The following is an 894,531-nucleotide window of genomic DNA, read 5'->3' as shown; positions in this document are numbered from 1 at the left end:
TTCTCGTGCCGCACCGTGGTCTACGATCGGATTGGGGTAGGTCTTGCCGAGCACGATGCCTTTGTCCTTCAGCACGGCAGCGGGAGCCTCCCATGGCCGATGAATATAGCGGTCGGGCAATGCAGAGATTTCCGGGACGTGCTGACGAACGTAGTCGCCGTGAGGGTCGAACTTTTCGCCCTGCAGCACCGGGTTGAAGATGCGAAAATAGGGCGCCGCATCAGCTCCGGATCCGGCCACCCACTGCCAGCTGGCCGGATTGTTTGCGGCGTCCGCGTCGACCAGAGTGTCCCAAAACCACTTTTCGCCGTGGCGCCAGTCGATCATGAGGTCCTTAATGAGGAAGGACGCCACGATCATGCGCACGCGGTTGTGCATCCAGCCCGTTCGCCACAATTCGCGCATCCCGGCATCCACGATTGGATACCCTGTCAGGCCGCGCTGCCATGTCCGAAGCGCCCGCATGTCGTCCCGCCACGACATTGCGTCAAACTCCGGCCGGAAGTTGCGCCCTGAAAGATCGGGATTATGAAACAGCAGATGATATGAAAATTCCCGCCAGCCGATCTCCGCACGAAACTTCGAAGTTCCCGAGCTTTTCGATCTGCGCAACGCGGCGAATATCTGGAATGGCGTGATCTCGCCGAAGGTCAGATGCGGGGAAAGTCGCGATGTTGACGGCTGGCCAGGATAGTCACGTTGGCGTTCATAATTGGCCAGGTCGTGCTCAATGAATTGACCAAGCCTGGCCTGAGCGCCTTTTTCGCCTGGTGTCCAAGTCTCGCGCAAGCCATACGCCCAGTCGGGTTTGCTAGGCAGCAAGTCAAGCTCGTCCAGGCGCAAGCCGCCAAGCTCACCCCTCCAACCATCAATCTGTCCCGGGGTATCGATCGGATCGCGAACATCGACCTTGTACGCCATCGCCTTCCAAAATGGCGTATAGACTTTGTAGAAGCCGCCGGAGCCAGTCTTGAGGAGCGAAGGTTCATGCAGGAGCGCGCCATCGAAGCTGAGTGCCGTGAGCCCCTTTTCGCGCAGGGCGGCTTTCAGCCTGGCATCGACCCCCGCCTCCGAGGGGTCGTAACGCCTGTTCCAGAACACGCAATTCGCGCCGCTGGCGTCGATCGCCTTGGCGACGGCGTCTTCGGTGCGTCCCTGTGCCAGAAATAGATTCGCTCCAGCCTTGCGAAGCAGATCGCCAAGGGCCGCGAGCGAGTGATGGAGCCACCAGCGGCTGGCCGCTCCCATGGCCCTTAGACCTTTGGTTGTCTCGTCCAGGATATAGAGCGCTACGACGGGAGCGCCGCGCTCAGCTGCCGCCGCGAGCGCGGCGTTGTCACCCATGCGCAGGTCGCGCCGGAACAGCACAATGGTGGGAGCTTGGGCTTGTCGGCTCATTCCGTCTCGCAGATCATTTTGCCGGGGTCCAGCGCACGTTCTTGCAAATCAAGCCTGCGCCTATGCAGCCCCTCGTGGTGAGCCCCCCCTTCCTCACCGTCAACATCATTGAATAGGTACGGTTTCGCTTGGGGTCGTAAGCCTTTCCGGCCAGCGTGCCTTGTGACGCCGGTCTTAGCGTCATGATCAGCTTGTCGCCCGCCTGTTCACCCTTGCTGGTGTCGCCGACCCACAGATTGGTCGCGCACAATTGCTGTCCACAAGGCGCGATTGAGACCTTGGCGTTGCCGTCGTCTCGCATCCATATGCCGCGGCTGTCCGAGAATGCGTCGGCTTGTGCCGCCGACCCGAGAAACACGGCACAAAGGAATGCGATTGTCCCTTGCATCGTCCCAATCTCCACTAACTGGCTAGATCTGTTGATTCTACGCTGCTCCGGGACGTTTGGATCACCGGTCCCGATTGGCGGCGCCAGGGACCAAGGACCGCCGGGGTTCATTTCCCGCAAAGGTGGAAACTTCACCGGGTCAGCGCCGAGAGATTAGCGGCAATCTGACATTGCGAACTGACATTTCGCTTGTGGCCCGACAGCCGTCGGTTAGCCAAGCGCCCCATGAACGCGGGTAGAGATTAGCTTCGCCACGGGCCTAAATGGTGACGTGGCCAGCAACCGGGTTTGCATTTTCTTCTGCCGGGATGTGAGTGCTTCCGATGAGGCCCACCGCGCCGCCGCGCATCACTCAGCATAGTTCTTCGCTGGTCTTCAATGATCCTCCCGAAACTGATCGTCATGATCCATGTCAATGAGCGGGTGGAATACAGTTCAGCCTTCGGCTCTATCCGGCCTTAGAAGGAAACGTACGGGTGAGGTAGTGTTGGATTGTGTCGACGAGGCGGTCCGAATCGGCGCCCCAGATCAGGTGGTCATCGCCCGGGAGCTCGATCAGCGTGGCGCCAACAATGCGCTCGGACAGGTAAAGTGCTTCTTCGACCTTGACCCATCGATCGCCTTTCCTGTGGAGTATGAGAGTGGGCACATGAATCGCGTGGAGGATACTACGGACATCGACTTCGGCGCCCCAGCGCCATAGTGCGATCGCGTCGGAGGGAGACGCCGAATTCCTCAGATAGGCTGCAAACCATTGTTGCTCGTGCGTATCGTTCGCCAAGCTCGGCGCCCCTCTTCCCAAATCCCAAGGCTCTCCCCACTTGCGTTCGATTTCGGCCAGTTCTTCTTCCATGTCCTCTCTAGTCTTTGCCCAAGGATAGTCCGGTGACCAAAGTCCTTGAGCATAAGCACCGTGAAGAATGAGTGCCTCGGTTCGTTCGGGATAGGTCGCCGCAAAGAGCATGCATAGGACGCCCCCTTCGGAACTGCCGAATAAGACTGTCCGTCGCGATCCGATTGCATCGAGTACCGCCCGCAAATCGTCCGCCCGCTCCTGCATCGTTGGAAAGCCCACGTTGCGATCGGAAAGCCCAGTGCCTCGCTTGTCGATGCGGACCAGCCGGCAAAATGACCCAAGCCGCCGCAGCACATGCGTAAGCCGAGGAGATTCCCAGGCATAGTCGAGGTTGGAAACCCAGCCCTGTACGTAGACGAGGTCGAACGGCCCCCCGCCGGTTACCTGATAGGCAACGCTGACCCCGCCCGACTTTACATAGTGTGTTTCTGGGCGCAGCGAGGCTGGCACCGGGTTATCGACTGGATTTCCCTCATAACTTAAGCACGGTGTTAGGCTCGGTTTGGACGGTACGAAACGGCTAGCACGGAGCCTGTCGTTCAGCTCACGCGTCTCCTTCTCCGGTTCCACCTGGAGGTGCTTGCGAAGGACCTCGCGGCATTGGGCATACTGCCTCAGTGCCATGTTCAGTCGGCCTTGGCGGGCGTAGATTTGCATGAGGCCTCGGTGGATGTCTTCCCTAAGAGGATCAGACCCGATCAAGCGCCTCGCTGCCTGGACATATGCGGCCAGATTGTTCTCGACCGAATAGCGATGGAGAAGTTTTTCCAGAACGCCGATCCAAATCGTCCTCAATCTCTCACGTTCCACCCTGAGCCAGTCGTTGAACGGTTCTTCCTTCAGGGCGAAGCCATCGAGCAAGTCACCGCGATAGACAACGACGGCTTGCTCAAGCTGCTCGAGGGCTATACCTGACGCTAGGCGCTCGAACCGTGCCACATCGATCTCAAGATCGTCGAGCTTGAGGGTGACATTGTCGCCGTGTGCCAAAAGGCGTCGGCCGTCGACCGATGGCAACGCCTTCCTGATCGCCGACAGAGCCTGTCTAAGGTTCATCCGCGCCTGCGGCTCCCCGGTATCGCCCCATAGAAGCGCGGCGAGTTTCTCGCGCGAATGGGACTGTCCAGGATTGAGTGCGAGATAAGTCACCAAACCACGCGCTTTGCGGCTCAGCGCTGCATTGGCAAGCTCGCCTCCAGCAAGAGTGAAGCCGCCGAATAACAGAAGTTGTGTTTGCGCCACCGTTCGCAAGCCATGTTGGACACTCGATTGTTCCCCGGACCTGGTGCGACTTCAACTGCAATCTGGCTGGACAGACGCTTTTCACGAACCAATCACAGTTCTTCGTACGCATCCCTCACGGCCATAGGAGAGGCTCTCAAATCAACACTTCGCAAGGGAAACGCTATGCTTGGCCCCAGCCTTTCCGATTGGCCCATTCGATCCAGGAGATCGTCAACGGTAGAACAGCCCCCCGGCGACATTCGGTTATCCCGTTATGACCTTGCACTGGCATCCTACCTGGAACAACAAGAAGCCCATCGCGCAGCGATCATGGCATCTCGACAACATGCGCAGATACGTCTGGGCACTCTGGCGCTCCTGCGTCTATCGAGGGTCGGCCGCTTCTTGAAACGGACAGCCCCGCCGCGATAAGACCTGTTGCGCTTCATCCGTGACAAAGCAGACAGTCTGCGTGCGGCCCCATTTCGGTCATTCACTACAAGGGAGTTCCTGGCGACCTGCGGCTAAATCGGCGATATCTCGAAGCCTGTAATTAGTCGCGTTCATCGTCCTTAGGTTCGCCAGACCATACGAGAGAATACGAAGGAAATGGGCTGGCGAACCACCCGCTAACGTATTGATTTCCGGTGGAAAGCGACGACCCTCCGGGCCCACTAACTTATTACAAATCAGTGGCTTACGCTTAATTCTTCGATCTTGAATAGAGTGTTGTCGCGTAAATCTCTGCCTTTGGGGTGAAATGATCGACCTCCCAGGCTTCATTGTTGCCGAGATCCTCGGCGCCCTTGTCGCCTTGTTCCTTGCGGGCAGGTTGTTGGCCGGGCCGAAGCCCGTCACTTCCGCTGCAAAACAGTTCCTCGTCCCAAATCGGCATGGACCTGGATTTCCATCGCAGGATCTGGAATCGTCTCAGCGATTTGGATGAGCTCGCCCACCATGGCGTGATTGCCGGCTACACCGCAAGACTGACCCGTGCAGTCTCGCGCAGATGCTCGAGGAAGGCCCGCACGGCCGGGTTGGTTCGCCTGCTCGACGGCCACAGCGCGGTGATGTTGTCGCGCTCAACGGCAAAGTCGCCGAGTACTAAGGCCAGTTCACCCCGCGCGACGTAAGGGGCGGCGACGAAAGTTGCGCTGATGCCGATACCGCCGCCGGCGACCAGGGTTGCCATCACCGCTTCGCTGGCGTCGACGATGATCCTTGACGTTGGCACAATCTCAATTTCGCGCTCGCCAATCCGAAAGGGCCAGCGGAAGGCTTGGCCGCTGCTCTGATACCTCAGATTGACCGTGTCGTGTGCTGCCAATTCGTCCGGATGCGTAGGCGTGCCCCGCGCCGCCAGATAGGCAGGCGCGGCGTACGCGCAAAGCCGCAACGGGGAAAGCCGGCGGGACAACAAACGAGAGTCCGCGAGTTCTCCGATGCGAACCGCGATATCAATGCCCTGTTCGACGATGTCGACCAGCCGGTCGTCAATTCGAAGGTCGATGCTCACCTTTGGGTGAAGCTTGCGGAAGGCGGGCAAGGCGGGCGCGACCAGATGGAGCCCGATCGGCAGCGACACTGCAATCCGCAAGGTGCCGGTCGGCTCAGCGCGAACGGCTTTGGCGACCTGTTCGATCTCCTCCGCGTCACGCAACAGCCTTACAGCCCGCTCATGCAGCTCCCGGCCCTCGGGCGTCAGCGTGAGGGACCGGGTAGTCCGGCTAAACAAGGAAACGCCCAGTTGCTGTTCGAGGCGCTGGACACTCTTGCTGACAGCGGACGGGGAAATTCCAAGCGAGCGGGCAGCCGCCGTGAAGCTCCCTAACGATCCGGCCCGGGCGAAAGCAATCAAACCCGTCAGCCGATCCAGTGCGACTTGTTCCTTCATGGAACAATTAAATCAAATCGGGCGGCAATTATCAACTTGGAGTCGAGCCTCTATGTCCACCTCCTGTGAATGCACTCGGTGGAGAGTTCCCATGACCAAAATAATGAAAGCGGTTCGCCTGCACGCGTTCGGTGGCCCTGAACAACTGATCTACGAGGATGCTCCAAAACCGGTGCTCAAATCCGGAGAGGTGCTCGTCCGCGTTCATGCCGTCGGCCTCAACCCGCCCGACTGGTACCTGCGCGAGGGCTATAAGATGCTCCCGGCTGAATGGCAGCCCAAAGTTTCGTTCCCGATCGTGCCCGGCACCGATGTCTCAGGTGTCGTCGACGCGGTCGCCGACGACGTGCAGGGCTTCGCGGCCGGCGACGAAGTCTATGCGATGGTGCGCTTCCCCGCCGGGCTGGCTGGTAAGAGCAGCGCCTATGCGGAATACGTCGCAGTGCCGGCGACGGAACTTGCTCTGAAACCCTCCGGCATCGACCATGTTCACGCGGCGGGCGCGCCGATGTCGGTGCTCACCGCATGGCAGTTTCTGATCGACCTCGGGCACAACGAGCCCAATCCCCTCCAGCCGCACCAGCACGAGCCGGTCCCGCTCGCGGGAAAGACGGTGCTGGTCAACGGCGCGGCAGGCGGAGTCGGCCATCTTGTGGTGCAGCTAGCGAAATGGCGCGAAGCGCGAGTGATTGCTGTGGCGTCGGGGAGCCACGAGACGTTCCTCCGCGACCTCGGCGCCGATGATTTCATCGACTATGGGAAGGTCAAGCCCGAGGAAGTGGTGGGCGACGTGGACCTCGTCGTCGATGCGGTCGGCGGCCCAGCGACGACCCGCTTCCTGCCAACGCTGAAACGGGGCGGCGCTCTTTACCCCATCTTCCCGCTTGGCTTCGACGGCAGCGACGAAGCCAAGCGGCGAGGCGTCACCGTCTCGACGACTCAGGTCCGTTCGAACGGCGCGCAGCTTGCAGAGATTGTGCCGCTTCTGGACAGCGGCCTGATCCGCGTTGGAGTCGACAGCATCTTCACCCTGGCCGAGGCCCGCAAGGCCCACGAGCGCGCTGCTGCCGGTCATATTCGCGGCAAGATCGTCCTGACGGTGGCACGCGGTCAACTGGCGTGAGCGCCTCGCCGAAATTCTCTCACGGCACCATGGCATGGTTCGAAATGGTCGGCACATTGATGTGCGCCGACACAGCTCGAGCAGACCTCGCGCCCGACCTGAATTGGTCGCTCGTGGAGCGCTATGTCGACGGCGCGACACTGCCGGACGGGCGTATTCAAGGCATTCGTTTTGACATTGTGAACGGGGTGCCAGCGTTCCAAATAGGCGTTGACAAGGACGAGCGGGGCGACGTGACGATCGAGGTATGCTCCGCTACGGCCCGCGAGCTGAACCTGCTTTACGCCGCCGATCCGGCGTATGAAGCTTTTCGCGACCGGGCTATACGCCAGGGCCGGCTCCGGGTCGATGGAGATCTTGGTGCGATGGCCCATTGGCTCGCTGCACTCCACGGCCCAATCGTTGACCACACAAGCTGAGTTACGTTGGCTACAAGATCGAATCGACGCGCCAGCAGTCTAAGCTGGGCGAATTGGGTCGGTTGCTGTTTTTCCTGCCTCGGAGACATTGCGCATCGAAGTTACGCCGCTAACTGCTGGAGTTCATGGCCCGTTTGGATACCCACAAATCGCCTGGAAACCCCGTCGATGGCTTTGCGGCTCGACGGGTATTATCTGCCCTACGCATCGGCCTCAGCGCAGGCTGGCACACAAGCTGCGGGCGGACGAGCGGGAAACCCGGGCTGAAGGCGGTGCCGACTGTCCTGCCGCGCTCAAGCATTCTAGGGATTTGATTGAGGGTTGCGAGTGCGCTGACGCCGAAGCCTATGTCCGCGAGACACTTTGCAGGTTGTGACGCTCTGCCGGCGCCGATTGCAGGATGACCGTCTCTGGAACCTGATTGCAACGTAGCTCTGAGACCTGCGGCCACCACAGATGCTGGTCTGGGCCGGACAAGGATATGCCGAGGGCAGATGCCTGCGGAAGTGCGGCCAACGACAAGAAGCCCGGCTTCTCAACAGTAAGCGAGAGGTCCCTTGCGCCCTGCCGGGCCGGCCGCCCGTTGAACCATCTACAGCCTGGAGGATGCGACCGCATGCATGACCTCGTTTCGCGCCCTGGAATACAGCGCATGGACCACCGTCGCCGATGGCCTTCGCCCGCTGGACACGCTGGTGTTCACGGCCGGCATTGGCGAAAACGCGCCGTTGGTCCGGGAAAGGATCGGCGCCGCCGCGGCCTGGCTTGGAGTCGGCCTCGACGAGAAGCGAAATCGAAGAGGCGCGGAAGTTGTCAGCAATCCCAATTCCAGCGTCGATGTCCTGGTCATTCCAGCGGATGAAGAACGTGCTGTCGCGGCGGAGATGTCGATCTTGCGATCTCTGTGGAATCAGGATGGACCAGGCCTCTAACCGGCTGCGCGCGCCCCTAGTTCCCGCCGAACCAGGACGAGCGTCGCATCGTCGGGGTCAGTCGTGACCGTGAAACCCATGTCGCGCTCGACCTCTATCGCGGCACGGTTTTCACGGCTCTCGATCGACTCGATCGCTTCGAGGCCAAGTTTTTCGGCATATTTCGAGATATGGGCGAGCAGGTTCCAGCCAACGCCCAGATGCTTGCGATCCGCGCGAATGCAGATCGCGACCTCGCCGGTTCGGTCGGCGCGATCGCTTGCCAATGTAGCAACGGCGATCAACATCCCGTCGGTCGAGAACGCCACGAAATTATGGATGTGGGCATCGTCTGAACGCGTCATCGCCGCCAGCCGTTCATGCGAAACTTCCTTCACGGCGCCGAGAAAGCGGAAACGCAGGTCTTCCGGGGTGACATGCGTGAAGAACTCGGCCAGCGTCGGCTCGTCCTCAGGGCGGGCGCGACGCACTTCGAAGCGAAATCCGGTGTGGGTGGTAAGTGTATCGTTCATGACAATAGGGTCCCTGATCTGAGGCTGACGTTACGCTGTCTGCTTGGGAGGGCTCATTCGCCCATGGTCTGCAACACGTCCTGCTTGAGGATTTCGACGCTGCGCAGGTTGAGCAGGCGGATCACGCCCTTGTCCTTCAGCCGGGTGAAAACCCGCGACACGGTCTCAATGGTGAGGCCGAGATAGTCGCCGATGTCCGTGCGCGACATCGGAAGCTCCACCTGCCGCAGACCGCCTTGGCGCTCCACCATGTCGACCAGGAAGGCGGCCACGCGTTCGATGGCGTTCTGGCGACCCAGGACGAGGAGGTGTTCCTGGGCTCTGGTCAACCCCTTGAGCGCCAAGGGCAGCAACTGATGCGACATGTCCGCCCCAGCATTGAGGCGGAAAACGCGAACACCGGTGGCATTGATCGCTTCGGCGAAGAAGTGGTGCGTCGCGCCGGCTTCGAAGCCGAATGTCTCTCCAGCAAGATGGAAGGCGCTGATCTGCCGGCGTCCGTCAGCGAGCAGGCGGTAGATGCGCACGGCGCCGAATTCGACTTGATAGAAGGCACCAGCCTTCTCGCCCTGGGCATAGATTTCTGAACCGGCTGGAAAGAAGCTGATCGGCTGGACCGGCCCGGAACCGAGTGTCGCTGGCAGAGCCGGCTGAGCAAGATGCGACGACAATGAAATCCTGGAGGAGGTATAGGCTTGCATGGCTGTCTTCCCGGTTGATCCGTGGCACAGCAATCGCGCAAATCGACGGGCGCCGAAATTCGGTTATGTCCCTACGGGAAACTACCTAGGCCAGGCCCGGGCGGCAGGCGGAGACGTTGATAATGGCGGGTGCATGCCTCGAACGTGCGCCGCAAGTCATTTCGGCGATCTACCGTGCCTGGGTCTAATGCTGCAGCGTCGCGATGTAACCCGCCAGGTTGTGGATGCGTTCGGTGGTCACCACCTCGCCGCCGTTAGGGCCGTAGGTTTTGGCATCGTCTTCAAGGAATACCCGACCCCAGACAGGCATCTCGCGTTTGCCATGGCTTGATACGGCATAGCGACCGTCAATTGTTGCAAAGACCCTGGAATAGGGAAACGTCCCACCATTCCGTTGGGAAAGATGCGTCAGGTCGGCCGGTCGCTTGACCAGCAGGTTGCGCAAGGGACCGTCACCCTTGCCGTCGATACCGTGACAAACGGCGCAGGAGTTCAGATATTCTGCCTGGCCGTAACTCATCTCCTGCGACCTGGACGCTTCGCAGGCCAGGGTCGCCAAGGCTGCTGCGATCAGAAATCTCATGTGCGCATCCGCCGATTGATCGGCTGAGCCTACCGCGTAAATCCGCAGACATGTTGATCCGGATCAACTGGGCGTCCGCGTGGTCTTGATTCAGCGCAATGAGCGCGGCGAACGGTCTGGCTATCGTCGTCACGGAATTTGGCCAAGAACAGGAGCAACTGCCATGGCTTTCAAGACGATCCTTTCGGTTACGGGCCCGCATATGAGCGACGACGATCTCAAACTCGCTGCCGACCTTTGCGACGAAATTGGTGCCCATCTTGCCGTTCTTGCTGTTGCCATCGCCGCGCCGCCGCCGGTCGGAGAGTATGCGGCAATCGTTTCGGAAGACTGGCTGAAGGAGCGGCAGGTCGACGAGACGCTCCTGAAGAAGCGAGTGACTGCCGTGTCGGCCTTTCTCGCCGGCAGGGCGCTTTCGGCCGATGTCTCCAGCGAATATCCGGAGGTTGGCGGGGCTGACGAAAGAATCGGTCGTCGTGCACGCTACGCCGACATTACGGTGATCGGGCCGGAGTTGCTCGCTGGCGAGACGTTGAAAGGCAAGGTGATCGAGGGCGCCTTATTTTCGTCCGGGAAGCCGCTGCTGATCGTTCCCTCGGGGAGTCGCGCGACACTGAAGCCGAAACGGGTGCTGGTCGCGTGGGACGCCCGCCTGGAGGCATCGCGCGCCGTCCGTGAATCACTCGAAATGTTGATCGGCGCCGACCAGGTGCGCCTGGTCATGGTCGATCCGGTTGAGGACGAATACCACCATGGTCAGGAACCCGGTGCCGATGCCGCCGCCTATCTCGCGCGACACAGCGTGAAGGTTATGATCGACCGGCTGCCGAGTTCAAACCATTCCATCGCCGACGTTCTTCGCCAGCACGCGATCGATATCGCAGCCGACCTGATGGTGATGGGCGCCTATGGCCATTCGCGATTGCGCGAGCGCATCTTCGGTGGCGTGACCAGGTCGATGCTTGAGGAGCAGTCGCTGCCGATCCTGATGGCGCGATGAAGTCTGACCGAGGCGTCGCGGCTGCATTCTTGGATCGTTTGCTGGCAATGAACCGCCTCGGCTTTCTTCTTACTCGCATCAGGACCAGGCGAGTGCAGGATCGCGGCAAGGGATTGATCCGACCCAGAGCAGTTCCTTCTCATTGGCGCCCCTCGTCGAGCGTGTCGATCGGGACGGCACAAAGGGACCCCGCATCCATTTGACCGTTTTGCCAGGCATCGGACTTCAGTCGCGTCGCTCCACCAGGCCATCGTCGACAAGGGTGTCGGACGGGTGGACGACGACGCTCGCGCCGGGTTTCAGACCCGTCAGCACTTCCGCAGTATCGTCATTCATATGCCCGATTCCAATTTCGGTTTGTTTTGCGCGGCCGCCATCGGCTACGAAGACGTTCCACCGATCGCCGTTCCTGAACAGCGCCCCGATCGGCACCTGGATGCATCGGACGCACTCCCAGACGGTCATTTCGACGAAGACCCGATAGCCGTGGCCGAGCCGGACATCCGTATCTTCCAGATCCAGAACGACGGTAACCCTCTGCTCCTCGATCCCGAGCGCGGAAACCTTGGTGAATGCGGCCGGATCGACGCGTCTCACTCTCGCATGCAAAGCATGATCCCCGCCCCAGTCACTGATCTCAGCCTTTGTCCCAGGGGCGATGCGCACCGCGTCAGTCGACAGCAGGTCGACAGCGATCTCCAGATCGTGGACGTTGCCGATTTCGGCGATCTTGGCGCCGGCCGTCACGGCTTGTTCGCTCCTCGCCATGACGGAGAGAACGTTTCCGTCGATGGGAGCCAGAAGATTGACGCAGCAGCTTTCACCGGTCGGGTCCGCCGGATCAGGCTGCAACAGGCGGGCCTCGGCGTTCGCAAGTTCCGCATTTCTGAGTCCTATGACCGCTTTCGCCGCGTCGACAGCGGCTTTTTGCAGGTCGACTTCGTTGGTGAGCCTCTGCAAGGCGCTCTCCGAGACAAAACCGGACCCGAACAATTTGATTGTCCGAGCCAATTCGTCCTCCGCCAGCTTCAATGCCGATTGCGCACGCTGCAAGTCGATCTCGGCAACACCGACACCAGCGCGCGCCGCGTCTCGGCTGGCAAGCAGTTCGGCTTCCGCGCGCCGGTCGATCAGTGGCGGGTCGAGCGGATGGATGGCGGCAACAACGGTATTGTTCGCTCTCACCAAGTCGCCTTCGTTCACCACCGTGCGCGTCAGATGACCGGCAATCGGCGCCGATACCGTGTAGACGTCGCGCACGCGCGTCATACCTTCCTCACGGACCGTGACTCGCATAGGCGCTGCGGTCACCTCGGCCAAATCCACCAACGCCGGCCGCGTGCGCAAAGCCCAGCCAAAGCCGGCGACGACCGCAACGGCAAGGAGCGCAAGCCCGACGCGTTTGACCCAGGTCGACTTCATTGGACTAATCCCTTGTCTTGAGGACACGCACGAGATCAAGGCTGTCGATACGACGCCGAACGATCAGTGCCGAAAGCGTGGCCACGGCGAGTACGACCAGGCTGGCAAGCGCGAAGGTGGACCGGTTCACCACGAACGGAATGCGGAAGAGGTCGCTCTCGAAACCCCTGACGACCGACCACGAGAAGAGATAGCCGAGGATCCAGCCAAGCGGTTGCGCCAAAGCGACGATGCTGGCCAGTTCGATGAGCAGGACACTCGACACTTCACTCCTGGTGAAGCCGAGCACGCGCAAGCCGGCGAGTTCGCGGGCGCGCTCGGAAAGCTGGATACGGGCGGAGTTGTAGACGACGCCGAAGGCAATGATGACGGCAAGTGCCGTGTAGACGCTGGTCATGATCGTGATGTTCTCTCCGATTGTCTCGCGGAAGCGCTGGCGCGATATGCCCTGCAGTGCGATTGAAGCGATAACGGGCGTCTGCTTGATGGCTGTGTAGAGGTCACCGAGGCGCGCCGAATCGATCGCTACCCTGACCCCGGAAATGCGGGGTCCGCCGCCGACCAGCCCGTCGAGCGCCTCGGCGCGCATGTAGACGGCGAGCCCGACATAGCTCTGGACGATGCTGGTCACGGGAACGCGGACCACTTGATGCGCCTTTTCGAGCAGTTCGACCTCGGCCAGATCACCGATACGCAGGTGGAGCAGCGAGGCGACCCTTTCGGACAGCATGAGGCCGGCCGGCGGCGGGTCGATTGGATCGAGATTGAGATCGAGAACCCGCGCGAGGTCCGCCTGTCGGGGAACACTCGAGATCACCAGCCGGCGCTCACGATAGCCATGGTGCAGGATCACAGCCGTTGCCCGGAACGGCTCCGCGCGCAGCACGCCCGGCATGGCTGCGACAGACTGCAGGGCGCGCGGCGGTTGCTCGACACCGAACGACAAGGTCGCATCCTGTCGCTCGGCACGGAAGAAAACCGTGTCGACCATGAACGCTATGGAATCGAAGGAGAATAGCGCCGTGACCAGGAGAGCGACGGCGAGCGAGGTCCCCAATGTCGTCAGCAACGAGCGCACCGGCCAGCGCACCAGATGCCTGAACGCCATGATGGTCAATTGCGAGAAAGCCGACAGGAGATTTCCGTCGCTCGTGAGGAAAGCCCGGTATCGGGCCGGGGCGGGCGGTTGCATGGCGACCGCCGGCGGAAGCGTCACGACGCTCCAGATCGCCCGCGCCGCGCCCAACAGCGCTGCCAGTGCGCTTGTGGCGGCGGCGATGGCATAGAGATCGAGGCTTTGCTGGAAGATGAGGAAAGGAAAGGAGAAGAACCGGGCATAGAGCCTGGTGAGGCCGTGGCCAAGCCAGTTGCCGGCACCGGCGCCGATGGCGATGCCGATCAACGCGATCACCAGCGTCAGCTTGGCATAATGCCAGCCGATTGCCCCCGATCCGTAGCCAACGGCCTTCATCAGCCCGATCTGTTCGCGCTCGAGCACGATCAACCGCGACAGGATCATGTTGACCAGGAAGGCCGACACAAACAGGAACACCGGTGGAATGACGGTGGCCATGGCGCGAAGCTGGATCAGCTCATTGTCGAGGAAGGCGTGGGATATCTGGTCGGCGCGCCCGTGCGCACCGGTTCCACCGAACGGCTTCAGGATACGGTCGACCGCGTCCTCGATCGCCTGGACGTCGGCACTGCGCTGGGCGCGTATGGCAACATCGTTGAATGCGCCATCCATGTCGAAGATGCCGGCAAGCACGGCTCGCGGCATGAAGAAGACGCCGAAGCGCCGCGGGTCCGGCACCATGTCGCCAGGGCCGAGCGCGTAGATGTATTCGGGCGTGAGTACGATGCCGGTGACGGTGAGCGTCCGCTTTCGGCCGTTCAGAATGGCGTCGAACGTGCTGCCGGGTGCCATGCGATGTGCGGTGGCGAACCGTTCAGTGACCGCTACCTCGCCGGGGCGTCCGGGTTCAGGCAGCCGGCCGATGCGTAGGTAAAGTCTGTTGGCAGCGGGCACACCGCGGTCGGGGATCGAGACGGCGATTGCGGTTGCCGGTTCGGCCATGCCAGGCATATCCAGCAAAACCGGCTTGACGATGCGCAGTTCGAGGCCGCTGACCCCCGCGATCGATGCCATGCGTTCGCGAAGGTGAAGCGGCGCGCGCGTCAGCCCCGAGAAGACGGTGGCAAACCGGTAGCGGTCATAGAATGCGGTGCGGGTTTGCTCCAGCGAGCGATAGCCTCCGACTGCGATGACGATCGTTGCAACGCCGCAGGCCATGACGAGCGCGATGGCGAGGACCTGCGCCCACATCCGCAGGATATCGCGCAGAAGCTTGCGATCGAGGACCGGCACGGCACTACCAGCTTACTTCGGCGGGCCGTGCCCGCTGGTCGTTGACCGCGGCATCGGCAATGCGACCGTCCTTGAAAGTGAAGACGCGGTGCGCGATCTGCCGGATGCCGGCATTGTGCGTGATGATCGCCATGGTCGTCTTCATCTCCTCATTGATCCGCGACAGCGCTTCGAGGACCAGAATGCCTGTCTTCGAATCAAGGGCGCCGGTCGGCTCGTCGCACAGCATGACTTCCGGGCGTTTGGCGATCGCACGGGCAATCGCCACCCTTTGCTGCTCGCCGCCGGATAGTTGGGCGGGGAAATGCGCCATGCGATCCCTGAGGCCGACCATCTCCAGCGCCTCATCGGGCTTCATTGGATTGGACGAGATCTCGGTGACCAGTGCGACGTTCTCCCAGGCGGTGAGGCTCGGGATCAAATTGTAGAACTGGAACACAAAGCCGACATGGTCACGCCGGAAGCGGGTGAACTGCCTCTCGGAGAACGCGGTCAGATCCTGGCCGCGAAAGCGGACCTCACCTGCGGTCGCGCGGTCAAGCCCGCCCATGATGTTGAGCAGTGTCGACTTGCCACTGCCTGATGGTCCAAGCAGGACCGCGATCTCTCCCTCATAGAGATCGAGATCGACACCGCGCAGGGCGAACACCTCGACCTCGCCTGAGCGGTAGACCTTGGTCACCCCATGGGCAGAAAAAATCGGAGACTGCATGCTTCCCGGGCCTTGTGTGTCCCGCCGACAGTCGCGGCATTTGCGACTGGAAACCTTGATGCTCGTCAAACCTGCCGACGGGCCTGCCGGATGGAGAACAGAATTTGGAGCAGCTCAAGCAGGCCGGGAGCTTGGTCGTCTGCGGGAGGAGGTCTGCGCTTCAGCGCGCCGCCGCGGTCGACGCCAGCTCCACGCCGTGCGCACGATGTCGTCCATGCTCCACGGGTTCCCAACCGAGCACTTTGCGAACGCCGCTGCGTAGTTCACGGCCGTGCCTTGTTTGATAGGATATTTTTCCTATATGCGGGTCACCCATGTCCTCCCCTGACATGGGGAAGCGATGGGTTATCCTCCCTGATCCGTCGCGATGCTGAGCCCGCTGCCACCTCCCTCCGGCAGCGGGCTTCCTTTTGTCGATGCATCTGATTGAGTGCGGTGGGACTCGACGGCGAGGCCATCCATGCAGTGCATGAAATTGCTGATTACGGATTCCCCTGGCGCGGACGCAATCTTGTAGGTCCGCATTTCGGAGTTTGAATCTGGGCGTGCAAAATGCACCTCATAGACCCCGGCAATCACTGCCCTGATGAAAGCCGCGGCGACAAGAGGGTCTTGTGTCGTCGCCATGACGGTACCGTCGTCATAGTTTTCGTAGTCCAAATGGCCGAGCGAATTGAATGTGCGCGAGCTGAACGCAGCGTCTGAAATCCGCACTATTTGATATGTGCCTGATGGGGTGAGGTCGGCCGCGCCCATCAGAAAGCCGGCCAGAACCGTTCCGTCGAATTTGTTGTAACCGGCAATCGTTATGAACTTGACGGCTTCCCGCGATGGCGGGTTGCTGACGTCTAGGACGATCTCGCATACCCGTGCTTCTTCGCTCTCGTCGGCCCAATTGCTGTATGCCACCCGCGTCGGAAAGATCGTCGAGCCGGCGCCCTGGCTAGCGCCGAGCAGAGTTAAGGCGGTCAAAAGGCGAAGTGCGACGAACATGCGTTCAATTTCTCCGCGCTATCCGGCTCAGCCGGCGCCGCGATCAGGACGCAATGGAGGCTATCTGGACATCATTCCAGGACCGAAGCCCGAGCGCCCCATGCCCATGCCCATCATCGGCAGGACGATATCGTCGGCGGCCCGCCTCTGCTCATCGCTCAGCTTTGCGTATAGTTTCTCGACTGCCGCCCTCACGGCCTTCACCTGTTCCAGACGCGCTTCGAGATGGCTCTGTTGGTAAGCCAGTCGCTCGGGCAGGGGTTTCTTCACGAACTCGCCGTCCTGGAATTCCTTGAGCATGTCCTGCATCAACGCGTTGTGAGACTCGGCCGTGCTGCGGATGACACCGGCAAGTTCATCCCAGGACGGCATCTGCTCCTCGGTGATCTTCAGTTCAGTCTTGAGGAAGGCGAGGCGTCCATCGACTCGATCGAGCATCTGGTCTGAATCATAGCCACCCATGGGGCCGCCCATGCCCCATTGACCCATCATCATCCGGCCCAAGCCCCAGCGAGGCCACCAACCGGAATCGTTCTCGTCAGCCCCGGCCACAACAGGCATCGCGACAAGGCTCAGCATCAGGCCGGCGACGACACTACTGCGCAAATTGGACATCGGTCGTCTCCTTCACAGCGGATTCGAAGTGTCAAAGAAATCACACGGCGGCGCTGAAGGCCTTGACCTGCATCAATGGGTGCCGTCGATACGGCCATAGCTGTAGTGTGGATTGCTCGGGAGAGCTTTAGTAAGAGAGTGGCTTGAAGCTACGGAAGTCCCGCGCCATCTGAAGCACGCCTTTATGCGACAGACGCATCGGCTGAATTAGACGCGGGCAATTTGGCTGTGATATGTGGGTGCACGGACGAACAGGGAAGCCGCTGCGGCTGCTTATGTGATGAGTGGATAAGCGGATCGCCCGCCTGAATATCGAGCATTTTCGCCAGCGCTTGGCAGAGGAGCAAGATCAACTCAAGCGGAAGGCGTTGCTTGATCTGCTGGAAAAAGAAGAAGAAAACCTCCGAAAGGCCGAGGAGGCCGACAAGGGAACAAACGGGCACAGCAACAAATAGAAAAACGCGGCAATGCCGCTAGACATCTGTCTTGTCAGGTTTCCATGTTCTCCAATGGGTAGGTGAGATGTCCAGCCGTTCCTTCGTGGCCGACTTGGTCCAGCCTGCCAGTATTCGCCTGCAGGGAAAAACGAGGGCGTGAACGCTGTCCCCGTCCATGACGGCCAATTCCAAATCCCGATCAAAAGGGGCGGTCGATATTGGTTGCCACATGGATTCATTCTTGGAAGGAACGGCCAAAGCGTCCTTGACGCAGGTCAAATCCAAAGACCAGGCATCTTGCCTGCCGGCCACGTGAATGCCTTCCAAACGGCGATCACTAGTCGAGTTTCCGGTAGTTGGGCTGCCACGTTCCGCCAGGTCTGCCATTTAATCATCTCGCTGCTATGCAGGTCCGGCACGTTCGATCGTGTCTCCCCTGCTTTGGGGGGTGAGACGCGCGGGAGAGCTCTCGGTGGCGAAGCTGACTTCACCAAGATCGAAACGACGATCTGCCTCTGATGACATCAATGGCGCAATGTCTGACATTGCGAAATTCGGTTTGATCCTTACGGGGTTTCACCTAGCCAGCCGCAGCGGACCTGCGTTGGCGTAAATGGCTTTGAGCGGCCCGCACTTGGGTGTAGAATGTCGTTGTCCTGGCAATTGAGGAACGTCATGGACCGCTTTATTGCGCGTGCCAACATCGCCCACTTTCAGGATCTGCTCGCGCGCGAGACGGACCCCGAACAAAGGCGTGTCATCGAAGGTTTGCTGGCGTTGGAGCAGAAGAAGCTTGAGATAGCCGAAAGTCAGGCTCGCGATCACTCCCGCGTGCCCGGCAAACTAGGAAGCGTGGTCAAGCCCTCGCGTTGATATAGCGAGGCGATGCGGCGGTAAGTCGAAATGGCTGCGCTATCCCGACTGGGGTAACCACCTAAATGCAACTTGGGATATCGCATTTAGTGAAGGTCTCAGCGCGCCGGACTGACGCGCTGAGACGGACAACGTTCAGCACGCAGGTTATGCAGCCTTGACCGTAATCTTCTTCTCGGCCTTCTGGGCTTCGGCTGTCTTGGGCAGCTTCACCGTCAGTACGCCCTTGGTGAAGCTTGCATCGATCTTGTCGGCGTCGACGCCTTCAGGCACTTGGAAGGAACGCTGGAAGGAGCCGTAGCGGCGCTCGGACAGATAGTAGTCCTTGTCCTTCTCTTCCTTTTCTTCCTTCTTCTCGCCCTTGATCGTCAGCGTGTGGTTGGAGAGTTTGATCTCGACATTCTTCTCGTCGATGCCGGGCAGTTCGGCCGTGATCTCATACTCCTTGTCCTTTTCGACGAGGTCCATCGCCGGCGCCACTGGCCAGTCCGCGCTACGCAGCGATGGCAGTTCACGACCGAAAAGGGAGCGGGTCGAGGGCAGCCGGAAATCGAAAGCGTGGAAGTCGTCGAACAGTCGGTCGATTTCGCGGCGCAGGCTTTCGAACGGTGCCGTCCAGTTGTCGGACCGGGGCAGGGGCAGTGCTCTTCTCTGTCTTGACGGGGAGTTTGGTGGCAGCTTCAGCCATGGTTCTTCTCCTTTGGTGAGTTGATCGGCAGGTATCGCCGCCTCCACTCTTCCACCTTTAGGTCTCCCATGAGGCGCTAGAGCTGGAGGTCAACGAACCCGCTCGCCGGGTGTCGTCGCCGAACTGGTCCATTGCTGCGCGAACCCGCGGTCTTGCCGCGATTTATCGCGCCCGCGTCACCAAGTCCGGCTCAGCCTGACGAGGACTGCATCAAAGCCGCTGCACAAGAGAGGCTCATTGATTGGGATCAATGGAGAGAGAAAAAACCGTGCGCCGGAGCTCGAATTTAGAGGCGCGACGACCAAAAGATCCCGAGGCGATTTGAAACCGCCCTCGGCACCGCGCGGCAGCCCGATGATCAAAGGTGCTGGCGCTCAAGTTCGGCGCAGGAGTAGCCGAGTGCGGACAGTCCATCTGCAAGATGGTCCGCGAGCAATGGCGTCCCACAGAGATAGTCGGCTACATGCGCATTATGAGCGTGGACTGCCTGCTGGCGAACACTTCGCCATTCATCGGCCGAATGGTCGTCGCGGCCCAGCCACATCAGGGCGACCAGGTCGATCTGTGCGTCGAACGAAAGCTCGGAAATCAGCGACTGCAGTTCTTCAAGAACCGGGTCGTCGGCATGATCCTCCAGGATCGCTGCGGACCGGTCGTCGGAAGGATTGGAGGCAGGGTTGGGTTCGGTGACCGGATCCTTGGCGTCGAATTCGCGCGCCTTCATGATGATGAAGCATACGGTTTCGAGGGGAACTTCGAGTTCTGTTTCACCATTGCCAACTCTCTTCACGGCTCTTTTCATCATGCCGGTTCCTTCAGTTGCTGTTCACTTTCGCGTCCTCGCACGACGCGTTTGCCGAGCATCGGACCACGTGTCTCGGTGACGACCGTGCAGCGCCCTTCCGGCTGGCCTTCGGCCTGGAAATAGATCACGACCCAGTCGCGCGTCTTCGCCAGTTCGTGCGCCAGCTTGGTGTTCGAGAAGAACGCGGTGAAATGCCAGTTGTCATGGCGCGCATGCAGCACCGGCAACCAGGCCTCGCCTTTCGGGTTGAAGCGTTTCGGTGCAATCTTGCGAAGCGCGCCAGCCGCTGCCTTTTCGCGATACATGTGATCGACTTCGAGCAGCATCGACACTGGCGGCAGGGGGTGGGACTGATAGGCCCTTGTTGTGCGAACCCTTCCCAGCCGCTCCGCGAGGGCTGCCGCCAGCATCTCCTTGCGCCTGTGACCGATACCCTTGATATGAAGTGCGTCGCTATGAAGCGCGTTCTCCAGGTCTTCGAGGGTCTCGAGCTGACCGTCCTCGGCGAGGCGGTGCGCGTATCGTGGTCCGATTCCGGGGATTGAGCGAAACAGCGCCTCCGGCTCCATCTCGCCGCGCAGCCGCTCCAGTTGGGACCAGCGCCCGGTCGCAACGATCTCGGAAATCGCCCCGGCCAGGCCTGTTCCGATTGCCGGGAGGGCGACGAGGCCATCGCGTCCCTCCCTTGTCAGGATTTCGCTGACGGGCCGTTCCAGCCTCGACACAACATCTGCCGCCCTCCTGCAGGCCCGTGCGCGGAAACCGTCAGCGCCCTGGCTATCGAGGAGATCGGCAAAATCCCGGAACTTGCCTGCAACCCCGATGTTTTCGGCGATTGGTGTGGTCGCCATCGTCGTCATTGGCTCTATGTCCGGGTTTGGCGTCACGATCTGCAGCGGCTCCGGCATGACTTTCCTCGGCGCAGGAGTTCAAGAGTGTCGATTTGGCCCTCCTATGCCATTCGACGCCTCGTATCCTTGACCCGCATCAATCCATCGGACTTCGAAGCCGGATAGAAGAAACACATGGTTCTTCGCGCTCGAAGGTTCGGAGCAACTCGGCGCGGCAACGGTGAGTTCGGTTCGTGCGACGAGAATGAGTGAGAGTGAGGGGAACCATTCGATGGAACCGCCGGACGCATCGGCCACCACACGCCGCCAACCCTACGACTTTCTCAGAAGCTTGGGCCCAGGCCTGATCACGGGCGCGGCTGATGATGATCCAAGCGGTATCGCCACCTATAGTCAGGTGGGCGCGCAATTCGGCTACTCGCTCGCATGGACCATGCTCTTCAGCTATCCGCTGATGGCTGTAACTCAAGGGATCAGTGCCGGGATCGGCGCGGTAACCGGCCAAGGTATCGCGCGCAATCTGCGTCGGCACTACTCTCCCTGGCTGCTGCGTTTCGCCGTCCTTCTGCTGCTTGTCGCCAACGTTATCAACATTGGCGCCGACCTCGGCGCGATGGGAGCGGCGCTTGAATTGATCATAGGTGGCCCGCAGTATTTGTATGCGGTGTTGTTCGCGCTGGCGTGCATCTTCCTAGAAGTCTTCGTGAGCTACCGACGCTACGTCACGGTGCTTAAATGGCTGACCCTGTCCTTGCTTGCCTATGTCGCGGTGGTGCTGTCGGTTCACGTGCCGTGGGGCACGGCGCTCTATGGCACGCTGGTTCCGCAGATCGCCTTCGACGGCGATCACGCCATGGCGCTGGTTGCCGTTCTTGGCACGACAATCAGTCCTTACCTCTTCTTTTGGCAAGCCGGGGAGGAGGTCGAGGAGCAGCACCGGCAACATCGTCAACGACTGGGCGCCAACTCTCACGCTGCCGGGCCGGAGCTGTCGCGCATCCGGGGCGACACACTTTTCGGAATGGGCTTCTCCAACCTGGTGGCCATTGTCATCATTATAGCCACGGCGGCAACGCTCCATGCCAACGGGATGACGCAGATCCAAACCTCATCGCAGGCGGCCGAAGCGCTCAGGCCCATCGCCGGGGAGTTTGCCTTTGCCGTTTTCGCCATTGGCATCATCGGAACGGGCATGCTTGCCATCCCCGTGCTTGCCGGCTCCGCCGCCTATGCCGTTGCCGAGATGTTTCGTTGGCCCGAAGGCCTCGATCGACGCCCGCAAGATGCCAAGGCCTTCTACGGCACGATTGCGGTCGCAACGCTGGGTGGAGTGTCCCTGACTTTTGTCGGCATGGACCCCATAAGGGCACTTTACTGGAGCGCTGTCGTTAATGGGGTTCTGGCCGCGCCACTGATGGCAATCATGATGATGATTGCCACGAACCCCCGGATCATGGGTCACCTTACATTGCCGCGCTGGATGGTCTTCGGCGGAGCGCTCGCCACGGCGGTCATGGCCCTGGCCTCAATCGGCTTCTTCGTGCTGTGACAATTGCCGCTGAAGGCAAGGTAAAGGCCGAAATCACCAAGGTGCGTCTTGAGGACATCAATACGATCTTCGCGAGCCTCAAGGCCGGCAAGCGCGAGGGACAGATGATGCTTGATCTTTCTGAGCCCGTTCGCAAGCCGGTGGCTGAATGCAAAGCCGTTCCCGCTTGATGAAAGCTGGCTGCGCGCAGCGACGCCTCCAACCGATGGCACCGTCGCAGACAGCAGGGCGAGCGAAAGTCGGCGACTGTTGAGCCAGATCAATGCGTCGCTCTGTCGAGGATGCTGTGTTTTGGGTGGGGGTGCAAAGCCCCCATACAAAAGGAGACGGATCATGACGGATTTAACATTGCGTCAGAACATTCTCGATGAGTTGGAGTTCGAGCCGAGTATCGACGCCGCCCACATTGGCGTCGCCGTGGAAGAGGGCATCGTCACCCTCACCGGACATGTTTCTTCCTACTGGGAAAAGACCACCGCCGAAAATGTGGTCAAGCGAGTCAAGGGCGTGAAGGGTATCGCCGAGGAAATCGAAGTCCGGCTGATTGGACAGAAGGGGACTGCGGACGACGAGATCGCCAGGCGTGCGGTCGATGCGGTCACCTGGAATGTGTCCATCCCGAGGGACAAGGTGCAGGTCAAGGTCCAGGACGGCTGGATCACGCTGACCGGGAAAGTTGAATGGCAATACCAGAAGAACGCGGCGGCCGAGGCTGTGCGCGGGCTGGCCGGTGTCGTTGGCGTGGCCAATCAGATCGAAATCACCCCACGTGCCTCGGTACCCGACGTCAAGAAGCGCATCGAGGATGCGCTGAAACGTGATGCGGAAGTCGAAGCCCAGGCGATCCGCGTCAATGTGCGGGATGGCAGGGTGACGCTTGAAGGCAAGGTCAAGGCCTGGTCCGAGCGCCAGGCAGCGGAACGTGCCGCCTGGTCGACGCCGGGCGTCCGGATGGTGGAAGACCGGATTGCGATTGTCTGATGGTTCGACATGGTCGGCGCGGCGGCTCAAGCGGCCGCCGGGTCGATAGTCCGAGGCACGCGCCACCGCGAAGTGCATCTGGCGGTGAAGACTGCGGCCAATGATGGCGAGGCAACGCCTTCGATCTATGTCAAAGGAGAAACAACATGATTATGACCACTGGCACGCTGGTCGCGGTAACCGACGGCGAGAAGTTGCGCCTGTTTCGCAACAAGGGCCACGAACCCCAGATCGATCTGGTTGAGTTGGGCGAGCCGACGCTTCAAGCGGCCAACACCGGCTCGGGCGGTCGCCACCGCAGTTCCACCGCCAATCCCGACGACTCTCGTCTGCGGGAAGATGATTTTGCCGCTGCCGTGGCCGAGTATCTCAATCGCGAGGCGCTCGCGGGAGCGTTCGAGCATGTGGTGGTGGTTGCCGATCCGCGCACGCTCGGCGAACTGCGCAAGCACGTCGAGCCTTCGCTGAAAGCGAAACTGGCGGGTGAACTCGGCAAGGATCTCGTGAAGCACTCAGTCGAAGCCATCGAAAATACGTTGGCGGCGGCTTGAGCAATCCGCACAGCCAGGCTGCTACCGACGACCGCCACGGGTGGTATGGATGCCTCGCGCTGCCTAAGATTGGTTGGGAAGGGCACTGCCGGCGGCGGCCGAGATTGTCGCCAGTGGTGCTAGCGCGAAATCTTCAGTCAAGAGCGCCGCGGTAGCGCCGGAGCCCCGATGGCCAACAGCTCCTGCGCTAAAGGAGAGAGAAGTCCGACCCGAAGAAGACGAGAAACTGTCCAGTGATCAAGGGAATTCGCAGTACAGGACCATCGTCGCTGGAAGTTGCTACGCTTCGGCGTCAGTTCGACATAAGCCGATTGAGCCAAACCTCATCCAACAGCGAACGGGTAACTCCGCCAAACACCCATTCCCTTAGTCGGCTATGCCCGTAGGCGCCCGACACGACTAGGTCTGCTTTGACGGAAGCCAAGAAGTCTATGAGTCGATTTCCTTCCTCTTCCGACTTTAGAATTTCGGTTCGCGCTTTTATGCCGTGCCCAGCGAGGAAGCTGGAGACGTCCTTGATGCCGTCTCCAATCCAATCATCCGGATTGGTATCAACCGCCACCACAGTGACTTCATTGGCTATGGCCATCAGTGGCACCGCATCCGCCACGGCGCGCCTTGCTTCGCGCGTGTCCTTCCAGGCGACGACAACCTGGCCAAGTGGCAAGCTCGCCGCGCCACGGGCGGCGACCAGCACAGGTCTACCGGGCGCGCAGCACCAAACTGCCCGGATCAGCCATCCGGTAGCCGTCACCCGTAGATGCGCCCAAGGAGGCGCCAGTGACCACAAGGTCGGCAAGAAGAGAGGCTCTGACGAGGACGTGATCTGGGTTCTCGACCGTTTCACGCCATTCCGCCTTGACCGTTCCGACGACGAGCTCGTCGAACTTGGAGTGCCGATCATTCAGCCTTTGCCGGATTTCGTTCCTCGACTGCTCCCAAATCTCTGCGGCAATCGCTGCGCCCTCGGGCGCCATCGTCACCGGCATTGGAGCGTCGGCGGCGCAGAAGCCAATCAGCTTTGCATCGAAACGTTCGGCAAGTTCGATGCCGATCCGCGTCAGCGGTTCGACTGAGCCATCAATGCCAAGGTTCAAGAGAATGGATTTATAGCTCATCGGGCGCTTCCGGTTCGAGAGTTTCGGTGCACCGAAGCTAGTTTTGCAGGAACGTTCTCACCTTGATGTCGATCAAAATGTAGCGGCTCAGGGGATGCGGGATTCGAAATGGACCACTTCGCCGTCCACAACGAAGGCGCCATTTCCGATGTGATGGATCGTCTTCGGTTTCGGTTGAACCGGGTCGATCCAGGCTTTCAGGACCTCGAGGACAAACAGGTTATATCTGTTCACCAGGCGTGTATCGACGACCCGGCATTCGAGATTGGCGAAGCATTCGGCGATCAGGGGAGCCGAAACGCGCTCGGCGGGAAGCGGCGTCAGCCAGGCTGTCGCGAACTTGTCAATCTCGCGTCCGGAGCAGTTTCCAACCTTGACGACTTTTTCTGCGAGGCCAATGGCAGGGATGGCGATCACGCATTCCTTGGTTTGACGCAAGGCGAAGAAGGAGAAGTCATCGCTCGATACGACGCAGGCCATGGTCGGCGGCGCGATCCTCGTCATCATGTGCCAGGACATGGTCATGACGTTCGCGCGGCCCTGTTTTGACCTGGTTGTCAGGAGGACAACGGGACCAGGCTCGATCAGCCGATAGACTTCGGCAAGCGGCAGTTCCTTCATCGCGTCCTCGTTTCTGCCTTTTACAAGGCAATTGTTCCGGCGATGTCGTGACAGGCAATGCCCTTTGTCGCCTTGATCAATGTCAAAGGCGGGAAGCGGGGGCGAGAAGGGGAATCCAGGAGGTCGACGCAGGTTTGCGCCTAGCGGGCGATTGATCGGGATCAATGCATGCCGGAATCGACCTTGCGATGTTCGATTAGAGCCACACGAGGATCAGTTCATGTCCGCTGGAGGCATTCTCTTTTGGGGCATCCTGCTTTGCCTCGTTTGGATCGCCGGGGTCGGCATCTACTTCGAAATGGCGTCTTCCAAGAGACGCAAGCTCGGTGCGGTGAGTCATGGCTTTGGCCGCCGCTCAAGGCCGCGCCATCCAAAGATGAGACAGTGAATGCCGAGATCGAGGAGGCCATCATGATTTGGAATGCGGAAGAATTCTGCGCGCCGGAATTGTCCCTGTCTGTCAAGGCAGGGCAGAAGCTGTTGGAGGCGACCACCGCGCTGCAGATGCATTCCATCAAAGCGTCGTTCCGCTGCCAGATTGAAGCTGCGTCCTTTCTTCGCCGGCGATTTTGGGACGATCTGAAGCTGATGGAAACGCTGAGGGATAGCGATGAATTCGCCGATAGCTTCGACGTGTTCGCCAATTTTTGGCAGAATGCCGCATCCGACTATCTGAAGGAGGTGGGCGAGTTCGCGTGCATCGGCGCCAAGCTCGCGATGGAGACGGCCGGACAAGTCCGTAAAGAGGCGGATACGGCGATCGACGACATGGCAGCGGCAACCCTGACGCCCTGAAGTGTTGCAATCAAACAAGAAGGCGAAATCGATAGCTGGACGAACTGAGGTTCCGATCAGTCGTCTGCGTATCGTGGAGGAAGCGCTCATTGGCGTTTGAGCCAAGTCAAGGCGCTGCATATCTTGATGCTGTATGCGACGACTATGAAACGCAAAACGCTGTTGAAGATTTTCATCGTTGCGCCCATGCTCGCGGGCACGCCGGCAGCTTGGGCAAACGACAATCTCCAGGTTTCCCATGGCCGGAGGATAGTGGAAGCGAACTGCGCACGGTGCCATGCAGTCGGTCGGACTGGCGTTAGCTCACATCCGGACGCACCGCCTTTTCGCATGCTGCATCTGCGCTACCCGATCGAAGACTTGGAGGAGGCGCTGGCGGAGGGGATCTCGACTGGTCACCCGGACATGCCGGAGTTTGTCGCCGATCCCCAGCAGATCGGGGCGATCGTCGCCTACATCCGGACGCTTGACCGTTGATTTGGCTGCCGCGTTCGACTGAAATCCGAAAACCAGTCCTGGCAATCCGAGGGGCTTGTTCTCGAGGATTCCTCAGAATGTATGCGCAACGTCGTGATCGTCAAAGGGATAGAAGTGGGCCGCCTTCAACGTCAACGGGACGTCATGGCCCTCGATGAGCACCTTGACCCATTGGTCCCCGAAATCGTCTTGCCAGGAGTCGGTAACGCGACATCTTGCGGCGAGGTCCATGCCAATCTCTATCTTTTCGGTTCTCTTTGCCATCCTGAACTCCTGTCGTACCAGCGCGATCTGCCAATCGCGATCTGCCCTTTCAGCGTCTTTCGCGCGGACCATATCAACATGGTCAATCTATTTAGCCGGGCCGCCGCGGACTGGCATTGATGCGCATCAATTGCAGATCTGGCGGCGTTGATCGTGATCAATGACGTTCGGGCGCTCGGCTGATCTTTTGTCGCGCATCGGGAGACCACTATGCGCACCAACGAAACACCGCATTACGATGCCAGCGTGAACACCACGGGTTGCTGCCCCAAATTCAACCCGGGCGGCTGGGACGATCAGGAGTTGCACTTCAAAGACAAGCCGTTCGTGAGGGCGACAACCCATAGCGTCCTGCATGTTCCAGTGAACATGGGCAGCGTCTTTGCCCGTGTCAGCGAGCATATCGACGGCGCCGGCGCTTCTGCCGAAGGTCAATACATTGTCCTAAGCCGCGATCTCTCGCCGTGGACGAGCGAGCATCTTTTCTCGGTTTCGAAAGCCGTGCCCGAGGAGGAAATGACCAGGCTGACAGGCGACTTCGTCACCAAATTGTTCGAGGGGGCGTTCGAGCAGGTAAGGGGCTGGCACGAGGAAATGCTTGAACTCGCGCGCCAACGCAACCCCAAGGCCAGCGACGTGTATTTCTTCTACACGACCTGCCCGAAATGCGCCGCGGCGTACGGCAAGAACTACGTTGTCGGAGTAGCCAAGATTTCCTGAGCCCGGCGAGGCTAGGGCTCGAACCAGGTGCCCTGACGCCGCTTGACGATCTCCGCCGCGTCCTCGAGCCGGCCGATCGCCGAGGGATTGCCCGTCGCCTGGACGAACTCGATTGCCGCACCGATCTTGGGTCCCATCGAGCCGGCGGGGAAATCCTTTCCCGAAAGTTCAGTTGCTCCGACATTGCGCAGTGCGCGGGCATCCGGCGTGCCGTAGCCCACATAGACCGCATCGACATCCGTGAGCATCAGCAGCATATCGGCCTTCAACTGGCGCGCCAGCAGCGAGCTGGCCAGGTCCTTGTCGATGACGGCTTCGACGCCGACCATAGCGCCATCGTCGCGCGCGACAACGGGCACGCCGCCGCCGCCCGTGCAGACGACGATGACGCCATGGTCGACGAGGAAGGAGATGACGGATGCCTCCAAAATCTCGATCGGGCGGGGCGAGGGCACGACCCGGCGCCATTTATCGCCATCGGGCGCTATGCACCAGCCGCGCTCTGCTGCGAGCTGCCGCGCTGTCGCTTCGTCATAGACCGGGCCGATCGGCTTTGTCGGACTGGAAAATGCAGGGTCGTACGGGTCGACTTTCACCTGTGTCAGCAGTGTAGCGTAAAGTCTGTGAGAGGCGAGGTTGGCGAGCTCCTGTTCGATCATGTAGCCGATCATGCCGGCGCTCTCCGCGCCGAGAACATCGAGCGGGAACGCGCCGCCAGGCGAGGCCGCCGACTGGAGCGCAAGCAGGCCGACCTGCGGACCGTTGCCATGCGTGATCACGAGCGAATGGCCCTCGTCAATCAGTGCGGCCAGGGCGGAGGCGGCACGCTTCACGTTCTTGCGCTGATTTTCGGCGGTCATCGGTTCGCCGCGCCGCAACAGCGCGTTCCCGCCGAGCGCTGCAACGATCAGCATCTCAGTTGCCGATCGTGGCGACGAGCAACGCCTTGATCGTGTGCATGCGGTTCTCCGCCTGGTCGAAGACGATCGAGGCGCCGGACTCGAACACCTCGTCGGTCACCTCCATGCAGTCGATGCCGAATTCGCGCGCGATATAGGCGCCGACTTCGGTCTCGGTGTCGTGGAATGCCGGCAGGCAATGCATGAATTTCACATGCGGATTGCCGCTGGCCGCCATCATTTCCTTCGTCACCCGGTAGGGCGTCAGAAGACGGATGCGCTCCGGCCAGCCGGACTTGTCCTCGCCCATCGACATCCAGACGTCGGTGTAGATGAAGTCGGCATCCTGGACGCAGCCCTTCATGTCTTCATCGAGCCGGAAGCGGCCCCCGCTGCGCTCGGCGAGTTCCTTAACATGGTCACGGAATTCCTGGTCGGGCCAGAGCTCCTTCGGCGAGGCGATGCGCATATCGATGCCGACCTTGGCGGCTCCCAATGCCAGCGAAAGGGCGACATTGTCGCGTCCCTCGCCGACGAAAGCGACGGTCATGTCCGACAGATGCTTGTGCGTGAACTCGCGCATCGTCATGAAATCGGCGAGGATTTGCGTCGGGTGCGCTTCGTCGGTCAGGCCGTTGTAGACGGGCACGCCGGCGTGCGCCGCCAGCATTTCGGCCTGGTGCTGGGCAAAGCCGCGATACTCGATGGCGTCATACATCCGCCCGAGCACGCGGGCGGTGTCCTTCATGGATTCCTTGTGCCCGATATGGCTACCGGACGGACCGAAATAGGTGACGTGGGCACCCTGATCATAGGCCGCCACCTCGAAGCCGGTTCGTGTGCGCGTCGAGTCTTTTTCGAAGATGAGGGCGATGTTCTTGCGAACCAGGCGCGGTATCTCATGCCCAGCCTGCTTGGCGGCCTTCAGATCGGCGGCCAACTTCAGAAGGAAGCGGATTTCTTCGGCTGAAAGGTCATCCAGTGAAAGCACCGAGCGGCCATGCAGGTTGATCGACATTGGATATCCTTTCAGATCGGGTCGCGTGCAATGGGGCAGGTCATGCAATGACCGCCGCCGCGGCCGCGGCTGAGTTCGGCACCCTCGACGGTGATCACCTCGATACCCGCGCGCCGCAGAAGCGTGTTGGTGTAGACATTGCGGTCGTAGCCGATGACGACGCCCGGCTCGACAGCGACGACGTTGTTGCCGTCGTCCCACTGCTCGCGCTCGGCCTCGTAGCGGTCGCCGCCGGTGGCGATGATGCGCAGCGATTTCAGGCCGAGCGCTTCCGCCACAACCTTTGTGAAGGGGGCGTTCTCTTCCCTGACCTCGACCGCCGCATCGCCGTCTCCGGGCCGGATCGAGAAGGTGCGCAGCCTGTCGACCACGGGCGGATACATGGTGGCAAGGTCCCGGTCGCAGAAGGTGAATACGGTGTCGAGATGCATGAAGGAGCGGTCGCGCGGCATCAGCGCCGCGATGACATGCGTGGCTTCGCCGGCTGCGAACAGACTGCGGGCCAGATCACCGACCGCCTGCGGGGTGGTGCGCTCTCCCATCCCGACGAGAACGACGCCCCCGCCGACGGGCATGACGTCGCCGCCTTCCAGGCTGATACCTGTTCCTGCCTGGGGCGATACGAACGGAATGCCGCCGTCCCGGAAATGCGGGTGGAAGCGGTAGACCGCCTCGACATTGGCCGCTTCCGGTCGCCTGGCAGGCCAGTACATGGCATTCACGGAGACAGAGCGGTAGATCCAGCAGGAGCTGTCGCGGGTGAAGAGCTGGTTGGGCAATGGCGGCAGGACGAAGTCCTGAGGCGCCAGCGTTCTTCCAGTCAAACCCTTGGGCTCGAACGGCAGCTCGGCGCGAGCGATGCCGCCTATCAGACAGGTTGCCAGCAGGCCGGCCGACATCTCGTCCAGCCAGCCCCGCATCTCGTCGACCATGTCGAGGCCGACCACGCCGGCATGCACCCGGCGATCGAGAAGCCAGTCGCGGGCCTTGCCGATGCCCATCGTCTCGGCGAGGAGTTCGCCGAACGAATGCACCGCCACGCCGCGCTCACGCAAGGCATCGACGAAGACGTCATGCTCCTGGCGCGCCCGCTTCACCCACAGCACGTCGTCGAACAGCAGCGACTTGCAGTTGTCCGGCGTCAGCCTGCGCAGGCTGAGATCCGGCCTGTGGACCATCACCTCGCGCAGGCGACCGACTTCCGAATGAACCCCCAGATTTGCCATGGGACGGCTCTCAAAGCGCGCTGACGGCGCCGGTCCACATCTCGTAGACGGCAAGGATTGCGACAGCGACGAGCGCGACTGCGATGACGGCCTCCACCGGGTGGAAGGCACGCTGATTGGCCTCGCGACGGGCCCAGACGTAGAAGATGATGCCCGGCGCATAGAGGATGGCGCACATGAACAGATACGCCGGTCCCGCGGCATAGACGAGCCACAGGCCGTAGATCGTGGCCAGAATGCCGGCAACGAGCGGTCCCGTTCGGCTTTCGCCGCTTTGATAGCTTTCCCCAGTCAATGCCAACTTGGCGGCAAAGGCGCCCGAGAAGATGTAGGGGACGAGAATTGCCGCCGAGGCGATGTAGAAAAGCGCCTGGTAGGTGCTCTGGGCAAAGAGTGTGATCACCAGGAAGGCCTGGACAAGCAGGTTGGTGATCAGCAGGGAGGTCGAGGGAACGCCCCGTTCGCTCTCATGGCCGAAGAATTTCGGCATTGTACCGTCCTTGCCGGCGACATGCGGAATCTCGGCGGCAAGCAGGGTCCAGCTCAGGAACGCGCCGACGACCGAGACGACCAGCGCAAGATTGATGAGCACGGCGCCCCAGGGCCCGACAACCGCTTCCAGCACGCCCGCCATCGAAGGGTTCTTCAGGGCGGCCAACTCGGGTTGGCTGAGGATGCCGAGCGAAAGCAGCGATACCAGCGCATAAAGCGCGAGACACGTGAAGAAGCCGAGCACCGTCGCAGTCGCGATGTCCTTGCGGCGCTCTGCGCGTGCTGAGAACACGCTGGCGCCCTCGATGCCGATGAAGACCCACAGCGTCACCAGCATCGTGCTCTTCACCTGAGCGGCGATCGTACCCAGAGAGGCGTTGCCGAGCCCTGTGAAGTCGAGCGACCAGACATTGAGCTTGAAGGCTACCGCGACGACGCCGACAAAGAGGACGACAGGAGCAATCTTGGCGATGGTCACGACAGTGTTGACGATCGCAGCCTGGCGAATGCCTGCAAGAACGAGGAAATGAATGATCCACAAAAGGATCGATGCGCCGAGCACCGCCTGCCAGGTATTCCCGTCACCGAAGGCGGGGAAGAAATAGGACAGCGCGCTGAAGACGATTACCGCGTAGGACACATTGCCGACCCATGCGCTGATCCAATAGCCCCAGGCGCTGTTGAAGCCGATGAAGGGGCCGAAGCCGGCTTTGGCATAGGCGTATGGGCCGGCATCGAGTTCGGGCCGACGCACCGCCAGCGACTGGTAGACGAATACCAGCGCGAGCATGCCGGCGGCCGTGACGGTCCAGCCGATCAGGATAGCAAGCGGGCCAGCGCCGGCCGCCATATTCTGGGGCAGGCTGAACACACCCGAGCCTACCATCGAGCCGATGACGAGCGCGGTTAGCGATCCCAGTCGCAGCTTGGTCGTGGCCGGACTGGCAGATTCTTCCCGCATAGGGATATCGAGGTCTGTTGTGGCCATGAGGCCCTCCCACCTTTGGAATGATAGGAGCAGTTCAACAGGAATGGTGCCTGGCAGCCTTGACGCCGGTCAAATCTGGATTGGCGCCGGAGCCGACCGCAAATCGCGCCCCCTAGAGGAACCGCATGGTGCAATAGCCCGCAGTCGCAGCGGTCAAGGTCATGCCGGCCAGCGGTAGCCAGAATTTCACCGGCCCTGCGGACATCGCCAGGCACAGGCGTCCAATGGCGTTCGCCATCAGCGCCGTCAGCACGGCTTGCCCGATGGTTTCGATGGAAATCGAGTGCTTGGCCAGCCGCAAGGCGCTGAGCACCGAGGCATCGACATCAAATGCACCCGCGATCGCGGAACTCGCCAGCAGGCCCTGTTCCTTGAATTGGAGTGCCAACGCGGCGCTCGCTGTCGAGGCGAATGCGAACAGGAGTGCAAAGATCAGCAACGGCATCAGTTCGAATGGATTGCGCGTCGCGCCAGGGCTTTCCGGCCTTTGCCCGGGGATTGCCAATGCGATTGTTCCGCAGACGCCGAATGTCAGCGCCGCGGCGAGCGCGGGTAAGGCGATGAACGCGGTCACGCCCGGGGCCAGTATCAGAACCACGAGGCAGACACGCAGGATCGAGACCATCGCGGCCAGCGAGGCCGCGCCTGACAGGGACAAGGAATTGTTCGACGCGCTGGCAGTACGAGCCAGTGACAAGGTGACGGCAGTTGATGACACGACTGCACCGGCAAGCGCGCTCACAATCAAACCGCGGGCGTTTCCGAGGACACGTACGGCGACGTAACCAGCGAACGAAATTGAGGCCATCAGCACCGTCAGGAGCCAGATCTCCCGCGGGTTGAAGCCTTCCCATGGGTCAAACGTGCGGTTCGGCAGCAGGGGCAGGATTATGGCGGTCATCACCGCCAGGACCAATGCCGAGCGAAGCTCGATCCAGGTCAGGCGTTTCAAAAGCCCATGCAGGATTTCGCGGCTGGCGAGTAACGTCGCCAGCGCCGTGCCGCCCGCGGCGGCCACGCGAAAATCGCCGGCCACGCAGAGCGCGCCAAGGGCAAACACAGCCAGGCCCGCGATAACGGTCGTGACACTGAAATCCTCATCGTGCGCGGCTTCGCGTGCCTTGTACCAAGCGAAGATCCCGGCGAAGGCGAGGAAGCCGGCGATCAAGACGGAAATCGCATTGAGCGCTTCGGCCAACGCCGCGATAATGCCGCCGAGAAGTCCCGCAATGCCGAATGTCCGAATACCCGCCGTGCGGCTATGAGCCGGCGCGTCGCGCTCCTGCCAGCCGCGCTCCAGGCCGACGAGCAACCCGATCGCCAAAGCGACGCCAAGTTGGACTATGAGAGAGTCCATGGTGGGCATGCCCTTGGCCGGATTGCGGATGCATCCAGCCGGTGTCGACCAGCAGTCATACAGCCTGCTTTCCGCCATGCGCGCCGCGCCAAGTCAAGCCTCCATCGCCTCACGGCCCGAGACTTCCACGATGAATATCCTGAAGAACACATGCGGGAGATGTTCGGCGACCGAGGACGTAGCCGGCTTGAGCGCGCCAGGCTCCCACCAGTCGGTGTGCCTGCTCAGCAATGACCATGCGTGATCCAGTTGCACCTTGTGGCCGATCCGGTCCGGAAGTTCCTCATACCTGCCATTGACGATGACGCTCTTCCAACCTCGGGCAGCGCCATGTTCGTCGACCTGCACGGACACGAGCGGATTGGCGCGCATCCAGTCGATCTTCTTGCCCGGCATGGAAAAGGCATAGAGGTGGTTGTCGGCATGGGCGTAGTAGAAGGGCACGATATAGGGTTGCCCGTCCTTCGCGCAGGCAAGGCGGCCGACGCGATTGGCCGTCAGCATTTTCGTGCATTCCAGAGTCGAAAGCGTGCGGATCTGCATCGGTATAACTCCTAAGTGCCGGCTTTGTGCCGCGATTTGCCCGCGGCGTTTGCGCCGGAGTGTCTTCTTTCGGCAATATGGCGCCGATCCTCGCGCGCCATAGCCATCATCTCGAGGACCTCGCTGTCGGAGAGCTGCGGAAAGCTGCCATAATAATAGCCGAGCGCGCGAAATCGGGCAGGCTGAATGAGACAGATCGTCAAATCTGCTTCCTGCGCCAGCTCTTCCACGGTCTCCGGCGGCGCGACAGGAAGTGCGACGACGATCTGTCGCGGCGACCGTCGCTTCAACGCCCGGATGACCACTTTCATCGTCGTTCCGGTCGCCGCTCCGTCGTCAACGACAATCGCGGTTTTGCCGGCCACCGACTGGGGCAGCTCTTTTCCGCGAAATATTTCCCGACGCCGCTCCAACTCCGGCCGTTCCTGCGCGATCAAAACACGTAATGCGCTGTCGCCGAGAGCGTAGGCCTCCACGATCTCACGGTTAAGAACGACGTCCGGCGGATCTCCGTCCACGATGGCGGCCACCGCCAGTTCCGGATTGCCAGGTGCTCCGACTTTTCGAACGATCATCAGATCCAGCGGTGCCTTCAAGACCTTGGCAATCTCGGCGGCGACCGGAACGCCACCGCGTGGCAAGGCCAGCACGATCGGATTCCTCAGCTGAAGCGCCTCCAAAGAGGCTCCGAGCTTCTGTCCAGCGTCCTGCCGATCGCGAAACATCGCTCATCCCTCCGGCCAGAGTTGGCGCAGCGACTTCTTCATCGAGTTTCGGACCTGGACGATTTCGCCATGCGAAATGTGACGGTCGAGAAGTCGGAACACCGCACCAATAGCCTTGTCGACGTCGATCTCCGGCTCGTAGCCAAAGCTGTCGCGAACGCAAATGACGAAGTCGCGCTTCTTGCGTTCCCACGCCGGTTCGGCCGGGTTCCACCCTTCGAAATAGATGCCTCTGATCAACGTCGGCAACTGGGCGGACAGATCGGCCATTTCTTCAGGCGAGAGCCAGTCGCGCAAGGTGTGCAGGACGGCCTTCAACAGCCGGAACGCGCTTTGTTCGTTCCAGTCCAGATCCTTGGCGAGCTCGTTTACCCATTGCTGGGCCTGCTCGGCGGCATGTGTGATTGAAGCGTGCGAAACAGAATGTGTCATGGCTGCGATCCTTGAACGTGGTTCCTTCTCCTCCATTGGAGCTTCGCGCATTGCGCTGGACCAAAGTTCGACGTCGTCGATTTCAGCCGCCCGACGTTGCCGTCAGCAGCGGAACGATCCGGTCGCTTTTGGCGACCGAGGGCCGTCCTGCCGAGCCGTAGGGAATGCCGAGCGCGTCCCATGTCTCGACCAGCGCGTCCTGCAGTCCAGCGATCAGCGCATCCGAATGGAACGGCGTCGGCGTGATGCGCAGCCGCTCGGTGCCGCGCGGCACGGTCGGGTAGTTGATCGGCTGGATGTAGATGCCGTGCACGCCGAGCAGGCGGTCGCTGGCCATTTTGCAAAGCTCGGGATCGCCGACCAGAACCGGCACGATATGGGTTGGCGAGTCCATCACCGGCAGGCCGGCGGCGGCAAGCACCTGCTTGGTCCGGGATGCCTGCTGCTGCTGGGCATCGCGCTCGGCCTGCGAGCGCTTGAGATGCCGGATCGAGGTGGTGGTGGCCGCGGCGATCGCCGGCGGCAGCGCCGTGGTGAAGATGAAGCCGGGCGCATAGGAGCGCACCGCGTCGATCACCGCGCTGGTGCCGGTGATATAGCCGCCCAGCGTGCCGAAAGCCTTGGCCAAGGTGCCCTGGATGATGTCGATGCGGTCGGCCAGGCCCTCGCGCTCGGTGATGCCGCCGCCGCGCGGTCCGTACATGCCGACAGCATGGACCTCGTCGATATAGGTCATGGCGTTGTAGCGCTCGGCGAGCTCGACGATCTCCCGGATCGGCGCGATGTCGCCGTCCATCGAATAGACGCTTTCAAAGACGATCAGCTTGGCGCGTTCGCGCCCCGCCGCCTGCAGCAGGCTTTCCAGATGCGCGACGTCATTGTGGCGGAAGATCTTCTTCTCGGCGCCCGAGCGGCGCACGCCTTCGATCATCGAGGCGTGGTTCAGCTCGTCCGAGATGATCAGGCAATTGGGCAACAGCCGCGCGATCGTCGAGATCGAAGCTTCGTTGGAGACGAAGCCGGAGGTGAAGACCAGAGCCGCGTCCTTGCCGTGCAGGTCGGCAAGCTCATGCTCGAGCTCGACCAGCGGGTTGGAGGTGCCGGAAATGTTGCGGGTGCCGCCGGCGCCGGAGCCCATCTTGCCCGCCGCGTTCTGGAACGCGGCGATGACGTCCGCGTGCTGGCCCATGCCGAGATAGTCGTTGGAGCACCAGACGGTGATTTCCTCGGCGCGGCCGTTGGAGCGCCAGATGGCGCGCGGAAACTTGCCCGCGATACGCTCGAGGTCGGCGAAGACACGATAGCGACGCTCGGCGTGGAGCTGGTCGATCGCATCTTCGAAGAACCGCTGATAGTTCATGATGAACTCCTGTTCGGGATGCCTTGGCCGGCGGCGGCAGGCCTTATCCTCAGGGTCACCATACTTGGTTTGCGAGCCTTGACTTTGAGCCACATCAATTCGCAACTCCAACTCGATTAAAGCGATAGAGCGGAAGTCATCGAGTGTTTGCTGGGTCTTGAAAGGCGTCCCTCTCCACAATCCACCCGCCCGCCCAAACGGAGACGCAGGCTGACTTTCCTGGCAGGGCCTCGTCCGCGTTGGTCTGGTCGGGGCGGACTTTTATGCTCCATCTAAAATTCGGCTAAAGGTAGCCGGCTTGGTCCGAAATCACTTGCAAAACTGATTCAAATCAAAGCGCGCGGCGGCGTCTCGATTCACGATGATCGGATGTGGAATCCAATAGCAAGCGCCCCGTTTGGCCGAAGCCTCGAACTAGCCGTTCTAGACGAGGATGGCCTGCACGCGCTTGTTTTTCCTTGCGAAAAGGGCCGAGAAGGATGGGTGGATGTCGCTAAGCGCGTTCGTGTCGACATCAGGCCGACCCACTGGCGAGACTGGAATCCAAAAGAGCGGCGTGCGAGCTTGCTGCGAGACCTGTCCTGACGGTTGCCTCAAAGCGTAGCGGTGTCAGGAATCAAATATCGCCTTAGGACGTGTCGATAATTTATCGCGCTAATTTTTGGGATTGCGGCTTGATTGTATAGTTCCATTCACCGTGGAATTCGTTGCGAATGATGTTCAAGCTGGCCATGTCCTCGTCGGAGACTTTGATCCCGGCGGGATAGCGGTTTTCATCAAGTTCGCAACGAACGGTCAGTCCCGCCGTCGAGGTTGTGGCGCCGATGAGTTCGACGATGGTGCGATAATCGGTGAGCGGTCGTCCACGCCAGTTTCTCGAGATGAACGAGAAGAGGCGGTGTTCGATCTTGTTCCATTTGCTGGTGCCGGGCGGGAGATGGAGGACAGCGATGGTCAACCCCAACTCGTCGGCCAGCTTTTGGAGTTCGACTTTCCACAGGCGCACGCGCGAACCGTTGCTTCCGCCGCCGTCGGCGGTGATCGTCAAGGTATGAGCGTGCGCGTAGCGATCACGCCCCATGCTGATCCACCAGGAGCGTATGGCGTTGACGGCGAAGGCAGCGGTATCGTGGTCGATCCCGACGCTGACCCACCCTTTGTCATCGGCGATATCATAAATACCGTAGGGCGCGGCACGACCGAGCTTCGGGTCGACGAAATCATGGACGCGGACCGGCTCTGGTGCTCCGGCCGGTCGGTATTCACGTCCGCCATTCTTGAAGTCGCCGACGAGTTCTTTCTTCTTCGTATCGACGGAGATCGCAGGTTGACCGGCCGTAATGGCGTCCTTGACCGTCCTGGCGATGTGCTGGAACTGTGCGTCGCGATCGACGTGGCTCGATCCCTCCAGCGTCTTTCGATTGCCCTGAAGAGAATACCCAAGCGTTTTCAACAGAGTACCGACGACGTCATGACCGACACGATGGCCCATGGCGCAAAGCGCCGCCGCCAAGTTCCGCAAGCTTTTCGATGTCCACTTCAAGGGTGACATCGGATCGCCACGCGTGGCGGGGTCGACAAGCCTTTCCAGGTCGCTGAGAAGTGTCGGATCCGTCTGCGTCAAAGGTTTGCGTCCGGCACCCTTGCGCCGGATGCCGCCAAGAGCTGAATCCGGCGCCGCGCCGCGCAGTTCCCGCAATCCATATCCGATGGTGCTACGCGCGATCCCCGTTGCCGCGGACACCGCCGCGATCCCGCCCCAGCCCGCGGTGAGCGCTTCCGCCGCCGCAAAGCGGCGACGACCACGCTCGTCCAGCACGGGGCTAACCGCATCATAGCGGAGCTTTATAGCGGCGACATCGATCACCGCCCATGTCTACAAAGCAACGCAGGATTTCGGAATCCCCCAAAACGAGCTTTATCGATTCAGCAATTTATCGACGTGTCCTTAGTGTCTGGGTTCGGCGATCAACGCCATGCGCACCAAGTGTGAGAGACTGCCCGCACCCATCTTGCTCATGACATTGGCACGATGGATTTCAACCGTGCGCGGGCTGATCCCGAGATCGTAGGCAATCGTCTTGTTCGGCAGACCGGAGACGAGCCCGTCGAGCACCTGGCGCTCACGTTCCGAAAGAGTGGCAAGATTCTTCCGGATCTCAGTTGATTGCGGGTGTGCCGCGATGGGATGGCTGCGGTGGTTCAGGGCCGAACGCAGCGAATCGATGAGAATCTGGTCGTCGAACGGCTTTTCGATGAAGTCGGCGGCGCCTTCCTTCATCGCCTGGACGGCAAGCGCGACATCGGCGTGCCCCGTCATCACAATCACCGGCACGCTCAACCCGCGGGATTTCAGTTGCCGCAGGAACTCGATGCCATCGATACCGGGCATGCGCACATCGGTGACAATGCAGCCCTCGACTTCCTTCGGTTCTGTCGCCAAAAACGCGGTCGCCGACTCATAGAGGCGCACGGCAAAGTCGGCCGTCGCGAGAAGAAAGCCTAACGATTTGCGGACATCGACATCATCGTCGACCACATGCACGACATCACTGGCCACTATCGACCTCTTCCTTTTCTACTGCGCGCAGAGTGAAGCGGAAGGCGGTTCCGCCACCAGGCATCGACTCAGCCCAGATATGACCGCCGTGCGACTCGACGATAGTGCGACAAATAGACAGTCCGACGCCCATCCCCTGCTTCTTCGTGGTGACGAAGGGCTGGAAGAGTTGGGCCGAAACCTCCGGCGCCAATCCCGGCCCGGTATCGATCACACCAACCTCTGCCATCCCGTCATGCCGGGCCCTGGTAGTGACACGCAGCTCGCGGCGCGCCGCGCCCTGCATGGCCTCGACGGCGTTCCTCATAAGGTTCAGCAACACCTGCTCAATCTGAATTCGATCGGTCAGGACGAGTTCGGCCGCCGGGTCGAGATCGTAGGTGACACGCACATCTGCCTCCCTCGCACCGACCAGAGCGAGGGATGAGGCGTCCTCGATAAGGGCTGGCAGGCGTTCGACCTGGCGCTCGCTTTCTCCTCTGGCAACGAAGTCCCTGAGACGACGAATGACGTCGCCGGCGCGCAAGGCCTGCTCTGCTGCTTTTTCGACAGCCTCTCGCAACATGGTCGCGTTCTCGTCGTTGCTTTTCTCAAGCAGGCGGCGACTGCCTTTGAGGTAATTGGTGATGGCTGTCAGCGGCTGGTTGATCTCATGCGCCAATGTCGAGGCCATTTCCCCCAGCGCGGTGAACCTTGCCATGTGGAGCAGCTCCTGCTGCTGTTCCTGCATCCTCGCTTCCGTTCTATGGCGCTCGGTCAGGTCGCGACAGAAGCCCGTGAAGAAACGGCCCGTTCCCGGATGCATTTCGCCCACGGCTAGTTCCATTGGAAAGGTCGAGCCGTCCTTGCGCATCCCAGTCACAGTGCGTCCAAGTCCTATGATGCGGCGTTCGCCGGTGGAGAGGTATCTGTGCAGATAGCCGTCGTGCTCCTCCCGATAGGGGGCGGGCATCAGCAAACTGACATTTCGACCGATGACTTCGCTGGATTTGTAGCCGAACAGCGTTTCGGCAGCCGTGCTGAAGGACTGCATCAGCCCCTGTTCGTCGATTACGACCATGGCATCGGGCACGGTCGCCAGGATCGAACGCAGGTGATCCTCACGCAGCTGCAGCGGCGGCGTTAGCGAAGGACAGCTCGCTGACGTCCGTGCCTTGAACGAATATCGCCGTGATCCGGCCGTCCTTTGCTCTAATGGGCTGATAGACGAAGTCGAGGATGCGTTCTTCCGCAACGCCCGTTTCGACGTTGCGATAGACGACCTTGACGCTTCGGCCCACATAGGGTTCGCCGGTCTCGTAGACGCGATCCAGCAATTCGAAGAAACCTTGGCCCTCGAGATCGGGAAAGGCTTCGCGCATCGATCTGCCAATGACTTTTCGCTGGCCAACCATTCGCTTGTAGGCGGCATTCGCCAGCTCGAATACGTGCCCGGGCTCTCTGAGCAACGTCATGAAACCTGGTGCCTGCTCGAACATCGATGCAAGCAAATCATGTTCCGGCAAATCGTCACCTCGCGGCAAGCCGCTTGGCGGGGCGGCCGCTTCGGCGATGATTTCCGCGGAAGCTGGGTTCTTCTGGGTCACATTCATTCTGCATCAGGAGGAACACTGACGATCGCTGGTTTAGCATCCATGCAGGCATTCGCAAACATGGAGCTGCCGGAGTTTGATTAGCGTCAAGGTCATGCACCTCGCGGAATGGCACTCATCAACCAATCATCATCTCCTGAAGGTGCCGCATGTCCTACAAAACGATTGTCGTCAACTTGGCCGTCGATGCCGATCCCGCGCCAATCGTTAAGCTTGCGGGAGAATTGGCGCACCGCTTCGATGCTCACCTCGTCGGCTTCGCTGCCGCGGACGTTCCGCCTTTGGTAACCACGGGTGAAGGCCTAGTCTACGAAGGCGAGGTCATGCAGGTCAAACGGCAGGAGATCGAGAAGCGCCTTGCCGAACTGCGCGACATTTTCGAAAGCCGCGTCCCGCACTCCATCAGCAGCGAATGGAAACAATATATTTGCGGTCCGACTCGCGCTCTCGGGCTGGTAGCCCGTTCAGCTGACCTGATCGTGACAGCCGATGGCGGCGAGGATGTCTTCCGCGCCCTCGATATAGGAAGCCTAGTGCTCGGGGCCGGTCGCCCCGTGCTGGTCGCGGCTGGCTATGCCGAACACCTGATAGGGAAAACCGTACTGGTCGCTTGGAAGGACAGCCGGGAGGCACGAAGAGCCTTGTCCGATGCCTTGCCGCTCCTCGCCAAGGCTGAAGAAGTTGTCGTCGCCACAATGGAAGCCGCCTCGGAAACGGATGTTCGAGACAGCCTCGCCGACGTCGCGCTGTTTCTGGAACAGCATGGCATCTTGGCGCGGACCGAAGTGATCGCCGGTGCCGCGGATGGCGAGGGGCTCATTGCGTTTGCTCGCTCGGTGGGCGCCGACCTGATCGTTTGCGGGGCCTACGGCCACAGCCGGCTCAGGGAATGGGCCTTTGGCGGCATCACACGCTCTCTGATTGGCGAGAGCGGCATCAGCCGCCTGTTTTCGAATTGACTGCACGACCATGGTGACAACAACGGCAGATAGCCCGGATCGGCTGGACGGCGGTCCAGGTGAGGAGCGACCGATCAGCCGCTTTTCCGGCCATGTCGAGGCTGCATACTGGTCGCTCGCCACCGATGAGCTTGTGGGCCGGCTGGAAACCTCAACTTCCGGCTTGTTAAGCGTTGATGCTGCTATCCGGCTGGCCAAATTCGGTCGCAATGCACTGGCGCCTCGGGCCGGCGGATCGGCGCTAAGCGTATTCGCGCGGCAGTTTCGCAGCCCGTTGGTCCTGATCCTGGTCTTTGCCGCCGCCGTTTCGGCGTTCGTGGGGGAGGGGCATGAAGCTGCAATCATCGGCGTGATTGTGCTTGCCAGCTGCGCCCTCAGCTTCACTCAGGAATATGGGGCGTCTCGAGCGATGGAGGTGCTGCAGCAGCGCATCTCCCGCAAGTCGACCGTGCTGCGGGACAGCTTCGAACGCACCGTCGATGTCGAGGAGATCGTTCCCGGCGACGTTGTCTGCCTGTCGGCTGGCAATCTCATCCCTGTCGACGGCGTCATCCTGGAGTCGCGGGATTTCAACGTCAGCGAATCCGTTCTGACCGGCGAAACTTTTCCCGTCGTGAAGTCCACCGGCCGCTCCGCGCCCGAAGCCGGCATCGCGCAACGGACCAATGCCGTATTCACCGGCACCTCGGTTCGCAGCGGAACGGCAAAGGTGCTGGCAGTCGCCACGGGGGCGCGCACCGAATTCGCATCGATCGCCGAAGCATTGGAGCGACGGATACCTGAGACCGAATTTGCCCGCGGCATCAGGATGTTCGGATATCTGATGACCGAGATCATGCTTGTGATCGTCATCCTGGTGTTCTTTGCCAATGTGATGCTCAACCGGCCCTTCGTCGAATCCCTGTTGTTTTCACTGGCGCTGGCGGTTGGTCTGACGCCCGAACTGCTTCCGGCGATCATCAGCGTGACCTTGGCCCGGGGCGCCCGGACGATGGCCGCCGGCGGTGTCATCGTGCGACGTCTCGAGGCGATCGAGAATCTCGGCAGCATGGACCTGCTGTGCACCGACAAGACCGGGACGCTGACCGAGGGCGTCATTCACCTCGATGGATCGTTCGACGTGGAGGGCAATGCGTCGACCGACGTCCTGCTTTTCGCCCGGCTCAACGCTACTTTGCAGACGGGCCTGAAGAATCCTCTTGACGAGGCGATTGCGGGCGCACCGCATGGACAGGAGGATTTGTCCGGCTTCACCAAGATCGATGAGATCCCCTACGATTTTGTGCGCAAGCGCCTGTCGGTCGCCGTGCAGGACAGCAAGCGCGAACAGATACTTATCACCAAGGGAGCCGTACAGAACGTCCTCGATGCTTGCGGCTTCGTGCAAGGTTCGCATGGCTTGACGCCCCTGGGCGCGACGGAACGCAAGGCGATCGACGAACGATTCAGACGCTGGAGCGCGCAAGGCTATCGGGTTCTCGGCTTGGCGACCCGGCGATTTCAGAGCAAGGCGGGCGTCAGCCGTGACGACGAGACTGAAATGGCGTTCGCGGGGTTCCTGCTGTTTCTCGATCCGGCAAAGCAGGGGGTGCGGGAGACATTGTCGGCGCTTGCCGACCGAGGCATCGGCGTGAAGGTCATTTCCGGCGACAACCGCTATGTCGCGGCGCATCTGGCCGAGGCCGTGGGCCTGCGGGCCGACAGGATCATGACCGGCGAGGATCTATCGAAGCTGACGAAGAACGGGCTTCTGGCCGGAGTCCGCAATACCGATCTTTTCGTCGAGATCGACCCGAACCAGAAAGAGCGCATTGTCGAGGCATTGCGCCGGAGCGGCCATGTGGTCGGCTATCTGGGCGATGGCATAAACGACGCGCCAGCGCTTCATGAGGCAGACATCGGCATTTCAGTCGATACGGCTGTCGATGTGGCTCGCGAAGCCGCGGACATCATCCTGCTCAAGCGCGACCTGAGCGTGTTGGTGAGGGGCGTCGACGATGGCCGCAAGACCTTCGCCAACACGATGAAGTACATCTCCATCACGACCAGCGCCAATTTCGGCAATATGATCAGCATGGCCGCCGCCTCGCTTTACCTGCCGTTTCTGCCGCTGCTGGCCAAGCAGATCCTGCTGAACAATTTCCTCTCCGACATACCGGCCCTCGCGATTGCGGGTGACAATGTCGATGTTGATCAGGTGCGCCGTCCGCGTCACTGGGATATTCATTTCGTGAGACGTTTCATGGTGAGTTTCGGACTGGTGAGCTCGCTCTTCGACTTTGCAACCTTCGCGTTCCTGCTTCTGGCCGTTCATGCCACGGCAGCTACATTCCAGACCGCGTGGTTCGTGGAATCCGTGCTCACCGAGCTCGCTATCGTGCTCGTCGTGCGGACCCGCAGGAGACTCTGGCGCAGCCGTCCGAGCCTGTTGCTTGCTGGCCTGGCCGTCGGCGTCGGTGTTGTCGCCATCGCCATTCCTTTCGCCCCGTTCGCCGGCTGGTTCGGGTTCGTGCCTCTGGCAACACCGGTACTGGCAGGGCTGCTCGCGATCACAGCGCTCTACGTGCTCGTATCCGAGCTTACAAAGAGCTGGCTTTTCGACCACGGCAGCCGAACAAAGCCCAGCCGAAAAACCGCGGCGTCAAATCCGCACCGGGCCGCGCCAATCCGCATCCCGGGCTGAGCCGAAGGATGCGGTTCGATGTGGACGGCCCGATGTCCTGAAGTGCGACGTCAACCGACGACGGCGGCCTTGGCGACGTTCACGCCGAGGTCGTAGACCAGCTGCCCACCATAATAGGCTGTTACCGTGACCAGGGCGGCGCCCGCGATTTCAATGGCGGGTATGGCCGGCCCCAGCGTTTTGAGTTCGCGATTGCGCACCCATAGCGCGAGGCGGAACAGACCCCAGCCCAGAAAGCCGAAGGCGCTGATCTCGCCCAAGCCCTCGTGAATTTCGGCTATCTGGCTGCTGAATCCCGCCGCCTCGGCATGGTCGAGGGCGATGCCGCCAAAGAACCAGGTGCCAACGGCAAACATTCCCGCGGCTGCCGCGGCAAAGCTGGAAATCGTGCCCACACCAGTGCGCGTGGTAACGGCGTTGCGGTTCGCGAGCGCGGCGAGGTCGATGATCACAAGCGTGTACATCAGCACGATGGGAAAATGCACGAGAATGGGATGGATATGCTGAATTTCAGGCATTGCAAATAATTCTCCAGGAAGGTTGAGGCTATTGGTCAGTCAGGCGTCTCATCGGTTGTTAGTCGTCGCTGTCGTCAAGTTCTTCGTCACCGCGCCCGGTGGACCTGTCGCCGCCACATTCGTCTTCGCCGACACTTTTGACCGCCTTGGGACCGGTGGCGCTCATCATGGGGATGGCCTCAAGGTCGATTGTCGGGGAAGACGTGGCGGGTGCGGTTGCGCATGATCCATGGTCGGATTCTGCGGCGACGGGTATGACAAAGGCGACTAGACCTCCAAGAGCGACAATTAGGACAGGAAGATTGCGCATGGTTTCAGCTCCTTCTCTGCGCGACCACCATCGGGCGCGGCGGCCCTTGATAGAGACGTGTTCCTTGCTGCCGGCTGACGATGATTGACAGCGGTTTGACAGCTTCGGCATGCGACAGGCCTCTTCGATGAAAATCGTGTTGATGCGCCTGGCCGCGCTGGGGATCGCCGCACTTGTGCTGGCCACGCCGTTGGCCGCCGCCAGGGCGCACAATGACGACGATGAGGTCGCCGCCGGCGCCAGGACCGGATCGGCAGGGGGAAACGGGGTGACCCGCGGCAACGCTGTCTGCTCTGCCGCATTGGCGGCACCCTGCGTGTCGATCAGATCGTTGTCGGGAAGCTTGCCCGCTTGATCCCATGCATAAGCCCCGGACGAGGCGACCACGAAGGAGACAAGGCGATCTGTTTCACAAGCGCTGTTCCAGTTTCGAGCTCGGCGCAATCGGCTCGAGAGCCGGCGGCGCCAATGTGCTGAAAGCCACTGCCCGCGTCACTTTTTGGGGAGCGCTGGCAATGGCATTGACCGCAGGCATTGGGGCAATATTCGGTACCGCCAGCTAGGTTTCTGGGCGAGAAGATCGGCCCGTCGGGCGAAGCAATTTCACGAAATGGATAGCCCTCCTTGATCGAGATCAACGTCGCGAGCCGCCTGGGATGGCAATGAATTGTCATCTGAGGAGTATGACGACATGAGCTTTCTGGAATATCTGATCGGGGTTGACGCCAGAACTGCCTTGATGGAACGGATGATGCAGAAGATGGGCGTCGACAGGCAGCTGAAAGTTGTGGCGGATCACGCAGCCGTCACCAGTCGTGCCGGTGACCGGTGCAGGTCTTGCGGCCATCAGGACGAATGTGCGGTCTGGCTCGACGAAACCGAGCATGCCGACCATCCGCCGGCCTATTGCCGCAACAGCGACCTGATCGCTCGATTGCAGTCCCTCCGCTGACCCCTTGGCGGCCCCGTCGGCTTGAACTCGAAGGACTTAAGGGATGACGCGCAAGCGATTGTCGGTGATCCTGGCGGGACTGCTCTTCCTGGGCGCGCTTTCGGACTTACCTTCTATGCGCTCGGCCAGATGGCAGGAAAGCGCGAGCAAATAGCGGCCGACTGATGTCGAATAGCCTGTTTCTTCTGGAAGCCTTTCTGCTCTTTGTCGCTCCGGGGCCAACCAACGCTCTCCTGATGGCGGGCGCGGTCAAGCGCGAGCAGGCGACCAAACTACTGGCGGCACAGGCGTGCGGCTATGGAATGGCGGCGGGTTTCTGGCTTTTGTCGCGTCCCTTGATGCCGCCTGACGCCATTGAGATGCTCAAATTCGTCGCGGTTGGATGGCTTTCGATCCTGGGGCTGCGCCTGATAGCCAGCAATTCGATCGACGTATCGCAACGCCGCGATGGCCTGTCCGTGCTGGCAACCACCGTGCTCAATCCCAAGGCTTTCGTCTATTGCCTGGCGATGGTGCCGATGGATGCCGGTCCGGGTAATCTCGGCATCTTTTGGATGCTGCTCGTAGGGACCACCGCGGTTACAGGATCGCTATGGGTTTTGCTGGGCAAGCGGCTTCGCGGAAGCAGGCGGATAGCCGACAAGGTCGCGGGCGCGGCGCTTTTTGGATTTGCCCTGCTGCTGCTTCGACCGTTGTTGATAGCGGCTGCGGTCTAACGTTCTACAGGAAGCGATAAGGCCGATGCACGCTCGTCAGGAGACGAGCACGACCGACAGCGGTCCGGCGTAGAAGAGCTTGTCGGTGACTTTCTTGACCCCGGCGACGTTCTCCGCGGCAACGATAGCGGCCTTTCGCTGGCGCTCGTCGAAAATGGCGCCATTCAGTTCGACCTCTCCTTTCTTGACGGTGACGCCGATGAGGTCGCCGCCGACACTCCAGGACTGCCCCTGCAACTCGGCAAGAATGTTCCTGCGTATGACCTCGTCGTCGACAGTCGCGGAGCCTGACCTGGGCAGAGTGCGAAGCAGGACACGCATCAGATCGGAGCGGCTGACGATGCCGACGATCTTCCCCGCGTCAAGGATAGGCACGTTCTTGATGTCGTGGGTCGCCATGAGGTCTACAATCTCGGCGAGCGAAGCGCCAGGCGCTGCCGAAACGACGCTGGTGCTCATAACCTCGGCCACTCGGCGGCTGCTCGACCGGACATACTCGTCGGCGAGCTTGCCAGGACCGACAAGAAATTCTAGCCAGCGAGGCCGCGCCCTTCTGATGCCAAGTTCGCTGCGGCGCAGGAAATCGCCCTCGCTAATGACGCCAGCCAGCGATCCATCGTCTCCCAGGACCGGCAGGCAGCGGATGTTCCTGGTCAGCATCAGATTGGCCGCTTCGGCGACTGAGGCAGAGGCGGTGATCGTGACCACCGGCGTCGTCATGATGTCCCGAACTTGCATAGAAATCTCCCGCTTTTGGTCAGCTTCTTTTTCGGATGCCGGAAGCGACGCTGCCTTGATCTACGTCAGTTTGTTCGGTGGCCTTCGCTGTTTTGCCGGTCAGGCTCGATCAGTATCCGCTCGGCAGCTCCGTCGAGATCCTCGTACTGGCCGCTGCGCATAGCCCAGAGGAAGCCAGACAAGCCGAGCGCTCCCAAAGACAGGGCCACTGGTATGAGATGGACGTGAGTGGTCATGGACGAGCCGCGTGGATGACATCGGTGCGGCGTCGGGCCGTCACAGCTTCAGGCGCGGCTTCCGCCACTGTGTGAAGCCGCATCGCATTTGTAATAACGATCAGGGAAGAGGCACTAATCGCGATCGCCGCGATGAGCGGCTCGACAAGCTGCAGCTCGATTGCGTTTTGGATCCAAGGCGGCTGCCGCCTTGGCCGGCATTTGCGATGGATCAAAGCTCGATCGTTCTTCGCCGGATAGATCGATGACGATCGGTCTTGACACCGAGCCGTCGTGAACCGGTGGCAGCGTCGATGCGTTGTGCCTCAGCCGGATCGGCTTAAACCATCGAAGGAGTCGGAAAATGACCGAGCGTCCCAGCGCCAATCGCTTGTCTACCCAGGAATTGCACGACATAGATGCCTACTGGCGCGCCGCCAACTATCTCACCATCGGGCAGATCTATCTGCTCGACAATCCGCTGCTGCGCGAGCCGCTTCGGCTGGAGCATGTCAAGCCGAGGCTGCTTGGCCATTGGGGAACGTCGCCGGGCCTCAGTTTCATCTATGCGCATTTGAACCGGGTAATCCGGCAACGCGACGCCAATGTCATCTATGTCTGCGGTCCCGGCCATGGCGGACCAGCGATGGTCGCCAACACCTATCTCGAAGGCGCTTACAGCGAGATCAATCCGGATATCGCACCGGGCGAGGCCGGAATGAAGAGGCTCTTCCGGCAGTTCTCGTTTCCCGGCGGCATCCCAAGCCATGCCGCGCCCGACGTGCCCGGCTCAATCCATGAAGGCGGCGAGCTAGGCTACGCGCTTTCGCATGCCTATGGCGCGGCCTTCGACAACCCGGATCTGATCGTCGCGTGCGTCGTCGGCGACGGCGAGGCGGAAACCGGGCCGCTCGCCGCCTCCTGGCACTCCAACAAGTTCCTAAACCCCGCGCTTGACGGCGCGGTGCTGCCGATCTTGCATCTCAACGGCTATAAGATCGCCAATCCCACCATTCTCGCCCGCATCCCCGAGGAAGAGCTGCGTGCGCTGTTCATCGGCTATGGCTACGAGCCCCTGTTCGTCGAAGGCGACGATCCCGCCTTGATGCATGAGCGGATGGCGGTCGTGCTCGACGATGCGCTCGACCGCATCAAGGCGATTCAGGACGCGGCCCGCAGCGGCGCGAAGACCGCGCAGTCTCGGCCGAAATGGCCGATGATCGTGCTGCGAACCCCGAAGGGCTGGACCGGTCCCAAGGAGGTCGACGGACTGAAGACCGAGGGGTTCTGGCGCGCCCACCAGGTTCCGCTCTCCGGCCTCGCCGAAAACCCCGCGCATCTGAGGATGCTCGAGGAATGGATGAGAAGCTACAGGCCTGAAGAGCTTTTCGATGCTGCCGGCGCGCCTGTGGCTGCGATCCGCGCCACCGCGCCGGAAGGCAACAGGCGCATGAGCGCCAACCCGCATGCCAATGGCGGCCTGCTGCGCCGGTCCCTGGAACTGCCCAGCCTGCATGAGCATGCCGTCCTGGTCGAGCGGCCCGGGGGCATCAAGGCCGAGTCGACCCGCGTGATGGGCCGTTTCCTGCGCGACGTCATGGCGTTGAACCAAAGCGCAAGGAATTTCCGCATCGTCGGACCCGACGAGACGGCTTCGAACCGGTTGCAGGACGTCTTCGAGGTGACGGAGCGCGCCTGGATGGAAGAGATACTTAGCGAGGATGTCCACCTGGCCCGGGAAGGCAGGGTTCTGGAAATTCTATCCGAGCATACCTGTCAGGGTTGGCTGGAAGGCTACCTGCTTACCGGGCGTCACGGCTTCTTCTCCTGTTACGAGGCCTTCACGCACATTGTCGATTCCATGTTCAACCAGCATGCGAAATGGCTGGATGCCTGCCGCAAGCTCGCCTGGCGGCGCCCCATCGCTTCGCTGAACTATCTGTTGTCCAGCCATGTCTGGCAGCAGGAGCACAACGGTTTCAGCCATCAGGATCCGGGCTTCATCGACGTGGCGTTGAACAAGAAGGCGGATGTCGTGCGCGTCTATCTACCGGCGGATGCCAACAGCCTGCTTTGCGTGACCGACCACGTGCTGCAGACATGGAACCGCATCAACGTCATCGTCGCCGGCAAAGCCAATTCCTGGCAGTGGCTGTCCATCGAAGAGGCGAAAGTCCACTGCAACGCCGGGATCGGCATATGGGAGTGGGCCTCGACCGACGGTGCGGCCGAGCCGGATGTGGTGATGGCCTGCGCCGGCGACGTGCCGACGCTAGAGATGCTGGCCGCAGTTCAGATCCTGAAACACTACATTCCCGATCTCAAGGTCCGTGTGGTGAACATTGTCGACCTGATGACGCTGCAGCCGAAGGAACATCATCCGCACGGGCTGTCGGATCGCGAGTTCGATGCGTTGTTCACCAGGGATAAGCCTGTCATCTTCGCCTATCACGGCTATCCATGGACCATCCATCGCCTTACCTACCGGCGGACCAATCACGACAACATCCACGTGCGCGGCTACAATGAGGAAGGGACGACGACGACGCCGTTCGACATGACGGTGCTCAATGGGCTCGACCGCTATCATCTCGTGCTCGGCGTGCTCGACCGCATTCCCGGGCCGGCCAGCGCGCACATCCAACTGAAACAGGCCATGGAAGGCAAGCTGATCGAGCATGGAGCCTATATCCGCGAGCACGGGCAGGACATGCCCGAGATACTCGGTTGGAAATGGGAGGGGTAGTCGATGACGATGGGCCAGGCTGGCAGGATACGATCCGCAAAAGCGGCTGGGACCGCTCGGCAATGACCGATGCAATTCTCGTTCTCAATGGCGGCTCATCGAGCCTGAAGTTCGCCGCCTTTCAAGGGGGCGACGAACTTCATCTGCTGGTGCGCGGCAGCGTTTCGTCAATAGGCGAGCGGCCCCGACTCCACGTTGCGCCCACGGCAACGACGCCGCCCTTCGACAGGAGCCTGGGCGAACAGCCGATCTCCATCGGCAAGGCATTCGAGGCCGTCGCGTCCTATCTGGCGGACCGCGGTCTGTTGCAACGGGTGCGCAGGGTCGGGCATCGCATCGTTCATGGCGGTCGGGAGTTTACCCGCGCAACCTTAATCGACGAGCGCACACTCGATGCCCTGCGCAAGCTCAAGCCGCTCGCCCCAATTCATCAGGCGATAAACCTGGAACTCGTCGACCTGGCCAACCGCCTTCTGCCCGGCGCCATGCAGGTAGGCTGCTTCGACACCGCCTTTCACGCGACGCAGCCCGAGCTTGCAAGACTTTATGGCCTGCCGCATGAGCTGTCGCAGCAAGGCATCGTGTCCTACGGTTTCCATGGGCTCTCCTACAGCCACATCGCCAGCGAGCTCCACAACCGTTACGGCGCTGCCGCCGGCGGCCGAACGATCGTTGCCCATCTCGGCAGCGGAGCAAGCCTGTGCGCGATGACGGAGGGCGTAAGCCGCGCCACCACAATGGGTTTCTCAACCCTTGACGGCCTTGTCATGAGCACGCGTTGCGGAGCGATCGATCCCGGCGTCCTCCTGCATCTTCTGCAGGATCGGAAGCTGTCGCCTGATGAGCTGATGGACTTGCTCTACGAGCGATCCGGCCTGCTGGGAGTATCCGGCATCTCCGGGAGCATGCAGACGCTGCTTGCGTCGAAAGACCCGGCGGCGATGCGTGCCGTCGATCTTTTCGTCTACCGTGTCGGGCGTGAGATCGGATCACTTGCCGCGGCGATAGGCGGGCTCGACACCCTCGTGTTCACTGCTGGCATCGGCGAGCATGCGCCCGTGATCCGGCAGAGAATCTGCGAAGCAGCTGGATGGCTGGGCGTCGCGCTCGACAAGGAGTTGAACGCCAACAGCGAAGAATTGGTCAGCGCCCCGGATTCCCTCGTCGACGTGCTTGTCATTCCGGCCGACGAGGAACGTGCGGTGGCCGCCAAGATAGAGCGCTTCGGCACCTCTGTGGGCGGTGGACCGTTCTAGCCTGGCAACTTGGCGCCGAGCTTCCGCTGAACAAGGACGAGCGACGCGTCGTCGGAGTCCGTTGTGACGGTGAAGCCCATTTCACGCTCGAGTTCGATCGCTGCGCGATTTTCGCGGCTTTCGATCGACTCGATCGTCTCGATGCCATGGTCGTCGGCATAGCGCGCGACATAGCCGAGAAACTCCCAGCCGACGCCGAGATGCTTGCGATCCTCGCGAATGCAGATGGCGACTTCGCCACTCCGGTCGGCCGGATCGCTGGCAAGCGTTGCCACCGCGATCAGCATTCCGTCGGTCGAAAAGGCGAGAAAATTATGGGCGTGCGGATCGTCGGAGCGGGTCATCTCCACCAGCCGCTCATGCGAAACTTCCTTCAAGGCTCCGAGGAAGCGGAAGCGCAGGTCCTCCGGCGTCACATGGGTGAAGAACTCGGCAACGATCGGCTCATCGTCGGGGCGTGCACGACGCACTTCGAAGCGAAATCCGGTGTGGGTTGTAAGTGTGGTTTTCATTTTCCGCCCCTTTCAGGATTGACGCGCGGGATTGGCTTAAATGGCCTCATTCCCCCATTGCCAGCAGCGTATCGCGCTTGAGAATTTCGATGTTGCGCAGGCTGAGCAGGCGGATAACGCCTTTCTCCTTCAGGCGGGTGAAGACTCGCGAAACGGTTTCGATGGTGAGGCCGAGATAGTCGCCGATGTCGTTCCGCGACATTGGCAATTCCACCTGCCGCAACCCGCCCTGACGCTCCGACATTTCGACGAGGAATGCCGCGACGCGCTCAATGGCGTTCTGGCGGCCAAGCACCAGGAGATGTTCCTGCGCCCGGGTCAGGCCCTTGAGCGCGAGAGGCAGCAGCTGGCGGGACATATCCGTGCCTGATGGAGCGCGGAAGGTCCGGACACCGGTTGCGTTGATCGCTTCGGCGAAGAAGTGGTGAGTGGCGTCGGCCTCGAACCCGAAGGTTTCTCCCGCCAGATGGAACGCGCTGATCTGCCTGCGGCCGTCGGCGAGCAGGCGGTAGATGCGGACCGCGCCGAATTCGACTTGGTAGAGGGCACCCGCCTTTTCGCCCTGGGCGTAGATCTCGGCGCCTGCCGAGAAGAAGCTCACCGGCTGCACGGTCGAGCCGTCAAAGATGGCGGCTGGGTTCTGCTGGGGGAGGTATGACGGCAGTTCGATCTTGGCGGAGGCGTACATGGCTGTGGTCCCGGTTGATCCGTGACAACAGCAATCGCGCAAAACCGGCAACGCCGAAATTCGGTTATGTCCCTACGGGAAACTACCTAGAGCCGAGCTCGAGAGCACCCGATCGATCCAGTTCTTGCCGTCCTAGTTGCGCTCTCTGTGCGATTGACCGCGATCAAGGCTGGCATGCCTCGGCAAGGCAACTATCGAGTCGGAACCAACCATCCAACCAAGGGAATTTGGTCATGACTTCCGACACCGTCGAAATCTGGGCTGGGATACTCGGCCTGGCCTATATTGCCGCCTTGGGCCTTTATTCGGAAATGCTTTCCGCCCGGAAGCGCAGTCGCGTTGCCGCGAGCTACGGCTTCGGTCGCCACACCAGGCCGCGCGCGTCGAGGAGCAAGCACTCGCGATAATACCGTTCCCCGTCGGACAGAGCGTTCAACTCCTCATTTCGAGGATACGTCATGAAGGCAATGGTATTGGAGAAGCCCGGTTCGCCGTTGAAGGCTATGGATCGCCCCGACCCTACGCCGCGACCGGGCGAAATAAGGCTCAGGGTCGAAGCCTGCGCCGTCTGCAGGACCGACCTGCATGTCGTTGACGGCGATCTGCCGCGGCCGAAGTTGCCGCTTGTGCCCGGCCACGAAATCGTCGGCATCGTGGACCTGGTTGGCGAGGGCGTGTCACAGTCTCGGCTTGGCCAGAGAGTAGGCGTTCCGTGGCTGGGACATACTTGCGGGCATTGCCCCTATTGTGTCGCCGGTGCCGAGAACCTTTGCGATCTGCCTTTTTTCACCGGCTACACACGTGATGGCGGCTTCGCCAGTCATGTCGTTGCCGACGAGCGTTTCGCCTTCGATCTCGACGCCACGGCGGATCCAGTGTCGCTAGCGCCACTCCTATGTGCAGGGCTGATCGGCTGGCGCTGTCTCAAGAAGGCGGGCGGCGGCAGGCGGCTAGGGATCTACGGCTTCGGCGCCGCCGCGCATATCATCACGCAAGTCGCGGTCTGGCAGGGACGTCAGATCTTCGCCTTCACGCGGTCCGGCGATGCTCAAGCACAGGAATTCGCGCGCTCGTTGGGCGCTGTCTGGGCAGGGTCGTCCGAGGAATTGCCCGCTGCCGAGCTCGACGCGGCGATCATTTTCGCCCCGGTCGGCGACCTGGTGCCAGCGGCTTTTCGGGCTGTGCGCAAAGGCGGCCGCGTGGTTTGCGGCGGTATCCATATGAGCGACATCCCGCCGATGCCTTACCGACTTCTCTGGGGAGAAAGAGAGTTGGCTACAGTCGCCAATCTTACTCGCCGTGACGCGGAGGAATTCTTCCCGATAGCGAAGCGCGCTCAGGTGCGCACGCACACAAAGGTCTATCCGCTGGAGCAGGCCAACCAGGCGCTGGAGGATTTGCGGATGGGCAGGCTGAGCGGCGCAGCGGTTCTACGGCCATGATGCCTTGGATGAGTTGGCCGGCCAGTTTGACTTGGCGCAAGGACAGCACGCGACCGCGCAAGCAGGATAGGCTCCTGCCACATGAAGACCATATTCAAGCTTGGACTTGTCGCAGCCATACTCATCACCTGCAATACCGGCGCCGTTCGAGCTGCTTCACTCGTCAAGGTCTCCCTTTGGGACAAAGGCGCAAGTACTGAGATGCCAATCGGCCTCGTCTATGCGACGCCAGGACTGGACATGACAAAAGCCACCATGGGCATGAAGGTTTCGCCCGGTGCGGTGAAAGCCGGAAGGGTCACCTTCAAGGTGAAGAATGATTCCAAGGATACCGTTCACGAAATGATCGTGATGTTTCTCGCCGACCCGAAGAAGTCCCTTCCTTACATTGACGCCGAGAACCGGGTCGACGAAGACAAGGCAGGCGACAAGGGCGTGGTTTCGGAACTGGATTCCGGCAAATCCGGATCATTTGACCGTTGATCTGAAAGCGGGAAAATACCTGCTCATCTGTAACGTGCCAGGCCACTACGGCGCCGGCATGTGGGCCGAATTTACAGTTAATCCATAGGCTGGTGGCTCTCGGCTGAAATCCGCGACCGCTTTAGCTTCGCAGCTTGGGTGAAATCGCCAGTTTCGCTCGAAATTTAGGGCACCCCTGCCAAGAAGTGGCTCGGCATTTTGTCAGCGTTGGCTTCGGCATTTGTCGGCAGGAGCCAGCACTCCCGATTGCTCTCGCGATTGTTACGGCCACCGACCTCAAAGCCCTCGCTCGCCGAGCAGACGCATTTGCCCGATCCACTTCGCCCGTTTCGCCTTGCTCGTGCTGGCGACCATGCCGAACAGCGTTTCCCTTACTGGCCTGATGCCGACAAAGTTGAGGATGCTGCGTCGCATGCCGGCAATCCCGTGGCTGAGGAACCAGATCCGGTAGACGGCCGCGGGCATTCCCATGGTCACGACCAGGCGGGCGGAGCGACCACGCAACAACGATTTGGCGAAACTCTCGCCTTTGGCTGGGTAGGCGAACGCCGTGCCTGGTCGCATCACCTGCTCGAGGAAAGCCTTCAGCATCGCCGGCACTGTGCCCAGCCAAAGTGGGAAGACAAAGACGAAATGCTCCGCCCAGACGACCGCCTCGGCAGCTTCCTTGAGACTGTCGGGGATCGCTCCGTGCTCGAACTCCTGCATCGTCCGAAGGAGCGGAATGTCCAGCAAGGCCAGATCGATCCTGCGTACGATATGGCCCGCACGTTCAGCACCATCGGCGTAAGCAGAAGCCAGGGCCCGGCAGAGCCGCTCCGGTGATGGATCGGGGTGGCCGATGACAACGAGGATATGGCGAGGCACCACTTGGCTCCTACCAACCAAGAAACTGCTAGGGCCGTTCCACGCGGGCGACCTGGTAAGTGTGCATGGCTCCGTTGCGCCTTATCGAGACATACTCGCCGGTCACGAAGCATTCGTCGTCGAGGTGAAATCCGGCCTCGTCGTCACGGTCGCCCTCGGTATAGTCGAAAAACCATTGTCCGCCCGGCTTGCGGCGCAAGCGCCCGATAAGATCGTCTTCGCCGGCTCGGAAATGGCGGACGCGGCAGAGCGCCTGGTGTGATTTCCATTCCTTGGCGTCCAGTCGTCCTTCGTCCGTGAGCGGTGCCAGCACATCATAGCCTTCCTCGCGGTCGCCTTCCGGATGGCCTTTTTCGCGAGCAAGAAGCAGGCGGATATTTCTGAATTTGGGGGTGAGGTCGTGCAATGCGGTCATGGCAAACTCCTTCGAGGCCATTCCTATCGCAGCGTCCGAGCTGGGCCTTGATCAAGGTCAAATGGCCTGACTTCGCGAAAGGTTAGCTCGTGCCTGTCGGAATATGCTCGCGAACCCAGCCAACGATCTGGCTGGCGCTCATCGCGCCCGAGATTCGCGCTATTTCTTTCTGACGATGAAACAAGATCATCGTCGGGATGCCGCGAATACTCAGTCTCGCCGCGATAGCCTGCTCTTTGTCGGAATTCAGCTTGACCAGCCGAACGTGAGGCTCAAGGGCCTTGGCGGCGGCTTCATAGGCCGGCGCCATCATCTTGCAGGGACCGCACCAGGGAGCCCAGATGTCGACTAGCACGGGCAGACTGCCGCGCCCGACCTGGCGATCGAAGTTTGCCCCATCGATGTCCTGCGGCAATCCCGAAAATAGCAGCGCACCGCACTTTCCACATTTCGCGTCGGTGCCATTCCGGCCGCGCGGCACGCGGTTGACCACCCCGCATTTGGTGCAAACCACCAGATTCTCCTGCGACATGACCTTTCGGCGCTCCTATTTCCGACTGTGCCCTAAACGCCCCTCGCCAAGCGCACGCAGCGCATTGAGGATGACGGCGACGTCTATCCCCTCCTGAAGCAACGCGCCTGCCACTGGCGTCAGGTGCCCCATGGCGGCCGCGATCATCGCAGCGCCCGAAAGCGCCAGTCCCACAATGATGCTCTGCAGGGCGATACCGCGCGTGCGCATGGCGATCCGCAACGCCTGCGCAACCGGCTGCAGGCTATCGGTCAGCACGACAACATCGGCGGCTTCCGATGAGGCCGTACCGCCGCGAGCTCCCAGCGCCACGCCAACGGTCGCCGCGGCAAGCGCAGGAGCGTCGTTGATGCCGTCACCGACCATCATCGTCGGCGCCGTCGCCTTCTCGACCTCGACCGTTTCGACCTTGTCCGCCGGCGTGGCATCGGCAAACACGGCGTCGAATTTGAGCGAAGCGGAAACTTTTTCGGCGGCCGCGCTGTCGTCGCCGGTGAGCATGACTATCCGCGTGACGCCTACCGCACGCAAAGCGCCAACCGTTTCGATAGCATCTTCGCGTATGGCGTCTCCGAATGTGAAGATACCGGCAAGTCGGCCATCCAAAGCCACGAACACCCTCAGCACTTGCGCGCTCCGGTGCCGTTTTTCAGCACTTTCCGCCCATCCTGGCAGCGGCCCGCCCCCAAGAACGAGTGGCCTCGACCCGGCGGCGACCGACATCCCGTTCACCAGACCCTTGAGGCCTTCTCCACGATGCTCGCGGACATCACAAGGTTGGGAAAGCGTTAGCTTTCTACGGCGGGCGATGCGGACGATCGAATCCGCAAGGACATGGTGGGAGGCCTGTTCGAGCGAGGCCAGCAGCCGCAGCACTTCATCGGCTTGCCGATCTGGAGCGACGTCGATCTCGATCAGCTCGGCGCCGCCGAGCGTCAAAGTTCCCGTCTTGTCGAAGATTGCGGTGCGTATCTGGGCGAGCGCCTCCAGCGCCGCGCTGCCTTTCATAAGAATGCCGGCGCGGGCAGCGCGCGATACGCCCCCGATGAACGCAACCGGCGCCGCGAGGATCAGCGGGCAAGGCGTGGCGACCACCAGAACCGCGAGCCCTCGGATCGGGTCACCCGAAAGTCGCCAGGCGATACCCGCGAGCAGGAGAGTGACCGGAAGCAGGAGCAGCGCGAAACGATCAGCGATGCGTATGAATGGCGCTTTGGCCGTTTGCGCTGCCGCGACCATGCGCACGATCGCGGCATAAGTGCTGTTGTCGGCGATGGCCGAGGCCCGCATGAAAAAGGCTTCGCCGGCATTGACTGTGCCGCTGCGCAATGCGTCGCCGGTGCCGCGACGCTCCGGCAGGGGCTCGCCGGTGACTGTCGATTCATCCAACACGGCCGAAGCGTCGATCAGGAATCCGTCGACCGGCAGCAACTCGCCGGCGCGCACCAGAAGCTCGTCGCCGACCGCTACTTGCTCGATCGGAACCGTCTCGGTGCCCTGTGCGCATTTACGATGCGCGACGCGCGGCGCCCTATCGGTCAGCGCTCTGAGATTACGTTCCGCCCTACCGCGCGCGAAGTCTTCCAGCACCGTGCCGCCGGCATACATGATGGCGACAACCACCGCTGCCAGAGCCTGCCCCAGCAGCAGAGCTGCCGACATCGAAACCAGCGCGATCGCATCGACGCCGATCCGGCCGATCCAGAAATCCCGCAAGATGGAGATGGCGAGTACGACAACGACCGGCAGGGTCGCCACTGTCCAGATTGTGTCGGGCGAGAGGGGACCAGTACCGCTCCGCCACACGCCCAACCCAAGTGCCAGACCCGTTATGGCGATGAGCAGCAGCGCGCGCCGCAGTACGGACTCGTCCATGGCGTCAGCCATCAAAGTTCGCTGATCAATTCCTGCAGCGCCCGCCATGCGAAATGCGGATTGCAGGCGCCGAGGATCATGTAGGGCTTGAAGTCGACGCCCAGCTTGACCTTCATCGTGTGCTGGATATCGATCCTCGTCAGGATGCCGAAGCCCTTGCCAGCAAGCTTTTTGGTGACATGTTCGATCGCCGCGGCAAACGGCATGTCGAGGTTTTTGCTGAAATAGTAACGCATAGGAGCCTCCTTCGACGGAATACGTTCGCCCGCAGAGCAGCTTGGTCGCAGCGTCGCTTTAGCTAGCCGCAGGAGGCCGGTGCCGCTTTGATCCAGCGCAATGAATGCTCGCCGCCTTCGGTGAATGTGGCGGCAAGGAGTTTTCCGGGATGACGATCCGAAATCTTGAATACGCGATCTCACCGAAATCCGTCGTTGTCGTCGGTGCGACCGGGCGCGAAGGCTCCGTCGGTCGCATTGTCCTCGACAACATCGTCGGCGGCGGCTTCGAGGGAGCGATTTGGCCGGTTAATCCCAAACACCCGCAGGTGGCCGGCCACCGTTGCTACGGTAGGGTTGCCGACCTGCCGGGCATTCCCGATTTGGCCGTGATCGTTACCCCTCCCGACACCGTCCCCGCTATCGTGCGTGAGTTGGGCGAAAAGGGGACGCGAGCTGCCGTCGTCATCACCGCGGGGCTCAATCACGCCAATGGTCTGCGCCAGGCGATGCTCGATGCGGCCAAGCCCTCGCTTATGCGCATCATTGGGCCGAACACCGTCGGGCTGATGGTCCCTCCAGCGAAGCTCAACGCCAGTTTCGCCCATATGGCGGCGAGGCCCGGGAACATTGCGCTGATCTCGCAATCCGGCGCGATCGCCACGTCGCTGATCGACTGGGCGGCCGAGAACAATGTCGGCTTTTCCCGGATCATTTCCCTCGGCGACATGGCGGACGTCGACGTCGGCGACTGCCTGGACATGCTGGCGGGCGATTTCCACACGCGCGCCATCGTGATGTATCTCGAAACGGTACCCAATCCGCGCAAGTTCATGTCGGCCGCGCGGGCGGCGGCGCGCCTCAAGCCGGTCATAGCAATCAAGCCTGGCCGGCACGAACAGGCGGCCAGGGCGGCGGCGACACATACAGGCGCGCTTTCGGGCGCGGACAGGGTGGTGGACGCCGCCTTGCGACGGGCAGGGGTGCTTCGTGTGGATGATCTCGCGGAGTTGCTCGATGCGGCCGAGACGGTCGCGCGCCACGCTCCCCTCGAGCGAGCACGCGTCGGCATCGTCACCAATGGCGGCGGGGCCGGCGTTCTTGCCGTCGACAAGCTCGTCGATCGTGGAGGCGAGTTGGCTGAACTTGCGCCTTCGACGATCACGCGGCTCGACCATCTGCTCCCGCCGACCTGGTCGCGTGCGAACCCGATCGACATCGTTGGGGACGCGGCGCCGGAGCGCTACGGGGCGGCGCTCGAGGCCTTGGCGGCGGATCCGGGAACGGACGTCGTCCTGGTGATGAACTGCCCCACCGGACTTGGTTCTTCGGCAGGCGCAGCCAGGAAGGTGGCCGAGCTCGGCGACGAGGGCGAGATCGGAGGAAAACCGCTTCTGGCGTGCTGGCTGGGCGAGCACACCGCGCGAGAGGGCCGGCGCGTCCTGACGGAAGCCGGTATCGCCTGCTTCGAGACGCCGGAGGACGCCGCGATCGCGGCGTCCTATCTCAGCAAATGGTCGCAGGCGCAGCGGGCGCTCCTGCGGACGCCCTCGAGCCAAGGTGATGACCGGGCCGACGGCAAGGCCGCCGCACATGCGATTTTCCGGCAGGTGGCCAGCGAAGGACGGCGCATGCTGACGGAGCCGGAAGCAAAAGCGGCGATAGCCGCCTACGGTATCGCCGTGCCTGAAACCATTGTCGCCGGCACCGTCGCGGAAGTGGCGCGGGCAGCCGGCGAGCTTCTCGAAAGCTCGGAAAGAGTGGTCGTCAAATTGCTGTCGAAGGTGGTTTCACACAAGTCCGATGTCGGCGGCGTGGTCCTCGACATCGCGACCGCCGAGAAGGCGGCGGAGGCCGCCCGGTCGATCGAGGCACGCTTGAGCGCGCAGGCGGCGGGGTCGAAGCCGGACGGCTACACCGTGCAAGCAATGGTCGCGCGCAAGCATGCGCAGGAACTCATTTTGGGCATGAGCGTGGATCCGATGTTCGGGCCGGTCATTCTGTTTGGCGCCGGCGGCACAGCTGTCGAGATTGTGAACGACACCGCGATCGCCCTGCCGCCGCTTGACGACGTGCTGGCCGCGGACGCGATCGACGCGACCAGAATAGGCCGCCTGCTTGCCGGCTATCGCGATCGCAGGCCAGCCGACCGAGCCGCGATTATCGCCGCGCTCAACGGTCTGTCGCAAATGATCGTCGACTTTCCCTGCCTGGTGTCCCTCGACATCAACCCACTGCTGGCGGACGCAGAGGGTGTGATTGCGCTCGACGCCCGCATCGAAATCGACCCGCGCCGGGTGGATGAAACGGCGCCAAATCCGGCTCTTGCGATCAGACCCTATCCGTCAGGATGGAGTCGCGATCTTCTCTCCGACGGCCTCTCCTTCCACATCCGGCCGATCATGCCGGCGGACGTAGCGCTCTATCCTGCGTTCCTGGCCAAGATTTCACCCGATGATCTGCGGCTACGGTTCCTGTCACTCCGGAAGAACTTTCCGGATCAGATGTTGAAGCGGCTCACCCAGCTGGATTATGATCGCGACATCGCCTTCGTCGCGCTGGAAAAGGACACGGGAGCGCTGGCCGCAATCGGCCGGCTTTCCTGCGACCCCGATCACAGGACCGGCGAATATGCCTTGCTCGTTCGGTCGGATCTTCAGGGCCATGGCCTCGGATGGGACTTGCTGAAACAGCTCATCGACTATGCGAAGGCTGACGGCATCGGTCGTATCGAAGGCACAATCCTCAACGAAAATTGCAAGATGCTCACAATGTGCCGGGAGTTCGGCTTCTCGATTGCGCACCATGCCAGCGAGCCGGGCCTGTCTGTAGCGAGGCTGGAGGTCAGCTAAGCGACGGCAGTGTCTATCTCATCCTGTCTTTCTGAAGCTGACCGCGGTTGAAGCCGTGCCTTCCATCAAGGCCACCATCTCGGCGGTGATTTCGGCCACCTTGCGGTCCGCCTCGATCTTGCGCCAGGTCAAAGCACCGGCGTCGCGCTGCAATTGCCGTGACAGGATGTCGACCGTGGCATCCGACGGGCCGCCCTTGCGCTCGCCGACCCGGCGCCAAAGCACGGACGGATCGGCGGCCAGCCAAAATCCTGCAAACGGGACATTCGCCTCGTTCGCGGCGCGTTCGACCTTGTCGCGATCCTTCCGTTTGTCGAATACCGCATCGGCGACGACGGAGCCGCCTTCGGCAAGGATCAGTCCCGAACGCCAGGCGATCTGGCGATAGACGCGTTCAGAGACGCCGGGCCGGTAGGCCTTGTCCGGCAGTCTTGTTTCAGCGGGCACGCCATGCATTGCCTTGCGGATGCGGTCGCTCTCGACGATCCGGGCGCCAGGCGGCGCGCCGATCCGCGGTGCAAGCGCCTCGGCTATCGTCGTCTTGCCCGAGCCGCTCAGACCACCGATCGCGATGAGCCGAGGCGGCGTTTCGGCAAGCAGGACTTGCGCAAGCTGGAAATAGGATCGCGCGTCGGCGACCAGCTTTGTTGAGTCCTGGCTGCCCTCCTCGACCTGTGTCGCGGTCACGTGAGCACGCACCGCCGCCCGCACCGCCATGAAGAAGGGCAGCAGGACGAAGCCGTCCTCGTCGTCGGCGTCGTCGAGATAGCGATTCATCACCAGATTGGCGAACTCCGGAAAACCGCGATGCCACAGGTCCATCAGCAGGAATGCGAGATCGTAAAGGACATCAACGGTGGCGATCTGATCGTTGAACTCGATGCAATCGAAGAGGCGAGGCTCGCCATCGAAGACGCAAATGTTGCGCAGATGCAGGTCGCCATGGCAGCGACGGACCCGGCCTGTCGCCTCGCGCCGGTCAAGCAGAGCGGCATGGCGGGCGAGGGCGGCGCGAAACGCCGCGTTGAGCGTTTCAATCTCCGTTTCATCGAACACGCGGCTTGTCGCAAATCCGGCTGAATTGATTGCCAGCACGCCGCCGATGTTCGCCGATCCGCCGGCAGCATGGATCACGTCGGCACTGCGGTGGTATCGCGCAATCATGCGCGCCACATTCGTCATCAGCGCGGGGGTCAACGTCCCTGCGGCGGCCATGCGATCGAGGAGGTTCGACTGATCGAAGCGAACCATCTCGATAACGGCATCAACCAGTTCGCCCGATCCATCCAAGGCAAGCTGGTCTCCCGCGCGTGTGATGCGGTGGACACCGAGATAGAGACCGGGAGCCGTTCTGGAGTTCAACTCCACTTCCTTTTCGCACGCTGCGACCCGCAATTCCGGCGTCGAAAAATCGACATAAGGCAGCTTGACCGCGCGCTTCATCTTGAATGCGCGTTGGCCGACAAGGAATATCCGGGAGATGTGGGTTTCGATCGTCTCGACGGGACCAGCGTCGCCATAGGTGGCGGGGTCCTTCAGCATGTCGACCACGGTGTCTTGGTTCTGAACGATCATCGCCTGTCGCCTTGACTTTGGTTGCCTTATCCTTCGAGTCGCCAGCTCCGCGTGCCGGGCTAGCGCTGGAGCGTCTTGACGTAACCGGCGAGGTTTTGAATCCGTTCCGTGGTCACGGCCTCCCCACCGTAGGGACCGTATTTCTTCACGTCGTCAGGCAGGAACTGATTGCCCCAGACCGGCATGTCGCGCTCGCCATGCTCCGGAACGAGGCCGCGGCCGTCGATTGTCGCGTAGACCCGCCAGTAGGGGAACTCCCCGCCATTGCGCCTCGTGAGCGTGGTCAAATTCGCAGGGCGCTTCCGCAACAATTCAGCCATCGGTCCGTCACCCCTGCCGTCCACGCCGTGGCAAACGGCGCAGGAATTCAGATATTCCTGCTCTCCGTTGCTGATCTGCTGTGCCGCCGCGGCGCTCAGCGTCAACGCGAAGAAACCCATCGTCGTCCGGAATCTCATTTGATCCGCCTCCAGCCTTTGGGTCAGGCTAAGGCGTTCCGCGCGCGCAGACGTTGATCGGGATCAATCTCGAGTAGGCCTTGCCGTGTTGCTATTGGTCATTCCTCGTCTAACTGGCCCGATGGCTGGGCGCTGCGCCCGGATCGAAGATCCGCAGAAACGATGGCTTTACCTCGCGGCTCGTGCCGGACACAGCCTCCCTTACGTTCTCGTCATCACGTTACCATTGAGCGGGTGGTACGCCGCCTCCCGGCTGGCGAGAAACGGGCGCGATCCAAAAGTATCTGCGCCTTCAGGATAACTGGGCTGAAGCCTTTCGATCTTTCGGCTGAGAATTGCGCTTGATTGACAGTGGCGAGGTCCAGCTTGGCCGCCGCTGTCCCGCCGCAAGTGAGGGCAAGTGCCGCAGCCGCGACGAGAAGGAGCCTGACCATCGATGCACTCCACCAGAACCAGTTCGTACGACGCAGCAAGGCCGATATGGTTCACCGGCCCCACTCTAGGACCTGCTCCGCAAAACCCCGCAAGCCAGCGAGCGCCGCCTCGCCAGCTGGCAATTTGCAGCTGAGGCGGCGGCGCGGGTCTTCGCTGGCCTAACGTTTGGCACTCAACCGTGCGCCATTAAACTTCTCAGCCATGCCAGAACCTTGCTGCCTCCAAGCGTCCTGCGCACCCTGCCGGCCGCCCAGTCGGCCCGCATCGTGGCACCGGCGTGGCAACTGCAGACGATGTCGTGCAACTGCCAGTCGGACAGTTCGAAGAAGCGCTTGGCTTCGCCGTAAGTGTCCGATTTCAGGCCCGATTGACGCAGCAATGAATCATCGAAGGCAACCGTGATCGGCGACCCGGTTGCCCGTGCCTCTTCGCGGAGCCCGGAGTTAAGATGCTCGGTACCGGTGAGCGCGGTCAGGCAGCGCGACGGATTCATTTCGAGCAGTTCCGCCCACCGTTCGATCCGCTGCTCTCTGGTCATCAGCAGGGCCGGCGCCATCGGATTGATGTCGGCGATCGACTGCAGTTCCTCAAGTGTCTGATGTTTCATGACTAGCTCCTGTTCTTAGTTTTGTTCTTAGCTTTCAGCGGCGTCCGCAGCCTGTCGTCTTCGTCTTCAGCTCGACGTCCAAGAGCTCGCGGCTAAGAGATCATGGGCGCAAGCCGCTCGGGTTGCTCAAGCGACCTTCAGCCGACAGCACGCAGCGGCATATAAAGCGAAAGAACCGTCATCGATCTCTAATGTTCCAACGGCAGGGACAGATTTCGTGCAGCCGGCCGCACAATGGCTCAAGCCGGGACAGATCGGCGGTGTGAAGCGTGTGCGCGGGGACGAGGAGGCGCGCCACGCATCGCTTCAGGACTTCACGGAAGGGCCAGAAAAAGCCCTGCAACAAAACCTAGTTTCAGCGGCTCCTTTGTATGGAGGAACCCATGTGGCCGACATTCGATAATGGGGATGAGCGCACGGCAGGTTGACGTTATGTGTCGAGGCCGACTCGAACCGCTCGCCAAGCAAGGGCAAGTGCTCTATGCTCCCATCTCCTGCGGTATCGAGATAGGTTGTCCTGGCGGGGGCGTTCCATGTTCGAAGTCGTCGCATTCTATCGAAAAGTGCGCGCGAAGGCCGCAGCCTTCAGCTTGGTCCTTGCCGCGCTGTTGGGCTTGCTGTTGCTCGAACCGCACGCCGCCAACGCCGCGCCGAACTGGACGCTCGATCCTGACGCCTCGGTGCTCACATATCAGTCGGTCAAGAAGAACACGATCGTCGAGACCAACAAGATCAGGAATATCACCGGCACGCTGAGTTCCGCCGGTGACGCCAAGGTCAGCTTCGATCTCAATTCCGTCGACACGGGCGTCGACCTGCGCAATGTGCGCATGCGCTTCCTGTTCTTCGAAACATTCAAATATCCGACGGCCGAGCTGACGGCGAAGGTCGACCCGGCCGCATTTGCCGACTTGCCGGCCAAACGCCGGATCAAGGCAAGCTTGCCGTTCCGGCTGAGCCTGCACGGCGTCGATAAGGATCTGGAGGCGAGCGTCGTCGTAACCATGATCAGCGACACTCAGGTTTCTGTCGCCTCAGAGGCTCCCGTCGCGGTGCATGTCGAGGATTTCGGCCTGCTGCCGAACGTCGACAAGCTGCAGCAGGCCGCCAATGTGACGAACATCGTGCCCACCGCCTCGGTGTCCTTCGACTTCGTCTTTGTCGCCGACGGCAGCAAGCCGGCAGCGGTGCAGACGGTCGCTGCCGGCACAACCGGTGTCGGTCCCGTGGCCACCGACGCCGCGAAGGTCAATTTCAGCGACGAGGAATGCCTCAACCGGTTTGCCGTGTTGTCGCGCACCGGCGCCATCTACTTTCGCCCGGCCAGTGCCCGGCTCGATGCCAAGAGCCGTCCGCTGCTCACCGAAGTTGAAGGTGTCGTCGGCAAATGCCCGACCTTGAAGGTGGAGGTCTCCGGCTACACGGACTCGGACGGCTCGCCCGAGGCCAACAAGGCACTCTCCGAACGGCGCGCGCAGGCGGTTGCCGATGCGCTGGTCGCCGGTGGCGTGCCGCGTCAGCAGATCAGTGCCGCCGGCCATGGCGAGGAGAGCCCGGTTGCCGCCAATGACACGCCGAAGAACAAGGCGCTCAACCGGCGGATCGAATTCTCCGCCACGAAGCTTGCGAACTGAGGTCGGGGTGGGTTCCCGTACAATCGCGTACTGCGCCGCCTTGCTTCACGGCGCCGGCCTTGTCGCGCTCGTCCTGCTTTTGACTTTGACGGCCGCCAGTGCCGAGCGCCGTATCGCGCTGGTGCTCGGCAACTCGCAATATCAGCATGCCGCGCCGCTCGCCAATCCTGCACGCGATGCCCAGGCGATGGCCGATCGCCTGCAGAACCTTGGTTTCGAGGTGGTCTCCGGCTTCGACCTCACCAAGCAGCAGACACAGACCACGGTCGCCCAGTTCGCCAAGCAGGTGCGCGGCGCCGATGTGGCGCTGTTCTTCTATGCCGGCCATGGCCTGCAGGTTTCAGGCAAGAACTATCTGCTTCCGGTGGATGCCGCGCTCGAGGACGAGACCTCGCTCGACTTTGAGGCCGTGTCGGTCGATTTCATCTTGCGCCAGATGTCTCGCGAGACAAGCATAAGGCTGGTGTTTCTGGACGCATGCCGGGACAATCCTCTGGCCGATGTGCTGGCAAAGACCGCCGGCATCAAGGGTGCAAGCAGCGGCCTTGCGGAAATTCCGATCGAGAATGGCGGCGCCGGAACGCTCGTCGCCTTCGCCGCCAGTCCCAACCAACTCGCCTATGACGGGTCCGGCGACCACTCGCCCTTCACGACGGCATTGCTTCAGCACATTGGGGAATCCAATGTCTCCATCACCGAAGCGATGAACAGAGTGACCAGCGACGTCTTCAAGGCGACCGCCGGCAAGCAACGCCCCTGGATCAATGTCTCTTTGACCACCGAGGTCGTCCTGCACAAGGTCGATCTCAACGCGCCGTTGATCGTCGGCGAGGCGAGCACTCCGCAAGCTGAAGCCGGATCCGACACGCGCAACACCGGCGCTTCGCCAGGCCAGAACACCGACCAGCTTGCGCTTGATACGCTGCGTGCGAAAATCCCGAAGCTCGCTACCGACGGCCCTATCCTTTTCGATCGTCCCGTCAAGTTTGGCGACCCGGCGATCGACGGCAAGAGCATCGCCCAACTGATCAAGAGCGAACCGCTTTTCAGTCCGGTGGAAGGCCTCGACAAATCGGTCTGGGAAGGCAAGCACTGCGACAACTGCCATGAGTGGAATGAGGTCCGCCTTTGCGAGCAGGCGAAGAATTTCGCCGCCAACGACGTCTCGGTCCTGCGCCTGCAGCATCCGCTTGGTACGCGCTTCAAGGTCGCGCTGGCCAGATGGGCGCAAGGCGGCTGCAAATAATGCCGGCCTGAGGCCAGCAATGACGGGTGGCGCGTAGGGATCGGCGAATGCCGTTACGCCTCCATCTCCGCCATCTGGATGCCCATTTCAACAAAGGCCGAAAGCACGGAAAACCGGTCCGCCAGCGAGGCGCGGGCCAGCCCGGCCAGAATTCCGGCATTGACGGCATGAGCGGCAGGAAATCCGGTCGATACCATGTCGAGGGTCGGGTCGCGCCACACCGCTGCCAGAGCGATCCAGGCGGCCGGTGTTGCCGGCGGCAGGTCAAGGGAATTGCTCAGGACGGCTTGATGGTGGGGATTGTCAGGTTCGCCGACGCGGTCATGGACAAGCGCCAGCAATTCGAGATCCCGGTCCGCGAGGAGCTCGGCGAGATTGCTCAGGCACTCATGTCCCCACCAGACGGCGGCTCGCTCGGGCAGAAGGTAGGCACAGAACGTGACTGCTTCTTCCGGCACGCGCCCGGCAAGCAGGGCTCGGCAAAAATCAAGCGGCGGCTGGCCCGTGGCCAGCGATTTCATGTCCCTGGCGATGGCGGGACAAGCAAGAAACAGATCCCGTGCCGTTCTGTATCCGAGTTCATTGGCCATGGCTGCCACACCCCAAGAACCACCAGAACAGCACTCAAGCCTGTGGCCGAGCGCCGGTCAAGCGTCAGTCGTTGGCAGATGGCGGCCACGAGCGGCATGCGTTTGTTCACAGACAATCGCTTCCCGATTTGATATGATGCGCGCCAGCGAAATCCTCTTAGACAGGAGTGACGGTCATGCGATGGGGCAGTTCAGCCTTGGCATTGGCGGCCATGCTTCTTGCAACGCACGTCTTTGCCGATCCGCTTCAGAAATCAGAAGACATCGTCAAGTTCTTCGCCGGACAGTCCGGCAATCTGGGTGCCGCGCGCGGCATCTGCGTCGGCACCGAGGAAGAGTGCAAGAGCAAGGCCGAGAAGACTGGCTCAGCTGCACAAAAGACCGGTCTCGACATGATGATCAATTTCGCCCTTGATTCCGCGCAACTCGACCAGACGGCGCGCACCGAACTCGACGAGTTCGCCAAGGCGCTGAAGGACAATCGGCTGAGCACGTTCAGCTTTGTCGTTGAAGGTCATACCGATGCAACCGGCCCGGATCGCTACAACCAGGACCTGTCGCAGCGCAGGGCCCAGTCGGTGGCAGCTTTCCTCGAAGCGAACGGCGTTGAATCGGCGCGGCTCGAAGCGATCGGCCTGGGCAAGTCGCACCCGCGGGTCGCCAATCCTTACGATCCGGTCAACCGGCGCGTGGAAATGCGCATCAGGACCGAGTAAGCGGTCGCCGCCAGGCCGATCCGGCAACAGCGATAGCGGCAAAAGGGAACTCGTCCAACGCGGGTTCCCTTTGGCTGACTATGATCAATATCTCATCGCACCGCCGATCACGACGCCGCTGCCGAAAATCAGCGCCTTGGTCAGGAAGTCATTGTTGTCTCTCCGCGGCGGCTCGTCGCGCATCACAGTCTCCCTGTTGCGCCAGCGCTCGACGATCTGCTGTCTTCGCGGTTTCCGCTGCGCCATCGGTTTCAGCGTGCGGGTCTTGTGCACGACCTGTTTCTTCGGTGGTGCGGTGCGGACCTGGTCGGCGGCCGAGGTGCGAACGGCCGAGCCGGGATTCGCGTTCGCATCGTTCGTGTCGAGCGACGCGACCTGCTTGCCCGCCTCGGGGCCCTTCAACTGGTCGATGTCGAGCCTTGCCACCGTGGCGAAGCGGCCGCTTGGAAACTGGTCGAGATAGGCCTCGTAATAGGGAATAGCATTCTTTTTCGAAGCCTCGTCCCAAAGCCGCTGCTCAACCTGCCAGGACGGCGGATCGCTGGCGATCGGCGCGGGGGCGGGCGAGGCCGTCGTCCTGGCTGCATCGGCGATCGGCGCCCCCGCGGCCTGTGCCGACGGCTTGCCAAGGAAAACCTCGCGTCCCAGCGATGCGTTGTGCCATGGGCGCTGCCGGCCCTGCGTGGCTTCCGTCACGTCGCCGCGCACGCGCGTCAGCGCGCTCTGAATCTCGACACCGGGTTCGGTCAGGTGCTTGGCCAACGCCAGGGAGTAGGGGCTGTCGACGCCGTCGCCGTCGAAAGCGATAGCGCCGGGATCGGTTGCGTAGGCGATCAAGACACCGCCGGTGCCGACGCCGTCTGCCTTTGCATCCACCGGCGCGAGGCCGGCGCCAAGCGAGCGGCTCTTGGGCAGAGCCGCAGCCAGGGTACGACCCAGCGGATTGTCGCGGCAGGCATCGAGAATGATGATGCCAACGGCGGGATCGGCAGGCAGCGCCGCCATGAACTCGTCGATCTGAACCGTGCGGGTCTTGAGATAGGCGGGCGAGGTCAGGTCGGCATCGACCGGTATGAGATAGTTCTTGCCGTCGACCTGCATGCCGTGGCCGGCATAGAAGATGACCGCGAGGTCGGCGTTGTAGGATTCTTCGGTGAATTTGCTGATCAGGCCATGCATACCGGCATTGTCCTGGTCGACACCTTCGATCACGTCGAAGCCGGCGTTGCGCAACGTCGACGCAATCAGGTGGGCATCGTTCGCCGGGTTGGGCAAGGCAACGGCGTTGACATATTTGCTGTTGCCGATGACCAGCGCGACACGCTTGCTCTCGGCTGTTGCGGCCTGGACGCCGAAGGCGGCAAGGATGGAAAGGACAACTCCGCTCAAAAGGATGGCAAACAGTTTCATGGATCAGCCCTCCTGCCCATCGGGGCACGCTATGGATCTCTGCGCATGCTCAATTCGTCAGCGACGAAGTCGCTTCGGCCAAAAATGGCTCTCAGGCTTGTGTAGCCCCGACGACAGCTTAGGTTCACCGGATCCCCCGGCTTCCGCAGATATTTGTCGAAACCGATCGACCAGGCGATCGTGCCGCCTTTGAGCCGGGACGGCCACTAGAACCGTTCACCGTTTCACGGAAATGGTGAGCCGTTCTGTTCACACTTTTCCTGGAATTGCTCAGCCCGGCTCAAGCGTCTCTTGGATTGAATTGAGCAACGCGGTTATCGCCTGCTTGTATTTCTCGAACTCCGGCGACGTCTGCCGGAACTCGGTCGTGGTTGTCGCCGGCTGGCTCTGATCGGTCACCACGCGCGGCACTTTCTGCCCCATTTTCCGCTCGGCCCAATCGATGACGTAGCCGACGGTCTTGCCGGTCAGGAACGGGTTGGCCTGGATCACGGCTGCGCCCAGAACAGCGCTCAATTGCGACGAGCCGGACGCGGCCAGCACCTGGTGTGCCCCCTCCATGCCGAGGAAATGGCAAAGATACAGGCGACCGGCGGTTATCTGGTGGCCGCGGGCGCGCAGATAGGCCTCGCCTTCGCGCGCCAGGTTGCGCACCATTTCGCGTGACAGGGTCGCGTCATAGCGAAGCGCGAGCAGGTCGGCGGTCGAAAGCGATCGGGCAAGGTCGGGACGATAGGTGTTCATCATCCGGATCCAGGTCTTGGTGATGAACTGGCCGGCGCCGGTTGCCGACGAGTTGGGGTTCTTGGCGCGGGCGCTGCCGCCGCTTTCGACATGGACGATCCGGTCGGTCAGCGTCTCGACCGCGGAATCGCCGGGCCCGCCGGAACTGACGGAAACGGCGGTGGCGACGGTGGTGACGGTGGTGACTGTCCCGAGCGGGTCGATCGCCTCGCCGTTCTCGTAGAGCTCGAAATGCAGATGCGGGCCGGTCGAAAGCCCCGTGGTGCCGATATAGCCGATGACGTCGCCGGCCTTCACCTTGGTGCCGACACCGCTGGCGATGGCGAATTTTTGCATATGCGCGTAGCGCGTCTCGCGGCCGTTGGCATGCGTGATCTTCACCAGATTGCCGTAGCTGCCGCCATCGCCCTGGAAGGAAATCTCGCCGTCGAAGGCCGCCATGACCGGCGTCCCGACCGGAGCCGCCCAGTCGACACCCTTGTGGATCCGAACCGTGCCGAGGATCGGATGCTTGCGCGGGCCGAAGGTCGACGTCATCACCCCGGCGACCGGCGTGACCATGCCGTTGGTGACGTTCAGCGAGCGAACCTGATCATCGCCGGTCACGCAGGCATACTGGCCGTCACTTTGCTGGAAGACGAAGCAGTCGAGGTTCTTGTCCTTACCCAGGACGCCGACGTAAAGCACCCGTCCGGAGATATCGCCCTGGTCGCGCGGCGTCTGCGAGTAGATCATCACGAGGCGCTGGTCCTCGCTGGCGAAAGCGTCGAGATCCTGTCCCCTCGACAGATACATGATCGCTTCGCCGATCACGCTGGTCGGCACCTTGTTGCGCGCCGCGGTCGAGTAGATTGCGTCGAGCAGCCGGTACTGCCGTTTGGGTCCGCCCTGGTCGGAGGCACCCGAATAGTTGAAGAGGTCCTCGCGAACCCAGGGGTCGACGCCGGAAACGAAGGCGCCCGCTGCGTTGCGCGTCAGCGTGCCGACATAGACGTTCCTTGCGTAGACCGAGACCTGCATCAGCGACATGGTCGTCGTCTCGCGATTCGGCCGGAAGCCGCGCATGGCGACCACGAAACCGGCCTCGAGCCCGTCGCGCTTGAACAGCGCTTTCAGCGCCTCGCCCGCAAGCCTGGCGTCGTCCGCTGAGAAATGCGCGTCGAGCGCCACGCTATCCAGGCTGCGGTCGTTGAGGATTTTCACGAAAGTGTCCTCTGTCGCCGCGAAGCGCTGATATTCGCTGGTGACGGTCGCGACGGTGGTGTTGTTCTCGATCGCGGTTTTCTTGAAGGCGGGCAGCGCTGCCTCGCCCTGGTCGATGGTCTCCCCCCAGCCGGCCTCGGGGTCGTCTGCGTCGGCCTTGGGCGCCGAAACGGCGGGGGGCTCGCCCGCGTCCGGCGGCGCCTGCAGGTCGTTCGCCAGATCGCCCGGTTGGTCGTTGGGCGCCGCAGCAGGTGCGGGCGAGGTCGGTTGCTGATCGTCTGGTGCTGCGGTTGAAGGCTGCCGCTGCGCCTTGAAGAAGGCAAAATCCTCCTGCGTCGACGGGATCGTCGTCATGAACTTCTCGCTGGCGCTCAGCATCACGTCGGACAGAATCTCGATCTGCGGCGAGGCCCCGGAACTGTCGAGTTCGGCCGGGCGCGCCACCGTGTGGCCCTTCGTGGCGGTGTCCGCATCGGGCGCCAGCGTGATCCACATCGGATCACCGGCAAGGTCGATGATGGCCGGCACATAGACCGAGGCGTCGGGCGGCACGTCCTCCATGCCTTCGACGGGATGCAGTTCCTCATCCTCGTCGCCGAACGACCAGTTGTCCTTCGTAAGATAGAAGCCGGTGGCGATCGCGATGACGGTGAGCGTTGCAACGCCAGCAAGAACGCGGCGCCAGAGTTTGCGTCTGCGCTCGGCCAGGCGTGCCAGCTTCTTCTGTTTGAAGCTCGTGTCGATGCTGTGCGTCACGGGCTGTTTCCGGTCAGGAAATAGGTCCAGCGCACCTGCTCAAGCGTGTCGACCTCGACGAAACGCGCGGCGATATGACCGCGCTGCCAGCACTCCTCGATGCCACGGATGGAGAAGCGGCGCCGATCAACGCACATCTCGGTCGATCCGTTGAGGATCGCATGGCCGAACACGTCGGTCGCGTAGAGGTAGATGTAGCGGTTGGCCAGTTCCTCGCGGATGACGTTCACGCATTGGTTGGCGCCGATGGTCCACCAGCCATCGGTCTGGTCGGCATTGTCGACCTTCTGTCCGACGGCGAGGTTGACGACGTCGAGCGTCTGGTTGCAGACGGTGAATTCGGCATGCGCGCTTCTGGTCGAGAAGATAACGAGCAGCGCCGCGCCGAACAGCGCGGAAAATGCCAAGCGGTCGGAGAAGTCCGCCAATAATCGAAACCAGCTACGCTTTGTGCGTGACGAAGGCTGGCAAAATGAATGCGAGGGGCGAAGGTCCATCGGCGTTCATATCTATCCGCCGAGCTGGAAATATTTGGCGGTGGCGGAGAACTGCGGGCCGTCGGCGCCGATCTCCTCGAGGATCTTTGGCAAAAGCTCGGAGACCGGTGTCGGTCTCGAGAACATCGCGGCCTGAATGTCCTTTGGTCCGGTGATCACCAGCATGATCTGCGGCAGGGGTTTGCCGGCCGCCTTGTCGGCGGCGCCTAGACCGATCGGGATGTTGAAGGTCGCCTTGTCGGTCTGCGCCACGATGCGATCATCGAGGTTGAAGGCGATGCCCCTGTGGTCGATTAACATGACGTTGGAAACCAACCCGCCACGCGTTACCAGAGTGCCGCTGATCGGCGCGCCATCCGGCACCGATGTCCGGTCGAGAACGAGCCGCGGACTTTCCACACGGTTCCGGTCGAGGACGCGCAGGAAGTTGGTCACTTCACACTGGGGCTGTTCGATGAGACGGACATTGATGTCCGGCTCGAGATGGAACCTCGAGCGAAAATCATTGAGCATCTGCTCGAAGGGCTGCACGGCTGTTGCGAGGCCTTCGATGGCGGCGGAGCTGGCGGTTTGCGATGTCAGCGACGCATAGAAACAGTCGCCGCCGCTGAAGTCGCGCACCCATGAGGCGCGTTGCGCCGCCTCGTCGACCGGCTTCGCCGGCGGAACCGCCGGCTTTTGGCACATTGATCGCCACTTCGGTATTTTCGGGCCGTGTGGTTACCGGCGGCTGCGGTTGCTGGGACGGCTGCGCTGCCTGTGTCGGCTCTTGGGGCGAGGTTGGTGGCGTCAGCTCGCTGGCGGCCGGGGGCGGGGCCACCGGTTTAGCCGGCGGGCTGGTCGGCTGCGCCGGCAACCGGCTCTCCGAGGTCGGTGGCGAGGAAGCCTCCGGCTTGGCCAGCTTGGAAAGGATCTCGACCAGGTCCGTTGCGCTGGGTTCTGTCGCCGGCGGGTTTGCCTGCTGCGCCGGCTTGCTCTCTGCCTCCGCCTGGCTTGGCGTGGACGTCTTCGGTGGGTTAGCGGTCGGGTTTTGGGCAGGCTTGGTCTCGACCGGGGGCGCTTGCGCCTGACTGTTGGCCGTGGTTTCGGACGGCGCTGGCTTGCCGACGGGCGGCGCTACCGGCGCCTGCTCAGCGGGTTGCCGTGCTTCTGTTGCCGGCGGCACCTCGGGCCTGGTGGTCGGCATGGGGATTTCGGTAGGCTTGGCCGCCTCCGGTTTCTGCTGGCCCGTAGCGTCCGCCTGGTTCTCGGCCGGCACTGGGGTCTTCACCTGTGCATCCGGTAGGGCAGGTGGGTTCACCGTCTCGATAGTGGCGGCATTGTCGGGTTTTGAAGGCTCTGGCTGAGGCTGCATCGGCGGCTGAGGGTTCGATGCTTCCGGCTGCGGCGTTTGAGCCACCGGCTTGGGGGCTTCAACAACGGGTTTGGGCACCGGCTTCGGAGTCAACGGTTTGAGTTTCTCTTCGGCAGGCGGAGGCGCCAGGATGCCGCTGAAGTAAAGGCCGCCGCCCAACAGGACCGCCAGCGTCACGAGGCCGCCGGCGACAGCCGGCATCCGCGACAATTTTCGCGGCGCGGCCGGCATGGGCGTGCTGGCCGGCGCGGGCGCTGGCGCAGGCCGTGGTTGTGACAGATGCGCCGGTCGCACATGTTCAACAAAGTGCTTTTCGCCCGCGGACGTCGAAGGCTGCGGCCCGGTGTCGGACAGCGCCGTCCAGCCGGCGCGCGGCAAGCCCGCGCGGTCACGCGGACCATACGATGCCGGCGGCAATGTCACGTCGACATCCTCGCCACGCGTTGCCCTGGCGATCTCGGCCATGCTGGCAGGCCGATCCCGCGGATCCGGCTGCAGCATCGCGGCAATGAGCTCTTGGAAATCGGGGTCGATGTCAGACAGGTCCGGCACGGTCCGCCGTTTCTCGATCACCTCGTATTGCGAGCCGCTCATATCGAGCGGCTTTCCGCGCAATGCCGCGGCGAGCACCAGTCCGAGACTATAGATATCGGACTGCTCGCTGACCTCACCGCCATAGAGACCGAGCTGTTCGGGCGAGACGTAATTGTATTTGCCGGCGAACTTCCCGCCGATCAGCGTTTCACCGCCTGCGGTCGCCGACCGGGCTATGCCGAAATCGATGATCTTGGCGCTTTCCACCTGCCCGCCAGGCAGGATGATGTTGTCCGGCGAGAGGTCGCGGTGAACCGCGCCCGCCCGGTGCACGGCGGCGAGCCCCGACGTCAGGCGATGGCAAAGGCGCCGCACTTCTTCCGCCGGCATCGGTCCGCGACGCATCACGTCGAACAGCGACTGGCCGTCCACGAACTCCATCGCCAGATAGGGGCGGCCGATCCTCGGATCGATGGTGAAGACGTGATAGCGCACCACTGCGTCATGCGACAGGTGATTGAGGATCGACGCTTCCTTGCGGAACAGCGACAGGATCGTCTGATCGCGGGCGAATTCGGGCAATACGATCTTGATCGCCACATGGTCGCCGGTTTGGATGTTGTGGCCGCGATAGACCTCTCCCATGCCGCCGGAGGCGATCTTCTCGTCGAGTTCGTAAATGCCGCTGAGCTGCGTGCCGACGCCGGCATAGATGTCGTTCGTCGATATCCGGGTCTTGTCGTCGTCGCTCATCTCGCCAGGCTCTCCGCTCCGGACCGATCCGAATGGAGCGCACCGTTGCGTCCGCCGCCGATCTTCACGAGTACGATGGTCACATTGTCGGTTCCGCCGCGCGCCAGCACCGTCTCCAGCAGGCTCCGGCACGCCGCCTGCGGCGTTGCGGATATCACTGCGGCTTCGATCTCGGCGTCGCTGACATGCGCCGTCAGTCCGTCGGTGCTCAGGACGAAAACATCCCCCGGCATCAGCTCGCCCTGCTGGAAATCGATCTCGAGCTCATCGCTGACGCCGACGGCATGGGTGATGACATGGCGGCGCGGCCAGGTAAGCGCTTCCTCCGCGCTGATCATGCCGCGGTCCAGCAGTTCCTGGACCTCGGTGTGATCCTTCGAGACCTGAAAGATCACACCGTTGCGGACCAGATAGATGCGGCTGTCGCCGGCCCACAGGCCAGCGAAGCGTCCGTCCATTGCAAGCAAGGCCGCGAAGGTGGACCCGATGGTGATGCCGCGGGATCGCGAGATGTCGCGGATTTCGGAATTGGCGCGGCTCAGCCGGTCTTCGAAGCGCGCGCGAAGGTCCGGCGCCGAGCTTGCAATGCCGATCGTCGCCAGATGATCGACGATGCTGGCCGATGCGACCTCGCCGGCCTCGTGCCCGCCCATGCCATCGGCCACCACCCACAGGCCGGTCTGCGGCTCTATCAGGTAGTTGTCCTCATTGTGGTCGCGCACGCAGCCCTTATGGCTTACGCCGAAGCTTTCGATGGGAAGGGCGACAGAACTCAATTTGCCACCAAGCGCTTCGCGAGCGTCCTCTGTGACCAATCATGGGCGGCGTGCCCAGGCCACTTTGCCACAAGCGCATACGTTAGAGTACCGAAATGAGGGCTGCGGCCGGCGGCGCGCTGGAACACAGCCATGTCAGAACGCCTTTGGACAGCTGAAACCGGACAGGGCCGGCAGCAGGAATGGATTGGCCCCCGGTCCGGTCTGCATCGTGTAAGCGACGTCTCGTCCGCCGATCACGAAGCGAGCTTCGGTGTCGGCGCCATTGGCGGTGATGGTCGCCTTGTCCAACAGACGCTTCAAGGCCCACGGTCCTTCGAATTTGAGAGCGGAGTCGCGGCCTGGCATTTCCGGCATCAGGCTTAGGCTGGCGGAACCAGAGGCAGTGCTGTTCGGCCAGGTCACTGTGCTTGGCGCGTTCCCCGTTTGGCTGCCCTGGACGGTCTGGCCGTCAATGTCGAGAACCGCGTTGTCTGCGTCGCTATTCAGCGAAAAAGGCGTGATGGTGATCGAAACCGACGGCACCGAGCCGCCGGAAGGGAAGAAGGCGCTGCGGATTTCGGCGGCCGCCTGAAATGATTTCAAGGTCGACTTCGCCAGGTCGCGGCTGGAGCGGGCGTCCTGTCTCCAGGTCCATTCCTGGCCGGTCATGTCGATCAGCGGCGCAAGGTTCTGCGCGAAGAAGCGGTCCATCAGCCCGCCCGGCGCGAAGAGCTTGGCGAAATCCGCTATCGAGATCTCTTCGGTGCCGTCACTGACGAAGGGATAGCGACCGTTGACCGCCTCTTCGCAGGCTCGTGTGACCGTCTGGTCGAGGTTCTGGTTGAGGTTGGCCACCGAAGCTTCCGCGACATTGCCTTCAAACTCGTCCGCTGCCGCGTTGACCATGCGCGCAAGCGGCTTCGGAAGGCGCGAGGCGTTTGCGCGCAGCGTGGAGATCTGCAGCTGCAGGTTGGCGTTGACGCGTTCGGTCTGGGAAGGGACATCGGCCGAAAGCTTGAGGCTTTGAAAGATGTCGCGGAAATTCCGCGTCAACGCATCGAGCGGCCGCCGTCCACTGGCGCCGCTGACCAGGGCCTGGAACGGTCGAAACTGTGCCTCGACGCTCGCACCGGCATTCTGCGCGACAGCCGGGTCCAATCCGGCTCGGCTCTGCGACTTGCCGCCAGCGATCTGCAGGCCGATGCGTGCCAGACCTTTGGCCATGCTGGCGGGGTCTTCTTGCGCTGCGCTCTCGCCCTCGGCCGTGGTGTTCTGCTTCGTCAATGCGGTCTCATCGGCGATCGCGGTGAACAGCTGATCGAGAGGCGAGTCCGGTGCGGCGAGGGCGGAAAGCGCGAGATATTGCGGCTTGTCCTTGAGCAACGCCTTGAACTTGAGCTGGTCGAGCACGCGGTTCCATGCGGAAGAGAATTCCTTGCCGTAGCGGTCGATCAGTTCGGGGCCGAGCTTGGGCAGGTCTTGGTCGATGCCGCCCTGTTCGCCACCTCCGCCGAGCACCCACTGGTCGTTGACGAGCATTTGCGCGATGCGCGAGAGCTGCGGCAGGAAGAAGCGGTTGAAGCCGGCGCGCGTGTAAAGTCCAGGAACGTTGAGATCGGCGAGGTCGCTGCCATCCATGCGTTCGAACAGCAGCTGCGTCTCGGGACCGGCTTTCGCGGCGACGGAGAGGTCCTCCAGCCTTGCGGCGTAGACTGCCGACCTGATCAGCGCCGAAGCGCGGTCGGCAAGGCTCATGCGCCCAAGCGAGCGTTGCGCGGCTTCGATCAGTGGCTGGTTGAGCTCAAAGACGGGATCGTAGGCGTCGTCGAGCGCGAGCATCGCACGCAGATGCTTTTCGAGCTGCGCGCGGCCCTCGCGGTTGTTCTCGCCGGGATAGCGGTTCTCTTCCCAATCCTGCCTCATCCAGGAGACAATCAACTCGTCATCGACCTTCGGAGCCTTGCCGCCCAGCATCAGGTAGATCTTCAGCGGTTCGTAAAGCGCGATCGGATCGGCCATCTTGGCCTGGATGGTGCGCTCGGCCTGCACCAGCAGCCGGGAGCGGAATGTCCGCTCGAGCGCTTGTCGGTAGGCGGTCCTGGAGGCCGACAGCAGCCTCTCGCGCTGGCTGAGCCCGAACGTCTCCTCGATCGGCTTTGCCTGGTCGCCGTTCTCGTAGCCAGCCGGCAGGTTGCGCAACTGGTCGAGCGGGCCGATGACGTTTTCGAGATCAACGTCGGTCACCGTCGTGCTCTTCAGCAGTGAATCGGCGCTGTCGCGATACTGTGCCATCGCCTGCCGGGTGGAGGCGATCAGCGACTTGTTGGCGAAGAAGCTGAGGCCAAGCACGCCGAGAGCCGCCAAGGCCGCCAGCGCAATGGCGGCGAGGCCGCCAAATCTCGCGAGCCTGGCGCGCCGTTCGGCCGCTCGGTCGAAGGATACCCAGCCCGATTCCGGGAAGATCACATTGGTCAGCAGATCGTGCAGGAAGAAGCTCTTGCCGATGCCGGAAAGATGCGCCTGCGAGGTGCTGCCGAAGCTGCGGCCGATCGTGCCCAGCACCTGGTCGAACGGGGTTCCTTCCTGAGTACCAGAGGAGAAATAGAGGCCCCGCAGGCTGACATTGACATGCGATCGAGAGGCATCGAACAAGCTACCGATAAAATGCGCTATCCGGTTCCCCAGCGCACCGAACTGTGCCGGGAAGCCGAAGATGGCGATGCGCGCCACCGGGTCGGCCTCCTCCTGCAAGCGATCGACAACTTCTTCCGCCAAGCGCTTCGCCAGCCCGTCGAATTCGGCCGGCGCCTCGCCGGCCATGTTCCTTGTGCGATCGGCGGTCTGGAACGTCGCGCCCCACACCTTGCGCCTGCCTGCTTCGTCGAATTGGCCGAAATAATCCATGAAGCCGGAGACGAGATCGGCCTTGGTGAAAAGCAGATAGACGGGAAACTGGATCTTCAGCGTCTCGTGCAATTCGCGCAGGCGGCTTCTTATCTCGGTCACATGCGCCTCGATTTGCTGGTCGTCGAGGCCAATGAGATCGGCGAGGCTGATGGCCAGGATCACGCCGTTGATCGGCTGCCTTACGCGGTTTTTCTTGAGCAATCCGAGGAAAGCAAGCCAGCTTGCCTTGTCGCGCTCGCGGTCCGATTCCTGCGTCGTGTAGCGGCCGGCCGTGTCGATCAGCACCGCCTCATCGGTAAACCACCAGTCGCAAGACCGCGTGCCGCCGACGCCGGCCACCGGCTGGGCATTGCCGGAGCCCGCAAGCGGAAATTTCAGCCCGGAATTGACCAGAGCCGTCGTCTTCCCGGCGCCTGGCGGGCCGATGATGATGTACCAGGGAATATCATAGAGGAAGTTGCGCTTGCCGCTCGTCCGCTTCAGCGTCGCGATGGCCTCGCTCATGCGCGCTTCGAGCACCTGTGCATCGTCGTTGCGCTCGTCGCTGCGCACGATGGCCGCTTCGAGCGCCCTTTGCGCCTTGCGCCTTTGCCAGAAGCCGATGCCGTAGAACAACGCCAGCACGGCCACCGTTACCCCGATGATGACCGCCCTGAGCCACACGGATCCGAGCGGGCGGGTATCGGCGAAGCGGATCAGCGGTCCGGCATACCAGACGGCGGCCGAGAAGCCGGCCAGGGCGAGCACGCTGAATATCCGCAGCACCCAGCCCATTAGTTGCCGTTCTCCGCCGAGCCGGTCTGCAAGGTCTCCTGTTTCGGGATCATCACGTCGACGCGGCGGTTCTTGGCGCGGCCGTCCGCCGTCGCGTTGTCGGCGATGGGTTCGTCTTCGCCCTTGCCGTCCACGCTCAGACGCGACGGATCCTTCAATTGCCTGGCGATCATCGCCTGCACGGCCTTCGCGCGGGCGACCGAGAGATCGAAATTCGATTTGAACGTGCTCGACTTCTTCGGCTTCACATTGTCGGTGTGGCCGACGATCTTGATCGGTCCGGCTTCGGCGTCGAGCGCCGTGGCGATATCGGCCGCGATCGGCTGGAACTGTGCTTTCAAATCAGCCTGGCCGGATGCGAACAGAAGCTGGTTGCTGATCTCGACGACGATGAAGTCGCCCTTCGTACCGACGTTCAGTCCGCCGGCGGCGATCTCCTGGGCGAGTGCCGCGCGGATGCGGTCGATCTGCGTGGTGTCCGGGGGAGAGGGTGGCGGCGGTTTGGCTTGCACCGGTTCGGCGGGTGCCGCCACGCTGGCGCGTTCAATGGTGACCGGGGTGGAAGGATTGAGCGCCAGCAGCGCGCCGGCGGTTGCATCGCCTTCATCGGTGATCAGGATCCGTAGCCCGAAAAAAGCCGCCGTCACCAGGGTCGCCGCGGCGGCTGCGATCGCCCATAGAGGCAGCCGCCCTCTTGGCCTGGTCATTGCCGCCGCCATGCCTTGCCACCGGGGCGAAATGTCCTCGGCGGCGCGCGGCCTGAAATAGCGCAGCGTGTCGTAGACGTCGCGCCGGACGCGCTCGAGTGTGTTCCGTTCGCTGGACAATCCCCGATACTGGCCCTCGAACCCCAGCGACAGGCAGGCATGCATCAATTCGAGCAGGTCGTAATGCGCTTCAGGCTTGGCGAGGAGGTTGTTCAGCGCTTCATAGAAGCCGGTGCCTGTCGGTCGTGTGTGGAAGAACCGCGCCACCAGACTGTGCTGAAGCCAGCTTTCCTTGTTCGGCCAGGGCAGGTTGCCGACGAGATCGTCGGCGGTTTCGCAAAGCGCGAATTTCGCGATCCGTGCGTCTTCTTCCCCAATGCCGGCTTTGGCGATGGTATGGTCGAAGGTCTCGATGGCGTCTGCGATATGCTCCGCCAAGGCCGCGGCTTGCCGTTCGACCGGTATCAGCCGTAGCTGACCGAACAGCATGAGCAAGGGGGCTGCGGCGGATAGAATAGGATTTGTCGCGGCATACTTCACGCCAGCTGTGGCGTCGAGCAAGGCGTCCTGCTGCAACGCCGGTGCCGCCGCGGGCTCAGCCCCGTGGCCGGCTTCCTGAAAGACCACGGTTCCGGACGACCAGCCGGGGGGCATTTGTCGGCCGAGGCCGGGGTCGAACACTGTCGATTCCCTGGCGGGTGATGGCGCACCGGAACGATCGGGAGCCACGCGCGGCTTTTGTCTTGGCCGTGGTGCGCGGATGACGGTCTTATCCGGCGGCTCGGAGGGATCGTCCTTCGAGCTCATCGGCGCACCACCGTCGAGGTGCGCGTACCAGGCTGGGTATCAACAGCGAGCCGGATGGAAAGACTGATCTTGCCGAAACATGACATTCCTGCACACGCCCCAAGCCACACCGCTTTGCCAGCCAGGCAAGCGCCCATGCGCTATCCTAGTCGCACGGCAAGCCGATTGAAATCGGAAAGCAGGATGATCAAGGAAGCGGCTTCTTCCACGGGGTCCCTCACACAGCCCGTAAGAGCGTTGCTGACGACATTTGCCGAGCGCGGCTATTTCTGCTTGCCTGCCTTGGCGTAGGCTTCGGCGAAATAGGCGAGGAAGACATCCAGCATGCCGTTTTCGTGCTTGTCTTCCATCGTCCGCCACGTTGCGACGAGCGCGTCCCAGGCCTGGCTTTTCCTGGACGAAAAGGACGCAGGCGGGATTCTTTTGGCGATCGCCTCCGGCGACAGGTCGTCGAGGAGCCGCGAGAGCGCGGCCTGCATGGCGGCGTAGGTTGCGATTTCGTGGGTCTTCAGGTCGCGGAACGCATCCTCGATGCTGTGTCTGGCATCGAGATAGCCGGCCCGGCGCTTGGCAAACATGATCTCGAGTATGTCGTCGGTGCCCGGCACGAATTTCAGCGGGTTGTTGTCCTCGGCACTGATCATCGTGCGGTGCGCGCTTTTGGCGAGCACCTTGGCCGCCGCCCGCGCCTTGAGCAGCAAGGACAGCTGCTCGACCGTGGTTCTCAGCACCGCACCGATCTCCGCAGCGACGTCATGCGGGTCGCGCGACTGCAACAGCTCCGGCGATAAGCCGGCCGCCCTGGCGATATCGCGCAGTATCCCGTCCGCTTCCGCCGACTGCTTGACCGGGACAGCGGGGCCGGGCTGCAGCGCCGAAGACGTCGGCATCGGCGTTGACCCGGCCGGGCGCTGCCCCGCTGGATTGTGGAATGGCGCGCTGCCAAGTTCCAGCGGCCTTCCCGTCGAGGGCGGCAACTCGCGTTGCGTTGAACCGGTCCTGGCTTGCGGATGGCCGGTGGCGGCGCGCTCTTCGTCGACCGAAACGGCGACGACATAACGGCCGATCAGCAGCCGGTCGCCTTGGGTCAGCCGATGCGGCGCATTCATGCGCTGGCTGGAGCCGTTGACGAAAGTGCCGTTGCGCGAGACGTCATGAAGCCAGAACGAGCCCGCCTGATAATGGACTTCGCAATGCCGGCCCGAGATGAACTTGTCGGGGTCGGTAAGTGTCCAGTCGCAATTTTCGCGCCCGATTTCGAAGCTGCGGTCGCGGGCGGCATAGCTCGTCGCAATGCCTGGCGGCAGTCTGTCAACATTGCTGATCTGGAGCGAAATGAACATTCGACGCCACTGGCAAACCTGAAATCCTAGGCATTCTAGCATCTTGCCAGCGCAGTGGGAGAGGTGCGCTTCACATGAATGCACGCCACGGTTTAGACATTGCTTCTGTTTGGCCTCCATCAAACATATGCTAGGCTTGCAGAGGTCCGATGCGGTGAATTCGAAAACCTCCCGTGCGTGATGCAATTTACGGAGCGGGGGCTTCAATCCATCACACTGGCGGCTGCGTCGAGGAGGGGCACGCCCCATGGCGAACGAACGTGCCACGGTTGTACACACGCCGGTTGGCGCCGATGTGCTGACCTTCACCCATCTCGTCGGTCGTGACGAGATCAGCCGAAGTTTTGCCTATACCGTCGGGTTCGTCAGCAAGAGCCGAGACGTCGATCCGCTGAAGATGCTGGGCGGCGTCGTTTCGGTCGAAGGTGAATCCGATCCAAAGCGTTGGTTCAGCGGCCTGGTGTCGGATTTCAAGCTTACGCGCATAGAAGACCGGCTGGCCTACTACGAGGCCACCGTCAGGCCGTGGCTCTGGTTCCTCGGAAATACTACCGATTGCCGCATTTTCCAGAACATGACGGCTGTGGAGATCGTCGAGAAGATCTTTTCGAAATACGGCATCGCAAAATTCGAGAAGCGCCTGCAGGGCTCGTATCCATCGCGCGAATACTGCGTCCAGTATGACGAGAGTGATCTCGATTTCGTGCAGCGGTTGTTCGAGCACGAAGGCATTTTCTATTTCTTCGAGCATGACGAGGACAAGCACACGCTCGTGCTGTGCGATGCGATGAGCAAGCTGAAGCCGGCTCCAGGCTACGAGAAGGTGCTTTATAATTTCGAGGGCTATGGCTCGCGACGCGACGTTGAATACATCACCGAATGGATCCCGGGCAGTGCGGTGCGGCCAGGCGCCTACGCCCATACGGACTATGACTTCGAGAAGCCCGGCGCCGATCTGATGGCGAAGTCCGCCCAGCCCTTCAGCCACAAGGAGGCTTCCGGCGAAAACTACCGCCAGCCCGGAGCGCATCTCGATGTCGGGCGCGGCGACACGATCGCGGGGATCCGCCGCGAGGAACTTCAGGCAGTGCACCATCGCAACACCGCCGTCGGTACGGTGCGTGGCCTTTTTTCCGGCTGCAAGTTCACGCTCGAAAGCTTTCCGCGCGACGACCAGAATACGGAATATCTGGTTGTGAGCGCCGAATACCGCCTGTTCGATCCGGGCTACCGGACCCAGAACGAAGCCCACATCGAGAATTTCAAGGTGGTGCTGGGCGTAGCGCCCACGAAATTGCCCTATCGGCCACCGCGCATCACGCCCAGACCGATCATGCGCGGCCCGCAGACGGCAACGGTGGTCGGCCCTTCGGGCGAAGAGATATTCACCGACAAATATGCGCGGGTGAAGGTGCAATTCCACTGGGACCGCCTCGGCAAGAAGGACCAGAATTCGTCCTGTTTCGTGCGCGTGTCTCAGACCTGGGCTGGCAGCGGCTGGGGCTTCATCCAGATCCCGCGCATCGGCCAGGAGGTCATCGTCGATTTCATCGAGGGCGACCCGGACCTGCCGATCATCACCGGTCGCGTCTACAATGCCTCCGAGATGCCGCCCTACGCGCTGCCTGCCAACGCCACGCAATCAGGCTGGAAGTCGAATTCCTCGAAAGGCGGCGGCGGCTACAACGAGTTGATGTTCGAGGACAAGGCCGGTTCCGAACTGGTCAATTTCCAGGCGCAGAAGGACCACCATCTGCTGATCAAGCACGACCGCAACAAGACGGTACAGCACGACCAGTCCGACCGCATCGACCATGACGCCAAGCACTCCGTCGGCCATAACCTCGACGAGGACGTCGGCAACAACAAGACCGTCAAGGTCGGCGTCGACCAGACGACGAACATCGGGTCGAACGACACCGAGACGGTGGGCGCGAACCGGTCGTTGACGGTGATGGCGAACGAGACGATCCATGTCGTCGCCAATTCGACGGAAAACATCGACGCCAGCCATTCGCAGACGGTGGGGCTGGTGCAGACGGTGACGGTCGGCGCGGCGCGCGTCGATACCGTGGGCGCCACCGAGACACGGAGCGTCGGCGCGGCGCAAACGAATACGATCGGGGCGTCGCGGAGTGTGACGGTGGGGGCGGGGCAGAGCCACGATATCGGGGCGGATGATGGCTGGAACGTAGCGGCCAGCCAAAGTATCGAGATCGGCGCCGATCAGGGCCTCAAAATCGGCGGCGCGCAGAACACCGAGATCAGCAAGACATGGACCGTCAAGGTCGGCCAGGATGCCTCGACCCAGATCGACGGGGCGCACGAACTCAAGATCGGCAAGAAGAGCCTCACCCAAGTCGGCGAGGATGCGGGGATGGTGGTCGGCAAGAACCTGACTATCGAAGCCAAGGACTCGATAACGATCAAGACCGGTAGTGCAGAGATCCTTATGAAGAAGGATGGAACGATCACCATCAAGGGAAAGGACATTACGATCAAAGGTTCGGGAAAGATCAATGTCGACGCTTCGAGCGATATCGTCATGAAGGGCAGCAACATCCTGCAGAATTGAGGTTCGAAATGGTTGCGTTGAAATCGCGGATCGAGGGTGTCGTTATCGGGGTTCTGTTGGGCTTCGAGGAGGCCACGCCGCTGGTCGTATTTGCAGGCAATCCAAAGGAGACCGCACTCAAGGCGAAGAGCCTCGTCGCGCTGGGTCCGGACGCGATCGCCTCCGAAGTGGCACTGTTGTTCGAGGAGGGGGATCCACTACTTCCGCTGATCGTCGGACGCATTGTCGATCCGACCCGCGACCCGCGGCCGCGGGCGTTCAGTGACGGGCGCCAGGTGCGGATCCATGGCGAGGAACGCGTCGAACTCCGCTGCGGCAAAGCGACCATCATCCTCGAAAAAGACGGTCATATCACCATTCGCGGCACATATGTCACCAGCCATGCCAGTGCGGCAAATCGTATCCGCGGTGGCTCGGTCAACCTCAACTAATGCCGCGCGCACCCGTCCTTCCGAAAATCGTGCGCCAGCACGCGGAGATGGCGGCGTTCCTGTGGACAGTCTACGACCGGCACCTGCTGCACCCGGACGAGAATCCCGACATGGACGCTGAGCGGCTCGCGCGGCTGGTCGAGCGGCTGGAGGCGCATTTGGACGGGCTGTGGGTGGCGGGACCGGAGGGCAAGCGAATCGCTCAGGAACGGTTCGCCGAATATCCCGAAGCGGGCGAGCTGTTCGTCGTGCGCATGCTGGAGGCGAAGCGCCCGATCCCGGTCACAGAGCTGGACCTTAAAAAGGTCAGAGAATATCTCGGGGCGAACGGGGTGTAGATCACTAAGCAAGCTGCCGCGCCCGCTTATCCGTCGTGGCGCACTTCTTCCCATACGTCGTCCGGCAGGTCCGTGATGACCCAGGCGTTTTGCCGCCGTTTGGCGACCCCCTTGTGATCGAAATACCACAGCACGCCATCCGCGACATCAATGAGCAACGGGCTCTGCAGTTCGTCCGGCAGGGCAATCTCCTCTTCCAACTGCAAATCCTTGCCGAGGACATGGATCACCGTATCGCCAAGAAGGTGGGGCCGGCCACCGACTAGGCAGATGGAACAGTAGTTCTCGGCGAAGCCCGGCTGCGAAAAATCCTCGAAGCCATCGGGATCCCGACCTGCGACGATCAGACCACCGCCGCCCGCCGCCAGAAAGCGACCGTCCTCTAGCACGATAACATCCTCAAGATAGGTGCTGCCGGGTAGGTCCACGCCTGTCCAGCGGCGTTTATTCCGCACGTACAGGCAGCCGATTTCGCCTGCCAACTGGGTCTCGAAGCGCTCCTTCGCGGCAAGGTATTGCGGCATCGTGCCTGTCTCTGCGATCCGGTCGAGTTCGGCTTGCTCGGCGGCGGTCGGCTCACGGAAGGCTGCGGCGGTGTTGCCGCATGCCGCCCACTCCCCATTCGCGTTTCGCGCCACGGCCTCGAATGCGTTGTCGCCCAAAGCCTCGTCATCCGAGTCGGCTATTCTTGTCCACGCGTCCCGTGTGTCGCGCACATAGACTTGCGAGCCGTATCCGCAGGCAATCAGTTCGTCGCCCAATTGCCGAATTTGGCTCATCGAGCCACGGCCCTCTTCGTCGTCACCGGCGCCCGCCTCCGGAATCTGCTCGCTGGCAAATTGCTGGCCGACGAAGCTGACATCGCCGTCGATGCCGAGGGCCGCGAGCAGCGCCCCGTGACGCCAGCCGTCGAGTCTCGTCAGCCACACGAGCGTCGATTCGAAATGCACATAGTTCCATTCAGGCATGCCCGGCGCTCGGTGGAGCGTAAGCCTGCTGAACTGCGGCCCGTCCTCGAGCAGGCCGGTCGAAATTGCGAAGCCGTCGGCAGACAGCGCACAGGCCGCCCAGATATCGTAGTTGCTCATGATATTGTCGTGTTCAGCATTTTGCTCGCCGCCGCCTTGTTAGGAAGAGTACCTGATGTGCGGCCGACCTGGTTCGGCCCGATGTTTGCGGTCTGCCTGGTTACCGCGGCCTTTGCCTTCGCGATGCACGCGGCCGTTGGATTGCCATTCTTATCCTGCTTGATGTCGCTTATCGACTTCTTCGACTCAGCGATAATGTCACCGAGGTTCGCGGTGTTCCAGGTGCCGTTGCTTTTCATGGTCTCAATATGCGCCTTCTTGGCCGCGCCTTTCAGATTGGCCGGTACCTTCTGCCCGAGCTTCTTGAGTGCTGCCCGCTCCTTCTTGTGGATCTTCTTGTGCGCCGACTTGCTGACACAGATGCAGACGCCTTCACCGATCGACGGCGCGTTCTTCACGCGCTCGCCGATGTTCCGCTTCTGCCTGCCGAAGGTTCGCGTGATGGTCGAGGCGCCGGCCGCCCCAGCGGCGATCGCCTGGTCCCGCGTGCCCGTGCGGTAGGCCTTGTCCGGAACGATATGATGCGCCTCGCCGGGAGGCTTCGCGTTCGCGCAGGCAGCGGCGATGTCATCATAGGAACCGACGAGGCAGTCCGCGTCCTGGCCGGGTTTCAGGTCGGCGGCCGCGACCTTCGGCCAGGGCGGTGCATTGCCGACCGGCGAGGCATGGTTATTCGTTGAGATGTCGGTAAACCGGCTGATCGGCTCTCCATCCATCTTGACGTTGCCGGACCAAGCTTCGGCGTACTCCTTGCCGGTGTTTTGCGAGCTGACGACGCCCTTTTTCGGCGCACATCCCGCTTCGGTCCCCATGGTCTTGGTGTAGTAGGACTGGTTCTTCTGCGTGACGGTCTTGCCGCCGATCTTGACTGTGCTCGTCCCTTTGTCCGTGTCGGAATCCGTGCCAAAGCTTGGGTAGGGAATCGGCACGCCGGGCGGCGTGGCCGGCGTCTGCGGCGGCGTGAAACAGACATCTGGAAAAGCCGCGATCACCTGATTGGTCTGCGCCTTGCAAGCGATCTCGAGCCCATTCGCGAACACGGTCATGCGGCGACCCGCCTCCGCGGCATTCGGCCTGCGGTCAATAGCATCGCACCGCAGGCACCATCGTCGCCCGAAGACTCGATCAGCACCGGATCGCCTCGGTCGTACCCTTTCATGGCAGCTGTCATGGCCATGCCAACCGTCATCGGCACGACAGCGGCTCCGACATTGCCGAGACTTTCAGCTGGGCTCCAGAAGTCTTGGAAACCATGATGGCCTCGGACGAGCCGCAACGAGGCAATCGCTGCCTGCTTGAAGAAATAGCTCTCGCCGATCAGATCCGAAATCCGGTAACCGACATCGCGCATTTCCATCCCCGAGGCGTCCAGAGCCATGCGGTAGGCTGCGGTCATGCCGTCGCCGCGGAGAGGAAGATCGGTATGGTTGTAGATATAGGCCGGCTCGCGGGCCAGGCCGAGGCCGAGGAGGCGCATGGTGCCGCTGCCTGGGCGGGTGCAGAGGATAGCAGCGGCAGCTTCGCCGGGGATGAAGCCATTAGGGTTGTCTGGGGTGAGCAGGCGTCGTTCGGCCAGATAGTGGTCGATCGTCAGTCCCGCCAGGTAGCTGTCGACGCCGCAGATCATCACGTAAGGTACGCTGCGGTCGGCCAGCAGCCGACGGGCCTGGTCGAGTGCGACGTGGCCGGAGGGCCGGCCGTGGGCGACGATTCGCGTTCGGTACGGCGAGGCGATGCCGGTGATCTCGGCGATGCGCGCAGCGAGGCGTGCGGCTTCCGGGGCGAGCCGGCCGGGCCGGTCTTCTTCGGGGAGGCAGAGGATGAGCGCTGCTGTGCCATGCGCCTCAGGAACGGGCTCGAAGGCCTCGAGGATGGCGGCCGCGGCCATGTGGGCCAGCCGTTTCTCTCCTGTGAACTTGCGCGGCAGCGGCACCGGGGCGCCGACCAGCCAGCCGCCGCCGGGGCCGACGAAGCGGGTTTCCTGGAAGCCGTCGAGCTTGGCGCGCATTGCGGCGCATGCCGAGCGGGCGTCGAGACCGACCGCGGTCACCATGCCGATCGAAACGATGTCGAGCTCGAGTGTCATGCCTCCTCGATTTCTTCTTCCGCGTCAGCACCGTTTGCACGGACATAGGTTCGCCCGGTCGCTCGTGCGCGCAGCATGGATTGCGTCGGCGGCCCGATCCAGCATTCCGAAAAATCGAGGATCGTGCGCTTGAGCCGCTGCTGCAACCGCCAAACCAGCGAGAATCGTCGATTTTCTAGATCGAACAGGATGGTGTCCGGAGACAGTTCACCGTCGAACACCTTGTCCTGCTCCTTAAACAAGGTCATCGGCAACGCCGTCGCCGGCAGGCGGAAAACTTCCTTGCCCATCGGCGTCAGATTGATCAGCTGCACGTCCTCGCCGCCGCGCGGATGGTCGATCTGCTGGTCAGGCGGCGCCATCTGGAAATAGCGCTCATCGAAATCCGGTGGAAGGAACGGAAAAATATTGTCGATCCAGTTCTGGTCGTAAGTGCCGCCATATTCGATGCGTCCCGGCCAGCCGCGGCCCATCGGCCCAAAGCTCATCGGCTTGTAGTCGCCAAAGGGTGAGCGCACTTCCTCGCCGACCGCCTGCGTGTTGGGCAGGCGCAGGCCTGGGACTAGGCGCTGGTTCTTGGTGCGCGACCATCCGGTTCCGACCGGGTTGTATTTGTAGCTGGCCGGAAGCTTGTCCTCCGGATCCAGCCTGTCCACGCCACCCCAGGCAACGTCATAGGAGATGGGCAGTTTCACGAAGGGTTGCGGCGACGTGGCGGTAAAGACCGGACCGATGGAGCGCCATTCGCGGTGGCCAACCACCTCGAACAGCTTCGACCAATTGCCGACCTTGATCCCGACCGGCACGCGCTCGACCGGCCGTCCGCCCGGCGCATAGGCGCAGCCATTGGCGATCACGTCGCAGCGCGGCTTGCGGAAGGCGAAATCTGTCTCCCACAGCGTCGCCGAATAGCCAGGCACACCGGTCTGGGTGTCGGCCATGACCAGCGGAACCTGTTCGGCCGATTTCTGCACCAGCCCGCCAGGCTTCGTTGGAAAATCGAAAGTGCCCTTGACCACGACCACGATCCATTCGTGGCCGGCCTTGTCCATGCCCATGGTGAACTGATGCGGATAGCCCATCTGGTTCCAGATCTGCATCAGCTGGTCTCCCAGCTTGCGGCGAAGATCTGCTCCAGGGTCGGCTGCGGCGCTTGCTGATCGACATCGAAAATATCCGTATGCGCCGTCCACGCCACGAACTCGTCGATGAGATCGCCCTCGCCATCGATAAGCGGAACGGGCAGGGCGGCCAGTGCCGCGTCGAGTTCGTCGGGTCTCAACTCTCCTCGCTGCGCCGCCAAGGCGAGGGTTTCGATGCTTTCGAACCATGCGTCCGCAAAAGCCAGCTTAAGGGGCGCCTCCGGGAGCCTTGCGACGACGCTCAATGGAAATTGCCGGCCGACCCTGTCGGCGCTTTGCAGTAGGATGCCGGCCGAGGCGCCGAAGGAACCAGGCCCGCTGAGGAAACGCAGCGCAATGTGCTGCGGCCAGGTTTTAAGTCCGAACAGCGGCACGATATGCTGCGCCAGCCAGCGGTCCCATCCACGCACGAAATCCGCCGGCAGCCGCCGGGTCACGAAATCGCCGGTGGCGGGCATCTTGCCATAGAAGCCGGGCACGATCAGATCTGCGGCGGACATGTGAACTTCTTGAACATTTCGAGCGTGTAGGGGTTCTCGACGCTGGCGGCTTTGAGTTCGAAATCGGCCCACATCCCCTTCGTGCCGAGCCGCAGGCTATAGACGTCGGTGAGCTTGGTCGCGGCGAAGCGGCCGCCGCGCAGCATTCTGAGCCACGCCCAGCTGCCGGTCTCGTTGAGCATCACTTCGGGCGAGCCGTCGACCGGCTGGAAGGCGAGCGAGATCACCCCGGTGCCATCCTTGCCGGGCCACGTCATCGGTTGCGGCCTGGTGGCGTTGTTGTAGTAGACGAGGTTCTGGCCATCGAGGTTGAGCGTGACACGCGCCACGTTGGGGGAGAGGTCCTTGGGCTCCAGCGTGAAGTTCATCACCGGGCCGGTGCCGCCCGGAAACAGATCGTCGCGGATATGCCTCGCCTGCTCGAACGCTGCGAGTGCCGCTGGGTCGAGGCCGAAATCGGCACGCCATTTCCACGGCTCGCTGGCGGTGTCGACATAGTTGATCAAATGGTCGGTGGTGAAGGCATCGATCAGGCCGGTCGGCCCGAACAGACGTTGGAAGTCGCGCACATTGACATCGACCGCGCTGTCCGGGCTGAACGGATAGCGGTTGTTGAGCGCCGCCTGGCAGAAGGGCAGTATATCGGCCCGCCAGATGGCGTTGAGCTCGTTGGTTACGGCTTTCTGCGACAGCCCGCTGGTGTCGCCGGCAATGCCGCCCAGCCACTCGTTGATCGGCGAAGGCAGGATCTGCGCCTGCCTGGCGACGGCGCCCGTCAGTTCGGCGAGGCCGCCCTGCTTCTTGATTGCATCCTGCGGGTTGGGATTGGCGGTCACCGTCTGCAACACATTCGACAGCGCCGTCAGCGCCACGACGGCGGCGTCGAGCGCCGGCGGCTGGCCGTCGACCTGGGCGATGGTGCCTTTGAGCGGCTTGAAATGCTCGGCAACCAAGCTGCCGGTCATGTCCACCTGGTTGGCGGAGCCGGCGCGCGGCAGGAGCTTGGCGCCCGAGGTCACCACCTTGCCCAGCTTGCCGAGTTTGCTGAGCAGCTTGGAGCCGGTCTTGGCGGCAGCGCCACTTTTGTCGTCGGCCGGCGCATCGTCGGAGCGGGTGAGGTCGGTCTCCTGCACCACTGCCGTCAACAGGCGCTTCAGCGCGGAGTCGGCGCTGGAAAGATCCTTGAGGTTTTCACTGGCGATGTTGAGATCGGTAAGCGGCGCAAGCCGCATGTCACGCAGGAAAGAGTCCCACTGGGCGATATAGTCGTCATAGTAAAGCTTCAAGATGTCCTGCGAGAGCGCCGAGACCGACGTCTCCGAATTCTCCGAGCAGCCGCCGGCAAACACCGCGCGATCGAGGGCCGCCTGTCCCGCCACATCCTCGACCCGGTCGAGGATCGCGTCGTGGAAACCGGCATAGGTGTAGGGGCCAGGAACACCGACGCGCAACGTCTTGTCGGAGCGGCGCGCGAACACCTTGGCGCCGTTCGGCCCGGCGAAATTGGCCGGCACCCATTCCTTGACGGCGGCTACCTCCGGGTCGGCCAGGAGCTGCTTGTAGGCGCGCTGCGGCAGCGAGATGGTGCATACAGTCTTCAGCGCCTCCGCGACGAGTGCCTTGTCCGGCGCGATGTAGCTGTCGTCGACGGCCATGCGGCGGATGGCTGCGATTTGGTGCTCTTCAGCGTCGGCCGTGGGGAAAGGCGGTGCCGGCGCGAATTGCGGCAGGCTGTTCACCCACCAGTTCTGGACGAAATCGGTGTCCATCTGCGACAGGCCGGTCATCATCCGGTAGGTCTTCAGCGCGCCGAGCATGAAATCCGGATCGCGGATTTGCCGCCACATCGTGGCCTCGAGCAGGGCGACCATATGCGGCTCGAGCACGTTGCGCAGCGCATGGTCGTAGGTATCGGTCTGTGCGCGCACCAGCTCCGGCGAAGCGGTCGGGCCGAGCAGGTTATGGACGGCGCCTGGCGGCGGCGTTCGGGCGGTCGCCACCGCGTCCATAGCCGCCAGCGCCCCATCCATGGTCGGCTGCTCGACCGCGGCCGGCGTGGCGGCGACTTGGGTGAGCGGCCCTTGCAGGGCTTCGAACTGGCCGGCCTGTTCGGTGATCGCATTGCGGTTGTCGAGGTAGGACCAGGTGAACAGTCCGCCGGCCAGCAGGGCCGCGAGCGCACAGGCGGCGGCGGCGCCGCGCCAGATCCAGGCGCGGCGGCGCTGCGCCAGCGGATCGAATGTGCCAAGGCCAGCCTCCTTGAAGATCACTTCGGTGAGAAGGTTCCTGAGGAAGAAGCTGCGCTTCTCGACGCGCGCCGCCGGCATGGCGCGGCGCGGCGGCAGCCCGAAGGACGATGACAACGCTGCGGTCAGGCGGTCGATGGGGGCACCTTCCTGTGTCGCCGATGTCAGATAAAGGCCGCGCAGCCACGCGGCTTCCTCATAGCGGCTTTCGCCGAACATCGCCTCGATCAGCACCTGGATCGGCCCGCAGAGGCTCGCCAACTGCGCCGGAAAGCGAAAGATCTCGGCGCGCGAGCCAAGCTTGTCCTCGTCTTCAAGGCGCGGCACCAGCCTTCGCTCCAGCTCGGTGCCAAGCCTGGCCAGCTCCGCCTGGATCATGCCTGCGTTGACGCGGGCATCCAGCGCAAAGGTGGTTCCCCACACCTGCTCGCGCGCACTCGTCGACAAGCCGCCGAAGAAGGCTTCGAACCCTTTGATCAGGTCGGCCTTCGTCAGCATCAGGTAGACAGGCAGACGAATCTCCAGTCGATCGTTGAGCTCCGCCAGTCGGCGGCGGATCTTGCGGCCGTGCGCCTTGATTGCTTCGTCGCCCTCCGAGAGGGCATCGATCGACAGCGCGACGATGACGCCGTTGAGCGCACGCCGGCCCCGGTGCTTCTTCAGAAGGTCCAGGAAGCCCAGCCATTCCGCGGCGTCGACGTCCGGCTGGCTCTCCTGCTGGACGTAGCGGCCCGCGGTGTCGATCAGCACCGCGTTCTCGGAGAAAAACCAGTCGCAGTTGCGCGTGCCGCCGACACCCTGCAGATCATCGGTCAGATCGATTGGAAAATTGAGGCCCGACTGGCGCAATGCCGTGGTCTTGCCGGTGGCCGGAGGCCCGACGATCACATACCACGGCATCTCGCGCAGGAACTTCCGTCCGCCGAGCTTGCGCCGCTTGAGCTCGGCCATCACCTCGCCGAACTTGGCGCCTACGGCTGCAACGCTCTCTTCGCCGGGGGTGAGCTGCTTTTCGGCCACGGGTGCCGAGATCTCGGCGACGAACATGCGGTTGGCGCGGATCGCGCGCCGTTGCGCGATGATCAGCCAGATCAGCCACAGGATGATCAGCCCCGCGATGATGGCGATGCGCACATTGTCGGATTCGAACGGCGCGTACGGGCCGACCTGGACGATCGGGCCGAACACCCAGATCAAAAGCGAAAGCAGCGCAATGCCGATCAGCGTCCAGAGAAAGCGCGAGGTGATGACCGCCCAGAGGAAGCGCAGGATGAACATCTCAGAGCCTCTTCTCGACCAGGACCTCGACGCGCCGGTTGAGCGCGCGGCCCTCGCGCGTCGAGTTGTCGGCCACCGGATCGGAGTCGGCGCGGCCTTCGGAATGGATGCGCTCCTGTGGCACGCCAGCCTGCACCAGGAGGTCCGCTATGGTTTGGGCACGTGCCTCCGAGAGCCGCTGGTTGCTCGCGAGCGGGTTGGACCGTTGCAGGCGCACATTGTCGGTATGGCCGACGATCGTGATGTTGCCGATCAACTCCTGATTGGCGAGGATCACCTTGGCGATAGACTGGATCAGGGGCTCGTAGCCCTGCGACAGTGTCGGCCGCGAAGACTGGAAGAGCTCGGGGTTGGAGGACTGGATGATCAGCTTGGCCAGCGAGACGCTCTCGGTACCGCTGAGCGCGCCCTTGAGGCTCGCCGGCGCTTCGGCCTTGAACGCGGGCAGCAGCGCGAAATCGACCGGCTGTGGCGGTTCGGGTGCGGGCGCATCCTGCTTGGGTGCGGCGCGGGTAACGTCCGCGCGCGAGGCCGGCGGCAGCGTGCGCACGAGGGCGGGAGAGTTCGACCGCCTGGCTGCTCAAGCTCATCGACAGACCGATATAAGCGACGGCGGCGACGACAACCGCGGCAAGTGCCATCACCCAGATCGGAACGATGAAGCGCTGCGGCTCGTCGGAAGCGATCACGCCTTTCCAGTTCGGCGACAGCGGCGCGTCCTCGGCGTCGGCATTGCGCAGGAAGCGCGCGGCTGCCACACGCACGGCATTGAGCGAGCGGTCGCCGGCGCGGCCGGGCACCCGGTACTTGCCGCGGAAGCCGAGCGCCAGGCAGTAATACTGAAGCTCAAGCATCTCGCGGTCGCGGTTGGGATGGCGCTCCAGCTCGTCAAGGCGGGTGAAAAACTGGGTGCCGGCATCGACGTCGCCACGCAGCATGACCACCAGAGGCTGGCGCGGCCAGGCGCTGGCGCCGCCCCACGGCGTGTTCAGCGCGAGGTCGTCGAGCAACGCCGCCACGGCCCAGGCCGCCTGGTCGGCGCGCTCCAGCGAGGAGCCCGCTGCCATGGCGGCGTCGCGCGCCTGAACCAACTCGTCGAGTAGGCGCGTGCGCATCGCTTCCGGGTTCTCCGGCGCCAGCGCGCTTTCGAGCTCCGGCGCGAATTCGAGCAACGGCGCGAAGATATTGATGAGCGTGTTGGGATGGGCGCGCGCCCTTTTTACCGGCCCGCCCGGTGACAGCGGCGCCATCGGCCGTGGGGCGGCGCCCGCCAGCCTGATGCGTGTGCGTTCGCGATCCTCCGACAGTCCGAAAGGATCATCCCGGCTCATGGCCTCACCTGTTCACTGAGTAGCAGTCGACCTGCGGCTCGCTCGGCAGGACACCGGAAACGCCGATGACGAAGCCGGGGGCGTCGAGCAACGAGGCCCAATGCTCGCTCTTCTGGTCAAGCTCCAGGCACAGCCGGTCGCCATCATAGGGAATCTCGCGTGGCTGCGAATGAAGCGGTTTCAGCGGAATGCCCGGCAGGCGCGACTTCCAAAGGCCTTCGAACTGGTCAGCGGCGCCGACTGTCGCCTGGTTGACGAAAATCTTGCGCAGCGCGTCCTCCGACAGTTCCGATCCGACGCGGATGACGATGCGGCTGGCGACCAAGAGCTTCGGGTTGTCGATGCGCACCTTCCAGACATTGGTCGCGTGCCGCATGACCGGCAGCGCCCGCGATTTCGGCTCGATGTAGCGCAGGCTGAGGATGAGCGAACGCAACGCGTCGGCCAGCGCCATATAGGCGGGGCCGGGCGCCATATGGTCGTAAGCCGGCAATTCGCCGAGCCGCCGCGAGCTCGAGCCATAGGTTGCCATCTCGCCGGCCAGTCCGGCCAGTTCGAGATAGAGTTCGGCCGGATGAAAGACATCCTGCGCGAGCATGTGGGCAAGCCGCGGGCGAGCGGCATTGGCGAGGTGCAGCATCAAAAGGTCTTCGACGCTGCGGCCGGCGCCGCCCATCACCATCTTGCCATGCGCTTCGGCGATCTGGTCGAGGCCGGTCACCACTTCCTGCAGCAATTGCCGGTACCAGTGGACCGCGCCGGTGATCAGCGTCGGCGGCAGGAACGTCTCATCGAGCGAGATGCCGCCGTCGGCGCGCACGCCCTTTATGTCGGCGATCGGCAAGGCGGTATAACCGCCGACCGATTTGCCGGGCGCGAGCAGGGCGGCTTGCGGGCGGGCGATCTCGATCTCTTCGGGATCGGCGCCGCTCTGGACGGCGTCGCGCACCGAAACGATCTTGCCGTGGTAGCGCGCGCCCGTCGATGCCGCATGCGCCGGATCGAACCCGACGCCACCGGGTGGCTCGAGCGGCAGTGCCACCAGCACCGGACCGGCGCCGGTGTCGGCCGTGACCGGCAGCGGCTTGGGCGCATCCATCAGTTCCGGGATGGAGAAGGGCGTGCCGTCCGGGAAAATACCCCGGGCGGACACGATCGAGACCTGGCCGGCGTCGAGCAGCGACTGGTCGAGGGTCAGTTGCTGGAAGCCGAAAGTATGGAGCTGGCCGGCCTGCAATGCGCCGCGCACCATGCCCTCGAAGAACCGATCCTGCTGCTGGAAGTGCTGGGTCCTGAGAAACAGGCCCTCCGACCACAGCACCCTGTTTGCATCGCTCATGCCACTACTTTCTGCCCACAACCATCCGTGGCCCCTGTCGCTAGGCGGAAATGCCGCCCTTGCCGAGGCTGACATTGACGGTGAATTTCGACCCTGGCGATACCGACTTGGTCGTGCGCCAGTTGCGTCCGCCCGGCTCGCGGATCAGCGCCACGAAGCCGAGTGCCGTGGCGTTCGGCTCGACCGTGATGGTCTTGGCCGCCGTCTTGCCTGGCGCGACCGAGATCGTGTCGGAGCCGATGAGGTCGGCACCGAGCGCCGAGCTCGCATCGCCCTGCAGCGCGAAATAGTCGGCCGAGTTGAACTTGCCGGTGCTGGCAAGCCGCATCACCAGTACCGTCACCGGCCTGTCGCCGCCGCCCGGTCCTGGATTCATGCCGGCGCCTCCGGTCACGTTGACCGAGATCACCGATGGTTTCGGCGGGCCGCTCTGGCAAGCCGCAAGCAGCCCCGTAGCGCCGAGGGCAACGACGAATTCGCGTCTGTCGATCATGTCCTACTCCTCCTCTTCATATGCGTCCCTGAAGTCTGCGCCGATCTCGCCCAGGAAACTCGATTCCGCGCTCTGGGCGATGTCGCGATGGCGTTTCTGGTAGAGCTCCCACAGCTTGGCATTACGTCCGCCGGAGAGCAGATTGCCGATGGCGGAATTGGACTTGAGCTCTTCCTCGATCGCGGCCGGATCGAAACGGTCGATCATGCGCCGAAGCGCGGCCTGAACGCCGCGCCAAGCGCGTACGTGATGCTGTGCAAGGTCCTTTACCGCATCGTTGATTGCCGCCTCGCCGGAGAGAAAGCCCGGACTGCGTTCCGAGATGATGGTGACGATGACGTCCTCGGCCGTCGGCAGGAATTTGAGCGGGTTGACTTCGGAGGCGCCGACCACCGTCTGGGCGACGCGCGCGCTTCCCTTCTCCTCGGCGCGCTTGCGCAGGAGTTGCATCAAGCCATCCAGCATCAGCCGGTATTCACGCCCGAATTTTTCCATTTCGGCGATCGGATCGCGGCCGGGAAAATCAGCCTCCTCGACGCCCATGCCGCGCAAGAATGCGGCGCGAAGCGACATATCGCCGGATGCGGGCTGCGCCGGACGCGCAGGCTTGGGCGCTGGAACGGCGCGTCGCGGCGGCGGTGGCTCGGCCGGCTGCACCGGCAAATCCCAGGGATGCCCGGCTCGCGGCTTTTCAGCCTGATGCTGCACACGTCCTGCCGGGGCGGCGCCGTTGGCGAGAGGCGGGGTCGCTGCCGGCCCAAAGCTGAAATCGTCATCGAAGCTGGCCGGCTTTGCCGCATGCCCGGACGCATCGTTGCGCGAAGGCATTTCGCCGAACCCGAACGGATCTGGCTGACCTGGAGCAGCGACATCACCGGATTGCGACGTCGCCACCGGGTCGAGGCTGAACGGGTCGTCAAAGGCAGGCGAACTGCGTTGGCTGGATGGGCGATCATAAGCCCCGGGAACAGGCTGCTCGAACGGGTTCGGCAGGTCCGCTGGGCGTGGCTGGCGTGGTTCTTCCTCGACCTTAGCCGAGAAGAAGTCGTCACCGCCGATGCTGGCAGGCGTTCTCGCTCCCGGCGATGACCACGCAGGCGCGGGATGGCCGGCGACAGGAGCTGGGCCGACCGACGTCCGGTTCGCTTTGGATTGAACCTCGACGTGGAAGATATAGTCGCCCATGCGCAGGCGCATGCCGTTCTGCAGCCGCATCGACCTGCCAGGTCCCAGGGGGCTGTCGGAGTCATCGACGAACAATCCGCTGCTCGACGTGTCGGTAATGAAATAGCCATCCCGGTCGCCGCTGATCCTGCAATGCGCGCGCGAGACGAACATGTCCGGGTCGTCGATCTGCCAGCCGGCATCGGCGCTGCGCCCGATCACCAATTCGCCCTCGTCCAGCCGGGTCTGCCTGACCACTTGCGAGCGCGGGCCTTGTTCCAGCGTCAGCAGCAGGCTCATGCGGCCGCCTCCGCCATTTCCGGCCGCCAGCCGACGATGGTGTGCAATCTGAGATCGTCGGCGTCACCCTTTTCGGAGGGCCGCGCCAGCCAGGCCGTCCGGCCAAGCTGGACAGTTCCGACCCGTGGCAACGGCACGGCTTCGCGCGCGAGCACGATGCGCAAATCGACGTCGAGCGTCTCGCCGATCATGTCGCGCACCGCCTTCTTGAACAGGCCAAGACGCCGTTCGCCGGGCAGGAACGACCTGAAGTCGTCAAGGCTCAGCGGACCAACGCGCAATTCGATCCTGCTTTGACGGCTGAACACCCGCGGCCCGATCGTCGCGCCGCGTCCAAGCCCGGCATGGGCCTTGCCGAGACGCGTCTGCAGTGCCGTCGGTATGGTGATCCAGGCGGCGACGAATTCCTTGATCTGCACCGGCACCTTGAAGGCGGTGGCGAGAAACAGCGTCAGCCGCTCCACGCCGTCGACCTGGTTGGCGAGCGATCCAGCCTGTCGCAGTCGCACAGTGTCGAGTTCGGGATCCTGCGTGCCGGGAAGGCCGATCCCGGACATTGCCTCCAGCATGGCGCGAACTCGCCCGCCGACCGACCGCTCGACCTGCACCGCCGGATGCGCGTCAGCCCAGGCGCGATAGTAAAGGGCCATCATGCGGTGTTGCAGGATGTTGACGAAATCGACGAAGGTCGTGTCGCTGGTCTGCTCGGCATCGGCCCCGGTGAACCAGCGCTGCGACAGCCGGTCGAGCACCCAGCGTGTCAGATGCAATGGCATCGGTCCTTCCGGTCCAAGCAGCCCGAGATTGGCGACGGTCACACGGGCGGAGGCCCCGACGCCCTGGAACTTGACGACGTCGCGGGCCGAGAAGCTCAGGCGGACATGCTGGCCAAGTCTCGCCGGCTCGCGGTCGGCCGTTCCGGAATGGCCGAACAATGCACCCCGCTGCTCCAGGCGCCGCAGCAGCTCGAAAAAATCGAAGTTCTCCAGCGACGGTTCAGCAGCGACCGTTGCGGGCTCCGCTAGATCAGGCAGCGATTGCCGGGCGTCATCGGCCATGGCACATCCTCCTGCTTCTGCAGCAACCGGGTACGGGTCCGCACAAATCCGTTTATCCCTGCATGGCGGGCGAACAGCCGCGAAAGCAGGGCCGAAAGCAGCAGCGAACTTTGCCCCGCCAGCACGGACTGGTCGACATGCAGTGTCACTTCGGTGCCGCGTCCGAAACACATTGGCCCGTCGATCTGGAGCCGCTCGATCACCGGGCGTGAATCGATGCGCACGATCGAATGCACGTTGCGGGCAAGGCTGGGATCGCCGCGATCGGCATAGAGGTCGAGCAAGGCATGCAGCGGATCGACGCCACGGCCTTCCTGGGCAAGGCTGAGGAAGTTGAGAGAGAGCTGCGCCACCAGCCGCCAGGCGAGATTGTCGGCGCGGGATTCGCCTGCCGCGCTGGCCGGGAGGGACGCCGGGATTGCCGGCTGCGGCGCCCGCAGCGCTCCAAGCAAGCGCACCGCTTCGACCGGATCGGCCGTCTCCAGCGTCAGCGTCGGCGTGTCGTCCAGGATCGGCAGGTCGCGGTTGGTGCACAGCGCCGTGATGTCGAGACGCTTGAGCGGCCGGTTTGGCGAGCTTCCTGCCGGCCGCGAGACGGCGATGAAGACATCGTCGCCCGTGTAGGAGGTGCGGGTCAGACCTTCGCGCCGCTCGTCTTCGGTGGCTCGGCGCGGACGTCGCTCGATCGAATAGACCCAGCCGCTGCCGCGGTTCTGCCCCAGGCTGAACAATTCTGGAATTGTCGCCTCGCCGCTCTCCGCGTCGGCGTCCTCGACCCGGGTGACCCGGAAGATCTCGAAATCCCGCGCCCGGGTGCGGTCGGCGTGCAGCACCTGACGCGTTTTGCGCGGATCGATCTCGATGACGTTGCATTCGCGTTCGAAGAGATTGATGACCGGTGTCACGAACAGTTCGAAGTCGGCTACCGTCACATCGGCGAGCTCGGGCACCGGACGCCGGAACAGGAAGATGATCTCGATCCCCGCATCGCACTTGCGCACCACCGGCTGGAGGCCGGCGACCCGCACATAATGGAAGCGCTCCGGGATCATGAAATATTCGCGCAGCAGCCTGTATCCTTCGAAGGTCGGACGGGTGCGCGGCATCAGCGCTTCGTCGTCGCGGATGCCGATCATTTCGGGCTCGGGCAGCGCCGTCAGCGGATTGGTCTTGCCTTCCGCCCGCGCGCCGAGAGCCGAGCAGGCGCCGAAGATCGCATCGAAAAGCAAGGGTGCCCTGGCACGCCCGGCGAAATAGAGGTCGAGACGGTCGAGCGACAGTTCGCTGAGCTTACCCTTTCCCGTCCGGGCAAGGGTGACGCGAAACGCCGCCTCGCCGCGCGCGTCGCCGATCATCGCGATTCCGGCAGCGGCGAGCGCGCTGCGATCCTGGAAATAGCCGACCGAGGCGATCGCGATCGGCCACAGCGTGACCTCCTGCGCGGTGGTGAAGGTCGAACGCGTCGAAAGCCCTGGATTGAGGCCGGAGACCAGTCGTGTGCCACGCGGGACGGCGTGGCCGGCAATCATCGACTGCACCTGCTGGCCGGGTTTCAGCACAGCCATCGCCGTCGCGGGCGCCGGCGTCACCAGATCCGGGTAAAGCACATCGAGCACGGCGCGCGAGAAGCGCGAGCGCTCCGCGTCGACCTTGAGACGGGTGCGCGCGGCCAGGAAGGCCACGCCGTCAAGCAGCCGTTCCACATAGGGGTCGGGGCAGGGGACCGTGTCGAGGGAAAGATTGCGGGCGACCGCCGGATGCATGTCGGCGAATTCCGCGGCCAACGCCCGGATATGGGTCAGTTCTTCTTCGTAATACTCCACGAAGACCCGATCCATCTCAGGTCTCCCGGAATTCGGTTCGTGCCAGGCCGTTGTCGAGATTGATCGTGGTGCGCAGCCGCATACGCTCCGGTGTCGGGGTCATGATCAGCACCGCGTCGATCTCGATCTTGAGGCCGACGGTTTTGTCACCGAGCGTGACGTTGACGGTCGTGGCGCTCTCCTTCAGGCGCGGCTCGAAGGTGGCAAGCACCGTGCGGATTTCGCGCGCCAGCGCATCGCGGTCGAAATCCCGCGAAGAGCGGCCGGAAAAGGAGGGCACGCCATAATTGACGACGCTGCGGCGCACCTCGGGAAAGTCGGCCAGTGATGGCAGTTCGTCCAGCGGCTGTTCGTGTTCGGCATCGGAAAGCATCGGCACGGATTCGAAGCGCTCGGTGTTGAACAGCGCCTCGATGTCGCGCCGCACGGCTTCTCTCAACACGCGTGCCGAAACCACCACGCCGCGGCTTTCGATCTCGGCGCGATGCTCGGTCTGGAAGGCCAGCCGGTGCAGGCGCCGTCTCTGCTCAGGCGTCAGTTCGGCGTCGGTATCGATGGCGCGCGCGCTGCCGTCAAGAAGAGCCCCGACGCGCTCGGCGCCGAGTTCTTCATCCAGCAGACGGCGCAGCCCGTCGATCTCCGACGCCACACCCGGCAAGTCGTTGACGAGGCGGTCCCACAGCGAAGGCTGGACCGCCTCGCGCTTTGCCCGCGAACTGCCGGCAAGCTGCGGCTTCGCGCCAGGCCGCTTGGCCTCACTTGCCGACATAGACGTCCATTTCGATCTCGTCGTCCTTGTCGTAGACGAACTTGATCTTCTTGTAGGCGAAGCTGACTTCTTCCTCGATAAGATCGGCCTCGTCGGCGGCCTGCCGCATATCGTACTCCATGACCGAGGCGTCGGTGAGCGTCACGACCAGATAGTCGCTGGTCTCGCCGTCAATGGTGCGGCGTGCCGAGAACACCACCTCGTCGAGCGCCTTGTTCTCGAACAGTGCCTTCTTCAGATACGGCGACGACTTGTCGTAGTGCTTGATGAACTTGATCATTCCCATCGACACACGGCCGCGTCGCGAAAGCGAATTCGGGTCGTAGGGCGCTATCATCTTGTAATCGACGCCATGCACTTCGATCTCGTCTTCATGGCCGTCGCGCTTGCTCGGGCCCTTGATGTCCGGGACTTTCAAAAAACCATCGATCTTCATGGAAGGAGCCTCGCTTCTCTCTGTGGTCGGCATTGTCTTTCTCCACCGCTTTCAAACGAAACAAGATGACTTCGCTGCGACTTCAGCCCTTCACTGACGGCAGTTCCGACACCAGCCGGAGAGAGGCGTTGATGCCTTCCAACTGGTAGTGCGGACGCAGATAGAAACGGGCATTGTAGTAACCGGGCCGGCCTTCGACGCTGTCGACCTGAACCTCGGCCGCGGCAAGCGGACGCTTGGCCCGCGCCTTGTCGTCGGCGAAGGCCGGATTGGCCAGCACGTACCGGTTGATCCATTCGGTCAACCAGATCTCCATATCGGTGCGTTCCTTGAACGATCCGATCTTGTCGCGCGCGATCGCCTTGAGGTAATGCGCGAAGCGCGACACCGGGAAGAGGTAGGGCAGGTTGGCGCTCAGCCGTTCGTTCGACTGGGCGTCGGGGTCGACGAGGCGCCCGGCGCGCGTCTCGTCATCCTGGAGCGAGTGCGCGCCGATGAAGGCCGCGAGATCGGTGTTCTTGCGGTGCAAGATCGGCATCAGGCCGAGCTTCGCCAATTCCGCCTCGCGCCGGTCGTCGATGGCGACCTCGGTCGGGCATTTCATTGCGATCGAACCGTCGTCCGTCGGGAAAGCGTGCACCGGCAGGTTGAGCACCGTGCCGCCATTCTCGACGCCGCGGATCTGCGTTCCCCAGCCATAGAGCTTATGGCTGCGGTTGATGTTGACGCCCATCGGGAAGGCGGCGTTCATCCAGACATATTTGTTGTGGTCGCCGCCCACCTCTTCCTCGAAGGTGAAGCCCTTCACCGGAACGGTTTCCGAGCCGTAGGGCAGGCGTGCCAGCACGCGCGGCATGGTGAGCCCGATATAGCGGGCGTCCTCGCTCTCGCGCAGCGACTGCCATGAGGCATAGGCCGGGTTGTTCACGATCATCTGCAGGTCTTGCGGGTTCGGCAGCTCCTGCCAGCTGTCCATGCGGAACAGCCGCGGCGAGGCGGCCGCGATGAATGGCGTGTGCGCCGAGGCACAGACACCCGAGATGTTGCGCAGCAGGCCGACGTCGCGCGGATGGTTGGAGAATTCGTAGGCGCCGATGATGCAGCCGATCGGCTCGCCGCCCAGCATCGAATACTCGTCCGTGTAGACTTTCTTGAAGATCGGGCTCTGGTCCCACATCTGACCTTCATAGTCTTCGAGCGTGTCGGCCAACTGCTCCTTGGAGATGTTCATCACCCGGATCTTCAGCTTGGTGTCTGTCTCGGTGTTGTTGATGAGGTACCAAAGGCCTCGCCAGGTGCCTTCCATCTCCCGCACTTCCGGGGCATGCAGGATCTCGTTGACCTGCGTCGTCAGCATCTTGTCGATGCCCGCGATCAGCGACTTGATCGACTTGATCGCGTTGGACGAGATGGTCGTCGTCTCGGAACGGGACTGAGCGGCCAGCGCCAGGTTGCGCACCAACTGCTGCAGTTTCTCGCTGTCGTCCTTCTTGACCTTGAAATCCTTTTCAAGGAGGCCGCTGAATTCGCCAAGATCGATGGCTTCGGCCTCGGCGGTAGCGGCTGCGGTCTTTTGCTGTTCGGCCATGACTTACTCCTCGCCCTTGCCGTCAGAAATCGCCTGGCCGGCGATCTTGCTCAGCAGCGGCTCGTTGTTCAGAAGCTGCGCGATGCGCTTTTCGGCGTCGACCCGGCCATCCATGAAGCCCAGCAGTTCCTCGAGTTGACGCCGCATCTTGAGGATCTCGGCCAGTTGCGGCACCTGCTCGGCGATCTTGTCCGGCGCGAAATCACCCATTTTGGAAAAGGTGAGATCGATCGCCAGTTCCTCGTCCCGCTCGGCGCCCTCAGCTTGCGGCAACGTGTTCTTCACGCGCGCCTTCACGCGCGGTCCCATCGCTTCCATGAATTTGGGGAAGCGATTGGCGTCGGTTTCGACGAAATTGCGGTCCAGAACCGACTTCGACGCTTCCTTGGTCTGCGAGGCGCCCGAAAGGTCGGCCATGACAGCCATGACGAACGGCAACTCGATCGTCGTGGGGCTGCCGTAGGTTTCGACGTCGTAGGCGATCTGCACGCGCGGGGCGCGGTTTCTTTCGATGACCTTGGCTTTGCTCTCTGCTGGCATGCTGGTTACCTTTCATCCTTCTGGGCCGGCTTCTTGGGATCGGCGACACCGGCAAGCAGCCGGAATTCCTTCAGCCCCGACGGGGCGAGATCTTCCATCAGTTCCACGAAATCCATGTGCACCATCCTGCGCACGCGCCGGGCGAGGTGCGGGATAGGGCTGGACGGTTCAGTGCGGTCGTAGAAGGCGACCACGAGATCGAGGCATTTGACGACATCGTCGCGCGAGTTGATCCGGTCAGGCAGGCCGGCGCTGGGTTCCACAGAGCTTGCCACACTTGCCATCGTCTCGGCTCCATGACCGTTTTGGGTGGGCGTCGATGCCGGTTGGGCCGGCTGCTGGGCAGGCTTTGCCGCACCGTTGGCCATGGCGCCGGCGCTGGAGTTCCGCTCCAGCGTCGTCAGCAGGCGCTGCAGGAACTTCTTCAGATCCGGAACGGCCGCGCCATTGCCCTCGATGCGGGCATTGAGCGCGGTATCCACCGCCTCCAGCGCCGAAATCGCGGCGCGCGCATCGGCCAAAAGTGTCGTGACAGTGTCGGCGGCCTGATCGATCTGCGCCGCGCATGCTGTGCGCACCCGGTTCAGCAGCTGGTTGTGGGCGGCCGCCAGCGCCGCCTTTTCGGCGGTTCCGAGGCCCGAGGCAGCTTCCTGGAGCATGACGCGCTCGTCGAGCGCTGCCTGTTCCAGGTCTCGCCCGCTGACCGGCCCGATGGCGCGCGGTGAGAAGAAGACGGTTTGCCTGAGGTTCGCCAGCAGGCCTTCCTGGCCGTTCTGGAGGTCAAGCAGCGCATTGATGCGTCGCAGCGCCGCGTCGCGCGGCGTGGCACCCGTCCGCAAGGCCGGATGCATCGTATCCCAGTACTGGTCGAGAGTCCTCGCGATCAGGGTCAGCCCTTGGGCGAGGCCGGCGAGCTTCTCTTCATTGGCCAGCGCGCGCGTGACGATGACCAGAAGGCGCAAATCCCGGCCGCGCGACTGCAATTCTTCCGATTTTTCGAGGACTGCCGCCCAGTCGACAGCGCTGGTTGACTGCGAAGCCTTGTTGCCACCGTCGTGGACGACCTTGAGCTGGGCTTCCGTGAGCCGCTCCAGCTCATGAAAAGCCGGGTCGTTGCGTAAGTCCTCTCCCGACGGGTTCGCGCCGTCCAGAGGATTCAGCCAGAGTGCGAGATCAATCACACCTACCCCCAGCAAAGGGCCCTGTGACCCATGTGACGCAACGTTATCATCGGTCCCATGCCACGACAATTGAGCACTTCCCCAAAAACTAACAGAAGCTGAATCTCCCGCAATCTTTCAACCAAACCCATTGCGCGATTGGCGGGCCGCGCATGCGAAATGGCTCGCATGGTTTGGACCCCAGGTGCGGGTTTGTTTGAGGAGTTTGCAGGGCTTGTGTAACCACGAGGTGCCGCCCGAACCGGGTCGGAAGGCCTCTTTCGTCACGCGGCTTTGTCAAGCGGCCGCTTCTATGGCAGGGTACGGTCAGCAGATTTCGGGGGCAGGTTCAATGGAACAGCGCCGATCGTCGCAGAGTTTCAAGCGCAAGGAACTCGTTGCAAAGCTCAATCCCACGGGGGTGCGCGCCTTCAAGGCCGCCGCGGACACGGCCAAGATGCGCGGCAATCCCTATGTCGAACTCGTGCATTTCGTCCAGCAACTGGTGCTGTCCGAGCGCTCGGATGTGCAGATGATCGTCGCCGATGCCGGGCTGGATGTCAGCCGGCTGACGGCCGATATGACCCGCGCCATCGACAAGCTGCCCTACGGCGCGACCTCGGTGGAGGAATTCTCCGATCACATCTTCCACGCCATACAGGAAGGTTGGAGCCTGGCCACACTGCAATTCGGTGTCGAGGAGGTGCGTAGCGCGCATATTCTTCTCGCCTGTCTGAAGACACCGGCGCTGGAAGGGCTGGTTTCGAAAATCAGCGCCGAATTCGACAAGATCGACGCGGACGGGGTCATCGCCCGCTTCGCCGACGTCACCGAGGGCTCGCTCGAAGCCGGTCCACCTCCTGCCGCGGCTGCGACCGAAACACCGATGAAACGCGGCCCGGGCGGGGATTCGGCGCTCGCCAAATACGCCACCGACCTGACCCAGCGTGCTCGCGACGGCAAGATCGATCCGGTCGTCGGCCGCGATCCTGAAATCCGCCAGATTGTCGATATCCTGATGCGCCGCCGGCAGAACAACCCGATCCTGACCGGCGAGGCAGGTGTCGGCAAGACGGCGGTCGTCGAGGGCTTTGCCTTGCGCATCGCCCAGGGCGACGTTCCGCCGACGCTTCAGAATGTCAGCGTACGCATGCTCGATGTCGGGCTGATGCAGGCGGGCGCCAGCGTCAAGGGCGAGTTCGAAAAGCGGCTGAAGGCTGTCATCGACGAGGTCCAGGCTTCCGAGACGCCGATCATCCTCTTCATCGACGAGGCGCACACGCTGATCGGCGCCGGCGGCGCGGCGGGAACCGGCGATGCGGCCAATCTCCTCAAGCCCGCGCTCGCGCGCGGCGAGCTTCGCACTATCGCCGCCACGACCTGGGCCGAATACAAGCAGCATATCGAGAAGGATCCGGCGCTGACCCGTCGGTTCCAGGTGGTCAAGATCGAAGAGCCTTCCGAAACGGTGGCCGTGCTGATGTTGCGCGGTGTAGCCGGCGTTCTCGAGCAGCACCACAAGGTGCAGATCCTCGACGAGGCGATCGAGGCCTCGGTTTCGCTTTCGCACCGCTACATTCCGGCCAGGCAGCTGCCGGACAAGGCGGTCAGCCTCCTCGACACAGCCTGCGCCCGCGTTGCCGTCTCTCAGCACGCTACGCCCGCGGAGGTCGAGGACATTCTGCGCCGCCGCCAGGCGCTCGAGGTCGAGGAAGGCATCATCGGCCGCGAGGCGGCGATCGGCATCGAAGTGGCCGACAGGCAGGCTCGCGTGGAGGCCGGGTTGGCGGAAACCGAGACCACGCTTGCAGCAGCGCAAGCGCGCTGGGATCGGGAAAAGGCGCTTGTCGCCGAGATACTCGACCTGCGCGCCAAACTCCGAGGCGAGGGCGTGCCGCTTGACGCGGTGGAGGGCGGGGAAGCCGCTGCGGGCGAGGCCGTCGATGCGTCACCTGCCACGGCGCATGAAAGCAAGGCACCTGAGGCCAAAACGCCGAAACTCGAGACAGCCGAACCCAAGGGCTCGAACACCAAGGCCAAGAAAGCAAAGGCGGCAAAGACGGAGGCTGCTGCTGCGCACGAGCCCGTGCCGGATTCCGCTGCCGACCTGGCGCGACTGCGCGAATTGATGGCGGAACTTGCCGAGGCGCAGGGCGAGACCCCGCTGATCCTGCCGTCGGTCGATCGCAACGCCGTGGCTGCCGTCGTCCAGGACTGGACCGGCATCCCGACGGGACGGATGCTGTCCAGCCAGACCGAGAAGGCGCTCAAGCTCGCCGCGACCTTGTCTGAGCGCGTTGTCGGTCAGGACCATGCGATGGAGATGATCGCGAGGCGAGTGCAGACCAGCCGCGCCGGCCTCGGCGCGCCGGAGAAGCCGGTCGGCGTGTTCCTGCTTTGCGGCCCCTCAGGCGTCGGCAAGACCGAGACAGCCCTGGCGCTTGCCGAAACGCTTTATGGCGGCGAGCAGAACCTGATTTCGATCAACATGTCCGAATTCCAGGAGGCGCACACGGTCTCGACGCTGAAAGGCGCGCCACCCGGTTATGTCGGCTACGGCAAGGGCGGCATCCTGACCGAGGCCGTGCGGCGCAAGCCCTATTCGGTGATCCTGCTCGACGAGGTCGAGAAGGCGCATCCGGACGTACACGAGATCTTCTTCCAGGTCTTCGACAAGGGCATGATGGACGACAGCGAAGGCCGCCGGATCGACTTCAAGAACACGCTGATCCTGCTCACCTCGAATGTCGGCTCCGAGGTCATCATGGACCGCACGAAGAACGGCACCTTGCGCACCGGCATGGACGACCTGGACACCGCCTTGCGCGGCCCGCTGCTGAAAGTGTTTCCGGCCGCTTTCCTCGGCCGCGTGGTGACAATCCCTTACTATCCGCTCTCGGACGCGATGATCGAGGCGATCACCAGGCACCAGTTCGGCAAGATCGCGCGGCGCCTCAAGGCAACCAACGATGCCGAGCTGGTGATCGGCGACGGCGTCATGGACATGGTCAAGGCGCGCTGCACCGAGATCGAATCCGGCGGACGCATGATCGACGCCATCCTCACCAACACGCTGCTGCCCGAACTCAGCCGCGGCGTGCTCAATCGCTCGCTCGAGGGCAAGAAGATGACAAAAGTCACCGTCGGTGCCTCGTCGGAAGGATTTACCTACTCTTTCGAATAGAGCTCGTTGGGATTTGCCGTTCGTGCCCTAGCGCCGACCAAAACGCATTCCATTCCTATGACTGGTCAGGCCAGTCATTGGCGCACCGGCACTCCTGGAGTTGCTCTAGATCACCGTTTCTCCTCCATCGACAACCAGGATCTGACCCGTCATGTACGAGGACCGGTCAGACACCAGAAACAGCACTGCCTCGGCGATCTCCTCGACGCTTGCCCAACGGCCAAGCGGCACCCTTTCGCGGATGTAGGCTTCGATGGCCTCCCGGCCTCCCATCTGGGCGATGAAAGGAGCATTGAAGGGCGTGTCCACCCAACCTGGGCAAAGCGCGTTGACGCGAATGCCGAAGCGGCCATAGTCGCCGGCCATCTGCCTGGTCATCGCGATCACCGCGTGCTTGGTCGTCGTATAGGCGATCATCTCGCGGTCGTAGAGCACGCCGGAGCTCGACGACGTGTTGAGGATGACGCCGCGGCCTGCCTTCTTCATGAATGGCATGACGATGCGGGCACCGAGGAAGTGAGCCCGCACATTGAGCGTCCAGGAGGTGTCGAAGTCTTTCACGCTCACACCGAGCACGTCGCCTTCGACCTGTACGCCGGCATGATTGTGCAGGATGTCGATCCTGCCCTGGGTGTGGATGAAATCGTGAAAACCGGCTTCAAGCGCCTGATCGTCGGTCAGGTCGAACACAAGCGCCTTTGCCCGGCCACCGGCGGCAAGAATCTGTTGGACGGTCGCGTTGGCGCCGTCGGCGCTACGATCCGCCACGCCGACCACCGCTCCCTCGCGCGCGATGATCAGCGCCGCCGCCCTGCCGATGCCCGATCCCGCCCCGGTGACGATCGCGGTCCTGTCCTTCAGGATCATCCACTCTCCACCCTTTCTCGCCGGCTTGTAATCCTGCATCATCCGGCGGGCGGGCCTCGCCCGCTCCGGCGCGCCGATAAACCATGAGGACAAGACAGGCATGTACGACTTCGGCCCCTTCGAGTTCGAGTCGAAGCAGGATTTTTTCGACAAGGCAATGCGTTTCTGGAATCCCGACAAGACCAGGTTCTGGCAGAAGGCCGGGATCGATCTGGTGATCGGCAGGCGGGAAGGTTATTTCCTCTACGACATGTCGGGGCGCCGCCTGATCGACCTGCACCTCAATGGCGGCACCTACAATCTCGGTCACCGCAATCCGGAGCTGGTCGAGACGCTGAAGAGCGCGCTCGACTATTTCGACATCGGCAACCACTGGTTCCCATCCGTGGCGCGAACGGCGCTGGCCGAATCCCTCGTCAATGTCTCGCCCGGAATGAAATACGCGATCTTCGCGCCGGGCGGCGCGGAGGCGGTGGACATCGCCATCAAGAGCGCCCGCTATGCCACCAAGCGGCGCAAGATAGTGTCGATCATCAAGGGCTATCACGGGCATTCGGGGCTCGCCGTGGCGACCGGCGACGATCGCTTCACCAAGATCTTTCTCTCCGACCAGCCGGAGACGTTCATCCAGGTTCCCTTCAACGACATCGACGCCATGGAACGGGCGCTCAAGGGCGAAGACGTCGCGGCGCTGATCATGGAGACAATTCCCGCCACTTACGGCTTCCCGATGCCGAAGGATGGCTATCTCAGCGCCTGCAAGGCGCTGTGCGAAAAGCATGGCGCGATGTACATCGCCGACGAGGTCCAGACCGGCCTGATGCGGACCGGCAGCATGTGGGGCTGGCAGGCCTACGGCGTCCAGCCGGACATCATGGTGACGGCAAAGGGCCTGTCCGGCGGCCTCTATCCGATCAGCGCGGCGCTGGTGAACGACCGAGCCGGCGGCTGGCTCAACGAGGATGGGGCCGCCCATATTTCGACCACCGGCGGGGCCGAGCTCGGCTGCGTCGTCGGCCACAAGGTCATCGAGATGCTGCAGCGGCCCGAACTGGTGGCCAATGTCGGCACCGTGACCGAGTTCATGGCGCAGGCCATGCGCGAGATGCTGGTTCGTCACGGCGACATCTTCACCGGGGTACGCCAGAAAGGCGTGATCCTCGGGCTGGAATTCAGCAATCACCCGGAAGGCGCCGTCTTCGTGTCGCGTGCGCTCTACGAGCAGGGCGTCTGGGCGATCTTCTCATCGCTCGACAAGCGGGTGCTGCAGTGGAAGCCCGGGATTCTCCTGGATCACGAGACCTGCCGGGACATTATGGATCGCTTCGATGCGGCAATGCCGCGCGCCCGGGAGTTGCTGCATCAGGCAGGCAAGGCGAGTTGACATGGTCCAACCCTCGTTGAAACTACCAGGCGTCCAGTTCGAGCCGGCGGCTGGGCTTGCCGAGATCGCGCGGGTTCCGGCAGGGGACAGGCAAGGATGGGGCAGGACGGACAGTGATGGATTTCGACGCGCTCACCCACGACCAGCAACTCGGCATCCTGCAGGAAACGGCGGAGGCGGCCACCGCCAACTACGATCTGCCGGCGGACGTTTCCGTCGAGATGATCAACCTGTCGGAGAACGCGACCTACAAGATTGCGGCTCGCGACGGCCGGCGCTGGGCGCTCCGCATCCATCGCGACGGCTACCATTCAAGGACGGCCATCCAATCCGAACTGGCCTGGCTGACCGATCTGCGCCAGACCGGGATCGTCCCCACACCCGTGCCGGTCGCGGGCAAGGACGGCGAACAGATCCAGCGTGTCGGCCATCCAAGATTGGCGCAACCACGCCATGTCGTGTTGTCGCAATGGGAGACCGGTTCGGAGCCGGGCATAGGCGAGGCGCTTGGCGAACCTTTCGAACTGCTGGGCGAGGTCACGGCGCGCATGCACATCCACGCCCGGCAGTGGAAGCGCCCTTCCTGGTTCAGCCGCCATGTGTGGGATTTCGAAACAAGCCTCGGCGAGGAGAGGCCGCTTTGGGGACGGTGGCGTGACGGCATCGGCGTCGACGCCGCGAAAGCCAGGCTCTTTGGCCGCACCGCGGAGCTGGTCGGCCGCAGGCTCACTGCCTTCGGCAAGGGCCATGACCGCTTCGGCCTCATCCATTGCGATCTGCGGCTCGCCAACCTTTTGATCGACGGCAAGACGGTGAAGGTCATCGACTTCGACGACTGCGGCTTCGGCTGGTATATGTACGACGCGGCGACGCCCATCTCTTTCTACGAGCACGAGCCACAGGCAGCCGATCTCATCCGGTCATGGACGACCGGCTATCGCCGTGTGCTTGACTTGCCGAGCGCGGACGAAGACGAGATCCCGACCTTCGTGATGCTGCGCCGTCTGCTCCTGGTCGCGTGGATCGGCTCGCACGCCGAGACCGACCTCGCCAAGTCGATGGGCCTTCCCTATACCGAGGGAACGGTCGGGCTGTGCGAGGCCTATCTGAGCAAGTTTTGAACCATTCTATGCCAGTGCCTCCAGGCTCTCCGGCAGGATCTGGCCGCCATCGACAATGATTGTCTGTCCCGTCACGTAGCCGGCTTCCCTCGACGCAAAGTAGAGCGCGGCGTAGCCGATGTCCTCCACGGTTCCGAGCCGCTTGAGCGGGATCGAGGCGGCCATGGTCTTCTGGTAGTCCTCGCCCAGGCCGACAAGGCCCTCGGTCACGATGTTGCCCGGCATGACGGCGTTGACGGTGATGCCGTATCTCGCCAGTTCGATGCAGGCTGTTCGCATGAAGCCGAGCTGTCCCGCCTTGGTGGCACCGTAGTGCGACCACCCGGGAAAACCGGTGATCGGGCCGGTGATCGACGACGTCAGCACGATGCGGGCCTGGTCGGATGCCTTGAGATAGGGAACCGCTGCCTTGACCGCGTGGAAGGTGCCCTTGAGGTTGGTGTCGACAACCTCGTCCCATTGCTGCGAGGTCATGTCCTCGAGCCGTGCCTGCGGGAAGATGCCGGCATTGGCGCACAAAACGTCGATACTACCGTTTCTGGCGGCTGCCACTGCAAGCGCGCTCTCGATGCTGGCGAGCGAGGTAACGTCGCCAACCACGCCAAAGGCGCCATGGCCGATCTCGGCGGCCGCGGCTTCGGCCTGGTCGGGATGGCGCGCAATGATGGCGACCTTGGCACCCGAGAGCGCGAACACCCGCGCTATGCCCTTGCCGATGCCTTTCGACCCGCCGGTAACGACGACGGACCGACCCCTCAAAGACTGGGTCATGACTTGAAGCTCCAAAATGAGACGGGGACAGAGTGATGCTCCGTCCCCGTTGAGGCAAGAAATCCAGGGCGAGGAATGCCTTAGAACGTTTCACCGTTTCATGGAAACGGCGAACCGCTCTAACTCTTTGTTTTGACGCAATTCCGGACGGAAAACCGCTCACACTTTTCCTGGAATTGCTCTAGCCCTCGTTCACCATGTGACCGATGTTCTCATAGGCCTTGGGGTTGGCCGACTTCAGCACGAAGCCCCAGATCAGGCCGACGACAAGGATCGCAAGCCCGACATAGGGGATGCTCCTGGCAAAACCATTGGTGCCGCCCAAGGTCGCCAGATTGGCGACCAGCGTGTAGACGAGGACCAACTGCACAACCAGCGAGATCAACGGCGCGATGACAGTCGTCAGCATGCTGCCGCCGCCGTTCTTCTTGAACCACATATAGATGGCCAGCGAGACAACCGCCTGCAGCACCAAAAGCAGTCCGGTGCCAAGCACGGCAAACAGCGTATAGACGCCAAGCCAGGCCTGTCCCGACGGATCGTCGAAGCCGTAGGCCAGACCGTAGAGCAGCACCCATACCGCCGCCAGCACCGACTGCAGCGCCGAGGCCTTGTGTGGGCTCTTGTGGTGGTCATGCGTCTCGGCGATCACCTGCGGCAGGACGCCTTCGCGCGCCAGCGAATACAAATAGCGGGAAGCGGTGTTGTGGAAAGCCATGCCGCAGGCGAAGGAACTGGTCAGGATGAGCAGCGACATCAGCTGGTAGCCCCAGCCGCCGACAAAAGCCTGCACCGGTGTCAGGAAGAAGTTCACGCCGTCGGAGAAGGCCTTGGCTACCATATCGGCCTCGGTCGGATAGGCCGCCACCGCGCACCAGCTGACGAAGGTGTAGAACAGGCCAAGGCCGATGACCGAAATCAGCAGCGATTGCGGAATGATGCGCTTCGGATCGCGGGATTCCTCGGCATAGTTCGGCGCCATCTCGAAGCCGACCCATGACCAGAACGCCATGAAGATGCCGACGGCCGCTTCGCCCGCCGGTATGGCGACGGTGCCGACCTTCTGCTCGGCGACAGGCGTGAACACCTTGAACACATTGAGCGAATCGCCGGAAAAATTCGTCCCGCCATGGGCAAAGATCACGCCGAGCGAAAAGATCACCAGCATGATCACTTCAAGAATGAGGGCTATGCCGAGCAGCCGTGCCGACACTTTCACGTCGCGGTAGGCGAGCGCTGCGATGACCACGATCATGGCGAGCGCCAGCACGATCCACGGGACGTTGATGCCGAAATGCTGGGAAAGCCAAAGATTGCCGAAAAAGGCGAACAGTCCGGTGAGGGAGGCTTCGAACAGCGAGTAGCAGGCGAGCGAGCCGATGCCCGCGGACATGCCGACCTCGCGGCCGAGCCCCTGGCTGATGAAGGAGTAGAAGCCGCCGACCGACGAAACGCGCGATGCCATCGCGGCATAGCCGACAGAGAAGATGGTCAGCACGATCGTCGCCATCAGGAAGGCGGCGGGGGTATATTTGCCGATGCCGTAGCCTGCTGCGAACGGGACATTGCCCAGCATCGCCGACATTGGCGCCGCGCCGGTGACGGCCAGAAAGAGCACACCGGCGAGCCCGACGGCCTTCGAGTGCAAAAGATTGATGCTGTTACTCTTCGAGACGTCGATCGTCCCGCGTGCAGTTTCTATCGCCATGAAGCCCTCTCCATTCGTGACAGCTGTATGCAGTTCCCCGCACCGGGCGGCCGATGTGTCCCAGCCTGCTCGTGCAGCCATGACACTACGGACGCAGCGTCACTTTGCCAAGGCCATGATTTTGCATAGCTCGCCGCTCGACATGACGTGGCAATAGATCATGTTGATGATTTCGAGCTCCTTGCGATGAAGCTCCTCGGTCGCCGCGGCGCAGCAATCCTCGAGCACGATGACCGCATAGCTCTCGTCCGCCAGGCTGCGCACTGTCGAGGACACGCACTGGTCCGTGAAGATACCGCAGCAGATGACATTCCGGATGCCGAGATTGTGAAGGATCAGGCGCAGATTCGTTCCCGTCAGCGCGGAATCGGTGGTCTTGGTCACCACGATCTCGTCGCCGGCCGGCTGAAGCTCGGCGACCAGCTGCGACGGTGCGTCGTTCTTTGGCAGCAGCAAATTGTTCCAGCCCGGCATTTTCTGAGAGAGCGAGCGGTCACGCCCGTCCTTGGTGTGGCAGGCGATGCGGGCAAAAAGGCATTCGATGCCGTTTTGCCGTGCCAGCGCCAGCAGTCTTGCCGTGTTCGGTATGACCGTGCCGTGCATGCGCTCGTGGAACGGCGTCCACAGATCGTAGCGTTGCTGTTCCTGCGGCGACAACGATGCGCGATCCGGCCGTTCCAGGTAGGTGTTCTGAACGTCGATGACCAGGATGGCGGTTTGCGCCGGCACCAGCACCGGATCATCCGGCTCGGGTGCGCCGAGATAGTAGAGCGAACGGAATCCGGTTTTCCAGCTCATGCGGTCCTTTCAGAAGCGGAACGTGAAAAGGCCGCGAGCCGCGTAGGTCTCGGCGGCTTCCTCGATGAAACGGGCGATGCGTTCGGCCTGGTAGGTATCGCGCATGGTGGCTGCGGTCTGGAGCAATTCTTCCTTGGATTTGGCGCGACCGGGGCGCAGCAGTTCATAGACCTGCATGATGAAATCCTGCGGCACCTCGACAAGCTCTGCCCCACGCTCGAAGTTGAGTGCCAGTGTCGGCCGTCCGACATCGCGCGCCACATCGGCCTGTGCCTGCAGCGCTTGTGGGGTGATGCGAAGGTCTTCCATCGTCACGTCGCCCGCAAGCACCGAATCCAGCGTTATCTCGGCAAGCGACTTGCCGCGCTTGCCCGTCACGGCGCCGGGCTGTGTTTCGGCGAGCGGATAGTCGGCGCGTGTGTGGGTCACGATTTCACCCCCGTCAGGATGACGTCGACCTCTTCGGGAGCCGCACCAGCCTCGGTCAGTCCGGTTTCGATGGCGTAGATGAGGGCGACGCGGGCGTGGTAGCGAGACCCCATGGCCTCGCCCCGCTGCGGCACCACGACAGGCTCCGGCATTTCACCCAGCGCATAGGCCGCCGCATTGGCACCCAGCGCGCGATAGTGCTCGAGCCTGGTGATCGGCGCATTGGAAAACAGTTCCAGATTGTTGTGCGGCTGGCGGCCACGCTGGTGGATGACGGCCGTGCCCTTGGCCTGGATGCCGATGCCGATACCGCTGCCGGCCATCCGGGCGGCGGACAGGCCGAGGAAGGAGGTATCGGCCGTATGGCGGAAGCGGACGACGCGCGCCTTGAGCCCGCGTGCGCGGATTGCATCGAGCATGGCGCCGAGCACTTCGGAGAGCCGATGTCCGGCCGTCGTCCGATAAAGCTTAAGCCCGAAAGCCGGGCTGATGCCGATGACCACATCATCCTTCGCCGATCCGTTGGCCGCCGGCCCAAGGTTGCGATAGCGGATGTGCCTTGCTTCGTCCTTCTCGTGCAGGGCTTCCGAGCGCAGCACCTCCTTCTGGTCCAGCACATCGCGGATGTCATTGAGCTGCAGGCGCCGTTCTTCGGACACACGGTAGCCGGAACCCGGGCCGAGATAGTCGTTTGGATCGTTGACCGCACTGACGATCCGCCCATTGCGGATCATCGCCGATGTCTGGAGATAGTCACCGGAAAGGCGCAGCTTGACCACGTCGAGGAGGTTCTCCGCCTCTTCTCGGAAGCCACGCTTGGCCAGCGCCTTGACCACATCGATCACGGTGATGCCGCGCTCCTTGATGGCTTCGCTGATAAAGCTGACGTCACGCGGCATCAGGCTGCGCGTATCGTCGGAACCGGAAGCGTAGACCACGCTGCTCTTCATGTCCTCGGTCGGTGAGGAAAGGCCGAGTTCCTCGAACACGGCGGCGATCGCTTCCACCGCGCGCTCGCGCAGCTCGATCGCGCGCGACTCGGGCAGCGGCGTCAGCCCGCCATCGGCCTCGAAATCGCGCTGCAGCACAAGATAATCTTCCAGCTCCTCGCCGTTGATCAGCGACGGGTTGAACGAATTGTCGTATTTCAGGATCGATCCCATCCCGGAGCAGATCAGGTCCGAGCCGGCAATCAGGTAGGGAAGGATCTTGGCGCCGACGCGAATTTCCGATTCGGTCGAGCGCGCGTCATTGCCCGACGCGCATTCGAGATCGAGCCAGACGGCGATGAGGTTCTCGGCCATCAGCTCGCGAACACCGCCGGGTATGGTGGCGGTCAAAGGCGCTCCGTCGATACCGCCATTTTGCGTGCCTTGCACCCCCATGCCGCGCTGCAGGCAGAGGCAGCGCGCTTCCAGGTAGAGCAGCGATTTGGCTTCGTGGAAGCCCATCAGCAACTCGGAGCCGGCACCCGACGTACAGCGCATCTTGACGCCGCGCGAGGCGTAGGCGGCGGCCAGAAATGCCTTGGACCACGGTGTGTCGTCGCCATCGGTGAACGACTTTTCAGTGCCGTAGACGGAGACGGTTTCGGCGTAGGAGGTAAAGCCGGCCATGGCGATGCGCAGCTCTTCGGCTTCCTCGCTGGAGCATTGGAACAGCGTTCCCCAGCGACCGACCGCGCCGCCTACCGCGCACGCCACCGCGTTGGACCAGGCGTTGCGCGACACGCGCATCGTCGTCTCGATCTCGTCGAAGCCAAAGGCGACGGCGGTCGCGGCATCGGCGGCGAGTTGCAGCGGATCGTCCTTGGCGTTGGTGACGTGCGCCTGGTTGCCCGGCGTCTTGCGGGCCCGCATCTTCGAGTAGGCGAACGCGATCTCCAGCGCGTTGAGCTGCGACACCACTTCGGCGAGTTTGGCGGGTGTCATGCCATGGGCGAGCCGTACCAGCGTTTCGCGCGGCACGTTCATGTCGACCAGCCAGCGTGCGACGGTCGCCGAGTCCAGCGCCATCGCTTCCGGCGCCACTTCCGGGTCGATGTGATGGCGGGCGATGAAGCGGTCGATCATGTCGTAGTCGTGTTCGAGCACCCCATCGAGGGATACGACGCGCCCGTCCTTGATGCCGATGCCAGGTTTCGGATCGGCCGGGCTGGAGAAAGCGGAGAAGCCGTTGGCGGGGTCTTCCGCCGCAAACTTGTCCAGCCGCAACGGCCGCTCGTCCCAGTCGGCGAAGCGCTTCCAGCGGTTCAGTTTCGGCGTCATGCGTGCGATCCTCGACCCGGCCGAAAGACTAGTGAATGCTTACCCGCCGCACAATGACCCTGGATCGACCGCCGGCCAAGGGGGCGCACGCCACAGGCTCGAAATACCCGAAGCTCCTCGCCATCCTGTCGATCTTCAGCAGAGGCGCGATGTGTTTCGGCATCGAGTTCGGCCGCCAAAGGTCAGGTTTGGCCGGGCACATCTGAAGCCGCACGTCTCACCGGCCCGACCGCTCCGCTGCCATGAGCAACGAGGTAAACATGTGCGCGTAGTTCTCCGCCTGCACGCTCCAATCCCACTCTCGGATCGTCTCGATCATACGGGCGGCCATCCGCGACCGGAGCGATGGCGTGTCCCGCAACAGGGCGAGTTTGTTCGCAAGCCCTTCCGCGGTTCCATCGAAGAACAGCCCGTTGTCGCCATCCCGAACCAGCTCGGGCATGTTTCCCACACGGGTCGTCACCAAGGGGACACCGCACGCCGCCGCCTCCAAGCAAGGATTGGGAGTGCCTTCGCTGCGACTGGCGCAGACATAAACGTCGAGATCCCGGTAGAAGTCGAGCATTTCGTCATGGTTGCGCCAGTGTTGCTCCCGAATCGCAGTCTGCAGTCGCACGCCCGGCACGGCAGCGACCGCGGGCTCGATGACGTCGTGGAAGCCGCGATGTGCCGGACCATGGTTGCCGAGACTTCCCGCCCATCCGACGCGGAGCTCGCCAGAATAAGGTTGCGGCTCTGGCGGGGGGCAAAAGAATGTCGTGTCGACTCCATTGGGCGTGTAGTGGACCGGAATACGCAGCAGAGGGGCGTATTCGTGCTCGAGCTTCCGATTGTTGACAAAGACAGCGCGCGCCAACCGCTGCAGGATAGCGAGCCCGGGCTCGCGGAATTCGCCCTCCATCTCTCTGTGACTGCAGATCCCGATGACCAGCCTGTCAGACCGCCGGGCGAGGACCGATTCCGGCAGGGGCAGCTTCGCGATCTGGAACCAATAGAAAATGAGCACGATATCCGCGGCGTTCACGTCGGACTCAGTCACATCATGCTGAAATCGTTGGACGATCTCGAACCTTCTTGCCAGCACGCGCCGAAGGTTCTGGGCCTTTCTATCGATCGCCCAGCCGGGTCGGTCCGCGATCGCCAGGATGCGGGGTAGGTGTCCATCGCTCACGAGGCGTACCGCGCAAGCCAGTGCGCCAACCATGGATTGGCCTCGTCCAGATCATCGTCCGTCGCAGTGGTGCGCACCTGGGTAGTGTCGGGCAGTTGGATATCGCCTGGTCGCAAGCGGGGTCGCCATCCGTGCCAACCACGACCGTCGACCTCCTCGCTCAGGAACCGCCGGCCGCCATACTTGCGCGCGGCGTGCTCTGCGCTCAGGAACAGATAATGCTTCATGCGAAAACGCTCGGGGGAGAGCCTCACCGGCCCCTCGAAGCGTACGCGATGGCCGCCTGACCACGCGATCTCCATGGGGCCGTCCTGTTTCTTGTACGCACGGACGCAGTGTGGAGAGGTCGGCCGGAACGGGTAGTAGGTGCGCAGCGTGTGTTGATAATTGGGATTGTCATGATCGGGGGCTTCCCTGGTGGGAATGAACGTGAACTCGGAAGACTCGATCGCATTGAAACCGAGTGCGTCGGCTGCCGCAATGGCGGAGACCAACGATGAGTACGAAGTCGGCGGAAGATGGATCTCGTCAGCGTCAAGATGCATGAACCAGTCAGCCTCGAGCGATTGAAATAGTTCCTCTTTGCGACGAAGAAGCTGCTCCCAGCAATACCAGCCGTTGTGCGGGATGCTTTCGATTCCTATCAATCCGGCCCCGCGGTAGCGCTGGGCAATCTCAAGCGTTCGGTCAGTCGACTGATTGTCGCAAATGTAGACCTGTACGCCTTGACGAAAGAGGTTCTCGAGACATCCGGCAACGAACCGTTCCTCGTTCCGTGTTGTAAGGACCGCGACGACTCGCGGGGAGTTCCGATCACGCGCAGCACGCCCAATTTGGGTGTTGGGATCGACCAAGTTCTTCAATCCTTCGTTGTATGCTTCCGGATGCCATGCTGGCCGGTCAACTGGCGCATTACTGAACTTGGCCGAAATGACAAGTCTAAAGACTCAGCGCTGCCCATGCCAACGCGCCGTCACCTGAAGTGCAACACGCTCATAGCGGTTCCCGTCGCGATCGCAAGTCTCGGGAATATGCGTATTCGGAAACACTCCAGACCGCCGGCTCGAGCCGGCTAGCGGCCCCAGATGACGGCATTCTCGTGCCGTTTTATGATGTGTTTCAAATTCTCGAAAGCGGTCGTGACGTGGCCCGCGAAGCGCTCCGCCGCCGGAGAGCGCGGCCCGCCAACCCGGCGCAGGATGCCCAGTGAGCGGCTGGGCTGCGGGATTTCATAGGGCAGCACTGTCACCCGGTTCTCCTTGCGCTGCGCGAACACCACGGAAAATGGCAGCACGGCCAATGCATCTGTTTCTGCGAGGAAGTTGATCACGCTCATCAGCGAGCCTCCCGAATAGCGCACGTTCAGGTCCGACATGCCGATGCTCATCAGGATCATCTGCAGGTCCGACATCAGCGGAGAGCCGGGCAGGGGCGCCACCCAGGGAAAGCTGGTCAGGTCATGCGCCCTGAGGCGGCGATTGCGCAGCAGCGGATGGTCCGGCCGGCAAGCGACGACATTGCGTCCGGGCAGGATCTCGGTGAATTCGAAGCCGGGTCCGAGGTCGAGCACGCCGATCGGCACGATCCCGAGGTCGATCTGGTTGCTCTCCAGCGCCGCGACCATCTCGGGCAGGTTCATATAGCTTTGCTGGACGGTGACCTCGGGCTCGAGCTTCTGGAATTCGCCGATCATCCGGCTGATCATCGCATCCATGAAGAAAGGCACGCCGCCAACACGGACGACACCCTTGGTGCCTTTCATGAAGCCCTGCACCGCATCCGACGCCTTGCGCGAGGCCGTGATGATCGTGCGCCCTTGCGCCGCCAACTGGAAACCGAGCGGTGTCGGCTGCAGCGGCCGGCGGCCCTTCAGGAAGAGCGGCTCGCCGACCCGCGCCTCCAGCATGGCCAGCGATCGGCTGACCGCAGGCTGGGTCAGGCCCAGCATGGCGGCTCCTTCCGACACGCCGCCTGCATCCAGCACCGCGGCGAGCTGCATCAAGTGGCGCTCGTTCAGCTTCATAGCAAAACGCTATACAAGGGCCACCACATCTCATCAAGCATCGTCTCGGGTCGTGTTATCCCGTTTGGCAAGGGGAAGGGAGGCCCCGGCGAAATGGACGGCCAGCACGACCCCCAGAGGGATGAACTCCCCAAGGCGATCTCGACGCAGGCCGAAGAATTCGCGCGGCGTCTGGCGGCAATGGGCCAGTCCCGCCTGGCGGCGGCGGCACAGGCCGCGGTCGATGGGTTGCACGCACTGATCGTGGAGTTGCGACCCTCCGGCGAGGAATTCCGGCTGGCGATCGATTTTCTGACCGAGGTAGGCCATTACGCCGATGCGCGGCGCCAGGAGTGGGTGCTGTTCGCCGATGTGCTGGGCGTGTCCTCGCTGATCGAGGATCAAAACAGCCCGCGCCCCGCCGGGGCGACCCCCAACACCCTGGCGGGACCTTTCTACCGGGCCGATGTGCCGGAAATGCCGCTCGGCGGGAACATTTCGCGCGATCACAAGGGCGAGCCGCTGGAGGTTACGGGGCGGATCGTGACGCTCGGCGGCGCGGGGATCGGCGATGCCATGGTCGAGATCTGGCAGGCCAATGCCGAGGGCCTGTACGAGAACCAGGAACCGGACAGGCAACCGGAATTCAATCTGCGCGGACGCTTCCGTGCCGATCCGCAGGGGCGGTTCCGCTTCATGACGGTGAAGCCGAAGGGCTACACGCTGCCGGCGAATGGTCCGGTCGGTCAATTGATGTCCGCGCTCGGTCTTGGCCTCGAGCGACCGGCCCACATCCATTTTCGCGTTTCGGCGCAGGGCTTCGAAACGCTGACGACCCACATCTTCGACCGGTCGGACCCTGCGATCGGCCGGGATGCCATTTTCGGGGTCAAACCCGAACTCATGGCCGAGTTCCGCGCGCTGCCGCCCCATGGAGGAAAGCGCAAGCACGCACTCGACCTCAATCTCGTGCTCTGCCCGCAGCGGCCGGGCGAAACCGAAACCTCTGGGAGGAGATGACCGATGGCCCGTATCAGCGGCTACCACCATCTGACACTGTCGACCGACGGCGCTCAGGAAGATTTTGATTTCTATACCAAGGCACTCGGCCTGCATTCGGTGAAGCGCACCGTCCTGTTCGACGGCGTCATCCCGGTCTATCACCTCTACTACGGCTCGCCCGACGGCGATGCCTCGACGATCATCACCACTTTCCCGTTCCGCAAGCCGGGCGTCTATGGCCGCCGCGGCACCAACCAGTCGCGCACCATCATGCAATCCATTCCCAAGGGGGCCGCGGATTTCTGGGTGGACCGGCTGAACGCGCGCGGCATCAAGGCCACCAAGATCACACGCTTTGGCGCCGACCGCGTGGCTTTGGCGCATCCCTGCGGCATCTCGCATGAGCTGGTGGAAAGCGACAGCGATCCGCGCGCGCCCATCACCAACGAGGCACAGGGCATCGGCAAGGCCCACGGCATCAAGGGCATCTACGGCGCGGTCGTGGCGGTGATGGATCGCACCGCGATGGACGACTTCCTGACCATCGCATTGCCGCTGGAGAAGGAGGCGGACAATCACGAAGGGCTGGTGTTCCGCGTGCCGGACGCGAGCGGCGTCAATCAGCGGGTCGAGGTGATCGTCGATCGCGACAGCGCACAGGGCACCTGGACGCTCGCGGGCGGGACGATCCACCACCTCGCCCTCAACACGGGCGACGAAGAGAACCAGTTGAAGCTGCGCGCTCATATCGAAGGCCTCGGCTTCACCGATATCTCGGAGCAGAAGGACCGCAACTATTTCAAGTCCTGCTATGTCCGCTCGCCCGGCGGCGCGCTGTTCGAACTTGCCTGGACCACGCCGGAAGGCTGGGCCAAGGACGAACCCGCGGGCCAGATCGGCAAGACGCTGGTCTTCCCGCCGTGGTTCAAGGACCGCGAGGGCGAATTGCAGGCCGGTCTGGAACAGGCGGATTTCGCGTGAGCTCAGGGAGCGGTCCACTCCGGCTCGGGCCAAAGGGCGCGGAAGCGAAGGCGATCTGCGTCTTCGTCCACGGCCGCGGCCAATCGCCGGAGGAGATGCAGTCCCATGTGCTGTCTCGGCTTTCCGCGCCGGCCGTGGCATTCATCCTGCCGCGCGCGCCGCTCGGCGCGTGGTGGGAGGCGCGCGCCGTCGACCCGTTGACGCCGGTCGCCCGCGCCCACCTTTCCGACGCGCTCGATCATTTGGCGGCCGCTGTCGTGGCGGCACGGTCGGAATTGCCCGGACTGCCGCTGCTCCTGGCGGGCTTCTCGCAAGGGGCATGTCTGTCGATCGAATATCTCTGCGCCGGGCTGCCGCCGCCGGATGCGCTTGCCGCCTTCACGGGCTGCCGCGTCGGTGTGCCAACGGACGGGCGATCCGAAGCCGTGCCGGCCGGCGTGCCGGTCTATCTTTCCGGCAGCGACTCCGATCCCTGGATTCCGGTTTCGGCCTTTGCCGATACGGCGCAGTCGCTGGGCCGCGGCGGCGCGAGCCTGCGGGCCGATCTGTTTCCCGGCCGGAGCCATGAGGTTTCGGATGCCGAGATTGCAATGCTGGGCACCATCATCGCCGACCTGGAAGCCGGCCGGGGTGCACGCATGGGAGCGGCGCGATGATGGACAGTTTCACCTTTCCCGGGCTGACGACGCGGGTGATCTTCGGTGCCGGCACGATGGGCCGCGCGGAGGAGGAGGTGCGGCGGCTCGGCCATGACAAGGCGCTGGTGCTGTCGACGCCCCATCAGAAGGCCGATGCGGACAAGCTGGCTCAAAGCCTTGGCGGCCTCGCCGCCGGGGTGTTTGCCGGCGCGGTCATGCATACACCCGTCGAGGTTACGGAAAAGGCCGTCGACGCCTTCCGCGCCAGCGGCGCCACGGCGGTCGTCAGCCTCGGCGGCGGCTCGACCACCGGGCTCGGCAAGGCCATCGCCGTGCGCACCGGCGCCGATCAGGTGGTGATCCCGACCACCTATGCCGGCTCGGAAATGACCGACATCCTCGGCGAGACGGCGGCCGGCGAGAAGACCACCCGCCGCTCGCCGGACATCCGCCCCGAAACTGTGATCTACGACGTCGATCTGACAATGAGCCTCCCGGTTGGTCTCACCGTCACCTCGGCGATGAATGCGATCGCCCACGCCATGGAGGCCTTCTACGCCCCCGACCGCAACCCGGTGATCGTGCTGATGTGCAGGGATGCCATGGCTGCGTTCCGGGACGGCATTCCGCGGCTGATCGACGATCCGCAGGACCGCGCCGCGCGGACGCAGGCGCTCTACGCGGCCTGGTGCTGTTCGACCGCGCTCGGCTATGTCTCGATGGCGCTGCATCACAAGCTGGCGCATGTCTTCGGCGGCTCGTTCGACACGCCGCATGCCGAAACCCACGCCATCCTGCTGCCCTACACGACAGCCTTCAACGAAGTGGCGGTGCCCGATCTGCTGCGGCCGATCGCCGATGCCTTCGGCGGCGGCTCGGCGGGCGGCGGGCTCTGGGATTTCGCGCGTTCCGTCGGTTCTCCGCTGAGCCTGAAGGAGATCGGCATCAAGGAGACCGATCTCGACCACGCGGCGGCGATCGCGGTGAAGAACGCCTATGCGAATCCGAGGCCGATCGATCCGGGATCGATAAGGGAACTCCTCCAGGCGGCGTTTGAGGGACGCCGTCCAGGGAGCTGAAAAGAGGCAAGAGGGAGGAAGAGCAGATGATTACGAGACGGAGCTTACTGAAAGCGTCGGCGGCGACAGGCCTGGCGCTTGCCGGTTCCCGGCTGGCGACGCCGGCGCTGGCGCAGGGCGCCAAGATTCGCCTGGGCTATGTTTCGCCGCAGACGGGGCCGCTCGCCGGCTTCGCCGAAAGCGATGCCTACAACATCAAGGCTTTCCTTGCGTCCGAGGCGGGCAAGAATTTCGACGTCATTGTCAAGGACAGCCAGTCGAACCCCAATCGCGCGGCCGAAGTGGCCAAGAACCTGATCGTCGACGACGAGATCAACCTGATGCTGGTCGGCTCGACGCCCGAGAACACCAACCCGGTCGCCACCACCTGCGAGGCGGAGGGCGTGCCGGTCATCTCGACCATGGCGCCGTGGCAACCCTGGTTCATTGGCCAACAGGGCAATCCGGGCGACCCGTCGTCATGGAAGCCCTTCAAGTTCGCCTATCATTATTTCTGGGGTCTCGAAGACATCATTGCCGTCTACACCGGCATGTGGAAGCAGCTTTCCACCAACGGCAAGGTGGGCGGGCTGTTCCCCAACGATGCCGACGGCAATGCCTGGGGCGATCCGAAGAACGGGCTGAAGCCCGGCCTCGATGCCGTCGGTTTCAGCCTCAGCGATCCCGGCCGCTATCAGAACCTCTCGGACGATTTCACCGCGCAGGTCAACGCCTTCAAGGCGGCAAATGCCGAGATCGTCACCGGCGTGGTCATCCCGCCCGACTTCACCACTTTCTGGAACCAGGCCCGCCAGCAAGGCTTCAAGCCCAAGGCGGTGACGGTGGCCAAGGCCATCCTCTTCCCGCAATCGGTCGAGACGCTCGGCGATGCCGGCCACAACCTCTCGTCCGAGGTCTGGTGGTCGGCCTCGCATCCGTTCAAGTCGTCGGTGACGGGCCAGAGCTCGGCTGACCTTGCGGCGGATTTCACCGCCAAGACCGGGCGTCCGTGGACCCAGCCGATCGGCTTTGTCCATTCGCTGTTCGAGGTGGCGGCCAATGTCATGGGCCGCGTTTCGGATCCGACGAATGCCGAGGCGATCGCGGCGGCGATAGCCGCCACCGACATGACGACCGTGGTCGGAAAGGTGGCCTGGAGCGGTGCGGGGCTGCCGCCTTTCGCGGCAAAGAACGTTTGCAAGACGCCGCTCGTCGGCGGCCAGTGGCGCAAGAAGGCCGGCGGCGGCTTCGATCTGGTGATCGTCGAAAACGCCACCGCGTCTGAGATCCCCACCGCAGGCAAGATGGAAGCCCTGGCCTGACGCCGCCGGGGCGGCGGATGCCGCCGCCCTCGTTCGGCGCGACCCGAGGATGACAGTGATGATACTCAGGCTGGAAAACGTCTCGAAGTCCTTCGGGGCCCTGAAGGTTACCGATGGCGTGACCGTCACGGTGCCGCGCGGCGAGGCGTTGGGCATCATCGGTCCGAACGGGGCGGGGAAGTCGACGCTCTTCAACCTGATCACCGGCAATCTGCTCGCCAATGAGGGACGCATCGAATTCCTCGGCCGCGACGTCACCCGCGCCCCAGCCATGGATCGGGTGCGCATGGGTGTCGGCCGCAGCTTCCAGATCCCGCAGCCCTTCGAGGGGCTGAGCGTGTTCGAGAACCTCTTGACCGCCGCCGCTTTCGGCCGGGGCGGCCGCGAGGCCGAAATGGTCGACGATTGCGCTGCTATCCTCGAAGAGACCGAACTTCTCCGGAAGGCCAATGTGCTCGCCGGATCGCTGAGCCTTCTCGACCGCAAGCGCCTGGAGCTCGCCCGCGCCCTGGCGACGGGACCCGAGTTGCTGCTTCTGGACGAGATCGCCGGCGGGCTGACCGAGGGCGAATGCAAGGCACTGGTCGCGACGATCAAGGCGATCCACGCCAGGGGCACGACAATCATCTGGATCGAGCATGTGCTGCACGCTCTGAGATCGGTGGTCGAACGGCTTCTCGTGCTGGATTTCGGGCGCGTGATCGCAATCGGTGAGCCGGATCAGATCATCGCCTCGAAAGAGGTTCGCGAAATCTATCTGGGGCTCGAGGTCTGATGCTGCTGGAGACGCGCGACCTCACCGCGAATTACGGCCAGTTCCGGGCGCTGTTCGGTGTGAATATCACTGTCGCGGCGGGCGAATGCGTGGCGATCATCGGCGCCAACGGTGCCGGTAAATCCACGCTGATGCGTTCGATCACGGGCGTGATCCGCAACGAGGCCGCCATGGTTCTGCACCGGGGCGAGCCCATAGGCGCGCTGTCCTCGGCCGAGATCATGAAGCGCGGCATAGCCATGGTGCCGGAAGGGCGCCGGCTCTTTGCCTCGCTGAGCGTCGAGGAAAACCTGCTGATCGGCGGGCAGGCGCGCAAGGCGCCCGGGCCGTGGGGCCTGGAGGCGGTTTACGAGCTCTTCCCGATCCTGCGCGAGCGGCGCAAAAACCCCGGCACGGCGCTCTCGGGCGGCCAGCAGCAGATGGTCGCGATCGGCCGGGCGCTGATGTCCAATCCTGAATTGCTGCTCTGCGACGAGATCAGCCTCGGCCTCGCGCCCGTCGTCATCCGCGACATCTACGCAGCACTTCCCAAGATCCGTGAAGGCGGTGCCGCGATCGTGCTGGTCGAGCAGGATATCGGCAAGGCGCTGGCGGTGGCCGATCGCGTCTACTGCATGATGGAGGGCCGGGTGACGTTGGTCGCCAAGGCGGCCGAGGTCACGCGCGAAGAAATCCATTCCGCCTATTTCGGGGTGGCGGCATGACGAGGCAGCCCCGCATGCCCCGGCAATTTTCCCGCCGCCTGACGACGGGGGCGCGGCGATGATCTGGCTGGACACCCTCGTGCAGGGAATGCTGCTGGGCGGGCTCTATGCGCTGTTCGCAGCCGGACTGAGCCTCGTCTTCGGCATCATGCGGCTGGTGAACCTCGCCCATGGCGACCTGATCGTCTTTGCCGCCTATCTGGTGCTGATGGGCGTCACCTTGCTTGGCCTGTCGCCCTGGGTCGCTGCGCTCATCGCCATGCCGGTGATGTTTACGCTTGGCTGGCTGCTGCAGGCCGCCGTGCTGAACCGGGTGCTTGGCAAGGATATCCTGCCGCCACTCCTCGTCACGTTCGGCCTGTCGGTTGCCGTGCAGAATGGGCTGCTCGAGGCCTTTTCCGCCGACAGCCGGCGCATTCCGGCAGGCGCATTGGAGGGGCATCGCTCGATCTCGGGCTGGTCACCTTGGGGGTCATGCCGCTGATGACCTTTGTGTCCGCGATCCTCGCCATCGTGGCCTTGAACGGGCTCTTCTATCACACCGCCCTCGGCCGTGCCTTCCGCGCCACCTCGGACGACGCCGTGACGGCGGGCCTGATGGGGATCGAGCCGAAGCGGGTGTTTGCCGTCGCCACCGGGATCGCGATGGTCGTGGTGACGCTGGCGGCGCTCTATCTCGGAATGCGGGCAAACTTCGATCCCTCGATCGGGCCGGCGCGGCTGATCTATGCCTTCGAGGCGGTGATCATCGGCGGCCTCGGCAGCCTGTGGGGAACGCTCGCGGGCGGGATCATCATCGGCGTGGCCCAGACGGCCGGCGCGGCGGTGAATCCGGAATGGCAAATCCTGGTGGGCCACATCGCCTTTCTGGTCGTGATGCTGCTCAAGCCGCGGGGCCTGTTCCCGCGCGCAGTGGATTGAGGGCGGCATGTATCGGCTGACAACCCGCACCCGCGCCGGAACTGCCACGGAAATCGCCGTGTTCGTTCTCGTCCTGGCCGGGCTCGCCTTGCCCGCCGTGACCTCGCGCGGTGTCATACAGGACCTGTTCTTCATTCTCACCATGCTGACGCTGGCGCAGATCTGGAACCTGCTGGCGGGCTATGGCGGTCTCATCTCGGTGGGCCAGCAGGCCTTCGTCGGCATCGGCGCTTATGCGATGTTCGCTGGCGTGATCCTGCTGGGCTGGAACCCGGTTGCCGCGATCCTGCTGGGCGGCCTTGCGGCGCTGGCCCTGGCCGTTCCCACGGCCTTCTTCGCCTTCCGCCTGCAGGGCGCCTATTTCGCCATCGGCACCTGGGTGATCGCCGAGGTGACGCGGCTGCTGATCGCGCAATGGAAGGCGCTCGGCGGCGGCACCGGCACCTCGCTGCCGCGCGAGGCGACCAGCAACATCATGGGCACGGATGCGATCCAGGCGCTGTTCGGCGTGCGCGAGGCGGCCGCGCGCGACATTCTCGCCTATTGGCTGGCGCTGGCGCTGGTCGTGGTCGTCACCGGCTGCATCTACTGGCTGCTGCGCAGTCGCCTCGGGCTGGCGCTGGCAGCCGTACGCGACAATGTCGAGGCGGCCCAATCGGTCGGCGTCGATGTCGGGCGTTCAAATGGGCGGTGTTTCTGATCGCCGCGGCCGCCACCGGACTGACCGGCGCGCTGATCTTCGTGCAGACGGCCCGCATCTCGCCGGAGGCGGCCTTCGCCGTCACCGACTGGACGGCCTACGTGATCTTCATCGTCGTCATCGGCGGCATCGGCACCATCGAGGGACCCATAGTCGGGGTGCTGGTCTTCTTTGCGCTGCGTTCGGCGCTGGCCGACTACGGCAGCTGGTACCTGATGACACTCGGCCTCGCCGCCATCGCGGTGATGCTGTTCGCACCGAAGGGGCTGTGGGGGCTGATATCAGCCCGCAGCGGCCTGCACCTGTTTCCGGTCCGCCGCAGGCTGGCCGGTCTGAAGATCGAGGGAGGAAATTGATGGCGGATATCGAAACCGACGTACTGGTCGTGGGCACGGGCCCGGCCGGCTCGGCCACGGCGGCACTTCTCGCCAGCTCCGGCGTGGCCAACATGGTCGTGAACCGCTACCGCTGGCTGTCGAATACGCCGCGTGCCCACATCACCAACCAGCGCACCATGGAGGTGCTGCGCGACCTCGGGCCGGAAGTCGAGGCCGAGGCTGTGATGCACGCCTCGCCGCAGGAACTGATGGGCGAGAACGTGTTCTGCGAAAGTCTGGCGGGCGAAGAGCTTGGCCGGATGAAGAGCTGGGGCACCGACCCGCTCTCCAAGGCTGAACATCTCCAGTCGTCGCCGTCCTTCATGAACGATCTGCCCCAGACCTTCATGGAACCGATCCTGTTCAAGACGGCGTGCGCGCGCGGCACGCAGGCGCGCATGAGCACCGAATATGTCAGCCACGTCCAGGATGCGGACGGCGTCACCACGACCTGCCGCGACAGGCTGTCGGGCAAGGACTTCACCGTGCGGTCGAAATTCCTCGTCGGTGCCGATGGCGGCAACTCGCTGGTGGCCGAGCATCTGGGCCTGCCGTTCGAGGGCAAGATGGGCGTCGGCGGGTCGATGAACATCCTGTTCCGGGCCGATCTTTCGAAATACGTCGCGCACCGGCCAAGCGTCCTCTACTGGGTCATGCAGCCCGGCGCCGATGTCGGCGGGATCGGCATGGGTCTCGTTCGCATGGTGCGGCCGTGGAACGAGTGGCTCATCGTCTGGGGCTACGACATCAACCAGCCGCCGCCCGATGTGACGCCGGAACTGGCCACTGAGGTCGCCCGCCAGCTGGTCGGAGATCCCGGGCTCGAGATCGAGCTCCTGGGCGCCAACACCTGGACCGTGAACAACTGCTTTGCCACGCACATGCAGAAGGGGCGGGTGTTCATCATGGGCGACGCCGCGCATCGGCATCCGCCCTCGAACGGGCTTGGCTCCAACACCTCGATCCAGGACGGGTTCAACCTCGCCTGGAAACTTGCCAAGGTCGTCAAGGGGCAGGCGGGGATCGGGCTGCTGGAAAGCTATTCGGCCGAGCGTGCGCCGATCGCGCGCCAGATCGTGACGCGCGCGAACCAGTCGATCGCCGAATTCGGTCCGATCTTCGAGGCGCTCGGCATGGATGGCGGCGTGGATCACGACAAGATCCAGAAGAACATGGAGGCCCGCGCCGACGCCACACAAGCCGCCGAAACGCAACGCGAGGCGCTGCGCAAGGCCATCGCCTTCAAGAAGTACGAGTTCGACGCCCATGGCGTCGAGATGAACCAGCGCTATGCGTCGGGCGCCGTCGCAAGCGACGGCCAGCGCGAGCCGGCCTTCGAGAAGGATCGCGAGCTCCACTATGCGCCCACGACCTGGCCGGGCGCGCGTCTGCCGCATGTCTGGGTGTTCGAGCGCTCGGGCCGGAAGATCTCGACGCTCGACCTTTGCGGACATGGCGAGTTCACGCTGTTGACCGGCATTGGCGGCGAGGCCTGGGTTGCCGCTGCCGACGCGGTGGGCGCGGAACTCGGTCTGCCGATCCGCACCCATGTGATCGGCCCGCGCCGCGCGGTCGAGGACCATACCGGCGACTGGGCGCGCGCACGCGAAATCCGCGACGCGGGATGCCTGATCGTGCGTCCCGACCACCACATCGCCTGGCGCGCCGAAACGCTGGCCGCCGATCCGGCGGCGGAGCTGCGCCGCGTCTTCAAATCCGTTCTGGCGCGCTGAGGAGGCTCCCATGACCGATGAACACGAACACGGCTATTTCACCGAAGCCAACTCGGCCGAAGTCGTCGTGGCGCGCAACAAGAACGCCAAGGACCAGCGGCTCGGGCAGGTCATGGAGGTCATCACCCGTAAGCTGCACGAGGCGGTGAAGGAGATCGAGCCGACGCAGGAGGAATGGTTCGAGGCGATCATGTTCCTGACGCGGACGGGCCAGATCTGCAACGAGTGGCGGCAGGAGTACATCCTTTTGTCGGATGTCCTCGGCGTCTCGATGCTGGTCGACGCGATCAACAACCGCAAGCCGTCGGGCGCCTCGGAATCCACCGTGCTGGGGCCATTCCATGTCGCCGACGCGCCGGAACTGCCGATGGGCTCGAACATCTGCCTCGACCAGAAGGGCGAGCCGATGTTCGTGCATGGCCGCATCCTCGACACCGAGGGCAAGCCGATCGCGGGCGCCAAGATCGATGTCTGGCAGGCCAATGACGAAGGCTTCTACGACGTGCAGCAGAAGGGCATCCAGCCCGACTTCAACTTGCGTGGCGTCTTCCGCACCGGCGCGGACGGACGCTACTGGTTTCGCGGCGCAAAGCCCAAATACTACCCGATCCCGGATGACGGGCCGGTCGGCAAGCTGCTCGGCGCGCTGGGACGCCATCCCTACCGCCCGGCGCATCTCCACTACATCGTCGAGGCCGAGGGCTTTGAGGCGCTGACCACCCACATCTTCGATCCGGACGACCCGTATATCGATACGGACGCCGTCTTCGGCGTGAAGCAGAGCCTGCTCGCCGAATTCCGCAAGGTCGAGGATGCCGAAGCCGCGGCTGAGGCCAAGGTTGCCGCGCCGTTCTACGACGTGGAATTCGATTTCGTGCTTTCGCGAAAGAAGAAGTGAACCGCCGCGCCGCGGGTGCCGCGAAGGCGCCCGCACGCAGGCCGGTATCGTGCAAATGGGAGGAAACTGATGGCCGCACTTGAGAAGATGTTCGATGTCAGAGGCAAGTCGGTGATCGTCACCGGCGGCGCCAGCGGCATTGGCCAGGCCTATGCAGAGATCATGGCCGAGCATGGCGCGAAGGTCTGCATCTTCGACCTGAACCCCGTCGGGCTGGAGAAGACCGTCGCCGCGATCAGGGCTTCGGGCGGCGAGGTCTGGGGCCAGGTCGTCGATGTCGGCGACCGCGCGGCGATGGCTCGAGCCTTCGACAAGGTGGCTGAGAAGGCGGGTTCGATCGATGTCGTGTTCGCCAATGCCGGGATCGACGCCGGCCCGGGCTTCAGCACCCCGACCGGCGAGAGGAATCCCGAGGGTGCCATCGAGAACCTTCCCGACGAGCACTGGGACAAGGTGATCGAGATCAATTTGACTTCGGTCTACACCACGATCAAGCATGCCGTGCGGCACATGAAGCCGAATGGCGGCGGCCAGATCATCGTCACATCGTCCATCGCCTCGCTGATCAACGAGAGCATCGTCGGCACGCCCTACATGCCGGCCAAGGCCGCGGTGAACCATCTCGTTCGCCACATGGCGATGGAGCTCGGCGCCTACAACATCCGCATCAACGCCATCCTGCCTGGGCCGTTCATCACCAACATCGCCGGCGGCAGGCTGCGCAATCCGGCCGACCGCCAGGCCTTCGAGGCTCAGTCGCTCGTCGGCCGCATCGGCGATCCGGAAGAGATCAAGGGCCTGGCGCTCTACCTGGCGTCGCCCGCCGCGTCCTACGTCACCGGCTCGCTGATCGTCATCGATGGCGGCTCGCTGCTGCGGATGACCTGAACAAGCTTTGAACTGACGCCGGTCTCGTCGAGGGGACGGGTCGGCTTAACCAAGGGAGGAAATGACCATGACCTACTACAACAAACTCGTGAAATCGGGCTTGCCCAGCCGCCGGACCGTGCTGAAGGGGCTTGGAGCTGGCGTTGCGGCCGCCAGTACGCTGGCCATGCCGCGCTATGCGCGCGCCGCGACGGCGGGCAAGATCAAGCTGGGCTATCTCAGCCCCACCACCGGTCCGCTCGCCCTCTTCGGCGAAACGGATGGCTATACCTTGCAGAAGATCCGCGCTTTGCTCGGCGGCCAGCTGCAATGCGCCAACGGCAATACCTACGAGATCGAGATCCTCGATCGCGACAGCCAGTCCAATCCGAACAAGGCATCGGAAATCGCCGGCAACCTCATCCTGAACGACGAGGTGCACCTGCTCGTTCCGGCCTCGACCACCGATACGATCCTGCCCGCGGCCGAACAGTCCGAACTCTATGAGACGCCCTGCATCTCCTCGGGCGCGCCCTGGCAAGCGGTGATCATGCCGCGCGGCGGCGGCAAGCAGACCTTCGACTGGACCTACCATTTCTTCTGGGGTCTCGACGAAGCGCTGAACACCTTTGTCGGGCTCTGGAACCATCTGGAGACCAACAAGAAGGTCGGGATGCTGTTTCCCCAGAACATCGACGGCGAGACCTGGGGCAATGACGAATACGGCCTGCCGGCACCAACCCGCAAGGCCGGCTACGAGGTCGTCGTGCCCGGCTACTTCCAGCCGCGCACCAATGACTTCTCCGCGCAGATATCCGAATTCAAGAAACAGGGCTGCGACATCATCGGCGGCATCACTTATCCGGACGATCTCAAGACCTTCGTCACCCAGTGCAACCAGCAGGGCTTCAAGCCGAAGGCGGTCACGGTGGCGGCAGCACTCTTGTTCCCGGGCGGCGTCGAGGCGATGGGGCCGCTCGGCAACGGCATGTCCTCGGAGGTTTGGTGGACGCCGGCCTTCCCGTTCAAGTCGTCGCTGACTGGCCAGGTCAGCAGCGACATCGCCAGCCAATGGGAAGCCGATTCGAAGCGGCAGTGGACGCAGCCTCTGGGCTATTCGCATGCCCTGCTCGAGGTCGCGCTGGACATATTGAAGCGCTCCTCCAATCCGCTCGACCGGACGGCCAACCGCGACGCGCTGGTCGCCACCGATCTGCAGACGCTGGTCGGCCATATCAAGTTCGACGGTTCGGCGCACAAGAACATCTGCAAGACGCCGATCTTCGGCGGCCAGTGGGTGAAGGGCGAGAAATGGCCCTACGACCTGAAGATCGTCGACAACACGGTCAATCAGCTCTTCGCGCCGCAACAGGCGATCAAGCCGATCGCCTGGTGACATGAGCAGGGACGCGGACGGATCGATGGATAGGGAAATCCTGCTGACGGCGCGCGGCGTGTCGAAGTCCTTCGGCGCCGTCCGCGTCCTGCATGAGGTGAGTTTCGACGTGCGTCGGGGCGAGGTGCTGGGCATCCTCGGCCCGAACGGGGCGGGCAAGACGACGCTGTTCAACATGATCAGCGGCGATTTGAAGGCGTCCGGCGGCGAGATCCAGCTCGGCGACACGGCGCTGCGCGGCGAGCCGCCCTTCCGTCGCTGCCAGATGGGGATCGGACGGACCTATCAGATCCCGCGTCCCTATTCCGGCATGACCACTTTCGAGAACCTGCTGGTCGCCGCCGCGTTCGGCGGCGGCCGGTCGGAGAAGCAAAGCTATGCCTTCTGCGCCCAGGTGCTGCGCGATTGCGAGCTTTCCGACAAGGCCAATGTCTCGGCCGGTGCCCTGACGCTGCTCGACCGCAAGCGGCTGGAACTGGCGCGCGCGCTGGCGTCGGATCCGAAGCTGCTGCTGCTGGACGAGATCGCGGGCGGGCTGACCGACGATGAATCGAAAGCGCTGGTGGCGCTGGTGCGCCGCATCCGCGACCGCGGCATCACCATCGTCTGGATCGAGCACGTCCTTGTTGCGCGGGGAAGGCTTTGTCACCTTTCTGCCCAATCGCGGGGCACGCGTGCGGCCCATAGATCAGGATTTTGTCCGCGATATCTACGAGATCGGTGTGCTGATCGAGCCGGCCCTGACGCGATGGTTCGTGAGCATGGCCACCGACGAGGACATCGCCGAACTCGAACGTCTTCAAGGTCTGATCGAAGAGAACAATTTTGCCGACACGTTCAGGCACAGCGAGCTGGACACCGCTTTTCACACCGTGATGTACCAGAGGCACTACAACCGCCATGCCGCCGAGCTTTGGTGGAAACATCGCGAAGTGCTGCGCGCCGTGAGCCGTCGTTTCAATTTCACGCTCGCCCGGCGTGCCGCCATCATCCGCGAGCACCGCGAGCTCATCGCGTATGTAAAGGCGGGAAATGCCGACGAGGCAGCCGAACTCATTGCGCGCCATGTCGAGGGCTCCGGGAGGCATGTCCTTGAACACATGCGCGCGCGCAACGCCGCGCGGGCAGGGTAGATCAATCGGCCCGGAACACCGCTCTTTAGGTCATCCAGATGAGGATAGTTGAGAGATGAAAATCACGAGCATTCGGCCGTGGCTGATCAAATCCGATGCTTCCTATTGGGGGGAGTACCTGTTCGTTGAAGTGACGACCGACGAAGGCGTGAGCGGCTGGGGGGAGATCACCACCACGACGAAGCTTGCCAACCGTGCGCTCTGCACGATCCTGCGACAGATCGGTGCCTCCGTGACCGGCGAGGACCCGGCGCGCATCGAGCAGCTGTGGCACAAGATTTTCCGCAGCTTCACCTATATGGGCAGCCGCGGCGCCGCCGTCGAATGCGTGAGCGCCATCGACATAGCCCTCTGGGACATCCGTGGCAAAGTCCTCGGCAAGCCGATCTACGAGTTGCTTGGTGGTCCGGTGCGCGAGGAAATCGCGCTCTACACCCATCCCAACCAGGCCAAGTTCACCAGCAAGGAGGCTGTGGTCCGCGAAATCAGGGACATCGTCGAGTCCGGGCACACAGGGCTCAAGTTCGACCCTTTTCCGCATCAGGGCCGCGGCCCCGATGGGCTGTCGCGCGAGCAGCGGGACGGCTACCTCGATGGCAGCATGACCCGCAAGGACGAGCGCGAAGCGGCCGAACTCACGGCGCTGATTCGCGAAACGGCGGGTCCTGACGTCGACATCCTCATCGATGCGCATGGCCGCTTCGACGTTCCCACCGCCATTCGCCTCTGCCGCAGCCTGGAGGAAGCCGGCCAGATCGACTGGTTCGAGGAGCCCTGTCCGCCCGAGAGCCTCAACGCGCTCAAGCAGGTGCGTGACAAGGTCAGTGCTCCAATCTCATGGGGCGAGCGCGGCCACACGAAATGGGATTTCGTGCCGGTGCTCGAGAACAAGCTCGCTGACTACCTCATGCCTGACGTCACCTGGACCGGCGGCATTACCGAACTCAAGAAGATTTCCGCCCTGTGCGAAGCCTACTACATCCCGGTCTCGCCGCATGACGCCGCGGGGCCGATCAACGTGGTCGCGGGGGCGCAGGTGATGATGACCGTTCCGAACTTCTACAAGCTCGAAACGTCGGAATGGAACCTGGGCAAATACGATCATCTCATCGACAGACCGCTCGACGTTTCGAACGGCAGCCTCAAGCTGACGTCGAAGCCTGGTCTCGGTGTCGAGATGAACCGCGATTACCTGCAAGCCCACGAGATCGAGCTGAGCTAGCAACGCTCAATGCCGGGCGGCGTTCGCGGCGCAAGCCCCCGACCAGAACGAGGATAGATCATGCCAAAGACGGGTGGAGCCGGCGAGGCTCTCAATCGGGTCAACACGAATTCCAAGCCATCCGACCTTCGCATCACCGACATGCGGGTGGCCGAAATCGTCGGCGCGCCATTCACCTCGGCGCTGCTCAAGATCTACACCAACCAGGGCATCGTCGGGCTCGGCGAGGTGCGTGACGGCGCCAGCGCCACCTTCGCGTTGATGCTGAAAAGCCGGCTGCTTGGCGAGAACCCTTGCGATATCGATCGCCTGTTTCGCCGCATCAAGCAGTTCGGCGGGCACGGCCGGCAAGGCGGCGGCGTGTCGGCGGTCGAGATCGCGCTGTGGGATCTCGCCGGCAAGGCCTATGGCGTCCCCATCTACCAGATGCTCGGCGGCAAGTTCCGCGATCAGGTGCGCGTCTATTGCGACACCGACGCCGAGAAACCGAGCGGCACCGAAACCGGAAAGCGCCTCAAGCAGCGCATGGATCGCGGTTTCACCTTCCTCAAGATGGATCTGGGCTTGATGCAGATCGCCCATGTCCCCGGCGCCGTGTCCGCGCCAGCCGGAGCGCTCGACGGGTTTCATGCCAATCCACGCGGCCGTGGCGGCACGCTTGAGGAGCGCAAGGCCCGCAATCTCGCCTACGACGCGCAGAACGTGCAGCACCCGTTCACCGGCCTGCATTTCACCGAAAAGGGGATCGATCTGCTCGAGGAGTACATCCACGAGGTTCGCGAGGTGATCGGGTATGAGATCCCGCTCGCCATCGACCATGTCGGCCACATTTCGCTGCAGGACGGCATACGCCTGTCGCGCCGTATCGAGAAATACGTTCCGGCCTGGCTGGAGGATGTGATCCCCTGGCAATATACCGAACAGTACCGGCAATTGCAGCAGGCCACCACGGTGCCGATCTGCACCGGCGAGGACATCTACCTCAAGGAAGGCTTCGAGCCGCTGCTCAAGAGCGGCGGCCTCTCCGTCATCCACCCGGACCTGCTCACCAGCGGGGGCATCCTCGAGACCAAGAAGATCGGCGACATGGCGCAGGATCACGGTGTCGCCATGGCCATCCATATGGCCGAAAGCCCGATCGCCGCGATGGCCGCCGCGCATGTCGCCACCGCGACCGAAAACTTCATGGCGCTCGAATACCACTCCGCCGATGTCGACTGGTGGGACGATATCGTCACCGGCCTGCCCAAGCCGCTCGTCAAGGACGGCTTCATCACCGTGCCCGACAGACCTGGGCTGGGCATAGATGATGTGGTCGACGAGGTGATCGGCCAGCATCTGCAGCCCGGTGTCACGGGGATATGGCAATCCACCGAGCATTGGGACAATGAATATAGCTGGGACCGGACCTGGAGTTAGCCCAGGCCCCCTGCCATCATTCCCCTCAGGCTCACAGGGCCTACGACCGACCATTGGTGTCGACCTCTCCCAAGGGAGAGGCGAAGAAGGACGGACGAAGCCATGATCTACGAACTGCGTATCTATGACTGCCTGCCGGGCAGGCTGCCGGCTTTGCTCAAGCGCTTTTCCGAGCAAACGCTGGCCATCTGGGAGAGGCATGGCATCCGCCAAGCCGGGTTTTTCACCACGGCGATCGGCGAAAACAGCAATCGCCTCACCTATTTCATCGCCTGGGAATCGCTGGCCGAGCGTGAGGCGAAATGGCCGGCTTTCGTCACCGATCCGGCATGGCACAAGGCCCGGGACGAGTCGGAGCGCGACGGGCAGATCGTTGCTAATATCAGCAGCCAGCTGCTCACGCCGACAGCTTTCTCGTCTGTGAAATAGGACTGCGCCATGAAGATCACCGACCTGCGCTGCGCCGTCATCGGCAAGCACCCGATTGTCCGCATCATCACCGATGAAGGCCTCCATGGCCTTGGCGAGGTCGAGTTCACAAAGACCTACCTCAAGCCGTTTGTGCTGCATTTCCGCGAGGCGTTGATCGGCGAGGATCCGACCGACGTCGAGCGGGTGATGCTGAAGATCCGCCAGCGCGGCTCGTTCAAGCCTTATGGCGCCGCCGTCTCCGCCATCGAGCACGCCTTATGGGACATCGCCGGCAAGGCGGCGGGCGTGCCGGTCTATAAACTGCTTGGCGGCAAGGTGCGCGACAAGGTGCGCGTCTACAACGGCTCGATCCGCCGGAAACGCGCCGGCGACCGGCCGGAGGATTACGCCGCCGACGTCAAATGGATGATGGAGCAGCCGCAGAATTTCTTCATGGTCAAGCAGGGAATCTCGTTCCACTCCAACATGAAGGACAGCATCGAAGGCTTCCATTACGGCGTGACGCAGAAGAAGGCCGGTTATCACGGCGCCATGGATCAGGGCGTGATCAGCGAGCGCGGTTTCAATCACATGCTCGACTGCGTGATCGCGATGAAGGAGGTGCTGGGCGACAAGGTCAGCCTGGCGCTCGACTGCGGCCCGGGCTGGATGCTGCCCGATGCGATCAAGTTCGCCCGCGCGGTCGAGAAGTACAATCTGATGTGGCTGGAGGACATGCTGACCGGCGACTATGTGCCGTGGGTCAATCCGCAGGCCTATCGCGAGCTGACCACCTCCACCTCGACGCCGATCCATACCGGCGAGCAGATCTACCTCAGGCACAATTTCAAGGAACTGATCGAGACGCAGGCGGTGCGGGTCATCGGCCCCGATCCGGCCGATATCGGCGGCATCGCCGAACTCAAATGGGTCGCCGAGCACGCCTACATGCACTCGATCCTGATGGCGCCGCACGGCACCGCGAACGGCCTGCTCGGCCTCGGCGCGCTGATCAATGTCTGCGCCACCTTGCCGGCCAATTACGTGGCGTTCGAATATCCCAGCGCCTCGGACCCGTGGTGGGAGGAACTGGTGATCGGCCTGCCGGCGCAGATCGTCAGGGATAGCATGGTGGACCTGCTGGAAGCGCCTGGCCTGGGGCTCGATATCGACGCCGAAGCGGCCAGGAAGTATCTCAGCGAAGAGGATGCGGGCTTCTTCGACTGAACCATCCTTCTTTCACCATGCGAGCCGGTGCCTGGCGCCGGCTTCCGACAGCCGCTCGGGCGACGTTTGCGGTGCTCGCCGCCGGCATGGGCCCAAGCTCATCTTTCCTTGTTGAGGTCGACCGCGCCGGGAGTAATAGTCGCGGCGGAGTTCGTTTGGAGGACGAGATGACGCTGAGCTTCGACCCGAGGGCGAAGGCCACGACGCTTTACCATGGCGAATTCCGGCCGATGTTCATCGGCGGCAAGTGGGTCGCGGCGCAGTCCGGCCAGGAGATGCAGGCGCTGAACCCGGCGACAGGCGAGGTGCTGGCCACGGTGCCGCGCGGCGGGACGGCCGATGTCGACGCGGCGGTGGCCGCCGCACGCGCCGCCTTCGAAGGGCCGTGGTCGAAACTCTCGCCGTACGAGCGGCAATGCGTGCTGTTGCGCATCGCCGATCTGTTCGAGACGCATTGGGAAGAGCTCAGCGTTTCCGACACGCTCGACATGGGACTGCCGATCACCCGCACGCTGGCCAACCGGCGCCGCGTCATCGGCATGCTGCGCTTCTATGGCGGGATGGCGACGGCGCTGCATGGCGAATCCATCGACAATTCGATCCCTGGCGAGATCGTCTCCTTCACGCGGCGCGAGCCTGTCGGTGTCGTCGGCGCGATCATTCCCTGGAACGCGCCGACCGCCGCCTCGATCTGGAAGATCGCGCCGGCGCTCGCCACTGGCTGCACCATCGTGCTGAAGCCCTCGGAGGAGGCGTCGCTGACGCCGCTGCTGATCGCGCGTCTGATGCAGGAAGCCGGCGTGCCTGACGGCGTCGTCAACATCGTCACCGGCACCGGAGCCGAGGCCGGCGCGCGGCTCGCCGAGCATCCCGACGTCAACAAGATCGTCTTCACCGGCTCGACGCTGACCGGACAAGCGATCGCGCGGGCGGGTGTGGCCAACCTCAAACGGGTTTCGCTGGAACTCGGCGGCAAGTCGCCGATCATCGTCTGCCGCGACGCCGACATCGACAAGGCCGTTCCGGTCGCGGCGATGGCGGTGTTCGTGCATTCGGGCCAGATCTGCATCGCCGGCTCGCGCCTGTTCGTGGCGCGCGAAATCCACGACGAGTTCGTGCGCCGCGTCGCGGAATTCGCCGGCAGGCTGCGCATCGGCCACGGCATCGAGGCGGAGACCGAAATCGGGCCGCTGATCAATGCCAGGCAGGCCGGCAAGGTGGAGGGCTATATCAAGGCCGGCAGCGACGAGGGCGCGAAACTGGTCGCCGGCGGCTCGCGGCTGACGGGCGCGCTCTATGATGGCGGCAACTTCATTGCGCCGACCGTCTTCGGTGCTGTATCGGACAAGATGACCATCGCGCGCGAAGAAATTTTCGGGCCGGTCATTTCCGCCATGCCCTTCGACACGCTCGATGAGGCCGTGGCGCGCGCCAATGCGACGCCCTTTGGGCTCGCCGCCGGCATCTTCACCACGCATCTCGGCACCGCGCACAAGCTGGCGCGCCGCATCAAAGCCGGCTCGGTCTGGGTCAATATGTACCACGCCATCGACCCGGCGGTGCCGTTCGGCGGCATGAAGATGTCCGGCTATGGCCGCGAAGGCGGCATCGAGCATCTGCATGAGTATCTGGAGACCAAGTCAGTCTGGATCCAGACCGACTGATATTCAGGTGAGGCCGGCCTGCGAACGGCAGCTTCCTGCGCTTCCGGTGCTCACGTACTGTAAGTACGCTCCGCTCCGGTTCTCGGAAGCTACCGTTCTCGACTCGGCCTGAGCTGAATATCGACACACCCTGGCGCGTGTGGGGGTGATGCGCTGCGCAGTTTGCCCCGGCGGCCAGGCAAATCGCGGGCCAGGCAAACCGGTGCCAGGGAACCTTTGTTCTGCTGGTGATTTTTGCCTATATAGAAATGCGAACGGCCAGGAGGGTGTTGCCGATGACGACAAAACGGTTTGCGATCTGCGCTCTTGCCGTGGCAATGGCCTGCGGCATGTCAATTTCGGCCTTCGCCGGGTCCAGGCATCGCCACCACCAGGCCGAGCCGGAACGCTACGTTCCCGCCGATGACGATTTCATCGGCTTCCTGTTCGGCGGTCCGCGCTACTACGACCAGCAGCTGTTCACGACGGCGGCGGGCGCCTGCTCCTACCACCGGGTCGGGCCGGATGCGAACGCGTTGAACAAGATCAACGATCATCATTGCGGGAAATAGCTGGGCCGCGCAGCGCAAGCCAGTTGTCGCCAATTTCCGGCAACCTGGGGCAACTTTCAGCGGCCTGAAACTGGCTGATTTCAACGGTTTGTATCTGGATCCGCCAGTTCTGCGCGAATCTCGGCGCCGTGTTCGTCGCGCGCGGGACCTTTGGTCGGCGTCTTTTGCGCCCATCCGGAAAAGCGCGGAGCAGCGGCTGCCTGCAGGACGCCGTCCACCGCCAGCCAGGAACCACGCGCGGCCATGTGCGGATGCCGGGCTGCTTCCCATGGGCTGAGCACCGGGGAGACGCAGGCATCCGAGCCTTCGAACAGGCTGGTCCATTCGTCGCGCGGTTTGGCGGCAAAGATCGCCGCCAGCCGGTTGCCGAGCTCCGGCCAGAGATCGCGGTCGAATTGCTTGGCGAATTGCGGATCGGCGGCGAGGCCGAGCCTGTCGAGGAACAGCGCGTAGAATTTCGGCTCGATGCACTGGACGCTGATGAAACCGCCGTCGGCGGTGCGATAGACGCGGCACCAGTGCGGGCCGTCGAGAAGGCTTTGGCCGCGTTCGGCGACGAGCCCGCCGGACTGGCCGAGCACCATCAGCAGGTTCATCATGTGGGCCGAGCCGTCGACGATGGCCGCGTCGACCACTGTGCCTTGGCCGCCGGCACGCGCGTTCATGATGGCGGCCAGCATGCCGATCACCAGATAGAGCGCGCCGCCGCCTATGTCGCCGGTGAGCGTCGGCGGCGCCATGGGCGGCTCGCCCGGCAAGGAGGCATACCAGAGCGCGCCCGACACACCGGTATAGTTCATGTCATGGCCGGCAGTGCCGGCCAGCGGACCGTCCTGGCCCCAACCGGTCATGCGGCCATAGACCAGCTTTGGATTGACCGCCAGGCAGGCATCCGGACCGAGCCCGAGGCGTTCCATGACGCCGGGCCGAAATCCCTCTATCAGGCCGTCGGCGGTGGCGATGAGGCGCATCAGCACGGCGACATCCCCGGCATCCCTGAGATCGAGCGCGATGGAGCGCTTGCCGCGATCGAGCAGCGAGCGTTCGGGCAGGCCAGGCATGGGCGCCTGCTTGCGGTGGACGACGATGACATCGGCGCCGAGATCGGCGAGCAACATGCCGGCGAAGGGCGCTGGCCCGAGCGCCTCGATCTCGACGATACGCGTCCCCTTCAGCATTCCACCCTCCACGGCGTTCAACCCTAGAGTATGGGCGCAAGGTGACGGTGTGTAACCCCGCTGTTTTGGCATTGAAGCAAGTGCCGCCCGCATATACTTCAGGGCCATGAAAAAAATCGGTTTTCTATCATTCGGGCACTGGACGCCCTCGTCGCAATCGCAGGTGCGCTCGGCTTCCGACGCGCTGCTGCAGTCCATCGATCTCGCCGTCGCGGCCGAGCAGCTCGGCGCCGACGGCGCCTATTTCCGCGTGCATCATTTCGCCCGCCAGCTCGCCTCGCCATTTCCGCTGCTGGCGGCGGTCGGCGCCAAGACCAGCCGCATCGAGATCGGCACGGCGGTCATCGACATGCGCTACGAGAATCCGCTCTACATGGCCGAGGACGCAGGTGCCGCCGACATCATCGCCGGCGGCCGGCTGCAACTCGGCATCAGCCGTGGCTCGCCCGAACAGGTGATCGATGGCTGGCGCTATTTCGGCTATCAGCCGCAGGAAGGCAAAAGCGACGCCGACATGGCGCGGCATCACGCCGAGGTCTTTCTTGACACGCTGCGCGGCCAGGGGTTCGCGCAACCCAATCCACGGCCGATGTTCCCCAACCCGCCCGGGCTGCTTCGGCTCGAGCCGCATTCGGAAGGCCTGCGCGAGCGCATCTGGTGGGGTGCGGCCACCAACGCCACCTCGGAATGGGCGGCCAAGCTCGGCATGAATCTGCAGAGCTCGACGCTGAAATTCGACGAGAGCGGCAAGCCGTTCCATATCCAGCAGGCCGAACAGATCCGGATCTATCGCGAGGCCTGGAAAGCGGCCGGGCACGAGCGCGAGCCGCGCGTCTCGGTCAGCCGCAGCATCTTCGCGCTGGTCGACGACCGCGACCGCGCCTATTTCGGCCGCGGCAATGAGAGCCGTGACCAGATCGGCTTCATCGAGGAGAATACGCGGGCGATCTTCGGCCGCAGCTACGCCGCCGAGCCCGACGTGCTGATCAAGGAATTGGCGCAGGACGAGGCGATCGCCGAGGCCGACACGCTGCTGCTCACCGTGCCCAACCAGCTCGGCGTCGACTACAACGCCCATGTCATCGAGGCGATCCTGACCCATGTCGCGCCGGCCCTGGGCTGGCGCTGACGGCCGCGCCATGTAACCATCGATCGCGGCGGGCGATTCAGGAGGTTACGGCATGGGGAAGAAGGCTTTGATTGCCTGGGGCGGTTGGGAAGGCCACACGCCGGAACGCAGCGCCAACGTCATTCGCGCGCTGCTTGAGCGCAACGGCTTCGATGTCACGCTGGGCCAGGGCACGGCGATGTTCGCCGATCCGGAACTGCCTTCCTTCGATCTCATCGTGCCTGCCATCACCATGTCGACGATCGAAAAGGCCGAGCTGCAGAACCTGACTGCCGCGGTTCGCGAAGGAACAGGCCTTGGCGGCTTCCACGGCACGATGGGCGACAGTTTCCGCAACGAGCCCGATTACCAGTTCATGACCGGCGGCCAATGGGTCGCGCACCCCGGCAACATCATCGACTATCGGGTGGTGATCACACAACCCGACGACCCGATCACCAAAGGCGTCGGTGATTTCGCCTACCGGTCGGAGCAGTATTACATGCATGTCGACCCTAGCAACGAGGTGCTGGCGACCACCACTTTCAGCGACGCGCATTTCCCGGGCATTGACGGGGTCGTGATGCCGGTGGTCTGGAAGCGTCGGTATGGCGCGGGAAAGGTTTTCTACAGTTCGCTTGGGCACACGGCGGATGAGTTCGCGGTGCCGGAAATGGCGGTGATTGTCGAGCGTGGTTTGCTTTGGGCGGCGCGGGGATAGCGGCAATGGTGGTGCTCTGCGGCGCCCACCTTCTGTGACGGTCGGTCGAGACCAACCATGGCTTAGAAACAAATGGGATTTGCAAGAAAACTTCGAACCATGCTCGGCCTTCGACGAGCTCCAAAGCCGGAAAACATACCGCAGCATGCATCGATTGGCCGTAGAACACTCTTCTACACAAAGCCCAGCAATATCTTTGGCTGTGACGAGACCTCACCGCTTGAGATAGGAGCGTTCTGCTCCATAGCGGAGGAGACGCTATTCCTTTGTCGTGCCAATCATCCGACGCACTTTGTCTCGACTTTTCCATTCGAAGTCCACATGACAAATTCGATCGCGGCCTATGATGATCTGGTGGTCAACGGGCCGACAAAAATCGGCAACGATGTCTGGATTGGACGACGCGCAATCATCCTGCCGGGAATAACCATTGGAGACGGTGCCGTTGTCGGAGCCGGCTCGATCGTCACGAAGGACGTCGCACCCTACGCGGTGGTCGCCGGAAATCCTGCCAGGTTGATCCGGAACAGATTTACGGATGACCAGATCGCCAGTTTGCTCGCTATTCGCTGGTGGGAGTGGAGCGACGAGAAGATCAAGGCCGAACTGCCGACGTTCTTCGGATCGATTGATGCCTTCATCGCCGCCAACCGTGCATCATAGCCCAGCCCTCACCCAATTCCGCCCGTGACCACATAGGCGCCAACGGTGCGTCCATCCTCAAGCCGCACCACCGCGGTTACGATCGAGCCATACGAACCACACCAGACGCTGTGGAACCGCTGATGCTCGGCGGCCGGCACAAACACACGCCCGCTGAAGTGCGGGCCGCTCCGCTGCATCGCGACCGTCTGTCCGTTGACATGCACTTTGATGCTGGCGTTCTCCGCCTCGGCCGGCAGGTCGAGCGTGATGGTGATCTCATGCTGATCGCCTGAGGTCAGCGTCTCTGCGGCAAGCGCGATTGCGAGCGGACGTGCCTCACCGTTGCCAGCTTGGCTGGGTCGACCTGAAAACACATCGTCGGCGAGTTCAGGCGTGCGGGGCGGGCTTGTGCGGCGCTGGGTGGCGGTCTCGTAGTCGCCGGCCATGCGCAGCAGGCTTTCGTCGTCATAGGCCTTGCCGGCGAAGGTCAGGCCGACCGGCATGCCGATATCGGCCATCGTGCCCATCGGCACGGTGACGGTCGGAATGCCGAAATGGCGCCAGACCAGATTGCCGTTGGCGACCCAGGTGCCGTTGCGCCAGGCAAGGTCCGCCGACGCCTCGTTGATGTCGGCGTCGGCCGGGCCGACATCGGCGGCGGCGGGCAGCACCACGGCGTCGATGCCTTGCGCGTCGAGCCAGTCCTCGAAATCGATCCGCCGTGTCGCTTCCAGCCCCTTCAGGCCCTCTTCAAGCGTCGGGATATCCCTGAAGGGCGTGACGCCGGATTTGGCGCGCTCGACATACTCCGCCAGGTCGAAGCCGCCCTCGTAGCGATCAGGCAATGTGCCCGGCGGCTGCGGGAAAATCCTTGGGCCATCCACCGAAGCGAGATCGGGGATGTTCGGGTCGGCGTTGGCGCGCAGGAAATCGTCCCAGCCCCACATGCAGAGATCCCAGATTTCGCGGTCGGCGAAATCCGGCGGCACCAGCCCGCGCTCGACCATGGTGCGGGCGCCGGGACGGTCGCGCTCGTAATTGGAGACGACGGGAAAATCGACCTCGACCACCTCTGCGCCAAGCCGCTTGAGATCGGCCGCCGCCTGCTCCCACAGGGCAAGCACCGAGGCGCGGGTTTCGATCGGTTTGTCTGCCTCGCTGTCGCGGCCGATATACATTCTTGGAACGCCGAGCCGCTTGCCCTTTAGCGAGCCCGAAAATACCAGATCGGTATAGCGTTGCGGCCGTAGGTCGGCGCTTTTCGGCAGTTCGACCCAGGGCTGCGCGCGCCAGAAATCGCCCCGCGTCTGCGGGTCGTCGGCGACGATCACGTCGAGCAACTCCAGCATGTCTTGCATGGTCCGCGTGTGCGGCACCACGACATCCATCGTCGGCACCAGCGGCCAGTTCCCGCGCACGGAAATGACGCCGCGCGACGGGGTGTAGGCGACGAGCGCATTGTTGGTGGCCGGCGCCCGGCCGGACGACCAGGTCTCCTCGCCGAGACCGAAGGCGCAGAAGCTGGCGGCCGTTGCAGTGCCCGAACCATTCGATGACCCCGACGCGAAGGCGGCGGTCAGGTAATCGGCATTGTAGGGGCTTTCGGCGCGGCCATAGACACCGCGTTGCATGCCGCCATTGGCCATCGGCGGCATGTTGGTGAGGCCGATCAGCACCGCCCCGCCGGCGCGCAGCCGGGCGATGGTGAAGGCGTCCTCATTGGCGACCAAATGTTCGAAGGCCGGCGAGCCGGACGCGACCGTCAGGCCTTTGACTTTGTAGCTGTTCTTGGCGGTGTAGGGGATGCCGTCGAGCGGCCCGAGTACAGCACCTTCGCGCCGCCGCTGGTCGGAAGCGGCGGCTTCTTCGAACATAGCTGGATTGAGCACGGGGACGGCGTTGAGGCTGATACCATGCCGGTCGAAATGCGCGATGCGCCTGAGATACGCCGCGACCAGCTCGACACTGGTGACCGTGCCGTCATCGAGGGCGCGGCGCAGTTGGTCGATCGTCGCTTCGACGAGGTGAAGGCTGGCATAGGTCATCACTGGTTCCAGGCTGTTGTCCGCACGCCATGGATGAGCGAGCCCGCCGGCTTCGGCAAGGGCCAATCGGCAGTCTTTGTCGGAACGTATTGTTCCTGCCTGTACCTTGCCGGCAGGGCTCAGGCGTCCCCGCCGCTCTCCTTCATCCTCTCGATGATCCCGGCCATCAGCGCCAGGTCGCGGCGGGAATCGGCGAGGTCGGTCAACGGCTTGGTGCCTTCAGCGATGTGGCGGTGGAAAATCTCCAGTTCGTTGGAGAAAGCATCGCCATAAAGCGGGCCGAAGCTTTTCGTCACCGGGCCGAGCGGGCCGGCTTCGGTCACTTCCAGCCGGGTCGGCAGGCTGCGGATGTAGGGCGTGTCGTAGATGATGCGCACGCGCCGGGTGTTGGAGCGCACTTCGATCATGGCGTCGAACAGGCCGAGATCGTCGACCACCGCGTCATAGAGGCAAGCGAAATGGCCGTAATCGAAGGTGACCGAGGTGTTGGCGCCGCCATTGGTGCGGTGCGCGGCGACCACGCCCTTGGGCTCGCCAATGAGCCCGCGCATCGCCGAGATGTGGTGCGAGGACAACGCCGTCAGCCCGCGATAGGCGCGCACCAGGTCAGCCGGCGCGTCGGTGCCGACAACCTCGCGGATCAGCGCGTCGCGCTCCCTGGCGCCGCGCGCCAGTAGGGCAGGGTCGATGTCGTTGGGGTAGAGGATGTTCCGGCTCTTCTTCAGGAAATGCCGGCCCTCCGAGATCAGGTCGAAGATGCGGACATGGGTAATGTCGGCATGGGCGGGCAATTCGTCCCGGGCCGCCAGGTAGGCCGGCGCGTAGCGGCGCATATAGCCGACGAACAGGGTCTTCCTGTAGGCCGGCATCAGCGCCAGCAACTCGTCGATCTCACGCACCGTGAGACAAGCGGGTTTTTCCAGCAAAATGTGCTTGTCGGCTTGCATGGCCGCGCGCACAAAGCGGCTGTGAGTGTCGTCCGACGACAGAACGAAGACGACGTCGATGTCGGGTGAATTGATCAGCGCCTCGGCCGTGTCGAAGGCTCTGGCGGCATATTCGGATGTGACGAGCGCCACCAGGCTCGGAGAGACGTCGAAGACGCCCGCGATTGCCCAGCAGTCGCGCTGGTCAGCCAGAACAGGCAGATGGATCGACTGCGCGACCTCCCCAAGACCCACAAGCCCGACACGAAGTGGTGCCACTCTCAAACTCCCTTGATTTCATTTTGTAGGGTTGGCCGAAGCGGCCAACGATTGATTTCACGGTTGGGCAGATCACGCCGCTCCGGTGACCAGCGCGACCAATTCGTTGCCTGACGTCTCCGAGGCACGCACGGTCGCCGCCATCTTTCCCGCCCGCATCACCCAGATCTGGTCGGACAGGCGCCGCACCTGATCGAAATTATGGCTGACCAAGATGACCGAGACCGACTGTTCGCGCAGGCGGCGGATCAACGCCTCGACATTGGCGGTCTCCTGCACGCCAAGCGCTGCCGTCGGTTCGTCCATCACCACCAGCTTGGCGCCGGAGCCGACGGCGCGGCAGATCGAGATCGCCTGCCGCTGGCCACCCGACAGGCGGCGCACACGTTGATTGATCGACGGCACGTTGATCGACAGGCGCGACAGCATGGAACGGGCCTCGCGCTTCATCGCCTTGCGGTCGAGGAAAGCGAAGGGGCCGATGCGGCGCACGAGCTCGCGGTTGAGGAACAGGTTCTGCGCCACCGTCAGTTCGTCGATCAGCGCCAGGTTCTGGTGCACGGTCTCGATGCCGGCCTTGCGCGCCCCGTCCGGGTTGGAGAAGGGGTGCTCGCGACCGTCAAAGACGATCGAGCCGGCATCCGGCACATGCACGCCGACCAGGCAGCGGATCAGCGTCGACTTGCCAGCGCCATTGTCGCCAATGACGGCGGTGACCTCGCCGCGGCGCGCCTGGAAGGCGACGTCGGTGAAGGCGCGCACGCCGCCGAAATGCTTGCTCAGGCCATTGCAGGCGATGATCGAGTCCGAGGCGGAGGAAAGGCTGACGGCGCTCATTTCTGGTACCGCATGATCAGCGCTGCCAGCACCACGATGGCGCCCACGGCAAGCGGTTGGTAGAAGGCCGAGACGTTGAGCAGCGTCAGCCCGTTGACCAGCGCGGTGAGCATCAGCGCGCCGATGGCCGGGCCTAATATGCTGGCGCGGCCGCCGAACAGGCTGACGCCGCCCAGCACCACCGCCGCCACGGAATTCAAGAGCAGGCTGGTGTTGATCTGCGGTTCGGCCGAGCCGATGCGGGCAACCAGCAGGATGGCCGCAATGCCGGCGCAGAAGCCGGAGATGGTGTAGGCGGCGATCTTGACGCGGTTGGTGCGAATGCCGAGCGCGCCGGCGCTTTCGACCTGGCCGCCGGTCGCCAAGAGATGGACGCCGAAGCGCGTGTGGTAGAGCGCGATATGGGCCACAATCACGGCCGCGATCGCCACCCAGACCGGATAGCCGAACGGCCCGAACGAGCCCGAAGCGAGTTTCAGCAGGAAGGTCGAGCCGACCATCGTCGGTTCGCCGCCCGACAGGATCAGGCCAAGCCCGGTGATGCCAGACAGCGTGCCGAGCGTCACCACGAAATCGGGGATCTTGCCGGCGGTGATGATGAGGCCGTTGAGGAAGCCGATGGCGCTGGTGGCGAGCACCGCGAGCACGCAGGCGATGAAGATGCCGTAGCCCGCCGCGTTGACGAGACCAAGGATGATGGCGCCAAGCATGACGGCCGCCGCCAGTGACAGGTCGATGCCTGACGTCGCGACGACGAAGGTCTGGCCGATCGACAACACGACCAGGATAGCCGCCGCCAGCAAGAGCGCCTGCAGATTGGCGACGCTGAGAAAGACCGGCTGGGCGATGCCGAAGACGATGACGAGACCGACCAGGCCGACGACGGACGCCCAGTCGGCCCAGAAGGAAGGATCCAGGAGGAGAGCCGACAGGGAGGGGCGGCTCTCCTCCGCCGCGCCCGCCGAATGGGCGACGGGCGCGTTGTCCGTGGGATTGCTCACTTCAGCATCTCGCGGAAGGGATCGGGATAATCGCCGCCGGGACGCGGAAAGTTCTTCAGCGAGGCGTCGGCATTGGCCTTGTTGATCAGGAGCACGGGTGCGGGCACGTTGGCGGGCAGTTCCTTGCCCTTGGCGGCCAATGCACAGGCTTCGACACCCATGGCGCCGACGACATAGGGATATTGCGCGACGGTGGCCGTGAGTTCGCCTGCCGCGATCGATTTCAGCGCGTCGACGATGCCGTCGAGGCCGATCACCTTGACGTCCTTGCCCGAGGTCTGCACGGCGCGTTCGACGCCGAGCGCCATGATGTCGTTGGCGGCGAAGAAGCCGGCAAGATCCGGGTGCGCCGCGAGGATGTCGGTGGCGGCGGTCAACGCCTTCTCACGATCCCAGTCGGCGCTCACCATCACCACGACCTCGAGCTTGCCCTCGACGGCCTGCTTGAAGCCCTTGATGCGGGCATTGGAGCCGACATCGCCCACGATGCCGGCGATCAACGCCACCTTGGCGCCCTTGGGCACCAGCTTCAGCATTTCCTCGCCGGCCAGCGCGCCGGCGGCGACATTGTCGGTGCCGATATAGGTCGAGACGGCAAAGCCGGCGGCCTTGGCCTGTTCGGCGTCGATGGTCGAGTCGATGTTGACGATCGGCTTCTTCTTCTGGGCGACCGGCACCAAAGCCTGGACGAGGTTGGAGACGCTGATCGGATTGACCAGGTAGCAATCGAAGTCCTGCATGGCCATGGCGGTCAGGCGGTCGGCCTGGCCGGTGGCGTCGCCCATATTGGCGGCGGCCTGGACGCTGACATTGACGCCACTGGTCTTGCCTTGCTCCTCGATGCCCTTCTGCATGGTCTGGAAGAAGGGGTTGTCGAGGCCCTTGACGATGGCCGCGACCTTGGCCGCGTCCTCGGCATGGGACGGCGCCGTGACGATGGTTGCCAGCAGGCCCGCGCCAAGCGTCAGGCCGTTGAAGATGCGCATTTTGTTCCTCCGCTTCTTGATTGTTGGATGTGTCTTGTCGGCAAGCCCACGGACGCCCGTGGCCGGTGCTGCGAGAGCCATGCTTGCATCGGCAACGCCACGCGGCCTGCGGCCCGGCGAACGCCAAACGTCTCGCGGACGACGGACCCCGGTCGGGACCTTTTCCATGTCAGGCATTTCTCCTCCCAGAGCGCTGACCTAGCCCCATCAGCGTTTGCGCATGTTTTATAAAAAATTGACACGCGTCAAGATTTAAAATGGTGCGAAGCGATTTTCGCTCGTTGGGCCGCAGCGCGCGCGCTTCACAAGTTCACCCCGGCAAAAAAATTCCACCCTCATGCAACCTCTGATGGGCGCGTGCGTTACAAGGCTCCCCGGGATGGTGAGGTTTGCATTGGCAAACCATGGGTGCTGCCGTCGCTGTCGTCGCCGAGCAACTGTCAGAAAAATAATGGAGATCAGAAACAACGAAACGGCTTGCAAGCGCAGGCTAAAGCTCGCAGAGGTTGTGCAAAAAAGCGTGCCGTTTGAGAAGACTTAATACCGTCATCCAGCATGAAAGGGGAATCATGCCTGACCAGAATGCCCTGATCCGCGCAGCCATCGGACGGCTGTTATCCGAGAAGACCGGAGTCGCGGTCATTTCCATGAGAGAGAGTATCACAGAGTTGCTGGCAGTGACCGGCGCGGCGCTCACCATCGAAACCCTGCAGGACATGCTGCTGGAAATGGCCGAGGTGCGCGGCATGACGGTCGTGCTCGACGTTTAGAGCTTAACCTTGTCTCGGAAACCGCAAACCCCTCCAACGCAATTCCTGCGGGAAAGCAGGCCTGCACTTTTCCTGGAATTTGCTCAGGCTCCGTCTCTTTGTTTTTGACGCAATTCCCAACCGGAAAGCGCTACGCGCTTTCCCGGGCGGCAGCGGGTAGCCGTTCAGCCGCGACCGGGCCAAGGCGTACTGCTTTGCCGGCTGGTGCAAGCGTGCCATCACCGTAGATCATGCGGCCGGCACGGAAGGTGGCGCGGACGCGTGGCACGGGATGGCGGTCGGCCACCACGAAATCGGCCAGAAGGCCGGGCTCGATGACGCCGCGATCGGTGAGCCCCAGGGCGTTGGCCGGGTTGGCGCTTGTCAGCGCCGCCGCCGCCGCGAGGCCATCGCCCCGCAGTTCCGCCAGGCCGAGCACGGCCGGCAGGATGGAGGCCGGATGATAGTCACTGGCCAGCATGTCGAGCAGCCCGGCTTCATAGGCCTGCCGGGCGGAAAGATTGCCGGAATAGGACTCGCCGCGCAGCGCGTTGGGCGCCCCCATGGCGGTATGCATGCCGAGCCTGCGGGCTTCCTGCGCCGCTTCCAGGGTCACCGGGAATTCTGAGAGCGCTGCGCCCAGGCCATGCACCAGTTCGACCTTTTCGAGCGTGTCGTCGTCATGCGAGGCGAGCACGATGCCGGCGGCCTGGGCTCGCGCCGACAGGTCCTGCAGGGCGTTCAGCACATCGCCCTGGCCATTGCGGCCCGCCATGCGCTTGCCGACGACCTCGGAGGCCGCGGCAACGGACATGCCGCGCTCCTTGGCGATGCGGGCGATGTAGAGCTCGACGTCGCGGTACTGGCCCTGTCCGGGCGTGTGGTCCATCAGCGAGATCAAATGCAGCCTGCCGGCGTCCATCAGCTTCTGCAGCGTGGGAATCGCCGGGGTGAAGGTCACTTCGAAGCGGGCGTGGATGCGGTGGTCGACCAACAAATGGTCCTTCATCCCGGCAATGGTGTCGATGATAACAGTCGTATGGTCTTGCGAGCGCAGCACGCCGCTGGTGACGCTGGCGCCGATGAAGGAAAGCGCGGCATAGGCCGTGGTGATGCCGCAGGAGGCGAGCTTCTTGTCGAGCTCTGCAATGCCGATCCGCATCGGCACGTGCACGCCGATGCGCGGCTCGACTTCCCTCTCCACCATGTCGCCATGCATGTCGATGAAGCCGGGCAGCAGCAGGCGGCCGCCACCCTCGATATCGGCATGCCCGACAGGCTTCTCGCGGATCTCGGCGATCCGGCCGTTCTCGATCCTGACGGCGCCGTTCGGGATGACGCGGTCGCGCAGGACAATTTCGAATTCACTCAGCCACATGTCATGTCTCTTGCAAGGCAGTGATTTCAAGGTGGATTTCGCGAGCGACAAGGTCGGCGACATCGTTGGGGCGATGGACGACGCCGATCATGGCGATGATGCACCGGCTTGCCGACGCCTCGATCACGATCTCTCCAGGACATGTTTTCTAGTTCACTCGAATGCCGGTTTCCATTTGATTTTTATGACATTTTCATGAAAGCCGGCGCCTCCCGGAGTGCCTGCCTCAGCCGGTGCAAGCCCGTTCCGACAGCCATTCGGCGGTTTGCTGGCTGGCCCGTTCGGCGGAAAGCTCCAAACTCAGCCCCTGCAGCAGGCCGTGCAGGAAGATCCCGGTGAAGCAGTCGCCGGCGCCGATCGTGTCGGGCACGGAAACCTGCTTCAGCGGCGTGACGTGATTGAGTGTCTTGCCGTCATAAAGCGAGATTGGGCGCAGTCCGTCGGTCAGCACCAGTGTCCTCAGGCGAGGCCCGGCAATCGGCGACGCTCGCTCCCAGATCCCTCGCGTGTCCTCGCCGGGAAAGTCGGCGCGCGATCCGATGACAATGTCGGCCGGGCGGTTCGAGGCGCTGCGCAGCGGAAACTGCGAGACGACAAGCGGGATCGTCCGCAGCGAGGCGACGAGGCCGTCGTCGAGCACCAGGGCGTTGAGATAGGCGGCGTCGCCCCTGACAGGCTCCGGCGCGGCGAAGGGAGGGCGCAGCTGGCCGCCGGTGTTCAAAATGGTGCGCTCACCGTTCGGCTCGAGTAGGATTTCGGTGAACTGGGTTTCACCGGGCCATAGGGTGACGTAGCCGGTGTCGATGCCGCTCGCCTGCAATTTGGCGAGTGCTTCCCGGCCATGGTCGTCGTCCATCAGATTGCTGATCAGCCGGACATTGTTGCCCAGCTTCGCCAACTGCGTGCCGGTGTGGAAGCCGCCGCCGCCAAGCCTGACAACCCGATCGGAATAGGTGATGCGCGAGCCCGAGGCGAGGGGCGATGACAGCGACCAGACCTTGGTCGTGATTGACGTGGCCGACAACGATGACTGTGCTCATGTTCCCCCGCTTTCGGTCTTCGGTTGCCCAGGCCTGGCGCCAGTGCATCGGCGATGAGGCCGCGCGGGCACGCTCTTGGCGTACTATGACCGGGGTCGGCGTCACCGTCGACAAGCGCTTCTTCGTCAAGCGCTCCGGCGTCGGCGTGGACGCAGACACCGTCCACGCCATGGGCTTGCGCTCTCCGCGCGCACCGCCACCAAGCGTCTCCCCAAATTCCGTGAAAACGGGGGACACTGCTTCAACACCGACCAACGCGACTTCGTCGCCGTCTTCAGCCGTCAGCCCTGCACGAATTCGTAGGCCTGGGACACCAGGCCGTCACCGATCTTTCGTGTGTTGACCAGTTGCAGCGGCTTCTTGTCGCTGGTCTCGTCGAAGAGACGCTGGCCGGTTCCCAGCACGACCGGGAACACTGTCAGCCGCAGTTCATCGGCCAGGTTCTGTTCTATCAGTGTGCGCACCAGCTGATAGCTGGCATAGACCAGGATTTCCCCGTCCACTTTCCGCTTCAGCGCCGAAATCTCCTTTACCGCATCGCCATTGAGGACCGTGGTGTTGCTCCACTGAGGATGGTCGAGTGTCGAGGACACGACGTATTTGGGGATGCCGTTCATTCTGGCCGCCCACTTGCTGCCTACGCGGACGTCCATAAAGGGCGTCCGGGACGCGAACCACTCGAAGCTGCGCCTGCCCAGCAGCAGCGCCTCGGCACCCAGCACTTCCTCCGTCTCGTTGGCGGTCCAGTCTTCGAGGTCCTTGGCCCCTGCGGACTGGCGGAACCAGCCACCCAGCTCGAAGCCTTCCTGGCCGTCCGGATCCTGGACCACTCCATCGAGTGTGGCATTTGTGCTGATGACGATCTTTCCCATTTCGGTGCTCCTTTGACGATATTGTCGCTGGTGTAGACGCCGCGGCATCGCAAAAGGGGGCGCTCCGCGACCGCCCCTTTTGAGCCCTGGCCGGCGTCCATACAGTATGGAACTGCACAGAAGGAGGCGTGGCGTTGGCGAGAACGGACCTGATGTCGAGGGCGCGGAGCGGCGACGGCGAGGCATTCCGGGCACTGACCGAGCCGCATCGTCGCGAGCTGCAGGTGCACTGCTACCGGATGCTCGGATCGTTTCAGGATGCCGAGGACGCTCTCCAGGACACGATGCTCGCTGCCTGGCGAGGTCTCGAACGTTTCGACGGACGTGCCTCGCTTCGCACCTGGCTGTACCGCATCGCCACCAACCGCTGCCTCGACGTGCTGCGCTCCGCTCGCCGACGTCCTGCAAAGCAGTGGGATATCCCGGGTATCGAACCGCCCGAACCCACTGGACTCGGCGAAATTCCCTGGCTCGAGCCCTATCCCGACGCCCTTCTGGACGGCGCGATCAGCGTGCCGCTCGGTCCGGAGGCGCGCTACGAGCAGACCGAATCCATTTCCCTGGCCTTTGTGACCGCCCTGCAGATCCTGCCGCCTCGCCAGCTCGCCGTCCTCATCCTGCGCGATGTCCTTGGATTCCACGCGCACGAGGTCGCCGACATGCTGGACACGTCAGTTGAATCGGTCAAAAGCGCTCTCAAACGCGCGCGTGCGGGAATGCAGCGCCGACTGCCGGTAACCACTGACCGAGAGCCGCCGCCAGCCGGCAACTCACCTGGCGAGGACGCGATCGTGGCGAAGTTCGTCAGCGCCTACGAATCCGCCGACATCGATGCGATGGTGGCTCTGTTGACCGACGACGTCTTCTTGTCGATGCCGCCGGTGCCGCTGGAATATCGGGGCCGAGACATTGTGGCCCGCTTCTTTGCCCCCATCTTCGGCTCGGGACGGAGATACGAACTGGTGCCGACGCGCGCCAATTGTCAGCCGGCATTCGGCGTCTACCGGCATACCCCCACAGGTATCCACGGTTCAGGCCTCTTCGTGCTGGCTCTCGCCGGCGACCGAGTCTGCGCCATGACCGCCTTCGAAAAGACGATCCTGCCCAAATTCGGCTTGCCGCAATCCCTCCCGGGTGCACAATAGATCGCCTTCGGCCTGACCGCAGAACCGCTCAGGGTTTTCCTATAGCCGCTGGAAGGCGCGAAACGGCCAGGGGACGAAGGTCACCTCTCAGCCGAATACAGCCGACAAGTCACGCAGGCGTTCCCAGATGCCCACGCCGCCTGCTTACCCGCGCTTCTCAATCACCGCATACAGGACGTTGCGGTTCTCGCCGAAGAACACCTTGGCCTCCACCGCGTTGCGGTCGACGCTGGCGTTGACGATGTTCCACATGTCGACCTCCGAGCGCAGCAGCAGCACCCAGTCCATGAAGGTTTCCCGGTAGCCGGCGTCAGGGGTGCCCTCGGCGTAGTTGGCGAACAGGAATGTGCCGTTCGGCTTCAGCATCTGCAGGCAGGTCTTGGTGAGTTTCACGGCGACATTGTGCTGGAGGTAGTCGTAGAGGCCCGAGGCGTAGATGAGATCGAACTTGCCGAGCTTGTGGCCCCGCGTCAGCACGGTCCGCACCGAGCCGTCGATGGCTTCGACCGCGGTGCCCTGGAAGTCGCGTGCGATCAGCCCGACGCTTTGCGGGTCCTGGTCGAGCGCGACCCAGCGCTTGAGACCGCCCTCGGCCAAGGCGACGGAGCGGTTGGCTTCGCGCAGATGGCCGGCGGCGATGGCGAGCACCTCGGTTTCGGGTCCGTTCTTGGCCGCTGTCTCGTCGACATAGCGGGTCAGGAGATTACGCCGTTCGCGTGCCGCCACGCATGACGGAACGTTCTGGGTATGGCTGTAAAGCGCCTTGCCGATCTCCGAGGCGCTGGCCACGCTCTCGGCCACGTGCGGGTCGCAATAGATGTAGTCGAGCAGCTGCGCGTCGCCGGAATAGCCCCTGGGCTTGGTGAACGACCAGTGCGTCAGCGGATCCTGGAGAAAATACTCCAGGATCGGGTGGTTCTGCGCCACCGGTATCAAGGCCTGCCAGACGTCCGAATGCACCTTGGCCCGCAACCCGCTGAGCATCGACAACAGCCGGCGAACGATCTCGGCGGGATACTTTTGCTGCTCGATCTGCTGCTGTGTGGCGTGGAGGATCAGTGCCAGTTCCGCGCGGGCGGTTTCGAACTCTTCGCCATGATGCTCGAGCTTACCTCGGCGCAGACTGTCGGCGATGATTTCTGCGGTAATCAGGCTTTGGCCATCAAACACGGTTTGCACACCAGGACTCCTTGGTTAACAGTCAGTTAACTTATTGCGTAGAATGCTCCATTTGCCAACGGCGCTTCGGACGCATTTTATTGTTATGATTAATTTCCCGCTAACCATCTCAATTTATTAGCGATCTTGCAGATAAGATTCTGGGTTCGAGTTAACGCAAACTTGTCTGGCGCCATCGCATTTTACCGCGTGGCAATCGTGTCGCGTCCCAAGGAGTCGTCCTGCGTGGGGGCAGAAGCTGGAAAAGAGTTCGGAGCGCAAAATCCCCCAACACTGGGATTTGTGAGCGAACGCGCGTCGTCCAGATCGGCCGATACGGTTGATGTGGAGCCGTATGATCCGCGCCAGGAACTGGGGGCGGCGGAACTGCGCATCCTTTACCGCGCCGAAGCCCTGGCGAAGCGACGGAAAGACGCCAGGCCTGGGCTCTGGATCGCCGTCGTCATCTACGTGCTGTTTTCGGTATCGGACCTGCTGCTGATACCTGACGTGGCGGCCTACACGGTCACGGCGCGCTTCGCGGTCGGATTGGCCGCTCTGCTGACCCTGGAAGCACAGCTTCGCCGGGGCGTGGCGACGGAGTGGCTCGACGTGACCTGCGCCGCGGCGATCATCTTCGGCTATGTCGGCTGGTTGTTCCCGGCATCCCTGGGCGCCAACAAGGAAACCGTTGCCTACTACATGGTGTTCGGCACCATTTTCATGATGAGTGCCAATCTATTTTTCACGTTCAGCTTCAAAGTGTCGATCATAACGTCGACGATCATATTGTGCATCCTGTACGTGGTGAACTATTTCCTGCCCGCCTCGCTGTCATACAAGATGGTGTTCGGGACGTTCTATGTTTCGTGCTTCACCTTCACCTCCTATGTGAACTGGAAGCTGAATGAAGAGCGCTACAACGTCTTCCTGAACGCGCTGGAAGCCAAGATCCAGCACAAGGAGGCCACCGAACGCGGCAAGGCCCTGCTCAGACTGTCGCGGACGGATCCGCTCACCGGCCTGGAAAACCGGCGCGCGATCGACGAGAAGCTGCGCGATTACTGGAGCGACTGGCAGAAGCTTGGCAACGGCTTCGCGGCCATCCTCATCGACGTCGACTTCTTCAAGAAGTTCAACGACTGCTACGGCCACCAGGAAGGCGACCGCTGCCTGATCCATGTCGCCAACGCGCTGAGCGACCTGATCAGGGACTACAATGGCTCGATTGGGCGTTATGGCGGCGAGGAATTCATCGTGCTCGCCCGCATGGACAAGAAGGACCAGGTCGCGGAACTGGCGGAAGCCATTTGCCGCACGGTGGAGACCCTGGCGATCACCCATGAGTTGCGGCGCGACGGTATTTCGATCGTGACGGCGAGCGTGGGTGCTGCGTTCACCAGGACGCAGGCCGGCGCCAAGCTGGAGAAGATCATCCACGAGGCGGATCGCGCGCTCTATCTGGCAAAGGCCAGCGGCCGCAATTGTGCCAGGCTGTTCGACCCGACCGATCCGCAGAGCAGCGACGAGAGCGAGAACCTCGCTGCGCTGCTGAAGATCGCGATCGGCCAGGGCCTCGTTTCACTCGTCTACCAGCCCATCCAGGATGTCGTGTCGGGCCGCGTCGAAGCGGTGGAGGCGCTGATGCGTCTCAAGATGCTGGACGGAACCCTGGTTCCACCGAGCCTGTTCATTCCCGTGGCGGAACGCACCGGCGCGATCCTGGAACTCGGCCGCTGGGCAATACGGACGGTGTGCACCGAGCTGCTGGCGGACGATCACGTCCCTCTCGTCAGTGTCAACGTCTCGCCGATCCAGCTCAAGACGCCTGGCTTCGCCGCGTCCGTCGCGACCATTCTGGGCGAGACGGGCGTGACCGGCAACAGGCTGGCCTTCGAGATCACCGAAGGTCTCGAGATGGAGATGCACTCGGACATCCTGCGCTGCATCAGCGACCTGAAGCTGCTTGGCATCAAGATCTGGCTCGATGATTTCGGCACCGGCTTCGCCGGCCTTTCGTGGCTGCGTCTGATCGATTTCGACACGGTGAAGATCGACCGCTCGTTCCTGCACGATTGCGGCACGCCGAAAGGCATGGCCATGCTGCAGGACATCATCGCGCTGGTGCGCAATCGCGGCCACCAGATCCTGGTCGAAGGCGTGGAAACCGACGAGCAGATCGCGCTGATGCGCGAGTTCGGCATCGACAGGATCCAGGGTTTTCGCGTTGGCCGTCCGGTTCCCGCCGCGAGCTTCCAGGCAAGGCGGGGCGTCCAGAAGCGTCCGTTCCTCAGGTCCGCATAGAGGCGGGCGAACTCACCCCAGCAGATTGCGCGCCGTGCGCATGAAGATCCTCGAGCCGATCGGGATCAGGTCGTCGGGAAAATCATAGTCGGGATTGTGCAGGGAAGGGTGCCGTTCGCCGGCACCGAGGAAGAACATCGCCGATCTCGCGCTATGGCCGAACAGGCCGAAATCCTCCGAGGCGCGCATCGGCAGGGCTTCCTGCCCATGCACGACGCCTTCCTCGTCGAGCGCGCGTTGCAGGTGCTCCACCGCGTCCGGCGCGTTGACGCTGGCGACGAAGATCTCGTGATAATCCCAGCGTGCGGAGAGGCGATGGCGGGCCGCGATCTCGGTGACCAGCGCTTGCGCGGCGGCGCACAGATCCGCCATGCGCTCGTCGCGGCGGGTGCGCAGCGTCGCCCACACCTCGGCATGCGCGGGCGCGATGCCGAACACGGCTTCGCCCATCGCGGCATGGGTGACGGTGACCATGGAAAAATCGTCGTCGGCGAAGGTGGCGCGGCCGAGCGCGGGCAGCGCCGGCATCAGCTCCGAGATCGCCGGCATCGGCGAAATGCCGGTCTCGGGCATGGAGGAATGCGCGGTCTTGCCCTCGAGCACGATGCGCATGCCGCGCGAGGCGCAGTTGACCACGCCGGGCTTGAGCCTGACCTCGCCGAACGGCACGCCGGGCAGGTTGTGCAGCGAGAAGGCGAAATCCGGCGCGATCTCGCCATAACGCGGATCGGCGACGACGCCGGCCGCGCCATTGCCGGTCTCTTCCGCCGGCTGGAACATCAGCACGACGCGGCCGCTGGCCGGGCGCTCGCGCCCGAGCTGGCGGCCAAGGGCGGCCAGGATCGCGGTGTGCCCGTCATGGCCGCACATATGCGACTTCCCCGGCACTTGCGAGGCATGCGGCACGCCGGAAAGTTCCTCGATCGGCAGCGCGTCGAGTTCGGAGCGGAACAGCACGGTCGGCCCGGCCTTGCCGCTGTCGTAGACGGCCGCCACGCCATGCCCGCCGAGGCCGGTCAGGACCTTGTCCGGCCCGGTGTCGGCGAGGAAGGAGACGACTTCCTTCGCCGTCTTTTCCTCCTCATTGGAGATTTCCGGCTGCCGGTGCAGCTTGCGCCGCCATTCGGTCAGCTCGACGATATCCCGGTTGGTCAGGGTCATGCGTTTGCGCCTCCGTTTGTTCCGATCGGCACAGTGTCGCAAACGCCGCTAGCGCACGCGATTGGGGCAGAGCGCTTTGAACTGGTCCAGCGTCACATCGTATGACGAGGCGCCGGAGCCATCGAGCACCACATTGTCATCGATCGATGTGATCAAATAGTCCGTCGTCACCTGCGTGCCCTTGTTGCGGCCCTGGAACAGCATGTTGCCGCCATAGAAAGTGGTGAATTTGCCGGTCTTGCAGTTGGCGGTGATCTCGAAATGCAGCGGCGACTTCATTTCCGCGTCTATGCACTCCTGGGAGAAATCGTGGCCATATTCGCGGCAGTAGACGCCGGCCTTCTGCCTGTTGTGCTTGGCCAGGATGCTGGCGTGCTCGGAGCCGATGCCCGACCTTTTGACGATGGTGAGTTCCATTCCCACCTTGTTGCCGTAGTAGATGGTCCTGGCTTCGGCGGAGGTGGCCAGTAGCAGGGCGGGAAGCACGAGCAGAAGACGTCGCATGAAAAATCCTCCCTTTGGCCGGGAGGATTTCACGCACGCGATCGCACGGTCAAGGCCCTCGACGCACAACCGCCGCCGATGGGCATGTCATCGGCGGCGGCGCTACGCAGTTTCTGGACTGGCCTTACTGATTGATCTCCGGCTCGACCAGCTTTGCCAGGTTCCGCAGCGACTCCTGCCAGCCGAGATAGCAGGCCTCGACCGGGATGACGTCGGGAATGCCGGCCTGGGTGATGTCGATCTCGGTGCCGACCGACACCTTTTTCAGGATCACGGTCACCTGGATCTCGCCGGGCAAATTGGGGTCGTCGAACCTGTCGGTGTAGCGCAGGCGCTCGCCCGGGACGAGTTCGAGATATTCGCCGCCGAAGGCATGGCTGCCGCCCGTGGTGAAGTTGCGGAACGACATCTTGAACGTGCCGCCGACCTTGGCCTCGAGATGATCGACCGTGCAGGTGAAGCCGTTCGGCGGAAGCCATTTCGCCAGCGCGTCGGCTTCGACGAAGGCGCGATAGACCTTTTGCGGGCTGGTGGTGAGAACGCGGTGCAAACGTACGGTACCGGGCATATCGTGTCCTTTCATGATGCCAGTTCGATGTCCCAAGGACGAACGGGGCTTGACCGATCCGACACGGGCTCGCAAATTTTTCGAGAACCCGGCCACGGGCCTGTCACGAAGGCGTAGGGCAAAACAGGTCGATTTGGGACTCGATTTTACGGTGGCTGGACCAATCGTCGCAAACGACGAACCCGATAGCCATTATGAGGAGAGTGTTTATAACGGTCGCTGAAATCGCGATATCCAAGGGGAGACGATGCGCTACATACGTCCGCTTTCAATCGAAGATGCCGTCGGCCAATTGGCCGGATCGGCTGGCACGGCAGCCATTCTGGCCGGAGGCAGTGACCTCTTGGTGAGGATGAAGGGGGGCTTCGTCGAGCCCGACCTGATCGTCGACATCAAGTCGATCGCCGGCTTGAGCGACATCCGCGAAACCGCCGACGGCTTCAGCATCGGTGCTGCCGTTCCCTGCGCCGTGCTGGGCGAGAATGCCGCCCTGAAGAAATCATGGCCGGGCGTCGTCGAGGCGGCCAAGCTGATCGGCTCCAAGCAGGTGCAGGGACGCTGCACCATCACCGGCAATCTGTGCAACGCCTCGCCGGCCGCCGACAGCGTGCCGGCATTGGTGGCCGCGGGCGCCAAGGCGGTGATTGCCGGACCCTCGGGCAAGCGCACCATTGCCGTTGAGGCCGTGCCGATCGGGCCGGGCAAGACATCGCTCGCCAAGGGCGAGATCATCGAGGCGATCCTGCTCGACAAGCGCTCGCCGCGTTCGGGCGATGCCTATCTGCGCTTCATTCCGCGCACCGAGATGGACATCGCCGTGGTCAGCGCCGGGGTGAACCTGACGATCGACGAGCATGGCGTCGTCACGGCGGCCCGCGTGGCGCTGGGCGCGGCGGCACCGACCGTGCTGCTGGTCGACGAGGCCGCCGAGGCGCTTATCGGCAGGAAGCTCGACGAGGCAGCGCTGGAGCGGCTGGCCAAAGTCTGCGCCGGCGCCTGCCGCCCGATCGACGACAAGCGCGGTACCATCGAATTCAGACGGAAAGTCGCGGGCGTGCTGGCCAGGAGAGCCGCAACGACCGCCTACGCACGTGCAGGAGGCAAATAATGGCTGGCATTGCAGTCTCGACGACAATCAACGGCGACAATACAGAATATCTCTGCCAGCCTGACGAGACGCTGCTCGACGTGCTGCGCGACCGGCTCGGCCTGACCGGCGTCAAGGAAGGCTGCGGCACCGGCGACTGCGGCGCCTGCAGCATCATCCTCGACGACCGGCTGGTCTGCTCGTGCCTGGTGCTCGGCGCCGAGGCCGAAGGCCGGCGCATCGAGACCGTCGAAGGCATGGCGCATGGCGACCAGCTGCATACGCTGCAGCAGAAATTCCTCGAGCACGCGGCGCTGCAATGCGGCATCTGCACGCCGGGCTTCCTGATCGCGGCCAAGGACCTTTTGGCGAAAAACCCCGACCCGACCGAGGAGGAAATCCGCTTCGGTCTCGCCGGGAACCTCTGCCGCTGCACCGGCTATGACAAGATCGTGCGCGCCGTCCAGGACGCCGCAATTGTGATGAAGGGAGCCTGAAGATGAATTTCGATCCGCGTTTTTCCGGGCGTAAATTCGCATCCGTCGGCACGCGCCCCATCCGCCCCGACGGCGTCGACAAGGTGACGGGCCGCGCCCGCTATGGCGCCGACTTCAACATGGCCGGCCAGCTGGTCGGGCGCGTGCTGCGCAGCCCGCATGCGCATGCGAAAATCCTCAAGATCGACACGTCGAAGGCGGAAAAGCTGAACGGCGTGAAGGCGGTGATCACGGCGAAAGACCTGCCCGACCTCACCGATGGCGATGCCGCCATGTACGACATCCTCGACAATTGCATGGCGCGCACCAAGGCGCTCTATGACGGCCATGCGGTGGCCGCCGTCGCGGCGATAGATGCCCGCACGGCAAGGCAAGCGCTGAAGCTGATCGAGGTCGAGTACGAAATCCTGCCGCATGTCACCGATGTCGATGAGGCGATGCAGCATCATGCGCCGCTGATCAACGACACGATCTTCACCGAGGGGCTGGAGGAAAAGCCGGTAAAGCCCTCCAACGTCACCAAGCGCAGCCAGTTCGGCCACGGCGATGTCCATCAGGGTTTCGGCCACGCCGATTTCATCGTCGAGCGCTCCTTCAAGACCGAGCAGACGCACCAGGGCTATATCGAGCCGCATGCCTGCGTGGCGAGCGTCTCGTCCGACGGCACCGCGGACCTCTGGGTCTGCACGCAGGGCCATTTCGTCTACCGCCAGCATTGCGCCCAGCTGCTCGGCATGGAAGCCTCGAAGCTGCGCGTCACCTCCTCCGAGATCGGCGGCGGTTTCGGCGGCAAGACGCATGTCTGGGCCGAGCCGGTGGCGCTTGCCTTGTCACGCAAGGCCGGCCGGCCGGTGAAGCTGGTCATGACCCGCGACGAGGTGTTCCGCGCCTCGGGTCCGACCAGCGCCACCTCGATCGACGTCAAGATCGGCGCCCGCAAGGACGGCACCATCACCGCGGCGGAAGCGACGCTGCGCTACAGCGCCGGCCCCTATGCCGGCTCCTGGGCCGAGATCGGCGCCATGACGGCGTTCGCCTGCTACAAGCTCGATAACGTCAAGACTGTCGGCTACGAAGTGCTGGTCAACCGGCCCAAGACCGCGGCCTATCGCGCGCCGTCGGCTCCGATGGCGGCCTTCGCGGTGGAAAGTGCGGTCGACGAGCTCGCCAAGGAGCTCGGCATGGATCCGGTCGACTTCCGCATCAAGAACGCCGCGCAGGAAGGCACGCGCTCGTCCTACGGCCCGGTCTACGGCCCGATCGGCATCGGTCCGACGCTGGAAGCGGTGAAGCACCATCCACACATGAAGGCGCCGCTCAAGAAGAACCAGGGCAGGGGCATGGCCTGCGGCTTCTGGTTCAATTTCGGCGGCCAGACCTGCGTGGACCTCAACATCGGCATGGACGGCTCGGTGTCGCTCGCCGTCGGCACGGTGGACGTGGGCGGCTCGCGCGCGTCGCTGTCGCTGGTGGCGGCGGAGGAGCTCGGCATCGACTATGCCCAGCTCAAGGCGGTGGTCGCCGACACGTCTTCGCTCGGTTACAACGACATGACCGACGGCAGCCGCGGCACCTTCTCCTCCTCGATGGCGACCATCTCGGCCGCCCGCAACGCGATAAAAATCCTGCGCGAGCGTGCCGCGCAGATGTGGGACATTTCCGTCGACGACGTGGTCTGGGAACAGGGCCACGCTGTCGCCAAGGGCGAGAAGCACGGCAATCTCGGCAAGCTGTCGCTGAAGGAGATCGCGGCCGAATCCGGCAAGACCGGCGGGCCGATCGCCGGCCACAGCGAGCTCGTCGCCGACGGCGCCGGCGTCTCCTTCGCCACCCATATATGCGACATCGAGGTCGACCCCGAGACCGGGTCGACCCGGGTGATCCGCTACACGGTGGTGCAGGATGCCGGCAAGGCGGTGCACCCGACCTATGTCGAGGGCCAGTACCAGGGCGGTGCCGCGCAAGGCATCGGCTGGGCGCTCAACGAGGAATATATTTACGGCAAGGACGGAAGGCTGCAGAACGCCGGCTTCCTCGACTACCGCATCCCGGTCTGCTCCGACCTGCCGATGATCGACACGCAGATCCTGGAAATCCCCAACCCCAACCACCCCTATGGCGTGCGCGGCGTCGGCGAAACCTCGATCGTGCCGCCGCTGGCGGCGATCGCCAACGCGGTGTCGAACGCCGCCGGCGTGCGCATGACCCACATCCCGATGTCGCCGCCGCGCATCCTGGCGGCGATCGAGGCGGAACGGGGAGAATAGGGCGAAAGCTAGGGGTAAGGTGTGTTGAGATTCAGGTCAGGCCGAGCCGAAAGTGGCGGGTTCCGAGAACCGGAGCGGAGCGTACTTGAAGTACGTGAGCACCGGAAGCGCAGGAACCTGCCATTTGCAGGCCGGCCTCACCTGAATATCAGCACACCATAGCGGCGATGGTCGAAGTCACCCTTTGGGGCGCGCTCGGCCAGCTCGCCGGCGGCAAGAGCAAGGTCGAGGTCGAAGCCAAGGACATCAGGGAGCTGTTCAGGAAACTGGCTGAACAGTATCCCGGGTTTGAGCCATGGATCGATCGCGGCATTGCGGTGGCGATCGACGGGACGATCTATCGCGATACGTGGTCGAAGAAGCTGCCGCCGGGGGCGGAGATTTTTTTGCTGCCGAGGTTGGCTGGGGGGTGAGGGCGCGCGGCTCGCTGACATCGCTTGGCATTGAGCTTTTGAACGTCTTGTCAGGGGCCGTGTCTGGACGGTCCGGTTCTGGTACACGCTCCGCGGTAAGCTGCCGTTCTGGGTCTGCCTCACGCTGAAACCTGCCATTTGGTTTCGCTCGCCGTGACGTCGAACCAGATAACCCTGACGACCGAACGGCGCGTAGGGGCTTCGACCGGCTGCAGGTGGTCGAAGCCGAAATTGCATGGACAACGCGGCATCAGTCGTAGACCTTCCGAACTCCTGACGCGATGGCACTTCCGCCCAACGGACCGCGATCGCGATCAACCTTTATTCTGGGGAGCTGTATGAACCCGAAGCGCCGCACCGCTCTGATCAGCCGGCTGGCGAACGGGATCGGTTACATAGCAACCGATTTCGAGAGGTTCGGCGGCCTGTTCGTTCAGGCCCTGCTTGAGCTGCCGTTGGACCACCGGGGACTGAACCTGCTCGGCTATCCTGTCGCAGGCGTCGTGGATAGTACGAACGGCGACGGGAAAGTCGTGGTTGAGTACTCCGACCGCAAGGACTACTTCAGCGGGGACATGGACAAGGCGCGCGGCGATCTTGCCCACGCTCTGGGTGGCGCGCCCCGTGCCGAAAAGATCTTCCTTTTATCCGGGCAGCCGAGCCGACCGCAGATCGCGCAGGACTTCGAACGTGCGGTCCTCGGCCTGCCGGAGATGGCAGGCAGGACTCTTTATCTCTGGGGCGCGGTGGAGATCGCGACGCAGTTGGTCGACCATCTGATCCTGAGCGATGCGGTGGTCCGCAAGCTCTCCCCGTACCTTCCGGATCTGGAGCGCATTCGGGAGGAGGAAGCGGCGAGCCGACTGGTGCCAGAGCCACTTGCCAGCTGGTTGCCTCGAGACGAAATTGACGCGGCGATAGCCGACCGACTGAAACAAATACCCGTTCTGGCCATCGGCGGAGTAGGCGGTCTGGGGAAGACTGCGACCGCTCAGGCTTTCGCTCATCGGCATCAGGACGAATACGAAGTCCGCATCTGGCTGGACGGCGACGAAATTCGCAGAGTGGATGATCTGCAGGCGGTCCCACTACTGCGCGCAGGCGAAAGCCGCAACATTGTGGGATTGATGCAGACGTTGCGCTGCTTGCTGGTGATCGACGATGCCCCAGCAAATCTGGATATGATGGCCTTGGAGAGGATCTGCGGCAAGGGCACCCACGTCCTTCTGACCCGACGCTCAACCGATGCGCATACGTTCAACCTACCCATGCTGGATCGAAGCCAGTCCTGGGCACTCCTGGGGCTTGCGCCGGTCAAGTGCCCGGAGGCGGTGTTCGATACGATCTGGCGAACGGTGAAAGGACATCCGCTGACGCTTTCCCTCATCCTGGCCGCGGTGAACGAAAGAGCGACGTGGGACGAGATCCTCGAAGACTGCGAGGCCATCGGCGAAATGGAAGCCGGCGGCCGGCGATTGACCGACGTCCTGCTCGAGCGGTTGAGACCATCGCTGATGCGGGAATTGTCGGTGTTCGCCTGGTCGGGCCTGCCTGTTTGCGACGAGGATTTCCTCAGTTTCGCGATCAAGCCGCTGGGCATCCGAAAGTTGAAGGGGAACAGCCTCACTGCGCCGGATCGCAACAGGGCCATCCGCCTGCACGAAGTGGTCCACGCCTCCCTCGACGGAAGTTGGTGCACAAACGAGCGCGCTGTCGAGCTCGAACATCTGCTGGACACTTATCTCGTCGAAGCCTCCCGTGGCGAAGGTCTAAATCTTTGGCGCAATGCTCGCGTCCTCCTGCCCAAGCTGGAAGATATGGTCGCACACGGCGGCACGCCGCCCAGCTTCCTCTTCGCGTTATTGACCACGTGGGACGCCCTGGAGACCAAGCCGCAGCTGGTCGGAGAACCTATGGAAGCCGTGCGACAGATGGCTGGCCGCAAACCAGGACCGCTCGAGATCAACATGGTGATTGAGTCCATCGAGCAGCTCTTTCTCTACGACAAGGAGCGGCACGACCCCGCCGCCCAGCAAACGCTTCGGGACCGTTTGGTCGCTTTTGATCAAATGCTCCAGCTGCCGGACCTGACGCCGCGCGAGACCGCAGAGCTGCTGCACCACAAGGGCAAAGCCCTGAAACGCCTAGGGGATAGGGCGGCTGCCACAGATCTTTTCGAACAGGTGCTTGCCGGCCCGTTCCCGCTGCATGAGGCCCGCCTCCAACTGGTCGATCTTTACAAGGGACAAGCCGAGAAGGAGGCAAGGGCCACGCAGCTGGTGGACGAGATGCTCGGGCCAGGCGCCGATACCGACGGCCTGACCTATTCCGTACTCCTCGGGGTCATCGAACGCCTCCCATCAGGCTCCGGGCAGTGGCGTGCGGCGCTCATCGACCGCCATGCCGCCTCGATCGAGCGGACGATCGTATCGGCCGCCAATGCCGGCGCGCAACACGCGTTCGACGCATTCGCCGCCCTTGGTCGGTACATTTCCCTAGAGCGGCCAGAGATGTTCCGGGCGATCTTCGATGGCTTGCCTGCGGTGGAATTGGAAAGGCTGCAGTCCGATCGGGAACGGGCAGCCCGCGCCGAGATCTTTTGCGAGGCCGCTCGTTTATCACCGGCATCGGCCGCCGAATTGAGGGAGAAGGCGCGTGCCCATTACCTTGCTATCGTCAAGCCCATGCAATTCCATCACCAGCGCCATGCCGAGTTGCTGATCGACATGGGGAAGCCGGAGGACGCCGAGACTATCCTTAGGGAGAAGACGACCCTCGACACCGAGTGGCTGGAACGGCTGATGGCGCGATGCCGACTTGGCCAAAGCGATGCCGTCGGCGCCTTGAACTGGGTCGACAGCGCCTTGGCCAAGCTCACCGCCGAGCGTTTTAGGAGCGAATTCCTCGAGTTGCGTCACGACATCCGCAGCGCGCTTGGCGAGAAGGATGCCCTCAACGATCTGGAAGCAGCCATTGTCGCGAGTCAGAAGGAGAACGAACGGCTGCGTCTGCAACGCAAGCTCGACGATCTGCGCGTCGGCAGCCGCTGAAATCGTGCGCGGGGCGTTTCATCCCCGACCCTGCCACCTTCCTCAATCAGCGCCGGTGGGAGGATATGCAGACGTCTTACGCGCTCGATCGCGGCAAAGGCAGTGGCTGGGAGAACTCGCCGTCCAAAACAGTGCGCCGCATGCGTGATGACGGCGTACTGAACCGACCTGAAGGGTTTGCGCATGGCGCCCAACGCCAGCTGCCAAGGCGAGCATAAGGGGTACCTGTGGACGAACAAGCTCCCGGCCGGTTTGGAGCGGCGGAACACGCCTCGGGGTTGCAAATAAATTTGGGACCAGCCGTGGGACTGTCAGGAATTCCGTGTGCGGGCGGGCTGTTGAACATTATGCAGCCATTGCCCTGATGAAGCGCTCGCCGAAGATGACAGCGAATTGGGCCTTGGCCATGGTCCACTCACGTGGCGGCATTTTCCACTCTTTCTCGGATCGGTTCAAGATCAGATAGAGCAGCTTGGTCGCCGCGTCGTCGCTGGGGAAATGGCCCCTGGCCCTGACAGCCCGTCGAAGTTTCGAGTTCAACGCCTCTATTGAGTTCGTCGTGTAAATGATCCGGCGGACGTCGTCAGGGAACGCGAAGAATGGAATGACCTCGGCCCAGGCGCGCCGCCAGCTCTGGCCGATGGCGGGATAGCGCAGGCCCCAGGGGCCGGCCTCGAACGCCGCCAGCGCCTTTTCGGCGGCATCGGCATCGACGGCGCGGTAGATTTCCTTGAGTGCGCCGGCGAGGCTCTTGCGATCTTTCCAGGACACGAAGTCCATCGAGTTGCGCAGCAGATGGACTATGCACGTCTGGACGATCGCCTCCGGGAACACAGCGGTGATCGCGTCCGGGAAGCCTTTCAGGCCATCGACGACGGCCAGAAGGATATCCTCCGTGCCGCGGTTCTTGAGCTCGTTCATCACCCGCAGCCAGAACTTGGCGCCTTCATTCTGCTCGAGCCACAGGCCCAGCACCTCCTTTGCACCATCGGCGCGCACGCCCAGTGCGATGTGGATGGCCTTGTTGCGGACCATCCCTTCATCGCGGATCTTGACCCGGATCGCATCGAAGAAGACCAGCGGGTAAATCGGATCGAGCGGCCTTTGCTGCCAGGTGGCGACTTCGTCGAGCACGGCGTCCGTCACCGTTGAGATCAGGTCCGCAGACACATCGATGCCGTACAGATCGCGCAGGTGCCCGGTGATCTCCCGGGTGCTCATGCCACGCGCGTACATCGACACGATCTTGTCATCAAAGCCGGGAAAACGGCGCTGGTACTTGGCGATCAGTTGCGGATCGAAACTCGACTGGCGGTCACGCGGAACATCGATCTCCAGCTTGCCGGTCTCGGTCGTCACCGTCTTGCGGCCATAACCGTTGCGCGTGTTGCCAGCGTCTTCGCCGCTCGCCAGATGATGGTCCATCTCCGCGTTCAGCGCGCGCTCGGTCAGAGCCTTCTTGAGCGTATCCAGCAGGCCGCCCTGTTCGAAGGCAGCACTGGCTGCCCCGCCTGCCAGAAGCTGGTCGAGAAGATCATTCGGTATCGCAGGTTCTTTGCGTCGGGTCATAGTGGGAATCCTTTTTACCCATTATGCCCGCCCGCACACGGAATTCCTGACAGTCCCCCAGCCGTTGACGGGCTTGCTTGGGAACGGCGCGGAGCCTATATCGCTTTCATACTAATCAAGTGCGACGCAGTGTCCTGCAGCGTGTTGCGCTCAACGCCTACAACCCAGTACGTCTACTCGATCGTACGCATGCAGGATGCGCCCCCGTCGAGAGCTTTCACCTTCACCAGGTGAGGCCTCTCAGCGCGCGCGCCAAAGAGCTCCTCACCTAACAATAGGAGCCCTGTTTGATCACCACCGAGACCCTCGTTTCCATACTGACAATGCTGATGCTTTGGTCCGGCCTGACCATGGCATTCCACATGTTTGCGCCTGAACGTATTCAGCCCGCAAAAATGGACCGCATTGCCAGCCTGGCTGAAAATGTGTTCGTTGGATCTGTATTCACGCTACTCGCCCTGCTGGCTGCGCGATAACGGTTGGCCAAAGCGGTGGCGCCTGAGAGAGACGCCACCGCTGGGCCGTCATTCCGCGGCTTTTCCCCGCGGCTTGCGCTTCGACGCAGGCTTTGCCGGTGCCGGTCGCGCCGGTTTCGGTGCCCGTTCAGCAGCAACTGCCGCAACGCCGTCTTCTTCCTCCTGTTCAACCTTCGGCCCCTCCAGTCGTTCAATAAGCCTCCACCCTCTTGCCCGCCGCGCATTAAAGCCGCTCTCCTTGGCGATAATGGTTAGTGCTTCTCCCGCGCGCTCCATAATGCGGATAGACGCTTCGTTGGGATTGATGACATTCAGATCGGCCGTGAGCCCACGTCTTATCTTGGCGAGGTCCTCGCCGACGTAACTGGTCAACACACGGACATATTCGTCAACCGGAACTTCAGCCAATCGGTCGGCGACTTTGGAATGGAAGCCGTCACGTTCAAGTTTCAGGAACAATTCATCGACCGTCAATTTAGGCGCCTCACCGGCATTTAGCTCGACGACTCTTTCCTTCATATCCTCGGGGATCTCGTGGCCGAACCGGAGCATGCTGCTCGTATCGAAAGCGCCGGGAATCCCTTCGTGGGTCTCAACAAAGCGCTCGAACATTTTATCCGCACGCTCTCGCCCCTCCAATTCCCGAAATAGGTCGATAAGTGCGGTGACGGCGCCTAAGTTGTGAAACTCCGCATTCTTCATAAAGGCGCCGTACATCGTCCCTAGCACCTCGTCCTGGGAGTCACGGAAGGAATAGTGGAACTTATCCCACGCCACATCCAGTTCCCTGCGCGCCTCGCTAGCCTGCTCCCGTTTGTGTAGGGCAGCGGCATGAGCATCAATCTTGTCTTGCTCAAAATAGCCGTCGGCGACACCCTCCATAAGCACCAGGTCAAATTCGTCGGTGTGGCCGTATCCGTAGCTGCGCAAGAGCTGTGACCACTTCTCGGCGACAGGATCTTCCTTTTTCTTCTGTCGCTCGGCGGCAGTTTCCCAGAGACCTCTCTGTTTCACATATTCCGTCGACGGCGACAGCTCGGGTTGAAAATGGCACCATCCGAAGAGAACGATCGAGCTTACGACGCTCTTTAGGACGCCGGGCTGGTAATCCTTCAGCATTGGCTCAATAAGCGCTACCAGGCGGAATATCTTACGGATGACCCGCACGTTATCGATACCCAGCTTGACCGACCGCTCGCTAACCATTGCCTTAAGCGCATCGGCGCCCGCGACGCCGTCCATGGCAATCTTGGCGCTCTCGGCCGGTGTCGGCGCAAATCGCAGGTTTATGTCGACTACCTTCTCCAGGTAGGACGTGAACTGGTCCTTGTCGGCGCCCTTCAGCGCCTCGTCATTCAACAGCAGCACGACTTTGCAGCGGCGCTCTTCCTTGAGGTAGGACATGAAGCCCAGAATGTCCCCAGCGCTTATCCCGGCGCCTTTCCTCTCCAGGTCATCAAAGCAGATGATTTGATTGGTCGACAGCAGAGACAGCGCAGATAACGCCGCATCGAAAATGCCGCTCCCGCCAAGCGAGAAGACCTTCAGAATGCTAGTTTTGAGGCCTTTCTCACCCCTCGAAACCACCTCGCTTACCGTCTCAGACGTGATCAGGTCGCCGATCTTGTCTCGGACCACCGTGTTCTGAAGAATGCCGGCCTTGATCTGAGTAATGGAGCTGACACCGAATAGAGAGACGTAAGCATACTCCTTCAGGGCGACTGCCTTCGGGTCTTTCCGGAGGGCCTTGACCGTGGTTTGCCAGTTGTAGGTTTTGCCCGTTCCCCAGTTGCCACGAATGCAAAGCACCTCGGGCGTATCGGTTTTCAGGAATGCCTTGATTTGATCTTTGACCAGCTGGGTAGACATAGGCGCCCGCGAAATTCTTGAGGTTATGAGACACCACCCTAGAGCAACAGAAATCTTTTGGTTAGTGGCCGTCCATCACCGTCAACTGTTGTCAATGACGTTGAAAACACTGGGACTTACATCCGTCGAACACCGGTGTTGGTTTATTCGAAGCATCCCGACAAGTTCGGGGATCGCGTAGAGTTCGAAGCACCGATCTGTTGGCTGCGCTCGACTCGGCAAAGGTTCGCGCACGGACGGTTATATTGTACACTCTCGGTCAATCCGAAGAAATTGTGTCTGCTTTTAGGAACCTGCATAACAGTCCGCAATGACCGACATGAGGCGCAAATTGGTCACGGCTCCACTCGTGAAGTGGAGCCGCTCCTGATCAAACCTCAGTTGCCTCGGCAAGTTCGAGAGCATCCTCTATATCGACTCCCAGATAGCGGACCGTGTTCTCGATCTTCGTATGACCGAGCAAGATCTGGATGGCTCGCAGATTTCCCGTCGCTTTGTAGATGATCGAAGCCTTGGTGCGACGCAGGGAATGAGTGCCGTATTCCTCTGGCCGAAGGCCGATCGCCTCGACCCATTCGTCGACGAGGCGAGCATACTGCCTTGTGCTCATGTGAGCCGTTGGATCGATCCTACTCGGAAATGCGTAGTCCTCTACTGTCCCGCCGCGTCGCTGCAACCATGCGAGAAGGCTGGAGCGTGCGTCGCTCATCAACTCGAACTGAACAGGTCGGCTGGTCTTCTGTTGGATGACCATCGCGCGAGTTCGGATCTCCGGTCCTACAACAAGATGGCCGATTTTGATCTTGACCAGATCGCAGCCGCGCAACTTGCTGTCGATCGCCAAATCGAAGAGCGCTCTGTCTCGCAGACGCCGTTCCCGATCGAGAAAGAAGCGTATCGCCCATATCTGTCGAGGTTTCAGAGGGCGTTTCGTTCCAACCTTCTTGCCTGCATTCCATGCGCGGCGATCGGAGGTGGCAAGGTCGTAGCACGAGTGTCCCATTTCGTTTCTCCTTCGGCCATGATTGGCCACCGGAGAAACCCCATTAGACGGTTGCGGGGCCGAAAACTGCCCGTCGGCTGTCGGGGTGAATCTGCCGTAAGCAGGCTCTTTGCTCATAGTCTCTTGTTGAATGGCCAGGAAGGACATCGTTGGTCTGCCCCAGGGGCTTTTGCCGTCATCAGGACAGCGAAACGTGACCGTGCAACTGATCGGGACACTCGGGTCGGGTGCACCCTCGATTATCCGGTGGAGTACCGAAATAGCACTCGACGCTCTGCAATCCTTCGCACGATGCTATACTCGATGGCCGCCCTCTCGCCTGAGAGTTTTCCGGCGAGATATCGACAAAAAGGGCCGGAGTGGCCGCGGTTGTTGGCTAATGAGGATTGGCGCATGAGTGCGAAAATGCGGGCCACAGCTGTGTGCAATAGCTGGATTTTCGACGCGGCGGATGGCTGAAGTTCAATCAAGTCCCTTGAGGTTTGCATCAGGTGTGGGGAAGTTGATCCAACCAACCACCCTCGAAACCTGCCCGTTGCAGGCCGTCACGAATGTACGGACACAAGCGCATCAACCGCCATAATAGTCCGGTGCGCACGTTCTCAATCATCAATACGATGGGGCCTTCGTCGAGGCCGAAATGCCAAGGTGAGACCCACCAGCCGAACGCCCCTTTGGCTTTGCCCTGCGGGTGCGTCGGATTAAAGGACGACGCGAAACCGTACGTTCTGCTGGACTTGAGCTTGGCCTTATGGATCCAGAAGGCGATTGTCGGCAACACGATCTCCGGAGCAAACGGCAACGAGGTGACGGCTGCCCAGGGCGCGAGCGTTCCATCGTCGGGGCCAAACGGAACGCCACGCGCGGCATAGTCAAGGAACCGGCGTTCGATGCCTTTCAGTTTGATCGTGGAGGGCCCGGGGCCATCACTAGCGGTAATGCCCCAGCAGTATTCTCCGTAGCCGTCGAAGCCGCGTGGATTTTCCAAGGCGTAGCGGTGCTGGACAAGAGTGGCGCGTCGGCTGTTTTCGAAATAGTCGCTTCCCTTGCCGCGCATGTAAGTGTCCTGCAGACCGCGAAGATCAATCCACACATGCGAAAGTTGATGGATGAACAACGGTCCCGCATAGACATAGTCGTGACCGTAGACATTCAGCCATCGGAATGTAGCGGTCCATGCCGTATAACTGCTGGAAGGCAGAGGGTGGGTCGGCGAGCCGAGGCCCAAGACATACAGCAGAAGCGCCTCATCGTAACCTTCCCAGCGATACTTCAGGAAACCAGCCTCGGGAGTCCAACCGTGGGTGACGGTCTTTCCTTTGTTTAGCGCCCAGCGCCAGTCGACCCGACGGTAAAGCGCATCAGCCAAGGTCCGGATTTCTGTTTCGGCCTTTGTGTCCCGGTCGAAGAAAGTGGCAGCCGCCAATGCACCCGCCAGCAGCAGGGTGCTATCGATGGTCGACAGCTCGCAGCGCCAAGCCCGCCGGCCGGTTTGCATGTCGAGAAAATGATAATAGAAGCCGCGATAGCCGGTGGCGTCCGGCTCAGGACCGTGAGGGCTGTTCCAGAAGAAGCGTAGCGTGGCTAGCGTCCGCTCCACCGCGGCCTTCCGGCTCATGAAGCCACGCTTGACCCCGACTGGATAGCATCCCAGCGCAAGGCCGGTGGCGGCGATGCTTGCGGGCCAGTCGGCTTCGGTCTTGTCACGAACGAGACCGTTGGCTGGGTTTGCCTCATGGGCGAAGTAGTCGAATGTCTCCCGCTGCAGAGTCTCGAGGTCGTCGTTCATGGCAATCGCCTCGCCCTCATCTAACTCAGCATCATATATTCGGAAACCTACTACAGCGTCTCCCACGGCGCGATGCCTCCAAGTTGATCACCACCTTGCTGCTACAGTCTATCCGGCAGGAGCCGATGCTATCTGCTTCACCCCGAAGCAGGAACAGGGCATCAATCCCCAGTCGTCGGGCAATATCACCGCCCTTGTCCGGGCCCAGTACCATGAGCGCGGTCGCCCAAGCATCGGCCTCGGCGCAGGTGGGCGCAAGGACTGTGACCGACGCCGGAGGTTTGGTAAGTGGTGCGCCGCGTGTCGGATCCATGGTGTGTGAGAGACGTCGGCCTTGTACCTCGACCCAGTGGCGGTAGTCGCCGGACGTGGCTACCGCGCAATCCTGCAAGGCGAGGATTGAATGCGGCGCGCGGCGTTGCGGGTCCGGTTTCTCCAATGCGACCGTCCAGGCCTCACCGTCGGGCCTGAGGCCCATGGCCCGCAACTCGCCATCGATGCCCACGAGCCCGTCGCGGACTCCGAAGCTGCCGAGGATCTCGGCAAGACGGTCCACGCCGTAACCCTTAGCAATGCCGTTCAGGTCGAGCGCAATTGGTACGCGCTTTCTCACCCTGGCTCCATCGATCTCCAGCGCGTCGGGGGCAGGCAAACGCCTTGCCTGCATCGCGCTACGGATTCGATCCGAACTGGCTTCAACCGGGCCGAAGCCCCACGCGGTCACCGCGTCGCCCATGCCGATGTCGAAGGCACCACCCGTTTCCCGGCCGATCCTCAGTCCCAGCCGGATCACGTCCATAAGGCGTCCCGGAACCGTCTCCCACTCTTCCGCGGGCGCCCGGTTGAGGCGCATCAGATCGCTGTCGGGTTTCCATGTCGACATCTGCGCATCGACCTCATCGACCCCGGCCTGCAGGGCCGCACGGAGAGCTTTCACGTCGAAGCCGGAGGGAGCGTGGAATAGCGCAGACCAGCGCGTGCCCATCGTCGGCCCGTTGAGGGCGTGGCGCTCAAGATCAGTAGACATCTTCGACATAGCGCCCCTGTGCCTTCAAGACTGCGGGGGACAGGCCAAGCGGTTCAAGTATCCGCGCCATCGCCTCTGCCACTCCGGGCGCCATCTGCCGCCCGCCGCACACCATGACGCGTGCCCCCTTGCGTATTGCGCGGACGACTTCGAGCTGCTCAGCGGCCAGTGCGTCCTGAACGTATCGTGGCCGCGCGCCGCGGGAGACCGCCGTGGACAGGCTGGATAGCCTGCCAGCGGCCGCCCAGGCTTCGAGTTCCTCGCGATAGAGGAAATCGCTTTCGGGAAGTCGCATCCCGAAGAACAGGTGAATCGGTCGCCGCGCGGTATTGGCGCGGATGAAGCCGGCAAGCGGTCCTATTCCGGTGCCCGCTCCAATCAGGATCAGGGGAGCGCTGTCGCGTCTGACACGGAACGTGGGATTGCGGCGCATGAAGGAGGCGACGGTCCCGCCCGGTTCGAGTGCCATGAGTTCGCCCGAGCAGATACCTCCCACATGCTTGCGCACCACGATCTCGACGAACCCGTCCCGGCTGCCTGATGACAGCGAATAGAAGCGCGGCACGGGCGATCCCTCCGGCACGATGCCGAGCAGATCTCCAGGTTCGAAGCGTGCGAACCCGTATCTCGTCAGGCGTTGCCAAACGGCCAAGGGCGGCAGGGCAAAGCGTAGGATCGCGGTCGGAGCCTGGACTTCATGGCCATAGTCGCGTCGCGAAACCAGCGTCAGCGTCTTGGTCTCGGGCAGGATCGGCTGGTGATTCAGTTCAAGGTCGACGCCGAGCGCAGCACCGAGCGCACGGCCCCAGCGGGTGAACCCCTGCGGCGACTGGCGGTCCACCGTTTCGAAAGGCAGCAGAAGCGGCCAGCTCTTGCCTTCCGCCGCAGCGGCAACCGCCCTGGCGTAGGCGCAGAAGCCCGGGAAGCTCCGATCGCCGAAGCCCAGCACCGCCAGTCTTGCCTGTGGCGCGGCGGAAAGTCCGGCCACTCGATCGAGGAACCCCTTCGCCGACGCCGGCGGATCGCCATTGCCATAGGTCGCGGCAAGTATGAGGTACTGTTGCGCGCTGGAAAAGCGGACCGGGTCGAACGCCGACATCGGCGCGGTGTGGACGCGCTGCCCGGCGCTGGTCAGCGCCGCGTGAAGTGTCCCCGCAAAACCCCAGGTGCTGCCACCCTCGCTTCCGACCAGGATGACCGTCTCAGCGCGGGCCGGTGCGGCATTGTCGCGGATTGTGGGGCGACCCTTGAGGTTCGCCAACCAGATGAGGAGCCCGGTGGCGCCCATGACAGGGACGGCAAGCGCCGAAAGCCCTAGAAGCAGGCCGAGAAGAGCGGCACCCTGTCCGGTGTGGATCATGTAGATGGTTTCGGAGACACGCGTCCAGCCACTCAGGCCGGACCAGCCTAGCGTTGCTCCGGTTCCCTGGTCGAGGTAGCCGGTACCGGTGTCGGTCTTGAGCGTAAAGACGTCGGTGGCGTCTCCCTGATAGGGGAAGTTCAGCTCGCGCAGGCTCGAGACTGGCGTCGCCGTGAGCAGCGGCATCGATGTCAGCTGCGCGCCAATTGTGCCGCTTGCCGCAGGCAATTCCGCAAGGGCCGCCTTGTCGGGAAGGAGCCCGAAGGTCGAGGCCGTCATCCAAAGCGCAGTTGCTGCCGACAGCAGGAGGCCGGGTACTGCGAGCCGCGCAAGCTCGACATGGACGCGTCCTGCCACAGGTCCCCGAAGCGGGCCAAACCAGCGTCTCCACCCGCCGGCGCGTCGCGCGACGAGCATGGAACCGGAGACAGCGAGGGCGAGCATAGCCGCCGCTCCCGCCGCCATGGCGATGCGGCCGGCGTCGTCAAGGAACAGCGAGCGGTGCAGGTTGGTGAGCCAGCGCTGCATCGGATTCGGATCGGCCGATGCTGTAGCGGTTCCGGTCGCCGGATCGATGACGGCGGACGCCGGCGTGCCGCCATCGAACCAGTAGGCGGTGAAGCGACCGGAGGGCGAACGCCGGATCTGCTCGACTCCCGGGAAGGCGGCCTGGATGCGCGCGGCAAGGTCTGCAACGCTCATCGACTGTTTCGCCTGAGGTGCGGAAATCCGCTCGGCCGCCGGAAAGATGGACAGCACCGCACCGCTGACAGCGAGCAGCGTCAGAAGAACCAGGGCCGGCAAGCCCAGCCAGCGGTGAAGGGCACGGATCATCGTTGCGACCCCTTACAAGCCGTAGCTGAAGTTCGCGATGTAGCGGCGGCCGGGGACGGATTGTCCCGCTCCTTGCGCGGTCAGCGGCACGGCGATCTCGTTGGGGCTGTCGCGCATGTCCTCGGCGGCCGCGTCGATGTGAACGGTATAGCCCGCGTCAAAGAGCGCGTCGGCAAGGTCGAGCGTGATCTCCAGCCGGCGGCCGGCGCCCACGCTCGCTCCGGTGATGCCATTGATCTCGGCCGTGTTGCCGCCCGTCGCGCGATACCAGTCGGACAGGTGCTCGTAGTACTTGGACTTGGTTCCGGCCATCCACAGGCTGCCGGCGTAGGTGCCCTTGGGGTCTGTGACGTAGATGGCGAGGAAGGCCCCGTTGCCGCCATAGTCCTTCAGCGTGGTTGTGAGGGTTACCGGCCGCGCCATGGCGATGCCGGGGAGTGTCAGCGCCGTGGTCAGAGCCAGGGTGGCGAATATGGTCTTCATTGGACTGTTTCCTTGATCTGCCGTGATGCGGGCCGTTGGCTCAGTTCACCTGGACCTTGGGCGTCGCGCCGGTGCCAAAGAGGCCGTTGCTCGGGGGAGCCACGCTCCCGGCCGGAGCCGGGCCGGAGGCGTTGCCGCCATCAGAGTCGTCGTCATCCTCTTCGTCGCTTGCGCCATGTTCGTCATCATCGCCTCCGCGTTGCAGGCTGCGACTGTGTTTAAGGTCAGCGCTGTCATCATCGCTGACCAGCATTGGGGAAGCACTTGCGTTGCGGAAGGCAGTCAGGGCCACATCGCGCGGTCCTTCGAACAGGCCAGCGCCGTGCATCGCGCTCCACGCGGGAAGGCCGATCCCGGCGATCAACGCCGTCGACGCGAGCAAGATGACAAGGGTCTTTTTCATGGCAGGATCTCCTTTTTCTGCTGCCACTGTTCTGACGGCCAGACCTGATCCTCTCCTGAAGGGAATGGGTTTTCTGCTTCAGCTCGCCGTCAGGAATCGAAGGGCCCCGCCGAAACGGCGGGGCCGGATTGGCAACCTATTGCGAAATGTCCCTATTCAGGCGACGTCGTCGGGAGCGGGAGGCCTCTTGCGGCCCGTGAGCATCGCCAGAACCAGGTTCTCGCGATGGCGGAACGACGCCAAAACCACTCCGCCGACATGCAGCGCGACCAGCAGTAGCATCAGGTTGGCAAGGGCCTCGTGGACTTCCTTGAGCGGACCCACGGCCCGCCCTTCCACGGCGGCTCCAATCCCGCCCTCAGTGTCGTTGCCATCATTGTCTGCGAATGCGGGGGCGACGATCCGCATCTGTGCGACAGCCGCAGCGGCGCGGTCCGGCGCTTCCATAAGCCATCCGGTGAAGGCGGTCCCGGACAGGGTCACCAGGATCGCCACGACCATCGCCGCACCAGCCGGGTTGTGGCCAAGGTAGCGCCGTTCCCGGCTTCCTGCCATGTCAGCGATGTAGGAGATCGTCCGGGCCGGTCCACGGACGAATTGTGTGAAGCGGGCGTAGCGGCTGCCGACGACACCCCATACGATCCTGAAGCCGACCAGACCGGCGATCGCGTATCCAGCAAGCTGATGAACGGGCTGGAGATCTTCCGCCGTAAGCCAAGCCGTGGCGAACACGACGACGAGGCTCCAGTGGAAGAGACGGACCATCGGGTCCCAGACAGGAACCGGCCGCGCAGCCGCGTTGCGGGACTCGGACTCGGTCGGGGCAATGTCATCAATTGTCATGGCGGTCTTCTTCGTCCTGGTGCCGATTGGCGTCACCCCTGGGTTCAATCTGGATGATTTCGAGGGTGGATGGCTGGACTGTCACCTCGATCCGACGGCCTTGGGCGTCGATGCCGTCGATTTCATAGCAGCCGTCGTGGATTTTGATCCGACGCACGGTCCAGCCATGCTGGGCCGCCAGAGTGGCAACGGCCTCCCTCGGCTTCCAGTCCGCCATCGGCACGAAGCATTCGTCATCGGCGCGCACCGGCCCTGCGGAGAGGGACGCGACACACGCAAGAATTATCAGGGCAAGCCGCATGGGCCAGGACTCCGTTCGAACCGATTTGCGCCAGCGCAAAGTGCACGGCCAAGCTGACGCTATCCTGAAGTTTACGCGCAATCCGCTTCAGCCGGGCGTCAGGAACGTCCGGCAAGGAAGGCTGTGACCGCGAAGGGCGAACGAAAATGCGAATCCTGCTCATAGAGGACGATAGCGTGCTGGGCGCGGCCGTACGCGACCAGATCGTCGGTGACGGCCATTCGGTGGACTGGGTCTCGCGGATCGACGCGGCCAGGGACGCGATGGCGGGTGCGGCCTACGACCTGATCCTGCTTGACCTGATGCTGCCCGACGGAAGGGGCATCGTGTTCCTTCGTGCATTGCGGGCCGCCGGAGATGTCACGCCCGTCATCGTGCTCACAGCGCTCGACCAGGTGTCGGACAGGATCGAAGGGCTGACCGCGGGGGCGGACGACTACATGGTCAAGCCGTTCGATCTCGACGAGCTGTCGGCGCGCATCGGCTCGGTCGCGCGCCGATATTCAGGCAATCCCAACCCCATCATCCGGCTTCGTTCGCTCGAGATCGACATCGCCCGCCGAAATGTGCGTCGGGACGGCAAGGCCGTTCAGCTGACAGCCCGCGAATGGGCACTGCTGGAGGCGTTCCTGACGCGGCCCGGCCAGTTGCTCTCCAAGGCGCAGCTCGAGGAAAAGCTCTATGATTTCGATGCCGAGGTGGAAAGCAACACGATCGAGGTTCATGTCAGCAGGCTGCGCAAGAAGCTCGGCACCGACCTCATCGAGACCGAGCGGGGCCTCGGCTACAGGTTGGCTCAGGCGTGAGGCGCCCCCGAAGCCTACAGGGCAGGCTCCTCCTGACGCTTGGAGGGGTTCTGCTCATGATCTGGGCCGGCGCGGCGTGGGCGACCGCTGTCCTGCTGCGGCACGGCATCGAGGATGTCTTCGATTCCTCCCTCCAGGAGACCGCGCAGCGCCTGCTTCCCTTGGCGGTCCTGGACATCGTGGGCCGCGAGGACGAAGACGTCGCCAGCCAGCGCCTTGGCGCGATCCGCGCCCATGACGAACTTCTCACCTACGTGATCCGCGACGACAAGGGCAAGATTTTGCTTCAGTCCCATGCTGCCGACCTCGCCGTGTTCCCGCCTTATGAAGCGCCCGGCTTCGGCCGGACTGCGACGCATCGCCTATACAGCGAGGAGGCCCTGCAGGGGACGGTGCGTATCACGATGGCCGAACCGCTCGCCCACCGGGCTCAGGTGGTGAGGGATGTCCAGATTGGCCTCGGATTGCCGATCCTCCTGGTGATTCCGGCCGCGCTTGCCGCCGTGCTGCTGGCGGTCCGGAGAAGCACAAAACCGCTGCGGGCGTTCCGCGAACAGCTCGAAACCCGAAGCGAGAAGGACCTTGGGCCTCTCGTGTCCGATGAACTGCCCAGCGAGCTCGACCCGTTGGCCGACACCTTGAACGCGCTGCTCAGGCGGCTCAGGGCCGCCTTCGAGGCCGAACGCAGCCTCGCCGCCAACACCGCGCATGAACTCAGGACCCCGCTCGCCGGCGCGATTGCCCAGGCGCAGCGCATCCGGAAGGAAACCAGCGAACCGCAAATCGAACAGCGGGCAGCGGACATCGAGGCGACCCTCAAGCGATTGACGGTGCGGGCCGAGCGGCTCATGCAGTTCGCCCGGGCGGAGGGCAGCCGGCTCCGATTAGAACGTACATCCGACCTGCGCGCTGCCCTGCGTGTCGTGGTCGATGACTTGCGCAGAGGCATGCCACGGGAGGATAGGGTCGTCCTTCGCCTGCCGGAAACCTCCGTAATGTCCGACATCGATCCCGATGCCGTTGGAATCGTGTGCCGCAACCTCGTCGAGAATGCCTTGCGCTATGGCAGCGACTCCTGCCCAGTCGAAGTGACGCTCGAGCCAGATGGGTTGCTCACGGTTTCAAACGATGGACCCGTCGTGGCGCCCGAGGCACTGGCGAAACTGGCTGACCGTTTCGAGCGAGGCGGAGCTTCGGCCCGCGGCAGCGGAATAGGGTTATCAATCGTTTCGACGATTGCCGACCGCATAGGCAGCTCTGTCGCCCTCAGATCGCCGAGACCCGGGACGCGGTCCGGTTTCGAAGCAAGTGTTAAGCTCCCAATCGCAAGCGAGCCCAAGCAGACAGCTTCATCCTGATCCGGTCGCTCAGTTCGGAAAGGACCGAAGATCCTTCGTTGGCGCGACCACGACGCTAGGTGGCCCAGAAGACGTGGCTTTCAGGAATCGCAGAAGCTGACCCCCTATGGCAAAGATGAGGCGCGAAGCAGTCGTCCGTGTCTGGGTTCACCCGTGCGGATTATGGATGCGCGTGATGCCGATCCAATAGCTGCACTGTCATGAGCATGCGGTGCACCCGGGCTGGGCCCTTCCTACTGGACCCCGGTTTGCTTACCAACGTTCCGACTTGACGAGAGTCAAGGTGATCGAGCCGTCCAGACTGTAGCACCTTTCCGGCGTGGGCTGGAACCGGAGTCCGCATGCCAGTCCAAGGACAAGACATGGAGAGTTCAGCAAAGCAACCCTTCGCCCCGGTATTCGTGGCCCGGGGATTGACCAAGGTCTATGGCGCGGGCGATTCACGTGTCGTGGCGCTGAAGGACGTCGACCTCGATATCCGACAAGGCGAATTCATCATTCTTCTTGGCCCCTCGGGTTCGGGAAAATCGACCCTGCTCAACATCCTCGGCGGATTGGACGCTCCGACGTCAGGCACTGCGACCTGGCGAGATCACGAACTGACCGGAGCCAGCGACGAGCAGCTCACGACATACAGGCGCGAGCATGTCGGCTTCGTGTTTCAATTCTACAACCTGATACCGAGCCTCACTGTCGAGGAGAACGTGCGGCTGGTCGCGCAGATCGCCAGCAATCCGATGACACCGGCCGAGGCGCTCGAACTCGTTGGACTGTCGCATCGCGCCGGTCACTTTCCTTCACAACTGTCCGGTGGAGAACAGCAGCGCGTCGCGGTGGCACGCGCAATCGTGAAGCGGCCGGATATCCTGCTCTGCGACGAGCCGACCGGCGCGCTCGACGTCGACACCGGCAGGCTGGTTCTGGCGGCAATCGCCAAGGTCAATGCGGAGCTGAACACGACGACCGCCGTGATCACTCACAACTCGGCAATCGCGGGGATGGCTCATCGCGTGTTGCGGCTGAGCGGCGGGCGCATCGTCAAGGAAGAACCGAATCCGCGGCGCATCCGGGCCGAGGATGTGACATGGTGAACGTCCTGGACATCAAGGTGGCGCGCGACCTCTGGTCGATGCGGCTTCAGGTCCTCAGCATCGCGCTGCTCGTCGCGGCCGGCGTGGCCGTCTTCGTGATGTCGGTGTCGAACTACCAGGCGCTGATCGGCGCCATGGAGGCGCACTACCGCAACGAACGTTTCGCCGACATCTTCGTGGGCATAACGCGCGCGCCGCTCTCGATCGTCGATCGGCTGCGCGAAATCAACGGCATTGGCATTGTGGAGCCGCGCGTCGCCGAGCCGGTACGCGTGATCCGCGAGGACACCAACCTTCCGATCTCGGGGCGCGTCATCTCGCTCCCGGCCGCGGGCCAGCCGTTGCTCAACCGCCTGCATCTCGTGCAGGGACGCTGGCCCGATCCGCTGCATCCGGAAGAAGTCATCATCAACGCGGCGTATGCCGAGGCGCGCGCCGTGCGGAGCGGAGAAACCATGGAGGTGGTGCTCAATGGCCGGCTGCAAGGCTTCCGCGTCGTGGGCACCGCCCTGTCACCCGAATTCATCTTTGCCACCCGCGCCGCGGTGCCGCTTCCGGACGATCGGAATTTCGTGGTGGTGTGGGCAAGCGAGGATGCGGTGGCAAGCGCCTTCGACATGAAAGGCGCCTTCAACGACGCGCTGATGACTCTGGCGCCCGGCGCAGGGCCGCAGCATGTCTTGGAAGAGGTCGATCGGTTGCTGGCGCCATACGGCGGCACCGGAGCCTATGGCCGGAGCGATCAGCCGTCGCACCGCTTTCTCAAGGACGAACTGGCGGAGCAGGAGACGCTGAGCATCGTCATGCCGTCGGTCTTCTTCGGCATCGCGGCGTTCCTGCTCAACGTCGTCATCGGCAGGATGGTGGAAGCACAACGGGGGCAGATCGCTTCGCTGAAGGCGCTGGGGTTTGCGAACCGCACCATCGCCTTCCACTACTTCAAGCTGGTCACCGCCATCGCGTTGCTGGGATCGGCGATAGGTCTGGTCGTGGGGCGCTGGTTCGCGATCGGGGTTGTCGGGAGCTATGGCGCTTTCTTCCGGTTTCCATCGCTGGAGGCGCAACTGGAGCCATGGCTGCTCGTCGCGGCGACCCTTGTCAGCGTCGGCGCGGCGAACCTTGCCGCGGCATCGGCGGTATACCGGATTGCCATGCTTGCTCCCGCCGAAGCCATGCGCCCCGAGACGCCGCCCGCGTTGCACACATTCAGCTGGCTGCAGGCGATTGGAAGCCAGCGAATTCCGCTTCAGTACGTGATAGCTGCGCGCACGATCCTCGGACGGCCCGTGCGGACGCTGTTGACGACCGTCGGAATCGCGCTGGCCATTCCGCTCATTCTGTTCGGGCTCTACTGGTTCGACGCCATCGACTACATGATCGATGTGAGTTTTGGACGCATCGAGCGCGGTGACGCGTTTGTCACCTTCACAGAACCGGTCTCGGCGGATGCACTCTACGAGCTGCGGGCGATACCTGGCGTGCTTGAGGCTGAAGTGCAGCGAGTCGTGCCGGTCACATTGCGAGCTGGCCATCGCTCCTATCGCACCTCGGCTACTGGTCTGGATTCGGGTTCCGAGCTCAAGGTGCTGAGAGACAGCGCGCTACGGCCGATTGCCGTACCCTCCGATGGCATCATGCTCAGCCGGACGATCGCGAGGCAGCTAGACCTCAACGTCGGCGACAGTGTCACGATCGAGGTGCTCGAAGGCAGCCGGGCCGTCAGGGAAGTCACCGTCCGCAGGATTTCGGACGATATTCTGGGGGCGTCCGCGACGATGGAGCGCACCGCACTCAATCGCCTGATGCGGGAGGGTTCCGTTGCGAATGTCGCGGCACTCAGGATCGATCCGGGTCAATCTGATCGGCTCTGGTCCAGGATAAGGTCAATGCCGAAGATCGAGGCAAGCTCGGTCAAGGCCCTGTGGTTTGCGCTGTTCAACGAAACGATCGGCGGAATGGTGGTTATCGGCGCGCTGGTCCTCTTGGGGTTTGGAATGCTGATCGCCATAGGCGTGGTCTACAACAGTGCCCGCATCGCCCTGCAGGAGCGCGCCTGGGAATTGGCCAGCCTGCGCATAGTCGGACTGACGCGGCGCGAGGTATGTGCCGTCATTGTCAGCGAGCTTGCCTTGGAGCTGATTGTGGCCATCCCCGCCGGGCTCCTGATCGGACGGTACCTGATCGAATTGATCGCGTCGGCGCGCGCGAGCGAGTCGTTTCAGATCCCCGCCGTGATCGATCGCAGCAGTTATGCCATCGCCGCGCTCCTGGTCATCGGCCCGGCCATTGCCAGTTTCATCACAATCCGCCGCAGGATCGACAAGCTCGATCTCGTGGCTGTCCTGAAGACGAGGGACTGAACATGAAGCGTCGAACAACTTCGATCGCCGGTGCACTGGTGCTGGCGCTTGCGGCACTGGGCTTCTACTGGCTCCTGATGCCGCAGCCGACCCTTGTCGAAACCGCCGAGGTGGTGACCTCGCGCTTCCAGGACACGGTTGAAGAGGACGGCCGCACGCGCGTGCGGGATCGCTATCTGGTGTCGGCGCCCTTGTCCGGGCGTATCCAGAGGTTGACACTCAAGGCCGGCGATACCGTGCGGACGGGAGAGAAGCTGGCGACCATTACGCCGCCAGTTTCGCCGCTTCTCGACCCCCGCGTGCGGCTAGAGCTCGAGGCCCAGGTCGGTGCCGCTGAGGCGGCGGTCGAGGAGACGGCATCGCTTCACGAGCAGGCCAAGGTGCTGCTGGCTCAGGCCAGTGCGGATCTCGAACGCACCAGGGAGCTCGTCAAGCGCAACGTGGCGGCCGCGGCTCAACTGGAGCGTGAGGAATTCCTGTTCCGCTCAACGCAGCGACAAACCGATGCCGCCGAGCGGCGCTGGCACGCCGCCACGCATCTTCTGGAACAGGCGCGCGCGGCACTGAACTCCGCCAACAATTCCGAAACCAGCGAGAGTTTCCCGGTATCCTCGCCCGTAGACGGCCGCGTTCTCAGGGTCATGCAGGAGAGCGAGACCGTTGTCGCGCAGGCAGCGCCGTTGCTCGAACTGGGTGATCCTGGCGATCTCGAAATCGCCGTCGACGTTTTGACGACCGATGCCGCCCGGATAAGGGAGGGCGACAAGGTGATCATCGAGCGTTGGGGCGGCCCCACCGATTTGCTTGGGGCCGTGCGGCGCGTCGAGCCCTCCGGCTTCACCAAGATCTCCGCGCTCGGCGTCGAGGAGCAGCGCGTCTGGGTCGTTGTCGACATAACCTCGCCACGGGAGACGTGGACCAGCCTGGGGGATGGCTATCGCGTCGAGGTCAAGATCGTGGTTGACGAGAACGACCAGGCAATCGTCGTGCCGATCGGAGCCCTGTTCCGGCGCGGCGATGCCTGGAGCGTCTTCGTTGTCGAGGCGGGCCGCGTTCACCTGCGAGAGATCCAGGTGGCGCGCCTATCGGCTCGCACTGCCGCCGTGGCGCAGGGCGTTCGACCTGGCGAGATTGTGGTCATCTATCCACCTGCCAGCCTTGCCGAAGGCAGCAAGGTCATGCTCCAGTAAACTTGCTATTTGACGGTGCAATCGATGTTGATGCTATGTTCTATGTAAGTCGAAACTTCCGTTCGTATTTCGGCGATAGTCGATGCCGTCGACGATGTGTGAATGGTCCGCTTGCGGCTCGCGCGATACGCAGTCAGGGCGTGCTCCTGGCGAGCTTTTGTCTGTTTGGAGGCGTAAATCAATGACGTATTACATAGGTCGGATGTTGCCGACGGCCTTCGACGAGGCCGTCGCGCGAACGAAAGCAGCTCTAAAGGCCGAAGGTTTTGGCGTGCTGACTGAGATCAATGTGCAGGAAACGCTGAAGACCAAGATCGGTGTAGAGTTCCCGAAATACATTATCCTCGGTGCATGTAACCCCGCGCTGGCCCACGAAGCTCTCCTGCTGGAAAACAAGGTGGGGACGATGCTGCCGTGCAACGTCGTCGTGCGGGATTCGGGAAACGGACAAACTGAGGTCGCTGCGATCGATCCGGTCGCCTCGATGCAAGCGATCGATAATCCGGCGCTCAAACAAGCTGCACAAGTTGTGCGTTCGAAGCTTGAGCGCGTGGTAGCTCAACTTTAGGCATCGTATGACAATTCTGGAGCCCAAAGCGCTTGTGACTTGGCCCGCGCATCTGAGGATTCTCCAAGCGATTTGATCCAACGCAATGCGACGCGCGCCGTCCGATTGTTTGGTGTCACGAGGATGGAGTACTCGCTATGATGTCATGGGGGTGGAGCAATTGCTGCGGCGGAGCTTGGGTATGCCATTCTTCGGCTTTGGCCCGTTGCTGCTGATCCTGATCGCGGCTGGCGTTGTCTACTATTTCTGGCATCAACCGCGGCGCGGACGATCACGTGATACGGGCTCACTAGATATTCTGGATCGCCGCTACGCCTCCGGCGAGATCACGAGAGAGCAGTATGAGCAGATGAAAGGTGACCTGAAAAGGCACTGAATTTTTGCCGCTCAGAGGCAATCCTCGCTCAGGTACGAATGCGATGTACACGCACTTCCTTATTGCAACGGATGGTTCTGACTTCGCTCAGAATGGCGTTACGCACGGACTGTCCCTCGCCAGTCGCCTCACGGCCAAGGTTATCTTTTTGCATGTCACCGAGCCATTCCCAATGTTTGATTGGGGAAGTCCAATGTCGGGCTATTCAGCCGGCGCAAAATTCGTTTCATACGAGGAAGAGGGACGCCGCTTCGCGGGGCAGATACTAGATCAATGCAATGCAGCGGCTGACAGGCTCGGTGTGCAAGCCGAGGCCGTGCATCTTGAAAACAGGAAGCCGGCGGAGGCAATCCTTGAGCTGTCCAAGACCCAGGGCTGCGATCTGGTAGTCATGGCCGCGCACGGACGCCGGGGCCTCGCCAGACTGCTGCTGGGCAGTCAGGCGACAGAGGTGCTTTCCTTCAGCACGGTCCCTGTGTTGATCGTCCGATAGGAACGGTGACAGAAGCAATCGACATTCCAAGTTGTCGGAGATTTCTGACCTGGATCAACCTCCAACTACCCAACACCGGCTAGAAGCGCCAGTAGCGCGCCTCCCAGGCGCGCGTCGAAGCAGGTGCACCATGTTCGAATACAGCGTTGAAGCCAGACGGATCGATGCACGAGGCAGCGTCGCCACGACCAAGAATGCCAAACTCGTTCTTGACACCTGTCTCGAGGGCCGGGCCGACGCCTTCAATCCAGCCGAACTGCTTCTGGCGGCGATCGCCGCCTGCATGATCAAGGGCATCGAGCGCGTCACCCCGATGCTTGGTTTCAAACTGCGCGGCGTCAGGGTCGCATTGCATGCCGTTCGGCGCGACAGCCCGCCGGGGATTGCCTCGATCGACTACGAGCTTGTCGTCGACACCGATGAAACCGACCAGCGGCTGGAGCTGCTGCACAAGAATGTCCGCAAGTACGGCACGATTTCCAATACGGTCGCCGTCGCCACGAAACTCGAAGGCAAGATCAGGAGAAAAGCATGAGCCGCCTGCATGTCGAAAACCACCAGGTGTCGCGCATCGGTTGGCTGCGCGCCGCCGTCCTGGGAGCCAATGACGGCATCGTCTCGACCGCGAGCCTGATCGTCGGCGTGGCGTCGGCCGCCGCGCCGGCTTCGCAGGTTCTGGTCGCAGGCATAGCCGGCCTGGTGGCGGGCGCCATGTCGATGGCGGCCGGCGAATATGTCTCGGTCAGCTCCCAGTCGGACACCGAGAATGCCGACCTCGCCCGCGAACGCCAGGAACTCGAGACCCAGCCCGAATTCGAGCGCGAGGAGTTGGCGCAGATCTACGTCAAGCGCGGGCTGGCGACGGACCTGGCCCACCAGGTCGCCGACCAGCTCATGGCCAAGGATGCGCTGGCCGCGCATGCCCATGACGAACTCGGCATTTCGGAAATGACCACGGCGCGGCCGATCCAGGCGGCGCTGACCTCGGCGGCGACCTTCAGCGTGGGCGCAGCAATGCCGCTCATCATGGTGCTGGTGTCGCCGGCCTCCATGCTGGTGCTGGCGGTCTCGCTTGCGTCCCTGCTTTTCCTTGCCCTGCTGGGCGCCATCGGCGCCAAGGCGGGCGGCGCCAACATCCTTCGTGCAACGTTGCGCGTGACCTTCTGGGGCGCCTTCGCCATGGCGCTCACCGCCGGCATCGGCGCGCTGGTCGGAACCGCGGTGTAAGCGGCCGGCCGCCGGACGGCTCGGGATCCCACCAATAGACACGGGTTTGCATCACGCTATGGCCTGCGGGGCATTTTACCAAGAGGTCATTCCGTTTCCTTGCGGTTGCTGATCTTATCGCGCGCAGCCCATACCTCGATGAGCAGCACGGTCACCGTGACTGCCACGGGGCCCAGTATGAATCCTGGAGCCCCGAACAGGGCGAGCCCACCTATCATCGATATGAATGCGGGGATCGTGTGGAGCCTCAGCTGGTTGCCGACCAGCATCGGGCGAAGGACGTTGTCGATTCCGCCTACAACAATACCGCCCCAGCCCGAGAGGATCAGGGCCTTGCCCCAATCACCATCAAGCAAGAGGAGGATTGCTGCCGGTATCCACACGACGAACGAACCCAACACAGGCACGACGGAAAGCAGACTCATCACCACGCCCCACAGAAGAGGCGTCGGCAACCCAAGGATCCAGAACATCAAGCCGCCCAACGAACCCTGAACTGCCGCCACAGCGAGCGTCCCGTACACCGTGGCATGCACGGTATCGAACACCCGCTGAAACAAGCGCTCCGTGTCTGCGCTCTGCAGTGGCATCCAATCGCGCAACAGCCGGGCGACGGCGTTGCGATCACGCAGGAAATAGAACAGCATGTAGAACGTCAGGAGGACTTCCGCCACCTGCAACACGGAACCCTTGACGAACGTTGCACCGGCGTTGCTCAGCCAGGTTGCGAGGCTCGCCATCATCGACGGCAGATCGATCTGTTGCTCTATCCACTTTCCAATAGGTGCTATGCCGGGGTGGGCGTCCAACAGACGCTGGAGCTCGCCGTCAGCGACCCGGGTTCGGACGGAGGCTGCCCCTGAAGCCGCTTCCTCTACCAAGCGTTCTACCAGGAAAGCTGCCGGGACAACGACGAGCAGTACGATCGTCAAGACCGAAACCATCGCCGCAACGTTGGGGTGTTTCAACTTCGTTTCGATCCAGGAATGGAAAGGGACAAAGAGGATCGCCAGTGCCAAAGCCCAGGTGATCGCGCCCAAAAATGGCTCGGCCAGAAGCACGCAGACGACAATCCCAACGATCGCGGCGGCCGCTAGGACAAGTGTGCCAACCTGGCTTCGACGAACTCGTGGATTGTCTGCGCTCATTTTGCCGACACCGAAACGGTTCGTCCGGGAGTTTTCTTCACGTCCAACTCTTTCCCAACAGAAGACTGGTCATTGATCGTTTCATTGAACGGCTAGGCCTTCAGTCGCTCCCGCCAGAATAGTTTCAGCAACTCCAGGCATGCCAGCACGGCAAATCCCGCGGCAATCGTCACCGCCAGATCGTCGAGATGCAGGGGTCCGAAGCGGAACAGACTGGTGGCAAAGGGCCACAGGAGCGTCCCGCCTAGCATCGAAGCGACAGCCACGACGACGATCATCAGCGACCGGTTCGGCCTGATGAGCGCGGTCAGAAGCGATGCGCTGAAGGAACGGTTGACGAAGATCAGTCCAACGATTGTCAGCACCAGCGAGAAAAACGTCAGGGCCCGGATTTCGTTCTCGGCCATGCCCTGGCCGAGGGCGACAAGGTAAATGCCCGCCAGAAGCACGAAGGCGAGCGTTCCCTGGAGCAGACCCCATCCGATCAACGCCCAGGAGAAGAGTGGCGAGTCCGGATTGCGAGGCGGACGGCGCATGACATCGTCTTCTTCGCTTTCAGCCTCGAAGACAAGCGAGCACACGGGATCGATCACCATCTCCAGAAAGGCGATATGGATCGGCCCGAACAGGATCGGCAGGCCAAACAGCAGCGGCAGCAGCGAGAGGCCCGCGATCGGCACGTGGACCGCGAAGATGAAGCCCATGGCCTTGCGCAGGTTGTCGAAGATGCGGCGGCCAAGCCGAATTGCTTTGACGATTGAACCGAAATCGTCGTCGAGCAGCACGATGGACGATGCCTCGCGCGCAACGTCGGTACCGCGGCCACCCATGGCGATCCCGATATTGGCGGCCTTGAGCGACGGCGCGTCATTGACCCCGTCGCCGGTCATGGCGACGATTTCACCACTCGCCTTCAGCGCGTTGACGATGCGAAGCTTCTGCTCGGGCATGATGCGCGCGAACACGGTTGCGGTTTTCACACCCAGCGCCAACTCGTCGTCACCGAGCGCTTGCATCTCACTGCCGGTCACGACGCTTTCGACATCGAGGCCAGCCTGGCGCGCGATCATTTTGGCGGTTGCCGGGTAGTCGCCGGTGATCATCATCACCCTGATGCCGGCGGAACGGCAGTCGCTCACGGCTTCGGGAACACTCACGCGCAGCGGATCCGTCAGGCCGACCAGCCCGAGAAATTCGAATTTGAAATCGTGTTGCGTCTGCGGCAAGTCGGTGCCGCGATGAGACCCGTGTGCCACGCCGAGCACACGCAGCCCCTCGGCCGCCATGGCCTCGACCGAGTTCTTCAGGGCCTTGAAGTCCCTTGCGTTCAGATGGCACAACGCCCCGATCGCCTCTGGCGCGCCTTTTGCCGCAACCAGCGAATTGCCATCGCCACGTGTCGATTGCCAGACATTCGACATCGCCAGCAGTCCGGGTCGAAGCGGATATGCGTGGACCAGTTCCCAATCCGGTTTGTCCAGAATCCTGTGTTCAGACAGGCATTCCTTGCCGAGTTTGTGAAATGCGACCTCCATGGGGTCGAAGGGAATCTGGGCGCTGGCAAGCACACCCGTCTCAACCAGATCGGCGGCTGCCGCTGGCAGACTGATGCCCGGTCTGTCCGTCATCCGGAACGACTTTCCATCAGCCGTCCGAAGTTCGGCAATCGTCATCCGGTTCTCGGTGAGCGTGCCGGTCTTGTCGGTGCAAAGGATCGTCGCCGAGCCAAGCGTTTCGATCGCGGCGGCCCTGCGGGTCAGAACGCGCGCTTGTGAGATGCGCCACGCACCCATGGCCATGAAGATCGTGAGCACGACGGGAAACTCTTCCGGCAGCATGGACATGCCGAGCGCGATGCCTGCGAGCACAGCGTCAAGCCAGCCGCCTCGCAGAAGCCCGTAAAGCAGGACCGCGACGACGCTGACCGCACCCCCCACCATAGCGAAAATGCGTACGACGCGCCGCATTTGCGCCTGCAATCGCGGCGGTTCTGTCTCCATTGAACTCAGGGAGTGCCCTATCTTGCCGATTTCACTACGTCGCCCCGTCGCCAGGACTTCGCCCATGCCTGACCCGCGAACGATCAGCGAACCAGAGAATATGAAAGGCAGGTCGTCGCCGCCTGGCCGGCGTTCGCTCACCGACGAGATGCCGCCGACAGCAACCTTTCGAACCGGCACGGATTCGCCGGTTAAGAGCGATTCGTCGCTCTGAAGGTCCTGGCTCTGGAGAAGCCTGGCATCGGCCGGCACGCGGTCACCCTCGCCCAGCACGACGAGATCCCCCCGAACAACCTCGCGACCGGCAATGCGCTTGCGTTCACCACCGCGTATGACCTGGGCACGAGGGCTGGTGAGATCACGCAGCGCTTCCAGAACACGCTCGGTGCGGGTCTCCTGTATGATGGTTATGCCGATCGACATCGTGGCAAAGGCTAGCAGGATCAGCGCTTCCTCCAGATTGCCCAAACTGAGATAGACAACGCCGCCGCCAAGCAGGAGCGCCAGCATCGGCTCACGAATGACCTCGAAGGCAATCCGCAGCGGCGTGCGCTGGTTTGACCTCGGCAGTTCGTTGTACCCTTCGGCGACAAGCCTGGCTTGCGCCTCGGCCTCTGAAAGGCCGGAAAACATATCGGCCGTCGAGGTTGGTTGGAACATCTCAACTGTCTCTGTCGGACTATAAGCCAATGTCATGGCCGCCTCTCACGAGACGCTATTTCAGTGCGACAGGAGGACGGGGAGCCGCAGATCCGCGAGAACACCCTCCGTTGCGCCCCCGAGTACAAAGTCCCTGACCCGCGAATGACCGTATCCACCCATGACCAGCAGCTTGCCGCCAATCTTGACGGCATGCTCCTGGAGAGCGGCACCGATCGAACGATCGCCAGCTCGGATCGAACTGCTCTCGACGGTCAGGCCACGCACCCGCAGGCCCTCGGCAAGGCGTTCGCCAATGTCTTTTCCCGGAAGCGGCTTTTCGTCGGTCACACTGATGACGGTGATCCTGGCGGCGCGCTCCAGGAACGGCCGCGCGTCAGCGACCGCCCGTGCCGCCACGCGGCTTCCGTCCCACGCGATGACGACATGGTCGAGCAAACCAACATCCGTAGCTTCGGGAAAAAGCAGCGTCGGCCGGCCTGCGCCGAAGAGTATAGCCTCGGCAGTCATGCGCGCTGTCGGATTGTCCGCGGCTAGGCCGACCAGTGACAGATCGAAATAGCGGCACTGTTCTGCGGCGACATCGCCCATCAGAGCCGGAGGCGCCGCTATCACATGGGTCGTGAGCGGCACCTTGTCTTGTGCCGCCTCCTTGGCAACCACCTCCAGCAAGATTTTGCCTCGCCTGCGGCTGGCCGCCTCGGCTTCTCGAATCTTGCTTGGAAGATCGAGTAGATAGCTCGAAAGCGCGTTCGAAACGTCCGGAATGTCGACATCGACAGCGATTGCATGAAGCACTGCCCCCACCTGCCTAGCAAGTGTCACGGCATTCGAACCGACCTTCACCGTATTCGCCTCGGGATATGTGACTAGCGGGAGACATGTCATGAGTTTCATAGGATTGCGCCTCCGTCCCGTCCGCGGCGAGATAGCCGCAAGCGTTTTTAGCCCAATGGATGGTCCGAGCTTTGATCCACCGCAAATGGTCGGATTGAGGTCCGATCATTGCCTTTATGACCGCGCGTTCGACGAGTTTAGCCAAAGCGTCAAGCCGCGTTGCTGGCGATCGCAAACCGCAAAGCAACTGAATCTCAGATACCGCGCCGGCTTCCGATCAGATTTTCTCTTGTTTTGCCGGAGGGACCGGCTCTCTTGATAACGCCCGAGAATGGCTCGGTGTGGGAGCGACCGAACTTAGCAACGTTAACGAATGACTGCTTCCAGGAAGCCTCAAGCCTCTCAGCAACGTCTGATATCAGGCGCATTGCCGTCCGGCAGCTTTTGGCGGCAAGAGGGCCATCCGGCTCCTGCATTGGAGGCACGGGAGGGAAACTCGACCCTTGGTGGACATTCCCCCAAAGCCCGCCGTCGAATGTTGAAGCTTTATCTTCGCCCATGGTCTATCCGTAGCCATCACCATCCCACACGGAGTTACTCCCCATTGAGCGTAGCCTTTGCCAAGGAGGAAAGTGCTGAGGCAGCGTCGGAAACCATCCTGCCGGCTCGCCCAATTTCCGATCGGATCAACCTCGTCACCGAGGCGGGTCTCAAGATGCTGCATGATGAATTGGCTCGCGCCCGGGGGGCGCTGGAGGCCGCCAGCGTGCTGGACGATGTCAACGAGAGGCGACGGCAGTCGGCGGTTCCGGTTCGCGATGTCACCTATTATGCCGAACGCGTCCGCACGGCTCAGCTCATGCCGGTGCCGACGTCCAATGACGTGATCGCCTTCGGGCACACTGTCACCTTTGCGCGCGATGATGGCCGCACCCAGACTTTCCGCATCGTCGGCGAGGATGAGGCCAGCCCGGCGCAAGCTTCCATATCGCATGGTTCGCCGGTTGCCATCGCGCTGATTGGCAAGAGCGTTGGCGATGTTGTCCAGCTGGGGCAGCGCGAGCTCGAGATCCTGTCCATTTCCTGGTAGACCACCCCTCCTAGTAGACCACCCCCGCCGCCTTTGCCCGCAGATACGCCAGCCCCGCCACCGCCAGATCCCCCACGGCCATCCCCCGGAACACGAATGCCGTGGCCTCGCCCAGGCCCTGCCGCCCCGCAAAATCGCCGCAGACCAGGCCGGTCAGGTCGCCGGCGACCAGCGCTGCGTCGACCAGGGGTTTGGGCATCTGCTTCTCCTGCTCCAAATCGTCGACGACGATGCGGTCGAGGCGGCGCATGGTTGCGGGCAGCCAGGGCAGTGCGAGGTCGGTGATGGCGGTGAAGCTTCCCGGCTTCAGCCAGTTCGCGTCGAGGAACGGTTCGGGTTCGGGCACCAGCGTCACCGTCGACACCACCATGTCGGCGCCCTCCACCGCGGCCCTTGCCGTGTCGCAGGGGATTGCTTCCAGGCCGCGCGACCGCGCCAATTCGCACAGTGCGTCGCGATTGCTTTTGCCGCGGCCGAAGGCGCGGATTTCGCGCAGGGGAAAGAGGTCGGCGAACGCTTCGAGGTGGCCGCGCGCTTGCACCCCGCAGCCGATGAAGGCGACGGACGACGCATCGTGCCTTGCCATGCGCCGGGCGGCGACGGCGCTGAGGCCCGCCGTGCGCTTGGCCGTCACCCAATTGCCGTCGACCAGGGCCAGCGGCAGGCCCGTCTCGGCGTCGAGCAGGCTGATCAGCGAATTGATCGTGGCCAGTCCGCGCGCGGCGTTGCGCGGGTTCACCACCAGCGACTTGGTGGCCAGCACGGATGGCACGGTGGCGACGCCGAGCGTGGCCATGAAGTAGCGGTCGTCGCCCGGCCACACGGCGGCCTTCGGCGCGCACCAGACTTCGCCCCGCCGCTGGCCGACGATCTGGCGTTCGATCTCGTCGACGATTTCAGGCGTCGAGATCGCCAGGCGATCGAGAACCGCCGAGGAGAGATAGGGCAGGGTTTCGGCTGTGTTCATCGTGTCATGTCCCCCGAGGAGACCGTCAGACTACACGATGCGCGCGGGGCCGAAAGCCTCGCGCCGCGAGCGATGTTGCGGCACGCAAGGTCAGGCCGCGCCGCTCAGGCGTCTTGTGGCGGGGTCGAACAGGGCTTCCGCCGCGAGCGTCTGACTGGAATGGGCCGCCTCGTAGGCAAGCGCCTCGGGCGCGGGCAGGGCGGGCGAGAAGAGAAAGCCTTGCGCGACCATGCAGCCGAGCGAGCGCAGGATCAGGCGGTCGGCGTCCGTCTCGACCCCCTCGGCCATGACCTCTATGCCCAGGGTGCGGCCGAGATCGATGACCGTCTTGACCAGCGCCTGGTCCTCGACGGACTTGGCCAGGTCGCGCACGAAATGCTTGTCGATCTTGATCTTGCTGATGCGGCTGTCCTTCAGCGCCACCAGTGTCGAAAAGCCGGTGCCGAAATCGTCGAGCACGATCGATATGCCGGCGTCGGCGAGGCGGCCGATCTTTTCGTCGACCCTTTCGCGGTCGACCGGCGCTTCCTCGGTGATCTCGATCTCGAGCATCGCCGCGGGCAGGTTCCTCGCCTTCAGCATGTCCAGGATCATGTCGTCGACATTGCCGGCCTCGAGCTCGCGCGGCGACAGGTTCATGGCGACCCGGACATCGCCGCGGCCGTTCTTCACCAGGGCCTCGATCATGGCGCAGCAATTGCGGAACACCGTTTCCGTCAGCAGCGGAAGCAGGCCGGTCTCGCGCGCCGCGTTGACGATCTCGGGCGGCGCGATCGCGCCATGGAGCGGGTGCTGCCAGCGCAGCAGCGCCTCGAAGCCGACCACCGCGTTGGTGTCCAGGCGCACCAGCGGCTGGAACCACGAGCTGAGCACGCCGGCCTCGGCGGCGCCGCGCAGGTCGCGCTCGATGCAGTGCTTGCGCTCCAGCGCCTGGTCGAGCCCGGCATCGAAGAGACAGTATTCGTTCCTGCCCTTGCGCTTGGCGGCATAGAGCGCGAAATCGGCCCTCAGCAGCATTTCCGTCAGCCGCGGTTTTTCCGAGATGTAGATGCCGATCGAGGCGCCGACGCGCACGGAGTTCAACTGCGGATCCGGTTGCGCGATGGCCGCGATGAGAGACGAGGCGAGCGCGCCGGCCGCTTGCCGGGATGTCGCGGCGGGGAACAAGAGCACGAACTCGTCGCCGCCGATGCGCGCGATCGTCGCGCCTTGCGGCGCATGGTCCTCGATCCTGCGTGCGACCTTGACCAGCAGATCGTCGCCGATGTTGTGGCCATAGGTGTCGTTGACGGATTTGAAGCCGTCGAGGTCGATCAGCATGGTCACGAACGGGCCGTCGGAAGGCCCGAGCTCACGGATCGCCTGCTCGAGCCCGTACCGGTTGAGCAAGTTCGTCAGCGGGTCGCGCCTGGAATTGCGGTCCATCTCGGCGGCTAATTCCGTCGCCTCGTATTTGAGGCGGCTGGCCTCGCGGAAGCTGGCCTGCCCGATCAGCGCGCTCCTGACCATTCCGCAGAGGAAAAGCACGATGGTGAAAGCCAGCACATAATTCTCGATGCCGCCCTTGGCCGCCACGCATCCGGCGGCGACCAGAAGCGGCATTGTCATGAAATTGATCGGCGCCGGCGCGTATGAGGCCGAGTAGGTGACCGCGCCCGCCGACAGGCCCGAGAGCACGATCAGATAGAGCGGCGCCTGGGCCGTGGTGTATCCGTCCGCCAGCAAGGCCAGGAAAGACCAGGCTATTCCCGACAGCAGGGCCAATGCGCCATAGAGGGACAGCCAGGCGCCGACCCGCCTAGGGTCTCCGTCGGAAATGTTCGGCCGGGAGACGGCAAGCACCAGGCGCGCGCCGTTGATGATGCTGACCGTCGCGAACCACAGCACCGCGTCAAGGCCGCCATGCGAAAGCAACTGCACGAGAAGGACCAGCGCCGACAGCACCGTGCCCACAGGCATGGAAATGAAGATCCCTTTCCTCAGATCAGCGAACTGATCGCGGAGGATCCCCGTTGCCACGGCTTCGCTCTGCCCCTTGGGAGGGGGGCCAGCAAACAAGCGCTCGAAATGCCTTGCCATGACATCGTCGTTAGGACAGCGGAATGAAAATCGTGTTAAGGATTTCAGCGGTTTACGGCTTGCCTTGCAAATAAAGGCAGACGCCGTTCCGCGGCCGAGGTTCGCAATGCCCCCCTCGGTAGCGCCGGGTCATGCGGTCGTTTTCCGGCACCGGCTGGTGGCGGATCAGGCCTTCCAGCGCGCCGACCTCGCGGCCCCTGCGCTCGAGCGGCTATCGAGAGCCATGTTCCCGGCCGCGCAAACGACCCCGGGCAGCGGACCTTGCTTAAACCCTTGTTCTTGGGCTGAATGGCGCAACGCAGCCACCCTGCGAGGGAGGGTATCGAGATGACCCAAGACAGTCCAAGACCACTTGCCGAGATCGCCAGCTATCATGCCCATATCTACTTCGGCGGAGAGGCCGAGCGGCGGCATGCCGAATGGCTGCGTCTTCGCATCGGCGAGCGTTTCCGCGTGCGCCTGGGCAATTGGCACGAGGGGAAAGTCGGCCCGCATGAGCAGGCCATGTACCAGGTCTCCTTCGCCAACGAGATTTTCGGCGCGCTGGTTCCGTGGCTGATGCTGAACCATGGCGGCCTGAGCATCCTCATCCACCCGAATACGCAGAACCCCAAGCGCGACCATCTGGTCGATCCGGTCTGGATCGGCCGGCCGCTGGGGGTGCATGGCGAGGTGCTTCCGGACGAGCATGAGGCGGAAGAGGCGCTGGAGCCGAACACCGAGCCGACGCTGCCGGCGTAGGGCTTGGCCAGCTATCCGTCGCACGGGATCGGGCGTTCGCAAAAAGCCGACAAGTAAGGCGCTGTGCCTAACCGAGCAGCCCCTGGATGGTGGCCGCCACGGCTTGCGGCGCGTACGGCTTGGGCAGGAAGACGCCGCCGCTCGGCATGGCGTCCCGGGTCGGCTGTTGCTTGCCCGAGGTGATGATGATCTTGACCGGCGGCCAGCGGTCGCGCACCGCGGCGGACAAGCGCAGGCCGTCCATGGAGCCGGGCATGTCGATGTCGGTGAACAGGATGGCGATGTCTTGACGGCTTTCCAGTATTTGGATCGCCTGGTCGGCATTGCTCGCCTCCAGCACGCCAAACCCCGCCTCGCGCAGCTCGTCGGCGATGGCGAACAGCAGAAAGGCTTCGTCTTCGACGACGAGGACGGTGACAGGCGTCTGAATGGTCATGGCATGCCTTATGTAGTCAGTACGGTGCTGTCGGCAATTGGGGTGCCGGTGCGTTCAGCACGCATTCGACGCCGTCGGGGTGGTAGTCGATCTTGACCGATCCGCCGAAGTCGGTGCCGAAGACGCGCTCGATCAGGAACCGGCCGAAACCGCGCCGGCTCGGCGGCGTCACCGGCGGCCCGCCGCTTTCGCGCCAGCGCCAGATCAGCCTGATGCCGCCCGAACTCTCGTGCGATGGCTGCAGCGACCATTCGATGACCACCTTGCCTTGCGGGGTCGACAGCGCGCCATATTTCAGCGCGTTGGTGGCCAGCTCGTTGACGGCGAGCGCCAGCGTCAGCGCCATCTTCGGGTTGATCGGCAGGGTCGGGCCGGAAATCGAGATCTGTTCGAGCGGGAAGGTGGCGATGGTGTTGTCGACCACTTCGCGGATCGAGGCGCTGGTCCAGCGGGTCTTGTTCAGTATGTCATGGGCGTTGGCCAGTGCGCGCAAACGCTCGTTGAAGGTCGCGCTCGCGGTGGCGATATCGGTGTTGCGCAGCGTCTGCGAGGCGATGGCCGCGACCATCGCCAGTATGTTCTTGATGCGATGTTCGAGCTCGTGGGTCAGCAGCTCCTGCCGCGCCTGCGCCTCGCGCCGGTCGGTGACGTCCTGCATGACGCCGAACATCTTGACCGGCTTGCCGGTCTCGTCATGGACGAAATCGATGTGGCGCGACAGCCAGCGCAATTCGCCCGTGTCGGGACGCCGGATGCGGTATTCCACGGCGGGCACGGCGGTGCCTTCTTCTCGTGTACGCGGGTTGGAGCGGACATCCTTGTCCTCCGGAATGACGATGTCTTCCAGCACCGAGATGTGCACGCTGTCGCGCGGCGACAGTCCCCAGAGACCCCAGAAGCCCTCGGAGCCGACCACGGTTCCGCTGGCGATGTCGAGTTCGAGGGCCGCGATGCCGGCGGCATTCTGCGACAGCTGCAAGCGGCGCTCGCTCTGCAGCAGGGCCTGTGCCGCCTGCTTCTGGCCGTCGATATCGGTGTTGGTGCCGATCCAGCGCAGTATGGCGCCATCGGCATCGCGGATCGGGACGGCGCGGGCAATGAACCAGCGATAGATGCCGTCATGCCGACGCAGCCGGAACTCGGTTTCGTAGAAGGTGCCGGCGGCCAGCACGTGCTGCCACTTTTCCCCGGCCGCGACGATGTCGTCAGGGTGCACGATGTCGGCCCAGTCATGACCGTCAAGCTCGCCCGGTGTTGCACCGGAATAATCGTAGACGCGCGGGTTGAACCAGTCGAGCAGCCCCTCCGGCGTCGCCGTCCAGACGTGATTGGGCATCGCCTCGGCGAAGGTGCGGAACTGGGTCTCGCTCTGGCGCAGCGCCTGTTCGGCAAGCAGCCGGTCGGTGACGTCGACACCTTGCACGAAGATGCCGAAAACCTCGCCAGCGGGATTGCGCACCGGCTGATAGACGAGGTCGATGAAGCGGTCTTCGATCGCCGCACCCGGCGTGCGCTGCAACTCGGCCCTCAGCGCGTGGCCGACGAATGCCTCGCCGGAGTTGAAAACCTGGTCGAGCAGTTCGAAGAAGCCTTGGCCTTCGACCTCGGGCAAGGCCTGGCGGATCGGCAGGCCGATGATGTCGCGGTGGCCGACGAGCTGCATATAGGCGGCATTGGTCAGTTCGACGACATGCTGCGGGCCGGACAGCATGGCCATGAAGCCCGGCGCCTGTTCGAACATCTGGCGCTGGCGGTCGCGCTCTCCGGCGCGCCAGCGGTCGGCGGCAACCTTGGCGGTGGTCTCGATGACGATGGCAACGACGCCGGCCGGTTCGCCGCTTTCGTCGAGCACCGGCGAATAGTCGAGATCGAGCCAGACCTGTTCGGGCCTGCCGGTGCGGTTGAGCGTCAGCACCTGCTCGCGATAGGCCAGCGTGTCGCCGCCCAGGCACACCTTCATGATGTTGTCGTTGAAGTCGGCGACTTCGGGCCAGCCTTCGCGCACTTTCGAGCCGAGCAATTGCGGATGGCGGCCGCCGGCGAATTCCGAATAGCCGTCATTGTAGATCATGACGCCATCCTCACCCCACAGCATGACGATCGGCACCCTGGAGCGCAGGATCAGCGAGACCGCCGTCTTCAGGCTCTGCCGCCAGACCTCGATCGGTCCGATCGAGGTCTGAGCCCAGTCGAAAGCCGCGATCAGCCGGCCGAGTTCTCCGCCGCCGGCGAGGAAGGCATGATGACGATCTCCTATCGCGTGTGTACTGGTCGCTGGCATGGCGTCTCGTGGATCGGTCGGCGTTTATTCGGGTTCAGTCGGGTCATCGGTAGGATTTCGGGCATCGCCGTCAACGATTGCCCGCCATCGGTCGTCACACCCACGTGACTTCGCGCCACCGGCGCGCCGCCGAACTGTCTCGCGTTCAATGAGATTGTGACCATGCATGCCCCGACCTGCAAAACCCGGGACGGGGCCGATCGGTTCCCGACGCGCGGAAATTTCCTTGGAATACAGGGCCTCGCCGCGCAATGGTCGGCGATTCTACCGAATTTCTTTGCAACCCGTTAATTTGGCCATGCTGTCAATAAGCGTTTGCTAATGCATGCCGGCCGGGACCGCGTGGCGGTTTGGGATAACGGTATGCGCGAAACTGATTGGTTTGGCGCGGGGTACGCAATGACCAAGAATCTCGGCAACGCACGTTATGTGCCGCCCAAGGAAATGAAGGTTTCCTTCTTCGGCAAGGTGGCCCCAGCGCTGTTTCCGCTCGTCGCGGCGGCGCTGGGATACATGATCGGGCGACAGTTCTTCGGCCTGTAGGTTCCGATCGCTCGGCCGAAATATCAGCCACTGATTTCGGCTGCCGCGTCCTCGGCATTGGCATCGGCCCGCTTGACGCGTTCGCTGGCCAGCAGCACGACCGGGCAGGCGACCGCGGCGAGCACGGCTGTCGCCGTGTCGCCGAAGAACAGCTCTTCGCCCGGCCGTTGGGTGACACCCATGACCACCATCGCGGCCCCTTTGGCCACCTCCCTGGCGATCGCCCTGTCCGCCGTGGCTCGCGTGCGGATCGCGGTGTCGACGGCGACGCCGTAGCGGTCCGCGAGATCGGCGACATCCTTGAGCACGGCTTCCTCCCGCCGGTGCGAGACCGTGCCCGGCCCGCTGCCTTGCCTGGCTTGCGAGACATAGAGCACCTTGACGCGGGCCCGGTGCGGCCGCGCCAGCGCCAGCGCGAAATCGGCGGCGCGGCGCGCGACTTCGGTGCCGTTGACGGGGACCAGTATCGTCGTTCCGGCGCGCAGCGCCGGCATCTTTCCATTGGCCTTGGCGCCGTTCAGCACCAGGCAGAGCGGGCCGTCGAAACCACTGCTGATGTCCTTCAGCGCGCCGCTGAAGGTGCCTTTGTCGGTCAGCGTGTTCTCCAGTCCGACCAGCAGAAGCCCATAGCCCTTGCGGGCTTCCGCGGCGATTGTCTCGGCGCTGGCTTGAAGCTCGGTGCGGGCGGTGAGATGGACCTTGTCGACAAGCGTGTCCTCGGCCTTGCTGACGGCCCTCGCACTCCTGGCCGCGCCTTTCTTGACCTCCCTCGACGCCCGCTCCGAACCGTTGTCGCCGAGCTGCCCGGCGAGCTCGCCGTCCTGAAGATGAAGCAGTGTGGTCGGCATGCCGCTGCCGCCGCCGACCAGGCCTGCGAGATAGGCGGTGAACTTGCCGACCGGGCTGTCGTCGACCAGCAGCAGCAGGCGCTCCAGCCTGGAGACGAAGCCGCGCTCGTCGAGCAGTTCGCGCTCGACGCGCTGCTTCTCGGCATGGCCGACCGGCAGGCGGCCGAGCGCCCAGCGCAGCATGGGCGGCATGGCGAGCGTGGTGATGACGGCCATGGTGACGATCATCGTGAACAGATTGTGGGACAGGATGTTCATCGACAGGCCGATGCTGGCGACGATGACCTCGGTCGAGCCGCGGGCGTTCATGGCGCTGCCGACGGCGGTGGCTTCCTTCAGCGACATGCCGGCCAGCCGGCCGCCGAGGAAGGCGCCGCCGAACTTGCCGATGCTGGCGATGGCGACCAGTGCCACAGTCAGCAATGCCAGCGTCGGATCGGTGAGCACGGTGAGGTCGGCGGACAGGCCGGCCATGCCGAAAAACACCGGCATGAACAGCGCGGTGATGACGCCGCGCAGCTGGCTCTCGATGTGGTCGGACAGGATCGGCGATTCCCCGACCAGTATGCCGGCGACGAAGGCGCCGAGCACCGTGTGGACGCCGATCAGGTTGGTGATCAGCGCCATCACGCCCATGATGATGAGGATGACCGTGATGACGGCATATTCGCTGCGGAAAGAGTCGTTGCTCCAGCGGATCAGCGTGAAGACAAGCCGGCGGCCGACGGTGAAGGAGAACACCATGAACAGCGCCACCGAGACCACGGTGGTGATGAGCGGCACGACCTGCAGGCTGCCATGGGTGGCTATGCCGAAGGTGATCGCGATGACCAGCCAGCCGATCGTGTCCTCGATGATGGCCGAGGAGATGATGACCTGGCCGAGATTGCGGCGCATGAAGTTCATCTCGCGCACCACCATGGCGACGATCTTGACCGAGGAGATCGACAGGGCCGTGCCGAGGAACAGTCCCGCGACGACGCGCTGCCGCGGGTCGGGCAGCAACGAGTCCGGCAGGAAATGCGCCAGCGCGAAGCCGAAGGCGAAAGGCACGACGACGCCGGTGATCGAGATCGAAAAACAGGCCGCCCCGACGCGGCGCACCAGGCGCAGATCCGTCTCCATGCCGGTCAGCAGGAGCAGCAGCAGGATGCCGAGCTGGGACACCGCATCGATCATGCCCTTCTGCGCCGGATCGCTGGAGAAGATCAGGTGCTGGGCGTCGGGCCATATCCAGCCGAACAGCGAGGGGCCGAGCAGAATGCCGCCGATCAGCTGACCCATGATCGCCGGCTGGCCGTAGCGCTGGAAGATTTCGCCGAGGCCGCGGCCGACCAGCAGGAGAAGCACGATCTCCGCGACGAACAGGCCCTCGGCCGAGCCGCCCATGCCCGAGGCATGTCCGGGCGGCTGGGCGGCGAAAGCGCTGCTTGCCGGTGCCAGGGCAAGGGTAGCCAGCACGAGGGTGGCCGCGAGACGGCCTGACGTCGTTGCCGGTTGCCGGTTGCCGGTTCATGGGTTCCCTCAAGCGTCGCGGCGGACTGACCATGACAACGCATGGTCGGCCTTTGCGTTGCAGCCGCCCGTTGCCGCATTTGGAAGTTATCGAGGTCAGACGTGGACATCACCGAAGGTGAGCTCGCCGTCGCCGCCGGACGCGAAAAGGACGATGGCGAACAGCCAGGCATAGAATGCAGCCACGCCGACCACGATCACCATGCCAGGAATGGGGCCAAGGGCGGCGCTGTCGACGGCATAGCGGAGCGAGCCGACGAAGCCGGTCCCGGCACCCCCGACCTGAAGGCTGGGCGTCGATATTTTCAGCACCCATGCCAAGAGCAGGATCAGGAAGAGGTAGATGTAATTGCGGCGCAGGCGCCGCGCCAAGGCGGCGCGTTGCGACAGCAGGAATTTCGGCGCGCGCAGGCCTTCGCCGACGATAAGCAGCCAATCCGATGCGAAGTCGGGTTGCGGGGAGAAGATCTGCGCGAAATAGTGGCGCTCGAACTGGCGCACGCGGGCGCGGTAGAAGTCGAAGAAGCGGTAGCGGCGCGCCTCGATCCACAAAAGCAGCAGGATCAGCAGCATGGCGAACAACAAGACGCCATGATGGGCGCTGGCCGTCGACAGTGAGACCGAGAGCATCGCTGCCACCACGGTGATCGCCCAGTTCGTGGTCCTGTCGAGCCGATCGCGCCAGCCCGCCATGCGCGCGATTTCGGCGCGATGGAAATGCGACAGCGTGTTCACGCGCTCCGTCGATGAAAGGACGGGACCCGCGGGCGTCGCCGACGCATCGTTCATGGCATCCTCCGGCAAGGACTAAAACAGTTTGCCGGCAACATTGTTCCCCTGGGTCACCTGGCGTGATTGTAAGAACGCCCGGTCATTCCGGCCCGCCGATCCAGTCGACCAGCAGGGCGGCGGCGCCAAAGACTGCGCTGATGGCGCACACGCAAGTCCAGCCGCCCCAAGTCCAGGCAACTCCGGCCAGCAAGGAGCCGATGGCGCCGCCGATGAAGAAGATGCCGACGAACAGGCCGTTGAGCCGGCCACGTGCCTCGGGCTGAAGCAGATTGACGGCACGGCGGCCGAGCGTCTGGTCGCCGGTGACGCCGATGTCAAGCAGCACGGCGCTGATGCCCATCAGCGCCAGCAATTGCCATGACGCTTCGGACTGAGAGGCGCCGGCCCAGGCGGCGAGTGCCATCGCGCCGATCAGCACGAGGTGACAGACGATGGTGGCGGATCGCGTCCAGCCATGGTCGCCGGCGCGGCCGAACAAAGGCGTGACCACGGCGCCGCCGGCGCCGACGAGCGCGAAGAGGGCAATGCCGCGCTGGCCAAGGCCGAAGGGCGGCTGTGCGAGGCGCAAGGCGACCGCCGTCCAGAACAGGCTGAACGCCGCCATCACCAGCGCCGCGGTCAGTGCGCGCCGCCGCAGCACCGGCTCGTCGCGCAGCAGCCCGAACAGTGAGGCAATCAGCGCGCCATAGGTCGATTTCGCCTCCGGACGCCGCTGCGGCAAGGTGAAGGCGAGCACGCCGGCGAGCAAGACGAGCGCGGTAGCATTGAGGCCGTAGAAGGCGCGCCAACCCCACGCGTCGGCGACGAGGCTGGCCAGCGGCCGCGCCAGCAGGATGCCGATCATCAGCCCGCTCATCACATCGCCGATGACGCGGCCGGCCTCGCCGGGCGGCGCCATCGAAGCGGCGATCGGCACAAGGATCTGGATCGCCGAGCAGGCAGCGCCGAGGATGAACAGGACGATCAGCAGCGAGGCGATGGTGGGCGCGAAGGCAGCGACGCCCGCCGCAAGGGCGGCCGCGGCCAGCATGCGCAGGATCAGGGCGCGATTTTCGGTAAGGTCTGCCATCGGCACCAGGAAGAACAGGCCGGCGGCATAGCCGAGCAGCGTGGCCATGGCGACGAGGCCGACGCTGGCGGCGCTGGCGCCGAGCGACCGGCCGATCAGCCCGACCAGTGTCTGCGGCGCGAACAGATTGGTGACGATGATGCCGGTGGAGGCGGCGAAGAGCAGCGTCTGCGGGCCGGTGATGGTGCCGGCGGGCAGCCGCTCGCACAGCTGGCCATCATTGGTATCAGGCATGGAGTCCTCAGGAAGTTGCATATTGTGGGAGGACTTTATGCCGAAGCATTATCATGCTACAATTCAATCAATTTGATAATGATTATGCGAGATGTGCATGAACATCCATGACCTCGAAGCCTTCATCGCCGTGGTGGAAACCGGCTCGATCGTCGGCGCCTCGGCTAGGCTCAACCTGACGCAGCCGGGCGTCACGCGCCGCATCCAGAATCTCGAGGATGGGCTGGCGACAGCGCTGCTCGACCGCCAGTCGAAGCCGCTGAAGCCGACGGCGTCCGGGCGCGAGGCCTATGAGCATGGAAGGCGCGTGCTGCGCTCGCTGGAGGATCTCAGGGCGGGCGTGTCGCCGCAAGGCGAGGTCAAGGGCGAGTTCCGCCTGGGCGTCATGCCCTATCTCTCCGACGCGGCACTTGCGCTGCCGCTCGACACTTTGCGCGCCGCCTTTCCGCAACTGACGCTGCGCGTCACCTCGGGCTGGTCGCCAAGGCTGGTGGAGCAGGTGGCGCGCAGCGAACTCGACGCCGTGGCGGTGTGCCTCGCCGAAGGCCTGGCGCCGCCCGACGAGCTGGTCTGCGACGATCTCGGCGCGCAATCGGTGCTGCTGGTCGCATCCCCCAGCCTCGGCGTGCCGAAGCCGGCGAATCTCGCCGACCTGTCGCGCTTTGCCTGGGTGATGAACGAAAACGGCTGCGGGTTTCGTGCCTTCATCCGTCAGAGTTTCGAGGCGGCCAGACTGCCGTTCCAGGTCGGGGTAGAGGCGCTCAGCGTCGACCTCAGAATGTCGCTGGTGGCACGCGGCCATGGCATCGGCATCGTCACGCCCGGCGCCTTTGCCGACAGCCGCTGGCGCGACAAGGTCGAGGTCATCGACTGCCCCGACTTCAAACCGCAAGTGCGCGCCTGGCTGCTGCACCGGCCGCCGGCGGGACGGCTCGCCCGTCCGATCGCGCTGTTTCGAGATGCGCTGATCGACGGGCTGAAGGTGCCGATGCCGCTGGTGTCGTAGGGAGGCTAACGACCAACTGGATGTGCACCTTCTACCAGTCGCAATGACGGTCGACATCGCCGACGATCACTTTGCATTACCAGGTCTTGACCCCTCCGCAACGAACCCCAGATCGACCATGCCGCCGCCAGATGAGCCGGTGCAGACGCGGGCGTCAGCTCCATGGGCGGCGGTCTTGTGACCGTCGAACTCGGGCATCATGTGCCGGAGGCCATGACATTGCGGGAGACCCGCGACCGGGCGAGGGCGTTCCCAAAGGTTGAGTGGATCGGACCAGAAGCAGAGCGAAAACAGCAGCGCAGATGGGGCGAGGAGCGATGCCGGCTTCAGACGGCGCGGTGTCCTCCGGAGCATCGCAGCCAGAGCATACAAACGTGCCAGAAACAGGATCAAGGAAGGAGAAAGTGCAATGACCATTCGTGATCTCATGCCGTGGGGCCGCGATACCAGCCAGTCTGCGACCCTCTTTCGCGAAGGCGATCGGGACCCGTTCATGGGCCTACATCGCGAAATGAGCCGCCTGGTCGACGACATGTTCCGCGGCTTCGAGTCGCGGCTTCCGTCCATGGGCAGGTTCTCTTCGGCCGGCACCGGTTGGCCCAGCGTGGAAATCTCCGAAACGGACAAGGAGATCCGCGTGACAGCCGAGATACCCGGCATGGAGGAGAAGGACATCGAGGTGTTGCTCGATGATGGCGTCCTGACGTTGCGCGGCGAAAAACACTCCGAGACCAACGATAAGGAGCGTCAGTTCACCGAGCGGTTCTATGGCCGCTTCGAACGTCGCATTCCGATCGGCTTCGAAGTCGCGGAGGACAAGGTCGCCGCCGACTTCCGCAATGGCGTACTGTCCGTGAGCTTGCCGAAGTCCGAGAAAGCGCAGAGCAAGGCAAAGCGCATCCCCATCGGCGGCAAGAGCACCAAACACTAGAGCAGACCTGCCGGGCGTGCGTGCCGCGCACGCCCGGCATTGACCGGCGGATTTCGCGCCGGTCGCCCTTGAGAATCCCCCAGCCTTCGGCAACATGGCGGCAAGGCTGGGAGCGCAAGGGATGAACAAGGCCATTTCCGCCGCACCGGGCAAGGCCCCACCGCGCAAGGCGCCGATGGCGCTGACCGAGGCGCTGGTGGCGCGGACCATGCGGGTGGTCGAGGATGCCGGGCCGACGCCGGGCATGATCCATATGCAGGACGCCGACTATGCGCGGTTTCGCGACGAGATCCTGGCCTCGGCACCGCCCGGACCGCTGAAGCTGTTCGCCTATGGCTCGCTGCTGTGGAAGCCGGCCGGCGAGGTGCGGGGTGGCGAACGCGCGGTGGCGCGCGGCTGGCACCGGTCGTTCTGCTTCACGGTGCAGCGCTTTCGCGGCACGCTCGAACAGCCCGGCCTGATGATGGCGCTCGACCGCGGCGGCCAATGCCAGGGCATGGTGTTCGAAATCGCCGAGCCGGTTGCCGCCAATCTCGAAGCGTTGCTGCGCCGCGAGATGACCATCCTGCCCGCCGTCAACGTGCCGCGCTGGCTGCAGGTCAGCACGGAAGGCGGGATGAGCCAGGCGCTCGGCTTCGTCGTCGATCCCGCCAATCCGCGCTATGCCGGCAAGCTCGACAAGTCCGCGGTCGCGGCGACTTTGGCCAGGGCCGTCGGCCACTGGGGTTCGGGCGCGCAATATCTGTTCGAGACGATCCGCCATCTCGACGCCTGCGGCATACGCGACCGCAATCTGTGGCAGTTGCAGGAACTGGTGGCGCAGGAGATTGGGCGCGACCATGCGGCTGTCTAGCCGTTCGCGGGTCTACCGGGGACCGTGCGAACCAGGAAATCCCGAAAGCTTTCCGGCGGCTTGCCCGTAAGCGTGGTGAAATCGCTGGAGGTCGAGGTGTAACGGCCCTCGGCGATCGAGGCGCATAGTGTGGCGAAAGCCTGTGGCCAGGGGGTGTCGAGGCGCGCCGACGCCGAGACCAGACAGTCGCTGAGGGCGCAGGGACGATAGCGCAGGGCCGTGCTGTCGCCTCGGCATAGAAGGCAGCGATCGCGTCGAAGCCCTGCGCCCGATCTCCGGTGATTGTGTAGAGGGTGCGGGATGTGTCGGTCTTTGCCGCCACAGCGGCGACTGCCGCCGCCACGTCGTCGCGCGAAACCGGCGCGACCAGGCCCTGTCCGGCAGGCAGCGCCAATTCCCCCGAGGCGGGCGCAAGCCAGGTGTCGAGAATGAAATCGCTGTAGAGGCCGCAGCGCAGGATGGTCGAGGGCACGCCACAGGTGGCCAGCCGGCGCTCGGCGTCACGGTAGACCGGTGCGTAGTAGAAGGGCGAGGGTTCACCGATATCGACGATGCTGGTGAAGGTGATGTGGCGGACACTGGCGGCCGCTGCGGCCGCGATGGCGTTGGCGTGATGGCACATGACCGCCTCCGCAGCGCCATCGCTTGAAATCAGGACCAGCTCGTCGATGCCGGTGAAGGCCGTCTTCAGCGCCGAGGCATCCTCATAGTCGCCGACGCGCAGCGCTGTTTCCCGGGGCAGGCGCCCTTGCGCGGCCTCAGGCTTGCGGACCAGCGCGGCCACCTCGTGGCCTGATGACACCAGCCTCGAGACGACCGCGCGTCCGACATGGCCGGTGGCTCCGGTGACGAGGATCATCAGGGTGCTCCATCTTCTGCTCAGTCCAGTCTTGTGCCAGTCCAATCTTGCACTTGACGAACATATATCCCTGCGGTTATACGTCAACCAATAGCCAACGGGTTATCGATCTGACATGCCGGATACCCATGACATGCTCTTCAGGACGCTCGCCGACCCGACCAGGCGGGCGATCTTCGAACGGCTGTGCCGCCAGGGCGAGCAGACGGTGGGAGCGCTGACGAGCCAGTCCGGCGTCTCGCAGCCGGCCGTGTCGAAGCATCTGGGCGTGCTCAAACAGGCCGGGCTGGTGCGCGACCGCCACGAGGGTCGCCAGACGCATTACAGCGCGCAGCTTGGCGCGCTGGCGCCGCTGATGGACTGGACACGCGAGATGGCCGGGTTTTGGGAGGCTCGGTTCGATGATCTCGAGGATTTGCTCAAAAGGATGGACCAGTGAACGATAGTGCCACTGAAAACCGCACTGTCGTCGTCGAGCGGCAGATTTCCCATCCGCCGGAAAAACTTTGGCGCGCGCTGACGCAACCGCATCTGATCGAGGAGTGGCTGATGAAGAACGATTTCAAGCCCGCTGTCGGCCACCGCTTCAACATCAGCGCCGATTGGGGCGGCGTGCTCGACTGCGAGGTGCTGGCGGTCGAGCCGAACAAGACGCTGTCCTACACCTGGAACCTTGCGCATCAGGATCCGGCCTTCGATCTCAGGAGCGTGGTGACCTTCACGCTCACCCCGACGCCAACCGGAACGCATCTGCGCATGGAACAATCCGGCTTCCGGCCCGAGCAGCGGCGCGCCTATGGCGGCGCCAAGATGGGTTGGCCGCAATTCTTCGAGAAGCTGGAGCAGCTTCTCGACCGGACGGACTGAAATCCACCGGCCGATTTGAAAAACCGAAGCTGACTTCACCGGGCGGCCCACCGCCAGCAAAACCTATGGAGAAAGACGATGAAGATCAAACTGACCAGCATCTATGTCGACGACCAGGAAAAGGCGCTTGCCTTCTACACCGGCGTGCTCGGCCTGACCAAGAAGGCCGATTTCAGCAATGGGCCGTTCCGCTGGCTGACGGTCGCCTCGCCGGACGAGCCCGAGGGCACAGAGCTGCAGCTGGCGCTCAACGACAAACCGGCGGCCAAGGCCTACCAGCACGCGATGTTCGAGCAGGGTCAGCCGGCGGTGATGTTGTTCACCGACGACATCAAGGGCGATCATGAGCGCATCAAGGCGCGCGGCGGCAATTTCGCCATGGCGCCGACCGAGGTGACCGGCTCGACCATCGCCAAGCTCAACGATGGCTGCGGCAATCTCATCCAGATCACGCAGCTGGCGCGCTGGTAGCGCGCCCGGTTTTCACACATTTTTACGGGAGGTAAAATTGGACTGGAGCAAATGGATCAGGCAGGCGCATCGCTGGCTGTCGATCATCTTCACGGCGACCGTCGTCGCCAATTTCGTCACCATGGCGTTTGGACAGCCGCCCGCCTGGGTGGTTTATTCGCCACTGCCGCCGCTCGTCCTTATGCTGTTCAGCGGCCTCTATATGTTCGTGCTGCCCTATGTCGCGAAAGGACGCAGCGCACAGCGGGCCAACGGATAGGAGGAAGCGCATGGCCAAGTCGACGGCCGCCAAGGCTGAGCCGAAGCTGCTTTCGGGCGGCAATCCGCAGATCGCCAAGGGCTACGGCGATGCTCCCGTGCGGGCCTATATCGCGGCCATGCCGGGCTGGAAGCGCGAGATCGGCGGGCGGCTCGATGCGCTCATCGAGCGCGCCGTGCCCGGCGTGCATAAGGCGGTCAAATGGAATTCGCCTTTCTACGGCGTCGAAGGCGAAGGCTGGTTCGTCAGCTTCCATTGCTTCACCAGATACATCAAGGTGGCCTTCTTTCGCGGCCTGTCGCTGGATCCGGTGCCGCCGGGCGAATCCCGGAGCCGGGACACGCGCTACCTCGACATCCACGAGGACGACGCGTTCGACGAGGCGCAATTCAGCGCCTGGGTGAAGCAGGCCAGCCAATTGCCTGGCGAGCGCATGTGAGCGCGCTATTGTTCATGGTTTGAGGAGAAACAGCATGACCGGATCGCAGGAGAGCAAATCTGCCTCCGAACTGATCGACGGCAGGATCAAGGAACTCGTCGACTGGCGCGGCGACATGCTGGCCCAGCTGCGCGCACTCATCCATCAGGCCGACCCCGATGTGATCGAGACCTGGAAATGGCGCGGGGTTCCCGTCTGGGAGCATGACGGCATGATCTGCACCGGCGAGACCTACAAGAGCATCGTCAAGCTGACCTTCGCCAAGGGTGCTGCGCTGCCCGATCCCGCGCGCCTGTTCAACTCCAGCCTCGACGGCAATACGCGGCGGGCCATCGATTTTCAGAAGGGTGAGGAGGTCAATGAAGAGGCGTTGAAGGCGCTCGTGCGGGCCGCCGTGGCGCTGAATACTTCCAAGGCTCGAAAGTAACTGCGTCATGGGCAGTTATCCTACGGTCGACGTTAGCGCTGCCCCTCACTGTCCTGCCGGACATCTCTCCCCGTAAACGGGGCGAGAGGGCCTGGCCGCAACGCCGGCGCATTTTCTGCAACGCTGGCGATTGGCGAAATCGGCCACAACAGCGTCCCTCGCCCCGTTTACGGGGAGAGCATGCCGGCAGGCAGGTGAGGGGCAGCGCCGGCGTTGGAAGTTGTGGCGATTTCGACGCCCACGCGACCATGGGATCTGCCGGAAGGCAGCTGCTGATATCGCCTCGCACACCGCAAACCAGCCGTGTTTACGATCTGGGAAGCTTGACGGTGCTAGATAGCGCCGGATGATGGCTGGCCGCCTTGGCCGGCCCCCGGATGGATTTGCCATGAACAGCCCGATGCGCATGCCGTGGGTGGACACGGCCAAAGGCCTCTCGATCATCCTCGTGGTCATGATGTACGCGGCCTACAACACAGGCGAGTACACGGGCGGCGTCGGCTTCCTGCACTATGTCATCGGCTTCGCGACGCCGTTCCGCATGCCGGAATTCTTCCTGATCTCCGGCCTGTTCCTGTCGCAGGTGATCGACCGGCCGTGGCGGCGCTACATCGACCGGCGCGTCGTCCACTATCTCTATTTCTACGTGCTGTGGGCGATCATCTCGATCGGGCTCAAGATCGGCATCTTCAGCCGCGATCCCGCAGGCATGCTGCACGATCTGGCAATGGCCGCCGTCCAGCCCTATGGCGTGCTGTGGTTCATCTACATGCTGGCGGTATTCGGCCTTGTGGCCAAGCTCTTGCGGCAGTTCGGCGTGCCCGCCTGGATTGTCATCCCGTGTGCTGCCGCATTGCAGATGTGGGCTCCGCATCCGGACAGCTATGCGGTCGAACAGTTCGCGGCCTATTTCGTGTTCTTCTATGTCGGCTTCGTCATGGCGCCGCTGGTGTTCCGGCTCGTCGAATGGACACAGCCCCGCCCGATGCTGGCCGTCGCCGGTCTGCTCTTGTGGGCTGTCGTCAACGGCCTGCTCGTCTATTCGCCGGGCTATGCCATGCAACCGGTCGGCATGCAGATGGGGCTGGCGGCGTGGCCGCCGCTGCATCTTACTCTGGCCGTCGCCGGTGCGGTGGCGCTGTGCGTGCTTGGCGGCTTGCTGTCGCAATTCGCCTCGATGGAATGGCTGCGCTGGCTCGGCGAACATTCGCTGGTCGTCTATGTCGCCTTCACCATTCCGATGTCGCTCTTCCGCGGCGCCGCACTGGCAAGCGGCCTGCTGACCGACACCGGCATGCTCAGCCTGACGGTACTGCTGGTCTCGATCATCAGCCCCGTCGTACTCTATCTCATCATCCAGCGCGTCGGCTTCGGCATGTTCCTGTTCGAGCGGCCGGCCTGGGCGCATATCGACAACAGCGCGCCGCTGGCGGCACCGAGCGCGGCGCTGCCTGCTGCCGCCGCTCAATCAAGCCGGACATAGCCGAGCCTGAGCAATTCCAGGAAAAGTGTGAAGCGGTTTTCCGTCCGGAATTGCATCAAAACAAGAGCCTCAGCCGTCCCGCAGCCACACCAGCATCTCGCCGGGCTCGCGATTGTCCCAGGCGTAATAGGGGATGGCGGTCAGGCACGTCTCGACGCTGGCCGGCGGCTCACGTCGGTAGAGCCCGTCCTGCCAGCCGTCGCCGGCATCGGCCCGCGCCGTGGCTGAAAGCGTCACCACGCCGCCCAGCAGTTCGGGCGCTTCATGCGCCTCGATGCCTGCCGTGCGCGGCAGGGTCAGGCGATGCAGCCGGCTGTCATTGTCCGATGCCTCGACGCAGTAGATCAGCGGCCCGCGCGACAGCGCGACGCGGCCGGCATCCTGCCGGACCTCCGGATTGGCGTAGAGCCGCTCGATCGGCATTTCGAGGTCGAGCCGGACGCGGTCGCCCTTTTTCCAGCTGCGCCGGATCGCGGCATAGCCGTCGCTGGTCATGTCTTCGAGGTCGACCGCCTCGCCATTGATCTCAAGCGTCGCGCTGCTGCTCCATGCCGGGATGCGCAGATGCAGCGTGAACTCCAAGGGCGCTTGCGGTTCGACCGTGATCTCGACCGCGCCGTCCCAGGGATAGCGGCTCGCCTGCGTGAGCTGCACCGGCGTACCCGCAATGTCGAAGCGGGCGGTGGAGTCGCCGTAGAGATGCACGGCCAGCGCATCGTCCGCCAGGCTGTAGAAATAGCTGCCGATCGAGGCGACCATGCGCCCGACATTGGGCGGGCAGCAGGGGCAGCGGTGCCATTTCCACCTGTTGTGCCGGCCCCGGCTTTCCAGCGGGTTCTCGTAGAAGAACAGCGAGCCGTCGAGCGACAGGCCGGAGATCGAGCCATTGTAGAGCGCGCGCTCCATCATGTCGGCGTAGCGGGCGTTCGGCCCCATGCCGAGCATGCGGCTTGCCCAGAACACGAGGCCTACCGCCGCGCAGGTCTCGGCATAGGCGCTCTCATTGGGCAGGTCGTAGTCGCTGGTGAAGCCCTCATTGTGCGCCGACGGGCCGAGCCCGCCGGTGATGTAGAGGTTTTTCGTGGTGAGGTCGTCCCACAACCGGTCGAGCGCGACGCGCAGGCTATCGTCGCCATATTCGGTCGCGATGTCGGCCATGCCCGAATAGAGGTACATGGCCCGCACCGCATGGCCGACGACCTTGTCCTGTTCGCGGACCGGTCTGTGCGACTGGCTGTATTCATAGGTCTTGAAATGATAGGCCTTGGGGTCGGCGCCACGGGCGCGCGCTTCCTCGTCGAAATAATGCGGCTGTTGGCCACGCTGGTCGATGAAGTACTTCGCCAGATCCATGTATTTCTGCTCGCCCGTCACCCGCGCCAGCTTGACCAGCGCCAGCTCGATCTCCTCATGGCCGCAATAGCCCTTCTTTTTGCCGGGCTCAGGCCCGAGCACCGAGGCGATGTGGTCGGCGTAGCGGCACATAGTGTCGAGCAGCTTGCGCTTGCCCGTCGCCTGGTAGTAGGCGACCGCGCCTTCGATCAGGTGGCCGGCGCAATAGAGCTCGTGGCAGTCGCGCAGGTTGGTCCAGCGCTTGCCGGGCTGGATGCGCTGGTACCAACTGGAGAGATAGCCGTCCTCCTGCTGCAATTTGCCGTACATGTCGATGACGGCGTCGATCTTCTTCTCCAGTTCGGGGTTCTTGCGCCGGTAGAGCGAATAGGCTGCGGTCTCGATCGTCTTGCCGAGATCGGAATCCCAGAACATCTGCGTCGTCACCGTCGAGCCGGTGAATTCGGCGCCCTGGCGGTCCGCTTCATCGGGCGAAGGCGAGTGGAAGGGGATGACGATGCCGGGCGAGGGGCGGTCCGGATCGATCTGCTCCAGCATGCGCGCCTCGACGCAGCGCTCGTAAAGGATGTCGGCGGTGCGGGTCGCCACCGCGTCGGCGCGGTCGCCCCAGAAGCCGTGCACATCGACCTGCGGCACCGGCAGCGGCCGGAAGGCGAGTTTCGGCTTTTCCTTCGTGGCGGGGCGGGGGGATGGCGATGCGGTCATGAACTCACTCCATTCAGTCTGTCTATTTAACGGCCCCGGCCATCAGGCCGCGGATGTAGAAGCGCTGCAAAGCAAGGAACAGGATGAGGCACGGCACCATCATCACGGTGACGCCCGCCTGCACGGCGCCCCAGTCGATGGCGCCGAAGCGGCCCGACTGCAGTGCCGTCATCATCACCGGCAGCGTGAATTTGGACTGGTCGGTCATCAGCACCAGCGCGGCGAGGAACTCGTTCCAGGCGCCGAGGAAGGCGAACAGCGCGATGGTGACGACGCCCGGCCAGACCAGCGGCAGCATCACCTTCAAAAGCATGGTGGCGTTGCCGGCGCCGTCCATGCGCGCAGCCTCCTCGATCTCGCGCGGCACGGCGTCGAAGGCGTTGCGCATCATGAAGATCGAAAACGGCAATTGCAGCGTCACATAGACGCCGACCAGGCCAGTCAGCGTGTTGTGCAGGCCAAGCTTGGTCAGCACCAGGAAGATCGGCGTCAGGATCGACTGGAACGGGATCATGATCGTCGACAGGATGAGGACGAAGAACAGGTCCTTGAACGGAAAGCGGAAGCGCGAAAAGCCGTAGCCGGCCAGCACGCTGACGATGACCGACAAAAGGACGGTCATCACCGAGACATAGATGCTGTTTTGCGCCGAGGCCCAGAGCCCGTCGCCGAAGGAGTTGAGCGTGGCATAGTTTTCCAGCGAGAAGCCCGTGGTCGGCCATGGCGGCAGCGGCGGCAGGCGCGCCTCGGCCGCCGGCTTGAAGGCCGACAGCGCCGTCCACACGATCGGCGCGACGAACAACACCGAGGCGATGATGCCGGTGGAGTGCCTGGCGAGGCGGGCGGCAAACTTGCCCCTGGCTGAAATCGCCTGAGCCATCAGTCGAGCCCCTCGGGCTTGCGCAGCAGCCACAGCTGGATGAGGCTGAGCGCCACCAGGATGACCAGCAGCACCATGGAGAGTGCCGCGCCATAGCCGAGCTTGAACGACACGAAGGACTGGTTGAAGATCCAGTAGACCGCCGTCAGCGTCTGGTTGCGCGGCCCGCCGCGCAGGATGATGTAGAACTGGTCGAAGGCAAGGATTGAGCCCGCGACCGACAGGATCAGCGCCAGCGCCAGCGTGCGGCGCATCAGCGGCAGCGTGATCGCCCGGAACCGCGCAAACGGACCGGCGCCGTCGATCACGGCGGCCTCCTGCAGGTCCTGCGGGATCGATTGCAGGCCGGTCATCAGGATGATCATGGTGAAGCCGGCGACCTTCCACACCACCATGGCGATGATCGACCAGAAGGCCGGCTGGAAGGTGGCGAGCAGGTTGAACTTCCTGTCGATGAGGCCGAGGTCGTAGGCGGCCGGGCTGAACAGGCCGGAATCGACGTTGAGCAGCCATGACCAGAGCAGGCTCGCCGAAGCGAAACCAACCACCGCCGGCATGAAGAAGAACGTGCGGTAGAGGTTGGTTAGCGGCCGCGGCTTTTCGATGAAGATCGCTAGGGGAAAGGCGACGGCGAAGATCGCGATGGTGACGACCACCGTGTAGTAGCCGGTGAATTTCAGGGCATTCCAGAACCTGGTGTCGCGCAGAATCGCCCAGTAATTGTCGAGGCCGATGAAGGCATGCTCGCCCATCAGCGGCCAGTTGTGCAGCGACATCCACGCCGTCATGCCGAGCGGGATGACGAAGAACACCATGACCAGCGCCACGGCCGGCGCGACATAGATGAGGCCGATCCATTGCCGGCGTCCGGCGCCGACGAGTTTTCGGGCGCGGGGCGGGGCGGCGGTGCTTGCGGCGATGGTGGTCATGCTTTGCCTGTTCTTACGTCGGATCCAATTGGACGCCCTACCTCCCCCTTGTGGGGAGGTCGGACCGCAGGTCCGGGTGCGGGACTGGCGCTGACCCCCACCCCGCTGCTTCGCAGCGACCCTCCCCACAAGGGGGAGGGTAAGGAATTGCCGGCCACCCGCCCAGGGAGAAAGGCGGGCGGCCGGCAGGCGGCCGCTACTTCTGCGGCGCCTGGTCGATGATCGACTGCATGGTCTCCTGCGCGTTGGCGATGGCGCCATCGACATCGTCGCCGAAGAAGACCTCGTTGATCATCTGCGTCCACGGGCCGTTGGCGGAGTTGATCAGATCGTTGAACACCACCGAATAAGGCGTCTTGCCCTTGGCCATGGCCTCGGCGGCGATCTGGTAGCGCGGATCGAGATCCTTCAGCGCATCCTTGGCGATGTCGCCGCGCACCGGCAGGCTGCCATATTTGGCGAGGATGGTCTGGCCTTCCAGCGAATAGGCGAAATCCAGGAATTCCTTCACCACGGCGAGCTTCTTGGTGCCCTTGGTGACGACGAAATTGTCGCCGCCGGCGAAGGACGACCAGCCGCCATCCTTGCCCGGCAGGAAGGTGACGCCGTAATCGACATTGGGATACTGGGTGTTGAGCGCACCGATGGCGAAGGCGCCGGAGGGCGAGATGCCGATATTGCCGGCGGCGAAGGCGGCAAAGAAGTTCGCGCCGGTGTCGGTCTGCGCGCCTGCCGGCACCAGATCCTTCTTGACCATCGAGCGGTAGAGATCGATGGCGCCGCGCAATTGCGGGCTGTCCAGCGTCGCCTTGGAGCCGTCCGCGCTCAGGATGTCGCCACCAGATGCCCAGATCAGCGGCGTGAAGGTGAAGATGTTGCAGCCGCCGCAATTGCCGGAGAAGTAGAAGCCCTTGATGTTGCCGCCGAGCGCATTGACCTTCTCGGCGTCGGCGGCGATCTCGGCCCAGTTGGTGGGGCCTTTTTCAGGGTCAAGGCCGGCCTGCTTGAACAGCTTCTTGTTCCAGATCAGCACCGAGGCGTCGGCCGAGAAGGGCAGGCCGTAAATGTGGTCCTTGTAGGTGCCGGTCTTGACATGCGCCGGCGACAGGCTGGCGAAATAGGGCAGGGACTTGGCCCAGTCGGTGATGTCCTCCAGCTGGCCGGCGGCGGCGAAGGAGGGGGTGTAGATGAGGTCGAGCGACAGCGCGTCGGGCGCCGTGCCGCCGGCGGCGGCCGCGCCATATTTCGGGATGATCTCGGCATTGGGGATGATGTCGAGCTTGATCTGGTCCTTATGTGCCTTGTTGTAGGCGTCGACGATGCGCGGCATGAAATTCGAGCCGTCGGCCCGCACCCAGATGTTGGCGGTGTCGGCGACGGCAGCGCCGAGACCGCTGCCCAGAACGGCAGTGGCCAGGGCCAGTTTGGCAATCAGGTTCCTCATGTTTTCCTCCTCCAAGGGTTGGCCGCTGTGCGCGGCTTGGCGCCGGTCACGCGGCGCTTTCGTTTTCAGCCGTCCGGTGAGCGGCCGCAGGACTGACGCACCACCAGCCGGCACGGCAGTTTTCGAATGCCCGGCGCGGCGGGCTGACCGCCGACCAGGGAAAGCAGGGTCAGCCCGGCCTCGCGCCCGAGGGCGACCAGGTTCATGTCGACCGAGGTCAGCGGCGGGCGCGTCGCTTCCGCGACGATCTCCCAATTGTCGAAACCGATGACGCCGACATCGCCGGGAACGTCGAGGCCGCGCTCGCGCAAGGCATCGATGACACCGCGCGCGATCTGGTCGTTGCCGCAAAAGACGGCGTCCGGCCGTTCGCTTTTGCCGTCGAACAATTGCGCCACCGCTTCATGTCCCCAGGCTTCCGACCAGGCGCCGAGCAGCGGATCGGTGACCGGCAGCCCGTTTTCGGCGAGCACGTCGCGATAGGCCTGAGCGCGGGCGTGCACCACGGCAAAGCTCGCCGGTCCGCTGACATGGGCGATGCGCCTGCGGCCGAGCCGGTAGAAATGTTCGACCGCCAGCCGCGCGCCGCCGGCGTCGTCCGAGACGAAGGCGACGGCGTCGGGATCGGGCTGGGTGAAGGCATAGATCACCGGGATGCGCAGATTGGCGAGATCGACGGGCAGATGGCGGTCGATGCGTTTTCCCGTGGCGATGATGCCGTCGACGCGCTTGTCGAGCATGGCCTCGACATGCAGCTGGCCCAGCCGCGGGTCCTCCTCGACATTGCACAGGAAAACCGAGACGCCATTGTCGACGAGCGCGTCCGAAATGCCCGACATCAGCGGCAGCGAGAACCGGCCATAAGTATCGTTGGTGAGCAGGCCGACGGTGAAGGAGCGACGCCTGAGCAGGCTCTGCGCCAGGCTGTTGGGGCGGAAGCCCAGGCTGCGCGCCGTCTCGCGGATGCGCTCGCGCGTCTCGGCGGTCATGCGCCCCTGGTCGTTGAGTGCCTTCGATGCGGTGGCAACGCTGACGCCGGCCCGCGCCGCCACGTCACGCAAGGTGACGGGCTTGGGGAAAACCGGAACAGGCTGATCGTCCGATACCATCGAGGATCCTTAGTTGGGAAAAGGTTTTCTCTTACAGGCCGGAACAAGGCCCGGCCAATGGCCGAGCCCGATCGAAACTGTTTGGAAAAACCTTTTCTCAAGTCGAGGCTAAGCCAGATCGGGGGATCGTTCAAGGGGAAAGTTGACGTCGGCGATCGCTTCACCGCAAGCTTGGCATCGACGGATTTTCGCCGGAGATTCCGCTGCCGCTCCGGAAGTGTCAGCGAAGTGTTAATCGCTCCTGCGCCATGGTGGCTGTCCGCCAAGACAGCAGAGCCCCGCAATGTCCGACACACCCTACAATCCCAAAGGTCCGGCGCGGCCCGTCGCTTCGGCACGAAACGGGGAGGGTGGGCAGGATGCGCGTCGGGCCGAGCGTCGCCGCGATGCCGACATCTCCAAGCTCAACGCCGAACTCGCCGCGCAGGCGGCGCTGATCGCCGGCCAGGAGGTTGTGCTGGCGCACAGCCGCAAGATCTTCGACCGCGCCTCGGTCGCCGCGCGCATCGGGGTGTGGGAATGCAGCCTGCCCGGTGAACAATTGCACTGGACCGATGTGGTCTACGACCTGTTCGACCTGCCTCGCGGCACGGCACTCGACCGCTCGGAGATCATCAAGTGCTATCCTGCGGAGTCGCGCAAGGCGCTGGACAGTTTGCGCAGCCGCGCGATCGCCGAGCGCAGCGGCTTCACCCTCGACGCCGAGATCACCACCTTCGCCGGCCACAGCCGATGGATCCGCATCACCGCGACCGTGGAGTGCGAGGAAGGCGTGCCGGTGCGCATCTTCGGCATGAAGCAGGACATCACCGAGGAAAAGATCCTGTCGGACCGGATGCGCTATCTCGCCGAATTCGACGCCATGACCGGGCTTGCCAACCGCGCCCGCTTCCAGGCGCGGCTGGCGCAGGTGGATGCCAGCCGTCCACTGGGCGCGCTGCTGCTGATCGATCTCGACGGTTTCAAGGCGGTCAACGACACGTTCGGCCATGTCGTCGGCGACGAGTGCCTGAAGGCGGCGGCCGAGCGCCTCGCCGAAGGCTGCGGCGAGGCGGATCTGGTGGCGCGCGTCGGCGGCGACGAGTTCGCGGTGCTGCTTGGCTCGCATCTCGACCGGGCTGCCGTCTCCGGCGTGGCGCGCGAGATCGTCGAGAGCATGGGCAAGCCGGTCGCGGTCCGCGGCCAGTCGCTGCGGCTGGGCGCCTCGGTCGGCATTGCATTTGCCGGGCAAGGCGCGCCTTGCGACCTGTTCGCGCAGGCCGACACCGCGCTCTACGCCGCAAAGGCGGCAGGGCGCAACACGTTCCGCATCTTCAAGACCGAGGCCGGCGGGAAAGGCCGCAGCGCTGCGGCGTAAAGGCCTGAGTTTTTCAGGGAAGGCCTGGATGGCTTCCCCTTGGAATTGTTTGCGAACAAAGAGATAGGGCTGTGATTTGAAGCTCTGAATCGCCTGACGGCACACTGCGTGTCGGTCATTTATTGTCCGCGCAACCTGGATACTCACCTCCCAGTGGCACCGCTCGCACCTTCGGGATTTCGGGGCACAGAGTCTGCCGAAGAGCGACGCCAGGCGACATTTTGCAAAGTGCCGACAGAACAGCCGTGGGACTTAACGTTTCCGCAAGCATTTCCCCGTTAGGTCGGTTGCAATGGCCTCGTGGCGGAGCGGCTACGCTGGAGACGGCAAATCTCTGAAGCCTCGGTTCGATCCCGAGGCGAGGCCTCCAAAAATCTTATAGCCGAGACCCTGTGCCCGACCTCTTGTCGCGGCCGATTTGCGCGGTTGCGGCCATTGTCGCATCCGACGATCATGGCCACGAAGATGTAGGGCCGACGTTAAAACCACCCATCTGCATTTGGCATGCAGGTCGCTCACGAAAAGAGTGCTATGGCAGGAGCGCGAGCCTGCTCGCTCCGATCTTCCCCGACATTCGAGGTCATTTTCGTGCGTGAACCGCCATCGCTGCCGGTCTTTGGAAAACTCGGCGTCAAGCCATCCGTCGCCGTCGTGGCGGCGCCAGCCGCCTCGGTAGGCATCGTGCCGCGCTTGCGGGAGGTTGTGGCCGCGCATGGCGGCATGGCGCTGAAGCTGTCGGTGGTCGCCTGGACCATAATGGTCCTGGGTACGGTGTTTTTCATGTTGCAGGGCTGAGGGGTCATGGCAAACCGCTACGCGCTGCGCATGGATCTGCCCCAGAGCTGGGCCATCGTCGATGTGTTCACTGGCCAGCCAGCCGTGATCAGGCAAAAGGTGATGGTCGGCATGAGCCCGCGCGAGGCCGAGGACATGGTCGTGCAGATGAATGTCGGCGACATCAGGCGTCGGGAGAGGGCGGAGCGCAAGGGTTGAACGTTCCGGCCGCCGGCCCACAGGACCAAGGCCCGCAACACCAAACCAAGAGGATTCCCGTGAGAGCGAGCCTGAGGCAAAAGATACTGGAGGTCTGCGACCGCAAGATTTCCGAGAAAGGGCCTGCCGTCGGCGTGTCGTTCTACGCGTTTTTCGCCAACAGGAATGACGATCCCGAGCTGCTGATGGAAGCAGCGGAATGGTGGATCAGGACCCACCGCCTCGACCATTTCGAAAAAGCCGCGAAGATACGGACGATAATCGAGGACATGGACCTCGGCTGATCAGCCGAAGTCGTCTGATGTCAGCACATACATGCTCTTGCGCGTGCGGCCGTAGGCCTTCGACGCAACATCGCGAATAACGCTGCTCTCGGTGTCGAACGTTGCGAGGTAGCCCGCTTCATCGGCGCTGGTTCGCGGCTGGATCTTGGTCATCGCATCGGCGGCGACCGAGAAGGAAATCTGGAACATCCCGTCATGGCCGACGAAGCGGATGCGCTTGCCGGCTTCGTCATAGCTTCGGCTGCGGTTGGGGAAGGTCAGGCTCATGTTTTTGCCTCCGTTGCGGCGGCCTTCTTGGTCGCCCGCTTCTTCTTCGGCGTCGGGTTCAGGGCTTCGGCGACGCGGTCTGCCTCTTCCTTGGCCAGGCGCAATGTCCTGAGCTTTGCGGTCTTGATCTCCCTGGCCTTCGCCTCGGACATGTACTCGGCGGTTGCCTTGTTGCGCTCCGCCGTCTTCTTCTGCTTGTCGACGAAGCGGGCTTCAGCTTTCTCCATGATCGTCTGGTTGCCGTCGGCCATCGCATAAATCTCCTTGGTGCTGGAATCGTGAAAATGAACTTGTCCGATAAATAGGCACTCGACCGGCAAAATTCAATTTTTTGAATTATTTGACCGCCTTCGGATATCACGAAACGGCAAGGCGAAATAATACTTTTCAATATTTATCGGGTCCGCGAATAATTTTTGGCACTCCTATCTATCGAGTGCCAAAGCGCCTATATGGGGGAAGCGGCCGCCTAAGCCGGCCCCAGAAAGAAGTTTTCATGAAGTTTCGGCCACTCCACGACCGCGTCGTCATCCGGCGCGCCGAAGGCGATACCAAATCCAAGGGCGGCATCATCATTCCCGACAATGCCAAGGAAAAGCCGCAGGAAGGCGAAGTCATCGCCGTCGGACCCGGTGCACGCGACGAAAACGGCGCGCTTGTGCCGCTCGACGTCAAGGCCGGCGACCTGATCCTGTTCGGCAAATGGTCGGGCACCGAGGTCAAGATCGATGGCGAGGACCTTCTGATCATGAAGGAAGCCGACATTATGGGCGTCATCGAGAAGAGCGTCGAAGCCAAGAAGGCCGCCTGACTGGTGCGCCGCGCCTTCCGCGCGGGGTTCGTCCACTCCAAATTCGAACGGGATTGAAAAAATGTCTGCCAAGGAAATCAAATTCGCCACCGACGCGCGTGACCGCATGCTGCGCGGCGTCGAGATCCTCACCAATGCGGTGAAGGTCACGCTCGGCCCCAAGGGCCGCAACGTCATCATCGACAAGGCCTATGGCGCGCCACGCATCACCAAGGACGGCGTCACCGTCGCCAAGGAAATCGAGCTTGCGGACAAGTTCGAGAACATGGGCGCGCAGATGGTGCGCGAAGTGGCCTCGAAGACCAACGACCTCGCCGGTGACGGCACCACCACCGCGACCGTGCTGGCCGCCTCGATCCTGCGCGAAGGCGCCAAGCTGGTTGCCGCCGGCATGAACCCGATGGACTTGAAGCGCGGCATCGACCAGGCGGTTGCCGCAGTTGTCGTCGAGATCAAGGCGAAAGCCAAGAAGGTCAAGTCGTCGGCCGAGATCGCGCAGGTCGGCACCATCGCCGCCAATGGCGACGCAACCGTCGGCGAGATGATCGCCAAGGCGATGGATAAGGTCGGCAATGACGGCGTCATCACAGTCGAGGAAGCCAAGACCGCCGAAACCGAACTCGACGTCGTCGAGGGCATGCAGTTCGACCGTGGCTATCTCAGCCCGTATTTCGTCACCAATGCCGACAAGATGCGTGTCGAGCTGGAAGAGCCCTATGTGCTCCTCCACGAGAAGAAGCTCGGCAATCTGCAGGCGATGCTGCCGATCCTCGAAGCGGTGGTGCAGAGCGGCAGGCCGCTGCTGATCATCTCCGAGGATGTCGAGGGCGAGGCGCTGGCCACGCTGGTCGTCAACAAACTGCGCGGCGGCCTCAAGGTCGCGGCCGTCAAGGCGCCGGGCTTTGGCGATCGCCGCAAGGCGATGCTGGAAGACATTGCGGTGCTGACATCGGGCCAGATGATCTCCGAGGATCTCGGCATCAAGCTCGAAAACGTCACCATCGAGATGCTCGGCCGCGCCAAGCGCGTGCTGATCGAGAAGGACACCACCACGATCATCGACGGCGCCGGCACCAAGGCGACCATCCAGGCGCGCGTCGCCCAGATCAAGGGCCAGATCGAGGAGACGACCTCCGACTACGACAAGGAGAAGCTGCAGGAGCGGCTGGCCAAGCTGTCGGGCGGGGTTGCCGTCATCCGCGTCGGCGGCGTCACCGAGTCGGAAGTGAAGGAAAAGAAGGACCGCATCGACGACGCGCTGAACGCGACGCGCGCGGCGGTCGAGGAAGGTATCGTGCCCGGCGGCGGCGTCGCTCTGCTGCGCGCCCGGTCGGCGCTGTCGGGCCTCAACGGCGCCAATGCCGATGTCACCGCCGGCATTTCGATCGTGCTCAGGGCGCTGGAAGCGCCGATCCGCCAGATCGCCGAGAATTCCGGCGTCGAGGGCTCGATCGTCGTCGGCAAGCTCGCCGACAGCAAGGACCACAATCAGGGCTTCGACGCCCAGAACGAGACCTATGTCGACATGATCAAGGCCGGCATCGTCGATCCGGCGAAAGTGGTGCGCACCGCACTGCAGGACGCCGGCTCGATCGCGGCTCTGCTGATCACCGCCGAAGCCATGATCACCGACGTTCCGGCGAAAGATGCCGCGCCTGCCGGTGGCGGCGGCGGCATGGGCGGTTACTAAGAACTCGGCCTGCCTGCGGGGGCGGCTTCATCGAAGCCGTCTTCCAGGTCTGAGCTGAATCCACGCCGGTTTTTGCAGCCGGATACGATCGCCGGGGGGATCTCTCCCGGCGCACAGGCCTCTAGCCCAGGAGATCGATCCATGATCGTGTTCGCGCAGAAGCCACAGACGGTCGTCACGACCGAAACCACCGAGGAAAGCCGCTTCGACCGCATCCGCAGGATTGCCGCCGACAAGCACAAGAAATCGGATTCCGACACGGCAACGCCACAAAAGGGCGAACCCAAGCGCCCGATGTAAGGTTGCACCGCGCCGCTACTGGCCGTTCAACCTCAGCACCACACATCGCGCGTCAACGGCGCGAGCTCGATGCCGTTGGCCGAGCGTGGTCCAGCCAGACACCTTCCTGTCGGCAGTATCGGCGCGTCCGGTATTGTCATTATATTAGCCTAAGCGCATATTCATCTGGCAGTAGGCCCTTGGCCGCCAACGCGTCCCAGGGCGCCTGCAATTGTTCCGAAAAATAAATCACTCCGTGCCGCTCGAATTATGGAGCCGCACGAGACAATGACATTTGGAGGAAATACCCATGAAAGTGACTATCTTGGCAAACTATGCGCCTCATGCCGCCAAAGGATTGATGCAAGGCTCCGACAGGCAGGCTGCGGTCAAGGCGCTTTTCGAAAGCGTTGGCGGCAAGGTGAGCAGCGTGATGTTCACGCGCGGCATCTATGACGTCGTTGTCAATGGCGAGGTGCCGGACCAATCAGCGGGGATTGGCATGTCCCTTGCCGTGCGAGCGAGCGGCTCACTGACCGAGATGGTTGTGCTGGAAGAACTCGACATGAAGGCAGTGCTCGCAGCCGCCAAAAAGGCTGCCGGCGCTTACAAACCCGCCGGCTGATGGACTTGCCTGCTTGATCAAGGCAGCACGGTTTGATGGACGTGCCGTGCTGCCGACTGACGGACAGGGCATCTTCTTGCGACTTTCGCGGCGACTGGAATTCAAGCTAGTATCGTCGAGTGGTCGTTTGGTGCAGAGAGCTTGCGGAAACGGAACCGCGATTCCCAGTTCGGAGACAAGCCATGTTCGCCGCCAAGGCCATCGACACCTCGGACAAAGCCGCGTTCTATCGCGACCTCGCCGCTCAGTTGAAAGCGCTGCTCGACGGCGAGAGCGACTCGATCGCCAATGCCGCCAACACCGCGGCGCTGATCTTCCAGATGGTGCCGGACCTCAACTGGGCCGGCTTCTATTTCCTGGCCTCGGACGAGGAGCTGGTGCTGGGACCGTTCCAGGGCAAGCCGGCCTGCGTGCGCATCGCGGTCGGCAAGGGCGTGTGCGGAACCGCGGTCGAACTCGGCACCTCGATGCTGATCAAGGACGTGCATGATTTTCCCGGCCACATCGCCTGTGATGCCGATTCACGTTCGGAACTGGTCGTGCTGCTCGAGGACGATGAAGGCGTGTTCGGCGTGCTCGATCTCGACAGCCCGCTGCCCGGCCGCTTCGACAAGGCCGACCAGGCCGGCATCGAAACGCTGGCCGCGATCTATGCGGCCGCGAGTTCGTTCGAGGACTGAGCGCGCTTTTTTCGGGGCCGCGGTCTAGGCACGATCACCCAGGCGGAAGAACATCGCCAGCTTCAGGCTCGTCGCGATCCGTTCGGCCCGGTCGACGAACACCGCGGCGATTTCCGGCCCAAGGAGTTCGGCCGCCGTCTGGCTGAACATGGCCAGCCAGATGTCGAAATCGGCCTCGGTCACGTCCCCGAGCTTCAGGTGCGCCGGGACCGGGCGGCCATGATAGTCGCCCGTCTTGAGGATGACCGAGCACCAGAAGTCGGTCATCTTCTCGAGATGCGGTTCCCAGTCGCCGGGGATCTCGCGCGCGAAGATCGGTCCGAGACGTTCGTTCTTGCGCAGTCGCGCATAGAATTCGCGAACGAGCCGGCCGATCGCAGCGCGATCGACGCCTGCATGATGCAACGGCTTTTCCGGGGCCGGACGCGCATGATCCGCCAGCGACGATTTCAATGTCATTGCAGAAGTCCTGTTGTTGTCGTGATCAGGAAAGCCGAAGCCAGCGGATGGCGGCTTGCACGAGGTTGAGCCGGTCGCGCACGAGGCGGAATCCCAGATTGTCGGGCGGCGTGCCGACGGCGCAACCGCCGCTTTTCCCGTCCCTGATGAAGTTCGACATATAGGTGCGATGGAAACCTTCCACGACATGAACGCCGCAATTGTCGATCGAGCTTGCTATGCCGGCGCCGTCGGCGGCTTCCGTCGTATGGACGTAACAGGTCGAAGTCCACTCCCAGACGTTGCCGGCAATGTCGGCCACCCCCTTGGAGTTGGGTCCAAATCCGCCCCTGATCCTCGGCTGCGGGTCCGGTTGCCGCCCGAGTGAAGCCTCGGTGCGATATTGGACGAGCCAGCGCTGCGCCGGGTTGTTGGGGTCGGTCTCGCCAGCCTCGATGTCGCCGCGAAAGCGTTCGCCCGCCGCATAGGCCCATTCCACGTCCGTCGGCAGGCGCCATGCCGATCCGGTCTCGGCCGAGAGCCAGTCCGCATAGGCCTCGGCATCGATATGGCTCACGCCCGTAACCGGAACATTGCCGCTGCCGCGGCCATCGGCCGGCTTGCAGGCGCCGGCCATGACGCAGCGCCGGTAGTCCGAAGCGCTTACCTGGTATTTCATGATCTCGAAGGGCTCTGCCACCGTTGCCCGCACCACGGGAGCACTGACGGGGTGGTTCTGCCTGAGGAATTCCCCGGGCAGCGGATGGGCGAACGATCCGGGCGCGAGGGTGACGAGTTCGGAGCGCGCCAGGAACTCCCGATCCGGCACCGGGAGCCAGCCGACGGCGCCTGTCGCGCCCAGCGTGAACAGCGCGCAAGCCAGACCTCCGAGAGCCAGGATGGGGTTGAGGGGCATGGCAGTTTTCCCGCGTTCGCGGCCCTGCAGGAATGTCGCAAGGCCGCGTCTACCTTAGGACCCGAGGCGGCAGCTAGGACGCAATCGCCCTTGGGGCTTCGACCTGCATCATCAGGTCGTCGTCCCAGCTTCCGTCGACCGTGAAATGCGCGGTCGCGCCGAGTTCCACCGCCTCGATCAGATTGTGGTTGACGTAGGCGTAGACGCCCGGCTGCAGGAATGTGTAAAGGGCAGCGCCGGCCGAACCCCCGCGAATGAACCAGGTTTCGAGGTCCTTTGCCGGCGGGTTCGCGAACTTGCCCTGTTCCCATACATGGTCGCCATGTCCACCAATCAGGTGCGGACGTGTGTCGCGATTGGCCTGCGAATGGACGATCAGGACAGTCTCGCCGACCTTGGCCTTCATGGCGTTCTCGCCGGTCAGCGATCCTGCCTTGCCGTTGAACACGACGTGGGTGGGGATCAAGCCACGCATGACCTTCACCGTGTCGTCGTAATTGTCGCCGGCCGAGTCATACTTCTTGAATTTACCCTGCTCGTCGCGGGGAATGTAGAAGTCGCTTTCGCCGATATAATAGATGTGGTCATAGCGGACCGGCTTGCCCTTGTCGTCCTTGAGCCCGTCGCGCGGCAGGATCATGATCGCTCCGTTCATGCCCGAAACGACATGCCAGGGGATCATCGGACCGCCGGGCGCGCAGTGGTAGACGAAGGTCCCCGAGCGCGTCGCCTTGAAGCGAAGCGTCGTCTGCTCGCCGGGATTGACCAGGGTCAGCGCACCGCCGCCAAGCCCTCCGGTGGCGGCATGGAAGTCGATGTTGTGGGCAAGCGTATTGGTGTCGGGGTTGATCAGCGTGAGTTCGACATAGTCACCCTCATGCACGACCATCAGAGGTCCCGGGATCGAGCCATTGTAGGTCATGGCGTTGAGCTGGGTGCCGTCGGCGTCGATCACCATCGGCTTCTCTTCTATGGTCATCGTGAATTCGACGACCTTGGGACCGCTTTTGGCCACCTGGTCGTGGGCATGGACGAAAGGCGGCGCGACCAATGTCACCTTTTCCCGCGGCAAGCCAGCGACTTCCTTGGCGCTGGCCATAGCCGGCATCGAGCCGACCGTCGCGACGGCCGCAGCCGCAAGAACAGACCCTAACAGGGCTTCGCGTCTCGTAAGCATTTCCCGCTCCTTTTTTTGAACCGTTCGATGCTTGGAGAATAAGCCTTTCCACGAGGACTTCTTTGCGCTGGCGCAAACTTGAGATTCATTTGTCTTGATCTGGTTCTGCCGGGGGAGCGATGCCTGTTCGGGAGACCGGCAACTGCCGGTGAATGGAAATGCCCGCACGGCGCCGGGCGCCAAAACGTCGCGTGGGAGTGACGGCGCCGAAGCCGCCACTCCCACAGGACTTTGCAATTCCGATGTCGAGCGCGGACAAAACCTGTCTGTCCGCCCGGCATTCGGCCTCGATCAGTTCGCCTTCGTCACCTGGGCAAACAGCGTGGGGAACACGGTCTTGGCCTTGCCGACCTGCTTGACCGCCTGCGCCGCGTCGAGGTTCACGGGCTTGCCGACCACGATCAGAGCCACCATGCCCATCCCGTAATGCGGGCTGCACTTGACGCCGTAGACGCCTTCCTGCGTCATGGTGACAGTGGTGGTTTCACCCATCTTGCTTTTGATTTCCTGGGCGCCGTCGGGGGCCATTCCCTTGATGGTTTCGACATTGTGGGTCTTGTCGCCAGGCACGAACTTGATCGTGTCGCCGGGAGCCGCCTTGATGAAATCAGGCTGGAAGACCATGGACCCCTTGTCTCCCTTGGTCAGCAGTTGCACGACGTGCTCTTCGGCGTTTGCAACGCCGGCAAGCGCAAGCAGGGCGGCGGCCGCGGCGATCAGGTGGAATTTCATGGGTAAGTCCTTTCTTGGGTGCATCACGGCTCAAACCGTTGCAGCCTTCTAGCCGACCGCACGGACAGGCGATTTGCGCTGGCGCAAACTGGCGCACGAAATATAGACTGGGTGCCGGCGTCATCTGGAGCCGTGGGCAGCGAGGGTTTGGGGTTGCCGCTTGACCGGTCGATCATCGCGAGGCTTTCGCTGTTCGAGGGCCTGGGGCCCGCGGAGCTGGACAGCATTCTGCGGGATGCCCGGTCCGTGCGCTTTGCCAAGGAAACTGCAATTTTCGAGCAGGAGGCCGAGGCGCGTTCGTTCTACGTTCTCTTGGCGGGACATATTCGCGTCGTGCGGACCACGCCCGACGGGCGCCAGGTGATCGCCCGCTACATCAGTGAAGGCGAGATATTCGGCGTTGCCGCCGCACTCGGCCGGCTGACCTATCCGGCAACCGCGATCGCCGCGGTCGACTGCGTGGTTCTGGTCTGGCCGAATGCCGTGTGGCCGGATCTGTCATCCCGGTTTCCCGTTCTTGCCGCGGGAACGTTCAAGACGGTCGGCGCGAGGCTGCAGGACACGCAGGCGCGCGTCATGGAACTGGCCACCGAGCAGGTCGAGCAACGCGTTGCCAGCGCGCTGCTGCGGCTGGTGAAGCAGACGGGGCGCAAGACCGATGCCGGCATCGAGATCGACTTCCCGATCTCTCGCCAGGACATCGCCGAGATGACAGGGACGACCTTGCATACAGTGAGCCGGCTGCTGAGCGCCTGGGAGGAACGCGGGATCATCGTCAGCGGCCGCCAGCGTGTCACCATCACCGACGCGCATCGCCTGGTGATGCTGGCGGAGCATCGGGACGGCTGACCGGCCCGCCGGCGATGGCGCGTTCAAGGCCTTTCAGGAAATCGGCTTCGTCAATTCGATGATCCCGGCAGGCCTCGGCGATCGAATGGAACGGGGCGATGTGGCAGCCCACGCAGTGCATGCCGTGCCGGATCAGCACGGCGATGCTTGCCGGCCATCGTCTCATGACCTCATCCATGGACATGTTCGGATCGATCCGCATGGGCGTCTCCTTCGTGGTTCTCCCATCCGTCGATCGTAGCAGAGGCGTTTGGCCGGTCGTTGTGCTGGCGCAAGGAAGGAGCGCGTCGGAAAATGGAATGAGATGCGGCCAGGCGAACAGCCGACGTCCCTGCGAACGCCGGTATGCGAACCTCGTGGAAAGCTTGCCGAGCTAAGGACGTGTCGATAATTTATCGCGCTAATTTTTGGGATTGCGGCTTGATTGTATAGTTCCATTCACCGTGGAATTCGTTGCGAATGATGTTCAAGCTGGCCATGTCCTCGTCGGAGACTTTGATCCCGGCGGGATAGCGGTTTTCATCAAGTTCGCAACGAACGGTCAGTCCCGCCGTCGAGGTTGTGGCGCCGATGAGTTCGACGATGGTGCGATAATCGGTGAGCGGTCGTCCACGCCAGTTTCTCGAGATGAACGAGAAGAGGCGGTGTTCGATCTTGTTCCATTTGCTGGTGCCGGGCGGGAGATGGAGGACAGCGATGGTCAACCCCAACTCGTCGGCCAGCTTTTGGAGTTCGACTTTCCACAGGCGCACGCGCGAACCGTTGCTTCCGCCGCCGTCGGCGGTGATCGTCAAGGTATGAGCGTGCGCGTAGCGATCACGCCCCATGCTGATCCACCAGGAGCGTATGGCGTTGACGGCGAAGGCAGCGGTATCGTGGTCGATCCCGACGCTGACCCACCCTTTGTCATCGGCGATATCATAAATACCGTAGGGCGCGGCACGACCGAGCTTCGGGTCGACGAAATCATGGACGCGGACCGGCTCTGGTGCTCCGGCCGGTCGGTATTCACGTCCGCCATTCTTGAAGTCGCCGACGAGTTCTTTCTTCTTCGTATCGACGGAGATCGCAGGTTGACCGGCCGTAATGGCGTCCTTGACCGTCCTGGCGATGTGCTGGAACTGTGCGTCGCGATCGACGTGGCTCGATCCCTCCAGCGTCTTTCGATTGCCCTGAAGAGAATACCCAAGCGTTTTCAACAGAGTACCGACGACGTCATGACCGACACGATGGCCCATGGCGCAAAGCGCCGCCGCCAAGTTCCGCAAGCTTTTCGATGTCCACTTCAAGGGTGACATCGGATCGCCACGCGTGGCGGGGTCGACAAGCCTTTCCAGGTCGCTGAGAAGTGTCGGATCCGTCTGCGTCAAAGGTTTGCGTCCGGCACCCTTGCGCCGGATGCCGCCAAGAGCTGAATCCGGCGCCGCGCCGCGCAGTTCCCGCAATCCATATCCGATGGTGCTACGCGCGATCCCCGTTGCCGCGGACACCGCCGCGATCCCGCCCCAGCCCGCGGTGAGCGCTTCCGCCGCCGCAAAGCGGCGACGACCACGCTCGTCCAGCACGGGGCTAACCGCATCATAGCGGAGCTTTATAGCGGCGACATCGATCACCGCCCATGTCTACAAAGCAACGCAGGATTTCGGAATCCCCCAAAACGAGCTTTATCGATTCAGCAATTTATCGACGTGTCCTAAGCCAACTTCACCAGCATCAGGCTGAAGCAGCCGATGAACAGGAAGGCGCAGAAGGCGAGCGCCAGCGGGCGCAGGCCGCGCGAGCGCAGCTGCGAAATGTCGGCCTGCAGGCCCATGGCGGCAAGCCCCATGGTCAGCATGATGGTGGTGGCGAGTGCCATCGCTGATTTTACTTCGGCCGGCATGGTGACCAGGCTGTTCAGAGCCACGACGGCGATGAAGGCAGCAACGAACCAGGGCATGGGCGGCCGTGCCGCCGATTGGTCGCGGCTGCCGCGCCGCGCCATCAGGCCGAGCGCGATGACCATCGGCGCCAGCATGGCGACGCGGGTCAGCTTGGCGACCGCGGCGATCTCGCCGGACTGGGTGCCGTTCTGGAAGCCGGCGCCGATGACCTGCGCCACCTCGTGGATTGAGGCGCCGGCCCATAGGCCGAAAGCGTGCTGGTCGAGGCCGAGCAGTGGCGCCAGCAGCGGGAAGCCGAGCATGGCGACGGTGCCGAACAGCGTGATCGAGGCAACGGCGTAGGTGACGTCCTCGTCGCGCGCATCGGTGACGATGTTGGTGGCGACGATGGCGGAGGCGCCGCAGATCGAGGTGCCGGCGGCAATCAACTGCGCCAGCTTGCGGTCGACGCCGATCAGCCGGCCGAGCGTGACGGTGAAGAGGAAGGTGGCGCCAAGCGTCGCCGCCACGATGCCGACGCCGCCGGCGCCGATCGAGACGACCTGGCCGAGCGTCAGCTGGAAGCCGAGCAGCACGATAGCGAAGCGCAGCAGGCGCTTTTGCGAGAAGGCGATGCCGGCCTTGGCGTGCACCGGCGTGCCGAGCACGTTGGAATAGACCATGCCGGCGACGACGGCCAGGATCATCGGGCTGAACAAAGCGAAGCCGGAGACATTGTGCGCCGAGAAGGCCACGGCCGTGATCATCGCCACCAGCACAATGCCGGGGATAATGCCGTTCCACACCGAATCGAGCCGCTTGCGGCTTGCGGCCAGGTCTGCCGATCTCAGGCTTTTCGGAATATCGTTCGCGATGTGGGTGGCGGAAGACAATGCAATGCTCCAGGCAGGTATACCGGAGCGATGCCATTCCTGAAACGATCTTTCCAACGAATTGTTATGGTCAGAATGATCGATTTTTACGAACGATCAGCAATCATTGACCAGCGTTGGCGCTGCCCCTCATCCGCCTGCATGCCGTTCGTCTCTCGAAAAGCCAAGCAATTGGCTTCTTGTCCGCTGTGCGGATCAGTCCTCAGCTCCCCGTACAACGGGGAGAAGGGAACTGGCCGCGTCAGAGCTGCGCCTCGATGGCCGCCTTGTCGATGACCGACCAGACGTTCCTGATCCGGTCGTTCAGAAATTCATAGAACACATTCTCGCTGAACGAGACCTTTTTGCCGTTGATGGGCAGGCCGAAGAAGGTTCCCTTCGGCGTGCAGTTGAACTGCAGGCGGCTTGCGATGAAGGGCGGGTCGGAGACCATCAGCTGGACGTCGAAATAGAGATCCGGGATTTCGCGAAAATCCCGCTCCAGCATGGCGCGGTAACCCGATAGGCCGACACGGTCGCCATTGTAGTGGACCTCGTCGTGGACGAAGCGATGCAGCCTTTGCCAATCCTGGTTGTTGAGGCAGTCGATATAGCCTCGGTAGAGGTCAGTCTCGGTCACGGCGACGGCTCCGGGTTTTCTTCAATCGCGTTCGGCAGGAAGATAGAACGGCTGCGAGCGCAGTCCAGTCGTTCTAGCCGCGATAGCGCAGCGCATCGACCAGCAGCGAGAAGGCCGGCGTCGCCTGGCGACGGCTGGGGTAATAGAGGTGGTAGCCGGGGAAGGGTGGGCACCAGTCTGCCAGCACCCGCACCAGCCGGCCGTCGGCCAGATGCGCGCGCAGCTGGTCCTCGGGCAGATAGGCAAGGCCGAGACCGGCCAGCACCGCGTTCATGCGCAGCCTCGCCGTGTTGAAGATCAGCTGGCCCTCGACGCGTACTTTCAGTTCGCGCCCGGCCTTTTCGAATTCCCAGGCATAGAGCCCGCCATAGGTCGGCAGGCGCAGGTTGATGCAGTTGTGGGTGGTGAGCTCCTGCGGCGTGCGCGGCTTCGGCTGTCGGGCGAAATAGGCGGGCGATCCAACCACCGCCATGCGCATGTCCGGGCCGATGCGCACCGCGATCATGTCGTGCGCCACCTGTTCGCCAAGCCGCACGCCGGCGTCATAGCGCTCGGCGACGATGTCGGTCAGGCCGTAGTCGACGATGATCTCGACCTTGATGTCGGGATAGTCCGGCAAAAGCCGCGCGATCGCCGGCCACAGCACCGCCTCGGCGGCGTGCTCGCCGGCGGTGATGCGGATGGTGCCGGCGGGCTTTTCGCGCAGGGCGCTCAGCGCGCGCGAGCTCGGCCTCGATCTCGTCGAGCCTTGGCCCGACGGAGCGCACCAGTCGCTCGCCGGCCTCGGTGGGCGCCACGCTGCGCGTGGTGCGGGTCAGCAGCCGCACGCCCAGCCGCTCCTCCAACGCGCGCACCGTGTGGCTGAGCGCCGATTGCGAGACGCCGAGCTGTGCCGCCGCCCGGGTGAAGCTTTTTTCCCGCGCGACGGCGAGGAAGGCGGTCAGCTCGTTCAGATTGTCTCGCGGCATTGATGAGTCCTCCTCATAAGTACATGCCAGATATAGCATCTAATCCAGATCAATCGCAGGCGCTAAATAGAGGCCATTACAATCGGGCTGTCGGAATTGGCGGCCCTGAAGACCTGGGGCAGCGTGCTGTCCGGCGTCTAGAAGGAGAAACCATGGACATCAAGCGAAGCGGCTCGCAGCCTTCCGCGAAAGGTCCAGCCGACTACTTCACCGGCACGGTGCGCATCGACGCACCATTCAAGGGCAGCGAGCCGGCCCGCGTCGGCGGCGCCACCGTGACTTTCGAACCCGGCGCGCGCACCGCCTGGCACACGCATCCGCTTGGCCAGACGCTGATCGTCCTGTCGGGCGCCGGCCTAGTTCAACGTGAGGGCGGCCCGGTCGAGCCTATCCGCCCCGGCGACATCGTCTGGTTCGCGCCCGGCGAAAAGCACTGGCATGGCGCGGCACCGACCACGGCGATGACCCACATTGCCATCGCTGAGGCCCTCGACGGCAAGGTCGTCGACTGGATGGAGCATGTCACCGACGAGCAATACGCGGTTTGAGCAGGCATCAGCGCTTTGCGCTCGAACCGATACCGCAACGAAGGAAACCAAAATGATCGATAAACCAGTGCCGCACAGGAATCCGTTCTCCGATATCGCGCCCGCGCTCGGCAAATACACCGACGATGTGTTGTTCGGAGATGTCTGGAAACGGCCCGGCCTTTCGCCGCGCGACCGCAGCCTCGTCACCGTCAGCAGCCTGATCTCGAACTACCGGGTCAACGAGATGCCTTTCCACATGAAGCGGGCGCTCGACAATGGCGTCACCCGCGACGAACTCATCGAAACCATCACACATCTCGCCTTTTACGCCGGATGGCCGGTTGCCAGCACGGCGATCGGCGTTGCCCGCAAGGTTTTCGAGCAGGCGGATGCCGAGAAAAAGGAATAGGAAAATGCCTTGGTCGAAGGACGAACTCGAGAGAATCGCGGCAACCGACGATCTGCATATTTCGCCTTTGCGCGATGACGGCGTGACCCTGGGCACGCCGACCTGGATCTGGTCGGTCGTTGCCGACGGCGCGCTTTATGTGCGCGGCTACAACGGTCAGCAGTCGCGCTGGTATCGGGCCGCGATCAGGCAGAAGGCCGGACGCATCACTGCCGCCGGCCTGACCAGGGACGTTGCCTTCGAAGCAGTCGAGGGAACCGTCAACGCCCGCATCGACGACGCCTACCGGGCGAAATACGCAGCCAGCCCTTATCTCGCACCGATGATCGCGGCGCGCGCCCGCGCCGCCACAGTGCGGATCACACCGAAGGAGAATTGAAATGCAAAAGCGCACACTTGGAAAGAACGGTCTCGAAGTCTCGGCCATCGGCCTCGGCTGCATGGGCATGAGCCATTCCTACGGGCAGCCGATGGAGACGCCGGATGCCGTTCGCCTGATCCGCTCCGCGTTCGAGCGCGGCATCACCTTCTTCGACACAGCGGAGGTCTATGGGCCGTTCAAGAATGAAGAGGTCGTCGGCGAGGCGCTGCGGCCGATCCGCGACCAGGTGGTGATCGCCACCAAATTCGGCATCGACATCGCCGGCACGGCCGGACATGAGGGCATGGACAGCCGGCCGCAGCATATTCGCGACGTCGTCGAGGCCTCGCTCAAGCGGCTGAGGACCGACCGCATCGATCTTCTCTACCAGCACCGCGTCGATCCGGTCGTGCCGATCGAGGAGGTGGCGGGGACGGTGAAGGACTTGATCGGCCAAGGCAAGGTCAAGCATTTCGGCCTCTCCGAAGCGGGCGTGCGCACCATCCGCCGCGCCCATGCGGTGCAGCCGGTCGCCGCGCTGCAAAGCGAATATTCGCTGTGGTGGCGCGAACCCGAGGAGGCGATCGTGCCAGTGCTCGAAGAACTGGGCATCGGCTTCGTGCCCTTCAGCCCGCTGGGCAAGGGTTTCCTCACCGGCGCCATCAATGCCGATACAAGGTTCGACAGCAGCGACTTCCGCAACACCGTGCCGCGCTTCGCGGAGGAGGCGCGCAAAGCCAACCAGGCGCTGGTCGACGCGATCGTCGCGATTGCTGCGCAGAAGAAGGTGACCCCGGCGCAGGTCGCGCTCGCCTGGCTGCTGGCGCAAAAACCCTGGATCGTCCCGATCCCCGGCACGACGAAGCTCAATCGCCTCGAGGAGAACATCGGCTCGGCGGCCGTCGCGCTGACGGCGGAGGATCTTGCCGACATCGAAAACGCGGTCTCGGCGATTGCCGTGCAAGGCGAGCGCTATTCGCCGCAACAGGCGGCCAGGATCGATCGCTGAGGCGGAAGGAAAATCCCATGACAGACAACATCAAGAACAAGGTCGTCGTCATCACCGGCGCCAGCAGCGGGCTGGGTTAAGCCGCCGCGCGGCTGCTGGCCAAGGAGGGCGCGAAGCTGGTGCTGGGCGCGCGCCGCCTCGACCGGCTCGAGGCGCTGGCCGCCGAGCTTTCGCTGGGCAAGGACGCCATCATGCAGACCGACGTCACCGATGTCGGCCAGGTCCGGCGGCTCGTCGACCATGCGGTCAAGACGCATGGCCGCGTCGCCGTGATTATCAACAATGCCGGACTGATGCCGCATTCGCCGCTGGAACGTGGCAAGGTCGAGGATTGGGACCGGATGATCGATGTCAACATCAAGGGCGTGCTCTACGGCATCGCCGCGGCGCTGCCGCACATGAAGACGCAGAAGAGCGGCCACATCATCAACGTATCGTCGGTCGCCGGCCACAAGGTCGGGCCGGGCGGCGCGGTCTATGCCGCCACCAAGCACGCGGTGCGCATCATCTCGGAAGGGCTGCGGCAGGAAGTGAAACCCTACAACATCCGCACCACCATCATCTCGCCCGGCGCCGTGGCGACGGAACTGCCCGACAGCGTCACCGAGCCCGATGTCGCCCAGGGCGTGCGCGCGCTCTACGACCGGGTGGCCATCCCCGCCGATTCCTTCGCCAGGACGGTGGTGTTCGCCATGAGCCAGCCCGACGAGGTCGACATCAACGAGATCCTGTTCAGGCCGACGGCGCAGGAGTATTAGGCGCGCGACGGGGACGTCTGACGCTCGTTCGCATCACGCCTTTGGCGATTGGCTGAAGCACCAACACTTCGTCATCCACGGGCGGAGCAAGGAGCGAAGCGACGCGGCGCAGACCCGAGGATCCATGCCGGGACTCCAACGCGCCACTACGGTTCGGAATCCTGCTCCGCTGCGCCTGTCAGCAAGGTCGCGGCATGGACCCTCGGGTCTCCGCGACGCCGCTGCCGCCCCTCGCTCCGCCGGTGGATGACGAAGGCGGGGGGCTTGGGCCAATCCCGACATCTTGACGCGCCGCGCCTCATGCTCCAGCTTGGCGTCATGTTCGCCCTCGCGCCCACAAATACACAGCGACGCCGCCACTGCACAGTGCGGAGCGGCGAGCTGATTGCGCGACGACAAAGGCCGGCAGGATAGATCCGGTTCGTTCGTTTCCAGCCCCGCCCGCGACACCGCCGGCGGGGGTTTTCATGTCTGGAGCATTGTCATGACCATCAATTCTTCCATCCGGTTTCGGCCGGCCGAACCCGCTGACGCCGCCGCGATCAGGGACATCGTGCGATCAGCCTATGGCAAATGGGTGCCGGTGATCGGCCGCGAGCCGCTGCCGATGCGCGCCGACTACGGGAAGGCCGTTGCCGAGCATCCGTTCGAGCTCGCCGTCGCCGACGGCCGCATCGTCGGCATGATCGAAACCATGCTGGCCGGCGATCATTTGTGGATCGAGAATGTCTGCGTCGCGCCGCAGGCGCAGGGCAGGGGGATCGGCCGGCTGCTGCTGGAGCGGGCCGAGCGGAAGGCGCTCGAAGCAGGCCGCCTTGAGCTGCGCCTGCTGACCAATGGCGCCTTCGAGGCCAATGTGTTGTTGTACAAAAGGCATGGCTATACGATCGACCGGGAGGAGCCGTTCATGGGCGGCATGACGGTCTATATGAGCAAGAGATTGACGCGATAGAGGGCAAATCGGAGGCATGGATACGGTGATGGTAGCCAGGGTCAAATTGAGGCAACTTCCCGGCTCGTACGCGATTTCGCGGCTCGGAGCGGGCGACGGCATTCCCGGCTGGGCGGACGGGCCAGGCTTCGTCAGCATGACCAGGACCGACGACGAGCTTTCGATCACCTGCCTGCAGGATCGTGTTCCAGGCACGGTCAAGCACGATGGCGACTGGGTCGCCTTCAAACTGCAGGGACCCTTTGCTTTCGACGAAACCGGCATCGTGCTGTCGGTCATCCGGCCATTGTCGGAAAACGAGCTGGGCATCTTCCTGGTGTCCACCTTCGACGGCGATCACCTGCTGGTGAAAGCGGCGGACCAGGAAGCGGCGCGACAGCATCTGGTCGAGGCAGGACACACGCTGCTGTAATCCATCCCATGCCGTCGAAAACGGCTGGGTTCTCTGGCCCAACGCCTCTGGCTCAATCACTGGCGCGCTGGCTCAACCACTTCGGGGGTTGCCTTTGACGGTGCGGTTCGCGCATCGTTATTTCTAGCTGGATATCACGGTCGGAACGGCCCTGCGGCACCCCAAGGAGAAACCATGTCACACAATCTGCAGTTCTATATCGACGGCGCGTGGGTCGATCCTGTCGTGCCCAACGCACTCGATGTCATCGATCCGTCGAATGAGGATGTTTTCGCGCAGATCTCGCTCGGCTCCAAGGCCGATGTCGACAAGGCGGTGGCCGCCGCCAAGCGCGCCTTCAATTCGTTCGGCTTCACCTCGGTGGAGGAGCGCCTCGATATCCTGAACCGCGTCATCGCGGTCTACAAGAAGCGCTCCACGGACCTGGCGCTTGCCGTGTCGCGTGAAATGGGCGCGCCGCGCCAGATGGCGCTCGACAGCCAGGTCGGCGTCGGCCTGGCGCATCTGGAGAAGATGGCGGAGACGCTGAAGACATTCCAGTTCCGCCACGCCAAAGGTTCCTCGCTGATCGTCAAGGAGCCGATCGGCGTCGTCGGCCTGATCACGCCGTGGAACTGGCCGCTGAACCAGATCACCTGCAAGGTCGGCCCGGCACTTGCCGCCGGCTGCACCATGGTGCTGAAGCCGTCGGAGATCGCGCCGCTCGACGCCATCATCTTCGCCGAGATCATCGACGAAGCCGGCGTGCCGAAGGGCGTGTTCAACCTCGTCAATGGCGACGGCCCGGGCGTCGGCCAGGCGCTGTCCAGCCACCCCGACGTCGACATGATGTCGTTCACCGGTTCGACCCGGGCCGGCATATTGGTGGCCAAGGCCGCCGCCGATACGGTCAAGCGCGTGCACCAGGAACTGGGCGGCAAGTCGGCCAACATCCTGTTCCCGGATGTCGACCTCGCCCGCGCCGTCACCAAGGGCGTCGCCGGCTGCTTCGGCAATAGCGGCCAGTCCTGCAATGCGCCCACCCGCATGTTCGTGCCGCGCGACCGTCATGACGAGGCCGCCGGCTACGCCAAGGCGGCGGCTGAGAAGTTCGTGGTCGGCCCGGCCGACGGCGCCAACACCAAGCTTGGCCCCGTCGTCAGCCAGGTGCAGTTCGACAAGATCCAGGACCTGATCCAGGCCGGCATCGACGAAGGCGCGACGCTGGTCGCCGGCGGCCCTGGCCGCCCGGCCGAACTCAACCGCGGCTACTATGTCAGGCCGACGGTGTTCGCCGACGTCACCCACGACATGCGCATCGCGCGCGAGGAAATCTTCGGGCGCGGTGCTGGCGATCCTGCCCTATGACACGGTCGAACAGGCGGTCGAGCAGGCCAACGACACCGTCTACGGCCTTGCCTCCTACATCCAGGCCAAGGACATCCAGAAGGCGCGCGACGTTGCGGCACGCATGCGCTCCGGCAATGTCTACATCAACTACCCGACCTGGGACGCCGGCCTGCCCTTCGGCGGCTACAAGCAGTCGGGCAACGGCCGCGAATATGCCGAATACGGGCTGGAGGATTTCCTCGAGATCAAGGGCATCGCCGGGTATGAGGCGGCGGAGTAGGGCACGACACAATGTGGCCGGCGGCAACGCAACGCCGGCTGAAACGGTTCATTTGTTGGCATCCAAGGCCGCCACGCAGGAATAGTTGGCGTGGCGGCCTTGTCTATATACTTCACAAAATTATTGAAGCTCCAATTCTGTGCCTCGCAGTGCGCGACCGGCAGCGGCTCTGCCCGCACTTTCCGAACGGTAGCGCCGGCCCATGCCTGAAGAAGCATCTGTCGGATCTGAGCCCGGCCTGCAAGGCGCAGGTGCTGGGGGGAGTAGAGTATCTCGCGCCGAGTCTGCAAGCGTGGATTCCTGATGGACGCGAGCAATGGCGGCGTCGATCATCTGTATCTTGCCGTCAGTCTCGCGCTACGGGCTTGGGCGTAAAGCTGAATTGGACCTTGTCGTTCAAACCTATGGCGACGTGGACATCTGCGGTGTCTGATAGGGAACTGAAGGTCATCTGTCTAAAGTCGGTGGTTCTGCGCGGACCGAGACCGACGGGTTCGGTGGAACTGATTCCGGCTGGATGGTCGAAGTCCGGTGGCCCAAAAGCCCCCACAACATCGTCCACCGTCTTCAGGCCGTTTGTCGCCTTCCTAAGCTTTTCAAATTCTTCTTTGGTCACATGCATGAAAAGCTCGTCCCTGCGTGAGTCTGGCGTTTGTCCGCCGCAGAAGATGCAGTGATAGATCAAGACCTGCTGCTGACCAGTTCCAACGATGTGATACTCATTGAGCTCAGCATCGAACACGATGGGAATCGACGGTTCCTTGGAAAGCGTTTCAAGTGCCCCGCATTGGCGCCCTTCGTGCATTGTTCGACGCTGCGGCCCGGCCGCTTCTCCGATGGCAGCTACGGCCTCTACTATGCCGGCGACAGCGAGGACGTGGCGCTCGCCGAAACCATCCACCATCACCAGAATTTCATGCGTGCCACCATGAGGATCCCGGCTGGACGGCTGACTTTCGCGTGCTGATCGGCAGCGTCGACCGCGACCTCGATGACGTCAACGCCGTGCCCGGCGTGCTCGACCCGGACGACTACACCGCCTCGCAGGCGGAGGGGCGGGCGCTGCGGGCAGGGGGCAGCGACGGGCTTGTCTGGAACAGCGTGCGCATGCCGGACGGGCAATGCATCGGCATCTTCTGGCCCGACGTCATCCCCGTGCCGGTGCAAGGCCGGCACTACTCCTACCACTGGGACGGCAAGCGCGTCGATTTCGTGCGCCAGCACGATACGGGCAAGGTGCTGGCGGTCACCTGACGCGATGGTGGCGCATTCGCCGCGGAGGCTGGCGCCCGGCCGCGCTATTTCCGGCATCGTGCCGTGTCCAGAGACCAGTTTGCTCCGATTGCCTTCGAAAATGGCATGGATTTCCTGCCATATCGGCTCTACCCGATCTATATATCGAGAGAGATCGATGCGAGGTGAAGATGGACCGCGACATCATATTGAAGGCACTGGCGCATCCGTTTCGACGCGATGTCCTGGCGTGGCTGAAGGAGCCTGAACAGCACTTCGCTGCGCAGGCGCACCCGCTCGAGATGGGGGTCTGCGCCAGCCAGTTCGACCATCGCGGCTTGGCGCAGTCCAGCGTCTCGGCGCATCTGGCGACGCTGGCGTCGGCTGACCTCGTGACGACGCGTCGGGTCGGCCAATGGGTGTTCTACAAGCGCAACGAGGAAACCATCGCTGCCTTTCAGGCCGCCTTGTCCGATCTCTGACGATCCTCCCCCGATCCCCCAGAATGCATGAAAGGCATTTCTCATGACTACCCTCTTTGATCCCTTGCGGGCCGGCGACCTGACGCTGGCGAACCGCATCGTCATGGCGCCGCTGACGCGCAATCGCTCGCCCAATGCGGTGCCCGGCGACCTCTCGGTGACCTATTACAGCCAGCGCGCCACGGCTGGTCTTATCGTGACGGAAGCCACCGCCATCAGCCATCAGGGCCAGGGCTACGCCAACGTGCCCGGCCTCTATGGCGCGGATCAGCTTGCCGGCTGGAAGCGTGTCACCGATGCCGTGCATAGGGGCGGCGGCAAGATCGTGGTGCAGCTCTGGCATGTCGGACGCATCTCGCACAACACATTGCAGCCCGGCGGCGGCAAGCCGGTGGCGCCGTCGGCGATCCGAGCAAACTCCAAGACGTTCCTGGTCAAGCCGGATGGCAGCGGCGAGTTCGCCGAGACTTCCGAGCCGCGCGCGCTCGAAACGGCCGAACTTCCCGGCATCGTCGATGATTTCCGCCGCGCCGCCAAGGCGGCGATAGAGGTGGCGGGTTTCGACGGCGTCGAGATCCATGGCGCCAACGGATATCTCATCGACCAATTCCTGCGTTCGGGCACCAACCATCGCGGCGACGCGTATGGCGGGTCGATCGAGAACCGGACGCGCTTCCTGTTCGAGGTGGTCGACGCGGTCACGGGCGCTGTCGGCGCCGGCAGGACCGGGATCAGGCTGTCGCCGGTGACGCCCGCCAACGACGCTTCGGACAGCGATCCGCAGCCGCTTTTCAACCATGTGGTGACGGGCCTCGGCAGCCGGGGCCTCGCCTATATCCACATCGTCGAAGGCGCGACCGGCGGCGCGCGCGACTTCAGCCAAGGCGACCGGCCGTTCGACTACGACGAGCTCAAGGCCGCCTACCGCAAGGCCGGCGGCACCGGCGCCTGGCTGGTGAACAATGGCTACGACAAGGAACTGGCCGAAAAGGCCGTCGGGGACGGCTATGCCGACCTTGTCGCGTTCGGCAAGCTGTTCATCGCCAATCCCGACCTCGTCAGCCGGCTGAAGCGCAATGCCGACCTGAACGCCCCCGACAAGGCGACGTTCTATGGCGGCGATGCCAGGGGCTATACGGATTACCCGACGGCGGCCTGAGCCGCCCATCTCAGACGGTTTGCCCTTTCGCTTCCAGCGGAAGGGCAGCCGCTCGCCCGGTCCATGATCGGACTGAATATTTGACCCGAACGGCGTACAGATCCGTTGGCACCGCAACGCTAACGGCCGCCGGACTGATCGACGGCCTTTCGCCGTCCTCAGTGCCTGAGAATCTTGCTCAGGAAGGCGCGGCTGCGGTCGGTCTTGGGGTGTGAGAAGAACTCGTCGGGCGTGCCGCTTTCGACGATGGCGCCGGCGTCCATGAACACAACGCGTTGGGCGACCTTGCGGGCAAAGCCCATCTCATGCGTCACCACCATCATGGTCATGCCTTCCTCGGCGACGGCCACCATGACGTCGAGCACTTCCGAGATCATTTCGGGGTCGAGGGCGGAGGTTGGTTCGTCGAACAGCATGATCTTGGGCCGCATGCCGAGGCAGCGGGCGATCGCCACGCGCTGCTGCTGGCCGCCGGAGAGCTGCGCCGGATAGGCGTTGACCTTGTCGGCGAGGCCAACCTTGGCCAGCAGTTCGCGCCCGGCATGCTCGGCCTCGGCGCGCGGGATCTTGCGGACATGGATCGGAGCGAGCGTGACGTTTTCGAGCGCGGTCTTGTGCGGGTAGAGGTTGAAGGACTGGAAGACGAAGCCGATCTCGGTGCGCAGCTGCGTCATGTTGGTGGCGGGGTCGCCGACGCGCTGGCCGTCGACGACGAGGTCGCCATCCTTGATCGTCTCCAGGCCGTTGATGCAGCGGATTAGCGTGCTCTTGCCCGAGCCGCTCGGGCCGCAGACGACGACCACTTCGCGCGGCTCGACGCTGAGCGTGATATCCTTGAGCACGTTGAGCGCGCCGAACCATTTGTTGACGCCGCGAAAGTCGATCATGCCGGTCTTGGTCAGGCCCGGTTGGGTCATGCCCGCTTTGGTCATAGTGCTTGGCCCTTTGGGGTTCGATGTCACAGCTGCACCTCGCCATGCGCCGCGCCCATGCGACGTTCGAGCCGGCGGGCCAGCATGATCAGCGGATAACAGACGATGAAATAGCCGACGCCGACGAGGAAGAAGACCAGCAGGCCGTTGGGCACGCGCTGCACCACCAGCCAGCCGACGCGGGTGAGGTCGGTCAGGCCGATGGCCGAGACGACGGAGGAATCCTTGATCAAGAGCACATATTGCCCGACAAGTGGCGGCAGCACGATGCGCATCGCCTGCGGCAGCACCACCTGGCGCATGCGCTGCCAGCGCGACAGGCCGGACGCCAGCGCTGCCTCGACCTGGCCCGTCGGCACCGAACGGATGCCGGCGGCGACGATCTCGCAGATGAAGCAGGCGGCGAGATTGGTCAGCGCGATGATGCCGGCGGTGAAGGCGTCGAGCTCGATGCCGAACTCCGGCAGGATGAAGAAGATCAGGAAGATCTGCACCAGGAACGGCGTGCCGCGGATGAGGTCGACCCAGGCGCCGATGACACTGGAGATTAGCCGGTTGCCGCCGGTGCGCAGGATGCCGAGACCGAAGCCGAGCAAGGTGCCGAGCACCAGGCTGATCAGCGACAGCACCACCGTCATGCCGAGGCCGCGCAGAGCCAGCGGATAGGAGCCGGCGAGGCTGAGGAATTGTTGCCAGATCATGCGCGCGCCCCCGCCGTGCCGAGCCAGCGGCCGGAGAGAACGGCCAGTGCCTTCAGGCCGTAGTAGAGCAGCAAATAGAAGGCGGCGATGGTGAGAAAGCCTTCCGCCGGCATGAAGCGGTCGGAGGCGAGCAGTTGCCCGGCGCGCGTCAGCTCGGCAACCGAGATCAGCGACAGCAGCGCGGAATCCTTGACCAGCACGATCGCCTGGCCGAGCAGCGGCGGGATCGTCACCTTGAAGGCTTGCGGCAGCACGACCAGGCGCATGCGCTGCGTGTAGGTCATGCCCGAAGCGACGCTGGCCTCGACCTGGCCGCGCGGGATTGACAGGATGCCGGCGCGAATGATTTCAGAGATATAGGCACCGCTGTTCAAGGACAAAGCGAGGATGCCGACGACGAGTTCCGGCAGCACGAAGCCGAGTCGCGGCAGGCCAAAATAGAGGAAATAGAGCTGCGCCAGCAAGGGCGTGGCGCGCACAGCGTCGATATAGGCCTTGGCCGGCGCGCGAAACAGCCAGCCGCGCTGCAAATTCATGGCGCACAGCACGATGCCGACGACGAGCGCGCCGACAAAGGACAGCGCCGACAGCCAGACGGTCGTGACCAGGCCCTGGCCGAACAAAGGCAGGTATTCGACGATGGTGCGGAAACTGAAATTTTCGAGCATGGCGCGCAGCGGTGTGAGTAGTGAGTAGGCAGTAGGCAGTAGGCAGTAGGGGAGTGTGTCGGAATGGAATGGCTATTCACCACTCACTATTCCCTACTGCCTAATTCCTATTCGCTAATTCCTCAGTGGTCTTTCTTCCAGGCGTCGGAATTCACCCAGTAGTCGAGGTTCTTCTGCAGGCGGCCGTCGATGGTGACCTGATTGAGGAACAGGTTCATCCAGATAAGCAGGTCCGGCTCGTCATAGCGGGTGGCGAAGGCAAGCGGCTCCTTCGACAGCAGCTCCGGCATGATGGTGAAGGTGCCGGCCGGATAGGCGGTCGACTGGCCCTTGACCGCCGAGACGTCGTTGACGCCGCAATCGGCCTGGCCGTTGTTGACCGCGTCGAGCAGCAGCGGACCGCCGCCCTTGTAGCTCTTGATGTCGGCATCGGGGAAGGCGGCCTTGGCTTCCTTCTCACCAGTGGCGCCGAGCAGCACCGCGATCTTGGTGCCCTTGGCCTTGCAGTCCTCGGTGGTCTTGAACTTGCTGTCGGCCTTGGTGAAGACGGTGCTGCCCGTGTACATGTAAGGCGTGGTGAAGGCGACCTTCATGCCGCGCGCCAGCGTCGGCGTCATGTCGGCGACCAGAAGATCGGCTTTGCCCGACAAGAGCGCTGGGATCAGGCCGTCCCAGTCGAAGTCGAGGAAGGTGATCTTCACACCCATTTCCTTGGCCATCAGCTCGGCGAGTTCGACCGAACTGCCGGTGCGTTCGCCATTGGCGCCGACAAGCGAGAAGGGCGGACCTTGCGTCTGTACGGCGACGCGCAATTCGCCGCGCTTGGTGATCTCGTCCAGCGTTCCGGCGCTGGCGGCAGCGGTCAAGCCCGCGAGCGCAAGTCCGGCAATGAAAAGTCTGGCAATCTTCATTCTGGCATTCCTCCCAGTTGTTGTTTGCCCGCGGATTCCCTTGGGCGCTTTTTTGAGCGGCGGCGCCGTTTGCCGGCGGCGGCCACCGTTCGAAAATCCTCAGTCCCAGGCCATCGTCTCGGCAATTTTGATGCCGCGTTTGGCCAGTTCGTCGAAGAAGGGTTCGTCGGGCACGTCGAGCAGCGGGTTCAAAAGGCCCGGCGTGGTGATCTCGCGCCGCGCGAGCATCTGCGCTACGATGCTGGCGGGATAGCCGACGCCGAGGCTCATGCCGAACAGGCCCGAGGTCAGGTCGCGCTCGATAATCAGGTCCGATGTCACGGTCTTGGCGCGGCCGCCTTCGAGGCCGGAAAAGACATTGCGCATCACGCAAAGGTCCTTCTCGCCGGGGCCGTATTGCAGTTGCGGGCCGAGCAGCCGGCCGAGGAATTCGCGCGGGCTGCTGGAGGTGCCGGGCACCTTGTCCTCGGAGAGAAAACCAAGCTCCTTCAACGGCGCCCAGAAGGCCGACCATCCCGGCCAGCGCAACGTGTAGCGGCCGGAGCGGCGCAGCCCGTTTGCGGAGGGAAGCATCTCGACATAATGCAGCGCGTCACCATTGGGGAAGGCTTCCAGCCGGCCGAGGCCGGCGACTTCGATCTCATGGATGAAAGGGCTGTCATGCTGGCGCGCGGCGGGTACTTCGACGCGCTTGCCGTCCTCGATCATGACGCTGTCGCGGTTCTGGCTGACCAGGACCATGTCGAAGTTCCAGCTCACCTTGTAGCAAAGCGGCTTGGCCATCGCCTTCGGCTCGGGGATGCCGCCGCAATAGGAATCGATTGATGTGATCGCATCGAACTGTTTTGCGGCGCGGGCGTAGAGCACGAGGTCGATGCCGGGGTCGAGCCCGCATTCGGTCATGATCGAAACACCGGCGCGTTCGGCTTCCGGCGCCAGATCGGCGATGGCCTTGCCGTAATTGGTGGTGACCAGCGGCGTGCGGGTCGCGATGGCGGCTTGCACCGCCTCGCGCATCAGCGGCTGCGGCAGCAAATCTATGACGGCGTCGGCGTCAGCCAGCACATCGGCCAGCGCCGGCCCGATCGCGCCGTTGGGCATGACGAAGCGCACGCGGGAAAGGTCAGTCAGATCAGCCAGCCGGGCCGTGCCGTCCGGCGTGGTATCGACGCAGATCACCTCCTCGACGCCACTGGCGACAAGATCGGCGATGGCCGCCCGGCCTTGCAGGCCGAGGCCGCCGAGAACCGCGATCCTCATGCCGGCTCCTTGCGGTCGTCCGACCAGCAGCCTTCCGGCAGGCTGACCCATTTGTTGCAGGACGCCATGACGACGAAGGTCTCGCTGCGCACGACCTCGCCCGGCTCGCCGGCGCCGGGGATCAGTTCGCTGGTGACGCGGTAGAGATCGGCGACGTCACCGGCCACCGTCACGTCGACGATGATGTCGAAGCGCCCGGTGACCACCGATGCCGAGTTGACGAAGGGCAGTTCGGAAATGCGCTGCGCCAGTTCACGGGCCCGGCCGCGCCCCTGGGCGTTGATGCCGACAATGGCCGAGATCAGCTCGGGCCGTTCGGTCAGGTTCAGCAGGCCGACGATCTTGAGCAGGTTGCGGTCGAGCAAATTGCGCAGCCGCGAGCGCACGGTGGGCACCGAAATCGCCAAGATCTCGGCGAGCCGGTTGATGCCCGGCTGCGCGTCCTGCGACAGCTGTTTCACCAGCCGCCGATCGGTCAGATCGAGATGTTCCCGCAAAAGCCAGTCTTTCACAAATGAGAGAAGTAGATGCTATTTTCTTTCTTATGTGAAAAGACATTATGGGAAATTTTTAATAACAGCAAGGCTCGTATAGCCTCTGGGCTGTGACCCTCTCTTCTTCCATGCAGGCAGGTGGGATCAAGCGCCTGGTGGTAGATCGGTCGAAGCCGACGCAGGGGCCGCTCGAGGGCGCGGCGCACGGGCTGGCAAGGCGTGGTCTTCCCGCCTTGCTGTTGCGTCTTCGAATTCAAGGGGTCAGGCGAGCTCGGTGGGCTCCGGCGTGGCGCGCAGGCGGCCGACATCGCGCACCGGCGGTGCGCCGAAGAGGCGGGCATATTCGCGGGAGAACTGGGAAGCGCTTTCATAGCCGACGGAGAAGGCGACGCCGGCCGCATCGCCCGACGTGGCGAGCAGGCGGCGGCGCGCTTCGTTGAGGCGGATGCGCTTCTGGTACTGGATCGGCGTCATCGCGGTGACCGCCTTGAAGTGGCGGTGGAACACCGAGGCGCTCATGCCGCCCATGCGGGCAAGATCCTCGACGCGGAACGGCTCCGCATAGTGGTCGCGGATCCAGGCCAGCGCGCGGCGAATCTGCGACAGGCGGCTATCGGCGCCGGCAATCTGGCGCAGCATGGCGCCTTGCGGACCCTGCAGCAGCCGAAACAGGATTTCGCGTTCGAGCAAGGGCGCCAGCACAGGGATTTCGGCCGGATGATCGATGAGCTCAATCATGCGCAGCCACGCATCGACCAGCGCCTCGTCGGCCCGGCTGACGGCAAAGCCATGGCCGATCGGCGCCTCGGCAACGGGCGGCATGTCGAGCAGCAGCGGAGCAATCAGCGTGGTGTCGAGGGCCAGGCTGACCGAGAGGTAGGGATGCTGCGGGCTGGCCTGCAAAACCTTTCCGACGGCCGGCACTTCGACCGCGGCAATGAAGTAGCGGCCGGCGTCGTAATGCAGCAGCTGATCGCCGATCATGACGGATTTGGCGCCCTGCAGGACCAGGCAAAGCCTTGGGTCGTAGAGCCCCAGCAACGGCCCGGTCGTCGCCTCGCCTTTCATGATGGCGACGCGGGGAATCCCGGTTTCGGTCAGCCGGCCGCGCGCATGCCGCATCACCAGCGCTTTGAGGTCGTCGAGCGATTTCATCACAGCCTGTAGATCGCATCGGCGCGGCCGGCAATCAAGCTCCCGGCAGGAATAGGCAAGAACTCACCAGTTTTCGGCACGCGGCGGCCAGCGGTCGGCCCCATCTCTGCCGCAGACCAACCACAGATCAAACTGGAGATGGACATGACCGACAAGACCGCACTGGTGACCGGTGCCAACAAGAGCATCGGCTACGAAACCGCGCGCCGGCTGGGCGAAGCGGGCTACAGGATCTGGCTGGGCAGCCGCGACAGGGAACGCGGCGAAGCTGCGGCGGCCGAGCTCAGGCAAAAGGGGCTTGATGTGCGCATGCTGGAAATCGACGTCGCCAGCGACGCCAGCGTCGAGGCCGCCGCGCTGCGCGTTTTTGAGGAGGACGGACGCCTCGATGCGCTCGTCAACAATGCCGGCATCCTGGGCTCCATGCTCGCTCCCAGTGAAGAGCCCATAGCCATCATCAAGGATGTCTACGAGGTCAACGTGTTCGGCCCGATCCGTACCACGCAGGCCTTCCTGCCGCTGCTCAAGGCTGCCCCGCGCGCCAATGTGGTGATGGTTTCCAGCGGGCTGGGGTCACTCGGCGGGTTGACCGATCCGGCCAGTGAATTCTATGCGATCAATATCCTTGGCTACAACAGCTCCAAAACGGCGCTCAACGCCGCCACCGTTGCCTTCTCGAAGGAGTTTGCCGCAGCGGGTATCAAGGTCAATTCGGCCGATCCCGGCTATACCGCGACGGACTTCAACGGACACAGCGGGTACCGCACCGTGGGGCAGGCGGCCGAGATCATTGTTCGCTTGGCGACCCTGGACGAAAACGGTCCGACCGGCGGCTATTTCTACGATGAGGGTCCGTTGCCCTGGTAACGGCCCGGCAGGCCACCCGTTTCGGCTCCGGCCAGGGCCGCGGCCAGCAGCTTTGCCTGCGGTGTCAGTTCGTCGAAGCTGCGGGCGCAGAGGTTGAGCTGCCGCGTGGCCCAGTCGTCGCTGAGCCGCAGGCTGCGCAGCGTGCGGGCCGAGCGGCGGGCGGCACTCTCCGGCACGATGGCGATGCCGGCGCCTTGCGCGACCAGCCGGCAGACATTGTCGAGGCCGGGCACGCGGATGCGGATGTGCAGATGGCCGCCAAGGCGTGCGGCCTGACGGGTGATGTGCTCCTGCAGGGCGTGGCCGAGGCTGAGGCCAACGAAGGATTCGCCCAGCATGTCTGCGAGGCTGGCGCTATGCCGGCCGGCAAGCCCCGGCCAGTTCCGCGCGGCGATCACGACCAGCCGGTCGACGAAGAACGGTTTCTGTTCGAGATGCGAGAGGCCGGCCCAGGTCGCGGCGATGCCGAGATCGGCCGCACCGCTTGCCACCGCCTCGGCGATCTCGTGGCTGGGGCGCTCGTCCAAATCAATGTCGATGCCGGGGTGGGCCACCAGGAAGGCCGGCAAGGTATCGCGCAAAAGCTCGGCCGTGGCGGCGGTGTTGGCCATCAGCCGGACACGGGCGCGCAGGCCGCCGGCATAGGCGCCGAGGTCGCCGGCCATCGCCTCTATCTGGTTCTGCATGGCGCGCGCATGATGCAGCAGCGCCTGGCCGGCCGCCGTCGGCACCACGCCGCGGCGGCGGCGTTCCAGCAGCGGCGCGCCGAGCCGCTCCTCCATGCCCTTGATGCGGGCGCTCGCCGAAGCCAGAGCCAGCCCGGCAAGCTCGGCGCCATGGGTGATGCTGCCGCGCTCGGCCACCAGCAGGAACAGCCGGAGATCGGTGAGATCGAAGCGCATTTCTTGCTCCCTGCGAGGTGCACGGCGTTGGCTTCAGCCTTCGTCCTGGACGAAGGCTGACAGCGCAACTTCCACATTGTGCGCGGGCCCGATGTCCGTCAAATCTTTTGCGATGGAGATTTGCGATGAGCGAAAAAGCGACGGGCCGGCTCGGTATTCTTGAAGGCATGGCGATCGTGCTTGCGGTCGCCGTGGCCTCGCTTGCCATGGCGCAGGCACAGCCTGGCCCGCGCGGATGCACGACGATTGTTCCCGCCAGCCACGATGCCGTGCCGGCAAAACCGGATGCCGATGCCGCTGACATGCTGCTGCATGATTGATCCCGTGGGCATGCTCAGCGCCGGCTCCATCGCCTGGATCGGCGCGGTCTTCCTCGCCGCCGGTTTCGTCAAGGGGGTCGTCGGCATGGGCCTGCCGACCGTGGCGATGGGCCTGCTGGTGGTGACGATGCCGCCGGCCGAGGCCGCCGCCTTGCTTCTGATCCCGTCACTGGTCACCAATCTCTGGCAGTTGTTCACCGGCCCCGCCTTCGGCGGCCTGTGCAGGCGGCTGTGGACGATGATGGCCGGCATCATGCTGGGCACCGTCGCGGGGGCAGGGGTGCTCACAGGCGCGCATGCGGGCGCGGCCTCTGTGGGGCTTGGGTCGGCGCTGGTGCTTTACGCCATCCTTGGCCTGTTCAAGCTCAGCTTCACCACGCCGGCGCGCCACGAGGCCTTGATGTCACCGCTGGTCGGCGTGGCGACGGGGCTGGTCACCGGCGCGACCGGCGTCTTCGTCATCCCGGCGGTGCCCTATCTGCAATCGCTGCGGCTGGAGAAGGAAGATCTCATCCAGGCGCTCGGCCTGTCCTTCACCGTCTCGACGGCGGCCCTTGCCATCGGCCTGTTCAGGACGGGCGCGCTGGCATCGCCGACGGCGCAACTGACAGGCTCGATCCTGGCGCTGCTGCCCGCGCTGGCCGGCATGTTCATCGGCCAGGCGCTGCGGCAGGCGATGGGCGTCGAGACTTTTCGAAAGGTGTTTCTTGTCGGGCTGCTGACGCTGGGAGTGTATCTGGTGCTGGAGGCGTTGCGGTGAGGTTGGTCTCACTCGGCAATCGACCGGATAACCCGCGCCGGGTTTCCGCCGACAAGCGTGTTCGCGGGAACGTCTTTCGTGACCACCGAGCCCGCCGCGACGACGGCGTTTTCGCCGATGGTCACGCCGCCGATCACCGTAGCGCCGGCGGCGATCCAGACGTTGCGTTCGATGACGATTGGCTTCGCGTTGGTGAAGGCGCGGCGCCGTGACGGTTCGAGCGGGTGGCCTGATGTGATGAGGCTGACATTCGGCCCGATCAGCACGTCGTCGGCAATGTCGAGCCCGCCAAGATCATAAAAGGTGCAGTTCTGATTGATGAAGACATTGCGCCCCACCCGGGTGTCGGCCCCGCCGGTCGCGTAAAAGGGCGGGATCAGCAGGAAGCTGTCGTCCACTTGTCTGCCGATCAGTTCGCTGAACAGGGCGCGGACCTCGTCCGCGTCGTTGAACGTCAGACGGTTGAGACGGGCGGTGATCGCCATCGTCCGCTTGACGTCCACCAGCATGGCCGCCGATTCCGACGTTCTCCCGGGGATTATCCTGGTACGATCCTCATGCGCCATTCGTCGTTTCCTCAGAGGCCCGGTCGAACGAATGTTGGCGCGCGATGGCCGCGTCGGGATGCGCCCCTTGGCTGTCTACTTGAGCATGATTCCGAAAGCCGGTTCCAGCTCTCGGGGTCACACTAACTCTTTGTTTTAACGCAATTCCCAAGGGAAAGCGCTTTCGCGCTTTTCCCGGCAAAACCGTTTTACACTTTTCCTGGAATTGCTTTAGCGCACGACCAGCACCGGGATTGCGGTGTAGGACAGCACTTCCGCCGTCTGGCTGCCGAGAAGCAGCTTGCCCAACCCGCGGCGGCCATGCGAGGCCATCACGATCAGGTCGCAGCCTTGCGCCTGCGACAGTTCCAGGATCGCCTCGGCGGGCCGTTTGTCCTCGACATGCACAAGCTTGGCGGACACGCCGGCCGCATCGGCCGAGGCCTTGCACTTGGCCAGAACCTCCTTGCCATATTTGCGCGCCTCTTCCTGGTAGACGACCAGCTCATCGCCCACCGCATAGCCGGCCATTGCGCCGCCCCAGGCGAAGATGGGGTAAGGCTCCGAGACGGTGATGAAGGTGACGGCGGCGTCGATGCCTTTTGCCAATGTGAGGCCATGGGCAACGCCCTTGTCGGCCAGTTCCGATCCGTCGGTGGCGATGAGCAAATGTTTGTACATGATGATCTGACCTGTTGTGCAAGGGCTGGCGCCCTTGGGGTGGCGGGAGCCTTGGTGCGGCTCCTCCTGATATAGTTGCGCCGCCGGTCTGCTCACAGGGCCAGCGTCATGTGGATCAGGGCCAGGCGAGGAAGCGTGCCGCGGCGATCTTCCGGTATCCCTGTTGGCCTTTGCTCGGTTGTGCCGCGACCGAGGTTATTGCGACGAAGAGCGGGTGCCGAAGACCACGCGCGGGAAGGTCGACCTTAGTGGCTACCTTACGAATTCGTATATCCGCGGCGAGGCGGCGGTAAGTTACGACATCCAACATTGAGATCATCCGCTGCCTTTGACTGACACGTCCCACCGAGAATACAGCAAATGATGATTGCCATGGGCGCTCCGCGGCCATTACGGCCAACAGGCCCAATAAAACGGTCGCCCTCCAAGTTGCGGCGCAAGCTGAACAATTGGGTGCATGAAAGCAAATGGGCGGCGCTTCGGTGGATGTTCCGGCGCGATATCGCCGCCATTCGATCGGCCCTCGGTGCTGAGCCGTTCACTGCAATCCTTGCTCAATATCCCGACATTGCGCTGAAGCCGGTTCGGCCGTATCTCGCCGCCAATTTGATGCGTATCCATCGTTGTGCAGCCGTCATTGGTCACTACACCGCGGCGGCGCGTCTTTTGACCGAGGCCGCCCTGGTCGAAAGCCACACGCGCGGTCGTCATCTCCTGGCAATGTCGACCGTTGCCGGTGAAGTCACGGTGGAACTGACGGGCCAGGCAGGTTTGTACCGAGAGGGGGAATGGCGCCTTCTCCTGCGCCTGGAAGGACGTCCCGTCATCGAAATGGCGCTCGCGATTGTGGACCGGTCGCTTCTACGTCTCGGTGGCGGCGGCAAGATCCTCTATATCGGCGCTCTGAAGTCGACGTCGACCGGTGTGCAAGGTCTCGAGGATTCCCGGATACTGACCAAAGCCATGGAAGGTCTGCGGCCGAAAACCCTGCTGCTCCTGGTCGCCCAGACTTTGGCATCCTCACTCAAACTGCGTGGCCTTGTGGCGGCATCAAACGCAGGCCACGTCTTTTCGAGGGACTATGCGCTGCGCCGCCGCATCACCGCGGACTATGACAGCTTCTGGGTGGAGTCCGGGGGTAGGCCAATACGTCGGACGATGTATGCCTTGCCCCTGGTGAAGGCTCAACGCGATCCAGCCGACTACAAGCCGAACAAACGGGCGCAAATACGCAAGCGTCAGCGCCGCGAGGTCGAAATCGCGCGTTCTGTCAGCGAATCCGTCAGGCTGTTGCTCCGAAGCTGAACGCCTTGCCGGGCCTGCATCCAGCCAGGTGGCCCACCGCAGGCGCTGGGCAGCTCGCCGAGCATGCCCGGCGGGCCAATCGCGAAACGGTATGATCCTTGGCTTAGAACGGTGCCGCCGGCAGCTCCTGGGTGCCTTCGAGCTTCACAGCCTGGAGTTCGTTCGCGTCATAGCCAAGAGCCCGCAGGATGGTGGGAGCTACCTGCGTCGTCTGCACCAGAGCTGGCACCGACCTCGGCTTGAGCGAAGGACCGCTGATGAGAAGCGCCACGTTGCGATCGTTCGCATTGGCGCCACCGTGCTCGGCAATCTTCGAGCCGGATGTGTAGACCACACCCCGGATTGACCGTGGCTATGAAGTCCGGCGTACGGCTGTCGGTGGCCGGATCCTGATAGGCGAGAGCAAGGGCATTCGGCGGCTGGATCTGGGCGATGCCTTCAGCCTTGATCGATTTCTCGAGATAATCCTGCGCGGCCGCGAGGTTTTTGACCCTGTCTTGCGGCTTGAGCCATATCAGCGCGGCGTCGTCGGCGATGTGGAAGGCATAGCCCGGTGTCTTCGTATAGGGATCATCGTCCAGTGGCTGGAACGACGCCGGGTCGATGGGCGACTGGCCATGCTTCGAGGCAAGTATGATCAGGGTCGAATTGGCGAGTTTGTTGTCCTTGAGTGCGGCCATCAGTTCGCCGACAGCGCCATCTACATAGGCGAGCTGGCCGGCGAGACCATTGCCAGGCGTGCCGCTGGCATCCAGATAGCCGCCCACCAGACCGGCCTCGTCGCCGGGACCGGCCTTGGGAAGCTTCTGGCCCACGCTCACCGCCTGGAAATTCATGCCGAAAAGCGTGGGAACCGCCGCGGGATGCGAGCCGGTGCTGTCGAGGCCTTTGATTTCGTTGAGCACCGCCTGGACCCGCGCTTCATCGAAGTCGCGCTCGGCCTTGAAGCTTCCCGTCGTCTTGACCTTGGTGCCCGGAATCAGGCTGTCCTGTTCCAACGCGTAGAGGTCGTCGATGCCTTTGCCCGAAGGTCCGTTCAGCCATTCATAGGCGGGGTGCTTGTCGGACCAGGCCGTGCGGCCGCCATGCGCTTTCACGATTTCGAAGACGTTGTTGACCCGCACGAAATCATGCGGATAGACCACCGAGCATTTGCCGTTGATCAGCGTCATCGGCAGCTTTGCCGGGTCGATCTGGCTGCGGTAATCGCCTGGCTTGCCACCACCATCAAGGCGCGTCGAATCGACGTCGATGTTCTCGGCGAAGGCCACCTCCGCACCCGGCTCGCCCTTGCAGTCCGAAGCCGGCGCGAAATAGGTGCGGTCGTAGCTGTCATCGTAGAACACGCCCGTCGATTTGGGTGTGCCGCCGGTTACCTGTGCCACAAGGCCAGGAAACGAGTCGGATGGGGCGCTGGCGAGCGCATTCGGATAGAAAATCCCGGTATCGGCGAGCGCGGCGAGCGAGCTTTTCGGATTTGCGGCGACATAGTTTGCCAGATCGAGCGCATGAAGCCCGTCGACGCTGATGAGCAGTACGTGCTTGTAGGGCGCGGCGATGGCGCTGGAATTAGACAGCGCGCCAGCCAATGCCGCCGTCAGCGTACCGGCAGCCAACGCCAGAGATAGTGTTTTCATTGAAGTGTCCCTCGTCTCGCAGCCCGCGATGGATCAAGGATAGGCGAGTGCACATGACAGGTTCATGAAAACTCGTTGGCAAAGGACCTTACGGATTGGTAAGCCAGCGGTGATGCACAAGAACCGCCGCCGCCAAGCTGCGAAACGCAGGCGGCGAAGCGGCGCTCAAGTGCCGCGATGGCCGCCGGGTCTTTCGCTCCCTTGCGCCGACCGCTACAGCTTTGGCCCGACATCAACGAAGGGCCGAGCGTATGAGCAGCGCGTATCCGCAAATCCATCTGGTCCGGCATGGCGAGACGGCGTGGAGCCTTTCGGGGCAGCATACCGGTCGCACCGACATGCCGCTGACGCCGGCGGGCGAGGCCGCCGCGCGGGGCGTGGCGGAGCGGCTCAAGGGTCAGTCGTTCTCGGCGGTGTGGTCGAGCCCCTCGCAGCGCGCCTACAACACCAGCGTGCTGGCCGGCTTTGGTGCGCAAAGCGTCAGAAACGACGATCTGCAGGAGTGGGACTACGGCGCCTATGAGGGGCGGACAACCAAGGAAATCCTGGCCGATCGGCCAGGCTGGAACGTGTTTCGCGACGGCTGCCCGCAAGGCGAGATGGCCGCCGATGTCGGCGCCCGCGCCGACCGGATCATCAAACAGCTTCGCGAAGCCGGCGGCTCGATCCTGATCTTTTCCAGCGCGCATTTCCTGCGCGTGCTCGCCGCCCGCTGGCTCGGCCTGCCGCCGGAAGGTGGCGCGCTGTTCGTGCTCGATACGGCCAGCATCAGCGTGCTCGGCTACGAGCATGATCTCAGCGAGCCGGTCGTGCGCAAGTGGAACCTGAAATAGGGCGGCAGGAACGCTGGCTCAGCGGGAAACGCCTTCGCTTCGTCATCCACGGGCGGAGCAAGGAGCGCAGCTCCGTCGCTGAGACCCTAGGATGACGACGTGTTGGGTGGCTTTGGCCAATTCCCGACGCCAGGCGCTGAACCAACTCAAACCGCGCGTCCACCTCTTACTTATCGAACTTCCGGATCGCTTCGGCCGTCACCGGCGTGAAGAAATTCACCAGATTGCCGTCGGGGTCGCGAAACAGCAGCGAGCGGTTGCCCCAGGGCATGGTGGTCGGCTTCTGCACGGTTGTGTCCCTGATGAAGTCCGACAGCCTGATGAATTCGGCATCGACATCGTCGACGCGGAATTCGAGGATGGCGGTGTGGTTGTCGGCCGGGCGGGCGATGTCGCCGCCGAACAGCATCAAGGTGCGCGTGCTGCCGATCGCCAGCGTGCAGGAAGGGGTCGCGAGTTCCGCGAAGTCCTCGGTGTAGACCGTCACCGGCATGCCGGTGATCTCGCCGTAGAAGCGCGCGAGGCGCTGAACATCCGAGGTGATGATGCGGACAGAGACGAAATTCATTATTGGCTCCTTGATCGTCGAAGCCGCGGCCGGGCTTCCCGGCCGCTCTATAGGCCAGGCCTCCTGACAGCTTTCCGTCAGCAGAGGATTGCGACGGCTACGCTTCCGGTCCGGACCAGACCGGCGGCAGGCCGAAGGCGGCGAACAGGCCGGGGCCGAGCGGGGCGACATAGACCGTGAGCGATACGATGCCGCCATCGGCCGGCTCGATGACATGCAGGGATTGCGCGCGCCATTCCGGCTCCTGATGGCGCCGGGCATAGATCGCGACCGCCGGCTGGCCGTTGGCCCGTGTCGCCACGGCGCGGTAGCCGGCGAAATTGCTCCACACCGTCTTGAAGAAACCATGGATCGCCTGACGTCCCCGGTACCAGTCGCGCCATGGCGGCATGTGGTAGGTGGCGTCCTCGCGCAGCAGCGCGACCAAGCCGTCGAGATTGGCGGCCTGCCAGGCGCTGAGATAGCGTTCGAGCAGCACGCCTTCCTGCGGGTTGGGCTGCGATCGTTGCTGGGGGCGTCCCTGCGGATAGCGCTCACCCAGCGTCGCGCGCGCCCGCTGCAGCGCGTTTACCCAGGCGGTCGAGCCGCCCAGCAATTGCGCGGTCTCCAGCGCCGACCAGCCCAGCACGTCGCACAGCAGAAGGGATGCGCGTTGCCTCGGCGGCAATAGCTGGATGGCGGCGACGAAGGCAAGCCGCACGGCCTCGTTTGTCTCGTAGCGCGCATCCGGGCCGGGCTCGCCATCGACAAGGTCCGGCAGCTCGGCGTCGGGGTAGGGCTCCAGCCAGGAGAGCTCGGCGGCGGCCGGCCCGGCGGCGGCGCGCCCTTTGCTCGGCGGCCGTGCGGGCTCTTCTAGGATGCGGTACGCCGACGACCGCGCCTTGATGGCGTTGAGGCAGGCGTTGGTGGCGATCGAATAGAGCCAGCCGCGCGGCGAGCCGCGCCCGTCGAATTGCGCGCGGCCGCGCCAGGCCTTGAGGAACGTCTCCTGGACGAGATCGTCGGCCTCGTGCAGCGAGCCCATCATCCGGTAGCAATGCAGCTTCAGCGCCCGGCGGTGGGCCATCGTCAGGCGCTCGAAGGCAGGCCGATCGAGGATCGGCCCGCCTGTCGGGTCCAGCGGCTCAAGCGGGCCGGGAGCGTCTGTCATATCGAGCCTGCCGTGCGGAGTTCGTCTCGCATCCTGCGCGCCTCATGCCGCAGCGGCAAGGCCGCTGCCGCTGACCGTGAAGGCGATGCCTGGCACCTTGCCGCCGGCCAGCGCCACCACGGCGCGCCCGACATCGGCGGGCGTCTGCACATCGCCCATGCTGGCCAGGAAATCCGCCGGGCTGATGCCGAGATAGGCGGAGATGCTCGAAATGCCGCGCTGGCCGACGCCGGTGCCGGCCATGATGCGCATCGGCGCCAGCGCCATGAAGCGCAGGCCAAGGCCCAGCCGGTCGGCCTCCTTCTGGCTGTGGGCGGCGAGGAACATCTGCATTTGCTTGGCGCCGGAATAGCCGCCGGAGTTCGGCGGTCCGCCGCTGAATGCCGCGCCGCTGGAGATCAGCACGACGCGGCTGCCCGGCTTCAACCGGCCCTGAAGTGCTGCCCTGCAGAACAGGAACGATGCCTTGACGTCCGTCTCCCAATTCGCCGAGAAATCGTCCCAGCTCTGGTCCTGGATGCAGGCCGACGGGGCGAAGGCGCCGGCGCAGATCACCAGCACGTCGGGCTGCAGCGCAGCGAACACCCTATCGGGCGCCGTGTCCTGCGTGGCGTCGGCGGCCAGCGTCCTGACTCCAGACGCCTCCCAGGCGAGCTCCTTCAGGGCTTCCGCGCCGCGGGCGACGGCAAGCACATCTGCGCCTTCGCCGAGCGCAGCTTCGACGATCGAGCGGCCGACACCCCGGCTGCCTCCGACCACGACGACATTTTGACCTTGCAACGATCCCATGGATCACCTCGCTTTTCCGGCCCGGACAATTCCGGCGCCTGTAGGTGAAGACAGGGGAGGCGGGCGGAAATCATCGGTGGGGCGGCGAAAATCTTTCGCGGGCGCGGATCAGGCGGCTCTCATTCGTTCGCCGGTTTGTCCAGGACATGATTGGAGCGATAAACTGGACGGCCCATCGCCGATCTCTTGGGCGCAACGAAAACCTGGGAGGAATGGATATGACGACACTGTTCGTGAGACATACCGTGTCCGACTACAAGGCCTGGCGCAAAGTCTATGACGGGTTCGCTCCGGTTCAAAAGGCCAACGGCGTGAAGGCCGAGACCGTCTATCAGGCGGCGGACAACCCCAACGACGTCACCGTGACGCATGATTTCGCCAGTGCCGCCGAAGCGCAGGCCTTCATCAAGAACCCAAAATTGAAGGAGGCGATGGCGAGCGCCGGCGTGGTCGGCGCGCCAAGCATGTGGATCACCAACAAGGCTTGATGGGCCGCCGCCCATCTCCTCGTTCCAACGCAAACTCCCGACGGAAAACTGAGCCTGGGCCGCTTGCGGTCTGGCCGGCGGGACGCTTGCTCAGCCGCCCAGCAGCGCCAGCTCCTCCGGCGTCAAATGCCGCGCGGTGCCCTTGGCGAGGCCGCCCAACGGCAGCCGGGCGATGGCGATGCGGATGAGGCGCTTGACCTCGATGCCGTGCGCGGCGAGCAGCCGGCGGATGTGGCGGTTGCGCCCCTCGTCCAGCACGATCTCCAGCCAGGCGGTGCGGCCGCCGCTGCGCAAAAGCGCGATCGAATTGGCGGCCAGGGTCTCGCCGTCGACGCTGACACCCGCACGCAGCGTTTGCAGCATCGCTTCGTCAGGCACCATGCCGACCTGGACGTGATAGGTCTTGGGCAGATGCGAGGCCGGGTCCATCAGCCGGTTGGCGAAATGGGTGTCGTTGGTCATCAGCAGCAGGCCTTCGCTGGCCTTGTCGAGGCGGCCGACCGGCGAGACAAAGGGCAAATCGAGTCCTTCCAGGCAGGTATAGACGGTGTCGCGCTGTTGCGGGTCGTCGCGGGTGGTGACCAGCCCGCGCGGCTTGTTGAGCATGACATAGACCTTGCGTTCGGCAACGACAGGCGCGCCGTCGACGACGATGCGGTCGCGGTTCAGGTCGACGCGCAGCGCGGCATCGCGCACCACCTTGCCGCCGACGCGCACGCGGCCTTCCGCGATCAGCACCTCGGCCTGCGTGCGCGAGCACAGGCCGAGTTTCGACAGCGCGCGGTTGAGGCTGACGCCGGGCGGCTTGGTTGTGGGCGATGTCGGTCGTGCTGCCATTCTGCTGCGGGTCGGTCCTTTGTATCGGACAGATGGCATGGGAGGCGCGGGAATCGCAAGCGATGGCCTTGTCCTGGATCAAGGTCGCGGTCGGCAGGCAATCGTGTAAGCGGTCCGACAGTCGGGCGGCCGCTTACACGGCGTTCCCGACCAGCGCGCCGATGCCGGCGGTGAGCGCCATGGCGAAGGCGCCCCAGAAGGTCACGCGCAACGTTGCGCGAAGGATGTTGGCGCCGCCCGCCTTGGCGCCGATGGCGCCCAGCAGGGCAAGGAAAAGCAGGGACGCAATCGACACCGCCAGCACCAGCATGGAGGCGGGCGACACCAGCACCATGAGCAGCGGCATTGCCGCGCCCACACTGAAGGTCGCCGCCGAGGTCAGCGCCGCCTGGATCGGCCGTGCCGTGGTCATTTCCGAAATGCCGAGTTCGTCGTGGGCATGCGCGGCCAGCGCATCCTTGGCCATGAGCTGGTCGGCGACCTGGCGGGCCAGGTCCGTCTCCAGCCCACGCTTGACGTAGATTTGCGCCAACTCCTCGCGCTCGAATTCGGGCTGGGTCGCGAGTTCCTGGCGTTCGCGGGCGAGGTCGGCATTCTCGGTGTCCGACTGGGAGCTGACCGAGACATATTCGCCGGCCGCCATCGACATGGCGCCTGCCACCAGGCCGGCTATGCCGGCGACCAGAACCTGCGAAGCCGGCGCTGCGGCCGACGCCACGCCGACGATCAGGCTCGCGGTCGAGACGATGCCGTCATTGGCCCCCAGGACGGCGGCGCGCAGCCAGCCGATGCGCGACACCTGGTGGTTTTCGACATGCAGCCGGCTCATGCTTTTCTCCTGATCTTGCCTTCGAGTTTCGTGGCGGCGGCGACTGTATTGGAAATCGTGCCGTACTTGCGGACATTCTTGTGCAGCAACTCCAGCCGCTGGTCGGTTTCATCGGTGTCGACGACAAGCTCGTAGTCGATCGAGGCAATCCCCGGCGGGCTGTCGCGCCGAACGGCATGCAATGCGACCATGACGCCGCGCAGTTTGAAACCGAGCATCGGGGTGACTCGTTCGATGCCCTTGATCATGCAGCCGGCGATCGCCGCCAGAAGCAGTTCGGCTGGATTGAAGGCATCGGCCCGGCCCTCGAGACTGGTGTCGAGAACGAGTGCGGCGTCCTTGGTCGTGGCTGCGCTGCCTCGTGCATCGGTCCGTCTGGCTTCGACGCTGTATTCGAACATGGGGCCACCTGCTTCGCCGCCCGCGCGGCGGGCGCCATTCAGGCGTTTCTAGCCTCTTTTCAGGAATCCGGTTTTGATCCACGTCAGAATCCGGCCCTGCTGGCCCCGCTCACGTGCACGGCACCCCGCTGGTTGCGGGCGAGGCCGCCATTGTGAAGGCGATAGTGCCTCAACCGGCCTGTTGAGCCATGACGATGAAGTTGCCGCAGGTGTCGTCGAAGAAGGCGGCGCTGACCGGCCCCATGCGCCGGGGCGGCCCGAGAAATTTCACGCCGCGCCCGGCGAGGCGGTCGAAGTCGGCCTGGATGTCGCGGCTGGTGATCAGGGCCGCCGGGAATTGGGCATCATGGAGCGCTTGCTGCGCGGCACGCGCCGGCGCATCGCGATTGGGCTCGAGAACCAGTTCAGCGCCGTCGGCCTCGTCCGGAGACACCACCGTCAGCCAGCGGGCCTTGCCGCCGTCGTAATCATGCTTTTTCACGAAACCGAGGACCGACGTGTAGAAGGCCAGCGCCTTGTCCTGGTCATCGACCTTGATGAGGATATGACGAAGCCGCATGGTCAAATTTCCTTTTGTTCGCGTCGGGTCAGCGTCCGCGCTCAATCCCGCCCGTTGAAGAACGCCGTCAGCACCGGCGCATGCGCGGCGGGTTTCAGCATGTGGTTCTGGCCGGCCAGCGTCTGGTAGCGCGCATTGGGCAGGGCCTGTGCCAACGCCTTGTTGCCATGGCGCATCCACGACGGGCTTTTTCCGCCATCGGTCACCAATGTCGGCACGCCGAGCGTGGTCCAGCGTGCGGGATCCAGCGGCTTGCCGAGCTGGTCGCCGGCGACGATGGCGCCGTCATAAGGCAGCGTATGCGCCACTGCCTTGAGCTTGCGCCAGATCGGCGTCAGCTTCATGACGGCGATCAGCAGGCCGGGCATGCCGACCGATTTGAGGAAGGCGCTCACGGCGTCGCCGCGCCTGTCGTCCGCGATGGCTTGGCGGATCGTTGCCCAGTCGCCTTGCGTGGTCGTGCGGCTGTCGTCGACGATCAGCGGCGCTTCGTAGAGCGCAAGCCGCCTGATGCCGGGCAGGCGGGCTGCCGCCATCAGCGCCAGCATGGCGCCGGAAGACATGCCCCAGACATAGGCTTCGCCGCCGGCCGCCCGCAGCACGGCCTCGATGTCATCGATCTCGCGCTCGACCGTGTAAGGCGTGGTGTCGCCGCTGTCGCCACGGCCACGGCGGTCGTAGCGAAACACGGTGAAACCGCCTTCCAGCGCCTTGGCCAGCGGGCCGCTTGGACCCATGGTGCGCGAGCAGAGCGCGCCGTCGACGAGGATGAGCGGATGGCCCTGGCCGCGCCGCTCGCAGGCGATCGGCGTTCCATCCCGCGACAGCACGGCCTGCGTGGTCGGTTTGGCGTTCTCAGCCAGCATCGTCGGCTCCCTTGCCTATCAGCTGTTCCAGCCGGTCGAAGCTCTGCATCCAGCCGCCGCGCATGCCGAGCGCCAGCAGGCGTTCGCGGTCGGCGGCAGTCGCCAGCGTCACCTCGAAATGGACATGGGTGCGCGCGCCGTCGGGCGTGAAGCTCACCGTGTGGCGGCTCCGGCCCGGCGGCTTGCCGGCCCATTCGCGGATTTCAGGATCCGGTTCGTCGCGGTAGCTCAGCCTGGCGTTCTCGACGACTTCGAGATAGCTGCCCTGGTTGCGGTAGAGCGCGCCACTGGCGGTCAGCATGTCGATGCGCCAGCAGCCGCCGACGCGCACGTCGAGCACGCAAAGGGGAATGGTGCAGTCCCTGATGCCCCACCATTGCGCCACCAGGAGCGGATCGGTCCACAGCCGGAAGACGCGTTCGACCGGCGCGTTGAAAATGCGCTCGATGGCAAAGCTGCGGTCGGCGGTTGCGGGCGCGGTCATTCCGGCCTGTCCGCGCCGCGCCGCAGCAGGTCTTCCATGCGGTCGAAGCGGCCTTCCCACAGCTTGCGGTAGTCGTCGAGCCAGCGGTCGATGTCGCGCAGCGGCTTGAGCTCGATGCGGCTGAGATGTTTTTGCGCCGCCCGGCTGCGGGTGACGAGGCCGGCCTGCTCCAGCACGCCGACATGTTTGGAGACCGCGCGCACGGTGAGCGCGAAGGGCTGCGCCAGTTCGGCAACCGACGCTTCGCCGTCGAGCAGCCGGGCCAGTATCGCCCGGCGCGTGGGATCGGCGAGGGCGGCGAATGTGTCGTCGAGGGAGGTTTGATGAGCCATTGCGGAACCAATCAGTTCTGGAACTAATTGGTTCTATAAATGGTTTTACCTGAGCCGTCAACGCGCTTTACGGGATTGGGAGAGCTCGGGGAAATACGGCGTGAAGCCCCAGGCTCCTGTCTTTTTGTCCGCGATGCCGTTCAGCACTTCGAGCGCGTCGGCCGGCAACTCCAGTTCGGCCGCCGCCAGATTTTCCCTGAGGCGGCCCTTTTACGTGCCCAGCACCCGGTAGATCGCGGGGATGCCAGCACCGTCAGCGGCGTCGAGGAGAGGCAGGCCGAACAGCAGCGAGATCGCCAGCTCCTGGAAGATCGGATCGGTCAGGATCACCGCCGCGCCGATCATGGCGGCAAGCGCGGTCAGCAGGATCGGCTTGAACCTGATCGCGCCGGCTTCGATCAGCGGCGCGCTGGTGGCATGGGGTGCCTCGTTTCGTCTCCGATGGCCAAGCGCTGTCTGGACCTCATGTTGCCACAATCGGGAAATGCGATGGAACAGGCATCAGCAATGGGTCCAACACGTTGAAGAGCACTGTATTTCGTGCCCTCGTGGCGCTCGTCGGTACGGCGTTGCCGGCGCGGGCAGATGAGGCATGCATGGCCAATATGGGACGGTTTGAGCTCGGGCAATATGCCTGCCTGAGGGTCGGCGAGACGAGCCACCTGGCTCGCTGCGAGGTCAACCTCGATATCTTGTCCTGGAACGAGGTGCTTGACCATTGCCCGGGCGGCACCGCGCCGAAACCCGTGGCGGCTACGTCTGTTTGCCGGGCCAACGGCAAGTTCATCCCGGGCGGCGGGTTTGCTTGTCTCGTCGTGGCCGGCAGCACGCACCTGGCGCGCTGCGACACCGTGCTCAATGCTCCGTCTTGGACCAAGGTGCAGGAGGGATGCCCCGGCGCACCGCTGCCGGAAGCCACTCCGGATGCCCAGGTGCATCCTGGGCTCAAAAATCTGTTGTCAGGTCCTCGCCGCCTGTTTGAACGGCTGCGAGACGCACTCTGAAGTCAGTGACGATTGGCGGTGGCGCTGTGCTGATCCTGGTTTGGCTGGACCGCCTGTTTGGCGTGGAGAGATTTCGCGTGATCCATGTGATAATCCGGCCCCCCGTCACCTTCACGTGCGCAGCACCCGGTAGATCGCGGGGATGACCAGCACCGTCAGCAGCGTCGAGGAGGCCAGGCCGAACAGCAGCGAGATCGCCAGCCCCTGGAAGATGGGGTCGGTCAGGATCACCGCCGCGCCGATCATGGCGGCAAGCGCGGTGAGCAGGATCGGCTTGAACCTGATCGCGCCGGCCTCGATCAGCACCTCGCTCAACGGCCTGTCGGGCGACGCCGCATGGCGGATGAAGTCGACCAGCAGGATCGAATTGCGCACGATGATGCCGGCCAGCGCGATGAAGCCGATCATCGATGTGGCCGTGAACGGCGCCCCGAACAGCCAGTGCCCGCCGAGGATGCCGATGAAGGTCAGCGGGATCGGCGTCAGGATCACCAGCGGAACCTTGAACGAGCCGAACTGGGCGACGACGAGGATGTAGATGCCGAGCAGCGCGACGCCGAAGGCCGCCCCCATATCGCGGAAGGTCACCCAGGTGACTTCCCATTCGCCGTCCCACAAAAGCGTCGGCCGGCTTTCATCCTCCGGCTGGCCGTGCAGCGAGATCGCGGGCTTCTGCAGTCCGGTCCAGTCCTGCGCGTCGATGGCCTTGCTGACGGCGAGCATGCCGTAGAGCGGCGCCTCGAAGCTGCCGGCAAGCTCGGCCGTCACCATTTCGGCAGCGCGGCCATTGTGCCTGAACACCGGGAACGAAGCGCGCTCCGGCGTCACCCGCACGACATCGCCGAGTTCGACGACGCCGCGGTCGCCAGGCAGCACATTGGCCGGAATGGGGGTGGTCAGGAAGCGCTCGTCGAGCGTCCTTTCGCCCTTCGGCCGCTCGATGCGGATCGGGATCGGCTGGCGGCCACCGCCGCGATGCGAATAGCCGACGGTCTTGCCCCCATTGAGGATGGCAAGCGTGTCGAAGACGTCGCTTTCCTCGACATGGAAGAACTCCGCATCGTCGGTGGAAATCGTGGCGCGAAGCCGGCGTGCCGGCTGTCCCCAGGAATTGTCGACGTCGACGATGAAGGGCACGGAGCGGAACGCCGTTTCGATCCTGGCGGCGACCTTGCGGCGGGTCTCGCCGTCGGGTCCGTAGATCTCGGCCAGCAGCGTCGCCATCACCGGCGGACCGGGCGGCGGCTCGACCACCTTCAGGCTGGTGCCTTGCGGTACGGGGATCGTGGCGATGCGCTGGCGGACGTCGAGCGCGATCTCATGGCTGGAGCGGGCACGGTTCGCCTTCGGCAACAGGTTGAGCGCCACGTCGCCCTGCTCCGGCTCGGTGCGCAGGACGGCATGGCGGACGAGGCCGTTGAAGTTGAAAGGTGCCGCCGTCGCGGCATGTGTCTGGACCGATCGGACCTCCTTCAATTCGAGAACCTTGGCGGCGACGGCCTGCGCCACCGCATCGGTGGCTTCGACGGAAGACCCTTCCGGCAGGTCGATGGTCACCGACAGTTCGGACTTGTTGTCGAAGGGCAGGAGCTTGACCGTGACATGCTCGGTGTAGAACAGCGCGAGCGAGCCCAGGGTCAGCACGCCGACGACGAGCAGGAAGGCCCAACTCGCCTTCTTCGAGGCCAGGATCGGCCGCGCGACGGCGGTGTAGGCGCGGCCCAGCGGGCCGCCATTGCCATGATCCTGATGGGCATGCACCGGCGCCCGCCCGGCAAGTTTAAGCATCAACCACGGCGTCACCATCACCGCAACGAAGAAGGAGAAGATCATCGCCGCCGAGGCATTGGCCGGAATCGGGCTCATATAGGGGCCCATCATTCCCGAGACGAACAGCATCGGCAGCAGTGCGGCGACCACGGTCAAGGTGGCGACGATGGTCGGGTTGCCGACCTCCGCCACCGCCTCGATTGCCGCCTGCCGGCGATCGCGGCCGCCGCCCATGGCCCAGTGGCGCGAGATGTTCTCGATCACCACGATGGCATCGTCGACGAGAATGCCTATCGAAAAGATCAGCGCGAACAGCGAGACGCGGTTCAGCGTGTAGCCCATGACGCGCGAGGCAAACAGCGTGAGCAGGATGGTCACCGGAATGACGACGGCCACGACCATCGCTTCGCGGCGGCCGATGGCGACCCAGACCAGTACGATGATCGAGATCGTCGCCAGGCCGAGATGGTAGAGGAGCTCATTGGCCTTGTCGTTGGCGGTCTCGCCGTAATTGCGCGTCACGTCGATCGAGATATCGCCTGATATCAGCCCGCCCTGGAGCAATGCGACCCGGTGCAGAATGGCGTCGGCGACGGCGACCGCGTTCGATCCCGCGCGCTTGGCGATGGCGAGCGTGACCGATGGCACGCGCTCGACACCAACGCCGGCCCTGGTGACCGTCGACACCAGCGTATCGCCGGCGTCGGTGGCGAAGGCGACGTCGGCCACGTCGCGGACATAGACGGGGCGGTTGTCACGCGAGGTCAGCAGCAGGTTGCCGATCTGGTCTGGCGAGGCCAATGTCTCGCCGGCGACGATGTCGATCTGCTCGCCGTTGTCGCGAACACGTCCGGCGGGAAAGGCCTTGTTGGCGCCCGACACCTTGGCGGCGAGCTGCTGCAGGGTGACGCCGTAAAGGGCGAGCTTTTCGGGGTTCGGATTGACGCGGATGATCTCACCGGTGTCGCCGACCAGGTAGGTCAGGCCGACATTGTCGATCTTGGCGATCTCGGTGCGGAGTTCGCGCGCGACGCGGGTGAGGTCGTTGGCCGTCATGCGCGCGGCTGCCTGCGGCTTCGGCGACAGCGTCAGCGTGACGATGGCGACGTCGTCGATGCCGCGGCCGACGATCAGCGGCTCGGGCACGCCGACGGGAATGCGGTCCATGTTGGCGCGCACCTTGTCGTGGACGCGCAGCACGGCAGCGTCCGACGAGGTGCCGACGATGAAGCGGGCGGTGACCATCACCTGGTCGTCTCGCGTCTGTGAATAGACATGCTCGACGCCGTCGATGCCCTTGACGATCGTCTCAAGGGGCTCGGTGATCAGCTTGACGGCGTCGTCGGCCTTCAGCCCGTCGGCGCGCACGAAGATGTCGACCATCGGCACCGAGATCTGCGGTTCCTCCTCGCGCGGCAGCGTGAGCAGCGCCACCAGCCCGAAGGCGAAGGCGGCGACCAGGAACAGCGGCGTCAGGGGCGACGCGATGAAGGCCCGCGTCAGCGCGCCGGCAATGCCGAACGAGGCGGGACCTTTCATGGCGTGACCACGACGTCGCCAGCCGCAAGACCGGTCAGGATCTCGACATAGTCGCCGTCGGCGCGCTTGGTCCGCTCGCCCGCGACCACAGCGCGCTCGACACTGCCGCCGCCTGCGGCGACGCGCACGAAGTCGATCCCCGAACGGGTCTGGATTGCCGAAGCCGGCACCAGCAGCGCGGAGCGCTCGGCGACCGGCAGCTCGACCAGGACACGGGCATCGATGAAATTGGTATCGAGATCATCGACTTCGACGTCGGCGATGACGCGGCCATTGTCGATCTGCGGATAGATCTTTGCGAGGCGGCCGGGGGCCTCCTTGCCGCCGGTATTGATGCGGATGGCGGCGCCCGCTCTCAGCGACGCCGCGTAACGCTCCGGAACGGCAAGCCGCAGGAACACCCCGCCGCCGCCAATGGTGGCCACAACCTCACCGGCCATGATGACCGCGCCACGCGTCACCGGCACGGTCAGCACGCGGCCGTCGCCGGGCGCAAAGACATCGCCCTCGGCGCCCTGCTGCACGATCACCGAACGCTGCGCCTCGGTCGCGGCAAGCTGGTTGCGCGCGACGTCGACTTCGGTGCGCAGCTGATCGAGACGCTGCGCGGTCATGACGCCCTTGTCGACCAGCGTCTGGCCACGGGTAAGTTCGGACTGCGCCGTCTCAAGCTGCGCCTGCAAGGCACGAAGCTGGGCGTCCAGAGCGGCGACCTGAAACGCGATCTTGTCGTCCTGGACGGTCGCGATCTTCTGCCCCGCCTTGACCAGTTCGCCCTCGGTGACGGCCAGATCGACGACAAGGCCGCCGATACGGGCGCGCGCAGGAACGGTGTCGCGTGCCTCGACACGGCCATAGACCGCCTTCCATTCGGTCACCGTCGTCGGCGCCAGTGTCAGCGTGCCGGCAAACGCCGGAGAGGCCGCCAGCAACGCGGCGAACAAAAGAGGCATGCGCATGCGGATTTTCCTCAGAACGCGCATCCCGGCTTGATGCCGAGCTTGCGGAAGACCATCGCCGCGGGGCAGAAGCCGGTGAACGCCGACTGCAGCATGTTCAAGCCGACGAAGACCGTCAGCCATACGAACAGCGGCGAGACAAAGGCGGTGAGCACGACGGACAGCAGCACCATGACGCCGGCGAAGGCGAGAACGGAACGGTCGAGGGACATTGTCATCTCCATTTGTATATGATGATATCTAAATATATGAATATTACCACTGACCGCAAGAGGCGATGCCAGATTTGTCGCTGACGGTGCACCGCGCCCGCCAACCACCGTCCGCAAAGGCTAGCGCCGGTCAGGCTCCCGGGACGTCGGTTGATGCCTCGACCTTGATCTGCTTGAGCTTATCGATCCCAAGCGCATGCAGTGCGAGGCGCTCATAGAAGGGTTCGGACTTGCCGGCCCTTATCTTGTGCAGGAAATACTTCTCGAAGCCGACCTTGGCGGTGTGCACCCATTTGCCGGAGGACGACCAGTTGACATTGCGCGGCGGGATCTGCGGCTGCGCCACGAAGGCGACGCCGGAATCGCCGAAATCGGCGAGGCAGACCGCATTCCATGTGCCCTGGGCGTCAGGCTGCTTGCCCTCCACCAGCCGGCCGATGTTGCGCGCCGTCGCCGTGACCATGGATTCGATCATGAAGCCGGTCTTGGGCACGCCAACGGGGACCGGCGTCTTGCCGATCGGCGGGATGGCGACGCAGACGCCGACCGCGAATATTTCGGGGAACGCCGGGTTGCGCTGGTGCTTGTCGACAAGGATGAAGCCGCGCGGATTGGTCAGGCCCTCGATGCCGCGCACCGCCGCCACGCCGCGAAAGGCCGGCAGCATCATGGCATAGGCGTGCGGCAATTCATGCGCCTGCCTGACCGACCCGTCGTCGGCGAGTTCCTGGACGAACATCTTGCCGGGCTCGACCTTGTCGACCTTGGCGTTGCAGATCCACTTGATGTGATGCTGGCGCATCTCGCTCTCGAGCAGGCCCTTGGTGTCGCCGACGCCGTCGAGGCCGAGATGGCCGATGTAGGGTTCGGAGGTGACGAAGGTCATGGGCACGCGGTCGCGCACCCTGGCGTCGCGCAAGGCCTTGTCGAGGATGAAGGTGAATTCGTAAGCCGGCCCGAAGCAGGACGCGCCCTGGACAGCGCCGATGACGACCGGGCCCGGCTTGGCGACGAGCGCGTCGAAGGCCGTCCTGGCCTTGAGCGCGTGATCGATGTGGCAAACGGACTGGGTGTTGTGCTCCGGCCCGAGACCCTCGATCTCGTCGAAAGCGAGTTCGGGGCCGGTGGCGATGACCAGATAGTCGTAGGAGACGGATGAGCCGTCGTTGAGTTCCACCGTGCGCTCGACGGGATGGACGCGCCTAGCTCCCTGCGGATGAAAACCGATCTTGCGCCGTGCCAGCACCGGAGCAAGGTCTATTTCGACCGCTTGCCTGTCGCGCCAGCCGACGGCGACCCAGGGGTTGGACGGCACGAATGAATAGTGGCTGCCATTGTTGACGACGGAGACCTGGTGTTCCCCGGCCAGTCCGTCGCGAAACTCGTAGGCCATGATGGTGCCTCCCAGCCCGGCACCCAGGACGACAATATGCGCCATGTTCTTCCTCCGTTGCGGCGTCGCTTTGGCGCAACGCCGACACTGCCGATCCCTTGCGGGATTGGTTGATCTTGCGCCATTGTGGCGGGCTGCGATTTGACGCTGATCAAGCGACGTTGACGGAGCGAAGCATCGGCATCGATCCATCGACTTGACAGGCAGCCGTGCCAGGCTAATATTATTTGTAAATCTTAATATGATAATGTGTTCATATGCGCAACATAAAAATAGCCGAACTGGACAAGCGGGCGCGCGAAGCGTCCGAACTGCTCGCCGCGATGGCAAATGAAAAACGGCTGATGATCCTGTGCCATCTGCTGGACGGCGAGACGAGCGTGAACGAACTGGCCGAACTGGTTGGGATGAACCAGTCGGCGCTGTCGCAGCAGCTTTCAAAGTTGCGCGCGCTCAAGCTCGTGGACACGAGGCGCGACGCCCAGCAGGTCTACTATCGGTTGGCTTCGGTGGAGGTCGAGCGAATCCTGCAGACGCTCTACGGCATCTATTGCGATCCGCAGACACGGATCGCCAGGGTCGGCAGCCGGTAGCTGCCGACCGACGGCAGCAATGCCTTATGCCGCTTGCTCGGCTTCACTGCCGATGCCGTTCAGCACTTTGAGCGCATCGGCCGGCAGGTCGAGTTCGGCCGCCGCCAGGTTCTCGCGGAGATGACTGAGCGAGGAGGTGCCGGGGATGAGCAGGATGTTGGGCGCGCGGCGCAGCAGCCAGGCGAGCGCCACCTGCATCGGCGTCGCGCCGAGTTTCCGGGCGACATTGGCCAGCGTGTCCGACTGCAGCGGCGTGAAGCCGCCAAGCGGGAAGAACGGCACATAGGCGATGCCGTCGGCGGCAAGCGCGTCGATCAGCGCATCGTCGTCGCGGTGCGCGATATTGTACTGGTTCTGCACGCAGACGATCTCGGTGATGCTGCGTCCCTGGGCGATCTGGGTCGATGTGACGTTGCTCATGCCGATATGGCGGATGAGGCCCTGGCGCTGCAATTCGGCGAGCGTGTTCAACTGCGGCTCGAGGGATCCTTCGGCGGGGCCGTGGATGCCATGCATGGAGCGCAGGTTGACGACCTCGATCACATCAAGCCCGAGATTGCGCAGATTATCGTGCACGGCCTCGGTCAGTTCCTTGGGCGACATTGCTGGAAGCCAGGATGCATCGGCGCCGCGCCGGGCGCTGACCTTGGTGACGATGGTGAGGTTGGCGGGGTAGGGGTGCAGCGCCTCGCGGATGATCTGGTTGGTGACGTGCGGGCCATAGAAATCCGATGTGTCGATGTGGTCGACGCCGCTGGCGATCGCCTCGCGCAGCACGGCGAGGGCTGCGTCACGATCCTTCGGCGGGCCGAAGACGCCCGGTCCCGCCAGTTGCATGGCGCCGTAGCCGAGGCGCTTCACGGTGCGGTCGCCGAGTTTGTAGGTTCCGGCCTTGCTGATGTCGGTCATGGTCTCATCTCCTTTGGATCGGCCCAATGTAGACAAAGCGCGCCTGCGCGATAATATGGCGCAATCGGCACAGCCTGTGCGGAAAGGCGAACAATGGCAGCGGATCTTGGCGACCTACAGGCGTTCATCGCGGTGGCGCGCGCCGGCGGCTTTCGCGAAGCGGCCCGGGTGGGCAATGTCAGCGCCTCCAGCCTCTCGGAGACGGTGCGGCGGCTGGAGACCGGGCTTGGCGTACGGCTGCTCAACCGCACGACGCGCAGCGTCGCCCCCACCGAGGCCGGCGCGCGCCTGCTCGAGCGGCTCGGCCCGGCGCTCGGCGAAGTCGAGGCGGCGCTCGACGTGGTCAACGGCTTTCGCGGCCGCCCGGCCGGCACGCTGCGGCTCAACGTGCCGGTCGTCGCGGCGAAACTGGTGCTGCCGCGCCTGTTGCCGCCCTTCCTCGCCGCCTATCCCGACATTCGCGTGGAAGTCACCGCCGAGGACAGTTTCGTCGACATATTGGCGAGCGGCTGCGACGCCGGCATCCGCTATGAAGAGCGGCTGGAGCAGGACATGATCGCCGTGCCGATCGGCCCGCGCCGGCAGCACTACGCCACCGCCGCCGCACCTTCCTATCTCGACCGGCACGGCCGCCCCGAGCACCCGCGCGACCTGTTGCATCACGCCTGCCTGCGCGGCCGCTTCGCCAGCGGCCTGACGCCGCCCTGGGAATTCGAACGCGACGGCGAGGTGGTGAGCGTCGAACCGACCGGCCCGCTTCTGGTCAGCACCGGCACGGCGATGGCGCTTGCGCTCGAAGTGGCGGTCGCCGGCGGCGGCATCGTCTCGCTGTTCGAGGACTGGCTGCGCCCCTATTTCGACGATGGCCGGCTGGAGCCGGTGCTGGAACCCTGGTGGCAGGAATTCTCAGGCCCGTTCCTCTACTATCCCGGCCGCCGCCTCACACCGGCGCCGCTCAGGGCGTTCATCGATTTCGTCGGCACGATGCGCTGGGGCTGATTTCGAGCCGATATCGCGCCGCCGGATGGCCATGCCCGTTGGCCCTGCTTGTCTGGTTCCTTCGACAAAGAGTCAAAAGCCTGACGTAACACTTTGTTGTCATTGAGGGACTATCGAGGGGGCGATACGGCGAAAGCCCGGTGACAGGAAAGGCGCGCAATGGGTTCGCCCTGGTCCGAATTGCTGGCCAATCTCGCGGTCGTTGCGATGTTCGTTTCGGTCTGGATCCACACGCATGTGTGGCTGGATCGCAGGCCGGCCCCGGTAAAAGCCGCGGCCTTCGGCTTGCTTATGGGCGCCGGCGCCATCGTCGTGATGCTGACTCCCATGCAGTTGCAGCCGGGCGTGCTGGTCGATCTCAGGGCGACGATGATCGCCATTGCCGGCTTCTTCGGCGGTCCCGTCGCCGGCATTGTCGCCGGGGTCATGGCCGGTGCTTTCCGGACTTTCGAGGGTGGCATCGGCGCCTTCGCTGGAGCGGTCGGGATCGCGGCCACCATGCTGGTGGGCGTTGCCGGCAATCTTGCACTCAGGGGCCGCCGGCCCAGCATGGCCGACATCATGATCCTGGGTGCCGCAGCCGCGTGTGGCTCGCTGCTCGGCCTCAGCGTCCTGCCGCGCTCGGTCGTACAGACGGTTCTGCCGCAGGTGGTGTTTCCCTCCAGCCTGCTCATCTTTGTCTCCGTGGCAATGTCGGGGCTGGCGCTCTACCAGGAGCGGCGTCGCTTGGAGGCGCTGCAATCGAGGCGCATCTTCAAGGCGGTGGTCGAGACATTGCCCGACTGCCTAAACGTCAAGGATCTCGACGGACGCTTCATCGCCGCCAATCCGGCAACCGCCGAGTTGATGCACGCAGCCAACGCGAAGGCGCTGATCGGCAAGACGGACTTCGATTTCTACCCCAGCGAAACGGCGCGGGCATTCCGCGAGGACGAGCTCGCCGTCCTGGCATCCGGCACCGCCTCCACCATCGAGCAGCATCTTCACCACGAGGACGGCACCGATGGCTGGCTGGCGACACTGAAGGCGCCGTTTCGCGATAGGACCGGGGCCGTCATCGGCCTGATCACGCACAATCGCGACATCACCGAGCGCAAGCGGCTGGAGACCGAGCTGGCGGAAAGCCAGGCAAGGCTGGGAGACGCGCTCACGCACATGGCCGACGGGCTGGTGATGTTCGATCCCGCCGGAAAGCTCATTCTGTGCAACGCCCAGTATCGGGCCCTGTTTCCGAAGACGGCCGACATCAGGGTGCCCGGCACCGACTATCGCGACATATTGCGTGCCTCGGTCGCACGCGGCGAAAGCATCACGCCGCCCGACGCCGTCGAGGGCTGGATTGCCGAGATCATGGTCACGCAAACGCATGCCAGCCACCGCCAGATCCGGCTCGCCGACGGGCGCTGGCTCGACGTGCGGACCCGGCCGACCGGCAATGGCGGCAGCCTGAGCGTGTTTTCCGACATCACCGAGGCCAAGCAGGTCGAGGCGGAATTGCTGGCCGCCAACGAGAAGCTGAACCTCCTCGCGCATCGCGACGGGCTGACCGAACTGTTGACCCGGCGGGCCTTCGACGAGGCGCTGGCGCGCGAATTCGCCCGCGGCCGGCGCAACGCCACACCGCTCAGCCTGCTCATCATAGACGTCGACTGGTTCAAGCGGTTCAACGACCATTATGGCCATCCGGCCGGCGACGAATGCCTGCGCGCCGTCAGCGGCTGCATCGAGGCAACGGCGCGGCGGCCGGCCGACGCGGCGGCCCGCTATGGCGGCGAGGAGTTCGCGATCGTCCTGCCCGAGACCGACGCCAGAGGCGCCTTCGTCATCGCCGAGACCCTTAGAGGCAAGGTGCGCGACCTCCGGCTTGCGCATGCCGGCAGCGAAAAGGGCATCGTCACCGTCAGCATCGGGGTAGGCACTTTCGACGGGAGTGCCGACATCGAGATTGCCGATCTGCTGCGGCGCGCCGACGAGGCCCTCTATGGCGCCAAGGCCGCCGGGCGTGACCGCGTGCATGGCTGGCGCCCGCATCTGAGCGAACCACGCACGACGGGTTCCCGGCACAAGGCGTGAGCCCTGGTCGTCACACCACTGTCATGGTCCGCTGCCACTAATCCATACATCTGGATAGATGGATCGATGGACAAGACAACAGCATTGCTGGCGCTCGCAGCACTCGGCCAGGAAACCAGGCTGGAGGTGTTCCGGCTGCTGGTGCGGGCCGGGGACGAGGGCGTGCCGGCAGGCGAGATCGCGACGCGGCTCGGCACGGTGCAGAACACCATGTCGGCGCATCTGAAGATCCTCGGCCAGGCCGGGCTGGTCCATGCCGAGCGCGAAGGCCGCAGCATCCGCTATACGGCCGACATGACCGGGTTTCGCGATCTGCTGGCCTATCTGATGGAGGATTGCTGCAATGGCGCGCCGGAGCTTTGCCAGCCGATCCTCCAGGCGGTGACCTGCAAATGTTGAGCTTGACATGACCGATCTTCGTCGCCGCCTCGCAGCCGAAGCCTTGGGCACCGCCATGCTCGTCGCCACGGTGGTCGGTTCGGGGATCATGGCCAGACGGCTGACCGGCGATGTCGCACTTTCGCTGCTCGGCAACACCCTTCCCACCGGCGCCATTCTGGTGGTGCTGATCACCACGCTGGGGCCAATCTCCGGCGCGCATTTCAACCCGGCTGTTACCCTGGTTTTCGGCCTGCGGCGCGACATTGGCTGGCTGGCCGCGCTGGGCTATATCACTGTCCAGATTCTCGGCGGCCTCGCCGGCACGCTGGTCGCGCATGCCATGTTCGAGCTGCCGCTGCTGCAGGTGTCGGCGACGGTGCGCAGCGGGCAGGGGCAGTGGCTGGCCGAACTGGTCGCGACTTTCGGCCTGGTCTTCACCATCCTTGCCGGCTTGCGCTTCCGCAGCGACGCCATCCCCTGGCTGGTCGGGCTCTACATCACCGCAGCCTATTGGTTCACGGCCTCGACCTCTTTCGCCAATCCGGCGGTGGCCATTTCGCGCGCCTTCTCCAACACGTTTGCCGGCATCCGGCCCTCCGATGTGCCGGCCTTCATAGCGGCGGAACTGGTGGGCGCGCTGCTGGCGCTGGCCGTGGCCGGATGGCTGCTGGCTGAACCCAAGACCCTCACTCAGATGAAAGCCGCGCAATGACCATCACCATCTATCACAACCCCGATTGCGGCACCTCGCGCAACACGCTGGCGATCATCCGCCAATCCGGCGAAGAGCCGCAGGTGATCGAGTATCTGAAGACGCCGCCGTCGCGCGAAAGGCTCGTCGAACTGATCGAGGCGATGGCGATGACGCCGCGTGCGCTGCTGCGCGAGAAGGGCACGCCCTATGCGGAACTCGGCCTTGGCGATCCCAAATGGAGCGACGACGAGATCCTCGATTTCATGCTGGCGCATCCGATCCTGATCAACCGGCCGATCGTGGTGAGCCCGCTCGGCGTCGTGCTGGCCCGGCCGTCCGAAAAGGTCCTCGACATCCTGCCCAATCCGGAGATCGGCGCGTTCACCAAGGAGGACGGCGAGGTCGTCATCGACGCGAGCGGCAAGCGGGTCGTCTGAAGCCTATTTCGATATTCTTCGAAATAGGACTTGACGGTTTCCGTCGCCGGCCGCATGCTATTTCCATGAAACTCGAACAAGCAGCGAAGCAGCTGGAAGCGCTCGGCAATCCGACGCGGCTGAACCTCTATCGTATCCTGGTGCGGGCCGGCGAAGCGGGCCGGCCGGTCGGTTATTTGCAGGAGAGCCTCGGCATCGCCGCCTCGACGCTGTCGCACCATCTGCACCGGCTGATCCTGACCGGGCTGGTCAGCCAGGAGCGGCAGGCGACGACGCTGATCTGCCGCGCCAACTATCCCATGATGAACGATCTGATCGGCTTTCTGGCCGACGAATGCTGCGCCGATGCCGCCTGCAGCCCGGCAGCGGGGGACGCGGCCGCCTGATTTTTTTGCCTGTTATTTCGATAGTACCGGAAGGATAGAAGCTGATGCAAAACGATCTGCCCATCGCCGTCATCGGCGCCGGTCCGGTTGGTCTCGCCGCCGCTGTTCATCTCATGGCCCGGGGCCTGCCGGTGAGGCTCTATGAGGCCGGCAGCGGTGTCGCGGCCAATCTGCGGGATTGGGGCCATGTGCGGGTGTTCACGCCCTGGCGCTATTGCGTCGACGAGGCGGCCAGGAAGCTGCTCGAAGCCCATGGCTGGCGGATGCCGGACGCGGAAGCCTTTCCCACCGCCGATGAACTCGTCGCGCACTATCTCGAGCCGCTCGCCAACCTGCCGGAACTGGCGCCAGCGATCGAAACCAAGGCGCGTGTCGTCGCCATATCGCGCTGGGGCGCCGACAAGGTGCGCGGCAGCGAGCGTGGGACGCGGCCCTTCATGCTCGTGGTCGAAACCGCCAATGGCACCAGGCGCGACAGCGCCCGCGCGGTCATCGATGCCTCGGGGACATGGCGCACGCCCAATCCGCTCGGCGCCGGCGGCATCGCGGCCGAAGGCGAGGCCGACTTCGCCGACCGCATCGCCTACGGCATCCCCGATGTCCTTGGGCGCGACCGCGCGCTCTATGCCGGCCGCACGACGCTGGTCGCCGGTTCCGGCCATTCGGCGGCCAACGCCTTGCTCGACCTTGCCGGGCTGGCGGATGTCGCGCCCGGCACGGCCTTCATCTGGGCGGTGCGCGGAACCGACCTCGTGCGCATCTATGGCGGCGGCGACGCCGACCAATTGCCGGCGCGCGGCGAACTCGGCGCCGATATCCGCGACCTCGCCGAAAGCGGCCGCGTCCAGCTGGTGACGGGCTTTGCGACGCTTGCGATCCGCGAGCGTGACGGAAGGCTGATCGTCGAGGGGCAAAGCGAGGAGGGATTGCTGCAACTCGGCCCCGTCGACCGCATCATCGCCGCGACCGGGCAGCGTCCGGACCTGTCGCTGACCCGGGAGCTCAGGCTCGATCTCGATCCGTGGCTGGAAGGCGTCAAGGCGCTCGGTCCGCTCATCGATCCCAACGAGCATTCCTGCGGCGACGTGCCGCCGCATGGCCACCGCGAACTCAGCCATCCGGAGCCAGGCTTCTACACGGTCGGCATCAAAAGCTATGGCCGCGCGCCGACCTTCCTGCTGCTCACCGGCTACGAGCAGGTGCGCTCGGTCGCGGGCGGCGCTCGCCGGCGACATGGCGGCGGCCGACGCGGTGCAATTGGTGCTGCCCGAAACCGGCGTCTGCACGGTGCCGGCTGGCCGTGCGTCGCAGGGCTGCTGCGGCGGGCCGGCGCCGGCGGCGATCGATGCGTGCTGCGTGGCGGATGCCGACGCCAAGGCCGCCGGCAAAAGCGGTTGCGGTTGCGCGGGCAAGATGGAAGCCGCCGAGTGAGCGACGCCAAGATCCCCGCTTGCGCCATCTGGGCGCTGGGCACCACGCAGATCGTCGGCTACGGCACGCTCTACTACAGCTACAGCATCCTGGCGCCGGCGGTGGCGGCGGAACTCGCCTGGTCGCAGCAATGGGTGTTCGCGGTGCTGTCGGTGTCGCTGCTGGCAAGCGCCATACTGGCGCCGTTCGCGGGCAGCCTGGCGGACCGGGTCGGGGCAGGGCGCCTGATGGTGCCGGGATCGCTGGCGGCGGCGGGCGCGTTGCTGTTGTGCGCGCTGGCGCCGGGGCGCGCCGGCTTTGCGCTTGGCGTGCTAGCCATGGAACTCGCCTCCTGCTTCGTGCTCTACAGCACGGCCTTCGTCGCCATCGTGCAGCTCGGCGGTGCGCGGCGCGGCATCACCCATCTCACCTTGATCGCCGGCTTCGCCTCGACCCTGTTCTGGCCACTGACGACGCTCCTGCACCAGCATCTCGGCTGGCGCGAGGTTCTCGCTCTCTTTGCCGCGCTCGACGCCTTTGTCTGCCTGCCGATCCATTGGTGGCTGGCCCGGCTTTCCAACCGTACCGGCAAGGCGACGGAGCGGATCGTCCCGGCAACGGTGGGCGTGTCGGGGCCAGCGCCCGACCGGCGATGGTCGCTCCTGTTCGTCCTGGTGCTGGCCGGATTTGCCATAGAGGGGTTCATGCTTTCGGCAATCCTCGTGCAGATGGTGCCCTTGCTCACTCTGGTCGGTCTCGGCGGGGCCTCGGTGCTGGTCGCCAGCCTGTTTGGCCCGTCGCAAGTGGCGAGCCGGCTGGTCAACATGCTGTTCGGTCGCGGCCTGTCGCAGACATCGCTGGCGCTCGGTGCGACCGCCGGACTGGCCGGCGGCCTTGCCGTGCTGCTGATGGTGGCGCCCTCCGTTCCCGGCGCCATGCTGTTTGCCGTGCTTTTCGGCTTCGGCTCGGGCCTGATGAGCATTGTCGGAGGCACGCTGCCGCTCGAATTGTTCGGCCAGGAACGCTACGGCTCCTATGTCGGCTGGATCACGGCGGCGCGCCAGTTCAGCTCCGCCTTCGCCCCGTTCGGCCTGACCCTGATGATATCGAGCCTCGGCGTCTTCCCGGCCTTGTGGCTCAATGTCGTGGTCGGCCTGTTCGGCATCGCCGCCTTCGCCGCCGTCGCGCTGATCAGCCGGCAATCGCGTAGGGGTGAAAAGGGCGGCACGGCCGATACGACGGCGCCGGGCGCGGACAGTTTTGCAGCAGCGCCAGGTTACGTGTCAGGTGCTCGCCTGAAAACGCTGAACTGAAAGGACTGAGAGGAGCCCCATGGCGTCAGATGCAGATGGTCGAGTGTGCGAACCAGTGCAAAGCCGGATCCAAGGACTTGGGCGAGCTTGCTTGCATCGTATCTTTGAACGGGCAGGCCGCTGCATTTCTCCGGCCCGTCGAGCGCGAAAGTCGCGATAATCGCGTAGCCATTCGGTGCGAGTGCCCGTCCGAGTGTTGACAGGTAAGCGTCACGATCCGCTTCTTCGACCATGAAATGGAAGGCAGCCCTGTCATGCCAGACATCGTAAAGTCGCCTCGGCGACCAGGTGCGAATGTCAGCCACGATCCAATCGATTTGGCCGCCTGTCCCAGCCAGTCGACCGCGAGCCGCCGCGATCGCCGCCGCAGACAGATCCAGGACAGTGGCGTCCTCAAAGTGTTGTTCCTGAAGATTATCCACCAATCGAGAGGCGCCGCCCCCTACGTCAATGATGGCAGAGCTGCGATCGGCAATCTCTTTTATCAACGAAAGAGAGGGCTCGGGATTATCTTGGAACCAACTGACGCCGTCCTCGCGTTTCGATTCATAAGTTGCGTTCCAGTGCAACTGCGATGCCTCTTTCTCCATCGGGCCGGGCCTCACTTTTGGTGACACCGTCCAGCATATCAGTCGCGGTCGCCGGCCGGTGATCAAATTGTGGAAGCACGATTGTTCAGACCGGCAAGGATTGATCCAGCAGGGGCTGTTCGCGCCAAGGCGCAAATTGCCGCCAGCTGAAATTGCGCGGAAGTGCCAACCGATATTGCGTTACACTTTCCCCCGGCAGTCGCGGTAAATGCGGGGATGACCGATCCCTCCGCACCGATCGTCAAAACCATCGTTATCGAGGCAGCGCCGGCTGAGGTCTGGCAGGTGCTGACGACGCCCGCGATGATCCGGCAATGGATGTCGGACGAGGAACTGACCGTCAGGCTGGAAGGGCATGCCGGCGGCGCGATCGTGATACGCGGGCTGCTGCATGGCATGCGGTTCGAGAACCATGGCACGGTCCGGGCGTTCGAGCCGGAGCGGCTGTTCTCCTACAGCTACTGGAGCACGCTGTCGGCCTCGCGCCTGGCGGACGTGCCCGAAAACCAAACGCTGGTCCGTTTCGCATTGGCGCCGGCGGATCAGGGAACGCTGCTGACGCTGCCGCTCTGCGACTTCGCCGAACCGGCGATCCGCCCGCACGCCAATCTCTACTGGGGCCCGACCTTGCAGATCCTGAAGGCGGTATGCGAGCGTCCTTGACGAAGACGCCGCGCAGTGAGCCCAGCCTTTACCCCTTTGGACGCCGCGCCAAAGCCCGGATGCGGTCGGCGACCTTGCTGTCGATCGGGTTGTAGACCGTCAGGTTCAAATCCGGCCGGCCGTCGACCGCGAAGGACGAGTATTCCAGCTCGATGTCACCCAGTTCCGGGTGCTTCAGCCGCTTTGTCCCGTCGCCATGGGCGAGCACGTCATTCTCCTGCCACAGCGCGGCGAACTCGGGCGCTGCCGCTGCACAGTTCGTCCACCAGCTGGGTGACCTCGGAGACGGCGCCGGCACGCGCCGCATCGGCCCGAAAAGCGCCGACGACGAAACGGGCAAGGTTTTCCCAATCATTCTGCTTGGCGCGGATGTGGGGCGTGAGGAACATGAAGCGCAATATGTTGCGCCGGCCGGCGGGGATGGTGCCGTAGTCGGTCAGCACGATCTCGGCGGCTCGGTTCCAGGCGACGACGTCCCAGGTGGCGGTCTTGACCAAAGCGGGGCTGGCCTCGAGCGTGTCGATGAGGCGCTGCAGCCGGGGGCTGACGCCCTCGTCGCCCCGGTAGCGGACCTCGGGCGGACGGCCGAGCCCCAGCATGAAGAGATGTTCGCGCTCCGCCTCGGTCAACAGCAGCCCCTTGGCGATGCGGTTCAGCACATCGGCCGAAGGCGCGCCGCCACGGCCCTGTTCCAGCCATGTGTACCAGGTCGGGCTGATGTTGGCGCGCTGGGCGACTTCTTCGCGGCGCAGCCCCGGCGTGCGCCGGCGCCCGGAGAAGCCGAACGAGGCGGGATCGAGCCGGGTGCGCCGGTCTTTCAGGAAGGCTGCGAGCGTGCCGGCTGAGTTTGTGGGCATCCTGTTAGGCATTATACCATGATAAGGTCACTACTTTAATGGAATAATAGACCGGAGATATTGCGCAGGCAACTGTGCAGGAGATTTTGCATGCGTATCTTTTTGACCGGCGCCACCGGTTTCATCGGCTCGGCGCTTGTTCCCGAACTCATCCAGGCCGGCCATGAGGTGGTCGGCGTCACCCGCTCCGATGCCGGCGCGGAGGCGCTGGCGGCGGCGGGCGCCGAAGTGCATCGCGGAACCCTCGAGGATCCGACAAGCCTGCGCAGCGGCGCGGCCGAAGCGGACGCCGTGATCCACACCGCCTTCGACCATGATTTCTCGCGCTTTGCCGAGAACTGCGAAAAGGACAGCCAAGTGATCGCGGCACTCGGCCAGGCATTGGCCGGATCCGACCGGCCGCTGGTCATCACGTCGGGCGTCGGCATGGGCAGCCCCGGACATGGCCAACTGGCGGTCGAGGACGTCTTCAACGCCAGCCATCCCAATCCGCGCATCGCATCGGAACTCGCCGGCAATGCCTTGCTGGAGGCCGGCATCAATTTGTCGGTCGTTCGCCTGCCGCAGGTGCACAATCCGGTCAAGCAGGGGCTGATCTCGCCGCTCATCGAGGTCGCGCGCGAAAAAGGCGTCTCGGCCTATGTCGGCGAAGGCCGCAATCGCTATTCGGCGGGGCATCTCTCCGACGCCGCGCGGCTCTACCGGCTTGCTGTCGAAAAGCGCCAGCCGGGCGCGCGCTATCACGCGGTCGGCGAGGAAGGCGTCGAGGTGCGCGCCATCGCCGAGGCGCTTGGCCGGGGCCTCAACCTGCCCGTCGTCTCGATCGCGCCGGAAAAGGCGGCGGAGCATTTCGGCTGGATGGGAATGTTCGCCCCCATGGACCTGCCCGCGTCCAGCGCGCTGACCCAGGCACGGCTCGGCTGGCACCCGACCGGCCCGACGCTGATCGCTGATCTCGACGCCATGCGCTATTGAGGCGCTGCGGCCTCAGCCAGGGCTGACGGCGTAGCGCAAGTGGATCAGCCCATGCGCCAGCGTTTCGCAGCTTGTCAGCGACAGCTGCATCTTGCCGGCGAGGCCGCTTTCGCCGAACTCGACAAAACCCTGGTTTCCCGCCCGCGCGTCGAGCGCGGGCGCGACGAGCAGGCTTAGTTCATCGACAAGCCCGGCCGCGAAGAAGGAGCCGTTGATGCCGGCGCCGCCTTCGAGCAGCAGACGCCTTATGCTGAGCTCACGCCCGAGCACGTCGAGCATGGCGGCGAGATCGATCTCGGCCGTTTCCGACACGATGTAGGACACGCCGTCGGCGGCGAGCTCGGCCAGATGGCTGTCGGAGACGTCACGCCCAAGCAGCACCACGACATGGTCGCCGCCGACATCGGGCTTGGCGAAGTGGAGCTTGCCGGAGGTATCGAGCGCCACGGCATAGGTTCCCGCGTCGCGTTGCGCGAAATGATGCGGCCGCTCGACCTTGCCGGCATGCGCCGGCGGGTGCGCGCCGGCCTTGCTCATCTCGGCCATGGTGACGCGCCCGACGATCCAGGCGTCGCCCCGGAGATCGCCGTGGATCTGCTCATAGAGGCCTGACCACTCGGCCCGGGTTCCGTCCCGGCTGGCGGTGTAGCGGCTCGGATGAAGACTGCCGTCGAGCGAGGCGAGCATATGGCAGATGATATGCGGCTTCATGCAATTCTCCAGGGACGGACTGATCTTCAGAAGGACTCGGGGGTTCAAACTAGGGCCGCAGCCCCGGAATGGAAGCCGAGGCAAGTCGGTTTGATCAAAATTCCGACAATTCCGATAATTCGCCTCCAGCACTGTTATATCGATGTTGCACAAATGGTTGACCCTGGGCTAGCATTCCCTTGCTGATGCCGATGGGAGGCAGTTTTTGCAACGGCGATCAGCTGGAGCGGCATGCGCTGTCCTGCGCAAGGAGGATGCTCCAACACTTTGAACCGACGCATGATCCTTCCTGAAACCGTCCCGGTTTCCGGGGCGTGCGTTCTTGTGGAGGAGATCAACCATGAACAGACGTGAATTCCTGATGACGTCCGTGGCCGCAAGCGCCATGATGCTTGCAGCACCTTCGGCGTTCGCCGAGGACAAGCTGACCATACTGGGCTCGGTGCCCAATCTTGGCTTTCCGTTCTTCGTGCACATGCTCAATGAGATCAAGGCCGAAGCGCAGGCGCAAGGCGTTAACCTGACCGAAAGCGACGGCCAGAATTCAGCCACCAAGCAGACCGCCGACATCGAAGCGGCGCTGGTGCAGAAGGTCAACGCCATCGTGATTTCGCCGCTCGACGTCAACGCGCTGGCGCCGGCGATCGAGGAAGCGGTCAAGGCCGGTGTTCCCGTGGTGACGATCGACCGCCGCGTCGACGGTGTCCAGGGCATCCTCGCCCATGTCGGCGCCGACAATGTCAAGGGTGGCGAGGCGGAGGCGCAAGCCATGGTGGCGGCGTTCCCCAACGGCGCCAAGCTATTCCATCTGCAGGGCCAGCCGGGTGCCGGTCCGGCGATCGACCGCAACAAGGGCGTGCACAATGTGCTCGATCCCCTGAAGGACAAGTACCAGATCATCTTCGAGCAGACCGCAAACTTCGCCCGCGCCGAGGCGTTGTCGGTGACGGAAGCCGGGCTCGCCGCCAATGGCAAGCCGGACGCCATCATCTGCGCCAATGACGACATGGCGCTCGGCGCGCTCGAGGCTTGCGCGGCGCGCAACTTCACCGACGTCAAGATCTACGGCTTCGACGCGCTGCCGGAAGCGCTGGTTGCCGTGCGCGACGGCAAGCTCGCCGGCACGGTCGAACAGTTCCCCGGCCAGCAATCGCGCACCGCCGTGCAGATCGCGGTCGCCTACGCCAAGAACAAGACCGAGCCGAAGGAGAAGCTGGTGCTGTTGACGCCGATCGTCATCGGCAAGGACAATCTCGACAAGGCCGAGAGGTTGAGCGAGACGAAGTAGGCTGATTGGATGAGGCCGGCGGGACAGCACCCCCCTCTGCCCTGCCGGGCATCTCCCCCGCAAGGGGGGAGATCGGCAGTGTCGATGACGGCACTTTCCTTGCGACGTTGGAGATTAGCGAAAGCCGAATGGACAGCCAATCTCCCCCCTTGCGGGGGAGATGTCCGGCAGGACAGAGGGGGTGTTCACGCGCTGACGGGACCAGCATGAACCGCATCGAGGAAGCAATCATTGGCTGAAGCCGCACCTGTCCTGCTTGCCGTCGAGGGCGTCACCAAGCATTTCGCCGGTGTCACCGCGCTGAGCGACGTCTCGCTCGACATCCACCCCGGCGAGATCCTCGGCCTGCTCGGCGAAAACGGCGCGGGAAAATCGACGCTGCTCAAAATCCTGTCGGGCGTCATGCCGCCGTCCAGCGGGCGCATCACTTTCGACGGCGCCGACTACGCGCCGTCCAGCCCGCAGGATGCCAAGCGGCTCGGCATCGTCACCATCTACCAGGAGCTCAGCCTGATCCCGACGCTGACGGTGGCGGAGAACATCTTTATCGGCCGCGCGCCGGTCGGGCCGTTCGGCCTGGTGAGCTGGAAGCGCATGGAGCGCGACTCGCGCGACATCATCGCCCGTGTCGGCCTTTCCATCGATCCGATGACGCCGGTCTCGGCGCTGTCGGTGGCAGAGCAGCAGCTGGTCGAGATCGCCCGGGCGCTGTCGCTCAAAAGCCGGCTGATCATCATGGACGAGCCGACCTCGGCGCTGACCGAGACCGAGGTGCAGCGGCTGTTGTCGATCATGGGCCGGTTGCGCCAGGACAAGGTCGCCATCATGTTCGTCACCCACCGGCTGGAGGAGGCCTCCGCCATCTGCGACCGCATGACGGTGCTGCGCGACGGGCGGCTGGCAGGACATCTCGACCGCGACAAGGGGCGGCCGATCCAGTTGCCGCGGATCATCGAGAAGATGGTCGGCCGAGCGGCCTCCGAACTCTATGCAAGGCCGTCGAAGCGCGCGGTGGCCGGCGATGTCGTGCTGTCGGTGCGCGGTCTGCGCACCGTGCGCGATCCCGAGGCGCCGCATGCCATCGTGCTCGACGGCGTCGACATCGATCTCAAGGCCGGCGAAATCCTCGGCGTCGCCGGGCTTGTCGGCTCGGGCCGCACGGAGCTGGCGCGCGCCATTTTTGGCGCCGACCGCATCGCGGCCGGAACCATCACGCTCGACGGCAAACAGATCGCGCCGGCCTCACCGGCGGATGCCATCGCGCTCGGCATCGGCCTTGTGCCGGAGGACCGCAAGCACCAGGCGATCTTTGCCGCGCTTGGCATCCTGCCGAATTTCTCGGTCGCGTCGCTCGGCACGTTCAGCAACGGTTTCGGCTTCATGGCCGAGCGGCGCGAGCGCGACGCGCTGTCGGGTTTCAGGAAGATGCTGTCGATCCGCATGGCCTCGGCCGAGCAGGCGATCGAGGGCCTGTCGGGCGGCAACCAGCAAAAGGTGATCCTGGCGCGCTGGCTGGCGCGCGATCCGAAAGTGCTGATCGTCGACGAGCCGACGCGCGGCGTCGATGTCGGCGCCAAGGCGGAGGTTCATCAGATCCTGGTGCAATTGGCAGCGCGCGGCATCGCGGTGATGATGATCTCGTCCGAGCTGCCCGAAGTGCTGGCGGTGTCGGACCGCATCGTCACCATGCGCCGGGGCCGCATCACCGGTGAGATGCAGGGTGTCGAGGCAAACGAGGAAAAACTGATGGAACTGATGGCGCTCGACAGCCAAAATGCGCGCGGGCAGGATGCGGAGGATCAGGCACGATGAGCATCGCCGAAGAGCAGAGCCAGCGCGGCGGCGCGACGATCGCGCGGCTGTTGATGAGTTTCGGGCCGCTGCTGTTCCTGGCGGCGCTGGTCGTCGTCTTCACCGTGCTGAAGCCGAGCTTCATCGACCCGATCAATCTGTTCAACATCACGCGCCAGATCTCGATCACCGGGCTGATCGCGCTCGGCATGACCTTCGTCATCCTCACCGCCGGCATTGACCTGTCGGTCGGCTCGCTGCTGGCCTTCTGCGGCATGGTCGCCGCCGTCGTCGCCAAGGGCGGTGCGGCCAACACGCTGTCGCTGTCGACCTCAGGCACGCAGGGCTATGGCTGGTTCGCGGCGCTGCTGGCGGCCGTCATCGTCGGCGCCGCCGCCGGCGGCGTGCAGGGGCTTGCCATCACCCGACTGAAAGTGCCGCCCTTCGTCGTCACGCTGGGCGGGTTGACGGTGTTTCGCGGGCTGACGCTGACCATCTCCAATGGCGGCCCGATCTCGGGCTTCGACGCCTCTATGCGCTGGTTCGGCACGGGGCTGATCGGCCCGGTGCCGGTGCCGGCCATCATCTTCGCCATCGCCGCGATCCTGTGCCACATCGTGCTGCGCTACACGCGCTATGGCCGCGCCGTCTATGCCGTCGGCGGCAATGCCGAGGCGGCCCGATTGTCTGGCCTGCGCGTCGACCGCATCCTGGTCTCGGTCTATGTCATCGTCGGCTTCTTCGCCGGGCTCGCCGCCTTCGTGCTGTCGGCGCGGCTCAATTCATCGGAAGCGGTGGCCGGCATCGGCTATGAGCTGACGGTGATTTCTGCCGTCGTCATCGGCGGCACCTCGCTGTTCGGCGGCATCGGCTCGGTCGGCGGCACGGTGGTGGGTGCGGCGCTGATCGGCGTGCTGCAGAACGGGCTGCAGTTCAACAATGTCTCGTCCTACACGCAAAGCATCGTGATCGGGCTGATCCTTATCCTGGCGGTGGCGTTTGACCGGTGGCTGAAGTCGCGGGTGCGGAGATGAGGGTGTTCGACGGAACGAGGCGTTGATGATTTTGCGCCGATATACCCGCCGCAGAACAAGCGTGGCGCCAAGCTGGAGCACCCCTCATCCGGCTCGGCGCTGACGCGCCGATCCACCTTCTCCCATAGGGGGAGAAGGGAAGATGGCGCATCACCCCGGCAACTGCTCCTCGACCACCTGCGCCGAGCCCGGCACCAGATGCCCGGCCTGATCGAAGCGCAGCACCACCACCCAGTTGAAGACATCGCCGGGCCATTTGCCGTTCGGCAGCAGCGCCTGCGGGTCGGCGCCAAAGGCCTTGATGAGTTTTCCGAGCTGGCCGTGATGCCAGGCGATCAGGATCGACTTGCCGTGGGTTTCACTGGAGAGTGCGGCGACGAGGGCTTTGACGTCCTTGTCGGCGAAGCGCTGGTCGATGGGCAGTTTCAGCGCCTGGCTGAGCGGGGTGAGCGTCAGCCGCTCGCGCGCGCTGTTCTTCGAATCGGCGCTGGCCACCAGCATATCGGGCCGGAAGGCGACACCGTCGAGCAGGAAGGGCTGGAAATAGGCGACATAGGCCTGCGCGCGGGCTTCGCCCTCGGGCGACAGACCGGGTCCGCTGTCGGGCTTTTCGCCATGGCGCACGATCAGCACCGTGGCGTCAGCAAGCCCTGATGTGCTGTTGCCGGCGGCATGGGCGGACAGAGCAAGCGCCATCACCCACAGGGCGGCGAGAACGAGGGGTTTCATGGCGGTCCTTCCCTGGGTTTCGAGCCGACCAATCAACGTATCAATTCGACGGAATCAGGGCCGCCACGGTACCCACGGCATCCCGGCATTGAACCAAGGAGATGCGCGGCCATTTCCCGGCCCGGTTGCAAAACGATCGCCCTTTGCTAGAAAGGCCTGGGGCGGGTGGCATCGTGAGAGACCTCATGTTTGCCGATATCATCAGGCCGATCAGCTTGAGTTTTTCGCTGCTGCGGCGCTTCTGGCCGCAGCTTGTTGCGCTGGTGCTGGCCGGGGTGCTGGCCGGCGATCTCCTGCTGCAGCTGGCGGCGAAAGTGGCGCTCGCCAATCATTTCGCCGGGCTTGCCATGCTGACACTGGTGGCGCTGGCGCAACTGGTGGTGACGGTGGCGATGTTCCATGTGCTGCGCTCCGGCCTGCCGCATCTCTTGGCCGCGCAGCGCGGCGCCGACAAGGCCGCGGAGGAGCAGGTCACTGGCGACCGGCGCGGCTCGCGGTTGGTGCGCATGATCACCATCGCGCTGTTGCCTTTCTTCGCCTATTACGCGGCCTGGGGGTTCCTCGGCGATATCGTGCGGCAATATTCGCGCGCCACGCTCGACCAAGCCGATTTCGGCCAAGCCGGAAATGTGCTCGACGTGCTGGATTCGCGCTGGCTGCTGATCTCGGTGGCGGTGTCATGGCTGATCCGCCGGCTGGCCAAGTTCATGCAGACGAAAACCAAGACCGCCTCGTTCTGGCAGATCGTCGTGGTGATCTGCGAGACCAACTGGATCTTCGTCGGTCTCTATGTGATCAGCCGCTGGAAGGATACGGCGCTGCAATGGCTGATGAGCCGGTCCTTCTGGTCGGTGGTGCAGGCGTCGGCCGATGGGCTGGCGAGTCCGGTGCCGGTGGCGACGGCGGCCCCGATGGTGCCGGTCGAGATCACCTCGATCGCGCCGTCGACAGTCGCCGTCAACCTGTTCTTCTACATGCTCCTGCCGCTGATCTGGCTGGTCATGGCGGCGCTGATCTATGGCTATGACGTGCGCGACGATGCGGCCCTGATGCGCGTGCACAATCGCGTGGAGCGCTTCGGCAAGCGCTATGCCGGCCTGCCGAAATTCCTGCGCGACTTCGTCGAGCATTTCATCGCCGGCTACCGCTCGCGCTACCTGCCGATCGCCAATGGCGTGCGGCTGACGGTGAGTTCCAGCCTTCTCCTTCTGTGCACGCTGATCATCGGCTATCGCCTCATCGACTGGGGCGCCGCCTGGCTGTGGCTCGGCGCGACACGGCTGATCGGCCCGCACGAGCTCGATGTCTGGCAGATCTTCTCGCACGGCGTGACGCTGCTGTTCGGCAGCCCGTTCCAGGATTCCTCCACCGGCATTTTGATCGAGCCGATCAGGATATGTTTTCTCGCCGCCGTGCTGGAGACGGCGTTTTCGCTGTCGAAGGGTAGATGAGCTCCCTTCTCCCCGTTTACGGGGAGAAGGTGCCGGCAGGCCGATGAGGGGCGGCGCTGTCGCGAAAGAATTGAGCTTGATTTCGCAGGGCCGGCGCTGGCCGTGACGTTAGGCAAATCAGCCACTTACCGGAGCGTTGGCGCTGCCCCTCATGGCCCTGCCGGGCATTTCTCCCCGTATAGTGACGGGGAGAAAGTGGCTACTTCGGCGGCCTTTGAAAGCGCAAGAACCAGGGCCGCTCGCTGCTCAGCCCGACTGCCGGGCGGATGGTTTTCACCGCGTCTTCCGGCACGATGAAGATGTCACCGATGGTGACGGTGTCGCCCTTTTTGACGCCGGAGAAGATCGCCGAGGTGCAGTTCATCACACCCGCCGGCAGGCTGACGCCGGCGATGACATCCGGCAGCCAGCGGCGCCCGGCGGCGTCGGTCAGCATCAGCTTGCAGCCCAGCCACTGCTTTTGCAGGTCGGGGTCACCTATCTTGACCGAGAACGTGGCGATGACGGCGAAGGCGTGGTCGGGCAGGCGGCCGGCCTTGCCGCCGCGCAGATCGGCCAGTTTCCAGTCACTGCCGCCGAACGGCACGGACTGGCCGAAATCGACATCCCTGGCGATGAGGTCCTCGCCATGCAGCCATTCGCGCAGGCTGTCATAGCTGGTCTCGGCCAGCGTCAGCGGCAGCAGGATGGCAAGCGCCACAAGGCTGCGCCGCCGCCATTTTTGCTCGGCCTGCCGGTCTTCGCTGGCGATCGGTCCAGGGGCGGTAGAAACGGCGCTCATGACTTGCCTTGAGGTGGCGGCGCATCGAGGTCGTATTCCGGCAGCACATCCGCCGGCTGGCCATCGGCGCTTGTCGGCACCCCATCGAGGCTGATGCGCGCTTGCGCGTCGAGCGGGCCGAACTGGCGCGCTGCTATCAGCAGGCTGGCGCCGCGGATCTGGTCGGGCGGTATTTCGAACACGAACAGGCCGCGCTTCTCCAGGCCCGGATCGACGCCATGCGGCGGCATGTCCTGGCGGTAGCCGAGCCGTTCCGTCTGGTGATAGCGCAGCCCGACCGGGCCTTGCCAGGTGCCGTCGGCAACCGTGGTGGAGGCAGCGGTGGCGGTGAGGCTGGTCGTCACCACCGCCCACAGGCCGCTGGTGGTCAAAAGCTTTTGCCGGCCGAACTGGTTGGTTTTCAGCGCGCGGGCAAAGACCACCTTGTCGAGCCGGACATCGAAGCTGCGCGCGCGGATGGTGTCGTGCATGGCGCCATCGGCCGGGATCGGCGCGGTGAGGTCGGCATAATGCGGCTTTGACACCTGCATGCCATAGCTCAGCGCCACGGTCGCGCCGAGGATGACGAGATTGCCGAGGATGCGGATTCTCATGAGCCGGTTCCCGGCACGTCGGCGACCGGCAAGGTGATGGTGCCGAGCCGGTAGGGATTGAACCAGCCGGGCATGCCATAGAGGTTGTCGCGCGGCTTGAAGATCTCGGCGGTGACGCCGAAGCTCAGGCTGGCCGGGACAATGGCGTCGCCGGCCAGCGGCCAGACATAGGCCATGCGCTCCGTCATGCCGGGATGCAGTTCCGGCGTCAGCGTCTCGTCCCGCGTCAGCGCGATCATCGGCATGGGATCGGGCAAGGCGAGCCCGTCCGGCTTGAAGACATCGAAATAGGCCTTGTCGGATTGCGCGGTGCGATTGGTCATGTCGGCCTCCAGCACCAGCGCCTTCTGGCCGGGCTTCATCAGCACGCCATAAACCTTGGCGTGGCTGACATAGGCGCGCACCGGCTGGATGCGCCAGCGTCCGGCGTCGATGGCGGTGTCGAGCGGCAATTGCGGCGGAGCGTGGGCGGGGAGGGCGCCGAAGGCGCCCATCAGGCCGGCGACGAACAGCGCCGCGATGGTTCCCGCGCCGGCCGTGATCCAGGTTTGAACTTTTGAGCGGGCAGTCCTGAACATTCCAAATCATGCACGTCGAACGAAGAGCCACCCACGCGCAATCTAGAAAGAAACGGAACCGATTGGAACCCGCAAATGGCTGGTCCAGCGTGCCGGGCCTCAGGCCGCTTCGAGCGCCCACAGGCGATGGCCGTAGCGGCGGGAGAAGCGGGCTGCGAGACGCTGCTGCCTGGCCCGAACGAGATCGGGCAGGCGCCGTTCCTGGCGCCAGCGCGGCATGTTGCGCCAGCAGGCGATGAAGCGGGCGGTGTCCTCGATGGCCTCCTGCGCCGACAGCGCCGGGCCGATTGCCGCCAGGAACAGTGGTTCGGATTGTTTCAACTCGTCGATGACGGCCTTGCGCCGGAAATGATCCTGGCGGGCGTGCGTGATGCCGTTGCGGCGGATCACCTCGAAGGCTTCGAGCAGAGCAGGACTGTCGCCGGTGTAACCGCAGGCGCGGGCGAAATCGGCGGCATCCATCACTGCTCCCGGGTCTGATGCGGCAGGCGACTCACATCTGCGAGTTGTTGAAAGCATAACTCAAAAACCGATAAAAGGGAAACTTTTGGGAAAGTGTTAAAACTGCGACTCGACTCCCGGCTCAAAACACAGGATTATACGAACAAATCAGGAACAAACGGGGTGGAGAGGCAATGGCATTGCCGGGCAGGAAACCAGTCATCGCGCATGTCGCCTCGATATCGGTCGAGTGCGCCGATTGCGGCCGCAACAGATGGTGGAAACCGGATGAACTCCGGCGTTTCGGGGTGACGGGCAGCACGCCGCTGGCGGAGCTTTCGGGCCGCATCGTCTGCTCGGCCTGCCGCGCCGACGGGCTGCCGGGGACGGCGGTGTCGATCCAGGCCGCCTTCATCGACGAGCGTCAGCGCGTGCGCAGCGAGGCACAGATGCTGAGCGAGCGTGAGGTGCTGGTGGAGGGGGCGAGGCGGGCTTGACAGGGGGTGGCGGTGGTTTTTCCTTCTCCCGCAAGGGGAGAAGGAAAAAAGTGCGCTAATATCCCAGCAATTCCTTCAGCGGTATAACCCGCCAGACATGCTTGATCGCGTAGCGGTTGAAGGTCAGCGTCTTCGGCGGATTGTACTGCTCGACCACCAACTCGCTCGCTGTGCGCTTGACCAGTTTCTTGACGAAGGCCTTGCCGTTCTTCTCGTTTTCTTCCGGAAACGTCTCGATCACCACATGGTCGCCGGGCACGGCGTCGCGGCCGCCGCAATAGATGAGGTCGCCGGGTTCGTAACGCGGCACCATGGAGTCTGAGAGTACATGCAGCGCGAACACCTTGGGCAGGTTGCGCACGCCCGGCGGGCGCTGGACATAGCCGGCGGGCTCGCCGTTGAAGGTGAAGTCGCCGTCGTCGCCGCCGACCGCCGCACCCAGCACCTCGATATCCATTGAGCCGGCGGGCATCGGGCCGGCATCGGTGACGATCTCGGCGTCGGCCACCGGTCCGGCATCGTCGAGGAAGACGACCTCGCCTTTGCCCAGCGCCACCGGGTCGACGCGCAGGAAGGCGGCGGTCTTCAGGAGGTTCTCGGTCTTGGGCAGGTTGCGGCCGGTTTCCCAATTGCCGACAGCGGCGACATCGGTGTCGTTGTGCTCGGCAATGTGGCGCATGACCAGGCCGCGCTGCTTGCGCGCCTGGCGTATCGCCGCCCCGACCTTGATCGACAGTTCCGTTTTGGCCATGGCACCCATGTGAGCGATGAAAGCGGTTCTCGTCTATGAAAGAATAGCTTGCATATATTTTTGAGTTATGCTTATATCTGGTCATGCAGAACCTGTCCAGCTTTCATGGCGCGATAGCGCCGGCCTCGCGTGAGGCGAACAAGGCGACTGAAGTCGCCGCCCATTCCCTTCCGTCCTGGCCGTCCTCCCCGGCCGGGGCTAAGCCCGAGCGCTTTGACGCCTCGGGTCCGGCCCGCCTGTCCCTGGCGGCCGGAACGGCCGGAGCCGCCGCTCCCCTCGGCTCCGGCCCCCAATTCGACCGGCCCGTTTTGTCCGCCGGTCCCTACGTGCGCTCCTGCATCCGCACGCAGGACGGCACTGTCATCCTATTCGAGCCGATGACGGGCAGGGCGGTTTCCGCTCCCGACAGCAAGACGGCGGAGGCGCGGCTGGCGCGCCTGACTGCCGGACACGCGATCCGCTCCGGCTGATCCGGCCAAGAGCCGGCTTTAACACCGAAAACCCTGACCGTGGCCCGGACCGGGCCCGAACCCTGACGCCTTGCCGACGGCGCGCTCTCCAGTGCTGCCGAAGGCGCACCCCTGGATGGAGCCTGGACATGGCAAGCTACAGCGACGCCGAACTGCAAGAGATCGCCCGCTGGCTGAAGGAGGGGCTTTCGGCCTCGAGGATCGCGGCGGCGTTCAGCGCACTGCGCGGCAGCCAGGTGTCACGTAACGCTATCATCGGCATCGTCCACCGCAACGCCATGCTGGGCGCGATCGGCTTTGCCAATGGCCAGGGGATGCCGCCGGTCGCGAGACAAGCCGCCGGCGAAAGGACAATGCGCAAGCCGGCGGCCGTAGAGCGTGCAAATGGCAAGGCCAGCGGCAAAGCAGTGGCGCAAGAGCGCGCCGGCGTCCATCCGGCAGAGGGCGCGCGCAAGAACAAGGCCCGGCCCAGGCGCGATTCCTCGCCGGCCTGGCTGCCGCCACGCCTGTTCGTGCGCGAGGTGGGCGTGCTGATCGCCGATGGCGAGGCGTACCGTCTAGAGCCGCCCGCGCCCCAGCGTGGACCGATCGGCCGCCAGCCGCATGGCGTGGCGATGCGCTTCATCGACTGCCTGTTCGACCGCTGCCGCGCGCCGCTCGATCTGACCCTGGAAAAAGATCCGGAGAACGACGCGCCGGGCGGTCGGCCCGGCGCCGACATGCTGTGCTGCGGCATGCGAACCAAGGAGCAGAAAAGCTACTGCGGCTACCACCAGACGCGGTTCCAGCGGCGGGTTTGCACGTGAGAGCTTGCCTTCTCCCCGTCTCTATACGGGAGAAGGTGCCGGCAGGCGGATGAGGGGCAGCGCTGACATGGCAGGATTAAAAGCAGATATGAACGTCAAGCATCCAGTTCAGGCGCTACTCGTTCAGACGCCGGCGCCGCCCCTCATTGCCCTGCCGGGCATTTCTCCCCTTATAGTGACGGGGAGAAAGACGCTTGGCCTATTTCGGTATCTGCCGGCCCTGTTTGGGCATGCGGCTTTGCACGGTTCGTGCCTCCAGCCGCATCGGCGGGCCACCCTCGGCAACCAGGATGCCCGCGACGCGGGCAAAGCCGGTGAACACCTTTATCGCGTCGGATTCGGAGATCTGCGCGGCGATCGCGGCACTGCAGGCATTGAGCGCGCTGCGGTAGACGTGACCGCGCCGCTCGATCGGCCAGCGCTGCAGGAAATCGGCGGCATCGCTGACGCTGTCGATCTCCTCGACATGCCCTTCCAGGTTGACTTTGAGCGGCACTCCGGTTTTCAGCGTACCCACGGCGTTCACCTTCGATCTCAGCGAGACTATAAAGCCCGCGCTTATAAACGCGCAAGGCCGCCACGCGGTTGCATCGCCGCGGCGTCACGGGCCGGCGGCGGCGTCGAGCCAGTCATGCGCGCGGCTTCTCGGCTTCACCACCAATATGCCCTGTTGCCTGGCGGTCTTGCTGAAGGCCTCGAAGGCCGTTCGCGGGCAGCAACTGCCCTCGACCGCCAACCTGACCAGCCTTGCGGCTTCGTTATAGGCGGGTGCGGTCTTGTCGGGCCATTGGTGCCGCAATGCCGTTTCGGCGTCGGCTACCGAGCCGACCAGCATGGTCTTGTTGTCGCAAAAGCGCAGCGTAATCGGCATGAACGCCGTCATCGGCAAACCTCCCCTTGGCACGGACGCGTCACAACGTGCGGGCCGGCGGCTGGTTCCATTAGCTTGCGTGCAGGCACCACATGAGCGAGCGGCCCTTCATGCAGCTCTATGTCTCCGATTTCGTCGGCGACACCTTGCCGCTCTCCACCGAGCAGATCGGCGCTTACATGCTGATCCTGATGGCGATGTGGAACGCCGGCGGCCGGCTGCCCGACGACGACGCCAAGCTGGCGCGGGTGGCGCGCCTTTCCCTGAAAAGATGGCGCGCCATCAGCGTCGATCTGCTGAGCTTCTTCGAGCGCGAGGCGGGCGAGATCGGCCACAAGAGGCTGACCAGGGAATTGCACAAGGCGCAGGTCAAAAGCGAGGCGAGGGCCGCCGCCGGCGCACGCGGTGGAACCGCCACCGCCTTGAAAACAAAGGCTCATGGGGCGGCAAATGCCGGCGTTTTGCCACGGCATTCTCCAGACTCCAGAAACCAGAGTGAAAAAGCTTCCGCTTTTTCCCCTGAAAATGCGCAGCATTTTTCGACTCATGGAGATCAAGAGGTGGCAGGGGGCTCCTCTGAAAATGCGCAGCATTTGTCCCCTGCTGCGGGCAGAAACAGACCAACTCCCAGTTTTTCGGGGAAGAAACCCGGCTGGCAGCGGCCGAAAACCCACACCGACGCCGCCAACGCCATCATCGAGGAGATCCGCAGCCATGACCGCAGCCGAACTGCAGCAGGCGACGAAAGCGCTGGCCGCGATGTTCTCATGCTTCCCGCAATCCGCCCTGACTGACGTCGAGATGCAGATGCGCGGCTATCTCGGCGCGGTGCGCGACGCCGAGCTTGCCGATCTGCAGGCCGCCATCCAGCGCTTCGTGCGCGGCGAGGTGAAAAGCGGCAACGCCCAGTTCTGCCCATCGAGCGCGCAGCTCTGCATCGAGGTGCGGGAGCGACGGGTGATGCGCGAGCTGATGGCGCGGCGGGCGGCCTCACAAATCTTAGGTTCCTCGCCCCCGCAAGGCGGGGGAGAGGTTGCCCGGCGAAGCCGGGACGGAGAGGGGGGCGACCTCCGCCAAGCCAAAGCCGGTTGAGGATGGAGCACGAAATCCCGTTGTACGTCGGGCCGTTTCCCTTCGACCGTCGGCGCTACCCCCGCTCCGTCTCGGGCTTCGCCCGATCCACCTCTCCCCCGCTTCGCGGGGGCGAGGAACCCAAGTTCTGCAAGGCCAGCTCACCATCCAACCACCCAACCCCAAGGAGCCACCCATGCCCAAAAAAGCCAAAGCCGCCAAACCGCAGGCCCCCAAACTGCCGAAGGGCGAGGCAAAGCAGGTGCGCATCCGCCGCGAGCTCGGCCATGATTTCGGGCTCAGCGACGACGCCTTCGGCCGCAAGCGGCTGGCCACCGGCACGGCCGAAGCGCGGCGCGTCTATGAAGTGTCGAATGACGGCTACACCTCCACCGGCGGCATCGTGCGGGTGCGCAATGTCGACCCGCTCCTGGGCATCACCTCGCTGTCGCGCCAGCAGCGCGAGGCCGGCCAGCGCTACCGCGAGGATTTCCAGTGCAGCCAGCAGGCGAGCGTGAAGCCGATGCGCTGGAGCGAGCGCGTCGACGGCGGCCGTCATGGCGGCGGCATCGCCGACAGCGTGCTCGACTCCGGCCGGGCGCATGCCGCCGCCACCAGGGCGCTGGCGCATTGGGAGGTGGTGGCGGTGGTGCGACAAGTCTGCTGCGTGGGCGGCTCGATCAAGAGCCTGGCGGAACAGACGGGCGAAGGTAGGGATGTGGTGACGAAGCTGTTGAAGGTCGGGCTGGACCTGCTGGCGGTGCACTATGGGATGATGATGGGGCGGTGAGGGGGCGCGAACAATCCGGCCGGCGATGCCGGCCGGATCAGTTCACGGGGTCAGATTATCCGCAGACGCGGACTTCCTCGACGATCCTGTGATGATGGCGCCAGTGATTGATCACTTCGATGTGGCAATGGTGGTGCCGGTGGAAATAACGGGGCCTGTAGCCGTCATCATAGGGGTCGTAGGGGCTATAGACATAACGCCCGCCGCCATAGTCCCCATAGCCATCGTAATAGTCATTGCCGTAGGAATTGTCGTAGCCGCCGATACCGATAAAGACGTGACTGCGGGCGGCGGCCGGGGCGATCATCGCCGCCGCCGAAGCAATGGCGATAACCGAGACAAGCAGGAGCTTCTTCATGGCTACCTCCTTTTCAGGTTGATCTAATATAACTCCCGGGAGGCGGGGGCGTTCCATGGATTTTACGATCCACCGACCAGACCAGAGCGCGGAAAGGTGACGCTTGGGCGCTATGTGGCGGAACCGGTTGAGGCCGGGTGAGGGGCTCTTCCTTCTCCCCTTGCGGGAGAAGGTGGATCGGCGCGTAGCGCCGAGACGGATGAGGGGTGTTCCAGCGGAGTGAGGCGTCGGCATTCCCTGGAACACCCCTCATCCGACCTCGCTTCGCGAGGCCACCTTCTCCCACAAGGGGAGAAGGAAGAAGCGCTTTGTCTCCCTAAAACAGCGCCTTCTCCAACGGCCCTTCCAGCGTCTCCGCAAAGGCCGTCGCCAGATGATGCCGGTCACGGAAGGCCAGTTTGCCACCGATGAACACGTGACACTGTGTCGGGCCGCAGAAGCGGTCGGTGAGGTCGACATAGCGCGTGTCTGGCACGCTTTTCACCACGGCGCGCTCTTGCGCCGCAGTGCTGTCGTTCGCGGCCTCAGCCCTCGGCGTGTCGCAGCGCGAGGGGGCTTCGCGCCACCACAAAGCGCGGGCCACGCAGGAATCGGCGAAACTGTCGCCGATCGGCGTGTCGCGGATGACGGCGGTCTCGACGCCGGCCTGGCTGAAGGCCTGCAACGTGGAGCGCAGGCCGGCCTGCCAGCGCGCGGTCTCGGCCTTGCGGCCGGCGGCGGGCATGTCGCGCGTTAGATTGCCGATCGAGAATTCCGAGATCACCACCAGGCGCGGCTTGCGGCGGATGATGTCCGTGATCGCCTGTTCGCGCCAGGCGTCGCATTCGGTGTAGTCGCGCTTCAGCACCGTGTTGAAGGTCGAAAGCCGTGACGCGCGGCACGAGGATTTGAGATAGGTGACCACCTTGGTGTCGTTGCGCTTGGCCGCTTCGACCAGCGGCGTCGACCAATGGTCGGCGTGCGAATCGCCGAACAGCACGATGGTGTGGGCGGCGTCGGCCGGGCCGAAGGTGCAGGGTTTCGGCTTCACCGTGTGGAAGTCGAGCAGGCAGTTCTTGTCGACGGCGCGCGCGATGGAGGGCTGTTCGGCGGCCTGTTCGATGCCGCGCTGGGCGGGGTCGATGTTGCGTGTCGCCAGATGCGCGTTGGTATAGGCCGCCGCCACGCCCATGCCGGTCAGCGCCAGGGCGGGGGCGAGTGCTCGAGCGCCAACGGTCAGCCAGCCGCCGCGCCGCGCCGGGTTCTCGATCAGATGATAGGTCAGGAATGCCAGCGCCAGCGCCAGCGCGCCGCAGCCGAAGCGCTGGAGGATGCTGAGATCCGGCGCCAGCATGCCGGCATAGACGATGACCGGCCAGTGCCAGAGATAAAGGGAATAGGAGAGCGTGCCGACCCACTGCAGGGGCGCTAGCGAAAGCACGGAGGCAGGCGCAAGAGCCTGCCAGCGGGCCGGGCTGGTTTCCGCCGCATCGTTCTCTTCGCCGGCGCCGCTCAGCAGCACCAGCACCGTGCCGGCGACCGGCAGCAGCGCATACCAGCCGGGGAAGGGCAGGTCCTCGCTCAAGCTGAGATAGGCGACCGCGATCAGCACCAGGCCGAGCCAGCCTTCCGCTGATCGCAGCCATGGCCGCTGTTGCCACAAGGCCGCCGGCGCCTGCGTCGCCAGGCCGCCGGCGGCGAACTCCCAGGCGCGCAGCGGCGAGAAGTAGAAGGCCCAGGCCGGCGAGAGGCTGGTCAGCCACAGGCAGGCAGCGAAGGAGGCGAGGCCGGCGACGCCGATCACCACGACAGCCATGCGTCGGCCCGGACGCAGCCAGGCGGCGAAGAGCAGCAGAGCCGGCCAGACGAGGTAGAACTGCTCCTCCACCGACAGCGACCAGAAGTGGATGAAGGGGTTGCTCAAGGCGTCGGCGGCGAAATAATCGAACGACCAGCGCAGCAGCCACAGATTGATGGCATAGGCCGAGGCGAACATCGCGCCGCGCGAATAGAGCGCCTGCTCCTGCGGCGCCAGGATGAAATAGCCGAGGCCAAGCGTCACCAGGATGACGAACAGGGCCGCCGGCAGGAGGCGCCGGGCGCGCCGCGCATAGAAGCGCCAGAGGTCGAGCCGGCCGGTCTCGGTGATCTCGCCCATAAGGTGCGTGGTTATCAGCCAGCCGGAAATGACGAAGAAGATATCGACGCCGGCAAAGCCGCCGGGCAGTGCCGAGAGCCCGAAATGATAGGCCACGACGCCACCGACCGCCAGCGCGCGCAATCCCTGTATATCAGGCCGAAACGATGCCGCCACGACAGCTCCTTCGTTACTTAAAGCCCGCCACTTGTCTCGGCGCAACCGGCCGATATCGCAATGCAACAATGTTTTCGCATGCAACATGGCCAGAACAAGGAAATGGTCGGAAAGGGCGGCGGCTTCGCCGGCTGACACTCAGCCCGGCACCCGCGCACTGCGCGAGGCGTAGAGGCCGGCCGCTGCCGCGAGGATGACCAAAGCGGCGAAGATCGCCAGCTTCTGCGGTGTCGCGCCCTGCGGGCCGAAGGCGACGGCATACATGGTGCGGCCGGGAATGAAGGTCAAAAGTCCGGTGATGATGAGCCCGAAAATATAGGTGCCCTGCATGATGCGGCGGTGGGCGGCAATGTTGCCGCCGCGCGCCGCGCGCACGCCGCGCCACAGCATCACCAGCACCAACAGCGACAGAAGGTGGATCGGGCTGAACGGTCCCCACAGCCGGATCGTCCAGATGAACAGGCCGGAGCCGGCGACCGTCGCCATCAGCGCCACCCAGACGCGGCCAAGCGCGCGGTGGAGCCGGTCGCCCTTGGTGCGCCAAAGCTGCACGGCGCCGAGCAGCAGCGCGGCAATGGCGATCAGCGCGTGGAGCTGGATGACGGGCGAGGCATGGAACAAGGGGCTGAGCGACATCGGTGTTCTCCACGATATCGCGGATTATGGCCGATGAGACGCTGAGGCAGCAAGGACGGCGATGCGACTTCTCGATCCGGCCGCCCAAAAAAACAGCCCCGCCAAAGGGGCTGTTTTTTCAATGGTCTGGGAGCGTTACTTGCTGCCGCCGTTCTGTTTCACGCTGCTGCAGAATTCCGGATGGGCGTTGGTGGGATTGGCGTTCTTGGCCTCATCATCGCAGGCCGCCATCACCATCTTCTGGTCTTCCGGCGTCAGCGCTTTCCAGGCCTTGATGAACTCGTCATTGCTGCGCATCTTCTTCATGGTGGAGTCCGTGTAGAAGGGCTGCATCTTGGCCGGGTCGTCGAGAGCCGAGGTCCCGCTGCCCGATGCGGCGAGAGCCGAGCCGGCAACCATCGAAAGCGCCATGGCGCCAAAGCAGATCATCTTGGTATTCATAATGGATTCCTTCCCTGTTGCTTTGTGACCGTCTAAGCAACGATCAAGGGTGTAACGGGAGGATTTGGGTAAAAGTTCCAATTTCCCACGCAAAATGAACTCGTTTTTCTAAAAATTGCATACGAAAGATTTCAACGTTTGCGAGTTTCATTCATTCGCGCAGGAGAAAGCTCTCATCTGTTGGCGGATGGCTGCACAACGACTTGCCCCGACGTGCACCGTGGCCAGCGCCGAAGTTGGCCGGACGTCTAGGAGCCCAGCGATTTTAGAACTTCCCGGCTCTCTGATTGTTCCGCGCCGGCGGCCTCAAAAAAGGCCCCACCGGCAGGACCGGCGGGGCATTGATCGGAGGTCTGCGATCGCCCGGGAGGCGATCCCAAAAAGCCACGGGAACGACATGCGAAAAGTTTCACCGTCGCGTGCGCCGGCTGTCGCCGATGGTCGGTCTCAGCCGCTTGCTGGCCGGCGAGCCTGGCCGCGTCGGGCAAGCAGGTTCGCCACCACCAAAAGCACGATCGACAGCGCCATCATCAGCGTCGCGGCGGCGGTGATGGCGGGCGAGAGTTTTTCGCGCAGGCCAATGAACATTTCTAGCGGCATGGTGCGCTGGCCGGCACTGGCCAGGAACTGCACGACCACCACCTCGTCGAAGGAAGTGACGAAGGCAAACGCCGCGCCCGAAAGCACGCCGGGCAGGATCAGCGGCAGCATCACGCGGAAGAAGGCGGTCAGCGGTTTCGCGCCCGAGATGGCGGCGGCGCGCATCAGATTGCGGTCGAAGCCGGTGAGGCTGGCGCCCACGGTGACGACGACGAAGGGGCTGGCAAGCGCGGTATGCGCCAGGATGATGCCGGCATAGGTGCTGGCGAGCCCGATGCGGGCGTAGAACAGATACGAGCCGACGGCGGTGATCACCACGGGCACGATCAGCGGCGAGAGCAGCAGCGGCATGACGATGCGGCGGCCGGGAAATTTCTCGTTCGACAGTGCGATGGCCGTCAGCGTGCCGAGCGTTGTGGCGATCAGCGTCGTGCCGAAGGCGACGATCAGGCTGTTGCCGATCGCCGACTGCCAGCGCTGCGTGCCCAGCACCACCTCGTACCAGCGCGTCGACAGGCCTTCGAGCGGGAAGATGAAGAAGGCGCCGCTGTTGAAGGAAAGCGGCACAGGGATGAGGATCGGCACCAGCAGGAACAGGATGACCAGCCCGCACCACAGCCAAAGCAGCGCGACGCGGATGCGTTCACCAGGAGTGGGGTAGGGCGAGAGCAGCATGGCTACACCATCTTCAGGCGGTCGAGGCCGAGGATGCGGGCGAAGATGCCGAACAGGGCCAGGGTGAAGACCAGCAGGATGAAGGAGAGCGCCGCCGCCATCTCCCAGTTCAGTTCGACATTGACGTAATTGGCGATGAAGTTGCTGATCAGCTGGTCGCTGGCGCCGCCGATCAGGGCCGGGGTGATGTAGTAGCCGAGGCACAGGATGAAGGTGAGCAGGCAACCGGCCATGACGCCGGGGAAAACCTGCGGGAGGTAGACGCGCCGGAAGGCAGTGAAGGGTCTAGCGCCGAGCGAATAGGCAGCCTTCATCTGCGACGGCGCGATGGTGCGCATGACGGAGTAGATCGGCAGCAGCGTGAAGGGCAGCTGGATATGCGTCATGGCGATGATCAGGCCGATGCGGCTGTACATCAAATCGAGCCGCTCGGAGGCGAAGCCGAGCCACAGCAGCATGTCGTTGACCAGGCCGAATTTCTGCAACAGCACCGTCCAGGCGGCGGTGCGCACCAGGATCGAGGTCCAGAACGGCAACAGCACCGCCACGATCAGGATCGCCGCCAGCCCTTTCGGCACGCTCGCTATGAGATAGGCGAGGGGAAAGCCGAGCAGCAAGGTGGCAAGCGTCACGGCGGCGGCGACGAGGAAGGTGCGCAGGAACACTTGCAGGAAGATCGCCTGTTCGGGCGGCACGCGCTCGATGCCGCCATCGGCGTTCCACCTGAGGTCGAGGGCGCTCAGCAGGTAAAACGAGGTGAGGGCGTGGGTGCCGTTGGCGATGGTCGGCCAAGTGCCTGGCGCCGACCAGAAGGGCACGGCTTTGACGATCTCGAGCGGCGGCTTGCCGGCGGCGCCTTCGAGCTGGCGCACGGTTTTCAGCACCTGGCTGCGGGCGCCGGGCAGGCGTGCGTTGAGCGCCTTGGCCAGCTCATAAGCGGTGCCCTTGGCTTGGTTTTCGCTGAGGTCGGCGGCGAGCGCGATGAAGGCGGCGTCCGCAGGCAGGCCCTGGCCGTTCCAATCGGCAAGGGCCTGGCTGGTGCGCGGCAGAGCGTCGGCGATGGTCGGGTCGTAGACGGCGCGCGACAGCAGCAGCACGATCGGGATGCCGAAGCTCAGGGCCAAAAGCAGGAGCAGGGGTGCTGCCAGCGCCAGCGAACGCAGCCGGTCGCCGAATTCGGCGCGCCGCATCGCCGCCGACGCGGTTTTGGGATCCGCGCCGGCGGCCGGCCGGCCGCGGGCCAGCGCGGGCCGGTCGAGTTCGCTGGGCTGCAGCGCCGACATCAGGGTCTACTGCGCCAGCCAGGCGTTGAAGCGCTTGACTAGGTCCTCGCCATAGTCGCCCCAGAACTCAGTGTCGGCGACGAGGTAGGCGCCGGCCAGATGGTCGGGCGCGTTGGGCAGTTTCGGCAAGGCATCGGCCGCGACGAACGAAGCCGCATCGGTGCGCACCGGCCCATAGGTGATGTAGCTGGCGAGCTTGGCGTTGTTTTCCGGCTTGGAGATATAGGCCAGGTATTTGTAGGCGAGCTCAGGGTTCTTGGCGCCCTTCGGAATGGCGATCATGTCGTATTCGAGGATCTGGTTGTTCCAGACGATCTTGAAGGGCTTCTTGTCGGTGTCGATGGCGTTCTGGATGCGGCCGTTCCAGGCGGTGGTCATCACCACTTCCTTGGAGGCGAGCAGCTGCGCCGGCTGCGCGCCGGCATCCCACCAGACGATGTCGTTCTTGATGGTGTCGAGCTTCTTGAAGGCGCGGTCGACGCCTTCCGGTGTCGCCAGCACCTTGTAGACGTCGGCGGGTGCGACGCCGTCGGCCATCAGCGCCCATTCGAGGTTCTGCGCCGGGAATTTGCGCATGGCGCGCTTGCCCGGAAACTTCTTGGTGTCGAAGAGGTCGAGCACCGAGGTCGGCGCTTCCTTCAGCACGGTCGGGTCATAGGCGAGGATGTCGCCGTAAGCATCGAGACCGACACCGCAATCGAGCGCCGAACCCTCGATGAATTTGTCGCGCGGACCGATCTTGGAATAATCGAGGCGTTCCAGAATGCCGGCGTCGCAGCCCTGCAGCACGGTCGCGGTTTCGACCGTCACCAGGTCGATCGGCACGTTGCCGGTGTCGACCATGGCTTTGACCTTGCCGAGATCGCCGAGATATTCCTGCTCGAGGATTTTTGCGCCGGTCTCCTTGCTGAACGGCTCGAACCAGGCCTTGCGCTGGGCATCCTGCCAGGCGCCGCCGCTGGCCATGATCGACAATTCATCGGCAAGCGCGGCGTGGCCGATACTGAACAGTGCGGTGGCCGCGGCGAAAGCGAGCATTCGGGTCTTTGCGGTTTTCATTTTTCTTCCCCTGTTTTTGAGATGGATCTGTCCTTGGCTTGGTTCAGGACGGCCCTGCCTTGGCGGCCGCGGCATCTGCGGGAAAGGCGCGGCAGTCCTGCGGCGCGCAGGAGACCGTGACGGCCTCGCCATTGGCCACGGTCGCCTCGGGGCCGACCTTGACGGTCAGCACCTGGTCGTTGCCGAGCCGGGCCAGAAGCCGCAGATGGTCGCCAAGATAAATGCGGCCGTCGACCGTCGCGGGCAGGGCGTTGGCACCGGCCGGCATAAGGCTCAGCCGCTCGGGGCGGATGGCGACATGGCAGGCATTGCCCTGCCCCACGCCGATAGCGAGCGCCGTGAGTTCGCCCCCGCCGGTCAGCCGCACGCGGCATTCCTTGCCCGAAACGCGGTCGACGATGCCTTCCAGCGTGTTGTTCTCGCCGATGAAGCTCGCCACGAAGGAACTTTGCGGGGCGTTGTAGAGATCGTCGGGCGAGCCGAGCTGGGCGATGGCGCCATTGTTGAAGACGGCGACGCGGTCGGACATGGTCAGCGCTTCGCTCTGGTCATGGGTGACGTAGACGATGGTGACGCCGAGCATGGTGTGAATCTGCTTGATCTCGAGCTGCATGTGCTCGCGCAATTTCTTGTCGAGCGCGCCGAGCGGCTCGTCCATCAGCACCAGGCTCGGCTCGAACACCAGCGCGCGGGCCAGCGCCACGCGCTGCTGCTGGCCGCCGGAAAGCTGCGCCGGCTTGCGGTCGCCGAACTGCTTCAGCCGCACCATGTCCAGCGCGCGGCCGACGCGGCCGGCAATGTCGGCCTTGCTCACCTGCCGCACGGAGAGCGGGAAGGCGACGTTCTCCGCCACGCTCATATGCGGGAACAGCGCGTAGTTCTGGAACACCATGCCGATGTTGCGCTGGTAGGGCGGCAGCCGGTCGACCGGCCTGCCTTCCAGCGTGATGGTGCCGCTGGTCGGCCGTTCGAAGCCGGCCAGCATGTTGAGCGTCGTCGTCTTGCCCGAGCCGGATGGGCCGAGCAGGGTGAGGAATTCGCCGCGCGCCACGCCGAGGTTCAGCCTGGTCACCGCGAAGGCGCGGCCGTCATAGGATTTTTCGACATCGACGAAATCGACGAAGGCCGGGCCGGCGGCAGAAGCCGAGGCTGGCGATGATGCGGCCAGGGCGCTCATCGGGCGCGATCCCGAAACGTACCGGCTGAAGCATTATGCGCCTTGTGATGCATGGTTCCATCCCATTGGAAGCCCGCTTCTCGGCGGGTCGTCCAAACTTGTATGCTCACACAATCATTCTGAATCTGAGCATAGATGCATACAACTTTGGGCGTCAAGCCAGTTTTTCGGCAATTGTGTGATATTTTTGCTTGGAGTTCTCCGGTTTTGAGTCACACAAGCGCTATTGTCCGGCGGATTGTCTTATGCTAGAGCGCTTACATCAGCTCCAGCCGAATCCTGTCCGCATGCTCAGTGATCTCCGCCTTACCGAGGATGAAAGTCCGGTCTATCGCCGTCTCGCCGACGCGATCGCCGAGCGTATTGCCGCCGGCACGCTGGCGGTCGGCGACCGGCTGCCGCCGCAGCGCGACATTGCGCGGGCGCTCGGCATCAACGTCACCACGGTGACGCGGGCGCTGGCGACGCTGCAGCAGCGCGGCCTGCTGGAGGCGCGGCCGGGGCGAGGCACCACGGTGGCGGCCAGGCAGGCCGGCGAACGGCCCGGTTTCGTCTCGGCGCCCAGCGACGAGAGCGGCATCATCGACCTCTCGGTCAACCGGCCCGCCACCTCGGCCTATCTCGACGCGCTGGCGGCTCTCTTGCCGCGCCTGCCCAAGGATCCGCACTATGCCTCGCTGCAGGATTACCATCCGCCGGAAGGGCCGCTGTGGGCACGCGCGGCGATCGCCGATTGGCTCAAAGCGGTTGCCGGTGACGGCGACCCCGGCCGCGTTGTGCTGGCGGCCGGCGCCCAGCACGGGCTCGATTGCCTGCTTGGCGCGGTAACCAGGCAGGGCGAGGTGGTGCTGGCCGACGAGGTGACCTATCAGGGCATCAACGCGCTCTGCCGGGTGCACGGGCTGGATCTGCGGGGCGTCGCCATGGATCGCGGCGGCATGCGGCCTGATGCTTTCGACGCCGCTTGCGCGCAGCTGCGCCCCCGCGCGGTGTTCCTGGTGCCGACGCTGCACAACCCGACGACGATTACGCTCAGCGAAGCGCGCCGCCACGAGCTTGCCGCCGTGGCGCGCCGTCACAATGTGCTGATCATCGAGGATGACGTCTACCGTCCCTTGGCCGACGAGGCCTTGCCTTCCTTCGCCATCCTGGAGCCGGAACTGACGGTGCATATCGGCGCGCTGTCGAAATGCCTGGCGCCCGGCTTGCGGCTCGGCTTCGTCATCGCGCCGCGCGCCATTGCCGGGCAGGTCGCGGCGGCGCTGCGCATCAATTGCTGGAGCATCAGCCCGCTGACGGCGCTGATCGGCGCGCGCATGATCGAGGACGGGGCAGCAGCGCGGATCATCGAGGTGCAGAAACAGGAACTGCGCCAGCGCCAGGCGATCCTCAGCGAAATCCTCGGCCGCTACGATGTCCAGAGCCAGCCGAGTGCCACACATGCCTGGCTGCGCCTGCCCGAGCCCTGGCGCGGCGCCGGCTTTGCTCGCACGTGCCTGGAGCGCGGCGTGGCGCTGCTGCCGGGCGATGCCTTCGCCGTCGGCCGCGAGCCGGTCCAGCACGGCGTGCGCATCAATGTCGGTGCGGCGCGTTCGCAGGACGATCTGCGCACGGCGCTGACCATCATGGCCGAGCTGCTGTCGGCCGGGCATCTGCAATTGCCGGGTTTTGTCTGATGTCTGCCGCCCAAAAGGGCGGCGTGGTTTTGCGACAAGGACAGGCGTGGGGGAACAACAAGTGACAGCTTCGAAGAGTGTCGAGATCGCCGTCATCGGGGCCGGCGTGGTCGGGCTGGCGACGGCGCTGCGGCTGGCCGGCGACGGCCGCGAAGTCGTGCTCATCGATCCCAACGAGCCGGGCTCGGGCGCCTCGTTTGGCAATGCTGGGACGCTCGCCGAATATGCCTGCATGCCGGTCGGCAATCCCGCGGTGCTGCGCGCGCTGCCGAAACTGCTTCTTGACGCCGACAGTCCGTTCTCGCTGCGCTGGAGCGCGCTCATGCATCTGGCGCCGTGGCTGCTGCGGTTTGTCAGGCAGTCGCTGCCGGCCGCCACCCATGCCAATGCCGTGGCGATGGCCGGGCTGCTGGCCGATTCCCTGCCGGCCTGGGAGGAGATGGCTGTCGAGGCCGATGCCGCCGATCTGCTGCGCCGCAATGGCTGTCTCTATCTCTATCGTCGCCCGGGCGATCTTGCCGGCGGCGCGTCGAGCCGGGCGTTGCGCGCCGAATTCGGCGTCGACCAGGCGGTGCTCAGCCCGGAGGAAGTGGCCGCGCTGGAACCGAACCTGCCGGCGGTGCAGGGTGGCGGGCTGTTTTTTCCGCAGTCGATGAACCTCACCGATCCCCAGACCATGATGGCGCGGCTGCTGAAGGCGGCGACAGGCCGGGGCGTCGCCTTGCTGCGGGGCGAGGTGACAGAACTGCAGGCCGATGCCGGCGGTGTCGACCTCAGCGGTCCCGGCCTGCGGCTGCGCGCCCACAAGGTGGTGATCGCCGCCGGTGCCTTTTCGCGGCCACTGGCGGCGCAGGCCGGCGACCGCATCCCGCTCGAAACCGAGCGCGGCTATCACCTCGAATTCGCGACGCCGGCGCCGGTGCTGACGCGGCCGGTGTGTCCGGTCGATCTCGGCTTCTACATGACGCCGATGGCCGGCCGGCTGCGCGTTGCCGGCACCGTCGAACTCGGCCGGCTGGCCTCGCCACCCAATCCGCGCCGGCTGTCGCTGCTCGATCGCGGTGTGCGGCAGTTTTTCCCCGCGCTCGGCCAGCCGTCTTCAAAATGGCTGGGCTTCCGGCCTTCTTTGCCGGATTCCAGGCCGGTCATCGGCCCGTCGCCAGGCAATGCGAACGTGATCTACGCCTTCGGCCATGGCCATCTTGGGCTGACGCTCTCGGCCGTCACCGCGCGGCTGGTTGGCGACCTCATAGCCGGCCGGCGACCCAACAGCGAAAGGCTTGCGCCTTTCGCCGCCAGCCGGTTCTAACCGCCGCTGGCTGCCGGCGCCGTCTCGATCTCCTGGAGATAAAACACCTTGCTGGGCTGCAGATGGTCGACGCAGAGCTGCGCCAGCACCCAATTGTCCCGGCGCTTCAGCGCCTGGATCATCATCGCGTGGTGCTGGCGCGAGACGTCGAGCTTTTCCCTGTCGGCCAGCGAATTGGCCCGCACCGGCAGGCTGAGGCGCATATAGTGTTCGATCGAGGCGACAAGATAGGCATTGCCGCAGGCCGAGAACATGGTCAGGTGGAAGCGGTCATTGGCCTCGTGGATGCCCCTGAGGTAGCCTGCATCGACATGGCCGCTGTAGATGCGGTGGATCTCCTCCAGTTGCGCGATAAGCGCCTCGCTGACCGGCAGGGGGATCATCAGCGCCGCCTGGCGCTGCAGCATTTCTCGCACTTCGTAGATCTGCCGCACTTCTTCCGGCGAGAGCTGGCGCACCATGGCGCCCTTGTTGCGCTCGCGAGTGACGATGCCGAGTTTTTCCAGCTGGTACAGCGCCTGGCGGATGATGTGGCGCGAGACCGGGAAGCGGGCCAAAAGCGCATCCTCGACCAGGCGCGTGCCGGGCGCCAGCCGGCCGAAGATGATGTCTTCCTCCAGCGCATGCACGGTGTCGGCTTCCTTGCCGCCATAGTCGAAGCTGTTGAGCATCGCGTATCCCTGCTGCTCCCGGCTTCCTGTCCACCGGGAATGCCAGTCTAAAGCGGTTCATCGTTTCACGGAAATGCCTAACCACTGCATTTCCCTGCTGGGCGCAATTCCCCGGGGAAAGTGCCGCGCGCATTTCCCCGGGAAAACCGTTTCACACTTTTGCTGGAATTGCCTGGCCTTCGCGCACAAGGCTGACGACGATCTGGTCGAGGAGCGGGTCGTCGAGGCTGACGGGCCGGCACATCCCCAGCACCTGCCTGAGGCTGATCCTGCCGACTTCCTGGCGCATGATGACCGACACGCAGGCCGGTCCGGAACCGGTCAGGACGAATGCCTTGCCGACCAGAACCGGGTCCGAGAAGGGTGCCCATTGTACGGTTATGACAGACGGCTCCCTGGTCTGGCGGCGGTTGATGCCGGCGAAATAGATCCAGTTCAGGCGGGAGATCGCCACGCCATAATGCCAGCCGGGGACGCGCGCTCCACCCTGTCGATGGCCCTCGGCCCAGCGGGTGACGCGCCGGAAGGTCACCAGTTCGGGCTCGCGCCGCACAAAGGTGACCGACCGCACCAGCAGGTCGGGACGGTCGGGAATCGTGAAGTAGGTGAAGTAGGTGCCGCCGGCGATGGCGGGAGCCGGGCCGCGCATCATGTTCTCGTAAAGCGTCTGGTGGATCGGCAGCAAGGTCGGGTGTGCGGGCGCGGCGGCTTCCGGCGCGCGGTACAGTTCATCCTCGTCGATATGGAAATAGTCGCAGATGATCCTGGCTGTCGCTCGATTGGGCACGCTCTTGCCTTGCAGATAGCGCTCGAACTGGGTGCGGTTCATGTTCAGCCCGCGGCACACGGCGGCCACCGACGCATGGCTGCTGACCAGCCGTCGCAGATTCGCGGCAAGATTCTTGCGAATTGGCACGAAACCGCCCCTCGACAGTCGTCCGAACCATTATTCAAGTAATCGCTTATATTGCGCCAATCTCGCACAACATCGCGGCGCTGCGAATGGGACCTTCGACCAATATGGCGCGGCGCGGGATTATCCTTGTTCAAGCCAGGAACCAATGCGTGCGGCCAGCCGTTGGGTCGCACGGAAGGGACATCCGAAAAATGACTGACGAGCAAGAGAAGCCACCGGCCGCGACGGACGACGTTGTTCGCCGTTTGGTCAACAAAACCGGGATCACCGAAGCGCAGGCCCGCGAGCTTGTCGCCTTTCTTGGGCGGAACAATTGGACATCGCTGTTGCGCGAAGCGCGGATATTGAACCCGAAGCCCTAGAGCCGTTTGAAAGCGGCAAGCCCGAGGTGCCCACCCTGGCCTTCGGCGAAGGACAGGGTGCTTGGCGGAATCGACCAGGATATTCTGGACTGGATTGTGCGCAAGTAGACTTTGCCGGCCTTGAGAGTGCCCGCGCCGCGTCAGTCGACGTCGATGATTTTTCGTGGGGCTTTGCGGGCCCACGCATCAGACTCCTGATTTCTTCTTCTGTCGGCAACATAGCCGCAGGGGAGGGCATCGGTATGATGGTTCCTTGCGGTTACGCACTTTCGGGGCGCACGGTCTCCACCTGAAGCGCTCCAGCCGGAAGTGGACGCAACAGTTCGGCTTCCGGTTTTGTCAGGTTGATCCAGGCCGCCCAATCAGCGGGCTGAAGAACGACAACCTGGCGATTGTGGTAGGGCGCGATATCCGGCCCGGGGTCCGTCGTCAGCATGGTGAAAGTGGGGGGCTTGTTGCCGACGGCTTCACGCCAAAGCCCCGCAATGGCCAGGAACGGGGAGCCGTTGAGCGTAAAGCGATGTTTCGCCTTCGGATATTTCGCGCCGGTGAATTCGAAGAAGCTGGACGCCGGGACGAGACAACGTTTGCTGTTTGCGAATTGCCGGCCTTCGGAGCGGAAGTTGAACACTGGCCCGCCTTTGGGACCGGCCGGCGGAAATCCGAATGTCATCGACGCCAATTCGATAGCGTCGCTGCCGGCGGTGGCGCGCATTATGGGCGCCGGGTCGTTGATGCGAATGTCATCGGCTTGAGGCAGGTCAAGTTCGCTCTGGTGGCTGGGTATTCGAAGCGCCAGGGACTCCATCATCCGGCAATACTCGGCCCATGCCACATGCTGTTCGTAGTCATTGCACATATCCGGCACTCGCTCTCAATGCGCTGGATTCTCGTATAACGGATTCCTCCGCCGCCGATGAAGTGCTTAGCCGGCCTCGGTTTCAGCGCGGCGAACCAGTGTCCGTGCCGCCTCTTCCTCGAGCTTGCCAAGCTTTGCCTTGATCTCCTTCGGGTCGGCATGTTCGAGACCGACCACGTCGTTCCTGGCGTCGTTGAGCGCGACGATGATCTCGTCGAGCTTGGCGTGGATGGCGGCGGTGTCGCGGTAGCCCTGGATCAGGACGACGCCGGTGATGATGATAGCCGCCACGGACAAGGCATAGGTGACGGCGTTTGTCAGGCCGAAGGGCACCAGGGCAGTGCACACCACCATGGCGACGATGATGACGTAGAAACCCGGCGGGCGAGACAGGAAGTCAGCGCTGGCGAAGAGGAATTTGTTCATGCTTCCCACCGACCCTCCAGATGTTCACCAGGGCCAGAGCAGTTCCAGGAAAATTGTGAACGGCTCGCAGTACGGAATTGCATCACACAGGCACGGGCATGCGTTTCAGGAGAACGACCGCATCCAGGCCACACCGCAATCCTCACTCCCTCGAGGGCTTCGTCTTGCGGGCGTCTTGTTCGCCATTCAGAAGACCAAAATCCGCTGAACGCGTGCCGCTGTTGGCATGCAGGAAGCCATCGGCGGCGAGGCCACGGCGCAGCAACTCACGCACGGCGGCCGCTCGGCTTGGCATGCGCTTGTCGAAACGCCATGTGTCGAGGGCCGCGAATTCTTCCTCGTTCAGCATGACCTGCAGGCGTTCAGGACGCTCGAGATTATCAGCCATCGTGGAGATCCTTCTTCCGGCGATGCAGGCGGTGAGCCGAATGAGTAAGTGACTTATGTGCCTCACAATCTGCCAATGGCCTGTTTGGTTCCGAGGTAGCCAAATACATTTGTTGCATCAGTCCCTCAAAGTGCTCCGGTTACATCACTGGCTCAACATACTAACTAATTGATTTTATTAATACTTTTTTCACAATTGGCTTGCTTTAACGAATCGTGGGGCGCATGGTGAAAGTGAGGGAAAACCCAGTCCGCTGGACAGGAGTTTGCCATGCACAACTACCCGATCGAACTGCGCGACGACCTGAATCGCACGCTGATCAAGACCATCTACGATTTTGGAATCGTCAACGTTCCAGTCCTTGCCGCTCGACTGGCCGGCCGCCATTGCGACCTGTCGCTTGCCGACGCCGAACGGCTGGTGCTGGGCTTCGCCCAGCTCTATTCGGCGCCGATCGAGTTCGACCGCTCAGCCCGCGATTGGCGGTCGAGGGAGCCTGTCGGCGCGGACAATAATGGCCTGCTGCTCGATATCGTCGAAAACGGATTCGGCCGCGCCGCCTGACGCTTGGCCGGCGGGTTTCGGCTGGTTTGGTTGTGCGGGCTGATGCAGGATCCCCGCAACGGTCGGCCAGATTCCATCCGTATCCGTCAGCCCTAATATCCGGTGATGCCCCCACTGCCGACGCGGGCGGCAATCTCGCCGCCGACTTCACAATCGCTGGACCTGGCTGCGGCGTGTGCGCAGCCAGGTCCAGTTCCGAGTTCAACCCAGCTTCACCTTCGGCTCACGCGCCCAGAAGCGCAGGTCGCCGAGACTGGCAATGAAGCCCGCGACATCCTTGGCGGAAGCCAGCGCAATGACCGCCTCGTCCTCGACAATGCCGGCCTTGTCCAGCAGCGGGGTCGCCGCCTCGACGAAGCCGATGAACTTACAGTGCGCGAAGGCGTCGGCGACGAAATCGCGGGCGGTCGATTCCTTCAGCAGTTCGGCCATTGCAGGCTTTGCCGGCAGCAGCGCAATGGCGTCGTAGAGGACAGACGGCGCGCCGGCGATCATCTGTTGCGCGTCGATCCAACTCCCGTCGCTGGCCTTGGCGCCGCCGACCTTCGGCGCGATGATCTCGAACTTGGCGCCGGCCTTGGTCATCCCCTGCTTCAGCGCATTGAGCAGAGCTGCGTCGGTGCCGTCGGTCACCAGCATGCCGAGCTTGCGGCCCTCGAAGCGGCCGGGGCCGTTCTTGAGGATGCTGAGCTTGTCCGACGCGGCAAGGTCGGTGCGCGTCGGCACCGCCGCATCGGCGGGCTTCGGCATCGCCTTCAGGCCGAGCGCATCCGCCACCTTGCGAGCCAACGCATCATCGATATTGAGAAGGTGGGACACGATGCGCTCGCGGATGACCGGGGTCTGCACCTTGCTCAGTTCGAAGGTCAGCGCCGAGGCGATGTGGCCTTGTTCAACGGGGTGCTGGCTGATGTAGAATTGGCGTGCCTGGCTGTAGTGATCGGCAAAGCTTTCGGAGCGCAAACGGGCCTTCGGTCCGGCTTCGGCTTCGGCAAAGGAACGGAAGCCCTTTTGCGGGGATTCGCGCGGGCCTTCATTCCATGAATTGGGCTGGTAGTTGGCCCGGCCGACCGGGTTGCGCATCGCCATATGTCCGTCCTGCTGAAAAGTGTGGAAGGGGCATTTCGGCGCGTTGATCGGGATGTGGGTGAAGTTGGTGCTACCCAGCCGTTTGATCTGCGTATCGAGATAGGAAAAATTGCGGCCCTGCAGCAGCGGGTCGTTGGAGAAGTCGACGCCGGGCGGCACGTTTTGCGTCATGAACGCCACCTGCTCGGTCTCGGCGAAGAAATTGTCGGGCATGCGATCGAGCACCAGGCGGCCGACCGCGATCGGCGGCAGCACCTCCTCGGGAATGATTTTGGTCGGATCGAGGATGTCGAAGTCGAAACTATCGGCGAAGGCCTGGTCGAAAAGCTGCAACTGCAGTTCCCATTCCGGGAAATTCCCGGCGTGGATCGCGTCCCAGAGGTCGCGGCGATGGAAGTCGGGGTCCGCGCCGTTGATCTTGACCGCCTCGTTCCAGGCGACCGACTGGAGGCCGAGCTTCGGCTTCCAGAGGAATTTGACGAAGGTCGATTCATCCTTGGCGTTGAGCAGCCGGAACGTGTGGACGCCGAACCCTTCCATGAAGCGCAACGAGCGCGGGATGGCCCGGTCCGACATTGCCCACATGATCATGTGCATGCTTTCCGGCGTGAGCGAGATGAAATCCCAGAAATTGTCGTGCGCGGTCTGTGCCTGTGGGAAATCGCTGTTGGGCTCGGCCTTCGCGGCATGGATCAGGTCGGGAAACTTGATCGCATCCTGAATGAAGAATACCGGCATGTTGTTGCCGACAATGTCCCAATTGCCTTCCTGCGTGTAGAGTTTTACGGCGAAGCCGCGCACGTCGCGGGCAAGATCGGCGGAGCCCTTGTTGCCGGCAACGGTGGAGAAGCGCACGAAGGCCGGTGTCTTTTCGCCGGCGCGCTGGAAGATGTCGGCGCGGGTGTATTTAGCCAGCGATTCGTACGTCTCGAAATAGCCGTGGGCGCCATAGCCGCGCGCATGGACGACGCGTTCGGGAATGCGCTCGTGATCGAAATGGAAGATCTTTTCGCGGAAGTGGAAATCCTCAAGCACGGTTGGCCCACGGGCACCGATCCTCAGCGAGTTCTGGTCGTCGGAGACAGGGCCGCCCTGTGCGGTCGTCAGCACCTCTGCCGAACCGGAAGCGGTCTGGTGCAGTTCGCCGCCTTCGCCGCGCTGCAGTTTCTGATCGTGGATGGTCGCGGCCGTCCCGGCCGCTTTGGATGCTTGCTTCGCCATGACTGAAAATCCCTGGGGTCAACGCGCGGGCTGCGCTGGTTCCTCAATCTCTGGAATGGCAATGCGTTCCCGGCTGATTTCAAATCCGCAAAGAAGAAAGCCGCCGGTTCGAACGGCGGCCTCCAATTGTCTCTAGAAAGCGAAGAACCCTCAGAGGTTCTTGTTGATTGCGGCCGCGGTCTTGTTGGTCGCGTCCTTGACGGCCGACTTGGCGTCACCGACGGCTTTCTGGACCTTGCCCTTGGCCTCCTGTGCGGCGCCTTCGGCGCGCAGGCGGTCATTGCCGACGGCCTTGCCGACGCCTTCCTTGGCCTTGCCTACGACCTGATTGGCGAGACCAGAGGCCTTGTCACTTGTGCTTCCCATGGAATGTTCCTTTTTGCGAATTGTCTGCCTGACCGGCGGGGACCAACGTCGCTTTGTCAGGAAGGTTCCTCATGCCATGAAGAGCGCGGCAAAACGAAAAGGCCCGCCACCGACGCGAATCGTGACGGGCCTTCTGGAGTCGGTCGGGCGTCCCACCGCCCGGCCTTTTACAGAACCTGTCAGCGGGGTGATCGTTCCATCACGACGTGAAGCCCGCCGGCTTCCGGGCTTTCGCAAGATCTCGCAGGACGATGGAAATGCGGTGCCTCGCCCGTCAGTTCCGATCCACCGGCTTCGATCGCATGCGCGAGACCGTCTCGCGCTCGGCGCGCTTGGAGCGCAGCGGCGGCAGGCCGCGATCGATCAGGTCCATGTCCTCCAGCACCATGTCGCCCATGCGCTTGAAAGCGATGTCGAGCGCGCCGGCGCGGTGGGCCGAGCGCAGGAAGCCGGGCAGGGTGCGAACCGGATGATCCAGTGCCGGCGGCTCTTCCGGGAAGACATCGCTGGCGGCGACGATGTGGCCGCTCTTCACCGCCGCCATCAGTGCGGGGAAATCGACGACGCCGGCGCGGCTGAGCAGGATGAAGGCGGCGCCCCTGCGCATGCTGGCGAAGGCGTCCGCACCGAGAAAACCCTGGTTCTCGGAGGTCACCGAGGCGACGACGAAGACGAAGTCGCTCGAGGTCAACACCTCGTCCAGCGAGGCGGGCTCGACGCCATTGTCGATCAGGATCGATGGCGGCAGCCAGGGATCGAAGACTTTGGTGTTGACGCGGAAACCCGTCAGCAGCCGGTTCAGCGCGCGGCCGAGATCGCCGAAGCCGATGATGCCGACATCGGCGCCCGACAGCAGCCGCGCCGTCTGGTTGCCGTCGCCGCCCCACAGCTCTTCGCCCTTGCGGAAGGCGAGGTCGGCATCGACGATGTCGCGGGCAAGGTTGAGGGCCATGGCAAGGCCAAGCTCGGCCACCGGCTCGGCGAAGACCAGACCGGTGGTGACGACATGGATGCCGCGCGCGAACAGCGTCTCGTAAGGCATGTTGTTGAGGAGGTTGGACTCGACATTGAAGACGCAGCGCAGCGCCGTCATCCGACCCAGCGTCTCCGACGAGATCGGCGGCTGGCCGACAATATAGCGGGCCTGCGCCAGCACATCGGCGGGCAGTTGGGCGACACCGTCGGCCGTGGTCTCGACGATGCGGTATTTCGCCCGGAAGCGCGCCAGTTGCGGCGGCGTGAAGATCAGTTCCAGCGAGCGCGGTTCCGGCGCGCTGATCACCAGCGGCAAATCCTTGTTTGGCACGATGATTCCTCCCGACGCGGTCGACGCCGCGCATTTTTGCTTTGCCCATGTCGTTGCCCCAAAACCGTTTGCATCTTTGGGCGACATGTGGCTCCGCAGCTAAAATACCGCCGATGAAACGATTTACAACTGCGAAAAATCGATTTACTCGTTTCTCATGCGGACAGAAATGCCTCTGTCCGCGCCTCGGGAGGAGGAGCAATGGCGCACAGGCAAGACCAGCAGCGGCGTGCGTCGATCCACGACGTGGCCAGCCGTGCCGGCGTGTCGGCGGCCACCGTCTCAAAGGTCATGGCCGGCGTCGCCACGGTGAAGCCCGAGAATGCGCAGCGCGTCTTTGACGCCATCGAACAGCTCGGTTATCGCGTCGATCCGCTGGCTTCCGACATGCGCCGGGCCAAGCGCCGCATCATCGGCGCCATCATGCCGGAATTCGAAAGCGAGTTCTTCGGCCAGATGGTCACCCAGCTCGAAAGCCTGGCCGAGCAGCGCGGCTATACGCTGGTGGCGGCGTCGAGCCGCGAATCCGAAGCGCGCGAAACGGAAATCCTCGCCCGCATGCATGACTGGCGGGTCGCCGGCGTGGTGCTGGCGCCGGTGCGCAACGAGCATGGCCCGGCGGCCGCCTTCATGAAGGCCAACGGCATGACCGGCGTGCTGATCGACCGCGTGCTGTCCGACGACGCCTTCGACACGGTGTCGGCCGACAGTGGGGCGGCCAGCGCCGTTGTGGCGCGTGAACTGATCGGCAAGGGTCATCGTCACATCCTGGTCGTCGGCCTTGGCGAGCAGGCGGCGACGGTGCGCACCCGTCTCGATGGGTTTCGCACCACCGCGCTGAACCTGGCGCCGGATGTGCGCATCGATGTCGTGCTTGCCGAAAGCGATGTCGAACCGCTCAGGGCACAGCTGCGTGATTACTTTGCAGAAGGCGAGCGCCCGACGGCGGTCTATTCGCTGTTCCTCAAGGGCACGCTGGTGGCGCTGTCGGAGTTCCGGCGGCGCGGCTGGCACTGCCCCAACGACATTTCGCTGGTTGGCTTCGACGACGCCGAATGGATGCAGGTGACATGGCCGGCCATCGCCGCCGTGGTGCAGCCGGTGCGCCAGATCGCCGGCCACGCCATGGAGGCGCTGTTTGCCAGGATTGAAGGCGAGGAGGGGCCGCCAACGGCACGTCTCGAACCTTGCCGGGTTTTGATGCGGGAATCCGTTGGCTCGCCAGGCAACGGCCCGCATTCCGCAAACCCGCAATAGAAGCTTCGGCGACAACAGCATCGCGACCGCGCGATCACAGAGGCTGGGATGAACACTTTTGGACTGCACACTTTCGCCATCGCCCCGGTCTGGGACCTCGACCTGATCGAGCCGCAGATGGAGCGGCTGAAGGGGTTGGGCATCGGCCTGCTCGAAATCCCGCTGCTGCGACCGGAAGAGATCGACACCAGGCGCACGCGCGCTTTTGCAGAACGCTGGAATGTCGAGCTTATTCCGTCGCTTGGCCTGCCGGCTTCACTTGACGTAGCGGCACGGCCGGACGAGGCTTTGGCCTTTCTCGAGCCGGCCTTCGGCGTCTGCGAGGCTGTCGGCAGCAGCGCCCTGGGCGGCGTCACCTATGGCACGATCGGCAAGACGTCGGGACGCGCGCCAACCGAAGACGAGATCGACGGCATGTGCCGCTTCCTGGTGCGCGCGGCCAAGGCCGCCAAGGCGCATGGGCTGAAGCTCGGCATCGAGCCCTGCAACCGCTACGAGACGCATCTGATCAACCGCGGCATCGATGCGACGCGGATCATCGAACGCGTTGGCGCCGACAACATCTTCATCCATCTCGACACCTATCACATGCATATCGAGGAGGAGAGTTTCGAGGCCGGCTTCAAGGCGGCGGCGCCCTATCTCGGCTATGTCCACGTCTCGGAAGCCAATCGCGGCGTGCCAGGACGCGGCATGCTCGACTGGGCGGCCTGCATGAAGGCCATCGCTGACATCGGCTACACCGGCGCCATCACGCTCGAAAGCATGAACCATGTCGACGCCGACATCGCCGGCGGGCTCGCCGTCTGGCGCCCGGTGGCGGAGAACCCGGACGACGTTATCGGTGTCGGCCTGCCGTTCCTGCGTGAGGCGGCGAGGAAGGCGGGGCTGCAATTGGCGTGAGGGTTTCCTCGGATTATGCGGCTCGCCGCGCTGGCGGCGGATGTAAGCAATAACATCAAAGCGTTAGCGCGTTGCTCTCAGCCCACAATCCTGGGCCTGGCGCGCTTCCCGTCTCCGCGGGAAGGGAGAAGGGAACGCGCCTCGGCCTTGGATGGCGGGAGAAAGTGGGAGGACCCTCACGCCATTCCGGGCTCCCGGCGCGGTCCCAAATGGCGCATCTTGCGGCCGATGATCATCAGCTGACGCGCCGTGTTGTTGCGCAGGCGCCGCACGCGCCATTCCAGTCCGGTTTCGGTGGTGATCTGCTTGGCGTAGAAGCTCACCCGCATGCCTGCCTTATCGGAGGCCACCTTGACCGGGTCGTCATAGAAAGCGCCGATCTTGTCAGCCGCCATGCCTGGTGTTTCCAGCCAGCGCGGAATGTGAACGGAATGGAGCTGATCGACATCGACCATGACCCGCCCGATGCCGACGCCCGGCGTTGGGCATGTCGTGTTGAATGCGTCGCCGATGAAGACGACGCCGTCGCGGCGATGGCCTTGTGTCGTGGTCAGATTGACCTGCCTGACCTCGACCGGGCTCGCCACCTCGAAGTTGCCGCACTGCGCCGCGATCTCGGGCATCAGTTCGCGAAGCATCTTCTGCGGATCGGCGCGGAAGTCCCGCGTCCATTGTTCGGCGACGGTGCGATAGACGAACATGTTCGCGCGCATCTTGTCACCGATGGGAAAGACGGTGAGATAGGCGACACGGTCTGAGGCTCGCTTGCCGTAGCAGGTGACGGCCCCAAAGGCGCAGTCACGCCGCGCAAGAGCGAGGTCGAATCCCATCGACAGCGAATGCGCCTTCGACAATTCGACGCGCTCGACGCCGATGGCGCGCCGCACCAATTCGCTGTAGCCGGTGGCCACCACCAGCAGGCGGGCATCGATGACGGCGCCGTCGGCCAGCACAAGCCGCTGCCGGTCAGGTCCGGTCGAGACTTCGGCCACCTTGCCGATCGTGATCGGCACTTGCGGCGGCAAGGCATCGCGCAGGCCGTTGATCAGCGCACCATAGGAAAATGCGTACTCCCACTTCTTTTCACGGGCGAAGAATTGACCGAGGCGGAAGACATCAACGTCTGTAAACGGGGTGACGAGCGGCATGACCATCTTGTCGAGGCCGAGCTTCTGGAACAGCTGCATTTGATCCGCACCGATCTTCTCGGCCCGGAATTCGTCGTGATGAACGCGGTGCGGATCGATCAGCGCCACCTTGCGGCCGGCGTTTCCCAACAGCGTTGCCAGGGTGGTGCCGGCCATTCCGGCGCCGACGATCGCTACGTCGACTTCGGTCGGGCCAGCCGCGGCGGTGGTCATGTCTTTGCCTTTCTGCTGGTCATCTTGCGCCTGCCACAATCTGCAGTGGAAATATCTTCCGGCCCCATATCAACCTCAAGCAACCAGCGCGGGTGGCTGGTAGTAACGATTGTTTACGTTAACGACGAACGCTTCTGTTTCCAGCGCGGCGCGATCGCCGAGCCATCGATGAATTCCAGGCCGCCCGCCTCGTTGAGCGTGTGCAGCTTGCGCCCATTCCATAGCGCCCCAGGAGTTAAGATGGTCTCGACGACTTGCTCCATGCCGTTCAAATCAAGGTGAGCGACGCGTGCGATGCCAAGGGCGGCGCCATAACTCCTGCGGCAATCCTGCACCGGGCGCAGCAATTGGCCGTTGCGCTCAACCATGCGGCCGGCCGGTCGCGCCGAGGCGATGTCGACCAGCACGGGGTTCTTGGGATGCGGTGTCCAGGGGCCGCGGAAGTCGGGCGCCGACCAAAGATGCAGCGCATCGGAGAAGGCGCCGCCGCCGTCCCTGACAGTGGCGAACAGCCACCAGCGCCCGCCATGCTCGACCAGAGTGGCGTCGCTGGCGACGATGTCGGACAAGAGCGTGGCTTCCTTGACCCATCCGCCGGGGAAGGCGGTGGCGCGATAGAGATCGACTGTGCGGTTGGCGCAGCTTTCCGGCACCATCCAGACCTCGCCGTCGCGCTCGAAGACGAAGGGGTAGGAGAGGTGGTAGGGCAAGTCGAGAACAGGCTCGGGACGGCCGATCGGTCCCGCCGGGCCGAACGGCACGGCGGAGATGATGGCCCGGCCCAGCCGGTGGATATAATCCTCGACGAACAGGGTCACTTGTCCCCGGTACAGGATCGGGAACGGATCGGCGTAGAAGCGGCTGCCGTCGTCGGGCAGCACCTGCCAGCCGGCTGCCGGATGGACGCGCAGGTCGAACAGATCCTGCCCCTTGGTCTCGCGCCAGCCGACCTTCCAGTGCGGGGCATTGTAGCAGAGATGGTAGATCTTCTGGACGATGCGCCGCGCCAGCGCCTTGCCTGCCCTGATGCCGAGTTTGGTGGGCGAGGGTATCTGCGGCGGGGCACCGGCTTGCGCCGGTTCGGGCAGCACCGGCAGGGCGGCCCGCGCCGCGCCATTCACTGCCGAGGGGGGCATTGCCGCGAGGATCAGGCTTGCGGTGCGCGCGAGCATGTCCTGGAAGGAGGCCAGCGCGATGCCGCCATATTCGGTGCCCAGGCGCCCTTCGGCAACGGTGGCGCCGCTCTCCTCGACGCGGGCAATCGGGGTGCGGCCGTCCAGGATCAGCGCCAGCAAGGCTGCTTCGCCGGCGGCGCCGTCATAGGTGACGCGCCAGACCCGCGTTCCTTCCAGCCTCACATCGCCGCAGAGGTCGATCACCAGATCGGGAGAGGCGGGCGGCTGCGTCCGATAAGGCGCCAGCGCCGACAGCGGCAGGCGCTTGGCCAGTCCGTCCGCCGGCAAGCCATGGATGGCTGTCTCAAGCTGGAAAAGCGCGGCAGCGCTGCCCGGAATGCCGCCCCCGGCCGGCCTGGCATCGACCGACATCTCGACCTGCGCCAGTGCCGCCAGGCGCTGCAGCAGCAGCAGGTGAAAAGCACGGACGCATTCGCTGTCCAGGCGCAGGCTCACTTGCATGTCGCACCCCTAGCATCTTGATCGGTGTCTGGCCGGTGTTCGAAAATGGGGCAGGAGAGATGGCCGCACGGATGGTCTGGACTGATCTGCTGCCCCATTTCCATCCGTCTCCTGTTCACCAGCGCCGTGTCGACATGCACGTGCCTTTATCAGGCAAACTCCGTGCCAAAAATCAGAAGAGCTCTCAACATAATTAACAGTGTTTTAACAGTTGGAGGAATAGCTAGGTCGAAGCTGCAATTTACACTTGCAGGCACACGGAGTGTTGTCGGAGCGACCTTTGCAATCATCCCTGCTCTCGTTGCCGCAACAACCCGCTCCGGAGGCGATGCAATATGCCGCCCCGGAGCCAGTGCCGACGGCGTCCTATGCATCCTCGACCGTCGAGCTGGGTGACCTGAAGCGCATATTGGTGCGCCGCCGTTTCCTGATCTTGTTGACCGCCGCGCTGCTGACCCTCGGGGCGCTGGCCTATGGCTTGCTGACGCCGGCGCTCTACAGCTCGGTGGCGGAAATCCTCATCGATCCGCAAGACCTGCAAGTGGTCACCAACGACGTCAATCCGAGCCGCGTTCCGCCCGATGGCGGCATCACCATGGTGGAAAGCCAGGTCAGCGTCGTCCAGTCGACGGGTGTCCTGCTCAAGGCCATCGAGGCGACCAAGCTGACCGAGGATCCGGAATTCAACGGGCAGGGCGGGTTGGTGAGGCGTCTGCTCGGTGGCTTGCTCGGCTCGGGGTCGGCCGAAACCGACAGGACGGGCAAGACGCTCGATGCGCTGCGCCGCCGGCTGGCGGTTAAGCGGGCAGACAAGGTGCTGGTGCTCGACGTGATCGTCACCGCCAAGAGCGCCGACAAAGCGGCGAAGCTCGCCAACGCCATCGCCCAGGCCTATCTGGCCGATCAGGCGAGCGCGCGCGCCAAGATGGCCACGGACGCTTCCGATTCCATCACCGCGCGGCTGGAGGAGCAGCGCAAGCGCGTGCAGCAGGCCGAGAACGCCGTCGAGGCCTACAAATCCGCCCACAACATGGTGATGGCGGCGGGCAATCTGGTCAGCGACCAGGAACTGACCGAGATCAACACGCAGCTTTCGGCGGCGCAGAGCCGCACCGCGGCGCTGAAGGCGCAGGTCGACCAGCTGCGCCGCTCCGGCGGCGCGCCGGACGCCACCTCGGAAGCGATGCGCTCGTCGGTCATCTCGAGCCTGCGGGCGCAGGAGGCGACGCTTGTCGACCAGGTCTCGCAGCTTGGCACGGAGCTTGGGCCGCGCCACCCCTCGATGATCGCCGCACAGCAGCAGCTGCGCGACACGCGCGCCCTCATCGCGCGCGAACTCGGACGCATCGCCGCCGCCGCCGAAACCGACTACGAGCGGGCGCTGGCAAACCAGCAGGCGCTGGAGGCCAAGGTCGCCGGCATGAAGAGCAAGTCGCTCGACACCGACCAGGCCTCGGTCAAGCTGCGCGAATTGCAGCGCGACCTCGAGGCGGTGCGCTCGGTCTACGCCACCTATCTGCAGCGGGCGCAGGAAACGCGCGAGCAAATCAATGTCGACAGCACCAATGCGCGCATCATCTCCAATGCGATGCCCGCCCTGAACAAGAGCTGGCCGCCTTTGCCGCTGCTGGTTTTCGGCGCCCTCTTCGGCGGGCTGGGACTGGGCACCGCGCTGGCGCTGATCGCGGAATATTCCTCGCCGACCGTGCTTTCCAGCGCGCAGATGCAATCGGCCATCGACGCGCCGGTGTTTGGCGTGCTGCCGGCAAAGGCAGGCAGTGGCCGCCGCTGGTGGCCTTTCAGCGGCGCCGCCGCCGCGGCCGGGCAGAAGACGGATGCGGTCGCGGGCCTGGCGCTGAGACGGCTGTTCGCCTCCAGCCGGCGTCCGCCGAACTGGCCGCTGGTGCCGTCCATCCTGCTGACGTCGCCGCCGGAAGACGCCGCGCATCGGGGCCGGGTGGCGCGCCTGCTCGCCAATGCCGCGGCCGCCAGGGGCAGCCGCGTCCTGTTCATCGACACCAATGCCGTCAGCGGCAAGAAGGAGCCGCAGCCCGGCCTGCTCGACGTGCTGCGCGGCGAATATGCCTTCGAGGCGGTGAGCCAGCACACCGCCGGCAGCAATGTCGCGGTGCTGGGTAGGGGCCGGCAAAAGGCCGTCTTCTCCGAGGCGCAGGGCGTCTACTTCACGCAGCACATGCTGGCCCAGGCCGGCCGCAACTTCGACCTCGTCGTCGTCGACGGCGGCGCGCTGGCAGACAATCTCAATGCCTCGCCGCTGGTCGCCATGGTCGACGAGATCGTGATGGTCGCGACGCTGAACTCGACGCCGATGCGCGACGTCACGGCGGCCTCGCAGGCCATTTCCGTCATGGGGCGGCTGCCGACCGGCGCCTTGCTGGTCGACGAGGCGGCCTGACATGGCCGCGACCGGGACCGACACCCGGACAGCCAACCCGGCGGCCGGCTGGGCCGGTTCCGGTCAAGTCCGCGCCGGCGATTCCGTCGACTGGATCACGCGCTTCGGCCTGGTCGCGACGGTGGCGCTGCTGTTCGCCATCTCCGGCGGCATGCTGTGGCTGGTGGGCTACAATTACGACGGCCTGACCGGCAACCCGGCGACCAAGATCCATCCGTCGACCTATCTGCTCGTATTGGTGTTTGCCTGGCGCGCCTGCACCTTCGGCAACCCGGTCGGCTATATGGTGGCCGTCGCCGACCGGCGGCCGGCCAGCACGCTGATGGCGGTCATCTCGATCGTGCTCTTGGTGGTCGTCGTCGCCAGGCAGCGTCCCGGCATGGCCGGCATGGTCGACACGTTCGTGGCGCCGGCGCTGCTGGTTATGATGCTGGCCGAGGACGACGAGAAGACATTCGCCCGGATGCAGACCGTCGTTCACGCCATCATGACCGTGAACGCGCTGCTCGCTCTGTTCGAGTTCGCCACCAAGACGCTGCTCTTTCCCTATCGCCTCGACGGCGAGGCGTTCATGAGCGACCTGCGCTCGACGGCGCTTCAGGGCCATCCGCTGTCCAACGCCACGGTCACCTCGATCTATGTGCTGGCGCTGCTCTCCGGTTCGAGATCCCTGTCGATGCCGGTGCGGCTCGGACTGATCGGCCTGCAATGCGCGGCCCTCGTCGCCTTTGGCGGCCGCTCCGCGATGGTGCTGACGATCGTGCTCGGCGGCTGCTACCTGCTCATCCAGGGGCTGCGCGGCTTGCGCACGGGGCGCGTCAACCTGCTCGGCGCGGCGCTCGGCCTGATCCTTGCCGCGCTGGTGCCGGTCGTCATCGCGGTCGCGGCGGCATACGGCTTTTTCGATGCGCTGCTCGAGCGCTTCGTGTCGGACTCCGGCAGCGCCAATGCCCGCGTCGAGATGTTCGAACTGTTCAAACATTTCGAACTGCGCGACCTGATCGTGGGGCCTGACATCGACCTCATCGAGAGCCTGCGCCGCATCAGCGGCCTCGAACAAGGCATCGAGAACCCGATCATCCGCATGGTCCTCTACCAGGGCGCCTTCTTCACCTTGCTGCTGTTTGTCGGCTTCGCGCTGTTCATGCACGAAGTCGCGCGCCGCTGCCATGCCGGCATCTGGCTGCTGATGCTGGGCTGGCTGATCCTGCTCAACACCTCCGAAAGCCTGGCGTCGAAGACGACGCTGATGACCAAATTCGTGGTGATCGCGCTGGTGCTGTACCGGCCGACAAGGGCGGTGGTGGGGCAGAGGGTGCAAGCCGGGCGAAGGTAGCGCCGTAGAACGCGACGATTGCCTGTGTGGAACGGTGGGTGCCTATCCCGGCATCACCAACCCAAGCGCCTCGACCATCGCCGGATCCAGCGCGCGCGTGGTGTCGTCCATCATGCCCATGCCGTCGAAGAGGTCCCAGAAGGCCCAGGGGAAGCCGGCCGCCTCGGCGCTCTGGCGGACATCGGAAATGTAGCGGGCGCGGTCGGGGTTGGGGGCGGCGGTGTAACGGGCGTCGGTGCGCAGCGCGCCGAATTCGCCCATGATGACACGCTCCGGGGCAATGCCGTTTCTGTCGGCCCAGTCGCGCGCCTGGCTGAGATATTTGTCGATGAACCAGCGGTCGGGCCGGGCGTCGAAATAGACTTTCAGCACGCGCTCGGTTTCGGCGTAGGCGGCCTGCTTGTCGGCTTCCGAGGTCTCGGTATCCTGCGCCATGCGCGTCCTGACCGAGGCCAGCGTCGCGTCGAGCGACCCGGCGGAGGCCGGCCACGGCACATTGTTCAGCGAGCGGTAGACCGGCTCGCGCATCCAGGGCGCGCCCTGATGGCTGAACAGATAGGGCTCGTAGAAGTGGAAGGTGAACAGGATCGGCTCGAAGGATGGCAGCGGTGCCGGGTCGAGTGCCACGAGCCCGCTGACCATCGAGCCGCAGCCGCCGGTGACGACCAGCGGCAAGGTCCGGGCTGACGCCCTGGCCGCGGTCAGCAGGGATGCCTGGACCTGCGTCCAGACGTTGGAATCGCAGGATTGCGCCGGTTCGTTGACCGGTTCCAGCGCCACCATGCCCGGCGTGAACCGGTCCAGCCTGCCGGCAAGCTCGCCGACCAGCGCCCGGTAGAGGCCGAAGGCCGGAGCCTCGGTGCTGGAGACCATGCGGTCGGGGTTCCAGTAATGCGTGGCGCCATTGGCCTGGACGTTGACGATGATGCCGAGACCGGCGGCGAGCGTGGCGGCGACGGCGGCGTCCAGCATGTCCAGCAGCTTGCCGCGCGTGGCGTCGTCTCCCGCCAGGAACGGACCGGGATCGACGGGCAGGCGGATGAAATCGAGCCCGGCGGCGCGTAGCCGACCGAGGTCGTCCGGGGTCGGCACCGGCCGCTGCGACTGGAAGGGCGGCCAGTCATAGTCGGTGCGCGGTGCGGGAAATTCGCGTGTCAGCGAGAACCAGGGCCAGGCGTTGACGCCACGGCGGAAACGCCATTCACCACTGGCCGCTCGCGCGGACGAAAGCGGCGCCAGCGCGGCAGGCACCAGCGCCGTCGACAGCGCGGTGGTGAGAAGCCGCCGGCGCGACCAGCCCGTCATACCGCGCCGGGCGAGGGGCGGTCGATCGCGGCCGTTCGGGCTGACGTGACGCCGAGAAGCCGGTAGGCCTCATTCTCGTAGGCCAGAAGCACATCCTCCCAGCGGAAGGCTTCGCGGGCGCGCGTCCTCGCGGCCTCGCCGCAGGCCTTGACCAGCGCGTCGTCCTCCATCGCCTGCTGCATCCGCTCGGCGCAGCTTTGCGTATCGGTGAAATAGATGGCGGCGGCTCCGGCGACCCATTTGTTGTAGGGATTGTCGTGCGCGATCACCATGTTGCCGGCGGCCAGCGCCTCGACCAGCGACGGGTTGGTGCCGCCGACCGTGTGGCCATGCATGTACGCGCGCGCATGGTACCGCAGCGCCTTCACCGCCGCCTGGTCGTAGATGGCGCCGGGCAGGACCACCGAGGCGTTCGCTGCCTTGCGGACCGCGACATGATAGGGGATCTGGTCGGACAGCGTGCCGAGCACCACCAGCTTCATGTCGCGCTTGCGGCTGCAGAAGGCTTCGACGATCGGCAGGATGCTGTTGTCGGGCTCGATGCGCGCGATCGAGATCAAGTATTTTCCGGGCTCGAGGCCGAGCGCGCGCACCGGCGCTTCGGGTGCCGATGTCACCGGATCGGCGCCATAGGCGATGGTGGAAATGGCGCTGCGCGGCCGGCGCGTCGCCAGGTGATCGGCAATGACCGGATGATCGGCGACCAGCCGGTGCGAAGCCCAGGCGCCGATCCACTCATTGAGCCAGAACCAGGTGCGCGCCGCGCGCCCCCATTTGGGGCGGCGCCACTCGATACCGTCCATATTGGTGATGACCTTGCGCCGCATCAGCCTGAGCCAGGTCAGGAAGACCGCGCCATTGTAGCCGAGCACCAGGCAGACGCCGGGCCGGCGCGCAGCGTCGAGCACGCATTGCCAGTCGAATTCCAGCGTCGCGCGCGGGCCTTTCGAGGCGACCTGGACGTGGATGAGGTCGATGCCGCGCCAGCTGTCGAGGCGCACCCTCTGGTCGACCCGCTCGACCTCTTCCTGGCAGTAGACGCCGACCTTCCACCCGCGTGCGACCAGAAAAAGCGCCAGTCTCTCGGCGAAGGTCTCGAAGCCGCCATGGGCCGCGGGGATGCCGCGCGTTCCCAGGATCAGGATGGAAGGCTGTTCCGGTTTCATGGCTGCTGGCGCTTTCAAATCCGTCCGACCCGCTGTGGAAGGCTGTCCCGTCTCGGCCTTGCAATAAGCCTGCCAGGCCCGATTCCAGCCATTGTCGCATTCGGGTTGTAAAATATTTGTTCCAGCCGCCGCAGTTGTTTCACTATCGGTCAACTTTCCGAACGTATGTGTACCGAAACGAGGCGATGCCGGGGCCGGTCGGCCCGCGAATGGATATATTAGCCCGGCATGAACCTTGCTGATGGACTTCTGCGCGCCGGAATCGGCGGAAGGCGTGCAGCGTTGGTGTGGTGAACCGGATCCAGATCCGTTTCGTGACCACACTGAAAACCAGTGAAGTCCAAAGGGGTCTTGGGCTTGACGTTTCCGGTCGCCGGTATGGTCAGGCGGCGGAATCGTCCTGGCAGAAAGATGCGCGTGAAGATGCGGATTGCCTGCATCCATCAGGGGTACGAACTCTACGGCTCCGACCGCAGCTTCGCGGAGAGCGTGGCGGCGCTGCGCGCCGCGTTTCCGTTGGCCGACGTCGAAGTGGTCCTGCCGCGCAGCGGACCGATCGTCGAAATCCTTCAGCCTCATGCCAGCCGCATCGTCTTCGAGCCGCTCTGGGTGCTCAGGCGCCAGGCGATGCTGAGGCTGGCGACCATCGAGATGGCGCGGCTGCCGGTCGCGCTGTGGCGGGCATGGCGGCGCCTCAGCGCTTGCGACCTCGTCTATGTCAACACTTCGATCGTCGCCGATTATGCGCTGGCCTCGCGCCTGCTGCCTTCCAAGGCGCTGCTGCACATCCATGAAATTCCCGAAGGCGTGTTGCGCCGGATCCTCGTCGGGCTCATGCACTGGAGCCGTGCCGATCTCATCTTCAACTCGAAAGCGACGCGCGACACGTTCGGCGAGCCCAGATCCGCGCGCTCCTATGTCGTCTATAATGGCGTTGCCGGTCCCGCCGCGGCGGAGGCGATGACCTATGACGGCAAGCGCCCGCTGCGGGTGCTGCTGCTTGGCCGCGTCAACCGGATCAAGGGCCAGGAAGTGCTTCTGGAGGCGATCGCCTCGCTGCCGGCCGAACTCAAGTCGAGGATCGAGGTGCGGCTGGTCGGCGGCGCCTTCGAAAGCGTCGAGCGCGAGCGCGCCCTGGCCGAACTGGTCGAGACCATGGGGCTGGCCGGACAGGTCAGCGCCTTGCCTTTCATCCCGGACCCTTCGGAGCATTATCGCTGGGCCGACATCGTCACCGTGCCGTCGCGGCGTCCGGAATCGCTCGGCCGCGTCGCCATCGAGGCGATGGCCTATGGCCGGCCGCCGCTGGTGTCGGCGATCGGCGGGCTGGTCGAAGTGGTCGCCGACGGAGAGACCGGCTGGCATGTTCCGCCAGGCAATGCAGCAGCGTTGGCCGCGAAGTTGCAGGAGATCATCCTCGCCCCTGAAGCCTGGCGCGGTTTCGTCGCCGCCGGGCGCAAGCGCTACGAGACGGTGTTCAGCGAACCGGTCGCAGCGGCCGCGATCGCGGCGATCGCCGCCGACAAGCTGAAGGCTGCCATCGCCAGGCCGGGCCGGACGGCAAGCACCCGGCAGGCGGAGACGCGGCCGTGAAGTTCCCCCTCCATCTGGTGCGGCGCCTCGTGCTGATGATCGGCGGCGAGGCGATGCAGAGCGGCTTTCACTTTGCCCTCAACATCGCGCTTCTGCACATGTTGTCGGCGCAAGGCTACGGCCTCTTCGCCATCGCCATGGTGATGGGCGGCGTCGGCCTCTCCTACATCAGATCGCTGACCGCCGTTCCCGCCTCGATATGGATGGGCAAGAGCACCAACAGTGCCGGCGTCGATGCCCATGATGTGGCCTTCGGATCCGCGGCGCTGGTGGTGGCGCTGCTGATGGCCGTCGGCACGGTTATCCTGATGCGTCTCCTGGGCGACCCGAGCGGCATCGCGGCCGGCTGCTTTGTCGGCGCCTGGTCGCTGCGCAGCCATATGCGTACGGCATTCTTCGCGCGCCGCCAGCAGGTGATCGTCTCCGTCAGCGACGCGGCTTTCACAATCGCCGGCACCGTGTTCGCCGGCCTGGCGATCTGGTTCGCCGGGGCCGCGCTGCAGACTGTGTTCTATGCCCTTGCCGCGGCCAATGTGATCGGTATCCTCGTGCTGGCCCGGCTGGCGCCCCGCACGCTTCGCATCAGCTTCCGCATGCCGACGCGGCGGCGCTACACCAGACTCTGGCGCCAGCTGTGCTGGTCGGCCTTCAGCGCGACCACCACCAACATCCAGGGGCAATGCCTGGCACTGCTGGTCGCCGGCATTGCCGGACCCGCGGCTTACGCGCCGCTGGCGGCGGTGATCGTGCTGTTCGCGCCGCTGCGCATCATCAGCCTTGCTTTCGTCAACATGACGCAGCCGGAGCTCGCCAAGCTGATGCGGCGCAATGAAACGCGCCGCGTCTGGTCTCAGGCGAAGATCTGGTCGGTCGTCATGGGGCTCAGCGGCCTGGCCTATGGATGCGCCATCCTGTTCGTCCTGCCGATGATCAAATCCCAGGCCCTGCAGGATGCCTCGGTCGAGTTCATCGGGCTCTTCGTGACGGTCAATTTTATCCCGATCATGCTCTACATCATGCCCCGCATCGTCCTGGAGATATTCGGTGATTTCCGCATCGTCGCCTTCATCACCATGGGCGGCGCCATCGTCGGGCTGGCGCTGATCGCCATCCTGCTGGCCGTCGCGTCCCCACCATGGGCGCTGCTGGGCTCCGCGGTCTCCGAGACCTTCGTGCTCGCGGCATCATGGTATTTCGCGCACCATCGCATGTGGAACATCGAGCATCCGGACCAGCAGCGTAACAGCCGTTTGGGCTCCTGGCGGCGGGCGGTCACGTTCGCCGCGGTAAAGCGATAGGAGATGGATGTGGCTGGCCAGGTGGTACAAATTGCTGCGGTGGATGACGGCTTGCCCGTAGGGGAAGCCTCCCGTCCGGTGACCGTCCCCGCGAACGATGCGTACACGGCGCGATTGCACACAAGCCTTGAAGCGGTCAGGCCGCTCTGGCTGCGCTTCCAAATGGACGGTGTCTGCACCGCCCACCAGCATTTTGCGTGGGTGCAGGGGATCGTGGCGCGGCTGATGCCGGCAGGCGCGGAGCCGCTCATCGTTGAAGTGAACGACGCGGTGACGGGCGCGCCCTTGATGCTGGTGCCGCTGATGCTGCGATCAGCCTTCCAGCATCGGGTGATCGAGTGGCTGAGCTGTGGCGTGTGCGACTATTCGGCACCGCTGCTGGCCGATGCGGGTGCGTGGACCGCCCAATCGGCGCAGGCTGCGTGGGCGGCGGTGCGTTCCGTGCTGCCGTCGGCGGATCGCTTCCATATCACGGGAATACCGCAGCAGATCGGCGGCGTCGCCAATCCCCTGGCCTTGCTGACGACCACGCGCGATTCCGTCCAGACCACCTTCGGTCTTGCCATCGATGGCGACCCGGAAACCGTGCTCAAGCGTCTCTGCAGGCCATCTTTCGCCAAGGAATTCGGCAAGGACTGGCGCCGGCTCGAAAGGCTCGGCGATGTGGAACTCGTCCAGGCCGGTTCGCCGGACCAGGTGGAGGAAATCTTCGGCGAACTGGTCCGGATGCGGCTCAGCCGCTTCCGCGAGCTTGGCCGCTTCGACCTGCTGACGCAGGAGGCGGTTGTCGATTTCTACCGTGACGCGGCCATCCAGGGCTTGTCGGACGGCTCGGTGCGGCTCTTCGGGCTGCGCGTCGGCGGCTCCCTGATCGCGGTTCAATATCTGCTTGTCCATCAAGGGACTGTTCATGCTCTCCTGATAGCCATGGACCAGAGCGTCGTGCCCAACGTCTCACCTGGAATGGCGATCATTGGCAGGTTGATGAGTTGGGCACGCGAGCAAGACTTCGGCTATTTCGACCTGTCGGTCGGCAACCAGAGTTACAAGGAACATATGGGCGCCAAGGGTTCGGTTCTTGTGGAACTCTGCCATGGGTACACGATGCGGGGCAGGGCGGCGAGCAACGCCATCGATCTACGCAACCGGACCGAAGCCTTCGTGCGATCCAAACCACGGCTGCTCAACGTGGCCCAGAGACTGATGCGAGGTTTGCGGCGTTCGCGTGGAGGACGTTGAGAGCAGGCCTGAACGGCGGGAGAAGTACGTGGCAGGCCAGGCAGTGCGAATAGTCGCGGTGGGGGATGCACCGGGCCAACCTCTTTCCCCAATTATCGCCGGTTGGGGCGCCGCCGCGCGCTTTGCCGCGCGGCTGCACACCAGCTTCGATTCCGTAAGGCCGCTGTGGTTGCGCCTCGAGGCGACCGGCTTGTGCACGGGCCATCAGGGCCTTGCCTGGGTGGAAGGGATCGCCAACCGTCTGATGCCCAAAAGCGCGGAACTGCTGGTCGTCGAGGTCAACGACGCCGCAACGGGCGCGCCGGTCATGCTGTTGCCGCTGATGCGCCGCCGGGCCATGGGCCATTATGTGATCGAATGGCTGAGCTGCGGCGTGTGCGATTATTCCGCGCCGCTGCTGGCCGATGCGAGACCCTGGACCACGCAGAGCGCCGACGCCGCCTGGGCGGCGGTGCGCGCCGTGCTGCCGCCGACGGACCGCTTCCACATAGCGGGGATTCCGCGAGAGATTCACGGCGTCGCCAATCCGCTGGCGCTGCTTTCGCAGGCGCGCGATTCCATCCAGATCGCTTCGAGCCTGGCCCTGAGCGGCGATCCGGAGACGCTGATCAAGCGCATCTGCAAATCGTCCTTCGCCAAGAATTTCCACAAGCACTGCCGCCGCTTCGAACAGATGGGCAAGCTCGATCTGGTCGAAGCCGAGACGCCCGACATGGTGGAGGCGCATTTCGCGACGCTGCTCGAGCTCAGGCTCAACCGCTTCCGCGAACTCGGGCGCTTCGACCTGCTGACGCAGGCGCCGATCGTCGAATTCTACCGCAATGCCGCCCTGCAGGGCCTGTCCGACGGCTCTGTGCGGCTGTTTGGGCTGCGTGTCGGTGAAGCCTATCTCGCCGTCATGTACGTACTTGTCATGAAGGGCACCTTGCACGCGCTTTTGCTCGGGATCGATCACGACGCGGTGGCCAACGCCTCGCCAGGCCTGACGACGATGGGCAAGCTGATGATGTGGGGGGTGGCGCAGGGGCTCGACTGTTTCGACCTGTCGGTCGGCAGCCAGGGCTACAAGCAGCACATCGGCGCTTCGAGCGCGGTGCTGGCAGAATTGTGCGAGGCGGTGACGCTGCGCGGCCGGGGCTCGACCACCTTTATCCAGTTGCGCGGCAAGACCGAGCTTTTCGTGCGCTCCAAGCCCGGGCTGTACAAGGCCGTGCAGGGCGTGATGCGGCGATTTCGGCGATTGAAGAATTGAAGAATTGAAGAACGGCTCCCGAAGCGGCTTCGGGAGCAGGAATTGATGGCCGTGCGCCACGACGTGACGGCTCACAGCGGCTCGGTGTCGAAGAGCAGCATCGTCACCAGATCGTCATCCCCGGCGAATTTGCGCCGGTCCTCCGCGCAGGCGCGGCCGATCTCGCTGGCAAAGGCTGTGCGAATGGCCTCCAGACTGTCGAAATAGAGGATGGCGACTCTGTAGGGCGTCTCGCCCGGCAGGACGTTCATGACCGGCGACCGGCTGATCTCGTAGCGATGCAGTCCGGGCAATTGCTTGGCCAGCGGCACGTGAATGTCGTGGTAGTGACGCTCGAAGGCCGCCGGATCGGCGGGGGTTTTGTAGATGACAAGCATCTTGGCCATGGTGGTGCTCCCTGTTTGAGGTGATCGCGCCTCGTCGGCGCCGCACCAATGTCGTTCGCCGGAAGCGGATTTCGACAGGGATGCGGGTTTTCGCGAGACCAACGGCATGGGGCCGGCCAGGAGACGTTCCGCGCCTCGCCATCTTGGCCGCCGGCCGGTGCCTGCGGCTGCGCACTTGATCCATGTCAAAGCGGATCGGCGTCGATGCTTTTATCTGGTTCAGTGTCTTGGGAAGGACACAAGGCGGTGGGTGGTTCCGGGCCGGTAAGCTGAAAACAGCTCCGGTCCGGACTGCCTGTCCCTAGCCATGGCCGATGCTTCATGTTTTGATTCAATCCCGCGGGCAAGCACCTTCAAAACTCTGGCAGAATTTAACCGAACTGCAACTCACGATCTGTATTAGGTTGTGTGAGGGCTAAGAAACCAAGGGCTTGCAATGCCATCAATTGTTTCCCGTTTCATGCGAGATGAAACCGGTGCTACCGCCATCGAGTATGGCCTGATCGCCGCCCTCATCGCGCTCGCCATCATCGCCGGCGCCGGTGCGCTCGGCAATGCGATCAACGCCAAGTTCACGAAAATCGGCAACACGCTCAACAGCAGCGGGTCGTAACGGTCGGCCACGGTCGCCAACCCGCGAAATTGACAGGACAGTTCGTCTCCGTCATCCTTGAGCCAGTCGCCTGATGTGTCAGGGCGACCGAGGGCAGCGTCATGTTCAGTCCCGTCACCAGCCAGAATGCCAAGCGCGCCGCGGTGCGCAAGGCGCTCGACGCCCACAAGGTCTACATCACCGCGCAAAGCTTTTCTGACGGCGCCTACCGCGCCCGCGTGCTGGTCGACGGCGAGGCCTATTGGGCGGATGAGTTCCGGCTCGCCCAGCTGCAGCAGGGCCTGTCGCCGGCCGAGCTCGAGCTGACGCCGGCCGCCGACGATTGACAGCGTGACTTCCATCCGTTCCGGAACGCGGCGGTTGCTCCTGCTTGCCAAGCGCTTCGAGCGCTGACCCATGCCCGCTCCCGCCAAACTCAAAACCTATCGCGCCAAGCGCGAATTTTCCAAAACGCCGGAACCGGCCGGCGGGCTGATCACTGGCGACGACAACCGCTTCGTCGTCCACAAGCACCACGCCACGGCGGATCACTATGATCTGCGCCTGCAGGTCGGCGACGTGCTGAAGAGCTGGGCGGTGCCGCGTGGGCCCTCGCTCAATCCGGCCGACAAGAGGCTGGCGGTCGAGACCGAGGACCATCCGCTCGAATATATCGATTTCGAGGGCGTCATTCCCGAGGGGGAATATGGCGGCGGGCCGATGATCGTCTGGGACACCGGCACCTGGGCGCCGATGGACGATGTCGAGAAGAGCCTGCGCACCGGCGCTTTCAAGTTCCGGCTGGCCGGCGAAAAGCTCAATGGCGGCTGGATGCTGACCCACCTGAAGCCCAAGCCCGGCGAAGACGAGAACAAGAAGAACTGGCTGCTGTTCAAGGAGCGCGACCTCGCCGCCGACACGGCGCTGAATATTCTGGAGGCGCGGCCGGAAAGCGTGAAATCCGGCCTGCGCATCGAGGAACTGGCGGCCGCCGCGAAACCGCCAGCGAAGTCCGCGCCAAAGCCGGGTCCCCTGAAGCCCGGCGAACTGCCAGGCGCGGTGAAGGCGCCGGCGCTCAGCCGTATCGAGCCGCAGCTGGCGACGCAGGCACTGAAGCCGCCGGGCGGCGAAGGCCCTGCCGAGAACACCAACGAACTTTGGCTTCACGAGATCAAATTCGACGGCTACCGCACCATGGCGCATCTGTCCGACGGGCAGGTGCGGCTGATCACCCGGGGCGGCATCGACTGGACGAAGCGCTATGGCGACCTGCCGCATGCGTTCGCCAAACTGCCGTGCCGCGAGGCGATCATCGATGGCGAGATCGTGGTGCTCGACGCCAAGGGCATCAGCCGCTTCGCGCTGCTGCAGGATGCGCTGGCCGAAGGCGCCGGCAGCAAGCTGCATTTCTATGCCTTCGACCTCCTGCATCTCGACGGCTGGGATTTGCTGAAAGCACCGCTCATCCGGCGCAAGGCGCTGCTGGCTGAGCTGCTTGGCGGGCTCGGGGCGAATTCCGCCATCCAGTTCTCCGACCATGTCGAGGGCTCGGGGCAGGGCCTGTACGACCAGGCGACGGAGCTCGGGCTCGAAGGCATCGTCTCCAAGCGCGCCAGCGCGATCTACCAGAGCGGCCGCACCAAGAGCTGGACCAAGTGCAAGGCGCTGCAGAAGGACGATTTCGTTATCGCGGGTTACACGGTTTCCGACGCGGCGGAAGGGCTGGCGGCACTCGGCATGGCCGAGTGGGAGGACGGCGAGCTGCACTATCGCGGCAAGGTTGGCACCGGCTTCGATGCTGAGACGGCAGCCGACCTGCTGGCACGGCTGGAGCCGCTGACATCGGGCGCCACGGCGCCGGAAGGCGTGCCGCGCGAGATCATGCGCGAGATGCATTGGGTGAAGCCGCTGTTCTCGGCGCGCATCCATTACGCCAACCGCACGGCGGACAATGCGTTGCGCCATGGCGTGTTTCGCGGTCTCAGGGATGTCGGCCTGTCGACGCCGGTCTCGGCCAAGCGCAAGCGGCTGATCTCGGAGGCGGATCTTGCCACCATCTGGGTGACCAATCCGGAGCGGCGGCTGTTCGGCAAGACGGGGCCGACCAAGCTCGATATCGCCGTCTATTACGCGCTGGTCGGCGACTTCATGCTGCCGCACATCCTTGGCCGTCCGGTGTCGCTGGTGCGCTGCCCGACCGGCCTGCCAAAGGATTGCTTCTTTCAGCGCCACGCCTTCACCGGCATGCCGCCTTCGGTGGTGACGTTCCAGGCGACCAATTCCGAGGGCGAGACCAAATCCTATCTCTCGGTCGAAGGGGCAAAAGGCTATCTGGCGCTGGCACAGTTCGGCGTCGTCGAGTTCCACACCTGGGGCACGCACCGCACCAGCCTCGACAAACCCGACCAGATCGTCTTCGACCTCGATCCGGGCGCGGGGATTTCCTGGCGCGAAGTGGTGGAAGCCGCCGTCCACATCAAGGGCGAGCTCGAGGGGCTGGGGCTGGTGCCGTTCGCCAAGACGTCCGGCGGCAGCGGCATCCACATCACCGTGCCGGTGACACCCAAGCAGAACTGGAAGAAGCTGCACCAGGCGACCAGCGCCATCTCCACCCATCTGGCGGCGACCGCGCCCGACACATTCACCACCACCATGGGCAAGGAAAACCGCAAGAAGCGCATCTTCATCGACTACCACCGCAACGCCCGCGGCCACACTTCCGCCGCGCCCTATTCGCTGCGCGCCCGCACCAATCTGCCGGCCTCGACGCCGGTGAGCTGGAGCGATCTGGAGGCGATCGATGCGCCGCAGGACTTGAATTATTCCTCGCTGCCGGGGCTGCTGGAGACGTCGGGCGATCCCTGGGCGGATATCGAGGATTTTGCGCGGGATTTGCCGACCCATCTTTCGTCATTCTAGGGTCTGCGCCGCGTCGCTTCGCTCCTTGCTCCGCCCTAGGATGACGAAGAAATGGGGCGCTTGTCGTTGTCAACCTCTGTCTAGGCCAAGGAGTCCAAGTCCATCGACGCTTCATACAATTTGAATTATCCTCCGCCCGCGACCCTCCAGCGCCCTAAAACACTTCGTCAGGGATTTGCCAGTATCTTGCGGGGTCGGTGTAGGATTTGCGCAGCCTTGTTCGTCCTTCGGACGAAAAGCGCTGAGCAGTATCAGTGCATGGCCGCGTAGGAGTGTATCATGGCGCCCAGGGCAAGTTGGAAGGGTTATCTCAAGCTCAGCCTCGTCAGCTGTCCGGTCCGGCTCTATCCGGCGACGACGACCAGCGAGCGCATCTCGTTCAATCAGCTGCACAAGAAGACGCATAACCGCATCAACATGAAGCCGGTCGATCCCGAACTCGGGCTTGTCGAGCGCTCGGACCTGGTCAAGGGCTACGAGTACGAGGACAAGCAGTACATCATCATCGATGATGCCGACCTCGACGCGGTGCGTATCGAATCCAACCACACGATGAACATCGAGGCCTTCGTCGACGAGGGCGAGGTCGATGTCATCTACCAGGACGCGCCCTATTACCTGGCGCCGGACGGGGCGATGGCCGAGGAAACCTTCGCCGTGCTGCGCGAAGCCATGCGCAAATCCGGCAAGCTGGCGATCGCCCGGCTGGTGCTGTCCAGCCGCGAGCGGGTGGTGACGATCGGCGCGCGCGAGAACGGCATGTTCGTGTGCACGTTGAGGAACCCGAACGAAGTGCGTGGCACGGCTGAATATTTCGGCAACATCCCGGCCGGCAAGCCCGACCCGGAAATGCTCGAACTGGCCGAAGCGCTGATCAAGCAGAAGGAAACCACCTTCGATCCGAAGGATTACGAGGACCGCTACGAGATCGCGCTGATGGCGATGATCCGCGAGAAGCTGAAGGGCCATAAGCCGATCATCGCGGCCGCCCCCGAGCGTGGCAATGTCATCAATCTGATGGATGCGCTGAAGGCCAGCCTGTCGCAGTCGAAGCCGCCGGCCAAGTCGAAGAGCAAGGCCGACGAAGTGGTGGCCAAACCCGCCGCCAAGAAGGCGGCAGCGGGCGGCGCGCCTGAGAATCCGCTGAAGGCCAGTCTGCTCAAGGCGGTCGGCAAGAGCAAGAAATGACGGCACCGGCCGTTTCGGTTCCGGGGGCCGTCTTCGGTACCATCGGCGCGCTGGCGGCATTTCCCTTGCGGCTCGCCGCGCGGGAGGTCGAGCGCCAGCACGGCCAGCTGAGGCGCGGCATCACCAGGCGCACGACGCATGTCGTGTTCGGCCGCGCGCTGCTCGCCAAGGCCGGATTGACGAAAAACGGCGATGTCGGGATCGAGCGCCGCGTCGCCGTCGAGCGCGCGGCCGGGCGCACGCTGATCAGCGAGAACGGTTTTTTGCGCCTGCTCGGCCTGATGAAGGCGCCGGAGGCGTCATCACTGTCGCGGCAATCGCTGATCGAGCAATCGCGACTGTTGGGCGCCGACCTCGACCTGCTGTCGCTGTTCGATGCGTTCGAGCATGATTGCGAACCCTATTCCTTCCGCGACCTGATCCTGGCGCGCAAATATGCCGGGCTGGTGGCCGGCGGCGCGACCTGGGGCGCGATCGCGCGCTCCGTGCACCGCTCCGGTCCGGTCGCCTCGCTCACCGCCAAATCGCTCAACGTCGGCTCGCAGCACGGCCGCCCCGACGCAATCTATCTCGAAGGCGGCCAGAGCGAGCTCGACGGGCAATTGCTGTTCGATCTGGGCGCCGCGGCACAAGGCGACGACACGCTGGAAGATTTGTTCGCCGAGGCCGAAGCGGCGGAGGAGGGCGGCGACCACGAAGGTGCTGCCGCACTTTACCAGCGCTGCCTCGCCATCGACCCCAGCGACGCCATCGCCGCCTTCAACCGCGCCAACTGCCTGCGCGCCGGCGGCCACGCGGCGGATGCCGCGCATGATTATGCCAGGACGATAAAACTCGATCCTGCCTTTGTCGAGGCCTGGTTCAACCTCGCCGGGCTGATGAGTGAGCAAGGCCGCGATGCTTCCGCGCGACGGCATTTGCAGAGGGCGATCGCGCTCGACAGGAGCTATGCCGATCCGGTGTTCAACCTGGCCAGGCTGGAATTCGACGCCGGCAATCTGCCCGAGGCGCGGCGGCTCTGGGTGCGGTATCTGGAGCTCGACGCGGAGTCCGAATGGGCCGGGGTGGCTGCCAAAGGCGTGCAGTTCGTGGATATGCAGCTGGCACGGACGGCGGGGTGAGGGGGATCAATGGTCGCGCTTGAACACCCCCCTCTGTCCTGCCGGACATCTCCCCCGCAAGGGGGGAGATTGCGCGCTCACCCGCTTTCGCCAATCTCCAGCGCTGCAAAGGTGGGCCGGGCGTGCGAGCTGCCGATCTCCCCCCTTGCGAGGGAGATGGCCGGCAGGCCAGAGGGGGGTGTGACGGAACGCGGCCTTTCCGGGAAGACCGCCCCATGACCAGCTTCCTCTTCGACGGCTTCGACACCGCCCCCGTCACCATCCTGCTCGCCCACGGCGCCGGCGCATCGATGGATTCTCCCTCGATGACCGCCACCGCCAAGGCGCTGGCCGTCGCCGGCTTCCAGGTCGCGCGCTTCGAATTCCACTATATGGCTGCGCGCCGCTACGGCCAGCGCAAGCCGCCGCCGCGTGCCGAGACGGTCAACCCGGAATATATCAAGGCGATCGCCGATCTGCGCGCCAGGGGCGTGACCGGGAAACTTATCATCGGCGGCAAGTCGATGGGCGGGCGCGTCGCTTCGATGGTCGCGGACGAGATGTTTGCCAAGGGCGAGATTTCAGGGCTGGTCTGTTTCGGATATCCCTTCCATCCGCCCGGAAAACCCGACCAGCTGCGCACCAAGCATTTGACCGGGCTGAAGACGCCGACGCTGATTTTTCAGGGCACGCGCGACGAGTTCGGCACGCGCGACGAGGTGGCGGGTTATGGGCTGTCCGATGCGATCGAGGTGATCTGGCTCGAGGATGGCGACCATGACCTCAAGCCGCGCAAGGGCATTTCGGGATTTTCGACGGCCGATCATCTGAAGACCATGGCGGAGACGGTGAAGGCTTGGGCAGGCCGGATCGCCTCCTGATCCAACCATGAAACTCGCCACCTTCAACATCAACAACATCAACAACCGGCTGGAAAACCTGCTGGCATGGCTGGCGGTGGCGAAGCCCGATGTCGTCTGCCTGCAGGAACTCAAGGCGCGCGACATGCAGTTTCCGCGCGCGGCGCTGGCCGAGGCTGGTTTTGGCGCGGTGTGGAAGGGTGAGCCGACATGGAACGGCGTCGCCATCCTGGCGCGTGGCGCCGAGCCGGTGCTGACCCGCGATGCCTTGCCCGGCGACGATGCCGACCGGCAGAGCCGCTACATCGAGGCGGCGGTCGACGGCATCGTCATTGCCTGCCTCTATGCGCCGAACGGCAATCCGCAGCCGGGGCCGAAATTCCAGTACAAGCTTGCCTGGCACAAGCGGCTGGAGGCGCATGCGGCGCAACTCCTCGACACCGGCCTGCCGGTCGTGCTGGCCGGCGACTACAACATCGTGCCCGAGCCGCGCGACATCTATGCCACGCGCTCCTATGACGACAACGCGCTGGTGCAGCCGGAAAGCCGCGCCGCATTCGCCGCCCTCATCGAGCAGGGCTGGGTCGACGCGTTGCGCAAGGTCTATCCGAAGGAGACGCTCTACACCTTCTGGGATTACCGCAGGAACCGCTGGCCGCGCGATGCGGGCTTAAGGCTGGACCACATCTTGCTGTCGAAGACGCTCGCCCGCCGACTGAAGGGGGCGGGTATCGACCGCGACGTGCGCGGCGAGGATGGCGCCAGCGATCATGCGCCTGTCTGGGTGGAGTTGAAGTAGCTCGCCTTGGTCATCTCCCGGCAAGCGGCGACGCCCCGGAGTATTCGCGCTTCAGCAGGCTCATGATTTGGGCGTCGACAGGCTCGTTACCGTCCTGCCGGTCAGCACCGGTTTGGTCGCCTGTGTCATGGACGCTCCCTTGATTGGCCCAGCCTTGTTTCGAACGAAGCACGGAATGTCCAGCCATTTCCGTGCGTTCGCGCCCACGCGGCATTCGCTCCGGCGGCCACTCGACTCCGCCGCGGCCTTGCGTAAGATCGGTCGCGGCGAGGGAATTCGATGCGACCACAGCCTGCCAATATCGAGGCCGATGCCGTCATCGGCGGCATCATGAGCCTTGCGCCATGACCAGGGGTGCCGACAGGTTGATGGCGGTGCTGCTGATGGCGCTGGCCGCGGCTTGCCTTGTCCATCTCTATCTCTTGCCGGGGGGCAAGAGTTTCGGTCTGACGGCCATGCATGATCCTTGGGCGACGCAGCTGGTGGCCTTCTCGCTGCTGGCGTTCGCCTGCCTCGTCGGCGCGGTGCTGTTCTGGGCCGGGCTATTGCCGGGGCGGCCGACGCAACTGGCCGGGACACCGCTGTTCGGCCGCGCGGCCGAGGCGCAGGAGACCGGCAGGCCCGGCCTGCGCAAGATCTTTTTCGCGTTGCCGTTGATCGTGCTCGCAGCACTGGCCGTCGACCGGTTCGGCCCGTGGGGCGGCGGCGAGGTGGCCAGCCTGCCGAACGAACCGCCGAATGAACCGAAGACGGCCGAACCCAAGCCCAGTGAACCCAAGCCCGATGAACCCAAACTTGCCGAACCCAAACCCGCCGAGCCGAAGGGCCAGGATGTCGCCAGCGCACCACCGGCACCTGAGCCTGCCCCTGCGCCAGCCCCGCAACCAGCTCCGCCACCGATAGCCGCCAACCCGCCGCCGGCATCCGCGCCGCAGGCGCCGGCCGCTCCGCCGGAGGTCGCGGTCGTTCCGCCGCCCACCGTGGCGCCGTTGCCGCCACCACCGCCGGCGGCGCCGACGCAGCCGGACGGCCATCGCGACGCGGTCGTCTGGCTTGCGGTCGCGCCGGACGGCCGATCGATCATGAGCGCCAGCACGGATCGTGTGATCAAGTTGTGGGACATTGGCGGCAAGCAGCTGATCCGCAATCTCGGCGTCCACAAGGACATGGCGCGCACCGCGCTCTATATGCCCGACGGCGTCAGCGCGCTGACGGGCGGCGACGATGGCGAGATCGTGCTGCGCAAACTTGCCGACGGCACTGTGCTGCATGTCTTCCAGGCCGGCCAGAATGGCGGCGTCAACAAGCTGGCGATCAGCCCGGACGGCAAGCGTGCCGTCAGCGGGCATGACACCGGCAATGTCATCGTCTGGGATCTCGTCAACAATTCCGTGCTGCATGTGCTGACCGGACACGACTGGTCGATCAGCGCGGTCGCCGTCTCGCCCGACGGCAAGCAGGCGCTCAGCGGCAGCATCGACGGCACGCTGAAACTCTGGGACATCGAGAGCGGCAAGCAATTGCGCAGCTGGCACGGCCACGAGCAAGGCACCTATGGCGCGGTGTTCACCGCCGACGGGCACCATCTGATCACCGGCAGCGGCGACCTGACGATCAAGGTCTGGGATCTCGACAACGGCCGCGAGGTGAAGCGCTTCGAAGGCCATGAAGGCACGGTCTACACGCTGGCGCTGTCGGCCGACGGCAAGCGCCTGCTGTCGGGCTCGCTCGACGGCACGGCACGGCTGTGGGACATGGAGACCGGCAACCAGATCGCCCTGTTCGACAGCCAGACCGGGCCGATCTACGCCGTGGCCTTCGCCCCCGACGGCACGGTGCTGACCGGCGGCTACGACCGAACCATCAGGGATTGGCCAGCGGCTGGAGGGGATGGTGTGGTGCTGTTTGCCGGCGCCCCGGGTTGAGGGTCTGGTGAGGCTGGTTCTTCTTGTTGGGCAAGTTCTTGATCGCCTTCCCCGCCATGCTATGTAAAAATCATGTCAGCACCCAGCCTCATGGCCAAAGCGCCACTCGTCGTGATCGATCTTCAGACCGGCATGTTCGACGGCCGGCACGAGCCGCCGATACACGACGCACCTGCCATTGCCGAGCGCGCCCGGGCGGTGATCGACTGGGCAAGGCGCGGTGGACGCAAGGTCGCTTTCGTCAGGCATGATGGACCCGAAGGCGATCCGCTGGCGCCGGGCGAACCGGGTTGGCCGGTGTGGCCAGCCCTTGGCCAGGCCGACGATGAGCCGACCTTCGCCAAATCCGTGCGCGATGCTTTCAGCAATCCGGCCTTTGGCGACTGGGTCGCCGGGCAGGGAGACGGGGGCGTCGTGATCCTCGGCGCACAGAGCGATTTTTGCGTCGCGGCAACCGTCAGGGGCGCGATCGCCAGGGGGCTCGGTGTCACCGTGGTTTCCGATGCCCACAGCACGCTGGACAGCGCCAGCGAGAGCGCTGAGCAGATCATCGCCCGGCACAATGACGAATTCGCCGAGGCCGGCGTCAATCTGGTGACGACGAAGGTGCTGGTTGGCGGCTGAAGCGGCAGTCATAACAGGCCGGCCCGCCGGACGGATCACAGGGCCAAGCCATGGCCGACGCGGGCGGGGGGGCGCATTGTTGGGATGGCTGGGCGCCCGCGTCAACCAGGGCGGCTCGTACCGCCGCGATAACACAATGGCACATTGCCGGGCCGCCGAAACTTCCGCGAAAGCGGAATAGGCAAGAGCCGCGGTGCGGATTCGCGCTCTGCCTCGCCGGAACATTCGCCAAGGGCAATTTCGTGAAACAGTTTTTCGCCGCCGCCGCATTGACCCGCGGCGGGCGGGCGGCGAGGACTGGCGCTTTCAGGAGAGATGGCGCCCATGAGCGAGCGGACGATTTTGAGCGAACAGACGATTTTCCGCAACGCGAAGCTGGCCGATGGGTCGCTGGCGGATTTCTTCGTCACCGGCGGCCGCTTCAGCGCCATCGCGCCAGCCGGCAAGGCGCCGCCGGCTGATTTCGCCGCCGTTGCCCCCGGCACCGTCGACCCCGCCATCATCGACCTTGATGGCCAGCTTGTCGTGCCGGCCTTCGTCGAGGGCCACATCCATCTCGACACCTCGTTTTATGGCGATGCCTGGCGCCCGCACATTCCCTGCACCAACGGGTTCGACGTGCGCGAGCGTGTCGCCTTCCAGGCGCGAAACCTTGCCGGCGCCGCGCCGATGGCGGAGCGCGCGAAGAACCAGCTCGAGCTCTGCGTCGGCAATGGCAGCCTGGTCATGCGCAGCCATGTCATGGTCGACGCCTCGGTCGGGCTCAGCCATGTCGAAACCATCCTGGCCGTGCGCGAAAAATACCGCGACCTCATCGACATCCAGCTCGTTGCCTTCCCGCAAAGCGGCATCCTGTCCTCGCCCGGCACGGCGGAACTGCTCGACGAGGCGCTGAAGCTCGGCTGCGACCTTGTCGGCGGGCTCGACCCCGCCAGCTTCGACCGCGACGTGAACGGCCATCTCGATGTGGTGTTCACCCTGGCGCAGAAGCATGGCGCCGGCGTCGACATCCACCTGCATGATGGCGGCGCGCTCGGCCTGTTCCAGGTCGAGGAGATCGCCGCGCGGACAAAGGCGCTCGGCATGGCGGGCCATGTCGCCGTCAGCCATGCCTATGGCCTTGGCGACATCCCCGCCGACGCCGTGGCGAAGGCCGGCGCGATGCTGGCGGCCGCCGGCGTGGCGATCATGACCAACGCGCCCGGCAACCATGCCTTCCCGCCGGTGGCGGCCCTGCGGCAGGCTGGCGTCACCGTGTTCAGCGGTTCCGACAACATCCGCGATTCCTGGTGGCCCTACGGCGATGGCGACATGCTGAACCGGGCCAACATGATCGGCTATCGCTCCGGCTTCTACGAGGACCGCGAGCTCGAGGCGGCGTTCGATGTGGTGACCCGTGCCGGCGCCAGCGCGCTGGGGGCTGGCGGACTATGGCATCGTTGTCGGCGCCAGCGCCGACTTCGTCGCCATGTCGGCGCAGCACGTGCCCGAGGCGGTGGTCGCCGTGCCAAAGGACCGCACGGTCTATCGCCGGGGCAGGGCGGTAGCGAAGGATGGCAAGATGGGGTGAGGGTGTTGGCCAGCAGCCGCCCCCCGACAAGGGAAACAAGCGTTGATTACGGGGAGCCGCCGCCGACCTTGTTTCTCTTGCCAGAATTTATGTTCCACTTCGAAATCTTTGAGCCGTAGGCGTTCGACTGAATGTTCCATCCGCTTGAACTTGCACCAAGAGAATTTGCGACCCTTAGATATTGGTAAACGTTTCCAGTTATGTTTCCAAAATTTGCCGCGCTGTCGACAATGACGCCAGAGCCACTGCTTTTACCGAATGGATTGAAGATGTTGTTCTCTGCAATTACGAATTGATCGCCACCGCCATTAATATGGACCCCGCTTCCGGATTTTGGTATCTCAATCGTATTGTGTGTTACATATAGGCCGACAATCGGGGAAAAAGTTGCAATAGTATCGCCCTTAACATCAAATGAACTATCAGAGATGTTGATCTGATCAACCTCCGATTCGGCCGCTGGAACGACTATTCCAGCTTCACCATTGAGGAAATTGCTCTGAGTCACAAAAAGTCCCTGAAACAATGTTCCCAGCGAAATACCATTCGCAGTATTAATAAAATTGCTCTTCGAGACCATCATGTTAAAAGCGTAGCAGTGACTGGTCGCATTGCCCGTAGCAAAAATTCCCTGCATGCTGGAGCCGTTCTCTCCAAAGAAGTCGACGCTATCAACATCAACAAACGATAGATTGTTAAGGGTTAACCCTCGACCCCAGTGATTTCTAAAGGGAAAACTTCCCGTGCCTTCAATCGTCAGATTGCTGAAACGCGACGATTGTTTTGACCCTCCGCAATCAGAGCTGGTGACAGCGATCGCATCATGATCGTTCGCCGTCGCCGATAGAACAGCCATATTGTCCATTTGGATGGCTTCCTCGTTCGACAACGTGAAATTGAATCCTGCCGTCGTTCCAGTGAAGACGATCTTGGTCACGTTGGGGCCAGCGCCATGGACCGCAATGCTCGAACCCACGCCAGGTTTCGCCGTGGCCGGACCGCTGAATCTGTAGGTCCCAAGCCCGAACGATATGCAGATCGGCCGATTGCCAAAATGGCTGATGGCGGAATTCCAAGCCGCAAGATTGTCGGTCGAGCCGTTGCCGTTGCCACCGTATGCCTCAATCGCGACGCAGCCTGATATCACGTCGTCTGGCTTCGGGGGGACGGGCTGTGCAAAAGCCAACGATTGGAGCGACAACCAGGCGACCATCAATGAAAGGCAGCGAAACATGGAAACCTTTCTCCCTATATCGGGACATAGTTCGGTGCTGCCGATGGGCATGCTAATTGTGGCTTGACGGTGGAGGAGTCAGTTACATTTCAGTAAGATTCCCCCTATGAGGCCGTCATTTCGGAGGGCGGCCGCGCGGCATGCAAGCTGGATCAGTTTGCCGCACTGCTATCGGTAGCCTGAAACGATCGGGCGGGTGGGGAAGACAGCGCGCGTTGATCCGACGGCTCATCCTTGAGGTAGAGCAAGCCGCCCAGGACGAGGAATACAATTCCCACCGCCACAAGTCCGACCATCAACACGGCGACCGCTGTAGCCGGGCCGTGGCCTGTTCTGGTGATGATGGACCGATGGTGCATCGCTCTTCCTCGAAATTGGATCCGGTCCGCAAACTTGGCGGTTAACGATGGCAAAGGCGGGATGTTCCCGATGACGGGCCGTATCGGTCTTTTGCGTTTCCTTTTGGGACCAAGGTCTTAGGTGACTGAAGCAGAGGTCCGACGGGTCCTGTTCGGTTCCGGCAATGTCCATTGGATGTTCCGCTATTTTAGCCAATTCATATATAATGCCTTTACCCTACCCGCGGCAAAAGCGGGCGTCGGACAGGGCAGAATATCGGCCGACCGCCATGTGACGATAGTGTGCTACCTTCCACATCTATCGGACAAAAGGCCTTCCTCCAGGCAGATCAAGTGGAACCTCGTTCAGCCGGGACGGCGAGGCAAACAGGCTCCTGCCGATGTTCAGGAATTCGAACTTGCAGACCTCGCGCCGGCTTTGCGGCGCTGCCATGTCGCGGTTGCGCACCGGCATGGTGAAGCCGAATTCGCCGCCTTGCCGTCCGCCGCGATCGATCCAGTACCGCGGCGGGGTTAGCCCTGAGGATTACGCCGACATTGCGAAGCGTGCGTTGTGTCCCTGAAGCTAGCCCAGCCACCACCACAGCGCCGCAAACACCACCAGCGCGGCCGCTACCGCCAGACCCAGCATGATGTAGGAGCCCTTGATGATGTCGCGGATGATCTTCTTGATTGTCTCGCGGTCGTTGAGGTTGGGGAAAGGCTCGTTGGGCAGCGCAACGCCGAGGAAATCGCAGAGCGGGCCCCAGCCTTCGGTCACTTTGTAGACCAGCAGCCTGTGCGGCGGCACCGCAGCCTTCACCTCGTCGATATAGGTGTTGTAGCGGGCAACCGCCTTGGCGCGGTCATTCATCACGCCGTCCAGCGTGCGGCCCCATATCAGCTTGCGCGACATGTCGCCGAATTTCCAGCCGAAGGGGGTCAGCCATTCCAGGATCTTGAACTGCCAGACATTCTCGGTGAAGTAGATTGTGTCGATCGTGCTTTCGTACCACGCCTCGGCGCCGCGCGGATGCAGGGTCAAAAGCACCTTAGCGTCGGGGTAGGCGGCCAGCAATTCTTTCCACACGCAGCAGCCGGGATTGTCGACTGTCGCCGTATAGTTGGCGAAGACGCGGTTCCAGTCGTGCTGGCTGCCGGGTGGGCTGTTGGCCACCTTGCGCCAGAAATCGAGATGGCCCTTGTTGGCCTTGTTCATGATCACTTCCTGCATGTGATAGCAGGGCAAGCCGAGCCTGTTCAGCGCGGCAAAAGTCGACCACGTGCCGGTGCGGCCGAAACCGGCTCCAATCAGTTCGAGCGTCATTTCCCCATCCCGCGGACTTATTTTCTGCGCTACCCGCAGTCCTTGAGCATCAAATTGCTCCCGACCAGGTCAACGCGCAACAAATTTCGAGGGTGGGCTAAGGTCGGACGATCACATAGTTGCGTAGTTGCTAAAATAATGGAACTTTGTCCGCGGGCATTGGGAATTCGGGCAGGGAGTCGTGTGAAACCGGGTGGTTTCGGCGATGTGGGATCGATGTATTTTGGGCAGTTTCTCGTGGGGATGTCAGCCACGACCATTGTCGTCGCGGGCTGGGCTTACATGGCCACCGGGTCGTTCTGGAAGGCGCTGGGCTGGACGATAGCCGTGTTGGTCCTCCTCCAGGTCGGCTATTTCGTGCTCGTCATGCGGCTGATCTACAGGCGCGCCCGCAAGGCGGCAGATCAGGGCGAGGTCGACGCCGTTCCGCCGCTGCATCGCGACGGTGTCTCGCTGTAAGGCCAGACGCTTGTGAAGCCGGACAGTTGTGAGGCCGGATAATGGGGATAGCAGTGGATGACCCGCTACCAGCCCATCCATTCGCGCGTGCGCCAGGCAAGGCCGACAAAAGGAGCCATCAGCGCTATAACGACAAGCATCAGCGTGAAGGGATGCTTGGTCACGGAGGGCGGGGAGCCATGGCGCGATCATCCTTGCTGGAGATTAATGCGTCGAACAACGTCATGACGGTCACATGGTTGCATCTGAATGGGCCACGTTATCCGCGCTGGAACCGGATGCGGGCGCTGGCGTTTTCCCGATGTGACCGGTGAGGCTGCCACCTCCGCCGGCACGGTTTGAGGCTCGCCTTGCTCCCGGCCGGGCGAGCCTTTTTCATGTCTTCGACAACAGTATCTGGAACGACATCGTGCGCTCTACGTTAGCTGTCGCTAAGGCAACAGGCGGATCACATTCTTTCGAAAGGGCACCTCGGATGCATCTTCCGAGGAAAGTGTATTTCACGACATATCCCTAAAAAATATAATAATCACGGATTTTTGAAGCCGTGATTATGTGTTTTTGCCTGTTTCCGAAAATAATCAAAATAGGCATTTGTTGGGCGTGCCGCATTTATTCCACAAATTGCGATGGAACCTCGTGGCAGTGGTCGAGTTTTCCTACAGGGCGGGAAGCCCGGGCAATTGATATGGAGGTTGTTATGAAACATTATCTTTCGAGTGTGGCAGCCGCGATCGTCCTGATGGGCGGCATCGGTGCGGCTGTGGCGGACACAATCGTCGTTCAGCCGGAGCAGGAGACGGTGGTTCGCGAATACGTCAAGAAGCAGCCGCTGGCGTCGGTCAATCTGTTGGGCCTCGAGCTCAAGCTTGGCTCGCCGGTGCCTGACAAGGTCGAACTGCGCGAAGTGCCCAATGTCAAGTATCGCGTTGCCGTGATCAACGACCAGACAGTTCTGGTCGACCCCGACACACGTCAGATCGTCGAGGTGCTGCACTGATCCATGGCTCGGCCATGACAGTGGGTGCGACACCAGCATAGCCTTGGGAAAAGTCCGCCACGGTTCGTGGCGGGCTTTCTTGTGAAGTTGGCTTTGCGGCCGCCTATTCGGCGGCCAGCTTGTCCTGCGTGTTGGTGTCGAAATCGCCGGCGTCGTGGCGCTCATGCAGCTGCATAGCAGGTTCGCCGAAGGCGCGGTTGACCATGCGGCCGCGCTTGACAGCCGGGCGGGCGTCGATGGCCTTCGCCCAGCGCTGGACGTGCTTGTATTCCTGCACGGACAGGAACTCGCCGGAATCATTGTACATGCGCCCGAGCGCCAGCCCGCCATACCAGGGCCACACCGCCATGTCGGCGATCGTGTAATCCTTGCCGCCGAGATATTCCGTTTCGGCCAGCCGGCGGTCGAGCACATCGAGCTGCCGCTTGGTTTCCATGGCGAAGCGGTCGATGGCGTATTCGAATTTCTGCGGCGCGTAGGCATAGAAATGGCCGAAGCCGCCGCCCAGATACGGCGCCGAACCCATCTGCCAGAACAGCCAGGACAGGACTTCCGCGCGCGCCGGCTGCTCGGTGGGCAGGAATTCGCCGAACTTTTCGGCGAGATAGACCAGGATCGAGCCGGATTCGAAAACGCGCACCGGCGTGGCGCCGCTGCGGTCCATCAGGGCCGGGATCTTGGAGTTGGGGTTGATCTCGACGAAGCCGCTGCCGAACTGGTCGCCATCGTTGATCCTGATGAGCCAGGCGTCGTATTCGGCGCCCTTGTGGCCGCGCGCCAGAAGCTCCTCCAGCATCACGGTGACCTTGACGCCATTCGGCGTCGCCAGTGAATAGAGCTGCAGCGGATGCTTGCCGACGGGCAATTCCTTGTCATGCGTCGGCCCGGCGATCGGCCGGTTGATGCTGGCAAAGGCGCCGCCATTTGCCTTGTTCCAGGTCCATACTTTCGGCGGAGTGTAGTCTGTCATGTCGGGCCTCGTGGGGAAGGGAAGGACGGGAATGGGCGGATCGATCTACAGCTAGGGCTGCGGAGGCGAAAGTTCAACTTGCGTTGAACTATTGTTTATGTGGGAAAAGCGCTTCTTCCTTGTCCCCTTCTGGGAGAAGGTGGCCTCGCGAAGCGAGGTCGGATGAGGGGTGTTCCAGGGAATGCCGACGCCTCACTCCGCTGGAGCACCCCTCATCCGTCTCGGCGCTACGCGCCGATCCACCTTCTCCCGCAACGGGAGAAGGCAAGAACTATCGATGCGCACCTTGCACCATCCCCTCCGAGGCATACCTATAAGAGAAGCCGCCAAGCATTTGCATCGCAGGACAAAATCATGGCCATCAATCCCAATCCGCGTTCCGTCGTTGCCGTGCGCGCGACCGTTCCCGAAGATGCCTTCACGGCCGGTGCGCTGGGCACGCTCAGGGAAGGCAGCGGCGTCGTCATCCGCAATGACGGGCTGGTGCTGACCATCGGCTATCTCATCACCGAGGCCGAGGAGGTCTGGCTGACCGCGCATGATGGCCGTGTCATCCCGGCGCATGCGCTGGCCTATGATCAGGAATCCGGCTTCGGCCTGGTCCAGGCACTGGCGCCGACCGGTCTGCCGGCGGTGGCGCTGGGCGATGCCGGCAAGGCCAGGATCGGCGACGCGGTGGTGCTTGCCGACGGCATCGGCCGGGCGGTCGAGGCCAAGATCGTCACCAAGCAGGAATTCGCCGGCTATTGGGAGTATCTGCTCGACGAGGCGATCTTCATCGCGCCGGCGCATCCGTCCTGGGGCGGGGCGCCGCTGTTCGGCGCCGATGGCGCGCTGCTCGGCATCGGTTCGCTGCGCCTGCAGATGAGCCGCGCCGGCGAGGTCGCCGATATCAACATGGTGGTGCCGATCGACCTGTTGCCGCCGATCCTCGATGATCTGCTGACGCGCGGCCAGGTGGCCAAGCCGCCGCGTCCGTGGCTCGGCGCCCTGTCGGCCGAAAGCGACGGCAAGGTGGTGGTGATGAGCGTGACGGAGGGCGGCCCGGCGGCCAAGGCCGGACTGCGCCAGGGCGACGTTATCTCCGAGGTGCGCGACGGCGCGGTCGACGGTCTCGCCGATTTCTATCGCAAGCTGTGGGACAGCGGCTCGGCCGGCGCCGAGATCCCGATGCGCGTGGTGCGCGACGGCCGCGAAACCTGGCTGCGCGTCAAATCCGCCGACCGCGGCAGTTTCTTGAAGAAGCCGCAGCTGCAATAGGCCTGATGTCGGCCGGGCGATGCATCCCAGACTGCTCAAGACCTTTCTCGCTGTGGCACGCAGCCGCAACATCACGCGCGCCGCCGAGGCGGTTCACCTCGCGCAATCGAGCGTCAGCGACCAGATCCAGTCTCTCGAGGCCGAACTGGGCGCTGCCCTGTTCACACGCTCGAAGTCCGGCTTGGAGCTGACGCCGGCGGGGCTGGCGCTGAAGCCTATCGCCGAAGAGCTGCTGCGGCTCGACGGCGAGGCGCGCGCGGCGGTGCTGGCGGCCGCCGGGCGCACCAGCGGGGCACTGACCATCGGTGCGCTGGAGACGATCGCCTCGGCCCGTCTGGCGCCCTGGCTGCCAGGGTTCCAGGCGGGCCATCCCGATATCACCGTGCGGATGAAGGTGGCGGACAGCGGCACGCTGCGACATTTGCTGGAGGACGGCGACATCGACGTCGCTTTCTGCTTCGAGCGTCAGGACGGTGCAAAGGGCGCGGCCGACGGACGCCTGGCCAGGCGCGCGATAGGGGCCGAACCCCTGGTTCTGGTCGCGGCTCCGGGACAAGGCACCGCGCCGCGCGACCTGGCAGACCTTGCCGCGCTGCTCTTCGTGGCGACGGAGCCCGGATGCGTCTACCGGCATATGTTCGACACCGCCTTTGCCGAGGCGGATATGGCGCCGCCCAAACCAGCGGCCGAAGTCGGCAGCATCGGCGCCATTGCCCGGCTGGTGGCGAGGGGTGCCGGGCTCGGCCTCATTCCCCGTCTCGCCGTCAGCGATGCGCTGGCGCGCGGCGATCTCAGGGAATTGCCATGGCCCGGCCGAATGCAGGCGGCACCGCTGACGATGATCTGGCGACGCCGGCGCGTCCAGCCGCCGGCGCTCAGGCAATTGCTCGCCGCCGCGCGGGACACGCTGGCGCCGGAACGCCTCGAGACGGGTTCAGAACTTGAATCGGCTGATAGCTCCAAAGCACTGTTTCCAAACAACACCCTGGCGAAGACTGCCGCCAGCTAAACCAGCCGGTGCCCGCCTTCGACATGCAGCGTCGTGCCGGTGGTAAATCCGTTGCCGATGAGGAAGAAAATGGCGTCGGCGATGTCTTCGGGCTGGCCGACCCTGCCGACTGGCAGCCGCTCGGCCATCGCCGCCAGCATCTCGGCCTTGCGGTCGCCGGCGACCTGAGCCCAGATCGTGGTGTCGATCCAGCCGGGCGAAACGGCGTTGACGCGGATCGGCGCGAGTTCGACGGCAAGCGCCCGCACCAGCCCTTCGAGCGCGGCGTTGACGGCGGCGACGACCGAGCCGCGCGCGGCCGGCCGATACGCGGCGATGCCGGAGATGAAGGTCATAGAGCCGTTCGCGGCAAGCCGTGGCGCGCCGTGCTTGGCAAGCAGCAGCGGGCCGAAGAGCTTGCTGTCGACCATGCGTTGCGCCGCCTTCAGGTCAAGCTCCGGCAGCAGCCTGTAGGCGCCCTCGATGTCGGCCGCCGTGCTGACGATGTGGTCGAGCCCACCGATCTCGGCGAACAACGCCGCGACCTGGTCTTCCCGGGCGATGTCGACGACGGCTACCTCCAGGCCGGAGGGATTGCCAAACGCCTCGCGTGCCTGTCGCAGCCTTGCTTCGCTGCGCCCGGCGATGATGACTGTGGCACCAGCCTCGACGCAACGCCTGGCAAGCGCCAGGCCCATGCCGGAGCCGCCGCCGACGATCAGGATTTTCTGGTTTGAAAGGTTCATTTCGCTCTGCCTTTGCTTTGACGGGACAAGGGCAGGGAATTGGCAGGTCGGTGTGCCGAGAAGGAAACGGAAGAAACCGATAGCGCCATCGGAAATGCCGATGATGCCGCACATGAATGCGGTTCCGGTCAACGCACCAGTGGGCTGTCCCAGACGGCGAACAGCAGCGCTTTGAGCTGGTCGAAGCGCTCCGGCCCAAGCTCGGTGCGCCACTCCTCCTCGATGTCGCGCAATATGTCGACCATCTTCCAGAAGGCGGCGTGGCCGCGTTCGGTGGCGTGAACCACACGCGCGCTGCCTTCGCCGTCGGAGCGGACAAGATAGCCGTAGCCTTCGAGGCTGCTGAGCAGCTGGTTGATCGCCTGTTTGCTCATGCCGGCACGTTCGGCGATGGTGCCGGGGCGCGCGCCGTCCGGGCCGGGAAACTGCAGCACGGCCATGTGCGGCAGACGCAATTCGTCGAAACCGGCAGCGTTGAGCTCCTTGATCAGCCGGCGCTGGATGGCCTGCGCCGGCACGCGCAGCAGGGCGCCGATCAAAAGGTCAGTGGTCTTGGTCTGCAGGACTTCGGCTGAGGTGGCCATTGACGATCCGGTAAATTGAGTTTACAGATAACTAGTAAATGTAATTTACCGGAGGGGTTTGCGCAATGTCAGCCATCGATCTTCAGGTGAACCCAGCCAACGAGACCATCGGCACCAAGGGGTTGTCGGTCCGTTTCCTGGTGTCGGGCGAAAATTCGAACGGCAGCGTCGCCACCTTCGAACTGATGGTGCCGGGCGCGCAGCGCCTGCCCGCGCCGGCGCACAGCCACGATCATTACGAGGAAACGATCTACGGCATTGACGGGGTTTTGACCTGGACCGTGAACGGCAAGCCAATCGAGGTTGGGCCGCGGGAGGCGCTGTGCATCCCACGCGGCGCCGTCCATCGCTTCGACAATAATGGCACAAGGGATGCCAAGGCGCTGTGCGTCATCACGCCGGCGGCAATTGGTCCCGACTATTTCCGCGAGGCATTCGGCTTGCTCAACGCCGCTGCCGGCGGGCCGCCTGACAAGGCTGGGATGATGGAGATCATGCGCCGCCACGGGCTGACACCGGCAATGCCGCCACCGGCCTGAAGCCGGCCGAGGGACAGGGCGCGCCCCTTATTCCTGGCAAGCGGCGAAAGCGTCGCCCGCGTTCCAGTCCCGGAATGCGATGGTCCGGCCTTCAGCCGACACGGTCTTGTGCTTGGTGCTGCCGTCCGGCTGCTGCTTCGAACTGGTTCCCTTGCCGGTCAGCACATTGTAGTCGCAGGTGCTGGCGGCATTCTCCTGCAGGTAATCATCGGAATCGTAGGCGAAGCCGGCAACGATGAAGGCGCCGTCGCGGTAGGCGATGGTCAGCGTCTGGTTGGTGCGCTCGCTGCCGATCTCCGGCGCCGGCAGATAGAATTTGATCGAGCCGTTGGGCAGCATCGTCAGTTCCGGCTCGGTGTCGGAGTTCTCGTAGCCCGGCTGGTCGTAACCGTTCCACTCGCCACCGATCTGTTCGCGCACGATTTCGACGGGCTTGAGGTAATTGTGCTCCTTGTCCCCGAGGAAGAAATGGATGTCCATCGGGTCGGTCGGCCCGGTCTCGACCACCATGGCAAGGTCGGGAGCGCCGTCGCCGTTGAAGTCGCCGGTCAGCGCGGTGATGATCTTGCGGGTTTCGACCGGTTCGGCCAGCGCCACGCCCGGCAGCAGCAAGGCAAGGCCGAAGAGCAGAGATTTCATTGTGGCATGTCCCCCAAGCCTGGCATTTGTGGTCCTATAGCACGGTGGCGACGTGTCGCGCTCCTCCATCTGGTCGGTTGCGCTCCAGCCGCAACACGGCGATGTATGGTGCGTTCCCTATTTCGCGGCACCGTGCCTCACTGCTGACGGGAATTGACGGTGGGCGATGCCATGATGCCGGGAATCGCAGGATGACGGAGGCAAGATGACAGGGACGCCAGCGACAATGATTCTGAACCGGCAGGCCCGCTGATGGCGCCGGTCAAGGTCGATCCGGACAAGGTCCGGGAATTCCCCGACGCGGCGAGTTTTTATGCCTGGCTCGGCCAGCACCACGCCACCGAAAGCGAAGTGTGGATCAAGGTGCACAAGGTCGGGTCGGGACTGAAGTCGATCACGCCGAAGGAGGCCATCGACGTCGTGCTGTGCTTCGGCTGGATCGACGCGGTGCGCAAGGGGCTGGACGAGAACAGTTTTCTCCAGCGCTACACGCCGCGCGGCAAGAAGAGCATCTGGAGCAAGATCAACATCGACAATGTCGCGCGGCTGGTCGAGGAGGGCCGCATGACCGGGCATGGGCTGAAACAGGTCGAAGCCGCCAAGGCCGACGGGCGCTGGGCGCGCGCCTATGGCGGGAGCAAGGAGATGAAAATCCCCGACGATTTGCAGGCGGCCATCGATGCCGAACCGGCGGCGAAGGCGATGCTGGAAAAACTCAGCGCGCAGAACCGCTTCTCGCTCGCCTTCCGCACCCACAACATGAAGACCGAGGCCGGCCGCAAGAAGAAGATCGAGACCTTCGTGGCGATGCTGAAGCGTGGCGAGACGATCTATCCGCAGGGCAAAAAGTAGTCCTCAACCGCCCGAATGCGGGTCGATGCTGTAGGGATGGATCGGATAGCCTTGGCCGACGGCGTCGCGCACGCGGCCGGTCCAGGCGAGGAATGCCGGGTAGTCCGCCGGCGAGAAGCCGCAATCGCCGGCACGATGGCTGTAGGCATAGATGGCGATGTCGGCGATGGTGAGGTCGTTTCCGGTGAGGAACGGCGTCTCGCCAAGGCTGCGATCCAGGGCGGCCAGCGTGCGGGCGCCGGCCTCGCGCTTGCCGGTAACCATGGCGTGGTTGCGTTCGAGCCGTCCGGTCAAGGTCCAGAAGCGCAGTGAGCCGATGACGGGCTCGACATTGTACTGTTCGAAGAACAGCCACTGCATCACCTTGGCGCGCCGGAAGCGGTCCGACGGCAGCAGAGGTGTGCCTTCGGCGAGATAGGTGAGGATCGCATTGGACTCGGCGATGGCGCTGCCATTTTCGAGCTGGAGCACAGGAACCGCGCCGGCCGGGTTGAGGGCAAGGAAGGCATCAGTGTGGCTCTCGCCCTCGAAAATCGAGACGAGGCGGGTCTCGCAAGGGATCTTCAGCAGGCCGAGCAGGACCCGGACTTTCCAGCCATTTTGCGATGGCAGATAATCGTGAAGCGTGAGCATGGCCGATCCTCGTGATGGGTGGACGATCGCATGGCGAGACGTCTGGCGACACCCGATTCCCGCTCGGGCATGAGGTTTGGGAAGGGCAAATTGCGGAAACCTCGGCGCTTGAACACCCCCTCTGTCCTGCCGGACATCTCCCCCGCAAGGGGGGAGATCGGCAGCTTCAATCGCGCTGCTCTATCCTGCAACGTCGATGATTGGCGAAGGCGGAGCCAACATCCAATCTCCCCCCTTGCGGGGGAGATGTCCGGCAGGACAGAGGGGGGCGTGACGGAACGCGACGTCGGACAGCTCGATCACTCATGCGCTTGATCGCACAATGACTGCGATCTCCGCTGCCTAACAAACCAATTCGGCCTGTGCCATCTTTCCCCGAGACGACAAACAGAGGCATCCGAGAATGACCACACACCCCAACAAAGTCGCCCTCGTCACCGGCGCCAATCGCGGCATCGGGTTGGAGACCGGCCGCCAGTTGGCGAAACTTGGCTTCACCGTGCTGCTCGGCGTGCGCGATCTGGCCAAGGGCGAGGCCGCGGCGAAAGGGCTCGACGGCCACGTCGAGGCCATCGCGCTCGATGTCGCGGCACCCGACGCGGCTGCAAGGGCAGCCGATGAGGTCGAGCGCCGGTTCGGACGGCTCGATGTGCTGATCAACAATGCCGCCATCCACTACGACACCGGCTCGCGCGCCTTGCGGCCGGACTGGACGGTCATCCGCGAGGCGTTCGAGACCAATGTCTTCGGCGCCTGGCGGGTGGCGGCCGCCTTCGCGCCGCTGCTCAAGGCCGGCGGCCACGGCAGGCTGGTCAATGTGTCGTCCGAAGGCGGTTCGCTGGCCTCGATGGGGGCTGGCGCGCCGGCCTATTCGACATCGAAGGCGACGCTCAATGCGCTGACCCGTGTGCTGGCGGCAGAACTGCGCGGCTCCGGCGTGCTGGTCAATGCCATCTGCCCCGGTTGGGTCGCCACCGACATGGGCGGGCCGGGCGGACGCCCGGTGGCGCAAGGGGCGGCCGGCATCGTCTGGGCCGCGACCTTGCCGGACGACGGCCCGACCGGCGGCTTCTTCCGCGACGGCAAAGGACTGCCGTGGTGAGCGAACAGGAGGCGAAGATGAGAATCGGAGTTCTGGGCGCCGGCATGATCGGCGGCACGGTAGGGCGGCTGTGGGCGCAGGCCGGACATGAGGTGAGCTTTGGCGTGCGGCATCCCGAGCGGCTGCGCTCGATGCTTTCCGGCGGCAAGGCCACGGCCGGCTCGGCGCTCGATGCCGTTGCCGGCGCGGATGTCGTGCTGGCCGCCATCCCGTTTCGGGCCTGGCCCGGTGTCGCGGCCGAAATCGGTGCAGCGCTCGGCGACAAGGTGCTGCTCGACGCCACGGTGCCCGACCCGCCGCGCGACGGCGCTTTCGGCGACGCCGCACTTGCCCGCAAGGACGGCGTGGCTTTCGCCGTCGCGCTGCTGCTGCCGCGCGCGAAGCTGGTTCGCGCCTTCAGCACGGTCATGTGGACAACGCTGCAATCGCAGGCGCACCGCGCCGGCGACAGGATCGGCATTCCGCTCGCCGGCGATGACGAAGAGGCCGTTGCCCTTGCCGTGCGGCTGGCGAGCGACGCCGGTTTTGACCCGGTCGTGGTCGGACCGCTGTCGCAAGCCCGGCGCTTCGATCCCGGCACGGCCGTCTTCGATAGCGGCATGAGCGGACCGCAGGTTCGGGCCGCACTCGGGGTGGCTTGAGGCGGTTCACGATCTGAATCGTGGAATTGCCGTAAGCGCTTGTTTAGACGCAGCGGATCTGACTTGCCTTGTTGCGCACAAGAAAAAGCCGCCCTCGCTTTTCAGCGAATGGCGGCCTTTTCCCGGGAGGAAGTCAGAAAGAAAGCTGGCGATCAAGCCGCCTTGGCGTGGCCGTGCTTCTTGTGGGTACGCTTGTGGGTGTGCTTCTTGGCGACGTGCTTGTGGCCGTGCTTCCTCACATGCCGGTGGTGCTTCTTGCCGTGCCTGACATGCTTCTTGACGTGCTTGTGCGCGGCAGCCTGGGCCGGCTTGGCCGTGGCAGCGGGAGCCGTAGTCGACGCAGCGGCGGCGGGAGCCGTGGTCGACGTGGCGGGAGCCGGAGCCGTGGTCGGCGCAGCGGCGGTGGTGGCGGCCGCGTTGGCCGTGCTGGTGCCGACAACCGGCATGGCCAGGCCGAGCGCGATGGCGAGACCCAGGGCGGAGAGGAGGGGCTTGTTCATGATAGGCTTTCCTTCGGATTGATGGTTGCTGTCACTGGTCGAGGTTGACCGGTGTCACTCCAAGAAGTTTCAGGGCGTTGGCGTAGGTCCGGATGCCTTGCGCCTCCTTGCGCTCGGCACAAAACCGGTTGGCCTTGTCCTGGAGTGCCTCTGCCGTGGCGATCTGGCTGGCGCTGGCACCGGGTTCGGCTTTGGTCCGGATGGCTCCGTCGAGTTGAGAACCGAGCCGGCTGCAATATTCGCTCCGGGTAACCGCCGCCTGCGCACCCGATTGCGCGACCGCAAGCATGGCGAGCGAAATGCCTGCGAGGGCACCCATCCATCCGGTCGAACGTCGTTGCATTGTCGGGACCATCCCTTTGCGTTGTGTGGCGACCGCTGTCCGGTGGCTACGAGGGTGGTTATCGCAGACGATGTTTTCTTCAGTTTTTCCCGCATGTTGAATCTTGTTTCTGAAGTGTGTCTGGCTCTCACCCTCCCCCTCGTTGGGAGGGTCGCTCCGCGCAGCGGAGCGGGGTGGGGGTCTTTTTAAGTCGGCGCCGCACCCCCACCCCGTCCCACCGACCTTGCTTCGCAATGCCGGTGTGCCGACCCTCCCCACAAGGGGGAGGGTGAAGCGCTGCGGCGCTTGCGCCTCTTCCTTTGCCGCCGTCCTTCGCGTAAGGCGCCGGGCAAATCCTTTCAGCGCAGGCATAGTCCGGAAACCGCATGATCAGACTTGAAAGCATCAGCAAGCAGAACGGCCGTCAGCTTGTCTTCATCGAGGCGTCGGCTTCCCTGCAGAAGGGCGAGAAAATTGGCCTTGTCGGGCCGAATGGCGCCGGCAAGACGACCCTGTTCCGCATGATCACCGGCCAGGAGCAGCCCGACGAGGGCCAGGTGCAGGTCGATCGCGGCGTCACGATCGGCTATTTCAGCCAGGATGTCGGCGACATGGAAGGCCACAGCGCAGTCGCCGAAGTGATGAACGGCGCCGGGCCGGTGAGCGACGTGGCGGCCGAGATGGCGGAACTGGAAGCGGCGATGGCCGATCCCGACCAGGCCGACCGGATGGACGAGATCATCGAGAAATATGGCGAGGCGCAGCATCGCTTCGAGGAGCTCGACGGCTATGCGCTGGACGGCCGCGCCCGTGAGGTGCTCGACGGTCTGGGCTTTTCGCAGGAGATGATGGACGGCGATGTCGGCAAGCTGTCGGGCGGCTGGAAGATGCGCGTGGCGCTGGCGCGCATCCTTCTGATGCGGCCCGATGTCATGCTGCTCGACGAACCGTCCAACCATCTGGACCTGGAAAGCCTGATCTGGCTGGAGCAATTCCTGAAGGGCTATGACGGCGCGCTGCTGATGACATCGCACGACCGCGAGTTCATGAACCGCATCGTCAACAAGATCGTCGAGATCGATGCCGGCTCGCTCACCGCCTACTCTGGCAATTACGAATTCTACCAGCAGCAGCGGGCGATCGCCGACAAGCAGCAGCAGGCGCAGTTCGAGCGCCAGCAGGCGATGCTGGCCAAGGAGATCGCCTTCATCGAGCGCTTCAAGGCGCGCGCGTCGCATGCCGCGCAGGTGCAGAGCCGGGTGAAGAAGCTCGACAAGATCGACCGCGTCGAGCCGCCCAAGCGCCGCCAGATCGTCAATTTCGAATTCCAGCCGGCACCGCGCTGCGGCGAGGATGTCGTCACCTTGAAGAACGTCCACAAGGCCTATGGCAGCCGCAGCATCTATGAGGGGCTCGACTTCCAGGTCCGCCGCCGCGAGCGCTGGTGCATCATGGGCGTCAACGGCGCCGGCAAGTCGACGCTGCTCAAGCTGGTGGCAGGCGCTTCCGACCCCGACACCGGCACGGTGGCGCGCGGGCCGAGCGTGAAAATGGGCTATTTCGCCCAGCACGCCATGGAGCTGCTCGAAGGCGAGCGCACCGTGTTCCAGACGCTGGAAGACAATTTCCCGCAGGCCGGCCAGGCGCCGCTTCGCGCGCTCGCCGGCTGCTTCGGCTTTTCCGGCGACGAGATCGAGAAGAAATGCCGCGTGCTGTCAGGCGGCGAGAAGGCGCGGCTGGTGATGGCGCTGATGCTGTTCGACCCGCCCAATCTGCTGGTGCTGGACGAGCCGACCAACCACCTCGACATCGCCACCAAGCAGATGCTGATCGAGGCGCTATCGCAATATGAGGGCACCATGCTGTTTGTCTCGCACGACCGGCATTTTCTGGCAGCACTTTCGAACCGCGTGCTGGAACTGACGCCCGAAGGCGTCCACACCTATGGTGGCGGCTATACCGAATATGTCGAGCGCACGGGGCAGGAAGCGCCAGGATTGAGAAGTTGAGGGCGAGCCCAGATCACTGGGTGCCATGCCGCTTCGATCTGTGTTGATCGCGCAGCCGGTCAGTCTAATCCGGCGATGCGCAGCCCCTCGATATAGCGCGCGCGATCCTTTTCGTGGACGATCGGGTGGTACCTCTCGACCCAGTCCACGGACACGGATGGATGCAGGCGCCGCGTCTGCGCCAGCGCATGGGCGGCGGCGGCGCGATCGCCCGCCATGCCTGCCGAGGCGGCGTATGTGCGCCAGGCCGTTCCAAAATTCTGCCTGAGATCGACCGCACGCCGTTCGAACTCGGCAGCCTCGGCATAACGCCCGGCCATGAAATGACAGAGGCCAATGACGGAAAGGCTGCCCGCCTGCGTGAAGTCGCGCGGGCTCAGCCGGTCGGCCAGCGCGACATGGTGCAGGCCGTCGTCGGGCATGCCCGCATAGGCATAGGTCGACCCAAGGATCATATGCGCATAGGCCAGGCTTGGATTGAGAGTAATCGCCTCGGACAAAGCTCTCACGGCTGGATCGAAACGGCGCGAGGCCATGTGCACGAAGCCCGTTGCGAAGTGCGTCCAGGGGTCCTCCGGGTCGCTGCGGATCGCCCGTTGCGCCATGTCGTGTGCGGTCGGCAAGGCCGCTTCCGCATCGGCCAGTCCAAGCATCGCCTTTGCCGCTAGGCCCCAGGCGATCAGGCAATTGGCGCGCGGATAATCGGGATCGATGTCGATGGCTTTCTTGAGCAGCCGCTCTGCGATCTCGAAATCCGGCAGCGAGGCCCAGGTCCAGACATAGGGCATTGCCTTCATCACGAAGCCCCATGCGTCGAGACTGCCCGGCGACCGGCTCTGGAAACGCTCCTGCTCGGCCACGTAGAGCCTGGGCTCGATGGCGCCGATGACGCTCTCGGCTATCTCGTCCTGAAGCGCGAAGAAATCGGCGATTTGGGCATCATAGCGTTCCGCCCAGATCTGGCGACCGGTGTCGGCGTCGCTGACTCTGGCGTTGATCCGCAAACGCTGTCCGGAGCGGCGCACGCTCCCGTCGAGCACATAGCGCACGCCAAGCTCGCGCCCGATCTGCTTCACGTCGACCGCCTTGCCGCCATAGGTGAAAGACGAGTTGCGGGCCGAGACAAAGAGCCAGCGCAGCCGCGCCAGGCGGGTGATGATGTCTTCCGCGAGGCCATCGCCGAAATATTGCTGCTCGGCGTCGTCGCTGAGGTTGGCAAAGGGCAGCACGGCGATCGAGGGTCCGGCCTCGGCGCTATCGGCAACGGCCGCGGCCGCGTCGAGGCAATCCACCGTACCACCGAAGCGATAGCCGATCCGGGGGATGGTCGCGATCCATTCGGCGTCGTCAGGCCCCGGCCCAAGCAGTTTGCGGAGCAAGGCGATCTGGACGGACAGGTTGCTTTCCTCGACCGCCGCGTGCGGCCATGCCGCGTCCATCAGCGTCGCCTTGGACAGGACTTCGCCCGGCCGTTCCACCAGTGCCGCCAAGAGCAGCACGCCGCGATATCCGACCGGAACGGGAACGCCCTGCCGGAGCAGTGTTCCCGCCTCCGGATTAAGCTCGAACGGACCGAATGCGAACCGTTTCCCCACCATAGCGCAAAAATAGCATCTTTTCGGAGCTTTTCGGAACTATTCGGTCGTGTGACCCGGACGAAATCCGCCCGCAGGGTCATCCTGTCACCATGTTTCGTGACAGGAGAGCCGAAAATGACCGCACTTGTTTTTGACCGTATCGGGTTTGAGACCGAGGCCAGCCAAACGGTTCCAACGAGCAGCAAGTGTCCGCGCGAGGAAGAATTCCGCGCCGCTCTCGACCGCTATATGGCGGACTACATCGCCTGTCAGAAGCGCCGCGAATGCCAAGGCGCCCGGACCGACCTGACTAGTTCAGCACCCGCTCGTCGACTTCGTCGATGCTTGTCGTGCCTGTCAGCGCCATGGTGACGGACAATTCCTTGCGAAGGATGTCGATGGCGGTCGCCACGCCGGCCTCTCCGCCGGCACCGAGGCCGTAAATATAGGCTCGACCGACCAGGCAGCCTCTGGCGCCAAAAGCGAGCGCGCGCATGACATCCTGGCCTGACCGCACGCCGCCATCGAACAGCACCTCGGTTTGTGATCCCACCGCTTCAACAATCTTCGGCAGCCTGGAGATCGTCGATGGCGCGCCATCCAGCTGCCGGCCGCCATGATTGGAAACGACGATGGCGGTTGCACCGGCCTTGCTGGCAATGCGCGCATCCTCCACGTCGAGAATACCCTTGATGATCAGCTTGCCCGGCCAGATGCTCCTGACCCACTCGATGTCATTCCAGTTCAGCGCGGGATCGAACTGATGCGACACCCAGTCCGCGACTTCCCTGACGCCTTGCTGGCCTTTTACATGGCCGGCGAGATTACCGAACGTCCAGCGTTTGGCAGCCAGCATTTGCCGGGTCCAGCCGGGCTTGGTCGCCATGTCGAGTAGATTTCGCAGTTTCAGCGCCGGCGGAACCGAAAGCCCATTTTTGACGTCGACGTGCCGCTGACCCAGAACCTGCAGGTCGACGGTGAGCACCAGCGCGCTGCAACGGGCAGCGAGCGCCCGCTCGACGAGCGAGCGCACGAAGCCACGGTCTTTCATCACATAGAGCTGGAACCAGAACGGCTTCTCGACCGCCTCGGCAACGTCCTCGATCGAGCAGATCGCCATCGTTGCCAGCGTATAGGGGACGCCGGCCGCCTGCGCGGCGCGACAGGCATCGATCTCGCCGTTGGCCCATTGCATCCCGCCAAGGCCGATCGGCGCCAGCGCTATTGGCAATGAAACCTTCTCGCCAAGGATCGTTGTTGCGGTATCCCGTTGCGAAACGTCGACCAGCACGCGCTGGCGAAAAGTGAGGCGCTCCAGGTCGGCTCTGTTGGCGCGCAAGGTTTGTTCCGAGTAGGCGCCTGCCTCGACGTAGTCGAAAAAGGCCCGGGGAACGCGGCGGCGGGCAGCCTGCCGCAGATCCTCGATGCAGGTCATGGTCTTCAGCGGCAAGGCGGCCGGTCGCGCCTTGGACCGGTCGCGAAGCGCTGCAGCTTCACTGATTTGTCCAAGATCAGGGACTGCCGTGATCAGCCTGTCCATCGTCGCCTCCCATTGAATATTAGGTATATCTGATGCATTGAATGCCGGGTGCACGCGGATGTAAACTCACTAGCGAGTATACATTCATCGGCTTCAGCCCCGTGCCCAGATCGTCCGACCAAACCCGACCAGACATATTGCAGGCGGCTTACAAGCTCTTTCGCCGCCGGGGATTCTTTCGCGTCGGCATGGACGAGATCGCGCGAACCGCCGGCGTCACCAAGCGCACGCTCTACTATCATTTCGACAGCAAGGACGCGTTGCTGACCGCGGTGCTTGCATCACAGCACGAGCGGGCGTTCGGCGCGTTCCAGACTTATGGCATCGACCTGTCGGGCGGTCCGGAGCAACTGATCGACAAGCTGTTCGGCGGACTGGCGAGGTGGTCGGCCAAACCGCGCTGGGCGGGATCGGGATTTACCCGGCTGGCAATCGAACTTGCCGATCTCTCGGGGCATCCCGCACGCTCGATGGCACACCAGCACAAGGCCTTGATGGAACAGCAACTGGCAACCCTTCTCGCCAAAGCGAACGTGGCAGCGCCGCGCGAGCGGGCGCGTGAGCTGGTCCTGCTGGTAGAGGGTGCGATGGTCATGCTGCTGATCCATGGCGACCGAGACTATTGCACCGCCGCGGTCGAGGCAGCCAAACGGCTGGTCGTGGATAGACCGGCTGTTTGAAGCGGATGTTCGGTCTTCGTCGGCCAAGTGCCGCCCTCTGCTCTAGCCAAGCAGTTCAGGCTGCTGCCTGAGGATGCGGTCGTGCAGCGGTTGGCATTGAAACCAGCCGGCATGGGGCGTGCCGTTCACCGCCCGGGCGGCTTTGGCGTTTTCCGGGTCGACCTGCAGGGGTATCCCCACACTTTCGGCGAGGAATTGTGCCTGGCAACACCGTTCCATCGAGATGAACCACCAGACGGCCTCGTCGACGGTCTGGCCAACCGCCAGCAAGCCATGGTTGCGCAGGATTGCCGCCTTGTGTCCGCCGAGGCACTCGGCAATCCGCGCCGCCTCGCTCGCCTCGGTGACCAGCACCCGCGTGTCGTCGAAGAAGACGTGATCCTCATAGAAGGCGCAGGCGTCCTGCGTAATGGGATCGAGCAACCGGCCGACCGCCGACCAGGCCTTGCCATAGATGGAATGGGCGTGCGCTGCCGCCACCACATCCGGCCGTGCCGCGTGGATCTGGTGATGAATGGCGAATGCGGCGACATTGACCGGCATCGTGCCCTCGACCACGGCGCCGGCGCCGTCGACCCGAATAAGATCCGAGACGGTAATGTGCGCAAAATGCATGCCGAACGGATTGACCCAGAATGTATCGGTAAATTCCGGGTCGCGGGCCGTGATATGCCCGGCAACGCCTTCACTGAAGCCCAATGCCGCGAATATACGGAAGCCGGCGGCAAGCCTTTCCTTTCGGTGCTGGCGCTCCTGTTCGAGGTTCTCGAAGCTGGGTGGCCCGCGCAGCTTGAAAAGCGGCCCATAGGCTGCCCGCTTGCTTGCGGCCAGATCGCTTTCGGTGTCTGGAATTGATGTGACGATGTCCATGACGCTCTCCCTGGGGCTGCACCGTCGGCATGACGGCTGGCCTCAGATTGGCGAAGCTGGGGATCGGCGTATCAAGGTCTCCGTAAATTGTTCCGAATTCTTCCGAATAGGCGCAAACTATTCGTTGTCGTGGCAATGATCGGCCCAACCTGTTGGTGCTGGGCGAGCGGACCAACCACTTCGACATCGCCAGGACGTTTTGTGACGCCCGCCGGCATTGGTCGCTCTTGGCCATTGTCGTCTTGGTGCGCTCAGCCGAGTTCCTGGGCGAGGCCGATGAGAAGGTCTCCGGGTCCGCGAATGTAGCAGAGCCGATACACGTCCTTGTACTGGACGACCTCGCCTGCGAGCCGCGCACCGCGCTTGCGAAGCCTTTCAAGCGTATCGTCGATGTCGTCCACGGTGAACATGACGCGCAGGTAGCCCAAAGCGTTGACCGGGGCGTTGCGATGATCCGCGACGACGGGCGGCGTGAGGAAACGGGACAGTTCGAGCCGGCTGTGGCCGTCCGGCGTGCGCATCATGGCAATCTCGACGTGCTGATCGCCCAGTCCGGTGACTCGTCCGGCCCATTCGCCTTCGATCGTGGCCCGCCCTTCGAGCTCGAGGCCGAGCTCGCGAAAGAAATCAATCGTCTCTTCGAGGTCATCGACGACGATTCCGACATTGTCCATCCGTTTGAGCGCCATTACGTCCAACCTCGTGTCTGGATCAAAAGCGTGTCCGTCTCAGGGAAAAGGCGGCTGTCGGGCCGACGCCGCCTTCTGGATTTTCCGTCCGACCTCTTAGCGTCGAAGGAATGGGTCCCTTACCTCAACGAGATAGCCAAGCCGCTGAGATCGGCGTTGACCTGCAGCCCGACCTGCTTGCCGGAGAGTTCGAGCTGGGCACCCCTGTCATTGGTCATGACGATCACCTGGGCGCCTTTGCCGAGCGTGCCGCCGCCGCCCGCCGCACCGTAGACCCCCGTCACATCGCGGACGCGCCTGATGTGCCGCACGGTGCCGCGGAAATAGGTCTTTGAAACGCCGAAGGCCAGGCCGCCCGAGACGCCGCCGATCGAGATGGGATAGGTTTTGCCGTGGAAGGTGAACGTGCCTTCGCCGCCGGAGCCGCCGACGAAGAAGGCCGCCTTGTAGACGGCAAAGCGGATCGTGCCGCTATCGGCATGCGCGGAGCTGGCAAAGCCGATGCCCGCGGTGGCGATGGCGGCAACCGCGATTCTACGAAATCCGGACGAAATGTTCATGATGAAAGCTCCTCAAAGTCGCCGCTTGCCCAACCGGCCGGGCGCGCCAGCGCTGTGTTAAAGTTACAACGGAACAGTCTCGCCCGTCATTTGGTTCCAGGCACGCGGCCTGAATCTGGCCGCGGGAAGATCGACATGAAGCGTGGCCTATGGCAAGCGCTGCGGCGAGACATCGCGTACACGTGATTGGCGCGGACGCGACGCCTGCGAGTTCTGCGGAAAGCGAGAAAGGCTTCGGGATGAGAATTGCGATGCGAATTGCAGTGTCCGTCGCACTGGCCGCGACGGTGGCCGGATGTGCGACCTCTCCGGTCGACTATGGCGCGTCGCTTTCGCCGCAGGATCCGAAATGGGCCTCGCCGGATTGCCAGCAGGCGCGGGCGGCGGCTGCGGCCTACGAGGTTCGCGAAAAACAGCACCCGGGCTGGGAATTCGCGGCCCTTGGCCCGTACGGCTTAGGCATCATCGCGGCCACAAAGGAGGCCGAGCAGAAGCAACGGAAGCTTCACGCCCGCGACGTGCACCTGCAATGCTCGAGCCTGCCTTTGCCGAAGGAGTTGCAGGGCGATCTAGGCCCGGGCGCAAAGGCGAAATATCCGTAGCCGTCGTGAGTCCTCGAAGCGCTGGACTCGAGCTTTATGTCACCAGCCTTTGGAACGTAAATTCATTCGCCAAGTTCTTAGCGTCAGGACAAGCGAAGGGACATCGACACATGCTGACCGCCGTTCGAGCCATGATTGGCCAAGCCCGCTTCACCACCGCGAAGAGCGAACCCGAAGCGCAGAGCACCCGGCACACGCCGATCTCGAAGGAACTCGAGACCCTGGCCGCGATCCGCTTGACTGACATGGCCGGCCTGGGAGCCTGGTCTCCGGACCGCTGATTGGTTTCGACACGGGTCGGACCGCATCGCGACGGTTTGCTGTGGTCGAACGCTCGGTGATATTCCGACTTCCAGCCTGCTGCCGGCTGAGGCTTTATGATGCGGCGTTGATCGCAAGTTGCGCGGCGAAGGCCCTGGCATAAGCGGGCCGGGCTTCCCCGCGCGCCACATAGGCAGCCAGGTTTTGATATTCGTCCAGAATGCCTGACATGCGTAGCCGAAGCAGCACCGACGCCATCAGCAGATCGCCTGCGCTGAACGCACCATCGAGCCACTCGGCGGCGCCCAGATAGACCGAGAGCTGGTCCAGCCGCGCGCGAACACGGTCCTTGACCAGCGGCAGGCGCTCCTCGCTCCAGGACCTGTCGGCTTCGAATATTCTTGCTGTCACCAATTCGAGGATGGGCGGCTCGACGGTGTTGAGGGCGGCAAACATCCAGGTGATCGCACGGGCGCGGGCATCGCGATCCCTGGGCAGCAGGCCCGCATGCCGTTCGGCAAGATGAAAGACGATCGAGCCGGTCTCGAACAGACGCAGAGATCCTTCCTCATAGGTCGGGATCTGGCCGAACGGATGGATGGCCAGATGGTCCGGCGCCTTCATCCCGGCGAAGGAAACGAGACGAACCTCATAGGGCTGCCCCACTTCTTCGAGCGCCCAGCGCACGCGCGTATCGCGCGCCAGTCCCTTGCCGCCATCGGGCGATCGTTCAAAGGCGGTGATGGTGGGGATCATGAGAGGCTCCGAAGGGTTAGTGTCCAGGTCTTGCGCTTGCACACAGAGGACGAACGACCGGGGCTGTTCCCGACAAGCTGCCTCGTTTTTAGCGCAGCAGGCCTTCCGCCTCGAATGTGTCCCAGCCCTCGAGCTTTGGCGGTGGAGCGTCGTCCTTTCCCAAACTCCTGGCGCTGCGAGCCTTGGGCTCCCGCTTTCCCGCGCGCGTCAGTGCGGCCTTGCCGGCGCCGCGCCGCCTGTTCTCGGTGACTTCCCGCGCATCTTCCTCCCGCCAGGCGCTCGCCAAGTCGCGATCGAGAATGTCCTCGATGTGGCGTGGATCGAAGACGTGGAAGGTGACGGCCTTGGACCGCCCGCGCATCTTGACGGTGCGGGTGCCGATGCTCTTCAGGCGGCCGTCCTTCAGCCACTTGTGACGCTCGCGGGCCGAGATGGCGAGAATGTCTTCTGCCTCGCGCGGAAGCACGGGCAGGGCTTCGATCCCCTCCAGTGTCCTGGAGATGGTTGCCGAGGCCGCCTGGAACGCATCCGCGTCGGTTTTCAACATGCGCAAGACGATGCGGCCCGTCTCGGCCTTGGCAAACTTCCTCACCACCCATGGCAGGCGGGCTCGAACTTCACGTTCGATTCCCTTGAGGCGCATGGAGGAGCCAAGCGTTGCCGATGGCGGCAGCGGCCATTCGGCGACCACTGACTCTTTAGGGGTGTCGCGCTCGGATGTGCGATCAGAAGCGGTGGCAATTGCGGCAACGATGCCGCTCACGATCTTTCGCAGGGAACCACGCTTCTTGTCTGTCATGTTTCATGTTCGCTCATCAGCTGCCTTCGTGGAACGGCAGTTCGTACAGCAGACAACCGAAATCAGGCTCAAACAGTTCCTTTAGGATACGCAGCCACCTGTCCGGGTTCGCCGAACCATCGCGACGCGGCCTGAGCGGCGCACTCCAGATCAGGCTCACCATCAGCGGCCCAGGCGACAAAGCCACCGGGCGCGCGAGCACGGCGCTCAGGCCCAGGCGCTCCGTGGCATCCCCGGCGACATAGGCGATCCGCCTGCTCCATCTAGCCCGCGGCCAGCCATTTGCGCGACTGGGCGAAGGCCTTGAAGGCCTTGGCCTCCATCGGGCGGCCAAAAAGGTAGCCCTGCAGGATGTCGCAGCCTAGTTCCTTGAGGATGCGCGCATGCTCCATCGTCTCGACGCCCTCGGCGACCACTTCGATGCCGAGCGATTTGCCGATCTCAATGATCGACGCCACAAGGTGCCGTTGCGCCACTGAGCCGGTGATGGGTGTGATCAGTTGGCGGTCGATCTTGAGGCGGCGCGGACGCAATTTGAGCAGCGAGACGATCGAGGCGTGGCCGGTGCCGAAATCGTCGATCTCGATGTCTATGCCGAGCTCCTTGATGTGGTCGATATTCCACGTGACCAGGTCGTCGTTTTCATCGAGGAAAATGGACTCCACCAGTTCGAACGACACCGTTCCCGCCTTGATGGCGAGCTTGCGCAGACCTTCGATCAGGTCCCTGTCCTCCAGCCGCCTGGCCGAGACGTTGACCGACACGCGCGGGATGTTGAGATGGCTGCGCGACCAACGCTCGAAATTCTCCAGCGCGTGTTTGAGGACTATGCGGTCGATCAGCGCCACGACATTGAGTTCTTCGGCCACCTTGAGATAGGCGTCGGGGGCCAGGATGCCGCGTCGCGGGTGCTTCCATCGCGACAACGCCTCGACGCCGACGATCTCGAGCGTGCTGGCGTCGAACTGCGGCTGATAGTAGGCGACGAATTCGTTCCGCTCCAACCCGCCCAGGATCTCGTCGGCGATCTGCTTGGTCCGCACGATCTCGCTCTGCAGCTCCTCGTTGAAGAACTCGTAACGGTTGCGGCCACGGCTTTTGGCCCGATAGAGCGCGAGATCGGCGTTGACCAGCAACTGTTTCACGTCGACGCCGTCGTTGGCGGCAATGCCGATGCTGACCCCGAAACGGCACGGATGACCGCGATAATCGACAGGCTGGCGCATGTCCTCGATGATGCGGTGGGCAAGTGCCGACAGTCCGTCATCGTCAAGCCCATGGCTCACCACGACGAACTCGTCGCCGCCGATGCGCGCAACGAAATCGTCACCGCCCGCATTGGCCTGGATGACCTTGGAGGCATGCACCAGCATGGCATCGCCGGCTGCGTGGCCGAGTGTGTCGTTGATCTGCTTGAAGCGGTCGAGGTCGAGATGCAGCAGTGCCGTGCGCCGGTCCGGTTCGCCGATCTCGGCCAGAAGTTCATCGAGATAGCGGCGGTTGGGAAGGCCGGTCAGCGAATCGTGCAGCGCCGCATACTCGATATGTGCCTTGGCGAGATTGAGCTCGGCGTTCTTCGATTCCGTCAACTGGCGTTCGCGAATGAGGTTTTCGTTGAGCAGCACGTCGCTGGTCACGTCCCATTCGGCGCCGATCAGCTTGGGCGTTCCGCCGATGTCCTGGAAGTAGGTCGCGCGCGTGCGCACATGGCGGACGGTGCCGTCGGGGCGCAGCAGCCGGTATTGTGAGGAATAGGGGCCTTGTTTGGCCGCGGCGAGATCGAAGTCCTGTCTCGCCCGCGCGAGATCTTCAGGATGGATCGCCTGCGCCCAGTCATCATAGCCGCGCGGCCTGCCGTCGGCTGACTTGCCGTAGATCTCGTTGACGCGGTCATCCCACACCATTTCGTTGGTGGTGAGATCGTGTTCCCAAACGCCGATACCAGAGGCTTCCAGCGCCAGCTCCAGGCGCCCGGACAGGCGCCTCAACTCGGCGTAGTTTTTCTGCCTTTCGCCGAACAGCCGACCGGCCACCATGATCGGCAGCACCACCAGCGCTCCGGCGAGCAACATGAGCGACCGCAAGGCCCACTCGTTTTTCGGAGCCGCCGGCCAGCCGGCCTTGGGTATGGCGGAAATCTGCCAGGAGCCCGACGGCAGCTGCACATCGGCCGATACGGGATTTCCGGCTATGACATTGCCGCCGCCGAAAAAGCGTTCGCCGCCACCGCCCAGCGCATCCTTGCCGGTGAGCGCGACATCGATGTCGAGATCAGGGTCGGTCAACCCACTCGCCGCGTAGAGTCGGTCGACATCGACGACCGCCGAGACGATGCCCCAGAAACGGTCGCCGCCGCCCGCCGTCGGCACGAACACCGGAATGCGGCCGATGAAGCCGCGCCCGCCCTGGGCGAGGTCGACCGGGCCGGCGAACACCAGCACCCGCTGGTCGCGCGCCCGCAGCGCCGCCATGCGCTGCGCCTCGTTCTTGCGGTAATCGAGCCCGATGGCCTTCTCGTTGCCTTCCATCGGGTACATCAGCGAGATGACCAGGTCGGGCGCGCCGGCAATGTTGCGTAACTGCGATTTCTGCTGGAACAGATTTCCGGCAAGCGAGGCAAATCGCTGCTGGCCCATATAAGGTTCGGTATTGATGGCCGAGACCAACCCCTGAACAAGCTGAAGATTGCCGTTAACGTTGCCTTCGAGCTTGGCGCGGATGATGTTGACCTTGGCCAGCACATCGGCACGCGCCAGTTGGTCGGAGACCCTCTTGTTCTGCTGGTCGGCAACGATGGAGCAGACCAGAAGCACGACAAAAGCTATCGCCGCCGGCAAGTTGGCGGAAGAAAAAACGGCCCGTCTCACGCGGCCGAGGCTGAATCCAGTGATGGCCAATTCGACCCGGATACCTTTCCTGAACTGTAGCTCATCGAACGACTGTAGTAGAAAACGCTTAAATTTGCCCTTCCAGGCTGGTGGTAAGTTGCGGCATCGGCTAAGGCGGGCGAACGAGTTGCGGAAGTATAATGGCAAGGCGGTTTGCGTTTCTCCTGGTGCGCGACTTCACGCTGTCGCCGCTGTCGCTGTTCATCGACACGCTGCGGCTGGCGGGTGACGAGGGCGACCGCAGCCGCAGGATCGAGTTCGACTGGGAGATCGTCGGCGAACGCGGCCTGCCGATCCGGGCAAGCTGCGGTGTCGAATTGCTGCCGACCAAGGGGATCGGCAATCCTGAGGATTTCGACAATATCGTGGTGGTCGGCGGCCTGCTCGACACCAACCGCAGCCTGAGTTCCGACAAGGAGGCCTTCCTGTTGCGCGCCGCCGAAAAGGGGGTGCCGCTGACGGCGCTTTGCACCGGAAGCTTCGTGCTGGCGCGTTACGGCCTGCTCGATGGCTACGCCGCCGCTGTCAGCTGGTTCCACATCAAGGATTTCCGCAACCAGTTCCCTGACGTGAACGCGCATGCCGACAGCCTGTTTTCCGTCGACCGTGGCCGCTCGACTTGCGCCGGCGGCACGGGTGCGGCCGACCTTGCCGGCTATTTCGTGTCCCAGTTCATCGGCCAGAAGGCGGCGGAAAAGGCCGCCAAGATCCTGGTGCTCGACCGCATCAGGAGCAGCCGCGACGTGCAGCCCGTCGGTGACCTGTTTCCGGCAGCGTCGAGCCGCGCTGTCAAGCGGGCTTTGCTGTTGATGGAGAGCAACCTGCAGGAGACGCTGTCCATCGGCGAGATCGCAACCCGCCTGAATTGCTCACGGCGCCAGCTTGAACGACTTTTCGGGACGGAACTGGGCATCGGTCCGATGGCGGCTTATCTGGCACTCAGGGTGCATCATGCGAAGTCGCTGCTGGAAGGCAGCGACCTGCAGATCGGCGACATCGCCTATCGCTGCGGCTTCACCAATGCCGGTCATTTCAGCCGGGTGTTCCGCCAGCAGACAGGCATCACGCCGACCCATCTGAGGCATCCCAACCGCCTGGCGGGCGTCGCGGCGGGGCAATGAGCCGGCCGCATGGCGCCACCTCAGCTGCGCCTGAACCACTCTCGCTTTCGCGCATGCCAAGGCAAGCCGCTTCAAAGGCGAGCTGGGGTGCACCAAGACAAAGGCCAGGCCTTTCGAGACCGAGACGACTTGGCTTACAAAGCCCAGGATCGGAAGCGGAACCGCAGGTTTAGTCTAGGCTTACACAAACACGATCGGGTTACGCTCCTGCCGCGCCGCGCCGATCAGTGCGCGCAATGCACCGACAAATCCCCTGAGGTGTTCGTCGGGACTGATTTCAAGGAGATCCAGTTCCTCCTCGATCTCGCCGAATCCCGTTTCCTCAATTACGTCTCCGGCATGGCTGCCAGAGTAGAGAACAAGCCGCTCAAGCGCCGATGCCTTGCCGAGATGTCGAGCAATCCTGCCCCGAAGGACGCCGATATGAGAGATGTTGCCGAGGAGTCGCTCACACGCTTTGGCGGCATCCCAGGAGACGCGCGCGCCATCTGGATAAACGACCTCGCATTCTCCCGAGATCGGCTCACGCTCAAAGCGATATCCGGGAAACTCCTGTTCCAGGGCCAACATAGCTTTGTAAACGACCGCTGAAAGGCTCATCTCAATCAATTTGCAAGTCAGAAGTGTTCAAGGCCTTCCTGCCAACTATCCGCATCACGAAATGCGCTGACCGTCCTCGTCGAGCAGAACGCAGCCTTCGGGATCGAAACCGAGGTCGATCGCCTCGCCTTCGCGAAGGACGCGGCCGGTGATCGGCGCGTTGGCGCGGATGATCGTCATGCCGCCGATGTCGATCTCGTAGATGGCGCTGCCGCCCAGATACGAGGCCGAGACGACACGGCCGGACAGCCTGTTGGGGCCTGCCGCCGCGCCGACCGATAGTTTCTGCGGCCGCAGCACGACAGTGACCTTGCTGCCCTGTGCAGGCGGCCTTGGGCAGGCCACCTCGACCGTCTGGCCGGAGGTAAGCGCCACCGCCATTGCCTGGCCCGACCGGCTCACGGTCCCGGCCAGCATGTTGGCCTTGCCGAGGAAGTCGGCGACGAACGCCGTGGCCGGCGTCTCATAGACCTCCTGCGGGGTTCCGATCTGCTCCACCGCGCCGGCGTTCATCACCACGATGCGATCCGACATGGAGAGCGCTTCCTCCTGGTCATGGGTGACGAAGATGGCGGTGATGCCGGTTTCCTTCTGGATCTTCTTGATCTCGACGCGCATCTCCTCGCGCATGTTGGCGTCCAGCGCCGACAGCGGCTCGTCGAGCAGCAGCACCTGCGGCTCGAAGACGATGGCGCGGGCGAGCGCGATGCGCTGCTGCTGGCCGCCCGACAGTTGCGACGGCAGCTTCTTCTCGCTGCCCGGCAGCCGCACCATTTCGAGCGCCTGGCCGACTCGGCGGGCGATCTCGGGCTTCGGCACGTTGCGATACTTCAGGCCGAAGGCGACATTGTCGAAGACGTTCTTGTGCGGGAACAACGCATAGCTCTGGAAGACCAGGCCGATGTTGCGCTTGTAGATCGGCACATCGTCGACCCGGCGCCCGTCGATCATGATCTGGCCACCCGAAATGTCGACCAGGCCGGCGATGGAGCGCAGGATCGTCGTCTTGCCGCAGCCCGAAGGCCCGAGCAGCGTGACGAAGCTGCCCTTGGCGATCGAGAGCGAGAAATCGCGCACGGCGACGAACTTGCCATAGGCGATGTCGATGTCGCGGAACTCGACCGCCGGCTGGCCGGTCCCGGCGCCGCTCGGAGCGGGTGCGCCCGCGCCGGGCCTTGCCACCCCGGCCGCTTCCGGCCGGGGCACTTCTGAAAGGTCGTTTCTGTCAGGCACCTTTCGAGATCCTGTTCCACTGCTTGGTCCAGGCGTCCTCGTTGGTCGCCCAGTAGACCGGGTCGGCGAAGGTCAGCGACTTCATCGTGCCGGTCTTGTCGAAGGCCGGCAGCTTCTCGATCTTCTCGGTGAGCTTGACCTTCGTCGGATCGAGCGACGGCGGATAGCTCTGGCCTTCGGCCACCGCGATGGCGGTCGCCGGGTCGAGCATGAAGTTGATCAACTCCTCGCATTCGGCCATCGGCGAGCCCTTCAGGATCAGCATGTCCTCCATCCAGGCATAGGAACCGGCCGGGTCGAGATAGCCGATCGGATGGCCCTGGTCCTGCAAGGCGGCGACGCGGCCCGACCAGGCGTCGGTCACCACGATCTCGCCCTTGGAAAGCAGGTCCATCAGCTCCGCGCCGGAACTCCAGAACTTCTTGGCGAGGTCGCGTGTCTCGCGCACCTTGGCCCAGATCGCGTCCATGTCCTTGAGGTTGTTGGGATCCTGTCCGGTGGCGAGCGCGGCGTACCAGACGCGCGTGGTCATGTCGGAGTAGCCGCCGACCTTGCCGGCATATTTCTTGTCGAGCAAAAGGGCGGCGCCCTTTTCCTTGGCTTCATCGGGCGAGATCACCTTGGTGTTGTACGCGATGCCGGTCGTGCCGTAGTCGTAAGGCACGGCCGAGAGTTTCGGCGTCAGCTTGCGGAACGGATCGATCATCGGCTGCAACACATTGGCCATGTTGGGAATGTTGGCCTCGTTGATCTCCGAGGTCAGGCCGCCGTTCACATATTTGATGTAGTAGTTGACGCCGGAGGAATGGATGACCTGGTAGTCTCCGGGCTTGGCGGTCTTGATCTTGGTGATGATCTCGTCCTCGTCGCCGAACGTGCCCTGGACCACCTTGATCTTGGTCTTGGCCGTGTAGGGCTTGAAGGCATATTTGTCGATCGCGTCCTGCACCGTGCCGCCCCAGCCGTCGAAGCGAACCTCCTCGACCGCGGCGAGCGCCTGCCGCATCCAGGGCATGTCGAGACCGACCGCGGCCGCTGCGGCGGCGGTCAGCGTCAGGAAAGTGCGGCGGCTGAGATCGCCGTTTTGATACCTATCGTGCAGCCGTTCAAGCCGCTTGCCGTTGGACAATTTCATCGTGCTTCCTCCTTTGGTTCGTCGCGTCGTTTCAATCTGGTCAGGCTTTGCAGGATCAGGCCGCCGAGCAGCGGGATGCCGACGGTCACCAGGATCATCACGGTGCCGAGCGCATTGATTTCCGGGCTGATCGAGATCTTGAGCATCGACAGGATCTGGGTGGGCATGGTCTCGACGCCCGCCGGCCGCCAGAACAGGCTGGCCGAGGTGTTGTCGAACGAGATGGTGAAGGCGAGCAGCGCGCCGCCGACGACGGCAGGGATAAGCAGCGGCAGCGTGATCTCGCGGAAGGACGAGAAGCGCGAGGCGCCGAGCGAGAGCGCCGCCTCCTCATAGACGCGGCGGATGCCGACCATGCGCGCCTGGGTGATCAGCACCACATAGGGCACGGCGAGCAGGATGTGGCCGAGCACCAGCAGAAGCATGGTCCGCGGCTGGTCGACCGCCTTGATCAGCACCAGAAGGCCGACGCCGAGGATGGTCTCCGGCACCAGCGCCGGCAGGATCACCAGCGTGCTCAGCGCCTGCTTGCCGCGGAATTCGAAGCGCACCAGCGCAAACGACGTGACGACGCCGATGGCCGTGGTGACGGCTGATGTGACCAGCGCGATCCACAGCGAGGTGCGGAAGGCGGCCAGCACCGGCTCGTTGGCCATCAGCTTGCCGTACCATTGCAGGCTGAAGCCGGTCATCGGGAAGCCGCCGAACATCGAGGCGTTGAACGACAGGATCACCGTCGCCACGATCGGCGCGAACATGAAGATGTAGACGCAGACCGTGACGAGGCCGGTCAACCGCCAGGCCCATCTGCCTTCCTCTTTGCGCCGCGCCTTCATCCGCCCAACCCTTTGACGATCTGCGACATGCCCATGAAGCGCGTGTAGATGGCGGCGAAGAAGCCGAGCACGAGGAACAGCACGATCGAAAGCGTGGCGCCCATCGGCCAGTTCAGCTCGCTCATGATGGTGTCGTAGATCAGATTGCCGAACAGCGCGTCGCGGCCGGAGCCGAGCAGCTGTGGCGTGACATAGCTGCCGGCGGCCAGCACGAAGCAGAGCAGCAGGCCCGCCGCCAGGCCCGGCAGCGAAAGCGGCAGCGTGACCTCGCGGAACGCCTGCGCGCTCGTGCAGCCCATCGAGCGGGCCGCCGAAATCAGGGTGCGGTCGATACCCTCGAGGCTGACATAGACGTTGAGGATCATGTAGGGCAGCAGGAAGTGCAGCATGCCGAGGATGACCGCGCCTTCGTTGTAGAGCATCGGCAGCGGCTCGCTGATGATGCCCAGCTTCAGCAGCGCGACATTGATGACGCCCTGTTCGCCCAGGATGTTGATCCAGGAAAAGGTGCGGATGGTGAAGCTGATCCAGAACGGCACGATGAGCAAAAGCAGCAACAGCCACTTGTGCTTGAAGGTCGTCGCCCAGATGAAATAGGCCGGGAAATAACCCAGCACCCCGCAGAGCAGCGCCGTGATGGCGCCGACCCGCAGCGTCTTTAAGAGGAAGCCGGCATAATAGCTGTCGCTCAGGAATTCGTGCCAGTTCGCCGTCGTCAGTGCGCTGGTTTCCACGCCGGCGGTGACGAAAGTGAAGAAGGTGTAGGCCGCCATCACGGCGATCGGCAGCACCAGGAAGAAGATCAGCAGCAGCAGCACCGGCGCGACCAGAAGCCATGCCAGCCGTGGATCATACAATGTCCATCGTCGTTTCATGAGCACCCGGTGCGCTTTCTTTGAAGCGCCTGTTTTGTTCCCGGGCCAAGATTGGGTGATTGATGGCCCGATGTCTACACCAGGCGATTGAGCCAGCGGACATCGGGCGCGTCGCCGGCTGCGATCGCCGCCGAAACACTGTCGGCGGACGGCATCGCAGCGGCTTCGGTAGGCGAAGCTCAGCCCTTCGCGATGCCGCGTGCGATCAGCCGTGCCAGGCGCTCGGAGAATGCCCTGGCGTCGGCCGGCTTGTCGCCGTCGAGCACGCGCGCCTCGTCGTAGAGAAGATGGGCCGCGTCGTCCTTGAAGGCCTGGTCCTCGTCGCCGAGGCCGGCCAGCGCCAGCACGCGCTCATGGCGTGGATTGATCTCCAGGATGGGCTTGGCCGCCTTGTCGAGGCGGCCGGCGGCGTTCATCAGCCGCTCGAACTGCCGGTCGGGACCATGCTCCGGAGCGACCAGGCAGACGGCGCTCTCGGTCAGGCGGTCGGAGGCCTTCACATCCGAGACGGCATCGCCAAGCGCCGATTTGACGAAGGCCAGGAAGCCGTCGACCTCGGGCGCTGCCGTCACATCCGGCTTCTTGGCGTCGTCGAGCAGCGGGATGTCGGACAGTTCGGCGACGCCTTGCGTCACCGACTTGAACGGCTTGCCGTCGAAGTCCGGCGCCATCGTCACCCAGAAACTGTCGACGGGGTCGGTCAAGAGCAGCACCTCGATGCCGCGCGCCTTGAACCCTTCGAGCTGCGGCGAGGCTTCGAGCCGGGCGCGGTCGTCGCCGGCCATGAAGAAGATCGCCTTCTGGCCTTCCTTCATCGCCGCGACATAGTCGGCAAGGCCGCGCCAGCCTTCGCCCGAGGCGGTCGAATGGAAGCGGGCGAGCTTCAGCAATTGCTCGCGCCGCTCGTAATCCTCGTAGAGCCCTTCCTTCAGGACGACGCCGAAATTCTCCCAAATCTTGGCATAGGCCTCGGCCTCGTTCTCGGCCAGCTTGGCGAGGTCGCCGAGCACGCGGTTGGTCAGGCCCTTGCGGATGGAGGCCAGCAGCGGGCTTTCCTGGATCATCTCGCGCGAGACGTTGAGCGGCAGGTCGGCGGAATCGACCAGCCCACGCACGAAGCGCAGATAGCGCGGCAGAAGGTCGGCATCGTCGGTGATGAAGACGCGGCGCACATAGAGCTTCATGCGGCCCTTGCGGTCCTGGTCGAACAGATCGAACGGCCGCGAGCCGGGCACGAAAGCGAGCACGGAGTATTCCTGCCGGCCCTCGGCGCGGAAATGGATGGTGGCGGCCGGCTCGTCATACTGGCCGGCGACGCTGCGGTAGAAATCGGTGTATTCCTCGGGCTTGATCTCGCTCTTCGGCCGCACCCAGAGTGCCGTGCCGTCGGCGATGTCGCGCGCCTCGGCGCCTGGCTTTTCGACGAGCGTGATCGGCACCGGCACATGGCCCGATTGCGACTTGGCCAGCTGCTCCAGCCGGTAGGAGCCGGTGTAGGATACGGCGTCGGCCATCAGATGCAGCACGACGCGGGTGCCTCGCTTCGGTGCGGCTTCAAGAGGGGCCGGCGCGATCTCATACGAACCCTTGCCGTCGGACGACCAGCGCCAGGCTTCCTCGCTTCCGGCGAGGCGGCTGATGACATCGACGCGGTCGGCCACCATGAAGGCGGAATAGAAGCCGACGCCGAACTGGCCGATGAGTTGCGTGTCCTCCGTGCCTGAGCCGACGCGCTCGATGAAAGCGCGCGTGCCCGAGCGGGCGATCGTGCCCAGCGCCTCGGCCATGTCGCCGCGGCTCATGCCGATGCCATTGTCCTCGACGGTGATCTCTTTGTTGTCCGGATCGGCCGAAATCGAAATGCGCGGCTTGGGATCGTCGCCCAGCAATTCGGGGTGGCTGACGGCCTCGAAACGCAGCTTCTCGCAAGCGTCGGCGGCGTTGGAGATCAGCTCGCGCAGGAATACGTCCTTATCGGAATAGACCGAGTGCACCATCATGTGCAGCAGCCGCGAAACATCCGCCTCGAATGCCCTGGTTTCCGTCGCTTTCGTGTCCGTCGTCATTCAGATTTTCCCACGCTGTTCATCCGCCCGCCGCGCCGGGCGCGTTCGGGACTTTCCTTTCAACCATTTTTTGCGATGCTGGCAACTGCGTTCAGTGTGCCAGCGCGCCGACGATATGGTGGTGGGATGCGAAGGCGACAAGGGTGAGAGCTGCACGCCGGCGGCGAAACTGCGATCTCCCCCTCGTGGGGGAGATGGCCGGCAGGCCAAAGGGGGGGCGTGAAGGAACTCGGCCTTGCCTGTTTGCTGGGCTCAGCGGTGACCGCTTCTTCCAAAGGTACAGCAATCCAACGCTATGAGACGTCGGCGGGTCAGCGCCCCCCTCTGCCCTGCCGGGCATCTCCCCCACGAGGGGGGAGATCGGCAGCGTCAGCGTCGCGCCTACTTCCCCGCCATGTGATCCGCCAGCGCCTGCGCCTGCGCAAGTAGCGCCGGGTAGGCCGGGGTATCCGGCAGGCTCTTGCCCATGCAGGCGCGGAAGTCGTTGTCGCCTTTCGTCCAGGCGGCGTTGGCGGCGTCGGATGTGTTTTCGTCGCTGTCGTCGGTGGCCTGCTTGGCGAGTTTCTGGGCGGCGGCGTCGGCGGCGGTCCACGCCGCGTCGCAGGCCGCGATCTTCGGGACGGGCGGTGTCGCGGGCGCTTCGGCGATCAGGACGCTGTTGCCCTTGACGACTGTGACGACGACCTCCTGGTCGGAGTTCGGTCCGATATCCTGTGCCCAGCCGCCGAGGCGGGCGATCGCCATGTCGGCGCCGTCAGGCTTCTTGAGCGCGAAGTCGAGCGTGCCGGTGAAGGCGGCGTCGCTGCCGATGGCCTGGGTGTAGAAGGCATCGAGCTTCAGCGCCGCGTCGAAGCTGGTGGGCAGTTTGAGATCGGCGTCCGTCTCGGCGGCGCGCGACTTAAGCCAGTGCTCGACCAGCCCGCGCGTCGAGGCTACGATGCTGGGACCATCCTCGGTGCCGTGGCGCAGCCCGTCCAGCATGCCGAAGCCGACATCGGAGGAACTGAGGCTTTCGATGTTGATCTTGCCGGCGGCCGGAAAATCCTTGACCGTGAAAGGCCCGAGCAGGGCGGAAAGCCGCTTTTCGAGATCGGCGCGGGCCTTTTCATTGGCCGCATCGAGCGTCTCCACCGGTGCGTTCGTGCTCTCCATCGCCGCGATGTCGGCAATCGCCTTGTCGCGCGCGGCTATATAATCGTCCTCGGGCGAGGCGGCGAAGGCAGCACTGCTCGCAAGGGCAAACATGACCGTCCAGACCAACCGCATGACAGAACCTTTCTTCGTGGCGGATCAACAGGCCAGGCAGCCATCGGGCAGCTTTGCGGCTATTGCGCGGCAGAAAACGCCGAGGCGAAACATCCTGAACGGGGAGGCATGGCAAGCGCTGCCATTAACCATCGATTAACTATCCGGTCGCCTTTGAATCAAATTTGATGGATACTGTTTTTAGGCCAAACGAGGCTGCTCAAGAGGCCGGGGAAGACAGTAATTGCAAGCTTGGCGCGCCACTTTCGGTCGCGCGGCAGGCTGAAATCAAAGAAGAAGCGACGGACCACCGTCGCCTTGCGGGGAGGCGTCAGCATCATTCTTGATGAGGATCGCCAGAATGAAGATCGAAGACGCAGTGACCGCTGTAACAGCCGAGGCCAACGCGCTCATGTCCTGCCTCGGCCAGCCCGTGGTCGCCTATCACGTGACGGAAATCATGCGAGAGGCCAATCTGGAACACGCCAGGCGGATGCAACTCGCCCTGATGCAGCGAAGCATCGAGGCGCTGGTCGATGACGGGCTGGAGGATATCGCCGCGGAGCGGTATGTTTCGCAGTTCCACGGTCATCTAGGCTCGACGTGGAGGCTGCTGCACGCTTCGGATGGCGTGGCGCATTGAAGGAATGGACCAGATCGTAGGGATACGGCTTGGCTCACGCCTTCTGCCTGGTCAGCCGCTCCAGCGCATCCACGATCAGGTCGCAAAACTTCGCGTGGTCCAGCTTCATCGCCACGGTGTGGCGGAAGTCGGTCTGCTCGCTCGCCGTGCCGCCGAAATGGCGCATGCCGCCCATTTTCTCGAAATTGCAGACCGTCATGCCCTTGGTCCAGCGGCCGGCGATTTCGACGCGGATGTCGGCCCTCTCGGTGATGAAGATGGTCGGGTCGATCATGGCCGCGACGCAGCAGGCGTCATGGATGGCGGGATACTCGATCTGCAGCAGGCCGCCATGCGTGGTCGCAATGAACGCCCAGATATCGAGGATGAACCTGGCCATCGGGCCGCCGACGGCGCGCACCCTGTCCTGCAGGTCCGGAGTGGCCAGCGCCTGGTGCGTGAGGTCGAGCCCCACCATGGTGACGTCCCAATCGGCGCGAAACACCACGTCGGCGGCCTCCGGGTCGGCATAGACGTTGAACTCCGCCGCCGGCGTGATGTTGCCCCGCGTAAAACTGCCGCCCATCGCGACGACCCGCTTCACCCGTTCGACGATGCGCGGGTCCTTGCGCACGGCGAGCGCGATGTTGGTGTAGGGACCGACCGGCACCAGCGTCACCGTCTTCGGCTCATGCGCCATGACTGTGTCGATGATGAAGTCGACGGCATGCCGCTTGTCGAGCGCGAACGAGGCGGGCGGCAGCACGGGGCCGTCGAGCCCGGTATCTCCGTGGATCTCGACGGCCAGCACCTGATCGATGATGAGCGGGCCGGGAGAGCCCTTCGCCACAGGCACCTTGATGCCATAGGCGGTGCACACGGAAAGCGCATTGCGCGTGGTGTTCTCGACATTGTGGTTGCCCGAAACCGTGGTGATGCCGAGGAGATCGATCTTGGGGTTGCCGGCCGCGAGCAGGATGGCGATCGCGTCGTCATGCCCGGGGTCGCAGTCCAGGATGATCTTTTCCATGGTGGGCACCTCCCTTGTCGGCCGAACTGTGGGCACAAGAGGCTGGCGCGCGCGCGCAGTCAAGGTTTTGCGCTCGACCACTCCAGAGCTCGTTTGCTCCCCGCGCGGGTCCGGACGGCCAAGCCTCTTATGGAGACCGCCCGCCGGTGCATCGCCGTTGCTGATTCAAACAGAGCCGTCTTTGCCGCATGGAGCAGGGGAAAGCTTCATTCGTTCGTTCGAATGACAACAAGCAGGGAAATAGGAGGTAGCGTCCAGGTGACGCGGCATCCCAGCGCCGTGGCTCGAACTAAGTGGAGAATACGATCGCGGTGAGGGTCGCGCCAGGTGGAGTCAAGTGATGAATCATTTGCAGGGTACCAGGTCCAAATGTCTGCGCTTTGACTTCACCTTTACCGAACGACCGCCTTCGATTTTGCTTCACGGGATATGTGGCAGCGGGCGTAACGCTGTGCTGCCCCTCGTTTCGTCACTCCTCATTTTGCTGTTTGCGTCTCCGGCAAACAGCCAGCTGGCGCCCGATGCGTCCGCAACTGCCGCGGCCAATGGCCGTTCGCCGGTCGCGGTTTCGAACCGCACCGATATCGCGAAAGACGAGGGTGAGCAGGCCTTGCGCCGCGAACTGGCCGCGGCTCGGGCCGAGTTGGCCAGGCAAGCGCAGGCCCTGAAAGCGCAACAGCAGACGGACGCAGCGCTCACGCTCAATCTGGAGACGGCGCAGCGTGCCATCGAAGATTTCAGGGCGGAAGCCAGCCTCTGGGACAGCAAGAAAGCCTCTATGCCTGAAGCGCCTCCCTCCGGGGATGGCTCCCAGGCTGCCACGAAGCAGGCGCTTGATGAGCAAAGCCATAAGGTCGGGCTGCTGGAACAGGAACTCGCCACGGCTCGTCAGACGATCGATGCTCTCAAGACAGCCGCAAATCTGTCTGTGGCGCAGCAGGCCGAGGCCGTGAAAGACCGGCAACAGGCCGACGCCGCCGCGAAGCAGGCGCTGGATGAGGAGCGCCATAAGGTCGGGCTTATGGAACAGGAACTCGCCACGGCCCGTCAGACGATCGATGCGCTCAAGGCAGGCGCAAATCTGGCCGTTGTGGACCAGGCCAAGGCCGTGAAGGACCGACAACAGGCCGATGCCTCTTCAAACCAGGCTCGCAAAGCGCTCGAACTGGAACGTCAGCGAGCAGATTCAGCCATGCGTGACCTCGACATCGCCCGCAAGGAACGCGACACCCTGAAGCAGAGCTCGATGGATTTGAGCGCGGCGCTCGAACAGGAGCGCGAAAGAGCCAACGGCCTGGCACGCAGTCTCAGCGCCGCGCGCGAGGAAATCGACAGCGCCAAGATCGACAGTATGAAGGAAAAACGTCGGACCGCGGCCGCGGTGCGTGCGCCTAAAGCAGGTGCCTCCAAGACCGCGCTCGCAAGTTCACCGTCGCGCCCGGTTGCAGCCCGTAAGCCGGGCGTGCTGAAAAAACGCAAGGTGAAGGGTCCAAAGCCGCCGCAGCCTGTCATGATGGCAACCTTCGCTCTTCCCCCCGCATTGCTGCCAACCCGCCCACTTTCGCAGTGAAAGACAGGTGAGCGAAATGCACGGCGCAGGGAGGATGACATTGAAAAAATACTTCGTGGCCGCGTTGACGATCGGCATCGCGATCGGGCCTGCCTCGGCTCTCGATGCGGGTTTAGGCGGTAAAGTCGGCGGCGTCGGGATAGGCGCCGGAGTGAGCGCCGGTTCGCAAGGCGCATCCGTAGGGGTGGGCGCGAGCGTCGGCGGTGTCGGCGGAGCAAATGTCGGCGCCTCGGTCGGCGCAGGCAACGTAGGCGTCAGTGCCGGCGGTAACGTTGGCTCCACAGGCGGAGGCCTTTCGACAGGTGTCGGCCTGGGCGCCGATCCATCCGCCGGAAACGGATCGGCGGCCGCTGCCAGCGGTTCGGCCGCCACGGCAGCCAGTGGTTCTGCCGCGACGGGCACGGGTTCTGCCGCGACGGGCACTGGATCTGCCGCGACGGCCACTGCCACGACCGCCACTGCCAGGACCGCCAGGCCATCGATCGCCCTGCCGCCCGTCCTCAGGCCTTCCAGAGCCGGCCAGGGCGACCTCACCAGGGGATATCCCTTTGCACCCCTGGAAGCACTGAAAGCGAAACCCGGCACGCCAGTCGCGGTCGTGCAAGCCTGTCGCGCGGCGATCCTGTCCGCCGCCAAGCCGCTTGGCGCCGTCCGTGTCCGCGCGGTCAGCGCAGGTGCCTTGCGTCGACGTGGGGGTGCGCTGACGGCGCCGATCCAAGTGCGAATAGACTATGCGGGACGCGGTGGCATCGAAATCCGGCAAGCGCAAGTCGGCTGTCGCCTCGATGCGGCGGGCAGGGTGATAGCGGTAAAATAGACCCGATCTGCAACAGGGCACGCGGCGCTCCGCCGGCGTCGCCCGAGTTGGACCGGCATATGCGGCCCCGCTACCCCTTCCGCTTCTCCACCTCAGCCTTCCGCAGCAAGAACCGCTGGATCTTGCCGCTCGGCGTCTTCGGCAATTCCGCGACGAAATCGATTTCGCGCGGATAGGCGTGGGCCGAAAGCCGCTTGCGGACATGTTGCGCCAGTTCCTCGGCCAGTTCCGGGCTACCCTGATAGGCGGGCGCCAGGATGACGAAGGCCTTGACGATCTCGGTGCGCTGCGGGTCGGGCACGCCGACCACCGCCGCCTCGTTGACCGCGGGATGTTCGATGAGCGCGCTTTCGACGTCGAAGGGGCCGATGCGATAGCCCGACGAGGTGATGACATCATCGGCGCGGCCGATGAAGGAGACCGAGCCGTCCGGCTCATATTCCACCGTGTCGCCGGTGCGGTAATAGCCGCCTGCGATCGCCGGCGTCTCGGCCTGGTGGTAGCCGTCGAACCAGCGCAGCGGCGAGTTGGCGATGTCGACGGCGAGGATGCCGGGCTGGTTAGGGCCGAGCTCGTTGCCTTCATGGTCCAGCACCACCATGCGATAACCCGGCATGGCAAAGCCGGCCGAGCCCGCGCGCACGGAATGCGAAAGCCCATGGTGGTTATTGACCATCATGCCGTTTTCGGTCTGGCCGTAATGGTCGTGGATAGGGGCGGCGAGATGGGCGTCGAACCAGCGGATCACTTCCGGGTTGAGCGGCTCGCCGGCGCTGCTCACCACCCGCAGCCGTCCCTTGATGCGGGCGGCAGCTTCAGGCCCTTCGGCGAGCAGCAGGCGGAAGGCGGTGGGCGAGCCGGCAAGGCTGGTGACGCCGAGCCGCTCGATGATTTCATAGGTGCTTCCGGCGGCGAAGGCGCCTTCATTGAAGGTTGTGGCGATGCCGAGCAGCAGCGGGCCTGTGATGGCGTAGTAAAGGCCATAGGCCCAGCCGGGATCGGCGATGTTCCAGAAGACGTCGTCGGGCCGCAGTCCGATCGCATCGCGCATGTAGGCGCCGAAGGCCAGCAGCGCGCTGAGCGGCACCGGCACGCCCTTGGGCAGGCCCGTCGTGCCTGAAGTCGACATCATCATGAACAGGTCGTCGCCCTTGCGCATGACGGGTTCGCAATCGGGGGAGGCAGAGGCAAGCGCGGCGCGGAAGTCGATGTCGCCCTGGGGCAAGGCATCGCCAGCACCAAGAATGGTGGCGATCGGCGGGCAGTTCTCGATCTCGTCGAGCTTGCCGCGATTGGCCGGATTGGTCACCACCAGCTTGGCGCCGCTGTAGCCGAGGCGGTGCTCGATCGCCTTCGGGCCGAAGGCGGTGAACAAGGGCTGGTAGACGGCGCCGATGCGCCAGGTGCCGAGGATGAGCACGACGAGTTCGGGAATGCGCGGCAGCATGCCGGCGACGACATCGCCGGGACCCACGCCTGCATCCTTGAGCAGGTTGGCGACGCGGCCCGACATATCGGCGAGGTCGTCGAAGCTGAACAGCCGGAGTTCGCCGCCGGCCGAGATCGCGCGCAGCGCCAGCCGGTTCTCACCGGTATGGCGGCCGCAGCATTCGACATAGGCGTTGATGCCGGTCGCCGGGTCGCCGTCAAGCCTGGCGATCTCATCCTCGATGCGAAAGCGCGCGACGGCGTCCTCGTAGCGTGGCAAGCCGGTCATGTCAGTCCTCCCTGGCGGCGCTCCATCTCCCCATGGCGCGCCTTCATCAGTCAGATTGCCTGAAATCGTGGTGATGGTCGATTGCGACGAAGGTGGACCGTGAGGCGGCAGGCATTGGCCTCGGTTGCACCGGCCTGTATCATAGCCAGGTGAATGCTGGAGAGGAGGCTCGGACGTGCGGCTGGAACGGAACCTCTGCCACTGGCGAATCTGGCTCTGCATCGCCGTATTGGCGCTTTGGCCGCGTGCTGCGTCGGCCGACGCCATTGCGCCGGAGCGCATCGCTGTCGCCTTGTCGAAGCTCGAAGCGCTCGCCCAAGGCGCCGTCGCGGGCGGCGGGGTGCCCGGTCTCGCCATCGCGGTGGTGCACGACGATGACGTGATCTTCCTGAAGGGTTTCGGCCATCGCCAGGCCGGCAAGCCGGAGGCGGTCGACGCCGACACGGTGTTCCAGATCGCCTCGCTCTCCAAGCCGGTCTCCGCCACCGTCGTGGCGGCGCTGGTCAGCGACGGGATCGTGTCCTGGGATTCGAAGATCGCCGACCTCGATCCGGCCTTCCGGCTGGCCGATCCCTATCCGACCAGCCAACTCACCGTCCGCGACCTGTTTTCGCACCGCAGTGGACTGCCCGGAACCGCCGGAGACGACCTCGAGGACATAGGCTACGACCGCGCCGAAATCCTGCATCGCCTGCGGTTCGTGCCGCCATCGTCGAGCTTCCGTGCCGGCTACTCCTACAGCAATTTCGGATTGACCGAGGGCGCCGTCGCGGCCGCCATGCCGACAGGCAAGTCCTGGGAGGAGGTCGCCGAGGAGAAGCTCTACCGACCGCTTGGCATGGCCTCGACCAGTTCCCGTCATTCGCACTTCGTCAAGCACGCCGATCGTGCCGCGCTGCACATCAAGGTCGATGGCGCCTGGGCCGCCAAGATAGAGCGCAATCCGGATGCGCAGGCGCCCGCGGGCGGCGTCAGCTCGACCGCGCGCGATCTTTCGCAATGGGTGCGCCTCATCCTCGGCAACGGGGTCTATGCCGGCAAGACGCTGATAGCGGCCGATGCGCTCGATCAGACGCATGTGCCGCTGATGACGCGCGGCAAGAACCCTGTCTCCGGTGGCGCGTCCTTCTACGGCCTCGGCTGGAATGTCGAATTCGGCCGGCATGGCTTGAGCTGGGGCCATGCGGGTGCCTTCAGCGTCGGCGCACGCACGCTGGTGACGATCTTCCCGCAGGAGAAGCTTGGCATCGTCATCATCGCCAACGCCTTCCCGACAGGCGTGCCGGAAGGGCTGTCCGACAGTTTTGCGGACCTGGTCTTCGAGGGTTCGGTCCAGAAGGACTGGGTCAAGGCATGGGACGATATCTATGCCGGAATGTTCGGCCCGGCGGTCGCGGCGGCCAAGGCCACCTATGCCGCGCCGCCATCTCCGGCAAGGCCAGCCAGGCCGGCAAGTGCCTATGCCGGCCGCTACGCCAACGACTTCTTCGGCAATGCTGTCGTGGCGAGTGCCGGAGACGGCCTTGTGCTCAAGGTCGGCCCGGCCGGCGCCCGGTCCTATTCCCTGGCGCATTACGACGGTGATCTTTTTCTGACCTTCCCCGATGCCGAGACACCGGACAGGCCAACCAGCGTGAGCTTCGTCCTCGGCCCCGACGGCAAGGGGTCGGCCATCACTATAGGCTTCCTCGACGACAATCATCTGGGCACGCTGCGGCGTGTGGGTGACTAGGGGCTGACAGGGGCAACGAGCGGCGCCCGGTCGCAGATCTTGTGCCGCAGCTCATCGTTCCAGATATACTTGCCCGATGTCGGATCGTCGCAAAGATTGATGCGATGGTTCACCGCACCGTACTGCCACAACACGATCGCGATGGACGATAGTGCCAGCGCTGGAAGCAGCCCCCACCTGACAAGCGATCGGATTTTTCTCACGGCGCATTACTGAGGTGGACTTTACGAAAACGGTGTCCATTTTGCTCCTGCATTGCGGACGCTACGCGGAGCTAGATTGCATTCCCGGGGCCTTGGGTGCCGGTCCGAATAGGTTTGAAATGTCCGCTACCGGTCCCCAATCGTATCACGCGGAGCGGCACATCATGGACCACTTGAATCTGCTGCAAAAATCGCTGCGTGTGGCAGGCTAATTGGCTGGGGCAACAGCGATCTAACCGAGACTCTCGGCTCCGCACTGCGCCGGGTTGCTCCAGAAGGCTCCGGCATAGCGACCCATCGCGCCAAGTTGCGCGGCGAGCATGTGATATCCTTGGTGAACGGTGGCTCCTTGGTCTTTAGCGATCTGCAGGAGTTCTGTTTCGGCCGGGTTCATCATTGCTTCATTGTCGCCTCTGACAGGCATTGTCTAATTTTGCTTGATGCCATGCGGACGACTGCTTTTGCCATTCAATAGCAGACCGACCGCTTCCAGCCCATTTCAGACATTCGGTCTCAAGCGCACAGCTCCAACGGCCGACGGATTCCAACTGCCGGTGGCGCTATAGTTTGGCTAATTGGTCATGCCGCAGGCAAATCTTGCCGCGGATGGTCAATCATCCGGGTTCTTCGACATACGGTTGGTTCATCTCGGTCAGATGATGCGGAAGAAGGAGCCGTCATGCCGACATGAGCGATTCAATCTACCTGTCGCTACACCGAAATGTGGCTCGACCTTCGGCCCACTCACCTGGAATCAGTTCGGCATCCCGATTATAGCGCGCACAATGGGTTTGCGCCTTTCCGGCGACGGCCTGCATCCCGTCTGCCGTGACGTTCAGATAAGTGATGCTACGCGGAGTGGCTGCCAACTCCTTTGTTTGGCAACCACTAAGGCAAAGCCAACAACAACGAACCATGCCAATTGTTGGGTGCGAGCGCCTGTCTCCGTTTCGGTTCCAAGGATGTGCATTGGATCGTTTCTGCTGTTGTAAGCGTCGACCACGCGCTCAGCGCTGCGCTCACAGTGTGAGCGGCGGCAGCGCTCCATGGGCAAACTCGCAATCGAGGTTCCAAATCCCGGCGTTCTGGCGTACGCGCAAAAATGTCGCGCCGTCGCCAGCGGGTGGCGGTATCGCGTTGACGACGCACTTGTAGGTGGATGCGCCGTCCACGATATCGAACGTCTCGCTCATGACGATGTCCGCGTCGATACTGTTTGCAAACGGAAAGGGAGCGTATAGCGCGGCGGTGTGTACGGAATGCACGCGGGTGATTGAGTTGCCGGAGGCATCAAGCAGGTCCACGGTGGCGACATAGCCCCGATGTTCGTCGCCCGACAGAAACACTACGTGATCAATTTTGTTGACGGCGATATGAGCGAGCACCTCGCGCAGCGTGTTCGGATATCCGTCCCAGCCGTCGGAATGTATCGCACTCAGATTTGAGGGGTCGAGGCGTTCATCACGTTGCACCGCGCGCCGATGACGCGGGAGCAGCATGGCCGACGACACGACGAACTTCGGCACGAAATGGGACCCAGACTTTCGCAGCAGCCAACGTTTGAGTTCGCGCATGGTCCCCGGTGCAAACAACTCGGCACTCGCCAGACTCCCGACCCTGCGATGGGACCGTTCCGTACGTGTGTCGAGCATGAAGAAGTCAAAGCCATCGAATTTGAAGGTCCTTCTCCTGAACATTCCACGCTGGTATTTCCAATACGCCTTTAGGCCTAATGTTTTCTTCTCTTTGTTCTCGTTGTCGTCGGGGATCGCCTCCCAGTTGTCGTCGATCTCGTGGTCGTCGAGCAACATGAACGACGGAATCCGGCGCAATGCGTTGCGCACGTTCCGGTTTCGCAACCACGCCTCATAAGGCAGACGATATCGATCATCATGCGAACGCGGATCGTAGAGCCCAGCGGTCGGGTCGACATACACCTGGTCGCCTGCGAATACGGCAAACCGCGGCTTGATCCCCCCGCTCGCCTCGAGCCGCGCGACTATCTCGCCATAGGAACGGTATGCCACAGGCTCATCGATGAACCCAGCGGGATACTGGCACGATGCGAGCAAGAAACTTGTCCCGCCCGGTACGGGGGTTGGAGGCGGATACTGCGGCGGATCGTATGGGATAACGCCGTCCATGAGGTCGCGATCCTGCTCTATCAAGCGTGGGAGTGCGGCCACCCCGGTCGGCGTCTTCACCTCGAACCGCAGTGACGTCATAGTCCCGGGCGTGACCCCCGGCTGCAACGTAACGTCACGAGTGCCGTTGTTCTTGGAGTAGCCTTTCGACCGTGCGCTGAGTGGCTCGAGCAGCCGCGATGCGGCGTCCGCGATTATCTTGAATTGCGCGAACGTCTCCTTGCCTCCGACTATCCCGTCCTCAACAAATTTCTTCGGATCGAGCCGAAGGACAGTTTCGTCCACCGCGATGGCTCGGAAGTAACCGTCTGGTAACCCAACCTCGAGGGGCGGCAATACCTTGGGGTCGGGATAGGCGAGCAGCACGAGAAGCGCGTTGCCGGGATGAGCCGCGTCGTAGTTCGGCATCAGGGTCGGCAACGGAACTTCGAACGCGGCCCATCTATTAGCCGCTAGCTTCGGCGACTTGTAGACCACTATATGGTTGACGATGTAATTCTGTTCCCAGGGTGCGACCGGGTTATCTGGCCGCAGAATTTGGCCGCCGACAAGTTGGATGCGCAGCATCAGTGCAGCCACGGGTGCTCGAAGCGACGGCATCGCCCCGACCCGCACCACGAGCGCCGGCGTTTGCGGCCGCTCCTCGGTGATGATTGGCCCTATCCACGGGGGATATGCCGTCATCTCCGTGTCAGGTTGGACCTGGCGAGCGGGGCTAGGGTCGTCCAGGAATTGCTCGATCTCCCGGAACGTGGCGTGCCTTGTCGTGCCGACCAGCGCATCCTGATGCCCGGCCCCCGGATTGATCCACGACCGGCGGTAGTCGCGCCCGGCGTCATCGAGGATCTGCGACATGCGGTCCAACGTCGATACGTGCGACAACCCGTTCTCCGCACCGTGCACGCTAAATGTCGGAAAATTCCAGTGCTCAACAAATGTCTCGCGTGAGACGAGCTGGTTCTGGCCTCTGAAATTCGTCATCATCGAGTAGCGCGCGAAATGCAGTGCCGTCGACACGGTCCTCAAGCTTAGCGCGCCGAAATGCTCATCGATGTAGCGCAGCATCTCTGGTTCCATGTTGGCTACGTTGAAGTCCCGGCCGTAAAGCGCGTCCATGCGATGCCGCGTCCGAGTCCAAGGTGTACGTTTCCACGGCCAGAGTGGATTCTCGATTTCGAACTCCCCGACGGGATAGGGCATCGTTGAGAGCACCCGATCCAAGAGGTCATCGGCAAGCGTCGGATTCTTGGGATTGAATTCATAAGTGTCAGGTAGGAAATCGATCAGATACCGTACCACATAGGCGCGGAAGACGTTTGCCGGTGAGAAGACGACGAGCGGCCCGACCTGCGTGAACGCTGCTCGATGAACCAGATTATCGATCTTGCCTCCGAGCACAGCGATGCTGAACACGATGGTCCCCATGCAGTGCGCGACGACGTCGACCTTGTGGTCGAAAGACTCGCCGGCTGCCTTCACTATCACTTTCCGTACGTCTTGGTTGCCTATCTGGTCGAAGCTCCACGCGTCCTTTGCGGTGCGATGGACAGGGCTGGTCCTGAGATCGGCGACCCATACGTCGCGTCCACTTTTCCAAAGATGGCTCGCAAAATTCGGGTTCACCGCGTGATGAGCAAATGTGGTGCCCCCGGCGCTGTAGCCATGCAGCATCACGACCGGCCTTTTTTTGGTGCCGGGATGCGGATAACGCGTGACCAGCACTTTGCCCCGAGTAGGCTTGCCACCGATGTCCGGCTTCCTTGACCCGATCGGTATATCGATGATCTGCGCCTGGACTGAGCCAACCCCCGGGAGTTGCAGATTGGTGGGCGGCCGGAAATCGACGACGTCGTTTGCTGGGTCGACGTCCTTGTCGGGCGATCGAAAGCTCCAGATATGCTGGCCAAGCAGCAATCGCACGAAGTAACCTAGGAAAGTGGCAAGCTCGCCGATTGTGGCGACGCCGTCGCGCTGTCGCGTTACCCGAAACAGCGGCACGCCGATGCGGGCGAGATAACCCACGTCGAGTTTCAGCACGCAGTCGGCGGTGCTGCTCAGCCCAGGGAAACGTTCCAGCGAGACCTCCATGAGCTGGCGCCACGGATTGCAGCACCTCTCATAGGTGAAGGTTTTGGTGCCGACGATACGGTCGCCGGACAGTAGCAATTTGGCGTGCGCATCTGGTGGGCCGATCCTGAGATCGTACACGAGTGCTCGGATCTCGCCGGAACGGCTGGCGATCGCAAGGCCCGACTTAACGCGACTGAATAATCCTGGGCGGGATCCTGGGCCGACGTCATCGCCGACAATTGCCTGGTAGATATCGCGCAGGCCTCGATTCAGAACCCATGCCTTGCCCGCGCGCCACATGCGACCCAACACCCAGGTCTTCTGGCGCTCAAGCACCTTCAGGGTGCCCGTGAGTGGCGCGCTGAATTCAGCGATAGCTTCGAGTTTCTGTTCCCTTAGGCCTGCCGGATCCCAGCTCTTCTCGAGCAGATCCCAATCGGTTTGCGGGAACATGCGTATCATGCTGCGGGACAACAGCTCCGACTGGTCCGTGGCAACGTTCAACGTGGGGTCACCGCCATTGCTCGGCGTCAGATCGGCGAGCGCCGTGGGCCCAAAGCGCAGCGTCAATTCGACTACATACTCACGGTTTTCCCCATTCTTCAGCTTCACGCGCAAAGGGCCAACAAGCCGCTCGACGATTTCGACTTCCGTCCGGGGTGGTAGCGCCGGAGCATCGGTCGAGCGAAACACCGGTCGGGCCAGCGGTGCGCCGGCTACGGCGCGTCGTCCCAAGTCGTAGCCCCAGTCTTTGGCGAGCTTCTCAGCGGCGCGCAACGCAATCGCTGAGATGGTAAGTGCGGGATTGGTTCCGAGCGCGGTAGGGACGATCGAACCGTCAAGCACCACCAGACCGTCGTGGACGGCGCTTGTATTGTTCGTCGAGAACACCCGGCCGAGATGATCTACGACGCCCATCGCCCCAGTGTCGGCCATGGTGCAGCCGCCGAGCGGATGAACGGTTGTCAACGGCCCTCGTTTTTCCTGGAGAAGCCAAGTATGTTTTGACGGCAGTAGCTTCCAGAGAGGGTTCGCTATGACGCGTCCGCCCGAGTTCTTGGTGAGACCGGCGATCACCTCGATCTGCTTGTCGAAGACGGGCAGGTTCGGCAGCGTGCTCCAACGCATTCGCGCGATGCCGTCGCGGTCGCGGTCGGCAGGCGCCGCACCGTCCCTGTCGGCAATCCGAGCAGGCTCGAGTTCGATCGTACCAGCCGCTCCGTCGTCGGACATCACGGCGTAGAGCGCAGAACGCTCGATGCGTTGGTCCGACACGACATAGGCATCGTCTTTTGGGAAGCCTTGCTGGTGGGTTGACCAGTCGATCTCGTCGAGGGTGTGCAAGGTATTGACCGTCGCAAAAATTTCCGCGAATGCGATGCGAAGGGACGCCGGGACTGACATCTCCTCGATGAGAACGCCCGCTTCCTCGCGCAGGTCGATGATGCCCGTGATCGTCGGGCCGATCGCACGTTTGGATGGCTGGGTGGCATCGTTGGCTACGGTGTTGACGGATGCCCTGGTGCCATAGTCGGCGATCAGCATGTCACCGTTGGTCGAGCATCGCTTGCCGAGTTGCGCGCTCGAGAGCGGCAGGCCGATGATCTGCGATCGAAGCATTATCTCGGTGGATCCCAGCGTGCCTGCCGCCAACACCACCTTACCTGCCCGAACCCGCAATACGTCGCCGTCACGAGCACGAAGCGCGGCGTTGGTATGGACGCTGTTGACGATCCAGCCGGTCGTGCCGTCCTTCTCGATGCTTAGCACCGTCGCGCCGCTAAATATTTCTGCGCCTCTCTGCTGGGCACGCACGAGCAGATTGACATCGAGCGAGTTCTTTGCGCCGAAATTGCAGCCCGTTGCACAATCACCGCAACGCAGGCATTGGCTGAGTTTGACGTTGCCCGAGCTTTTAGTGTTGTTGGCCATCGCGACGGTGATCGCCGCTGGTCGGAAATTGTTGCGCGGCGCAATATCTCTGATTGATGTAAATTTTTGCGGCGCACCATCGACGTGGCTCTCGATTGTGTTCCGTGCACCATTTATGCTCCCGCCAAGCATGTCCGCCGCGCGCTTGAAGAATGACTTCCAGTCGGGCAAGCTCGCAAGTTGGCTCGGCCACCCCGTCTGGAATACCTTCTGCAAGGGGATTTCCATCACACCGGCATTGATCAGCGAGCCGCCGCCGATTCCACTGGCAACGACCGTTGTCACCTCAGGTCCAAGCCTGACGTCGAAGAGACCTTCCTTGTTTTTCTCGTGCCGAATGTGGCCTGGCAGTTCACCCAGACCGGTGGGGAACGAACCCGGCAAGTATTCCTTGCCGCGCTCCAGCACGCCCACGGTAACTGGTACTCCGTTCTTACGGCGGCCTGCAAATGTGGCCGCAGCGATCGCACCGCCGTAACCGCTGCCAATGATCAGGACGTCGAAGTGCTGGACCGCAGGGGTCTTTCGGACGCGATCGATGAGATGCTCAAAACCCTGAGAGATCCAAGCCGTTCGCGAGTTCGTGTCGAGCCCCGCGTCCCTCATCACAATCTCCCGGCGGCTATGTGCGAGCCATCACGAAGCGGTGAGAGGTTGAAGAAGCCTGCGTCCCCTATCTGCGGGAGGTCATCCGCCAATAAGTCGAAGTGGCACGAAACCCAGACCATTGCACACCCGACGGGTGCGAGAAAGTCGATCGGCATGGACGTTTGCCCCCTCAACGACCGCCAAATCATATATGAAAATTGGTGTATTGGCAGGAGGTAAAGTGGCGTATCGTAAATACGAGTTGGTTTGCTATTTGCGTCGAGTTATTCGGCGTCCGTGTCAAATTTGTCTGTACAACTATAGGTAGGAGGTCATGGGGGGTAGTTGTGAGCTACTTGGGAGTTTGCTGCCATTAAAGCTCCTTGCTAGAATTCACGGCACGTCTGGAGATCGCCCTGCCGCCATTGAATTTCCAGCTGTCGTGATGTTTGTTGATGTATCCCGATATACGGCCTTGGTCGAACAGCTGGCACGGCGCGGACAAGAAGGACTTGAAAAAATCCCGAGGCTGCTGAGCCTATCCTATGCCCGATGCGCTGAGCAAATCCTCGATCGTGGCGGTGAAGTGCTTTACTTTGCGGGGGACTCTCTCCTGGCATATTGGGCGGCTGACTCCGACAACCTTGGAGCTGCCGCCCAGGCCGCAGCCGCCTGCGCCGAAGCAATCTGCCGTGATCGCAACGACCGGCCAGACATCTCGACGAGCCAAATTGCTCCGGCCCTACACGTTGGCGTGGGCGCCGGCACACTCTGGGCTGCTTCGTTGGGTGGCCAGCCGGTCTGGAATCTGGTCGCCGGCGGTGATGCCGTCGCTCTGGCTGCAAAATCACAAGCGCTTGCGGGCCGCTGGGAATACGTGCTCTCTGAAAGCGCAATGAAAGCGATCGTTGACGGGGTTGCGGGTCACCAGCAAGTCGGCTTGAAAGCGTCATCGGACCTGCTACGTCCCCAATGGTTGGCGGAGTTCCTGCCTCCACAATTGCAAGATGTGTTGCTTGTTCACGAGCAAAGCGCGAGAATCGCGCTTAACGTTTCTGCGATCGAGATCGATGAAGATCGCCGTTTGGACGCCCGTTTGGATGCACTGGCAGAGATCAGACCCGTTTCCGTACTTTTCGCCCGCATAGTAGGGCTAGATCATCACGATCCGCTTGCGTTGTCCCGTCATCAGACGCTGTGTGTATCACTCCAAGAGATCCTGAGAGGGCGAGGCGGACCGCCTGGTGAGTTGCTTTTCGACGACAAAGGCCTGGTATTCATGGCCGCATTCGGTGCGCGGGGTGCGTTTCACCGTGACGACCCACAGCGTGCCGTCGATGCCGCCCGCGCCATAAGCGTCACCGTTTCGCGATTGGGACTCTCCGTCTCGGTCGGCGTGGCGACAGGCGATGCGTTGTTTCGCGTCGTGGGCAGCTTGCGAAGGCGGCAACTTATGGTCTTCGGCCCGCCGGTCAATCGCGCGGCGCGACTGATGACGGCGGTCTTTGGGGATGTCCTCTGCGACGCACCGACCGAACGGGCGAGCAGGGCGACATTCTCTTTCGAGAAGCGTGGTGCGTTTCAGTTGGAGGGACTTGGGGATATGGCGCCCGTGTTCCGTCCATTGGAGCCCCATTTGCCGGCGCTACTTCCTACGACGCTCATTGGCCGCCACAGTGAACTGGAATTTCTTAGGAGTGCGTTCGAAGAAGCACGCGCCGGCACGACCCGTCTGGTGGCGGTGGTTGGTGAGCCAGGCATCGGGAAAAGCGCACTGGTGAGTGCGTGGTCCGATGAATTGCGTTCGACCGGCACTATGGTTTCGGTGGCACGCGCCGAGCGGGATGATCGACGTACCTCTCTGCTGACGTGGCGGCGTGTACTGGAATCCGTTCTTGGCTTGCCTGCCGACAGCAGTGGCGTCGATGTGCTTGAGAGCCTCATCGCAAGTGTCCAAGGTAATTCGTCAATTCTTGGGCGAGTGCCCTTGCTCGGGGACATGTTGGCCGTCGAGATCGCCCAGAATGAAGGAACTCGGCACCTAGAGGGCGCTCATCGTGCTGATGCTACGATGCGCCTCTTGGGCGATATCATAGGCGAATTGGCGCCACGCCCCTTGGCATTGGTGCTTGAGGATAGTCAGTGGCTCGATTCTGCGTCGTGGCGCCTCGTTGAGTGGGTTCTCGGATCACTATCTTCATTGCTTATTATCCTATGCCTGCGCGCCGAGGAGGTTCCGGAGGAGTTCAAAAATCTGCACCGACGGACCCAGGCGGCGCGGAAGAGCGCAACTAGATCGGGAGCCGACGATCCCTCACTCTTCTGTCGCATTCTGGAACTTGAGGAACTCAGTGAAGGATCGATCTCCCAGTTGGCTGCTCGTACATTGGGGGCCGTGCCCCCAGACGAGGAGCTGGCGCGACGGGTCTCGGCGCTGGCCAGCGGCAACCCTTTTTTCGCTGAGGAAATCGCGCTGACATTGAAGAGCGAGGGACTGATCGCCATGCGCGATGGTTTCTGGCGTCCGATCCGTCCACTCGACGGCCTTCGATATTTCGAGGGTGTCGAACGGGTCATACGAGAGCGCGTCGATCGCTTGGATACTGTTGGCCAGGACGTAATCAAGGCCGCAGCGGTAGTAGGGCGTTCGTTCACCAGCGAGGCACTCGAGGTATTGCTTAAGGATGTCTTGCGTCCCGACGCCGTGGGTGCTGCCGTTGAATCTCTTGTGGCCGCGCATTTGGTGCGCCGGGGGAATGTGGAAGGGAACTACGAATTTCGGCACGATCAGACCAGAGACGTCGTCTATGGTTCGATCCCAGGCGATCTGCGGCACAAGCTGCACGGAGCCTTGGCTAGCTGGATCGAATCAAGTCCGGGAGATTCCCTAGGAGCGGACACTGCAGTTCTCGTTCAACACTTTGAGGCCGCCGGCAATGACGAGAAGGCAGTCAAATATGCCGATTTGGCAGCAACGAAGGCGTTACAGACTGGTGCGTTTCGAGAGGTGGCCGCATTTCTTGACATCTGCTTGGCACACGAACCAAAGCAGCCGACTTGGAGCGTTGAACAGAAACTACAGGCGGTACGTTGGCGTAGGCAACTCGCCGAGGCGCATTATAGCCGTGGCGACATTCACGCTCAGGGGATTGCTGTAAGGCGCGCGCTCCGAGTGGCAGGTGAGCCGGTTCTTCGGTCACCTACAACGATTTTGATCCGTCTGCTCTGGCGTGGCTTGCGGCTCGCCTTCCAACAAGCCTACCCCCCATCGCCAAGATGGGTCCAGCGGGATGATCTGCGCTTTTGGGAGCGAGAACTGGCTCGATGCTTGAACCAAGCGGCGATGGTCGACTATTTCGAGCTTCGCTTTTCGCTGGGGATGTACAATCTCGTTGGGGCTGTAACACACGCGGAGCGCACCGGGTTCTCCGTAGAGATGGCAGTCGCGTCCGCGCAACTAGCGTGTGGGCTCGGCATTTTGGGTTGGCGGAACGCGTGCGAACACTTCATGGAAAGGGCAGAACGGGTCGCGCTCGCGCTCGCCGATCCAGCAGTCCATGCCCATGTTTGCAACCTCGACGCGCTCTGGCACCTTGGGCGCTGTGAATGGTCGGTGGTCGATCGCCGCCTCGATCAGTCGCAAGAGTTGTGTCTAAGGGCCGGAGATCAACTGAGTTGGTGCAACGCACAAGGAATGCGCTTCTGGTCATTGTATTATCGCGGCGATCGGAGTGCATTGGAGCATACCTCCCTTGCGCTACTATCGCGCGCGCAGAACGCCGGAAACATCCAGCAAGAAATCTGGGCGCTCCGATGCAAGGCGCTGTGCGTGCTCCATATGGATAACCCTCGTGAAGCGATCGACATCCTTCGACTAATAACGTCCGCGATGCTCGGCTCGGTCGATCTCGCCGCGCAGATCTCGACCAAAGGAGCACTTGCACTTGCCCTCGCGCGTGCCGGTCTGCATGCCGAAAGTATCCAGGCCGCGGTCGAAACACTGCGCTTGTTGCGCGTGATGCGTCGACCGTCTTCCCACAGCACATTGGTTGGCATTTCAGGAGTTTCCGAACTGCTTTTACGTGGCCGTGAAGCTGGGCTCTCGCGCGAGTACGACCAATGGAGCGAATGGGAATGCCAAGCGCTGCATGAGCTTAAACGCTACAGTCGTGTATTTCCAGTCGGCGTTCCACAATACGGTCTTTGGACCGGCGTCGCGCAGTGGTTGGATGGCCGCCACGCCCTCGCCGTCTCTACTTGGAAACAAGCACTGGCAGCGGCTGGGCGGTTGTCCCTACGACAAGACGAATCGATGATTGCCGCAGAGTTGAGACGCCGGCAATAGTGAGGCGAGCTCAAAGGCACACATCCATCATTGTGGCAAATTCTCGCGGACTTGCTCCTGACCAGAAAGGGCGTAGCGGGTCTCTTGAGCCCCCAGCGTGGTTGGATTGCCCGGAGTGCGAGCAAACGGCGCTCCGACATTCAGTCAGCGTATCCTTTGCCCATTGGTTGGCAGCTTTAATGTGAAGGCGGACATCGCTGGCGCCGACCCCATGCGCGGCATCGCGGCATAACGATATTGCAGATTACATTTGTCAGGGTGGAGAGTTGGTCAGTGTCACAGCGGTCCTGTAGGTCAGCAAGCGCTTTCGGATCCAGAGAGCCGTTTGCGATTACCAGTCGTGTCGGCGGTCGCAGTCAGTGGCCTTGATCCGACAGTCGGGGGCAGCAACAGCAATGCTGACGCCGAAACGTTTCCGAAAACTTCCGAAAAGTCTAGTATGCCCAAATGCAGGGGACTCGCATCGCTTTCGGTCCGTTCGTACTCGATCCCGACATCGGTACGCTTCTTAGAGAAGAAACCCCGATAGCTGTTGGGCATCGTGGGCTGACCCTGCTTGCTGCGCTTACGGCACGGCCCGGAGAGATACTGACCAAGGCCGAACTGATGGATGCTGCCTGGCCAGGCACCGCCGTTGAGGAAGGCAACCTTACCGTTCAAATCGCGACACTCAGAAAGGCCCTCGGTCCGGCTGATAACGGCGGCGAGTGGATCGCCACGGTGCCTCGCGTCGGCTACCGCTTCACCGGGACCGTCGAGCCGGTGGCGAGCTCATTCCGCAGGCCTACACCACCGTCCGGCAAGCCGTCGATTGCGGTGCTGCCTTTTGCCAACTTGAGTGGCGATCAGGACCAGCAGTATCTCAGCGACGGCATAACCGAGGACATAATTACGGAGCTGGCCAGGTTCCGGTCCCTACTCGTCATCGCGCGCAATTCATCCTTTCAGTTTCGCCATCCGACATTGGACGTTGCCGAAGTCCATCGCAAACTAGGCGTTCGTTACCTCGTCGAAGGCAGCATACGAAAGCTCGGTGATCGCATTCGGATCAACACACAGTTGATTGATGCCGCCGCCGGCACTCACCTGTGGGCTCAACGGTACGATCGGGCCCTCGACGACATCTTCGCATTGCAAGACGAGCTTGCGGCTCTCATCGCCTCGATGGTCGAAGGCCAAGCGGAGGCCGATTCTGCGAGCCGGACGAGACGCAAGCCTCCGGCCGATTGGGATGCGTACGACTACTACCTGCAGGGGCGCGCACACTTCTACCGATATGAATTGGATAAGTCCGAGCCTCTCTTCGTCCGGTGCATCGAGCTAGATTCGACGTTCGCTCAAGGCCATGCCTTCCTCGCGCAAGCCCTCGTCGGCAGATTTTGGTACGACAACGATCCCCGGACGCTACAGAAGGCCTGGGACTCGGCACAAACGGCGCTCGCTCTCGACAGGAGCGATGGCGTCTGTCACCAGAGCATGGGGCTGGTGCTTATACACATGCGCCAACATGGCGATGCGGGAGTGCATTTCGAGCGCGCGCGCTCGTTGAATCCGTTAGACGTGAACATAGCAGGGGACTACGCAAGCTGGCTCAACTACGGCGGACAGGCCGAGACGGCGCTGAGCGTGCTCGAAGCTGCGCTCCTGCGCGACCCGTTACCTCCGATATGGTTCTGGGAGGTGAAGGGCAGCTCCCTGTTCCTGCTAGGACGGTATTCGGAAGCCGTCGGTTCGTATCAGAAGGCCGGTGACCAATTCTTCATTCACGCCTTCCTCGCGGCGTCGTACGCACATTTGGGCGAGATGGAGAAGGCGCGCGCTGAAGTCGAGAGCGCACTAACGAGGAAATACGACCTGACTGTCCGGCTGATGTCAGGTCTCCCGTTCGCCGACCAAGTCGCCCTCGAGCTGTTCATGTCAGGCTTCAGAAAAGCTGGTCTTCCCGGGTGAAGGCACCAGCTAGCCGAGGCGACGGATTTGACCACAAATGGCCTACTTCACTGGTGGGGCCGTGATCGGCGATGCGCCTCATCCTTGCCGTTCCCGGGCGCCGGCCGAAGGTGTTCGTCCTTCTATTCCAGATACGGTGTCAGCACATCTTCGATCCATTTCATGAATGCGCGGACTCGACGCGACAGGTTGCTGCGATGTGCCACGACGAGGGACACGGCGAGCGCTCGGCGACGAAAATCGGGTATGATCTCCACCAGCGCTCGACTCTCCAAGTATTGGCCAACCCCCAAGAGTGGAGCCTGAATCAGGCCAAGGCCGGCGAGGGCGGCGGCTTCGTAGGTCTGAGCGCTGTTGACGTGTAGCGCACCTGGCAACTGAAGCGTCGCGTAGCTGTCGCCGTCCGGATACTCCCATCCATGGGGTCTTGCGCCCAGCATCGTCGAAAAATGAATTGTCCGATATTCCTGACGCTGGAGATCCTCCAGCGATCGAGGGACGCCATAGCGCGCCAGATAGGCGGGACTGGCAGCGTTGACCATGCGCAACAGGCCCAGCGGGCGGGCAATCAGCGTCTCGTCCCGTATAGGGCCGGAAGCGTTCGAGCAATTCGGCATCCCGAAGGGCCGCTCCGGACCTGCCGAAGAAATGTTTGAGGCCGTGAATGCAGGTTGGATGGACCTCGGCATTGCGGGTACGGAGCACGTAGCGGGGACGACCTCTGCGCGCGATGTATTCGAGGCTGCACGGAACGCCGCGAAGGCGTAAGCCCGGGATGGATCAGGCATGACACGGAGACTTCCCGCGCCTGCGTCGGACGCGTCGCGGGAAGCGCTCAACAGTCAAGCTAGCGCGAGGCGGCTTCCATTCCCGCCTGCCGACCACAATGCGCCGCATTTCGCGGCCCTCAAGAATGCCTAGCGATCGGGGTTTCTCTCGTCCGCTTCGCACAATCGATGTAGTCAGGATGCCTAAACGTCCACTTCTGACTATTCCCAGCGTAAAGCTGCCAGACCGCATCCGGTCCAAACAGAACGCTCTGTTTCTTCTACATCGGGCTTGAGATTTTTCCCCTAGGTATCGACGGCGCACGGGGCTAGCATAGGGATCACTGGGGGTGTGCGATGACAGCTGTCTCGATACGCCGGGCGGACTTCATGATGGTCCTGGCTTATGCCTCGGACCTCGCCACTGGCCATTCTCGCGACTTCGCGCTGAAATCCTGCGTGCTTGCAATGCGGATCGCCGACCTTGCGGGTGTTTCCGATGAGGTTCGGCGCAACGCCTACCATCAGTCGATGCTGCGCTATGTCGGCTGCAATGCCGACACGGACCTTCTGTCGGCCACGTTCGGCGACGAGATCGCCCTGCGCCAGGATCTTGTCGGTCTCGACATGGGCAATCGTGCGGAACTGGGCAGGGTCTTCGTGCAGGCCTTCAAGCGGTTCTACTACGATCTCGAGCCTGACGCGCAGGGCAGGGCGATCGAGGCCGCGATGTCGCAGGCGCTCGCGGTGGCGCGCCCGGTGCTCACCGCGCATTGCGAGGTCGCGCAACGGATCGGCGAGCGGCTCGGCCTGTCCGACGAGATCCGGCGCAATCTCGGGCAGATCTACGAACGCTGGGACGGCAAGGGCCTGCCGCGCGGGCTGAGTGGCGAGGATGTCCTGCCCGCCGTGCGCCTGATCACATTGGCGCAGGATGCGATTGCGCTCAGCGATGCCGTCGGCATCGACGGGATGGCCGAAACCGTCGCCAGCCGCGGCGATGGTCCATACGAAGCGGATCTGGCCCGGCTCGTCTCGGCCAACGCGGCGGTCCTGATGGAGGGCATCGGCGCGACGGTCGACCGCGAAACCATCCTGGCGCTCGAGCCGGATCCGCCGGTGACGCTGGACGAGGGGGCTTGCGATGAGGCGTTCCTGGCCATAGCCGACATGATCGACATGCGCATGCCGTTTACGCAGGGCCATTCGAGGATGGTGTCGGAACTGGCCATGGGTGCGGGCAAACGGATCGGGCTGCCCGACCTTGACGTTCGCGCGCTGCGCTGGTCGGGCTGCATCCACGACATTGGCGAACTGGTGGTGCCGGTGGCGACCTGGATGCGCAACGGTCCGCTGTCGGTGCGCGAACGCGACGCCGCACAACTGCACGCCTATTACGGCGAGCGGGCCCTGGCCTCGTTCGGTCGCGAGGGCGAGGCGATGGCCGCGCTCGTGCTTCGCCATCACGAGCGCCTGGATGGCTCCGGCTATCACCGCAAGGTCGGCGGCTCGGACCTGTCCCCGGCGGCAAGGATCCTGGCCGCTGCCGAAGCCTTCCAGACGTCGCGAGAAGAACGTCCGCACCGCAAGGCGCTGTCCAGCGAGGCGGCCGCGGCGCAGCTGCGCGCCGCCGTGCGTGACGGCTGTATCTGCCCCGACGCCGCCGAGGCCGTATTGTCCTTCGCCGGGCAGCCATCGCGGCGAGCCGTGCCGCAAGCGCTGGCCGGCATGACGCCGCGCGAGATCGAGGTGCTGCGCCTGATCGCCGCCGGGCTCACGGCGAAGGAAGTGGCCAAAAAGTTGGATATCTCGCCCAAGACCGCGGACCACCATATTCAAAGCGTCTATTCCAAGATCGGCGTGACCACCCGTGCCGCGGCCGCGCTCTACGCGGTCGAGCACGGCCTTGTCCGACCAGGCGAAACGCAAGCATAGGGAATCCACCCCATGTGCGCCCGCTCCGGGGCGCGCATCGTAGTCCTGTCGACGGTTCAATGGTGACCGCGACCGACAGGAGGAAATCAGATGCTTCTCGCAACCACCAAAGTGGCTGATATCGACCACTTCATCCGTATCTTTTCGACCAAGGGCGCAGACAAGCGCCGGCTGCACGGCTCGAACGGCGCGACCGTCTTCCGCGACCCCAGCGAGCCCGACCGCGTCTGGGCGATCTTCGACTGGGACGCCGAGGGCTGGAAGAATTTCGTGTCCGATCCGGAGGTGCCAGCGATCCTGCAGGAAGCCGGCCATGTCGGCAAGCCGCAGGCGGCGCTGCTGCTCGGCCACTACGAGGCCTGAAGCCCCGCATTGAGCGCCGCCTGCCGCTCGGCGGCGGCGCGTGCCCGACGAACCCCAGATTTGGAGAAATCAAATGGATCCGAAACCCATCAAGATCGGTCTTATCGCCGAACTCACCGGCCCATTGTCTTTCATGGGCCTTGCAAATGCGAACCTCACCACCATGCTTGTCGACGACATCAACGCCAAAGGCGGCCTCCTCGGCCGGCCAGTGGAACTCGTCATCGAGGATGGCGAGACCACAGACAGCGTTGCCAAGGCAAAGGCCGCGAAACTCGTCGACGTCGACAAGGTCGACGTGGTCGTCGGCGGCATCTACAGTTCGACCCGCCTGGCCATCAAGAGCGAGGCGGTCACCCGGGGCAGGACGCTCTACATCTACACCGAGCAGTATGAGGGACAGGAAAACGATCCCCTGATCTTCTGCACCGGGCCTGTGCCCGCCCAGCAGGTCGAGCCGCTGATACCATGGCTCATGAACAGCACCGGCGCGAAACGGTTCTATTTGCCGTCGGCCGATTACATCTGGCCCCATTTGCTGAACAAGGCGGCGAGCCGGGCGGTGCGCGCCAATGGCGGCGAGATCGTCGGCGAGGAGTATTTTCCGCTGGACACCGTCGATTTCCGGCGGACGGTGCAGCAGATCATGGCGAGCGGCACCGACGTGGTCTTCAACACCATCGTCCCGCCGGGCCTGACGCCGTTCCTCGAAGAACTGCACAAGGCCGGTTTCGGCAAACGCGGCGGCAAGATCGTCTGCACCTACTTCGACGAGAACTTCTTCAATCTGGTGCCGTCCGATCAGATCGAAGGCCTCTACAGCTGCCTCGACTACTACCAGGAACTCGACGAACCGTTCGGTCGCGCGCTGTTGCGCCGCTACGGTGAGCGGTTCCCTGGTGGGGCTACCCTGACCGCGGGCAGCGGATGCACCGGGCACTACCGGGCGATCAAGATGTGGGAAGCGGCGGTGAAGGAAGCGGGCAGTGCCGAGCGGGACGCGGTCATCCGGGCTCTCGATCACGCCCGCATCAGCCAGGGACCGGGTGGTCCGGCCGAAATGGTCCCCGGCCAGCATCATGTTCGCATGAACATGTACATCGCGCAGGCGCAGGGCGGTCGATTCCGGGTTGTGAAGAATTTGGGTTCGATCGATCCCAACGAGCGCGCGCTTAGCGACGAACTAAGCAACGCGGGGTAACTGGCGGCGTCGGAAACGGACAGTCTGCTTCCGGCGCTAACCCGGTGTTTGAAGGTGATTGGCTTTGTCAGCAGAGCAGGGGGCCTTGCCCGCTCGCTCCCACCTCACGACCCCTGGCCGTACCGGAGCAGTTTGAAGCAGTCGCCGCTGCCCGACTTCGACTTTGATAGGACCGATCTTGAGCGGTCGAGCCATTCCTGGTGCGACCTGGCATCGGCCTCGATCGCATTGACCGGGGCCGCGCCGACGAAGCCGCGCCCTTGGCTGAACAGCCAGCACGCGCGAGCCAGATGCTGCCTGGAGCGCTGGCGCAGCAGATCGGCATCGTAGAAGATGTCGAGCACCTCCTGCTTGACCCGGCGCTCCTTTTCCGGGTCGGCGACCGCTGCCTCCGCCGGATCGCCGCCGATCGTGTCCCGCAGGTCCTTGTAGTCGAGGGCGAGCTGGGTGGTGGCGTATTTGATCTCGCTCTCGTCGCGCACGATGTCGAACCACAGCCTGGAATCGAGCTCGTTGACGACAAAAGAGGATTCGAAATCGCGCGACAGGTTCAGCACCTCGAAGTCCGCGAGATCGACGTCGCGCTCGACCAGCAGGATCCTGGCCGCCTGTTTGCCGAGCTCTGTCCCGTGAAGACTGACGGCGGTGTTCTTGCCGCCGAGTTGGGGGCTGAGATAGGGCCCGCCTTCATCCAGCAACTCGTCGAATTCCTCCAGCGACTGCATGATCGGCGCGCCGCGGGCAATGCGCGCGGCGAGTTTGGCGAGAACCTGCTGCAGTTCCGTCTCGCGTCGGCGCTGGTCCTGATAGTTCTGCTGGAAGAAGAAGATGAACAGCGACACGCCGATGCCGATCAGGATCACGCCCAGCTGCGAAAAGATGTTGCGATAATATTCGAGCAGCTTTTCGCGATGGCGCACGTCGTGGCGCACGCTGTGGGCGACGCGAAGATTGACGATCAGCGACAGGATGAGCAGCCCGGCGCCGACCAGGATGAGGCCGCCGATGAGGAGGTAGCCATGGCCCGTGCTGAAATCCATCCCTTTGCCCCAAGACCCCAGACTGCGCAGAATACTGCCATTTTGCTTCAATACCTACGGTTTCGTCGCGATGGGGTCGATGGCGGCGAGATTCCTACAGGTTCGCCTCGGCGAAGATGCGCGCGGCCCAGTCGAGGAAGACGCGCAGGCGCGGCGAGAGCTGGCGGTTCTGCGGGTAGAGCGCCGACAGCGGTGTCGGCGAGGGCGGGTAGTCGGCCAGCACTTCGACCAGCATGCCCTGAGCAAGATCCTTCTCGAAGCGATAGCGCGGCGCCTGGATGAGGCCGAGGCCGAGCCGCGCCAGGTCGGCGGCGGTGTCGGAATTGTTGGCGGCGACGCGGCCCGGCAGCCTGATCTCGCGGGTCTTGCCGTTGACGGTGAATTCGAAGGGCAGCACCTCGCCGGTGCGCGACGAGACGAAGCCAATCGCCTGATGGCCGTCGAGCGCGTCGGGGGAGGCGGGTATGCCGTGGCGAGAGAGATAGGCGGGACTGGCGCAGGTCATCTCGCGGATCATCCCCAGCCGCCGCATGATCATGCCGCTGTCGGGCGGCTCGCCGACGCGGATGACGCAGTCGACGCCCTCGCGCACGAGGTCGACCAGCCGGTCGCTCTGGCCGATCTGCAGATCGATGCGGGAATAGCGGGCGAGGAATTCCGGCAGGCTCGGAAGCAGGAAGGTGCGGGTGAGCAGCGTGCTGGCGTCGATGCGCAGCAGGCCGAAGGGTTCGGCCTTGCGGAAGGCGGCTTCCGCGTCCTCGATCTCGGCCAAGATCGACAGGCAGCGCCGGTAATAGGCCCCGCCGTCCTGCGTGGCGTTCACCTGCCGCGTCGTCCGCTCCAGCAAACGTGCGCCGAGATGTTCTTCGAGCCGGCGGATCGCTTCCGTGGCGGTTGAGCGCGGCAGGCCGAGATCGGCGGCGGCAGCGGTGAAACTGCGCCGCTCAAGCACGCGAACGAAGAGCCGCATCGTGTCCAGGCGATCCATGCTCTTTGTTCGCAATTTCCGAATAGTGATGTCAAGAGACGGCTGATTATCCGACAGATGGCTGCGTCTATATCCGTGTCACCAGCAATACGGAGAGGCGTCCATGACAAACCAGCAGACAAGTGCGGGCCAGCAGACAGGTGCGGGCCAGCAGACAAGTACGGGCCAGCAGACAAGTTCGGGCAACCCAATCAGAACCGCGATCGTGACCGGCGCTTCCAAGGGCATCGGTGCGGCGATCGGGCGGCGGCTTGCCCGCGACGGCTTCGCCGTCGTCGTCAATTATGCACGGGGCCGCGCCGAGGCCGAAGCGGTCGTCGGCGCGATCGAAGCCGAAGGCGGCAAGGCGATCGCCGTGCAGGCCGACATCGCCGATCCCACGGGCATCGCCACCCTTTTCGATGCCGGCGAGAAGGCGTTCGGCGGCGTCGATATGCTGGCCAACAATGCCGGCATCATGAAGTTGTCGCCGATCGCCGGGACCGACGATGCGTCCTTCGACGCGCAAATCGCGGTCAATCTCGGCGGCGTGTTCCGGGGCATGCGCGAGGGCGCGAAACGCCTTCGCGACGGTGGCCGCATCGTCAATTTCTCGAGCAGCGTCGTCGGCCTCTACCAGCCGGGCTACGGCGTCTATGCCGCCACCAAGGCGGCGGTCGAAGCGATGACGCATATCCTGGCCAAGGAGCTTGGCGCTCGGCGCATCACCGTCAACGCCGTGGCGCCCGGCCCGGTCGAGACCGCGCTGTTCATGGACGGCAAGAGCGCGGCGCAGATCGAGGCTACGGCCAAGATGATCCCGCTCGGTCGGCTCGGCCAGCCCGACGACATTGCCGGCGTGGTGTCGTTCCTGGCCGGGCTGGACAGTGGCTGGGTCAACGGACAAATCATCCGTGCCAATGGCGGCGCGATCTGAGGGGCAGTCGCCGGTGTCTTCAGCGACCCGCTCAACCCCAAAGCCTGAAACCCAATCCGCACCAGAAAAGGAAACGATGATGCCATTCGCCAACATCAAGGTCCCGCAGGCCGCTCTCTCCAGAGCGCAGAAGGAAGACCTCATCCACCGGACCACCGCCATGTTCGTCGACTTTTTCGGCGAAGGCGTGCGGCCCACCACGATGGTGCTGGTCGAGGAGGTCGCCGATGGCGGCTACGGCCGGGCCGACGAGGTGTTCGTCATACCGGAAGCCTATCGCGCCAAGGCGTAGGGGGCGGCCCTGGTCGGCAGGCCTCATATGACGACTGGTTGCCGCTGATACCAACGTCCGCTCTGTGCGCGGGGGCCTTCAATGCATGGCGGTTCCCTGAAAATCGATGCCCCCCTTTCGGGCGGCATGCATCAGGCCCGAGACAGGTGGACAGTCCCGAGCTGTCCACCCGTCTTGGGCCCCCGCCTCTCCTGATTTTTCAAGATACCAGGCTCAGCGACCGCGCTTCGGCGTCACCCGACCGTTCGGCTTTCCCCGCGGTTCGATACCGCTTGGGCGCGGTGCCGGTGGCGCGCTTGAAGGCATTGCTGAAGGCGCTTTCCGAGGTGTAGCCAAGGGAGCGGGCAAGCACCGCCACCGGGGTATCTTCCTCGCGCAGGGCGCGCTCGGCCAAATGCATGCGCCATTGCGTCAGGTAGGTCAGCGGCGCGACACCGGCGGTCTGCCTGAAATGGAAGGCAAAACTGGTGCGCGACATGGCGGCGGCCCTGGCGAGTTCCTCCAGATGCCAGTCGCGACCGGGGTCGCCATGCATCAGCCGCAGCGCTGGCGCCAGGCGCGGATCGGCGAGTGCGCGCAGCCAGCCGGCGGGCATCAGGCTCGACGTCTGCAGATGCGCCCGCAGCACCTGGATGAACAGAAGTTGCGCCAGCTGCGCCGAGGCAAGGCTGGCGCCCGGCTGGCCATCCGCCTGCTCGCGCACCAGCTGGTCAAGGATCCAGCGCAGGATTGTCGCTTGCGGCGACGAGGCGTGGATGTGGATCCACGGCGGCAAGACGTCGGCCAGCAGCCGCCCGCTCGCCTGGTCGAGCAGCACATGGCCGCCAATATGCGTAAAATCCTTGCCGTCGCCGAGTTGGGCGATCTTGCAACCGGAGAACACCGCCATCGCGTCGAGCGGCGGCACGGACAGGTCGCTGGCGAGGATGAAGGAGCGCCGCGATGCCAAAAGCAGCACGTCTCCTGTTTGTGCATGCACCGGCTCGTCCTCGCCCTCGAGGCGGATCCAGCAACTGCCCTTCACCACGGCGAAGAATTTGATTTTTTCGGGCGCCGGAAAGCGCAGCGCCCATGCTCCGCCGGCGGTGAAGCCGCCTGTCACCATGGTTTGCGCGCTAGTGAATTTGAGGATGTCGGAGAAGGGGTCACCGGTCATTTTCGTACTTTCGCGCAATTTATGCGGATTTTCAAGCATTCACAATCCGATCCGGTGCGCCTAGCTGATGGCCAATGAACATCAGGAGACTGACATGAACGACGAACTGGTGCTGGTGACCGGGGGCTCTGGCTTCATTGCATCGCACTGCATGCTGAAGCTGCTCGACGCCGGTTATCGCGTGCGCACGACGGTGCGTTCGCTCGAGCGCGAAGCCGAGGTGCGCGCGATGCTCAGGGAAGGCGGCGCCGAGCCCGGCGATCGGCTGTCCTTCGTCGCCGCCGACCTGACCGGGGACGCTGGCTGGGCGGAGGCCGTCGCCGGCTGCGCCTATGTCATGCATGGCGCATCGCCGACGCCCTCCGGCAGCCAGACGCGCGAGGAGGATTGGGTGAGGCCCGCCGTCGACGGCGTGCTGCGGGTGCTCAAGGCCGCGCGCGATGCCGGCATAAAACGCGTGGTGCTGACCTCGGCCATCGGTGCTGTCGCCATGGGCCATGCGCCGCAGACACGGCCGTTCAACGAGACCGACTGGTCCGACCTCAGCGGCGCCGTCGCGCCCTACCAGAGATCGAAGACGCTGTCGGAGCGCGCCGCCTGGGATTTCATCGCTCGCGAGGGCGGCGGCCTCGAACTCTCCGTCGTCAATCCGGTCGCTGTGCTCGGCCCGGTGCTCGCCGCCGATTTCTCGCATTCGATCGGGCTGATCAAGCGGCTGATGGACGGCATGCCCGGTTGTCCCCGGGTCAACTCAGGCTATGTCGACGTGCGCGACCTGGCCGATCTGCATCTGCTGGCGATGACCAGTCCTGCGGCCAAGGGCGAGCGCTTCATCGGTATTTCGGGCCACAGCCTGTGGATGGCGGATGTTGCGAAAGTGCTGCGGCGCAGGATAGGCGCGGCAGCAGCCAAGGTGCCGACCAGGGAGATTCCCAATTGGATGATCCGCCTGCTGGCGCTGCGTGGCGATCCCACGACGAAGATGCTGGCCAGGCATCTCGGGGTGATGATGGACGCCACCAGCGAAAAGGCGACGCGCCTGCTTGGCTGGACGCCGCGTCCGGCCGAGGAGGCGATCGTCGCCACGGCCGAGAGTTTGTTGCGGCTGGGGTTGGTGGGTGGGTCAAAAGCGTAGGCGGGTCTTTCGCCTCAATCCCTCCGAGACATGCCGACCCAGTCAGCCGCCACCTCGGCAAAAAGCCAGTCGCGGAACGCCTTGATCTTCTTCTGCCGCAGCGCGCCGTCGGGATAGACAAGGTAGTAGCTGGCCGCCGATTTCAGCGCGAGGTCGAAGGGCCGTACCAGCCGCCCTGCCGCGAGGTCGGCCGAGACCAGCGCGCTGCGGCCGAGCAGCACGCCTTCGCCATGCACGGCAGCCTCGACGGCGAAGGTGGCGGAATCGAAGCGCACGCCGCGCTTGGGGTCGATGCCATCGACTCCGGCCTGCTGCAGCCATGTCGCCCAGTCGATGCGAAAGGCGTCATGGATCAATTTGTGGTGCCTGAGGTCCTCGGGCCGGCGCAGCGGATGTTCGCCTTGCAGCAATTCCGGGCTGCAGACCGGGAAGACCTCTTCGTCAGCGAGAAATTCCGCCGTCACGCCGGTGTAGCCGCCCTTGCCGTAGCGGATGGCGACGTCGATGCCGTCGCTGACGAAATCGGCCAGCACGCCCGAGGTCGCCAGCCGCACGTCGATATCGGCATTGGCGCGGTGGAAGCGATGCAGCCTCGGCACCAGCCAGCGGCCGGCGAAGCCGTCCGACGTCGAGACGTTCAGGATGCGCGTCGAGCGGTCGGGCGTGGCGGCGATGGTGGCGGCGGCGATCTGGTCGAGCGCCTTGCCGACCTCGACCGCATAGGCCGTACCGACGGCGGTCAGGCGCACGGATCGCGTTCCCCGATCGAAAAGCTGGATGCCGAGCCTGTCCTCGATGTTGCGGATGGCGCGGCTGACCGCGCCATGGGTGAGGTTGAGCTCTTCCGCCGCCCTGGAGAAGCTCAGATGCCTTGCCGCGGCGTCGAAAGCGGGCAGGGCGGTGAGGGGCGGCAATCTGCGCGGCATGGCCTCGACCTGTGAGTGTTGCTCACAAATCCTGCACAAAGAGTCGTTTGTCGTCCAGCCCGAAAATGCACAATATCGCTGCGTACCGCGCATCGATATCGACCTCTCCGGTTCTCCGATGCGTTGAAAGACCAACGAAATGTGTGAGCGATCGTCATGCTCGCCCGATGGGCGGCACGAGCACGCTTGCGCCCTGACGAACGTAGGAGACAGACAATGACCTTGACCCTTGGATCCATTGGCGCCGCGATGAGCGGCCTCGCCATGCGCAGCACGGCAGCCTTCGAGCGCCGCCGCGTGCGACGCCGGATTTCCCGGTTTTCCGACCGCCGCTTGCGCGACATTGGCCTGGAGCGCGACTGGGACGGTTCCATCCTGCGCAATGGGAGGGGGATATGACCAGCACCCTGATCATCGGCGCGACGGGGCTCCTGGGCAGCGAAATGGCCAAGGCCAGCGCGCGCAATGGCGACAGCCTCCATGTCCTGGTTCGGCCAGCAACGTTAGCCAATGAAGAGCGCATGCGGCCGCTCAAGGCGTTGGGCGCCACGGTGCATGTCGGCGATCTCGACGATTATGACAGCCTCGTGCGCGCCGTCGGCAAGGTCGACCGCGTCATCAGCTCGGTGCATGTGGGTTCGGCCAGCGAGATGACGCTGGTGCGCGCAGTGAAAGATGTCGGGGTCTCCCGCTTCGTGCCCTCCGCCGGATTCGGCCTCGACTTTGCCGCCGCCGCCCCCGGCACGATCGCACCGCTCGACATCAAGAGGGCCGTGTTCGACGCGGTCAGGGAAGCTGATCTGCCCTATACGATCATCTATACCAACGGCTTCTTCTCGACCTGGGTGGCGACGCTGGGCGATTTGACGCGCTTCGGTTCGGCCGTGCTGCCGCCGGATGAGGTGACGCTCTATGGCGACGGCACCGTTCCGGCGACCTTCGTCAGCGAGAAGGATATCGCCGCCGTCACCATGCGGGCGCTGGAGGATCCCGCCGCAGTCCGCACGGAAATCCGCATCGCGCGGAACAGGATCACGCAGGGCCAGATGATCGACCTCTGGCGCCGCGTCAGCGGCCGCTCGCCGCGCGTCGTGAATATGAGCGCTGAGGAGTTGGAGGCGTTGATCGCCGCTGTGCCCGGCCTTGGTCTGTTGCGGGCGTTCTGGATCCGCGGCGAGACCGCGCTGGAGACGGATACTGTGGAGGCGGGTGTGCTTTATCCGGAGCTGAGGTTTGAGAGCATTGAGAGTGCATTTGTAGCGATGGCCGAGAGGGGTGGAAGGACTGGGTGAAGGGGGCGCTGAGCGGCAAGGGCCGGCGTTCTGTCGCGCCCCCTCTGTCCTGCCGGACAGAGGGGGCGCCGTAGAGTGTGACGGGCATGGTTGGCGTTGCGACAGTGGTTGACCGAACCGTCCATCCGGCCGATAGGTCCGCGCGACCACTCCGAGACCTGCTATGACCGACCTCAAAGATGTAACCCGCCCCCCCGACTGGCAGGACGATGTCCGCCAGGGCGTGCGCCACGTGCGCGACCTTGCCGCCCTGCCGCTGTCGCCGGCCGAGCGCGCCGCCGCGCAGGAGGCCGCCAGCCGCCACAAGGTGCGTGCGCCGAAAGCCTATCTCGACCTGATCGACTGGAACGACCCGGCCGATCCGATCCGCGCGCAAGTCATCCCGTCACTGGGCGAACTGGAGGAGACGGAGGGCGAGCTTGGCGATCCGATCGCCGACCATGAGTTCAGCCCGGTGCCGCGACTGACGCACCGCCATGCCGACCGGGTGCTGCTGTTCCCGACCTATCAATGCGCGGTCTATTGCCGGTTCTGCTTCCGCAAGGAATCGCTGACCTCGATCGGCCGCGGCTATACGCGCGAGGCGCTGGAGCCGGCGCTGGCCTATATCGCGGATCGTTCCGAAATCCGCGAAGTGATCCTGACCGGCGGCGATCCGCTGTCGCTGCCCGACAAGGCCCTGGCCGAAATCTTCGCGCGCATCGAGGCGATCCCGCATGTGCGGCTGCTGCGCATCCACACGCGCGTGCCGGTGGCGCTGCCATCGCGCATCACATCAGGGCTGGTCGCTGCGCTGCAGGGCCGGCTGATGATCACCGTCGTCACGCATTTCAACCACGCGCGCGAGATCACGCCCGCGACCGAAATGGCATGCCGCACGATGCGGCAGGCCGGCTTCGTGCTGCTCAACCAGAGCGTTCTGCTCAAGGGCGTCAACGATACGGTCGAGGCGCTGGAGGAGCTCTGCCGCGAACTGATGTACCGGCTGGGGGTAAAACCCTATTACCTGCACCATGGTGACCTGGCGCGCGGCATGGCGCACCGACGCACCACGATCGCGCAGGGCCAGGCGCTGGTGGAAGCGCTGCGGGCGCGCCTGTCGGGCATCTGCAATCCCGTCTATGTGCTGGACCTGCCGGAAGGCGGCGGCAAGGTGCCGCTCGGGCCATGTCCTATCGAGGGCCGCGACGGGGAGAACTGGCGGATACGCGGCCAGGACGGCGCGATGAGGACCTATCGGGAGATCGTGGGCGAATAGGGCGGCGCTATTCCCCGACAAACGCCAAAACGACCACGCGCGGGACGACGCAGTAGGCGAGGCTGACCATACGGCCGGTCTTCGTCGTCGCGCGGCCGGCATCGAGGTCCACGGCGATATCCTCGTAGCCCAGCACATCGCGATCGAGCGGAAAGGCCGCCTTGTAGACGGCTTCCTTAGCGCAAAACAGGATGCGGCCGGCAAGGCGCGGGTCCGCCGCGCCTGTGCGATCCGCGCCGGTTGCAACGATCGCGAAAATGTCGCCCGGCAAGGGTTCGGCGGGCTCGACGTCAATGCCGAGCGAGACGATACCGCCGACAGGCGCGACCGCCGCCACGGCCATGTCGTCGTCGTGGGCGAGCGAGCCAATTATTCCGTCCGGCCAGACCGGGGCACCGGATGGCGCGCGCATGATGGCGACATCCGTGATGCCGATATCGGCCAGCAGCCGGTGCGCGATCCAGCGGGCGGCACCGCTGGCGCGCCGCATGGCCGGCTGCCGCGCGGGGATGGAACGCGCTTCCTCGGGCAGCAAGTGGGCCTCATCCGCGTCGCCTATCAGCCGGCATCCGGTCCGGACATTTCGGGGCGCGATTGCCGCCATCGCCTCGGCCAACGCGGCTTCAGGGGAGGGTGGCCGCGTCAAAGGGTCATCCCCTCGGCAGGACGAGATCGGCGATCATTTCTCCATCCTCGTCGAGCCCTTCTTCCACGAAACCGGCGGTGCGATAGAGCTGGCGCGCCGCTTCATTCTCGGGCTCGTAACAGATCGAGACGTGCCTGACGTGACCGAGCCCGCCGATCTCGTGCAGCGCCGCGCGCAACGCGGCCTTGCCGTAGCCTCTGCCCTGGCTGGCGCGGTCGATCATGAAGCGGTAGATGCGCGCCTCGTCGTCATCTTCCGGCGCGTCGTACATCAGGAAACCGACGATGCGATCCCCGGCCATGATTGCGCGGGGTCGCGCGTCCTCGTCGGTTTCGGCCTCTTCCAGCGACGCCGCGTTGCCAGCGACAAGATCCATCTGCTCCGGCGCCAGTTCCAGCGACGCGACCAAGGCCCGATTGGCCTTGGTCACCGGGGCGAGGCGGATGTCTCCGACCTTCAAGCCGACGCCTTGGCGCCGTCGTTCGTGACCGGGATCACGAAGCGATGCAGCTTGGCCGGGTTGCCGCGCCAGATCGAGTAGGGCTCAAGCTCCTCGCCCTTCATCACGAAGGAATCGGTGTCGGCCACCGATCCTTCGCCCATCACGACGCCGTAATGGACAAAGGCGGACGGTCCGAGCGTGCAGCCCTTGCCGATGCGGATGTAGTCGGACTTGAACGCGCCTTCCTCCAGCGAGTGAGCCTGGATGACACAGCCTTCGTTGAGTGTGGCGTCATCGCCGATCTCGACCAGGGAACGTTCGGTGAGGTTGGCTCCGCCATCATAGACGCGGCTGCCGACCTTGACGCCCAGCATGCGCAGGATCACCGGCCGGAAGGGCGTGCCGGCGAACAGGCGCACGATCGGAGAATCGGCAAGCTTCCAGTGGCGTTCGTGGCGCCAGAAGGCGACGTCGTAGATCGTCGTCATCTGCGGCTTCAACCGGCCGAAGCCAAGGCTTGCCCGCTCGACAAAGATGTAGAACGGAATGGTGATCGCCGAGGTCAGGAGAACGGCGACGAAGAGAGCGACCTCCGCCCATTCCGTGTAGTAGTTCAGCGCCCGGTCCCAGATCGCCAGCGTGGCGAACAGCATGACCCATTGCGTGGCCATGAACAGAAGGATCGTCACCGCATTGTGCAGGTTCTTGTGCGGAATGCGCTGGCGTCGGTCCGCCTCGTCGACGCCGGCGATGAGTTCCTTGTCGCGATTGACCATGCGCGGGATTTCAAAGGCAGGCGAGCCCAGGAGCCCGACATTCTCGCGCACCGGCCCATCGATGGGGATCATCACCTTGGTGCCAAGCAGGACGTTGTCGCCCGTGCGTCCATCCGGCGGGTAATAGATGTTGTTGCCGAGATAGTTGCGTTCGCCGATGCGCGTCCGCTCGAGCCGGAACGCCGAGGCGGATTTGTGCATGTTGATCATGAACAGGCCGTCCGACACCATGGTCTCGGTGCCGATCTCGCACAGAAGCGGGTTTTCGTGCTGCTGGTTGGAGCCGAAATTGGAGCCGGTCTGCACCACCTTGTTGAGGTTCCAGCCGATGGCGCGCATGTAATAGACGATCGCCGAACTGTCGCCGAACAGCAGTCCCAGCACGCGGGAATTGCTGGTGAACTCGGTGGCGGTCTGCAGCCAGTAGCGGAAGCCGTAAAGCGTGTAGGTGCGGCCGGGTTTTAGGATCACGCTGAGCAGGCGCGGCAGCACCGTCGCGGCGAGAAAAGCCGCGGCGATATAGCCGAAAAGCGTGACCGTGGTGCCGACGGCGACCACGCCGATCGTCTCCTGATAGTCGTCGCCGACATTTTCCCAATAGCTGTGGAACAGCAGCGGCAGCGGGATGACAATGGCAAACAGCCCGATCAACTGGACCGCTTCGAAGAGGAAGCGCCGGATGTCGGAAGGGTTCTCGTTGCGCACCTTGCAATAGTCCGCCGTGGTCGGCACGGCCGGCGAGCCATGCCAGTGTTCGCCATCCGGGATGCTTTGCCCGCGCTGCAGCGAGGACGAATGGCCGAGCTGGGCGCCGTCGCCGATCGAGGTGTCGATGTCGAGCGTCGAACCCACGCCGACGAAGGCATCGCGGCCGATGGTCAGCGGTCCCATGTGGATGTAGCCGGACTGCGCCCGAAAGCCGAGGATCAGCGATTCCTTACGCAGGATGGTGTTGGCGCCGATGGAAATCAGGTCCGTACAGACCGGCACGGATTTGGATTCGATGACCGCGTTCTTGCCGATCCTGGTTCCCAGCATCTGCAGATAGAAGCTGTAGAGCGGGCTGCCGCGGAACAGCACGACTGGGGCGGTGCGGATCAAGGTCTTGACCACCCAGAAGCGGTAGTAGCGCAGGCCCCAGATTGGGAAGGCTTCCGCCTTCCAGCGGCCGACGAGTACCCATTTCGCCAGGACGGCAAAGCCCGTCATGCCGAAGAACACGCCGGCCGAGAGCGCGACGCACCTGATATAGAGCTGCAGCGGATCGTCGAGCGTGTCATACATCCAGTTGAGGCCGATGTTGAGCGCCCACAGGCCCGCATAGCTGTAGACCCCGTAAAACAGCAACTGCGCCATTCCGCAGGTCCAGTAGGCAAAATTCGATGCCTGGCGGGTGAGAACAGGCTCGTTGGTGGCGGTCGTCACCTCTTCCGAGACGCTCAGGTGCTTGGCCAGGCGCGCCACCGTCGGATGGAGATAAATGTCGCGCATGGACGTCGTCGCCCATTCCTTGCGGGGGTGCGCACACGGGCGCAGAAATGCGCCATCAGCACCGAGTTGGCGCCGAGATCGTCGAAGAAATTGTCCTCGACCGAGACCTCGTCGAATTTCAGCACCGCGGCCAGCGCCTCGGCCAGGAAGCGTTCGTCGTCATTGCCGGGCGCAACCATCTCGCGGTCAGCGGAAAGCCGCACGCTGGTCGGCTTCGGCAGCTGGCGAAGGTCCACCTTGTTGGAGACCGTCATCGGGATCGCCGGCAGCTCCTCGAGATAGGAAGGCACCATGTAGTCCGGCAGGCGCCGCTTCATCGTCTGGGCGAGATCGGCGCGCGAGAGCGCCGGCTGGCCGGCCTTGGGCGCGTAATAGGCGACGAGTTCGACGCGGCCGGGCTCGATCTCCCAGGTGGTGACGGCAGCCTGCGCGATCTCGGGCTGGTCCAGCAGTACCGCCTCGATCTCGCCGAGCTCGATGCGATAGCCGCGGATCTTCACCTGGGTGTCGATGCGCCCGGCATATTCGATCTCGCCATCGCCGTTGATCCGGCCAAGGTCGCCCGTGCGGTAGATGCGCTGCGAGGGGTTGTTCGGCAGGCCGATGAAATCGGCGATGAACTTCTGTTCCGTCAGGTCTTGCCTGTTGAGGTAGCCGACCGCGAGCCCGATGCCGGCAATGCCGATCTCGCCCAGTTCACCGGGCTCGGCCAGTTCCGGCAGCGACGGGTCGAGGATGACGATGGAGTAGGTGGGCAGCGGTGCGCCGATGGTGACGGGCTTGTCCGGCGTCAGCGCACCCATCGTTGCCGTGACGGTCGCCTCGGTCGGGCCATAGGTGTTGAGGATCTGCCGCCCAGGCTTCGACCAGCGCACAACCAGATTGTGCGGGCAGGCCTCGCCGCCGACCAGGAGCGTGCGCAGGCTGGGCACATCAGATGTCATCGACGACAGCAGCGTCGGGCTGCAGGCCATGCAGGTGATTTCATGATGGCGCAGGAAATCCGCCAGTTCCTCGCCGACGAGCGGCATCTGGCCGGGCGCTGGTACCACGGTCGCGCCGGCGACGAACGGCACCCAGATCTCCTCGGAGGAAAAGTCGAAGGCAATCGTCATGCCCTGGTAGACGCGATCGCCCGGCCTGTAGCCGTAGGATGCGGCGGCGACGCGGATGAAGTTGACAAAGCTCTGGTGCCGGATGGCCACGCCCTTCGGCCTGCCGGTCGTGCCCGACGTGTACAGGATGTAGCAGATGTCTTCCGCCGGCGCCTCTTGCGGCTTCAGCGGCGCGCTGGACTGTTTGGCGATCTCGGCGGCGGCGCCGTCGATCAGCACGTGGGGAACCGGCAGTTGGTCGGCCCGCGACGCATAGGTGGCGATGGTGACGATCAGGCTGACGCTGGCGTCTTCGATGATGAGCGCCATGCGCTCCTGTGGAAAGGCGGTGGCCAGCGGCACGAAGGCAGCGCCTGCCTTCACCACGGCGAGCAAGGCGACATAGGTCTCCGCCGAGCGGTCGAGAATGAGCCCGACCCGGTGGCCCGGCCGCACGCCGCGCTTGATCAGCACACGGGCGAACTGGTTGGCGCGGCTGTCCAACTCCTGATAGGTCCAGGCACGTCCGTCGGAGATCACTGCCGGCAAGGTGGCGAACGTTGCGGCGAGCTCTTCGAACACCGTGTCGAGCCGCTCGCCGGGTTGGCCTGCCCGCGCGAAATCGGCGCCGGTCAGAATCTGGCCATGCGCGGCCAGGGTCCGCTGAGCGCCCCTCACAAGGGTATCGACGCCTGCCAGCCCATTCTGGGCCAGCCCAGTTTCGGGCTGCGCGCCTGGTCTTGCCGTGTCCCTGTCCAGGGCAGCAATGTCGATACCGTAATCCATTTCCATACTTTCTCGTCCTGGCCGCGTATCGCCCGGCTGTTCATGCCGCTGTTCGAGCAGGCATTTTCGGCTGTGCCGCTGCTGCAATTTGACCCTTGTCGATGGCGGACCGAAGCTTCCGAAAAGGAAATCCGCGCAGTCCCCCGCGGGATGGTTATGCCATGCGATCTTTTCGCCAGTTTTTCCGAATTGTTGAAACTTGTTTCTGAATTGTGTCTGGGCGCTCCTCCTGCCTTGCCCCTGATGGTCTTTTCCGGAGGTGATGCCGCCGCCTTTCACCCAGGCTCTGCCAGGCCGCGATCCCTCAAATCCGCCCCTTCCAAAAAATCTCACTGCCCTCGGGAATAAAGCACCGCCTTGCCGGGTCTTCCCTTCAGCGGGGCCAATCCGGCCCGCGACGCGAAGAAACGAAACAAGGATTTACCTGAAATGACCAAGCTCGCTCTCAGCGTGGCTGCGATGTTGCTTGCCTCGAGTGCTGCCTTTGCCGGCAGCGACCATGGTGCCAACAACTCCAACCAGCCTGTCGCTTCCGTTGACACCAATGCCACCGCCTCGATCCCTTACACGGCCTATGTCGATGCCAAGACGACCGGACCGAGCCGGCCGGCGACCAAAACTGATGCGGACGAACCCGGCCAGGGCATCTGGGGCCGCTGAGTTCAGGGGCGGGACAGCCTCGAGGTCCCGACCCGATCCGCGATCAGGACGGGGGGCCATGTGGCGTGGCCCTCCGTCGCTCCTACCGCGATCTTTTGCCGCCACCGCAACCCACAGGAGACCACAATGTTCAGCATGACACGCCGCACAGTGCTTCAATCCGCCGCCGCCGCGGCCGCTTTCGGCCTTGCCGGCAAGCTTGAATTCACCCGCCCCGCTTTCGCCGAGACGCCCGTGGAGCCGACCGTCGGCTTCTACAAATACACGGTCGGCGACATCGAGGTCACCGCCATCTATGACGGCATCTGGAAGAAGCCGCATGACCCTGCCTTCATCAAGAATGTTTCCGTCGACGACACCAAGGCGGCGCTTGCCAAGGCAGGGCTGACCACCGACTTCATGCCCATCCCGCTCACCGTCGTCGTGCTCAAGATGGGCGGCAAGCTGATCATGATGGATGCGGGCTCCGGCGTCGGCCAGTGGCAGGCCAACGCCACGCATCTGCCGGCCAACATGGCCGCCGCCGGCATCGACTACAAGGCGATCGACACCATCATGATCTCGCATTTCCACCCCGACCATGTCTGGGGCTTGATGGAGAAGGGCACCAACACGCCGGTGTTCCCCAATTCCGAGCTGATCGTCAACGCCACGGAATACAATTGGTGGACCGATCCGAGCCGGCTGGCCAAGCTGCCCGAAGGCCGCAAGCCGGCGGGCAAGCGCATCGCCGAGAACTTCCCGAAATGGAAGAACTGGAAGCTGGTCGAGGACGGCGCGGAAGTGGCGCCCGGCATCCAGATCATCGCCGCCCCCGGCCACACGCCGGGACATTCGGTGTACCTCGCCAATTCAGGCAAGGAGCAGCTGATGATCTCGGCCGACACCATGTATGTGCCGGCCCTTCTGGCGCCGCATCCGGAATGGCAGGGCAGCTACGACCAGGATGGGCCGACCGCGATCACCACGCGCCACAAGATCATCGACCGGGTGATCGCGGACAATATCCGCATTTCCGGTTCGCACTTCCCGTTCCCCGGCACCGGCGTCTTCGTCAAGGACGGCAGTGCCTATGGCTTCACGCCCGTTCAGATTTGAACGGGTAACCCAGACCAAAGCGAGAAAGACAATGAAACAGCTTCTTTTGGGCAGAAACGCCCTGTTCGGTCTGCTCGGCGCCATCGCCGTGCTGACCGTCGTTCCCGTCGCAACGATCATGCCCGCCTATGCGGTGGATGATATCGAGGGCGCCGACGCACCCGATCTCACCGCCGTCCAGGCCAAGATCGCCGCCAAGGATTACAAGGGCGCACTGGCCGATCTGCGCGACCTCGCACAGGACAACCAGCAGGCCGACGTCTACAATCTGCTCGGCTTCACGCTGCGCAAGACCGGCGACGTCACCACCGCGCTGACCTATTACAACAAGGCGCTGGAGCTGAAGCCCGACCACAAGGCCGCCCGCGAATATCTGGGCGAGCTCTATGTCGAGACCGGCGACATGAACAAGGCCAAGGAGCAGCTGGCCTCGCTGCAGAAACTCTGCCCCGCCGGCTGCGAGGAGCTTTCCGACCTGCAAAAGGCCATCGACACAAAGGTGACGCAGTAAGCGGTGACCCGTTCCAACTCCCCCACGGACGTGGCTACGGCATGAGCTTGGCCATGCGTTGGGGGAACCACGTGGCAATCAAGCCTCGAGCTGATCAGTCGCGGACGGGGGAGAGGTGGCCGCCAAGCGGCCCGAGTTGGGGACTGGCACTGACCGATCCAGTCCCCCACCACAGTTTGGGCGCTCGTGGCTGGCGCCCATTGCCGGAGCCGGCGCCTCTCCCTCGAGCCGGCTCCGGCCTTTTCGAACATCACATCCGGCAGGCGCCGTTTTCGCGCGTCGCACGGCGCGCGGCGCTTGCCTGTGCTCAAAGATTGGAGGCTGACCATGACACCGAACGAAATCGCCGCGAAGCTCACCGGCCTCGCCACGAAATACCACATCAGGGACGTGACCCTGCTTGCCGGCCGCCTGCTCATGTCCTTCATCTTCCTGCATGAGGGCGTGACGCTGGCCACCCATTTCGACGGCGCCGCCAAGGCGATGGCCGCGCAAGGCGTCGGGCTGCCGTTGTTCGTCGCCACCATCGGGCTGCAACTGGGGGCAGGGCTATCGGTGGCTTCAGGGCTGCTGACGCGGCTGGGCGGCATCGGGCTCGGCCTGTTCTGCCTGTCCACGGCCTTGCTGTTCCACGTCAACTTCGCCAGCCAGAACGAGCTGCTGCATTTCGAAAAGGACCTGGCCATATCAGGCGGCATGTTCGTGCTGGCCGCCGTCGGCGCCGGCCGGATCTCGCTGGACTGGCTGCTGGCCCGCCACCTGCAAAAGCGCCAGCGCGACAGGGAAATGGTCAAGGCATTGCTGGCCGTGGAGAGCGAGTTCTCCATGGACGTGCGGCTGCCGGTTTGAGGCAGCAAGGGCTGCCGCCTTGTGCCTCGCCAGCCGCTCCAGTGCCGACCCCTGCAACACGCTCGCCCGCTGGAACCAGTCCCGGTGCTCCGCATTCTATTAGCGGGGACGCAAGGAGTGTGTGATGAAAGCGGTTCTGGCACTGGTCGCAGGCTTCGTCCTCACCCTTGCGGTCTTCGCCAGCGGGCTGGCTTTCGCCGCCTGGCTGATTCTGGCCAAGCCCGTGCATCAGGCCAGGCCCACCGACAGTGTCTCGCAACTGTGGACCAAGGACGCACAGCCCGTGGACAAGGCCGCGCCGGGCCTGGAGCGCGTGGCCGCCGCGCAGCCTCCCGCACCCGACGCCGCCGCCAGGGTGCAGTCGGTCGACCCGACCAAGACAGCCGCGGTGGCGCCCGGGGCAGACGAGCAGCAGGCCAGGCTGCCGGCTGCCCATGTCAGCTGGTGCGCGGACCGCTACCGCTCCTACAACCCCGACGACAACAGCTACATGTCCTACAGCGGACAGCAGCGCCCCTGCGTCTCGCCCTATCTCGACACCAGTGCCGACGCCGGCCAGGCCGCTCCCGACGAAGTAAGCTATGACGAGGGCGGCGCGGCGCCGCTGGTCGCGACAGCGGACCTTTCGGACGACCACGTCCAATCCTGCTCCAACCGCTACCGCTCGTATCGTCCCGAGGACAACAGCTACCAGCCCTATTCCGGTGGTCCGAGGCGCCAGTGCGAATAGGCGACGCGCGCCGCTTGCCATGGAAGGTGCGGGCAGAACTTCGCTTCATGGTTTAGGCGTGGGCGGGAGGCTCCCGATTTAGGGCGCGCAGCGCTTTGCGGCCGCATTCCACGCAAAATTCCACTCTTTGAGCGGTTCTTACCACGCCCTTTCCCACGCCCGCACAAACACCACACCCCTACAAGACGCCCCAACAGCGCAACAATGAACCGAGTGCGCTGAAACCTGCAGCCGCAGGGATCCTGTGGGGGTCGCGGTTGGCCGGTTTCGCCCGAGACCATGAACACACAGCCTCACGAACGCGATGCGGGCGGCGCGTCGAGGCCGATGTCAACTTGTAGAGATGGAGACTTGAAATGAAGAAGATCATTCTGACTGCTGCTGCGTTCCTGTTCGCCTCCGGCATGGCTTTCGCCGGCTCCGACCATTTCGGCTCGGACTTCGTCCCGGCCGCCGGCAGCTACCCGACCACCCATTCGATGATGTCCTCCAAGGCGGTCGACCCGAGCGTCACCAAGAGCATCACCGGCAGCGCGGCGGGACAGTCGATCCTCGACATGCCGGCCGAATACGGCCAGGGCATCTGGGGCCACTGATATCAAGGCTGCCCAGTACGGCCTGTATCCAGGTGGCGGGCTTGCCCCGCCGCCTGGATCATTTTGCGTCCTGCCCGGCGCCTCGCGCCCTCCCACCGATCCGGCAGTTCCACCCGGACCAGCGATCACGCAGATTTTTTGGATCAATCCCATCACCGCGGCGTTCATCCCTGACACGAAGGAGGAACGACAATGGGCGACGAAAGGCACGAGAAGATCCAGAAGCGCGCATACCATAGCGTGAAGGCGGCGGCGATCCCGAGCATCATTGGCACCGCGCCGAGGCCGAGATCGACAGGGAAGCGGCTCTGCCGCTGACGGCCGACGACGCCTTGCCGCAGACCCGTGAGATAGCCAGCACCGACGTTCTGGAGGTCGAGGAACTGGCCATGCGCACCGGCATATCCGGCGACGAGGCGCAGGCGCTGCTCGACCGCCTCGGCACCGACCGCGCCGCAATCGAGCAGGCGGCGCGCGGGCTGAAGGCCAGGAAGGGCGCCAAATCCTGATCGGGGAGACTGAGATGATCCGCAAACTCAAGGACGGCAAATACCGGCTTTATTCCCGCAAGAAGGACGAGAAGACCGGCAAGCGGCGGAATCTGGGGACGTTCGAGACGCGCGAGGCGGCGCAGAAGCATGAAAAGGAGGTGCAGTATTTCAAGCGGCATTGAGGGGGCGCTGGCCTCTGCAGCGCCGGGTGTCCACCTCATCCCTTGGCCGGCTCTTCGTAGATGCCAATGATGAGGAGCCATGCGCCTGAAATCAGGAAGGCGAACAGGACGATGGTTCCAAGGGCCGCGATGTAAAGGCCCACGCCGCGCCCGAGAATGAGGAAAATCGCGCCTGCAACCTCGGCCAGGTAACACATCGTGCCGCCCGCCAACCGCGGCCCGGTCAACCCGATGGTGCTCATCCCCGCCTTGATGGCCACGACATATCCCCTGACGAAGATGAATGTCGCTATGCCCCAGAGCAAAAGCCATTCGAGGCCGAGTGCCGGAAGATATTGACCACCCAGAAGCGCAAGGCTGCATGCCATGAAAATCGCGCTGAAGCCCGACAGCATGTTGATTGCCCGGTTCTTGTGCGTCGTGTTGCGGACAATGCGTTCGGGATTGATCGAGATCGCAACGAAGATCAACCCGGCAAGCCCCGCCGCGCCGCCGCCCACCATGACGAAGAAATCAGTCCATTGATCCAACATGACTTGCCCCCCGAGCTTCAGCCGGCTCGATGGAGGCTAGCATGGCTGCGTTCCCGAACTCCACGGGGCGGGATAGCTGATCGCGGGGTTTGTCGTTCCCACGTTCGGACCGGCGCGGCGTTCACCCCGACGGAGCAGGCAGCGCTCGGGCTGAAGGCCAGGACGGGCGCCAAATCCTGATCAGGGAGAGCGAGATGATCCGCCAACTCAAGGACGGCAAATGCCGGCTTTATTCACGCAAGACGGATGAGAAGACCGGCAAGCGGCGGAACCTGGGGGCGTTTGAGACGTGTGAGGCGGCGGAGAAGCATGAGCGGGAGGTGCAGTATTCAAGCGGCATTGAGGGAGGGCTGTTCGGTGCGTACCTCTGGCGACCGCGATGGCGACACGCTGCAAGCTTGCGTGACCGATTTACTCTTAATTCCGCTAAGCACACGGCAGCTTTGCGCCTCATGTCGTCATTCGGGCCGACTTGGCGCTTGTCTGGACATAGGGATCGATGTGAAAGCGAGACGGGCGCATGCATGTATCGCGTCGAGCGCTGCCATCGGATTGGGCATGCCAATCATTGAACTGGCCGCGGACGAAGCGGAATCGCTCCGCCCGTCACGCCAGATTACGTCAGCTCATAGTAGAAATCACAAATCAGGTCCGCGACCTTGACGGCCTCGAAATCCGTCATGTGTGCGGCGGTCTCAACAGCGACCGTTTCCATATCGTCTTGATCGATAGCAAGCAGATCCAGTATTTTCGCAAACTTGAACTTGAGTTCCGGGTCACCATCGAATTCATCGATCGTAACGTCCAGAATGTTCGTATTTGCGTCGATCAGGCGCGTTTGAACACTGTCGGAAGAGGCTGCTAGCGTCCTGATCGCCGCAAAAAAGTGCTCGCGCGCGTTGGCATATTTGTCGTCCATTTTTGATACCTTTATGGGTGAAGCGCTGCGCCTTGGACGTGAGACGCGCACCGCGACTTACGCTTTTGGCATGGCCTGAGTCAACGACACAGACGCGGCCCGTCGCGCGCCGATATCCGTGAGCGGCCGGACTGCAGGCGACCATTCAGACAACGCTTCACCGCATGTTCGAGCTTCAAAGGACGGCAAGCGCCTCGACCAAAACTGGATTGCAAAGACTGGGGACGGTGCTGATGGAGATGCCGGACGATGATGAAGACACACGGCCGTGCATTGCAGCCGGAACGCTGGGCACTTCAGGAAATAGGCGGCGTTTGCAGGGCCATCTTCAAAAGCAGGGCGGAAGGCCTGCGTTTGCGAACCCGCTGCGAACCGCGCAGCGGGTTGCTATGTGCCTTTTCGCTAACGAGCGCTCAGTCAGGCATAGGCCGGCTCGCGATTGGCCATCACATACGCGCCACTTTGCCCGCCACCTGGCACGCGCGGCGCGACGGCGGCGGGGCAAGGCGGCGGATCATCATCATCGTCCCTGCCGGTAAAGCGCCGTCTGCGCGGCGATCCATTGATGCGCCGGTCATGGCGATCGAACGCCACGGTCCACGGCATTGCCCGACGCGAAAGAACTTTGCCGGCGGGGCCGACTTGATTCAGCGCTTTCAGGCATCGCAAGATATCGTCGACGGGGACGATCTTGCCATTGTCCAGTTTGCGTAGGGTGGGGCGATTTTCGACGGCATGCGCCTCCGATGCCCATGATGCGAGCAAGGCGCGCTTTTCGTCCAAGGTCATGCGTGGATGCTTGAGCACATCGCCCGGGCTGTCGAGAAGGCAAAAAAGACCCTCGAAACGCCCGGTGCGCCGGGTTGGGGCGCGGAATGTTTCAGTCTGCTGATTCATCTCCAATCTCCGCAATCGAGGCCTCCCGACCGAAGCCGGGAGGCGACCGCAGTGTTCGTGTTGAAATATCGGCGTCAGGCAACCTTACGCGGTTTCTCGACGTCCTGGCTGATCTGCTTGTTGACCGCCATAGCGTCGCCAGAGCCGATGTTGATGCGGCGAGGTTTCAGTTCCTCGGGGATTTCCCGCACGATCTCGACGCTGAGCAGGCCATTCTCCAGGGACGCAGCGACGACCTTCATGTGGTCGGCCAGCTTGAACACGTGTCTGAAGTTGCGCAAGGCAAGGCCCTGGTGCAGCACCTGACGCTCCTCCGTGTCGGTGGATTTCTGGCCGACAACCACAAGTTCCGGGCCATTCTGCGTCAACTCCACCTCTTCGGAACTGAAGCCGGCAATAGCCATGGCGATACGGTAGTCGTTTTCACCGGTCTTCTCGATATTGTAAGGCGGCCAGTCGGTCCTGGCGTTGTTTTCGAGCATGTCGAAAAGACGATCGAATCCGACGGTGGTTCGATAAAGCGAGTCAAAGGTTCTCATAGCCACATTCTCCTTGAAGCAACATGGGTACAAGGTGCGCCGCCCAACGGCGCCGCCCGTCGTCGAGCCATACAGCCTCGACGGCGAACGATTTGGGAAGCGCCGAAAAACGCTTCAAGGCCCCTGCGCAAAAAAATTTGAGCCTCTTGATGGTACGAAAAACCGCTGCCGGGAGGAGAGCGGCGAGACGACCTCGCCAGCTTGACCATATGCCTTCTTCAGCAGCATCGCACGACCTCACATCCACGCGAGGGTACTGCCTCATGTGGTCCGGAGAATCGCTCAAACCAGCGATTCAAATCTTGCAGCGTCGACCGGTCGACCGAGCAGAAATCCCTGCCCGAAATCACAGTCCATGTCGCGCAACAGCGTGCGTTCCACCTCTGTCTCTATTCCCTCGGCGACGACATGAAAGCCGAGTTCCCTGGAAATCCTGATGATGGACTCGATGATGACCCGCTTGGAACGGCTTTGCGCTAGTCCTTTGACAAAATCGCGATCGATCTTGATCTCCGTAAGGGGGAAATCTTCGAGGTAGCGCAGATTGGCGTAGCCGGTTCCGAAGTCGTCGATGGACAGGCCGACGCCCAGTTCGCGCAGATGTCTCATGATCAACAGCATTTCCGCGGAACTTTCGACCATCAAGCTCTCGGTGAGCTCTAGCTTGATCCATGCAGCATCGGCGCCGCTGGCGGTGAGCACATCGGAGACAAATTTCGGCATGTCGCGAAGCTTGAACTCGAGCGGCGAGACATTGAACGAGAAGACTATCGGCACTTGTCGGCCCCGGTTCACGCGCGCGGCAAAGTCCGCGACGGTGCGGAGTCCTCGGGCGCCGATATCGAGTATAAGACCCGTATCTTCGGCATGGCCGATGAACTTGTCCGGCGACTGCATCCCAAACAGCCCATGGTGCCATCGCAACAGGGCTTCAGCACCGACAACCGTTCCCGTGGCGAGGTCGACCTGCGGCTGGTAGTGAAAATCGAACTCGTCATGTTCCAAGGCCTGCTGCATTTCGCTGGTCATGCGCAGTCGGTTTCGCGCACGCTTATCGTCCTCGGAACTGAATGCGCAGATATCGAGGAACGCCGACGACTTCGACCGATGCAAAGCGGCACCGGCACGACGAACCAGCGTTATGGCGTCCGTCGTCTGGTTGCCAACGACATAGCCCATCGCGAAACGGATCCTTATCGTTGCGCCCGCAACGAGATAGCGCGGCGCCAGGGACTGCCGGATCATTTCGATTGCCGCTTGGGCCTCGTCGGCATGGCCAAGCGGCTGAGCGAGCGCAAACTCATTGGATCCCGTGCGGCAGATCAGTGCAGCGCCTGTGTTGGTCAGGCGTCGCGCAATCTGCATCAGCACCTGGTCGCCAACGTCATATCCGTACCCTTCGTTGATGTCATGGAAACGAGCCATGTCGATCTTGACAAGCAAGATCGGCCGTTCCCCTTGACGCAGCAGGATGTCGACGTCCTCGACGAAGGCGTATCTGTTGAGAACACCGGTGAGCATGTCGGCGCGGGTGCTCTGGGCAATTTGCGCGGCGGCGACCCTGCTCGCCGTCACGTCCCGCATCAGTCCGATATAGTGCGTCGGCTCGCCACCAGCGATGCTCATAGGTGCGAGGCGGAGTTCGTTCCAGAACCAGCTACCGTCCTTGCGGTAGTTCTTCAGCGTGACGGCAACATCCTCACGCCGGGCGATGGCTTCACGAATGGACTGGATTTCGGGTTGAAGGCGATCACTGCCTTGCAGGAAGCGGCAGTTTCTCCCGATCAGCTCGTCGCTGGAATAGCCGGTGATGTCCTGGAACGCGCGGTTCACGTAGACCAGCGCCATACCCTTTTCACGCAGATCGCTGATGGCCAAACCATCCCTCGATAGATCGGGCAGCCGGGCCGCGATCTCTTGCGGCACGCCATAGCGGCGCGGGTTCGCGACCGCAGTACTGCGGATCAGATTGCCGAACCCGGCCTTGAAAATCTCTGTCATGTTGGGGCGACGGCTGATAGTGTCCGGAGATGCATGCCCCCATAGATGGCCAGCTATCGCGCATATTCTACTGGCACGATCAACAGGTTCCGTAGCGGTATGGCCGACGTGGCGTGGGCCGCCGTCGGCTGCGACTGATTTAGCGGCTCAGTGACGTACTCGTGCACCGGAAAGCGGCATCGACATGAACGATGAGCCTGCCCACGCGCTCCGCAAGTCCGGCATCCGCGTCATGGGCGAGATGTGCTGGGGCACACACATCTGCGTCTTCTACGAAGCGGAACAGGACCTGCTTGCTACAAACGCTTCCTATTTCGCGGCCGGGCTGGAGAACAACGAGTTCTGCATCTGGGCGGTCTCCGATCCGATCGACGCAGAGACGGCGAAGGATGCGCTACGGCAATCCATCCCCGACATCGATGCGCGCCTGATGGCCGGCCAGATGGAAATCATTGCTGCTACGGACTGGTACCTACCTGGCGGCGAGTTCGACATACAGCGCATCACCGGCGGCTGGAACGAGAAGCTGCGCGCAGCGTTGGAACGGGGGTATGCCGGGATCAGAATCAGCGGCAACGCATTCTGGATCGGGACCAGCCACTGGCAGGAGTTTTGCCAATACGAGCATGAACTCGACCACTCGCTGGCGGGTCAGAAGATGCTCGTTTTGTGCACTTATTCCCTGTCGGAAAGCAGGGCCGTGGACCTGCTCGATGTCGCACGAGCACATCAATTCACCATCACCCGGCGAAACGGAGAATGGGAATTTCTCGAGACGCCGGAGCTCCAGGCCGCCAAGCAGGAAATCAGGAAGCTGAATGGCGCATTGAATATCCTGGCGGACACCAGCCGCGCCACTTTCACGGCTCGCGAGCGTATCGTGCTCGCCCAAATCGTCAGGGGCTATTCGAGTAAGGAGATTGCTCGCACCTTGAAAATTGCCCCACGAACGGTCGAGTTCCATAGAGCCAACCTTCTCAAGAAAACCAACGCGCGGAGCACGGTCCAGCTCTTGCACATGGTTCTTGGCGAGTAGCACAAGTCCGGGGTTGCTTCTGCGATGGAAGCTGGACCGGAGCCTGCGCTCCAACGCGGCCTGCGAGTGCTGTTTTGCCCGGTGATGAAAACTGCGATATGCGATGCGTTTCCGGGCAGGCTCTGCGGGTTTAACGTCCGCTGTCACTTCTCGGCAGCCACAAGCCGCCGGTCCGCTTCCGGCCCTATCAAGACATTCAGGGTGTTGGGGGTAGCGGCCGCAACTGGCGTTTAGCCCGACCTTCCAATTTCTCGAAGACTGCCAAGTCGCACCCTCTCGTTAACCATTCGTTAACCATTCCCTCGCTAGCGTTTACCTCTCAGTAAGGATTCGCCAGCCGTGACCTTTGCCGCTCCCCTAGAGGCCAAATCCATTCGCTTTCGTGCCCGTTCTTTCGTCGCTTTCACATTGACCCCGGAAGCGCCCATGGTGGAGTGGCTGCAGGGGCTGGATCACTGGATCGGCAACTCGCCAGGCTATTTTGCCGGGCGGCCGGTGCTGCTCGATCTGAACGTTTTGAAGCCGCGGACGAGCGAGATTGCGGCGCTGGTGGCGGAGCTGGGGACGCGCGGCATCCGCATCTATGCCATCGAATTGGAAGGGGCCGCGCTCGGGCCCGACCTGCCGCCTCTGCTGGTCGGCGCCAAGGAGGCGACGACGGAGGGGCTGCTGCCTGGCCGCAAGGGCGGGCAAGAGGCTTCCGGCAAGGAAGGCAAGGCCGCCGAGGGCAGGGCGCCGGACCACGGCGTCGATGCTGGCGGCGTTGCCAAGGGAAAGGCTGGCGCAAGCAAGACTGAGGAAAGCGTGCCGCAGGTTTCGCATTACGATTCGGGCACGCTGATGATCAAGACGCCGATCCGTTCCGGCCAGGCGATCATGCATGCGCATGGCGATGTCATCGTGCTGGGCTCGGTCGCGTCCGGTTCGGAGATCGTCGCCGCCGGCTCGATCCATGTCTACGGCACGCTGCGCGGGCGCGCTTCGGCGGGCGCGTTGGGCAACACCGCCGCGCGCATCTTCTGCCGCCGCAACGAGGCCGAACTTCTATCGGTCGACGGCTGGTACATCACCGCCGAGGAGATGGAAGGGGTATCGCGCGGCAAGCCGGTCCAGGCCTTCCTCGACGGCGACGGCCTGCGCGTCGAGACTTTGAGTTGAAGCGGCTTGGGAGCTGACGACCGCTGACTGAATAAAGGCCGGCAAGCCGGCCCGGGATAAAACGAACAACAACGGAGGCTTTTTCATGGGCAAGGTAGTGGTGGTCACATCGGGCAAGGGGGGCGTCGGCAAGACCACCTCGACGGCGGCGCTCGGTGCCGCCGTGGCCAAGACCGGCAAGAAGGTGGCGCTCGTCGATTTCGACGTCGGCCTGCGCAACCTCGACCTGATCATGGGCGCCGAACGCCGCGTGGTGTTCGACCTCGTCAACGTCATCCAGGGCACGGCAAAGCTGTCGCAGGCGCTGATCCGCGACAAGCGGGTCGACACGCTGTTCCTGCTGCCGGCTTCGCAGACGCGCGACAAGGACGCGCTGACGGAAGAGGGCGTCGGCGAGGTTATCGACAAGCTGCGCTCGGTGTTCGACTATGTCTTCTGCGACAGCCCGGCCGGCATCGAGCGCGGCGCGCAGCTCGCCATGCGCTTTGCCGACGAGGCGGTCATCGTCACCAATCCGGAAGTGTCGTCGGTGCGCGATTCCGACCGCATCATCGGCCTGCTCGACGCCCGCACCATGCGCGCCGAACAGGGCGAGCAGATCGCCAAGCACGTGCTGGTCACCCGCTATGACGCGGGGCGCGCCGCGCGGGGTGAAATGCTCAGCATCGACGATGTGCTGGAAATCCTGTCGGTGCCGCTGCTCGGCATCATTCCTGAAAGCCAGGATGTGCTGCGCGCCTCCAATCTCGGTGCGCCGGTGACGCTGTCGGAGCCGCTCAACACCGCGGCCACGGCCTATATCGACGCCGCAAGGCGGCTGGAAGGCGAGGATCTGCCGGTCGTCGTCCCCTTCGAGCGCAAAGGTTTCCTCGACCGTCTGTTGGGAAGGAGGGCGGCATGATGAACGTGTTCGACCTTTTCAAGCGGCGCTCCAGCGCGCCGGTGGCGCGCGAGCGGCTGCAAGTGCTGCTCGCCTATGAGCGCCGCAACCGCAGCCAGCCCGACCTCGTCTCCATCCTGCGCGAGGAGATCATGGCGGTGATCGCCAAGCACGTGCAGATCGACCAGGACTACCTGCAGGTCTCGATGGACCGAGGCGAAACCATGTCGACGCTGGAGATCGATATCCAGATCCCCAACAAGAGCGCCGTGCCGATGGCGATCGCGGGGTGATCTTTACCCTCCCCCTTGTGGGGAGGTCGATCCGCAAAGCGGATCGGGGTAGGAGCAGCGCGACGCCCTAAGACTTGGCGCGAAGCGGTCGGAGGGGGCAGCGCGGCGCTCGCCAGCTCCCTCTGAACTCATTTGAAGCCGAGCCATTCCCCGCTCCGTCTCGGGCTTCGCCCGAGCCACCGTGCCGGGGCGAGCCACGGGTCTCGCCCGTCCTTCGGACCCCCCACATTCGTGGGGGCGAGGAAACCAGGTTCTGCAAAGCTTGCGCCAGCACCCCCACCCGGACCTGCGGTCCGACCTCCCCACAAGGGGGAGGTGGGGAGCCGAGCTTTTCCACGCCTCGATAGGACGCTGTTCCACTGGCTGCGCAGCCCCTCGCCCTCACGTCGCCGTTTGCGGGAGAGAACGAGGGGGCAAGAGGAAGGCCGGCGCCGCATCTGGAGAGTAAGCGATGGGCACCGGCCCGGGCGGATCGACAGGTCCGCCGCGAAGGAACGGTAGCGAGTCCGGCGACCGCATGGCATTGGTGCGATCGCGCAGGGTGCCAGCGGCACGTCATGGGCCCTTGATTCGGATGGCCGAGCGGCGCACCAGGAATCGCGGTCCCGGCCCTTGTCAGTCCTGCGGTTCATGCTGGTAGAGCTCGTCCATCGAGAGTGATGCCAGGGCGCCGAAGGGGGCCTGCTTCTTCACCCGGCCGCCGCTCAGGATCACCACGTCGTCGCAGAACGAGATGGTGCTGTAATGGTGGCTGATGACGATGGTCGTGCGCCGTCCCGCTCTCGACTTCAGCGTCTCGACGATGGCCGCTTCCGACAGTCCGTCGACCGCATTGGTGGCTTCGTCGAGGATGAGCAGATCGGGGTCGCGCACCAGCGCCCTGGCCAGTGCGATCCGCTGCCTCTGTCCCGCCGACAGATTGACGCCCCTGTAGCCGACCAGCGTCTCGTAGCCCTGGGGCAGCCGCTCGATGAATTCATGCGCCTCGGCCAGCCTCGCGGCGCGCTCGGCGTCTGCGAGCGTCGCCGCGTCCTGCCCGTAGCTTATGTTCTCGAAGATCGTGCCGTCGACCAGCTCCAGCTCCTGGCTGGCCAGCGCGATGTGGCGCCGCCACTGGTTGGCGTCGATGCGGTCCAGTGGCGATCCATCGACGAGGATCCTGCCCGTGTCCGGTTCCACGAAGCGGCACAGAAGATTGACGATCGTCGTCTTGCCGGCGCCGGAGCGGCCGATCAGCGCCGTCGAGCGGCCACTGTTGATTTCGAACGTCGCCGCATGCAGCACCACTTCACGCTGGTCCGTGCCGGAATAGGTGAATGTCACGTCATCGAACTTGATGCCCCGGCGCAAACCGTGGAACGGCCCGTCGCCTTGCGGCGGCTTGGGCTTGCCCGTGGGATCCAGCATCCATGTCACCTCTTCCAGCGATCCGCTCAGGCCCTGCAGCTGGCTCCACGATCCCTGCAGGGCCCGCATATGCGGCTGCAGCCTGTAGAGCAGGATGACGAAGGCGATGATCAGCGGGAAACTCACCTGCGCCAGCCAGGCGCCGATCACCACCGCCAGGAACAGCATGGCGTGGAGAACCTCCGTCAGCGGCGGCAATGCGCCCTGGCGGACCTGCAGGACGAAGGAGGCGCGGCGAACCGCATCGGACGCGGTGTCGAAGATCGCCTTCTCCCGGCCCTCCTGGCCGAAGATTCGGATCAGCCGCCCGGCATGCACCAGATGCAGCATCTGCGAGGCGAGATGGCTGTTGCGCGAAGCGACGCTGCGGCTGGGCTCCTTCAGATTGGCCGAGAGGATGGCGTGCGCGATCTGGACGAGCGCCAGTCCGAACGTGACCAGCAGCGTCATGCGCCAGGACAACAGCAGCAGGAAGGCCAGGAGGATGATGGCGGCCGATGCGCTGACGATCGACGACAGCATGATCTGGATGGCATCGGACGCCCGCCAGGATTCGTTTGAGATGATGTTGAGCAGCCGTCCGGGGCTCTGCCGCAGGAAGAAGGGATAGCCGACCCGCAGCAGCTGCTCCGACAGTGCGCTGCGGATCGAATGGCTGGCCTTGCCGGAGATGAAGGTCGTCAGCAGCGTGTTGGCGAAGCCGAAGATGTTCTTCAGGACGATCGAGCCGAGGATGGCGGCCGAAATGACTACGAGCCGGTCGCGATCGCTGAAGCCCGATCCGACTTGCTGGAGAACAGCGGAGAAGCCCGCCATTCCCGTCGCATCGCCATGTCCCATGATGATGCCCAGCAGGGGGATGATCAGGCCGATGCCGAACCCTTCGAGGGCAGCGCCGACCAGGCCGAGGACGACCACGGCCGGAACCAGGCGCAGTTGCCGCGTCCCGAAGGCGCGGAACAGCATCGGCAGGCTAGGCGGGAGCAATGGCATCAGGCCTCGGCATTGGCTTGTTGGTCCTGCCGCACCGGCTCGGCCTGCGGTCGTCTCGCCAGCAGTGCGTATCTGGCCGCGCCGAGCACATTCATGCCGACGATCGGCCAGTGCGACAGATCGAGTTCGCGATCGAAGGCGGGCCCGCCCGCCAATTCCCGCAAGGCGCCTCTTGCGGCCCAGTAGAAATGGCGAAGCAGCCAGGGCGCATGGCGGGCATGTTTCAGGCAGAGCCCGCCATTGCCCAGGCTGTAGTCGCGGTGGAGCTTTTCGATGGCTTTGCGATCGCGCCGGCCATGGTGGTGGAATATCGTCATGTCAGGCACATACTCGACCGGGATGCCGAGCAGCACCGCCCGCACGAGGTAGTCGGTATCCTCCGCCGACCGCAATGGCCCGCCCGCGCCGAAGCGCTCGTCGAAATCGCCGATGCGGGCCGCGACGTCGCGGTGCATGGTCATGTTGCAGCCCAACACGAAGCCGCCGGGATGAATATCGGGCGTCAGCCGCTCGCGCACCCGCGATCGCTTGATCGTGAAAGGCAGGTCCCTGGGATCGCCAAGCTCGACACGGCCTCCCCGGATGAGCCCCTGTTCCCCGGAAGAATAATGTCGCTCCAGATCGCGCAGATAGTCGCAATGCACGGCGCAATCATCATCGACGAAGACCAGCACGCGCCCCCTGGCGCGCCTCAACCCGGCGTTACGGGCCGCCGCCAGCCCGGGGCGTGGCTCGTTAACGGGCGTGAATGGAATGTCCGACTTGGCGGCGATGCTGGCCAGCCGTTCCGCCGTGCGGTCGCTCGAGCCATTGTCGACGACCACGAGCTCGGCCGCGAAGCCGGCATGCGCACGGCACGCGGCCTGCACCGACTTGATGCAAGCCTCGAGCACCGCGACGCGGTTGCGCGTACAGATGATGAAGCTGACTTCCGGCGCCGATCGGTCCGGGCGCGGGCCGGCCGGGGCGCCGCCAAGCGCGGTCGATCGCTCGCGCCGCAGAGGCTGGTGGGCTTTGATCGTCATTCCTCTAGCCCACCTGATGAGATGCCAGAACCGCCGCGGCGGGCGCGGATTTGAAGAAATATTCCACGGCGTCCGCTTGCTTGCCGGCCGACAGCGAGGCGAGGCTCAGCCAGGGTGCCAAGGCGCCCGGCCGCAGCGCATATTTCTCGCGCCGCCGGATGGCGTTCCACTTCGCGGTCCGCGTCAGCAATTCATGCGTCAGGGGCGGCTGCCTTTCGTCGGTCACGAGCTGGTAGAGGAAATAGAACAGGTTGAGAGCGCCGGCCTCGAAGCTCGGCCGCGTCTCGGCCGGCAGGGAGCGGATCTGCTGCTCCAGCGCGACGATGAAGTCGGCCGCGCGGGTGACCGTGTCGAAGCTGACCGCTTCGCCGATGTCGCGCAGGTCCCACGTGGCTTCCGCGAGGCCCTCGCGCTCGAGGTTCTCGGCCACGATGCGCAAATGCGTCCTGCGCATCTCCTTGCTGTGCCGGCTGGTCACGCTTGCCTGATGGACGCGGTAGACGACAAGGTTCTCGGGCATCATGGCCGCCGGGTAGCGAGCGGCCAGCCGCCTGAAGAGATCGAAATCCTCGGCGTGCCTGTAGGTCGGGTCGTAGTGGAGAGCGGCGTCTTCGACGACCTTCCTGTTGTAGACGACCGTCGGGTGCATGAAGATGGTGAAGAACATCGCCAATATGGGCATGCGGCCGAACCGGAACACCGGATCGGGCTTGCCCCTGGCGATGCGGCCGCGGATCAGCATGTCGACGCCGGCGCCGCAGAAGCCGAGCTCGGGCCGCTGCTCGAACAACGCCACCTGGCGCGACAGGCGCCAGGGATAGGCGACGTCGTCGGCGTCCATCCGCGCGACCAGCTCGCCGCTCGCGACCGCCAGCCCTTCGTTGAGCGTCGCGACGAGGCCGCGGTTTTCGCGCGAGATGATCGAGATGCGGCTGTCGGCCTGCCGGTATCGCTCGAGGATCTCGAGCGAATTGTCGCTCGAGCCGTCGTCGATCGCGACAACCTCCAGGCGGCGGTAGTCCTGCCGCAGGATGCTTCCAAGTGCTGCGGCAAGGTAGGGGCCGGCATTGTAGACCGGCAGCAGGACGGAGACGAGCGGCGCGGCGGTCATGGTCTTGCATCCCTTCGCGGGAGGTCGAGGGATGGCGCGCGGCCGTCGGGCGATCCGCCGGGATAGGCTTGCGCCGGCCTCGCGAACCAGCCGGCACGACCTGCCTGGGCTCGCCGGACATAGGGGAAGTGGCGCTTGAGGCTGTTGAGCGGCCTTTCGAAAACCAGCCAGGAAATCGCGGCCACGACAATCGTGGCAATGCTTGCAACCAGGAACCGTCCTGGCCCTTGCTCCGAGACATTGAGTGGAATCCAGGGCTGCGACTTGACGGCGAGCGACAGCAATATCGGATGATAGAGATAGACGCCGTAGCTGATACGGCCGAGGGCCAGCAGCGGCGGGAGCTCCGCAAACCTGCCGGGGATGCCGCCAAGGCCGCGCGAACAGGCGGCGACGATGGCCATCAGCGGCACCAGGGGCAGGACTTGCAGCAGCAGCCAGCGGGCCCACTCCAGCGTCGGATCGGGAGGTGCCGGGACAAACCACTCGATCATCAGGAACGCGGCCGCGAAGGCAGGCCAGCCCAGCCGCATCCATTGCGGCAAGCCGGCGCCCCTCGACCGCCAGCAGGCAAGCAGCGCGCCCGACGCCAGCGCGTCCATGGATGCCGGCGGCAGCAGGTCGCGCGCCAGCGCCGGAGTGGCGGTGACCGGCCAGTAGAAGCGATAGGCCAAGGACAGCGCGATGACGCCGATGCAGATCTGTTCGAAGCGCCGGTATGGGGCCAGCAGGACCACAAGCGGCCAGGCAATATAAAACTGCTCCTCGATGCTCAGGCTCCAGAAATGGCAGAGAACCCAGGGGTTCCAGTCATTGCGCAGCGCATACCAGAAATTCGACAGGTAAAGCGCATGCCAGACCAGCGATCCCCTGGACTGCTCCAGATCGAACAGCCAGACGAAACCCAGCACGGCAAAATAGGGAGGGAATATCCGCAGCGCCCGCCGGATGTAGAAGGACCGCAGCGCGGGGCCGGCTTCAAACGCGGCGGCCGAACGCGCTTCCAAGAGCAGGCGGGTGATCAGGAAGCCGCTCAGAACGAAGAACAGCCGCACGCCGATATGGCCCCAGAACGAAGATCCTCCCGCCGCGTAGAAATGGGAATACATCACCATCGTCACGGCGATGGCCCTGAGCGCGTCCAGCTGGATGTCGCGGGCGTTTGCCATCAGCGGCTTCCACGGGGGGCCTGATGTCCGCGATGAGGCTGGCAGAGTGCCGTTTCGAGCGGCAGACCAATGCACGCGAAATTCGCCGGGGCGCCATCAAACCCGCGCTGTGCGAGCCTGCCTGGGTCGATCTCGCAATCGACGGACGGACGGCTCAAGTCGGTCAACCCGGCGGAATCCTTCACGGCGTATGTCCAGTCGCAAAACGAGTCCCCCGGCGGATGGTTCGGTCACCGCATTGTGCAGCGCAACACAAAAAATTTAGCGACCTGAAATACTTATGTGAGCAAGGCCAAAAATTGGCAAAAATCCGCAATTTTTTCGGGTTCTGGAAATTCCCCATAGCTTTTCAACTTTTTGGTTGGAGTTGTATCGGCTTGCTCGCCTTAGTTGATCAGAAACATTTCTGCTCGAGCAGATAGGAAGCATCGGAATTTTCGTTAAAAAAACCTCGAGATTTAAGAATCTACATTTTACCTATTTTGGTTCATTCGGAATCATCCGGCGAATGAACTGGAATCGTTAGCTTTTTGCGATGCAGCATAGTAGCCTTCTTTCGTTGGCTTACCACGCGGCTTGCTTCCCTCAAAAGCAGGCATCCGGCCAAGCTGCAGGTTGCTGGAAAGGCCTTTCATACGGCAAAACCATGGCTCGCCAGCGCCTCACAGCGCCGCGAGGTGACCTCCAACTTGCGATATATGTTTTTGATACGGCGCACGGCGTCGTGAACAAAATGTGTAACCAAAATCGGGGGCCGTCCGTTTATGATGCGACGGAGGCCATGCGATGTCGCGCACCTACGATCTTGCATCCGATGTTATCCGGCGTGTCTATGAAAGGCGCATAGACGCGCCGGCGATTCTCGATACCGCCAGCGAATTTCCCAACGCGGCGAAGTTCACCGGCGCCTGGCGCGACATCCGTGATGAAGCGCTTGGCGTGCGTCTGGGCAAGGTCCCGCGCTTCCACGACATCATGCCGGAGCAGGCCGATATCTCGGCCAATGACGGGCGCGACTGGCGCATGTTCGTGCTCAAGGCCTATGACATGGCGGTGCCGGAGAACCTGGCGCGCATGCCGGTTCTCAGCCGCTTGCTTGCCGAATGCCCGGAAGTCAAATCGGCGGCTATCTCGTTCCTGGCGCCGCGCAAGCACATACCCAGCCATCGCGGGCCGTTCCGCGGCATCATGCGGTTTCACCTAGGCCTGGTCATCCCGCGCCAGGCCGATGGCCGCCCGGCAACCATCATGATGATCGACCATCAGGAAGAACGGATCACCGACGGCGAAGGCATGTTGTGGGACGACACCTATCCGCACGAGGTGATCAACAACGCCGATGAAGCGCGCATCGCCCTGCTGCTGGATGTCTGGCGTCCGGGCATGCCCTGGGACATGGAAATACTGTCCCGGATGATCGTGCGCGGCGTGCAGGCGGGCATGCGCCGCCGGGGCGTGTCGTTCAGCGGCTGAATCGGCGAGGGCGCCAGCGCGCCCGCACTGTCTTGACCCTATCAAGCCGCCTTCACTGCCTCAGGACAGGCAAGCCGGTTCGGCCTATCCCGATACTGCCGCGTCTGCATATCGCGGCAGGGAAGGACAAACCAAAGTGACATCGATGCCGGTTGCCAGTCGCGAAGCGGCGCCCTTGCCCGTCGCGGCGCTGATGGGGGCCATGGTGTCGATCCAGATCGGCGCCACCTTCGCCAAAACCCTGTTCCCGCAGATCGGTGCACAAGGCACGACGACGCTGCGGCTGGTCATCGGCGCGCTGATGCTGATCGCGGTGCTGCGGCCCTGGCAGATGCGGCCGACGCGCGCCACCTTGCCGTGGCTGGTCGCCTATGGCGTGACGCTCTGCGCGCTCAACCTGCTGTTCTATGCAGCCCTTGCCAGGATCCCGCTCGGCGTCGCCGTGGCGCTGGAATTTTCCGGGCCGCTGCTGGTGGCGACGCTGACCTCGCGGCGCGCCAGCGACTTCGCCTGGATCGCGCTTGCCCTGGCCGGCATCATCCTGTTGTCGCCCTTCATCCACTCCTTGCAGCCGCTCGATCCGACCGGGGTGATGCTGGCGCTGGCGGCCGGCGGCTTCTGGGCGCTCTATATCGTGCTGGCGCAGAAAGCGGGTGCGGAGCTTGGCACCCGCACCACCGCCTATGGGATGGCGATCGCCGCCGTGCTGGTGCTGCCCTTCGGCGTGGCGCAGGCGGGAATGGGGCTGCTGGCGCCGTCAATCCTGGTCAGCGCGCTGCTCGTCGGCCTGTTTTCCAGCGCGCTGCCATTCTTCCTGGAGATGGTGGCGCTGACCCGCATGCCGGCCCGCATCTACGGCACGCTGACGTGCCTGGAGCCGGGACTCGGCGCGCTGGCCGGCTTCCTGTTCCTGCACGAAAGCCTGACCCCGCCGCAACTGGCCGGCATCGCCGCCGTCATTGTCGCTGCCGCCGGGACGGCGCTGACCTCGAAGCCGCCGGTGCCGTCGCCGGAATAAAGGTGGACGCTAGGACCGCCCGGCGACGTCAATTTTGGCGCGAGCCGGCGCCCTGTTGTCGTCAGAACTTGACGCTGAGGTTGGAGCCCGGTCGCACAGTCGTCGCAAAATCGCCGCTCTTGCCGGGAATCGTACGGCTGGCAGCTGCGTGGCACGCGGGGGAGAAGCCATGATGAGACTACCGATCATGGCGGGCCTCGTTCTGGCAGGTTCTCCGGCGTGGGCAGGCGACATACCCTATGCGCCCTCGGCCAATGTCCCCGACTATGTCGCGACGATGACGGTGCAACCATCGGGAAATTCGGCCGGATCCCATACGAGGATCGTCACACATCATGACGGCTGGGTCCGTGTGGACGAACTCGGAACTGTCATCTACGGAAATCCGGCAAAGCAAATAACGGTCTCGTTCCTTAGGGATTCAAACTATTCCTCTGTTTCGGTAAACCGTCGGACGTCGACGTCCTACGAACGAATTCGCGCAGTAACGGAAACCGGCCAGACCGAGACGCATGCCGGCGAGCGATGCGACGTGCGGGACGTCGTGCGGCGCGATCCAGACAAGCAGGTTCCTAAACTGCAATGGCTGAGTTGCCTGACGGCTGATGGTATCGAGATAGCCACGAGGGTGTTTGTGAACGGCTCGCTGTTTCAATCGACGGCGATTGTCAGACTCGAACGGCGCCCCGTGTCCGCCGAGGCGGTCGAGCTGCCTGCCAATTTGCTGGAGGTTGCCCAATGGCTGCACTTCGACCATCCGCCACCCCAAGCTGCAACCGCTGTCAAGCGCCCACCGGATTTTGCCATGCACATGCAATGGCAAGGTGCGGTCAGGGCATTGCGGCGGCACGATCCATGGACCTACGATGAAACATCGTATCCCGATGGACGGCGAACCCTAAATATCCGCAACGACCAAACGGGGCAGGCACTATCCTTCGGGGCCGCCAAGGGCGGTGCGTTTGAGCGTCTCTCCATATGCGAGAAATGTCAGTCGGCAGATTCGCCGGCTATTCACCTCGGCCGCAATGTCATCCCGGAGAGCATGGGCCGCACGGACAGTGTTCTCGGCGAGGCGTGCGACTGGTTCGACATGGCTCCGGGTACGTTTGACATAAACCTTTCGCAATGTCTGACGCAGGACAAAATCCCGCTAAAAATCGGCAGTGGTGGAGCGTGGGGGCCACGTGAGGAATTTGTCGCCGATGAGGTTCAGCGCCGAGAACTCAAGCCCGAAGAGATTCTTCCACCCAGCGATGTCCTGAACCGGTCGAACTGGGATTTTCCAGGATAGGCGGGGAGATAAACAGGATGACGCCACTTCATTGCCGCCAGGGCGGCACCGGCGCGAAGCGCTTGCTGATCCAGTCGGCGAAGGCGCGGGTCTTGGCGGCTTGTCCCTTGGCGGAGGGCACGACGACATAGACCGCGCCTTCGTCGGCCAGCGTCCACTCCTCCAGGACAGGAACCAGCCGTCCGTCGCCGAGCTCGCGGCCGATCAGCCAGTCGGTGCTCATCATCAGGCCGAGGCCCTGCACGGCGGCCTCCACCAGCACCTCGGCATCGTCGCTGACCAACGGTCCGGAAACCTCGACGCGTGCGCGCCGGCCCTCGCGGTCGGTCATCTCCCAGGCCGGAAAGGTCTGGAAGCCGCTGAAGCCCAGGCAGGAATGCTCGAGCAGCGCCTGCGGCGTCCGCGGCCTGCCTCTTCGGGCGAGATAGGCGGGGGCGGCGCAAAGCAGCCGGCGCCGCGTCGCCACCTTGCGCGCCACCAGGCGCGAATCCTCCAGCGCGCCGAGCCGCACGGCGACGTCGAAATTCTCGGCGACCAGATCGGCGAAGCGGTTGGAGAATTCGGCCTCGATGCGGATATCGGGATATTCGGCAAGGAATTGCGGCAGCAGCGGTCCGATCCACATGCGCCCGAACGTGCCGGGCAGCGCCAGCCTGAGCAGGCCGCGCGGGCTGCCGTCGGCATGAGCCGACGCGGCGGCCTCTGCCTCGTCGACGGAGGCGAGGATGGCGCGCACGCGTACCAGGAATTCGGCACCGGCTTCGGTCAGCGACACGCTGCGTGTCGTGCGGGAGAGCAGCCTGACCCCCAGCCGCTCCTCCAGCGATTGCAGGCGCCGCGACAGGATGGTCGCGTCGCGCCCGACACGCACTGCTGCCCTGGTGAAGGAGCGCGCCTCGGCGATGGCAGCGAAGGCCGCCATTTCGGCAAGGGCCGCCGGTTCGTGAGATTGCTGCATTTTCCGCATTACTCAAATGCAAAATGAAACGATTATATAGGAATAGCGCAGCAGATAGGTTCACTCAACCATCAATCGTCCCACCGGAGTGAAAACCATGAAAGCCATCGAACTGAGCCAACCTCGGCTCGACGCCTTCCGCGCCGCCACCGTCGCCACCCCCGAACCGCAGCGCGGCGAGGTGCTGATCCGCCAGCGTGCGGCAAGCCTCAATTTCGTCGATGTCGCGGTGGCGAGCGGCAATTATCCCGGACCGAGCTTTCCGCTCATCCCGGTCGCCGACGGCGCCGGCGAGATCGTCGCGCTGGGCGAGGGCGTTACGAGTTTCAGCACGGGTGATCGCGTCGTCGCCCATGCCAAGCCGCGCTGGATCGGCGGCCGGCCGCGGCCCTACGAGATGACGCAGATGCGTGGCGTCTCGCTGCCGGGGTCACTGGCCGAATATGTCGCGCTGCCGGCCAATTCGCTCGTGCCGGTCCCTGCGCATCTCTCCTTCGAGGCTGCATCGACATTGCCGATCGCCGGCACCACGGCATGGAACGCGCTGCGCACCGCCAATGTCGGGCCGGGCTCGGTGGTTGTGCTGCTCGGCACCGGCGGCGTCTCGATCTTCACCCTGCAGCTTGCCAAGGCCGCCGGCGCCACCGTCATCATCACCTCGTCATCGGACGAGAAGCTGGAGCGGGCGAAGGCGCTGGGCGCCGATCATCTCATCAACTACCGCGCGACATCAGACTGGGACGGCAAGGTGCTGGAACTGACCGGCGGCCTCGGCGCCGACCTCGTCGTCGAGACCGGCGGCACCGCCACCTTCGCCCGCGCCATCAACGCCACCGCGCCCGGCGGCACGCTGTTCACCATCGGTTTCGTCACCGGCGCCGAGGCCACGATCAACCTGTTGCCGATCATCATCAAGGCGCTGAAGGTGATCGGCAACAACACCGGGTCGGTGTCCGACCTTCGCGACGCCGCCCGCGCCATCGGCGCGGCCGGGATCGAGCCGGTCGTCGACAAGGTGTTTTCGCCTGGTGACGCGGCCGAAGCCTACGCCCACATGGCCGCCGGCGGCCTGCATTTCGGCAAGCTGGCGTTCGGATTGGAGTGGTAGGGGCGAAAGCGGACGAGCGCGTAATCTCCAGCGCAAAGGGAGATTACGCGCTCCACCCTCAGATCAGCTTCTCCAGCGTGATCGGCAAATCGCGCACCCTCTTTCCCGTCGCGTGGAACACCGCATTGGCGATCGCGGGCGCGACACCGACGATGCCGAGTTCACCGACACCCTTGCCGCCGAGCGCCGAGGAGTGCAGGTCGGGAATGCCCACCGAGATCACCTCGATGTCCGGGATGTCGGCATTGGTCGGCACCAGGTAATCGGCGAGGTTGTTGTTGACGATGCGGCCGTGGCGACGATCCATGATGCCTTCTTCCAGCAACGCCTGGCCGATGCCCATGATGATGCCGCCCTTCCATTGGCTTTCGGCGAGCTTCGGGTTGTAGAGCCGGCCGGAATCCAGTGCCGACACGACGCGCGAGACGCGCACCGTGCCGAAATCCTCGTCGACGCGCACCTCGATGAAATGCGCGCACCAGGAGTAGCGGGAATAATCGCCCTCGGTGTGCGGCAGCGCCATGGCGATGGTGGTGTAGTTCTTGTAGCGGTCTTCCGCCGTCGAGTTGGCCGGCATGGTGTCGCCGGTCGCCTCGATGCGGTCGCGGCCGACGCTTTTGAGCAGTTCGGCGATCGAGACATCCGGGCCGTCGCCGCGCGGCGAAGCGATGCGGCCCTTTGCGACTACCAAAGTGTTGGCCTGCAGCGCGTGGAAGGGCGAGCGCGGATCGCTGATCGCCAGGCCCACCAGTTGATCGAGCGCCGAGGTCGCGGCCTTGTGGACCGCCCCCGTCATCACGCCAGCCAGCCGCGAGCCGCCGCTGACGCCGGCGCGGGCAAAGCGGGAGTCGCCGAGCTTCACCACAACATCGTCGGCCGGCACGCCGACCGTCTCGGCGGCGGTCTGCGCCAGGATGGTGTAGGTGCCCTGGCCCATGTCGATCGAGGAGCTTTCGACCTCGACCGAGCCGTCGGCCAGGATGCGCACGAGAGCCTCGCCGTAGGCGCGCCGCACCGGATAGGTGCCGGCGGCGACGCCCCAGCCGATCAGCTGGTTGCCGTCGCGCATCGAGCGCGGTTTCGACGAGCGCCTGGACCAGCCGAAGCGCTCGGCGCCCGCGGCAAAAGCCTCTCGCAACTGCCTGGTCGACCAGGCTTTTCTGGCGTGCGGATCCTGCTCGGCATAGTTTCTGAGCCGAATCTCCAGTGGGTCGATGCCGACCTCATAGGCGAGCTCGTCGATGGCGCTTTCGATCCCGAAGGCCGACGGATTTTCGCCCGGCGCCCGCATGGCGCCCGGCACCACGGAATTAACCCGCACGACATTCTGCTTCGAGGAGAAATTCGGCGTCGCATACATGATCGAGGTGACCGAGCCCAGCGGCTCGACCCACATGCCGTCGATGGATGTTTCATTGACGCCGCGATGCACGATCGACTGGATCATGCCGTCGCGGTCGGCGCCGATCGTCACCGTCTGGCGCGTCGCGGCGCGGCCGCCATAGCCGGTAAAGGTCTGCGGCCGCGTCATCACCAGCTTCACCGGCCGTCCCAGCATCTTGGCGGCACTTGCCGCCACCGCGCTATGGCTGAGCGCCAGCGCCTTGGAGCCGAAGCCGCCGCCAATATAGGGCGAGACCAGCCGCACATTCTCGAACGGCACTTCGAACCATTCGGCATAGGTGCGGGCCATACCGTCCAGCCACTGGCTCGGCTCCCCACACGGTGAGATGATCGCCTTGCCAGTGCGCGATCAGCCCATGCGGCTCCATCGGCGCCTGATATTCGCGCGGCGTGTTGTAGGCGGCGCAGATGCGCACCGGCGCGGCGGCGAAGGCGGCAGGCGCGTCGCCCCATTCCTTGGTCATGGCATCGATCGGAATGCCGTCGCCGGCCTTGCCGTCGCTGAGGTCGACGATGGCGGGCGTCTCGTCATAGCTGACCTTGACCAAGGCCGCCGCGGCGACCGCCTGCTCGAAGGTATCGGCGACGACCGCCGCGACGTGCTGGCCCGAGAAGGTGATGTCGCGCGCCAGCGGGCAGTAGGGCTTGTCCGGCGGCGGCGTGCCGAACCAGTCCGACGCGGTCCGGAGGCTGATGATGGTGTCAGGGGTCAGCACTTGCAGGACGCCCGGCGAGGCGTCAGCGATTGCCGTGTCGATCGCGCGCACCTTGCCCGAGGCGATCGTGCTTTCGACCAGCACGGCGTAGGCCAGACCTTCGAGCTGCTGTTCGACCGCGTATTTCGCGGCACCGGTGATCTTGGCCGGGCCGTCGACGCGCGACAGCCTGCCGCCGACGGCTTCCGTCAATGCGCCGTCGGAGGCGTCGCCCCGTTTCGATTCACCAACTCTGATGTTGTGAACGGTCATGCCGTCTCTCCCAATTTGAGGATGGCGCGCGCGACAACGCGCGGCGCGAGTTCGATCTTGTAGTGGTTGGCGCCATGGTCGACGGCGCCTTCGACGGCGAGCAGGCTCGCGGCACGGACGGTTTCCGGCTCCAGTGCCTTGCCCTTCAGGGCGTCTTCCACGGCACGGACACGCCAGGGCTTGGTCGCGACGCCGCCGAGCGCCACGCGCAGGTCGCGGATGGTGCGGCCATCGGCTTCGAATTCGATACCAACCGCCGCGCTTGCCGCAGCGAATTCATAGGATTGCCGGTCGCGGATTTTCAGATAGGTCGAGCGGCGGGCGGCGGCGGAGCCGGGGATTTCGATGGCGGTGATCATCTCGCCCGGCTCGATCGCGTGTTCCCTGTCGGGCGTGGCGCCGGGCAGCAGGAAAAAGTCGTCGACCAGAAGGTTGCGCTCGCCCAGATGAACTGTTGCGTCGAAGGCGACCAAAGCGGTGGCGAGGTCGCCGGGATACATGGCGATACAGGCCTCGCTGGTGCCGAGCACGGCGTGTCCGCGGGTGACGCCGCCGATCGCCGAACAGCCGCTGCCGGGATCACGCTTGTTGCAGGCGGAGAAGTTGGAGGGATCGCGGAAATAGGGGCAGCGCGTGCGCTGCATAAGATTGCCGCCGATGGTCGCCATGTTGCGGATCTGCGCCGACGCCGCCTGCCACAGCGCTTCGGAGATGGCGGGGAAGCGGCTCTTGATATCGGCGTGGTCGGCGACACGGCCCATTTTGGCGAGCGCGCCGATGGTGGCGCCGCGTTCGCTCACGTCGATCCGGTCGAGCCCCTTGAGATGGGTGATGTCGACCAGCGTGTCGGGCTCGGCGACGCCGCATTTGGCGAGGTCGATCAGCGTGGTGCCGCCGGCCAGCAGCATGGCGCCGGGCAGGGCGGCCGCCTGGCGTGCGGCATCGGCAGACGTGGCGCGAAGATAGGAAAAATCCCTCATGATGCGAACTCCTGAGCTGCCTGGCGCACGGCGGCGACGATGTGCGGATAGGCGCCGCAGCGGCAGAGATTACCGGCCATGTATTCGCGGATTTCCTCATCCGAGCCGGCATGGCCCTCGCGGATGCAGGCCACCGCCGACATGATCTGGCCCGGCGTGCAATAACCGCACTGGAAGGCGTCCTGCTCGAGGAAGGCAGCCTGCACGGGATGCAGTTCGCCCGCCCGTGCAAGCCCCTCAATGGTGGTGATGGCGCGGCCTTCGGCTTGCGCGGCCAGCGTCAGGCACGCCAGCACGCGCTCGCCGTCTATGTGCACGGTGCAGGCGCCGCACTGGCCATGGTCGCAGCCTTTCTTGGTGCCGGTCAGGCCTAGCCGCTCGCGCAACGCATCGAGCAGCGTCACGCGCGGCTCGAGCTGCAATTCGTGATGCTGGCCGTTGATATCGAGATGGACGGGGATTTTTGTCATGGGCGTCTGGCTCCGGTTGCTTGACGCTGAGGGGAATGAATTGGTGTCGGGGCGAAGGAGGGCAAGGGCGGCGGAGGGCTAGATGTTGGCGGCCTTCGCCAGTCTCCAGTGGGTAACCGCTTTGTCTTGCGGGTTCGAAAGAGGTGACATACGGGGTTCCCTGCCTATATGATGAAAGCACTCCACTTAAAGCGGAGGTGCCTCCGTTTATTACGTGGGGGCTGGCCTGGCCGGGTTCAAGTCCCCATATTTTGTCCGTGGAGAAAAGATTGGCCGAAGCCGTCATCGCTGAAGACGCCGCCGCGGAAACCAAACCGCTGCGCGCGGATGCCCAGCGCAACCGCGACCGGCTGGTCGAGGTGGCGGCCTCGGTGTTTGCCGAGCGCGGCATCGATGCCTCGCTGGAGGAGATCGCGCGCCGCGCCGGCGTCGGCATCGGCACGCTCTACCGGCATTTCCCGACGCGCGAGCATCTGGTCGAGGTGGTCTACCGCCGCGAGGTCGAGGCGCTGTGCGCCGCCGCCGGCGAGCTTGCGGCAAGGCATCCGTCCGATGTCGCGCTGGAGGAGTGGATGCGGCGCTTCGTCGACTACATCGCCACCAAGCGCGGCCTGGCGACCAGCCTGCGCATCCTGCTCACAACCAATTCGACGCTGTTTTCCGACACGTCGGGGCGGGTCTCGCAGGCCTTGCGGCAACTGGTCGAGGCGGCGGTGGCCGACGGCACCATCCGCGGCGATGTCGATGCCTCCGATGTGCTGCACGCCCTGTCGGGCATCTATTCCGCGCCCGATACGCCGGAGTGGCGTGACCGTTCGCGGCGGCTGGTCAAGCTGTTGATGGATGGGTTGCGGTTCGGGGCGGGGAACCCCGCCAAGGCCTGACGGTCTCCAAGACCGGTCTCAGCGAACCAAGAAACCTCGTAGACAGACGTCTCCGTTAGCCATGGCAGGCCGAGCCCGCGCGCCGCACTTGCATCTGAATGCGAGCGGTTGTTAAAATCCTCACATTTCAGGATGCACAGGCCCAACGCATGACTGCTCGCAAAGCGCAAAGGACAGCCCGGTTGATCGATCTGCTGTCGCAGCGGCGGGTTATCCATCTCAGCGAAGCGGCGGCGCTGCTCGGCGTCTCCGAGATGACGGTGCGGCGCGACATCGCCACCAACCAGGGGCAGATCGCCTATCTCGGAGGGCACATATTGGCGGCGGCCGAGATCGAGGCCGATATTCCCTACGAATTGGCGACCGCGGCCGACAGCCATGCGGCGGCCAAGCGCGAAGCCTGCGCGCATGCGGTGCGCAAGATACGGCCCGACGAGACGATCTTCATCGACTGCGGCACGACGCTGATCCATCTGATCGATCTCATTCCCGAAAATTATCAAATAACGGCAATATGTTACGCCATGAATGTCGCGGAGCGGCTGAGCCGCAGGCCCAATGTCACCATCATCATGCTGGGCGGCGTCTATCATCCAGCGTCGGCGTCATTCTCGGGCACGCATGATTTCGACATTTTGAACAGCGTCGGCATCAACGCGGCCTTCCTGTCGGCCGCCGGCGTCGATGCCAAGCGCGGTGCCACCTGCGAGCATTTCCACGAGGCGGTGGTGAAGCAGAAGGTGATGAGCCTGGCGCGCGAAAATTACCTGGTCATCGACTCGAGCAAGATCGGCAAGCTCAAGCGCGCCTTCTTCTCAGCCATGGACGGCTTCGACGCCATCATTACCGAGCACGGCGAGGTCGGGCCGGATTCATTCCTGCCGCAGGCCTGACTCCGTTTGACATTTCACTGGTCTGATGGAAAAGTCACAAAAAAAGTAAGAGAAGTCCCAAAAGGGGCTCGACAAGGGTAGGGGACGCGTCAACGGGAGGAAGTGCGGGCGTCATGATCGAACAGGGTTCGATTGCGCCATTTTCCGGGACGCCCTTGCTGCGCGTCGAGGGCGTCAGGAAGCGGTTCGGCGGCGTCAATGCGCTGCGCGGCGTCAGTCTCGAAATCCGCGCCGGTGAAGTGCACGCACTGCTCGGTGAAAACGGCGCCGGCAAGTCGACGCTGATCAAGATCCTGAGCGGCGTGCATGTGCATGATGGCGGCTCGATCGAAATCGACGGCAAGCCTGTCTCGTTTTCTTCGCCGGCCCAGTCGCGCGATGCCGGCGTGGCCGTCGTCTATCAGGATCTGAGCCTGGTCGAGTCGCTGTCGGTGGCCGACAATCTGCTTCTGGGGCGAGAGCCGAAGACGCGGCTCGGCTTCCTGAAAAAACGCCAGCTGGTGGCGCAGGCCGAAGCCTTCCTCAAGTCGCAGAACATCCCGCTCGATGCCCGTGCCATGGTCGGCTCGCTGCCCTTCGCCTATCGCCAGATGACCGAGATCGCCAAGGCGCTGATGGGCGATGTCCGCCTGCTCATTTTGGACGAGCCGACCTCGGCGCTGACCGATGATGAGGAGAAGATCCTGTTCGAGGCGATCCGGGCGGTCGCGGCGCGGGGCGTCGGGGTGATCTATGTCACGCATCGCCTCAACGAAGTGTTCCGCATTTCCAACCGGGTAACCGTCTTCCGCGACGGGCAGAACGCCGGCACCTTCGTCACGGCGCAAACCAATATGCGGCAATTGGTCGGCGCGATCGTCGGGCCGGATCACGCTGTGCTGAAAGCAGATGGCGATGCACCTGCACAAGGCACGGCGTCATCGGCCGGTTCATCTGAAAAGCCCGTGCTCGAATTGAAAGGTGTCAGCAATGACCGGCTCGACGGGGCCAGTCTCGAATTGCGCGCCGGCGAAATCCATGGCCTTGCCGGGCTGATCGGCAGCGGACGCACCGAAATCCTGCAGACCATCTTCGGCCTGCGATCCGTTCAATCGGGCGAGGCCAGCCTGGACGGTGTCTCGCTGAAGGGCACAGACCCGGCGGCGGCGATCGGGCTGGGCATCGCGCTTGTGCCGGAGGACCGGCACGTCCAGGGCCTGGTCCTCGAACATTCGATCGAGCGCAATCTGACCTTGCCCCGCCTGCCTTATTTCTCGCGCCTTGGCTGGCTGCAGCGGCGGCCGGCGAGCGAACATGCCAATGCGGCGATGCGCCGGCTGGCCGTGAAGGCGCCGAGCGCGTCGACCATGGTGAAGAACCTGTCGGGCGGCAACCAGCAGAAAGTGGTGTTCGGCAAATGGAACGAACCACGGCCGCGCGTGCTGCTGCTCGACGAGCCGACGGTCGGGGTCGATGTCGGCGCGCGCGAGGAGATTTACGGCGTCATTCGCGCCGCGGCAGCGGCCGGCAGCGGCGTGCTGCTGGTGTCTTCGGACCTCTCCGAACTGCTGCAGCTTTGCGACCGCATCTCCATCGTCGTCGATGGCCGGATCACCAGGACGATCGCGCGGCCGGACTTCGGCAGCGCCGAGGATCTTCATCACCTCATTCAACTTTCGCAGCCATCGGAAGAGCACGCGGCATGACCGACATCCAAAGCCCAGCGAAAGCCGCAGCCAGCCAGCCAGGTGGTCGCTCGGCCTTGCAGCATCTGCTCCAGGGCGACCGGCCCTACATGCTCTACGTGGCCTTCGCCATCATGCTGATCGTGTTCAGCCTGGCGTCGCCCTGGTTCCTGTCGATCGACAATTTTCTCAACATCGGTCGCCAGACGACACTGGTCTCGATCATCGCGGTGGGCATGACATTCGTCATCATCTCCAGGCAGATCGACCTGTCCGTCGCCTCGACGCTGGCACTTTCGGGCATGAGCGCATCGCTGGCCATGGCCTTTGTCGCCAACAGCTGGGTCGTCGGCGCCGTGGCGGGGCTGGGCACCGGGGCGCTGATCGGGCTGCTCAACGGTGTCTTGACCACGCGCCTGGAAATCCCGTCCTTCCTGGTGACGCTGGGCACGCTGAGCGGCGCGCGCGGCCTGGCGCTGATGGTCACCAACACCAAGCCGGTCATCATCACCAACGAGTATTATTTCGCGATCTTCGGCGAAGGCTCGGTGCTCGGCATACCGGCGCCGATCCTGTGGACGCTCGGCGTCACCATCGCCGGCATCTTGCTGCTGCACTACAGCGTCTATGGGCGGCGGGTTTACGCGGCGGGCGGCAACCCGACGGCCGCGCTCTATTCCGGCGTCCATATCAAGCAGGTCACGACGCTCGCCTTCGTGCTGACCGGCACGCTCGCCGGGCTGGCGTCGCTCATCCTGTCGGCGCGCTCGCACGCGGCGCGGCCCGATGTGGTGCAAGGCATGGAGCTCGACGTCATCGCCTCGGTCATCCTTGGCGGCTGCAGCCTGTTCGGCGGCCGCGGCTTCGTGCTCGGCACGCTGCTCGGCAGCCTGATCATCGGCACGCTCAACAACGGACTGGTGCTGCTCGGCGTCAGCTCGTCACTGCAACTTGTCATCAAGGGAGCAATCATCGTCGCCGCGGTCGCGTTCACGAGGAGGTAAGGCGCACGCGGAAATCAGCAGAAGCCGCCGACTCCAAACGGCAAAACAAATATCAACAATCAACGGAGGAAGTCATGAAATCGGTTCACTCGCTTTTCTGCACATTGAGCCTCGCCGCCAGCGCCTTCGCGCTGTCGACGTCCCTGAGCGTGGCGCAGACGCCGGACACTTGCGTTACCGGCGTCGACATGGCGACACTCGGTCCCAAGGGCATTGTCGGCCAAGGCCCGCATGGCGAGAAGGCAGCCTCGCCCGACGAGCTGAAATTGACCGACGAAGAGGCCGCCAAGGTCAAGGCCGGCAAGTTCAAGGTCGGCATTTCCATGCAGACGGTGAACCTCGACTGGTCGCAATTGCAGGTGCAAGGCATCAGCGAAACGCTGGCAAAATATGGCGTCACCGTCACCGGCGTGGCGTCGGCCGAGTATCAGGTCGACAAGCAGATCGCCGATATCGAGAACACCATCCAGCAGCATCCGGACGGCATCATCTCCATTCCCGTCGATTTCACGGCGACGGCGCCGACCTACAAGAAGGTGGGCGAGGCCGGCATCAAGCTGGTGTTCATGGACAGCATCCCCGTTGGCCTCTCATCTCCCAAGGATTTTGCCTCGATGATCTCGGCCGACAGCCAAGGCAACGGCCAGATCGCGGCGCAGATCCTGGCGTCCTGCATGCCCAAGGGCGGCACGATCGGCCTGGTCAATTTCGGCGTCGACTATTTCAGCACCAATGAGCGCACCAAGGGCGTCGGTGAGTGGATGAAAAAGAACCGTCCCGACATCGTCATGAAGCAGGTCGACTTCACCGATCCCTCCAAGGTCTCGCAGATCTCCGGCGATTTCCTCACCGGCAATCCCGATGTGAAGGGGCTGTTCGCGGTATGGGACCAGCCGGCGCTGGACACGCTGTCCTCGATGCGCGCGCAAGGCATCGACATTCCGATCACCACCGTCGATCTCGGTCTGCAGTCGGCGATCGAGATCGCCAAGGGCGGACCGCTCAAGGCAACCGGCTCGCAGCGCCCCTATGACCAGGGCGTCGCCGAGGCGCTGGCGATGATGAAGGCGCTGATCGGGCAACCCACGCCCGCTTGGGTCGGCGTGCAGTCGCTGCCGGTGGTGCAGTCCAACGTGCTGGAATCCTTCAAGACTGTCTTCCACAAGGATCCGCCGGCTGAACTCGTCGACGCCTGCAACAGCGCCAAGCCGAAGTGCAATTGAGATAGCGGCATGGGCGCGGGAGAGATCCCGCGCCCACAATAGCCGGAACGGCCATTCATCCCGGGCGTGGGGCATGCTAGGCGTCAATAGCTTGATTTGCCTGTTATCCACGTTTTCGAGGGCATGCGATGTATGTAGGCCGTTCCTACAAACTGATCGATTTCGCGCTGTGGTCGCGGCGCAGCGTCATCTACATGGTGGTGGTGAGCGGACTGGCCGTCGCGGCCTACCGTCTTCCGGGCATTGCCGGGTTCTCGGTGCCATGGTCTGTCGTGCTCGTGCTCGGCACCACCGTGTCTCTCGTCGCCGGCTTCAAGAATTCGCAGGTGCTGACCCGCAGCGGCGAGGCGTTGCAGGCCTTCACGCAAATCATCGCCAGCAGCCGGATGTGGTCCAATTTCTGCCGCGACTTCCTCGACGCGCCGACGGCGAGGCAGCTCATCTACCGTCATATCGCCTGGATGACGGCACTGCGCTTTTCGCTGCGGCGGCCGATGCCCTGGGAATCGATGGGGAAGGCGGCCAATATCGAGTATATGCGGCGCTACCGCATCAGCGAGGACAAGGGCTCGCTCGCCGAGGAATTGCCGCCGCTTGTGGCCGAACAGGCCGACAAGGTGCTGAAATCGCCGCAGCCGGCGCTGGCCCTGCTCGAAATGCAATCGGTCCAGGTCAACGCGCTGTTCAAGGACGCCAAGCTCCCCCCGCAGATATACGTCGAACTGACGAAGCTGATCCGCGACTTCCACGATCAGCAGGCGCGCTGCGACCGCATCAAGAACAATCCCTATCCGCGCCAATACGCCATCGTCAGTTCCATGTTCGTGATGATCTTCTGCACGCTGCTGCCGTTCGGCGTCGTTCCGGTCTTCGCGGAGATGGGCAAGCTGGGCGGTGCGCTCGGCACATTCGGCATCTGGCTGACGATCCCGTTCAGCACGCTGCTGGGCTGGGCCTACATGTCTCTCGACCAGGTCGGCGAAAGCAGCGCCAACCCGTTCGAGGGCAATGCCAACGACGTTCCAATCTCGCAGATCTGCCGCGACATCGAGATCGAACTGCGCGCGGGCCTTGGCGAGGCTGACCTGCCGAAGCCCTTGCTGCCCGTCAACGATATCGCGACCTGAAGTGCCTGATCTGGCGCGGCTACGCTTTCGCTTCGACGAGGATCACCAGCGATTCCGGCACCACGCCATCATGCGCCATGGCGTCGGCGGCCGCCTTGCTCTGCATTAGCGCGGCCATCTTATCCATATCCGGCACGTCCATCATCACGGCCACCCGTTTCGGGTTCTGCGGATCGACGAAGGTGCGGATGTTGGTGATCCCCAGCGAGCCGAAAAGCTCCTTGCGCTTGGGTGAACTGAGCCAGTGCTTGCTGTCTTTCGAGATGTTGTGATGGCCGATTACGGTTGGCATGGCATCCTCCCCAGGGTGACGCCGGCGGTCGATATCGCCCGCCTGATGCTGCGATCCACCTGTACGGGCCAGTGAGCGCCGTTTCCCGTAGACTGTCAATTAGCTGTTGCTGATGGAGCTGTCGCGACGTGGAGTCACCGACAGATCAGGGCTGCGAACGATGTGGCGTGCGTTCCACCCGTGCCTGGAGTTATGAATTGTAAGCCATTGCTGCCGGTTGAGGATATCGAAACCTAGGCGGGACTGACGCCTATTCCGAGATTGCTCGATTGCCGATCGCGACGCCACCCCAGTCCTCAGGCGCGACGTCGGCGATCGACTGAGAGAACGTCCAGTGGTGGCCGGCGAAGTCGCGACAGGAATATTGCCGCTCGCCATAGGGGAAGCTGACCGGCGGGCTCAGGATCACGGCACCGTGGCGCACAGCTCGCTTGTGATGGGCATCGACATCCATGACACGCACCATCACCGCTAACGGCGCGCCGGCCTGCTCCGGTATCGGTTCGCCCTTCTTCGATCCGGCGACAATCAACGCTCCCTCACCGAAGTCGAGTTGGTGGCGGTGGTTGCCGATGATTAGCCTCTGTTCGAACCCGAAGACGTGGCAGAGCCAGCGGCTGGCCGTCTCGACATCGGATAGGCGAGCACTGGTATAATCGTGCTCGCGGGCATCGACCGATTGGTGATCATGTCATCTCCCGTCGCGTTTGGTGCAAGGGCATGAAGGCTGTGCGCGAAGCGCCCAGCGCCTCAACTATAGGGCGACCAGCACTGCTGGCGGGGTCCGCTATAAGGCTGATAGCTGTTGTCCCAGGCGCGGTAGGAAACGTAGCGCTCATGGCACCAGCGTACGTGCGCCGCTTCCAGACGCACCGCGGGACGCGGCAATGGCGCGACAGTCGCCGCCGCGACACTGGCGGCAAAGGCGGCGGCGGGGAACCAGTAGCCGTTGTAGTAGCGGTAGCCCGGCCGCACGCGGACATAGCCGCGATAGCCGTTATAGTAGTAGCCGCCGCCGACGACGTAGAAGCCGCGCCGGAACCACACCGGCGTCGGCGCTGTGGTGGCCGATGCCGGGGCAGAGGCCGGCACGACCGGCAGGGCCTGAGCCGGCGAGGCCAGCACCGAGGCGCCAATCATCAAACCGCAAAATGCCGCAAGCGTCCGTTTCATCATGTCTCTCCTGTGGGATGGGTTGTCTAGGGGATCACTGGCGCCGGAGCGCCCGCAGTTCGGAGATGGAAAGCGCACCGTCGCCATTCGTGTCCGCCCGCAGCAACCGGTCGGGAATGAAGGCGGCAAACTCGTCGCGCGAAATCTTGCCATCGCCATTGCGGTCGATGCGGCTGGCCTGTGCTCGGAAGTCGGCGAATTGCGCGGCCTGGAAGTCTCGCTTCGACTTCACCTGCTCGACGGCAGTGCGCACTTCGCCCGCGTCGAGCAGACCATTGTGGTTGGCATCCATCCGGTCGAACATCCGCGCCCGCGCGGCCTGGATTTCGCTGAACTCCAGCTTTCGGTCGCCGTTGGTGTCGATACGCCGGAAGAGTTCCCTGGCGCCGCTGCCGTCCGCCGCACAGACGCTGCCAGCGCCAAGCAGCAGGCCGGCAAGGGCTATGACGATCTTGTTCATGCTGGTCTCCGCATTGGGTCGGATGGTCCGCCGCGGACCGTCCTTGCAGAGCCTTCTACGCAGGCCCTTTTGTGCTCCTACGCGCGATCGGGAGATTTTTCTCGAGATGCTGCGGGCGCAACTGCCGAGCGATGCCGCGACGCAGATTGGCGCGTTCGAAAAGAATCTCCCGTGTCGAGCGTAGGGTCCGGCCCGGTGCTGCGTATCGGTCAGCAGTCGCCCCCCGCGACCCGACCACGAAAGGATCATCATCATGAAACGTTCAGCACTCATTGCGGCCTTGCTTGTCGGACTTGTGCCGCTCCGTGCGGCGCAGGCACAAGACATGCCGGGCCAGCGCATCCTGCAACGCATCGATACCAATGGCGACGGCGCCATCTCCAAGGACGAGATGACGGCCGCCCGCGAGCGGCTGTTCAGGCGGCTCGACCGCAATGGCGACGGCGTCATCGACGAGAAGGAGATCGACAGCGCCCGCCAGGCGATCGAGGATCGCGCCGAGGTGGCGCAGGCGCGGCTCGGCAATCGCTGGCGCCGCCTCGACACGAATGGCGACGGCAAGGTGTCGCAACAGGAATTTGCCAGCAGCATGCCGTTGTTCGACCTCATTGATCGCAACGGTGACGGCAGGATTTCCGCGGACGAGATCGCAACCATCCGCAAGCTGATAGCCGAGCGTGCCAACTAATCGGCAGCGATCATTCCCTTTACAAAACAAGGAGTACGACATGTTGTTTTCAGTAAAGATTCCGGCGCTCTGTATCGGCGCGGTGCTTGCCTGGTCGGCCGCTTCGCCGGCCTCGGCCGAGGAGTGGCGGCGTCCGACCGCGCATGGCGGCGAGATCAGCCGCAGCGTGACCCGGGACGGCAATGTCTATACCGGCTCGACCACCCGCACCGGGGCCAATGGCGGTGCCTACACATCGAGCTCCAAATGCATTGGTGGCGTTGTTGATCGCTGCGCCAGAAGCTATTCTGGCACCGGCCCGAATGGGCAGACCTTCTCCGGCAAGCGTGTATCGGCGGCGGGGCCGTTTCGAGGCCGTTCGGCAGGTAGCTTCACCGGTCCTAACGGCAAGACCGTCTACGGCATTCGCCGCTGGCGCCGCTGACATCTGGTGATGGATTTGAGCCCGAAATTCGTTTCTGCGCCGATCCGGATCGATGCGAGGTTCGGACTCGCCATCGAAGTCTTGCCAACCGGTGGCCGCCACCGTGCAGCATGACGAGCCCAGAGGCGACGACGAGCTTCTGGCCCGCATCGCCGGGGGCAACCAAAGCGCGCTGTCCGAGCTCATCGCTCGCCATGGCCGCGGGTTGCGAATGTTCGCGGCGCGTTATCTCGGCAATGCCGGCGACGCCGAGGATGTGGTGCAGGAGGTGTTCGTGACCGTCTGGAAACAGGCCGCGCGGTTTGATCCGGCCAAGGGGCGGGCTTCGACCTGGCTCTACCGGATCACCGCCAACCGATGCATTGACCAGCGTCGACGCAGGGCGCTACGCAGCTTCATCGGGCTGGACGACATAAGGGATGAGGTCGCCGCGCCGGAGGCGGACGCCGAGGCGACGACGGCGGCGCGGCAGGAACTGGCGATCGTCCGCGACGGGCTCTCGCGCCTGCCGGAACGGCAGCGCATGGCGGTACTGCTGAGAGCCGTCGGCGACCTCGACATCGCGGCGATCGCCGAGGTGATGGGCGGCAGCATCGGCTCGGCCGAGCAATTGCTGGTGCGCGGACGGCGTGCGCTCAGGGATCATTTGGCAATGGCGGCCGTGAGCCGCGAAAGGGAGTCCTCATGACACGGGACGAATTCGAACGACACAGCCTGCGCTTTGGCGCTGCGGTCGAGACATGGCCGGCGCCTTTCCGCCAGCAGGCGCTGGCGCTGCTGGCGGCCGAGCGCAAGGACGACCCGGATGCCGCGCTCGATCGTCTCGTGCTCGAAGCGGCGCTGACCGATGGCGACGACCAGGCACTGGCGCGCAAGGTGCTGGCCCGTATCGAAGCCGGCTCGGCACGCCCGTCTCTCTTGCCGCGCCTGCTCTTCAGTCCGGCCGGGTTCGCGGCCTGCGTCGCTGCCGTGCTGGTGGCGGCAACGTTGGCAGGCTACCAGGTGGCGCGGCTACAGGATGATCCGTCCGATACGGAGCTTCTGGCGCTGGCGTCCGGTTCGTCGCTGGCCGATGGCGGTATCGCGGCCGACGCGGAAGGGGAGGGCTCGCTTTGAAGCGTCCCTGGATATGGACGGCGACGCTGGTGCTGCTCGCCCTTTCGCTCGCCGTCAACTTCTTCCTGGTCGGTTATGCCATGCACGGGTTGCGCCAGGGCGCGGCGGCGCGCGTACTGTTGTCGGAAATTGCCAGCAGCTATCCGCCCGAGGTGAGGAAGGAGTTCCGCGGCATTCTGCGCGACAACCGCTCGCGCACCTTCCAGGCGTTGCGCGACTTGCGCAGTGCTCGCGCCAATCTGGCGGCGGCACAAACCGCCAAACCCTTTGATGAAGCGGCGGTGAAGGACGCGATGGCGGCGGTGCGCAGCGCAACGACCAACCTTCAGGCGACCATGCAGGATTATCTCCTGACCGCGCTGAAGAACGTTAACGCCAAGCCCGCCGCGGGAGGCTAAGCCGCGACGGCCCTACTGACGGCACAATCGTCGCCGACCTATGTCGATGTCCAACCGGCTTGCGATCGCAAAGATGGAACAATGCGGCACGACAGGCTTGTCCTGACCCTGATTTGGCGCGAGCTCTCGGCTGGCCTGCGCTCGATGCGCCGACGCGATCTCGTTTGGATCGTCGCTGGCGGTGGGGCGTTGCTCGCCTACGCCATTGCCGACATCGTCGTCGCCTTGCATGCGGTATCCGCCACCCTGCGTCAGGCGCAGGCGCTGTGGGCGGTCGGCTTGCCGGGGGTGCTTCTTTGCCTTGGCGGCTTCGCCGGCAGCGCGATCGCAAGACTTTGCCTGTCGCGCGCCTTCGCGCCGTTCCTGAAAGCATTGCCTCTTTCACTCATGGAGCGCCGGCGCATGGCGGCCGTGGCGGCATGTGCGCTGGGCGTTCCCCTTGCCTTCATCGCGGCGGCGGCCGTGGGCCTTGGGTGTTTCGTCATCGCAAAACCACTGGCGCCGGCCTGGGGTCTCGGTGCCGTGATGCTGTTTGGCGCCGGCTTTGGCGCGGCGGCGGTGCTGCGCCTGCGGAGCGCTCGCGACCTGGTCCTCAGCGATAGTGCCGATCCGGTGAGCGATCCGGGCGGGCGCAAGCCTTGGCTCGGCGCCTTCGATCGTTCGACGCCGGCCTGGCTCTCAAGCTGGGCCTGGGACCTGCCCGCCGGGCGCGTAAGGCTTTCATGGCGGCTGGCGGGGGCAGCCATCCTGTTCGGCCTCGCGGCAGTCGTTGCCGGCTCCATCAGCCTTGCCCGCCATGATGCCGTGCCGGCGGCGATGGCCGGGCTGACCGGCGGCCTTCTGGTGTTCATGTTGAGCGCGCGGTTCCATCCACTCGGCTCGCCGGTGCTGCGCACGGCTCCGCTCGGCTTCGTCAGGGCCTGGCTGCGCCTGGCGCGGCTGCCGCTGCAATTGTCGCTCGCCTTCTTCCTCCTGCCGGCGGGAGCCGCCCTGGCGGCGGAACCGTCGGCCTGGGCGATGCCGCTCGCCAGCGGCTTCTGGCTGCTGGCGCTGAACGGCGCCTATGCGGTGTTTGCCGCCTATTTCATGACCGCGCCGTTCGTCGCGGCGCTGAGCTTCCTCAGCGCCATCGCCTACGCCAGCTACGAGACGCTCGAATATGGGCGCACGGTGCTGATCGGTTTTGCCGCCCTTGTGCTGTTTCTGTGGCACCAGGCGCAACGGAGATATCGCCATGGATAGCAGCATCGATCCTGCCGAAATCCTCGCGGTTCGCGGGCTCAGCGCCGGCTATGCTGGCCGCGCGGTCGTCAGCGGCATCGACCTGTCGCTCGACAGGGGCGACATCCTCGGCCTGCTCGGCGCCAACGGTTCGGGCAAGTCCACCTTGCTCAGGGCCATCACCGGCCAGATCCGGCCGCTCGGGGGGACCGTGGCGATCGAGGGCGCCGACCTTGCGAGGGCACCGGAACGCGCCAAGTCAGGCTTCGGCCTTGCCGTGGATCCATTCGACCTGCCGGCGGCGCTGAGCGGGCGGCAATATCTCCAACTCGTCGCCTCGATCCGCGGCTGCGCCGAAGACGACTGGCCTGGCGTCGATGTCACTGATCGGCTTGGGCTCAATCGCTGGATCGAACGGCCGATAGCCGAATATTCGCTCGGCACGCGGGCCAAGATCGCCATTGCCGCGGCCCTGCTCGGCGCGCCACCGCTACTGATCCTCGATGAGTCCCTGAACGGCCTCGATCCGCTTGCCGCCTTCGAGGTGAAGCGCATCATCCTGGCCCTGGCTTCCAATGGCCGCCATGCCGTCATCATCTCCACCCATGTCGTGGAAGCAGTGCCGGGCCTGTGCAACCGCGCCATCCTCCTGGCCGATGGCCGCATGGCACGCGCGCGTGGCACGCAAGGCAACTGGCCGAGGCCGGCCAGATGCCCGGCGCCTTCGAAGCCGAAGTCATGCAGGCGCTGGCGGTCCAGGCGGCCGATGGGTGATGGCACGTCGCGCCTGGACGGCTGAAACCCAGCCGTTTCGCAACGGCTGCGGTCACGCAGGGCTCAAACCTCCAGGCAGACCTTGCCGAAATGCTTCCGCGCTGCGTAGTGCGTGAAGGCGGCGGCTATCTCGCGCAGCGGGAAGCGACGGTCGATGACGGGCTTGATGCGATTGACGTCTATGGCGCGGATCATGTCCTCCTGGTCCGCCCGGCTGCCGATCGAAATGCCGCTGATGCGGATCTGGTTCGAGAATATGGCCGGGATCGAGACATCTGCCGCAAAGCCGGTCAGCACGCCAATCAGGGCGATGTGGCCGCCTGTCCGGCAGGCGCTTATGGATTGCGCCAGCGTGGCGGGGCCGCCGACTTCGATCACGTGATCGACGCCGCGGCCATCCGTCAGCTCCCGAACCTTGCGGCTCCAGTCCGGCACGGCCTTGTAGTTGATGTCGGCGTCGGCGCCGAGGCGGCTCAGCCGCTCCAGCTTTTCCTCGTCGGAGGAGGTGGCGATGACCCGGGCGCCGGCGGCCTTGGCGAATTGCAGCGCAAACAACGACACGCTGCCGGTGCCCAGAACCAGCACCGTGTCGCCGGGCCTGACCTTGCCGGATACGACCAGGCCTCGCCAGGCGGTGACGCCGGTGCAGGTCAGCGCCGCGGCTTCCGCGTGCGTATAGCCCGCGGGAGCTTTGGTGAAGGCCTGCGCGGGCATGCAGACATATTCGCTGGCGAAGCCGTCGAAACTCTCTCCTGGAATGTCGCGCCTGGTGGCGGGCGTCATGTCGCCGTCAAGCCACCGGGGATAGAAGACACTGACGACGCTGTCGCCGGGCTTGAGCGCATCGACTTTGCTGCCGACGGCGATCACTTCACCGGCGCCGTCGGACAGCGGCACGCGGCGGTCGGCCAGCTTTGTCTTGCCCTGCACCGCGAAATCGTCGCGCATGTTCAACGAGCAGGCGCGGATCCTGACCATCACGTCGCCGGGTCCCGGCTGCGGCGGATCTTCCTCGACCAGGTCGAGCCTGTCCAAGCCACCTGGCGCTCTCAGCCTGACAAGCCTCATTGTCTTCTCCGATGTGTGGGGATGTTTGATGCAGGCGCGCCGGCTCTATCGGACCTGGCGGCCGGAAATCACCCGCAGCCAGGGTGCCAGATGAAAGGCGCTCATCAAGAGATACATGGCCGGCATCCCGGTTAAAGACGGGCCGGTGAGCGGGGAGGCGCCCATGCACAACATGGCCGCGTCGCCGCCTTGAAGGCAGGACAGCAGGGCCATCAGGGCAAAGGTGGGCGCCGCGGCGAGGCAGAGCCAGTCGGCGACGCCAAGGGTGGTGGTGCTTTCAGGGGTCGCGCTGGCGGTGCTTATGTGGGTATCGCTCATGATCTTAATTCCTTGATGGTCGCTGTCCTTCAGGATTTGGGCTCCTCTCCCTCGCCAAGAGCGAGGGAGAGGAGCGCTTTCCTGTCCAGTCCCTGCTTACTCACCCTTATCCCTGAAGGCGGCTTCGCCGGCGGCGGCCACTTCGGCCCATTTCTTGTCGGCGCCGGCTTCGTAATTGTCGTGCCAGTTCCACCAGCTATAGAGCGGGGTCTGGGGATAGCCTTCGGGCGAATCCTCCCAGATCTCCTGGCGGCCGAGCGGGGTAGCGTCGAGATAGCTCCAGACCGTGCCCATCTGCTCGTCGCCGCGGCTGTTGATGAGATAGGTGCGGAAGACGCGGTCGCCGTCGTGGATGAAGACGTTGTGGCCGTGCCATTCGTCGACGCCGAAATCCTTGTCGAAGCTGTCGGTGATCGTGTACCAGGGCATCTCCCAGCCCATCCGCGCCTTCAGCCTGACAATGTCGGCTTGCGGCGCGCGCGAGGCGTAGGCCAGCGTGGTGTTGCGAGCGTTGAGATGGGCGAGGTGGCCGACCTGGTCGGCGCCGAGCGAGCAGCCGCGGCAGGCATGATCGGGCCAGCCATAGACGCCCGGCTCGAAGAAGGCGCGGTAGACGATCAGCTGGCGGCGGCCTTCGAACAGGTCGAGCAGGCTTGCCTTGCCGTTGGGGCCTTCGAACACATAGGCCTTGTCCACTTCCATCCACGGCATGCGCCGGCGTTCGGCGGCGAGTGCGTCCTTGGCGCGCAGCGTCGCTTTCTCCTTCACCAGCATCTTCTCGCGGGCGGCGTCCCATTCCTGCCGCGAAACGATCGGCGGGGTCTTCATCGTCATGTGCTTGGTCATTGGTCTTCTCCTTTGTCAGTCATGGTGCCGTCGCGGCCTGTGATCGCGTCGGGATCCAGGCCAGGGCGATGGAGCGGGGTGAGGTGAGTTACATTCGCGACGGGATTTGAATCGTCCGGCCCGGCGCAGCAGGAGTGGCGGGGCCGTGCGGTGTGTTCGAGATTGTCGGTTGCAGGCATTTTCAACTATCCCTAATGAGATGCTTACTATTAATACCTGAGATGCTCAGGCTAACGAGTGCCGGAATTGGCGTCAACGGTGCCGATGGCGGCCTCAGCCACATGGCTAGGTCTCCATCGGGCCAACGCCGCTTGCTGACCGGCGGTGGTGATTTAAGTTAGGGCGCAAACGTGCCGGGGTGGGAGTTACAAGTGTGACGGGATTTGAATGGACTCGCTGATCACCGCGGCGGCGCTGGCGCTGGCGGCGGGCGATCCGCTCGGCGCGCTCGACCGCGTCGCCTTGCGCGAGGACGCGCCGGCGCTGGCGCTGCGTGGCATCGCCATGGCGCAGCTCGGCGATTTCGATCGCGCCAAGCTTCTGTTGCGGCGGGCCGCGCGCGCCTTCAGCCCGAAAGAGGCTGTCGCGCGCGCCAGATGCGTCGTCGCGGAGGCCGAGATCGCGCTGGTCTCGCGTGACCTGGGCTGGCCGGCCAAGGCGCTCGACGCGGCGCGCACGACGCTGGAAAAGCATGGCGACCGGCTGAACGCGGCGCATGCCGGCCACCTCAAGGTGCGGCGCCTGCTGTTGATCGGCCGGCTCGACGAGGCCGAGCATGTGCTGGCCGGGCTCGACCCGACGCCGCTGCCACCGGCCGCGCGGGCCGCGCATGAGCTCGCTGTCGCCGGCATCGCCATGCGGCGCCTGCGGACCCGGCCGGCACGCGCGGCGCTGGAATGGGCGCGCAACGCCGCCCGCCAGGCCGGCATTCCAGGCCTTATGGCCGAGGTCGCCACCGCGTTCCTGGCGCTGGAAACACCGGCGGCGCGGCTGATCACGCAAGGCACGGAGCGGCCGCTGCTGCTCGAAGAGGTCGAGGCGCTGCAGGCATCGCCGGCGCTGGTCGTCGATGCCTTTCGCTACACCGTGCACGCCGGGGACAGGACGGTTTCGCTGGCGAGCCGCCCGGTGCTGTTCGCGCTGGCGCGCGCACTCGCTGAAGCCTGGCCCGGGGATGTGTCGCGAGAGGAGCTCGTGGCGCGGGCCTTTGGCGGCAAGCATGCCGATGAATCGCACCGCGCCCGGCTGCGTGTCGAGATCGGCCGGCTGCGCGCCGAGCTTGCGGCACTTGCCGACATCAGCGCCACCAAGCGCGGTTTCACGTTGGCGCCGCGCCTGGCGCGCGCGGTGATGGTGCTGGCGCGGCCGATCGAGGAACGCCACGCCGCCGTGCTGGCCTTGCTGGCCGACGGCGAAGCCTGGTCGAGCTCGGCGCTGGCGCTGGCGCTCGGAACCGGCCAGCGCAGCGTGCAGCGGGCGCTGGAGCCGCTCGCCGAGGCCGGCAAGGTGCAGTCTTTCGGCCATGGCCGGGCGCGCCGCTGGATGACGCCGCCGGTGGCCGGATTCACGACCACCTTGTTACTCCCGGCGCCGCTGCCAAACGGCTAAGGTGTGGCGATATTCAGGTGAGGCCGGTCTGCAAACGGCGGCTTCCTGCGCTTCCGGTGCTCACGTACGAAAAGTACGCTCCGCTCCGGTTCTCGGAAGCCACCATTTTCGACTCGGCCTGACCTGAATCTCGACACACCTAAATCCCGTAACGTAGATCAGCGGATGACGACCACGAGGATCAAGACATGAAGCATTCACCGGCCGAAATCCTGCGCGAATACGGACCCTTTCCCGGCGTGGAGCGGATACATGGGGTGAGCTTCGACGGCGAGAACGTCTGGTTTGCCTCGGGCGACAGGCTGAACGCCTTCGATCCGCAAAGCGGGCAGACGCTGCGTTCGATCGATGTCGCCGCACACGCCGGCACCGCCTTTGACGGCCGGCATTTCTTCCAGCTCGCCAATGATCGCATCCAGAAGATCGATCCCGATACGGGCGCGGTGCTCGCCACGATCCCGGCGCCCGGCGGCGGCCGTGACTCCGGGCTGACCTGGGCCGAAGGCACGCTGTGGGTGGGGCAGTACCGCGAGCGCAAGATCCACCAGATCGACCCCGAGACCGGAAAAATCCTGCGCAGCATCGAATCCAGCCGCTTCGTCACCGGTGTGACCTGGGTGGATGGCGAATTGTGGCACGCCACCTGGGAGGGCGACGAGAGCGATCTGCGCCGCGTAGACCCGAGAACCGGCAAGCTTCTGGAGAGGCTCGACATGCCGGCCGGCATGAGCGTCTCGGGGCTGGAATCCGACGGCGCCGACCGCCTGTTCTGCGGCAGCACATCCACTCCGGTGGTGCGGGCGGTGCGCCGGCCGAAATGAGCCGGTTCCCCTGACGAAGACATCAAGTCTGTGAAGTCGCCGGCGAATTTGTCCGCCGGCGACTGGTCGTCGTCCCGGCACTTGCCTAGATAGGCTGGGTCGGGCGACCGCCCGGACATTTCTTCGCAAAGGATCCGACCATGCCAGAACTGATGACGTTGAACGACGGCACCGCCATTCCCCAGCTAGGCCTTGGCGTGTGGCAGGTCGATCACGGCATCACCGCCGATGTGGTGGGCTGGGCGATCAAGGCCGGCTACCGGCTGATCGACACCGCGCAGGGCTACCGGAACGAGGAAGGCGTCGGCGAGGCGATCCGCGCCGCCGATGTGCCGAGAAGCGAGCTGTACATCACCTCGAAGCTGCGCAACGGCGCGCATGAGCGCGACGCGGCGCTCCGCGCTTTCGACGACACGATGGAAAAACTCGGCATCGAGCAGCTTGACCTGTTCCTGATCCACTGGCCGGTGCCCAGCCGCGACAAATATGTCGAGGCCTGGAAGACCCTGATCGAGCTGAAGCAGGCCGGCCGCATCAAGTCGATCGGCGTTTCGAATTTCAACAGGGATCATCTGGAACGCATCATCGGCGAGACCGGCGTGGTCCCGGTGGCCAACCAGATCGAGCTGCATCCGCGTTTCCAGCAGCGTGCGCTCAGGGAATTTCATGCCGGGCATGACATCCAAACGGAGAGCTGGAGCCCGCTCGGCAGCGGCCGGCTGCTCGGCGACCCGACGATCGCGGGCATTGCAGCGAAGCATGGCAAGTCCGCCGCGCAGACGATCATCCGCTGGCATCTCCAGCAAGGGCTGATCGTCATCCCCAAATCGATCCGCCAGGACCGCATCGCGGCCAATTTCGACGTCTTCGACTTCGAACTGGACGCGCAGGACCTGAAGACGATCGCGGGCATGGATTCGGCTGATGGCCGCGACGGCCCGAACCCGGCGACGGCGGCTTTTTTGTTTTAAAGAGCCGGCGATGAAGCCGCCGATCTCCCCCCTCGTGGGGGTTGAGGAGTGGTCCGCGTAGCGGACAGAAAGCCAATTGCTTGGCTTTCTGAACGACGAACGCCCGGCAGGGCAGAGGGGGGCGCCGTAGGGCGCTAGCGTCAATCTAAAAGGCAGCCATGCCTCATACTCCATTGCCTCCACAGAATCGATTACACGCACGGTCGATGCGCAAAGCCATGACCGATGCCGAGTTAACGCTCTGGAATGCACTTCGCGCACATCGGTTGATGGGGCTTGGCTTTCGCCGGCAACTCCCGATCGCCGGCTATATTGTCGATTTTGCCTGTCCGCAGAAAAAGCTCATCGTGGAGCTCGATGGCTCCCAGCATGCTGATGCAGACCTTGCAGCCGCCGACGCCTCAAGGACAAAGCGCCTGGAACAGGATGGCTGGACTGTTTTGCGGTTCTGGAACGACGATGTCATCCGCGACATCGACAATGTCTGCCAGCATATCATCATCGTTGCAGGGCTAGCTGGCACGTCCTGATAGGCCGGCGGGACAGCGCCCCCCTCTGTCCTGCCGGACGTTCGTCGTTCAGAAAGCCAAGCAATTGGCTTTCTGTCCGCTACGCGGACCACTCCTCAACCCCCACGAGGGGGGAGATCGGCGGCTTCACCGTCCGCGCTCGCTAAATCCCGGACCCGTCCAGTTGTTGCGCGTCGTCGCCTTCCCAGGGCGCCGGCATTGAGCCGCCGCGGCTGAGGTTGGCCGAGGGCATGGGCATCCAGCATTTCAGCTCGGGTTCGGCATATTCGACGACGCGGCCGGGCGAGGAATCCGATGCGCGCCAGCCTTCACCGGCGAACTGGTCGCCGCGCGACCAGTAGGCGAGGTCGACTTCGGCTGGCCCCTGTTCGGAGGGACGGACCGTGACCAGGATCCGGCTGCCGTCCTTGGGCGCCGTCGACATGTGGCGCCACCGTTCGGGCTCGTCCATCGCAATTCCTCCTGCCTTGGTGCGAGATGAAGTGTCGCCTCGCCATCGATGGTGGTCAACCCACACTTTGTCGGATTGCAGCTGCCGACCGCGTCCTTGGTCTGGCATGTTCGCCAGGATCAGGAGAGGCATTCATGAATGACAAGGTCGAGCCGGGCGCGGGTGAAATGAAACTGTATTTCAGCCGCAATCCCAATCCGCGCCTGGCGGTCGCGGTGGCGCGTTACCTCCAGGCGCAGGTGACTTTCGAATTCGCGTCACCCTTTTCGCCGGGGCAAGCGGAGCGATTCCGGCCGCTCAATCCCAATCTTTCCATTCCCATACTGGCATGGCCGGGCGGCAGCCTGTGGGAGGCGGACGCCATCGCCTGCCGGCTGTCGCGCGCGACGCGTTCCGATTTCTGGCGCACCGACGAGGACGAACCCGACATGATCCGCTGGCTGAGCTGGGGCAAGGAGAATTTCATGCGCGCCTGCGACGCCGTGCATTTCGAGCGCGGCACCAAGCAGCGCTATCGCCTCGGGCCGATCGACGAGGACAAGGTCAAAGAGGGGCTGGAAGAGTTCCACAAGGGGGCCGCGATCCTTGAGGCGGAGCTGGCCGACCGGCAATGGCTGGTCGGAACGTCGCTTTCCTATGCCGATTTCCGCATGGCGGCCTTCCTGCCGTTCAACGATGCCGCCGGCCTGCCGCTCGGCGACTATCCCGCGCTCATCAGCTGGTATCGCCGGCTCGAAGCCATCGATGCCTGGCGCGACCCGTTCAAGGGGCTGGATGCGCCGCCCCTGGCACCGGTGCCGCGGCAAGGTGCGGTGCTGTAACTGACAAAACTGACGACCGGCGTATACACAAACGAAACTTGAAGACGCCGGCCGCCATTTGGGGCGTTGGGGTGCATCTCGTTGGGGCGCGATGCAAGGTCAGGCTAAACGGATGGCCGGCCTCCGCAACCGCAACGCCGGCGCATGGTGAATAACAGGTTACTATCCACAGGGGCGGCCGGCGGCGGCCGTTCCTGCCGGACCTTCCCTCACATCTGTGCGCAACGCCGGGCTTCCGGCCATCGGTGCTCGACGGGCCGCGCCTGGGTTGCTAAGCCCCATGCCGCGCAGGAGACCTTTTTGAGTCGAGACATGACCGTTGCGATCGAGATGGGACACACCACGGCGGGCGCCCCAGCGAACCTCGATCTCGAGGAACTGCTGGCGACCCGCCTTCTGGTGCAGGGCAATTCGGGCTCCGGCAAGTCGCATCTGCTGCGCCGGCTGCTCGAGCAGAGCGCGCCCTGGGTGCAGCAGACCATTGTCGATCCCGAAGGCGACTTCGTCTCGCTCGGCGAGCGCTACGGCCATCTGGTGATCGATGCCGAGGAGCACACCGAGCGCGGCCTGCAGGCGGCCGGCGAGCGGGCGCGCATCCACCGTGTCTCCACCGTGCTCAACCTCGAAGGGCTCGACGCCGAAAACCAGATGCGGCGCGCCGCCGCCTTCCTCGGCGGGCTGTTCGAGGTTGCCCGCGACCACTGGTACCCGATGCTGGTGGTGGTCGACGAGGCGCAGCTGTTCGCGCCGGCGGTGGCCGGCGAGGTTTCCGACGAGGCGCGCAAGCTCTCGCTCGGCGCCATGACCAACCTGATGTGCCGCGGCCGCAAACGCGGGCTCGCCGGCATCATCGCCACGCAGCGTTTGGCCAAGCTCGCCAAGAATGTCGCGGCCGAAGCCTCCAATTTCCTCATGGGCCGCACCTTCCTCGACATCGACATGGCGCGTGCCGCCGACCTCTTGGGCATGGAGCGGCGCCAGGCGGAAGCGTTTCGCGACCTCGAGCGCGGGCAGTTCATGGCGCTGGGGCCGGCGCTGTCGCGGCGGCCGCTCGGCCTGCGCATCGGCCCGACCGACACCAGCCCGCGCAACGGCACGCCGCGGCTGATGGCGATGCCGGAGGCGGCGCTGGAGGACGCCCGCGCGATCATCCTGGCGGCGCCGCCGCCCGAGACGGTGCGCACGCCGCGCCGGGTGGCGTCACCCGACCTGCTCGACCAGCTGATGGCGGCAAAGTCGGCGGCGCTGGAAATCCGCCCCGAACCGGCGGAACCGCAAATCAGCGCCGAGGACCTGGCGGAGCGGCGCGAGCGGGTCGACCGCGTGCTGCGCGCCATCCTGGCGCAGCCCGATGCGGGTTTTCGCGTCATTGGCGTGCTCTACCAGGAATTCGTGGTGCGCTGCCGCATCGAGGGCCTCGCCTCGGTGGTGCCGGACCTCGCCGAATTCCGCCGCATGCTGACGCGCGCCCGCGCCGGCCTCGGCTCAGAGACGACGCAGGACGATGCGTGGCGGGACGTTTCCGTGCGCGCCTCGCTGCTGCCCGACGACATGCAGGGCGTGTTCATGATGATCGCGCGCGCGGCCAAGGAGGGCTGGCCGTGCCCGAGCGACGCCGCGATCGCGCGCGCCTATGGTTCGCACTCGCTGCGCCGCGCCCGCCGCCTCCTGACCTATATCGAGGAGCAGGGCCTGATCGTCTGCCAGCTCGACGGCACGGGCAAGCGCACCGTGACGCTGGTCGAACTCGCCTGGGCCACCGCCCCCGGCGACCCCAACGCCGAGGAGGCGGAGCAGGGGAGCCTGGCGCTGTGAGGGGGGCGTTGGCGCGTGCGACTCCTGGTGCGACATCGATGCACGGGGCAAGACAAGGCTGACCGGTCAGCCCGCCGCCGCAATGCCGGCGTGGTGGCTGCCCAGCTGCCATAGGGGCAGGGGGAAGCGGCCGTGCTGCACTTCGAGCAGGCGGAATCCGGCCCCGCCGATCAGCCGCAGCGGATCGCGGTTGAGGTGGCAGCCGCCGGCGATCGATCCCCACAGCCGGTTCAGCCGCTCCTGCCAGCGGCGGCAGCGCGGGCCCTCGGCCTGGCCGTGCTCGATGAAGATCAGCCGGCCGGTCGGCTTCAGGACGCGGCGGATTTCGCTCAGCGCCGCCTGAGGGTCCGGAATGGTGCAGAAGGCATAGGTGACGACCACCGTGTCGGCGATGCCATCGGCCAGGGGCAGGCTTTCACCACCTGCGCGGATGCATTCGACGGCGAAGGGCATGGCGCGGCTCTTGGGTGCTGCGAGGCCGAGCATGGTGCCGTCGGGGTCGATGCCGACCAGCCGCTCGACCCTGGCGGCGTCGTAATAGGGCAGGTTGAGGCCCGAGCCGAAGCCGACCTCCACAACGACGCCTTGCGCAAGCGGGATGACCCGCTTGCGCATTTGCGTGAAGGCGCCGGCCGAACAGCCGGCATGGACGAAATACGGCGCGACGCAGCGCGCGTACCAGGAGAGGCAGGTCTGGCACATGGCTCAGCCTCCATGTCTGGTGTTGGCGCCTAAGGTAAGCCGTTCTGGCGTGTGATGGCTTGATGTATTGACCGGTGACATTTCTCGCTCCAAGGGAGTTGATCGGGCCGGATCGGCGCGATTTCGCGGGGATGGATAGAAGGCCGGCGTCCCCTCAACGTCCTCTCCTTGCGCGGCCGCGTGCGGATCGATGGAGCTGATACAACTCAGGCTTCTGGGTTTTCCGGAGTTCCGGCTGGACGGGCGGCGGATAGAGCTCGCCTTGCGCAAGGCGGCCGCGCTCGTCATCTACCTCGCCGAGGCCGGCGGACCGGTGGCGCGCGACGTCGCCGCCACGCTGCTGTGGCCCGAGGCGGACGCGGAAGCCGCCCGCGCCCGCCTGCGGCGCACGCTCTACAAGATCCGCGTCGCCTTCGGCGAGGAGATCATATCAGCCAGCGCGGCATCGCTCAGCCTGCGCCCGGCAGTCGAGGCCGACGCCATCGCCTTCGACCATGCCTGCGACGCCGGGCGTCTCGACGAGGCCGCCGGCCTCTACAGCGGCGACTACCTCGCCGGCTTTTCGCTGCCGGATTGTCCCGAATTCGAGGAATGGGTGTTTTTTCGCCGCGAGGCCTTGCGGAGCCGGCTGGTGCAGGCGCTGGAGCGGCTGGTGGAAGCCAGGATCGCCGGCGGCGCTGCGCGGACTGCCGTGCTGCACGCGACGCGCCTCGCCGCCCTCGACCCGTTGAGCGAAAGCGCGCACCGCCATTTGATCCGCGCCCATCTGGCGGCCGGCGACCGGGCGGCGGCCGAGCGCCAGGGCGAGACCTGCGTGCGGCTGCTGCGCGACGAACTCGGCGTGGCGCCCGACCCCGCCACGCTCGCTCTGCTGCGCGCCAGCGACGCCGAAGCGGAGATGCCCAGAACCCGCTATGTCGCCGTGGACGGCATCCATATCGCCTACCAGACCATAGGCAGCGGCCCGGCCGATATCGTGCTGGTTCCGGGCTTCATCTCGCATGTCGAGCGGATCTGGGAAGACAGGAGCTGCCGCGCCTGGCTCAGCGCCGTGTCACGGCTCGGCCGGCTGATCCTGTTCGACCGGCGCGGCATGGGCCTGTCCGACCGCGTCGGCGCCCGCCCGACCGTCGAGGCGACCGCGCGCGACATATTGGCTGTCATGGATGCGGCCGGCAGCCGCAAAGCCGTGCTGGTCGGCGCCTCGGAGGGCGGGCCGGGCTGCATCCGCTTTGCCGTCGACCACCCCGACCGGCTGAGCGGCCTGGTCCTGTGGGGCTCGCTCGCCAAGGGCAGCCGCGCGCCCGACTACCCCTTCGCGCTCACCTCGGCGCAGTACGACCTCTGGCAACAGCGCCTGCTTGCCGGCTGGGGCGGCCCGGCGGAAATCGAAACCTTCGCGCCGAGCGTCGCCCAAGACCGCCAGGCGCGCGCCTGGTGGGCCGGCCTGCTCCGGGCCGCCTCCAGCCCCGGCGCCGTCGCCGGCCTGCTGCAGGCGCTGCGCGACGCCGACGTGCGCCCGCTGTTGTCAAAAGTCAGGGCGCCGACGCTGGTGCTGCACCGCAGGGGTGACCGGGCGGTGCGGGTCGAGGCCGGGCGGTATCTGGCCGCGAAGATTGCGGGGGCACGATTTGTCGAGGTGGAGGGGGAGGATCACTGGTTCTGGGTGGGGGAGCAGGGGGTGTTGTTGGAGGGGATTGGGGGGATGGTAAGGGGTGGGTGAGGGGGCGGCAAGGCGATGTAAAAGTGCACTGTCACCGTAATTCGCCAATGATGGGTGTTGCCGGCGATGACGCCCGCCGCCGAGGGCAGCACCAGGGGTTCGGCGAGTGACAGGGACGGGCCTTGATCAGGCCGATAGGAGCAGTCCGCCCACGAGCAGGCTCGAGGTGACGTGGAGCGCCGTGACGGCCTGCCAGTATTTCACGCCGGACGGCGGGTCTCGTGCTCAACGCCGGGGAAGCCGCCGACGCGCGGCGTTCAGAATGCCTTGAAAGTATCCCTGAAGGTCAACATCACTTGGCCGTTGAATGAGATCGAGAAATCACCAAGCTGGTACTGGCCCTGGCCGTTCTTGACCAGAATGGCGCCATCGACCTTGTTGGAGCCGCTCTCGACGCTTCTGACGATCCTGTCGACGTAGCGAAGGCTGCTCCTGGCGGAAAGCATGTCGTTCTTGGCCACCTGTTGCGCCAGACGTTGCAGCTTCGGGTCGTCGCCGACACTTTGCATGCGCTCCTCAACTGCCTTGGGGGTCAGACGCGCGAGCGTGTCGTTCAGAGCCGGCAACGCCTTTTGCAGGCTAATCAAGGCATCGGATGCCATCCTGGTGGCGTCGCCATAGTTCAGGCCCTGGTTGGCAATCGTCTTGTTGGCCTGCGCCTGCGGGCTGCGGTCGGCGGCGGCCTCCATCTCGTCCTGGACGGCCCACATATAGGCATGTTCGTCCATGGCCATCACCGTCTCCCGCGTCTCGCCGGCAGGGATGAAGTGGCGCTCGACGGTGGAGTCCTTATGCTGGCGGTCCGCCTCGACCATCGAGGCGATGAAGCGCGTATACTCGGCATAGAGCTCGCCATAATTGGCCTTGCCGGCATGCATGTTGGGGTCGTCCGCCGTGGTGGTGGAGGAGGCGGACGAAGCCGCCGGCACATCGGGGGCCTGGCCGAAGCTGCCGAACAGATCGTATTCGGTGCCATCCTCGTCGCCGGTCGCGCCCGGACGAATGACCGGGGCCTCGGTCCGCAACGCCGTGCCCGCTTTGGCGAATGTCTGCTGGTTGGTGCCAACAAGGCCGCTCCTGGCCGACAGCAGCTTCTGTATCGTAACGGTGAGGTCGGAACTGATCTGCATCGAGCAATCCTTGAATGCCTTGCCTGCGATTCGCAGAATGAAGCATGGCCGTTAAGCAAGGGTTGAAAGTGAGTGCCGGAAGGAAATAGTTATTCTGACACCAGTAGCGCTCGCCAAATATAATTCAACGACAACTAATATAATTGGCAAATCCGCTGAAGCGACGATTTTCTGAAAGCTGATTGTATTGCGACGAGATCTGGACGCGTGCAGGCGATAAATTCATGGCCTGTCGCTCAAGGTTCCTGTCACCGCTCCTCCACGATCCGCAAATAAGCCGCCGTCACGAACAGCACGATCAGCCCGAACAGGATGCGCCTTGCCCCCTCCGGCATCTGCAGGATCGTCAGCAGCGTCGTCAGCACGGTCAGGATCAGAGCACCGACGATGGTGCCGGTGTAGCCGCCGCGGCCGCCGAAGATGGAGGTGCCGCCGATGACGGCGGCGGCGACCGAGGGCAGGACCAGCGGTTCGGCGAGTGAGAGGGACGGGGCCTTGATCAGGCCGATATAGAGCAGGCCGGTTATGCCGGCGAGCAGGCTGGAAGTGACGTAGAGCGCCGTGATGACCTGCCAGTATTGCACACCCGAGAGGCGCGTCGCGTGCTCATTGTCGCCGACGGCGTAGAGCAGGCGGCCGAAGCCGGTGCGGGCGAGCGTGAAGACGATGAGTGCCGCCAGCGGCACGAACAGCAGCAGAGCGTTGGGGAAGCCTGATGTGACGCCGGTGCCGAGCCAGGCGAGGAAGTCGGGGATTTTCGCGCCCGAGGCGATCACCGTGCGCTGGTAGACCTGCAGGCAGCCTGTGCCGATCAGGCTGGTGCCCAGCGTCATGATCAGCGGGTGGACGCGGAAGACGCCGACGCCGATGCCGTTGACCAGGCCGATCAGCACCGCCGGCATCATCGCCAGCAGGAAGGCGATAGCCGGGTCCTGGTTGACGATCTGCGTGGCCATGATGAAGGCGCTCATCGTCGCCACTGTGCCGACCGACAGGTCGATGCCGCCGGTCAGCATGGTCATGGTCTGGCAGCCGGCGAGGATCGCCAGCGGAATGGCGAATTTGATGGTGTTGGCGATCCAGCGCTCGTTGACGATGCCGGGGCGCAGGATCTGCAGGATCACCACCAGGATGATGAGCAGGATGATCAGCGGGACGAGCGGCCGGTCGGCCATGAAGCGTTTTATGCGGCGGCCGAGGGGGACGGGGGGAGGCGTAATCGCGGTGGTGCTCATGGGGTGGGTCCGGTTCGCGATGGGGTGAGGTTCTGCGAGGCTAGCGCCCTACGGCGCCCCCCTCTGGCCTGCCGGCTATCTCCCCCACGGGTGGGGAGATCGGCTGTTGTCGCGGCTTTCGCCAATCTCCAACGTTGCTGAGAAGAGTGGGGCGCCAAAGCTGCTGATCTCCCCCCTCGTGGGGGAGATGTCCGGCAGGACAGAGGGGGGCGTCGTAGGGCGCAGCGCTTCATTTCATACCCACCCCTCATTGCCGCCCCCGCATCGTAATAAACGCCCCGAACATCACCACGGCCACCATGATGGCGCCTTCGATGATGGCGGTGACGTTGGGGTCGATGGCGAGCAGGGTGAGGTCGGTGCGCACCAGGCGCAGCACGAAGACGGCGACGATGGGGCCGAGCAGGCCGCCCTTGCCGCCGCCGAGCGCCACGCCGCCCAGCACCACGGCGGCAACGCTGGCCAGGAGATAGGGGCCGGGGATGGGCGCGCCGATGCCGGTGCTCATGGTCAGCGCCAGGCCGCCAAAGGCGGCGAACAGGCCCGACAGCGCATAGGCGATGATGCGGGTGCGCTTGACCGGCACGCCTGAGCGGAACGCCGCCAGCTCGCTCGAGCCGATGCCATAGATGGACAGGCCAAGGCGCGAGCGCCTGAGCGGTATCCATATCACGCAGAGGCAGACGATCAGCACCAGCAACGCCTTCGGGACCCAGGCGTCGATGGCCTCGGGCAGGCCGGGGATCGGCACGGTGCCCGAGATCATCGCCTTCAGCCATTCGGCGGCGGCGCCGCCGGGCGCGTCGAGCACCAGCAGGGCGGCGCCCTGCAGCACGAACAGCATGGCGAGCGTGACGACGATGTCGGGCACGCGGGTGACGACGATCAAGAGGCCGTTGAGCGCGCCGAGGACAAGACCCATGGCGAGCACGAAGGGCACGACGAACAGCGCGTATTCTTCGGAAGCGCCCGCCATCATCGAGGCGGCCGTGACGCTGGTCAGCGCCATCATCGCGGCGACCGACAGGTCGATGCCGCCGGCGATGACCACCACCGTCTGCGCCGCGACCGCGAAGGCATACGGCAAGACTGCCCGCGCGAGCGAGCCGAAATCGCCGCTGCCATAGCCGGGCTGGATGATCCTGGTGGCGATGAACAGCACGATGAGCAGGGCGAACAGGCCGATGACCCAGCCCTGGCGGCGTAGGAAATGGCTCATGGCGCCGTCCCCGAAGACGGGGACTGGGGATCGGCCAATATGCCGATATCGGCCTTGGCGCCGCGCGGCAGGCCGTAGGCGGCGCGCATCAGTGCCGGCTCGTCGGCCTCCTCCACGGCGAAAATGTCGACGAGACGGCCGCCGAAGATGACGATGACGCGGTCGCAGACGCGCTGCACCTCTTCCAGTTCCGAGGTGTAGAACAGCACCGACTTGCCGTGGCCGGCGAGCTCGCGCAGCAGCTTGTAGATCTCCTGCTTGGTGCCGACATCGATGCCGCGCGTCGGGTCGAAGCACAGGATGGTGCGGGCGTCCGCCGCGATCCAGCGGGCGATGGTCACCTTCTGCTGGTTGCCGCCCGACAGGCGCTGCACCTCGCCCTGCGCGCGGGTGTCGATCTGCAGCCGCTCGATGGCGCTGAGCACCTTTGCGCGCTCGCGGCGCATGGGGATAGGTCCCCAGTTGCGCAGCGCCGCACTGAAGGGCAGAGCGATGTTTTCACGCACCGAGCGCTGCATGGCGAGCGCCTCGGACCGGTCGCCCGGCACATAGGCGATGCCCGAGCGGATGGCGTCGATCGGGTGCGAAAACTTCACTGGGCTGCCATCGACCTCGATCGTGCCGCCCGAGGGGCGGATCGAGCCGGCAAGGGCTGCGAACAATTCGTCCTGGCCCTGGCCTTCCAGCGCCACGACGCCGGCGACTTCGCCATCCCTGAGATCGAAGGAGACGTCGTTGAGCTTGGCGCCGACGCGCAGATTGTGCACGGAGAGCCGCGGCCGGGCAGGGGTGGGTGCCGCCTTCTCGGCGGCGCTGCGCGCGGCGACATGGGTTTTGACGATGCGGGTGCCGAGCATCAGCTCGACGATCTTTTCCTCCACGCCCGGCACGATGTCGACGACGCCGACGGTCTCGCCGTCGCGCAGCACGGTGGCGCGGTCGCACAGCGCCGAGATCTCGACGAAGCGGTGCGAGATGAAGATGACGGCGCGACCGGCATCGCCCTGGCGGCGCACCACTTCCAGCACTTTTTCGGCAAGGTTGGCGGGCAGCGCGGCCGTCATCTCGTCGAGCAGCAGCACATCGGGCTCGACGGCCAGGGCGCGCGCGAGGTCGAGCACGCGCAGCACGGCCAGCGGGATGTCGCGCGCGGTGTCGCGCAGGTCGAGGTCCGCAATGCCGAGTTCGCGCACCCAGGCGCGGAACGGCTCGACCGGCGTGCCGGTCAGCCGCAGATTGGACAGGACGTCGAGATCGGGGATCAGCGACGGCTCCTGGTAGACGGGCAGCAGGCCCGCGCGGCGGGCGGCGGCGGGCGAGCGTATGTCGCGCGCCTCGCCCCGGATCAGGATGCGTCCGGCATTGGCCGATATCGCGCCGGTCAGGATCTTCACCAGCGTCGACTTGCCGGCGCCATTGGCGCCCATCAGCGCATGCACTTCGCCCGGCAGGACGGAGAGCGACGCGTTGCGAAGGGCGGCAACCGCGCCGTAGTTCTTGGCGACGCCAGTGGCGTCGAGGAGGGGGCTTTGCGGCAACGGGTTTGTTGTCAAAATGTGTTGTTCTCGATCTCTGCGGCGGTGCGGCAAGTCGGCCGAAGGCGGCGACTTTCCTTCCCCCCTTGTGGGGGAAGGTGGATCGGCGCGTAGCGCCGAGACGGATGAGGGGTGTTCCAGCGGAGTGAGACGTCGGCATTCCCTGGAGCACCCGTCATCCGACCTCGCTTCGCGAGGCCACCTTCTCCCACAAGGGGAGAAGGAAGAAGCGCGTCCAGCCCTTACTCGCCCGGCCCCTTGCAGGCGACGATCTGGTCCTTCGTATAGGTCGTCCAGTCCGGGATCGAGATCGAGACCGGCCATTCGGGGCTGAGCGACGGGTCGGCGGCGGCCTTCAGCTTGGCCTTGCCTTCCTCGGTGGCGTTTTCCCAGAGCTGCGGCTGCACCAGCACGGTCTGCTGTGCCGGCTTCTTGCCGTCGAGGATCTGCAGCGCCAGCGTCACGCCCGCGCCGCCGATCGAGCCGGGGTTGGTGACGGCAGCGCCGACGAGGCCCTTTACCGAGCTCAGCTGGCCGACGAAGCCGGCATTGTCGGCACCGACGATCGGCACCAGCGGCGCCTGCGATTCCACCAGCGCGTCGACGATGACGTTGTCGATGCCGGAGGTCCAGATGCCGTTGATCGGCGTTCCCGTCGACAGGAAGGAGAGGATCTGCTGCTTGGCCTGGTCTTGCTGCCAGCCGGTGAAGACTTCCTGCGCCACCTTCACGTCGGGGAATTCGGCCAGCGCCTTCTTGAAGCCTTTGTCGCGGTCGGAGTCAGCCGAAGCGCCGGCGGCGCCGCGCATGTAAAACACCTCGCCCTTGCCGCCCATCTGCTGGAACAGCCATTTGGCGCCGAGATAGGCATATTCCTCCTGGTTGTTGGAGATGATGTAGGCCGACGGCTCGGTGACCGCCTGGTCGACGGCAACGACGACGATGCCGGCCTTGGTGGCTTCCTCCAGGCCCGCCTTGATGCCGGCCGGATCGGCCGGGTTGACGACGATGGCGTCGACCTTGGCGCTGATCAGGTTGCGGATGTCTTCCAACTGGCCGGCGGCATCGGTGTTGCGGTGGGCGATGTTGAGTTTCGCCACTTCGCCGGAAGCCAGCGCCTGCGCCTTCATGGCGCACACCATCTCCTCGCGCCAGCCATTGCCCTGCACGGTGTTGGAAATGCCGATCGTGTATTTGCCGGCGGCCGACGAGACGCCCATTGAGGCCAGCAAGGCAGCGCCCGCAAGGAGCGGGACCATGGTCAGGATTTTCTTCATTTCAGACTTCCTCCACATTGTTTTTCAGTTTCAGTTCCAAGTCGTTGAGGCATGCCGTTCAGAAAGAGAGTCAGGCGGCTCAACTCGTTGTTCTCCGCATGTCGTTACCGGCATGCTTTTCACTTGACGTAGGGTCGCAGAACGTCGCGGGCGAGCAGAAAACCCCGCTTCACCTGCTCGTCGCTGCCTTCAAACCGCCTGTCCTCATGTTCGATGATGACCGATCCGTCATAGCCGGCGCGGTAGAGGCCGGAGAAGAAGCCGCTCCAGTCGACATCGCCCAGCCCCGGCATGCGCGGCACCTGCCAGCCTATCCCGGCCGAGAGGATTCCGCGCTCGTACAAACCATCATGATCAATCATCAAATCCTTGGCGTGGACATGCAGCATGTAGGGGCCGAATTCCCTGATGAAGCGGGCCTGGTCGATCATCTGCCAGACCAGGTGCGAGGGGTCGAAATTCATGCCGATATCGCCGCCCCAGGTCTCCAGGATGCGGCGCCAGACCTGCGGCGAATAGGCGATGTTGTGCCCGCCCGGCCATTCGTCATAGCTGAAGATCATCGGGCAATTCTCGAAGGCAAGCTTGATGCCATGGCCGCGCGCAAAAGCGACGATTTCGGGCCAGACTTTCAGCGCGTCCTGCCAGTTGACGTCGACGGTCTTGGACGCATCGCCGCCGCAGAAGGTGTTGACCACGGGCACGCCGATATTGGCGGCCAGCACGATCACCTTCTTCAGATGACCGATCACCGCCTCGCGATGCGCGGCGTCGGGATGCAGCGGATTGGGATAGTAGCCGAGGCCTGAGATGGTCAGGTGCCTTTCCGCCAGCGAGGCGGTGATTTCTTTCGCCTTTGCGGGCGAGGTGGAGGCAGCGTCGATATGGCTGGTACCGGCATAGCGCCGCGTCGCACCGGAGGTTTTCGGCCAGCAGGCGATTTCCAGCGCCTCGAAGCCGGCAGAGCTGGCCCAGGCGGCGACATCGGCAAGCGGCGTCTCCGCGAAGGGTGCGGTGAGCAGTCCAAGTTTCATAGTGCCTCCCCTGGCCGTGTCTTCACGGTCGATGTTTATAATGCCTATTGTTTGGATCGTTTCAACCTTGCGGCCTCATCATGTTCGAGACTGTGCCGGACAGCCGCCATCGGATCGTCCGAAAGCAACTCGCCCAGCGCCGAAGTCACGGCCGCGCGAAACGCAGCGTTCGCGGCAAGGCCAGGGTCGAAGATCGTGTCGATGGCAAGGATGGCCGAAGCCAGAGCCGGTGCATCGCGGCCAGTGGCGTCGGCGATCTCGGCGACTTTGCCGGCATAGGGATCCGACACCGGCCAGCGTTTGCCGAAGCGGTCCGAGGCCTGGATCAGATAGGCCATCCAGCCGGCGACCGGCACCGACAGCAAGCCGATGGAGGCGCCCTGGCGCAGCCGGTCGCGGATCGGGTTGAGCAGGCGTTGCACGATCTTCTGCGAGCCATCGGTGGCGATCTGGTGGTTGCGGTGGCGGATCGCGGTGTTCTTCAGCCGGCCGAGGCTCTGCTCGACATAGGCCGGTGGATCCATGCCGGGCACCGGCATCAGCGTCGGCAGCGTCTGCTCGACCAGCATGCGCCTGATGAAGGCCGACAGCAGCGGGTCGGCGATGGCATCCGATGTATGCTCCAGCCCGGCCAGCACGCCGAGCGTGGCGAGCGTCGTCTGGGCGCCGTTCAACACCCGCATCTTGAGATGCTCGAACGGCGTGACGTCGTCGACGAAGGTCGCGCCGACCAGGTCCCAGCGCGGCACGCGGCCGGCGAATTTCTGCTCGATCACCCATTGCCGGAACGGCTCGCCGACGGCGACGGCGGCGTCGCGGTAGCCGAACCATTGCTCGACACTGTCGAGATCATCCTGCGTCACCGCCGGCGCGATGCGGTCGACCATGGCCGACGGGAAGGCGGCATTGGCCGCGATCCAGTCGGCAAGGCCATTGCCGCGCCGTTCGGCAAAGCTCCGCACGACGGTTTCCAGGATGACGCCGTTGGCCGGGATGTTGTCGCAGGAGAGCAGCGTCAGGGGCCGGCCATGCGTGGCCCGGCGCAGCTCCAGCGCCCGCGCGAGGATGCCGGGCACGCTGCGCGGCGCATGAGGTTTGGCGAGATCATGGACGATGTCGGGATGATCGAGATCGAGCGCGCCGCTCGACGGGATGTGGCAATAGCCTTTCTCCGTCACGGTCATCGTCACCAGTTCGATATCGCGCGAGGACAGCACCGTGAGTGCCGGTGCGGCACTTGCCTGGCTGTCCACCACCTTCACGATGCTGCCGATGACGCGAGCCTCGATATGGCTGTTTTCGCGAATCAGCCTTGTGTAGAGCCCGCTCTGCCGGCCGAGCGTGTCGGCAAGGGTGGGCGGACGGATATTGATGCCGACAACGCCCCAGCGGTCGAACTGGCGCGCCAGCAAATCATCGGTGTATTCGGCCTGGTGGCAGCGGTGGAACGCGCCGACGCCGAGATGCGCCATGCCAGGCGCAAGAGTTGCCCGGTCATATCCAGGCGTCCGGACAGCGGCCGGAAGCTGATCCAGCAAGGCCGGCCCGAGCGTTTCCGGCGCTGTCGAAGCGGCGTTCACCGGTTCGCCCCGATCACCGACTGCTCCTGGTCGATCACGGCGCCGGTCATCGGCCCGGCCGCGTCGGAAAGCAGGAAGACGGCAAGGTTGGCGATATCGTCCGGCTTGAGCAGCCTGCCGAAAGGCTGCGCGGCATTGGCGGCGTCGAGCCAGCCCGGACCGTGGCCCAGCGTCTCGGCCTGCATCACGCGTTCGGCCGGCGTGTCGGTCCAGCCGACATTGATGCCGTTGACGCGGATGCGGTCGAAACGGTGGGCGTTGGCGGCGTTCTTGGTCAGCGTCGCAAGCGCACCCTTGGTGGCGGAATAGACGGCGAGTTCGGGGGAGCCGCAATGGGCGTTGATCGACAGGATGTTGACGATGGCGCCGGGCTCCCCGCGCTTCCTCATGTCGGCAATCGCCGCCTGCATCAGGAAGAACGGCGCGCGCGCATTGACGGCGAACAGCGAAGCCCAGTCGTCGAGGCTGGCATCGAGGAAGGAAGCGCGGTCGGTCAGGCCGGCGGCGTTGACGAGGCCATCGATGCGGCCGAAGCGGTCGATGCAGGCCTGCGCCAGCAGGACAGGGGCCTGCGGGTCTCCAAGGTCGGCGGCGACGAAGACGGTCGGCGTCCCGATGGCCGACAGTTCCGCCGCCACGGCGTCGCCGCGCTTGCCGTCGCGTCCGGTGATCAGCAGCCCGCCGGCGCCGGCGTGCGCCAGCGCCTCGGCGATGGCGCGGCCGATGCCTTGCGTCGCGCCGGTGACCAGCACGACCTTACCTTGGAGATGAAGCTCCATTCCTCCTCCCGGAACAAAGTTTCTATTTTTTAAAATATGGAACGGCAATTCCCGATAGTCAATTGTGCCAGCAGCGCCTCATGCGCCGCGTTTTGCCGCGACGCCTTGGACCAGCGCCATGCCGACCGCCAGAGACGCCGCCAGCGAGCGGAAGCCGGCGAAGTCAGATTCCACGACTTCCAGCCAACTGTCCGACAAAGCGATCAGCGGGCTGAAGGTGCTGTCGGTGATGGTGACGATGCGGGCCTTGCGTTCATGCGCCACCGCGACAAGGTCGGGCGTGATCGAATTGTAGGGGCTGAAGGAAACGGCCAGCACGGCATCTCGGCCGCCGATGCAGCCGACCTGGTCGAGCGCGGAGGAGCCGACATTGTCGACCAGCACATTGCGCACGCCTTGCTGCGACAAGGTCAGCGACAGATAGGCGGTGACCGGGAAGGCGCGCTTGGAGCCGATGACATAGATCAGCTCGGCCGCCGCCAGCAGCGTCACCATCTTCTCGAAGCTCTCGACGTCGAAGCCGGTCTCGATGCGGCCGAGCGAGGCCTGCGAGGCGCCGACCATGCCGCGCAGGAAATGCATGGCGGCGTTGGGTTCGACCTCGGCGCGCGGCTCGCCGCGCGCTTCCGGCCAGGAGCCCTTTACGTGTTCCTTGAACAGGCCCTGGAAATCGGAAAAGCCGGAATAGCCGAAGATCTGGGCAAAGCGCACCAGCGTCGAGGGCTGCACGCCCGCCTGTGCCGCCACCTGGGCGATGGTGCAGAGTGCGACATCGCTCGGATGCTGCCACATGAAGATCGCCACCTGGCGCAGCCGCTTGGGAAAATGCACGGTGCCGGAGGAGAGCACAGCGCGCAGTTCCTCATAGGTCTGCGGCTTGATGTAGCCCAACGCCGCCAGCGAGCGCCCGCGCTTGCGCGTCGCCGCCTCGTCGGCATGAGATCGTCCCGAAGATTTGCCCGCCCCACTCATGATCGCAGGCTAGCGTGGCACAATCGTATTACAATACGGAAATTGGAAATTGTGTTCGAAAGTGTTAGGCCTCACCGTCGTCATCCTAGGGCGAAGCAGGAGCGAAGCTCCGGCGCGGAGACCCTAGGATCCATGCCGTGACGGAAGGGAAAATTCCGCACCGTCGCAACGCCTTGAAGTCACGGCATGGATCCTGGGGACTGCGCCGCGTCGCTGCGCTCCTTGCTCCGCCCCAGGATGACGAAGTGATAGGTGGAGGAGAAAACATGGTCTACGCAACATCGGATGGGTCGGCGGGCAAGCGCCTGAGGGTCGGCATGGTCGGCGGCGGCCGCAATGCCTTCATCGGCGCCGTGCATCGGCTGGCCATGCGCCTCGACGACCAGATCGTGCTGGTGGCCGGTGCGCTGTCCTCCGACCCGGAGAACGCCGCCGCCTCGGCCGCCGAGATCGGCATCGCGCCGGAGCGCAGCTATGCCGATTATCACGCCATGGCGCTGGCGGAAGCCGGGCGCCCTGATGGCATCGAGGCGGTCGTCATCGTCACGCCCAACCATCTGCACGCACCGATTGCCACCGCCTTCCTCGAGGCGGGCATCGATGTGATCTGCGACAAGCCGCTGTCGACGACGCTCAGCGACGCCGAGGCGCTGGTGACGCTGGCGCGCGCCAAAAAACGCCGCTTCGTCGTGACGCTGAACAACACCGGCTACGCCATGGTCCGGCAGGCGCGCGAAATGGTGATGGCGGGCGAACTCGGACGGATCGTGTCGGTGCATGGCGCCTACATCCAGGACTGGCTGACCAAGCCGATCGACGCCGAGGGCCAGAAGCAGGCGGAATGGCGCACCGATCCGGCGCGGGCAGGGCAGTCGGCGGTGCTGGCCGATATCGGCGTGCATGCCTTCAATCTGGCGAGCTATATCTCAGGCTGCGAAGCCGAGGCGGTGTCGGCGGACCTGTTCACCGCGGTGCCCGGACGCCGGCTCGACGACAATGCGCATGTCATGGTGCGCTGGGCGGATGGAGCACGCGGCACGATCCTGGCCAGCCAAACCTCGCCCGGCCACTACAACGATCTGTCCGTTCGCATCTATGGCGACAAAGCCGGGCTCGAATGGTCGGGCGGGCGGCCGGAGGAACTGCGCTTCTCGCGCTATGGCGAGGAAACCCGCACGCTGGTGCGCGGCGGCCATGGTTCGACCGAAGAAAGCCGGCGCGTCTCGCGCATGCCGGCGGCGCATCCGGAAGGCTATATCGAGGCCTTCGCCAATTTCTACCGCGACGCCGCCGACATCATCCGCGCGCATCGCTCCGGTGGCGTGGTCGATGCCGCGCGTGCGGCGCGGGTGCCGGACGTTGTCGATGGCGCGCGCGGCGTGAAGTTCGTCGCGGCGGCGGTGGAGTCGAATGCGGCGGGTGGCGCGTGGACTGCGGCGCGGTTTGCGGGGTGACAGCCGATCTCCCCTACGAAGGGAGATTGGCAGCTTTGCCGCCGGCAATCACCCGATCCCCAGCCGCTTCGCCAGATCCGACAGCATCGGGCGCTGGCCCTGCAGAAGTTTTACCTCCGCCTCCGGCAGGCTGAACCAGCCGGCCCTGTCGACCTCCGGAAATTCTTTCATCGACCCAGATCGCGGCGGCCATTCCATGGTGAAGCTGTTGCTCTTGATCGTGGCGACATCGATCTCGGTGCTAGCCTCGACCGACCAGGCAATGACGATCTTGCCGCCCGGTTGCTTGTAGTCGCCGAGGCGCGCGAAGGGGCCGTCGATTGTGATGCCGAGCTCTTCCCCGGTCTCGCGTTGCGCTGCCGCCAGTTCGTCCTCGTCCTCGTCGACGAGGCCTTTCGGGATCGACCAGGCGCCGTCGTCCTTCTTTGCCCAGAACGGGCCGCCCGGGTGAACCAGAAGCACCTGGATATCCCCATCGTTTCGACGATAAATCAGCAGGCCCGCACTGCGTTTTGCCATTTTTGCATGTCCGTTTGCGGCGCCGGTGCGAGGCCCGCCGATTCTTGAGTCGATCATGCGTGCTGAGCTTGCACCGGGAAATTGCGACGCTATGTCAGATGCATCTGCATTGCACCTCATCCGCGAGTTCGGCAATCTGATAGCATCGATTCTGGGGCGGCGTCGAAATCAGTTGGGGCGTCCGGAATGCAACTCGGTCTGATCGGCTACTACAGCGATTTCGTGGTCTATCCGCTGGTGATCGCCCTTCTGGGCGTGGCCGGGCTGATCGAGGCCGGGGAGGAGAGTGCGCCGGACTGGATCGGCACGGTGGTGATCTGTCTCGGCCTTTGGACGTTGATCGAATACGTCCTGCACCGCTTCGTCCTGCATCATGTTCCCTACATCAGGGATCTGCACGACCGTCATCACGTCGAAGAGCGCAGTCCGGTGGGCACGCCGACCTGGCTCAGCCTGGGCGTGCATGCGTTGATCGCGCTGCCCATCTGGTTGCTCTCGGATTTCGCGACCGCCAGCGCGGTCGGCTGCGGGCTGATGCTGGGCTATCTCTGGTACATCAGCGTCCACCACATGATCCACCACTGGCATCCCGCCCATCCCAGCTATCTCTACACGCTCAAGCGCCGCCACGCGGTGCATCACCATATAGACGACAACGCCAATTTCGGCGTGACGTCGCTTTTCTGGGATCGGGTTTTCGGCACGGCCCGGCTTTGAGGGCAGTAGGGCAGCCGTTCAACGTCGCTTGCCGCGGCCGGCGGGTGACTTGGCGCCGCGAGGTCCCGTCTGAACCGGCGTGTTGTTCTGGTTTTCGTCGGACAGTTTGCGCCAGCGGGCCAGGCGCTCCGGATCGAGCGTGCCGGCCTTCGACGCTGCCTGCACCGCGCAGCCCGGCTCGTGCATATGCGTGCAGTCGCGGAACTTGCACAGCGGCGCCAACTCGGTGATTTCGGCGAACAGCGTGTCGATGCCGTAGGCGACGTCGCTGACCTGCAGCGTGCGCATGCCCGGCGTGTCGATCACCCAGCCGCCACCGGCAATGGCATGCAGCGACCGCGCCGTGGTGGTGTGGCGTCCCTTGGCGTCATGTTCGCGAATGGCGCCGGTCTGCTGCGGTGATTGCTGCGCGGATCCGGCCAACGTGTTGACCAGTGTCGATTTGCCGACGCCGGAGGAACCGATCAGCGCCACCGTCTGCCCCGCGCCGCACCAGGCCGCGAGGGCGCCCGCGGCGTCCGCGATGCGCGGGTTCAGCGTCACCACGGCCAATCCGCGCTGCAGCGCGGCGGCCTGGCTTTGGTACGCCTCGGCGTCCTCGGCCGTATCGGCCTTGGTCAACAGGATCACGGGTGTCGTTCCGGCCTCGTTGGCCAGCGCCAGATAGCGTTCGAGCCGGGCGATGTTGAAGTCGGCATTGCAGGACGTGACGATGAACAGCGTGTCGACATTGGCCGCTGCCAGCTGTGGCCCCCTGCCGCCCTGGACGCGGCGCTCAAGAACCGTCTTGCGGGTCAGGCGACGCCGCAGAAGGTGACTGTGCGGCTCGACCAGCACCCAGTCGCCGACGGCGTAGTCGCCGGTGGTGGCCTGCGGCGCCAGGGATAGGTCGGTTTGTCCCGTCTGCGACAGGCCGCTCAGCCGGTCTCGATGGACCATGGCAATGCGGGTCGGGATGAGGTCTGCATCGCCCGGTTCAAGCTGGTCGCCGAAAAATTCCGACCATCCAAGGCCGGCAAGGGAGGGGGAAGAGGCCGTCACGGCTTCGACCAAGGGCACGGCGTCGCTGACATCGGACAGTATTCCCGGCAGGATGGAGAGGCGCGGACCTCTCGGGATGGGCGATCCGCCCGTCCCGCTGTATGGGCGGCACGGCGGGGTTTGGCAAGCGTTGCCGGTTGTCGCAACAGCCCGGTGAAGATAGATTTGTGTCGGGGTCTGAAGCAGGGGGCGCGCCGGGAATGCTTCTGCCATTCTTGCATTGGCCTGCAACTCGTCGCCACGGCAGGCTGAAATATCTGGCTCTTTTCGCGCCGTTCATCCTCTTGTCCGGCTACATCGCCTATGGCTTTGTCGGCATCCAGATTGACTCGCCGCTCGCCGCCTTAAGGCACTTTGCCGCGTTCCCCAACTGTGCGGCCGCCCGCGCCGTCGGGCTTGCCCCCGCGCGCAGGGGACAGCCGGGCTATTGGCCGACGCATGATTCCGACAAGGACGGGATCGCCTGCGAGCCTTGGCATGGGGGAAGCGGCAGCGGCGTCAGCGTGCATCGCTATTGGCGGACCGGCAGATAGCTCACAGTTCCTTTTCCGCCAGTTCCCTGAATTCGTCAGGCACGGAGCGCGCCGCTTCCAGCGCCACCGTGCCGTAGCCGACGGCCTGCTTGCCGAAGCGTTCGCGGATCTTGTCGATGGCGCGGTCGGCGCCGAAGCGGGCGAGGCCTTTTTTGCTGCCGGGCCGGCGCTTCTCGTCGGCGAGGCCAAGCGGCAGGTCGAGCTGCAGTTCCGCGCTTTCCTCCAGATGCGAGACCGAGATCGCCAGCAGCGAGATGGTCTTTTCGCGTGAATGGTCGGCGAGCACGCCGCGCACAAGGTCGCCGGCGATCTCGGCCAGCATGGTGGTCGCCGAGATAGGCTGATCCAGCGTGATCGAACGCGTGACGGCGCTGAGATCGGCAAAGCGCACGCGCACCGTCACCGTGCGGCCCGGCCGCGCCTTGGCGCGCAGCCGGCTGGCGACGCGGTCGGCCAGATGCAGCAGCGTCGGCACGATCACCTGCGCCACGGCAGGCTTTTGCCCAAGCGCCGATTGCGCGCCGGCCGAGTGTGCCCGGCGCCCGGTCTCCAGTTTCCGCGGATCGCGGTTCCATGCGAGAGCGGCGAGCTTTTCGCCGGCGGCGGGACCGAGCAGCCGCGTCAGCGCGCCGCTATGCGTCCTGGCCAGCTCGCCGATGGTCTCGATGCCGATTTCGGCCAGCCGCGCCTTGGTCGCCGGACCGACGCCCCACATCAACGAGACCGGCAAATCGTGCAGGAAGGCCAGTTCGTTGCCGGGGTCGACCACCACCAGCCCGTCGGGCTTGGCGACCTGCGAGGCGATCTTGGCCAGATGCTTGGTGCGGGCGACGCCGATCGAGATCGGCAGGCCGAGTTCGGCCCGCACGCGGCGGCGGATCTCCGTGGCGATCTCTTGCGGCTGCCCGAACAGATGCGTGCAGCCGGCGACATCGGCGAAGGCCTCGTCGATGGAAATGCGCTCGACCACCGGCGTGAAATCGTCGAGCACCTTGATCGCCGCGTCGCCCAGCCGCTGGTAGTGGCTGAAATTGCCGCCAACGAAGATCAGTTGCGGGCAAAGCTCGCGCGCCTTGCGCCCCGGCATGCCGCCGCGCACGCCGAAGGCGCGCGCTTCATAGGAGGCGGCGAGCACCACGCCGCCGCCGACCGCGATCGGCTTGCCGCGTAGCGACGGGTCGAGCAACTGCTCGACCGAGGCATAGAAGGCATCGAGATCGGCATGCAGGATGGTGGCTGTCGTTTCCATCCGGCTGCATATCCGCGGTTGCTGATGGATCGGAACGAATAGAGAACATAACATGTACATCTGTCAAGCGGCATGTCCGCGTCCGGCTGTATCGCCTGCTCTCTTCCCCGCGAAAATTGCGCGGCCCATGTCGGATCGCGGTTTTCAACTACGTCTTCAAGACGGGCAACGAGGCTGTCAGCATGCCTGAATGCGGAAGGAGCACGACATGACCGACCACATCATCGCGCCTTACTCGGACTGGTTTGAAGCGCACAAATCGCATCTCGCAAAGGAGAAGGCGTTGACCCGACAGCGTCAACAACTCGCGGCGGAGCGGCGCGCGCTGCCGTGGCTGAGCATCGACAAGCTCTACGAGTTCGATACGACCCAGGGCAGGAAATCGCTGGCCGATCTCTTCGGGGGCCGCAGCCAGTTGATCATTTATCACTTCATGTTTCCGCCCAATGCGGACTATCGCTGCACCGGCTGTTCATTCCTTTGCGACCACATCGACGCCGCCAACCAGCATCTCAGGCATCACGACGTCTCCCTGGTCGTCTGCGCGCGCGCTCCCCTGGCCGAGCTCATGGATTTCAAGGCGCGGATGAATTGGCAGTTCGATTGGGTTTCGTCATTCGGCAGCGATTTCAATTTCGACTTCCAGGTGTCGTTCACCGAGGACCAGATCAAGTCGGGCAAGGTGCTGTTCAATTTCGAAGAGGTCGCGATGAAAGGCAGGGATCGCGGCGGCGCGACCGTTTTCTACAGGGATGACGATGGCACGATCTACTGCACTTTCCAGGTGCGGAGCCGGGGCGGCGAGAACCTGATCGGGACCTATAACTATCTCGACCTCACTCCCATCGGCCGCAATGAAAACGGGCCATCGCATACGCTGGGCGATTGGGTTCGCCTTCACGACGAGTATGATGGCTGACGATCCGTTATCGCCGCGCGGTTGGGGCGCCTCGGCCTCGCGGCATCCTTCAAGAGTTTCGGCGATCATGTGTTCGCCAGATGTTCGGCCCGCAGCGCCGCCTTCATCCGTTCCAGCGCCGGCTCGCCGCCGGCCGCCAGTTCGTCGGCGGTGCGGGCGAGCTGATCGTCGGCCTTGCGGTGCTTGCTGCCCCAGGCGCCGAGCGTGGCCAGCACCGGCAACAGGTCGATGCCGGCTTCCGTCAGCCGGTAGATCGCCTTCAGCCCGTGGCTCGGATCGTCGCTGCGGGTGAGGATGCCTTCGTCCTGCAGGGTCTGCAGCCGCTCCGCCAGCGTGCGCGAGGAGATGCCTTCATCCGATTGCAGGAATTCGCGAAAATGCGTTTTCCCGGCGAAGACCAGATCGCGGATGATCAGCAGCGTCCAACGGTCGCCGAGCAGTTCCAGCGACAGGCTGATCGGGCAGCCGGACCTTTCGCGCGTCGACATGTCTATGGTTCCATTTTTAAATCACTTTACTCTTGACACCATTTTTGCCTTGCGTAAACGGTTCCAAAAGTAAAGCAATTTTCTTTGAGCCGGACAGACGAGGAGACGACGATGAAGAAGCTTATCTTGCAGATGCAGATGTCGGTCGACGGTTTTGTCGGCGCCAATGACGACCATCGCTGGCAGCTCTGGGAATGGGGCGACGACATCGGCTGGGACGAGGAGCTGAAGCAGGATTTCAACACAGTCTTCGCCGGCATCGACACCATCCTGCTCAGCCGCAAGATGGCCGAGGAGGGCTATCTCGGCCATTGGGGCAATGCGGCGAAGAAGTTTCCACGCGATCCGTTCTACGCCTTCGGCCGGCGCGTCGTGGAGGTCCGGAAGGTGGTGCCGAGCGACAGGTTGAAAACTTCGCGCTGGGAGCACACGGCGGTGGTGAGCGGCGACCTGCCGCGCCAAGTCGAGGCGCTGAAGGGAGGCGAGGGCGGCGACATCATCGTCTTCGGCGGCGCCGGCTTTGCCTCGTCGCTGATCGCGGCCGGACTGGTCGACGAGTTCCAGCTGTTCATCAATCCGGCCGTGCTGGGTGCCGGCCGCCGCATCTTCGACCAGGGCGGTTTTCGTAACCTCCGGCTGCTCGGCTCGAAAGCCTATGCCTGCGGCATGGTGGTCAACCGCTACGCCCCGGCGCGGTGAGGGGGCACGGCGAAGGTTCCCGTCAAAAAACTGTGTGGGCAGAATCCTTTGCCCTCGTCTCTTCGTCTTCAAGGCGCGGTCGCCGGTGGGGCGGCCGCCTCACTGCAGACGGAGAGATGACGATGATCCTGGTGACGGGTGCCACGGGGCTGAACGGCAAGGCGATCGTGCACGAGTTCGCGCGGCAGGGGCATGAGGTGAGGGCGCTGGTGCGCGATGCGGACCGGGCGTCAGTGGCGGGGCTCGGCGGCCTTGTCGGCGTCGAACTGGTCGAGGGCGACATGCGCCTGGCGGACACACTTGGCGCGGCACTCGACGGTATCGACCGCGTGCTGATGATTTCGACCGCCGCCGACGACATGACGGAAACGCAGTGCCGTTTCATCGATGCCTGCGGCCGGGCCGGCGTCGCGCATGTGGTGAAGTTCTCCGGCGCCGAATCCAACATCGGCTACGATGCGAAGAGGTTCCGCTTCACCCGCATGCATGAGGAGGTCGAACGCTATCTGGAGGGGGCCGGCATGGCATGGACGCATCTGCGCCCCAGCCAGTTCATGCAGGTGTACCTGCGCGATGCACCGACCATTGCCGCCGAAGGCGCCTTCTATCTCGCGCTCGGCGAGACCGAACTGTCGCCGGTCGATGTCGAGGATATCGCCAAGGTGGCCTTCCGGCTGCTGCGCGATGGCGGCCATGAAGGCGAGAGTCTCGATATGACCGGGCCGCAGGCGCTGACGATGAGCGATATCGCCGCACTGATATCGCAGGCGATCGGCAAGCCGGTTCGCTATATCGATGTCAGCCCCGCAGAGCGGCGGCGCAACCTGCTGGCCAGCGGCGTCCCGGCCGGCTTTGCCGATGCGCTGGACGAACAACTGGCCGAGCGGCTGCGACGGCCGAAATCGCGGGTGCATCTGGTGACGCACGACATGTTCGGTGTGCGGCCGACGCCGTTCGTCGAATTCGCCCAACGCCACGCCGCGATGTTTCGGGGTGAGGGCTAGCCGGGGCGGAAAATCGTCCGCGGCGACGTATCCTTTTTGTCGGCCCATCCGTCTCTGCTTCTCGAAAGGTCGCGCGGTCCGCGATCCGTAACCCAGGAGAGCATCATGGCGAGCATCGAGAGCGAAGCAAACAGGAACCACTACGCGGCGATCGGCGCCAATGCCGGCAAAATGAGCCCGCAGGCGTTCGTCGAGTTCAACGATGCCAGTTGGACGGCGCTGACCGGCGAACCCGGCGGCGTCGACTATGTCGAGGTGGATGCCGGCGGCGTGCCTGCGCTATGGGTCGTGCCGAAGGGCGCGGACGAGCGGCGGGTGCTGTTTTATGCGCATGGCGGCGGCTTCGTCGGCGGCTCGATCTACACCCATCGCAAGCTGGTCGGCCATCTGGCCAAGGCCGTCGGCTGCCGGGCCTTGCTCTATGGCTATCCGCTGGCCGACCAGGCCAAGTATCCGGCCCAGCTCGAGGCGGCGATGACAGCCTGGGACTGGCTCATAGACCAGGACTTCGACACCAGGCGGATCGCGCTTGCCGCGGATTCCTGCGGCGCGGTGCTGACCTATGGCGTCCTGCAGCGGCTGCGTGCGCGGGAGCGGCCGCTGCCGGCCGCCACGCTGATCATCTCCGGCTGGTTCGACATGGCGCTGACCGCCACCAGTTACGAAACCAACCGTGAAAAGGATCCCTTCTTCGCCAAGGGAGGCGTCGACTGGCTGGTGACCAACTTCATCGGCGACTACGATCGGCTCGATCCGGAGGTCAGCCCGCTCTATGCCGATTTGAGTGGCTTTCCGCCGGTCTTCCTGCAGGCCGGCGCCGACGAGACGCTGGTCGACGAAAGCCGCATGTTCGCCGAGCGCGCGCGGCAGGCTGGCGTCGAGACGCGCCTCGACGTCTTCGACGACATGCTGCACTCCTTCCAGATGATGGCCGGCCGGGCGCCGGAGGCCGACGACGCGATCGGCCGCCTCGCCGCCTGGGTGCGGCCGAGGCTCGGGCTGCCGGATGCCGGTGACAATGCCGTCAGCGGCAAGGTCGCCGGCGGCAAGGCGGCGTAGGCATGAGAGGGCCGATCGGGTCGCACTTCGGGCTTGTGGATGCGCAGCGCTTGCGCAATGCTGCGGTGACGCTGAGCGACGTGCCGCGATGAACCAGCAGATCCGCAATTCCCCTGAGACGAGGCAAGGCATCGAGCCGCGCCTCGACCCCGAAGGCCTGTTCGACCTGCGCTACAGGGCGTTCCTGGAGACGGTCTCGCATTTGCGCGTCCGTCTGCACCGCTATTGCGCGCGCATGACCGGCTCGGCCCTCGATGGCGAGGACGTCATGCAGGAGGCGCTGTTCGAGGCCTATCGCAAGATCGGGCTGCTCGACGACACACAGGCGCTGCGGCCGTGGCTGTTCCGCATCGCACATAACAAGTGCATCGACTTCATCCGCACCCGCCGCACGCGGCTCAAGGCCGAAGCTGGCTATGCCAGCGATGAGATCGTGCTGCCGGTCGAACCCGCCGGTGCGGGCGCCGGCCGCGCCATCGAAAGGCTGGTGGTGCACCTGCCGCCGAAGGAGCGCGCCTGCGTGCTGCTCAAGGATGTCTTCGACCATTCGCTGGAGGAGATTGCCGGCCTGGTCGGTTCGACATCGGGGGGCGTCAAGTCGGCACTCAATCGCGGCCGGGCCAAGCTCGCCGCCTTGCCGGCGCAACCGGTCGCGGCGCCGGCGCACGATCCCGAACTGGAGCGGCTGCTTGGCCGCTATGTCGAGCTCTTCAATGCCAGGGACTGGGACGGGGTGCGGGCGCTGACCAGCGCCGACGCCCAGTTGCGGGTTTCGGACTGCTACAACGGCCTGCTCTCCGACTCGCCCTATTTCGTCGAGTATGAGCGCGGCGAGCCCTGGCGCATGCGGCCAGACACGATCGAAGGGGAGGCCGTGCTGGTCGTCGACAGGCTGCATGGCGAGGTCTGGCGGCCAGCCTATTTCGTGCGCGTCCACGCCGACGGCGGCGTCATCGACCGCATTGCCGACTATTATGCCTGTCCGTGGATCCTGGAGATGGTCTTCGGCGACGCGGAACGAGGCGGCGCTTTCCCTTCTCCACAAGGGGGGAAGGTAAGAAACGCTCACTTCGCATCGTGAAAAATGATGCCGACCGTGTGGCGCATGCCTGAGCGCAGGCGGCTGACGCCGTGGCGCAGGTTGACGCGGTAGTTGCCCTTCGTTCCCTGCACCGGCCGGTTGTGGACGGCGAAGGCCACGGCGTCACCCTGGCGCAAGGGCACCACCTCGACCCGGCTCTGCATGCGCGGCCGCTGTTCGGTCAGCACGAATTCGCCGCCGGTGAAATCCTTGCCCGGCTCGGAGAGCAGGATCGCCACCTGCAGGGGAAAGGCGAGGTCGCCATAGAGATCCTGGTGCAGGCAGTTGAAGTCGCCGGGGACATATTGCAGCAAAAGCGGCGTCGGCCTGACCTGGCCCGCGGCGTGGCACTGGTCGAGAAATTCGGCATGCGTGGCGGGGTAGCGCAGGGGGATCGCCATGCGCTCGTTCCAGCGGTTGGCGACCTCGGCCAGCCTGGGATAGAGCGCGCTGCGCAGGCCGCCGACGAGGTCGGGCAAGGGATAGCGGAAGTAGCGGTATTCGCCCTTGCCGAAACCGTGCCTGGCCATGTGGATGTGGCTGCGGAAATGCTCTTCCTTGATGTAGAGGCCGGCGATCTGCCGGCACTCCTCAGGCGAGAGCAGTTTTTGCATCACCGCGCAGCCGAAGCCGTCGAGCTCGGCGGCCAGCGCTGGCCAGTCGTAAATGGCGACGCGTGTTTCGGCGGCTTCCACCGCCGCTGTGGCAACCTAGGCATGGGCGTTCATATCGCGGCCTCCTTGTCGAGCAGAGCGCGCTTGCGTTCGATGCCCCAGCGGTAGCCCGACAGCGTGCCGTCGGCGCGGACCACGCGGTGGCAGGGAATGCCGAGCGCGATGGCGTTGGCGGCGCAGGCGGTCGCCACGGCGCGCGCGCCGTACGGCTGGCCAAGGCGCCGGGCAAGCGCGGTGTAGGTGATGGTGGCGCCGCAAGGGATGGCGCGCAGCACCTCCCACACCCTTTGCTGGAATGGCGTGCCGTGGCCTATGTCGAACGGCAGGTCGAGGCCGGCGCCCGGCGTTTCGATGAAGCGGGCAATCGCGGCGAGATCATCGTGGAGGGCACCCTTGTCTTCGACCAGCACCTTGCCGGGAAAGCGGTCGGCGAGGTCCTGCTCCAGCGCGTCGGCGTCCGAGCCGATCAGGATGGCGCAGACGCCGATCGCGCTGCGCGCCGCGAGGATCTTGCCGATCGCGGATTGGCCGACGGCGTAGGCGATGGCGTCGAGGGTGGCAGCGTTGCTGGTTGTCGCGGGCATGTGGGTTTGCATCGGGTTCATTGTCTTCACTCCTGTGTCTGTGGCTGAACCCTAGCCCGACTTAAACACCGCCTGTGAGAATATGTCATTAAGTCAGCATGTTAGGCGCGCGCCGGCGCGTGTTACCACTACATTTTGGGGGGATCTCAGGCGAGTTGTTCGTCGAGGTTGTGTGGCAGAGCGATGCCAGCTGCCTTGAAGACGTTGCCCACTTGGCCGGTGACGTGAGTTCTGGTTGTGACGATGCGACCATCCTTTTCGATGGTGGCTTCCTGGAGGCGATCGAGATCGCGTAGGAGCGGCTGCCATTCGGGCGTCAGGCCTTTGGCCCGGCAGAGGCGGCGCAGTTCCTTGCTGAGCACGAGCGCCAGGAACGAGCAGAACACATGCCCGCGGATGGCGGCATCGGATTGGTGGAAGATCGGCCGGGTATTGAAGGTTGCCTTGGCGGCGCGGAACAGGCTCTCGACCTCGAGCAAATCGCGATACCGCAGCACGGCCTGGAGCGGGGTCACCTTCGCGTTGGTCCGCACCACGGTGATACCGTCGTAGCGGGCTTCCTCGGCAAGCTTGCCGACATCGATCTTGAAGTTCTTGCCGCCGGCCTTGAGGTAACGCCGGTAGGCCGAGTTGCCGACCAGTGCCTTGTCGCCCTTCTTGAGCTGTGCCTCGAGGCCGGCGATGATCGCCTGGCGGTCGGCCTTGTCCTTCTCGGCCTCGGCGTCATTGCGGCTGACGATGTAGCGGTCTTTACCGAACTTGACCTCTTTGACCCACAACTGAGTTTCACCGCGCTGGCGCTCGAGAACGAGCGGAACCATCGGCGCCGTGTCATTGAGCACGACGTTGTGGATCACGCTGCTCGAGCGTTCGCGGGCCCCCAGAATGTATTCCATGCCCAGCTTTTCGAGCGCGGCGATGGTATCGGCGCTGATCATGCCGCGATCGGCGACAACGCAGGCGCGTGTGACGCCGAAGCGCGTTCGCAGCCGATCGACCACCGGCAACAGGACGGTCACGTCAGCGGTGTTGCCAGGCACCATCTCGGTGCAGATCGGCCGGCCCTCGCCATCAACGACCAGCGCCAGGATCATTTGCGCCAGATCGGGGCGGAAGTCCTTGGAATGCCCGCGCTTGCCCAGCGTCTCGCCGCCCGCGCCGTAGAAGGATAACGAGGTTGTGTCCATGAACACAAGGCTGAGGTCGGTGAACAGGTCCTGCCGGCGCGCGAAGAGCTTTTCCTCGATCACGTCTTTCACGCAGCGCGCCACCAGCGCGCCTTGCGCCTTTTCGCCGCGTTCCTCGCCCAGCCACGCCATGGCCCGGTAAAAGTGATGGAGCGCCAGACCCTCGGCGCCCTCGATACCATAATCGGCCATCCAGTTCGCGCAGTCGCGGTCCGAGCCCGACACGAACAGCCGATGCAACGTGCCAATGAACACCGCCCGTTCCACCGCAAAGCCGAACTGGCGCCCTTCCAGCACCTCTTCCAGCACATCGCCAATCCCGAGCCGCTGCCACAGCCGCCCGAACAACAGCGGACCGCCAATGCGGCGAGAGGCAATCCGCCCCGCGTCAATGTCGGACAGGATGAGGCTGCGTTCGCCATGGCGCGCAATCGAGGCCGCCAATCTGTCAAGTTCGCCGCTGGCAACCAGCGCATCCTTGCGGCCCAGTGCCTTTATCGTGCGCTGGCGAACGGTTTTGCCGTCGCGGACACTTTCCACGAGGTAGAGATAGCGATGGCCGCGCGCGACTCTCTCAACGACAAACATGCCAGCGTTGTTAGTAAATAAATGCCGTCAAATCCAGACAAAACAGAGCAAACAGCACAAATGTTGTTACCACACATTTTCGCGCCCGAAATTCAAGGCAAATGAATTCAATGGCTTAACGGACAGTGTTCGCTATCCGTTCACGTCCAACTGTTCAAGTTGGGCCTAGCTGTGTGCCTTGCGTCCCTCACTCCGATGCTTGCTTTCAAATTCAAATTGCCGCGTTCGAGGATAAGGACGCGAAGGTAAGCGCTTCAGGCAACACGCGTGACGGACACCTCACCCAGCAGGAACACCTCGCCACTCAGCAGCCGCAGCTCAACCTCGCCACTCGCAGTGCGGCTCCATACTGCCTTACCATCATCGACCAGTTCGCCGATGGCGGCCAAGACCTGTGTCATCGCGTCAATGGCAGCACCGTTGGCGATCTCGATGTTCGCACCGGCGGCGGAAGGCCTTGCCATCGTGCGCATCGCCGGTCGTCACGCCCGCGAAGACCGGTAGGCCCTGTCGGCGGCCTTCGCCGACCCGTGGGCCTCGCGGTCGAGCAGCGCGCGCTTGCGCTCGGCGCCCCAGGCGTAGCCGGACAGCGCGCCGTCCTTGCGGATCACGCGGTGGCAGGGAATCGCGACCGCATGGGCGTTGGCGGCGCAGGCGGCGGCGATGGCGCGGGTTGCCTTGGGAGCGCCGATGCGCTCGGCGATCTCTGCATAGGAAACCGTGTTGCCGACCGGTATGTCCTGCAAGGCCTGCCAGACGCGCTGCTGGAAGGCGGTGCCGCGCACGTCGAGCGGCAGGTCGAGGCCGAGCTGTGGGGCCTCGACGAAGCCGACGACGCGGGCGACCAGCGCCTCGTAGTCTTGGTCGCCGCCGATCAGCCGCGCCTTGGGGAAACGGTCCTGCAGGTCGCGCACCAGCGTGTCCGGATCGTCGCCGAGCAGGATCGAGGCGACGCCCTTGCGGCTCGACGCGACCAATATGGCGCCGAGCGAGGTCTCGCCGACGGCAAAGCGTATGTCCTCATTGGCGCCGCCCGCACGATAGCGCGTCGGCGTCATGCCGAGCATGCCGGTGGATTTCTCGTAGAAGCGCCCACTCGAATTGAAGCCGGCATCGTAGATCGCCACTGTGACGCTGGCGCCGTCTTCCAGGCCCTGGCGGACCCGGGCGGCACGGTGTGCGGCGGCATAGTCCTTCGGCGTCAGCCCGGTGATTGCCTTGAATACGCGGTGGAAATAGCCGGCGCTGCGGCCGGCGGCATCAGCCAGTTCAACGAGCGAGGGCTCTTCCTCGCTCTGTTCGATCCTGCGGCAGGCATCGGCGACCATCGCGGCATTGCCGGCCTCCAGCGAAGGGCCATCCGGGTTGCAGCGCCGGCAGGCGCGAAAGCCGGTCGCCTTCGCCTGAGCCAGCGTGTCGTGCAGTTGCACGTTGGCGGGGTTGGCGCGCCGCGACGGGCAGGAGGGCCGGCAGTAGACGCCGGTCGTCGCCACCGAATACCAGAATTGTCCGTCCGCCGATTTGTCGCGCGCCACGATGCGCGCCCAGCGCGGGTCGTCGGTGACCGGCAGCGGCGTGGATTTCAGGTCTTTGGCGAGAGTGATGAACATGCCGCATTGGAGCCGCTGGAAGCCGGCCCCGCCACCCGTTTCCTGCCAACAAAGAATATGACAAGATCGACCCGGAGGAGGTGCGATGGAAACATTCGATCCCTTAAGACCGAAGCCGATTACGATTGGGCGATCGTCGAAATCACAAGATATTTCGATAACGAGCCGGAGGTCGGCTCGCTCGATGGTGACCGCTTCGATGTTCTCGCGACCCTGATCGAGACATATGAGAACAAGCGCTACCTGATTGAGGCATCCGATCCCGATGACGGGTCGCGTCCAGCCGGATTCAAAGACTCGCTGTAAGCCTTTGTTTTCGCGGCATGGACCGGTTCTCCTACGCTGCCCGCTTGGGCTCCACCGCGAACGGGCTGAGCCCGAGCCAGGTCTGCATTTTCTTGCCGATAGCCTGGTCGCCGGTCAGGGAAACCTTCGCGCCGGCCTTCTCGACGGTCAGCAACCCCATCCAGATCGCCGTCATCGTGTGCAGGTCCGTCGCGACGTAAAGGTCGACATCAAAGCCCGGATCGTACCAGCACAAATCGACCTCGCCGTGCTTTTCGACGATCAGCCACCATGAGCGTTTGGACGCCGGCAGATCCTGATACAGAAATTGTATCACCGTGCGTCCTTCAGGGAGCGGCGAGGGGTTCAGATTGCGGCGCATGTCCCACATCAGCAGCGACGGATCGAGGTTCTTGAGCGACAGCCGGGACTCGACCCATTTCTGCCCCCAGAACCCCATTGCTTCGACGACGGGGCGCAAATCGCGGCCGGCCTCGGTCAGCCGGTAGTCGAAGATGCCTTTCTCGCCCGGCACCTCCTTGCGCTCGACGATCCCCGCCAACTCGAGCTCCTTCAACCGTTGCGACAGAAGGGTCGGCGACATTTTGGGGACACCGCGGCGCAAATCGTTGAAGCGGGTCGAACCCGCCACCAATTCGCGCATCAGCACCATCGTCCAGCGGGTGCACAGCACCTCGGCGGCCATCGATAGCGGGCAGAACTGCTTGTATCCGTGCTGGGTCATGATCAGTGCTCCTCCCTCGAAGCTGGGCCGAACATTAGGCCCTCATGAATGAAGCGGCCAGTACGGAAACTGTACCACCCCAGTACAGATCGCGGACTGGTTGACGACTGCCATGCCATGCGAGCCCTTTGACCGGTTGCACGGGATACCCCTGTGCGCCGCAACCAGGAGACGACCATGACTGCCTACGTTATCGCGGACATCAAGATGAACGATCCGAAATGGGTGCCGGCCTACGCGGCCTCGGTGCACGACATCGTCCATAAGCATGGCGGCAAATATCTGTCGCGCAGCGGCAATGTGAAGACGCTTGAAGGCAAGCCGCTCGAGACCACGCTGATCGCCCTGATGGCGTTCCCGTCGGAAGCGGCGGCGCGCGCCTTCACCAACGATCCGGCCTATGCGCCTTTCGTTTCGGCGCGCCGGGGCGGCAGCGACAGCCGCTTCCAGCTGATCGACGATACCGATCTGGCCGGAACGATCCCGTATCTGCCGAAGGGATGATCCTCCCCGGCATTCCTCTCAGCGATTTCGGGATCTCCAAGCAACAACAGCCACAGCGCTTGCCTGCCGGGCCTCCGTATTTCCGGCGGCCGGCCAGCTGTGCTTTTTCAAGAAGAATGGAATGGACATGATGTCAAATCTTCGCAACAGGCTCGTCATGGCGGGGGCCATGCTGGCAGTCTGCGCCACCTTCGCACAGGCGCATCAGGAAGCGGCCAGCACCGAGACGGGTTCGAATCCGCTGGCCGAGAAGGTACGGGCGGCCAACAGCCGGTTCCTCGACGTCAAGGCGGCGACGGCCGAGGGCTACGCGCCCATTCCCTGCGCCAGCGGCATCAGCGGCGGCGCCATGGGCATCCACTACGTCAACGGCCAGTATCTGAAGGACGACAAGATCGACATCGCCCGTCCCGAGGCCGTGATGTACGAGCCGATGGCCGATGGTACGCTGAAGCTGGTGGCGGTCGAATACATCACCTCGAAGGGGCCGGCGTCACTGGAAGGCCAGCTGTTCAACTTCAACAGCGCCCCCAATCGCTATGGCCTGGGTGAATTCTACGAGCTGCATGTCTGGGCCTGGAAGGGCAACCCGACCGGCACGTTCGCCGACATGAACCCGAAAGTGTCGTGCGAACACACGATGGCGCCGAGCCAGTAGCCGGCAAGGTCAGGCGGCGCCAATGCCGTCTGGCCTTCCGAAAGGCGGTGGGGTTGTTCGCCCGGCCTCAGCCAGGCCCGGTCATTGCGGCGCCGGTTCGGGCAGAGGCAGGCGCATCCCGATGGTGTCGCGGCTCGTCCGCGGCAGAACAAAACGGCCGGTCAGGTACCAGATCACGGACACGACAAGGATCGAAAGGTAGCCGTCCACGGCATAATGCCAGCCTGTGTAGACCGAGCCGAACAGGATGAGCGCCGCGAAAGACCAGCCGGCGACGGCCCAGCGGCGGCCGAAACCGCTCAGGAAGAACGCGTTGAGCGTGACGAAGGCGACATGCATGCTTGGCATGGCGGAGATGCCGCCGCCCAGATCGGGGCGGCCGCTTGTGTAGGCTGTGAGCAGATAGCTGGCATACATACGGACCGGCGCGGCGTAGCCGTTCCGCGCCAGGGCGGTCCGCAATCCGGCAAACCGGTCGCCGCCGTAGAACTGGTCGTGAAATATCGGGCCGGCGGAAGACAGCGCCATGGCCAGAACGGTGCCGCACAGGATCGTGGTCAGCGCGAGCGCCCAGAGATAACGCAGACGCGCTGCCGGGCTGTTCCAGAAGGCGACGAACAGCAAGGTGCCGAACCATTGCACGTGCCAGCCATATCCGTAAGCGATGAAGATGACAGCCGAAATGGATTCGGGAACGACGCGATGCGCCCATGTCCAGGGATCGGCGCCATGCAGCCCAACATCGAGCTCCACCAGCATGCGGTCGGCATAGAATGGCACGATGTCGGGGATGGCGATCTTGAAGGCGGTAAAGGCGGTTATGCCGAGAAAGGACAGGAGGATCACCGGTGCGGCGCCAAGCCAGCGCTGCCTGAGCATGTCGAGCATGAACCGTGTCGGGCTATGCCTGGCAAATGTCAGCGCCATGACGCCGAGGCCGGCGGCAAGAAGCGTCGGCAGGAAGAAGACGAATGGCTCCGCGTAGGATTGCGCCAGGTGCATATAGCGGCCCGGCTGCAGGCAAAGCGCGGCCAGGGAATAGGCCAGGCACAATGCGGTCAGCAGCCAGCCGCTCGTGGTCGCGGCGATGTCCAGGTCAAAAACGCCAAGCGGGCGGCGTTCGCCGTTCCGCTGCGCGGTGTGCGCACTCATTGAGGAAACCCGCCAACTGCCCAAGCATTAACAGGGGTATTTCGTCGATGAAGTATTACTATTCGATTACACTTTGGGATGGATAAAAAATACAAATATTGAATGCTTATATTTCTTCCCTTTCCGTCAAGGATTCGTTGACGAAGATGTCATCGTTGAATGCAGAAGTAGTGTCTGCGCCGGAGCGGTTTCCAAACCCGAAAGGTTGCCGGGCTTCGGCCGCAGTCGAAGCGGGCCATCGCCTGGTCGGCGATGGCCCTGCGGATCAGGCGGCCCTGATCAGGCCGAGCTGGGTCAGCGCCGCGACGCCGTCGTCGAGGCCGATCTCCTCAACGATCCTGCCGTCGATCACCTTCAGCACCGTGGTGCCGGTGAAGCGCATGGCGCGGCCGGTGGCGGCGGGCAGCGAACCGGCGAGGAAATCGCCGAAAGCCGGGCCGGTATGCGTGCCGCCGCCCTCCCACTGGCCGACGACAAAATCGCCCTCGGCGATGAGATCGGCGGTGGCCCAGAAGTTGAGATCCGGGAAGGCGGCGCGGAAATCGGTCATGAAGGCCTTGATGTCGTCGCGGCCCCGGCGTGGCTCATGCAGCGAATATTTGAGCAGCATGTCGGGCGCGGCGATGTCGTCGACGACGGACAGATCGCAGGTTTCACCCCAGAAGTCGGTGAACCATCTGACGACGACGGCCTTGTTGTCTTCCTGTTTGGTCATTGGGAGCGTCCTTTCGTGTTTTGCTGGGTCATCGCGTACCAGTGTCGCTGATGACCTGAGCCATCCCTAGGACCATCGGGGGAGCGCAAAACTCCGGTTCTTGCCGGCCAATCGAAAGACGAGGCGCCACGAAATATTGCAGGCGGGAAGGCATGCCTGCCGGGTCCCGGTAACTGTTTCTTCTCTGGTTTTGTCGCAGATTGCCCGCGGGTGGAGCAGGCGAAAACAGACGATGGCGCGTCAGGGCAAGAAAAGTCGCAATGGAGCGTTCTGGGCCAAGGCCCTGGAGCGGGCCCATCTTGGCGTCTGGGATTGGGATCTTCGCACCGGCGACTGCTTCTATTCGCCGACCTGGGCGCGAATGCTGGGCTACGAGGAAGATGAACTCGCCAACACCAGCGATCTGTGGCTGCAGCTCACCCATCCCGACGACCGCGAGCGGGCGCTGGCCAGCGGCGACCGCCACATTGCCGGGCTGACCGATGCCATCGAGACCGAACTTCGGCTGAAGCACAAGCAGGGCCACTGGGTGTCGGTGCTCGACCGCGGCGGCATCGTCGAACGCGGCGCCGATGGGCGGCCGCTGCGGCTGATGGGCGTGCAGACCGATATTTCGAAGCAGAAGGCGGCCGAGGCCGCGCTCGAACAGGTCACCATGCGCGTCCGCCTGGCACTCGCCGCCAGCGGCACCGGAATCTGGCACCACGACATCGCCACCCACAAGAGCTATTGGGATGCTCGCACCAGGGACATATTCGGGCTCGTTGCCGACACCGACGAGGTGACGGCCGACCTTTGGCACAGCTTTCTGCACCCCGACGACAAGGAAGCCACCGAGCAGGCGCATTTGCCGCCTCCGGGCTCGGACGCGGTCACCGCCTGGCAATACCGCATCATCAAGCGTGACGGTGAGATCCGCCATGTCGAATCGCTGGTGCGCTTCGTCGCAGCCGCGGGTGCCGCCGGCCAGGTCCTCGGCACGGTGCGCGACATCACCGAGGACAAGCTGCGCGAACAGGAGCTTGCGTTTGCCGCCCGCCACGATGCGCTGACCGGCCTGTGGAACCGCGCCGCCTTCGACAGGCTGCTGGCCGACCACATCGCCGCGGGCGTGCCGCTGGCGGTGTTCTACGTCGATCTCGACTACTTCAAGGCGCTCAACGACTTCGCCGGCCACGCCGCAGGCGATCTGGCGCTGAAGAGCGTGTCGGCGGGGATCAGCCGCTGCCTGCCGCCATCGGCGCATGCGGCGCGGCTCGGCGGCGACGAGTTCGCCCTGCTGGTGCCCCATTGCGACGCGGCGCAGGCCGAGCAACTGGCGGGGGCCATACTGGCGGCGGTCCGCGGCGCCGATCTCGGCCTTGCCGCGACCGCGCGGCGGCTCGCGGCAAGCATCGGCATCGCCATCGTCAACGACCGGGCGACGACGGTCGCCGACGCGCTGGCCTGCGCCGACGATGCCTGCTACGCGGCCAAGGCCGCCGGGCGCGATCGCTTCGCGGTGTTTTCGGCCGAGGCCGCCACCGGCGGCCTCAACGCGGCGCGGCTCGCCGCCGACACGGTCGACGCCATGGAGGACGGCCGGCTGAAACTGTTCGGCCAGGAGATCCACCGGCTGGGCCGGCCTTGGCAGGAGACCCGCCATGTCGAGGTGCTGGCGCGGCTCGCCGGACGCGGCGGCAAACTCATCCCGCCCAGCGAATTTATCCCGGCGGCGGAGCGCTTCGGCATCGCCGCCAGGCTCGATCGCTGGATCATCCGCACCGCGCTGTCGCGGCATGGCGCGGCGATGAAGTCCGGCGCGATCACGCTCGGCTTCAACCTGTCGGCGCAGACGCTGAGCGATCCCGGACTGTGGGATTTCGTCGACAGCATCATCGAGGAGACCGGGGCGCCGCATTCCGGCATCGGCTTCGAGATCACCGAAACCGCCGCCGTCACCAATTTCGACGCTGCCGAGACGTTCGTGCGCAAGGCGCGCGAGCGGCGCTGCAAGGTCAGCCTCGACGATTTCGGCGCCGGCATGAGCTCGTTCGAATATCTCAGGCGCTTTCCGGTCGATGCCATCAAGATCGACGGTTCCTTCATCGAGCACATCGCCGAGAGCCGCTTCGACCGCGAGATCGTCTCGGCCATATCAGGCATTGCCCGCAGCGTCGGCTGCGCCGTCGTGGCCGAGAAGATCGAGCAAGCCGAGACGCTCGACATCCTGCAGGCGATGGGCGTCGATTTCGGCCAGGGTTTCCTGCTGCACCGGCCCGAGCCGCTGGAGCAGATCGTCGCGCGCGCCACCGGGCCGGCAAGCGCGGCGCCGGCCCGCAAGGCGTCCTAGTCAGATTTGCCGCACCATCGCTTGCGGAAATTCCAGCACGCCGGTCTCGGGCCGCCTATGCTGGGCTTCCGCCACCGTCTCGATCAGGAGGTCGAGGGCCTCGCATGCCGAGCGGCTCGTCTCATCATTGCCGCGCAGATAATGATAAGCGCGTTCGAGATGGATGCGGGCGGCTGAAAAATCGCTGGTCAATGGTTCCCTCCATGATCCCGCCCTAATTTATCTTGGCCGCTCCGGCGGAATGTGGGGTAAATATCCACAGGCGGGTTTTATTCAAATACCGAGGAATCATGGCCGCGCTGTCAGGAGAGACAGCGCGCAACGCTTTGCCCTGCCTTGTCGTGCGTCTAGACTGCGGCCTCCCTTGTCCGAGGTGACATTGATGATCGTCCAGGCCTGCATCAACGGCGCGCGTCCGCGCGACTTTCACCCGAAGCTGCCGCTGACGGCGCAGGCCATGGCCAGCGATGCCGCTGCCTGCGTCGCGGCCGGTGCCGCCGAGCTGCACATCCATCCGCGCGGCGCCGATGGGCGTGAAAGCCTGGCCGCCGTCGATGCGACGGTGCTGGCCGTGCGCCGGGCCTGCCCGGGCACGCTGGTCGGCGTGTCGACCGGCGCCTGGATCGAGAACGATGTCGCGCGCACCCGCGCGGCGGTCGCCGGCTGGCGTCAGTTGCCCGACTACGCCTCGGTCAATCTCTCCGAGGCCGACGCGCCCGCCGTGATGGATCTGCTGCGCCAGCGCGGCGTCGGCATCGAGGCCGGGCTCGCCACGATGGAAGACGCCGAGCGGTTCGTGGCGCTCACCGACCACGACCGGGTGCTGCGCATCCTGATCGAGATCGACATGCCGGACCTCGCCGCAGCACTCGCCGAGGCAAGCGGCATCGCCGCCGTGCTCGAACGCGCCGAAATGCGGCGGCCGATCCTGCTGCATGGCGTCGACGCCACCGTCTGGCCGTTCGTCGAACTGGCGCGCCAAAAGCGCTGGTCGACGAGGGTCGGGCTGGAAGACGGCAAGACGCTGGCCGATGGAACCGTGGCCAAGGACAATGCGGAAATCGTCGCGGCTGCGGTGGCGGTTTTCCGCTCGGCGTCCGCCGGCTGAACCGCGGTCTGCCTCAGCTCTGCCGGTGGACCGGTGCTGTCCACGCGCGCAAAATGTGCTTCTGGATCTTGCCGGATGCGGTGCGCGGCAGCGTGTCGGTGAGCAGGAACTCTTTCGGCACCTTGAAGCGGGCGATGCGGGCACCGCAATGGTTTGCCAGATCGGCCGGGTCGACGACGCATCCGGGTTTCACCACGATGAAGGCGCGCCCGACTTCGCCCCAGCGCCCGTCGGCGATGCCGATCACGGCGGCTTCGGCGATGCCGGGATGGTCGAGCAACACGGTTTCGATTTCGACCGGATAGACGTTCTCGCCGCCCGAAATGAACATGTCCTTGCGGCGGTCGACGAGGGTGACGAAGCCTTCCTCGTCACGGCGCGCGATGTCGCCGGTGCGAAACCAGCCATCGGCGGTGAAGGCGCGCTCCGTCTCTTCCGGCCGGTTCCAGTAGCCGGGCGTGATCGAGGGGCCGGACAGCCATATCTCGCCGGGCTCGCCGGCCGCAACGTCGCGGCCATCGTCGTCGACGAGGCGCAGTCCGATCGTCGGCGCCGGCAGGCCGGCCGAGCCTGCCTTGCCGGCGATGCGGTCGGCCTCGACCGGCATGCCAAGCACCGTGCCTGCCTCGGTCATGCCGAAGCCGTCGGCCATGCGCACACCCTGGGCCAGCCACCAGCGGATGTCCGTGGCCGGATTTGGCGCGCCGCCGGTGAAGATGGCGGTGAGCGAGGTCCAGCGCGCCGGCGTGAAGTCAGGGTGGTCGCGCAGCATCCTGGCCATCTGCGGCACGCAGAAATAGTGGGTGACGCCAAGGGTGGGATCGGCGAGGCGGCGATTGGTGGCGCCGGCATCGAAGCCGGGCGAGATCAGCACCGTGCCGCCCTGAAGCAGTGGCGGACGCAGGCTGGTGAGGAGGCCGATGACATGGAACATCGGCGCGTCGCAGAGGAAGATGCTGGCGTTGCCGACCCGGCCCAGCACGCCGAAATTGACCGCCGTGGCAAAGGCATTGCGCTCGGTGACGATGACGCCCTTTGGCCGGCCCGACGTGCCCGATGTGTAGAGGATGATCGAGGGCGCATCGTCGGCGGGCAAGGGACAGCGCGGCGCCGGCGTCTCCGCCTCGACCGCCACCGCGAAGGCGGCGACATCGACAGGGATGCAGCGTCCGGGCAATGCCGCCTGCGGGACGGCGTCATGCAACAGCAGCGCCGGATCGCAATCGGCAAGGATCGCCTGCTGTTCGGCACTTGCAAGGCGCCAGTTGACCGGCACGAAGATGGCGCCGAGCCGCATTGAGGCCTGCTGCAGGATCAGGAGGTCGGCGCTGTTGCGGGCCAGCGTGGCGATCCGTTGCCCGGGCTTGACGCCGTAGCCGGTTTTGAGAACGCGCACAGTGCGCTGGATGGCCTCGTCAAGCGCGGCATAGGTCCAGCGCCGGCCGGAGGCCAGGTCGACGCAGGCAACACGGTCCGGCTGCGCGCCGGCATGCAGAGCCACCGGGTCTGAAGTCGTCAAGGCCGGCATGCGCATCTCCTCCCAGATTGCGTCGATGGCTCGCGTCGTTGGCTTGTCGCGTCATCTGGCCTTGTCGTAAGTGCCGAGGCCCGGCTTGTAGCTCTTCTCGTCGATGAACTGGCGGATGCCTTCCTTGCGGCCCTCATTGTCGTGCGAGTTGGCCGCCTCCTGGGCGCGGACCAGATAGTCCTCGGCATTGTCATAGGTCATTTCGCCGACGCGGCGGATGGCGTCCTTGGTGGCCTTCAGAGCGATCGGGTTCTTCTTCAGAAGGATGTTGGCGACCTCGGTGACCCGCGCCTTCAACCGCGCCAGCGGCAGGCTTTCATTGACCAGCTTCCAGGCGGCGGCCTTCCTGCCATCGATGAGTTCGCCGGTCAGCGCGTGGTACATGGCATCGCGCATCGACAGCAGGTCGACCACCACCTTGGTGGCGCCGCCGCCGGGCAGGATGCCCCAGTTGATCTCGGACAGAGCGAACTGCGCCTCGTCGGCGGCAAAGGCGAGGTCGCAGGCGAAGAGCGGGCCATAGCCGCCGCCAAAACACCAGCCATTGACCATGGCGATGGTCGGCTTGCCGTACCAGCGCAGGCGCCGCCACCAGCCATAGGCTTCGGATTGCGCCTTGCGGATGGCGCCGAGCCCCTTGGCTTCGGTCTCGCGGAAATACTCCTTGAGGTCCATGCCCGCCGACCAGGCGCTGCCTTCGCCCGACAGCACGAGCACACCGACATCGGCGCGATACTCGAGTTCGTCGAGAACCTCCATCATGCGTCGGTTGAGCGCCGGATTCATGCAATTGCGCTTGTCCGGTCGGTTGAAGCGCACCCAGGCGATGCCGTTCTCGACGTCGAAGGCCACGGTTTCATCGGTCATGGTCGGTATCCTCCCCTTCCACCACAGTCATGGGAATTGCTATGGAGCATAGCTATCTAGATCGCTATGTCGCATAGTCTTTTTCGCTTGACAAGAGCCGGCGTCGCGGCGATCGGTTGGCATGGACGAAACCCAGCCTCACACCGGGCCAGAAATGATGCCCGACGACGCGCTCGATGCGCAGGTCGGCTACAATCTCAAGCGGGCCTCGGCTTTCGCGCTCAATGATTTCGCGGTCGAACTGACCGAAGCGGGCCTGCGCCCGGTCACCTACGGCATGCTGGCGCTGATCGACGAGCGGCCTGGCATCCGCGCCGCGGAACTGTGCCGTCTTCTCGGCATGAAGAGTGCCAACATGGCGCCGCTGCTTGCCGAACTGGAAGAGCGCGGGCTGGTCGAGCGCGACGACCATGCCGAGGACAGGCGCGTGCGGATGCTGACCCTGACGCCGGCGGCCAGACAGGCCATGCCTGGCTGGCGGCGACAGGTTCGCCGGCACGAGGACAGGTTCCTGCAAAAGCTGACGAAGAAGGAGCGGGCGACGCTGCTGCGCCTGCTGCGCCTGATCTGGACGGAGGAAGGGTGAGGGCTAGTTGGCTTCCTCGTCCGGCGCGGAAAGCCGCAGCATCAGGGCGAGCAGTGCGATCACCGGCGGAACGATAAAACACCAGACATTGGCGTAGGCATAGCCGAGGGCGGCGGCCGCGCAGCCGGCGGCGAAGACAGCGACCGCCGCCGCCATGCGCCGCAGGCGGGCAATGAGTGCCGGGCGAGCCTCCGGTACCGGACCCCCGATGAGGTCGGCGAGATCGATCATGATCTGGGTGGTGGTGCCGGTCATCAGCGTCGAGGGCGGGGCGGCCGCCAGGTGGACCCGGTGCACCGCGTTCTGGATCGCCATGGCGGCGACCAGCACCATGCCGGTTACGATGGCGGCCGCGCTGTCGCCGCTGGCAAAGGGGCCAAAGCGGATCGCCAACGCGGCGCCGATGACAAGCAGCGCCAGTTTGGTTCCTAACAGGACCCCGAGCGCCTGATGTCCGCGCCGGCGCAAATGCTCGCCGGCCAGCCGGGTCAGGATGACGACGATGCAGAACACCGGCAGCGCCAGCAGCTTTGCCAGAACGCCCGAAATGCCGAGCACAAGGGAAGCGCCGAGGGTGACGAAATTCCCCGTCACATGCGCGGTGAACAGGCCCTGCAGCGCCAGGAAGCCGGCCGTGTCGACATAGCCGCCATTGAGGCTCAGCAGCAGCGGCAGTGTGGGCTTCATGGCGCCGTCGCCGGAACCAGGAAGCGGTAGGGCGCCAGCGCCGCGGCGGTGACGCCGAGTGCCGTGACATCCTCCGGCAGGGGCTCGCCGCGCATCAGCGCCGCGCTCAGCCTGGCCAAGGTCAGCGACACCTGGAAACCATAGCCGCCCTGGCCGCCGAGCCAGAAGAAGCCGGGCAGGCGCGGGTCGAAGCCGGCGACCGGCGTGCGGTCCGGCGCGAAGGTGCGCAGGCCCGCCCATGGGGTCGACGGACGGCCGATGCGCATCGTCGTCGCCTGCTCGATGCGGTCGACGGCGATGGCGACATCGATATCTTCCGGCCAGGCGTCGCAAGGCTCGGAATCGGTCTCGTCGGCGAGCGAGCCGATCAGCCTGCCCGCGTCGGGCTTGAAGTAGAATTGTTCGTGCAAGTCGACCACCAGCGGCCAACTGGCGATGTCGGTGCCGGCGGGCGGATCGAACAGGAAGGCGGTGCGTCGCTTGGGCTGGAAGCCGAGGCCGGAAAGCCCCGCCAGGCCAGCGACGACATCGACCCAGGCGCCGGCGGCGTTGACGACGATGTCGGCTGGATAGACACCGGCGCTCGTTTCCACGCGCAGGCCGCCGCCGTCTTGCGAAATGGCGCGCACCTCCTCGCCGGTGCGGATTGTGCCGCCGCCGGCCTTCAGCGCCGAGGCGCAGGCCGCCAGCATCTTGCCGGTGTCGATATCCACGGCGTCCGGCTCATAGGCGCCGCCGCAAGTGGCTTCGGCGGCAATGGCGGGAACCAGCGCGTGGAGTTCGGCCGACGACAGGCGGCGCACGCTGGGCACCAGTGCCTGCAATTCATCGGCCAGCTTGTCGATCGCGGCGCCGTCGCCAGCCCAGCCGACATGCAGCGCGCCGCGCCGATGGGCGATGAAGCCGCCTTCGACGATTGCCTGCCGGCTGGCCAGCGTCAGCGCCCGCACCAGCCGGTTGCCGTAGGTCTCGGTGAACAAAGCGGCGGAGCGGCCGCTGGCGTGATAGCCAAGATGTGGCTCGCGCTCGAGGACGGTGACTTCAGCCCAATCCCGCAAGGCCGCCGCAAGCGACAGGCCGGCAATGCCACCACCGATGACGACGATTTTTTGGGGAGGATTCGACTGCATCCAGCAGTCGTAAAAATGATTTCGTATCCAGTCAAACGGCGCGACCTTCCTTCGGTCGTTTGCGCAGCCATTTCTTCCCGTTCCAAGGGGAGAAATGGCCGGCAGGGCAGTGAGGGCAGCGCTGGCTCCGCTGATCGGCAACGTCCTCTACAAGGCCACAGCCCGCCCCAATCCTCGACGAACCGCCTCGCGATAAGCAAGGTCGGCCGCCACCAGGTCCTCCATGGCAACACCCATGGCCTTGTAGACGGTGATCTGGTCGGCGCTGGTCCTTCCCGGCCGCAGCCCAAGCAGCATCTCGCCAAGCTCGGTTCCGGTTTGCGGATCGATGCCATCGAGTTCGCAAGAGCCGACCGGGGTAGGGGCGAAGGCGTCCCTGGTCTCGACGAACAGGCTGGCCCGGCCGACAAGCTCGATCGGCAGTTCGCCGCCGGGCGGGGCGACGCCCACCGACGAGACATGCGTGCCGGGCCGCAGCCATTCGGTGGCGATCACCGGCTGGTAGGAATGCGTGGCCAGGCACACGACATCCGACGAGCGCACCGCGGCCTCCAGATCGCTGACGGCGACGACGCCCGGATGCAGCGCTGCCAGTGCTTGCGCGTCCGCGAACTCCTTCGAGGCAACGCGGATTTCGGTGAAGTCCCGCACCAGCGGCAAAAGGTGCAAGTGCTGGCCGGCCTGCACGCCGGCGCCGACCACCGTTGCCACCCTGGCGTCGCGGCGGGCCAGTTCCCGCACCGAGAGCACGGCCGAGCCGGAGGTGCGCACGGCGGTGATATAGGTGCCGTCCATGACGCAGACCGGCATGCCCGTTTGCGGGTCGAACAGGTGGATGGTGGCGAGATGGCTGGGGATCGCGCGGGCGATGTTGCCTTCGAAGACGTTGACGATCTTCACCGTCAGATGCATGCCCGCCATCCAGGCCGGCATCGCCAGCGAATAGCCGGCTTGCGGAATGTCGAGCTGTGGCCGCGCTGGATTGACGATCTCGCCGCGGGACAATGCCTTGAAGCCCTCCGCCAACGCATCGAGAAGCCGGCGCAGGTCAATGCATGTTTTCACCTCGCCTTCGCTCAGGATGAGCACAGCTGTGTCGCCCTTGGTCTGAGCACTGCGGGTGGTCGGTGTGGCTGATATCATGGGATTTGCCTTTGGTCGGGTTGCGTTGCCCGCCAACGGTATTGCCACTCGACAGCGTGATGAAATATGCTGTTTTCGCGATTTTTGCGTGATAATTGCGCTATCCGTGGCCGGAAAGTGTGAATTCAAAAAATGGACGATCTCGACCGTATCGACCGCTCGCTGTTGCGCTTGCTGCAGGAGGATGGCCGTCGCACGACGCTCGATCTGGCCCGCCGCGTCGGCCTGTCGCCGACCGGGGCGGCGCAACGCATCAAGCGGCTGTTCGCCGAAGGCTTCATCCGGGCGGTGCGGGCCGTTCTCGACCCGGCCCGGATCGGGCAGGCACAACTCGTCTTCATCGAGGTGCGGCTCGATCATACGGCGCCGCATGTCTTCGACCGCTTCGCCGAGGCGGTTGTGCGGGCGCCCGAGATCATCGAATGCCACATGGTGGTCGGCGGCTTCGACTATCTGGTCAAGGCGCGCATCGCCGATATGGCGATGTTCCAGGATTTCCTGCAGCGGGTGATCCTGCCGCTGCCCGGCGTCAGGGAGACGCATACCTACGCCTCGATCGCCAATGTGAAGCCGGACGCGCTGCTGCCGATCTAGGACGCGGACTCGCTAGCGCCGAGCCGTAGCCTGGACGCTATACGCCCGAAAGCAGACGTACCGAATTTGGTCCAGCCGGCGGCGCGCGACCTCACAGCTCAGATGGCCAGCCCGATCGCTCGGCTCGACGCAAAGACGATTTTACGATCAGGCGATGGAAAGGCGCAATTCCCGCGATATAGGCCCGCCCTCCCAAATGATTGAAGGTCACGACCGTTGTTGCGACAAGTCGACGGCGCAAAGCGGACTCTTCAACCAAAACGGACAAACGGAAGTCGAGATGGCGATCGTCCTCGCCAAGAACAATCTCGTGACGCCGCCGATCGTAGACCCGAAAGAAATCGATCCTGTCGGTCGCAACGTCATCGCGCAACGCAGACGATGTCTTGAGACCAAACCCCGCAACCAAAGTGTCCCTTAGAGCTATTAGCCAGCCAACCCACCGCGCCTGACCCATAAGCATATGGGCGGCGAGGCGCTCGGCGTCGCCGGTCGCATTGCTTGGTAGATCGATCGCGAATGCGTCAGCGAAGCCTGCCTCGGCGTAGAGCGGCCTAAGCGCGGAATGTTGCGGCAAATCGACTCTAGCAACGCGCGTCATAGATGTTCCGCCCCGGACTGAATGGAAGCGAAGAGGTGGTGCATTCCAATAGCACGAACGGGCTCTCCATCAAAACGTGTCGAGGAACTTCTGCTGTTGACCCTTCCGCGACCTCGGGCAACGTCCGCTCTTCCGCAGCTTGGGGGTGAGCGGACACAGGTCGGCAAGCCGCTTGATGAGTACACGCCCTAGACCGGCGGCCGTTCCCCCGCATCCAGCAGCCATTGCCGCACGGCCTGTGTCGGTTCGGGATGGCGCTGCTTTCTCGGCATGACGACATAAAAATCCTGCGTGCCGCGCATTTCGCCGCTGACCGGCTGGACCAGGCGGCCGGCGGCGAGATCGGCTGCGACGAGGAAGCGGCTTGCCAGCGCTATGCCCTGGCCGGCGATGGCCGCGTCGATGGCGAGGCTGGTCTGGTTGAAGCGCATGCGCTTGAGCTCGGCCGTCATCTTCAGGCCGACCGCCTTTTCCATGAATTCCGGCCACAGATTGTGCGCGTCGTGCAGCAGCACGTGATGCTGGATTTCGGCCGCCGGGATTTCGGCGGTCCCGATAGGCAGCAGGGCCGGGCTGCAGATTGCGATGATCTGCTGGGGAAACAACAGGTCGACGATCAGGCCGGCGCCGAAGGGCGGGCGGCCTTGCCGCACCGCGATGTCGACGCCGTCGGCCTGGAAGCTCGACAGGCTCTCGCTGGCCAGCACGCGCAGGTCGACCAGCGGATTGTCGGCCATGAAATCCTGCAGCCTGGGGATCAGCCATTTGGTGGCGAAACTCGGCGTCACGCTGATCGTCAGACGTGCCGGTTCGGGGCGCAACAGCTGGGTTGCCTCCGAGATCAGGTCGAAGGCGCGGCGGATGTTGGGCACATAGGCGCGGCCCTGATCGGTCAGCGCCAGGCCGCGCGGCAGCCGCTCGAACAGTTTCGCGCCGAGATGGGTCTCCAGGCCGCGAATGTGCTGGGCTACCGCACCTTGCGTGACGTTCAACTCCTCGGCGGCGATGCGGAAGTTGAGATGGCGCGCCGAGGCCTCGAAGGCGCGCAGCGCATTCAATGGCGGCAGGCTGAGGAAGGCTTCGGGCATGCAGGAGTTTTTCTACTGGTTGATTTCAGGCATTCTGGTTCGAACCGGGTGATAAAACCAGGTATATCACCGTCCAAATACCGAAAACACCGGTTGCGGTGCCTGCCAACCCTGAGAGGAAAATCCGATGAGTGTAGAAAAAGTGGCTGTTGTCGTGGCCGGCGGCAGCGGCATGGGGGCGGCGGCGGCCAAGCGCCTGGCGGCGGATGGGTTCAAGATCGCCATTCTCTCCTCCTCGGGCAAGGGCGAGGCCCTGGCCAAGGAGTTGGGCGGGCTCGGCGTCACCGGCTCCAACCAGTCGAATGACGATTTGCAGCGCCTCGCCGACCTGACGCTGGAGCGCTTTGGCCGCATCGACGTGCTGGTCAACAGCGGCGGCCACGGGCCGCGCGCGCCGATCCTGGAGATCACGGACGAGCAGTGGCGCACCGGCATGGATGTCTATCTGATGAACGTCATCCGGCCGGTGCGCATCGTGGCGCCGCACATGATCAAGCAGAAGGGCGGGGCGATCATCAACATCTCGACGGCCTGGGTGGCCGAGCCGAACGCAATGTTCCCGACGTCCGCCGTGTTCCGCGCCGGAGTGACCGCCTACACCAAGATCTTCGCCAACACTTATGCACCGGACAATGTGCGCATGAACAATGTGCTGCCGGGCTGGATCGACAGCCTGCCGACCGTCGAAGAACGCCGCGACAACGTGCCGATGCAGCGCTACGGCACATCAGAGGAGGTCGCCGCGACGATTGCGTTCCTGGCTTCGGAGGGGGCGGGCTATATCACCGGCCAGAACATCCGCGTGGATGGGGGTGTTATAAGGGCGTTGTGAGGCTTCGGAGCTCGCCACTCTCGCGGCCCATGCGCAATTCTTTCAATCATTTCTTGAAATCGGTACCAGCCATTTCATGGTTTGATGATTCCTGCCAAGAGGGGAGACGTCATTGACCGACTTCATCGGATTGCCGAAAGCCGAAGTGCACATCCACATCGAGGGCTGCTTCGAGGCCGACGATTTGATCGCGAACTGCGAGCAAGCCGGCATTCCGCTACGCGCGCCGCGCGACAGGCTGTTCGAAGCCCATGACCTCAAGAGCTTTCTCGAAATGCTCGACTGGTTGTGCGGGACTTTTCGTACCCGCGAGCAGCTCGCCACCACGGCCTACAAGTTCGCGCAGCGCATGGGCCGGAGCGGCGTGCGCTACGCCGACGCCATCGTCAACCCGACGCACTGGCCGCACTGGCACAAGGACGTTGCGGGGATGATCGACGCGTTCGATGCGGGTTTCGCGGCCGCCGAACAGGATGGTCACCCGCCGGTCGGGCTTTGCGTCAGCCTGCTTCGCACCCAGTCGGCGGCGGAATCACTCGAGCTGGTGGAGTTGCTGAGCAGGATCAGGCACAGGCGTGTCGTCGGCCTGTCGATCGACGGCAACGAAGCGGCCGCCGGCCGTACCGGCCCACGCTTTGCCGAGGCGTTTCGCCGGGCCGGCGCGGCGGGTTTGCGGCGCACCGTTCATGCCGGCGAGTCGAGCGGCCCGGAAGGGGTTCGCGACGCCATCGAATTGCTGGGCGCCGACCGCATCGACCATGGGGTGCGGGCGATCGAGGACCCGGAACTCGTCGACTTGCTGGCGCAGAGGCAGATTCCCCTGGGTGTCTGTCCGGTCTCCAATCTGGCGCTCGGCGTCTATCCCTCGCTTGCGCAACATCCGATCGATGCCTTGCGCAAGGCCGGTGTCCCGGTTTCGATCAACACCGACGACCCGTCGCTGCTCGACACCACGCTCGAAGCCTCCTACGCCGCCTGCGCCGAGACCTTCGGCTGGGACGACGAAACCATCCGCCATCTCGCCGCGACATCGGTGCAGGCGAGCTACGCCGATCCGGCGCTGAAGGCGCGGATCCTGACCGATCTGGCGGCCTGGCGGAGGTAGCGGCCGCTGCCGATTTTCGCCATCATGCCGTCTGGCTGATTACGCGGTCAGGGCTTCCGGCTGGTCGAATAGCGCATGAAGCTCGGAGACCGGCATAGGGCGGCCAAAATACCAGCCCTGGACATCCGTGCAGCCATTCTCCTTGACCAGCCTGTACTGGTCCTCTGTCTCGACGCCTTCGGCGGTCGTCGTCATGCCAAGCGTGGTGCCGAGTTCGGCGACGGCCTTGACGATCGCTCGGCTTTCGCTGCTCTCGCACATCAGGCTGACGAAGCTGCGGTCGATCTTGATGCGGTTGAACGGGAACGACCTGAGATAGCTCAGCGAGGAGTAGCCGGTGCCGAAATCGTCCATGGCTATGGAGATGCCGAGGTCGCGCAGACTGTACAGCGTGTTCAGCGTGTTTTCGTTGTTCGCCAACAGCACCGACTCGGTGATCTCCAGTTCGAGCCGTGACGGCAGCAGGCCTGAAGCCGCGAGCGCCGCGGCAACCTGAAGCGACAGCCCCTGCTGCTTGAACTGGGCCGGCGAAAGATTGACCGCGACCTTGACGGGCAGGGGCCATTTCACGGCGTCGGCGCAGGCACGCCGCATGATCCACTCGCCAAGCGCGTCGATGGCGCCTGTCTCCTCGGCCAATTGGATGAACTCCGACGGCGGCAGCAGGCCGAGGCGCGGATGGTTCCATCTTACCAGCGCTTCGAAGCCGGTGAGCTGCGAGGTCTTTGCGTCGTGCAGCGGTTGATAATGCAGGACGAACTGTTCTTTCTTCACGCCGAGCGCCAGTTCGGACTCGAGCTGGCGCCGCTCCTGCAGCCTTGCGTCCATTCCCGGCTCGAACGACCTGCAGGTCCCGCGCCCCTCCATCTTTGCCTTGTACAAGGCAAGGTCGGCATTGCGGATAAGGGTTTCCGAACTTTGCCCGTCGTCGGGGAAGACGGCGATGCCGATGCTGCCGCCGATGTTGATCTTGTGGCCCTGGATGGAGAATTCGTCGGACAAGGCATGAATGACGCGGCTTGCCAGCACGCCGGCCTCGTCGTCGCCGTCGAGCAGGAGCTGAAGGATGACGAACTCGTCCCCGCCAATTCTGGCGACCATGGCGGTTTCGCCGGCATGGTGTTTCAACCGCTTCGCCACCGCGCCGAGAAGCTCATCGCCGACCGGATGGCCGAGCGTGTCGTTGACCGGCTTGAAACGGTCGAGATCGACGCAATGGACGGCCAGCTTCTCGTCGTCCCTGAGGCTTCGCAATGCCTCGTCCATCGTGTCGGCCAGGAGGCCTCGGTTGGGCAGGCCGGTGAGAATGTCATGCGTGGCCAGGTGCTGGATCTGGGCGGTGCGCTGCTCGACCCGACGCTCAAGGGTCTCGGCGGCCTCGACCTGCATCGTCATCGTGCGCCCGATCGCGTACCAGCATGCCAGCGCCAGCAGCGTGACCAACGCGACCGCCGCATAACCGGCCAGTTCGAATTCCCGTACGGACTGGACGTCCATGTTGTTGTCGAACCGGCTGTTGGGGAAACCGGCCCAAAGACGCCATGCGCTCCTGGGATCGTTGAGCGAGAGCGGGATGACTTCGGAATAGATCAGATTGGGGTCGGCCGCCGTGAAGGCCCGTGAATCCGCCGCCAGGGCCGTCGACATCTTGTGCTGGTCGGATTCAAAACCGTAGCCTGAATTGACGATGACGTAGTCGCTGCCCGGCAACAGTTTCCGCAGCGCCGAGGTAAGCATGATCGCCGAGACGGAGCCGCGCAGGCTGCCATCCTGGCCGAAGACCGGGACCGAAAGGATGAAGCCTGAGCGATCGGCGTCATTGCCGGTATGGATGAAATCGGTGTTGTCGCAGGTGATGAGCTCCTTCGTGCCGATGATCGGCACGTTCAACCCGTCGATGGCGCTCGAATTCGGATAGTTCGTCTTCAGCCAGGCGAGCTGTTTGGCCAGCTCATGGTATTCGTAGGTCTCGATCTCCTCCGGCGGGCGGGTCAGTGCATTCTCGTCCAGCTTCGCCTGTTTGTCGCTGCCGGCGGCATCGGATCTCGCCTTGGCGTTCACGATCAACTGGTCGAACTGGAGGATCGGCTCCTCGAGCTTGCCGGTCGCGGCATCGAAGCGGTCCGGGCTGAAATCCACCGGCAGGAAGTAAACCTCGGAAATGGAGACGTTGTTGGCGAGGTTGTTGTAGATCTGCTGGATCGTCGCGCGGCCCTCATCGCCAAGGTTCGTGCCATGCCGGTCGAGGTTGCGCACGCTCGGCAGATAGCTCAGGGTGCGCACATTCTCGTAGACGGCCCGCAAGGCGTCTTCGACGGTCTTGGCCGTCGCTCTGGAAGCTGCCTGGGAGTTCTCGACATAGCGCTCCTTGGCCAGCGCGAAGTTGCGCTGGGCATCGATATGCAACGCCGCCAGCGTCGCCGCCCCGGTCAACAGGATCACAACAAATCCGGCCGCTCGCCTGAATGCGTTCATCTGCGTCCCACCATCGAGTGACGAGGAATACCGCAAGGCGGTTTAGGAAGCGCTAATGGGATGTGTCCTTCTTTACCGGTCCCAGGCGTTGCGGCGCATCGGATCCGGTAGATCGAGGCACCTTCTTTTCACCGGCGAACAGGCCAAACCGGGTAGGGCGGTTCAGTTCGCTGGGCCCGCCTGCTGGTCGGCGTCGGTAAGCGTGCCCAGGAAGGCGACGATGTCGTCGATTTCGGCATCGGTCAGCGCCGGTTTGTCGCCGGGCTTTTTGCCGTTGAAGGGCGGATCCTGGTTCAAGTTTCCCCAGTAAGCCTTTGGCAGGTCGTCATATTTCCTGACCGTGCCGTCGGCATTCCTGGGATACCAATGGCCCGGATCGGTGTCGCGGCTGGCATAGAAGGCGACCGCGTCGCGCAGCGTGTGCAAGGCGCCATTGTGGAAGAAGCTCTTGCGCAGCGCGACGTTGCGCAGGGTCGGCGTCTTGAACAGGCCGCAATATTCGGTCCGTCCCTTGAAGTCGGTACGCAGCGGGCCGCACAGGCCGAGATCGGCATAGGCGGGGTCGGCATTGGCGGGAAGCGCCGCGTTGCGCGGCACGGCGATAGCGATCAGGCCGAAGTCGGTGAATTGCGGCGGCTCGCCGTCATTGGCCGGTTCGCTCAAGTGGCAACTGGCGCAATTGCCCTTGGTCTCGTCCTCGAACAGCGCGCGGCCGTGCAATTCCTGCGCCGTCAGCTCAGCCTTGCCGGCGAGGAAGGCGTCGTAGCGGCTGGAATAGGGGTAGAAGTCGGCAGCGCTCTGCTCGAACGTGCCGAGCGCCTCGGCGGCGGCGTCGAAGGCATCGCCCGCGTGGTCGAACACGTCGTCGCCGAAGGCCGCCTTGAACTCATCGGCATAGGCGGCCTTGCGCAAGGCGGCGGTGACGGCGGCCTCATCCTTGTTGGCCATCTCGAAGGGCGAGAGCAGGGGGATTTTCGCCTGGTCCTTGCCATGGTCGGCGCGGCCGTCCCAGGTCAGGCCGCCGGTCGGACCATTGTCGACGCTCTCGTCGCCCTCGTCCTCGGAATCGTAGAAATGCTCGGTGAAAGAGGGCGCCGCCTGGAGATAGCGCAGCGACGGCACGGCGCGCACGCCCGGTCGGTCGAGGTTTGGACCGCCCATCTCGACCGGATCTGCCGACGCCGGACCGAAGGCGTGGCGCGGGTCATGACAGGACGAGCAGGCCTGCTTGCCCGAAGCCGAGAGAGCGGGATCGAAGAACATTTTGCGGCCAAGGGCGGTCAGCGCTTGCGCCCGGGCAAAGGCGTCGGCGCGCGATAGGGGGCCGGGTTGGACGCTGCCGGTTCCGGCGCGAACAAGAGTTGCCGGCAAAGCGATGGCAAAGCCGAACAACGATGCGGCAGCGGCCGCGATCATCAGGCGTTTGCCTCGTCCTGTCGTCATGCGTTCCAGGTCCATTTCGCTCAGCAGTTAGGTTCGCACTGCGACGGATTGATGACTGGTTCGGCGCTTACGAAACCGTGTTCGCGCGGATCAGTTCGCGGCCGATCGGCTTCGGCGTCTCGCTGCGCAGCACCAGTGCCGTGGTGACCGCGCCATGGCGCGCGACGGCGTCGACGATGGTTTCAAGGTGGGCGGGCGAGGGCACGACCACTTTCAGGATGAAGCAATCCTCGCCGGTCAGTCGGTGAACCTCGGTAATCTCGGGCATTTCGGCGAACTGCTTCAGGCAAGGGCGGATTTGCTCATGCGTGGTGCGCATGCGGATGATGGCCACCATGCCGAGGCCAAGGGCGGCCGGGTCGATCACCGCGGTGTAGCCGGCGATGACGCCGCGCTCCTCCAGCCGCTTGACCCGCTCGGAGGTGGCCGGCTGCGACAGGCCGACCCGCCGGCCGAGCTCCGATATGCCGATGCGGCCATTCTCCTGCATGGCCTCGATGATGGCGATGTCGGTCGGGTCGAGCGGCGCGCGCTCATCGCTGGTCCTCATGGTGTCACTTTGAATCCATCGGCAAGGACATGATCTTTCCGATGATTTCCCATTCCCGGTGCCAGCACAAGACGTCACCATGCACCGATGATCGATAGGAGCAAGGCGACATGCCGCATTTCATCATCCTGCCGGGGAGCGGCGGTTCCGGCCCGGCGCATTGGCAATCGCGGTGGGAAGACGCCAATCCGGCGATGCGGCGCTTCCGGCCAAGCTGGGACCTGCCCGATTTCACCGACTGGCTGGAGGCTCTGGAGGCCGCGGTGATCGCCGCGCCCGAGCCGCCGGTGCTGGTCGCGCACAGCCTGTCCTGCCTGCTTATCGCGCACTGGCAGAAGATTTCGCAAAGGCCCGTGAAGGCGGCCTTCCTGGTCGGCGTTCCCGATCCGGCGTCGGCGGTCTTTCCCGAATACGGTATGGCTTTCGCCAAAATTCCCGAGGGCAAGCTGCGCTTTGCCTCGCTTGTGGTGACCAGCACCAACGACCCCTATGGTTCGGCGGAGTATGCCGAGGCGCGGGCGACGCAATGGGGCAGCCGCCTGGCCGTGATCGGGCCGTTCGGCCACATCAATGCCGAAAGCGGCCTGGGCGACTGGCCGGAAGGTTTTGCGCTTCTCGACGGGCTGGTGTCCGAGGCTTGAAGGTGGTGGCTCAGCCGCCATTCACCAAAGCGAGGATAAGCTTCTGCAGATTGCCGCCCGGGCCGAGTTCGACGCGGTCGAAATCGCGGCTGGCCTGGCGCTGCGCCTGCGAGAGTGCAGACAGGCGCTTGGTCATCTCGCTCCGGATCTTGCTGCATTTGGGGTCGTCGGCAACCGTCAGGCCGACGGTCGCCGCCTCGATCTTGCGCACCATGTCGACAATGGTGGCGCCATGCACCTTTTCATGGGCACTGACGCCGGCGAGAAAAACCTCCCAGTTCTTCTGGACAGCGGATGGCAGCGGTGAAGTGGGGCTGGGCAAGGTGTAGGTGATGATCAATTTCGGCTTCGCCGACACCAGCACGCAGGCGCCGGCCCGTGCCTGATAGTCCCTGGTCCAGGTCAGCTTGAAATTGGTGTGGGCGATGGCGCGGGCGACGCCGACATTCGGCCCGTTCTCGCCGATCGAGCGATAGAGTTCGGGCCCGGACTGACCCGAAATGGCATAGGTTTCGACCTTCTCGACCGGCTTCCACTGCGCATGGGCGGTGACAGGCAAGGCCACCAGGGCGGCCAGCAGAAGACACAGACGAACTCTCGACACAACGCTCTCCAACCCGGACCACACGACCTTGCCGCAACGGGCAATGTCACGGGATCGCTTTTCCTATATGCTGGTTGCGGGTGCCGCAATTGTCAGGGGGAAGTCATGAAAGCTGGATATCTTGTCGTCGCCGGTGCCGTGGCCGCATTGCAGGCCGCGCAGCCGGCGTTTGCCGCGTCGTGCAGCGGCTGGAGCGCGAAGATGGAGGAAGACGAGGGCGGCAGCGTGCTGACCGCTTCGGTCTGCGGCGGCCCGAAGGGCGACGCGTATCTGATGCTGGCCTGTTTCGACAAGCCGGTGCTGAGCTACGACCTCGGTACCAGCGGCCAGCAGCTGGAGCCTGGCATCAGCGGCGCGTTCGACTTCAAGGCCGACGGGAAGACGGTGACCAAAACGCTGCAGTTGGAGGCCATGTACAATTACTTCGTAGTGGACCTGGAGAAAGCCGATCCGCTGCTCGATCTGTTGCGGGGGAAGGGCGATGTGTCTGTCGGTTCGGCCAAGTATGGTTCGAACAGTTTTGCGCTAAAGGGTTCGAAGGGGGCCATCGGCAAGGTACTGGCGCAGTGCGGGAAGGCGAAGCCTGCCGCTGATGCGGATTGAGCGGCTACCGCATCACCCCGCCCAACCTTACCGCCGCCGCCCTCAATTCCTCATCCGAGAATCCGGAAAACCCCAGCACCAGCCCGTGCTTCGGCGCGCCGTCGATGAACATCGCGGACAATGCCCGTGCGCCAACGCCCACCGCCTTTGCTGCTTCGACAATGGCCGTGTCCGGCCCGTTGCCCCTTAACATCGCCATCAGATGCAGCCCCTGCTCGGGCGCCGTCACATCGAGCCTGTCGCCGCAATGCGCCTGCAGGCCCGCGGCCAGCACGTCGCGCGCGGCTTGCACGCGGCGGCGCACGCGCCTGAGATGGGCGGCGAAGTGGCCTTCGTTCAACAGGTCGGTCAGCGCGCCCTCGGCCAGCGTCGAGGGGTAACGGTCGGAGCGCGCCCTGATCGCCATGACCGCATCGAGCAACGGCTCCGGCACCACGACATAGCCGATGCGCAGGCCGGGGAAGAGCACTTTGGAGAAGGTCCCGAGATAGGCGACGCGGTTCGCGCCATCCATGCCTTGCAGCGAGGTCAGTGGCGGGCCGGCATAGCGGAACTCGCTGTCGTAATCGTCCTCGATGATCCAGGCATCGTTGCGCCGCGCCCAGTCGAGCAAGGCAAGCCGCCGGCGCATCGTCATCGTCACGCCGAGCGGATATTGATGCGAGGGCGTGACATAGGCCGCGCGCGCCTTTGGGCAGAGACGTTCGCCGATCTCGGGATCGAGCCCTTCGCTATCGACCGGCACGGCGACAATCCTGGCGCCGCTGCCGGCCAGCACTGCGTGCGCCATGGGATAGCAGGGGTTTTCCAGCCACACGGCGTCGCCGGGGCGAAGTGCCGCGCGCGCCAGGAGGTCGAGCCCCTGTTGCGTGCCCGAGGTCAGCAGGATCTGGCCGGCGTCGCAGCGCACGCCGCGCGCGGTCCTGAGATAAGTGGCAATCGCGGTGCGCAGCGCGATGCCGCCGCGCGGATCGCCATAGCGGAAATGCTCGGGGCCGGGGCGGGCGAGGTGGCGCGACAGCAGGATGCGGAACACATCAAGCGTGCGCGGGTCGGACACCGCCACGCCAAGGCCGCAAGGCAGCGAGATGGCGGCGTCGATCTCCGGCGGGCGCGCCTTGACCAGCGTTGTCGGCAAATACGGCACGTCGGGAGCGACGAAGGTGCCGGCGCCGACCTTGGCCACGGCAAAGCCTTCCGAGATCAGCATCTCGAAACAGGCGACCGCCGCCGAACGCGACAGGCCGAAGCGCTTTGCAAGGTCGCGGGTGGTCGGCAGCTTTGCGCCGGCAGCCAGCGCGCCGGTCTCGATCAGCCGCCTGAGCGCGGCGTAAAGCTCGCGGCTGCGCGGTCCGTCCCCGGGCAGAACCGGGATCAGCGCCGACCAATCCGGCGGATTGGTCTGATTTTTGTTGCTGTGATTGGTTCTTTTCTCGACCAATGCCATGGCGCATGGTTGGCAGACAACAGCCGAGGATGCAAGCCGTGAACGACGTTGCCGCCAGCTTTCCGACCACCAGCCGCAACCGGGTCAAGCGCCTGCATGAGCGCGGCAGCTACGACCATGCGGCCGTCTTCGCGGTGCTGGATGCCGGGCTGCTGTGCCATGTCGCGTACACCTTCGACGGCCAGCCCTATTGCACGCCGACCATCCACTGGCGCGAGGGCGACATGCTCTACTGGCACGGCTCGTCGGCCAGCCGCATGCTGCGCCAATTGCGCGGCGGTACGCCGGCCTGTCTCACCGTGTCGCATCTCGACGGGCTGGTGCTGGCGCGCACCGGCTTCAACCATTCGGCCAACTACCGCTCGGCGATGTGCTTCGGCACCGCGCGGATCGTTGATGAGCCGGAAGAGAAGATGAAGGCGCTGGCCGGCGTCGTCGACCGCTTCTACCCCGGCCGCAGCGAAACCTTGCGGCCCATCTCGGCGCAGGAAGCCAAGGCGACCATGGTCATCGGCATGCGCATCGAGGAGGCATCGACCAAAGTGCGCGCCAAGGGCGTCGCCGACGACGAGGAGGATTATGGTCACCCGGTGTGGGCCGGGGTCATCCCGGTGCGGACCGTGATCGGCGCGGCCGAGCCGTGTCCGAGGCTGCTGCCCGGCATCGAGCGGCCGGGGAATCTGGCTGGGTATGCAGAAGGAGAAGGGCTGGACGCGGCGTTGATGCAGGCGCAGGCGGTGTATGAGGGCGAGGTTAGTTAGCACCTCTTCCTTCCCCCCTTGTGGGGGAAGGTGGATCGGCGCGCAGCGCCGAGACGGATGAGCGACTATCTGAGGTGTCAAGTTGCATTTGCGAATTCGTTGCGCGCGTCGCGTGCTTTTGCATTGAGAATGACGAGCAGCTTGCGGGCGAGCGCAATGCGGATGACCATTTTCTCCTTTCCGGCAGTCTGCAACCGTTGCTTGAAAGCTGCCAGATGCGGATCATATTTGGCAACGATGCTGGCAACGAGAAAGAGGACGCCGCGCGGCCCTGCCCGACCGCCGCGCACTGGTCTTCGACCGCTGCGCTTGCCACTGTCATTGGCGATCGGCGCCAGGCCGGCCAACTTGGCGATGGCCTTGTTGGAGAGGATGCCGATCTCCGGCAACTGCGCCATCAGCCGCGCCACGGTGCGAGAGGCAACACCCTTGAGCGAGCGGAAGGCTCGGTCGAGGCATGCCCACAGCGGATCGTCATCGATGAGCGTGGCGATCTCACCTTCGAGCCTGCGGCTCTGGCGCGCAAGCAGCGCGATCACTTCATCGAGGCTGGCGATAGTTTCGGCGTCGGCGGTGCTCTTGCGCTGCTTTTGAATGGTGAGATCTCCTCCCACCTGGGAAAGCCGCGCAACCAGCGCCTTGAGCCGCTGCTGGGCCGCGCTCGGCGGCGGCGTCGGCTTGAGCCGCTTGACGGCACCATAACGGGCAATCACGGCGGCATCGATTCTGTCGGTCTTCTCCAGGAAACCCATTGCCTCGGCGAAGTAGCGAACGCTCCTCGCGTTGGCCATGCCGCAGGGTTGGCCCATCTCCCACAAGAGCAGGAAGGCCAGCCGTTCGTAGCCGCCACTGGCCTCCATGATGACGAGTTCGACATCATGGTTCTGACACCAGGCGGCCAGATCGGCGATGCCTGCCGCATCGTTGGCGAAGCGGTTTGCCGCTCCCATCGGCTCGATATGGGCGTCGAGCCAGTCTTTCGAAATATCTATTCCACAGAGGGTCGTGTTCACGGTAACCTGCCTTGTGCGTGCGATTGGAGCCAAGCGACTATCGGTCGTGCGTGACGAAGACGAAGATCCCAGGCTCATCCACGGTTGTAGCCGCAGGGGTGTCGGGCGACTTCGCCAAGCCTCGAATCGGATGGCCGTCCGGTTCGAGGCTCAGTCGCTTCCATCGCACAAAGTCTCCTCCGTGCAGATACAAGGGGTGTTCCAGCGGAGTGAGACGTCGGCGTTCCCTGGAACACCCCTCATCCGACCTCGCTTCGCTCGGCCACCTTCTCCCACAAGGGGAGAAGGGAGAGCTCACTTGCCGCCGCCACCGCCTCGCGCTATCCCGGCGCCATGATCACCTTCCGCAAGGCGCAAGCTTCCGACCTGCCGGCAATCGTCGCGATGCTCGCCGACGATCCACTGGGCGCTGCTCGCGAGGATGCCTCCTTGCCGCTGGCCCAGGGCTATCTCAATGCTTTTGCCGCGATTGATGCCGACCCCAACCAACTGCTGGCGGTGGCAGTGGACGGGGCCGAGGTGATCGGTACGTTGCAGATCACCTTTCTTGCCGGGCTGTCGCGCAAGGGCGCCTGGCGCGGGCAGATCGAGGCGGTTCGTGTCGCCGGCCATCGGCGCTCGGGCGGCATCGGCCGGCTGATGCTCGAATGGGCGATCGATCAGTGTCGGTCGCGCGGCTGCAGCCTTGTGCAGCTCACAACCGACAAGGGGCGGGCGGACGCGCACCGTTTCTATGAAAACCTTGGCTTCACCGCCAGCCATATTGGTTACAAGAAGAGCCTCTAGATGCAACTCCGTTCCGCCCCGGCGGCGACTGGCGTATAGCGGCAGGCTTTCAGGCACTATTCAAATTGCCTGACAAAGCGGATATAGGTCAGCTACATTGACCTATATGAAAATCGTCTGGGGAGGCGTGACTTGACCCTTTTGAACCTGTTGGCTTCGCGCTCGTCGCGCATGAAGGCCTCCGAAATCCGCGAGCTGCTGAAGCTGCTCGACCAGCCCGACATCATCTCCTTCGCCGGCGGCATTCCCGATCCGGCGCTGTTTCCGGCCGATGCCATCCGCGATGCCTATGCCGAGGTGCTGGGCGGCGCGGAGGCAGGGGCGGCGCTGCAATACCAGGTGTCGGAAGGTTATTTGCCGCTGCGGCGCTGGATCGCCGGGCAGATGGGCAAGCTCGGCGTCGCCTGCGACGAGGCCAACATCTTCATCACCTCCGGCTCGCAGCAGGCGCTGGATTATCTGGGCAAGCTGTTCCTGTCGCCGGGTGACACCGCGCTGGTGACATGGCCGACCTATCTCGGCGCGCTGCAGGCCTTCAACGCCTATGAGCCGCGCTATGACCGTCTGCGGCCGGAAGGCGGCAACATGACGCCGGACGCCTATCGCGCGGCGGCCGCCGCCCCCACCGGTTCTTCAAGAGGGGGCGGCAAGGTCAAGTTCGCCTATCTGGTGCCCGACTTCGCCAACCCGACCGGCAATACACTCGATCGAAAGCAGCGCGAGGCGGTGCTCGACCTCGCTGGCGAACTCGACATCGCCATCATCGAGGACGCCGCCTATCGCGCGCTGCGCTATGATGGCGAGGGCGTGCCGCCGATCCTGGCGCTCGATTGCGCGCGCTGCGGCTCTATCGACAAGGCGCGCACGCTCTATTGCGGCTCGTTCTCGAAGATCCTGTCGCCGGGCATGCGCGTCGGCTGGGTGTGCGCGCCGCGTCATGTGGTGGAAAAGCTGGTGCTGATGAAGCAGGCTTCCGACCTGCACAGCCCGTCGATCAACCAGCTGGTCATGCACCGCGTCGCCGAATCCGTCTTCGACGGCCAGGTCGACAAACTCATCGGCGCCTATCGCCAGCGCCGCGACGGCCTGCTGGGCGCGCTCGAAGCCAACATGCCGAAGGGCGTGACCTGGAGCCGGCCGGAAGGCGGCATGTTCGTCTGGGCGACGCTGCCGGAAGGGTCGGACGCCACCGAGCTTTTGGCTCGGTCGGTGAAGGAGGCGCGCGTCGCCTTCGTGCCCGGCAATGCTTTTTACGCCGACGGCACCGGACGCAACACGCTGCGGCTGTCCTTCACGCTGGCCGACCAGCGCGCCGTGACCGAGGGCATTCCAAGGCTGGCGGCGCTGCTGAAGGGGTAGGCCGGTCAGAGAAGGCGGCATTTCTATGCCGTCACGGTGACCAGATGCTTGAGTATCGCAAGCCTGGTGCGCGCCAGTCTGCGGAGCGGTTTTTCAAAGCGTTCCTCGCCGGCCTCGACGACGAAGATCAATGTCATGAAGTCGAGCATGAACTCGTCTATTGCCGTGTCGACCGCCTGCGACTTGCCCTTGAAGCGTCGCAGCAAGGCGTTTGCTTCCTCGACGTCGCCAACCCCAGCGCTGTCGATAAGCGCTTCCAGTCTCTGAAAACAGTCCAATCGATGTCCCTCCCGCCGCGCCACGAAACTCCGGTTTGATCGGAAAGTTCCCGTCAGGAGAATTTCTCCTGAAAAGAGATCTGCATGGAACCTCTTTAGCCGACAGGTGTTCCTAGGTGTCTGACCCCCCGCAGACATCCGAAGGCCTTGTCAACGAGGCTTTCCAAAGCCCGCCGGTTTCCCCCTCTCCGGCGGGCTTTTCATTTGCAAAGGACCGAAGGGCGGGATTTTCGGCGACGACGCCGGAAGGCAGCGCCTGTCAGTAGCCTGCGCCCGCCCGCATTGACGGCGCCCCAAGCGAATTTAGATTTGGAACATTGCGAGGAGGAATTTTCGTGGAAACCCAGGAACTGCATCGCGGCCGGCTCATCGACCACATCCAGCTGGTGGTGAGGGATCTCGCCGCCAGCCGGCGTTTCTACGAGGCGGTCTTGCAGGTGCTCGGCGTGCCGATCGGCGGGACCGGCGAGGATTATTTCTGGTCCGATGAGCTGTTCATCTCCAGCGCCGACAGCCGGGCAGCACTGGGAAAGCTCACCGGCCGTCACCATCTGGCCTTCCAGGCCAGGGACCACGCGATGGTCGATGCCTTCTACAAGGCCGGGCTGGCTGCCGGCGGCACGGACAATGGCGCGCCGGGCGAGCGGCCCTATCATCCCGGCTATTACGCCGCCTTCCTGCTCGACCCCGACGGCAATAACATCGAGGCCGTCCATCACGGTGCGCACGCGCGCAGTGCCGCTTCGGTGAAGATCACCTTCTAGAGACGGTGCACGAACGGCGCGGCTCGCGAAGCATCGTCATTCCCGCAGGGCACGCATTTCCGTTTCAATCCGTCGAGCCGCACGGCGGTTCAGGATGATGACCAAAACAAGGAAGGCAAAGGTCGACCCGCCTCCGACCAGCGCGAAGATCGGGCGCGCGGGATTTGTCGCCCATGATCCGAGATAGATCATGACGAACCCCGGCACTATTGGCCCGACATACCAAAGCCAGGCGGATCTCAGCAGGTCGCGCTCATGAGCCAAGCGCTGTTGCAGATGGCCCATTCCACTTGTCGCAAGATCGAATCCGGCACGTGTGCTCTTGCGGAAGATATTCAAGCCCACCAACAGGAGGCCGAGCACCAGCGTTGCAAATCCTGACGCCATGATCCATTCCGCCGACGAGTCGGCTGCCAGGAATGTCACTGCACTGGTGACGAGCAGAAAGGCGGCGGCCATGCCTCCGGAGACATATTCCAAAGTGTTGCGGCGCTTGGTGGTTCGGCTCAAAGCGGCATGTCGCGCCTTGATGTCTTCGAGATTTATGGCCGAGGTCATAACAGGTTGTTCCTTCCAGGAAGATTGCGACCGGTTAATCATCGTACTGCCTCCAGAACGACCTGGCCGGCCAGAACGCGCTTGATGCGGCTGATACGCGTCGCCACCGCGCCGGCCGAGAGACCGGAAACCTCCGCGATGGTCGCGGCATCCTCCACCTCCAGGTAGAGGATCATCACCTGCCGATCGATCGGCTGCAGGCGGTGGAGCATTGCGTGGATCCGGGCCAGCGCAAGCCGGTCGGATACCTCCGTCTCCGGGGAGGGATTCGGGTCAGCGGCGATCTCCGCCGCCGGGTGATCGAGGCCGATCATTCCTTTCAGGCGTCGGGCTCGCACGATATGATCGGCAGCGACATTGTGTGCCACACGGTAGACCCAGGTGCGCAGCGAGCAGCGCTCATCGAAAGACGTCAGGCTGCGCCAGACCTGCAGATGGATATCCTGCAACAGGTCCTGCCGCTCGATAGGGTTTGCTTCGTATCCAACTGCCAGACGAGCCAACGCGGGACCTAGCTGATCCACCGCCTGGATGTAGAGCCGGTCGACATCCGGTGGCGCGGCCGCTTCGGCACCGCCCCTCTCGTTTTGGTAAAGCATGGTCATGTCAAGGTAGTCGTACCCAAACGAAATTTCTTACAGACCAACCGAAGACTGCGCCGAACCTTCGACGCACTGGCGCACCAGCACCAATTCGAAGCACTGACCAGGTGGCCTTCCTTTTGTCCGACATCCTCGATACGAGATGGAAACCCAGCCGCGGAGTTCCATGGATACATCGCCCGAAACCGTGCCGTTTTTCAGCCAGTGGGAAACGCCTGACATGACGCTGGCCGTGCTCGCCGATGGCGCTGATGTGGCGCTGCGGCGCGATCCGCTGTGGCGGGGGTCGGGAGCGGAAACACCAGACGAATATGCGGTCTGGGCCGCCAACATCTGCGGCATGGCGTGCCTGAAAATGATCCTGGCCACGCGCGGCGAGATCGTGCCGACGATCGACTTGGCGAGACGCTGCACCCGATATGGCGGCTATGTCGTCAACGAAGGCTCGATCAGGGGCCTGATCTACGCGCCCTTCGTCACTTTCGTGAAGGCGGAGTTCGGCCTGGAGGCGCAGGTGATGACCAATGTCGCGACGTCGGACATTCCGGCGATCCTCGCCCGCTCACGCTTCTTCATCGCCTCGGTCAGCAGTTCGATCCGCTGGCCCGAGCGCGAGCCGCCGTCGAAGGGCGGCCATCTGGTGCTGGTGACGGCGGCGTCGGATGATGGTTTTCGCTTCCACAACCCATCCGGCCATACCAGCGCCACACAGGCCAACGCAGTGTTATCGCCAGCCGATTTCGATCGTTTCTTTGCCAATCGCGGCATTGCCGTCACCATTTGATTTCTAAGGGGTTTCAATGACTGAAAAGACCAGGGTCGCCATCCTCTATGGCGGGCGCTCGGCCGAGCATGACGTGTCGCGGCTGTCGGCGGCCAATGTGCTGAAGGCGATCGACCGGACGCGCTACCAGGTGGTGCCGATCGCCATTTCCAGGGATGGCAGATGGCGGCTGCAGCCTTCGTCCGAGGCCGGCGCCGACGGGGCAGGGGCTCCGGTGTCTGAGGATGGCGTGGAGGTAGCCCTGCTGCCAGGCGGCAAGGGCCGGCTGGTGGCTCTCACCGAGAGCGGCGAACAGCCTGACCCTGTCGATGTCGTCTTTCCCGTGCTGCATGGGCCGTTCGGCGAGGACGGTTCGGTGCAAGGCTATGCCGAGGTTGCCGATGTCGCCTATGTCGGCTGCGGCGTCCTGGCTTCCGCCGCCGCCATGGACAAGGATGTCGCCAAGCGGCTGCTACGCGAGGCAGGGCTTGCCGTTGCCCGCTCGGTCACCGTGCTGAGAGGCGAGGTCGGTTCGTTCCAGGAGATTGCCGGGGCGCTTGGGCTGCCCTTCTTCGCCAAGCCGGCGCGCCAGGGCTCGTCCTTCGGGGTGAGCAAGGTGCATGACAGGGATGGCTTCGAACAGGCCGTCGAAACGGCTTTGCGCTATGACAGCAAGGCGCTGATCGAGGAGTTCGTCGACGGCCGCGAGATCGAGTGTTCGGTGCTGGAGCGGGCCGACGGTTCGCTGACGGTTTCGCCGCCCGGCGAGATCATTCCGGCCGACAAGCATGGGTTCTACACCTACGAAGCGAAGTATTTCGACGCCGACGGCGCGCTGGTCAAGGTGCCCGCCGATGTCCCGGCGGATGTCGTTGCCAGGACGAGCGAGATGGCCGCGCGGGCTTTCCGGGCGCTCGGCTGCGAGGCCATGGCGCGCGTCGACTTCTTCCTGCGCGCCGACGGTTCGCTGCTGGTCAACGAGGTTAACACGCTGCCCGGCTTCACCGACATCTCGATGTACGCCAAGGCGCTGGCGGCGATCGGCATCGGCTACAGCCAGGTGATCGACGTGCTGATCGGGCACGCGCTGGCCAGGCATGCGGCGCGCTGATCGGCTCTGTTCAGCGTCACGCCACGCTTGCCGCCGGCCTTGGCCCGAGCATCCCGATGGGCGGATAAAGGCACTTCTCTCCATTGTCTCGGCCGTAGGGAACATACTGACCCGCCCGGAATTGAAGGGTAACCAGCGGTCTGCCGGCAAATGTTGCACGCCGGCTCAATATGTCAGACCATGGCCGCTGGCAGGGGGAGAGACATCAAGTGGCGGCCAATCGTCGAAACGGGACGGCGTCCGAGGCGCATGGGCTGGACGATATTCTTGCGGCTGCCGCGCCCCATCCGCGAACCGCGTTGCCCAATGTGGCCACCACCGTCACAACGGTGGCGGCGCTGTATTTCGGCCGCGAGGTGTTTCTGCCGATCGCGATCGCCCTGCTTTTGACGTTCGCGCTGGCGCCGTTTGTCTCGGCGCTCAAACGGGTCGGCATTCCCCGCATCGCCGCCGTCATCGCCAGCGTGCTCAGCGCCTTCGCGGCACTTGCCTTGTTCAGCTTCGTCGTCGCCACGCAGGTCAGCGAACTGGCGCAGAACATTCCGGTCTACCAGACCAACATCCTGGCCAAGATCCGCTCGCTCAAGGAAACCGGCGTCGGCGGCGGTATCATCGCCAGATTGAGCAGCGTGGTCGAGCGTGTCGGCCAGGAGATCGACCGGCAGGACGCCACATTGCCGGCCGCCACCGCGGACAAGCCGCCGCGCGAGCCGGTGCCGGTCGAGATCGTGGCGCGCGAAAGGCCGCTCGAAGTCCTGCAGAACATCGTCGGCCCGCTGATCAGTCCGCTCGGATCGGCGGGTCTGATCATCGTCGTCGTCATCTTCATGCTGCTCGAACGGGAGGATTTGCGCGACCGCTTCATCAGGCTTGTCGGCTATGGTGACCTTCACCGCACCACCGAGGCGCTTCAGGATGCAGCCAAGCGGGTGGGCCGCTACCTGCTCATGCAACTGGTCGTCAACATCGTCTACGCCATACCGATTGCGATCGGGCTGTGGATCCTCGGCATTCCCAATGCGCTGTTGTGGGGGATGCTGGCGCTGGCATTGCGGTTCGTTCCCTATATCGGTCCGGCCATCGGCATGCTTTTGCCGCTGTTCCTGGCACTGGCCGTGGCGCCCGGCTGGTCGCTGGTGTTGTGGACTGCTGCCCTGTTCGTGGTGATGGAACTGGTCACCGGCAATGTAGTCGAGCCCTGGCTGTACGGCTCGCGAACCGGACTGTCGCCGTTGGCGATCATCGTTGCTGCCATCTTCTGGACGTGGCTGTGGGGGCCGCTCGGCCTCGTTCTGTCGACGCCGCTCACCGTCTGCCTCGTGGTGCTGGGCAGGCACGTGCCGCAGTTTGAATTCCTCGACGTGCTGTTCGGCAACGAGCCGGTGCTGGAACCGCATGCTCGGCTCTACCAGCGGCTTCTGGCCGGCGACCCGGACGAAGCCACCGATCATGCCGAGGAAATGCTCGAGGAGAAATATCTGGTCGAATTCTACGACAAGGTGGCCATTCCGGCCCTTCTGCTGGGCGAGCGCGACCGTGTGCGCGGCGTCATGGGCGACCTGCAGCGACGGCAAGTGGCGGCCAGTGCGCTCGCGCTGGTGGCCAATCTCGAAGACGATGCCAAGGAGGAGGCGGCCGAGGACGAAAGCCCGGAAGCGGGCGAGCCCGGCGATGCCGCCGACGAGGACGAGGCCGAACTGCCCGACGGCACCGGCATGTCGCTGCTTTGCGCCGGCGGGCGCGGCGAACTCGACGATGCAGCTGCCGCGATGCTGGCGCAGGTGCTGGAGGTCCAGGGGGCGACCGCGTCGAAGGCCGGGTTTGCCGACATGGAACCTGCCAGCATTCGCCGCCTCGAGCTCGAAACCATCGACACAGTGGTGGTCGGCTTCCTCAACCGCGATTCCGTCAAGCACGCCCGCTTCCTGGTCCGCCGGCTGAAGCGCGCGAAGGCGGCGCTACGGGTGGGCATCGTGTTCTGGTCGGAGACCGGCAACGGAGACAAGGAAGCCGCCGACAAGCTCGCCCAGGACATCAACGCGGATTTCGTCGCCCACGGCATGGTCGACGCGGTGACAGGCGCGCTGTCGAACGAGCCGCCGGTGGCGCTGAAACTCGTCGCCAAACGGCGCATGCGCCGGCCGCGCGCCGCGCCAAGGAAGGTGCCGGCCGCGGCGGCAAGCTAGGGGTGAAAACCGATAGTTGCGAGCGCGCTGGTTAGGCCCAGGCGGACCCTGCCGGTAAAGACGCTCACAACGGCTTTGCGCGGCATCCCGTCGCTCAGCGGATCATATTCCGGCGATCGGCAGCTCGACCGTGACATTCGGCCGGCGCAACGACCTTTCGCAGCCGCGTATCGGGATGCCTTTCACCGAAAACGTCCGCCGCAAGGTCCCGTCCGACTTCAGAAGCCGATATTCCGATCTCAGTTGCGCATCGCGGCTGAAGCCAAGCGGACTGCTCGGGTCCGGCTTGACGATACTGCGAGTTTCATCCTGGTAGTCGGCGATCCCTTCAAGGAGCGCCTTGATTGTCGCGGCAATCTCCGTGCGATCCTCGGGGCGCTCGATCACGGCATCCAGCAGTTCGCCAAGCTTGCGCAACGGCACCTGACGGTCCTGGTTCGCATCGCCATTGCGATAGGCAATCTCGACATCGACCAGGCTGAGAACGGAAACGAACTCTTCCTTGAGCAGGAAAATTCCGACATTCACAGGCTGCGCCGTCGGGTTATGCGCCGTCTTTTCCCTGACGCTCTCGGTTTGCTCGTCAGTCTGGGTGTCCTCTCTCCCGGTTTCTATGCTCTGCTTGCGGGAACGGTTCGTCTCGGACACTTGGGAATCGATGGCGGATGTGGTCGATTCCGCAAAATCCTGTCGAACCTCATTGGTCGATCCGCGCGCATGAACCCGGGCGTCCGCGCTGCCTCCGCCGATTTCTACCGAAGCTTCCCCATGGAAACTCCCTTCGAATCCATAATCATAGTTGTTCGTGCCGGACCTTTTGTCGGCGGTATCCTTGAGCTGCTTGTTGAAATTATCTTTCGCTTCCCGGTCCTGACTGTCCAACACGGTGGAGGTCAGCTCGTTGCTCGTCGATGTTCGCTTCTTGATGATCACCTTGTAGGTCATCGAGCCGCCGGGCGACAGGCTGATGGAGTCGACCAGATCATCCCGTGCCAGGTCTCCGCGAAAGCTCGCAAGCTGATATTGCTCGACCAGGAAGAGCTGTGGCCGAAGGTCCTCCGGCGCGGGTATGCCGCCCTGCGTAAACGGAACACGCGCCTCCCTGAGCTTCGCCTGAAGCGGAGCCAGCGACATTTGAAAGAAATTGGCCTGGAGAGCCATGTAATTCTGAATCATGCCCGGCTTGATCACTGGAGGTTGTTGGCCAATGACAGCCGGAGGCATGGGGACATTGAGGCCGGGCAGGTCGACGGTTTCTCTGAACGCGGCTGAAGCGCGGAAGATTGCTGGCATCGAAAACCCGAATGGGGTTGTGTCCGGGCCCGGTTCGAATCCGAGCAGCAGGAAGGCCTTCAGCAGTCCGTTCTCGGTCTTCAGGTCTACCGGCGGGATGCCCATCGGATCGGGATTCGGTGCCGCGTTACCGCCCGAGAATCCCACGAAAACATCTCGTTTCAGGCCGAGCGAGATGAACACCGGCTCCGGCCGGAAAGGTACGGAATCCTCGGGGTTGACTTGCACCGATACACTCGGGCCGAGTTGCGTTTCGGCTGCGCCTGGGTCAATTGTCGTTTGCTCGTTTGGCATGATCCGTCGCCCCTCCTGTTAACGGGATTCACAAAGCTGCAAAGTTAAATAAACTCGAACATATCTTGTGGGCATATCGATGCGCCTCTGAGACAATATGCCGTGGACTCTTTATACTATATCAGCTGCATTCTTGTCGCCTGTTTCCTCCGAGTGACCTGCTGGCGATGATAGAAAGGCGATTGGAATCTGATCGACACCTGCTTCAACCTTGACGTCAGCTACTGTAGGTCGGTGCTTTTGCCCTTGATGCCGAGCTCGGCAGGATGAGAACTCATGATGCATGACGATCAGGTGGATATCGACATCGATATCGCCCGCCAGATGATCCGCGATCAGTTTCCCCAGTATCGTCATGAGGACGTCACCTCGGTCGGATCGTCGGGAACCGTCAACGCCATCTTCCGCATTGGCTCAAAGAGCGCTGCGCGGTTCCCGCTGCGGGCGATGAAGCCGACCGAATGCGCCGATATGCTTCGATCGGAGGCCGCCGCCATGGTCGAGATTGGACAGCATTGCCTGTTTCCTACGCCGCAACCGATTGGGCTCGGCCAGCCCGGTCCTCGATATCCAATGCCATGGGCAGTGCAAACGTGGATCGAAGGCGAGGTTGCCACGCCGAACGGGCTCAGTGGATCGGCGATTTTCGCCCTCGACCTTGCAAGCCTCGTGGCGTCGTTGCGCCAGGCGGACACACGGGGCCGACGCTTCGACGGGCAAGGACGTGGCGGACATCTCCCCGATCATGACGATTGGATGGCTGTCTGCTTTGAAAACAGCGAGGGCCTTCTCGATGTGGCTCGACTGCGCGATCTGTGGGCCCGGTTGCGGGAGTTGCCCGCCGCTGAGCCCGTCGTAATGAGCCACAAGGACCTTATCCCGCCAAACCTTCTCGTGCAGGGCGAGCGTCTTGTCGGCGTGCTTGATAGTGGCAGTTTCGGGCCGGCCGATCCGTCGCTGGATCTGGCGGTCGCGTGGCATCTTCTCGACCGCGAGCGAAGGGCGACCTTTCGGAGCGGCCTTCAAGTCGAGGACCTCTTATGGAAGCGCGGTGCTGCCTGGGCGTTCCAGCAGGCCATGGGCCTCGTCTGGTATTACCGTCGCACCAAGCCCGCCATGAGTGCGCTGGGGCGCAGCACGCTCTCTCGCATTCTCGACGATCCTGACATCTGAACTTTGGTTGCCGGCACCGGGCACGCCGCGGCGATGCTGGCGCAGGCGCTGGAGGTCCAGGGGGCGACCGCGTCGAAGGCTGGCTTGGTTTCAAGAGTGCCGTTCCTCGGTGCAGCCCTACATCAGCTGTCCTTGGTGATGTCCCAGTCAGTTCGGACCGTCCTGGCATGGTCTTCGATATAGTTCGCGATGACGTCAGCGCCGTTGGTCCAGGGGACCGCCTCGCAGCGCGCCGCCATTCCTTCGCGCTCGGTGGGGTCGAGCAGCTGTTCGATGAAGCGGTCGACATGCGGAAGGTCATGGTCGCGCCGCATCAGCAGGCCAAAACCGCCAAGCTCTGCCCAGCGGGCGCGGTTGAGCTGCAGGTCCATCTCGTCGCTCTCGTTGGGCACGAACAAGGTCGGCACCGCGCCAAGGATGTTCTCATGGAACGTGTTGTAGCCAGGCGCGACGACCGCGGCGTCGAATGCGCGGCTGTAGTTGAAACTCGGGAACAGCTCGACGATGCGATGCCTCGGCCCGACCGGCTCGTCCGACTCGAAATCGGCGCGGATCGGCGAGCGGATGTCCAGCACCAGCGTATCGGGACGGTCAAGCACGGCCTTGAGAACGCCGTTGCGGACGCCGCGCATGTCGAAATTGCTGCCGGAGCCGAGTTGCAGGGCGACGACGGTCATGCCATCGGGTATTTCGAGGAAGTTGCGCGCGGCGGCTCTGTCCAGGCGCTGATTTGGCTCCAGCAACAACACCGGCGGAACCAACAGAACCTTATCGCGCACTTCCGACGTGGGGCCGTGATCGAATTCATCGGCCAGTTCGCCGGGCTCTATAACAGCGTCGAAAGCGTCCGCCATCTCAAGGAACGGGCGGTGCGATTCCCGCCACATCGGTCGACGTACCCAGATCGAGAACAGGTTGCGGTTCATGGCCAGGGCTGCGACGACACCGTCGAAGACAGCTGTGGCGTCATAGGCAAATACCGCTGGACGCAGATGACTGATCAGGTCGAACAGTTCTTCGGCAAGCACGTCGTTCCAGTCCTCGGGCGCGGCATCGATGCCGCGGTGATGGGTCAGGAAGTGAGCGTGATAACCCTCCTCGGCTGCGATTTTCATGGCGTAGGACATCGTAGCAAAGACCGGCTTCAGCCCTCGCGGCAGTCGCTGGGCGACAGCCAGCTGCTGCGCGAGATGCCCCATTCCGATGCCGTTGGACGATGCAAACAGCACCTGACGTATCGGCAAAGGCTGGATCGTAGACGCCCGCGCGGCCGCCGCATCCCGTGGTTTGGAAATGTTGAACAGCCTCTCAAGGCGTTGCGGGAAGAGCTCGGCGGAATGGTGCCGGGCAACGAACTCCCTGGCCAACGCCGATTGCCGCGCGTAGGCATCCGCGTCGGTGATGAATTTGCCGATGACGCCCTCGACATCTCTCGGCGCCGCATAGACTGCCGCGTCACCGAACAATGGCTGGAAGTGCGCGGGGAGAATCGTGACGAGACCTACCGCGAGCGCTTCGAGGATCGTGCGGCCAAAAGCCTCCGACCAGGAATCGCTGTGGTAGTAGACATAGAAATCGAGCCCTTGGAGAAACCCGGCAATGCCGGTCCATGCAAAGGGCAGTATTTCCCAGTTTGCCGGCAGCGGACCATAGAGTTCCCTAAGGAAGGGACCGCCGCCCAGGATCCTGATACTGTAGCGGGCTGCGTCGGCAGGATAGATACGCAGCGCGTCGGCGGGTCTGCTCGGCCATTTCAATTTGTCCGGGCGGGCATGGCGGCCGATGATGACCGGATTGTGCGGCGGGCCGTCCGGCCTGCGAGGCCAGTCGTCGAGATCGATCAGATTGGTCCAGTTTTCAGGCAGGAGTTCCGCGCCCGCAGGCAAATGACGGGGCAAGGCATCGCGAACGACGGCGCTGACGGTGGCGAGCCAAACCTTGACGCCAAACGCCCAACGGCAATTGCTTACGATGCGCGCGAGGTCGTACTGCAGCTTGCCCCGCCGGTCGACCATGGGATGATGGAGAACCATGACCATGCGTTCGGTCCGGATGCCGGTCCGCCTGGTGAAGCGGTTGGACATTATCGCCGGATGGTGCACCAGGACGAGGTCGGCGTCGACCTCCGTGTCCGGGTCGATCCGTTCTGTCGCGCCGCCATCAATCAGTGCCCGCAAGTCGGGATGCATAGGGTAGGGGTTACGCAGCAATGGTCCCTTCACGGCCAGCAAGCCTGTCTTGAAACCCGCGCGGGCGGCCGCTCGGATTTCCACGGCGAGCGCCGTGGAGGTGCCGCCTTCGAAGCGGACATCAGCGACAAACAGAATGTCCAGCCTCATGATCTGGGCATGTCCGGGGCGTTGCGGACGGATGCCGTCGGTGCCGCCGCCAGGAAACTGTCGATAGTCGTGCCGTAAGCCAGGACACGGCGGGGGCGCCATTTTGCAAGAAGGAGCCCCCAGTGCTCCCGCAAATAAGCCTGCCAAGGCATGTCGGCTGCGTGCAACCGTTGCTCAACCAATGGAGGCAGATACTCGAAAATCACACCGTGACGGCGGAATATCGTGAAGTCCGAATTGTCGGTCAGATAGATGAGCCGGTCGCTCTTTCCTGAGAGCTTCCGCTTGGTCGTAGCAATGATTTCTTCGAGAAGATCAGGATCGACACCTAAAGTCGTAACGATAATTGTCGAAATTTCTTCTTTGGATTTGTATACATAAATATTTCCCGGACCTTCATCTCCTGGATCCTGCTTATCCTTTCGAAGGAAGAGTTCCTTGAGCTTTCTCATCTGGATGGCGCTCACATGAGGGATGCAGGAATCTACCAATGGCGATTTGTATGTGTCAAACGTTCAGGTCGATGCGCCGCGCCTTGTGATGCCGACGCATTGTCGTTGAGCTGCAACCTGCACGGCCATGGCGAGAAAGCCCCGCAACGGCGGCACACTCCGGTTACATGCCGTCGTCAAACTCGGTGGGCAGTCCGTCAGTAAGCAGGACTGGCACACTCGCCTGCGTTCCCCTTGACTATAGGGCAGTAGGCGTATTTTCTTGTTACGGCGTGACGTTGAAAGTCCTGATGCGATGCCGCGGCCGTTTTGGTCGAGGCTGGAGCGACGCAAATGGCAAGATTGCTGCTGGCAAAGATGGCTTCGGCCGCCGCCTTGGTTTCGACCTCAGTCATGCTGAGCGGATGCTGGACGATTGCAGGAAGGCCCATCCTCTGCGATTTCGGTTTTTCGCTGAAGGATGGACGGTGCGCCAAGGTCACCAAGCTCACCAAGGTCACCAAGGTCACCAAGGTAAGTACGCCTCAACCCGACAAATCGAGTTCGAAGCGTGGCGATTCCCACTATTGATCCGCCGCCTTGTTCGCCACCAACTCTTTGGTTTCTGATAGCGCAATCATCTCGAATATCGCGCAATGTTGATCACGCGTTACGGACCATTCTGTTTGATATATAGTTCAACTTCTCCGTCTATTTCCTTTCGCGTTGCGGGGTCTATTTTCTTGGCTATCTCCGCCTTCGCCTGTTCTCCCTGATCGGCCCGAAGCCTCGCGGCGAGGGAGGCGTCGAAGTAGGCTCGTCGCAGGTCAGGCTTGCCGGTGAATACCCCGTCGCGATGCCCCCAGGCGAGACGGACGTAGGCGTACTCATTTCCCCGGTTTGCGGAAAGCTCAAGGAGGGTCAAGGCGCGGCGAGGATCGGCAGCCAGCTTGCGGTCGCCTTTCAGATACAGCTGCGCCATAAAATACGGTGCGTACCTGTTGCCCATGTCGTTTGCGCGCTGCAACAGTTCGAGTCCTCGTGGCACGTCCTTTTTCACGCCTTCGCCCGCGAGATACGCCTGTCCCAGATTTGCCATCGCATCGATCTGGCCGGTATCGGCCGCTGCTGAATACAAGGAGGCCGCCTGGACATAGTCTTGCTTCACACCAGTGCCGAGGCGGTAAGCGTCGCCGAGCGCCGTGATCGCATTCGCCCAGCCACTTGATGCGGCCAGGCGATACCAAAGAACGCCTTCCTGCGGCAGCTTTGGTACGCCTTGGCCAGCAATATAGGCGGAGCCGATATCGGTCCTGGCTCTGAGATTGCCAAGCGCAGCGGCCCGAACGTAAAAGTCGAACGCGCGGCCGTAGTCGATCTCGCGCCCCATGCCGACGCGCGCCATGTAGCCCATATTGATGAGCGCGGCGCTGTATTGCTGATTGCCGGCCAATTCGTAGAAATGCTCGGCCCAGCTGTAGCGCCTGGCAATTTCCAGAACACGGCCGAACTGGAACTGCAGGCGCGGGTTGTTGATGTCGGCCGCCAGTGCAAAAGCGCAAGCGCGCAACGCGTCCCGAACATTGACGAGCCCGTTGGTGACACCAGGCACGGCGCGCTGTGGATCGTTGGGGTCGGCGGCGTAGAGATCGCAATCCGTCACCATCGTCCGCATGCCGCGCTGCGTGTCGGGCAGGTTGCTCGGCCAAATACGAAAGGTCTCGCTGACGGCGCGCTCGCCGGCCTGCTGGAACACGAACTCCTCGCTCAACGCCTTGTCACTCGCCTCGACCGGCGCCACCGCCGCGATCGAGCTGGAGACCAGATTGCCGTTGACATAGAGTCCGCGCTTGGTCAACGCAGCCACCTTGAAGCGGCTCTTCTCCGTCGCCTCGGCCGCGTAGCGGCTATTGGGAAAGACCTTCACGAAGCGCTCGAAGTCCTCCGGATTCTGGCTGTCGCTGATGAAGGACCATAACACCTCATCGATGGTCAGGCCGCCATTCGCTTCGGCGGCGTGCTCGGCTTGCGCAACCTGCTTGCCGGCGTCACCCTGCCGGAAGACGAATTTCGTTTCGATCGAGCCGGTGATCCAGGGAATTTGTGAGCCGGCCGTCGCCTGGCGAACGTCGCCCCGCACCGTGCGGAACGTGTCGTACACATCGAGATTGGGCATGAGCAGGGCGTTGGCGAGCGCCGACGAATAGGGGCTGTTGATGCCCGTCCCGTCATAAGCGACCTCACCGGCGCTGGTGGCAAAGGCGACCAGCACCTGGCCGCTGCCGGCTTCCGTGTAGGCGAGGCCTTGCTGCAACCCCTTCTCCTTGGCAACCGGATTGTTGCGGCAGGCATCGAGGATGAAGACTTTCACGCCGACCGGATCGTTCTTCACGATGTCGATCAGATCGTTGAGCCTCATGGCGTCGGCCGCGACGTCCTTGGCCGACGAGATCCGGGTATCGACGGGGAGCAGCAGGTTCTGGCCGTTATACTGCAAGGCATGGCCGGCGTAATAGAAGACCGCCATGTCGGCGCCTATGAGATGCGCGCGTATCGCGTCGTTCAGGTCTTTCTCCGCCGATTTCTTGACATCGTAAAAGAGCAGGACGTCGAATTTGAGCTCGGTCAAGGTATTGGCGATGAGCTTGGCGTCGTTGCGGGGATTGGTCAGCGGGGCAAACGGATATTCGCTGTTGCCGACGACAATGGCCGCACGCCGCTCGGCGTGGGCCTGGGCGAGCCAGAGCGTGCTGAACGTGGCCAGGAACGCGAGCAGGAGGCCCTGCCTCAAATAGCTGGAAAAGCTCTTTCGCAACATGCCTTCACCGCCATTTCCAGAGGGAAGCATCCGGCTGATCATAACCCAAGCAACGGCAAAATTCCAACGGCCACAGGCGCTGCGCATCGTTGGCGTCAGAACCTCATGTACAGCGAGGGCTTCAGATCAGGCGGGAAAAACCATCGGCGCTGATGTCGGCGAGGCGCGCCGGGCCGAAAATGTTCCGATATTCGGAAGTGAGTTTGACGATCGACGGCAAGCGCTCGCCCATGACATCAGCGCGGATTTTGTCGCGCATGGCATGGTGGACGGGCGCACGCCGAACGAGCGGCCGTTGGCGCTGAAGTTCGTCGCCAACGGCGCCGGACGCAGCGGTGGGGCAGGGTTAATTCGAGCCCGCCGGAACACAATGTTCAGCCAACGCGTTTCACGATCCAGCAAGGGACATTCTTATTGGAGGCTGAACATGCGCAGCTTCGAACTGGTCGATCTGCTTTACGTGGTCGAGGCCTGCAAGCACGATCGCGTGGTCGGAAATTTTGTCTCGATGGCTGAAGGGGTGGAAGAGTTGCGGGTTCTGACCGGCGATTTCGTGTCGCCGGACGACGTGGTGGCAAACGCCCTTTCCACTGTAGCGCTTGCACGAGGCTGCTCAGTCTTGTTCGATGAACAGGCAGGGGCTGAAATCCAGCTTTGATGTCCTGACGGCCAAATCCTGGCGGCATTGCCCAGCTCTGGTTGCATGACGCTGAAACCCATTCTGCAGTCGTTCGGCCACGGTCGATTTAGCGGCAGGTTTCATAGAACGCCCGCCACCTGGATGTGGCGGGCGTTTCAGAGCGAGCGCCCAAGTCAGGTCAGGATAAGGACGATCTTCAACGTATCCGGATCGACGATGACGATCCGACCGTCGGCCAATACGAAATACTCGTAGCTTTCGTAGGCTGGTACGATCTTGACGATGCGCGCCGGCAGACGATGCAGCCGGATCTTGTGCCGGGGAACCTCGACGCCGACCGTAATGTCGAAATCGATATTGGAGACCGGCTCGACCCGGGTCTCCTTGATGACCTGGGTGATCTGGGTTTTCTGTTCGACAGTCACATTGCTGATGGAAGCAGTCGACCCCTGATCAGTCTGTGTCGAGGCCTTGCCCTGGGCCTGCTGATCGGTGGTAGCATTTGCCTTGCCCTCGGCCTGCTGATCCGTCTGGACCTTGGCCTTGCCCTGGGCCTGCTTATCGGTGGTAGCATTCGCCTTGCCCTCGGCCTGCTGGTCCGTCTGGACCTTGGCCTTGCCCTGGGCCTGCTGATCGGTGGTCGCGTTTGCCTTGCCCTCGGCCTGCTGGTCCGTCTGGACCTTGGCTTTGCCCTGAGCCTGCTGATCCGTCTGGACCTTGGCCTTGCCCTGAGCCTGCTGATCGGTGGTTGCATTCGCCTTGCCCTGGGCCTGCTGATCCGTCTGGACCTTGGCTTTGCCCTGGGCCTGCTCGTCGGTCTTGAGCTTGGGCTTGCCCTGGGCCTGTTGGTCCGTCTGGACCTTGGCCTTGCCCTGGGCCTGCTCGCCCATCTTCATCTTCGAGCCTTTTTGACAGTTGGCCGCAGCGGCCGCGCAATTGGCGTCACCGCCCGACTGGGTTTCAGCCGGCTGTGTCTGAGCAATCGCGGCACCGCATCCGATGCCGAGCGCGAGCATGCTGGTGATCAGAATTTGCTTCATGGGAGATCTCCTCGAAAGCATCAGTCCCTTCGCGGGGTAAACCTCAACGAAAAAACTTCGTTCCCGGCGAATTGGCAAAATCGACAGGCGGAAATCTCGGGAGACAGGCGGGGACAATCACATTCAGGGATGCTGTCGATGAGATCCTTTTCGCGGAACTGCTTACGGAGCGACCGTGCATGGACGGCTGGCAATCGTCCGCATCGGCCGATCCGGTAATGATTGCCGCCGGGCCTTCGCCGCGCGGTCGAGACGAGCTATCGATCGACCATCGCCATGCCGCGCTCGCCGTAGCGCGGGCCGGAGATTTTTCCTGGCGCCAGCGCCTCTCCCAGTGCGGCCATTTCGGCGGCGTCGAGTTTCAGCGAGGTGGCGGCGACGTTCTCCTCCAGATATTTTCTGCGCTTGGTGCCGGGGATCGGCACGATATCGACAGCGAAATCGCTGCCTTTGCCGAGCAGCCAGGCCAGCGCGATCTGTCCTGGCTTGACGCCCCGGGCGGCCGCGATGTCGCGCACCGTGCCGGCCGCCTCGACATTGGCGTCGTAGTTCTCGCCCTGGTAGCGCGGGTCGTTGCGGCGATAGTCGCCCTCCGGATAATCCTCGGCGCGCTTGACATCACCGGTGAGGAAGCCGCGGCCGAGCGGCGAGAAGGGCACCAGGCCAATGCCGAGTTCCTTGAGCAGCGGGATGATCTCCGGCTCCAGATTGCGCTCCCACAGCGAATATTCACTCTGCAGCGCCGAGACGGGAAAGACGGCATGCGCCCGGCGGATGTTGGCGCTACCGGCCTCCGACAGGCCGAAAAAGCGCACCTTGCCCTCGGCCACAAGCTTGCCGACTGCGCCGGCGACATCCTCCATCGGCACATCAGGGTCGACGCGGTGCTGGTAGAGCAGGTCGATATGGTCGGTGGCGAGCCGGCCGAGCGAGGCTTCCACAACCTCGCGGATATGCTCGGGCCGGCTGTCGACGCCGCTGAGCTGCTTGCCGTTTTCGATGCGGAAGCCGAATTTGGTGGCGATCGTCACCTGGTCGCGCTTGCCCTTCAGCGCCCGGCCGAGCAATGCCTCGTTGGTGTGTGGGCCATAGACCTCGGCGGTATCCAGGAAGGTGCAGCCAAGTTCGATGGCGCGGTGCAGCGTGGCGATGGACTCGGCCTCGTCGGCCGGGCCGTAGGACTGGCTCATGCCCATGCAGCCGAGGCCGATGGCCGAGACTTTCAATCCCTGGCTGCCGAGTTTTCGTGTCGCGAGGGTCATGGCTGCGCCACTCCGTTTGGGGTTTGCAACACCATATAGAGCGTGTGCTCAGTTGCCATAGGTGTCCAGCGCCACCTCAACCGACTGTGATCAAGGGTGCCAGGCACCGTGCAGGCTCGGACCGGAGCCATCCGTCCACATGTTGGAAGCGACGCCGCGACCGGAGGGCGCCGCGTCGGAGCGGCATCACTGGATCGAGGCTGGCTGCGAAAGGATGATGATCGCTGGTTCATCACCCTCGACGCCGTTTCCAGACAGCACCAACCCGCTGCCCAAGGTGTCGAATTCGATTGCCGCTCCAAGCATTTGGGCAGCCTGCAAAACCAGGTATTCAACATCCTCGAGCGCGACATTCTCGGCCAGATTCATGACCCTGACCTGCTCGGCCGTCACCGTAATGTTGACGATGCCGGCCGTCTTGAACGCCTTCTCGACCGCTGAATTGACGTCATCGCGCAGGCGCATGGAGTAATCGTACCGCATCGAAACCTCCCAAAGGGAACGGTTTTCTGTTCAGATTGGAGCATGCGCCCGGGGTCTCGGCCTGGCAAGTAAAATCTGTGAAATATACAAATAAAATCAGTTAGTTAGTGAAATTACAGGAATGCGTATCAGACGTTCGATGAGCATCATGCGTTTGATGTGCGGAGGGCTCACTGGCCGGCCTTGACGCGTAATGGGTGTTACCATAATTATAAGCTGAATGAGTTAGATACTAACTCACCGTATTTTTAGTCCTGAGCGAGGAGCGCGCACATGGCTGAACTGGAACGCCCGGAACGGCTGCAGATCATGCTCACCACGGACGAATTGGCGGCGCTGGAAAACTGGCGCTTCGAAAAGCGCATGCCGAGCCGCTCGGCAGCGGTCCGGGAGCTGCTGCGGCGCGGTCTTTCCTCGGATGGGTTCCTGACGGCCGAGCAGGGCGTCAAGTCGCAGGAATTCGGCGTGCTGCCCGAAGGCGACGGCAAGACGAGCGATCGGCCTTCGAAGTGAAGCTTGCTTCATCCGTGGCGCGCCGCCTATGTGAATTGCGTCCGGGGAGATTGTCTTGATCCGCTTGCGCGCTACCTCATGCCAATGACCGAAATCGTGGCGGCGACGGCAACAAACAACGAAAAACAGAGCGCGACCGCCGACGCACGCCTCGCGGCCATCGTCGATTCCTCTTTCGATGCCATCATCAGCAAGGATTTGACCAGCATCATCACGAGCTGGAACCTGGCGGCTGAACGCATGTTCGGCTACACCGCCGAGGAAGCCGTCGGCCAGTCGATCCTGATGCTCATTCCCGATCACCTCAAGAGCGAGGAGACCGAGATCATCAGCAGGGTTCGCGGTGGCCACCGCGTGGCGAGTTATGAGACGACGCGAAGGCGCAAGGACGGCGCGCTTATCTCCGTCTCGCTCACGGTTTCGCCGATCAAGAACGCCAATGGCGAGATCGTCGGCGCCTCCAAGATCGCCCGCGACATTTCCGCCGCAAAGGAGAGCGAGCGCCGCATCAGGCTTTTGATGCGGGAGGTCAACCATCGCGTCAAGAACCAGTTCGCGGTCATCCTGTCGATGGTCAGGGAGACGAGCAAGCGCTCGAGCGACCCGCGGGAGTTCGAGGAACTGATCCGCGCCCGCATCATGGCGCTGTCGCGTTCGCATGATCTGCTCGTCACCTCGGAGTGGGCCGGCGCCAGCCTGTTCGACCTGATCCAGGAACATCTGAAGCCTTTCGGCCGCGAGGAGCAGATCCTGCTCTCCGGCCCGGTCCTGACGCTGCAGTCGAATGCGGTACAGAATCTCGGCATGGCTTTCCACGAGCTTGGCACGAATTCCTCCAAATATGGCGCGCTGGGCAGTGAAGACGGCCAGGTCGAGATCACCTGGACAATCGGCTCAAGCGCCCAAGGCTCCGGCACCCAGGACTTGGGTGCCCAGGACTTGGGTGCCAAGGACTTGGGTGCCAAGGACTTGGGTGCCAAGGACTTGGGCAGGAGTGTCGGTGCATCGGGCGGACGCGACTTCCAGCTGCTCTGGACCGAGACTTCCACTCCTCGCCCGGACGACAAGGGTGACGAGAGTGCGCGCAAGGGGTTCGGCACCGTCGTCCTGCAGCGGGTGGCGCCGCAGTCGCTGGGCGGTTCGGCTCAACTGGAGCGCTCGCCCGGCCGTCTCAGCTGGCGCCTCAGTGCACCGCTGGCATCGATCATCGTGCCGCAAGCCGGCATCGAAGGCGACGACGGCGCCGCGCTGGGCTTCGGCATCTGAACGTCCCGTATGCCCCGTAAAAAGAGATTGGCGTCGTTTCTCCGTCCGGCAACGGTTGGATTTTGATTGCCACTGCAATCGCGGCACTGTTCAAGACCAGCGATAATCAGGCGATGGACACAGCCAGCCAAGGGCGTCGTGCCCAACCGGGGCGGCAGGTTTTCCGCCGCCCCGGCTTGCCGGTCACCGGTGATGCGGGAGATGCCTTTCGGCGTCGACTTCCCCAACGGTGAAGCTCTGGAAGCCCGGCATGAGCTGCCATATGGCTGCAAGGCCTATGATCAGATAGGCCAGGCGGGCCAGCATGGCGCCCCCAAGGACCGTGCCGATTACGTCATAACCGGTCACACCCATGGACAGCCAGTTGAGACCGCCGAGGATGATGAGGGCGAGCGTGACGAGGTTCATGATGCGCATAAACGCCTCCTGATGTTGCCTGATAAAAAGACGCCTGCAAAAAAACGCCTGCCGTTTCAAACGGTTCCTTCGATCACGAAATTGTGAACAAGGGTTGCGATCCGTGAATGGGGCGCGGGCTACTCGACCAGTATATGCACCTCGCGCGCGGCCTCGATCAGAGCCTCCCTGGCGATATCGGGAGGCACGTCGCCGCTTGTCGCTTGGCGGCAGGCGCGCAGCGCGGACTGATGTTTCAGGCTGCCGGCGTCGCGCCAATGTGTCGTCAGCAATTCGATGGCCTGCTGTGTATTGGACAGGTGGCGGGTGGCGCCGGCCACACCGACCGAAACCACCACCGGCTTGGAGAACCATCCAGGCTGCACTGGAACCTCGACAAGGTTGCCGGCGAAAAACGCGCATGTCGGCGCAAGGTTTCACCGGTTCCAATCACTGTCGCGTGAGGCTGGGCACTGCTGTGGCGACATCTTCGAATGTTGGCTCGGGGATACGCACGAGGCGCGAGACCTGAAGGTCCTGCGGGCTTTCTCGATCGAAGCGGAACGCGTTCCCCGATCCGTTGGCACTGCCTGGAAAATGGCGTCGTTAGCGCACTGGAAAGCACGCGTGGTAACTGTTGATTCAACCATTGCTGGTATTTTATATGGGTGTGGTGGCGGCTCCGGCAGTGCAACGGGGGCCGGGTTGCCGGAGCCGCCTACGCGGTCCGGTTGGGGTTTGACCGCGCTGTTCCAAAATAGGACAGCGCGGTCAACGATTCGTTAAAATCCAAAATAGCTAATTAAGTCCCTGCTAATTGAGTGGCGATTTTGCCGCGACGGGAAACCGGCATTCGATCGAAGATGAATGACGGGCTGATGGAACATTAGTCGTCTCTAATTGTTTGTGTTTGTCGGCAGGGCGGGGGCATCTCTGCCGAAGATCGGGCTTCCGATCGGCCCACGCGCCTCTGGCCGAGAGCGCGGGCTTTCATCCTTAGAGACTGCCTCAAAAAGAAGTGGGTGATTTCAATAGGTTGTGATTCCGTCGGATTTGCAAAGATTCGATGGAGCTCACGATGGCCTGGACTGAAATCACCCGTCGGCACTATGCCCGGCGCGCGACCCGTTATGCAAGCGATCTGACGGATCGTGAATGGAGCCTGGTGCAGCCCTTTCTGCCAGCGGCGCGACGTGTCGGGCGTCCCCGCACCACAGATTTGCGAGAGGTGTTGAACGCGCTGCTCTACATCGCCTCGACGGGTTGCCAGTGGCGTATGCTGCCGAAGGATTTCCCGCCCTGTTCAACCGTTCAGCGTTATTTCTACGAATGGAGAGCAACGGGTCTGTGGAGCCGGATCAACCATCATCTCGTGATGGAAGCACGCGAGTTGGAAGGCAAAGAGGCCAGCCCGACGGCAGGCGTCATAGACAGCCAGAGCGTGAAAACCACCGAAAGCGGCGGCATTCGGGGTTATGATGCCGGAAAAAAGATCAAGGGACGCAAACGTCACATCCTTGTCGACACGCTCGGCCTGATGGTCGGTCTCATGGTCCATACCGCTGACATTCAGGACAGGGACGGTGCTCCGGACCTCTTGAAATCCATCCGCCAAAGATGGCCTTGGCTGCTGCATGTCTTTGCCGATGGCGGCTACGCGGGGTGACAAGCTGAAAAGGCGACTGCGGAAAATCGGGCACTGGACACTGGAAATCATCAAGCGATCCGACAAGGCAAAGGGCTTCGAGGTTCTACCGCGCAGATGGGTCGTTGAACGGACCTTCGCATGGCTCGGCAGATGCAGAAGGCTGGCGAAGGACTTCGAGAAATCCGTCGCTTCCGCCGAGGCGTGGATCATGATCGCCCACATACGCCTCATCACGCGCCGTCTCTCAAGATATTGCTATCATTGACCTCTTTTCGAGTCCGACTCTTAGGGCGGCCCGGTACACCTCTGGTTGGGGAAAGCAGCGCACCGGGCCTAACCGGCCTGGGGCGGCTGCCGGCTGGCCATATATGCGGCACGACCAATTCAACTGAAGCATTCAAATGAAGGAGATGTATATCGCGATTGGATAAAGTAACGGAACGTCCAATGGACGATACCGGAACCAAAGCGGTTACATCAGACCTTTGCGCGAGGGCCATGGGACCTTGGTCCCCATGGGAAAAGCCCGCCACGGGAGCGACCCGCAGCGGGCTTTCGCAGTGGCTACATCCCGAAGGAATCGACCGCTTGTGATTGCACTGTGAACCACGTGGCCGCGTTAGCCTATGGTGTGATCGCGGAAGGCAGGCTTGGGGCTCGGTTGCAAACACGGTGGGATGTGCCCGCTCGATTGCCGCCGAGACACCGGGGAAGGCGGCTTTGCGTTCTTGTCCGGGGCCATGTCCTGAACATCCCTCATGCGGTGGATGTTCGACAGAAGGAAGGTCCAGAAGCCAGCGATCTGATTGTGGCTGGTTCCCGCTCATGGGCTCGAACCACGATTCACGCCTTCAAAGGGCGCTGTCCTACCATTAGACGAAGCGGGAGAAGCTCGGATGCTTATGCCGTCAGGACGGCGAGGCGTCAATTCGGGAAGTTGTCGACCGGCTCTTCGCAGCGATAGACCGGGCAGTGCCCGTCGCGCGCCGGGATATAGGCCGACATCGGCACTTCCGGCCAATCGCATTCATTGCCGAACTGCCTGACATAGCGGTCATAGGTGTTCGGTCCCGTGGTCAGCACCACGGCGCGACGGCTCTGGATCATGGCCCGGATCTCGGCACAAATCATGCCTCGGCTGTCGGGGCGGGCCTCGGCTGCAGCGGTCGCCGCGAGCACGGCGCCCAAGGACATCAACAGGACAGGAAGGCGAGCGGGCATGACGGCTTCTCTTTGGTTCAGGATGCTGCATTGTCCCATAAAACCCGGGATGTGTCCGCCGGTTCCGCGACGGGCCGCGCATTGCGCGGGCAAGACGCGGTGGCCGCCCACGCAACCAAATCAGGCATCGCGCATTGCTGGTCATGGATGGCAGGAAGCCTTACGAAACGCCGCAATGGTGGCCCGGAAACGAGGGCCGCGAAGCCATGTGCTGTTCCTTCTGCGGCGGCCGAGACCACCGCTTCGAGGAGTGCCCGCAAAGGGCCGATCCGCCTGGCACGCAGCATCAGGACGATAGCGGCCACTCTCGGCCTACCCGACGCGGCTAGAACTTTTCCGTCAGTCAAACCTACCGCACGATGCAATGCAGGCCGCACCGCGGGCGCGACCTGCGCTGTCGGAGCTACATTCTGACCTTGCCGCTATCGCCAATCTCCGGACGGCTGTCGCTGACTGCCGCCGCCAGCATCTTCACATAACTGACCACTGTGCCGGGACTGTCCCAGTACTGAGCATCCTTTGGGGTGATCTTGAGCACGCGGATCGCCGGATCGTCAGCGCTGTCCCACCAGGCCTTGGCCGGTGTCGACCACAATTCCTTGATCTTGGCGCGGTCATTGGAGACTTCCGCCTGTCCGCTGACTGAGACGTATTTCTGTCCACCGGAATCGGCAAAGGCCAAGGCGACATTAGGCTCCGCCTCGATCTCATCATCCTTGTGGCTATCGACGTCGGTGAGGAAGTAAACGGCGTTCTCACCCCGCACGACATGCGCCGCCATCGGTCGCGAGCGGATGTCGTCGCCTTCGCGGGTGGCCAACATGCAGAAGCCTATCTTATCCATCAGCTTCCAGACACGGTCGAGGTCGTTTTTCTCAATGGCCATCAGTTTCCTCCTGGTTCAAAGGTCGAGAACGCAACTCCGTCCGCTTGGCAAGGTTCCCTGTCGCGCATCGGAGACGGCAGGTTCCACCCGCTCGCCTCGTGGACGGAACTCCCGCACGTCGTCCACGTTGTGCACTCCAGATATTCAGAGGGAATCATGGAACAACTCGTCGAGGAATTCGGCCATCCGAGCTACACCTCGTTCCCGGTCATTGCCGCGCGTTTGCTGCTCGCGGCGCTTTACGGCGCGGTGATCGGCTTCGAGCGCGAATGGCGCAACCGTCCCGCCGGGCTGCGCACCCACATCCTGATCTGCGTGGCCGCTGCCACCTTCGGCATCCTCACCATCGAGATTGTCCATGCGCCAATGTTCGCGCAGGACTCCGTCAAGGTCGATCCGATCCGTGTGGTCGAGGCGGTGACTGCCGGCGTTGCCTTTCTCGCCGCCGGGTCAATCCTGTTTTCGCGTGGAGAGGTGCACGGGCTGACTACAGGCGCCGGGATGTGGCTCGCCGGCGCGATCGGCGTCGCATGCGGTCTCGGCCTGTGGCAAGTGGCCGGTCTTGCCACGCTGATCGTCCTGGTCGTCGCGGGGCTGGTCTATCGGCTCGGTCCCCACCCGCAAGACATAAAAGGAGATCGCGGTGCGCCGTCTCCTCGCTCGGGCGATAGTGCAGGCAAGGTCGACCACTAGGCGCGATCTGGTTCGCCGAAGAAATTCGCCAATGCCCGGGCGGTTTGTTGCCACGCCTCCTCGGGGAAGAAATGGCCGCCGGGCATGGCTTGGCCGCGGACATCATCGGCCCAGCCTCGCCAAAGAGCCAGCGGCCCGCCTTCGCCCGCGTACCAGTCGGCAAGCGCGCCTTGCCCGCTCCACAGCGCCAGCACCGGACAGCGGATACGCCGGCCGGCGGCCTTGTCGGCATGGTCGTGCTCGCGGTCGAGCGTCGCCGCCGCGCGGTATTCCTCGCAGATGGCGTGGATGTGGGCGGGATCGCGCAAGGCATCGACATAGGCCTGGCGCACCTCGGGCGGAAATGCCGACGGCGACGATCCCCAGCCGCCGAGCGCGTTGTCGACGACCGCCTCGGCGGCTCCCGCCAGCATCAATTCCGGCAAGGGCTCGGGCTGCGCCAGCAGCGACCACGGCCAGTAGCCCTGCGCCAGTCTGGCGTCGGCCCGATCCCAGGCGTCGGCCGATGCGACGATGTCCAGCACCGCGAGCTTTTCAACGCGGCCGGGATGATCGAGTGCCATGCGGTAGGCGACCCGCCCACCGCGATCATGGCCGGCGACCATGAAGCTGCCGAAGCCGAGTTTGGCCATCAGGGCAGCCATGTCGGCGGCCATGGCCCGTTTGGCGTAAGGGGCATGAGCGCTGTCGGACGAAGGGCACGCGCTGGCGCCGTAGCCCCGCAGGTCGGCGCAGATGACGGTAAACCGCTCGGCCAACTCAGGCGCCACGTCGCGCCACATCAGATGGGTCTGCGGAAAACCGTGCAGGAGCAGCAGCGCCGGACCGTTGCCCGCACGGCGGATAAATATGCCGGCCTCGCCGGTATCAATCTCCATCGACTGAAAGTTACCGAACATGGTGGTGCCTCCTTGCCGGCAACGGCCGGAGGCCGGATTTGGTTGCTTGCGGTCGCTCGGTGTCCACCTTTGTTCGCCAACCTTTCGCGCGGTTGGGCGTTGTCCCTGCGAGGAAGGCTGCCGCGTGCGGCCGGCAAAAAAAGCAAAAGGAGGCTCGGATGAAACCTCTGGTTATCGCGTCGCTGATGCTGGCCCTGGCCGCGCCGGCGGCGGCACAGATGGATCAGCAGCAGGGCACCGACAACCCGGCCCCGCAGGCCGACAAATGCCGGGTCCAGCCCGATCAAGGCAAGCAGCAGCCAGGTGGCGGCAATCTGAGCGAAAAGCTCAATGATTGCGGCGGGGTGCTGAAGCCGCCGGCCACAGGCGACCAGGGCATGGCCACGCCGGCGCCCGACGTAGGCAAGACACCGGTGATCAAGCCGGGCGAAGTGCCGGCCCAGCCGCCCGCCAAGTAGAAAGCTTGGCTGGTGGCGTTATTTCCGCAAGACGGAACCTCGTATCCGACGAAACGTTTCTTTCAGGAATTCAATTTGAAAGGACGGGGCCTTGAGAGATATTGCCAGCACAGCCACGTTTATTGCCTCTATCGCCATCGTCATCGTCCTGATGCTGATGGCGCCGAAGAGTTTTGGGTTCGAGACCTCTCATCCGATCGTGGATGGCGATCTGCCCACGCAAAAATAGGGATCGGCATCAACAGAGAAGCAGGCGAGGGGCATCGCCTGCTTTCTTGGGTTAGCGGACCAGCACGCCGGCATGATCGCACAGCGCCGTGAAGGCTTCCTGCGCCTGTGCCGCGCCGTCCTTGTCTTCCAGGGCCGCCTCGATCTTTTCGCGTGCGGCCTGGTAGAAAGGACCGCGGCTGGCATGCGGCCAGTCGATGAGGATTTCACTGGCGTCCTGCAGGGTCGCCACCTCACGGATCGTGTCCGAGCCGTGCGGCTTGATCCGCACCGGTGTCGACAGCATCATTTCGGCCATTGTTTTTCCCACCTCCGGTTTTCCCGCTATTATTGAAGGATGCGGGCTTCGCGCGCTGCGTCGATCATCGCCCGCATCGCCTTTTCCGGCGGCGTCCAGCCATCCAGCGCATCGCGGCAACTGCGCAGCGCCGCCCGGTATCGCCGGCCTTGGCCGGCGGGCCAGTCGCCGAGGCATTCCAGGCCCTCCCAGGCGCTACGCACGACGCGTTCACGCTCGGGGGAGAATTTCAGGCGGATCGGTCGGGGGAACATCTTGTCGTTCAACTGAAGTCTCCGTGCATGTCGCCCGACAGTGACCGCGGATGTGGGACAACGGTACTTTGAGGGGCGCCGGATAACGCCGTCGACAAGGGAGGGTTCCAGGCCCGAAAGATCAATTTTCAGTCGTGCGCGACGGCGTCGGACAAAGGTCGCGGTGGCGGCGGAGCGGCGTCTTCCGGCACTGGCCCGTCAAGGGGCCGGTCGTGCTCGAATTGTTCGGTGCCGGGCAAGGCATGCAGCCAGGTCTCGCGGCGGCTGATCCACAATTCATATTGCGGCTCCAGGTCGGTCGGCGCGACGTCGAGGCTCCCGAGCATCACCTCGACTTCATCGTCGCCGATCCAGGCGACGCGGCCCCCGCAGGTCGGGCAGAAGCTGCGCGTGCCGTAAGAGGCGACTTCGCCCGATGTCTCGAAGGCGTCGCGCGGCCAGATGGCGAAGGCCGAATAGGCCGAGCCGCTGGCCTTGCGGCAGTCCTTGCAGTGGCAAAGGCCGACGCGTGTTGGCTGGCCGGTGACGACGAAATGCACGCCGCCGCACAGGCAACTGCCGGTTCTGCGTGTGGTGTCGGACATGATCGCGGCCCTCCCTCGGTCTGGCTTTCATCAGTCTGGCACGCCGGGGGCCGGGCGGAACAGATGCTCGCCATTTCGTTGGTCAGAAACCGGGAAAAAATCCGGTTCATCGTACCGCCGAACAGGTTGGTGCTACCAACCCGTTCGATGTGGCCCGCAGCATCCTTCAACGCAATGCCGGCGAAATGGTTGCGGCTCGCTGCCTAGCCGCGCGCGGCCATGTGGTTGTCGAGCTTCTTGCGCGACGGGCCGTAGCGCTTGATGATGGTCTGGGCTTCGCTCTGCGGGATGCCGTATTTGCGCGCGAAGGCGGCGACCTCATAGGTCTCCTCGCTCGAAACCAGCTTGCGGTCCTGCTTGATCTTCGTTTTGTCGTCGGGCATTGCGTGCCTCGCTTTCTGTCAGCCGCACGGTCGCGGAACACCAGTATATAGGATGCCGCGATCAGACATAACAGCGATCGGCGCTGCTGGTTCCATGGCAGACGGCGGACAGAAGCCTGCTGGACGCGGATCGCAGGCTGTCAGGCCGGGGCGGGGCCAGCGGCATGGGGATCGGCCTCGCCGCATTCGGCGCAAGGCGCGCTGGCGCCGGGACAGCCGCGCTGATGCGTGCCGGCGGGACAGCAAAGCCCGTTGGAGCTTGTCCAGCGTGGGCATTGGAAAACCTGCCCGGTGCCGCCACAGCCGCTACACTCGAGGACCGGTGACCGGACCAGATAGGACCCCGTCCTGAACCTGACGCTCGCGCCCAAAACTTACCCCCCCCAAATGGATGCACCGGACATGCCTGTACATTAGCCATGTCTACAATATCACTTTGCCGGTTACGGACAAGTTTCAGGATCGCAAATTGTTGTTGAACGTTGGCGCCAAGGGCCTGGCGCGTCGGCCTCGGTCAGCGTTCAGTCTGGCGGCGAGACGCGGCCTGGCCGCGATCCCAGCCGGCGGCCTCGACCTTGCCGAGCAGCGGGTCGACATGGGGACGAGCATCTCCCGCCAATCCTGACAGCAACCATCGCCGGGTGCCGCCGCGCGGCGATAGTCATCGCTTTTGGCCATGGTCGATTCCCCCCTGGCCGGAGAGGATGATGCTATCAGCTGGCAACCGAAAATAATCCGATTTTACTGGCGCGGACGGCCGCGGCACTCCACATCTCAGCAATCTTGCCGGCATGATTCCGTGCAATCCTGGGATCGGGCAATGACAACGGGGGTTGGCAATGACTGACACGCAAGGGAATTCGAACCGTGCCCAACTGCACGGTGCCGTCGGGTCGCGCTCGATCGGCAGCGGCATTGTCGCACTGGCAATCGTGTTGGCGCTGGTCGGTGCCGTCATGGGGTCCTGGTACACGATCGACCAGGGCGACCGCGGCGTGCTGTTGACCAATGGCGCATTGAGTTCGGTCGTCGATCCCGGCCTGCATTTCAAACTGCCCTGGCTGCAGCGGGTCGAGAAGATCAGCCTGCGCCAGCAGGTGTTGAAATGGGGCTGCGAGAACCAGAGCGATTGCGGCAATTTGCCGGCCATGCAGGCTTATTCGCGTGACCAGCAGCCGGCCGACATGCGCGTCACCGTCAATTTCCACGTGCCGGAGGCTGAGGTCTCCAACGTCTACACCAATTACGGGTCGATCGAAGCGCTGGCCGACCGGGTCATCGCCCGCAAGGCACCGCAGGAGATCAAGACGGTGTTCGGCCAGTACGACGCCGTGTCGGTGATCCAGAACCGCGCCAAGTTCAACAAGGATGTCGCCGACGCCATCTCGTCTGTGACCGACGGCCCGGTGATGATCGACAGCGTCCAGGTCGAAAACATCGACTTTTCAGACGCCTATGAGCAGGCGGTCGAGGCAAGGATGACGGCGCAGGTGGAAGTGCAGAAGCAGGAACAGAACCTGCAGCAGGAAAAGATCAAGGCCGACATCGCGGTCACCCAGGCCAAGGGCCGTGCCGACAGCGTGAAGGCGGAAGCCGAGGCCAGCGCCTACAAGACCAAGATCGAAGGCGAGGCGACCGCCGAGGCGATCAAGGCGCGCGCCGCCGCCCTCGCCAACAATCCGCTGCTGGTCGAATTGACCAAGGCCGAGAAGTGGGACGGGCAGTTACCGAAGTCGATGATCCCCGGATCGACGGTGCCGTTCCTCGAACTCAGCACGCCGGCGCCGGTGGCGAACTAGGTCCAGGCGAGGCAACGAAGGGCCAAATGATCATCCCGCGGGCTTCGGGAGGGAATCATGCCCTTGGTTCAAAAAGCTCGACCACGTTGCCGGACGGGTCCTCGCAAAGGATCTGGCGGCCGCCGGGGCCGTCGACGATCTCGTTGCGGAACGGCACGCCGGCATCGCGCATCCGGGCGGCGAGCGCCGGCAGGTCCTGCACCTCGATCACGATGCGGTTCCAGCCGCCCGGCTGCGGCGTACGGCCATCGGGCATCGGTCTTGCCGCCGACGCCATCGGGCCGGCGAGCCAGAACGTCAGGTCGTCGCGCTTGAGGATGGCCATCGCCGGACCGAACTGCTGCCGCAGCGCGAACCCCAGATGGCTGGTGTAAAATTCTATCGCCAACTCGACATCGCTGACGAGATACCGGACCGTCGCCATTGCTGGCTCTCCTCGCAAACTGATCAAGCCCCCCTGTTGAGGGTAGCTTTCGAGGCAGCCCGCGGCAAGGTTGCAGCCCGGCGACGGCCTCCTGTCGGCAAGCGCCGGACCGGTGCCGACGTCCGTCGCGCCAGCGTTTGCGGACAAAAAATTCCGGGCCGGTGTCGGAACTGCACGGCGTCGCTCGTCCTTGGGTCGATATCCATTGCAACCCTGGAGAGACAGCATGTCGGACTTCACCCAATCGCCGTGGCAGACCGCGGCCGTTCTCATTGCCCGCCTGATCTTCGCCGCCGTCTTCCTGATGGCGGTGACCTTCAAATTCATGGGCATGGGTGCCACCGCAGGCTTCATCGCAGCCGCCGGCTTTCCGTTTCCGCTGTTCCTGGCATGGTGCGCGGCGATCCTGGAGGTGGCGCTGGTGCTGTGCTTCCTGAGCGGCGCCTTCTTTACACAGGCAGCGCTGATAGCCGCCGCCTATGTGCTGTTCCTCGGCTTCGCCTTCCACGGGCCCAGCCACTGGGCCGGCAACCAGGCCGAGTTCGGCTTCTTCGTCGACCATTTTTCGTTCATGGCCGGACTGCTGTTTGCCGCCGTGCATGGCCCGGGCAGGGTACTGGCGCTGAACCTGGGCTGGCCGGGCAGGGCATGAGCAGGCCTGGCCTCACAGCTTGTCGTTGTTTGTCAGGTTCGAAAGGACAGCAAGGACTTATCCGCCATCCGGCGTGCAGCCGGTTGTGCTCTGAGGTACGAGCGTGACAAAACGACTGATGTCATCACGATTTGATAGGCGCCGATCATGGCGCCTATGACAGGCAGGATAAAAGACGCGGGGCTTGAATCCTCTGGATCGATGCCCAGCAGAGAGGCCAGCAACATCAATATCGCTACGAACAATACCGTAAGCAAGCCGAACGAGATCAGCAGACGCGGGAACGCATAGCCGAACACTTTGGAGCCGCGTTGGCCGGCAACTGCAAGCGTTTGGTCATCATCGGCAATGACCGCAGGCAACATGGTGCCCCATTTCGCGAACGCGGCGATGCCGGAAAGAACCCAGACCAGGAGTGCTGCCAGCATGGCGACGGATGGACGGATGCCGCCGATGACCATGACGATCCCAAACGCAAGTGGACCTATCGCGCCGAGGAAGCCGAGCAACAGGCAACGCTTCACGAAAGTGAAGAATGCCTTGGGCCGTTCCTTCAGCCAATCGGATACCTGGTCGGGATCAAGCTGTGTCAGAACGGCGATGTGAGCAGGAATCGCCAAGAAGCTCGAAACCATTACACCGACGAAGATTGAAGCTCCGGAGTTGATGTGTATGAACCTGTTGAGCAACGCTAGTCCACCGGCCAAGAAGACGTATCCGACAACCCATTTCCAGTTGCGGATATAAACTTCGAGCGAAGCCGCCCAAATATTGTCCTCGACCAACACCCCGTCTCCCATCTTCGCCCGACTTGCAATCAGTATCGCTGCCGCGTTGCGGTTTTCTTAATTGCATAGGCCAATTTTCATCTTATCGACGTCGAGATCGCCAAAGAATTCGGCTTTAAATTGGGGAGAGTCAAAGCGTGCCGCAGGCGCGCAACGAATATGATCGGCGCTCTAAAATAGTGTGTGAAACAGCGGGAGCACAATTCTTGCAACGCAAATAGCGTAACTATTTCAATCGCCCCTGCGTGATGTCATCACATCTGATCGTTGTAGGGTTCCTTCATCTGGCCGACCATGCGGGCCAGTTTCGAGAAGGACGGCATGTCGGCTTCCGGCTGGCACTGGTTGGCGAGTTCCAGCAGCCGGATCGGAAAATTGACGGCGTCGCGGCTCGACGCCGACATGCCGTTGGACCGCTCCTCGCCGGTTTCGCTGGCCTCGGCCTTGCGCAGCGCGATATCGATCTCCTCCGAAGTCAGCACCCCCTTGCGAACCAGGACGTGGTTGATCGAGGCGACGGCCATCAGCAGGCCTTCGAGTTGCAGATTGGCGACGTTCATGGTGTTCCCTCCATTGACCAAAGAGGAAACGCGCCAGCGGCGTTTCCGATCCGAAGCCAGGCGCGGAGCCGGTTTCAACCGCGATGCCGGGCAGGCGCTGGCTCGTGCTACCGGCCTATTCCTGCGTCAGGCGCTCGCCATATTCGCGCCACACCGCCTTGACCTCGAGGCTGCCGAGGCGCGGGATCGACGGATCGCCGCAGGTGATGGCGACGGCGCTGATGTCGTAGTTGGGGTAGGCGTTGGCGACGAAGCGGATCGCGTCGCCAAGCGAGTTCACGCGGATCATCGGATCAGCCTGGCCCTGACCGGTGCTGCGCACACCGGAAACCGTGGCTGGAGCATGCCGCATCCTGAAGACGGATGCCATGGCTGGCCTGTCCATCGTCCTCTCCTACAAGGCCGTACGACGCGAATCATTCCATGAGCTTATTCTGATGGTCCCACAGCTGCCGGCTGATGAAAAGCCGGCTAGCCAATGCGGGCATAAGTGGCGCAGAGCTTGACCGAGAAGGAGGGTTTTTGATGATATAGGAATTTTTTCCTTGACCGGGTGAGGGCAGCCATGCTACATATTTGTCCATGGTGCTGATTTGCGCCAACGACCCGCCCGCCGAGGCGGGTTTTGTGTTTCTGCCCCCCTTTCTGTGACGGCGCTGTGGCTGCCTATTTGAACGCTGGCGGGCCGTAGAGCGCGACCTTTGCGAGCAATCCAATGACCCAACGCTACGCCACGATCATCACCGACGATGACGGCCGCGAAATCGTCAGCGCCATCGGCGCGTTTGAGGGTGCGGCGCCACGCCCGCGTCTGGGCCGGATCGAGCCGGTGGCATCCGGCGTGCTGATCGGCATGGTGCGGGATGCTGGCGGCGGCTTTTCTTTCGAGCTACCGGGCGTCGGCGCCAACGCGGTGTCGCTTGCCATGGCGCGGCTCAAAGCCCGGGCCGCCGCGCCAAAACCTTCCGCGATCGCAAAATCCAAGCGGACAAAGCGGATGAAGAAGAAAGCCGTCCGATCGAGGAATCCGGCCGGATCAATGCCGAAGGCAAGCAAGGCGGCCAACAATGCCGCTGCGAAGGCGATGGGTCAGGCCGATGGCTGACGAAGCCGACGCCAGGCCGGTGCGCCGCATGACAAAGCCGGCAAGGCGCAAGCCCAGCCGCGCGGCGGTTGCGCAAAAACCCCGCGCGAAGCGGACGAAGAAGACGCTGGGCGGTGATTTTCTCGCCGCCGTGCGGGCCGATTTCCGCGCGCATGGCGCCGGCGTCATCGCCGAGGTGCGGGCCGACAAGCCCGATCAGTATCTGAAGATCGTGCTGTCGGTGTTGCCCAGGGATTTCGATGCCGCCGTCAACCATCTGGACGCTTTGAGCGATGAAGAGATCCGCAGCCGTATCCGCAGCCTCGAAACCGTCCTCAGGCCGTTCCTCGAAGACCCCGCCGATATCAGCGAAGACGGAATATCTGGCGCTTCTGGCGGAGCTTGACCGCCGCAGACGCGGCAATCAGCTTGCGGCGTACAAGCCGTATCGGCGCCAGGCCGAATTTCACGCGGCAGGGGCGCTGAACCGCGAAAGGCTGTTCATGGCCGGCAACCAGCTCGGCAAGACCAGGGCCGGCGGCGCCGAATGGGCCATGCATCTGACCGGCCGCTATCCCGCGTGGTGGCAAGGCAAGGTTTTCGACACGCCCGTGCGGCTGTGGGCCGCCGGCGTGACCGGCGAGGGCACGCGCGACAACCCGCAGCGCGTGCTGGTCGGCCCGCCGCAGCAGCAGGCGGCCTGGGGCACCGGCATGATCCCGGCCGATGCCATTGTCGACACCATCATGGGCCGCGGCGCGCCGGGCGCGCTCGACAGCGTGGTGGTGCGCCATGGCGGCGGGGGCGATGTCCAGGCCGGCGAGAGCGTGCTGTCGTTCAAGAGTTTCGAGAAAGGCCGCGAGAAATGGCAGGGCGAGACGCTGCACGGCGTCTGGTTCGACGAGGAGCCGCCGCTCGACATCTATTCCGAAGGCCTGACCCGCACCAACGCGACCAGCGGGATCACCATCGTCACTTTCACGCCGCTGCTTGGCATGAGCGACGTGGTGCTGTTGTTCCTGTCGGCGGGAGAGGTGGAGAGGATGGGGAAGGGGTGAGAAGCGGCCCGCTTTAGCGGGGCGAAAAGCCAATTGCTTGGCTTTTCGAGCTTCGAACGCCTTGAGCCAGCGAAAGGCCGGGGACCTCTCAAACCTGGGTTCCTCGCTCCCGCCAGAGGCGGGAGAGGTGGCCGCGAAGCGGACGGAGAGGGGGCTTCGTAGGGTGCTGGCTTGGCCAGATGGAATCGCTTCGTCTGCCAGGCTAGCGCCATCCCCCTCTCCGTCGCGGCTTCGCCGCGCCACCTTGCCGGGGCGAGCCGCGGGTCTCGCCCGTCCTTCGGACCCCCCCCACACATTCGTGGGGGCGAGGAACCCAAGCTTTTCAAAGGCTCCCCGAATGACCCGTCACGTCACCTTCATGACCATCGACGATGCCGCGCATTATTCGCCCGAGGAACGCGCGGCGATCGTTGCCGCCTTTCGGATATTCTGTTCGAGCTGATCGTGCGGAAGTTCAGGCCGGCGACGGAAGACTGAAAGGCCGCGAAGCGGGCTTCGGTATTGCCGATGATTGCTTCGTTATCTTCCCGGCAGGCTACACGGCGCGAACGCGCTGATGGCCGTGGCGGCCTCGATATATGTGCCTCTCAATGGAATCTGGTTTTGAAGACGCGAAAGACTTCGCACCAGAGGCGGAAATCGGCCAGTCTCCCGGCGAAGTGTGCTTCCATGGCACAGTAAGCCGCTGCGGTCTGCGCTTCCGGCCCATAGAGTTCGATTGCGGCAATGACTGCATCGTTAGGATCGGCAAAATCTGAAAGCCTGAGCGCCGCGCCATTGTCTGTCCGGAGCATCGAGCAACACCTTCTGTTCAGCGCCTTCAAGCCGCATATGTGGCGCAAATCATGCCTGCGGCCCAGCGGCTTGGTTGCTAGTGGGGACTGGCAGCGGAAGGCCACTGGGCCTGACCGGCAGGGCCTTAAGGATGGCAGCGCCGACTGGTGAAGATGTATGCACCCCCGCCCATATCAGCGAAACATGCGAACGAAGGAAGGGCAGGGCGCCCTGGCTTTGGCCGGCGGGCTTTTCGACAGCTGCTCGCTCCTTGAAAACAGCGATTCAATTAGCCTCCGCTGAAATTGCTCCCAAAACGCCTTTGTTGGGGCGGAATGGAGCACCAATCGAATGATGCGCTGGCCTCCCGTATCGTTGCAAAATACATGGCCGGCATCGTTGGGGAAGCCGAACTGATTTCGCTCTCCAGGCGGCCACGTTTAGCCAAATCGCACGTGGATCGCATGTCGCCGGTATTGGGAACGGAAACAGGCTTCGCAGCTTCTATCTGAGCGAAGCTTGTTGAGGCAGGGCCTAATGTTCAGTGACAGGGAAACCCGATTATTAGAAGCAGGGCTGTTCATGGCGGTGCCGCTCTCGATCCTGATCGCGGTCTTGGTGGTTAGCCTTACGTTTGGCTGGTTTGGGTGACAGATTGCACGCGGCGGGGCGCGGTCCAGGAATAGCTCCAGGCCTTGCCCTGCGTCCGAGAATTCGCGCCTGACGGCTCGATCGAGCCAATGCCCGCCTCGGCTCACGCTGGGGCGGGCTTTTTGCGTTTGTGGCTCCTGCCCGGCCACTGCTATATCGCGGTGCAAGGTTGCCGAGATCGCGGCGGCGTTGATCCAGCCCGGGGCTACGGATGCAGATTGAACGATATGACGGGAACCGTGAAATATTGCTGCCGCTGTTTGCCCTTGCCGACGATTCCCCCATGCAGGTTTCCAGCTATATCGATGAGGGCGAAGTGCTGGTCGCGCGGGAGGGCAACAGGATCATCGGCCACGTGCAACTCATCGAGACAGGCGAGGGCGGTGTATTCGAGATCAAGAGCCTGGCCGTTCGTCCGGCAAGGCAGAGCGAGGGCTTGGGGCGCGCCCTTGTCGCGGCGGCAGTCACCCGCTGCCGCGAGCGCCACGGCCGGCGCCTGATCGTGGCGACCGCGGCGGCCGATATCGGCAATTTGCGGTTTTACCAGAGACAGGGCTTTCGAATGTCTCGCATCGTGCAGGATGCGTTCGGGCCATCGACCGGTTACCCCGAAGGCTCGGCTGTGAACGGCATTCCGCTGCGCGACCAGGTGGTCTTCGAACGCGACCTCGGCGCGGATTGAGGTGAGGATCGTCCACCCCGCGCTCCAGCTTCGGGACTGTCGCAAACCATCCAATAGCCCGCTCCGGTTCGCCGGGAGGGCTATTTTGCGTTTCTGGGCTTAGGCGAGGATGTTGACGGCGCGGGCGGCGACCAGTGCGATCGTCAGCAGCGATATCATCGACTCGGCCATCATCAAAAGCTTGGCCCGCTGCGACAGCGGCAAGGTGTCGGTCGGCGAAAACGCCGTCGCATTGGTGAAGGCGAGGAAGAAATAGTCGACGAAGCCAGGCAGCCAGTCGCGGATCTCGCGGTCGTTCAAGGTCATTTGCGGGAACAGGAAGTCGGAATGGGCGCGATTGACGAGGCCGCAGGTCGGCGGCCCGCCGCGGTCCGTGCTCCAGAACCACAAGGCAAAGACGATGACATTGGTGACCCAAATGTTGAGCGCGTCGATGAGCAGCGTCTGGCCGGTGGAGCCGGCATGGCCCGCCAGCAAGGCGCGCACCAGGAACACCAGCGAACCGCAATTCATGATGCTGACGACGCCGGTCATCACCAGCGCGGTCCTGCGGATGATGACGCGAAACCGGCCGACCAGATACCAGTGCTCCTCCTCGACCGCTTTCTGGCTGGCGACCTGTGTCCAGGCGGTGGCGACGGACAGGGGCACGAGCAGGGCGGCCTCCAGCGCCGGCGCCAGCCAGCGCGGGCCGAACGAAAGATCGTTGATCACTAGGAGCTGCAAACAAATGATGACGAGGACCGCCGCGCGTGCCAGCCAGAAGTCGAGCGCGCGATGGTGGATGACGGCATGCTGGTGACGCATCGAATATCCGGGATGTTCAGACAGGATCAAATGGGCGGCTGTTCTGCCGGGGGAGGGCAACGGAGCGCCGAAATTCCTGCCCAATCTTGGTCTTGCAATGGCCTGCAAGTATACTTTTTCGTAAGCTTTGACGTTGGGGCTGTTCGGCAAACCGGACGATGTGGTTTAAGCGCCGCATGGTGGGAATAGACGACTCCATGGATGGTTGGGAGCCGGCGGGGCTGACTGCCGCCGGCCTTGACTCGTCATCGGTATGGCCCGGCCTGCTCCGCCATCCCTGGTATTTGTTGGCGCTTTTGTGCCTGGTGCAGATCCTGTGCTGGACGGTGGTGCCGGCACTGATCGATCCCGCCCCGCCCGGCGATGTGGTGGAAGGTTTCATGTGGGGCCGCGAATGGGTGCTGTTGACCTACAAGCACCCGCAGCTTCCAGGCTGGCTGCTCGAAACCAGCCATCTTCTGACCGGATCGTTCCGCTGGCCACAATATATGCTTGCCCAGCTGACGATCTCGTCGACCTTCATCCTGGTCTATCTGCTGGCCCGCGACATGCTCGGGCAAAGCCGTGCGCTGGCCGCCGTGCTTTTGATGCCGTCGGTCTATTTCTTCGGCTGGCCGACCCCGCAATTCAATCATGACTACGCGCAGATGCCGTTCTGGGCGGCCATTTGCTGGTTGCTCTGGCGCGCCGGCCGTGGCGGCGGGCCGGGCTGGTGGCTGGCGCTCGGACTGGTGTCGGGCGTCGGGCTCTATGCCAAGTTCTCCACCGGCCTGCTGCTTGCCTTCGGCGCGCTCTGGCTGTTGTATGACGCACGCGCGCGCAGCCGGCTGGCGACGCCCTGGCCATGGCTCGGCCTTGCCGTCTTTCTCGCCGTTGCCGCGCCGCTGGCCATCGCGCTCTACCGCATCGATTTCCTGCCGCTGACCTATTTCGCAGCCCGCGACCAATGGGTGACCGAAAACCGAGCGCGTCTCTACTACATCGGCGTCCAGATGGCCGGGCTCTCCGGCTTTCTTCTGGTGCTGACGATATCCGGGTTGTTGCGGCGCTCGCCGGCCCCAGAAGCGCCGGTCGAGCGCGGCATTCTGGTCTATCTCGTGTGGATGGGGCTCGGCCCGGCGACCCTGATCATGGTGGCCTCGTTGTTCACCGGCACCGGCGAGTCCTGGGGCGCGCCGATGTACAATCTTGTCGGCGTCACGGTGCTCGCCTTTCTCGGCCACCGGCTCGGCGCCATCGAGATGCGAAGGCTGGCGATCTGCGCGTTCCTCTGCATCCTCACCATGTCGGGTGCCTATGCGGCGCTGCGCTGGACGGGCTGCAATGTGCGGGGGGCGCCTGGACGCCGTCTGCTGGCCGGCACAGCCGATCGCGGACGAGGCCGAGGCGGTCTGGCACGCGGCGGCGCCCGGCCGGCTCGACATTGTCGGCGGCGATACCCAGGTGGCTATGCTGGCGGGCCTCAATGCCTATGACAAGCCGTCGATCTTCACCGATCTCGATACGCGGTTCGCGCCCTGGATCACCAGGCAGCGCTTGCACGACCACGGCATGCTGATGGTTTGGCCAGGGCATGACGTTCCGCCGCAGTTGCAGACATGGCTGGGCAACCTCCCGGTCAAGACGGTTCTTTTCAATTGGTCTCGCACGGCGCCGCCGGTGGCAATCAGCTTTGCCGCCATTCCGCCCGGCACGCTGTATCCGCCGCTTGCCGTCGACAGCCGGACCCTGCATCCGGGCAACTGAAACGGTTCGATCCCCGACCGCGTCGTGATATCGTTCGCTCATGGCCGCGTTGTTTCCACGCGACTGGACGAAGCGGACGACAATGCCCATCTATTGGGAAATCCAATTTTGTCCGCGCAATTCCGGGCGGGAAACCGCTACATGAGCTGGAATTGCCTTTTGAGGAGACGTGACATGGCGACTTCGACCGAACGCGCAGTGCTTGCCGGTGGCTGTTTCTGGGGCATGCAGGATCTGATACGGCGCTATCCCGGCGTCATCTCCACGCGTGTCGGCTATAGCGGCGGGGATGTAGCCAACGCCACCTATCGCAACCACGGCACCCATGCCGAAGCCATCGAGATCAATTTCGATCCGGCCGTGATCAGCTATCGCACGCTGCTGGAGCGCTTTTTCCAGATCCACGATCCGACGACGCGCAACCGCCAGGGCAACGATGTCGGGATGAGCTACCGTTCGGCGATCTACTATACGAGCGACGAGCAGAAACGCGTCGCCGAAGACACCATCGCCGATGTCGATGCTTCCGGCCTGTGGCCTGGCAAGGTCGTCACGGAAGTCGCGCCGGCCGGCGCCTTCTGGGAAGCCGAGCCCGAGCACCAGGATTATCTGGAGAAATATCCAAACGGCTACACCTGCCACTTCGTCAGGCCGGGCTGGAAACTGCCGGTTCGCGAAAAGGCCGCATCCTAACGGTTGGCACAAAGCATCGTTGGAAGTGATATCGAAAAGCCGCCGGATGTCCGGCGGCTTTTTTGTTTTTGGACAATCACTTACTTGCCACAGTTGTTGTCGTTCACGGTGGGCGCCGTCAAATTGCCGTTGGCATCGGACTGCGCACCTTGTGGGTTGGTCGGGCAATTCCGATCCGCATTGGAGTTCATGTCGCCCGGCGCGATGGTGGTGCTGTTGGTAATTGCCGGATCGACCGTATTGGGCGAAGCCGGCGTGCTCGGGTCTACAGTCACTGAGTGGCCGCTGCCGCCTGACCCATCCATGCCGTTTGCGGTGTTGCTTTGCGCCATCGCGGAAGTGGCAAGCGCAACGGTGAACGCCGAAGCTGCGAGGATTTTCATGAACATGGTTTTGCCTCCATTTCTGTGAACTCGCCGCGTTGCGACTGGTGGGACAACCTCTCGGCTTGGCGAAGGTTCCCCATAAAATTCCGACTGCGCGGCGTCGCCAGCGTCCACGCAACGGCCAGAGTTGGTGCAACGCTTTTGGCCCGGTGCGCTGAAAAAACGGCTTCCCCTTCCGTTCGAATGGTGCTTTAACGCGTCCATCCACAGGGGTGCTCCGTACGGTCGGGGCTGAGACGGGGGCGGCAAGCCCACAGACCCTAGAAGCTGATCTGGGTAATACCAGCGGAGCGAGGCGGGCTATGTTTTCAGGCGCACAGATTTCCCTATATCCCATGGCCGACGATTTCGTCGGCGTCATCCTGGGCGCGCTCGGCGCGCTCGATCCCTACCGGGACAGGCTCCGGATCGAAACCGACGACATCTCGACCTTGCTGGTCGGGCCGCCCGAAGTGTTGTTCCCGGCGCTGCGCGACCTGTTCGTGGCGGCGGCGCAGAGCGGCAAGCATTGCGTGCTGTCGGCCGCCATTTCGCGCGGCTGTCCTGGCGAGCCGGACGATCCGATCTGCCGCTCCGACGCGTTTGGCGGGCCTGTCGGGCCGCTCGGGCCGCGCAAGGAAGCCGCCATCGCCGCCGTGCGCAGTGCTGCTGCCACCGGCCAGCCGGCGGCGGCGCAGTTCTCGCTCTATGTGATGGGCACCGGCGACCACATGGATGAGATCTATGGCTGCATCGATTTCCTGAAACAGTCCGGCGTCTACGATCGCTCCAAGAATTTTTGCACCAAACTGCGCGGCGATACCGGCGCGATCTTTTCGGCGCTGAACGAAGCCTTCTGCCGCTTCGGACCGGGCGCGGGCCACGTAACCCTTGACGTCACGGTTTCCGCCAACAGCCCCACCGCTGTCTGAGTCTGAAACACCCGCTTGCTCTACGCGCGGTCAAGGTTGTCCTCTCGTGGTCTCATTGTCGTCAAGCCGCCCGCGGCAGCTCGCGGGTCTCTTCGCCAGGGCGGCACCGGCCGTGATGTCGGTCGGGTTGCTGCTCGTGGCCTGGGAACTCTACGCAAATTATTCCGGCATCAAGCCGACGATCCTGCCGGCGCCGTCGCGCGTCTTCGAACAGGCGATGCTCAATCGCGAGGCGCTGATCGACAACGCCGTTCCCACCATCCGCGCCACGCTGATCGGCTTTGCCTGCTCGCTCGGCGCCGCTTTCGCGCTGTCGATGCTGGTCGACTTCTTCCAGCCGCTGCGGCGCGCGCTGTTTCCTGTCTTCATCGTCAGCCAGACCTTGCCGCTGGTGGCCATCGCGCCGCTGGTGGTGCTGTGGTTCGGCTTCGGTTTGACGCCAAAGATCATGCTGGTGGCGCTGGTCACCTTTTTCCCGATGCTGGTGGCTCTGGTGCAGGGCTACGAGGCGACCGAGGTGGAGATCGGCCAGATGCTGCGCGCCATGGGGGCAGGGCGCTGGCGTGTCTTCGTTCTGGCGCGGCTGCCTTCGGCACTGCCCTATTTCTTCGCCGGCCTGCGGATCTCCATCACCTATGCCGTGGTCGGCGCCATCTTCGCCGAATATGCCGGTGCGGCCAAGGGACTGGGCATCTACATGCTCAACGCCAAGAACAATTTCCGCCCCGATCTGGTGCTGGCCGCGGTCGGCGTGAGTGCCGCGCTCACGCTGATCCTGTTCGGGCTGACGGCGCTCTTGCAGCGCCTCGCCATGCCCTGGGAACGGATCGGCCGTCAGCCGGCAGGGAAGGGGCCGGGGCGATGAGCCGGCTCGAATTGCGGCATGTGCGCAAGGCGTTTGGCGGGCTCGACGTGCTCGCCGACATTTCGCTCAGCGTCGGTGCCGGCGAATTCGTCTCGATCCTTGGGCCTTCGGGCGCCGGCAAGTCGACGCTGTTCCAGCTTCTGACGGGTGCCGAGCATGGCGAAGGCGAGATGTTGTTCGACGGCATGCCGCTCGACGACCATGGCCGGCATTTCGCATTCATGCCGCAGCGCGACGCCCTGATGCCGTGGCGGCGCATCCTCGACAACACGACACTCGGGCTCGAAGTGCAAGGCGTCAGACGCCAGGCAGCGCGGGCGCGGGTCGCGCCGCTGCTTGCAGAGTTCGGCCTTGCCGGCTTCGAGCGGCATTTTCCGGCACAGCTTTCGGGTGGCATGCGCCAGCGCGCGGCGCTTTTGCGCACGGTGGTGCAGGAGCGCGACATGCTTTTGCTCGACGAACCGTTCGGCGCGCTCGACGCATTGACCCGCGCAGCCATGCAGCGCTGGCTCGAGCAGATGTGGCGGCACCATCACTGGACGGCGCTGCTGATCACCCACGATGTGCGCGAGGCGGTGTTCCTGTCCGACCGCATCTATGTGCTGTCGGCGCGTCCGGCCCGCGTGTTGCGTGAGATCAGGGTGCCCTTGCCGCGTCCGCGAGATCCGACTGGCGCCGCCGCGCAGCAGGCCGGCGCACTCGAGGCCGAGATCCTCGACATCTTGCTCAACCCTCAACCATCCAAAGGACATGACCATGACTGATATGACACGCCGGCAGGCCCTGCTGCTCACCCTCGCCAGCGGTCTTCCGCTGATCGCTGGAGCGAGCCGCGTCTTCGCCGCCACGCAAAAAGTCACCGTCGCGCTGGACTGGACTGTCAACACCAACCACATCGGGCTGTTCGTCGCCCGCGACAAGGGATTTTACCGCGAGGCTGGCCTCGAGGTCGACATTTTACCCTATAGTGACACCGGCGCCGGCACGCTGGTCGCCAACCGCGTTGCCGACTTCGGCATCAACGGCACCATCAGCCTGTTCAGCCAGAAGACCGGCGGGGCCGACTTGAAGGCCGTCTACGCCGTGGTGCAGTCCGAAACCGGCCGCGTGGTCTTCAATGCGGCGCGCAGCGAGATAAAAAGTCCCAGGGATCTTGACGGCCTGACCTATGGCGGTTTCGGCAGCGCCTGGGAAAACGCACTGATCTCGACCATCATCCGCCACGACGGCGGCAAGGGCAATTTCGAAACGGTGACGCTCGGCACTTCCGCCTATGAAGCGCTGGCCAATGGCTCGGTCGACTTCACGCTCGAGGTCTCGACCTGGGAGGGCGTCGAGGCCGAACTCAAGGGCGTCAAGCAGCGGAGCTTCGTCTATGCCGAGTACGGCGTGCCGGACGAGCACACGACGCTGATCTCGTCGAGCGAAGCCTATCTCAAGGCAAACCCGGCATTAGCGTCGGCCTTTATCCAGGCAACGCGGCGCGGCTATCAGTTCACCGTCGATCATCCGGCCGAAGCCGCCGCGCTGCTGATCGCCGGCAACAAGGACGCCTTGACCAATCCGGCATTGATCGAAGCATCGCTCAAGGCGTTGATCGACGGACACTATCTGCGCGCGGAGAACGGCGCCATCGGTACGATGGACCCGGCCAAGATGGACGCCATCGGCGACTATCTCTTCAAAGCGGGCATTTTGCGCGACGCGGATGGTAAGGTTCTGACGCAGCGCCCTGATTTTGCAGGGTATTTCAGCAATTCAGCTCTGGGGTGAGGTGCGTCGGTCTGCCTTTCGCGCCTCGAGGGAATGGCTGGCTAGCCAAAGGCGCTCGGTTGGCGTGAAAGCTTCCCATCGTTCAAAGCTTTTCAACGCGTCATCTGGCAGCGTTCTCGAACCTTACTTCGCGCCAAGGGTCAGCGCCTTCTTGCGGTCGGCCTCGGCGCGCTTGTGGTTGCCCTTGGCTTCCCACGCCTGGCTTCGCGCGTTGTAGGCGGTGGCGAAATCCGGTTGGAGCTTTATCGCGTGGCTCAAATCGGCGATGGCGCCGTCATAGTCCGCCCTGCTGGTCCGGATCACGCCTCGGCCCAAATAAGCAAAGGGGTTTCCGTGATCGAGGCTGAGTGCCTTTTCGAAATCGCGCAACGCAGCGACGTCCTCATGCCTGCCCATCCATATGAGTCCCCGATCGGCATAGACCCTTGCGTCCGAGGTGTTGAGACTGATGGCCTTGTTGTAGTCCGCGAGCGCCCCGTCGTAATCGCCTTGGAAACCGAGGTTCTGGCCGCGGTCGTAATAGGTCTCGGCAAAATTCGGATTGAGCGTAATCGCCTGGCTGTAATCGGCGACCGCATGCGCGTAATCGCTCTTGGCCTCCCAGGCCACTGCTCGGGCTAGATAGGCGTCGTGGAATGCAGGAAAGAATGAAATCGCCTTGCCATACAGGGCTATGGCGCCGTCATAGTCGTCCTTGCCATACAGCGCTCGACCCTTGTTGAAGGTCTGTGCGGCCAGCGAAGTCCAACTCGGCCTGGTCGCTTGCTCGCCAGCCCGGCCAACGGCTTGGCCCGGCATGTTCGATGCGTTGGCTTCGTCCCTTGCAAGCATCGCCAATTCGCGACCCTTGCGGGCGAGGGCCATCTTTGGATCGAGCTTCAGCGCTTGGTCCAGGTCGGCAATCGCCGGGTCGTAGTCGCCCTTGGTGAACCAGACAGTGCCACGTGCAAAATAAGCCGGCGCATATTGCGGGTTGAGTTCGATCACGCGGCTGTAGTCGGCGATGGCACGATCCAGTTCGTTCTTGTTTGTCCACGCGACGGCGCGGCCGATGTAGGCGTCTGAATGGCCGGGATAGAGTTTGATCACCTCGCCGAAGTCGGTGATGGCTGCGTCGTACATGCCCTTCTCGACAAACGACAGACCGCGGCCGACATAGGTCGAGGCCTTTCTTGGATCGAGCGCAATCGCCTTGCTGTATTCGGCGATGGCGCGATCGAATTTGCCTTTGTCGTAGAAGGCGTCGCCGCGGTCGATGAAAGCCTTGAGGTCCTTTGGGGCCGGGCCTACGGCGTCCGGCGCGGCGCCACCCTCTGCCAGCGCAGCCACCGTCGCTTTGCGCGCAACCGTATAGTCTGGATTGCTAGGGCTGAGCTTTATGGCTTGATCGAAGTCGTCAATCGCCTTCGAATAGTCCTTGCCGTCGGCCCACGCCATGCCGCGCCCGTAATAGCTGGCATCATCCTTCGGATCGATCCCGATCGCCACCGAATAAGCAGCGATTGCGCTTCCTGCGTCGCCCTTGGCATGCTGAGCCATGCCTTTGCAGTAAAATGCGTCGCGCGCCTTTGGATCGAGCGCGGCGGCTCGGTCGCAATCGGCGAGAGCACCATCGATGTCCCCAAGGGTGATCTTAGCGAGGCCTCGGCGAAAATGCGCCGCGGCAAAATTGGGGGCGCGTTCGATGGCCTGGCCGTAGTCGGCGATCGCCTGCTGGTAGGCGCGTTTGGCAGCCCAGGCCTTGCCGCGGCCGAAATAGGCGAACCGGTTGTCCGGGTCGAGCGCGATCGCGTGGTTGTAGGCGCCGATGGCCTGATCGTACTTGCCCATGTCCAGGAAGGCATCGCCGCCAAGGATCGCTTCCAGGGCCCGCGGGTCGTTCGCCTCCAGGGCCTTCGCGGCCAGCGTGTCCTGCGTGGCCGTTACATCGGCAACGACGGCTCGCGGCGTCGGCTGTCGGGTGTCCGGCAATGGTGGCGGTTTGCTGTGGTTACCCGCAACCTGTTCACTGCAGCCTCCCGTCCATTTTGGATCGAGTTCGGCGGCGCGACGGCAATCCGCCGCTGCACCGACCATATCGCCCTTCAGTGTCCTGGCACCGGCCCGGCTGAAATACGCTTCGGCGCTCTCGGGATCCAGGTTGATCGCCTTGTCGAGGTCGAGAAGTGCGCCTTCGATGCCATATTTTGCGAGCCGCGCCTCGGCGCGCTCGAGCAGGATTTTTGCGGCTGCCGGGTCCTTCCCTGTGGCAACCGACGGAGCTATTTCGCCTGGGGCGTGTTCGCTGCAAGAGCCTGCGCGCTTCGGGTCGAGTTCGATGGCGCGCCGGCAGTCCGTGGCGGCAATGGTGTAATTTCCCTGGGATGCCTCGGCAAGCGCCCGGTCGTAAAAGGCCTCGGCGTTGTAAGGATCCAGCTGGATCGCAAAGCTGAATGAGTCTACCGCGCCTCCGACGTCGCCTTGCACCTGCTGCTGCAGCCCCCGTTTGAGATTCCAGGCAACGAGTTCGGAATGATCCTCTTTGGGGTATAGTTGCAGCGGCTCGTAAACCGGGGACGCGGCAGGCTTGGGTGTCTGTGGCACAGCCGGCGCCTTCGCGCCCACCGGCCCTGTGTCGCAGCCACCTGCCTTTTTCGGATCGAGCTCGATGGCCTTTCGGCAATCGGCGGCAGCGCCGGTGGCGTCGCCGCTGCGGGTGCGCACCAGGGAGCGACCGAAATAGGCCCTGGCATAGTTTGCATCAAGAGCGATCGCTCTGTCGAAATCGGCTATGGCGCGATCGTTGTTGCCCTTGCTTGCCCACGCGACGGCTCGGTAATAATAACCGTCGATACCAGCGGCATCGAGTTCGATTGCCTTGCTGGTGTCGGAAATCGCGCGAATCCAATCGTTCTTGCCAAGCCAGGCGGCACCGCGGTTGGCATAGGCGTCGGCGTTCTTGGGATCGAGGCCCAGCGCCACGTCATAATCGGCGATGGCGGGATCGAATTCACCCTTGGCGGCGCGGGCAATGCCGCGGTTGATGTAGACGATCGCGTCCTGCGGATCGATGCGGATCGCCTCGTCATATTCGGCGACGGCGCGCACCAGGTCATTCTTCCTGTCCCAGGCGATCCCGAGGCCGGCATGCGCCTTGCCGTTGCTGGGATCGGCCTCGATCGCCTGCTGAAAATCGAGAATGGCCGCGTCGGTCTTGCCTTTGCGCAGGAAGGCAGCGCCGCGGCTGGAATAAGCATCGCTGGACGACGGCTCCAGGCTGATGGCGGCGTTGAAATCCGCGATAGCCCGGTCGTTGTCTCCCTTGTCGTACCAATCGGCTCCGCGGTTGATGTATGGCGAGGCCTGTTTTGGATCGAGCGCAATCGCCTCACTGTAGTCCGCGATCGCCCGATCTTGATCCTGCCTGTCGTCCCAGGCGACGCCTCGATAGAAGTAGGCCACGACGCGGATGCGCGTCACCTCCGTGGTGTCCTTGGCAATCGGGGTGCAGGCGGCGATGCGCTTGTCCGGCTCGATGTCCTTGCCGATGCAGGTAGCATAATCCTTCTCTGCCGCGAGCGCCGATACGTTCAGCGCAAGAACGACAGCAAGCCCAGCCAATAGCCGGCTGGGCGAAAGCTTCATCGGCACACGCAATCCGATCGCGGCTGCGGACAATCCCACACCTTTCCAGCTCGTCATATTGCTGGTCCTCCCCCGAAAAACCTTGGTCCGCCTCAGCGGTTAATCCATGTATTGTTCCTTATTTGTTCCAAAAATGCAAGCATAAATTGTAGGCCCGCGCCGACACTGCCTGAACCTGATCTCGCGCCTGACGCGAACCCGATTTGATGCCGATCCGATCTTCCCGGTTAACCGCCCGGCAATGGTTGCGTGCAATGGTCCCTTCGAGGGATCAGCGGGGTGTTTGCGTTGCTCACGTCAAAAAGTGAAGCGTTTTCGCATAGTAATGAGGGCGGGATTTTTCTCCGCCGCGCGAAGGCGTGACATACTGGTCGACCTGCGCGAAGGCTTCTTTCGCCTCTGTGCCCTGGCCTGCGCGGGGCTGTTCGTCTATCGCGGCGTGTCCCAGCTCGTGGAGGACCCGACCCGGCTCAACGCCGCGCTGGTGGCGATTTCCGAGATACTCACGTTCACCTGGCTGCTTCTGTCGCGGCGTCCGGTGACGCGTGATTGGAATCCGCTTACGGTCATCGTCTCCGTGACCGCCAGTTTCGGGGTTGCGCTGATCAGCCTCCAGCCCGGCATAGCGCTTGTTCCGGTCTATTTCGCCGCGCCGCTGCAGTTCGTTGCGCTGTTGTTTGTCATCTGGGGCAAGATATCGCTTGGCCGTTCCTTTGCCATCCTGCCTGCCAATCGCGGCGTGATGACGGGCGGTGCCTACCGGATTGTGCGGCACCCGATCTATGCCGGCTACCTTGCCGGCCATGTGCTCTATCTGCTGTCGGCCTTCTCCTTCCACAACCTCGCGGTCTATGCGGTCATCACCTACATGCAGCTGTATCGTATCCTGCGCGAGGAGGCTCTGCTGGCCGCCGAGCCGGAGTATCGCGCTTACATGGAACGTGTGCGCTACAGGCTGTTCTACCGCCTATTCTGAGGGCAGACTGTCGAAAGGCCGGAGTGGAGTTTGGCTTGTGGCCTGCCGCGTATGTTAATAGTTGTTCGCCGTTTCTCAGAAACGCCAATCTGCCCATCTCGTTGTTTTTGGAAAGTTCCCAAGGGAAGCGCTACGCGCCTTTCCCGCGAAAACCGGTTCCTGGAACTGCCTCAAGCCTGTTGACGGCCTGGTTTTCCAACACCGCCCGCTGGGTTCTGCGAGCACAGCCATCGTGGCCGATGTCCAATCGTCACGATATGCGCTAGGCGTCAGCAATATGAATCGATTTTCTTTCCGCGCGATAAAGGTATATCGACGATTATCGTTCTCGATTTGGAATATTTTTTACATATGTATTATAGTTTTATCACTCTTATAATATATGCATTTCATCAATAAATACCATCATCTGCGTAAGTATGCGCCGAATGAAACTGAATCTCACCTGCGGCGTAGCTGAATGTGCAGTCGGCTGTGCGCCGGCTGTCATAGGGCAACGACAACAGGAGAGTGTTATGGCTTTCACCATCAAGACAGTCGCCAATGTGTTGGCGGGTAGTGCAATGGTCTTCGTCCTTTCCATGCCCGCAAGTGCGGCGGGGCTCGGCGTCGGCGCCTCGGTGGGCGGCAGTGGCGGTATCAATGCCGGCGTCGGCGCCTCGGTTGGTGGTAGCGGTGGCGTCAACGCCGGCGTCGGCGCTTCTGTCGGCGGCGGCGGTGGCATCAATGCCGGGGCCGGTGCCAATGTCGGCGGCTCTAACGGCGCCAGTGCCGGGCTCGGTGCTTCCGTCGGGGGCAGCAACGGCATCAATGCCGGAGCGGGTGCCAATGTTGGCGGCACGGGCGGCGTCACCGCCGGGCTGGGCACTAATGTCGGTGGCGCTGGCGGCGTCACCGCCGGCCTCGGCGCCAATGTCGGTGGCACCAGCGGCGTCGGCGTCGGCTTGGGTATTGGTGGCGGAACCAATCCCAGCAATCCCTCGAACCCCAGCAATCCCAGCAATCCCAGCCATCCGAGCCTGCCGGGTGTCGTGGCGCAGATGTCCAGCAGCCAGGTTGCGCGCATGAAGAAGCGCTGTGTCGACGTGCTCGGCAGCGAAGGCACCTATGATCGCGACCTGCGTCAGCTTTGCCTGTTGATCGCCCGTCGCTGAAGCCAATGCTGCCAGGGATGGGCCGTGAGGCTTGGCGCCCTGGCTTCCGGCCGGTCGGAAGCCCGCCATTCAGGCGGGCTTCCTGCGTATCGGGCCTTTCAATTCCGACCCTGTATCTATCGGGACGATCGGGTCCTTTCGTTCGCCGGTGGACATTGGGGGCGGAACGGTAAGGCGGCTCGAGCGTTCTCGTCTTCGAAACACCGTATCAGGCGGTGCTCAAACCGGCGCATCAGCGCCCAAGGGAGCGGGAAAAATGAGCTTAGGCACGATACTCATCATCATTCTTGTCATTGCGCTGCTTGGCGGCTTCAGCGGGCTCGGCGGCGGGCCGTTCTATGGAACGGGCTACTACGGCGGCGGCGGGCTCGGGCTTGTCTTGCTTATCATCATCATCCTTGTCGTGCTGGGGCGCATCTAGCTGCCTGCTAGCAGGATGATCGCAATCTCGTGACCGCGCCGGGGCCGAGGCGCACCGGATTGTGATGCAAGCAAGCCGGCTTGTGATCCGAAATTCCGCGGGACTCGCGTATGGTGATTTCGGTCCACACCCCCCGTGGAAACAAGAGGAGAGGGTCCCACCCCTTCATCCTCCTCCAAGGCCCGCCCCGGTATCCCGGAGCGGGCTTTTGCGTTGAAGCCGTGGGAACCGGCTGGCGTCGAGACAGTTGAGTTTGCGTTAGGCCCGCAACGCTCAGAACGACACTCTGCGAAACTCGCGATGATCTTCACGTCCTGTGGCGGCTCGCGGCCATATCGAGACCTCCACAGCATAGACGCGCTGATCGGCATCGCGAAAGCAGAGGCTATCAAGGTGATACGCCACATCGATCGCGCGGCCTGAACAGGAAGAAGGATTGGATGAACATCAAGGAGATGACGCGACAGGATTGCGTCGCCCTTTTGAAGGCGCAACGCCTTGGTCGCCTGGCCTGCGTGCGTGACCATAAACCCTATGTGGTGCCGGTCCATTTCGCCTTCGGCGAGAGTTCCATTTTCAGTTTCTCGCTTCCCGGCCGGAAAGTCGACTGGATGCGGACCAACCCCCATGTCTGCCTTCAGGTCGACGATGTCGGGGGTGTCGATGGCTGGAGGAGCGTCGTGGTGGAAGGCGTGTTCGAGGAATTGCCCAAAGCGCCTGATCCGGATGCCGGCTTGACGAGCGCCGAAAGGATGACCACTCCCGTCGATGGCGACCGCCAGCTTGCCTGGTCGCTTCTTGCCACGCATGCGAATTGGTGGGAGCCGGGAGCACTGAAGCCCGGCGATGCCCTGGCGCCCTCGGGCAGCCATCTCTTTTATCAGATCAGGATCGAGGCGCTGTCGGGAAGGCAGGCCTCGTGGTAACGGTTCTTACGCCGCGCGCGGCACCCGTGAGGTGAACGTTGCCCGGGTGACCGAGACGCTGGTGCCGTCGTTGTCGCCGATGACTTCCACCTTGGCCTCGAGCTGTTTCACCAGCGCCTCCACGATGGCTGTTCCAAGGCCGGTGGCCGGGACGTCGTTAGCGATCTTGCCGACGCCATTGTCCGAAACCGTCAGTTTCCAGTCACTGCCGGCGGTCTCGTAGCTCACCTGGATCCGAGCGCCGTCCTTTTCCTTGGGGAAGGCATATTTGATGGCGTTGAGCACCAGTTCGGTGACGATCAGTCCGAGGCTGACTGCCTTTTGCGAGTCCATCCTGCCGCCTTCGGTCGTTACGGTGACTTCGATCGGCTGGGCCTCGCCAACCATCGAAGTGGCGAGGCTTCCGCACAGCTTCGAAAGGTAGGAGCCAACATCGATCTCGTCGACGCCGACCGAGGTGTGGAGATGGCGCTGCACCTCGGCCACGGACAGCACGCGCTGATGGGCGTCCTTGAGGTGTTGGCGTGTCTCCTCCGACGTGACAGAGCGCGCCTTCAGCAACAGGATGCTGGCGATGATCTGCAGGCTGTTGGCAACCCGGTGCTCCATTTCGCGCAGCAGCATGTCCTTCTGCCGGAGCAGATCCTCGGTGCGGCGCAGCAGCTCTTCCTTTTCGCGCTCGATGACACGGCGGGCGGTGATGTCATTGAAGGCAAGAAGGATGGTGACGGCCGGACTGTGGTCGTAAAGCACCTTGCGGGCGTTAAGCAGCATGGTGCGGCGGCCGATCCGCGGGAAATCATGCTCGACCTCGAAACCGTCCATGGCGGTCTTCTCGGGAATGATCGTCTCCAGAAGCACGCGAAGCGCGGGAATGTCCCACTGACCGTCGCCAAGGGCGTAGAGCAGCGTACCTTGCGTCTGTGCGGGGTCGACCTCGAATGTCTTGTAGAAGGAGCGGCTGGCGGCCAGCACACGAAACCGCTCGTCAAGCACCAGGAATGGCTCGGTGATCGTGTTGACGATCGCCTGCGCCAGCGTTTGCGCATCCTCGATATTCGCAATGGGTTGAAACATGGGCAAAAGCCAGACGAGCGGCGTCCTGCCGCTCCAAGGATTGAAGCTACACCTTTGCAGGACCGTTGTCGCGAATTGAATCCGCCAGCGGCTGCGTCGCGGGCGTATCGCCGAAAGGAAAAGACGGGCACTGGGCCCGCCTTATCCAAATGGTCAATCGGGCCTGCGCCCAATCGCGGTGCGTCAGTTCGCGCCGCCGAGTTGCTTGGTCATCTTGCAGAAATTGTCGTGCGACTTGCCGATGACACTGTCGCCGCAATCCTTCGTCATCGAGGTGCGGTCTTCGTCCTTCATAGCCATCCAGGCTGCCTTGAACTCCTTCTCGGACTTCATGGTTTTCATGCCGGAGTCTGTGTAGAAGGGCGCCATCTTTGCCGGATCGTCCAGCGCGGAGGTGTGGGTGGCGGCGAGCGCCGAGCCGGTCATCATTGCAAGCGCCATCGCGCCCATGGTCAGCATCTTGAAGTTCATCTGGAAATTCCTCTCTATCGAGGTCATTGGAATAAACGACCTGCAAGTAAACGGTATCGAGAGAAAACAGTTCCTCTCTATCGGTAAATATTAAAACCAGATTTTATTTTACCGAGCCTACAGAGGGGCGTCGCCCCTACTCCATGTCGGGCACGTCGCCGCTAACAAACAGCGTGGTCGGCGGGCCGTAGTCGCCAAGTGTCGGGTCGGCATCGCGGCTCCAGGCGATGACGCCGACATGTTTTGCCGCCAGAGCTCGGGCGGTGCGTATGGCGCGGTCTTCGCTCTGCTGGTCGGCAGGGCCGAAGGCTGGAAACAATTCACCGTCCTCGCCGCGGTCGAATGCGGCCACGACGATCAGCTTAGGATTCTTATGCTCTGTTGATTGGGACATGTTGCTCCTTCGACCTGGAACCTACCACACTACCGGGAACAAGGGCGGTCTGTTTGACCTGTCTCGGCATCGCATTGACAGGAGGTTTACAGCCATGTATTGAACAGGACTATACAGGTTCACTGAACAGGTATGCATATGAAGCGGCGCGCGGTTCAATTGTCTCCCGGCACGGGCAAGCCCGAGCAGATCGCGACCGTTCTGGAGCATGAAATCCGCTCCGGCGTGCTCGGCTTCGGCGACCGCCTGCAAAGCGAAAACGAACTCGTCCAGCGCTTCTCCGTCAGCCGCAATACGGTCCGCAAGGGCCTCGAGGAACTGTCCAGCCGCGGGCTGATCACCACCAAGGTCGGCATCGGCTCCTTCGTCACCTTTGACGGCAAGCCGGTCGACGACGCCATCGGTTGGTCGCGGGCGCTGGCCAATGCCGGCGCCAATGCCGAGACGAGGACGCTGCGGCTGGAGGTCATCGAAGACGCCGATCTCGCCGCCTTGCTGGAGATCGAAAGCCCGTTCTTCATCGCCGTCGACCGTGTGCGCACCAATGCCAGCGACGGCCACGCGATTTCCATCGAGCGCAGCCGCCTGCCGCTATCGCCGGAGCTTGAGGATGTGCCGCTGCGCGGCCTGCGCGAAGGCTCGCTGCACCAGACGCTGCGCGATGCCGGCCTCATCCCCGACCATGGCGAGGAATGGGTCGGCATCGAGATGCTCAATGCCGAGGATGCGGCGATCCTGGGCTGCCCGCAAGGCACGCCGTTCCTGCGCGGCCGCAGGCTGACGCGCGCGGCCGATGACCGGCCGATCGAATATGTCACCAGCCTGCTCAATCCGGCGCATTTCGCGCTGCATATGAGGTTCTGAGCGATGGCGGATAACACCATTCTCGATCGTGCCATGGGCGCGCTTGTCGGCGGGGCGCTGGGAGACGCGCTCGGCATGCCGACGCAGCTCCTGTCGCCGGCCCGCATTGCCGAGCTCTACGGTCATGTCGACGATTTCGTAGCGCCCTTCGCCGATCATCCGGTGTCGAAGGGATTGTTGGCCGGCACCATCACCGACGATACGGAACAGGCGCTGCTGCTCGGCCGCATTCTCGTCGAGTCAGGCGACCGTTTCGATCATGCACGCTGGGTCAACGCGCTGCTCGACTGGGAGCGCGAGGTCAAGGCGCGTGGCAGCTACGATCTTTTGGGGCCGTCGACCAAGCGCGCCATCGATGCCATCAACAATGGCGTGCCGGCCGAGGAAGCGGGGCGCAGTGGCGACACCAATGGGGCGGCCATGCGCATCGCGCCGGTCGGCATCATGATGCCGCTGGAGCCGCTCGACGCATTCGTCGCCAAGGTGGCCGAGACCTGCCGCGCCACGCACAACACCTCGATCGCCATAGCGTCGGCCGCAGCGGTTGCGGCCGCCGTCAGCCGCGGTGTTTCCGGCGGCGACTCGCGCGCCGCATCCGACAGTGCCGTCGCGGCGGCGAGGCGAGGGGCGACGCTTGGCCATTGGGTGACCGGCGGCGACATCGCCGCGCGTATCGTCTGGGCGCAGGATCTGGTGCGCGGCAAGGTGGCGGGGGATGCAATCCGGCTGATCACCGACCTGGTCGGCACCGGCGTCGCCAGCCAGGAATCGGTTCCGGCCGCCTTCGCCGTGCTGGAAGTCGCCGGCGGCGATCCCTGGCAAGCGGCAGTCATCAGCGCCAATCTCGGCGGCGACACCGACACGATCGGCGCCATCGCGGCCGGCATGGCCGGCGCCTGCACCGGCTTTTCGCGGTTGCCGCAGCAGCATATTGCCCGGCTTGTCGGCATCGACATGTCCGAGGTGCGCGCGCTTGCCGCCGATCTCGTGGCGGCAAGGGTGGCGAAGATCGGCAAGGATGCGGCGGCATGAGTAGGCGCCTCGTCCATATCGGCAGCGCGGTGGTCGACTATGTCTACCGCATCGACGCCTTGCCGGCGCCGGGCACGGAGAAGACGGCATCGAGCTTTGCCCGGGTCGCCGGCGGCGGCTTCAACATGATGGTCGCGGCCAGCCGCACCGGCATGACGGTGGTGTTCGGTGGGCAACTCGGCAGCGGGCCGAACGGCGACTTCCTGCGCTCCGCCTTCGCCGCCGAAGGCATCGAGACGCTGACGCCGCCATCGCCGCATATGGACAGCGGCAATTGCGTCGCCATGATCTCGAGCGATGCCGAGCGCACCTTCGTCTCCTGGCCTGGTGCGGAGAGCATTCTCACCCTCGACATGATGGCGCCGGTATCGGTGGCGCCCGGTGATTGGGCGTTCACCTCGGGCTATACGCTGAGTTATCCCGGCAGCCGCGGCGCGCTCACCGATTGGATCGAGGCGCTGCCTGCGCAAACGCCGTTCGTCTTCGACCCAACGCCGGTCATTTCAGACATTCCGCGTCCCATCCTGTCGCGCGTGCTTTCCCGCACCACATGGCTGAGCTGCAACGCGACGGAGGCGGCCGAGATTGCCGGCCCAGGTGATGTCGAGAGCCTGGCGGCGCGGCTGCTTGCCGACTATTGCCCCCGGGCCGCCGGTGTCGTCATCCGTTCGGCCGCCAAGGGCTGCCATGTCAGGCTGGCCAACGGCACGGCGCAGACCATTGCCGGCTTCAAGGTCACGGCGGTCGACACCAACGGCGCCGGCGACAGCCATATCGGCGCTTTCGTCAGTGCGCTGGCGCGTGGTGTGCCGCCCTTCCAGGCGGCGCGCTACGCCAATGCGGCAGCCGCCATTTCGGTGACACGCCATGGCGGCTCATCGGCGCCGACCGATGAGGAAATCCAGACTTTCCTGAGCCAGGCCGCCGCGACCGGCGCGCCGGGCCAGAACCAGAAGGCCCATCAGACAGCCTGACAAGCCCCGCTAAGCGGGCAAACAAAGAGAGGAACCAACATGCGCATGCCAAGACTGACTGCTCTCTTGACGGCGACCGCCGTCTTCACCACCGCACTCACGCTGGCCGCCAGTGCCGCCGAAGTGCATGTGCTCAACTGGAAAGGCTACGGCGCCGACGAACCCTGGGCGGTCGCCGCCTTCGAGAAGGCGACCGGCAACAAGGTCGTCAACGACTTCTTCAACTCCGAACAGGAAATGCTGACCAAGATCCGGACCAATCCCGGCCTCTACGATGTGGTCATGATCAACGCCGCCTTCAACGACCAGGCGATGGCGGAAAAGCTGATCCAGCCGATCGATACCTCGAAACTGCCGAACTATGCCGACATCAGCAAGGACAAGGCCGGTTCGCCGATGCTCGACCATGACGGCAAGGTCTATGGCGTGCCATGGGTGTGGGGCCTGACGGCGCTCGCCATCAATGAAAAATCCTTCGACAAGCCGCCGACGTCGATCGCCGAAATGTGGGATCCCAAGCACAAGGGCCGCGTCGTCATTCGCGACGACGCCGTCGAGGCGGTGCAGTTCGGCGCTATCGCCACCGGCCAGAACATCAACGACATCAAGGATATGGATGCGGTCAAGACGAAGCTCACCTCGCTGATGCCGCAGATCAAGACCTTCTGGAGCTCGGAGAACGACTGGAACCAGATGGTCGCCTCCAACCAGATCGACATCGGCACCTATTGGAGCGGCTCGGCCGACCGTGCCAAGACGCACTTCAAGCTGCCGGTTTCGCTGGTCATTCCAAGGGAAGGTGCTGTCGCCTGGCTGGATGCCTTCTCCATTCCGGTCGGCTCCAAGAATGTCGAAGGCGCGCAGGCCTTCATCAACTGGATGATCGACCCGAAATTCTATGTCGAATGGGTCACCAAGGTCGGCGCCCCTGTCTCGGCCAACACCAAGGCAGTGGAAGCACTGCCCGCGGATGCCTTCAACCGCAAGGTGATGGGCGATCCAGAGGTCGCCAAGCGCATCCAGTTCCAGGCGCCGATCACCGATGCCCAGCGCGAGGCCTATCTGGCGCTCTGGCAGCAGCTCAAGGTCGACGTGAAATAAAACGCACGTCCGGACCAGCCGACGGCTCGCGCCGGCTGGTGCTTTCAATCCTGGGGAGGAGGGTGGCATGGCAGCACAAAGCGCGACCGCATCGCGCAGCGGGTTGAGATCGGCTCTGCCGCTGCTGGCGCCGGCCTATCTCTGGCTGACGGTGGCGATCTTCCTGCCGCTGTCGGCCATGGTTTTCTTCTCCTTCATGACCGACCTGCCGCTGTCGGGAAAGCCCTGGGCCTTCACGCTTGGCAATTATGCCGCCTTCTTCTCGCAGAGCCTTTATCTCACGCTGCTGCTCGCCTCGCTGCGCCTCGGCCTCGAAGTGACCCTGTGGTGCATCGTCATCGGCTATCCCGCCGCTTACGTGCTGGCCAAGGTGCTGAAGGGGCGCAGTCGTGAAGCGATCTTCCTGCTCGTCATCCTGCCGTTCTGGTCGAACGGGCTGGTGCGCATCTTCTCCTGGGCGATGGTTTTGCGCGAAGGTGGCATCCTCGATACGACGCTCAATGCCGTGCTGCCGTTCAAGATCAACATCGATCTGATGTATTCCTATCCGGCCGTCATCATCGGGCTGGTGCACTCCTACGTGCCCTACATGGTGCTGACCTGTTATCTCACCTTGCAGGCGATCGACGACTCGCTGATCGAGGCCGGGCGCTCGCTCGGCGCCTCGCGGCTGCAGGTGCTGAAACGGGTGATCATCCCGCTGTCGATGCCGGGACTGGTGGCCGGTGCCGCGCTCATCTTTGTCCCCGTCGTGGGCTCGTTCATGGAGCCGCGCATCCTCGGCGGCCGCACCGGTACTTTCTACGGCACGGTCATCGAGGACCAGTTCGTCGCCGTCTTCAATTGGCCACTGGGAGCGGCACTGTCCTTCATCCTGCTCGCCGTCGTGCTGGTCATTCTGGCGATCGCCTCGCCGGTGCTGCGGAGGGCTGCGTGATGGCGACCACCCGAATCCTCGAAGGACTTGGCCGCCTCTACATCTTCCTGCTGCTCGCCTTCCTCTATCTGCCCATCATCATCATGGCGCTGATGTCGTTCAACGTCTCACCCTTCTACCAATTGCCGTTCGAGTGGACGACCGAATGGTACGCCTCGCTGTGGCAGAACGACCAGCTGATCGCGGCCACCTGGAACAGCCTCGAGATCGCAATCATCACCACGCTGATCAGCGTGGTGCTCGGCTCGGCGGCGTCGCTGGCGCTCTACCGCTACGAATTTCGCGGCAAGAAGGTGCTGCAGGCGCTGCTGTTTCCGCCGATCGCCATTCCGTGGCTGATCACCGGCACGGCGATGCTGATCTTCTTCTTCGGCGTCGGCATCGGGCGCGGCCTGTTCGCCATCCTGCTCGGCCATGTCGCCTTGGCGCTGCCCTATGTCATCGTCGTCGTCTCGGCGCGGCTGCAGACTTTCGCGCCGGAACTGGAAGAGGCGGCGCGCTCGCTCGGGCGCCAATCAATGGCAGGTGACAATGCGCGTCACGCTGCCCTGGATCATGCCGGGCGTCATCGCCGGCGGTCTGTTTGCCTTTGCGGTGTCGTTCGACCAGTTCGTCGTCTCCTACTTCCTGTCGACGCCCGGCCAGACGACGCTGCCGGTCGAGATCTACGCCGCGATCCGCAAGGGGTTCACGCCCGAGATCAATGCGGTGTCGACCATCATCATTGTCGTGTCGATGGCGCTGATGCTGCTCACGGCGCGCTTCTTCAAATTCGGCGGAGAGAAATAATGGCCGGCGTGCAGGTAGCAAACGTCTCGCGCAGCTTTGGCGCGCACAAGGCGCTGGACGATGTCTCCATCGATTTCGCCGATGGCGGCTTCTATGCGCTGCTCGGACCGTCGGGCAGCGGCAAGACCACTTTGCTCAGGCAGATCGCGGGCTTCGATTTTCCGGACAGTGGTCGCATTTCCATCGGCGGCGAGAGCGTCGAGCGGGTGCCGGTCGAGAAGCGGCGTATCGGCATGGTGTTCCAGAACTACGCACTGTTTCCCAATATGAGCGTCGCCGACAATGTCGCCTTCGGCCTTTCGGTGCGCGGCGAGGCCAAGGCGGTGATTGCAGCGGAAGTGCAGCGCGCGCTCGACCTGGTGCAATTGGGCAAGCTCGGCGGCCGGCGTCCGCACCAGCTCTCCGGCGGCCAGCGGCAGCGCGTGGCGCTGGCGCGCGCCATCGTCACCAAGCCGCGCGTGCTGTTGCTCGACGAGCCGCTCGGCGCGCTCGACAAGGCGCTGCGCGTCGACATGCAGATCGAGTTGAAGCGCATCCAGCGCGAGATCGGCATCACGACCATCTTCGTCACCCATGACCAGGAAGAAGCGCTGACGATGAGCGACCGCATCGGCATCCTGCGCGACGGCAGGCTTGTGCAGGAAGGGCCGCCGGAGGAAATCTACGACCGGCCGAAAAGCGAATTCGCCGCCACCTTCCTCGGCGACGCCAACATCTTTCGCGGCGATACGACCGGCAACGGCATCCGCCTGCCGGACGGCACGGCGATTGCCGCAGGTGCGGGCGCGACGCTTGCCGCCGGCGCCAAGGCGAGCTGCGCCGTACGGCCCGAGCGCATTCGGATTGCCACCGATGCCGGAGCTTCGGATGGCGATGCCAACACGCTGAAGGGTCAGGTTTCCAAGCGCATCTTCGCCGGCAACAACAGCACCTATTTCGTCGAGCGTGACGGCCAGACGCTGAAGGTCATCGTGCAGAACACCGGCGCCGACCGGCTGGCGGAGGGGCAGGACGTGGTGCTGCGCTGGTCGCCGGAGAGCACGGTGTTGATTGCGGCCAATTAGGCCTAAATGGGGGAGGCGGGCGCCCGTCACCCCCCTCTAGCCTGCCGGCCATCTCCCCCGCAAGGGGGGAGATCGGCAGCTTTGGCGCTGCTGCTCTTCCGGCAAAGCTGAAAATTTGCGAAAGCAGAGATGACGGCCAATCTCCCCCCTTGCGGGGGAGATGCCCGGCAGGGCAGAGGGGGGTGCTTCCCACCATCCTGTCAGGCATAAGCCCGGAGCATTCCGATGACGCTAGAACTGACCGCACAGGACCAATCCATGCTCGACGGCGAGCAAGGCCCGTCGGCCGCCGCCGCCATGAAAATCCTGGTCGCCTTCTCCAACGCGATCGGCGCGCGCGGCCTGCTCGACATCAGCGGCGCCCATATCGATGGCTGCCTCTATCACGGCAAGGCCGGGCTCGATTTCGTCGAACGGCTGGTCGAGGGCGGCGGGCGGGTGCAGGTGCCGACGACGCTCAATGTCGGCTCGTTCGACCTCATCCATCCCGGCATGGTGAAGATGCCGGCGTCGGAAGAGGTGCCGGCGCGGCGGCTGATGAAGGCGCATCTGGAGCTTGGCTGCCAGGCGACCTTCACTTGCGCGCCCTACCAGACGCGGTTCCGGCCTGAATTCGGCCAACAGGTCGCCTGGGGCGAATCCAACGCCATCGTCTTTGCCAATTCGGTGATCGGCGCGCGCACCAACCGCTATGGCGACTTCATCGATCTGTGCTGCGCCATGACCGGGCGCGCGCCGGCCTGGGGCCTGCATCTGAGCGAAAACCGGCGTGGCCGCATCCTGTTCGAACTGGACATCGGCGAGGCCGAACCAAACGACAGCCTGTTCGTCGGCGTCGGGCTGATCATCGGACAAGCCAGTGGCGACCGCATTCCGGTCATATCAGGCCTGCCGCAGCCGCGCGACGAGGATCAGCTGAAGGCGCTTGGCGCGGCGGCCGCGACGACCGGTGCCGTGGCACTGTTCCATGCGGTCGGCATCACACCGGAGGCCAACACACCAGACGAAGCGTTTCATGGCCACGCGCCGGATGAGACGATCCGCATCACCCCAGCAGACATCGATCATGCGCTGTCCAGATTGTCCGGAGTGGCCGACGGGGCGCCGCTCGCCGCCGTCTCGCTGGGCACGCCGCATTTCTCGCACGAGGAATGGACGCGCCTGTTGCCGATGCTGCGCGAGGCAGCGCCGGGCAGGGGCATCCCGATCTATGTCAACACCGGTCGCGCGACGCTGACGCGGCTGCAGGAGGAGGGCGCGCTGACCGGCATGGAGGCGTTCGGCCTGATCCCGGTCGCCGACACCTGCACCTATGTCACCTCCATCATCGAGCGGCTCGACGGCGTGGTGATGACCAATTCCGGCAAGTGGGCGCATTACGCGCCGGGCAATATCGGCGTGACGGTCGCCTTCGCCGAGATGGCGGATTGCATCCGCTCCGCCGCTGCCGGACATGTCGTGCGAGGTGCCTCATGACGCAACCCGTTGCAAAGGACGCCGTCGATCGGCTGGGCACTTTTCAACTCGCCGGTGAGGCCGATGGCCCGGCTTTGGTGTTCTCGCAGCCGCTCAGTTTCTGGGGCGGCATCGATGCCGAGACGGGGGAAATCATCGACCATTCGCATCCTGGGCTGGGCCAGAATGTCGCCGGCAGGATCCTGGTCATGCCAAGCGGGCGAGGCTCATCCTCCTCGTCCTCTGTCCTGGCCGAAGCGATCCGCCGGGGCACCGCGCCGGCCGGCATTCTTTTGGAGCGGCCGGACCCGATCCTGGCGGTGGGCGCCATCGTCGCCGAGTTTCTCTACGACATCCATATGCCGCTGGTGATCTGCGACATTGCAGGGATTGCTTCCGGCGACCGGATCGCCGTCCGTGTCGGTGAGCAGGGCGAGGCGGTCATCCATAAAGCCCAATAAACGCTGCCCCCGGTGATTGGTGTCGCTGATGGGAAATGATGGTGCCGGCCTTGGCTGACCGGCAAGCCCTGGCGCTATATGCTGTCCTCCAGGGAGGAATGGATGGCAGGCGCGGATTTCGAACCGGATGTGAAGGTTCGCAGCAGGGAATACCGGATCGGCTGCGTCGGTGCGGGCATGATCATGGCCGAATGCCATCTGGCCGCCTATGCGCAAGCAGGCTTCCCGGTGGTGGCGATCGCCTCGCGGACGAAGGCCAGCGCCGAGAAGGTGGCCAGGCGCTGGGATATTCCGATCGTTCACGATACGCCCGAGCGATTGATCGAGGATTCCAGGGTCGAGATCGTCGACCTTGCCTTTCCGCCCGACCAGCAGCCGGCTCTCATCCGTCACGCGCTGAAGCAGCCGCACGTCAAGGCGATCCTGGCGCAGAAGCCGCTGGCACTGTCGGTGGCGGAGGCCGTCGAGCTGCGCGACGAGGCCGCCAAGTCAGGCAAGATCCTCTCGGTCAACCAGAACATGCGCTACGACCAGTCGATGCGCGTCCTGAAGCAGATCATCGACAGCGGTGCGCTGGGCGACATCGTCTTCGCGCAGATCGATATGCATGCGATCCCGCACTGGCAGGCTTTCCTTGCCGATTACGATCGGCTGACGCTTGCCAATATGAGCGTGCATCATCTCGATGTGCTGCGCTTCCTGTTCGGCGATCCCCACGAAATCACGACGCTGACGCGCAAGGATCCGCGCACGACTTTCGACCATTCGGACGGCATCACGGTGTCGACGCTGCGCTTCCCCTCCGGGGTGCTCGCCGTTTCGCTGGAAGATGTCTGGTCCGGTCCGCGCGAGCAGGGCTATCGCGACGACCAGCACATCAACTGGCGTGTCGACGGCACCAAGGGTGTCGCCAAGGGCACGATCGGCTGGCCGACGGGCGTCGCTTCGACGCTGACCTATGCCTCGACGCAGACGACAGGCGGCGAGTGGGTGACGCCGAGCTGGGACACGATGTGGTTTCCGCACGCCTTCATCGGCGTGATGGAGCAGCTGCAATATGCGGTGAAGACAGGCACGCCGCCGGCCCTCTCCGTCGCCGACAACGTCAAGACCATGGCGCTGGTCGAGGCCGGCTACCGCTCGATGGCGGAAGGCCGCACCGTCAGGCTTTCCGAAATCTCGACCAACTGAAATACGCGACCACGCAATAAGCGTGGTGGCTGAATCGCTTACCGGGAGGAGTTCACATCATGATGCAGGCGGGGATCTTCACCGGCTACTTTCCCTACGAACTCGATGAGTCCGCCAAGCGCATCCGCGCACTCGGCTTCAACACCGTACAGCTCGACCTGCATTTCCGGGATATCGATCTCACGGCCGGGCAGATCACCAGGGACAAGGCAAGGACCGTGCGTGATACGTTCCGCGATCACAATCTGCCGGTCTGCTGCATCTCCGGCTACACCAACATCATCCATCCCGACAAAGCCGAGCGCGAGAAACGCGTCGGCTATCTCAAGGAGATCATCCGCAGCGCACGCGAATTCGGTTCGCCCTACGTGATCTCGGAGACCGGGACCTACAACACCGAGTCCGACTGGGTGCATCACCCCAGGAACAAGACCGAGGAAGGTTTCGAGGAATGCCGCAAGGTGATTTCGGATCTTGCCCAGACCGCCTATGACCATGGCGCGGTCTTCCTGCTCGAAACCTACGTCAACAATGTCGTCGGCTCGGTCGAGGAGACGGTGAAGATGTTCGCGCAGGTCGACCATCCCGGCCTTGGCCTCTTGATGGACCCGACCAATTACTTCGAGGCGCACAACATCGATCGCATGGACCAGGTGCTGAACCAGGTGTTCGACACGCTGACCGACAAGATCCGGATCGCGCATGCCAAGGATGTGAAGCGCTCCGGCAGCGACAAGTCGGAAAAGCACGCCGACATCGGCGACCAGGACGCGCATGAGGGACTGACGTTCCGCGGCGTCGGCGAGATCGAATTGCCGGCGCCTGGCCTCGGCTCGCTCAACTATGATCTTTACCTGAGGCGGCTCAGCGAAAAGCACCCGAACATCCCGGTCATCATCGAGCATCTGACCGAGGATGACGTGCCGCGCGCAAAAACATTCCTCGACGGAAAATTCCGCGCCAACGGCCTCTAGGTGCCGCGCGGGAGGTGACGATGACGACGGCCAAGACGAAGCGCGATTACAGCCTGGTCGGCGAAAGCACCCGGGCCGCGATCGAGACCGGCCTGGCCTCGGCCGAGTGGTACCACACCGACGTGCCGCGCAAGGCGATGAAGGAGCTGATGCAGCGCTCGGACGGTCCGGCGATCCGCGACACCATCATCTGGCTCGCCGCCATCCTGGGCTCGGCCGCCGGCATCGTCTGGTTCTGGGGCTCGTGGTGGGTGGTGCCGTTCCTGTTCGTCTATGGCGTGCTCTACGGTTCGTCGAGCGACTCGCGCTGGCACGAATGCGGCCACGGCACGGCCTTCCGCACGCGCTGGATGAACGATCTCGTCTACCACATCGCCTCCTTCATGCTGATGCGCAATCCCGTGCAATGGCGCTGGAGCCACGCCCGCCACCACACCGACACCATTATTGTCGGCCGCGACGCCGAGATCGCGGTCATGCGCCCGCCCGACCTGTTGAAGGCGGCACTGGCCTTCACCGGCATTCTCGATTTCCGCTATTCGCTGCCGACGCTGATGCGCCAGGCCTTCGGCACGCTGTCTGAGGACGAGAAGAGCTATATCCCCGAGATGGAGCAGCACAAAGCCGTCGTCGTCGCCCGCTGGCACATGGCCGTGTATGTTGCGACGATCGCTTTCGCGATCGCGCTGGGGTCATGGATCCCGTTGGTGCTGGTCGGCCTGCCGCGCCTCTACGGCACCTGGCACATGGTGATGACCGGCCTGCTGCAGCATATCGGCCTTGCCGACAATGTCGTCGACCACCGGCTCAACACCCGCACCGTCTACATGAATCCGATCAGCCGGTTCATCTACTGGAACATGAACTACCATGTCGAACATCACATGTTCCCGATGGTGCCGTATCACGCGCTGCCCAGGCTGCATGATCTGATCAAGCACGATCTGCCCGAGCCGAACCCGTCGATGTGGCATGCCTATCGCGAGGTCTGGCCGGTGCTGCTCAGGCAGCTGAAATACGAAGATTATTACCTCAAGCGCGAATTGCCGCCGACGGCGAGGCCCTATCGCGGCGAGTTCCACGAGGTCGATATGTCGGCTGCGGCCGAATAGCGATCGCGAATTTTTTGCAGGAGACCGAGATGGCCGATTGGGTTGAAGCCTGCGCGGTGGACGATGTCGAGGAAGAGGACGTCATCCGCTTCGACCATGGCGGCCGCAGCTTCGCGGTCTACCGCTCACCCGATGACGAGTTCTTCGCCACTGACGGCCATTGCACGCATGAGAAGGCGCATCTGGCCGACGGGCTGGTGATGGACGACATCATCGAATGCCCCAAGCACAATGGCCGCTTCAACTACAAGACAGGTGCCGCCAAGGGCGCGCCGGTCTGCGTCAATCTCGTGACCTATCCGGTCAAGATCGAGGCCGGTAAGGTGATGATCCAGATTTGACGCGCGGCAATCGATCCAGCATCACAAAGGGGACGTTTTAATGAGCCGAAAGAGACCGACCGTCGCCGATCTGCGCGCGATGAAGGGCAAACGGCAGCTGACCATGCTGCGCGTGCTCAACCTGGACGAGGCGCAGGCCGCCGAGCGGGCAGGGGTCGATATCGTCTCGGTACCGCCCGAACTGGTGCTCAACCCTGAGTATCGCGATGCCGCGCCCAGCCTGTTCACCATGCCGGGCGAGAATTTCTTCGAGATCGGCACGGCGGATGATTTCGTGCGCTGGGCCTTCCGGCTCTACAAGGCAAGCGCCGACGCGGTCTATTGCAGTGCCGGCTACGCCACGATCAAACGCATGGCAGACGACGCCATTCCCGTCATCGGCCATGTCGGCCTCATTCCGTCGCGCGCCACCTGGACCGGCGGCTTCAAGGCGGTCGGCAAGACCGCCGACACCGCCCTCCAGGTCTTTGAGGCGGTTAAGCAGTTGGAGGCCGCCGGCGCTGTCGGCGCCGAGATCGAAGTGGTGCCGGTCGAGGTCGCCAAGGCGATCTCGGAGCGCACCTCGCTGATCATGCTGTCGATGGGGGCGGGCACGGGCTGCGACGCACAGTACCTCTTCGCCGACGACATTCTCGGCCAGAACCGGGGCCACATGCCGCGCCACTCCAAGGTCTATCGCAACTTCGCCGCCGAGTATGACCGGCTGCAGGCGGAGCGGGTGGCGGCGTTCTCCGAATATGTCGCCGACGTCAACAGCGGCGCCTATCCCGAGGACAGGCACATCGTGCACATGGACCCGGCCGAGCTCAGCCTGTTCATGAAAAGGGTAGACGCAAGGAGCTGATTATTCGGTTTCTTTGCTGACCGCGGCAGCGCCTTGCCACGCTCCATCGGCGAGCATGGCGTGGAGCACCTCGGCGTCGGTCCCCAGCGGCCGGTCGTCTTTCAGCATCGATACATGCGCGCGCACCGCCGCATAGATCGCGCCAGTGCGCGGCGCCAGCGTCAATCCCTCACGCAGGTCGACGGCCTGGGCGGCGGCCATCAATTCGAAGGCGATCAGCCGCCGCCACAGCGCGATCATTCCGGCGCATTTCGAAACGGCGAGGGGCGACTGGGTCGCGTGGTCCTCGACGCCTTCCGAAACGGGCAGGAAGTCGAGCATCACCGGATTGGCCTTGTGGCGGATGGCAGCCAGGATCGATGTCGCCGTCTTCTGCAGCGGCACAAAACCGGCCGAGGCACCGCCGATCGGCGACAGATATTTGGTCAGGCCGTTGCGGCCTGAACCGGTGAGCTGGATGAAGCGGGCGACGCTCGCGGCGGCGCATTGCGCGATGGCCAGGCCGAGCGTCTCGAAGGCAAGCGAGAGTGCGGCCGTGTGGAAATTGCCGGTCGACATCACCAGTTCGTCGTCGCCGATCACCAGCGGGTTGTCGGCGGCGGCGTTCAGTTCGATCTCGACAGCACTCTTTGCCTGGCCGATCGCCTCGATCAGCGCGCCGTGGATCGACGGCATGCAGCGGATCGACAGGGGATCCTGAATGGTGGTGGGCGCCGGCATCTCGTCGCGGGCGAGAAGGTCGTGCAAGGCCTTCGCCGCCTCCTGCTGTCCGGCAGCCGGCCGCGCCATCTGCAGGCGTGGATCGAGGATGGTGCGGTTGGCGCCAAAACCTTCCATGGTCAGCGCGCCGGCCTGCTGCTGCTGGGCGAGCGCCGACAGCGCATCCGTGATCGCGAGGGCGCCGCTGCCGGCGGAGACCGCCGAGGCGTTGATCAGCGACAGTCCGTCCTTGGGAGCCAGGCTGATCGGCGCGAGGCGGGCCATCATCAGCGCCTTGGTCGCCGGCATGCGCCGGCCCTGATAGTCGGCTTCGCCTTCGCCGATCAGCAGGCGGGCAAGCGCGGTCATCAGCACGAGGTCGCCGGCGCCGATCGAGCCGAGCGACGGCATCACCGGATGGACGCCGGCATTGAGCGCGTCGACCAGAGCGACGAAGACCATGGGCGACAGGCCGGAGCCGCCGGCCGACAGCATCGAGGCGCGGGCGACCATCGTGGCCCGCACGGCCTCGACCGGTAGAGTTTCGCCGACCGCGCCGCTGCGGCCCTGCAGCAACTGGCGCTGGAAGGCGCTGGCGTCGCCTTCGACGGAGGTGCCAAGATTGGCGCCAAGCCCGGTGTTCAGGCCGTAGATCTGCTGGCCTGAGGCGGCGGCCTGGTCGAGCACTTTTCGCGCCTTGTCCAGCTTGCCGATGACATCGGGTCCGATCTCCACCTTGCGCGCCTGGCGGGCGACGGTGGCGACATCACCGACACTGACGCCGGCTCCGGCTAGGACGAGCGCGCTCATGCGAAACGCAGCCTCTGGCCGATGCCTTTTTCTCCTGCCTTGGCGAGCATCGCCTTGCCCAGCGCAATGTCGGAGAGCGACAGGCCGCGATGCCAGAACAGGATGGTCTCGTCGTCGCTCTGCCTGCCTGGCTTGAGGCCGGCGGCGATCTGGCCGAGCTCGGCATGCAGCGTCTTTTCGCTGAGCCGTCCGGTCTCGACATGGGCGCGCAGCGAGCCGAACTTGCCGCCCTTGCATTGGCCCCAGTCGTCGACGACCATCTTCTGCATGATGTCGGTCAGCGACAGCTCCACCGCGCTCATCGTGCCATAGGGCACGACCAGCGCGCCGGGCTTGATCCATTCGGTCTTGAGCAGCGGCTGCGGCTCCGGCAGCCGTGAGGCCTCGACGACGATGTCGGCGCCTTCGACGCAGCTTTTCCAGTCGGCTACGGCCGTGACTGTCTTGCCGAGATCGGCGGAGAGTTTTGCGGCAAAACCGTCGCGGCTTTCCGGTCGGCGCGAATGGACGCGGATCTCGTCGAAATCGAAGAGATGGTCGAGCAGCCGCACATTCCAATAGGCAGTGCCGCGCGCGCCGATATGGGCGAGCACCTTCGAATTCTTGCGCGCCAGATGCTTGGCGCCGATCGCGGTGAGCGCACCAGTGCGCATGTCTGTGATGACGGTGGCGTCGAGAATGGCGCGCGGCGTGCCGGTGCGCGGATCGAACAGATTGAGGATGCCGAATTCCGAGGGCAGGCCGTGCAGATAGTTGTCGACATAGTCGCCGACGATTTTCACGCCCGCCGTGTCGAGCGGCGCCACATACCCGCGCAAGACGTTGAAATGGCCGTGGAAGGATGGATCCGGTTCAAGATGGACGCGCGGCTCGATCACTGTCTGGCCCTTGCCCTGGGCGACCAAGCCCGCCTCGACGGCGGCGATGATTTCGCCATCGGTCATGGCGAGCGCTTCGATGTCGAGGGCATTGAGATAGTCGATATAGATCGGCTTCATTTTATGCGCGCACTTTCCTCGATCACCCCGTTCATCCCATAGCAGGCCGCGGCGCGACACGAAAGTTTGTTGCGCTGTGTCTGGACGCTGCCGGCTAAATGCTGTTCAAACCGGATCGACATGACTGCCATTCCCGAGACTGAAGCCTTACCCGAAACGGCCACAAATGCGCGGCGCGTGGCGCTGATCGTCGCAATCGCTTTCTTCATGCAGCTGCTGGATTCGACGATCATCTCGACCTCGCTGCCGCAGATGGGGGAATCCTTCCGTGTGCCGGCCGTGGCAATGAGCATCGGCATCACGGTCTACATGCTGACCATGGCGGTGTTCGTGCCGCTGTCGGGCTGGCTCGCCGACCGTTTCGGTGCGCGCAACATCTTTCTCGCGGCGATCGCGCTGTTCACGCTGGCCTCACTTGCCTGTGGCTTTTCGGGAAATCTGACCCAATTTGTCGTCGCTCGCGCCGTGCAGGGGCTGGGCAGCGCGCTGATGACGCCGGTGGGCCGCATTCTCGTCCTGCGCAATGCGTCGAAATCCGAGTTGCTCAACGCCACCGCGCTGATCACCTGGCCGGCGCTGTTCGCGCCGGTGGTCGGTCCGGTGCTTGGCGGCTTCATCACCACCGCTCTGTCCTGGCACTGGAATTTCTTCATCAACATCCCGCTTGGGCTGGTTGGGCTGGCACTGGTTGCCCGCTTCATCCCGAGCGATCGCGAGGCAGATCCCAAGCCGCTCGACTGGCTCGGGTTTTTCCTGACCTCGCTCGGGCTCGCCTGCCTGCTGTACGGCCTCGAGCGCATCGCGCACCCGGAAGATGGCATGCTGCCGACATTGGCGCTGATCGCGGCGGGCATCGTCATCGGCTGGCTGGCGGTGCGGCATCTGCGGCGCGCTCCGCATCCGCTGCTCGACCTCTCCTCGTTCAAGGTGCTGACCTTCGCCATCTCGACGCTCGCCGCCGGCACCATATTCCGGGTGGCGATCAACGCCACGCCCTTCCTGCTGCCGCTTTTGTTCCAGCTCGGCTTCGGCCTCTCGCCCGTCGATGCCGGCTTGATGATCCTGGCCTATTTCCTTGGCAATCTCGGCATGAAGACGGTGACGACGCCAACGCTGCGGCGTTTCGGTTTCCGTTCTGTGATGGTGGTCAACGGCATCATCGCCTCGGCCTCGATCATGGCTTGCGGGGTGATCTCGCCGCAGACGCCGCAGGCACTGGTGGTGGCGCTGATGCTGATCGCCGGCCTGTCGCGCTCGATGCAGTTCACCGCGCTCAACACGCTGGCCTTCGCCGATATCGAAGCCGCGCAGCGCAGCTCGGCGGCGACGTTGTCCTCGATGCTGCAGCAGGTGGCGATGCTGTTCGGCGTCGCCGTGGCGGCGGCGATTCTCAATTTGTCGCAGATCGCAAGGGCGCAGCCGGCGCTCGACCTCGTCGATTTTCGAATAGCCTTTTTCGTGATCGGCGCCATCGGGCTGGTCGCGGCGCTGCGTTTTCTCGTCCTGCCGCTCGGCGCCGGCGCCGAGGTTTCCGGCCACGCGCCGAGGAATTGAGAATCGGATTTTCTCGCCTGAAGCGGAGATAAATTCCGCCTCATCCTTTCGCCTTGATGCCGCACTTTCGCGAATGGCTGCGATGGCGCAATCGATTGCCAAAAATGCAGGATTTTCCGGGCATTGCACCAGTTTTGGCAATCGATGCGTCCACTCGGCGAATATCGGTATATGGCCACGTTCTGAACGCGGATTCATTTGACGAACCGGCGCAGAGCCGATTAGCTTTTGCTTTCGGGATGGCAGCGCTGCCATCGGGGCAAATGCAGACATGAATGCGATCGGCTGGCTAAATCTCAGGAGCCTGAATCAGGAAGGCATTGTCTTTGCCATCGCGGTGGTGCTGTTCGTTGCCGCTGCCATCGGCCTGCCAGGCTTCATCGACCCCAACAACCTCGTCGCTATCGTCAGATCCGTGTCGGTGCTGGGCATTCTGGCGCTCGGTATGGCGGTCGTCATCATCGGCCGCGGCATCGACCTGTCGGCCGTGGCGATCATGGCGATGTCGGTCGCCTGGTATCTGCAACTGCTCAACACCGGCACCTCGGACGGGCTGGCCTTCGCCTATGTGGTGGCCGGCGTGCTCGCCATCGGCCTGCTCAACGGCGTTCTCGTCGCCTATGCCGACGTGCCGGCGATCTTCGTGACGCTGGCAACCGGCTCCTTCGTCTTCGGCTATGTGCGCTCGCAACTGATCACGCAGGACGCGGTTCCGGTGCCGCAGGGCCATTGGGTCGAACTGCTCGGCGGCCTGCGCTTTCTCGATATCCCGATCGAGGTGTTCGTTTTCGCCGGGCTGGCTTTCCTGTTCTTCCTGTTCCTGCGCTACACCAAATGGGGCCGCTACATCTATTTCGCCGGCGACAATCCGGTCGCCGCCCGCAACATCGGCATTCCGGTGCGGCCGATGCTGGTGCTGCGCTACGTGCTCTCCGCTTTCGTGGCGCTGATCGCCGGCCTGCTGACGGCGTCCAGCCTGCATTCGATCAACACGCGCGTCGTCAATTCGACGCTGCTCTACGACATCGTGCTGGTGGCGGTGATCGGCGGCATCGGCCTGTCCGGCGGGCGAGGCGGGGTGCGCAATGTGCTGGTGGGGGCGGCGCTGATTGGCATCCTGCTCAATGCCATGACCATCATCGACATTCCGCTGCTCTACCAGAACCTGATCAAGGCGGCGATCCTGCTCGGGGCCATCATCGTCGACGGCATCATCAATCCGCGCGACGAGCAGACCGCGCAACAGGGCGACATTTAGAGCAGATGGGCTAGCCCATCTTGCTCGGGGTACCCGGCGCGATCGCGACGATCGGCCGGCAATGAAAACCGAACCAGAGGATGTGACATGAGACTGATCAAGACATTTATGGCCGCAGCAACGGCGCTCGCCGTTACTGCCTTCGTGGCGCCGACCTTCGCCGCCGACGATCCGGGCCCGGCGGCCTACGCACAGGCGCTCAAGGGCAAGCGGGTCATGCTGGTGCCGCTGGCGATGGGCTTCGACCTGGCGCAAGGCTGGGCGCACTATCTGAAAAAGGAGGTCGAGGCCTGGGGCGGCACCTTCGAGACGCGCGATCCGAACTGGGTGGTCGACGCCGGCGCGCAGGCGATCACCGATGCCATCTCGTCCGATACCAGGCCCGACGTGCTGATAATCCACGCCCCGGACCTCAACTCCTATTCCAAGCTGATGAAGAAGGCGCAGGCCGCCGGCACCTATGTGCTTCTGGTCGACAACCCCGCCAACTTCCCGGCCGACGCCTTTGTCGGCAGCGACTGGGACCGACTGGGCCAACTCGAGGCCGAAGCAGCGATCAAGGGCTGCGGCGAGAATTCTTCCAAGAAGATCGGCCTTGTGCAGGGTGATCAGGCGAACTCCTCCAGCCTCTACCAGTATGCCGGCATCATGAAGGTGCTGGACAAGCATCCCGACTTCAAGGTGGTCGCCAAGCCCGACTCCAACTGGGACGCGACGACCTCCCGCAACGTGACGACCACGATGCTGCAGCAGAACCCGGACATCTGCTCGATCATCGATTTCTGGGACGGTGACGCCACCGGCGCATCCGCCGCGATCCGCGACGCCAAGCTCGACGGCAAGGTGTTCCTGGTCACCACCGGCGGCGGTGAAAAAGCCGCCGATTGCGACAAGCTTCAGGACGGCACCTATGGCGCCGTGGTGATGACCGAGCTTGCCCGCCAGTCGGGCGACATGAACGCCATCATCAAATTCCTCCTGCAGAGCGGCCAGCCGGCCGGAACCTCGCACACCTATATCTACACGCTGGAGAAGGCGACGACCAAGGCCGACCTCAAACCCGACAGCTGTTGGGATCTGAAGGCGCTACAGGCAGAAGCGGCGGCGAAATAAGCTACGCGGTCGAATAGACTCCACGAGGTGGCCGGATCAGTTCGGCCACCTCTTTCTCATAAGCCACGGCAGCCAATGTCCTTTCGCGAACGCCTCCAATCCTGGCGCTACAATCTCGTGCCCGACCATCTGGTCGGCGAGATCCTGACCAAACGCTGGACCGACAACGCCATTCCGTTCCTGGCACTGGTGGTGACATTGGCGAGTTTCGGCTCGATCATTCCCGGCTTCTTCAAGCTGAACGCGCTGCAGGAATCGACCCGCCAACTCGGCGAATTCTCCATGGTCGTCACCGGCATGACGGTGGTGATGCTGGGCGGCGGCATCGATCTGTCGGTCGGCTCGATCTTCGCGCTGTCGTGCTTCTCCGCCGTCTATGTCTTCTTCATCCTCGAACAGTCGATCTGGCTGGCGATGGCCGCCTCGCTCGCCACCGGGCTGATCTTCGGCGCCATCAACGGCTACCTCGTCGGCTACCTCAGGCTGCGCGCCTTTCTCACCACGCTGGTCACCTTCATCTTCGGCCGGGCACTGTTCGACATCCTTGTCACCACCTATGCCGCCGACGTGCAGCTTTCGACGGCCACCTCGGATGTGCTCGACTTCATCGGCGACAGCACCTTTTGGGGCCTGTCGGTCTCGGTGTGGCTGGCCATCATCCTCGCCATCGTCACCCATATCGCACTGACGCGGTCGCGGCCCGGCTGGCATGTGCTGGCGGTCGGTGGCTCCAGGCGCTCGGCGCACAATGCCGGCATCCGCGTGCGCCGCACCGTGTTCATGACCTATGTCTTTTCCGGCTTCTGCGCATCGATCGGCGGTTTTCTCATCGCCTGCCGCCTGAGCGGGGCAGGGCCGGGCACCGGCCTCAACCTCGAGATCATGGCGCTCACTGCGGCGGTGGTCGGCGGCGTCAGCCTGGGCGGTGGGCGCGGCTCGGTGATCAAGGGGCTGATGGGCGCCATCATCGTCCTGACCATGACCAACGGGCTGATCCGGCTGGGCTACGGCACCGGCACCAACCAGATGGTGCTCGGCATCATGCTGGCGGCGGCGGTGACCATCGACATCCGCTGGCTGAAGAACCGCCACAAGGTGCTGAATGAAGTCTATGTCGCGCCGGTTTATCTCAAGATGGGCGAGACACAGTCGGCAGTGCCGGGCTCCGGCACGCCTTACGAACTCGACAACCGGCTGTCGGCGGCCGACCATATCGGGCTTGGCGAACTGGAAGGGCCGGAGGACGTCATCCTCGACCGCGACGACCATCTCTATTGCGGCACCCGCCATGGCGAGATCGTCCGCTTCTTCGCGCCCGACTATGTGAAGTCGGAAGTGTTCGCCCATATTGGCGGCTTCCCGCTGGGCCTGGCCTTTGACAAGACAGGCAATCTGATCAGCTGCGTCGGCGCCATGGGGCTCTATTCCGTCTCGCCGCAGCGGGAAGTAAAACGCCTGTCGGCCGAGACCGCGCGCTCCTGGACCTCGATCGTCGACGATGCCCGGCTGCGCGATCCCAACGATTGCGACATCGCGCCGGACGGCCGCATCTATTTCACCGACTCGACCAAGCGCTACGACGCGCATGACTGGGCGCTGGATTCGATCGAAAACCGCGCCACCGGCCGGCTGCTGGTCTATGACCCCAGGGACGGCTCGACCAAGACGCTCCTCGACGGCTACCGCTACACCAACGGCGTGTGCATGGCGCATGACGGCAAATCGCTGTTCTTCGCCGAAAGCTGGGCCTGCCGCGTGCATCGCTACTGGCTGGAAGGGCCGAAGGCCGGCACCGCCGAATGCGTCATCCGCGACATGCCGGGCTATCCCGACAACATCAACCGGGCCTCGGACGGCAATTACTGGATGGCGTGGCTGGGCATGCGCACGCCGAGCTTTGATCTCTCGCTGCGCCATCCCGACATGCGCAAGCGCATGACGCGCCGGCTGCCGCAGGATGAGTGGCTGTTCCCCAACATCAACACCGGCGGCGTGGTGAAGTTTACGGAGAAGGGCGGCATTGTCGAGGCGCTGGGCGACCTCTCCGGCGACGCGCATCCGATGGTCACCTCGATGCGCGAGCATAGGGGATATCTCTTCGTCGGCGGCATCCTCAACAACCGCGTCGGCCGCTACAAGATATCAGGCGCCGACCCGAACTGGACCAGCCCCGCTTCCTATTGGGGAGCTAAGCCATGATCCTCGATCCGATCCTGGACATCTTTCGCGGCAAGGCGGTCACCATCCCACCAATGGATGGCGCTTTCCGGCCCAACACGCGGCTGGACGAGGCGCCGGCATTTGCTGAGCTGAGCGAGCCCGACAATCTGCTGGTCTCGGGTGATCGGCTGCTCGCCTCCAGCGGCAACGCCGTCTATTCGCTTGCAGCCGGAGCCGAGCCCAAGGTGATCGACACCTTTCCGTCGCCCATCACGGCGCTGGCGCTGTCGCCATCGGGCGACCTGACGGTAGCGCTCGAAAGCGGCAAGCTGCTGATATCAGGCATGGACGTTTTGCTGCCGGCGGATCTCAGCTGCATAACCGCGCTCGCTTATGTCGAGGACGGCACGTTGTGGCTGGCCAATGGTTCGGCCGAACATGCGCCCTCGCAATGGGCCGCCGATCTGATGAAGAAGGGTGCGTCCGGTTCGCTTTGGAAGCGGGACGCCACGGGCGGCGCGTTCCGCAAGGTGGCCGGCGATCTCGCTTTCCCCTATGGGCTCCATCCAATCGGCGGGGACGTGCTGGTCAGCGAGAGCTGGCGCCATCAGCTCATCCGCTTCGATGGCGCCACCGGCAACCGTTCGACGGTGCTGACGCATCTGCCCGGCTATCCCGCGCGGCTGGCGTCGGCCGGAGATGGCGGTGCCTGGCTGGCGCTGTTTGCGCCGCGCAACCGGCTGATCGAATTCGTGCTGCAGGAAACGCACTACCGCCAGGACATGATCGGCCAGGTGCCGCCGGCCTACTGGATCGCGCCGGCGCTGGCTTCCAACCGCAACTTCCTCGAGCCGCTGCAATGCGGCGGCATCCGCACGATGGGCATCCACAAGCCGTGGTCGCCAAGCCGCTCCTATGGGCTGGTCGTCAGGCTCGACGTAAGGATGCAGCCGCAATTCAGCCTGCACAGCCGCGCCAACGGCACGCGCCACGGCATCTGCAGCGTCGTGGAAAAGGCCGGCCGGCTGTTCATCGCCTCCAAGGGCGGCGATTGCGTGCTCGACGCGGGAGGTTTTTGATGGAACCGATCGTTCGCCTGGAAAACGTCACCAAAAACTATCGTGGTGTGCCCGCGGTCAAGAATGTCAGCTTCGACTTGCGCAAGGGTGAAATCCACGCGCTGCTTGGCGAGAACGGCGCCGGCAAATCGACGCTGACCAAGATCATCGCCGGAGTGGTCGACGCCACGTCGGGCAAGATGTTCCACAAGGGCCGCGAGATCGCCTACGCCTCGCCGCACGCGGCCCTTGAGGCCGGCATCGCTATGGTGTTCCAGGAAACCAGCCTGGTGCCGTCGATGACGGTGGCGCAGAACCTCTACCTCGGCACTGAAAAATTCCTCAACCGGCTGCGCGGCACGTATATTTCAGCACAGCAATTCCTGCAGTCGCTGAATTTCCCGGTCGATCCGAACGCCATGGTGGCGACGCTGGGTGCGGCCAAGCGACAGATGGTCGAGATCGCGCGCGCGGTGCACCACAATGCCGAGATCATCATCTTCGACGAGCCGACGGCGACGCTGACGCCGGAGGAAAAACGCCACTTCTTCGCACTGATCCGCCGGCTGAAGGCCAGCGGCGTCTCCATCGTCTTCATCAGCCACGCGCTGGAAGAGGCGCTTGCCATTGCCGACCGCATCACAATCTTGCGCGATGGCGAACTGGTCATCACCGACGACACGTCGGCCTTCGACCGCGACAAGATCGTCGCCGCCATGGTCGGGCGCACACTGTCAGGCCAGATCTACCGCCAGCGCGACGAGGCCAAGCTGCGCAAGGCCGGCAAGAAAGTGCTGTCGGTGCAGGACATTTCGATGAGCAATGTCGTGCGCAACAATTCCTTCTCGATCTTCGAGGGCCAGATCACCGGCGTGTTCGGGCTGATCGGTTCCGGGCGAACTGAGACCTTCAAGATCGTCTCGGGCATCTACAAGCGCGATTTTCTGCGCGGCGGCGCGATCGAGCTCGACGACAGGCCCGTGCGCTATCTCGTGCCGAGCGAGGCTGTGGCCGACGGCATCGTCTACGTCACCGAGGACCGCAAGAGCGAAGGCATTTTCGAGACGATGGGCATTGCCGAAAACCTGTTCGGCGGGCTGCTCGCTGCGGGCCGCGAAAAGGCCTGGGTGATCAACCAGCAGGAGATGCGGCAGCTTTCCGCCGAATGGACGAAGACGCTCAACATCAAGGCGATCAACGACAATGCCCGCGTCGTCGAACTGTCCGGCGGCAACCAGCAGAAGGTGGTGATCGGCAAGGGGCTGGTGCAGCAGCCGCGCATCGTCATCTTCGACGAACCGACGCGCGGCGTCGACGTCGGCGCCATCGCCGAGATCCACCAGATCATCAACCGGCTGGCGGATGAGGGTCTGGCCGTCGTGGTGATCTCGTCCTATTTGCCGGAGATCATGAACCTGTCGGACCGGATACTGGTCTGCCGACAGGGCCGCATCGTCGAGGAGTTTTCGCCGGCGGAGGCCACGGAGGAGAAGATCATGTACGCGGCCGTGCATTAGATTCAGGTGAGGCCGGCCTGCAAATGGCGGCTTCCTGCGCTTCCGGTGCTCACGTACTTCAGTACGCTCCGCTCCGGTTCTCGAAAGCCACCATTTTCGACTCGGCCTGACCTGAATCTCGACGCCGGCGCTGGTAAAGTGAATCGAGCCAATCGATTGGGCGGATCTGCTCAGAATCTGATTCAAAACGAAGGGAACCCCTCCATGGCCACGACAAAACTCCTCAGCGATGCCGAGGTCGAAAAAATCCCGGCGGTGAAGGCCGTGTTCGACGACATCAGGGCGACGCGCAAATCGGATTTCGTCAACAATTTCTGGCGCGGGCTGGCCAATGATCCGGCGTCGCTGAAGCGGGTGTGGGAACAGCTGAAGGCGGTGATGGTGGCGGACAGCGCCATCGATCCGCTGACCAAGGAGATGATCTACATCGCCGTGTCGACGGCCAATGGCTGTTCCTACTGCGTCCATTCGCATATGGCGGCGGCGCGGGCCAAGGGCATGACCGACGCGCAGCATGGCGAGCTGGTGTCGATCATCGGGCTCGCCGGCCAGACCAACCATCTGGTGACGGCGATGCAGATCCCGGTTGATCCGCAATTCGAGGTGAAGTGAGCATGATCTCCAGCCGCGCGTCACAAGATTGTGAGCGCGGCCAATGGGTCGCGTATCGACGGTAAGCGGCTGAAATCTTTTCGATTTCCGCGTTGTGGCGCATGCCTCTGGCGCACTTCGACGACCGTTTCCCGCAATTGCACGATTTATCCCAGCCGCTGTTAAGGAAGTGACATGGAACGGCACTAAGGAAGCCCCTATGCGATGCCGCTTGCCCTGGGGGCGCGGCTCGCATGGTGGAGCCGGCATGAAAATCGTTCAGATCACAGACACACATTTCAGTCCGACCAAGCCGCACTTCAACGGCAATTGGGAGCCGCTGGCCTCCTGGATCGAGCAAAGCGGTGCAGACCTTGTCGTCCACACCGGCGACCTCAGCGTCGACGGGGCCGACAAGGACGACGATATCGCCTTCTGCATGGATCTGATGCGGGAAATCTCCACGCTGATGCTGCTGGTGCCCGGCAATCACGATGTCGGTCATCTGCCGGGCTCGCTGCAGCCGGTCAATGCCGGACGCCTCGAGCGCTGGCGCCGGCTGGTCGGCCTCGATTACTGGATGGAGGACGCCGGGAGCTGGCGTCTCATCGGGCTCGACAGCCTGCTGATGGGCTTTGACGATGCCGAGGACGAGGCGCAGTTCGAATGGCTGCGCAGCGCGCTGGAAAGCCGCGGCGGCCGGCGTGTTGCGCTGTTCGCCCACAAGCCGCTGTTCGTCGATGCGCCCGGCGAGGGCGATACCGGCTACTGGAGCGTCAGGCCGGCGGAGCGCCAGCGCCTGTACGATCTGATCGCCGCCCACGATGTCGCGCTGTTCGCTAGCGGCCACCTGCACCGGGCATGGCAAGGCAAATACGAAAACACATCGTTGGTCTGGGGGCCGTCGGCCGCCTTCGTCGTCGGCGACATGGAGCGCGACATGCCGGGCGAACGGCTGCTTGGCGCCGTCATCCATCAGTTCGGGCACCAATTCGGCGATACGGTCGCCAGCGAGATCGTCGCCATCCCCGGCATGACCACCTACGTCCTCGATGATGTGGTGGCCGAGGTCTATCCGCACGAGGCGCACAAGGTTCGAAAGCGGGTCGCGTCATGAGCGCGCTGTCGCTTCGCGGCCTGAAAAAATCCTTCGGCGGGAATGCCATCTTGAATGGTGTGAGCCTTGATGTCGAAGCCGGCGAGTTCATCGCGCTCGTCGGCCCCTCGGGATGCGGCAAGAGCACCTTGCTGCGCATCCTGGCCGGGCTCGACCATGCCGACAGCGGCGAGATGTTCGTCAGCGGCAGGGACATGTCGCCGGTTGCCGCGGCCGACCGCAACATCGCCATGGTGTTCCAATCCTACGCGCTCTATCCGCATCTGACGGCGGGACAAAACATTGCCGTTCCGCTGGCCATGAAGCGGCTGAGCCGGTCGCAGCGCCTGCCGCTGGTCGGCTCCCTGCTGCCCGGCCAGAAGGAGATCCGCACCGGCATTGCGCACGATGTCCGCGAGATGGCGGGTCTGCTCAAGATCGACCATTTGCTCGACCGCAAGCCGGGGCAGATGTCGGGTGGCCAGCGGCAGCGCGTGGCGCTGGCGCGCGCCATGGTGCGCCACCCCAGCATCTTCCTGATGGACGAGCCGCTGTCCAACCTCGATGCCAATCTGCGCGTCCATGCCCGCGGCGAGATCGTCGAACTGCACCGCCGCGCTGGCGTGCCGACGCTCTATGTGACGCACGACCAGGCCGAGGCGCTTTCGATGGCCGACCGGGTGGCGGTGATGATCGGCGGCAATCTGCTGCAGCTCGCCGCGCCCGATGTGATCTACAACGATCCCGCCCATATCGAGGTCGCGCGCTTCGTCGGCCAGCCGAGGATCAACATTATCCCGGCGCTTGCCGAAAACGGCCGTGTCGGCTTCGAAGGCATCCGGCCGGCTTTGCTGGAGAAGGTGGCAAACGGCCCGGTCAGCCTCGGCATCCGGCCGGAATTCGTCAAACTGTCCCCAAGCGGGCGCAGCGGCCTTGCCGGGCGGATCGAGCGTCTCGAATTCCTCGGCTCGGAAGTCATTGCCCATTGCCGCCTCGATGCCTCGGGCGACAGCGTCGTCGCCAAGCTGGCGCCTCAGGAGGCGAGGGACTTGATCGCCGGAATGAAGGTGGGTGTCGTCCTGGCCCCTGAACAGGCGATGGTCTTCGGGCCGGAGGGAAAGCGGCTGCGCATCGCGGCGGGTGCGCGGCAGGAGCCGGCCTATGTCTAGCGTCGCGCTGGCGGGCAATGTCGCGAGCGCCGCGGCACTGCGCGCGCGCAGCGAGGACCGGACCGCCTGGCTGCTGGCGGCGCCGGCCATCGTGCTGTTGCTGCTGTTCGTGCTGTTGCCGGTGGCTGCCGTCATCTTCCTCGGCTTCACCGATTTCGAGCTCGGCTACGGCAAATTTCGCTTCGTCGGCTTCGAGAATTATGCGCATCTCCTGAACGACCGCACCTTCCGCCGGTCGCTGTGGAACACCTCGGTCTATACGGCGATCGTCGCGCCGGTCTCGATCATGCTTGGCCTGGGGGTTGCGCTGCTGATCGAAGGCGAGGGACGGGCGCGCGGCTTTTTCCGCACCGTCTATTTTCTGCCCGTCGCCTCGCTGATCGTCGCCATGGCGACGGTCTGGCAATACATCTTCCACCCGACGATCGGGCCGCTCAACGCTTTACTCTCGCTCGCCGGCATTCCCGGCCCGAACTGGCTCGGCGCGTCGAGCACCGTGCTCTACAGCCTGTCGATCATCGGCATCTGGCAGTCGGTCGGCTTCAACATGGTGCTGTTCCTGGCGGGGCTGACGGCGATCCCGCGCGAGCTCTATGCCGCCGCTCATGTCGACGGCGCGAAATCGGCGCTCGATCGGTTTTTCCTCGTCACCTGGCCGATGCTCGGGCCGACGACGCTGTTCGTCGTCACCATCAGCATCACCAATGCGGTGAAGGTCTTCGAGACGGTGAAGATGCTGACCGACGGTGGGCCCAACAAGGCCTCCGAAGTACTGCTTTTCACCATCTACCAGGAGGGCTTCGTCTATCTGCGTGTCGGCTACGCCTCGGCGATGACGGTCGTCTTCCTGGCGATCCTGGTCGTGCTGATGCTTCTGCAATACCGCGTGCTCGACCGGCGGGTGCATTACACATGAACAGCATCCCGGCCGGCCGCATCATCCGCTTCGCGCTGCTTTCGCTCGGTGCGCTGATGATCCTTGCGCCCTACATCTTCATGATCTCGACCGCGGGCAAGACGCAGAGCGACATCTTCACCTCGTCGCTGTCGCTGATCCCGCAGCGTTTCTACTTCGCCGAGAATTTCGCCAAGGCGTTTGCCAAGGTGCCGATGGCGACGCTGCTGTGGAACGGCGTCGTCGTGTGCGGCCTGATCTTCTTCTTCCAGGTCGTGGTGGCGATCCCTTGTGCCTACGCGATGGCCAAGCTGAAGTTCCGCGCCGCACAGCTGATGATGGTGCTGGTCATGCTCGGCCTGCTGGTGCCGATCCACGCGACGGCGCTGCCGCTCTACGTCGCCTTCGACCGGATGTCGCTCTTGAACAGCTACACCTCGCTGGTCGCGCCCTTTACCATATCGGTGTTCGCGATCTTCATGTTCCTGCAGTTCTTCCGCGCCATGCCCGACGACTTGCTGCACGCGGCACGGCTCGACGGCATGTCCGAACTCGGCATCGTCGCGCGCGTCATCGTGCCCAATGCCTGGCCGGCGGTGACCGCCTTCGCGATCTTTTCCGTCGTCGCGCACTGGAACGATCTCTACTGGCCGCTGATCGTCGTCAGCAAACAGGCCTACGCCACGCCACCGCTCGGCCTGATGTATTTCCGCGCCGCCGAGGCCGGCGACGACTACGGCGCGCTGATGGCCGCCACGCTGATCATCACCCTTCCTCTCGTCGCCGCCTTCCTGCTTGCGCAGAAGCGCTTCGTCGAGGGCATCACCATGACCGGTCTCAAAGGCTGACCGGGCCAACAAGGAGCACGAACGATGAAGCATATTTCCAGGATCTTCGCCGCCGCGGCGGTGTCGCTGGCGGCGGCCCTTCCGGCCTATGCCGAGACGACGCTGACGGTTCACTACCCGATGCCCGGCTTCTTCAAGAACGTGATGGACACGATCTCGAAGAAGTTCATGGAGGAAAATCCCGACATCAAGATCCAGTTCGCCAGCCCGTCGGCGACCTACGAAGAAGGCATCCAGACCATTCTTCGCCAGGCCGGCACCGACGAGATGCCCGACATCACCTTCATCGGCCTCAACCGCCTGCGCATGCTCAATGAGCGTAATGTTGCCGTCGATCTCGGCCCGCTGGTCAAGAAGGAAGGCAATATGGCGGAGCTCGGCTTTTCCGACACGATCCTGAAGCTGGCGCAGGTCAACGGCAAGCAGGTTGGCCTCGCCTTCGCCACCTCCAACCCGATCATGTATTACAATGCCGACCTGGTGAAGGCGGCCGGCGGCGATCCGGACAATCCGCCCAAGACCTGGGATGAGGTCATCGCGCTCGGCGGCAAGATCAAGGCTCTCGGCAATGGCGTCGACGGCATCGACTTCCGCTGGCAGGGCGACGACTGGATGTTCTCGGCGCTGCTGTTCGGCGCCGGCGGCAAGATGCTGAACGAGGACGAAAGCAAGGTCGCCTTCAACGGGCCGGAAGGCGAGAAGGCGGTGGAGATCCTCGAGCGGATGGTGAAGGAGGGCGGCATGCCGGTCTTCACCAAGCCGGCGGGCGAGCAGGCGTTCGCGGCCGGCAAGGTCGGGTTCGAATTCCAGACCACCGGTGCGCTGGTCAACACGATCAAGAATGTCGGCGACAAGTTCACGTTGCGCACCGCCAAGATCCCGCTGATCGATCCGGTCAACGGTCATCTGCCGACCGGCGGCAATGCCGTGGTCATCCTGACCAAGGACGCAGCCAAGCAGGAGGCGGCCTGGAAGTTCGCGAAATTCGCCGCCGGCCCCTATGGCGCTTCCGTCGTCGTGCCGGGCACCGGCTATGTCCCCAACAACGAGCTGGCTGCGAAGTCTCCCGAGTATCTCGGCGATTTCTACAAGAAGAACCCGCTGTTCCAGGCCGGGCTCAGCCAGATGCCGCGGATGGTTCCGTGGTATGCCTTCCCGGGCACCAATGGGGTCAAGGTGACGCAGACGATCGTCGACAACCTGTCGCGCATCGTCGACCAGTCGGCGACACCGAAGGAAGCGCTCGACGACGCGGCCGGTGACGTCGAAGGCATGCTGCCGACGCAGTAAGGTGTCTCACTGTCAGTCTTCCCTTCTCCCCTTGCGGGAGAAGGTGGCCTCGCGAAGCGAGGTCGGATGAGGGGTATTCTAGGGAACGCCAACGCCTCACTCCGCTGGAACCATCCGTCTCGGCGCTGCGCGCCGATCCACCTTCCCCCACAAGGGGGAAGGAAGAAACTGTGCTATACCGGCCGATACACGCGCTCCGCCGTGTTCCAGAAGATATCGGCCTCGGCTTCTGCGCCGTGCCCCGCCACCGCATCGCGGTGCACCTTGATCAGTTCGGCGTGGCTGGTCCAGAGCTTCTCGATCGGGAAGTTCGAGCCGAACATCAGATGATCCGCGCCCAGGATGTCGATGGCGTTGTCGACGATGTAGGTGATGACAGCCGGGTCGTTGCGGTGGACGAAGGTGCCGAGACCGGACAGCTTGGCATAGAGATTGGGTGCGGCCAACAGCGTGCGCAGGCCAGCCTTCCAGGCCTCGGTGGTTTCCTCACCCATGCCGGTCAGCATGCCGGCATGGGTGAGGATGAAGTTGGTCTCAGGGTTCTCGCCGACCAGCGTCAGCCCGTCCTTCATCTGGGCGGGGAAGAGCTGCAGGTCGAAGGACAGGCCGTAATCCTTCAGCCGCGCGACATTAGCCCGCACCTTGGGGTCGATGACCTGATCGGCCGAAGCGGCGAAGCGGAAGGCCGGCGTCTCGTGCCAGTGCAATTGCATGCGCACCCCGCGCAGCAGCCTGTATTTCATCAGCCGGTCAATCTGCGGCCGGACATCATCGACCGTCATGTCGGCATAGCCGACAATAGCGTGCGGCCAGCCGGTCTCGTCAGCGGTCTTCTGCAGGAAGGCGACTTCCTTCTCGAAATCCTGCTTCGCCCAGTTGGTCTGGACATAGACGGCTTTCTCGACGCCTGACCCCTCCTGGTCCTCGAGGAATTCGCCGATCGGATAGTCGCGGCGGATCGGCTCGTAGGGGCCGAAGATGCGCGGCACCATCGGCCCGACCAGCCAGGGCTGGTCCTTCTGGCGCCAGATGTGGAAATGCGCGTCGATGGCTTTCTGCATCACGATACCCTTTTCCAGATTGTCGATGCGGCAGGGGCAGGGCGGGCGAGCGACAGGATGAAATCGGCGAGGCTGGTCAGCGACGAGCCGTCGATGAGATCGTCGAGGTCAGGCAGGATGGCGCGCAGCGCAGCGGTGGCCGGCCGGAAGCGCGGGTCGCCGGCCAAAGGCGTGGCCAGCGACAGCCGGAAGGCGCGGGCGTTCAGCCTTCGTATCGCGGTCTCCAGCTCGGCATGATCGCCGCGCTCCAGCGCGTCCGACAGGATCACTACCGCCGCACCGCGCGCGAACGACGAGAAGCGGGGAACGGAGAGAAAGGCAAGCAGCGTCGGCCCCATCCGGGTGCCGCCGTCCCAGTCGTCGACCTGGGCCGCCGCACGCGCCAGCGCCTGGTTGCGGTCGCGGATGCGCAGGGCCGAGGTGATGCGGGTCAGCCGCGTGCCGAAGGTGAAGATCTCGGCGCGGTCCGCACCTTGCACGGCGGCATGCGCCAGCTTGAGATAGTCCGCCGTGTGCAGCTTCATCGAGCCGGAGACGTCGATCAAGAGCAGCAGCTTGCGCGGCACGGTCTGGCGGCGGCGCAGCAGCGGCGAGGGCACGTCGCCATCGGCGCTGACGATTTCCCTGAGCGAGCGGCGCAGATCAAGCTTGCCGCGCGAAGCGGTGCGCACGGTGCGGAAGGAGCGGCGGGCGGGCAAAGCGGAGGAGAGCTTGCGGCGGAAGGCGGTCAGGCTGTCGTCGTCGCGCTGGAAATCGCGCGTGCTCAACTGCTCGAGTGCCGAAGATAGCTCGCCGCCTTCCTGGCTGCGCTCGGCCTCGATCCGCTCGTTATCGGCGCCGCCATCATCCTTGATGCGGGTTTCCTCCTCCGCTTCGCCTTCGACCACGGCTGAAGTGTTCCCATAGAAATGGCTCTGGAAATGGGCTTCGAATTCGTCGCGGCGATCGGGTGGGGGTGCCAGCGTGGCGAGGGCCGCCTCGCGAATGTCGGCCATTGAGCGCGGGCCAAGTAATGTCACCGCTTGCATGAAGCCGGAGATTTGCTCCGGTGCGACGGCGAAGCCGTAGCGGCGCAACAGCCGGCCGAAGCTGAGGAAGGGGTGGGCGGCGGGAGGTAGGCTCTCCTCCCCCCGTTTACGGGGGTCCGCAGGACGGGTCGAGACAGGCGGCTCGACCCCCGATGCCGGCAGGCAGGTGAGGGGCAGCGCCATCTTCTGCCCATGATGGCGCTGCCCCTCATCCGCCCCTTCGGGGCACCTTCTCCCCGTAAACGGGGAGAAGGGATTGTTGAGGTCGCGGCTCACCCCAGTGCCTCCTCAACAATCCTGCCGAGCTCAGGCGCGATGTAGGAGAGGTCCTCCTCGTCCTTGATCAATACGCCGATGGCGCGGCGGAAGGCTTCCGGCCAGGGGCTGCCGCCTTTTTCGAGTATGGTCGCGGCATTCGCCCATTCGACCGCTTCGGCGATGCCGGGCGTCTTGGCCAGCGGCCGGGCGCGGATGGTTTGCACGGCTGCCGCCACGGCGCGCGCGGTGGCCTCGGCGACATCGCCGGCGCGCAGCATGATGATGGCAGCCTCGCGCTCGGCGTCGGGATAGCCGATCCAGTGGTAGACGCAGCGGCGGCGCAGCGCCTCGGCGAGTTCGCGGGTGCGGTTCGAGGTCAGGATGACAATCGGCTGGGCGGCGGCGCGGATGGTGCCGCGCTCGGGAATGCTGATCTGGAAATCGGAGAGGAATTCCAGCAGCAGCGCCTCGAATTCATGGTCGGAACGGTCGATCTCGTCGACCAGCAGCACGCGCTGCTCCGGCGCCTTCAGCACCTGCAGCAGCGGGCGGGCGATCAAAAAACGGTCGTCATAGATGTCGATCTCATGCTCGCCGGCATGGCGGATGGCGAGCAGCTGGCGCTGGTAGTTCCATTCGTACAGCGCGTGCGCGGCATCGATGCCCTCATAGCATTGCAGCCGCACCAGATCGCGACCGAGCAGCTCGGCGATCGCCTTGGCCGCTTCGGTCTTGCCGACGCCCGGCGCACCTTCGAGCAGCAGCGGCTTGCCCAGGCGTATCGCCAGGAAGATGGCCGTGGCCAGGCTGTCGTCGGCCAGATAGCGCGAAGCGGCGAGATGTTCTGACACCGCCTCTGGCGAGGTCGCGACAGTCTCGGCTTTGACCTCGGGCATGTCAGTTCGCCGCTTGCGCCTTGAGCGCGCGCAGGATGCGCTCCGGCGTGATCGGCAGCGTGTCGATGCGCACGCCGACGGCGTCGAAGACGGCGTTGGCGACCGCCGGTATCTGCGGATTGGCGCACATTTCGCCCGGCCCCTTAGCACCGTAGGGACCATCCGCCGAAGGCCGCTCCAGAACGATGATCTCGGTCTGTGCGAGATCGCCCGGTCCCGGCATCAAATACTGGTTGAAGTCGGTGCCGCCATGATCGCGGTTGGGATAATAGGGCTCGGTGGTCTCGTAGAGCGCGTGGCTGATGCCCATCCAGGAACCGCCGACGAGCTGCTGCTCGACCATTTTCGGGTTCAGCGCGCGGCCAATCTCGAAGACGTTCTTCACGGTCAGCACCGTCACCTCGCCGGTCTCGTCGTCGACCTCGACTTCGGCCACGGTGCAGGCGTGGGCGTAGCAGGTCGACGGCTTCATCGCGCCGGTTTCCTTCTCCGGATAGGAGCGCGGGATCAGGAACATGCCGCGGCCCGATATGGACCGGCCGCGCTTGAAATGCGCCGACAGCGCGACATCGAAGATCGAGATCGATTTCTGCGGCGCGCCCTTGACCAGTATGTTGCCCTGGCCGTCGGTCTCAAGATCGGAAGCATTCACTTCCAATTCCTCGGCCGCCACTTCCAGCATCACCTGGCGGGCTTCCCTGGCCGCCTGGATGACGGCATTGCCGGCGCGGTGCGTGCCGCGCGAGGCGAAGGTGCCCATGCAGTGCGGACCGGTGTCGGTGTCGGCGGTGTCGACGACGACGCGGTCGGTGGGCACGCCGATCGTCTCGGCGCAGATCTGCGCCATGATCTGCTTCATGCCCTGGCCGAGATCGACGGAGGACAGCGTCACCATGAAATTGCCGGTCGGTGTCGAATGCACCAGCGCCTGGGTCGGGTCGCCGCCGAGGTTCATGCCGGTGGGATAGTTGATCGCGGCGACGCCGCGTCCACGCCGGATCGCCATGTCAGGCTCCCTTCCTGTAGGAGGACATCGCCATATATTTCTCCGCCACCGGCCAGTTGGCGGCGCGCGAGGCTTCCTGCATACACTCGATGAGTGCTGCCCCTTCCGTCGGCTGGCGGTGTGCCTTCATGTCGCCGTCGCGATAGGCGTTGATGAAGCGGAATTCGAGCGGGTCCATGCCGATCAGCCGCGCCAGCTTGTCCATCTGGACCTCCAGCGCGAAATCGCCGATGGTGACGCCGAAGCCGCGCATGGCCGAGGACGGCGTGCGGTTGGTGTAGACGCAATAGGTGTCGATCCAGACATTGGGGATGGTGTAGGGGCCGGGATAGTGCCCGGCACCTTTCTGCGCGCCATAGGGCGAGTGGCGTGAATAGGCGCCGGCATCGGTGTAGCCTGTGACCTTGCGCGCGACGATGCGGCCATCCTTCATCACGCCATCCTTGATGACCACCTTTTCGGCGGCGCGGGGCGAGGAGATCTGCATCTCCTCCTCACGGCTGTAGACAAAGGAGACCGGCCGGCCCGTGAGCTTGGCGCCGAGGATGGCGATAGGCTCGACGATGACGTCGACCTTGCCGCCAAAGCCGCCGCCGACGGTGCCGCCGACGAAATGCAGCTTCGAGCCCGGCATCTGCAGGATGATCGAGGTGTTGTCGAGGGTGAAGAACATCGCCTGCGTGTTGGTGTAGCAGGTGAAGCGGTCATTGCCTTCGGGCGCCACCACGCAACCGGTGGTCTCGGTCGGCGCATGCTCGATCGGCGAGGATTGGTAGCTCTGCTCCAGGATGTGGTCGGCGCTGGCGAACCCCGCCTCGACATCGCCGAAGCGGACCTTGCGGCACTCGCCGCTGTCATAGAGATAATAGTTCTGGCCGTGATATTCGTTGACCAGCGGCGCGCCGGGCTTCAGCGCTTCCTCCATGTCGAAGACGGCCGGCAGCACTTCGTAGTCGATCTTGACCTTGGCGGCGGCCTCCTGCGCGGCGCGCTCGGTCTCGGCCAGCACCGCCACCACGGCCTCGCCCTTCCAGCGCACCTTGCCGTCGGCCAGCACCGTCTCGTCCTCAGGGCCGATCTGGATGAGGATCAGGATGGTGTAGACATTGTGCGGCACATCCCTGGCGGTGAGGATTTTCACCACGCCGGGATGCTTCTCGGCCTCCGAGGTATCGATGCTGCGGATGCGGGCATGGTGGTGCGGGCTGCGCACCATCTTCAGGTGCAGCATGCCGGGAAAGCTGCGGTCGGCGAAAAAGGCAGTCTTGCCGGTGACATGGCCGGGTGAATCCGAACGGGGCCGGGGCTGGCCGATTTCGTGCAGATCGTCCTTGCGGACATCGGCGAAGTAGTTCTTGCGCAGTTCCATCTTTGCTTCCCCTCAGAGCATGATGCCGAAAAGTGTGGAGCGGTTTTCGGACGACATCATGCTCTATCTCTTTGATTTAGAGCCGGATTCGGATTTCAGGTCGAACAGACCTGAAATCATCCGGCTCTAGGCCGCGTTCTGCGAATTGGCGCGGGCCGCGGTGAGCACCGCCTGGATGATCGGCTCGTAGCCCGTGCAGCGGCAGATATTGCCCGACAGCGCCTCGACAACCTCGTCGCGGCTGGGGTTGGGCGTGTGGTCGAGCAACACCTTGGCGGCCATGATCATTCCCGGCGTGCAGAAGCCGCATTGCGTGGCGAAGGTGTCGAGGAAGGCGCGCTGCAGTGGATGCAGCACGCCGCCTTCGGCAAGGCCGGATGTCGTGGTGATGGCAGCGCCATTGCAGGTTTCGGCTAATGTCAGGCAGGACAGCCTGAGTTCGCCGTCGATGATGACCGAGCAGGCGCCGCATGTGCCCTGGTGGCAGCCGCCTTTCGGCGAAGTGTCGCCGATCTTGTCGCGCAAAGCGTTGAGTAGCGTCGTGCCGCTGTCGATGAATTCGGCTTTCTCGGAGCCGTTGAGCGTGAATTGAACCGGGACCTTCGCCATGTTTCCTCCTTGCGCGCCTGCCCGACGGATCGGACAGACGCGCGCCCCCCAACGGTGATTTCAGGCCAGCAGCAGCCGGCCGAGATGGACCGGCAGGACTTCAGCGCGGTACCAGGCGCTGGCGATCGGATCTGTGATCGGCGCAATGCCCTCGGTGGCGGCGGCCAGTGCTGCCGCGATGCCGTTCTGGTCGAGTTTCTTTCCCTTGAGCGCCTTTTCCGCCGCCTTGGCCCGCATTGGCCGGTCGGCCATGCAGCCAAGCGCGATCCGCGCCGAGGACACGGTGCCGTCGGCAGCCTGTTCCAGAACGGCCGCGATGCTGAGCACCGAAACGCCTTTGGGCTTGACCCGCGACACTTTCAGAAAGCGAAAGCCGTCGGCCTTCGGCAGCGTGAAGCTCACTGACGTGACGATGGAGCGGCTGCCGTCCCGCCTGGCTAGAAAAGTCTCGATCGGCAATTCGCCATCCTCGGTGCCGACCGCGGCGTCGAGCGCCAGCAAGGCCACGGCGAAATCGCCATAGGGCGCCGGCGCGAACAGATTGCCGCCGACGGTCGCCATGTTGCGGATCGCCGGACCCCCGACGGCGCGTGCGGCCTTTGCGAGCGGGCCAAGGTCGGGATGACGAGCGATCGCCGCCATGATCACCGAAGCGCCGATGCGGACCTTGCCGCCGGCGGCCGCGATGGCCGACAGGGCCGGGTCGGTCGACATGACAAGGCCGGAGACCGAAACATCGCCTTCACTGGCCGCGCGGACCACGAGGGTACCGCCGCCGAGGTAGCGGGTGCCGGCCGTCTTCAGCGCCGCATTGGCGTCCTTAACGGTCGGGAAAGTCTGGAGGGCAAGCGCCATGGAACGCTCCTGTTATCAGTCCTGGCCGGCAAAATGGCTCTTCAGGGCGTTGAAACCGCCCTGGAAGACGTTGGCGCCCATGCCGGCGGCGATCTTGTCGGCTTCTTCGGGCGCTGCGTCGAAGCTGGCGGTCCATTCGGCATAGGTCCGGTCGCCATCGGTGACGCGCCTGAGTTGCAACGTCGCCTTGTGGTTGGTCAGCGGCTGCGGCGTTTCCAGGATGGAATAGCTGACGAGGTAGTTCTCATCGGAAAAGTCGAGCAGTTTTTCGCGCAGTCGCGCGCCGGTGATCAGCTCGAAATTGCGCACGCAGCCGATCGTCGAGGCGTTCTTGCCGTCCTCGATATGGCTTTCGACCATGCGCGGATGCCAGCCCGGCAGTCCGTTGAAATCGCGTATGCGCGCCCAGACCTTTTCGACCGGCGCGTCGATGACACTGGAGATGGTGACTTTTGCCATAGGACGTTCCCTTGCGAATGCGACAGTCGGGCAAGGGTAGGGCGCCTTTCACGGCGGCACTTATCAAAGCGTCTTGCGCGCGTATCAAGGAGTCTGAAAAAGCAGGCTCAGGCGGTTGCCCGCGCGGCCTCGCGGTAGAGCGTCGGCGGCACGCCGACATGGTCGCGGAAGAAGCGCGAGAAATTGCCCTGCGTGGTGAAGCCGAGATTGCAGGCAACCGAGATCAGCGGCTCTTGCGACCACTGCAACTGCCGCACCGCTTCCTCCATGCGCAGCGTGTTCCAGTAGACATTGGGCGTCAGATTGGTCTGTTCCTTGAACAGGGCGAAGAAATGCGGCCGCGACAGGCCGACGCTTCGCGCCACATCGTCGAAGGAAATGCGCTCGCAGACATTGGCTTTCATCAGCTGGATGGCCTTGCGGACGCGGAAATCCTGCATGGTGTTGATGCGGGTGCGCGCCTCCTGCGGCGCAGACGCATCGGCGGCATCGAGCACCGAATCGATGAAGCGCTCGATCTCGTAATTGGCGACGTCGTCGACGCTCTCATTGTCGGTCAGATGGTCGAGCAGGCTGGCGGCGGCCTGGTGCAGCCATGGCTCGAGCGTGATCTTCGCCTGGGCAAACAGCGGCGCGGAGGAGGGCAGGTCGCGGCGGCGGCGCGCCCAGTCGGGATCGATGTAGAAGGCGAGAAACAGACCTGGCATCCCGTTTTGCGACAGGACGTGGCTGTGCGGCTGGAAGGAATTGATGCCGGCGGCGGTGCGGGGGCCGAGCCGCACCGTCTCGCGGCCGATGGTCATCTCGCCGGCGGTGCCTTCGAGCCAGATGATCAGATGGGCCTCGACATGGGCATGGGTGACGAAGTCGCTCGCGACATTCAGGACAGAAACATGTCCGAACCGGCCCCAGTAGAGCCTGATCGCTTCCGTCATGGGTATATCCTCCCGCAGACGACTGGCCTCCCTTCGTCTGCATCGAGGATTGTGCGGCCGGTTTCCAGCTTCCGTCAAGGCATCGGCCGTTGGCCGATAGGCAGGGCGAGCCGCTTCAGGCGATTTTCAGACTGAGCGATAGGAGGTGAAACGAATAACGCCCGGCACTTTCCTTCTCCCACCAGGGAGAAGGAAAGGCGCTTGAATCAGTCGCTGCGCCTGAAATTGCGGATGCGGTCGAACAGCACCGCCAGCAGGATGGCGCCGCCGATGAAGGTGCCTTGCCAGAAGGCATTGATGCCGAGCAGGCCAAGGCTGTTGCGGATGACCTCGATGAGGGCGGCGCCGACAATGGCGCCGAAGGCGGTGCCGACGCCGCCGGCCAGGTTGGCGCCGCCGATGACCGTGGCGGCGATCACCTGCAGCTCCATGCCGGTACCGAGATTGGTGGTGACGGCGCCGAGCCATCCGGTCTGGATGATGCCGGCAATGCCCGCCGACAGTGCCGAGATCATGTAGACGGCGACCTTGATCTGCTTCACCGGGACGCCGGTCAGCGTCGCCGCGTGCTCGTTGCCGCCAATGGCGAAGATGTGCCGGCCGAACTTGGTCCAGCGCAGGATGAAGCCGGTGATCAGCGCCAAAAGGATCATGTAGAGAACCGGATTGGCGATGCCGAACACCCAGGCGCCGCCGCCGAGCGCCAGCAGCTTGTCGTGGTCCGGCCCAAACTGGAAGACGACGGTGTTGTTGGAGGCGACCATGGCCAGGCTGCGGGCAATCGACAGCATGCCGAGCGTCACCACGAAAGGTGGAAAGCCGAGATAGGCGGTCAGGATGCCGTTGAAGGCACCGATGGCGAGCGCGGTGGCGATCGAGGCAAGGATGCCGATCTCGATCGAATAGCCGGCATGCATGGTGACGGCCAGCACCATCGACGACAGGCACAGAACCGAGCCGACCGAAAGGTCGATGCCGCCGGTGATGATGACGAAGGTCATGCCGAGCGCGACGATGGCGACGAAGGTGATGTTGCGGGTGATGTTGTAGAGGTTCTTCGACGTTGCGAAGGCGTCGGTGGCGAACGACAGGAAGATGCAGGCGAGGATGACCGCGATCACCACCCAGAAGGTCTGGGTGGAGAACAGCCGCGACAGGAAAGTGTGCTGCTTCTGCGCGATCGTCTGATCAAGGGTGACTGCCATTATCGACCTTTCCTGCCGGCGGCGATGCACGCCAGCCTGGTGAAATCCGGATTAGCCGCGCTCACGAGACCTGCTCGATGGCGCCAGTGATGAGCCCGGTGACCTCCTCGGGCGAGCTCGACGCGATTGCCTTGTCGGCGACCTTGCGTCCGCGCCGCATGACGATGACGCGGTCGGCGACGTCGAACACGTCGGGCATGCGGTGGCTGATCAGCACCACCGCTATGCCCTGGTCGCGCAGATGGCGGATCAGGTTGAGCACTTCGGCGACTTGCCTGACCGAGATCGCCGCCGTCGGTTCGTCCATCAGCACGATTTTGGCCTGCGACAGCATGGTGCGGGCGATCGCCACCGCCTGGCGCTGGCCGCCCGACATCTGCTTGACGAGATCGCGCGGGCGGGTCTCGGACTTCAGCTCGGCGAAGAGCTGGCCGGCGCGCTTGTACATCGCGGCATAGTCGAGGATGCGGAATGGACCGACGCCGCGTCGCAGCTCGCGGCCGAGATAAACATTGGCGGCGGCCGTCAGATTGTTGCAGAGTGCAAGATCCTGATGGACAATCTCGATGCCGTGCTGGCGGGCCTCCGCCGGCTTGTTCAGGATCAATTCCTTGTCGTCCATGCGCATGGTGCCATGGCTCGGATGGAAATTGCCGGCGATCATCTTGACCAGCGTCGATTTGCCGGCGCCATTGTCGCCCATCAGGCCGACGACCTGGCCGGGTTCGATCGACAGCGACACGTCGTTGACAGCCTGGATGGCGCCAAAATGCTTCGAGATGTTGGTGAGTTCGAGAACCGCCACCAGCCTGTTGCCTCCCATGTCTTGCTGCATGCCTTTTCCAGGTCGCAGCTCCGATATCGTGCTCCCCATTCCTCCCGGAAGCAACGATCTTCGGCATTTACGCGAATGCCTACTCGGGCGTCAATTGTCGAAATTGGCTATTTGTCAGACGAATAGTGACATGTGCTTCTGAAAAATCCGTTTTGTAGGACAAATAGCAATTGACGTTGGCGCCGCGCCGTTATTAGTTGATGGTCGGAGAAAGATTTCCGGTCCTGGGCCTTTGTCGCGGCGGGACCGGTGGGAGGTTATCGGCCGTTCCGGCACGTTGCCGGTCCGGTCGCATCTGAAAATGCTTATCGGCCTTGCCCGGCGGCACGAGCGTTGGCTCTGCCATCTCGCATCAGGTCGATTTGTATGGCGGGCACGCCGTGTCCGTTTGTTTCCAAGGGAGGACTGACATGAGGAAAACAGTATTGCTCGCCGCCGTCGCCGCCATGGCGCTGGGCGCCGGGCCGGCTTTGGCCAAGAAGCAGCTCGTCATCGTGGTGAAAGGTCTCGACAACCCGTTCTTCGAAGCCATCCATCAGGGCTGCGAGAAATGGAACAAGGAGAATGCCAGCTCGGAATATGAGTGCTTCTACACCGGTCCGGCGTCGACTTCCGACGAGGCCGGCGAGGCACAGATCGTCCAGGATATGCTGAGCAAGCCCGACACCGTGGCGATGGCGATTTCGCCGTCCAACGCGCCGCTGATCGCGCAGACGATCAAGAGCGCCAATCCGTCGATCCCGATCATGACCGTCGACGCCGACCTTGCCAAGGAAGACGCAGCCCTTCGCAAGACCTATCTCGGCACCGACAACTACCTGATGGGCAAGAAGATCGGCGAGTACATCAAGAAGGCCAAGCCGAAGGGCGGCACGATCTGCACGATCGAAGGCAATCCGGCTGCCGACAACATCCTGCGCCGCGCACAAGGCATGCGCGACGCTCTGACGGGCAAGGAGGGTCTCGCGACACTTGCCGGTGAAGGCGGATGGACGGAAGTCGCCGGTTGCCCGGTGTTCACCAATGACGACGGCGCCAAGGGCGTTCAGGCGATGACCGACATCCTCGCCGCCAACCCCAAGCTCGACGCCTTCGGCATCATGGGCGGCTGGCCGCTGTTCGGCGCGCCGCAGCCTTATCGTGACCTGGTTGGACCGCTGAAGGACCGGCTGGCCAAGAACGACTTCGTCATCGGCGCCGCCGACACGATCGGCGACGAAGTGGCGATCGCCAAGGATGGTTTGGTCACCGCGCTGGTCGGCCAGCGGCCTTTTGAAATGGGCTACAAGGCGCCGTCGGTGATGATCGACCTGATCGAGGGCAAGAAGGTCGACGATCCGGTCTTCACCGGCCTCGACGAATGCACCAAGGATACGGTCGACACCTGCATCCAGAAATAGGTCTTTCGATCCGGGGGCGCTCGGCAACGGGCGCCCCGTCAATTCCTGAGCGAGACGCCGTGGCAAGGGGCAACAGGCTCCGGCCTTGACGCGTCCGTGGTTTGGATTTTTCGGTGACGGGATCGGCGCGCCAAAGGGTTCGGAGTATCTCCGGGCGACAGGCGGCCGACCTATTGGAACGTGGATGCCCCAGGACAAGGCAAAGAGACAAGCCAGCCGGGCCAAGGCGCAAGCCAGCCGCGATCCGGCGGTCGTGCGCAGGGCGGATGCGGCGCACTTTCCCGGGTCCAGTGTTCATGCCTCGCTCGCCAGCGAGATTGGGCTGCGGATCGTGCGCGGCGACTATCCGCCCGGCAGCATCCTGCCCAACGAGGCCAAATGGGCGGAGACGTTCAATGTCAGCCGCTCGGCGGTGCGCGAGGCGATCAAGATGCTGATGGCCAAGAGCCTTCTGGCATCACGTCCCAAGATCGGCAGCTGGGTCGAACCGAAGGAGCGCTGGAACCTGCTCGACCGCGACGTGCTTGCCTGGTACGCGACCGCACCCGACCGCGAGACCTTCCTGCGCACCGTGCAGGAGTTCCGCCATATCATCGAGCCGCAAGCATCCGCCTTCGCCGCCATGCGGCGCAGCGACGAGCAGATGGCCGAGATCAGCCTGGCCTGCCGCGAGATGGGGGAGGCTGCGAACCTGCCGGAACGCATCCGTGCCGACACGCGCTTCCACCTCGCCATCCTGCGGGCCTCGGGCAACGACCTGCTGGTGCCGCTCGGCGTGCTGATCGAGTCCGCACTAGACCATCTCTTCGTTTTCACGACACGCCAGGTCAGCGACCAGAACCGGGCGCAGAAACTGCACGAGGCGATCGAGAAGAACATCCGCCTGCAACGGCCGGCGGCGGCGCGCAATGCCGTGCACAAGCTGCTCGCCGACACCGATGAGGGGATCGGCAGCCGGCGGCGGTAGCCGTCCGGCCGTTAGAGCAATTCCCGGGAAAAGCGCTCTCCCTAGGGAGTTGCGTCAAAACAAAGAGTTAGAGCCTTAAATCGTCTGCTTCTTACCATCCTTGGTAGGCATCAGGTCGACGCCGTTGACCTTGCCGATATGCGTCGCCAGCATCGGCACGAACTGCTCGGCCGGGCCGGTGGCATGGGCGCCGGCGAAGGAGTTCTTGGTGGCGTTGCCGAGCGGGTTGGCGATGCCGGCGGCACCCGCCATCGATTCCAGATAGGTCAGGTCCTTGAAGGCGTTGGCGATGGTGAATTTGTGGGCGTCGCGGTCGCCTTCCAACGTCCAGCGCATGAAGGTCTGGTAGAAGCCGCAATCCATGCGCCCGTTGCGGATGACGCTGTCGAAACGCGGCGGTGAGATGCCGACCTTTTCGGCCAGGGCCAGCGCCTCGGAATAGATGGCGGCGTAGCCCAGCGAAATGAAATTGTTGAGCAGCTTCATGCGGTGGCCATCGCCGGTGTCGCCAATGTGGACGATGCGGCCGGCCCAGGTCTCGATCACCGGCTTGACCCTGGCAAAGACGGCGTCGGGTGCGCCGACCATGGCGTCGAGCGTGCCTTCCCAGGCTTCCTTCGGCGTGCGGCTCAGCGGCGCGTCGACATAGTCGATATCAAGCGCCTTGAGTTCGGCCGCAAGCGCCATGGTCGAGACCGGGTCCGAGGTCGAACAATCGACGACGACCGAGCCTTTCTTCAAGCCTTCCTTGAGGCCGCCGGGGCCGCGGATGATGGCTTCCACTTCGCGCGAACCGGTGACGCAGATGAAGACGATATCGGACGCTGCCGCGACATCGCGCGAGGTCGACGCCTCCTTGGCGCCGCGGCCGAGGAGGTCCTCCGCGGGTTTGCGGTTCTTGCGGCCAAGGAATGTCAGGGGATAGCCCTTGTCGACGATATTCTTGGCAATGCCGTGCCCCATCAGTCCAAGGCCGATGAAGCCGATCTTTTCGCGCGCGGTGGTGGTGTTCATGTCGTCGTCCTATCCCGGATTATCGATAATTGCGCCGCTGTTTTAGCCATATGCGGTTGCAGAAAGCAATATTGTCTGACAATAGACGGTAATTCCAGAGCCTGTCATGGAGACCAGAATGACGAAGCGGATCATGTTCACCGGCGGCAGCGGCAAGGCTGGGCGCCATGTCGTGCAATATCTTGTCGAACAGGGCTGCCAGGTGCTCAACATCGACACCAAGCCGCTCGACAATCCCAAGGTGCGCACGCTGATCACCGACATCACCGATGGCGGGCAGGTGTTCAACGCGCTGTCGAGTTATATGGGCCTGCACGAATTCGACCCCTCGCTGCGCCCGCAGCCGGTGGATGCGGTGGTGCATTTCGCTGCCATCCCGCGCATCATGATCACGCCGGACAATGAAGTGTTCCGCATCAATGCGATGGGCACCTACAATGTCATCGAGGCCGCGGTGAAGCTCGGCATCCGCAAGGTTATCGTCGCCTCCTCGGAGACGACCTACGGCCTGGTGTTCGCCAACGAGCCGCGCGACCCCAAATATTTCCCGCTCGACGAGGAGTATGACGTCGACCCGATGGACAGTTATGCGCTGTCCAAGATCGTCAACGAAAAGACCGCGCGTGCCTTCGCGCAGCGCAACGGCACCGACATCTATGCCTTGCGCATCGGCAATGTCATCGAGCCGCATGAATATTCGCTGTTCCCGAAATGGTTCGCCGATCCCGGTTTCCGCAAGCGCATCGCCTGGAGCTATGTCGACGCGCGCGATCTCGGCCAGATCACGCTGCGCGCCATCGAAAAGGACGGGCTCGGCTACCAGGTGTTCAACGCCGCCAATGACGACACCTCGTCCGACCTGCCGACGGCCGAACTCCTGAAGCGATTCTATCCCAACGTGCCGGTCAAGGCCGAACTCGGTGAGTACGAGACGCTGCTGTCGAACCGCAAGGCGCGCGATATGCTGGGCTTCCGTCCGGAGCATAGCTGGCGCAAATACGTCAAAACCGCCTGAGCAAGCAGGCAAAACGGGGTTGGGCTGTGCATAGCGGCGCGCTTTGCGGCCCAACCGCCCGGTGGTGCTTGACAGCTTCCGCAAACCGGCCTTTCTGAAGTCCATGCGGGACGCAAAGCCGAACAAGGAAAAATCGCCGAAAAAGCCGGCATCCGCCGAACGCCCCTCCGGTGTTCGCCGGCCCGACGCGGCACGCATTCCCGGCGCCAGCGTGCACACGTCGCTGGCCAGCGAAATTGGCCTGCGGATCGTGCGCGGCGATTATCCGCCCGGCACCATCCTGCCTAATGAGGCGAAATGGTCGGAAACCTTCAGCGTCAGCCGCTCGGCGGTGCGCGAGGCGATCAAGATGCTGATGGCCAAGAGCTTGCTTGCTTCACGCCCCAAGATCGGCAGCTGGGTCGAGCCCAGGGAACGCTGGAACCTGCTCGACCGTGACGTGCTCGCCTGGTACGCGACCTCGCCCGACCGCGAGGTGTTTCTGAAGACGGTGCAGGAATTCCGCCACATCATCGAGCCGGAAGCCACCGCCTTCGCCGCCATGCGGCGGACCGACGAGCAGATGGCCGAGATCAGCCAGGCCTGCCGCGAGATGGGGGAGGCGGCCAGCCTGCAGGAACGCACGCGCGCCGACACACGCTTCCACCTGGCCATCCTGCGCGCATCCGGCAATGATCTTCTGGTGCCGCTCGGAGTACTGATCGAATCCGCGTTCGACCATCTCTTCACCTTTACGACACGGGCGGTCGACGATCTCAATCACGTGCAGAAGCTGCATGAGGCGATCGAGAAGAACATCCGGCTGCAACGCCCGGACGCAGCGCGCGCCGCGGTGCGCAAGTTGCTCGCCAACACCGATCACGTGATCAAGTCGCGCTAGGGTGTGTTGATATTCAGGTGATGCCGGCCTGCGAACGGCAGTTTTCTGCGCTTCCGGTGCTCACGTACCCAAACGTACGCTGCGCGCCGGTTCTCGAAAACCACCATTCTCGGCTCGGCCTGACCTGAATCTCAATACACCCGAGGCTGGAGCTAACCTTCCTTCTCGCGGCCGAAGGCCACGCGCAGTTCGTCCTTGGCGTGCTCGAGCACTCGCCTGCGCGTGGCGGGCAGGTTCTTGCCGGCGCGGTTGATATAGAAATTCAGCATCGACATGGCGGATTGAAAAGGTTCGGCCTTGCGGCGGTGGCTGTGTTCGGCCGACCGTTTGAGCGAGGCGGCGATCTTCCTGGCATCGTCGGACTCGAAGATGTGATCCTCGAGATCCATAGCGTTGCTGTGCTCGGTCACCTCGGCCGACCATTTCTGCCTGGCAGCGGTCATGGCTGGCACTCCTTTGCGGTTTGATGGTCGGAAAACTCCAGACATTGGCGTCGGTTCCCGCCTTCTGTCCGCTCTGGAGCCACGGATTTGCCGGTTCTGGCGCTGCTGCACGCAGAGAATGCGCCGATAGTGGCGCAAACGGTGGCCGGTTTTCGAGACCGCCGACAGGAAACGCCATTGACCCGAACCGACCTGAACCGGCCGAGCCCCGGCATAGACAGTTCCTACGCCTGGGTGCGCCTGGCCATATCGATGGTGTTGGCGACGATCGGTGGGGTCGGCATGTGGGCTGTCGTCGTGGTGCTGCCCGCGGTGCAGGCGGAGTTCGGCGTCGACCGCGCCGCGGCATCCATGCCCTACACCGCGACCATGGTGGGCTTCGCCGCCGGCAATGTGTTGGTCGGCCGCGCCATCGATCGCATGGGGTATTGGATCCCGGCGCTGATTTCCTCCGTGGCACTCTCGGCCGGCCTGCTGCTTGCCGCACTTTCGACCTCGATCCTGCAATTCACCCTTGCGCAAGGGTTGCTTATCGGTGTCGGCACGTCGGTGATCTTCGGGCCGCTGATCGCCGACATCTCGCACTGGTTCAACCGCCGGCGCGGCGTCGCCGTCACGGCGGCGGCGGCCGGTAATTACCTCGCCGGAACGCTCTGGCCGACCATCATGCCGACGCTGATCAAGGCGGAAGGCTGGCGCTACACCTATGCCGCGATCGGCATCTTCTGCCTGGTCACCATGGTGCCGTTGGTGCTGATGCTGCGGCGCGGCGCTCCTGAGGCTACCGCCGCCGGCTCACCGGGAAGCCGGTCTGTGCAGCCGATTCCCATGTCGCCGGCGGCGCTGCAGGCGCTGCTGGTTGTCGCCGGCCTTGGCTGCTGCGTGGCGATGTCGATGCCGCAGGTGCATATCGTCGCCTATTGCATGGATCTTGGCTACGGCATTGCGCATGGCGCCGACATGCTGTCGATCATGATGGCGGCGGGCGTCGTCAGCCGGCTCGCTTCGGGCTTCATCGCCGATCGCATCGGCGGCGCAAAGACCCTGGTCATCGGCTCGGTGCTGCAATGCCTGTCGCTGCTGTTTTACATTCCGTTCGACGGGCTCGCCTCGCTCTACGTCGTGTCGCTGGTGTTCGGCCTGTCGCAAGGCGGCATCGTGCCCTGCTATGCGATCATCGTGCGCGAATACCTGCCGGCCAAGGAGGCCGGCCAGCGTATCGGCATCGTCATGATGGCGACGATCTTCGGCATGGCGATCGGCGGCTGGATGTCGGGCTGGATCTACGACCTGACCGGATCCTACGCCGTAGCCTTCCTCAATGGCATCGCCTGGAATTTGCTGAACATAGTGGCGATCGGGCTGTTCATGTGGAAGGCAAGGCAAAGGGCCGTCATGGCAGCCTGAGGCGCGCCTCGGCTTGACAATAGGCAGGCACTGCGCGACCCCAGAGATCAAGGGTTGCGGCGATAGGCCGGTGAGATGGCGACAGCTGAGATGATCGTACTGCGGATGTGTGCAAGCGGACCTCGGCCTTGATCAAGCCGCGCTCGCGCCGCGGCGGCGGCCGCCCGACCATAGCGGATGTCGCGCGCAAGGCCGGCGTCGGCGCCATCACCGTGTCGCGGGCGCTGCGCGAGCCGGAGCGCGTCTCGGAAGAATTGCGCCGTCAGATCCAGGCCGCCGTCGACGAGCTCGGCTATGTGCCGGACCCCAATGCGCGCGCGCTGGCCTCGGCGCGCGCCGAGGTGTTCGGCGTGCTGGTGCCATCGCTCACCAACAACGTCTTCGCCGAGGTGGTGCGCGGCATCTATGACAGCCTGTCGGACAGCCCTTTCCGCATCCAGCTTGGCAACACGCACTATTCCGGGCTCGAGGAGGAGCGGCTCTTGCAGCTGTTCGGCTCGCAGCGGCCGGCAGCGCTGATCGTCGCCGGCATCGACCAGACGCCTACCTCGCGAAAACTGCTCGAAAATGCCGGCTGCCCCGTGGTGCAGGTGATGGAGACCGGGCCCGATCCCGTCGACATGATGGTCGGCTTCTCGCATTTCGACGGCGGCAGGACGGCGACCGAGCACCTGATCGAGGCAGGGTATCGCCGCATCGGCTTCATCGGCGCGCGCATGGACCCGCGCTCGCAGCGGCGCCTCGCCGGCTATCGCGCGGCGATGGAGAAGGCCGGGCTGTTTGATCCGCGCCTGGTCACCACCACGCCCGTGCTGTCTAGCGTGCCGCTTGGGCGAGAACTGTTCCGCGACGCCCTGGCCAAGATGCCGACGCTCGACGGCGTGTTCTGCAACAATGACGACATCGCGCTCGGTGTGCTGTTCGAATGCCACCGCGCCGCGATCGATGTGCCCAAGACCATCGGCATCGTCGGTTTCAACGATCTCGACATGATGCAGGTGGCGTTTCCCTCGATCACCAGCATCCGCACCTACCGCTACGAAATCGGCAGGCGTGCCGTGGCCATGGCACTGGCGGCGATCGCCGGTGACCGGCCGCAGGAGCGGGTCGTCGATCTCGGCTTCGAGCTCAAGCGCCGCGAGAGTACAGCCCGCTGAACCCGCTTTCTAGAAGACGCTCAAATGGTGCTTTACACAACGTTATGGTAGCGCTACCATTTTTCTGAACGAGCCTCGCCTCTGAAGTGCTGGGTTTGTTTATTATACATAAGCAACAGCTCATGCTTGTTTATTATGTATAATATGATAGTTTTTCTTCGGTCGACGAGGACGGCAAAGGGGAGGTGGCGCGAAGGTCGTTGGCACCTGGCAGGCGTGACTGGGCAAGGCGGGAGGGCCTGCCGGAAACGCGGGAATTGCATAAAACTGAAGCAAACAAATCAGAACTGCAATCGGGAGGATTATCGATGATCAAGTCACTTGTCGGTGGCATCGTTGCCGCCAGTGCATTCGTTATGTTGAGCTCGTCGGCGATTGCCGCGGGTCCCGAAATCGTCAAAGGTCCGGCTGCCGAGCCTGACTGTTTCGCGCCCTGGGCCGCCGACACGCAATTCTTCAAGTTCCCCAAGAAGGCCGGGCCGTACCGCATCGCGCTCGCCAACGGCTATATCGCCAACACGTGGCGCATCCAGATGGTGCAGACCGCGAAGGCCTATGCGGCACAGAAGGACGTCGCCGCGAAGCTGAAGGAATTCAAGGTCGTCTCGACCGGCGAAGATGTGCCGGCGCAGATTTCGGCGATCAACAACTTCATCGATTCCGGTTATGACGCGATCGTCGTCAACGCGCAGAACCCGACCGCATTCGGGCCAGTGATCAAGCGCGCCAAGGAAGCCGGCGTCGTGCTGGTTGCCTTCGACAACATTCTCGACACCAAGGACGCCATCAACGTCAATGTCGACCAGAAGGGTCTTGGAGAGTTGTGGGGCAAATGGCTGGTCTCCCATGTGCCTAATGGCGGCAAGGTGCTCGAGGTGCGCGGCGTTGCCGGCACGTCGGTGGACACTGACCGCCACAATGGCATCCACGAGGTTCTCGATGCCTCCGGAAAGAAATGGGCCGTCACCGAGGTCGTCGGCAAGTGGGATGACGGCGTTGCGCAAAAGGCTTCGGCCGACGCGATCGCCACCAACGGCCCCTTCGACGGCGTCACCGGACAGGGCGGCGACACCGGTATCGTGCAGGCGATGATCGATGCCAAGCATCCCTTCGTGCCGTTCGGCGGCGAGACCGAGAACGGCTTCCGCAAATTCTGCGCGGCCCACGCGGCCGACGGGTTGAAGTGCTCGTCAGCCGGTACCGGTCCGGCGCAGGTGGCGGTTGCCATCAAGACGGCGATCGCAGCGCTTGAAGGCAATGTCGTCCCGCAATCGGTCAAGCTGCCGCTTGCCATCGTCGAGGATCCAAACTTCAAGGCTGGTCAGGATTTCTTCCCCGACCAGTCCGACAATTTCTTCGTCGGCAATTCCTTCCCGACCTGCGGCATCAATTTCACCGCACAGGAAATCATGGGGCAGACCAAGGCGGACCAGTAGGCTGCACTCCCGGCGCCGTGGGATCTCCCGCGGCGCCGGTCAATTGATACGCTCAAAGCGCCCCGGGGAGGGCCGATGGACAGTGCGGTTCCGCTCTTCCAGATGGAAGGCATATCCAAGCGCTATGGTGGCGTGCGAGCTCTGGAAAAGGCGGAGCTTGTCGTCACATCCGGCAGCATCCACGCCATCCTTGGCGAAAACGGCGCCGGCAAGTCGACGTTGATCAAGGTCATGGCTGGTGTCGTGGCGCCCGATGAGGGCCGCATGACGCTGGATGGCCGTGAGGTGACCTTCCTGTCGCCAGCCGCCGCCAACCAGGCAGGCATCGTCTGCATCTTCCAGGAGCTGTCGCTGGTTCCAGATCTCAGCGTCGCCGACAACATCGTCATTTCCGATCCGCCCAAACGCTTCGGCATGATCGACCGCAAGGCGCAACGTCGCGTCGCAGAGGAAGCCCTTGCGCGCGCTGGCGCGGCCGACATCCATCCGCTGGCGCTGGTCAAGGACCTTCCCCTTTCAAGAAGGCAGATGGTCGAGATCGCCAAGGCGCTGGCCAGAAAGCCACGCATTCTCATCCTCGACGAGGCGACATCGGCGCTCACGGCGGCGGATGTCTCGAAGATTTTTGGCGTCCTGAAACGGCTGCGCTCGGAAGGGCTGGCGTTGCTCTATATCTCGCACCGCATGAACGAGATCGCCGAACTTGCCGATCAGTGCACGGTGTTCCGCAATGGCCGCAATGTCGCCAGCTACAAGGCCGGCTCGAAGAGCGACAATGAGGTGGTCGAATTGATGATCGGCCGCGAATACAGTCACATCTTCCCGCCCAAACCGGCGACCGTGCCAGCTACAGCCGCACCCAGGCTTGAAGCCCGCAAGCTTTCCTGGGCCGACCGGCTGCACGACATCTCGCTGACCGTCAGGGCAGGCGAGGTGGTCGGCCTCGGCGGTCTCGACGGCCAGGGCCAGCGCGAATTGCTGCTTGCCTTCTTCGGCGTGCTGCGCGGCCTTTCCGGCGAGGTGCTGATCGACGGCAAGCCGGTGGCGATCGGCAGTCCCGCGGCGGCCCGCGAGGACGGCATCGGCATGGCGCTGATCCCCGAGGACCGCAAGACCGAAGGCTTGATGCTGCCGATGACGGTGCGCGAGAATCTGTCCTTCGCCGCGCTCGATCGCTTGTCCAAGGGCGGCATCATCGACCGCGCCGCCGAGCAGCGGCTGATCGACGATATGGTCGGCCTGCTCGCGATCAAGACGGCGGGCCTCGATATTCCGGTCGGCGCGCTGTCGGGCGGCAACCAGCAGAAGGTGGTCATCGCCAAATGGCTGATGCGCCAGCCGCGCATCATCCTGCTCAACGACCCGACGCGGGGCATCGATGTCGGCACCAAGCAGGAGCTCTATCAGCTGATGCGCAAGCTGGCGGACGCCGGGGCCGCGATCCTGTTCTATTCGACCGACTATGACGAGCTGATCGGCTGCTGCGACCGCGTGCTGGTGCTCTACGACGGCGCGGTCAAGCGCGAACTGGTCGGCGCCGAGATCACCGAGCGAGCGCTGATAGCGAGCGCGCTCAACATCCATGGCGAGGAGAGCCCGGTGGGCCTGGGAGCAAGTGCGTGAAAGATTGGCGCTACTGGCTGGCAGAGCAGCGCGGAACGCTGCTGGCGCTCGGCATCTTCATCGTCATGTTCATCATCTACACCTCGAACCATCCGGCCGGCTTCACTGCCAATGTGGTGCAGACGGCGGCGAACAAGGGTGTGCTGCTCGCCTTCGTCGCCATGGCGCAGACGCTGGTGGTGATCACCGCCGGCATCGACCTGTCCGTCGGCATGATTTTTCTGCTTACCAACTGCCTGGCCTCCTGGCTGGTGGTGGGCACGCCCATGCAGACGACGCTCGGCGTCATCGCCGTGCTGGCGGTCGGTCTTCTGTGCGGCGCCATCAACGGCGCCATCGTCATCTACGGCCGGCTGCAGCCGATCGTCGCCACCATCGCCACCGGCGCCGTCTTTTACGGCATCGGCCTTCTGCTGCGGCCCTTTCCAGGCGGCTCGGTCAATGAGGACCTGGCCGACGCGATGACCGGACGCGTCTTCGATGTGGTGCCGGCGAGCCTCGTCGTGCTGTTCGCCATCGTGTTGTTGATCTGGGTGCCGTTCAGCCGCTCGGTGCTTGGCCGTGCTGCCTATGCGGCGGGATCGTCGGAGACGGCGGCCTATATGTCGGGCGTTCCGATCAGGCGCGGCAAGTTCGCCGCCTACACGCTGGCCGGGCTGCTGGCCGCGATCGGCGGGCTGTTCCTGACCTTCTTCACCTATACGGGCGACGCTGCCTATGCCAGCGGCAACGCCTACACGCTGTTCTCGATCGCCGCCGTGGTGCTGGGCGGTGTCTCGCTGTTCGGCGGCAAGGGCAGCGCCATCGGCGCCATCTTCGGCGCGCTGGCCTTCCGCACCATCGGCGATCTGTTGTTCGTGTTCGATTTCGATCCGCTCTGGCAGCCGCTGTTCCAGGGGGTTATCCTGCTGATCGCGGTCAGCCTCGGCGCCTTCGCCCTGTTTCGGGTCCGCAACCGGCTGGAGTGGTTCCTGTGAGCGAAACGACATTGGGCGGCATTGCCGGCCGCATGCCGAAATTCATCCGCCGCGCCGATCCGGCTGTGCTGACGGCATTCGCCTGCATCGTGCTGTTGCTGTTCCTCGGCAGCCTCTATTCCCGAAGCTTCCTGTCACCTGAATATCTGCTGCAGCAGTTGAAGGTGGCCTCGTTCCTCGGCGTCATCGCCACCGGCATGATGCTGGTCATCCTGCTCGGCCAGATCGACCTGTCGGTGCCGTGGTCGGTGGCCGCGGGCGCCATGATGGCCTGCGCGGCGGCCGCCTACGGCCCGGTCGGCGTGGTGCTGGCCATTCCGTTCGGCATCTTCTGCGGCGTGCTGATCGGCGTCGTCAACGGCATCGGCGTCGCCTATCTGCGCATTCCCTCGATGATCATCACACTCGCCACCAATGCCGTCGCGCAAGGGCTGATGGTGGTCTATACCGGCGGTTTCTCGCCCCAGGATTCGGCCACGGGCGCGATGCGCTACCTCGCCACCGGCTTTGCCGTTCCAGGCGTGCCCAATGCGGTCATCATCTGGGCGCTGATCGGGGCGGCGATGGTCTTCGTGCTGACCCGCACCGGCTTTGGCCGCACCGTCTACGGCATCGGCAACCGCGAGCGCGCTGCCTATCTATCCGGCATCGACACAAGGCGCGTGGTGATGATTGCCTTCGCCGTCTCCGGGGGACTCTCGGCCTTTGGCGGCGTGTTGCTGGCCGGTTATGCCTCGAAGGCGGCGCAGTCGATGGGCGATGCATATTTGCTGCCGTCGATCGCCGCGGTGGTGCTCGGCGGTACCTCGATCCTCGGTGGGCGCGGGTCCTATCTCGGCACCGTCGCCGGCGTCATCCTGATCACGCTTCTGCAATCCATCCTGTCGGTCATGCAGATGCCGGAGGCGGGGCGGCAGATCATCTATGGCGTCGTCATTGTCGCCATGCTGCTGCTCTACGGCCGCGCGCCGGCAAGCCGCTAGAGCCGGATGATTTCAGGCCGGATCGACCTGAAATCTGAATCCGCCTCTAAATCAAGGAGATAGAGCATGATGTCGTCCGAAAACCGCTTCACACTTTTCGGCATCATGCTCTAGCCGTGGACGAAGAAGCAGCGCAGGCGCCGGCGGGCGCTCCCGGTTCGGTGCCTCCGGCGATTGTGGTGATGGGCGTCGCCGGTTGCGGCAAGTCGGCTGTCGGCATTGCGCTGGCGGCCGCGCTCGGGGCCGTCTTCATCGAAGGCGACAGGCTGCATCCGCCGGAGAATGTGGCGCGCATGGCAAGTGGCGAGCCGCTTACCGACCAGTTGCGTGAGGGCTGGCTTGACGCCATCGGCGAGCGCATCGCGGCGTCGATCGGCGAAGGGCAGGGCGTGGTCGCGGCCTGTTCGGCGCTGAAGCGCGGCTATCGCGAACGCCTGCGCGGTTTTTGCCCCGGCATCGTCTTCCTCTATCTGGAGATCGATCCGGCGACGGCAAGGCAGCGGGTCGCCAGCCGCAAGGGCCATTTCATGCCGGCAAGCCTGGTCGACAGCCAGTTCGCCATTCTCGAGCCGCCGGGGAGCAATGAGCGGGCGCTGACAATCGACGCGACGCGTCCCGTCGCCGATGCCGTTGCGGACGCGATGCGTCTGCTGGCCAATTCATGAGCCGGTACCGTCGCCTGCCACGGCATCGCCATGGGCGATCATGGAACCTTGCTATGACAAACGCCGCCCCCAGCCGTCGATCTAGACTAAATCTGCGAGGACAGCTCGACCGGGAAATCGTCGTTATCGGCATCGCGCATGGCGGCGAGGCTTCTGTTATCGAGCACCTCGGCAATTGCCTGGCGCACCTCCAGCATCATGTGCCGGACCTGGCAGGTCGCCTCGTCGCAATCCTCGCAGCGCTGGTACTGCGTGCGGCTGGCGCAGGGTATCGGCGCCAGCGGGCCGTCCAACACACGCACGACATGGCCGATCTTGATCTCGGAAGCCGGGCGAGCGAGGCGATAGCCACCTTCCTTGCCCTTGCGGCTCTGGACAAAGCCGGCATTGCGCAATTCGCCCAGAATGGCATCGAGGAATTTCTTCGGGATGTTGTTGGCGACAGCAATGTCGTTGACGAAGGCCAGTTGGCCCGCCGGCAGGCCAGACAGATGCACGAGGGCCTTTAGGCCGTATTTGCCTTTTTTTGTCAGCATGCCCGAGTCAACCCGTTGAAGCCCCAACCACCCCGCATCTGGCGGCTGTTTGTGTGCAAATAATGACGGTTTCGCTGTGCGATGATATTTCGCGAAAACAAGACGCCGAATAGCACGTTAGGCACAAACGCGTTGATTCTTTGTAACGTTTTGCCGGGATGATGCCGTATTCGTCCTGGCTGATGGCAAAAACGAAGAAAGCCGGCTCACTGCCGGCTTTCCTCATCTGTTCAATCCATGCCGCAACCGTCAGCGGCTGCCATAGGCTTGGTCGAGCAGGCCGCCGGCGGCAAAGTGCTCTTTCTGGATCTTGTCCCAGCCGCCGAAGACGTCTTCCACCGTCAGCAGGCGCACGTCCGGGAAATCGGCCTTGTATTTGGCGGCGACGGCTGCATCACGCACCCGGTTGCCGTTCTGGGCGAGGATGTCCTGGCCCTCGGGCGTGTAGAGGAAATCGAGATAGGTCTTGGCCAGTTCGCGCGTGCCGTGCTGGTCGGCGACCTTGTCGACGATCGCCACCGGGAATTCGGCGAGCAGGCTGACCGAAGGCGTGACCTGCTCGAACTTGTCGTCGCCATACTCCTTGCGAATGCCGCGCGTCTCGGATTCGAAGGTGATCAGCACGTCGCCGATCTCGCGCTGCACGAAGGTGGTGGTCGCGGCGCGGCCACCCGTGTCGAAGATCGGCACATTGTTGAACAGCTTGGTGATGAACTCCTTCACCTTGGCATCGTCGCCCTTGAAGGCTTCCTTGGCGTAGGCGGTGGCCGCCAGATAGGTGTAGCGCGCATTGCCCGATGTCTTCGGGTTGGGGAAGATCACCTGCACGTCGTCGCGCACCAGATCGTTCCAGTCCTTGATGTGCTTGGGATTGCCGGCACGCACAAGGAATGAAGGCAGCGAATAGAAGGGCGAGGCGTTGTTGGGGAAGTCCTTCTGCCAGTCGGCGGAGACGAGCCCTTTCTTGACCAGGAAATCGACATCGGTGACCTGGTTGAAGGTGACGACATCGGCGCCAAGCCCTTCGGCAATGGCGCGGGCCTGCGCCGAGGTGCCGGCATGCGACTGGTCGACTGTCACGCCCGGATGCCCGGCGTCGAAGGCCTTGTTGACCTGGACGAACAGTTCGCGGCCGACGTCATAGGAGGCGTTGAGCAGCTTGTCGGCCGACCAAGCTTGGGAGGATGCGAGGAACAGGCCGGCAACGGTGGCAACGCCAAGGAAAAATCGCTTCATGAAAAGGCTCCGGATGCAATGCGTTATGGCTTGACCATAGCCGTGGCGCAGGGGGCGGGGCGAGGCATGGGTAATGGCTCCGCGACCTTGCCGCGAGAAAAGATATGACCAGCACAATGGTTCCTTAGAATTCTGTTTCAGACGACACACGCTTCGGCCTGCGTCTTTCTGTTGCTTGCCTACTGCTTTTTGGCATATACATATGGCATATACAAATGGAGGCGACCATGCCCCAGCATCGCAGCACAACAACGCCGCCACCGAAGGAGGCGAAACTGTTCCGCAACAACCGCAGCCAGGCGGTGCGCATTCCTGTCGAATTCGAGCTTCCCGGCGACAAGGTTCTGATCAGCCGCGAAGGCGACCGCCTTGTCATTGAGCCGCTTCGCAAACCTGGGCTTACCGCGCTGCTCGCCCAATGGGCGAAAGAGGCGCCGCTTGGTCCTGAGGACGACTTTCCGGAGATCAACGATGCGCCTGTCGAAGCCGAGGACATTTTTTGATGCGGTTCATGCTGGATACCAACATCATCAGTGACATGATCCGGAACCCGGCCGGCAAGGCCGCCAATGCAATGGTGCGCGAGGGAGACGCCGCCGTGTGCACCAGCATCGTCGTTGCCTCTGAATTGCGATATGGCTGCTTCAGGAAGGGATCGACCAAGCTGCTCAAGAAGGTCGAGGACCTGCTGGCTGAGATCCCCGTCCTGCCGCTCGACGTGCCGGTGGATGTCGAGTACGGCGCACTTCGCGCCGAGCTGGAGGCTGTTGGCCAACCCATTGGCCACAATGACCTTTTTATTGTCGCTCACGCCTGCGTGTTGGGCACCACGCTGGTGACGGCCAACATCGGGGAGTTCACCCGGATACGGAAGCTGAAGGTCGAGAACTGGCTGGAGTAGCGCTGGCCTGGAGATCAGGCCGCGGGAAACAGCTTCCAACGCCCCGGACGGAACGCCACCCGGCTCTTCTGCGCCGCGGGATGTCCGACGGGCAGTTCGATCTCGACCCGCTGGCGTTCGCCGCCGATCTCGAGTTCGACGCGCCGGGTGCCGGCGACGCGGCGGCTGGCGGCGACCGTGCCGGCGATGCAGCCGCTGCAGCCATCGAGCAGTTCGACGTCGTGCGGGCGGAAATAGAGCGTCGCCTCGCCCTCGGGCGCGTGCGGCGCCGACAGCCCGATCGGGCGATCAGCGAGCCAGATCTCGCCATTCTCGACCTTGACGGGAAGCGAGCTCGATTCGCCGATAAAGCCGTAGACGAAGGGTGAGTTCGGCGTGTCATAGATATCGTCGGCGGTGCCGACCTGCTCGATGCGGCCCTGGCTCATCACCACGACGCGGTCGGCAAGTTCCAGCGCCTCTTCCTGGTCGTGGGTGACGAAGACGGTGGTGTGGCCGGTGCGGTCATGGATCTCGCGCAACCAACGGCGCAACTCGCGGCGCACCTGCGCATCGAGCGCGCCGAACGGCTCGTCGAGCAAAAGCACCTTGGGTTCGATCGCCATGGCACGCGCCAGCGCGACACGCTGGCGCTGGCCGCCGGAGAGCTGTGCCGGATAGCGCTTCTCCAGCCCTGAAAGCTGGACGAGGTCGAGAAGCTCGGAAGCGCGACGGCGGATTTCTGCTGCCGGCGGCCGCGAGGCCCTGTGCCGGACCTTCAGGCCGAAGCCGATATTGTCGGCCACCGTCATGTGCCGGAACAGCGCATAGTGCTGGAAGACGAAGCCGACATTGCGCTCTTGGATCGACTTCTGCGAAGCATCCTCGTCGCCGAAGAAGATCTTGCCGCGCGTCGGCCGTTCCAGCCCGGCGATCAGCCTGAGCAGCGTCGTCTTGCCGGAGCCTGACGGCCCCAGCAAAGCGATCAGTTCGCCCGACTTGATGTCGAGCGACACGTCATGGAGCGCTGGAAACCGCTCGAACTCCTTGCGCACGTTGGCAACGCGAACTTCCATTTACAAAACCTTTTTTGGTGGATGCATGTCGTTGTCCCAAAACCGGTAGCCACTTTTGGGCGACATGCATCAATGTCCGCGCGTCGCGGCGAGTTCGGCGCCGTAGCGCATCTCGAGCAGTGTTTTCAAGACCAGCGTGACGAGCGCCAGCCCGGCAAGCAGTGAAGCGACGGCAAAGGCACCGACGGCATTGTACTCGTTGTAGAGGATTTCGACATGCAGCGGCATGGTGTTGGTCAGGCCGCGTATATGGCCCGACACCACCGACACCGCGCCGAATTCGCCCATGGCGCGCGCGTTGCACAGCAGCACGCCGTAGAGCAGGCCCCATTTGACGTTGGGCAGCGTCACATACCAGAAGGTCTGCCAGCCATTGGCGCCAAGCGAAAGGGCGGCTTCCTCATCGCCATTGCCCTGTTCCTGCATCAGCGGGATCAGTTCGCGGGCGACGAAGGGGAAGGTGACGAAGACGGTGGCCAGCACAATGCCGGGCACGGCGAACAGGATTTGGATACCGTGTGCCTTCAGCCACTCGCCGAGCAGCCCCTGCGCCCCGAACAGCAGCACATAGACCAGGCCCGAGATGACCGGCGAGACCGAGAAGGGCAGGTCGATCAGCGTGGTGAGAAACGCCTTGCCCTTGAACTCGAACTTGGCGATCGCCCAGGCGGCGGAGATGCCGAAAACGACATTGAGCGGCACCGAGATAGCGGCGACAAGCAGTGTCAGATGGATGGCCGAGCGTGCGTCCGGCTCGCCCAATGCCTGCGTATAGGCGCCGACGCCTTTTGCCAGCGCCTCGTGGAAGACGATGATCAGCGGCAAAAGCAGGAAGACGCCGAGGAAGATAAAAGCGATCGCCATCAGCACGGCCTGTGCCGGACGGCTCTCGGTCACCGCCGCCGAGCGGCTCTCATGGTAGGGTTCGTAGGATTTGATTTCGGGATCAGCCATAGCGCTTGCGGCTCCATGTCTGCACGAGATTGACGACCAGAAGCATGACGAACGACAGGGCCAGCATGATCGCAGCGATCGCGGTCGCCGCCGGGTAATTATATTCCTCCAGCCGGATGACGATCAGCAGCGGTGCGATCTCGGATTTGTAGGGCAGGTTGCCGGCGATGAAGATGACCGAGCCGTATTCGCCGACGCCGCGCGCGAAGGCCAGCGAGAAGCCGGTGATGATGGCCGGCGCCAGGCCCGGAAATAGCACGCGGGTGATGATCTGGAAGCGGCTGGCGCCAAGCGTGGCGGCGGCTTCCTCCACCTCCTTATCGATCTCTTCCATGATCGGCTGCACGGTGCGCACGACGAAGGGCAGGCCGATGAAGACCAGTGCCACGACGATGCCGAGCGGCGTATAGGCGACCTTGATGCCGAGCGGCATCAGCAATTTGCCGATCCAGCCGTTCGGCGCATAGAGCGTGGTGAGCGCAATGCCGGCCACCGCGGTCGGCAGGGCGAAGGGCAGGTCGACCATGGCGTCGACAATGCGGCGGCCGGGAAAGCGGTAGCGCACCAGTACCCAGGCAACGAGCGTGCCGAAGACGACATTGACAGCCGCCGCGAGGAAGGCGGTGCCGAAGCTGATTTCCAGCGCGTTGATGGTGCGGCGGTCGCCGGCGATCGCCCAGAATTCAGCCCAGCCGAGCGAGGCCGAGCGCCAGATCAGCCCGGACAGCGGAATGAGGATGATGAGGGTGAGGTAGGCAAGCGAGAAGCCGAGCGTCAATCCGAAACCCGGAATGACACTCGGCTGCCTGAATCGCCACCCCGCCTGCGCGGGTGCTGTGGTCATGGAGTTCTGGATCGTCCCTTCTTACTCAACCAGATTTTCGCTGAAAGAAGCCCATTCGCGGGCTTCTTCGGGCACTGCCCAACCTCACTGGGCCGGCTTGTAGATCTGGTCGAATATACCACCATCGCCGAAATGATAAGGCTGCGCCTTCTTCCAGCCGCCGAAAAGCGGATCGTCGATGGAGATCAGCTTGATGTCGGGGGTCTTGGGCAGATCCGCCGGCGCCACCAGTTCGGGCTTGGCCGGACGATAGTGGTTCTTGGCGATGATCGTCTGGCCTTCCTTGGAATAGAGCCAGCCGAGATAGGCTTCCGCCACCTTGCGCGTGCCCTTGGCATCGACATTGGCATCGACGATCGCCACCGGCGGCTCGGCCAGGATCGATGTCGGCGGATAGACGATCTCGAAATTGTCGGCACCGAATTCGTCGAGCGCCAGATAGGCGTCGTTTTCCCAGCCGATCAGCACGTCGCCGATGCCCTTTTGCGCGAAGGTGACGGTCGAGCCGCGCGCGCCGGTGTCGAGAACCGGGGCATTGGCGTAAAGCTTGCCGACGAATTCCCTGGTCTTGGCTTCGTCGCCGCCATCATGGGCGTTGGCGTAGGCCCAGGCGGCGAGATAGTTCCAGCGGGCGCCACCCGAGGTCTTCGGATTGGGGGTGATCACCTGGGTGCCATCCTTGACCAAGTCGCTCCAGTCGTGGATGCCCTTGGGATTGCCCTTGCGGACCAGGAAGATGATGGTCGAGGTGTAAGGCGCTGAATTGTTTTCGAATTTCTTGCGCCAGTCGGGATTGATCTTCTTCGATTTGGAGACGATGGCGTTGATGTCGCCTTCGAGCGCCAGCGTCACTACGTCGGCGTCGAGGCCGTCGATCACGGCGCGCGCCTGGGCGCCCGATCCGCCATGCGACTGCTGGATGGTTACCGTCTCGCCGGTCTCGGCTTTCCAGTGGGCGGCGAAGGCCTCGTCATAGGCCTTGTAGAGCTCACGCGTCGGATCATAGGACACGTTCAGGATGGTGGTGTCGGCGAACGCGAAACCGAGCGTGCCGAACTGGACAGATGTGGCGACCAGTGCGCCGAGCAGTTTCCGGAAATGAGGTTTGGTCATTTCTGCCTCCGTTGAACCCGCGCCAAATCTAGCGAATTGATAGAAATTAGATGCATCGAATGTTGCCTTTTTTGTCCTCCTGAAGAAAATCTTCGACGATCTTCGGTCGCATGGGGAAATATTTTCCTCGCCGGCGCTCGGCGCGGATTCGAGGTTCTATCTAGGGATGCGCGGTGCCGAGGCAAGGCGCGCTGGTCCGGCAAATCACTCGGCGCTCACCGGGAAATCGAAGCGCTGGGTGGGAAAGGGCTCATGCCGGAGCGTACAGTGCCACCATTCGCGCGTAGTTCTTGAAGCTGCCGGCACGCATGGCCTCGACGAGCAGCCTGCGGTTTGCTGTCGCTTCATTGCCGAGCGGGCGATGCGCCGTCTCGCTCATCGGGTCGAAACAGTCGAAACCGCTGCCGAAATCGAGCGTATCGGCATCGATGGCGCCGCAAGCGGATTTGGCGACGGATGGGCCGTCGGCCCGCGCGATCGCGACATCGACGGTCGAACCGCGCGAATGGGTCGACAGTTCGCCGACATAACCTTTGGCGATGAGGTCGCCACGCCGAACCCCGGGATACCATCGCGGATCGGGCGGCCCGCCTTGTCGCGTCCAGTCGCCCATGTCGGCGACGGCACGGGCAGGGCGGTAGCAGTCGAAGACCACCAGCGTCAGGCCTTTCGCGGCGATGGCCTGCTGGACGCCGGCAAGAGCTTGCGCCGCCTGCAAGGTGAGAATGCAGACAGGTGCATCGTAGCCGATCACCTTGCGGTGCAGGAAATTGTCCGATCCGGCGTAGCGGATGTCCTGATGGATCGACGGGGCGATATCGGCGAGGCGGACGAAGCCGGCGGGCAGGGGGTCGGCAAGTGCCGGCAGAACGGGAGCGACAATCGTCAGCGCGTAAAAGCCAACGCGCAGAATCGCCTGGCGCACTCTATTCAACGAACACTTTCACGCTGGCCGCTCGCCCGGCCGCGTCGATCACGGTCAGCGTCGAATAGCCGGCGCCGTCCGGTTGCCAGGTCGCGGTACGGCGGCGGTCGAGGCCAACCAGCGGTTTGCCGTTCGCAAGCCAGCGGAACGGCGCACGGCCGCCTTGCAGTTTGAGCACCAGCGGCGTGGCGTCGGCGGAATTCGTGGCGAGGTCGACGCGGGCGCCGTCCGGCGGGAAGATGATTGTCGGCGCGGGCTCGGTCGGCGTCGCCTGCACCAGGCCATCGGCGCCGGCGCCGAAGCGGGCAAGCGTCACCGGCAGGTCCTCGCGCTTGGGGGTGAAGGCGCCGGGCGGCTTGCTCGGCAGCGGCACGGTGGCAAGGCCCGAGCGGACAAAGCCCTCGAACAGGATGGGGGCGGCCGAGACGTAGCCGGAAAGGCCCGGCACGGCGCTGGCATCGGGACGCCCGACCCAGACACCCAGTACATAGCGGCCGTCGAAGCCGACCGACCAGGCGTCGCGGTAGCCGTAGGAGGTGCCGGTCTTGTAGGCGATGCCGCGCTGCAAGGCGCCTTCGGGTGGCTTGACCCCCGACAAGATGTCGATGATCTGCCAGTTCGCCTGATCGTTGAGGATGGTGGCGGTGGTGCGCTCGGCATTGGCCGGCTCGGTGCCGTCATGCAGCGTGTGCGTCTTGCCGCCATTGGCGAGCCCCGTATAGAGCTGGACCAGGTCGCGCAGCGTGACGCCGACGCCGCCGAGGCCGATGGCCAGGCCCGGCGCCTCGTTGATCGGCAGGATAGGGTTGACGCCGGCTTGGCGGAAGCGCGCGGTCAGCCGCGCCGGACCGACCGCGTCGAGCACGCGGATCGCCGGCACGTTGAGCGACAATTGCAGCGCCTGGCGGACGCTGACATCGCCCTGATAACCCATGTCGAAATTCTTGGGCCGGTAGCCGCCGAAATCGACCGGGCTGTCCTCGATCAGCGTTTCCTGCGCCACCAGTCCCTGTTCGAAGGCGAGGCCATAGATGAACGGCTTCAGCGTCGAGCCGGGCGAGCGCACGATCTTGGTCATGTCGATCCAGCCGGAACGGCTGGCATCGAAGAAATTGGCCGAGCCGACTTCGCCGAGAATCTCGCCGGTGCGTGAATCGGCCAGCACCATGGCGACGGACAGACGCGGTCCAAGCTTGGTCGCGGCGTCGCGCGCCACCTGTTCCAGTCCTTCCTGGACGCTTTTGCGGATCGTGAGTTTGAGCGGCTGGCCGGGGACGGCCCTGGGCAGCATCGCATAGGCGGCGTGCGGGGCAAGTGCCGGCAAGGTTCGGCGCAGGCCCGACACATCGTCAAGCGCGGCGCGCGCGGCCTCGCGTTCGCCGATCAGGCCCGACGAGACCATGCGGGTCAGCACACGGTCACGGGCGGCGTGGGCGATTGCCAGGTTGCGGTCAGGCCGGCGCTTTTCCGGCAATTGGGGCAAGGCGACGAGCAGGGCTGCTTCCGAGACGGTGAGCCGCTTCGGCTCCTTGCCGAAATAGGCAAGCGAGGCGGCGCGCACGCCTTCGAGGTTGCCGCCATAGGGCGCCAGCGTCAGATAGCGTTCGAGGATCTCGCGCTTGGACAGCCGCCGCTCGATCTGGATGGCGCGCAGCATCTGCTTGATCTTGGAGCCGAGGCTGCGGCTTTCGCGCGGCTCGATCAGGCGGGCGAGTTGCATCGAAAGCGTCGATCCGCCGGAGACGATGTGGCCGCTGGTGATGAGCTGGCCGGCGGCGCGGCCAAGCGCCAGAACGTCGACGCCCTGATGGTCCCAGAAGCGCTTGTCCTCATAGGTGACCAGCATGTCGACGAACTGCTTGTCGACCTGGTCGAGCCGGGTTTCGAGCCGCCAGTAGCCGTCCGGCGTGGCGAAGGCGCGCAACAGCTGGCCATCGCGGTCCTGGACTTCGGTCGAGACCGTGAGCTCAGCCGGCAAGGGTGGCGGGAAGGCGCGGTCGAGTTCCCACAGGGTGGCGACCGATAGCGCGAGGATGCCGGCGCAGGAAGCTGCCGTTATGGCGGCGCGGCGGAGGAACTTTCTTGAAAGCATGGCGCCGCCCCTCATCCGGCTGCTGCCACCTTCTCCCCGTATAGTGACGGGGAGAAGGAAGCTGTGATGATCGCCATCGCCATTTGCATGATCGCCACCACAGGCGCCTTACGGTGCCTTGATCTCCATCATGCCGGTGGCGGTGCGGGCCGAATATTGCGGCCGGTACATGTCTTCCACCGTCGCCGCCGGATGGGCGTAGGTGCCCGGCGTCACCGCGCGCACGACATAGGCGAGCGTCAGATTGTGGTCGTGATCGCCGTCGGCCGGGTTGAACGCCGCGACGAAACGGTCGTCGCGGAATTCGAGATGAGCGGCGTCGGTCTGCGCCAGCCAGGAGAAGTTCGTCAACTGGGCGCTGGAGACCAGGCCGGGATTGTCGATCTCGAAGCCGGCCGGCAACAGGTCGGTGACCAGCAGGCGCGACGGCCAGCTGTTCTGCTCGGTGACCTTGAGCACGACGACATAGCGTTCGTTCTGGGTTGCCTCCGTCACATTGGCTTCGGTGCCGTCGAGCTTGTAGTAGGTGCGGCTGATGGTGAAGCCGTCACCGCCGGCCGGCAGGGGCTGGATCGGCGACGCCACGGTGGTGACGACGGCCTGCAGCGGGGTCTTGCCGGTGTTGGCGATTTCGAGCGGGCTGTCGACCAGTTCGGAGCCGTTGACCTGGTTGGAATAGCCGCCCGAATGCGGCGCGCCATTGACGGAGAGCGCAATCGAGTCATTGCCTTCTTTCAGCGCGCGGGCCGCCAGAAGCATCCAGGAATCGTCCTGGGTGCTGGTCCAGCGGGCTTCGGCGCGTTGCCGTGTCACCAGCTTGATCAGCTCCGGCACGACCGACGACACCGGCTTCGATTCCGCCGCCAGCGACAGCATCGCCGCGCCGTCACGCAGCGCCGAACCGTAGTCGGAGCGGTACCAGTCGTAGTCGGTGCTCGATTTGGCGAGCTGCAGCGCGGTCTTGAACGTCGCCTCCGAGCGCTGGGTGTCGCCGTAGAGCGCAAGGCTCGCCGCAAGCTGGGCAACGGCCATGGGGCTCGAGAAGGCTTCGAGCTGGGTGTCGGCATAGTAGCGCAGATCGCCGATCGAGGCCTTCTTGTTGCGGGCCAGGACGTAGAGGGCGTAGGCGATCTCGCTGCCGCGGTCCTGTACGCTCTGGTCGTAGCCGAGCGAGTTCTGCAGATTGCTTAGCGCCTGGTTCATGGCAAGCGCTGGCACGTCGTACTTCTGCTCGCGCGCCCTGGTCAGGAACTCGCTGACATAGGCGTCGAGCCACAGATCGCCGGAGCCCGGGCCCCACAGGCCGAAGCTGCCGCTCGAGGATTGGTAGCTCAAGACCTTGTAGATGGCATCCTGGATACGGCCATGCAGGTCGGGGTCGCTTTCCATGCCGATGCCCGAGGCCATATCATTGACATAGAGAAGCGGCATGGCGCGGCTGGTGGTCTGCTCGGCGCAACCATAGGGGTAGCGGTCGAGCGTCATCAGGAGCGAGGGCACGTCGAAGGCAGCCGTCTGCGAAACGCCGACGCTGACGGTAGCGCCTTCCAGCAGGCTTGCCGCCAGCAGTTCCTTGTCGACGCGCAGCGCGCCGCCATTGCCCTTGAGGTCGACCACAAGGCGCGTGGTGACCGGCAGTTGCGCCGGGCGCACCGGCACGTAGAGCGTCTGCTCGACCTTGGTGCCGTCGGCGTGCGCCAGCTTGATGGTGAGCGAGGCATTGCCCGGCGTCTTGGCGATCAGCGGCACGGTCAGCGTCTGGCGCTTGCCCTGGGCGAGCGTCAGCTTCTGGGGCAGGGGCTTGTCGCCGGTCGACAGGTCGCCTGTCGTGTCGATCGAGAAGGCATAGTCGCCGGCCGGGCCGTCGGTGTCGGCCACGTCAAGCCGCATGACGGCATTGTCGCCGGGCGCCAGGAAGCGCGGCAGGCCGGCGGTGATGACCACCGGATCGCGCACGATGACATCCGACGTGGCATGGCCGACCGCTTCCTTGGTCCAGGCGACGGCCATGACGCGCACGGTGCCGTTGAACTGCGGGATGTCGAAGTCGATCCGTGCCTTGCCGTCGGCGTCGAGCTGGACCGGGCCGGAGAAGAAGGCGACCAGCTTTTCGGTGGGCGGGCTGCCTTGCGCCTGCATGTTGGCGCCGTCACCGCCGGTCCTGAGCTTGCCGGTGGTGCCGAGCGAACCGTCAATCAGGCGGCCATAAATGTCGCGGATCTCCATGCCCAGCATGCGCTGACCGAAGAACCAGTTCTCCGGGTCCGGCGCCTTGTAGTTGGTCAGGTTGAGGATGCCGACATCGACGGCGGCGACCATGACATAGGCGTTGGTCCCTGGCTGCACGCCGGCCACGGAAACCGGGATCGACAGCTGCTGGCGCGGCATGGTCTTGTCCGGCGGCGTCAGCGTGACCGCGAGCTTCTTGGCGCCCGGATCGACCGTCAGCCATTTCACGCCGATGGCGCGGGCCGGCATGCGCGTCTCCTGCGCATCGCCCGGCCGGAACAGGGTTGCCGTGACATAGGCGCCGGCGCCCCAGTCGTCACCGACGGGAATGTCGACGGTGCTGCCGCCGGCTGGCACGGTGGCCGTGATGGTCTTCAACAGCTTGTCGGATCCGATATTGATCAGAAGTTCGCCGGCAAAATGCGGCGAGACCTTCAGCTTGGCCACTTCGCCCGCGGCATAATTGTCCTTGTCGAGAGCGATTTCGAGGCCGTCAGGCGTTTCGGTGGTGGTCGAGGCGACATACCAGCCGGCGTCGAACTCATAACTGGTCGCGGGACCCTCGGGGTCCGAGGTCTCGACCTCGAGCCGGTACTGGCCCCAATCGACCGGCACGGAGACGGTGGCGTCGCCATCGGCGCCGAGGTCGATCTGGCCATTGGCGATCGATTTGGTGAAGGTCACCGGTTCGTAGCTCCACGAATTGTTGGAGCGGTACCATTGGTAATTGCGTTCGACCTTGACCAGCGTCCACTGCGCGCCTTTCAGCGCCTCGCGCTTGCCGGCCGGATCGACCGCGATCAGGCTGAACTTGGCCGTGCCGCCCTGCGGCACCTCATCATCGGCGAAGTCCGGACGGATGCCGATCATATGGCCTTGCGGGCGGATACCGATGTTGAGCGAGCGCTCGATGGCGCGGCCGCCGGTTTCGCGCATGCGCACCGTCACCTTGCCGTCGACCAGCTTGGTGGTCGAGGGCAACTGGTCGACGGTAACAGGGAAGGTCGCCTTGCCGTCATCGCCAACCACCGGCAGGTTGGTCAGCGGCGTGACCGTGGGCTCAGCCGACTGTTCATCGGCGAGGCCGAAGGAGAAGTTGGGGAAGCGGTCCCAGTCGCGCGCCGTCGACAGCGTCAGCTCGCCTTCCAGCGCCAGGCCCGCCGCCGGCGCGCCATAGAGGAAGCGGCCGTCAATGTTGATGTTGGCGGTTTCGCCGCGCTCGATCTCCTGCTTGTCGGCCTTCATGTCGAATTCGATGCGATCCGGCACGAAATCCTCGACCAGGAACATCTGGCTGGCGACCGCCGGCTGCTTCGGGTCGGTGTAGATCGACACCGACCAGGTGCCGCGCATGGCATTGGGTTCTAGCGGCAGGTCGACGGCATGGCCGCCGGCCGAAGCGCCGTCGCTGACGATGCGGCGGTCCTCGACGCCGTCGGGACGCGAGAAGATGAAGGTCAGCGGCAGGTTCTCGACCGCCTTGGCGGCGCCATCGCGGGCAAGGGCCGCGACATGGACATCCTCGCCGGCGCGGTAGATGCCACGCTCGGTCCAGGCATAGACGTCGAGCGCGCCGGGCGCCGCGCGCCCGGTGACGCCGCGGTCCGACAGATCGAAGCCGGCCTTGGACATGTCGAGGAAGACGAAATCACTGTCGCCCTGCTTGGCCATCAGCACGGCCGGCACCATGCCGCCGTCGCCGCGCGTCAGGCCGGGATTGAAGACGGCATGGCCGTCGGCATCCGATGTCGCGGTGCCGAGAACCTCGTTGTTCCTGGCAACCAGCGTCAGTTCGGCGCCGGCGATCGGCTTGGCCGAGCCCAGCGAACGGGCAAAGACATTGAGCCCGTCCTGGCCGGTATAGGTCGACAGGCCGATGTCGGAGACGACGAACCACTGCGTGGCCAACGAATTGTAGTCGTCGCCTTTGCCGTCGACGGCCTGTGCGGTCAGCACATAGACGCCGGGCTTGCGCTGCGGCAGCGCTTCGTCGACCGGGAAGGAGGTGGTGACCTCCTTGTTGAGGTCGTTGACGATGTCGAGCTTGCCCTGCCAGACCGGTGCGCCCATCTGCTCGGAAATGTTGGAAATGTCATAGCCGTCGAGTTGGTGCAGGAACTGGTAGCCCGACAGAAGCTGCGCCAGCGAACGATCGCCGATGCGGTAGAGCTTCATCTCGGCGGCGTTCATGTTGACGGTGACGACCGGAATGCCGCGGCGCGCGCCGGACGGCAGCACGAAACTGTCACCGGTGAAGCGGGCGGAAGGGGCGCGGTCCTGCACATAGATCGACAGCACCACGGGAGCGGCGGTCACTTCGCCGATGGCCGCCGGCAGGCCGGCGCGGAAGGTGACATCATAATGCTGGCCGTGTTCGAGGCCTTCGACGCAGATCTGCTTGTCCTTGGCCTCGACGCCCTTCGGCGGCGCATTGTCGACGGTGACGAACTGCGCGTAGTCGACGCCGGTCTTGACCAGTTCCTCGGAGAATTGCGCGCAGATGCGGGGCGCGCTGGTGTCGGCATCGACGCTGTGGTCGACGACACGAAAACCCTTGCGGGCCTTGAGATCGGCATAGTCGGCCTGCACGGCCGGCGACGTCACGAGCGCAAGGCTCGCCTCATAGGCCTGCAGGGCCGGGCGGTAGAGATCGCGCTTGTCGAGGCCGGCGCCAAGCAGCGCCAGCACGTCCGCGCGGGTCTTGGTGGTGCGCAAGAGCTTATAGGCGTTGAAGGCGGCCGAAGTGGCGTTCATCGGCAAGGTCGAGGCTTCGGAGGTGTTGGCGGCGGGCTGCACGGCCAGCGTTTCACGCGCCAGATTGAGCCAGAGCTGGCCATCATCGGGCATCACCGAGACCGCAGCCTCGTATTTCTGCATAGCGGAGCGATGGTCGCCGGTCAGCATGGCCTGTTCGGCCGAGTTGATCAGGGCGGCCATGCCTTCGGTCGGCTTGTCGAAGGCCGGGCCAAGCAGCCTGTTGCGGTATTGCTGGGCCTGGTCGGCCATCCAGTTGGGGAAGAAGGTCAGTTCCGGCGGCGCGCCGATATCGGGATCGCCGTCAATGTTGACGACCTTGCCGGCGACCGCGCCGTTGAACGGTTTCAGTTGGTTGTAGTCGGATTTGAGAAAGCACCATTTGGCCTTGGTGTTGTAGGTGAAGGCGCGGCAGGCCCGATCGCCAAGGCATGTCGTCTTGCACTGGTCGAGGGTGACATTCTGGTCGGATCTGAGATCAAAGCCGAAATAGTCGGAATTGTCCGTCGTTGCGATTCGCCGGGCCTCGGCCGCTTGCGCGACACCATTCCAGGCCAAGACATTGGCCCAGGCGAAGAAGAGAAGGATCAGGATCGACAGACCACGAGCCGCGCGCATTGCCATAACACCCTCCAGACAATTGCAGACGTCCAGGCATGTTCAAGCTTCAGTCAAGCTTGTCAACGCAGGACGCGGCAGGGTTCCGCCTGCCAACGGTTTCCTTTCCGGCCGATGACCGGTAGTACCACCATAGGACAGGGGATCACGCATTCTTGCGGCGACGCAAAAGGTGTGAATTCCAAGCCCGTCCTATTTCAGACAATTGGATTGTGGCCCCTTTACGAGCGCTTCAGAACTTCATTCCAATTTTAGTTTTGTAACCTAGGTTGTCTTAATGCCGGCGCATGAAGAGCAGATGTCAGGAGGGACCGCGCCAGGGCGCGTGCTTCCGCGCGCCCTGCTTTTGACCATGATGTGCGCGAGCGTCCTGGCCGCCGAATCAAGTCCTGCGGCCGCGTTCGAGCTTTTCGGCATCAAGCTGTGGGGATCGTCCAAAGACCAGGACGCCGATATCGTCGATCCGCTGCGCTACGCCGTGACCATCACCGCGCCCGATGCCGACAAGGATCTGGTCAAGAAGCTCGAAAACGCCTCGGCGCTGAAGGGCGACGAGGATCGGCCGGTTTCCGGTTCGCTCGGGCTGATGGCCAAGGCGCGCAGCGACCGTGAACAACTGGTTGCCGCCCTTTACGCCGATGCCCGTTACGAAGGCGTGGTCACCATCACCATCGACGGCAAGCCGCTCGACGAACTGCCGCCGCATGCCGAATTCAAAGGCCCGCAGCCGATTCCGGTGGCGATCAATATCGCCGCCGGCCCGAAATTCACCCTCGGCAACATCAGGCTGGAGGGCGACGCGGCGGGCTTGATGAGCGCCGATTACGGCTTGATATCCGGCGGTGACGCCGGATCCGGCGCCGTGCTCAAGGCCGAGGCGCTGATCGTGCGGACGCTGAAGGAGCAGGGCAGGCCGCTGGCCAAGGTGACCGACCGGCAGATTGTCGCCGACCATGCCACCTCGACGCTGGACGTGACACTGACGGTCGCGGCCGGGCCGGTCGCCGGCTATGGCGCGACCACGGTGGAGGGTACCGAGAAGGTCGATCGCGACTTCACCGAATACATGACCGGGCTGAAGCGTGGCAAACAGTACTCGCCGCAGGAGATCAGCGACGCGCGCGACCGGCTGCTGGCGCTGGAGGTCTTCAACAGCGTCACCTTCAAGGAAGCCGACAAGCTCGACGCCGACGGCAACATTCCGATCGGCGTCCAGGTCAGCGAGCGCAAGCCGCGCTATTTCGGCCTGGGCGGCACCTTCTCGAACACGGAAGGGCTGGGCCTGGAAGGCTATTGGGGACACCGCAACCTGTTTGGTCACGCCGAAAAGCTGCGCATTGATGGCGCCATCAGCGGCATCGGCAGCAACAATCTGTCCGATCTGAACTACAATGCCGGTATCATGTTCGAGAAACCCGGCGTGATCGGGCCGGCGTCGAAGTTCTTTGCCAGCTTCAAGACTGTGCTCGAGCATCCGGATGCGTATGACCATTTCTCGGTCAAGGGCAGCACCGGCCTGTCCTACGAACTCGACAAGAAGCAGACGGTCTCGGCGGAAGTGGCGCTCGACTATTCCAGGATCACGGATGCGTTCGGCAAACACACCTACCTTATCGCCAGCGTTCCCCTGCAATATGTCTACGACAACAGGGATAGCAGGCTGAACCCGACCAGGGGCTTCCGGGTGCTGGCCTATGCCGAGCCGAGCTACGACATATTGAGCGGTGCCGCGTTTCTCAAGCTGAAGGGCGAGGGATCGGCCTATCAGTCGCTGGATACGGCGTCGAAATTCGTGCTGGCCGAGCGTGTCGCCATCGGTTCGATCGTCGGCACCGGGCTGCAGAACGTTCCGGCCGACCGGCGCTTCTACTCCGGCGGTGGCGGTTCGGTACGCGGCTATGCCTATCAGGGCATCGGCCCGAAAGACTTCACCGGCCAGCCGATCGGCGGCCTGTCCTTCTTCGAGACCTCGGTCGAAATGCGCATCGCCGTCACCGACACGATCGGTATCGTGCCGTTCGTCGATGCCGGCACGGTGTCGACCAAGTCGGTGCCCAACTTCTCCGACGTCAAGGTCGGCGCCGGTGTCGGCCTGCGCTACGTCACGCCGTTCGGGCCGCTGCGCATCGATGCGGCCGTGCCGCTCAACCGCGATCCCAGCGATCCGCATTTCGGCATCTACGCAGGCATCGGGCAGGCGTTCTGACATGAAGACGGTGTGGCGCATCCTTCGCATTGTCCTCTACACGCTGCTGATCGTGGTCGCGGGCGCGATCGGCGCGCTCGTTGTCCTGATCAAGACAGAGCGCGGACGCGACAATCTCGCCGGCATCATTTCGCGACTGGCTTCGAACGACGACCGCAAGATCACGGTCAGCGGCATTGACGGCATCTGGTCTGGCGCGCTCAGCGTCGACCATGTGGTGCTGGAAGACCGCCAGGGCGCCTGGCTGGTGGCGCGCAAGGTTGCCGTCGACTGGTCACCGCTGGCGCTTTTGTCGAAAAGCTTCAGCGCCGACCGCATAGCCGCCGAGCGCATCGAACTGGCACGCCTGCCGGTGGCGGGCACACAGCCGCCGGCGCAGGGCGGCACGACGACGCTGCCGGTTTCCATCGACATCAGGCAGATCGACCTGCCGGAAATCGCGCTTGGCCAGCAACTTGCCGGCAGCGGCATCGCCGAACTCGCCGCCAAGGGGATGCTCAAGGCCGACGCGGCGCCGCTGGCGGTCGAGACGGTGCTCAACGTCACCCGCCATGACGGCAAGCAAGGCAATGTCGACGCCAAGATCCACTTTGCACCGGCAGACAACAGGCTCGACCTCGACCTCAAGGCCTCGGAGCCGGCCGGCGGCATCATCGCCAATCTGCTCAAGCTGACCGATACGCCGCCGGTCGAAATAACCGTCTCGGGCACGGGACCGCTTGCCAACTGGAATGGCATCGCCACATTCATGGTCGACGGTAAGATCGTCACGCAACTGACGGGCCGTCATCAGCTCACCGACAAGGGCAACCACGTCGAGGCCAAGGGCGACGGCGAGTTCGCGCCCTTCCTGCCGGAAAATCTGAGGCCGCTGTTTACGGGCAAGACCAGCTTCGATGTCGCAGGCACCGCCACATCGGCCGGCGGCATTAGCGTCGATCGGGCTAGTATCGAAAGCGACGCCATCCATGGCTCCGCGACCGGCATCGCCGATCCGGCCGGCGCCAGCGATCTGTCGGTCGAAATCGGGGCCAAAAGCGCGCCGGTGCAGATCGTTGTTGGAAGTGCGGCGCAACCGATCACCATTGCGATCAGGAACGTCACCGCCCGCGCCTTCGGCGACGGCAAGGCGCCGATCGTCGACATCGGTGCCTCGTTGGCTTCAGTGGTGGCGGGCGGCACCCAGCTCAACGATATTTCGGCGCAGATCCACTCCGACGGCTTCGACATCCCGAACCGCGCCGGCCCGGTCGCCGTCAAGCTGACGGCGGGCGGGCTGAAGACCGACGTGGCGACGCTGGCGCCGCTGGTCACCGGCAAGGTCGATGTCGACCTGGCGGGATCGCTGAGCAAGGACGCCATCGCCATCGACCAGGGCACGCTGCGCTCCGATGCGCTCAACGCCTCGCTGACCATGACGGTGGCGCTTGCGGATCTGTCGATGCAGCTCAAGATGAATGCCGATGCGGTGTCGACCGCCTTGCCGCCGCAGATCAGTTCCGTGCTCGGCGAGCGGGTGAAGTTCTCGGCCGCCGCGACGCGCGATCCGCAAGGGGCCTTTGCCGCCAATTCGATCTCGTTGACCTCCGGCTCGCTCAGCGCCAGCGGCACCGCCAGCGCGCAAGGCACCGACATCCAGGCCGACATCAAGGGCACGCTAGGCGATGTTTCGGTGCTGTCGCCGATGGTCGGCGTGCCAGTGGCCGGCGGCGTCAATTTCGCCCTTTCGGCAAGCGGCGCCAGGACGGCGCCGGATTTCACCATCTCCGCCGACAGCGACAGCCTGACGGCCTCGGGCCGCACGGTGAAGGCGATCAAGCTGACGGCAAGCGGCAAGGCCGACATAACAAGCCCCTCGGCCGATGTTTCGCTGACCGGGTCGGTCAATGACCAGCCGCTCGATATCAAGGCGGCGCTGGTGACCAGCGAGGGCAAGCGCTCGATCAACGGTTTCCTGGTCTCGCTCGGCGACAACAAGGTTTCCGGCGACCTGGCGCTCGATGACAAGCTCATGCCGCTCGGCACGCTGACGCTCGCCGCACCGGCAATCGATCAGCTGGCGGCACTCGCCGGCCAGGCCGTGACCGGCGACATCAACGGCACCATCCTCTTTGCCAAGGACGGCGACGCGCCCTCCGTCACCATCGATGCGAAAAGCACGTCGGTCGCACGTGGCGAAGTGGCGGCCAAGGCGATCGCCATCAACGCGCTCATCGCCAACTATCTCAAGGCGCCGGCGATCTCGGGCACCATCAAGGCCGACAGCGTCACCTCAGGCGCCACCGAAATCAGCGGCATCGGCGTCGACCTGAAGCGTGACGGCGAGTGGACCAATTTCACCGGCGGCGCCACGATCGCGGGCATTCCGGCGACTGCCGCCGGCCGAGTCAAGATCGCTGAGGGCACCACCAGCGTCGAGATCGCCTCGGGCGAAGCCACGGTTCGCGGCATCAAGGCGGCAATCGCTGCACCCTCGACGCTGAGCATCGCCAACGGCACGACCAGCATCGAGAAGCTGGCGCTTGATGTCGGCGGCGGTTCGGTGACGCTGTCGGGCAGCGCCGGCCAGACGCTCGATCTCGCGGCACAGTTCTCCGCGCTGCCGGCGGCCCTGGCCAATGATTTTGCCCCCGGGCTCGATGCGGCGGGCACGCTCGGCGGCGCCGCGCAAGTGACCGGGTCGCCATCCGCTCCCGAAGTTCGGTTCAACGCGCAGCTTGAGGCCGCCGAAACCAGCCAGACCCGCCAGGCCGGGCTCGGGCCGCTTGCGGTCGATGCGGCCGGTGTCTACACCCTGGCCGGCGGCGTCGTCCTCGACCATGCGACGCTGTCCGGCGACAAGATTTCCGGCGAGGCCTCCGGCACCATCAATCCGAATGGCGCCAGCGATTTTGCCCTCGACCTTACATCGTCGGGACCGAGCCTGCCGCTGACGGTCGGAAGCGCCGAGAGCCCGGTGAAGCTCGAGATCCGGTCCTTGTCGGCGAAGGTGGCGGGTGAGAGCACGCAGGCCCGCCTTGACGTCTCCGCGATCCTGCCGTCAGTCACCACCAGCCCGGCGAAGGTGGACGGGCTTGTCCTGGCACTGCACTCGGATGCGTTCGATCTCAAGAACCGCGCTGGACCGGTTTCCGGCACGGTGTCGGTGGACAAGGTCGGTCTCGACAATGCCGCCATAGCGCCGCTCATCGCCGGCAAGGTGACGGCCGCGCTGAACGCCCGGCTGACGTCGGACGGCGTCGCCATCGACAGCGGCTCGCTCAAGAGCGATGCGCTGAACAGCCAGGTCGCCGGGCAGGTGTCGTTGCGCGATGGCGCCATCGACCTCAAGCTGAGTGCGGATGCCCCGTCATCGGCTTTGCCGGCGGCGGCGCGCGGCATGCTTGGCGAGCGTGCGCAGATCAGCGCCACGCTGAAGCGCGATCCTAACGGCAGCATCAATGTCGACGGGCTGAAGCTGGTCTCGGGCGGACTGACCGCACAGGGGCAGGCGAGCCTTGCCGACAACAAGCTGGCCGCCGACATCACCGGCGCCCTTGCCGATATCTCGCCGCTGTCGAAGGACGCCAAGGGCGCCATTGCGTTTGCGCTGAACGCACAGGGCCCGGCCATCGCCCCCGATCTGTCGCTGACGGTCAACAGCGATCGGCTTTTGGTGGCGGAGCGCGAGATCACCGGACTGAAGCTCACCGCCACCGGCAAGGCGGATGCCGCCAACCCGGCCGCGAACGTGCAACTGACCGGCAATGTCGCGGGACAAGCCTTGCAGGGCAGCGCGGTGCTGGCGACGTCGGATGGCAAAAGCGCCATCAACGGCCTGCTCCTGTCGCTCGGCAAGAACCGGATTTCCGGCGATCTGGCGCTGGACGACAAGTTCGTACCCGAAGGCACCATCTCGCTCGACCTGCCCGATATCGGCCCGCTCGCCGCGCTGGCGCTGGAAAAGGCGGAGGGCGACGTGCGTGGCACGATCGCCTTCACGAAGAACGGTGCCGCACCTCAGGTCGCCATCAAGGCGGCCACCGCCTCGATCACGCGCGGCGATCTCCAGGCGAAGGCGGTTTCCATCGATGCGCTGATCGCCAATTATCTCGCCGCACCGGTGATTTCGGGCAATATCCGCGCCGACACAGTCACGTCGGGCGGCACCGTGATCAGCGGCATCGATGTCGACCTGAAGCGCGACGGCGACTGGACCGGCTTTTCCGGTGGCGCCACGGTCAAGGGCATTCCGGCCAAGGCCGCCGGCCGCGTGAAGGTGGCCAATGGCACGACCACTATCGAACTCGCTTCCGGCCAGGCGACCGTCCAGGGCATCAGGGCGGCCATCGCCCAGGCTTCGACGGTCAGCATCGCCAACGGCACGACGACGCTGGACCGGCTGGTGCTCAACCTTGGCGGCGGCACGGCGACGGTGACCGGCAAGGTCGGGCAGGCGCTCGACATCAATGCGGCGCTGGCCAAGGTGCCGATGTCGCTCGCCAACGGTTTCTCGCCGGGGCTCGATGCCGCCGGTTCGATTTCCGGCACGGTGAAGGTGACGGGCGCGCCGGCGAGCCCTGCAGTTGCCTTCAACATAGACGCGGCCGGCGTGCAGACGTCGCAAACCCGAGGCGCCGGTGTCGGCGCGGTGAGCGTGTCCTCCTCCGGTACCTTTGCCGGCAACAAGCTGACCTTCAACGCCAACATCGGCGATGGCGCCGGCCTTGGCCTCAAGGGCGGCGGCACGGTGACGACGGCGGGCACGCCGGCGCTGGTGCTCGACTTCAATGGCGCCGTGCCCTTCGGCATGCTCAGCCAGAAGCTTGCGGCGCAGGGCTTGTCGCTGTCGGGAACGGCCACCGTCAATGTCCAGGTGCGTGGCCCGGCGACGTCGCCTGTCATCGGCGGCAGCGTCAGCACATCGGGCGCGCGGCTGGTCGATGCCCGCTCGGGCCTGGCCGTCAACGATCTCGCCGCCGACGTCTCGATCGGCGGCGGCGTCGCCAGGATCAACCGGCTGACCGGAACATTGTCGACGCGCGGCAGCCTTTCGGCCAGCGGCACGGTCGGCATCAACCCGGCGCAAGGGTTTCCGGCCGACCTGTCGATCAAGCTCACCGACGGGCGCTATACGGACGGACGCGTGGTGACCGCCAATCTCGGCGGCGACCTGACGATCAAGGGACCGCTGGTATCGGCACCGGTGATTGCCGGCACCGTCAATCTGGCCAAGACCGTCATCACGGTTCCGGACAAATTGCCGGGCTCGCTCTCGGCGCTCGACGTCAAGCACAAGAACGCGCCCGCCGCCGTCAGGGCGCAGGACAAGGCGCTGCGGCCGCCAACGACGTCGGGCAAGAGCGGCGGTAGCGGGCTTGCGCTCGACGTCACCGTCAATGCGCCGAACCAGATCTTCATCCAGGGCAGGGGCGTCGATGCCGAATTCGGCGGCTCGCTCAAGCTGACCGGGCCGGCCTCGTCGCCACAGGCGGTCGGCACCTTCACCTTGCAGCGCGGCCGGCTGTCGATCCTGGGCAAGCGGCTGACCTTCACCGAGGGAACGGTGGGTTTTTCCGGCTCGCTGGTGCCCTATCTCAACCTGACGGCGACCACGACGACCGCCAGCGCCACCGTCACCATCGTGGTGTCGGGCGAGGCGACCAATCCTAAGTTCACCTTCTCCTCGGTGCCGGCGCTGCCCGAGGACGAGGTGCTGGCGCAATTGATCTTCGGCCGGTCCATGTCGAACCTGTCGCCGCTGCAGATCGCGCAACTGGCCGAAGCGGCCCGGGCAACTGGCCGGTGTCGGCGGCTCGACGTCGCTGCTTGAGAATCTGCGTAGCGCCATCGGCGTCGACGATCTCGACGTCACCACTGACGACAAGGGCGGCACGGCGGTCTCGGCCGGCAAGTACCTGAACGACCGCACCTATGTGACCATCCAGAAGGGCGACAAGCCGGGTTCGGGCAAGGCCACCATCGACCTCAACGTCGGGCGTGGCGTCAAGTTGCGCGGCGAGGCGACGGACGCCGGCGAGGCCAAGGGCGGCATCTTCTACGAAAAGGAATATTGAGGGCCTGGCCCTCACCATGGCCGGGACTGGCGCTGTCGTAACCCGTGCCAATGTCTCAGTTTAATCGCCTTGAGTAGATTTTGGCGAAATCTGGGCGCACTAGCAATTTTGCGTCAAGACTGTCGCTATCGCGCGTACCGCTCCCTTTTCAAAGTTGCACATTCGTCAGCATGTTCCCAATCCAAGCCGTCTTTGACATCATGGCCTGGATGCGGAATGTTAATCGGCGGAAAGCCAACAATGGGAGTTAGTCATGACAATCTACAAGAGTAATGGCGATCGCGTTCCGGATCACATCCTGGCCATGGCCGAAGAAGCCAAGGCAGGTAAGGTCGATCGCCGCGAATTCCTGGCCATGGCAAGCGTCTTCGGCGCCTCGACGGCGATGGCTTATGGCCTTCTCGGTCTCGCCGATCCGACGCCTGCAAGGGCAGAAGAGGTAAAAGGCAAGAAAGGCGGCACGCTGAAGGTCGCGCAGTGGATCAAGGATCCCAAGGATCCTCGCAAGGCCGACTGGTCGGAAATTGCCAATGCCGAGCGCCAGGCGCTGGAGCCGCTGGTCAAGTACACGAGCGAATATACGTTCCGCCCTTATCTGCTGGAAAGCTGGGACGTGAACGACGACGCCACCCAGTACACGCTGCATGTACGCAAGGGCGTAACCTGGTCGAACGGCGACCCCTTCATAGCCTCTGACGTCGTCTTCAACCTGAAGCGCTGGGCCGACAAGAAGGCCGAAGGCAATTCGATGCCCGGCCGTCTCGGCTCGCTGGTCAAGGATGACAAGCTCGACGAAAGCGCCGTGACGATGCCGGACGACCACACGGTCGTGCTCAAGCTCAGCAAGCCTGACATCGCGCTTATCCCCAACATGTGCGACTATCCCGGCCTGATCGTCCACAAGACTTTCGACGAGAAGGGCGGCGACTTCAAGGCCTGCCCGATCGGCACCGGCCCATTCGAGCTCGTCTCCTACGACGTCGGCCAGAAAGTCGTCTACAAGCGCCGCGAAGACAACAAGTGGTGGGACGGCGAAGTGTTCCTCGACGGCATCGAATTCATCGACTACGGCACCGATCCGGCCGCCATGGTCAGCGCTTTCGAGGCTGGCGAAGTGCACACCAACTTCGAAACGTCGGCCGACTATGTGTCGATCCTCGACAAGATGGACTTGGTCAAGTCGGAGATCGTCACGGCTTCGACCATCGTCTGCCGCACCAACGTCAACAACAAGCCCTATGGCGACCAGAAGGTGCGCAACGCGCTGCAGCTCGCGGTCGACAACAATGTCGTCCTCCAGCTCGGCTATGGCAATGCCGGCTCGGTCGCCGAGAACCACCATGTCTGCTCGATCCATCCGGAATATTACGAGCTGCCGAAGGTTGCCCGTGATCCGGCCAAGGCCAAGGCGCTGATGGCGGAAGCCGGCCAAGCCGACTTCGAACACGAGCTGATCACGGTTGACGAGGACTGGCACAAGAACACCGGCGACGCGATCGCCGCACAGCTGCGCGACGCCGGGATCAAGGTGAAGCGCACGGTGCTACCGGGCTCGACGTTCTGGAACGACTGGACGAAGTATCCGCTGTCAATGACCAACTGGAACATGCGTCCGCTCGGCGTCCAGGTTCTGGCCATCGCCTATCGCACCGGCGAGGCCTGGAACGAGGCTGGCTGGTCGAACCCCGACTGGGATGCCAAGCTCAATGCGGCACTCGCCGTCGCCGACGCTGCCAAGCGCAAGGACATGATGAAGGACATCGAGCAGATCCTGCAGGCTTCCGGCATCATCATCCAGCCCTACTGGCGCAAGCTCTACAGCCACTCGGTCAAGGCGGTGCAAAACTACAAGATGCATCCGACCTTCGAGCGCGACTACGGCAAGGTCTGGCTCGATCAGGCCTGATCGATCGGACCTGGGAAAGGGGCATTGCCCCTTTCCCTCCCTCTTTGCGTCGCCATTGCAGGTTCGTCCGCAAAAAATACGGACTCACCCGGGAAGGCCGTGCAATAAAAACAGGGTTGATCGCATTCGAGGGCCTGTTTGACGGCCAGTCCGCCGGTGACGGCAGGCGAGGCTTTGAATCCGGCTCAAAACCCAACCCCATCGGCAGGGGGCCGTCATGCTTTCCTTCATTATCAGGCGTCTTGGCACCATGGCATTGACGATGCTGTGCCTGACGATGATCGTCTTCTTCCTGATCAACCTCGAACCCAACCTGAAGAAGCTGGCGATCAGCCAGACGGAAATGCACACTTCGGCCGAACAGCTGGAGGACTGGCTGGTCAACCATGGCTACCGGCAGAATTTCTTCGTCCGCTACGGACAGTGGCTGGGCCTGCTGCCCAAGCAGCCGGTGACCGACCCGGCGACCGGCAAGCCGACGCAGCGTTTCACTTTCTGCAACGACCCGGTCGTACCAACCTTCTCCGGCGTCCTCGAAGGGGATTTCGGTTGCTCGACCAAGTTCAAGACGACCGTCGCCTCTAAGCTGTTCCCGGCACTTGGTGCCACCGGCATCCTGATGTTCTGTGTGTTGGCGGTGATGGTGCCGGTATCGCTCTTGATCGGCATCCTGGCCGGCATGCGCGAGGGATCGCGAACCGACCGGGTGCTTTCGGTGGCCTCGATCGCCTCGACGGCGACGCCCGAATATGTGTCGGGCGTCATCTTCACCGTCATCTTCGCCTCATGGCTCGGCTGGTTGAACGGTTCGGCAGCGTCCGCAAGCCAGGGCATCACCTTCTACAATTTCACCCTGCCGGTGATGACGCTGGCGATCTACGGCATCGGCTACATCGCCCGCATGACCCGCGCCTCGATGGTCGAGGTGATGACGCAGCAATATATCCGCACCGCCCGGTTGAAGGGGCTCTCCTTCGGCGGGGTGGTGGTGAAACACGCGCTGCGCAACGCGCTGATCGCACCGTTCACCGTCATCATGCTGCAATTTCCCTGGCTGCTCACCGGCGTCGTCATCGTCGAGGTGATGTTCCGCTACCAGGGCTTCGGCTACACGCTGGTCGAGGCCGCTGGTAACAACGACATCGACCTTTTGCTTGGCTGCTCGCTGGTCTCGGTGTTCATCGTCTTGATCACGCAACTCATTTCCGATGTCGGCTACGCGTTTCTCAATCCGCGTATCAGAGTTCAGTAGGGGGCGAAGCGGATGCAGGTCCAATATATCAGTGCCTTCAGCGTCGTTCTCGAAGTGCTCTCGCGCTTCTGGCCGGTCTGGGTTGCGCTCATCATCGTCATGGGTGCGAGCTTCGCCTACAAGAAAAGGCTGGCGCTCTACGGACAGCTGTTCGACAGCGGCGTCGGCATCGTCGGGGTCGGCATCTGCCTGTTCTGGCTGTTCACGGCGATCTTCGCATCGACCATCTCGCCTTTCGATCCGCTGGCACAGGTCCCGGTGATGAAGGACATGCTGCCCGGCGCCATTGAGCCGCAATCGGGGCTTGTCTATCTGTTCGGCGGCGACAAGCTGGCGCGCGACGTGTTTTCGCGCATGGTCTATGGCAGCCAGATCGTGCTGATCATCGCGCCGGCGGCGACCGGCTTCGCGCTGATGGTCGGCATCACCCTTGGCCTGCCCGCCGGCTATTACGGCGGCAAGATCGATACGGTGCTGTCGTTTCTGGCCAACCTCGTGCTGGCCTTCCCGGTGATCCTGCTGTTCTACCTCTTGGTGACGCCGGGCATCATGGACACGCCGATCCCCTATGCCATGGCCGGCGTGTTCTTCCTGTTTCCGATCATCTTCTTCAGCGTGCTGTTCTGGACGCGTTACAAGAACCGCCCAGACCGGCTGTACATCCTGCTCGGCCTGACGCTGATCATAGGCGGCTGGATCTATCTCGGCCTCGTGTTCGACAAGGACCCGCTGCACATCGTCCACATCGATCCCAACCAGCTCAATATTTTCGTGGCGGTGGTGTTTGCCTCTAGTCCGGGCGTGTTCCGCATCGTGCGCGGCCTGGTGATGGACATCAAGACGCGCGACTATGTGGCGGCGGCGCAGACGCGCGGTGAATCGCCCTGGTACATCATGCTTTGGGAAATCCTGCCCAATGCACGCGGACCGCTGATCGTCGATGCCTGCCTGCGCATCGGCTACACCACCATCCTGCTCGGCACGCTGGGCTATTTCGGCCTCGGCCTGGCACCGGAAAGCCCTGACTGGGGCACGGCGATCAAGGATGCCAGCCGGCTGCTGCGCTCCTTCATCCATCCGGCGCTGCCGCCGACGATCGCGCTGATGTCGTTCGTGCTGGGGCTTAACCTGTTGGCCGACTCGCTGCGTGAACAATCGATGAAGGACTGATTGACGGGCTCCGGCCCGCATCTGGTAGAATTTGGATTGGAGCGACCCATGAACGAGGCAGTTCGAAATCCCGCAGAGCCGATCATCGAGATCGAAAACCTGTCGATCTCCTTCTTCACCCGCAAGGGCGAAATACCGGCGGTCATGGATTTTTCCTGCACGGTCATGCCCGGCGAGGCGATGGGCATCGTCGGTGAATCCGGCTGCGGCAAGTCGACCGTGTCGCTCGGCATCATGCGCGACCTCTCCAACATCGGAAAGATCGTCGGCGGCAGGATCAAGTTCCAGGGCAAGGACATGGGCGAGCTCTCCGAGGAGGAGCTGCGCGCCATTCGCGGCAACAAGATCGCCATGATCTACCAGGAGCCGATGGCCAGCCTCAATCCGGCGATGAAGGTCGGCCAGCAGTTGATGGAAGTGCCGCTGATCCACGACAAGGTGTCGAAGGAAGAGGCCTACAAGCGCTCCCTCGAGATGGTGCGCGCGGTCAAGCTGCCCGATCCCGAGCGCATGATGCGCTCCTATCCGCACCAGCTCTCCGGCGGCCAGCAGCAGCGCATCGTCATTGCCATGGCGCTGCTGTCGAAGCCGGCGCTGCTTCTGCTCGACGAGCCGACGACGGCGCTCGACGTGACGGTGGAGGCGGGTATCGTCGAACTGGTCAAAGGGCTGGGCGAGAAGTTCGGCACGTCGATGATCTTCGTGTCGCACAATCTCGGCCTCATCCTCGAGACCTGCGACCGCATCACCGTGATGTATTCGGGCGAGGCGGTGGAGACCGGCAAGATCAAGGACGTGTTCGACCGGATGCGCCATCCCTATACGCAAGGGCTGTTCCGTTCGATCCCGCTGCCGGGCGCCGACAAGAATTCGCGGCCGCTGATCTCCATCCCCGGCCAGTTGCCGCTGCCGCATGAGCGGCCGAAGGGCTGCAATTTCGGTCCGCGCTGCCACCATTTCGTCGAGGGCGTCTGCAACGCCGCCGAAATTCCGATGGTCGAGGTCGCCGGCCACGAAGGCCATTTCTCACGCTGCGTGCGCTTCAACGAGATCGACTGGGAGGCGCTGCCGCCCGGCGCCAAGAAGGTCAATGAGCGTGTCGTGCCCGGCGCGCCGGTGCTCAAGATCGAGGATCTGCGGAAATACTACAAGGTCGGCGGCAGCGAGGTGTTCGGCTCGAGCGAAGGCCGCGTCGTCAAGGCCAACGAGACGATCTCGTTCATGGCGCGCGAATCCGAGACCGTCGCCATCGTCGGCGAATCCGGCTGCGGAAAGTCGACATTGGCCAAGGTGCTGCTCGGGCTGGAGACGGCGAGTGCCGGCACGGTGACGCTGGGCAACAAGGAAATCCAGTCGACGGGCATCGAGAGCCGCAGCGTCGAAACCGTGTCGTCGATCCAGATGGTGTTCCAGAACCCGTTCGACACGCTGAACCCCAGCCATTCGGTCGGCTCGCAGATCATCCGCACGCTGGAGAAATTCAATGTCGGCAAGACGGTCGCCGACCGGCGCAAGCGCATGCTGGAACTGCTCGACCTGGTGAAGCTGCCGCGCGCCTTCGAGACGCGCAAGCCGCGCCAGCTGTCCGGTGGCCAGAAGCAGCGCATCGGCGTGGCGCGCGCCTTTGCCGGCGATGCCAAGGTGGTGGTGGCCGACGAGCCGGTCTCGGCACTCGACGTGTCGGTGCAGGCGGCGGTGACCGAACTCTTGATGGACATCCAGCGCAAGAACAAGACGACGATGCTGTTCATCAGCCACGATCTGTCGGTCGTGCGCTACATCGCCGACCGCGTCGTCGTCATGTATCTTGGCTACATCGTCGAGCAAGGCACGACCGACCAGATCTTCGCGCCGCCCTATCACCCCTATACCGAGGCGCTGCTTTCGGCGATCCCGATCGCCGACACAAGCGTGGTGAAGAAGCACATCGTGCTGGAAGGCGACATTCCCTCGGCAATGAACCCGCCGTCCGGCTGTCCGTTCCAGACACGCTGCGGCTACAAGAAGCTGGTGCCGGACAATCTGTGCGAAACCAAGGTGCCGCCGGTCAAGCATCTCGGCGACGGCCATATGAGCCTGTGCTGGCTGTCCGACGATGTGCTGGCGACGATGGAGCCGGTGATCAAGTTCGACAAGGAACACGCGGCGCATGAAGGTGTTCCGGACGATGCGCACGGCACCGGGCCGGGTCCGACCGGAACGGCGCCCAACCGGCCGCGTGGCAAAACGGGCAGCGCGGAAGCCGACCAGATCGGGGACGCCGTGGAGCAAAGCGAGGCTGGCATGCGAGCCCGTCGCCACGAAGTGCGCGACGAGACTTCCGAAACCGGTGTCTCCAAGCCGAAAGATACGACAAGGCGGCACTAGCCAGGGCTGAGTGTCAGCTTCCGCACTGGCGTAGCTGCGATTCATAATCCCGCGCCATCTTGTCGGTCGCCCGGGCGTAACCCTGCACGCCGGCGTCGCCACGATTGCCGCGGCCATAGGCGGTCCAGCCGAGATAGTAGGCGAGGTAGAGATTGTAGGTGTCGTTGCGCGCGACGCCGTAAGTGTCTGCCGTCTTGGAATGGTACCAGCCGACGAAATCGACGGCGTCGGCGAATTTGGTGCGCCGCGCCGCCCAGTTGCCGGTTTCGCGCTGATATTGCGACCAGGTGCCGTCCAGCGCCTGCGAGAAGCCGGTGGCCGACGAGACATGCTTCCAGGGAATGAAGCCGAGGAGCTTGGTGCGCGGCGGCCGGGCATTGCTCTTGAAGCCGGATTCCTTGCGCACCGTCGCCATCAGCACGGGGACCGGCACGCCATATTTCTGCTCAGTGCGTTCGGCTGCCGACTGCCAATTGTCGAACCAGCCGTCATTCTGGTCGAAGACGGCGCAGACATTGTTGATGTGGCTGGGCGCTGTCGCGCAGGCCGAAAGTGCCAGCAACACGCCAACTGCTACAATTTTACTAAAACTCGACCTACGCATTGGATGAGCAATAGGCCGAAATCATAAAGGGAATCTTGCCGCCGCCGTTAACGCCTCGCAGTCACGAGCGCTCGGGAAAAGGCCCTGTATATATTCCGACGCCTTCTGTCGCTTTTGATAAAATGGCGCTGCATAAATGCCGCCTTGGCTAAAATCGCGCCTGAAAACGGCGTATTTCTGACAGCTTGCCTGGTTTGCCAAGGCTTTGATGCCTGGCATGAACGAACCAAGACGCAAGCGTGGCGCCGAGCGCACCAGCAACCGGGGGCCGGCGCCCATCCCGCAGCTGCCGCAGAGGCGGGTGACCAATCCCTATCCGCCGATGGCGTTGCTGTCTCCAGACCAGATCGAGGCGATCCATCAAGCGTCGATGCATATATTGGAGAATTTCGGCATCGAGGTGATGAGCCCGCGGGCGCTGTCGCTGTTCGAGCAGGCGGGTGCCAGGGTCGACCACGCCTCGGCCAATGTCCGCCTCGATCGCGGCATGGTCGACGAGGCGCTGAAGACGACGCGCTCCAATTATACACTGACGCCGCGCAATCCGGCCAACACCATCCATCTTGGCGGCAACACCATCAATTTCACGCTGGTCGCCGGCCCACCCAATGTGCACGACATGGAGCGCGGCCGCCGCGCCGGCAATCTCAAGGATTATGCGGACCTGACCCGGCTGGCGCAGCACTTCAACTGCATCCACATGCTCGGCAACCAGGTCTGCGCGCCGGTCGAACTGCCGGCCAATGCGCGCCATCTCGACACCTACTTCACCAACCTGACGCTGACCGACAAGAGTTTTCATGTCTCGGCGATCGGCCGGGGCAGGGCGCTGGACGGCATCGAGATGATGGCGATCGCGCGCGGGCTGACATTGGATCAGCTGCGCGACGATCCCGGCATCGCCACCATCATCTCGGTCAACTCGCCGCGCCGCTTCGACGAGATGATGGCCGAGGGCCTGATGACCATGGCCGAGTTCGGCCAGTCGGTGGCGGTGACGCCGTTCACGCTGATGGGGGCGATGAGCCCGGTGACGCTGGCGGGTGCCTTGGCGCAGCAGAATGCCGAAGCGCTGTTCGGCGTGGTGCTGACGCAGCTGGTGCGGCCGGGGGCGCCGGTGATGTATGGCGCCTTCACCTCCAATGTCGACATGAAGTCCGGGGCGCCGGCCTTCGGCACGCCTGAAAACACCAAGGCCAACATTGCGTCCGGGCAATTGGCGCGGCGCTACGGGCTGCCCTACCGGACGACGCCCGGTTCGGCCTCCAATGCGGCCGACGCGCAAGGCGCCTATGAGACGCTGATGGCGCTGTGGGGCGCCGTGCTCGGCCATGGCAATCTCGTCTATCACGCCGCCGGCTGGCAGGAGGGCGGGCTGACGGCATCGTTCGAAAAATTCATCATCGATGTCGAGATGATCCAGCACATGATGGAGTTCCTGAGGCCGATCGTGGTCGACGAGGCCGAGCTTGCCGTTGAGGCGCTGGGCGCGGTGCCGACCGGCGGCCATTTTTTCGGCGAGCCGCACACGCTGGAGCGCTACGCCACCGCCTTCTACCAGCCGATGCTGTCCAACTGGCAGAATTTCGAAGCCTGGGAGGAGGCCGGCAGCCTCGATGCAACGGCGCGCGCGACCCGGCTGTGGAAGAAGGCATTGGAGGATTATGTCGAGCCGGTGATGGATATCGCTGTGCGCGAGGCGCTGGAGGCTTACATGGCCAGGCGCAAGGAAGCGATCGGGCAGGGTGAGCCGTGATACCTCCCATATCGATTCATCTCACCCATACAACTCACTGATATCAGAGAAAAATCCATGAAATCGCATGCAAAGGTCGTGGTCATTGGCGGCGGCGTCGTCGGGTGTTCCGTGCTGTTTCATCTCGCTCGCCATGGCTGGACCGACGTGGTGCTTCTGGAGCGCGACGAGCTGACATCAGGCTCGACCTGGCACGCGGCGGGCGGCATGCACACGATCAATGGCGACCCCAACGTCGCCAAGCTGCAGAAATACACGATCAGCCTCTACAAGGAGATCGAGGAACTGTCAGGCCAGGCGACCGGCGTGCACCTGACCGGCGGTGTGCTGCTCGCCGCGACCGAGGCACGGCTGGACTGGCTGCGCGGTGTCGTCGCCAAGGGCCGCTATCTCGGCATCGACCTGGAAGTGATCTCGGCGAAAGAGGCCGCCGAGCTGATGCCGCTGCTCGACCCCAAGCAGTTCGTTGGCGCCGTCCGCAACAAGGAGGATGGGCATCTCGATCCCTCCGGCGTCACCCATGCCTATGCCAAGGCCGCGCGGAAGCTTGGGGCGGAAGTAGAACGCTTCACCAAGGTCGAGGACATTGTGCGGCGGCCCGACGACCTATGGCGCGTCATCACCAACAAGGGCGAGGTGGTGGCCCAGCATGTCGTCAATGCCGGCGGCCTGTGGGCGCGCGAGGTCGGCCGCATGGTCGGGCTCGAATTGCCGGTGCTGGCCATGGAGCACATGTATCTGATCACCGAGGACATGCCGGAAGTCGCCGCCTGGAACGCCAAGACCGGCACCGAGATCATCCATGCGGTCGATTTCGATGGCGAGCTCTATCTGCGCCAGGAGCGCGGCGGCATGCTGATGGGCACCTACGAGAAAGCCAACAAGCCGTGGTCGGAATACCAGACGCCTTGGAATTTCGGCCATGAATTGCTGGCGCCCGACATCGACCGCATCGCGCCGTCGCTGGAGGTCGGGTTCCGGCATTTCCCGGCCTTCCAGAACACCGGCATCAAGCAGATCATCAACGGGCCCTTCACCTTCGCGCCCGACGGCAACCCGCTGGTCGGGCCGGTGCGCGGCCTACCGGGCTTCTGGGTCGCCTGCGGTGTCATGGCCGGCTTCAGCCAAGGCGGCGGCGTCGGGCTGGCGCTGTCCAACTGGATGATCGAAGGCGACCCTGGCGCCGATATCTGGGCCATGGATGTGGCGCGCTATGGCGACTGGGCGACGATGGCCTACACCAACGCCAAGGTGCGCGAAAACTATTCCCGGCGCTTTTCGATCCGGTTCCCCAATGAGGAGCTGCCCGCCGGACGGCCGCTCAAGACGACGCCGGTCTACGATCTGCTGTCGGCCAAGGGCGCACAGTTTGGCGTCGCCTATGGGCTGGAAGTCCCGCTCTGGTACGCGCCGGAAGGCGTCAAGGACGAGTTCTCCTGGCGCCGTTCCAGCGATTTTTCCCATGTCGCCAGGGAAGTCGCGACGGTGCGCGACGGCGTCGGCCTCTCGGAGATTTCGAGCTTTGCCAAATATAAGGTTACGGGCGAGGGGGCGTCGGCCTGGCTCGACCGCCTGCTCGCCTGCAAATTGCCGAAACCTGGCCGCATGACGCTGGCGCCGATGCTGAAGGATGACGGCAGGCTGATCGGCGATTTCACGCTGGCCAATCTGGGCAGCGATGGCTGGTTCCTCGCCGGCTCCGGCATTGCCGAGCAGTACCATATGCGCTGGTTCGAGGCGCATCTGCCTGGCGACGGTTCGGTTCATATCGAGGCGCTGGGCGCGAAACTCACCGGCCTTGCCATTGCCGGCCCCAAGGCGCGGGAAGTGCTGGCCAAGGTCAGCCGCGCCGATGTCTCCAATGCGGCGTTTCCGTTCATGGCGGTGGCCAGGATGGATATCGGCATGGCGCCGTGCCTGGTCGGCCGCGTCAGTTACACCGGCGATCTCGGCTACGAGATCTGGGTGGCGCCGGAATATCAGCGCGCGGCTTATCATGCGCTGACGGCAGCGGGCGCGGAATTCGGTATCGGCCTGTTCGGCTCGCGCGCGCTAAATGCGCTGCGGCTGGAGAAGAACTATGGCTCATGGGGACGCGAATACCGTCCGATCTACGGGCCGCTCGAAGCCGGGCTCGACCGCTTCGTCGCTTATGGCAAGGAGGCTGATTTCATCGGCAAGGCGGCAGCGCTGGCCGAGCGCAAGCAAGGCGGCAAATTGCGGCTGCGCAGCTTCATTGTCGACGCCGACGATGCCGATGTCATCGGCGACGAACCGATCTGGTTCGGCGGCGCGGTGCGCGGCTGGGTGACGTCGGGCGGCTACGCCCATCATTCAAAGAAGTCGGTCGCCGTCGGCTATGTGCCGAAGGAGATCGCCGACGAGAGCGACGGCTTCGAGATCGAGTTACTGGGCAAGCGCCATGCGGCGCGTATTCAGGCAGCCCCGCTGTTCGACGCGAATTTTGAGCGCATGCGGGGGTGAAGGTTCATCCCCAGCGGGGACATCAGGCCTCGCTGCGATTGTCCAGCGCAAAGGCGCCGGCGCCGGCGAAGACCAGATAGAGGAAGATGAAGCAGAAGGAGATTGCCGCGTCGCCGCTGTTGTTGACCGGGAAGAAGTCACGCGGCATGTGCGCCATGAAATAGGCGATCGCCATTTCGCCGGCCAGAAGGAACGCCACCGGGCGTGTGAACAGGCCGAGCGCCAGCAGGATGCCGCCGGCGAATGTGAGGATGCCGGCGGCTGTCGTCAACCCGGTGAGGGCGTGAGGCTGGGCGCTTACGGGGAAGTTGAACAGTTTCTGGCTGCCATGTTCGATGAACTGCAGCGCGGTCATGATGCGCAGCACGCCGAGTGCCTGCGGCAGGTATCTGGAGAGGCCATCAAAAAGCTTCATCTGAACTCCTTTTCGCCCTCCCGGCCCGGCCATAGATCATGGTCCGACGATGGACCATTCACTTCCCATGGCGCGCCATCAACAATCGGTGATTGGAAATGTGCTCCGGTATGCCCTTTCATATCGTTCTCGTCAGGGTTGCATTTGTATCGCTATGGTTGTATTGATGTGGGCACTCTAAACCTGTGGGTTCTCTTGCCATGAAAAAACTCGTCGCCAGCCTATTCGCACTCCTTGCAGGCACCAGCTTGGCCATGGCCGAGGACGCCGGTTGCGAGGCCTTCAAATGGCCGGTGACGCGGGAACAGGCGCTGTTTGCCGCGGCGCCCGCAACGCCGGCTGGAGCGGAGCTGGCGGTGGGTGCCGCCGCGGATCTGGCATTGGTGCCGGCGGACAAAGCCGGTTTTACGCTGCCGCCCGAGCGCGCGCCGGCGGGGGGCACGTTCGGTGCCGTCGCCAGCGTGGAGGTGCCGGCCGGCGGAGCCATTCAGATCAGCCTGTCGGGCGAAGCCTGGATCGACGTCATCCAGGACGGCAAGGCCATCAAGTCGGCCGGCTACAGCGGTGTGAAAACCTGCCCCGGCATCCGCAAGAGCGTGCGCTTCAAGCTCGCGGCCGGACCGGCCATCGTTCAGTTCAGCGGGGCGAAAAAGGCCGAGCTGAAGGTTGCGGTGCTGACGCCGGAATAGAGCGGCAAATAGAGCAATACGGCCTTTCATCGGTGGTGAGATGAAAGGCCGCCGCTTCGTGCCGGCGAAGCTGCCGTCAGCGCACCGGCGCCATCAGCGCGAAATGCGCGCCCTGCGGATCCTGGCACTGCACGATCCAGCTGCCGCCGGGCACCTCCATCGGGCCCATCAAGATCTTGCCGCCATTGTCGGTGACGCGTCTTGCGGACGCGTCGATGCCGGTGACGTTGAAATAGAACTGCCAGACCGGGACGGGGATTTGCGCAGGCTTGTTCATGATGCCGCCGCCGGACTCGGGGCCGGCCGTAAACGTCTGGTAGATGCCCATCGGGCCCATGTCGAAATCACCGGCATTGGTCCAGCCGAACTGGCCGGAATAGAAGTCGAACGCGGCCTTCCAGTCGCTGGTGTAGAGCTCGTGCCAGCCGATATGGCCGGGTGTGCTGGCCGGCACGACGGGCTGGTCGGGGCCGTTGGGCTGCAGGAACATGAAGGTCGCGCCTTGCGGGTCGGCGACCACGGCGAAGCGGCCGACGCCCGGAATGTCGCTGGGTTCGCAGTGAACGCCGCCGCCTGCGGCTTTCAAGGATTTGGTCGAGGCGTCCACGTCGTTGGTATGGATGTAGCCCAGCCAGGCCGGCGGCGCTCCCATCTTCCTGACATCCTCGGGCATCGTCATCAGCCCGCCGACGCCACGCTCGCCGACATTCATGACGATGTAGCGCGGCATGCCGGGCGCTTTGTCGAAGGGCTGCGCCGTCCAGCCGACAACCTTGGTGTAAAAGGCCTCGGCGGCGTCGAGGTCGGAAGTCATCAGCTCGTACCAGAAGAAGGGCATTGGGGATTTCGGCATGGTCGGTCTCCTCACGGTTCAGCATCGATCGTTGTCCGATCCACCGCAGGACGATCCAGGATACGGGATTCCGACAACCGCCCGGACAATAATGCCTGCCCATGACATGCGTTCCCGGTTGCGTGCCCCGCGATTTTCGATTTCTCTACGGCAAAGGGGGTGTTCATGCGCCAGATGTCGCTCACGCCGGAGCTTGTCGCACTGTGCCACAGGGAAGAGGCCGATCCTGGCCCAGACTTGAGTTGGACGGAGCTGAAGGACGGGGATTTCCAGACCCTTGCATCGCGGCTGTCCGGCGAAGCGGATGAGGGGCCGCTGTGGGTGTTTGCCTACGGCTCGCTGATCTGGAAGCCGGAATTCGAATCGGTCGAGCAACGGCTCGCCACGGCCTTCGGCTGGCATCGCTCCTTCTGCCTCGACATGGTCCGCTGGCGCGGCAGTGCTGCGCAGCCGGGGCTGATGATGGCGCTCGAACGCGGCGGTCGCTGCAACGGCGTGATCTACCGATTACCGGAGGGTGAAAAGCCGGCTCAGATCGAAAGGCTGCTGCGCCGCGAGATCAGCGACCATGAGAGCGTCAGCTCGGTCAGGTGGCTGCCGGTGCATACGGCGCAAGGCGCGCTGCGGGCACTGGGTTTCTGGGTCGGCGTGAAGGGCAGGGGAACGTCGCTCAGCCAGCCGCTGGACAGAGTGGCGAGCATATTGGCCAGGGCCTGCGGCCATATCGGTTCCGGCGCCGAATATCTCTACAACACGGTCAGCCATCTCGAAGCGTTCGGCATCCATGATCGAAATCTGTGGCGACTGCAGGAACTGGTGGCGGACGAGGTCCGGGCACTCCATGGCCGGCCGGTCGACGAGGGTAGCGCACCCAGGCAAGAGCAGCCGTCCACTGCATAACATGAGTAAAAAAATCATGTTTTTATCGAGCCTTTTCAGCAGCTTGTGCCAAAAATTGACCAATTGATAAAAAAATAAAACGTGCTAGCCTTCGCCAAAACGAAAACATGGGGAACTGACAATGCCAGAAGGCCAGTTCAAGGAAGGTATCGTCGGCGGCCGGCTTCCAGCCGAGCAGTATGCGGACAATTTTTCCGACCTGCATCCGCCGCTCGATCATCACGAGGCGTTGGTCGAATCCGACCGCTGCTATTTCTGCTACGACGCGCCGTGCATGAACGCGTGTCCGACCTCGATCGACATCCCGCTGTTCATCCGCCAGATCTCGACCGGCAATCCGATCGGATCGGCCAAGACCATCTTCGACCAGAATATTTTGGGCGGCATGTGCGCCCGCGTCTGCCCGACCGAGACGCTTTGCGAAGAGGTCTGCGTGCGCGAGGTGGCGGAAGGCAAGCCGGTGCAGATCGGCCGCCTGCAACGCTACGCCACCGATGTCGCCATGGCCGAGAACAAGCAGTTCTATCCTCGCCCGGAGCCGACCGGAAAGACGGTTGCCGTGGTCGGCGCCGGCCCGGCCGGCCTTGCCGCCGCGCACCGGCTCGCCCGCCATGGCCATGACGTGACCATATTGGAGGCGCGGCCGAAGGCCGGCGGCCTCAACGAATACGGCATCGCCGCCTATAAGAGCGTCGACAATTTCGCCCAGGCCGAGGTCGATTATGTCACGGCGATCGGCGGCATTGACATCCAGAACGGCAAGGCGCTCGGCCGCGACTACCAGCTCTCCGACCTGATCCGCAATTATGACGCGGTGTTCCTCGGCATGGGGCTTGGCGGCGTCAACGCGCTGCGCGCCGATGGCGAGGATGCCGCCGGCGTCACCAATGCGGTAGAGTTTATCGCCGAGCTGCGCCAGGCCGGCGATCTCGCCAGCCTGCCTGTCGGCCGCCGCGTCGTCGTCATCGGCGGCGGCATGACGGCGATCGACGCCGCCGTGCAGTCGAAGCTGCTCGGCGCCGAGGAGGTGACGATCTGCTACCGTCGCGGCCAGGAGCATATGAACGCCTCCGGGTTCGAGCAGGACCTGGCCGCCGCCAACGGCGTCACCATACGCCATTGGCTGCAGCCGAAGCGGGTGATCGCTGACGCCGGCCAAGTGTCGGGCATCGAACTCGAATACACGGCATTGAAGGGCGACAAGCTTGCCGGTACCGGCGAGACGCTGACGCTCGTCGCCGACCAGGTGTTCAAGGCGATCGGCCAGAGCTTTGTCCCGGCCGCGCTCAACGGCAGCGAGGCCTCGATCGAGCTCGAAGCCGGGCGTATAAAGGTCGATGGGGAAGGGCGCACCTCGCTGGCGAAAGTCTGGGCCGGCGGCGACTGCATCTTTGGCGGTGACGACCTGACCGTTTCGGCCGTGGCGCAAGGGCGCGATGCGGCGGAAAGCATACACAGGAGTCTGACGCAGGGATAAGGATCATGGCCACGGCGGAACCGGGCATCGCCCGTCACTACGACATAGCGGGTCTCGAGCAGCGCATCCTTGCCGCGCTCGCCGATACGGGCGTGGACGTTGCCCATCTGCGTGCCGGCGATCTCGAAGCGGTCGACGAATTCCACATTGGCGGTATCGCCGCCACAAGGGAACTCATCGGGCAGATGGGGCTGAAACCAGGAGCCATGCTGCTCGATATTGGTTCCGGCGTGGGCGGTCCCGCCCGTTTTGCCGCCAACGAAGCCGGCGCCGATGTCACCGGCATCGATCTCACGCAAAGTTATGTCGATATCGCGACCAGCCTGTCGAAGCGCACTGAAATGGCCGACAGGACGCACTTCGTGCAAGGCAGCGCGCTGGACATGCCGTTCGCCGATGCCGGCTTCGACGCGGCCATGATCCTGCATGTCGGCATGAACCTTCCCGACAAGAAAAAGCTGATGGGCGAGGCCGCGCGTGTGCTCAAGCCGGGCGGCGTCTTCGCCGTCTACGACGTGATGCGGCTCAAGGACGGCGCGCTGACCTATCCGCTGCCATGGGCTTCGGACGAGAGCATGTCCTTCGTTGCCACGCCCGACGACTATCGCTCGGCTGCCACTGCTTCCGGCTTCTCCGTCGTCGCCGAGCGGCGGCGCGGTGCTTTCGCCGTCGAATTCTTCGCCGCGACGCGTGCCCGGATGGCCGCCGCGCAAGCGGAAGGCAAGAAGCCGCCGCCCGGCGTCGGCCTCGTCATGGGCGAAGACGCCCATACCAAGATCGCCAATGTCACCGCCGCGCTTGAAGGCGGTATTCTCGCACCCGTTGAACTGCTTCTTCGTCTCGGCTGAAAGGGACCTGTCATGGCAGACCTCCGCAACAATTTCGTCGGCATCAAATCGCCAAATCCGTTCTGGCTGGCCTCGGCGCCGCCGACCGACAAGGCCTACAATGTCATCCGCGCCTTCAAGGCAGGCTGGGGCGGCGTGGTGTGGAAGACGCTGGGCGAGGAAGGCCCGCCGGTCGTCAACGTCAACGGCCCGCGATATGGCGCGATATGGGGCGCCGACCGGCGCCTGCTCGGCCTCAACAACATCGAACTGATCACTGATCGTGACCTTCAGACCAATCTGCGCGAGATGAAGCAGGTCAAAATGGACTGGCCCGATCGGGCGCTGATCGCTTCGATCATGGTGCCTTGCGAAGAGGCAAGCTGGAAAGCCATCCTGCCGCTGGTCGAGGAGACCGGCGCCGACGGCATCGAGCTCAATTTCGGCTGCCCGCACGGCATGTCGGAACGCGGCATGGGTGCCGCCGTCGGCCAGGTGCCGGAATATATCGAAATTGGTGGTGCGCTGGTGCAAGCAGTATACGCGCATGCCCGTCATCACCAAGCTGACGCCCAACATCACCGATATCCGCAAGCCCGCGCGTGCGGCGCATGCCGGCGGCACCGACGCGGTGTCGCTGATCAACACCATCAATTCGATCACCGGTGTCGACCTCGACAGCTTCGCGCCGATGCCGACCATCGACGGCAAAGGCTCGCATGGCGGCTATTGCGGCCCAGCGGTGAAGCCGATCGCCATGAACATGGTGGCCGAAATCGCGCGTGATCCGGAGACACACGGCCTGCCGATCTCGGGCATTGGCGGCATCACCACCTGGCGCGATGCGGCCGAATTCCTGGCGCTCGGCGCAGGCAATGTGCAGGTGTGCACGGCGGCGATGACCTACGGCTTCAAGATCGTGCAGGAGATGATCGCGGGTCTCGAAAACTGGATGGACGAGAAGGGCCACCGCTCGCTCGACGACATTATCGGCCGCGCCACGCCCAACGTCACCGACTGGCAGTATCTCAACCTCAACTATGTCGCCAAGGCGCATATCGACCAGGACGCCTGCATCAAATGCGGCCGCTGCCACATCGCCTGCGAGGACACTTCGCACCAGGCGATCACCAGCATGGTCGATGGCGTGAGGCATTTCGAGGTGATCGAGGCCGAATGCGTCGGCTGCAATCTGTGCGTCAATGTCTGCCCGGTCGAGAACTGCATCACCATGGAGCCGCTGGCCGCCGGCGTCATGGACCAGCGCACCGGCAAGCCGGTGTCGCCGATCTACGCCAACTGGACGACGCATCCGAACAACCCGATGGCCAAGGTGGCCGCGGAGTAGGGGCGGCATTCAACAAAAAAGCGGCGCCTTCGGGCGCCGTTTTTCACTTTCCTATTGCAGATAAGAAATATCCACGATAAAAGATATCCACGAAAGGAGATCGGCATCATGAAGCTGGGCGAGGGCGTTGAGGCGGCCATCCACTGCACCGCCACGCTGGCGAGCGTCGAGGGCAACAGCACCATGCCGGGCGCTGCTCTCGCTGAGTGTTTCGGCCTGTCGGCGAGCTATCTGCTAAAGCATCTCAACATGCTGACCGCCGCGAGCATCCTGGAATCGGTGCCGGGGCCGGCGGGTGGCTATCGGCTGGCGCGGGCGGCCGAACGCATCACTCTGCTCGATATCGTGCTGGCCATAGAAGGGCGCGAACCGGCATTCCGCTGCGGTGAGATCCGCCGCAACGGTCCGGTCAAGATCGATGCCTCGGCCTATGTCAAACCCTGCGGCATCAATGCCGCGATGCTCAAGGCCGAGCGCGCCTATCGGGCAGCGCTTGCTGAAGTGAAGCTGTCCGACATCGTGGCGGATTACGCGGCAGAAGGCGATCCGCGATCCTTTGCCGCCAGTTGCGCTTTCGTGGCGCGCCACCAGCGGCCGCAGAAATCCAGTTCAACCCCTCAAAAGCAAATGTGAAAGGACATTAGATGAAACAGAGGATGCAATTCTTCGCCAAGGCGCCGGAGATCATGAAAGCGGTGTCGACGCTGAACAAGGCGGTCGACGAATGCGGGCTGGAGGTCAGCCTGTTGCATCTGATCAAGCTCAGGGCCTCGCAGATCAACGGCTGTTCCTTCTGCGTCGAAATGCACAGCCGCGAGGCGCGGCGCGACGGCGAAACCGAGCAGCGGCTCTATCTCGTCGCGGCCTGGAAGGAATCGCCGCTGTTTTCCGAACGCGAGCGCGCCGCTTTCGCCTGGACCGAGGCGGTGACCCTGATCGCCAACAATGGTGTGTCGGATGAGCTCTATGCCCGCACGCTTGAGCATTTCTCGGAAGAGGAGTTGGTCAAGCTGTCGGTGGCGCTCGGCATGATCAACACCTGGAATCGGCTCTGCGTCCCGTTCCAGGCCATTCATCCGATGCCGGCCGCCAAGGCCGCCTAATCTTATCGCCATTGGAGCGCCGTCGAGGAGACGGCGCTCCCCATTGTTTTCAAAGGGAGTGTTTTATGCCTGCCGATTTGCCATCGACCTTGTTGTTTCTGGGCCGCCTGCTGCTTGGCGGCGCCTTCGTCTTCGCCGGCCTGCGCAACATCCAGAACGCGGTCTTCCTGACCGGGCTGATGGCGGCGCGCGGCGTGCCGCAAGCGCGATTGGCGCTGTGGGCCGGCATTGTGCTCCAGATCATCGCCGGTCTCCTGGTGATGGCCGGCCTGTGGACGGCAACCGCCTGCGCGGTGCTGGTGCTGTTCCTGATTGCCGCCACGCCGATGTTCCACAATTTCTGGGACCACCAAGGCTCGGACCGCGCGGCGCGCATCAACGGCTTCGTCGGCAATGTCGCGCTGGGCGGCGGTTTCCTGACGTTGATCGCTCAGTCGCTTTAGGGGCAGGAGTCAGGCCGCGAACCGCAACCCACCATCGCAGGTCAGCACTTGGCCGGTCATGAAGCCGTTGGAGACGAGGAAGGCTATCGCCGAGGCGACATCCTCGGCGCGGCCGATGCGGCCGACCGGCGTCTTGCCGGCATATTCAGCAAAGACCGCCTGCCGCCGGTCGTCGGCCAGAAAATCCCACCACGGCGTGTCGATGACGCCGGGCGCCACGACGTTGACGCGCAAGGGCTTCAGCTCGACCGCCAGGATCGGCGCCACGGTCAAGAGCATGCCGTTTATCGCGCCGATACCCGCGATGCCGGGCATTGTGGCCTGAGCCGACACCGCAGATATGAAGGTCACCGATCCAGATCTGTTAAGCGTCGGCAATGCCGCCTGCAGGCAGGACAGTTGCGGCCGCACCTTCTCTTCGACGCCGCTCCCGATATCGGCAAGGTCAAGCGTCTCGAACGGGCCAAGGCCCTTGCCGCCGCTGGCCGCCAGGACGAGGTGGTCGAACGGGCCGAGGCGCTCGAAGAACTGGTGGACCTCATGCGGTTTCGACGCATCGAACGCAGCCTTGTCGGCGGCGCCGCCGAGGCTCTTCCAGGCGCTGATAAGCTTGTCCTGGTTGCGCCCTGTGATCGTCACCTTCATGCCCGGGCCGAGCAGTTTTCGCGCGGTCGCCAGGCCGATGCCGGACGAGCCGCCGATAATGACTGTGTGTTCCGTTCTGTCGCTCATGAATTCAGGTCCTTCGATTTTGAGGAGGCCGGGCCGATAAGGTCGAGGCTCAGCTTTCGCAATTGTTGCCGTGCCCTGGCGTCGTAAGCCTGGGCATCGGCGCGGGTTTCGCGCAGTCCGTCGAAATAGAGGCCGCTGCGGCCTGCGAGCGCGGGTGAGGCGGCAAGGTTGACGATGGCTTCGGCGCCGGTCTCGACCGAACTCCATGGCGTCACGCCGGCCTGCCTGACCATGGTGGTGTTCATGTAGCTCGCCGGATGCAGCGCGTTGACGGTGACGCCGGTGCCTTTTAGCTGTTCCGCCAGATCGACGGTGAACAGGATTTGCGCCAGCTTGCTCTGGCAATAGGCGCGTACGCCGCTATAGCCGTGGGTGAGCATCACGTCGCCGAAATCGATCGCCTGCTGGCCGGCCGAGGCGACGTTGACGATGCGCGCCGGGGCGCTGGCCTTCAGCAGCGGCAGAAGCTCCGAGGTCAACAGGAAACCGGCAAGATAGTTGACGGCGAAACGCAATTCGTAGCCATCGGCGCTGACCTGCCGCTTGGCGCCTGCCGTGCCGATGCCGGCATTGTTGATGAGGATATCGAGCCGGTTCGTTCGGGCACGTACCGCCTCGGCGAGGTGGCGAATTTCGGCCAGCGAAGCAAGGTCGGCGGCGAGGAACTCGGCCTTGCCGCCGGCCGATTCGATCTCGGCGACCGCTGCCTTGCCGCGCGCCGCATCGCGGCCATGCACCAGCACCAGGGCGCCGTCGGCACCCAGCCTTTGCGCGACGACGCGGCCGACGCCGTCGGTCGAGCCGGTGATCAGGATTGTCTTGTCTTTCAGGTCCATGTCCAGAGCCTCCTGTCTGCTGCTCTGAAGGCAAGATGGGACGTCTGGCCGATCTCAAACAGTTCAAACTTTATCCTGGTATCAATACTGCTATAGTACGCGTCATGGATGCTCCGTCTCATTCCGCTGAAGACAGCCGCCGGCGCGAGCTTGGGGCTTTCCTGCGCTCGCGCCGCGAAAGGCTGACACCCTCGGCGACCGGCATCTCGACTGGTCTCAGGCGCCGCACGCCAGGCTTGCGCCGCGAAGAGGTGGCGATGATCGCCGGTGTCGGCACCACCTGGTACACTTGGTTGGAACAGGGCAGGGACGTGCGACCTTCGGTGGAGGTGCTGACGGCGCTTAGCGGTGCGCTGCGCCTCGATGCCGTCGAGAAGCGGCACCTGTTCATCCTTGCCGGGCGTCAGCAGCCGGAGCGCCGCGTCGCCGCGCCGGAGAAGGCCGATGGTCCCTTGCTGCACATGTTGCAAAGCCTCGTCCTGCAACCCGCCTACGTCGTTGGTCGGCGCTGGGACGTACTCGCCTGGAACAGAGCGGCCGTCGCGGTGTTCGGCGACTACGGCCTGCTGGAGGGTGACGCTCGCAACATCGTCCACATGGTGTTCACCAGCCCGCACCACCGCCGTCTGCTGGTCGACTGGGAAGAACTCGCCCGCGTGGTGCTCGCGTCGTTTCGCGCGGAAAGCGCCAAATATGTCGGTGATCCCGATTTCGACCGGCTGATCGCGCTGATGATGCGCTCGAGCCCCGAGTTCCGTGACTGGTGGCCTCTGCGGGACGTGGCGCGAAGACTGACGGGTGTGAAGCATGTGCGGCACCCCATTGCGGGTGCGATGACATTCGAGCACATGAGCCTGTCGATCGACGATGGTTCTGACATGAGGCTGATCGTCTACACGCCGCTCGCCGAGCAGAACTCGATCGTCAAGCTGCAGTCCTTGCTGGACGCGCTCCCCGCCGAGCGGCGTAGCGCCTGAGCCGTCGTGGCGGGGTCAGCCCTTCGGCTTCAGCCCCTCAAGAAACAACTGCTCCAGGAACCTTGCCGCGTCCTCGAAGCGGCCGTCGCCGCCACGGTTCGGCCCGAGCACGGCGCGCACCTGGACGTCGAAATCGGCGTAGTGCTGCGTCGTTGCCCAGATCGAGAAGATCAGGTGCCAGGGATCGGTCTTCGCGATCTTGCCGGCGCGCATCCAACCCTTGATGACGGCGGCTTTCTCATCGACCAGCGTTTTCAACTCGCCCGCCAGCAGCGGCATGATGCGCGGCGCGCCTTGCAGGATTTCGTTGGCGAACAGCCGGCTCTCGCGCGGGAAATCGCGCGCCATTTCGAGCTTGCGCCTTATGTAGCTCCTGAGTTCGGTCATCGGATCGCCGATGTCGTCGAGCTCGCGTAGCGGCGCCAGCCAGGTATCCAGCAGGCGCTGCATCAACGTCTCGTGAATGTCCTCCTTGCGGCGGAAGTAATAGAGCAGGTTGGGCTTCGACATGCCCGCCGCCTCGGCGATCTGGTCGATGGTCGAGCCGCGGAAGCCATGGGTGGAGAACACTTCGAGCGCGGCCTCCAGGATGAGTTCGCGCTTTTCCTGCTGGATGCGCGTGCGGCGAGGGGCTTCCGTGCCGGTGTTCACCGTTGCGAACCCTCATGTTGCCAAATCTCGCATTCAAGGTCATCTGGACCAATTCTCTGGACCAGTTTTTCCCTAGGCTGTGGAACGCACTTCAGGAGCCGCATTTCCGCTAGTAATCCCTTGACCGCCGACAGGGCGGTGCTAACGTTTGTCCAATCGGTCAAAAAATTGCGTAGCATGAAAATGGCGCAAGGACCAAGCGTTGGACGGACCGAAACAGGTTACAAGGGGAAGTCTTGGTCATGTCCAACCGGCTGAAAGTCACGCCGAACGATCTCAGTGCATTCTGGATGCCGTTCACGGCAAACCGGCAGTTCAAGCAGGCGCCACGCATGTTCGTGTCCGCCAAGGACATGCATTACACGACCAGCGATGGCCGCAAGGTGCTCGACGGCACCGCCGGTCTGTGGTGCGTCAATGCTGGCCACTGCCGGCCGAAGATCACCGAGGCGATCCAGCACCAGGCCGCCGAACTCGATTACGCGCCGGCCTTCCAGATGGGTCATCCGATCGTGTTCGAGCTGGCCAACCGCCTGGTCGACATCGCGCCCAAGGGCATGGACCATGTCTTCTTCACCAATTCCGGTTCGGAATCGGTTGAAACGGCGCTGAAGATGGCGATTGCCTATCACCGCATGAAGGGCGAGGGCGCGCGTACCCGTCTCATCGGCCGCGAGCGCGGCTATCACGGCGTCAATTTCGGCGGCATCTCGGTCGGCGGGATCGTCTCCAACCGCAAGATGTTCGGCACGCTGCTCGGCGGCGTCGACCACATGCCGCACACGCATCTGCCGGAAAAGAACGCCTTCTCGAAGGGCGTGCCGGAATATGGCGCGGAGCTCGCCAACGAACTGGAGCGCATCGTTGCCCTGCATGACGCCTCGACCATCGCCGCCGTCATAGTCGAGCCGGTCGCCGGCTCCACCGGCGTCATCCTGCCGCCCAAGGGCTATCTGCAGAAGCTGCGCGAAATCTGCACCAAGCACGGCATCCTTTTGATCTTCGACGAGGTCATCACCGGTTTCGGCCGTCTCGGCGCGCCGTTCGCGGCCGACTATTTCGGCGTCACGCCCGACATCATGACCACCGCCAAGGGCGTCTCCAACGGCGTCATCCCGATGGGCGCGGTGTTCGTGAAGAAGGAAATCCACGACGCCTTCATGACCGGCCCCGAGCACATGATCGAGTTCTTCCACGGCTACACCTATTCGGGCAATCCGATTGCCTGCGCCGCGGCCCTGGGTACGCTCGACACCTACAAGGAAGAGGGCCTGCTCACCCGTGGTGAAGAACTGGCGCCCTATTGGGAAGACGCGCTGCACTCGCTGAAGGGCGAGCCGCATGTCATCGACATCAGGAACATCGGCCTGATCGGCGCGATCGAGCTGGCGCCGATCGCCGGCAGCCCGACCAAGCGTGCCTTCTCGGCCTTCGTCAAGGCGTTCGAGCGCGGCGCGCTGATCCGCACCACCGGCGACATCATCGCGCTGTCGCCGCCGCTGATCATCACCAAGGGCCAGATCAACGAACTGATCGACCATGTGCGTGAAGTGCTGAGGTCGATCGACTAAACTTGCTTTTACCTGGGCGGGTGGCGATGGGAACCGCCACCCGCCCAGATCTTGAAATGGAAGGACTTTGAATGGCCGCACCCGGCGAGAATCTGCGAATCAATTCAGACCGTTTGTGGGATTCGATAATGGAGATGGCGAAGATCGGCCCCGGCATTGCCGGCGGCAACAATCGCCAGACCGTGACCGACGAGGACGGCGAGGGCCGGCATCTGTTCAAGCGCTGGTGCGATGCCGCCGGGCTCGAAATGGGTGTCGACGAGATGGGCACGATGTTTGCCCGCCGCGAAGGCACCGACCCCAGCCTGCCGCCGGTTTACGTCGGCAGCCATCTCGATACGCAGCCGACCGGCGGCAAATATGATGGCGTGCTCGGCGTGCTTGGCGGCCTGGAGATCGTGCGCTCGCTCAACGATCTCGGCATCAAGACCAAACATCCGATCGTCGTCACCAACTGGACCAACGAGGAAGGCGCGCGCTTCGCACCGGCGATGATGGCGTCGGGCGTGTTCGCCGGTGTGCTCGACCAGGCCGACGTCTATGGGCACACGGACAAGAACGGCAAGAAATTCGGCGAGGAGCTGGAGCGCATCGGCTGGAAGGGCACCGAGAAGGTCGGCGATCGCAAGATCCACGCCTTCTTCGAACTGCATATCGAGCAGGGGCCGATCCTCGAGGACGAGGACATCGACATCGGCGTCGTCACCCATGGCCAGGGCCTGAAATGGCTGCAGGTGACGCTGACCGGCAAGGAAGCCCATACCGGCTCGACGCCGATGCCCAAGCGCCGCAATGCCGGGCTCGGCATGGCCCGCGTGATCGAGTTGGTGCACGAGATCGCCATGGACTACCAGCCCGACGCCGTCGGGGCGGTTGGCCATATGGAAGCCTATCCCAATTCGCGCAACATCATCGCTGGCCGCACCGTCTTCACCATAGACATCCGCTCGCCCGAGAAGGAAGTGCTCGACGCCATGGATGCGCGCGTCCGCGAAGGCATCGACACGATCTGTGAGGCGCTCGACATCCAGTACAAGGTTGAGCAAGTCGGCCATTTCGATCCCGTCACCTTTGATGCCGGCTGCGTCAAGGCCATCCGCGATGCCGCCGACCGGCTTGGCTATACGCACCGCAACATCGTCTCGGGCGCCGGCCACGACGCCTGCTGGATCAACCGCGTCGCGCCGACCGCAATGGTTATGTGTCCTTGTGTCGATGGGTTGAGCCACAACGAAGCCGAGGAGATCACCAAGGAATGGGCCGGCGCCGGCGCCGACGTGCTGTTCCACGCGGTGGTGGAGACCGCCGTCATCGTGGAGTGAACTTAGCCATCTAGATTCCAAACGACGCTCGCAAAGAAGCGCGAAGAGAACAAGGGAACAAGACAATGACCAAAGTCATCAAGAACGGCACCGTCGTCACCGCCGACCGCAGCTGGAAGGCCGACGTGCTGTTCAGCCACGGCAAGATCGTCGCCATCGGTTCGGACCTGCATGGCGACCATGAGTATGACGCCACCGGTTGCTATGTCATGCCGGGCGGCATCGACCCGCACACGCATCTCGAAATGCCGTTCATGGGCACCTATTCGGCCGACGATTTCGAATCCGGCACGCGGGCCGCCCTTGCCGGCGGCACGACGATGGTGGTCGATTTCTGCCTGCCGGCGCCGCAGCAGTCGCTGCTGGAGGCCCTGCAGATGTGGGACAACAAGACCTCCAAGGCTGCCTGCGACTATTCCTTCCACATGGCCATCACCTGGTGGGGCAAGCAGGTGTTCGACGAGATGGCGACCGTCGTCGACAAAGGCATCACCTCGTTCAAGCACTTCATGGCCTACAAGGGCGCGCTGATGGTGGATGACGACGAGATGTATGCGTCGTTCCAGCGCTGCGCCGACCTTGGCGCGCTGCCGCTGGTGCATGCCGAGAATGGCGACGTGGTCGCGGCCCTGTCGCAGAAGCTGCTGGCCGCGGGCAACAACGGTCCGGAAGGTCACGCCTATTCGCGACCGCCCGAAGTGGAGGGCGAGGCGACCAATCGCGCCATCATGATTGCTGACATGGCCGGCGTGCCGCTCTATGTCGTGCATGTCTCCTGCGAGCAGGCGCATGAGGCCATTCGGCGGGCACGGCAAAAGGGCATGCGGGTGTTCGGCGAACCGCTGGTCCAGCATCTGACGCTCGACGAGACGGAGTATTTCAACAAGGACTGGGACCATGCGGCGCGCCGGGTGATGAGCCCGCCTTTCCGCAACAAATTGCATCAGGATTCGCTGTGGGCCGGCCTGCAGGCTGGGTCGCTGCAGGTGGTGGCGACCGACCACTGCGCCTTCACCACCAAGCAGAAGCGCTTCGGCGTCGGCGATTTCACCAAGATCCCCAACGGCACAGGCGGCCTCGAGGACCGTCTGCCCGTGCTGTGGACCAAGGGCGTCAACACCGGGCGGCTGACGATGAACGAGTTCGTCGCGGTGACCTCGACCAACATCGCCAAGATCCTCAACATGTATCCGAAGAAGGGCGCTATCGTCGAAGGCGCTGACGCCGACATCATCGTCTGGGATCCGAAGCGCAAGAAAACCATCACCTCGAAGAAGCAGCAGTCGGTGATCGACTACAACGTCTTCGAAGGCGTCGAGGTGACCGGCCTGCCGCGCTTCGTGTTCTCGCGCGGCGAATTGTCGATCGAGGAGGCCGAGGTGAAGGCAAAGCTCGGCCACGGCCAGTTCGTCGGCCGCGAGCCGAACGCCGCGGTCAACCGGGCGCTGTCGACGTGGAAAGAGATCACCGCCCCGCGCAAGGTGGAGCGCACAGGCATCCCGGCGACGGGAGTTTAGGCTTGGCGCGTTCGGCCGCGCTCATCTCGATGGTCTTGGCGGCAGTTGCCGGTGGCCCGGCGACCGCGGCTGGCGTGCTGGCAGGCTCCTGGGGCAATGATGTCGGCTGTGCCGGCATCAAGGCCGGTTATCAGAACAGTGATGCCTACATCCTGCTGACCGCGGAAGGCATCGAGACCTATGGCAGCGGTTGCCGGTTCGAGCAGCAATTGACCCCAATGCCGGGTCCGCAATCGCTGCGTTCTACCTGTTCCGCCGAAGGCGAGGCGGGAACGACTAGCGAAACAGTCGTGGTCACCAACAAGGGTGCGGATGGTTTCTTCGTCACCATTCCCGGCCTTGAGGAACTGGGGCCGCTGCAACCATGTTCGTGATGTTGTGAGCATTGGGAGTTGGGGGATGAGCATGCGCGGTTTCGGTTTGTCTGTTGCGATGACGCTTGTGCTGGCGGCGGGACAGGCTTCCGCGGCAAGCATTGATCTGTCGAAACCCTATGGCGACAAATATGGCTGCATCAACCGCAACGGCCAGGAAGTCGCCGCCGATCAGATGCTGCTTTTGACCGACAAGGAATTGATTACCGCCGCCAGCGCCTGCACGTTCACGAAGACGCAAGCGCAGGCTGACGGATCGCTGGTGGTGACAGCGACATGTGAGGCGGAAAGCGACGAGGGACAGGCGCCGACCAATTTCACCATCAAGCGCAGTGCCAAGAACGGCAAGAAGCTGACGATCGCCGATGCGGACGGCAATGTGATGGGGGAAGTCTCGCGGTGCAAATGACGGCGATCCCGTCGACCTCAGGCGACCACCGCATCCAGTTCCGGCAGCAGGACGACGCTCTCCTGTTCGTTGGGGTCGGTGCGCGCAATGACGGCCGAGGACGGAGCGTTGCTCAGATTGGCCGGCAGGTGCGGCACGCCGGCCGGGATGTAGAAGAGGTCGCCGGCCTTGACGACGATGTGGTGCTCGAGCCGGTCGCCATACCAGGTATGGACCTCGCCGGAGAGCACGTAGATCGCCGTTTCATGGTTCTCGTGCAGATGCGCCTTGGCGCGGGCGCCGGGCGGCATGGTGAGCACATGCATGCAGATGCCGGAGGAGCCGACCGACTCCGTGGCGATGCCGGCGAAATAGGTCAATCCCTGCTTGCCTTCATAAGTGCTTTCAGGGCGGATAAGATGACAAGTGGGTTTGGGCGACATCGGGGAACTCCGGGCGTCGATTTGCGTGGAACAGGGCCAATGGGACAGGGCGAGTGGAAAACAACATCGCGATAAAAGCAATCGGATTCCTGCCGGCGCCCCTTTGGCGGGAACAGGCAGGCAGCAGCCGATGACAGGGATTTCGCCAGCCGTCGTCGCGGCAAGCAAACTTGGCCTCACCTTCCAGACCAATGACGGCCCCGTCCAGGCACTGTCCAATGTCGATCTGACCATCGGCAAGGGGGAGTTCGTCTCCTTCATCGGACCGTCCGGCTGCGGCAAGACCACGCTGCTGCGCGTCATCGCCGATCTGGAGAAGCCGACCTCGGGCACGATCTCGGTCAACGGCATGACCGCGGAGCAGGCACGCGAGAAACGCGCTTATGGCTATGTCTTCCAGGCCGCCGCGCTGTTTCCGTGGCGCACCATCGAGCGCAATGTCGCCCTGCCGCTGGAGATCATGGGCCTGTCGACGGCCGAGCAGGCGGAGCGCATCAAGCGCACGCTCGATCTCGTCAACCTCTCGGGCTTCGAGAAGAAATACCCCTGGCAGCTTTCCGGCGGCATGCAGCAGCGCGCCTCGATCGCCCGAGCGCTGGCCTTCGATGCCGATCTGCTTTTGATGGACGAACCGTTCGGCGCGCTGGACGAGATCGTTCGCGACCACCTCAACGAGCAATTGCTGCAGTTGTGGGCACGCACCAACAAGACCATCTGCTTCGTCACCCACTCGATTCCGGAAGCCGTGTATCTGTCGACGCGCATCGTCGTCATGTCGCCGCGCCCTGGCCGCGTCAGCGACATCATCCAATCGACGCTGCCGAAAGAGCGGCCGCTCGATATCCGCGAGACGCCCGAGTTCCTGGCGATCGCCGCGCGCGTGCGCGATGGTTTGAGGGCAGGGCACAGCTATGATGATTGAGGCGAAGCGCTAGATGGATAGCTTCCGCGACAAGCTCGTCCCCGTGACCTCGATCCTCGCCGGCGTGGTCGTGCTCTGGTACGTCTTCGCCGTCATCCTCAACGCGCCGTTCCAGCGCGATCTCGACACCCGGGCCAACGAAACGCCCGGCACCGTCGAATTCATCGGCAAGACACTGGCGCAGCCGAAGCCGACGCTGCCGGCGCCGCATCAGGTGGCGGTGAACTTCTTCGAGAACACATTTCTGCGGCCCATCACCTCTAGCCGCAGCCTCGTCTACAATGCCTGGGTGACGCTGTCGTCGACGCTGCTCGGCTTTGCCTTCGGCACGGCGCTCGGCATCATCATCGCCGTCGGCATCGTGCATGTGGCGACGCTCGACCGCAGCCTGATGCCGTGGATCATCGCCTCGCAGACGATTCCGATCCTGGCGGTGGCGCCGATGATCATTGTGGTGTTGGCGGCGATCGGCGTCACCGGGCTGATCCCGAAGGCGATGATCTCGACCTATCTGTCGTTCTTCCCGGTGACGGTTGGCATGGTGAAGGGGCTGCGCTCGCCCGAAATCATGCATCTCGACCTGATGCACACCTACAATGCCAGCCCCTCGCAGACCTTCTGGAAGCTGCGCGTGCCGGCCTCGGTACCGTTCCTGTTCACCTCTATGAAGGTGGCGGTGGCCGCGAGCCTGGTCGGTGCTATCGTCGGCGAACTGCCGACCGGTGCGGTCGCCGGCATCGGTGCCAAGCTGCTTGCCGGTGCCTATTACAGCCAGTCCATCGACATCTGGTCGGCTCTGGTCGCGGGTTCCATCGTGGCGGCACTGCTGGTCATGGTGGTCGGTGTTGCCGGGCGCATCGTCGATCGCGCCATGGGCGGGAGGCCGGCATGAACTGGCTGAAACCCTCCTGGCAAGCCGTGCTGGCGATCGTGCTGTGCGTGATCGCAACCGCGCTCGGCGCGATGTCAAAGCCGGAAGCGGCAGCGCTCGCGGACCCGACCGCCAGCATCAACTATCCCTATCTCGGAACCAAGGGCTTGATGCTCGGCCTGGTGATCGTGGCGGCGCTGGTCTCGATGGTCAGGATTCCATCGCTTGCGGAGGCCGTCGTGCTGTTCGTCGGCGCCCATTTTGTTGCCTGGCTGTTGATCTCGGGCATTGCGGGGTTCGAAGGCACGGCATTGGCACCGTACTTCCTGCTGCTCACGGCCGCCTGGCTGCTTGGCTGGCGCTGCGTGGCGGTGCTGTCGGGGCTTCGCCCGATGGCGGGCTCGGCCCGCAACGCGCTGCGCCTGATCATCCCCGCCATCTTCGGAGCCTGGATCCTGATCATCTGGGAAGCGGTGACGCGCGGCGCCGGCATTCCCTTCATCCTGTTGCCGCCGCCAAGCGCCATCGGCGCGCGCATTGCCGGTTCGCTGCCGGTGCTCGGCGCCGATGTGCGGCAGACCATCTTCAAGGCGGTGATCTTCGGCTATGTCGTCGGCAGCGGCGCCGGCTTCATCACCGCCATCCTCGCCGACCGCGTGCCTTTCCTGCGGCGTGGGCTTTTGCCGATCGGCAACATGGTCTCGGCGCTGCCGATCATCGGCGTGGCGCCCATCATGGTCATGTGGTTCGGCTTCGACTGGCAGTCCAAGGCGGCGGTCGTCATCATCATGACGTTCTTCCCGATGCTGGTGAACACCGTCGCCGGGCTCGCGGCATCAGGTCATATGGAGCGCGACCTGATGCGCACCTATGCATCGGGCTACTGGCCGACACTGATCAAGCTCAGGCTGCCGGCAGCCGCCCCCTTCATCTTCAACGCGCTGAAGATCAACTCGACGCTGGCGCTGATCGGCGCCATCGTCGCCGAGTTCTTCGGCACGCCCGTCGTCGGCATGGGCTTCCGCATCTCGACCGAGGTCGGGCGGATGAACATCGACATGGTCTGGGCCGAAATCGCAGTTGCAGCACTTGCGGGTTCGGTCTTTTATGGCGTGGTCGCTCTTGTCGAAAGAGCCGTCACGTTTTGGCATCCCTCTGTCCGTGGTGGATAGGGGCGGTGGGTTTAAGGGTGCTAACTTCAGAGGGTAAAAACATGAAAAGACTTGTCATTCCAGTTCTGGCCGGCGCGATGTCGCTCGCCGCCTTCCAGGCAATGGCCGCCGACAAGGTGACGTTGCAGCTGAAATGGGTCACGCAGGCCCAGTTTGCCGGCTACTATGTCGCCAAGGCCAAGGGTTTCTATGAAGCAGAAGGCCTCGACGTCGACATCAAGCCCGGCGGTCCCGACATCGCCCCCGAGCAGGTGATCGCCGGTGGCGGCGCCGATGTCATCGTCGACTGGATGGGCGGCGCGCTCGCCGCGCGCGAAAAGGGCGTGCCGCTGGTCAACATCGCCCAGCCGTTCAAGAAGGCCGGCATGGAACTGGTCTGCCCGAAGGACGGCCCGATCAAGACCGAAGCCGATTTCAAGGGGCATACGCTGGGCGTCTGGTTCTTCGGCAACGAATATCCGTTCTACGCCTGGATGAACAAGCTTGGCCTCAAGACCGATGGCGGCAAGGACGGTGTCACCGTGCTCAAGCAGAGCTTTGACGTGCAGCCGCTGATCCAGAAGCAGGCCGATTGCATCTCGGTCATGACCTACAACGAGTACTGGCAGCTGATCGACGCCGGCTACAAGCCGGAACAGCTCACCGTGTTCAACTACTCGGCGATGGGCAACGACCTGCTCGAGGACGGGCTCTATGCGTCGGAAGACAAGCTCAAGGATCCGGCCTTCGCCGACAAGATGGTGCGTTTCGTGCGCGCCTCGATGAAGGGCTGGAAATACGCCGTCGACAACAATGACGAAGCGGCAGGCATCGTCATGGATGGCGGCGGCCAGGACGAGAACCACCAGAAACGCATGATGAGCGAAGTCGCCAAGCTGATCGACAATGCCGACGGCAAGCTCGATCCGGCGACCTATGAGCGCACCGCCAAGGCGCTGCTCGACCAGAAGATCATCACCAAGGAGCCGAAAGGCGCCTACACCACCGCGATCACCGACAAGGCGATCAAGTAACCCTACCGGAGCGTGATCCCGAAAAGATCATGCTCAAACGACAAGATGGAGCGGCGCCCCTGGCCAGATGTCAGAGGCGCCGTTCCTTTATGGTGTTCATGACGAAGCTGGTCTCGATCGAGGCGACGCATTTCAGCCGTGCGATCTTCTCCTTGATGAAGCGCTCGTATTGTTCGAGGCTTCCGGTCACCACTTTCAGCACATAGTCGCGCGAACCGGTGACGAGGTGGCACTCCAGCACCTCTTCCCAGCCGCGGATCGCGTCCTCGAACATGACGATCTCGTCCTCGTTCTGCCGGCTGAGCCGGATTGTGGCGATGGCGACCATGCTCCAGCCGAAGGCGGCGGGATCGACCAGCGTGGTGTAACCCTTGATCACACCCGTCTCCTCCAGCCGCCGCACGCGCCTGAGACAAGGTGACGGCGACAGGCCGATGCGCTCGGCGAGCTCGTTGTTGGTGATGCGGGCGTCATCACGCAGTTCGCGCAGAATCCTGAGGTCAAAATCGTCGGCTATCTTCTGCTGCATTTTTTATCACTCCGGGGCATTTCTTGCCGGCAAGCAGCCATGTACGGCCGAAAATAGCAAGGACTGGCCGATCTAGATCGCATAAATTGCGGCGGGATATCTCTCAAAAAAGCAGGAAAAGCCATGACCGCGCCACGCCCGTCGAAAACCCATATCGGCAACCACAAGCTCCATCCGGAGACGCTGATGCTGAGCTATGGCTTCGATCCGCAGCTGTCGGAAGGCGCGGTCAAGCCGCCAGTGTTCCTGACCTCGACCTTCGTGTTCAAATCGGCGGAAGAGGGGCGCGACTTCTTCGACTACACGTCCGGCCGCAAGGAACCGCCGAGCGGCACGGCATCGGGTCTCGTCTATTCGCGCTTCAACCATCCCAACAGCGAGATCGTCGAGGACCGGCTGGCGATCTATGAGGGCACGGACGCCTGCATCCTGTTTTCGTCCGGCATGTCGGCGATCGCGACGACACTGCTGGCCTATGCCCGTCCGGGCGACGTCATCCTGCATTCGCAGCCGCTCTATGGCGGCACCGAGACGCTGCTGACGCGCACGCTGTCCGGCTTCGGCATCGGCGCTGTCGGCTTCGCCGACGGTGTCGACGAGAAGGCGGTTCGGGCAGCCGCCGATGCCGCGGTGGCGAAGGGGCGCGTTTCCGTCATCCTGATCGAGACGCCGTCGAACCCGACCAACAGCCTGGTCGATATCGCGCTGATGCGGACGATCGCTGATGAGATTGGTGCGGGCCAAGGGTCAACACCGATCATCGTCTGCGACAACACGCTGCTCGGCCCGGTGTTCCAGCGGCCGATCGAGCACGGCGCCGATGTCTCCGTCTATTCGCTGACCAAATATGTCGGGGGCCATTCCGACCTCATCGCGGGCGCGGCCATGGGCAGCAAGGCCGTCACCAAGCCGATCAAGGCGCTGCGCGGCGCGATCGGCACGCAGCTCGACCCGCATTCCTGCTGGATGCTCGGCCGTTCGCTGGAGACGCTGTCGATCCGCATGGAGCGGGCCAACGACAATGCGCGCCTGGTCGCCGAATTCCTGCGCGATCATGCCAAGGTCGAGAAGGTGCATTATCTGCCGTTCCTGGGCGAGGATACGCCGGCGGGGCGCGCCTATGTGAGGCAATGCAGCGGCGCCGGCTCGACATTCTCCTTCGACATCAAAGGCGGAGAGAAGGCGGCTTTCGCGTTTCTCAACGCCCTCCAGATCTTCAAGCTGGCGGTAAGTCTCGGCGGCACCGAGTCGCTCGCCAGCCATCCGGCGGCCATGACCCATTCCGGCATTCCATTCGACGTGCGCCAGCGCATCGGGGTGCTGGAGACCACGGTCAGGCTGTCGATCGGTGTCGAGCATCCGGACGATCTGATCGCGGACCTGACGCAGGCGCTGGCGTCGGCCTGAAGCTTGCTCTTTGGAAACTACAAAGGGGCGAGCGATCGTCCCCTTTGCTTTTCCTGGTAACAAAAACGTGTGCGGGGAAACATTGCGCGCTCCAGCCGTTGCGTTGAAGCATGCGCGCGTCGGGGGACCGTGACCCATGCGACAGCCAATCGGAGGTTTTTCATGCGCACATATTCTTTCCTGCCGGTGCTTTCGGCTCTTGCCGTTTCGACCGCCTTCCTGCTCGCTTCGCCAGCAATGGCCGAGGTGGTGAAGTACAAGGCAACGCTCGATGGCGGCCAGCAGAACCCGCCCGTCACCACCAAGGGCAAAGGCACCGCCACGCTCACCTTCGACACCACCAAGAAGAAACTCAGCTGGAACGTCAAATATTCCGGCCTCAGCGGACCGGCGACGGCAGCGCATATTCACGGCCCGGCGGCGATGGGTGCGAATGCCGCTCCGGTCATCCCGTTCAAAGGCAAGCTCAAGAGCCCGATCAAGGGGTCGGCAACGCTGACGGATGCGCAGGCCGCCGACCTGGCGGCCGGCAATTATTATGTCAATGTCCATACCGCCGCCAACAAGGACGGCGAGATCCGCGGCCAGATCGAGGCGGCGAAATAACGGAAACCGCTTAAAAAAGGGGCGGGCGACCGCCCCTTTTTGTTTGGATCACGCCTTGTCGCGGATCTGCGTCATCGTGCGGGTTGGCGTGATCGCTTCGGGGTCGAGCCTGATTTCGACGATGGCCGGCTTGCCGCTGGCCCGCGCTCGCTCGAAGGCCGGCGCGAAGTCTGCCGTCTTCTCGACCGTCTCGCCATGCCCGCCATAGGCGCGTGCCAGCGACGCGAAGTCGGGATTCCTGAGATCGGTGGCGACGACGCGGCCGGGATATTCGCGTTCCTGGTGCATGCGGATGGTGCCGTAAATGCCGTTGTTGACGACGATCACGATAATGGGCAGGTCATATTGCACGGCGGTGGCGAACTCCTGGCCATTCATCAGGAAGCAGCCGTCGCCGGCAAAGGCGATCACCGTGCGATCCGGATAAAGCGCCTTGGCGGCGACGGCAGCCGGGGTGCCGTAGCCCATCGAGCCGGAGGTCGGCGCCGCCTGCGTGCCGAAACGGCGGAAGCGGTGGAAGCGGTGCACCCAGGTGGCGTAGTTGCCGGCGCCGTTGGCGAAGATGGCGTCGTGCGGCAACTCCTGTTCCAGATAGTTCATGATCGGGCCCATCTGCACGTCGCCCGGACCCGTCTGCGGCGGCGTCGACCATTCGAGATAGGCGCTATGCGCTTTCGCCGTCTCGGCCGTCCAGGATGGTGTGCCGGCCGGCTTGCGCTTGGCAAAGGCCTCGACGAAGGCGGCGGGCGAGGCGTTGATCGCCAGCGTCGGCCGGTAGACGCGGCCGAGCTCGCCGGCGTCGGCGTGGACATGCACCAGCGCCTGGTCGGGGTAGGGGCTTTTCAGCAGCGTGTAGTCGGAAGAGGGCATCTCTCCCATGCGCCCGCCGATCAACAGCACGACATCGGCCGCCTTGACCTGCGCCGCCAGCTTGGGGTTGATGCCGATGCCAACGTCGCCGGCGTAGTTCGCGTGAAGATGGTCGAAGAGCATCTGGCGGCGGAAAGAGCAGCCGACGGGAAGCGACCATGTCTCCGATATGGTGCGCATGCGCGCGACGGCTTCCTCATTCCAGCGTGTGCCGCCGAGGATGACGAATGGTCGCTTGGCGCCGTTGAGCAGCATTTCCAGCGCATCGAGTTCGGCCCCGCCGGGATAGGTCTCGACCGGCGTGTGGGGAAGCGCTTCCGGAGCCTGGACCTCGCTGGTCAGCATGTCTTCGGGCAGCGAGATGACGACCGGGCCAGGCCGTCCCGATGTCGCGACCGAGAAGGCGCGGGTGACGAATTCGGGGATGCGCGAGGCGTCGTCGATCTCGACCACCCATTTGGCGATGTCGCCGAAGAACCTCTTGTAATCCACCTCCTGGAACGCCTCGCGTTCCTTGGCATGGCTGGCGACCTGGCCGATAAACAGGATGAGCGGCACCGAATCCTGCATGGCGATGTGGATACCGGCGGATGCGTTGGTGGCGCCGGGGCCGCGGGTGACGAAGCAGATGCCGGGCTTGCCGGTCAGCCGGCCCTGGCAGTCGGCCATCATCGCGGCGCCCCCCTCCTGGCGGCAGACGATGGTGCGGATCGATGAATCGTGCAGCGCGTCGAGCACCGCCAGATAGGATTCGCCGGGCACGCAGAAGATGCGGTCGGTGCCGTTCGCTTCCAGCGCTTCGACGATCAGTTGTCCACCGGTCTTCATTTTGCTGATCTCTCCAGTTCGGCAAGGATTTCGTCGGTGTGTTCGCCCAGGCGCGGCGAAGGGCGCTCATAGACCAGCGGCGTGCCCGACATCACCATCGGCGCGCGCACCGAGGGCAGAAGATTACCATGGCCGTCGTCGAGGTCGAGCCGCATGCCGCGCGCGATCGTCTGCGGATCAGCAAACATCTGGCCGATCGTGTTGATCGGGCTGGCCGGCACGCTTGCCGCTTCCAGCTTTGCCAGCAGCGGGGCGCGATCGAGCGTGCTCAGCGCCTCGACGATGCGTTCGCGCAGCTTCACCCGGTTGGCGACCCGGGCCGGATTTGTGGCGAAGTCGGGATTGGTCGACAATTCATCCAGCCCGACGGCGGCACAGAATTTGGCGAACTGGCCGTCATTGCCGACCGCCAGGATGATGTGGCCGTCCCGGACCGGCACCACCTCGTAAGGCGCGATGTTCATATGCGCATTGCCCATCTGCACCGGCGACTTGCCGGAGACGAGATAGTTGAGGTTCTGGTTGCCGAGCGCCGAGATCTGCGTGTCGAACAGCGCCATGTCGATATGCTGGCCCTCGCCGGTTTGTTCGGCATGCCGCAACGCGGCCTGTATTGCGATGACGGAATAGAGCCCGGTGAAGATGTCCGAGATGGCGACGCCGGCCTTTTGCGGCTCGCGGCCGACCTCGCCGGTGATCGACATCATGCCGGCCATGGCCTGGATGATGAAGTCGTAGCCGGCGCGCGGCGCATAGGGCCCGTCCTGGCCGAAGCCGGTGATCGAGCAATAGACGAGGCGCGGGTTGATCTTGCGCAGGCTGTCGTAATCAAGCCGGTATTTCTTCAGGCCGCCGAGCTTGAAATTCTCGATCAGCACGTCCGACGTGGCGACCAGCCGGCGCACGGTCTCGGCGCCCTCCGGCGTCGAGAAATCGATAGCGATGGAACGCTTGCCGCGGTTGCAGGAATGGTAATAGGCGGCCGACAGGTTCTCGCCGTCATGGCTCATGACGAAGGGCGGGCCCCATTTGCGGGTGTCGTCGCCGCCATCGGGACTTTCGACCTTGATGACGTCGGCGCCGAGATCGGCAAGCAATTGCCCGGCCCATGGCCCAGCGAGGATGCGGGCGAGTTCGACGACGCGGACGCCTTTCAGGGGTGGTTCGGCCATAAATCACCGTGATTGCCGCAATCACCATGATTGCCGCGAAAGCAGAGCCTCTATCAAGCCCGGCATCGGCTGTCACGGCCCTTGCAATAGGCCAACGGGCCGGTTCGAAAAGGATTCCAGCACGCTGTCGGCCCAGGTGGCGAAATCGTTCATGATGATATCGCGGTTCACCTCGTTCAGGCCTTCGTGGCGGGTGTCGGCGTAAACCTTTGAAACGAGATTCGAAAAGCCCATCCCGCGCATGCGATTGGCAAGGTGGGTGATGCCCTTGCCATAGTCCGAGGCGGGGTCTTTCTCGCCGCCGATGATGGCGACGGGAAGGTCGCGCCGGACGCCGGCAAAGCCGGCATCCTTGCCGCCGTTGAGCGCCATCGAGACCACGTCGCGCCACATCGACACGGAGGCATCCCAGCCGCACAGCGGATCGGCGATGTATTTCGCCACCTCGGCCTCGTCGCGCGACAGCCAGTCGAACGGCGTGCGGTGATCGGGCACCGCCTTGCCCCAGGCCTGAAAGGTGAGTTTCGGCAGCAGGCGGGACGGGACATCGGAGCCCAGCCGCATCCGTTCCCAGGCCAGGATGCCGAGCGCCACCTGCCCAAGCCGCCCTTGCGAAAAATTGCCGTTCCAGATCGCGGCGGCATGGATGCGCGGCGAGTGGCCCAAAAGGTAGTTCAGCGCTACCGACGCGCCCATCGAATGGCCGAAGAGGATGACCGGCAGGCCTGGGCATTCGCTGGCGATGAGGTCATGGATGGCGTCGACATCGGCGATCACCTTGGCCGGTCCATCCTCGTCGGCGAATTTGCCGAGCGGTGCGTCAGGCGCCTTGGTCGCGCCGTGACCGCGATGGTCATGGACATAGAGGTGGAAGCCGCGCGCGGAGAGGAAATCGGCAAAACGGGCATAGCGCGCGGCGTGCTCGGCCAGGCCATGGTTGATCTGGACGACCGCACGCGGTTTGTCTTCAGCCTGCCTGACGAAGAGATTGAGTTCGGCGCCGGTCGGTGAGTGGACCATGCGTTGCTGATTGAAAGGCACGGCCGCCCGCTCTCCCCCTCGTTTTATCGTTGTTGGCTTTTCTTGCGCCGGCGCCGGTTACGCGTCAATCCACAGCAAATGCTTTTGCGCGACGATGTTTCTTGCGTTCGACCAGCAAAATATCGCAATTCTGACATGGAGACAGCTTCAGTCTGTCGCCCACTTCTCAGCCGGGGATCTCTCATGCGCATTGGTGTCGTTTTCGGATTGGCCATGCTGGCGGTATCGCTGGCCAATGCTGCGCATGCCGAAGTCAAGATGAGCGGCACCTTCGTTGCCGATGCGGCCTGTCCGGCAACGCAAGCCATCAAGAACGGCAAGAACCCCGGCAACGTCTCGACCGATGCCGGAAAGAGCTACCAGCTGCTGGCCGGCAACAAGGACGCGCCGACGCACTATCTGATCCTGGTGCCGGGCGCCGATCCGGAGCGCCGCTGGGTGAAGGTCACTTGCGGCCATGTCTCGGGCAGCAGTGCCTCGACGGTGCCTGCGGCACCTGGCGGACAAGGCAAGGCCGCCCCATCGGGGAAACCCGAATATGTCTTCGCGCTGAGCTGGCAGCCGGCTTTCTGCGAGACCAAGTCGAGTAAAACCGAATGCAGGGCGCAGAACCCGAATGAGTTCGACGCCACCAACTTCACCTTGCATGGGCTGTGGCCGCAGCCGAACGGCAATTCCTATTGCCAGGTGGCGGCCAGCGACAAGGCCAACGACAATCCCGCTCACTGGAAGGATCTGCCGCCGGTCAATCTGGACGCCGGCACCCGCAAGGAGCTCGATCAGGTGATGCCGGGCACGGCCTCCCAGCTGGAACGGCATGAATGGATCAAGCACGGCACCTGCTACGGCAAGAGCCAGCAGGAATACTTCTCCGACGCGCTGGGCCTGATGCGACAAGTAAACGCCTCGCCGGTGCGCGAGCTCTTCGCCAAGACCATTGGCGGCAAGCTGACGGCGGACCAGATCCGTGGCGCCTTCGACCAGGCCTTCGGTGCCGGGGCAGGGGATCGCGTGCGGGTGTCCTGCGTCATCGATCCCTCAAATGGCCGGCGGCTGATCGGCGAATTGACGCTCGGCCTTGCCGGCCCGATCAGCCCGAACGCTTCGCTTAAGGACCTGCTGCTGGCTTCCGTGCCTACCAACAAGGCCGGTTGCCCGATAGGCACCGTCGACGCGATCGGGTTCCAGTAAGGACGCACCTGGCTCTAGATTTAGAACTGCGCCGACCTGGTCCAGGCGATGGCGGCGTCCGGCTCATGGCCGCCCGGCTCGCCGATGACGCGGTCGCGTCCGGTGGACTTCGCCTTGTAGAGGCGCTGGTCGGCAAGCGCGAACAGATCGGCAAGACAGCGCGTCGTTTCGCTGACGGTTGAAACGCCGGCGCTGACGGTCAGCTCGAAACGGCTGGCCACGGGCGATGCCTTGACGGCGTAGCGGATGCTTTCGCCAAACAGCCTGGCGACCGGATGCGGGCGCGAACTGAGGATGGCGAACTCCTCGCCGCCGATGCGGAACACCTGATCTTCGGCGCTCGCCACTTCGCGGAGCAGGCTTGCTACCGCTTTCAGCACCTTGTCGCCTTCGGCATGGCCGAAACGGTCGTTGATCGACTTGAAATGGTCGACATCGACGATCAGCAGGCTGAGGGGCCTCGCCGTGCGCAGGCTGACCTCGACGGCGGCTTCACCGTCGGCGTCGAAGCGGCCGCGATGCAGCAGGCCGGTCAGGCCGTCGCGGCCGACATGCTCGACCAGCGCTTCATAGCGCTCGCGATAGGTCAGCGTTTCGAAAATGTCCGTCAGACCGCGCGGCAGCGCAATGTCGCGGACCTCGAACCACCTTAGGTAGGCCACGAGCATGCCGCTGAAGGCCAGCGCCGCCGCCATCTTGGCGAACCAGCCGCCGAAGAAGACGGCAATCGGCGCGCCGGCGACGAAATGCAGCGCGGTGAAGAAGCCCGCCTGGTCGAAGGTCAGCACACAAGCGACGCAGATCAGGATGCGCGCGAACTGCGCCTTGCGCAGGGTGCGTCCAAGTCTTTCATAGAGCAGGATGATCAGGATAGCGTCGATGAACAGGAGCGTCGTGCCCCACACCATCAGCCAGCCCATCTCGTCGATGAAGCCGATATCGGGCAGCTTGCCGTCGGGGAGCGGCGCGATGGCATGCAGGCGCAAGAGCAGCACCATCCCGATCATCAACGCATTGCCGAGCAGCAGGCCATAGATGGGCTGGCGCACGGTGGCGGCGTCCTCCTTGATGTAGAGCAGGAGCAGCATCACCAGCTTGCCCGAAAACAGCACTGCCGAGCCTGGCGAGACCAGGCCGAACGGCAGCGCGACATAAAAGACGCTGGCGAGATAGGTTTCCAGGAAATGCATGACGCCGAGCGCGCAGACGAAGACGCCGAGGCCAATGCGCTTCCTGAAGCGAAAAAGCGTCACCATGACGCTGAAGTAGACGACCGCTTCGGCAAGGAGCAGGAAACTGTTCAGCACTGCCGTCGATCCGCTTTCTCTACAGGAATCGCGGCCAGCCAGCGATTCCACCCCGATCCTGTTGTGACGCGGAAGGGTTAACCGGAGATTTCTGCGCGCCTCGTGATCGGCTTGATCTGGCAAAAGCGATTGCCGTTCGCCGCCGCATCGCCTACATAGCGGCCAACCTCCATTCAATTCGACAATTCAGTCAGTTTTTCAGGGAAAGCGCGCGTGGCACGCCAGTTCATCTATCACATGTCCGGCCTGTCGAAGGCCTACGGCACCAAGAAGGTGCTCGATAACGTTCATCTGTCCTTCTATCCGGACGCCAAGATCGGCATTCTCGGGCCTAACGGCTCGGGTAAGTCTACCATCCTGCGCATCATGGCCGGGCTCGACAAGGAGTTTCAGGGCGAGGCGTGGCTGGCCGAGGGTGCCACCGTCGGCTACCTGGCGCAGGAGCCGCATCTCGACAACTCAAAGACCGTGCGTGAAAACGTCATGGACGGCGTCGGCAGGAAGACCGCCATCATCGAGCGCTACAACGAACTGATGATGAACTATTCCGACGAGACGGCCGACGAGTCCGCCAAGTTGCAGGACGAGATGGACCGGCTCAACCTGTGGGATCTCGACCAGCAGGTCGAGATGGCGATGGACGCGCTGCAGTGCCCGCCGGCCGATTCCGAAGTGACCAACCTGTCGGGCGGCGAGCGTCGCCGCGTGGCGCTCTGCCGGTTGCTTCTGGAACAGCCCGACCTGTTGCTGCTCGACGAACCGACCAACCATCTCGACGCAGAGACCACGGCGTGGCTGGAAAAGCACCTGCGCGACTATCCCGGCTCGGTGCTGATCATCACCCACGACCGTTACTTCCTCGACAATGTCACCGGCTGGATCCTCGAGCTCGACCGTGGCCGCGGCATTCCCTATGAGGGCAACTACACCAGATATCTCGACGCCAAGGCCAAGCGCCTGATCCAGGAAGGCCGCGAGGACGACGCTCGTCAGAAGTCGATCTGGCGCGAGCGTGAATGGATCCAGTCCTCGCCGAAGGCGCGCCAGACCAAGTCCAAGGCGCGTATCAAGGCCTATGAGGAACTGGTCGAGCAGTCGCAGAACCGCAAGCCGACCGACACACAGATCGTTATTCCCTCGAGCGAGCGCCTCGGCAACGTCGTCATCGAGGTCGAAGGCCTCAACAAGGGTTTTGGCGACGAGCTTCTGATCGAGAACCTGTCGTTCCGGCTGCCGCCGGGCGGCATCGTCGGCGTTATCGGCCCCAACGGCGCCGGCAAGACGACGCTGTTCAAGACCTTCACCGGCCAGGAAAAGCCGGATGCGGGCACCGTGCGCATCGGCGAGACGGTCAAGCTCGGCTATGTCGACCAGAGCCGCGACGCACTGGATGGGAACAAGACCGTGTGGGAAGAAATCTCCGGCGGCGCCGAAATCATCAAGCTCGGCAAGCACGAGATCAACAGCCGCGCCTATTGCTCGTCCTTCAACTTCCGGGGCGGCGACCAGCAGCAGAAAGTCGGCAACCTCTCCGGCGGCCAGCGCAACCGCGTGCACCTGGCCAAGATGCTGAAGAACGGCGGCAATGTCCTGCTGCTCGACGAACCGACCAACGACCTCGACACCGAAACGCTGGGAGCGCTGGAAGACGCGCTCGAAGCCTATGCCGGCTGCGCCGTCATCATCAGCCACGACCGCATGTTCCTCGACCGTATGGCGACGCACATGCTGGCCTTCGAAGGCGACGCGCATGTCGAGTGGTTCGAAGGCAATTTCGAGGAATATGAGAAGGACAAGCTGCGGCGCCTGGGCGCCGAGGCGGCGGCCCCGCACCGCATGACGCACAAGCGGCTGACGCGGTAGGGGATTGTTAGGGCGGTGAATTCTCAAAGCCACATGAGGAGTTCAAATGGCTGACTGGTCCGCCGCCCAATATCTGAAATTCGAGGATGAGCGCACGCGGCCGGCCCGTGACCTTGTCGCGCAAGTGCCGGTCGACTTCCCGCGCCGGGTCGTCGACATAGGCTGCGGGCCTGGCAATTCGACCGAGCTTCTGGTCGAGCGCTGGCCGGATGCGCAGGTGATAGGCTTCGACACCTCGCCCGACATGATCGAGAAGGCGAGGGCGCGCCTGCCCAATGTCAGCTTCGACCTGGCGGACGCGGCGACATGGCAGCCGGCCGAACCGGTCAATGTGATCTTCGCCAACGCGGTGTTCCAGTGGCTGCCCACGCATCCGGCGGTGTTCCAGCGGCTGATGGGCTTTCTGGCGCCTGGTGGCGCGCTGGCCGTCCAGATGCCGGACAACCTGCTTGAGCCCTCGCATCAGATGATGCGGGAAACCGCCGCCGAAATGCCCTTCGCCGATAAGCTGAAGGGTGCGGCGCGCGGACCGTTGCCGCCTGTGTCGTTCTATTATGACCTGCTGTCGCCGCTCTCCGATCGACTGGATATCTGGCATACGGCCTACAACCATCCTCTGGCCGACGCCGAGGCGATCGTCGAATGGGTGAAGTCGACCGGGCTGAAGCCCTTCCTCGATCCGCTGGACGCCGACGAGCGCAAGATGTTCCTGGACAATTACACGGCCAAGGTCAAAAAGGCCTATCCCAGAATGGCGAACGGCAAGGTGCTGCTGCGCTTCCCGCGTATCTTCATTGTCGCCAAGCGGGACGGCTAGGAAAGAATTATCCACTTCGCCTGCAGCCGATTGCCGTGGCTTGACCCGGTTTCGCCGTCATGCCCAATTCATCGCGTGGGGCCATGATGGCCGCGTGGCAGGGGGAAATGATGAGTTTGAAAAGGTTGCTCTATGGCGGCGGCGTTTGCGCGGCGGCACTTCTGGCGTTCTCGGTTTCGGCGCAAGCCAAGCGGGCGCGCTGCTTCACCACGGATGATGGGTATTTCCCGTGCAGCTACCGCGCCATCGATGATGCCGGCAGTTTCCGGATCTCGGCGCCGGGTTACCCGACCTATGTGCTGGAGATCGACGGGCCGGGCTTTGCCTATGGCTATGTCAATCTCGGCCGCCGCAACGTGCCGCTGGCGGGGCAGTTCGTGCGCAGCCGTGACGACGGCGCCTGCTGGAACAACCCGCAGACAAACACCAAGCTGTGCGCCTGGTGAAATCCTGGTTCAAGCCGGCCCGAATCCTTCGTTTAAGCCGGCGTAAACCGGCCGGATGAGAAAAGTGTTGCGCCGAAGCGTTTCGGCGCCCACATGAAGCCGCAACGCCTGCGGATGGGACGGACTGAAACATGCATCGCGTCATCATCAGCGGCATTGGCGCTGAAATTCCTGAAGCTGTCATCACGAATGAAGAACTGGTCGAGAGCTTCAACAGCTGGGTCGACACGGAGAATGCGCGCCGTCAGGGCACAGGCGAAGCGCTGCTGCAGAAATCCGATAGCGACTTCATCGTCCATGCCTCGGGCGTGAAATCCCGTCATGTCATCGAGCGCGAAGGCATTCTCGACCCGACCCGCATGACGCCGCGCATTCCCGCGCGGCCCGACGATGCGCTGTCGCTGGAGGCCGAGTTCGGCATTGCCTCGGCCAGGAAGGCGCTCGACCATGCCGGCGTTGAGCCGTCCCAGATCGACCTGATCATCTGCTCGGCCTCGCACCACCAGCGGCCCTATCCGGCGATCGCCATCGAAATGCAGGAGGCGCTCGGCACCACCGGCGCCGGTTTCGACATGGGGCTCGGCTGTTCGTCCGCGGCGGCCGCCCTGCACATGGCGGTCAATCTGGTGCGCTCTGGCGCGCACAAGCGCATCCTGGTGACCACGCCGGAAATCATCACCGGCCATCTCAATTTCCGCGACCGGCAGACGCATTTCATCTTCGGCGACGCTTCGGTGTCGATGGTGGTTGAGGGGCTTGCCCAGGGCGACAAGCGGCCGGGGCGTTTCGAGGTGCTGGATACGCGGCTGTGGACGCAGATGTCGAACAACATCCGCACCAATCTCGGCTACCACACCCGCACCGCCCAGGATGATCCCTACATGATCAATCTGGAAGGCAACCTGATCAAACAGGTCGGCAACAAGGTGTTCAAGGAAGTCACCGTCGCCGGCCAGAAATTCATCGTCGAGTTCCTGGCAGAGCATGGGCTGACGCCGCAGGCGATCCGGCGCTTCTGGCTGCATCAGGCCAATGCGCGCATGAATGCGATGATCCTGAAGCTGTCGTTCGGCCACGATGTCGATCACGATCGCGCGCCGATGGTGCTGGAGCGGCTGGGCAACACGGCGGGCGCCGGCGCCATCGTCGCGCTGTCGGAGAACCATGCCGACATGAAGCCCGGTGATTTCGGCTTGATCTGCGCCTTTGGCGCGGGGTATTCGATAGGCGGCGCGCTCATCCGGATGCTCTAAGCAATGTCGCGGTGACGCTGGCCCGAAAGGGCCATTCGGACTTTCGTCCTCAGCCGGGCCGCTTCGCGCCCGTCCTCCATTCCCGTTCAGCCTGGACCGACCCTCGACACGCCCGTGTCGGGGGCGGCTTGAATCAACGCGATCCCGTTTCAGAAAGGAGAGTCCAATGGTCGATGCCCGGTGTAGCTGCGGTGCCCTTACGCTGATGCTGACAGGACCATCAAAACTGGTTGTCGCCTGCCACTGTCTCGATTGCCAGCGCCGAACCGGCGCGCCCTTCGGCGTCGGCGCCTTTTATCCGGCTGACGCTGTCGCCATCTCTGGAACCGCGAAAGAATTCACGCGCGATACCACGAGCGGCGGCAAGGTGCACAACCACTTCTGTCCCGCCTGCGGCTCGACGGTCTATTGGAAAGCCGACAGGCTGCCATCGCTGATCGGTGTCGCGGTTGGTGCGCTTGCCAACCCGAACTATCCGCCGCCCGTCCGGTCGATCTTCGAACAGTCGAAGCATGATTGGGTTCAAATCGACGGTGCCGTCGACCATTTTCGGCAAGGCAGCGGGGCGGGGAAATCGAGCTGAGCGGGCGTTCGCCGCACCTTGGCGTGTCAGGCCGGCGTAAAGGGAACCAGCATCGGCACCCGCCGCGCGTAGTCGTCATAGGCGGGGCCAAGTTCGCCGCGCAAGAAGCGCTCCTCGAGTTTTGCCTTCATGACGATGCCGATGGTGAGCAGTGCGACACCTGCAATGCCCCACACAGTGCCTTTCGCGAGCATGGTGGCGAGCAGCGCCAGCAGCAATCCTGTGTAGATCGGGTGGCGGACGAGGCCGTATGGACCGGTATCGACCACGCGGTGATCTGCCTTGGCAGTGACCGAGGCCGACCACAGCCTGCCCAGATGAATACGCGCCCACCACGAGAAGATGAGGCCGATGGCGATCAGGGCAATGCAAGCCCAGGCCTCGGCGAGGCTTGGTGTCCACAATCTCAACCTGCCCTCATAGCCGTGCGCCGGGACGAACAGCAGGACGGTGCCGGCCAGCCAGAACACTCGATAACGGACCTCCGCGCCGATGGTGGCGCGTTTTTTAGCCGGATCAGCCCACATGGCGGCCGCAATCCAGGTGACCACCCAGACGAGCCAAAGCAGCGCGATTGCCGTCGCCGGTCGCATGAGAACCTCCGCAGTGTCTCGCCAACATGAAAGCGATCCGACGCGGCGGCAATGCGGCACCAATTCCATTTCCGGTAAGAAGATCGTGATCCTTCGCCTTCATTGACCCGAGCAACTGAACATCCACTGCACGTCATAGGCGTCGACCAGCATGCCGAAGCTGGTTCCCCAATATTGCCGCGCCAGCGGCACGGTGATGCGGCCGCCGGCGGCCATGCGGGCAAAAAGCGCGCGCATGGCCACCAGCTCGTCGAATTCCAGCATCATGGCGGAGCCTTTCATCGGCTCCGCATCGTCATTGTCGGAGGCATAAAACAGCGCGCCCGGACCTTCGAAGCGCGCATGCAGGATTTTTCCGCGCATGGTTTCGGTCCGCACCGGCATGCCGTTATCGCCCCAGCGCAGCAGGATCGTTCCCCGGCCAAGGCCGCACTGTTCGTAGAAAGCCAGTGCCGGCTCGCAATTGGTGGTGAAGAAGAGCGAAGGGGAGAGCCGCATCACATCTTCCCTATCAGATCAATGCGCAGCGGCGGTGGCGGCGGCGATGAGCGCGTCGCCGGTAAATTGCCTGTCGCCGATGCCCCAGCCGCCGTCAGGCGCGTTGACGATGTTGATCCAGGTATTTTCCGGCTTGTGCCCGGGCACGCAGAGTTCGGCGACAATTCCGGCGGCCGTGGTGATGAAGGCGTTGCGGGTCTCGATCGAGCCAAGGCCGATATTGGGCAATTTCAACTCCACCATCACGACGGGCCTGTTGGCGCCGCCGGCATAGATATGGCGCAACGGCAGGATGTGGACCGTGCCGCCGACGATCGCGGTGAAGAAGGCATTGCCGGTGGCGCCGGAAGCTTCGATGAGGGCGGCGCTGAGGCGCGGCAGGATCTCGCGCTCTCCGGCCTCTGTCAGGACGCCTTCCGGCGCGGTCACGGTGATGGGCATTGGTCTCTCCTTGTCCTCGGGCTGCACGGCCTTGCCGGAAGATCGTCTTCCGGCTTGCCATGTTTCGTATCAATTGTTACGTTATGTGAAACGAGCGAGTCAATAGGTTTCGTATCGATCACTATGGATAACTTGGAAAAGGCTAGGGGTGGTCGTCCCCGCACGTTCGACCCCGACCGGGCGCTGGATGCGGCGATGCATCTGTTTTGGGAGCACGGCTATGAGGCGACGTCGCTGGCCATGCTGCGCGAGGCGATGGGGCTGACGCCGCCGCAGATCTACAACGCCTTCACCGACAAGGAGACCTTGTTCCGCAAGGCGCTGACGCGCTACCACGAGACGGAGATCGGCTTTGCGCTGGATGCGCTGAGCGCGCCGGTACCGACGCGCGAGGCGATCCGGCGGTTGCTGCAGGGCGCGGCGGAGGCCTATTCCAGGCCCGGCAAGCCGGGCGGATGCCTTTTTGTCAGCGGTGCCCTGGCGGCCTCGCCGCAGGCGCAAGCCATCGCGGATGAACTCAAGGCCTATCGCAAGGCGAGCGAAGCGGCGATCGCGGAGCGTCTGGCCAAAGGCCAAGCGGCGAGCGATCTGCCGGAAGGCTTCTCCGTCGAGAGCTTCGCCAAATATATCGCCGGCGTCATGAACGGCATGTCGATCCAGGCGCGGGACGGCGCGTCGGCCGAAGAGTTGCGCATTATGGCCCAAACCGCCCTTGCTGCCCTGCCGCCCGAAGAGCAAAAACGGGGAGCATGATTCAAGGACGGAACGCCATCATGGATCTCTTCCCCAAAGCCGAGAAGCCGGTCGAAATCATTCCGGCGAAGAAGCTTTCCGCTCGCGCCGCAGCGCTCTTTGTCGCGCCGGCGGATCATTTCCAGACGCGACCGGTGGAGGAATTGCGGCTCGGTTTCGACGGCATTTCGGGCGATTTCCATGCCGGATCGACGCGGCGCTCGGGCGGGCGCGAACCCTGGTATCCGCGCGGCACCGAAATGCGCAACGAGCGGCAGCTGTCGATCGTGGCCGGGGACGAACTGGCCATCGTCGCCGGGCGGATGGGCCTTCCCGAGATCAAGCCGGAATGGATCGGCGCCAATCTGGTGATCGAAGGCGTGCCGCATCTGTCGATGCTGCCGGCCGGCACGCTGCTGTTCTTCAAGGATGGCGTGACCCTCAAGATCGATGCCCAGAACGGACCATGCCGCATCGCCGGGCGATCGATCGCCGAAAATGCTGATATGGCCGACATCGAGGCCGGCGCGCTGCTCTTTCCCAAGGTGGCCAAGCGGCTGCGTGGCGTGGTCGCCTGGGTCGAGAAGCCCGGAACGATCAGGGTCGGCGAAGAGATTTCGGCGCGGGTGCCGGAGCAGTGGATTTATCAGGCATAGCCGCCCGTTCTCATCGTGACCGAAGGGCTACGCCGCTGATGAGCGGCGCAGCAAAATGCTGGAGCCTCAGCCCTTGCGGTTCTTGTTGGCGCCTTGCGCCATGACGGACACGTGGTCCCATTTGTCCCAGGTGGCGAGGCGGTTGGCGTACTCCTGGCGGATCATCGGCAGGCCGCCATCGCCGAAGAACACGCGCAGCGGCGGCTCGGCAGCATCGACGATGGCCAGCATCGCCGGGCCGGTCGCCTCGGGATCGCCGGCGACCGAATTGGCGCGGCGCTCGGCCATCTTGGCGCGGGCGGGCGCATAGGCTTCGATCGGCTTGGAGACCTTGGCTGAGGCGCCGGACCAGTCGGTGGAGAAGCCGCCCGGCTCGACCAGCGTGACATGGATGCCGAATTCCGCGACCTCGATGCTGAGCGACTGGCTGAAGGCTTCCAGCGCCCATTTCGAGGCATGGTAGAGGCCGAGCGAGGCAAAGGCGTTGACGCCGCCGATCGACGAGATCTGGATGATGTGGCCGGACCGCTGCGCCCGCATGATCGGCAGCACGGCCTGCGTGACCCACAGAGCGCCGAACACATTGGTTTCGATCTGGTCGCGGGCTTCTTGCTCGCTGACCTCTTCGATGGCGCCGAAATGGCCGTAGCCGGCATTGTTGATGACGACGTCGAGCCGGCCAAAGCGCTTGTGCGCCTCGGCGACAGCGGCATCGACGGCTTTCTTGTCGGTGACGTCGAGCTTGATCGCGGCAATGTTGTCGCCATATTTCTCGACCAGATCGGCGAGCGTGCCGGCGTCACGGGCGGTCGCGGCAACGCGGTCGCCGCGCGCCAATGCGGCCTCGGCCCAGACGCGGCCAAAACCCTTCGACGATCCGGTGATGAACCAAACCTTGTTTGTCATGATGTGGAATCCTTGCCCCTGCGGGCGCAATCTTGGATAAAAGCGGAGGCTTCTCCGCTTTCGGGCATATACGGCCTATCCCGTGATTTTCCAGAGGCGAGGGGGATCTTTTTTGAACAAGACGCCCTTTGATCAGGGATAACTCACCTGAGACGACCAGGCCGGATCGTCGTGCTTTTGCCAGTAGAGCACCATCAGCCGGCCGGTAACAGGCCCGACCTTGCCGTCGGCGATCGCAGCGCCATCGATCTCAGTCACCGGCATGATGCCGCCCGCGGTCGAGGTGATGAAGACCTCGTCGGCCGCCTTGAGCGCTGCAACGCTGACATCGGCGGCGGCGGCGACAAGACCGTCTTCGGCGCAGAGATCGAAGACGGTGCGGCGGGTGATGCCAGGCAGCACGCCGATGGCCGGCGTCGACAGTTTGCCATCCTTGACGCAGAAGACGTTGAAGCCCGGGCCTTCGGCGACATTGCCGTTGAAGTCGAGGATGAGCGCGGTCTCCGCACCGCGGTCATAGGCGTCGTAGAGGCCGCGCACCAGGTCAAGCCAGTGGTAGTTCTTGATCGACGGATCGACCGAAGCCGGCGGGATGCGCACCTTGTCGCTGATGGCGACGCGCAGGCCGCGCTGCAGCTGCTCGGCATTGGCGACCGAGCCGAACGGCACGGCGAAGGCCATGAAGCGGTTGATCGCCTGGCGCGGATCGCGGCTGAAGGTCGGCGAGGCGCCGCGCGTGCACAGCATTTCGACATAGGCGGCGCGATGGCCCGAAAGGGCGACGCAATTGTGCAGGATCTCGGCCACGCCATCCCTGTCGAAGGGAATGGTCATGCGCAGCTTTTCGAGCCCGCCGAAGAAGCGGTCGAGATGCAGGTCGAGGCGGAAGAAGCGGCCGTTCCAGACATGCACCGTGTCGTAGGTGGCATCGGAATGCAGGAACCCCCAATCCAGCACCGACACCTTGGCCTGCGACATCGGCAGGTACTGGCCGTCGAGGAAGGCGATGCCATCGGGATAGGCGTGCGGGTCAATGTGGCGGGCGCCGACCGTGGGCAGCGGCTTTGAAGCCTGTGTTGCCGTCGTCTGGTCCATCGTGGCCTCCTCGCGGGCGGGGCGGGTCATCAGCCTATAGGTGCCGGACAGAAGGCATAGTGCCAGCCGTCCGGGCGCTGTTCGTCCTCCATAACGGTCCAGCCGATACACCGGATTGGAATTGCCGTATGATAGGTGGCTTGGAGTGGGAGGGGATATGGGCAGGCTTGGGACGGTCATCGCGACCATGATGATTTTCGCCGGCGCGGGCGAGGTCAGCGCGCAGTGCGTGAAACAAGGTGACGAACTCTGCCAGAACGGCCAGACCTATCGCTGCGAGAAGACCGGCAGCGAACTGACGCCGATCTTCCAGAACCTGCCTTGCACGGTGAATGCGCCGGCGCAGACGCTGACCGGCACCTGGGTCGGCAGTGGCCACCAGAGCCCGGCGGGGGACGCCGGTGCCGACTGGTCGATCGCCATGACGATCAGGGATGACGGCGCGTCGATCGATTATCCGTCACTCGGCTGCGGCGGATCGCTGTCGCAGACGTCGAGGGACGAGACGTCGGCGGAATTCCATGAGAGCATCACCTACGGCCAGGACAAGTGCATCGACGGTGGCGACATCACCGTCCGGTTTTTCAAGGGAAACCTGTCCTGGACCTGGGTCGGCCAGGCCGACGGCCAGCCCTACAATGCGATCGCCGTGCTGACCAGACAATAGCCGCCTCATTCCTCTTCGTCGTCGGCGTCGAGCAGGCGTGTCGCGCGCCAGCGGGTGAGCACGATGTTGGTCTGCTCGATGACGAAGAAGCGGGCGGAGTCGCGGTCATAACCCTCGGCCAGCAGCTTTTCGTAGTCGGTGTGCATGTGGCGGATGTGGGCGATCGTCGCCAGCCACACGGCAATGCCCGGCGGCAAGGTCTTCAAATGCACCGCGCCGGCGTCGGCGCGGATCTTCTCCATGTCGGCATAGGGCGCCAGCGGCAGAAGCGCGGTCAGCGCCTTGGCGATGGCGCGGCGGCGGCCGGTCGGTGCTGTCATCGTTCATCGCGTCCTTCGACGATCGCCTCTGGCATGGCGTCGGTCGAGGCGAAGTAGGGCTTGATGTCGATGACCGGCGTGCCGTCGAGCACGTCGATGGCGTCGAGATCGAGGCGCCCAGTGGCGATGTCCAATCCGATGAGCCTTGCCACATGCAGGCCGACCGGGTTCGGCCGGGCAGGGGAGCGCAGGCCGAATACGCCTTTCGCTTCAGCCGCATGGCGAGGTTTTTGCACAATCAGATTCCGCGGCGCGTGATGCAGCCAGGACAGGATGATGACATGGCTGGCGCGCTCCAGCCCGCGCAGGCCTTCACGATAGGGCGCGTCGATGGTCAGCATCGCCGGCTGCCCGGTCTCGCGCGCCGTGTGCATGTTTTTCGGGCAGCTTTCCCGCGTTACCCAAGGCGAGGCGATGCGGCCGATGAAGACGATTCCGGCATCCGCCGGCATCGTTGCCGGATCCTGTTCCAGCCTCTGCTCGCCTTCGCGTGCCTCGAACATTTCGCGCGGCCCGGTCATTTTGCCCATCTCCGTGCTGCTGGCTGCCATTGTCAGAAGACCGCTACACATTTTTGGGCGGCGCCCACCGGAAAATCACGCATGCGGCATTTTCTTGTCCGGAAGCGACATAGCGCTTGCAAGGTTTTGAAAATCGACATAAACATATGTTTATATCTTTTTCAAAGTGAATGCGCTGAAAAGAGAATACGCTGATGCATGTTTCGCTCGACACCATGGTGGATACGCTAAAGGCGGCGGCCGAATCCAGCCGCCTGCGCATATTGGCACTGTTGTCGCGTGGCGACCTCACCGTTTCCGATCTTACCGAAATTCTCGGCCAGTCGCAGCCGCGCGTTTCGCGGCATTTGAAGCTGCTTCTCGAGGCCGGGCTGATCGACCGCTACCAGGAAGGGTCATGGGCGTTCTTCCGCCTGTCGGATGCCGATTCCGCGCGTGACTTCGTCATGGGCCTGGTTTCCAGCATTCGCGGCGCCGATCCGCAGGTCGAGCGCGACCTCGAGCGGCTGGCCTCGGTCAAGCGCAAGCGGCAGGACCGGGCGGCGGAGTATTTTTCGGTGAATGCCGCAAGCTGGGACCATATCCGCTCGCTGCATGTGCCGGACCGCGCGGTCGAGGCGGCGATGCTGAAGCTGGTCGGCAAGCGGCCGTTCCAGTCGATGCTGGATCTCGGCACCGGCACCGGGCGGCTGCTCGAAATCTTCTCGCCGCTCTACCGGCGCGGTGTCGGCATCGACATGTCGCGCGAGATGCTGACCGTGGCGCGCGCCAATCTCGACAAGGCCGGCGTTTCCAATGCGCAGGTGCGGCAGGGCGATATCTTCTCGCCGCCGGTCGAGCGCGATGCCTTCGATCTCGTCACCATCCACCAGGTGCTGCACTATCTCGACGATCCGGCCCGCGCCATCCACGAGGCGGCGCGGCTTTTGCGCCCGTCGGGCCGGCTGGTCATCGTCGACTTCGCGCCGCACACGCTGGAATTCCTGCGCGAAGAGCACGCACATATGCGCCTCGGCTTTTCGGACCGGCAGATCGGCGAATGGTTTGCCGAGGCCGGCCTTGATCTCGAGGATGCCCAGGAATTCGAGCCGCGCGGCGGCAGCGAGCCCAGGCTCACCGTCAAACTCTGGCTTGGCCGCGATAGGCGCCTGCTGATCGCCGACCCTGCCAATGACAGCCAGCAGACCAAAGTGAATTCGATAGGGGAAATCGCCTGATGAACCAGTTCCGCTTTTCCCGCCGCCCCGACATTGGCGACAAGGTCAAGGTTTCCTTCGAATTCTTCCCGCCCAAGAATGACGAGATGGAGGCGCGGCTGTGGGACACGGTCACAAGGCTGGAGCCGCTGAAGCCGAAATTCGTCTCGGTGACCTATGGCGCCGGCGGCTCGACGCGTGAGCGCACGGCGCGCACCGTCTGCCGCATCCTGAACGAGACCAGCCTGACGCCGGCCGCGCACATGACCTGCGTCGATGCCGCCCGCCATCAGGTCGACGCGGTGATCCAGGAATTCGCCGATATGGGCGTCAAGCGCTTCGTCGCCCTGCGCGGCGATCCGGCCGCGGGCGTTGGAACCGCTTACCGTCCGCACCCGGACGGCTATGCCAATGGTGCCGAGCTGGTCGGAGCTCTGAAGGACGCTGGCGATTTCGACATTTCGGTTTCGGCCTATCCGGAGAAGCATCCGGAAAGCCCCGACTTCGCCACCGATATCGACATGCTGAAGCGCAAGGTCGACAATGGCGCGACGCGGGCGATCACCCAGTTCTTCTTCGACAACGATCTCTACGAGCGCTATGTCGAGCGCGCGCGCCGGGCCGGCATCTACATCCCGATCGTTCCCGGCATCCTGCCGGTGCATAATTTCACCCAGGTCGCCAATTTCTCGGCGCGCTGCGGCGCGCTGGTGCCGGCATGGCTGGCCGAGCGCTTCGACGGCCTGCAGAACGACCCGCAGACCCATGCGCTGGTGGCATCCGCCGTCGCCGCCGAACAGGTTCTCGACCTGGTCGAACGCGGGGTGGGCGACTTCCACTTCTACACGATGAACCGCGCCGACCTCGTCTTCGCCATCTGCCACATGATCGGCATCCGCTCGCATGAGGCGGAGGTGGCGGGCTCGGCTGCTGCATGAGGCAGCGCTGAACAGCAAAAGGCCGGGTAAAAACCCGGCCTTTCGAATTGTTTAGACTATCTGGTGCTGGTCTTCCCCGTTTTGGCGGGTTCAGGGAAGGACGCCCATAATGAGGGCGCCGATGAAAGCAAACGCAGCACAAATCATCAATGCGTTGATTGGCCTCGTAAGTCCCATGACATAGCCTCCTCTTAAAGAGCTATGCCTAAGAGTCTAGGTCCATTTGTGCCACAGGCAAGCGGAAAATGTGCTGCATTGCGACGTGATTGTGAAATTTGCGACTCCGATTTTGCCGTTAGCCGTTGAAACTTCTCGGCAAAAACCCGCTTCAGACCTGTGAATAAATTGTGGCGGCGACGTGTCGATGCTGTGTCATGGCAGCGCTACCGCCGCGAAAATCGACTTCGATTTTCGCGCCTAACGCCTTCCAAGGACACGTCCGTCGATTGTGAGAAGACCGAGGCCGATCAGCACCACGCCGCCGGTCTCGAACAGTTCCAGCCGCTCGCCCAGGAAAAGGAAACCGAGCAGCATGGCGCTGGCCGGCACGATCAACGTGACCAGCGAGGCGTTGGTGGCGCCGGCCGAGGCGACGAGGTTGAAATAGAGGACGTAGGCGAAGGCGGTGGACAACAGCGCCAGTGCCAGCACCGCCGCCCAGACTGGCGGCGAGGCCGAGAACAGGCCGGCCGGGCCGTGCGCCAGCAGCACGACCGGTATCATGATGATGGTCGAGGCGGTCAACTGCCCGGTGGCGATGACCGGCGAGGGCACGTCCTTGAAGCGGCGGGCGACCATCAGCGCGACGCCATAGGACAAAGACGCGCCGATCAGCGCTAATTTGGCCCATACCGGGCCGCCAAGCCCGGCAAGCACGCCGGGACCGATCATGACAGCGGTGCCGGCGACGCCGAGCCCGATGCCGGCGAGCTTGTTCCAGGAGAGCTTCTCGTCCGATGTCAGCGCGTTGGCAAGGATCAGCGTCCAGAACGGCGTCGTCGCGTTGAGCACCGAGGCGACGCCAGCGCCAAGCTCGGTCTGGCCGGCGAAGATCAGCGAGAAGGGGACGACATTGTTGGTGAAGGCCAGCAGGAAGAACAGGCCGGCATGCGGAAAGGCAAGGCGGAAGGACGGGCCGCGCAGGCCGAGATAGATCTGCAGCGCGATTGCCGCGATGGCGACGCGAAACAGCACCAGCACCAGAGGGTGAAGCTCCGCCACCGCGATGCGGGCGAAGAAGAACGAACCGCCCCAGATGGCGCCAAGCAGCAGCAACTGCCCCCAGTCGGTAAGCGTCATCGGTCCGCGCGACGCTGATGTAGCGGCAATTGCCATGTGGATCGTCCTCCCCCCGACATGCCGGCTCGAATGTCAGCCGGCCAGACACGGGCATATCGGGTCTGGCGACAAGCGCCACCCGAAACCTGGTCGATGGCAAGCGATGTCGCCGAAGATTAGCGCTGCGGCGTCAGGTGCACGAGACACAGAATTGTTTTCATTGGCCGCTAGCTTGGATTAATTGTGCGCAGCCGAGATCGAGGATTCGTCAATGCAGCGATTCGAGAATGCCCGCGAGGCGGCACTGGCGCTTCGTCCTGACGATCCGGTCTATTGCTTCCGCCCGCAGGTGCTGAAGGCCGATGCCAGGCAATTCATGGGCATGTTCCCCGGCAAGACCGCCTATGCGGTCAAGACCAATGGCGAGCAGATCGTGCTGAAGACCTTGGTCGAGGCCGGCGTCAACGCCTTCGACGTCGCTTCGCCCGGCGAATTCGCTGCCGTGCGCGCCGTCTCTGCCGATGCCGAGATGCTCTACATGCACCCGGTCAAGGCGCAGTCGGACATCAAGCTGGCGCTGGAGAAATACGGCATCCGCGTCATTTCGCTCGACCATGAGGACGAGATCACCAAGCTGACGCGGGTGGTGCGGGCGCTCGACATCGACCCCGGCTCGATCAGCGTATTCGTGCGCATCCAGACGAAAGGGTCGGCGGCCTACGAACTGTCGAAGAAATTCGGGGCCGGGCCGGCCTATGCGGTAGAACTCGCCGAGCGGCTGAACCGCACGGGCTACAAGGTCGGCCTGTGTTTCCATGTCGGCAGCCAGATCGAGGATCCCGACACCTATGAGCGGGCGCTGGCTTCGGCCGACTGGGTGCGCAACCGGTTGACCTTCGACATCGCCGGCCTCGATGTCGGCGGCGGCTTTCCGGCCGAATACGGCCATGATCCCAACCGCAAGCAGATCGAGATGCCGTCGCTCGGCCAGATCATGTCGCGGCTCTCCGGCGACTTGAAGGAATATCAGTTCGACCAGATCCCGCTGGTGGCCGAGCCGGGCAGGGTGATCGTGGCGCGTTGCCTGTCGCTGATCGTGCGCGTGCTGTTGCGCAAGGGCAAGCGGCTCTACATCAATGACGGCATCTGGGCGTCGCTATCGGATTCATGGACCGGCAAGATCACGCTGCCGGCGCGCTTCATTCCTGATCCGGCGATCAGGACCCGCAATGGCGCTGAAAAGAACATCGTGCCGTTCAAGGTCTGCGGCGCGACCTGCGATTCCGTCGACATCCTGTCCAGGCCTTTCTGGCTGCCGGAAACCGTCGACACCGGCGACTGGATCGAAATCGGCCATATAGGCGCCTATTCGCTGTCGCTACGCACACGCTTCAACGGGTTCTATCCCGATACGTTCGTCGAGGTGACGACGCCGTTCGACGAAGGCGATGCGCCGCAAGGCTTTGCGAGTTTGGAGACGATGGCAGACTAGGGAGTAGGGATCGTTTGTTATACTGGCGCTTTCAATGTCACCTTTGGTATTTGCCTACTGCCTACTGCCTACTGCCTAATTCCTATCCCTACGCCACTCCACCGCCGGCCTGGATGTTCTCGCCGGTCAGCCAGCGGGCCTCGTCGCTGGCCAGGAAGACCGCGATATCGGCAACGTCGCGCGGCGCGCCTATCCTGCCGAAGGGCGACATGCCGGCAGCCACGGCGCGATCGCGCTCTGGAAGCAGGTCCGTGTCGGTGAAGCCCGGCGACAGCGCATTCACCGTGATGCCGCGCGATCCGAGTTCTCGGGAGAGCACGCGGACGAACTGTTCGACGGCGCCCTTGCTGCCGAGGTAGAGCGCCGTCTGCGTGAAGAACATCTTCGTGCCGCCGGTGGAGACAGCGATGATCCGGCCGCCGTCGCGCACCCGGCGCGCTGCTTCCTGCAGCGTGAAGAAGGTGCCCTTGGCATTGGTGCCGAAGACCTGGCCGAAATCGGCTTCGGTTGCCTCGGTCAGCGGTTTGATGACGGCGACGCCGACATTGGCGAAGACGATGTCGATTGCGCCCAGCTTACTCTCGGTCTCGTCAAACAGGCGGCGGACATCGGAAACGCTTGATATGTCGGCTTGGATGGCGAGCGCCTTTCCTCCCTTGCTGGCGATGCCGGCGACGACCTCGTCGGCGGCTTTCTGGTTGCCGACATAGTTGATGACGACGGCAGCGCCCTGGGTCGCGAGTCCTTCGGCGATGGCCCGGCCGATGCCGCGCGAACTGCCGCTGACGATTGCGGTTTTGCCGTGCAGAGACTGGGACATGATCAATTTCCTTCAACCATTCTGGCCCGCGGCTTTACCTGCGATGTGGCCGATGGCTGAGAAATAGCGGCATGCAATTGATAAGATAATGACTTATTATCTGATTGGCTTGTTAATCCATGGATACACAGTGCGCGGATCCGAATTCACTGAGCTCAAGGCATTTTCCGCCATCGTCGAAGAGGGCAGTTTCGTCCGTGCCGCCGCAAGGCTGCGTGTGTCGCCGCCGGCGCTCAGCCAGTCGATCCGGCAGTTGGAGACGCGCATCGGCGTCAGGCTCCTCAATCGCACGACGCGCAGTGTTTCCGCGACCGCGGCAGGCGACGCGCTTTTTTCGCGCCTTGCCGTCGCTTTTGGCGAACTGGAAAGCGCCATTGCCGATGTTCATGCAGCGCGCGATCGGCCGGCGGGTTCGCTACGCATCAATGTGCCGCGTGTCGCCGCCGTGCGGTTCATCGCGCCGATCCTCGGGGACTTTCAGCGCGCCTATCCCGATATCGCGCTGACCGTCATCGTCGACGACACGCTGGCCGACATTGTCGAAGGCCGGTTCGATGCAGGAATCCGGCTCGGCGAGCGGCTGCAGAAGGACATGGTGGCGGTGAAACTGAGCGAGGATTTGCAGATGGCCGCGGTGGCCGCTCCCGCCTATCTCGAGAACCGGGCCATACCGCGTCATCCGCAGGAACTGCACCAGCACCAATGCATCAAATTCGAGCGGCCGGGCGGCGGCAACTTCTACCGATGGGAGTTCGCGCGTGGCAAACGGGCCCTCGAAATCGCCATCGAAGGCAGCCTGACCGTCAACGATACCGAGCTGATGCTCAATGCCGTGCTGGATGGGGTGGGCATTGCCTACATGTTCGAATACCAGGTCCGGCCCTGGATCGAGCAAGGCAGGCTCGTCCGTTTTCTGGAAGCTTGGTCGCCGAGTTTTCCCGGCTTCTACCTATACCACCCAAGTTCACGGCACGTGCCGCCAGCCTTGCGGGCGTTCATCGATTTCGTGCGGGCGAGGAGAGGAGTGAGTAGTGAGTAGTGAGTAGTGAAAAATTCCCTACTGAATATTCCCTACTGACTACTCACTCCGTCACAGCTTCGCCAAAAGCTCCGGTGTCGGCCAGCCGTCCACCGGCAGGCCAAGCCGCATCTGCTCCTTGCGGATCGCTTCGCGGGTGTTGGTGCCCAGAATGCCGTCGACCGTGCCGACGTCGTATCCCCGGGCCTCGAGCTTTGTCTGCAGCGCCTTCATCTGCTCGTTGTTGAGGCCTTGGTCCGGGGTGCGCGGATCAAGCGGCGGCGCGCCTGCGAGCCGCGCGGCCAGATTGGCCGCGGTCAGCGCATAGGTGAACGACTGGTTCCATTCGAGATAGACATCGAAATTGTCATAGGTGAGGAAGGCCGGGCCCTTGCGGCCCATGGGCAGCGCCAGGCCGGCCTTCAGCCCCTTGTCGACGAGCGGCGAGCCGTCGGGATTGGTGACGCCCCACTGCGCCCACTGCGTCAGCGGCAACTTGTTGGTGCGCCCGGTCTGATCCCAGGGCATGTCGTCGGGCACCCGCACTTCCTGAATCCAGGGTTCGTCGCGCTTCCAGCCGCGCGACAGCACCTTGTTGGCCGTGGTCATGATCACGTCGGGCACGCTGTTGCGCAGGTCGATCTTGCCATCGCCGTCGCCGTCGACGCCCCGGGCCAGATAGTCCGAAGGCAGGATCTGCGTCTGGCCGATCTCGCCGGCCCAGGCGCCCTTGACGTCGGCCGGCAGCACGCCGCGATCGATCAGCTCCAGAAGCGGCACAAGCTGCTGGCGGAACAGTTGCGGGCGGCGGCAATCATGCGAAAGCGTCACCAGCGCGCTCAGCGTGTGGAAATCGCCCTGCACGGCGCCGAAATCGGTTTCCAGCGCCCAGAAGGCGGTGATGACCGGCGCCTGCACGCCGAACTGCTGATCGGCGCGGGCGAAGACATCGGCGTATTTCTTCATGTTCGCCGCACCTTGCTTCAGCCGATAGGCCGAAATCATGCGGTTGGAGAACTCGATGAAGGTCTGGGTGAAGACGCCCTGCGCGCGGTCGCGCGCCAGCGCCCGCTCGTCAAAGGTGGCATCTTCCAGCGCATCGAGACCCACGGCGCCGACACCGGCCGCCTTGGCTTCCGCCGCCACGCCCTGTTTCCAGGTTTCGAAGTCGCCGCCGCATTCCTGCGCCATCGCCGGCAAGGCCGTGGCGCACAGGAATAGCGCCGCGAGGGCTTGGGAACGCAGTCGCATCAGCTTCCTTTCGAAACGAAGAGGGCATTGTCGTGCTTGGCTGGAAACCCAATGCCCGGATTACCGGCGGTTGCACTCTTTACCGCTGGCTGTGTCGAAAAGCAGGCGGCAGGCCCGGTGTCAACGGGTGTTCTGCCGCAACCACTTGTTCCATGCGGCTTCCGAGCCGTTGAAGACGTTGATGTCTGATTTGCCGGTCATGCCGGGAACGATGCCGGTTCCGGTGTATTGCCAGAAGGTGAAGGGGTGGCTGCCGTATTTTTCGCGAGGGTGGCCGGCGACCGAGCGCAGCCAGTAGGGGTAGCCGCGGAAGCTCGACAGCTCGTTGTCGTCGAAGAAGTCGACAGAGGTGTAGATGATCGGTTTCTTACCGTAATGGCGCTCGACGATCTGGAGGAAGGTGGTCATCTCCGCGCGCACCGTGGCGGCGTCGGGACGCAGTCGGCAGGTCGGCGATTTCGGGTTCCATTCCATGTCGAGAACCGGCGGCATGGCGGAGCGGTCGACGGGAACGTTCTGGATGAACCAGCGCGCCTGCTGGGCAGCCGGAGTGCAGAAATAGAAGAAATGATAGGCCGCGCGCGGAACGCCGGCGGCTTTCGTGCGCGCCCAGTGCTCGTTGAAATACTCGTCGAAGCGGTCGCCGCCTTCGGTGGCCTTGATGAAGGCGAAGGAAATGCCGCTCGCCTTGGCGGTCGGCCAGTCAACCGAGGTCTGGTATTTGGAGACATCGGTGCCGTGAACGGCATAGTTCCACGGCGCGCCGCTGTCCCATTCATGCGGCTTGGAATCCTCGAAGCGCGGCGCGCGTACGGCGACCGTCGGGCTGCTGGACCCGGACGGCGACAGCGGCGACAGATCGTCCACGGTCGAGCAGGCGCCAAGCAGCGTCAGCATGAAAAGGGCCGCAAGACGGCGCATCACAACTTCCAAGCCGGAAACAGCCGGTCGCTGATGGGTCTGTGAACCGATGGCCGACGATTGGTCGAGCCTCCTCCAGGCGATCGCCCCACAGCATCGCCCAGTCTATCCCTTTTCGTGCATGTCGTGGTCCCAAAACGGCTCAGCACTTTTGGGCGACATGCCTCCTGTGATCGCCGATCATGGTTGAGAATCCGTTGACGGCGCTCGACAAGTGCCCTGATTTTGCGGAAGCAATGGCGGCAATTCGATGACATAAGGGGCCGGCGAAAGTCCGGGAGGAAGCGGAATGCGGTTCGTCGTCAAGATCGTCAGATGGCTGCTTGGCCTGATCGTTATGGCGGTCGCCGGGCTGTTTGCCTGGCTCTACATCGCGCCGCCAGAACTGATCCGCGTCGGTTCCGGCTATTCGGCCAAGATCGTCTGCTCCAACGTCTTTATTGCCGGGCGCGATGCCAACGAAGTGCTTGCCGTCGACGTGCAGGCGCCCGGCCACCCGCTGCTGCGGCTGATGCGGGTCTCGGTCGACAAGAACCGGGGCACCGTTTCGGCGGGCCTGCTGGGCTTCCTCGGCAAGAGCGAGGCGGTGTCCCGCGATGGGCTGGGCTGCGCCTCGATCCCCGACGGCGATGTCGGCAAGGCGCGGCGCACGACGGTCCATGTCGAGCCTTCGCCAACCAGCCGGGATACGCTGTGGCCCGAAGGCGAGCGGGTCGAGGCATCGCAGGATCCGGTGATTGCCAAGCTGCTCGACGATGCGGCGCTGACCGGTTCGGGCATGCGCGCGGTGGTCGTGGTCAAGAACGGCCGCGTCGTCGCCGAGCGCTATGGCGACGGCTTTTCGGCCAAGACACCGCTGCTCGGCTGGTCGATGACCAAGACGGTGAATGCCGCCATCGTCGGCACGCTGGTCAAGGACGGCAAGATGGCCGTCGACAACAAGGGCCTGTTCGCGCCGTGGAAGGCGGACGGCCGCGCGGCGATCAGCCTTGCCGACATGATGGCGATGTCGAGCGGTCTGGAGTTCAACGAGGACTATGGCGACGTCGCCGACGTAACACGCATGCTCTATCTCGACGCCCGACATGGCGGGCTTTGCCGAATCAAAACCGCTGGCGGGCGAGGTCGGCAAAGTATTTTCCTATTCGAGCGGCACGGCGGTGATGCTGTCGCGGCTCTGGCAGGACGCGATCGGCGACAAGGCGAAGGCGCTGACATGGCCGCGCACGGCGCTGTTCGGGCCGCTCGGCATGCACAGCGCCGTGCTTGAAACCGACGAGCAGGGCACCTTCGTCGGTTCGTCCTATCTCTACGCCACGGCGCATGACTGGGCGCGCTTCGGCCAGTTCCTGCTGCAGGGCGGCGTGTGGAACGGCAACCAGGTCCTGCCGACGGGCTTCGTCGACTGGATGCGCGAGCCGGCGCCTGCCTCGAAAGTCTACGGCAAGGGCCAGTTGTGGATCGAAGCGCCGGGCGATGAGGAAAATCCCGGGGCCGGCGTCGCGGCAGGCCTGCCCAAGGACACCTATTGGATGGAGGGGCATGACGGCCAGACCGTAGCGATCATTCCGTCGGAGCATCTGGTGATCGTGCGGCTGGGGCTGACACCGGCCAAGGTCGGTTATCGCCCACAGACGATGGTGGGGGCGCTGGTGAAAGCGCTGCACTAGCTAGTTGCGCGGTCCAATCACGCCAAACCAGGCATAACCGCGATAAAGCGTGCAAAAACGGAAGGTTGCGCCGGTTCGCCGAGATTCCGATTCCAGAACTTCGCGCAGCGATTCACGCGGCGTGACGTGGAATTTACTGAGCCAACCGCGCAGCAAGGTCCGGAACCAGCCCGGCAGGCCTTCCTGCTGGCCGAAATCGACGATGTGCAGCGAGCCGTCGGGGGATAGCGCGGCGAGTGCCGCCGACACCGTCTTTTCCCAGCCTGGGATCATCGACAGCGAATAGGAGACGAAGACCCGGTCGAAGCGCTCGATGCCGTAAAGGGAGCCCGCATCGAAATCGGTGGCGTCGCCTCTTGCCAGCGTGACGCGGCCGGACAGGCCTTCGCGGTCGATCGCCTTGCCGGCCGTCTCCAGCATCTCGGCCGAGATATCGAGGCCGAAGAAGCGGGCATCAGGATAGCGACGGGCGGCCAGGATGATGTTGCGACCGGTGCCGCAGCCGAGTTCCAGCACGGTGCCGCCTTGTGACACCTCAAGCCCATCGATCAGCCGGTCGCGGCCGAGCAGATAGTATTTGCGGGTCAGGTCGTAGATGTGGCGCTGCCAGTGGTAGACGCCGTCCATCAGCTCGGCATGATTGGCCTTGAATGCGGGGCTGGGCGGCAGCTCGGTCGTGCTCATGCGGCGCGCTTCACGTAGAGGTGGAAGCCGCCATAAATGGCGGAGCGGTCGCGGGTCGAGAATTCGCGTGAGGCCTCGTCCTGATAATCCCACTGGTCGAGCAGCGAGGTCGAGACGCGGCCCGGCAGCAGGCTGGGTTCGGCGGCGGTGCGGAAAATGACGCGGGCGCCTGCGGAGGCGGTGCGGCTGATTTCCGACCACAGGGCGTTGAGCTGGTCGTCGGTCATCCAGTCCTGCGCATCGAGCAGGATGAAGCGGTCGACGGTGCCCGCATCCTTGCCGGCGAGGAACTCGATCAGATTGGCATGGTGGATGGCGACGCGGTCGACATTGCCGCGAATGGCGTCGTAGTTCTGCTTTTCCAGGTAGGCGGGTAGCGCGGCCTCGCCGGGATTTGGATAGCGGCGGGCAAAGGCCTGCCAGGCGAAATAATTGTTTTCCAGGGGAAAATCGCAGGCGAGCTTTTCCAACCGGGCCTTCAGAACGCTGGCCATCGTGCCGTCGCCCGACGTGATCAGCGAATCATACTGCGCCGGCGGAATGCCGAGGCCGAACAGCGAAGCCTTGCGCGAGGTCGCCCATTTCAAGAGCTTCTTGTCGAAGACCGGGGCCAGTTCCTCGTTGAAGAAGCGGCGCTGCTCGGCGATATTCCCAGCTTCCATCATGCGGGCCGGATTGACGCCGAAGAACTTCGCCGCGCGGTGGCCCATGGCGATGAACAGGCCGAGCAGGCCGGTCTGGTAGAAATTGCGGTCGAAAACACCGATGCGGCGGCGACCACGCCAGTTGCGGCGTTCCCAATAGTGGCGGCTGACCGGATCGAGATGCGGCGCGACGAAACGGTCATAGGCTTGCGAATTGTGGCTGGTGTCGGCGGCGCCGAAGAAGCGGAACAGGTCGCCCTGCGAGGGGAGGCGGCGCACCGCCTCCAGCTTCATGCGGTTCAGCGCGATATGGGCGGCGTTGAGGTCGACGGCGTCGATCCGTGCCGGCGATCGGGTGAGGTAGGCCAGGATGTTGCAGCCACCGGAAGCGATCGTGACGATGCGATGGCCCTCACCAAGCTGCATGGCCTCCATGTCGACATCGGGGTCTTCCCAGATCTGCGGATAGACGAGGCCGGAAAACAGGAAGGCGAACAGCCGCTCGGAGATGCCGGCTTTGGAAAGCGCGCGGTTCTGGTAGACGGCCTTTCCAACTTCCTTGCCGCGGCGAAAAACCAGATCCGAGGAGACGTCCGTCATGGCAAAATGATTCCCCATTTGCTTTGCCGCAAGCGGGTAGCGCAGCGTCATGACAGGCCGGTGACAGCCTGTTGACGTGTTCTTTACAGCTTGCCAAAGCCCCCCGGCGTCGGCGTCGTCAGGATCACTGCATCGCCGGCCTCGAGCACGGTCTGATCGCAGGCCTTCAGCATGTCGATCGCCCCGTCCTTGCGGCGGATTTTGGTCGAGCCGACCTCGCCGTCGCCGCCGCCGTCCAGCCCCTGCGGTGGGCGGTTGCGGTGCGAGGACAGGATCGCGCATTCCATCTTCTCGAGAAAGCGGATGCTGCGTTTGGTGCCGTCGCCGGCGCTCCATTTACCCTTGCCGCCGGATCCCTTACGGATGTGGAAATCCTCCAGCACCACGGGAAAGCGCAGTTCCAGCACTTCGGGATCGGTGAGGCGAGAATTGGTCATGTGGGTGTGCACGCCGGAGGTGCCGGCAAAGCCGCGGCCGGAGTTCATATGGCCGGCCGGTGAGCCGGAGCAGATCGTCTCGTAATACTGGTACTTCTTGTTGCCGAAGGTCAGGTTGTTCATCGTCCCCTGCGCATTGGCCATCGCGCCCATGGCGCCGAACAGCGCGTTGGTGACGTGCTGCGAGGTCTCGACATTGCCGGCAACGACGGCGGCAGGGTAGGCGGGCTTCAGCATACAGCCGTCGGGAATGACGATGTTGATGGGCCGCAGGCACCCGGCATTCATCGGGATCATGTCCTCGACCATGACACGGAAGGCATAGAGGACCGCGGCGCGGGCCACCGGCTCCGGCGCGTTGAAATTGTTCTTCATGACAGGCGATGTGCCGGTGAAGTCGACGGTTGCCTCGCGCTTTTGCCGATCGACCGATATCTTCACCTTGATCACCTGGCCGGTGTCCGTTGGATATTCATAGGCCGATGTATCGGGCAGCCGCTCGATCACCCGCCGCACGCTCTCGGCCGCATTGTCCTGGACGTGGCTCATATAGGCCTCGACGACATCGAGGCCGAAATGCGCGACCATCTTGCGCAGTTCGGCGACGCCTTTCTCATTGGCGGCGATCTGCGCCTTGAGGTCGGCAATGTTCTGGTGCGGGTTGCGGGCCGGGTAACGATGGTCGGTGAGCAGCGCATGCAGCTCTTTTTCGCGGAATTTGCCGCGGTCGACGATGCGGAAATTGTCGAACAGCACGCCTTCCTCGTCGACCGTGGTGGCGAGCGGCGTCATCGAGCCGGGGGCGGTGCCGCCTATATCGGCGTGGTGGCCGCGCGAGGCCGCCCAGAACAGGATCTCTTTCTGGGCGTCGTCGAACACCGGCGTCACCACGGTAATGTCGGGCAGATGCGTGCCGCCATTGTACGGTGCGTTCAAGGCAAAGACGTCGCCCGGGTGGATGTCGCCGGAGTTCAGCCGGATGATTGTTTCGACGGAGCGGTCCATCGAGCCCAGATGCACCGGCATGTGCGGCGCGTTGGCGACCAGCGCCCCGGTGTGGTCGAAGACGGCGCAGGAAAAATCCAGTCTTTCCTTGATGTTGACGGAATAGGCGGTGTTCTGCAGCGTGACACCCATCTGCTCGGCGATCGACATGAACAGGTTGTTGAAGACTTCGAGCATGACCGGATCGGCTGATGTGCCGAGGGCGGCGGCGCGCGCCTTCTTTTCCGTGCGGCGGATCACGACATGGTTGAGGTTGGTGATTTCGGCCTGCCAGCCCGGTTCGACGACAATGGTCTGGTTCGGTTCGATGATAAGGGCGGGGCCGGCCACCAGATTCGATGGGCGCAGGTTCTCGCGACGATGGATGCCGGCTTCATGCCACCGGCCCTCGGTGTAGATGCGCCGCGTTCCGGAAGCGCCGGCTTCAATCCGTGCGGGTCCGGCGGGCGCATAGGCCTCGGCGCTGCTGTCGCCGATTTCGCTGCCTTCGACGCCAACCGTCTCGACGATCATCGGCTTGTCGTCATAGACGAAGCCGAATTGCGCCTTGTGGGCGATTTCGAAGTCGCGCTTTGCCTGGAAAATCGAGTCGCTTTCGAAATTCACCGGCAGTGTCGTGTCGGTGCCGTCATAGCGGATGTGCAGGACGGGCTTGGCGGCAACCGTGTCCTCGGCGATGCCTTGCGCGGCCAATTCGGCGATCACGGCCTTTTTCAAGGTGGCGATGAGGCCGGCGATCTCTGTTCGGGACTCCTCGGCAAGCGGTTTGAGCAATGCCTGCTGGCGCGAGGCAAAGACCGATGCCAGGCCGATGCCATAGGCCGAAAGCAGGCCGGACAAGGTGTGGATCAGCACCGCTTCCATGCCGAGCGCATCGGCGACCAGGCATGCGTGCTGGCCGCCGGCCCCGCCGAAGCAGTTGAGCAGATATTCGGTGACGTCGTAGCCGCGCTGCACGGAAATCTTCTTGATGGCGTTGGCCATGTTCTCGACGGCGATGGTAACGAAGCCTTCGGCAACCGCTTCCGGCGAGCGGCCGTCACCGATCTGGTCGGCCAGGGCCGCGAATCTTGAGCGCACGGTTTCGACATCGAGCGGCTGGTCCTGGCCGCGGCCGAAGATCGCCGGAAAGAAATCGGGCTGCAATTTGCCGAGCATCACATTGGCGTCGGTGACGGCGAGCGGGCCGCCGCGCCGGTAGGCGGCGGGGCCGGGATTGGCGCCCGCTGAATCCGGCCCGGCGCGAAAACGGCCAGCCTCATAATGCAGGACCGAGCCGCCGCCGGCGGCGACGGTATGGATGCGCATCATCGGCGCGCGGACGCGCACGCCGGCGACTTCGGTATCGAAAGCGCGCTCGTATTCGCCATGGTAATGGGCAACGTCGGTGGAGGTGCCGCCCATGTCGAAGCCGATGACTTTTTCGAAGCCCGCGAGCTTTGCCGTCTCGACCATACCGACGACGCCGCCGGCCGGACCCGACAATAGCGCGTCCTTGCCCTGGAACATGTCGGCGGCGGTGAGGCCGCCCGACGACATCATGAACATCAGGCGAGGGGACTGGTCGCCGTCTCTCGCGGCGCCCAGTTCTCCCGCCACCCTTTGCACATAGCGTGACAGGATGGGCGAGAGATAGGCGTCGACCACGGTGGTGTCGCCGCGGCCGACGAGCTTGATCAGCGGCGAGACCTCATGGCTGACCGAGACTTGGGCGAAGCCGATCTTGCGGCAGACCTTTGCCACCGCCTTCTCGTGATCGGGGTATTTCCAGGCATGCATGAAGACGATGGCGACGGCATCGATGCCGTCGGCCTTCGCCTGCTCGATCGCCGGCCGGCAAGCGGCGATGTCGAGCAGTTGTTCGACGCAGCCGTCGGCGAGCACGCGCTCGTCGATCTCGATGACGCGCTCATAGAGCTGCTCGGGAAGGATGATCTCCTTGGCAAAGATGTCGGGCCGCGCCTGGTAGGCGATCCTCAGCGCGTCGCGAAACCCCTTGGTGATGAGCAGGAGCACGCGGTCGCCCTTGCGCTCCAGGAGCGCGTTGGTGGCGACCGTGGTGCCCATCTTGATGTCGCCGATCAGCCCGGACGGGATCGCGGCGCCAGGATCAACGCCGAGCAGGTCGCGGATGCCGTGGATGGCCGCATCGGCATAGGCTTCGGGATTCTCCGACAGAAGCTTGCGCGGATGCAGCCCCCCTTGCGGATCACGGCCGATGACATCCGTGAAGGTGCCGCCCCTGTCGATCCAGAAATCCCATTTCGCGGCCATGGCGGCTGTCTCCGGCAATTTTCGTTTTCAGCTTTCGTTGTTAATGCGCCAATGCGCCGGCAGCAACGCATCCCGTTGATGTTACACGCGGAAACGCAACGTTACGAAACTCATGGCCGTGTCGCGCATTTCCTCTTCGACCGTTCACCGCAACGTGAGCGTGTGTTGAAGGAGAGATATTATGAAAAAGCTCATTCTGGCTTCCGTGTCCGCCCTTGCCCTGCTGGGCGTCGCGGCTTGCAGCGACAGCGGCAAGGGCACTGACACCACCACAACGCAGAGCACCAATCCGCCGGCTGCTGAGCAGCCGATGAAGCCTGCGGCTCCGGCCGACAACTCGACCAAGCCTGCCGAGCCGGCTCCGGCAACGCCTGCTCCTGCGCCCGCGCAGTAGTTTGTAAAGCAGTAAGAGTGTCTTGGGAGGAAGGGCCGGCGTCTCGCCGGCCTTTTCTTGCAAAGGCAGCCACCTGGACCGACCAAGGTGCCTCTGGTTCACGGACCCGGCAGCGGCCGTTATTGGCTTGATAGCGGGGACCGGTTGGTTCTATGAAGCGGGCCATGTCGATTTGGGACCGCCTCGGCGAGTTTATCACACGGGTATCGTCTTCAGCCTCGTCGGGCGTTGCCGATGTCGTGGAGGCCGTGCGCACGGTTTTTTCCGGCGATGCGGACCTGCGCCGCCGCGTCGCCTTTTCCGTGGCGATGATCGCGCTCTCGGCCAAGATGGCCAAGGCAGACGGCATCGTCACCCAGGATGAGGTGCGCGCCTTCCAGGAAATATTCGAAGTGCCGCCGAAGGAGACGCGCAACGTTGCGCGGCTGTTCGATCTCGCCCAGCGGGACGTGGCTGGTTTCGAAACCTATGCCGAGCGCATGGCGCAGTTGTGCGGTTCCGGGCATTCCAATTGCGTGATGCTGGAAGACATACTCGACGGCCTGTTCCACATCGCCAAGGCCGATGGGCTGGTGCATGAACGCGAAGGCATCTTCCTGCACCGTATCGCCGAGATCTTCCGCATCGACGAGGCCCATTACGAGTCGATCCTGGCCCGGCACGTCAATCTTGGCGCCGGCGACCCCTATGTCGTGCTCGGCATCGAGCGCGGCAAGCCGTTCGAGGAGGTCAGGAAGCGTTACCGCAAGCTGGTCTCCGACAACCATCCCGACCGGCTGATCGCGCGTGGCCTGCCGCAGGAATTCATCAAGATCGCCACGACCAGGGTCGCGGCGATCAACGCCGCCTATGAGATGATCGAGCGGGGCCTGCGGCACGTATGAGCGGCTTCCTGCCCGACGAGCCGAGCGCCGAGGTCAGGGTGTCGCCGAATTTCGGGCCACGGCGCGATACGCTGAAACCCGACATGATCGTGCTGCACTATACTGGCATGCCCACGGGGGCCGGAGCGGAAGCCTGGCTGTGCGATCCGGCGAGCGAGGTTTCATCGCACTATCTCGTCCACGAGAGTGGCCACATCGTGCAGATGGTGCGGGAAAGCGACCGCGCCTGGCACGCCGGCAAGAGTTCCTGGTTCGGACGCACCGACATCAATTCCTGCTCGGTGGGCATCGAGATCGTCAATCCTGGCCATTCGCTGGGCTATCCCGGGTTCCCTCGGCGCCAGATCGAGGCGGTGATCGGCCTGTGCAATGGAATTACCGCGCGGCATGCGATCCCCGCCATGCGGGTGCTGGCGCATTCCGACGTGGCACCCGGCCGCAAGATCGATCCGGGCGAGAAGTTCCCTTGGGCCGCCCTGTTTGCGGCCGGTGTCGGCCATCTTGTGCCTGCTGCACCCATCAGGCGCGGGACCGCGCTGAAGCCCGGCGACAGCGGTGCCGATGTCGAGGGGTTGCAGTCTATGCTGACGCTCTATGGCTATGGTGTCGAGATATCGGGTGTTTTCGACCATCAGACGCGGATTGTCGTCGAGGCCTTCCAACGGCATTTCCGGCCCCGTCTGGTCGACGGGCTGGCCGATGGCTCGACCATGCGCACGCTGCAGAAGTTGCTTGCCTCGGTGAGCGGCTAACCCAGGGCAGGGCGCCGCCCAAGTAATCTTTTTCCCCTGTCAGGTTACAAACTGTCACTCAAAGTGACTTGCCCCGCCTTCATTGCCGCCAATTCGGGCCTCAAAGGGCAATTCGTACAGTTTGTCGGACCTCTAGCCCCCCGGATGTTCCGCTATTAATCAAGCAGCGCCACGCGAACATCTTCGCGTGGTCCAGACAGAACAGGATCACATGCAGAAATTGACCGTTGTAACGGCAGCTCTTGCTGCCGGCGTAGTGACTTTTGCCTTCAGCGCGGCCGATGCCGCGACATGGAGCCCCCGGGCCGATCAGGGGCTCGTCGCGGTGACCAAGGGCAAGGCCATTTCAGCCAAAAGCAGCAGGAGCCTGAAGGCAACGGCGAAGCACGCTTCCGCCAAGGTGGAAAAAGCCAGCTGGACCAAGGCGAAGAAATCCTCCGCCAAAAGGCAGACGAAGCGTGGCCGCAAGACCGTCGACATGACGACAACGGCATCGATCGGTCTCAGGAATGTCGCTGCGTCGACGGCAGCGGTGGCCAGCAGCGGCCAGTATTCCGCGATCGTTGCCCGCTACGCGGCAAGCTACGGCGTTCCGGTATCGCTGGCCAACGCCGTCATCACGATCGAGAGCAACTATCGGCCGAACATGGTCGGCAGCGCCGGCGAGATCGGCCTGATGCAGATCAAGCCGGCGACGGCGCGGATGATGGGCTACAACGGTTCGGCCAAGGGCCTGTTCGATCCCGACACCAACATCAAATACGGCATGAAGTATCTCGCTTTGGCGCAGAACCTTGGCGGTGGCACGACTTGTGGCACGATCCTGAAATACAATGCCGGCCATGCCGCGACGCGGATGAACCCAGTTTCGGCCGCCTATTGCAGCAAGGTCAAGGTTCAGATGGCCGCGCTTTGATAGCAAGTTGCGAGAGCCGGCGGACAAGCCGGCTTTTTCATTTGCGTTTTCCCGGCTGAACCCCTTTATACGCCTTGCCAGCTGGCTGGGCGGCCGCACTCGCAAACGCCGAAAGGCCGCGAGTGAGGAAAGTCCGGGCTCCATGGAGACACGGTGCCGGTTAATGACCGGCGGGGGCGACCCCAGGGAAAGTGCCACAGAAAGCAAACCGCCACGACTTTGTCGGGGTAAGGGTGAAAGGGTGGGGTAAGAGCCCACCGCGCGACTGGCAACAGGAGCGGCACGGTAAACCCCACCGGGAGCAAAACCGAATAGGGGCGGTGCGAGGGGAAACCCTCGAGGGCTGTTTCCGGCTCACCGTCCGGGTAGGTTGCGTGAGGCGTATGGCAACATGCGCCCAAGATGAATGGCCGCCACGTTCCTCGTCCCGCAAGGGGCGAGGGCCATACAGAACCCGGCTTACAGGCCAGCTGGCAGTTTCGTCCTCGAAGAGAAATCCTTTTGAGATCAGCAGGTTGCGCCCTCGGGCGCGCCTGTCGATTCAAGTCTTTTCAGCTATTTGCAAGCAAGTCGGCAATCGGCCAACGCTTGAACCTGGTGCGATTAAATCGTACCATCTGCAGGATGGCATCAGGAGCCTGTCCATGGGGCAAGTCGACAAACGCAGCATCACGCTGTCGCCGGAACTGGCGCAAGCGGTGGACGATGTCGTTGCCGCCGGCGAATATGCTTCGGCGAGCGAGGTGATCCGCGAGGCGCTGCGGCAGTGGAAGGACCGTCGCGATCTCTTCGGCTATACGGTTGAGGAACTGCGCAAGTTGGTGCAGGAAGGGATCGACAGCGGGCCGGGACGATTTGCATCGATGGATGAAATCAAGGCCGAGGCACGGAGACGCTTGCGATCTGACGACGCGGCATGAATTTTCTGCCTATCGTTCGGAACGCACGTGCTGAAGATGATCTGATCGCGATCTGGCTTCATAATGCGCGCGACAACGAGGCCGCAGCCGATCGGCTGCTCGACCGCTTCGAGGCGCGGTGGCACGGCCATCGCAACATCGAGGCCGACGACCTAGGTTCGTGACCAGTCCGTCAGGCGCCGATCCCGTCCAGCGACGTCTCGATGGCCTTCCAGAGCTCTTCCACCGGTTCGCAGCCGACTGACAGGCGTACAAAGCCGGGCGGTACCGCATCGCCTCGCTTCGAGCGTCGTTCGGCCGAAGTGTGGACGCCGCCGAAGGAGGTCGCAGCCTCTATCAACGGGCAATTGTTGATGAAATCCTCGGCTTTGTCCTCCGAGGCGAGTTCGAAGGAGATGAGGAAGCCGAAGCGCTCCATCTGGGCGCGGGCAAGGTTGTGCGACGGGTCGCCGTTCAGGCCGGGAAAACGCAGGCCGCGCACCGCGCGATGTTCCTTCAACCGCTGCGCGATCGTTTCGGCGGACGAGCACATGCGGTCGAAGCGCACCTCCAGTGTTTCGAGGCCGCGATGCACCAGCCAAGCCTCGAACGGCCCGGGAATGCCGCCGGCCATTGCGCGCCAGTCCGTCACCTTGGATATGATGTCGGCGTCGCGGCTGGCGACGTGGCCGAACAGCACATCCGAATGGCCGTTGACCGCCTTGGTGTCGGCGGAGACGACGATATCGGCGCCGAAGTCGAGCGGACGCTGGCCGAATGGCGTCATCGTCGTGTTGTCGACGACAAGGATCCCGCCTTGTTCGTGGACAGCCTTGGCGATCGCCGCGATGTCGCAGATATCCAGCCGCGGATTGGACGGGGTTTCCACGAAGACCAGCGAATAGCCTTTGAAACCGCCGTCAAGGAAGGTCGGCGTCGGCCTGGTATCGCAGGTGATGCCGAGCGGCTTCAGGAAGCGTTCGGCCATCGCGCGCGTCGCGTGATAGCCGTCCGCCGGCAGGAGCACGCGATCGCCCGATTTCACGAGCGCGAAAAACACCGAGGAAATCGCGCCCATTCCAGAGGGAAAACTCACGCATTGCGCGTCTTCCAAATGGCCGAGCACATGTTCCACGGCGCGCCAGGTTGGATTGTCGTAGCGGCCATATTGATCGACCCCGGTCTCTACGCCCGGCGTGTGAAAGATCGAAGCCATGGTCAACGGCAAGGGGATCGGATCGCCACTGGCGAAATTGCGGCTGCGCAAATGAGAAAGTTCGGCGGCGCGTGACTTTGCCGTCTCGGACATGAGCTCGATCCTTGTTTTTTGGGCGGAAGACGTCGCTCGACGCTATGCGCGCGGGTGATCGGCGGCAAGCCGGGTCTTTTGGGCCAGCGGGCTCTAAACGCTTCGTTAGGCTTAATGGATCATAAAGACGAGGCGTGCCGTAACGGCTGCTCGGATTGGTCGCGATGCGCGTGTTTGTGAAGCCTATTCCCGTTGACGCCCATAGTACCCCATGATATCCCATCGAGACATCAAAGCCTTCGTTCCGCGTCAGGGTAAAGCGTGCGCCAGTCGGGCAGCCGCGGCGGCTGCGCGTTTGCCGGTTTTTGGCCGTGCGGGCGAGGCTGATACGGGGCAGGGAACGCGCTGCGGCGGCGCGTACGAGACGATGAAGAGGGGTGCGGCGGCGCAAGCGGCTGTAGGGTTTAATGGACCGGTTTCTGTCGAACACGGTGAGCAGGATCGATGCGAAGGGGCGGGTGTCCGTTCCTGCGCATTTCCGCGCCGTCTTGCAGAAGCGCGGCTATTCGGAACTCTATGCACTGCGCTGCCTGGACCTGCCGGCGATGGATGTCGGCGGGCTGGATCTGCTCGACCGCTACGAGCAGCGCATCGCGCAGGAAGATCCCTTCCTGCAGACGGCGGACGACATGTCGTTCTTCTGCCATGGCGACGGAGCGTTCCTGAAACTCGACCAGGACGGCCGCATCACGATGAGCGATTTCATTCGCGAGCATACCGGCATCTCGGCGGAGGTGGCCTTTGTCGGGCGCGGCAATTTCTTTCAGATCTGGGAGCCGGGCCGGCTTGCGGCCTATGGGGCGCAGGCGCGGGCCAGGCTTTTGCAGCTTCGGCAGGGGACGAAGCCTGGGGAGCGACCGGAATGACGGTGGGCCACGGCGATGACATCCACGCCGTTGGCGGATCGGTCCGCCACATTCCGGTCCTCCTTGGCGAAGTGCTCGAGGCACTGGAGCCGGCGAAGGGCGACATCATCATCGACGGCACGTTCGGCGCCGGCGGCTATACCAAAGCCATTCTGGCGACCGGCGCTTCGGTCGTCGCCATCGACCGCGATCCCGACGCGATCGCTGCCGGGCGCGATCTCGAGGCACAATCGGGCGGCAGGCTGAGACTGGTGCAGGCGCCGTTCTCGACGCTGGACGAACATGTCGAAAGCGCCGACGGCATCGTGCTCGACATTGGTGTGTCCTCCATGCAGCTCGACCAGGCCGAGCGCGGCTTTTCCTTCCGCTCCGACGGGCCGCTCGACATGCGCATGGCGCAAGCGGGCCTGAGTGCGGCCGATGTCGTCAATAGTTTCAAGCCGGGCGACCTTGCCCGCATCTTCGGCTTCCTCGGCGAGGAGCGCCACGCCGGCCGCATCGCCCGCATGATCGAGGCGCGCCGCGAAAAGAAGCCATTCGAGCGCACGCTGGAACTGGCCGACGCCATCGAGACGCATATTGGCCGCGCGCCGAAGGACAAGATTCATCCAGCGACCCGCGTCTTCCAGGCACTGCGCATCTACGTCAATGACGAACTCGGCGAACTGGCCAAGGCGTTGTTCGCGGCCGAACGCGCATTGAAGCCCGGCGGGCGTCTGGTTGTGGTGACGTTCCATTCGCTGGAAGACCGCATCGTCAAGCGCTTCATCGCCGACCGCGCCGACGTCGCCACCGGCTCACGTCATTTGCCCGAGGCGCATGCGCGCACAGCGACCTTTCGCAAGGCCGGCGGTGGCGTGACGGCGGCCGATGCCGAGGTCGCTGCCAATCCGCGCGCCCGCTCGGCCAGGCTGCGCGCGGCGATCCGCACCGAAGCGCCGGCGCGCGCCGGCGATTTTTCCATTTTCGGCCTTCCAAAGCTTCCCGGCATCGATCGGCCGGGGGAGAGGTAAGCACGTGTTCCGTACCAGCGACATTGTCCTGATCGCCGTCATGGTTTCGGCGGCGGCCCTGACCTACAAGACCAAGCGCGAGGCCGAGGATCAGTTGGCGGCGGTGCAGAAGATCCACAACCAGATACGCTACGAGGAGGAGACGATCGACCTGCTCAAGGCCGACTGGAGCCTGCTCACCCAGCCTTCGCGGCTGCAGAAGCTCGCTGAGCTCTACAAGTCGCAGCTCGCGCTCGAGCCGGTCAGCGCCCGCCAGATCGTCGGCCTGAGCGATCTGCCGGCCAAGGCCCTGGATATCCAGGATATTCTGAACGGACGCCAGGGCGGCATGGCCGACAATTCCGACAAGGCGCCTGCGGACGGCAAGGATCCCGTCGTGACCGGAGGCATCGCCCAATGATCGGCAAACTGCTGAAGCGTCGCCCCAGGACGGGTGAAGATGGATCGATCGTCGTCGAGGGCGCCCGCAAGGCGACCGGCGGCAAGGGCAAGGCGCGCATCGTGATGACGATGGCGGTGTTCTTCGGCATCTTCTCGACCATTTCTGGGCGGCTGGTCTATCTCGGCTTCCAGACCCCCGATTTGTCGGGCGGCCCGCAGAGCCGGATCACCGCCTCGCGGCCCGATATCGTCGACCGCAATGGCGAAGTGCTGGCGACCGACATCAAGACGGCGTCGCTCTTCGCCGAGCCGCGCCGCATCGTCGATGCCGACGAGGCGATCGAGAAGCTGTCGACGGTGCTGCCCGAGATCGACTACGAGCAGACCTACCACAAGCTCAAGAGCGGCGCCGGCTTCGTCTGGCTGCAGCGGCAGCTGACGCCCAAGCAGCAGGCCGACATCATGCAGCTCGGCATTCCCGGCTTCGGCTTCCGCACGGAGAAGCGCCGTTTCTATCCGAGCGGCGAAACGTCATCCTACATTGTCGGCCTGACCAACATCGACAACCAGGGCATCTCCGGCATGGAGAAATATATCGACGAGCAGGGCCTGAGCGACCTGCAGGCGTCGGGCCTGGCGGTGGCCAAGGATCTCAAGCCGGTGAAGCTGTCGATCGATCTGCGCGTCCAGCATGTGGTGCGCGACGAAATCGCCGCCGGCCTGGAGCGCTACCGCGCGATCGGCGCCGGCGCCGTCGTGCTCAACGTCAAGACCGGCGAAGTGATCGCCATGGCCTCGGTGCCGGATTTCGATCCGAACAATCCCTACAATGCACAGGAAAAAGATCGGCTGAACCGTATGTCGGCGGGCCTCTATGAGATGGGCTCGACCTTCAAGAGCTTCACCTCGGCGATGGCGCTCGATTCCGGCAAGGCGACGATGAACAGTCGTTTCGACGCGTCGCATCCAATCCGGGTAGGCCATCAGGCCATTCACGATTTCCACGGCAAGAACCGTGTGCTGTCGCTGCCGGAGGTGTTCCTCTATTCGTCCAACATCGGGTCGGCCAGGGAAGCCGAGCTGGTGGGCATCGAGGGGCACCGGGAATTCCTGCATCGCCTTGGCATCCTGGAAAGGATGCAGACCGAACTGCCGGAAGTCGCCCGCCCGACCGAACCGAAGGTCTGGAAACAGGTCAATTCGTTCACCATCGCCTTCGGCCATGGCGTATCGACGACGCCGTTGCAGGCGGCTGTCGGCTGCGCGGCACTGATGAATGGCGGCTATTTGATGAATCCGACCTTCCTGGTGCGCACGCAGCAGGAAGCGATGGCGATTGCCAAAAAAGTCGTCAACGAAAAGACGGTTGAGGGCATGCGCTACCTCTATTCGCTCAATGCCGAGAAGGGCTCGGCCAGAAACGCCAGAGTCCCCGGCTACCGCGTTGGCGGCAAGACCGGAACGGCCGAAAAGGTCATCAACGGCCGCTACTCTAAAGACCTGAATTTCAATACCTTTGTCGCTGCCTTCCCGATGGACGATCCGCAATATCTGGTGTTCACGATTGCCGATGCACCGCACCCGGAAAAGCCCGGGATGACCGACGTCGCGGCCGCGAATGCGGGCGTCATAGCGGGTAATATCATCAGGCGGTCGGCGGCCATGCTTGGCGTGAAACCAGATTTCAGCCATGAAAATGGTGCAACGTTGGTTTCCTACGAGTGATTCTTAGGGCGCGCCGGCGACTGCGCGCTATTTTATTGCGGTGAACGGAACTCGATGAAGCTCAGAGATCTAGCCGGTGTCCTGCCAGTCGAAGGAACAGCTTCCGCCGATCTGGAGGTTACCGGGATTTCGTCCGATTCCCGCCAGGTAAAACCGGGCGTCGTCTTTTTTGCGCTCGCCGGTACCAAGGCGGACGGCGCGGCTTACGCTGCCGACGCGGCCAGGCGCGGCGCCCTAGTGATCGTGTCAGGCAAAAGCAGTTCCATCGCCGGACTGCCGGTTCCGGTGCTGGCGGTCGACGATCCGCGCCTGGCGCTGGCGCTGAGTGCCGCCCGCTATTTCGGCAAGCAGCCGCAGACCATGGTGGCGGTGACCGGCACCAGCGGCAAGACCTCGGTCGCCGCCTTCACCAGGCAGATCTGGGAGCAGGCGGGCTATGCCGCGGCTTCGATCGGCACCACCGGCGTGGTGGCGCCCGGCCGCAACGACTATGGCTCGCTGACCACGCCCGATCCGGTTGCCCTGCATCAGCTGCTGCGGGAATTGGCCGATGCCGGTGTCACCCACGCTTCGATGGAAGCCTCCAGCCATGGGCTCGACCAGCGCCGTCTCGACGGGGTGAAAGCTCGCCGCCGGCGGCTTCACCAACCTTGGCCGCGACCATATGGACTACCATCCGACGGTCGAGGATTATCACCGCGCCAAACTGCGCCTGTTCGACACGCTGCTGCCGAAAGGCGCGCCGGCGGTCATCTTCGCCGACGATCCGTGGTCGGCGCCGACGATCCAGGCGGCCCAGGCTGCCGGGCTCAAGGTGCTGACGGTTGGCCGGCATGGCGATTTCCTCACGCTGAAGCGGGTCGAGCACGAACGCCATCGCCAGCGCGCCGAGGTCGAGGCCGAGGGCGTGCTTTACGAAATCGACCTGCCGCTGGCCGGCGATTTCCAGATTTCGAACGCGCTGGTTTCGGCAGGGCTCGCCATTTCCACGGGAACAACTGTCGCCAAGGCATTGGCCGCATTGGAAAAATTGAAGGGAGCGCCGGGTCGGCTCGACCTCGTTGGCACCACGGTCAGTGGTGCGCCGGTCTATGTCGACTACGCCCACAAGCCCGATGCGCTGGAAAACGTGCTGGCTTCGGTCCGCCCGTTTACCACTGGTCGCGTCATGGTCGTGTTCGGCTGCGGTGGTGACCGCGATCGGGGCAAGAGGCCGATCATGGGCGAAATCGCCACCCGGCTTGCCGATGTCGTCATCGTCACCGATGACAATCCGCGCTCCGAAGTGCCCGAAACGATCCGCGCCGCCATTCTGGCCGCCGCACCCGGCGCCATCGAGATCGGCGACCGGCGCAAGGCGATCCACGAGGCTGTCGCCATGCTTCATGCCGGCGACACGCTGATCGTGGCCGGCAAGGGGCACGAGGAAGGCCAGACGATCGGCACCGAAACCCTGCATTTCTCCGACCACGAGGAAGTCCGCGCGGCGCTGCGGGAGCGTGCCGCATGAGTATGCTGTGGACCTCCGAGGCGCTGGTCGCGGCCATGGACGGGCGGCCGCTCGGGCCCATGCCCGAGGGCATATCGGGCATTTCGATCGACAGCCGCAGCCTGCAGCCGGGTGACGCCTTCTTCGCCATCAAGGGCGAGGCGATGGATGGTCACGACTTCGCCACCGCGGCCATCAAGGCCGGCGCCGGCGTGCTGGTGGTGGCGGAAGGCAAGCTGCCGTCGCTCGGCCGGCTGACGGCGCCGATTATCGTCGTCGAGGACGTGCTGGTTGCATTGGAAAAGCTTGGTGTCGCGGCGCGCGCCCGCTCCCAGGCCAAGATCATCGCGGTGACCGGGTCGGCCGGCAAGACCACCACCAAGGAAGCGCTGCGCCATGTGCTGTCGGCGGTCGGCAAGGTGCATGCCTCGGCACAGTCCTTCAACAACCATTGGGGTGTGCCGCTGACGCTGGCGCGCATGCCCGATGATTGCGACTATGCCGTCTTCGAGATCGGCATGAACCATCCCGACGAGATCCGGCCGCTGGTGAAGATGGTGCGGCCGCATGTCGCCATCGTCACCATCATCGCGGCGGCGCATCTCGGCTTCTTCCGCAATCTCGACGAGATCGCCAAGGCCAAGGCCGAGATTTTCGAAGGGTTGGAGCCAGAGGGTGCGGCCGTCCTCAACCGCGACGATGCGCGCTTCAAGCTGCTCGACAAGATGGCGCATGCGGCCGGCGTCGAGCATGTCTACGGCTTCGGCGAGAATGCACGCTCGACCTTCAAACTCACCAGATGCGAATTGCATGCCGACCACTCCGACATCGCCGCCCGGATCGGCGGTCATGACATGATCGCCCGCATTGGCGCGCCCGGCCGGCACATGGTGCAGAACGTGCTGGCGGTGCTGGGCGCGGCGCAGCTGGTTGGCGCCGATCTCGACAAGGTGGCACTGGCACTGGCCGATCTTTCGGCTGAGCGCGGCCGCGGCAAGCGCCATGTGTTGCGCCACCCCGGTGGGCCGATCACGCTGATCGACGAGAGCTACAACGCCAATCCGGCTTCGATGGCGGCGGCGATGGCGCTGCTCAACGCGACGCCGGTGACGGGTGAGGGGCGCCGCATCGCCGTGCTCGGCGACATGCTGGAACTTGGCGAGCATTCGGCCAAGCTGCATGCCGCCCTAGCCGATCTCATCGTCGGCACCGGCACGCAGACCGTGTTCCTTGGCGGCCCCGAAATGCGGGCACTGGCGGAAGCGCTGCCTGAGGACATCAAGACGGAATACCGCGCCGGCGTCGAGGAATTGAAGCCGGTGCTGCTTGCCGCGCTGAAGCCGGGCGACGTGGTGATGATCAAATCGTCGAAGGGCATCGGTTTTGCAAAACTGGTCGATGCGCTGCTGGGCAAATACCCGGCTGAAACGACAACCAGCAAACTGACCTAGGTCAAGTCGGGGGACGAAAGCGCATGTTTACACTGCTGGTCGATTTCGCGGACAAGATCTCGGTCTTCAATGTCTTCCGTTACATCACGTTCCGCACCGGCGGGGCGTTGATCACCTCGGCGCTGATCGTCTTCATCTTCGGACCGACCATCATCAATTCGCTGCGGCTGCGCCAGGGCAAGGGGCAGCCGATCCGTGCCGACGGCCCGCAGACGCATTTCAAGAAGGCGGGCACGCCGACCATGGGCGGGCTGATGATCCTGTCCGGCATCATCGGCTCGTCGCTTTTGTGGGCGAACCTGTCGAGCATCTATGTCTGGGTCGTGCTGCTGGTGACGCTGGGCTTCGGCTCGATCGGTTTTTATGACGACTATCTGAAGGTGACCAAGCAGTCGCATCTCGGCTTCTCCGGCAAGGCACGGCTGGGGCTCGAATTCATCATCGCCGGCATCGCAGCCTGGGTAATCATGCATAACGGCCAGGCGCCATTCTCCTCGTCGCTGACATTTCCCTTCGCCAAGGAATTCATCATCAACCTCGGCTGGTTCTTCATCCCGTTCTCCTGCTTCGTCATTGTCGGTGCCGGCAATGCGGTCAATTTGACAGACGGCCTCGACGGACTGGCGATCGTGCCGATCATGATCGCGGCGGCATCCTTTGGCGTCATCGCCTATCTCTCGGGCAATGCGGTGTTCGCCGAATATCTGCAGATCCACTTTGTGCCCGGCACCGGTGAACTCGCGGTCGTGCTGGGCGCCGTCATCGGCGCCGGCCTCGGCTTCCTCTGGTTCAACGCGCCGCCGGCGGCGATCTTCATGGGCGACACCGGTTCGCTGGCCATGGGCGGCCTGATCGGCACGGTGGCGGTGGCCACCAAGCATGAGATCGTGCTCGTCATCGTCGGCGGATTGTTTGTCGTGGAAATCCTGTCGGTCATCATCCAGGTCGGCTACTTCAAGATGACCGGCAAGCGCGTGTTCCTGATGGCGCCGATCCACCATCATTTCGAAAAGCTCGGCTGGACCGAGAGCCAGGTGGTGATCCGCTTCTGGATCATCGCCGTCATCCTGGCGCTGGTCGGCCTCTCCACCCTGAAGCTCAGATAGGTAGCCTCCCTTGATCCCCGCCGCATCCTTCGCAGGCAAACAGGTTTCGCTCTTCGGCCTCGGTGGCTCGGGGATCGCGACCGCGCGGGCATTGATCGAGGGTGGGGCGCAGGTGCTTGCCTGGGACGACAATCCGGACAGCGTCGCCAAGGCAGCCGCCACCGGCATCGCGACCGCCGATCTGCGCGGCGCCGACTGGGCGAAATTCTCGGCTTTCGTGCTGTCGCCGGGCGTGCCGCTGACGCATCCCAAGCCGCATTGGACGGTGGAATTGGCGAAGGGCGCCGGCGTCGAGATCATCGGCGACATCGAGCTTTTCTGCCGCGAGCGGACGCTCAGCGCGCCAACGGCGCCTTTCATCGCCATCACCGGCACCAACGGCAAGTCGACCACCACCGCGCTGACGGCGCACATCCTCAAATCGGCGGGCCGCGATACCCAGATGGGCGGCAATATCGGCCGCGCGGTGATGACGCTCGACCCGCCGAAGCCCGACCGCCACTATGTCGTCGAGTGCTCGTCCTACCAGATCGACCTCGCGCCCTCGATCAATCCGACCGCCGGCATCCTGCTCAACCTGACGCCGGACCATCTCGACCGCCACGGCACCATGCAGCACTACGCCTCGATCAAGGAGCGGCTGGTGGCAGGCAGCGAGACGGCGATCATCGGCATCGACGATTCCTGGTGCGCGCAGATCGCCGAGCGGCTGGAGCGGGCCGGGCGGCAGGTCATCCGCATTTCCAAGCGGCTGCCGCTGACCGACGGCTATTTCGCCGACGGCACCAATCTGATGGAGGCCGTGCACGGTCGCTACAGCAAGGTCGCCTTCCTCGAAGGCATCGGTTCGTTGCGCGGCCAGCACAATGCGCAGAACGCGCTTGCCGCGGTCGCCGCTTGCCTGAAGGTCGGGCTCGACCTTGGCGAAATCCAGTCGGGGCTCGAAAGTTTTCCGGGCCTCGCGCACCGCATGGAGCAGGTCGGCCGCAAGGGCCATGTCCTGTTCGTCAACGATTCCAAGGCGACCAACGCCGATGCGGCCGCCCCCGCACTGTCGAGCTTTCCGCGCATCTACTGGATCGCCGGCGGCCTGCCCAAGGAGGGCGGCATCGAGCCGCTGCGCGGCTTCTTCCCGCGCATCGCCAAGGCCTATCTGATCGGCGAGGCCGCACCTGCCTTTTCGGCGACGCTGGGCGAGGCGGTGCCCTACGAGATCTCGGGCACGCTGGCCAAGGCGGTCGAACACGCCGCGCATGATGCGGCCAAGGACGACAGCGGCGAGGTGGTGGTGCTGTTGTCACCGGCCTGCGCCAGTTTCGACCAGTTCAAGAATTTCGAAGTTCGCGGCGAAGCCTTCAGGCAAGCTGCGAGCGCTATAGATGGCGTCAAACCCATCGGAGGGGCACGATAATGCAGAGCCGTCTCGATAAAAGTCCTGTCGCAACCTGGTGGTGGACGATCGATCGCTGGTTCCTGGCGGCGTTCCTGTCGCTGATGGGGCTGGGCATCGTCTTGTCCTTCGCCGCCAGCCCAGCGGTGGCCGAGCGCATCGGCCTCGACAGTTTCCACTTCGCCACCAGGCAGATCATCTTCACCGTGCCGGCCCTCGGCGTGATGCTGGCGGTCTCCTTCCTCGATTCCCGGCAGATCCGGCGCATGTCGCTGATCATGCTGTGCCTGATGCTGGTGCTGATGGTGGCGGTGCTCTATATCGGCGTCGAGGTGAAGGGCGCACGGCGCTGGGTGTCGCTTGCCGGCCTGTCGATCCAGCCGTCCGAGTTCCTCAAGCCGGCCTTCGTCATCATGTGCGCCTGGCTGTTCGCCGAGCACAAGCGCCAGCCCGACATTCCCGGCAATTTGTTCGCCATGCTGCTCCTGGTGCTGGTCGTGTCGCTGCTGGTGGCGCAGCCGGACCTCGGCCAGACCATGCTGACGACCGGCACCTGGGGTATCATGTTCTTCATGGCCGGGCTGCCCTGGCTGTGGATCATCGTGCTGGGTGCTGCCGGCGTCGGCGGCGTCTTCGCCGCCTATACGGTGTTTCCGCACGTTGCCTTGCGTATCGACAAGTTCCTCACCGGCGAGGGCGATACGTTCCAGGTCGACATGGGACGCGACGCGCTGATCAATGGCGGCTGGTTCGGCGTCGGCCCAGGCGAGGGCACGGTCAAGCGGGTCATCCCCGACAGCCACGCCGACTTCGTCTTCTCGGTCGCTGGCGAGGAATTCGGGCTGATCATGTGCTTCTTCATCATGTCGATCTTCGCCTTCATCGTGCTGCGCGGCCTCAACACGGCGCTCAAGGAACATGACGATTTCACTCGCTATGCGGTCGGCGGTCTCGTCACCGTGTTCGGCCTGCAGGCCGTCATCAACATGTGCGTCAACCTGCAGCTGGTGCCGGCCAAGGGCATGACGCTGCCCTTCATCTCCTATGGTGGCTCCTCGCAGATCGCCATCGCCATTTCGATGGGCATGGTGCTGGCGCTGACCCGCAAGCGGCCGGAGAAGCGCAAGCAAATGGGTTTTGCGCTGCCGCCGCGCGCTTTACCGGCGGAGTGACATGGCGAGGGGTGTCATCCTTCTGGCGGCGGGCGGAACCGGCGGACATCTGTTCCCGGCCGAGGCGCTGGCGCATGAGCTGAAGGAGCGCGGCTGGACGGTGCATCTGGCGACCGACGACCGCGCCGAGCGGTTTGCCGGCCACTTCCCGGCCGCTGCCGTCCATCCGATCCAGTCGGCGACGATGGGCTCGAAAAATCCCATCGCCGTGCTTGGCGCGTTCTGGAAAATCTGGCGCGGCGTGCGCCAGGCCTCCGCCATTATCGGCCGGATCAAGCCGGATGCGGTGGTCGGCTTTGGTGGCTATCCGACCCTGCCGCCGCTCTACGCGGCGACGCGGCGCAAGGTGCCGACGCTGATCCATGAGCAGAACGCGGTGATGGGGCGCGCCAACCGGGCGCTGGCCGGCCGTGTCGATGCCATCGCCGGCGGCTTCCTGCCGCAGGATACGAGTGCCACCGGCGAAAAGACGGTGACGACGGGCAATCCCGTCCGGCCGGCGGTGTTGGAGGCGGCCAAGACGCCTTATGCGGCATCGACGGGGGAAGAGCCTTTCCGCCTGCTGGTGTTCGGCGGCAGCCAGGGCGCGCAGTTCTTTTCCGATGCCATGCCGGGAGCCATCGCGCTGCTTTCGGATGCACAGCGCAAACGTCTGGTGATCACGCAGCAGGCCCGCGCGGATGACGTAGCGCGGGTGAAGACGGCCTATGCCGCGCTTGGCGTCACCGTCGAGGTCTCGCCCTTCTTCACCGACATGGCGGCGCGCATGGCCGCTGCCCATCTGGTGATTTCGCGCTCCGGCGCCTCGACCGTCTCGGAGATCGCCGTCATCGGCCGGCCGGCGCTGCTGGTGCCCTATCCCTATGCGCTCGACCACGATCAGGCGGCGAACGCGGCAGCCCTTGCCGCTGCCGGCGGCGGCGAGGTGCACCCGCAATCGACGCTGTCGCCCGAGCGCATCGCGGCCCTTGTTGGCGGGCTGATGGACAATCCCGAGCAGCTGGCGGCGATGGCTGCGGGCGCGAAATCGGCCGGCAGGCCGGACGCGGCACGGTTGCTCGCCGATCTCACAGAGGCTATTGCGTCCCAAAAAACCGTTTCGGATTTCAGGAAAGGGACGCAAGCATGAAGATGCCGCAGACCATCGGCCTTGTGCATTTCATCGGCATTGGCGGCATCGGCATGAGCGGCATCGCCGAGGTGCTTCACAATCTCGGCTACAAGGTGCAAGGGTCCGACCAGGCCGACAGCGCCAATGTGCAGCGGCTGCGCGACAAGGGCATCGAATGCTTCGTCGGCCACAAGGCCGAGAATCTTGGCGATGCCGAGGTGGTGGTCGTCTCGACGGCGATCAAGAAGACCAATCCGGAGCTGAAGGCCGCGCGCGAAAAGCTGCTGCCGATCGTGCGCCGCGCCGAGATGCTGGCCGAACTGATGCGCTTCCGTCAGGCGGTGGCGATCGGCGGCACGCATGGCAAGACGACGACGACCTCGATGGTGGCGACCTTGCTCGAAGCCGGCGGGCTCGATCCGACCGTCATCAATGGCGGTATCATCAATGCCTATGGCACCAATGCCCGCATGGGCGACGGCGAGTGGATGGTGGTCGAGGCCGACGAGAGCGACGGCACCTTCCTCAAGCTGCCGGCCGACATTGCCGTCGTCACCAACATCGATCCCGAGCATCTCGACCACTACGGCAGCTTCGACAAGGTGCGCGAGGCGTTCCGCCAGTTCGTCGAGAATGTGCCGTTCTACGGCTTCGGCGTGATGTGCACCGACCATCCGGAAGTGCAGGCGCTGGTCGGCCGCATCGAGGACCGCCGGGTCATCACCTATGGCGAGAACGCGCAAGCCGATGTGCGCTTCACCAACCACCGCATGGCGGGGGCCACCTCCGAGTTCGACGTGGTGATCCGCGACCGCAAGACCGGCAGCCAGAGCACGATTTCAGGCCTGCGCCTGCCGATGCCCGGCCGCCACAATGTCTCCAACGCCACCGCGGCCATCGCCGTCGCGCATGAGCTCGGCCTGTCCGGCGAGGCGATCAAGAAGGGCCTGTCGTCCTTCGCCGGCGTCAAGCGCCGCTTCACCCATACCGGGTCCTGGAACGGCGTCGATGTCTTCGACGACTACGGTCACCATCCGGTCGAGATATCGGCGGTGCTGAAGGCGGCGCGCAGCGCCACCAACGGCCGCGTCATCGCCATTGCCCAGCCGCACCGCTTCACCCGGCTGCACGATCTGTTCAACGAGTTCTCCGCCTGCTTCAACGACGCCGACACGGTGATGGTGGCGCCGGTCTATGCTGCCGGCGAAGACCCGATCGACGGCGTCAGCTCGGACGAGCTGGTGTCGCGCATCCGCGCCGGCGGTCATCGCGATGCGCGCTACATAGAGGGTCCGGCAGCGATCGCGCCCATCATTCGCGACCTGGCCAAGCCCGGCGACTTCGTCGTCTTCCTCGGCGCCGGCAACATCACCCAATGGGCCTATGCTCTGCCAAAGGAGCTTGCCGCCTCATGATGCACGGCCAGGCCCTGATCGACAGACTTGGCGACCGGCTTGCCGGCCTGCGCGGCCGTCTCACGCCGAATGCCGAGATGGACAAGATCACCTGGTTCCGCGCCGGTGGCCTGGCCGAGGTGCTGTTCCAGCCGGCCGACGAAGAAGACCTTGCCGCGTTCCTGCGTGCGGTTCCCGAAGAAATACCTCTTACCGTCGTTGGTGTCGGCTCGAACCTTCTGGTCAGGGACGGCGGCATTCCGGGTTTTGTCATCCGGCTGTCGGCCAAGGGCTTTGGCGAGGCCGAGATCGTTTCGCCGATCAGGATTAAGGCGGGTGCCGCCACGCCCGACAAGCGTGTCGCGGCCCTGGCGCTGGAAGCCGGCATTGGCGGCTTCCATTTCTATCACGGCATTCCAGGCGCCATCGGTGGGGCGCTGAGGATGAATGCCGGCGCCAACGGCGTCGAGACGCGCGAGCGCGTGGTCGAGGTGCGCGCGCTCGACCGTAAGGGCAATGTCCAGACACTGAGCAATGCCGAGATGGGCTATGCCTATCGCCATTCGGCGGCTCCTTCCGGGCTGATCTTCACCTCGGCCGTGTTCGAAGGCTTTGCAGAGGACAAGGCCACGATCAAGGCGGCGATGGACGCGGTGCAGAACCACCGCGAGACGGTGCAGCCGATCCGCGAGAAGACCGGCGGCTCGACCTTCAAGAATCCGGAAGGAACGTCGGCCTGGAAGGAGATCGACAAGGCGGGCTGCCGTGGCCTGATGATCGGCGGCGCGCAGATGTCGCCGATGCACTGCAATTTCATGATCAACACCGGCACCGCGACCGGCTACGACCTCGAATATCTCGGTGAGACGGTGCGCGCCCGCGTGCTCGAACATTCGGGCATCCGGCTGCAGTGGGAGATCAAGCGCATCGGCAATTTCCGGCCCGGGCATGCCGTCCAGGAGTTTCTGGGTCAGCTTCTCTAGGTACGCTGATATTCAGGTGATGCCGGCCTGCAAACGACGGCCTTCTCCGCTTCCGGTGCTCACGGACCCGAATGTCCGCTCCGCTCCGGTTCTCGAAGGCCATCGTTTTCGACTCGGCCTGACCTGAACCTCAACGTATCTTCGCTGTTCATGAAGTTCATGTGATGCATGAACTTCAATGCGCTCGCAAAACGCGCAAAACCGTTGCTCCAAGGACTCAGCGGCGCGGTTTTCGCAGCCATTTTCTCAGAAAGTGAATCTCTCGGATTCATAAGCACTTGCCAGTGAATCAACTCTCTGATTCTCTGCTGGAAAGCGTTTCCTGATTTGAGTCGTTCGACGCGTTACCCGCGTTTTCCGTCTGGGGGGCAACCTGCCGGGAGACTCGGACTCAATGTTGCGGAAATCTTGGTTTTTGGTCCGCCGTGAGAGGGGATGACGGGGAATGAAAAGCAAGCATGTGGCCGTCCTGCTGGGAGGTTTTTCGTCCGAGCGGCCCGTGTCCCTGTCCTCCGGAAAGGCCTGTGCCGATGCGCTGGAGAATGAGGGTTATCAGGTCACCCGCGTCGATGTCGGACGCGATGTCGGCTCGGTGCTTGCCGAACTCAAGCCTGACGTCGCCTTCAATGCACTGCACGGCCCGTTCGGCGAGGACGGCACCATTCAGGGCATCCTCGAATATCTCGCCATTCCCTACACGCATTCCGGCGTGCTCGCCTCGGCGCTCGCCATGAACAAGGAGCAAGCGAAGAAGATCGTCAAATCGGTCGGCGTTCCCGTCGCCGAATCGAAGGTCGCCAATCGCTTCGCCATCCAGAACAAGCATCCGATGAAGCCGCCCTATGTGATCAAGCCGGTCAATGAAGGATCGAGCTTTGGCGTCGTCATCGTGTCGGAGGGGCAGTCGCATCCGCCGCAGGTCGTCGGCTCGTCCGAATGGAAATATGGCGATACCGTCATGGTCGAGCGCTACATCCACGGGCGCGAGCTGACCTGCGCCGTCATGGGTGATGTGGCGCTTGGCGTCTGCGAGATCATCCCGACCGGCCATTCCTTCTATGATTACGATTCAAAATATGTCGCGGGCGGATCAAAACACGAATGCCCCGCAAAAGTTTCACCGAATATTTACCAAAAAATACAGACACTGGCGCTCAAGGCTCACCAAGCTGTCGGCTGTCGGGGCGTTTCCCGGTCGGACTTCCGTTATGACGATCGTCACTCCGAAAATGGCGAAGTTGTATGGCTCGAGGTCAACACTCAGCCGGGCATGACGCCGACGTCTCTGGTGCCTGAAATCGCGGCCCATGCCGGGCATTCGTTTGGTGAGTTGTTGAGTTGGATGGTGGAGGACGCTTCGTGTCTGCGTTGAAATGGGGACAGGGCAAGGGGAAGGGCGCGGCTGGGCCGTCGCTGTTCGGCTTGTCGTTGTCATCGGGCCATTTCGTCCTGCCGCGCGTGCTTCGCCGCCCGGTGCGCATCCTGGCGCGCCTGGGCGGTGGCGAATTCGAGGTGCCGCGCTTCTCCGCGGCGATGATGTCGGCGGTGCTGCTCGCTTCGAGCGGCGCCTATGGCGCCTATCTCGGCGGCCATGCCGATGGCATCATCCAGAGCATCACCGCCCGCACGGGCTTTGCCGTCGATCAGGTCAAGGTGGTCGGCAACCGCCAGACCTCCGAGATCGACATTCTCGACAGGCTCGAGCTCGACGGCTGGACCTCGCTGATCGGCTTCGACGCCGAGGCCGCGCGCGAGCGCATCTCCGGCCTGCCGTGGATCGAGGTGGCGGCGGTGCGCAAGGTCTATCCGCATACGCTGGAAGTGCGCGTCGAGGAGCGTGAGGCTTTCGCGCTCTGGCAGCAGGGCAATGATCTCTCGGTCATCGAGAGGGATGGCGCGGTCATTGCGCCGTTCTCCGGCGGCAAGCAGGTGCTGCTGCCGTTGCTGATCGGCGAGGGCGCGCCGGCCAAGGCGCCCGACTTCCTGGCCAAGGTCGAAAAGTACCCCGACCTCGCGAGCCGCGTAAAAGGCTATATCCGCGTTGGCGATCGCCGCTGGGACCTGAAGCTCGACAACGGCATCACCGTCAAGCTGCCCGAGGACGGGGAAAACCAGGCGCTCGCCGAACTGGTCAAGATGGATAAGGACAAGGGGCTCTTGTCGCGCGACATCGCTGCGGTCGACATGCGCCTGACAGACCGGCTGGTCGTGGAGCTGACGCCCGAAGCGGCGACGCAGCGCGAGGCCGCGCTCAACGAGAAGCCGAAGACCCTCAAGCGCAAGTCGGAGACGAAGATATGAGCTGGCTTGGCGGTTCAGGCGATGCCTCGTCGCGCCGATCCGGCACTCTGACAGTGCTGGATGTCGGCTCGAACAAGGTCTGCTGCATGGTGGCCAAGCTCAAGCCGAACGATGACGGCAAGCTGTTGCGCGGCCGCTCGCATCGGATCCAGGTGATCGGCATCGGTCATCAGAAGTCGCAAGGCGTGAAGTCGGGCGTGGTCGTTGATCTCGACCGGGCCGAGCATGCCATCCGCCTGTCCGTCGACGCCGCCGAGCGCATGGCGGGGCTGACGGTCGATTCGCTCATCGTCAACATGACTGCCGGCCGGCTGAAGAGCGAAGCCTTCTCGGCGACCATCAACCTTGGCGGCCACGAGGCCGACGAGGCCGACATCAAGCGCGTGCTCGGCGCCGGCGCCAAGCAGGCGCTCAAGGCCGAGCGCGAGGTGATCCATTCGCTGCCCGTCGGCTTCTCGCTCGATGCCGAGCGCGGCGTGCGCGATCCGCGCGGCATGGTCGGCGACGCGCTTGGCGTCGACATGCATGTGCTGACGGGTGACGCGGCGCCGATGCGCAACCTCGAACTCTCCATCAACCGCTCGCATCTGTCGGTCGAGCGCATGGTGGCGACGCCCTATGCCAGCGGGCTGGCGGCTCTGGTCGACGACGAGCTGGAACTGGGTGCGGCCTGCATCGACATGGGCGGCGGCACGACGACGATCTCGGTGTTTTCGGAAGGCAAGTTCGTCCATGGCGACGCCATCGCCATCGGCGGCAATCACGTCACGCTCGACATGGCCAAAGGGCTTTCGACCTCGCTCGATGCCGCCGAAAGGCTGAAGGTCATGCATGGTTCGGCGCTGCCGGGCAGCGCAGATGACCGCGACCTGGTCTCGATCCAGCCGATCGGCGACGATGGCGATGTGCCGCTGCAGATTCCGCGTTCGGTGATGACGCGCATCGTGCGCGCCCGCATCGACGAGACACTCGAACTGCTGCGCGATCGGCTGAACAAGTCCGGCTACGGCAACGCGGTCGGCAAGCGCGTCGTGCTCACCGGCGGCGCCAGCCAGCTGGCCGGCCTGCCGGAAGCGGCGCGCCGCATCCTGGGGCGCAATGTGCGCATCGGCCGTCCGCTCGGCGTGGCGGGCCTGCCCGAAGCAGCGAAGGGACCGGCCTTCTCGGCCGCCGTCGGGCTTCTGATCTATCCGCAGATGGCGAGTTTCGAGAGCCATCCTGCAAAAGGCATTTCCGGTCTCAGGATGACCGGAACGGGTGGAAAACTGCATCGCATGAGTCAGTGGTTGAGAGACAGTTTCTAATTGACGGGGACAGCCCCATAGGCGGCCGCGGCGGCGAAGCGGCGTGAAAGGCAAAGGACGGAGACAATGACCATCAATCTGCAGAAGCCGGACATCACCGAGCTTAAGCCGCGCATCACCGTGTTCGGTGTCGGCGGCGGCGGCGGCAATGCCGTGAACAACATGATCACCGCGGGCTTGCGCGGTGTCGAGTTCGTCGTGGCCAACACCGACGCGCAGGCGCTGACCATGTCGAAGGCCGACCGGCTGATCCAGCTCGGCGCGCATGTCACCGAAGGCCTCGGCGCCGGCTCGCAGCCGGAAGTCGGCCGCGCGGCGGCGGAAGAGTGCATCGACGAGATCATCGACCACCTATCCAACACCCATATGTGCTTCGTCACCGCCGGCATGGGCGGCGGCACCGGCACCGGTGCTGCTCCGGTTGTTGCCCGCGCCGCGCGCGAGAAGGGCATCCTCACCGTCGGCGTCGTCACCAAGCCGTTCCACTTCGAAGGCCAGCGCCGCATGAAGACGGCCGATTTGGGCATCGAGGAACTGCAGAAATGCGTCGACACCCTCATCGTCATCCCCAACCAGAACCTGTTCCGGCTGGCCAATGACAAGACCACCTTCGCCGACGCCTTCGCCATGGCCGACCAGGTGCTCTATTCCGGTGTCGCCTGCATCACCGACCTGATGGTCAAGGAAGGCCTGATCAACCTCGACTTCGCCGACGTGCGTTCGGTGATGCGCGAGATGGGCAAGGCGATGATGGGCACCGGCGAAGCTTCGGGCGAGGGCCGCGCGATGGCCGCCGCCGAGGCTGCGATCGCCAACCCGCTGCTTGACGAGACCTCTATGAAGGGCGCCAAGGGCCTGCTGATCTCGATCACCGGCGGCCGCGACCTGACGCTGTTCGAAGTCGACGAAGCTGCGACCCGTATCCGCGAGGAAGTCGACCAGGACGCCAACATCATCCTCGGCGCTACTTTCGACGAGGAACTCGAAGGCGTCATCCGCGTCTCGGTGGTCGCCACCGGCATCGACAAGTCGGCGGCTGAAATCGCCGCGGCGCCGATCTCGATCCGTACGGCACCGCAGAAGCCGGCCGCCCGTCCGGCCGTGGCTGCCGTGGAGAGCCGCCCGGCGCCGGTCCAGCAGCCTGTCTATGAGCCGCGCGCCGCGGACCCGGTCGCCGAGGCCATCCAGCTCGCCGAGTCGAACGCTGCCGCCATGGCGCAGGCCCGCCCGGCTCCTGTCGCCCATGCGGACGATTTCCGCCCGCAGAGCAAGATCTTCCAGGCGCCGCCGCAGCAGCCAATGCCGCAGCCGGTTGTCCAGCAGATGCAGCCGGCCCCGCAGCCGCGCGAAATGCTGCGCGAGGTCCAGCAGCCGGTGGCGATGGCACCGCAGCGCATGCCGCGCGTCGAGGACTTTCCGCCGGTGGTGAAGGCCGAGGTCGACGCCAAGAGCCGCCCGGTGGACCACGAGAACAACAGCGGCCCGATGGGTCTGTTGAAGCGCCTGACCAACGGCCTGACCCGCCGCGAGGAGGAACCCGCAAGGCTGCAGCCGGCGCAACCGCGCGAGCCGAAGCTGCGCCAGGCAGCGCCTGAAGTGCGCCGTCTCGCCAGCCAGGACGCCCAGCTTTATGCGCCGCGCCGCGGCCAGCTGGACGACCAGGGCCGCCTGACGCCGCAGACCAGGGCGACTCAGGACGACGATCAGCTGGAGATTCCGGCGTTCCTGCGCCGCCAGGCCAACTGAGCGGTTAACGGACCGTAACAATTGTTAACAGGCAAGCAAGGAATTGCTTGCCTGTTAACGTTTTAAGTGCTGTAGAATCAAATAGTTACGATGTGGAGCTTACTCTGGTTCGCGGTTACAGAGGGTAAGAAACCGTGATTTGGAGTCTCCTTGGGGGGACATTATCTTCGCTGCCTACCATAGTCGGTCTGCCGGGATTTCGGGGAAGTGGCCCTGCCTGCCGATTTAACAAGAGCCGCGCCCTCGGGCTGGAGAAGCGGACTTAGGCATATCGGGCTTATGGGGATTGTCTTGCACGACTACCAGACGACAGTGAAAACGCGCGCGTCGCTTACGGGCACCGGCGTTCACAGTGGCAAAGAAGTTTCCATCAGTTTCCTGCCGGCGGATGCCGACACCGGCATCGTGTTCCAGCTCATCAATAGCGACGGGCTGGGCCGCGAGTTCCGCGCCCTGTTTTCCGAGATCGGCGCCACCGATCTGTGCACCATGCTTGGCGATCCCTCGGGCGAGCATATCGCCACGGTCGAGCACATCATGGCCGCGCTGTTCGGGCTCGGCATCGACAATGTTCTCATCGAGATCGACGGCCACGAGGTTCCCATCCTCGACGGCAGCGCCATGGCCTTCGTGGAAGCCATCGACCAGGCGGGCATCGAGACGCTGCCGGTCAAGCGGCGCTATATCAGGGTCGTCAAGCCGGTTCGCATCGAAAACGGTGCTTCCTGGGCGGAGTTCAGGCCCTATGACGGCACCCGCTTCGAGGTCGAGATCGATTTCGAAAGCCCGGCCATCGGCCGTCAGCTCTTTGCGTCGGACATCAATGCCGACATTTTCCGCCGCGACGTTGCGCGCGCCCGAACCTTCGGCTTCATGAAGGATGTCGAGCGGTTGTGGGCGGCCGGCTATGCGCTGGGATCTTCGCTCGAGAACTCGCTCGTGATCGGTGACGACAACCGCGTCATCAATATGGGCGGCCTGCGTTATCCCAACGAATTCGTGCGCCACAAGACGCTCGACGCCATGGGCGACCTGGCTCTGGCCGGCGCCCGCTTCATCGGCTGTTTCCGCTCCTATCGCGGCGGTCACAGGCTGAACGCTGCGGCGCTGCGGCGCCTGCTGTCGGACCGCACGGCCTTCGAGATCGTCGAGACGACACGCCGCGAGCGGGGCCGCGCGGCGGAGATGAGCGCCGTCAATGCGCCGCTCTACGCGCCCTGGATGATCTAAGCTCCGCACCGTTTTCGCACCCTGTGGCGGAATGCCGGGTGTTGCAGGAATGCATCATCGGTCGGCGAAAATATAGGGATGCGTCGGCGCCGTCGCGCCGCCACAAAAATGCGCCATTGCCCGGAGATAGCGTTGCCGGGCAAGGCGGTTATGGTTTATGGCTGCTGCCGTCGATTAGTGCATGTCGCTCAAAAGTGGGGACCAGTTTTGGGACAACAGCATGCAAGAGGCATTAAAATAACGCCGAAAGGGCGCAATCCAATCATGTTCTTCAAGCGAGTCGGTCAATCGAAAGCGCCAAAGCGGTCTGTTCTCCTGGCGCTTTCGCTGGTTGTTCCATCGCTCTTTCTGTCGGCCTGCATGTCGTCGGAGAAAGACATCGACCTGTCGAAATATGTCGACCAGACCGAGCCGGCCGACGTTCTCTACAACCAGGGTCTCGCCAATTTGAATGCTGGCCGCCTGGACGAGGCGAGCAAGAAGTTCGACGCCGTCGACCGCCAGCATCCCTATTCGGAATGGGCCCGCAAATCGATGGTGATGGGCGCTTTCACCGACTACAGAAAGGGCAGCTACGACGAGGCGATCTCGTCGGCCAAGCGCTATCTGGCGCTTTATCCGTCCACCGATGACGCGCCCTATGCACAGTACATCATCGGCCTGAGCTACTATCGCCAGATCAAGGATGTGACGCAGGATCAGAAGGAAGCGCGCCAGACGCTGCAGACGATGCAGGATCTGGTCACGCGCTGGCCGACGTCGGAATATGTCGACGACGCCAAGGAGAAGATCCGCTTCGCCAACGACCAGCTCGCCGGCAAGGAAATGCAGATCGGCCGCTATTATCTGGAGCGCCGCGAATACATCGCCGCCGTCAAACGCTTCCGCACCGTGGTGGAGAACTATTCCAACACCCGCCACGTCGAGGAAGCGTTGGCCCGCCTCACCGAAAGCTACTACGCGATGGGGCTGACCTCGGAGGCCCAGACGGCCGCAGCGGTGCTCGGCACCAACTATCCCGACAGCCCGTGGTACAAGGACTCCTACAAGCTCCTGCAGAGCAACGGGCTTTCGCCGCGCGAGAATGCCGGATCGTGGATTTCCAAGGCCGGCAAGCTGATCACCGGCGCCTGATCTGTCAGGCGCAAGCGTGCGTAGCGCGCTTTTCGGATTGATCCGATGCTGAAACAAAAAGATAGTGCGGCGCTGCGACTCCAATCGGTCGCGTGCCGCTCCACGGCGGTTCAGTGGTTTGATTGAAGCGCTGAGCCGTCCCAACTTTTTGTTCTACGCAATTCCCATGGGAAAAACGCTCCGCACTTTTCCTGGAATTGCCTGAGGTCCGGGTTCTGATGCTTTCCAGACTGTCGATCCGCGATATCGTCCTGATCGAGAAGCTGGATATCGACTTCCAGCCGGGCCTTTCCGTGCTGACCGGAGAAACCGGCGCCGGCAAGTCCATCCTGCTCGATGCCCTGTCGCTGGCGCTCGGCGCGCGCGGTGACGCTTCTCTGGTGCGCCATGGCGCGGCACAAGGCCAGGTCATTGCCGTGTTCGATGTGCCGCGCAACCATCCGGTGCGGGCGCTGCTCGTCGAAAACGCCATCGAGGACGATGGCGACATCATCCTGCGCCGCGTGCAGACGGCGGACGGCCGCACCCGCGTGTTCGTCAACGACCAGCCATCCAGCGTGACCCTGATGCGCGATGTCGGGCGCGCATTGGTCGAGATCCACGGCCAGCACGATGAGCGCGCCTTGGTCGATCCCGGCGCCCACCGCGACGTGCTCGACGCGTTCGGAGGCCATCTCGGCGCGGTTCGCTCGACCGGCGAGGCCTGGCGCCACTGGCGTGCCGGCGAGCAGGAGCTTACGCGCCACCGCGCCAAGGTGGCGGCGGCGGCGCGCGAGGCCGACTATCTGCGTGCGGCGGTGGCGGAACTGACCAAGCTCGATCCGCAGCCCGGCGAGGAAACGGAACTTGCCGAACTGCGCGCCCATATGATGCGCGCCGAGAAGATCGCTTCCGAAATCCATGACGCGCAAGATGTGCTGTCCGGCCCGTCTTCGCCCTTGCCGCAGCTCGCCAGCCTGCTGAGACGGCTGCAGCGCAAGGCGACGGAGGCGCCCGGCCTGCTCGAGGATGTGGTCAAGTCGCTGGACGAAGCCATGCTGTCGCTCGACGCCGCGCAATCCGGCGTCGAGGCGGCACTTCGCGCCACGGAGTATGACCCGCAGCGGCTCGAGAAAGCGGAGGAGCGGCTGTTTTCGCTGCGGGCGGCGTCTCGCAAGCACAGTGTGGCCGTCGACGATCTGGCGCAGCTGCGCGACACGATGGTTGCCGATCTGGCCGATCTCGACGCCGGCGAGGAACGCCTGCACGGGCTGGAAAAGCAGGCCGCCGCGGCGCGCGAGGCCTATGACATCGCCGCCGCACAGCTTTCCTCGCTTCGCCACGCGGCGGCCGTCGGCCTGACCAAGGCTGTCATGGCCGAATTGCCGGCGCTGAAGCTCGAACGCGCCGCCTTCATCGTCGAGATGAAGAGCGAGGCCGAGACCCGCATGGAAGAAGGCATCGACCAGATCGAGTTCTGGGTGCGCACCAATCCCGGCACGCGGCCCGGGCCGATGATGAAGGTGGCGTCCGGCGGCGAGCTGTCGCGCTTCCTTTTGGCGTTGAAGGTGGCGCTGGCCGACCGTGGCTCGGCGCCGACGCTTGTCTTCGACGAAATCGACACCGGCGTGGGTGGCGCCGTTGCGGACGCCATCGGCCAAAGGCTGGCGCGGCTGTCGAAGCGCGTGCAGGTGCTGTCGGTCACCCATGCGCCGCAAGTGGCGGCGCGCGCGGCGACGCATTTCCTGATCTCAAAATCGGGCAGCACCGACCGAGTGGCGACCGGCATTGCCGAGATGGACAGGCCGGCGCGGCAGGAAGAGATCGCCCGCATGCTGGCCGGCGCCACGATCACCGACGAGGCACGCGCCGCCGCCGAAAGGCTGCTGCGCGAGAACACAAACGCGGCATAAGGCCATCCAGCGTCATTGACGGGGCAGGATATGGCAGCGAGTCAGGATATGGCTCCATCCTGCTGTTCAGGAATGATCTTTTCCGAAAACCGGTTCCCACTTTTCGGGATCATGCTCTATTGTGGCGCGCCACCGTTCGGGGAAGAAAAGCATGGCCGAAAAACCTGTCGATTCGCTCAGCGAAAGCGAGGCTGAAGCCGAGCTGAAGCGCCTGGCGGAGGAGATCGCCGAGCACGATCGGCGCTACCATACCGAGGACGCGCCGACAATCTCGGACGCCGCCTATGATGCGCTGACGCGGCGCAACCTTGCCATCGAGCAGCGTTTTCCCGACCTGGTGCGCGAGGATTCGCCATCACGCAGGGTCGGCGCGCCGCCGGCCGAGGGTTTCGCCAAGGTGCGCCATGCCGTGCCGATGCTCAGCCTCGCCAAGGCCTATACAGACGAGGATGTCACTGATTTCATCGAGCGCGGCCGGCGCTTCTTCGACCGCGACAAGGACCTCGACATAGCCTTCACCGCCGAACCGAAGATCGACGGCCTGTCGGCCTCGTTGCGCTATGAGAATGGCGTGTTCGTGCAGGGCGCGACGCGCGGCGACGGAACCGTGGGTGAGGACATCACCGCCAATCTCAGGACCATCGCCGATATTCCCGCGAAGCTGAAAGGCTCGGGCTGGCCTGATGTCATCGAGATACGCGGCGAGGTCTACATGACCTATGCGGAATTCGAGGCGCTGAAGGCGCGCTCGGCCGCGGCCGGCGGCCAGGATTACGTCAATCCGCGCAACACGGCTGCCGGATCGCTGCGCCAGAAGGATGCCTCTGTCACCGCCAGCCGCAATCTCAAGTTTTTTGCCTATGCCTGGGGCTTCACGACCGCGGATCCGGCGCCGACCCAGTATGAATCGGTGCAAAAATTCGCCGACTGGGGGTTCAAGATCAGCCCTTTGATGGTGCGGGCGAAGTCGGTCGAGGAACTGGTCGCACATTACCATCTGATCGAGGAGCAGCGCTCCTCGCTCGGCTATGACATTGATGGTGTCGTCTACAAGGTCGACCAGCTGGAGCTGCAGCGCCGCTGGGGTTTCGTCACCGGCGAGCCGCGCTGGGCGGTTGCCCACAAATTCCCGGCCGAGCAGGCGATGACGACCGTGCAGAGGATCGACATCCAGGTCGGCCGCACCGGCACGCTGGCGCCGGTCGCAAGGCTTGCGCCCGTCACCGTCGGCGGCGTCGTGGTCGAAAACGTCACGCTGCACAATGAGGATTACATCAAGGGTTTCGACAGCAACGGCCTGCCGATCCGCGAAGGCATCGACGTGCGCATCGGCGACACGGTGGTGATCCAGCGGGCGGGCGACGTCATTCCGCAGATCGTCAGCGTCGTCATCGACAAGCGCCCGGCCGATACCGTGCCTTACGAATTCCCGCATACCTGTCCGGTCTGCGGCTCGCCGGCGACGCGCGAGATCAACGAGAAGACCGGCAAGGAAGATTCTCGCCGGCGCTGCACCGGCGAACTGATCTGCGCCGCGCAAGCCGTGGAAAGATTACGCCATTTCGTCTCGCGCGGGGCGCTCGATATAGAGGGGCTGGGCGCCGAAAACATCGACACCTTCTTCAATGCTGGGCTGATCAAGACCGCCGCCGATATTTTTACGCTCAGGGACCGCCGTCCCGCGGTCACCAAGGCACTGGCCGAGCGGCGCGAGGAGCAGGCCAGGCAGCGCGAGGCGGCGTCCGGCAAGACGCGCAAGAATGTGCGCAGCGTCGAGGACCGCAACTATGAGGGCCTCGACAAGCTGTTCGCGGCCATCGATTCGCGCCGCGAACCGGAACTCGACCGCTTCATCTTCGCGCTCGGCATCCGCCATATCGGCGAGACGACGGCCGCCGTGCTCGCCAAGACCTTTTCCACCATCGAGGAACTGATCCGTGTCGGCAAGGAAACGGCGGCAGCGGAGGACCCGCACACCGTATTCCCATCGGTCAACGGCATCGGTGACACGGTGATCGATGCGCTGCGCGATTTCTTCGGCAATGAACGCAATGACGACGTGCTCGACAAGCTGCTCGAACAGGTCAGGCCCAAGCCCTATATCGTCACCGTCTCGGCCGACAGCGAGGTCGCGGGCAAGACCATCGTCTTCACCGGCACGCTGGAGAAGATGACCCGCTCGGAAGCCAAGGCGATGGCCGAGCGGCTCGGCGCCAAGGTCGCCGGCTCGGTTTCGGCCAAGACCGATCTGCTGGTGGCCGGACCCGGGGCCGGCTCCAAGCTCAAGCTTGCCAGCGAACTCGGCGTCGAGGTGATCGACGAGGACACCTGGCTGCAACGGGTCGGCAAGGCGTGACCGCGTTCAAAGGCTTCGGCCCAAAGGCCATACCATTCCTGAAGGCGCTGGATTTCCACCAGAGCCGGGAGTGGTTTTTGGAGAACCGCGACCTGTTCGAACAGGAATTGCGCGATCCCCTTGGCGATCTGGTCGACACGCTGACACAGCGCTTCGCAGAGGCAGGGCTCGGTTTGCGCGGCGATCGCAAGAAGTCGCTGTTCCGCATCAATCGCGACGTGCGCTTCGCCAAGGACAAGCGGCCGTACAACCGGCATGTCTCGGCGATTCTGTCGCCTGACGGCAGCAAGGCCGTGCAGGGCGTGTTCTACATTCATATCGGGCTTGAGGGCTGCTTTGCCGGCGTCGCCTGGTGGCAGCCGGAGGCCGCGTTGCTGCTGGCGATGCGGCGCGCCATCGAGACGTGGCCGGACAGGTTTCGCGCCATGGTGAAGGCGTTGAAGAAGAACGGCCTCGAGCTTAGCGCGGAAGACGCCATGAAACGCACGCCGCGGGGCTTCGAGCACGTCACGGATGAGGATCTTGTCGCTGCGATCCGCAATCGGCATTTTGCCGTCCGCCACGTCATCGATCCGGCAGGCATCCACGGGCCGGATCTGGTCGAGGAACTCGTCGATTTTACCATGCGCGCCAAGCCGCTGCTCGACTGGGGCAGGGCGATCGAGGGCAAAATCGCGAAGGACTAAGTTCCATCTCGACCCAAGGCGACGATCATTTCCGCTGATCGTTTGGCTCAAGCGAATTCGTGTGACAAGGCGGGCTGCACTACCTACATCGGCGGTTTCGACCCTGGGAGCGATCGATGGCGACGGACGTGATTTCCGAGAGCGGCGGCAAAAGCGACTTCTGGCAAGGCGTGCGACTCTCCATGCCTGTCGTCGTGGCGTCGGCGCCGTTCGCGGTGCTGTTCGGAGCGCTTGCCGTCGACAATGGTTTTTCGGTCCTCGAAGCCTTTTTGATGAGCGCGCTGGTCTATGGCGGCGCCAGCCAGATGGTCGGCATCCAGCTGTTCGGCCAGCATGTCGCGCCGTGGCTGATCGTGCTGTCGATCTTCGCCGTCAATTTCCGCCATGTGCTCTACTCCGCCGGCATCGGCCGGCGCATCGCGCACTGGCCTGTCATCCAACAGGCGCTCGGCTATTTCATCCTCACCGATCCGCAGTTCGCCGTGGCCGAGGCGAGGGCGGCGTCCGGCCAGACGGTCGGCTTTGCCTGGTATCTGGGGCTTGGCCTGCCGGTCTATCTGTTCTGGGTGATCGAAAGCGCGCTGGGTGCCGTGTTTGGCAAGCTCATCCCCGACACGCATGCGCTGGGCATCGATTTCCTGCTGCCGATCTATTTCCTCGGCCTGGTGATGGGCTTCCGCAAGCGGCCGCTGTGGCTGCCGGTGGTTATCGCCAGTGCGTGCGCCTCGATCATCGCCTACAAGACGGTCGGCTCGCCCTGGCACGTCTCGATCGGCGCCATTGCCGGCGTGCTGCTCGCCGTCATCCTGCCACCGCACCATAGCGGCGTGGAGACAAGGCCATGAGCACGACTTTCTGGATCATCATCGCCGGCGCGGTCGCCACCTATCTCACGCGAATCGGCGGGCATCTGGTCATCTCCCGCTTCGACAACATCCATCCACGCGTCGAGGCCGGCCTCAACGCCGTGCCGGCGGCGGTGCTGACGACGCTGGTGGCGCCGGAGCTGCTGAATGCCGGACCGGCCGAATGGGCGGCATTGGTCGTCACCGCCGTGGTCTCGCTGCGCGGCGGCCTGATGGCGATGTTTCTGGCGGGCGCGGCAGTGTTGATCTTGGCTCGGCAGTTCGTGGGATAGAATTCTGCGAGTGCCACCGATTTAAATCGTCAGCGCCGCCCCTCATTGCCCTGCCGGGCATTTAGATGCCGGCAGGGCAATGAGGGGCGGCGCTGACTTACCAAGCTAGATTCAAATCTTCGCATCATGCGGCAGCGGTGCCGTCGCCTTCGCAAGCCAGGCCAGCGTCTCGCCGTCGAGCATCGGTCCGATCTCGGCCAGCACGCGGGCATGGTAGGCGTCTAGCCAATGCAGCTCCTCGCGCGTCAGCAGCTCTGACCGCACCAGCCTGATGTCGATCGGCGCCAGCGTCAGCGTCTCGAAGCCGTGCATGGCGATGTCGCCGCCCTCGATCTGTTCGGCCGGCGTCACGAGGATCAGGTTTTCGATGCGGATGCCGTAAGCGCCTTCCTTGTAATAGCCGGGTTCGTTGGACAGCATCATGCCTTCGAGCAGCTTTTCGGTGCCGGTGCGGGCAATGCGCTGCGGGCCTTCATGCACGGCGAGGTACGAGCCGACGCCATGGCCGGTGCCGTGGGCGAAATCGCAACCATGCTTCCACAGCGCCATGCGGGCAATGGCGTCGATCTCCGAGCCGCGCGTGCCGGCGGGGAAGCGCAGCGTGGAAATACCGATCATGCCTTTCAGCACCAGCGTGAAGCGTTCGCGCATTTCCTCGGTCGGCTGGCCGATCGGCACGGTGCGGGTGATGTCGGTGGTGCCGTCCTGATATTGCGCGCCGGAATCGAGCAGGAACAACTCGCCCGCCTGCAGCTTGCGGCTGGTGGCGCGCGACACGCGGTAGTGCATGATGGCGCCGTTCGGGCCAGCGCCGGAAATGGTGTCGAAGGACACGTCGCGCAGCGGCATCTGCGTTTCCTCGCCGGTCTGCCTGCGGCTCTCCTCCAGCCTGGTGACGACCGCGATCTCGTCGAGCGAGCCGGGTTTTTGCCGCTCCAGCCAGCACAGAAGCTTGGCCACCGCCGCGCCGTCACGACGGTGCGCGGCGCGCGAGCCGTTGATCTCGGCCTGGTTCTTGGTGGCACGCGGAATGCGGGCAGGATCGGGCGCGGCAACCACCGTGCCGCCATTGTCCTCGACCAGTATGCGCAGCCGGTCGGCCGCCAGGACCGGGTCGAGTGCGATCTTGGCGCCGCCCTTGGCAAGCGCCGCGATCGCCGCTTCGAATTCGCCGGGCTCGTGCGGATCGGCGAGCTGGGTGAGATAGGCCGCGACCTGGCGCGAGAATTTGCGGCTGTCCATGAACAGCTGGTGCGACCCATCCGCTGCGAGGATGGCGAAGCCGAGCGCCAGCGGCGTATGCGGCACGTCGCCGCCTCGGATGTTGAAGGCCCAGGCGATGGAGGAGGGGTCGGTCAGCACCGCATGGGTGGCGCCGTCCTTGCCGATCGCTGTCGCCAGCCGCGCCAGCTTGTCCTTGGCGAGTTCGCCGGCAAAGCCGATCGGGTGCAGCTCGACCGGCGTCACCGGCGCCGCCGGCTGGTCCTTCCAGATGATGTCTATCGGGTTTTTCTCGAGCGGCACCAGCACCGCGCCGGTCTTGTCGGCCGAGGTCTGCAGAGCCTTGACCTCGCTGATCGTGTGCAGCCATGGATCGAAGCCCAGCCGCGCGCCCTTGCCTATATTGTCCTTGAGCCAGACGGCGGGCGGGTTGTCGACCAGGCTTTCGACCGAAAAAATGTCGAGATCGACCTCGCTGCGCACCTGCAGCGTATAGCGCCCGTCGACGAAGATGAAGGCGCGGTCGCGCAGCACGATGGCGACGCCGGCCGAGCCGCTGAAGCCGGTCAGCCATTTCAGCCGTGCCGAACGATCGGCGACATATTCGCCCTGATGTTCGTCGGCGCGCGGGACGATAAAACCGTCTAGGCCATTGGCGGCAAGCCATTGGCGCAGCAGCGCCACGCGCGGCTTGCCAACCGAAGGCTCGCCCGCGGAATCGAAGGTCTGGAACATGATGGGCCTCCTGATGTCGGCGTGACCGTAGCCTATGGGTCCGGAAATCGGAATCGATTTCCAGTTGGCGCAACCTGCTACAGCGCCGGCTGGCTGACAACCAGATGGGGCTGGTCCAGCCGCGGCACGATCAGCTTTCCGGCGAAATCCATGCCACGGCGCATCAAGTTCTAGGTGTTGGGACTGTCGAGGATCGGCAGTTGCCTTGCCGGTCTCAGCGCTTGAGGTGGATCGTCACCCAGCCTTCGCGGTGCAAGGTGCGCACGTGCCGGAAATTCTGGCCGACATAGGCCGAGATGACGGCGTCGCGCTGGCGCTCGAGAATGCCTGACAGGACGATCGAGCCGCCAAGTGCGATGTGCCCGGCCATTTGCGGCGCCAGCCGCATCAGCGGCCGCGCCAATATGTTGGCGACGATCAGATCGAAGGGGGTACGATTGCCGAAGATCGGATGGTGGAAGCCCGGTGCGGTGACCGTTTCGATGAGCGCCTTGACGTGATTGAGCCGCGCATTGGCGGCGGCGACCCTCACCGCCACCGGGTCGATGTCGGTGGCGAGCACCGGAATATGCGCCAGCTTGGCGACGGCGATCGCCAGCACGGCACTGCCGGTGCCGAGGTCGAGCGCATTGCGCGGGTGCTCGCGCCGCACCACTTTCTCCAGCATTTCCAGGCAGCCTGATGTGGTGCCGTGATGGCCGGTGCCGAAGGCAAGGCCGGCCTCGATCTCGATGGCGAGTTCGCCGCTGTGGCGCTTCCTGCGGTCATGCGCGCCGTGGACGAAGAAACGGCCGGCGCGCACCGGCTTCAGGCCCTCCAGCGAGCGCGCCACCCAGTCGATGTCGGGCAGCACCTCGCGCTCGACCGGCTTCGACAGAGTAAGCCCGGCGAGAATGTCCTTCACCCGCGCTTCAATCGCATCGACGTCGCCATCGGCATAGAGCGAAACTTCGTGGATGTCCTGGTCTTCGTCGACCTCGAGCACGGCGATCGGCAGGCCCTCATCCTCGAAAGCCAGTTCGAGCGCCGCGAAGATGCGCTCAGCCTCGATCTTGCCGGTGGTGAAATGCAGCCGCGTCTGGGTCATGTGGATACTTATCAACCCTTGGCCGCGAGGCGCTTCAGCTTCTCCACGGCGGTGCCGGCGCTTTCGCCATAGGCGATCGTGCCGGCAAAGTCGCCCTTGGAGTTGAGCAGCAGCACCGAGGCAGTGTGGTCCATCGTGTAGTCGCCGTCGCCCGTGTCGACCTTCTTCCAGTAGATGCCGAACGACTTGGCCATGGCATGGACCTTGTCCGGGTCGCCGGTGATGCCGGTGATCCGGTCGGAGAAATTCCTGACATAGGCGTTCATCACCGGCGGCGTGTCACGCTCCGGGTCGACCGAGACGAAATAGGCATGCAAGGTCTTGCCGTCGTCGCCGAGCGTCTTCAGCCAGCCGGAGAGTTCGAACAGCGTCGTCGGGCAGACTTCGGGGCAGTGGGTGAAGCCGAAGAAGACGACGCTGGGCTGCCCCCGGAAGGCGGCTTCGGTGATCGGCGCGCCTTTCTGGTCGACGAGGGTGAAGGGCGCTCCGAACGGTTCGCCGCCATAATGGCCGCGGTACCAGTCGAAGGTCAGCCAGCCGATGCCGGCTGCCATCAGGACGAGAATGCCGACCAGGATAGAACGCATCATCATAAAAGTCCGTCCGCAGAAATCATCGCGCCGGCTCGATGCCGCGCCGGTGCGACAGTCTTGGAGCCCTGTTTGGAAATTCTACTCTGGCGGCCATCTGATGGCGTTTTCTGCGCTTCTCAGTTCTACTGCATGCAGTAGAACTGAGCTCACGGACCATATGTCCACTGCGCTACGGTGTCGAAACCACCACCATATGACTCGCCAGAGCGAATTTCGAAACAGTCTCTTAGCGGTTTGGCCCTGCGCAGGCAAAGTGCCGCGATGCCGCAACCGTGGTGGTGTTGACGCATCCGCTTGCAAAGCCGCACGCCGCGTCCCACCTGAACCGGCAACTCGAACCGCAGGAGGCTCCTTTGCTCGAACTGGTTGGGCGCGAACGGATTGGGCGAAAACTGATCGGCGGCGCCTTGGCCGCGTGCGTCGTTCTTGGCGCAGGCAGCGCGGTCGCCGAGGAAGTCGGCAAGGTCGGCGTCGACTGGGTCGGCAATGACATCATCGTCGAAGCGATCAAGGATCCCAAGGTGGATGGCGTGACCTGCCATGTCTCCTATTTCGACCGCAGCATCATCGACCGCCTGCACAAGGGCAACTGGTTCGAGGATCCCTCCGATTCGTCGATCTCCTGCCGTCAGACCGGCCCGATCACCATCGGCGACATCGACATGAGCGAGGGCGGCGAGGAGGTGTTCAAGCAGGGCCTCAGCCTGATCTGGAAGAAGCAGGTGGTGAACCGCATCTACGACAAGACCAACGAGACGCTGATCTATCTCTCGCATTCGCGTCAGGTGCAGAACGGCTCGGCCAAGATGTCGGTCACCACAGTGCCGCTCTATGGCCAGAACGTGGTGTGGAGCAAGGGCAAGCCGAAATAGGCGGATGGGCGTCTTTTTGTGCTGATTGGCACCACGAGCAATTGCTCCTGCCTTGCGGGAGCAATTGCCCTGAAGTAAAGCGCCGCATGGACCGCACCGAAAACCTCGTCCTGAAAGATCCCGAGCCGCGCATCCATCCGACCGCGGAGCTGAAGGCGTGCAAGCTCGGCCGCTACGCCTCGATCGGTGAACGGGTGGTGCTGCGCGAGGTGAGCGTCGGGGACTTCTCCTATTTCGAGCGCCATGCCGAGGCGATCTATACGAGTATCGGCAAATTCTGCTCGATTGCCGCCAACAGCCGCATCAACGCGCTGGAGCATCCGATCGAGCGACTGACCCAGCACAAGGTCAGCTACCGGCCGAACGAATATTTCCGCTGGCTGGGCGTCGATGCGGCGTTCCGCGCGCGGCGGCAAGCGAAGGCCGTGACCATCGGCCACGACGTCTGGATCGGCCACGGCGCGGTGATCATGCCCGGCATCGCGATCGGCAATGGCGCGGTCGTTGGCGCCAATGCGGTGGTGACGCAGGATGTGCCGCCCTACATGATCGTCGCCGGCGTGCCGGCAAAGCCGCTCCGCTCGCGCTTTGCTCCCGACATAGCGGCGCGGATCGAAGCCCTCGCCTGGTGGGACTGGCCGGTCGAGAAACTCGCCAGGGCGGTTCCCGACATCCAGTCCATGCCGATCGAGGCCTTCCTCGATCGTTGGGAAAACGACGTCGTCTAGGGCGCGCAGGCCATCGGCAGACCGAGAGCGGCGCTGGTGGGCGAGTTGCGGGAAATGGGGCGTCCGCCTGTCCGTGTACCGGTCGCCGCTTTCGGTACTGAAGCCCCTTCCGCCATGCGGGGGTGGCGCGGCGGAAGGGGCCGGAGGTAAACCGCTGTGGAGCGGAACGAACAGGCGCTTTTGCCTGCATCGTTACTATGACATTGAACCGATAAGATGCGTTTTCCGTCGAGTGCCCGCTTCGCGTGTGCCCAATTGCATCCGATGTATTTGCTGCCGGCGGGAACCCAAGACGGCTACCGGTTGTTTCTCATCGGCGCAGCCATTGATGGGTCTCGACAGATGGAAAAGCTCTTCACCAGGATCGCCAACTGGGTCGCCCATATAACCGGCCTGCCGCTGACCTTTGCGGGCTGCTGTGTGATTGTCGTCGTCTGGGCGGTGAGCGGGCCGTTCTTCGGCTTCTCGGACACCTGGCAATTGGTGATCAACACCGGCACGACCATCATCACTTTCCTGATGGTGTTCCTGATCCAGAACACCCAGAACCGCGATGGCGCGGCGATCCAGGCCAAGCTCGATGAGTTGATCCGGGTCAGCGAGGGCCATAACAATTTCATCGGCATCGAGCACCTCACGGAATCCGAAGTCGAGGAAATCCGTGACAAGTGCGAGCGGGCGGCACGGCGGCATGACGAAAAAATCGCCGCCATGGCCGCCAAGAAGGCCGTGGCGCAAAAGCGAGCTCCGAAAAAGCACGCGGCTTGAGGGCTTTCGGATCAGCCTTTGATGAAGTCCGCGAACGCATCCTTGTGATCGGGGTGCCAGCGCGACAGGGCCGGGCGGTTTTCGATGATGTCGCCGATCGCCCAGGCCATGCGCTTCTCGTCCAGCGGCCGCGCTACGTCATTGTCCGGGCACAGGATGTAGAAGTCGCCCCTGACCAGGGATTCCAGCATGAAATCAATGACCTGTTCGCCGGTCCAGGCGCCGGCCGGCTTTTCCGTCGCCCCTTCGGTGAGGCCGGTATAAGTGAAGCCGGGGATGAGCAGATGCGCCGACATTCGGTCGCCCGGTTCGTTGCGCAGCGCATGCGCCAGGCCTTCGGTGAACGTCTTCACGCCGGCCTTGGAGACATTGTAGGCGAGGTTGCCGGGCGGCGTGGTGATGCCTTGCTTGGAACCGGTGTTGATGATTAGGCCCGGCTTGGCCGACGCCAGCATGCGCGGCGCGAAGGCTTCGACGCCATGCACGACACCCCAGAAATTAATGTCGAGCAGCCGTTTCCAGCCTTCACGGTTTTCCCAGGGTTTTCCCGGATTGTCGCCGACGCCGGCATTGTTCATCAGCAGCGAGACCTCGCCGAAGGCGCCGAATGCGCGGTCGGCGAGACGATCGACCTCATCGGCCTTCGAAACATCTGCGGCGACGGCAAGCACGGCATCGTCGCCGGCAATGGCAGAGACGGCGCGGGAGGCATCGTCAAGGCGCGCGCCACCGATGTCTGCGAGCACGATCTTCATGCCCATCAGCGCAAGCCGCTTTGCGGCTGCCAGACCGATGCCGCTGGCGGCGCCGGTGATGACGGCGGTATTGCCGGGGCCAAGCGCGGGCAGGGCGCTCTGGATTTCAGCGTCGGTGATCATGAGCAACAGCATCCTTTTTTCGATGGCGCCGAACTTAGCGCCGGAACGGGCTTGTGCAAGCCTTCGTCAGCACGTGTTCGGGTTGACCAGTCGGGCCGCGACCGCGCATGCTGCCCCACAAATGGAGATTTTCGATTGACGGACTGGATCGCAATTCTGAAAGAGCAGACCGCCACCGGCGACCAGATGGGGCGCGAGGTGCCGCAGATGCTGGCCAACCCCGATATCAGCGAAGCCCAGGTGAAGACACTGTTTGCCGCGCTGGAAAAACAGGCCGAGTTCGTCGAGAAGCTGCGCATGGCGTTGGAGAAATTCGGCCATGATTTCTCGATCATCAAGGCAGCCGAAAGGCTGGAGGAGCGCTATGCCGACCTTGCGGCGTCGGTGGCGGAAAAGCTGAAGGCGATGCGTAAATAGAGCAATTCCAGGAAAGGTGTGAAGCGGTTTTCCCGGGGAAAGCGCGTAGCATTTTCCCCCGGGGAATCGAGTCAGGCAAACAGCGCTACTTTTCGATCACCCGCGCGAAGCGCGTATCCGGCACGAGCCAGATCGTCGCGACCAGCACATAAAGCGCGACGCCGATCCACTGATTGACGAAGGTCAGCAGGACGGCCGCGATGTAGACGGCCAGCGAGAGCTTGCCCTTGCGGTCGTTGCCCAGCGCCTTGGCGAAGGCGGTGTCGTTGCCGTGCAGGCGATGCAGCGCGGATGCCAGAATAGTGTAAGCGATCGCGCATAGAGCGAGATCGGCGCCATAGACAGCGACCGGAACCGTGGCGAAATGATTCTCGCCCATGAAGGCGGTCGTTACCGGCATCAGCGACAGCCAGAACAACAGATGCAGGTTTGCCCAAAGCACCCGGCCGTCAACGCGTTGTACGGTGTGAAACATGTTGTGCAGATTGTTCCAGTAGATGCCGACATTGATGAAGGACAGCACGTAGCTGAAGAAGACCGGCCACAACGGCAACAAGGCGGAAACATCCTCGCCATGCGGCACTTTCAGTTCGAGGACCATGATGGTGATGATGATGGCCACGACGCCGTCGGTGAATGCCTCGACCCTGCCTTTGCCCATGATCCCCGCCTACAAACGAATTTGTCGAAAGACAGTAAACTGTTAGCGCAAGTTCCCGGGCCAATAAACGGCGCTCGGGAAATTCCTCAAGCATGTCTGGGAAAGCCAGGGCGCCGGCGGCTGCTTTGTCGGCAATGCCTTACCCGTCAGCGGCGTCGGCATCGTCTCGACCTACGTCAGCGCTGTCGCGGCAAGCCTGGCATTTGCCGGCATGATCATCGTCTTTGCGCTGGTGGCGCTGGGCTTTGAGCTAAAAAACACAGACATTGAGACAAAGCGGGCCCGCCTCAGCCGTTCGGCGTCTCGGGCGCCATGTTGGCGCGCCCTCGTGGCACCCCGAGCCCGGTGTCCGGCGGCTCGCCGGCGGCCGGCCTGTTCTCGATCATGTGCAAACTGCGCCAGCCGCCAAAGCGGTAATAGGCCGCGGCCAGCACCAGCGAGGTGATCGAGCCTGCCGGGAAACTCCACCACAGCGCTTCCTCGCCGATCACGCCGCGCATGAAATAGGCAAAGCCGGTGCGCACGATGAGCACCGAAATCACCAGGATGATCAGCGGCGGCATCACCGCTCCGGTGGCGCGCACGGTGGCGAACAGCACGATGGTGATGCCGAACAGGATGAACGACCAGGATGCGGCAGAATTGATGTGCGCGGCGATGTCGATCGCCGCGCTGTCGCTGCTCAGGAACAGGCCGAGGATCGGGCGGTCGAAGAGCCACAGCAGCGCGACCAGGGCGCCGGTCAGGACGAGATTGAAGCCGACGCCGGAGGCGGCGACGCGGCCGATCCGGTCCCAGCGGCCGGCGCCGACATTCTGCGCAGCCATGGAGGAGACCGCGGCTCCGATGGCCAGCGCCGGCATCTGGATGTAGGTCCACAGCTGCGCCGCGATGCCGTAGGCGGCGGCGACCTGCGACCCGTAGGAGTTGACGATGCCCATCACCGTCAGGGCCGCCGCCGAAATGACGATCATCTGCAGGCCCATCGGCACGCCCTTGAAGACGACGACGCGCAGCAAGCCAGGGTCGGGCCACAGCAGGGCGAGATTGGCGCCGGCCAGCCGCAGCGGGTGCTTGCGCGCATAGAGCACGACAAGGATGGCAATCACGCCCACCGTCTGGCCGATCAGCGTCGCGGTGGCGGAACCGGCGATGCCAAGTTCGGGGAAGGGGCCGATGCCGCGGATCAGCAGCGGGTTGAGCACGATGTCGAGGACGACCGCCAGCGCCATGAAGATGAAGGGCGTGCGTGAATCGCCCGCGCCACGCAGTACGGTCATGACGAAGGACAGAAGGTTCATCATCGGCACGGCGACGAAGATGATGCGCAGATAGGAACGCGCCAGCGGCAAGGCGTCCGCAGGTGTGCCGAGCATGCCCAGGATAGCATTTACCCAGATCCAGCCGCAGACGGCGAACACCACCGAAATGAAGAAGAAGAAGGTGGCGCTGGTGCCGACGATGCGGCGCGCCTCGGGCAGGTCGCGGGCGCCGACCGACTGCGCCACCAGGATGGTGGCGGCCATGCCGATGCCGAACACGGTGCCCAGGATCAGGAACAGGACGAGGTTGGCGTTGGATGTGGCGGTCAGCGCCGATTCGCCCAGAAAGCGGCCGACCCAGACGGCATTGATCGACCCGTTGAGCGACTGCAGCACGTTGGAACCCAGCACCGGCAAGGCAAACAGCAGCAGCGTGCGCGGGATCGGGCCGCTGGTCAGGTCGCCGGTGCGCCGGCGCGGGGGCTTTTTTTCGTCCATGGCTGGCAACTCGGCAAAGGTGATCTGGCCCCACCATCATTGCCGATTCAACGGGGCAGGTCGATGCGGTGTCGGAAAGGTCTGCTGGCGCCCCTTGATCTAATCATGTTCTCAAAACCCCCGGAATGGGCTATTGATCCCCTGGGGCGTGGGGCCCGCATTCCTGTATCTTGTGAATAGCCGGGGGGATCATGTCCGATAGTCCGCTGTTTTCCGAGCGCCTGAACCGGCGCGCGTTTCTCGGTGCGTCCGCCTTGGGCGCGGCCTCGATGGCTCTTTCGGCATGTACGACGACCGAGGTGGTGACGCCGCCGCCGCCGGTGGCCGCGGCGCCACCCGACACGGCGTTCGGCGACACCGCGACCATGTACGCGGCGCGCACCGACGAGGGCTATCAACTGCCGGCGATCCCGGTGGCCAAGCTCGATCCGAAGTTCGTGCGCCAGATCGTGGTCGACCCGACCGGCGAAAAGCCCGGCACCATCGTCGTCGATGTCTCCGAGCACTTCCTCTATCTGGTGCGCGACGGCGGCAAGGCCATCCGCTACGGCGTCAGCTTAGGGAAGGCCGGTTTCGGCTGGACCGGCAGCGCCGTGGTTCAGGCACGGAAGAAATGGCCGGTGTGGACGCCGCCGCCGGAAATGATCCAGCGCCGGCCGGAACTGGCGAAATTCAAGGACGGCATGCCGCCCGGCCCGCAGAGCCCGCTCGGCGCCCGCGCGCTCTACCTGTTCCGCGACGGCAAGGACACGATGTACCGGCTGCACGGCACACCGGAGTGGGATTCCATCGGCAAGAATGCGTCGTCGGGCTGTGTGCGCTTCATGAACCAGGACATCATCGACCTCTACAGCCGCGTCAACGGTCCCGCGCAGGTCTTCGTGCGGCCCAACCTGTCGGCTGCCGGCAAGATCATGGCCGTGTCGAGCAGGACGGCCGAGCCGATCGATGCCGGCGTGCCGAAGGATGCCGAGTTCTTGAAGTAAGTACCTCCACGATCGACGGTTCGATCGGAATAACTCAGGCGGACGCGCCAAGCGCGTCCGCCTGGATCGCCCTGATTACTTCTTGGCCAGACCCGGCAGCGTGACCTGATAGACCAGGAACATGGTGTCGACATTGGCGCCGTCATCGGCCTTGTAGGGCGCGCCGATCTGAAAACCGTCCTGGGCAAGGAAGTCGTTGTCATTGGCGACGAACAGGAAATAGTCGTCGGGCAGCTTCGGATCGAGCACGCTGGCCAGCGACATCGCTTCCCATTTCTCGGACAGGTTGTTGTGGTCGTTCGGCGCGCCATTGTGCAGGCCGAAGCGATTGAGCTGCGCATTGTCGTTGATGTCGATGAACGGCGTCAGTCTGGCCGGCGTCACCGACGGATCGAGCACGCCCTTGGGTGCGACCGGCCTGTCGGCGGCGTCGAAAGGGCCGCCTGTGATGTCGGTCGCGGCCGAAACGTCGACGACGAAGATCTGGCGCAGAAGCGAGGTGTCGCCCTTGACGCCCTGGCCGTTGCCGCTGTCACGCGCAAGCATCAGGAACGCCGTGTCCGACAGCGCCACGATCTCGCTTTGCGCGGCGACCTTGGTCTTGCCCTTGGCGTCCTTGAACACCGGCAGCGGCACGACATATTCGTGCGCCAGCTTCAGACGGGCGAGGTCGGAGGCGTCATAGACCAGCGCCCTGGTGTTTTGCCGGGTCGAACCTGAATCGCCGCCATCCTGCCGCGTCGCCGACTGCAGCACGGCGATCAGGAACTTGCCGTCCGGCGTCATCGCCATGCCTTCCAGGCCCTGGTTGTTCTGGCGGCCGGTCTCGGGATCCTTCGGGTCGGGCTCGGCGGCACCGGGGCCAGGATTGTCCGAGGAGAAGTTCGGCGCGCCCTTGCGCATCGGCACCAGCGCCGCCGGCGGCTGTGTCGCCGACAGCAGACGGCCCTGCGCCGAGAAGCGGTAGATGTTGGGGCCATATTCGTCGGAGATGAACATCGAGCCGTTGGGCAGCCGCACGATCGCCTCGTTGTCGAGGGCGAGCTTGCCATTGGTGGCGGCGGGCAGCATCGGCATGTCGCCGGTGGCGGCGCGCACATCCGACAGCGGGTCGAGCCCGGTGGCATTGGCGCCCTTGTCGTCGGTGAGCAGCATGGTGTCGGTGAGCGTCGCCTTGACTTCGTTCTGTTCCTGGCCAGCGGAGCCTGCTGCTGCCGGCGTGAACTCGATGCCGATCGTGTTGAGGCGCGGCCGGTAGTCGGTGGTGCCGGCGACATTGTAGCCGCGATCCGGCAGCAGCCAGAGCGACCCCTTGTAGGTGCCCGCATCATGCGTCCAGCTCGATGTGTCGATCGCCATGCCGGAACCCGAGCCGAACGTCTCGCCGAATTTGTCGCGCTGTGCGGCAGGGATGCGGCCGACGCCGACCAGGCCCTTGTTGACGAGGCCGCCTGCTGTCGTGGTGCTGTCGGCGAGCGCCGGCGTGAGAGCGGTGAACAAGGCCAGCGCGATCCCGAGCGAGGCGGTTCGGTGCAGGTGTTTCATGGATGATCCTCTTTGTGAAAGATGTGCCGGGGCGGCCGAAAAGCTGAAAGAGGCGGTACATCGATGATGCCGCGCGCCGCCCCCCGAAAGCGGTCTACGGCGCGAACATGATGCTTGCGTGACAGTGCGGCATGCCTGCCCGCCGGCGTGTTCGCCGGCCGAAAAAACACCCGCTCGGATGCGCAAGTGCAGTACTGGACACTTATGTCTAGTGCGTATATGTTGCTGCCTCGGACGCATTGGGAGGGAAGCCTTGAAGTCGCACTACCGTGCAGTCGTCATCGGGGGCGGGGTGGTCGGCGCCTCGGTGCTCTACCACCTGACGCGGTTCGGCTGGTCCGATGTGGCGCTGATCGAACGTGCGGAACTGACGGCCGGCTCGACCTGGCATGCGGCTGCCGGGTTTCATGCGCTCAACGCTGATCCCAACGTCGCGGCGCTGCAGGATTACACCATCAAGCTCTATCGCGAGATCGAGGCCGAATCCGGCCGGGATATCGGCTTGCACATGACCGGCGGCGTCAACATGGCCAGCGATCCCCAGCGCTGGGAATGGCTGAAATCGGCATGGGCGGTGTTCCAGTCGGTCGGCATCGAAACCGCCCGGCTGGTGACGCCCGACGAAATCAAGGAAATCTGTCCGATTGTCGACGTCACTGGCGTGCTCGGTGGTCTCTACGATGCCAATGAGGGTCATCTCGACCCCTATGGCACGACGCATGCCTATGCGGGTGCCGCCAAGAAGCGCGGCGCCGACGTGATCCTGCGCAACCGTGTCGCCGAGTTGAAGTCTCGCGCGGACGGCCATTGGGACGTCGTCACGGAGCAGGGCACCATCATCGCCGAGCATGTCGTCAACGCCGGCGGGCTGTGGGCAAAGCAGCTCGGCCGCATGGCCGGCGTCGACCTGCCGGTGACGCCGATGGAGCACCATTATTTCGTCACCGAGGACATTCCCGAGATCGCCGCTCTCGACCGGGAGCTTGGCCTTGCGGTCGATCTCGACGGCTTTTCCTACCTGCGCCAGGAGCGCAAAGGCGTGCTGCTCGGCGTCTACGAGCAGAACCCCAAGCATTGGAACATGGACGGCGCGCCATGGGACTACGGCATCGAGCTGATCCCGGAGGACATAGACCGCATCAGCCCCGAACTCGCCAAGGCGCATGAGCGCTTTCCCTGCCTGGCGAGCGCCGGCGTCCGCAAATGGGTCAACGGCGCTTTCACCTTTACCCCCGACGGCAATCCGATCGTCGGACCGGTGCGCGGCCTGAAAAACTACTGGGTCGCCTGCGGCGTCATGGCCGGCTTCAGCCAGGGCGGCGGTGTCGGCAAATCGCTGGCCGAATGGATGATCCACGGCGAGCCGCAGGCCGACATTTTCGGCATGGACATTGCCCGCTACGGCGCCTTCGCCGCCAACCGCGAATATCTCAGACAAACGACGCGGCAATTCTATGCGCGCCGTTTCGTCATGACTTTCCCCAATGAGCGGCTGCCGGCGGGCCGGCCCTTGAAACGCCCCGGCGCCTATGACGGGATGAGTGCGGCGGGCTGCGAATGGACGGCGTCGTGGGGGCTGGAAATCCCGGCCTATTTCGCACCGATGGGCTTTCGCGAGAACACCACGCTCAAGCGCTCCAACGCCTTCGACATCGTCGGCGATGAAGCGCTGCAGGTCCGGCGCACCGCCGGTCTCGTCGATATCTCGGCCTATGCGCGCTATTCCGTGTCGGGGCCAAGTGCACAGGCATGGCTCGACCGGCTGCTGGCCTGCAGGCTGCCGAAGGCGGGACAGGCGCGGCTGGCGCCGATGCTCGGGCCGGATGGACGGCTGAAGGGCGACCTCACCGTGATCAACTGGCCCGACGGCGACTATTGGCTGATGGGCTCCTACTATCTCAGGGAATTCCACATGCGCTGGTTCGAGAGACAGGCAGGAGAGGGCGTCACGGTCACCGACATCTCGGACGCGACGGGCGGCTTCCTGCTGACCGGGCCAAATGCGCGCAAAATCCTGGAACGCACCACGCATCAGGATGTGTGCGGCGCGGCACTGCCCTTCATGGCCTGCGGCGCGTTCGACATCGGCATGGTGCAGGCGCGGGTTGCCCGCCTCTCCATCGCGGGCGAGCTGGGCTTCGAGATCAACTGCCCGGTAACCACGCATGCGACGTTGCGTGAGACACTGCTCGCCGCCGGCGAGGATCTCGGCCTGGCCGAGATCGGCTACTACGCGCTGAATGCGCTGCGACTGGAGAAAAGCTTCGGCATCTGGTCGCGCGAATTCACGCAGGGCTACATGCCAGGCCAGACCGGCCTCGACCGGTTCATTGCCTTCGACAAGGGCGAGTTCGTCGGCCGCGAGGCGGCGCTGAAGGAGCGCAACGTTGGGGTGGCGCAACGGATCGTGACGCTGGAGGTCGACGCCGTCGATGCCGACGCCAGCGGCTTCGAGCCGGTCTGGCGTGATGGCCGGCGCGTCGGCTTCGTAACTTCGGGTGGCTTTGGCTACACGATCGGCAAGAGCGTCGCGCTGGCGTTGGTCGACGGCGATTTCGCCGAGGAGGGGACGGCGCTTTCGGTGCACATTGTCGGCGTCGAACGGCCGGCTCGCGTCATCGCGGCGTCGCCCTACGATGCCTCGGGCAGGGCGATGCGGCAATGAGGAGGATTTTCGATGGTCGATGACGCGGCACGAGACATGAGGCGCGAGCGCCGGCGTGGACGCACGGGCGAGGCCGGCAGCGAAAGCAGCCGCCGACCCAACTACCGGTCGTTGAAGAACCCGTTCCTGCCGCAGCCGATCTTTTCGGATGACCAGGTGGCTTCCATCCACGACACGGCGCTGCGCGTGCTGGAGGAACTCGGCATCAAGGTGCTCTTGCCGCAGGCGCGGGAGATTTTCGCCCGCGCCGGTGCGTTTGTGGACCCGGACACCGACATGGTGCGCATCGGCCGCGACATCGTGGCCGCGGCACTGGCCTCGGCGCCGAAATCAATTCCAGCGCTGGCGGGCGACCGCAGCCGCGATCTTTTGCTCGAGCTCGGCTCGATGACGTTCCTCGCCGGCGCTGGCGCGCCCAACGTCACCGATCTCGAACGCGGCCGCCGGCCGGGAACGCTCGGGGCCTTCGAGGAATTGACCAAGCTCATCCAGCATTTCGACGTACTGCACATGCTTTGCCCCTGCATCGAGCCGCAGGATGTCGACAACCGCTTACGCCACTATGCCGTCAACCGCGCGCAGCTGACGCTGTCCGACAAGTTCCCCTTTGTCTTCGCTCGCGGCACGCCGCAGGTCGAGGATGGGTTCGAGATGATCCGGCTGGCGCGCGGGCTGTCAGAGGATGAATTCCGCGCTGGCGCCCATTGCTACACCATCATCAACACCAATTCACCGCGCCAGCTCGACATTCCGATGGCGCAAGGCATCATCGACTTCGCTCGCGCCGGGCAGGTCCTGGTCATCACGCCGTTCTGCCTGGCCGGCGCGATGGCGCCGATCACGGTCGCCGGCGCGCTGACGCTGCAGCATGCCGAGGCGCTGGCCGGTCTGGCACTGGCGCAGATCGTGCGCCCGGGCGCACCCGTGCTCTACGGTTCGTTCTCTTCCAATGTCGACATGAAGTCGGGCGCTCCGGCGTTCGGCACGCCCGAGCACGTCAAGGCGACACTGGGGGCCGGCCAATTGGCGCGCTTCATCGGCCTTCCCTGGCGTTCGGGCGCCGGCAGTGCCGCCAACATTTCCGATGCGCAGGCAGCCCATGAGTCGCAGTTCGCCCTGTGGGGCTCGGTGCTTGCCGGCGCCACCGTCTGTATTCACGCAGCGGGCTGGCTGGAAGGTGGCCTGAGTGTCTCTTTCGAGAAGCTGATCACCGACATCGAGGCGGTGCAGTCGATTGCCGAGCTTTGCGCGGCAACGCCTGGCGACGACGACGCGATCGGTTTCGAGGCCATCGCCGAAGTGCAGCCGGGCGGGCATTTCTTCTCGGCCGGCCACACCATGGCGCGCTACCGCACCGCATTCTATGAGCCACTGGTGGCCGACTGGTCGAATTTCGGCAACTGGACGCAAAGCGGATCAAAGACCGCCAGCGAGCGCGCCACCGGCATCTGGAAACGCATCCTTGCCGATTTCGAGCCGCCCGCTTCGGCTGCCGCCACCGCCGGAGTGCTCGACGAATACGCGCGGCGCACCGAAGAGGGCGGCGCGCCACCGGTGTCGTGAGGAGCGAGCTTTCGCGAGACACCCGGTCCTTGCCGCGACTTTCGCGGCGTGACCGGTGCCGGGGTCATTGGCAAGCGGTGCACGCCGTGCAGAAATGCGCTTCATGCGCGAAGCCCTGATCGCCTTGGTGATTTTCCTGTGCCTGGCGGCGGCGCCGCTGGCCAGCATGGCGATATGGCCGAGGCTGCCGGCCAGGCATCGCGACGACGACACGAACAATGTCGTGCGGCTCGCCGCCAATCTGTTCGGCGTCATGACCTCGCTGGTGCTCGGCCTGATGATCAATTCGGCCAAGAACACCTTCGAATCGATTGATCACAATGTGCACGCCTATGCGACGGAGCTCATCCTGCTCGACAGGACATTGCGCCAGTACGGGCCGGAAGCCGATGCGGTGCGCCAGCCGCTGGTCGCTTATGTGCAGCGGGTGGTGGCCACCTCGTCGCAAAACAGTGAAACGACTCTCGTCGCCAACCAGCTGTCCGAACATCTTTTGACGGAGATCGGCACGCGGCTGAACGCGCTGACGCTGTCCGATGCGACGCATGGCCCGCTGTTGCAGGATGCGCGTCAGCGCCTGCAGAAGGTGCTGGAAATGCGCTGGGTGCTGATCGAACAGTCGGAGGGCGCTATCCCCTGGCCGCTGATTGCCATGCTGGTTGCGTGGCTGGCGCTGATCTTCGCTAGTTTCGGGTTCAGGGCGCCGAAGAATGTGATCACGCTTGCAACCTATGTCGTCTCGGCCGCGCTGATTGCCGGGGCGATCTACTTGATCCTCGACATGGACGTGCCGTTCTCCGGCCCGATCCAGATTTCGCCGGCACCGCTGGAGCGGGCATTGGCGGAATTGCAGCGGTGATGCGGAACCGGCGGCATTCCCGAGCATTCATGGGAATGAACCACGGAGGACGACATGGGTTTCGACCAGTATCACGAACCGCCTGAAGACCTGTCGCAGAAGGTGCGGACCTTTGCCCGCATGATCACCTCACTGATCGAGGAGGCGGAAGCGATTGGCTGGTACGAACAGCGCATCTCGGTGGAGAAGGATCCGCAAGCGCGGGCCATCATGCAGAACGCGCAAGGCGAGGAGTTCAAGCATTTCGGGATGGACCTGGAATTCCTGCTGCGCCAGAAGAAGGATTGGCGGGCGGAATTGAAGGAAATCCTGTTCACCACGGGCGACATCGTCAAGGCCGGCGAGCGGGGCGAGAAGAAGGTGGATTGATAGCCTGCGCCATCAATCGCTGTCGCGCGCGACCAGCTCCAGCGGCCAGACTTCGTGGATGATACGCGGGCCTTCCGGGCCGGCGAAGGCGGGAAGCGAGGCCAGCAGCATTTCGGCCAGGCGCCGGCCCATCGGCTCCAGCGCCGGACGGAAGGCGGTCAGCGCCGGGGAAAAATAGCGGCAGAGCGGCGTGTCGACGATGACGGTCACCGCGATGTCGTGGCCCGGCCGGATGCCCATCTCGGCCAGCGCCTTGCAGCCGCCGAGGGCCATGGCGTCGTTGTTGAAGATGATGGCTGTCGGCCGGTCCTTTGCCAACATCACGCGCGGCGTCACCTGGTAGCCGCCGGCCTCATTGATGAAGCCGTCGGCGATAAGCGCGGGGTCGACCTCGATGCCGTGCCGCTTCAGGGCTTTGCGGTAGCCGTCGAGGAACAGATGGCTGAAATTGAGATTGAGGGAAGGGCGGATGGCGGCAATGCGGCGGTGGCCGCGCGCCACCAGGCGGTCGACTGCGTCGCTGCCTGCCTGCTCGAAATCGAGGTCGAGCGAGGGATAGGTCTTGCCGCCGCTGCGGCTGCGGCCGAGCGTGGCGAAGGGGAAGCCGACCTGTGTGAGATAATCGATGCGCTCGTCCTGGCGCCGCGTCCAGGCCAGCAGCACGGCATCGGCGCGGCGGGTCTCGACGACGCGGCGCAGGCGCTCCTGCTGATAGTCGCCCGGCGCGCCCATCACCACGGTCAGGTCGAGCCCGCTTTCGGCAAGGCGGCCCTGGACCCCGATCAGGAAGGGAATGAAGAACGGTTCGCCATATTGCTGGTCGCCGGGATGCGGCTGCAGCATGAAGGCGATCGAATGGGTCGCGCCTTGCCTGAGACTGCGGCCGGACTGGTTGGGTGAATAGTTCAGCTTCTTGGCGGCGTCGAGCACGCGCTGGCGCGTGTCGGCATTGACGTCGGCGCGGCCGTTCAGCGCCCGCGATACGGTGCCGATCGAAATGTTCAGGTGACGCGCTAGGTCGTGGATGCTGGACGCCAAAGACTTTCTCCCCCGAGCTTCGCTAGCATTGGCCGGTGCCGAGGCCAAGGCGAAAGACGATTTTCGCGAGCGGCCAATTGACATTCTACGCTATCGGGTGTGTTGTCGTAAACGTTTACGGAAAAACGTTTACGGTGATGCCGTGGATGCCGTGACGATCGGTCTGGAGGGACCGAGCGGAGGAGGAACGCCGGATGATGAATGTCGTCCTCGTCGGCTGCGGCGCGATGAGCAGGCAATGGCTCGATGCCGCGAGGCAGATCGATGGGCTTGCCATTGTCGGCCTTGTCGACCTCGACGCCGAGCGGGCGAAGGCGAGGGCGCACGAATACGACCTCACCGGCATCGTCATCGGCACCAGCCTTGACGCGGTGCTCTCCCAGACCAGGCCCGACGCGGTGTTCGATGTCGTCGTTCCCGCTGCCCGGCGCGAGGTCGCGCTTTCGGCCTTCGCCCACAATTGCCATCTCTTGACCGAAAAGCCGCTGGCCGACAGTCCTGAAAACGCGCGCGCCATCGTCGATGCGGCTCGCCAGGCCGGGCGCATCCATGCCGTCGTGCAGAATCGCCGCTACGTCGCCAATGTCAGGCGCATCCGCCGCTTCCTGGACTCCGGCGCCATTGGCGCGGCGACCAGCATCCATGCCGATTTCTTCGTCGCGCCGCATTTCGGCGGCTTTCGAGAGGAGATGGCGCATGTGCTGCTGCTCGACATGGCCATCCACACTTTCGACGCCGCCCGCTACATGGCCGGCGGCGAGCCGGCTGGTGTCTATTGCCAGGAATGGGAGCCGGCCAATTCCTGGTACCGGCAGGGCTCGTCGGCAAGCGCGGTCTTCGATCTCGGCGGCGGCAAGGTCTTCACCTATGCCGGTTCCTGGTGCGCCGACGGCTTCCGCACCAGCTGGGAAGGCAGCTGGCGCATCGTCGCCGAGCGCGGCAGCCTCATCTGGGACGGCCATGACCTCTTGAAGGCGGAGGTGGTGGCGACGGGCCGCGATGGGCTGTTCGCCAAGACCCAGCCGATCGACGTGCCGCCGCTCGATCCAGCCGACCGCGTCGGCGGTCATCTCGGCATCATAAGGGATTTCATCCACGCCATCGAGACCGGGACCGAGCCGGAGACGCGCGGCACCGACAACATCAAAAGCCTGGCCATGGTTTTCGGCGCGATCGAGAGCGCCGAAACCGGACGCCGCGTGGCGATTTCATAGGAACACGATGATGCCAAACCCGCTTCTCGACATCAGGATCGGCACCATGGTGCGGGCTAACCTCGACGACCCGGCGGCGTATATCAAGCAGATCCTGCCGCTCGGCTTCGAGAGCATCCAGCCCTTCTTCTGGCAGACGCTGGGCGGCAAGGATCTTCCACGCCTTGCCGGCGAAATCCGCGACGCGATCGGCGATGCCGATGTCACGGTCTCGTCCATCGGCGTCTTTGGCAATCCACTGGAGAGCGGCGAGGTCGATCGCGGCGTGCTCGCGGCCTGGGAAACGGTCATCGACAATGCGCATCTGTTCGGCACTTCCATGGTCAGTGGCTTCACCGGGCGCCTGCGCGGCAAGAAGCTGACCGACAGCCTGCCGCGCTTTCGCGAAGTGTGGGGGCCGCTGGCCAGGCGCGCCGCCGACAAGGGCGTGCGCATCGCCTTCGAGAATTGCGCCATGGACGGCAATTGGGCGGCCGGCGACTGGAACATCGCCCACAATCCGGACGCCTGGGAGCTAATGTTCAACGAAGTGCCGGACGAGGCTCTCGGGCTCGAATGGGAACCCTGCCACCAGCTCGTCTATCTGATCGATCCGATCCCGCAGATCCGCAAATGGGCGCCGCGCATCTTCCATGTCCATGGCAAGGACGCCACCGTGCGCTGGGATGTCATCCGCGAGCACGGCGTGTTCGGCCGTCTGCCTTTCGTACAGATGCGCACGCCCGGCTTCGGCGACAGCGACTGGACGCGGGTGATCAGCGAATTGCGGCTGGCCGGCTACAAGGGCGCCATCGACATAGAGGGTTGGCACGACCCGGTCTATCGCGACGCTCTCGAGATCACCGGCCAGGTCCGGGCGCTGGAGTATCTCAAGCAATGCCGGGGAGGCGCCAGCTACCTGCAAAATCCGACGTGAGGACAAATTTGGTGAGAGGATTGGCCGGCGGAGGAGCCGGTTCGTAAGTGGCGAAGCAATCGTCAAGAGCCCCTCGGCTGACGAGGGAAACAATGGGAGGACAAGTGCATGAGCATCGCGATCAGAACGACACTTCTGCGCACGACCGTCGTGGCCGCCGCCACGGCGCTTTGCGCCGCAATCTCGACCTTGCCGGCACGGGCGCTCGACGCCCAGTGGTGCAAAGATGTCCATATCCGCTTCTTCGTAGGCGGCGCCGAGGGCGACGCTTTCGGCACCATCGTCTACAATGGCGCCAAGCAGGCGGCGGCCGACCTCGGCCCGAAAGTCGACTACATCTTCTCCGGCTGGGACGTCGAAAAGATGGTGCAGCAATTGCGCGAGGCGGTCGCGGTCAAGCCCAACGGCATCGCCATGATGGGCCATCCAGGCGAAGACGCGATCATGCCGCTGGCGGAGCAGGCGCATAAGGACGGCATCAAGATGATGTACCAGAACGTGCCGGTGCCGAAGGTGACGGCGGCGTTCGGCGGCGGCTATGTCGGCGCGCAGCAGGAGCAGCAGGGCCGCGCGCTCGGCGCCGAGGCGTTCAAGCTGGCCGGGCTGAAATCCGGTGACAAGGCGATCATGATCGGGCCATTCGACAATGAGAGCCGGGGCGCACGCGAGCGTGGGACGGTCGCCGCCCTGAAAGAGGCCGGCGTCGATGTCGTGCAAATCAATTCCGCAACCGAGTGGGCCGCCGATCCGAACCTCGCCATCCCGGTGATCACCGCGGCGTTGCTCAACAATCCGGGTGTCAAGGCGGTCGGCTATCCCGGCGGCCAGATGCTCGGCAATGTGCCGACCTACATGCAGGCCGCGGGTCGGAAGCCCGGCGACATCTTCAATTTCGGCTTCGACACCAGCCCGCAGATCGTCGAGGGCTTCAAGGGTGGCTGGGTGCAGCTGACAGCCGACCAGCAGCCATTCATGCAGGGCTATCTGCCGATCCTCAGCCTCTGCCAGCAAGTGGTGCTGGGTCTGGCGCCGATGAATGTCGACACCGGTGCCGGCTTCGTCACGCCGCAGAACTATGAGATCGTCTCAGAGCTCGCCAAGCAGGCGTTGCGCTGACCTCCCAAGGCTGCCGGTCGGGTTGGACCCGGCCGGCAGGACCGCCGGCAAAGGGCCGGCATGTTACAATGAAAGCGAGGATCCGATGGCCGAACGCATCATCGAACTGCGCGATATCACGAAATCCTACGGTCAGGTCTATGCGCTGGGCGGCGTCAATCTCAGCGTTGACCGTGGCGAGGTGGTCGGCCTCATCGGCGACAATGGCGCCGGCAAGTCGACGCTGATCAAGATCCTGTCCGGCGTGGTCAGGCCGACCAGCGGCGACATCCTCGTGCGCGACAAGCCGGTGAACGGCTGGAGCGCGGCACGCTCGCGCGACGCCGGCATCGAGACGGTATTCCAGGACCGGGCGCTGGCCGTGCAGCAGACCATCGTGCGCAACATCTTCATGGGCCGCGAACTGACCGGCTTCATGGGCTGGCTGAAAGTCAACAAGGAGATCGAGGAGGCGAGCCGGCTGATGCGCGAGATCGGCTTCACCTCGAAAGTGTTCACGCCGCACTCGATCGTCGGCCAGCTGTCGGGCGGCGAACGCCAGGGCGTGGCGATCGCGCGAGCCATCTACAAGCAGGCCGAGCTGATCATCCTCGACGAGCCAACGACGGCGCTGTCGCTGACCGAGACCGCCAAGGTGTTCCACTTCGTGCGCCAGGTGCGGGCGAGCGGACGCTCGATCCTGTTCATCGGCCACAACATCCACCATGTCTTCGACATCGCCGACCGCTTCGTGGTGCTCGATCGCGGCAAGGTGGCGCTGACCGCCGACCGCAGCGCGGTCAAATCGGCGGAAGAGTTGATCAATTTCATGGAGGACGTCGCACATCCCGGCGGATTGCCCGGATTGCGCGAGGCCGGCGAAGCGGAGCAGCAAGCGCGATGAGCAAGACCATGGAACCCGATCTCGAAAGCCCTCTGCGCGCTCATGCCGGGTCCGCCCGCCAAGAGTGGAAACATCCGTCCGATCACTGGCTGCGCGGCTTCGTCCTCGACAACCGCGCCTCGCTCGGCACGCTCGCCGTGTTCATCGTCATGATGGCGGTGTTCATGGTCGCCAACCCGACCGTGTTCACCACCTGGTATCTCTACAGCTCGGTGCTGACGACGCTGCCCGTGGCGCTGTTCGTGGTGGTGCCGCTGGTTTTCGTCGTCACCTGCGGCGAGATCGACCTGTCGTTTCCGGCGACGATGGGCTTTGCCTCCTGGGTCTTCGCCCTGGTGGTGCAGGCCGGCTACGATCCGTTCCTCGGCATTGCGGCGGCACTCGTCACCGGCATGCTGCTCGGCTTCCTCGTCGGCTCGCTGGTCGTCTATGGCGGGCTGTCGTCGCTAATCGCCACGCTCGGCATGAATTTCCTGCTGCGCGGCCTGATCCAGATCATCAACGAGGGCAAATCGATGTCGCTGACCAGCCTCAGCGGCAGCTGGGCCTACAGGATCTTCTCCAGCCAGATCCTGGGCGTTCCGGTGCAGATCTTCTGGGCGATCGCCTTCGTCGTGCTGTCGGCGATGCTCTACAACAGGCATCGCTTCGGCGCACAGGTGAGGGTGGTCGGCGACAATCCCGACAGCGCCCAGCAGATGGGCATCGACGTCAAGCGCGTGCGGGTGAAAGTGTTCGTCTTCGTCGGCATCGGCGCCGCGATCGCCGGCACGTTCTCGGTGATGATCAACTTCACCTGGTGGCCGACCGCCGGCGACGGCTATCTCCTGCCGGTACTGGCCTCGGTGTTCGTCGGCGGCACCCCGACCTGGGGCGGCATTGGCACGGTCGTCGGCGGCGCCATCGGCGCGGTCACCGTGTCGTTCATCCAGACCGGCGTCGTGGCGGCGGGATTGAGCGGCTTCTACGTGCAGTTCTTCAACGGGCTGATCATCATCCTGTCGCTGCTCGGGCACAAGTGGAACCAGGCACGGTATCGGTGAGGAAGGCACTGCCGTTTTTGGAACGGCGCCGAGAGCTGCTCGGGAGGGCAGCTCACACCGCCGCGACGAACCCGTCCAGCACGCGTTTCTGGCCGGCCTTGTCGAAGTCGATGGTCAGCTTGTTGCCCTCGATGGCCGAGATGTTGCCGTTGCCGAATTTCTGGTGGAAGACGCGGTCGCCGACGCTGAAAGGCGACGGCTTGTCGGCGACGGATTTGGCGACCAGCTCGCCGTCGATGGTGCGGCCCTTTACGCTGGTGCGGCCGGCGCCGTAGCCCGAGTCGGTCTCGCCATAGCCGATGCGCTCAACCTGGTGGCCGGAGCGCGTGCCCCAGTTGCGGTCGGTCGCTTCGGTGCGGTTGGCCTGCGCGCGCTGCCAGCCAGGCGTCGAATAGGTGTTGGAGAAGGCGCCGGATTTTTCGGTGTTGGCGCCGACACTGTCGAAGCGCGAGGCGCCATACGGGTTCTGGCGGCCGCCACGGCCGGAGGCGAAGGAGCCGCCGCCATAGGGGTTGCCGTAGCCGCCATAGGAATTGCCGCTTTCGGCGATCTCGACATGGGATTCCGGCAGTTCCTCGAGGAAGCGCGACGGGATGGTCGATTGCCAGAGCCCATGGATCAGGCGGTTGGAGACGAACCAGATATGCAGGTTCTTCTTGGCCCGGGTGAGACCGACATAGGCCAGCCGGCGCTCTTCCTCCAGCCCGGAGCGGCCGCCCTCATCGAGCGCGCGCTGGTGCGGGAACAGGCCTTCCTCCCAGCCGGGTAGGAAGACCGTCTCGAATTCGAGGCCTTTGGCAGAATGCAGCGTCATGATGGAGACGGCGTCCTGCCCGGCATTCTGCTCGGCATCCATGACCAGCGCGACATGCTCGAGGAAGGAGCGCAGCGACTCGTACTCCTCCATCGAGCGGATCAGTTCCTTGAGGTTCTCCAGCCGGCCCGGCGCTTCGGCCGAGCGGTCGTTCTTCCACATGTCGGTGTAGCCGCTCTCCTCGAGAATGGTCTCGGCGAGCTCGGTGTGCGGCTTGGTTTCCAGCGCCTTCTGCCAGCGCTCGAAATTGGCGGCCACTTCACGCAACGCGGCGCGTGGTTTCGGCTTCAGCTCGTCGCTCTCGGCGAGATTGCCGGCGGCCTCCAGCATCGGGATGCGCAGGGCGCGCGCCGTGTCGTGGATCTGACGGATGGTGGCTTCGCCCAGGCCGCGCTTCGGCACGTTGACGATGCGCTCGAAGGCGAGGTCGTCGCCGCTGTTGGCAACGACGCGGAAGAAGGCCAGCGCGTCGCGAATTTCCATGCGCTCATAGAAGCGCGGACCGCCGATGACGCGGTAGTTGAGCCCGAGCGTGATGAAGCGGTCCTCGAAGGCGCGCATCTGGAAGGACGCGCGCACCAGGATAGCCATGTCGTTGAGATTATGCTTCTGGCGCTGATAGGCCTCGATCGTCTCGCCGATGGCGCGGGCTTCTTCCTCGGAATCCCAGGCGGCGTGGACATTGACCTTGCCGTCCTCGGGGTCGTTGCGGTCGGTGAACAGCGTCTTGCCGAAACGGCCCTCATTGTGGGCGATGAGGTGGGAGGCCGCGCCAAGGATGTGCGCGGTCGAGCGGTAGTTGCGCTCCAGCCTGATGATGGTGGCGCCCGGGAAATCCTTGTCGAAGCGCAGGATGTTGTCGACCTCGGCGCCGCGCCAGCCATAGATGGACTGGTCGTCGTCGCCGACGCAGCAAATATTGACTTTGTTTTCGCTCACGGCCGCATGCGAGCTTCGCTCGCTGGCCTCCGCGGGGGCGGTCTGGCCGGCCGACGCCAGGTCGGGCTTGCGGCCTTCGGCCGATCGCAAATCCGTCGACGTTGCCGCACGCCCGGCGTCCGGCCGCTGCGCCAGCAGGCGCAGCCACATGTACTGGGCGGTGTTGGTGTCCTGGTACTCGTCGACGAGGATGTATTTGAAGCGCCGGTGATAGTCCTTCAGCACGTCCGGATTGGCGCGGAAGATGCGGATGGGGTGGCAGAGCAGGTCGCCGAAGTCGCAGGCGTTCAGCGTCTGCAACCGCTCCTGATAGGCCTTGTAGAGTTCGCGGCCCTTGCCGTTGGCGAAGCTGCGCGCGTCGCCCTCTGCGATATCGGCCGGACCTTGCCCCTTGTTCTTCCAGCCATCGATCATCTGGGCGAACTGCTTGGCCGGCCAGCGCTTGTCGTCGAGGCCCTCGGCCTGGATCAGCTGCTTGATCAGCCGCACGACGTCGTCGGTGTCGAGGATGGTGAAGTCGGAACGCAAGCCTGCAAGCTCGGCATGACGGCGCAACAGCTTCACGCCGATCGAGTGGAAGGTGCCGAGCCAGGGCATGCCCTCGACATTGCCTTCACCGATCAGGATGCCGATGCGCTGCTTCATCTCGCGCGCGGCCTTGTTGGTGAAGGTCACGGCCAGGATCTGCGACGGGAAGGCCTTGCCGGTGGCAAGGATGTGGGCGATGCGGGTGGTGAGCACACGCGTCTTGCCGGTGCCGGCGCCGGCCAGCACCAGAACCGGGCCTTCGGTGGTCTCCACCGCCAGCCGCTGTTCGGGATTGAGGCCCTTCAGATAGTCAGGTGCACTGTTCTGGCCGCTGCGGGCAGCCATGGCGCGCGCGGCAATGCCCGACGGGGCCGTCGGCCGCGCATTGGGTTCGTCGAAAAAGGGCATGTCTTCGGAAAAGCCGGACATCTTCCCCCGAATGTAGTGATTCGGCAGGGAAAGACCAGAACTGTCTACGTTTTGTTCCGGGTAAAATGCCGGATATCGCGGTTCACGCCTTGCGGTAACCGAGGGCGACGAAAAATCGATGGCCGAAGGAGCGTGCCTCGTCCGTCATCACCGCGCCCAGCGCGACCTGCATCTGGTCGTAGTAGCGGCTGCCGGCGGGTGAGGCCAGGAAGGCATCATAGAGCTTCAGGTCGGCCATGGACATATCCCGGTAGATATAGGCTGCAGATTCCATGGCATCGTTGTCGATGTCACGGCGAAGCCCTTCGGTTTGCTTGCGCAGCAGGGCCATGACCTGGTCGTCGGGCAGGGGCTTTCCGGCCGCGCCCAGCATTTCGGAAAGCATGGCGTAGCCCATGTTCAAGGCGACGGCTTCGCCGGTGTCGACGGCGCTGATATCGTCCATCATCTTCCTGTACAGAGCGAGCCTGGCCGGATCCCTGGATGGAAGCTCGCCGAGGATTTTGGCGCCCTCGATCTTCTTGGCCTCCCTTGCTTGCGGCGACGAAGCCTGGATCTCGAGCGCGGTGACCTGTTTGCCCAGGGGCGAAGCATAAAACGAGGCCAGTTCGGACAAGTCCCTGGCGCTGAGCTTGTCCGCCATCCGGGCTTCGATGGCCGCTTCCATCTTCTCGGGGTCAAAGGCACCTTCCATGGCGGCGGCAAGGGCGTCCTGGACCTTTTGCGGCGGCGTTCCCGGCGCCGATTTCACGGCCGCGGTGAAACCCGGGCCAATGCCCATCAGTATCTCATGAAAGCCGTTCGCCTTGTTGATCTCGCTGATTGTCTGCGCCTGCGCGGCCACAGTGCCAGCAAAGACCGGGACGAGGCAGTAGAGCACAAGCGCCATGCGCGTCAGTGGCGAAACGAGTGACGGCATGTTGCTTGCTCCACGGGAAAGATGATCCATGGAGACTGCGGGAAAACCCTGACGTCGGCAAGATGGATTGCCACCTTGGCGTGTGGGCAGCTTGACAGGCGGGGCAGGCGGGAGAAAGCTGTGCGCAGGGCAGGAGCGGTGCACCGGGTTGCCCGTGGCCGCGCGAGCGCGCAACAGTCGAAGGAGTATCATCTTGGCTGTCACCATCACCTCTCTCGTTCTCTTTCTCCTCGGTCTGGCGCTTGGTGGCGGTGGCATCCGGCTGGCTTCGCTGGGGGGCAGTTGGTACTACATCGTCGTCGGTCTCGCCTTCCTGATTGCCGCCTGGCTGCTCTACCGGCGCCGGTCCACGGCACTGTGGCTCTATGCGGCGATCGTGATCGGCACGCTGGCCTGGGCGGTCTGGGAAATCGGCTTCGACTGGTGGGAACTCGGCCCGCGCGGCGGCATCATCGTGCTGGTGGCGCTGTGGCTGCTGACGCCTTGGGCAAGGCGAGGCCTTGCCGGGCCTGACGGGCGCGCGCCGCTGATCCTGGCCGTGCTGGCATCGCTGGCTGTGGCCGGCTATTCGATGACGACGGACCCCAAAGATATTGCCGGTGCGCTCGATACCGACAAGGTGATTCCCAACGCCAATCTTGGCAATGAAGTGCCGGCGGGCGAATGGCACTTCTATGGGCGCACGCAGTTCGGCCAGCGCTATTCGCCGCTCGACCAGATCACGCCGGACAATGTCGCCAATCTGCAGCCGGCCTGGACCTACCGCACCGGCGACGTGAAGGGGCCCGACGACATCGGCGAGACCACCTATCAGGTGACGCCACTCAAGATCGGCGACACGCTCTACATCTGCACGCCGCACAATTTCGCCATCGCGGTGGACGCCGCGACCGGCGAGGAAAAATGGCGCTACGATCCCAAGATCAAGCTCGACAAGGACCGCCAGCACCAGACCTGCCGCGGCGTGTCCTACTATGCCGATGCCATCGGCGCCGCCGGCCAGCCTTGTGCTGCCCGCGTCTACCTGCCGACCTCGGATGCGCGGCTGATCGCGCTCGATGCCGCCAGCGGGCAGGTCTGTCCTGCCTTCGCCGAGGGCGGCACGCTCAATCTTTTGACCGGCATGCCATACCCGAAGTCGGGCTATTACTACTCGACCTCGGCGCCGCTGATATCAGGCGGCAAGATCATCGTCGGCGGCGCGGTCAACGACAATTATTCGACGCAGGAGCCGTCCGGCGTCATCCGCGCCTATGATGCGGGCACCGGCAAACTGATCTGGAACTGGGATTCCGGCAATCCGGACCAGACGACGCCGCTGCCGGCCGGCCAGACCTACACCGCCAACTCGCCCAACATGTGGTCGACGCCGAGCGCCGACGAAAAGCTCGGCCTGCTCTACGTGCCGCTCGGCAACCAGACGCCGGACCAGCTTGGCGCCGGACGCAGCGCCAATGTCGAGAAATTCTCCTCCTCGATCACCGCGCTCGACCTCAACACCGGGCAGTTGAAATGGGTGCGGCAGACTGTGCACCACGATCTCTGGGACATGGACGTTCCGGCGCAGCCGAGCCTGATCGACATCACCAAGGCCGACGGTTCCGTCGTGCCGGCGCTGGTCGGGCCGACCAAGCAGGGCGACCTCTATGTGCTCGACCGGCGCACCGGCGAACCAGTGATCGCGGTCAAGGAAGTGCCGGCGCCCGGCGGCGCCATCGAGGGGGACCACACGTCGCCGACGCAGCCTTCCTCCGATCTCTCCTTCAACCCGAAGCCGCTGACCGATGCCGATATGTGGGGCATCACCATGTTCGACCAGCTGGCCTGCCGCATCGCCTTCCACAAATTGCGCTATGAAGGCCGCTACACGCCGCCCTCGCTGCAGGGATCGCTGGTCTATCCCGGCAATTTCGGCGTCTTCAACTGGGGCGGGGTGGCGGTCGATCCGGTGCGGCAGGTGATGTTCGGCATGCCGACCTACCTGGCATTTACGTCGAGACTCATTCCCCGCGCCGACGTGCCGCCGCCGGGTGACAGCACCAAGGGCAGCGAACAGGGGCTGAACCGCAATGAGGGCGCGCCCTATGCGGTGGTGATGGGGCCGTTCCTGTCGCCGCTGGGCATCCCTTGCCAGGCGCCGCCGTGGGGCTATGTCGCAGGCGTCGACCTCAGGACGGGCACGATCAACTACAAGCACCGCAACGGCACCGTCTACGACATGACGCCGCTGCCGTTGCCGCTGAAGGTCGGCGTGCCCGGCATTGGCGGGCCGATGATCACCGCCGGCGGCGTCGCCTTCCTGGGCGCGGCGGTCGACGACTATCTGCGCGCCTATGACCTCACGTCAGGCAAGCAGCTCTGGCGGGCCCGATTGCCGGCAGGCGGGCAATCGACGCCAATGACCTACACGGCCGCCGACGGGCGCCAGTTCGTGGTCATCGTTGCCGGCGGCCACGGCTCGGTCGGCACCAAGCCGGGGGATTATGTAATGGCGTACGCGCTGCCGAAATAGCTGTGTCGCGCCAACCAAAAGCGGTCTTGGCGCTAGCCGAGCCCGAGATGGCTCTTGAGGCCAGGCACCGAGCCGAGCACCTGGTTGGTCAGATCGGGGCCGGCCGCGGCTTCGGCCTGCTGGACCAGCGTGGCGCCGGCCTTCTGGATCTGCGCTATGTCGAGCCCGGATGCCTTCAGCGCGGCGAGGCCGTTGACCAGCGCGCCTGCCTTTTCGCCGAGAACGCCGCCAAGCGCGCCTTGCAGCGAGGACAGGAAGCCGCCACCGCCGCCGGCCGGAGCGGCGGCCATGACGTCATATTTCTGCGCCAATGCATCGGCGCCTGGAATCTTGGCGAAGAAGGATGAGGCGCTGGTGCCTTCGGCCTCGTGCTCGAGCACCGAGAAAATGGTGCCGACGACTTTTTCGGTCGTTGCCTGGTCAAGGCCGGCCTTCTGCGAGACGGTGTTCACGATATCCTGTACGTCCATGACTTCACCTCAACCCTGGGTTTTCGTGTTTGCCGGACGGCGCTGGCGGCTGCGGACCTTGACCATGGACTTGCGGTTCGCCGCCACAATGGTTGCGCGCATCGCCAGAATGGCGGCTGTGGCAAGCATGAAGGCGGTTGCCAGGATCGGCGAAGGCACGGTCATCGGCATTTCCTTTCAGATCGGACCCTTCGGGGCCGTGACCGCGCCATGGGGCGGCCGGATAGTCAGTTTCCCCCACCATTGTGGCAGTGCCATCAAGATTCGTCGCCGATGACAAAATTGTGATGATGGTTGCCGCAGCTTGCCAGGGAACGGAAGCGTCACCGAGCCGTGACTGGACGATGTGAGGCTCGCCCCTATCTTGCGAACGCAAGGACATCAAAGTCGAGGAGCGCCCCCGTGACCAGATCCACCATCGCTGACAAACCTGACATCACCCAGGCGATGATCGATGCCTATGACGAATACACGCATCTGACGCTCGATCGCCGCCGCTTCATGGAACAGCTGACCAGGCTTGCCGGATCGGGTGCCGCGGCGGCGGCGATCGCGCCGATGCTGGCGGCGAATTCCGCCCAGGCGGCGATCGTCGCCGAAAACGATGCCCGCGTGAAAGGCGAGGACATCACCTATCCCGGCAGCGGCGGCGAGATGAAGGGCTATCTGGTCAAGCCGGCGAACCAGACGGGTAAGCTCGGCACCGTCATCGTCATCCACGAAAACCGGGGGCTCAACCCGCATATACGCGACGTCGCCCGGCGCGTGGCGCTGGAGGGGTTCGTGGCGCTGGCGCCGGATTTCCTGTCGCCGCTTGGCGGCACGCCTGATGACGAGGACAAGGCGCGCGACATGTTCACCAAACTCGATCCGGCGCAGACTGTCGCCAACGCCGTGGCGACAGTCGCCTTCCTCAAGGCCGACAAGGATGGCAACGGCAAGGTCGGCGCCATCGGCTTCTGCTGGGGCGGCGGCACGGCCAACATGCTGGCCGTCAACGCGCCCGACCTCGCCGCCAGCGTCGCCTATTACGGCATGCAGCCGAATGCCGCCGACGCGTCGAAGATCAAGGCCGCGTTGCTGCTGCACTATGCCGGCCTGGACGATCGCACCAATGCCGGCATCGATGCCTTCAAGAAGGCGCTCGATGCCGCGCATGTCGAATACACGGTCTATGTCTATGAAGGCGCCAACCATGCCTTCAACAATGATACGTCGGCGGCGCGCTACGACAAGAAGGCGGCCGACCTTGCATGGGGTAGGACGATCGCCTTCCTGAAGGAGAAACTGGCTTAGGCGGCGGGCGCCCAGACCGCTTCGAAGGCCGGCGACAGGGTGAAGCCGGCCGGCCGCGTGGAGACCGGCGGCGGGCGGCGCACGCCTTCCTGCAAGTACCGCAATGCCGACGTCAGACCGTTCATCGTATAGGGCTTGGCGATGACGCCGATCGCACCGGCGAAATGATCGGGGATGCGTTTCGGATTGGCGGTCATGAACACCACCATCGAACGTTTCTTCTCGCCGATATAGTGGGCCACGTCGACGCCGGTCGGGCCGTCGGTAAGGTGAATGTCGACAAAGGCGATGTCGGCATCCGTGGACTCGACCATGCTTCTTGCTTCCGCCGAAGACGTCGCCCAGCCGACGACGCTATGGCCAGCCTCCTCGACGAGGCTTTCCAGTTCCATCGCCAACAGCGCTTCATCCTCGACGATCAGGACCTTGAGCGGTTCAGTCATGAGAGAGTCCTTCTTGCTGCGGTTCGTTTGGCATCGAAATCACGACCTTGGTGCCGGGCCCGGCGTCACGCCATTCGATGTCGGCGTGCAATTGGCGGGCGAGCGATTTGATCAGGCGCATGCCGAACGAGGCGTCGCCATTGGCCTCGGCCATGCCGACGCCATCGTCGGACACCTCGATGTTGAAGTGGCCGTCGGGCTGGCTCATCTTGATGCCGATGCGCCCCGCCGTGGTCCCGTCCGGTCCCTCCTTGAAAGCGTGCTTCAAGGCATTGGTGACGAGTTCATTGACCATCAGGGCGACAGGCGTCGCCTTCTCGGCTGAAATCACGATTGGGTCGAGCTCGAGTTTCGGCTTGATCCCTGAGCGCCCCGAGGCCGTTAGCAGATCCGTCACCAGGTCCTTGGCGAAATCCGAGACGTCGAACCGGCTGACATCCTTCGACTGGTAGAGCCGGCGATGCACGGTGCTGAGTGCTTCTATGCGCTCCAGCATGGTGGTCAGCGAATGCCTGGTCGCCTCATCCTTTATGGTGCGGCGCTGCATGATAATCAGGGAAGAGATCATCTGCAGATTGTTTTTCACCCGATGATCGACCTCGTGCAGCAAGGTGGTCTGCGCCTCCAGTGCTGCTTCCAGTTCCGCGGTGCGTTCCTTCACCGCTTTCTCGAAGCGGTCCTTGTCCGCGGTGATGCGATGCTCCGAGCGCTTGCGGTCCGAGACATCGAGTTGCGAGGCGAAAAAGAACTGCACCTCGCCTTTGTCGTTAGAGACAGGGCTGATGTAGAGCGCGTTCCAAAAGGTTGAACCGTCCTTGCGATAGTTCAGTATGTCGACGCTGACATCGGCTTTGTCCTCGATTGCGGTGCGGATCTGTCCGACAGCTTCCTTGTCGGTCTTCGGCCCCTGCAGGAAGCGGCAGTTCTTGCCCAGCACCTCGTGGCGTTCATAGCCGGTCAGCCGCAAGAACGCGTCATTGGCAAAGACGATCGGGTTGTCGGGCCGCCGGGGATCGGTGATGATCATCGACATGCGGGTGGCGCGGATGGCCGCCGCGAACGGGTCGCCCTTGCCATGCTCGACATGAAGGTCGTCCGTCATGTGCCAAGCGTCGGCAGGCTCCCTGGTCCGTTTCCAGTCCATTGTGTCACTCCAAGCCGTTTTCGTGGGGGTCAACGGCTCGAAGGCGGATTTGGTTCAATTCCAGACGTCTTGTCGCAGTCAGATGAGATCGGGAACCGACTCGGCACTTGTGCAAGCAATTGACGATAAACGGTTTTCCCGGTGTCTAGTCGCTGGATGGAGGCTTGTGGAAGGCAACGCCGGCGACGACTAGTGCGATCCCCAGGCAATCGCCGAGGCTTGGAATCTGGCGCAGCACGATGACGCCGATCAGCGTCGCGGTGACCGGCAGCAGAGACAGCATCAGCGCGAAACTCGAGCGCGGCAATCGCGACATGGCAAGCTGGTCGCAGATATAAGGAATGACCGAGGAGCAGATGCCGACGCCGATTGCAGCGATGAGCAGTGGCGGCGAGAAGAAAGCCGGCAGCGCGTCGCTGAAGCCGATCGGCAGCACGACGATGAAGGCCACCGCCATGGCGGCACCGAGGCCCGCAATGCCGTCGACGGCGCCGGAACGGGCGACACGGTGGCCGAGCACGATGTAGCCAACGAAGAGCGCGCCGTTGAGGAAAGCCCAGAACAGGCCGACGGGATCGCTGGACCATTTGACGTCGATCAACAGCAAGGTGCCGGTGACGGCCACCGCAAGGGCAACCAGGTTGCGGGCGCTCCTGAGGCCGATCAGCGCGACGCCGATGGTGCCGACGAATTCGATTGCCGCAACCAGCGAGATCGGCAAGCGGTCGAGGGCCAGGTAGAACGAACAGTTCATCACCGCCAGGCAAGCGCCGAAGGCCAGCAACAGCAGGCGTGTCGGCGGATCGGCGCGGGCGAAGCTTCGCCAGGGGCGCGTCAGCGGCGCGAAGATCAGCGCCGCGGTGGCGATGCGCAGCCAAGCCATGCCGAGCACGCCGACATGCGAGAAAAGCAGCACGGCGAAGGCCGGGCCGAGATAGTGGAAGACGGCGCTGACGCCGAACCAGACATGCGGCGGCAGTCTTGTCGCCAGGCCGTCGAAGGCGGGAGCAGGGCGGGTAACGGGGGCTTGCGTCTGATCGTCCATCGGATCAGTATCGCAGGCAGTTTTTCCAATTTATATGGCGAATGGCCGACCACTCTCGCAATATTATTTCCAAAGGCAAGGACTTATCCGTGAAACGCCTTCGAACTGAAAATATCGATCTCGACGCGGCCGACATGAAGATCCTGCGCCTGCTGGAAAAGGATGCGCGCGCCAGTACGGCGGAGCTGGCGCGTTCGGTTGGCCTGTCGGCGCCGAGTGTCGCCGAGCGCATCAAGCGGCTGCAGGAAAACGGCGTGATCGAGGCCTATTGCGTCAAGATCAACCCCGCCGCGCTGGGCCTGAAGCTGTCGGCATGGCTGCGTATCCGGCCGGTGCCGGGGCAATTGTCCGTGGTGGCCGAGATCATCCGCGAAACGCCGGAGATCGCGCAATGCGACCGCGTGACCGGCGATGATTGCTTCATCGCGCTCGCGCATGTCGGCTCGGTGGCCGAACTCGAACGGGTGATCGACCGGATCATTCCCTATGCGATGACGAACACGGCCATCATCCAGTCGTCACCGGTGGTGGCGCGCTCGCCGCTGGCGGCAGTGAAGCGGTCGCCGTGAACTGCGTGATTTGATGTTTTCGCGAGCCGTTTCGCCAGGCTATGCGTGACCGCGCTTCAGGCGGGCGCGCTTCAAAATGCTGCGCCAGCGGATCATGTCGAACGGGATCGGCTCGTTGTTGTTGGCGATGTGGAATATCTCGTTGTCGACGTTCTTGAGCGAACGCCAGAAATCATAGTCGGTGATGCGCGGATCAGCGGCCAGCCTGTCCACCTCGACCTTGATGTCGGTTTTCATGCACGTCCCTCGAACCGGCTTCGCCCCGCCGTCCGTAAAACAACCCAGTGCGGACGTTTTCGACCGCTCTGCTGAGTCGTTCAACGGCTCAATTGGCTTGTTCCCGTTAAAACCTCGGTAAGGTTAATGCGGGTGCCGGGCGGCTTCAAGCACGGGGTGCCAGCCGATTTGAGGGTTCGGTGATTTTGGCTCGCCGGTGTGGCTTTGAGGTCCCGTCACTCTGTTCGGAGCGGTGTCGGCCTCGCCCTATTTGCGTTTGATGCCGATCGAACGGCCTGCACGCTCCGGCATCGGCAGCACCGAATGGGCGGCGCGCATGGCTTCGACCTTGGCCATCACATCGGCGGGGAAGGGCGCGACCTTCGGCCCCGACATGTCGACATGCAGAGACAGCGTTTCGGAGGTGGCGGCGAGCCAGCCGTCGACATGGCGGATTTCCTGGTAGGCCCGAAGCCGCTTCTCGTCATGGTCGATGAGCTGGAAGGACACCTGGACCTTGTGGTCCAGATGCAGTTCCTGGACGTAGCAGACATGGACTTCGGCGGTGTAGATGGTGAGGCGGCGCTCCTTCACATAATCCAGCCCCATGCCCATCGCCTCGAAGGCTTCGTCCGAGCAGCGGTCGAACAGCACGTTGTAATAGGCCATGTTGAGATGGCCGTTGTAGTCGATCCAGTCCTTCTCGATGTCCATGGGCTTGGAGACGAACGGGGCGGGGATGGACATTGAAACTTCCTTGTTCTGGTGCTGGACACGGCGTGGCCGCTGAGACTACGCATCCATAATCGCATAACAAGCATGGACGCTGGTCCATTCGCGGAGGAATTCATGGCTCTGAGCGACCTCAATCCGGTCGAACGCAACGAGGAAGGCATCGCCGCGGTGCTTGGCATCCTCAAGCAACAGCTGGGCGAGCGCTTTCAGACCGGCCAGGCTATCCGCTCCCAGCATGCGCATACCACCACCTATATCCCGACACAGGCGCCCGATGGCGTGGCTTTCCCGGAGACGACGGCAGAAGTGCAGGAGATCGTCCGCGCCTGCGCCGCGCACCGCGTGCCGGTAATCGCCTTTGGCGTCGGCTCTTCTTTGGAAGGCCACACCAATGCGCCCGGCGGTGGCATCTCAGTCGACACCTCGCGCATGAACCGCATTCTTTCCGTCAATCCGCAGGATCTCGATTGCACGGTCGAGCCCGGCGTGACGCGCGAGGATCTGAACCGGCATCTGCGCGACACCGGCCTGTTCTTTCCGATCGATCCCGGCGCCAATGCCTCGCTCGGCGGCATGGCGGCAACGCGGGCGTCCGGCACCAACGCGGTGCGCTACGGCACGATGCGCGAGAACGTGCTGTCGCTGACCGCCGTCATGGCCGATGGCGAGACGGTGACGACCGGCAAGCGGGCAAAAAAGAGCTCGGCCGGCTACGATCTGACGCGGCTGCTGGTCGGCTCGGAAGGTACGCTCGGCATCATCACCTCGCTGACATTGAAGCTGCAAGGCATTCCGCAGGCGATCTCCGGCGGCGTCTGTCCGTTTCCGAGTGTCGAGGCGGCCTGCAACGCCGTCATCGCCACGATCCAGATGGGCATCCCGGTGGCGCGCATCGAGCTGGTCAACGCGCTGCAGATGCGGGCGATGAAGAATTATTCCAAGCTCGATTATCCCGAGAGCCCGTGCCTGTTCGTCGAGTTCCACGGCAGCGATGCCGGCGTGGCCGAACAGGCCGAAACCTTCGGCATGATCGCCGAGGAAAATGGCGGCGGGCCGTTCCTGTGGACCAGCGTCGCCGAGGAACGCACCAAACTGTGGAAGGCCCGGCATGACGCCTACTGGGCCTCGCTGACACTGCGGCCTGGCGCCAAGGGCCTGTCGACCGATGTCTGCGTGCCGATCTCGCGCTTTGCCGAATGCGTCACCGAGACCGAGGCCGACATCGCCGAAATGGGCTTGATCGCGCCGATCGTCGGCCATGCCGGCGACGGCAATTTCCACGTGCTGGTGCTGATGGATGTGAACGACCCCAATGACATCGCGCTGTCGGAGAAATTCGTCGCGCGGCTCAACCTGCGGGCGATCGCCATGGACGGCACCTGCACCGGCGAGCACGGCATCGGCCAGGGCAAGATCGGCTTCCTGCGCAGCGAACTCGGCCACGGTGTCGATATCATGCGTTCCATCAAGCAGGCGCTCGACCCGCAAAACATCATGAATCCCGGCAAGATATTGCCGGCTGTGGGGTGGATCGGTCGAGGTTAGAAAATTGGCAGGTGCGCAAGCCAACTACCCGCATTTACGGTCTGTCCGCCAGTAGCTCGCTCAAACTGATTTCGACAAACTCCGCACCCATCAGTCCATCTTCAGCGAGGCCTGTTGGGATCACAGGTCTCCGTTCTCTGGTTCCCAGGACGATATCGTCGTCTGAATATCGGACGATCGTGTCTGGCAAGATGTGTAGCGCGTCGTGATGGATGAATTCTGGGATAGGCCAATCGGCCCGGTTCCAGCCGCCCATCTCTCCAAAGATCTCCCACTTGCCGTCTATGAGATGTAGATCGCCAAATCGCCCGACGAGAACAGCTTCACTCGGCAGAAGATCGCTCGCGGCTATATCCGCCGAAAACATTTTCGGCCCGAAAAAGTAGCCCAGAAGTATTCGTCCTCGCGGGGCCATTCTCGCCACCACTCCGCTCGCAAAGCTTCCATCGGGCAGGGGAATCCGAAAGACCGAGCCCTCGCGATATGGCAGCCGTTTCGCCAATTTCGATCTCCCAGTCATTTGATCGCTACGGAGTTAGTCCACTGTCGTGGATCGCCAGCAGACAATTTTTCGGCTGAGGCCGCAACCAATAGCTCGTCTTGACCGCGCCACCATTCGGGTCGAGGCTCCTTCCGCGGCAAGCCTGACAAGTCAGGCGTTGCCAGCGGAGGAGAACTGTCATGGCCATTTCACGCAAGGAAGAAGCCCGCTCGCTGAGCGCCGACGAAAAGGAACTGGTGGAGAAATCACACCATCCGGCGGTGCAGGAGCTTTCCGATGCCGACCTTTCCGGCTTGGTCAAGCTGCTGCGCGAGCGGCGCGACAAGGCGCAGACCGAAGCACACCGCCGCCGGCGTGAAATACGCGGCAAGGGCGCGCCGAAACGGGCTGCCGCCTCAAAGGCCGATAGTGGTTCGCAGGTGAAACTGGCGGTGCTGGCCATGGCGATGCGGCGGCTGAATGGCGAGGCCGAACGGCGACGCCAGCTGGCGGCTCGCATTTCGCTGGTCGGGAATGCACGCAAGGCGCTGGCCATGAAGCAAAGTGCGCCGGCGGACGGTCCCGCACACAATTCACGCACGGCTCACAAGGGCATGCGGGCCGTGACCAACGAGCGGGCGCCGAAGCTGGTCCGGCCGGCCGAACTCGGCCGGCAGCGCAAGGCCGGCAAGGTGGCGCAAGCCAAGCGCGACGCACGCTGATCCCAGCGACAAGGGCTGTCCGCAGCCGCTCTACCGTGCTGCGGGAAGCTGCTGCTGCGCGCCCTCGACAAGGGCCTGCAGCATTGGGCGGGTTGGCGCGAAGAATATAGTGCCGGTCTGCGGTGTCGAGACATCGAGCAGGCGGTCGTAGGCGCCCGGCGGGTCGCCGACATACATGCGCTGCAGCATCTTTTCGGTGACCCAGAGATACCTGGAATAGCCGATGAAATAGGTGCCGAACTCATTCTGCCCGGGCCGGCCGAACGGCATGTTGTCGCGCAATATGTCGTATTCGTTGCCGTCGGCATCCTCGATGGTGGCCAGCGACTTGTGCGATTTGCGCGGCGCGTCGTCATCGTCGATTTCGATGTTGTCGATCTTGGTGCGGCCGATGATAGCCTCCTGCTCGGGCGTTGGAATGCGCGCCCAGGCCTGCATGTCGTGCAGATATTTCTGGACGACGACATAGGAGCCGCCGGCAAAGTCGCCATCCTCGTCGCCGACCAGCGCCGAGGCCGGCAGGTCGAGGCCGGTCGGGTTAGCGGTGCCGTCGATGAAGCCGAGCAGGTCGCGGGCGTCGAAATAGCGAAAGCCCGTCACTTCGTCGACGACGGTCACATCAGGGCCAAGCCGGTCGAGCAGGATACGCTCGAACTCGAAGCACATGTCTGATCGTTCGGCCCGGATGTGGAAGAGAAGGTCGCCCGGCGTCGATGGCGCCGAATGGACCGCGCCTTTGATCGGCGCGAACGGTTTCAGTTCCTGCGGCCGCCGGTTTGGGCTGAGGCGGTCCCAGAGATCGCGGCCGATGCCGGCAATGCACGACAGGCGGCCGCCGAGATCGCGAAAGCCGACAGTCTTGACCAGATCGTCAAGCTCGCCGAGCACGGAACAAACCTTGGCAAGGGCCATCTGTTCGCCGGCGACGGTGACGACAAGAAAAATCGCCGATTGCGAAAGCGGCGCATCGACGCTCTGCGCGTCGATCGGCACGCGGTCCCAGTTCTTGCCTGACATCTGAAAAATCTCCGCTTTTGCCGGATTTGTTTCAGATCGGCCGGGATGACGCAATACTGGATGAATTGCCTCTTTATCGACACGCGGATGCGGGTAGAGTGCGGCTGAATTTCAATCAACCTGTTCGGAGCTGATGCTCGCACGCCTGTTCGTGATCTTCGGTGGCCTGTTCGTGCTGGTGCTGTGCGCGGCGCTGGTGGTTCCGTACTTTGTCGACTGGACCGGCTACCGCGCCCAGTTCGAGCGCGAGGCAAGCGCCATTCTTGGCCGCAAGGTGACCGTGCAGGGCGACGCCACGGCAAGGCTGTTGCCGTTCCCGTCGGTGACCTTCTCCAACGTTGCCGTTGCCGGTGGCCCCAATGGCCAGCCGGCCATGACCGTCGAGACGTTTTCGATGGATGCGGAACTGGCGCCCTTCCTGCGCGGCGAGGTGCTGATCTTCGACATGCGGCTGGTGCATCCGAAGGCGACCATCGACATTGCCAATGACGGCACCGTCGACTGGGCGATGAGGCCGTCCTCGCCCTTCGACCTCAACCAGATCTCGATCGAGAAGCTGACGGTGACGGAAGGGCGGATCGAACTGCGCCATGCCGCCGGCGGACGCAGCCATATCTTCTCCGAGATCAATTCGACCATTTCGGCCAAGTCTCTGGCCGGCCCGTGGCGCATGGACGGCACATTGCGGCTGGACGGATTGCGCACCACGGTCGCGGCATCGACCGGCAAGGCCGAGGGCAACGGCCAGATGCGGCTGCGGCTGAAGGCCGATCCCGACGCCTATCCGCTGGTGATCGAAACCGACGGCAATGCCGGCATCGTCAAGGGTGCCGCTGTCTATTCCGGCCAGTTCAAGATCTCCGGCGCCGATAAGAATTCAGCCCAATTGCGCGGCACCGATGGCGAGACGGTGAAGGTCAGCGCCGGCAAGCCCGATCCGGGCTTTCGGTTGAACGGCAAGTTCTCGCTCGACCACCAGAAGCTCGGCGTCGACGAGTTCCGTTTCGAGACGGGACCGCTGGACAATCCCTACACGGCCGACGGCAAGGCTTCTGTCGATCTCGGCCAGAAGCCGAATTTCGCCATCGAGGCCAATGGCGCGCAGGTGCAGTTCGACGAGGCCGTGGGCGCAGAGGCCGGCGCCGGCCTGACGCTCGACCAGCGCATTGCCGGGCTCGAGCAGGCGCTGATCGCTCTGCCGAAGCCGACCATCCCCGGCACCGTCGAGGTCAAGCTGCCGGCCGTGGTGGCCGGCGACACCACGGTGCGCGACGTGCATCTGTCCGCCGAGCCGGCCGAGGGCGGCTGGTCGGTGAAATCGCTGGCCGCGACCTTGCCTGGACGCACCACGCTGGAAGCCGATGGCATGCTCAGCGTCGAGGGCCATTTCGGCTTCACCGGCTCGCTGCTGCTGGCCGTGGCGCAACCATCCGGTTTTGCCGCCTGGCTGTCGAAAGATGTCGATGAGGCAATCCGCCGTCTGCCCGCCGCCGGCTTCAAGGCCAAGGTCGACCTGACGGAAAAGCGCCAGGCTTTCAGCGATCTCGAACTGATCCTGGGCAAAGCGAAATTCTCCGGCCGTATCGATTCCAGCCAGCCTGACGAAGCCAGGCCATCGGTGCTGATGCGGCTCGAAGGCGGTGAACTCGATGTCGATGGGCTGGCGGCCTTCGCCTCGATCTTCGTGAGCGACAAGGGCGCCAACCGCTTTGCCGACCGCGATCTCGATTTCCAAATCAAGGCCGGGCCGGTCAGCGCCGGCGGGTTGACCGCCGACACGGTCGATACCGCGCTCAGGCTGCGTGACGGCTTGCTTGAAGTCGATCGGCTGTCGGTCGGCGGACTGGCCGGCGCCTCGATCAGCGCCACGGGCCGGATCAAGGATTTCCCAGCGAGCCCGACCGGCAAGCTCGACGCATCGGTTGTCGCTGTGGACCTCAAGCCGCTGATCGACGTCGCCGCGCAGCATTATCCGGACAATGCGGTGCTGAAGGGGCTGGCGAGCCGCGCTGCCGCCTATCCCGACCTGTTCCAGGATGCACGCGTCGACCTTGTGGCGAGTGCCGCCGACAATGGCGATGGCACGACCGGCCTGGCGGTGAGTGGGCAGGGCAAGGCCGGCGGCTCGGCCTTTTCCGCTTCGCTGTCGGGCAAGGGCGCGCCGGACAAGCTTCTCGAGGCGCCGGTGACACTGACCTTCAACGCCAAAAACCCCGACGCCACCGCGCTGCTCGCGCTTTACGGCCTGCCGGCGCTGCCGCTCGGCATGCTGGGCGAGGCAACGACCGACATTCAGGCCAAAGGCACATTGGGCGGCGGGCTGGCGACGACTTTCAGCCTTGCCGGCAATGACTTCAAGGCCAGCTTCGAGGGGACCGTTGCCGACACGCCGCAAGGGCCTGCCGCCAAGGGCAAGATCAATCTCGATGCGGCCGACATCGAACCGTGGCTGATGACGTCGGGCATCGGCCTGCCGGGCATGGGGGCGGGCATGTCGACGTCGCTTTCGGCGCAGGGCGATTACGGCAACGGCCTGCTGGTGCTGGACAATGTCAGCGGCGCGATCAACGAGGCGGCGGTGTCCGGCGACGTCAACATCGACGCCAAGGACGGCGTGCTGCATCTGGCGGGCGCGCTGGCACTCGACGAGCTCGATCTCGATCCGATGGCCGTGGCGCTGTTCGGCGATTCCTCCTTCCTTGTTGACAAAGACGGCGCCGACAAAAATGCGGCTGACAAGAGCGCGAGCGACAAGAGCGGCTCCTGGCCGGCAGCACCCTTCAGCCAGAAGTCCAGCCTGCCGTTTACCGCCGCACTCGACCTGACGACGGCGGCGCTTGCCGCCGGACCGTTCGCCACCGCCTATGACGCCGCTTTTTCGCTGAGGCTCGACCAGGAAGGCATCCGCGTTTCGGACCTGAAGGCGAAATTTCTTGGCGGAGCGCTGACCGGCCTGTTCGAATTGAAGAACAATGAGGGCACCGGGCTTTTCACTGGCCAGATGAAGCTGGCTGGCGCCGATCTGGCGAACGTGCTGCCGGATACCGGTATCGGCGGCGTCGGCGATTTCTCGACGACGCTGTCGACCAGCGGCAAGTCGGTCGAAGCGATGATCGCCGCCCTGTCGGGGTCCGGCACGGCGACGCTCAAGGGGTTGCAGGTGGCGGGCGTCAATCCCGACGCGTTCAACGCTTTGCTGGCCAAGGCGGACGCGATCGGGCGCGACATCGACGCGGCCAAGACAGCGGGCTTTGCGCCCGATATCGCTGCCGATGGCAATTTCCCCGCCGGGAATGCCGATATCGCCTTCACGATTGCCGGCGGCACGCTGAGGGTACCGCCGATCAGCCTCGAAAACCCGGCGGCGACCTTGTCCGCCGATGTCACTGCCGATCTCAACACCAGCACGGTTTCCGCCAAGGGCGCCATTACCTATCGGCCCGGCGAGGAGGCGCTGGTCGGTTCCGAGCCGGTCGTCAATTTCACCGCCGAGGGGCCGTTCGGCGCCGTCAAGCGGCAGTTCGACAGCGAGCCTTTGGCGCAGTTCCTGACCCAGCGCGCGCTGGAGAAGGAGCAGCAGCGCGTCGAGGCGATGCAGGCGGCGTTGCTGGAGAAGCAGCGCCTGCGGCGCGAAGTCCGCTATTACGCGGCACTGCAGGACGCGCGCGACAAGGCTGCCGAGGAACTGCGCCAGCAGGAAGAGGCGGCGCGGCTGAAAGCCGAGGCCGACGCCAAGGCGAAAGCGGAGGCCGAGGCCCAGGCGCAGGCCGAAGCGGAGGCCAAGGCGAAGGCCGACGCAGAGGCGAAGGCCCAAGCGGACGCTGATGCCAAGGCCAAGGCCGAAGCGGATGCAAAGGCAAAGGCTGATGCCGATTCCAAGGCCGCGGCCGAGCAGAAGGCCGCCGACGAAGCGGCCAAGGCGGAGCAGGAGAGGCAGAAGGCGGAAGAGGCGATGCGCATCGCCACGCAGGAAAAGGCCAGGCTGGAAGCCGAGCGCAAGGCCGCCGAACAGGCGCCCAAGGCCGAGCCTGCGCCGTTGCCGGAAGCAAACGGCAACCCGCCGCCGCCAGCCAAGCCGAAGTCCAATCCGTTCACGATCGACAATTTGTTGAAGTCGTTGCAGTAGGGCAGTAGGGCAGTAGGGCAGTAGGGCAGTAGGGCAGTAGGGCAGTAGGGCGAGGCCTTCCCGTCCCGAAATCGTTTCAAAGAACGAGCATCTCAGCGCCGTCGGCGACGTAGCGGGCGTGGCGGAAATCGCGGATGGCGGCGAGCCTGCCGTCCTGCCAGGCCAGCAGGATGAAATAGGTGGTCCGGGCCGTCGGGTCGTTGGGGTCGCGGACGAGGATTGCCGGTCTGTTTTCAACGAAGCCGGGCACGAGATGCCAATCGCGCACCCGGGAATAGTTGCCGAAATAGGTGCCGACTTCCTTGCGGCCGTTGAGCCGTGTCTTGGCTACCAGTTCGAGCCGCACCTCTTCTGCCAGCATGTCACGCACCGCGTCGAAATCACGGGCATTGAAGCGATCGATGTAGGCGTTGAGCAACTGACGTTCCGCGGCGCCCAGTTTCGGGAGAGGGCGGTCGTCGGGCTCGTGCGCAATCTGGCGCAGGCGGTCGCGGCCGCGATGCAGCGCGGCCTTGACCGCGGGGATGCTGGTATCGAGCGTGGCGCTGATCTCCTGCAGGGAGTAGCCCAGAACGTCCATCATGATGACGCTGCTTCGCTGCGTAACGGGAAGGCGCATGAAAGTATGCAGCCCCGCGGAAGCGGCCTGGCGATCGATGGTGGGATTCGCCGGGTCGGCGATCATGTCCAAATCCTCGTCGGAATAGGCCTTTTCGCGGGCGCGTCGGCGCAGGAAATCGAGCGCCGCATTGTGGGCGATGCGAAACAGCCAGCCTTCCGGGTTGGCGATCGGGCCGGCAACGGGCAGGGCCTCGATCGCCTTGGCCAGCGCCTCCTGCAACACATCCTCGCCATCGAAGACCGAGCCGGTCATGCGGGCACAGTAGCGGTGCAGCTTGGGGCGCAATTCCCCAAACAGGCGCTCAAAGAGCCCATGCTGCCCGCCAGGAATGGGAATGTTCATGAGCCTCCGTTCTGCGACCTCGTCTTCCTCGATCACGCATCCAACATCCGGTAGCTGCCCACCACGGTCACCTCGTCGCGTTGCGGAGGTTCGCTGCAGCGATCCCTGAAGCCGCTTTGAAAAGCCTCGAATGTGGCCAGGCCGGTGATGCTATCAGAATGCGCATCGGTTTGCGTTTCGACCAGATGGATGAATGTCCCATCGGCGGCGCGCAACGTCATGTAGCGGACGCCGTCCGGCGATTTGTCGCGCAATTCCTGGAAAACGGCCTGGATCAGCCGCTCGTTCTCATCGGCTCGTTCGGGCTTCATCTTGTAGCGTATCAGATGGCGTTTCATCGCAGGTCTTCCTCTCGATTGCCTTGCGCCCTTTGGGCCTCTCATCGCCTAGACGATGCCGGGAAGCCAAAAGATGCGGGCGCCCGAAAAATAAAGGTGCCATCCAGCGCAGGATGCCGAAGCGTCACTCGCGGCCCTGATCGAGCAAGCGCCTCAGCATGGGCTCGATGCGCGAAAGCTCGTCGAGATGCGCCGCTGACAGTTCGGCCAGGCAATCGTCGGCGCGTTCGGTCAGCCGCAGCAGCACGCGGCGATGGTCGTCCTTGTCCTGGTCCCGCACGACCAGCCCGGCGTCGCTCAGGCGATTGATCAGCTCGACGGCGCTGTGATGGCGGATGCGCAGGCGCTCCGCCAGATCGCCGATCGTCACCGGTCCGCCGCCCGGATAGCCCTTGATTGCCAGCAAGGCCTGATGCTGGCGCGGCGTCAGGCCGGCGTCTTCCGCCTGCAGCTGACTGAATTCGAGGAAGCGGCGGATCAGATAGCGAAACGCGGACAGCCGCTGGTAGTCGGCCAGTTCGATGGCGGGGCGAGATTTTCCGGGCTGCGTCATTCCAGACATTTGTTCCATTCCGGCCAAAGGCTCAAACGGTTTTGATGCAAAACCAGCTTGAATTTATATCGTGTTACGATACATAGCGAGCCGACAAGCCGGCCGGCGTCTTCGCCGTGCCGCATATTCGAGATCCGGCCGCCGCCAGAAAGCCCGCCATGAAGCCCTCCGAAAACAGCCATCTCAGGGATTTCACCACCGACGCGCGGGTATTGACCATCGCGACCATCGCCGTGGTGGTCGCCACGGCGGGGCTGTTCGCCGGTATCGTGCTTTTGAAACTGATCCGGCTTGCCACCAACGTTGCCTATTTCGGCCAGTTCACGTTCGCCGAGCTGAAATTGCAGGATACGCCGCTTGGGCTTGCCGCGGTGGTGGTGCCGGTCATCGGCGCCCTGATCATCGGCCTGATGGCTAGATATGGCAGTGAGAAGATCCGTGGCCATGGCATTCCCGAAGCGATCGAGGCGATCCTGCTCGGGCGCTCGAAGCTCGATGCCAAAGTGGCGATCCTGAAGCCGTTGTCGTCGGCGATCTCGATCGGCTCCGGCGGGCCATTCGGCGCCGAGGGCCCGATCATCATGACCGGCGGTGCGATCGGCTCGCTGATCGCGCAGATGCTGCCGGTCACCGACAACGAACGCAAGACGCTGCTGGTGGCAGGCGCGGCAGCGGGCATGACCACCGTGTTCGGCACGCCGATCGCGGCCATCATGCTGGCGGTGGAGCTGCTGCTGTTCGAATGGACGCCGCGCTCCTTCATCCCCGTGGCGGTTGCGGCGATCATTGCCGAGGTCGAGCGTACCGCGCTGCATCTGCCTCAGCCGATCTTTCCGTTTCAGGGCGGCATGGCGACCTCGTTCGTCGGGCTTGGCGGCTGGGTTCTGGTTGGGATCTGCGCCGGCCTCTTGTCGGGGCTGCTCACCCAGATGGTCTATGCCTGCGAGGACGCCTTCCAGAAACTGCCCATCCACTGGATGTGGTGGCCGATGATCGGCGGCCTGGTGGTCGGCATCGGCGGGCTGATCGAGCCGCGGGCACTCGGCGTTGGTTACGACAACATCGCCGACATGCTGGATGGTCGAACGGTCGCGGCCGCCGCACTGCTGCTGTTGGCGGTCAAGGCCATCATCTGGTCGGTGGCGCTCGGTTCGGGAACATCAGGCGGCGTGCTGGCGCCGCTGTTGATCATGGGTGGCGCAATGGGGGCGGTGCTCGCCGGCATCCTGCCCGCGGCGGATCCGGGCTTCTGGGCGCTGCTTGCAATGTCGGCGACCATGGGCGGCACGATGCGGGCGCCGCTGACGGCGACGTTCTTTGCGGTGGAACTGACCGGCAACACGCATGTGCTGGTGCCGCTGATCGCGGCTTGTGCCGCGGCGCATGCCGTCACCGTGCTCCTGATGAAGCGGTCGATCCTGACCGAAAAGATCGCCAGGCGAGGGCACCACCTCGTACGCGAATACCGCGTCGACCCGTTCGCGCTGACCAGGGTGCACGAGGTGATGACGGCGCAGGTCGAGAGCGTGCCGGCGACGATGACGCTGCATGGCGCCGCCGCCTTCCTGACCGCGCCGGAAACCCGGCATCCGAGCTTCCCGGTGATCGACGAGAACAGGCGGGTGCTCGGTCTCATCGATCCGCCGGCTATCCTGCGCTGGCGTCGCGCCGGCAAGCACAGGACGACGACGCTCGGCGACCTGCTTGCTGGAAGCAAGGTGACGCTCGCTTTTCCCGAGGAGTATCTCGAAGGCCTCTCCGACAAGCTGTTGATGGCCAATGTCTCGCATCTGCCGGTCGTGACCCGCGAAAGCCTGCAACTGGTCGGCTATGTCGGCTGGAAGGATCTGATGCGCGTGCGGTCGAGAAAACAGGCCGAGGAACGCGACCGTTCGACCTTGCTTGGCTTCGGTACCAGGCGCGGGAAAAAGGCGGACGCGGTCGAGGGCGTCTAGTCCAAGCTGGCTCCGCGCTTCGCCCATTCCAGCACATGCAGCCGCAGCGCCGAGGACAGGTTGGTCTCGCGGGGCCGTGTCTCATCGACTTCGGCGACAAGCGCGGCCAGCGTCAGCTTTCTCGCCGCCGCGATGGCGACGAGGTCGTCATAGAAGGGCTTTTCGAGGGAATAGCTGGTGCGATGGCCGCGAATGGTCACCGAGCGCTTTTCGACTACGCTCACGGCCGAATACTCACTGCTTATCTTTGCCGGACGGGTCGAGGCGATGGCCGGCGACAAATTTTTCGGCCTTGTCGGCATTCAACCGGTCGCGTTGCTTGTCCGCCTTGGAACGGCCATGCAGGGCCCGGTTCTGTTCGGCGACGCGCGTTTTCTCGTCCCGCGCCTTCTGCTTGCGAGCCTGGCGGAGATTGACGATGTCGGCCATGGCGCGGACCGCGAACCTATTTCTTGCGGAAGGCGTCGAGCGAAACCACTTCGGCGCCCTTGGCGCCGGCCTCGGTCGCGGCGGGCTTCTTCTCCGGCTCGGCGGCAGCCTTTTTCTCGGCCTTCGGCTTCTTTTCGGAAACGATGGTCAGCGTCTCGGGCGCCGGCTGGGCCGGTTCCTCTTCAGGCTGCGCATCGGTCTTGACGTCGAACTCGAGCTCGAAATTCACCGAGGGATCATAGAAGCCACGCACGGCCGAGAACGGGATTTCAAGTTTCTCCGGCACGTCCGAGAAGGACAGGCCAACCTCGAAGCCAGTGTCGGTCACCTTGAGGTCCCAGTACTGGAACTGGATGACGATGGTCATCTGCTCGGGATAGCGCTCGCGCAGGCGCGACGAGACGCGCACGCCGGGCGCGCCGGTCAGGAAGGTGATGAAGAAATGATGGTTGCCGGGGAGGCCGGTGCGTGCGACCTCGGCCAGGACCTTGCGCATGACGCCGCGCAACGCCTCCTGGGCCAGAATGTCGTAGCGGATGTGGTCGTCGGCCATGTGGTGGTCGGGTTCCGTTGAATCGTCCGCATAGCTGTAATCAAGCTTGAGCGCGGCGTAAACCTGATATAGCCCACCGTCGCGTCGAAGCGAGGACTATTGCCAACGATTTGATCGGCAAGTCGGCTTACCGGCAATCGCAAATGTTATGCGTTGGCCAGCGCAGTGTGCTTTTTGACGCTGCCCAGGGAAGGGCGCTTGCCGAAAGCGCGCAGGAAGGTGCGCACGCCATTCGTCGCCGATTGCACCACTTCGTCCTCGCGCGGCGTGCCGCCGAGCATGAAGGTGGTCTGCAGTTCGGCATTGACCAGGCCGAAGAACTGGCGCGCCGCGACGTCGGGGTCGTCGATCGTCAGGTAACCGCCATAGGCGAGGCGGGCGAAGCGGGCGGCGATTGCCGGCAACGTCGTGCCCGGACCCTGTTCGCGCCATTCGGCAAACAGTTCGGGGTAGCGTTCGCCTTCGGTCTGGATCAACTTGCGCAGGAATTTTCCGTCGCGATTGCAGATGCAGTTCTGATTCAGGCGCACGGCAAAGCCGATCAAATCCGCTTCGAGATCGCCGGGCTGGTCAGGAAAGGTGGCAATGGTGGCGAAGATGCCGACATTGCAGCGATCGGTGAGGTCGCGCACCACGGCCATGAAGAGCTTTTCCTTGTCGCCATGGTGGTTGTAGACGGTCTGGCGCGAGACGCCGGCCTCGGCGGCGATCAGGTCGATATTGGCGCCGGCGAAGCCTTCGCGGCAGAACACGCCAGCGGCGGCGTCGATGATCGACAGGCGCTTGGCCTCATGGCCGCGTGGCGGGAAAGTGTCAGGAGAAACGCTCGCTCTCATCAAAATCTATATAGAGGTGATTGACGATTTAGACAAGACTGTCTAAATTTGTGGACATGCGATAAAGAGATTTCGCGCCGGGAGACGACAAGATTCGCTGCTGGAGTGTCGGAACCTCACGGGATGGAACGTCCTAGGTCAGACGTCGCTTGGCGGCGGCAACCAGATTCGAAAGAAGCCAATATCATGGGTCCCAAATTCCTCCGCATCGCGGTCGTGCTCGGCCTGTTGTCCGCCATCGGCCCCTTCGCGATCGACATGTATCTTCCCGCTTTGCCGTCGATCGGCGCGGATCTGCACGCCGGCACCGCCGCCGTGCAGATGAGCCTGCTGATCTTCTTCCTGTCGATGGGCTTCGGCCAGATCGTCGTCGGGCCGATCTCCGACATGGTCGGCCGCAAGCTGCCGCTCTATGGCGGTCTTGCGCTGTTCATGGTCGGCGGCATCGGTTCGGCGATGGCGCCGACCATCGAATGGCTGATCGCCTTCCGCTTCCTGCAGGGCCTCGGCGCCAGCGCCGGCATGGCCGTGCCGCGCGCCATCGTGCGCGACCTGCATACGGGCAATGAGGCGGCCAAGCTGATGTCCTTGCTGATGCTGGTGTTTTCGGTGTCGCCGATCCTGGCGCCGCTGACCGGCAGCCAGATCATCGAGAATTTCGGCTGGCGCGCCGTGTTCTGGACAGTGACCGGGGCGGCGGCCCTTGCCACCATCCTGCTCGCGACCTCGCTCAAGGAAACGCGGCCGGCGGCAGAGCGCGTCGGTTCCTCCTTCGGCACCGCGCTTGCCGGCTACCGCTTCCTGATGGGTGACCGCAACTTCCTTGGCCTAGTGGCGATCGCCGGTTTCGGCATTGCGAGCTTTTTTGTCTATCTGTCGAGCTCGTCCTTCATCCTGATCGACCATTACGGGCTGTCGCCTTCGGTCTACAGCGTGTTCTTCTCGATCAATGCGGTGGCCTTCATCGGCATGTCGCAACTGACGGGCCTGCTGGCCGAGCGTTTCGGGCTGCGGCGCGTGGTGCGTGTCGCGGTGACCGGCTACGCCTCGACGATGGTGGTGCTGCTCGCGATCATGGCGACGGGCGTCGATCGGCTCGACGTGATGGCAGCCCTGCTGTTCGTCGGCTACGGCTTCCTTGGCCTGGTCATTCCGACCACCTCGGTGCTGGCCATGGAAGAGCACGGCGAGATCGCCGGCACGGCCTCGGCGCTGATGGGCACGCTGCACTTCGCCATCGGCGCGCTCGCCATGGGCGTCGCCGGCGTATTCTTCGACGGCACGCCGCTGCCAATGGTCGCCGGCATCACGTTGTGCGCGGTAATTTCCTTCACGCTGGCCAAGGTCACGCTCGGCCGTTCGCGCGAGGCGGTCGAAGCGCCGGCGGAATAGGCACTGCTCGCAAGCGCATGAAAAGGCCGGGTTTTCCCGGCCTTTTCATTTCAGCCCTGCCTCGGCCAATACGAAACGCAACCGTGTCTCGACCGGCACCAGGGGCAGCGCAACAAGTTCGTAACCCAGCTCCGTATAGACGCCGGCCATCGCATGGTAGGTGCGCTCGGCCTCGTCTGAAGTCTGCTTGCGTTCTTCGTCCTGCGCAAAAATGTCCGGCCAGGGCGGAGCGACGAACACGCGCGGATTGTAGCGCAGGCGCTTGGCGGCGGCACTGATGTGTTCTGCCACGGGCAGGCCGCTCAGCCTGAGATAGCCGAGCGTGTCCGGCACGCCGCGATCGAAGAAAACCGGTCCCTTCTGCTCGATCGCGTCCCGATATGAGCGCATCTCCCACGACAGCATGAGTTCGGCGAACAGCGCGCGGTCGCTCCAGGGCAGGGCGGTTCCGCCTATCGAGGACTGGTCGCGGATGATGCCGCGTCCGGCTTCAACGGAAGTCGCAAAGCCCGCCCGACGCAGGGCTGTGATCAAAGTGGTCTTGCCGGAGCCCGGACCACCGGTCAGCACGAAGAGTCGATCGGAATCGTTTTGCATTTTTGCCCATGGAGAAAAAGACACGCGGGCGGCGGCTTAGCGGCCCGAGGCCGTGCGAAGTCCGGACGGCAAAAGCGGCCGTTGCGCATGACGTGGATCGAGGGAGGGGAGAAGTGGAGGTTTCTGTTGCCAGGTACCTCCGAACCCCGCCTAGAAGTGCGAACCCCTAGGGCTTGATTTGAAGCTATCGCACTGCATTAAGCAGCGAGACGTGCTTCCGCATAGTTGTCGTTGGCAACTATAAGTTTAGCCCGATGACGGTGGTACAATGCCGGGCAAAAGTACGATCTTTACACCTTCGTCGATCCTATTTCGCCCCCAGCAAAAACCGCTCTGTCGTCAACAGCGGCTTTTGGTGGAGGCGCCGGGTACCGCCCCCGGGTCCGAACGGCTTATTTCATCGCCCATTTATCGCCATAGTCGGTCAAGCCGACAAATCGAATATAGGGGGCGTTCGCCGGAAATGAAAGGCCGCAATGAGGCTTTGTCCCTGTGTCAAATTGCGACGGCAAGGGTTGACTTGGGCGCGGTCACAACGGAAGCTTTGCGAGCGGTGAGGAGTAACCGACCTAGCGCACGGATTGCGAAGCGCGCCACAGCCCTCATCGATCGGATCCGTGGCGCCGACGAGGGGAATTTTTGATGGCCGACTATCTTGCGGATGTGAAGAAGTACGACGCGGGCGCCAGTGCCGACGCGGTCGAAAAGATCGTCAAGCATCTGGGCATTGCGCTGAGGAACCGCGATTCCTCGCTGGTGTCCTGCACAGACCCGAAGGAACTCGAGCGCGTCAAGGAGAACTGGGTGGCCAAGAAGCTCGGCGTCAGCGATGGGGCGAAAGCCGACGCGTCGATCGAGAAGACCTGCAAGGCGATGCACGCCGACAACACCAAGAGCCGCGTGACCTTCTATTATCTGGTGGCCAAGGATCTGGGCAAACTCGGCTCGCTCTGAGAGGTCTGACAATTTCTGTTCTGGCGACCGATCGGCACGGTTTTATGCGCTTTCGGTCCGCCAGCGCGGGTTCTGAAGAGCGCTCCGCTTCATGTCCGGGTGGGGAAAGAATCTCAGACAGGCGTGGCGGCGGCGCGCACATGCGCTATGATTGGTGAAATCTCGAATCGAGCTGGAACCGATGCGCCAATATCTCGACCTCTTGCGGCATGTGCTGGACAACGGCGCCGATCGCGGCGACCGCACCGGCACCGGCACGCGCTCCGTCTTCGGCTACCAGATGCGTTTCGACCTGGCGCGCGGCTTTCCGGTCACCACGACCAAGAAGCTGCACCTGAAGTCGATCATCCATGAGCTCCTGTGGTTCCTGGCCGGCGACACCAACATCAAATACCTGACCGACCACGGCGTCACGATCTGGGACGAATGGGCGGACGAGAATGGCGACCTTGGCCCCGTTTACGGCAGGCAGTGGCGTTCCTGGCCGGACGGCCATGGCGGCTCGATCGACCAGATCGCGGGCCTTCTCAAGGAGATACGCCGCAATCCTCAATCGCGCCGGCTGATCGTTTCGGCCTGGAACCCGGCCGAGGTGGAGGCGATGGCGCTGCCGCCCTGCCACTGCCTGTTCCAGTTCTACGTGTCCGAAGGCCGGCTGTCCTGCCAGCTCTACCAGCGTTCGGCCGATATCTTCCTCGGCGTGCCGTTCAACATCGCGTCCTACGCGCTGCTGACGCTGATGGTGGCGCAGGTGACCGGGCTGAAGCCGGGCGATTTCGTCCACACGCTGGGCGATGCGCATCTCTATTCGAACCACTTTGAACAGGCGCGCGAGCAATTGCAGCGCACGCCGAGGGCGCTGCCGACGATGTGGATCAATCCGGAGGTGAAGGACCTGTTCGCCTTCCGCTTCGAGGATTTCCGGCTGGAAAACTATGTCGCCGATGCCTCGATCAAGGCGCCCATCGCCGTTTGAGCCGCAGACGGCTCAGTCGATGCCGACCATTACGTCCGAGGCCTTGACCACGGCATAGGCCTGCTTGCCCTTTTCGAGCTTGAGGTCGGCGACGGCCTCGTTGGTGATCGAGGCGGTGACGATGGCGCCGCTGCCGATGTCGATCCTGACATGCGACGTGGTGGCTCCCTTGACGATCTCGGTGATCGTTCCCTTGAGCACGTTGCGGGCGCTGATCTTCATTGGGCTCTCCGTTGCTTTCATGCAGGCCGTTCTCGCAAAACCGAGGTCACTTTTGGGCGACATGCATTGGGTTTCCTGCTCGTCTTACCAGAACGATCGGTGGGGGCATAGGCGTTTTCGCGAGCCGCCGGGCCTTCCCTTGTTATATTCATGCGGATATATCGATCGGCAGGCTTCGCGCCGCACGGATTTCAAACCAGGGAGAGTTTTCGATGACGCGCAAGGGCTTCGGGTTGAAGGCGATCGCCATTGGCGGTCTTGCGGCGACGGCGATGGCAGCGATGCCGGCCGCACATGCGCAAGACAAGGTCGTGGTTTTCGCGGCGGCCAGCCTCAAGGATGCGCTCGACGCGGTCAACAAGGCTTGCGAGGCCGATGTCGGCGAGGCCGCGACTGTTTCCTATGCGGCAAGCTCGGCACTGGCCAAGCAAATCGAAGGCGGAGCGCCGGCCGACGTCTTCATCTCGGCCGATCTCGACTGGATGAAATATCTTTCCGACAAGAAGCTGACCAAGCCCGATACCGAGGTGAAGCTGCTCGGCAACGAGATCGTGATGGTAGCGCCAAAGGATTCGACGGTCGAGACGAAGATCGAGAAGGGTTTCGACCTCGCCAAGCTGGTCGGCGACGGCAAGCTCGCCATGGGCGACTTCAAGGCGGTGCCGGCCGGCAAGTACGGCAAGGCGGCACTGGAATCGCTCGGCGTCTGGTCCTCGGTCGAAAGCAAGGTGGCGCAGGCCGAGAACGTGCGTGCGGCGCTCAAGCTGGTTTCGACAGGGGAGGCCGCTCTCGGCATCGTCTATGCCACCGACGCGCATGCCGACAAGGGCGTCAAGGTGGTCGGCACCTTCCCGGAGGATTCGCATCCGCCGATCATCTATCCGGTTGCCCAGACCGCCGATTCGAAGGACAAGGATACGACGGCTTTCCTGAAATGCCTGCAGTCCGCCAAGGCCGGCGCGCTCTTCAAGGAACAGGGTTTTACCGTGCTCACGCCGAGCAACTGAACAGGGCCTGATAGCGCAATATGACCTGGCTGCTGGACCTCACTCCCGACGAATGGAATGCGGTCCGGCTGTCCATCAAGGTGGCAACCGTGGCGATGCTCGCCAGCCTGCCGCCGGGCATAGCCATCGCGCTGCTGCTTGCCCGCGGACAATTCTGGGGCAAGACGCTGCTCAACGGCGTGGTTCACCTGCCGCTAATCCTGCCGCCTGTCGTGACCGGCTACCTCCTGCTTTTGACCTTCGGCAAGCGCGGCCCGGCCGGGGCCTTCCTGGCCGAGCATTTCGGCATCGTCTTCTCGTTTCGCTGGACGGGTGCGGCACTGGCCTGCGGCGTCATGGGCTTTCCCCTGATGGTGCGGGCAATCCGGCTGTCGATCGAAGCGGTGGACCGCAAGATGGAGGCGGCGGCGGGCACGCTTGGCGCCAATCCTTTGTGGGTGTTCGCCACCATCACTCTACCGCTGATCCTGCCCGGGCTGATCGCGGGCGCCATCCTGGCCTTCGCCAAGGCGATGGGCGAGTTCGGCGCCACCATCACCTTCGTCTCCAACATCCCCAACGAAACGCAGACGCTGCCCTCGGCGATCTACACTTTTACGCAGGTGCCGGGTGGCGATGAGGGAGCATTGCGGCTGACATTGATCTCGGTCGTCATCTCGATGGCGGCTTTGGTCGCCTCGGAAGTGCTGGCGCGACGGGTTGGGCGGCGGATGGACATCGAATGAGCGTCCGCGTCGACATCGGCCACCGGCTCGGCGATTTCGCCATCGAGGCGCGCTTCGAGAGCGCCGGGCGGCTCACCGCGCTGTTCGGGCCATCCGGCTCGGGCAAGACCACGCTCATCAACATGATCGCCGGGCTGATCCGACCCGACAAGGGCCGCATCGAGGTGGAGGGCCGTGCGCTGGTCGACACCGATGCCGGCATTTTCGTGCCGAAGCACAGGCGCCGCATCGGCATGGTGTTCCAGGACGCACGCCTGTTTCCCCATATGAGCGTGGCCAGCAATCTGCGCTACGGCCGCTGGTTCACGCCGGCCAAGGAGCGCTACGCCGACATGGATGCCGTCGTCGACCTGCTCGGCATCGGCCCGCTGCTGAACAGGCGCCCGGTGAAGCTCTCGGGCGGCGAGAAGCAGCGCGTGGCGATCGGCCGGGCGCTGCTCGCCAGCCCCAGATTGTTGCTCATGGACGAGCCGCTGGCCTCGCTCGACGAGGCGCGCAAGGCCGAGATCCTGCCCTATATCGAACGGCTGCGCGATGAGACGAAGATTCCGATCGTCTATGTCAGCCATTCGGTCGCCGAGGTGGCGCGGCTGGCGAGCGACGTGGTGATGCTGGCGCAAGGCAAGGTCGTTGCCGGTGGCCCGACCGAAGTGGTGATGCAAAGGCTCGACCTGCTGCCGGCGGAAGAGCGCGGCGAGGGCGGTGCGGTGCTGGACACCAAGGTTCTGCGCCACGACGAGACTTTCGGCATGACCGTGCTCGTCTCGGCCGCCGGAGAGATCCGCGTGCCGCGCCTGGCGATGAAAACCGGGGCTCCCGTGCGTGTCCGCATCCGTGCCCGTGATGTGATGATCGCCGCGGAGAAGCCGACAGGCCTCAGCGCGCTCAACATCCTGCCCGGCACGATCGTTGCGATCCGCCCGGGCGAAGGCCCGGCGGTCGAGGTCGACATCGATTGCAATGGCGCAACCGTGCTCGCTCGCATCACCGAACAGTCGCGGCAGGCGCTGGAACTGCGGCTCGGCGGCAAGGTTTTCGCCGTGGTCAAGACAGTGAGTTTCGACCGGGCCAACACCGGCGCCGGCCTGCCGCTCGAGGTCGATGGCTGACAGAAGCGGCGATCGCCGCTATATTGATTTGGAATAACGCTATCGCTGAAGTGGCTTCGGCAGGAGTCCTGGTGACCGCGGAGGAGCAAAGATGCCATCGCTGAGCTTGCGGATAAATCTCGATCCAGACGGGCGGATCGGTCCGGGCAAGATCGAGCTTCTGGAGCAGATCGCCACCTTCGGCTCGATCTCGGCCGCCGCACGCGGCATGGAGATGTCCTACAAGCACGCCTGGGATCTGGTGGAGGACATGAATCGGGTGTTTCGGCAAGCCGCTGGTCGCCGCGCAGACCGGAGGCCGCAAGGGCGGCGGCGCGCAGCTGACGGCTATCGGCCTTGCGGTGGTCAGCCGTTTCCGCGCCATCGAGCGTGCGGCCACCGCGGCGGCGGCGACGCATATGGATGCACTGCAGGCGGAGATCGATGCGGGCTGAGAGACGTGGGCGGAGCGAGGTTTCGCGCTGCCAACGCAATCGGGGCAGGTCCCCGCGCGAACCAGATGCTGCGATCGTGCCGCCTACATTATCACCGCAATCCCCAGTCGCGATTGATTCCCGCGCGCGACCATGATTGGTAGTTTCGCTACGCGACCAACGAGGCAATTGAGATGGACGCCGCTCCGCCAGAGTTCAACCGAAATGCCCTCGCTTCTCTTGTTGACGGCAAATCAACGCTTGAGGTGGGGCCTTTCACGAATCCGACTTTGCGCGGTCCAAACGTTAAATATTTCGACGTCATGGACAAACAAGGACTGATCAACAGGGCTAATGCGATCGGCTATGTCTACACCGTCCCGGTGGATATCGACTATGTTTCCAGCACCGGCGACTTGAGCATCGTGGACAAAAAGTTTGATTTTTGCCTGAGCAGTCACTGCGTCGAGCATCAACCAGACCTGATTTACCACTTGAATCAGGTCGCGAGGATTCTCACTGCGACAGGCAGATACCTCCTGATTATCCCGGACAAGCGCTACTGCTTCGACCATTTCATCGCAGAGAGTTCGATTGCCGATTTCATCGGCGCTCGAGGCAACAAAGTTCACACCGCAAAGAGCGTCATCGAACACATTGCTCTAGCCACGCATAATGATCCGGTTCGCCATTGGACCGGCGATCACGGGGTACCGAGATTTCGTCACAATCTGTCCAGTGTTTCCGTGGCCATGAGCCAGTACGACACCTCCGCTGGGGCCTACATCGATGTTCACGCTTGGCAATTTACACCTCAAAGTTTTCGCTCGGGAATAGAGGTGCTTTCCAATCTCGGCCTGATCGGGCTGGAAGTGGAGCAAGTCTATGCCACGCCGCACAACACTTTTGAGTTCTGCGCCATTTTGAAGCGACGGCTGGCGTAGAGAAGCAGCCCGTGGCGATGAGGCGGGCACTGCTGGCCAGACCCAGATTGCTGCTCATGGATGAGCCTCTGGCCTCGCTCGACGAGGCGCAAGGCAGAGATCCCGGCCTATATTGCAATGGCGCAACCGTGCCGGCCCGCATGATAGGACAGAGGGGCGACCGAAAGGCCACCCCTCGTCGTTTTCTTACTCCGAGAGCGTGAACGGAGCCGTATACTTGTCGACATTGTCCTTGGTGATGAGGAGGCAATCGAACAGCTGCTTTTCGGTCGCGGCGCCGGTCTTGCCGGTCTTGATGAAGGAGTCCGCCTGCTGCACGGCTTTCGCCGAGTAGACGGCCACCGGCTGCAGCACGGTGTATTGCAGGTCACCGGCCTTGATGGCGGCGACAGCGTCCGGCGAGCCGTCGAAGCCGCCAACCTTGATGCTCGACAGTTTTCCGGCCTCCTTCAGCGCAGCGATCGCGCCGAGCGCCATCTCGTCATTGCCGCTGGTCACGCCGATGATGTCGGGATGGGCCTGGAGCAGGCTCTGCATCTTGTCGTGGCCCTGGGTGCGGTCCCAGTTGGCGACTTCCGAGCCGACCTTCTTGAGGTCGGGATACTGGCTGATAACGGTCTCGTAGCCGTTCGACCGTGTCGCGGCGTTGTTGTCGGAGGGGGCGCCGAGCAACTCGACATAGTTGCCCTTCTCGCCGATGGCCGTCACCCATTGCTGGCCGCCGAGCGCGGCGCCCTGGGCGTTGTTCGAGACAAGCTGCGCCTTGGCGAGGCCCTCCTGGTTGATCTCGGCATTGACGAGGAAGACCGGGATGTTGGCGGCGATCGCCCTCTTGACCGCGCCGATCGAGCCGCTGGCATCGGCCGGATCAAGGATGATGGCTACGGACTTGTTGGTGATCGCCGTGTCGATCAGCTTGCTCTCGGTGTTGGTGTCGGCCTTGGAGGCGCCGACGGTCGCGGTGTAGCCGAGCTTTTCGGCTTCGGCCTTGGCGACATTGCCTTCGGTGAGCCAGTAGGGGTTGGCGGGGTCGATGACGATGATCGAGATGAGGCCGCTGGCCGACGCCGCGCTTGCCGCGACGATCGGTGCGGCCAGGGCGAAGGCCGAGAGCATCAGAATTCTGGCACTGCGATACATAGAGTTCCTCCTTTGGTTAGCAATCGCGCCGGTCAACCGGCGGTCTTCTCGAGGGCGGGATCGGCCGTTGTGGCCTTGTCCTTTTGTGGAGAAGTGGGCGAGCCGCCGGCCGTGCTCGGAAGCTTGACGCGGCGGCGATACTGGATGGCGTTGAGCAGCACCGCCAACACGATGACCGCGCCGGTGAACACTGTTTGCCAATATGCAGAGACGCCGATGATCACCAGACCATCGGACAGGAAGCCGATGACGAAGGCGCCGACCAGCGTGCCGCGGATGTTGCCCCGGCCACCGGTGAGCGCCGCACCGCCGATGACGACCGCGGCAATTGCCGTGAGCTCGTAAGAGGTGCCGGCGGTCGGACCCGCCGAGGTCAGTTCGGAGGACAGGATGAGGCCGGCCACGGCGGCGCAGATGCCCGAGAGCATATAAACCGACACCTGCACCTGCTTGACCGGCACGCCGGAGAGTTCGGCGGCGCGTTCGTTGCCGCCGGAGGCGTAGAGCCAGCGGCCGAAGGCGGTGCGGTTGAGGATGATGCTGCCGATGATGGCGATGACGGCCATGACCAGCACGCCGATCGGGATGTCGAGCAGGCGGTTGAAGCCCAGCCATTCGAAGCCGGTGTTGCCGAGCTCCGGCTTGCCGCCGAGATCGTTGTAGGTCAGGCCATTGGTCATCAGCAGGGCCGCGCCACGCACGACGTAGAGCATGCCGAGCGTGGCGACGAAGGCGGGGACCTTCAGCCAGGCGATAAGGACGCCATTGACCAGACCGACCAGCGCGCCGAGCACGCAGACCAGCACCGCGACGACCCAGACCGGCGGGTAGAGGATGACGCCGAACGTGGTCAGCTGCACGCCCTGCATCAGGAAGCCGGCGATCACGCCGGAGAAGCCCAGCGTCGAGCCGACCGACAGGTCGATGCCGCCATTGAGGATGACCAGCAGCATGCCGACCGCCAGTATGCCGAAGATGGCGACATGCGAGGCCATGGTCAGGAAATTGCCGACCGAGAAATAGTAGGGAGACAGCAGCGAGAAGACGATGATGATGGCGATCAGCGCGAAGAAGGCGCGGCCCTCAAGCAAAAGCTTGGCCAGGCTGAAGCCGTCGGCCGAAACCCTCGGGGAGCGGCTGCGATCGGGGCTAGCGTCGGTCACGGTGGTGGCTCCTGTGTTCTTCATGGTCGGAGACCACGGCCTCGCCGGAAGCGGCCATGATCTCCTCCTTCGTGGCATCGGCACCGAATTCGGCCGAGATCCTGCCGCGATGCATGACGATGATCCGGTGCGCGATGCTCAGGCATTCGGCGACTTCCGAGGTCGAGAAGACGACGGCGAGCCCGCGCGCCGCCCGCTCGCTGAGCAGCCGGAACACCTCGGCCTTGGCGCCGATGTCGATGCCGCGGCTCGGCTCGTCCAGCAGCATGACCCTGGGATTGGTGGTCAGCATCTTGCCGATGACGACCTTCTGCTGGTTGCCGCCGGACAGCGAGCCGATAGGCGCGCTGCCGCCCGCGGTCTTGACGTGCACGTCACGGATGGAGGCTTCGACCAGCGTCCGCTCCTGCGAGCGCGACAACAGCATTCCCCTGACGAAAGCGCCGATGCTGGCGAGCGACAGGTTGGCGCCGACCGACATCGTCTGAACCAGGCCGTCACGCTGGCGATCCTCGGGCACCAGCACGAGCCCCCTGGCGATGCGCTCGGCGATGCCGAAGCGGGAGATGTCGTTGCCTCCGAGCAGGATGCGCCCGCCCGATGGCTGCAGGCGCCCGGCGATGCATTCCAGCAATTCGGTGCGCCCGGCGCCCATCAGCCCGTAGATGCAGACGATCTCGCCGCTGCGTACGGCAAGCGACAGCCTGTCGACCACGGAACGTTCCGAGCTCGATGCATCGGGGACACTGACATCCTCGACCGACAAGGCAACCTCGCCGAAGGCGTATCCGGTGGGCGGCGAGCCCAAATCGAAGTTCTCGCCCACCATGTTGCGGACGATCCATTCGAGGTTGATGTGCCTGGCGTTGGCCGTCGCGGTGATCGCGCCGTCGCGCAGCACCACGGCGTGGTCGGTGATCTGCAACGCCTCCTCGAGGTGGTGCGAGATATAGACGATGGAGACGCCGCGGGCCGTGAGGTCGCGGATCACCCTGAACAGCACCTCCACCTCGGTGGCGCTCAACGCCGAGGTCGGTTCATCCATGATCAGGATGCGTGAATCCACCGAGAGCGCGCGGGCGATCTCGACGATCTGCTGCTGTCCCAGGCGCAGGTCCTGAACCAGCGTCAGTGGATCGATGTCTTCCTCGAGGTCGGCCATCAGCCGCCGCGTCTGGCGGGCCTCCTCGGCGAAATCGACACCGGTCGCGCCGCGTATTTCCCGGCCCATGAAGATGTTGTCGCGCACGCTCAGATTGGGCGCGAGGCTGAGTTCCTGATGGATGATGGAGATGCCGCGATCGCGGGCGTCGGAGGCTGAGGAGAAGGTGACGGACTGGCCGTCGAGCTCGATGGTTCCCGATGTCGGCGTCGTCACGCCGGAGAGGATCTTCATCAATGTCGACTTGCCGGCGCCGTTTTCGCCGAACAGCGTCGTGACCTTGCCGCGGCGGATGTCGAAATTGACCCCTTTGAGCGCGTGCGTGCCACCATAGGTCTTTACGATGTGGCGGGCCGCGAGCACGGTGTCGCCCGGCGCCGGCTCGAATTCGGGCGCCGCATTCATTGGACGGTCAGCTTCACCGGCGCGACCAGCCAGCCTTTGGGGTTGATCAGCTTGAAGACACCGACGACCGAGATGGTCTTGCCGGTGAGCTGGGTGTTGTCGATGGCCGACAGCACCTGCTTCTTCATCTCGTTGTTCAGGGCCGAGCCCGCATTCTGGTACTCGATCTGGTTGGTGAACTGGCCGAAGGTGATCGCGCCGGTGGCGTCGCGCAGATCGGTGCCGTTGATCGCCGGTCCGGTCTGGATGCGAATGACCAGATTGTCCGGGACGTCAGCCACCTTGACGGTGTAGATGCCCGACTTTCCCTCGCCGACGACGCCAGTGAACTTGACCGAGAATTCGGTGCCGACATTGGCCGGCACGCCATATTGTTTCTCCGCGGCCGCCTTGTCCTTGGCGATGGCGGCCGCAAGCGTCGGTGCATCGACGGCGCGCTGCTCGACGGCGGATTGCACGTTCGGAAATTCAGCCTTGCCGAACGCCTCCGGCGAAAACGCCGCCTTGCGGGTGTCTTCGGCCGAGCCGATCGTGACGATCTTGGTGTCGAGGATCATTGCGCCGAGCAGCGCCAGGATCGCGATCGCGACGGCCGCCCAGCGGACGCCTGGCGATCCTCGCCGGTTCATCGTGGTGGTTGCTGGCTGCGAACTCATGCTGTGACGACCTGTGTAGTGGCGGCGATGAGAGGTGGCATTTCGTCTTGTCGGCGCGAAGCGCCGCATAAGCCGCTGTGCGGTTGGCCCGCTTGCATCGACCCCTCCCGCAGCGTGCTCCTCCAGCGCAATCGACCATACATCGATGTTAAGTTACCGTCAATGACTGTGATACTTTGTCGATAACGTAACATTCATGTGACCGAGCGGCTGGTATGAATCGAGAAATGTTATTGATTTTGTTGCATTTTTCGAAATCTACAATATCTCACAGGTGCTGTGATACGCTTGCTTCAAGTCAGCAAGGAGGCTGTGCCGCGCTCAAGCCAGTTTGGCGCGATCACTCGTGGTTCGCGGCAGCTGCTCCGGTTGCAGCCCCATCAAATTGGTGCCGTTGAGCTGCGTGACAACCGCGTCGATCTCCTCGCTGATCCTCTGAGCGTTCCAGCCGAGCGCCCGGCCGGCAATCAGGGCGATCTGCTGCAAATCGCCTGTCGTCAGGGAACCGCTGATGGCCAGCGTCGTGCGCCGCATGACGATATCGGCCAGATGTTCGACGAATTCGCTGCGAGCGATGTAGTCGATCTCCGATACGCTGTAGTCATGCGAGTCCGGCAAGCGGTCTTCATTGCTCGATGCGCTCTGGTGCCGGGCTATCGGCAATGCCTTGGTGCCATAGCGCGACAGCAGCAGGCCGAGCCGGGCCTCGTCGATGCCCGAGGCCGATGCGGCCTTGGCCAGCCAGCTTGATCGTGCAGCTGTGTCGGCCGGAAAGTCCTTGCCGCCGCCGATCGGCATCGAGCGCGTCGTCACCTTGCGGATGCGGCCGAGACGATCGAGCACTGTGTCGGCGACCTCCTCGGCGAAACCGCGAAATGTCGTCCATTTGCCGCCGATCAGCGAGATGATGGGGAAGGGCCGCGATGGCTCCGGCTCCGCCACCGGCGCCGAATGATCACGGCTGATCAGGCCGGGGATGGCGGCGTCGGATGCGGGCAGGGGTCTGATGCCGCTATAGGCATAGACGATCTGGTCGCGTTCGAAACGCATGCCCGGCAACAGCGTGCGCACGCTTTCCAGCAGATAATCGATCTCCGCCGGCTCGCAGCGAACCGTATCCGGATTATCGGCCGCGAGATCCGTCGAGCCGACGAGGGCCTTTCCGAGATAGTCGTAGACAAGGCAGATGCGCCCGTCATCAGCTTCGAAATAGAGCATGCGCCCGGCCAGGCTTTGCACCAGCGCGTCGTGCTTGAGGAGGATGTGCGAGCCCTTGGTGCCGCCGATCATCCTGGACGGCGCACCGAGTGCCGCGTTGACATGGTCGATCCATGGGCCGGCGGCGTTGACGACCAGCCTCGGCCGCAACGAGAATTCGCCGCGGTTCTGTCGTCTGAAGGCCAGCACGCCGTTCGAGGAAGAGACCAGCGAGGTGTAGTTGGCCGCGCTGGAGTTAGGGTTGGCCTCCAGACCATCGGCGATCAGCTCGAGCACCAGCCGTTCGGGATGTGTGATCTTGGCGTCGTAGTAGGTGCCGGTGGCGACGATCGAGCGGGTCAACGCCGGCATGTCGCGAAGCGCTTGACGGCGTCCGACAAGCCGATGGCGCGGCATCACCCGGTGCCGCGAGCCGTAGAAATCATAGATCATCAGGCCGATCTTGATGAGGATCGCGCCACGGCTGCGCGGCGCGCTGGTCGAGCCCAGCAGCGTGCGCAGCGCCGCCCACATGCCCTTGCCCCAGGAGAAGATCGGGATGACCGTCGGCAGCGGGCTGACATAGTGCGGCGCGTTCTTGAGCAGCAGGTTGCGCTCCAGCGTCGACTGCGCCACCAGCCCGAATTCGCCGGTCTCCAGATATTTCAGCCCGCCATGGATCAGGCGCGAAGGCGCCGCACTGGTGCCGGAGCCGAAATCCGCCTTGTCGACGATGCAGCAGCTGACGCCCTGCGCGCTGAGATCGCGAAACAGGCCTGCCCCATTGATGCCGGCGCCGAGGATGACGACATCGATATCGCCGGGGACACCGGTCCGTTGCTCGGAGCCGTGCTGGCTTTCGGCCGTTGATGTCATGGCCTCGCCGTCTTGACGATACGCAGCTGGACCCCGGCCTGCTCCAGCTTTTGCGCATGCTTGTCGCTGATGCCGTCGGTAACCAGGACCGCCTCGAAGCTGACCAGGCCGTCGAGCACGTGCAGGGCCACTTTGTCGAACTTGGAATGGTCGACCAGGAGGATGCGCTTGATCGCCGCCGCCATCATCGCCTGCTTTACCCGCACCACATGCTGATCCTGGATGAAGGCGGTGGTGCCGCTGATCGCGGAGGCCGAGCAAATCAGGAGATTGGCGCGCAGCCGCGAGATCGCATTCTCGCAGACGATGCCGATATAGGCGTTGTAGGTGCGGTGGTACTGACCGCCGAGGCAGATGAAGTCGATGCCGTCGACATTGGTCAGCAATGCAGCCGTCGACACGCTGTTGGTGATGACGGTCAGAGGCGTGACCTCGAGCAGCAGCGGCGCCACGGCGTTGGCTGTGGTCGAGTCATCCAGGATTATCGCCTGTCCCGGCTCGACGTAGTCCATGGCGGCGCGAGCCAGTGCGTCCTTCTCCGCCCGCCCAACCGTCACCCGGTAGCGGAAGGCACTTTCATAGAGGCCGGATGGCTGCACGGTGACGGCGCCATGCAGCTTGCGCAGCACGCCTTGATGCGCCAACTGGTCGATGTGGCGGTGGATGGTCATGCGCGACACGCCGAAATGCTCGACCAGATCGTCGATGCGCACCTGGCCGAGTTTTATCACATATTCGGCGATCTCTTCGCGCCGTTCGTCGGCCTTGATCATGCTGTGCCCCCCATTGCTTGCGCTGCAAGGCTTTCGATTTCGGCCCATTTCGGCCTGAGCTGTTCGGCGATGCGGCCATAGATGGAATAACGCTCGTCGAAGACGGCGCTGCGTGCCGGGTCCGGGCGGTATTCGCGGCTCACCGTGCAGGTGGCGCGCGCGCCTTCCTGCGGCGAGGCGAACAGGCCGACTGCCGCGCCGGCGCAAAGGGCGGCGCCGTAGGCGGCCGCCTCGTCGGTCGAGGTGACGGTGACCGGCACGTTGAGCACGTCGGCGAACATCTGCGCGAAGGCCGGATTGCGCGACCCGCCGCCGGTCAGCCGCACCTCGCGGACGGCAAAGCCGTCGCGCAGGGCTTCGACATGGGTGCGGTGGTTGAAGGCGATGCCTTCCAGCACCGCCTTCAGCATGTCGCCGCGGTCGTGCCAGCCGCGCAAGCCGACAAAGCTGGCGCTGGCGGCATTGCCGTAGGGCGAACCGAACAGATAGGGATGGAAGAGCAAGGTCGACGGCTTCTTCAGCGCGGTGTCGATTTCGGTCGCCAGCATCTCGTGGATCGAGCGGCCGGTCTTCTTGGCCACGTCCTGTTCGGCCCGGCAGAGCGTGTCGAGGAACCAGTCGTAATTCGCCGTCGAGGCCGGCGAGATCGACATGTTGTTCCAGCGGCCGAGGTCGATGGCGTTGCGGCAGAACCAGCGCTGGTCGGTACGCGGCTCGGCGGAGACCACTTCGTTGATCGAGTAGGTGCCGGCGACGATGCTGACCACGCCCTCTTCGTGGCCGCCGATGCCAAGCGCCGAGGCGGTGACGTCATGCAGGCCGCAAGCAACCGGAGTTCCTTCCGCAAGCCCGGTCAATGCGGCCGCTTCGGCGGTGGCGTAGCCGACAATGTCGGCCGAATGTGCAGCCCCGGGCAAAGCCGCGAACAGCTCCTCCAGGCCAAAGACGCGCATCGCCTCCTGCGCGTAGACTTGCGTGCGGACGTCGGTGAACGAGGTGCTCGCCTCGGTCAAATCGGTGCCGACGGTGCCTGTCAGGCAAAAGCGCAGCCAGTCCTTGCAACCGACGATATGGCCGATCTGGCTGAAGCGTTCCGGCGCATGCTTTTTCAGCCAGCCCAGTATCGCCGATGGCGCCGAAGCGTGCGGAACCTGTCCGGTCAAAGCGAGGGCCTCGGTAAACACCGAACCCTTTGCCCATTCGTCGACGATCTCGCCGGCGCGGCTGTCGAGCGACAGGATGCCGGGGCCGAGCGGCCGGCGGTTCCTGTCGAGCAGATACAGCCCGTCGCCATGCGCGGTCGCCGCCACGGCCTTGATATCGCCAGCTGGCCGACCGCTCAGGGCAATGGCTTCCCTGATCGCCTCGGCGGTCGCCTGCCAGAGGCCCAGCATGTCGCGTTCGACCCAGCGGGGATGCGGCATCGATTGCGGCACACGGCGCCTGGCCACCGACAGCTGGGTGCCGTCGGCATCGAAGATCACTGCCTTCGTCACCGTCAGGCCGTTGTCGATCCCAAGCAGGCTGGACATGATGATCCCGTTCAGCGTGAGCCGGTACGCGTTGCGAATTGGTTCCAAGCAAGGTTGGCGCTGAACATCATGGAAATCATCCTCGCCGGGATCCGCCATTGCCGATTGCGGCCGCCGATGAAACAGCGGCAGGATTCGAACCGGCCAACTGACCATACAATTCTGTGAATTTAACGTCAATATGTGTGATATACGCCAGGCGAGCAGGCTCCGCCAGGCGGAGCTTGATTATCAAATTGTCATAAAACGCTGTTTTTTCTAACTCTTGAGGGCCGCCAATCCGTCTCGCCGGTCTTGTTACCCGTTACCCGCTTGCGTGGCGACTGCCAGGGCAGTGGCTAGATATCCTCTGGCTCACCGGGCTTGCGCAGCAGATAGGTGTCCATGATCCAGCCCTTTTGCCGGCGGGCTTCCTCCCGGACCTTTTCGATCTCGGCGCTGACATCGCCGAGGCGACCGGAGACGATGATCTCGTCCGGCGTGCCGAGATAGGCGCCCCAATGGATGGTGACATCCGGGTCGGCCAGTGTGTTGAAGGCGCATTTGCCGTCCAGCATGACGACTGTGCTGCCGGCATTGCTGGCCAGACCTTCTTCGGTCAGCCTGCGGCCGGTGGTGACCAGGAACGAATCGCCGATGCGGTTCAGTGCCATTTTGTGGCTGGCGGCAAGCGCCTGGATGGCGGTGATGCCAGGGATGACCTCCAGTTCGAAGGCGACGTTGTTCCTGAGGCGCACGCGCTCGAGAATGCGCAACGCGCTGTCGTAGAGCGAGGGATCGCCCCAGATCAGGAAGGCGCCGCAGCCATCCTCGGCGATCTCGTCGCGGATCAAGGCTTCGTAGATGGCCGCGATGGCTTCGTGCCAGCCGTCGACGGTCGAGCGGTAGGAAGATGTCGGTTCGGCGCGGACCGGCACTTCGAATTCGACGCGGCGCGATTTCGGATTAGTGACGAAGCGGTCGCAGATCTCGCGCCGCAATTCGGCAAGTTCGTTCTTCTTGGCGCCCTTGTCGGGGATGAACAGCACATCGGCACGGTTTAGGCTAGATATGGCCTGAACCGTCATGTGGTCTGGATTGCCGGCGCCGATGCCGATGACGAGAAGCTTGCGCATGGGGCGAACTCCTGCCCGATCGGAAGCTGTTAGTCCAGACCGCTCGCGTGTCCAGACCGCTGGCATGTCCAGGCCGGTGTGGCGTAGTCACGCAAGTGGAAGGGCTTTGAAACGCCGCATTGAAACGGCTAGGGTCGTCAGGGCATTCTTGCCGAGGGGGCTTCGATGTTGCGAACTGTTCTGACTGCGGCGCTGGCGCTTTCGGCGGCACCCGCATTGGCCAACGATTCTGTTGCCGAGCTTGGCACAGGCGGACTGATCCTGTCGCGCAGCGATGCCGTTGCGATGCAAAGCGAGGATCTCTTCATCTCGCCTGAAAAGGTGACGGTCGACTACGTCTTCCACAACAACACCGACAAAGATGTCGACGCGATCGTGGCCTTCCCGATGCCCGACATTTCGGGCGATCCTGAAGAAATGCCGGCCATTCCCGAAAACCAGAGCGACAATTTCCTCGGCTTCGAGGTGACGATCGACGGTGCCGCGGCAAAGCCTCAGCTCGAGCAGAAGGTGTTCGCGCTCGGTATCGACATCGGCGCCGATCTCAAGGCGCAGAATGTGCCGTTCAACCCGTTCGGCGATGCGGCCAAGGCGGCATTGGCGAAGCTGCCGAAAGCGGTGGCCGATGACTGGGTCAACCGCGGCATCATCATCGAGGACACAGCCGATGACGGCAGCGGCATGAAATCCAACTATGCGCCGTTCTGGCAATTGCGCTCGACCTACTGGTGGCGCTCGACCTTTCCGGCCAACAAGGACGTTCACGTTTCCCACCGCTACAAGCCGAGCGTCGGCGGCACGTCGTCGGTCAGCTTCTTCTATGACGGCCAGTTCCAGGGGCAATATGCGACATACAAGACCCGCTACTGCATGGACGACACGTTCGAGAACGCGGTGCGCAAGGCGGCGAAGGACAATCCGGACGGCTATCCCAAATATTATGAAAGCCGCATCGCCTATATCCTGACCACCGGCGGCAACTGGGCGGCGGGCACCATCGGTAAGTTCAAGCTGACCGTCGACAAGGGCAATCCCAAAGCCCTGGTCTCGTTCTGCGGCGATAATGTAAAAAAGGTCGGGCCGACGAGTTTCGAGATGACCGCGAACGATTTTTACCCGGAGCACGACATCGATATCCTGCTGCTCGAACCGTCGGACAGCAATGGCGGGGACGCGAACTGATGCATGTGGCAATCTACGTCGCCATCGCCGAGAACGGCGTGATCGGGCGGGATGGCGGACTGCCCTGGCGGCTCTCCACCGATCTCAAGCGCTTCAAGGCCGACACGATGGGCAAGCCCATCATCATGGGCCGCAAAACCTATGAAGGCATAGGCCGTCCGCTGCCGGGCCGGCTCAACATCGTCGTCACCCGCGACAAGAGCTGGCGCGCCGAGGGCGTCGAGGTGGCGCATACGCTGGAGGCCGCCATCCAGCTGGCAACGGTGCGCGCACGCTGCATGACCGGCATCGACGAGGCCTGCGTGATCGGCGGCGGTCAGATCTATGCCCAGGCGCTGCCGCTGGCCGACCGGCTGCACGTCACCCATGTGCTGGCCGCCGTCGATGGCGACGCGCATTTCCCGCCGATCGACGCTGAGACATGGCGCGTGGTCAGTTCGCAGGAGGTTCCGGCCGGGGAAAAGGACAGCCACGCAACACGCTATTCCGTTTATGAGCGCCGCCGCCCGATACTTTGATAGACAAAAAGTGCATTGAAGGACGACAAAGGGTCGCTACCGGCCCAAAACGGATGATGTCGGCGGCGCATCGCGTTGAAAGCGTGCCGTGGCGTCCCTATAGAAGAACAACACTGGATTTTGCGCCGTAATTCCGGCGCTTGAGGGAATTCCAAGCGAAAGGACATTCATGCCCTGGAACGACAAGAGTGGCGGAGGCGGCGGCCCGTGGGGCGGCGGCGGTAACAATCAGGGGCCCTGGGGGCAGGGGCCAAAGGGGCCAAGCGGCCCGCAAGGGTCGCCCCCCGATCTCGAAGACATTATCCGCCGCGGCCAGGACCGGCTGCGGCGCGCTCTGCCCGGCGGCGGTGGCGCCAGTCCGGCGGTGTTCGGGCTAATCGCCGCGGTGCTGGTCGTTCTGTGGGCATTCCAGGCGGTCTATACCGTGCAGCCCGACGAGGTCGCCGTCGAACTGCGTTTCGGCAAGCCGAAGCCCGAACTCTCACAACCTGGCCTGCATTTCCATTGGTGGCCGCTCGAGACCGTCGAGACGGCCAAGATTTCCGAGCAGCTCGTCGACATTGGCGGCGGCAACACCAGCGGCAACGGCCTGATGCTGTCGGGCGACCAGAACATCGTCAACGTGCAGTTTTCGGTGGCCTACCAGGTCTCCGATCCCCGTGCCTATCTGTTCGACGTCTCGGATCCGGACGGCATGCTGCGGCAGGTTGCCGAAAGCGCCATGCGCGAAGCCGTCGGCCGCCGGCCGGCACAGGACATTTTCCGCGATGACCGCCAGGGCATAGCGGCGTCGGTGCGCGAAATCATCCAGTCGACGTTGGACGGCTACAAGGCCGGTCTCAACGTCAATGCCGTGTCGATCGAGGATGCAGCACCGCCACGCGAAGTGGCCGATGCGTTCGACGAGGTGCAGCGTGCCGAGCAGGACGAGGACAAGTTCGTCGAGCAGGCAAACCAGTATTCCAACCAGAAGCTCGGCCAGGCGCGCGGCGAGGCGGCACAGATCCGCGAAGACGCGGCCGCCTACAAGAACCGTGTGGTGCAGGAAGCCGAAGGTGAGGCCCAGCGCTTCATCTCGGTCTATGACGAATATGCCAAGGCGCCGGATGTGACCCGCAAGCGCCTCTATCTGGAAACCATGGAGAAGGTTCTGAAGGACTCGAGCAAGGTCATCGTCGAGCAGGGCAACGGACAAGGTGTCGTGCCCTATCTGCCGCTGCCGGCATTGCAGGCGAAACCGCCGGCTCCGGTCGCGCCTGCCGCGAACACGGGAGGTACCCAGTGATGGCCAACCGTCTTCCCATTTTCGTCGTCGTCGCGGCGGTCATCCTGTTCCTGATCTATTCCTCGGTCTTCGTGGTCAATGCGCGCCAGCAGGCGCTGGTGTTGAGGTTCGGCGAGATCGTCGACGTCAAGAGCGAGCCCGGCATCTATTTCAAGGCGCCGTTCTCGTTCTTCGACGCCGATACGGTGCAGCTGATCGAAAACAGGGTGCTGCGCTTCGACCTCGACAACATCCGCGTCCAGGTGTCTGGTGGCAAGTTCTATGAGGTCGATGCCTTCATCGCCTATCGCATCTCGGATCCGCGCGTCTTCCGTGCCGCCGTGTCCGGTCAGATCGAATTGGCCGAAGCGCGGCTGAGGACGCGTCTCGACGCTGCCTTGCGCCGCGTCTACGGTCTGCGCGACTTCGAGGCGGCGCTCTCGGAACAGCGTGCCGTGATGATGCGTGAAGTGCGCGATCAGCTCCGGCCCGACGCCACCTCGCTCGGCCTGCAGATCGAGGATGTCCGCATCCGCCGCACCGACCTCACGGCCGAGGTCTCACAGCAGACCTATGACCGCATGAAGGCGGAACGTCTGGCCGAGGCCGCCCGGCTTAGGGCGCGCGGCAATGAAGCGGCACAGCGCATCACGGCACGCGCCGATCGTGAAGTGGTCGAGATCGTTGCCGAAGCGCAAAAGGAATCCGAGATCCTGCGCGGCGAGGGCGAAGCCCAGCGCAGCGCCACCTTCGCGGATGCCTATAAGCGCGACCCGGCCTTCTTCGACTTCTACCGGTCGATGAATGCCTACGGCACGGCGCTGGACAGTACCGGGACGACCATGGTGCTGTCGCCGAGTTCGGAGTTCTTCCGCTACTTCCGCGATCCGGATGGCAAGGAAGGGCCGGCGAAGCCGGCGGTACCCGCCGCACCGGCAACGGCGCCCGCCGCGCCGACGACTCAACCCAGCACCGGCCAGAAATAGCCGGTGCAGGACTTTTTCGCGGCGATGGGCCTGGTCCTCGTCATAGAGGGCCTGGTCTATGGCGGCTTTCCCGGCTTGGCGAGGAAGCTCGCCGGCGAGGTGCTGTCGATGCCGGAGAACGCATTGCGGATCGCCGGGCTGGTCGCGATCGCCATCGGTGTCGGCATCGTCTGGCTGGTGCGGGGCGGATGAGATGGCCGTTTTTCGTCCGCGGCAAAACGGAGGATTAATCCTCTGCCGATAGTCGTAGCCGCAAACGTGCCGTATTTTTTGCCAACATAGCGCAACGCGGTGTTTTCGCCGTTGCGCTTTCTCTTTCAGAAAGACCGGGAGGCTTCTCGATGACATCCACACTCCTTTTGCGCGCGGCACGGCGGACGCTCATCGCCGGCACGGCAGCGCTTCTTGTCGGCGCTGTCGCCGTCCCGTCCTTCGTGACGCCGACCTTCGCGGCCGACGGACCTGCTTCGGTGGCCGACCTGGCGCAGGGCGTGCTCGGCGCGGTGGTCAACATCTCGACTTCGCAGACGGTGAAAGGCACGGAAGGGCCGGGCGCCGTGCCGATGCCGCAGCTTCCCGAAGGCTCGCCTTTCCAGGACTTCTTCGACGACTTCTTCAAGAACCGCGGCGGCGACAAGGACAATAGTGCGCAGAAAGTGCAGTCGCTGGGATCCGGCTTCGTCATCGATGCCGAGCAAGGCATCGTCGTCACCAACAACCACGTGATCGCCGACGCCGACGACATCGAAGTCAATTTCTCCGATGGCGTGACGCTGAAGGCGACGCTGGTCGGCACCGACACCAAGACCGACGTCGCGGTGCTGAAGGTCGATCCGAAGGGCCACAAGCTGACCGCGGTGAAGTTCGGCGATTCCACCAAGATGCGCGTCGGCGACTGGGTGATGGCGGTCGGCAATCCATTCGGCCTTGGCGGCACAGTCACGGTCGGCATCGTCTCGGCGCGCAACCGCGACATCAATTCCGGTCCTTATGACGATTTCATCCAGACCGATGCCGCGATCAATCGCGGCAATTCGGGCGGGCCGCTGTTCAACAGCGTCGGCGAAGTCATCGGCATCAACACCGCGATCATCTCGCCGTCCGGCGGCTCGATCGGCATTGGCTTCTCCATTCCCTCGCAGCTTGCCTCGGGTGTCGTCGACCAGTTGCGCCAGTTTGGCGAGACGCGGCGCGGCTGGCTCGGCGTGCGCATCCAGCCGGTGACGGACGACATCGCCGAAAGCCTCGGCATGGCGACCGCCAAGGGCGCGCTGGTCGCCGGCGTCATCAAGGGCGGCCCCGTCGACAACGGCACCATCCAGGCCGGTGACGTCATCATCAAGTTCGACGGCAAGGACATCCATGAAATGCGTGACCTGCCGCGCGTGGTCGCCGAAAGCCCTGTCGGCAAGGCCGTCGATGTGCTGATCGTGCGCAAGGGCGTCGAGCAGACGGTGAAGGTGACACTTGGCCGGCTCGAGGATGGCGAGAAGCTTGCCAGCGGCGAGAACGGCAACACCGACCAGGACAAGGGCAAACAGGCTCCAGCCGTCTCGACCGCCTCGGTGCTCGGCATGACCGTCGGCGAGCTCAATGACGAGACGCGCAAGAAGTTCAGCATCGCCGGCGATGTCTCCGGCGTCGTCATCACGGACGTGGCCAAGGATTCGGCCGCTGCCGAGCGCGGCATCCAGCCGGGCGAGGTGATCACCGAGATCGCGCAGGAATCGGTCGCCACGCCCAAGGACGTCATGGATCGGATCGGCGCGCTGAAGGAGCAGGGCCGCAAGAACGCGCTCCTGATGCTGGCGTCGAAGACCGGTGAGTTGCGTTTCGTGACGATACGGATGGATTGAGATTTCAATCCGGCGATTCCCAAAAAAGGCGGCTAACCAGCCGCCTTTTTTCTTGCCCGCCAATTCTCGCGCGAAAGCCGGTAGAGCACATGTCGCTTGAGCTTTGGGTGGCTGTCGGGAATGTCGGGGTGATCGAAATCGGCTGAGGGATCGGCTGTCATGCCGAGGCGTTTCATCACGGCGGTCGACCGGTGGTTTGTCGCGACCGCGAAGGAGACGATCTCGTCGACGGCCAATGTCTCGAAACCGTAAGCCAGCCAGGCTTCCGAGGCCTCGGTGACATAGCCCTTGCCCCAGAATTCGGGCGCCAGCCGCCAGCCGATCTCGATGGTACCGGCCGGCAGGGATGGCACGTGATCGGTATCGAGGAGACCGACGAAACCGATACATTCGCCGGTCGCGGCAATCTCGGCCGCGGCGAAGCCATAGCCGTCCTCATCGATCCAGGCGCGGAATTCGTCCATCTTGGCGTCCGCCGCGGCACGGTCACGACGGAACGGGAAGAATTCCATGACGCGTTCATCGGAATTGATGCGATGGAAGAGCTCGCGGTCACGCTCTTCCCAATTGCGCAGGATGAGGCGCTCGGTGCGCATGGGTTTCATTGGACGAACTCTTCCTGGCGATAGCCCTGCAGATAGAGCAGGGCCGTGAGGTCGCCATGGTCGATGCGAACCTTGGCCTGCGCCGCCACGGTCGGCTTGGCGTGAAGCGCCACACCGGTGCCGGCGAGCCGGATCATATCGAGGTCATTGGCGCCATCGCCGACGGCGATGGCATCGGCCGGCGTCAGGCCAAGGCGTGCTGAAATGTCGAGCAGCGCGTCGGCCTTGGCGGCGCGGCCGAGGATCGGCTCGCCGACCAGGCCAGTGAAGCGTCCATCCTCTTCGAGCAGGCGGTTGGCGCGGTTCTCCTGAAAGCCAAGCATGGCCGCGATGCGGGTCGTGAACACTTCGAAGCCGCCCGAGACGAGCGCCGCCCAGGCGCCATTGGCGCGCATGGTCTGGACCAGCGCGCGGCCGCCCGAGGCCAATGTCAGCCGATTGGCGACGATGCGGTCGACGACGGCGGCATCGAGCCCCTTCAACAGCGCGACGCGTTCGCGCAGGGCCGGCTCGAAGGCGATCTCGCCGTTCATCGATCGCGCGGTGATCGCCGCGACGTGCTCCTTGACGCCGATCTCGTCGGCCAGTTCGTCGATGCACTCCTGGTCGATCATGGTCGAATCCATGTCGGCGATGAGGATTTGCTTACGGCGCGTTTCGGCCTGCTGGACGATCACGTCGACCGGTTCCGCGGCCAATGCGGCACGCAGGGCAGCCGTGGTATTGGCGGTATCAGCCTCTTGCGGCAAGGCAAGATCGCAGGCAATGCCTTCGGCCAGCCAGACGACAGTGCTTGCGCCCACCGACCGCGAGGCCATATTCGCAAGCGACGGCGATAGGGCGCGGTCAGCGGGACGGGAAACAAGCGTGGCAATGAGCGGCATCGAGAATTCCGGCACGGATGCGGGCGAAGGCCGCGTGAAGAACGCGATCCTGATAGCCGGGCCGACCGCCAGCGGCAAGTCGGCATTGGCGCTCGACCTGGCCGAACGCGCAGGCGGCGTCATCGTCAACACCGATTCCATGCAGGGCTATTCGGTGCTCGATGTGCTGACCGCCCGGCCGGAAGCGGCCGACCTCGCACGGGTGCCGCATTTCCTCTACGGCCACGTTCATCCCGCTACCGCCTATTCGACGGGCGCGTGGCTGCGCGATGTGATGAAACTCATCGACGACGGCGTGCTGTCGCGGCGGCCGGTCTTTGTCGGAGGCACCGGCCTCTATTTTCGCGCGCTGGCCGAGGGTATTTCGGAAATGCCTGACATTCCGCCGCGCATCCGCGACCGCTGGCGCTACGAGCTGAAAGAGCAAGGCGCGGTCAAGCTGCACGGCCTGCTGCTGCGCGAGGATTCGAGAGCCGCCATGCAGCTCAAGCCTACCGACAGCCAGCGCATCGTGCGGGCGCTCGAAGTGCTCGACGCCTCCGGCCGATCGATCCTGGAATGGCAGGCGGAGCGCGGCCGGCCGCTCATCGACACAGGCAGACGGCGCGTTTCCTGGTCATCGAGCCGGATCGGGCCGCGCTGGTCAATCGCATCGAGAGGCGCTTCGACCAGATGCTGGACAAGGGCGCGCTGGAGGAAGTCAGGCAGCTTGCGGCCCTTCGCCTCGATCCGGATCTGCCGGCGATGAAGGCGATCGGCGTTCGCGACCTGCAGGCGGCGATGGCTGGAGAGTTGAGCTTTCCCGAAGCAATCGAGCGCGCCAAGATTGCAACCCGGCAATACGCCAAGCGGCAGGCGACCTGGTTTCGCCACCAGCTGGGGCCGGAATGGCAGAGATTGCGCCCCGGTGACGATCTCGAAACCACGATCCAAACACTTGTTGCTAATGCAACTTAAAAAGTTGACCATGACGGAAGGGTTCGCGCCGAAGTTGCCGGGATTAACGCTCCGTAAGGCGGTCCGTGCCATAAGGTCGATGGGCACTTTTCCATTGGGGAGCAGATGCGTTTCCATAAGGCGGAATCCGCTTTTTTCGTCTTTATTTTCGTGATCCTGGCCGCTGGCCTGGTGACGCTGCACGCCTATGGGCTCTTGCAATCCTTCGCCACGGAACTCCATACCCAGTCGGGCCTGGACAAGGTCATCTACCTCAACAAGCTGTTGTTCGCGACCGGCGTGCTGCTTGCGACCGCGCTGTTTTTCGGCATCTTCTTCACCTATCCGCTGATCCGCAAACAGGCGACGGAAGAAGGCAAGCTGCGCGCCATGACGGTTTCGCTCAGCGCTCGCTCCGAAACGCTCGAGCACGCCGCGCTGACAGACAGCCTGACCGGCATGCAGAACCGACGCTATTTCGACGATGCGCTTAAGGAATATCTCGAGGAGTTCCGCCGCATCGAAAAGCCGGTCGGGCTGATGATCCTCGATCTCGACCATTTCAAGCAGGTCAACGACACGCACGGCCACGATGTCGGCGACGAGGTGCTCAGGGCCGTCGCCAGTTGCCTCAAGGACATGACACGTTTCCACGACGTGGTGGCACGGCTGGGCGGCGAGGAGTTTGCCGTGGTCACGCCCAACATGGAGGCGGAGCTGCTGGCCAAATTCGCCGAGCGCATCCGCAAGGCAATCGCCAACATGTCGATCCTTTCGGGCAACGTCCGGCTCAAGATCACCACCAGCGTCGGCCTTGCCGTCTGGGACCGCAAGGAAACGGCCGAGGAGTTCTATCGCCGTGCCGACCGCCAGCTCTATGAGGCGAAGAGGCAGGGCCGCAACCGCGTCTGCGCCTAAAATCCCATCATTGAAGTCGTGAGGCCGGCCGTCTGCTGCCGTTTTCTGCGCTTCCCCGTTCTACTGCGTCGCAGTAGAACTGAGCTCACGGACCAAAAGTCCGCTCCGCTCCGGTTCTCGAAATCAGCACCAGCCGACTCAGCCTGACGAATTTCCTGACGGGATTTACCCAAGCGTTCGAACGAAGAAGAGCGATGGAAGTTTGGCGCGGCTTCTCGGAACTGCCGGCAAATGGGCGTGACGCTTGAGGCTCAGTCGTTCTGGGGGCGCAGGCCGAAGGTGGCGGGCTTCAGGCCGTAGCGCATGTCGAAATCGTCATCCGATTGCACGCGCCCGGTTGCCGGCTTGCGGTAGTCGGGATCGCCGGCCTGGCGACCGGAATCGACCACTTCGGCGAAGGCCATCGCCTGCGGCGTCGGTTTCGGCACGTTGCGCAGCCGCTCGACGATCGCCACCAGGTCGACATCGTCGCCGGCCTTTGGCGACTCGATCTGTTCGCGCTTGGCCGCGCCGGGAAGCAGGTGGCTGGGCAGTCTTTCGAATTTCAGCCGCATGGTCGTCGCCACGCCTTCGCCGAAAGCGATGGCTTCGCGCTGTCCCATGGACGACAGGAAGGCAAGCGTGGAGGCGGAGGAGTCGGCGATGGCCGAGCGGATGATCGCCTGGTCCTGCTCGTTGGCGAGCCGCATGGCGAAGAAGGTCGAACATTGCGACAGGATGGTCGGGTCAAGCTCGCCGGGGCGCTGCGTGACGACGCCGAGATAGCAGCCATATTTGCGGCCTTCCTTGGCGATGCGCGACAGCGCGTGCCTGGTCGGCGCGAAGCCGAGACGAGGATCGGCCGGCATGTAGCGATGCGCTTCCTCGCAAAGCAACAGCAGTTGCAGCTTGCCTTCGCTCCACAGAGCGAGGTCGAAGGCCAGGCGCGCCAGCACCGAACAGACGGAGTTGACCACTTCGGAAGGCATGCCGGCCATCTCGAAGCAGGTCACCGGCCGGCCGTGATGCGGCACGCGGAAGATGTTGCCGATCGTCTCGTGGATGGTATCCTCGATCAGGCGCGAACTGAACATGAAGCGATAGCGCGGATCGGCGGACGCCGATTCGATGCGCGTCTTCAGCGATTTGAGCGTCGGGCGCTCGTTCTTGCTTTCGAGCATGCCCATACGTTCGTCGATCTGCTTGAGCAGGTCCGCGATGCGGTAAGGAACCGGCGTATCGGCGGTCAACGCGTCGTTGCCGCGCCTGAGATAGGCACCTGAATTCGGGTTGCGGTAGAGGCTCTTGGCCAGCGGAATGAGGTCGCGCAGGGCGTCGATCTCTTCCGGAACCGTTTCACGGCCGCGAAACAGCACCTCGGCGAATTCCTCGAGCTTGAACATCCAGAACGGCAGGTCGAGCGTCTTGGAATCGACCTTGACGCAATATTCCGGCAGCGACGCCGCGAATTCATTGTGCGGGTCGAGGATCAGGATGCGCAGATCCGGCCGCGCCGCGATCGATTTGCGCAGCAGCAGCGAGACGGCGGTGGATTTGCCGACGCCGGTGGTGCCGACAATGGCGAAATGGCGCGCCAGCGTGTCGTCGATGGCGATGTTGGCGGCGATCGCCTCGTCCTGCGACAGCGAACCAATGGTGATGGAATGGCGGCCGGCCAGATCGTAGACGGCCTGCAGATCGCGGCTGCGGATGCGATGCGCAACCGCGCCGATATGCGGATAGGTGGTGATGCCGCGGTCGAAGATCGGCTTGGCTCCGGGCTCGGCCCCATCGCGTACTTCACCGATCAGCTCGATGCTGACCTCGATGGGGTTCTGGCCTTCACTGCTCCAGGCGCGGTCCGATTTGCCGATGCCGTAGACCAGGCCAACGGTTCGGGTCGTGCCCAGATTGATCGAGATCATCTTGCCGACCGTCCAAAGGCCTGTCACCGCGCCGTCGACATCGTCGGCATAGGCGGCGATGGTGGCGCGCGCGCCGTCGCATTGCACGACGTTGCCCAGGATGCGCCGGTCGTTCTGCTCTGCGTTGCGGCGCTCCTGCGATGTCGGTTCTCCGACGGAAGCTTCGCGTTCGACATACATGGACAGGCCAATCCCCATTTCCCTTGATATCAGACCCTACCGGAATGGGGTTAAGGCCGGATGAGGTCGGATGGTGTAGAGAGGATTAAGCGCCTGGCGAAAATTGTCGCGACACGGCTCTTCTCCATCTCAGGCATTTCGCTATAGTGGACGAATGGGCGATATAACGAACGATATTTCTTCGACCATCGGCAGGCGGATCCACGCCGAAAGGGTCATGCGGGACTGGTCGCTGGCCGAGCTTGCCGAGCGGTCCGGTGTTTCCAAGGCCATGCTGAGCACGATCGAGCGCGGCATGACCAGCCCGACGGCGGCCCTTCTGGTGCGCATCGCGGCAGCGTTCGGCATGACGCTGTCGACCCTCATCGCGCGCGCGGAATTGCAAGGCGGCGGGCTGCTGCGCGAGGCCGATCAGCCGGTGTGGCGCGATCCCGATACAGGCTATGTCAGGCGGCATCTGTCACCGGCCGGCGACATGCCGCTCGAACTGATCAAGGTGCATCTGCCGGCGGGCGCCAGGGTCAGTCTGCCGGCGGCTTCTTACGCCTTCATCAAGCAGCAGATCTGGCTGATTTCCGGACGGCTCGAATTCACCGAGGGCGATGTGGTGCACAGGCTCGAACCCGGCGACTGCCTGGCGCTCGGCGCGCCGTCGGACTGCACCTTCCATGCCCTGGAGGCGGGCGCCGACTATCTCGTCGCGCTGGTCAGGGGCTGAGATCATGGCGAGACGGCCAAAGCGCTCCCACAATGGGGGGCCGCCTCTTGATGAGTATAAGGGGCCACCCTGGGGCAAGGGCGACCCCTATATTTTCCTGGCCTGGCAGGCCGCGCACGCCAAGGCATGGAAGGCGCCGAGCCGCGAAATCATGCTGATGCGCATGGACAAGGCCGAACGGCTGGGCCTGACCTATGAGGAATACACGCTCGAGATCCTGGAGCGTGGACGGCATCTGCGAGAAGAAGACACCGAGCGGATCAGCGCCATCAAGGCCGCGCGCAAGCGACGCCGCGTGCGCCTTCTCGATTGAGGCCTCTACGTCGGGGCCTTTCTGGATAGGTGCCCCAGCAACCACTGGCGGAAATCCTGTTCGGCACTGGTCAGGCGCGCGGTCGATGCGCTGGTCAGAAAATGGCCTGAGCTGCTGGAGAGCTCGAAATCGGAAAGCGGCACTAGGCTCCTGGCCTTGAGCGCAGCGTCGACTAGCGGCCGCGACCCCAGAAGCACGCCGGTGCCAGCGCTCGCCGCTTCCATCGCCGCGACGAAACTGTCGAAGCGATGCGACCGCTGGGGGTGGCCGGCCAGTCCAGCGGCCGCGAACCATTCCGCCCACATTTCGCGCGCGCCGGCGACCAGAAGCAGCGGCAGGGCTGTCCAGTCGGCGGCACCGGCGAGGGTCGGACTTGCCAGCGGCACAAGGCGCTCGGCAGTCAGCCTGTCGGCCTCGCGTCCGGGAAAGGAGCCGTTGCCGAAACGGATGTCGAGCGCCGAGCCCGGCAAGTCGTAATCGGTCGGCCGATGGATCGTCACCAGATCGAGCTGGATGCGCGGCAGCGCCTGGGCGAGATCGGGCAGCGCCGGGACCAGTATCAGCAAGGCGAAGGAGATCGGCACCCGGATCGATACGGTCTGCAGCGCGCGCGGCTCGAACAGTTCGGTCGTGCTGCTGGCGATGGTGGCGAAAGCCGACTGGATGTGCGGCAGATAGGCGGCACCCTCGGGCGACAGCGCGACGCCGCGCGCCAGCCGCGAGAACAGGCGCGTCTTCAACCGCTCCTCGAGCAGCCGGATATGTTGGCTGACGGCCGCTTGGGTCAGGCCGAGTTCGGCCGCGGCCGCCGTGAAATTCGACAGCCGTGCCGCGGCCTCGAAACTGCGCAGCCAGTCGAGGGGAGGCAGAGCGGGAATGGGTTTTTGAGACATTAGAAATTTGTGGTCTTTGGCTAAAAAATGATAATTTGAGTTATGCCTGCCTTGTTGCCAACATGCAATCGAAACCCTGCGGACCGGGCCGCGGGCGTAGAGGACAGGAACGGATCCATGCTCACCCACGCGCTGATTGGCGACGAAGGCAGAACGATCGAACTTGGCTGGCAGGGTGGGAGACGCACCCGCTTTCACGCCATGTGGCTGCGTGACAATGCGCTGGACGACAAGACGCGCAGCGCCGGCAATGGCCAGCGGCTGATCACCATCCTCGACATTCCGGCCGAGACGAGGATCGGCGCGGCCGCGATCAAGGGCGGCGCGCTGGAAGTTAGCTTCGTGCCGGAGGCAAAGACGGTCAGCTTTCCCGCGCAGTGGCTCAGCGCCAACGCCTATGACCGCGACGAGCTTCACGAACCCGGCTGGACGGGCGATATCATCCAGCGCTGGACCAAGGCGACGATGCAGAATTCGGTGCCGCGCGCCAGCTACAAGGCGGCCTTTCATGGCCGCAGCGTCCTGCGCGAATGGCTTTCGGCGGTACGAACCTACGGCTTTGCGGTAATGGACGGCCTGCCGGCGGAGTCCGGGGCGTTGTGCAAGGTCTCCGACCTGTTCGGCTATATCAGGGAGACCAATTACGGCCGCTGGTTCGAAGTGCGCGCCGAGGTCAATCCGAACAGTCTCGCCTACACCAATCTCGGCCTCCAGGCGCACACCGACAATCCCTATCGCGATCCGGTGCCGACGCTGCAGATCCTGGCCTGTGTCGAGAACACGGTGGAGGGCGGCGAGTCCAGCGTGGTCGACGGTTTTGCCGTTGCGGCCGCGCTGCAGGCCGAAAACGCTGAAGGCTTCCGGCTGTTGAGTTCCTGTCCGGCGCGCTTCGAATATGCCGGCTCGTCCGGCGTGCGGCTGCAGGCGAAGCGGCCGATGATCGAGCTCGGACCGGATGGCGAGCTGATCTGCATCCGCTTCAACAACCGTTCGCTGGCGCCTGTCGTCGACGTGTCGTTCGCCGATATGGACGCCTACTATGCCGCCTATCGCCGGTTCGCCGAGCTGATCGAGGATCCCGCCTTCGAAGTGACGTTCAAGCTTCAACCTGGCCAGGCCTTCATCGTCGACAACACGCGTGTCATGCATGCCCGCAAGGCGTTTTCCGGCACCGGCAAACGCTGGCTGCAGGGTTGCTACGCCGACAAGGACGGCCTGCTGTCGACGCTTGCGGCGATCGAGCACAGCTTCAAGGAGGCCGCGGAATGAGCGGCCAGGATTTGAACGCGGACAATATCGTCGAATTCATCGCCGACATTTTCGAGCGCCGGGGCGCGGAATCCTATCTCGGCGAGCCGGTGACGATGTCCGAGCACATGCTGCAGGGGGCCTGGCTGGCGGAGCAGGATGGTGCGCCCGAAGTGCTGGTGGCGGCCGCGCTGCTGCACGACATTGGCCACTACACCAGCGAGTTCGGCACCTATTCGCCCGACGATGTCGAGGACAAGCACCATGATGAGGCCGGCGGCGAGGTGCTGGCGCCGTTCTTCCCGCCGGTCATCGTCGAATGTGTGAGGCTGCATGTCGCGGCCAAGCGCTATCTCTGCGCCACCGACCCGACCTATTTCTCCAGGCTGTCGCCGGCTTCGGTCCACACGCTGTCGCTGCAGGGCGGACCGATGAGCGCCGACGAGGTGGCCGATTTCCGCAAAAACCCGTTCCACGAGGAAGCGGTGCGGGTCCGTATCTGGGACGAGGGCGGCAAGGTTGCGAACATGAAGACGCGGGCGTTTCGCGACTACATGCCGTTGCTGCAGCGCGTGGTGCGCGATTTCGCCAACCACGCCTAATGGCGGTTCATCACCAAAACCCATGTGCTTCTGCTTCGACGGGCAAGGGGCGGTGACGCCACATAGGTCCGAGGAATGCCGAGAGCGCGGTCATACCGAAGGCGTTCCCCCCGGTGCAGCCCGGCGCCTTCGTCGGCAAGCCAGCTTCCCTCGATCCGGCGAGCCGGTCCGAAACGCTCGACGTCACAGACATTCCGCGCGCATAGCGATGCATTCTGGAGGCGCGGCATTTGCCGCGCCTTCCTGGTGCCGGCCGCAGCTGACCACCCAGTCCCGCTATCCCTTGTGGTGCACCGTCTGCAGCCCGTAGACGGGCGTCGGCAGGCCGGCATGCCGGGCCTTCAGCTGCAACGACAGGAACTGCGAATAGTGGCGCGACTGGTGCAGATTGCCGCCATGGAACCACAGCGCTTCCTGCTGCGTCGGCTTCCACATGTTGCGCAATTCGCCTTCCCAGGGGCCGGGATCCTTGGTGGTGTTGGAGCCGAGGCCCCAGCATTTCCCGACCTTGTCGGCGGTTTCGCGCGATATCAGATCGGCGGCCCAGCCATTCATCGACCCGTAGCCGGTGGCGTAGACGATGAGGTCCGCGGGCAGTTCGGATCCGTCACTGAGCAGAACCGAATGCGGCTTGATCTCTTCGACGGCGACACCGCTCTTCAGCTTGATCGAACCATCGATGATCAGCTGGGAGGCGCCGACATCGATATAATAGCCAGAGCCGCGCCTGAGGTACTTCATGAACAAGCCGGACTCGTCGTCGCCCCAGTCGAGCATGAAACCGGCCTTTTCCAGTCCCTTGTAGAACGCCGCGTCGCGCTTCTTCATCTCGGCATAGGCCGGAATCTGGAACTCGTGCAGGATCTTGTAGGGCAGGGAGGCGAAGATCAAATCGGCCTTGGCCGTGGTGATGCCATTCTGCAGCGCCTGCTCCGAATAGAGCGAACCCAGTCCGATCTCCATCAACGTGTCGGATCTGGAGATATGGGTGCTCGAGCGCTGCACCATGGTGACGTCGGCGCCGGCTTCCCAAAGGGCCGCCGCGATGTCATGGGCGGAATTGTTGGAGCCGATGACGACGGCTCTTTTCCCGGCATAGTCATCGGGGCCAGGGTGCTTCGAGGAGTGGTGCTGATCGCCCTTGAAACTCTCCATGCCCTTGAATTTCGGCAGATTGGCCTTGCCGGACTGTCCGGTCGCCAGCACCAATTGCTTGGGCTTCAAGGTGATGTCCTTGCCGTCGCGGCGGACGACGACGGTCCATTCCTTCTTCTTGTCGTCATAGGAGGCGCTCTTGGCCTCCGTCGAGGACCAGTAGTTCAGCTCCATCACCTTGGTGTACATTTCCAGCCAGTCGCCGATCTTGTCCTTGGGTGAGAAGACCGGCCAGTTCTTCGGGAAATCGATATAGGGCAGATGGTCGTACCAGACCGGATCGTGCAGGCAGAGCGACTTGTAGCGCTTGCGCCAGCTGTCGCCGGCGCGCTCGTTCTTCTCGACGATGATGGTCGGTACGCCGAGCTGCCGCAGCCTTGCGCCGAGCGCGATGCCGCCCTGGCCGCCGCCGATGATGAGCGTGTAGGGCTGCGTCTTGAAGCCGAGCTCGGCGGCTTCCTTCTCACGCTCTTCCTTCCATGTCGGACGGTTCTTGCCCGAGCCATGCTTGGCGCCCATCGGCCGCGCGAAGCCGGCCGGTTCCTCGTGACCTTTCAATTCGACCATGGTGGTCAGCAGAGTCCAGATCTTGCCTTCCTTAAGCCTGATATGGCCAAAGCCGCGCGCCACTTCGGTCTCGAAACTGATCCAGCCCTCGATCAGCCCGTCGCTCTCGGTCGCGTCCTCGCCCTTGGCGAGTGCCCAATGCGACGGCTTTGTCTTCGACAGCTGGCTCTTCAGCATGTCGCGGACCTGGTCCCGGCCTTCCATGGTCTTGATGTTCCAGGTGAAGGTGACGAGGTCGCGCCAGTAGCAATCCTCCTGGAAGCAACCGACAGCCCTGTCGATGTCATTGGCGGCCAGGGCGCCGCCGAATTGGTCGAGCAGGTCGGACAGTTTCTTGCTTGGGGCCTTGTCGAGCATAAGTTATCCTCCGTGAAATCCAGGCCGTCATGGTGGCTCCTCCCGACTTGCAAGCCGGACGATGAAGTATCGGCAGAGAGGACGGCCTTCGTCACGCCCCACCATAGTTTCGCGTGGCTTCAAGGACTTATCTGGAGAACGCGGTTTGCGAGCCGGTTTGGAGCGCTCTTGCGACCGGCGATGGGGGTGGTGTCGGCACGATGCGGCGTCCATCGCGAAATCGTGACGGGCCATTTGTCGAATTGGGAAGCGCCTTCATCGCCGGCGCGATTTTTGCCGTTGACAGGGCGCCTTGCCGGCCCGTAGTGTCCGCGACCATGAAAAAGGCACTCATTCTCGTAGGAAGGCGCGTGGGCAAGGCGGTGTAACCGCCGGGCGAAAACCTCCCATGCGCAACACACAGGCTCCCTCGGGGGCCTTTTTTATTGCCCGAAACACGACTAAACGACCAACAACACCCAAATGGCAACGCCCAAGTGGCGACAGTACGGGACCAGACCGATGAGCAACGGACAGAGTGAGCGGCGCGAGATGACGGGCGCCGAAATGGTGGTGCAGGCGCTGAAGGACAATGGCGTCAAGCATGTCTTCGGTTATCCCGGCGGCGCGGTTCTCCCGATCTATGACGAGATCTTCCAGCAGGACGATGTCGAGCACATTCTCGTGCGGCATGAGCAAGGTGCCGGCCATGCGGCCGAGGGCTATGCGCGTTCGACCGGCAAGGCCGGCGTCATGCTGGTGACGTCAGGCCCCGGCGCGACCAATGCGGTGACGCCGCTGCAGGATGCGCTGATGGATTCGATCCCGCTGGTCTGCCTGACGGGCCAGGTGCCGACCTCCTTGATCGGCTCCGACGCGTTCCAGGAATGCGACACGGTCGGCATCACGCGCCCCTGCACCAAGCACAACTGGCTGGTGAAGGACGTCAACGAACTCGCCGCGACCATCCATGAGGCTTTCCATGTCGCGACCACGGGCCGTCCCGGTCCGGTTGTGGTCGACATCCCCAAGGACGTGCAGTTCGCCAAGGGTTTCTACGTCCCGCCGCAAATCGCACCGCGCACCAGCTACCAGCCCAAGGTTCAGGGCGATCTGGAGAAGATCAAGGCCGCGGTCGACCTGATGGCCACCGCCAAGAAGCCGATCATCTATTCGGGCGGCGGTGTCATCAATTCCGGTCCGGAAGCGAGCCATCTGCTGCGCGAACTGGTCGACCTCACCGGTTTCCCGATCACCTCGACGCTGATGGGTCTGGGCGCCTATCCCGCATCCGGCAAGAACTGGGTCGGCATGCTCGGCATGCATGGCACCTACGAGGCCAACATGGCCATGCATGACTGCGACGTGATGATCTGCATCGGCGCGCGCTTTGACGACCGCATCACCGGCCGGCTCAACGCGTTCTCGCCGAACTCGAAGAAGATCCACATCGACATCGACCCGTCCTCGATCAACAAGAACGTACACACCGAGGTGCCGATCATCGGCGATGTCGGCCGGGTGCTGGAGGATATGGTGCGGCTGTGGCGGGCAACCGCCAAGGCCGACAAGAAGGCGCTCTATCCCTGGTGGGAGCAGATCGCCAAATGGCGCGGTCGCGATTCCCTCGCCTATAAGATGAACCACGATGTGATCATGCCGCAATACGCCATCCAGCGGCTCTACGAACTGACCAAGGACAAGGACACCTACATCACCACCGAGGTCGGCCAGCACCAGATGTGGGCCGCGCAGCATTATCATTTCGAAAAGCCGAACCGCTGGATGACCTCAGGCGGTCTGGGCACGATGGGCTATGGCCTGCCGGCGGCACTCGGCGTGCAGATCGCGCATCCCGATGCGCTGGTCATCGACATTGCCGGCGACGCCTCGGTGCAGATGACGATGCAGGAGATGAGTGCCGCGGTGCAGTACAAGGCGCCGATCAAGATCTTCATCCTCAACAACCAGTATATGGGCATGGTGCGGCAATGGCAGCAGCTCTTGCACGGCAACCGGCTGTCGCATTCCTACACCGAGGCGATGCCGGACTTCGTCAAGCTGGCGGAGGCCTATGGCGGCCATGGCATACGTTGCGAGAAGCCGGACGAGCTGGACGACGCCATCAAGGAGATGATCTCGGTCAGGAAACCCGTGCTGTTCGATTGCCGCGTGGCGAACCTCGCCAACTGCTTCCCGATGATCCCGTCGGGCAAGGCGCATAACGAGATGCTGTTGCCCGACGAGGCCACCGACGAGGCCGTGGCCAACGCCATCGACGCCAAGGGCAGGGAACTGGTGTAATCGACGGGCCAAGGCAGGGCTTGTCGAAAGAAGCCGTGCGCAAACAAAAAATCAGACCAAGAATTTGAGATCCATGTCATGAACGCACAGCACCTTCAACCGACCGGCTCCGCCTACTTCATCGCCAAGGAAACGGAGCGGCCGGAAAACCACACGCTCTCCGTACTGGTCGACAACGAGCCGGGCGTACTCGCCCGGGTCATCGGCCTGTTCTCCGGACGCGGCTACAACATCGAGAGCCTGACCGTTTCCGAGACGGAGCACGAAAAGCATCTGTCGCGCATCACCATCGTGACGCGCGGCACGCCGCATGTGCTGGAGCAGATCAAGCATCAGCTCGAGCGCATCGTGCCGGTCCACCGCGTGGTCGATCTCACCGTGCGCTCCCATGAATTCGGGCAGGAGCGGCCGCTGGAGCGGGAACTGGCGCTGGTCAAGGTGGCCGGCACCGGCGAGGCCCGGGTCGAGGCGCTGCGGCTGGCCGACGCTTTCCGCGCCAGCGTCATCGACGCCAACACCGAGCATTTCATCTTCGAGATCACCGGCAAGGGCTCCAAGCTCGACCAGTTCATCGCCATCATGAAACCGCTCGGCCTGGTCGAGATCTGCCGCACCGGCGTGGCGGCGATGAACCGCGGCCCGCAGGGCATGTAGGGACGCCACCGCGCAAGGGGGCCGACGCTCACAACGCCTGGTTCGATCGGCGGCCAGGCGCTGGCCTTTGCGTAGCCAGCAATAAGAGACAATAATGCTGACGTATCTGGGAGGATAACATGTCACTCGACGCATTCCTCGCACTGCTCGTCTATGCCCTCGTCACCTCGATCACGCCGGGGCCGAACAACCTCATGCTCTTGGCCTCCGGCGTCAATTTCGGTATCGCCAGAACCGTTCCGCACATGCTTGGCATCAGTATGGGCTTCCTGGTGCTGCTGCTTGCCGTCGGCCTTGGCCTTGGCGCTGTGCTGACGGCGTTTCCGGTGTTGCACATCGGATTGAAGATCGCCGGCGGCGCCTATCTGCTCTATCTCGCCTGGAAGATCGCCATGTCGCGCTCGCTGGCCGGCAAGGGTGAGACGAAGGCGCGGCCGATGCGCTTCATCGATGCGGCGGCTTTCCAGTGGGTCAATCCGAAAGCCTGGGTGATGGCGATCACCGCCATGGCTGTCTATGCCAATGCCGAGCACCCGTTCCTGTCAGTGTTGTTGATCTCGATCGCCTTCACCATCGTCAACCTGCCGAGCGTTTCGATTTGGGCGGGATTCGGCACGGCACTGCGGGGATTCCTGTCGGATCCTGTGCGGCTGAAATGGTTCAACATCGCCATGGGCGTGCTCTTGGCGGCGACGCTGTGGCCGATGCTGAAATAGGTCCCCCAATTGTTCGACGGGCTTCGGCTCGCGGCAATGACCGCACTGCCCACTCATTGTGCAGTGCACATTAAATCTTCGTAATGCCGTGTTTTGGCCCTTTTCCAACAAATGCCTGTCCTATCTATTCGGCGAAATCACGGCAATAAGCCGTGGATTGCGCTAGAATACGACCACCTGACTACGGCGTGTCGGACGGAGAGGCCTTTTTTCGATGCGTGGAAAAGTCATTGTTTCATTGCTTGTCGTCGCCTGTGCGGGCGCGGCCTGGCTCTATCTGTCTCCGGATACGCTAGGCAAGGTTGAGCAACTCATCTGCGCAAAGCAAGTCGTGGCGTCGAACAAGGCGGCAACCGACAAGCAGGCAGCCGGGGGCAAGCAAGGGGCCGGCGGAGGTGGCGCCCGTTCGGCCTCGATCGTTTCGGCGACGGCAACGACGGCCGACTTCCCGATCCGGCGCTACGCCATCGGCTTCGTCTCCTCACCCGCCGTGGTCAGCATCAACGCGCGGGTCTCCAGCCAGATCGTGTCGATCGACGTCAAGGACGGGCAGATGGTCAAGGCCGGCGACACCCTGTTCTCGCTGGACGACCGGGCGCTCAAGGCGCAACTCGCCAAGGACCAGGCCACGCTCGCCAAGGACCAGGCGCTGCTTGCCAGTTCGAATTCCGATCTTCAGCGCGCCAAGGACCTTGTCGCCAAGCAGGCCGGAACGCAGCAGACCTATGATCAGGCTGTAGCCGCACAGAAGGCGGCGGCCGCGACCGTCGACGCCGACAAGGCGACGATCGACGCGGACAATGTCCAGCTTGGCTTTGCCACCATCACGGCGCCGATCGCGGGCAGGCTCGGTGCGGTCAACGTTGCCGTCGGTGATCTGGTGACCACCAGCAATGGCAACAGCAGCACCTCGACACCGCTGGTGACCATCACCCAGATGGACCCGTTGCAGGTCAACTTCAACCTGCCGGAAAGCAATCTTGCGCTGTTGCACAAGGCGCTTGCCAATCCGCAGCAAGGGGCAGTGACGCTGACCAAGGACGGCGAGCCGACGCCGATCGGCAAGGGTACGCTCGATTTCGTCGATTCCAGCGTCGATACCGCCTCGGGCACGATCGCCACGCGGGCGAGCATACCGAACGCGGATCTTTCGCTGTGGCCGGGCCAGTATGTGAATGTCGTCCTCGACGCCGGCATCATGCCGCAGATGACCTCCGTTCCCACCGTCGCGGTCCAGCCCAGCCAGAAGGGCCCGTTCGTCTATGTGGTCAAGCCGGACAACACGGTCGAGATGCGGCCGGTGCAGGTCGCGCTGACCGAAGGCCAAAACAGCGCCATCAGCCAAGGCCTCAAAGCCGGCGAGAAAGTGGTCACAGAAGGCCAGACCAGGCTGAAGGATGGCGCCGCCGTGCACGAAGGCACCGCGGCCGCCGCGCCCAAGGTGGCCGAAGCAACCAACGCCGGCGAGGCGGCCCGATGATTTCCGAATTCTGCATTCGCAGGCCCGTCGCCACCCTCCTGATGTCGTTCGCCCTGGTGCTGGCCGGACTCTTCGCCTACAAATTCCTGCCGGTGGCAGCACTGCCCAGCGCCGAATTCCCGGTGGTCGACGTCTCGGCTTCACTGCCGGGCGCCTCGCCGGAAACCATGGCGACATCGGTGGCGACGCCGCTGATCAAGCAGTTCGCGACCATCGCCGGCATTGATTCCATTTCGACCACGAACTCGCTCGGCCAGACCTCGATCGCCATCCAGTTCGTGCTCAACAGGGATATCGACGCCGCGGCGGCGGATGTGCAGGCGGCGATCGCGCGAACGCAAAAATCGCTGCCGCCGCAGATGACGTCGCCACCCAGCTATCGCAAGGTCAATCCGGCCGATGCGCCGATCCTTTTGATGTCGCTGGTCAGCGACACGGTTCCGCTGACCGACCTCGATGCCTTTGCCGAGAACGTCATCTCGCCGTCGCTGTCGACCATCGACGGCGTGGCGCAGGTCTCGATCTTCGGCCAGCAGAAATATGCCGTTCGCATCCAGATCGATCCGACGGCGCTTGCCGCGCGCGGTATCTCGATCGATCAGTTGCAGGCGGCGGTTGCATCGGCCAACAGCAATACGCCGCTAGGCGTGCTGCAGAACAACAAGCAGCAGCTGACCATCACCGCCAACACCCAGCTGACCGACGCCGCGGGCTTCTCCAAGCTCATCATCGCCACCAAGAACGGCCATCCGGTGCGGCTGGGCGAGGTGACCCGTGTCGTCGATTCGGTGCAGACCACCACGACGGCGAGCTGGTATGACGGCACGCGCGCGATCATCATGGCCGTGCAGCGCCAGCCCGATGCCAACACTGTCGACGTCGTCGACAAGGTCAAGGCGATGCTGCCGTCCTTCCAGGACCAGATGCCGGCCGCTGCCCAGATCAAGCTGCTCAACGACCGCTCGACCTCGATCCGCCAGGCGGTCGACGACGTCCAGTTCACGCTGCTGTTGACCATCGCGCTGGTGGTGATGGTGATCTTCGTGTTCCTGCGCCGGGTGACGGCGACCATCATCCCGGCCGTGGCGGTGCCGATCTCGCTGATCGCCACGCTCGCTGCGATGTTCCTGTTCGGCTTTTCCATCGACAACATATCGCTGATGGGCCTGACGCTGGCGGTGGGCCTCGTCGTCGACGACGCCATCGTCATGCTGGAAAACATCTTCCGCCACATGGAGGAGGATGGGTTGTCGGCCTTCGACGCGTCGCTGAAGGGCGCGCGCGAAATCGGCTTCACCATCATCTCGATCTCGATCTCGCTGGTGGCGGTGTTCATCCCCGTGCTTCTGATGGGCGGCGTCATCGGGCGCATCTTCAACGAGTTCGCCGTGGTGGTGACGGTCGCCATCCTGGCATCGATGTTCGTGTCGCTGACGCTGACGCCGATGCTGTGCTCGCGGCTCTTGTCGGTCACCAAGGCCGATCGCGAGGCACACCCCCCTGGCCACAAGCACGACCTCATCACACGCGGCTACGACCGGGTCCTGAGCTTCTGTCTGCGCCACACTTTCCTGGTGTTCCTCGTCTTCATCGGCACCGCGGCAGCGTCGGTATGGCTGATCGCGATCTCGCCGAAGGGCTTCTTCCCGCAAGAGGATATCGGCCAGATATCGGTGACCACCATTGCGCGCCAGGACATCTCGTTCGACGCCATGTCGAAGTTGCAAGGGCAGGTGGCCAGCGTCTTTTCCCACTCGCCCTATGTCGACCATGTGGCGTGGTCGGCGGGCAGCGGCAACAACGCGCTCAACCAGGGGCAGCTCTTCGTCCAGCTCAAGGGCAAGGACCAGCGTCCCGATATCGAGAAAGTGCTTTCGGATCTGCGCAAGCAGCTGGCCGGCGTGGCGGGTATCGAAACCTACATGCAGCCGGTGCAGAATTTGAGGCTGGGTTCGCGGTCGTCGGCCAGCGCTTACCAGTTGGTGGTTCAGGGCCTCGATACCGTCCAGACCGATATCTGGGCGCAGAAACTGAATGACGCGATGGCGGCCGACCACGCGACCTTCACCGACGTCACCAGCGACCTGCAGAACAATGCGCTGCAGGCATCGCTGGTGGTGGATCGTGACAAGGCTGCCCAGCTCGGCATCGATACCGACACGCTGCGCTCAGCCCTCTATGGCGGCTTCGGCACCGACCAGGTCTCGACGATCTTCGGTTCGGCCGACAGCTACGAAGTGATCACCGAGCTCGACCCCAAGATCGAATGGTCGCCCGAGCGGATGCTCGCCATCCAGATGCGGACGGCGAGCGGCAGTCTGGTTCCGCTTGGCGCCTTCGCCCGCGTCGATCGCACGGCGGGCGCCCTGACGGTCAACCAGCTCGGCCAGCTTCCGGCCGTGACCATCTCCTACAATCTGCCGCAAGGTGTGGCGCTTGGCGACAGTACGGCTCGTATCAGCGCGCTGAAGGAGCAGATCGGCATGCCAACGGCGATCTCGACTTCCTTCGCCGGCACGGCCAAGACCTTCCAGGATTCGCTAGCCAATCAGGGGCTGCTGGTCGGCGGCGCGATCCTGACCATCTATATCGTGCTCGGCATTCTGTACGAGAGCTTCATCCACCCGCTGACCATCCTCACCGGCCTGCCGTCGGCGGTGCTGGGCGCCGTCGTTGCCTTGCGCTTCGCCGGCATGGATCTGTCGGTTATCGCGGTGATCGGCATTCTGATGCTGATCGGCATCGTCAAGAAGAACGGCATCATGATGGTCGACGTCGCGCTTGAATTGCGACGAGAGGGCATGTCGGCCAAGGACTCCATCCACAAGGCCTGCCTGATGCGTTTCAGGCCGATCATGATGACGACGCTGGCGGCGCTGATGGGCACGTTCCCGATCGCGCTCGGTACCGGCGCCAGCGCCGAACTGCGCCAGCCGCTGGGCGTCGCCGTTGTCGGCGGCCTGCTGGCTTCGCAGGCGCTCACCTTGTTCGTGACACCGGTGATCTACGTCTACATGGAGAATTTCTCGAGCTGGCTCGCCGGGCTCATGCCGAAGCGCAAGGCCGAATTGCATGCGGTCGACAATCCCGAACAGCCCTCGCTGTTCGGGATCAACGACGACATCCCGGCCGAGCCGCAGAAGACGGCCGCCGAATAGCCGGCCAGCAGGCGCTGATTTTCGCTGGCCCAAGCCGTCATGCTTGCGGCCGGCGGGTCGGGACCGTAATTTGCGGCCATGTCCCATGATCATGACCACGACAACGAGCTCGATCCGTTTGCCGCCCGCGTGCGGGCGCTGGAGACCATCCTGATCCGCAAGGGGCTGATCGATCCGGCTGCGATCGACGTTATCGTCGATACCTACGAGACCAAGATCGGCCCGCGCAACGGCGCCAGGGTGGTGGCAAAGGCGTGGAGCGATCCTGCCTATGCGGATTGGCTCAAGCGCGACGCGACGGCGGCGATCGAATCGCTGAGCTATACCGGCCGCCAGGGCGAGCACATGCAGGCGGTGTTCAATACGGCTGATACGCACAACCTCGTCGTCTGCACACTGTGCTCCTGCTATCCATGGTCGGTGCTCGGCCTGCCGCCGGTCTGGTACAAGGCGCCGCCCTATCGGTCGCGCGCGGTGATCGATCCGCGCGGCGTGCTAGAGGAATTCGGGCTGACGCTGCCGGCCGCCACCAAGATACGCGTCTGGGATTCGACGGCGGAACTGCGCTATCTCGTCGTGCCGATGCCGCCGGCCGGCACCGAAGGCTGGAGCGAGGAGCGGCTGGCGGAGCTGGTGAGCCGTGACGCGATGATCGGCACGGCGCTCGCCCAGGAACCGCAACAAACGAGGCAGCCGGCATGAACGGGCCGCAGGATCTCGGCGGACAGATGGGGTTCGGGCCGGTCGCGCCCGAAAAGGACGAGCCTTATTTCCACGCCGACTGGGAAAGGCGGGCGCTGGGTGTGACGCTGTGCGCCGGCGCCATGGGCGCCTGGAACATCGACGAGAGCCGGCACGCGCGGGAATCGCTGCATCCGGCCGACTATTATTCCTCCAGCTATTACCAGATCTGGATCAAGGCGCTGGAAACCCTGCTCAAGCGCCATGGTTTCGTCAGCGAACGCGATCTCGATGCGGGCGAAGCGATCGATGCGGCGGCGACCCCGAAACGGGTGCTGAAGGCGGAAAATGTGCCCGCCGTGCTGGCCAAGGGCGGTCCCTGCAACCGGCCGATGGCAGAGCCGGCGCGGTTCAAGGCCGGTGACGTCGTGCGGACGAAGAACTTCAACCCGACCGGCCACACAAGGCTGCCGCGCTACGCGCGCGACAAGCGGGGCAGGGTCGAGGCGGTGCGCGACGGCTTCGTCTTTCCCGACAGCAACGCGCATGGGCAAGGCGAAAACCCGCAATGGGTCTATACCGTGGTTTTCGACGGCACGGAAATCTGGGGCGAGGGGGCGGATCCGACGCTTGTCGTCTCGATCGATGCCTGGGAGAGCTATCTTGAGCCGGCATGACGGGGCCGACGCCGATTCTCCCGCCAACCTCGATGCGCCGGTTTTTGCGGAGCCCTGGCAGGCCGAGGCGTTCGCCATGACGGTGGCGCTGCACGACAAGGGCCTGTTCTCGTGGAGCGAGTGGGCGGATGCGCTGTCGGCAGAGGTGAAGAAGCCAGGTGCGGCAGCCGACGGTCATGACTATTACGAGCATTGGCTGGCGGCACTGGAAGGCCTGCTTGCCTCAAAGGGGCTGGCTTACAAATCCGATGTCGATGCGTTGGCGCAGGCCTGGGAACGCGCCGCGCACGCCACGCCGCACGGCAAGCCGATCCTGCTGGAAAACGATCCGCATGCCGCGAGGTGATCACGGGCAGAACTGTGGTTGTTCCCTTTACGTTCCTGTTTGCGCCTGATAATCTGGGTGCGGGGAGTTAGCCGCTGTCTGTATCGATGGTGGCGCCTATCTTGTCTTTCCCTCGCGAATCCGGTCACACGATCAGATGGAATTCTCACCCCAACAGGACGAGGCGCTGCAAGCGGTCGCCCGCTGGCTGCAGGCCGGCAAGCCGCAGCTGTTCAGGCTGTTCGGCTATGCCGGCACCGGCAAGACGACGCTGGCGCGCTATTTCGCCGAACATGTCGACGGTCAGGTGCAGTTCGCCGCCTTCACCGGCAAGGCCGCCCAGGTGCTGCGCTCCAAGGGGGCGGTCAATGCCCGCACCATCCATTCGCTGATCTACAGGCCCAAGGGCGAGGAATCGGTGGAAGACGAGGTGACCGGCAAGACCTCGATGTCGCCGACCTTTTCGCTCAACCGGCAGAGCCCGATCTCGCGCGCGAAACTGGTCGTCATCGACGAATGTTCGATGGTCGACGAGCAGCTCGGCCGCGACCTGATGAGTTTCGGCACGCCGATCCTGGTACTGGGCGATCCCGGCCAGCTGCCGCCGATCTCGGGCGGCGGCTTCTTCACCGATCACGAGCCCGACTTCCTGCTCACTGAAATCCACCGGCAGGCGCGCGACAATCCGATCCTGCGGCTGGCGCTCGACGTGCGCGAAGGCCGCGAATTCATGCGCGGCGACTATGGTACGGCGCAGGTGATCGGCAAGGAAGACGTCACCCAGGAACTGGTGCTGAAGGCGGACCAGGTGCTGGTCGGCACCAATCGCACGCGCCGCCGCTACAATCAGCGCCTGCGCGAGCTCAAGGGCTTCAACGCCGACTACCCCCAGGCCGGCGACAAGCTGGTCTGCCTGCGCAACGACCCGGCCAAGGGCCTGCTCAACGGTTCGCTGTGGAAGGTGATGACCTCGTCGCGCGAGACGGTGAAGCCGGGGATCAATCTTCTTGTGTCGCCGGAAGAGGACGATCCGGATCGCGGCGTCGCCAAGATCAAGCTGCTCAAGGCGGCGTTCGAGGATCCCGACGCCGATATCCCCTGGCAGCAGAAGAAGCGTTTTGATGATTTCGACTACGGCTATGCCTTGACCGTGCACAAGGCTCAGGGCTCGCAGTGGAACGAAATCGTGCTGTTCGACGAAAGCTGGGCTTTCAAGGAAACGCGCCAGCGCTGGCTTTACACCGCGATTACGCGGGCCGCCGAGCGATTGACTATTGTCCGATAGAGTTACGACGCCGGCTTCTCTCGGACGCCGACCTGCCGGACCCCAAGCCATTCCCAGGCCTCGGCTTCGTCGTCAGCGTCGAAATGGCGGAATTCGATGGGCGACGACGTGGGCAAGGCGTGTCGCGCGTCCGATGTCCAATCCGGCATGCCGATGGCCGCGCAGCGGCCTATATGTTCCAGTGCATGGACGGCGCCCTGCTTCAGGGTCTCGTCGGAGATGTCGGCCCAGTCGACGCCATCGTGATCGACGATTCGCACGGCCACATCGATCCGCTGATGCAGCGCGTAGGCCGCCTCCAGCAGGCCGAACAGGTTTTCCGCATCGGCCGCCGAGACATGACCGACCACGTCGATGGCGAACAGGTCGTCGCGATCAGTGTCGATGCGACGGATCGTCGGCACGGATTGCAGGAAATTCACGAGTGGGCCTCCTTGCGCAAGACAGCGTTGGTCTTCTGGAACACCGGAAACCTCTATCTGTTCCCATCAAAGGCGCTATAGATGCCGGATCTCAAGCGCGCCGTGGCTGAACGGACAAGGTGTGGCGCGTGCTAACCGCCTGATTTCACGGACACCAGACATGCCCGCAAAGCTTTCCGTCAACCTCAACGCCATCGCCATGCTGCGCAACCGACGCGACCTGCCATGGCCCAGCGTCACCGGCATTGGCCGGCTTGCGCTTGCCGCCGGTGCGCATGGGCTGACCGTGCATCCGCGTCCCGACGAACGTCACACGCGGCATTCCGACCTGCCCGAAATCCGGGCGCTGATCGATGATGAGTTCCCGCAGGCGGAATTCAACATCGAAGGCTACCCGAGCGAGGATTTCCTGGCGCTTGTGGAAAAGCATCAGCCCGAGCAGGTGACGCTGGTTCCCGATGATCCGGCGCAGGCAACCTCCGACCATGGCTGGAACTTCGTTGCCGATGCGGCGTTGCTGGCGCCGATCGTCAGGCGCCTGAAGAAGGGCGGCTTCAGGGTGTCGCTGTTTTCCGACGCCGATCCCGCCGCCATAACAGCCGCGCGAGACACTGGCGCCGACCGGATCGAGCTCTATACCGGCCCTTATGGCAGCTATCATTCCGACTCCGCAAAGGCCGCCAAAGAGCTGGAAAGATTGGGAAAAACCGCCGACGCAGCATTTGCTGCCGGCCTCCAGGTCAATGCCGGGCACGATCTGACAGTGGCCAATCTGCCGGCCCTGGCCAAGCGCATTCCGGCATTGGCCGAAGTGTCAATCGGACATGGGTTGACAGCCGACGCGTTGGAGTATGGCATGGCCGGGACGGTGGGTCGGTTTCTCAAAGCCTGCGGTTGGTAGGGGTAGAGTTTCGCCTTGCAGGTATGGCAGCCATAGCGTGCAACTGACATCGCATCGCAGCATGCGTGAAGCACCGCGCGCTCGTCGGGGAGTGGTCTATGGACCTTGCCAGTCGCGATAGCGAGGCCGAAACCGTCGAGCAATCGAGCCATTCCGGGGCCGAACAGCACAGCACCAAAGTTCTTATGCTGGGTGCGCTCGGCGTTGTCTATGGCGATATCGGCACCAGTCCGATCTACGCTTTCCGTGAGGCGCTTCACGCTTCGCCCGGTATCGATACGCGCGCTCAGGTGCTTGGTGTACTGTCGCTGATCGTCTGGGCGCTAACGATCATCGTGACGATAAAATATGTCGCCTTCGTACTTCGCGCCGACAATAAGGGCGAAGGCGGTACGTTATCGCTGATGTCGCTGGCGCGAACCGCCTATCCCAAAGGTGCGCGACTTATTCTGGCGATCGGCCTTTGCGGCGCGGCGTTGTTTTTCGGCGATTCGATCATAACGCCGGCCATCTCCGTGCTGTCGGCGGTCGAAGGCCTCAGAGTGGTGACGCCGACACTGGACGCCTACGTCGTGCCAATCACGCTGATCATCCTGGCCATCCTGTTCTCGGTGCAGCGCTTCGGCACGGGAAAGGTGGCGGCGGTGTTCGGGCCGGTGACCGCACTGTGGTTCCTGGCTATCGGCGTAGCAGGGCTCTATCACCTGATGGACGATCCATCGATCCTGCTGGCCATCAATCCCTATTACGCGGTCGCCTATCTCGCCAGCACACCCACGGCCGCCTTTGTCACTGTCGGCGCGGTGTTCCTGGCGGTGACCGGGGCCGAGGCACTTTATGTCGATCTCGGCCATTTTGGACGCAAGCCTATCGTGTTGGCGTGGTTTTCCGTGGTTTTCCCATGCCTGCTGCTCAACTATTTCGGGCAAGGTGCTTTTGTGCTGGCCAATGGCGGGAGGCCAACCAATCCATTCTTCCAGATGCTGCCTGACTGGGCACTGATGCCGATGGTGGGGCTGGCGACGGCCGCAACCGTCATCGCTAGCCAGGCAGTCATATCAGGTGCTTTTTCGCTGACCCGCCAGGCGGTCCAGCTCAACCTTCTGCCACGCATAGAAGTGCAGCATACGTCCGAAATGCAACTCGGCCAGATCTACATGCCCCGCGTCAATCTGCTCATCTCCCTGGGGGTGATGCTGCTGGTCGTCGGTTTCGGCAGTTCGAGTTCGCTGGCTTCCGCCTACGGCATCTCGGTAACCGGCGAAATGCTGATGACGACGATCCTTTTGTTCGTCGTCATGCGCAAGCTGTGGAAATGGAGGCTGGCGGTCGCGCTGCCGCTGACATTGCTGTTCGGCATCATTGACAGCGGCTTTTTCCTGGCAAACATCGTAAAGATATTCGAAGGCGGCTGGGTATCGATCACGGTTGCCTGCCTGATGGGGCTGATCATGTGGACCTGGATACGCGGCACGCGCTATCTGTTCGACAAGACCCGCCGCAACGAGATCCCGCTCGATTTTCTTGCCGCCAATCTGCTGAAGAAGAAGCCGCACCTGGTGCCAGGCACGGCTGTGTTCCTGACCAGCGATCCCTTGAGTGCACCGACAGCGCTGATGCACAGCCTGAAACACTACAAGGTGCTGCATGAGCAGAACGTCATCCTTTCGGTGGTGACGGCGCCACAGCCGGTGGTATCAGACAGCGACCGGGTCAAGATGGAGACGGTCAACGAGCTCTTCATGCGCGTGACGCTGACCTTCGGCTACATGGAGCAGCCCAACATTCCGCGCGCGCTGGCGATCTGCCGCAAGCGGGGCTGGAAGTTCGACATCATGACGACATCGTTCTTCCTGTCGCGGCGTTCGCTCAAGGCCTCGCCCAATTCCGGCATGCCGGTGTGGCAGGACAGGCTGTTCATCGGCCTGGCGCGCACGGCGGCCGACGCAACCGAATATTTTCAGATCCCGACCGGACGTGTCGTGGAAATCGGCACGCAAGTCGCTATTTAAAGGCAGATACGGCAGCTTTTATGGGCGCCAGCCATGCCCCGTGGCCGCGAACTCAGCCCGCGACCATTGGATTATAGGCCATTTCGCAAGGAGCCTAGCGTTGCCAACATGGGAGCCATCACGCTACGGCACTTGATATTGCATTGCAGCAAGCGTAGAGCACCGCGCGCTTATCGGAGTGTCGTCCATGGCCCTTGCCAACACTGGTAGTGAGGCAGAACCCGTCGAACAGTCGAGCCATCCGGAAATCGAACAGCATAGCACCAAGGTGCTGATGCTGGGCGCGCTGGGCGTTGTCTACGGCGATATCGGCACCAGCCCGATCTATGCCTTTCGCGAGGCGCTGGTGGCGTCGTCTCACGGCACCGTCGCCGATCGCGGAGATATTCTTGGTGTCCTGTCGCTGATTATCTGGTCGCTGACGATCATCGTCACCATCAAATACATCATGTTCGTGCTGCGGGCCGACAACCGCGGCGAAGGCGGCGTACTGTCGCTGATGGCGCTGGCGCGCGGCAGTTTCCCCAAGCGCTCGGCGGTGATCCTCGGCATCGGCATTGTCGGCGCCTCGCTGTTTTTCGGCGATGCGGTCATCACGCCGGCGATTTCCGTGCTGTCGGCGGTCGAAGGCATGAATGTCGTCACCCCCACCTTCCAGCCCTATGTCGTGCCGCTGACACTTGTGATACTCGCCGTGGTGTTCGCGGTGCAGCGTTTCGGCACGGGCGGGGTGGGATTGGTCTTCGGACCGGTGACCGCCGTATGGTTTCTGGCGATCGGTCTTTCGGGCCTCAAGCACATCATCGCCGATCCGGAAATCCTGTGGGCGATCAGCCCGCACTACATCGTCGCCTTCCTGATCCATTCGCCCGACGTTGCCTTCGTCACCATCGGCGCCATCTTCCTGGCTGTCACCGGCGCCGAGGCGCTTTATGCGGATCTCGGCCATTTCGGACGCAAGCCCATCGTGCTTGCCTGGCTGTCGATCGTGTTTCCCTGCCTGCTGCTGAACTATGCCGGGCAGGGCGCCTTCGTGCTGGCCAAGAATGGCGTCGTCGGTCATCCGTTCTTCGAGATGAACGAGGGCTGGGCACTGATTCCGATGGTGGTGCTGGCGACCGCCGCGACGGTCATCGCCAGTCAGGCTGTGATTTCGGGGGCCTTCTCGCTGACCAGGCAGGCAGTGCAGCTCAACATGCTGCCGCGCCTCGAAATCCTGCACACCTCGGAAAAACAGTCCGGCCAGATCTACATGCCGCGTGTCAACCTTCTGCTGGCATTGGTGGTGATGATGCTGGTGGTCGGCTTCGGCGAGTCCAGCAAGCTCGCCTCCGCCTATGGCATCTCGGTGACCGGCAACATGCTGGTGACGACGGTGCTGCTCTATGTCGTCATGACCCGCATCTGGAAATGGCGGCTCTGGGTTGCGATCAGCTTGTCGGTGCTGTTTGCCTTCATCGATATCGGTTTCTTCGCCTCCAACATCGTCAAGGTGTTCGAAGGCGGCTGGGCGTCACTGCTGGTGGCCTTCACAATCGTGCTGGGTATGTGGACCTGGGTGCGCGGCAGCCGCTATCTGTTCGACAAGACCCGCCGCAACGAAATCCCGCTCGATTTCCTCGCCGGCAATCTGTTGAAGAAGAAGCCGCAACTGGTATCCGGCACCGCGGTGTTCCTGACCAGCGATCCCTTGAGTGCACCGACAGCGCTGATGCACAGCCTCAAGCACTACAAGGTGCTGCATGAGCAGAACGTCATCCTTTCGGTGGTGACGGCACCGCAGCCGGTGGTGCCTGACAGCGACCGGGTCAAGATGGAGACGGTCAACGAGCTCTTCATGCGCGTGACGCTGACCTTCGGCTACATGGAGCAGCCCAACATTCCGCGCGCGCTGGCGATCTGCCGCAAGCAGGGCTGGAAGTTCGACATCATGACGACGTCGTTCTTCCTGTCGCGGCGCTCGCTCAAGGCTTCGCCCAATTCCGGCATGCCGGTGTGGCAGGACCGACTGTTCATCGGCCTGGCACGCACGGCGGCCGATGCAACCGAATATTTCCAGATCCCGACCGGGCGTGTGGTGGAGATCGGCACGCAGGTGGCGATCTGAAAAGCTCGATCGCCTTACCTTGAAGCGGTGCGGAGGCGGGCATGAGCGGCGAATTGGTGCTTGTCACCGGCGGATCTGGCTTCCTCGGCGCGCACTGTGTCCTTGCCCTGCTGAACGCGGGCTACCGCGTGCGCACCACGGTGCGCTCCGCCAAGCGTGAAGCCGATGTTCTGGCCATGCTCAAGGCCGGTGGCATCGCGCCGGGCGACCGGCTGTCCTTTGCCATGGCCGACCTCATGAGCGACGCCGGCTGGCCGCAAGCGGTCGCCGGCTGTGACTATGTGCTGCACGTCGCCTCGCCATTTCCGCCCGGCGTGCCGAAGCACGAGGACGATCTGATCATCCCGGCTCGCGAGGGGGCGCTGCGGGTGCTGCGGGCGGCGCGCGACGCTGGCGTCAAACGCGTCGTGCTGACCTCGTCCTTCGCGGCCATCGGCTACGGCAAGATGCCGTCCGGGCCGTTCACCGAGGAGAGCTGGACCGATCCGACCGCCAAGGTCAGCGCCTATGTGAAGTCGAAGACGCTTGCCGAGCGCGCGGCCTGGGATTTCATCGCCGCCGAGGGCGGCGGGCTGGAATTGGCGGTCATCAATCCGGTGGGTATTTTCGGGCCTGTGCTCGGCTCCGACCATTCGACCTCCACCGAATTCGTCCAGCGCATGATGAACGGCGCCATGCCGGGGCTGCCGCGTCTGTCCTTCGGCGTGGTCGACGCACGCGACGTGGCGGGCCTGCATGTGCGCGCCATGACCAATCCGGCTGCCAAAGGCGAGCGCTTCCTGGCGGTATCGGGTGATTTCATGACCGTGCGGGAAATCGCGCAGACCTTGAAGACGCGGCTCGGCGACGCGGCGGCGCGCGTCACGACGCGTGAGCTTCCCGATTGGCTGGTGCGGATCGTGGGGCTGTTCAATCCCGAAGCCGCGCAGCTGGTGACGGAGCTTGGCAAGGTCAAGAATGCCACCAACGCCAAGGCGGTGCGTGTGCTCGGCTGGGCGCCGCGCTCGCGCGAAGACGCGCTGGCCGCCACCGGCGAGAGCCTGGTCCGGCTCGGCCTGCTCAAGACGTAGCGCGGCGGCAGGAAGACCTCCCGCCGCTCCAGCTTTCCTGGGATTGCTCTGGTTTCAACCAGCCAGTGCGGCCTTATTGGCTTCGAGGAACTGCTTCAGCGTCCGCGGCTTCCTGCCGGAAAGCGTTTCGACCGCGTCCGTCACGATGGCGATGCGGCCGGACCGCGTGTTGGCATCGAAGGAAACGATGACGCGAGCAAACTCCTCGGGAACGCCGGCCGCCTTCACGCCTTCGGTCAGGGCCTCGTCGGGCAGCTGGATGACGTCCAACGGCTTGCCGGTGACTTCGCTCACCAGGGCGGCGATTTCGGCTGTCGTATAGGCCCGCGGGCCTGTTAGCGTATAGGTCTTGCTGTCGGTCGAACCGGAGGCGAGACCCGCGGCGATGGCCGCGGCCATGTCGTCGCGTGAGCCATGGGCGATGCGGCCGTCGCCCGCCGACGTGTACCACTGTCCCGAGGCAATGGCGTGCGGCAGGGCCATGAACAGGTTCTCCTGGTACCAGCCGTTGCGGAAGATCGTATAGGCGATGCCGCTGGCCTTGATCGCCTGCTCAGTGCCGTAGTGGTCGCCGGCAAATAGCACTGGCGAAACCGGCTCCGGATTGGGCATCGAGGTGTAGAGCAGATGTGAAACGCCTGCTTTCTTCGCAGCGGCTACCGCCGCCTCATGCTGCTTCAGACGCCTGCCGGTTTTGAGATCGAGATCGCTGGTCGAAATGATCAGCACCCTGTCGGCGCCCTTGAATGCGTTTTCCAGCGAGGTCGCGTCGTTGAAGTCGGCGGCTCTGACAACGACGCCACGCGCTGCCAGATCGGCGACGCTTTCCGGGTTGCGGGTGGTGGCGATGATCTTTGCCGGCGGAACTTTGTGCGTGTCCAGGAGATAGCGGATGACGCTGCGGCCAAGCTGGCCGGCAGCACCGGTGACGAGAAGTGTTTCGGTCATTGGGAGGTCCTGTCGTTGCGCCAAGCGGCGAGTGCGTACATCGGTCTCAAAATGAGACCAGCACTAAAATAGGAATTGACCCGATGCCGTAAAGAAGGCAGTTTTTCGGGAGGTAGGCACACGCAGGGAACCAGCCATGGACAGCCGGATCGTCAATCTGAGATCCAAACTCGACGTCTACAAAGCCATGACCGGCGGTGGAAACCTTGCCGATTGTCCGGTCCGCGAGGTCATCCAGGGGCTCAACGGCAAATGGAGCTCGCTGCTGATGGCGGCGCTGGCTGAGAAGCCCTATCGCTTCGGTGAATTGCGGCGGCTGGTGCCCGACATCTCGCAGCGCATGCTGACCCAGACGCTCCACGATCTGCAGCGCGACGGCTATGTGCATCGCGAAGTGTTCCCGACCAAGCCGCCCAGCGTCGAATACAGGCTCACCGACCTCGGACGCTCGATGTTCGGCGCCCTGCATCATTTGATCCAGTGGGCCGAGCTCAACCACGATGCGGTGCGCGAGGCGCGTGCCGGTTTCGACGCGACGCAGGCTTGAGCAGCGCGACGGCGTTCGGCGGCGCGACTTGATTTCACCAGGCGGCTGAAGGATTGTCCCGGCCAGTTCGGCTTGGGGGGATCGGTATTTCCTACGACATCGCAATTACAGGCGCCGGTCCGGCGGGGCTGGCCGCGGCGCTCTATCTCAAGCGGGCAGGGCACAGGGTCACCATCTTCGAGCGCTTCGAGGAGCCGAAGCCGGTCGGTTCCGGGCTGATCCTGCAGCCGACCGGCCTGACCGTTCTGGCCGATCTCGGCTTGCTCGACGACATGCTGGCGCTCGGCGCCCGCATCGACCGGCTGCATGGCGCCGATGCCTCGACCGGGCGCACCGTGCTCGACGTCCGCTACGACGCCCAGCGCGGCGGCCGGTTCGGCCTGGCGGTGCACCGGGCGGCGCTGTTCGGCGTGCTTTTTCGCGCCGCCCGACGCGAGGCCATCGCCATCGAGACCGGCGACGAGATCGAGACGGTGGAAGCCGGCGAACGGGCGACGCTGATCCGGGGCAATGGGGCAAAGGCAGGGCCCTTCGATCTGGTGGTCGACGCCAGCGGTTCGCGCTCGAAACTGCGGCAGAGCGTGGCCAATGCAGGCGCGCCACGGTCACTCACCTATGGCGCGTTCTGGGCGTCGCTTGGCTGGCGCGGCGAAGGCTTTGACGAACACGCGCTGTCGCAGCGCTACGACAAGGCCAGCGTGATGATCGGGGTGCTGCCGATCGGCCGGCCGGAGCCGGGCGCAGAGAAGATGGCGGCCTTCTTCTGGAGCCTGAAGCCTGATGATGCCGACGCGGTGCGCGCTGTCGGCATCGACGCCTGGAAGGAGAGGGTCATGCGGCTGTGGCCACAAAGCGAAGCGTTCACCAGCCAGATCGACAGTTTCGACCAGCTGTCGCTGGCCCGCTACGGCCATCACACGATGAAGATGCCGGTCGGCCGGCGGTTGGCCGTCATCGGCGATGCCGCGCACTCGACCAGTCCGCAGCTTGGGCAAGGGGCCAATATGGCGCTGCTCGACGCCGCGGCGCTCAGCCATGCGCTGGCGCTCACGCAGAGTGTCGAGGCGGCACTCGAAGCCTATGCCAAGGCGCGGCGCTGGCACGTGCGTGTCTTCCAGGCGCTGTCGCTGGCATTCACGCCATTCTACCAATCGGATTCGGTGGCACTGCCCTTCATCCGCGACAGGCTGGTGGCGACCGTCGCGAAAATTTCGCCGGCGCCGCAGTTTCTGGCCTCGATGGTCGCCGGCACGGTGATCGACCCGTTCAGGCGGGTAGGATTGACGGAAACGCGATGGGATGTCGGACGAAATCTAGGTCATGATAGGACCGCTTCATAGAGTTTTTCGCCCCGGCAGGTTCGCATGCACACCATGTTCAGAACACGAGAATCGCAACATCTGATGCGCGTTGTTGCATCTGTCCTGGTGATGCTGGCGGCGGCGTTTCTCTCACCGCAGGCGCAAGCCCAGACGCCGGACCAAGCCAGCCAGCAGGGGGCGGCTGGCACTGAAGAGGCGCTGAAGGCCCGCATTGACGCGGCCTACAAACTGATGATGGACACAGGACGCTTCGATGAAGGCTATGCGCAATTGCGGGCCACGCTGCTCGATGCCGCCAGAAGCGACCTCTACGACTTCACCGTGGAGAGCTACTCGAATGCCGGCGCGACGTTCCTCAACAACCAGATTCTCGACTACGCCGAAGAGATTTTCGCCGAAGGGCTGAAAACCAGGGCGATGCAGCAGGATGTCGCCAAGCGCGGCGACTTTTATCTCAATTACGCGATGCTGAAGCAGACCGAGAAAGACTATCAGGGCTTCGTTTCCATGTGCGCGACAGCCACCAATCTATACGCCCATTACCACGGCAAGGAATCCCAGGAACTCCTGTTTGCCAACGATGTGTTGGCGACCGGGGTCGCCGCATTCGGTCAAATCGCGTCGGCCATCAATATCGAGCAGCGCAATCTGAGGTTGGCTGCGCAGGTAGCCGGTACCGATGATCGTTTCATCTGGAAGCTGCAGAATAATCTGGCCGACATGCTGCGCCAGATGGGGGCTCCAACACGCGCCTTGCAATACGATCTGGCCGTGCTGGGGAAGCGGATCGGCTACTACGGCTCAGATCACTTCAACGTTTTGGTCACCGCCAACAACACGGCGCAGGACTATCTGGACCTTGGCAAATACGACGAGGCCTTGCGCTATTTCCAGCAGGATCGGGACATTGCCGTCGTTCTCAAGCAGGAAGGCAATCTGGTCGAACAGGCGGATGCCTGGCTGCTCTATACCAGGGCACTCTCTGGTGCGCAGCCGCTCGATCAGCCGACAACGGCAAGGCTGCAACAACTGACCACCGACCCGAACTATCCCGAAATACTGGCAATCAAGATCGCCAACCTGCTCGCCGCGCATTTCATCGCAGTGGGCGACACGGAAAACGGGATGAGCCAGCTTGAGCGAGCCCAAAGCATCGCCGAAGCGACGTACGGGGTGGTGCATCCGCTTACCTTTGCCGCGCGGCAGGCCATGGCCAATCTCAGGGCGAAGACGAGCCCGGAGAAGGCGGCTGCCGATTTCGCGACTCTCGACGAGGACATGCTGCGTTGGAATTGGTTCCAGGTAAGCACTGCCGGCAACCCAATCGTGGCCGAGGCCAGCCGCGCCCTGGCCGACGACATGCTGTACGACTATGCGCGCCTCGCTAAAGGCAATGCATCGGTGGTGCCGGCCTTTGCCGAAGCCGTGCGCCGCTGGCCGACGCTTGAAAATGAGAAACGCGATCTGTTGCGCAGACTGTCCCGCTTGATCGATCCGAACGATACGGAGACACGGTATTTGATCCAGACCGGGATCCGGCTGTCCTTGGCTTATCAGGAGTCGTCCTCCAGTGGTGACAGTTCCGACGATCCAGGGGCGGTGCAGCCGGGACAGGTTCAGGCGGCATACGAAAAGGCCACGGCCAGCGTCATGGCCAAATACAGTTTCAGCCAGAGCGTGGTGGACAAGCCGCTGCCGTCGGCCGGCGCCCTGCTGAAGCCAAACGAGGCGCTGATCGACTACTTCATTGCCCGCAAGTGGCGGGCGGATCGGGAGAGTGCCGATCCGCTGGAAGACGAGCGCCTCTATGCGATCGTCACCCGCAAGGATCGGCAGCCGTCTCTCTATGATCTCGGCGATCCACGCCGGCTCATCCCGGCCGCTCGCGAAACACGCATGGCGAACCTGAGGTCGACGCGTTCCGCGCAGGAACGGGGCGCGGTGACCTTGGTCGATCTGAGCGCCACATTCACCGGGCTTTATGCCGGTCTGATCGCGCCGTTAGAGCCGTCGCTTGGTGGAGCCGATACGCTTTTCGTGGTGCCGGACGGAAAACTGTTTTCGGTGCCATTCCCCTTGCTGCAGGACGGCAAGGGCGCGTCGCTCGATGACCGTTTCGTCGTGCGCATGCTGACGCGGCCGGAATCGCTGTTGAATGCCGGCGTCGATCAGAGTTTTCCCAAGACGGGCAGAGCCTTGCTGGCCGGCGGGTTGGACTATGCGCGAGGTTCGGAAAAAGGGGCGGAGCCGCTGCCCGGCACCCGCAAGGAGGTCGACGCGATCGCCTCGATCCTGAGCGGTGATCACTATTCGGTCGAAATGCTCACCGGGACGGCGGCCAGCGAGCGGATGCTGCGCAAGGATATGGAGCGGGCGACGATTGCGCATCTGGCCACCCATGGCGCCTACCGTGATGAGAAAGAGGGCGGCGTGGGCGCCGTGAATGCGCTTTGGCAGAGCCAGGTCGTGCTGTCGCAGTCGGGAGACCGGCAGTCGATGAAACGTGATGACGATGACGGTCGGCTCTATGGCATGGAATTGATGAGCTGGGATTTGTCGGGCCTCGACCTGCTTGTCCTGTCCGCCTGTGAGACGGCTCGCGGCCAGGAGACATTCGTCGGCGGTTTGCGCGGCCTGCCGACGGCAATCGGCATTGCCGGCGCAAAACGCTCGCTGTTGACGCTGTGGCCTGTGGACGACGCCGGAACCGCTGCCTTCATGGTTGGGTTCTACGGCCATCTTGCCGCCGGACAAACCTATCCGGAAGCGCTGCGCCAGACCCGCCGCGATGCCCGCGACCGCAAGATATCAGGCGCCCAGGATCCGCGGGTCTGGGCCGCCTTTGTCATGTTCGAGAACTGAGGCCGCTCGAAGCGCATACTTGCTCACGATCCGTGCGTTCAAGCCGATCGTGCCAACGCAAATGGTCCGGCTTGATCGTTTCGGCGGATGAGGCTCGACAGAAAGGATCCCCTTGCTTGCAGAAAAGCATGCAGACGCTGCGGATAATCCGGCGCTACGGCGTGCTTGATCGACGGACGATCATTCAACGCCTTCCGCCAGGCCTGGACGTGCGGCTTGCCGTCCAGAATGCCGAAATCGCCGATCCGGTCGAAAGCGTCGAGATATCTGAAGACAGGCCCGTACACCGCATCGACCAGCGAAAAGCGGTGGCCGGCGAACCATGGCGCGCTCCGCAAGGCATCGTCCGCCAGTTCGGCCTCAAGGCGGTCAAACATTCCCGACAGCGCGCGGGACTCGGCAAGGAAACCGGCCTCGGTCGGTGCTGAATAGAGCCGGCCGATGGCGTTGAGCACGGCCGAGCCGTATTCGATCCAGGCACGGTGCCGGGCACGGGCGTAGGGGTCGGCCGGGTGGAGGGGATTGGCCTGTGTCTCCTCGAGGAATTCGAGGATGACCGCGGATTCGAAGATTGTCGTTTCGTCGCCATTTCGCTGGACGCGCAACAGCGGCACCTTGCCGAGTGGCGAGATCGCCTTGAACCAGTCCGGCTTGTCGGCGAGGTCGATGTCGACGCGCTCGAACGGCACGCCCTTCTCGGTCAACGAGATCGCCGCACGCTGGACATAGGGGCAGAGAGGGTGGCTGACGAGAATGAGCTTGTCGGTCATTTCACTCTCCCCAGACATAGTTCAACGCGCCGTTTTCGACGCGTGTCGACAGGAACATCAGACGGGAATTCTTCGGTGCCGGACCGTCGATGCGTTCGCCCGACAACATGTCGAATGCGGCGCCGTGCCATTGACAGACCAGCCTGCCATCCTTGCAGTTCAACGGCCCGCCGAAATGCAGACAGGCATTGGCGGCGGCGCGGATGCGTTCGCCGCTGCGCCAGACATGGACCTCGCGGCCGAAGAATGGGGCGATCAGGCTGCCTGTCTCGGGGACGTCGGCGATCTTGCAGATCTCGTGTTTCATGGGTTTGCCTTTCGATGTTGATGCAATTGCATTTATATAGATGCAGATGCATTTATCGTCAAGCTTGATGCATTTGCATCTATCGTCTAGGGTGGGCCATGACCGAGAAAGCCACGCCTTCGCCGGAAGCCATCACCGCCTGGGCCCGCCTGATGCGCGTTTCGCGCCAGCTGGTGGAGAATGCCGAGGACGCGTTGAAGGAGAGCGGCTTGCCGCCGCTCGCTTGGTACGACGTGCTGCACGAGCTCGCCGAGGCGGGCGAGGGCGGCCTGAGGCCTTTTCAATTGATCGAGCGCACTTTGTTTGCGCAGTACAACATCTCGCGGCTGCTGGCCCGGCTAGAGGCCGACGGTCTGGTCGAGAAGCTGCCGGTGGCCGATGATGGTCGCGGCCAGACCATCCGCATCACTGCCAAGGGGCGCGAGACGCGCCGGCGGATGTGGGCCGTCTATGGACGATCAATCGCCGACCTGGTTGGCGGCAAACTTTCAGCGGATGAGCTGAAGATGATGTCGGCGCTGCTTGGCCGGCTGCGTGATCCGGCTGTCCTCGACTGATCTTGGCTGCTGTGGCGCGACGCTTCAATGACAGCGCTGGCGCTCGCGGCCGTCGATCTTTTTCCGCGCCGCCCCCTTGCGCGCCGGGCCGGATTGCGCAATATGCCGAACCGTAACGTACGGTACGGCTTGCCGGGATAATCGGTTTGCCTGTCCGCGAGGGAAGAGCGTGTTGCACATCGTGCCTGACATCGACACCAGCGAGACGCTGACGGAGCGGCAGAAGGCCGTTCTGGATGCGGCGTTGCGGCTGTTGGTCGAGGAGGGCGATCAGCTGACCATGACCGCCGTGGCCAGGCGGGCCAGCTGCTCCAAGGAAACACTCTACAAATGGTTCGGCGACCGCGACGGGCTGTTGACGGCAACCGTGCAGTGGCAGGCCTCCAAGGTGCGTGTGGCGCCCGTCGACGCCAAGGGGCTCGACCTTGCCTCGCTGACGGCAAGCCTTGAGCGTTTCGCTTCCGACTGGCTGAAGGTGATTTCCAGCGATACTTCGATCGCGCTCAACCGGGTGGCGGTCGGGCATGCCGGCTCGGGTAAGGACGACCTCGGCGCCGTCGTGCTGGAGAATGGCCGCTTCGCGCTGGCCCGGCGGCTGAAGCCGGTGCTGGAGGCCGGGCGCCAGGCCGGGCTTCTGGATTTCGCGGATGCCGAGACGGCGTTCCGCACCTTTTTCGGGCTGGTCGCCCGCGACGTGCAGATCCGTCTGCTGCTCGGCGACCGGCTGGAATTGACTGAGGCGACGATCGGCGGCGATGCCGTACGGGCGACGCAGCAGTTTCTCGCTCTTTTCGGAGCAAAAACCGGGCCGCAGGGCCTCTGATCTTAGAAACGGGAAGGAAGTTAAAAAATGCGCGTCTATTACGATCGTGATGCCGATCTCAACCTGATCAAGGGCAAGAAGGTCGCCATCATCGGCTATGGCAGCCAGGGCAGGGCGCATGCGCTCAACCTCAAGGATTCCGGCGCCAAGGAAATCGCCATCGGCCTCAAGGCCGGCTCGGCGACCGCCAAGAAGGTCGAGGCCGACGGGCTCAAGGTGATGAGCGTGGCGGACGCCGCCAAATGGGCCGACCTGATGATGATGGCGACGCCCGACGAGTTGCAGGCCGACATCTACAAGAACGAGATCGCGCCGAACATCCGCGACGGTGCGGCGATCGCCTTCGCGCACGGCCTCAACGTGCATTTCGGCCTGATCGAGCCGAAGTCGACCGTCGACGTCGTCATGATCGCGCCGAAGGGCCCGGGCCACACGGTGCGCGGCGAATACCAGAAGGGCGGCGGCGTGCCGTGCCTGGTCGCCGTCAACCAGGATGCCTCAGGCAATGCGCTCGACCTGGCGCTGTCCTACGCCTGCGGCGTCGGCGGCGGCCGTTCGGGCATCATCGAGACCAATTTCCGCGAGGAATGCGAGACCGATCTGTTCGGCGAGCAGGTCGTGCTGTGCGGCGGCCTGGTCGAACTGATCCGCGCCGGCTTCGAGACGCTGGTGGAAGCCGGCTACGCGCCGGAAATGGCCTATTTCGAGTGCCTGCACGAGGTCAAGCTGATCGTCGACCTGATCTATGAAGGCGGCATCGCCAACATGAACTACTCGATCTCGAACACCGCCGAGTGGGGCGAGTATGTCTCGGGCCCGCGCATCATCACCGCCGAGACCAAGGCCGAGATGAAGCGCGTGCTGAAGGACATCCAGACCGGCAAGTTTACTTCGGAATGGATGCAGGAATACCGCGCCGGCCTGTCGCGCTTCAAGGGCATCCGCCGCATGAACGACAGCCACCAGATCGAGGAAGTCGGCGCCAAGCTGCGCGCGATGATGCCGTGGATTTCGAAGAACAAGCTGGTCGACAAGGCCAAGAACTGATCGAAATCTGTTCTTCTTGATCAAAAAAACGGCGCCCCCAGGGCGCCGTTTTCATTTCCGCGTGGCGCGCTTACAGATCAGCTATAGGGCGACCAGCATTGCTGGCGCGGGCCGCCATAGGGCTGGAACGTGTTGTCCCAGGCACGATACGACCGGTAGCGGTTGTAGCACCACCGGACATGGGCATTCGAAAGCCGCCCGGCGCGGTAGTAGCGGCGCGGTGCCGGCGCATAGTAATCGTAGTTGTTGTAGTTGTTGTACATGCTGCCGAGGCCGAGCCCCAGGCCAAGGCCAAGGATCGCGGCACCCGCACCGTCATCATAGTAGCGGCGATGGTGATGGCGGCGCCAACGCCAGTCATCGCCGCCGTTCCAGTTTCCACGGTTCCAGTTTCCGCCATCCCAGTTGTTGCGGTTCCATTGCCGGCCACCGTTCCAGTGGCCTGACCGGCGCCATCTCCAGTCGTTGTTGAAAACCGGGCTATTGTTATTGCCACCAGCCCAGCTGTCGCGCACCGGCGTGACCGCCGGTGCTGTCGTGCTTGTGGGCAGCGCCAGATCCGGTTGCATGATCGGTCCGGCGGCCGATGGCGCCGTGATGCCGGAGACAATGCCGAGCGCAATCAGCCCGGATTTGATGGTGGACGAAAAGAGCGAGTTCATAACACTCTCCAAGAGCTGAAGGCCCCACGCCTACCCTGGAATGGGTCCACTGTGGATCTTGGCGTCTGAACGGCGGATGAACGGAAAGGTTCCGTCAACCATGGCGCGAATGCCGTCAGGTCCAAACGATATTGGCTTGTGGTCCTGCGATCTTGTGTTCCGGCGCTCTTGCAGGCAAAGGTCAGGGCATGTCGCTGCGCCTTGCCACCTTCAATGTCGAGAACCTGATGAACAGGTTCGATTTTTCCGGCTATCGCAACCAGCTCAACGAGGATCGGACGCTGGCGCTGTTCGATATCCAGAGCGAAGCCGAATACAAGATGCTGGAGCAGGCTCGCGCCATCGCGCAGTCCGACGACACGCGCCAGCTGACGGCGCTGGCGATCGCCGCCACCCGCGCCGACATCATCTGCATGCAGGAGGTCGACAATATCGAGGCGCTGAAGGCCTTCGAATACGGCTATCTGTTCAAGATGGTGGGGCAGGGCTACCGGCAGAAATACACCACCTCAGGCAACGACTCGCGCGGCATCGATGTCGCCGTGATGATGCGCAACGAGACCGCGCAGGGACAGCCGATCGAATTCGTGCGCATGACCAGCCATGCCTACGTCACCTACGAGCAGTTCGGGCTGCACACGCCTGAACTGGCGGCCCTCGGCAGCGAGGCCAATGAACGCATCTTCCGGCGCGACTGCCTGGAAGTCGACATCACCGTGGGTGGCGTGCCGCTGACGCTCTATCTCGTGCATTTCAAGTCGATGGGCTCGCCACGCAACGGGCTCGACGGACGCGAGGCGACGATGCCTGTGCGTATCGCCGAGGCGAAAGCCGTGCGCCGGATTATCGAGGAACGCTTCGGTGCGGATCATGCCGCCGACAAGCGCTGGGCGATCTGTGGCGACATGAACGATTACCGCCAGCGCGTGAAGATCGCCGGCGACGACCTCGACGGCTACCGTTTCGAGGTGGTCGACGAGGCGCAGTCCTGCATCGACGTGCTGACCGCCGGCGGCTTCTGCGAGAACGTCATCGAGCGTCGGCCGGAAATGGACCGCTGGACCTTCTATCACACGCGCGGACCCGAAGAGCGGCATCTCTGCCAGCTCGACTATATCCTCCTGTCCAGGGGGGTGGCGGCGAAGAACGCCACCGCCGTTCCCGACATCATCCGCAATGGCCAGCCCTGGCGCACGATCTTTCCGGCTGGCCAGGAAGTCGAGCGCTTTCCGCGCGCCGGCTGGGACCGGCCGAAAGCGTCGGACCATTGCCCGGTGGCGATCACGCTGGACATGGTTGGATAAGCATGATCGGGGCTCGATAGGCGGTATTGGGGCTTAGACGCATGAGTTTCGATCTTCCGCGCAATGTCATCCTGCCCGTCGATGCCGTCGACGTCCGGCTCGATCCCGGCCCGCATCCCTTCGCCAGGGATAATGCCGAGGCGATCGCCGAGAACTGGCAGCGCGAGATAGCAGCCAATCCGGCGCTGTTCGACGGCACGGTGGTGCTGCTGTCGCAGCTTGCCTGGCGTGACAACAGTCTGATCGGCCGCTGCCATGCGGTCAACTACTCCACCTTCATGCTCTGGCGGAAGCAGCGCGAGAATTCCGGAGCCGAGCATGCCTATGCCCATGCCATGCTGGTGGCCGGCGACAATGCGCTGGTGGCGATCCGCATGGGACGTCACACGGTCAATGCCGGCCGCGTCTATTTCGCCGCCGGTTCGTTCGAGCCGGTCGATTTCCGCGATGGGCTGGTCGATGTCGACTTCAACATGATCCGCGAGGTGCGCGAAGAGACCGGCCTCGACCTGTCGGCTGCTGAACGCGGCGAGCGCTACCACGCCTTGTCGACGAACAGCGGCACGGTGATCTTCCGCCGTTATCACGAGCCGGCGCCGGCTGATGAGATCGCGCGGCGAATCTCAGCCTTCGTCGCCAGCGAAACCGATCCGGAGATCGAAGGGCCGGTGGTCATACGCCATGCCGGCGACCTGCCGGACGGGCTGACATCGTATATGAAGCCGCTGATCGAGTGGCACTTTTCCGGCCTGGATTAAGGGCGCGCCTTCTCCTGCGCCGCCTTGCGGTCGTTGCGGGCCGCGACGAGAAACAAGATTAAGCCGATGCCCAGCAACCCACCCATGGCCATTCCCATGGTCTGGCCGACGACTGCCTGGAAATCCGACGTGACGCGATCGGGATTGGCCATGCCGAAGCGGGCGAGATACCACCAGATGCCTGCCAGGGCGGCCTCGATGATCACCATCGTCACGATCAGTCGTGTCTTCTTGCTCATGTGTCGTTCCTCAACCTGAGATGTCTTAGCATCGTCGACCAGAGGGCGACAGTGCTGCCGGTGCAGGCAAGCATCCAAGGTTGGGAATAGCCGTCGCTCGTGATGGAGCCGGCCCGGCTTTCTACTCGTGCCGCAGCGCGTCGATCGGATCGAGGCGCGCGCCGCGCAGCGCCGGGAAGAAGCCGAACACCATGCCGATCAGTGCCGAGAAACCGACGGCCAGCAGGATGACCGCCGGGCTTGGCGCGAAGGGGATGGTCAGCGTCGCCGAGGCGAGGCCGGCGAGCCCCAGGCCGATCAGGATGCCGATGATGCCGCCGAGCAGCGACAGCACGGTCGCCTCGACGAGGAACTGGATCAGGATGTGCTTTTCATGCGCGCCGATGGCGAGCCTGATGCCGATCTCGCGCGTGCGCTCGGTGACCGAGACCAGCATGATGTTCATGATGCCGATGCCGCCGACCAGAAGGCTGACGCCGGCGACCGCGCCCAGCATGCCGGTCATGGTGGTGGTGGCGCTGGCCATGGCGTCGGCGATCTGGGTCATGTCGCGGATGCCGAAATCGCTCTCGCGATCCGGCGTGATGCGCCTGATATCGCGCAAAATGTCCTCGACGCGCGGTTGCAACTCGCTGGTCGGCGTGCGGTCGTCGGCGGCGATGTAGATGTTGTCGATGTCGCGGTTGCCGGCGATGCGGCGCTGATAGGCATGCAGCGGCATCAGGACGACGTTGTCCTGGTCCTGGCCGAAGCCGGTGTAGCCCTTGGGCTCGAGCAGGCCGATGATCTTGCAGGAGGTGCGGTTGACGCGGATGATCTCGCCTTCGGGATCGCCGGCGCCGAAGAATTGCTGGCGCACAGTCTCGCCGATCAGGCACACGCCGGTGCCCGAGCGGGTTTCGGAATCGCTGAACGGTCGGCCCGACACCAGCTTCCAGTCGCGTGCGTCGAGATAGGCGCTGTCGGTGCCGGTGACGCCTGAGGTCAGGCTTTCAGTGCCGAAGATGACACGCACCTGTTTTTGCGAGGCCGGCGAGATGGCGCGCGCGCCGGTGAGATGCGCAACCAGCGCCGCGAGGTCCTTCTCGGCCAGCGGCCGCACCACCTGGTCGAGCCCGCCCGGGCCGCCGGGGCCTGCCGGGCGTCCGGCACGAACGACCAGAAGATTGCTGCCGAGCTTGGAGATGTCGGCCTTGACCTTCTGCGTCGTGCCGGAGCCGATGGTCAGCATGGCAATGACGGCGGCGACGCCGATGACGATGCCGAGCAGCGTCAGGAACGAGCGCAGCACATTGCGGCGGATCGAGCGAAGCGAGAGGCGGACGGTTTCCCAGATCACGGTCAGGCCACCTCGACATTCACGGTGTCGGAGGCGACATGGCCGTCTAGGAAGCGGATGGTGCGTTCGGCATAGTCGGCGACATCGGCCTCATGAGTGACCATGGTGACGGTCAGGCCGAGCTCCTTATTGAGCTTTGTCAGCAGCTCCATGATCTCGTGCGTGCGTGCGGTGTCGAGATTGCCGGTCGGCTCGTCGGCGACGAGCAGCGTCGGCCGGGTGACGATGGCGCGCGCGATGGCCACGCGCTGCTGCTGGCCGCCGGAAAGTTCGGCCGGCGTGTGATGCTCGCGGCCGACCAGGCCGACCTGGGCGAGCGCCTGCATGGCAAGGTCGCGGCGCTCGCGGCTGGCCACGCCGCGATAGATCAGCGGCAGTTCGACATTTTCGGCCGCCGTGGTGCGCGCGAGGAGATTGTAGCCCTGGAAGACGAAGCCGACATAAAGGTTGCGCAGCATGGCGCGGCGGTTGCGGTCGAGCCGGCCGGCATCGACGCCCATGAAGGAGTAGGTTCCGGCCGTCGGCGTGTCGAGGCAGCCGATGATGTTCATCGCCGTCGATTTGCCCGAGCCGGAAGGGCCCATGATGGCGACGAATTCGCCGCGCCGGATGGCGAGGTCGACGCCGGCCAGCGCGTGAACCCGGGCCTCGCCCTGGCCATAGCTCTTCCAGACCTTGTCGAAGGTGATGAGGGGCGCGCCCGCGGCCACGGCCTCAGCTCCGCAGCTGCGAGGTGGTGATGACCTGCGCGCCTTCGTCCAGGCCGGACGTGATCTCGGTCAGCTCACCATCGGTCGAGCCGATCCTGACGTTGACCGCATGCGGCCGGCCGTTCTCCAGCACATAGAGCGTGCGCGAGCCGTCGGTGGGGGCCGTTGCGGCCTGGCGCTGGCGATTGCCGCCCGGACGGCCCATGCGGCCGGTAAACAGGTCGCTGAAGCTCCATGCGCGGGCTGCTTGCTGCGTCGGGCGATAGCGGAAGGCGCTGGCGGGCACGGTCAGCACATCCTTGGCCTGTCTTGTGACGACCGAAACCGTGGCGGTCATGCCGGGGCGCAGCAACAGTTCGTTGTTGTCGACCTCGAGCCGTGCATTGTAGGTGACGACGCCGTCAGTCGTGACCGAAGCATAGGAGATGTCGCGGATCTCGGCGTCGAACGGCCGCTCCGGGAAGGCGTCGACGGTGAAGCGGGCATGCTGGCCAGTCTTGACGGCACCGATATCGGCCTCGTCAACCGCCGCCACCAGCTCCATGTTCCTCAGATCGGCGGCGATGATGAACAGCACCGGCGCCTGCAGCGAGGAGGCGACCGTCTGGCCGGGGTCGACCGAGCGCGTCAGCACGATGCCGTCGATTGGCGCGTAGATGGTGCTGTTGGCAAGGTCGGTCTGCTGCGATTTCAGATCGGCATTGGCGATGGCGAGATTGGCCTGCGCGCTATCAAGCGCTGCCTTCGAGCGGTCGCGCGTCGCCGTCGCTGCCTCCAGCGACTGGTCGGTCGCCATGCCGCGCTTGGTCAAGGCGGCCGCGCGCACCAGCGCGCTCTCGTTCTCGGCGAGCGTCACCGTGGCATCCTCGACATTGGCCGCCGCGCCCTTGGCGGAAGCCTCGGCGCGCTCGATTTGCACCTGCAGCTTGGTGGTGTCGAGGGCCGCCAGCACGTCGCCCTTCTTCACCTGCTGGTTCTCATTCACCGAGACCGAGCGGATGATGCCGGAGAGCTGGCTGGAAATATCGACCTGGGTGAGCGGCTGCAGTGTGCCCGTCGCCGAGACCTGGACAGTGAGGTCGGCCCTGGCGGCCGGCACGGTGGTATAATCGATCCTGGCGGGCGTGCCAGCATACCACTGATAGAGGCCAAGACCGGCGGCGAGCACGATCAGGGTCAGCAACGCATAGAGCCAGCCACGCCGGCGCGTCTTGCTCCGCCCCTTCTTATCGAGCCCGAGCGCCGTCTCGATGGCGGAATCCGATTCCGTCTTTGGCAGATTGACAATCTGGTCCACGTCGGACCCCTATGATGCGTAATGTCCCTGTCTGTGCACAGATCAGGGTTACCGGTCCAAATATCAAATTAAATTTCGCCCATGTTGGGATTGAGGCAGGAATGCAAACCCGGAATTACTTGCTTTACGATGTGTTTACGACCGAGCGACTGGCCGGCAACCCGCTGGCCGTGGTGTTGGATTGCAAAGGTCTGGACACGGCAGCGATGCAGGCCATCGCGCGCGAATTCAACCTGTCCGAGACGGTCTTCGCGCTGCCGCCGGACAACCCCAAGCATAAAAACCGCATCCGCATCTTCACGCCGGACTATGAAATGCCGTTCGCCGGCCATCCGACAGTTGGTTCGGCAATCGCGCTGGCCGACCTGGCCGGCGAGGACGGAGCCGGCATCTTCGTGCTGGAGGAAAACATCGGCCCGGTGCGCTGCGCCGTCAGCAGGCATGACGGCGCCGCTTTCGCCGAGTTCGACCTGGCGAAATTGCCCGAGCCGTTGAAGCTCGAGGCCGATCCGCAGGCGATCGGTGCCGCCCTCGGCCTGGCGCCGCATGAGATCGGCTTCGAGAATCACCGCGTCGCCTTCTGGTCGGCGGGCGTGCCCTATGTGACCATTCCGGTCGCCAATCTCGAAGCGGCGCGCCGCATCCGGCTGGACAACCAGGCCTGGTCGGAGCTGGCGCCGCGCAAGAGCGAGTGGGCCTTCGCCAGCCCCTATGTCTATTGCCGCGAGACGGTGAACCATGAGAGCGCCTTCCATGTGCGCATGATCGTGCCCGGCACGCCTTCCTATGAAGATCCGGCGACCGGTTCGGCGGCGGCGGCCTTTGCCGGCGCCATCATGCATTTCGATGCTCCGACGGACGGCATTTCGCAGCTGTGGATCGAGCAGGGGCTGGAAATGGGCAGGCCGTCGCGCATCCGCCTGGAACTGACCGTACAGGGCGGAAAACTGGCCTCCGCGCGCATTGGCGGCCATGCGGTCAAGGTGGCGGAAGGCAGACTGTTCGTCTGATCGCGGTAAGGGTTTGTCGATTTGTCGGGAAATGATTCCGGCAGGGCTAGACATGACCGATGGTGGCGGCTATATGCCCGCCAACGCCGGCTTTTGCCGGCCGAGTGGGTGCGTAGCTCAGTTGGTAGAGCAGCTGACTCTTAATCAGCGGGTCCACAGTTCAATCCTGTGCGCACCCACCAAATTCCTAGAAGACTTGGTGGAAAGACCCTGAAAGCGAGACGCGTTTGGCGCGTCTCTAACCGCGTCCAAAAACGCGGCTTAGAAATCTGCCGAATCGAAAAGCAATGTTCTTTTCCACGCTTGCAGCTTCGTTAGCGTCAGTTCCGCCTTTGCCGCCTGAAAAATCGCTGATCAGCCACCAGAAGAAACCAGGAAGACAATGAAAATCGCTTTGTCGATCGGGCCGTAGCTGGAGTATCCACTGCGCCGAAGCACAAGTGCAAGCACTACGGCAATAGCCACGGCAGCGGCTGCGGGATGAAGCTTTTTCATCCGCCAGATCTATTCGAGAATCGCCGCAACCGGAAGATGCCGCTCCTGCCATGGCGAGAGCGGCTCGGTCGACTGAACCGGCGGAGTCTGGAACTACTTTTTCGACACCCCGGCCTCGGCAAAGCTTGCCATCCTAGCATGGCACTCCAGCGCCGAGCGGACGATGTTGACGGCGAGGCAAGCGCCGGAGCCTTCGCCGAGGCGCATGCCGAGATCGAGCAGGGGGGGCAGACCGAGCGCTTCGAGCAGGCGGCGATGGCCCGATTCGGCCGAAACATGGGCCGCGATGGTGTGGGAGAGGCCGGTCGGATGTAGTCTGGCCAGCGGGGCAGCGGCAGCGGTGCAGACGAAGCCGTCGAGCAGCACGGGTATGCCGAGATGACGGGCGGCCAGCGTGGCGCCGAAGATGGCGGCGAGTTCGCGCCCGCCGAGTGCCGCGGCAACGCCCAGCGGATCGGCGAGAGCTGGGGCGTGGCGCTTCAGCCCGGCTTCGATGGCGACCACCTTGCGCTTCAGGCCGGCATCGTCGACGCCGGTGCCGCGTCCGGTCCATTTTTCCGCGCCGCCGCCGAACAGGGCGGCCGAAATGGCGGCCGCCGGCGTGGTGTTGCCAATGCCCATTTCGCCAAAGCAGACCAGGTCGAGGTCTTTCGTCACCGCGTCATAGCCGGCCGAGACTGCGGCGAGAAAGGCTTCCTCGCCCATCGCCGGCACTTGCGTGAAGTCGCCGGTAGGATGTTCGAGATCAAGCGGAATGACATCGAGTTCGGCGCCGGCGATGCGGGCGAGCTGGTTGATGGCGGCGCCGCCGCCGGCGAAATTCGCCACCATCTGCACGGTGACTTCGGAGGGATAGGCCGATACGCCCTGTGCGGTGACACCGTGATTGCCGGCGAAAACGAAGACTTTCACCCGGTCGAGCCTGGGCATGTCGCGGCCCTGCCAGCGCGCCAGCCAGGCGGCGATGGTTTCCAGCCGCCCGAGGCTGCCTTGCGGCTTGGTCAGCGTGTCCTGGCGGCTGGCAACGGCCTTTGCCGCGGCATCGCTGCCGGCGGGCAGGTCGAGGCAGGCGGCGCGCAATTCATCGAGGGATTTGAAGGGCATGGGGGCAAGGTCTCCGAAAGGGAATCAGGTCAAGAGGAAAGCGCTACGGAAGCGACGAGAAGCACCGCGATTTCGCTGACCTGCTGCAGGGCACCGATCGTGTCGCCGGTCTGGCCACCGATCTGGTTGAGGCAAAGGGCATGGAAGGCGGCAAAGAGCAGGCCAAGCAGGATGAGCGCGGCAATGGCGCCACCGGCTCCGAGCAGGAGCAGCGGGATCGCGCCGAGCACGGCCCCGGCGATGGCAGTTTCAAGCGAGACGGTACCGGCGCCGGCCGAGAGGCCGTCAGACCGCGCCGGCGGCAAGAGGTGCATGAAGACGCCCAGCACGCCGCGCGAGGCCGCATGCGCGCCAACAAGGGCAAAGAGAGCCTGGGTGGGATCCACCAGTTCCGAAAGCACGTTCCAGCGGATCAGCAGCGACAGCGCCAGCGCCATGGCACCATAGGCGCCGATGCGGCTGTCGCGCATGATGTCGAGTTTGCGGCCGCGCGACTTGCCGCCACCAAAGCCGTCCGCGACGTCGGACAGTCCATCCTCGTGCAGGCAGCCGGTGGTGATCACGGTTGCAACGAGGGCAAGTGCCGCCGCCGGCCCCATGGCAAGGCCGAACCGTTCCGCCGTGGCAAAGACGATGGCGCCGATCAGCCCGACAAGGAGGCCGGCGACCGGTGCGGCCCAGATCGCGGCGGCAAGGCCGCGGCCGCGAAAGTCGAGGTCGGGCAAAGGCAGGCGGGTGAAGAAGACCAGGCAGAGCGCGACGTCGTCGAGGATTTGCCGGGGCGAAAGGGTCAAATTCGGGAGCTTCATGCACTGGCCCTCGCTATCGCATGGAAGAAGGTACCGCTGACATGACCACGCCGGTAGCCGGAAGCGCCGATCGGATTGCCCTGGCCGTCGGCAAGGTCGGCCAGAGGCTCGTCATTGCCGGTGGCCGTCATCTGCGCATAGTGGAATTCATGGCCGCGGATCAGCGCGCCTTGCGCGCCCAGCGGGCAATCGGCGCGCAACCGCGCCTCGCGATAGCCGAGATTCATCTTTCTCTTGGCGAAGCTGGTGGCATGGCCGAGCAGGCCAAGCATTCCGTGCGTCTCGCCGGAGGCATCCTCCAGCGCTTCCCCAAGCACCATGAAGCCGCCGCACTCGCCATGGATGGGCCTGGTCGCGCCGAAACGCGCCATTCCGGCATGGAAATTCGCAGCAGCGGCAAGCTTGCCGGCGTGAAGCTCGGGGTAGCCGCCGGGCAACCAGCAGACGTCGCAACTGTCGTCGGGCGCCTCGTCGGCGAGCGGCGAGAACGGAACGATCTCCGCGCCGGCCTTGCGCCAATAGGCGGCAACGTGCGGGTAAAGGAAAGTAAAGGCTGCATCCTCGGCGAGCGCGATGCGTTGACCGGGCGGCTGCAGCGCGTCGGCGAAGCCGCCAGCCGCCGGAGCGAGGGGCGTCGCCAGCCTCATCACGGCATCGAGGTCGAGCGACTTCTCCGCCATGTCGGCCAGCCGGTCGAGATGCGCCATCAGATCATCATACTCGCCAGCCTGGACGAGGCCGAGATGCCGTTCGGGCAGGTTCAGCGTGGGATCGCGCAAGATGGCGCCGACGACAGGCAGGCCGATCGCCTCGATGGCGTCGCCTGACAGCTTGCGATGGCGTTCGCTGCCCAGCCGGTTGAGCACGACGCCGGCCATGCGCACATCCGGATCGTAGGTGGCGAAGCCCTTGGCGACAGCGGCCGCCGTGGTCGACTGGCCCGACACGTCGAGCACCAGCAGCACCGGCAGGCCGTAGAGCCGGGCAAGGTCGGCGGCAGAACCGGTTCGCCCAGGCGCGGCCGGAATGCCGTCGAACAGGCCCATGGCGCTTTCGAGGATGACGAAATCGGTGTCGTCGGCCTGTTGCGCGGCCAGCGCATTGAGCAGCGACGGCGGCATGGCCCAGCTGTCGAGATTGACGCCGGACAGGCCGGTGGCGGCGGTGTGGAAACCGGGGTCGATATAGTCGGGGCCGGATTTGGCGCCGCGCACCTTCAGGCCGCGCCGGGTGAGCGCGCGCAAGATGCCGATGGTGACGCTGGTCTTGCCCGAGCCGGAGCGCGGCGCGCCGATGATGATGGCGCGGGCGGTCATGCCTGCCCCGTCAGTGCCGCGCGCATGGCGACGATGCCGCCGACGACGATCAGCGCCGGCGAGGTCAGCCCTGCTGCGGCCGCTTCCTCGGCGATTGTGGCGAGCGTAGCGACGACGGTCCGCTCCTGCGGCGTGGTGGCGGCGACGATCACCGCCGCCGGCGTCGATGGAGCCAGCCCGCCGTCGAGCAGAGCTGCCGCGATCAAAGGCAAATTGGCCATGCCCATATAGACCACGACTGGCTGGCCGGTGCGGGCGATCGCCGCCCAGTCGATGTCGTCGTCGGTGCCGGCGGCGTGGCCGGTCGCCAGGATCACCGCCTTGTTGATGCCGCGCATGGTGGCCGGGATGCCGGTGGCGGCGAGCGCGCTCAGGCCGGATGTCAGGCCCGGCAGCACGCGGAATGGAATGGTTTCGCGTGCGAGCGCCAAGGCTTCTTCGCCGCCACGACCGAAAATATAGGGATCGCCGCCCTTGAGCCTGATAACGCGGCGGCCTTCGCGCGCCAGCCGGACCAGCAGAGCGGTGATGTCATCCTGCTTCATCGACGGCTGGCCGCCGCGCTTGCCGGCAAAGAACAGCTCGGCGTTTGCGGCAACGGCGACGACATCCGGCGAGACCAGCGCGTCGTAGACCAGCGCGTCCGCCTCGGCCAAAGCCGCCAGCACTTCCAGCGTCAGGCAGCCGGGGTCGCCGGGACCGGCGCCGGCCAGCCACACATGGCCCGGCTCCAGTGGGCGCGGCTTGAAGTTCAGCCGGGCGAGCGCCTGTTCGAGCGTGGCGTTGCCGCCGTTGTTTTTGCTGCTGCCGCTCACAATCCGTCCCGTCCGCGAAAACGCCGCTGATAGTGGGCGTCGTACAATGAACTTTCGCCGAAACCTTCCGCCGCCAGTGAGCGGCCGACGAAGATGATCGCGGTGCGCTCCATCGGATCGGCGGCCAGCTGCGCCTCGATCGTTTCCAGCGTACCGGTCAGCACCCGCTCGTCCGGCCAGGAGGCGCGGAAGACGATCGCCACCGGACAATCGCCGCCATAATGCGGCGTCAATTCGGCGACGACGCGGTCGATGGCGTGGATGGCAAGATGAATGGCGAGCGTGGCGCCGGTGCGGCCGAAGCCTGCCAGCGTTTCGCCGGGCGGCATTTTTGAAGCGCGGCCGGAGACGCGGGTCAGCACCAGGCTTTGCGCGACTTCGGGAATGGTCAGCTCGCGGCGAAGTGCTGCGGCGGCTGCAGCGAAGGAGGGGACGCCTGGCGTCAGCGTGTAGGGTATGCCGTGCTTTTCCAGCCGGCGGATCTGTTCGGCAACCGCGCTCCACAC

The 894,531-nt window shown here is 63.8% G+C and carries 847 protein-coding genes, 2 tRNA genes, 2 other RNA genes, 29 pseudogenes and 1 riboswitch (2 of these 881 running past the window's edge); of the genes and pseudogenes, 454 read left to right on the top strand and 426 right to left on the bottom strand.

Annotated features, from left to right (window positions below; all coding sequences use genetic code 11):
• From ACVILI_RS27360 to ACVILI_RS27340, 5 genes are all read right to left on the bottom strand, one after another.
• Positions 1-1,398, bottom strand: partial view of a cryptochrome/photolyase family protein gene (locus ACVILI_RS27360; RefSeq protein WP_038648730.1) — the 5' portion only. 36 nt of this gene lie to the left of the window's left edge; the window shows 1,398 of its 1,434 coding nt (coding positions 1-1,398); the start codon lies at positions 1,396-1,398; its stop codon lies beyond the left edge, outside the window.
• 13 nt (positions 1,399-1,411) lie between these two features.
• Complete coding sequence (locus ACVILI_RS27355; RefSeq protein ID WP_038653150.1) at positions 1,412-1,786, bottom strand: DUF2147 domain-containing protein; 375 nt, start codon at positions 1,784-1,786, stop codon at positions 1,412-1,414.
• A 448-nt stretch (positions 1,787-2,234) separates the two neighbouring features.
• Positions 2,235-3,884: an alpha/beta hydrolase gene (locus tag ACVILI_RS27350; protein WP_051726935.1), complete on the bottom strand. Its 1,650-nt coding sequence runs from the start codon at positions 3,882-3,884 to the stop codon at positions 2,235-2,237.
• 685 nt (positions 3,885-4,569) lie between these two features.
• Positions 4,570-4,761 carry a hypothetical protein gene (locus tag ACVILI_RS27345; protein WP_038648726.1) on the bottom strand — a complete coding sequence of 64 codons (192 nt, stop codon included), beginning with the start codon at positions 4,759-4,761 and terminating at the stop codon, positions 4,570-4,572.
• Between the two features lie 78 nt (positions 4,762-4,839).
• Positions 4,840-5,760: a LysR family transcriptional regulator gene (locus ACVILI_RS27340; protein ID WP_038648724.1), complete on the bottom strand. Its 921-nt coding sequence runs from the start codon at positions 5,758-5,760 to the stop codon at positions 4,840-4,842.
• 91 nt (positions 5,761-5,851) lie between these two features.
• Here ACVILI_RS27340 and ACVILI_RS27335 point away from each other — a divergent pair, with 91 nt between their 5' ends.
• The 3 genes from ACVILI_RS27335 (at position 5,852) to ACVILI_RS27325 (ending at position 8,234) form a co-directional block, all read left to right on the top strand.
• On the top strand, positions 5,852-6,883 hold the full coding sequence (locus ACVILI_RS27335) for an NADP-dependent oxidoreductase (protein ID WP_038648714.1): 1,032 nt from the start codon (positions 5,852-5,854) through the stop codon (positions 6,881-6,883).
• Positions 6,880-7,302 carry a hypothetical protein gene (locus ACVILI_RS27330; RefSeq protein ID WP_240565267.1) on the top strand — a complete coding sequence of 141 codons (423 nt, stop codon included), beginning with the start codon at positions 6,880-6,882 and terminating at the stop codon, positions 7,300-7,302. Before ACVILI_RS27335 ends, ACVILI_RS27330 begins: the two co-directional genes overlap by 4 nt.
• Before the next feature lie 620 nt (positions 7,303-7,922).
• Positions 7,923-8,234, top strand: coding sequence for an acetate/propionate family kinase (locus tag ACVILI_RS27325; protein ID WP_038648708.1), 312 nt, complete (start codon positions 7,923-7,925; stop codon positions 8,232-8,234).
• On the opposite strand, the gene ACVILI_RS27320 is transcribed toward ACVILI_RS27325, so the two are convergent.
• The 3 genes from ACVILI_RS27320 to ACVILI_RS27310 all read right to left on the bottom strand — a co-directional run bounded on the left by ACVILI_RS27320 (position 8,231) and on the right by ACVILI_RS27310 (position 10,030).
• Positions 8,231-8,746 carry a GNAT family N-acetyltransferase gene (locus ACVILI_RS27320; protein ID WP_019859892.1) on the bottom strand — a complete coding sequence of 172 codons (516 nt, stop codon included), beginning with the start codon at positions 8,744-8,746 and terminating at the stop codon, positions 8,231-8,233. The genes ACVILI_RS27325 and ACVILI_RS27320 overlap by 4 nt on opposite strands.
• Before the next feature lie 53 nt (positions 8,747-8,799).
• Entirely contained in the window at positions 8,800-9,447 is a 648-nt protein-coding gene (locus ACVILI_RS27315; RefSeq protein WP_019859891.1) for a helix-turn-helix domain-containing protein, read from the bottom strand.
• 184 nt (positions 9,448-9,631) lie between these two features.
• On the bottom strand, positions 9,632-10,030 hold the full coding sequence (locus ACVILI_RS27310) for a c-type cytochrome (protein ID WP_019859890.1): 399 nt from the start codon (positions 10,028-10,030) through the stop codon (positions 9,632-9,634).
• Between the two features lie 163 nt (positions 10,031-10,193).
• On the opposite strand from ACVILI_RS27310, the gene ACVILI_RS27305 reads away from it, so the two are divergent.
• A complete protein-coding gene (locus ACVILI_RS27305) occupies positions 10,194-11,030 on the top strand; it encodes a universal stress protein (protein WP_038648705.1) in 837 nt (278 codons plus the stop codon).
• A 225-nt stretch (positions 11,031-11,255) separates the two neighbouring features.
• On the opposite strand, the gene ACVILI_RS27300 is transcribed toward ACVILI_RS27305, so the two are convergent.
• The 5 genes from ACVILI_RS27300 to ACVILI_RS27280 form a co-directional block, all read right to left on the bottom strand.
• Positions 11,256-12,452: an efflux RND transporter periplasmic adaptor subunit gene (locus ACVILI_RS27300; protein WP_240565266.1), complete on the bottom strand. Its 1,197-nt coding sequence runs from the start codon at positions 12,450-12,452 to the stop codon at positions 11,256-11,258.
• A gap of 4 nt (positions 12,453-12,456) precedes the next feature.
• The gene (locus ACVILI_RS27295) at positions 12,457-14,820 is read right to left on the bottom strand and encodes an ABC transporter permease (RefSeq protein WP_038648700.1); all 2,364 of its coding nucleotides are present in this window, start codon (positions 14,818-14,820) and stop codon (positions 12,457-12,459) included.
• Positions 14,821-14,824: 4 nt separating this feature from the next.
• Positions 14,825-15,532: an ABC transporter ATP-binding protein gene (locus tag ACVILI_RS27290; RefSeq protein ID WP_038648698.1), complete on the bottom strand. Its 708-nt coding sequence runs from the start codon at positions 15,530-15,532 to the stop codon at positions 14,825-14,827.
• Positions 15,533-15,877: 345 nt separating this feature from the next.
• Positions 15,878-16,525 carry a hypothetical protein gene (locus ACVILI_RS27285; protein ID WP_038648695.1) on the bottom strand — a complete coding sequence of 216 codons (648 nt, stop codon included), beginning with the start codon at positions 16,523-16,525 and terminating at the stop codon, positions 15,878-15,880.
• A 60-nt stretch (positions 16,526-16,585) separates the two neighbouring features.
• A complete protein-coding gene (locus tag ACVILI_RS27280; protein ID WP_240565265.1) occupies positions 16,586-17,140 on the bottom strand; it encodes a Spy/CpxP family protein refolding chaperone in 555 nt (184 codons plus the stop codon).
• Between the two features lie 284 nt (positions 17,141-17,424).
• Between ACVILI_RS27280 and ACVILI_RS27275 the strand changes: the two genes are divergently transcribed.
• A complete protein-coding gene (locus tag ACVILI_RS27275) occupies positions 17,425-17,595 on the top strand; it encodes a hypothetical protein (protein ID WP_240565264.1) in 171 nt (56 codons plus the stop codon).
• Between the two features lie 18 nt (positions 17,596-17,613).
• Here ACVILI_RS27275 and ACVILI_RS27270 read toward each other — a convergent pair whose 3' ends face one another.
• Positions 17,614-17,964, bottom strand: a complete 351-nt coding sequence (locus ACVILI_RS27270; RefSeq protein ID WP_338100939.1) for a hypothetical protein — start codon at positions 17,962-17,964, stop codon at positions 17,614-17,616.
• 288 nt (positions 17,965-18,252) lie between these two features.
• On the opposite strand from ACVILI_RS27270, the gene ACVILI_RS27265 reads away from it, so the two are divergent.
• On the top strand, positions 18,253-18,450 hold the full coding sequence (locus tag ACVILI_RS27265; RefSeq protein WP_069092814.1) for a hypothetical protein: 198 nt from the start codon (positions 18,253-18,255) through the stop codon (positions 18,448-18,450).
• A gap of 147 nt (positions 18,451-18,597) precedes the next feature.
• Here the strand turns inward: ACVILI_RS27265 and ACVILI_RS27260 are convergent.
• The 3 genes and pseudogenes from ACVILI_RS27260 to ACVILI_RS27250 all read right to left on the bottom strand — a co-directional run bounded on the left by ACVILI_RS27260 (position 18,598) and on the right by ACVILI_RS27250 (position 20,851).
• Positions 18,598-19,138 (bottom strand): annotated as a pseudogene (locus ACVILI_RS27260) (Hsp20/alpha crystallin family protein).
• Positions 19,139-19,496: 358 nt separating this feature from the next.
• On the bottom strand, positions 19,497-19,940 hold the full coding sequence (locus ACVILI_RS27255; protein WP_019859877.1) for a DUF3775 domain-containing protein: 444 nt from the start codon (positions 19,938-19,940) through the stop codon (positions 19,497-19,499).
• Positions 19,940-20,851 carry a helix-hairpin-helix domain-containing protein gene (locus ACVILI_RS27250; protein WP_240565262.1) on the bottom strand — a complete coding sequence of 304 codons (912 nt, stop codon included), beginning with the start codon at positions 20,849-20,851 and terminating at the stop codon, positions 19,940-19,942. The genes ACVILI_RS27255 and ACVILI_RS27250 overlap by 1 nt, the downstream gene beginning before the upstream one ends.
• 214 nt (positions 20,852-21,065) lie before the next feature.
• Here ACVILI_RS27250 and ACVILI_RS27245 point away from each other — a divergent pair, with 214 nt between their 5' ends.
• The 4 genes from ACVILI_RS27245 (at position 21,066) to ACVILI_RS27230 (ending at position 23,875) form a co-directional block, all read left to right on the top strand.
• Positions 21,066-22,343 carry an NRAMP family divalent metal transporter gene (locus tag ACVILI_RS27245; protein WP_019859875.1) on the top strand — a complete coding sequence of 426 codons (1,278 nt, stop codon included), beginning with the start codon at positions 21,066-21,068 and terminating at the stop codon, positions 22,341-22,343.
• Complete coding sequence (locus ACVILI_RS27240; RefSeq protein WP_240565261.1) at positions 22,340-22,513, top strand: hypothetical protein; 174 nt, start codon at positions 22,340-22,342, stop codon at positions 22,511-22,513. The genes ACVILI_RS27245 and ACVILI_RS27240 overlap by 4 nt, the downstream gene beginning before the upstream one ends.
• A 163-nt stretch (positions 22,514-22,676) precedes the next feature.
• Positions 22,677-23,324: a BON domain-containing protein gene (locus ACVILI_RS27235; protein ID WP_240565268.1), complete on the top strand. Its 648-nt coding sequence runs from the start codon at positions 22,677-22,679 to the stop codon at positions 23,322-23,324.
• 152 nt (positions 23,325-23,476) lie between these two features.
• Complete coding sequence (locus tag ACVILI_RS27230; RefSeq protein ID WP_420871208.1) at positions 23,477-23,875, top strand: host attachment family protein; 399 nt, start codon at positions 23,477-23,479, stop codon at positions 23,873-23,875.
• Between the two features lie 292 nt (positions 23,876-24,167).
• On the opposite strand, the gene ACVILI_RS27225 is transcribed toward ACVILI_RS27230, so the two are convergent.
• The 3 genes from ACVILI_RS27225 to ACVILI_RS27215 all read right to left on the bottom strand — a co-directional run bounded on the left by ACVILI_RS27225 (position 24,168) and on the right by ACVILI_RS27215 (position 25,614).
• Positions 24,168-24,572, bottom strand: coding sequence for a universal stress protein (locus ACVILI_RS27225; RefSeq protein WP_457102657.1), 405 nt, complete (start codon positions 24,570-24,572; stop codon positions 24,168-24,170).
• A 4-nt stretch (positions 24,573-24,576) separates the two neighbouring features.
• A complete protein-coding gene (locus ACVILI_RS27220) occupies positions 24,577-24,993 on the bottom strand; it encodes a hypothetical protein (protein ID WP_457102656.1) in 417 nt (138 codons plus the stop codon).
• Between the two features lie 87 nt (positions 24,994-25,080).
• Positions 25,081-25,614 carry a flavin reductase family protein gene (locus ACVILI_RS27215; protein ID WP_019859870.1) on the bottom strand — a complete coding sequence of 178 codons (534 nt, stop codon included), beginning with the start codon at positions 25,612-25,614 and terminating at the stop codon, positions 25,081-25,083.
• A gap of 384 nt (positions 25,615-25,998) precedes the next feature.
• Between ACVILI_RS27215 and ACVILI_RS27210 the strand changes: the two genes are divergently transcribed.
• The 4 genes from ACVILI_RS27210 (at position 25,999) to ACVILI_RS27195 (ending at position 27,870) form a co-directional block, all read left to right on the top strand.
• Entirely contained in the window at positions 25,999-26,409 is a 411-nt protein-coding gene (locus ACVILI_RS27210; protein WP_051726854.1) for a hypothetical protein, read from the top strand.
• Positions 26,410-26,505: 96 nt separating this feature from the next.
• On the top strand, positions 26,506-26,886 hold the full coding sequence (locus ACVILI_RS27205) for a c-type cytochrome (protein ID WP_019859868.1): 381 nt from the start codon (positions 26,506-26,508) through the stop codon (positions 26,884-26,886).
• A gap of 81 nt (positions 26,887-26,967) precedes the next feature.
• Complete coding sequence (locus tag ACVILI_RS27200; RefSeq protein ID WP_155772685.1) at positions 26,968-27,270, top strand: hypothetical protein; 303 nt, start codon at positions 26,968-26,970, stop codon at positions 27,268-27,270.
• A gap of 90 nt (positions 27,271-27,360) precedes the next feature.
• Positions 27,361-27,870, top strand: coding sequence for a hydrolase (locus ACVILI_RS27195; protein ID WP_064982147.1), 510 nt, complete (start codon positions 27,361-27,363; stop codon positions 27,868-27,870).
• 11 nt (positions 27,871-27,881) lie between these two features.
• Here ACVILI_RS27195 and arcC read toward each other — a convergent pair whose 3' ends face one another.
• From arcC to ACVILI_RS27135, 12 genes and pseudogenes are all read right to left on the bottom strand, one after another.
• A complete protein-coding gene (gene arcC, locus ACVILI_RS27190) occupies positions 27,882-28,784 on the bottom strand; it encodes a carbamate kinase (protein WP_038648683.1) in 903 nt (300 codons plus the stop codon).
• A gap of 1 nt (position 28,785) precedes the next feature.
• Complete coding sequence (gene argF / locus ACVILI_RS27185; protein ID WP_019859864.1) at positions 28,786-29,787, bottom strand: ornithine carbamoyltransferase; 1,002 nt, start codon at positions 29,785-29,787, stop codon at positions 28,786-28,788.
• Positions 29,788-29,798: 11 nt separating this feature from the next.
• Complete coding sequence (locus ACVILI_RS27180) at positions 29,799-31,013, bottom strand: arginine deiminase (protein WP_019859862.1); 1,215 nt, start codon at positions 31,011-31,013, stop codon at positions 29,799-29,801.
• Between the two features lie 10 nt (positions 31,014-31,023).
• Positions 31,024-32,493, bottom strand: a complete 1,470-nt coding sequence (arcD, locus tag ACVILI_RS27175) for an arginine-ornithine antiporter (RefSeq protein WP_051726853.1) — start codon at positions 32,491-32,493, stop codon at positions 31,024-31,026.
• 112 nt (positions 32,494-32,605) lie between these two features.
• Positions 32,606-33,850, bottom strand: coding sequence for an MgtC/SapB family protein (locus ACVILI_RS27170; protein WP_027047152.1), 1,245 nt, complete (start codon positions 33,848-33,850; stop codon positions 32,606-32,608).
• 93 nt (positions 33,851-33,943) lie between these two features.
• Positions 33,944-34,393, bottom strand: coding sequence for a pyridoxamine 5'-phosphate oxidase family protein (locus ACVILI_RS27165; protein ID WP_038648680.1), 450 nt, complete (start codon positions 34,391-34,393; stop codon positions 33,944-33,946).
• Positions 34,394-34,404: 11 nt separating this feature from the next.
• Positions 34,405-35,118: a phosphoribosyltransferase gene (locus tag ACVILI_RS27160; RefSeq protein WP_038648678.1), complete on the bottom strand. Its 714-nt coding sequence runs from the start codon at positions 35,116-35,118 to the stop codon at positions 34,405-34,407.
• Between the two features lie 3 nt (positions 35,119-35,121).
• Complete coding sequence (locus ACVILI_RS27155; RefSeq protein ID WP_027047151.1) at positions 35,122-35,550, bottom strand: DUF2267 domain-containing protein; 429 nt, start codon at positions 35,548-35,550, stop codon at positions 35,122-35,124.
• A gap of 82 nt (positions 35,551-35,632) precedes the next feature.
• Positions 35,633-36,910 (bottom strand): 5-aminolevulinate synthase, encoded by a 1,278-nt coding sequence (gene hemA / locus ACVILI_RS27150; RefSeq protein ID WP_069093490.1) that lies wholly within the window; start codon positions 36,908-36,910, stop codon positions 35,633-35,635.
• Between the two features lie 646 nt (positions 36,911-37,556).
• Positions 37,557-38,777, bottom strand: coding sequence for an ISAzo13 family transposase (locus tag ACVILI_RS27145; RefSeq protein WP_038650363.1), 1,221 nt, complete (start codon positions 38,775-38,777; stop codon positions 37,557-37,559).
• 81 nt (positions 38,778-38,858) lie between these two features.
• The gene (gene fixJ, locus ACVILI_RS27140; RefSeq protein ID WP_081296227.1) at positions 38,859-39,473 is read right to left on the bottom strand and encodes a response regulator FixJ; all 615 of its coding nucleotides are present in this window, start codon (positions 39,471-39,473) and stop codon (positions 38,859-38,861) included.
• Positions 39,460-40,948 (bottom strand): annotated as a pseudogene (locus tag ACVILI_RS27135) (PAS domain S-box protein). The gene fixJ and the pseudogene ACVILI_RS27135 overlap by 14 nt, the downstream one beginning before the upstream one ends.
• A 263-nt stretch (positions 40,949-41,211) precedes the next feature.
• Between ACVILI_RS27135 and ACVILI_RS27130 the strand changes: the two are divergent.
• Together ACVILI_RS27130 and mgtA are read left to right on the top strand one after the other, a co-directional pair.
• Positions 41,212-42,021: a universal stress protein gene (locus ACVILI_RS27130; protein ID WP_038648674.1), complete on the top strand. Its 810-nt coding sequence runs from the start codon at positions 41,212-41,214 to the stop codon at positions 42,019-42,021.
• 10 nt (positions 42,022-42,031) lie between these two features.
• Complete coding sequence (gene mgtA / locus ACVILI_RS27125; RefSeq protein ID WP_240565226.1) at positions 42,032-44,704, top strand: magnesium-translocating P-type ATPase; 2,673 nt, start codon at positions 42,032-42,034, stop codon at positions 44,702-44,704.
• Positions 44,705-44,754: 50 nt separating this feature from the next.
• On the opposite strand, the gene ACVILI_RS27120 is transcribed toward mgtA, so the two are convergent.
• Complete coding sequence (locus ACVILI_RS27120) at positions 44,755-45,222, bottom strand: DUF2231 domain-containing protein (protein WP_019859848.1); 468 nt, start codon at positions 45,220-45,222, stop codon at positions 44,755-44,757.
• 58 nt (positions 45,223-45,280) lie between these two features.
• On the bottom strand, positions 45,281-45,919 hold the full coding sequence (locus ACVILI_RS27115) for a hypothetical protein (protein WP_240565225.1): 639 nt from the start codon (positions 45,917-45,919) through the stop codon (positions 45,281-45,283).
• A 47-nt stretch (positions 45,920-45,966) separates the two neighbouring features.
• Here ACVILI_RS27115 and ACVILI_RS27110 point away from each other — a divergent pair.
• From ACVILI_RS27110 to ACVILI_RS27100, 3 genes and pseudogenes are all read left to right on the top strand, one after another.
• A pseudogene (locus ACVILI_RS27110) lies at positions 45,967-46,095 on the top strand (VIT1/CCC1 transporter family protein); the annotation flags it as partial.
• A 128-nt stretch (positions 46,096-46,223) separates the two neighbouring features.
• Complete coding sequence (locus tag ACVILI_RS27105; RefSeq protein ID WP_019859843.1) at positions 46,224-46,484, top strand: DUF6455 family protein; 261 nt, start codon at positions 46,224-46,226, stop codon at positions 46,482-46,484.
• Between the two features lie 236 nt (positions 46,485-46,720).
• Positions 46,721-47,200 (top strand): hypothetical protein, encoded by a 480-nt coding sequence (locus ACVILI_RS27100; protein WP_457102655.1) that lies wholly within the window; start codon positions 46,721-46,723, stop codon positions 47,198-47,200.
• 36 nt (positions 47,201-47,236) lie between these two features.
• Here ACVILI_RS27100 and ACVILI_RS27095 read toward each other — a convergent pair whose 3' ends face one another.
• Positions 47,237-47,938, bottom strand: coding sequence for a CBS domain-containing protein (locus ACVILI_RS27095; RefSeq protein ID WP_019859840.1), 702 nt, complete (start codon positions 47,936-47,938; stop codon positions 47,237-47,239).
• 65 nt (positions 47,939-48,003) lie between these two features.
• The gene (gene ccoS, locus ACVILI_RS27090) at positions 48,004-48,174 is read right to left on the bottom strand and encodes a cbb3-type cytochrome oxidase assembly protein CcoS (RefSeq protein WP_038648666.1); all 171 of its coding nucleotides are present in this window, start codon (positions 48,172-48,174) and stop codon (positions 48,004-48,006) included.
• Positions 48,175-48,517: 343 nt separating this feature from the next.
• On the opposite strand from ccoS, the gene ACVILI_RS27085 reads away from it, so the two are divergent.
• Positions 48,518-50,899, top strand: a complete 2,382-nt coding sequence (locus tag ACVILI_RS27085; protein WP_457102654.1) for a phosphoketolase family protein — start codon at positions 48,518-48,520, stop codon at positions 50,897-50,899.
• A 62-nt stretch (positions 50,900-50,961) separates the two neighbouring features.
• Entirely contained in the window at positions 50,962-52,155 is a 1,194-nt protein-coding gene (locus tag ACVILI_RS27080) for an acetate/propionate family kinase (protein WP_038653127.1), read from the top strand.
• On the opposite strand, the gene ACVILI_RS27075 is transcribed toward ACVILI_RS27080, so the two are convergent.
• Together ACVILI_RS27075 and ACVILI_RS27070 are read right to left on the bottom strand one after the other, a co-directional pair.
• Entirely contained in the window at positions 52,152-52,667 is a 516-nt protein-coding gene (locus tag ACVILI_RS27075; protein WP_038648661.1) for a GNAT family N-acetyltransferase, read from the bottom strand. The genes ACVILI_RS27080 and ACVILI_RS27075 overlap by 4 nt on opposite strands.
• A gap of 46 nt (positions 52,668-52,713) precedes the next feature.
• A complete protein-coding gene (locus tag ACVILI_RS27070) occupies positions 52,714-53,355 on the bottom strand; it encodes a helix-turn-helix domain-containing protein (RefSeq protein WP_038648659.1) in 642 nt (213 codons plus the stop codon).
• A gap of 458 nt (positions 53,356-53,813) precedes the next feature.
• Here ACVILI_RS27070 and ACVILI_RS27065 point away from each other — a divergent pair, with 458 nt between their 5' ends.
• The 3 genes from ACVILI_RS27065 (at position 53,814) to ACVILI_RS27055 (ending at position 55,368) form a co-directional block, all read left to right on the top strand.
• Positions 53,814-54,797: a zinc-dependent alcohol dehydrogenase family protein gene (locus tag ACVILI_RS27065; RefSeq protein WP_019859830.1), complete on the top strand. Its 984-nt coding sequence runs from the start codon at positions 53,814-53,816 to the stop codon at positions 54,795-54,797.
• 81 nt (positions 54,798-54,878) lie between these two features.
• Positions 54,879-55,280, top strand: a complete 402-nt coding sequence (locus ACVILI_RS27060; protein WP_240565222.1) for a hypothetical protein — start codon at positions 54,879-54,881, stop codon at positions 55,278-55,280.
• Positions 55,270-55,368, top strand: a complete 99-nt coding sequence (locus tag ACVILI_RS27055; protein ID WP_223217890.1) for a sulfocyanin-like copper-binding protein — start codon at positions 55,270-55,272, stop codon at positions 55,366-55,368. Before ACVILI_RS27060 ends, ACVILI_RS27055 begins: the two co-directional genes overlap by 11 nt.
• Before the next feature lie 188 nt (positions 55,369-55,556).
• On the opposite strand, the gene ACVILI_RS27050 is transcribed toward ACVILI_RS27055, so the two are convergent.
• The 5 genes from ACVILI_RS27050 to ACVILI_RS27030 all read right to left on the bottom strand — a co-directional run bounded on the left by ACVILI_RS27050 (position 55,557) and on the right by ACVILI_RS27030 (position 59,205).
• Positions 55,557-56,147 (bottom strand): NAD(P)H-dependent oxidoreductase, encoded by a 591-nt coding sequence (locus ACVILI_RS27050; RefSeq protein WP_038653123.1) that lies wholly within the window; start codon positions 56,145-56,147, stop codon positions 55,557-55,559.
• Positions 56,148-56,175: 28 nt separating this feature from the next.
• Positions 56,176-56,562: a hypothetical protein gene (locus ACVILI_RS27045; RefSeq protein WP_032921232.1), complete on the bottom strand. Its 387-nt coding sequence runs from the start codon at positions 56,560-56,562 to the stop codon at positions 56,176-56,178.
• An 82-nt stretch (positions 56,563-56,644) separates the two neighbouring features.
• Positions 56,645-57,094 carry a thioredoxin TrxC gene (gene trxC / locus ACVILI_RS27040; RefSeq protein ID WP_019859825.1) on the bottom strand — a complete coding sequence of 150 codons (450 nt, stop codon included), beginning with the start codon at positions 57,092-57,094 and terminating at the stop codon, positions 56,645-56,647.
• Between the two features lie 15 nt (positions 57,095-57,109).
• Positions 57,110-58,981 (bottom strand): heavy metal translocating P-type ATPase, encoded by a 1,872-nt coding sequence (locus ACVILI_RS27035; protein ID WP_084791632.1) that lies wholly within the window; start codon positions 58,979-58,981, stop codon positions 57,110-57,112.
• Positions 58,981-59,205, bottom strand: coding sequence for a DUF302 domain-containing protein (locus ACVILI_RS27030; protein ID WP_019859823.1), 225 nt, complete (start codon positions 59,203-59,205; stop codon positions 58,981-58,983). Before ACVILI_RS27030 ends, ACVILI_RS27035 begins: the two co-directional genes overlap by 1 nt.
• A 149-nt stretch (positions 59,206-59,354) precedes the next feature.
• Here ACVILI_RS27030 and ACVILI_RS27025 point away from each other — a divergent pair, with 149 nt between their 5' ends.
• Positions 59,355-62,036 carry a bifunctional acetate--CoA ligase family protein/GNAT family N-acetyltransferase gene (locus ACVILI_RS27025; RefSeq protein ID WP_038653116.1) on the top strand — a complete coding sequence of 894 codons (2,682 nt, stop codon included), beginning with the start codon at positions 59,355-59,357 and terminating at the stop codon, positions 62,034-62,036.
• Between the two features lie 18 nt (positions 62,037-62,054).
• Here ACVILI_RS27025 and ACVILI_RS27020 read toward each other — a convergent pair whose 3' ends face one another.
• From ACVILI_RS27020 to ACVILI_RS27010, 3 genes are all read right to left on the bottom strand, one after another.
• Complete coding sequence (locus ACVILI_RS27020; RefSeq protein ID WP_038648654.1) at positions 62,055-63,611, bottom strand: bifunctional aminoglycoside phosphotransferase/ATP-binding protein; 1,557 nt, start codon at positions 63,609-63,611, stop codon at positions 62,055-62,057.
• Between the two features lie 59 nt (positions 63,612-63,670).
• On the bottom strand, positions 63,671-64,069 hold the full coding sequence (locus ACVILI_RS27015) for a c-type cytochrome (protein ID WP_051726851.1): 399 nt from the start codon (positions 64,067-64,069) through the stop codon (positions 63,671-63,673).
• Positions 64,070-64,676: 607 nt separating this feature from the next.
• Positions 64,677-65,111 (bottom strand): hypothetical protein, encoded by a 435-nt coding sequence (locus ACVILI_RS27010; protein ID WP_019859818.1) that lies wholly within the window; start codon positions 65,109-65,111, stop codon positions 64,677-64,679.
• 533 nt (positions 65,112-65,644) lie between these two features.
• Here ACVILI_RS27010 and ACVILI_RS27005 point away from each other — a divergent pair.
• Together ACVILI_RS27005 and ACVILI_RS27000 are read left to right on the top strand one after the other, a co-directional pair.
• The gene (locus tag ACVILI_RS27005; RefSeq protein WP_038648651.1) at positions 65,645-66,745 is read left to right on the top strand and encodes an OmpA family protein; all 1,101 of its coding nucleotides are present in this window, start codon (positions 65,645-65,647) and stop codon (positions 66,743-66,745) included.
• 7 nt (positions 66,746-66,752) lie between these two features.
• Entirely contained in the window at positions 66,753-67,991 is a 1,239-nt protein-coding gene (locus tag ACVILI_RS27000; protein ID WP_080643787.1) for a caspase family protein, read from the top strand.
• 53 nt (positions 67,992-68,044) lie between these two features.
• On the opposite strand, the gene ACVILI_RS26995 is transcribed toward ACVILI_RS27000, so the two are convergent.
• The gene (locus ACVILI_RS26995) at positions 68,045-68,581 is read right to left on the bottom strand and encodes a DUF6931 family protein (RefSeq protein WP_156315148.1); all 537 of its coding nucleotides are present in this window, start codon (positions 68,579-68,581) and stop codon (positions 68,045-68,047) included.
• Positions 68,582-68,793: 212 nt separating this feature from the next.
• Between ACVILI_RS26995 and ACVILI_RS26990 the strand changes: the two genes are divergently transcribed.
• Positions 68,794-69,297: an OmpA family protein gene (locus ACVILI_RS26990; RefSeq protein WP_019859816.1), complete on the top strand. Its 504-nt coding sequence runs from the start codon at positions 68,794-68,796 to the stop codon at positions 69,295-69,297.
• A gap of 84 nt (positions 69,298-69,381) precedes the next feature.
• Here ACVILI_RS26990 and ACVILI_RS26985 read toward each other — a convergent pair whose 3' ends face one another.
• The 8 genes and pseudogenes from ACVILI_RS26985 to tagH (ACVILI_RS26950) form a co-directional block, all read right to left on the bottom strand.
• A complete protein-coding gene (locus ACVILI_RS26985) occupies positions 69,382-70,707 on the bottom strand; it encodes a caspase family protein (protein ID WP_038648648.1) in 1,326 nt (441 codons plus the stop codon).
• A gap of 270 nt (positions 70,708-70,977) precedes the next feature.
• Positions 70,978-73,410, bottom strand: a complete 2,433-nt coding sequence (locus ACVILI_RS26980) for a M23 family metallopeptidase (protein ID WP_038648645.1) — start codon at positions 73,408-73,410, stop codon at positions 70,978-70,980.
• Positions 73,407-73,907 (bottom strand): DUF1036 domain-containing protein, encoded by a 501-nt coding sequence (locus tag ACVILI_RS26975; RefSeq protein WP_019859812.1) that lies wholly within the window; start codon positions 73,905-73,907, stop codon positions 73,407-73,409. The genes ACVILI_RS26980 and ACVILI_RS26975 overlap by 4 nt, the downstream gene beginning before the upstream one ends.
• Positions 73,908-73,919: 12 nt before the next feature.
• Positions 73,920-76,548: pseudogene (locus ACVILI_RS26970) on the bottom strand (protein kinase domain-containing protein).
• Positions 76,545-77,324 carry a PP2C family protein-serine/threonine phosphatase gene (locus tag ACVILI_RS26965; protein ID WP_032921227.1) on the bottom strand — a complete coding sequence of 260 codons (780 nt, stop codon included), beginning with the start codon at positions 77,322-77,324 and terminating at the stop codon, positions 76,545-76,547. The pseudogene ACVILI_RS26970 and the gene ACVILI_RS26965 overlap by 4 nt, the downstream one beginning before the upstream one ends.
• Before the next feature lie 135 nt (positions 77,325-77,459).
• Positions 77,460-80,987, bottom strand: a complete 3,528-nt coding sequence (gene tssM / locus ACVILI_RS26960) for a type VI secretion system membrane subunit TssM (protein ID WP_038648640.1) — start codon at positions 80,985-80,987, stop codon at positions 77,460-77,462.
• Positions 80,987-82,501: a type VI secretion system protein TssL, long form gene (tssL, locus tag ACVILI_RS26955; RefSeq protein ID WP_038648637.1), complete on the bottom strand. Its 1,515-nt coding sequence runs from the start codon at positions 82,499-82,501 to the stop codon at positions 80,987-80,989. Before tssL (ACVILI_RS26955) ends, tssM (ACVILI_RS26960) begins: the two co-directional genes overlap by 1 nt.
• A gap of 263 nt (positions 82,502-82,764) precedes the next feature.
• A complete protein-coding gene (gene tagH, locus ACVILI_RS26950) occupies positions 82,765-83,844 on the bottom strand; it encodes a type VI secretion system-associated FHA domain protein TagH (RefSeq protein ID WP_038648634.1) in 1,080 nt (359 codons plus the stop codon).
• Positions 83,845-84,091: 247 nt separating this feature from the next.
• Here tagH (ACVILI_RS26950) and tssI point away from each other — a divergent pair, with 247 nt between their 5' ends.
• From tssI to ACVILI_RS26935, 3 genes are read left to right on the top strand one after another with little or no spacing between them, the layout of a single operon-like run.
• Positions 84,092-86,419, top strand: coding sequence for a type VI secretion system Vgr family protein (gene tssI / locus ACVILI_RS26945; protein WP_019859806.1), 2,328 nt, complete (start codon positions 84,092-84,094; stop codon positions 86,417-86,419).
• Between the two features lie 8 nt (positions 86,420-86,427).
• Positions 86,428-86,850, top strand: coding sequence for a DUF6484 domain-containing protein (locus tag ACVILI_RS26940; RefSeq protein WP_019859805.1), 423 nt, complete (start codon positions 86,428-86,430; stop codon positions 86,848-86,850).
• A complete protein-coding gene (locus tag ACVILI_RS26935; protein ID WP_019859804.1) occupies positions 86,850-87,188 on the top strand; it encodes a hypothetical protein in 339 nt (112 codons plus the stop codon). Before ACVILI_RS26940 ends, ACVILI_RS26935 begins: the two co-directional genes overlap by 1 nt.
• Positions 87,189-87,214: 26 nt before the next feature.
• Here ACVILI_RS26935 and ACVILI_RS26930 read toward each other — a convergent pair whose 3' ends face one another.
• The 17 genes and pseudogenes from ACVILI_RS26930 to tssA form a co-directional block, all read right to left on the bottom strand.
• Positions 87,215-88,276 carry a hypothetical protein gene (locus ACVILI_RS26930; RefSeq protein WP_038648630.1) on the bottom strand — a complete coding sequence of 354 codons (1,062 nt, stop codon included), beginning with the start codon at positions 88,274-88,276 and terminating at the stop codon, positions 87,215-87,217.
• Complete coding sequence (locus ACVILI_RS26925) at positions 88,273-89,322, bottom strand: DUF4150 domain-containing protein (RefSeq protein ID WP_019859801.1); 1,050 nt, start codon at positions 89,320-89,322, stop codon at positions 88,273-88,275. Before ACVILI_RS26925 ends, ACVILI_RS26930 begins: the two co-directional genes overlap by 4 nt.
• On the bottom strand, positions 89,319-90,362 hold the full coding sequence (locus tag ACVILI_RS26920; RefSeq protein WP_038648628.1) for a 3-oxoacyl-ACP synthase: 1,044 nt from the start codon (positions 90,360-90,362) through the stop codon (positions 89,319-89,321). The genes ACVILI_RS26925 and ACVILI_RS26920 overlap by 4 nt, the downstream gene beginning before the upstream one ends.
• Positions 90,359-91,462: a DUF2169 family type VI secretion system accessory protein gene (locus ACVILI_RS26915; protein WP_038648625.1), complete on the bottom strand. Its 1,104-nt coding sequence runs from the start codon at positions 91,460-91,462 to the stop codon at positions 90,359-90,361. The genes ACVILI_RS26920 and ACVILI_RS26915 overlap by 4 nt, the downstream gene beginning before the upstream one ends.
• Positions 91,462-92,004: a type VI secretion system-associated protein TagF gene (gene tagF, locus ACVILI_RS26910; RefSeq protein WP_084791630.1), complete on the bottom strand. Its 543-nt coding sequence runs from the start codon at positions 92,002-92,004 to the stop codon at positions 91,462-91,464. The genes ACVILI_RS26915 and tagF overlap by 1 nt, the downstream gene beginning before the upstream one ends.
• On the bottom strand, positions 91,986-95,528 hold the full coding sequence (tssM, locus tag ACVILI_RS26905) for a type VI secretion system membrane subunit TssM (RefSeq protein ID WP_038648623.1): 3,543 nt from the start codon (positions 95,526-95,528) through the stop codon (positions 91,986-91,988). The genes tagF and tssM (ACVILI_RS26905) overlap by 19 nt, the downstream gene beginning before the upstream one ends.
• A gap of 1 nt (position 95,529) precedes the next feature.
• Positions 95,530-96,859 (bottom strand): annotated as a pseudogene (gene tssL / locus ACVILI_RS26900) (type VI secretion system protein TssL, long form).
• Between the two features lie 4 nt (positions 96,860-96,863).
• On the bottom strand, positions 96,864-98,198 hold the full coding sequence (gene tssK / locus ACVILI_RS26895) for a type VI secretion system baseplate subunit TssK (RefSeq protein ID WP_010910851.1): 1,335 nt from the start codon (positions 98,196-98,198) through the stop codon (positions 96,864-96,866).
• Between the two features lie 40 nt (positions 98,199-98,238).
• A complete protein-coding gene (gene tssJ / locus ACVILI_RS26890; RefSeq protein ID WP_019859795.1) occupies positions 98,239-98,691 on the bottom strand; it encodes a type VI secretion system lipoprotein TssJ in 453 nt (150 codons plus the stop codon).
• A 3-nt stretch (positions 98,692-98,694) separates the two neighbouring features.
• Positions 98,695-100,155, bottom strand: coding sequence for a type VI secretion system-associated FHA domain protein TagH (tagH, locus tag ACVILI_RS26885; RefSeq protein WP_038648618.1), 1,461 nt, complete (start codon positions 100,153-100,155; stop codon positions 98,695-98,697).
• Positions 100,152-101,213: a type VI secretion system baseplate subunit TssG gene (gene tssG, locus ACVILI_RS26880; protein ID WP_038648616.1), complete on the bottom strand. Its 1,062-nt coding sequence runs from the start codon at positions 101,211-101,213 to the stop codon at positions 100,152-100,154. The genes tagH (ACVILI_RS26885) and tssG overlap by 4 nt, the downstream gene beginning before the upstream one ends.
• Entirely contained in the window at positions 101,177-103,051 is a 1,875-nt protein-coding gene (tssF, locus tag ACVILI_RS26875) for a type VI secretion system baseplate subunit TssF (protein ID WP_038648614.1), read from the bottom strand. Before tssF ends, tssG begins: the two co-directional genes overlap by 37 nt.
• A gap of 1 nt (position 103,052) precedes the next feature.
• Positions 103,053-103,805, bottom strand: coding sequence for a type VI secretion system baseplate subunit TssE (tssE, locus tag ACVILI_RS26870; protein ID WP_019859791.1), 753 nt, complete (start codon positions 103,803-103,805; stop codon positions 103,053-103,055).
• Positions 103,792-104,241, bottom strand: coding sequence for an Hcp family type VI secretion system effector (locus ACVILI_RS26865; RefSeq protein WP_027047140.1), 450 nt, complete (start codon positions 104,239-104,241; stop codon positions 103,792-103,794). Before ACVILI_RS26865 ends, tssE begins: the two co-directional genes overlap by 14 nt.
• A gap of 82 nt (positions 104,242-104,323) precedes the next feature.
• Entirely contained in the window at positions 104,324-105,829 is a 1,506-nt protein-coding gene (gene tssC / locus ACVILI_RS26860) for a type VI secretion system contractile sheath large subunit (RefSeq protein ID WP_010910844.1), read from the bottom strand.
• A gap of 3 nt (positions 105,830-105,832) precedes the next feature.
• Positions 105,833-106,369, bottom strand: a complete 537-nt coding sequence (gene tssB / locus ACVILI_RS26855; protein WP_019859789.1) for a type VI secretion system contractile sheath small subunit — start codon at positions 106,367-106,369, stop codon at positions 105,833-105,835.
• Between the two features lie 5 nt (positions 106,370-106,374).
• Positions 106,375-107,550, bottom strand: coding sequence for a type VI secretion system protein TssA (gene tssA / locus ACVILI_RS26850; protein WP_038648612.1), 1,176 nt, complete (start codon positions 107,548-107,550; stop codon positions 106,375-106,377).
• A gap of 331 nt (positions 107,551-107,881) precedes the next feature.
• Here tssA and tssH point away from each other — a divergent pair, with 331 nt between their 5' ends.
• Entirely contained in the window at positions 107,882-110,713 is a 2,832-nt protein-coding gene (gene tssH, locus ACVILI_RS26845; protein WP_038648606.1) for a type VI secretion system ATPase TssH, read from the top strand.
• 105 nt (positions 110,714-110,818) lie between these two features.
• On the opposite strand, the gene ACVILI_RS26840 is transcribed toward tssH, so the two are convergent.
• Positions 110,819-111,580, bottom strand: a complete 762-nt coding sequence (locus tag ACVILI_RS26840) for an SDR family NAD(P)-dependent oxidoreductase (RefSeq protein ID WP_038648603.1) — start codon at positions 111,578-111,580, stop codon at positions 110,819-110,821.
• A 100-nt stretch (positions 111,581-111,680) separates the two neighbouring features.
• Between ACVILI_RS26840 and ACVILI_RS26835 the strand changes: the two genes are divergently transcribed.
• On the top strand, positions 111,681-112,964 hold the full coding sequence (locus ACVILI_RS26835) for a class-III pyridoxal-phosphate-dependent aminotransferase (protein WP_038648600.1): 1,284 nt from the start codon (positions 111,681-111,683) through the stop codon (positions 112,962-112,964).
• A 116-nt stretch (positions 112,965-113,080) separates the two neighbouring features.
• Positions 113,081-114,085 carry a phosphotransferase enzyme family protein gene (locus tag ACVILI_RS26830; protein ID WP_038648598.1) on the top strand — a complete coding sequence of 335 codons (1,005 nt, stop codon included), beginning with the start codon at positions 113,081-113,083 and terminating at the stop codon, positions 114,083-114,085.
• A 6-nt stretch (positions 114,086-114,091) separates the two neighbouring features.
• Here ACVILI_RS26830 and fabG read toward each other — a convergent pair whose 3' ends face one another.
• The 8 genes from fabG to ACVILI_RS26790 form a co-directional block, all read right to left on the bottom strand.
• Positions 114,092-114,856 (bottom strand): 3-oxoacyl-ACP reductase FabG, encoded by a 765-nt coding sequence (fabG, locus tag ACVILI_RS26825; RefSeq protein WP_038648595.1) that lies wholly within the window; start codon positions 114,854-114,856, stop codon positions 114,092-114,094.
• A 181-nt stretch (positions 114,857-115,037) separates the two neighbouring features.
• Positions 115,038-116,564, bottom strand: coding sequence for an APC family permease (locus ACVILI_RS26820; RefSeq protein WP_019859778.1), 1,527 nt, complete (start codon positions 116,562-116,564; stop codon positions 115,038-115,040).
• 99 nt (positions 116,565-116,663) lie between these two features.
• Positions 116,664-117,362 carry a cysteine hydrolase family protein gene (locus ACVILI_RS26815; RefSeq protein WP_019859777.1) on the bottom strand — a complete coding sequence of 233 codons (699 nt, stop codon included), beginning with the start codon at positions 117,360-117,362 and terminating at the stop codon, positions 116,664-116,666.
• Positions 117,363-117,371: 9 nt separating this feature from the next.
• Positions 117,372-117,791, bottom strand: a complete 420-nt coding sequence (locus ACVILI_RS26810) for a diol dehydratase small subunit (RefSeq protein WP_038648592.1) — start codon at positions 117,789-117,791, stop codon at positions 117,372-117,374.
• Positions 117,788-120,058 carry a propanediol/glycerol family dehydratase large subunit gene (locus tag ACVILI_RS26805; protein WP_038648590.1) on the bottom strand — a complete coding sequence of 757 codons (2,271 nt, stop codon included), beginning with the start codon at positions 120,056-120,058 and terminating at the stop codon, positions 117,788-117,790. The genes ACVILI_RS26810 and ACVILI_RS26805 overlap by 4 nt, the downstream gene beginning before the upstream one ends.
• Before the next feature lie 217 nt (positions 120,059-120,275).
• Positions 120,276-121,262, bottom strand: coding sequence for a glycosyltransferase family 4 protein (locus tag ACVILI_RS26800; protein ID WP_027047137.1), 987 nt, complete (start codon positions 121,260-121,262; stop codon positions 120,276-120,278).
• A complete protein-coding gene (locus ACVILI_RS26795) occupies positions 121,226-122,083 on the bottom strand; it encodes a glycosyltransferase family 2 protein (RefSeq protein WP_240564840.1) in 858 nt (285 codons plus the stop codon). The genes ACVILI_RS26800 and ACVILI_RS26795 overlap by 37 nt, the downstream gene beginning before the upstream one ends.
• 218 nt (positions 122,084-122,301) lie before the next feature.
• Positions 122,302-123,252, bottom strand: a complete 951-nt coding sequence (locus tag ACVILI_RS26790) for a LysR family transcriptional regulator (protein ID WP_019859771.1) — start codon at positions 123,250-123,252, stop codon at positions 122,302-122,304.
• Positions 123,253-123,345: 93 nt separating this feature from the next.
• Between ACVILI_RS26790 and ACVILI_RS26785 the strand changes: the two genes are divergently transcribed.
• The 21 genes and pseudogenes from ACVILI_RS26785 (at position 123,346) to ACVILI_RS26685 (ending at position 144,230) form a co-directional block, all read left to right on the top strand.
• Complete coding sequence (locus ACVILI_RS26785) at positions 123,346-124,251, top strand: dioxygenase family protein (protein WP_240564841.1); 906 nt, start codon at positions 123,346-123,348, stop codon at positions 124,249-124,251.
• A 3-nt stretch (positions 124,252-124,254) separates the two neighbouring features.
• Positions 124,255-125,214 (top strand): VOC family protein, encoded by a 960-nt coding sequence (locus ACVILI_RS26780; protein ID WP_240564842.1) that lies wholly within the window; start codon positions 124,255-124,257, stop codon positions 125,212-125,214.
• Entirely contained in the window at positions 125,211-125,870 is a 660-nt protein-coding gene (locus ACVILI_RS26775; protein WP_240564843.1) for an alpha/beta hydrolase, read from the top strand. Before ACVILI_RS26780 ends, ACVILI_RS26775 begins: the two co-directional genes overlap by 4 nt.
• A complete protein-coding gene (locus tag ACVILI_RS26770; RefSeq protein WP_420871199.1) occupies positions 125,867-126,931 on the top strand; it encodes a maleylacetate reductase in 1,065 nt (354 codons plus the stop codon). The genes ACVILI_RS26775 and ACVILI_RS26770 overlap by 4 nt, the downstream gene beginning before the upstream one ends.
• Before the next feature lie 26 nt (positions 126,932-126,957).
• The gene (locus ACVILI_RS26765; protein WP_069092773.1) at positions 126,958-128,232 is read left to right on the top strand and encodes an ABC transporter substrate-binding protein; all 1,275 of its coding nucleotides are present in this window, start codon (positions 126,958-126,960) and stop codon (positions 128,230-128,232) included.
• 58 nt (positions 128,233-128,290) lie between these two features.
• On the top strand, positions 128,291-129,007 hold the full coding sequence (locus tag ACVILI_RS26760; protein WP_020628956.1) for an ABC transporter ATP-binding protein: 717 nt from the start codon (positions 128,291-128,293) through the stop codon (positions 129,005-129,007).
• Positions 129,004-129,711: an ABC transporter ATP-binding protein gene (locus ACVILI_RS26755; protein WP_064986003.1), complete on the top strand. Its 708-nt coding sequence runs from the start codon at positions 129,004-129,006 to the stop codon at positions 129,709-129,711. Before ACVILI_RS26760 ends, ACVILI_RS26755 begins: the two co-directional genes overlap by 4 nt.
• A 58-nt stretch (positions 129,712-129,769) precedes the next feature.
• A pseudogene (locus ACVILI_RS26750) lies at positions 129,770-130,632 on the top strand (branched-chain amino acid ABC transporter permease).
• Positions 130,633-130,639: 7 nt separating this feature from the next.
• Positions 130,640-131,688, top strand: a pseudogene (locus ACVILI_RS26745) (branched-chain amino acid ABC transporter permease).
• Complete coding sequence (locus ACVILI_RS26740; protein WP_240564844.1) at positions 131,688-133,442, top strand: FAD-dependent oxidoreductase; 1,755 nt, start codon at positions 131,688-131,690, stop codon at positions 133,440-133,442. The pseudogene ACVILI_RS26745 and the gene ACVILI_RS26740 overlap by 1 nt, the downstream one beginning before the upstream one ends.
• A 10-nt stretch (positions 133,443-133,452) precedes the next feature.
• Entirely contained in the window at positions 133,453-134,340 is an 888-nt protein-coding gene (locus ACVILI_RS26735; protein WP_240564845.1) for an intradiol ring-cleavage dioxygenase, read from the top strand.
• Positions 134,341-134,409: 69 nt separating this feature from the next.
• Complete coding sequence (locus tag ACVILI_RS26730) at positions 134,410-135,228, top strand: SDR family NAD(P)-dependent oxidoreductase (protein WP_240564846.1); 819 nt, start codon at positions 134,410-134,412, stop codon at positions 135,226-135,228.
• A gap of 67 nt (positions 135,229-135,295) precedes the next feature.
• Positions 135,296-136,603 carry an ABC transporter substrate-binding protein gene (locus ACVILI_RS26725; RefSeq protein ID WP_019859755.1) on the top strand — a complete coding sequence of 436 codons (1,308 nt, stop codon included), beginning with the start codon at positions 135,296-135,298 and terminating at the stop codon, positions 136,601-136,603.
• Position 136,604: 1 nt separating this feature from the next.
• Positions 136,605-137,066: pseudogene (locus ACVILI_RS26720) on the top strand (ATP-binding cassette domain-containing protein); the annotation flags it as partial.
• Positions 137,067-137,223: 157 nt separating this feature from the next.
• Positions 137,224-137,736, top strand: a pseudogene (locus ACVILI_RS26715) (GntR family transcriptional regulator); the annotation flags it as partial.
• A 55-nt stretch (positions 137,737-137,791) separates the two neighbouring features.
• Entirely contained in the window at positions 137,792-138,958 is a 1,167-nt protein-coding gene (locus ACVILI_RS26710) for a mandelate racemase/muconate lactonizing enzyme family protein (RefSeq protein WP_038648578.1), read from the top strand.
• A gap of 60 nt (positions 138,959-139,018) precedes the next feature.
• Positions 139,019-140,377, top strand: coding sequence for a mandelate racemase/muconate lactonizing enzyme family protein (locus ACVILI_RS26705; protein ID WP_019859734.1), 1,359 nt, complete (start codon positions 139,019-139,021; stop codon positions 140,375-140,377).
• Positions 140,378-140,479: 102 nt separating this feature from the next.
• On the top strand, positions 140,480-140,806 hold the full coding sequence (locus ACVILI_RS26700; protein ID WP_038648576.1) for an NIPSNAP family protein: 327 nt from the start codon (positions 140,480-140,482) through the stop codon (positions 140,804-140,806).
• 9 nt (positions 140,807-140,815) lie between these two features.
• Complete coding sequence (locus tag ACVILI_RS26695) at positions 140,816-142,015, top strand: mandelate racemase/muconate lactonizing enzyme family protein (protein WP_038648575.1); 1,200 nt, start codon at positions 140,816-140,818, stop codon at positions 142,013-142,015.
• A 167-nt stretch (positions 142,016-142,182) separates the two neighbouring features.
• Positions 142,183-143,679 (top strand): aldehyde dehydrogenase family protein, encoded by a 1,497-nt coding sequence (locus ACVILI_RS26690; RefSeq protein WP_038653098.1) that lies wholly within the window; start codon positions 142,183-142,185, stop codon positions 143,677-143,679.
• Positions 143,680-143,954: 275 nt separating this feature from the next.
• A complete protein-coding gene (locus ACVILI_RS26685) occupies positions 143,955-144,230 on the top strand; it encodes a hypothetical protein (protein WP_038648571.1) in 276 nt (91 codons plus the stop codon).
• A gap of 80 nt (positions 144,231-144,310) precedes the next feature.
• Here the strand turns inward: ACVILI_RS26685 and ACVILI_RS26680 are convergent, their stop codons facing one another.
• Complete coding sequence (locus tag ACVILI_RS26680) at positions 144,311-145,408, bottom strand: CaiB/BaiF CoA transferase family protein (RefSeq protein ID WP_038648570.1); 1,098 nt, start codon at positions 145,406-145,408, stop codon at positions 144,311-144,313.
• Positions 145,409-145,514: 106 nt separating this feature from the next.
• Between ACVILI_RS26680 and ACVILI_RS26675 the strand changes: the two genes are divergently transcribed.
• From ACVILI_RS26675 to ACVILI_RS26665, 3 genes are all read left to right on the top strand, one after another.
• Positions 145,515-146,537 (top strand): LLM class flavin-dependent oxidoreductase, encoded by a 1,023-nt coding sequence (locus ACVILI_RS26675; RefSeq protein WP_010910824.1) that lies wholly within the window; start codon positions 145,515-145,517, stop codon positions 146,535-146,537.
• Between the two features lie 52 nt (positions 146,538-146,589).
• On the top strand, positions 146,590-147,237 hold the full coding sequence (locus tag ACVILI_RS26670) for a ThuA domain-containing protein (RefSeq protein WP_019859725.1): 648 nt from the start codon (positions 146,590-146,592) through the stop codon (positions 147,235-147,237).
• Between the two features lie 321 nt (positions 147,238-147,558).
• Positions 147,559-147,900 carry a CatB-related O-acetyltransferase gene (locus ACVILI_RS26665; RefSeq protein ID WP_019859723.1) on the top strand — a complete coding sequence of 114 codons (342 nt, stop codon included), beginning with the start codon at positions 147,559-147,561 and terminating at the stop codon, positions 147,898-147,900.
• Between the two features lie 8 nt (positions 147,901-147,908).
• Here ACVILI_RS26665 and ACVILI_RS26660 read toward each other — a convergent pair whose 3' ends face one another.
• The 5 genes from ACVILI_RS26660 to ACVILI_RS26640 form a co-directional block, all read right to left on the bottom strand.
• Complete coding sequence (locus ACVILI_RS26660) at positions 147,909-149,927, bottom strand: amidase (RefSeq protein ID WP_038653095.1); 2,019 nt, start codon at positions 149,925-149,927, stop codon at positions 147,909-147,911.
• Between the two features lie 119 nt (positions 149,928-150,046).
• Entirely contained in the window at positions 150,047-151,132 is a 1,086-nt protein-coding gene (locus tag ACVILI_RS26655; protein WP_038648567.1) for a Gfo/Idh/MocA family protein, read from the bottom strand.
• Positions 151,133-151,204: 72 nt separating this feature from the next.
• Positions 151,205-151,969 (bottom strand): ATP-binding cassette domain-containing protein, encoded by a 765-nt coding sequence (locus ACVILI_RS26650; protein WP_038648565.1) that lies wholly within the window; start codon positions 151,967-151,969, stop codon positions 151,205-151,207.
• Positions 151,966-152,970 carry an ABC transporter permease gene (locus ACVILI_RS26645; RefSeq protein ID WP_019859719.1) on the bottom strand — a complete coding sequence of 335 codons (1,005 nt, stop codon included), beginning with the start codon at positions 152,968-152,970 and terminating at the stop codon, positions 151,966-151,968. The genes ACVILI_RS26650 and ACVILI_RS26645 overlap by 4 nt, the downstream gene beginning before the upstream one ends.
• A complete protein-coding gene (locus ACVILI_RS26640) occupies positions 152,967-153,956 on the bottom strand; it encodes a sugar ABC transporter substrate-binding protein (RefSeq protein WP_027047129.1) in 990 nt (329 codons plus the stop codon). The genes ACVILI_RS26645 and ACVILI_RS26640 overlap by 4 nt, the downstream gene beginning before the upstream one ends.
• A gap of 569 nt (positions 153,957-154,525) precedes the next feature.
• On the opposite strand from ACVILI_RS26640, the gene ACVILI_RS26635 reads away from it, so the two are divergent.
• Positions 154,526-154,726 carry a hypothetical protein gene (locus ACVILI_RS26635; RefSeq protein WP_019859717.1) on the top strand — a complete coding sequence of 67 codons (201 nt, stop codon included), beginning with the start codon at positions 154,526-154,528 and terminating at the stop codon, positions 154,724-154,726.
• 130 nt (positions 154,727-154,856) lie between these two features.
• On the opposite strand, the gene ACVILI_RS26630 is transcribed toward ACVILI_RS26635, so the two are convergent.
• From ACVILI_RS26630 to ACVILI_RS26615, 4 genes are all read right to left on the bottom strand, one after another.
• Positions 154,857-156,083: an alpha-D-ribose 1-methylphosphonate 5-triphosphate diphosphatase gene (locus ACVILI_RS26630; protein WP_038648560.1), complete on the bottom strand. Its 1,227-nt coding sequence runs from the start codon at positions 156,081-156,083 to the stop codon at positions 154,857-154,859.
• Position 156,084: 1 nt separating this feature from the next.
• The gene (locus tag ACVILI_RS26625) at positions 156,085-156,210 is read right to left on the bottom strand and encodes a hypothetical protein (protein WP_274609709.1); all 126 of its coding nucleotides are present in this window, start codon (positions 156,208-156,210) and stop codon (positions 156,085-156,087) included.
• Positions 156,211-156,309: 99 nt separating this feature from the next.
• Positions 156,310-157,107, bottom strand: a complete 798-nt coding sequence (locus ACVILI_RS26620) for a PfkB family carbohydrate kinase (protein ID WP_457102653.1) — start codon at positions 157,105-157,107, stop codon at positions 156,310-156,312.
• Between the two features lie 297 nt (positions 157,108-157,404).
• Positions 157,405-157,995 (bottom strand): dihydrofolate reductase family protein, encoded by a 591-nt coding sequence (locus ACVILI_RS26615; protein WP_038648557.1) that lies wholly within the window; start codon positions 157,993-157,995, stop codon positions 157,405-157,407.
• A gap of 134 nt (positions 157,996-158,129) precedes the next feature.
• On the opposite strand from ACVILI_RS26615, the gene ACVILI_RS26610 reads away from it, so the two are divergent.
• Complete coding sequence (locus ACVILI_RS26610) at positions 158,130-159,140, top strand: sigma-70 family RNA polymerase sigma factor (protein ID WP_141700964.1); 1,011 nt, start codon at positions 158,130-158,132, stop codon at positions 159,138-159,140.
• Positions 159,141-159,284: 144 nt separating this feature from the next.
• On the opposite strand, the gene ACVILI_RS26605 is transcribed toward ACVILI_RS26610, so the two are convergent.
• Positions 159,285-160,319, bottom strand: a complete 1,035-nt coding sequence (locus ACVILI_RS26605; protein WP_019859708.1) for a class I SAM-dependent methyltransferase — start codon at positions 160,317-160,319, stop codon at positions 159,285-159,287.
• A 282-nt stretch (positions 160,320-160,601) separates the two neighbouring features.
• On the opposite strand from ACVILI_RS26605, the gene ACVILI_RS26600 reads away from it, so the two are divergent.
• Complete coding sequence (locus tag ACVILI_RS26600) at positions 160,602-162,602, top strand: putative bifunctional diguanylate cyclase/phosphodiesterase (RefSeq protein WP_038648554.1); 2,001 nt, start codon at positions 160,602-160,604, stop codon at positions 162,600-162,602.
• Positions 162,603-162,614: 12 nt separating this feature from the next.
• Here the strand turns inward: ACVILI_RS26600 and ACVILI_RS26595 are convergent, their stop codons facing one another.
• The 3 genes from ACVILI_RS26595 to ACVILI_RS26585 form a co-directional block, all read right to left on the bottom strand.
• Complete coding sequence (locus ACVILI_RS26595) at positions 162,615-163,763, bottom strand: amidohydrolase (protein ID WP_240564852.1); 1,149 nt, start codon at positions 163,761-163,763, stop codon at positions 162,615-162,617.
• A gap of 48 nt (positions 163,764-163,811) precedes the next feature.
• Positions 163,812-164,267 carry a hypothetical protein gene (locus ACVILI_RS26590; RefSeq protein WP_038648553.1) on the bottom strand — a complete coding sequence of 152 codons (456 nt, stop codon included), beginning with the start codon at positions 164,265-164,267 and terminating at the stop codon, positions 163,812-163,814.
• 124 nt (positions 164,268-164,391) lie between these two features.
• Positions 164,392-164,835 carry an SRPBCC family protein gene (locus tag ACVILI_RS26585; protein WP_038648550.1) on the bottom strand — a complete coding sequence of 148 codons (444 nt, stop codon included), beginning with the start codon at positions 164,833-164,835 and terminating at the stop codon, positions 164,392-164,394.
• A gap of 247 nt (positions 164,836-165,082) precedes the next feature.
• Between ACVILI_RS26585 and ACVILI_RS26580 the strand changes: the two genes are divergently transcribed.
• The 5 genes from ACVILI_RS26580 (at position 165,083) to ACVILI_RS26560 (ending at position 172,149) form a co-directional block, all read left to right on the top strand.
• Positions 165,083-165,943: an FAD binding domain-containing protein gene (locus ACVILI_RS26580; RefSeq protein ID WP_038648548.1), complete on the top strand. Its 861-nt coding sequence runs from the start codon at positions 165,083-165,085 to the stop codon at positions 165,941-165,943.
• A complete protein-coding gene (locus ACVILI_RS26575; protein WP_038648546.1) occupies positions 165,943-166,419 on the top strand; it encodes a (2Fe-2S)-binding protein in 477 nt (158 codons plus the stop codon). The genes ACVILI_RS26580 and ACVILI_RS26575 overlap by 1 nt, the downstream gene beginning before the upstream one ends.
• Before the next feature lie 2 nt (positions 166,420-166,421).
• Positions 166,422-168,686, top strand: a complete 2,265-nt coding sequence (locus ACVILI_RS26570; RefSeq protein ID WP_019859699.1) for a xanthine dehydrogenase family protein molybdopterin-binding subunit — start codon at positions 166,422-166,424, stop codon at positions 168,684-168,686.
• Between the two features lie 167 nt (positions 168,687-168,853).
• The gene (locus ACVILI_RS26565) at positions 168,854-169,099 is read left to right on the top strand and encodes a MoaD/ThiS family protein (RefSeq protein WP_038648544.1); all 246 of its coding nucleotides are present in this window, start codon (positions 168,854-168,856) and stop codon (positions 169,097-169,099) included.
• 338 nt (positions 169,100-169,437) lie between these two features.
• Positions 169,438-172,149, top strand: coding sequence for an NB-ARC domain-containing protein (locus ACVILI_RS26560; protein ID WP_038648542.1), 2,712 nt, complete (start codon positions 169,438-169,440; stop codon positions 172,147-172,149).
• A gap of 345 nt (positions 172,150-172,494) precedes the next feature.
• Here the strand turns inward: ACVILI_RS26560 and ACVILI_RS26555 are convergent, their stop codons facing one another.
• Positions 172,495-173,718 carry an IS256 family transposase gene (locus ACVILI_RS26555; protein ID WP_038649879.1) on the bottom strand — a complete coding sequence of 408 codons (1,224 nt, stop codon included), beginning with the start codon at positions 173,716-173,718 and terminating at the stop codon, positions 172,495-172,497.
• Between the two features lie 287 nt (positions 173,719-174,005).
• On the opposite strand from ACVILI_RS26555, the gene ACVILI_RS26550 reads away from it, so the two are divergent.
• Positions 174,006-174,194: a hypothetical protein gene (locus ACVILI_RS26550; RefSeq protein WP_148307410.1), complete on the top strand. Its 189-nt coding sequence runs from the start codon at positions 174,006-174,008 to the stop codon at positions 174,192-174,194.
• Positions 174,195-174,242: 48 nt separating this feature from the next.
• Here the strand turns inward: ACVILI_RS26550 and ACVILI_RS26545 are convergent, their stop codons facing one another.
• The 9 genes from ACVILI_RS26545 to ACVILI_RS26505 all read right to left on the bottom strand — a co-directional run bounded on the left by ACVILI_RS26545 (position 174,243) and on the right by ACVILI_RS26505 (position 184,106).
• Complete coding sequence (locus ACVILI_RS26545) at positions 174,243-176,063, bottom strand: hypothetical protein (protein ID WP_051726850.1); 1,821 nt, start codon at positions 176,061-176,063, stop codon at positions 174,243-174,245.
• 370 nt (positions 176,064-176,433) lie between these two features.
• The gene (locus ACVILI_RS26540; RefSeq protein WP_038648540.1) at positions 176,434-177,066 is read right to left on the bottom strand and encodes a tyrosine-type recombinase/integrase; all 633 of its coding nucleotides are present in this window, start codon (positions 177,064-177,066) and stop codon (positions 176,434-176,436) included.
• A 487-nt stretch (positions 177,067-177,553) separates the two neighbouring features.
• Complete coding sequence (locus ACVILI_RS26535; protein ID WP_240564854.1) at positions 177,554-178,855, bottom strand: glucoamylase family protein; 1,302 nt, start codon at positions 178,853-178,855, stop codon at positions 177,554-177,556.
• A gap of 31 nt (positions 178,856-178,886) precedes the next feature.
• Entirely contained in the window at positions 178,887-179,891 is a 1,005-nt protein-coding gene (locus ACVILI_RS26530; RefSeq protein ID WP_084791628.1) for an FAD:protein FMN transferase, read from the bottom strand.
• Positions 179,872-182,076, bottom strand: a complete 2,205-nt coding sequence (locus ACVILI_RS26525; RefSeq protein WP_457102652.1) for a PepSY domain-containing protein — start codon at positions 182,074-182,076, stop codon at positions 179,872-179,874. Before ACVILI_RS26525 ends, ACVILI_RS26530 begins: the two co-directional genes overlap by 20 nt.
• A 12-nt stretch (positions 182,077-182,088) precedes the next feature.
• Entirely contained in the window at positions 182,089-182,559 is a 471-nt protein-coding gene (locus tag ACVILI_RS26520) for a DUF2271 domain-containing protein (protein ID WP_038648535.1), read from the bottom strand.
• Between the two features lie 40 nt (positions 182,560-182,599).
• A complete protein-coding gene (locus ACVILI_RS26515; RefSeq protein WP_038648533.1) occupies positions 182,600-182,962 on the bottom strand; it encodes a hypothetical protein in 363 nt (120 codons plus the stop codon).
• A gap of 156 nt (positions 182,963-183,118) precedes the next feature.
• Positions 183,119-183,805 (bottom strand): cytochrome b/b6 domain-containing protein, encoded by a 687-nt coding sequence (locus tag ACVILI_RS26510; RefSeq protein WP_051726849.1) that lies wholly within the window; start codon positions 183,803-183,805, stop codon positions 183,119-183,121.
• Positions 183,795-184,106, bottom strand: a complete 312-nt coding sequence (locus ACVILI_RS26505) for a PepSY domain-containing protein (protein ID WP_038648531.1) — start codon at positions 184,104-184,106, stop codon at positions 183,795-183,797. Before ACVILI_RS26505 ends, ACVILI_RS26510 begins: the two co-directional genes overlap by 11 nt.
• A 146-nt stretch (positions 184,107-184,252) precedes the next feature.
• On the opposite strand from ACVILI_RS26505, the gene ACVILI_RS26500 reads away from it, so the two are divergent.
• The 10 genes from ACVILI_RS26500 (at position 184,253) to ACVILI_RS26455 (ending at position 193,575) form a co-directional block, all read left to right on the top strand.
• Positions 184,253-184,912: a response regulator transcription factor gene (locus ACVILI_RS26500; RefSeq protein ID WP_038648529.1), complete on the top strand. Its 660-nt coding sequence runs from the start codon at positions 184,253-184,255 to the stop codon at positions 184,910-184,912.
• Positions 184,913-184,968: 56 nt separating this feature from the next.
• Positions 184,969-186,270 (top strand): sensor histidine kinase, encoded by a 1,302-nt coding sequence (locus tag ACVILI_RS26495; protein ID WP_240564856.1) that lies wholly within the window; start codon positions 184,969-184,971, stop codon positions 186,268-186,270.
• Positions 186,271-186,632: 362 nt separating this feature from the next.
• Positions 186,633-187,361 carry an ABC transporter ATP-binding protein gene (locus ACVILI_RS26490; RefSeq protein ID WP_038648526.1) on the top strand — a complete coding sequence of 243 codons (729 nt, stop codon included), beginning with the start codon at positions 186,633-186,635 and terminating at the stop codon, positions 187,359-187,361.
• On the top strand, positions 187,355-189,721 hold the full coding sequence (locus ACVILI_RS26485) for an ABC transporter permease (protein WP_038648525.1): 2,367 nt from the start codon (positions 187,355-187,357) through the stop codon (positions 189,719-189,721). Before ACVILI_RS26490 ends, ACVILI_RS26485 begins: the two co-directional genes overlap by 7 nt.
• Positions 189,722-189,723: 2 nt before the next feature.
• Positions 189,724-190,911 carry an efflux RND transporter periplasmic adaptor subunit gene (locus ACVILI_RS26480; protein WP_038648523.1) on the top strand — a complete coding sequence of 396 codons (1,188 nt, stop codon included), beginning with the start codon at positions 189,724-189,726 and terminating at the stop codon, positions 190,909-190,911.
• A gap of 181 nt (positions 190,912-191,092) precedes the next feature.
• A complete protein-coding gene (locus tag ACVILI_RS26475) occupies positions 191,093-191,479 on the top strand; it encodes a DUF302 domain-containing protein (protein ID WP_038648521.1) in 387 nt (128 codons plus the stop codon).
• Positions 191,480-191,660: 181 nt separating this feature from the next.
• Positions 191,661-191,855: an SHOCT domain-containing protein gene (locus ACVILI_RS26470; protein WP_240564857.1), complete on the top strand. Its 195-nt coding sequence runs from the start codon at positions 191,661-191,663 to the stop codon at positions 191,853-191,855.
• A gap of 43 nt (positions 191,856-191,898) precedes the next feature.
• On the top strand, positions 191,899-192,348 hold the full coding sequence (locus ACVILI_RS26465) for a universal stress protein (RefSeq protein ID WP_038648517.1): 450 nt from the start codon (positions 191,899-191,901) through the stop codon (positions 192,346-192,348).
• 130 nt (positions 192,349-192,478) lie between these two features.
• Complete coding sequence (locus tag ACVILI_RS26460) at positions 192,479-192,883, top strand: OsmC family protein (RefSeq protein WP_240564466.1); 405 nt, start codon at positions 192,479-192,481, stop codon at positions 192,881-192,883.
• A complete protein-coding gene (locus ACVILI_RS26455; RefSeq protein ID WP_457102651.1) occupies positions 192,880-193,575 on the top strand; it encodes a VIT1/CCC1 transporter family protein in 696 nt (231 codons plus the stop codon). The genes ACVILI_RS26460 and ACVILI_RS26455 overlap by 4 nt, the downstream gene beginning before the upstream one ends.
• An 86-nt stretch (positions 193,576-193,661) precedes the next feature.
• Here ACVILI_RS26455 and ACVILI_RS26450 read toward each other — a convergent pair whose 3' ends face one another.
• The 3 genes from ACVILI_RS26450 to ACVILI_RS26440 all read right to left on the bottom strand — a co-directional run bounded on the left by ACVILI_RS26450 (position 193,662) and on the right by ACVILI_RS26440 (position 198,181).
• Complete coding sequence (locus ACVILI_RS26450; protein ID WP_038648515.1) at positions 193,662-194,723, bottom strand: AI-2E family transporter; 1,062 nt, start codon at positions 194,721-194,723, stop codon at positions 193,662-193,664.
• Between the two features lie 92 nt (positions 194,724-194,815).
• A complete protein-coding gene (locus tag ACVILI_RS26445; protein WP_038648513.1) occupies positions 194,816-197,383 on the bottom strand; it encodes a cation-translocating P-type ATPase in 2,568 nt (855 codons plus the stop codon).
• A 60-nt stretch (positions 197,384-197,443) separates the two neighbouring features.
• Positions 197,444-198,181, bottom strand: a complete 738-nt coding sequence (locus tag ACVILI_RS26440) for a universal stress protein (RefSeq protein ID WP_240564457.1) — start codon at positions 198,179-198,181, stop codon at positions 197,444-197,446.
• Between the two features lie 643 nt (positions 198,182-198,824).
• On the opposite strand from ACVILI_RS26440, the gene greA reads away from it, so the two are divergent.
• A complete protein-coding gene (gene greA, locus ACVILI_RS26435; protein ID WP_038648509.1) occupies positions 198,825-199,310 on the top strand; it encodes a transcription elongation factor GreA in 486 nt (161 codons plus the stop codon).
• A 10-nt stretch (positions 199,311-199,320) separates the two neighbouring features.
• Here greA and ACVILI_RS26430 read toward each other — a convergent pair whose 3' ends face one another.
• The gene (locus tag ACVILI_RS26430) at positions 199,321-200,277 is read right to left on the bottom strand and encodes an ornithine cyclodeaminase family protein (protein ID WP_240564458.1); all 957 of its coding nucleotides are present in this window, start codon (positions 200,275-200,277) and stop codon (positions 199,321-199,323) included.
• 90 nt (positions 200,278-200,367) lie between these two features.
• The gene (locus ACVILI_RS26425) at positions 200,368-202,236 is read right to left on the bottom strand and encodes a putative bifunctional diguanylate cyclase/phosphodiesterase (protein ID WP_240564459.1); all 1,869 of its coding nucleotides are present in this window, start codon (positions 202,234-202,236) and stop codon (positions 200,368-200,370) included.
• Positions 202,237-202,683: 447 nt separating this feature from the next.
• Here ACVILI_RS26425 and ACVILI_RS26420 point away from each other — a divergent pair, with 447 nt between their 5' ends.
• Positions 202,684-203,097 (top strand): DOPA 4,5-dioxygenase family protein, encoded by a 414-nt coding sequence (locus ACVILI_RS26420; RefSeq protein ID WP_038648503.1) that lies wholly within the window; start codon positions 202,684-202,686, stop codon positions 203,095-203,097.
• A gap of 67 nt (positions 203,098-203,164) precedes the next feature.
• Here ACVILI_RS26420 and ACVILI_RS26415 read toward each other — a convergent pair whose 3' ends face one another.
• Entirely contained in the window at positions 203,165-203,533 is a 369-nt protein-coding gene (locus ACVILI_RS26415; protein WP_019859689.1) for a response regulator, read from the bottom strand.
• 16 nt (positions 203,534-203,549) lie between these two features.
• Entirely contained in the window at positions 203,550-205,814 is a 2,265-nt protein-coding gene (locus tag ACVILI_RS26410) for a PAS domain S-box protein (RefSeq protein WP_240564460.1), read from the bottom strand.
• A gap of 363 nt (positions 205,815-206,177) precedes the next feature.
• Here ACVILI_RS26410 and ACVILI_RS26405 point away from each other — a divergent pair, with 363 nt between their 5' ends.
• Positions 206,178-206,357, top strand: a complete 180-nt coding sequence (locus tag ACVILI_RS26405; protein ID WP_457102650.1) for a hypothetical protein — start codon at positions 206,178-206,180, stop codon at positions 206,355-206,357.
• A gap of 23 nt (positions 206,358-206,380) precedes the next feature.
• Here the strand turns inward: ACVILI_RS26405 and ACVILI_RS26400 are convergent, their stop codons facing one another.
• The 3 genes from ACVILI_RS26400 to ACVILI_RS26390 all read right to left on the bottom strand — a co-directional run bounded on the left by ACVILI_RS26400 (position 206,381) and on the right by ACVILI_RS26390 (position 210,815).
• Positions 206,381-208,594 (bottom strand): cation:proton antiporter domain-containing protein, encoded by a 2,214-nt coding sequence (locus ACVILI_RS26400; protein WP_457102745.1) that lies wholly within the window; start codon positions 208,592-208,594, stop codon positions 206,381-206,383.
• Positions 208,595-208,816: 222 nt separating this feature from the next.
• Positions 208,817-209,509: a DUF2270 domain-containing protein gene (locus ACVILI_RS26395; protein WP_038648500.1), complete on the bottom strand. Its 693-nt coding sequence runs from the start codon at positions 209,507-209,509 to the stop codon at positions 208,817-208,819.
• An 82-nt stretch (positions 209,510-209,591) separates the two neighbouring features.
• The gene (locus ACVILI_RS26390) at positions 209,592-210,815 is read right to left on the bottom strand and encodes an MFS transporter (RefSeq protein ID WP_038648498.1); all 1,224 of its coding nucleotides are present in this window, start codon (positions 210,813-210,815) and stop codon (positions 209,592-209,594) included.
• Between the two features lie 97 nt (positions 210,816-210,912).
• Here ACVILI_RS26390 and ACVILI_RS26385 point away from each other — a divergent pair, with 97 nt between their 5' ends.
• The 3 genes from ACVILI_RS26385 (at position 210,913) to ACVILI_RS26375 (ending at position 213,605) form a co-directional block, all read left to right on the top strand.
• A complete protein-coding gene (locus ACVILI_RS26385; RefSeq protein ID WP_038648496.1) occupies positions 210,913-211,821 on the top strand; it encodes a LysR family transcriptional regulator in 909 nt (302 codons plus the stop codon).
• A gap of 409 nt (positions 211,822-212,230) precedes the next feature.
• On the top strand, positions 212,231-212,752 hold the full coding sequence (locus ACVILI_RS26380) for an Hsp20/alpha crystallin family protein (RefSeq protein ID WP_038648494.1): 522 nt from the start codon (positions 212,231-212,233) through the stop codon (positions 212,750-212,752).
• Positions 212,753-212,873: 121 nt separating this feature from the next.
• Positions 212,874-213,605 (top strand): gamma-glutamylcyclotransferase, encoded by a 732-nt coding sequence (locus ACVILI_RS26375; protein WP_038648492.1) that lies wholly within the window; start codon positions 212,874-212,876, stop codon positions 213,603-213,605.
• Positions 213,606-213,903: 298 nt separating this feature from the next.
• On the opposite strand, the pseudogene ACVILI_RS26370 reads toward ACVILI_RS26375, so the two are convergent.
• Positions 213,904-214,464, bottom strand: a pseudogene (locus tag ACVILI_RS26370) (SDR family oxidoreductase); the annotation flags it as partial.
• Positions 214,465-214,579: 115 nt separating this feature from the next.
• On the opposite strand from ACVILI_RS26370, the gene ACVILI_RS26365 reads away from it, so the two are divergent.
• The 7 genes from ACVILI_RS26365 (at position 214,580) to ACVILI_RS26335 (ending at position 218,410) form a co-directional block, all read left to right on the top strand.
• Positions 214,580-214,903, top strand: coding sequence for an ArsR/SmtB family transcription factor (locus ACVILI_RS26365; protein WP_010910781.1), 324 nt, complete (start codon positions 214,580-214,582; stop codon positions 214,901-214,903).
• Complete coding sequence (locus tag ACVILI_RS26360) at positions 214,900-215,331, top strand: SRPBCC family protein (protein WP_032931193.1); 432 nt, start codon at positions 214,900-214,902, stop codon at positions 215,329-215,331. Before ACVILI_RS26365 ends, ACVILI_RS26360 begins: the two co-directional genes overlap by 4 nt.
• A gap of 78 nt (positions 215,332-215,409) precedes the next feature.
• Positions 215,410-215,802: a VOC family protein gene (locus ACVILI_RS26355; protein WP_038648484.1), complete on the top strand. Its 393-nt coding sequence runs from the start codon at positions 215,410-215,412 to the stop codon at positions 215,800-215,802.
• 37 nt (positions 215,803-215,839) lie between these two features.
• Positions 215,840-216,061: a hypothetical protein gene (locus ACVILI_RS26350; protein ID WP_038648482.1), complete on the top strand. Its 222-nt coding sequence runs from the start codon at positions 215,840-215,842 to the stop codon at positions 216,059-216,061.
• A gap of 10 nt (positions 216,062-216,071) precedes the next feature.
• Positions 216,072-216,500, top strand: coding sequence for a DUF1801 domain-containing protein (locus ACVILI_RS26345; protein ID WP_038648480.1), 429 nt, complete (start codon positions 216,072-216,074; stop codon positions 216,498-216,500).
• Between the two features lie 34 nt (positions 216,501-216,534).
• Positions 216,535-216,927, top strand: a complete 393-nt coding sequence (locus tag ACVILI_RS26340) for a DUF1801 domain-containing protein (RefSeq protein WP_038648478.1) — start codon at positions 216,535-216,537, stop codon at positions 216,925-216,927.
• A gap of 388 nt (positions 216,928-217,315) precedes the next feature.
• Positions 217,316-218,410, top strand: a complete 1,095-nt coding sequence (locus ACVILI_RS26335) for an acyltransferase family protein (protein ID WP_038648477.1) — start codon at positions 217,316-217,318, stop codon at positions 218,408-218,410.
• 69 nt (positions 218,411-218,479) lie between these two features.
• Here the strand turns inward: ACVILI_RS26335 and ACVILI_RS26330 are convergent, their stop codons facing one another.
• The 5 genes from ACVILI_RS26330 to ACVILI_RS26310 form a co-directional block, all read right to left on the bottom strand.
• Positions 218,480-220,468 carry a glycoside hydrolase family 127 protein gene (locus ACVILI_RS26330; RefSeq protein WP_038648474.1) on the bottom strand — a complete coding sequence of 663 codons (1,989 nt, stop codon included), beginning with the start codon at positions 220,466-220,468 and terminating at the stop codon, positions 218,480-218,482.
• A gap of 22 nt (positions 220,469-220,490) precedes the next feature.
• On the bottom strand, positions 220,491-221,348 hold the full coding sequence (locus ACVILI_RS26325) for a carbohydrate ABC transporter permease (RefSeq protein WP_038648472.1): 858 nt from the start codon (positions 221,346-221,348) through the stop codon (positions 220,491-220,493).
• Positions 221,348-222,277, bottom strand: coding sequence for a carbohydrate ABC transporter permease (locus ACVILI_RS26320; RefSeq protein WP_038648464.1), 930 nt, complete (start codon positions 222,275-222,277; stop codon positions 221,348-221,350). The genes ACVILI_RS26325 and ACVILI_RS26320 overlap by 1 nt, the downstream gene beginning before the upstream one ends.
• A 196-nt stretch (positions 222,278-222,473) precedes the next feature.
• Entirely contained in the window at positions 222,474-223,721 is a 1,248-nt protein-coding gene (locus ACVILI_RS26315; RefSeq protein ID WP_038653077.1) for an ABC transporter substrate-binding protein, read from the bottom strand.
• 65 nt (positions 223,722-223,786) lie between these two features.
• A complete protein-coding gene (locus ACVILI_RS26310; RefSeq protein WP_038648461.1) occupies positions 223,787-224,830 on the bottom strand; it encodes a LacI family DNA-binding transcriptional regulator in 1,044 nt (347 codons plus the stop codon).
• Between the two features lie 283 nt (positions 224,831-225,113).
• Between ACVILI_RS26310 and ACVILI_RS26305 the strand changes: the two genes are divergently transcribed.
• The 4 genes from ACVILI_RS26305 (at position 225,114) to ACVILI_RS26290 (ending at position 227,464) form a co-directional block, all read left to right on the top strand.
• Complete coding sequence (locus ACVILI_RS26305; protein WP_038648458.1) at positions 225,114-226,187, top strand: diguanylate cyclase domain-containing protein; 1,074 nt, start codon at positions 225,114-225,116, stop codon at positions 226,185-226,187.
• Between the two features lie 588 nt (positions 226,188-226,775).
• Complete coding sequence (locus tag ACVILI_RS26300; RefSeq protein WP_240564461.1) at positions 226,776-226,982, top strand: hypothetical protein; 207 nt, start codon at positions 226,776-226,778, stop codon at positions 226,980-226,982.
• A gap of 6 nt (positions 226,983-226,988) precedes the next feature.
• The gene (locus ACVILI_RS26295) at positions 226,989-227,180 is read left to right on the top strand and encodes a hypothetical protein (RefSeq protein WP_019859663.1); all 192 of its coding nucleotides are present in this window, start codon (positions 226,989-226,991) and stop codon (positions 227,178-227,180) included.
• 59 nt (positions 227,181-227,239) lie between these two features.
• Entirely contained in the window at positions 227,240-227,464 is a 225-nt protein-coding gene (locus ACVILI_RS26290) for a DUF6500 family protein (protein WP_038653074.1), read from the top strand.
• Here ACVILI_RS26290 and ACVILI_RS26285 read toward each other — a convergent pair whose 3' ends face one another.
• Both ACVILI_RS26285 and ACVILI_RS26280 read right to left on the bottom strand, forming a co-directional pair.
• On the bottom strand, positions 227,465-227,731 hold the full coding sequence (locus ACVILI_RS26285) for a DUF1488 family protein (protein WP_019859662.1): 267 nt from the start codon (positions 227,729-227,731) through the stop codon (positions 227,465-227,467).
• Positions 227,728-227,982, bottom strand: coding sequence for a hypothetical protein (locus ACVILI_RS26280; RefSeq protein ID WP_010910765.1), 255 nt, complete (start codon positions 227,980-227,982; stop codon positions 227,728-227,730). The genes ACVILI_RS26285 and ACVILI_RS26280 overlap by 4 nt, the downstream gene beginning before the upstream one ends.
• Positions 227,983-228,227: 245 nt before the next feature.
• On the opposite strand from ACVILI_RS26280, the gene ACVILI_RS26275 reads away from it, so the two are divergent.
• The 5 genes from ACVILI_RS26275 (at position 228,228) to ACVILI_RS26255 (ending at position 231,816) form a co-directional block, all read left to right on the top strand.
• Positions 228,228-228,542, top strand: coding sequence for a co-chaperone GroES (locus tag ACVILI_RS26275; RefSeq protein WP_019859661.1), 315 nt, complete (start codon positions 228,228-228,230; stop codon positions 228,540-228,542).
• Positions 228,543-228,603: 61 nt separating this feature from the next.
• Positions 228,604-230,232 (top strand): chaperonin GroEL, encoded by a 1,629-nt coding sequence (gene groL / locus ACVILI_RS26270; RefSeq protein WP_038648449.1) that lies wholly within the window; start codon positions 228,604-228,606, stop codon positions 230,230-230,232.
• A gap of 141 nt (positions 230,233-230,373) precedes the next feature.
• Positions 230,374-230,532 (top strand): hypothetical protein, encoded by a 159-nt coding sequence (locus ACVILI_RS26265; RefSeq protein ID WP_019859659.1) that lies wholly within the window; start codon positions 230,374-230,376, stop codon positions 230,530-230,532.
• A 289-nt stretch (positions 230,533-230,821) separates the two neighbouring features.
• A complete protein-coding gene (locus ACVILI_RS26260) occupies positions 230,822-231,136 on the top strand; it encodes a GYD domain-containing protein (RefSeq protein ID WP_019859658.1) in 315 nt (104 codons plus the stop codon).
• 182 nt (positions 231,137-231,318) lie between these two features.
• Positions 231,319-231,816 carry a GAF domain-containing protein gene (locus ACVILI_RS26255; RefSeq protein WP_038648446.1) on the top strand — a complete coding sequence of 166 codons (498 nt, stop codon included), beginning with the start codon at positions 231,319-231,321 and terminating at the stop codon, positions 231,814-231,816.
• A 24-nt stretch (positions 231,817-231,840) separates the two neighbouring features.
• Here ACVILI_RS26255 and ACVILI_RS26250 read toward each other — a convergent pair whose 3' ends face one another.
• The 4 genes from ACVILI_RS26250 to ACVILI_RS26235 form a co-directional block, all read right to left on the bottom strand.
• Positions 231,841-232,275, bottom strand: a complete 435-nt coding sequence (locus ACVILI_RS26250) for a group III truncated hemoglobin (RefSeq protein ID WP_038648443.1) — start codon at positions 232,273-232,275, stop codon at positions 231,841-231,843.
• Positions 232,276-232,300: 25 nt separating this feature from the next.
• Positions 232,301-233,170, bottom strand: a complete 870-nt coding sequence (locus ACVILI_RS26245; protein ID WP_038648440.1) for an SUMF1/EgtB/PvdO family nonheme iron enzyme — start codon at positions 233,168-233,170, stop codon at positions 232,301-232,303.
• A gap of 73 nt (positions 233,171-233,243) precedes the next feature.
• Entirely contained in the window at positions 233,244-234,347 is a 1,104-nt protein-coding gene (gene nirK, locus ACVILI_RS26240) for a copper-containing nitrite reductase (RefSeq protein WP_038648438.1), read from the bottom strand.
• Positions 234,348-234,638: 291 nt separating this feature from the next.
• Positions 234,639-235,079: a pseudoazurin gene (locus ACVILI_RS26235; protein ID WP_038648435.1), complete on the bottom strand. Its 441-nt coding sequence runs from the start codon at positions 235,077-235,079 to the stop codon at positions 234,639-234,641.
• 153 nt (positions 235,080-235,232) lie between these two features.
• Here ACVILI_RS26235 and ACVILI_RS26230 point away from each other — a divergent pair, with 153 nt between their 5' ends.
• The gene (locus ACVILI_RS26230; protein ID WP_038648432.1) at positions 235,233-235,928 is read left to right on the top strand and encodes a Crp/Fnr family transcriptional regulator; all 696 of its coding nucleotides are present in this window, start codon (positions 235,233-235,235) and stop codon (positions 235,926-235,928) included.
• Here the strand turns inward: ACVILI_RS26230 and ACVILI_RS26225 are convergent.
• From ACVILI_RS26225 to ACVILI_RS26205, 5 genes and pseudogenes are all read right to left on the bottom strand, one after another.
• The gene (locus ACVILI_RS26225; protein WP_027047120.1) at positions 235,879-236,130 is read right to left on the bottom strand and encodes a DUF1858 domain-containing protein; all 252 of its coding nucleotides are present in this window, start codon (positions 236,128-236,130) and stop codon (positions 235,879-235,881) included. The genes ACVILI_RS26230 and ACVILI_RS26225 overlap by 50 nt on opposite strands.
• Before the next feature lie 190 nt (positions 236,131-236,320).
• Positions 236,321-237,541, bottom strand: a complete 1,221-nt coding sequence (locus ACVILI_RS26220; protein WP_038650363.1) for an ISAzo13 family transposase — start codon at positions 237,539-237,541, stop codon at positions 236,321-236,323.
• A gap of 80 nt (positions 237,542-237,621) precedes the next feature.
• Positions 237,622-238,683: a YeiH family protein gene (locus ACVILI_RS26215; protein WP_084791622.1), complete on the bottom strand. Its 1,062-nt coding sequence runs from the start codon at positions 238,681-238,683 to the stop codon at positions 237,622-237,624.
• 241 nt (positions 238,684-238,924) lie between these two features.
• Positions 238,925-239,302 (bottom strand): ester cyclase, encoded by a 378-nt coding sequence (locus tag ACVILI_RS26210; protein WP_038648424.1) that lies wholly within the window; start codon positions 239,300-239,302, stop codon positions 238,925-238,927.
• Between the two features lie 73 nt (positions 239,303-239,375).
• Positions 239,376-240,270: pseudogene (locus tag ACVILI_RS26205) on the bottom strand (LysR family transcriptional regulator).
• A gap of 152 nt (positions 240,271-240,422) precedes the next feature.
• Here ACVILI_RS26205 and ACVILI_RS26200 point away from each other — a divergent pair.
• The 8 genes and pseudogenes from ACVILI_RS26200 (at position 240,423) to ACVILI_RS26165 (ending at position 246,310) form a co-directional block, all read left to right on the top strand.
• Positions 240,423-240,818 (top strand): (R)-mandelonitrile lyase, encoded by a 396-nt coding sequence (locus ACVILI_RS26200; protein WP_038648418.1) that lies wholly within the window; start codon positions 240,423-240,425, stop codon positions 240,816-240,818.
• 52 nt (positions 240,819-240,870) lie between these two features.
• Entirely contained in the window at positions 240,871-241,209 is a 339-nt protein-coding gene (locus ACVILI_RS26195; protein ID WP_038648415.1) for a carboxymuconolactone decarboxylase family protein, read from the top strand.
• 4 nt (positions 241,210-241,213) lie between these two features.
• Complete coding sequence (locus tag ACVILI_RS26190; RefSeq protein ID WP_038648412.1) at positions 241,214-241,588, top strand: DUF2255 family protein; 375 nt, start codon at positions 241,214-241,216, stop codon at positions 241,586-241,588.
• A 1-nt stretch (position 241,589) separates the two neighbouring features.
• On the top strand, positions 241,590-242,579 hold the full coding sequence (locus tag ACVILI_RS26185; RefSeq protein ID WP_019859639.1) for an aldo/keto reductase: 990 nt from the start codon (positions 241,590-241,592) through the stop codon (positions 242,577-242,579).
• Positions 242,580-242,596: 17 nt separating this feature from the next.
• A pseudogene (locus ACVILI_RS26180) lies at positions 242,597-243,337 on the top strand (SDR family oxidoreductase).
• Positions 243,338-243,821: 484 nt separating this feature from the next.
• A complete protein-coding gene (locus ACVILI_RS26175; protein WP_038648409.1) occupies positions 243,822-244,289 on the top strand; it encodes a GNAT family N-acetyltransferase in 468 nt (155 codons plus the stop codon).
• Between the two features lie 28 nt (positions 244,290-244,317).
• The gene (locus ACVILI_RS26170) at positions 244,318-244,701 is read left to right on the top strand and encodes an ACT domain-containing protein (RefSeq protein ID WP_038653068.1); all 384 of its coding nucleotides are present in this window, start codon (positions 244,318-244,320) and stop codon (positions 244,699-244,701) included.
• Positions 244,702-244,875: 174 nt separating this feature from the next.
• Positions 244,876-246,310: pseudogene (locus ACVILI_RS26165) on the top strand (aldehyde dehydrogenase family protein).
• Positions 246,311-246,656: 346 nt separating this feature from the next.
• Here the strand turns inward: ACVILI_RS26165 and ACVILI_RS26160 are convergent.
• The gene (locus tag ACVILI_RS26160) at positions 246,657-247,115 is read right to left on the bottom strand and encodes a hypothetical protein (RefSeq protein WP_038648403.1); all 459 of its coding nucleotides are present in this window, start codon (positions 247,113-247,115) and stop codon (positions 246,657-246,659) included.
• Here ACVILI_RS26160 and ACVILI_RS26155 point away from each other — a divergent pair.
• The 3 genes and pseudogenes from ACVILI_RS26155 to ACVILI_RS26145 form a co-directional block, all read left to right on the top strand.
• Positions 247,098-247,564: pseudogene (locus tag ACVILI_RS26155) on the top strand (RES family NAD+ phosphorylase); the annotation flags it as partial. The gene ACVILI_RS26160 and the pseudogene ACVILI_RS26155 sit on opposite strands and share 18 nt — an antisense overlap.
• A 170-nt stretch (positions 247,565-247,734) precedes the next feature.
• Positions 247,735-248,025: an ArsR/SmtB family transcription factor gene (locus tag ACVILI_RS26150; RefSeq protein ID WP_032931173.1), complete on the top strand. Its 291-nt coding sequence runs from the start codon at positions 247,735-247,737 to the stop codon at positions 248,023-248,025.
• A gap of 43 nt (positions 248,026-248,068) precedes the next feature.
• Entirely contained in the window at positions 248,069-249,184 is a 1,116-nt protein-coding gene (locus ACVILI_RS26145; RefSeq protein ID WP_038648394.1) for an alkene reductase, read from the top strand.
• Between the two features lie 158 nt (positions 249,185-249,342).
• On the opposite strand, the gene ACVILI_RS26140 is transcribed toward ACVILI_RS26145, so the two are convergent.
• From ACVILI_RS26140 to ACVILI_RS26110, 7 genes are all read right to left on the bottom strand, one after another.
• Complete coding sequence (locus ACVILI_RS26140; RefSeq protein WP_276315085.1) at positions 249,343-250,116, bottom strand: amino acid ABC transporter ATP-binding protein; 774 nt, start codon at positions 250,114-250,116, stop codon at positions 249,343-249,345.
• 26 nt (positions 250,117-250,142) lie between these two features.
• Entirely contained in the window at positions 250,143-250,817 is a 675-nt protein-coding gene (locus ACVILI_RS26135) for an amino acid ABC transporter permease (RefSeq protein ID WP_019859628.1), read from the bottom strand.
• Positions 250,814-251,485, bottom strand: a complete 672-nt coding sequence (locus tag ACVILI_RS26130; protein WP_019859627.1) for an amino acid ABC transporter permease — start codon at positions 251,483-251,485, stop codon at positions 250,814-250,816. The genes ACVILI_RS26135 and ACVILI_RS26130 overlap by 4 nt, the downstream gene beginning before the upstream one ends.
• A gap of 122 nt (positions 251,486-251,607) precedes the next feature.
• Positions 251,608-252,396, bottom strand: coding sequence for an ABC transporter substrate-binding protein (locus tag ACVILI_RS26125; protein WP_064985891.1), 789 nt, complete (start codon positions 252,394-252,396; stop codon positions 251,608-251,610).
• Between the two features lie 99 nt (positions 252,397-252,495).
• A complete protein-coding gene (locus ACVILI_RS26120) occupies positions 252,496-253,656 on the bottom strand; it encodes a saccharopine dehydrogenase family protein (protein WP_038648384.1) in 1,161 nt (386 codons plus the stop codon).
• Complete coding sequence (locus ACVILI_RS26115) at positions 253,653-254,153, bottom strand: Lrp/AsnC family transcriptional regulator (RefSeq protein WP_010910740.1); 501 nt, start codon at positions 254,151-254,153, stop codon at positions 253,653-253,655. The genes ACVILI_RS26120 and ACVILI_RS26115 overlap by 4 nt, the downstream gene beginning before the upstream one ends.
• A 258-nt stretch (positions 254,154-254,411) precedes the next feature.
• The gene (locus tag ACVILI_RS26110) at positions 254,412-255,308 is read right to left on the bottom strand and encodes an AraC family transcriptional regulator (protein ID WP_019859623.1); all 897 of its coding nucleotides are present in this window, start codon (positions 255,306-255,308) and stop codon (positions 254,412-254,414) included.
• Between the two features lie 135 nt (positions 255,309-255,443).
• Between ACVILI_RS26110 and ACVILI_RS26105 the strand changes: the two genes are divergently transcribed.
• A complete protein-coding gene (locus ACVILI_RS26105) occupies positions 255,444-256,172 on the top strand; it encodes an SDR family oxidoreductase (RefSeq protein ID WP_019859622.1) in 729 nt (242 codons plus the stop codon).
• Here ACVILI_RS26105 and ACVILI_RS26100 read toward each other — a convergent pair.
• Positions 256,145-257,074: a LysR substrate-binding domain-containing protein gene (locus ACVILI_RS26100; RefSeq protein ID WP_240564464.1), complete on the bottom strand. Its 930-nt coding sequence runs from the start codon at positions 257,072-257,074 to the stop codon at positions 256,145-256,147. The two genes, ACVILI_RS26105 and ACVILI_RS26100, sit on opposite strands and share 28 nt — an antisense overlap.
• A gap of 125 nt (positions 257,075-257,199) precedes the next feature.
• On the opposite strand from ACVILI_RS26100, the gene ACVILI_RS26095 reads away from it, so the two are divergent.
• Together ACVILI_RS26095 and ACVILI_RS26090 are read left to right on the top strand one after the other, a co-directional pair.
• Positions 257,200-257,394 carry a hypothetical protein gene (locus ACVILI_RS26095; RefSeq protein WP_038648381.1) on the top strand — a complete coding sequence of 65 codons (195 nt, stop codon included), beginning with the start codon at positions 257,200-257,202 and terminating at the stop codon, positions 257,392-257,394.
• Positions 257,395-257,404: 10 nt separating this feature from the next.
• Complete coding sequence (locus tag ACVILI_RS26090) at positions 257,405-258,154, top strand: sulfite exporter TauE/SafE family protein (protein ID WP_038653065.1); 750 nt, start codon at positions 257,405-257,407, stop codon at positions 258,152-258,154.
• 8 nt (positions 258,155-258,162) lie between these two features.
• Here the strand turns inward: ACVILI_RS26090 and ACVILI_RS26085 are convergent, their stop codons facing one another.
• Positions 258,163-258,639: a sugar O-acetyltransferase gene (locus ACVILI_RS26085; RefSeq protein ID WP_223217898.1), complete on the bottom strand. Its 477-nt coding sequence runs from the start codon at positions 258,637-258,639 to the stop codon at positions 258,163-258,165.
• Between the two features lie 291 nt (positions 258,640-258,930).
• A complete protein-coding gene (locus tag ACVILI_RS26080) occupies positions 258,931-259,380 on the bottom strand; it encodes a universal stress protein (RefSeq protein ID WP_019859616.1) in 450 nt (149 codons plus the stop codon).
• Positions 259,381-259,740: 360 nt separating this feature from the next.
• Between ACVILI_RS26080 and ACVILI_RS26075 the strand changes: the two genes are divergently transcribed.
• On the top strand, positions 259,741-260,685 hold the full coding sequence (locus ACVILI_RS26075) for a VirK/YbjX family protein (protein ID WP_240564465.1): 945 nt from the start codon (positions 259,741-259,743) through the stop codon (positions 260,683-260,685).
• A gap of 167 nt (positions 260,686-260,852) precedes the next feature.
• Here ACVILI_RS26075 and ACVILI_RS26070 read toward each other — a convergent pair whose 3' ends face one another.
• Positions 260,853-262,322 (bottom strand): alkaline phosphatase family protein, encoded by a 1,470-nt coding sequence (locus ACVILI_RS26070; protein WP_457102649.1) that lies wholly within the window; start codon positions 262,320-262,322, stop codon positions 260,853-260,855.
• Between the two features lie 251 nt (positions 262,323-262,573).
• On the opposite strand from ACVILI_RS26070, the gene ACVILI_RS26065 reads away from it, so the two are divergent.
• Positions 262,574-263,155 (top strand): histidine phosphatase family protein, encoded by a 582-nt coding sequence (locus tag ACVILI_RS26065; protein WP_038648372.1) that lies wholly within the window; start codon positions 262,574-262,576, stop codon positions 263,153-263,155.
• 166 nt (positions 263,156-263,321) lie between these two features.
• Here the strand turns inward: ACVILI_RS26065 and ACVILI_RS26060 are convergent, their stop codons facing one another.
• The 3 genes from ACVILI_RS26060 to ACVILI_RS26050 form a co-directional block, all read right to left on the bottom strand.
• Positions 263,322-263,723, bottom strand: coding sequence for a VOC family protein (locus ACVILI_RS26060; RefSeq protein ID WP_038648369.1), 402 nt, complete (start codon positions 263,721-263,723; stop codon positions 263,322-263,324).
• A 97-nt stretch (positions 263,724-263,820) separates the two neighbouring features.
• A complete protein-coding gene (locus ACVILI_RS26055; protein WP_051726846.1) occupies positions 263,821-264,873 on the bottom strand; it encodes a sigma-70 family RNA polymerase sigma factor in 1,053 nt (350 codons plus the stop codon).
• A 42-nt stretch (positions 264,874-264,915) separates the two neighbouring features.
• A complete protein-coding gene (locus ACVILI_RS26050; RefSeq protein ID WP_038648366.1) occupies positions 264,916-265,662 on the bottom strand; it encodes an SDR family NAD(P)-dependent oxidoreductase in 747 nt (248 codons plus the stop codon).
• A 218-nt stretch (positions 265,663-265,880) separates the two neighbouring features.
• Here ACVILI_RS26050 and ACVILI_RS26045 point away from each other — a divergent pair, with 218 nt between their 5' ends.
• A complete protein-coding gene (locus ACVILI_RS26045; RefSeq protein ID WP_038653057.1) occupies positions 265,881-266,150 on the top strand; it encodes a hypothetical protein in 270 nt (89 codons plus the stop codon).
• 90 nt (positions 266,151-266,240) lie between these two features.
• Here the strand turns inward: ACVILI_RS26045 and ACVILI_RS26040 are convergent, their stop codons facing one another.
• The 8 genes and pseudogenes from ACVILI_RS26040 to ACVILI_RS26005 all read right to left on the bottom strand — a co-directional run.
• Positions 266,241-266,987: a pseudouridine synthase gene (locus ACVILI_RS26040; protein WP_038648363.1), complete on the bottom strand. Its 747-nt coding sequence runs from the start codon at positions 266,985-266,987 to the stop codon at positions 266,241-266,243.
• 133 nt (positions 266,988-267,120) lie between these two features.
• Positions 267,121-267,816 (bottom strand): VIT1/CCC1 transporter family protein, encoded by a 696-nt coding sequence (locus tag ACVILI_RS26035; RefSeq protein WP_019859607.1) that lies wholly within the window; start codon positions 267,814-267,816, stop codon positions 267,121-267,123.
• Positions 267,813-268,217 (bottom strand): OsmC family protein, encoded by a 405-nt coding sequence (locus ACVILI_RS26030; protein ID WP_019859606.1) that lies wholly within the window; start codon positions 268,215-268,217, stop codon positions 267,813-267,815. Before ACVILI_RS26030 ends, ACVILI_RS26035 begins: the two co-directional genes overlap by 4 nt.
• A 169-nt stretch (positions 268,218-268,386) precedes the next feature.
• Positions 268,387-268,776: a VOC family protein gene (locus ACVILI_RS26025; RefSeq protein WP_038648359.1), complete on the bottom strand. Its 390-nt coding sequence runs from the start codon at positions 268,774-268,776 to the stop codon at positions 268,387-268,389.
• A 41-nt stretch (positions 268,777-268,817) separates the two neighbouring features.
• The gene (locus ACVILI_RS26020; protein WP_051726845.1) at positions 268,818-269,642 is read right to left on the bottom strand and encodes an alpha/beta fold hydrolase; all 825 of its coding nucleotides are present in this window, start codon (positions 269,640-269,642) and stop codon (positions 268,818-268,820) included.
• Positions 269,632-270,126 (bottom strand): SRPBCC family protein, encoded by a 495-nt coding sequence (locus ACVILI_RS26015; RefSeq protein ID WP_038648356.1) that lies wholly within the window; start codon positions 270,124-270,126, stop codon positions 269,632-269,634. The genes ACVILI_RS26020 and ACVILI_RS26015 overlap by 11 nt, the downstream gene beginning before the upstream one ends.
• Complete coding sequence (locus ACVILI_RS26010; RefSeq protein WP_019859602.1) at positions 270,123-270,458, bottom strand: ArsR/SmtB family transcription factor; 336 nt, start codon at positions 270,456-270,458, stop codon at positions 270,123-270,125. Before ACVILI_RS26010 ends, ACVILI_RS26015 begins: the two co-directional genes overlap by 4 nt.
• A 210-nt stretch (positions 270,459-270,668) precedes the next feature.
• Positions 270,669-270,860: pseudogene (locus tag ACVILI_RS26005) on the bottom strand (hypothetical protein); the annotation flags it as partial.
• 194 nt (positions 270,861-271,054) lie between these two features.
• Here ACVILI_RS26005 and ACVILI_RS26000 point away from each other — a divergent pair.
• Positions 271,055-271,462 carry a hypothetical protein gene (locus ACVILI_RS26000; RefSeq protein ID WP_223217900.1) on the top strand — a complete coding sequence of 136 codons (408 nt, stop codon included), beginning with the start codon at positions 271,055-271,057 and terminating at the stop codon, positions 271,460-271,462.
• A 111-nt stretch (positions 271,463-271,573) separates the two neighbouring features.
• On the opposite strand, the gene ACVILI_RS25995 is transcribed toward ACVILI_RS26000, so the two are convergent.
• The 4 genes from ACVILI_RS25995 to ACVILI_RS25980 form a co-directional block, all read right to left on the bottom strand.
• Positions 271,574-274,771 carry an efflux RND transporter permease subunit gene (locus ACVILI_RS25995; protein WP_240564467.1) on the bottom strand — a complete coding sequence of 1,066 codons (3,198 nt, stop codon included), beginning with the start codon at positions 274,769-274,771 and terminating at the stop codon, positions 271,574-271,576.
• Complete coding sequence (locus tag ACVILI_RS25990) at positions 274,768-275,730, bottom strand: efflux RND transporter periplasmic adaptor subunit (RefSeq protein WP_038648350.1); 963 nt, start codon at positions 275,728-275,730, stop codon at positions 274,768-274,770. The genes ACVILI_RS25995 and ACVILI_RS25990 overlap by 4 nt, the downstream gene beginning before the upstream one ends.
• 11 nt (positions 275,731-275,741) lie before the next feature.
• Complete coding sequence (locus ACVILI_RS25985) at positions 275,742-275,942, bottom strand: YgaP family membrane protein (RefSeq protein WP_027047108.1); 201 nt, start codon at positions 275,940-275,942, stop codon at positions 275,742-275,744.
• A gap of 130 nt (positions 275,943-276,072) precedes the next feature.
• Positions 276,073-277,380, bottom strand: coding sequence for an NAD(P)/FAD-dependent oxidoreductase (locus ACVILI_RS25980; protein WP_038648347.1), 1,308 nt, complete (start codon positions 277,378-277,380; stop codon positions 276,073-276,075).
• A 212-nt stretch (positions 277,381-277,592) separates the two neighbouring features.
• Here ACVILI_RS25980 and ACVILI_RS25975 point away from each other — a divergent pair, with 212 nt between their 5' ends.
• Positions 277,593-277,928 (top strand): ArsR/SmtB family transcription factor, encoded by a 336-nt coding sequence (locus ACVILI_RS25975; protein ID WP_038648344.1) that lies wholly within the window; start codon positions 277,593-277,595, stop codon positions 277,926-277,928.
• Positions 277,929-277,952: 24 nt separating this feature from the next.
• Here the strand turns inward: ACVILI_RS25975 and ACVILI_RS25970 are convergent, their stop codons facing one another.
• A complete protein-coding gene (locus tag ACVILI_RS25970; RefSeq protein ID WP_019859593.1) occupies positions 277,953-278,837 on the bottom strand; it encodes an aldo/keto reductase family oxidoreductase in 885 nt (294 codons plus the stop codon).
• A 93-nt stretch (positions 278,838-278,930) separates the two neighbouring features.
• Between ACVILI_RS25970 and ACVILI_RS25965 the strand changes: the two genes are divergently transcribed.
• The 8 genes and pseudogenes from ACVILI_RS25965 to arsK all read left to right on the top strand — a co-directional run bounded on the left by ACVILI_RS25965 (position 278,931) and on the right by arsK (position 286,530).
• Positions 278,931-279,836 (top strand): LysR family transcriptional regulator, encoded by a 906-nt coding sequence (locus ACVILI_RS25965; protein WP_019859592.1) that lies wholly within the window; start codon positions 278,931-278,933, stop codon positions 279,834-279,836.
• Between the two features lie 159 nt (positions 279,837-279,995).
• Positions 279,996-281,909, top strand: a complete 1,914-nt coding sequence (locus ACVILI_RS25960) for a diguanylate cyclase (protein WP_019859590.1) — start codon at positions 279,996-279,998, stop codon at positions 281,907-281,909.
• A gap of 66 nt (positions 281,910-281,975) precedes the next feature.
• On the top strand, positions 281,976-282,308 hold the full coding sequence (locus tag ACVILI_RS25955; protein WP_019859588.1) for an ArsR/SmtB family transcription factor: 333 nt from the start codon (positions 281,976-281,978) through the stop codon (positions 282,306-282,308).
• 7 nt (positions 282,309-282,315) lie between these two features.
• Positions 282,316-283,002 carry an aquaporin gene (locus tag ACVILI_RS25950; RefSeq protein ID WP_038648338.1) on the top strand — a complete coding sequence of 229 codons (687 nt, stop codon included), beginning with the start codon at positions 282,316-282,318 and terminating at the stop codon, positions 283,000-283,002.
• Complete coding sequence (arsC, locus tag ACVILI_RS25945; RefSeq protein WP_038648335.1) at positions 282,999-283,421, top strand: arsenate reductase (glutaredoxin); 423 nt, start codon at positions 282,999-283,001, stop codon at positions 283,419-283,421. Before ACVILI_RS25950 ends, arsC begins: the two co-directional genes overlap by 4 nt.
• A 65-nt stretch (positions 283,422-283,486) precedes the next feature.
• Positions 283,487-283,807: an ArsR/SmtB family transcription factor gene (locus tag ACVILI_RS25940; RefSeq protein ID WP_038648332.1), complete on the top strand. Its 321-nt coding sequence runs from the start codon at positions 283,487-283,489 to the stop codon at positions 283,805-283,807.
• A 44-nt stretch (positions 283,808-283,851) separates the two neighbouring features.
• A pseudogene (locus tag ACVILI_RS25935) lies at positions 283,852-285,238 on the top strand (NAD(P)-binding protein).
• Positions 285,157-286,530 carry an arsenite efflux MFS transporter ArsK gene (gene arsK / locus ACVILI_RS25930; protein WP_457102648.1) on the top strand — a complete coding sequence of 458 codons (1,374 nt, stop codon included), beginning with the start codon at positions 285,157-285,159 and terminating at the stop codon, positions 286,528-286,530. Before ACVILI_RS25935 ends, arsK begins: the two are co-directional and overlap by 82 nt.
• On the opposite strand, the gene ACVILI_RS25925 is transcribed toward arsK, so the two are convergent.
• Positions 286,494-287,120 carry a class I SAM-dependent methyltransferase gene (locus tag ACVILI_RS25925; RefSeq protein ID WP_038648326.1) on the bottom strand — a complete coding sequence of 209 codons (627 nt, stop codon included), beginning with the start codon at positions 287,118-287,120 and terminating at the stop codon, positions 286,494-286,496. The genes arsK and ACVILI_RS25925 overlap by 37 nt on opposite strands.
• 216 nt (positions 287,121-287,336) lie before the next feature.
• Between ACVILI_RS25925 and ACVILI_RS25920 the strand changes: the two genes are divergently transcribed.
• On the top strand, positions 287,337-287,783 hold the full coding sequence (locus tag ACVILI_RS25920) for an SRPBCC family protein (protein WP_038648323.1): 447 nt from the start codon (positions 287,337-287,339) through the stop codon (positions 287,781-287,783).
• 28 nt (positions 287,784-287,811) lie between these two features.
• On the opposite strand, the pseudogene ACVILI_RS25915 reads toward ACVILI_RS25920, so the two are convergent.
• Positions 287,812-288,652: pseudogene (locus ACVILI_RS25915) on the bottom strand (helix-turn-helix transcriptional regulator).
• Between the two features lie 78 nt (positions 288,653-288,730).
• Between ACVILI_RS25915 and ACVILI_RS25910 the strand changes: the two are divergent.
• Entirely contained in the window at positions 288,731-289,615 is an 885-nt protein-coding gene (locus ACVILI_RS25910; protein WP_038648317.1) for an SDR family oxidoreductase, read from the top strand.
• 12 nt (positions 289,616-289,627) lie between these two features.
• Here ACVILI_RS25910 and ACVILI_RS25905 read toward each other — a convergent pair whose 3' ends face one another.
• Positions 289,628-290,326 (bottom strand): RibD family protein, encoded by a 699-nt coding sequence (locus ACVILI_RS25905; protein ID WP_019859577.1) that lies wholly within the window; start codon positions 290,324-290,326, stop codon positions 289,628-289,630.
• Positions 290,327-290,666: 340 nt separating this feature from the next.
• Here ACVILI_RS25905 and ACVILI_RS25900 point away from each other — a divergent pair, with 340 nt between their 5' ends.
• From ACVILI_RS25900 to ACVILI_RS25890, 3 genes are all read left to right on the top strand, one after another.
• Positions 290,667-291,614, top strand: a complete 948-nt coding sequence (locus tag ACVILI_RS25900) for a substrate-binding domain-containing protein (RefSeq protein ID WP_038648314.1) — start codon at positions 290,667-290,669, stop codon at positions 291,612-291,614.
• Positions 291,615-291,845: 231 nt separating this feature from the next.
• Positions 291,846-293,426 carry a sugar ABC transporter ATP-binding protein gene (locus ACVILI_RS25895; protein WP_038648311.1) on the top strand — a complete coding sequence of 527 codons (1,581 nt, stop codon included), beginning with the start codon at positions 291,846-291,848 and terminating at the stop codon, positions 293,424-293,426.
• Positions 293,423-294,439: an ABC transporter permease gene (locus ACVILI_RS25890; protein ID WP_038648308.1), complete on the top strand. Its 1,017-nt coding sequence runs from the start codon at positions 293,423-293,425 to the stop codon at positions 294,437-294,439. Before ACVILI_RS25895 ends, ACVILI_RS25890 begins: the two co-directional genes overlap by 4 nt.
• Before the next feature lie 150 nt (positions 294,440-294,589).
• Here ACVILI_RS25890 and ACVILI_RS25885 read toward each other — a convergent pair whose 3' ends face one another.
• Positions 294,590-295,168 (bottom strand): flagellar basal body-associated protein FliL, encoded by a 579-nt coding sequence (locus ACVILI_RS25885; RefSeq protein ID WP_038648305.1) that lies wholly within the window; start codon positions 295,166-295,168, stop codon positions 294,590-294,592.
• 185 nt (positions 295,169-295,353) lie between these two features.
• Here ACVILI_RS25885 and ACVILI_RS25880 point away from each other — a divergent pair, with 185 nt between their 5' ends.
• The gene (locus tag ACVILI_RS25880; protein WP_038648303.1) at positions 295,354-296,619 is read left to right on the top strand and encodes a hypothetical protein; all 1,266 of its coding nucleotides are present in this window, start codon (positions 295,354-295,356) and stop codon (positions 296,617-296,619) included.
• A 199-nt stretch (positions 296,620-296,818) separates the two neighbouring features.
• Here the strand turns inward: ACVILI_RS25880 and ACVILI_RS25875 are convergent, their stop codons facing one another.
• The 4 genes from ACVILI_RS25875 to ACVILI_RS25860 all read right to left on the bottom strand — a co-directional run bounded on the left by ACVILI_RS25875 (position 296,819) and on the right by ACVILI_RS25860 (position 299,033).
• A complete protein-coding gene (locus ACVILI_RS25875; RefSeq protein WP_038648300.1) occupies positions 296,819-297,400 on the bottom strand; it encodes a hypothetical protein in 582 nt (193 codons plus the stop codon).
• The gene (locus tag ACVILI_RS25870; protein ID WP_038648297.1) at positions 297,397-297,993 is read right to left on the bottom strand and encodes a hypothetical protein; all 597 of its coding nucleotides are present in this window, start codon (positions 297,991-297,993) and stop codon (positions 297,397-297,399) included. Before ACVILI_RS25870 ends, ACVILI_RS25875 begins: the two co-directional genes overlap by 4 nt.
• Positions 297,990-298,571 (bottom strand): hypothetical protein, encoded by a 582-nt coding sequence (locus tag ACVILI_RS25865; protein WP_038648294.1) that lies wholly within the window; start codon positions 298,569-298,571, stop codon positions 297,990-297,992. Before ACVILI_RS25865 ends, ACVILI_RS25870 begins: the two co-directional genes overlap by 4 nt.
• A gap of 99 nt (positions 298,572-298,670) precedes the next feature.
• A complete protein-coding gene (locus ACVILI_RS25860; protein ID WP_244839813.1) occupies positions 298,671-299,033 on the bottom strand; it encodes a hypothetical protein in 363 nt (120 codons plus the stop codon).
• Positions 299,034-299,206: 173 nt separating this feature from the next.
• On the opposite strand from ACVILI_RS25860, the gene ACVILI_RS25855 reads away from it, so the two are divergent.
• Positions 299,207-299,509 carry a hypothetical protein gene (locus tag ACVILI_RS25855; protein ID WP_019859569.1) on the top strand — a complete coding sequence of 101 codons (303 nt, stop codon included), beginning with the start codon at positions 299,207-299,209 and terminating at the stop codon, positions 299,507-299,509.
• A 55-nt stretch (positions 299,510-299,564) separates the two neighbouring features.
• Here ACVILI_RS25855 and ACVILI_RS25850 read toward each other — a convergent pair whose 3' ends face one another.
• On the bottom strand, positions 299,565-300,269 hold the full coding sequence (locus tag ACVILI_RS25850; protein WP_019859568.1) for an XRE family transcriptional regulator: 705 nt from the start codon (positions 300,267-300,269) through the stop codon (positions 299,565-299,567).
• A 74-nt stretch (positions 300,270-300,343) separates the two neighbouring features.
• Here ACVILI_RS25850 and ACVILI_RS25845 point away from each other — a divergent pair, with 74 nt between their 5' ends.
• Entirely contained in the window at positions 300,344-300,730 is a 387-nt protein-coding gene (locus ACVILI_RS25845; protein ID WP_240564468.1) for a hypothetical protein, read from the top strand.
• 128 nt (positions 300,731-300,858) lie between these two features.
• A complete protein-coding gene (locus tag ACVILI_RS25840; RefSeq protein WP_038648289.1) occupies positions 300,859-301,536 on the top strand; it encodes a GcrA family cell cycle regulator in 678 nt (225 codons plus the stop codon).
• Positions 301,537-301,735: 199 nt separating this feature from the next.
• Here the strand turns inward: ACVILI_RS25840 and ACVILI_RS25835 are convergent, their stop codons facing one another.
• Together ACVILI_RS25835 and ACVILI_RS25830 are read right to left on the bottom strand one after the other, a co-directional pair.
• Complete coding sequence (locus tag ACVILI_RS25835; protein WP_032921203.1) at positions 301,736-302,053, bottom strand: DUF982 domain-containing protein; 318 nt, start codon at positions 302,051-302,053, stop codon at positions 301,736-301,738.
• A gap of 84 nt (positions 302,054-302,137) precedes the next feature.
• Positions 302,138-302,419 carry a DUF982 domain-containing protein gene (locus ACVILI_RS25830; protein WP_038648286.1) on the bottom strand — a complete coding sequence of 94 codons (282 nt, stop codon included), beginning with the start codon at positions 302,417-302,419 and terminating at the stop codon, positions 302,138-302,140.
• Positions 302,420-302,499: 80 nt separating this feature from the next.
• Between ACVILI_RS25830 and ACVILI_RS25825 the strand changes: the two genes are divergently transcribed.
• The 3 genes from ACVILI_RS25825 (at position 302,500) to ACVILI_RS25815 (ending at position 304,268) form a co-directional block, all read left to right on the top strand.
• The gene (locus ACVILI_RS25825; RefSeq protein ID WP_038648283.1) at positions 302,500-303,201 is read left to right on the top strand and encodes a YdaU family protein; all 702 of its coding nucleotides are present in this window, start codon (positions 302,500-302,502) and stop codon (positions 303,199-303,201) included.
• The gene (locus tag ACVILI_RS25820) at positions 303,122-303,499 is read left to right on the top strand and encodes a hypothetical protein (RefSeq protein WP_148307409.1); all 378 of its coding nucleotides are present in this window, start codon (positions 303,122-303,124) and stop codon (positions 303,497-303,499) included. Before ACVILI_RS25825 ends, ACVILI_RS25820 begins: the two co-directional genes overlap by 80 nt.
• 175 nt (positions 303,500-303,674) lie before the next feature.
• The gene (locus ACVILI_RS25815) at positions 303,675-304,268 is read left to right on the top strand and encodes a DUF6456 domain-containing protein (RefSeq protein WP_038648277.1); all 594 of its coding nucleotides are present in this window, start codon (positions 303,675-303,677) and stop codon (positions 304,266-304,268) included.
• Between the two features lie 55 nt (positions 304,269-304,323).
• On the opposite strand, the gene ACVILI_RS25810 is transcribed toward ACVILI_RS25815, so the two are convergent.
• The 8 genes from ACVILI_RS25810 to ACVILI_RS25775 form a co-directional block, all read right to left on the bottom strand.
• Positions 304,324-304,626 (bottom strand): hypothetical protein, encoded by a 303-nt coding sequence (locus tag ACVILI_RS25810; RefSeq protein WP_038648275.1) that lies wholly within the window; start codon positions 304,624-304,626, stop codon positions 304,324-304,326.
• Positions 304,627-304,942: 316 nt separating this feature from the next.
• Positions 304,943-306,919 carry an acyltransferase family protein gene (locus ACVILI_RS25805; protein WP_457102647.1) on the bottom strand — a complete coding sequence of 659 codons (1,977 nt, stop codon included), beginning with the start codon at positions 306,917-306,919 and terminating at the stop codon, positions 304,943-304,945.
• Positions 306,920-307,057: 138 nt separating this feature from the next.
• Positions 307,058-307,555 carry a DUF2306 domain-containing protein gene (locus ACVILI_RS25800; RefSeq protein WP_038648270.1) on the bottom strand — a complete coding sequence of 166 codons (498 nt, stop codon included), beginning with the start codon at positions 307,553-307,555 and terminating at the stop codon, positions 307,058-307,060.
• Positions 307,556-307,690: 135 nt separating this feature from the next.
• Positions 307,691-307,996, bottom strand: coding sequence for a hypothetical protein (locus ACVILI_RS25795; RefSeq protein WP_019859554.1), 306 nt, complete (start codon positions 307,994-307,996; stop codon positions 307,691-307,693).
• A gap of 447 nt (positions 307,997-308,443) precedes the next feature.
• A complete protein-coding gene (locus ACVILI_RS25790; protein WP_081296214.1) occupies positions 308,444-309,271 on the bottom strand; it encodes an ABC transporter permease in 828 nt (275 codons plus the stop codon).
• A 2-nt stretch (positions 309,272-309,273) separates the two neighbouring features.
• The gene (locus ACVILI_RS25785; RefSeq protein WP_038648267.1) at positions 309,274-310,554 is read right to left on the bottom strand and encodes an ABC transporter permease; all 1,281 of its coding nucleotides are present in this window, start codon (positions 310,552-310,554) and stop codon (positions 309,274-309,276) included.
• Between the two features lie 6 nt (positions 310,555-310,560).
• The gene (locus ACVILI_RS25780; RefSeq protein ID WP_020628946.1) at positions 310,561-311,613 is read right to left on the bottom strand and encodes an ABC transporter substrate-binding protein; all 1,053 of its coding nucleotides are present in this window, start codon (positions 311,611-311,613) and stop codon (positions 310,561-310,563) included.
• A gap of 43 nt (positions 311,614-311,656) precedes the next feature.
• Positions 311,657-312,790, bottom strand: a complete 1,134-nt coding sequence (locus ACVILI_RS25775) for an ABC transporter ATP-binding protein (RefSeq protein WP_038648264.1) — start codon at positions 312,788-312,790, stop codon at positions 311,657-311,659.
• Positions 312,791-313,077: 287 nt separating this feature from the next.
• On the opposite strand from ACVILI_RS25775, the gene ACVILI_RS25770 reads away from it, so the two are divergent.
• Together ACVILI_RS25770 and ACVILI_RS25765 are read left to right on the top strand one after the other, a co-directional pair.
• On the top strand, positions 313,078-314,466 hold the full coding sequence (locus ACVILI_RS25770) for an aminotransferase-like domain-containing protein (protein ID WP_019859549.1): 1,389 nt from the start codon (positions 313,078-313,080) through the stop codon (positions 314,464-314,466).
• A gap of 61 nt (positions 314,467-314,527) precedes the next feature.
• A complete protein-coding gene (locus ACVILI_RS25765; protein WP_038648261.1) occupies positions 314,528-315,775 on the top strand; it encodes an NAD(P)/FAD-dependent oxidoreductase in 1,248 nt (415 codons plus the stop codon).
• Here the strand turns inward: ACVILI_RS25765 and ACVILI_RS25760 are convergent.
• Together ACVILI_RS25760 and ACVILI_RS25755 are read right to left on the bottom strand one after the other, a co-directional pair.
• Positions 315,772-316,446: a GntR family transcriptional regulator gene (locus ACVILI_RS25760; RefSeq protein ID WP_019859547.1), complete on the bottom strand. Its 675-nt coding sequence runs from the start codon at positions 316,444-316,446 to the stop codon at positions 315,772-315,774. The two genes, ACVILI_RS25765 and ACVILI_RS25760, sit on opposite strands and share 4 nt — an antisense overlap.
• A gap of 151 nt (positions 316,447-316,597) precedes the next feature.
• A complete protein-coding gene (locus tag ACVILI_RS25755) occupies positions 316,598-317,362 on the bottom strand; it encodes a helix-turn-helix domain-containing protein (RefSeq protein WP_038648259.1) in 765 nt (254 codons plus the stop codon).
• Positions 317,363-317,553: 191 nt separating this feature from the next.
• On the opposite strand from ACVILI_RS25755, the gene ACVILI_RS25750 reads away from it, so the two are divergent.
• The gene (locus tag ACVILI_RS25750) at positions 317,554-317,724 is read left to right on the top strand and encodes a hypothetical protein (RefSeq protein WP_171880431.1); all 171 of its coding nucleotides are present in this window, start codon (positions 317,554-317,556) and stop codon (positions 317,722-317,724) included.
• Between the two features lie 259 nt (positions 317,725-317,983).
• On the opposite strand, the gene ACVILI_RS25745 is transcribed toward ACVILI_RS25750, so the two are convergent.
• The 3 genes from ACVILI_RS25745 to ACVILI_RS25735 all read right to left on the bottom strand — a co-directional run bounded on the left by ACVILI_RS25745 (position 317,984) and on the right by ACVILI_RS25735 (position 319,397).
• On the bottom strand, positions 317,984-318,583 hold the full coding sequence (locus ACVILI_RS25745) for an SOS response-associated peptidase (protein ID WP_038648257.1): 600 nt from the start codon (positions 318,581-318,583) through the stop codon (positions 317,984-317,986).
• 66 nt (positions 318,584-318,649) lie between these two features.
• Positions 318,650-319,009, bottom strand: coding sequence for a low affinity iron permease family protein (locus ACVILI_RS25740; protein ID WP_019859542.1), 360 nt, complete (start codon positions 319,007-319,009; stop codon positions 318,650-318,652).
• A 142-nt stretch (positions 319,010-319,151) separates the two neighbouring features.
• A complete protein-coding gene (locus tag ACVILI_RS25735) occupies positions 319,152-319,397 on the bottom strand; it encodes a hypothetical protein (RefSeq protein WP_038648254.1) in 246 nt (81 codons plus the stop codon).
• A gap of 270 nt (positions 319,398-319,667) precedes the next feature.
• Between ACVILI_RS25735 and ACVILI_RS25730 the strand changes: the two genes are divergently transcribed.
• Positions 319,668-319,961, top strand: a complete 294-nt coding sequence (locus tag ACVILI_RS25730) for a hypothetical protein (protein WP_019859540.1) — start codon at positions 319,668-319,670, stop codon at positions 319,959-319,961.
• A gap of 201 nt (positions 319,962-320,162) precedes the next feature.
• Here the strand turns inward: ACVILI_RS25730 and katE are convergent, their stop codons facing one another.
• The 3 genes from katE to ACVILI_RS25715 form a co-directional block, all read right to left on the bottom strand.
• Positions 320,163-322,271, bottom strand: a complete 2,109-nt coding sequence (gene katE / locus ACVILI_RS25725; protein ID WP_064985798.1) for a catalase — start codon at positions 322,269-322,271, stop codon at positions 320,163-320,165.
• Between the two features lie 150 nt (positions 322,272-322,421).
• Positions 322,422-322,637 carry a CsbD family protein gene (locus ACVILI_RS25720; protein WP_457102646.1) on the bottom strand — a complete coding sequence of 72 codons (216 nt, stop codon included), beginning with the start codon at positions 322,635-322,637 and terminating at the stop codon, positions 322,422-322,424.
• 274 nt (positions 322,638-322,911) lie between these two features.
• Entirely contained in the window at positions 322,912-323,943 is a 1,032-nt protein-coding gene (locus ACVILI_RS25715) for a hydroxyacid dehydrogenase (RefSeq protein WP_038653042.1), read from the bottom strand.
• Positions 323,944-324,144: 201 nt separating this feature from the next.
• Between ACVILI_RS25715 and ACVILI_RS25710 the strand changes: the two genes are divergently transcribed.
• Complete coding sequence (locus ACVILI_RS25710; protein ID WP_240564469.1) at positions 324,145-325,200, top strand: LacI family DNA-binding transcriptional regulator; 1,056 nt, start codon at positions 324,145-324,147, stop codon at positions 325,198-325,200.
• Positions 325,201-325,248: 48 nt separating this feature from the next.
• The gene (locus tag ACVILI_RS25705) at positions 325,249-326,103 is read left to right on the top strand and encodes a sugar phosphate isomerase/epimerase family protein (protein ID WP_038648245.1); all 855 of its coding nucleotides are present in this window, start codon (positions 325,249-325,251) and stop codon (positions 326,101-326,103) included.
• Between the two features lie 176 nt (positions 326,104-326,279).
• On the opposite strand, the gene ACVILI_RS25700 is transcribed toward ACVILI_RS25705, so the two are convergent.
• Both ACVILI_RS25700 and ACVILI_RS25695 read right to left on the bottom strand, forming a co-directional pair.
• Positions 326,280-327,464, bottom strand: a complete 1,185-nt coding sequence (locus tag ACVILI_RS25700; RefSeq protein WP_027047100.1) for an FAD-dependent oxidoreductase — start codon at positions 327,462-327,464, stop codon at positions 326,280-326,282.
• Between the two features lie 113 nt (positions 327,465-327,577).
• Positions 327,578-329,101, bottom strand: coding sequence for a glucosamine inositolphosphorylceramide transferase family protein (locus ACVILI_RS25695; RefSeq protein WP_064985791.1), 1,524 nt, complete (start codon positions 329,099-329,101; stop codon positions 327,578-327,580).
• Between the two features lie 328 nt (positions 329,102-329,429).
• Between ACVILI_RS25695 and ACVILI_RS25690 the strand changes: the two genes are divergently transcribed.
• Together ACVILI_RS25690 and ACVILI_RS25685 are read left to right on the top strand one after the other, a co-directional pair.
• Positions 329,430-331,517 carry a GumC family protein gene (locus ACVILI_RS25690; protein ID WP_051726843.1) on the top strand — a complete coding sequence of 696 codons (2,088 nt, stop codon included), beginning with the start codon at positions 329,430-329,432 and terminating at the stop codon, positions 331,515-331,517.
• Between the two features lies 1 nt (position 331,518).
• Positions 331,519-332,853: a VpsF family polysaccharide biosynthesis protein gene (locus tag ACVILI_RS25685; protein ID WP_038648237.1), complete on the top strand. Its 1,335-nt coding sequence runs from the start codon at positions 331,519-331,521 to the stop codon at positions 332,851-332,853.
• A 42-nt stretch (positions 332,854-332,895) separates the two neighbouring features.
• Here ACVILI_RS25685 and ACVILI_RS25680 read toward each other — a convergent pair whose 3' ends face one another.
• Positions 332,896-334,158 (bottom strand): glycoside hydrolase family 5 protein, encoded by a 1,263-nt coding sequence (locus ACVILI_RS25680; RefSeq protein ID WP_038648234.1) that lies wholly within the window; start codon positions 334,156-334,158, stop codon positions 332,896-332,898.
• Positions 334,155-335,324 (bottom strand): DUF1972 domain-containing protein, encoded by a 1,170-nt coding sequence (locus ACVILI_RS25675; RefSeq protein WP_240564470.1) that lies wholly within the window; start codon positions 335,322-335,324, stop codon positions 334,155-334,157. Before ACVILI_RS25675 ends, ACVILI_RS25680 begins: the two co-directional genes overlap by 4 nt.
• A 423-nt stretch (positions 335,325-335,747) precedes the next feature.
• Between ACVILI_RS25675 and ACVILI_RS25670 the strand changes: the two genes are divergently transcribed.
• From ACVILI_RS25670 to ACVILI_RS25655, 4 genes are read left to right on the top strand one after another with little or no spacing between them, the layout of a single operon-like run.
• Complete coding sequence (locus ACVILI_RS25670; RefSeq protein WP_240564521.1) at positions 335,748-336,917, top strand: glycosyltransferase; 1,170 nt, start codon at positions 335,748-335,750, stop codon at positions 336,915-336,917.
• Positions 336,914-338,215, top strand: coding sequence for an MATE family efflux transporter (locus tag ACVILI_RS25665; RefSeq protein ID WP_038648225.1), 1,302 nt, complete (start codon positions 336,914-336,916; stop codon positions 338,213-338,215). Before ACVILI_RS25670 ends, ACVILI_RS25665 begins: the two co-directional genes overlap by 4 nt.
• Positions 338,216-338,218: 3 nt before the next feature.
• Positions 338,219-339,454 carry a GNAT family N-acetyltransferase gene (locus ACVILI_RS25660; RefSeq protein WP_038648222.1) on the top strand — a complete coding sequence of 412 codons (1,236 nt, stop codon included), beginning with the start codon at positions 338,219-338,221 and terminating at the stop codon, positions 339,452-339,454.
• A 28-nt stretch (positions 339,455-339,482) separates the two neighbouring features.
• On the top strand, positions 339,483-340,706 hold the full coding sequence (locus tag ACVILI_RS25655) for a GNAT family N-acetyltransferase (RefSeq protein WP_457102645.1): 1,224 nt from the start codon (positions 339,483-339,485) through the stop codon (positions 340,704-340,706).
• A gap of 71 nt (positions 340,707-340,777) precedes the next feature.
• Here ACVILI_RS25655 and ACVILI_RS25650 read toward each other — a convergent pair whose 3' ends face one another.
• Positions 340,778-341,092, bottom strand: coding sequence for an EthD family reductase (locus ACVILI_RS25650; RefSeq protein WP_019859524.1), 315 nt, complete (start codon positions 341,090-341,092; stop codon positions 340,778-340,780).
• 436 nt (positions 341,093-341,528) lie between these two features.
• Between ACVILI_RS25650 and ACVILI_RS25645 the strand changes: the two genes are divergently transcribed.
• The 10 genes and pseudogenes from ACVILI_RS25645 (at position 341,529) to ACVILI_RS25600 (ending at position 352,669) form a co-directional block, all read left to right on the top strand.
• Positions 341,529-341,705, top strand: coding sequence for a Flp family type IVb pilin (locus ACVILI_RS25645; protein WP_019859523.1), 177 nt, complete (start codon positions 341,529-341,531; stop codon positions 341,703-341,705).
• A gap of 101 nt (positions 341,706-341,806) precedes the next feature.
• Entirely contained in the window at positions 341,807-342,031 is a 225-nt protein-coding gene (locus tag ACVILI_RS25640; protein WP_038648217.1) for a hypothetical protein, read from the top strand.
• Between the two features lie 70 nt (positions 342,032-342,101).
• On the top strand, positions 342,102-344,603 hold the full coding sequence (ligD, locus tag ACVILI_RS25635) for a DNA ligase D (RefSeq protein ID WP_038648214.1): 2,502 nt from the start codon (positions 342,102-342,104) through the stop codon (positions 344,601-344,603).
• Between the two features lie 279 nt (positions 344,604-344,882).
• Positions 344,883-345,791, top strand: a complete 909-nt coding sequence (gene ku, locus ACVILI_RS25630) for a non-homologous end joining protein Ku (protein ID WP_019859520.1) — start codon at positions 344,883-344,885, stop codon at positions 345,789-345,791.
• Positions 345,788-346,912, top strand: coding sequence for a tetratricopeptide repeat protein (locus ACVILI_RS25625; RefSeq protein ID WP_240564471.1), 1,125 nt, complete (start codon positions 345,788-345,790; stop codon positions 346,910-346,912). The genes ku and ACVILI_RS25625 overlap by 4 nt, the downstream gene beginning before the upstream one ends.
• 215 nt (positions 346,913-347,127) lie before the next feature.
• The gene (locus ACVILI_RS25620) at positions 347,128-347,772 is read left to right on the top strand and encodes an alpha/beta hydrolase family protein (RefSeq protein WP_038648206.1); all 645 of its coding nucleotides are present in this window, start codon (positions 347,128-347,130) and stop codon (positions 347,770-347,772) included.
• A 7-nt stretch (positions 347,773-347,779) separates the two neighbouring features.
• Positions 347,780-348,550: an exodeoxyribonuclease III gene (locus ACVILI_RS25615; protein ID WP_038648203.1), complete on the top strand. Its 771-nt coding sequence runs from the start codon at positions 347,780-347,782 to the stop codon at positions 348,548-348,550.
• Positions 348,551-348,894: 344 nt separating this feature from the next.
• The gene (locus ACVILI_RS25610) at positions 348,895-350,475 is read left to right on the top strand and encodes a WD40 repeat domain-containing protein (protein ID WP_240564472.1); all 1,581 of its coding nucleotides are present in this window, start codon (positions 348,895-348,897) and stop codon (positions 350,473-350,475) included.
• 90 nt (positions 350,476-350,565) lie between these two features.
• On the top strand, positions 350,566-351,099 hold the full coding sequence (locus ACVILI_RS25605; RefSeq protein WP_240564473.1) for an isochorismatase family protein: 534 nt from the start codon (positions 350,566-350,568) through the stop codon (positions 351,097-351,099).
• 324 nt (positions 351,100-351,423) lie between these two features.
• Positions 351,424-352,669, top strand: a pseudogene (locus ACVILI_RS25600) (amidohydrolase family protein).
• A gap of 46 nt (positions 352,670-352,715) precedes the next feature.
• Here ACVILI_RS25600 and ACVILI_RS25595 read toward each other — a convergent pair.
• Positions 352,716-353,903, bottom strand: coding sequence for a hypothetical protein (locus ACVILI_RS25595; RefSeq protein ID WP_148307407.1), 1,188 nt, complete (start codon positions 353,901-353,903; stop codon positions 352,716-352,718).
• A 924-nt stretch (positions 353,904-354,827) separates the two neighbouring features.
• A complete protein-coding gene (locus ACVILI_RS25590) occupies positions 354,828-355,568 on the bottom strand; it encodes a sulfotransferase family protein (protein WP_019859510.1) in 741 nt (246 codons plus the stop codon).
• Between the two features lie 243 nt (positions 355,569-355,811).
• Here ACVILI_RS25590 and ACVILI_RS25585 point away from each other — a divergent pair, with 243 nt between their 5' ends.
• Positions 355,812-356,027 carry an exopolysaccharide production repressor protein gene (locus tag ACVILI_RS25585; protein WP_317452359.1) on the top strand — a complete coding sequence of 72 codons (216 nt, stop codon included), beginning with the start codon at positions 355,812-355,814 and terminating at the stop codon, positions 356,025-356,027.
• Between the two features lie 700 nt (positions 356,028-356,727).
• Positions 356,728-357,027 carry a DUF1236 domain-containing protein gene (locus tag ACVILI_RS25580; protein ID WP_019859507.1) on the top strand — a complete coding sequence of 100 codons (300 nt, stop codon included), beginning with the start codon at positions 356,728-356,730 and terminating at the stop codon, positions 357,025-357,027.
• A 103-nt stretch (positions 357,028-357,130) separates the two neighbouring features.
• On the opposite strand, the gene yghU is transcribed toward ACVILI_RS25580, so the two are convergent.
• The gene (gene yghU / locus ACVILI_RS25575; protein WP_019859506.1) at positions 357,131-357,997 is read right to left on the bottom strand and encodes a glutathione-dependent disulfide-bond oxidoreductase; all 867 of its coding nucleotides are present in this window, start codon (positions 357,995-357,997) and stop codon (positions 357,131-357,133) included.
• 354 nt (positions 357,998-358,351) lie between these two features.
• On the opposite strand from yghU, the gene ACVILI_RS25570 reads away from it, so the two are divergent.
• Complete coding sequence (locus tag ACVILI_RS25570) at positions 358,352-359,257, top strand: S1C family serine protease (RefSeq protein ID WP_019859505.1); 906 nt, start codon at positions 358,352-358,354, stop codon at positions 359,255-359,257.
• Between the two features lie 19 nt (positions 359,258-359,276).
• On the top strand, positions 359,277-360,266 hold the full coding sequence (locus tag ACVILI_RS25565) for a LysR family transcriptional regulator (RefSeq protein ID WP_038648187.1): 990 nt from the start codon (positions 359,277-359,279) through the stop codon (positions 360,264-360,266).
• Here ACVILI_RS25565 and ACVILI_RS25560 read toward each other — a convergent pair.
• Together ACVILI_RS25560 and ACVILI_RS25555 are read right to left on the bottom strand one after the other, a co-directional pair.
• Entirely contained in the window at positions 360,263-360,991 is a 729-nt protein-coding gene (locus ACVILI_RS25560) for an SDR family oxidoreductase (RefSeq protein ID WP_064981988.1), read from the bottom strand. The two genes, ACVILI_RS25565 and ACVILI_RS25560, sit on opposite strands and share 4 nt — an antisense overlap.
• A 128-nt stretch (positions 360,992-361,119) precedes the next feature.
• Positions 361,120-361,575, bottom strand: coding sequence for a MarR family winged helix-turn-helix transcriptional regulator (locus tag ACVILI_RS25555; protein WP_038648181.1), 456 nt, complete (start codon positions 361,573-361,575; stop codon positions 361,120-361,122).
• A 65-nt stretch (positions 361,576-361,640) separates the two neighbouring features.
• Between ACVILI_RS25555 and ACVILI_RS25550 the strand changes: the two genes are divergently transcribed.
• On the top strand, positions 361,641-362,114 hold the full coding sequence (locus tag ACVILI_RS25550) for a cupin domain-containing protein (protein ID WP_038648178.1): 474 nt from the start codon (positions 361,641-361,643) through the stop codon (positions 362,112-362,114).
• Between the two features lie 27 nt (positions 362,115-362,141).
• Here ACVILI_RS25550 and ACVILI_RS25545 read toward each other — a convergent pair whose 3' ends face one another.
• Positions 362,142-362,753 carry a hypothetical protein gene (locus ACVILI_RS25545; protein WP_038648176.1) on the bottom strand — a complete coding sequence of 204 codons (612 nt, stop codon included), beginning with the start codon at positions 362,751-362,753 and terminating at the stop codon, positions 362,142-362,144.
• 252 nt (positions 362,754-363,005) lie between these two features.
• On the opposite strand from ACVILI_RS25545, the gene ACVILI_RS25540 reads away from it, so the two are divergent.
• Complete coding sequence (locus tag ACVILI_RS25540) at positions 363,006-363,605, top strand: YdeI/OmpD-associated family protein (protein WP_019859500.1); 600 nt, start codon at positions 363,006-363,008, stop codon at positions 363,603-363,605.
• 3 nt (positions 363,606-363,608) lie between these two features.
• Here the strand turns inward: ACVILI_RS25540 and ACVILI_RS25535 are convergent, their stop codons facing one another.
• Positions 363,609-364,238 carry a glutathione S-transferase family protein gene (locus ACVILI_RS25535; RefSeq protein WP_038648173.1) on the bottom strand — a complete coding sequence of 210 codons (630 nt, stop codon included), beginning with the start codon at positions 364,236-364,238 and terminating at the stop codon, positions 363,609-363,611.
• A 403-nt stretch (positions 364,239-364,641) separates the two neighbouring features.
• Between ACVILI_RS25535 and ACVILI_RS25530 the strand changes: the two genes are divergently transcribed.
• The gene (locus tag ACVILI_RS25530; protein WP_069092654.1) at positions 364,642-365,340 is read left to right on the top strand and encodes an SDR family NAD(P)-dependent oxidoreductase; all 699 of its coding nucleotides are present in this window, start codon (positions 364,642-364,644) and stop codon (positions 365,338-365,340) included.
• 17 nt (positions 365,341-365,357) lie between these two features.
• Positions 365,358-365,981, top strand: a complete 624-nt coding sequence (locus tag ACVILI_RS25525) for an NADPH-dependent F420 reductase (RefSeq protein ID WP_038653039.1) — start codon at positions 365,358-365,360, stop codon at positions 365,979-365,981.
• A 152-nt stretch (positions 365,982-366,133) separates the two neighbouring features.
• On the opposite strand, the gene ACVILI_RS25520 is transcribed toward ACVILI_RS25525, so the two are convergent.
• Both ACVILI_RS25520 and ACVILI_RS25515 read right to left on the bottom strand, forming a co-directional pair.
• On the bottom strand, positions 366,134-366,481 hold the full coding sequence (locus ACVILI_RS25520) for a hypothetical protein (protein ID WP_038648168.1): 348 nt from the start codon (positions 366,479-366,481) through the stop codon (positions 366,134-366,136).
• A gap of 31 nt (positions 366,482-366,512) precedes the next feature.
• A complete protein-coding gene (locus ACVILI_RS25515; protein ID WP_027047092.1) occupies positions 366,513-366,824 on the bottom strand; it encodes a hypothetical protein in 312 nt (103 codons plus the stop codon).
• Between the two features lie 365 nt (positions 366,825-367,189).
• On the opposite strand from ACVILI_RS25515, the gene ACVILI_RS25510 reads away from it, so the two are divergent.
• Positions 367,190-368,812, top strand: a complete 1,623-nt coding sequence (locus tag ACVILI_RS25510) for an ABC-F family ATP-binding cassette domain-containing protein (protein ID WP_019859494.1) — start codon at positions 367,190-367,192, stop codon at positions 368,810-368,812.
• A gap of 59 nt (positions 368,813-368,871) precedes the next feature.
• Here ACVILI_RS25510 and ACVILI_RS25505 read toward each other — a convergent pair whose 3' ends face one another.
• Positions 368,872-370,311 carry a winged helix-turn-helix domain-containing tetratricopeptide repeat protein gene (locus tag ACVILI_RS25505; RefSeq protein WP_167626436.1) on the bottom strand — a complete coding sequence of 480 codons (1,440 nt, stop codon included), beginning with the start codon at positions 370,309-370,311 and terminating at the stop codon, positions 368,872-368,874.
• A gap of 388 nt (positions 370,312-370,699) precedes the next feature.
• Positions 370,700-371,833, bottom strand: a complete 1,134-nt coding sequence (locus ACVILI_RS25500; RefSeq protein ID WP_027047090.1) for an alpha-hydroxy acid oxidase — start codon at positions 371,831-371,833, stop codon at positions 370,700-370,702.
• Positions 371,834-371,970: 137 nt separating this feature from the next.
• On the opposite strand from ACVILI_RS25500, the gene ACVILI_RS25495 reads away from it, so the two are divergent.
• Positions 371,971-372,609, top strand: a complete 639-nt coding sequence (locus tag ACVILI_RS25495) for a TetR/AcrR family transcriptional regulator (protein WP_080643780.1) — start codon at positions 371,971-371,973, stop codon at positions 372,607-372,609.
• 42 nt (positions 372,610-372,651) lie between these two features.
• Here the strand turns inward: ACVILI_RS25495 and ACVILI_RS25490 are convergent, their stop codons facing one another.
• The 3 genes from ACVILI_RS25490 to ACVILI_RS25480 form a co-directional block, all read right to left on the bottom strand.
• Entirely contained in the window at positions 372,652-373,479 is an 828-nt protein-coding gene (locus ACVILI_RS25490; protein WP_196774179.1) for a class II aldolase/adducin family protein, read from the bottom strand.
• A gap of 251 nt (positions 373,480-373,730) precedes the next feature.
• Entirely contained in the window at positions 373,731-374,168 is a 438-nt protein-coding gene (locus ACVILI_RS25485; protein WP_038648165.1) for a VOC family protein, read from the bottom strand.
• A gap of 119 nt (positions 374,169-374,287) precedes the next feature.
• On the bottom strand, positions 374,288-374,728 hold the full coding sequence (locus ACVILI_RS25480; protein WP_019859488.1) for a lipid-binding SYLF domain-containing protein: 441 nt from the start codon (positions 374,726-374,728) through the stop codon (positions 374,288-374,290).
• Positions 374,729-374,979: 251 nt separating this feature from the next.
• Between ACVILI_RS25480 and ACVILI_RS25475 the strand changes: the two genes are divergently transcribed.
• Both ACVILI_RS25475 and ACVILI_RS25470 read left to right on the top strand, forming a co-directional pair.
• Positions 374,980-375,330: a hypothetical protein gene (locus ACVILI_RS25475; protein ID WP_027047087.1), complete on the top strand. Its 351-nt coding sequence runs from the start codon at positions 374,980-374,982 to the stop codon at positions 375,328-375,330.
• A gap of 110 nt (positions 375,331-375,440) precedes the next feature.
• Positions 375,441-375,611 carry a hypothetical protein gene (locus ACVILI_RS25470; RefSeq protein ID WP_019859486.1) on the top strand — a complete coding sequence of 57 codons (171 nt, stop codon included), beginning with the start codon at positions 375,441-375,443 and terminating at the stop codon, positions 375,609-375,611.
• A 94-nt stretch (positions 375,612-375,705) separates the two neighbouring features.
• Here ACVILI_RS25470 and ACVILI_RS25465 read toward each other — a convergent pair whose 3' ends face one another.
• From ACVILI_RS25465 to ACVILI_RS25450, 4 genes and pseudogenes are all read right to left on the bottom strand, one after another.
• Positions 375,706-376,347, bottom strand: a complete 642-nt coding sequence (locus ACVILI_RS25465) for a glutathione S-transferase family protein (protein ID WP_038648163.1) — start codon at positions 376,345-376,347, stop codon at positions 375,706-375,708.
• Between the two features lie 88 nt (positions 376,348-376,435).
• Positions 376,436-377,146, bottom strand: coding sequence for a hypothetical protein (locus ACVILI_RS25460; RefSeq protein ID WP_084791612.1), 711 nt, complete (start codon positions 377,144-377,146; stop codon positions 376,436-376,438).
• A 68-nt stretch (positions 377,147-377,214) separates the two neighbouring features.
• A pseudogene (locus ACVILI_RS25455) lies at positions 377,215-377,414 on the bottom strand (aromatic-ring hydroxylase C-terminal domain-containing protein); the annotation flags it as partial.
• On the bottom strand, positions 377,410-380,013 hold the full coding sequence (locus ACVILI_RS25450; protein WP_240564474.1) for a bifunctional diguanylate cyclase/phosphodiesterase: 2,604 nt from the start codon (positions 380,011-380,013) through the stop codon (positions 377,410-377,412). The gene ACVILI_RS25450 and the pseudogene ACVILI_RS25455, both read right to left, overlap by 5 nt.
• A gap of 161 nt (positions 380,014-380,174) precedes the next feature.
• On the opposite strand from ACVILI_RS25450, the gene ACVILI_RS25445 reads away from it, so the two are divergent.
• On the top strand, positions 380,175-381,155 hold the full coding sequence (locus ACVILI_RS25445) for a GlxA family transcriptional regulator (RefSeq protein WP_240564475.1): 981 nt from the start codon (positions 380,175-380,177) through the stop codon (positions 381,153-381,155).
• 180 nt (positions 381,156-381,335) lie between these two features.
• On the opposite strand, the gene ACVILI_RS25440 is transcribed toward ACVILI_RS25445, so the two are convergent.
• The 7 genes from ACVILI_RS25440 to ACVILI_RS25410 form a co-directional block, all read right to left on the bottom strand.
• The gene (locus ACVILI_RS25440; RefSeq protein ID WP_148307406.1) at positions 381,336-381,764 is read right to left on the bottom strand and encodes a hypothetical protein; all 429 of its coding nucleotides are present in this window, start codon (positions 381,762-381,764) and stop codon (positions 381,336-381,338) included.
• Between the two features lie 45 nt (positions 381,765-381,809).
• The gene (locus ACVILI_RS25435; protein ID WP_038648156.1) at positions 381,810-382,988 is read right to left on the bottom strand and encodes an ATP-binding cassette domain-containing protein; all 1,179 of its coding nucleotides are present in this window, start codon (positions 382,986-382,988) and stop codon (positions 381,810-381,812) included.
• Positions 382,981-384,123, bottom strand: a complete 1,143-nt coding sequence (locus tag ACVILI_RS25430) for an ABC transporter substrate-binding protein (RefSeq protein ID WP_019859479.1) — start codon at positions 384,121-384,123, stop codon at positions 382,981-382,983. The genes ACVILI_RS25435 and ACVILI_RS25430 overlap by 8 nt, the downstream gene beginning before the upstream one ends.
• Positions 384,120-384,959 carry an ABC transporter permease gene (locus ACVILI_RS25425; RefSeq protein ID WP_064981935.1) on the bottom strand — a complete coding sequence of 280 codons (840 nt, stop codon included), beginning with the start codon at positions 384,957-384,959 and terminating at the stop codon, positions 384,120-384,122. The genes ACVILI_RS25430 and ACVILI_RS25425 overlap by 4 nt, the downstream gene beginning before the upstream one ends.
• On the bottom strand, positions 384,956-385,834 hold the full coding sequence (locus ACVILI_RS25420) for an ABC transporter permease (protein ID WP_038648153.1): 879 nt from the start codon (positions 385,832-385,834) through the stop codon (positions 384,956-384,958). Before ACVILI_RS25420 ends, ACVILI_RS25425 begins: the two co-directional genes overlap by 4 nt.
• Before the next feature lie 179 nt (positions 385,835-386,013).
• A complete protein-coding gene (gene htpG / locus ACVILI_RS25415) occupies positions 386,014-387,900 on the bottom strand; it encodes a molecular chaperone HtpG (protein WP_038648151.1) in 1,887 nt (628 codons plus the stop codon).
• A 381-nt stretch (positions 387,901-388,281) separates the two neighbouring features.
• Complete coding sequence (locus tag ACVILI_RS25410; protein ID WP_236952348.1) at positions 388,282-389,145, bottom strand: hypothetical protein; 864 nt, start codon at positions 389,143-389,145, stop codon at positions 388,282-388,284.
• On the opposite strand from ACVILI_RS25410, the gene ACVILI_RS25405 reads away from it, so the two are divergent.
• Positions 389,144-389,305: a hypothetical protein gene (locus tag ACVILI_RS25405; protein ID WP_167626427.1), complete on the top strand. Its 162-nt coding sequence runs from the start codon at positions 389,144-389,146 to the stop codon at positions 389,303-389,305. The two genes, ACVILI_RS25410 and ACVILI_RS25405, sit on opposite strands and share 2 nt — an antisense overlap.
• A gap of 19 nt (positions 389,306-389,324) precedes the next feature.
• Here ACVILI_RS25405 and ACVILI_RS25400 read toward each other — a convergent pair whose 3' ends face one another.
• Positions 389,325-389,486, bottom strand: a complete 162-nt coding sequence (locus ACVILI_RS25400) for a hypothetical protein (protein ID WP_240564477.1) — start codon at positions 389,484-389,486, stop codon at positions 389,325-389,327.
• Positions 389,487-389,506: 20 nt separating this feature from the next.
• On the opposite strand from ACVILI_RS25400, the gene ACVILI_RS25395 reads away from it, so the two are divergent.
• Positions 389,507-389,788, top strand: coding sequence for a hypothetical protein (locus ACVILI_RS25395; RefSeq protein ID WP_223217904.1), 282 nt, complete (start codon positions 389,507-389,509; stop codon positions 389,786-389,788).
• Positions 389,789-389,822: 34 nt separating this feature from the next.
• On the opposite strand, the gene ACVILI_RS25390 is transcribed toward ACVILI_RS25395, so the two are convergent.
• Positions 389,823-390,797 (bottom strand): nucleoside hydrolase, encoded by a 975-nt coding sequence (locus tag ACVILI_RS25390; protein ID WP_038648149.1) that lies wholly within the window; start codon positions 390,795-390,797, stop codon positions 389,823-389,825.
• 340 nt (positions 390,798-391,137) lie between these two features.
• On the opposite strand from ACVILI_RS25390, the gene ACVILI_RS25385 reads away from it, so the two are divergent.
• Both ACVILI_RS25385 and ACVILI_RS25380 read left to right on the top strand, forming a co-directional pair.
• On the top strand, positions 391,138-392,367 hold the full coding sequence (locus ACVILI_RS25385) for a hypothetical protein (RefSeq protein WP_141700958.1): 1,230 nt from the start codon (positions 391,138-391,140) through the stop codon (positions 392,365-392,367).
• A gap of 40 nt (positions 392,368-392,407) precedes the next feature.
• Complete coding sequence (locus tag ACVILI_RS25380) at positions 392,408-393,184, top strand: hypothetical protein (RefSeq protein ID WP_240564478.1); 777 nt, start codon at positions 392,408-392,410, stop codon at positions 393,182-393,184.
• Between the two features lie 70 nt (positions 393,185-393,254).
• Here the strand turns inward: ACVILI_RS25380 and ACVILI_RS25375 are convergent, their stop codons facing one another.
• Complete coding sequence (locus ACVILI_RS25375; RefSeq protein WP_038648144.1) at positions 393,255-394,901, bottom strand: acyl-CoA synthetase; 1,647 nt, start codon at positions 394,899-394,901, stop codon at positions 393,255-393,257.
• A gap of 175 nt (positions 394,902-395,076) precedes the next feature.
• Here ACVILI_RS25375 and ACVILI_RS25370 point away from each other — a divergent pair, with 175 nt between their 5' ends.
• Positions 395,077-396,633 (top strand): serine hydrolase, encoded by a 1,557-nt coding sequence (locus ACVILI_RS25370; protein ID WP_240564479.1) that lies wholly within the window; start codon positions 395,077-395,079, stop codon positions 396,631-396,633.
• Positions 396,634-397,855: 1,222 nt separating this feature from the next.
• Here the strand turns inward: ACVILI_RS25370 and ACVILI_RS25365 are convergent.
• On the bottom strand, positions 397,856-403,588 hold the full coding sequence (locus ACVILI_RS25365) for an alkaline phosphatase D family protein (RefSeq protein ID WP_038648138.1): 5,733 nt from the start codon (positions 403,586-403,588) through the stop codon (positions 397,856-397,858).
• Positions 403,589-404,045: 457 nt separating this feature from the next.
• On the opposite strand from ACVILI_RS25365, the gene ACVILI_RS25360 reads away from it, so the two are divergent.
• Together ACVILI_RS25360 and ACVILI_RS25355 are read left to right on the top strand one after the other, a co-directional pair.
• Complete coding sequence (locus ACVILI_RS25360) at positions 404,046-407,915, top strand: ATP-binding protein (RefSeq protein ID WP_167626437.1); 3,870 nt, start codon at positions 404,046-404,048, stop codon at positions 407,913-407,915.
• Between the two features lie 447 nt (positions 407,916-408,362).
• A complete protein-coding gene (locus ACVILI_RS25355) occupies positions 408,363-409,865 on the top strand; it encodes a winged helix-turn-helix domain-containing tetratricopeptide repeat protein (RefSeq protein ID WP_038648133.1) in 1,503 nt (500 codons plus the stop codon).
• A gap of 122 nt (positions 409,866-409,987) precedes the next feature.
• Here the strand turns inward: ACVILI_RS25355 and ACVILI_RS25350 are convergent, their stop codons facing one another.
• On the bottom strand, positions 409,988-410,482 hold the full coding sequence (locus tag ACVILI_RS25350) for a LysR substrate-binding domain-containing protein (RefSeq protein WP_084791776.1): 495 nt from the start codon (positions 410,480-410,482) through the stop codon (positions 409,988-409,990).
• Between the two features lie 507 nt (positions 410,483-410,989).
• Between ACVILI_RS25350 and ACVILI_RS25345 the strand changes: the two genes are divergently transcribed.
• The 3 genes from ACVILI_RS25345 to ACVILI_RS25335 all read left to right on the top strand — a co-directional run bounded on the left by ACVILI_RS25345 (position 410,990) and on the right by ACVILI_RS25335 (position 414,131).
• Positions 410,990-412,567 carry an HD domain-containing phosphohydrolase gene (locus ACVILI_RS25345; protein ID WP_038648126.1) on the top strand — a complete coding sequence of 526 codons (1,578 nt, stop codon included), beginning with the start codon at positions 410,990-410,992 and terminating at the stop codon, positions 412,565-412,567.
• A 90-nt stretch (positions 412,568-412,657) separates the two neighbouring features.
• On the top strand, positions 412,658-412,930 hold the full coding sequence (locus ACVILI_RS25340; RefSeq protein ID WP_010910579.1) for a hypothetical protein: 273 nt from the start codon (positions 412,658-412,660) through the stop codon (positions 412,928-412,930).
• Between the two features lie 73 nt (positions 412,931-413,003).
• Positions 413,004-414,131: a substrate-binding protein gene (locus ACVILI_RS25335; RefSeq protein ID WP_038648124.1), complete on the top strand. Its 1,128-nt coding sequence runs from the start codon at positions 413,004-413,006 to the stop codon at positions 414,129-414,131.
• Positions 414,132-414,235: 104 nt separating this feature from the next.
• Here the strand turns inward: ACVILI_RS25335 and ACVILI_RS25330 are convergent, their stop codons facing one another.
• On the bottom strand, positions 414,236-415,171 hold the full coding sequence (locus ACVILI_RS25330) for a hypothetical protein (RefSeq protein ID WP_038648121.1): 936 nt from the start codon (positions 415,169-415,171) through the stop codon (positions 414,236-414,238).
• A gap of 94 nt (positions 415,172-415,265) precedes the next feature.
• Positions 415,266-416,159, bottom strand: coding sequence for a LysR family transcriptional regulator (locus tag ACVILI_RS25325; RefSeq protein ID WP_038648118.1), 894 nt, complete (start codon positions 416,157-416,159; stop codon positions 415,266-415,268).
• 103 nt (positions 416,160-416,262) lie between these two features.
• On the opposite strand from ACVILI_RS25325, the gene ACVILI_RS25320 reads away from it, so the two are divergent.
• Positions 416,263-417,075, top strand: a complete 813-nt coding sequence (locus ACVILI_RS25320; protein WP_240564481.1) for an SDR family oxidoreductase — start codon at positions 416,263-416,265, stop codon at positions 417,073-417,075.
• A gap of 79 nt (positions 417,076-417,154) precedes the next feature.
• Positions 417,155-417,367: a tautomerase family protein gene (locus ACVILI_RS25315; RefSeq protein ID WP_038653019.1), complete on the top strand. Its 213-nt coding sequence runs from the start codon at positions 417,155-417,157 to the stop codon at positions 417,365-417,367.
• A 199-nt stretch (positions 417,368-417,566) separates the two neighbouring features.
• Here the strand turns inward: ACVILI_RS25315 and ACVILI_RS25310 are convergent, their stop codons facing one another.
• Positions 417,567-418,562 (bottom strand): AraC family transcriptional regulator, encoded by a 996-nt coding sequence (locus ACVILI_RS25310; RefSeq protein WP_038648115.1) that lies wholly within the window; start codon positions 418,560-418,562, stop codon positions 417,567-417,569.
• 55 nt (positions 418,563-418,617) lie between these two features.
• Here ACVILI_RS25310 and ACVILI_RS25305 point away from each other — a divergent pair, with 55 nt between their 5' ends.
• A complete protein-coding gene (locus ACVILI_RS25305) occupies positions 418,618-419,658 on the top strand; it encodes an SDR family oxidoreductase (RefSeq protein ID WP_240564482.1) in 1,041 nt (346 codons plus the stop codon).
• Between the two features lie 14 nt (positions 419,659-419,672).
• Here the strand turns inward: ACVILI_RS25305 and gcvA (ACVILI_RS25300) are convergent, their stop codons facing one another.
• A complete protein-coding gene (gene gcvA / locus ACVILI_RS25300) occupies positions 419,673-420,584 on the bottom strand; it encodes a transcriptional regulator GcvA (RefSeq protein ID WP_038648111.1) in 912 nt (303 codons plus the stop codon).
• Positions 420,585-420,800: 216 nt separating this feature from the next.
• On the opposite strand from gcvA (ACVILI_RS25300), the gene ACVILI_RS25295 reads away from it, so the two are divergent.
• The 3 genes from ACVILI_RS25295 (at position 420,801) to ACVILI_RS25285 (ending at position 423,134) form a co-directional block, all read left to right on the top strand.
• On the top strand, positions 420,801-420,983 hold the full coding sequence (locus ACVILI_RS25295) for a DUF1127 domain-containing protein (protein ID WP_019859450.1): 183 nt from the start codon (positions 420,801-420,803) through the stop codon (positions 420,981-420,983).
• Complete coding sequence (locus tag ACVILI_RS25290; protein WP_038648109.1) at positions 420,980-421,876, top strand: NmrA family NAD(P)-binding protein; 897 nt, start codon at positions 420,980-420,982, stop codon at positions 421,874-421,876. Before ACVILI_RS25295 ends, ACVILI_RS25290 begins: the two co-directional genes overlap by 4 nt.
• A 163-nt stretch (positions 421,877-422,039) precedes the next feature.
• Positions 422,040-423,134: a KamA family radical SAM protein gene (locus ACVILI_RS25285; protein WP_038648107.1), complete on the top strand. Its 1,095-nt coding sequence runs from the start codon at positions 422,040-422,042 to the stop codon at positions 423,132-423,134.
• Between the two features lie 7 nt (positions 423,135-423,141).
• Here the strand turns inward: ACVILI_RS25285 and ACVILI_RS25280 are convergent, their stop codons facing one another.
• The 3 genes and pseudogenes from ACVILI_RS25280 to ACVILI_RS25270 form a co-directional block, all read right to left on the bottom strand.
• Positions 423,142-423,780: a 4'-phosphopantetheinyl transferase family protein gene (locus ACVILI_RS25280; protein WP_038648105.1), complete on the bottom strand. Its 639-nt coding sequence runs from the start codon at positions 423,778-423,780 to the stop codon at positions 423,142-423,144.
• Positions 423,781-423,784: 4 nt separating this feature from the next.
• Complete coding sequence (locus ACVILI_RS25275) at positions 423,785-424,240, bottom strand: GNAT family N-acetyltransferase (protein WP_038648102.1); 456 nt, start codon at positions 424,238-424,240, stop codon at positions 423,785-423,787.
• Positions 424,237-428,375 (bottom strand): annotated as a pseudogene (locus tag ACVILI_RS25270) (Pls/PosA family non-ribosomal peptide synthetase). Before ACVILI_RS25270 ends, ACVILI_RS25275 begins: the two are co-directional and overlap by 4 nt.
• A 423-nt stretch (positions 428,376-428,798) precedes the next feature.
• Between ACVILI_RS25270 and ACVILI_RS25265 the strand changes: the two are divergent.
• The 8 genes from ACVILI_RS25265 (at position 428,799) to ACVILI_RS25230 (ending at position 433,486) form a co-directional block, all read left to right on the top strand.
• Entirely contained in the window at positions 428,799-429,029 is a 231-nt protein-coding gene (locus ACVILI_RS25265) for a DUF680 domain-containing protein (RefSeq protein WP_019859444.1), read from the top strand.
• 126 nt (positions 429,030-429,155) lie between these two features.
• Positions 429,156-430,127, top strand: coding sequence for an MBL fold metallo-hydrolase (locus ACVILI_RS25260; RefSeq protein ID WP_038648097.1), 972 nt, complete (start codon positions 429,156-429,158; stop codon positions 430,125-430,127).
• A gap of 31 nt (positions 430,128-430,158) precedes the next feature.
• On the top strand, positions 430,159-430,638 hold the full coding sequence (locus tag ACVILI_RS25255) for a tetratricopeptide repeat protein (RefSeq protein WP_020628939.1): 480 nt from the start codon (positions 430,159-430,161) through the stop codon (positions 430,636-430,638).
• A gap of 327 nt (positions 430,639-430,965) precedes the next feature.
• Positions 430,966-431,487 carry a DoxX family protein gene (locus ACVILI_RS25250; protein ID WP_038648094.1) on the top strand — a complete coding sequence of 174 codons (522 nt, stop codon included), beginning with the start codon at positions 430,966-430,968 and terminating at the stop codon, positions 431,485-431,487.
• A gap of 121 nt (positions 431,488-431,608) precedes the next feature.
• Entirely contained in the window at positions 431,609-432,217 is a 609-nt protein-coding gene (locus tag ACVILI_RS25245) for a BA14K family protein (RefSeq protein ID WP_038648092.1), read from the top strand.
• A gap of 356 nt (positions 432,218-432,573) precedes the next feature.
• A complete protein-coding gene (locus ACVILI_RS25240; RefSeq protein ID WP_019859439.1) occupies positions 432,574-432,813 on the top strand; it encodes a DUF680 domain-containing protein in 240 nt (79 codons plus the stop codon).
• A 332-nt stretch (positions 432,814-433,145) separates the two neighbouring features.
• Positions 433,146-433,322: a hypothetical protein gene (locus tag ACVILI_RS25235; protein ID WP_457102644.1), complete on the top strand. Its 177-nt coding sequence runs from the start codon at positions 433,146-433,148 to the stop codon at positions 433,320-433,322.
• A 14-nt stretch (positions 433,323-433,336) separates the two neighbouring features.
• Positions 433,337-433,486, top strand: a complete 150-nt coding sequence (locus ACVILI_RS25230) for a hypothetical protein (RefSeq protein WP_143976366.1) — start codon at positions 433,337-433,339, stop codon at positions 433,484-433,486.
• 35 nt (positions 433,487-433,521) lie between these two features.
• On the opposite strand, the gene ACVILI_RS25225 is transcribed toward ACVILI_RS25230, so the two are convergent.
• From ACVILI_RS25225 to ACVILI_RS25205, 5 genes are all read right to left on the bottom strand, one after another.
• The gene (locus ACVILI_RS25225) at positions 433,522-434,019 is read right to left on the bottom strand and encodes a hypothetical protein (RefSeq protein WP_019859436.1); all 498 of its coding nucleotides are present in this window, start codon (positions 434,017-434,019) and stop codon (positions 433,522-433,524) included.
• A gap of 616 nt (positions 434,020-434,635) precedes the next feature.
• Entirely contained in the window at positions 434,636-434,938 is a 303-nt protein-coding gene (locus ACVILI_RS25220; protein WP_019859434.1) for a hypothetical protein, read from the bottom strand.
• Positions 434,939-435,355: 417 nt separating this feature from the next.
• Complete coding sequence (locus tag ACVILI_RS25215) at positions 435,356-435,835, bottom strand: hypothetical protein (RefSeq protein WP_038648086.1); 480 nt, start codon at positions 435,833-435,835, stop codon at positions 435,356-435,358.
• Between the two features lie 74 nt (positions 435,836-435,909).
• Complete coding sequence (locus ACVILI_RS25210; protein ID WP_038648084.1) at positions 435,910-436,374, bottom strand: Hsp20 family protein; 465 nt, start codon at positions 436,372-436,374, stop codon at positions 435,910-435,912.
• Positions 436,375-436,656: 282 nt separating this feature from the next.
• A complete protein-coding gene (locus ACVILI_RS25205; protein ID WP_051726839.1) occupies positions 436,657-438,375 on the bottom strand; it encodes a putative bifunctional diguanylate cyclase/phosphodiesterase in 1,719 nt (572 codons plus the stop codon).
• A gap of 184 nt (positions 438,376-438,559) precedes the next feature.
• On the opposite strand from ACVILI_RS25205, the gene ACVILI_RS25200 reads away from it, so the two are divergent.
• The 4 genes from ACVILI_RS25200 to minE all read left to right on the top strand — a co-directional run bounded on the left by ACVILI_RS25200 (position 438,560) and on the right by minE (position 441,742).
• Positions 438,560-439,411, top strand: coding sequence for an MEDS domain-containing protein (locus ACVILI_RS25200; protein ID WP_019859430.1), 852 nt, complete (start codon positions 438,560-438,562; stop codon positions 439,409-439,411).
• A gap of 339 nt (positions 439,412-439,750) precedes the next feature.
• Positions 439,751-440,569, top strand: coding sequence for a septum site-determining protein MinC (gene minC / locus ACVILI_RS25195; RefSeq protein WP_038648081.1), 819 nt, complete (start codon positions 439,751-439,753; stop codon positions 440,567-440,569).
• 85 nt (positions 440,570-440,654) lie between these two features.
• Complete coding sequence (minD, locus tag ACVILI_RS25190; protein WP_038648077.1) at positions 440,655-441,470, top strand: septum site-determining protein MinD; 816 nt, start codon at positions 440,655-440,657, stop codon at positions 441,468-441,470.
• Positions 441,467-441,742 (top strand): cell division topological specificity factor MinE, encoded by a 276-nt coding sequence (minE, locus tag ACVILI_RS25185; protein WP_010910548.1) that lies wholly within the window; start codon positions 441,467-441,469, stop codon positions 441,740-441,742. Before minD ends, minE begins: the two co-directional genes overlap by 4 nt.
• A gap of 615 nt (positions 441,743-442,357) precedes the next feature.
• Here minE and ACVILI_RS25180 read toward each other — a convergent pair.
• Genes ACVILI_RS25180 through ACVILI_RS25165 form a run of 4 tightly spaced genes read right to left on the bottom strand, consistent with a single transcriptional unit; the run spans position 442,358 to position 447,447 of the window.
• On the bottom strand, positions 442,358-444,142 hold the full coding sequence (locus tag ACVILI_RS25180; RefSeq protein WP_038648075.1) for an ABC transporter ATP-binding protein: 1,785 nt from the start codon (positions 444,140-444,142) through the stop codon (positions 442,358-442,360).
• Positions 444,142-445,167, bottom strand: coding sequence for a glycosyltransferase family 2 protein (locus ACVILI_RS25175; RefSeq protein WP_038648074.1), 1,026 nt, complete (start codon positions 445,165-445,167; stop codon positions 444,142-444,144). Before ACVILI_RS25175 ends, ACVILI_RS25180 begins: the two co-directional genes overlap by 1 nt.
• Positions 445,168-445,171: 4 nt before the next feature.
• A complete protein-coding gene (locus tag ACVILI_RS25170; RefSeq protein ID WP_038648072.1) occupies positions 445,172-446,278 on the bottom strand; it encodes a glycosyltransferase family 2 protein in 1,107 nt (368 codons plus the stop codon).
• Positions 446,275-447,447 carry an acyltransferase family protein gene (locus tag ACVILI_RS25165; protein WP_038648069.1) on the bottom strand — a complete coding sequence of 391 codons (1,173 nt, stop codon included), beginning with the start codon at positions 447,445-447,447 and terminating at the stop codon, positions 446,275-446,277. Before ACVILI_RS25165 ends, ACVILI_RS25170 begins: the two co-directional genes overlap by 4 nt.
• Before the next feature lie 23 nt (positions 447,448-447,470).
• On the opposite strand from ACVILI_RS25165, the gene ACVILI_RS25160 reads away from it, so the two are divergent.
• From ACVILI_RS25160 to ACVILI_RS25145, 4 genes are all read left to right on the top strand, one after another.
• Complete coding sequence (locus tag ACVILI_RS25160) at positions 447,471-447,869, top strand: hypothetical protein (RefSeq protein WP_148307405.1); 399 nt, start codon at positions 447,471-447,473, stop codon at positions 447,867-447,869.
• A gap of 364 nt (positions 447,870-448,233) precedes the next feature.
• A complete protein-coding gene (locus ACVILI_RS25155; protein ID WP_038648068.1) occupies positions 448,234-448,920 on the top strand; it encodes an aspartyl/asparaginyl beta-hydroxylase domain-containing protein in 687 nt (228 codons plus the stop codon).
• Positions 448,921-449,056: 136 nt separating this feature from the next.
• The gene (locus ACVILI_RS25150) at positions 449,057-449,938 is read left to right on the top strand and encodes an EamA family transporter (protein WP_038648065.1); all 882 of its coding nucleotides are present in this window, start codon (positions 449,057-449,059) and stop codon (positions 449,936-449,938) included.
• Between the two features lie 169 nt (positions 449,939-450,107).
• Positions 450,108-451,232: a hypothetical protein gene (locus ACVILI_RS25145; RefSeq protein ID WP_038653013.1), complete on the top strand. Its 1,125-nt coding sequence runs from the start codon at positions 450,108-450,110 to the stop codon at positions 451,230-451,232.
• A 28-nt stretch (positions 451,233-451,260) separates the two neighbouring features.
• On the opposite strand, the gene ACVILI_RS25140 is transcribed toward ACVILI_RS25145, so the two are convergent.
• The gene (locus tag ACVILI_RS25140; RefSeq protein WP_019859421.1) at positions 451,261-452,190 is read right to left on the bottom strand and encodes a LysR family transcriptional regulator; all 930 of its coding nucleotides are present in this window, start codon (positions 452,188-452,190) and stop codon (positions 451,261-451,263) included.
• A gap of 97 nt (positions 452,191-452,287) precedes the next feature.
• Here ACVILI_RS25140 and ACVILI_RS25135 point away from each other — a divergent pair, with 97 nt between their 5' ends.
• A complete protein-coding gene (locus ACVILI_RS25135; protein ID WP_202379911.1) occupies positions 452,288-453,298 on the top strand; it encodes a zinc-dependent alcohol dehydrogenase family protein in 1,011 nt (336 codons plus the stop codon).
• 58 nt (positions 453,299-453,356) lie between these two features.
• Here ACVILI_RS25135 and ACVILI_RS25130 read toward each other — a convergent pair.
• The 3 genes and pseudogenes from ACVILI_RS25130 to ACVILI_RS25120 all read right to left on the bottom strand — a co-directional run bounded on the left by ACVILI_RS25130 (position 453,357) and on the right by ACVILI_RS25120 (position 457,120).
• Positions 453,357-455,670: pseudogene (locus ACVILI_RS25130) on the bottom strand (xanthine dehydrogenase family protein molybdopterin-binding subunit).
• Entirely contained in the window at positions 455,667-456,650 is a 984-nt protein-coding gene (locus ACVILI_RS25125; RefSeq protein WP_038648060.1) for an FAD binding domain-containing protein, read from the bottom strand. Before ACVILI_RS25125 ends, ACVILI_RS25130 begins: the two are co-directional and overlap by 4 nt.
• Entirely contained in the window at positions 456,647-457,120 is a 474-nt protein-coding gene (locus tag ACVILI_RS25120) for a (2Fe-2S)-binding protein (protein WP_081295939.1), read from the bottom strand. Before ACVILI_RS25120 ends, ACVILI_RS25125 begins: the two co-directional genes overlap by 4 nt.
• 257 nt (positions 457,121-457,377) lie before the next feature.
• On the opposite strand from ACVILI_RS25120, the gene ACVILI_RS25115 reads away from it, so the two are divergent.
• The 6 genes from ACVILI_RS25115 (at position 457,378) to ACVILI_RS25090 (ending at position 463,915) form a co-directional block, all read left to right on the top strand.
• Entirely contained in the window at positions 457,378-458,004 is a 627-nt protein-coding gene (locus ACVILI_RS25115) for a TetR/AcrR family transcriptional regulator (protein ID WP_051726838.1), read from the top strand.
• A 149-nt stretch (positions 458,005-458,153) separates the two neighbouring features.
• On the top strand, positions 458,154-458,897 hold the full coding sequence (locus tag ACVILI_RS25110) for a DeoR/GlpR family DNA-binding transcription regulator (protein WP_038648057.1): 744 nt from the start codon (positions 458,154-458,156) through the stop codon (positions 458,895-458,897).
• Between the two features lie 113 nt (positions 458,898-459,010).
• Positions 459,011-460,582 (top strand): sugar ABC transporter ATP-binding protein, encoded by a 1,572-nt coding sequence (locus ACVILI_RS25105; protein ID WP_038648054.1) that lies wholly within the window; start codon positions 459,011-459,013, stop codon positions 460,580-460,582.
• A complete protein-coding gene (locus tag ACVILI_RS25100; RefSeq protein ID WP_038648052.1) occupies positions 460,579-461,565 on the top strand; it encodes an ABC transporter permease in 987 nt (328 codons plus the stop codon). Before ACVILI_RS25105 ends, ACVILI_RS25100 begins: the two co-directional genes overlap by 4 nt.
• A 74-nt stretch (positions 461,566-461,639) precedes the next feature.
• Positions 461,640-462,788, top strand: coding sequence for a substrate-binding domain-containing protein (locus ACVILI_RS25095; RefSeq protein WP_038648049.1), 1,149 nt, complete (start codon positions 461,640-461,642; stop codon positions 462,786-462,788).
• Between the two features lie 128 nt (positions 462,789-462,916).
• The gene (locus ACVILI_RS25090; protein ID WP_038648047.1) at positions 462,917-463,915 is read left to right on the top strand and encodes a bestrophin family protein; all 999 of its coding nucleotides are present in this window, start codon (positions 462,917-462,919) and stop codon (positions 463,913-463,915) included.
• 19 nt (positions 463,916-463,934) lie between these two features.
• Here ACVILI_RS25090 and ACVILI_RS25085 read toward each other — a convergent pair whose 3' ends face one another.
• From ACVILI_RS25085 to ACVILI_RS25070, 4 genes and pseudogenes are all read right to left on the bottom strand, one after another.
• Positions 463,935-464,207 carry a hypothetical protein gene (locus tag ACVILI_RS25085; protein WP_019859410.1) on the bottom strand — a complete coding sequence of 91 codons (273 nt, stop codon included), beginning with the start codon at positions 464,205-464,207 and terminating at the stop codon, positions 463,935-463,937.
• 250 nt (positions 464,208-464,457) lie between these two features.
• Positions 464,458-464,802, bottom strand: a pseudogene (locus ACVILI_RS25080) (VOC family protein); the annotation flags it as partial.
• A gap of 155 nt (positions 464,803-464,957) precedes the next feature.
• Entirely contained in the window at positions 464,958-465,383 is a 426-nt protein-coding gene (locus ACVILI_RS25075) for a BA14K family protein (protein ID WP_457102643.1), read from the bottom strand.
• Positions 465,384-465,414: 31 nt separating this feature from the next.
• Entirely contained in the window at positions 465,415-465,840 is a 426-nt protein-coding gene (locus tag ACVILI_RS25070; RefSeq protein WP_038648041.1) for an EF-hand domain-containing protein, read from the bottom strand.
• A gap of 253 nt (positions 465,841-466,093) precedes the next feature.
• Between ACVILI_RS25070 and ACVILI_RS25065 the strand changes: the two genes are divergently transcribed.
• From ACVILI_RS25065 to ACVILI_RS25035, 7 genes are all read left to right on the top strand, one after another.
• Positions 466,094-466,528, top strand: coding sequence for an EF-hand domain-containing protein (locus tag ACVILI_RS25065; RefSeq protein ID WP_038648039.1), 435 nt, complete (start codon positions 466,094-466,096; stop codon positions 466,526-466,528).
• A gap of 40 nt (positions 466,529-466,568) precedes the next feature.
• Positions 466,569-466,952 (top strand): hypothetical protein, encoded by a 384-nt coding sequence (locus ACVILI_RS25060; RefSeq protein ID WP_038648036.1) that lies wholly within the window; start codon positions 466,569-466,571, stop codon positions 466,950-466,952.
• A gap of 91 nt (positions 466,953-467,043) precedes the next feature.
• Entirely contained in the window at positions 467,044-467,640 is a 597-nt protein-coding gene (locus ACVILI_RS25055; RefSeq protein ID WP_038648034.1) for an RNA polymerase sigma factor, read from the top strand.
• Positions 467,637-468,068, top strand: coding sequence for a hypothetical protein (locus ACVILI_RS25050; protein WP_038648032.1), 432 nt, complete (start codon positions 467,637-467,639; stop codon positions 468,066-468,068). The genes ACVILI_RS25055 and ACVILI_RS25050 overlap by 4 nt, the downstream gene beginning before the upstream one ends.
• Before the next feature lie 29 nt (positions 468,069-468,097).
• On the top strand, positions 468,098-468,466 hold the full coding sequence (locus ACVILI_RS25045; protein WP_236951998.1) for a periplasmic heavy metal sensor: 369 nt from the start codon (positions 468,098-468,100) through the stop codon (positions 468,464-468,466).
• Between the two features lie 81 nt (positions 468,467-468,547).
• Positions 468,548-469,708 (top strand): hypothetical protein, encoded by a 1,161-nt coding sequence (locus ACVILI_RS25040; RefSeq protein ID WP_038648029.1) that lies wholly within the window; start codon positions 468,548-468,550, stop codon positions 469,706-469,708.
• Positions 469,701-470,486 (top strand): ATP-binding cassette domain-containing protein, encoded by a 786-nt coding sequence (locus tag ACVILI_RS25035; protein ID WP_457102642.1) that lies wholly within the window; start codon positions 469,701-469,703, stop codon positions 470,484-470,486. Before ACVILI_RS25040 ends, ACVILI_RS25035 begins: the two co-directional genes overlap by 8 nt.
• Before the next feature lie 38 nt (positions 470,487-470,524).
• On the opposite strand, the gene ACVILI_RS25030 is transcribed toward ACVILI_RS25035, so the two are convergent.
• From ACVILI_RS25030 to ACVILI_RS25020, 3 genes are all read right to left on the bottom strand, one after another.
• Entirely contained in the window at positions 470,525-471,529 is a 1,005-nt protein-coding gene (locus ACVILI_RS25030; protein ID WP_038648024.1) for a zinc-dependent alcohol dehydrogenase family protein, read from the bottom strand.
• A 45-nt stretch (positions 471,530-471,574) separates the two neighbouring features.
• Positions 471,575-471,847 (bottom strand): hypothetical protein, encoded by a 273-nt coding sequence (locus ACVILI_RS25025; RefSeq protein ID WP_038648022.1) that lies wholly within the window; start codon positions 471,845-471,847, stop codon positions 471,575-471,577.
• Positions 471,848-471,943: 96 nt separating this feature from the next.
• Positions 471,944-472,693, bottom strand: a complete 750-nt coding sequence (locus ACVILI_RS25020; protein ID WP_010910518.1) for a DUF899 domain-containing protein — start codon at positions 472,691-472,693, stop codon at positions 471,944-471,946.
• 387 nt (positions 472,694-473,080) lie between these two features.
• Here ACVILI_RS25020 and ACVILI_RS25015 point away from each other — a divergent pair, with 387 nt between their 5' ends.
• The 4 genes from ACVILI_RS25015 to ACVILI_RS25000 all read left to right on the top strand — a co-directional run bounded on the left by ACVILI_RS25015 (position 473,081) and on the right by ACVILI_RS25000 (position 476,623).
• Positions 473,081-474,301, top strand: a complete 1,221-nt coding sequence (locus tag ACVILI_RS25015) for a helix-turn-helix domain-containing protein (RefSeq protein ID WP_240564487.1) — start codon at positions 473,081-473,083, stop codon at positions 474,299-474,301.
• A gap of 188 nt (positions 474,302-474,489) precedes the next feature.
• Positions 474,490-475,122, top strand: a complete 633-nt coding sequence (locus tag ACVILI_RS25010) for a Vgb family protein (RefSeq protein ID WP_019859397.1) — start codon at positions 474,490-474,492, stop codon at positions 475,120-475,122.
• Positions 475,123-475,262: 140 nt separating this feature from the next.
• A complete protein-coding gene (locus ACVILI_RS25005; protein WP_038648016.1) occupies positions 475,263-476,093 on the top strand; it encodes an aldo/keto reductase in 831 nt (276 codons plus the stop codon).
• A gap of 158 nt (positions 476,094-476,251) precedes the next feature.
• Positions 476,252-476,623, top strand: coding sequence for an endonuclease domain-containing protein (locus ACVILI_RS25000; RefSeq protein ID WP_084791601.1), 372 nt, complete (start codon positions 476,252-476,254; stop codon positions 476,621-476,623).
• A gap of 142 nt (positions 476,624-476,765) precedes the next feature.
• Here the strand turns inward: ACVILI_RS25000 and ACVILI_RS24995 are convergent, their stop codons facing one another.
• Positions 476,766-477,074 carry a hypothetical protein gene (locus tag ACVILI_RS24995; protein WP_019859393.1) on the bottom strand — a complete coding sequence of 103 codons (309 nt, stop codon included), beginning with the start codon at positions 477,072-477,074 and terminating at the stop codon, positions 476,766-476,768.
• 167 nt (positions 477,075-477,241) lie between these two features.
• Here ACVILI_RS24995 and ACVILI_RS24990 point away from each other — a divergent pair, with 167 nt between their 5' ends.
• Positions 477,242-477,895, top strand: coding sequence for a glutathione S-transferase family protein (locus ACVILI_RS24990; RefSeq protein ID WP_038653007.1), 654 nt, complete (start codon positions 477,242-477,244; stop codon positions 477,893-477,895).
• A gap of 312 nt (positions 477,896-478,207) precedes the next feature.
• Entirely contained in the window at positions 478,208-479,710 is a 1,503-nt protein-coding gene (locus ACVILI_RS24985) for an ATP-binding protein (RefSeq protein WP_027047069.1), read from the top strand.
• Between the two features lie 66 nt (positions 479,711-479,776).
• Here the strand turns inward: ACVILI_RS24985 and ACVILI_RS24980 are convergent, their stop codons facing one another.
• The gene (locus ACVILI_RS24980; RefSeq protein WP_019859390.1) at positions 479,777-480,412 is read right to left on the bottom strand and encodes a class I SAM-dependent methyltransferase; all 636 of its coding nucleotides are present in this window, start codon (positions 480,410-480,412) and stop codon (positions 479,777-479,779) included.
• Positions 480,413-480,602: 190 nt separating this feature from the next.
• On the opposite strand from ACVILI_RS24980, the gene ACVILI_RS24975 reads away from it, so the two are divergent.
• A complete protein-coding gene (locus tag ACVILI_RS24975) occupies positions 480,603-482,135 on the top strand; it encodes an alpha/beta hydrolase (protein ID WP_240564488.1) in 1,533 nt (510 codons plus the stop codon).
• Positions 482,136-482,392: 257 nt separating this feature from the next.
• Here ACVILI_RS24975 and ACVILI_RS24970 read toward each other — a convergent pair whose 3' ends face one another.
• The 9 genes from ACVILI_RS24970 to ACVILI_RS24930 form a co-directional block, all read right to left on the bottom strand.
• Positions 482,393-483,265 carry a hypothetical protein gene (locus ACVILI_RS24970; protein ID WP_038648011.1) on the bottom strand — a complete coding sequence of 291 codons (873 nt, stop codon included), beginning with the start codon at positions 483,263-483,265 and terminating at the stop codon, positions 482,393-482,395.
• 248 nt (positions 483,266-483,513) lie between these two features.
• Positions 483,514-484,500 carry an ABC transporter permease gene (locus ACVILI_RS24965; RefSeq protein ID WP_038648008.1) on the bottom strand — a complete coding sequence of 329 codons (987 nt, stop codon included), beginning with the start codon at positions 484,498-484,500 and terminating at the stop codon, positions 483,514-483,516.
• Positions 484,501-484,747: 247 nt separating this feature from the next.
• Positions 484,748-485,719, bottom strand: a complete 972-nt coding sequence (locus ACVILI_RS24960) for an ABC transporter permease (protein ID WP_038648006.1) — start codon at positions 485,717-485,719, stop codon at positions 484,748-484,750.
• Positions 485,716-487,257 carry a sugar ABC transporter ATP-binding protein gene (locus ACVILI_RS24955; protein WP_038648003.1) on the bottom strand — a complete coding sequence of 514 codons (1,542 nt, stop codon included), beginning with the start codon at positions 487,255-487,257 and terminating at the stop codon, positions 485,716-485,718. Before ACVILI_RS24955 ends, ACVILI_RS24960 begins: the two co-directional genes overlap by 4 nt.
• Before the next feature lie 239 nt (positions 487,258-487,496).
• The gene (locus tag ACVILI_RS24950) at positions 487,497-488,531 is read right to left on the bottom strand and encodes an ABC transporter substrate-binding protein (protein ID WP_027047068.1); all 1,035 of its coding nucleotides are present in this window, start codon (positions 488,529-488,531) and stop codon (positions 487,497-487,499) included.
• A gap of 119 nt (positions 488,532-488,650) precedes the next feature.
• Positions 488,651-489,565 (bottom strand): sugar phosphate isomerase/epimerase family protein, encoded by a 915-nt coding sequence (locus tag ACVILI_RS24945; protein ID WP_038648001.1) that lies wholly within the window; start codon positions 489,563-489,565, stop codon positions 488,651-488,653.
• Between the two features lie 44 nt (positions 489,566-489,609).
• Positions 489,610-491,145 carry a mannitol dehydrogenase family protein gene (locus ACVILI_RS24940; protein WP_038647998.1) on the bottom strand — a complete coding sequence of 512 codons (1,536 nt, stop codon included), beginning with the start codon at positions 491,143-491,145 and terminating at the stop codon, positions 489,610-489,612.
• Positions 491,142-491,924 (bottom strand): SDR family oxidoreductase, encoded by a 783-nt coding sequence (locus ACVILI_RS24935; RefSeq protein ID WP_038647996.1) that lies wholly within the window; start codon positions 491,922-491,924, stop codon positions 491,142-491,144. Before ACVILI_RS24935 ends, ACVILI_RS24940 begins: the two co-directional genes overlap by 4 nt.
• A 78-nt stretch (positions 491,925-492,002) precedes the next feature.
• Positions 492,003-492,896: a MurR/RpiR family transcriptional regulator gene (locus tag ACVILI_RS24930; RefSeq protein ID WP_038647993.1), complete on the bottom strand. Its 894-nt coding sequence runs from the start codon at positions 492,894-492,896 to the stop codon at positions 492,003-492,005.
• 266 nt (positions 492,897-493,162) lie between these two features.
• Between ACVILI_RS24930 and ACVILI_RS24925 the strand changes: the two genes are divergently transcribed.
• The gene (locus ACVILI_RS24925; protein ID WP_038647990.1) at positions 493,163-494,350 is read left to right on the top strand and encodes a Gfo/Idh/MocA family protein; all 1,188 of its coding nucleotides are present in this window, start codon (positions 493,163-493,165) and stop codon (positions 494,348-494,350) included.
• Between the two features lie 48 nt (positions 494,351-494,398).
• On the opposite strand, the gene ACVILI_RS24920 is transcribed toward ACVILI_RS24925, so the two are convergent.
• The gene (locus ACVILI_RS24920) at positions 494,399-494,869 is read right to left on the bottom strand and encodes an NUDIX domain-containing protein (protein ID WP_027047067.1); all 471 of its coding nucleotides are present in this window, start codon (positions 494,867-494,869) and stop codon (positions 494,399-494,401) included.
• 186 nt (positions 494,870-495,055) lie between these two features.
• On the opposite strand from ACVILI_RS24920, the gene ACVILI_RS24915 reads away from it, so the two are divergent.
• Positions 495,056-495,586, top strand: a complete 531-nt coding sequence (locus ACVILI_RS24915; RefSeq protein WP_019859376.1) for a sterol desaturase family protein — start codon at positions 495,056-495,058, stop codon at positions 495,584-495,586.
• Between the two features lie 18 nt (positions 495,587-495,604).
• Here the strand turns inward: ACVILI_RS24915 and rsgA are convergent, their stop codons facing one another.
• The gene (gene rsgA, locus ACVILI_RS24910) at positions 495,605-496,645 is read right to left on the bottom strand and encodes a ribosome small subunit-dependent GTPase A (RefSeq protein ID WP_019859375.1); all 1,041 of its coding nucleotides are present in this window, start codon (positions 496,643-496,645) and stop codon (positions 495,605-495,607) included.
• A gap of 182 nt (positions 496,646-496,827) precedes the next feature.
• On the opposite strand from rsgA, the gene ACVILI_RS24905 reads away from it, so the two are divergent.
• Complete coding sequence (locus ACVILI_RS24905; protein ID WP_038647988.1) at positions 496,828-497,160, top strand: excalibur calcium-binding domain-containing protein; 333 nt, start codon at positions 496,828-496,830, stop codon at positions 497,158-497,160.
• Between the two features lies 1 nt (position 497,161).
• Here the strand turns inward: ACVILI_RS24905 and dinB are convergent, their stop codons facing one another.
• Entirely contained in the window at positions 497,162-498,409 is a 1,248-nt protein-coding gene (gene dinB / locus ACVILI_RS24900; protein WP_202379920.1) for a DNA polymerase IV, read from the bottom strand.
• Between the two features lie 208 nt (positions 498,410-498,617).
• Here dinB and ACVILI_RS24895 point away from each other — a divergent pair, with 208 nt between their 5' ends.
• Entirely contained in the window at positions 498,618-499,328 is a 711-nt protein-coding gene (locus tag ACVILI_RS24895; RefSeq protein ID WP_038653002.1) for a DUF899 domain-containing protein, read from the top strand.
• Between the two features lie 65 nt (positions 499,329-499,393).
• Here the strand turns inward: ACVILI_RS24895 and ACVILI_RS24890 are convergent, their stop codons facing one another.
• Positions 499,394-499,816, bottom strand: a complete 423-nt coding sequence (locus tag ACVILI_RS24890) for a winged helix-turn-helix transcriptional regulator (RefSeq protein WP_064981832.1) — start codon at positions 499,814-499,816, stop codon at positions 499,394-499,396.
• A gap of 111 nt (positions 499,817-499,927) precedes the next feature.
• Between ACVILI_RS24890 and ACVILI_RS24885 the strand changes: the two genes are divergently transcribed.
• The 4 genes from ACVILI_RS24885 (at position 499,928) to ACVILI_RS24870 (ending at position 503,659) form a co-directional block, all read left to right on the top strand.
• Positions 499,928-500,515, top strand: coding sequence for a dihydrofolate reductase family protein (locus ACVILI_RS24885; protein ID WP_457102641.1), 588 nt, complete (start codon positions 499,928-499,930; stop codon positions 500,513-500,515).
• 116 nt (positions 500,516-500,631) lie between these two features.
• Entirely contained in the window at positions 500,632-501,519 is an 888-nt protein-coding gene (locus ACVILI_RS24880) for an SDR family oxidoreductase (protein WP_223217702.1), read from the top strand.
• Positions 501,520-501,624: 105 nt separating this feature from the next.
• Positions 501,625-502,578, top strand: a complete 954-nt coding sequence (locus ACVILI_RS24875; protein ID WP_019859366.1) for an alpha/beta hydrolase — start codon at positions 501,625-501,627, stop codon at positions 502,576-502,578.
• Between the two features lie 88 nt (positions 502,579-502,666).
• A complete protein-coding gene (locus ACVILI_RS24870) occupies positions 502,667-503,659 on the top strand; it encodes a sigma-70 family RNA polymerase sigma factor (RefSeq protein ID WP_038647979.1) in 993 nt (330 codons plus the stop codon).
• On the opposite strand, the gene ACVILI_RS24865 is transcribed toward ACVILI_RS24870, so the two are convergent.
• The 5 genes from ACVILI_RS24865 to ada all read right to left on the bottom strand — a co-directional run bounded on the left by ACVILI_RS24865 (position 503,644) and on the right by ada (position 508,302).
• Positions 503,644-504,354 (bottom strand): 2OG-Fe(II) oxygenase, encoded by a 711-nt coding sequence (locus ACVILI_RS24865; RefSeq protein WP_051726837.1) that lies wholly within the window; start codon positions 504,352-504,354, stop codon positions 503,644-503,646. The genes ACVILI_RS24870 and ACVILI_RS24865 overlap by 16 nt on opposite strands.
• Positions 504,355-504,383: 29 nt before the next feature.
• Positions 504,384-504,938: a methylated-DNA--[protein]-cysteine S-methyltransferase gene (locus tag ACVILI_RS24860; protein WP_019859363.1), complete on the bottom strand. Its 555-nt coding sequence runs from the start codon at positions 504,936-504,938 to the stop codon at positions 504,384-504,386.
• Between the two features lie 125 nt (positions 504,939-505,063).
• The gene (locus tag ACVILI_RS24855; protein WP_038655116.1) at positions 505,064-506,692 is read right to left on the bottom strand and encodes an IS1634 family transposase; all 1,629 of its coding nucleotides are present in this window, start codon (positions 506,690-506,692) and stop codon (positions 505,064-505,066) included.
• A 254-nt stretch (positions 506,693-506,946) separates the two neighbouring features.
• A complete protein-coding gene (locus ACVILI_RS24850) occupies positions 506,947-507,165 on the bottom strand; it encodes a hypothetical protein (RefSeq protein WP_038647976.1) in 219 nt (72 codons plus the stop codon).
• A gap of 9 nt (positions 507,166-507,174) precedes the next feature.
• On the bottom strand, positions 507,175-508,302 hold the full coding sequence (ada, locus tag ACVILI_RS24845; RefSeq protein ID WP_019859361.1) for a bifunctional DNA-binding transcriptional regulator/O6-methylguanine-DNA methyltransferase Ada: 1,128 nt from the start codon (positions 508,300-508,302) through the stop codon (positions 507,175-507,177).
• A 6-nt stretch (positions 508,303-508,308) separates the two neighbouring features.
• On the opposite strand from ada, the gene ACVILI_RS24840 reads away from it, so the two are divergent.
• Positions 508,309-508,608, top strand: coding sequence for a transcriptional regulator (locus ACVILI_RS24840; protein WP_240564489.1), 300 nt, complete (start codon positions 508,309-508,311; stop codon positions 508,606-508,608).
• Between the two features lie 31 nt (positions 508,609-508,639).
• Here the strand turns inward: ACVILI_RS24840 and ACVILI_RS24835 are convergent, their stop codons facing one another.
• Positions 508,640-509,332 (bottom strand): winged helix-turn-helix transcriptional regulator, encoded by a 693-nt coding sequence (locus tag ACVILI_RS24835; RefSeq protein WP_019859358.1) that lies wholly within the window; start codon positions 509,330-509,332, stop codon positions 508,640-508,642.
• A gap of 177 nt (positions 509,333-509,509) precedes the next feature.
• Here ACVILI_RS24835 and ACVILI_RS24830 point away from each other — a divergent pair, with 177 nt between their 5' ends.
• Together ACVILI_RS24830 and ACVILI_RS24825 are read left to right on the top strand one after the other, a co-directional pair.
• Complete coding sequence (locus ACVILI_RS24830; RefSeq protein ID WP_027047064.1) at positions 509,510-509,836, top strand: DUF1330 domain-containing protein; 327 nt, start codon at positions 509,510-509,512, stop codon at positions 509,834-509,836.
• A 121-nt stretch (positions 509,837-509,957) separates the two neighbouring features.
• Complete coding sequence (locus ACVILI_RS24825; RefSeq protein ID WP_171880376.1) at positions 509,958-510,494, top strand: hypothetical protein; 537 nt, start codon at positions 509,958-509,960, stop codon at positions 510,492-510,494.
• Between the two features lie 81 nt (positions 510,495-510,575).
• Here the strand turns inward: ACVILI_RS24825 and ACVILI_RS24820 are convergent, their stop codons facing one another.
• Positions 510,576-511,646, bottom strand: coding sequence for a phosphatase PAP2 family protein (locus ACVILI_RS24820; RefSeq protein ID WP_038647973.1), 1,071 nt, complete (start codon positions 511,644-511,646; stop codon positions 510,576-510,578).
• Positions 511,647-511,911: 265 nt separating this feature from the next.
• Positions 511,912-512,361, bottom strand: coding sequence for an ester cyclase (locus tag ACVILI_RS24815; protein ID WP_027047062.1), 450 nt, complete (start codon positions 512,359-512,361; stop codon positions 511,912-511,914).
• Between the two features lie 232 nt (positions 512,362-512,593).
• On the opposite strand from ACVILI_RS24815, the gene ACVILI_RS24810 reads away from it, so the two are divergent.
• The gene (locus ACVILI_RS24810) at positions 512,594-514,693 is read left to right on the top strand and encodes an EAL domain-containing protein (RefSeq protein ID WP_240564490.1); all 2,100 of its coding nucleotides are present in this window, start codon (positions 512,594-512,596) and stop codon (positions 514,691-514,693) included.
• Here ACVILI_RS24810 and ACVILI_RS24805 read toward each other — a convergent pair whose 3' ends face one another.
• Positions 514,694-514,885 carry a hypothetical protein gene (locus tag ACVILI_RS24805; RefSeq protein ID WP_019859353.1) on the bottom strand — a complete coding sequence of 64 codons (192 nt, stop codon included), beginning with the start codon at positions 514,883-514,885 and terminating at the stop codon, positions 514,694-514,696.
• 190 nt (positions 514,886-515,075) lie between these two features.
• On the opposite strand from ACVILI_RS24805, the gene ACVILI_RS24800 reads away from it, so the two are divergent.
• Positions 515,076-515,801 (top strand): 3-keto-5-aminohexanoate cleavage protein, encoded by a 726-nt coding sequence (locus ACVILI_RS24800; protein ID WP_038647971.1) that lies wholly within the window; start codon positions 515,076-515,078, stop codon positions 515,799-515,801.
• A 13-nt stretch (positions 515,802-515,814) separates the two neighbouring features.
• Here ACVILI_RS24800 and ACVILI_RS24795 read toward each other — a convergent pair whose 3' ends face one another.
• Together ACVILI_RS24795 and ACVILI_RS24790 are read right to left on the bottom strand one after the other, a co-directional pair.
• Entirely contained in the window at positions 515,815-517,335 is a 1,521-nt protein-coding gene (locus tag ACVILI_RS24795) for an AMP-binding protein (RefSeq protein ID WP_084791598.1), read from the bottom strand.
• 45 nt (positions 517,336-517,380) lie between these two features.
• Positions 517,381-518,196, bottom strand: a complete 816-nt coding sequence (locus ACVILI_RS24790; protein ID WP_019859350.1) for a p-hydroxycinnamoyl CoA hydratase/lyase — start codon at positions 518,194-518,196, stop codon at positions 517,381-517,383.
• A 121-nt stretch (positions 518,197-518,317) separates the two neighbouring features.
• Here ACVILI_RS24790 and ACVILI_RS24785 point away from each other — a divergent pair, with 121 nt between their 5' ends.
• Positions 518,318-518,782, top strand: coding sequence for a MarR family winged helix-turn-helix transcriptional regulator (locus ACVILI_RS24785; RefSeq protein WP_038647968.1), 465 nt, complete (start codon positions 518,318-518,320; stop codon positions 518,780-518,782).
• A gap of 3 nt (positions 518,783-518,785) precedes the next feature.
• On the opposite strand, the gene ACVILI_RS24780 is transcribed toward ACVILI_RS24785, so the two are convergent.
• From ACVILI_RS24780 to ACVILI_RS24770, 3 genes are all read right to left on the bottom strand, one after another.
• Positions 518,786-519,469 carry a YoaK family protein gene (locus ACVILI_RS24780; RefSeq protein ID WP_019859347.1) on the bottom strand — a complete coding sequence of 228 codons (684 nt, stop codon included), beginning with the start codon at positions 519,467-519,469 and terminating at the stop codon, positions 518,786-518,788.
• Complete coding sequence (locus ACVILI_RS24775) at positions 519,466-520,599, bottom strand: NAD(P)/FAD-dependent oxidoreductase (RefSeq protein WP_019859346.1); 1,134 nt, start codon at positions 520,597-520,599, stop codon at positions 519,466-519,468. The genes ACVILI_RS24780 and ACVILI_RS24775 overlap by 4 nt, the downstream gene beginning before the upstream one ends.
• 147 nt (positions 520,600-520,746) lie before the next feature.
• Positions 520,747-521,742, bottom strand: a complete 996-nt coding sequence (locus ACVILI_RS24770) for an ornithine cyclodeaminase family protein (protein WP_019859345.1) — start codon at positions 521,740-521,742, stop codon at positions 520,747-520,749.
• A 132-nt stretch (positions 521,743-521,874) separates the two neighbouring features.
• On the opposite strand from ACVILI_RS24770, the gene ACVILI_RS24765 reads away from it, so the two are divergent.
• A complete protein-coding gene (locus ACVILI_RS24765) occupies positions 521,875-522,336 on the top strand; it encodes an Lrp/AsnC ligand binding domain-containing protein (RefSeq protein ID WP_019859344.1) in 462 nt (153 codons plus the stop codon).
• A 91-nt stretch (positions 522,337-522,427) separates the two neighbouring features.
• Here the strand turns inward: ACVILI_RS24765 and ACVILI_RS24760 are convergent, their stop codons facing one another.
• Both ACVILI_RS24760 and gcvA (ACVILI_RS24755) read right to left on the bottom strand, forming a co-directional pair.
• The gene (locus ACVILI_RS24760; RefSeq protein ID WP_019859343.1) at positions 522,428-522,937 is read right to left on the bottom strand and encodes a DUF2867 domain-containing protein; all 510 of its coding nucleotides are present in this window, start codon (positions 522,935-522,937) and stop codon (positions 522,428-522,430) included.
• 188 nt (positions 522,938-523,125) lie between these two features.
• A complete protein-coding gene (gcvA, locus tag ACVILI_RS24755; RefSeq protein WP_038647965.1) occupies positions 523,126-524,025 on the bottom strand; it encodes a transcriptional regulator GcvA in 900 nt (299 codons plus the stop codon).
• A gap of 127 nt (positions 524,026-524,152) precedes the next feature.
• On the opposite strand from gcvA (ACVILI_RS24755), the gene ACVILI_RS24750 reads away from it, so the two are divergent.
• Both ACVILI_RS24750 and add read left to right on the top strand, forming a co-directional pair.
• Complete coding sequence (locus ACVILI_RS24750; protein ID WP_038647962.1) at positions 524,153-524,857, top strand: SDR family oxidoreductase; 705 nt, start codon at positions 524,153-524,155, stop codon at positions 524,855-524,857.
• A gap of 112 nt (positions 524,858-524,969) precedes the next feature.
• Positions 524,970-525,962, top strand: coding sequence for an adenosine deaminase (gene add, locus ACVILI_RS24745; RefSeq protein WP_038647959.1), 993 nt, complete (start codon positions 524,970-524,972; stop codon positions 525,960-525,962).
• A gap of 39 nt (positions 525,963-526,001) precedes the next feature.
• On the opposite strand, the gene ACVILI_RS24740 is transcribed toward add, so the two are convergent.
• The 3 genes from ACVILI_RS24740 to ACVILI_RS24730 all read right to left on the bottom strand — a co-directional run bounded on the left by ACVILI_RS24740 (position 526,002) and on the right by ACVILI_RS24730 (position 530,430).
• Positions 526,002-528,437 carry a putative bifunctional diguanylate cyclase/phosphodiesterase gene (locus ACVILI_RS24740; RefSeq protein WP_038647957.1) on the bottom strand — a complete coding sequence of 812 codons (2,436 nt, stop codon included), beginning with the start codon at positions 528,435-528,437 and terminating at the stop codon, positions 526,002-526,004.
• A 162-nt stretch (positions 528,438-528,599) separates the two neighbouring features.
• Entirely contained in the window at positions 528,600-529,880 is a 1,281-nt protein-coding gene (locus ACVILI_RS24735) for a cytochrome-c peroxidase (RefSeq protein ID WP_038652989.1), read from the bottom strand.
• Between the two features lie 67 nt (positions 529,881-529,947).
• Complete coding sequence (locus ACVILI_RS24730; protein ID WP_038647954.1) at positions 529,948-530,430, bottom strand: Lrp/AsnC family transcriptional regulator; 483 nt, start codon at positions 530,428-530,430, stop codon at positions 529,948-529,950.
• Between the two features lie 110 nt (positions 530,431-530,540).
• Here ACVILI_RS24730 and ACVILI_RS24725 point away from each other — a divergent pair, with 110 nt between their 5' ends.
• Positions 530,541-531,071, top strand: a complete 531-nt coding sequence (locus ACVILI_RS24725; RefSeq protein WP_457102640.1) for an RBBP9/YdeN family alpha/beta hydrolase — start codon at positions 530,541-530,543, stop codon at positions 531,069-531,071.
• 10 nt (positions 531,072-531,081) lie between these two features.
• Here the strand turns inward: ACVILI_RS24725 and ACVILI_RS24720 are convergent, their stop codons facing one another.
• A complete protein-coding gene (locus ACVILI_RS24720) occupies positions 531,082-531,675 on the bottom strand; it encodes a DUF922 domain-containing protein (RefSeq protein ID WP_038652985.1) in 594 nt (197 codons plus the stop codon).
• A 105-nt stretch (positions 531,676-531,780) separates the two neighbouring features.
• Here ACVILI_RS24720 and ACVILI_RS24715 point away from each other — a divergent pair, with 105 nt between their 5' ends.
• Complete coding sequence (locus ACVILI_RS24715; RefSeq protein WP_019859335.1) at positions 531,781-532,278, top strand: hypothetical protein; 498 nt, start codon at positions 531,781-531,783, stop codon at positions 532,276-532,278.
• A 4-nt stretch (positions 532,279-532,282) separates the two neighbouring features.
• Here the strand turns inward: ACVILI_RS24715 and pdxR are convergent, their stop codons facing one another.
• Positions 532,283-533,725, bottom strand: coding sequence for a MocR-like pyridoxine biosynthesis transcription factor PdxR (gene pdxR, locus ACVILI_RS24710; protein ID WP_457102639.1), 1,443 nt, complete (start codon positions 533,723-533,725; stop codon positions 532,283-532,285).
• Positions 533,726-533,730: 5 nt separating this feature from the next.
• Here pdxR and ACVILI_RS24705 point away from each other — a divergent pair, with 5 nt between their 5' ends.
• Complete coding sequence (locus ACVILI_RS24705) at positions 533,731-534,486, top strand: pyridoxamine 5'-phosphate oxidase family protein (protein WP_240564493.1); 756 nt, start codon at positions 533,731-533,733, stop codon at positions 534,484-534,486.
• Between the two features lie 77 nt (positions 534,487-534,563).
• On the opposite strand, the gene ACVILI_RS24700 is transcribed toward ACVILI_RS24705, so the two are convergent.
• Entirely contained in the window at positions 534,564-535,499 is a 936-nt protein-coding gene (locus tag ACVILI_RS24700; RefSeq protein ID WP_010910050.1) for an IS110 family RNA-guided transposase, read from the bottom strand.
• 333 nt (positions 535,500-535,832) lie between these two features.
• Here ACVILI_RS24700 and ACVILI_RS24695 point away from each other — a divergent pair, with 333 nt between their 5' ends.
• A complete protein-coding gene (locus ACVILI_RS24695) occupies positions 535,833-536,285 on the top strand; it encodes a GNAT family N-acetyltransferase (protein ID WP_019859330.1) in 453 nt (150 codons plus the stop codon).
• A 171-nt stretch (positions 536,286-536,456) separates the two neighbouring features.
• Positions 536,457-537,644, top strand: coding sequence for an aminotransferase-like domain-containing protein (locus ACVILI_RS24690; protein ID WP_051726926.1), 1,188 nt, complete (start codon positions 536,457-536,459; stop codon positions 537,642-537,644).
• A 23-nt stretch (positions 537,645-537,667) separates the two neighbouring features.
• Here the strand turns inward: ACVILI_RS24690 and ACVILI_RS24685 are convergent, their stop codons facing one another.
• Positions 537,668-537,922, bottom strand: coding sequence for a hypothetical protein (locus ACVILI_RS24685; protein ID WP_223217710.1), 255 nt, complete (start codon positions 537,920-537,922; stop codon positions 537,668-537,670).
• A gap of 335 nt (positions 537,923-538,257) precedes the next feature.
• Here ACVILI_RS24685 and ACVILI_RS24680 point away from each other — a divergent pair, with 335 nt between their 5' ends.
• The gene (locus tag ACVILI_RS24680) at positions 538,258-538,686 is read left to right on the top strand and encodes a VOC family protein (protein WP_019859327.1); all 429 of its coding nucleotides are present in this window, start codon (positions 538,258-538,260) and stop codon (positions 538,684-538,686) included.
• Between the two features lie 36 nt (positions 538,687-538,722).
• Here the strand turns inward: ACVILI_RS24680 and ACVILI_RS24675 are convergent, their stop codons facing one another.
• Together ACVILI_RS24675 and ACVILI_RS24670 are read right to left on the bottom strand one after the other, a co-directional pair.
• On the bottom strand, positions 538,723-539,286 hold the full coding sequence (locus tag ACVILI_RS24675) for a hypothetical protein (protein ID WP_240564494.1): 564 nt from the start codon (positions 539,284-539,286) through the stop codon (positions 538,723-538,725).
• The gene (locus ACVILI_RS24670; protein WP_240564495.1) at positions 539,283-539,849 is read right to left on the bottom strand and encodes an RNA polymerase sigma factor; all 567 of its coding nucleotides are present in this window, start codon (positions 539,847-539,849) and stop codon (positions 539,283-539,285) included. The genes ACVILI_RS24675 and ACVILI_RS24670 overlap by 4 nt, the downstream gene beginning before the upstream one ends.
• Positions 539,850-540,012: 163 nt before the next feature.
• On the opposite strand from ACVILI_RS24670, the gene ACVILI_RS24665 reads away from it, so the two are divergent.
• From ACVILI_RS24665 to ACVILI_RS24655, 3 genes are all read left to right on the top strand, one after another.
• Entirely contained in the window at positions 540,013-540,630 is a 618-nt protein-coding gene (locus tag ACVILI_RS24665) for a C39 family peptidase (RefSeq protein WP_064981792.1), read from the top strand.
• 16 nt (positions 540,631-540,646) lie between these two features.
• A complete protein-coding gene (locus ACVILI_RS24660; protein ID WP_038647940.1) occupies positions 540,647-541,720 on the top strand; it encodes a D-alanine--D-alanine ligase family protein in 1,074 nt (357 codons plus the stop codon).
• A 209-nt stretch (positions 541,721-541,929) separates the two neighbouring features.
• Positions 541,930-543,906 carry an AI-2E family transporter gene (locus tag ACVILI_RS24655; RefSeq protein ID WP_064981787.1) on the top strand — a complete coding sequence of 659 codons (1,977 nt, stop codon included), beginning with the start codon at positions 541,930-541,932 and terminating at the stop codon, positions 543,904-543,906.
• Between the two features lie 102 nt (positions 543,907-544,008).
• Here ACVILI_RS24655 and ACVILI_RS24650 read toward each other — a convergent pair whose 3' ends face one another.
• Positions 544,009-545,493 carry a hypothetical protein gene (locus ACVILI_RS24650; RefSeq protein ID WP_141700955.1) on the bottom strand — a complete coding sequence of 495 codons (1,485 nt, stop codon included), beginning with the start codon at positions 545,491-545,493 and terminating at the stop codon, positions 544,009-544,011.
• 276 nt (positions 545,494-545,769) lie between these two features.
• Here ACVILI_RS24650 and ACVILI_RS24645 point away from each other — a divergent pair, with 276 nt between their 5' ends.
• Positions 545,770-546,666: an aminoglycoside phosphotransferase family protein gene (locus ACVILI_RS24645; RefSeq protein WP_240564496.1), complete on the top strand. Its 897-nt coding sequence runs from the start codon at positions 545,770-545,772 to the stop codon at positions 546,664-546,666.
• A 122-nt stretch (positions 546,667-546,788) separates the two neighbouring features.
• On the opposite strand, the gene ACVILI_RS24640 is transcribed toward ACVILI_RS24645, so the two are convergent.
• Entirely contained in the window at positions 546,789-549,005 is a 2,217-nt protein-coding gene (locus ACVILI_RS24640) for a glycosyltransferase family protein (RefSeq protein WP_240564497.1), read from the bottom strand.
• Positions 549,002-549,457 carry a hypothetical protein gene (locus ACVILI_RS24635; protein WP_148307403.1) on the bottom strand — a complete coding sequence of 152 codons (456 nt, stop codon included), beginning with the start codon at positions 549,455-549,457 and terminating at the stop codon, positions 549,002-549,004. The genes ACVILI_RS24640 and ACVILI_RS24635 overlap by 4 nt, the downstream gene beginning before the upstream one ends.
• Before the next feature lie 333 nt (positions 549,458-549,790).
• On the opposite strand from ACVILI_RS24635, the gene ACVILI_RS24630 reads away from it, so the two are divergent.
• Positions 549,791-550,027, top strand: coding sequence for a hypothetical protein (locus tag ACVILI_RS24630; protein WP_038647931.1), 237 nt, complete (start codon positions 549,791-549,793; stop codon positions 550,025-550,027).
• Between the two features lie 79 nt (positions 550,028-550,106).
• On the opposite strand, the gene ACVILI_RS24625 is transcribed toward ACVILI_RS24630, so the two are convergent.
• A complete protein-coding gene (locus ACVILI_RS24625; RefSeq protein ID WP_038652979.1) occupies positions 550,107-552,254 on the bottom strand; it encodes a caspase family protein in 2,148 nt (715 codons plus the stop codon).
• Positions 552,255-552,681: 427 nt separating this feature from the next.
• On the opposite strand from ACVILI_RS24625, the gene ACVILI_RS24620 reads away from it, so the two are divergent.
• Positions 552,682-552,912: a hypothetical protein gene (locus ACVILI_RS24620; protein ID WP_019859314.1), complete on the top strand. Its 231-nt coding sequence runs from the start codon at positions 552,682-552,684 to the stop codon at positions 552,910-552,912.
• A 155-nt stretch (positions 552,913-553,067) separates the two neighbouring features.
• Here ACVILI_RS24620 and ACVILI_RS24615 read toward each other — a convergent pair whose 3' ends face one another.
• The 3 genes from ACVILI_RS24615 to ACVILI_RS24605 all read right to left on the bottom strand — a co-directional run bounded on the left by ACVILI_RS24615 (position 553,068) and on the right by ACVILI_RS24605 (position 555,661).
• A complete protein-coding gene (locus ACVILI_RS24615) occupies positions 553,068-553,934 on the bottom strand; it encodes a DUF1236 domain-containing protein (RefSeq protein ID WP_240564498.1) in 867 nt (288 codons plus the stop codon).
• A 257-nt stretch (positions 553,935-554,191) separates the two neighbouring features.
• The gene (locus ACVILI_RS24610; RefSeq protein WP_019859312.1) at positions 554,192-555,196 is read right to left on the bottom strand and encodes an aldo/keto reductase; all 1,005 of its coding nucleotides are present in this window, start codon (positions 555,194-555,196) and stop codon (positions 554,192-554,194) included.
• A gap of 186 nt (positions 555,197-555,382) precedes the next feature.
• The gene (locus ACVILI_RS24605; RefSeq protein ID WP_457102638.1) at positions 555,383-555,661 is read right to left on the bottom strand and encodes a hypothetical protein; all 279 of its coding nucleotides are present in this window, start codon (positions 555,659-555,661) and stop codon (positions 555,383-555,385) included.
• Positions 555,662-555,952: 291 nt separating this feature from the next.
• On the opposite strand from ACVILI_RS24605, the gene ACVILI_RS24600 reads away from it, so the two are divergent.
• Positions 555,953-556,192, top strand: a complete 240-nt coding sequence (locus ACVILI_RS24600; protein ID WP_038647924.1) for a hypothetical protein — start codon at positions 555,953-555,955, stop codon at positions 556,190-556,192.
• Positions 556,193-556,270: 78 nt separating this feature from the next.
• Entirely contained in the window at positions 556,271-557,458 is a 1,188-nt protein-coding gene (locus ACVILI_RS24595) for a PAS domain S-box protein (protein WP_038647922.1), read from the top strand.
• Between the two features lie 183 nt (positions 557,459-557,641).
• Here the strand turns inward: ACVILI_RS24595 and ACVILI_RS24590 are convergent, their stop codons facing one another.
• Both ACVILI_RS24590 and ACVILI_RS24585 read right to left on the bottom strand, forming a co-directional pair.
• A complete protein-coding gene (locus ACVILI_RS24590) occupies positions 557,642-557,875 on the bottom strand; it encodes a DUF378 domain-containing protein (protein WP_019859308.1) in 234 nt (77 codons plus the stop codon).
• A 119-nt stretch (positions 557,876-557,994) separates the two neighbouring features.
• Entirely contained in the window at positions 557,995-558,240 is a 246-nt protein-coding gene (locus ACVILI_RS24585) for a DUF982 domain-containing protein (RefSeq protein WP_051726835.1), read from the bottom strand.
• Between the two features lie 692 nt (positions 558,241-558,932).
• On the opposite strand from ACVILI_RS24585, the gene ACVILI_RS24580 reads away from it, so the two are divergent.
• Positions 558,933-559,767, top strand: a protein-coding gene (locus ACVILI_RS24580; protein ID WP_457102429.1) for an IS5 family transposase whose coding sequence is annotated in 2 segments (ribosomal slippage) — positions 558,933-559,514 and positions 559,516-559,767 — 834 coding nt in all. Because the reading frame shifts where the segments join, the coding sequence is not laid out codon by codon here.
• Between the two features lie 548 nt (positions 559,768-560,315).
• On the opposite strand, the gene ACVILI_RS24575 is transcribed toward ACVILI_RS24580, so the two are convergent.
• The 3 genes from ACVILI_RS24575 to ACVILI_RS24565 all read right to left on the bottom strand — a co-directional run bounded on the left by ACVILI_RS24575 (position 560,316) and on the right by ACVILI_RS24565 (position 561,609).
• Positions 560,316-560,389 (bottom strand) — tRNA-Gln (locus tag ACVILI_RS24575).
• A gap of 37 nt (positions 560,390-560,426) precedes the next feature.
• Positions 560,427-560,723, bottom strand: a complete 297-nt coding sequence (locus ACVILI_RS24570; protein WP_038652972.1) for a hypothetical protein — start codon at positions 560,721-560,723, stop codon at positions 560,427-560,429.
• Between the two features lie 403 nt (positions 560,724-561,126).
• Positions 561,127-561,609 carry a pyridoxamine 5'-phosphate oxidase family protein gene (locus ACVILI_RS24565; protein WP_019859304.1) on the bottom strand — a complete coding sequence of 161 codons (483 nt, stop codon included), beginning with the start codon at positions 561,607-561,609 and terminating at the stop codon, positions 561,127-561,129.
• Positions 561,610-561,765: 156 nt separating this feature from the next.
• On the opposite strand from ACVILI_RS24565, the gene ACVILI_RS24560 reads away from it, so the two are divergent.
• On the top strand, positions 561,766-562,302 hold the full coding sequence (locus tag ACVILI_RS24560; RefSeq protein ID WP_038647920.1) for an MgtC/SapB family protein: 537 nt from the start codon (positions 561,766-561,768) through the stop codon (positions 562,300-562,302).
• On the opposite strand, the gene ACVILI_RS24555 is transcribed toward ACVILI_RS24560, so the two are convergent.
• Positions 562,299-563,201, bottom strand: coding sequence for an alpha/beta fold hydrolase (locus ACVILI_RS24555; RefSeq protein WP_038647918.1), 903 nt, complete (start codon positions 563,199-563,201; stop codon positions 562,299-562,301). The genes ACVILI_RS24560 and ACVILI_RS24555 overlap by 4 nt on opposite strands.
• 158 nt (positions 563,202-563,359) lie before the next feature.
• On the opposite strand from ACVILI_RS24555, the gene ACVILI_RS24550 reads away from it, so the two are divergent.
• Both ACVILI_RS24550 and ACVILI_RS24545 read left to right on the top strand, forming a co-directional pair.
• Complete coding sequence (locus tag ACVILI_RS24550; protein ID WP_038647916.1) at positions 563,360-563,659, top strand: hypothetical protein; 300 nt, start codon at positions 563,360-563,362, stop codon at positions 563,657-563,659.
• A gap of 91 nt (positions 563,660-563,750) precedes the next feature.
• The gene (locus tag ACVILI_RS24545) at positions 563,751-563,888 is read left to right on the top strand and encodes a hypothetical protein (protein WP_019859300.1); all 138 of its coding nucleotides are present in this window, start codon (positions 563,751-563,753) and stop codon (positions 563,886-563,888) included.
• A gap of 51 nt (positions 563,889-563,939) precedes the next feature.
• Here the strand turns inward: ACVILI_RS24545 and ACVILI_RS24540 are convergent, their stop codons facing one another.
• The 4 genes from ACVILI_RS24540 to ACVILI_RS24525 form a co-directional block, all read right to left on the bottom strand.
• Complete coding sequence (locus ACVILI_RS24540) at positions 563,940-564,185, bottom strand: DUF982 domain-containing protein (protein ID WP_019859298.1); 246 nt, start codon at positions 564,183-564,185, stop codon at positions 563,940-563,942.
• Positions 564,186-564,214: 29 nt separating this feature from the next.
• Positions 564,215-564,451 (bottom strand): DUF982 domain-containing protein, encoded by a 237-nt coding sequence (locus tag ACVILI_RS24535; RefSeq protein WP_019859297.1) that lies wholly within the window; start codon positions 564,449-564,451, stop codon positions 564,215-564,217.
• Between the two features lie 116 nt (positions 564,452-564,567).
• Positions 564,568-565,023 (bottom strand): GFA family protein, encoded by a 456-nt coding sequence (locus tag ACVILI_RS24530; protein WP_038647914.1) that lies wholly within the window; start codon positions 565,021-565,023, stop codon positions 564,568-564,570.
• Positions 565,024-565,226: 203 nt separating this feature from the next.
• A complete protein-coding gene (locus ACVILI_RS24525; protein WP_010910426.1) occupies positions 565,227-565,406 on the bottom strand; it encodes a DUF3606 domain-containing protein in 180 nt (59 codons plus the stop codon).
• Positions 565,407-566,245: 839 nt separating this feature from the next.
• Between ACVILI_RS24525 and ACVILI_RS24520 the strand changes: the two genes are divergently transcribed.
• Positions 566,246-567,205 (top strand): prohibitin family protein, encoded by a 960-nt coding sequence (locus tag ACVILI_RS24520; RefSeq protein ID WP_081295932.1) that lies wholly within the window; start codon positions 566,246-566,248, stop codon positions 567,203-567,205.
• A 55-nt stretch (positions 567,206-567,260) separates the two neighbouring features.
• Here the strand turns inward: ACVILI_RS24520 and ACVILI_RS24515 are convergent, their stop codons facing one another.
• Entirely contained in the window at positions 567,261-567,629 is a 369-nt protein-coding gene (locus ACVILI_RS24515) for a VOC family protein (RefSeq protein ID WP_027047052.1), read from the bottom strand.
• A gap of 226 nt (positions 567,630-567,855) precedes the next feature.
• On the opposite strand from ACVILI_RS24515, the gene ACVILI_RS24510 reads away from it, so the two are divergent.
• Entirely contained in the window at positions 567,856-568,281 is a 426-nt protein-coding gene (locus ACVILI_RS24510) for a DoxX family protein (protein WP_038647909.1), read from the top strand.
• Positions 568,282-568,313: 32 nt separating this feature from the next.
• On the opposite strand, the gene ACVILI_RS24505 is transcribed toward ACVILI_RS24510, so the two are convergent.
• From ACVILI_RS24505 to ACVILI_RS24495, 3 genes are all read right to left on the bottom strand, one after another.
• Positions 568,314-569,066: a hypothetical protein gene (locus tag ACVILI_RS24505; protein WP_141700953.1), complete on the bottom strand. Its 753-nt coding sequence runs from the start codon at positions 569,064-569,066 to the stop codon at positions 568,314-568,316.
• 257 nt (positions 569,067-569,323) lie between these two features.
• Entirely contained in the window at positions 569,324-569,629 is a 306-nt protein-coding gene (locus ACVILI_RS24500) for a hypothetical protein (RefSeq protein ID WP_019859293.1), read from the bottom strand.
• 115 nt (positions 569,630-569,744) lie between these two features.
• Entirely contained in the window at positions 569,745-570,014 is a 270-nt protein-coding gene (locus ACVILI_RS24495; RefSeq protein ID WP_019859292.1) for a hypothetical protein, read from the bottom strand.
• 330 nt (positions 570,015-570,344) lie between these two features.
• Here ACVILI_RS24495 and ACVILI_RS24490 point away from each other — a divergent pair, with 330 nt between their 5' ends.
• From ACVILI_RS24490 to ACVILI_RS24480, 3 genes are all read left to right on the top strand, one after another.
• Entirely contained in the window at positions 570,345-570,734 is a 390-nt protein-coding gene (locus ACVILI_RS24490; protein WP_038647905.1) for a hypothetical protein, read from the top strand.
• Positions 570,727-571,119, top strand: a complete 393-nt coding sequence (locus ACVILI_RS24485) for a hypothetical protein (RefSeq protein WP_038647903.1) — start codon at positions 570,727-570,729, stop codon at positions 571,117-571,119. Before ACVILI_RS24490 ends, ACVILI_RS24485 begins: the two co-directional genes overlap by 8 nt.
• A 97-nt stretch (positions 571,120-571,216) precedes the next feature.
• Complete coding sequence (locus ACVILI_RS24480; RefSeq protein WP_240564517.1) at positions 571,217-571,771, top strand: terminase large subunit domain-containing protein; 555 nt, start codon at positions 571,217-571,219, stop codon at positions 571,769-571,771.
• A 587-nt stretch (positions 571,772-572,358) separates the two neighbouring features.
• On the opposite strand, the gene ACVILI_RS24475 is transcribed toward ACVILI_RS24480, so the two are convergent.
• Entirely contained in the window at positions 572,359-572,565 is a 207-nt protein-coding gene (locus ACVILI_RS24475; protein ID WP_019859288.1) for a hypothetical protein, read from the bottom strand.
• Between the two features lie 842 nt (positions 572,566-573,407).
• Between ACVILI_RS24475 and ACVILI_RS24470 the strand changes: the two genes are divergently transcribed.
• Positions 573,408-573,878 (top strand): GNAT family N-acetyltransferase, encoded by a 471-nt coding sequence (locus ACVILI_RS24470; protein WP_027047051.1) that lies wholly within the window; start codon positions 573,408-573,410, stop codon positions 573,876-573,878.
• 99 nt (positions 573,879-573,977) lie between these two features.
• Here ACVILI_RS24470 and ACVILI_RS24465 read toward each other — a convergent pair whose 3' ends face one another.
• Positions 573,978-574,685: a hypothetical protein gene (locus tag ACVILI_RS24465; RefSeq protein WP_019859283.1), complete on the bottom strand. Its 708-nt coding sequence runs from the start codon at positions 574,683-574,685 to the stop codon at positions 573,978-573,980.
• Positions 574,686-574,882: 197 nt separating this feature from the next.
• Here ACVILI_RS24465 and ACVILI_RS24460 point away from each other — a divergent pair, with 197 nt between their 5' ends.
• The 3 genes from ACVILI_RS24460 (at position 574,883) to msrA (ending at position 577,124) form a co-directional block, all read left to right on the top strand.
• On the top strand, positions 574,883-576,160 hold the full coding sequence (locus tag ACVILI_RS24460; protein WP_457102637.1) for a glycosyltransferase family 39 protein: 1,278 nt from the start codon (positions 574,883-574,885) through the stop codon (positions 576,158-576,160).
• Positions 576,135-576,431, top strand: coding sequence for a hypothetical protein (locus ACVILI_RS24455; RefSeq protein ID WP_457102636.1), 297 nt, complete (start codon positions 576,135-576,137; stop codon positions 576,429-576,431). The genes ACVILI_RS24460 and ACVILI_RS24455 overlap by 26 nt, the downstream gene beginning before the upstream one ends.
• A 174-nt stretch (positions 576,432-576,605) precedes the next feature.
• A complete protein-coding gene (gene msrA / locus ACVILI_RS24450) occupies positions 576,606-577,124 on the top strand; it encodes a peptide-methionine (S)-S-oxide reductase MsrA (protein WP_019859281.1) in 519 nt (172 codons plus the stop codon).
• 80 nt (positions 577,125-577,204) lie between these two features.
• Here msrA and ACVILI_RS24445 read toward each other — a convergent pair whose 3' ends face one another.
• Positions 577,205-577,513, bottom strand: a complete 309-nt coding sequence (locus ACVILI_RS24445) for a hypothetical protein (protein WP_019859280.1) — start codon at positions 577,511-577,513, stop codon at positions 577,205-577,207.
• A 195-nt stretch (positions 577,514-577,708) separates the two neighbouring features.
• A riboswitch (TPP riboswitch) is annotated at positions 577,709-577,822 on the top strand.
• On the opposite strand from ACVILI_RS24445, the gene ACVILI_RS24440 reads away from it, so the two are divergent.
• The 4 genes from ACVILI_RS24440 to ACVILI_RS24425 all read left to right on the top strand — a co-directional run bounded on the left by ACVILI_RS24440 (position 577,813) and on the right by ACVILI_RS24425 (position 581,059).
• Entirely contained in the window at positions 577,813-578,421 is a 609-nt protein-coding gene (locus ACVILI_RS24440; protein WP_038647899.1) for a YkoF family thiamine/hydroxymethylpyrimidine-binding protein, read from the top strand. (Overlaps the previous riboswitch by 10 nt.)
• Positions 578,422-578,536: 115 nt before the next feature.
• Positions 578,537-579,286 (top strand): ABC transporter permease, encoded by a 750-nt coding sequence (locus ACVILI_RS24435; RefSeq protein ID WP_236952006.1) that lies wholly within the window; start codon positions 578,537-578,539, stop codon positions 579,284-579,286.
• Positions 579,283-580,050, top strand: a complete 768-nt coding sequence (locus ACVILI_RS24430; protein WP_038647897.1) for an ABC transporter ATP-binding protein — start codon at positions 579,283-579,285, stop codon at positions 580,048-580,050. The genes ACVILI_RS24435 and ACVILI_RS24430 overlap by 4 nt, the downstream gene beginning before the upstream one ends.
• Positions 580,043-581,059 (top strand): ABC transporter substrate-binding protein, encoded by a 1,017-nt coding sequence (locus ACVILI_RS24425; protein WP_240564518.1) that lies wholly within the window; start codon positions 580,043-580,045, stop codon positions 581,057-581,059. Before ACVILI_RS24430 ends, ACVILI_RS24425 begins: the two co-directional genes overlap by 8 nt.
• A gap of 123 nt (positions 581,060-581,182) precedes the next feature.
• On the opposite strand, the gene ACVILI_RS24420 is transcribed toward ACVILI_RS24425, so the two are convergent.
• Positions 581,183-584,683, bottom strand: a complete 3,501-nt coding sequence (locus ACVILI_RS24420) for a tetratricopeptide repeat protein (protein WP_038647895.1) — start codon at positions 584,681-584,683, stop codon at positions 581,183-581,185.
• A gap of 325 nt (positions 584,684-585,008) precedes the next feature.
• Between ACVILI_RS24420 and ACVILI_RS24415 the strand changes: the two genes are divergently transcribed.
• The 4 genes from ACVILI_RS24415 (at position 585,009) to ACVILI_RS24400 (ending at position 588,160) form a co-directional block, all read left to right on the top strand.
• Positions 585,009-585,659, top strand: a complete 651-nt coding sequence (locus tag ACVILI_RS24415; protein ID WP_457102635.1) for a methyltransferase family protein — start codon at positions 585,009-585,011, stop codon at positions 585,657-585,659.
• A 515-nt stretch (positions 585,660-586,174) separates the two neighbouring features.
• Positions 586,175-586,813 carry a hypothetical protein gene (locus ACVILI_RS24410; protein WP_051726834.1) on the top strand — a complete coding sequence of 213 codons (639 nt, stop codon included), beginning with the start codon at positions 586,175-586,177 and terminating at the stop codon, positions 586,811-586,813.
• Between the two features lie 256 nt (positions 586,814-587,069).
• On the top strand, positions 587,070-587,234 hold the full coding sequence (locus tag ACVILI_RS24405; protein ID WP_064983672.1) for a DUF3309 family protein: 165 nt from the start codon (positions 587,070-587,072) through the stop codon (positions 587,232-587,234).
• 440 nt (positions 587,235-587,674) lie between these two features.
• Positions 587,675-588,160, top strand: a complete 486-nt coding sequence (locus ACVILI_RS24400; protein WP_038647893.1) for a pyridoxamine 5'-phosphate oxidase family protein — start codon at positions 587,675-587,677, stop codon at positions 588,158-588,160.
• A gap of 6 nt (positions 588,161-588,166) precedes the next feature.
• Here the strand turns inward: ACVILI_RS24400 and ACVILI_RS24395 are convergent, their stop codons facing one another.
• The 3 genes from ACVILI_RS24395 to ACVILI_RS24385 form a co-directional block, all read right to left on the bottom strand.
• Positions 588,167-589,237: a sensor histidine kinase gene (locus tag ACVILI_RS24395; protein WP_019859268.1), complete on the bottom strand. Its 1,071-nt coding sequence runs from the start codon at positions 589,235-589,237 to the stop codon at positions 588,167-588,169.
• Positions 589,238-589,420: 183 nt separating this feature from the next.
• On the bottom strand, positions 589,421-589,708 hold the full coding sequence (locus ACVILI_RS24390) for a hypothetical protein (protein ID WP_038647891.1): 288 nt from the start codon (positions 589,706-589,708) through the stop codon (positions 589,421-589,423).
• Positions 589,709-589,844: 136 nt separating this feature from the next.
• Positions 589,845-590,102: a hypothetical protein gene (locus tag ACVILI_RS24385; RefSeq protein ID WP_019859265.1), complete on the bottom strand. Its 258-nt coding sequence runs from the start codon at positions 590,100-590,102 to the stop codon at positions 589,845-589,847.
• Positions 590,103-590,240: 138 nt separating this feature from the next.
• Here ACVILI_RS24385 and ACVILI_RS24380 point away from each other — a divergent pair, with 138 nt between their 5' ends.
• The 13 genes from ACVILI_RS24380 (at position 590,241) to ACVILI_RS24320 (ending at position 603,241) form a co-directional block, all read left to right on the top strand.
• The gene (locus ACVILI_RS24380; RefSeq protein ID WP_038647889.1) at positions 590,241-590,966 is read left to right on the top strand and encodes a GntR family transcriptional regulator; all 726 of its coding nucleotides are present in this window, start codon (positions 590,241-590,243) and stop codon (positions 590,964-590,966) included.
• Positions 590,967-590,969: 3 nt separating this feature from the next.
• The gene (locus ACVILI_RS24375; RefSeq protein ID WP_038647887.1) at positions 590,970-591,998 is read left to right on the top strand and encodes an ADP-ribosylglycohydrolase family protein; all 1,029 of its coding nucleotides are present in this window, start codon (positions 590,970-590,972) and stop codon (positions 591,996-591,998) included.
• Positions 591,995-592,972: a PfkB family carbohydrate kinase gene (locus ACVILI_RS24370; RefSeq protein WP_457102634.1), complete on the top strand. Its 978-nt coding sequence runs from the start codon at positions 591,995-591,997 to the stop codon at positions 592,970-592,972. The genes ACVILI_RS24375 and ACVILI_RS24370 overlap by 4 nt, the downstream gene beginning before the upstream one ends.
• Before the next feature lie 39 nt (positions 592,973-593,011).
• Complete coding sequence (locus ACVILI_RS24365) at positions 593,012-594,073, top strand: ABC transporter substrate-binding protein (protein WP_038647885.1); 1,062 nt, start codon at positions 593,012-593,014, stop codon at positions 594,071-594,073.
• A gap of 67 nt (positions 594,074-594,140) precedes the next feature.
• Positions 594,141-595,010, top strand: a complete 870-nt coding sequence (locus ACVILI_RS24360; RefSeq protein WP_038647883.1) for an ABC transporter permease — start codon at positions 594,141-594,143, stop codon at positions 595,008-595,010.
• Positions 595,011-595,798: 788 nt separating this feature from the next.
• Entirely contained in the window at positions 595,799-596,863 is a 1,065-nt protein-coding gene (locus ACVILI_RS24355; RefSeq protein WP_038647882.1) for an ABC transporter ATP-binding protein, read from the top strand.
• Between the two features lie 225 nt (positions 596,864-597,088).
• Positions 597,089-598,339 (top strand): aconitase X, encoded by a 1,251-nt coding sequence (locus tag ACVILI_RS24350; protein WP_038647880.1) that lies wholly within the window; start codon positions 597,089-597,091, stop codon positions 598,337-598,339.
• Positions 598,336-598,779 (top strand): aconitase X swivel domain-containing protein, encoded by a 444-nt coding sequence (locus tag ACVILI_RS24345; protein ID WP_038647878.1) that lies wholly within the window; start codon positions 598,336-598,338, stop codon positions 598,777-598,779. Before ACVILI_RS24350 ends, ACVILI_RS24345 begins: the two co-directional genes overlap by 4 nt.
• 102 nt (positions 598,780-598,881) lie before the next feature.
• Positions 598,882-599,970 (top strand): Gfo/Idh/MocA family protein, encoded by a 1,089-nt coding sequence (locus tag ACVILI_RS24340; protein WP_038652960.1) that lies wholly within the window; start codon positions 598,882-598,884, stop codon positions 599,968-599,970.
• Positions 599,971-600,029: 59 nt separating this feature from the next.
• The gene (locus ACVILI_RS24335) at positions 600,030-600,944 is read left to right on the top strand and encodes a sugar phosphate isomerase/epimerase family protein (RefSeq protein ID WP_038647876.1); all 915 of its coding nucleotides are present in this window, start codon (positions 600,030-600,032) and stop codon (positions 600,942-600,944) included.
• A gap of 20 nt (positions 600,945-600,964) precedes the next feature.
• The gene (locus ACVILI_RS24330) at positions 600,965-602,056 is read left to right on the top strand and encodes a fatty acid desaturase family protein (RefSeq protein WP_027047045.1); all 1,092 of its coding nucleotides are present in this window, start codon (positions 600,965-600,967) and stop codon (positions 602,054-602,056) included.
• A gap of 29 nt (positions 602,057-602,085) precedes the next feature.
• A complete protein-coding gene (locus ACVILI_RS24325; RefSeq protein ID WP_038652957.1) occupies positions 602,086-602,397 on the top strand; it encodes a MocE family 2Fe-2S type ferredoxin in 312 nt (103 codons plus the stop codon).
• A gap of 40 nt (positions 602,398-602,437) precedes the next feature.
• Complete coding sequence (locus ACVILI_RS24320; RefSeq protein WP_457102633.1) at positions 602,438-603,241, top strand: 3-methyl-2-oxobutanoate hydroxymethyltransferase; 804 nt, start codon at positions 602,438-602,440, stop codon at positions 603,239-603,241.
• On the opposite strand, the gene ACVILI_RS24315 is transcribed toward ACVILI_RS24320, so the two are convergent.
• From ACVILI_RS24315 to ACVILI_RS24305, 3 genes are read right to left on the bottom strand one after another with little or no spacing between them, the layout of a single operon-like run.
• The gene (locus ACVILI_RS24315; RefSeq protein ID WP_038647872.1) at positions 603,242-604,750 is read right to left on the bottom strand and encodes an HAL/PAL/TAL family ammonia-lyase; all 1,509 of its coding nucleotides are present in this window, start codon (positions 604,748-604,750) and stop codon (positions 603,242-603,244) included.
• Positions 604,747-605,748 carry an ornithine cyclodeaminase family protein gene (locus ACVILI_RS24310; RefSeq protein ID WP_038647870.1) on the bottom strand — a complete coding sequence of 334 codons (1,002 nt, stop codon included), beginning with the start codon at positions 605,746-605,748 and terminating at the stop codon, positions 604,747-604,749. The genes ACVILI_RS24315 and ACVILI_RS24310 overlap by 4 nt, the downstream gene beginning before the upstream one ends.
• Positions 605,745-605,981 carry a hypothetical protein gene (locus ACVILI_RS24305; RefSeq protein ID WP_167470413.1) on the bottom strand — a complete coding sequence of 79 codons (237 nt, stop codon included), beginning with the start codon at positions 605,979-605,981 and terminating at the stop codon, positions 605,745-605,747. Before ACVILI_RS24305 ends, ACVILI_RS24310 begins: the two co-directional genes overlap by 4 nt.
• Here ACVILI_RS24305 and ACVILI_RS24300 point away from each other — a divergent pair.
• The 12 genes from ACVILI_RS24300 to ACVILI_RS24245 all read left to right on the top strand — a co-directional run bounded on the left by ACVILI_RS24300 (position 605,869) and on the right by ACVILI_RS24245 (position 620,297).
• Positions 605,869-607,302, top strand: a complete 1,434-nt coding sequence (locus tag ACVILI_RS24300; protein WP_038647868.1) for a DHA2 family efflux MFS transporter permease subunit — start codon at positions 605,869-605,871, stop codon at positions 607,300-607,302. The two genes, ACVILI_RS24305 and ACVILI_RS24300, sit on opposite strands and share 113 nt — an antisense overlap.
• A gap of 271 nt (positions 607,303-607,573) precedes the next feature.
• On the top strand, positions 607,574-608,560 hold the full coding sequence (locus ACVILI_RS24295) for an ABC transporter permease (protein WP_038647866.1): 987 nt from the start codon (positions 607,574-607,576) through the stop codon (positions 608,558-608,560).
• An 87-nt stretch (positions 608,561-608,647) separates the two neighbouring features.
• Positions 608,648-609,673: a sugar ABC transporter substrate-binding protein gene (locus ACVILI_RS24290; protein ID WP_019859242.1), complete on the top strand. Its 1,026-nt coding sequence runs from the start codon at positions 608,648-608,650 to the stop codon at positions 609,671-609,673.
• 75 nt (positions 609,674-609,748) lie between these two features.
• Positions 609,749-611,872, top strand: coding sequence for an ABC transporter permease (locus ACVILI_RS24285; protein WP_038647864.1), 2,124 nt, complete (start codon positions 609,749-609,751; stop codon positions 611,870-611,872).
• The gene (locus ACVILI_RS24280) at positions 611,869-612,912 is read left to right on the top strand and encodes an SMP-30/gluconolactonase/LRE family protein (protein WP_038647862.1); all 1,044 of its coding nucleotides are present in this window, start codon (positions 611,869-611,871) and stop codon (positions 612,910-612,912) included. Before ACVILI_RS24285 ends, ACVILI_RS24280 begins: the two co-directional genes overlap by 4 nt.
• Complete coding sequence (locus ACVILI_RS24275) at positions 612,912-614,408, top strand: sugar ABC transporter ATP-binding protein (protein WP_038647860.1); 1,497 nt, start codon at positions 612,912-612,914, stop codon at positions 614,406-614,408. The genes ACVILI_RS24280 and ACVILI_RS24275 overlap by 1 nt, the downstream gene beginning before the upstream one ends.
• 204 nt (positions 614,409-614,612) lie before the next feature.
• Positions 614,613-615,020 (top strand): carboxymuconolactone decarboxylase family protein, encoded by a 408-nt coding sequence (locus ACVILI_RS24270; RefSeq protein ID WP_038647858.1) that lies wholly within the window; start codon positions 614,613-614,615, stop codon positions 615,018-615,020.
• Positions 615,021-615,267: 247 nt separating this feature from the next.
• On the top strand, positions 615,268-616,116 hold the full coding sequence (locus ACVILI_RS24265; RefSeq protein ID WP_038647856.1) for a metallophosphoesterase family protein: 849 nt from the start codon (positions 615,268-615,270) through the stop codon (positions 616,114-616,116).
• Positions 616,113-617,264 (top strand): ABC transporter ATP-binding protein, encoded by a 1,152-nt coding sequence (locus tag ACVILI_RS24260; RefSeq protein ID WP_038647854.1) that lies wholly within the window; start codon positions 616,113-616,115, stop codon positions 617,262-617,264. Before ACVILI_RS24265 ends, ACVILI_RS24260 begins: the two co-directional genes overlap by 4 nt.
• Positions 617,257-618,180, top strand: coding sequence for a carbohydrate ABC transporter permease (locus ACVILI_RS24255; RefSeq protein WP_019859234.1), 924 nt, complete (start codon positions 617,257-617,259; stop codon positions 618,178-618,180). The genes ACVILI_RS24260 and ACVILI_RS24255 overlap by 8 nt, the downstream gene beginning before the upstream one ends.
• Positions 618,177-619,007: a carbohydrate ABC transporter permease gene (locus tag ACVILI_RS24250; RefSeq protein WP_038647852.1), complete on the top strand. Its 831-nt coding sequence runs from the start codon at positions 618,177-618,179 to the stop codon at positions 619,005-619,007. Before ACVILI_RS24255 ends, ACVILI_RS24250 begins: the two co-directional genes overlap by 4 nt.
• A gap of 24 nt (positions 619,008-619,031) precedes the next feature.
• Positions 619,032-620,297, top strand: a complete 1,266-nt coding sequence (locus tag ACVILI_RS24245; RefSeq protein ID WP_038647850.1) for an ABC transporter substrate-binding protein — start codon at positions 619,032-619,034, stop codon at positions 620,295-620,297.
• Positions 620,298-620,470: 173 nt separating this feature from the next.
• Here the strand turns inward: ACVILI_RS24245 and ACVILI_RS24240 are convergent, their stop codons facing one another.
• The 11 genes from ACVILI_RS24240 to ACVILI_RS24190 all read right to left on the bottom strand — a co-directional run bounded on the left by ACVILI_RS24240 (position 620,471) and on the right by ACVILI_RS24190 (position 630,783).
• Positions 620,471-621,358 (bottom strand): amidohydrolase family protein, encoded by an 888-nt coding sequence (locus tag ACVILI_RS24240; RefSeq protein ID WP_038647848.1) that lies wholly within the window; start codon positions 621,356-621,358, stop codon positions 620,471-620,473.
• Entirely contained in the window at positions 621,358-622,434 is a 1,077-nt protein-coding gene (locus tag ACVILI_RS24235) for a vWA domain-containing protein (protein WP_457102744.1), read from the bottom strand. Before ACVILI_RS24235 ends, ACVILI_RS24240 begins: the two co-directional genes overlap by 1 nt.
• Before the next feature lie 224 nt (positions 622,435-622,658).
• Complete coding sequence (locus tag ACVILI_RS24230) at positions 622,659-623,540, bottom strand: AAA family ATPase (RefSeq protein WP_240564750.1); 882 nt, start codon at positions 623,538-623,540, stop codon at positions 622,659-622,661.
• 1 nt (position 623,541) lies between these two features.
• Complete coding sequence (locus ACVILI_RS24225) at positions 623,542-624,546, bottom strand: xanthine dehydrogenase family protein molybdopterin-binding subunit (RefSeq protein ID WP_010910368.1); 1,005 nt, start codon at positions 624,544-624,546, stop codon at positions 623,542-623,544.
• A 1-nt stretch (position 624,547) separates the two neighbouring features.
• Positions 624,548-625,915 (bottom strand): xanthine dehydrogenase family protein molybdopterin-binding subunit, encoded by a 1,368-nt coding sequence (locus tag ACVILI_RS24220; RefSeq protein ID WP_069092526.1) that lies wholly within the window; start codon positions 625,913-625,915, stop codon positions 624,548-624,550.
• Positions 625,916-626,041: 126 nt separating this feature from the next.
• Complete coding sequence (locus ACVILI_RS24215; RefSeq protein WP_038647841.1) at positions 626,042-626,524, bottom strand: (2Fe-2S)-binding protein; 483 nt, start codon at positions 626,522-626,524, stop codon at positions 626,042-626,044.
• A 60-nt stretch (positions 626,525-626,584) separates the two neighbouring features.
• Positions 626,585-627,379, bottom strand: coding sequence for an FAD binding domain-containing protein (locus ACVILI_RS24210; protein ID WP_240564749.1), 795 nt, complete (start codon positions 627,377-627,379; stop codon positions 626,585-626,587).
• 15 nt (positions 627,380-627,394) lie between these two features.
• Positions 627,395-627,838 carry an SRPBCC family protein gene (locus tag ACVILI_RS24205; RefSeq protein ID WP_019859222.1) on the bottom strand — a complete coding sequence of 148 codons (444 nt, stop codon included), beginning with the start codon at positions 627,836-627,838 and terminating at the stop codon, positions 627,395-627,397.
• Positions 627,839-627,945: 107 nt separating this feature from the next.
• Positions 627,946-628,773 carry an AraC family transcriptional regulator gene (locus tag ACVILI_RS24200; RefSeq protein ID WP_019859220.1) on the bottom strand — a complete coding sequence of 276 codons (828 nt, stop codon included), beginning with the start codon at positions 628,771-628,773 and terminating at the stop codon, positions 627,946-627,948.
• A gap of 206 nt (positions 628,774-628,979) precedes the next feature.
• The gene (locus tag ACVILI_RS24195; protein ID WP_019859219.1) at positions 628,980-629,978 is read right to left on the bottom strand and encodes an ABC transporter permease; all 999 of its coding nucleotides are present in this window, start codon (positions 629,976-629,978) and stop codon (positions 628,980-628,982) included.
• 61 nt (positions 629,979-630,039) lie between these two features.
• Positions 630,040-630,783, bottom strand: a complete 744-nt coding sequence (locus ACVILI_RS24190; protein ID WP_027047043.1) for an ATP-binding cassette domain-containing protein — start codon at positions 630,781-630,783, stop codon at positions 630,040-630,042.
• Positions 630,784-631,223: 440 nt separating this feature from the next.
• Between ACVILI_RS24190 and ACVILI_RS24185 the strand changes: the two genes are divergently transcribed.
• Positions 631,224-632,213: a sugar-binding protein gene (locus tag ACVILI_RS24185; protein WP_019859217.1), complete on the top strand. Its 990-nt coding sequence runs from the start codon at positions 631,224-631,226 to the stop codon at positions 632,211-632,213.
• A gap of 184 nt (positions 632,214-632,397) precedes the next feature.
• Positions 632,398-633,180 carry a FadR/GntR family transcriptional regulator gene (locus tag ACVILI_RS24180; RefSeq protein WP_019859216.1) on the top strand — a complete coding sequence of 261 codons (783 nt, stop codon included), beginning with the start codon at positions 632,398-632,400 and terminating at the stop codon, positions 633,178-633,180.
• Positions 633,181-633,255: 75 nt separating this feature from the next.
• On the opposite strand, the gene ACVILI_RS24175 is transcribed toward ACVILI_RS24180, so the two are convergent.
• A complete protein-coding gene (locus tag ACVILI_RS24175; RefSeq protein ID WP_019859215.1) occupies positions 633,256-634,194 on the bottom strand; it encodes an NAD(P)-dependent oxidoreductase in 939 nt (312 codons plus the stop codon).
• Positions 634,195-634,312: 118 nt separating this feature from the next.
• On the opposite strand from ACVILI_RS24175, the gene ACVILI_RS24170 reads away from it, so the two are divergent.
• Together ACVILI_RS24170 and ACVILI_RS24165 are read left to right on the top strand one after the other, a co-directional pair.
• Positions 634,313-635,209, top strand: a complete 897-nt coding sequence (locus ACVILI_RS24170) for an NAD-dependent epimerase/dehydratase family protein (protein ID WP_202359630.1) — start codon at positions 634,313-634,315, stop codon at positions 635,207-635,209.
• Between the two features lie 103 nt (positions 635,210-635,312).
• The gene (locus tag ACVILI_RS24165; RefSeq protein ID WP_027047041.1) at positions 635,313-636,089 is read left to right on the top strand and encodes a FadR/GntR family transcriptional regulator; all 777 of its coding nucleotides are present in this window, start codon (positions 635,313-635,315) and stop codon (positions 636,087-636,089) included.
• 152 nt (positions 636,090-636,241) lie between these two features.
• On the opposite strand, the gene ACVILI_RS24160 is transcribed toward ACVILI_RS24165, so the two are convergent.
• Positions 636,242-636,532, bottom strand: a complete 291-nt coding sequence (locus ACVILI_RS24160; RefSeq protein WP_038647836.1) for a DUF3175 domain-containing protein — start codon at positions 636,530-636,532, stop codon at positions 636,242-636,244.
• Positions 636,533-636,709: 177 nt separating this feature from the next.
• Between ACVILI_RS24160 and ACVILI_RS24155 the strand changes: the two genes are divergently transcribed.
• The 7 genes from ACVILI_RS24155 to ACVILI_RS24125 all read left to right on the top strand — a co-directional run bounded on the left by ACVILI_RS24155 (position 636,710) and on the right by ACVILI_RS24125 (position 644,780).
• A complete protein-coding gene (locus tag ACVILI_RS24155; RefSeq protein ID WP_240564748.1) occupies positions 636,710-637,939 on the top strand; it encodes an MFS transporter in 1,230 nt (409 codons plus the stop codon).
• 128 nt (positions 637,940-638,067) lie between these two features.
• Positions 638,068-639,096 carry an HTH-type transcriptional regulator GntR gene (gene gntR / locus ACVILI_RS24150; protein WP_027047039.1) on the top strand — a complete coding sequence of 343 codons (1,029 nt, stop codon included), beginning with the start codon at positions 638,068-638,070 and terminating at the stop codon, positions 639,094-639,096.
• A gap of 308 nt (positions 639,097-639,404) precedes the next feature.
• Complete coding sequence (locus ACVILI_RS24145; RefSeq protein ID WP_019859208.1) at positions 639,405-640,532, top strand: sugar ABC transporter substrate-binding protein; 1,128 nt, start codon at positions 639,405-639,407, stop codon at positions 640,530-640,532.
• Positions 640,533-640,607: 75 nt separating this feature from the next.
• Positions 640,608-642,155 (top strand): sugar ABC transporter ATP-binding protein, encoded by a 1,548-nt coding sequence (locus ACVILI_RS24140; protein ID WP_038647834.1) that lies wholly within the window; start codon positions 640,608-640,610, stop codon positions 642,153-642,155.
• Entirely contained in the window at positions 642,152-643,132 is a 981-nt protein-coding gene (locus ACVILI_RS24135; protein WP_019859206.1) for an ABC transporter permease, read from the top strand. The genes ACVILI_RS24140 and ACVILI_RS24135 overlap by 4 nt, the downstream gene beginning before the upstream one ends.
• Positions 643,129-644,115, top strand: a complete 987-nt coding sequence (locus tag ACVILI_RS24130; protein ID WP_019859204.1) for an ABC transporter permease — start codon at positions 643,129-643,131, stop codon at positions 644,113-644,115. Before ACVILI_RS24135 ends, ACVILI_RS24130 begins: the two co-directional genes overlap by 4 nt.
• A gap of 116 nt (positions 644,116-644,231) precedes the next feature.
• The gene (locus ACVILI_RS24125) at positions 644,232-644,780 is read left to right on the top strand and encodes a gluconokinase (RefSeq protein ID WP_038647832.1); all 549 of its coding nucleotides are present in this window, start codon (positions 644,232-644,234) and stop codon (positions 644,778-644,780) included.
• A gap of 86 nt (positions 644,781-644,866) precedes the next feature.
• On the opposite strand, the gene ACVILI_RS24120 is transcribed toward ACVILI_RS24125, so the two are convergent.
• Complete coding sequence (locus ACVILI_RS24120) at positions 644,867-645,316, bottom strand: RrF2 family transcriptional regulator (RefSeq protein WP_019859201.1); 450 nt, start codon at positions 645,314-645,316, stop codon at positions 644,867-644,869.
• Positions 645,317-645,565: 249 nt separating this feature from the next.
• On the bottom strand, positions 645,566-646,552 hold the full coding sequence (locus ACVILI_RS24115; protein ID WP_038647830.1) for a sulfate ABC transporter substrate-binding protein: 987 nt from the start codon (positions 646,550-646,552) through the stop codon (positions 645,566-645,568).
• Between the two features lie 227 nt (positions 646,553-646,779).
• Between ACVILI_RS24115 and ACVILI_RS24110 the strand changes: the two genes are divergently transcribed.
• Positions 646,780-647,055, top strand: a complete 276-nt coding sequence (locus ACVILI_RS24110; RefSeq protein WP_027047038.1) for an AbrB/MazE/SpoVT family DNA-binding domain-containing protein — start codon at positions 646,780-646,782, stop codon at positions 647,053-647,055.
• The gene (locus tag ACVILI_RS24105; RefSeq protein WP_038647828.1) at positions 647,055-647,453 is read left to right on the top strand and encodes a type II toxin-antitoxin system VapC family toxin; all 399 of its coding nucleotides are present in this window, start codon (positions 647,055-647,057) and stop codon (positions 647,451-647,453) included. Before ACVILI_RS24110 ends, ACVILI_RS24105 begins: the two co-directional genes overlap by 1 nt.
• 14 nt (positions 647,454-647,467) lie before the next feature.
• Here ACVILI_RS24105 and ACVILI_RS24100 read toward each other — a convergent pair whose 3' ends face one another.
• The 7 genes from ACVILI_RS24100 to ACVILI_RS24070 all read right to left on the bottom strand — a co-directional run bounded on the left by ACVILI_RS24100 (position 647,468) and on the right by ACVILI_RS24070 (position 660,043).
• Positions 647,468-648,508: a sulfate/molybdate ABC transporter ATP-binding protein gene (locus ACVILI_RS24100; protein ID WP_038647826.1), complete on the bottom strand. Its 1,041-nt coding sequence runs from the start codon at positions 648,506-648,508 to the stop codon at positions 647,468-647,470.
• A 69-nt stretch (positions 648,509-648,577) separates the two neighbouring features.
• A complete protein-coding gene (cysW, locus tag ACVILI_RS24095; RefSeq protein WP_038647824.1) occupies positions 648,578-649,462 on the bottom strand; it encodes a sulfate ABC transporter permease subunit CysW in 885 nt (294 codons plus the stop codon).
• Positions 649,455-650,306 (bottom strand): sulfate ABC transporter permease subunit CysT, encoded by an 852-nt coding sequence (gene cysT / locus ACVILI_RS24090; RefSeq protein ID WP_038647822.1) that lies wholly within the window; start codon positions 650,304-650,306, stop codon positions 649,455-649,457. Before cysT ends, cysW begins: the two co-directional genes overlap by 8 nt.
• 84 nt (positions 650,307-650,390) lie before the next feature.
• A complete protein-coding gene (locus tag ACVILI_RS24085; protein ID WP_019859193.1) occupies positions 650,391-651,419 on the bottom strand; it encodes a sulfate ABC transporter substrate-binding protein in 1,029 nt (342 codons plus the stop codon).
• A gap of 250 nt (positions 651,420-651,669) precedes the next feature.
• Positions 651,670-652,344, bottom strand: a complete 675-nt coding sequence (locus ACVILI_RS24080; protein ID WP_240564751.1) for a M15 family metallopeptidase — start codon at positions 652,342-652,344, stop codon at positions 651,670-651,672.
• Position 652,345: 1 nt separating this feature from the next.
• Positions 652,346-654,436, bottom strand: coding sequence for a penicillin-binding protein 1C (gene pbpC, locus ACVILI_RS24075; protein WP_019859190.1), 2,091 nt, complete (start codon positions 654,434-654,436; stop codon positions 652,346-652,348).
• A gap of 108 nt (positions 654,437-654,544) precedes the next feature.
• Positions 654,545-660,043, bottom strand: a complete 5,499-nt coding sequence (locus ACVILI_RS24070) for an alpha-2-macroglobulin family protein (protein ID WP_240564746.1) — start codon at positions 660,041-660,043, stop codon at positions 654,545-654,547.
• 271 nt (positions 660,044-660,314) lie between these two features.
• Between ACVILI_RS24070 and ACVILI_RS24065 the strand changes: the two genes are divergently transcribed.
• The 6 genes and pseudogenes from ACVILI_RS24065 (at position 660,315) to ACVILI_RS24040 (ending at position 674,994) form a co-directional block, all read left to right on the top strand.
• Complete coding sequence (locus ACVILI_RS24065) at positions 660,315-662,243, top strand: autotransporter assembly complex protein TamA (protein ID WP_457102632.1); 1,929 nt, start codon at positions 660,315-660,317, stop codon at positions 662,241-662,243.
• 1 nt (position 662,244) lies between these two features.
• Positions 662,245-668,299, top strand: a pseudogene (locus ACVILI_RS24060) (translocation/assembly module TamB domain-containing protein).
• Positions 668,300-668,552: 253 nt separating this feature from the next.
• Positions 668,553-670,205, top strand: coding sequence for an ABC transporter substrate-binding protein (locus ACVILI_RS24055; RefSeq protein WP_038647814.1), 1,653 nt, complete (start codon positions 668,553-668,555; stop codon positions 670,203-670,205).
• A 217-nt stretch (positions 670,206-670,422) separates the two neighbouring features.
• Positions 670,423-671,457, top strand: a complete 1,035-nt coding sequence (locus ACVILI_RS24050; protein WP_019859185.1) for an ABC transporter permease — start codon at positions 670,423-670,425, stop codon at positions 671,455-671,457.
• 12 nt (positions 671,458-671,469) lie between these two features.
• Positions 671,470-672,627, top strand: coding sequence for an ABC transporter permease (locus ACVILI_RS24045; RefSeq protein ID WP_019859184.1), 1,158 nt, complete (start codon positions 671,470-671,472; stop codon positions 672,625-672,627).
• Between the two features lie 48 nt (positions 672,628-672,675).
• Positions 672,676-674,994, top strand: a complete 2,319-nt coding sequence (locus tag ACVILI_RS24040) for a dipeptide ABC transporter ATP-binding protein (protein ID WP_038647812.1) — start codon at positions 672,676-672,678, stop codon at positions 674,992-674,994.
• A 13-nt stretch (positions 674,995-675,007) separates the two neighbouring features.
• Here ACVILI_RS24040 and ACVILI_RS24035 read toward each other — a convergent pair whose 3' ends face one another.
• Positions 675,008-675,598 (bottom strand): transglycosylase SLT domain-containing protein, encoded by a 591-nt coding sequence (locus ACVILI_RS24035; RefSeq protein WP_019859181.1) that lies wholly within the window; start codon positions 675,596-675,598, stop codon positions 675,008-675,010.
• A gap of 217 nt (positions 675,599-675,815) precedes the next feature.
• Between ACVILI_RS24035 and ACVILI_RS24030 the strand changes: the two genes are divergently transcribed.
• Together ACVILI_RS24030 and ACVILI_RS24025 are read left to right on the top strand one after the other, a co-directional pair.
• Positions 675,816-677,354 carry a trimethylamine methyltransferase family protein gene (locus ACVILI_RS24030; RefSeq protein WP_069093457.1) on the top strand — a complete coding sequence of 513 codons (1,539 nt, stop codon included), beginning with the start codon at positions 675,816-675,818 and terminating at the stop codon, positions 677,352-677,354.
• A gap of 57 nt (positions 677,355-677,411) precedes the next feature.
• On the top strand, positions 677,412-679,838 hold the full coding sequence (locus ACVILI_RS24025; RefSeq protein WP_038647811.1) for a GcvT family protein: 2,427 nt from the start codon (positions 677,412-677,414) through the stop codon (positions 679,836-679,838).
• A gap of 22 nt (positions 679,839-679,860) precedes the next feature.
• On the opposite strand, the gene ACVILI_RS24020 is transcribed toward ACVILI_RS24025, so the two are convergent.
• Positions 679,861-680,253: a DoxX family protein gene (locus ACVILI_RS24020; RefSeq protein WP_457102631.1), complete on the bottom strand. Its 393-nt coding sequence runs from the start codon at positions 680,251-680,253 to the stop codon at positions 679,861-679,863.
• Between the two features lie 200 nt (positions 680,254-680,453).
• Between ACVILI_RS24020 and ACVILI_RS24015 the strand changes: the two genes are divergently transcribed.
• Positions 680,454-680,942, top strand: coding sequence for a hypothetical protein (locus ACVILI_RS24015; RefSeq protein ID WP_084791586.1), 489 nt, complete (start codon positions 680,454-680,456; stop codon positions 680,940-680,942).
• Positions 680,943-681,018: 76 nt separating this feature from the next.
• On the opposite strand, the gene ACVILI_RS24010 is transcribed toward ACVILI_RS24015, so the two are convergent.
• Positions 681,019-681,795, bottom strand: a complete 777-nt coding sequence (locus ACVILI_RS24010; protein ID WP_038647808.1) for a VOC family protein — start codon at positions 681,793-681,795, stop codon at positions 681,019-681,021.
• Between the two features lie 165 nt (positions 681,796-681,960).
• Between ACVILI_RS24010 and ACVILI_RS24005 the strand changes: the two genes are divergently transcribed.
• The 7 genes and pseudogenes from ACVILI_RS24005 (at position 681,961) to ACVILI_RS23975 (ending at position 687,893) form a co-directional block, all read left to right on the top strand.
• Positions 681,961-682,695: a gamma-glutamylcyclotransferase gene (locus tag ACVILI_RS24005; RefSeq protein WP_027047034.1), complete on the top strand. Its 735-nt coding sequence runs from the start codon at positions 681,961-681,963 to the stop codon at positions 682,693-682,695.
• 121 nt (positions 682,696-682,816) lie between these two features.
• Positions 682,817-684,172 carry an NAD(P)-dependent oxidoreductase gene (locus ACVILI_RS24000; RefSeq protein WP_019859174.1) on the top strand — a complete coding sequence of 452 codons (1,356 nt, stop codon included), beginning with the start codon at positions 682,817-682,819 and terminating at the stop codon, positions 684,170-684,172.
• Between the two features lie 5 nt (positions 684,173-684,177).
• On the top strand, positions 684,178-685,020 hold the full coding sequence (locus tag ACVILI_RS23995) for a class I SAM-dependent methyltransferase (protein ID WP_240564744.1): 843 nt from the start codon (positions 684,178-684,180) through the stop codon (positions 685,018-685,020).
• Positions 685,021-685,032: 12 nt separating this feature from the next.
• Positions 685,033-686,347 (top strand): annotated as a pseudogene (preA, locus tag ACVILI_RS23990) (NAD-dependent dihydropyrimidine dehydrogenase subunit PreA).
• 108 nt (positions 686,348-686,455) lie between these two features.
• The gene (locus ACVILI_RS23985) at positions 686,456-686,980 is read left to right on the top strand and encodes an RrF2 family transcriptional regulator (RefSeq protein ID WP_010910321.1); all 525 of its coding nucleotides are present in this window, start codon (positions 686,456-686,458) and stop codon (positions 686,978-686,980) included.
• Between the two features lie 11 nt (positions 686,981-686,991).
• On the top strand, positions 686,992-687,450 hold the full coding sequence (locus ACVILI_RS23980; protein WP_038647803.1) for a carboxymuconolactone decarboxylase family protein: 459 nt from the start codon (positions 686,992-686,994) through the stop codon (positions 687,448-687,450).
• 65 nt (positions 687,451-687,515) lie between these two features.
• Positions 687,516-687,893 (top strand): DoxX family protein, encoded by a 378-nt coding sequence (locus ACVILI_RS23975; protein WP_038647802.1) that lies wholly within the window; start codon positions 687,516-687,518, stop codon positions 687,891-687,893.
• A gap of 9 nt (positions 687,894-687,902) precedes the next feature.
• Here ACVILI_RS23975 and ACVILI_RS23970 read toward each other — a convergent pair whose 3' ends face one another.
• Together ACVILI_RS23970 and ACVILI_RS23965 are read right to left on the bottom strand one after the other, a co-directional pair.
• Positions 687,903-688,625 carry an SDR family oxidoreductase gene (locus tag ACVILI_RS23970; RefSeq protein ID WP_038647800.1) on the bottom strand — a complete coding sequence of 241 codons (723 nt, stop codon included), beginning with the start codon at positions 688,623-688,625 and terminating at the stop codon, positions 687,903-687,905.
• The gene (locus ACVILI_RS23965; RefSeq protein ID WP_038647798.1) at positions 688,622-689,461 is read right to left on the bottom strand and encodes an SDR family oxidoreductase; all 840 of its coding nucleotides are present in this window, start codon (positions 689,459-689,461) and stop codon (positions 688,622-688,624) included. Before ACVILI_RS23965 ends, ACVILI_RS23970 begins: the two co-directional genes overlap by 4 nt.
• 104 nt (positions 689,462-689,565) lie before the next feature.
• Here ACVILI_RS23965 and ACVILI_RS23960 point away from each other — a divergent pair, with 104 nt between their 5' ends.
• Positions 689,566-690,438: a helix-turn-helix transcriptional regulator gene (locus ACVILI_RS23960; RefSeq protein ID WP_019859164.1), complete on the top strand. Its 873-nt coding sequence runs from the start codon at positions 689,566-689,568 to the stop codon at positions 690,436-690,438.
• A gap of 15 nt (positions 690,439-690,453) precedes the next feature.
• On the opposite strand, the gene ACVILI_RS23955 is transcribed toward ACVILI_RS23960, so the two are convergent.
• Positions 690,454-691,089, bottom strand: coding sequence for a TetR family transcriptional regulator C-terminal domain-containing protein (locus ACVILI_RS23955; protein WP_019859163.1), 636 nt, complete (start codon positions 691,087-691,089; stop codon positions 690,454-690,456).
• Between the two features lie 242 nt (positions 691,090-691,331).
• Between ACVILI_RS23955 and ACVILI_RS23950 the strand changes: the two genes are divergently transcribed.
• From ACVILI_RS23950 to ACVILI_RS23930, 5 genes are all read left to right on the top strand, one after another.
• The gene (locus tag ACVILI_RS23950; protein ID WP_020628924.1) at positions 691,332-692,660 is read left to right on the top strand and encodes an aspartate aminotransferase family protein; all 1,329 of its coding nucleotides are present in this window, start codon (positions 691,332-691,334) and stop codon (positions 692,658-692,660) included.
• Between the two features lie 71 nt (positions 692,661-692,731).
• Positions 692,732-693,982, top strand: coding sequence for a Zn-dependent hydrolase (locus ACVILI_RS23945; protein WP_019859161.1), 1,251 nt, complete (start codon positions 692,732-692,734; stop codon positions 693,980-693,982).
• Positions 693,983-694,047: 65 nt separating this feature from the next.
• On the top strand, positions 694,048-695,499 hold the full coding sequence (hydA, locus tag ACVILI_RS23940) for a dihydropyrimidinase (RefSeq protein WP_038647796.1): 1,452 nt from the start codon (positions 694,048-694,050) through the stop codon (positions 695,497-695,499).
• A 2-nt stretch (positions 695,500-695,501) separates the two neighbouring features.
• Positions 695,502-695,873 carry a hypothetical protein gene (locus ACVILI_RS23935; protein WP_038647794.1) on the top strand — a complete coding sequence of 124 codons (372 nt, stop codon included), beginning with the start codon at positions 695,502-695,504 and terminating at the stop codon, positions 695,871-695,873.
• Between the two features lie 25 nt (positions 695,874-695,898).
• Positions 695,899-696,282, top strand: coding sequence for a hypothetical protein (locus ACVILI_RS23930; RefSeq protein WP_240564743.1), 384 nt, complete (start codon positions 695,899-695,901; stop codon positions 696,280-696,282).
• Positions 696,283-696,299: 17 nt separating this feature from the next.
• Here ACVILI_RS23930 and ACVILI_RS23925 read toward each other — a convergent pair whose 3' ends face one another.
• A complete protein-coding gene (locus ACVILI_RS23925) occupies positions 696,300-696,704 on the bottom strand; it encodes a cupin domain-containing protein (RefSeq protein ID WP_038647790.1) in 405 nt (134 codons plus the stop codon).
• 130 nt (positions 696,705-696,834) lie between these two features.
• Between ACVILI_RS23925 and ACVILI_RS23920 the strand changes: the two genes are divergently transcribed.
• From ACVILI_RS23920 to ACVILI_RS23905, 4 genes are read left to right on the top strand one after another with little or no spacing between them, the layout of a single operon-like run.
• The gene (locus tag ACVILI_RS23920) at positions 696,835-697,626 is read left to right on the top strand and encodes an ABC transporter ATP-binding protein (protein ID WP_038647789.1); all 792 of its coding nucleotides are present in this window, start codon (positions 696,835-696,837) and stop codon (positions 697,624-697,626) included.
• Between the two features lie 13 nt (positions 697,627-697,639).
• Positions 697,640-698,518, top strand: a complete 879-nt coding sequence (locus tag ACVILI_RS23915) for an ABC transporter permease (protein WP_038647787.1) — start codon at positions 697,640-697,642, stop codon at positions 698,516-698,518.
• Positions 698,515-699,669, top strand: coding sequence for an ABC transporter permease (locus ACVILI_RS23910; protein WP_202359648.1), 1,155 nt, complete (start codon positions 698,515-698,517; stop codon positions 699,667-699,669). The genes ACVILI_RS23915 and ACVILI_RS23910 overlap by 4 nt, the downstream gene beginning before the upstream one ends.
• A 41-nt stretch (positions 699,670-699,710) precedes the next feature.
• Positions 699,711-700,682, top strand: coding sequence for an ABC transporter substrate-binding protein (locus ACVILI_RS23905; protein WP_019859152.1), 972 nt, complete (start codon positions 699,711-699,713; stop codon positions 700,680-700,682).
• 70 nt (positions 700,683-700,752) lie between these two features.
• Here the strand turns inward: ACVILI_RS23905 and ACVILI_RS23900 are convergent, their stop codons facing one another.
• Positions 700,753-701,211 carry an Lrp/AsnC family transcriptional regulator gene (locus ACVILI_RS23900; RefSeq protein ID WP_019859151.1) on the bottom strand — a complete coding sequence of 153 codons (459 nt, stop codon included), beginning with the start codon at positions 701,209-701,211 and terminating at the stop codon, positions 700,753-700,755.
• Positions 701,212-701,334: 123 nt separating this feature from the next.
• Between ACVILI_RS23900 and ACVILI_RS23895 the strand changes: the two genes are divergently transcribed.
• Positions 701,335-702,618 carry a cystathionine gamma-synthase family protein gene (locus tag ACVILI_RS23895; protein WP_019859150.1) on the top strand — a complete coding sequence of 428 codons (1,284 nt, stop codon included), beginning with the start codon at positions 701,335-701,337 and terminating at the stop codon, positions 702,616-702,618.
• A gap of 162 nt (positions 702,619-702,780) precedes the next feature.
• Complete coding sequence (locus ACVILI_RS23890) at positions 702,781-703,224, top strand: CHRD domain-containing protein (RefSeq protein ID WP_019859149.1); 444 nt, start codon at positions 702,781-702,783, stop codon at positions 703,222-703,224.
• A gap of 48 nt (positions 703,225-703,272) precedes the next feature.
• On the opposite strand, the gene ACVILI_RS23885 is transcribed toward ACVILI_RS23890, so the two are convergent.
• The 3 genes from ACVILI_RS23885 to ACVILI_RS23875 form a co-directional block, all read right to left on the bottom strand.
• Complete coding sequence (locus tag ACVILI_RS23885) at positions 703,273-704,922, bottom strand: thiamine pyrophosphate-binding protein (RefSeq protein ID WP_038647783.1); 1,650 nt, start codon at positions 704,920-704,922, stop codon at positions 703,273-703,275.
• Positions 704,919-706,094, bottom strand: a complete 1,176-nt coding sequence (locus ACVILI_RS23880; protein WP_064983767.1) for a CaiB/BaiF CoA transferase family protein — start codon at positions 706,092-706,094, stop codon at positions 704,919-704,921. Before ACVILI_RS23880 ends, ACVILI_RS23885 begins: the two co-directional genes overlap by 4 nt.
• A gap of 72 nt (positions 706,095-706,166) precedes the next feature.
• The gene (locus tag ACVILI_RS23875) at positions 706,167-707,135 is read right to left on the bottom strand and encodes an alpha/beta fold hydrolase (protein WP_038647779.1); all 969 of its coding nucleotides are present in this window, start codon (positions 707,133-707,135) and stop codon (positions 706,167-706,169) included.
• Between the two features lie 183 nt (positions 707,136-707,318).
• Between ACVILI_RS23875 and ACVILI_RS23870 the strand changes: the two genes are divergently transcribed.
• Positions 707,319-708,326 (top strand): ribonuclease T2 family protein, encoded by a 1,008-nt coding sequence (locus ACVILI_RS23870; RefSeq protein WP_038647777.1) that lies wholly within the window; start codon positions 707,319-707,321, stop codon positions 708,324-708,326.
• Between the two features lie 20 nt (positions 708,327-708,346).
• On the opposite strand, the gene ACVILI_RS23865 is transcribed toward ACVILI_RS23870, so the two are convergent.
• The gene (locus ACVILI_RS23865) at positions 708,347-709,633 is read right to left on the bottom strand and encodes a GGDEF domain-containing protein (RefSeq protein WP_038647775.1); all 1,287 of its coding nucleotides are present in this window, start codon (positions 709,631-709,633) and stop codon (positions 708,347-708,349) included.
• Positions 709,634-709,846: 213 nt separating this feature from the next.
• Here ACVILI_RS23865 and ettA point away from each other — a divergent pair, with 213 nt between their 5' ends.
• The 5 genes from ettA (at position 709,847) to ACVILI_RS23840 (ending at position 714,595) form a co-directional block, all read left to right on the top strand.
• Positions 709,847-711,496, top strand: a complete 1,650-nt coding sequence (gene ettA / locus ACVILI_RS23860) for an energy-dependent translational throttle protein EttA (protein WP_019859140.1) — start codon at positions 709,847-709,849, stop codon at positions 711,494-711,496.
• 46 nt (positions 711,497-711,542) lie between these two features.
• On the top strand, positions 711,543-712,313 hold the full coding sequence (gene tam / locus ACVILI_RS23855; RefSeq protein WP_038647773.1) for a trans-aconitate 2-methyltransferase: 771 nt from the start codon (positions 711,543-711,545) through the stop codon (positions 712,311-712,313).
• 110 nt (positions 712,314-712,423) lie between these two features.
• Positions 712,424-712,759: a hypothetical protein gene (locus ACVILI_RS23850; protein ID WP_069092497.1), complete on the top strand. Its 336-nt coding sequence runs from the start codon at positions 712,424-712,426 to the stop codon at positions 712,757-712,759.
• Positions 712,760-712,890: 131 nt separating this feature from the next.
• Entirely contained in the window at positions 712,891-714,012 is a 1,122-nt protein-coding gene (locus tag ACVILI_RS23845; protein ID WP_032930845.1) for a beta-ketoacyl-ACP synthase III, read from the top strand.
• A gap of 166 nt (positions 714,013-714,178) precedes the next feature.
• Entirely contained in the window at positions 714,179-714,595 is a 417-nt protein-coding gene (locus ACVILI_RS23840; RefSeq protein WP_038647769.1) for a GFA family protein, read from the top strand.
• 26 nt (positions 714,596-714,621) lie between these two features.
• Here the strand turns inward: ACVILI_RS23840 and ACVILI_RS23835 are convergent, their stop codons facing one another.
• The 3 genes from ACVILI_RS23835 to ACVILI_RS23825 form a co-directional block, all read right to left on the bottom strand.
• On the bottom strand, positions 714,622-715,188 hold the full coding sequence (locus tag ACVILI_RS23835) for a methyltransferase family protein (protein ID WP_038647767.1): 567 nt from the start codon (positions 715,186-715,188) through the stop codon (positions 714,622-714,624).
• Positions 715,189-715,287: 99 nt separating this feature from the next.
• Positions 715,288-715,686 (bottom strand): VOC family protein, encoded by a 399-nt coding sequence (locus tag ACVILI_RS23830; RefSeq protein ID WP_038647765.1) that lies wholly within the window; start codon positions 715,684-715,686, stop codon positions 715,288-715,290.
• A gap of 18 nt (positions 715,687-715,704) precedes the next feature.
• A complete protein-coding gene (locus ACVILI_RS23825; RefSeq protein WP_020628922.1) occupies positions 715,705-716,127 on the bottom strand; it encodes a hypothetical protein in 423 nt (140 codons plus the stop codon).
• Positions 716,128-716,250: 123 nt separating this feature from the next.
• Here ACVILI_RS23825 and ACVILI_RS23820 point away from each other — a divergent pair, with 123 nt between their 5' ends.
• Both ACVILI_RS23820 and ACVILI_RS23815 read left to right on the top strand, forming a co-directional pair.
• Positions 716,251-716,880 (top strand): TetR/AcrR family transcriptional regulator, encoded by a 630-nt coding sequence (locus ACVILI_RS23820; RefSeq protein WP_038647763.1) that lies wholly within the window; start codon positions 716,251-716,253, stop codon positions 716,878-716,880.
• Positions 716,877-717,515 (top strand): MOSC domain-containing protein, encoded by a 639-nt coding sequence (locus ACVILI_RS23815; protein ID WP_240564741.1) that lies wholly within the window; start codon positions 716,877-716,879, stop codon positions 717,513-717,515. Before ACVILI_RS23820 ends, ACVILI_RS23815 begins: the two co-directional genes overlap by 4 nt.
• Positions 717,516-717,581: 66 nt before the next feature.
• Here the strand turns inward: ACVILI_RS23815 and ACVILI_RS23810 are convergent, their stop codons facing one another.
• Together ACVILI_RS23810 and ACVILI_RS23805 are read right to left on the bottom strand one after the other, a co-directional pair.
• On the bottom strand, positions 717,582-718,421 hold the full coding sequence (locus ACVILI_RS23810; protein ID WP_038647761.1) for an SDR family oxidoreductase: 840 nt from the start codon (positions 718,419-718,421) through the stop codon (positions 717,582-717,584).
• A 132-nt stretch (positions 718,422-718,553) separates the two neighbouring features.
• A complete protein-coding gene (locus ACVILI_RS23805) occupies positions 718,554-719,516 on the bottom strand; it encodes a D-amino acid aminotransferase (RefSeq protein WP_038652943.1) in 963 nt (320 codons plus the stop codon).
• A 157-nt stretch (positions 719,517-719,673) separates the two neighbouring features.
• Here ACVILI_RS23805 and ACVILI_RS23800 point away from each other — a divergent pair, with 157 nt between their 5' ends.
• A complete protein-coding gene (locus ACVILI_RS23800) occupies positions 719,674-720,183 on the top strand; it encodes a hypothetical protein (RefSeq protein ID WP_038647760.1) in 510 nt (169 codons plus the stop codon).
• Between the two features lie 5 nt (positions 720,184-720,188).
• On the opposite strand, the gene ACVILI_RS23795 is transcribed toward ACVILI_RS23800, so the two are convergent.
• Entirely contained in the window at positions 720,189-720,503 is a 315-nt protein-coding gene (locus ACVILI_RS23795; protein ID WP_038647758.1) for a DUF2293 domain-containing protein, read from the bottom strand.
• Positions 720,500-721,024, bottom strand: a complete 525-nt coding sequence (gene tsaA / locus ACVILI_RS23790) for a tRNA (N6-threonylcarbamoyladenosine(37)-N6)-methyltransferase TrmO (RefSeq protein WP_027047028.1) — start codon at positions 721,022-721,024, stop codon at positions 720,500-720,502. Before tsaA ends, ACVILI_RS23795 begins: the two co-directional genes overlap by 4 nt.
• A 194-nt stretch (positions 721,025-721,218) precedes the next feature.
• Between tsaA and ACVILI_RS23785 the strand changes: the two genes are divergently transcribed.
• Complete coding sequence (locus tag ACVILI_RS23785; protein WP_010910281.1) at positions 721,219-722,241, top strand: ArsR/SmtB family transcription factor; 1,023 nt, start codon at positions 721,219-721,221, stop codon at positions 722,239-722,241.
• Positions 722,241-723,158 carry a methylenetetrahydrofolate reductase [NAD(P)H] gene (metF, locus tag ACVILI_RS23780; protein WP_019859120.1) on the top strand — a complete coding sequence of 306 codons (918 nt, stop codon included), beginning with the start codon at positions 722,241-722,243 and terminating at the stop codon, positions 723,156-723,158. The genes ACVILI_RS23785 and metF overlap by 1 nt, the downstream gene beginning before the upstream one ends.
• 417 nt (positions 723,159-723,575) lie before the next feature.
• Here the strand turns inward: metF and ACVILI_RS23775 are convergent, their stop codons facing one another.
• Positions 723,576-724,493 (bottom strand): DMT family transporter, encoded by a 918-nt coding sequence (locus ACVILI_RS23775; RefSeq protein ID WP_038647754.1) that lies wholly within the window; start codon positions 724,491-724,493, stop codon positions 723,576-723,578.
• A gap of 214 nt (positions 724,494-724,707) precedes the next feature.
• Between ACVILI_RS23775 and ACVILI_RS23770 the strand changes: the two genes are divergently transcribed.
• Positions 724,708-725,928, top strand: a complete 1,221-nt coding sequence (locus ACVILI_RS23770; RefSeq protein ID WP_019859118.1) for an alanine racemase — start codon at positions 724,708-724,710, stop codon at positions 725,926-725,928.
• Between the two features lie 88 nt (positions 725,929-726,016).
• Here the strand turns inward: ACVILI_RS23770 and ACVILI_RS23765 are convergent, their stop codons facing one another.
• The gene (locus ACVILI_RS23765) at positions 726,017-726,748 is read right to left on the bottom strand and encodes an SDR family oxidoreductase (RefSeq protein WP_457102630.1); all 732 of its coding nucleotides are present in this window, start codon (positions 726,746-726,748) and stop codon (positions 726,017-726,019) included.
• 130 nt (positions 726,749-726,878) lie between these two features.
• Between ACVILI_RS23765 and ACVILI_RS23760 the strand changes: the two genes are divergently transcribed.
• A complete protein-coding gene (locus ACVILI_RS23760) occupies positions 726,879-727,787 on the top strand; it encodes a LysR family transcriptional regulator (RefSeq protein ID WP_038652939.1) in 909 nt (302 codons plus the stop codon).
• 51 nt (positions 727,788-727,838) lie between these two features.
• On the opposite strand, the gene ACVILI_RS23755 is transcribed toward ACVILI_RS23760, so the two are convergent.
• Together ACVILI_RS23755 and ACVILI_RS23750 are read right to left on the bottom strand one after the other, a co-directional pair.
• Entirely contained in the window at positions 727,839-729,017 is a 1,179-nt protein-coding gene (locus ACVILI_RS23755; protein WP_019859115.1) for a lytic murein transglycosylase, read from the bottom strand.
• 120 nt (positions 729,018-729,137) lie between these two features.
• Positions 729,138-729,938, bottom strand: a complete 801-nt coding sequence (locus tag ACVILI_RS23750) for a glycoside hydrolase family 25 protein (RefSeq protein ID WP_027047027.1) — start codon at positions 729,936-729,938, stop codon at positions 729,138-729,140.
• 289 nt (positions 729,939-730,227) lie between these two features.
• Here ACVILI_RS23750 and ACVILI_RS23745 point away from each other — a divergent pair.
• Positions 730,228-731,608, top strand: a pseudogene (locus ACVILI_RS23745) (serine hydrolase domain-containing protein).
• On the opposite strand, the gene ACVILI_RS23740 reads toward ACVILI_RS23745, so the two are convergent.
• From ACVILI_RS23740 to ACVILI_RS23730, 3 genes are read right to left on the bottom strand one after another with little or no spacing between them, the layout of a single operon-like run.
• Positions 731,609-732,292, bottom strand: a complete 684-nt coding sequence (locus ACVILI_RS23740) for a class I SAM-dependent methyltransferase (RefSeq protein WP_038647748.1) — start codon at positions 732,290-732,292, stop codon at positions 731,609-731,611. It lies immediately after the preceding pseudogene.
• The gene (locus ACVILI_RS23735) at positions 732,289-733,587 is read right to left on the bottom strand and encodes a DUF3419 family protein (protein WP_038647746.1); all 1,299 of its coding nucleotides are present in this window, start codon (positions 733,585-733,587) and stop codon (positions 732,289-732,291) included. Before ACVILI_RS23735 ends, ACVILI_RS23740 begins: the two co-directional genes overlap by 4 nt.
• Before the next feature lie 32 nt (positions 733,588-733,619).
• Entirely contained in the window at positions 733,620-737,252 is a 3,633-nt protein-coding gene (locus tag ACVILI_RS23730) for a hydantoinase B/oxoprolinase family protein (RefSeq protein WP_038647744.1), read from the bottom strand.
• Between the two features lie 181 nt (positions 737,253-737,433).
• On the opposite strand from ACVILI_RS23730, the gene ACVILI_RS23725 reads away from it, so the two are divergent.
• The 7 genes from ACVILI_RS23725 to ACVILI_RS23695 all read left to right on the top strand — a co-directional run bounded on the left by ACVILI_RS23725 (position 737,434) and on the right by ACVILI_RS23695 (position 741,282).
• A complete protein-coding gene (locus ACVILI_RS23725; RefSeq protein ID WP_019859105.1) occupies positions 737,434-737,646 on the top strand; it encodes a hypothetical protein in 213 nt (70 codons plus the stop codon).
• A 164-nt stretch (positions 737,647-737,810) separates the two neighbouring features.
• Positions 737,811-738,530: a J domain-containing protein gene (locus ACVILI_RS23720; RefSeq protein WP_027047025.1), complete on the top strand. Its 720-nt coding sequence runs from the start codon at positions 737,811-737,813 to the stop codon at positions 738,528-738,530.
• Complete coding sequence (locus ACVILI_RS23715; RefSeq protein WP_038647743.1) at positions 738,527-739,282, top strand: peptidoglycan recognition protein family protein; 756 nt, start codon at positions 738,527-738,529, stop codon at positions 739,280-739,282. The genes ACVILI_RS23720 and ACVILI_RS23715 overlap by 4 nt, the downstream gene beginning before the upstream one ends.
• Before the next feature lie 211 nt (positions 739,283-739,493).
• On the top strand, positions 739,494-740,198 hold the full coding sequence (locus ACVILI_RS23710) for a lytic transglycosylase domain-containing protein (protein ID WP_027047024.1): 705 nt from the start codon (positions 739,494-739,496) through the stop codon (positions 740,196-740,198).
• Between the two features lie 77 nt (positions 740,199-740,275).
• An RNA gene (rnpB, locus tag ACVILI_RS23705) (RNase P RNA component class A) lies at positions 740,276-740,676 on the top strand.
• A gap of 166 nt (positions 740,677-740,842) precedes the next feature.
• Positions 740,843-741,118, top strand: coding sequence for a type II toxin-antitoxin system ParD family antitoxin (locus ACVILI_RS23700; RefSeq protein WP_038647741.1), 276 nt, complete (start codon positions 740,843-740,845; stop codon positions 741,116-741,118).
• Entirely contained in the window at positions 741,115-741,282 is a 168-nt protein-coding gene (locus ACVILI_RS23695) for a hypothetical protein (protein WP_240564740.1), read from the top strand. Before ACVILI_RS23700 ends, ACVILI_RS23695 begins: the two co-directional genes overlap by 4 nt.
• A gap of 8 nt (positions 741,283-741,290) precedes the next feature.
• On the opposite strand, the gene ACVILI_RS23690 is transcribed toward ACVILI_RS23695, so the two are convergent.
• The gene (locus tag ACVILI_RS23690; RefSeq protein ID WP_038647739.1) at positions 741,291-742,406 is read right to left on the bottom strand and encodes a cystathionine gamma-lyase; all 1,116 of its coding nucleotides are present in this window, start codon (positions 742,404-742,406) and stop codon (positions 741,291-741,293) included.
• 407 nt (positions 742,407-742,813) lie between these two features.
• On the opposite strand from ACVILI_RS23690, the gene mraZ reads away from it, so the two are divergent.
• From mraZ to ACVILI_RS23575, 23 genes and pseudogenes are all read left to right on the top strand, one after another.
• The gene (mraZ, locus tag ACVILI_RS23685) at positions 742,814-743,272 is read left to right on the top strand and encodes a division/cell wall cluster transcriptional repressor MraZ (RefSeq protein ID WP_038647737.1); all 459 of its coding nucleotides are present in this window, start codon (positions 742,814-742,816) and stop codon (positions 743,270-743,272) included.
• Complete coding sequence (gene rsmH / locus ACVILI_RS23680; protein WP_038647735.1) at positions 743,269-744,285, top strand: 16S rRNA (cytosine(1402)-N(4))-methyltransferase RsmH; 1,017 nt, start codon at positions 743,269-743,271, stop codon at positions 744,283-744,285. The genes mraZ and rsmH overlap by 4 nt, the downstream gene beginning before the upstream one ends.
• Before the next feature lie 4 nt (positions 744,286-744,289).
• Positions 744,290-744,685, top strand: a complete 396-nt coding sequence (gene ftsL / locus ACVILI_RS23675; protein WP_010910261.1) for a cell division protein FtsL — start codon at positions 744,290-744,292, stop codon at positions 744,683-744,685.
• Complete coding sequence (locus tag ACVILI_RS23670) at positions 744,682-746,391, top strand: peptidoglycan D,D-transpeptidase FtsI family protein (RefSeq protein WP_038647732.1); 1,710 nt, start codon at positions 744,682-744,684, stop codon at positions 746,389-746,391. Before ftsL ends, ACVILI_RS23670 begins: the two co-directional genes overlap by 4 nt.
• 54 nt (positions 746,392-746,445) lie before the next feature.
• A pseudogene (locus ACVILI_RS23665) lies at positions 746,446-747,901 on the top strand (UDP-N-acetylmuramoyl-L-alanyl-D-glutamate--2,6-diaminopimelate ligase).
• Complete coding sequence (locus ACVILI_RS23660; protein WP_038647729.1) at positions 747,898-749,331, top strand: UDP-N-acetylmuramoylalanyl-D-glutamyl-2,6-diaminopimelate--D-alanyl-D-alanine ligase; 1,434 nt, start codon at positions 747,898-747,900, stop codon at positions 749,329-749,331. Before ACVILI_RS23665 ends, ACVILI_RS23660 begins: the two are co-directional and overlap by 4 nt.
• Positions 749,332-749,354: 23 nt before the next feature.
• On the top strand, positions 749,355-750,437 hold the full coding sequence (gene mraY / locus ACVILI_RS23655; protein WP_010910257.1) for a phospho-N-acetylmuramoyl-pentapeptide-transferase: 1,083 nt from the start codon (positions 749,355-749,357) through the stop codon (positions 750,435-750,437).
• 10 nt (positions 750,438-750,447) lie between these two features.
• Complete coding sequence (gene murD / locus ACVILI_RS23650) at positions 750,448-751,848, top strand: UDP-N-acetylmuramoyl-L-alanine--D-glutamate ligase (RefSeq protein WP_038647727.1); 1,401 nt, start codon at positions 750,448-750,450, stop codon at positions 751,846-751,848.
• Entirely contained in the window at positions 751,848-752,999 is a 1,152-nt protein-coding gene (gene ftsW / locus ACVILI_RS23645) for a putative lipid II flippase FtsW (protein ID WP_038647725.1), read from the top strand. The genes murD and ftsW overlap by 1 nt, the downstream gene beginning before the upstream one ends.
• Before the next feature lies 1 nt (position 753,000).
• Entirely contained in the window at positions 753,001-754,128 is a 1,128-nt protein-coding gene (gene murG / locus ACVILI_RS23640; RefSeq protein WP_019859092.1) for an undecaprenyldiphospho-muramoylpentapeptide beta-N-acetylglucosaminyltransferase, read from the top strand.
• A complete protein-coding gene (murC, locus tag ACVILI_RS23635; RefSeq protein ID WP_019859090.1) occupies positions 754,125-755,525 on the top strand; it encodes a UDP-N-acetylmuramate--L-alanine ligase in 1,401 nt (466 codons plus the stop codon). Before murG ends, murC begins: the two co-directional genes overlap by 4 nt.
• Positions 755,522-756,487: a UDP-N-acetylmuramate dehydrogenase gene (gene murB / locus ACVILI_RS23630; protein ID WP_069092481.1), complete on the top strand. Its 966-nt coding sequence runs from the start codon at positions 755,522-755,524 to the stop codon at positions 756,485-756,487. Before murC ends, murB begins: the two co-directional genes overlap by 4 nt.
• Positions 756,488-756,932: 445 nt before the next feature.
• On the top strand, positions 756,933-757,859 hold the full coding sequence (locus ACVILI_RS23625; protein WP_457102629.1) for a D-alanine--D-alanine ligase: 927 nt from the start codon (positions 756,933-756,935) through the stop codon (positions 757,857-757,859).
• The gene (locus ACVILI_RS23620; RefSeq protein ID WP_019859085.1) at positions 757,847-758,788 is read left to right on the top strand and encodes a cell division protein FtsQ/DivIB; all 942 of its coding nucleotides are present in this window, start codon (positions 757,847-757,849) and stop codon (positions 758,786-758,788) included. Before ACVILI_RS23625 ends, ACVILI_RS23620 begins: the two co-directional genes overlap by 13 nt.
• Positions 758,785-760,092 carry a cell division protein FtsA gene (gene ftsA, locus ACVILI_RS23615; protein ID WP_010910249.1) on the top strand — a complete coding sequence of 436 codons (1,308 nt, stop codon included), beginning with the start codon at positions 758,785-758,787 and terminating at the stop codon, positions 760,090-760,092. The genes ACVILI_RS23620 and ftsA overlap by 4 nt, the downstream gene beginning before the upstream one ends.
• 66 nt (positions 760,093-760,158) lie before the next feature.
• Complete coding sequence (gene ftsZ / locus ACVILI_RS23610) at positions 760,159-761,838, top strand: cell division protein FtsZ (protein WP_038647720.1); 1,680 nt, start codon at positions 760,159-760,161, stop codon at positions 761,836-761,838.
• Positions 761,839-762,117: 279 nt separating this feature from the next.
• On the top strand, positions 762,118-763,068 hold the full coding sequence (lpxC, locus tag ACVILI_RS23605) for a UDP-3-O-acyl-N-acetylglucosamine deacetylase (RefSeq protein ID WP_019859083.1): 951 nt from the start codon (positions 762,118-762,120) through the stop codon (positions 763,066-763,068).
• A 264-nt stretch (positions 763,069-763,332) separates the two neighbouring features.
• Positions 763,333-764,202 carry an outer membrane protein assembly factor BamD gene (locus ACVILI_RS23600; RefSeq protein WP_019859082.1) on the top strand — a complete coding sequence of 290 codons (870 nt, stop codon included), beginning with the start codon at positions 763,333-763,335 and terminating at the stop codon, positions 764,200-764,202.
• Positions 764,203-764,420: 218 nt separating this feature from the next.
• Positions 764,421-766,094, top strand: coding sequence for a DNA repair protein RecN (gene recN, locus ACVILI_RS23595; RefSeq protein ID WP_019859081.1), 1,674 nt, complete (start codon positions 764,421-764,423; stop codon positions 766,092-766,094).
• 151 nt (positions 766,095-766,245) lie between these two features.
• The gene (ligA, locus tag ACVILI_RS23590; protein WP_038647718.1) at positions 766,246-768,450 is read left to right on the top strand and encodes an NAD-dependent DNA ligase LigA; all 2,205 of its coding nucleotides are present in this window, start codon (positions 766,246-766,248) and stop codon (positions 768,448-768,450) included.
• Positions 768,447-769,136 (top strand): DUF2461 domain-containing protein, encoded by a 690-nt coding sequence (locus ACVILI_RS23585; protein ID WP_038647716.1) that lies wholly within the window; start codon positions 768,447-768,449, stop codon positions 769,134-769,136. Before ligA ends, ACVILI_RS23585 begins: the two co-directional genes overlap by 4 nt.
• A gap of 116 nt (positions 769,137-769,252) precedes the next feature.
• Positions 769,253-769,981: an AzlC family ABC transporter permease gene (locus ACVILI_RS23580; protein WP_038647714.1), complete on the top strand. Its 729-nt coding sequence runs from the start codon at positions 769,253-769,255 to the stop codon at positions 769,979-769,981.
• Positions 769,978-770,274 (top strand): AzlD family protein, encoded by a 297-nt coding sequence (locus ACVILI_RS23575; protein ID WP_038647712.1) that lies wholly within the window; start codon positions 769,978-769,980, stop codon positions 770,272-770,274. Before ACVILI_RS23580 ends, ACVILI_RS23575 begins: the two co-directional genes overlap by 4 nt.
• Positions 770,275-770,385: 111 nt before the next feature.
• Here the strand turns inward: ACVILI_RS23575 and ACVILI_RS23570 are convergent, their stop codons facing one another.
• The 3 genes from ACVILI_RS23570 to ACVILI_RS23560 all read right to left on the bottom strand — a co-directional run bounded on the left by ACVILI_RS23570 (position 770,386) and on the right by ACVILI_RS23560 (position 773,907).
• Entirely contained in the window at positions 770,386-772,230 is a 1,845-nt protein-coding gene (locus ACVILI_RS23570) for an aminopeptidase P family protein (RefSeq protein WP_240564739.1), read from the bottom strand.
• A 214-nt stretch (positions 772,231-772,444) separates the two neighbouring features.
• Positions 772,445-773,317, bottom strand: a complete 873-nt coding sequence (locus tag ACVILI_RS23565) for a 50S ribosomal protein L11 methyltransferase (protein ID WP_038647708.1) — start codon at positions 773,315-773,317, stop codon at positions 772,445-772,447.
• Positions 773,318-773,328: 11 nt separating this feature from the next.
• The gene (locus ACVILI_RS23560) at positions 773,329-773,907 is read right to left on the bottom strand and encodes an SCO family protein (RefSeq protein WP_038652933.1); all 579 of its coding nucleotides are present in this window, start codon (positions 773,905-773,907) and stop codon (positions 773,329-773,331) included.
• Between the two features lie 356 nt (positions 773,908-774,263).
• Here ACVILI_RS23560 and ACVILI_RS23555 point away from each other — a divergent pair, with 356 nt between their 5' ends.
• The 3 genes from ACVILI_RS23555 (at position 774,264) to ACVILI_RS23545 (ending at position 776,278) form a co-directional block, all read left to right on the top strand.
• Positions 774,264-774,782, top strand: a complete 519-nt coding sequence (locus ACVILI_RS23555) for a CreA family protein (RefSeq protein WP_019859072.1) — start codon at positions 774,264-774,266, stop codon at positions 774,780-774,782.
• Between the two features lie 86 nt (positions 774,783-774,868).
• Complete coding sequence (locus tag ACVILI_RS23550) at positions 774,869-775,510, top strand: transferase hexapeptide repeat family protein (RefSeq protein WP_038647706.1); 642 nt, start codon at positions 774,869-774,871, stop codon at positions 775,508-775,510.
• Positions 775,511-775,852: 342 nt separating this feature from the next.
• A complete protein-coding gene (locus ACVILI_RS23545) occupies positions 775,853-776,278 on the top strand; it encodes a low affinity iron permease family protein (RefSeq protein WP_027047021.1) in 426 nt (141 codons plus the stop codon).
• A gap of 11 nt (positions 776,279-776,289) precedes the next feature.
• Here the strand turns inward: ACVILI_RS23545 and ACVILI_RS23540 are convergent, their stop codons facing one another.
• Positions 776,290-777,156, bottom strand: coding sequence for an SDR family NAD(P)-dependent oxidoreductase (locus ACVILI_RS23540; protein ID WP_038652930.1), 867 nt, complete (start codon positions 777,154-777,156; stop codon positions 776,290-776,292).
• Positions 777,157-777,291: 135 nt separating this feature from the next.
• Between ACVILI_RS23540 and ACVILI_RS23535 the strand changes: the two genes are divergently transcribed.
• Complete coding sequence (locus ACVILI_RS23535) at positions 777,292-777,573, top strand: hypothetical protein (protein ID WP_019859068.1); 282 nt, start codon at positions 777,292-777,294, stop codon at positions 777,571-777,573.
• Positions 777,574-777,658: 85 nt separating this feature from the next.
• Here the strand turns inward: ACVILI_RS23535 and ACVILI_RS23530 are convergent, their stop codons facing one another.
• Both ACVILI_RS23530 and ACVILI_RS23525 read right to left on the bottom strand, forming a co-directional pair.
• Positions 777,659-778,234, bottom strand: coding sequence for a TMEM175 family protein (locus tag ACVILI_RS23530; protein WP_019859067.1), 576 nt, complete (start codon positions 778,232-778,234; stop codon positions 777,659-777,661).
• A gap of 287 nt (positions 778,235-778,521) precedes the next feature.
• Complete coding sequence (locus ACVILI_RS23525; protein ID WP_038647704.1) at positions 778,522-779,994, bottom strand: MATE family efflux transporter; 1,473 nt, start codon at positions 779,992-779,994, stop codon at positions 778,522-778,524.
• Between the two features lie 191 nt (positions 779,995-780,185).
• Between ACVILI_RS23525 and ACVILI_RS23520 the strand changes: the two genes are divergently transcribed.
• Positions 780,186-780,980, top strand: a complete 795-nt coding sequence (locus tag ACVILI_RS23520) for a L,D-transpeptidase (RefSeq protein ID WP_019859065.1) — start codon at positions 780,186-780,188, stop codon at positions 780,978-780,980.
• 75 nt (positions 780,981-781,055) lie between these two features.
• On the opposite strand, the gene ACVILI_RS23515 is transcribed toward ACVILI_RS23520, so the two are convergent.
• Positions 781,056-782,525 carry an esterase-like activity of phytase family protein gene (locus ACVILI_RS23515; RefSeq protein WP_457102628.1) on the bottom strand — a complete coding sequence of 490 codons (1,470 nt, stop codon included), beginning with the start codon at positions 782,523-782,525 and terminating at the stop codon, positions 781,056-781,058.
• 253 nt (positions 782,526-782,778) lie between these two features.
• Here ACVILI_RS23515 and ACVILI_RS23510 point away from each other — a divergent pair, with 253 nt between their 5' ends.
• The 4 genes from ACVILI_RS23510 to ACVILI_RS23495 all read left to right on the top strand — a co-directional run bounded on the left by ACVILI_RS23510 (position 782,779) and on the right by ACVILI_RS23495 (position 787,981).
• Positions 782,779-785,190, top strand: coding sequence for a GcvT family protein (locus tag ACVILI_RS23510; RefSeq protein WP_038647700.1), 2,412 nt, complete (start codon positions 782,779-782,781; stop codon positions 785,188-785,190).
• Between the two features lie 12 nt (positions 785,191-785,202).
• A complete protein-coding gene (locus ACVILI_RS23505) occupies positions 785,203-786,753 on the top strand; it encodes a trimethylamine methyltransferase family protein (protein ID WP_457102627.1) in 1,551 nt (516 codons plus the stop codon).
• 103 nt (positions 786,754-786,856) lie between these two features.
• The gene (locus ACVILI_RS23500; protein ID WP_027047018.1) at positions 786,857-787,612 is read left to right on the top strand and encodes a bestrophin-like domain; all 756 of its coding nucleotides are present in this window, start codon (positions 786,857-786,859) and stop codon (positions 787,610-787,612) included.
• Positions 787,613-787,666: 54 nt separating this feature from the next.
• Positions 787,667-787,981 carry a ferritin family protein gene (locus ACVILI_RS23495; RefSeq protein ID WP_019859060.1) on the top strand — a complete coding sequence of 105 codons (315 nt, stop codon included), beginning with the start codon at positions 787,667-787,669 and terminating at the stop codon, positions 787,979-787,981.
• 12 nt (positions 787,982-787,993) lie between these two features.
• Here the strand turns inward: ACVILI_RS23495 and ACVILI_RS23490 are convergent, their stop codons facing one another.
• The gene (locus ACVILI_RS23490; RefSeq protein ID WP_027047017.1) at positions 787,994-789,019 is read right to left on the bottom strand and encodes a LacI family DNA-binding transcriptional regulator; all 1,026 of its coding nucleotides are present in this window, start codon (positions 789,017-789,019) and stop codon (positions 787,994-787,996) included.
• Positions 789,020-789,213: 194 nt separating this feature from the next.
• On the opposite strand from ACVILI_RS23490, the gene ACVILI_RS23485 reads away from it, so the two are divergent.
• The 5 genes from ACVILI_RS23485 (at position 789,214) to ACVILI_RS23465 (ending at position 794,191) form a co-directional block, all read left to right on the top strand.
• A complete protein-coding gene (locus tag ACVILI_RS23485; protein WP_019859058.1) occupies positions 789,214-790,233 on the top strand; it encodes a Gfo/Idh/MocA family protein in 1,020 nt (339 codons plus the stop codon).
• A gap of 7 nt (positions 790,234-790,240) precedes the next feature.
• The gene (locus ACVILI_RS23480; protein WP_038647698.1) at positions 790,241-791,149 is read left to right on the top strand and encodes a sugar phosphate isomerase/epimerase family protein; all 909 of its coding nucleotides are present in this window, start codon (positions 790,241-790,243) and stop codon (positions 791,147-791,149) included.
• Positions 791,150-791,257: 108 nt separating this feature from the next.
• Positions 791,258-792,265, top strand: a complete 1,008-nt coding sequence (locus tag ACVILI_RS23475) for a substrate-binding domain-containing protein (RefSeq protein ID WP_019859056.1) — start codon at positions 791,258-791,260, stop codon at positions 792,263-792,265.
• Positions 792,266-792,350: 85 nt separating this feature from the next.
• Positions 792,351-793,148 carry an ATP-binding cassette domain-containing protein gene (locus ACVILI_RS23470; protein ID WP_027047015.1) on the top strand — a complete coding sequence of 266 codons (798 nt, stop codon included), beginning with the start codon at positions 792,351-792,353 and terminating at the stop codon, positions 793,146-793,148.
• A complete protein-coding gene (locus ACVILI_RS23465; RefSeq protein WP_019859054.1) occupies positions 793,145-794,191 on the top strand; it encodes an ABC transporter permease in 1,047 nt (348 codons plus the stop codon). The genes ACVILI_RS23470 and ACVILI_RS23465 overlap by 4 nt, the downstream gene beginning before the upstream one ends.
• Positions 794,192-794,243: 52 nt before the next feature.
• Here ACVILI_RS23465 and ACVILI_RS23460 read toward each other — a convergent pair whose 3' ends face one another.
• Positions 794,244-796,901 carry an ATP-dependent helicase gene (locus tag ACVILI_RS23460; RefSeq protein WP_038647696.1) on the bottom strand — a complete coding sequence of 886 codons (2,658 nt, stop codon included), beginning with the start codon at positions 796,899-796,901 and terminating at the stop codon, positions 794,244-794,246.
• Positions 796,902-796,983: 82 nt separating this feature from the next.
• Positions 796,984-797,820, bottom strand: coding sequence for a DUF2059 domain-containing protein (locus ACVILI_RS23455; RefSeq protein ID WP_457102626.1), 837 nt, complete (start codon positions 797,818-797,820; stop codon positions 796,984-796,986).
• A 193-nt stretch (positions 797,821-798,013) separates the two neighbouring features.
• Here ACVILI_RS23455 and ACVILI_RS23450 point away from each other — a divergent pair, with 193 nt between their 5' ends.
• Positions 798,014-800,332, top strand: a complete 2,319-nt coding sequence (locus tag ACVILI_RS23450; protein WP_457102625.1) for a glucose/quinate/shikimate family membrane-bound PQQ-dependent dehydrogenase — start codon at positions 798,014-798,016, stop codon at positions 800,330-800,332.
• 32 nt (positions 800,333-800,364) lie between these two features.
• On the opposite strand, the gene ACVILI_RS23445 is transcribed toward ACVILI_RS23450, so the two are convergent.
• Together ACVILI_RS23445 and ACVILI_RS23440 are read right to left on the bottom strand one after the other, a co-directional pair.
• Positions 800,365-800,802: a hypothetical protein gene (locus ACVILI_RS23445; protein WP_038647688.1), complete on the bottom strand. Its 438-nt coding sequence runs from the start codon at positions 800,800-800,802 to the stop codon at positions 800,365-800,367.
• Positions 800,803-800,811: 9 nt separating this feature from the next.
• Positions 800,812-800,967: a hypothetical protein gene (locus ACVILI_RS23440; protein ID WP_240564629.1), complete on the bottom strand. Its 156-nt coding sequence runs from the start codon at positions 800,965-800,967 to the stop codon at positions 800,812-800,814.
• A 282-nt stretch (positions 800,968-801,249) separates the two neighbouring features.
• Between ACVILI_RS23440 and ACVILI_RS23435 the strand changes: the two genes are divergently transcribed.
• Positions 801,250-802,098 carry a dienelactone hydrolase family protein gene (locus ACVILI_RS23435; protein ID WP_051726923.1) on the top strand — a complete coding sequence of 283 codons (849 nt, stop codon included), beginning with the start codon at positions 801,250-801,252 and terminating at the stop codon, positions 802,096-802,098.
• Here ACVILI_RS23435 and ACVILI_RS23430 read toward each other — a convergent pair.
• The 3 genes from ACVILI_RS23430 to ACVILI_RS23420 form a co-directional block, all read right to left on the bottom strand.
• Entirely contained in the window at positions 802,095-802,541 is a 447-nt protein-coding gene (locus tag ACVILI_RS23430; protein ID WP_019859047.1) for a response regulator, read from the bottom strand. The two genes, ACVILI_RS23435 and ACVILI_RS23430, sit on opposite strands and share 4 nt — an antisense overlap.
• Positions 802,534-803,685 (bottom strand): histidine kinase dimerization/phosphoacceptor domain -containing protein, encoded by a 1,152-nt coding sequence (locus ACVILI_RS23425; protein WP_027047013.1) that lies wholly within the window; start codon positions 803,683-803,685, stop codon positions 802,534-802,536. Before ACVILI_RS23425 ends, ACVILI_RS23430 begins: the two co-directional genes overlap by 8 nt.
• 145 nt (positions 803,686-803,830) lie before the next feature.
• Positions 803,831-804,730: an EamA family transporter gene (locus ACVILI_RS23420; protein ID WP_038647684.1), complete on the bottom strand. Its 900-nt coding sequence runs from the start codon at positions 804,728-804,730 to the stop codon at positions 803,831-803,833.
• Between the two features lie 89 nt (positions 804,731-804,819).
• On the opposite strand from ACVILI_RS23420, the gene ACVILI_RS23415 reads away from it, so the two are divergent.
• The gene (locus ACVILI_RS23415; RefSeq protein ID WP_038652927.1) at positions 804,820-805,299 is read left to right on the top strand and encodes an Lrp/AsnC family transcriptional regulator; all 480 of its coding nucleotides are present in this window, start codon (positions 804,820-804,822) and stop codon (positions 805,297-805,299) included.
• A 39-nt stretch (positions 805,300-805,338) separates the two neighbouring features.
• Here the strand turns inward: ACVILI_RS23415 and ACVILI_RS23410 are convergent, their stop codons facing one another.
• Positions 805,339-805,536: a hypothetical protein gene (locus ACVILI_RS23410; protein ID WP_013894716.1), complete on the bottom strand. Its 198-nt coding sequence runs from the start codon at positions 805,534-805,536 to the stop codon at positions 805,339-805,341.
• A gap of 246 nt (positions 805,537-805,782) precedes the next feature.
• A complete protein-coding gene (locus tag ACVILI_RS23405) occupies positions 805,783-806,262 on the bottom strand; it encodes a thioesterase family protein (RefSeq protein WP_027047011.1) in 480 nt (159 codons plus the stop codon).
• A 102-nt stretch (positions 806,263-806,364) separates the two neighbouring features.
• On the opposite strand from ACVILI_RS23405, the gene ACVILI_RS23400 reads away from it, so the two are divergent.
• Positions 806,365-807,795 (top strand): FAD-binding oxidoreductase, encoded by a 1,431-nt coding sequence (locus ACVILI_RS23400; RefSeq protein ID WP_027047010.1) that lies wholly within the window; start codon positions 806,365-806,367, stop codon positions 807,793-807,795.
• 34 nt (positions 807,796-807,829) lie between these two features.
• On the opposite strand, the gene ACVILI_RS23395 is transcribed toward ACVILI_RS23400, so the two are convergent.
• A complete protein-coding gene (locus tag ACVILI_RS23395) occupies positions 807,830-808,297 on the bottom strand; it encodes an Imm26 family immunity protein (RefSeq protein WP_167470414.1) in 468 nt (155 codons plus the stop codon).
• A 179-nt stretch (positions 808,298-808,476) separates the two neighbouring features.
• Here ACVILI_RS23395 and ACVILI_RS23390 point away from each other — a divergent pair, with 179 nt between their 5' ends.
• Positions 808,477-808,998: a hypothetical protein gene (locus ACVILI_RS23390; protein ID WP_240564630.1), complete on the top strand. Its 522-nt coding sequence runs from the start codon at positions 808,477-808,479 to the stop codon at positions 808,996-808,998.
• Between the two features lie 30 nt (positions 808,999-809,028).
• On the opposite strand, the gene ACVILI_RS23385 is transcribed toward ACVILI_RS23390, so the two are convergent.
• On the bottom strand, positions 809,029-810,015 hold the full coding sequence (locus tag ACVILI_RS23385) for a Dyp-type peroxidase (protein ID WP_240564631.1): 987 nt from the start codon (positions 810,013-810,015) through the stop codon (positions 809,029-809,031).
• A 133-nt stretch (positions 810,016-810,148) separates the two neighbouring features.
• On the opposite strand from ACVILI_RS23385, the gene ACVILI_RS23380 reads away from it, so the two are divergent.
• Entirely contained in the window at positions 810,149-814,141 is a 3,993-nt protein-coding gene (locus tag ACVILI_RS23380) for an AsmA family protein (RefSeq protein ID WP_038647682.1), read from the top strand.
• 76 nt (positions 814,142-814,217) lie between these two features.
• Here the strand turns inward: ACVILI_RS23380 and ACVILI_RS23375 are convergent, their stop codons facing one another.
• The 3 genes from ACVILI_RS23375 to ACVILI_RS23365 all read right to left on the bottom strand — a co-directional run bounded on the left by ACVILI_RS23375 (position 814,218) and on the right by ACVILI_RS23365 (position 816,014).
• Positions 814,218-815,105: a sigma-70 family RNA polymerase sigma factor gene (locus tag ACVILI_RS23375; protein ID WP_051726922.1), complete on the bottom strand. Its 888-nt coding sequence runs from the start codon at positions 815,103-815,105 to the stop codon at positions 814,218-814,220.
• A 32-nt stretch (positions 815,106-815,137) separates the two neighbouring features.
• Entirely contained in the window at positions 815,138-815,443 is a 306-nt protein-coding gene (locus tag ACVILI_RS23370) for a hypothetical protein (RefSeq protein WP_038647678.1), read from the bottom strand.
• Positions 815,444-815,567: 124 nt separating this feature from the next.
• Positions 815,568-816,014: a MarR family winged helix-turn-helix transcriptional regulator gene (locus tag ACVILI_RS23365; RefSeq protein ID WP_240564632.1), complete on the bottom strand. Its 447-nt coding sequence runs from the start codon at positions 816,012-816,014 to the stop codon at positions 815,568-815,570.
• A gap of 140 nt (positions 816,015-816,154) precedes the next feature.
• Between ACVILI_RS23365 and ACVILI_RS23360 the strand changes: the two genes are divergently transcribed.
• On the top strand, positions 816,155-817,951 hold the full coding sequence (locus tag ACVILI_RS23360) for a chloride channel protein (protein ID WP_240564633.1): 1,797 nt from the start codon (positions 816,155-816,157) through the stop codon (positions 817,949-817,951).
• Here ACVILI_RS23360 and ACVILI_RS23355 read toward each other — a convergent pair.
• From ACVILI_RS23355 to ACVILI_RS23340, 4 genes are all read right to left on the bottom strand, one after another.
• Positions 817,948-818,175 (bottom strand): ribbon-helix-helix domain-containing protein, encoded by a 228-nt coding sequence (locus tag ACVILI_RS23355; protein ID WP_019859034.1) that lies wholly within the window; start codon positions 818,173-818,175, stop codon positions 817,948-817,950. The two genes, ACVILI_RS23360 and ACVILI_RS23355, sit on opposite strands and share 4 nt — an antisense overlap.
• Positions 818,176-818,185: 10 nt before the next feature.
• The gene (locus ACVILI_RS23350; RefSeq protein WP_019859033.1) at positions 818,186-818,380 is read right to left on the bottom strand and encodes a DUF4169 family protein; all 195 of its coding nucleotides are present in this window, start codon (positions 818,378-818,380) and stop codon (positions 818,186-818,188) included.
• Positions 818,381-818,396: 16 nt separating this feature from the next.
• Positions 818,397-818,933, bottom strand: coding sequence for an SspB family protein (locus ACVILI_RS23345; RefSeq protein ID WP_019859031.1), 537 nt, complete (start codon positions 818,931-818,933; stop codon positions 818,397-818,399).
• 146 nt (positions 818,934-819,079) lie between these two features.
• Entirely contained in the window at positions 819,080-819,769 is a 690-nt protein-coding gene (locus tag ACVILI_RS23340) for a TetR/AcrR family transcriptional regulator (protein WP_240564634.1), read from the bottom strand.
• Between the two features lie 186 nt (positions 819,770-819,955).
• Here ACVILI_RS23340 and ACVILI_RS23335 point away from each other — a divergent pair, with 186 nt between their 5' ends.
• The gene (locus tag ACVILI_RS23335; protein WP_457102624.1) at positions 819,956-821,161 is read left to right on the top strand and encodes a multidrug effflux MFS transporter; all 1,206 of its coding nucleotides are present in this window, start codon (positions 819,956-819,958) and stop codon (positions 821,159-821,161) included.
• 45 nt (positions 821,162-821,206) lie between these two features.
• On the opposite strand, the gene ACVILI_RS23330 is transcribed toward ACVILI_RS23335, so the two are convergent.
• Together ACVILI_RS23330 and ssrA are read right to left on the bottom strand one after the other, a co-directional pair.
• On the bottom strand, positions 821,207-821,758 hold the full coding sequence (locus tag ACVILI_RS23330) for an AAA family ATPase (RefSeq protein WP_038647676.1): 552 nt from the start codon (positions 821,756-821,758) through the stop codon (positions 821,207-821,209).
• A gap of 112 nt (positions 821,759-821,870) precedes the next feature.
• Positions 821,871-822,231, bottom strand: a transfer-messenger RNA (tmRNA) gene (ssrA, locus tag ACVILI_RS23325).
• 169 nt (positions 822,232-822,400) lie between these two features.
• On the opposite strand from ssrA, the gene ACVILI_RS23320 reads away from it, so the two are divergent.
• Both ACVILI_RS23320 and ACVILI_RS23315 read left to right on the top strand, forming a co-directional pair.
• Positions 822,401-822,712: a DUF2853 family protein gene (locus ACVILI_RS23320; RefSeq protein WP_027047006.1), complete on the top strand. Its 312-nt coding sequence runs from the start codon at positions 822,401-822,403 to the stop codon at positions 822,710-822,712.
• A gap of 181 nt (positions 822,713-822,893) precedes the next feature.
• Positions 822,894-823,688 carry a thymidylate synthase gene (locus ACVILI_RS23315; protein WP_019859027.1) on the top strand — a complete coding sequence of 265 codons (795 nt, stop codon included), beginning with the start codon at positions 822,894-822,896 and terminating at the stop codon, positions 823,686-823,688.
• A gap of 12 nt (positions 823,689-823,700) precedes the next feature.
• On the opposite strand, the gene ACVILI_RS23310 is transcribed toward ACVILI_RS23315, so the two are convergent.
• Positions 823,701-823,910, bottom strand: coding sequence for a TOBE domain-containing protein (locus ACVILI_RS23310; protein ID WP_019859026.1), 210 nt, complete (start codon positions 823,908-823,910; stop codon positions 823,701-823,703).
• Between the two features lie 212 nt (positions 823,911-824,122).
• On the opposite strand from ACVILI_RS23310, the gene modA reads away from it, so the two are divergent.
• The 6 genes and pseudogenes from modA to ACVILI_RS23280 all read left to right on the top strand — a co-directional run.
• Complete coding sequence (gene modA, locus ACVILI_RS23305; RefSeq protein WP_038647672.1) at positions 824,123-824,917, top strand: molybdate ABC transporter substrate-binding protein; 795 nt, start codon at positions 824,123-824,125, stop codon at positions 824,915-824,917.
• A 20-nt stretch (positions 824,918-824,937) separates the two neighbouring features.
• Positions 824,938-825,642 carry a molybdate ABC transporter permease subunit gene (gene modB / locus ACVILI_RS23300; RefSeq protein ID WP_038647670.1) on the top strand — a complete coding sequence of 235 codons (705 nt, stop codon included), beginning with the start codon at positions 824,938-824,940 and terminating at the stop codon, positions 825,640-825,642.
• Positions 825,639-826,751, top strand: coding sequence for a molybdenum ABC transporter ATP-binding protein (gene modC, locus ACVILI_RS23295; RefSeq protein ID WP_038647668.1), 1,113 nt, complete (start codon positions 825,639-825,641; stop codon positions 826,749-826,751). Before modB ends, modC begins: the two co-directional genes overlap by 4 nt.
• Positions 826,752-826,842: 91 nt before the next feature.
• Positions 826,843-827,185, top strand: a pseudogene (locus tag ACVILI_RS23290) (winged helix-turn-helix domain-containing protein).
• A gap of 173 nt (positions 827,186-827,358) precedes the next feature.
• On the top strand, positions 827,359-828,108 hold the full coding sequence (locus ACVILI_RS23285) for a class I SAM-dependent methyltransferase (RefSeq protein WP_019859022.1): 750 nt from the start codon (positions 827,359-827,361) through the stop codon (positions 828,106-828,108).
• Positions 828,099-828,209, top strand: a pseudogene (locus tag ACVILI_RS23280) (molybdenum ABC transporter ATP-binding protein); the annotation flags it as partial. The gene ACVILI_RS23285 and the pseudogene ACVILI_RS23280, both read left to right, overlap by 10 nt.
• Positions 828,210-828,294: 85 nt before the next feature.
• On the opposite strand, the gene ACVILI_RS23275 reads toward ACVILI_RS23280, so the two are convergent.
• The 8 genes from ACVILI_RS23275 to cobF all read right to left on the bottom strand — a co-directional run bounded on the left by ACVILI_RS23275 (position 828,295) and on the right by cobF (position 838,127).
• A complete protein-coding gene (locus ACVILI_RS23275) occupies positions 828,295-829,224 on the bottom strand; it encodes a D-ribose ABC transporter substrate-binding protein (protein WP_019859021.1) in 930 nt (309 codons plus the stop codon).
• 56 nt (positions 829,225-829,280) lie between these two features.
• A complete protein-coding gene (locus ACVILI_RS23270) occupies positions 829,281-830,435 on the bottom strand; it encodes an ABC transporter permease (protein WP_019859020.1) in 1,155 nt (384 codons plus the stop codon).
• Positions 830,398-831,978 (bottom strand): sugar ABC transporter ATP-binding protein, encoded by a 1,581-nt coding sequence (locus tag ACVILI_RS23265; protein ID WP_019859018.1) that lies wholly within the window; start codon positions 831,976-831,978, stop codon positions 830,398-830,400. Before ACVILI_RS23265 ends, ACVILI_RS23270 begins: the two co-directional genes overlap by 38 nt.
• A complete protein-coding gene (locus ACVILI_RS23260; protein ID WP_038647666.1) occupies positions 831,975-832,634 on the bottom strand; it encodes a DUF2291 family protein in 660 nt (219 codons plus the stop codon). Before ACVILI_RS23260 ends, ACVILI_RS23265 begins: the two co-directional genes overlap by 4 nt.
• A gap of 321 nt (positions 832,635-832,955) precedes the next feature.
• The gene (locus ACVILI_RS23255) at positions 832,956-834,707 is read right to left on the bottom strand and encodes a glycerol-3-phosphate dehydrogenase/oxidase (RefSeq protein WP_038647664.1); all 1,752 of its coding nucleotides are present in this window, start codon (positions 834,705-834,707) and stop codon (positions 832,956-832,958) included.
• Positions 834,704-835,480, bottom strand: a complete 777-nt coding sequence (locus ACVILI_RS23250) for a DeoR/GlpR family DNA-binding transcription regulator (RefSeq protein WP_038647662.1) — start codon at positions 835,478-835,480, stop codon at positions 834,704-834,706. The genes ACVILI_RS23255 and ACVILI_RS23250 overlap by 4 nt, the downstream gene beginning before the upstream one ends.
• Entirely contained in the window at positions 835,477-837,012 is a 1,536-nt protein-coding gene (locus ACVILI_RS23245) for an FGGY-family carbohydrate kinase (protein ID WP_038652912.1), read from the bottom strand. Before ACVILI_RS23245 ends, ACVILI_RS23250 begins: the two co-directional genes overlap by 4 nt.
• Before the next feature lie 338 nt (positions 837,013-837,350).
• The gene (cobF, locus tag ACVILI_RS23240) at positions 837,351-838,127 is read right to left on the bottom strand and encodes a precorrin-6A synthase (deacetylating) (protein ID WP_019859013.1); all 777 of its coding nucleotides are present in this window, start codon (positions 838,125-838,127) and stop codon (positions 837,351-837,353) included.
• 165 nt (positions 838,128-838,292) lie between these two features.
• Between cobF and ACVILI_RS23235 the strand changes: the two genes are divergently transcribed.
• From ACVILI_RS23235 to ACVILI_RS23210, 6 genes are all read left to right on the top strand, one after another.
• Complete coding sequence (locus ACVILI_RS23235) at positions 838,293-839,309, top strand: DUF4424 domain-containing protein (RefSeq protein ID WP_019859012.1); 1,017 nt, start codon at positions 838,293-838,295, stop codon at positions 839,307-839,309.
• On the top strand, positions 839,309-839,827 hold the full coding sequence (locus ACVILI_RS23230) for a dihydrofolate reductase (protein ID WP_019859011.1): 519 nt from the start codon (positions 839,309-839,311) through the stop codon (positions 839,825-839,827). Before ACVILI_RS23235 ends, ACVILI_RS23230 begins: the two co-directional genes overlap by 1 nt.
• 169 nt (positions 839,828-839,996) lie before the next feature.
• The gene (gene hflK / locus ACVILI_RS23225) at positions 839,997-841,112 is read left to right on the top strand and encodes an FtsH protease activity modulator HflK (RefSeq protein WP_019859010.1); all 1,116 of its coding nucleotides are present in this window, start codon (positions 839,997-839,999) and stop codon (positions 841,110-841,112) included.
• A complete protein-coding gene (gene hflC, locus ACVILI_RS23220) occupies positions 841,112-842,077 on the top strand; it encodes a protease modulator HflC (RefSeq protein WP_240564635.1) in 966 nt (321 codons plus the stop codon). The genes hflK and hflC overlap by 1 nt, the downstream gene beginning before the upstream one ends.
• Before the next feature lie 3 nt (positions 842,078-842,080).
• Complete coding sequence (locus ACVILI_RS23215; RefSeq protein WP_038647658.1) at positions 842,081-842,269, top strand: DUF2065 domain-containing protein; 189 nt, start codon at positions 842,081-842,083, stop codon at positions 842,267-842,269.
• A gap of 149 nt (positions 842,270-842,418) precedes the next feature.
• The gene (locus ACVILI_RS23210; RefSeq protein WP_038647656.1) at positions 842,419-843,933 is read left to right on the top strand and encodes a DegQ family serine endoprotease; all 1,515 of its coding nucleotides are present in this window, start codon (positions 842,419-842,421) and stop codon (positions 843,931-843,933) included.
• A 32-nt stretch (positions 843,934-843,965) separates the two neighbouring features.
• Here the strand turns inward: ACVILI_RS23210 and ACVILI_RS23205 are convergent, their stop codons facing one another.
• Positions 843,966-844,538, bottom strand: coding sequence for a GNAT family N-acetyltransferase (locus ACVILI_RS23205; protein WP_038647654.1), 573 nt, complete (start codon positions 844,536-844,538; stop codon positions 843,966-843,968).
• Entirely contained in the window at positions 844,535-845,422 is an 888-nt protein-coding gene (serB, locus tag ACVILI_RS23200; protein WP_084791578.1) for a phosphoserine phosphatase SerB, read from the bottom strand. The genes ACVILI_RS23205 and serB overlap by 4 nt, the downstream gene beginning before the upstream one ends.
• Between serB and miaA the strand changes: the two are divergent.
• Together miaA and ACVILI_RS23190 are read left to right on the top strand one after the other, a co-directional pair.
• Positions 845,412-846,379: pseudogene (miaA, locus tag ACVILI_RS23195) on the top strand (tRNA (adenosine(37)-N6)-dimethylallyltransferase MiaA). The gene serB and the pseudogene miaA sit on opposite strands and share 11 nt — an antisense overlap.
• 105 nt (positions 846,380-846,484) lie before the next feature.
• Positions 846,485-847,276 (top strand): GGDEF domain-containing protein, encoded by a 792-nt coding sequence (locus ACVILI_RS23190; protein ID WP_457102623.1) that lies wholly within the window; start codon positions 846,485-846,487, stop codon positions 847,274-847,276.
• A 251-nt stretch (positions 847,277-847,527) separates the two neighbouring features.
• Here the strand turns inward: ACVILI_RS23190 and ACVILI_RS23185 are convergent, their stop codons facing one another.
• Complete coding sequence (locus tag ACVILI_RS23185) at positions 847,528-849,360, bottom strand: ATP-binding protein (protein WP_038647649.1); 1,833 nt, start codon at positions 849,358-849,360, stop codon at positions 847,528-847,530.
• Between the two features lie 154 nt (positions 849,361-849,514).
• Here ACVILI_RS23185 and ACVILI_RS23180 point away from each other — a divergent pair, with 154 nt between their 5' ends.
• Together ACVILI_RS23180 and ACVILI_RS23175 are read left to right on the top strand one after the other, a co-directional pair.
• The gene (locus tag ACVILI_RS23180; RefSeq protein ID WP_038647647.1) at positions 849,515-850,078 is read left to right on the top strand and encodes a helix-turn-helix domain-containing protein; all 564 of its coding nucleotides are present in this window, start codon (positions 849,515-849,517) and stop codon (positions 850,076-850,078) included.
• Between the two features lie 4 nt (positions 850,079-850,082).
• Positions 850,083-850,391, top strand: coding sequence for a hypothetical protein (locus ACVILI_RS23175; protein ID WP_019858999.1), 309 nt, complete (start codon positions 850,083-850,085; stop codon positions 850,389-850,391).
• Positions 850,392-850,396: 5 nt separating this feature from the next.
• Here the strand turns inward: ACVILI_RS23175 and ACVILI_RS23170 are convergent, their stop codons facing one another.
• The gene (locus ACVILI_RS23170; protein ID WP_038647645.1) at positions 850,397-851,284 is read right to left on the bottom strand and encodes a LysR family transcriptional regulator; all 888 of its coding nucleotides are present in this window, start codon (positions 851,282-851,284) and stop codon (positions 850,397-850,399) included.
• A gap of 117 nt (positions 851,285-851,401) precedes the next feature.
• Here ACVILI_RS23170 and tmpA point away from each other — a divergent pair, with 117 nt between their 5' ends.
• Both tmpA and tmpB read left to right on the top strand, forming a co-directional pair.
• A complete protein-coding gene (gene tmpA / locus ACVILI_RS23165) occupies positions 851,402-852,553 on the top strand; it encodes a 2-trimethylaminoethylphosphonate dioxygenase (RefSeq protein WP_457102622.1) in 1,152 nt (383 codons plus the stop codon).
• Positions 852,550-853,134 carry a (R)-1-hydroxy-2-trimethylaminoethylphosphonate oxygenase gene (gene tmpB, locus ACVILI_RS23160; RefSeq protein ID WP_038647641.1) on the top strand — a complete coding sequence of 195 codons (585 nt, stop codon included), beginning with the start codon at positions 852,550-852,552 and terminating at the stop codon, positions 853,132-853,134. The genes tmpA and tmpB overlap by 4 nt, the downstream gene beginning before the upstream one ends.
• Before the next feature lie 276 nt (positions 853,135-853,410).
• Here tmpB and ACVILI_RS23155 read toward each other — a convergent pair whose 3' ends face one another.
• Complete coding sequence (locus ACVILI_RS23155; RefSeq protein WP_441935859.1) at positions 853,411-855,213, bottom strand: NAD(P)-binding domain-containing protein; 1,803 nt, start codon at positions 855,211-855,213, stop codon at positions 853,411-853,413.
• A 501-nt stretch (positions 855,214-855,714) separates the two neighbouring features.
• Here ACVILI_RS23155 and ACVILI_RS23150 point away from each other — a divergent pair.
• The 9 genes from ACVILI_RS23150 (at position 855,715) to ACVILI_RS23110 (ending at position 866,472) form a co-directional block, all read left to right on the top strand.
• The gene (locus ACVILI_RS23150; protein ID WP_202359701.1) at positions 855,715-857,496 is read left to right on the top strand and encodes an acetolactate synthase 3 large subunit; all 1,782 of its coding nucleotides are present in this window, start codon (positions 855,715-855,717) and stop codon (positions 857,494-857,496) included.
• A gap of 78 nt (positions 857,497-857,574) precedes the next feature.
• Complete coding sequence (ilvN, locus tag ACVILI_RS23145) at positions 857,575-858,150, top strand: acetolactate synthase small subunit (RefSeq protein WP_013894763.1); 576 nt, start codon at positions 857,575-857,577, stop codon at positions 858,148-858,150.
• Positions 858,151-858,269: 119 nt separating this feature from the next.
• Positions 858,270-858,866, top strand: a complete 597-nt coding sequence (locus ACVILI_RS23140) for a LysE family translocator (protein ID WP_038647636.1) — start codon at positions 858,270-858,272, stop codon at positions 858,864-858,866.
• Between the two features lie 214 nt (positions 858,867-859,080).
• Positions 859,081-860,346: an efflux RND transporter periplasmic adaptor subunit gene (locus ACVILI_RS23135; protein ID WP_038647635.1), complete on the top strand. Its 1,266-nt coding sequence runs from the start codon at positions 859,081-859,083 to the stop codon at positions 860,344-860,346.
• Entirely contained in the window at positions 860,343-863,504 is a 3,162-nt protein-coding gene (locus ACVILI_RS23130) for an efflux RND transporter permease subunit (RefSeq protein WP_038647633.1), read from the top strand. The genes ACVILI_RS23135 and ACVILI_RS23130 overlap by 4 nt, the downstream gene beginning before the upstream one ends.
• Positions 863,505-863,582: 78 nt before the next feature.
• Positions 863,583-864,206, top strand: a complete 624-nt coding sequence (gene nthA / locus ACVILI_RS23125; RefSeq protein WP_038647631.1) for a nitrile hydratase subunit alpha — start codon at positions 863,583-863,585, stop codon at positions 864,204-864,206.
• Positions 864,203-864,862, top strand: a complete 660-nt coding sequence (gene nthB, locus ACVILI_RS23120) for a nitrile hydratase subunit beta (protein ID WP_038647629.1) — start codon at positions 864,203-864,205, stop codon at positions 864,860-864,862. Before nthA ends, nthB begins: the two co-directional genes overlap by 4 nt.
• Entirely contained in the window at positions 864,849-865,208 is a 360-nt protein-coding gene (locus tag ACVILI_RS23115; protein ID WP_038647627.1) for a nitrile hydratase accessory protein, read from the top strand. The genes nthB and ACVILI_RS23115 overlap by 14 nt, the downstream gene beginning before the upstream one ends.
• 136 nt (positions 865,209-865,344) lie before the next feature.
• Entirely contained in the window at positions 865,345-866,472 is a 1,128-nt protein-coding gene (locus ACVILI_RS23110; protein ID WP_010910153.1) for an ATP-dependent DNA helicase, read from the top strand.
• A gap of 2 nt (positions 866,473-866,474) precedes the next feature.
• On the opposite strand, the gene ACVILI_RS23105 is transcribed toward ACVILI_RS23110, so the two are convergent.
• The gene (locus tag ACVILI_RS23105) at positions 866,475-866,894 is read right to left on the bottom strand and encodes a SpoIIAA family protein (RefSeq protein ID WP_038647625.1); all 420 of its coding nucleotides are present in this window, start codon (positions 866,892-866,894) and stop codon (positions 866,475-866,477) included.
• Between the two features lie 160 nt (positions 866,895-867,054).
• Between ACVILI_RS23105 and ACVILI_RS23100 the strand changes: the two genes are divergently transcribed.
• The 4 genes from ACVILI_RS23100 to ACVILI_RS23085 all read left to right on the top strand — a co-directional run bounded on the left by ACVILI_RS23100 (position 867,055) and on the right by ACVILI_RS23085 (position 872,984).
• Positions 867,055-867,795, top strand: coding sequence for a pyridoxine 5'-phosphate synthase (locus ACVILI_RS23100; RefSeq protein WP_038647623.1), 741 nt, complete (start codon positions 867,055-867,057; stop codon positions 867,793-867,795).
• 98 nt (positions 867,796-867,893) lie between these two features.
• A complete protein-coding gene (locus tag ACVILI_RS23095) occupies positions 867,894-869,807 on the top strand; it encodes a potassium transporter Kup (protein ID WP_019858984.1) in 1,914 nt (637 codons plus the stop codon).
• A gap of 187 nt (positions 869,808-869,994) precedes the next feature.
• Complete coding sequence (locus tag ACVILI_RS23090; protein WP_064984304.1) at positions 869,995-871,914, top strand: potassium transporter Kup; 1,920 nt, start codon at positions 869,995-869,997, stop codon at positions 871,912-871,914.
• A gap of 41 nt (positions 871,915-871,955) precedes the next feature.
• A complete protein-coding gene (locus tag ACVILI_RS23085) occupies positions 871,956-872,984 on the top strand; it encodes an SDR family oxidoreductase (protein ID WP_038647615.1) in 1,029 nt (342 codons plus the stop codon).
• Between the two features lie 54 nt (positions 872,985-873,038).
• On the opposite strand, the gene ACVILI_RS23080 is transcribed toward ACVILI_RS23085, so the two are convergent.
• The gene (locus tag ACVILI_RS23080; protein WP_019858979.1) at positions 873,039-873,932 is read right to left on the bottom strand and encodes an SDR family oxidoreductase; all 894 of its coding nucleotides are present in this window, start codon (positions 873,930-873,932) and stop codon (positions 873,039-873,041) included.
• Positions 873,933-874,068: 136 nt separating this feature from the next.
• On the opposite strand from ACVILI_RS23080, the gene ACVILI_RS23075 reads away from it, so the two are divergent.
• From ACVILI_RS23075 to ACVILI_RS23065, 3 genes are all read left to right on the top strand, one after another.
• Complete coding sequence (locus tag ACVILI_RS23075) at positions 874,069-874,479, top strand: winged helix-turn-helix transcriptional regulator (RefSeq protein ID WP_019858978.1); 411 nt, start codon at positions 874,069-874,071, stop codon at positions 874,477-874,479.
• A gap of 53 nt (positions 874,480-874,532) precedes the next feature.
• On the top strand, positions 874,533-875,819 hold the full coding sequence (locus tag ACVILI_RS23070) for an FAD-dependent oxidoreductase (protein ID WP_038647613.1): 1,287 nt from the start codon (positions 874,533-874,535) through the stop codon (positions 875,817-875,819).
• Between the two features lie 63 nt (positions 875,820-875,882).
• Complete coding sequence (locus ACVILI_RS23065; protein WP_240564636.1) at positions 875,883-878,663, top strand: CHAT domain-containing protein; 2,781 nt, start codon at positions 875,883-875,885, stop codon at positions 878,661-878,663.
• 38 nt (positions 878,664-878,701) lie between these two features.
• Here ACVILI_RS23065 and ACVILI_RS23060 read toward each other — a convergent pair whose 3' ends face one another.
• Together ACVILI_RS23060 and ACVILI_RS23055 are read right to left on the bottom strand one after the other, a co-directional pair.
• Positions 878,702-879,433, bottom strand: coding sequence for a glutathione S-transferase family protein (locus ACVILI_RS23060; RefSeq protein ID WP_038647609.1), 732 nt, complete (start codon positions 879,431-879,433; stop codon positions 878,702-878,704).
• 1 nt (position 879,434) lies between these two features.
• Positions 879,435-879,740 carry a Rieske (2Fe-2S) protein gene (locus ACVILI_RS23055; RefSeq protein WP_038647607.1) on the bottom strand — a complete coding sequence of 102 codons (306 nt, stop codon included), beginning with the start codon at positions 879,738-879,740 and terminating at the stop codon, positions 879,435-879,437.
• A 98-nt stretch (positions 879,741-879,838) separates the two neighbouring features.
• Here ACVILI_RS23055 and ACVILI_RS23050 point away from each other — a divergent pair, with 98 nt between their 5' ends.
• The 3 genes from ACVILI_RS23050 to ilvC all read left to right on the top strand — a co-directional run bounded on the left by ACVILI_RS23050 (position 879,839) and on the right by ilvC (position 882,167).
• A complete protein-coding gene (locus ACVILI_RS23050; RefSeq protein ID WP_019858973.1) occupies positions 879,839-880,297 on the top strand; it encodes a MarR family winged helix-turn-helix transcriptional regulator in 459 nt (152 codons plus the stop codon).
• A 169-nt stretch (positions 880,298-880,466) separates the two neighbouring features.
• The gene (locus ACVILI_RS23045) at positions 880,467-881,120 is read left to right on the top strand and encodes a TetR/AcrR family transcriptional regulator (protein WP_069092432.1); all 654 of its coding nucleotides are present in this window, start codon (positions 880,467-880,469) and stop codon (positions 881,118-881,120) included.
• A gap of 27 nt (positions 881,121-881,147) precedes the next feature.
• Positions 881,148-882,167, top strand: coding sequence for a ketol-acid reductoisomerase (gene ilvC, locus ACVILI_RS23040; RefSeq protein WP_010910140.1), 1,020 nt, complete (start codon positions 881,148-881,150; stop codon positions 882,165-882,167).
• A 77-nt stretch (positions 882,168-882,244) separates the two neighbouring features.
• On the opposite strand, the gene ACVILI_RS23035 is transcribed toward ilvC, so the two are convergent.
• On the bottom strand, positions 882,245-882,829 hold the full coding sequence (locus ACVILI_RS23035; protein ID WP_019858971.1) for a BA14K family protein: 585 nt from the start codon (positions 882,827-882,829) through the stop codon (positions 882,245-882,247).
• A gap of 188 nt (positions 882,830-883,017) precedes the next feature.
• Between ACVILI_RS23035 and ACVILI_RS23030 the strand changes: the two genes are divergently transcribed.
• Together ACVILI_RS23030 and ACVILI_RS23025 are read left to right on the top strand one after the other, a co-directional pair.
• Entirely contained in the window at positions 883,018-884,133 is a 1,116-nt protein-coding gene (locus ACVILI_RS23030; protein WP_019858970.1) for an endonuclease/exonuclease/phosphatase family protein, read from the top strand.
• A gap of 41 nt (positions 884,134-884,174) precedes the next feature.
• Positions 884,175-884,891, top strand: coding sequence for a hypothetical protein (locus ACVILI_RS23025; RefSeq protein ID WP_019858968.1), 717 nt, complete (start codon positions 884,175-884,177; stop codon positions 884,889-884,891).
• Here ACVILI_RS23025 and ACVILI_RS23020 read toward each other — a convergent pair.
• The 4 genes from ACVILI_RS23020 to ACVILI_RS23005 all read right to left on the bottom strand — a co-directional run bounded on the left by ACVILI_RS23020 (position 884,888) and on the right by ACVILI_RS23005 (position 888,476).
• The gene (locus tag ACVILI_RS23020; protein WP_019858967.1) at positions 884,888-885,130 is read right to left on the bottom strand and encodes a hypothetical protein; all 243 of its coding nucleotides are present in this window, start codon (positions 885,128-885,130) and stop codon (positions 884,888-884,890) included. The genes ACVILI_RS23025 and ACVILI_RS23020 overlap by 4 nt on opposite strands.
• Before the next feature lie 121 nt (positions 885,131-885,251).
• Positions 885,252-886,469: an ABC transporter permease gene (locus ACVILI_RS23015; protein WP_019858966.1), complete on the bottom strand. Its 1,218-nt coding sequence runs from the start codon at positions 886,467-886,469 to the stop codon at positions 885,252-885,254.
• Positions 886,470-886,471: 2 nt separating this feature from the next.
• Positions 886,472-887,179, bottom strand: a complete 708-nt coding sequence (locus tag ACVILI_RS23010) for an ABC transporter ATP-binding protein (RefSeq protein ID WP_019858965.1) — start codon at positions 887,177-887,179, stop codon at positions 886,472-886,474.
• Positions 887,180-887,183: 4 nt separating this feature from the next.
• Positions 887,184-888,476, bottom strand: coding sequence for an efflux RND transporter periplasmic adaptor subunit (locus ACVILI_RS23005; protein ID WP_038647601.1), 1,293 nt, complete (start codon positions 888,474-888,476; stop codon positions 887,184-887,186).
• A 101-nt stretch (positions 888,477-888,577) separates the two neighbouring features.
• Here ACVILI_RS23005 and ACVILI_RS23000 point away from each other — a divergent pair, with 101 nt between their 5' ends.
• On the top strand, positions 888,578-889,486 hold the full coding sequence (locus tag ACVILI_RS23000) for a PhzF family phenazine biosynthesis protein (protein ID WP_038647599.1): 909 nt from the start codon (positions 888,578-888,580) through the stop codon (positions 889,484-889,486).
• A gap of 106 nt (positions 889,487-889,592) precedes the next feature.
• Positions 889,593-889,668: transfer RNA gene (locus ACVILI_RS22995), tRNA-Lys, on the top strand.
• A gap of 172 nt (positions 889,669-889,840) precedes the next feature.
• On the opposite strand, the gene ACVILI_RS22990 is transcribed toward ACVILI_RS22995, so the two are convergent.
• The 6 genes from ACVILI_RS22990 to cobM all read right to left on the bottom strand — a co-directional run.
• Positions 889,841-889,981: a hypothetical protein gene (locus tag ACVILI_RS22990; protein WP_155249110.1), complete on the bottom strand. Its 141-nt coding sequence runs from the start codon at positions 889,979-889,981 to the stop codon at positions 889,841-889,843.
• A gap of 93 nt (positions 889,982-890,074) precedes the next feature.
• Complete coding sequence (gene cobT / locus ACVILI_RS22985) at positions 890,075-891,085, bottom strand: nicotinate-nucleotide--dimethylbenzimidazole phosphoribosyltransferase (protein ID WP_038647529.1); 1,011 nt, start codon at positions 891,083-891,085, stop codon at positions 890,075-890,077.
• A gap of 29 nt (positions 891,086-891,114) precedes the next feature.
• On the bottom strand, positions 891,115-891,894 hold the full coding sequence (gene cobS / locus ACVILI_RS22980; protein WP_038647527.1) for an adenosylcobinamide-GDP ribazoletransferase: 780 nt from the start codon (positions 891,892-891,894) through the stop codon (positions 891,115-891,117).
• Positions 891,891-893,210, bottom strand: a complete 1,320-nt coding sequence (locus ACVILI_RS22975) for a cobyrinate a,c-diamide synthase (protein WP_038647525.1) — start codon at positions 893,208-893,210, stop codon at positions 891,891-891,893. Before ACVILI_RS22975 ends, cobS begins: the two co-directional genes overlap by 4 nt.
• Positions 893,207-894,025, bottom strand: a complete 819-nt coding sequence (cobA, locus tag ACVILI_RS22970; protein ID WP_038647523.1) for a uroporphyrinogen-III C-methyltransferase — start codon at positions 894,023-894,025, stop codon at positions 893,207-893,209. Before cobA ends, ACVILI_RS22975 begins: the two co-directional genes overlap by 4 nt.
• Positions 894,022-894,531, bottom strand: partial view of a precorrin-4 C(11)-methyltransferase gene (cobM, locus tag ACVILI_RS22965; protein WP_038647521.1) — the 3' portion only. The gene runs 255 nt beyond the window's last position; only the last 510 of its 765 coding nucleotides appear in the window; its start codon lies beyond the right edge, outside the window; it ends in the stop codon at positions 894,022-894,024. The genes cobA and cobM overlap by 4 nt, the downstream gene beginning before the upstream one ends.

Source organism: Mesorhizobium sp. USDA 4775 (assembly GCF_054062655.1).
Note: the sequence above shows the minus strand (reverse complement) of the source record. Positions and strands in the feature narration are given on the sequence as shown.

What these genes read in the sequence shown, in the direction of transcription:
- ACVILI_RS23775 (WP_038647754.1), bottom strand. Translation starts at nt 724,493, where the DNA reads ATGGCAATTGCCGCTACATCAGCGTCGCGCGGACCGATGACGCTTACC.
- ACVILI_RS27170 (WP_027047152.1), bottom strand. Translation starts at nt 33,850, where the DNA reads ATGGACTCTCTCATAGTCCAACTTGGCGTCGCTTTGGCGATCGGGTTG.
- ACVILI_RS25420 (WP_038648153.1), bottom strand. Translation starts at nt 385,834, where the DNA reads ATGAAACGACGATGGACATTGTATGATCCACGGCTGGCATGGCTTCTG.
- ACVILI_RS25995 (WP_240564467.1), bottom strand. Translation starts at nt 274,771, where the DNA reads ATGAAAGGTCCCGCCTCGTTCGGCATTGCCGGCGCGCTGACGCGGGCC.
- ACVILI_RS24770 (WP_019859345.1), bottom strand. Translation starts at nt 521,742, where the DNA reads ATGATATCAGCCACACCGACCACCCGCAGTGCTCAGACCAAGGGCGAC.
- ACVILI_RS26105 (WP_019859622.1), top strand. Translation starts at nt 255,444, where the DNA reads ATGGACATGACCGACAAGACCGCACTGGTGACCGGTGCCAACAAGAGC.
- ACVILI_RS25525 (WP_038653039.1), top strand. Translation starts at nt 365,358, where the DNA reads ATGAGAATCGGAGTTCTGGGCGCCGGCATGATCGGCGGCACGGTAGGG.
- ligD (WP_038648214.1), top strand. Translation starts at nt 342,102, where the DNA reads ATGCCCGCTCCCGCCAAACTCAAAACCTATCGCGCCAAGCGCGAATTT.
- ACVILI_RS26995 (WP_156315148.1), bottom strand. Translation starts at nt 68,581, where the DNA reads ATGGCCAATGAACTCGGATACAGAACGGCACGGGATCTGTTTCTTGCT.
- ACVILI_RS24885 (WP_457102641.1), top strand. Translation starts at nt 499,928, where the DNA reads ATGAAGAAGCTTATCTTGCAGATGCAGATGTCGGTCGACGGTTTTGTC.
- ACVILI_RS25790 (WP_081296214.1), bottom strand. Translation starts at nt 309,271, where the DNA reads ATGCTGCTCTCGCCCTACCCCACTCCTGGTGAACGCATCCGCGTCGCG.
- ACVILI_RS23550 (WP_038647706.1), top strand. Translation starts at nt 774,869, where the DNA reads ATGGACCGCACCGAAAACCTCGTCCTGAAAGATCCCGAGCCGCGCATC.
- ACVILI_RS24760 (WP_019859343.1), bottom strand. Translation starts at nt 522,937, where the DNA reads ATGACGCGCGTTGCTAGAGTCGATTTGCCGCAACATTCCGCGCTTAGG.
- ACVILI_RS25315 (WP_038653019.1), top strand. Translation starts at nt 417,155, where the DNA reads ATGCCATTCGCCAACATCAAGGTCCCGCAGGCCGCTCTCTCCAGAGCG.
- ACVILI_RS26390 (WP_038648498.1), bottom strand. Translation starts at nt 210,815, where the DNA reads ATGCCTGATACCAATGATGGCCAGCTGTGCGAGCGGCTGCCCGCCGGC.
- ACVILI_RS25685 (WP_038648237.1), top strand. Translation starts at nt 331,519, where the DNA reads ATGGCCGCGACCGGGACCGACACCCGGACAGCCAACCCGGCGGCCGGC.
- ACVILI_RS25335 (WP_038648124.1), top strand. Translation starts at nt 413,004, where the DNA reads ATGGATCCGAAACCCATCAAGATCGGTCTTATCGCCGAACTCACCGGC.
- ACVILI_RS25310 (WP_038648115.1), bottom strand. Translation starts at nt 418,562, where the DNA reads ATGCTTGAAAATCCGCATAAATTGCGCGAAAGTACGAAAATGACCGGT.
- ACVILI_RS24820 (WP_038647973.1), bottom strand. Translation starts at nt 511,646, where the DNA reads ATGAGTGCGCACACCGCGCAGCGGAACGGCGAACGCCGCCCGCTTGGC.
- tmpB (WP_038647641.1), top strand. Translation starts at nt 852,550, where the DNA reads ATGAGCGGCCAGGATTTGAACGCGGACAATATCGTCGAATTCATCGCC.
- ACVILI_RS23815 (WP_240564741.1), top strand. Translation starts at nt 716,877, where the DNA reads ATGATTCAAGGACGGAACGCCATCATGGATCTCTTCCCCAAAGCCGAG.
- ACVILI_RS26420 (WP_038648503.1), top strand. Translation starts at nt 202,684, where the DNA reads ATGACCCAAGACAGTCCAAGACCACTTGCCGAGATCGCCAGCTATCAT.
- ACVILI_RS25720 (WP_457102646.1), bottom strand. Translation starts at nt 322,637, where the DNA reads ATGGGAAGCACAAGTGACAAGGCCTCTGGTCTCGCCAATCAGGTCGTA.
- ACVILI_RS25365 (WP_038648138.1), bottom strand. Translation starts at nt 403,588, where the DNA reads ATGAGGGACGCGGGGCTCGACACGAACTCGCGAACGGCTTGGATCTCT.
- mraY (WP_010910257.1), top strand. Translation starts at nt 749,355, where the DNA reads ATGTTTACACTGCTGGTCGATTTCGCGGACAAGATCTCGGTCTTCAAT.
- ACVILI_RS23250 (WP_038647662.1), bottom strand. Translation starts at nt 835,480, where the DNA reads ATGATCAAGGCCGACGAACGGCGCGAAGAGATCGCCGAATATGTGATA.
- ACVILI_RS24345 (WP_038647878.1), top strand. Translation starts at nt 598,336, where the DNA reads ATGACGCAACCCGTTGCAAAGGACGCCGTCGATCGGCTGGGCACTTTT.
- ACVILI_RS26615 (WP_038648557.1), bottom strand. Translation starts at nt 157,995, where the DNA reads ATGGGAAAGATCGTCATCAGCACAAATGCCACACTCGATGGAGTGGTC.
- ACVILI_RS24625 (WP_038652979.1), bottom strand. Translation starts at nt 552,254, where the DNA reads ATGTTGCGAAAGAGCTTTTCCAGCTATTTGAGGCAGGGCCTCCTGCTC.
- ACVILI_RS27035 (WP_084791632.1), bottom strand. Translation starts at nt 58,981, where the DNA reads ATGGCTGACGCCATGGACGAGTCCGTACTGCGGCGCGCGCTGCTGCTC.
- pbpC (WP_019859190.1), bottom strand. Translation starts at nt 654,436, where the DNA reads ATGCTTTCAAGAAAGTTCCTCCGCCGCGCCGCCATAACGGCAGCTTCC.
- ACVILI_RS25820 (WP_148307409.1), top strand. Translation starts at nt 303,122, where the DNA reads ATGACCGCAGCCGAACTGCAGCAGGCGACGAAAGCGCTGGCCGCGATG.
- ACVILI_RS24400 (WP_038647893.1), top strand. Translation starts at nt 587,675, where the DNA reads ATGAACATCAAGGAGATGACGCGACAGGATTGCGTCGCCCTTTTGAAG.
- ACVILI_RS26665 (WP_019859723.1), top strand. Translation starts at nt 147,559, where the DNA reads ATGACAAATTCGATCGCGGCCTATGATGATCTGGTGGTCAACGGGCCG.
- ACVILI_RS25545 (WP_038648176.1), bottom strand. Translation starts at nt 362,753, where the DNA reads ATGAAATCTCTGCTCTTCGGCCTTGCCTTGCTGCTGCCGGGCGTGGCG.
- ACVILI_RS26865 (WP_027047140.1), bottom strand. Translation starts at nt 104,241, where the DNA reads ATGAAGATCGATGGTTTTTTGAAAGTCCCGGACATCAAGGGCCCGAGC.
- ACVILI_RS23000 (WP_038647599.1), top strand. Translation starts at nt 888,578, where the DNA reads ATGCAAACCCGGAATTACTTGCTTTACGATGTGTTTACGACCGAGCGA.
- ACVILI_RS26510 (WP_051726849.1), bottom strand. Translation starts at nt 183,805, where the DNA reads ATGACAATTGATGACATTGCCCCGACCGAGTCCGAGTCCCGCAACGCG.
- ACVILI_RS23915 (WP_038647787.1), top strand. Translation starts at nt 697,640, where the DNA reads ATGGATAGCTTCCGCGACAAGCTCGTCCCCGTGACCTCGATCCTCGCC.
- ACVILI_RS25325 (WP_038648118.1), bottom strand. Translation starts at nt 416,159, where the DNA reads ATGGATCGCCTGGACACGATGCGGCTCTTCGTTCGCGTGCTTGAGCGG.
- ACVILI_RS24960 (WP_038648006.1), bottom strand. Translation starts at nt 485,719, where the DNA reads ATGAGCCATTTCCTACGCCGCCAGGGCTGGGTCATCGGCCTGTTCGCC.
- ACVILI_RS26705 (WP_019859734.1), top strand. Translation starts at nt 139,019, where the DNA reads ATGCCAAAGACGGGTGGAGCCGGCGAGGCTCTCAATCGGGTCAACACG.
- ACVILI_RS25125 (WP_038648060.1), bottom strand. Translation starts at nt 456,650, where the DNA reads ATGAGGGATTTTTCCTATCTTCGCGCCACGTCTGCCGATGCCGCACGC.
- ACVILI_RS25105 (WP_038648054.1), top strand. Translation starts at nt 459,011, where the DNA reads ATGATCGAACAGGGTTCGATTGCGCCATTTTCCGGGACGCCCTTGCTG.
- ACVILI_RS24250 (WP_038647852.1), top strand. Translation starts at nt 618,177, where the DNA reads ATGAACAGCATCCCGGCCGGCCGCATCATCCGCTTCGCGCTGCTTTCG.
- ACVILI_RS23920 (WP_038647789.1), top strand. Translation starts at nt 696,835, where the DNA reads ATGACAGGGATTTCGCCAGCCGTCGTCGCGGCAAGCAAACTTGGCCTC.
- tssI (WP_019859806.1), top strand. Translation starts at nt 84,092, where the DNA reads ATGGCGAACGAACGTGCCACGGTTGTACACACGCCGGTTGGCGCCGAT.
- ACVILI_RS27215 (WP_019859870.1), bottom strand. Translation starts at nt 25,614, where the DNA reads ATGAAGGAACTGCCGCTTGCCGAAGTCTATCGGCTGATCGAGCCTGGT.
- ACVILI_RS25375 (WP_038648144.1), bottom strand. Translation starts at nt 394,901, where the DNA reads ATGACCGGCTTGCCACGCTACGAGGACGCCGTCGCGCGCTTTCGCATC.
- ACVILI_RS25210 (WP_038648084.1), bottom strand. Translation starts at nt 436,374, where the DNA reads ATGAGAACCTTTGACTCGCTTTATCGAACCACCGTCGGATTCGATCGT.
- tssJ (WP_019859795.1), bottom strand. Translation starts at nt 98,691, where the DNA reads ATGATCGACAGACGCGAATTCGTCGTTGCCCTCGGCGCTACGGGGCTG.
- ACVILI_RS24175 (WP_019859215.1), bottom strand. Translation starts at nt 634,194, where the DNA reads ATGAACACCACCACCGCGCGCGAAAAGATCGGCTTCATCGGCCTTGGA.
- ACVILI_RS23445 (WP_038647688.1), bottom strand. Translation starts at nt 800,802, where the DNA reads ATGGACGTACAGGATATCGTGAACACCGTCTCGCAGAAGGCCGGCCTT.
- ACVILI_RS27230 (WP_420871208.1), top strand. Translation starts at nt 23,477, where the DNA reads ATGACCACTGGCACGCTGGTCGCGGTAACCGACGGCGAGAAGTTGCGC.
- ACVILI_RS23580 (WP_038647714.1), top strand. Translation starts at nt 769,253, where the DNA reads ATGGCGACGGACGTGATTTCCGAGAGCGGCGGCAAAAGCGACTTCTGG.
- ACVILI_RS23820 (WP_038647763.1), top strand. Translation starts at nt 716,251, where the DNA reads ATGGATAACTTGGAAAAGGCTAGGGGTGGTCGTCCCCGCACGTTCGAC.
- ACVILI_RS24835 (WP_019859358.1), bottom strand. Translation starts at nt 509,332, where the DNA reads ATGACCCAGCACGGATACAAGCAGTTCTGCCCGCTATCGATGGCCGCC.
- ACVILI_RS24410 (WP_051726834.1), top strand. Translation starts at nt 586,175, where the DNA reads ATGGCTTTCACCATCAAGACAGTCGCCAATGTGTTGGCGGGTAGTGCA.
- ACVILI_RS27095 (WP_019859840.1), bottom strand. Translation starts at nt 47,938, where the DNA reads ATGCAAGTTCGGGACATCATGACGACGCCGGTGGTCACGATCACCGCC.
- ACVILI_RS25550 (WP_038648178.1), top strand. Translation starts at nt 361,641, where the DNA reads ATGTCAGCCATCGATCTTCAGGTGAACCCAGCCAACGAGACCATCGGC.
- ACVILI_RS25075 (WP_457102643.1), bottom strand. Translation starts at nt 465,383, where the DNA reads ATGATGAAACGGACGCTTGCGGCATTTTGCGGTTTGATGATTGGCGCC.
- ACVILI_RS25975 (WP_038648344.1), top strand. Translation starts at nt 277,593, where the DNA reads ATGCGCAACATAAAAATAGCCGAACTGGACAAGCGGGCGCGCGAAGCG.
- modA (WP_038647672.1), top strand. Translation starts at nt 824,123, where the DNA reads ATGACGCGCAAGGGCTTCGGGTTGAAGGCGATCGCCATTGGCGGTCTT.
- ACVILI_RS27310 (WP_019859890.1), bottom strand. Translation starts at nt 10,030, where the DNA reads ATGAGATTTCTGATCGCAGCAGCCTTGGCGACCCTGGCCTGCGAAGCG.
- ACVILI_RS27220 (WP_457102656.1), bottom strand. Translation starts at nt 24,993, where the DNA reads ATGAGCTATAAATCCATTCTCTTGAACCTTGGCATTGATGGCTCAGTC.
- ACVILI_RS26840 (WP_038648603.1), bottom strand. Translation starts at nt 111,580, where the DNA reads ATGATCCTGAAGGACAGGACCGCGATCGTCACCGGGGCGGGATCGGGC.
- ACVILI_RS24055 (WP_038647814.1), top strand. Translation starts at nt 668,553, where the DNA reads ATGACAATCTACAAGAGTAATGGCGATCGCGTTCCGGATCACATCCTG.
- murC (WP_019859090.1), top strand. Translation starts at nt 754,125, where the DNA reads ATGAAGATGCCGCAGACCATCGGCCTTGTGCATTTCATCGGCATTGGC.
- ACVILI_RS27325 (WP_038648708.1), top strand. Translation starts at nt 7,923, where the DNA reads ATGACCTCGTTTCGCGCCCTGGAATACAGCGCATGGACCACCGTCGCC.
- ACVILI_RS25290 (WP_038648109.1), top strand. Translation starts at nt 420,980, where the DNA reads ATGACCAGCACCCTGATCATCGGCGCGACGGGGCTCCTGGGCAGCGAA.
- ACVILI_RS24040 (WP_038647812.1), top strand. Translation starts at nt 672,676, where the DNA reads ATGAACGAGGCAGTTCGAAATCCCGCAGAGCCGATCATCGAGATCGAA.
- ACVILI_RS23190 (WP_457102623.1), top strand. Translation starts at nt 846,485, where the DNA reads ATGCGTTTCCATAAGGCGGAATCCGCTTTTTTCGTCTTTATTTTCGTG.
- ACVILI_RS23020 (WP_019858967.1), bottom strand. Translation starts at nt 885,130, where the DNA reads ATGAGCAAGAAGACACGACTGATCGTGACGATGGTGATCATCGAGGCC.
- ACVILI_RS24385 (WP_019859265.1), bottom strand. Translation starts at nt 590,102, where the DNA reads ATGTCCCAATCAACAGAGCATAAGAATCCTAAGCTGATCGTCGTGGCC.
- gcvA (WP_038647965.1), bottom strand. Translation starts at nt 524,025, where the DNA reads ATGCCCGAAGCCTTCCTCAGCCTGCCGCCATTGAATGCGCTGCGCGCC.
- ACVILI_RS24390 (WP_038647891.1), bottom strand. Translation starts at nt 589,708, where the DNA reads ATGAACTTCAAGATGCTGACCATGGGCGCGATGGCGCTTGCAATGATG.
- ACVILI_RS23885 (WP_038647783.1), bottom strand. Translation starts at nt 704,922, where the DNA reads ATGAAGACCGGTGGACAACTGATCGTCGAAGCGCTGGAAGCGAACGGC.
- ACVILI_RS25295 (WP_019859450.1), top strand. Translation starts at nt 420,801, where the DNA reads ATGACCTTGACCCTTGGATCCATTGGCGCCGCGATGAGCGGCCTCGCC.
- ACVILI_RS27085 (WP_457102654.1), top strand. Translation starts at nt 48,518, where the DNA reads ATGACCGAGCGTCCCAGCGCCAATCGCTTGTCTACCCAGGAATTGCAC.
- ACVILI_RS23840 (WP_038647769.1), top strand. Translation starts at nt 714,179, where the DNA reads ATGGTCGATGCCCGGTGTAGCTGCGGTGCCCTTACGCTGATGCTGACA.
- ACVILI_RS26790 (WP_019859771.1), bottom strand. Translation starts at nt 123,252, where the DNA reads ATGAAGCTGAACGAGCGCCACTTGATGCAGCTCGCCGCGGTGCTGGAT.
- ACVILI_RS26695 (WP_038648575.1), top strand. Translation starts at nt 140,816, where the DNA reads ATGAAGATCACCGACCTGCGCTGCGCCGTCATCGGCAAGCACCCGATT.
- ACVILI_RS24470 (WP_027047051.1), top strand. Translation starts at nt 573,408, where the DNA reads ATGCAGATTGAACGATATGACGGGAACCGTGAAATATTGCTGCCGCTG.
- ACVILI_RS25510 (WP_019859494.1), top strand. Translation starts at nt 367,190, where the DNA reads ATGATCAGACTTGAAAGCATCAGCAAGCAGAACGGCCGTCAGCTTGTC.
- ACVILI_RS26940 (WP_019859805.1), top strand. Translation starts at nt 86,428, where the DNA reads ATGGTTGCGTTGAAATCGCGGATCGAGGGTGTCGTTATCGGGGTTCTG.
- ACVILI_RS26120 (WP_038648384.1), bottom strand. Translation starts at nt 253,656, where the DNA reads ATGAGGATCGCGGTTCTCGGCGGCCTCGGCCTGCAAGGCCGGGCGGCC.
- ACVILI_RS24275 (WP_038647860.1), top strand. Translation starts at nt 612,912, where the DNA reads ATGGAACCGATCGTTCGCCTGGAAAACGTCACCAAAAACTATCGTGGT.
- ACVILI_RS24465 (WP_019859283.1), bottom strand. Translation starts at nt 574,685, where the DNA reads ATGCGTCACCAGCATGCCGTCATCCACCATCGCGCGCTCGACTTCTGG.
- ACVILI_RS25400 (WP_240564477.1), bottom strand. Translation starts at nt 389,486, where the DNA reads ATGATGCTGACGCCTCCCCGCAAGGCGACGGTGGTCCGTCGCTTCTTC.
- ACVILI_RS24145 (WP_019859208.1), top strand. Translation starts at nt 639,405, where the DNA reads ATGATCAAGTCACTTGTCGGTGGCATCGTTGCCGCCAGTGCATTCGTT.
- ACVILI_RS24630 (WP_038647931.1), top strand. Translation starts at nt 549,791, where the DNA reads ATGGCAAGATTGCTGCTGGCAAAGATGGCTTCGGCCGCCGCCTTGGTT.
- ACVILI_RS26565 (WP_038648544.1), top strand. Translation starts at nt 168,854, where the DNA reads ATGGTCGAAGTCACCCTTTGGGGCGCGCTCGGCCAGCTCGCCGGCGGC.
- ACVILI_RS23965 (WP_038647798.1), bottom strand. Translation starts at nt 689,461, where the DNA reads ATGGACCTGAAAGACAAGACAATCCTGATCACCGGCTCGACCGACGGC.
- ACVILI_RS23155 (WP_441935859.1), bottom strand. Translation starts at nt 855,213, where the DNA reads ATGCTCGACAAGGCCCCAAGCAAGAAACTGTCCGACCTGCTCGACCAA.
- ACVILI_RS23825 (WP_020628922.1), bottom strand. Translation starts at nt 716,127, where the DNA reads ATGCCCATCACCGTGACCGCGCCGGAAGGCGTCCTGACAGAGGCCGGA.
- ACVILI_RS26660 (WP_038653095.1), bottom strand. Translation starts at nt 149,927, where the DNA reads ATGACCTATGCCAGCCTTCACCTCGTCGAAGCGACGATCGACCAACTG.
- ACVILI_RS26400 (WP_457102745.1), bottom strand. Translation starts at nt 208,594, where the DNA reads ATGGGCGGCTCGGCCGAGGGCCTGTTCGTCGCGGAGATCGTGCTTCTC.
- ACVILI_RS26760 (WP_020628956.1), top strand. Translation starts at nt 128,291, where the DNA reads ATGATACTCAGGCTGGAAAACGTCTCGAAGTCCTTCGGGGCCCTGAAG.
- ACVILI_RS23890 (WP_019859149.1), top strand. Translation starts at nt 702,781, where the DNA reads ATGCGCACATATTCTTTCCTGCCGGTGCTTTCGGCTCTTGCCGTTTCG.
- ACVILI_RS25255 (WP_020628939.1), top strand. Translation starts at nt 430,159, where the DNA reads ATGAAACAGCTTCTTTTGGGCAGAAACGCCCTGTTCGGTCTGCTCGGC.
- ACVILI_RS24735 (WP_038652989.1), bottom strand. Translation starts at nt 529,880, where the DNA reads ATGACGACAGGACGAGGCAAACGCCTGATGATCGCGGCCGCTGCCGCA.
- ACVILI_RS25970 (WP_019859593.1), bottom strand. Translation starts at nt 278,837, where the DNA reads ATGACCGACATCAGCAAGGCCGGAACCTACAAACTCGGCGACCGCACC.
- ACVILI_RS23480 (WP_038647698.1), top strand. Translation starts at nt 790,241, where the DNA reads ATGATGCCAAACCCGCTTCTCGACATCAGGATCGGCACCATGGTGCGG.
- ACVILI_RS25285 (WP_038648107.1), top strand. Translation starts at nt 422,040, where the DNA reads ATGACCGACCTCAAAGATGTAACCCGCCCCCCCGACTGGCAGGACGAT.
- ACVILI_RS26305 (WP_038648458.1), top strand. Translation starts at nt 225,114, where the DNA reads ATGTCCGACACACCCTACAATCCCAAAGGTCCGGCGCGGCCCGTCGCT.
- ACVILI_RS26355 (WP_038648484.1), top strand. Translation starts at nt 215,410, where the DNA reads ATGAAGATCAAACTGACCAGCATCTATGTCGACGACCAGGAAAAGGCG.
- ilvC (WP_010910140.1), top strand. Translation starts at nt 881,148, where the DNA reads ATGCGCGTCTATTACGATCGTGATGCCGATCTCAACCTGATCAAGGGC.
- ACVILI_RS25145 (WP_038653013.1), top strand. Translation starts at nt 450,108, where the DNA reads ATGATGAGACTACCGATCATGGCGGGCCTCGTTCTGGCAGGTTCTCCG.
- ACVILI_RS23170 (WP_038647645.1), bottom strand. Translation starts at nt 851,284, where the DNA reads ATGTCTCAAAAACCCATTCCCGCTCTGCCTCCCCTCGACTGGCTGCGC.
- ACVILI_RS24610 (WP_019859312.1), bottom strand. Translation starts at nt 555,196, where the DNA reads ATGACCCTCGCGACACGAAAACTCGGCAGCCAGGGATTGAAAGTCTCG.
- ACVILI_RS25015 (WP_240564487.1), top strand. Translation starts at nt 473,081, where the DNA reads ATGGACTCGCTGATCACCGCGGCGGCGCTGGCGCTGGCGGCGGGCGAT.
- ACVILI_RS23230 (WP_019859011.1), top strand. Translation starts at nt 839,309, where the DNA reads ATGCATGTGGCAATCTACGTCGCCATCGCCGAGAACGGCGTGATCGGG.
- ACVILI_RS25745 (WP_038648257.1), bottom strand. Translation starts at nt 318,583, where the DNA reads ATGTGCAATGACTACGAACAGCATGTGGCATGGGCCGAGTATTGCCGG.
- ACVILI_RS22990 (WP_155249110.1), bottom strand. Translation starts at nt 889,981, where the DNA reads ATGAAAAAGCTTCATCCCGCAGCCGCTGCCGTGGCTATTGCCGTAGTG.
- ACVILI_RS23560 (WP_038652933.1), bottom strand. Translation starts at nt 773,907, where the DNA reads ATGATGCGTTCTATCCTGGTCGGCATTCTCGTCCTGATGGCAGCCGGC.
- ACVILI_RS26100 (WP_240564464.1), bottom strand. Translation starts at nt 257,074, where the DNA reads ATGCGCTTCGATCTCACCGATCTCCGGCTGTTCCTGCTGGTGGCCGAG.
- ACVILI_RS24020 (WP_457102631.1), bottom strand. Translation starts at nt 680,253, where the DNA reads ATGAAGCTTTTTGATGGCCTCTCCAGATACCTGCCGCAGGCACTCGGC.
- ACVILI_RS26590 (WP_038648553.1), bottom strand. Translation starts at nt 164,267, where the DNA reads ATGCGACGTCTTCTGCTCGTGCTTCCCGCCCTGCTACTGGCCACCTCC.
- ACVILI_RS26925 (WP_019859801.1), bottom strand. Translation starts at nt 89,322, where the DNA reads ATGACCGTGTTCGCGAATGGGCTCGAGATCGCTTGCAAGGCGCAGACC.
- ACVILI_RS23485 (WP_019859058.1), top strand. Translation starts at nt 789,214, where the DNA reads ATGATGAATGTCGTCCTCGTCGGCTGCGGCGCGATGAGCAGGCAATGG.
- ACVILI_RS24005 (WP_027047034.1), top strand. Translation starts at nt 681,961, where the DNA reads ATGCGCCAGATGTCGCTCACGCCGGAGCTTGTCGCACTGTGCCACAGG.
- ACVILI_RS24430 (WP_038647897.1), top strand. Translation starts at nt 579,283, where the DNA reads ATGAGCCGGCTCGAATTGCGGCATGTGCGCAAGGCGTTTGGCGGGCTC.
- ACVILI_RS26630 (WP_038648560.1), bottom strand. Translation starts at nt 156,083, where the DNA reads ATGTGGCTGAGTGAATTCGAAATTGTCCTGCGCGACCGCGTCATCCCG.
- ACVILI_RS24295 (WP_038647866.1), top strand. Translation starts at nt 607,574, where the DNA reads ATGAATGCGATCGGCTGGCTAAATCTCAGGAGCCTGAATCAGGAAGGC.
- ACVILI_RS23505 (WP_457102627.1), top strand. Translation starts at nt 785,203, where the DNA reads ATGGTCGATGACGCGGCACGAGACATGAGGCGCGAGCGCCGGCGTGGA.
- ACVILI_RS25170 (WP_038648072.1), bottom strand. Translation starts at nt 446,278, where the DNA reads ATGACCGCCGCGCCGCTCGTCTCCGTCCTGCTGCCGGTCTACAATGCC.
- ACVILI_RS25065 (WP_038648039.1), top strand. Translation starts at nt 466,094, where the DNA reads ATGAAACGTTCAGCACTCATTGCGGCCTTGCTTGTCGGACTTGTGCCG.
- tssM (WP_038648640.1), bottom strand. Translation starts at nt 80,987, where the DNA reads ATGGGCTGGGTGCTGCGGATATTCAGCGTGCTCGCCCTGGCCGGCTTC.
- ACVILI_RS25160 (WP_148307405.1), top strand. Translation starts at nt 447,471, where the DNA reads ATGTCCGCGATGAGGCTGGCAGAGTGCCGTTTCGAGCGGCAGACCAAT.
- ACVILI_RS25955 (WP_019859588.1), top strand. Translation starts at nt 281,976, where the DNA reads ATGGACAAGACAACAGCATTGCTGGCGCTCGCAGCACTCGGCCAGGAA.
- ACVILI_RS24540 (WP_019859298.1), bottom strand. Translation starts at nt 564,185, where the DNA reads ATGGCCGAAATGATGCTGTCGACACCGGTGCGGATCAAGCCGCACGGC.
- ACVILI_RS24370 (WP_457102634.1), top strand. Translation starts at nt 591,995, where the DNA reads ATGAGTAGGCGCCTCGTCCATATCGGCAGCGCGGTGGTCGACTATGTC.
- ACVILI_RS26480 (WP_038648523.1), top strand. Translation starts at nt 189,724, where the DNA reads ATGAAGCGTCGAACAACTTCGATCGCCGGTGCACTGGTGCTGGCGCTT.
- ACVILI_RS23540 (WP_038652930.1), bottom strand. Translation starts at nt 777,156, where the DNA reads ATGATCACCGACGCTGAAATCCAGAGCGCCCTGCCCGCGCTTGGCCCC.
- ACVILI_RS25885 (WP_038648305.1), bottom strand. Translation starts at nt 295,168, where the DNA reads ATGAAACCCCTCGTTCTCGCCGCCCTGTGGGTGATGGCGCTTGCTCTG.
- ACVILI_RS26525 (WP_457102652.1), bottom strand. Translation starts at nt 182,076, where the DNA reads ATGATCCGTGCCCTTCACCGCTGGCTGGGCTTGCCGGCCCTGGTTCTT.
- ACVILI_RS24120 (WP_019859201.1), bottom strand. Translation starts at nt 645,316, where the DNA reads ATGCTGACAAAAAAAGGCAAATACGGCCTAAAGGCCCTCGTGCATCTG.
- ACVILI_RS25205 (WP_051726839.1), bottom strand. Translation starts at nt 438,375, where the DNA reads ATGACAGAGATTTTCAAGGCCGGGTTCGGCAATCTGATCCGCAGTACT.
- ACVILI_RS25495 (WP_080643780.1), top strand. Translation starts at nt 371,971, where the DNA reads ATGCCGGGTGCACGCGGATGTAAACTCACTAGCGAGTATACATTCATC.
- ACVILI_RS25530 (WP_069092654.1), top strand. Translation starts at nt 364,642, where the DNA reads ATGACCACACACCCCAACAAAGTCGCCCTCGTCACCGGCGCCAATCGC.
- ACVILI_RS24265 (WP_038647856.1), top strand. Translation starts at nt 615,268, where the DNA reads ATGAAAATCGTTCAGATCACAGACACACATTTCAGTCCGACCAAGCCG.
- ACVILI_RS26345 (WP_038648480.1), top strand. Translation starts at nt 216,072, where the DNA reads ATGGCCAAGTCGACGGCCGCCAAGGCTGAGCCGAAGCTGCTTTCGGGC.
- ACVILI_RS24455 (WP_457102636.1), top strand. Translation starts at nt 576,135, where the DNA reads ATGCTGGCGGGCCTCAATGCCTATGACAAGCCGTCGATCTTCACCGAT.
- ACVILI_RS23570 (WP_240564739.1), bottom strand. Translation starts at nt 772,230, where the DNA reads ATGTTCCAGACCTTCGATTCCGCGGGCGAGCCTTCGGTTGGCAAGCCG.
- ACVILI_RS26990 (WP_019859816.1), top strand. Translation starts at nt 68,794, where the DNA reads ATGCTTCTTGCAACGCACGTCTTTGCCGATCCGCTTCAGAAATCAGAA.
- mgtA (WP_240565226.1), top strand. Translation starts at nt 42,032, where the DNA reads ATGGTGACAACAACGGCAGATAGCCCGGATCGGCTGGACGGCGGTCCA.
- ACVILI_RS27280 (WP_240565265.1), bottom strand. Translation starts at nt 17,140, where the DNA reads ATGTCCAATTTGCGCAGTAGTGTCGTCGCCGGCCTGATGCTGAGCCTT.
- ACVILI_RS26985 (WP_038648648.1), bottom strand. Translation starts at nt 70,707, where the DNA reads ATGAAACTGTTTGCCATCCTTTTGAGCGGAGTTGTCCTTTCCATCCTT.
- ACVILI_RS24750 (WP_038647962.1), top strand. Translation starts at nt 524,153, where the DNA reads ATGAGTGTAGAAAAAGTGGCTGTTGTCGTGGCCGGCGGCAGCGGCATG.
- ACVILI_RS25940 (WP_038648332.1), top strand. Translation starts at nt 283,487, where the DNA reads ATGAAACTCGAACAAGCAGCGAAGCAGCTGGAAGCGCTCGGCAATCCG.
- ACVILI_RS25110 (WP_038648057.1), top strand. Translation starts at nt 458,154, where the DNA reads ATGACTGCTCGCAAAGCGCAAAGGACAGCCCGGTTGATCGATCTGCTG.
- ACVILI_RS24930 (WP_038647993.1), bottom strand. Translation starts at nt 492,896, where the DNA reads ATGAGTGGGGCGGGCAAATCTTCGGGACGATCTCATGCCGACGAGGCG.
- ACVILI_RS23770 (WP_019859118.1), top strand. Translation starts at nt 724,708, where the DNA reads ATGCAGCGATTCGAGAATGCCCGCGAGGCGGCACTGGCGCTTCGTCCT.
- msrA (WP_019859281.1), top strand. Translation starts at nt 576,606, where the DNA reads ATGGCGACTTCGACCGAACGCGCAGTGCTTGCCGGTGGCTGTTTCTGG.
- ACVILI_RS25330 (WP_038648121.1), bottom strand. Translation starts at nt 415,171, where the DNA reads ATGGATTTCAGCACGGGCCATGGCTACCTCCTCATCGGCGGCCTCATC.
- ACVILI_RS26280 (WP_010910765.1), bottom strand. Translation starts at nt 227,982, where the DNA reads ATGGCCGACGGCAACCAGACGATCATGGAGAAAGCTGAAGCCCGCTTC.
- ACVILI_RS26710 (WP_038648578.1), top strand. Translation starts at nt 137,792, where the DNA reads ATGAAAATCACGAGCATTCGGCCGTGGCTGATCAAATCCGATGCTTCC.
- ACVILI_RS24640 (WP_240564497.1), bottom strand. Translation starts at nt 549,005, where the DNA reads ATGAGGCTGGACATTCTGTTTGTCGCTGATGTCCGCTTCGAAGGCGGC.
- ACVILI_RS23330 (WP_038647676.1), bottom strand. Translation starts at nt 821,758, where the DNA reads ATGCAAAACGATTCCGATCGACTCTTCGTGCTGACCGGTGGTCCGGGC.
- ACVILI_RS23950 (WP_020628924.1), top strand. Translation starts at nt 691,332, where the DNA reads ATGTCCAACCGGCTGAAAGTCACGCCGAACGATCTCAGTGCATTCTGG.
- ACVILI_RS23805 (WP_038652943.1), bottom strand. Translation starts at nt 719,516, where the DNA reads ATGGACCAGACGACGGCAACACAGGCTTCAAAGCCGCTGCCCACGGTC.
- ACVILI_RS25675 (WP_240564470.1), bottom strand. Translation starts at nt 335,324, where the DNA reads ATGAAACCGGAACAGCCTTCCATCCTGATCCTGGGAACGCGCGGCATC.
- ACVILI_RS23385 (WP_240564631.1), bottom strand. Translation starts at nt 810,015, where the DNA reads ATGTCAGGCAAGAACTGGGACCGCGTGCCGATCGACGCGCAGAGCGTC.
- ACVILI_RS23075 (WP_019858978.1), top strand. Translation starts at nt 874,069, where the DNA reads ATGGACAGCCGGATCGTCAATCTGAGATCCAAACTCGACGTCTACAAA.
- ACVILI_RS23245 (WP_038652912.1), bottom strand. Translation starts at nt 837,012, where the DNA reads ATGTCCAGCCTGCTTGGGATCGACAACGGCCTGACGGTGACGAAGGCA.
- ACVILI_RS26730 (WP_240564846.1), top strand. Translation starts at nt 134,410, where the DNA reads ATGGCCGCACTTGAGAAGATGTTCGATGTCAGAGGCAAGTCGGTGATC.
- ACVILI_RS27265 (WP_069092814.1), top strand. Translation starts at nt 18,253, where the DNA reads ATGGACCGCTTTATTGCGCGTGCCAACATCGCCCACTTTCAGGATCTG.
- ACVILI_RS27315 (WP_019859891.1), bottom strand. Translation starts at nt 9,447, where the DNA reads ATGCAAGCCTATACCTCCTCCAGGATTTCATTGTCGTCGCATCTTGCT.
- ACVILI_RS23785 (WP_010910281.1), top strand. Translation starts at nt 721,219, where the DNA reads ATGCATGTTTCGCTCGACACCATGGTGGATACGCTAAAGGCGGCGGCC.
- modC (WP_038647668.1), top strand. Translation starts at nt 825,639, where the DNA reads ATGAGCGTCCGCGTCGACATCGGCCACCGGCTCGGCGATTTCGCCATC.
- ACVILI_RS23975 (WP_038647802.1), top strand. Translation starts at nt 687,516, where the DNA reads ATGCCTGCCGATTTGCCATCGACCTTGTTGTTTCTGGGCCGCCTGCTG.
- ACVILI_RS25355 (WP_038648133.1), top strand. Translation starts at nt 408,363, where the DNA reads ATGCAGGGGACTCGCATCGCTTTCGGTCCGTTCGTACTCGATCCCGAC.
- ACVILI_RS26185 (WP_019859639.1), top strand. Translation starts at nt 241,590, where the DNA reads ATGCAAAAGCGCACACTTGGAAAGAACGGTCTCGAAGTCTCGGCCATC.
- ACVILI_RS26375 (WP_038648492.1), top strand. Translation starts at nt 212,874, where the DNA reads ATGAACAAGGCCATTTCCGCCGCACCGGGCAAGGCCCCACCGCGCAAG.
- ACVILI_RS27155 (WP_027047151.1), bottom strand. Translation starts at nt 35,550, where the DNA reads ATGACACATTCTGTTTCGCACGCTTCAATCACACATGCCGCCGAGCAG.
- htpG (WP_038648151.1), bottom strand. Translation starts at nt 387,900, where the DNA reads ATGACGACGGACACGAAAGCGACGGAAACCAGGGCATTCGAGGCGGAT.
- ACVILI_RS25985 (WP_027047108.1), bottom strand. Translation starts at nt 275,942, where the DNA reads ATGTCCCTCGACCGTTCCGTTCTCGCCTTCGCCGGCGTCATGGTGCTG.
- ACVILI_RS26585 (WP_038648550.1), bottom strand. Translation starts at nt 164,835, where the DNA reads ATGCCCGGTACCGTACGTTTGCACCGCGTTCTCACCACCAGCCCGCAA.
- ACVILI_RS23185 (WP_038647649.1), bottom strand. Translation starts at nt 849,360, where the DNA reads ATGTATGTCGAACGCGAAGCTTCCGTCGGAGAACCGACATCGCAGGAG.
- ACVILI_RS25695 (WP_064985791.1), bottom strand. Translation starts at nt 329,101, where the DNA reads ATGCAAGTGAGCCTGCGCCTGGACAGCGAATGCGTCCGTGCTTTTCAC.
- ACVILI_RS26320 (WP_038648464.1), bottom strand. Translation starts at nt 222,277, where the DNA reads ATGACCACCATCGCCGCAAGCACCGCCGCCCCGCCCCGCGCCCGAAAA.
- ACVILI_RS23930 (WP_240564743.1), top strand. Translation starts at nt 695,899, where the DNA reads ATGAGCATGCGCGGTTTCGGTTTGTCTGTTGCGATGACGCTTGTGCTG.
- ACVILI_RS23080 (WP_019858979.1), bottom strand. Translation starts at nt 873,932, where the DNA reads ATGACCGAAACACTTCTCGTCACCGGTGCTGCCGGCCAGCTTGGCCGC.
- gcvA (WP_038648111.1), bottom strand. Translation starts at nt 420,584, where the DNA reads ATGCCGCGCAGATTGCCGCCCCTCACCGCCCTGCCCGCTTTCGACGCC.
- ACVILI_RS25875 (WP_038648300.1), bottom strand. Translation starts at nt 297,400, where the DNA reads ATGAGCGCCGTTTCTACCGCCCCTGGACCGATCGCCAGCGAAGACCGG.
- ACVILI_RS25925 (WP_038648326.1), bottom strand. Translation starts at nt 287,120, where the DNA reads ATGGAGAAAGAGGCATCGCAGTTGCACTGGAACGCAACTTATGAATCG.
- ACVILI_RS24500 (WP_019859293.1), bottom strand. Translation starts at nt 569,629, where the DNA reads ATGAACGTCGCCAATCTGCAACTCGAAGGCCTGCTGATGGCCGTCGCC.
- ACVILI_RS25340 (WP_010910579.1), top strand. Translation starts at nt 412,658, where the DNA reads ATGCTTCTCGCAACCACCAAAGTGGCTGATATCGACCACTTCATCCGT.
- ACVILI_RS26575 (WP_038648546.1), top strand. Translation starts at nt 165,943, where the DNA reads ATGGCTGGCATTGCAGTCTCGACGACAATCAACGGCGACAATACAGAA.
- ACVILI_RS23710 (WP_027047024.1), top strand. Translation starts at nt 739,494, where the DNA reads ATGCAGAAATTGACCGTTGTAACGGCAGCTCTTGCTGCCGGCGTAGTG.
- ACVILI_RS26060 (WP_038648369.1), bottom strand. Translation starts at nt 263,723, where the DNA reads ATGAATTTCGTCTCTGTCCGCATCATCACCTCGGATGTTCAGCGCCTC.
- ACVILI_RS24860 (WP_019859363.1), bottom strand. Translation starts at nt 504,938, where the DNA reads ATGAACCCGATGCAAACCCACATGCCCGCGACAACCAGCAACGCTGCC.
- ACVILI_RS24415 (WP_457102635.1), top strand. Translation starts at nt 585,009, where the DNA reads ATGAGGGCGGGATTTTTCTCCGCCGCGCGAAGGCGTGACATACTGGTC.
- ACVILI_RS24045 (WP_019859184.1), top strand. Translation starts at nt 671,470, where the DNA reads ATGCAGGTCCAATATATCAGTGCCTTCAGCGTCGTTCTCGAAGTGCTC.
- ACVILI_RS25480 (WP_019859488.1), bottom strand. Translation starts at nt 374,728, where the DNA reads ATGAACATTTCGTCCGGATTTCGTAGAATCGCGGTTGCCGCCATCGCC.
- ACVILI_RS23060 (WP_038647609.1), bottom strand. Translation starts at nt 879,433, where the DNA reads ATGACCGACAAGCTCATTCTCGTCAGCCACCCTCTCTGCCCCTATGTC.
- ACVILI_RS23970 (WP_038647800.1), bottom strand. Translation starts at nt 688,625, where the DNA reads ATGAGCGACAGAACGGAACACACAGTCATTATCGGCGGCTCGTCCGGC.
- ACVILI_RS25405 (WP_167626427.1), top strand. Translation starts at nt 389,144, where the DNA reads ATGACCGTCCAGACCAACCGCATGACAGAACCTTTCTTCGTGGCGGAT.
- ACVILI_RS25430 (WP_019859479.1), bottom strand. Translation starts at nt 384,123, where the DNA reads ATGAAATTGTCCAACGGCAAGCGGCTTGAACGGCTGCACGATAGGTAT.
- ACVILI_RS25760 (WP_019859547.1), bottom strand. Translation starts at nt 316,446, where the DNA reads ATGCTCAACAGCTTCGACTATGGCGGCAAGGAAGCCGACACCGTGCAT.
- ACVILI_RS23740 (WP_038647748.1), bottom strand. Translation starts at nt 732,292, where the DNA reads ATGAGCACGACCGAGCTGCCGCCCAGCCCCGCATTCAAGGCCAATCAT.
- ACVILI_RS26500 (WP_038648529.1), top strand. Translation starts at nt 184,253, where the DNA reads ATGCGAATCCTGCTCATAGAGGACGATAGCGTGCTGGGCGCGGCCGTA.
- ACVILI_RS24280 (WP_038647862.1), top strand. Translation starts at nt 611,869, where the DNA reads ATGATCCTCGATCCGATCCTGGACATCTTTCGCGGCAAGGCGGTCACC.
- ACVILI_RS24920 (WP_027047067.1), bottom strand. Translation starts at nt 494,869, where the DNA reads ATGGCAAAACGCAGTGCGGGCCTGCTGATTTATCGTCGAAACGATGGG.
- ACVILI_RS24600 (WP_038647924.1), top strand. Translation starts at nt 555,953, where the DNA reads ATGGCTGAACTGGAACGCCCGGAACGGCTGCAGATCATGCTCACCACG.
- ACVILI_RS25215 (WP_038648086.1), bottom strand. Translation starts at nt 435,835, where the DNA reads ATGAATCAGCAGACTGAAACATTCCGCGCCCCAACCCGGCGCACCGGG.
- ACVILI_RS23315 (WP_019859027.1), top strand. Translation starts at nt 822,894, where the DNA reads ATGCGCCAATATCTCGACCTCTTGCGGCATGTGCTGGACAACGGCGCC.
- ACVILI_RS23545 (WP_027047021.1), top strand. Translation starts at nt 775,853, where the DNA reads ATGGAAAAGCTCTTCACCAGGATCGCCAACTGGGTCGCCCATATAACC.
- ACVILI_RS25585 (WP_317452359.1), top strand. Translation starts at nt 355,812, where the DNA reads ATGTCAGCCACGACCATTGTCGTCGCGGGCTGGGCTTACATGGCCACC.
- ACVILI_RS26295 (WP_019859663.1), top strand. Translation starts at nt 226,989, where the DNA reads ATGGCAAACCGCTACGCGCTGCGCATGGATCTGCCCCAGAGCTGGGCC.
- ku (WP_019859520.1), top strand. Translation starts at nt 344,883, where the DNA reads ATGGCGCCCAGGGCAAGTTGGAAGGGTTATCTCAAGCTCAGCCTCGTC.
- ACVILI_RS25905 (WP_019859577.1), bottom strand. Translation starts at nt 290,326, where the DNA reads ATGAAGCCGCATATCATCTGCCATATGCTCGCCTCGCTCGACGGCAGT.
- ACVILI_RS24220 (WP_069092526.1), bottom strand. Translation starts at nt 625,915, where the DNA reads ATGGAACTGCGCAAGAACTACTTCGCCGATGTCCGCAAGGACGATCTG.
- ACVILI_RS25555 (WP_038648181.1), bottom strand. Translation starts at nt 361,575, where the DNA reads ATGGCCACCTCAGCCGAAGTCCTGCAGACCAAGACCACTGACCTTTTG.
- ACVILI_RS23690 (WP_038647739.1), bottom strand. Translation starts at nt 742,406, where the DNA reads ATGTCCGAGACGGCAAAGTCACGCGCCGCCGAACTTTCTCATTTGCGC.
- ACVILI_RS26365 (WP_010910781.1), top strand. Translation starts at nt 214,580, where the DNA reads ATGCCGGATACCCATGACATGCTCTTCAGGACGCTCGCCGACCCGACC.
- ACVILI_RS24070 (WP_240564746.1), bottom strand. Translation starts at nt 660,043, where the DNA reads ATGGCAATGCGCGCGGCTCGTGGTCTGTCGATCCTGATCCTTCTCTTC.
- argF (WP_019859864.1), bottom strand. Translation starts at nt 29,787, where the DNA reads ATGTCGATCAACCTGCATGGCCGCTCGGTGCTTTCACTGGATGACCTT.
- ACVILI_RS24030 (WP_069093457.1), top strand. Translation starts at nt 675,816, where the DNA reads ATGAACGAACCAAGACGCAAGCGTGGCGCCGAGCGCACCAGCAACCGG.
- ACVILI_RS25005 (WP_038648016.1), top strand. Translation starts at nt 475,263, where the DNA reads ATGCCAGAACTGATGACGTTGAACGACGGCACCGCCATTCCCCAGCTA.
- ACVILI_RS24310 (WP_038647870.1), bottom strand. Translation starts at nt 605,748, where the DNA reads ATGAAGCCGATCTATATCGACTATCTCAATGCCCTCGACATCGAAGCG.
- ACVILI_RS25240 (WP_019859439.1), top strand. Translation starts at nt 432,574, where the DNA reads ATGAAGAAGATCATTCTGACTGCTGCTGCGTTCCTGTTCGCCTCCGGC.
- ACVILI_RS23085 (WP_038647615.1), top strand. Translation starts at nt 871,956, where the DNA reads ATGAGCGGCGAATTGGTGCTTGTCACCGGCGGATCTGGCTTCCTCGGC.
- ACVILI_RS24665 (WP_064981792.1), top strand. Translation starts at nt 540,013, where the DNA reads ATGGATACATCGCCCGAAACCGTGCCGTTTTTCAGCCAGTGGGAAACG.
- ACVILI_RS25795 (WP_019859554.1), bottom strand. Translation starts at nt 307,996, where the DNA reads ATGAATACCAAGATGATCTGCTTTGGCGCCATGGCGCTTTCGATGGTT.
- ACVILI_RS25920 (WP_038648323.1), top strand. Translation starts at nt 287,337, where the DNA reads ATGACCGATCCCTCCGCACCGATCGTCAAAACCATCGTTATCGAGGCA.
- ACVILI_RS24285 (WP_038647864.1), top strand. Translation starts at nt 609,749, where the DNA reads ATGTCCTTTCGCGAACGCCTCCAATCCTGGCGCTACAATCTCGTGCCC.
- ACVILI_RS25710 (WP_240564469.1), top strand. Translation starts at nt 324,145, where the DNA reads ATGGCGCACAGGCAAGACCAGCAGCGGCGTGCGTCGATCCACGACGTG.
- ACVILI_RS23055 (WP_038647607.1), bottom strand. Translation starts at nt 879,740, where the DNA reads ATGAAACACGAGATCTGCAAGATCGCCGACGTCCCCGAGACAGGCAGC.
- ACVILI_RS26830 (WP_038648598.1), top strand. Translation starts at nt 113,081, where the DNA reads ATGGATTTCGACGCGCTCACCCACGACCAGCAACTCGGCATCCTGCAG.
- ACVILI_RS26915 (WP_038648625.1), bottom strand. Translation starts at nt 91,462, where the DNA reads ATGCAGATCTGGAACCAGATGGGCTATCCGCATCAGTTCACCATGGGC.
- ftsW (WP_038647725.1), top strand. Translation starts at nt 751,848, where the DNA reads ATGCAGAGCCGTCTCGATAAAAGTCCTGTCGCAACCTGGTGGTGGACG.
- ACVILI_RS26385 (WP_038648496.1), top strand. Translation starts at nt 210,913, where the DNA reads ATGAACATCCATGACCTCGAAGCCTTCATCGCCGTGGTGGAAACCGGC.
- ACVILI_RS25785 (WP_038648267.1), bottom strand. Translation starts at nt 310,554, where the DNA reads ATGTCGGCGCTGCAGCCCAGCGAACTCGACCGGCCCGCGCTGGCCCGC.
- ACVILI_RS24420 (WP_038647895.1), bottom strand. Translation starts at nt 584,683, where the DNA reads ATGAAGCTTTCGCCCAGCCGGCTATTGGCTGGGCTTGCTGTCGTTCTT.
- ACVILI_RS25910 (WP_038648317.1), top strand. Translation starts at nt 288,731, where the DNA reads ATGCGTATCTTTTTGACCGGCGCCACCGGTTTCATCGGCTCGGCGCTT.
- ACVILI_RS24705 (WP_240564493.1), top strand. Translation starts at nt 533,731, where the DNA reads ATGGTTGGCAGACAACAGCCGAGGATGCAAGCCGTGAACGACGTTGCC.
- ACVILI_RS25840 (WP_038648289.1), top strand. Translation starts at nt 300,859, where the DNA reads ATGGCAAGCTACAGCGACGCCGAACTGCAAGAGATCGCCCGCTGGCTG.
- ACVILI_RS27160 (WP_038648678.1), bottom strand. Translation starts at nt 35,118, where the DNA reads ATGTTTCGCGATCGGCAGGACGCTGGACAGAAGCTCGGAGCCTCTTTG.
- ACVILI_RS24850 (WP_038647976.1), bottom strand. Translation starts at nt 507,165, where the DNA reads ATGCGCACGATGGCAAGGCCTTCCGCCGCCGGTGCGAACATCGAGATC.
- ACVILI_RS24195 (WP_019859219.1), bottom strand. Translation starts at nt 629,978, where the DNA reads ATGGCAGTCACCCTTGATCAGACGATCGCGCAGAAGCAGCACACTTTC.
- ACVILI_RS24915 (WP_019859376.1), top strand. Translation starts at nt 495,056, where the DNA reads ATGCAACTCGGTCTGATCGGCTACTACAGCGATTTCGTGGTCTATCCG.
- ACVILI_RS25070 (WP_038648041.1), bottom strand. Translation starts at nt 465,840, where the DNA reads ATGAACAAGATCGTCATAGCCCTTGCCGGCCTGCTGCTTGGCGCTGGC.
- ACVILI_RS26030 (WP_019859606.1), bottom strand. Translation starts at nt 268,217, where the DNA reads ATGTTCGAATACAGCGTCGAAGCCAGACGGACCGATGCACGAGGCAGC.
- ACVILI_RS25780 (WP_020628946.1), bottom strand. Translation starts at nt 311,613, where the DNA reads ATGAAAACCGCAAAGACCCGAATGCTCGCTTTCGCCGCGGCCACCGCA.
- ACVILI_RS24010 (WP_038647808.1), bottom strand. Translation starts at nt 681,795, where the DNA reads ATGCCGAAATCCCCAATGCCCTTCTTCTGGTACGAGCTGATGACTTCC.
- ACVILI_RS25740 (WP_019859542.1), bottom strand. Translation starts at nt 319,009, where the DNA reads ATGAACAAATTCCTCTTCGCCAGCGCTGACTTCCTGTCTCGCCCGCCG.
- ACVILI_RS26735 (WP_240564845.1), top strand. Translation starts at nt 133,453, where the DNA reads ATGACCGATGAACACGAACACGGCTATTTCACCGAAGCCAACTCGGCC.
- ACVILI_RS24480 (WP_240564517.1), top strand. Translation starts at nt 571,217, where the DNA reads ATGGCCGGCAACCAGCTCGGCAAGACCAGGGCCGGCGGCGCCGAATGG.
- ACVILI_RS23095 (WP_019858984.1), top strand. Translation starts at nt 867,894, where the DNA reads ATGGACCTTGCCAGTCGCGATAGCGAGGCCGAAACCGTCGAGCAATCG.
- ACVILI_RS25475 (WP_027047087.1), top strand. Translation starts at nt 374,980, where the DNA reads ATGCGAATTGCAGTGTCCGTCGCACTGGCCGCGACGGTGGCCGGATGT.
- ACVILI_RS23925 (WP_038647790.1), bottom strand. Translation starts at nt 696,704, where the DNA reads ATGTCGCCCAAACCCACTTGTCATCTTATCCGCCCTGAAAGCACTTAT.
- ACVILI_RS24435 (WP_236952006.1), top strand. Translation starts at nt 578,537, where the DNA reads ATGTCGGTCGGGTTGCTGCTCGTGGCCTGGGAACTCTACGCAAATTAT.
- ilvN (WP_013894763.1), top strand. Translation starts at nt 857,575, where the DNA reads ATGAACGCACAGCACCTTCAACCGACCGGCTCCGCCTACTTCATCGCC.
- cobS (WP_038647527.1), bottom strand. Translation starts at nt 891,894, where the DNA reads ATGAAGCTCCCGAATTTGACCCTTTCGCCCCGGCAAATCCTCGACGAC.
- ACVILI_RS25650 (WP_019859524.1), bottom strand. Translation starts at nt 341,092, where the DNA reads ATGGCCAAGATGCTTGTCATCTACAAAACCCCCGCCGATCCGGCGGCC.
- ACVILI_RS26315 (WP_038653077.1), bottom strand. Translation starts at nt 223,721, where the DNA reads ATGAGGAACCTGATTGCCAAACTGGCCCTGGCCACTGCCGTTCTGGGC.
- ACVILI_RS26770 (WP_420871199.1), top strand. Translation starts at nt 125,867, where the DNA reads ATGATGGACAGTTTCACCTTTCCCGGGCTGACGACGCGGGTGATCTTC.
- ACVILI_RS25625 (WP_240564471.1), top strand. Translation starts at nt 345,788, where the DNA reads ATGACGGCACCGGCCGTTTCGGTTCCGGGGGCCGTCTTCGGTACCATC.
- ACVILI_RS23025 (WP_019858968.1), top strand. Translation starts at nt 884,175, where the DNA reads ATGAGTTTCGATCTTCCGCGCAATGTCATCCTGCCCGTCGATGCCGTC.
- ACVILI_RS24590 (WP_019859308.1), bottom strand. Translation starts at nt 557,875, where the DNA reads ATGCGCATCATGAACCTCGTCACGCTCGCCCTCATCATCCTCGGCGGT.
- ACVILI_RS26035 (WP_019859607.1), bottom strand. Translation starts at nt 267,816, where the DNA reads ATGAGCCGGCTGCATGTCGAAAACCACCAGGTGTCGCGCATCGGCTGG.
- ACVILI_RS25800 (WP_038648270.1), bottom strand. Translation starts at nt 307,555, where the DNA reads ATGTCGCTCAGCCCCTTGTTCCATGCCTCGCCCGTCATCCAGCTCCAC.
- ACVILI_RS26045 (WP_038653057.1), top strand. Translation starts at nt 265,881, where the DNA reads ATGACGACACTGTTCGTGAGACATACCGTGTCCGACTACAAGGCCTGG.
- ACVILI_RS24985 (WP_027047069.1), top strand. Translation starts at nt 478,208, where the DNA reads ATGACCGTTGCGATCGAGATGGGACACACCACGGCGGGCGCCCCAGCG.
- ACVILI_RS25030 (WP_038648024.1), bottom strand. Translation starts at nt 471,529, where the DNA reads ATGAGGCTTGTCAGGCTGAGAGCGCCAGGTGGCTTGGACAGGCTCGAC.
- ACVILI_RS25810 (WP_038648275.1), bottom strand. Translation starts at nt 304,626, where the DNA reads ATGAAGAAGCTCCTGCTTGTCTCGGTTATCGCCATTGCTTCGGCGGCG.
- ACVILI_RS23420 (WP_038647684.1), bottom strand. Translation starts at nt 804,730, where the DNA reads ATGGACGATCAGACGCAAGCCCCCGTTACCCGCCCTGCTCCCGCCTTC.
- ACVILI_RS25220 (WP_019859434.1), bottom strand. Translation starts at nt 434,938, where the DNA reads ATGGACGACAAATATGCCAACGCGCGCGAGCACTTTTTTGCGGCGATC.
- ACVILI_RS27130 (WP_038648674.1), top strand. Translation starts at nt 41,212, where the DNA reads ATGTCCTACAAAACGATTGTCGTCAACTTGGCCGTCGATGCCGATCCC.
- ACVILI_RS23255 (WP_038647664.1), bottom strand. Translation starts at nt 834,707, where the DNA reads ATGACATCAACGGCCGAAAGCCAGCACGGCTCCGAGCAACGGACCGGT.
- ACVILI_RS25950 (WP_038648338.1), top strand. Translation starts at nt 282,316, where the DNA reads ATGACCGATCTTCGTCGCCGCCTCGCAGCCGAAGCCTTGGGCACCGCC.
- ACVILI_RS27305 (WP_038648705.1), top strand. Translation starts at nt 10,194, where the DNA reads ATGGCTTTCAAGACGATCCTTTCGGTTACGGGCCCGCATATGAGCGAC.
- ACVILI_RS27200 (WP_155772685.1), top strand. Translation starts at nt 26,968, where the DNA reads ATGCGCAACGTCGTGATCGTCAAAGGGATAGAAGTGGGCCGCCTTCAA.
- ACVILI_RS26090 (WP_038653065.1), top strand. Translation starts at nt 257,405, where the DNA reads ATGCTCAGCGCCGGCTCCATCGCCTGGATCGGCGCGGTCTTCCTCGCC.
- ACVILI_RS26475 (WP_038648521.1), top strand. Translation starts at nt 191,093, where the DNA reads ATGACGTATTACATAGGTCGGATGTTGCCGACGGCCTTCGACGAGGCC.
- ACVILI_RS26485 (WP_038648525.1), top strand. Translation starts at nt 187,355, where the DNA reads ATGGTGAACGTCCTGGACATCAAGGTGGCGCGCGACCTCTGGTCGATG.
- ACVILI_RS26545 (WP_051726850.1), bottom strand. Translation starts at nt 176,063, where the DNA reads ATGTCTACCCAGCTGGTCAAAGATCAAATCAAGGCATTCCTGAAAACC.
- ACVILI_RS26405 (WP_457102650.1), top strand. Translation starts at nt 206,178, where the DNA reads ATGCGCGAAACTGATTGGTTTGGCGCGGGGTACGCAATGACCAAGAAT.
- ACVILI_RS24875 (WP_019859366.1), top strand. Translation starts at nt 501,625, where the DNA reads ATGGCGAGCATCGAGAGCGAAGCAAACAGGAACCACTACGCGGCGATC.
- ACVILI_RS24240 (WP_038647848.1), bottom strand. Translation starts at nt 621,358, where the DNA reads ATGCAGAAAGCCATCGACGCGCATTTCCACATCTGGCGCCAGAAGGAC.
- ACVILI_RS27235 (WP_240565268.1), top strand. Translation starts at nt 22,677, where the DNA reads ATGACGGATTTAACATTGCGTCAGAACATTCTCGATGAGTTGGAGTTC.
- ACVILI_RS24945 (WP_038648001.1), bottom strand. Translation starts at nt 489,565, where the DNA reads ATGAAACTTGGACTGCTCACCGCACCCTTCGCGGAGACGCCGCTTGCC.
- ACVILI_RS25990 (WP_038648350.1), bottom strand. Translation starts at nt 275,730, where the DNA reads ATGCGCATGCCTCTTTTGTTCGCCGCGTTGCTGGCGGCCTCTCCGGCG.
- ligA (WP_038647718.1), top strand. Translation starts at nt 766,246, where the DNA reads ATGGCCGAAAAACCTGTCGATTCGCTCAGCGAAAGCGAGGCTGAAGCC.
- ACVILI_RS25965 (WP_019859592.1), top strand. Translation starts at nt 278,931, where the DNA reads ATGGCAGCGGATCTTGGCGACCTACAGGCGTTCATCGCGGTGGCGCGC.
- ACVILI_RS23730 (WP_038647744.1), bottom strand. Translation starts at nt 737,252, where the DNA reads ATGGCCGCGAAATGGGATTTCTGGATCGACAGGGGCGGCACCTTCACG.
- nthA (WP_038647631.1), top strand. Translation starts at nt 863,583, where the DNA reads ATGTCCCATGATCATGACCACGACAACGAGCTCGATCCGTTTGCCGCC.
- ACVILI_RS24215 (WP_038647841.1), bottom strand. Translation starts at nt 626,524, where the DNA reads ATGGCGAAGGTCCCGGTTCAATTCACGCTCAACGGCTCCGAGAAAGCC.
- ACVILI_RS25445 (WP_240564475.1), top strand. Translation starts at nt 380,175, where the DNA reads ATGGCAAGGCGGTTTGCGTTTCTCCTGGTGCGCGACTTCACGCTGTCG.
- ACVILI_RS23370 (WP_038647678.1), bottom strand. Translation starts at nt 815,443, where the DNA reads ATGAAACGCCATCTGATACGCTACAAGATGAAGCCCGAACGAGCCGAT.
- ACVILI_RS26670 (WP_019859725.1), top strand. Translation starts at nt 146,590, where the DNA reads ATGGGGAAGAAGGCTTTGATTGCCTGGGGCGGTTGGGAAGGCCACACG.
- ACVILI_RS26325 (WP_038648472.1), bottom strand. Translation starts at nt 221,348, where the DNA reads ATGGCTCAGGCGATTTCAGCCAGGGGCAAGTTTGCCGCCCGCCTCGCC.
- ACVILI_RS26930 (WP_038648630.1), bottom strand. Translation starts at nt 88,276, where the DNA reads ATGAGCAACTACGATATCTGGGCGGCCTGTGCGCTGTCTGCCGACGGC.
- ACVILI_RS27070 (WP_038648659.1), bottom strand. Translation starts at nt 53,355, where the DNA reads ATGTACGCCTCCGCCAAGATCGAACTGCCGTCATACCTCCCCCAGCAG.
- tssF (WP_038648614.1), bottom strand. Translation starts at nt 103,051, where the DNA reads ATGGATCGGGTCTTCGTGGAGTATTACGAAGAAGAACTGACCCATATC.
- ACVILI_RS23985 (WP_010910321.1), top strand. Translation starts at nt 686,456, where the DNA reads ATGAAGCTGGGCGAGGGCGTTGAGGCGGCCATCCACTGCACCGCCACG.
- ACVILI_RS23390 (WP_240564630.1), top strand. Translation starts at nt 808,477, where the DNA reads ATGGCCATTTCACGCAAGGAAGAAGCCCGCTCGCTGAGCGCCGACGAA.
- rsmH (WP_038647735.1), top strand. Translation starts at nt 743,269, where the DNA reads ATGACGGTGGGCCACGGCGATGACATCCACGCCGTTGGCGGATCGGTC.
- ACVILI_RS24925 (WP_038647990.1), top strand. Translation starts at nt 493,163, where the DNA reads ATGGTCTACGCAACATCGGATGGGTCGGCGGGCAAGCGCCTGAGGGTC.
- ACVILI_RS24725 (WP_457102640.1), top strand. Translation starts at nt 530,541, where the DNA reads ATGCCGCATTTCATCATCCTGCCGGGGAGCGGCGGTTCCGGCCCGGCG.
- ACVILI_RS25615 (WP_038648203.1), top strand. Translation starts at nt 347,780, where the DNA reads ATGAAACTCGCCACCTTCAACATCAACAACATCAACAACCGGCTGGAA.
- ACVILI_RS25855 (WP_019859569.1), top strand. Translation starts at nt 299,207, where the DNA reads ATGGCATTGCCGGGCAGGAAACCAGTCATCGCGCATGTCGCCTCGATA.
- ACVILI_RS25050 (WP_038648032.1), top strand. Translation starts at nt 467,637, where the DNA reads ATGACACGGGACGAATTCGAACGACACAGCCTGCGCTTTGGCGCTGCG.
- ACVILI_RS23320 (WP_027047006.1), top strand. Translation starts at nt 822,401, where the DNA reads ATGGCCGACTATCTTGCGGATGTGAAGAAGTACGACGCGGGCGCCAGT.
- ACVILI_RS26395 (WP_038648500.1), bottom strand. Translation starts at nt 209,509, where the DNA reads ATGAACGATGCGTCGGCGACGCCCGCGGGTCCCGTCCTTTCATCGACG.
- ACVILI_RS27335 (WP_038648714.1), top strand. Translation starts at nt 5,852, where the DNA reads ATGACCAAAATAATGAAAGCGGTTCGCCTGCACGCGTTCGGTGGCCCT.
- ACVILI_RS24185 (WP_019859217.1), top strand. Translation starts at nt 631,224, where the DNA reads ATGAGGAAAACAGTATTGCTCGCCGCCGTCGCCGCCATGGCGCTGGGC.
- ACVILI_RS24340 (WP_038652960.1), top strand. Translation starts at nt 598,882, where the DNA reads ATGGCAGGCGCGGATTTCGAACCGGATGTGAAGGTTCGCAGCAGGGAA.
- ACVILI_RS26555 (WP_038649879.1), bottom strand. Translation starts at nt 173,718, where the DNA reads ATGACCCGACGCAAAGAACCTGCGATACCGAATGATCTTCTCGACCAG.
- ACVILI_RS25770 (WP_019859549.1), top strand. Translation starts at nt 313,078, where the DNA reads ATGCTCAGTGATCTCCGCCTTACCGAGGATGAAAGTCCGGTCTATCGC.
- ACVILI_RS25880 (WP_038648303.1), top strand. Translation starts at nt 295,354, where the DNA reads ATGTTTGCCGATATCATCAGGCCGATCAGCTTGAGTTTTTCGCTGCTG.
- ACVILI_RS26140 (WP_276315085.1), bottom strand. Translation starts at nt 250,116, where the DNA reads ATGACCAAAGCGGGCATGACCCAACCGGGCCTGACCAAGACCGGCATG.
- murG (WP_019859092.1), top strand. Translation starts at nt 753,001, where the DNA reads ATGGCGAGGGGTGTCATCCTTCTGGCGGCGGGCGGAACCGGCGGACAT.
- ACVILI_RS26175 (WP_038648409.1), top strand. Translation starts at nt 243,822, where the DNA reads ATGACCATCAATTCTTCCATCCGGTTTCGGCCGGCCGAACCCGCTGAC.
- ACVILI_RS25570 (WP_019859505.1), top strand. Translation starts at nt 358,352, where the DNA reads ATGGCCATCAATCCCAATCCGCGTTCCGTCGTTGCCGTGCGCGCGACC.
- ACVILI_RS24440 (WP_038647899.1), top strand. Translation starts at nt 577,813, where the DNA reads ATGTTTTCAGGCGCACAGATTTCCCTATATCCCATGGCCGACGATTTC.
- hemA (WP_069093490.1), bottom strand. Translation starts at nt 36,910, where the DNA reads ATGAACTATCAGCGGTTCTTCGAAGATGCGATCGACCAGCTCCACGCC.
- ACVILI_RS27320 (WP_019859892.1), bottom strand. Translation starts at nt 8,746, where the DNA reads ATGAACGATACACTTACCACCCACACCGGATTTCGCTTCGAAGTGCGT.
- ACVILI_RS24495 (WP_019859292.1), bottom strand. Translation starts at nt 570,014, where the DNA reads ATGGACAGGCCAGCCATGGCATCCGTCTTCAGGATGCGGCATGCTCCA.
- ACVILI_RS24715 (WP_019859335.1), top strand. Translation starts at nt 531,781, where the DNA reads ATGAAAGCTGGATATCTTGTCGTCGCCGGTGCCGTGGCCGCATTGCAG.
- ACVILI_RS26025 (WP_038648359.1), bottom strand. Translation starts at nt 268,776, where the DNA reads ATGCGGCTTCGTCATATCCTCATCAAGGTCGATGACCAGGACAAGGCG.
- ACVILI_RS26430 (WP_240564458.1), bottom strand. Translation starts at nt 200,277, where the DNA reads ATGAACACAGCCGAAACCCTGCCCTATCTCTCCTCGGCGGTTCTCGAT.
- ACVILI_RS24355 (WP_038647882.1), top strand. Translation starts at nt 595,799, where the DNA reads ATGGCCGGCGTGCAGGTAGCAAACGTCTCGCGCAGCTTTGGCGCGCAC.
- ACVILI_RS24140 (WP_038647834.1), top strand. Translation starts at nt 640,608, where the DNA reads ATGGACAGTGCGGTTCCGCTCTTCCAGATGGAAGGCATATCCAAGCGC.
- ACVILI_RS24205 (WP_019859222.1), bottom strand. Translation starts at nt 627,838, where the DNA reads ATGGCAAAAGTCACCATCTCCAGTGTCATCGACGCGCCGGTCGAAAAG.
- ACVILI_RS23335 (WP_457102624.1), top strand. Translation starts at nt 819,956, where the DNA reads ATGGGTCCCAAATTCCTCCGCATCGCGGTCGTGCTCGGCCTGTTGTCC.
- ACVILI_RS24690 (WP_051726926.1), top strand. Translation starts at nt 536,457, where the DNA reads ATGAAGGCCTCCGAAATCCGCGAGCTGCTGAAGCTGCTCGACCAGCCC.
- ACVILI_RS25320 (WP_240564481.1), top strand. Translation starts at nt 416,263, where the DNA reads ATGACAAACCAGCAGACAAGTGCGGGCCAGCAGACAGGTGCGGGCCAG.
- ACVILI_RS26725 (WP_019859755.1), top strand. Translation starts at nt 135,296, where the DNA reads ATGACCTACTACAACAAACTCGTGAAATCGGGCTTGCCCAGCCGCCGG.
- ACVILI_RS23425 (WP_027047013.1), bottom strand. Translation starts at nt 803,685, where the DNA reads ATGGACTGGAAACGGACCAGGGAGCCTGCCGACGCTTGGCACATGACG.
- ACVILI_RS24980 (WP_019859390.1), bottom strand. Translation starts at nt 480,412, where the DNA reads ATGTGCCAGACCTGCCTCTCCTGGTACGCGCGCTGCGTCGCGCCGTAT.
- ACVILI_RS25680 (WP_038648234.1), bottom strand. Translation starts at nt 334,158, where the DNA reads ATGACGGGCTGGTCGCGCCGGCGGCTTCTCACCACCGCGCTGTCGACG.
- ACVILI_RS27290 (WP_038648698.1), bottom strand. Translation starts at nt 15,532, where the DNA reads ATGCAGTCTCCGATTTTTTCTGCCCATGGGGTGACCAAGGTCTACCGC.
- ACVILI_RS24460 (WP_457102637.1), top strand. Translation starts at nt 574,883, where the DNA reads ATGGATGGTTGGGAGCCGGCGGGGCTGACTGCCGCCGGCCTTGACTCG.
- ACVILI_RS27025 (WP_038653116.1), top strand. Translation starts at nt 59,355, where the DNA reads ATGACGATCCGAAATCTTGAATACGCGATCTCACCGAAATCCGTCGTT.
- ACVILI_RS24530 (WP_038647914.1), bottom strand. Translation starts at nt 565,023, where the DNA reads ATGTCCGACACCACACGCAGAACCGGCAGTTGCCTGTGCGGCGGCGTG.
- ACVILI_RS25750 (WP_171880431.1), top strand. Translation starts at nt 317,554, where the DNA reads ATGACTGACGAGCAAGAGAAGCCACCGGCCGCGACGGACGACGTTGTT.
- ACVILI_RS26145 (WP_038648394.1), top strand. Translation starts at nt 248,069, where the DNA reads ATGACTACCCTCTTTGATCCCTTGCGGGCCGGCGACCTGACGCTGGCG.
- ACVILI_RS26160 (WP_038648403.1), bottom strand. Translation starts at nt 247,115, where the DNA reads ATGCACGAAGGGCGCCAATGCGGGGCACTTGAAACGCTTTCCAAGGAA.
- ACVILI_RS26380 (WP_038648494.1), top strand. Translation starts at nt 212,231, where the DNA reads ATGACCATTCGTGATCTCATGCCGTGGGGCCGCGATACCAGCCAGTCT.
- ACVILI_RS24300 (WP_038647868.1), top strand. Translation starts at nt 605,869, where the DNA reads ATGACTGCCATTCCCGAGACTGAAGCCTTACCCGAAACGGCCACAAAT.
- ACVILI_RS24380 (WP_038647889.1), top strand. Translation starts at nt 590,241, where the DNA reads ATGAAGCGGCGCGCGGTTCAATTGTCTCCCGGCACGGGCAAGCCCGAG.
- ACVILI_RS26040 (WP_038648363.1), bottom strand. Translation starts at nt 266,987, where the DNA reads ATGGCAGCACGACCGACATCGCCCACAACCAAGCCGCCCGGCGTCAGC.
- ACVILI_RS26560 (WP_038648542.1), top strand. Translation starts at nt 169,438, where the DNA reads ATGAACCCGAAGCGCCGCACCGCTCTGATCAGCCGGCTGGCGAACGGG.
- ACVILI_RS24490 (WP_038647905.1), top strand. Translation starts at nt 570,345, where the DNA reads ATGACCCAACGCTACGCCACGATCATCACCGACGATGACGGCCGCGAA.
- ACVILI_RS25870 (WP_038648297.1), bottom strand. Translation starts at nt 297,993, where the DNA reads ATGAGAATCCGCATCCTCGGCAATCTCGTCATCCTCGGCGCGACCGTG.
- ACVILI_RS23265 (WP_019859018.1), bottom strand. Translation starts at nt 831,978, where the DNA reads ATGAATGCGGCGCCCGAATTCGAGCCGGCGCCGGGCGACACCGTGCTC.
- ACVILI_RS25260 (WP_038648097.1), top strand. Translation starts at nt 429,156, where the DNA reads ATGTTCAGCATGACACGCCGCACAGTGCTTCAATCCGCCGCCGCCGCG.
- ACVILI_RS23495 (WP_019859060.1), top strand. Translation starts at nt 787,667, where the DNA reads ATGGGTTTCGACCAGTATCACGAACCGCCTGAAGACCTGTCGCAGAAG.
- trxC (WP_019859825.1), bottom strand. Translation starts at nt 57,094, where the DNA reads ATGTCGCAGGAGAATCTGGTGGTTTGCACCAAATGCGGGGTGGTCAAC.
- ACVILI_RS24765 (WP_019859344.1), top strand. Translation starts at nt 521,875, where the DNA reads ATGGACGATCTCGACCGTATCGACCGCTCGCTGTTGCGCTTGCTGCAG.
- ccoS (WP_038648666.1), bottom strand. Translation starts at nt 48,174, where the DNA reads ATGACCACTCACGTCCATCTCATACCAGTGGCCCTGTCTTTGGGAGCG.
- ACVILI_RS27195 (WP_064982147.1), top strand. Translation starts at nt 27,361, where the DNA reads ATGCGCACCAACGAAACACCGCATTACGATGCCAGCGTGAACACCACG.
- ACVILI_RS23285 (WP_019859022.1), top strand. Translation starts at nt 827,359, where the DNA reads ATGGACGCCGCTCCGCCAGAGTTCAACCGAAATGCCCTCGCTTCTCTT.
- ACVILI_RS25690 (WP_051726843.1), top strand. Translation starts at nt 329,430, where the DNA reads ATGCAATATGCCGCCCCGGAGCCAGTGCCGACGGCGTCCTATGCATCC.
- tmpA (WP_457102622.1), top strand. Translation starts at nt 851,402, where the DNA reads ATGCTCACCCACGCGCTGATTGGCGACGAAGGCAGAACGATCGAACTT.
- ACVILI_RS23140 (WP_038647636.1), top strand. Translation starts at nt 858,270, where the DNA reads ATGTCACTCGACGCATTCCTCGCACTGCTCGTCTATGCCCTCGTCACC.
- nirK (WP_038648438.1), bottom strand. Translation starts at nt 234,347, where the DNA reads ATGCTTACGAGACGCGAAGCCCTGTTAGGGTCTGTTCTTGCGGCTGCG.
- ACVILI_RS27245 (WP_019859875.1), top strand. Translation starts at nt 21,066, where the DNA reads ATGGAACCGCCGGACGCATCGGCCACCACACGCCGCCAACCCTACGAC.
- ACVILI_RS24160 (WP_038647836.1), bottom strand. Translation starts at nt 636,532, where the DNA reads ATGACCGCTGCCAGGCAGAAATGGTCGGCCGAGGTGACCGAGCACAGC.
- ACVILI_RS26445 (WP_038648513.1), bottom strand. Translation starts at nt 197,383, where the DNA reads ATGTTCCAACCAACCTCGACGGCCGATATGTTTTCCGGCCTTTCAGAG.
- ACVILI_RS24230 (WP_240564750.1), bottom strand. Translation starts at nt 623,540, where the DNA reads ATGCCCGAGGTCAAAGCCGAGACTGTCGCGACCTCGCCAGAGGCGGTG.
- ACVILI_RS25060 (WP_038648036.1), top strand. Translation starts at nt 466,569, where the DNA reads ATGTTGTTTTCAGTAAAGATTCCGGCGCTCTGTATCGGCGCGGTGCTT.
- ACVILI_RS24225 (WP_010910368.1), bottom strand. Translation starts at nt 624,546, where the DNA reads ATGGCGATCCGGCGTGGACGCGGCGTCGCCGCGATCAACTATCCCACC.
- ACVILI_RS26820 (WP_019859778.1), bottom strand. Translation starts at nt 116,564, where the DNA reads ATGGCGATAGAAACTGCACGCGGGACGATCGACGTCTCGAAGAGTAAC.
- ACVILI_RS24830 (WP_027047064.1), top strand. Translation starts at nt 509,510, where the DNA reads ATGACTGCCTACGTTATCGCGGACATCAAGATGAACGATCCGAAATGG.
- ACVILI_RS24180 (WP_019859216.1), top strand. Translation starts at nt 632,398, where the DNA reads ATGCCCCAGGACAAGGCAAAGAGACAAGCCAGCCGGGCCAAGGCGCAA.
- ACVILI_RS23260 (WP_038647666.1), bottom strand. Translation starts at nt 832,634, where the DNA reads ATGAGTTCGCAGCCAGCAACCACCACGATGAACCGGCGAGGATCGCCA.
- ACVILI_RS27080 (WP_038653127.1), top strand. Translation starts at nt 50,962, where the DNA reads ATGACCGATGCAATTCTCGTTCTCAATGGCGGCTCATCGAGCCTGAAG.
- ACVILI_RS25485 (WP_038648165.1), bottom strand. Translation starts at nt 374,168, where the DNA reads ATGGCGCTCAAACGGATGGACAATGTCGGAATCGTCGTCGATGACCTC.
- ACVILI_RS25155 (WP_038648068.1), top strand. Translation starts at nt 448,234, where the DNA reads ATGTCGCGCACCTACGATCTTGCATCCGATGTTATCCGGCGTGTCTAT.
- ACVILI_RS24395 (WP_019859268.1), bottom strand. Translation starts at nt 589,237, where the DNA reads ATGTTTCAACCCATTGCGAATATCGAGGATGCGCAAACGCTGGCGCAG.
- cysT (WP_038647822.1), bottom strand. Translation starts at nt 650,306, where the DNA reads ATGACCACAGCACCCGCGCAGGCGGGGTGGCGATTCAGGCAGCCGAGT.
- ACVILI_RS25540 (WP_019859500.1), top strand. Translation starts at nt 363,006, where the DNA reads ATGGCGCCGGTCAAGGTCGATCCGGACAAGGTCCGGGAATTCCCCGAC.
- ACVILI_RS23850 (WP_069092497.1), top strand. Translation starts at nt 712,424, where the DNA reads ATGAGTTTGAAAAGGTTGCTCTATGGCGGCGGCGTTTGCGCGGCGGCA.
- ACVILI_RS25535 (WP_038648173.1), bottom strand. Translation starts at nt 364,238, where the DNA reads ATGCTCACGCTTCACGATTATCTGCCATCGCAAAATGGCTGGAAAGTC.
- tssE (WP_019859791.1), bottom strand. Translation starts at nt 103,805, where the DNA reads ATGTCGGCAAGTGAGGCCAAGCGGCCTGGCGCGAAGCCGCAGCTTGCC.
- ACVILI_RS24485 (WP_038647903.1), top strand. Translation starts at nt 570,727, where the DNA reads ATGGCTGACGAAGCCGACGCCAGGCCGGTGCGCCGCATGACAAAGCCG.
- ACVILI_RS25010 (WP_019859397.1), top strand. Translation starts at nt 474,490, where the DNA reads ATGAAGCATTCACCGGCCGAAATCCTGCGCGAATACGGACCCTTTCCC.
- ACVILI_RS25845 (WP_240564468.1), top strand. Translation starts at nt 300,344, where the DNA reads ATGCAGAACCTGTCCAGCTTTCATGGCGCGATAGCGCCGGCCTCGCGT.
- ACVILI_RS24210 (WP_240564749.1), bottom strand. Translation starts at nt 627,379, where the DNA reads ATGGCGCTTGCCCTCCAGACTTTCCCGACCGTTAAGGACGCCAATGCG.
- ACVILI_RS24810 (WP_240564490.1), top strand. Translation starts at nt 512,594, where the DNA reads ATGGCGCGTCAGGGCAAGAAAAGTCGCAATGGAGCGTTCTGGGCCAAG.
- ACVILI_RS23900 (WP_019859151.1), bottom strand. Translation starts at nt 701,211, where the DNA reads ATGCAGCAGAAGATAGCCGACGATTTTGACCTCAGGATTCTGCGCGAA.
- ACVILI_RS23735 (WP_038647746.1), bottom strand. Translation starts at nt 733,587, where the DNA reads ATGACGCTGCGCTACCCGCTTGCGGCAAAGCAAATGGGGAATCATTTT.
- ACVILI_RS24570 (WP_038652972.1), bottom strand. Translation starts at nt 560,723, where the DNA reads ATGCCCGCTCGCCTTCCTGTCCTGTTGATGTCCTTGGGCGCCGTGCTC.
- ACVILI_RS24870 (WP_038647979.1), top strand. Translation starts at nt 502,667, where the DNA reads ATGAACCAGCAGATCCGCAATTCCCCTGAGACGAGGCAAGGCATCGAG.
- ACVILI_RS23435 (WP_051726923.1), top strand. Translation starts at nt 801,250, where the DNA reads ATGATCGATGCCTATGACGAATACACGCATCTGACGCTCGATCGCCGC.
- ACVILI_RS26255 (WP_038648446.1), top strand. Translation starts at nt 231,319, where the DNA reads ATGTTCGCCGCCAAGGCCATCGACACCTCGGACAAAGCCGCGTTCTAT.
- ACVILI_RS23700 (WP_038647741.1), top strand. Translation starts at nt 740,843, where the DNA reads ATGGGGCAAGTCGACAAACGCAGCATCACGCTGTCGCCGGAACTGGCG.
- ACVILI_RS23765 (WP_457102630.1), bottom strand. Translation starts at nt 726,748, where the DNA reads ATGTCCCAGTCTCTGCACGGCAAAACCGCAATCGTCAGCGGCAGTTCG.
- ACVILI_RS23575 (WP_038647712.1), top strand. Translation starts at nt 769,978, where the DNA reads ATGAGCACGACTTTCTGGATCATCATCGCCGGCGCGGTCGCCACCTAT.
- ACVILI_RS26250 (WP_038648443.1), bottom strand. Translation starts at nt 232,275, where the DNA reads ATGACATTGAAATCGTCGCTGGCGGATCATGCGCGTCCGGCCCCGGAA.
- ACVILI_RS25890 (WP_038648308.1), top strand. Translation starts at nt 293,423, where the DNA reads ATGAGCATCGCCGAAGAGCAGAGCCAGCGCGGCGGCGCGACGATCGCG.
- ACVILI_RS27010 (WP_019859818.1), bottom strand. Translation starts at nt 65,111, where the DNA reads ATGAAACATCAGACACTTGAGGAACTGCAGTCGATCGCCGACATCAAT.
- ACVILI_RS26195 (WP_038648415.1), top strand. Translation starts at nt 240,871, where the DNA reads ATGATCGATAAACCAGTGCCGCACAGGAATCCGTTCTCCGATATCGCG.
- ACVILI_RS26935 (WP_019859804.1), top strand. Translation starts at nt 86,850, where the DNA reads ATGCCGCGCGCACCCGTCCTTCCGAAAATCGTGCGCCAGCACGCGGAG.
- ACVILI_RS23235 (WP_019859012.1), top strand. Translation starts at nt 838,293, where the DNA reads ATGTTGCGAACTGTTCTGACTGCGGCGCTGGCGCTTTCGGCGGCACCC.
- ACVILI_RS24445 (WP_019859280.1), bottom strand. Translation starts at nt 577,513, where the DNA reads ATGTTCATGAAAATCCTCGCAGCTTCGGCGTTCACCGTTGCGCTTGCC.
- ACVILI_RS26450 (WP_038648515.1), bottom strand. Translation starts at nt 194,723, where the DNA reads ATGAGCGCAGACAATCCACGAGTTCGTCGAAGCCAGGTTGGCACACTT.
- ACVILI_RS24990 (WP_038653007.1), top strand. Translation starts at nt 477,242, where the DNA reads ATGAAACTGTATTTCAGCCGCAATCCCAATCCGCGCCTGGCGGTCGCG.
- ACVILI_RS24325 (WP_038652957.1), top strand. Translation starts at nt 602,086, where the DNA reads ATGGCCGATTGGGTTGAAGCCTGCGCGGTGGACGATGTCGAGGAAGAG.
- ACVILI_RS24520 (WP_081295932.1), top strand. Translation starts at nt 566,246, where the DNA reads ATGACTGACACGCAAGGGAATTCGAACCGTGCCCAACTGCACGGTGCC.
- ACVILI_RS23905 (WP_019859152.1), top strand. Translation starts at nt 699,711, where the DNA reads ATGAAAAGACTTGTCATTCCAGTTCTGGCCGGCGCGATGTCGCTCGCC.
- ACVILI_RS25200 (WP_019859430.1), top strand. Translation starts at nt 438,560, where the DNA reads ATGAACGATGAGCCTGCCCACGCGCTCCGCAAGTCCGGCATCCGCGTC.
- ACVILI_RS24270 (WP_038647858.1), top strand. Translation starts at nt 614,613, where the DNA reads ATGGCCACGACAAAACTCCTCAGCGATGCCGAGGTCGAAAAAATCCCG.
- ACVILI_RS22975 (WP_038647525.1), bottom strand. Translation starts at nt 893,210, where the DNA reads ATGACCGCCCGCGCCATCATCATCGGCGCGCCGCGCTCCGGCTCGGGC.
- hflC (WP_240564635.1), top strand. Translation starts at nt 841,112, where the DNA reads ATGGCCAACCGTCTTCCCATTTTCGTCGTCGTCGCGGCGGTCATCCTG.
- ACVILI_RS23500 (WP_027047018.1), top strand. Translation starts at nt 786,857, where the DNA reads ATGCGCGAAGCCCTGATCGCCTTGGTGATTTTCCTGTGCCTGGCGGCG.
- ACVILI_RS23430 (WP_019859047.1), bottom strand. Translation starts at nt 802,541, where the DNA reads ATGACTGAACCGCTCAAGGTCCTGATCGTCGAGGATGAAGCGCTGTTG.
- tsaA (WP_027047028.1), bottom strand. Translation starts at nt 721,024, where the DNA reads ATGACCGGGCCGCGCGAAATGTTCGAGGCACGCGAAGGCGAGCAGAGG.
- ACVILI_RS23050 (WP_019858973.1), top strand. Translation starts at nt 879,839, where the DNA reads ATGACCGAGAAAGCCACGCCTTCGCCGGAAGCCATCACCGCCTGGGCC.
- ACVILI_RS27255 (WP_019859877.1), bottom strand. Translation starts at nt 19,940, where the DNA reads ATGAAAAGAGCCGTGAAGAGAGTTGGCAATGGTGAAACAGAACTCGAA.
- ACVILI_RS23835 (WP_038647767.1), bottom strand. Translation starts at nt 715,188, where the DNA reads ATGCGACCGGCGACGGCAATCGCGCTGCTTTGGCTCGTCTGGGTGGTC.
- ACVILI_RS24025 (WP_038647811.1), top strand. Translation starts at nt 677,412, where the DNA reads ATGAAATCGCATGCAAAGGTCGTGGTCATTGGCGGCGGCGTCGTCGGG.
- ACVILI_RS25345 (WP_038648126.1), top strand. Translation starts at nt 410,990, where the DNA reads ATGACAGCTGTCTCGATACGCCGGGCGGACTTCATGATGGTCCTGGCT.
- ACVILI_RS24615 (WP_240564498.1), bottom strand. Translation starts at nt 553,934, where the DNA reads ATGAAGCAAATTCTGATCACCAGCATGCTCGCGCTCGGCATCGGATGC.
- ACVILI_RS26150 (WP_032931173.1), top strand. Translation starts at nt 247,735, where the DNA reads ATGGACCGCGACATCATATTGAAGGCACTGGCGCATCCGTTTCGACGC.
- ACVILI_RS23910 (WP_202359648.1), top strand. Translation starts at nt 698,515, where the DNA reads ATGAACTGGCTGAAACCCTCCTGGCAAGCCGTGCTGGCGATCGTGCTG.
- ACVILI_RS26065 (WP_038648372.1), top strand. Translation starts at nt 262,574, where the DNA reads ATGAGCAGCGCGTATCCGCAAATCCATCTGGTCCGGCATGGCGAGACG.
- ACVILI_RS25090 (WP_038648047.1), top strand. Translation starts at nt 462,917, where the DNA reads ATGTATGTAGGCCGTTCCTACAAACTGATCGATTTCGCGCTGTGGTCG.
- ACVILI_RS24605 (WP_457102638.1), bottom strand. Translation starts at nt 555,661, where the DNA reads ATGCGCCTGCGCGATGACGTCAATTCAGCGGTCGAGAAGGCGTTCAAG.
- serB (WP_084791578.1), bottom strand. Translation starts at nt 845,422, where the DNA reads ATGCCGCTCATTGCCACGCTTGTTTCCCGTCCCGCTGACCGCGCCCTA.
- ACVILI_RS26495 (WP_240564856.1), top strand. Translation starts at nt 184,969, where the DNA reads ATGATCTGGGCCGGCGCGGCGTGGGCGACCGCTGTCCTGCTGCGGCAC.
- ACVILI_RS27285 (WP_038648695.1), bottom strand. Translation starts at nt 16,525, where the DNA reads ATGTTCGTCGCACTTCGCCTTTTGACCGCCTTAACTCTGCTCGGCGCT.
- ACVILI_RS26080 (WP_019859616.1), bottom strand. Translation starts at nt 259,380, where the DNA reads ATGTACAAACATTTGCTCATCGCCACCGACGGATCGGAACTGGCCGAC.
- ACVILI_RS24965 (WP_038648008.1), bottom strand. Translation starts at nt 484,500, where the DNA reads ATGAGCACCACCGCGATTACGCCTCCCCCCGTCCCCCTCGGCCGCCGC.
- ACVILI_RS24780 (WP_019859347.1), bottom strand. Translation starts at nt 519,469, where the DNA reads ATGAAGCCCACACTGCCGCTGCTGCTGAGCCTCAATGGCGGCTATGTC.
- ACVILI_RS25640 (WP_038648217.1), top strand. Translation starts at nt 341,807, where the DNA reads ATGTTCAGTCCCGTCACCAGCCAGAATGCCAAGCGCGCCGCGGTGCGC.
- ACVILI_RS26640 (WP_027047129.1), bottom strand. Translation starts at nt 153,956, where the DNA reads ATGCGCATCTTCAACGGCCTGACGCTTGGCGCGGGCCTGCTGGCAACC.
- ACVILI_RS25595 (WP_148307407.1), bottom strand. Translation starts at nt 353,903, where the DNA reads ATGTTTCGCTGCCTTTCATTGATGGTCGCCTGGTTGTCGCTCCAATCG.
- ACVILI_RS26050 (WP_038648366.1), bottom strand. Translation starts at nt 265,662, where the DNA reads ATGGGATCGTTGCAAGGTCAAAATGTCGTCGTGGTCGGAGGCAGCCGG.
- ACVILI_RS25095 (WP_038648049.1), top strand. Translation starts at nt 461,640, where the DNA reads ATGAAATCGGTTCACTCGCTTTTCTGCACATTGAGCCTCGCCGCCAGC.
- ACVILI_RS23030 (WP_019858970.1), top strand. Translation starts at nt 883,018, where the DNA reads ATGTCGCTGCGCCTTGCCACCTTCAATGTCGAGAACCTGATGAACAGG.
- ACVILI_RS24950 (WP_027047068.1), bottom strand. Translation starts at nt 488,531, where the DNA reads ATGAAGAAAATCCTGACCATGGTCCCGCTCCTTGCGGGCGCTGCCTTG.
- ACVILI_RS26505 (WP_038648531.1), bottom strand. Translation starts at nt 184,106, where the DNA reads ATGCGGCTTGCCCTGATAATTCTTGCGTGTGTCGCGTCCCTCTCCGCA.
- ACVILI_RS25700 (WP_027047100.1), bottom strand. Translation starts at nt 327,464, where the DNA reads ATGACCACCGCCGCGGCTGGCCCGACCGAAGTCGACGTAGCGATCGTC.
- ACVILI_RS26780 (WP_240564842.1), top strand. Translation starts at nt 124,255, where the DNA reads ATGGCCCGTATCAGCGGCTACCACCATCTGACACTGTCGACCGACGGC.
- ACVILI_RS24560 (WP_038647920.1), top strand. Translation starts at nt 561,766, where the DNA reads ATGGAACAACTCGTCGAGGAATTCGGCCATCCGAGCTACACCTCGTTC.
- ACVILI_RS27120 (WP_019859848.1), bottom strand. Translation starts at nt 45,222, where the DNA reads ATGCCTGAAATTCAGCATATCCATCCCATTCTCGTGCATTTTCCCATC.
- ACVILI_RS23440 (WP_240564629.1), bottom strand. Translation starts at nt 800,967, where the DNA reads ATGACCGTGCCTTCGCCGATCCTGGCAACCGCCTTCATGCTTGCCACA.
- ACVILI_RS26805 (WP_038648590.1), bottom strand. Translation starts at nt 120,058, where the DNA reads ATGACGCCGAAACTGAACCGCTGGAAGCGCTTCGCCGACTGGGACGAG.
- ACVILI_RS23475 (WP_019859056.1), top strand. Translation starts at nt 791,258, where the DNA reads ATGAGCATCGCGATCAGAACGACACTTCTGCGCACGACCGTCGTGGCC.
- arcC (WP_038648683.1), bottom strand. Translation starts at nt 28,784, where the DNA reads ATGCTGATCGTTGCAGCGCTCGGCGGGAACGCGCTGTTGCGGCGCGGC.
- ACVILI_RS26520 (WP_038648535.1), bottom strand. Translation starts at nt 182,559, where the DNA reads ATGAAGACCATATTCGCCACCCTGGCTCTGACCACGGCGCTGACACTC.
- ACVILI_RS25490 (WP_196774179.1), bottom strand. Translation starts at nt 373,479, where the DNA reads ATGGACATCGTCACATCAATTCCAGACACCGAAAGCGATCTGGCCGCA.
- ACVILI_RS26285 (WP_019859662.1), bottom strand. Translation starts at nt 227,731, where the DNA reads ATGAGCCTGACCTTCCCCAACCGCAGCCGAAGCTATGACGAAGCCGGC.
- ACVILI_RS26020 (WP_051726845.1), bottom strand. Translation starts at nt 269,642, where the DNA reads ATGCTGGCTGAGAACGCCAAACCGACCACGCAGGCCGTGCTGTCGCGG.
- ACVILI_RS23345 (WP_019859031.1), bottom strand. Translation starts at nt 818,933, where the DNA reads ATGGCCGACGACCACATCCGCTACGACATTCTGGCCCAGGAGGCGTTG.
- ACVILI_RS26015 (WP_038648356.1), bottom strand. Translation starts at nt 270,126, where the DNA reads ATGACCGCGCCCGCAACCGCCGACCGCAGCTTTGCCATCGAGCGCATT.
- ACVILI_RS26650 (WP_038648565.1), bottom strand. Translation starts at nt 151,969, where the DNA reads ATGAGCGCCGTCAGCCTTTCCTCCGCCTCGGACTCGATCATCGCCTGC.
- modB (WP_038647670.1), top strand. Translation starts at nt 824,938, where the DNA reads ATGACCTGGCTGCTGGACCTCACTCCCGACGAATGGAATGCGGTCCGG.
- ACVILI_RS25085 (WP_019859410.1), bottom strand. Translation starts at nt 464,207, where the DNA reads ATGCCAACCGTAATCGGCCATCACAACATCTCGAAAGACAGCAAGCAC.
- ACVILI_RS26835 (WP_038648600.1), top strand. Translation starts at nt 111,681, where the DNA reads ATGTACGACTTCGGCCCCTTCGAGTTCGAGTCGAAGCAGGATTTTTTC.
- ACVILI_RS25670 (WP_240564521.1), top strand. Translation starts at nt 335,748, where the DNA reads ATGCGGATTGCCTGCATCCATCAGGGGTACGAACTCTACGGCTCCGAC.
- ACVILI_RS26125 (WP_064985891.1), bottom strand. Translation starts at nt 252,396, where the DNA reads ATGAAGATTGCCAGACTTTTCATTGCCGGACTTGCGCTCGCGGGCTTG.
- ACVILI_RS24550 (WP_038647916.1), top strand. Translation starts at nt 563,360, where the DNA reads ATGAAACCTCTGGTTATCGCGTCGCTGATGCTGGCCCTGGCCGCGCCG.
- hflK (WP_019859010.1), top strand. Translation starts at nt 839,997, where the DNA reads ATGCCCTGGAACGACAAGAGTGGCGGAGGCGGCGGCCCGTGGGGCGGC.
- ACVILI_RS26580 (WP_038648548.1), top strand. Translation starts at nt 165,083, where the DNA reads ATGCGCTACATACGTCCGCTTTCAATCGAAGATGCCGTCGGCCAATTG.
- ACVILI_RS25180 (WP_038648075.1), bottom strand. Translation starts at nt 444,142, where the DNA reads ATGCCATTGCTCCCGCCTAGCCTGCCGATGCTGTTCCGCGCCTTCGGG.
- ACVILI_RS25120 (WP_081295939.1), bottom strand. Translation starts at nt 457,120, where the DNA reads ATGACAAAAATCCCCGTCCATCTCGATATCAACGGCCAGCATCACGAA.
- tssG (WP_038648616.1), bottom strand. Translation starts at nt 101,213, where the DNA reads ATGGCCGATGACGCCCGGCAATCGCTGCCTGATCTAGCGGAGCCCGCA.
- ACVILI_RS24645 (WP_240564496.1), top strand. Translation starts at nt 545,770, where the DNA reads ATGATGCATGACGATCAGGTGGATATCGACATCGATATCGCCCGCCAG.
- ACVILI_RS26245 (WP_038648440.1), bottom strand. Translation starts at nt 233,170, where the DNA reads ATGCCCCTCAACCCCATCCTGGCTCTCGGAGGTCTGGCTTGCGCGCTG.
- ACVILI_RS23750 (WP_027047027.1), bottom strand. Translation starts at nt 729,938, where the DNA reads ATGCGCCGTCTTGCGGCCCTTTTCATGCTGACGCTGCTTGGCGCCTGC.
- ACVILI_RS23895 (WP_019859150.1), top strand. Translation starts at nt 701,335, where the DNA reads ATGACCGCGCCACGCCCGTCGAAAACCCATATCGGCAACCACAAGCTC.
- ACVILI_RS27270 (WP_338100939.1), bottom strand. Translation starts at nt 17,964, where the DNA reads ATGGCAGACCTGGCGGAACGTGGCAGCCCAACTACCGGAAACTCGACT.
- ftsA (WP_010910249.1), top strand. Translation starts at nt 758,785, where the DNA reads ATGAGCTGGCTTGGCGGTTCAGGCGATGCCTCGTCGCGCCGATCCGGC.
- murB (WP_069092481.1), top strand. Translation starts at nt 755,522, where the DNA reads ATGATGCACGGCCAGGCCCTGATCGACAGACTTGGCGACCGGCTTGCC.
- ACVILI_RS24660 (WP_038647940.1), top strand. Translation starts at nt 540,647, where the DNA reads ATGACTGAAAAGACCAGGGTCGCCATCCTCTATGGCGGGCGCTCGGCC.
- ACVILI_RS23945 (WP_019859161.1), top strand. Translation starts at nt 692,732, where the DNA reads ATGGCCGCACCCGGCGAGAATCTGCGAATCAATTCAGACCGTTTGTGG.
- ACVILI_RS24115 (WP_038647830.1), bottom strand. Translation starts at nt 646,552, where the DNA reads ATGAAGCGATTTTTCCTTGGCGTTGCCACCGTTGCCGGCCTGTTCCTC.
- tssH (WP_038648606.1), top strand. Translation starts at nt 107,882, where the DNA reads ATGGAACAGCGCCGATCGTCGCAGAGTTTCAAGCGCAAGGAACTCGTT.
- ACVILI_RS24245 (WP_038647850.1), top strand. Translation starts at nt 619,032, where the DNA reads ATGAAGCATATTTCCAGGATCTTCGCCGCCGCGGCGGTGTCGCTGGCG.
- cysW (WP_038647824.1), bottom strand. Translation starts at nt 649,462, where the DNA reads ATGGCTGATCCCGAAATCAAATCCTACGAACCCTACCATGAGAGCCGC.
- ACVILI_RS23720 (WP_027047025.1), top strand. Translation starts at nt 737,811, where the DNA reads ATGTCGATTTGGGACCGCCTCGGCGAGTTTATCACACGGGTATCGTCT.
- ACVILI_RS26095 (WP_038648381.1), top strand. Translation starts at nt 257,200, where the DNA reads ATGAGCGAAAAAGCGACGGGCCGGCTCGGTATTCTTGAAGGCATGGCG.
- ACVILI_RS26975 (WP_019859812.1), bottom strand. Translation starts at nt 73,907, where the DNA reads ATGGACCTTCGCCCCTCGCATTCATTTTGCCAGCCTTCGTCACGCACA.
- ACVILI_RS23515 (WP_457102628.1), bottom strand. Translation starts at nt 782,525, where the DNA reads ATGAAACACCTGCACCGAACCGCCTCGCTCGGGATCGCGCTGGCCTTG.
- ACVILI_RS25900 (WP_038648314.1), top strand. Translation starts at nt 290,667, where the DNA reads ATGAACAGACGTGAATTCCTGATGACGTCCGTGGCCGCAAGCGCCATG.
- metF (WP_019859120.1), top strand. Translation starts at nt 722,241, where the DNA reads ATGAACCAGTTCCGCTTTTCCCGCCGCCCCGACATTGGCGACAAGGTC.
- ACVILI_RS23275 (WP_019859021.1), bottom strand. Translation starts at nt 829,224, where the DNA reads ATGCTCTCGGCCTTCGCCCTGGCCGCACCGATCGTCGCGGCAAGCGCG.
- ACVILI_RS26070 (WP_457102649.1), bottom strand. Translation starts at nt 262,322, where the DNA reads ATGAAAACACTATCTCTGGCGTTGGCTGCCGGTACGCTGACGGCGGCA.
- ACVILI_RS24100 (WP_038647826.1), bottom strand. Translation starts at nt 648,508, where the DNA reads ATGGAAGTTCGCGTTGCCAACGTGCGCAAGGAGTTCGAGCGGTTTCCA.
- groL (WP_038648449.1), top strand. Translation starts at nt 228,604, where the DNA reads ATGTCTGCCAAGGAAATCAAATTCGCCACCGACGCGCGTGACCGCATG.
- ACVILI_RS25395 (WP_223217904.1), top strand. Translation starts at nt 389,507, where the DNA reads ATGAAGATCGAAGACGCAGTGACCGCTGTAACAGCCGAGGCCAACGCG.
- ACVILI_RS23960 (WP_019859164.1), top strand. Translation starts at nt 689,566, where the DNA reads ATGGATGCTCCGTCTCATTCCGCTGAAGACAGCCGCCGGCGCGAGCTT.
- ACVILI_RS26515 (WP_038648533.1), bottom strand. Translation starts at nt 182,962, where the DNA reads ATGAAAAAGACCCTTGTCATCTTGCTCGCGTCGACGGCGTTGATCGCC.
- ACVILI_RS23375 (WP_051726922.1), bottom strand. Translation starts at nt 815,105, where the DNA reads ATGAACATTCCCATTCCTGGCGGGCAGCATGGGCTCTTTGAGCGCCTG.
- ACVILI_RS23530 (WP_019859067.1), bottom strand. Translation starts at nt 778,234, where the DNA reads ATGGGCAAAGGCAGGGTCGAGGCATTCACCGACGGCGTCGTGGCCATC.
- ACVILI_RS23525 (WP_038647704.1), bottom strand. Translation starts at nt 779,994, where the DNA reads ATGGACGAAAAAAAGCCCCCGCGCCGGCGCACCGGCGACCTGACCAGC.
- ACVILI_RS23800 (WP_038647760.1), top strand. Translation starts at nt 719,674, where the DNA reads ATGGGCAGGCTTGGGACGGTCATCGCGACCATGATGATTTTCGCCGGC.
- ACVILI_RS23660 (WP_038647729.1), top strand. Translation starts at nt 747,898, where the DNA reads ATGAGTATGCTGTGGACCTCCGAGGCGCTGGTCGCGGCCATGGACGGG.
- ACVILI_RS25465 (WP_038648163.1), bottom strand. Translation starts at nt 376,347, where the DNA reads ATGATCCCCACCATCACCGCCTTTGAACGATCGCCCGATGGCGGCAAG.
- ACVILI_RS25620 (WP_038648206.1), top strand. Translation starts at nt 347,128, where the DNA reads ATGACCAGCTTCCTCTTCGACGGCTTCGACACCGCCCCCGTCACCATC.
- tssB (WP_019859789.1), bottom strand. Translation starts at nt 106,369, where the DNA reads ATGCCAGCAGAGAGCAAAGCCAAGGTCATCGAAAGAAACCGCGCCCCG.
- ACVILI_RS25735 (WP_038648254.1), bottom strand. Translation starts at nt 319,397, where the DNA reads ATGGCTGATAATCTCGAGCGTCCTGAACGCCTGCAGGTCATGCTGAAC.
- ACVILI_RS26190 (WP_038648412.1), top strand. Translation starts at nt 241,214, where the DNA reads ATGCCTTGGTCGAAGGACGAACTCGAGAGAATCGCGGCAACCGACGAT.
- ACVILI_RS27060 (WP_240565222.1), top strand. Translation starts at nt 54,879, where the DNA reads ATGAAGACCATATTCAAGCTTGGACTTGTCGCAGCCATACTCATCACC.
- ACVILI_RS24330 (WP_027047045.1), top strand. Translation starts at nt 600,965, where the DNA reads ATGACGACGGCCAAGACGAAGCGCGATTACAGCCTGGTCGGCGAAAGC.
- ACVILI_RS27015 (WP_051726851.1), bottom strand. Translation starts at nt 64,069, where the DNA reads ATGAGATTCCGGACGACGATGGGTTTCTTCGCGTTGACGCTGAGCGCC.
- ACVILI_RS24890 (WP_064981832.1), bottom strand. Translation starts at nt 499,816, where the DNA reads ATGTCGACGCGCGAAAGGTCCGGCTGCCCGATCAGCCTGTCGCTGGAA.
- ACVILI_RS24320 (WP_457102633.1), top strand. Translation starts at nt 602,438, where the DNA reads ATGAGCCGAAAGAGACCGACCGTCGCCGATCTGCGCGCGATGAAGGGC.
- ACVILI_RS24565 (WP_019859304.1), bottom strand. Translation starts at nt 561,609, where the DNA reads ATGGCCATTGAGAAAAACGACCTCGACCGTGTCTGGAAGCTGATGGAT.
- ACVILI_RS25515 (WP_027047092.1), bottom strand. Translation starts at nt 366,824, where the DNA reads ATGCAACGACGTTCGACCGGATGGATGGGTGCCCTCGCAGGCATTTCG.
- ACVILI_RS25135 (WP_202379911.1), top strand. Translation starts at nt 452,288, where the DNA reads ATGAAAGCCATCGAACTGAGCCAACCTCGGCTCGACGCCTTCCGCGCC.
- ACVILI_RS26275 (WP_019859661.1), top strand. Translation starts at nt 228,228, where the DNA reads ATGAAGTTTCGGCCACTCCACGACCGCGTCGTCATCCGGCGCGCCGAA.
- hydA (WP_038647796.1), top strand. Translation starts at nt 694,048, where the DNA reads ATGACCAAAGTCATCAAGAACGGCACCGTCGTCACCGCCGACCGCAGC.
- ACVILI_RS23090 (WP_064984304.1), top strand. Translation starts at nt 869,995, where the DNA reads ATGGCCCTTGCCAACACTGGTAGTGAGGCAGAACCCGTCGAACAGTCG.
- ACVILI_RS25390 (WP_038648149.1), bottom strand. Translation starts at nt 390,797, where the DNA reads ATGGAAAAGATCATCCTGGACTGCGACCCCGGGCATGACGACGCGATC.
- ACVILI_RS26800 (WP_027047137.1), bottom strand. Translation starts at nt 121,262, where the DNA reads ATGGTTGGCGCACTGGCTTGCGCGGTACGCCTCGTGAGCGATGGACAC.
- ACVILI_RS23350 (WP_019859033.1), bottom strand. Translation starts at nt 818,380, where the DNA reads ATGGCCGACATCGTCAATCTCCGCCAGGCTCGCAAGCAGAAGGCGCGG.
- ACVILI_RS24200 (WP_019859220.1), bottom strand. Translation starts at nt 628,773, where the DNA reads ATGACGGAAGCGATCAGGCTCTACTGGGGCCGGTTCGGACATGTTTCT.
- ACVILI_RS26410 (WP_240564460.1), bottom strand. Translation starts at nt 205,814, where the DNA reads ATGCCAGCGACCAGTACACACGCGATAGGAGATCGTCATCATGCCTTC.
- ACVILI_RS23135 (WP_038647635.1), top strand. Translation starts at nt 859,081, where the DNA reads ATGCGTGGAAAAGTCATTGTTTCATTGCTTGTCGTCGCCTGTGCGGGC.
- ACVILI_RS25250 (WP_038648094.1), top strand. Translation starts at nt 430,966, where the DNA reads ATGACACCGAACGAAATCGCCGCGAAGCTCACCGGCCTCGCCACGAAA.
- ACVILI_RS27165 (WP_038648680.1), bottom strand. Translation starts at nt 34,393, where the DNA reads ATGCAGATCCGCACGCTTTCGACTCTGGAATGCACGAAAATGCTGACG.
- ACVILI_RS25140 (WP_019859421.1), bottom strand. Translation starts at nt 452,190, where the DNA reads ATGCAGCAATCTCACGAACCGGCGGCCCTTGCCGAAATGGCGGCCTTC.
- ACVILI_RS24670 (WP_240564495.1), bottom strand. Translation starts at nt 539,849, where the DNA reads ATGACCATGCTTTACCAAAACGAGAGGGGCGGTGCCGAAGCGGCCGCG.
- ACVILI_RS24315 (WP_038647872.1), bottom strand. Translation starts at nt 604,750, where the DNA reads ATGAGCGCGCTCGTCCTAGCCGGAGCCGGCGTCAGTGTCGGTGATGTC.
- ACVILI_RS27340 (WP_038648724.1), bottom strand. Translation starts at nt 5,760, where the DNA reads ATGAAGGAACAAGTCGCACTGGATCGGCTGACGGGTTTGATTGCTTTC.
- ACVILI_RS23845 (WP_032930845.1), top strand. Translation starts at nt 712,891, where the DNA reads ATGCATCGCGTCATCATCAGCGGCATTGGCGCTGAAATTCCTGAAGCT.
- ACVILI_RS25590 (WP_019859510.1), bottom strand. Translation starts at nt 355,568, where the DNA reads ATGACGCTCGAACTGATTGGAGCCGGTTTCGGCCGCACCGGCACGTGG.
- ACVILI_RS26920 (WP_038648628.1), bottom strand. Translation starts at nt 90,362, where the DNA reads ATGACACTCGAGCTCGACATCGTTTCGATCGGCATGGTGACCGCGGTC.
- ACVILI_RS26235 (WP_038648435.1), bottom strand. Translation starts at nt 235,079, where the DNA reads ATGAAATTCCACCTGATCGCCGCGGCCGCCGCCCTGCTTGCGCTTGCC.
- ACVILI_RS25350 (WP_084791776.1), bottom strand. Translation starts at nt 410,482, where the DNA reads ATGCCGAATTGCTCGAACGCTTCCGGCCCTATACGGGACGAGACGCTG.
- ACVILI_RS24105 (WP_038647828.1), top strand. Translation starts at nt 647,055, where the DNA reads ATGCGGTTCATGCTGGATACCAACATCATCAGTGACATGATCCGGAAC.
- ACVILI_RS24730 (WP_038647954.1), bottom strand. Translation starts at nt 530,430, where the DNA reads ATGAGGACCAGCGATGAGCGCGCGCCGCTCGACCCGACCGACATCGCC.
- ACVILI_RS25775 (WP_038648264.1), bottom strand. Translation starts at nt 312,790, where the DNA reads ATGAGCGCCCTGGCCGCATCATCGCCAGCCTCGGCTTCTGCCGCCGGC.
- arcD (WP_051726853.1), bottom strand. Translation starts at nt 32,493, where the DNA reads ATGGCCACAACAGACCTCGATATCCCTATGCGGGAAGAATCTGCCAGT.
- nthB (WP_038647629.1), top strand. Translation starts at nt 864,203, where the DNA reads ATGAACGGGCCGCAGGATCTCGGCGGACAGATGGGGTTCGGGCCGGTC.
- ACVILI_RS24740 (WP_038647957.1), bottom strand. Translation starts at nt 528,437, where the DNA reads ATGAACGCATTCAGGCGAGCGGCCGGATTTGTTGTGATCCTGTTGACC.
- ACVILI_RS24650 (WP_141700955.1), bottom strand. Translation starts at nt 545,493, where the DNA reads ATGCCAAACGAGCAAACGACAATTGACCCAGGCGCAGCCGAAACGCAA.
- ACVILI_RS23310 (WP_019859026.1), bottom strand. Translation starts at nt 823,910, where the DNA reads ATGAAGATCAGCGCCCGCAACGTGCTCAAGGGAACGATCACCGAGATC.
- ACVILI_RS23460 (WP_038647696.1), bottom strand. Translation starts at nt 796,901, where the DNA reads ATGTCCGGCTTTTCCGAAGACATGCCCTTTTTCGACGAACCCAATGCG.
- ACVILI_RS24620 (WP_019859314.1), top strand. Translation starts at nt 552,682, where the DNA reads ATGCGCAGCTTCGAACTGGTCGATCTGCTTTACGTGGTCGAGGCCTGC.
- ACVILI_RS24375 (WP_038647887.1), top strand. Translation starts at nt 590,970, where the DNA reads ATGGCGGATAACACCATTCTCGATCGTGCCATGGGCGCGCTTGTCGGC.
- ACVILI_RS26265 (WP_019859659.1), top strand. Translation starts at nt 230,374, where the DNA reads ATGATCGTGTTCGCGCAGAAGCCACAGACGGTCGTCACGACCGAAACC.
- ACVILI_RS25020 (WP_010910518.1), bottom strand. Translation starts at nt 472,693, where the DNA reads ATGACCAAGCACATGACGATGAAGACCCCGCCGATCGTTTCGCGGCAG.
- tagH (WP_038648634.1), bottom strand. Translation starts at nt 83,844, where the DNA reads ATGTTCATTTCGCTCCAGATCAGCAATGTTGACAGACTGCCGCCAGGC.
- ACVILI_RS23065 (WP_240564636.1), top strand. Translation starts at nt 875,883, where the DNA reads ATGCGCGTTGTTGCATCTGTCCTGGTGATGCTGGCGGCGGCGTTTCTC.
- fabG (WP_038648595.1), bottom strand. Translation starts at nt 114,856, where the DNA reads ATGACCCAGTCTTTGAGGGGTCGGTCCGTCGTCGTTACCGGCGGGTCG.
- ACVILI_RS25305 (WP_240564482.1), top strand. Translation starts at nt 418,618, where the DNA reads ATGAACGACGAACTGGTGCTGGTGACCGGGGGCTCTGGCTTCATTGCA.
- ACVILI_RS27020 (WP_038648654.1), bottom strand. Translation starts at nt 63,611, where the DNA reads ATGATCGTTCAGAACCAAGACACCGTGGTCGACATGCTGAAGGACCCC.
- ACVILI_RS23880 (WP_064983767.1), bottom strand. Translation starts at nt 706,094, where the DNA reads ATGGCCGAACCACCCCTGAAAGGCGTCCGCGTCGTCGAACTCGCCCGC.
- ACVILI_RS24525 (WP_010910426.1), bottom strand. Translation starts at nt 565,406, where the DNA reads ATGCCCGACGACAAAACGAAGATCAAGCAGGACCGCAAGCTGGTTTCG.
- ACVILI_RS25825 (WP_038648283.1), top strand. Translation starts at nt 302,500, where the DNA reads ATGAGCGAGCGGCCCTTCATGCAGCTCTATGTCTCCGATTTCGTCGGC.
- tssM (WP_038648623.1), bottom strand. Translation starts at nt 95,528, where the DNA reads ATGTTCATCCTGCGCTTCCTCTGGGCGGTCATCACCTCGCGCTTTCTC.
- ACVILI_RS25385 (WP_141700958.1), top strand. Translation starts at nt 391,138, where the DNA reads ATGAATCATTTGCAGGGTACCAGGTCCAAATGTCTGCGCTTTGACTTC.
- ACVILI_RS24165 (WP_027047041.1), top strand. Translation starts at nt 635,313, where the DNA reads ATGCGGGACGCAAAGCCGAACAAGGAAAAATCGCCGAAAAAGCCGGCA.
- ACVILI_RS26765 (WP_069092773.1), top strand. Translation starts at nt 126,958, where the DNA reads ATGATTACGAGACGGAGCTTACTGAAAGCGTCGGCGGCGACAGGCCTG.
- ACVILI_RS26740 (WP_240564844.1), top strand. Translation starts at nt 131,688, where the DNA reads ATGGCGGATATCGAAACCGACGTACTGGTCGTGGGCACGGGCCCGGCC.
- ACVILI_RS24335 (WP_038647876.1), top strand. Translation starts at nt 600,030, where the DNA reads ATGATGCAGGCGGGGATCTTCACCGGCTACTTTCCCTACGAACTCGAT.
- ACVILI_RS26535 (WP_240564854.1), bottom strand. Translation starts at nt 178,855, where the DNA reads ATGAACGACGACCTCGAGACTCTGCAGCGGGAGACATTCGACTACTTC.
- ACVILI_RS25230 (WP_143976366.1), top strand. Translation starts at nt 433,337, where the DNA reads ATGATCCGCAAACTCAAGGACGGCAAATACCGGCTTTATTCCCGCAAG.
- ACVILI_RS26340 (WP_038648478.1), top strand. Translation starts at nt 216,535, where the DNA reads ATGACCGGATCGCAGGAGAGCAAATCTGCCTCCGAACTGATCGACGGC.
- ACVILI_RS25815 (WP_038648277.1), top strand. Translation starts at nt 303,675, where the DNA reads ATGCCCAAAAAAGCCAAAGCCGCCAAACCGCAGGCCCCCAAACTGCCG.
- ACVILI_RS26170 (WP_038653068.1), top strand. Translation starts at nt 244,318, where the DNA reads ATGGTAGCCAGGGTCAAATTGAGGCAACTTCCCGGCTCGTACGCGATT.
- ACVILI_RS26075 (WP_240564465.1), top strand. Translation starts at nt 259,741, where the DNA reads ATGATGATTGCCATGGGCGCTCCGCGGCCATTACGGCCAACAGGCCCA.
- ACVILI_RS23830 (WP_038647765.1), bottom strand. Translation starts at nt 715,686, where the DNA reads ATGCGGCTCTCCCCTTCGCTCTTCTTCACCACCAATTGCGAGCCGGCA.
- ACVILI_RS23110 (WP_010910153.1), top strand. Translation starts at nt 865,345, where the DNA reads ATGGAATTCTCACCCCAACAGGACGAGGCGCTGCAAGCGGTCGCCCGC.
- ACVILI_RS26135 (WP_019859628.1), bottom strand. Translation starts at nt 250,817, where the DNA reads ATGATCTGGCAACAATTCCTCAGCCTCGCCGGCTCCTATCCGCTGGCT.
- ACVILI_RS24405 (WP_064983672.1), top strand. Translation starts at nt 587,070, where the DNA reads ATGAGCTTAGGCACGATACTCATCATCATTCTTGTCATTGCGCTGCTT.
- ACVILI_RS25850 (WP_019859568.1), bottom strand. Translation starts at nt 300,269, where the DNA reads ATGGGTGCCATGGCCAAAACGGAACTGTCGATCAAGGTCGGGGCGGCG.
- ACVILI_RS25605 (WP_240564473.1), top strand. Translation starts at nt 350,566, where the DNA reads ATGGCCAAAGCGCCACTCGTCGTGATCGATCTTCAGACCGGCATGTTC.
- ACVILI_RS24365 (WP_038647885.1), top strand. Translation starts at nt 593,012, where the DNA reads ATGCGCATGCCAAGACTGACTGCTCTCTTGACGGCGACCGCCGTCTTC.
- ACVILI_RS23130 (WP_038647633.1), top strand. Translation starts at nt 860,343, where the DNA reads ATGATTTCCGAATTCTGCATTCGCAGGCCCGTCGCCACCCTCCTGATG.
- ACVILI_RS25705 (WP_038648245.1), top strand. Translation starts at nt 325,249, where the DNA reads ATGAACACTTTTGGACTGCACACTTTCGCCATCGCCCCGGTCTGGGAC.
- ACVILI_RS27075 (WP_038648661.1), bottom strand. Translation starts at nt 52,667, where the DNA reads ATGAAAACCACACTTACAACCCACACCGGATTTCGCTTCGAAGTGCGT.
- ACVILI_RS27180 (WP_019859862.1), bottom strand. Translation starts at nt 31,013, where the DNA reads ATGGCAAATCTGGGGGTTCATTCGGAAGTCGGTCGCCTGCGCGAGGTG.
- ACVILI_RS23455 (WP_457102626.1), bottom strand. Translation starts at nt 797,820, where the DNA reads ATGCCGTCACTCGTTTCGCCACTGACGCGCATGGCGCTTGTGCTCTAC.
- ACVILI_RS24905 (WP_038647988.1), top strand. Translation starts at nt 496,828, where the DNA reads ATGCTTCTGCCATTCTTGCATTGGCCTGCAACTCGTCGCCACGGCAGG.
- ACVILI_RS23755 (WP_019859115.1), bottom strand. Translation starts at nt 729,017, where the DNA reads ATGCGACTGCGTTCCCAAGCCCTCGCGGCGCTATTCCTGTGCGCCACG.
- ACVILI_RS25860 (WP_244839813.1), bottom strand. Translation starts at nt 299,033, where the DNA reads ATGGATGCCGCCGATTTCGCCCGCGCCTGCGGTTACACCGGCGACAGT.
- ACVILI_RS24015 (WP_084791586.1), top strand. Translation starts at nt 680,454, where the DNA reads ATGAAAAAACTCGTCGCCAGCCTATTCGCACTCCTTGCAGGCACCAGC.
- ACVILI_RS24425 (WP_240564518.1), top strand. Translation starts at nt 580,043, where the DNA reads ATGACTGATATGACACGCCGGCAGGCCCTGCTGCTCACCCTCGCCAGC.
- ACVILI_RS23980 (WP_038647803.1), top strand. Translation starts at nt 686,992, where the DNA reads ATGAAACAGAGGATGCAATTCTTCGCCAAGGCGCCGGAGATCATGAAA.
- ACVILI_RS23175 (WP_019858999.1), top strand. Translation starts at nt 850,083, where the DNA reads ATGGCGAGACGGCCAAAGCGCTCCCACAATGGGGGGCCGCCTCTTGAT.
- ACVILI_RS23870 (WP_038647777.1), top strand. Translation starts at nt 707,319, where the DNA reads ATGCGCATTGGTGTCGTTTTCGGATTGGCCATGCTGGCGGTATCGCTG.
- tagH (WP_038648618.1), bottom strand. Translation starts at nt 100,155, where the DNA reads ATGAGCCTGCTGCTGACGCTGGAACAAGGCCCGCGCTCGCAAGTGGTC.
- ACVILI_RS27005 (WP_038648651.1), top strand. Translation starts at nt 65,645, where the DNA reads ATGTTCGAAGTCGTCGCATTCTATCGAAAAGTGCGCGCGAAGGCCGCA.
- ACVILI_RS25660 (WP_038648222.1), top strand. Translation starts at nt 338,219, where the DNA reads ATGGATGTGGCTGGCCAGGTGGTACAAATTGCTGCGGTGGATGACGGC.
- ACVILI_RS23210 (WP_038647656.1), top strand. Translation starts at nt 842,419, where the DNA reads ATGACATCCACACTCCTTTTGCGCGCGGCACGGCGGACGCTCATCGCC.
- ACVILI_RS26055 (WP_051726846.1), bottom strand. Translation starts at nt 264,873, where the DNA reads ATGACAGACGCTCCCGGCCCGCTTGAGCCGCTGGACCCGACAGGCGGG.
- ACVILI_RS24795 (WP_084791598.1), bottom strand. Translation starts at nt 517,335, where the DNA reads ATGCGCATGCCGGCCTTGACGACTTCAGACCCGGTGGCTCTGCATGCC.
- ACVILI_RS25580 (WP_019859507.1), top strand. Translation starts at nt 356,728, where the DNA reads ATGAAACATTATCTTTCGAGTGTGGCAGCCGCGATCGTCCTGATGGGC.
- ACVILI_RS23100 (WP_038647623.1), top strand. Translation starts at nt 867,055, where the DNA reads ATGCCCGCAAAGCTTTCCGTCAACCTCAACGCCATCGCCATGCTGCGC.
- ACVILI_RS24895 (WP_038653002.1), top strand. Translation starts at nt 498,618, where the DNA reads ATGACCGACCACATCATCGCGCCTTACTCGGACTGGTTTGAAGCGCAC.
- ACVILI_RS24935 (WP_038647996.1), bottom strand. Translation starts at nt 491,924, where the DNA reads ATGGAGCTTCATCTCCAAGGTAAGGTCGTGCTGGTCACCGGCGCGACG.
- pdxR (WP_457102639.1), bottom strand. Translation starts at nt 533,725, where the DNA reads ATGGCATTGGTCGAGAAAAGAACCAATCACAGCAACAAAAATCAGACC.
- ACVILI_RS26200 (WP_038648418.1), top strand. Translation starts at nt 240,423, where the DNA reads ATGGACATCAAGCGAAGCGGCTCGCAGCCTTCCGCGAAAGGTCCAGCC.
- ACVILI_RS23795 (WP_038647758.1), bottom strand. Translation starts at nt 720,503, where the DNA reads ATGACAGCACCGACCGGCCGCCGCCGCGCCATCGCCAAGGCGCTGACC.
- ACVILI_RS26455 (WP_457102651.1), top strand. Translation starts at nt 192,880, where the DNA reads ATGAGCCGCCTGCATGTCGAAAACCACCAGGTGTCGCGCATCGGTTGG.
- tam (WP_038647773.1), top strand. Translation starts at nt 711,543, where the DNA reads ATGGCTGACTGGTCCGCCGCCCAATATCTGAAATTCGAGGATGAGCGC.
- ACVILI_RS23520 (WP_019859065.1), top strand. Translation starts at nt 780,186, where the DNA reads ATGTCCGATAGTCCGCTGTTTTCCGAGCGCCTGAACCGGCGCGCGTTT.
- katE (WP_064985798.1), bottom strand. Translation starts at nt 322,271, where the DNA reads ATGGCGAAGCAAGCATCCAAAGCGGCCGGGACGGCCGCGACCATCCAC.
- ACVILI_RS25425 (WP_064981935.1), bottom strand. Translation starts at nt 384,959, where the DNA reads ATGAAGGCGCGGCGCAAAGAGGAAGGCAGATGGGCCTGGCGGTTGACC.
- ACVILI_RS25000 (WP_084791601.1), top strand. Translation starts at nt 476,252, where the DNA reads ATGCCTCATACTCCATTGCCTCCACAGAATCGATTACACGCACGGTCG.
- ACVILI_RS23995 (WP_240564744.1), top strand. Translation starts at nt 684,178, where the DNA reads ATGGCCACGGCGGAACCGGGCATCGCCCGTCACTACGACATAGCGGGT.
- ACVILI_RS27030 (WP_019859823.1), bottom strand. Translation starts at nt 59,205, where the DNA reads ATGCGTTACTATTTCAGCAAAAACCTCGACATGCCGTTTGCCGCGGCG.
- minD (WP_038648077.1), top strand. Translation starts at nt 440,655, where the DNA reads ATGGGCAAGGTAGTGGTGGTCACATCGGGCAAGGGGGGCGTCGGCAAG.
- arsC (WP_038648335.1), top strand. Translation starts at nt 282,999, where the DNA reads ATGACCATCACCATCTATCACAACCCCGATTGCGGCACCTCGCGCAAC.
- ACVILI_RS24970 (WP_038648011.1), bottom strand. Translation starts at nt 483,265, where the DNA reads ATGCAGATCAGTTCCGACCTCACCGTTACGATACAGAAGCTGCTGTCG.
- lpxC (WP_019859083.1), top strand. Translation starts at nt 762,118, where the DNA reads ATGGGGATTGTCTTGCACGACTACCAGACGACAGTGAAAACGCGCGCG.
- ACVILI_RS23180 (WP_038647647.1), top strand. Translation starts at nt 849,515, where the DNA reads ATGGGCGATATAACGAACGATATTTCTTCGACCATCGGCAGGCGGATC.
- ACVILI_RS24510 (WP_038647909.1), top strand. Translation starts at nt 567,856, where the DNA reads ATGTCGGACTTCACCCAATCGCCGTGGCAGACCGCGGCCGTTCTCATT.
- ACVILI_RS25520 (WP_038648168.1), bottom strand. Translation starts at nt 366,481, where the DNA reads ATGAACAAGCCCCTCCTCTCCGCCCTGGGTCTCGCCATCGCGCTCGGC.
- ACVILI_RS25470 (WP_019859486.1), top strand. Translation starts at nt 375,441, where the DNA reads ATGCTGACCGCCGTTCGAGCCATGATTGGCCAAGCCCGCTTCACCACC.
- ACVILI_RS24360 (WP_038647883.1), top strand. Translation starts at nt 594,141, where the DNA reads ATGGCAGCACAAAGCGCGACCGCATCGCGCAGCGGGTTGAGATCGGCT.
- minE (WP_010910548.1), top strand. Translation starts at nt 441,467, where the DNA reads ATGATGAACGTGTTCGACCTTTTCAAGCGGCGCTCCAGCGCGCCGGTG.
- ACVILI_RS26310 (WP_038648461.1), bottom strand. Translation starts at nt 224,830, where the DNA reads ATGGTATCGGACGATCAGCCTGTTCCGGTTTTCCCCAAGCCCGTCACC.
- ACVILI_RS23360 (WP_240564633.1), top strand. Translation starts at nt 816,155, where the DNA reads ATGAAGCCCTCCGAAAACAGCCATCTCAGGGATTTCACCACCGACGCG.
- ACVILI_RS25410 (WP_236952348.1), bottom strand. Translation starts at nt 389,145, where the DNA reads ATGTTTGCCCTTGCGAGCAGTGCTGCCTTCGCCGCCTCGCCCGAGGAC.
- mraZ (WP_038647737.1), top strand. Translation starts at nt 742,814, where the DNA reads ATGGACCGGTTTCTGTCGAACACGGTGAGCAGGATCGATGCGAAGGGG.
- ACVILI_RS24855 (WP_038655116.1), bottom strand. Translation starts at nt 506,692, where the DNA reads ATGTTTGTCGTTGAGAGAGTCGCGCGCGGCCATCGCTATCTCTACCTC.
- ACVILI_RS26415 (WP_019859689.1), bottom strand. Translation starts at nt 203,533, where the DNA reads ATGACCATTCAGACGCCTGTCACCGTCCTCGTCGTCGAAGACGAAGCC.
- ACVILI_RS24995 (WP_019859393.1), bottom strand. Translation starts at nt 477,074, where the DNA reads ATGGACGAGCCCGAACGGTGGCGCCACATGTCGACGGCGCCCAAGGAC.
- ACVILI_RS24085 (WP_019859193.1), bottom strand. Translation starts at nt 651,419, where the DNA reads ATGACCAAACCTCATTTCCGGAAACTGCTCGGCGCACTGGTCGCCACA.
- ACVILI_RS25165 (WP_038648069.1), bottom strand. Translation starts at nt 447,447, where the DNA reads ATGGCAAACGCCCGCGACATCCAGCTGGACGCGCTCAGGGCCATCGCC.
- ACVILI_RS26675 (WP_010910824.1), top strand. Translation starts at nt 145,515, where the DNA reads ATGAAAAAAATCGGTTTTCTATCATTCGGGCACTGGACGCCCTCGTCG.
- ACVILI_RS26700 (WP_038648576.1), top strand. Translation starts at nt 140,480, where the DNA reads ATGATCTACGAACTGCGTATCTATGACTGCCTGCCGGGCAGGCTGCCG.
- ACVILI_RS23670 (WP_038647732.1), top strand. Translation starts at nt 744,682, where the DNA reads ATGATCGGCAAACTGCTGAAGCGTCGCCCCAGGACGGGTGAAGATGGA.
- ACVILI_RS26595 (WP_240564852.1), bottom strand. Translation starts at nt 163,763, where the DNA reads ATGACCCTGACCAACCGGGATATCGTCGAGCTGACCGAATGGCGGCGC.
- ACVILI_RS25610 (WP_240564472.1), top strand. Translation starts at nt 348,895, where the DNA reads ATGACCAGGGGTGCCGACAGGTTGATGGCGGTGCTGCTGATGGCGCTG.
- ACVILI_RS25175 (WP_038648074.1), bottom strand. Translation starts at nt 445,167, where the DNA reads ATGACGATCAAAGCCCACCAGCCTCTGCGGCGCGAGCGATCGACCGCG.
- tssC (WP_010910844.1), bottom strand. Translation starts at nt 105,829, where the DNA reads ATGGCCGAACAGCAAAAGACCGCAGCCGCTACCGCCGAGGCCGAAGCC.
- ACVILI_RS24260 (WP_038647854.1), top strand. Translation starts at nt 616,113, where the DNA reads ATGAGCGCGCTGTCGCTTCGCGGCCTGAAAAAATCCTTCGGCGGGAAT.
- ACVILI_RS24800 (WP_038647971.1), top strand. Translation starts at nt 515,076, where the DNA reads ATGATCGTCCAGGCCTGCATCAACGGCGCGCGTCCGCGCGACTTTCAC.
- ACVILI_RS25265 (WP_019859444.1), top strand. Translation starts at nt 428,799, where the DNA reads ATGACCAAGCTCGCTCTCAGCGTGGCTGCGATGTTGCTTGCCTCGAGT.
- ACVILI_RS26225 (WP_027047120.1), bottom strand. Translation starts at nt 236,130, where the DNA reads ATGCGGATCGATCCGAACATGTCCATGGATGAGGTCATGAGACGATGG.
- ACVILI_RS26680 (WP_038648570.1), bottom strand. Translation starts at nt 145,408, where the DNA reads ATGCTGAAGGGGACGCGTATCGTCGAGATCGAGGCGCTCGGGCCAGCG.
- ACVILI_RS27345 (WP_038648726.1), bottom strand. Translation starts at nt 4,761, where the DNA reads ATGCCGATTTGGGACGAGGAACTGTTTTGCAGCGGAAGTGACGGGCTT.
- ACVILI_RS25645 (WP_019859523.1), top strand. Translation starts at nt 341,529, where the DNA reads ATGCCATCAATTGTTTCCCGTTTCATGCGAGATGAAACCGGTGCTACC.
- ACVILI_RS23150 (WP_202359701.1), top strand. Translation starts at nt 855,715, where the DNA reads ATGAGCAACGGACAGAGTGAGCGGCGCGAGATGACGGGCGCCGAAATG.
- ACVILI_RS26785 (WP_240564841.1), top strand. Translation starts at nt 123,346, where the DNA reads ATGGACGGCCAGCACGACCCCCAGAGGGATGAACTCCCCAAGGCGATC.
- ACVILI_RS23695 (WP_240564740.1), top strand. Translation starts at nt 741,115, where the DNA reads ATGAATTTTCTGCCTATCGTTCGGAACGCACGTGCTGAAGATGATCTG.
- ACVILI_RS24515 (WP_027047052.1), bottom strand. Translation starts at nt 567,629, where the DNA reads ATGGCGACGGTCCGGTATCTCGTCAGCGATGTCGAGTTGGCGATAGAA.
- ACVILI_RS25100 (WP_038648052.1), top strand. Translation starts at nt 460,579, where the DNA reads ATGACCGACATCCAAAGCCCAGCGAAAGCCGCAGCCAGCCAGCCAGGT.
- ACVILI_RS25035 (WP_457102642.1), top strand. Translation starts at nt 469,701, where the DNA reads ATGGATAGCAGCATCGATCCTGCCGAAATCCTCGCGGTTCGCGGGCTC.
- ACVILI_RS23270 (WP_019859020.1), bottom strand. Translation starts at nt 830,435, where the DNA reads ATGAAGAACACAGGAGCCACCACCGTGACCGACGCTAGCCCCGATCGC.
- ACVILI_RS24790 (WP_019859350.1), bottom strand. Translation starts at nt 518,196, where the DNA reads ATGACCGATGAAACCGTGGCCTTCGACGTCGAGAACGGCATCGCCTGG.
- cobF (WP_019859013.1), bottom strand. Translation starts at nt 838,127, where the DNA reads ATGCGCAAGCTTCTCGTCATCGGCATCGGCGCCGGCAATCCAGACCAC.
- tssK (WP_010910851.1), bottom strand. Translation starts at nt 98,198, where the DNA reads ATGAGCGATGCAAACAGGGTGCTGTGGTCGGAGGGCCTGTTTCTCAGG.
- ACVILI_RS23465 (WP_019859054.1), top strand. Translation starts at nt 793,145, where the DNA reads ATGAGCAAGACCATGGAACCCGATCTCGAAAGCCCTCTGCGCGCTCAT.
- ACVILI_RS24000 (WP_019859174.1), top strand. Translation starts at nt 682,817, where the DNA reads ATGCCAGAAGGCCAGTTCAAGGAAGGTATCGTCGGCGGCCGGCTTCCA.
- ACVILI_RS23340 (WP_240564634.1), bottom strand. Translation starts at nt 819,769, where the DNA reads ATGAGAGCGAGCGTTTCTCCTGACACTTTCCCGCCACGCGGCCATGAG.
- ACVILI_RS26130 (WP_019859627.1), bottom strand. Translation starts at nt 251,485, where the DNA reads ATGCTCGAAAATTTCAGTTTCCGCACCATCGTCGAATACCTGCCTTTG.
- ACVILI_RS23400 (WP_027047010.1), top strand. Translation starts at nt 806,365, where the DNA reads ATGGCTCTGAGCGACCTCAATCCGGTCGAACGCAACGAGGAAGGCATC.
- ACVILI_RS26260 (WP_019859658.1), top strand. Translation starts at nt 230,822, where the DNA reads ATGAAAGTGACTATCTTGGCAAACTATGCGCCTCATGCCGCCAAAGGA.
- ACVILI_RS26330 (WP_038648474.1), bottom strand. Translation starts at nt 220,468, where the DNA reads ATGACCGCATCGCCATCCCCCCGCCCCGCCACGAAGGAAAAGCCGAAA.
- ACVILI_RS27045 (WP_032921232.1), bottom strand. Translation starts at nt 56,562, where the DNA reads ATGACCGCATTGCACGACCTCACCCCCAAATTCAGAAATATCCGCCTG.
- ACVILI_RS25025 (WP_038648022.1), bottom strand. Translation starts at nt 471,847, where the DNA reads ATGAGCGATACCCACATAAGCACCGCCAGCGCGACCCCTGAAAGCACC.
- ACVILI_RS23035 (WP_019858971.1), bottom strand. Translation starts at nt 882,829, where the DNA reads ATGAACTCGCTCTTTTCGTCCACCATCAAATCCGGGCTGATTGCGCTC.
- ACVILI_RS24775 (WP_019859346.1), bottom strand. Translation starts at nt 520,599, where the DNA reads ATGCAGTCGAATCCTCCCCAAAAAATCGTCGTCATCGGTGGTGGCATT.
- ACVILI_RS24815 (WP_027047062.1), bottom strand. Translation starts at nt 512,361, where the DNA reads ATGACCAAACAGGAAGACAACAAGGCCGTCGTCGTCAGATGGTTCACC.
- ACVILI_RS23600 (WP_019859082.1), top strand. Translation starts at nt 763,333, where the DNA reads ATGTTCTTCAAGCGAGTCGGTCAATCGAAAGCGCCAAAGCGGTCTGTT.
- ACVILI_RS26540 (WP_038648540.1), bottom strand. Translation starts at nt 177,066, where the DNA reads ATGGGACACTCGTGCTACGACCTTGCCACCTCCGATCGCCGCGCATGG.
- ACVILI_RS25865 (WP_038648294.1), bottom strand. Translation starts at nt 298,571, where the DNA reads ATGTTCAGGACTGCCCGCTCAAAAGTTCAAACCTGGATCACGGCCGGC.
- ACVILI_RS24695 (WP_019859330.1), top strand. Translation starts at nt 535,833, where the DNA reads ATGATCACCTTCCGCAAGGCGCAAGCTTCCGACCTGCCGGCAATCGTC.
- ACVILI_RS25225 (WP_019859436.1), bottom strand. Translation starts at nt 434,019, where the DNA reads ATGTTGGATCAATGGACTGATTTCTTCGTCATGGTGGGCGGCGGCGCG.
- ACVILI_RS24110 (WP_027047038.1), top strand. Translation starts at nt 646,780, where the DNA reads ATGCCCCAGCATCGCAGCACAACAACGCCGCCACCGAAGGAGGCGAAA.
- ACVILI_RS24305 (WP_167470413.1), bottom strand. Translation starts at nt 605,981, where the DNA reads ATGATCGTCGAATCCAGCAGCTGCATGAAGAAAGCGATTGCGACGATC.
- ACVILI_RS26465 (WP_038648517.1), top strand. Translation starts at nt 191,899, where the DNA reads ATGTACACGCACTTCCTTATTGCAACGGATGGTTCTGACTTCGCTCAG.
- ACVILI_RS26000 (WP_223217900.1), top strand. Translation starts at nt 271,055, where the DNA reads ATGGCCAATATGGGACGGTTTGAGCTCGGGCAATATGCCTGCCTGAGG.
- ACVILI_RS26690 (WP_038653098.1), top strand. Translation starts at nt 142,183, where the DNA reads ATGACGCTGAGCTTCGACCCGAGGGCGAAGGCCACGACGCTTTACCAT.
- ACVILI_RS25830 (WP_038648286.1), bottom strand. Translation starts at nt 302,419, where the DNA reads ATGACGGCGTTCATGCCGATTACGCTGCGCTTTTGCGACAACAAGACC.
- ACVILI_RS23725 (WP_019859105.1), top strand. Translation starts at nt 737,434, where the DNA reads ATGAAAAAGCTCATTCTGGCTTCCGTGTCCGCCCTTGCCCTGCTGGGC.
- ACVILI_RS25980 (WP_038648347.1), bottom strand. Translation starts at nt 277,380, where the DNA reads ATGGCGCATATTGTCGTCCTGGGTGCCGGGCTGGGAGGCACCATCATG.
- ACVILI_RS27105 (WP_019859843.1), top strand. Translation starts at nt 46,224, where the DNA reads ATGAGCTTTCTGGAATATCTGATCGGGGTTGACGCCAGAACTGCCTTG.
- ACVILI_RS23565 (WP_038647708.1), bottom strand. Translation starts at nt 773,317, where the DNA reads ATGACCCAGACGCGGCTGCATTTCACCACCGGCAAGATCGAGGCTGAG.
- ACVILI_RS26685 (WP_038648571.1), top strand. Translation starts at nt 143,955, where the DNA reads ATGACGACAAAACGGTTTGCGATCTGCGCTCTTGCCGTGGCAATGGCC.
- ACVILI_RS25565 (WP_038648187.1), top strand. Translation starts at nt 359,277, where the DNA reads ATGCATCCCAGACTGCTCAAGACCTTTCTCGCTGTGGCACGCAGCCGC.
- ACVILI_RS23810 (WP_038647761.1), bottom strand. Translation starts at nt 718,421, where the DNA reads ATGACAAACAAGGTTTGGTTCATCACCGGATCGTCGAAGGGTTTTGGC.
- ACVILI_RS24290 (WP_019859242.1), top strand. Translation starts at nt 608,648, where the DNA reads ATGAGACTGATCAAGACATTTATGGCCGCAGCAACGGCGCTCGCCGTT.
- ACVILI_RS24350 (WP_038647880.1), top strand. Translation starts at nt 597,089, where the DNA reads ATGACGCTAGAACTGACCGCACAGGACCAATCCATGCTCGACGGCGAG.
- ACVILI_RS24595 (WP_038647922.1), top strand. Translation starts at nt 556,271, where the DNA reads ATGCCAATGACCGAAATCGTGGCGGCGACGGCAACAAACAACGAAAAA.
- ACVILI_RS24555 (WP_038647918.1), bottom strand. Translation starts at nt 563,201, where the DNA reads ATGTTCGGTAACTTTCAGTCGATGGAGATTGATACCGGCGAGGCCGGC.
- ACVILI_RS23205 (WP_038647654.1), bottom strand. Translation starts at nt 844,538, where the DNA reads ATGAAACCCATGCGCACCGAGCGCCTCATCCTGCGCAATTGGGAAGAG.
- ACVILI_RS24675 (WP_240564494.1), bottom strand. Translation starts at nt 539,286, where the DNA reads ATGATTAACCGGTCGCAATCTTCCTGGAAGGAACAACCTGTTATGACC.
- ACVILI_RS27355 (WP_038653150.1), bottom strand. Translation starts at nt 1,786, where the DNA reads ATGCAAGGGACAATCGCATTCCTTTGTGCCGTGTTTCTCGGGTCGGCG.
- ACVILI_RS26425 (WP_240564459.1), bottom strand. Translation starts at nt 202,236, where the DNA reads ATGCCTGTGGGCACGGTGCTGTCGGCGCTGGTCCTTCTCGTGCAGTTG.
- ACVILI_RS26815 (WP_019859777.1), bottom strand. Translation starts at nt 117,362, where the DNA reads ATGAGCTGGAAAACCGGATTCCGTTCGCTCTACTATCTCGGCGCACCC.
- ACVILI_RS26460 (WP_240564466.1), top strand. Translation starts at nt 192,479, where the DNA reads ATGTTCGAATACAGCGTTGAAGCCAGACGGATCGATGCACGAGGCAGC.
- ACVILI_RS26335 (WP_038648477.1), top strand. Translation starts at nt 217,316, where the DNA reads ATGAACAGCCCGATGCGCATGCCGTGGGTGGACACGGCCAAAGGCCTC.
- ACVILI_RS26010 (WP_019859602.1), bottom strand. Translation starts at nt 270,458, where the DNA reads ATGGCTCATCAAACCTCCCTCGACGACACATTCGCCGCCCTCGCCGAT.
- ACVILI_RS24255 (WP_019859234.1), top strand. Translation starts at nt 617,257, where the DNA reads ATGTCTAGCGTCGCGCTGGCGGGCAATGTCGCGAGCGCCGCGGCACTG.
- ACVILI_RS23410 (WP_013894716.1), bottom strand. Translation starts at nt 805,536, where the DNA reads ATGAAAACCGACATCAAGGTCGAGGTGGACAGGCTGGCCGCTGATCCG.
- ACVILI_RS25460 (WP_084791612.1), bottom strand. Translation starts at nt 377,146, where the DNA reads ATGACAGACAAGAAGCGTGGTTCCCTGCGAAAGATCGTGAGCGGCATC.
- ACVILI_RS23380 (WP_038647682.1), top strand. Translation starts at nt 810,149, where the DNA reads ATGCTCGCACGCCTGTTCGTGATCTTCGGTGGCCTGTTCGTGCTGGTG.
- tssL (WP_038648637.1), bottom strand. Translation starts at nt 82,501, where the DNA reads ATGAGCTCGAAGGACGATCCCTCCGAGCCGCCGGATAAGACCGTCATC.
- ACVILI_RS24170 (WP_202359630.1), top strand. Translation starts at nt 634,313, where the DNA reads ATGACGAAGCGGATCATGTTCACCGGCGGCAGCGGCAAGGCTGGGCGC.
- ACVILI_RS24065 (WP_457102632.1), top strand. Translation starts at nt 660,315, where the DNA reads ATGCCGGCGCATGAAGAGCAGATGTCAGGAGGGACCGCGCCAGGGCGC.
- ACVILI_RS27300 (WP_240565266.1), bottom strand. Translation starts at nt 12,452, where the DNA reads ATGAAGTCGACCTGGGTCAAACGCGTCGGGCTTGCGCTCCTTGCCGTT.
- ACVILI_RS26530 (WP_084791628.1), bottom strand. Translation starts at nt 179,891, where the DNA reads ATGTCGAAGATGTCTACTGATCTTGAGCGCCACGCCCTCAACGGGCCG.
- recN (WP_019859081.1), top strand. Translation starts at nt 764,421, where the DNA reads ATGCTTTCCAGACTGTCGATCCGCGATATCGTCCTGATCGAGAAGCTG.
- ACVILI_RS24975 (WP_240564488.1), top strand. Translation starts at nt 480,603, where the DNA reads ATGGAGCTGATACAACTCAGGCTTCTGGGTTTTCCGGAGTTCCGGCTG.
- ACVILI_RS24050 (WP_019859185.1), top strand. Translation starts at nt 670,423, where the DNA reads ATGCTTTCCTTCATTATCAGGCGTCTTGGCACCATGGCATTGACGATG.
- ACVILI_RS26085 (WP_223217898.1), bottom strand. Translation starts at nt 258,639, where the DNA reads ATGGCGATCACCGCCCGTCTCAACCGTCTGACGTTCAACGACGCGGAC.
- ACVILI_RS26635 (WP_019859717.1), top strand. Translation starts at nt 154,526, where the DNA reads ATGCCTGACCAGAATGCCCTGATCCGCGCAGCCATCGGACGGCTGTTA.
- ACVILI_RS27100 (WP_457102655.1), top strand. Translation starts at nt 46,721, where the DNA reads ATGGCGGGCGCGGTCAAGCGCGAGCAGGCGACCAAACTACTGGCGGCA.
- ACVILI_RS25040 (WP_038648029.1), top strand. Translation starts at nt 468,548, where the DNA reads ATGCGGCACGACAGGCTTGTCCTGACCCTGATTTGGCGCGAGCTCTCG.
- ACVILI_RS27065 (WP_019859830.1), top strand. Translation starts at nt 53,814, where the DNA reads ATGAAGGCAATGGTATTGGAGAAGCCCGGTTCGCCGTTGAAGGCTATG.
- ACVILI_RS23365 (WP_240564632.1), bottom strand. Translation starts at nt 816,014, where the DNA reads ATGGAACAAATGTCTGGAATGACGCAGCCCGGAAAATCTCGCCCCGCC.
- ACVILI_RS27250 (WP_240565262.1), bottom strand. Translation starts at nt 20,851, where the DNA reads ATGCCGGAGCCGCTGCAGATCGTGACGCCAAACCCGGACATAGAGCCA.
- tagF (WP_084791630.1), bottom strand. Translation starts at nt 92,004, where the DNA reads ATGTCCGCCGCAGATCTGATCGTGCCCGGCTTCTATGGCAAGATGCCC.
- ACVILI_RS24785 (WP_038647968.1), top strand. Translation starts at nt 518,318, where the DNA reads ATGGACGAAACCCAGCCTCACACCGGGCCAGAAATGATGCCCGACGAC.
- dinB (WP_202379920.1), bottom strand. Translation starts at nt 498,409, where the DNA reads ATGGAAACGACAGCCACCATCCTGCATGCCGATCTCGATGCCTTCTAT.
- ACVILI_RS23625 (WP_457102629.1), top strand. Translation starts at nt 756,933, where the DNA reads ATGAAAAGCAAGCATGTGGCCGTCCTGCTGGGAGGTTTTTCGTCCGAG.
- yghU (WP_019859506.1), bottom strand. Translation starts at nt 357,997, where the DNA reads ATGACAGACTACACTCCGCCGAAAGTATGGACCTGGAACAAGGCAAAT.
- ACVILI_RS26570 (WP_019859699.1), top strand. Translation starts at nt 166,422, where the DNA reads ATGAATTTCGATCCGCGTTTTTCCGGGCGTAAATTCGCATCCGTCGGC.
- ACVILI_RS23470 (WP_027047015.1), top strand. Translation starts at nt 792,351, where the DNA reads ATGGCCGAACGCATCATCGAACTGCGCGATATCACGAAATCCTACGGT.
- cobT (WP_038647529.1), bottom strand. Translation starts at nt 891,085, where the DNA reads ATGCCCTTCAAATCCCTCGATGAATTGCGCGCCGCCTGCCTCGACCTG.
- ACVILI_RS26470 (WP_240564857.1), top strand. Translation starts at nt 191,661, where the DNA reads ATGCCATTCTTCGGCTTTGGCCCGTTGCTGCTGATCCTGATCGCGGCT.
- ACVILI_RS23405 (WP_027047011.1), bottom strand. Translation starts at nt 806,262, where the DNA reads ATGTCCATCCCCGCCCCGTTCGTCTCCAAGCCCATGGACATCGAGAAG.
- ACVILI_RS25560 (WP_064981988.1), bottom strand. Translation starts at nt 360,991, where the DNA reads ATGAACCTTTCAAACCAGAAAATCCTGATCGTCGGCGGCGGCTCCGGC.
- ACVILI_RS25960 (WP_019859590.1), top strand. Translation starts at nt 279,996, where the DNA reads ATGGGTTCGCCCTGGTCCGAATTGCTGGCCAATCTCGCGGTCGTTGCG.
- ACVILI_RS24475 (WP_019859288.1), bottom strand. Translation starts at nt 572,565, where the DNA reads ATGCTCCGGACAGACAATGGCGCGGCGCTCAGGCTTTCAGATTTTGCC.
- ACVILI_RS25730 (WP_019859540.1), top strand. Translation starts at nt 319,668, where the DNA reads ATGCACAACTACCCGATCGAACTGCGCGACGACCTGAATCGCACGCTG.
- ACVILI_RS24880 (WP_223217702.1), top strand. Translation starts at nt 500,632, where the DNA reads ATGACGATGATCCTGGTGACGGGTGCCACGGGGCTGAACGGCAAGGCG.
- ACVILI_RS24635 (WP_148307403.1), bottom strand. Translation starts at nt 549,457, where the DNA reads ATGAGAAAGCTCAAGGAACTCTTCCTTCGAAAGGATAAGCAGGATCCA.
- ftsZ (WP_038647720.1), top strand. Translation starts at nt 760,159, where the DNA reads ATGACCATCAATCTGCAGAAGCCGGACATCACCGAGCTTAAGCCGCGC.
- ACVILI_RS23715 (WP_038647743.1), top strand. Translation starts at nt 738,527, where the DNA reads ATGAGCGGCTTCCTGCCCGACGAGCCGAGCGCCGAGGTCAGGGTGTCG.
- ACVILI_RS24825 (WP_171880376.1), top strand. Translation starts at nt 509,958, where the DNA reads ATGGACATGATGTCAAATCTTCGCAACAGGCTCGTCATGGCGGGGGCC.
- ACVILI_RS24035 (WP_019859181.1), bottom strand. Translation starts at nt 675,598, where the DNA reads ATGCGTAGGTCGAGTTTTAGTAAAATTGTAGCAGTTGGCGTGTTGCTG.
- ada (WP_019859361.1), bottom strand. Translation starts at nt 508,302, where the DNA reads ATGTTCATCACTCTCGCCAAAGACCTGAAATCCACGCCGCTGCCGGTC.
- ACVILI_RS26490 (WP_038648526.1), top strand. Translation starts at nt 186,633, where the DNA reads ATGGAGAGTTCAGCAAAGCAACCCTTCGCCCCGGTATTCGTGGCCCGG.